The following is a 922746-nucleotide window of genomic DNA, read 5'->3' on the forward strand; positions in this document are numbered from 1 at the left end:
ACGCCTGGACGCCGCCGTGCTGGACGCGGTGCTGGCCCGGCGCGCGGGCGACGACCGGCGGGCCGGCCGGCTGCTGGAGCGTGCCCTCGACCTGGCCGGGCCGGAGGGCTTCCGGCGGCCGTTCACCCGCGCCGAGCCCGGGGTCCGTGACCTGCTCGCCGCGCACCTGGACGCCGGTACGGCGCACTGGCCGACCGTCAGCGACCTGGTCCGGGGTGCCGACGCGCCGCCCGAGCGGGCCCCGGCGGAACGGGGCGCGGCGGCGCTCGACGAGCCGCTGACCGAGCGGGAGCTGACGATCCTGCGCTACCTGCAGAGCATCCTGTCGAACGTGGAGATCGCGGCCGAGCTGTCCCTGTCGGTCAACACGGTCAAGACCCACGTGCGCAACATCTACCGCAAGCTGGACGCCACCCGCCGCCGCGAAGCCGTCCGCCGAGCCCGCGACCTCCACCTGATCTGACCGTGACGCGGGGCGGTGGGGCGCGGGTGGGGCGCGGCGGGTGTCAGGGGGTGGCGGCGTCGACCGCCGCCAGGAGGTCCGCGACGTCGTAGTCCCCGTCGTGGCGGGTGCCGTTGACGAACAGCGTCGGGGTGGCGTGGACACCGCTGCGGATGCCGCCCACGAAGTCGCGCCGCACCCGGTCGCCGTGCGCCTGCCGCTCCACTTCCGCGGCGACCTCGTCGGCGGGCAGGCCGAGCTGCTCCATGCCGAGCGACAGGTGCACGGGGTCGAGCTGGTCCTGGTGCTCGTAGAGCCAGTCGTGCATCGCCCAGAACTGCCCGCGCCGGCCGGCCGCCTCGGTCGCCTCGGCGGCCTGCTCGGCGTACGGGTGCATGTTGGTGATCGGGAAGTGCCGGTACACCAGCCGCACCGTCTCGGCCCGCTGCCGCAGCAGCTCCCGCAGGTTCGCGTACGCGGCCCCGCAGAACCGGCACTGGAAGTCGGCGTACTCGACGATCGTCACCGGCGCGTCGACCGGCCCGCGCACGTGGTCGTGGTCGGTCACCGGGGTCCGTAGGCGCGCGGTGACCTGGAGCGGGGTGCTCATCGGGTGCTCACCGCCGATCCGGCGTGCAGGCGCTGCGGCGCGGCCCCGGGCAGGGCGGCCGGCAGACAGGACCGGGCCGTGGCGGGCCCGGGTCGGGTCGGCCCCTTCGGATCAGTCATGCCTCCCACCCTTCCCGCCACGGGGTGAGGGCGGCTCACCCCGCCCGGGTGGTTGCCCCTGTCCGCCGATGGGCACGCCCGTTCAGTCCAGCACCGGGGCGACCGCGATGTGGTTCTGCACCTCGCGGATGCCCGGCGCGCACCAGACGGTCCGCTCCACCTCGGCCCGCTCGGGCATCGAGTGGACCAGGCCGCCGAGCACCACCGTGTCGCCGTGCACCCGGACGGTGATCCGCTCCGCCGGGGTGGCCCGGTTGCGCGCCAGCGCGTCGACGATCCGGATCGCCAGGGCGTGCCCGTCCGGCCGGGTGTCGGGGCGGACGGTGATGCCGTTGCTGACCCCGCGTACGCCCGTCAGCCGGGCCACGGCGCGTTCGGCGGCGCGGCGCTGGTACTCCCACTCCACCTCGCCGTGCAGCGTGACCCAGCCCTGCGAGACGGTCACGTCGAGCTGCTCCAGGGGAACGAACGCGTCCCACTCCAGCGCGTGCCCGGCCGCGGCGGCGATGTCCGGGTCGGCGCGTTCCGCGCCGGTGGCGAGACGTACGGCCAGGTCGTTGGCGACCGCCCGGACGCGCGTCACCCGGTGCGCCGCCCGCTCGGCGGCCCACTTCTTGGCATAGCTGTCCACCCGGCCGGTCAACGTCACCACGCCCTCGACGACCGTCACGCCGATCTCGTGCGGCCGTACCCGGGGTTCCCAGGCCAGCTCGTCGAGGACGGCCGACTGGATGTCCTGGTCGCTGCGGCTGATCGTCTCGATGGCCATCTGTCACTCCTCACGGGATAGCTGCCCGATGCGCATGCTTCCGCCGGGACCGATCCTGACGCGGGGGCGGGTGAGGCTTCCTCACCCGACCCGGGCGACTGCTGGGAGCGCTTCCATGTGGCCCGTGGAGTCGGTTAGGGTGAGCGCGTTCCTCGGGTGCGGGAGCCGTCGCGCCGATGACCGGAGCCAGGGCAGCTCCGGCGCGATTCCGCACGTCCCCGTCGCCGGGCGTGGCCGTCACCACGTCCGCCCCCGGCTTTCCGTACCCGGAAGGAACCGCAGATGCGGAGAAGTTACGTCGGCGCGGTCGTGTCCGCGCTGGTCGTCGCCGCGGCCGTCGTGGCGACACCGTTCACCGCGGCCGGCGCGCCCACCGCCACCGCAGCCGCCGCCGAGGCGTACGCCTGGAAGAACGTCCGGATCGACGGCGGCGGCTTCGTCCCCGGCATCGTCTTCAACCCCACCGAGAAGAACCTGATCTACGCCCGCACCGACATCGGCGGCATGTACCGGTGGGAGCAGGGCAGCCAGTCCTGGACACCGCTGCTGGACTGGGTCGGCGCCGACAAGTGGGGCTGGAACGGTGTGGTCAGCGTCGCCACCGACCCCGTGCAGACCAACCGGGTGTACGCGGCCGTCGGCATGTACACCAACGACTGGGACCCGAACAACGGCGCCATCCTGCGCTCGGCCGACAAGGGCGCCACCTGGCAGGTCACCGAGCTGCCGTTCAAGAACGGCGGCAACATGCCCGGCCGGGGCATGGGCGAGCGGCTCGCCGTCGACCCCAACAGGAACAGCATCCTGTACTACGGCGCCGAGGGCGGCAACGGCCTGTGGCGCAGCACCGACTTCGGGGCGACCTGGGCCAAGGTGGCCAACTTCCCCAACGTCGGCAACTACCGGGCCGACCCGAGCGACCCGAACGGCTACAACGGCCAGAACCAGGGCCTGACCTGGGTCAGCTTCGACAAGAGCACGGGTACGGCCGGCGCCGCCACACAGACGATCTACGTCGGCGTGGCCGACAAGGAGAACCCCGTCTACCGCAGCACGAACGGCGGCGCCACCTGGGAGCGGATCGCCGGGCAGCCGACCGGCTACCTCGCGCACAAGGGCGTCGTCGACCCGGTGGGCGGCTTCCTCTACATCGCCACCAGCGACACCGGCGGCCCGTACGACGGCGGCAAGGGCGACGTGTGGAAGTTCAGCCGTGCCACCGGCGCGTGGACGCGGATCAGCCCCGTCCCGTCCACCAGCACCGACGCCTACTTCGGCTACAGCGGCCTGACCATCGACCGGCAGCAGCCGAACACCCTCATGGTCGCCACGCAGATCTCCTGGTGGCCGGACGCGATCTTCTGGCGCAGCACCGACGGCGGCGCCACCTGGACCCGGATCTGGGAGTTCACCAGCTACCCGAACCGGTCCAAGCGCTACACCATGGACGTCAGCTCCGTGCCGTGGCTGACCTTCGGCAGCAACCCGGCGCCGCCGGAGGAGACCCCGAAGCTCGGCTGGATGAACGAGTCGGTGGAGATCGATCCGCATGACAGCAACCGCTTCCTGTACGGCACGGGCGCTACCATCTACGGCAGCACCGACCTCACCAAGTGGGACACCGGCGGCCAGTTCACCATCAAGCCCATGGTCAAGGGCCTGGAGGAGACCGCCGTGCTGGACCTGGTCAGCCCACCCTCGGGGGCGCCGCTGGTCAGCGCGCTCGGCGACATCGGGGGCTTCCGGCACACCGACCTGGACGCCGTACCGCCGATGATGTTCACCCAGCCGAGCTTCACCAGCACCACCAGCCTCGACTACGCCGAGGCGAAGCCGGCCGTGATGGTGCGGGCCGGCAACTTCGCCGACGCGGACCGGCCGGGCGACAGCCACGTCGCCTTCTCCACCGACGGCGGGGCCAACTGGTTCCAGGGCACCGAACCGTCCGGCGTCAACAGCGGCGGCACGGTCGCCGCCTCGGCCGACGGCAGCCGGTTCGTCTGGGCCCCGGGCGACGCCGGCCAGCAGGTGGTGCACTCGGTCGGCTTCGGCACCTCCTGGGCCGCGTCGACGGGCGTCCCGGCGAACGCGACGATCGAGTCCGACCGGGTGAACCCGAACAAGTTCTACGGCTTCGCGGGCGGCAGGTTCTACGTCAGCACCAACGGCGGGGCCAGCTTCACCGCCTCGGCCGCCGCCGGCCTCCCCGCCACCGGCACCGTCAAGTTCAAGGCGCTGCCCGGCAGGGAGGGCGAGCTGTGGCTGGCCGGCGAGGGCGGGCTGTGGCGCTCGACCGACTCCGGGGCCACCTTCACCAAGCTGGCGGGGGTGAGCACCGCCGGCAACGTCGGCTTCGGCAAGGCCGCGCCCGGCCGGGCGTACCCGGCGCTGTACCTCTTCGGCACCGTCGACGGCCGACCCGGCGTACACCGCTCGGACGACACCGGCGCGAGCTGGGTCCGGATCAACGACGACCGGCACCAGTACGGCAACGCGGGCGAGGCCCTGACCGGCGACCCGCGGGTCTACGGCCGGGTCTACCTCGGCACCAACGGCCGGGGCATCCTCGTGGCGGACCGGCTCGGCGGCACGCCCGACCCGTCGCCGACCACCTCCACGCCGCCACCGACCACGCCGCCGCCCACGACGCCGCCGCCCACCACCCCGCCGCCCACGACGCCACCGCCCACGACGCCGCCGCCCACCACCCCGCCGCCCACGACGCCACCGCCGACCAACGGCTGCACCGCGACGTACCGGGTGACCGGCTCCTGGCAGGGCGGCTTCCAGGGCGAGCTGGTGGTCCGCAACGCCGGCAGCGCGGCGATCGCCGGCTGGACGGTGGGCTGGACCTTCCCCGACGGCCAGAAGATCACGCAGCTCTGGGGTGGCACCCACACCCAGACCGGGGCGACCGTCTCCGTCCGCGACGCCGGCTGGAACGGCGCCCTCGGCGCGGGCGCCACCGCCACCGCCGGCTTCCTGGCCAGTACGACCGGGACGAACACCGCGCCGAGCACCGTCACCTGCACCGCCCGCTGACCGCCCGAACGGCCGCGCACGCCGGAGCCCCGTCCACGGGACTCCGGCGTGCGCCGTTCGAGCGGGCGGCTGCCGGCTCGACCCACCGCGTGGCTTGCGGCTGCGGCGTGTTTCAGAAGTCGGTCTGATCGCAGTCCTGGTGGCGCGTGAACCTGGTGAACCATTGCCATCGCAGCGCTGATACCCGTGCGGCATAAAAATACCTGTGTGGTATCAGGGCGAGTGGACCACACCGCCCGTCGTCGACGTCCGGCGTAGCTAGTCGCGGTCAATGAAACAGGCGTAGCCACCGCGTGCTGCCGGGCGATCGGGCACGTATCGAGGGGAGTCGGTGTCCCGGTCGGCCATAGGCTCGGGGGACCGCCCGTCGAAGGAGGGATCCTCCGTGAGTCCGATCAGGACGGCCTACCTCACCGCCGCGCGTTCGGCGGCGGACCTGCTCGCCGATCCCGCCGTCGCGAACCGCTGGGACGAACCGAGCGCCCTGCCGGCGTTCGGGGTGGCCGGGCTGGCCGGTCACCTCGCCAACCAGGTGCTCGGCGTCCCCGCCGTGCTGGCCACGCCCGTTCCCGCCGGCGACCCCGTGGGGCTGCTCGACCACTACGCGCGCGGCGGCTGGCTCGGCGCCCCGGTCGACGCGACGGTGAACGTCGTCATCCGCCGCGTCGGTGACGGCCTCGCCGCCGACGGCCCCGCCGCCCTGGTCGACCGGTACGCGGCCACGCTGCGCGAGCTGAGCCGCGTACTGTCGGCGGAGCCGCCCGCGCGAGTGGTGCACGTGCGCCACGGCCCGTGGTCGCTCACCCTGGACGACTACCTGGTCACCCGGCTGATGGAACTCGTCGTACACGCCGACGACCTCGCGGTCAGCGTCGGCGTGCCCACCCCGGAACTGCCGGCGGAGGTGGTCGACCCGGTGCTGACGCTGCTGGCCCGGCTCGCCGTACGCCGGCATGGTCAGCCGGCCGTGCTGCGCGCGCTGAGCCGGGCGGAACGGGCGCCGGCGAGCGTCGCGGCCCTCTGAGTCGGACCGTGCGGTGCGGCGCCGCCGGCTCTGGCCCGAGCCGGCGACGCCGGCGACGACCGGCGGGCGTCACCCGCAACGGGCACGGGCCCCGGCCGACGCTGGGTTGGCCGGGGCCCGTGCGCCGAGCGCGGGTCGGGCGGGTCAGCCGTCGAGGCCGACGGGGGAGTTGGGCCGGTCGACATCGACGAACTCGATGTCGTCCATCGCCCGGTCGCCCCGGCTGCCGGCGGCCCGCGCGGCGGTGCCGGCGGCCCAGCCGATCGCCGCACCGACGAGCGCGGCGCCGACCAGCAGCGTCCAGGGCAGCGCGGGCCGGCGGCCGGCCAGCGCGTCGAAGGCCAGGGTGGCCCGGCGGCGTGCCTCGTCCGCCGCGGAGCCCACCAGGTCGCCGGCCTCGTCGGCGAGACCGGAGCCGCCCCGGCGGGCGGAACGTGCGGTGTCCCGGACGCTGTCACCGGCGGAGCTGACCGCCGAGACCAGGTGCTGCCACGCCTGGTCCGCGATCCGCTCGGGCTTGTTGCGGCGGTCCAGCAGGTTGCTTCCGAACATGGTGGGTTACCTCCTCGGGTGCCGAAGCCGGCGGCCACTTCGGACTTCGGCGTCGGACCGGCGGGTGACGGTTCGCTCGTTCCGCCTGTGCCCCGTCGGGCGGCCCGGCAAACCCGCTGTGGCGGGTGCCGCGGCCCGTGCCGCCCGGCGGGGTGGTGCGCGGGGCCCGGCGTCAGCGCAGCACGACCGCCGCCGTCACCCCCCTGGCGAAGTCGTCGTCATCGTCGTCGTCATCGCCGCCTCCGCCGCCGAAGCCGCAGGCCAGTACGAGGGCCAGTAGCGCGCTGACGCCGGCGAGTGCGGCAAGTCTCCTGAGCATCGATCGTCCTCCCGGTCGCAGTCGTGTCTCCGAGCCGATGCTAGGCAGAACGGGCAAGGCCGGGGGCCGAAGCGGGACAGGCCACGCCCGGGGTACGGCTGCTGGGCGTTGCCGGACACAGCCGGCTACCCTGGGGGCGCGACGCGTCAGCGGAAGCTGATCGTCTGGTGGACAAAACGTCAATAGTGCGGATAAGGGCGACTTGCCGTGTCCTCGTCCGCGAATTGCTCATCCCGAGGGGTGGCGACCGAGGCCGTCAGAGGAATACTCTCGGTCGCGGCCCGCGTACTGATGAGGCGCCCGTCGGACGGGCGAGTGGAGGTGCTCGCGTGAGCCTGTCGATCGTGAAGTCGGTCCTGCCCGGTGGTGTCATCGAGATCGCCCCGCGGGGGGAGATCGACGTCGACACCGCGTACGAGGTGCGTGAGGCGATCGCCGAGGTCCTGACCAAGGGGCGTCCCGGCCGGATCGAGCTGAACATGCGGCTCGTCACCTTCATCGACTCGGTGGGCATCAGCGCGATGGTCGCCGGCTTCCAGACCGCCGAGGTGAGCGGCGTCAAGCTCGTCGTCACCGAGCCGAGCCGGTTCGTGCACCGGCAGCTCTGGGTGACCGGCCTGCTCGGCCTCTTCGGCGCCCCCGAGCCCTACTACGCCGGCGCGCCCACGCCCGAGGTCCTTCCCGGCGCCTGACCGCCGCCGGCACCACCCCGGCCGCGCGGCGGGGGTGTGCGGCGCTCAGCCGTCGCCGAGGCCCGACAGGTCGACGTCCGCCACCTCGGTGACCGCGCGGATCGCCGTCACCGAGGCGTACCCGTCGGCCAGCAGGGCCAGGTCGGTGCCGGGCTGCACGGCCTGCCCGGGCTCCTCCAGCGACGTGCGGACGAAGCCGTGCCCGGCCTCCGCCACCGTCATCTGCACCTGACCGAAGCTGGCCAGGGTGCCCCGGCGTACCCCGCGCAGCCGGTTGTGCGGCAGGTCCGGCGCGTTCACGTTGAGCACGCTCTCCACGGGCCCGGCCGTGAGCCGGGGCAGCAGGTCCAGGGCGACCCGGGCGGCCGTCGGCCAGTGCCGCTCGGCGTCGCGTACCCGGGCGGCGGCGGCCACCGCGGCGCCCCCGCTGGCGGCCGTGGCCTCCCCGGCCGAGAGCACGTCGAGTGAGACGGCCATCGCCCGGCAGCCGTTCGCGGCGGCGGTGAAGGCGGCCCCCACCGTGCCCGAGTGCAGCACCGCGCGGCCCGCGTTCGCGCCCCGGTTGATGCCGGAGAGCACCACCGTCGGCGGGGGCCCGAACGCGCCGTGCACCGCGATCAGCGCGATGAAGCCGGGGGAGCCGCCCACCGCGTACGCCGGCACCCCCGGCAGCTCCGGCAGCGGATGCTCGTGGACCACCACGTGCCCGTCCCGCTCCACCGCGGTCATCGCGGCGCTGGTGCCGCTCGCCTCCTCCAGCGGCGCGGCGACGACCACGTCCAGGCCCCGTTCCGCCGCCGCCCGCGCCAGCGCCTGGATGCCGGGCGCGGCGATCCCGTCGTCGTTGGTGACCAGCACCCGCAGCGTCATCGCCCGGCCGCCCGGTCGGCCAGCTCGTCGGGGCTGGTCCGCTCCTGCGGCCGGTTGCCGGCCGGTACGAGGCGTACCCGGTCGACCAGGCCGGTGATCGAGTCGAGCCGGCCGGTGCCCAGGCCGTGCCGGGTCACGTTCAGCGCGCCGGCCGCCGCCCCGGTACGGATGGCGGTGCGCACGTCGCCGCCACGCGCCACCACGGCCGCCACCCCGGCGGTCATCGAGTCGCCCGCCCCGCGCGGGTCGGCTGCCTCCAGGCGGGGCATCTCCACCTCGAAGACCTCGCCGTCGACCAGGGCGAGGGCGGGCTTGTCGGCCCGGCTCACCACCACGTTCTCGGCGCCGCCGGCGTGCAGGTCGTACAGGGCCCGGGTGAGCTGCTCCTCCTCCTCGCCGTCGACGCGGCCGTCGGCGATCAGCTCCTCATGGCTGATCTTGAGGAAGAAGACGCCGCTGTCCAGCACGGCGTCGAGGTGCTCGCCGCAGAGATCGACCACCACCCGGCTGCCATTGGCCCCCAGGTCGGCGGCGAACCGTCGGTAGAGGTCGGCCGGGACCAGCGACGGCTCGTTCGGCCCGCTCAGCACGCTGACCGTGGCGCGCAGCCCCTCGCCGAGCGCCAGGTTGTAGAGCTCGTCCAACTCGTGCCGGCTGAGCGGCTGGCCGGGCACGTCCACGATCTCCTGCCGGGAGCCCTCACGGCGGTCGTGCACGTACCCGCCGCTGCCGGAGTCGCGCACCACGACCTTCAGGTTGACCCCCTCGCTGACGAGCAGGGGCTCCAGCACCTGACCGATCTCGCCCCCGAGGGCGGTGCAGAGCACCACGTCGACGCCGAGCGACATCACCATCCGGGCCTGCCAGACGCCCTGCCCGCCGGGGTGCAGGTGCAGCTCCGGGGCGTCGCTGGGCTGGTCGACGGTCACCGTCAGCCGAGGTGTGGGCGCGAAGACCATCACGTGCCCGCTCATCCGTCGTACCCGTTCATGCGCCCACCCCTGGCCAATGCGTCCCGTGACCATCCATAAGCTGACGGTAGTGGGGTCGCCGGCAGGACGTCCGGACTCCGGGCGGGATCGGCGCGGCGTTGCCAGGGCGCCCGGCATGCGCGACCATCGGGCGACCATCGGCGGTGGGGAGACGGCGTGCTCAGGCGGAGTTCCTTCAGCTACACCGTCCAGGCGCGCTGCTCCGTGGCGCGGGCCGCGGCGTTGCTCGTCGATCCGAGGAGGCAGAAGGGCCTGCACCCGCTGATCGTCCGGGTCCGGCGGGTGCCGCCCCGTCCCGGTGCCCGGGCCAGCTACGACATCACCGACCGGCTGGCCGCCGGGCCGGTACGGCTGCCGATCACCTACCGGGCCGACGTCCTGGTCGACGAGCCCGACGAGATCGTCACCGTGGCCCGGCAGTGGCCCGCCACCACGGTGCGCAACCACACCCGGCTGCGGCCGGAGCCCGACGGCGTGGTCCGCGTCGACGTGGAGATTACCCTCGCCGCACCCGCGCCGCTCTTCGGCTACGCGTTCCGCCAGGCGCGCGCCGCCCACCTCGGACTGGCCGCGCGCCTCGCCGTGGTCCTCGACGGTGCCGCGCCGCAGCCGCCACCCGCCGACACGCCCCGGTGACCCGCGACGGGCGGGGCACCGAGGCGTGGGCGTCAGTAGACCGACAGGTGCACGTGGTTGGTGTGGTCGCTGGACGGATCGCCGTTGGCACCGCTGTACGACTTCCACCCGCTGCTCGGCAGCCAGATCTGCCGGTACCAGATCACGTAGAGCACGGCGAGCCGGTCGGCGTTGCGCACGTAGAACGCCGCCAGGTTGTTGCCGTACGTCCGGTCACCGCCGGTGGCGTCGCCGCCGAAGCCGCCCTTCTGGGCCGCGAAGTCGCACGCCCGGCCCTTGGGGTGCTCGCCGGAGCCGCCGGGGCGGTAGCAGGAGACGTAGCGGGTGAAGCCCGCCGCCTTGGCCTGGTTGAGCGCGTGCAGCGTACGCGGCGTGATGCAGCCGTTGGCGGGGGTGGGGTCGTTGACGCTGCACGACTCGCGCGGCCAGGAGCCGTCGGAGTTGCGCGGCGCCGCCTTCGCCGTCTTGCTGGAGGTGCCGCCCGGCGAGCCGCCTCCGCCCGCGGACTGTCGCTGTTGCTGCTTCTGGTTGGCGACCGTCAGCGCCCGTTCGGCCTGCTCCTTGCGCTTGGCCATCACGGTGACCTGCTTGCGCTGCTCCCGGATCTCGCCGTCCAGAGCGAGCTTCGTGCGGGCGGCCTCGTCCCGGGTCTGCTGGAGCTCGCGCAGGGCGCGGTCCTCCTTGGCGGCCACCGCGTCGAGGGCGGCGGCGCGGTCCATGAAGCCGTCCGGCGAACCGCTGTTGAGCAGGGCGGACGCCACACTGAGCCGGCCGGTGCGGTAGGCGGCCCCCGCGATCTCGCCGACCTTGGCGCTGCGCGCCGTCAGCTCGACCTCGGTGGTCTTGAGCTGGGCGGCGAGCTGCTGCTGCCGTTTGGCCGACGTGTCGAGGGCGCGCTTGGCGTCGAGGTAGCCCTTGCTGGCGGCCTCGAGTTGGGCCCGCAGGGCGGGCGTGCCGCCCTCCTCGTCCTGGCCGGGGGTGGCGGCGAGCAGGCCGGCGCGGGTGGCGGCCGCCGCCGGGGCGGCGGTGACCGGGGCCACCGCGGCGCCGAGGGCGAGCATCGTGGTGATCAGGGCCGCCGTCCGGGCGGCACGTCGTCGTACAGGTGCCATCACTGGCATACACGTGTCCTTCCGTCAGCCGCCGACCGGGTTAGCTGACGGGTTCGGGACGGAAGATCCCTACCGCTGACGCGGATGCACCCCACGAACATGGTTCCCCGGTTCGCCCCGCCGGGCGATTAGGCGGCGGCCACCGCCGGCACCGGTGGGTGCCGCCTGGCGGAGGCCGAAGCAGAGCCTACCGGTGCCGGTGTGACTGCTGCAGTGCAGGTGACGCACGGTGCATGTCCACTAACAGTCAAATCCGGCATAACGCGACAATACTCTCCCAGATTTAAGGTTGTCCTCATTACCACTCAACCGCCCCGCAAGCCCCTGGCGACGCTCCCGGCTCGATCTGCAACGTGGCGTGCTCGATCTGGAAGTCGTCGTGCAGCGCGGCCCGGGCGGCGCCCAGCACCGCGCCGACCTCCGCGTCGGGTGTCATGGTCAGGTGCGCCGAGGCCACCTCCATCCCGGAGGTCAGCGTCCAGACGTGCAGGTCGTGCACCTCGGCGACGCCCGGCACGGCGGCCAGCCGGTCGTGCACGGCCGTTACCTGGAGGTGCTCCGGCGCGGCCTGCACCAGGATGCGCAGCGCCGCCCGCCCGAGTCGCCAGGTGCGCGGCAGGATGAACAGCCCGATCGCGACGGCAACCAGCGGGTCGGCCCACCACCAGCCGGTGGTGGCGATCAGCAGTGCCGCCGCGATCACGCCGAGTGACCCCAGCAGGTCGCCGAGGACCTCCAGGTACGCGCCGTGGACGTTGATGCTCTCCTTCGCCCCCGAACGCAGCAGGGCGAAGGCGCCGATGTTGGCGAGCAGGCCGAACACGGCGACCACCAGCATCGGGCCGGCCAGCACCTCCGGCGGGTCGCCGAAGCGGCGTACCGCCTCGATCACGACGTAGACCGCGACGCCGGAGAGCAGCACGGCATTGGCCAGGGCGGCGAGCACCTCCAGCCGGTAGAGGCCGAACGTGCGCTGCGGGTCGCCGCCCGCCCGCCGGGTCGCCGAGATCGCGGCGAGCGCCATGCCGATGCCGAGCACGTCGGTGAACATGTGCCCGGCGTCGCTGAGCAGGGCCAGCGAGCCCGTCCGGAAGGCGGCCACCGCCTCCACCACCATCAGGCCGGCGAGCAGACCGAACGCCGCCCAGAGCCGGCCCCGGTGGCGGTGTGCGGCGTTCGCCACCGACCCGTGGTGGTGGTCATGACCTGCGCCCACGCGCCCATCCTCCCTCTGGGGGTCCGGATTCGCGTTCAATTTATGCTCACATCGCTATGTGTGCAAGTAACGGGTTCTCAGCCAGTGGGGTCGACGGTGGTCAGCCGCTGGGTGGCCCGGGACAGCGCCACGTAGAGCGTCCGCACGCCCGACCCCGGGTCGGCCCGGATCTCGCTCGGGGCGACGAGGACGACCCCGTCGTACTCCATGCCCTTGGCCTCCAGGCTGGTCACCACCTGAAGCCGCGGCGCGGCCAGGCCGGCCAGCCAGCCGGCGACCTCGTCGCGGCGGGGCACGGGCGTGATCACGCCGACCGTGCCCTCGACCTCGGCGAGCAGCGCCGTGGTCGCCGCCGCGACGGCGGCCTCCAGCTCCACCTGCGGCACCACCAGCGCGACCGGGTCGACGCCGGTGGACCGCACCGCCCGGGGCAGCGGGAGGTCCGGATGCAGCCGGCGGATCTCGGCCGCCGCCACCGCGAAGATCTCCGCCGAGTTGCGGTAGTTGGTGGTGAGGGTGAAGTGGTGCCGCTTGCGCCGGCCCAACGCCTGGTCCCGGGCCCGGGTCAACTCCTCCGCCTCGCCCGTCCACGCCGTCTGGGCCGGGTCGCCCACCACCGTCCAGGAGGCCAACCGGCCGCGCCGGCCGATCATGCGCCACTGCATCGGCGAGACGTCCTGCGACTCGTCGACCACCACGTGCGCGTACTCCCGGTAGTCCTCCGGGCGTTCCCGGGCCGCCTCGCGGGCGGCGCGCTGCCGGTCGGCGAAGGTGCTCAGCTCGCGGACCCCGCCGGCCAGCTGGAACGGGTCCCGCTTCGCGCGGGCGGGCTTCATCGGCTTGCCGAGCAGGGCGTCCAGCTCGTCGAGCAGCGCGACGTCGGCGATCGTCAGCCCGGCGGCGTCGAGGCTGCGGTACGCGTCGGTCAGCAGCCGGATCTCGGCGCGGGAGAGGATGCCGGCGGCGTAACGGTGCATCCGGTCGGGGCGGGCCAGCCAGCCCAGCACGTGCCGGGGGTGCAGCCGGGGCCACCACGCCTTGAGGAACTCCCGGAACTCCGGCCGCTCGGCGATCTCGTCCTCGAACGCGCGCTGCTCGGGCAGCCGGCCGACGCCCAACCGGCGGGCCTGCGCCCAGAGCGCCGCGAAGACCCCGTCGAAGCCGGCCCGGCGCACCTCGTTGCGCCGTGCGCCGCGAGGCATCGCCCGGTCCCGGATGCCGTCCAACTCGCGGCGCTCCAGCCGGAGCAGCGCGCCCCGGTAGAGCAGGCGCAGCTCGGTCGGGCCGTCCGGCACCGCGTCCCGGACCGCCCGCTCCAGCACCCGCCGCATCCGCAGCGAGCCCTTGACCGCCGCCACCTCCGGTGCGTCGGTGCGGGTGGCCGTCATGCCCGCGAAGAGCGTGCCCAGCGAGTGCAGGGTGGCGGTGTCCTCGCCGAGCGAGGGCAGCACCGAGGCGATGTACTCGACGAAGACCGAGGACGGGCCCACCACCAGGATGCCGCCACCGGCGAACCGGCTGCGGTCGGAATAGAGCAGGTACGCGGCCCGGTGCAGGGCGACGGCCGTCTTCCCGGTGCCCGGGCCGCCGGACACGATCGTCACGCCCGAGCCGGGGGAGCGGATCGCCTCGTCCTGCTCCCGCTGGATGGTGGCCACGATGTCGCGCATGCCCCGGCCGGTGGCCTTCGACAGCGTGGCCAGCAGCGCGCCGTCGCCGACGACCGCCATGTCGGCGGGGGCCGCGACGGGGTCGAGCAGGTCGTCCTCGATGCGGGTGACCCGCTCGGCGGAGGACTGGATCGTGCGGCGCCGCACCACGCCCAGCGGCTGCGCGGGGGTGGCCTGGTAGAAGGCGGCGGCCGCCGGGGCCCGCCAGTCGACCACCAGGGTGGACGCGTCGTCGTCCCGGATGCCGAGCCGCCCGACGTGCAGCACCTGCCGGTCGAGCAGGTCCAGCCGGCCGAAGACCAGGCCCTCGTGCTCGGCGTCGAGCATGTGCCGCCGCCGCGCGGCGTGGAACACCATCGCGTCCCGTTCGACCAGCGCACCGAAGTTGCCCACCCGGGCGAGCCGGTAGCCCTCCTTCTCGGCGCTGACCGCCGACCGGCGCAGCTCGGCCAGTCGGGCGTACACCCGGTCGAGATGCCGCTGCTCGACGGCGATCTCCTGTTCCAGGGTGGTTTGGTCGGTCACCGCTCGCTCCTCCTGACGTCGGCGGCGGGCGGCGCGAACCGCGCCAACCGCGCCAGGCCAACCGCAAGAGGGTACGGCCCGCGCGCAACCAGCGGCGCGACCGGTGCGGGAAAGGAACCCGCGTCACGCCCCCGCGGGGCCGCGCCCGGTCAGTCCGCCCGGGCGGCGGCGGTGGCGCCGGGGGCGGCGAGTACGCGCCGGAGCACGCCGCCCAGCGCCTCGTTGACCTCGTCGGGCCGCTCCATCATCAGCATGTGCCCGGCACCCGGGCAGACGGTCAGCTCGGTCGCCGGCAGCGCGCCAGCGATCGACTCGGCGCAGGGCGGCGGGGTGAGCCGGTCCCGGTCGCCGACCAGGGCGGCGGCCGGCAGGTGGGCCAGCGCGGCGAGGGTGTCCAGCCGGTGCTGCGCCCCGATGGAGGCGCGGAACCCGCCGATCGAGCGGAGGGTGGCGCGGGCCACCGCCGAGGTGACCAGCCGGATGTCGTGCGGGTCACAGCGGTCGCCGAAAAGCATCCAGCGGATGCTGGGACGCAGCGCGCGCAGCAGCGCCCGGGGCGGTCGCCAGGCCCCGCACCGGGCCAGCACGCCGGCCCCGGTGGTCTCGGCGAGCCGGATCAGCCGGGCGATCCGGGGGGAGAGGCCGTAGACGGTGTGCGTGTGGCCCTCGGCGGTGGTGGAGACGAAGACCAGCCCGGCCGTCCGGGCGGCGAAGTGCCCGGGGTGGCGGTGCGCGTACTCCATGATCGTCATACCGCCCATCGAGTGGCCGACCAGCACGACGCGGCCGGTCGGGGCCACCTCGTCCAGCACTGCGGCGAGGTCGTCGCCGAGCTGGGCCACGGTGGCGGTGGGCAGCGCCATGCAGCTCGACCGGCCGTGGCCGCGCGCGTCGTAGGTCACCACCCGCACCGCGTCGCCGAAGCGTCGCCGCAGGTCGGCGAGCTGCCGGTGCCAGGCCCGCCCGTCGAGCGTCCAGCCGTGCAGCAGCACGACCGTGACCTCGGCGTCGGCCGGTCCGGCCGCCTCGACGTGCAGGCGTACGTCGTCGGGAAGACGTACCTCGACGTGCTCCGGCATCGTCACCTCCCCAGGGCCGCACGGAACCGCAACACCGGGGATACCCGGTGGTAACACCGGCTACCCGTCATGAGACCACGACAACCGGGTCGGTGAGAAGATTCGCAACCCGCTCCGAACCTCCCGGGGGCCCGCCAAGCTGAGGGCATGGGGTCGCCCCGGGCCGCGCTGGCCGAGCTGCTCGCCGGCAACCGCCGCTTCGTCAGCGGCCAGCCGATCCACGGCCACGACGTCACCGCGGCCGCCGCGGCGGCCTCCGGAGACCAGCAGCCGTACGCGGTGCTGCTCGGCTGCATCGACTCGCGGGTGCCGCTGGAGGCGATCTTCGACCAGACCTTCGGCTCGATCTGCGTGATCCGCACCGGCGGGCACGTGCTCGACCGGGCGGTGCTCGGTTCCATCGAGTACGTGGTCGGTCAGCTGGGCGTACCGCTGGTGGTGGTGCTCGGGCACGAGCGGTGCGGCGCGGTGGCCTCGACCGTGGACACGCTGCGCGGCGGACGGTCGCCGGGCGGCTCGCTGGCCCACCTCGTCGAGCAGATCGCCCCGGCGGTGACCGAGGTGGGCGTCGACGACCCCCGGGTGCATCCGCTGGCGATCCGACGGCACGTGCTGCGTACGGTGCGCGCCCTGCGCGCCGACGCCCTGCTCGCCGCCCCGGTCGCCGCCGGCCGGCTGGCGGTGGTCGGTGCCCTCTACGACCTGGCGACCGGCGAGGTGGCCCTGCTGGAGACGTGAGCGACCCGCAGACGGCGCGACCGCCCGCCGGGATGGTCCCGACGGGCGGTCGCGGTGTCGCGTGGGGGGAGGGCTCAGCCCTCGAAGACGCCGGCCTCGACGAGGCGCTTCTCGGTGGCGTCCCAGCCGTCACCCGGGTGGGTGGCGTTGAGGTTGTTGAGCTCGACCCGGATCTTCGCGGCGTGGCCGGCGGCGGCCAGCACCCGGATCTCCTCGATGAAGGCCTCGGAGTCGGTGCGCAGGTGCGCGGTCTTGCCGTTGGTCAGGTTCCGCACGTAGGCGTGCTTGCCGCCGTTGAGCGGGATGACGTACTTGAACTCGCCCAGCACGCTGAGGGCGCCACCCTGGCCAGCCTGGCCGGCCCGGACTGACGCGCGCGCGGTCTTAGAGGTGTTGCTCGCCACGGAGGTACTCCTTGCAAGACGTACGGGAGGACGGAACGTCCGGGGGCTGTGCGGGTGTCACCCTGCTGGGTTCCGCCCGCGAAGATGTGCGCGGCACAGGCCGCCGATGGAACTGTACACGAACACGGTCCCTGGCTGGTCATCGCGTCGTGAGGGGTCAACCGGGGCACCCGTCCGACTATTCCGACCGCGAATTTTCCGATTCCCTGGCGCACCATCCGTCACACCAGTCATCATGTGTTCCAGCAACCACTCGGGTGGTCGAGGTCGTAGGGGAAGACGCACCTCGCTCTCCGGGAGGTCACCGTGCCAACGCGTGGCGTCGTATACGTCCATTCGACCCCGCTCGCCGTGTGCTCACACGTCGAGTGGGCGATCGCGCGCGTCCTCGCCGCGCCGGTCAACCTGCAGTGGACGGCTCAGCCCGTCGACCCCGGCGCCCGCCGGGCCGAGTGCGGGTGGACCGGTCGCCCGGGGACGGGCGCCGAGCTGGCTGCTGCCCTCCGGCAGTGGCCCATGATCCGTTTCGAGGTCACCGAGGAACCCAGCCCCGGCGCCGACGGCGAGCGCTTCATGTACGTGCCCGGACGGGGCCTGTTCCGGGCGGCCGTCGGGGCGGCCGGCGACATCCAGCTCGGCGAGGACCGGCTGCGCAGCATCATGGCGGGCGCGCGGGCGCCGGAGGCCCTCGCGCACGCCCTCGACAAGGCGCTCGGCACGGCGTGGGACGCTGAACTGGAGCCCTACCGGTACGCCGGCGACGGCGCGCCGGTGACCCTGCTCACCCGCGTCGGCTGACGCCACGGTCCGGACCGGGGCCGACTCATCCGATGGGGTGAAGGTCAAGTTGCCCCGATAACGGGCGAACTGGTGGGATGGGCCGCGTGTCGACTACCCCGCGACGTGCCGGCGTCGCGCTCGCCGTCCTGACCGCGCTGCTCGTCTCCGGATGCTCCCGGCCGGCGGAGCGCCGCCCCGACCCGACGCCCACGAGCGCCGCCGCCCCGACGGCCACCCCGGCACCCACCGCGAGCGTCCCCGGCGCCGACCCCGACGCCCGCGCCGCCGCCCTGGTGGCCTCACTGGCCGACGAGGACCTCGTGGGGCAGGTGCTGATGCCGTACGCCTACGGCGACGCGGCCACCCGGGTCTCGCCCGGCTCGGCGGCCGGCAACCAGGCGCTGGCCGGCGTGGACACCCCCGCCCAGATGGTCGAGAAGTACCGGCTCGGCGGGCTGATCCTGGTCGGCTTCAGCGCCGACGACCCCACCAAGGGCAACCAGGAGACGACCAACGTCGACAACCCGAAGCAGGTCCGTGCGCTGACCGACGGCCTGCGCGCGGCCGCCGGCCGGCTGCCCGCCGGGCCGGCGCCCTTCCTGGTCGGTACCGACCAGGAGCACGGCGTGGTCACCCGGATCACCGACGGCGTGACCCTGCTGCCCAGCGCCCTCGCCGCCGGTGCCGCCGGACGACCGGAGCTGACCGAGGCCGCCTGGCGGGCGGCCGGCGCCGAACTCGCCGCGATGGGCATCAACCTCGACTTCGCCCCCGTCGCCGACGTGCTCGTCACCCGCAGCACGGTGATCGGCTCCCGGTCGTACGGGGCGAACCCGAAGGTGGCGGCGGGGCAGGTCGCCGGCGCGGTACGGGGCCTGCAGGCCGCCGGCGTCGCGGCCACCGTCAAGCACTTCCCCGGGCACGGGCACAGCGCCGCCGACTCGCACGAGGGCCTGCCGGTGCTCGACCAGCCCAGGAAGACGCTGGAGACCGGGGCGTGGCCGCCCTTCTCCGCCGCCATCGACGCGGGCACGATGGCCGTGATGTCCGCCCACCTCGACGCGCGGTCGGTGGACCCGGGCACCGCGGCGACCTTCTCGCACAAGCTGCTCACCGACGTGCTCCGCGGCCAGCTCGGCTTCCAGGGCGTGGTGATCACCGACGGGATGAACATGCCGCCGGCCAAGCGCTGGTCGCCGGGCGAGGCCGCCGTGCGGGCGCTGAAGGCGGGCAACGACCTGATCCTGATGCCGCCGAACGTCCGTCAGGCGTACGACGGGCTGCTCGCCGCGCTCCGCGACGGCTCGCTGCCCCGGGCCCGCCTCGTCGAGGCCGCGACCCGGGTGCTGACGATGAAGTTCAAGCTGGCCGACCGGCCCACGCCCGAGCTGTCCACGCTGGCCGGCCCGGCGCACCGCAAGGCGGCGGAGGACCTGGCCGCGGCGGCGGTGACGGTGCTGCGCGGCGCCTGCGGCGGCGGCGTACGGGGCCCGGTGACCGTGACCGCCTCCGGCGGGCGCGAGCACACCCGGGCGGCGCTGACCGAGGCGCTCAAGGCGGCCGGGGTCGAGGTGGCGGCCCGTGGCGGCACGGTGGTGCACCTCGTCGGGTACGGCGACGGCGCCGGCGACCTGCGCGCCGACGCCGCCGTCACGGTCGCCATGGACACCCCGTACGTGCTGGCGAAGGCCAAGTCGCCGACCCTGCTGGCGACCTACTCGTCCAGCCGGGCGTCGATGACCGCCCTCGCCGGGGTGCTGGCCGGCAAGACCCGGCCCGAAGGCCGCTCCCCGGTGCCGGTGACCGGCCTGCCCGCCACGACCTGCGGCACCTGAGCGGCGTCAGTCGCGGTTGATCCGGGCCGACTGCTTCACCAACTGGTACGCGGGCAGCAGCTCCGTGGGTTCCGGAGTGTCCAGGCTCAGCACGATCGGCCCGTAGAGGGAGGAGACCGCGACGGCCCGGTCGTTCACCGCGCCGCCGTCCTTCCCGGGGTAGCTCGCCTCGACGGCGTCGAGGGTGCCGGCCTTGAGCCGCCGGTACTCCGCGTCTGCCGCCTTGGGCGAGTACGCGTCGAGGAAGTGCTTCAGATGCTCCTCGGCGCCGCCGGCGACCCCGTCGACCCGCCACACGCGGAGGAACCCGATCGAGCCGGCCGGCCGGGCGTCGATCTCGCACAGCATGAGGGCCTTGCCGAGGCGGGCCTCGCCGAACTCCGCCGAGCCCTTCACCGCCTCGACCTTCCACCGCGCCGGCACGGAGAAGGTGACCGGCAGCTCGCAGGGCGTGCCCTTGCCGCCGACCGTGGTGCCCGCGGCGGCAGCCGCCACCTCGTCGTGCCAGGGCGGTCCGGGCGTCACCGGCGAGGCGGTGGCGCTCGGTGAGGCCGACGGGGAGGTGCCGGCCGAGGGCGGCTCCTCCTTGCCGTCGGTGCAGCCGCCGGTCAGTCCGATGGTGAGCGCCGCGAGCACGGCGACACAGGTACGACGTTCCATGGTGTCCATTCCCCGTTGACGATGAGCCGGCTCAGCAAAGCGACGCGGAACGGCGCCGTCAACCCGGAATGTCACCGTCCGCGCGCATCAGCGCCGGGCACCGCCCGCGCCGCGGGAAAACCGGGTCGCGTCCGGTCGCCCCGCCTGGCACCCTCGCGCACATGGCAACGGCTGAGGGTTTCGCGTACGTCGAGCGGTCGGACGGCACAGTGGTGATCACCCACCACGGCCGGGCGGCGGGCACCTTGCGGGGCGGCCGGGCGGCGGAGTTCCTCGCCGAGGTCGACGGCGATCCGCAACTCGTCATGGCCCGGTGGACCGGCAACTACCGCCGGGGCAACGAGCGGACCGCCCGCCGACACCCCCGCAACCAGGGCTGAGCGAGGCGGGAGGACCGCGCTCACCGAGCGCGGGCCCTCCCGGCGTACGTCGTGATGCGGGCTGGGCCTTGAACCGTGCCCGGCTGCGTGGCCGGTCGAGCCGGTGACCAGAGCCTGGACGACCGGCGCTGTCGTCGCCGTGTTGCGATACCACAGCGGCATCTTCATGCCTCGCAGGTATCAGCACTGCGGCGCAGTGGTTCGTCGGCGCCGCGCGCCTGCCACGTCCTCCGAGCCTCGCACTTCGGAAATCGCCGGCCGCCCGCAGCCTCCGGGCCGGCCCTACAGGGGGATGTTGCCGTGCGCGCCCCGGGCCGCCGGAGCGGCGGCGAGGGCCTCGGCGATGCGGCGGCGCGTCTCGGCGGGGGTGATGACGTCGTCCACCACGCCGATCTCCAGGGCCCGGTTGACGCCGCCCGCGATGCGGGTCTGCTCCTCGACGAGCTGCGCGCGCAGCGCCTCGCGCTCCTCGGCGGGGACGGCGGCGAGCCTCTTGCGGTGCAGGATGTTGACGGCGGCGCCGGCGCCCATGACGGCGACCTCGGCGTTGGGCCAGGCGAACACGGCGGTGGCCCCCAGGGAGCGGGAGTTCATCGCGATGTACGCCCCGCCGTACGCCTTGCGGGTGACCAGGGTGACCCGGGGCACGACGGCCTCGGCGAACGCGTGCAGGAGCTTCGCGCCGCGGCGGACGACGCCGTCCCACTCCTGACCCAGGCCGGGCAGGTAGCCGGGGACGTCGACCAGGACGATCAGCGGTACGCCGAGGGAGTCGCACATGCGTACGAACCGGGCGGCCTTCTCGGCGCTGGACGCGTCCAGGCAGCCGCCCAGGCGCAACGGGTTGTTCGCGACGACGCCGACGGTGCGCCCGGCGAAGCGACCCAGGGTGGTCACGACGTTGGGGGCCCACTTGGCGTGCAGCTCCACGCCGGGGGCGTCCAGCAGCGCCTTGACCACCGGCTTGACGTCGTAGGCCCGGTTCGGCTCCGCCGGCATCCTCGCCGCCAGGTCGTGTCCCCCCTCGTCCCGGGCGGACACGTCGTCGGGCGACAGGCGCCCCTGCCGGCCCAGCAACGCGGCGAGCCGGCGCGACTCGATGATCGCCGACTCGTCGTCGGCGCAGGTCACGTGGACCACCCCGGAGCGGCGGCCGTGCGGCTCGGGCCCACCGAGGCGCGCCATGTCGACCTGCTCGCCGGTGACGCTGCGGACCACTTCCGGGCCGGTCACGAAGATCCGGCCCGCGCCGCTCATCACCACGATGTCGGTCAGCGCCGGCCCGTACGCGGCGCCACCGGCCGCCGGACCGAGCACCGTGGAGATCTGCGGCACCCGCCCCGAGGCACGCACCATCGCCGCGAAGACCTGGCCCACGGCGTCCAGAGCGACCACGCCCTCGGCCAACCGTGCCCCGCCCGAGTGCCACAGCCCCACCACCGGCACCCGTTCGCGTACGGCGGTGTCGATGGCGTCCACGACGTGCCGGCACCCCTCGGTGCCCATCGCCCCGCCCATCCGCGTCGCGTCCGTGGCGTACGCGACGACCGGCGATCCCTCGATCTCGCCGCGCGCCCACAGCACGCCCGAGGTGTCGCGGGGCACCGACAGCCGCAACGATCCCGCGTCGAACAGCGCCCGGAGCCGAACCTCCGGATCCCGGTGGTCGACGACGGAAGATGCGTCCACGCCGACGGCGGTGGTGCTCACGTGTGCCTCCATGGCAGTGGTCTCAGGCCCGCGTGAAGACGAGAGCCACGTTGTGGCCGCCGAAGCCGAACGAGTTGTTCAGGGCGGCGGGGATGTCCATGTGGCGCGCCTCGTTGGCGGCCACGTCCAGGCTGAGCCCGTCGTCGGGGTCGTCCAGGTTGATCGTCGGCGGTACGACACCGTCGCGGATCGCCAGGATGGTGGCGATCGACTCCAGCGCGCCCGCCGCGCCCAGCAGGTGGCCGGACATCGACTTGGTCGAGGTCAGCACCGGGTGGTCGCCCAGCGCCGCCCGCAGCGCGGTGATCTCCGCGACGTCGCCGACCGGGGTCGACGTGGCGTGCGCGTTGACGTGCACGATGTCCGCCCTGGCGACGTCCGCGTCCGCGATCGCCTTCGCGATCGCCCGGATGGCGCCCTCGCCCTCCGGGTGTGGCTGGACGATGTCGTAGCCGTCGGAGGTGAGCCCGGCGCCGGCCAGCCGCGCGTAGACCCGGGCGCCCCGGGCGGCGGCGTGCTCCGCCCGCTCCAGCACCAGGATGCCCGCGCCCTCGCCGAGCACGAAGCCGTCGCGGGCCTTGTCCCACGGGCGGGAGGCCCGCTCCGGCTCGTCGTTGCGGGTCGACATCGCCCGCATCGAGCTGAAGCCGGCGATCGGCAACTGGTGGATGACCGCCTCGGTGCCGCCGGCCACCACCACGTCGGCCCGGCCGGCGCGGATCATGTCCATGCCGAGGGCGATCGCCTCCGCGCCGGTCGCGCAGGCGCTGGCCACGGAGTGCACCCCGGCCTTCGCGCCCAGCTCCAGACCCACCCAGGCGGCGGGGCCGTTGGGCATCAGCATCGGGATGGTGTGCGGGGAGACCCGCCGGGGGCCGGAGGCCTCCAGGATGTCGTCCTGGGCGAGCAGCGTCAGCGCGCCGCCGATGCCGGAGCCGACGCTGACGCCCAGCCGCTCCGGGTCCAGCCCGGAGTCGGCCAGGCCGGCGTCCGCCCACGCCTGCTGCGCCGCGATGATCGCGATCGCCTCGGAACGGTCGAGCCGGCGGAGCTTGACCCGGTCGATCAGGCCGGTCGGCTCGACCGCGAGCTGGGCGGCGATCCGGACCGGCAGCTGCTCGGCCCACTCCTGGGTGAGCGGACCCACCCCGGAGCGGCCGGCGAGCATGGCGTCCCAGGTCGACGCGACGTCCCCGCCCAGCGGGGTGGTCGCGCCGAGCCCGGTGACGACGACGTCGGTGTGAGCCATGATCAGGACTGCGCCTCGATGTAGCTGACGGCGTCCCCGACGGTCTTCAGGTTCTGCACCTCGTTGTCCGGGATCTTGACGCCGAACTTCTCCTCGGCCGCCACCACGACCTCCACCATGGAGAGCGAGTCGACGTCCAGGTCGTCGGTGAAGGACTTCCCCTCGGCCACGTCGTCCGGGTTCACCCCGGCAACCTCTTCGAGGATCTCGGCGAGGCCGGCGGTGATCTCGTCACGGGTCATTGCGGTTGGTTCCTCTCATCGCGGTTCATTCGACGGCCGACGACGCCGGCCGTCACTCCCCGGCACGCGGCCGGAGGGGCTTTCAGGGGCAGCGGACGACCTGACCTGCGTAGGTCAGCCCGCCGCCGAAGCCGAAGAGCAGCACCGGGGCGCCGGACGGCACCTCCCGCCGCTCCACCAGCTTGGACAGGGCCAGCGGCACGCTCGCCGCCGACGTGTTGCCGGACTCGACGATGTCCTTGGCGACGATCGCGTTCGGGATGCCGAGCCGCTTGACGATGCCGTCGATGATCCGGGCGTTGGCCTGGTGCGGTACGAAGGCGGCCAGCTCCGACGGGTCCACCCCGGCGCGCTCGCACGCCTGCCGGGCCAGCGGCGCCAGCTCCGTGGTGGCCCAGCGGAAGACCGACTGGCCCTCCTGCTGGATGTACGGGCGCCAGCCCTCGATGCGTACCGCGTCGCCCCTCTCCGGCACCGAGCCCCAGACCACCGGGCCGATGCCGGCGGGCTCGCCGTCGGCGACCGCCGACACGACAGCCGCGCCGGCGCCGTCGGCGAAGATGATGCAGGTGGAGCGGTCGGTCCAGTCGACCATGTCGGACAGCTTCTCCGCGCCGATGACCAGGGCGTTGCGCGAGGCGCCGGCCCGGATGGCGTGGTCGACGGTGCCCAGCGCGTACGCGAAGCCGGAGCAGGCCGTGTTGAGGTCGAACGCACCGGGCGCGGTGATGCCGAGCTTGGCGGCGACCCGGCAGGCCACGTTGGGGCTGCGGTCGGCGGAGCTGCACGTCGCCACCACGACCAGGTCGATGTCGGCGGCGGTGAGCCCGGAGTTGGCGAGCGCCTTGCCGGCGGCGGCGCTGGCCATGTCGGCGACCGTCTCGCCGTCGGCGATCCGCCGGGTGGCGATGCCGACCCGGTCGCGGATCCACTCGTCGTTGGTCTCGACGAGTTGGGCGATGTCGTCGTTGGTGACCACCCGGGAGGGCTGGTAGTGCCCGAGCGCGACGATCCGGCTGCCGGTCATGCGTGTCCTCCGATGCGGACGAGCGGTTGGCCCGGGGCGACCGGGTCGTCGTGGTGGGTGAGCCACTCGGTGAGCACACCGTCGTCGTGCGCGGTCACCTCGACCGGGCCCTGGCGGGTGGCCACGTGGCCGACGACCTGGCCGGCGCGCAGCGTGTCGCCCTCGGCCAGGTCCCGGGCCGGCTCGAAGGTGCCGGCCGCCGGTGCCACCACCACACGGAAGTGCATGGTCGGCTCGTGGCTGGGTGCCATTCCGTGCCGGGCGATCAGGTCCCGGGCGGCGGGCAGGTCGTCCGGGGTGTTGAGGGTGACCACCTCGGGGGCGCCGGCCCCCTTCAGCTCCCGTTTGACCAGGCCCGCGAGGGTGCCGGCCGGGGGCAGCTCGATCACGCCGGTCACCCCGAGGTCGGCCAGGGTGCGCATGCAGAGGTCCCAGCGCACCGGCGCGGTGACCTGGCGGACCAGGCGCTGCACCATGTCGCGCCCGTGGTTGACCGCGGCGCCGTCGAGGTTCGACAGCAGGATCCGGGCCGGGTCGGTCGGGGTGATCCCGGCCGCCACGGCGGCCAGCGCCGTCTCGGCGGGGGCCATGTACGGGGTGTGGAAGGCGCCGGCCACCTTCAGGCGGATGACCCGGGCCTTCGTCGGCGGCTCGGCGGCGAGCTTGTCCAGCCCCTCGACGGCGCCGGCGGCGACGAACTGGCCGGCGCCGTTGCGGTTGGCCGGGTGCAGCCCGTGCGCGGCGATCGAGGCGAGCACCTCGTCCGGGTCTCCGCCCAGCACGGCGGCCATCCCGGTGGGCTCCAGCGCGCAGGCGGCGGCCATCTCCCGGCCGCGTACGCCAGCCAGGGTGATCGCCGCCTCCGCCGGGAGCACCCCGGCGAGCGCCGCCGCGCCCAGCTCGCCGACGCTGTGGCCGACGGTGAGCGTGACGTCGTACATCGGTAGGTGCTCGGCGGCCAGCAGCGCGGCGGCGACCAGCAGTGGCTGGGTCCGCGCGGTGTCCCTGATCTCGTCCGCGTCGGCCGTGGTGCCGAGGTGCAGCAGGTCGACCCCGGCCAGCGCGGACCACCAGCGCAGGCGCGCCTCGGCGCCGGTGAGGTCCAGCCAGGGGGTCAGGAAGCCGGGTTTCTGGGAACCCTGGCCGGGCGAGAGTACGGCGAGCACGTCTATGACTCTCCCGGATACGGGCGGGTAGCGCTGTGCCGCCCCCGACCAAACCGCACTAGGACCTTTGGAGGAATCCTACAAAGATCGGCGGCGATCATCACCTGTGTGTGGTGTTTTGCTGGCACTCGGGGTCATTGTCTGGGTTGGTACCACCGGGACCACCGGGTCGAGCCGGCCGACGGTGAGGGCGACCTGGAGCGCGAACGCGTCGCGCGCCGCGAGCGGCGAGAAGCCGGTGACGTCGGAGATCCGCCGCAGCCGGTAGCGCACCGTGTTCGGATGCACGAAGAGGGACCGCGCGGCGCTCTCCAGCGTGCCGCCGGCCGCGAAGAAGGCGTCGAGGGTCTCCAGCAGCTCCCCGCCGGCGCGGACCAGGGCCGAGTAGACGTCGTGACGCAGCCGGCGGCGCGCCTCCGCGTCCCCGGCCAGCGCCCGCTCCGGCAACAGGTCGTCCGCCGGCACCGGTCGGGGCGCGGTCGGCCAGGCCGGGGCGGCCCGGAAGCCGGCCAGCGCGGCGCGCGCCGACTCGGTCGCCTCGTCCAGGCTCGGCACGGCCGGACCGACCACCACCGGCCCGTCCCCGAACGTGCCGAGCAGCTTGCCGGTGGCCGCCACCGGGTCGGCGACACCGCCGAGCACGATGACCAGCCGGTCGCCGTGCACCCCGCCGATCACCTCCGTGCCGATGCGCCGGGCCAGCCGGTGGACGGTGTGCAGCACGGCGGAGACCTCCCCGCCGGGGGAGCGGCCGACCGCCACCGCCACGGGCGGGGCGTCCGCCCAGCCGAGTGCCGCCGCGCGGCTCGCCAGCACGTCCGGCGAGTCGCCGCGCAGCAGGGCGTCCACCAGCAACGCCTGCAACCGTGCGTCCCACGATCCGCGCGACTCGGCGGCGCGGGCGTACACGCGGGCGGCGGCGAACGCGATCTCCCGGGAGAACCGCAGCACCGCCTCGCGCAGCTGCTGCTCCTCGCCCTTCGCCGCCAGGTGCGAGACCTGCTCCTCGACCACGTCGATCATCACCTTCACCAGCGCGACGGTCTGCTGGAGGCTGATCGAGCGGGCCAGCGCCTGCGGCGCGGTGGCGAAGACCTCGTCCGAGACCTCCTGGGTGCTGTCCGCCGTGCCGCCGCCGTCGCGCAGCCACTGCACCAGCGACCGGGCGCCGGCCTGGGCCACCAGCATCACCCAGGAGCGGTGGTCGGGCGGCAGGTCACGGAACCAGGGCAGCGTCTCGTCCATCCGGGCCACGCTGGCGCTGGCCAGCGCCCCCGCCGCCCGTTCGATCCGGCGCAGCGTGGCCGACAGTTCCGTCCCGCCCGGCTCGCTCACCGCCCCAGCGTGACACGCCCCGACCTGCACCTGGGCGCCGGGCGGCCCGCCCGCTGCGGGTGGCCGGCCCGCCGTGGCCCCGGGCGGCCCGGCCGCCGTGACGACGGGCGGCGGTGAGGTCAGGCCGGGGGCGGGGCGGGCAGCCCCAGTTCCTGGGCCAGGATGGCGGCCTGCACCCGACTGCGCAGGTCCAGCTTGGCGAGGATCCGGCTGACGTGGGTCTTGGTGGTGCTCTCGGCCAGCGCCAACCGGTCGGCGACCTGCTGGTTGGACAACCCGAGCCCCAGGCAGGCCAGCACGTCGCGCTCCCGGGGGGTCAGCGCGTCCACGGCCCCGCGCGTCGCGGCGGAGCTGGTCGGGGCGGTCGCCGCGAACGCGGTGATCAGACGGCGGGTGACCGCCGGGGCGATGAACCCCTCGCCCCGCGCGACCGTCCGTACCGCCGCCACCAGCCCCTCGGCGTCGGTGTCCTTGAGCACGAAACCCGCCGCCCCGGCCCGCAGCGCACCGAAGACGTACTCGTCGACGTCGAAGGTGGTGAGCACGAGCACGTCGGCGAGCCGGTCGGCCGCGATCTCCCGGGTGGCGGAGATGCCGTCCAGCCGGGGCATCCGCACGTCCAGCACGGCGACGTCCGGGCGCAGCTCGCGGCACAGCCGGACCGCCTCGGCGCCGTCCTCGGCCTCGCCCACCACCTCGACGCCGGCCGCCCCCGCCAGGATCAGCGCCAACCCGGCCCGTACCGCCGCCTGGTCGTCGGCCAGCAGCACCCGGATCACCTCGGCCACGTCACGTCCCGCCCCCTCACGGCACCACCTCCGTCGGCAGCTCCACCCGTACCCGCCAGCGGCCGTCCGCCGGGCCGGCGGCGAACCGCCCGTTCAGCAGCACGGCCCGCTCCCGCATCCCGATCAGGCCGGCGCCCGCGCCGGTCAGCGTGCCACGGCCGGCGCCGACCGGGTTGCCCACGTCCACCACCAGACCCGCCGGCTCGTACGCGACGAGCAGGTCGGCCTCGCCGGCGCCGTGCTTGAGCGCGTTGGTCAGCGACTCCTGCACGATCCGGTACGCGGCGAGGTCCACCCCGACCGGCAGCGCGCGCGGCTCGCCGCGCCGGGTCGCGCGTACGGCCAGCCCGGCCGCGCGGACCCGCTCGACCAGCACGTCCAGCTCGCTGAGTCGCGCCCGGGTCGCCTCCTCCGTGGCGTCGACAGCCGTGCCGCCCTCCGCCGGTTCCCGCAGCAGGCCGATCATCTGCCGCATCTCGCCCAGCCCCTGCACGCTGCTCTCCCGGATCACCCGCAGCGCCGACTCGACCTGCGATCGGTCGAGCCCGGGCGCGGAGAGCACGGCCGTGGCGTGGATGGCCACCGCGCTCAGGTGGTTGGCGATCACGTCGTGCAGCTCCCGGGCCATCCGGGCCCGCTCCGCGCCGACCGCCTGGCGGCGGTCCAGCTCGACCAGGCGGGCCGTCTGCTCCGCCCGCGCCCGCTCGGCGGCCGCCTGGTCCCGGTACTGCCGCACGCTGATCCCGGTGAGCACCGGCAGCACCCCGGCCAGGACCACGGGCGCCCCGAAGCCCACGCCCCGCCAGTCGCCCTTCAGCAGCACCCCCACCGCCGTGCCGAGGACGCTCAGCCCGACCGTCACCTGGAGCAGGCGACGCCACGTGCGGGCCGAGCCGAACACGCACGCGTCGTAGAGCACCTGGGTGTAGACCAGGACGGTCGCCAGCGATCCGCCCAGCGCGAGGTCGGCCAGCACCGCCACCGTGCCGAGCGCCAGGCTGGCCCGGCTGGCGACCCGGCGCAGGCCCACCGCCACGCAGACCACGGCCAGCGGCAGCAGGAACAGCGTCTCCGGCACGTCGGGGCGCCAGGACAGCTGCGGCTGCGTGCCCAGGCCGTACATGACCAACCCACCCGCCAGACCCGCACAGGCGAGCAGAACGTCCCGTCCCCGCCTCCCGCCCCATACCCCCACCCCCAGATCCCACCACACCCCTACACCCCGGGTTTCCGCCGATCATGCAGGTGTGGTGGGGGGACGAAGGCTGCACAGGTGTACGAAATTCCCATCACAACTCCGTGATCGCGAGGGGAGGGGGGTGGGTGGGGTGGGGGAGTCGGGTGGCTGATGGGAGGGTCGGTGGCGGCCAGTACGGTGGCAGGGCCCGTCGGAGCTACCCCGGCGGGTGGGGCGAACGTGAGGAGACCGGGATGGCGCACGGGGAGGCCGAGCACGGCTGCGCCCAGGGCGAGCCCTGCCGGCCGGGCCACCACGAGCAGCCGGCGGCGGCCAAGCACCGCCGGCCGCCCACCGGGTTCCCGGCGCACGCGCCGGAGCACCCGGCCCGCGCCCCGGAGCGCCCCGAGGACGAGGTCACCGTGCCCCGCCAGCGCGTCGCGGAGCCGGCTCCCGGTGAGGTCGAGTCGGCGGTGACGCGGGGCTGCCGCAGCGATCTGCCCGGCTGGGCGGGCGCGCACCGGCACGGCCCGGTCCGCCCCCAGCAGCGCGCGACCCGCCGCGAGCGCCCGCCGCGCCGCTGGTGCTGACCACGGCGACGTCCTCCGGGCGTACGGTCTGTTTCATAGACCGTGGCTGACCGCGCCCGACGTCGCCGGCCGGCGGTGTGGTGCCCTCGCCCTCGATACCACACAGGTATTTATATGCCGCTCAGGTATCAGTGTTCCGGCGGCAATGGTTCATCAGCTTGACGCGCCTTCCGCGTCTTATGTCAGCCAGACACGGTCGACTGGAAGGTGCGCGAGGGGCGCCTGTCCGGCGCGATCCCCGGGCACTTCGTCAAGCCGTCGACCGTGGATCTGGGCGTGCTCGCCGGGCTGGTCGACGTCGGCCGGCTGACGGTCCACGTGCAACGGACGTTCCCGCTGGCGCAGGCGGCGGACGCGCAGCGCACGGTGGAGGCGGGGCACGTCCGCGGCAAGGTGGTCCTGGAGCTCTGACCCGGCCCTGTGCCTCCGGTCGTCCGTTCGGACGCGGGCCGGGGCGGGTCAGCGGGTGCGGCGGCGGACCAGCAGCGCGATGCCGGCGAGACCCGAGGTGATGACCAGCACCACCGCGACGTTGAGCAGCAGCAGTCGCTGCAACTCGCCGAGCGCCTCGTCGATGTCCTTCGCCGGGTTGAGGGCGTCCTCCGGGATGACCCGTTCGCCGCCGCCGACGCCGCCACTGACGGTGTCGAACTGCCGCTCCAGCGGGACCCCGGCCGTGCGGAGCGTCTCCGACATGCTGAGCCGGCCGAGGAACCAGCCCGCGGCGGTCTTGCGGGCGTCCGGCTGCTTGGCCGGGCGGAAGACGCGCGGCCCGCCGACCGCCTTCGGGTAGAGGTCGTACGTCTGCTTCGGGACGTCACCGGCGTAGACCACGACGGTGTACTTCGGACCGAGGTCGGCGGCCTTCGGGCCCTTGGCCTGGCCCGTACGGCCGAGGAAGTTGACCTGGTCGATGATCGCCACCACGTGCGCGGGCTGGGCCTCGGCGCGCAGCCGCAGCGGCTCCGCCAGCCCCTCCCCGGTGATCTGCACCCCGGCCGGCGGGGTCTTCGGTGCCGCCGTCGCCGTCTCGGCCGGGCCGAGCGACAGGACCGCCGCCGCGAGCCCGCCCGTCAACACCGCGACCAGCCGCCGCATCGTTCGGACCATCGCCGCCTCCTCGCCCCGTTCGATGGGTGGCTTGCTGCAGGTCACGCGTTGGTTGGCTGACGGGGGTGACCGGACCCGTGCAGGGCGCCACCCTCAAGACTGCGCAGAACGTCGATCGGTTGCAGCTCGTGGAACAGTAATTGGAACTATCTGTGATCCCGGCCCGACCAATGAACGGCGGCCGTGGATCAGCGGGCGGATCGTACCTTTACGGAGGGGTTCATGGGGGGCAGGTTCCCACGAGTGGCGCTCACCTGGCCAGTGGTGGTCGGCGTGGCGCTCGGTGTGTCGTTGTTGCTTCCGGCCGCGCCGGCGGCCGCCCACAACTCGCTGACCGGCAGCGATCCGCGCAACGGCGCCCGGGTGGCCGAGGCGCCGGCCCGCATCGAGTTGCGGTTCCTGGCCAAGGTGGACCCGAATACGACGAAGATCACAGTCACCGGTCCGGACAACGTGGCCGCGCTGGGCGGCGCCCCGACCTTCTCCGGGTCCCGGGTGAGCATGCCGTTCAAGCCGGGCCGGGCGGGGCTCTACGTCGTCGACTACCGGGTGGCGTCCAGCGACGGGCACCCGATCACCGGCGAGGTGCGGTTCACCCTGACCACGGGCACCCCCGCCGAGTCGCCGACGGCTTCGGCGCCGGCCGTACCGCCGTCGCCCGGGACCGGGCCGACCTCGGCCGCGCCCGAGCCGGCGGGCACGGGCTCGCCGACGGCGGCGGTGCCGGCGGCGAAGGAGAGCGACGACGCGGGCGGGCGCGGCTGGCTGTGGGCGCTCGGCGGCGTGCTCCTGCTCGCCGCCCTCGCCGCCGGCCTGCTGCTGCGCCGCCGCTCGGCCGGCCGCTGAGCGGCACGAGCCCTCGACGCCTCAGCGCCCGGACCGACCGGTCCGGGCGCTGAGGGAGGTACGCCGTACGCGGCGCCGGCGTGCGGGCCACCTGCCGGCGCGGACGCCCTCCCGACGGAGCGCTCGTGGCGGTCGGGCAGGCGACCGGGCTCAGACCAGGCGGACCCGGGCGGCGCGCAGCCGGCTCAGGGTGCGCTCGCGGCCGAGCACCTCCAGCGACTCGAACAGCGGCAGCCCGACGGTGCGGCCGGTGACCGCGACGCGCACCGGGGCCTGGGCCTTGCCGAGCTTGAGCCCGCGCTCGGCGCCGACGGCCTCCAGCGTCGACTTGAGCGTCTCCGCGTCCCACGACTCCAGCGCCTCGAACGCCGCCGTGGCGGCGTCCAGCAGCTCCGCCGCGCCCTCCTTCATCGCCTTGGCCCAGGCGGCCTCGTCGATCAGCGGCGCGGCGAGGAAGAGGAAGTCGACGTTTGGCACGATCTCGCTGAGCAGCGCGATCCGGGTCTGCGCCAGCGGGGCCACGGCCGCGAAGGCGTCCGCGTCGAACTCCTCCGGCTGCCACGGCGGCGGGGCGATGGTGCCGGTGCCCGTCAGCCACGGCCGGCAGGCCTCGACGAACTCCTCGACTTCGAGCGCCCGGATGTACTCGCCGTTGAACGCCCGGAGCTTCTTCTCGTCGAAGAACGCCGGCGAGGGGTTGACCTCTGCCAGCCGGTACTCCTGCTCGATCACCGACCACTCGACGATCTCCCGGTTGCCCGACGGCGCCCAGCCGAGCAGCATCAGGTAGTTGCGCATGGCCGAGGCGAGGTAGCCCTCGTCCCGGAACGCCTCCAGGGCCACCTTGTCGCGGCGCTTGGAGAGCTTCTGCCGCTTCTCGTTGACCACCACCGGCACGTGCGCCCAGATCGGCGGCTTGACCCCGAGGGCGTCCCACAGCAGCTGCTGCTTCGGGGTGTTGGGCAGGTGCTCCTCGGCCCGGATCACGTGGGTGATCCCCATGGTCATGTCGTCGACCACGTTGGCGAGCAGGAAGACCGGCGAGCCGTCGCCCCGGGCGATGACGAAGTCCTCGATCAGCTTGTTCTCGAAGGTCGGCTCGCCGCGGATCAGGTCGACCACCACGGTCTCGCCCTCGTCGGGCGTACGGAAGCGCAGGGCGCGCCCCTCGCCGGCCGGCAGGCCCCGGTCCCGGCAGAAGCCGTCGTAGCCCTGGTACTGCGAGCCGGTGCGGGCCTGCACGGCCTCGCGGGTGCAGTCGCAGTAGTAGGCGCGGCCGGACGCGTGCAGCCGCGCGGCGGCGGCCCGGTGCTCGCCGGCGTACTCGGACTGGAAGTACGGGCCCTCGTAGCTGCCGCGCTCGATGCCGATCCAGTCCAGCGCGGAGAGGATGCCCTCGGTCCACTCCGGCTTGTTGCGGGCCGCGTCGGTGTCCTCGATGCGGAGCACGAACACCCCGCCCTGCTGCTTGGCGTAGATCCAGTTCTGCAGCGCCGAGCGGGCACCGCCGACGTGGAACATCCCGGTCGGGGAGGGGGCGAAGCGCACACGTACCGTCACGTCCCCCAGCCTACGGCGGCGCGCGACCCGATTAGGCCAAGGGGTACGCCTCAGGGCACCGAGCGGATCTTCAGCACCAGCACGCTGCCCAGCACGGTGACCGCCGCGGTGGCCGCGTAGAGCGCGGGATAGCCGCCGAGGTGCACCACGAGCGGGGCGGAGATCGCGGGGCCGAGCACCTGTGGGGCCGAGTTGGCGATGTTGATCACGCCGAGGTCCTTGGCCCGGTCGGCGGCGGCGGGCAGGACCTGGGTGATGAGCGCGGCGTCCACCGACAGGTAGACGCCGTAGCCGGCGCCGAGCAGCAGCGCGGCGACCACCGCCACCGGCCAGACCGGCGCGACGGCCAGCAGCAGCGCGGCGACCGCCATGATCCCGCCGGCGGTGATGACGAAGACCTTGCGCCGGCCGGAGCGGTCCGACAGCCGGCCGGCCACCACGGCCGTGGCCGCGAGGCCGGCCGTGTAGAGCAGGATCAGCACCAGCAGGCCGCTCTCGGGGTCGGGGTGGCGCACCTCGTCGGTGAGGAAGTAGAGCAGGTAGAGGGTGCCGAGGGCGTTGCCGAGCTGCACCAGGAAGCGGGTGATCCAGGCCCAGCCGAAGTCGGGGTGCCGGCGCGGCGAGACCCACATCGAGGCGAGCAGGGCGCGCCAGCGCAGCGCCGGGCGGTGCGCCCGGGGCAGCGGGTCGTCGGCGGTGAGCAGCGCGAACGGCAGCGCCAGCAGCAGCACGGCGACCGCCATCGTGGCGTAGCCGGCGGCGGTGCCGCTCACCACGGCGGTCACCAGCACCACGCCGAGCACCAGTCCCAGCGCCTGGGGGATGCCGACCCAGCCGGAGACGCCGCCGCGCTGGGCGACCGGCACCCGGTCCGGCACGGCGGCGGTCAGGCTGGCCAGCATCGCGTTGAAGCAGACCTGCGCGGCCACCCAGCCGAGGGCGACCCCGGCGACGGTGCGCTGCTGCGCGAGCAGCACCAGGGCCGCCGCGCCGAGCAGCGCCCCGCCGGCGGTCCACACGTGCCGGCGGCCGAACTCCCGCCCGGCCAGCCGCAGGCAGGTGCGGTCCGACAGCGCCCCGGCGAGGGGGTTGGCGAGCACCGCGGCGAGCGCGCCGAGGCCGGTGACCACGGCGAGCGCGGTCTCCTTGTCGGCCGGCGCGATCCGCTCCAACTGCTGCGGCAGCAGCACCTGGATGGGCGTGAAGAACGCCATCCAGACCCCGAGGTTCGCGGCGAAGATCAGCGCGATCCAGCCCCGCCGGACCGGCACGGTCGGCTCGGCGAGCGCCGCCGGCAGCGACGCCGGCGTCGGGTCGACGGTGGTCACGGCCGGGCGATCAGGTCGCGCAGCCAGGCGTACGAGGACTTGGGCGTACGGAGCTGGGTGTCGAAGTCGACGTGCACCAGGCCGAAGCGCTTGGTGAAGCCCTCCGCCCACTCCCAGTTGTCCAGCAGCGACCAGACGAAGTAGCCGGTGACGTCCACGCCCTCGGCCATCGCCGCCCGTACCGCGCGCAGGTGCCCGTCGAGATAGGCGATGCGCTGCGGGTCGTGCACCCGGCCGTCGGCGTCGGGCGCGTCGTCGTACGCGCAGCCGCTCTCGGTGATCTGGATCGGCGGCAGGTCGTCGGCGTACGTGCGGTGCAGCCAGCCGAGCAGCTCGTGCAGCCCGTCGGGGGCGACCGGCCAGTCGAAGGCGGTGCGCGGGTATCCGTCGAGCGGCACGAACTCGAACGGCAGGGGCGAGCCCTCCCGCGGGGCGCGTACGCCGGTGGGGTTGTAGTAGTTGACGCCCAGCACGTCGATCGGCGCGGCGATCACGTCGAGGTCGCCGGCGTGCACCGCGCTCGTGTCGAAGCCCAGCCGGGCGGGGTAGCCCCGGCCGAACAGCGGGTCGGTGAAGAGGCGGTTGTGCAGCGCCTCGTACGCCGCGGCGGCCGCCCGGTCGGCGGCGCCGTCGCCGGCCGCCCGCACGGGCGAGTAGTTGTTGGCGATGGCCACCGGGCTCGTGGTGCGCGCCCGCAGCGCGGCGACGGCGAGACCGTGGCCGAGGAGTTGGTGGTGGGCCACCGGGAAGGCGTCGAAGAGCAGCGTCCGGCCGGGGGCGTGCTCGCCCGTGCCATGGCCGAGGCTCATGTGGATGAACGGCTCGTTCAGGGTGATCCAGAGCTTCACCCGGTCGCCGAGCCGGGCGGCGGTCGCGTCGGCGTACTCGGCGAAGCGGTGGGCGGTGTCGCGGTTCAGCCAGCCGCCCGCGTCCTCGAGGGCCTGGGGCAGGTCCCAATGGAAGAGCGTGGCGACGGGATCGACGCCGTGGGCGAGCAGGTCGTCGACGAGCCGGTCGTAGAAGTCCAGGCCGCGCGGGTCGACCGGGCCGTCGCCGGTGGGCCGCACCCGGGGCCAGGCGATCGAGAAGCGGTACGCCGAGACGCCCAGCCCGGCCAGCAGCGCGACGTCCTCGGCGTGCCGGTGGTAGTGGTCGCAGGCCACGTCGCCGGTGCTGCCGTCGGCGATCCGGCCGGGGGAGTGGGCGAAGGTGTCCCAGATGGACGCCCCCCGGCCGTTCTCGTCGACGCCGCCCTCGATCTGGTAGGCGGAGGTGGACACTCCCCAGCGGAATCCGGCGGGGAACTCGGGCATCGCTGCGGTCGACATGCGCCCTCCCGGCGTACGTGAATCGTGTTCGCGACTCTAGAGCGCCGTCGATCGATGCGCCATAGGCCTTCCCGCGCCGCAGCGCAATGGATTTCGGCGTGTCTTTTCCGAACCCGTCCAGGTACGTCCGAATTTGCGCATAGAGTGCCGATATCGTGGGATGTCCTCACTGGAGGAAGACGGAAATGATCCTCGTGGAACGCAGTGCGCACGTGATGGCGCCGATGGAAGCGGTCTGGGACGTCGTGCAGCGGGCCGAGCAGTTGCCGGCCTGGCTGGCGGGGGTCCGCGCGGCCGAGGTGCTCTCGGGAGAGGGCTTCGGGCGCCGACAACTCGTCCAGGCCGGACGTGGCGCGGCGCATGAGGCCGAGGTGATCGCCTACCAGGAGCCGACCCTGATCGGCTGGCGTGAACGCGCCAAGGGCGCCGGTGCCCGGGCGGAGGCGCGCACCGAGATCTACGTCCAGCTCACCGCGGACGAGGAGGAGGGCGGGACGATCGTGCGACTCATCGTCGTACGCTGGCCGGCCGGTCCGGTCAAGGCCGCCCTGCTCCGCCTCGGCCTGCGCAGGGTCGGCGCCGACCTGGAGGACTCGCTCGCCCGGCTGACCGATCTGGCCGCCGTCGGCTGAGCCGGGCACGTCCTGGCGTCACCCGCGACGGCGGTGGCCCGGTGTCCCCGCCAGGGACCCCCGGGACCACCGCCGTTCCGCTTCATGCGCCGCCACGGCCCGGGGTGCCCCACGGGCCCGACCGGCGACGACGAAGGGCCCGGCACCCGCGCCGGGCCCTTCGTCGCGTACGTCCTAGCTGTCGCCGCCGGTCTCGCCGACCGGGGCCGCGTTCACGTCCTCGATGGCGTACTTCTTGGCCGCCTCGGCCGGCACGTTCGCCGGCACCGTGCCGCGCAGGGCCAACTGCCGCAGCGTCGCGACCACCACCGACTCGGCGTCGACGTGGAAGTGCCGGCGCAGGGCGTGCCGGGTGTCCGACATGCCGAAGCCGTCCGTGCCGAGCGAGGTGTAGTCGCCGGGCACCCAGCGGGCGATCAGGTCCGGCACCGCGCGCATCCAGTCGCTGACCGCGACCTTCGGGCCCTCGGCGTCGGCCAGCTTCTGCTGGATGTACGGCACCCGCTGGTCACCGCCCGGGTTGAGCAGGTTGTGCTCCTCGCACTGCACCGCGTCGCGGCGCAGCTCCGTCCAGGAGGTCACCGACCAGACGTCGGCGGCCACGCCCCAGTCCTGGGCCAGCAGCTGCTGCGCCTTCAGCGCCCACTGCATGCCGGTGCCCGAGGCGAGCACGTTGGCCTTCGGCGCGTCGTCGCCCACCGAGGGGGCGGGGGAGTAGCGGTAGATGCCCTTGAGCACACCCTCGACGTCCACCCCCTCCGGCTCCGCCGGCTGGAGGATCGGCTCGTTGTAGATCGTCAGGTAGTAGAAGACGTTCTCCTGCGCCTCGCCGTACATGCGGTGCAGGCCGTTCTCCACGATGTGCGCGATCTCGAACGCGAACGCCGGGTCGTAAGCGACCACCGCCGGGTTGGTGGCGGCGATCAGCAGCGAGTGGCCGTCCTCGTGCTGGAGCCCCTCGCCGTTGAGCGTGGTCCGGCCGGCGGTGGCGCCGAGCAGGAAGCCCCGCGCCATCTGGTCGGCGGCGGCCCACAGCCCGTCGGCGGTGCGCTGGAACCCGAACATCGAGTAGAAGATGTACATCGGGATCATCGGCTCGTCGTGGGTGGCGTACGCCGAGCCCGCCGCCGTGAACGAGGCGACCGAGCCGGCCTCGTTGATCCCCTCGTGCAGGATCTGCCCGGTGGTGGACTCCTTGTACGACAGGAACAGCTCCCGGTCGACCGAGGTGTAGCGCTGGCCGTGCGGCGAGTAGATCTTCTGCGTGGGGAAGAGCGAGTCCATGCCGAAGGTGCGGGCCTCGTCCGGGATGATCGGCACCCAGCGCTTGCCGAACTCCTTGTCCTTCATCACGTCCTTGAGCAGGCGGACGAAGGCCATCGTGGTGGCCACCTTCTGCTTGCCGGAGCCGCGCTTGACGTCGGCGAAGCGCTCCGGGCCGGGGATGGCCAGCCGCTTCTGCCCCCGCCGCCGCGACGGCAGGTAGCCGCCGAGCTGCTGGCGCCGCTCCTTGAGGTAGGCGATCTCGTCGGACTTCTCGCCCGGCGTGTAGTACGGCGGCAGGTAGGGGTTGTCCTCCAGCGCCTTGTCCGGGATGTCCAGGTAGAGGCGGTCGCGGAAGGTCTTCAGGTCCTCCAGCGTCAGCTTCTTCATCTGGTGCGTGGCGTTGCGGCCCTCGAAGTGCGAGCCCAGCGTCCAGCCCTTGATCGTCTTGGCCAGGATGACGGTCGGCTGACCGGTGTGCTCCATCGCCGCCTTGTAGGCCGCGTAGAGCTTTCGGTAGTCGTGCCCGCCCCGCTTGAGGTTCCAGATCTCGTCGTCGCTGAGGTCCTCGACCATCTTGCGGGTCCGCTGGTCGCGGCCGAAGAAGTGCTCCCGGACGTACGCCCCGGACTCCGCCTTGTAGGTCTGGTAGTCACCGTCGGGCGTGGTGTTCATCAGGTTGACCAGCGCGCCGTCGGTGTCCGCGGCGAGCAGCGGGTCCCACTCGCGGCCCCAGACCACCTTGATGACGTTCCAGCCGGCGCCCCGGAAGAACGCCTCCAGCTCCTGCATGACCTTGCCGTTGCCGCGCACCGGCCCGTCGAGCCGCTGGAGGTTGCAGTTGATCACGAAGGTGAGGTTGTCCAGCTCCTCGCGGGCCGCCACGCCGATCGCGCCGAGCGTCTCGGGCTCGTCCATCTCGCCGTCGCCCAGGTACGCCCACACGTGCTGGTCCGAGGTGTCCTTGATGCCCCGGTGGTGCAGGTAGCGGTTGAACCGCGCCTGGTAGATCGCGTTCAGCCCGCCCAGGCCCATCGAGACCGTGGGGAACTCCCAGAAGTCCGGCATGAGCCGCGGGTGCGGGTACGACGGCAGGCCGCCGCCCGGGTGTGACAGCTCCTGGCGGAACCCGTCGAGCTGGTGCTCGGTCAGCCGCCCCTCCAGGAACGCCCTGGCGTACATGCCGGGGGAGGCGTGGCCCTGGTAGAAGATGTGGTCGCCGCCGCCCGGGTGGTCCTTGCCGCGGAAGAAGTGGTTGAAGCCCACCTCGTAGAGCGAGGCCGAGCTGGCGAAGGTGGAGATGTGCCCGCCGACGCCGATCTCGGGGCGCTGCGCCCGGTGCACCAGCATGGCCGCGTTCCACCGCACGTACGCCCGGATCCGCCGTTCCACGTGCTCGTCACCCGGGAACCACGGTTCGCGCTCCGGCGGGATGGTGTTGATGTAGTCGGTGGTGGTCAGCGACGGCACCCCGACCTGGCGCTCGCGGGCCCGCTCCAGCAGGCGCAGCATGACGTAGCGGGCGCGTTTGGTCCCGCGCTCGTCGATGACACCGTCGAGCGACTCGACCCATTCGCTGGTCTCTTCAGGGTCGATGTCCGGAAGCTGGCTCGGCAGACCAGCGGTGATCACCGGGCGCTTGCGTTCCGTAGCCACAGGCGTTCCCTCGGTTCTGTGTGGGATAGGTCTCTAGCGCCATCCTGCCCCCTGGTGGCACCCGCCGTCACGCCCACCGCCCGGAGACGCGACGCGCGACACAGGTACCCGTCGGTAACTTTGCGCAACCGGCCAGGCCGGTGGGAGCTGGGCGGCCGGCTACCGCCTCGGGCAGAATGCGTCGTATGCGCAGTGAGGTGATCACCGTCCAGACCGGGGCCCGGCCCACCGTCCGGGACATCACGGCGGAGGCCGAGCGGTTCGTCTCCGGGCAGGGCGACGGCCTGCTGCACGTCTTCGTGCCGCACGCCACCGCCGGACTGGCGATCATCGAGACCGGCTCGGGCTCCGACGACGACCTGCTCGCCGCGCTCGACGACCTGCTGCCCACCGACGACCGCTGGCGGCACCGGCACGGCTCGCCCGGGCACGGGCGCGACCACGTGCTGCCGGCCTTCGTCCCCCCGTACGCGACGCTGCCGGTGGTCGACGGCCGGCTGGCGCTGGGCACCTGGCAGTCGGTCTGCCTGGTCGACCCCAACGGTGACAACCCCACCCGCAGCGTCCGCTTCTCGTTCCTGCCCGGCTGACGGCGCGTCCCGAGCCGCCCGGTCGGACCGCGACGGCGCCGCCCGTTCCGCGCTTCGGGTCAGACCGCCACGTCGCGCCGGGCGAAGGTGACCGCGCCGACGGCGGCCAGCGCCACGGTGGCGCCGGCGAGCAGCAGCGCCCCGACCGGCTGCACGCCGTCGAGCAGCGGCGAGCCGCCCAGGTACCAGTGGAACGGGGACAGCTCCCGCGCCCAGGCCAGCCCCTGCACCTGGGGCAGGACCGAGTTCGCCAGGTAGCCGAGCACGGCCACCGCGGCGCTGACGCCGAGCGCCACGGCCCGCCGCCCGGTGGCCGCGCCGACGGCGAAGGCGAGCGCGGCGAAGGCCAGCCCGAACAGGGCCAGGTGCAGGGTCATCGCCGCGAAGCCGCCGACGCCGATGCCGTCGAACTGCGACGGCCCGCTCAGCGCGACCATCGCCAGGCCGAGCAGCACGGCCACCGCCACGATGCCGACCGCGACCGCGGCGAGGCGGAGCAGGACCAGCCGGGTCCGGCCGACCGGGTGGGCGAGCACCAGGTCGAGCGTGCCGGCCTCCTCGTCGCCGGCCACCGCGCGGGCCCCGGCGGCGATGGCGAACACGGCGACCAGCAGCGGCACCAGCAGGCCGTACACGGCGCTGCCGAGGTAGCCGGCGGCGCTGGTGAGGTCGCTGTAGTTGAACGCCTCCAGCAGCCCCTCCGGGTAAGCCTCCAACGCCTTCGTCATCTCCGGCGTCTGCATCGTCGGCCAGAAAGAGGCGTACATCGCCCCGACCGCGACGATCGACACGGTCCAGCCGAACAGCGACCGGCGCGCGTCGTAGAGGGCCTTGGTGAACGGGTCACGCAGCAGCACGGACGGACTCCTCGCGCGAGTAGTAGCCGAAGAACAACTCCTCGAGATCGGGCTCCTCGGAGAGCAGCCCGATCACGGTGTGCCCGGCGGCCGCCTTGACCAGCGCGTCGGCCCGCCCGTCGAGGCGGCAGCGCAGGGTCGTTCCCGCGACCGTCACCTCGCTCACGCCCGGCAGGGCGGCGAACTCCGCCTCGGCGACCGGCTCTGCGAAGGTGACCTCCACCCGGCGTACGGCACGCTCGCGCAGCTCCTCGACCCGCGCCACGGTGACCAGCCGGCCCTCGCGGATGATGCCCACCCGGTCGGCGGCCTGCTGCACCTCGCTCATGACGTGCGAGGACATGAACACCGTCCGGCCGTCGGCGCGCGCCTCCCGCACCAACGACAGGAACTCCTGCTGGAGGAACGGGTCGAGCCCGCTGGTCGGCTCGTCGAGGATCAGCAGCTCCGGGTCGTGCATGAACGCCTGCACCACGCCGACCTTCTGCCGGTTGCCCTTGCTGAGCCCTCTGATCCGCCGGCCAAGGTCCAGGTCGAGCCGGGCGGCCAACTCGTCGATCCGGGCCCGGGGCACCCCGCCGCGCAGATTGCCCAGGTAGGTGAGCAGCTCCCGGGCGCTCTGCCGGCCGTCCACGACGAAGTCGCCGGCCAGGTAGCCGATCCGGCGGCGCAGGGCGACCCCGTCGCGGCGGGGATCCGCGCCGAGGACGCTGATCCGGCCGCTGGTCGGGCGGATCAGGTCGAGCAGCAGCCGGATCGTGGTGGACTTGCCGGCTCCGTTGGGACCGAGGAACCCGTACACCTCACCGCGCTCGACCCGCAGGTCCAGCCCGGTCAGGCCCCGGTTACGCCCGTAGGTCTTGACCAGGTCGCCGGTCTCGATGGCGGGGTCAGCCATCGTTGCCTCCCCTCTTGTCGTATTCGGCCTCGAAGCGTTCGACGAGCTTCGGCACCTCGCGCTCGACGAACGCGTAGAAGTCGCGCATCACCCGCAGCCGTTCGCTGCCGGGCGCGTCCTCGCCGCCGACGACGGTCAGCCCCTGCTCCATCAGCTGGCGGAACACCCGGAACTTTGCGGCATCGGCGGCGATGCGGATGATCGCGTCCGGCCTGACCTCGTAGGCGTGCCCCCGGTGGCCCGGCACCGGCACCCGCCGGGCCAGCCCGCTGGTCTCCAACATCCGCATGCCGGTGCTGACCGAGCCCTTGGAGAGCCCGAGCCCCTCGGCGAGCTGGGCGCTGGTCTGTCCCGGCGGGTCGCAGACGAGCAGCCAGCCGAGCAGCTTGCCGTACGCCGGTGGTAGGCCGAGCCCGCTCAGCACGACGGCGGCCTCCTCGGCGTAGTGGCGCTGGGCGGACACTTTCGTCATGGAATCCTCGTTTCGAACGTTCAATAGGTTCTGAACAGAACATACGCGCGGGTCGCATTCCCGGCAAGGGGTGTCGTGCCGCCGGCAGACCCGTACGGTCCGGGTGCCGAACTATGGGCCGAAAGTAGGATGTGCGGCATGGCGCAGCACACGGTCCCCGCCACCCCGGCGGATCCCGCCCGCGCGGCGCTGGCGGGCGACGTGGTGCGCCGTATCACGCACATCGCCGCCGCGCTGCGCCACCAGCAGGACATGGAGATCGCCGAGCTGGGGCTGACCCCCGCGACCGCACGGGCGCTCCACGAGCTGGACCCCGACCGGCCGCTGCCGGCCCGCGACCTCGCCGCCGGGCTGGGCTGCGACCGCTCCAACGTGACCGCCCTGGTCGACAAGCTGGAGCGGGCCGGGCTGGTCGAGCGGCACGCCGACCCCGCCGACCGACGGCAGAAGACGCTGGTGGTGACCGGGCCGGGACGGCAGGTGCGGGCCCGGGTGCAGCAGGTCATGTCGGATTCCCGGCTGCTCGCCGGGCTCAGCGGGCGGGAGCTGGCGACCCTGCGTGAGCTGGTCTGGAAGGTCTCCGACGGGGGCTGTCCCGAGCGGTGCGACGAGGACTGACCGACACCGCGTCGTTCGTGTCCGAGTGGGCGCGCGGGCCGCTCGTCGGTAATGCTGTCCGACGTGACCACCCCGCAAGATCTCGACGACCGGTTCCGGGAGACGCTGGCCGCGCTGGCCGCCCCGGCGCAGCGGCGTGACCCGGCACGGCCGGTCACCGACGACACGACCCTGACCGGCGCGCGGGCGCTGGAGCTCTTCGACGCGCAGGCCACCAGCCGCCAGCTCGACCTCGCCGGCCGGTGGCTGCGCAGCTTCGGCGAGGGCTTCTACACGATCGGTTCCGCGGGCCACGAGGGCAACGCCGCGGTGGCCGCCGCGCTGCGCGCCACCGATCCGGCGTTGCTGCACTACCGCTCGGGTGCCTTCTACTGCGTCCGCGCGGCCCAGGCCGGCGGGTCGGCGCCGGCCGAGCATCCCGGCACCGAGCATTCCGACGCCGAGCAGCCCGAGGCCGAGCAGCCAGAGGCCCCGCGGCCCGAGGCTGAGCGGGCCGGGGCCGGGCACGGTGGTTCCGACCGGCCCGCCGAGGCCCCGCCGGGCGACGCGGTCGGCTCCGGCGAAGCCCCTGCCCCCGACGCCCCCGCCCCGGACGAGCCGGCCGGCGGCGCCGGGTCCGCCGTGGACCAGCCGCTGTCCCCGGCGTACGCCGAAGCGGCCCGCGACGTCCTGCGCGGCATGGTCGCCTCCAGCCGGGAGCCGATCGCTGGCGGGCGCCACAAGGTCTTCGGCCGGGCAGACCTGGCCGTCGTCCCGACCACCTCCACCATCGCGTCCCACCTGCCCCGCGCCGTCGGGATGGGGCTGGCGGTGGAACGGCTCCGCCGGCTGGACACCTCCGGCCGGCGCGACGGGGCACGGGCCGGCGCCAAGCAGGCGCCCTGGCCGCCGGACGCCATCGTGGTCTGCTCGTTCGGCGACGCCTCGGTCAACCACGCGAGCGCCACCGCCGCGTTCAACACCGCCGGCTGGTACGACCACACCGGCCTGCGCATCCCGGTGCTCTTCGTCTGCGAGGACAACGGCCTCGGCATCAGCGTCCGCTCCCCGAAGGGGTGGGTGGAGACCACGCTGCGGTCCAAGCCGGGGATCCGCTACTTCGCCGCCGAGGGCGACGACCTGGTGCGGGCGTACGAGGCCGCAGCCGAGGCGGCGGCCTGGGTGCGGCGGCACCGGCGTCCCGCCGTGCTGCACCTGTCGACGGTGCGGCTGATGGGGCACGCCGGGGCGGACGCCGAGGCCGCGTACCGCAGCGCCGGTGAGATCGCCGCGGACTTCGACCGCGACCCGCTGGCCGGCACGGCACGGCTGCTGGTCGACGCCGGGGTGGCCACAGGCGAGGAGCTACTGGCCCGCTACGACGAGATCGGCTGGCAGGTGCGCCGGATCGCCGAGGAGGTGCTGGACGAGCCGAAGCTCACCGCGCCGGCGGACGTGGTGGCCCCGCTGGCACCCCGCCGGCCGGCGCGCCTCGCCCGGGCGGTGGCCGACGCGGCTGCCCGCGCCGCGGGCCCCGGTGCCGGCGCCCGGGCGGAGGCGTTCGGTGGCAAGCCGCCCGAGCTGACCGGCCCGCTGACGCTGGCGCAGAGCATCAACGCCGCGCTCGCCGACGGGATGCTCGACCACCCGCAGATGGCGGTGTTCGGCGAGGACGTCGGCGCCAAGGGCGGCGTCTACGGGGTGACGAAGGGGCTGCGGGACCGCTTCGGCGCGGCCCGGGTCTTCGACACGCTGCTCGACGAGACCTCGATCCTCGGGCTGGGGCTCGGCGCCGGGCTGGCCGGGATGCTGCCCGTGCCCGAGATCCAGTACCTGGCGTACCTGCACAACGCCGAGGACCAGCTGCGCGGCGAGGCCGCCACGATGCAGTTCTTCTCGCAGGGCGCCTTCCGTAATCCGATGGTGGTGCGGGTGGCCGGCCTGGCGTACCAGGAGGGCTTCGGTGGGCACTTCCACAACGACAACTCGGTGGCCGTACTCCGGGACGTGCCAGGTCTGGTGATCGCGGTGCCGGCGCGGCCCGACGACGCCGCGCCCATGCTGCGCACCTGCCTGGCCAGCGCCGCGGTGGACGGCAGCGTCTGCGTCTTCCTGGAGCCGATCGCGCTCTACCACACCCGCGACCTGTACGCCGACGGTGACGGTGAGTGGTTGTCCCGCTACGCCGAGCCCGGCGCGTGGACCGGTGGTCACGTGCCCATAGGGCGGGCCCGCGTCTACGGCGTCGGCTCCGCCGAGGACGTCACGATCATCACGTTCGGTAACGGAGTGTCGATGTCGCTGCGCGCGGCGGCCACCCTCGCCGACGAGGGCGTCGGCACCCGGGTGGTGGACCTGCGCTGGCTGTCCCCGCTGCCGGTGGCCGACATCATCCGCGAGGCCGCAGCGACGGGCCGGGTGCTGGTCGTGGACGAAACCCGCCGCTCCGGCGGGGTGGGCGAGGGGGTCATCGCGGCCCTGGTGGATGCCGGATATGTCGGAGCGGCGCGGCGAGTGGCCGGAGTTGACTCTTTTGTACCATTAGGCCCGGCGGCGCGTCAGGTTCTGGTCTCCGAGGAAGCAATTACCCAGGGTGCCCGCACGCTCCTGGCACGGTAAATTCCGTTGCACCCGGTGCGCCACTTGCGCGGGGAGCCACAACTGTGTGGACTTTGCCTGACGGCGTCGACGTGACGCCGCGGGCAGGGATGAGATGAGGAGGCACGCGACAGTGAGCGCGACCGCTGGTCAGGCCGCCGACGGGGTACGCAGCCTGGCGGACCGGTTCGGGATCGAACCGGGGATGGTCGTCATGGAGATGGGGTACGACGAAGACGTCGACCAGGATCTCCGGGACGCCCTGACCGACCGCTGTGGAGAGCTGGTCGACGAGGACACCGACGAGGTGGTCGACGCGGTGCTGGTCTGGTACCGCGACGGCGACGGTGATCTCTTCGAGCTCCTCGTCGACGCCCTCGGCCCGCTGGCCGACAACGGCGTCGTGTGGTTGCTCACGCCCAAGGCGGGGCGTGAGGGGCACGTGGAGCCGAGCGAGGTCGCCGAGTCCGCGCCCACCGCCGGTCTCCAGCAGACCTCCACCGTCAACGCCGGCCGGGACTGGAGCGGCGCCCGCCTCGTCCTGCGCCGTGGGGCCAAGGGCAAGAAGTAGGCCGACGTCGGCGATCACCCGGCGGCGCCCGCTGCCGGGTGTGGCAGGCTGTTGCCCATCCGACCCGATCCTGAGGAGCTCGCATGCCGATCGAGGTTGGCGCCGAGGCGCCGGACTTCGTGCTCAAGGACCAGAACAACCAGGAGGTCCGGCTCTCGGACTTCCGTGGCAAGCGCACCGTGCTGCTGGTCTTCTACCCGCTCGCCTTCACCGGGATCTGCCAGGGTGAGCTGTGCGAGGTGCGGGACAACCTCAACGACTACGTCAACGACGACGTCCAGGTGCTGACGGTCAGTGTCGACTCCGTCTACGCCCACAAGATCTGGGCCGACAAGGAGGGCTACCAGTTCCCGCTGCTGGCCGACTTCTGGCCGCACGGCGCGGTGGCCCAGTCCTACGGCGTCTTCAACGACGTCGCCGGCATCGCCAACCGGGGCACCTTCGTGATCGACAAGGCCGGCGTGGTCCGCTTCGCCGAGATGAACATGCCGGGCGAGGCCCGCGACCAGCAGGGTTGGCGCAAGGCCCTCGCTGACGCCGTCGCGGCCTGACCAACCGGGCACGCCGTACGACCGGGCCGGTGGAGGGCAGGGTAAGCTAGCCAACCTCCGGCCCGCTCGTACGGGTTCCGGGCGCGTAGCTCAGTGGGAGAGCACTCGCCTTACAAGCGAGGGGTCGCAGGTTCGAAACCTGCCGCGCCCACACTCTGACCAGCACGTGAAGCGGGCTGCCGGTTGATCGGCGGCCCGCTTCGTCTCAGTTCGTCGCGTTCCAGAGCAGCCCGGCGACCTGTTCGGCGATGCCAGCGGTGATCTCCGGGGCTAGGTGCTGGTACCGGGTCGTCATGGCCATCTGCGACCAGCCCATGACCTCCATGACGGCACGGGTCGGCACGCCGAGGACCAGGAGCATGGTCGCGGCGGTTTGTCGGGCGTCGTGCAACCGGGCGTCCCGCACGCGCGCTTCCTTCAGCAGCGCATCCATGCGTCGTGATCGGCCCGCGGATCGATCGGCCTGCCGTTGGGCTGCGTGAAGACCCACTCAAAGCATCGCCACTGGCACCAGGCGCACCGCCTCGACGCCATCAAGGCGTTCAATCTCGGGCAGCCCGGTCCCACCCTTTCCGTTCAGGGGAAGCTGGAGCCGCAGCGAAGCGCGCGTCACCTGCGAGTCGAGTTGCGTGGCAAGGTCGCCCTTGCCTTGGCACTGCTTACGCAGACGCTCAAAGGCGGCGTCGCGGTCCTCGAATTCGACCGACTCCGCGTGGGGTAGCGCCCGGACGGCCTCCTCTACAGTGGCTCGCTGCTCTGCCGTAGCCGGTTCTAGCCGGACGATCGCCCCGATCCGCGACGGGAGGGGATCAACATCGGCGATCTTGAGCACAGCCCACTCGACGCCGTCGACCGTACCCATCACCAGTTCGGCTGCCTCGGCGACCGACACGTCCGTGACAGTCGCGCGAAAGGACTCCGGTATGTGCTCCGGATCCAGATCCGCCAGCAGGTCCGGCGAGTCTTTCCGCAATTTCTCGTATGCCTGATCGCGGGTCTCGAAGACGACGCCCTCTACGCTCGGTATCGCGCGTAGCCGCTGCTCCACCACACTTTTTTGCGCTGCCGTCACATCATGGTCCAGCAGGACGGTCAATGTTGTGTGCCCGGCATCCTTCGGCTCGGAGGTGCAAGCGGACAAAGCGGAAAGGAGCAAGAAGGCCAATACCGGCGCGATGCGACGCATGAGTCAGATCGTAGGTGGGCGCGAGGCATCGAGTGATCCCAGGGCCTTGGCCGGCGTGCCCGATGCAGCGGTTAAACATGGAGGCTAGGGACACAACGTGGCTGACAATCAACGGTCGCTGGCGGCCGTCTCGTCTCGGTTCTCGTCTCGTTCACTGACGTTCAGGGCGGGTCGGAGGCGGTGGTAGGTGTCGATCTTTCCTGGTGATGGATGCCGGCGGACCTCTCTGGACAGAGCGTCATGGAACTTACAAGCGAGGGGTCGCAGGTTCGAAACCTGCCGCGCCCACCATCACCATCAGCACCAACACCGGCCCGAAGATCAGAAACCAGGCCGATGGCAGCAGCGGTGACAAGCGATGTCCCGATGGGCGAACCGCGACGACTGGGCGCGCTCGACATCCACCCGTCGGCCCTGTTCCGTAGGCGATCCGCCGCCGGACTGCCCTGCAGGACAGATACGCCCTGCTGACGGCCGACCCGGCGGTCGACGAAGAAGTCGACCCCGACAAGATCGACGACGACGTCCTGGCGCTCGTCCCGGTACCGATGGAGGAGTTCGACTCCGGCAGCGCTCGTACGGGCCACCTCCGCGCTGCGGCCATCGACGAACGAACGAAGGTCATCGACCAGAACGATCGTCCGGCGGGCATCCACGCGATGATGATGCCCGGCGCCGTCACGATCTGCCATCCGGATCTGCCGCCGCCCGAGAGTCACGAGGCGTGACGAGATGTCGTAGGGTCCGTCGCGCTGAGACAGGGGACCCCCTGTGTTACCGAATCAGCTGAGCGCCGCTGCTGCGGCACCGGCGTCTCGTCAGCGGGCCGTTTGCTTGCCAACTGTGTCGGCTCGGATCGCGATGGTGACCTGGTTCCCCGCGGCGGGGTCGATGACGCAGTGCAGTCCGAGGTCTGTGATGCGGCCGTCGCGTGGGTCCCACTCGCGGGCACCGGCGTCACTTCCCAAGATTGAGCCGAGCGAGTCGATCGTGGGCTTCCACAGGTTCGGCCAGGCGCGGCGGGGCCCGACCACGAACGCGAGCTGGAGGGCGATACCGCCATCGAGAAGTGGTTGAGCGGCGATGATCTGGTCGCGGATCTGCCGCTTGTACGCGGTGGTACTGGCTGACGCAGTCGTGCGCACCTGCAGCGAGCACACCCCGCCGGGATCCTGGACAGCGTGCGTCTGGCACACCGCGACCGAGGACCACGTTGCATGCCGCTTGGTCGCCCACACCGAGGCGAACTGCCGCCCGATGTCCTTGGTCAACTTCGGGACGAGCGGAAACAGGTAGTTGTCGAGGTCGTTGAGCGCGAGCAGGGGCACCTTGTCCGGCAGCCCGATGTCCACGCGCAGCGCGAGCGGATCCGGTGTGACGCGCAACTGCATGGCGACGGCCGACTGGACGTCGGCGGCAAACGCGACGAAGCGGACCTGGCCAGATGACCCAGCCGTGTCCCAGCTGGCCAGGGCAGGCGGAACGCTCAGTGCGCTTCCCATGGAATCCGGGCGCGCATAGAAGACAGGCAAGGCCACAGGCGGAATCTATCGCCAGACCAGAGCTCGACCACCCGTTGTGCCTGCGGGTTGCTCGGACCAGCGTTCCTCGTTTGCCTTCTTGCTTGTGCCGCGATCCGCGCCGAGTGCGGAGACTTCCAGGTGCGGTGGTGGCGGACCGCTCAAGCCGCACCGGGCTCCAGCGGCTCATAGCTGAATTCGGGGCTTGGCGCCAAGGCGATGAGTCGGTCGAGGACGGGCTCGGTATTGGTGCCCCACATCTTGGAGACGACCCAGGTGCGTCCTTGATCGTGCAGGGGTGCGTCGAGGAACCAACGGCCGAGGCGTTTGGTGGATCCCGGGTAGGTCGCTAGGAACGCCTTGGCGAGTTCTTCACCGCTCAGCAGGCCTTCGACTGGCAGGAATCTCGAGCGTGGGATGGCGGTGCTGAGCTGTTGGGCGGTAATTCCTGCCTTGTGTAGGGCTGTCGCCATGGTGAGCACGGCCCAGCGCTTACGCAGAGGACGACTGCGGCCTTCGGGAGTGACGATCTCGTACTGGGTCCAGTCGCGGCCATCGGCACTGACCGCCCGGGCCTGGCTCTGCTTACGACGGATCTGGACGGTCAGTTCGCCGGCCTCGGGCAGCGGGATGATCTGCTGCACGTCCAGTAGCAGCCTTTCGGCGACCTTGTACGGCGTGAGCTTCACGCAACGGATGTCAAGTCCGTACACGTCGGTCAGCCAGAGCACAGTCGTGGTGATCTCACGGTCAAACCCGGCAGCCACGAGTACCAGGCGTACTTCGCGGCTGAGCACCGTCTCCTCCCCGCCGGCGTCCTCGAGAAATTCCGCCAGTCTGGACCGGGCTTCGTCGACCGCTTCGGGTTCGACCTGGGCCAGATAGTGCTCGTGATGTTCGACGAGGTCGTCAAAGGTCATGACGGACACCATCGCGGCATACCGCAGCGCCTGAAGTTCCACGTGACCGCCGTCGTTGGTGCGCTTGAGCTCGATGACGACCAGTCGGCCACTACGGTCGACTCCCAGCAGGTCGACACGGCGTCGAGCATCGGTGAAGGCTCCGAACTCCTCAGCCACGACCATCACGCCGTCGACGATCATGTCGATTCGCGCGCGAAGCAGCCGCTGCAGGTCAGCCCGCTCCAGCACTTGCTCCGCCGTGAAGGTGGTGGACGGCACCGGCTCCAACACGTTGGACGTCATCTCGTACAGCGGCATCCGGTCATCATTGCAGTGACGGCGGCGCTGCTGGGGAGGCCGCGCGTGAGCACGCACGGCCCGGTGCTGCCGATCTGGAGCCGATCTCCGTGGCCTTCTGCCTGGGTGCCCAACTGGTGGGCGCCTCCGAGGATCTGACCTCGGTGCCGGCGGGGCGCTGCATCAACGCTTCCTCGGCTGGAGGCGGGGGAGAGGCCACCTGAGGAACGAGCGTCCCAGGGTGCGCATCCAGCGCCTCGTACGGCGCCAGCAGTACGGCAGGAGGCTCGCTCCGAACGATTTCAATCCACTGTGGACATGAGCTACGCTCTCCGCCGGGCCTGCCGACTCGATCGGTACGTGCGGCAGAGGCAGCCACCGGCAACGGTGGCCGACGCCGCACGCAACCCGGGTGACCTGCGCGATCCGCGGACCCCGAGCCGCTCTTGGGTGGGTTTTCCGCCGCCGCTACCTGCGCCGCCACATCAACGAAGGACCGATTCAGTTGTACGACGTGATCGTCATCGGCGCCCGCTGTTCGGGTGCGTCCACCGCCCTGTTGCTCGCCCGGCGTGGACACCGGGTGCTCGTGGTGGACCGCTCGTCGTTTCCCAGCGACGTCATCTCGACGCACTTCCTCTGGCCGCACGGGATGTCCTATCTGAACCGGTGGGGACTGCTGGACGAGGTCCTGGCGGTCACTCCGGCGCACACCACGGTCGAGGTGGTCAACGACGGCATCTCGCTGACCGGCTCGGTGCCGACCGACCTGCTGCGTGAGTACTTCCGGGACCTGCACGGCGACGACTCGGGCGTGGTGCAGAGCTATGCGTCCGTGCGGCGGCGGGTGCTCGACGAGATCCTGGTCGGCGCGGCCGCCAAGGCCGGTGCCGAGGTGCGAACCAACTTCACCGTTCGTGAGCTGATCGTCGAGAACGGGCAGGTCGTCGGTATCCGGGGGCGTGCGGTCGACGGAGGGCTGGTCGAAGAGCGGGCCCGGATCGTGGTCGGTGCCGACGGCCGGAACTCGTTCGTCGCCCGCACCCTCGCGTTGCCGAAGTACGACGAGCGGCCCCGCTGCACGTTCGCCTACTGGAGCTACTGGTCCGGCTTCGACCTCGGCCCGGCACAACTGCACCGGCGCGGCCGGTTGGCCTGCGCGGTGGCGCCGACCAACTTCAACCAGAACATGGTCCTGGTCTGGGGGCCGAGTGAGTGGTCGCGGGAGTTTCGCGGTGACGTGCCGGGCAACTACCAGAAGGCGTTGGACTTCGTCAGTCCGGAGCTGGGCGACGTGGTGCGCACCAAGGGGACCAGGGAGGAACGCATCTACGGCACCCTGGACCAGTCGGCCTTCCTCCGGCCACTGCACGGGCCCGGGTGGGTGCTCGTCGGTGACGCCGAGTCGGCCAAGGACCAGTGCACCGCGATCGGCATCACCCACGCCTTCCGCGACGCCGAGCTGGTCAGCGCCGCACTCGACCGGTGGCTCCGCGGTGACGCGTCGATCGACGAGGCGATGACCGCCTACGGGGACCGCCGCCGGAGCCAGAACGCTGCCGCCTACCACGACTACGTCTGCACCCTTGCCGAGATGCGTCCGTACCGGCACGACGAGTTGCAACTGTTCGTCGCGTTGCGGGGCAACCAGCAGGAGACCGACCGGTTCATCGCCACACACGCCGACATCGCGCCGGTGTCGGAGTTCTTCCAGGCCTCCAACCTCTTCCTGCTCAACGACGCCGCGAAGGAGTCCTCCGCAGACCACGCGGTCTTTGAGGACTTCGCGGAGACCACCCGCAGCTACCAGCAGAACCTCTTCGCCTGATGATCCACCAGGGAGACGAAACCGTGACCATCGAGCTGGACCAGCGTGAAGACGGCGAACTGATCGGGATCATCCTCAAGGCGGCACACTGCCGGGACTTCGAGACCATGACGCGTACCGCGACCGAGGTCTCCGAGATGACCCGCAACTGGGCCACCCACATCCCGTGGGACGACCTCGCGTCGCTCGAAGGCGCCGACGACGAGCTGGCCCAGGTGGTCGCCGACCTCACCGAGATGTGGGAGCCGGCCCACCTGCGCAACCCCGTCGACCCCGACGAGGAGTACGCCCTGGACAAGAACGCGTACGACTTCTACCGGCCCGCCGGCCGCAACCTGCTGACCCGCACCGAGGACTTCTACGGCTGGGTGCAGGCCCGTCGCCGCACGGAGACGTGGCAGTACTCCCGGGTGCTGGAGGCGGCACCGGACAGCGTTGCCCAGATCACCAACGACCTGGGCCGGCGGGCCCGCGGCATCAACTTCAACTCGCAGGACTACCTGTCGTTCAACACCCACCCGGCGATCCGGGAGGCGGCGGCCAGGGCGATGCACGACTACGGGCCGCACAGCGCCGGCTCGCCGATGGTGCTTGGCAACACCCGCATCTCCGACGATCTGGAGGCTGCCCTCGGTGACCTGGTCGGACTCGACCACGTGACGCTCTTTCCGACCGGCTGGGCGGCCGGCTTCGGCGCGGTCGTCGGTCTGGTCCGGCAGTCCGACCACATCCTGATCGACCGGCTGGCCCACTCCTGCCTCCAACAGGGGGCACGGGCGGCCACCCGGAACGTGGTCCGCTACGAGCACCTCAACGTCGAGGCGGTACGCCGGCACCTGACCGAGATTCGGGCCACGGACACCCGCAACGGCATCCTGGTGGTCACCGATGGGCTCTTCTCGGTGGACGCGGACTGGCCGGACCTCGTCACCCTGCAACGCATCTGCCGGGAACACGATGCCACGCTGCTGGTCGACGTGGCGCACGACCTCGGCTCGATGGGGCCCGGCGGCACGGGCGTGCTGGGGATGCAGGACCTGCTCGGCAGCGTCGACATCGTGATGGGCGCCTTTTCCAAGACGTTCTGCTCCAACGGTGGCTTCGTGGCTTCCAACTCGCCGGCGTTGAAGCAGTACATCAAGATGTTCGGCGGCTCGCACTTCTTCTCCAACGCGCTGTCGCCGGTGCAGACCGCGGTGGTGCGGGAGGCCACCAGGATCATCCGGTCGGCCGAGGGGGACGTGCTGCGGTCCCGGCTCTTCACCGCGATCCACGCCCTGCGCGACGAGCTGACCGGCCGGGGTCTGACCTGCATGGGTGAGCCGTCACCGATCGTGCCGCTACTGATCGGCAACGAGAAGCTGGCGCGGACGGCGAACCGCCTGCTCTTCGACCGAGGGGTGCTGGCATTCATGGTCGAGTTCCCGGTGACCCCGACCGGCTCGTCCCGGTTCCGGCTTCAGGTGCAGGCCGGGCACCGGCCCGAGGAGGCCCGCGAGGCGGCTCGGATCATCGAGGGCGCCATCGCCGACTCCCGGGCGTACCTCTCCAGCGCCTTCGGCAGCGCTCCCCGCTGAGGACGTCTCGTAACTCGATGAAGGCGAGATGCCGGGCGCCCGGACCGGACCGGCAGCCGGCAGATGCCCGTTCCGGTCTGTGAGCCGTACGATGCGGGCGATGGGATCCCGGTACTGCCCACCATCGGAGTAACGCAGTCGAGGCACCCTCGGATGAGGGTGCCTCCTGCTGATCGCTTCGCTTCTCGCGAAAGACGGCATTCGCGAGATCCGGTTCGAAGCGGCCCAGGTGGATCAGCTCATGCGTCGTCGAGTACGAACGCTCGCATCAGCTCTGGGCACTCTGCTGCGGAGGGTGGAGGCGTGCGGAAGATCGCATGCAAGCGCCGGCGCTCGGACAGGGCTGTCGTTCACTGTCCGAGAAGGCGGTAGCGGAGGTGTACGACGCCGTTTCGGAATCGGCGCTCGTCGAGGAGCTCAAGGTCGGTGCGCATGCCTGTCGGCAGCCCTGGCTTGCCCCCTCCGACGACGATGGGCAGGACGACCAGCCGGCACTCGTCGACCAGCCCGGCCCTGAAAGCCTGCGTCGCGAGGTTCGCGCCTCCTACGGTGAGATCACTGCTGGCCGTGGCCTTCAATTCGCGTGCTGCGGCGGGGTCGAAACGGCGTTCGAGTCGGGTGTCGGCAGTTGACACCGCGGCGAGGGTCGTGGAGTACACGACTTTGCTCGCCGCCTGCCAGGCGCTCGCGAAGTCGGCCATGAGGTCGGACTGCGCGGCCAGAGCGGCGTCGGTCTCCCAGACGGCCATCGCCTCGTACAGGCGTCGCCCGTAGAGACACGTGCCCACAGACCGCAGGAGGTCGGTGTGGAACGCGAACACCTCGTCGCCGATCGGGAACCAGTCGAACGCGCCGCGCTCGTCCTCGATGTAGCCGTCAAGCGATACGTTCGTCACGTAGATGAGCTTGCCCATGCCGTCACCTCTCGATGGTCGATCGAACTAGATCCAGTCTCGGGCCGTCTCATGACTCCCTTGTCCCGGGAGGCCAGACCGACTGCCTTCACCTGTTCCACGAACGACCCGCGGCGGATCCGACACCGTGCCGGAAACGTCCTCAGACTCGCGCCGCTCGGCGCTCGTGATCGTGAAGCGCCCGTGCTCGTCGGGATCATGGTCTCCGTACCGGCGGGTCGTCATCTGCCGTGATCAGCGCGCCGAGGTGTCGCAGATCAGTCGACGGAGGACACGTGTGGTCCGACAGTTGATCTGCCATGCAGCTCTGCCACCGAGGTGCGACAGGGCCGGCGGTCGAGGGATGGCAGGTCAGCCGCCGACGAGACGTCCTGTCATGCCGAGAACGGTGATGTCCAGAACCCGTAGGATGTGGCCGGTGGGGTGGGAGGCACTCGGGCGGTGGGGCGAAGATGCCGTTCGCATCGAACCGCTCGCCGGCGGAGTCGCCAACGACGTGTGGAGTGTGCGCGTCGACGGGCGCCTCGCGGTCGGTCGTCTCGGCACCAGGAGCGACGCTGATCTTGCGTGGGAGACAGCGCTCCTCCAGCACCTCGACCGTGAAGGTCTGACGGTCCCGGTCCCTATCCCGACCACGGACGGCCGGCTGTTCGCCGACGGTCTGGCGGTGATGACCTATCTGGATGGCGGACCGCCCGAGACGCAGGCCGACTGGCGTCGCGTGGCCGGCACGCTCCGCGAGTTGCACCGGCTGACGCGGGGCTGGCCGCAGCGCCCAGGCTGGCGATCGTCGACCGACCTCCTGCACGCCCAGACCGGGACCAAGATCGACCTCGGCGCGATGCCCCCTGAGAGCGTTGCTCGATGCAGAGTGGCGTGGGCGCGGCTCACCGGGCGCCAGACATGCGTCGTCCACGGCAACCCCGCCAACCCTGGCAACGTCCGCATGACCGCGAGTCAGGTCGCGCTGATCGACTGGGACGAATCGCACGTCGACGTCCCCGACCTCGACCTCGTGCTGCCCGGCAACGCCGCCGGCCTCGACGACGGTGCGCTCGACATCGCCGGGCAGGCGTCGGCCGCGTGGGAAGCCGCCGTCTGCTGGGACGACGAGTACGCAGCCAGACGGCTCGCCGAGGTCCGAGCGGTCTGAGAACGCGTTCGAGGAATGGGGTTGTTGGCGGCCGAGTGCGTACATCTGCCGCGATCAGGGCAACCCGCGAGCGGCTGCGATGCTGACTGCTGCGGCTCGTGCCGCTGCAGCGGTTACACGCCTGTGGGGTAGAGCCTCAGTTGTTCGACCACCACAACAACGGTCGTTCCAGGCGGGACGTCGCGGGAGCCATCGTCGACTTGGACCTGCACAAGTCCCTCGGCTACGCGCACTGTCAGGAGTTCCTGATCCTGCAGCTCTACTGATCCACGTAACCGGGGGCCATCCCGCAGGATCGCCTCAGCGCCGTCCACCGCGATCGCGTCGGCCCATCCGAGTATGGCGTCGACGTCGAGTTCAACGTCGACGAGCTCGCCGGCACTGGGCGGCACACCAACCCACTCTGCCCGCACCGGCACGCCCGCTACCACGACGTCGACCATTATCGGTGTGCCTGGATGCACCACGAGGACATTCGCTCGCATGCGCCAGATGATCGCAGCCGACATCCGCTTCTGCCGCTTCCAAGGCGCTCGTTGACCGGCGGAGATGTCACGCTCCGCACAACTCACCAGCCAGACCCGAGGGGCTTGTCGGGACGGTAGGCCGTTGGCCCTTCTGCCAGTCAGCGGTGGCTGACGACGTTGACCACATTGCCGTCCGGGTCGCGGACGAAGAAGCGCCGGACACCCCACTGCTCGTCGGTGATCGGGTGCACAATCTCTGCGCCCGTCGCGCGTACCGCCTCGTAGACGGCGTCTACGTCAGCGACCTCCACGCTGAGGTCCGGGTTCACGGAGGCTGCTGCATCTTTGGTGATGAGGATGACCTGGGCGGTGGGGTCGAACGGTGAGACCAAGTTGACCACCCAGCCCAGGTTCATCTCCTCGCGGAAGCCCAGAAGTTGGTAGAAGCCGCTGCTCGCGACCGGATCGGCGGTTGTGATATCGGGTACGGCACGGCGAATCGTCATGCCGGATTCTGGCACGCGAGGTACTGGCTCGGGCGAGTGGTGGGCCCCGCTCACCAGGCGCCAGGGCGGGATGCGGCGCACTCGGACCGTGACATGCCGCGGCATCCTGATCTGCCGCCGACCGAGCGTCACTGCCGAGAACAGCAAGCTCCTCGACCGGCGGTCACCGGGGTGAGGCCGACGTGTGTGGCACGTTCCGAGGCCAGGATGGTGGCGCTGAGTTCGATCACGAATGCCCGGACGTCATCGGCGCTGCCGGGGTCGGTGTCCGGGCCGGAGTCGTACCACCAGTCGCATGCCCAGATGATCAGGTGCGCCCACCGGGGGTGGGTGGTGATGGTCTTGTCGGCGGCCTGCCGCTTGGACAGTTGCTGGCCGTTCTGGAGGCGTTGAAAGGCCCGGCAGAGGGTGAGCACCGCGTAGGACTGGGCCCCAGCGGTGTTCATCTGGGTCACCCAGGCCGGCCAGTCGCGGACGTGGTCCAGCAGAGCCGAGCGGACGCGGTTGGGGTCGACGGCGGGTAGCAGGATGTCGGCCGGGGGGCCCAGCAGGCTGCGGCCGTGATCGTGGACGGCGGACCAGGTCACGAGGCGGTGGGTAGTGGCAGGTAACAGATGCAGCACTTCGCCGGGGCTGACCCGGGCAATGACATGGTCCCGACCGGTGCCACCGTGCGCCGCGTCGCGCGCGGCAGCCAGTGACACGTATTCCACCTCGATCCTGCCGGCCCACTGTGGGTGTCGCCGGTCAAGGTCTGTGTGCAGTCCGGCGAGCACGGCGAGGAGGTTCTCGTCCGGGTCGCTGTCGAGTACCGCGAGCAAATCAAGATCACTGCGATCTTCGGCGAAGGCGCCCGCCACTAGCGAGCCGTGCACGTACAGGCCCAGAAGCCCGCCAGCCAGCGCGGGACTCCACGCGTCACGAAGATCGGATAGAACCATCTCGGGTGGTGCCACCAGGTCATCCTGCGCTGCGGCCCGTCAGCCCGCCACCGAGTTGAGCCGGCCACAGAAAACACGTTGGCGGATCACGGGCCCGCTGCTAGTTTTCCCGAAGGCCGTGCGAGAGACCGAGGAGGTGGTACCCGTGAACGTTTCGACATGGGTGCTCCCCTCTGGGGTCACGGTCGGGCGATAGGTCGTCCGGGAGCGCCGTTCACGAGCACTCCGAAAGGCACGACCATGCGATTCACTACTGAGCAGCGCCTCGATGACGGCGTCCTCGAACGCGAATTCACTCTCGGCGGGATCCCCGGCATCCTGTGGACGCCCGAATCCGCATCGGCACCGGTCCCGCTGATCCTGCTCGGCCACCCCCCGCTCGGGCTGCACAAGATGTACCCCCGTCTGGTGGTGCGGGCCCGGCACGCTGCGGCGGATGGCTTCGCCGCAGCCACCATCGAGCTCCCCGGCAGCGGTGACCGGCCCCGTTGGGCCGCCGTCGAGCAGGCCCGCGCCGACCTGCGCCGGGCCATTGACGCCGGCGAGCGGGTCAGCGACGAGATCATCGACGCCCTCGTCCTTCCGCTCGTCGACAAGGCGGTCCCGGAATCGCAGGCCGCCCTGGATGCCCTCCTGTCGCTGCCCGAGATCAGTGGCCCGGTCGGGTACTCGGGGGGAGTGATCTCCATTGGCATCCGACTGGCGGTGGTCGAGCCGCGCATCGTGGCCGCCGGCTTCTTCGCAGGGAGCTTTGTGCCTCGCACCATGTTCGAGGAGGCCCGACAGGTCACCATTCCGCTGCATGTCCTGCTGCAGTGGGATGACGAAGGCAACGATCGGCAGGCGGCCCTGAACCTGTTCGACGCCTTCGGCTCCGTGGAGAAGACGCTGCACGCCAACATGGGCGGACACACTGGTGTCCCTCACTTCGCAGGGGAGGACGCGGCAAGGTTCTTCGCCCGGCATCTGCGCTAGCCGCAGACCCGGGGGCCCGCCGCCAGGCCAGCAGCAGGCGGTAGGCGGCGCCGGCCGGCACGCCGCTCATCGAGGACAGGCTCCGGCTCTCCTCGATGGCGGTGGCCAGCAAGTGCACGACCGCCCCGATCGCGGCGGTACCGGGCCATCGGCGGTACCGGCCGGTCGGGGCGGAGTTCTGCTCCTGGTGACCGGCTTGATCTCTGCAAGATCAGCTGAACCTACTTCTGTACTCCAAGGAGTACCCCGACGACAGGCCGTGCGTGCCCGGATCTGCCGCAGGACGTTCAACATGTCGCGTGCGCCGAGCGGTCAACGTACGAGGGCATGCCGTGAGCGGCGGGTTGCTCTGACCGGGCATCTTCACGGTCCCGGTCTCGCCAGCGTCACCCGTCGTGGAGAACTTGATCCCGGTACTTGCGGAAGCCATGCCAGCCGGTGCTCTCGGCCGGGTCGCCGCTGAGGAACTCGCCGCTGGAAGTGTCGAGCGCGCGACCACCAACACAGGCAGCGATCCGTGCGATGACCGTCAGGACGTCGACGCTGCCTCCACGCACGTGCAACATGATGGAATCGACGGGGTCGTCTGACCCGATGTTGAGTCCGATGCTCCAGGTGGGCCCGGTCAAGTGGCCCCACGCCGGATTGGAGAGGTCGAGGTCCCGGAAGCTGTCGACTAGCCGCTGCCTGACGTCGCTCGCGGCAGCCAGGACGGGCGGTTCATGGTCCTTCGGCAACTCGTCGATCGAGTTGGCGTGCGGTGGCGCCTTGAAGATGAATACATCCCAGCTCAAGGTGTCTCCGGCCCTCGTCGTGCTGCTGCGTCAGTGTAGTGGAAGCAGGCAGGTCGCCAGGGTGCGATGGTCGGGGAGGCAGCCGGGGCGGGTTGAGGTTCGTGCTGCTCGGACGTCCTCAACTGCCGCCGACCGCGCGGTCGCGCCGAGAAAGTGCGTGTGACCATGGCGAGGTCGAGGTTGGGCCCCGTGCGCCGACAAACGACCTCCGCCGCCGTCGGTTGCGGAAGCTGGACAGCGTTCTTCTTGTCTGCCATGACGTGGTCCTTCCTGGACAGGATCGACGTCCTGTCCAACGGACCACACCCAGGTCAAACACGGAAATCTACGCAGTCCCACGGTGACGGTGGCCCGCGCTCATCGGCACGTCCGGACCTCGGCGACCGGCGCCGACCTCGTGCCGATGTGTGGAATCATGCCGCCGTGCTGGATCAGTCGGTCAGCGTGTTGTAGTCGCGGCCTTTACATCTGAGTGTCGGCGCGCAGGCGATGGCTGTGGCGTCCGGTTCCCTCGTCGTGGCGGAGCGGCACTCGCGTCTGGTCCGGCTGGACCCGCGCAGCGGGGAGCAGTTGTGGGAACAGCGTGTCGAGGATTGCTGGGGCACGGCCGTTATCGCGAGTGAGTGCTGCCTTTACCTGAGCCAGTCCGGAGTTCTGCACTGCTTCGATCTGGGCAACGGACTGCGGTTGTGGTCGACGCCCGGCATGAGCCTGCGGTATTACGTCAGCGTTTGCGGCTCCGTTGTTTGGCTGGGAGGGTGGCGCGGTTACCACTCGTTGATGCGGGTGGCCCTTACCGACGGCAGGTGCCTGCCATTCGACGGCGCTGCGGTTTGTCGGCGGCCAGTGAAAGATCCCCATAGGCGGCCATTTACCGCCCCGCTGATGGCCAGGGTTCTCCCCGTGGACGGCCAGATACCTCCCCGCTGATCATGACGAGACGCTGGTCGGCGAGGGTCGGCGGCGTGAAACGCGGCAGGGAGATCGTGGAAATTTTGGAGGCATACGACCTCACGGGTAGTTACCGTGCGGCGGCCGAGCTGGCCGGGTGTGATCACCACACCGTGGCCCGGTATGTGAAGTTGCGGGCCGAGGGACGCAGCCCCGAGGAGCGGACCCAGCGGGCTCGGCCGATCGACGATTTCATGGACAAGATCGAGGAGTTGGTGGCCCGCTCGGGTGGCCGGGTCCGCGCCGATGTGGTGCACCGGCGGATCACCACGATGGGCTTCGCCGGCGGAGAGCGCACCACCCGCCGGGCGGTCGCGGCGGTGAAGAAGTCCTGGCAGGCCGGGCAGCGACGGGTGTTCCGCCCGTGGATCCCCGAGCCCGGTTTGTGGCTTCAGTTCGACTGGGGCGAAGGCCCACGCATCGGCGGCCGGCGGACCACGTTGTGGTGCGCGTGGCTGCCCTGGTCCCGGTTCCGGGTCGTGATCCCGGTGCTGGACAAGACCCTGCCGACGGTCGTGGCCTGCCTGGATGCCACCCTGCGGCGCCTGGGTGGGGTGCCGGCCTATGTGTTGACCGACAACGAGAAGACGATCACGGTGGAGCACGTCGCGGACATCGCCGTGCGTAATCCGGAGATCGTGCAGGTGGCCCGGCATTACGGGATGACGATCCGCACTTGCGTGCCGGCGGACCCGCAGTCCAAGGGCGGCGCCGAGAACACCGTGAAGATCGCCAAGGCGGACCTGGTCCCGACCAGCGCGAACCTGCTCGGCCAGTACCGCACGTTCGCGGAACTGGAGGCGGCCTGCCGCGACTTCACCGACGAGGTCAACGCCCGCATCCACCGCGACACCCGACGCCGCCCGGCCGAAGCCCTCCTGGACGAACGCGACCGGCTGCATCCGCTGCCGGCGCAGCCGTTCACCGTCGCGTTCGGCACCACCCGCCGAGTGAACTGGGACTGCACCATCTCCGTCGACGGAGTCCGCTACTCGGTCCCGCACCACCTGGTCGACACCCGGGTCTGGGCCCGGTTCCACGGCGACGAACTCATCGTCACCGCCGTCAGCGAGGACGGGCCGGCCGAGGTCGCCCGCCACCAGCGGGCCCAGCCGGGCCGCCCGTCGATCCTCGACGAGCACTACCCGCCCCGATCACGCCAGTCCGACACCGCCGATCGGGTGCCGCGGGCCCGCACCGCCGACGAGGCCGCGTTCCTGGCTCTCGGCCCCGGCGCCGCCGCGTGGCTGGTCGAGGCCGCAGCCGCCGGGGTCCGCGGGGTGCGCCGCAAGATGGCCGAAGCCGTCGCTCTCGCGAAGCTGCACGGCGTCGACCACGTCGACCGGGCCCTCGGCACCGCCGCTTTGGCGGGCAGGTTCGCCGACAACGACCTGATCCGCATCCTGGCCCACCAACGCGACGACGACACCCCACCCACTCGGGCCAGCGAAACCCACAGCCTGCAACCAGGCACCTCTGCCTGGTCAACCTTCGGCACGACGACTGGAGAACAGTGACCATCACCCCGTTGCGGGTCACCGGCGCAGCCGGTGACCCGCTGACCGAAGCGATCGAGCTCACCCGCCGGCTGAAACTGCCGCACCTGCGCCGGGCCATGGCCGACCTCATCCCCACCGCGAAAGCGCAACGCTGGGACCCGGCCGAAGTCGTGCGGGTCCTCCTCGCGGAGGAGGCAGCCGGCCGGGACCAGGCCAACCTGCGCACCCGGCGCAAACGCGCCGCGTTCCCCGCCGGCAAAACCTTCGGCGACTGGGACGAGCAGGCCTCCTCGATCCCGCGGCCGACCCAGGACGCCCTGCGCAGCCTGGAATGGGTGCAGCGCAAGGAGAACCTGTCCATCTGCGGCCCGTCCGGCACCGGCAAGAGCCACTTCTGCGAAGCCCTCGGCCAAGCCGCCGTCGAGGCCGGCATGACCGTCGCCTGGTTCACCATCGAAGACCTCGGCGTCATGGTCCGCCGCCACCGCCCCGACGACTCCGTCGCCCGAGCCATGGCCAGACTGATCCGCACCGACCTGATCATCATCGACGACATCGGCCTGCTACCGGTCTCCCCGGACGCCGCCGAAGGGTTCTACCGCCTCGTCGACGCCGCCTACGAACGCCGCAGCCTCGCGGTCAGCTCGAACCTGCACCCGTCCGGTTTCGACGAGATCATGCCCAAGACCCTGGCCACCGCCACCGTCGACCGACTCCTGCACCACGCCCACGTCGTCGTGACCCAGGGTGACAGCTACCGGTTCAACCAAGCCACCGCCGGACAGGGCGTCAAAGCCTTGCACTGACCCCAGCACCACCCCACAGGCGGGGAACTATCTGGCCGCCACTGGGGAGAAACCATGGCCGCCAGCGGGGAAAACTACTGGCCGCCTACGGGGAGATCTGATTGGCCGTTGACAGCGGTTGCCGGAGCCGGTCCACTTGCCCGGCCGCAGCCGGTTCGTTGGAGGCCCGAAGGTGGCTCCGCCGCCGATGCGGTGCTCATTGCGGGCACCGGTCGGCCGAAACTAGTGGTGATGGCCGCCTCCGGGGCCGTTCTAAGGGAGTGGTCGTTGCCGGATCCGGTGGTCTTCCCCGATGGCGCCGGCAGCTACGGAGTCAGCAACGATGGCCGTGTCACGTTCCTCAGCGGTCGACGCACGGTCATGACTTTTCACCCGGTGAGCGGTGTGCAGGTGCTGTGGCACCACGAGCGTGATCTCCGCCCACAATCGCCGATCCTCCACGGCGACACGCTGTGGCTCGTTGAGGACGACGGCATCTCGGTCGTCGACCTGAATCATGGTGCCGTCACCGACGTCCGGCACCTACCGCACGGCGCTGTCTGCGCTGCGGCCCTGGTGTCCGGCGGTGTGCTGTTCGCCTTTGCGGACGGTTCGCTGGTCACCATCGACCGCGCCGGCAACGTCGCCGCCCGCTTACGGCTATCGACACGGATTGGCCGGCTGGTCCCCGGAGACAGCGGTCTGACGCACGCAATCGGCAAAGGCCACATCATCACGCTACGGCCGCGCCCGTAGGAACCTCGACCGGCACCCAACCACATCCTCGCTGCCTACATGGCTTCTGGAACTCGAGCAGCCGCTCACGGCTCTGCCGAGATGAGTGCGTAGAGGACTCGCGTCGCTGGACGCATCGGGGGTAGTCCGGATCCATGCGCAACGCAGAACCGCGGATACTGCGACACGCACGGCGTTGCCAGAATCGGCGGTACGGGTTCACGGGCGCGATGGGCAGCCATCGTCGATCGCTTGTCGTCCTCCTACGCCGAAACGTTCGCCGCAGAGTTCGCGCGTGTGGCCTTCCGCAGAGCGAGGCGGCCACGGGCGATCGCTGCTCTGGTCCGGGCTGCGGAGGAGATGTCGGCCGAGGGCGAGCACACTATCGCAGAGGCCCTATACCGCAAGGCGGCAGAAGCCGGAGACGACCGGGCCGTCGTGAAGCTGGTCAACTGGCCCGGTATCCGGGAGGACCCCGCTGCGATGGAGGCCGTATATCGGGCGGCGATCACGGCCGGTGACGTTCAGTCGGTGGCGTCTCTGGCGGCGCTGCGCACCCGGCAGGGAGACACGGCCGAAGCTCGCGTGTTGTTCACGAAGGCCATCGAGTCCGGCGACGTCAACGCGTTGACGATGTATGCAGCCTTCCTGCGCAACCACGGCGAGCCCGGCGAGCTCAATGAGGCGATCGAGCATCGCCGTCGCCAGATGGCGGCCGGCGACACCGGTGCTCTGCCGATCCTCGGCGCGCTCTTGCTGACGGCGCCGCAGCGACAGGTCGAAGCGGAGGCCGTGCTACGTCGAGGTGCCGCGCTGCTGGAGAACCGTTGCCGATGCCTGCTCGCTGCGCTGCTGTCGGACCGGGGTGCGACCGCTGAAGCAGCTGAGTTGGTCCGGCGGGTACGCGCCACCGGTGACGACCTGGTACGTAGCTACGCCGAGCAGCTTGCGGAGGAGTACGAGTTGCCCTCCTGATCTCTCGGACCAACAGCAGTACGCGTCGGGCGGCCCTCGCGACTGAACATCCGGATCTGCCGCGATCCGCTCGATGTGTTCGCGGCGCCAGTCCGCTGAAGTGACCTCGGACGCTACGGGAGGTGGGGAGGAGGCCGCGCGCCCGTCGGGAGCGATCGACAATGGCCGCGTGCTTTCCGACGTTCTTGCCTACTACAAAGACCTCGTGACCACTGGACTGCCGGTGGCGATGTGCTGGAAGGTGGCACAGCCGCTCGGCGCTGCCCTGACCCTCGAGGACGTCGCGTCCCGCCTTGGTGGCGACCCCGACGATCTCGAAGTGCTCGACCTGTCCGAAGCCTACGAGGTCGGCCCGAACGACGGATGGGTCCTGCATCTCGATCAGGCAGGCCCTGCTGTCACCATCTTCGAGAACAACGGCTTCCAGGGCACCCGCCCGGAGGTGCTGCGGGCGCTCAGCATCGACGCGAAGGTTCACAGTGCCTGGTGGGATGTCGACGCGATGACACGGTTCAGCTTCGCCACACAGGGCGAGCTCATCACCGCGATGGAAGCTGGCTGGCCACGCGCAGGAGTCAGACCCGACGCGCTCGACGCCGAGCTTGCTGATCTCTACGACGCCATGCGGACTCCCGGTCTACGGGTGGCAGGAATGCTCGCTGCCATCGAGCTCCGTACCGGTATCCGTCTCGATCGCGACTGGTTCGACCGCCCACACGAAGCCATCGTGATTGCTCGCACGTGAACCAGAACGGCGCGGCAGTGCCGACGCCCTTCCGCTGATCAGAGGGCGTCCTGACATGGACACCCGCCGGCTTGGCCTCGAAGATCACAGATGACACACGCACATCCGCTCCTTGGCGTGAGCGCTAGATCTCTAGCCGCAGTCCGGCCCATCGGTCGAGCCATCCCTTGGCCTCCACGCGGCGCTGTACCTTCGCGCGGCCCGCTGCGTTGTCGAAGGCTGGAGAGGGGCGGACGACCATTCCCACAAGGTCAGCCAGCCCGTGGCAGGACACCAGGCGAACGGAGTCACCCCGAAGAGTAACCGCGACGCACGTCGCCGTTTCGGGCCAGCGCGATATCGCGTCCAAGACGGACGTGTAGGGCTCATCGCCATTGCGCAGATGCATCCGTGCTTGATTACGAATCTCCCACGGCACCCCAGGCAGGGCCGCCATGGCTCGGGCTTCGGCGCGTGCGTCCTCGCGCGGGTCCAACTTCTCCGGGTCGAAGTAGGCGACATCCACGTCGCGCTCCGGCGAGGCCGGGAGGTTGCTGATCGCGTCCCAGACGCGATTGCGTACGAAGCCGGCACCGATCCACCAGTCCGGTATTCCGAGGCCGGCCGTAGCCCGAAGGACTCTCATCGCTCCCGGGTCCGACTCGATCACGCCCACGACGTCTTGCGCGCTCATGACCACCCCAGGGACCCTACGGCGTGTTTCAGAGGTCGTGGGGTCTGATCGCAGTCCTGGTGGCGTTCTGGCTGACGGAGACGTGGGAGCCGCGGCGGTCGAGGTCGCTCCGGCGTGGCGGATGCCGACGTGGACGCGTGGATCAGTTCGTCGCTGAGCGTGGAGCCACCCGGCTGGCGGTCGCGCTCATACCAGTTCGGCGATCACCGCGCGGACCATCCGGCGGCCGTGCTCGGCCATCCGGGGAAAACTGTGCCGGTAGTAGTCGACGCCGGTCAACGACGGTGCGAGGGCCCAGCCGCAGGCGCGGCGCCAGATGGCGTCGTCGTACCCGACTGCCTTCCGGTACGCGTCCCGGGCCGCGCCGGTGAAGGTCCAGAGGGCCGGCGCCACGTCCGGTGCCGGGTCGCCGACACCGAGTGCGCCAAAGTCGACGACCGCAACCAGCCGGCCGGCGTCGGTGATCAGGTTGCCCGGCTGGAGGTCGCCGTGGATCCACACGGGGTCCCGGTCCCAGTCGGGAGCGGCGAGGCAGGCGTCCCACGCGGCCTCGGCCTCGGCCACGTCGAAGCCGTCGTCATGCTCGGCGAGGCGGGGCAGCACCCGGCGGACGCCCGCGTCGACGTGACGCAGTGCGGATCCGCGGGAACCCGGTGGCTTGACCGGGCCCCCGGTGGTCTCCACCCGGTGCAGGGCCCGGACGAAGCCCGCGACGTCGCGGGCCAGGGGTACGTCGTCGCAGCCGAGCCGGGGAGGCGTGTCTCCCGGGATCCACGGCACCACCGTCCACCGCCACGGATACTCCGCGCCCGGCTCACCGAGGTGCAGCGGAACGGGGATCCGTACGGGTAGGTGGGGCGCCAGCACGGGCAGCCATCGGGCGTCGCAATCGGCCTGGTCGACCGCCGTGGCAATCTTGGGCATCCGGGCGACGAGGTCGCCGCCGATCCGGAACAGGACGTGGTCGGTGCCCTCCAACTCCCCGGCCAGGGCCGTCACGGGAAGGTCGGCCCACTGCGGGCACTGGGCCGCCACCAGCCGGCGCACCTGACCGACGGTGGCGCGGACCTCGTCATCGTGGATGGGCACGAGCGGCACGGTAGTGCGGCGGGCCCGCGCGGTGCCAACCGATCAGCCCGGTCACGCACTCTGGCCGGGGCTCGTGCCTGGTGTAGCGAAGGGCCACCACAGGAGCGAGCCCGACCAGCAGGCCGTCGCAGTGCGAGCAGGCGAGCGCGACAGGGGGGCCGCCGGAGTCATCGTCGGCCCCCCTGTCGGGGTCAGCTCGCGCAGACGGCGTACGCGCGCACCTTCCAGTTGCTGCTGAAGCCGTTCTCGTCCTCGGCGGCGGAGACGGTCACGGTGGTCGACGTGGTGGCCCGCATCTGGGTCAGGCGCACCTGCCCGTCGCCGCCGAGGATCTCGCCGCCCACCCCGTGCACCCGCTTGCCGGCGGGGCAGGTGGCCGTGATCGACCGGGTGGCGGCGGAGCTGTAGACGCTGTCGTCGATCACGCGCTGCTCGCCGGGCAGCGGGTCGGCGCAGATCGCGGTGGCGTCCAGCCACCACGTGTCGGCGAAGCCCGTGCCGTCCTCGGCGCCCGCCACGACGACGCTGTTCTGGTGGATGCGCAGGTCCTCCAGGACGACCTCGCTGTTCGCCGCCCCGACGACGGCGCCACCGACCCCGATGGCGTGCTTGCCGGCCGGGCAGGACTTCTCGAACCAGTTCGACGTGCCGAAGCTGGGCGCCGAACTGCCGGACACCATCACCAGACCGGCCGGCGGCGTGGCGCAGATCGCGTTCGCCGTGACCGCCCAGTTGCCGCCGACGCCGTTCTCGTCCTCCCGGCCGGTCACCGAGTACGCGTCCCCGCCGATCAGCGGCCGCATGATGTCCATGCCGACCTGCCCGAGGCCGGAACCGGTGATCGCGCCACCGCCACCGATGACCTTGGTGCCGGCCGGGCAGGTCGTGTTCTGCGTCTTCGCGCTGCTGTTGCTGGGGCCGGTCGTCGTCCTGATGCTCAGGCCGGGCACCGCCGCCACCGGCGCGGCGAGGGCAAGCTGGCCGAGTACGAGCGCGCTCAGCGCGGCCCCGCCCACGGTGGCCGTCCGACGCGCCCACCGGATGTGCTTCGATCCTTCTCGCATGGTGTCTTCCCTTCGGGTTGTTCGTCGCGATGACACCGGTAGGAGTCGGGGCGGGTCGGGATGCCAACAGAAACTCCGAAGAAAAAAATTCCGCCGCTTTACTGGACCCGTCGACGAGCAGCGAGGGACACGGATGGACACGGCGGCACAGGACGACTCCACACTGGTCGAGGCGCTGCGGCGCGGCGAGCGGGCCGGGCTGGAGGGCATGTACCGGCGCTACGCCGACCGGCTGTACACGTACGCCCGCACCATGCTGCGCGAGCCGGAGGCCGCCGCGGACGCCGTCCACGACGCGTTCCTCGCGGCCAGCCAGCGCATCGGCCAGCTCCGGGAGCCCGACCGGTTGCGCTCCTGGCTGTACGCGATCGTGCGCAACGAGTGCCTCCGGCAGCTCCGGGACCGGTCCCGCTCCCTGCCGCTGGAGGAGGCCGACGAACCGGCGGCCGACATCGCCGACCCGGGCACGGGCGTCAACGCCGAGCAGGTACGCGACCTGGTGCACACGGCGGTCGCCGCGCTGAATCCGGGCGACCGTGAGGTGGTCCACCTGGCCATCCGCCACGACCTGTCGTCCGCCGACATCGGCACGGCCCTCGGGGTGCCCACGAACCACGCGCACGCCCGCCTGTCGCGCGCCCGCTCGCAGCTCGAACGGGCGCTGGGGGCGCTGCTGGTGGCCCGCACCGGGGCCCGGGACTGCCCGACCCTCGCCGGCCTGATCGACGGCTGGCAGGGCCGGCTCACGCCGACGCTGCGCAAGCGGGTCTCCCGGCACATCGAGAGCTGCGCGGCGTGCGGGCTGCTGCGGCGGGAACAGCTGAGCCCGGCCGTGCTGCTGTCGGCGTACACGGCACCGGCCTTCCTGGTCGCCGCCGACACGGTGTGGCCGCGACTGGCCGAGACCTGGACGACCGGCGTCGGGGCCGATCCGGCGCCCGGCGCGGAGCCCGACCCGGCGGGCGCGGTCACGGCCGACCCCTCGCTGGCCGCCCCGGCGTCGTTGGCCGCCCCGGCGTCGTCGGCCGATCCGGCCGATCCGATGCCGTCCGCGGATCCGGCCGATCCAGCGTCGTCGGTCGATCCGGGGTCCTCGGGTGGTGTGGCGGCGGATCCGGACGGTGTGGTGGCGGTACGCGGTGCTGCGCATCCGGTGCGGACGACCTCGCCTGCGAACCGCAAGCGGCACCGCCGGCGGATGGCCGCGACCGTGGCTCTGCTGATCCTCCTCGCCGCGCTCGGGACCTGGGCGGTGGCACCCGGGCGCCCGACCGCCGCGCGGGACGCCTCCGACCAGCCGGTGTCGCAGACGCGCGGACCGGCGGCCGGCGATCCGGCGACGCCCGCTTCCGCGCCGCCGTCGGCCACGAGCGCCGGCACGCGGGCCGCCGAACCGCCGCCGGCCGGCGCCGCCGGTTCGACGCCCGGGCCCGTGGTCGCGCCGGGGGACGGCGACGGGGCCGCAGGGGCCGACGCGCCCGACGCCGTGCCGGGCGGCCCCGCACCGTCGCCGACCGGGGCGCCGTCCAGGCCTCCGGCCGCGCCCCGGCCGACCGCCACACCGCAGGTCGCTGCGGCGTTCACGGTCTCCGCCACCGCCCACGTGCGGTGCGGCTCCGACACGTACGCCCTCGTCGTGCAGGCCACCGGCAGTGCCGCGCTCGGCGGCGCCGAGGTTCGCTGGACGCCCAACGGGGGCAGGACGTCGGTCCGGGCGATGACGGTGGACGGTTCGGCCGCGCGGGTGAGCGTCGGGCGGCTGCGCGCGCCGACGCTGACCTGGTCGGTACGGGCGACGGCCGCGGACGGTCGCACGGCACAGAGCCCGACCCGTACGGTCACCGACCCGTGCGTCCGGCCGGGCTGACCCGGTGCCGGCATGGACGTCGGCGGCGGATGAGCGCCGGTCGGGACCGGCAAGCAGAACGTGAGTCCTGTTTGTCCTTGCCGGACGGTCCGGGCCGGACGGCTGAAATACGGCGTCGGGGTGACGCTGAGACTTGAGTCGATGACCGTCGAGCAGTACCTCCGGTACCGGCAGCAGGCGGAGGCGAGCTACGCGCGGAACATCGCCGACTCCGGCGCGATGCCGGCGCCGGAGGCCGAGGCGAAGGCGCAGGAGGACTACGCGAAGCTGCTGCCCGACGGTCTGGCGACGCCGGGGCACCACTTCTGGACGGCCTACGACGGCGACGACGAGGTCGGCATGCTGTGGCTGCACGTCGAACAGAAGTCGGACGGCCCACACGCCTTCGGCTACGACTTCGAGGTGCGGCCGGACCTGCGGCGCAGGGGTTACGGGCGGGCCATGCTCCAGGCCGTCGAACAGCGCTGCCGGGAGTGGGGGGTCCGCTCGATCGGCCTGAGCGTCTTCGGCTTCAATTTGCCGGCGCGCACGCTCTACGAGCAGATGGGCTTCGAGGCGACCGCCATCCAGATGCGCAAGCGGCTGTAGCCCGGCGGTGCCGTCACCACGGGCATAAGCGCCCGGACGGCCCGCGGACGTCGTACGCCCGGGGTTGGATGGGGCGGTGAGCTACGCGGAGGTCCACGGGCTGCGCCTGTGGCACGAGGAGCACGGCACCGGCCGTCCGTTGCTGTTGCTGCACGGCGGCTTCGGGTCGGTGGAGATGTTCGCGGCGGTCCTGCCGGCGCTGGCCGCGCGCCGACGGGTGATCGCGGTCGACCTCCAGGGCCACGGGCGCACCGCCGACGTGGACCGCCCGCTGCGCTACGAGTCGATGGCCGACGACGTCGCCGCGTTGATCGACCAGCTCGGCCTGGCCGAGGCCGACGTGATGGGCTACTCGCTCGGCGGCGGGGTGGCGTTGCGTACGGCGATCCAGCACCCGGCGCTGGTCCGCCGGCTGGTCGTCGTCTCCGCGCCGTGCAGGCGGCAGGGCTGGTATCCGGAGGTGCTGGCGGGCATGCCCGAGCCCGACGAGGCGGCGGGCGAGCGGATGCGCGGCACCCCGCCGCACGAGCTCTACACCCGCATCGCACCCCGGCCGGGGGACTGGGCGCGGCTCTGGGCGAGGACCGGCGAGCTGCTGCGGCGCGACTACGACTGGTCGGCCGAGGTGGCCGCCCTCACCGTGCCCACCCTGCTCGTCTTCGCCGACGGCGACTCGGTCAGCTGCGCGCACATGGTGGAGTTCTTCGGGCTGCTCGGCGGCGGCCACCGGGACGCCGGCTGGGACGGCACCGACCGGCCGGCGTCGCGGCTCGCCGTGCTGCCGGGGCTCACCCACTACGACATCGTCGCCTCGCCGGCGCTGCCCGCCGCCGTCCTGCCGTTCCTCACCCACCCGGTGTCGCCGCCCGGCTGAGGCCGACGTCGAACGGCTAAGCGGCCTCGGCGGGGCGGGCGTAGTGGAGGATGACGACCCCGCTGTCGAACGGGCGGGTGTCGACCAGGTCGAACCGGCGCGGATCGAACCCCCGGGCGGTGAGCGGGATGCCGCTGCCGACCACGTACGGATTGAGCTTGATGATCAGCTCGTCGACCTCGGGCAGGAGTTGGCCGGCGAGCTGGGCGCCGCCGCAGAGCCAGATGTCGCGGCCGGGTCGGCTCTTCAGCTTCCGGACGAAGTCCACCGGGTCGGTGGAGACGATCTTCACCTCCGGCTCGGCGGCCGGCGGCAGGGTGCGGGAGAAGACGTACTGCTTCAGGTGCGCGTACGGGCTCGTGACGCCCATCTTCAGCGCCGGGTCGTAGGTGGCCCGGCCCATCACCACCGCGTCGAAGCGGCCCGTCGGCTCGTCGATGCCGAACTGCGGGTGGGCGAACGTCGGGAGCGTCTGGGACCAGTTGGCCGCCAGGTGGGCGGCCAGGTCGGGGTCCAGCGGGAAGAAGTCGTACGACCCGTCGGGGGCGGCGATGAAGCCGTCGAGGGTGCTGGCGACGTAGTACACGAGCTTGCGCAAACCGTTCCCCAATCACTACTGATGTCGTGGATGAAGTTACTACACGCGTAGTGGTTGTTGCTACGGTGTTCTCATGGCGAGGAACGTGGAACGACGGGCGGCGCTGGCCGACGCGGGGTTGCGGGTGCTGGCGGCCACCGGGGCGCGGGGGCTCACCCACCGGGCGGTCGACGCCGAGGCGGGGGTGCCGACCGGCACCGCCTCCAACTACTTCCGCTCCCGCGACGCGCTGCTCGGCGCCCTCGGCGAGCGGATCATGGAGCGGTTCGCCCCCGACGAGCAGGTCCTGGCCGAGCTGGGCGCCCGTGAGCCGTCGCTGGAGCTGTTCACCGACTACCTGCGCTACATCGTCGAGCGGACCACCCGGCAGCCCGACCTCACCCGGGCCCTGATCGAGCTGCGGCTGGAGGCGGCCCGCCGGCCCGACCTGGCCCGGATCCTCGGCGACACCCTGCGTCGGGGCTACCGCGACGACGTCGCGTTCCACCTCGCCTCCGGCTTACCGGGTGGCGCGTTCGAGGTCGCTCTGCTGCACTACGCCGTGGACGGGCTGCTGCTCGATCTGCTCGGCACGTCCATCGAGGCGGGATTCGACCCCGACGACGTGGTCGTGGCGTTCGTGTCCCGGCTGGTCGGCGGTGTCGACCGGTGATTCCGACACAGGGGAGCGCCACCACCCAGCTGCGCGAACAGCTCCCCGACGGGGTCGACAGCGCCGGCGCCCTGCTGCGCACCGCCCGGGTCGGCGACGTCGAGGTGGGGTGGATCTGGGTCGGGCTCCCCGGCGGCCCTGCCGGTCCCCACACCGCGTGGCTCAACAACATAGAGGTGCATCCCGGACACCGTAGACAGGGGCACGGGCGGCGGATGATCCAGCTCGTCGAGGCGGAACTCGGCACCCTCGGGGTGCCGGAGCTGGGCCTGAACGTCTTCGGGTCTAACACCGGGGCCATCCACCTCTACCACAGCCTCGGCTACCGGGTGGCTGCCCAGCAGATGACGAAGCGGCTGCCACCGGCCGGCTGAGCCGCGTCAGGAGTGTTCCTCCGCCCAGCGGGAAACCCACCGCGTCACGCACCTGGGGAGGGAGCGACGGATGACGCATGGCGGCGGACTGACCATCGGTGTGCTCGGCTCGTACGGCGGTCGCAACCTCGGTGACGAGGCGATCCTGAGCGGCCTCCTGACCGACCTGCGCGAGCAGGAGCCGAACGGACGGATCATCGTCTTCTCCCGCAACCCCGAGCACACCCGCATCGCCCACCCCGACGTGGAGGCGGTGCCCTGGGAAGGGGTCAGCCGGACCGACTCGGCACTCGTGCTGGCCCAGCTCGACCTGCTGATCCTCGGCGGTGGCGGCATCCTCTACGACCGGGAGGCCCGCCGCTACCTGCGGGTGGTCCGGGTCGCCCAGGAGCGGGGCCTGCCGCTGCTGACGTACGCGGTGGGGGTCGGGCCGCTCAGCGAGGGCGTGGACACCGGCATGGTGCGGGAGACCCTGGCCAGCGCCACCCAGGTGACCGTACGCGACCAGGAGTCCCGGATGATGCTGGAGGAGGCCGGGCTGCTCAACCCGATCACCGTGACCGCCGATCCGGCGTTCCTGATCGAGCCCGAGGACTTCCCGGCGGAGCTGCTGCGCGAGGAGGGCGTGCCGGCCGGCAAGCGGCTGGTCGGGATCAGCGTACGGGAGCCGGGCCGGGCCGCCGAGCGGCTCGACGTCGACGGCTACCACCGCCTGCTCGCCCAGATCGGCGACTTCCTGGTGCACCGGATCGACGCCTACGTGCTCTTCGTCCCGATGGAGCGCGACGACATCCGGCACTCGCACGGCGTCCTGTCGCACATGGTCGCCGCCGAGCGGGGCCGGATCCTGCACGGCACCTACTCGCCCCAGCAGGTGCTCGGGCTGATGCGCCACTTCGACCTGGCCGTGGGCATGCGGCTGCACTTCCTGATCTTCGCCGCGATGGCCGGCACGCCGTTTCTGCCCCTGCCGTACGCCGGCAAGGTCTTCGACCTGGCCCAGCGGCTCGGGGTGCCGGCGCTGCGCGGCGTGGAGCGGGAGGTCGAGGGGCCGCTCCTGGCCGAGGTCGACCGGCTCTGGGACGAGCGGGACAAGCGGGGTGAGGCCACCGCCCGGCGGGTGGCCGAGGTGTGCGACGAGGCCCGGGGGACCTCGCAGGTCACCCGCTCCGTGCTGGACAGCCTGCGGGCGCGCAGACTGACCCCGGCGGCCTGACCCGCCGGCTCAGACCGCCGGTCCGCGCCAGCGGTAGCACCACCGGTCGGCGTCGACGTCCACGGACTCCAGCTCGTAGATCTCCGCTTCGGCCAGCCCCTTCGCACCGAGGTGGTGATGCGTCAGCGGCGGACGGCCGTTGGGGTCCAGTTCCACGGTGACCGTCTCGCCGTCGGCCACGCCACCCACCAGGGGGATCTCTGCCGTTGATGCCATGCGCCCATCCTGCCCCGCCCGGGGAGAGCCCGCAGCGGATAGCGGGGCAGCGGGCCGGGATGTCTCGGCACTAGGGTCTGTGGATGGCGGAGATGGCGATCGATCCCACCCTCGGCCCCGTGCTGGCCCGCACCGGCGACGAGCGGGCCGTGCTCGAGTCGTTCCTCGACTTCCACCGGGGGGTGCTGCTGCGCAAGCTGCGCGGGCTCTCCGACGCCGACGCGGCCCGCCGGCTGGTGCCCTCGGCCACCACCGTCGCCGGCCTCGTCAGACACCTGACGCTGGTCGAACGGAACTGGTTTCCGTGCCTGCTGGCCCCCGGCCCGGGCGACGTCTACCTCACCTCCGAGGAGGACGCGCTGGCCAGCTTCACGCTCACCGACGACGACACCGTCGAGCGGCTCGCCGCCGCGTACGAGCAGGCCTGCGCCCGGTCCCGCGAGGTCGCCGGCCGGTTCGACCTCGACCACGTCGTGCCGCACCCGCAGCTCGGCGAGGTGTCGCTACGTTGGATCCTGGTGCACATGATCGAGGAGACCGCCCGGCACACCGGGCACGCCGACATCCTCCGCGAGCTGACCGACGGCGCCACCGGCGCGGTCTGACCGCCGCACCGGTCCCGCCGGCCTGCGGCGTCAGCGACGCGGCAGCAGGCCGGGCGGATACTCCATGCCGTCGTGGGTGCAGGCCGCCGCGGCGACCCGGGCCGCGTACGCCGCCGCGTCCGTCAACGCCGCGCCGCGCAGCCGCCCGGCGATCACGCCCGCCGCGAAGGCGTCCCCCGCGCCGTTCGTGTCGAGGACCGGCGCGGGCGGCGCGGCGGCGGGCACCGGGGTCGGGTCGCCCGCGCCGTGGTGCACCTCGGCGCCGTCCGCGCCCCGGGTCACCAGCACCGTACGCGGCGCCAGGGCGGTGGCGAGCGTGCCGGCCCCCGCGCCCAGCCGGACACCACTGACGAAGACGACGTCGGCCACCTCGGCGAAGGGCCGATGGTAGGCGTTCGCCCCGTCCCAGTCGTGCAGGTCGGTGGAGAGGGCGACCCCGTCAGGCAGCGCGGCGCGCAGGGCGGGCAGCAGGGGCAGCGTCCAATCCATGATCGACAGGTGGACGTGGGTCGCCCGCCTGGCCAGCGCGGTCACCTCGCCTGCCGGGAACGGGGGCGGCCCCTGCCAGGGGCGCGGATCGTAGAGCGACATGCGCCGTCCGGCCGGGTCGACCAGGTTCACCGACCGCCGGGTGCCGGCCGGGGCGTCGCCCAGCACTGCGTGCACGCCGGTGCGGGCCAGCGCGGCCCGGACCACGTCACCGGCCGGGTCGGCGCCGATGACGTCGACGACCGCCACCCGCAGCCCGAGCGCGTCCGCCGCGAGGGCCACCCCGGCGCCGGTGTTGCCGATCCGCAGGTCGATCGGGTCGACGGGGACGGAGTCGGCGGCCGGCAGCGGGATCGCGGGCACCCGCACCCGCACGTCGACGCCGAGACCGCCGATCACGAGGAGGTCGTACACGCGCCGACCCTAGCCCGTCGGTGCACCACGGGCCCGCTCTGCCGGCCGCCGCCAATCGGGCGGCCCGTCGGTGCGCTGGTCGGGGCCGGCGGGGGCCGGACCGATATCCTCGCCGGGGTCGTCGCGAGGAGGGGAACGCGTGCTGGTCGTCCACGGGGTCTGGCGCTCCGGCGTCGGGCTCGTCGTCTGGGCCGAGGACAGCACGCTGCCGGTCCACGCGTCGCGCCGCCCGGGCCGGGCGCCCCGGGAACGGCCACACCCGTTCGCCGCCGACCACGCCGCGCTCGCCGCCGCGCTGGCCGCGACGGCCGAGCCGACCGACCTCGGCACGACCCTGCTCACCCTGCCCAGCCGGGCCGGCGCGCCCCTGGACTCGCCGGAACTCGTCCGTCCCGAGGTCGCCGGCGCGGCCCGCGGGGCGGTCACCCTCGCCGGGTGGCGGGTCCCCGTCCTCCGGTACGCCCCCGACGCCGCCCTGCCCCTGCTGCGCGGCCTGGACGCGCTGGCCGCCGTGCCGGGCGCGACCCTTCGTCACCTCGCCGAACTCGCCGACTTCGCGGTGGACCTGACGGCCCGGGGCCGGGTCCTGCCGGGCCTCACCGAACCGTCGCAGGGGCGCGGGGACCGTGGGGTCACCGCCCGGGCGGTGTGGCGACCGCTGCTGACCGGCACGGACGCCGCGTGGGCCCGGGCGCTGGCGCTGGCCCTGCCCCCGGCCGCCCGCGCCGCCACCGGCACCGACGCGCCGGGCCGTCCCGGTGCCACCGCCGGCACGGGCACGCCGTCCGGGCCGGACACCGCGCCGGGCGCGCTGGTCGCCGACGCGCTCGACGCGCTCGCCGACGCCGCCGTCCGGGCCGCCCTGGCGGAGACCGCGCTGGCCCGGGGCGTACGCCCGAACGGCGCCGTGCCGGCCTGGCTGGCCGCGCTCACCGGGCCGGTGCGGGAGTTCGCCGCCGACCCGGCCGGGCTGGACACCCTCCGCGCGGAGCTGGACGCCTGGCAGCGCGACGCGGCCGGCGGCGCGGTGCGGGCGAGCTTCCGCCTGGTCGAGCCCCCGGCCGACGAGGTCACCGAGCCGGTCGTCGTGGTGCCCGCCGACCCGGCGGCGACGGTCGCGACGAGCGGCTCGTGGCGGGTCGAGTTCGGCCTCCAGGCCGCCGACGAGCCGAGCCTGCACGTGGACGCCGGGCAGGTCTGGCGGGCGCCGGGGACCGTCGCCGGACTGGCCGGTCGCGGCGACGACCCGCAGGAGACGCTGCTGGCCGAGCTGGGCCGCGCCAGCCGGCTCTGGCCGGAGCTGGACACCGCCCTGCGTACGGCCACCCCGGAGGCCCTGGAGCTGGACGTCGAGGGGGCGCACCGGTTCCTGCGCGAGGGCGCCCCGGTGCTGCACGCCGCCGGGTTCGCCGTGCTGCTGCCCTCCTGGTGGCGGCGCCCGTCGTCCCGGCTCGGCGCCCGGTTGCAGGCCCGCAGCCGGACCGCCCCGGGCACCGTCGCCACCACCTCCGGCGGCGTCGGGTTGGACGCCCTCGTCGACTACCGCTGGGAGGTGTCCCTCGGCGACCAGCCGCTCACCGCCGAGGAGCTGGCGTCGCTGGCCGCGCTGAAGACGCCGCTGGTGCGGCTGCGCGGGCGGTGGGTGGAACTGGACCCGAAGCGGCTCGCCGCCGGTCTGCGGCTGCTCCGCTCCTCCGGCGAGCTGACCGTCGCCGACCTGCTGCGGCTCGGCCTGACCGACGCCGAGCAGCCGGACGCGCTGCCCGTGCTGGAGGTCAGCGCCGACGGCGCGCTGGGCGACCTGCTCGCCGGGGCGGTGGAGCGGCGGCTCGCCCCGCTGGACCCGCCGCCGGCGTTCCACGGCACGCTGCGGCCGTACCAGCGGCGGGGGTTGGCCTGGCTGGCGTTCCTCCAGTCCCTGGGGCTCGGCGGGGTGCTCGCCGACGACATGGGGCTGGGCAAGACGGTGCAACTGCTCGCCCTGCTCGCCGCAGACCCGCCGGACGCCGGCCCGACCCTGCTGGTCTGCCCGATGTCGCTGGTCGGCAACTGGCAGCGCGAGGCGGCGCGGTTCACGCCGGGGCTGCGCGTACACGTGCACCACGGCGCGGAACGGGCGCGGGGCGAGGCGTTCGGCGCGGCCGTGCACGGCGCGGACCTGGTCCTCACCACCTATTCCGTCGCGGCCCGCGACGCGGTCGACCTGGCCGGCATCGACTGGCGGCGGGTGGTCGTCGACGAGGCCCAGGCCATCAAGAACGCCGCCACCCGGCAGGCCGAGGCGGTCCGCGCGCTGCCGGCCCGGCACCGGATCGCCGTGACGGGCACGCCCGTGGAGAACCGGCTGGCGGACCTCTGGTCGATCATGCAGTTCGCCAACCCGGGCCTGCTGGGACCGGCGGCCACCTTCCGCAAGAAGTACGCCGAGCCGATCGAGCGGCACGGCGACGCCGAGGCGGCCGAGCGGCTGCGCCGGATCACCGGCCCGTTCGTGCTGCGCCGCCTCAAGACCGACTCCTCGATCATCTCGGACCTGCCGGAGAAGCTGGAGATGGAGGTGCTCTGCAACCTCACCGCGGAGCAGGCCTCGCTCTACCGGGCGATCGTCGACGACATGCTTGCGCGCATCGAATCCAGCGACGGCATCGAGCGCAGGGGCCTCGTGCTCGCCGCCATGACCCGCCTCAAGCAGGTCTGCAACCATCCGGCGCAACTGCTGCGCGACGGCTCGGCCCTGCCCGGGCGCTCCGGCAAGCTGGCCCGCCTGGAGGAGATCCTGGACGAGATCCTCGCGGCGGGGGAGCGCGCCCTGCTCTTCACCCAGTACGCCGAGTTCGGCGGCATGCTGCGCGGGCACCTGTCGGCCCGCTTCGGCCGGGAGGTGCTCTTCCTGCACGGCGGCGTCGGCAAGGCCGACCGGGACGCCATGGTCACCCGGTTCCAGTCCCCGCGCGGGCCGGCGATCTTCGTCCTGTCCCTGAAGGCCGGCGGCACCGGGCTCACCCTCACCGAGGCCAACCACGTGGTGCACGTCGACCGGTGGTGGAACCCCGCCGTCGAGGACCAGGCCACCGACCGGGCCTTCCGCATCGGTCAGCGACGCCGGGTGCAGGTCCGCAAGTTCGTCTGCGCCGGCACGGTCGAGGAGAAGGTCGCGGCGCTCATCGCCGACAAGCGCAGCCTCGCCGCCTCGGTCGTCGGCACCGGCGAACAGTGGGTCACCGAGCTGTCCACGACGCAGCTGCGCGAGCTGTTCACCCTGGAGGCCGGGGCGGTGGTGGAGTGAGCGGGCCACCGGCGGAGGGCAGTGGGACGAGCGGCCGCTTCGCCGACTACGGCCCGCCGCGCCGGGTCGACGGCGGCCTGAGGGCACGCAGCACCCGGGGCGCCATCGGCCGGTCCTGGTGGTCGCGGCGCTTCCTGGAGGTGCTGGAGTCCTTCGCCCTGGGCACCCGGTTGACCCGCGGCCGGTCGTACGCGCGGGCCGGCCAGGTGATCCGCCTGGACGTCGCCCCCGGCACCGTCCACGCCGAGGTGCAGGGCTCGCGCGCGCAGCCGTACGAGGTGAGCATCGCCCTGTCGCCGTTCCCGGAGGCGCTCTGGGCCCGCGTCGAGGCGGAGCTGGCCGCCCAGGCGTTCTTCAGCGCCCGGCTGCTCGCCGGCGACCTGCCCCCGGAGCTGGAGGAGCTGTTCGCGGCGGCCGGCGCCCCACTCTTCCCCACCGGCGTGGCGGAGCTGCGTCAGCGGTGCAGCTGCCCCGACTTCGCCGTGCCCTGCAAGCATCTCGCGGCCACGTTCTACCTGCTCGCCGAGGCGTTCGACGCCGACCCGTTCCAGTTGCTGCACTGGCGGGGCCGCAGCCGGACGCAGATGCTCGACCGGCTGCGCGTCCTGCGCGCCGGCGCCGCAGTCGTCGACGACCGGCCGGAGGCGAACGGTGCCCGGCCCCAGGCCGTGCCGTCCGCGACGGACGGTGTCGTGCCGCCGACCCCACCGTCCATGGCGGACGGCGGCACACCGGTGGCCGCACCGTCCATGGCGGACGGTGTCGTGTCCCCGGCCGAGCCGGCCGCGACGGACGGTGCCGCATCCGCTGCCGGGCACGGCGGTGCGGACCGGACCGGACCGGACACCGTGGACGTCCCGCCGGTCGGGGCGGCCCGGGCGCTCGCCGGCCTGCCGGCGGCACCGCTGGCCGAGGCGGTCGACCGGTTCTGGCTGCCGCCGGTCCCGCTACCCGACCGGCCACCCAGCCTGTCGACCGGGCCGGACCTGCTGCTGCGGCAGCTCGGCGCGCCGGCCCCCGCCATCGGCGGGCCCGGCCTGGTCGAGCGGCTGCGGCAGGCGTACCGGCTCCTCGCCCGGTGAGGGCGTACGGGACCCCGGTTCACAGCCAGCGGCGGCGGAACCGCCACATCAGTGCCGCGTTGGCCACCAGGACCACCGCGCAGACGGCCCCGGCCAGCCGCCCGGCCAGCACGGTCGTCGCCGGCAGCGAGGCCCACAGCACGATCGTCAACAGCATCAGCCATCGGCCGCGACGGGCCCGCGCCCGGTTGTCGAGCCGGGCGAAGAACGCCGGATCACTCTCCCGGAGCTGACGGGTGATCTGCTCGAACCTGCGCTGATCCTCTTTGCTGAGCATGTGCCTTCCCCTCACGTGTTCAGCGGTTCGGCGGCATACCCGCTGCGGCGGCGGCTCACGCTCCCGTCCTGCTGCTACTTTGCGCGTCCGGCCGGTGCCCGCCCCGGCCACGCTCGGCGGTGCCTTCGGCGAGCGGGAGCGCCTCAGGGCAGGCTTAGCCGGACCTTAAATTTGCCTGTGCCGATACAGGTGCCGTCCCGTGCCGGTCCGGTCGGAATCGTCGCGTCCGGGCCGGACCGTGCCGCGTACGCCCTGCTCGCGAGGTCCGTGCCGGGCCGCGCGGAAATCCGGGGCCGCCGACCCGCGCTGAGCGGCGCCTTAAGTGCCCTCGCGGGGGCTTCCAGAGCTGCTTGAAGGCACCTGAACGCTTCATTACCTTCCGGTGACAACCCCCTCAGGCACCAGCCGCCGCACCTGCACCCCGTGCCCGGTGCCGGTCTTCGCGGCGCAGCAGAAACGGATTGGTACATGGCCGACCAGAATGTGCCACCACGTCGACCGCGGGACGACCGCGGATGGGACGGGCGTCAGTACCCCGCCGCCGACGCCCACCCCTCCACCCCGTACGGCCACGAGGCCCGCAGCCCGCACCCCGCCGACCCGCGGGGGCAGTACGCCCACGCCGGGCAGCCGGCCGCGCGCGGCCCGCAGTGGGTGGGCCCGGACGGCTTCGCCCGGCAGGCCGGCCCTCCGCAGGCCGGCCCGGGACTGCCCAACCTGGACGACGGCGACGAGCCGGGCCGCAAGGTCGGCCGCCGCAAGGCCCTCGCGGCCCTCGGCGGCACCGCGGCGGTGGTGGCCGGGGGTGCCGCCCTGGCGATGACCCCGCAGATCCGCAGCCTCTTCGGCGACGAGGCGGTGGCCGGCGACGCCACCGGCACCACCGTCACCGACGGCACCCCCGCCCGCCCCAGCGGCCAGCAGCCGAGCACGGTGCGCACCTACACCGAGCAGAACGAGAGCTACATGGGCTCCCGGGCCGGCGAGGCGTTGAAGAAGAACGCCCCGGCGGGCGGCCGGACGTTCTCCGGGCCGGCGGCCGCCGCCGCGGAGACCAAGGTGACCGTCAAGACGGTGCTCGCCAAGGACCCGGTGCTGCACCTGGCCCGCCGGGCCACCTTCGGCGCCACCCCGCAGGTCCTCGCCGAGATCAAGGAGCGGGGCATCGACGGCTGGCTGCGCTGGCAGCTCGACCCCGACAAGATCGCCCCGACGAAGGCCGAGCTGAAGCTCGCCGAGCTGCCGACGCTGAAGCTGGGCACCGCGCAGCTGCGCGAGCAGCGCGACCAGCTCAACGAGCGCGGCGCGCAGCCGGAGAAGGAGATGGTGGACGCCACCGTCGCCCGGCAGATCTGGTCGAACCGGCAGCTGTTCGAGGTCATGGTCGACTTCTGGAACGACTTCCTGCACGTCGCCGCGGACTTCGACGGCGGCGAGGTCTACCGCGCGTCCTTCGACCGGGACGTCGTGCGGGCGCACGCCCTCGGCAACTACCCCGAGATGCTGCTCGCCGCGAACCGGCACCCGGCGCTGCTGCTCTACCTCAACCAGAACGACTCCCGCGCCGACGCGGTCAACGAGAACCTGGCCCGGGAGAACCTGGAGCTGTACTCGGTGGGCGTCGACGGCGGCTACACCGAGAAGGACGTCCGGCAGGCGGCCCTGCTCCAGACCGGTCGCGGCGTCAGCGACGGCAAGTACGTGTTCCGCCCCGAGCGGCACTACGTCGGCAAGGTGAAGGTCCTCGGCTTCACGCACGCGAACAACTCGAAGGACCCGAAGAAGGCCGAGGCGGCCATCGACGCGTACCTGACGTACATCGCGCTGCACCCGTCCACCGCGAAGTACGTGGCGCAGAGCCTGGCCACCCGCTTCGTGTCGGACACGCCGCCGAAGTCCCTCGTGGAGCGGCTGGCGAAGTCGTACAGCATCAACAAGGGCATGATCAAGCCGGTGCTGATGACGCTGTTCAGCTCCTCGGAGTTCTGGGCGGCGGTGGGCCAGAAGGTACGCCGGCCGATGGAGTACCTGGTCGCCACGTACCGGGCCCTCGGGGTTTCCCCGGAGGCGTCGCCGAGACACGACAACGGCGACAGCAAGCGCACCCCGTACGCCCGGGGGCTGCGGCAGGTCCACGACAAGATGCGCCAGTTGGGCCAGTACCCGATGGGCCAGCCCACCCCCGACGGCTACCCGGACGTCTACGTGGCCTGGACCTCCGCCGGCACCATGGTCAACGGCTGGAACGAGGCGGGCGAACTGCTCGCCGGCCGCCGTACCGTCTTCACCTACACCCCGCCGGAGAAGCTGGTGGCCCGGCCGCCCGCCACCGCCGGCGCGTACGTGGACGCGCTGGCCCTGCGGCTGGTGGGTCAGAAGCTGAGCGCCAGGGAGCGGTCCCTGATCCTCGGCGTGGCCGGCGTGTCGGCCGGCGACAGGGTCGACGCCACGTTCGACGGGGCCGTCACCGCCGTAGCGCGGGCGATCCTCGCTTCCCCCCAGCACCACCTCCGGTGAGGCACCCGATGGAGAAGACTGTGCACACGTTCCCCCTGCACCCCGAATGCCCCGACCTGCGGCGACTGGCCGACGACCCGGCCGAGGCGCTGCTGCGGGCCGAGGCCGACATCGTCGCCGCCGAGAACGCCGCCGAGGCCGACCGCTACCGGCGGCTGGAGGACCTGGAGGAAGCCCAGCAGGACGGTCGCGGCGTGACCCGGCGGACGTTCGTGGCCGGCGCCGCCGCCACCGCGACCGCCCTCGCGACCGCCCAGTTCGTCACCACCTCGGCCTCGTTCGCGGCCACCAAGACCGGCACGCTGATCCACGTCTTCCTCTACGGCGGGCTGGACGGGCTGAGCCTGGTGGCGCCGGCGGACGACCCGGTGCTCGCCAAGGCCCGCCCCGACCTGCTGCTCGGCAACGACTCCCTGGCGCTGGGCCGCGGGTTCAAGCTGACCAGCGCGTTCAAGCCGCTGGAGAAGTGGCTGAAGAGCGGCAACCTCGGCTTCGTCCCGGCGGTCTCCGACGAGCGGCTCTCGCGCAGCCACTTCCAGGCCGCAGATGCCTGCAACCTCGGCGGGCTGCCCGGCGAGACCGGCGGCCGGGGCTGGCTGGACAGCCTGGTCGACGCGCTCGGCACGGGTACCGCGTTCCGCAGCGTCGGCATCGGCAGCACGCTGCCCCGCTCGCTGGTCGGCAACAACGGCGCGCTCTCCCTCAACAACGTCGGATCGCTGCGGCTCAACGGCGACGACCGGTACCGGGCCGCGACCGAGAAGGCGATCAAGGGGCTCTTCACCGGGATCAACCACCCCGTGCAGGAGGCCGTGCAGGACGGCCTGGGGGCGCTGACCACCGCGCAGCGCCTCGCCGCGAAGCCGTACCAGGCGGCCGAGGGCGTCGAGTACAAGGGCGTCGGCAACGCGTTCCAGCAGCTCGCACAGCTCATCAAGGGCGGGGCGAACGTCCGGGTCGCCACCGTCGGGATGGGCGGCTACGACACCCACGAGAACCAGGGCACCCGCGACGGCGGTCAGCTGCACCGGCGGCTCAACGAACTGGCCAGCGCCATGGCGGCGTTCTTCACCGACCTCGGGGAGAAGTCGGCCGACGTGACCATCATGGTCTCCAGCGAGTTCGGCCGGCGGGTCGCCTCGAACGGCGGCGGCACCGACCACGGCCACGGCGGCGTGGTCACCGTGCTCTCCGGCCGCAAGCTCGCCGGCTCGCTGCTGGGCACCTGGAACGGCCTGGACGACCTGGACTCCGGCGACGTGCCCGAGTACAACAACATGTTCAACGTCTACGGGGCCGTCGCGCAGGGCCGCTTCGGGCTCACCAACGCGGAGGTGGACAAGATCTTCCCCCGGCAGAAGTACCGCCCGATGAAGCTGTACGCGTGACCTACCCGCGCACCCACGCCGCCGGCCGCCGCGCCGGGACGACCCCGTCCCGGCGCGGCGGCCGGCCGGCTGCGGACGTACGCCCGCTGGTGCCGCCGCGCCGCGGACCCGGCGGCCGGCGGCTGCTGGCCGCGTTGCTCGTCGTCGGCCTGCTCGCCAGCGTGCTGCCCTGGTGGCTGGACACCCCGCCCGGATCACTGCGCACGACGGCCGCCACCCTCACCGCCGCCGGCCGGATCACCGGACTGGTCGCCGGCTACCTGCTGCTCGTGCAGGTGCTGATGATGAGCCGGCTGCCGATCCTGGAGCGGTGGGCCGGCGGCGAACGCATCGCCCGCTGGCACCGCGACGTCGGGGCCACCCTGCTGGTCGCCGTGCTCGCGCACGCGTCGCTGATCCTCGTCGGCTACGCCGACCTGGAGGACAACCCGGTGCTCACCGAGGCCGGCGTGCTGCTGCGCGACTACGAGGACATGGTCACCGCGTTCGCCGCCGCCGGGATCCTGGTGCTGGTCGGCCTCACCAGTGTGCGGGCGATCCGGACCGCGCTGCCCTACGAGCTGTGGCACGCCCTGCACCTGTCGAGCTACGCGGTGCTGCTGCTCGGCTTCGCCCACCAGTTCAGCAACGGCGCGCAGCTGTTCCGGCCCGGTCCGGTACGCACCGGTTGGATCGCGATGTACGCGCTGGTGCTCGCCGCCCTGCTCTGGGGCCGGGTGCTCGCGCCGCTGGCGTTCAACCTGCGGCACCGGCTGCGGGTCGCCGACGTGGTCGCCGAGAGCCCGGACACGATCTCGATCTACCTGACGGGGGAGCGGCTGGAGCGACTCGAGCTGCTGGGCGGGCAGTTCTTCCGCTGGCGCTTCCTCGCCCGGGGCTGCTGGTGGCAGGCGCACCCGTTCTCGGTCTCCGCCGCCGCCAACGACCGCTGGCTGCGGCTCACCGTCAAGGTGGTCGGCAGGCACACCGCCGACCTGCGCGATCTCGAACCGGGCACCCGGGTCTGGGCGGAGGGCCCGTCGGGCACCTTCACCGCCGCCCACCGCACCCGCGAACGGGCCCTGCTGATCGCCGGCGGCAGCGGGATCACCCCGATCCGGGCGATGCTGGAGGAACTGCCGCCCGGCGCCGCGCTGATCTATCGCGCCCGTACGCCGGCCGACGTGCTGCTGCACCGCGAGCTGGACTGGCTCGCCGAGGCCCGGGACACCGCGATCTGGTACGTCGTCGGTTCCCGCCACGACCCCGGACCCCGCCAGGTGATGAGCCCGGACGGGCTGCGCCGGCTGGTGCCGGACGTCGCCCGGCGCGACGTCTACCTCTGCGGACCGCCCGGCCTGGTCGAGCAGTCGCTGCGGGTGCTCCGCGAGGCCGGCGTGCCCCGCCGGCAGATCCACCTCGCCACGTTCGAGCTGTAGGAAGGCTGTCATGCGTCGCGCCCTGCTCGCCATCACCGGCCTGGCGGCCGGCACCACCGCCATGGTGGTGCTGAAGGGCTCGCCGGGCACCAGCCCGGTCGCCCATGACCTGCCGGCGGCGCCTCCGCCGGTGGTGCCCGCGCCGGCCGGCCCGACCCCGACCGGCGGCGAGGTCTCCGCCGCGCCGTCGCCCAGCCGCACCGGCGCGTCCCCCCGGCCCGACCGCACCGCCACCCGGCCCCCGGCGAGCCGGCCCAGCGCCACCACCCGGGCGCCCTCCGCGCCGCGCACCACCACCAAGCCGCCGCCCGCGCCGACCACCCGCACCGTCACGGGGCCGGTCGTGGAGAACGAGTACGGCAACGTCCAGGTGCAGATCACCCTGCGCGGGACGCGGATCGTCGACGTGGTGGCCCTGGAACTGCCCGAGGAGACCGCCCAGTCCGACCAGCGCAGCGAGCAGGTCGACGGCCGCTACAGCGGCACCTCGGGGCTGGTGGTGCAGCGGCAGAGCGCCGACGTGGACACCGTCTCCGGGGCGACCGCCACCAGCACCTCGTACCGGCAGTCGTTGCAGGCCGCGATCGACCGGGCGAACTGACGTGCCGGTGCCGGTGCCGGCGGCGGGGCGGCGCGGGCCGGGCGGGTGTCCACCGGCGGCCAGGCCCGGGCTGCGCCGGGTCGAGCAGGTCATGGGCACCGCCATCAGCCTCGACCTCGCCGACGACCTGCCCGCCCCCGAGCTGGACGGGCTGGCCGGGGACGCGTTCGCCTGGCTGCGCGAGGTCGACGCCCGGTTCAGCACGTACCGGGCCGACAGCGAGGTGTGCCGCCTCGACCGGGGCGAGCTGCCGCTCTCCGCGGCCGGCGCCGACCTGCGGAACGTGCTGGCGCGCTGCGCCGAGCTGTGGAAGGTCACCGACGGCTTCTTCGACGCGTACGCCACCGGGCGGCTCGACCCGTCCGGCTACGTCAAGGGCTGGGCGGTGCAGGTCGCCTCGGACCGGCTGCTCGCGGCCGGGGCGGCGAACCACTGCCTGAACGCCGGCGGCGACGTGCGGGTACGCGGCCGCTCCCACACCGGGCGACCGTGGCGGATCGGCGTGCGGCACCCGTGGGACGCGATGTCCACCTGTCTCGTGCTGACCGGCACCGACCTGGCCGTGGCCACGTCCGGCGTCTACGAGCGCGGCCACCACGTGCTCGACCCGCGCCGGGGTGTGCCGGCCCGGGGACTGCGCTCGGTCACCGTCGTCGGGCCGGATCTCGGGCTGGCCGACGCGTACGCCACCGCGGCCGCCGCGATGGGTCCGGCCGGCGTCGGCTGGCTGGACGGCCTGCCCGGCCACCAGCACGCGGTCGTCACCGACGACGCGCGGCTGTTGCACTCCACCGCCCTGCCCCTGGCCGGCTGAGGGTCAGCGGAAGGGGCGGGTGGTGGCGGGCCGGGAGCCGAGGGGCCGGGGGCGGCCCGGTCGGGAGCCGGCGGGCCGGGTGACCGGCCAGCGGCGGTGCGGCCGGTGGTGCCGCGGTGGCGGCTCCGTGCCGTCCGGCTGGCGCGCGGTGTCGTCGGTGGACATGTAACCCCCGCTCCCGGCGCGGGTGCGCCGTCGCCGTACCCAACGAGCACCCGCCCTCCGGCGTCGCTGTCGAGCAGCCGTCACATCCCCCGGCGCGGCAGCGGCAGGTGCCCGGGCATCAGGTCGGAGGTGACCGTGACGCCGGTGGCCCGCAGGGCCTCGATCAGCGCGTTCTGCACCAGGTAGGAGTCGGGCAGTTGCCAGCGGGCCTGTTCGGGCGCGACCGCCCACCGCACGCTGCCCTCCGGCAGCCGGGTCGGCGGGGCGGGGATCCACGAGCCCGGGCCGTGCCGGACCACGTGGAAGCAGTGGTCGAGTTCGGGGCGCAGCGGGTCGCCGGGGCGGACCAGGAACATCCAGCGGCCGGTCGGGGTCACCAGGACCGGCCCGCGTACGCCGACTCCGGCCGGGTGTGTGCGGACCGCGTCCAGCACGTGCCGGCCGAGGTGCGTGGGCACCTCCAGCACGTCGAACGCCCGCCCGGTGGGCAGCAGTACGCCGTGGGGCCGGGTGCGCCACCAGGTCGCGACGCGCGCCGGGTCGGCGCTGGCCGCGTGCTCCCAGTTCTCCAGCGCGGGATGGCAGCCGACCGTGGGGCAGCCGGCCCGCCCGCACACGAAGCGGCTGCGGGCCAGGCAGGCGCCGGGGGTGACGTCCCAGCCGTGCAGGGCGTACCGCACGGCCACCCGCCGCAGCCGCACCCGCTCCAACGGGGACAATTGAACGACGCGCGGCGCGACATTTCCCCACATGTGCCATCTCCCCTCGCCGGACCCCGGCCGGTGCCCAGGTCGCATGTCGAGCACCGTCACTGCCGTAACCCGCGATCGTTGAGCTGACGAACGGCTGATGCAACTTGCACGAAAACTACGAGGACTGGCTGTACGGCTGACGCACACGCTGTGCGACCAGCGAAACCTGAGGCGTATGGACCGCCGCGCCGGGCGACCGGCCGGCACGCCCGCTCGAGCAGGCACATGGGGAGGCACGGGTAGATGGACGAATTACCCATCGGGCGGCGGGTGGCCTACTGGCGGGGGCGGCGCAAGATGTCGCAGCAGGTCTTCGCGGACCGCCTGGGCAAGTCGAAGAGTTGGGTGGACAAGGTCGAGCGCGGGGTGCGCCGGCTGGACAAGTTCTCCGTCCTCTACGAGATCGCCGACATCCTCCAGGTGGACGTGCAGCTGCTGCTCGGCAAGGACCCGGAGCGGCGTACGGACGCGCTGAACTGCATCGACCAGGTGGAGGTGCAGGAGATCCGGGCGGCCCTGGAGCGGTACGACTCGATGAGCGCGTACTTCGACGCCGCCCCGTACCCGCCGCCCCTGGGCGACATGCGCAAGGCCGTCAACCACGCCTGGCTCACCTACCAGTACGGCCGCTACGGGATGCTCACCCGGGCGCTGCCGAAGCTGCTGCGCGACGCCCAGGCCGCCGACGCCGGTCACGCCGGCGATCCGGCCCGCGAGGCGGCCCACCTGCTCGGGCAGGTCTACCAGATCGCCTCGTCGGTGCTGCGCAAGCTGGGCGAGTGCGAGCTGGCCTGGCTGGCCGCCGACCGCTCGATGGCGGTCGCCCAGCGCGCCGACGACCCGCTGCTGGCCGGCATCGCCACCACCCGGGTCTGCAACGCGCTGGTGGCCATGGGCCGGCCCCGGCCCGCCCTCGAACTGAACGTCACCATCGCCAACCGGCTCGCCCCCGGCGGCGGCAACGAGGCGTCCCCGGCCCTGCTGTCGGTGTACGGGATCCTGCTGCTCCAGGGGGCGATGGCCGCCGCCCGGATCGGCGACTGCGCCACCGTCGACGACCTGATCAACGGCGCGCAGGAGGCGGCCACCCTGCTGGGCGGCGACCACAACCACTACTGGACCTCGTTCGGGCCGACCAACGTGGAGCTGCACCGGGCCGCGGCGGCGGTCGAGCTGGGCGACGGCGGCCGGGCGGTGGAGGTGCACCGGAACCGGATCCAGGAGCCGGCGTTCAACGCGCTGCTGCCGGAGCGCCGGGCCCACCACCTGCTCGACATCGCCCGGGGCTTCGCCCACGTCGGTGACGTGGCCAACGCCGGCGAGATGCTGCTGCGCGGCGACCGCCTCGCCCCGTCCGAGATCCGGTGCCGGCCGATCGCCCACGAGGTGATGTCGGACATCCTGCGTCGCACACGTGGTGCGCCGCCTTCTCCGATTGCGGAGTTGGCTGAGCACATGGGAGTAGGGGTATGAGCGCGGAGCCGGCCTGATGACCGGCCCGCACCCGAGCAGCGAGCGCCGCGAGGTGCTCTACGTCATCGCCTGCGGTTCGTCGCTGGCCCGCCACGTCGGCCGGCTCGTCGAGCTGGCCCACCAGGACGGCTGGGACGTCTGCGTGGTCACCACGCCGGACGGCGCCAAGTTCGTCGACCGGGCCGCGCTGGCCCGGCAGACCGGCCATCCGGTCCGCACCCACTACAAGAACCCGGGCGACCTCGACGTGCTGCCACAGGCGGACGCGATGATCGTCTGCCCGGCGACGGTCAACACCGTCAACAAGTGGGCGGCCGGCATCACCGACACACTGGCCCTCGGGCTGCTGGTGGAGGCGCAGGGCATGGGCGTGCCGGTGGTGGCGGTGCCGTACACGAACGTGGCGATGGCGGCCCACCCGGCCTTCCAGGCCGGCATCGCCCGGCTCGCCGAGTGGGGGGTGACGGTGCTGTTCGGCGATCACGTCATCCCGTTGCACCCGCCCGGCACCGTCGAACGGCACGTGGCCGCCTTCCCGTGGGCCCTGGGCCTGGCGGCCGTACGGGAGCGGCTCTGCCCCGTCGCCTGACGCGCGCCGGAGGGTCCCGGATCGACGCACGGCGTCAGCACGGGACGCTCCGGCGCGCCCGGGGAGCGGCGGGACACGCCGTCGCGTCGGTGGGCGAGGGCCCCGGCCACGTCCCGCGCCGGTAAGCTGGCCCGCCGTGAGCACCGACGCAGCCCCGCCGACCGTCGCCGACGTCGTCGCCGAGCTGGAGCGGCGCTATCCGCCGGCCTGGGCCGAGGACTGGGACCGCGTCGGGCTGGTGCTCGGCGAGCCGTGCGCCCCGGTACGCCGGGTCCTCTGCGTGGTCGACGTGGTGCCGGAGACGGTCGCCGAGGCGCTCGACGCCGGCGTCGACATGATCGTCGCCCACCATCCGCTGCTGCTGCGCGGTGTCTCCTCGGTGGCCCCCACGACCTACAAGGGCCGCATCGTCCACCGGCTCATCAAGTCCGACGTGGCGCTCTACATCGCGCACACCAACGCCGACGTGGCCGCCCCGGGCGTCTCCGACGCCCTCGCCGCCCGGTTCGGGCTGACCGGGCTGCGCCCGCTGCACCGTCCCGCACCCGGCTCGCCCGCGCACGGCGACGGCCGGGGGATCGGCCGCATCGGCGAGCTGCCGGAGCCGATGACGCTCGCGGAGCTGACCCGGCACGCCGCCGCCGTGCTGCCCGCCACCGCCTGGGGAGTTCGCGCCGCCGGGGATCCCGGGCGTATGGTTCGTACCCTCGCGGTCAGCGGCGGCGCGGGGGACGGCTTCCTCGCCGACGCGACCGCGGCCGGGGTGGACGCCTACCTCACCGCAGACCTGCGTCACCACCCGGCCGGCGAGCACCTGGCCGCCGACGGCCCGGCCCTGCTCGACGCCGCCCACTGGGCGACGGAACGACCGTGGCTGGACGACCTGGCCGCTCTCCTCCGGGAGGCGACGGGTGTCGAGACGCTGGTGTCCGACCTGGCCACCGACCCGTGGACCGTACACGCCGCCCCACCCGCGGTGGACGACAAGGAGCCCCGACCGTGAAGGCTGACCCCAAGGTCCAGCGCCGCCTGCTCGACCTCCAGGCCATCGACACCTCCCTCGCCCAGCTCGCCCACCGCCGCCGTTCGCTGCCCGAGCGGGCCGAGCTGGACGGGCTGGCCCGGGAGCTGTCCGCGCTGGAGGACGAGCGGGTCCGCGCCCAGGTGGCGGTCGACGACCTGGACCGGGACATCGCCCGCATGGAGAAGGACGTCGACCAGGTGCGGGCCCGCAAGGCCAAGAACGAGGCCCGGCTGGCCGCCGGCACCGGCCCCGCCCGCGAGCTGGAGGCCCTCCAGCACGAGCTGGTCTCGCTCAACCGCCGCCAGGGCGACCTGGAGGACGCCGAGCTGGAGCTGATGGAGCAGCGGGAGACGGCCCAGGGCGTGCTGGACGGCGTGGAGAAGCGGCTCGCCGAGGTGCGGGAGAAGCGCGACGACGCCGAGCGCCGCCGCGACGAGAGCCTGGCCGAGATCGCCAAGGAGGAGGAGTTCAAGCGCGGCGCCCGCCAGCCGCTCGCTGCCGATCTCCCGGCCGACCTGCTGGGCCTGTACGACAAGATCCGCGAGGACACCGGGCTCGGCGCGGCGCTGCTGACCGCCGGGCGCTGCGGCGGCTGCCGCCTGGAGCTGTCCGGCGCCGACGTCGCCCGCATCCGCAAGACCGACCCGGACGAGGTCGTCCGGTGCGAGGACTGCCGGCGGATCATGGTCCGCACCAACGAGTCCGGTCTCTAGCCCGTGGCGCCGCGCGTGGTCGTCGTCGAGGCCGACGGCGGGTCCCGGGGCAACCCCGGCCCGGCCGGCTACGGCGCGGTGGTCCGCGACCAGGACACCGGTGAGGTGCTGGCCGAGCGGAGCGAGTCGATCGGCGTCGCCACCAACAACGTCGCCGAGTACCGGGGGCTGATCGCCGGGCTGGAGGCCGCCGCCGAGCTGGGCGCCGCCGAGGTCGAGGCCAGGATGGACTCGAAGCTGGTGGTCGAGCAGATGTGCGGCCGCTGGCAGATCAAGCACCCCGGGCTGCGCCCGCTCGCCGCGCAGGCCGCCGGGCTGGCGAGCCGCTTCGCCGCCGTCCGCTACCAGTGGATCCCCCGCGACCGCAACCGGCACGCGGACGCCCTCGCCAACGCCGCCATGGACGCCGCCGCCGGCAAGGCGCCGGCCCGGGCCGCCGTCGCGCCGCCGCGCGTCGTGGAGCCGCCGCGTGAGGTCGCCGCCCCCGACTCGCCGGCCCGGGCGAGGGCCCGCGAGGTGGCGGCCCGTGCCGCGTCGGCGACGACCACCGGCACCGACCCGGCCACCGCGCCCGCCTCCTGGGAGCCGCGGCCGAGCTTCACCGCCACCCGGCTTATCCTGGTGCGGCACGGCGAGACCGCGTACACCGAGCAGCGGCGCTACTCCGGCCGCGGTGACGTGCCGTTGTCGGAGCGCGGCCGGGCCCAGGTCCGGGCCACCGCCGCCCGGGTGGCCCGGCTGGCCCCGACCGTCGCGGCCGTGGTCAGCTCGCCCCTGTCGAGGTGTACGGCGACCGCCGAGGCGATCGCCGGTGCGTTCGGTGGGGTGCCGGTGCGCCGCGAGGACGACCTCGTCGAGTGCGACTTCGGGGCCTGGGAGGGGCGCACCTTCGCCGAGGTCCGCCAGGAGTGGCCGGGCGAGATGGACGCGTGGCTCGCCTCGACCCGGGTGGCCCCGCCGGGCGGCGAGTCGTTCGCCGACGTCGCCGAGCGCTGCCGTCGCGCCGTCGACGGGCTGTGCCGGGCGTACCCCGGGGAGACCGTGGTGGTGGTCTCGCACGTCTCGCCGATCAAGCTGGTGCTGCGCGACGCCCTCGCGGCCGGTGACGGCTTCCTGCACCGGCTCTTCCTGGACGCGGCCGGCATCTCGGTGCTCGACACGTGGCCCGACGGCGGCGTCGCCGTCCGTACGGTCAACGACACCGCCCACCTCGCCGCGATCTGAGCCCGGAGCCGTCCGTCCGGCCGCCCGGCGCGGCCGTTCGGCGCATCCCGTCCGCCGTTCGGCGCAGCATCCTCCTCCCATCGAACGTGACCCGGGTCACAGGGTCGTAGCCTCCGGCCGTCATCAGTGCCGATCTACGACACGCGGAGGTTTGTCGCCATGGCCGCACCCGAACCGGAGGCGCCCACCGCGGCGCGGTCCCGGGCGAAGGACCACAGCCCCTGGAACTGGTTGCTCTTCATCCCCATCGTGGTGCCCCTGATCCCCGTCTTCTTCAACGCGGACTCGCCCCGGTTCCTCGGCTTCCCACGCTTCTACTGGCTCCAGCTCGCCTACATCCTGCTCGGCGTGGCCACCACCACGCTGGTGTACCAGATGACGAAGAAGCGGGCCGGCGGCCCGTCGGACGAGCCGGCCGGTACGGATACGGGTGGCCGCTGATGTGGCGCGACCACCTCACCGAGATCATCGTCTTCTCGGTGCTCTTCCTGCTGGTCAGCGCGATGGGGTTCGTGGCGGCCCGGTGGCGGGCGCCGAAGGACATGGCCCACCTCGACGAGTGGGGGCTGGGCGGGCGCAACTTCGGCGGCTGGATCACCTGGTTCCTGGTCGGCGGTGACCTCTACACCGCGTACACCTTCGTGGCGGTGCCGGCGCTGATGTTCGGTGCCGGCGCGGCCGGCTTCTTCGCCGTCCCGTACACCATCGTCATCTACCCGCTGGTGTTCCTGGTGCTGTGCCGGCTCTGGTCGGTCTCGCACCGGCACGGCTTCGTCACCCCGGCGGACTTCGTCCGCAAGCGGTTCGACTCGCCGGTGCTGGCGCTGCTCGTGGCGATCACCGGCATCGTGGCGACGATGCCGTACATCGCGCTGCAACTGGTCGGCATCGAGGCGGTGCTCAAGACGATGGGGGTGACCGGCGAGAGCGCCCTGGCCCGGCACCTGCCGATCATCATCGCGTTCGCGATCCTGGCCGCCTACACGTACCAGTCGGGGCTACGCGCGCCGGCGCTGATCGCGTTCGTCAAGGACACGCTGATCTACATCGTGATCCTGGTGGCGGTTCTCTACCTGCCGTACAAGCTCGGCGGCTGGGGCGAGATCTTCGACGCGGCGGACGCGAAGTTCGACGCGTCACCGAACCCCAACGACGGGGTGCTGCTGAACGCCAACAACCAGCTCCAGTACGTCACGCTGGCGTTCGGCTCGGCGCTGGCGCTGTTCCTCTACCCGCACAGCATCACCGGGGTGCTGGCCAGCCGGAACCGCGACGTGATCAAGCGGAACATGTCGGCGCTGCCCGCGTACAGTCTGCTGCTCGGCCTCATCGCGCTGCTCGGCTTCATGGCCATCGCCGCCGGGGTGAAGCCGCTGCCCGGGTCGAAGGAGGGCACCGTGGACAGCAACACGGTGGTGCCGGTCCTGTTCGACCAGCAGTTCCCCGACTGGTTCGCCGGCGTCGCGTACGCGGCCATCGGCATCGGCGCGCTGGTGCCGGCGGCGATCATGTCGATCGCGGCGGCGAACCTGTTCACCCGCAACATCTACAAGGAGTACCTGAAGCGCGACGCCAGCCCCGCGCAGGAGGCGAACGTCTCCAAGATCACCTCGCTGGTGGTAAAGGTCGGTGCGGTCGCCTGCATCGTCTTCCTCGACCCGCAGTTCTCCATCGACCTCCAGCTCATCGGCGGCGTGATCATCCTCCAGACGCTGCCGGCGGTCGCCCTGGGCCTCTACACCCGCTGGTTCCACCGGGGCGCGCTGATCGGCGGCTGGATCGCGGGCATGGGGCTGGGCATGTGGATGCTCTACCAGATCCCGAACGCCGCGACCGGCCGCAAGCACTTCGGCGGCTCGGCGTTCCCGCTGGCCGACTTCGGCTTCGACACCCCGAAGACGATCTACGTCGGAATCGTGGCCGTGCTGGTCAACCTCGCGGTCGCGGCGCTGCTCACGGTGGTGCTGCGGGCGGCGAAGGTGCGCGACGGCGGCGACGGCACCACGTCGGACGACTACTTCGCCGACGAGGGCGACCCGCGCGTCGTGCCCGGCCCGCGCCGGGACGCCGACGCCGCCCCGGAACCGGTCGCCTGACCCCCTCCCGGACCGTGTCGCCCCGGCCCCCTGCGGCGACGGGGCGACGCGGCTGGGGTGGACGCCCTTCGTACGCTGACGACCATGACGAGACGCGCGCTGGTGGCCGTCCTCGGCGGCTCCGCCGCGCTGCTGCTGGTGGTCGTCGGGTGCGTGGGGGCCGTGATCCGGGCCGTCGGCCACGAGCCGGGCGATACGCCCGGGTGCCGGGAGTCGGTGCGCGCCGAGGAGGCGAAGGTGCACACGAAGCGGTGGGATCCGCCCGGGGAACTGCCGGGCCTCGGCGACTACCTGGAGATCCACTGGCAGTTGCGCGCATCGGGTGACCCGTGCAGCCGCGCGCCGGGCCCGACGGACTGGGCGTACCAGGGTGTGGTCCGGCTGCGTCCGGCGGACGCGCGGACGCTGGCGCAGCGGTACGACTTCGTGCCGTACGCGCCCGCCGAGCCGGACCAGGCGCCCCTCGCCAGCCCGGCGGACGCGTGGCCCGCTCTCGCGCCCATCCTCCCGGCCGCGCCCCGGTGGCTGCACAGCCGGGCGTACGACGAGGCGACCCCGTCCACGCGGGGGCGGACCGCCTTCCTGGACGTCGAGCACCTGACGTTTTTCTTCACGCTCCACGACCGCTAGCCGCCCGGGCATGCCCGGCCGGGCACCTGTCGCCGTGGCTCAGCGCAGCGCGCGCCAGAGCAGGTAGAGCCCGATCGACGTGCCGAAGACCACGATCAGCACCTTGAGCACCACCGACGGCAGCCGGCGCACCAGCCGCGCGCCGGCGTACCCGCCGACCAGTGTCGCCGGCGCGACCACCGCGACGGCCGCCCAGTTCACCGGCCCGAACAACGCGAACACCACGAGGGTGGTCAGCCCGACCAGGGCGGAGAGCAGGTTCTTGAGCGCGCTCACCCGCGCCAGCGTCGCGTCCAGCACCAGGGCCAGTCCCGCCACCAGCATCACCCCGAGCGCCGCGCCGAAGTAGCCGCCGTACACCGCGCCGACTGCGACCATGGCCTGCACGGTGACCGTACGGCGGCGCGGCGGCAGGTCGCGCGGATGCCCGACCAGCCGGCGCAGCGGGTCCTGGAACGCCAGCACCGCCGTGGCCCCGAGCACCAGGAACGGCACCACCAGCTCGAACGCCCGAGCCGGGGTGGCCAGCAGCAGCAGGGCGCCGGCGATCGTACCGACGATCGCGGTGGGCACCAGCGCCGCCAGCGTCCGCCGGGGCGGCAGGTCCTGCCGACTGCCCGCCACGCTCGCCACGTACCCCGGGAAGACCGCCACCGAATTGCTCACGTTGGCCGGCACCGGCGGCAGGCCCACGGCGATCATCGCCGGGAAGGTGATGAGCGACCCCCCGCCGGCCACCGCGTTGACCGTGCCCGCGGCGAGCCCGGCGGCGAGCAGCAGCGCGGCGTCGGAGACGTCCATGGTCACCAGAGGCTAGTACGCTCCCACGGCGCGACGGGTGCCGGCCGGCCCCGGGGTGGCAATAGACGCGCCCGTGGCGTCGTTAGGATGGGTGCGCGACGGACGAGTCGACCGGGCGGTCGCGTCGGCGGGCCCCGGCCCGCCGCCGAGGAACGTCCGGACTCCACAGGGCAGGGTGGTTGCTAACGGCAACCCGGGGCGACCCGCGGGACAGTGCCACAGAAAACAGACCGCCGACCCCATCGGGGACGGTAAGGGTGAAACGGTGGGGTAAGAGCCCACCAGCACCCCGGGTGACCGGGGTGGCTCGGTAAACCCCACCCGGAGCAAGGCCAAGAAAGGGCCGTCGACCAGCAGGACGACGGTCCGCGCAGACGCTTGAGGGTGGCCCGCCCGATGTCTGCGGGTAGGCCGCTCGAGCCTGCCGGCAACGGCAGGCCTAGATGGATGGCCGCCGCCGGCGCGAGCCCCTCGGGGCGCGTGCCGGTCACAGAATCCGGCGTACAGGTCGACTCGTCCGTCGCCCACCAGGTCGCAGCCTCGATCAAGGCTGCGACGTGGTCGTATGTCAGGCGGTCTATGGGCGTTGGTGGTCATCATTGGTCCGCGTTTGACGCCCTGGGGACGCCCTGACGCCCTGGGGACGCCCTGATCTTGACTCTCTAGAGTCGGCAACATGCCTCACAATGCCGCATGACATCAGCCGCGATCTGTGCTATAGTGGCGGCGCGCCTGCATGGAAGCTGTCTCTGGGTCGGATTGATCAGGCGCATATCCAGTGACATCGAGAGGAATCCTCGATGTGGACTGGATTTTTTGTTTTCCTTTCCATCTGGACTGTCGGCAAATACGTCGTTGCGATAGTTCTGACCCTAAGGGCGCGCAAATGCGATCTGCCTAGCATTGCGCGCGAGCTCACTGGATGGTGGAAAGTCTCGTTACCGCAGTGGATGAGTGACATTTTCGTCCGCTGATCGAGAGCGGATCTCCTCGTCGGGCAGTCGCCAGACTTACCAGCCTCCCCGGACCGGGACAAGGTGGAGCGCCCTACCGGACGAACGACCTTGGCCCGGTCCGGGGAGGCTGGTAGCCCTTGTGGTGCCCGACGAGGAGATCCGCGGCGGCATCTCTGAGGAGGGCCGGGGTTCGGGGCGGAGCCCCGAGGTCTTCCGTTCTTGTAGCTTGTAAGCGTGGCCGGCCGGCCCGGCCGATGCCGGCCGGAGGCCGCCAGCAGGCCGGGGCCGGGCCGGCGCGGCCCGCTTGCGGGCCGCCTTGATCTAATAGAGCGGAATTCGGCAACTGCTCGCGGTGACACTCGCGGTGCCACTGCGGTGCCATGGAAGGGCGGCAACTGCCGCCGGTATCAGCGGAGCGGCATTCGGGCGACGACTTGCCACTCATACATGCGCCGGTCTCGGTGCATCTCGATCAGGTCAACGTGGGTGATCGTGACGGCGGCAGGCTGAGGCGCGATGGGGCGTACCGTCTGGATGTACGGCTCGGCTGGGCCAGCGGCGGTCAGGTAGGCGACGCTCACGTGAGGTCGGAACCGACCGGGGTCCTCCGGGACCTGGTCCTCACCGACGACGCGCCCGATGGCGGTCCGCGTAGCGGCTCGTAGCCGTTGGACAGGTTCGGCCGGTATCGCGGGCATGACGATGGCCTCGTCAGCAACGACAATCTCGCCGAACTCGACGCCGACCGCAGGCAGTTTCCTGAGTTGTTCGCGTGCATTATCGATGATTGCGGCCAACCTGCTTTCGCTGGTCTCGTCCGTGAAGCCGATGCCCTGCATGGTGAGGTGTAGCCACTGATCGGGAATGAGTGTTGCGGGGGGAGCTGCGGTCAGCGCTGATCGGTAGGAGTCGGCCACGCGGTACAGCTCGGGTTGGTCCTCGAACGTCACATGAAATGCGTAGAACCGACGGCCGACACGCCACCCGGGCCGCCACCACCAATGGTCACGGACATGGCCGGCGTGCTGTCCAGGTGCCAGATCTGCGAGTGACACGGTTTCTCCTGTCAGACTTCGGAGGGTGCTTCGGGTTCGATGGCCGTTGGTTCTACCTCGTAGTCGTCGATGACCATGATTCGGTCGGCGGGCCATACGGACTCTGAGACTTCGAGGATGCTGCCGTCGTTAGCTCGGGCCGTGTGGATAACGTGCATGACCGGGGCACCCATGGGAAGTGCGAGGGCCGCAGCTTCGTCGGTGGTGGGAAGGCGGGCGACCCACTGGTCTCGGGCGGTGGTGTAGCGCTTGCCGCTGAGGTCCTCCACGCAGAGGAAGAGGCCCTTGGGGACTACCTTCGGCTCCTCTAGATAGGTGCCGGCAGCAATCTCGGCGGGGATGTAGCTGGCACCGATTTCCTCGGGCTTGTCCGTCTCTCGGTCGTAGAGGTTGCGGCGACGAACCACGATTTCTGTTCCCGGGTCGATACCCATGACCTCAGCGATATGGGCAGGCACCGGGGCGCGTCCAGCAAAGACGATCTCGTGCCGGAGATGCGACGTGAGCAATCGTTGGTCTTTGCGCGCTCGCCCATAGCGGTCGCGAGATCGACGGTGCAGCCGCCGGCTTTCACGTACGAACGTGCCTACGCCGTGACGGGACTCGATCAGTCCTTCGGCGCGGAGTACACCGATGGCGTTTCTGAGAGTGATCGGACTGACCCGGAAGCGTTCCGCGAGAGCTGTCTCAGCCGGAAGTCGGTTGTCCGGCTTGAACTTGCCCTCGCGAACTTCCCTGCGTAGCTGGGCCGCGATCTGCAAGTACTTGGGTGCCTTGGCACCGAGGTCGTCGGTCATGTCTGCCCCATCCTGGGCCGCTCCTGTGGAGGTCTACCCCTCTTGACCACGGTAGCGCTGATGACGCTCGCGCTCCTGCTCAACTTTGTCCTATAGAGGTCTTGATGACTGGCCCCGGAGGGCCTACTGTCCTCTATAGGTCTTCCGACCCGCCAAGACCGGCAGAGGGCCGGCGGCGACGACAAGGAGTGCCGAGATGGCTGTTCCGAACACGATCAAGGTTCCGGTTCCGTTCGAGTACGTCTTCCCGCACGGGGCGTTGTGCCTCGGGGTGGAGCCGGTGACGGACTTCGACAAGCGCGGCCAGGGCGATGACCAGGCGCGTGACAAGGACACGGGCGAGCGCCTGTGGGTGGTGAAGGTCCTGGACCTCGACCCGGAAGCCGGCAAGTTCGGCGGGTCAAAGGAAGTCAAGGTGAAGATCGCGGCTGCGGTGCAGCCGGTGCCCCCGGCGTCGAAGATCCCCGGCTATCCGCCGGCGGTGGAGTTCTCCGACGTGACGCTCACGCCGTACGTCGACTCGCAGCGGTGCAAGGGCAACGCGCACAAGTGCCGGGCGCGTCAGGCGTGGTCGATCCGCGCCAGCGCCGTGACCGAACCCGCCGCTGTGAAGCAGGCGGCCTGACCAGTACTGCACGCGCGGGGCGGGCCTCTTCCGCCAAGTCGACTCCCGCCCCGCGCCTGAACCCTCAACCTTTTGGAAGGAGTTGGGCTGATGCCCACGCTAGCTGACGCTGCCCGCATTGTCGGGAACCCGCGCCCTGGTCCGAACCGTAAGACTCACCGCCGTACCGTGATGCGCCTCGCCGGTCCGGGTATCCGTGCCGCCCGCGAGGTGTACACCACGATTCCCGCCGACGCCGTCCGCGTCGCGGCTCTGGTGGAGATCGCCGCCGCCGCTGCCGCTCTGGCGCGGACGGTGGTGAAGCTGCGTCACCTCGACCCGGATCTGATCGCCCCGCACGTTTCCGACCGGGTGGACTTGCGGGCGGTGTTGGGTCGGGGCCGGTGGCTGCCGACCATGACCCGTCACGTCCCCGCCCCGGACTCCGGGCCGGTGGATCTGGCGGCGCTGATGCCGGCTCGTTCGGTGGCGCGTCGTCGGGTGGTGCGTCGTCGTCCGGGTGCGCCTGGTCAGGCCGTTCTCTTCGCCGCTGCTGCGGGTGGGGAGGGCTGAGCGGTGCCGTTGGTGAACGTGATCCGGGGTGACCGGATCGAGGAAGCCCCCCTGAACCTGCGAACCCCGATCGTCCGTATCCCGCTGTGGCTGGCCGTCTCCTGGTGGGGCGTCAAGGCGGTCGGCCGTATGGCGGTGTTGGCGGGCCGGTACTGGTACGTCACCGCCCCCACCGCTGGCCTGACCTGGCTTTACCTGCGGTACGGGTGGGCTGGTCCCGCCTTGACGGTGGGTGGTGTCGGGTCGGCGGCTGCGGGCTGGTGGTACGGGCACCGCCCGTCGTTCCTGCGGTTCGGCTGGTATCCCGTCCTGTCCCGCTTTCGGCGGTGGTCGTACCGGCGCAACTGGCACGCGGCGATGGTCACCGCCCGCCTGGCGGTCGCCTTCGACTCCCACACCGTCCTACCCGTCCTGCGCCGGGTGCGCTGTGGCGCGGGGGTGGATGTGGTGACGGTGCGAATGGTCACCGGCCAGATCCCCGAAGACTTCGCCCGCGTCGCCGAACGCCTGGCGCACACGTTCGGTGTCCGGCAGGTCAAGGCCGTCCCCGGTCCTCGGCCGGATGTGGTGCTGCTGCACCTCTACCGGGGCGACCCCCTCGCCAAGGTGGTCCGGCCGCTGCCGGTGCCGGCGGTGCCGGAGTTCACGGCTCTGCCGGTGGGTCGGCAGGAAGACGGCGAGGTGTATCCGCTGCGCCTGTTCGGTACTCAGGTTCTGGTGGTGGGTGCGACGGGTGCGGGGAAGGGCTCGGTCATCTGGTCCATCGTCCGGTCCCTCGCCGCCGGGGTCACCTCGGGTCTGGTGCAGGTGTGGGGCCTGGACCCGAAGGGCGGCATGGAACTCGGGATCGGTGCGCCGATGTTCGCCCGGTTCGCGTGCAAGGACTACGCGGCCATGTGTGAGCTGGTGGAGGAAGCCGCGTCGGTGGCGCGGGAGCGTGCGGGGAAGCTGCGGGGTCGGACCCGCCAGCACACCCCCACCGTCGATGAGCCGCTGATCGTGCTCGTCATCGATGAGCTGGCGAACCTTACCGCCTACCTGACCGATCGGCAGTTGAAGGACCGGATCAAGGCAGCGCTGTCCATCCTGCTCTCGCAGGGTCGGGCGGTGGGTGTGCATGTGGTGGCGGCGATTCAGGACCCCCGCAAGGAGGTCCTTCCGTTCCGGGATCTGTTCCCGACCCGTATCGGTCTGCGTCTGACCGAGCCGGCGCAGGTCGACCTGGTCCTCGGCGACGGAATGCGCGACCGGGGCGCACTGTGTGACCGCATCCCCAAGTCCCTCCCGGGTGTGGGGTTCGTCGTCCTTGACGGTGACCCGACCCCGATGCGGGTCCGCTTCTCCTACCTGACCGATGACGAAATTCGCGACATGGCCCAGACGTACGGGCGGCTGCGCGTGATCGACGGCGAGATTCTGGACGGTGCCGCGTGAAGCCTCACCCGACTAACCCTCGTGCGGACCGTGTTGACGGCCTGGTCCTCGTCGTCATCCTCCTCATCGTCGCCGGCTTCGCCGGGGCCGCCTCCTTCACCCACGTCAAAGACTGGACCCTCGACAACAGCCCACCCGGAACCGGGGCGTGGTTCGGCTGGGCCAACGCCGTTATCTCCGAACTCGTCCCCATCGCCGCCCTGCTCACCATCCGCCGCCGCAGACGCACCGGCGGGCCAATCGGCTACCCGATGTTCCTGCTCATCGCCGCCGTCACCCTCTCCCTGGCCGCGCAGCTCGCCGTCGCCAAGCCGGGCCTGTCCGGGTGGCTGCTGTCGGCCGTGCCCGCGCTGGCGTTCATGGGCCTGTCCAAACTCGTCCTCACCACCGCACCCACCCCGGCCGACGAACCCGCACCCACCCCGACCCCCGGGCCGACCCTCGCCCCGGCTGCCCCTGCCCCTGCCGCTGCGGTGCCGGCCCGACCGGTCACCGACACCGTGCCGCCGGCTCACCCGGTCGAGCAGACCGGCCCACCCGCACAGGAAGCACCGCCGGTCACCGCTGCCCCGGCCACTCCCGCACCGGTCGTGCCGGAACCTGTCGCCGTGGCCCCGATCGCGCCGGCCCGGTCCGGTCCGCTCGCCCCGGTGTCCCCGGCGGCATTCGTCCGCCGCAACGGCACCCCCCTGGTCGGGGAGGTGACCCGATGAGCGACGCCCTCGTCTCGGGCCTGCTCCTGGTCGCGGGCCTGGCCGTGATCTGCTGGGACCAGTACCGGCTCTCCGCCGTCCGCTACGAGCTGGCCGCGCTGCGACGCGCCGCCGCCCGTGACCCGCTCACCGGCCTGGCGAACCGGGCCGGACTCGCCCAGGCGTGGGCGCAGCTCGCCCCTGTCCAGCCGTGGGCGGTCGTGGTGGACCTGGACGGCTTCAAGCCCGTCAACGACACCCACGGCCACGCCGCCGGAGACGTGGTCCTCACCGCCATCGCCGCCCGGCTCCGCTCGGTTCATGGCGTGGCCGCCCGGCTGGGCGGGGACGAGTTCGCCGCCCTCATCTGCGACCCCCAGCCGGTCACCGCCGCCCGCTGGCTCGCCCAGGCGATCGCCGCCCCGGTCCGGCTGCCCTCCGGTGCCGTCGTGTCGGTGACCGCCAGCATCGGCCTCGCCCCCACCAACGACGACCTTGCCGCCGCCCTCGCCGACGCCGACGCGGCCATGTACCGGGCCAAGACCACCCGCTGCGGCGTCGCCGTCTACCAGCCACACCGCGACGACCACACCATCCCCACCGCCGACCCCCGCCCGCTCGTACGGACCCGGGACTTGCCGACCACGCCCGTGGAGGTGACCCGTTGACCACCACCCCAACCCTGCCCGGCCTCACCCCCGCCACCCCGGCGGGTCCGAGGCCGGGTTCCCGGGCCGCTCGCATGCTCATGCCCCGCTCCGTCGACGTCGTCGCCGATCTCGCCGCCGACTACGGCGTCTGCACCCGCCCCGTGTCCCTGCGCCGCACCGACCTCGACACCGGACAGACCGAAGTCGTGGACATGCCCTGCGGCGCCACCCAAGAAGCCAAATGCCCCGCCTGCGCCAAACGAGCTCGCCGACTGCGGCAGCAACAGATCCGCGAAGGCTGGCACCGTGACGACGAACCCGACCCCGGACCCGAACCCGCCACCGATGCCCAACGTGGGCTGATCGTCGTCCGCGCGCATCTGGAGTTCGCCCGGGATGAGGCGGCTCGGGCGTCGCAGTGGGAGCAGGTCGCCGACCTGGACGACGCAATCAACGAGTTGGAAGGCCAGATCACCACCGAAGGGTTGCGCGGTCGCCCCGCGCCCCCGCACGTCACCGAGGACCAGGAGGACAGCGACGGGAAGCGGCGGGTTCGCTCCACCAAGCGGCGCCAGGACGCCCCCGACCTTCCCCGCCTGCCAGTGGAGAACCGGACTGTGGGCCGCACCTACGAGGGGCACGGCGGTCAGGTGTTCCGGCCGTCGATGTTCCTCACACTCACGCTCGGCTCCTACGGCCGCGTGCACTCCGACGGAACACCGGTCAACCCCGACGCCTACGACTACCGGCGGGCAGCCTGGGACGCCGTGCACTTCCCCCGGCTGCTCGATCGGTTCTGGCAGAACCTACGCCGCGCGGTCGGCTGGAACGTCCAATACGCGGGCGCGGTCGAGCCACAACGCCGCCTCGCCCCACACGCGCACTTCGCCATCCGGGGCACCATCCCCCGGGCGCTGGTGCGGCAGGTCGCCGCCGCGACGTACCACCAGGTGTGGTGGCCTCCGGTCGACCAGCTCGTCTATGAACCGGGCAACGCGCCGCAGTGGGATGCCGATGCGGGCGGGTACGTCGACCCGGACAGCGGGGAAGTGCTGCCGTCGTGGGATGACGCCCTGGACCTGCTCGACGCCGACCCCGACACGGAACCCGTGCACGTCGTGCGGTTCGGTGTGCAGGTCGACGCCAAAGGCGTGCTCGCCGGCACCAAGGACGCTGACCGGTGCGTCGGCTACATCACCAAGTACCTGACCAAGCAAGCCGCCGACTGCCACGACGTGACCACGAGTCGGCAGCGGGCACACCTGGAACGGCTCTGGCAAGAGCTGCGCCACACGCCGTGCTCGGAGCGGTGCGCGAACTGGCTGCTCTACGGCGTCCAGCCGAAGAAGGCCAAGCAAGGGCTGCGGCCGGGCAACTGCAAGAACAAGGTCCACAAGCGGGACACCCTCGGCATCGGCGGCCGACGCGTCCTCATCTCCCGCCAATGGTCCGGCAAGACCCTCTCCGACCACCGCGCCGACCGCAAGGACTGGGTCAAGGCCCTGCTCGGCGTCACCACCGACGCCGACACCGCCCCGCCCGGCGGCGAACAACGCCACGCCTGGGAACTCGCCCGGCCAACCGACCCCGACGTGGCGCCGCTGGGCCACCGGGTCCTACGGGCGATCTCCGAACGCATCCAATGGCGCGCCCAACTCGACGCAGCCAAACGCGCCGCCGATGTCTCGGCAACTTCCAACGGTCCAGAGCGCGGAGGGGAGGGGCAGTGATGCGTACGCCGGTCGTTGACCACCTCTGGTCAGTGGAGGATGTCTCGGCGTTCCTCCGTGTCCCCGTCGAGACGCTGTACCAGTGGCGCAAACGCAAGTACGGGCCGCCGGCTGCCCGCATCGGGCGTCACCTCCGCTACGACCCGGCCGACGTGCGCGCGTGGTTCAGAGAACAGGCGGCGTAGGCGTGGCCCACATCGAAGACCGTTGGTACAAGGTGGTTCGTCACCCGGGTGGACGCACGGAGCGAGTCAAAACAGAACTGTTCGGCAAAGGACTGCGCTACCGGGTGCGGTACATCGGGCCGGACGGCAAGGAACGGAAGAAGTCGTTTCCGGACCGGGCCAAGCGTGACGCTGAGGCGTTCCTGGTCTCGACGGAGACGGACAAGCTCCGTGGCTCCTACGTCGACCCGCTCGCCGGCCGGATGACCTTCGCCGAGTACGCCGAAACCTGGCTCCGCACGCGCTCCTTCGACGAGTCGACCCGGGAGAGCACAGAGTTCCGGGTACGGAAGCACCTGCTCCCATTCTTCGGCTCTCGGCAACTGGCATCGATCAAGCCGGGCCACATCCGGGAGTGGGATGCCGGGATGGTCGGCAAGCTGGCCCCGGCGACTCGGGCCGTCGTCTTCGCTCACCTGCGGACGATCCTCGGCGCGGCGGTCGACGACGAGCGGATCGCGAAGAATCCGTGTTCGGCAAAGTCGGTGAAGCCGCCGCGACCGGTTCAGCGTCGGGTGGTGCCGTGGCGGTACGACCAGGTTTCGGCAATCCGCGGTGGCCTAGCCCAGCGGTACCGGCCGATGGTCGACCTCGGCGCGGGGTGTGGGCTGCGGCAGGGGGAGATTCTGGGGCTCGGCGTCGACGACATCGACCTCGAAGCGGGCTGGGTGCACGTCTTGCGTCAGGTCAAGCTCGTCCGGTCCCGGTTGGTGTTCGGGCTGCCTAAGAACGATCGTGACCGCCGGGTGCCGCTGCCTGATTCCGTCGCCCTGGTGCTGCGGCAGCACGTCGACGACTTCGCCCCGGTGTCGCTCACCCTGCCGTGGGAGAACCCGGCCAGCGACGAACGGGTCACGGTGCCGCTGCTGTTCACCACCACCCGTCGGGGTGCGATCAACCGGCGCACCTTCGACGACAAGAGCTGGCGACCGGCTGTCGTGGCGGCCGGCATCTCACCGACCCGGGCGACCGGGATGCACGCGCTTCGTCACTTCTACGCCTCGTCGCTGCTCGACGCGGGGGAGAGCATCAAAGCCCTCGCGTCGTACCTCGGCCACGCCGACCCCGGCTTCACTCTCCGGGTCTACACGCACCTGATGCCGGCCAGCGAGGAACGCACCCGCAACGCGATCGACGATCTGTTCAACCCCGCCGAGAAGCCCTGACGCCCTGGCGACGCCCTGAGCGGGCGTCAGGCGCACGAAACGCCTGCTCAGGGCACGAATCAACTTCATAATCCGGCGTACAGGTCGACTCGTCCGTCGCCCACCAGCTCAGAGACCTGGTCAAGGCTCTGAGCTGGTCTTTTGTTTGGTGCCGTTGGTTGACCTTGGTCATCGTTGGGTGGCGTTTGACGGCCTGGCCACGGCCTGAGACGGCCTGGAGACGGCCTGAGCGTGGGCTCAGCTGACCTTGCCTCGGACCCGGCCGGTTGCGGCGTTATCGGGCCTTCCCGGGGCTGTCGTTGGGGGTTCGTGGAGCGGAGCCGGCGGCTGCGGAGGAGCGTCGGGCACGTCCTGGCGGTGGAGCTGGTGCCGCGACCTTGCGACCCGGTGGCAAGCCAGTCCCGGGGTTGGACTGGCGCGGCAGCCGGAAGCCCCGACCACGCGACCAGCTCGACCCGCCGGCTTCCGTCACGGCCTCGCTTGGGCTGGTGCCTCTGGTCCGGTGGGGCGGTGTCCCGGCGGCTGTCGGTGGCTCACCGCCCCGGCGCCGTAGGCGGCCGGGGCGGCTTGCCGGCGGTCGGGCTTGCCGCCCCCGCACCGCGCGGAGCGCGGTGCCTTGATCAGAAAGAGAGCAATTCGGCAGTCAGCCAGCACCCAATCTTGTCCTCCGTCGACTGATGTGCAACAGCGTCCGCCAAGTGATCTGCGACAGGTCAACGCGTCTGTTGGCAGCGGCGTGCCGGCGCTACCCGCAGTGAGTGCAAGTGACTCCCAGATCAGTCGTTAGGCCCCACGGCGTCCCTCTCGTGTCTGGGAGGTGAAGAATATTTCATGAGCAAGGACATGTCGGTTCCATGACAGATGCAGCGGGACTAGGCGCATGGTCAAACCTGTTGGCTTGACAGCTTCTGCATCATTGGAGACGACTGCCCACACGTAGGAGCCTTCAGTGTCCTGGATATTGATCGGACTGTTCTTGAGCGTCGCTGCTCCATACATTGCGATGAGCCTAGCGTGTGGTTTTATGATGGTATTGCGTACGCGAATTTCCGGAAAGCTTTCCCCTCGGCTGCCATTCCTAATTGCCCATTCTTATCGGCTTAATCCGATCCGTCCCGCGATCCGCTTCGTGCTCAAGCGGGCGGCGCTTCGGGTTGAGGCGTCCCGGAGCCTGCTCCCGGGCTTCCTTGCGGGCTTCCATGATGGTCTTTCGCGGAAGCTCGTTTCGTGGCAGGGTGCGAATCAGGGGCCTCCGATGCCTGCGGTTTGGGCTAATATTGGCAGATTTCTTGGTCTTGGATCAATTGGGGCAATGCTTGCGATAGTTGCTATCGGCTTGCCGTACGGCGTTGGCTTTTGGTTCGTGCGAATGGCGGCTAACTCTGCCCAGCAGTACCTGGTTCAAGGTATGGCGATCGGGCTTTTCTCGGCAGTAATTCTGGCAGCTGGGGCCGGTTTTACGACCGTTGCCTCTGGTGCCAGTAAGATCGCCCAATCCCCGCGATTGTTGGAGCTAAGGAGAATCTCTAGATCCAGTGGCAAGATAAGTAGTGCCTCTCTTCGGGAGGCGTCGATTGCGATCTACTCGCATTCCTTGCTCCGGCTTGGTCCGTTCTTTTTCACCTACGCCTATGGGGCGTCGTTTCTGCTCGTTTCGGGCGATACATTTGGCTTTGCGAAGGTCCGCGCCGACCTGTTTCAAGGGCTGCCTGCCGTGGTCGTGGTCTGTATCGTTATTGCCTCCGTTGTGCTCTGCTTTCTTTCTGCCTCAAAGAGAGTTCGGGCTGTAAGGCGCCAGATGGAGCCTACTCGGGCCTTGGTCGCACTGCTTGGGCAAACTTCGCCTAGCGGCGAAGTTGAGCAGCGATACGGCTACTACTCGCCGATACCCGATCCGCTGGGGCCCTGGCGTTATGGTTGGGCATCTCTTGCTCAAAAGCTGGATTCTTCTGCGATGTCCGTCGCGCCTGAGCTGCGTGAGCTTTCAGCGCCACATCCCTTGTCGCGCATCTTAGAAAATCTCGCCAGTGTTATCCGAGGCATCTTGACTGAACCTGTGCCGTCTGGTTCTGATCTTGCCAAGGAGGTGCGGAGCGTTCTAGAAGTAGTTGTTTGCTGTCTTGCTGAACCAAGAAATCCTGATCTTCTTTATGTGGCCGATGTGGCTGTCGCAAATCTTCAGGATGGGCGGCCTGAAGAAAAGACTTCTCCTGTCAGGCGAGGGTTTTGGTCGACAAGAAAATTTACTACCTTCTTTGATCTAATTGACGGCCCAACTAAGACCTTTAATGCGATTGTTGCAATGTCCACGATTGCCCTGGCGCTGTGGGCCGCCATCAGGGCGGGCGACGTCGCAGGTTTGGCTAAGCTGGTTTCCAAGTAAGAAGGCCTGGGGTTGCTGCTGCCGCCATGTCGGCACTCTCATCTGAGAGCTTGCCGTGCTTGTGCTTTCGGCCAGGCCTTGGAGGGCGGGAGTTGCGTACGCACACCTGCCTTCAACACAAACAGTTCTCTGCGGGCTATGGCATCGCCCTTTTCGTCTAGCTGGTAGCCGTCCATCCATATCCAGCCGTCGTAGGTGTAAAGCTCCGTGCGGATCTTGATGAGGCGGAAGAAGATCGGCCGTACGAACTGCGGGCTGGCTGCGCGGGTCAGGTGCAGCACGTCACCGGCCTTCATGTCGGCTCTTCCTGTCGCGCCAGGCGCGTAGGGTCTCGCCGGCCTCTGTCAAGCGTGGGCATCCATCGTCCGTGCACTGCAAGCAGGTAGCGCGGTTGTGGAAGTCCACGACGTTGCCGGCCATGAGGACGAGGAACGGGGGCTCTGGCCGCCGCTGCGGGATCGACATGGCCTACCTCTGGTGGAGGCGGGTCGCGATGTTCCTGGAGCGCCAGAGTCCTGCCTTGGTCATCAGGGGAGGTTCTGGTGCGGGGACGGCGGCGCGACCAGTCCATCTCTGCGGCTCCCGGCCGTACGTGGATGGGGTTGGCTCGCCGGCCACGTAGTCGACAGGTTGGTCAGGGCGTTGGAACCACTTGAACCTAGTCATGCGTAAAGTGTAAGAGACTAGAGGCAGCGCTAACTAGGTGTCCATCAACTTGACTCACGCCTAGTCGGCGAGTGCCTAGCGTCAACGTCATGGGCAGGAAGCTGCGGTTGGTGGGTTCGGGGGAGATCCGGATCATGCTCGGTGGCGTCTCGCGCCAGCGCGTCTACCAGGTCACCAACCGGCGCGACTTCCCTGAGCCCGTAGCGACGCTCCAGATGGGCAACGTCTGGCTTGCCGACGACGTTGAAGCGTGGATCGCTGCCAAGCGTGGGGACCTGGACTAGCTCCAGGGCTCTGCACCGCGACCCCGGCCCGGGGTTAACCGACGACACGAGAAACGCCCCGGTGATGATCTCCCGGGGCGCTCGTGTGCGGAGTGGTGCTACAGCTCGTCGACCGCGAAGGCGGTCACCAGCTCCGCCATGCTGTCGATGACGACATCAGCGGCGGAGAACCGCTCGCGTTTCCCAGGCTTGTTGGCGTACCCGATGGCGGCGACTCCGGCGGCGTGGGCGGCCTCGATGTCGCTGACCGAGTCACCGACCAGGACGCATTCCGCCGGCTGCGCGCCCAGCTCCCGTACGGCTGCGAGCACAGGAAACGGGTCCGGCTTCATCCTCTCGGGCGCTGCCTCGGGGCGGCCGATTACCGGGTGCACGTACGAGGTGAGCCGGCGGGCGCTCAGGTAGGCGTGGACGGAAGCGGCCGAGTTGTTGGACACCACGGCGATTCGGCGGCCGGTCTGGTGGGCGGCGACGATGACTTCCCGGCCGTACGGGGTCGGCTCGGCGGTGCGGGCCGCGGTGACTTCCTCGCGGGTCATTGCCTCGTCGACCAGGCGGACGACGGCAGGGCGCCCAAGGGTGGCGGTGAAGCGGAGCACGGCGAGCGGGTCGCGTTCGGCCAGGATCTCGGGCGGCAGGGTGACGGCCTGGTTGACGAGCAGCCGGCGCAACTCGTGGGCGACGGTGGACGCGGAGTGCTGGGCGAAGATGCTGCACACGGGTCCGTCGAAGTCGAGCAGGATCACGCGGGCGCGGTCGATCACCTTGGCCAGGCCGGGGGCGGTCACGAGGCGTACTCGCGGGCGATGGTGCCCCACATGCTGTCGAACCAGGCGCGGGCCTGCTCGACGTAGAGGGCGTCGTTGCTGGCGTCCTCGTCGCTGGGTGTGAACGGGAAGAGGATCGCGTCCTTGCCCATCGCGTCGTAGATCGCCATCGGCTTGCCGTCAACGGAGACGGTGTGCTCAACCACCGGGTAGAAGCCGAAGAACGCTTCCTGCTCGTTGATGATGAAGAGCTTGAACAGCGGGGCGGCCCTGTGGACGCGTACCTCGGTGGTGGCGGTCTTGACCAATCCGAGGTCGGCAAGTTCCTGGACGGCGTCGGTGAGTGCGTGAATCGAGCGGTCGGTGATGCGGCGGGCTCGGGCGCGGATGCCGGGGTCGTCGGCCTGGTCCTCGGCGCGGCAGGGGATCGCTATCGGTGAGGTCATGTCGGAGATCAGGACCCGTACCCGGATCGACTCCGGGGTGAGGCGCCCGATGCGGACCTTGTCCAAGGTCTCCTGGATCGCGTTGTACATCGTCTCTCCGGAGAAGCCGGCGAAGTCGATCGTGACGTTCGTGGCCTCGAAGGCTCGTTCGATGTGGGGCCGGAGTCCGATCGGGCGTTCCGTGTTGGCGCGGACGAAGGTGCCGCTGCCCTGACGGGTGACGAGGATGCGACAGGGTGAGATCTTCGGGCTCGGCGTTGATGACGTCGACTTCGCGTCGGGCTCCGTTCACGTCGTTCGGCAAGTCAAGGTGGTCCGCTCCCGGCTGGTCTTCGGCCTGCCCAAGAACGACCGGGACCGCCGCGTGCCGCTGCCCGACTCGGTGGCTCAGTCGCTCAAGGAGCACGCCAAGAAGTACGCCCCGCTGTCGATCACCCTGCCGTGGGAGGACCCGTTCAGCGACGAGCGGGTGACGGTGCCACTGATCTTCACCACCACCCGGCGAGGTGCGATCAAGCGGGCCACCTTCGACGGCAAGAGCTGGCGCCCGGCGGTCGAAGCGGCCGGCATCGTCCCGACCCGGGCGACCGGGATGCACGCACTCCGGCACTTCTACGCCTCGGCCCTGCTCGACGCGGGGGAGAGCATCAAGGCCCTTGCCTCCTACCTCGGGCACTCCGACCCGGGCTTCACGCTGAGGGTCTACACCCACCTGATGCCGGCCAGCGAGGAACGCACCCGCCGCGCGATTGATGAGCTGTTCGGATGAAGACCGCTGCAACTCGGTGGGCTCGTACTGTCGCCTATGCGACTCAGTTGACTTCAAAGGCTGAAGGGCTTGGAGGTGTTCTGACAACCTTGCTGCCACTACCCTCGATCCATGGGTTTGCTCGCCAGTCAGCCTCTGTCTGCCGCGATAGGGTTGGCGCTGGTTCTATTCCTAGTTTGGTTTCTTCCTGGCTATGATTGGCTAGGGGGAGTCCTACTGTTGATAGCAACAGCGTACGTAGCAGTTCCTTTCACAAGTGGCGGCGATTATGTGACTCACATCATGGCGGAACAGATTGCCGTGATCCTCTTCCTCTTCGGTCGAGGCATGAAGATCCGGTTGACGGGCTATGTCACCTCCGGCGTTTTCAGGGCCATTCTCGGAATTTCGATACTTTCGGCGTTATGGATCTGGATCCAACGTGGTGCTCCGTTCAAGCTATGGGTGGCAGCGGCGTCGGTCGTAGTTGTAATTCTTTGGCGTATTGCTGCAAACGTTGGTAGCTCATTGAATGACGTTGAAGCTGACTTCCATTATGAGGCTGCGGCTGAAGTTACGCCTGAGGCTTTGATGAAGCGCGACGAAGCTCTCCTGCAGGCAATATACAAGGTTGCACACGGCTGCGCCGGAAGGTTCGTTGCCGCACGAGATATTGCCCCCTTCCTGCAGTTGTCTGGCCATGAGGCGGAGGTGGCTGTTCATCGCCTTATTGGCAGTGAGAAGATTGAAGAGAACGAGTACGGTTACGCTCTGAAGCGAAAGGGTGTTGAGGCGTATGAGCGCCAACACGCCAACGGCAAGCGGAGGTCGACGGTGAGTAACATCTTCAATTTTCATGGAAGCGCCTCTGGTGTCTTCGGGTCCGGCAACGACGTCTATGGCAATAAATTCACATCTGGCGTTCTTCCGGATGGCTTACTCGATCGGCTCATCTCGACGGCTGCTCAGGTGCGTGTCGAGGCGACAGAGCCTCAAGCTCGACGTATCGATGCGGCCGTGGTCGATCTACGAGGGGCTGGCGACAATCCAGAGCGGTTAAGGAGCGGGGCTCAGCGGCTTGTGCAGATCGCGGCCACGTTGGGCGATATTGGGGTTCCACTTCTGAGAGTCGCCGCCGAGGTAATGTCTGCGCTCCCAGGCTAGGTGCCTGCAGCCGGGGTATTGCGCCCGGACGGCCTGACGGCGGCCTGTGGAGCTCATCGTCCAGTACTTCCCCAGGTCAGTATGCACTTCGTGCTCATAATCCGGCTTACAGGTCGACTCGTCCGTCGCTCACCAGCTCAGAGCCACGATCAGGCTCTGAGCTGGTTCTACGTCCGGCTGTCGATGGTCGTCATAAATCAATGTGGCCGGCGTGCTGACTCGCACTGAGGGCCTGGACGGCGGATTCGCGGGCTTCTGCGCGGTGCCGTCGGCCGTTGCGACCCGTCGGCTTCCGTGCCGCCGTGCCATCGACTGCCTTCACCGCAGGTAGGCCAGTTCATCGATGGTCTGGGGTGGTTCGGTCAGAAAGATCTCGACAGGCACGGGACCATGGGCGATGTTCAGCGTGTCCAGGCGGTAGAGCCAGTCTCCGGTGCAGTGACCGGTGAAGCGGTAGTTGATCTGCCAGCGCACCCACTGGCCTCGGGCGAGGCGTACGGCTGGAGGGCGGCGGTGTCGGCGGGGCATGCCCCGAGCCGTCGGGATCAGCTCGACGCGGACCCGCTCTTCGGCGTAACGGAGCTGGACGGCATCACAGGAAGGTGCACCGACGCGCAGGGAGGCGCGTGGTTGGAACTCGTCGCGCTCGTGCATCGTGACTTCGTGGGTGAGGGGTACGCGGTTCTCTGGCAGCGCGAACGCCATAGGCAGGGCGTTGCGGCGGGCGGCGTGGGGGCTTCCGCGTGACTGCTTGGTCCAGGAGACGCGGACCCACTGAGCGACGATGTCCACCCGGTGGATGCTTCAGGCCGCCTGATCGCCTGGCAATCCGATACCGCTTCCTCAGGGAACCAGCCCTCACGGTCGGCGACACGGGCGCGTAGCGCGGCCTGGCCGAGCCGCCGGCGATGGGCTGCCACGCCGCGTAGCGGTTGGATCGCGGCTAGATCCGGACGTCTGCGCGTCCCCTTCGGCTTGCCGAGCTTGTCCTATCCCTGTGCTCTACTCCCGTCATGCAGGTTGTCGTCACGGGCGCACTCGTTGAGAACGGCGCGGTCCTGCTGGTGCACCGCAGGCCGACCAAACGGGTATACCCAGATGTCTGGGATCTGCCCGGGGGGCTGGTCGAAGCGGGTGAGTCGGAACTACAAGCCCTCGCGCGTGAGATGCACGAGGAGCTCGGTGTTCACATCGCGGCGGAGTCCGCTTCACGGTTGGGCGTCTTGCATACCGGCAGTGGTGAGGACGCCGTTCACGTGGGCGTCTGGCACATCGGAGACTGGGTTGGCTCTCCGACCAACCGTGCACCTGACGAGCATGACGACATCGCATGGGTCGGGATCAGCGAGTTGGGCGGCCTTCCCCTCGTGCATGGCGTCTTGGCGGCAATGGTCCGTTCTCTGCCTGAGTTTGAGCACCGAGGAGTCAAGGCTGGCTGTCGTGCATGTACTGGGACGGATTCGTCAAGCATCAGGCACGCCGACCCCGGGACCGCGCCGGTGTCGTGCGGCTACGCGACGAACCGCCCGGAGCCGCCAAGCCGGATGTCGAGTTCCTGGAGGAGTGCGCCGAGCCGGTTGGACATGTCCGTGTCCATGTGTGGGATGGCTCTGCCTGCGGCCTGGTGCTCGCCCAGGTCGTAGAGGGCGTTTCGAAGGTCCTGGGCGGTCGAGCGGTCGAGCCGCAGCTCGATCGGATCGGTCATGGTCGTGACGGTAGTGCCGCTGACGGCCACGCGCGGCCCGGGCGCCGGTCCCGAGTCTGCTTCCCACACCCGAGAGCTCATATAGTCGTGCGGTGAACGTCGAGCAGGTTCGTCAGGCGTACGGCTCGGTCGCGGAGCTCTACATCGAGCTGTTCGGCACGAGCCAGCAGGTGGACCCCGACGACCTCGCCTTCATCGGCCGGCATCTGGCCGGCCGGTCCGGCCCGGTGCTCGATCTGGGCTGCGGGCCCGGCCACATCACCGGCTACCTGCGTTCGCTGGGCGTCGACGCGACGGGCATCGACATCGTCCCCGAGTTCATCGCCCACGCGCGGGCGGCCCACCCGGACGGTCGGTACCAGCTCGGGTCGATGCGCGACCTCGACGTCGTCGACCACTCGGTCGCCGGCATCCTGGCCTGGTACTCGGTGATCCACGTACCGCCGCAGGATCTCGACGGCGTGCTCGCCGACTTCCGGCGGGCGATGTCCCCGGCCGGGACGTTGGTGCTCGGCTTCTTCGACGGCGACGAGGTGGCCGCGTTCGACCACAAGGTCGTGACCGCCTACCGGTGGCCCGTCGACGAGGTCGCCGAGCGACTGGCGCGAGCCGGCTTCACGGAGGTCGAGCGCGTACGGCGGCCCAACGATGGCACTCATCGGCCGCACGCCGCCATCGCGGCAACCGCCACCGAAGGGTGAGCGCACCCGTGCTCGCCGGCGTGACCGGTGCCCGTCGGCTGAGAGGCGCGTACCGAAGCGCCTGGCCCTGGGGAAGGCTGGTCTCTAGGACGCCTGCCGGACGGGCGTGTCGGCCAGCCAGACGTCGGCCAGGTCGCTGAGGGGAATGCCGAGGGCCTGGCTGAGGCCCACCACGGTGCCGAACGCCGGTGCGGGGAGGCGCCCCGCCTCGATCTTGCGCAGGGTCTCGGGGGAGATGCCGGCTGCCAGGGCCACCTCGACGAGGCTGCGGCCGGCCCGCGCGGCCCGTAGGGCGCCTCCGAGGCGCTGGCCCGCGGCGATCTGTTCGGCGGTGAGTGGTTGGCGAACCATGCCAGCAGGATATCCCCCCGGAGCGCCCCGACCAGGCGTGGTATAAAAATACCGGTATAGAAATACCGTACGTGGAGGGGGAGGCTGTCGTGATCGAGCTCAAGTCCGCCGAGGAGATCGGCCGGATGGCGGTGGCCGGCCAGTTCGTCGGCGAGTTGCTCGCCGAGCTGGGTGATGTCGCCGCGGTTGGCGTCAACCTGATGGACCTCGAACACCACGCCCGTCGCCGGATCGCCGAACGCGGTGCCGAATCCTGCTACTGGGACTACGCGCCGTCGTTCGGCCGGGGCCCGTTCCGCAACGTGCTGTGCCTGTCGGTCAACGACGCGGTGCTGCACGGCCTGCCGCACGACTACGTGCTGCGCGACGGCGACCTGCTCAGCATCGACATGGCGGTCGGCATCGACGGCTGGAACGCCGACTCGGCGCTCTCCGTCGTCGTCGGCACCCCCGACCCGGCCGACCTGAAGCTGATCGAGGCCACCGAGGTCGCCCTGGAGGCCGGCATCGCCGCCGCTCAGCCCGGCGGCCGTCTCGGCGACATCTCCGCCGCGATCGGCGCGGTCGCCCACTCCTACGGCTACAGCGTCAACGGCGAGTTCGGCGGCCACGGCATCGGGCGCACCATGCACGAGGCCCCGCACGTCGCCAACAGCGGCCGCGCCGGCCGTGGCATGAAACTGCAACCCGGCCTCACCGTCGCCATCGAGCCCTGGTTCTGCCGCTCCACCAACAAGATCAAGTTCGACGGGGACGGCTGGACGATCCGCTCCGCCGACGGCTCCCGCACCGCTCACTCCGAACACACGGTCGCCGTCACCGCCTCCGGCCCGCAGGTCCTGACCCGCCGCCCCGCTGGCGGCGCCACCCCGGCAGACCCCACCAGGAAGCCCGCCGCAGCCTCCTGATCCGTCGCTGACCCAGGGCGTTTCTCAGGGACCGTTCCCCCCGGTAGGCGTGTCTCGGGCCAGGGCGACGGCCAGCCACTTGGGCTCCGTGCCGCGCCGGCCTTCACCGGCCGGTCGGAGCATAGGATCCGGCGATGATCGACGAGCCGTTGGATCCCGGCGTGCCGCTGGACGGGCGGGAGCCGCTGCGACGGCCGCCCGCGATCGCCGTGAGCACGCTGCTGCTGGCGTTCTGGTGGGCGTACACGCTCGCCGTGGACGTCGCGCTGCTCGGCGAGGTCGGTGGCGTCGGGAACTGGGTCGCCCTGCTCTGTTGCACCGGTGCGGTCGCAGTCGTGCTCCGTGGGCTCTGGCGCGGCGGCCCGACGGCGTGGCGGGTGGTGCACAGGTTCGCCGCGCCGGTCGCCCTCGCGTTCCTGACCGGGGCCGGGATCATGCTGCTCTTCGGACCGCGCCTCGGGTCGCTGATCACGGCCCCGGTCGATCCGGTCCTCATCGCGGCGCTGGTGGGCGGGCTGTTGGCGGTACTGGCGCTGGCGGCGAGCGGGCTCCTGGTCCGCACCAGGCCGGCCCGTGCCTGGTGCGGCCGCCGCTGAGGCCCCGAGCCGCGTAGCGACGTCGCCCCTCAGGCGCACCGGCACGATCAGTCCCGGCAGGGTCCGTACGGACGGCCGGCGGGACCGACCGATCCGGGCACAGCATGTCGGGTCGGGCACCCTCCCGCGCGCCTAGCGTTGCTGATCGGAAAGGGAAGGAGAACCGGGTGCTGGAGCGGCTCAACCAGGCCATGGAGCACATCGAGCGGCACCTCGACCAGCAGATCGAGGTGGCCGAGCTGGCGCGGATCGCGGTGACGTCGGAGTACCACTTCCGCCGGCTCTTCTCCGCGCTGGCGGGCGTGGGCCTGTCCGAGTACGTCCGGCGTCGGCGGCTGACCGTCGCCGGCGGGGAGGTGCTCGCGGGCAGACGGACGCTGCTCGACATCGCCGTCCGCTACGGCTACGGCTCCACCGAGGCGTTCGCCCGGGCGTTCCACGCCGTGCACGGCGTGGGCCCCGGCGAGGCCAGGCGTACGGGGGCGGCGCTGCGCTCCCAGCCCCGGATGTCCTTCCGACTCGTCGTCGAAGGGAGCAGCAGCATGCGATACCGGATCGTGCAGAAGGACGGGTTCCAGCTGGTGGGTCGCAAGGCCCGGGTGCCGCTGGTGCACGAGGGGATGAACCCGGCGATCGTCGCCTTCGTCAAGGGCATCCCGCCGGAGACCGTACGCCGGATCGAGGCCCTGTCCGACCAGGAGCCGCAGGGCATCGTCAACGTCAGCGCCAACGTGGCCGACGGTCGGGCGGAGGGCACCGAGCTGGACTACTGGTACGGCGTGGTGACGGGCGCGGACGCGCCGGAGGACCTGGACGCGCTGGCCGTGCCGGCGGGAGCCTGGGCGGTCTTCGAGACCTCCGGAGCGTTCCCGCAGGCGGTGCAGTACCTGTGGCGCGACGTGTTCACCCAGTGGTTCCCCTCCAACCCGTACCGCAGCCGGCCGGGGCCGGAGATCTCCCGCACCCGCCTGTCGGCGGACGGCACGGAGGCCGACGCGGAACTCTGGATCCCGGTGGAGCCCGTCACCGGCTGATCTCGTCCAGCACCCGGCGTTGGAAGGCGCGGGCCTCGGGCCCGCTCGGCGGGGGCCCGCCGGCCCGCGCCGCGATCGACCGTCCGATCACGTCCACGGCCCCGCCGTCACCGGTCGCGCCGACGGCCCCGTCGTCACCGGTCGCGTCGGCGGGTTGCCCGGCGGCGGTCGGGGCGGCCGGCCGGCCGTCGGCGACCAGCCGGCGGCCGGCGTCGACCTTCGACAGCCAGACGCCGTGGCGGACCCTGACCAGGGAGCGGCAGGCGCCGAGCACCGCGTCCTCGGCCCCCGGGGCGGGACCGTCGCCGGGCGGGGTCGGCAGCGCCAGCCACCAGCGCAGCGCGTCGGCCAGCAGGCGACGCAGGTCGGCGGGGGAGAGGTCGGCGAAGGCCTCGGCCGCGGGTGGCCCGAGCAGGGCGAGCCCGCTCTGGTGCAGGATGCTGCGGTCCAGGCCGTACCAGAACAGGCCGTCCTCGACGGGCCGGTCGGCGGCGGCCCACGTCGCCCGGAACGGCATCCGCGCGCCGGTGTTCAGCTCGACCTCGAACCCGGGCTCCGGCGTGCCGGAGCGGGCGACCTCCCACCGGTAGACGACCAGCTCCAGCCCGCGCGCGGGGCAGGGCAGCGCCTCGTGCCGCAGCCGCGCCACCAGCTCCCGCCTGCGCCCGGCGTCGAGGGCGTCGGCGCAGACCAACGCGACGTCGACGTCGCTGCGCCCCGGCTGGTACGCGCCCAGCCCGACGGAGCCGGCCGCGTACGCCCCGACGAGGTCGTCGCCCAGGACGTCGCGGGCGGCGGCGACCAGGTCGGCGAGGTAGCGGCGCAGGGGCGGGTCGAGGTCAGTCATCGGATTCGGACCAGGCCGTTCCGGCGGGCAGGAACCAGGCGGTCGGCTCCGCGCCGAGGGCGTGCGCGACGGTCAGCCGGGCGTGCCGGTCCAGCGGGGGCAGCCGGTCCGGGTGGAACCACTCCACGGCCACCGACTCGTCGTCGTTGACCCGGGCGGTGCCGGCGACCAGCCGGCAGTGGAAGCCGAGGTTGAAGAACTCGCAGCGGTCGCCGTTGGGATAGGTGTGCGGGTGCGACACGACGCTGCTCAGCCGGACCGGCTCGACCTCCAGGCCCGTCTCCTCCCGCACCTCGCGCACCACCGCCGTGGCCGGCTGCTCGCCCGGCTCGACGATGCCGCTGACCACCGACCAGCGCCCGTCGTCGGCGCGCCTGCCGAGCAGCAGTTCGCCGGCGTCGTTGCGCACCACCGCGCTCACGCTCGGCAACAGCAGCAGGTCGTGGCCGACGCGTTCGCGCAGCCGCAGGATGTGGTCCGGAACGCCCATCCGGCGACCCTAACCGGCCCCGGGACGGCGGAGCGGGCCGCGTCACCCCGACAGGCTGATCTCCCGGGCCACCCGCGCGTACTCCTTCGTCGGTTCGGCGTCGAGGCGGGCCCCCCCCGGCGCCCAGCACTCACCGGGCAACCCTGTTTTCGCAGTTCCAGCCCCTGCCGACGGGAGCACGTCTACTGTGGAGAACATCGGCGACTTGTGGTGTTCCGGTGGCGGCCGGGTGGTTCGCGGTGCACAGTGATCCCATGAGCGACAGCGGAAACGGTGGGCACTTCTACTGGTGCACCCGTCACCACCGGGTCGAGACCGATGCCGACGTGTGCCCCGCCAGGCACGTTCTCGGGCCGTACGCCTCAGCCGCCGACGCGGAGAACGCCCTGCAGACGGTGCGGGAGCGCAACGAAGCGTGGGAGGCCGAGGACGCCCGCTGGGCCGGGGAGGACAGATAGGCGGCGCGGGACGGCCCGCGCCGAGGTACGCGGTGCTCCGCGAGCGCGAGAGCACGTCCCCAGGAAGGGAACCGAGATGGCCGAAGCACAGCAGGCCACCACCCGCCCGGCCGCCAGACGCACGACCGCCAGGAAGACCGCCGCGGCGGAGCGGACCGCGGGTACGACGCGGACCGCGCGCCCGGCCGCCACGTCCACGGCGGCGAAGAAGGCGCCCGCGACGAAAGCGGCGGGCGGTGCGGGGCGGGCCCCGGCGAAGAAGACCACCGCCGCGAAGACCACCGCCGCGAAGACCACCGCCGCGAAGACGCCCGCTAGGAAGACGCCCGCGAAGAAGGCGGCGAGCAGGACCGCCACGGCGGCGAAGAAGACGACGGCCGCGGCGAAGAAGGCGACCACCAACGCCGCGAAGAAGGCCCCCGCCGCAGCGAAGCGGACGACGGCGGCGGCCAAGAGCACTGCAGCGAAGAAGACGACGTCGGCGAAGACGCCCGCCCGGCAGGCGGCGACGAAGGCCGCGACCACGGCGAGGAAGACCACCGCGCCGGCGAAGAAGGCCCCCGCCAGGACCACCAGCAAGGTCGCCTCGGCGACGAAGAAGGCCACCACGGCGGCGAAGGCCCCCGTGAAGAAGGCCACGACCGCCGCGAAGGCCCCGGCGAAGAAGGCCACGACCGCGGCGAAGGCCCCGGCGAGGAAGGCCACCGCCAAGAAGACGACGCCGGCCAGGAAGACGGCCACCACCCGGCCCACCGGCGGTGCCCGCAAGGCCGCCGCGACGAAGGCCCCCGCCAGGAAGGCCACGGCGACCTCCTCGGCGACCACCCGCAAGGCGGCGGCGAAGAAGGCCCCGGCGAAGCAGACGACCGTCGCCAAGGCGCCGGCCAAGAAGGTCACCGCCCGCAAGGCACCCACCCCGGCGGCCCCGGCGCGGGCCACCGCCACCCGGGGCGTACGGGCGGGCGCACGTAGGGCCACCGGCTGACCGCGACGCGGCACGGGCGGCGCTCGCCGGGAAGCGGATCATCCGCCAGACTGTCAGGATTGACCCCGTGGTGATCCGACGCGTACTCGCACCCCGCATCGACTTCGGCGCGCTGCGCCGCGAACTGGGTCTGCCCGAGGGGTTCCCGGCCGCGGCGCAGCGCGAGGCCGACGCCGCGGCGGCCACGCCGCCCCGGCCCGCCGCCGACCGCACCGAGGTCCCGTTCGTCACCGTCGACCCCGAAAGCTCCCGCGACCTCGACCAGGCGATGCACCTCGCCCGCCGCCCCGGTGGCGGCTTCCGGGTGACGTACGCCATCGCCGACGTCGCCGCGCACGTGCGCCCCGGCGGGACGCTGGAGGAGGAGACCTGGCGGCGCGGGCAGACCGTCTACCTGCCCGACGGCACCGTGCCGTTGCACCCCGAGACCCTCAGCGAGGGCGCGGCGAGCCTCCTGCCGGACGTCGACCGCGCCGCCGTGGTGTGGACCATCGACCTCGACGGCGACGGTGCCACCGTCGGGGTCACGCTGGAACGCGCGCTGGTCCGCAGCCGGGCCAAGCTGGACTACGTCGGCGTGCAGGCGGCCGCCGACGCCGGCCGGCTACCCGACCCGATCGCACTGTTGCCCGAGATCGGGGCCCTGCTCGCCGCCCGTGCCCTGCGCCGGGGCGCGATCAACCTGCCGCTGCCCGAGCAGGACGTGGAGGCCGACGGCGACGGCTGGCGACTGGTGCTGCGCGGGCCGGTGCCGATGGAGGAGCACAACGCCCAGATCTCGCTGCTGACCGGGATGGCCGCCGCCGACATCATGCTGGCCGGGGGGATCGGTCTGCTGCGTACGATGCCGGCGCCGAAGCCCGAGGCGGTGGCGCGGCTGCGGGCCGCCGCCGCCCCGCTGGGCGTGCACTGGCCGGACGGCGCCGGCCCCGGCGAGGTCATCGCCGGACTGGACCCGTCGCAGCCCCGGGCCGCCGCCTTCGTCGACCAGGCCGCCGAGCTGATGCGGGGCGCCGCGTACACGGCCTTCGACGGCGCGCCGCCCGAGCAGCGGGAGCACGGCGGGGTCGCGGCCGCGTACGCCCACGTCACGGCGCCCCTGCGGCGACTGGCCGACCGGTACGCCACGGAGGTCTGCCTGGCCCTGCACGAGGGCCGGGCGGTGCCCGACTGGGCCCGCGCGGCGCTGCCCCGACTGCCGGAGGTGATGGCCACGACCGACCGGGTGGCGTCGGCGGCCACCCGGGGCGCGATCGAGCTGGCCGAGGCGGTGCTGCTGGAGCACCGGGTGGGGGAGACCTTCGACGCGGCGGTGCTGGACGTCGACGCGCCCCCGGACGGCAAGGCCCGCCCGGGCCGCCGGCCCGGCGGCACCGTGGCGCTGGACGACCCACCGGTGCGCGCCCGCTGCCTCGGCGACCTGCCGCTCGGTGAGCGGGTCCGGGTCCGTCTGGTCACCGCCGACCCCGCCACCCGCGCGGTGGCCTTCGAACTGGCCTGATCCCGCCGGCCCGCTCGCCCCCTGGCGTCGGCGCCGCGCTGCGGCTGCTGCGCCCGGGCGCGTGGTGGCCGCCGGGCTGCTCCGATCTTCGCCGATGGCGACTGCCCCGGCACCGCTGCGGCAGCGGGGATTGTCACAGCGCCCGCCGCTGCCGCCGGCCTGCGGGTTTGCGAGGATGGCGGCATGGCTTACGACGCGAGCACACTGCCCGACGTGTCCGGGCTGACCGTCGGCATCATCGGCGGCACCGGCGACCAGGGGAGGGGCCTCGCCTACCGGTTCGCCCGGGCCGGCCAGTCCGTGCTGATCGGGTCCCGTACCGCCGATCGGGCCGTCCAGTCCGCCCAGGAGATCGCGGCCCTGCCCGGCGTGCCGGCCGAAGCCCGGGTGACCGGCGCTGGCAACGAGGAGGTGGCCCGGCGCAGCGACGTGGTCGTCATCGCGGTGCCGTGGGACGGGCACGCCGCCACCGTCGCCGCCCTCGCCGAGCCGCTCGCCGGCAAGATCGTCGTCGACTGCGTCAACCCGCTCGGCTTCGACAAGCAGGGCCCGTACGCCCTCGCCGTGCCGGAGGGCAGCGCCGTGCAGCAGGCCGCCGGGCTGCTGCCCGACTCGCGGGTCTGCGCCGCGTTCAACCACGTCAGCGCCCCGCTGCTGGCCGACCCGGAGATCGACCGGATCGACCTCGACGTGCTGATCTGCACCGAGGACCGCGAGCTGGTCGGCGTGGTCGCCGCGCTGGCCGCCCGGATCCCCGGCATGCGCGGCATCTACGCCGGCCGGCTGCGCAACGCCCACCAGATCGAGGCGTTCACCGCCAACCTGATCGCCATCAACAAGCGCTACAAGGCGCACGCGGGCATCCGCGTCACCGACCTCTGACGGCGGTTCGCGTCCGGTCGCTCCGGATCCTGGTGGGGACGGGCCGTGGAGGGGCCGCTTCCTAGCGGGATCTGTTCGCGGGCCCGAGCGGGTGGCGGCGGTAGTGCGGGTCCAGGGAACCGACGGTGAGGGCGTTCTCGTCGAGGCCGTTGTGGACGACCAGATCGGTGTCGGCGAACGCGAAGCCGAGGGCGAGGCTGCCGTTGGCCAGGTCGCCCTTCTCGTCCCACCACTCCAACAGCGCGACCTCGCGTAACCGGTGGCCGGGCAGGGCGGCCAACCCGGGCAGCGGCTCGGCACGCCAGGCCAGCCGGAAGTCGTCGGAGGTGGGCCAGGTGACCGGGCGGGCCGGGGAGACCGAGTTCCAGGTGATCGAGAGGTCGTCGAACTTCTGGTGGTTGACCTCGACCTGCTCACCGGCGAAGTCCAGCAGCACCGGACAGTCCGCGAACCACTCGTCCTCGTCCAGGTCCCAGACCAGCCAGACGTGGGTGAGCGTACGGCCGGCCAGTGCGGCGAGCCGGGCACCGTGCGCCGCCTCGACGTCGCGCCGCGCGTGCAGCCAGGTCGGCTGGTAGCCGGGGACGCCGAAGTCGAACACCGGACGATTGTCGGCCACGACGTCGGCGGGCGCGAGGGCCCTGAGCCCCGGTGCCGCCCGCCGCCTCCCGCCGACGCCCGTCCTGCGGCGTCTGGCGGGAGGCGGCCGACCGGCGTCAGAAGGTGTGCTCGGCGGCGGGGAAGTCGCCGCCGCGGACCTCGTCGGCGAAGCGCCGGGTCGCGTCGGTCAGGGCACCCGCCAGGTCGGCGTAGCGCTTCACGAAGCGCGGTGCCCTACCGGTACGCAGGCCGGCCATGTCCTGCCAGACCAGCACCTGCGCGTCGGTGTCGGCGCCGGCGCCGATGCCCACGGTCGGGATCGGCAGCTCCGCCGTGATCCGCTTGGCCACCTGCCCCGGCACCATCTCCAGCACCACGGCGAACGCGCCCGCCTCGGCGACCGCGCGGGCGTCGGCGATCACGTCGTCGGCCGTGTCGCCGCGCCCCTGCACCCGGTAGCCGCCGATCGCGTGCTCGCTCTGCGGGGTGAAGCCGACGTGCGCCATGACCGGGATGCCGGCGCCGGTGATGGCGGCGATCTGCGCCGCGCAGCGCCGGCCGCCCTCCAGCTTCACCGCCTGGCAGCCGCCCTCCTTCATGAACCGCACGGCGGTACGCAGCGCCTGCGTCGGGCCCTCCTCGTACGAGCCGAACGGCAGGTCGCCGACGACCAGCGCGTGCCGGGTCGCCCGGACCACCGCGCGCACCAGCGGGAGCAGCTCCTCCGGGGTCACCGGCACCGTCGTCTCGTAGCCGAAGACGTTGTTCGCCGCCGAGTCGCCGACCAGCAGCACCGGGATGCCGGCCTGGTCGAAGATCGACGCGGTGTACTGGTCGTACGAGGTGAGCATCGGCCACCGCTCGCCGCGCTCCTTGGCGGCGATCAGGTCGCGGGTGCGTACCCGCCGGGTGGCCGGGCCGCCGTAGAGGGCGGTCACCTCGGACGGGGTGGACTCCACCATGACTCTCTCCTTCCTCGAGGCCGCGTACGCGGTCCCCGGGTTCCGCCGCGATCGTCGCACCCGACGACCGGCCGGCGGCAGAGCGCAGTGGAGGATGTCACTCCCGGGCCGCCGCCGGCCCGGGAGTGAACCGGATCAGCCGTCCTCGCGCCACCGGTTCGTGATCGGCAGCCGCCGGTCCCGCCCGAAGGCCTTCATCGAGATCTTCGCGCCCGGCGCGGACTGGCGGCGCTTGTACTCGGCGGTATCCACCATCCGCAGCACCCGGTCGACGACGGCCGGGTCGTGGCCGGACGCGACCAGCCCGTCGCGGCCCAGGTCGCCGTCGACGTAGCCGATCAGGATCGGGTCCAGCACGTCGTAGTCGGGCAGCGTGTCGCTGTCGAGCTGGCCCGGGCTCAGCTCGGCGCTCGGCGGTTTGCCGATGGAGTTCTCCGGGATCGGCGGGGTCTCGCCCCGGCGGGCGGCGTCCGCGTTGCGCCACTTCGCCAGCCGCCACACCAGCGTCTTCCAGACGTCCTTGACCGGGTTGAAGCCGCCGACGGAGTCGCCGTAGAGGGTGGAGTAGCCGACCGCCAGCTCGCTCTTGTTGCCGGTGGTCAGCACCAGGTGTCCCTCCTGGTTCGACAGCGCCATCAGGATCACCCCGCGTACCCGCGCCTGGAGGTTCTCCACGGAGACCCCGGAGAGCGACATGTTCGCCAGGAAGGTGTCCACCATCGGCTGGATCGGCTCGACCCGGTAGTCCAGCCCGGTCCGCTTCGCCAGGTCGGCCGCGTCCTCGCGGCTGTGCTCGGAGGAGTGCTGGCTGGGCAGCGACACGCCGACCACCCGGTCGGGCCCGAGCGCGTCGACGGCCAGCGCGGCCACCACCGCCGAGTCGATGCCGCCGGAGAGGCCCAGCACCACCGAGGGGAACCGGTTCTTGTTCACGTAGTCGCGCAGGCCCAGCACGAGCGCCTGCCACACCTCGGCCTCGTCGGCGACCGGGGCGATCGTCCCGCCGGTGACGGCGGGCCCGGTGGGCGCGGGCGGGATGTCGCCGGCCTCGGCGCGGACCACCCGCATCCCGTCCGCCAGCACCTGCTCCGGGGCGCCCGGCTCCCCGGCCGGGGGCAGCTCCACGTCGTGCACCAGCAGGTGCTCGACGAACTGCGGGGCCCGCGCCAGCAGTTCGCCGTCGGGGGCCACGATCATCGAGTCGCCCTCGAAGACCAGCTCGTCCTGGCCGCCGACCATGTTGACGTACGCGATCATCGCCCCGGCCTCGGCGGCCCGGCGCTGGACCAGCGGCAGCCGGACGTCGTCCTTGTTCAGCTCGTACGGCGAGCCGTTGACGCACAGGACCAGGCCGACGCCGGCCTGGCGGGCGGCGGCGAACGGACCGCCGGCCTGCCACAGGTCCTCGCAGATGGTCAGCGCCACGTCCACCCCGCCCACGCGCACGACGCTCAGGGCGTCGCCGGGCAGGAAGTAGCGGTCCTCGTCGAAGACGCCGTAGTTGGGCAGGTGGTGCTTGAAGTAGGTGGCGACGATCCGGCCGTGGTGCAGCAGGGCAGCCGCGTTGCGGGCCCCGCGTCCGGGCTCGGCGTCGCCGCTGACCTGCGGCGGGCCGTCGGCGTCCAGGTAACCGACCAGCACCGGCAGCGCGCCCAGCCCGTCGGCGTCGAGATCGGCGGCGAGGCGTTGCAGCGCGGCCTTCGACGCGGCGACGAAGGACCGGCGGAAGACCAGGTCCTCGACCGGATAGCCGGTCAGCATCATCTCCGGGAACGCGACGATCTGGGCGCCGGCGTCGGCGGCCCGGCGGGTCCAGTCACGGACCAGGCCGGAGTTGCCGGCGAGGTCGCCGACGGTCGGGTTGACCTGGCACAGGGCGAGACGCAGGGTGGGCATGTCCTCATCTTGCCCCAGCCGGCCGGACCCGACACGGCGGGCGGCGAGCCACGGCGCGAGCCACGGGACAGGGCGGGACGCCAGCCGGCCGGTCGCGTAACGTCGGCGTAACGAGGCGGGTGGACACTGGTCGGTCAGGCCGGGTCAGCCCCGGCCGCAGGTGCGCAACGGTGTCGCGAGGGGTGGAAGTGGACCGTCAGCAGGAGTTCGTCCTCCGTACGCTGGAAGAGCGGGACATCCGGTTCGTCCGGCTGTGGTTCACCGACGTGCTGGGCACGCTCAAGAGCGTGTCGGTGGCCCCCGCCGAGCTGGAGGCGGCCTTCGAGGAGGGCATCGGGTTCGACGGCTCGGCGATCGAGGGCTTCGCCCGGGTCTTCGAGTCCGACATGGTGGCCATGCCCGACCCGACCACCTTCCAGGTCTTCCCCTTCGAGGGCGGGGCCAGCGGCGAGAGCGCCCGGATGTTCTGCGACATCCTGCTGCCCGACGGGGGCCCGTCCTGGGCCGACCCGCGCCACGTGCTGCGCCGGGCGCTGTCGAAGGCCGCCGAGAAGGGCTTCACCTTCTACACCCACCCCGAGATCGAGTTCTTCCTGCTCGAGAACGGTCCGCTGGACGGCTCGGTGCCGATCCCGGTCGACACCGGCGGCTACTTCGAGCACACCACCCACGCCGTGGCGCGCGACTTCCGCCGCCAGGCCGTGCTGGCGCTGGAGCGCATCGGCATCTCGGTGGAGTTCAGCCACCACGAGGTGGCCCCCGGCCAGCAGGAGATCGACCTGCGCTACGCCGACGCGCTCACCACGGCCGACAACATCATGACCTTCCGGCACGTGGTCAAGGAGGTGGCGCTCTCCACCGGCGTGCAGGCCACCTTCATGCCGAAGCCGTTCACCGACCAGCCGGGCAGCGGCATGCACACCCACCTGTCGCTGTTCGAGGGGGAGCGCAACGCGTTCCACGACGCCGGCGACCCGATGAAGCTGTCCAAGGTGGCCCGGGCGTTCATCGCCGGGCTGCTGGTGCACGCCCGGGAGTACACGGCCGTCACCAACCAGTGGGTCAACTCCTACAAGCGGCTGTTCCCGCAGGCGCTGCCGGACCGGGTGACCGAGAGCCCTGCGTACGTCTGCTGGGGTCACCTGAACCGGTCCGCGCTGGTCCGGGTCCCCGCCTACGGCAAGCCGAACTCGGCCCGGGTGGAGGTCCGCTCGCCGGACTCGGCGGCGAACCCCTACCTGGCCTTCGCGGTGCTGCTCGGCGCCGGGATGAAGGGCATCGAGGAGGGCTACGAGCTGCCGCCGGGCGCGGAGGACGACGTGTGGTCGCTGACCAGCGCCGAGCGTCGGGCGATGGGCTACGAACCGCTGCCGGAGAACCTCGCCGAGGCGATCGACGTGATGGCCGGCTCCGAGCTGGTCGCCGAGGTGCTCGGCGAGCACGTCTTCGACTTCTTCCTGCGCAACAAGCGGGCCGAGTGGGAGCAGTACCGCCGCGAGGTCACCCCCTACGAGCGGCAGCGCTACCTGTCGCTGTAGGGCGAGGGCTGCCGTGCTGGCGCGGTGCCGCTATCGTCTCGGTCACCGCGCCGGCATCCCCGCCGGGCGCAGAGTTCGGGAGGCAGTCGGTGCTGGAAGACCTGCTCAGCGGAGCATGGCAGAGCGTGGTGTTCGGGGTCGTCGGGGTGGCCCTGATGGCGGCCGGGTTCGGGCTGGTCGACATGCTCACTCCGGGCAGGCTGCGGGAGCTGATCTGGGTACGCCGCAACGGCAACGCCGCGCTGCTGCTCGCCGCCAACCAGCTCGGCATCGCCGGCATCGTGTTCACCGCGATCCTGACCAGCTACAGCGACTTCGCCAAGGGCCTCGCCTCGACGGTGGTCTTCGGCCTGGTCGGCCTGGCCATCATGGCGCTGGCGTTCTTCGTGCTGGACCTGCTCACCCCGGGCAGGCTCGGCGAGATCATCTGCTCGGACGAGCCGCACCCGGCGGCCCGGGTCAGCGCCGCCACGCACTTCGGCGCCGCGCTGATCGTCTGCGCCTGCATCGCCTGAGCCGCTCCCGTCACACCCCGGTCGTAGGTTGCGGGGGTGAACCGGACGGACCGTCTCTACGCCCTGGTCGAGGAGCTGCGCGCCGTGTCGCCACGGCCGCGCAGCGCCCGCTGGCTCGCCGACCGCTTCGAGGTGAGCACCCGCACGATCGAGCGTGACATCGGCGCCCTCCAGGAATCGGGCGTGCCGATCTGGGCCGAGCCGGGCCGCACCGGCGGCTACGCGCTCGACCGGGCCCGCACCCTGCCACCGGTCAACCTCACCCCCGTCGAGGCGGTCGCCATGGCGGTGGCGTTGCACCGGATGCGCGGCACGCCGTTCGCCGCCGCAGCCGGCACCGCCCTGCGCAAGCTGATCTCCGTGATGCCCGCCGCCGACGCCGACGAGGCGCACCGGCTCGCCGCCCGGGTGCACCTGATCGGCGACGGGCCGGTGGCGCCCGTCCCGGCCGCCGTCGCCGACGCGGTGCGCGCGCGCCGCGTGCTGCGCATCCGCTACGCCGACCGCGCGGGCGCCGGCTCGCTGCGCGACGTGGAGCCGCTGGGCTACCTCGGCAACCCTCGGCACTGGTATCTGCTGGGCTGGTGCCGGCTGCGCGGCGGCATCCGCGCCTTCCGCACCGACCGGATCACCTCGGTGACGACCCTGGCGGAGCGGGTGCCGGAACGCGAGCTGGCCGCCGACGACCTCGACATCCCCACGGAGCGGGTCCGCCGGCTCAGCCTGGTCTGACCATGGGACAGCGCGGCCCTCCCGTGCAGGGCATGCTGTCCCTTCCGCATGTTCCCGCAGGAGGTCGCCACGTGCCCGACGCGCTCAGCTACGCCGACGCCGTTCGCCTGCTCGGCGGGGAGAAGAGCCGGGTCGTCGACTGGTTCGACAAGCTGACCGGCTGGTCGCTGCTCGGCGCCTCCGCAGCCGGCGCGCCGGACGCGTTGGGCATCTTCGACGCGAAGGCGGAGTTCGTCCGGCTCGGCCACGAACTGGTGCGCGGCGTGTCCGAGAAGCGCTCCGGGCTGTCCCGGTACGGCCGCACGCAGCGCCTGGAGGCGGCGCACGCGGTGCTCGCGGTCACCGCCCTCTTCGAGGTCCTGAACGAGATCGACCTGCCCTTCGACGTGGCGAGCGCCCGGATCAGCAAGGCCGAGCAGTTGTCGTTGGCCGGCTCAGGAGCGGTGCACGAGGCGGCCCTCACCGACGCGTTCTTCGGCACCGCTGCGCCGCTGCCCGGTCCGCAACTGCCCTATCCCGCGTTCCGCCATGCCCTGGTCGCCTACTACGACGGGCTCGTCGGCCGGCTGCTGCACCTCCTGCGCGGCCTGGCCGTGTGGGAGGCCGCCGAGGAATGGCGGCGCCAGGCGACGGAGGAGGGGCTGCTCGGGCTGCCCCGCGCCGCCGTCGACCGGCACCGCGATCTGCTGACCCAGCTCGCGGTGGACTTCGTCGAGGTGTCGTTCTGGGTCGGCCTGCACGAGCACGAGGCGACCCGGACGCAGGTCCGCGCCCTCTCGGCGGGGCTGGACGAGATGCGGCGGACCCTTCTCGCCGTCTCCACGGGACGCCCGCCCGACGACCGCCGGGCGGCGCTCGCCGCGGCGTACACCGCGGAGCTGGGACGGCCCATCATCTCGTCCGGGGACGTGCCGACCGGGCTGACGGTGCCGACGCTCGGGCAGGCGTACGTGCCGCCGCTGTGCCGGATCGAGGAGTTGCCCGCCCACGCGCGACCGAGCGACGAGGCGTGGTGGGACGGGCGGAGGCTGCGTGACGACCTGTGGCAGTCCCTGGTCGTGCACCTCACCTCGCCGAACGCCACCCGCGCCCCGCTGCTGGTGCTCGGCCAGCCGGGCTCCGGCAAGTCGGTGCTGACCCGGGTCCTCGCCGCGCAGCTGCCGGCCGCCGACTTCATGGTGGTGCGGGTGGTGCTGCGGGACGTCCACGCCGCCGGGGAGCTCCAGGACCAGATCGAGCAGGCGGTCCGTAACGACACCGGAGAGCGGGTGGACTGGCCCGGCCTGTCCAGGTCGGCCGGTGACGCCCTGCCGGTCGTGCTGCTCGACGGCTTCGACGAGTTGCTCCAGGCCACCGGGGTCAGCCAGAGCGACTACCTGCGCCGGGTGGCGGCCTTCCAACGGCGCGAGGCCGATCAGGGGCGGCCGGTGGCGGTGATGGTGACCAGCCGTACCAGCGTCGCCGACCGGGCGCAGCCGCCGCCCGGCACGGTGGCGGTGCGACTGGAGCCGTTCGACGGCGAGCGGGTACGGGCCTGGACCGCCACCTGGAACCGGGTCAACGCCGGGGCGTTCAGCGCGCTCGGCGTGCAGCCGCTGGAGCCGGCGACGGTGCTGACCCATCGTGAGCTGGCCGAACAGCCGCTGTTGCTGCTGATGCTGGCGCTCTACGACGCCGAGGGCAACGACCTGCGATCGGCCGGCGAGCTGCGCCGCGGCGAGCTCTACGAGCGTCTGCTGCGCAGCTTCGCCCACCGCGAGGTCATGAAGCACCGGCCGGGCCTGTCCGAGCGGGACCTGGACCGGGCGACGGAGGACGAGCTGCGCAGGTTGTCGATCGTGGCGTTCGGCATGTTCAACCGGGGCGTCCAGTGGGTCACCGAGAACGACTTCGAGTCGGATCTCGCCGCGCTGCCGTTCCTGGGCAGCCGTCCGGCGGCCGTCGCGACCGACGGACACCTGCGTACCCCGCTGCGACCTGCCGAGATCGTCCTGGGCCGCTTCTTCTTCGTGCACCGCTCACAGGCGATGCGGGACGAGACCCGGGTCAGCACCTACGAGTTCCTGCACGCCACCTTCGGTGAGTTCCTGATCGCCCGGACGACCGCGCTGGTGCTGGACGACCTGGCGGCCCGGGAGGCGAGCGCCCTGCTGGGTGCCACGCCGACGGACGACGATCCGCTCCACGCCCTGCTGTCCTTCGCGACACTGACCGGACGCACCCCGATCGTCACCTTCCTCACCGAGATCCTGACGTCGTGGGGCGAAAGCCGGCGGGACGCCGTCGTCGACATGCTGCTGCGCCTGTTCCGGGCGGCGACCGGCCGGCGACCGGTTCGCCGCTTCGAGTCGTATGAGCCTCGGCAGTTGTCGGTTCTGGCGCGCCACGCGGTGTACGGCGTGAACCTGCTCGTGCTGCTGCTCGCCGCGCGCAGGCCACTGCGGGGAAGCGAACTGCACCCGGACAGCGGCGACGTGGTGCCCGGGTGGAACCGGTTGGCTCTCTTCTGGCGTTCCCAGCTCAGCGACAGCGAGTACGCAGGCCTGTTGGGCGTCGTGCGGGTCGAGCGGGCGTGGACGGGAACGCGGCGGGATCTGCTCCTCTCCATCGGGGAGGGCCGCAACGAGTGGCTGCCGCCGGCGGGCGAACCCCGCTGGTTCGGCACCGGCTCCAGGGACGACAGCCATTCGGAGGAGGACGCGGCGGGTTACTACCGGACGACCGACACGGATTCCGCCCTGCTCGCTCGGACCGCGCACTTCGAGTGCGACCCGAATCTCGACACGGCGCTGCACGCGCTGGGCCCGCTGGCCCGCCCGCTCGACGCGCTCGACGGCTTCTGGACCTACACGGACGGCGACCGGTCGGAAGCCCGGCTCCTGCTCGACGTGTCGCTCCTCCCGATCCTCGGCACGGGGGTTCGGGAGCGGGAGCGGGCCTACCAACGCCTGGCGGCCATCGTGGAGGAGCCGGACGAGACACCGCAACTGCCGCTGGCGGGGTTCGTCCTGGACCGGATCTCGACCGACCCCGAGTTGTCCGCCGAGTTCGTCGTCGATGTGCTGCGTCGCCTCCAACAGGACGCGACGTTCGTCGGCTCCCTGCTGGCGTCGGCCGCCCGCTGCGTCCTTGCCTTCCTCGGCCGCGGCCCGCAGACCGATCTCGGGCTCGGTGAGCAGGCCGACGGCCTGATCGCCGGCGCGCAGTGGTTCGCCGCCGCCGGTGGCCGTCGGCTCGACTGGCTGAGCATCGACACCGCAGAGCTGGTGGTCCGCACCTACGAGGCGGGCGTGCGGCGGTATCCCGTATCGGTGGCCGAGGTGGAGAGCTTCCGCACCCGGCACGGTTCCCGCCGCCCCGACCTGGTCGACCGGTTGCGTCCGCTCACCGACCCGACCGGGTAACGGTCGGTTTCGTCGGAAACACCGACAGGACGGTGTCGCGGACGGGGCGGAGGCTGACTCCTGACGGCGTCGGCCGAGCGGCCGGCGCGCGAACGGGAGGCGACACATGTCCACGATCACCAGCGGGGTCAACTGGTTCGAGGTCGGCACCGACCGGCCGGAGGAGACCGGGCGCTTCTACACCGACCTGTTCGGTTGGGCGTTCGGCGAGCAGGGGACGCCGGAGGCGTCGTACCGGGTGACGGAGCCGGGGCCGGCGGGGTCCATCCAGGGCGCGGTCCGGGACACCGGCGGGACGAGCCCGAACTACGCCATCTTCTACGTGCAGGTGGCCGACGTGGCCGACGCCGTCCGGCGGGCGGAGGCGGCGGGCGGCAAGGTGCTGGTGCCGCCGAGGTCCAACGACAACGGGCTCACCTTCGCCCACCTGGCCGACCCGGTCGGCAACCACTTCGGCGTCTACGCCCCGCCGCCGCAGGCCTGAGCAGACCGGGCCGGATCGCCGTCCGCCCCGGCCGGATCGCCGGGGCGGACGGCGTACGTCACCTGCCGGCCGGTCCGCCGTGCCCGCCCCGGCCACCCGGGCCGGGCAGGACGCCCGCCTCGGCGGCGGCGGTGACGGCGTCGGCCTGCTCCTGGGTGAGCTTGCCGTCCTCGACGGCCTGCGCCAGGCGCTCCTTCATCGCGGCTTGCCGGTCGGCGGAGTCGCCCTTGCCGGGCCGGTCGGCCGGCTTGTGCTCCTCGCGCAGCTTCTCCAGCGCGGCCGTCACCTTGTCGGTGTCGACGCCCAGCTCCGCGGCCAGCTTCTCGGCGAACTCGGCCTGCCGGTCGGTGCGCTGCCGCTCGCGGTCGCCGCCCTCGGTGGCGCCGGTGCTGGCGCTCGGCGTCGGGGTGGCACCGTCGGCGGCGAACGCGACCGTCGGGGCGGCGAGGCCCACGCCGAGTACGCCCGCCGCGGCCAGCCCGGCCAGCAGGTACTTCTTCCTCATGGTGCGGGACATGTCGTCCTCCAGCTCGTCGATGGGTGGTGCGATGACCTCACCGACAGTGACCAGCCGGGCTGGGCGGGAGCCGTGGCGACCCTGTCAGCGAGCTGGCAATCCGGCGGCGCGACCGGACAAACGGGTTGCACCGGCGCGCGGGGGCGGCAAGGGTGTGCGGTCGGTAGGGCCCCGCCGGGGCGGAGCAGGTGACGGAAGGTGACCCTCTTGACGACGTCCGCGAAGATCCGGGAAGTCCCCCTGACCGGGGCCGGCACCGGCCCGTACGGCATCACGGTCGGCCCCGACGGCGCGCTGTGGCTGACGCTGGTCCACGCGGGCGGGATCGCCCGGGTGGGCGCGGACGGCGAGTTGCGCACCTGGCCGGTGGCGCCCGACAGCCGACCGTTGATCATCACGCCGGGCCCCGACGGCGCCCTCTGGTTCACCCGCTCCGGCGACGACCGGATCGGCCGGATCACCACCGGCGGCGAGCTGAGCGCCGTCGAGCTGCCGGCCGGAACCGGCCCCTGCGGCATCGCCGCCGGGCCCGACGGGGCCCTCTGGTACGCGGCGATGAACGCCGACGCGATCGGTCGGGTCACCGTCGACGGGGAGCGGACGCGGTTCCCGCTGCCGGTGAGCGGCGCCTTCGCCTCGATGGTCGCCACCGGGCCCGACGAGGCCGTCTGGTTCACGCTCAACCAGGCGAACGCGGTGGGCCGGATCGACATGGCCGGCGAGGTGACCCTGCACGCGCTGCCGACCGAGGGGGCCGCGCCGGTCGGCATCACCGCCGGCGTCGACGGGGCGCTGTGGTTCGTCGAGATCGGCGCCGGTCAGCTCGGCCGGATCACCCCGGACGGGCGGATCACCGAGTACCCGCTGCCGGACCGGTCCGCCCGGCCGCACGCGATCGTCGCCGACCCGGCCGGCGGCTGCTGGTACACGGAGTGGGGCGGCAACCGCATCGGCCACGTCGCCCCGGACGGCACGATCACCACCCACGACCTGCCGACCCCGGCCTCCGAGCCCCACGGCCTCACGGTCGCCCTCGACGCCACGGTCTGGGTCGCCCTGGAGACCGGCACCCTGGCCCACCTGATCCCCTGACGGTCCCGCGCGGGCCGGTCAGCGTACGGCGGGGGAGACCTCAAGGGTGGCGGTGCGGGTGTCGAGGGTGGCCTCGGTGCCGATCGGGACGCTGAGCTGGCCTGGGCCGTGACCGATCGGGAGACCGCCGAGGACGGGGACGCCGAGGTCGCCGAGGCGCTCGGAGAGCACGTCGGCGACGCCGACCGACCAGCCGTCCGCGCAGTCGGTGAACTGGCCCACCGCCACGCCGGCCAGCCCGTCGAGGGCACCGGCGCGGCGGAGCTGGGTGAGCATCCGGTCGACCTTGTAGGGCGGCTCCTGGACGTCCTCGACGAGCAGGATCGCGCCGGTCAGGTCCGGCATGTCCGGGGTGCCCAGCGACGCCACGACCAGGCAGAGGTTGCCGCCCAGCAGCGGACCGGTGGCCCGGCCGGGTACGCGTACCGCGAAGGTCTCCTCCTCGGCGACGGCGCTGACCGTGACCGGCTCGGTGGTCATCAGGGCGGCGTGCAGCGACTCGGCCGAACGCAGCGGCGTGCGCTCGGGCGACCAGGCCGCCCCCGGGCCGTGCACGCCGGCCAGCCGGGCGCCCCGCCAGAGCGCGAACTGCAACGCGGTGATGTCGGAGAAGCCGGCGACCACCTTCGGGTCGCGGCGTACGGCGGCCATGTCGATCGCGTCGACGACGCGCTGGGCGCCGTAGCCGCCCCGGGTGCAGATCACCCCGCGCACCTCGGGATCGGCGAACGCGGTGTTCAGGTCGGCGGCGCGCAGCTCGTCGGCGCCCGCGAGGTAGCCCTGCCGGGCGTACGCGTTCGGCGCCAGCACCGGCCGCAGTCCCCAGCCGGTGAGCAGCTCGACGCCCCGGGCCACCCGTTCCGGCCGGGTCGGCCCGGACGGCGACACCAGCATCACCGTGTCGCCGGGCCGCAGCACCGGCGGTCGTACGGCGGTGGCGGGGCTCGTGCGGGCGTGGTCGGACACAGCGGCTGAGCCTAGTCGCGCGGGCACGGCGCCGGGCACGCGCCGGGGCCACCCGCACGGACCACCCGTCGTCGCCGCGCCCGGCGGAGGCGTTCCGGGGTGCGTCGGGGACACCGGCTAGCCTCGACGTCGTGGCTACCGCGCTGGTGATCGAGAACGACCCGACCGACGACGTCCGCCGGCTGGGGGAGTGGCTGACGGAAGCCGGCCTCGACCTGTGGGTGGTACGCGCCCACGCCGGTGACGAGATCCCGGCCGACCTGGCGGGATACTCCGCGCTGGTCGTGCTCGGCGGCGCGCTGGCGCCGTACCCGCTGCCCGACGGGTCGCCCGCCGCGCCCTGGCTGCCGGCGCTGGAGGGGCTGCTACGCAAGGCCGTCCGGCACCGGGTGCCGACCCTCGGCATCTGCCTCGGCGCGCAGCTGCTGGCCACCGCGCACGCCGGCGAGGCCGTACGCAGCCCGAGCGGCCCGGAGGTCGGGCCCTGCGTGGTCGGCAAGCGGGACGCCGCCGACACCGACCCGCTGTTCCGCTACGTTCCGCTGATGCCCGACGTGTTCCAGTGGCACGCCGACGAGATCACCGAGCTGCCCCGGGGCGCCACCCTGCTGGCCGCCTCCACCCGCTACCCCCACCAGGCGTTCCGCCTCGGCGACCGGGCCTGGGGGTTGCAGTTCCACATCGAGTGCGACACCGCGATGATCGCCGACTGGGCCGCCGACTCGACCCTGCTCGCCGAGCTGGGCTACGACCCCGACCTGGTGGTGGCGGCCTGCCACGACGTGATGGTCGACGTCGAGGAGGTCTGGCAGCCGTTCGCCGCCCGGTTCGCCGCCCTGGCCCTGGGCGAGCTGGACGACGCCGCGCCCCGCCGTAGCCTGCCCCTGCTCGGGCAGTGATGAGCCGGCCGGCCAGGGCCGCGGGACGGCTCGCCCGCTACGGCTTCGGCACCGACGCCACCCGCGCCGCCGACATGCTCGGCCCGGACGGGCTCGGGCTGTGGCGGCCGGACGCGCAGGAGCCCGCCGACGACCGCGCGGCGGAGCTGCTCGCCGCGCTCTCCCGGGCCGCCGACCCGGATCTGGCGCTGCGCCAGCTGCACCGCCTCGTCGAGGCCGAGCGCCGGGTGGCCGCGAACGGCACCGGCCCCGCCGTCGGTCGTCCCCGGGGGAAGGCCCACCCCGGGACGCCGATCGAGGCCGAGCCTCGGGTGGCCCCGGAGCAGGCGCCCTCGGCGCTGCTGGCGGCGCTCGCCGACGACGCCGGCCTGCGCCGCCGGCTGATCGCCGTCCTCGGCGCCTCGTCCGCGCTCGGCGACCACCTGGTCGCCAACCCCGACCAGTGGCCGGCCCTGCGCACGGCTCCGGACGGGCTGGCGCCGACGGCCGAGGGACGGCTCGACCTGTCCGGCGAGGGGCAGCCGGTGGCGGTGCTGCGCAAGGCATACCGGCTGGCGCTGCTGCGGATCGCGGCGGCCGACCTGACCGGCGGCCGGGGCCTGGAGCAGACGATGGCGGCGCTCTCCGCGCTGGCCGACGCGACCCTGGCGGCGGCGTACGAGATCGCGGTCGGCGAGCTGCCGGAGGGCACCCCCCGGCCCCGGCTCGCCGTCGTGGCGATGGGCAAGTGCGGCGGCGACGAGCTGAACTACGTCTCCGACGTCGACGTGATCTTCGTGGCCGCCGAGGACGACGACCTCGCGGCGGCCACCACGGTCGCGACCCGGCTGATCCACGTCTGCGGGCTGGTCGCCTGGCCGGTCGACGCGGCCCTGCGCCCGGAGGGCAACCGGGGGCCGCTGGTGCGGACGCTGGCCAGTCACCTCGCCTACTACCGGCGCTGGGCGCGCACCTGGGAGTTCCAGGCGCTGCTCAAGGCGCGGCCGGCGGCCGGTGATCTGGCGCTGGGCCGGGAGTGGATCGACCAGCTCGCCCCGCTGGTGTGGCGGGCCGCCGAGCGGCCCGAGGCGGTCGAGGACGTCCGCGCCATGCGGCGCAAGATCATCGACCACATCCCGCCGAAGGAGCTGGAGCGCGAGATCAAGCGCGGCCCGGGCGGGCTGCGCGACATCGAGTTCGCCGTGCAACTGCTGCAACTGGTGCACGGCCGGGGCGACGAGTCGCTGCGGGTACCGGGCACGATCCCGGCGCTACGCGCGCTGGTCGCCGGCGGCTACGTCGGGCGGGCCGATGGCGAGGCGCTGCTGCGCGGCTACCGCTTCCTGCGCGGCGTCGAGCACCGTCTCCAGCTCCAGGGGCTGCGCCGCACCCACACCGTGCCGACCGAGCCGGCCGCGCTGCGCTGGCTGGCCGCCGCGCTGGGCCACACCGCCACGCCGGGCCGCAGCGCCGTCGAGGAGTTCCGCGCCGAGTGGGTCACCCACGCCGCCGAGGTACGCCGGCTGCACGCAAAGCTGCTCTACCGGCCGCTGCTGGAGTCGGTGGCCCGGGTGCCGGCCGACGGGCTGCGGCTGACCCCCGAGGCGGCCCGGCACCGGCTGGAGATCCTCGGCTTCGCCGACCCCGCCGGGGCGCTGCGTCACCTCCAGGCCCTCACCGGCGGGGTGAGTCGCACCGCCGCCATCCAGCGCACCCTGCTGCCGGTGCTGCTCAGCGAGTTCGCCGACGCCCCCGAGCCCGACCGGGGCCTGCTCAACTACCGGCAGGTGTCCGACAAGCTCGGCAGCACGCCCTGGTACCTGCGCCTGCTGCGCGACTCCGGGCCGGTGGCCCGCCGGCTGGCCCGGGTGCTCTCCTCCTCCCGGTACGCCGCCGACCTGCTGGCCCGCGAGCCGGAGGCGCTGCGGATGCTGGCCGAGGAGAGCGAGCTGACCCCCCGTCCCGCTGCGGTCCTCTGCGAGGGCTTCGCCGCCGCCGCGGCCCGGCACGCCGACCCGGTCGAGGCCACCCGGGCGATCCGCGCGCTGCGCCGCCGGGAACTCGTCCGGATCGCCTGCGCCGACCTGCTGAGCCGGGCCGGCTCGCTGGCCCCGTCGCCGCCCCGGCCCGACGGCGCACGGGCGGCGCTGGGCCTCGCCGACGTGACCGCCGTCGGCACCGCCCTGGCGGACGTCACCGACGCCACCCTGGCCGCCGCGCTGCGGGCCGCCCGGGCCGCCCAACCGCCCGTGCCGGGGCTGCGCTTCGCCGTGATCGGCGTGGGTCGCCTCGGCGGGTACGAGTCGAACTACCTCTCCGACGCCGACGTGCTCTTCGTCTACGACGCACCGGCCGACGCGGGCGATCGCGCGGCCGGCGTCGCCCGCGCGATCGCGGAGGAGCTGCGCCGGCTGCTCGGGATGCCCGCGCCCGACCCGGCGCTGGGCGTGGACGCCGACCTGCGCCCGGAGGGCCGGCAGGGCCCGCTGGTGCGCAGCCTCGCCGCGTACGCGCAGTACTACGCCCGCTGGTCGAAGGTGTGGGAGGCGCAGGCGCTGCTGCGCGCCCGGTTCGTCTGCGGCGACGCCGACCTCGGCGCCGAGTTCGAGGCGATAATCCACCCGGTGCGCTACCCGGCCGACGGGCTGAGCCGCGAGCAGGTGGTGGAGATCCGCCGGATCAAGGCGCGGGTGGAGCACGAGCGGCTGCCCCGGGGCGCCGACCCGGCCACCCACACCAAGCTCGGGCGGGGTGGCCTCGCCGACGTCGAGTGGGCGGTGCAGCTGCTCCAGCTCCGGCACGCGGGAGCGATCCCGGCGCTGCGCGGCACGCGTACGCTCGACGCCCTCGCGGCGGCCCGGGACGCGGGCCTGGTCGACCCGACGGACGCCACCGAGATGGCGGCCGGCTGGACGCTGGCGGCGCAGGTCCGCAACGCGCTGATGCTGGTCCGGGGCCGGGAAGGCGACCAGCTGCCCCGGCACGGCGTCGAGCTGGCCGGGGTGGTCCGGCTGCTGGGCCGCGACGACCCCGGCGAGTTCCTCGACGAGTATCTGCGCACCTGCCGCCGCTCCCGGACGGCGATGGAACGCGTGCTCGACTCCTGAGCCCGCCGGGCGGCCGGGTCCTCAGCGGCGGCGGTGGACCAGCACCACGTGGTCGACCAGTTCGCCGGTCTCGCCGTTCGGGCCGGTGGCCTGGCGGCGCGGGGCGTCGAGCCGCTCGGTGTCCCACCGGTCGGGGTCGAGGTCGAGCGCGGCCAGGGTCTCCTGAGGGGTGGAGAAGCGGGCGTGCGCGTGGTCGTGCCGCCCCCACGGCGGGACCTCGCCGTGCTCGACGATCAACAGCCGGCCGCCGGGGGCCACGGCCCGGGCCGCCGAGCGCAGCAGCTCCGCCCGGGGGAACTCCAGCGGCGACTGGAGGAACTGCGCGGAGACCAGGTCGTACTCGCCGGGCGGGAAGGTGCGGGTGAGGTCGTGCCGGCGGAACTCGATGTGGGACGCCACCCCGGCGGCGCTCGCCTCCTCGGCCGCGCGGGCGAGGGCGGTCTCGGAGACGTCGACGGCGGTCACCCGCCAGCCCCGCCCGGCCAGCCAGAGCGCGTCGCCGCCCTCCCCGCAACCGAGATCCAGCACGGTGCCGGCCGGCACCGCGCCGGCGACGTCGACCAGGATCGGGTTCGCCCGGCCGCTCCAGACCCGCTCGTGCCGCCCGTAGTGCTCCTCCCAGAACCGCGCGGTCTCCTCGTCCACGTCCGGGTGCCGCCCGCCCTGACCGGTGGCCGCCGGGGTGTGCTCGTGCCGGTGCTGCCCGGCCGTCGTGTCGTGGTGCACGTCTCGTCCTCCTGCTGCGCTGCCTGCGTGCCCTGCCACGCCGATCGTGCGCGCCCAGCGGCGTAATGAGCAAGCAACGTTGCCGGATCGGCAAATCCGCGTACGAGTGGTCAGCTGCCGAGCCGGTACTGCCCGGCGCGCGGTACGGTCACCGCCGTCCAGCCGCCGTCGTTGGCGACCGTGGCCCCGCCGGAGGCGGTCAGCCAGCGGTTGTGTCGTACCCGGACCAACACCGTGCCGGCGGCTGGTGCCCGGAACGTAACCGAAGCGCCGTCCTGGGCGAGCAGTTCGGCAGGTGCGCCGACGATCGGGGTCGGATCGGTCACCGTCCAGACCTGCCAGTGCGGGCCGGACCAGACGGGCGTCAGGTAGGGCAGCCCGCCCTCGACCAGCTCGGCCTCGGCCCGCCCGACCCAGGACAGCGGGGCGTCCGGCACCGCGACGAACTGCACGGCGTTCTCGGTGAGCCAGTCCCGGTAGCTCGCGGCGGTCAGCGGCACGCCGGTGCCGGACGCACCCGGCACGGCGGTGAAGAAGAGCGGGTTGCGGTCGATGTCGGCCTGCCGCAGCCAGCCCCGGGCCAGCGGCACCTCGCCCAGCCTTGCCGCCTCCCAGTAGTTGCGGGTCGGCGGGACCTCCACCCGGCCGGTGAGCCGCTGTCCGTCGAGGAACGCGCGCAGCGGCGCGAAGTAGGCCGCCCGGCTGGTCGGGTCGTCGACGCTGTGCAGGTCGGCGGGGGGCACCGGCGGCTGCCACCAGCACACCGCCGCCAGCAGCGCGGCCAGCGCGACACTGCCCCCAGCTTCGGTCCGGGCGGTCTGCGCGGCGGACGGCGCACCGGTGCGGGCGCGCCGGGCGAGCCACGCCGTCAGCCTGGCCGGAGGGCGGGCCGCGGCGGCCAGCAGGGGCAGGGCGAACATGACGGCCAGCCGGGTGGCGTTCAGCCCGACCGGGGTGTGCACCAGCGCCGCCGCCAGTACCCCGGCCGCCGAGAGCAGCGCCCCCACCCGCACCGGCCGGTACCCCACCAGCGCGGCCACGAGCATGCTGGTCACCACGGCGCGGACCGTGTCGGTGCGGCTGATGTTCATCCAGCCGCCGTCGCCGAAGAGCAGGGCGGTCAGCCCGAGCGGCAGCGCGGCGGCGACGCCGAGGGTGAGGCCGTCGGCGTAGCGGCGGGTCAGCAGCAGCGCCGCGCCGGCCAGGCCGACGAAGAGGCCCGCCACCGGACTCGTGGCCGAGGCCAGCATCGCGGCGACCGCCGCCAGCCCCAGCCTGATGAGCTGCCGGCGGCGCACGCCCCGGTACGGGCCGGCGTCGGCCGGGACGCGGGGGAGGGTGAGTGCGAGCAACGCGCCGAGGCCGAAGGCCACCCCGAGGCCGTACGTCACGCGGCCCGAGACCAGGTTCCCGGCGATGGTGAGCACCCCCACCAGGCTGCCGAGCAGCGGACGGGGCACTCCGGTGCGCACCAGCAGCGCCGCGAACGCGGTGGCCGCCGCCGCCAGGGCCAGCACGCCGGTGACCCGCACCCCGAGCAGCGCCATCACCGGCTGGGAGACGAGGCTGTAGCCGAACTGCTGCACGCCGCCGTACCAGCGCAGGTCCACCGGAGTGGGGCCGTGCGCGGCGAAGAAGCCGGCCCGCGCGACCTGCGCGGCGAGGTCGGAACCGGTCGGTGGGAGGGCGAGGTAGGCCACGCCGAGGAGCACGGCGGATGCGGCGGCCACCGCCACCACCCGACTGCGCCGCATGCCCACCTCCGTACCGCGAACCACCGTACTGGCAGCATGTCCGGCGTGCCTCACCACCTCGCGCGCTGGCTCGGCCTCGCCGGTTCGACCCTGCTCGCCGTGGCCGCGTTCCTCGGCGGAGCGTTCCCCCACGGCAACCTGCGCCCCACCCCGGTCAGCATCTGGCAGGGCCCGTACGGCCCGCTGATCATCGCCACCTGGGCGGTCGGCACCGGTCTGATGGCGTACGCCTGGTGGGCGCTGCGCGACGGGGTGCCGTCGACCCGCTGGGCGCTGGTCACCGTCGGGCTGTGGCTGCTGCCGCTGCTGGTCACGCCGCCGCTGGGCAGCCGGGACGTGTACGCGTACGCCTGCCAGGGCGCCAGCTACGCCGCCGGTCTGAACCCGTACGAGCAGGGCGTCTCGGCGCTGCCGTGCCCGTGGCTGGACACCGTCTCCTACATCTGGCGGGACACCTCGGCCCCGTACGGGCCGCTGTTCGTGCTGCTCGCCGGTGCGGTGGTGGAGGCGACCGGGTCGCTGGTCGGCAGCATCGTGCTGTTCCGGCTGCTCGCCGTGGCCGGCATCGGGCTGACGGCGGCCAGCCTGCCGGCGCTGGCCCGCCGCTGCGGCGTACCGGCCGGCCGGGCCGTCTGGCTGGCGCTGGGCTCGCCGGTGATCGGGGTGCACCTGGTCTCGGGGGCGCACAACGACGCGCTGATGGTGGGGCTGCTCGTCGCCGGACTGGCGGTGGTGGTGTCCCGGCCGGGCCGCCCCGGGCCGCTGCTCGGTGGGGGAGTGCTGCTCGGGCTCGCCGCCGCCATCAAGGTGACCGCGCTGGTCGTGGTGCCGTTCGCGGCGTTGGCCGCGATCGTCGGGGCGTACTCGATCAGGGCGCTGGTGCGCGACGGCGGGTGGGTGGTCGGCGGGGCGGTCGCCGCCGTGGTCGGCGCGACCATCGCCACCGGCCTGGGTTTCGGCTGGGTGACCGGGCTGGAACAGGGCGGCCTGGTGATCGCCTGGACCTCGCCGTCGACGGCGGTGGGCCAGACCGTCGGCTACCTCGCCGCGCCGTTCGGCTGGCACGGTGATCCGCTGCCGGTCACCCGGGGGATCGGCATGGCGGCGCTGGCGCTGGTGCTGCTCTGGCTGTGGTGGCGGGCCCGGCACCGGGAGCCGATCTGGCACGCCGGTCTGGCACTGGCCGCCACGGTCGCGCTCGCGCCGCTCTTCCACCCCTGGTACTGGGTGTGGCCGCTGGCGGTGCTCGCGGCCTCGGCCCGGCGCACCGGATGGTTCATGGTCGTCGCGATCGTCTCGTCGTTCCTGGTGCTCGCCGACGGTACGGGGCTGCCCCGGTACACCAAGACCGTCGGGGCGCCGCTGATGACGCTGTTCGTGATCGTGATGGTGGTCCGCTTGGTACGGTCGGCTCGGGCGGCACGTCGGCCGGCCGTCGTGGACTGAGGAGAGGTACGCCGGTGACCACTCCCGGCGCTCCGCCGGCCTCGCCCGGCATCCCGCAGCCGCCCGGATCCCCGCCGCCGCCCCCGGGCCCGCCGCCATCCGGGCCCCCGCCGCCGTCGCCCGGCGCCGCCCGGTCCGCCCGCTGGGCCGGCCTGGTCGGGGCGGTGCTGCTGATCGTCGCCGGCTGGCTCGGCGGCGCGCTGCCCCGGGCCGCCCCTGCGCCGGGCCCGGCCGACGAGCCGTGGACCGTCGCGCTGTGGCTGGGCGGCACCGGGCTGATGGTCGGCGCCTGGTGGGCGCTGCGCGGTGGCGCGCCGACGACGCGGTGGGCGTACCTCACCGCCGGGCTGTGGGCGCTGCCGCTGCTGGCGGCCCCGCCGCTGGGCAGCCGGGACGTCTACTCGTACGCCTGTCAGGGCTGGGCGTACGCGCACGGCGTCGACCCGTACGCCACCGGCGTGGCCGAGGCCGGTTGCCCCTGGGCGGACGCGGTCGCGCCGATCTGGCGGGACACGCCGGCGCCGTACGGGCCGGTCTTCGTGCTGCTCGCCGCGCTCGCCGTGACGCTCGGCGGCGGCCTGGTGGGCGCGGTCGTGGCGTTCCGCCTGCTCGCGGTCGCCGGGGTGCTGCTGGCTGCCGGATGCCTGCCGGGGCTGGCCCGGGCCGCCGGGGTGCCCACCCGCCGGGCGGCCTGGCTGGCGCTGGCCAGCCCGCTGGTCGGGGTGCACCTGGTGGCCGGTGCGCACAACGACGCGGTGATGCTCGGCCTGCTCCTGCCGGGCCTGCTGGTGCTGGTCCGTCGGCCCGGCAGGCCGGGGCCGCTGCTGCTGGCCGGGGCGCTGCTCGGGCTGGCGGTGACCGTGAAGGCGACCGCCGTGGTGGTGCTCCCGTTCGCGGCGCTCGCGGCCGTCCTCGGCCGCCACACCCTGCGGGCGCTGCTGCGCGACGGCGGCTGGCTGGCCGGCGGGGTGATCGGCGCGGTGGCGGCCACCTCGCTGCTGTCCGGCCTCGGCGTCGGCTGGGTCGGCGGGCTGACCCGCAGCGGCGACTCCGAGCAGTGGACCTCCCCGCCCACGGCGCTCGGCTTCGTCGTCGACTACGCGGGTGGGCTCGCCGGCCGGGAACCGGGCGCGGTGCCGGTCACCCGCGCGGTGGCCCTGCTGCTGCTCGCGGTGGCGGTGGCGGCGCTGTGGTGGCGCGCGTGGTCGGGTCTGCGTCGGCTGAACGACGTCCGGCAACGGGCGGCCCGCCTAAACGACGCCCGCCCCTCAGCCGCCCTGTTCGGGGCCGGACTGGCGCTGGCCGCCACGGTCGTGCTGGCGCCGGTGTTCCACCCCTGGTACGCCACCTGGCCCCTGGCGGTGCTCGCGGTCGCCGCGGCGCGGACGACCTGGTTCGTGGCGCCCTGCGCGGTGGCGGCCTTCCTCACCCTGCCCGACGGCACCAACCTGGCCCGGTTCAGCAAGGCCCCCGGCGCGCTGGCGATGACTGCGCTGGCGCTCGGGCTCACGGTGTGGGGCCTGCTCCGGCTGCGCCGGACCGGTGCCGCGCGCCCGGACTGAAAGGCCCCGTCCCCTTCCTGCGCTCTCCCGCCGCGTCTGCCGCTGCGAGATCTTGGCACGGAAGGGCCCCCGGAGGGGCCGTTTCTCTCCAAGGTCTATACGTGACGCGTGCGGGACGGTCAGCGGTGCCTGCCGCAGGTCGGGCAACGGGCGTCAGGTCCGACCGGGCCGGGCCGGCGCATGCGCTTGTGCAGGGCGATGGTCAGCGGCAGCAGGGCGGGGCCGGCCAGCCCGACCACGACGGCCGTCGCGGCGAGCGCGCTCAACCCCGGCCGGGTCGCACCATTGAGCAGGCCGTCCGCCATCCCGGCCAGGATGTGCAGCGACAGCAGGCCGATCGGGGTGAGTAGCACCAGCAACGCCCAGCCGCCCCGGTGGTCGGCCCGCAGCGTGAGCCCCATGCCGAGCAGCAGCACCACCACGAGCAGCACCACGGCGGCGCCGGGCAGGATCTGCTCCGCCGGCCAGCCGTGGTAGCCGCCGTAGCGGGGTAGCAGGTTGAGGCCCGCGAGGCCTGCGGCGCCGAAGGCGAGCAGAGGTGCCGCCTGGAGCCGCGCCGGCAGCCGTTCGGGCAGGGCGAGCGCCACCAGCCCCAGCCCGACCTGCGGCAGCAGCACCAACAGCGGGGGGCGGGGCAGGCCGGCGAGGGCCGCCGCCGGCACGACCGCCACCGTGATCAGCAGGGCGAGGGCCACGCCCCGGCGGGTCCACCGGCCCGGCGCCACCGCGTGTACCGCCGCGGCGAACAACCAGACGCCCCACACCCCGACTCCGAGCGAGACGAACGGCCCGGCGTGCGGCACGCCCCACTGCGCCGGCGGCGGGCGCAGTTCCATCACCGACCAGACCCCCGCCAGCGCGGTCGCGGTGAGGAAGGCGAGGACGGCGGCGAGGCGTACGCCCGGGACCAGGTCGGCGGCCCCGGCGGCCCGCAGCCGCTGGCGCAGGCCGCCGCGCAGCAGGTCCGCGGCATCCCCGGGCGAGGGCCAGCGCCGTCCCGGGCCGGCCAGGTCGAGGTACGTGCCGACGATCTCCGCGCCGCGCGTCCGCCGGTATTCGGCCGGGTAGGCGCGCAGCAGGCGGTGGTAGCGCCGCTCCAACTCGCTCATGCCAGACCCCCGGCGGTACGCGGGGCGAGCGGCCGGGTCGCGCGGGCGCGCAGCCGGGCGGTGGCCGCCTCGACGTTGCGGCGCAGGCGCTCGGTCTCGGCGGCCAGCGTGGCGTCGCCGGCGGGGGAGAGGCGGTAGTAGCGGCGCAGCCGGCCGTCCACCACCTCCTCGCGGTCGACCTCGACCAGGCCGGCGTCGGTCAGCCGGTCGAGCGCCCCGTAGAGGGTGCCGGGGCGCAGCGACACGCGCCCGTCGGAGAGGGCGGCGACCTCGCCGATCAGTCCGTAGCCGTGCATCGGCTCGCCGGCCAGCGCGGTGAGGATCAGGAAGGTGGGTTCGCGCAGCGGTGTGTCCACGCCCCGCAATATATCGGACGCGAAGGTATGCGGCGGCCCGTTACGCGCTGAACCTGCTCCGGCCGCGCCGTCCGGCCGTGCCGGCGTTGCGGCTGCGCCCTTCGGCGTCGCGGTCCCCCGCACCGCCGCCTCGACGGGCGCGGTAGGGATGACTGGGCGCCGATCGCGCGTCGGGTGGAACACCACGGGTGTCAAAGCCCACCGGTGACACCCATGGTGTTCCACCGGCCGGGATCGCGGAGCCGGTCGGGCCGGGTGCGGGTGGGTCGGACGGGCCGGCGCGTACCCCGGTAGGGGGGCGACACGCAGGAAGGCCCCGGGCGGACCCGGGGCCTTCCTGCGTGGTTGATGCGTCAGCAGTCGAAGTACATGGCGAACTCGTGCGGGGTCGGGCGCAGGCGCACCGGGTCGACCTCGTTGGTGCGCTTCCACTCGATCCAGGTGGAGATCAGGTCGGGGGTGAAGACACCGCCGTCGAGCAGGTAGTCGTGGTCGGCCTCGAGGGAGTCGAGCACCGCCGACAGCGAGCCGGGCACCTGCTTGACGTCGCCCCACTCCTCCGGCGGGAGGTCGTAGAGGTCCTTGTCGATCGGCGCCGGCGGCTCGATCTTGCTCTTGATGCCGTCCAGGCCGGCCATCATCATCGCCGAGAAGGCGAGGTAGACGTTGGCCGACGGGTCCGGTACGCGGAACTCGACCCGCTTGGCCTTCGGGTTGTTGCCCGTGACGGGGATGCGGGTGCAGGCGGAGCGGTTGCGCTGGGAGTAGACCAGGTTGACCGGCGCCTCGAAGCCCGGCACCAGCCGGCGGTACGAGTTGATGGTCGGGTTGGTGAAGGCCAGCAGCGACGGGGCGTGGTGCAGCAGACCGCCGATGTACCAGCGGGCCATGTCGGACAGGCCGGCGTAGCCGGTCTCGTCGTAGAACAGCGGCTCGCCGTTGAGCCAGAGGCTCTGGTGGGTGTGCATGCCGGAGCCGTTGTCGCCGAAGAGCGGCTTCGGCATAAAGGTCGCGGTCTTGCCGTTGGCCCAGGTCTCGTTCTTCACGATGTACTTGAAGAGCTGGAGCTGGTCGGCGGCGTGCAGCAGCGTCGAGAACCGGTAGTTGATCTCGGACTGGCCGGCGGTGCCCACCTCGTGGTGCGAGCGCTCCACCGTGAACCCGCTGTCGACGAGGCGGCGCACGATGCTGTCGCGCAGGTCGGCGTAGTGGTCGACCGGCGGCACCGGGAAGTAGCCACCCTTGTAGGGGGTCTTGTAGCCGCGGTTGCCGCCCGGCTCCTCACGCCCGCTGTTCCAGGCGCCCTCGACGGAGTCGATGTAGTAGAACGACTGGTGGGCCGAGGTCTCGTGGCGGATGGAGTCGAAGATGTAGAACTCCGCCTCCGCGCCGAAGTAGGCGGTGTCGGCGATGCCGCTGGCGGCCAGGTAGGCCTCGGCCTTCTTCGCCACGTTGCGCGGGTCCCGGCTGTAGGCCTCGCGGGTGAACGGGTCGTGGATGAAGAAGTTGAGCGCGAGGGTCTTCTGCGCCCGGAAGGGGTCGATGAAGGCGGTGGCGACGTCCGGGAGCAGGAGCATGTCCGACTCGTGGATCGCCTGGAAACCGCGGATCGACGAACCGTCGAAGGCCAGGCCCTCGGTGAAGAAGGCATCGTCGACAGACTCGACCGGCAGGTTGAAGTGCTGCATCACGCCGGGCAGGTCACAGAAACGTACGTCGACGAACTTCACGTCCTCGTTCTTGAGGTATCGCAGGAGTTCCTCGGGATTGGCGAACACACGTCCTCCTGGCACGTCCACGGGTGGCTAGGCTCCTGGCGACGCTATGGCCGCGCGGTTGCCCGGCCATGTCTTGAGTGTTTCTGCCGTGTTACGTCCCTCGCGGAGCGTCATCCGCGCCGCTCGGACGGGCCGAAACCGGGCGGCCGGACGTCATCGGCTGTGCCATTCTATTGACAGTTGCTCGCCTTCGCCCCTTTTTGTCGTCCGCCCACCGTCGCCCGCCCGGTCAGGCGCACGGCGCGCGCCCACCCCGCCACGGGCGGTCGTCCCCGATCCGTCCATGCGACCTGGATACCCTTGACCGCTGTGACCAACCCGCATGATCGCCCCGTACCGCCCGCGTCGGATCCCGCCTTCACCCCGCCCAGCCTGGGCCGCCGGTTCGGCGCGCTGGTGATCGACTGGGTGCTCTGCCTCCTCGCCGCCAGGGGCTTCGCCGACCCGGTCCGCGACGGGTGGGCGCCCGTGCTCGTGCTGATCGTCGAGTACGGCTTCTTCCTCGGGCTCTTCGCGCAGACGCCGGGCATGTTCATCACGAAGATCCGCTGCGTCGCCTGGGCCGACGGCGGCCGCATCGGGGTGGCCCGGGCCCTGCTGCGCGGTCTGCTGCTCGCCCTGGTCGTTCCGGCCCTGCTGATGGACGGCCACCGCCGCGGCCTGCACGACCGTCTGACGGGCTCCGTCGTCACCGACGCCCCCCGCTCCTGACACAGACGAGAGCCGGGCCCTGCGAGAGGGTCCGGCTCTTCGCGTACGCGTCGTGGGTCAGCGACCGCGCGTCTGGCGGAACGCGCCCCGCGCGGGCCGCATGTTCTTCGGGATCGCGCCCTTGGGCATCTGCGGGCGGGCGGTGAGCGCCTTGAGTCGCTTGTCCAGCGAGTTGACGTCCTTGCCGCTGAGGCTGCGCGGCAGCCGCATGAGCGTCATCCGCAGCTTGCGGATGGGCAGCTCGCCCTCCTCCTGGCCGATCACGTAGTCGAACAGCGGCGCGGAGCCGATCACCTTCGCCAGCCGCCGCTTCTCCTGGCCGAGCAGGCCGCGTACCCGCTGCGGGTTGCCCTCCGCCAGCAGGATCACCCCGGGCCGGCCGATGACGAGGTGGACCATGTCCATCTGCGTGGTGGAGCTGACCGCCGGGGTGACCCGCCAGTCGCCGCGCATGTTCTCCATGATCTGGGCCGCCGCGCCGGGCTGCCCCTCGGCGGCGTTCATCATCGCCCGGTTGGAGCGCAGGTTGAGCACGATCAGCAGGCAGAGCAGGGCGAACAGAATGCCCAGCGGCAGCCAGATCCAGCTCCAGAGCATGACCGCGACCACGGTGAGCGCGAGCGGGATCAGCACCGCGCCGGCGGCCATCGGCGCGAACCACCGGTCCTGCTTGGCGGTGAACTTGAACACCATCCCGATCTGCTTCAGCCGCTGGCCGAACGAGACCTTCTCCTGGGGCTTTGCCATGCCGCAGAGTCTAGTGGTCGCCGCACGTCGCCCTGCCCGCGGCCGGGCTGAGTACCTTACGCCGCCCCGGCGCCCCGACGGCCCGGGGTAAGGAGGGGCGGCGGGCGAGGATCGGGCGGCAACCCATGCCCCCGGCGGCCGAGCTGCGGGAGGCGTACCGGCTGGCCAACGGAGGGCCGGACGGGCCGGAACGGGTCCAGCTGCTCGCCGACGTCGTCGCGCAGCTGTCCCGGCTCGACCCCGAGCAGGTGGGCACGCTCGCGGCCGACGCCGCGGCGGCGGTCGAGGCGCTCGGCGCCTGGCGTACGGCGGTCGCGGCGTGGCGGGCCGACGGGCAGCCGTACCCCCTCGGCCGGGCGCTGCTGTCGCTCGCGGAGACGGCGGCCGCGGCGCTGAGCGACCACCCCGCACCGCCACGGCCGGCGGCAGCAGGTCACGCACCGGCGTTCATGGCACCTGCCCGGCGGCCCGCGGTCGGACGGTGCCGGCGCGTCGGCCGGGGTGGGTCAGCCGGCGGTGACCGGCAGGCCCTCGCGGGCCTCGAGCGCCTGCCGGTAGAGCCGCCCGGCCCGGTACGACGAGCGCACCAGCGGCCCGCTCATCACGCCCGCGAAACCGATCTCCTCGGCCTCCTCGCGCAGCTCGACGAACTCCTCCGGCTTCACCCAGCGGGTGACGGGGTGGTGCCGGGGGGTGGGGCGCAGGTACTGCGTGATGGTGATCAGCTCGCACCCGGCGTCGTGCAGGTCGCGCAGCGCCTGGGAGACCTCGGCGCGCTCCTCGCCCATCCCCAGGATCAGGTTGGACTTGGTGACCAGCCCGTCGGCGCGGGCCTGCCGGATCACGTCCAGCGACCGCTCGTAGCGGAAGGCCGGCCGGATCCGCTTGAAGATCCGCGGCACGGTCTCCACGTTGTGCGCCAGCACCTCCGGCCGGGCGCCGAAGACCTCGGCGAGCTGCTCGGGGACCGCGTTGAAGTCGGGGATCAGCAGCTCGACGCCGCAGCCGGGCTGGAGGGCGTGGATCTGCCGGACGGTCTCGGCGTAGAGCCAGGCGCCGCCGTCGGGCAGGTCGTCGCGGGCCACGCCGGTGATGGTCGCGTAGCGCAGGCCCATCGAGACCACCGACTCGGCGACGCGGCGCGGCTCGTCGGCGTCGAACTCGGCCGGCTTGCCGGTGTCGATCTGGCAGAAGTCGCAGCGCCGGGTGCACTGGTCGCCACCGATGAGGAAGGTGGCCTCCCGGTCCTCCCAGCACTCGTAGATGTTGGGGCAGCCGGCCTCCTGGCAGACGGTGTGCAGCCCCTCGCGCGTGACGAGCCCGCGCAGCTGGGTGTACTCCGGCCCCATCTTGGCCTTGACCTTGATCCACGGCGGTTTGCGCTCGATCGGCGTCTCGGCGTTGCGCGCCTCGATCCGCAGGAGGCGCCGCCCCTCGGGGGCGGGCGTCGTCGTGCGCGCTGCCTGGCCGGTCGTCGGCGCGGAGTGCTCGATCGTCACGAAACCGAGCCTACGCCCGACGGCCGCCGTCGATGTAGCGCGGGCGACGGGCGTCACCCCGGGAACCTTGTGACGCCGGCCACCGGGGCAGGGGAAAACCCGTCACAGGAGCGTCGGCGGAGGTGCTAGCGTGCCCGGCAGAGCTGTGACGGAGCCGAGTAGCGCCCCGACCCGCCAGTTGAAGAGAGCCGCCGGTTGCTGCGAGGCGGTCTGGCGCCGGGCGCGTGAAGACCCTCCCGAGCTGCGGGAAGAACGGCGGGTGGCCGATGCCGCGCGACTGCGCGGACGGTGCCTCGCCCAGTAGAGCCCGCCCGGCTGGCCCCGGTGAAAAGGCGACGAACGAGGCCCCCCGCCAGCGGGGGCGAAGGTGTGGTGGCACCGCGAGGTTTCCCGCTCGCCCACACCTCCCGGGGATCGCGTTGCGATTATCGAGGAGGTACCGCCGTGCAACGCATCCTTTCCACCCAGCTCTCCGCCCATGTCGGCGTGCCCGTCCGGATCGCCGGCTGGGTGCACCGCCGCCGCCTGCTCAAGTCGGTGGCCTTCCTGATCGTGCGGGACGCCGCCGGCCTCGCCCAGGTGGTGGTCGCCGACCCGGCCGTGCGCGCCGAGGTGGAGGCACTCACCGAGGAGACGGTCGTCGAGGTCACCGGCACGGTGGTCGCGAACCCGACGGCCCGCGCCGGGGTCGAGCTGACCGCGCCGACGGTACGACCGCTCGGCCCGCCCGCCGTACCGCCGCCGTTCGACCTGTACCGGCCGGCGCTCACCGCGAGCCTGCCCACCCAGCTCGACCACGCTCCGGTGGCCCTGCGCCACCCGACCCGCGCGGCGGCGCTGCGCGTCTCGGCGGCGGCGGTGGCCGGCTTCCGGGCCGCGCTCGACGCCCGCGACTTCGTGGAGATCCACACCCCGAAGGTGGTCGGCTCGTCCACCGAGAGCGGGGCGAACGTCTTCGCGCTGGACTGGTTCGGCCGGCCCGCGTACCTGGCCCAGTCGCCGCAGTTCTACAAGCAGCTCATGGTCGGCGTCTTCGAACGGGTCTACGAGGTCGGGCCGGTGTTCCGGGCCGAGCCGCACGACACCGTCCGGCACCTGGCGCAGTACACCTCGCTGGACGCCGAGCTGAGCTTCGTCGCCGACCACCGGGACGTGATGGTCGTGCTGCGCGACACGCTGGCCGGGATGCTGGGCAGCGTCACCGAGCGGGCCGGTGCCGCGCTGGCCACGCTGGGCGTCACCGCCCCGGACGTGCCGGCGGAGATCCCGGCCGTGCACTTCACTGAGGCGCTCCGGATCGCGGGCGCGCCGGCCGACGAGCCGGACCTGGCCCCGGCGCACGAGCGGGCGCTGGGCGACTGGGCGCGACGGGAGCACGGCTCGGAGTTCCTCTTCGTCACCGGCTACCCGATGGCGAAGCGGCCCTTCTACACCCATCCGGACCCGGCGCGGCCCGCGTACTCGAACGGGTTCGACCTGCTCTTCCGGGGTCTGGAGCTGGTGACGGGCGGCCAGCGGCTGCACCGGCACGCCGACTACCTGGCGGCGCTCGCCGCTCGGGGCGAGCCGGTCGAGCCGTACGCCGGCTACGTCGACGCGTTCCGGCACGGGATGCCCCCGCACGGCGGCTTCGCCATCGGGCTGGAACGCTTCGTGGCCCGCCTGACCGGCGCAACCAACGTCCGCGAGGTCACGGCCTTCCCCCGGGACCTCCACCGCCTGACCCCATAGCCCGCCGGGCCGCCGACCGCCCCCGGGCAACCGCTCTGTCGGTCGGTGGCCCGCCCCTGCCGGTCGACGGCCGGCCCTGGCTGTCGGTGATCAAGAGGTTGTTGCCTTCGTCTTCGGTGTGTCGCGACCAAAACTTCTTGATCACCGCGGCGAGGCGGACCGGGGACGGGAGGGGAGGGTGGGTCAGGGGGTGGTGAGGGTGGGGAGGTGGTGCTCGACGACCGGTAGGACGTCGGCGACGGTGACCGGGCGACCCAGCTCGGCCGTCAGGGAGGTGACGCCGGCGTCGCGGATGCCGCAGGGCACGATCCGGTCGAAGTGCCCGAGGTCGCAGTCGCAGTTGATGGAGAAGCCGTGCAGGGTCACCCCGCGGGCGACGCGGATGCCGATGGCGGCCACCTTGCGGGCCGGCCCCCGGTCGTCCTCGGGCACCCAGACGCCGCTACGCCCCTCGACCCGGCCGGCGGTCAGCCCGAACTCGGCGCAGACGTCGATCAGCAACTGCTCGGTGCGACGTACGTAGGCGACCACGTCGACCGGGTCGGGCAGCCGGACGATGGGGTAGCCGACCAACTGCCCCGGGCCGTGCCAGGTGATCTTGCCGCCCCGGTCGACGTCGACGACCGGGGTGCCGTCCATGGGGCGGTCCCACGGCTCCGTGCGCTTGCCGGCGGTGTAGACGCTCGGGTGCTCCAGCAGCAGCACGGTGTCACCGCGCTCGCCGGCCACCACCGACTCGTGCAGGCGGCGCTGCTCGTCCCAGGCGGCCTGGTAGTCGAGGACACCGGCGCGGACGGCCGTGAGGCCGGGGGTCGTCGTGGTCACGCCGCCAAGCCTAGACCCGTACCGGCCGGTCACCATCGGTGACGCGGCTCACGAGGAGGACCCGGCGGCGGGGCGGCCCGGGCGGCCCGGTTCAGCCCTGCGGGACCCGCCACAGCCACACGTCGTCCACCCGCTCGGGCGGGCCGAGCAGCGCGGTCACCGTACGCCGGATCGCCTCCTCGTCGACCGGCCACTTCGCCCCGTGCACCTCGTCGGCCAGCACGACCGTCTCGATGCGCCAGTGCCGCAGGTCGGCGCGGACCTCCTGGACGCTGCCCTCGGTGATGATCGGCACCAGCCCGCTCCGGCCGGCCTGGTCCACCAGCGCGCCGAACGGGCGCGGCGTCGGGCCGATCCGTCCCCGGCCGTCGGGGCCGCCGGGGCCGAGGAAGAAGCCGGAGGGGATCGCGAACTCGCCCTGCCGGTGCGCCAGGGCGTACGCCTGCCAGCGCTGGCCGTCGGGATAGACGTCGAGGGTCAGCGGCACCGGGGTCAGCACCCCGCCGGGGGAGACGTACTCCCGCCACGTCCCGGCGGTGATGAAGCGCGGGATCGGCTCGCGCTCGATGGTAAGCAGCGGGGTCGGCACCAGCGGCAGCAGCGCCAGCGCGAACCCCGCCCACCAGGCCAGCCGCGTCCGGCGGCGCCGGGGCGGATCGGCCCGCAGCTCCTCGACGGCGTACGCGAGCAGCACCCCGATCACCGGCGCCACGATCAGCGCCAGCCGGGCCGGCAGGGCGGCGTTCACCACCGGCAGGTGCCCGAGCAGGTCGAACGGCATCGGCAGGTCGACGCGCCGCCCGTCGACCTTGGCCACGGGGCCGAACGACAGCACCGTGAAGACGGCGGCGGTCACGCCCAGCGCCCAGAGCGTCGCCCGGCGGCCCGCGTCGGCGCGGCGCCACAGCATCACGAAGCAGGCGACGGTGAGCAGCAGCAGCGGAATGCCGAAGAAGGAGTTCTCCTCGGTCGGGTTGGGCGCGAGCTGGGTGCCCAGCCCCGCCTCCCCGGCCAGCGAGCGGCGCGGGTACGCCGCGTAGGCGACGACGTCCTCGGAGTGGATGACGGCGTCGAAGCCGGTGCCGTGGAAGCGCTGCGGGCCGGCGAAGTGCAGCCACAGCGGGTACGCCAGCAGCACGCCCGCGACCACGGCGGTGACGCCGAGGCCGCGCAGGAAGGTCGGCAGCACCGCGCGGGCCTCGGCGCGGTGGGCCGGATGCAGCGCCCAGACCGCGACGAAGACGCCGAGCGCCAGCGCCGTGAAGAAGAGCCCCTCGGCGGCGATGGAGAAGGCGACGGCCACGACCGCGCCGAGGATCGCGCCGTCGCGCAGCGGGTGCCGGGAGCGGCGCAGCGCGAAGGTCCGCCAGATCAGCAGCGGTACGAGCCAGCCCGCCGTCCAGTTCAGGTGGGCGTTGGCGTGCGAGACCATGCCGGGGGAGAAGCCGATGAACAGCCCGCCGACGGCTGCGGCGAGCGGGCTGCGGAGCAGGTGCCGGGAGAGCAGCCAGTACCAGGCCAGCGCGGTGGCGGCCAGGTTGAGGGTGAGGATCACCAGGAACGTGGCCGGCGGCCCGATGAGGTACGTCAGCGGCGCGAAGAGCACCGCGTAGACGGTGATCGAGGTGTTGACCGCGAGGTTCACCCCGTCGGGCACGTTGACCAGGTAGGTGAAGAGCGGGTTGTCGCCGTGGGTCACCGCGTGGCCGCCGAAGGCCAGCAGCCACTCGAAGAGCGCCTGGTCGCTGGAGTTGACCGTGATGGTGCGGGTGTTCGGGTCCCGCCACAGCCCGCTGGTCACCCAGACGGCGAGCGCCAGCGCGACCAGCGCCACGGTCAGGTCGGCCCGCCGGTGGCGGACGACGCGGGGCGGCGGGGCCGGCGAAGGCGCCAGGGACGGGGAGGTCGGCACGCAGCGGACGTTACCAACCGCACCGGGGCAGGCCGGTCAGGACGCACATCCCTCGGGACGGGAATGTGTGAGCGTGCCCCATGTCACAACATCGACGCATCGACGTAACGTCGCGGCAATTCGCGGGTGACCCAGTTCACACCCCGTCCCCAGGAGGCCCCCGTGCGCCGCTCCCCGTCCCTGCTCGCCCGGCTGACCGGCGTGGTCGCCGGGGCCGTCCTCGCCGCCGCCGCGGTGACGGCCGTCGCCGCCCCCGCCCAGGCCGCCACCCTGACCCAGGTCACCAACTTCGGCTCCAACCCCGGCAACCTCGCCATGTACGCGTACCGGCCCGACAACCTGCCGGCGGGAGCCCCGGCCGTCGTACTGCTGCACGGCTGCACCCAGAACGCGGCCGGCTACTTCGCCAACTCGGGCTGGCAGAAGTTCGCCGACCAGTGGAAGTTCGCCCTGATCGTGCCGCAGCAGTCCAGCGCCAACCAGCCGCTGAGCTGCTTCAACTGGTTCGTGGAACAGGACATCACGCGCGGCTCGGGCGAGGCGCTGTCGATCAAGCAGATGGTCGACCACGCCCGGAACAACTACGGCACCGACGCCAGCCGGGTCTTCGTCAGCGGGCTCTCCGCCGGCGGGGGGATGAGCGCGGTCATGCTCGCCACCTACCCGGACGTCTTCGCCGCCGGCTCGGTCGTGGCCGGCCTGCCGTACCGCTGCTCCCCGCCCGCCTCCACCAGCACCTGCCAGTACAGCGGGGTGAACAAGACCCCGCAGGAGTGGGGCAACCTCGTGCGGGCCGCGTATCCCGGGCACACGGGCCCGCGTCCCCGGGTCGCCGTCTGGCACGGCACCTCGGACTCCACGGTGGTGCCGGCCAACGCCACCGAGCTGCGCGACCAGTGGACCAACGTCCGGGGTGTCTCGCAGACCCCCACCCGCACCGCGTCGCTGCCCGCCAACACCGCCCTGGAGGTGTACGGCAACGACGACGTACGCGTCTACCGGGTCTCCGGCATGGGCCACGGCACCCCGGTCGACCCGGGTCCCGGGGCCGAGCAGTGCGGCACCGCCGGGGCGTACCTGCTCGACACCATCTGCTCGGCGTACCACGACGCGGTCTTCTTCGGCCTGAACGGCGGGACGGGCCCCAACCCCACCCCGACGGCGAGCCCCACCGTTTCCCCCACGGCGAGCCCCATTCCCTCCCCCACGGCGAGCCCCATTCCCTCCCCGACGGCGAGCCCGACCCCGGCGCCGACCTGCGTGACCGCCAGCAACTACGCGCACGTCACCGCCGGCCGCGCCTACCACTCCGGCGGCTACGCCTACGCCAAAGGTTCCAACCAGCGGATGGGCCTCTACAACACCTTCTACACCAGCACCCTCAAGCAGACCGGCCCCAACCACTGGGTGATCGGCTGCTGATCCCACGCACCGCGCGTCGATCATGAAGTTGTCGTCACCCTGCCCCGAGTGGCGTGACGACAACTTCATGATCGACCGGATCAGGGGGCGGTGAGGGCCGCGTGCAGGGCGGTGGCCAGGGTGGGGTGGCGGTAGGTGAAGCCGGCTCCCGTGAGCACGCCGGGGAGGACGCGGGTGCTGGTCAGCGCCTCGTGCGCGAAGCCGCCCAGCACCACCTTCAACGCCAGCGCCGGGATCGGGATGATCGCCGGTCGGCGCAGCTGCCGGGCCAGCTCCCGGGTGAACTCGGCGTTGGTCACCGGGGCCGGCCCGACCAGGTTGACCGGCCCCACCAGGTCGTCGCGGTCGAGGACGAACCGGGTGGCGTCCAGCCAGTCCGCCATGGAGATCCACGGCAGCCACTGCCGGCCGCTGCCGAGCCGGCCGGCGATGCCCAGCCGGAACGGCAGTAGCTGCGGTTTGAGCAGCCCGCCGTCGCGGTGCAGCGGCAGCCCGATGCGCAGCCGCACGACGCGTACGCCCGCGTCCTCGGCCGGCCGGGTCGCGGCCTCCCAGACCCGGCAGACGTCGGCCAGGAAGCCCTCGCCCGCCGGGGCGTCCTCCTCGACGGTCCGGTCGCCGGTGTTGCCGTACCAGCCGACCGCCGAGGAGTTGAGCAGTGTCCTCGGCCGGTCGACCTCGGGCAGGCCGGCGATGGTGATCGCCAGCGTGGTGGTGGTGTCGACCCGGCTGGACCGGATCAGCTGCCGGTACTCGTCGTTCCACCGCTTGTCGCCCACGCCCGCGCCGGCCAGGTTGACGACCGCGTCCGCCTCCGCCACCACCGCCGGGTCGAGCTGCGCGGCGGAGGGGTTCCACTGCCGCTCGTCGGCGGTGCGCGGCGGCCGGCGGACCAGCCGGGTGACCTGGTGACCGTCCGCCGTGAGCCGGTCGACCAGCCGGGTGCCGAGGAAGCCGGACGCGCCGGCGATGAGGATCCGCATACTCCCATCTTCGGGCACGGGGGGCCGATCGGATGCGCTGCGGCGGTCGCGCACCCCAGGGGGCGACCGCCGACCGGGCGGCCGGCGGTCGCGCCGCGTCCGGGCGGATCAGCAGCCGGCGGTACGCGTGTAGTTCTTCGTGCCGAAGTAGAGCGCCAGGTTGCCGCTGAAGCGCACCTTGATGTCGCTGCCGTTCAGGCGCTGCTCGTAGTGCAGGTGCGAGCCGGAGGAGCCGCCGCTGTTGCCCACGTACCCGATGGTGGTGCTGTAGCCGACGGACTGGCCGACCGAGACGTTGAATCCGCTGAGGTGGGCGTAGTAGGTGGTGTACCCGTTGCCGTGGTTGATCCGCACGTACCGGCCGTAGCTGGTGTCGCCGAGGTTGGCGACGACGTCCACCGTGCCCGGGGCGCTGGCCTTGACCGGATCGCCGTGGTCGTTGGTCCGGTTGAAGTCGATCGCGTACTGCGGGCTGTGGGTGGTGCGGGTCTGGCCGGACCACGTCTGGTTGCACGGGAAAGGCGTGCGGAACGACGGGGCGGCGGCGGCGGGCGACGCCGGCACCAGGAACGCGGCGGTGGCGAGCAGGGCGACGCTGAGGGAACTCGTCAGACGGATACGCATCCGGACCTCCACGGTCATAACCTTCGATGTATCTGCCGGATGATGTCAGAAAGTTCCGACGACCGGAAGCGTCCCCACCTTGGCGCACCAGCGCGCTGCGAGGGTGCCGTTCCGCCTCGATTGCCGTCGATGCGCTGGCTCCCGGCGGCTATGCCACCTCGTGGGTCGGCGCGGCGGTGGCGCGCACGGACCTGAGGATCGAGACGATGCGGTCCACGTCGTCGGAGGCGAAGAGCGACTCCGGCCCGTGCGGGGCGATTTCGGTGAACGGCGACTCGTAGAGCCGGTCGATCTCCATCATCCCGTTCTGCGTCAGGTGACCGATGACCATGTGGATGAAGTGCATTTGGTTCTTCGTGAGGCTCCGCCCGACGAGGAACTCGTCGAACGCCTCCACGGCGGCGGCCCGGTCCAGGCCGACCAGCGACCGGATGAACAGCCCGAGTCCGTCCGTCGTCTGCCGGGCGTGCTCGACGTCCTCGGCGGCACCGGCGCCGCTCTCGGTCAGCATCCGCTCCAGCTCCGCCAGGTCGGCGGGGGAGAGCTGCCGGTTTCGCCGCAGCTTCTGCAACGCCAGGTGATCCTCGTGGGAGCGCAGGTAGGCGCGGGCCTTGATCCGGAACCGCTCATGGTCGGTGCCGACCCTCGCCTGCGGGATGGTGACCTCGGTCAGTTCGCCGAGTTGGTCGGCGAAGTCGGTGTAGACGATGGTGCGCCGGGAGCGTTCGATCAGCCGGACCAGCGACCGGACGCGGCGACGCAGCCGTTCCAGCATCGGCAGGGTGACGTCCTGCCACCACTCGTCGCCGGCCACCTCGGCCAGGAGTTCCTGCTGTTCGCGGATCGCCGGGATGCTGGTCTGCTCCAGCAGGGCCGACGCGATCTCCTGCACCTGCCCGCGCAGCCGTTCGTCGGCCGGTTTGCCGTCGAGCTGGCCGAGCTGGAGCCGCAGGATCATCAGGTCGAAGCGCTTGGCGGTCTCGTCGTCGTCCCTGACCGCGCTCGGCAGCCCGGCGAGGTCGCGCCCGATCTCGTCGTACGCCTGCGGCGTCAGCCGGTGCCAGTTGGCGAAGTCGACGTAGAACTGCACGGCGCGGCGCCTGGGGCGTACGACGAAGTTCTCCGGGTTGATGCCGGTGACGCGCTCGTGCAGGTGGTGGGCGACGTCCCAGCGTAGGCCGGCCTCACTGCGGGTGCCGTCGGTCTCGGGCTCGGCGTCGGCCGGTAGGCGCTGGTCGAGCCGGTAGACCAGTTCGAGTCGCGCCCTGAACAGCCGCTCGGTGAGCGACTGGCCGAGCGACCCTTCGGTGACCGGCACATCCTGGCTGAAGTATTCGAAGTTGCGGCAGCAGTCGAAGACGTAGAAGTCCTGCTTGTGCTGGCCCGGCCCGTACAGGTCGGGACAGAGGCGGGTGCCGCGGCCGATCATCTGCCAGAACTTCGACTTGGACCGTACGACCTTGAAGAAGACCAGGTTGACGACCTCGGGCACGTCGATGCCGGTGTCGAGCATGTCCACCGAGATCGCGATGTGCGGGGCCTTTTCCTTGACGGAGAAGTCGTCGATGAGCTGCTGGGCGTAGTCGACCTGGTGGGTGATGACCTGGGCGAAGTGACCCGCCAGGTAGGGGTAGGCGAGGTCGAAGCGGTCCCGGATGAAGTTGGCGTGGTCCTTGTTCTTGGCGAAGATGATCGTCTTGCCGAGCCGGTCCCCGCCGGCGACCTTGTGCCCGTGGGTCATCAGGGTCTGCAACATCTTGTCAACCGTGTCGGTGTTGAACAGCCACTTGTTGACCCCGTCCGGGTCGACCCCGTCCGGCGGACCGTCCTCGCCCCAGTCCAGGGCGTCCCACCGTTCCTTGTCGTCCTCGCTGAGGTCGTCGTAGCGGATGCCGTCCCACTGGAACTTCAGCGGCACGGACACCGCGCGCGGCGGCACCAGATATTTCTCCTCGACCGCCTCGTCCAGGTCGTAGTGATCGGTGGGCACACCGTCCTCCAGGCGGAAGAGGCTGTAGGTGTTGCGGTCGATCTCGTTGCGCGGGGTCGCGGTGAGGCCGACCAGCAGCGCGTCGAACCAGGAGAAGATCGCCCGGTACTTCTGGTAGACCGAGCGGTGCGCCTCGTCGATGACGACCAGGTCGAAGTAGCCGGGGCCGAAGCGCCGCACGCCACCCACGGTCTCGTCGATCAGGCCCATCATGGTCGGGTACGTCGACACGTACACCCGGCCGTCTGTGTTCCTCTCGGTGACCAGGTTGACCGTGGCCACCTCGGGCAGGTGCGCCTTGAAGGCGTTGACGGCCTGCTTGACCAGGGCGGTGCGGTCGGCGAGGAAGAGCACCCGCTTGACCCAGTTGGCCCGCATGAGCTGCTCGACGAGGGCGATGACCGTGCGCGTCTTGCCCGCCCCGGTCGCCATGACCAGCAGGGCCTGGCGCTGCCGGTGCAGTTCGAACGCCTCCCCGACCGCCCCGATGGCCCGCTTCTGGTAGTGCCGCTCGACGATCCGCTCGTTGATCTCCGCCCCGACGAGCGGCCGGCGGGTCTCCCGCCGCTGCACGAGCAGGTGCAGCTCGGCCTTCGTGTAGAAGCCCTGCACGGGGCGGGGCGGGTAGGCGGTGTCGTCCCAGAGCCAGTGCTCGTAGCCGTTGGTGCAGAAGATCACCGGGCGCTGCCCGTACGCCTGCTCCAGGCAGTCGGCGTAGAGCTTGGCCTGCTGCTGGCCCGCGGTGGCGTCGCGGCGGGCGCGCTTGGCCTCCACCACGGCGAGCGGTTTGCCGTCGTCACCCCAGAGCACGTAGTCGACGACGCCCGCGCCGCTGCCGTTGGGCATGCCGGTCACCGGGAACTCCCGGTCACGCGGCTGGTCTAGCGCCCAGCCGGCCTCCTTGAGGAGCACGTCGACGAAGAGATCGCGGGTCTGCGCCTCGTCGTAGTCGTGGTCGTCGGGCCGGGCCTCGTTCGCGGCCTTCGCGGCGGCGACCTGGGCGCGCAGCTTCGCCAGTTCGGCGTCGAGGCTGGCGTTCTTCGCCCGCTCGGCGGCGAGCGTCGCGTCCTGGGCGGCGAGCCTGTCGGCCAGCGCCTTGAGGTCGGCCTGGCTGGTCTGCTGCGGGCTGCCGTGCGCCGGCCGGGGGATGATCGTCTCGTCGAAGGCGAGCGCGCTCGGCGGCACCTGCGACTGGTCGCGGGTGTAGCGGCGGGCCACCCAGTAGAGGACGTGGAACAGCTCGCGGACGACCGGCAGGGAGTCGGTCGACCTGACCGGGGCGCTCTTGTGCACCGCCCAGTTGCCCTGTTTGCGGATGATCTCCATCTTGGCGTGCAGCGCCGGCCCGACCAGGTGCCGCAGCGTCGGCTCGTGGATCATCGCCGCCAGGTCTTTCTTGTACGGCGAGGCGAGCGTGCGGTCGGCCTCGAACAGCCACGTGAGGGTGTGCTCCAACGTGCGACGGGCATAGAAGCAGGAGGCACGCGGATCGAGCACCGTGTTCCGCTCGGCCTTGGCGGCTTCCCGGAACAGGTCGGGCCACTCGGCACGCAGGAAGACGAAATTGCTCATGTAGCGCCAACCCCCACAGTCGACAGCAGCCCCTGATCTTCTCACGCCAGCGCCGCACACTCCCGGCCCGGACGCCGAGATGGTCGTGGATCCGACTGATCGCCTACGGGGACTTGTGGGCCGCTCCGCGTACGTGCTGCGCTGTGGTGATGACAATGCACGTCTGAACCAAGGAACACGATTGCTATGAAGGTGGAAATCGTCGCGGACTTCGGGGACGAACGGCTCGCGCTGAGCTGAAAAGCGCAGAATGACCACGAAAGGGGCGCCCGGCCGGTGCTCCTTTCGTCCTGCGGCGGGCAGGGTGAATGCCCAGGTTGCAGGCTCCGGAATCCGTTCTCGGTCGGGATGGCTGGTACGTGTCGAGCATCGAAGAGATCACCGGTGAACTGCACGCCCTGGCAGCGGGTGTCGAACGGGCCCAGCGCCTCGCGGCAGCGGTTGACAGCCAGGCCCAGGAGATCGCCGTGCGGGCTGCCGGCACGGGGTTCGCCGGGGTCGCTGCCGGAATAGCCCGGGTACGCGCCGCCGTTTCCACCATCCAGGCCGGGCTGAGTAGTGCTGCTACTGCGGTCGGGGAGGCGAACAGCGCCGCCTCGTCCGTGCCACGGCAGGCAACTCCGCAGGAGACCGTCGCCGGACTGGCGCCGGTCCAGCAGGGTGTCGCCAGGGCGCGCGAGACCACCACCACGGTAATAGCGCAGGTCGACAACGCCCGACAAATCGTCAGCGTGGTCCTGCATGGCGGACAACCCGGTCCGCTCCTGGGGGCCCTCGATGCCGTCAAGCAGGTGTCGGTGCTCCTCGTGCAGCGCAGTGGCAGCGCCCAGCAGGCCGTGGAAGCGGCGACCAACCAGGCTCGGCACCTGGGGTCGTCGGGAAATTGATCGGGGCTGTCCGTCGCCCAGCGGCCAGCCCCGCCCCGACCACCAGTAACGAGCCGCCGCCTGTCGAATCTGATGAGGTGCGGGACAACCACGACGAGTTCCCGCCGTGGAGCAGGCAACCCACCGGAGTGAGAAATGGCAGACCTACCGGACCGCGTACCAGGATCGGCCCCAGAGTGGACGCCAGCACCCGACGAGCGCTGGAGCTGGAGAACGAGTGTGCCGACACCGTGGCAGGCAGGGGCTACCGGATACACCAGAATCCGACCCGGCAGGAAGTTGGTGACGCCCGCCTTCGCACCGGCGACAGCGGCAACGCTGACAAGGATCCGGACTACCTCGTCGAAGGTCATGTCTTCGACTGCTACTCACCGACAGCTCGTACGTCGGTGCGCAATGTCTGGAGCCAGGTCCGGGAAAAGGTGGATGACGAACAGACCCAGCGCGTGGTGGTGCACCTCAAGGACTGGAAGGGTGACATGACGGCTCTGCGGCGCCAGTTCGACGACTGGCCCATCGACGGGCTGAAGGAGCTGGTCGTGGTCAAAGCCGACGGTACGATCCAACAGATCATCCGGCGCGACTGACAGGGGCAGACATGGCCGTCGAGTTCCGTCTGGTCCTGGCCGGTGATCCTCCCGTCGACGAGATCGCCGCCCTGACTGCCATCGATCCCCGCGAGGAGCCACAACCGACGTCGGATCGGCGCTTGTTCACCGCCCGCCTGTACGACCAACGCGGCTATGCCATCACCCTCCGCTCCGGCACGCACGGCTATTACGAGGCCGACACCGACGGCGACTCCCGTTGGGAATGGGAACCCGAGACGTACGTCAACGTCACCTTCTCCATGCACGCCGACGACCTGGTCGACAAGGGCATCCCCAACATGGTGACGACGGTGGCCAGAGTGCTGGCCGGTCGGAACGAGGACGCGGCCCTGATCCAGGATGGCAACTACCTCCTCCTGACCCGCACCAACGGCGTCATCCGTACACACCGCACAAGCTGGTGGAATCACTACCACCTGGAGCACCTCATCACCGGTTGATGGGGGTGCTGACCTGGTCGGTGGGACCCTGCGCAAGCACAATGTGGCCCTGTGGCCCGATGAGGCATTCGACAACGTTGTCCCGGGTGCGTGAGTTGAAGGCGTCCGTGGTGGCTGCCCACGGCTACCGGGCGCGAGCCCAGGCGGTGAAGCGCTCGGCGAGGTTGTCCGGCGGCGTGCCGCCGTCCAGCTCGGCGAGCTGTTGCGCGGCCTCGACCTGGAGCGTCGCCAGGTAGACGAGCAGAGCCGTCCGGCTCTCCCGGTACTCGCCCAGGAGACGGAGTTTCGCCGACGAGCAGGGCCAGGCGATGCCGCAGGCCGAGCAGCGCCAGGTGGGCCGGCTCGGCAGGTGGTCGCGGCTGCGGCGGCTCACCGGGTGCCTGCCCGTGCGGGAACGGGCGGAACCGGAGTGCGGCGGCCAGCCGGCACCTCGCGGATCGCCCTGCTCAGCCAGCGGACGCCGGCGCGTAGGGCGTACAGCTCGCGTTGCTGGACCGCCGCGCCGCGCCGGTTCAGCTCGTAGCCCTCGAACCAGAACCAGCCGGCGTACGGGTGCCGGTCGGTCAGCTCCCGGATCACACGCACGGTCAGCGGCCGGGTGAACTGAGGCGACGCCTCGCGGGTCAGCAGGACGACGTCCCCGGCGCGCAGCGGACCGGCGCTCACCAGCGGCCCCCGTTCGCCCGCCACTGCTGTGCCGGAGTCAGTGTCCCCGCGCGGCCGGGTTGGACGGTGGGGATCGGCTGGGTCGGCGCGAACAGGGCGGCCGGCAGGTTCGTGCCCCCGACGGGCGGCCGAGGCGGCGGGGGCGGGGCGGGCTTGCGGCGCCAGAAGCGCAGGTTCACGGCGGGCCTCCTTCGCGGATTGGAAGGGGCCGCCCTGGTTGCTGGCCCGAGGGCGGCCCCGACAGCGCGACCGGCGGGCTCGGGTCCTCCACCGGCACGCGCCGTCTATGAAGCACCTTGCCGAGGGTTGCCGGCCGACTACACCACGTAGGACTATTGCTCGTAGACGTTCGGAACGTTCCTGGGCCTGGTTGGAGGTATCTGAGGATGAACCACGCGGTTGTCGCGGCGATGGCCGAGGCGGGTGCGACTGCCGACAGTTTGGCTGCTCAGGTGGGCGTCGATCCAAAGACGGCGGCGAAGTGGGCAAGCCGGGGACGAATTCCACAGACGCGGCACCGCGCCAAGGTCGCTGCGATCCTAGGTAAAGAGGTTGGGGAACTCTGGCCGGACGTTCTGAAGCGCCGAGAGCCGGCCTGGTTCCGACCATGGGCAGACATCGAACGCGAGGCGATCGCGCTGCGCTGGTTCGAGCTGGCGTGGGTTCCGGGCCTGCTCCAGACGGAGGCGTACGCCCGCGCAACCATGGCCGGAGAGACGCTGACGGCCGAGGAGGTCAACGATCTCGTGTCAGCGCGAATGCAGCGCCAAGCAGTCCTCCGTCGCGAGGTCCCACTGCTGATCGCGGTCATAGACGAGCTGGTTCTTCGCCGTCCCGTGTACGGAGACCGAGAGTTGATGCGCGAGCAGTGCGCACACCTGGCGACCTGCGCGGAGCTGCCAGCGGTGTCGGTGCACATCGTCCCGGCCACGGTGGGGATGTATCCCGGGCTGGGTGGGCCGTTCATCCTCGCTGAGCTGGACAGCGGGGCGACGGTCGCTCACGTGGATGGTCAGGCGAAGGCGCAAATCATCGAGGCTGCTGCGGAAGTTGCTACGCTCAATCGACGGTGGGAACGCATCCGCGGGGAAGCCCTCTCGCGGACGCAGTCCCTAGAGATGCTCAGGGAAGCGGCAAGATCATGGACCTGACCGGCGCGCAGTGGCGCAAGAGCACGAAGAGCGGCAACAACGGCGGCGCGTGCGTGGAGGTCGCCGACAACCTGCCCGGTGTTGTGGGTGTCCGGGACTCGAAGGACCCGACCGGCCCGGAGCTGGTCTTCACACCGGTTGCCTGGCAGGCGTTCGTCGCCCGCGCCGCCGGGCGTGGCTGACCGACTAGAGATAGATAGAACTGCCCGCGCCGGTATTGAGGCAGGCAGTTCTACGTGCGAACGAAGTGCCGACTGAAGCGCTCGGGTGACCGAATCACGCGGCGCGATCACCAAGGTGTCTTTCAGATGTTCGCACTTGTGTATTCGGGGCGGTAGGGAAAGCGAAAATTCTTACCTACCACTGAGCCACCCAATCATAGTGCGCCCCGAAAGGCTCGCTCCTGCAAGGACGCGAACAAGGCGTCCAGCTCCGCCAAGCTTTGCCGGTGGCCTTCCTTGAGTCGCTCGGTATTCACAACTCGCTCGCGGAACTCCTTCTGTAGCCTCATCGGGGGCAGCGGAATGGCTATTTCACGAATCATTCCGATATTCAAGTTCTTTTGGCGGGCGCCGCGCTGTAGTCGTCGGAAGTGGTCTCTTCCGGTTCTCAGTGCAAAGTAGATGTAGATCGTGTCCGCCAATTCCGGGTTTATTGATGCAAACGCTATCGCCTGGTTGCACGAGCAGTCAATGTCGGCGATGCTCGTCTTTAGGGCTGCGGTGTCATACATTCCGACCATGATGGATCCTCGCGAGACCTTCTTTGCGGCGGTTTCAGCGAGGGCTGTCAGCGAGATTGACTCGTTGCTCCGCGACACCAGCATCTCGCCGAGTTCACCGGATGAGAACCATGGGACGTTCCCCTCGAAGTACTCCCTCTTGCTTCGAGGAGGCGTCCCCCCGCTTCTCCACTGGCCCAGGCTCCCGAGCGGCGCCAAGGGATGATTTTTGCGATTTGTGGCAGGGTTGCCGAACAAGTCGAGGAATGTGCATTGGATGAGGTCGTCGAGGTGGGCGAGGGCTTCGCGGCGCTTGGCGAGTAGCTCGTCCGTCCGGTCCAGCACCTCCGCTATCCTCCGCTGCTCGTCGAGCGGCGGTAGTGGCAGTGTGAACTTGGCGAGTTCGGCAGGGCTCAGTCGAGGAAGGTTCGCTCCTGTAGCTCTCGATGAGGCCATCTCAACAACCTTCGGCTGGATTAGAAAGTGGGCAAGGTACCCGCGGTCCAGTTGATTGCCGGGCGAAATTGGAAGGATGTCGGTACTGCAGACGCCGCTGAAGGAGGGGCGAGCAATCTTCGCAAGGTAGGGCCGCAGTTTGCCGAAGAGAATCTGTTCACTCGTGAAGCGGAATTTTGTGCTCGCAAGGGCAGCTTCACCTACGGTTCCAACGTTAACGAATGTGCCGCCGCGGGCAATATTTTCGAGGCCGACGTAAGTAGTATCGTCGGAGATGTCCTTGGGTTCGACCGTTTTTCTCGCGATCGTGGCAACCTCGCCAAGTGCGACTTGCTTCCAATCGCTCATCCCAGCATCGCCTTTAGGTCAGACATGCCCTGCTGGATTTCGGATTCCAGGCGTTCCAGGTCTGCGAGGATTTCCAGCGGTGGACGGTGTTCGGTCTCCTCGTGGACGACTTCCTTGTAGCGGTTGAGGCTGAGGTCGTAGCCCTGTTCGACGATGTCGGCCTTGGGGACGCAGAAGCTCTGCTCGGTGCGCGCCCGCTGCAACTCGTCGTCGTCGCGCCGGAACCAGCGGGCCAGCGCGTCGGGCAGGTTGTTCTTGGCGCGCTCGCCCTCAGTCAGCGTCACCTCGGGTGCCGGCCCGAGCTTCTCGGTCGGCAGCAGCGGCGTGCGCTTGTCGTCGAGGCTCCAGCCGTCGGCCCTCACGTCGTAGAACCAGACGTTGTCGGTGCCGCCGCTGTCGGTCTTGGTGAACAGCAGGATCGCCGTCGACACCCCTGAGTACGGCTTGAACGTGCCGCTCGGCAGCTTCACCACGCCGTCGAGCTTCTGCTCCTCGACCAAGATCCGGCGCAGCTCCTTGTGGGCCTTGGTGGAGCCGAAGAGCACGCCGTCCGGCACGATGACCGCCGCCCGGCCGCCGGGCTTGAGTAGCCGCAGGAAGAGCGCGAGGAAGAGCAGCTCGGTCTTCTTGGTCTTGACGACCCGCTGGAGGTCCTTCGACGTGCTCTCGTAGTCGAGGCTGCCGGCAAAGGGCGGGTTGGCGAGGATCAGGGAATACTTCTCCGACTCGCCGCTGACGCTCTCGGCGAGGGAGTCGCGATAGCGGATGTCCGGGTTCTCGACGCCGTGCAGCAGCATGTTCATGCTGCCGATGCGCAGCATGGTGCCGTCGAAGTCGAAGCCGTGGAACATGCGCTTGTGGAAGTGCTCCCGCAGTTCCGCATCGTGCAGGGCGTCCGGGTAGTGGTCGCGGACGTACTCTCCGGCCTCGACCAGGAAGCCCGCGGTGCCGCAGGCCGGGTCGCAGATCTCGTCCCTGGGCGTCGGCTTGGTCATCTCGACCATGAGCTGGATGATGTGCCGCGAGGTGCGGAACTGTCCGTTGTGGCCGGCCGTGGCGATCTTGCTGAGCATGTATTCGTAGAGGTCGCCCTTGGTGTCCCGATCCTCCATCGGGATGCCGTCGAGCATGTCGACGACCCGCGACAGCAGCGCCGGGTTGGGGATGGTGAACCGGGCGTCCTTCATGTGGCCGGAGTAGGTCGACCCGTCGCCGCCGAGCGTGCGCAGGAACGGGAAGACCCGCTCGCCGACAGTCTCGTACATCTGCTTCGGCTCGGCGCTCCTGAAGCGCGACCAGCGTAGGTCGTCGTACTTGCGCCACTGGTCGTCGCAACCCTCGGGGAAGATCCGGCGCGTCATCGGCTTGCCGGTGCGTGCGGCCTTGCTCTCTTCAAGGGTGTGCAGGTCGTCCAGGCGCTTGATGAACAGCAGGTAGGTGATCTGCTCGATCACCTCCAGCGGGTTGGAGATCCCACCCGACCAGAAGGCGTCCCAGATGCGGTCGATCCTGCTCTTCAACTCACCAGTGATCACGTAGCTTCGGTCCCCACGCCGTTGGCCATGCCCAGTTGACCATCGAAGGGTACGCGAGGAGTGGGCCCGCAGCGGCGTCGCTGCCGAGTCGCGGGAAGACGCGTCGCTTCGTGGAGAAGGACAAGGCCGGCGCGAGCGAGCTGTTCGCGCTGGCGGACGCGGAGCCCCGTTCCGCTGAGGATCTCGCCCAGTCGTATCTTGCCGGTCGATTCGGGGCGGTGCCCGCCCTCACCGAAGGGCAGATCGGCCGGAGACTCCGTGTGCTGCGGGCAACCAGAGGGGCCGCCTGATGAGCAGGGCCCGTGGTCGGGATTCCTTCGAGTGTCGGTCCCGCGAGAACCGGCGACGGCGGGACGTGTGGGTCTTCACCGAGGGTGAACTCACCGAGCCGCAGTACGTGGACCTGGTCAAGGACATGCAGCCGGTGCGGCGCAACGAGGTCCACATCTTCAAGGACACGCGGCGGGACGGAGGAAGACGCGGCAGCGGCGACGGTCGCGGGGATCGCAAGCCCAGAGAGCTGGTGGAGGCGGCGATCGCGTGGCTCGCCGACCTGAAACGGCAGGCTGGCGGCGTGTCGGACGAGTTCGCCCCGGTCGTGTGGTGCATCTTCGACCGAGACCAGCACGAGGGGGTCGACCAGGCGATCAGCCGTGCCCGACTGGAAGCGAAGAAGCGTGCCCTTCAGATCAACGAGCAGCACGACGACCACACGCCGCTCAGCCGACGCGATCCATACACCGACGTCTGGCAGTTCGTCGAGGATCTCGGGATCGTTTCGTACTGAGAGTCGGCCGGTTGCGCCGCTCAGGAGGTGGCGAGGCGGGCCAGCACGGGCGTGAGCGGGTCGAGCGCGTCCTCGCGTACGACGAAGCGGGTGACGCCCCAGCGGCGCCGGTGCCCGGCGATCGCGGCGACGATCTCGTCCTCGGTGCCGATGAGCACGAACGGCGTCGCGAGCAGCTCGGCGACGGTCAGCCCGACGTCGGCCGCCGTGGGCGCGGCGGCGGCCTCGGCGTCGTCGGTGACGGCCACGTGCTGCACGAGCGCCTCCAGCACCGGCGGCTCGGCCCGCCCGGCCGCCCCGGCCGCGACGCAGTCGAGCTGCCTGTCGATGTCGGCCTCGCGCCAGCGCACCGTGTGCGCGTAGCCGTCGGGCAGGGTGCGGCCGAGCCCGGACAGCCCGACCACGTCGGCGTGCGCGCCGGCCCAGCGCAGCATCGCGGAGTTCGCCGTGCCGAGGGTGAACGGGATCCGCCGCTGCACCGGTCGCGGCTTTTCCAGCCGCGCGCCCCGAAGCGCCAGGTCGGGGGAGTCGACGGTGACCTCTTCGCCGTCGAGCAGGGCGCGGACGGCGTCCGCCACGGCCAGGCAGCGGCGCACCCGCCCGGCGACGTCGGGGCGCTCCCGGCCGATCGCGCGCCACTCGGCCGGGGTGTGGCCGGCGCCGAGGCCGAACCGGGCCCGCCCGCCGGAGAGCAGGTCGAGGGAGGCCACGTCCGAGGCGAGCAGCATCGGCTCCCGGACGCCGGCGTTCGAGACGTACGAGCCCAGGCCGATCCGCTCGGTCACCGCCGCGGCGGCGGCCAGGGCGACGAACGGGGACGCGGCCGCCCCGGGATGGTCGGCGGTGGACAGGGCGTCGAAGCCGGCCGCCTCGGTGCGCCGGGCCAGCTCCAGCCAGCTCGGGCCGTCGGACGGGGTCGCCTGGAGGGTGAAGGTCGCCATGGGCCCACCCTGCCGGGCACAGCCCGACCGACCAAGCCCGACGGGGATGATTCTGCTACCGGCAGACCGCTTCGTCGTGGCCGGACGCGCGGGCGGTGACCTACGCCGGCAGGCGGCGATGATGCGGCGCCGGACCTCGATGGCCGGTGGTGTTGCCCGCTTGGTCCAATACCACAGAGGTATTTTTATGCCACACAGGTATCAGCTGTTTCCGGCGGCAGTGGTTCTACAGCTTCCGCGCCGAGGTGCTACGGGACCCCGGCGACCAGAGACGTGACATCTGGGTGCTCCCGCAGTGTCACGTGGACGGCTCGTCCGGGGTGGGCTCGCGCCAGCGGGCGCGCCAGGCGGCCTCGTGCGCCTCGTGGGTGGTCTTCTCCTCGAAGACCATCTCGCGCAGGGCACGCCGGGAGTCCGCCATGACCACCGCCTCGACGGCCACCAGGCCGACGCAGATCGCGGTGAGCAGGGTGAGGGCGGCCAACCCCGGCAACCGTTGGCCGACGGGAACGGTGGCGGCCAACAGGAGCACGGCGCCGACCCTGGTCCACGAGACCGTACGCAGGGTGCGCCACTGGAACAGCATGTTCGCGCACAGGTAGCAGGCGACCCCGCCGAACAGCAGCAGGACGCCGGGGCCGTGCGCGGGGTCCGCGACCGGCACCTCGGGGTCGGCGACCTGGTGCACGATCTCCTCGGCGCCGAGGGCGAACAGGATGATCCCGGCGATCATCGGCAGGTGGAGGTAGGCGTAGGCATCCCGGGCCATCGAGACCCGGGGCCGGCCCTCGGCCGCGTGCAGGGCGATCCGGGCGGCCGGTGCGATCACGTCGTAGTGCGCCCACCACAGCGCGGCCGTGAAGAAGATGCCGAGTACCGCCGCGGCGACCGACGGCCACGTCGGGGGCTGGCCGAGCAGGTTGCTGCCGACGCCGACGGAGATGACGGACTCGCCCAGGGCGATGATCAGGATGAGGTCGTACCGCTCGGTCCAGTGCTCGGCGGACGTCACCGTCCAGCCCCAGGCGCCCGCGACCAGGCCCATGCCGTACTGGAGCAGGACGACACTGACCCAGAGCCCGTCGCGCAGCAGCGCCGCCCGCCCCGGGTCCTCGATCTGCGGCGGGATCAGCGCGGCGGCGACGAGCAGCAGGGTGCTGACCGCCATCTCCGGGGAGTACTTCAGCAGCAGCCGGCGCTCCCCGGGCTTCTCCCGCGCGACGTGCCAGTACAGCGCCAGGTGCACGCCCCGGATCACCACGTAGCTCAGCGCGACCACCATCGGGCCGGCGGACACGTCGGTCGCGTCGCTGAAGGCCTGGGGGAGCGACAGCGCGAAGCAGAACAGCGCGGCCATGCCGACGACCATCAGCACCGGGACGAAGCCCTCGCCGAGCCGTACGCGGGTGGCCACCACGCAGTGGACGACCCAGCACCACCAGAGCACGGCGAGTACGAGCATGGCGTGTGCGAGCTGCCAGCCGGAGATGTGGGCGGCGGTGGCCCGGGTGATGATGAAGAACGAGAAGACGAAGACCAGGTCGAAGAAGACCTCGAACCGGTCGACCCGGGCGCCGGGGGCGATCGAGACGGCCGGTCCCAGCCGCCCGCGCCACCGGTTGCCGCCCACCTCGTCAACTCTGGCAGCGCCCTGTCGCCGCCGGGCCGGAATCGCATGAGCCGCCGGGGCCCCGGGAGGCGACGGTGGACGGGGCGGTCAGGCGGCGGGCTCACCGGGCGGCGGGACCGGTCTGGCGGCGGGACCGGGCGGTGGCGGGCCGGGCGGCCGGGTCGGGCGGGCCGCCGGAACGGCGACGGGCGCCCCGGTCGGTGACCGGGGCGCCCGTCGTGTGAGCCAGGCGGGAACTACAGGCCGAGCTCGGCCTCGAAGTTGCCGGCCTCCAGCCGCTCCTTGACCGCCACCAGGAAGCGGGCGGCGTCCGCGCCGTCGATCAGCCGGTGGTCGTACGACAGGGCCAGGTAGACCATCGACCGGACGGCGACGACCTCGCCCAGCTCCGGGTCGTTGACCACGACCGGACGCTTGACCACGGCACCCGTGCCGAGCATCGCCGACTGCGGCGACGGCACGATCGGGGTGTCGAAGAGGGCGCCCCGGCTGCCGGTGTTGGTCAGCGTGAAGGTCGCCCCGGCGATCTCGTCCGGGCTGATCTTGTTGGTCCGGGTGCGCTCGGCCAGGTCGGCGATGCGCTTGGCGATGCCGCCCAGGTTGAGGTCACCGGCGCCGTGGATCACCGGCACCATGAGACCCCGCTCGGTGTCCACGGCGATGCCGAGGTGCTCCGACTCCGGGTAGGTGATCGTGCCGGCGTCGAGGTCCATGCTGGCGTTGACGATCGGGTACGCCTGGAGCGCCTCGACCGCCGCGAGGGCGAAGAACGGCAGGAACGACAGCTTCACGCCGTGCCGCTGCTGGAACGACTCCTTGGCCCGCGCCCGCAGCTTGGCGACCTTGGTGACGTCCACCTCGACCACGGTGGTCAGCTGCGCCATCTCGTGCAGCGACTGCTGCATCCGCTTGGCGATCGTCGCCCGGATCCGGGGGAGCTTCTCGGTGGTGCCGCGCTTGGCGCTCGGCTGCGGCTTGGCGGCCGGCTTGGCCGGGGCCGCCGCGGCGGGCTGCTGCGCCGCAGCCGGCGCGGCCTTGGCCGCCTTGGCCTTCTCCGCCGCCTCCAGCACGTCCTGCTTGCGGATCCGCCCGCCGACACCCGTGCCGTTGACCGAGGAGAGGTCGACGCCGTGCTCGCCGGCCAGCTTGCGCACCAGCGGGGTCACGTAGCCGGCAGCCTCCTCGCCGCCACTCGGGGCGGGCGCCGACGGACGCTGCGTCTGCGGGGCCGAGGGCATGGCCTTCTGCTCGGCCTGCGCGGGCCGCGCCGAGGTCTCGGCCTCCGCCGACGGCTCGTTGTACGACATGCCCGGGGTGGGCTCCTCGACCTTGGGCTCCGGCTTGGCCTCGGCCTTCGGCTCGGGCTTCGGCTCCGGCTTGGCCTCGGGCTTCGGCTCGGGCTTCGGCTCCGGCTTGGCCTCGGCCGGGGCGGCGCCGGCGGCACCGATCACGGCCAGGTCGGCGCCGACGGCGGCGGTCTCGTCCTCGGCGACCTTGATCTCCAGGACGGTGCCGGCCACCGGCGACGGGATCTCGGTGTCGACCTTGTCGGTGGAGACCTCGAGCAGGGGCTCGTCGACCTCGACGGTGTCGCCGACCTGCTTGAGCCAGCGGGTGACGGTGCCCTCGGTGACGCTCTCGCCGAGGGCCGGCATCTTGACCGGGGTGCCCTCGCCCGACGGCGCCGGGGCGGCCTGCTCCTGCGCCGGCTCCTCGACGGCCGGCTGCTCCGCCTCGGCCTGCGGCTCCTCGGCGGCCTCCTCGGCCTGCTCGGCCGGCTCCTCCTGCTGCGCGGCGGCCTCGCCGCCGCCGGTGGACTCGCCCTCGCCCGCGATCACGGCCAGCTCGCTGCCGACCTCGGCGGTCTCGTCCTCGCCGACCACGATCCGGCTCAGCACGCCCGCCGCCGGGGACGGGATCTCGGTGTCGACCTTGTCGGTCGACACCTCGAGCAGGGGCTCGTCGACCTCGACGGTGTCGCCCTCCTGCTTGAGCCAGCGCGTGACGGTGCCCTCGGTGACGCTCTCACCGAGCCGGGGCATGGTGACCGATACCGGCATCTTCAAAGACTCCTTCATTCCCCTGGTGGGATCATCGCCCGTCGCCGGACGCCGCGGTTGTCGTGATCAGGCGTGTGCGTGCAGCGGCTTGCCGGCGAGCGCCAGGTGCGCCTCGCCCAGGGCCTCGTTCTGCGTCGGGTGGGCGTGCACGAGCTGCGCCACCTCGGCCGGGTACGCCTCCCAGTTGTAGATGAGCTGCGCCTCGCCGACCATCTCACCGACCCGGGCGCCGACCATGTGTACGCCGACCACGGGGCCGTCCTCCACCCGGACGAGCTTGACGAAGCCCGCCGTCTTGAGGATCTGGCTCTTGCCGTTGCCGCCCAGGTTGTAGTTGTAGGTCTTGACCTTGTCGGCGCCGTACTGCTCCTTGGCCTTCGCCTCGGTCAGACCGACCGACGCCAGCTCCGGGTCGGAGTAGGTGACCCGCGGGATGCCGACCTCGTCGATGACGGCCGGGTTCTGGCCGGCGATCTCCTCGGCGACGAAGATGCCCTGCTGGAAGCCCCGGTGGGCGAGCTGGAGACCGGGCACGATGTCGCCGACGGCGTAGACATTCGGCACGCTGGTGCGCAGCCGCTCGTCGGTCAGCACGTAGCCGCGGTCCATCTTGACGCCCTGCTCCTCGTAGCCGAGGTCGGCGGTGTTCGGGCCGCGGCCGACCGCGACCAGCAGCAGCTCGGCCTCGACGGTGTCACCGCCGGCGATGGTGACCTTGACGCCCTTGTCGGTCTTCTCGACCTTCTCGAACGGCTTGCCGACCTTGAAGTTGATCTTCCGCTTGCGGAACGCCCGCTCCAGCGCCTTCGAGGACTCCTCGTCCTCGGCCGCGACGAGCCGGGGGAGCGCCTCGATGATCGTGACGTCCACCCCGAAGGACTTCCACACGCTGGCGAACTCGACGCCGATCACGCCGCCGCCGAGCACGATCGCCGAGGCGGGGACCCGGTCGAGGGTGAGCGCGTGGTCGCTGGTGATGACCCGCTCGCCGTCGACCTCCAGGCCGGGCAGGCTCTTGGCGTACGAACCGGAGGCCAGCACGACGTTGCGGCCGGTGTAGCGCTTGCCGTCGACCTCGACGACGTTCTTGCCGACCAGCTTGCCGTGGCCCTCGACGATGGTGATCGCCTTGTTGCCCTTGAGCATGCCCTGGAGGCCCTTGTAGAGGCGGGAGATCACGCCGTCCTTGTACGCGTTGACCCCCGCCATGTCGATGCCGACCAGCTCGGCCTTCACGCCGAACTGCTCCGACTCGCGGGTCTGGTCGGCGATCTCGGCCGCGTGCAGCAGCGCCTTGGTCGGGATGCAACCGTTGTGCAGGCAGGTGCCGCCGAGCTTGCCCTTCTCGACCAGCGCGACCTTCAGGCCCAGCTGGACGGCGCGCAGGGCGGTCGCGTAGCCGCCGCTGCCACCTCCGAGGATGACGATGTCGAAGGTTGCGTCGTTCGGCTCGCTCACGTCCAACTCCCAGGTCGCGTCACTGCTTCGGGGGTCACGGTGGGGTAACACGGGCACACCCCACCTCGGTCATCTTGTCACCACCGCCCGCCGCCCGCGTACTGAGGTGCCCAACGACACGTCCGTGACACGTACGCTTGGCACTGGCTTCGATCACGGACCAGAGGGGGAGACGCTCGGTGGGACTGTTCCGGCGACGCAAGAAGACGCGGGCGGTCAGCCTCGACCGGGCCGCCGACCGCGGCGACCTGGAACACCTCGAGGGCTTCGTACGCAGCCGGCGCGGGGTCGAGGCCTACATCGAGCCGCGGACCACCGTCACCGAGACCACGGTCATGCTGATCGCCGACGACGGGGAGTGGACCCGCCGCCGCATCGACGGGCCCGACGGCGCCCGCCGCTTCGCGTACCGGCTGGGCATCCCGGTCTACGACGTGCGGCTGATGGGCTACCCGCAGCGGATGCGCGACTACAACGAGCGCCGAAAGCGCCGCCCCGAGCTGTTCTGAGCCAGCCTCCGCGCCCGGCCGGGTGAAACGCAAGGAGGGCCCCTCGTCGACGAGGGGCCCTCCTTCGCGTACGTCAGCCGTTGGCGGCGACGTCCTCCACCAGCTGGACCAGCGTGCGGACCGGCACGCCCGTGCCACCCTTGGTCCAGTAGCCGGTCGGCTCGCCCGAGTGGTAGCTCGGGCCGGCGATGTCGATGTGCGCCCAGGCGACGTCGGCGGTGACGAACTCGCGCAGGAAGACCCCACCCTGGAGCATGTGCCCGGCCCGGTCCATGCCGGCGTTGACCTGGGAGATGTCGGCCACGTCGGAGTCCATGCCCTTGCGCACGTCGTCCGGCAGCGGCATCGGCCAGGCCGGCTCGCCGACCGCGTCGCCGGTGGTGCGGACCCGCTCGCACAGCTCGGGGGTGCCCATCACGCCGGCGATGCGCTTGCCCAGCGCGATCACCTGCCCGCCGGTGAGGGTGGACGTCTCGAAGAGGTAGTCGCAGCCGTCCTCGCAGGCCCGCGCCATCGCGTCGGCCAGGATCATCCGGCCCTCGGCGTCGGTGTTGAGCACCTCCACCTTCTTGCCGTTGTACATGCTGATCACGTCACCCGGCCGGTACGAGCGCCCGGACGGCATGTTCTCCGCCATCGGCAGGTACGCCGTCACGGCCACCGACGGCTTGAGCGCGGCGATCGCCAGCATGGTCGCGGCCACCGCGGCGGCGCCACCCATGTCGGACTTCATCTCCCACATGCCCTGCGCGGGCTTGATCGAGATGCCGCCGGTGTCGAAGGTGATGCCCTTGCCGACCAGCGCCACCCGCTTGCCGTTGCCGCCGCCGGCCGGGGTGTAGCTCAGCTTCACCAGCCGCGGCGGGGCCTCCGAGCCCTGCCCGACGGCGATGATGCCGCCGTAGCCGCCGGCGGCCAGGGCCGCCTCGTCGAGCACCTCGACCGTCAGGCCGGCCTCCCGGGCGGCGTCCGCCACCGAGTCGGCGAACGACGGCGGGCGCAGCTCGTTCGGGGCGGTGTTGACCCAGTCCCGGCTGCGCCGGACCGCGCCGCCGACCACCTGGGCGCGGGCGATCTCGGCCTGGGCGCCGGCGTCACCGGCGTCCGGCACGGCGACGAGCACCTCGGCGACCGGCTCGCGCCGGGCCGGCTGGGGCCGGGTCTTGTAGCCGGCGAAGCGGTAGCCGCCGAGCATCGCCCCCTCCGCCACCGCGCGCAGCGCCGCCGGGGCGTCGGCGTCGTCGGGCAGCGGCAGCGCGAGGGCCACCCGGGGCGCGCCCGCGAGGGCCCGTACGGCCGCTCCGGCGGCCCGGCGCAGGGTCTCCGGGGCCGGCGCGGCGCCGGTCGGCTCCGGGCCGAGACCGACGGCGACGACCACCGGGGCGGTCACGGTGCCCAGCGTGGCCAGCTTGATCACCTCGCCGGGGCCACCGGTCGCGCCGAGCAGGGCCAGCGTCTCGGTCAGCTTGCCGTCGAAGGCGGCGGCGATGCTCTCCGCGCCGCTGGCCAGCAGCAGGGTCCCGGCCAGGCCGGTGGTGGTGGCCTGCTCTGCGGTCTGGCTGTGCACGCCGATCACGATCGCGTCGACGGCGAGCTCGGCGGGGTCGGTGTCGACCAGGCTCAGGGTGGTGCTGGGCGATGTCACTGAAGCTACTCCGGGCGGGCCGGGCCGGTCGCGTCGTCGCGTACCGGCGATGGAGGTCTCCGGCGGAACGTACCCGTCGGAGGTCGGGGCTGTCCCGCCGACTGCTCCGACGGGTCCCGCCGATGCTAACCAGCCGTCCAGCTCCCGGTAAGTTCCCACCCATGACCGACGTGACCTCCGACGCCGCCGCGACCCGGCTGCGCCGTTCTCCGCTGCACGAGCGGCACACCGCTCTCGGTGCCAAGTTCGCCCCGTTCGGGGGCTGGGAGATGCCGCTGGAGTACGCCGGGGGCGGAGTGCTGAAGGAGCACGCCTCGGTGCGTACCGGGGTGGGCGTCTTCGACGTCTCCCACCTGGGCAAGGCGCGGGTGACCGGGCCGGGCGCCGCGGGGTTCGTCAACGCCTGCCTCAGCAACGACCTGGGCCGCATCGGGCCGGGCCGGGCGCAGTACACCCTCTGCTGCGACGACGCCACCGGCGGCGTGGTGGACGACATCATCGCCTACCTGCACGGCGACGAACACGTCTTCCTGATCCCGAACGCCGCGAACACCGCCGAGGTGGTGCGCCGGCTGCGCGCCGCCGCGCCGCCGTCGGTCACGGTCACCGACGAGCACGAGGCGTACGCCGTCCTCGCCGTGCAGGGCCCGCGCTCCGTCGAGCTGCTCGACGCGCTGGGCCTGCCGACCGGGCACGACTACATGAGCTTCTCCACCGCCACGCTCAACGGGGTGGAGCTGACGGTGTGCCGCACCGGCTACACCGGCGAGCTGGGCTACGAGCTGGTGGTGCCGGCGGCCGACGCGGTCGCGGTCTGGGACGCACTGTTCGCGGCCGACCCCGAGCTGCGCGCCTGCGGGCTGGCCGCCCGGGACACCCTGCGCACCGAGATGGGGTACCCGCTGCACGGCCAGGACCTGTCGCCGGAGATCACCCCGGTGCAGGCCCGCTCCGGCTGGGCGGTCGGCTGGGACAAGCCGGCCTTCTGGGGCCGCGACGCGCTGCTCACGGAGAAGGCCGCCGGCCCGAGGCGTACGCTGCGCGGCCTGGAGGCGGTCGACCGGGCCATCCCGCGCCCCGGCATGACGGTGCACGTCGGCGACGCGCAGGTCGGCACGATCACCAGCGGCACGTTCTCGCCCACGAAGAAGCAGGGCATCGCCCTGGCGCTGCTGGACACCGCCGCGAAGCTCGCCGACGGCGACCTGGTCGAGGTCGACATCCGCGGCCGCCGCGCCCAGATGCGCGTCACCCGCCCCCCGTTCGTCACCCCCTCGGTCCGCTGACCCCCGCCCCGGCCCCCCCCGCCCGCCGTCCCCCTTCCCGCCGTTGATCATGAAGTTGTTGTCACCCGGACCGGCGTGTCCCGGCAACAACTTCATGATCAACACGGGAGTGGGGAGGGTGGGGGTGGGGGAGAGGGGGTCAGAGCGGGGGGTGGGGGCGTTCGCCGGCGTCCAGGACGGCCTGCGTCCAGCCGCCCTCGATGACGCCGGTGCCGTCGAGCACGGCCCAGTCGACGACGTCGGTGGCCTCCACGACGACCGGTGAGCCGATGCGCACGGTCGGGTCGGTGTTGGCGTCGCTGGCGCTGGCGGCCACGATCCGCTCCGGGGCGTCCCACGAGGTCACCCCCGCCCAGACGTACTCGGGGCCGTCGTCGCCGGGCAGGCCGTACTTGACCACGAGCTGCGTCTCCGGGGGCAGTTGGCCGGCGAGGAACCGGGCCCGGATGTCGCCCAGCCCGGCGCGGGCGGTGGCGACCGCCCTGCTCATCGCGTCGCCCGCCCGGGCGTAGCGCACGTCCGGCTGGATGCCGGCGAAGAGGGTGGCGCAGGCGGCGGCGTAGTAGCGGCCGTCCGGCCCCGGATGCCCGGCGGGCGGGCGCAGGCTGAGGAACGAGTCGGCGTCGGGATCGGTGGCCGGATCCAGCTCCAGCCGCAGCAGCACCGGCGCCGTCGCCCCGTGCTGCTCCGGATTGCCGTACGCCACCGCGATGTCGTGCCCGGTCACCGTGGCCAGCACCGGCAGCTGCACGAACGCCGGCACCTCCTCGCCGGAGAGCCCGTCGGTCCAGTCCCGCAGCAGCCGCCGGGCGGCGCCGGTCATCACCGCCCCCCACGCCCGGGTCAGGTGGTCCGGTACGCCCTGGGTCTGCAACTCCAGCAGCCCGAAGCGGCGCAGCCCCTTCGTGGTGAACCAGAGGCCCTCGGCGTCGGAGGAGTAGGGCACCAGCACCCAGTCGACCAGCCGGATCCGCCCCTGGGCGTCCGGCAGCGAGCGCAGCGCCGTCGCCGGGTCGAGGAACTGGAGGCCGAACACGTCCACCACGTCGCCGTCGACGGACTCGGCGACGGCGGCGGCCACCGCCCGGGCCGCCCACTCGTGGGCCGGCGGCCAGCCGGGCCGGTACTCGGCCTGCACCACGACCAGGTGGCTCGCGGCGGCCAGCCGGGCCAACTGCGCCTCGGTGGCGCCGAACGCGGTGAGCAGATCGGGCGGCAGCTCGGGGAACTCGGCGATCGGCCGGGTGTCCACGCTCATCAGCGGGCTGTCGAGCATCTGCCGCGCCAGCCCGTGCACGGGCTCGGCCAGCCGGCCGCTCAGCCGCGCCACGGCGGTCTTCGCGCTCACCTTCGGCAGCCCCGTCATCGGCACCAGGTAGGTCGCGCTCAGCGACTCCGGAACCGGTACGGGCAGGAAGTCGTCCGTGATGAGCATGTCGTCCCCCGGTTGGCCGCGCCGGTGCTGTCGTGGGAGAACGCTACCCGGCGCGGTGTGCCCCGTTCAGCCGGACAGCACCACTCCCAGGTAGACCAGCGTGGTGACCACCTCCACGGTGGCGCCGAGCACGTCGCCGGTGACGCCGCCGAGCCGGCGTACCACGTGGCGCAGCAGCCCCACCGCGACGGCGAGGGCGGCGGCGACGGCGAGCGGCCCCTGCCACGGGCGGCCCGGCACGGCGGCGAGCGCCAGCAGCGCGACGGCGACCGCCCCGGCGGCCAGGGCGACCGGCCCGACGGTGCCCGCGACGAGCGCGCCGAGCCCCTCCGGGCGGGCCGCCGGCACCCCGCGCCGGCAGGCCACCGCCACCCCGAGCCGGCCGGCGGCGCTCGCCGCGACCACCGCCGCGAGCGCCGCCGGCCACGACCGTCCCGCCAGCTCCGCGAGGGCCGCCGTCTGCACCAGGAGTACGACCACCAGCGCGACCACCCCGAACGGGCCCACGTCCGGCTTCTTCATGATCTCCAGCGCGGCCGCCCCCCGCCGGTACGACCCCAGCGCGTCCACGGTGTCGGCCAGCCCGTCCAGGTGCAGCCCCCGGGTGAGCAGCGCCCCGGCGCCGACGGTCACCGCCGCCGCGACCAGCGGGGGCGCGAGCGCACCGGGCAGGAGCAGGATTCCGGCGAGCACGACGCCGAGCAGCGCGCCGACCGCCGGGGCGAGCGCCATCGCCGTCCCCGCCACCGCCCGGTCGATGCGACCGGCGCGTACCGGCAGGGTCGTGAAGGTGGTCAGCGCCAACCGCGCCCCGTCGGCGAGCCGCGACTCAGCCGGCACGCCGGCCGGACGGGTCCACCGGTTCCGACTCCGACCCGGTGCTGGTGGGGCCGGGGCCGGCGGGCTCCGGCTCGCGGAAGTCGGGCTCGGTGCTGGTCGGTCCGGGCCCGGCCGGTTCCGGCTCGCGGAAGTCGGGCTCGTCGGTGTCCTGCTCGTCGTCGCCGCCGAGCGACGGGTGGGCCGGCAGCGCGGCGGCCAGCGCCAGCACCGAGCGCAGCAGCGGTAGCGCGGCCAGCGCGTTCGCGCCCTCGCCCAGGTCGAGCCGCAGGTCGAGCAGCGGCGTCAGGCCGAGCACGTCGGCGCCGAGCCGCACGGCGGGGTGCCCACCGTGGTCGGCCAGCAGGCACCAGTGCCGGGCCTGTCCGGCGAGGTCGCGGGTGACCATGGCGGCGGCCACCCCGACCGGCCCGTCGAGCATGACCGGCAGCCGCCGGGCGGTGGCGCCCAGCAGGACGCCGGTGGCCACGGCGATGTCCCCACCGCCCAGCTCGGCCAGCACGTCCTTGGCGCTGCGCGGCGAGTTCCGGGTCCGGTGCAGGGCGTCGCGCACCGTCGCGCACCGCGTCATCCAGGCCGCGTCGTCGATCTCGCCCGAGCCGGTGAGCACCCGCGGGAGCACCGCGGGCGCCTCCGCGCCCGCCGTCGCCACCAGCACCGCCGCCGCGGCGGCCTCGGTGCCGGCGCCGCACGCCCCGAGCACCAGCAGCCGTACGCCCGCGTCGGCGGCCTCCTCGGCGAGCCGCCAGCCGTAGCGCAGGGCGACCTCGACCTGCTCGCCGGTCAACGCCGGCTCGGCCTCCATCGGTGCGGACGCCGGCGCCTCCACCACCTGGAGTCCGGCGCCGCTCTCGGCGGCGAGCCGGGCCAGCGCCCCCTGCCCGGCGCGGGCCTGCCGGGCGCGGCGCGCCGACTCGCCCTCGACGGTGCCGGCGGCTGCGCCACCGAGGTGGTCGCCGTGCAGCAGCAGCACCCGTACCGAGCCCCACGGGGCCGGGGTGGGGGTGCCCTGGGTGGCGGCGGCGAACCCGACCGCCCGCTCCAGCACGCCCAGCCCCGACCCGGGCACGTCCAGGGTGGCGAGCCGCTCGATCGCCTGCGGCCCGGTGTACTCGTCGGGCATGGGCAGTTCCATGCCGGGCTGGATGACCAGGCCCGTGGCGACCATCGGCAGCGCCATGGTCGGGGCGGCCCAGGCGGTGCCGGTCGGTTCGGCACCGTGCGCCGCGTCCGGGGCGGCCGGCGGCGCGGGGGTGAACACCTCCGGGGAGGGCTCCGACGCGGCCACCGACCCGCGAGCGCCGCCGGGAACGCCCGGCGCGCCGTTCTGCGCCAGCCCGGCCTGCGTGGGCCCGGCCTGCGCGGATCCGGCCTGGGCGGGCACGGTGGCCGGGTGCGGGGCGCGCGGCTTGAGCCAGGCGGCCTGGCCGGCGACCACGAGGACGACCGCGTCGCAGGCGTCGGCGACCGCCCGGTTGGCCGCGCCCAGCGCGTCGGTGAAGGCCCGCCCGAGCGGGGTGGTGGGCACCAGGGAGAGCCCGACCTCCGGGCTGACCAGCACCAACCGGGCCGCGCAGGAGCGCACCGCCGCCGCCAGCTCGGCGATGGTGGCGGTGTCGTCCGCCGGCTGGTGGGCCGGGTCGAGCAGCACGGTCACCCAGCCGCCGAGGTCGTCGACGAGCAGCGTCTCGTTCGGCCCGGCGGCGGCGAGCACGTCCGCGAGGCGGCGCGGGTCGGCCGCGGTCTCCTCGGTGGTCCAGGTCTCCGGTCGGCGCTCGCGGTGCGCCGCCAGCCGGGCCGCCCACTCCGCGTCGTCGGCGGGCGCGTCGGCGGCCGTGGCCACGTAGCGGACCGTCGGCGCGTCGGCGACCAGGGACTCGGCGAATTCGGACTTTCCGGACCGGATGCCGCCGAGCACCAGGACCGTGTTCCACCCGTCAACGGACATGCCCGTACTTTAGAGCCAGCACCCGGGTGCGGCCCCCGGAGGTGCGCTGCGCTCCGTCCCGGCCCGGAGCGGCCGGTCGTCGTCGGGCATGGCGCGCTCAGCCGCAGTGCTCGAACCCGCTGCCGTAGCTGGCCCCGCCGGTGGCGCCGCCCCACTTCACGCAGACCCCGGCGGCCTTCGCCCGTACCGGCCCGGCGTAGTAGGAGAACGACCCGCTGTCGGTGCTGCGCGCCCGGCCGCGCACCTCCAGCCACGCCGAGGCGGTCGTCGCCGTGCCCACCGCGGTCTCCTTCATCGTGACCACGCAGTTGTCGCCGGTGCCGGCGTGGTAGAGCAGGTAGACCCGACCCTGCCGGGTGCCCGAGGCGGTCAGGGCGGCCGAGTCGATCACCTGGTAGCCGCTGCCGCACGCCCCGACCGGCGTGTACGGGTTCGTCCTCGCCGGTCGGCCGGCCGTCGGTTCGGCATCCGGCCGGCCGGAGGCGGTGGGGGTCGGCTCGCCGCCGCCCGCCGTGGGGAGCGGGACGGGCTGGGACGGGGACGCCGACTGCCGGCCGGACGCCGCCGGAGCCGTCGGGCGGGTGGCGCCCGCCGTGGGTTCGACGCGGAGCCTGCCCGTCCCGTCGCCGGCCGCCGCGCCGGGCGAGCCCGCCGGCGCGGATCCGCCCGTCAGCGCCGCCGGCACGTCCCCGCCGGCCGGGCCGTCGTCGGGGACCAGCGCGAGCACCGCCACCCCGAACAGCACCACGGACCCGACGGCCGCCGAGCCGAGCAGCGCGGCCCGGCGCCGCCGTGACGGCGGTGGCGTGACCGGATCCTCCCGGGTGGGCGGGGCCGAAGCCCAGGTGCCGCCGCCGGTGTCCGGTGCCGGGCGGTCGGGCGGGCCGCCCGCGGGCAGCGCTGCGGCGGGGACGGGCGGCAGCGGCGCCCACGGATCCGGCGGTGCGAGCGGCCCGGCGGGGGCCGGCGACAGCGTGGCGCCAGCGGACGCCGCCGAGGTCGGGCCGGCGACGGCCCACGGCGGGCGGGCGGACGTCGGGACCACGGCCAGGGTCGCGTCACGGGCCTCGGCCGCGGCGTCGGCCATCGCCGCCGCGTCGCCGAATCGGTCGCCCGGGTGCTTCGCCATCGCCCGCTGCACCAGCGCGGCCACCGCCGGGGGGACGTCGGGTGGCAGCGGCGGCGGCTCCTCCTGAAGGTGCCGCAGGGCCACCTGGAGCGGGTTGTCACCGTCGAACGGCGGCTGGCCGGTCAGGCAGAAGTACGCCACCGCGCCGAGCGCGTAGATGTCCGTCGCCGGGGAGACCGGCTGGTTCGCGGCCTGCTCCGGCGACATGTACGAGGCGGTGCCCAGCATCACGTTGGCGGCGGTGATGCCCGCCGAGGTGCCCGAGCGGGCGATGCCGAAGTCGACCAGCACCGCCCGGCCGTCGGCCTTCACGAGCAGGTTGCCCGGCTTGACGTCCCGGTGCACGATGCCGGCGACGTGGGCCGTGTGCAGCGCCTCGGCGGCCTGCGCCACCACCGACATGGTCGACGCCGGGTCGAGCCGCCCCGCCCGCCGCAGCCAGGAACTCAACGGCTGGCCGTCGACGTACTCCATCACCAGGTAGTCGACCTGGCTGCCGTCGGCGAGGACGGCCCGGCCGACGTCGTGCACGGCGACCACACCCGGGTGACGCAGCGCCGCCAGCATCCGCGCCTCCGCCCGGAACCGGGTCGTGAACTCGGGATCCGCGCTCAGCGCCGGCAGCAGCACCTTCACCGCCACCGTGCGTTCCAGCATGACGTCCGTGCACCGCCAGACCGCGCCCATGCCGCCCGTCGCCACCCGGTCGTCCAACCGGTACCGGTCGCTGAGCACCACTCCCCGAGTAAGCACCGCGACACCGTACCGGCCCGGTCGGACGGGGCGGCCCCTACCGGGGGGCCTGGTACTGGAAGTCGTTGGGGTTGACCGCCGCCGGCTTCGGATCCTCCTGCCAGGCGCCCTCCCCGGGCCGGGCCACGAGGGCGTCCAGCAGGTCCTCCCGTTCCATGTGCGCCGCCCCCACGATGCCGCCGCGTACCGCCATGGTCCGCAGCGTCTCGGTGTCCTTGTCGTGCAGCGGTTCGTCCATCGTCGCCTCCTCCGGGCCGCCGGCGGTCCACGACCGCCCGTCGCGCGTCAGGTGGCCCATACCCGGACAGCAGCCGGAAAACCCTGCGCCACCGGGGCGGCTGCCCGCCCGCCGGACGGATGTCGGGCCGCCCCGTGCGCGGACGACTACGCTTGCGGGGGTTCGTCCCACGGGACATCAGCGGCGAGGGGAGACGCGGCATGGCGTGGAGCTGGCGGTACGAGGGCGCGAACGGCGAGGCGGTCGAGGGGCCGGCGGAGTCGTTCAGCAGCCAGGCGGACGCCGAATCCTGGATCGGTCAGGCCTGGCGGGAGCTCGCGGCGTCCGGCGTCACCTCGGTCGCGCTCGTCGAGGACGACCGGGTGGACTACCGCATGAGCCTGCTGCCTCCGGCGGAGTGATGGCCGGCGACCGCCCGGGGGGCGAGCCACTGGTGCTCGGTGTGCCCCGGGCGGCGCTGCGGCCCAGCCCGGTCTTCCTCGCCCTGGTCGCGCTCTTCGTGACCAGCGGGGTGCTCACCTGGAACGGGTTCGGCAACGTCCGGCTCGACGTGTTCCTCTTCGTCGTGTCCGGCTGGCTGGTCTCGCTGTGCCTGCACGAGTACGCCCACGCCGTCGTGGCGTTCCGGGCCGGCGACCGCAGCGTCGCGCACCGGGGCTACCTGACGCTCAACCCGCTGAAGTACAGCCACCCGCTGCTGTCGATCGCGCTGCCGGTGGTGGTCGTGCTGCTCGGCGGCATCGGCCTGCCCGGCGGGGCGGTGTGGGTGGACCGGCATGCCATTCCGGGGCGCCTGCGGCACACGCTGGTCAGCCTCGCCGGCCCCGCCACGAACGTGCTGTTCACGCTGGTCCTGGTGCTCGCCGTACGCCTCGGGGCGCCCGGCGGCGGGCCCGTCGAGTTCTGGGCGGCGGTGGCGCTGCTGGCGTTCCTCCAACTCACCGCGAGCGTGCTCAACCTGCTGCCGGTGCCCGGCCTGGACGGCGGCAACATGATCGAGCCGTGGTTGAACCCGCAGTGGCGCAGGATGTACGACCTGTTCGCCCCGTTCGGCTTCATCCTGCTGTTCGCACTGCTGTGGAACCCGCGGATCAACCGCTGGTTCTTCGACGCGGTCTTCGCCGTGGGCGACTTCCTCGGCCTGCCCCCGTGGCTCTACGCCCTCGGTCTGGACCTGATCCGCTTCTGGCAGGGCTGAGGGTGCTGTCCGGCCCGGCCGGCCGCCCTGGCGGGGGCGACCGGGCCGGAACGCGTCACGGACGCTCGGCGGGAGACTCCGTGCGGGCCGGGTCGCGCTCGACGATCGGGTCGAGGATCTCGTCGATCGCCTTGAGCAGCTCGGCGTCGAGCCTGACGCCGGCCGCCTTGACGTTGTCGTGCACCTGCTCCGGGCGGGAGGCGCCGATGATCGCCGAGGAGACGTTCGGGTTCTGCAGCACCCAGGCGACGGCGAGCTGCGCCATGCTCAGCCCGGCCTGCTCGGCCAGCGGCTTGAGCCGCTGCACCCGGGTCAGGACGTCGTCGGTCATGAACCGGGAGATGAAGCCCGCGCCCGACTTCTCGTCGGTGGCCCGGGAGCCGGCCGGCGGCGGCTGGCCCGGCAGGTACTTGCCCGAGAGCACGCCCTGCGCGATCGGCGACCAGACGATCTGCCCGACGCCCAGCTCCTCGCTCGTGGGTACGACCTCGGACTCGATGACCCGCCAGAGCATCGAGTACTGCGGCTGGTTGGAGACCAGCGGGATGCGCAGCTCACGGGCGAGCTGGTGGGCCGCGCGGATCTCCGACGCCTTCCACTCGGAGACGCCGATGTAGTGCGCCTTGCCGGAGTGCACGACGTCGGCGAACGCCTCCATCGTCTCCTCCAGCGGCGTGCTGTAGTCGTACCGGTGGGCCTGGTAGAGGTCCACGTAGTCGGTGCGCAGCCGGCGCAGCGAGCCGTTGATCGACTCCATGATGTGCTTGCGGGACAGGCCCCGGTCGTTGCGGCCCGGTCCCGTGGGCCAGTACACCTTGGTGAAGATCTCCAGCCCCTCGCGCCGCTCGCCCTCCAGCGCGCGGCCCAGCACGTCCTCGGCGCGGGTGCCCGCGTACACGTCGGCCGTGTCGAAGGTGGTGATGCCGGCGTCCAGGGCGGCCCGGACGCAGGCGAACGCCGCGTCCTCCTCGACCTGCGAGCCGTGGGTGATCCAGTTGCCGTACGAGATCTCGCTGACCATCAGGCCGGAACGGCCCAGGTGACGGAATTCCATGAGTCGACCCTAGCCCGTTCGGATCATGTCCACCCGCCGTGGCGGCGCGGTGTCGCTCAGAGCACGGGGCTGGTGTCGACGAGCAGCCGCTCGATCTCGGCCACGACCTCGTCGCGGTCGCGGTGCACGGGCTCGATCAGCGGCTCACCCCGGCGGTCGAGCGCGCCCCAGCGCCCCGTGCCGTCGCCGACGAGGAACGCGACCGGGTGGATGACCAGCGCCGGATGGGTGGGCGGGACCAGCACCTTCCCGGCCCGGTTCACCACGCCACGCCGGCCGGCCACGTCCACCACGGCCAGCCCCTCCTCGGTGAAGCCGTCGACGTAGCGGCCGTCGGCCAGGACGGTGACGAACCCGTGGTGCCGGGTGGGCACCACGATCCGACCGTTACGGTCGACCGCGCCCCAGCCGTCCCGGCGGACCACGGCCACGCCGCGCCGGAACGGCCGTACGTCCGCGAAGCCGTGCGGCACGACCACCTCGCCGGTGGCGTCGATCGCCACCCAGCCGGCGTCGCCGCCGTCGGAGACCCAGGCCAGCCCGTCGGAGAAGGAGCGCACCACCGGGTACGACGGTTCGAGCACCGTGGCGCCGGTGCGGTCGACCAGCGACCACCGCTCGGTCTCGGGCCGCCGCACCCAGGCCAGCCCGTCACGGAACGGCTGCGCCTCCGCGTACTCGGCCGCGATGACCATGTCGCCGTCCGGGCCGGCGAAACCCCACAGGTCGCCGTCGCGCGCCGGCGCCGGGGGCCGGTCACTCTCCAGCACCTCCTCGCGGGTGCGGGGGTACGGCCCGAAGCCCGTCTCCGCGACCCGCTCCGCCACCGCGTCCAGGCTCAACCGGATCCGCGCCTGCAACTCGGGGTCCTCGGTGCCGCGCAGGTCCAGGGCGCGCTCGAAGTGGTGACAGGCCTCCATGAGCCGGCCCTGGTCGTAGCAGGACCGCCCGGCGTGCTCGTGCAGCACGGCGCGCAGCCGCTCGGGCAACTCGGTGGAGTTGGCCTCGGCGAAGAGCCGGTCGGCCTCGACGAACTCGCCGCGCCACCGCAACACGTGCGCCAGTCGCGCCTGCGCCACCGCCGTACGCCGTAGCTCTCCCGTGGCCTCCGCGTACGTCAGCGCGAGCCGACCGTCCGCGAGGGCGTCGTCCAGTTCGCCGAGGATCCGCGACACCACCGCCCGCAGACTGAGCAGCCGCGCGCGCGACTTGTTGTCCACCGCGGCGCCCAACTTCTCGGTCAGCCGGCGCCGGATCGTCCGGAACTCGTCCGGCTCCGCCACGATCTCCCGCAGCGTCGCCGGATCGAGCCGCCAGCGGTAGCTCGCCAGCACCTGCTCCGGATCACCCTGCGCCGCACTCTGCCGGCCGGCGTCCCCCGTACCGCCGGCGCTCGTCCCGGTGGTCGACGGCCCGGCGGCGCTCGGCCCGGCGGTGCTCGGCCCGGCGGTGCTCGGCCCGGCGGTGCTCGGCCCGGCGGTGCTCGGCCCGGCGGTGCTCGGCCCGGCGGTGCTCGGCCCGGCGGTGCTCGGCCCGGCGGTGCTGCCCTCGGCGGCGCGAGGGCCGGCGATGCTCGGTTCGCCCGTGCTGGCGTCAGCGGCTCGTGGGCTGGTGACGCCTGGTCCGGTCGGGCCTGGTTCTGCGGGTCGTGGGCCGGCGACGACTGGCGCGGCGGCCGGGGGCATGGCGGCGTCGGGCGCCTCGGCGGGCGGCGTGGCGGCACCCGGCGCGTCGGCGGGCTGCGCCGGCGTCGTGTCGCTGGGAGACGCCGAGGTTGCCGCCGGCGGGGGCGTCGGCTGCGTCGGCGGTTCGGTGACGGCCGGTGCGGGTCGGATGTCGCCGGTGGGTGTCGAGGTTGCCGGCGGCGCGGACACGGGCCGGGCCGGCACGAGGCCGGTGGCGGGAGCGGAAGCGGGCTGGGCCTCGTCCGGTGCGGCCAGGACCGGCTCGCCCGGGTCGATCGAGGGCTCAGCGGCAGAACTGGTCCGCGACACCTCCGCCGCCTCCGTCGACGGGCCGTCGACGGGCAGGGCCGTTGCCGGTGACCTGGTGGTGACGGCTGAGTCGGCCGCCGGTGGCGGGTCCGCCGCGACGGGTGGAACACCACGGGTGTCGAGGGCCCTCGGTGACAACCATGGTGTTCCACCGGTGGGCTCGGCCGGGACGCTGCGCACGGGTTCGGGTGCGGGAGTGGTGGCGTGCCCATCCGGGTGGGTGGTCGGGGTACCCGCGTCGGCCACGCGTGGGTCGGCGTCCTCCCGCCGGGTGACGTCGGTGTCCTCCGCGTCGACGGCACGCGGGGCGGGCACGCCAGTGTCGAGATCGCGCGGGGTCGGCGCGCTCTGCGCGGAGGCGTACGACGCGGGGTCCTCGTGTCCGGGCCCGCCTCGGGTCGGGGCGTCCGGCGGCGCGGATCCGGAGCCTGCCGCCGGGTCCGGAGCGGTTCCGTTCGCCGCAACGGCATCCGGCCCGGCCGGCTGCTCCTGAGCGGCGGCGTCCGCCGATGGTCCGGACCCCGGGCGTACGGCCGGTGCCGGAACCGGCGGGGCGGACGGTGGCGCCGACACGGGCCGGGCTGGAGGTGCGGAAACCGGGCGCGGCGCGCTCGGTGCGGAGTGCATCTGTACGGGAGGCGCGGATACGGGCGTGGCGAAGGCGGAGGGGGCCGGCTGCTCCGGCGGCGTGCTGGCCGGCGGCAGACCTGCCGGGGCTGGCCCCTGCGCGGTCGACGGACCCGAGACCGCAGGCACCGGGCTCGTCGGGGTGGCCGCCGACGCGGGGACGGCTGGTGGACCGGACACCGGCTCGGTAGACGCCTGCCCCATGGACGGACCGGACAGCGGCTCGGTAGACGCCTGCCCGACATGCGGACCGGGCAGCGGCTCGGAGGGCGCTGGCTCCGCGGGCGGGCCCGCCGCCGGCACGGGAGGCGCCTGCCCTGCGGGCGGACCCGACACGGGATCGGAAGGGGAGGACGTGGGCGGTACCGGCATCGTGGGCGGGGCTGCCTCGACCGGTGTGTCGGGCACCGGAGGGGCGGACACCGGTGAGTCCGGGGCAGGTTCCCCCGCCACGGCCGGGGCCGGCGGTACGCGGCGCTCGTGTGCGGGTTCGATCGACGGCGTCGACGTGGGGCCCGGGCCCGGAATCGCCGTCGCGGCACCGTCGTCGGCGGTGCTCCGGACCGACGCACCGGGGCCGATGGTCGGGATGCCGTCCACGTCCGACGCGCTGCTCGCAGCCGTCGTGCCGCTCGCAGCCGGTGCGTCGGACGCAGCCGCGGAGCCACTCGGAGCCGACGGGGTAGTGGGAGCCGACGGGGCCGTGGGAGCAGTCTCCGCCTGGCCGGCGGGCTGCGGCTCGTCCGGCGTGGCTGGCGGTGGCACCGGCCGGGACGGTCGGAACCAGGCGTCCGGCCCGCTCGGCGAGGGTGCTTGGGGACGCGGTGGGGCGACCGGCGCGGGCGGGTCGCTCGGCGGCGGCGGGACGTACCGCTTGGGCCGGTCCGGGGCGATGGCCAGATGCGGTGCCGATGGGCTCTGGCTGGGCGTGCCTCCGGCTTCCGGGGCTCCGGGCGAGCGGGGCGGCGAGGTCTGCTGGGCGACCGGCGGCGGCCCGGACGGCGCGGGGGGCGAGGGCTGTGGGGACCTGGCCTCGCCGTGCCCGACGGCCGAGGGCGGTGTGGGCCTGGACTCGTCGAGCCCGGCGGGCGAGTGCGGCGTCGGTACGTCCGGCCGGGCCGATCCTGGGCGGGACGGTGCCGGGGCGGACGACGTGTCGGCCGGCGCCGGGCCGGACACCCTGCTGGCACTCGCCTCCGGCGCCGGCAGGAACTCCAGACGCAGCCGGGCGGCGGGAGGTGCCGAGATCGGGGTGGCGTCGTCCTGGGCGGACGGGCGGGGCGCGTGGGTGGTCGGGGGGAGGTGGTGCCCCTGCGTAGGGCGGCTCCCGGCCGCTGTCCCGTCAACCGGCACCGCAGGGGAAACCGGCACGCCGGAAGTCGGTACACCCGAGGCGGGAACGCCGTAACCCGACGCACCGGCGGCAGGCACGTTGGAGGCGGGTACGCCGGGAACGGGGGCCGGCGGGACCAGGTTGGGCGTGGCAGGGCGACCCGCTGCGGGGACGGAGGAGCCAGTCGGTTCGGTGCCGGGTGCCGGTGATCCCGGTCGTCCGGCGGCCGGGCCTGCGGGGGACACCGGACGGCCAGCCACACGGTCCGCCGGGCCAGCGGGGGATACCGGGCGGCTGACGGTCGGGGCGGCGGGCGACACGGGCCGGCCGTGGACCGGCTCGGCGGGATCGGGCCCGCCGGAGCGTGGCAGGTCGCGGAACGGCGCGGGGGAGACGGGGCGCCCGGGCACGGGAACCTCCCCAGCCGGCCCCCGGAAGCCCACCGGCCCGGCAGCCGCGCGCCCAGGAGCCGTCGGCCCGGCAGCCGTACGCCCGGTCGGGGCTCCGGAGGTCGGGACGCCGTAGGGCTGGGACGGTCGCTGGTCGTACGCGGGCGGTGGCGGCGGGGCCGTGGCCTCCTCGGGGCGGGGACGGTCGACCGGTCGCCGGTATTCGGGGCCGGGCTCGGCCCGTCGCGCCGCGTCCCGGTCGAAGCCGGGCCGCACGGGGCCGGGCGGTGGCCACGGCAGGCCGCCGCCCGGCTGCGGCTGTACCCGGGGCTCCCGGTACGCCTCGGCGTCCCGATGGGCGTCCGGCCGGGCGGTCCCGTGCGGGGCCCGTTCGGGGTACGCCTCGGCTCGCGCCGCCTCGTGCGCCCGTCGGTGCTCCGCCGGCTCCTGCTGCGGCCGTTGCCCGTCGGGGCGCGGCTGCTGCCCGGTGGGAGCCCGGTCGGGGCGCGGCCACCCGCCGGCGGGTACGCCCGGCTCGTGATTGCGCCCGTGCGGGCCACCCTCCCGGCGCGGCTCGGCGGACCGCTCCCGCTGCGGGTCGGCGGGCCGATCGCGGCGGGCATCGGCGGGACGCTCCCACTGGGGAGATGCCGAGCGATCCCACTCGGTGGAGTGCTCCCGGCGCGGGTCCGACGGACGGTCCCACTGCCTGCCGGGCGGGCGTTCGCGCTGACCGTCGGAGGGACGGGGCTCCGGGGCGGGGGTTCCCCACTGGTAGCGAGGCCGGTGCGCGTCCCCGCCGGGCTGGCGGTCGGCGACGCCGTCGGGGCGGCGCTCGGGTCCGGGTGAAGCGGAGCGGTCGGGGCCGCGTTCGGCCCGGCGGTCGTGGCTCTCCGGCCGGTGGTCGTAGCCGGCGTCGGGGTGTCCGTACGCCGGGGAACGGCGTGGCGGGGCGTCCTCGTCGGGCTCCGGGAGCCAGCCGGGTTCGGACCTGCCGGCGGGGGAGACGGGGCGGTCCCGGCCGGCAGGCTCGTAGCGCGGGGTGCGGGTGTCGTGGCGGGCGGGGCCCGCGTGGTCGCGCTGTCGGGGGGAGTCGGCGGGCCGGCCGGGGGCGTCGAATCCGCCCCGGTCGTTGCGGTGCGGTTGCTCCTGCCGGGGCGGCCACTGGCGGTCGTCGGGCCGACGCGGGTCGGCGTGCGGGTGGCGGTACGGCTCGTCGCCGTGCCGTCGCCCGTCGAGGCCGTTCCACGCGTCCTGCCGGCCGGGACGCCCGTCGGGCAGGTCGTCCCACGAGCGGCCGATGTAGGTCCCGTCGGGTCGGGTCGGCGCGAGCGGGGGCACCTCGGCCCGGCCGACGGCCGAGCGGCCTCCTCGCCCGGACGGCGCGTGTTCGGCGCCGATGTCGCCCGCGTAGCGCTGGCCCGGGAACTGGGGGTGCCACTCGGTGGTCGGCTCGATCATCCAGGCCGGTTCGGCGGCGTCGTGCCAGTGGTCGGCGTAGCGGCTCATCCGGTCGGCCCGTCGCCACGGAGGGTAGGCGTGACGCCCGCGACGGGCCGCCGGGGAGCGGGCGCGCCCGGGTGCCCGAGCGGGGTCCGTCCGCTCACGGCGGCGCCCCGGTGGCCGGCTCGCGTCCGCTCGCTCACGGCGATGTCACCTCGTTGCAAAGTTGTCGCGCTGGGCGCTCCACGTGCCGGTAGAGCCGCCCCTCCGGTACGGCGTGGCTGCGGAAGGAGGGTAGCGGCGCGGGCTCGCTCACCGCCACTGTGGCACCGCCCACCACCCCAAACGTTATCCTACGGTTCCGGACATTTAAGGCTATAACCGGATCGGGCTTTCGACGTTACGCCACGTACCCGCAGGCCACGCTGGCGGGTGCCGCGACCGACGCGGTCCTAGGCTTCCTGCGGTGCCACGTCCCGCTCGTAGCGGGCGGCGAGGGTGGCCGCGCGGCGGTGTAGGGCGGCGCGCAGCGAGTCGGGGGCGAGGACTTCGGCGTCGACGCCGAGCTGCCATATCGCCCATACCGCGTGCCGCAGGTCCTCGAAGGTGACGTCCAGCCGTACCCAGCCGTCAGCCTCGAGGTCCTCGGCGCGGACGGCCCGTGCGGTGTTCAGCAGCTCGTCCCGTCGCGTGGGCTTGACCCTGACCGAGACGGGGATGCGGTTCTCCGAGAGGAACTGCGCACTGCGTTCGGCCCAGATCCGGTCGAGGTCGACCTGTTCCGGACGCTCCGCGGGTTCCGGAAGCTCCTCGGCGGTCAGCATCCGCGACAGCCGGTAGGTGCGATCCTCACCGGACCTGGCGGCCAGCAGGTAACTGCGGTCGCGGACGGTGACCAGGCCGATCGGGTCGACCGTGTGCCAGCGAGGCGTCCGGTCGGGTGCGGCGTAGTGGAAGCGCAGCTTGTGGCCGGTGAGCACCGCACGGCGGACCTCGCTCATCACCGCCCGCGTCACGTCCTCGGTGACCAGTCGGCGCGAGAGCAGGTCGGTCTCGGGCTCGACGAGGAACCGCTTGGCGGCGTCGTCCAGGCTGGCCCGATGGCCTTCCGGCAGCGCGTCGACCACCTTGCGCATCGCGGAGGCGAGCGCCGAGCTGAGGCCGAAGACCTGGTGGCCGCGTACCGAGCCGGCAGTCAGCAGCGCGAGGGCCTCGTCGTGGTTGAGGCCGGTGAGCTCGGTGCGGAAACCGGGCAGCAGCGAGAACCCGCCGCGTCGGCCCCGCTCGGCGTACACCGGGACGCCGGCGGTGGACAGCGCCTCGATGTCGCGCAGCACGGTGCGGGCGGACACCTCCAGCTCGGTCGCCAGCTCGTCCGCGGTCATCCGACCGCGCTGGCGCAGCAGCAGCACCAGCGAGACCAAGCGATCCGCGCGCACCCGGTCCATTCTGCCAGGAAAACACGACACAAGGTGTCGTGATTGGTTGGCAGGCTTCGGTGCGCGGCGTCAAGGACGGCGGCTACCGAGCCGCCGGGCGCCCGCAGTCGCAACGATCGGAGTGGGCATGGAACGTACGGCAGTCAACCCGGTGACGTGGTCGCTGGAGATGGGATTCAACCAGGGGGAGCTCGTCTCCGGAGAGACCCGGACCCTGTACATCTCGGGGCAGACCTCGATGAGCAAGGAGGGCAGGCCCGAGCACGACGGGGACATCGCCGCGCAGTTCGCGCTCGCCGTGGACAACCTCGAAGCCGTGCTCACCGAGGCGGGCATGTCGTTGGCGAACCTCGTCCGCCTCAACGTCTACTCCACAGACGTGGACGCGCTGTTCCCGCACTACGGCGTGCTGGCCGGCCGGCTGGGGGCCGCCGAGGTGGCCCCGACGACCACGATGCTCGGCGTGACCCGACTCGCGATCCCCGGCCAGATGGTCGAGCTCGAAGGAACCGCCGTCGCGTGACGCGGCCCTGCCGCTCCTGCTGCTCGTGCCGACCCGGTTCGGCACGAGCAGCAGGCGGACGGGGAACATCTCATGCTCGGCGGCCCTCGCCGGGCCGGGCGTGCCGATCGTCGAGCCGGGCGTCGAGGACGTGGTGGCCCGGCTCCACGGCGGCCGCTGACGCCGCCCACGTGCAGGAGGCGGCGCCGGGGCGGGGTCAGACCGGGTCGCCGATGTTGACCCGGGGCTCGGGGGCGCGCATCCGGCGGAACGTGATCGACCGCATGATGGCGTAGAGGTAGAGCGAGCCCATCCGCTGCCCGGTGTTCGGGAAACGCTCCCGGACCAGCTTGCGGATCTTGCGCGAGATCAGGACCGAGTCGACCACCACGCCCAGGGCGAGCGCGCCCCAGAGGATGTTGGAGACGAGGCGGACGACCGGCGGCATCGCGGCGTTCGAGCCGACCAGCACGATGAGCGCCCCACCGAAGAACCAGGTGCCGACCGTACGCCGGGAGTCGACGACGTTGCGGGCCAGCAGCCGCTCCGGGCCGCGGTCGCGGGGGCCGCCCTCACGGCGGAACTCCGCCGCGGCCTCGGTGCGCAGCTGGCGCTTGCGCTCCCGCTGCTCCTCCTTGGTCAACGGCTTGGTGGCCGCGGCCGGCCGGCGGCCGGCGGTGGGCCGCTTGGGGGTTGCCCTGCCCAGCTCCTTCTTGCTCGGGGTGTAGCCCCGGGGCTGGGCGGGCGCGGACTCCTCGTCGGGGGTCACCGTGGTGACGGCCTCGTCGACGAGGTCGGAGGACTTGCGGCGAAACAGCGACGGCACGTCGAAAGGGTAGCCAAACGACGGCGCCCGGTGCACATCGCGGTGCACCGGGCGCGGACGGGAGTGGTCGACGTTACGGACGCTCGACGTGCGCGCCCAGGTCGGCCAGCTTCGCCTCGAAGTCCTCGTAGCCCCGGTTGATCAGGTCGACGCCGTACACCCGGGAGGTGCCCTCCGCCGCCAGCGCGGCGATCAGGTGGCTGAAACCGGCCCGCAGGTCGGGGATGACCAGGTCCGCCGCGTGCAGCTTGCTCGGCCCCGCGATCACCGCGGAGTGCTTGAAGTTGCGCCGGCCGAAGCGGCACGGGGTGCCGCCGAGGCAGTCCCGGTAGACCTGGATGTTGGCGCCCATCGAGTTGAGCGCCTCGGTGTAGCCCAGCCGCTGCTCGTAGACCGTCTCGTGGACGATGGACAGGCCCCGCGCCTGGGTGAGCGCCACCACCAGCGGCTGCTGCCAGTCGGTCATGAAGCCCGGGTGCACGTCGGTCTCCAGCGCCACGGCGTGCAGCTCGCCGCCCGGGTGCCAGAACCGGATGCCGCCCTCCTGGCCCGGGTCGCCGAGCTTCGGCGCCCGGGCGTCGGTGACCTCGTACTCACCGCCGACGGAGCGGAAGATGTTCAGGAAGGTCATCATGTCGGCCTGCTGCGCGCCGAGCACCTCGACGTGGCCGCGGGTGGCCAGCGCCGCCGCCGCCCAGCTCGCCGCCTCGATCCGGTCCGGGATGGGCCGGTGCGTGTAGCCGTGCAGCCTGGGCACACCCTGGATCTCGATGACCCGGTCGGTGTGCACCTTGATGATCGCGCCCATCTTCTGCAGGATGCAGATCAGGTCGATGATCTCCGGCTCCACCGCCGCGTTGCGCAGCTCGGTGACCCCCTCGGCCATCACGGCCGTCAGCAGCACCTGCTCGGTGGCGCCGACGCTCGGGTACGGCAGGGCGAACTTGGTGCCGTGCAGCCCGTTCGGCGCCGACAGGTGCAGCCCCTCGGGGGTCTTCTCGACCGTCGCGCCGAACTCGCGCAGCGCCTGGAGGTGGAAGTCGATCGGGCGCGGCCCGATGTGGCAGCCGCCCAGGTCGGGGATGAACGCGTGGCCTAGGCGGTGCAGCAGCGGCCCGCAGAACAGGATCGGGATCCGGCTGGAGCCGGCGTGCACGTTGATCTGGTCCGTGCTGGCGCTCTCCACGTTCGCCGGGTCGAAGACGAGCTCGCCGTCCTCCCCGCCGTCGGTGACCTTGACCCCGTGCAGGCCGAGCAGACCCCGGACCACCTCGACGTCGCGGATCTTCGGCACGTCGAACAGTCGGCTCGGGCTGTCACCCAGCAGCGCGGCGACCATCGCCTTCGAGACCAGGTTCTTCGCGCCGCGCACGCGGATCCGCCCTTCGAGCGGAGTGCCTCCGTGTACGACCAGGACGTCGTCGGTCAACGCAACCTCCAGCGCGTCGGTGCTGCCGTGTTGATGGTGGGGCACACGATTGTCATCGCTACCCGGAACGCGGCCATGTCGAAACGGCCCGCGTGAATCGTCGCACCGGCAGCATAGCCCTCGGTGACGAAGATGGACCCGGTCACATCGCCCCTGAGGGCATTTATCGGTGATCGGACCCTTTTCCGTGCCAATGTCGTTACGGAAAGTGATCAGCTCGCCGTCGGCGGCGGGGTGTCGGCCCCGGGCAGGGCGAGCATCTGATCCAACGCCACCCGGGCGTGGTGCGCGGTGTCCGGGTCGACGGTGATCTGGTTGACCACCCGGCCGGCCACCAGTTCCTCCAGCGCCCAGACCAGGTGGGGCAGGTCGATCCGGTTCATGGTCGAGCAGTAGCAGACCGCCTTGTCCAGGAACATGATCTGCTTGTCCGGGTGGGCCAGCGCGAGCCGGCGGACCAGGTTCAGCTCGGTGCCGACCGCCCAGGCCGAGCCGGCCGGGGCCGCCTCGATGGCCTTGATGATGTATTCCGTCGAACCGACGAAGTCGGCGGCGGTGACCACCTCGTGCCGGCACTCCGGGTGGACCAGCACGTTCACGCCCGGCACCCGCGCCCGCACGTCCTCGACGCTGTCGAGGGTGAACCGGCCGTGCACCGAGCAGTGCCCGCGCCACAGGATCATCCGCGCGTCGCGCAGTTGCTGCGGGGTGAGCCCGCCGTTCGGCTTGTGCGGGTCGTAGAGGACGCAGTCGTCCAGCGCGAAGCCCATCTCGAGCACCGCCGTGTTGCGGCCGAGGTGCTGGTCGGGGAAGAAGAAGACCTTCGAGCCCTGCTGGTACGCCCACTCCAGCGCCCGTTTCGCGTTCGAGGAGGTGCAGACCACACCGCCGTTGCGACCCACGAAGCCCTTGATGTCCGCCGAGGAGTTCATGTACGTCACCGGGACGGTGTCGGCCGCGACGCCCAGTTCGGTGAGCACGTCCCAGGCCGTCTCGACCTGCGACAGCACCGCCATGTCCGCCATCGAGCAGCCGGCGGCCAGGTCGGGCAGGACGACCTTCTGCGCGTCCGAGGTGAGGATGTCGGCGCTCTCGGCCATGAAGTGCACGCCGCAGAAGACGATGTACTCCGCGTCGGGCCGGGCCGCCGCCTCGCGGGCCAGCTTGAACGAGTCGCCGGTCACGTCGGCGAACTGGATCACCTCGTCGCGCTGGTAGTGGTGCCCCAGCACGAAGACCTTGCTGCCCAGCGCCGCCTTCGCCGCCGTGGCCCGGGCCACCAGGTCCGGGTCGCTGGGCGCCGGCAGGTCACCCGGACACTCGACGCCGCGCTCCGTGGCGGGGTCGCTGCCCCGGCCGAGCAGCAACAGTGCCGTCGCGGTGTTGGAGGGTTCCACCCAGGTCGAAGTCACGTGCCCCATGGTCCCACAGTGCGGCCTCCCCGCAGCCTCCAGCGGTGTGTGCTGCCACACTGCTCGGCATGCGCGTACTGCTCTGCCCGGACAAGTTCGCCGGTACGCTGCCGGCCCCGCAGGTCGCCGATGCCGTGGCCGCCGGCTGGCGGGAGGTCGCGCCCGACGACGACCTGCTCGTACGGCCTCTGTCGGACGGTGGGCCGGGCTTCCTCGACGTGCTCTCCGACGCCCTCGGCGGGCGCCGGATCCCGGTGCCGACCGTCGACCCGCTGGGCCGCCCGGCGGCCGGTGAGATCCTGCTCACCGACGGCGGTGCGACCGCGTGGCTGGAGAGCGCCCAGGCGTGCGGGCTGCACCTGCTCGACGCGGGCGAGCGCGACCCGAAGACCACCTCCTCGTACGGGCTGGGGGTGCTCGTCGCCGCCGCCGTGGAGGCCGGCGCCCGCACGGTCGTGATCGGGCTGGGCGGCTCCGGCACCAACGACGGCGGCGCGGGCATGCTGACCGCGCTCGGCGTGACCCCGCTGGACGACGGCGGCCGGGCGCTGCCGTACGGCGGGGCCGCGCTCGCCGCGGTGCACGCCGTCGACGGCGCGCCCCGGCTGCGCGACGCCCGCCTGGTCGCCGCCACCGACGTGGACAACCCGCTGCTGGGGCTGCACGGGGCGAGCAACGTGTTCGGCCCGCAGAAGGGCGCCGACCGGGCCGACGTGCTGTTGCTCGACGCCGCGCTGGAGCGCTTCGCCGCCGTGCTGGAGCGGGACCTGCCCGGCTGCCCCGAGCGGCTGGGCGCGCTGCCCGGCGGCGGCGCGGCCGGTGGGCTGGGCGCGGCCGTGCTGGCGCTGGGCGGGCACTGCGAGTCGGGCATCGGCCTGGTCACCCGGGCGATCGGGCTGGACACCACGCTCGACGCGGTCGATCTGGTGATCACGGGGGAGGGCTCGTTCGACCACCAGTCGCTGCGCGGCAAGGTGGTGGCCGGGGTGGCCGGCGCCGCCCGGGACCGGGGCGTGCCCTGCGTGGTGGTCGCCGGCCGGGTCAGCACCGGCCGGCGGGAGGCGGGGGCGGCCGGGGTAACCGACGCGTACAGCCTGGTGGATCACTTCGGGGGCGAGGAGCGTGGCGGGCTGGCCGCCGCGATGCAGCGCCCGGCCGAGGGGCTGCGGGCGCTCGGCACCCGGCTGGCCCGGCAGTGGAGCCGCTGACCGCCCCGTACGCCCCGCGCCCGACGACGGCCCAGGTCACGCCGAACGGGTGGGGCCGGCCGGAGCGGCGTACCATCGGAACTGGACCACACCGGGAATGGCTGGGCGACAGGAGATGTTGGCCAGTGCGTCCGGACCCAACCGCGCAGGGAGATTTCACGTGACCACGCCAGCGCAGACCGAGTCGACCGAGGCCAAGGCCCCCACGTCCGTCGTCCTCACCGACGTCGCGGCGCAGAAGGTCAAGGCCCTGATCGAGCAGGAGGGCCGCGACGACCTGCGGCTCCGGGTCGCCGTGCAGCCGGGCGGCTGCTCCGGCCTGCGGTACCAGCTCTTCTTCGACGAGCGGTCGCTCGACGGTGACGTCGTCACCGACTACGACGGTGTCGGGGTCGTCGTCGACCGGATGAGCGCCCCCTACCTGGCCGGCGCCACCATCGACTTCGCCGACCGGATCGACGCCCAGGGATTCACCATCGACAACCCCAACGCGGGCAACTCCTGCGCCTGCGGCGACTCGTTCAGCTGAGCCGCACCTCCGCTGACCACGGCGGGGCCGTCCTCCGGGGCGGCCCCGCCGTCGTCGTTCGGCCCAGGAAGCGTCCGCGCGGTGGTGACCCGGGGCCGACCGACAGGTCATCCTGAGGGGGCCGGACCGGTAGGCTGACCGGCGCCCTGCTCCCGACCCCGAGGTTGACATGAAGATCGCCGTGACCGGCTCGATCGCCACCGACCATCTGATGAGCTTCCCCGGTCGTTTCGCCGACCAGTTCCTCGCCGACCAGCTGCACAAGGTCTCGCTCTCCTTCCTGGTGGACGACCTGGTGCTGCGGCGCGGCGGGGTGGCGGCCAACATCGCCTTCGGCATGGGGCAGCTCGGCCTGCGCCCGGTCCTGGTCGGCGCGGTCGGCGCGGACTTCGCCGACTACCGCTCCTGGCTGGAGCGCCACGGCGTCGACTGCGACTCGGTGCACGTCAGCGAGGTGGCGCACACCGCCCGGTTCGTCTGCACCACGGACACCGACATGTGCCAGATCGCCTCGTTCTACGCCGGGGCGATGAGTGAGGCCCGCAACATCGAGCTGGGGCCGGTGGCCCGCCGCCTCGACGGGCTGGACCTGGTCCTGGTGGGCGCGAACGACCCGGAGGCGATGCTGCGGCACTCCGCGGAGTGCCGGGAGCGCGGCTACCGGTTCGCCGCCGACCCGTCCCAGCAGCTCGCCCGCATGGAGGGCGAGGACGTCGTCGCGCTGATCGAGGGCGCCGAGTACCTGATGACCAACGACTACGAGAAGTCGCTGTTGCAGAGCAAGGCCGGCCTGACCGACGCGCAGCTGCTCGACCGGGTCAAGGTGCGGGTCACCACGCTGGGCAAGCACGGGGTGGAGATCGCCGGGCGCGACTTCGACCCGATCCACGTGCCGATCGCGCGGGAGACCCAGGCGGTCGACCCGACCGGCGTCGGCGACGGGTTCCGGGCCGGCTTCTTCACCGCCCTCTCCTGGGGCCTCGGGCTGGAGCGCGCCGCGCAGGTCGGCTCCCTGCTCGCCACGCTGGTGCTGGAGACCGTCGGCACCCAGGAGTACGAGGTCCGCCGCGACCTGTTCGTCAAGCGCCTCGCCGAGTCGTACGGCGACGTCGCCGCCGAGGAGGTCCGCCCGCACCTCGTGCCGTGACGCCGGCGCGGGTCGCTGTCGCCGGGCTGCCGGGGGTGGGTGAGAACACCCCCGGTGGCGCGGGTCAGTGGCGGCGGCGGACGTCGAACGCGGGGCCGTCGGTGCCCGTGATCGTGCCGAGGAACTCCTGGCCACGCATCCGGCACCACGCCGGGAGGTCCACCGCCGCGGCCGGATCGTCGGCGAGCACCCGCACCACCGTGCCGACGGGCAGCTCGGGCAGCCGCCTGGCCACCGCGATGACCGGCAGCGGGCAGCGCTGGCCGCGGCAGTCGAGGATCTCCGCCGGCGCCGTCACAGCCCCACCACCCCGGCCTCGGCCCGCAGCCCCGCCACGATGCCGGGCAGTTCGGTGAGGAACCTCTCGACGTCGGCCTCCGTCGTCTCCCGGTGCAGCGAGATCCGGACGTTGCCGTGCGAGAGCACCCCCATCGCCTCCAGCACGTGCGAGGGCCGCAGCGTCGACGACGTGCACGAGGAGCCCGAGGAGACGGCGAACCCGCGCCGGTCGAGCGCGTGCAGCAGGGCCTCCCCGTCGACGTAGAGGCAGGAGAAGGTCACCAGGTGTGGGAGACGGTGGTCGGGATCACCCACCACCTCCACGTCCGGCACCTCCGCCGCCACCCGGGCCCGGATCCGGGCCACCAGCGGCGTCAGCCGGGCCGCCTCGGCCGCCGCGTCGGCCGCCGCCGCGCGCAGGCTCGCCGCCGCCGCCACCACCGCCGGCAGGTTGAGCGCTCCCGGCGTACGCCCGGCCTCCCGGTCGTCGGCCGGCCAGGGCGACTCCCAGCGGGTGCCCTTGCGCACGACGAGCAACCCGACGCCGGGTGGCCCGCCCCACTTGTGCGCGCTGGCGGTCAGCACCGACCAGCCCGCCGGCACCGGGGCCCGGCCCACCAGCTGGGCGGCGTCCACGTACAGCGGCACCCCGGCCTCGGCGCACTCCCGCGCGGCCTCCGGCACCGGCTGGAGGGTGCCGACCTCGTGGCTGGCGGCGATCAGTGCGGCCAGCGCCACCCCCGGCGCCCGGACCGCCGCCGCCCAGCGGTCCAGGTCGAGCCGGCCCAGCCGGTCCACCGGTACGGACGTGGCCGCGCCACCCGCCGCGACGTGCCGCTCGGCGGCGTGCAGCACCGCCGAGTGCTCGATCGCGGAGTGCACCAGGGCGGGGCCGACGCGCCGCCGCCCGGCCAGGCCCCCCAGCACGGCCGAGTGCGCGGCCGTCGTACCGCTGGGGGTGAAGGAGAGTTCGTCGGCGCGCACGCCGAGCGTCTGCGCGCTCGCCTCGCGGGCGGCGTCGAGGAGTTGACGGGCCCGGCGCGCCTGCGTGTAGAGGCGGCCGGGGTCCGCCCAGCCGTCGTCGAGGGCCGCCAGCAGCGCCTGCCGGGCGACCGGGTGCAGCGGCGCGGCGGTGGCCGCGTCCAGGTAGACCGGGGATGCGCTCACGGGAGCCAACGTATCGCGCCGGTATGCCCAAGATCCCCCCGATGGGGGCCGACAACGACCCCAACACGGTCCAGCCCGTCATGGTCGAGTAATCTGCGACCGTCGGTGACGCCTTTGCCGCTGGTGCTGTCGCTCCGCAGGCGGAGGGCAGGGACGAAGACACCGCGGCGCGCTAGGGAGGCAGGACCAGGTGGTCGCAAGGAGTTCGGAGGTACGGCCGTCGGCCGTACGGCACAGCGCTTCCCCAGGAGCCGGTGGGCGCCGGGGACGTGGTGCCGGTCGGATCGCCGGGCTCGGTCTCGGCGGAGCGGCGCTGCTGGTCCTGCTCACGGGCTGCGACGTCGGCGCGGCGTTCGGCGGATTCGGCTGGCCGCAGGGCGGCATCACGCCCGAGTCGCGCCGGATGTACGACCTGTGGATCGCCTCGTGCATCGCGGCGCTCGCGGTCGGCGTCTTCGTGTGGGGCCTGATCTTCTGGTGCGTCGTGCGCTACCGCAAGCGGGGCAACGAGCTGCCGGTGCAGACCCGTTACAACATGCCGATGGAGTTCCTCTACACCATCGCGCCGATCCTGATCGTCTCCGTGCTCTTCTACTACACGGCGATCGTGCAGACCGACGTGGTGCGGACGACCAAGAACCCCGACGTCACGGTCGAGGTGGTCGCGTTCAAGTGGAACTGGCAGTTCAACTACCGCGACGGCCAGGGCCAGGACGCCAACACCGTCGCCTCCGTGCTGGGCACCAGCGAGGTCATCCCGATCCTGGTGCTGCCGACCGACCGGTCCATCCGGTTCGAGGAGACCAGCCGCGACGTCATCCACTCCTTCTGGGTGCCGGAGCTGCTGTTCAAGCGCGACGTCATGCCGGGCAAGATCCGCAACGTGTTCGAGGTCTCGAAGCTGGAGGCCGAGGGCGCCTACGTGGGTCGCTGCGCCGAGCTCTGCGGCAGCTACCACGCCTTCATGAACTTCGAGCTGCGCGTCGTCTCTCCGGAGAAGTACGAGCAGTTCCTGGCGGCCAAGCGCGACGGCAGGTCCACGCAGGAGGCGCTGACGGCCATCGGCGAGGACCCGTACGCGAAGACCACGAAGCCGTTCGAGACCCGGCGTACCGAGGCCAACTTCAACCCCGACGACGCGCCGGCCGGCGCGGGAAGCTGAGGGATCGGGCATGAAGACCGAGTGGCGCATCTTCCTGGTCATCGCCGGGTTCCTGCTCTTCGCCACCTTCCTCTACGGCGGGTGGACCGCCGCCGACTCCGGCGGCCAGGTCGAGTGGGTGGGCACGGTCGCCCTGCTGCTGAGCTTCCTGCTCTGCTCGATGTGTGGCGGCTTCTTCTGGTTCGTCTCCCGCCGGATCGACCTCCGGCCGGAGGACCGGCCGGACGGTGAGATCGCCGACGGCGCGGGCGAGATCGGCTTCTTCAGCCCGGGCAGCTACTGGCCGTTCGGCCTGGCGATCGCCGTCGCGCTCGCCGGCTTCGGCCTCGCGTTCTGGCAGTTCTGGCTGCTCGGCCTCGGCATGGTGGCGGTCACGTTCTCCGTCTGCGGCCTGCTGTTCGAGTACTACAGCGGCACCCGGCGCACCGCCGAGCACTGATCGGTCGCCACCCGCGAGACGTCACGAAGGCCCGCCTCCCCTCAGGGAGGCGGGCCTTCGGCGTGAAACGGGGCTGTGCGGGGAACGTCACGCGCCCCGCGACGTCGCGTGGCGGTGGCGTCAGGCGGCGCGGCGGGCCGCCGCGCGGCGCCGGCCGCTCCGACGCGCGAGGTGGAACACGACGCCGGGGACGAGCACGGCCGCACCGCAGCCCGTGCAGACCAGTTCGGGGCAGTCGGCGCCGTGGCCGTCGGCGCACGGTGGCGTCTCGAACGGCTCGACGCCCTCACAGGTGTCGCAGTAGAGCTCGCGCTCCGACACGGGCGTCTCCTCTCGCTCCGGTCCCGCGGGGTGTCGCACACGCCCGACGGGATTGCCGCACTCGACGGTGCAGGACGGATGTGGGAACTACTCAGCTGTAGTTTCCCACGGGGGTCCGACAACCTCCGGCGAGGCCCGGGGCTCAGAGGGCGCGCGCGACCTCGATCCAGCGGTCCAGCACGCGGGCGGCGGACCCGGAGCCGACCGACTCGGCGGCCCGGTCCATCCCGGCCCGCAGCGCCTCGGTCAGGTCGCCGTCCAGCGGGCCCTGCGTGGCCAGCGCCGCCGCCGCGTTGACCAGGACGGCGTCGCGCACCGGGCCGGTCTCGCCGGCCAGCAGCCGGCGGACCACGTCGGCGTTGTAGGCGGCGTCACCGCCCCGCAGGTCGGCCAGGGTGGCCCGGGGTACCCCGAGGTCGGCCGCGTCCAGCAGCGACTCCCTGACGACGCCGCCCTGGGCTGCCCAGACCCGGGTGGGCGCGGCGGTGGTGAACTCGTCGAGCCCGTCCTCGCCGCGCATCACCAGCACCGAGTCGCCACGGGCGGCGAAGACGCCGGCCATGACCGGGGCCATCCGGGCGTCGAAGCACCCGACCGCTCCGGCGCGGGGCCGCGCCGGGTTGGTCAGCGGGCCGAGGAAGTTGAACACGGTGGGCACGCCCAGCTCCCGGCGTACCGGGCCCGTGTGCCGCATCCCCGGGTGGAACCGGGCCGCGAAGCAGAAGCCCATGCCGGCCTCGGCCACGCACCGGGCCACCCCCTCCGGCCCCAGGTCGAGCGGTACGCCGAGGAACTCCAGCACGTCGGCGGTGCCGCACGACGAGGAGGCCGCCCGGTTGCCGTGCTTGACCACGCGGACGCCGGCACCGGCCACCACCAGCGAGGCCATGGTCGAGATGTTGACCGTGTGCGCGAGGTCACCGCCGGTGCCGACCACGTCGAGGGCGGTGGCGCGCAGCTCGTCGGGCAGCTCCACCGGCACGGCCCGGCCGAGCATCGCCTCCACCAGGCCGGCCAGCTCGGCCGAGGTCTCGCCCTTGGCGCGCAGCGCGACGACGAAGCCCGCCATCTGCGCCGGGGCCGCCGAGCCGGCCATGATCTCGCCCATCGCCCAGGCGGTGTCGGCGGTGGCGAGTTCCTCACCGCGCAGCAGCGCGTTGAGCAGGTGCGGCCAGGTCCGATCGCCCATGACGGGCCTCCCGAGCGTGCGAGATGCGGGTGGGGTGGGAACCGGCACCGGTCGGCCCGGCGCCGTGGCGGCCGGAGTGGGGACGTCAGGCGGGCGCGTGCGCCCGCAGCAGCTCGGCCACCGTCGTGCCGGTCGTCACCGGGTCGAGCGGGTGCACCAGGGTGGCGTCGACCTCGGCGTACGCCGCGAGCCACCGGTCGGCGGCGCGGGCGATCACCACGCAGGTCGGGGGAGCGTCGTCCCGGTCGTCCTTGACCTGCCGGGCGATGCCGATGCCGCCGCCCGGGCTCGCCTCGCCGTCGAGCACCAGCAGGTCGATCTCGTAGTCGTCGACGAGCCGGATGCACTCCGCGTAGTCGGACGCCTCGACGAACTCGATGCGCAGGCCGGGCGCGGGGCGCGGGCCGACGGCGAGCCGCATCCGGTCGCGGACCTGCGGGTCGTCGCTGTAGAGCAGGACGGTGCAAAGACGATCGCTCATGCCGGCACTCCGCTTCGCTCCGTGCCGTCGTGCGGCACCATCACTGAGCTTGTTGACTCGTTCGCTGCGCGCTGACCGGCCGGACTGGCGTCCACCTCGCAGCCGCCCGCTGATCGTACCGGTCGGTGTGAGGTGGGCGACGTCCGGCCGGTGGCGGTGCGCAGGGCGTACCGCCGGGCGGCTCAGGCGGTGGACTCCGCGGCGCGCTGACGGGCCTCCTGGCGGTCCAGGTCGCGGTCGACGCGGCGGGCCTCCCGCTCGGCGTGGCGCATCCACTGCACGACCAGGACGGCCAGCATGGTCACGCTGACGAACTCGCCGCCGGCCCAGAGGATGCCGCCGGCGACCACCTGGTCCTGCCAGGGGTCGGACCAGGTCAGCCCGAGCGAGGGGTACCAGTCGCCGCCGAACAGCGTGCTGCTCTGCATGATGGTGAGGCCGAGCACCGTGTGGAACGGCACGGAGAGCAGCATCAACAGCGCCCGCGCCGGGTACGGCCAGCGGCCCGGCAGCGGGTCGAGGCCGAGCAGCGGCCAGAAGAACACGCAGCCGGTCATGATGAAGTGCGCGTGCACGACCTCGTGCGCCCACGCGTGCTCCAGCGTGTAGCGGTACAGGTCGGTGAAGTAGAGCGCGAACGGGTTGACCACGAAGATGGTGAACGCCACCAGCGGGAAGCTGTAGATCCGCGCGATCCGGCTGTGCACGACGGCCAGCAGCCGCTTGCGCGGTCGCGGCGGCAGCGTACGCAGCGCCAGCGTCACCGGCGCGCCCAGCGCGAGGAAGATCGGCGAGATCATGGAGAGCACCATGTGCTGGACCATGTGCACCGACAGCAGCGCCGTGTCGTACGCGTGCAGGCCGCTGACGGTGACCGCCGCGATGCCGCCGAGGCCGGGGCCGAGGAAGAAGACGGTCCGGGCGACCGGCCACCGGTCGCCGCGCAGCCGCAGCCGGTGGACCCCGTAGAGGTAGACGCCGGCGGCCAGCACCAGGCCGACGGCGAGCCAGCTGTCCAGCTTCGTCTCGGTGAACACCGAGGTCACGGTGAACGGCGGCGGGACGGCCGCGGTCGCCGCCGGCGCGGCGACGGCGGCTGCGGCGGAGATCGGATCGGCGTGCAGCACGCTTTTCAGCCTAGGTCAGGCGAACCGGACTGCCCCGATCGGGCTGTGGATGCCACGGGTTTGGCCCCCCGCTGATCGCCGGCCCCGGTCAAGGGCAATAATGACCGCGTGACTGCGGCCCCAGCCATTGACAAGAGCCGGATCCACTCCCTGACCCGACCCAACATGGTCAGCGTCGGGACGATCGTGTGGCTCTCCAGCGAACTCATGTTCTTCGCGGCGCTGTTCGCGATGTACTTCTCCATCCGCGCGGCGGCACCGGAGCAGTGGGCGGAACACACCGTGCACCTCAACATCCCCTACGCGACCACCTTCACGGTGATCCTGGTGTTGTCGTCGGTGACCTGCCAGCTCGGTGTCTTCGCCGCGGAGAAGGGTGACGTCCACGCGCTGCGGCGCTGGTTCACGATCACCTTCGTGATGGGCCTGATCTTCGTCCTCGGCCAGCTCAACGAGTACCGCGAGCTGGTGCACGAGGGCATCAAGATCAACAAAGACGGTTACGGGTCGATGTTCTACCTGACCACCGGCTTCCACGGCCTGCACGTGGCCGGCGGTCTGGTCGCCTTCGTCATCTTCATGATCCGCACCACCATGGGCCGGTTCACACCGGCGCAGGCCACGTCGGCGATCGTCGTGTCCTACTACTGGCACTTCGTCGACGTCGTGTGGATCGGGCTCTACGCCATGATCTACTGGCTTCAGTGATCTTGGCGCGTCACGAACCGCGCCGCTGCTCCGTCCCCTGAGACAAGGTCCAACCGGTTAAGGACACAGGTCATGACTTCTGACAACGACCGCCGACGCGGTCTGCTCGCGCGGCTGCGCGAGCGGCCCGCGGCGCGCAGCAGGGGCCGCCGCCGGCTGGGCGCCGCGGTCCGGCTGCTCGCCGCGCTGATGCTGGCCGGCGGCGCCTACACCGTCTTCGCCCCCGGCGTGCAGGCGCAGGACACCCCGCTCACCGGTGCCGCCGCGGAGGGCAAGGCGCTGTTCGACGTGAGCTGTGTGACCTGTCACGGTCGCAACGCCCAGGGCGTCGAGGGACGCGGGCCGAGCCTGATCGGCGTCGGCGCGGCCTCGGTGGAGTTCCAGGTCGGCAGCGGCCGCATGCCGATGGCCCGGCAGGAGGCCCAGGCCCAGCGCAAGCCGGAGCTCTTCACGGACGAGGAGACCCGCCAGCTCGCGCAGTACGTCCAGGAGCTCGGCGGCGGCCCGGTGGTGCCCGACGGTGAGAACCTGCACGCCGACGGCAACATCGCCGCCGGTGGCGAGCTGTTCCGGATCAACTGCGCGCAGTGCCACGCCTTCGGCGGTGGCGGCGGCGCCCTCTCCTCCGGCAAGTACGCGCCGAGCCTGCGCCCGGCGACCGACCGGCAGATCTACGCCGCCATGCTGAGCGGCCCGCAGAACATGCCGGTCTTCGGCGACAACCAGATCTCCCCGGACCAGAAGGCGGACCTCATCGCCTACATCCAGGAGACCCTCAAGCACGACCAGGACCCGGGCGGCTTCAACCTCGGTCGGTACGGGCCGTCCACCGAGGGCCTGGCGATCTTCCTGGTGGGCATCGTCGCGCTCGTCTTCGCGAGCCTGTGGATTGCGGGCAAGTCGTGACCGGGCGGCTCATCCGATTCAGTGCCGTGGTGCCGCAGCGCGGCACCGCCCGTAGCGAGGTGACGGCATGACCACGCACACCGAGCACCAGGCCCAGCAGGGCCGGGAGCCGCTCGACGTGAACACCCCCGGGCTCAGCCAGTTCGACATCGTCCGCGAGGGCGCGCGCCGGGACGACATCGAGATCGTCCACTACGAGCCGCAGGTCGCCCCGGGTAGCAAGGCCGAGCGCCGGCTGACCCGTACGGTCGCGTCGTTCTTCCTGCTGACCGGCCTGGCGGCGACCGCCTTCCTGGTCGTCTACATCTGGTGGCCCTGGAAGTACACCCCGGGCAGCGGCGGCGACAAGTGGTACACCCCGCTGCTCGGCGTCACGCTCGGCGTGGCCCTGCTCGGCATCGGCTTCGGCATCCTGACCTGGGGCAAGAAGCTGCTGCCGAAGGAGGTCTCGATCCAGGACCGGCACGAGGGTGCCGTCGCCTCCGACGACCGGATCATCACCGGCCAGACCATGCTCTACATGGCCGACGAGCTGGGCGTGAAGCGCCGGCCGCTGCTCGGCATCTCGCTGCTGGCCGGTCTCGCGCCGGTCGGCGCGGTCGCCGCGGCCCCCCTGGTCGGCGGCCTGATCTCCCAGCCGCACAAGAACAACCAGATGTTCACGACCGGGTTCGCCCCGGCCGAGGGCGGCGAGAAGATCCGGCTGGTCCGCGAGGACGGCCGGCCGGTCCGCCCGGCGGACGTCAGCGCGGGCGGCCAGATCACCGTCTTTCCCGGCATCGACCACGGCGTGAGCAACCTGCACGCCGACTCGCCGACCCTGCTGATCCACCTGCGGGACTCCGACGCGGAGGAGTCGCGCCGGGCCAACGAGCGGGTCGGGCACGGCGACTACATGTGGGGCAACTACGCCGCCTACTCGAAGATCTGCACGCACGCCGGCTGCCCGGCGAGCCTGTACGAGCAGCAGACCAACCGCCTGCTCTGCCCGTGCCACCAGTCGCAGTTCCTGATCACCGACAACGCCCGGCCCATCTTCGGCCCGGCCAGCCGACGGCTGCCGCAGCTGCCGATCGAGGTGGACGCCGAGGGCTACTTCGTGGCCAAGTCCGACTACACCGAGACCGTCGGGCCCGACTTCTGGGAGCGGCCGTGAAGCGGCGCAAGTTTGACAAGGCAGCAGTCCCGGGGAACGTCGCGCGGGGAGTGGACGACCGCTTCCAGGTGGCCACCCCGCTGCGCCGGCTGCTGAACAAGGTCTTCCCGGACCACTGGTCGTTCCTGCTCGGCGAGATCGCGCTGTTCTCGTTCGTCGTCCTGCTGCTGACCGGCGTCTTCCTGACGTTCTTCTACGAGCCGGCGATGACCGAGGTCGTCTACAACGGCAGCTACGCCCCGCTGCGGGGCACGCCGATGTCGGCCGCGTACGCCTCCAGCCTGGACATCTCGTTCGATGTCCGGGGTGGTCTGATCATGCGGCAGATGCACCACTGGTCGGCGCTGCTGTTCATGGCCGCCATCGTGGTGCACATGCTCCGGGTCTTCTTCACCGGCGCGTTCCGCAAGCCGCGGGAGACCAACTGGATCATCGGCTCGCTGCTGTTCTGGGTCGGCTTCCTCGCCGGCTTCACCGGCTACTCGCTGCCGGACGACGGCCTCTCCGGCACCGGCCTGCGGATCGCCTCGGCGATCATGCTCTCCATCCCGGTGGTCGGCTCCTGGGTCACCTCGTCGGTCTTCGGCGGGGAGTTCCCGGGCACGATCATCATCAGCCGGTTCTACATCGCCCACGTGCTGCTCGTCCCGGGCCTGCTGCTCGCGCTGATCGGCGCCCACCTGGGCCTGGTCTTCAAGCAGAAGCACACCCAGTGGCCCGGCCCCGGCCGGACCAACGGCAACGTGGTCGGCGAGCGGATGTTCCCGCGCTACGCGATCAAGCAGGGCGGCTTCTTCATGGTCGTCTTCGGCGTGATCGCGCTGATGGGTGGCCTGTTCCAGATCAACCCGATCTGGCTGTTCGGCCCGTACGAGGCGTGGGTGGTCTCGGCCGCCAGCCAGCCCGACTGGTACGTCATGTTCCTCGACGGCTCGACGCGTCTGATGCCCGCGTGGGAGATCAACATCCCGATCGGCGACGGATACGTGATCCCGCCGCTGTTCTGGCCGACGGTCGTGCTGCCGGGCATCCTGGTCGGCCTGTCGACGCTCTACCCGTTCCTGGAGGCCCGCCGCCTCAAGGACACCAGGAGCCACAACCTGCTCCAGCGTCCCCGGGACGTGCCGGCGCGTACCGGCCTGGGCGCCATGGCGGTCGCGTTCTTCATCGTGCTGACGCTCTCCGGCGCCAACGACGTCATCGCCGACAAGTTCCAGATCAGCCTGAACGCGATGACCTGGGCCGGCCGTATCGGCCTGCTCGTCCTGCCGCCGCTGGCGTACTACGTCACCTACCGGATCTGCCTGGGTCTCCAGCAGCACGACCGGGAGGTGCTGGCCCACGGTGTCGAGACCGGCATCATCCGGCGGCTGCCGGACGGCCGGTTCGAAGAGGTGCACCAGCCGCTCTCGGCGGCGGACGGCCACGGCGACGGCCACGGCGCGCTGCCGTACGCCGGCTGGGTCGTGCCGAAGAAGATGAACCGGCTCGGTGCCCTCGGCCCGGCCATCCGGGGCTTCTTCTACCCGATCGAGAAGCCGGCCGAGGCGCCGGTCTCGCCGGGCCACCCGCCCGTCGAGCCCCGCCCGGAGCGGGAGGAGATCGGCAGCGGCGAGAGCCGTCGCTGACCCTGCGACACCACCACGACGTGGCGCCCACCGGAGTCCTCCGGCGGGCGCCACGTCCGTTTCCGCCCGCCGACCCGCTCGACACGGGCCCGTGGGACCGGTCGCCCCTGGTCGGGGGATCGCAGGAATAACCCCCGTGAGCCGGGTATCCGTGCGGTCCAACGTCTCTAGGGGGGGAAAGCATGTTGGGTATCAAACGCCTCGGCCTGCTGGCCGCGCTGGTGCTGGTGGGGATCGCGCCGGCTGCGGCGGCGCAGGCCGCGGTGCAGCCGTCGCAGCAGGACACCCAGTACCTGCAGGCCGTCCATCAGGTCAACCTGTTCGAGATCACCTCGGGTGACCTGGCCCAGCAGAAGGGTCAGAGCCAGGGGGTCAAGGACCTGGGCCAGCGGTTCAAGACCGACCACACCCAGGTCGACCAGTCGGTGCAGGAGGTGGCCAACCAGCTCGGCGTCGAACTGCCGGCTGAGCCCACCGCCGACCAGCAGGCCGTCATCGACCAGCTGAACAACGCCAGCGGCGAGGAGTTCGACCGGCTCTGGGTGACCAGCGAGCTGGCCGGCCACGTCCAGGCCATCCAGGCCACCCAGACGGAGATCTCGCAGGGCTCCGAGCAGTCGGTGGTCCAGCTGGCCCAGACCGCCCTGCCGATCCTGCAGGCGCACTACGACGCGCTGGTGCAGCTGGCGGAGCAGCTGGGCATCCCGGTGCCGCAGACCAGCGCCAGCGGCACCCCGAGCCCGGGTGGCACGACGCCGGCTCCGGGCGGCACCACCGAGACCCCGGCTCCGGGCGGCACCACCGAGTCGCCGGCTCCGGGTGGCACCGAGGAGGCGCCGGCTCCCACGCAGAGCTGACGCCCGCGCACCACGACGGCCGGTCCATCCTTCCGGGTGGGCCGGCCGTCCGGCGTGGGCGCCGGGCCGCGCCGCCGCCCGGCGCCCGGGGTCAGTCGGCGTTCGCCAGGCCGATCGCGAACGCCTCCTCCAGATCGTGCTGGGAGTACGCGCGGAAGGCGATGTGCGACTCGGTGTTGAGCACCCCCGGCACCTTGGAGATGCTGCCGGCGATCACCTGGGCGATCTGCTCGAACTCGCGGACCCGGACCATCGCGATCAGGTCGACGTGGCCGGCCACCGAGTAGACCTCGCTGACGCCGGGCAGGTTGGCCAGGTTCTCGGCCACCTCGGGGATCGAGTCGGTGGCACAGTCGATCAGCACGATCGCGGTGATCACGGGGCATTTCTCCGTTCGTCGGCGTCGTCGCCCATGCTAGATGTTCCCCCGGCCCGCCGACGGCGGTGTGCCGGGGACGGTGAGGGCGGTGCCGGCGCGGACCGCGTCGCGCAGGCGCTCGCGGGGGCCGACGGTGGCGCCGGGCCAGACGACCGCACGCTCCACGTCGCCGTGCACGACCGCGCCCGCGCCGATCACCGCCGACCGGCAGTGGCCGGTCACCGTGGCCGTCGGGTCCACCAGGTTGCCGCCGCCGGCGGCGTGCAGGTTGGCCGTCAGGTAGTCGGCCGGGGTGCCGGTGTCGTAGAACGTGCCGGGGTAGGGCACGACGGCCAGCGCGCCGGCCGCCTCCGCCGGCCGCCAGACGGCGCGGACGAGGTCGCCGAAGCCGACCGGCAACTCCCGCACCAGCCGCCACGGCAGCAGCGAGAAGCCGGTGAACACGTGCCCGTCGAAGGTGCCGGGCGCCGCCGGGTCGGCGGCGGGCTGGCCGAGCAGGCGTACGGAGTCGCCGTCCCAGCCGTCCAGCAGCGCGGCGATGTCGGGCCCCGGTGGCCGTGCCGGGTCGGCGAGGTAGGCGTCGGCGTTGCCGACCAGGACGCCGCGTCCGGCGATCCAGTCCCGCAGGTTCGCCACGCCGCCGGCGGTGCCGAGCGGATCGCCCGGCTCCACGGAGTGGTGGGCGCGGCCCCCGACGTGCGCGACGACCTGCTCGCCGAGGTAGCAGGCGTTGACGGCGACCCGGGCGGGTCCGGCCAGGCCGAGCCCGGCCAGCCGGTCCAGCGCCCGGTCGAGCAGCGGCACGTTGCCCACCGGGCAGAGGGCCTTGGGCAGCCGCTCGGTCAGCGGCCGCAGCCGGGTGCCCTCGCCGGCGGCGAGCACCACCGCGCAGACCTCGGCCGGGCCGTCGGCGTCGCGGCCGGCGGTCACGGCTTCGTGTCGGGCACCGGGGGCGGGAACTGCCCGGCCAGCGGTCCGATGTCGTAGTACGCGAGCAGCCGGGCCGTCGGCCAGGTCAGCTTCGGCAGGTCATCGAGCGGGTGCCAGGCGGCCTCGAAGACCTCGGCGCCGTCGACCTTCAGCTCGGTGCGCGACGCCGGGACCTCGGCGGTGAACACCATGTCCACCCAGCCCTTGGCGTGCACCACGGCGTTCGGCACGGCGGGGCTCAGCTGCCGGGGTGAGAGCCGGATGCCGGACTCCTCGTGCAGCTCGCGGGCGGCGCCCACGACGGGTGCCTCGCCCTTCTGCAACAGGCCGGCGGGCAGCCCCCAGCCCCTCCCGGGCGGCTGGCGCAGCAGCAACAGCCGGCCCGCCCCCTCGGCCTCGCTGTCCCGGACGAGGGTGACCGCGCCGACGATGTACTTCGGCACGGCCAGCCGGACCAGGCGGCGGCGTACCGGCAACGGCAGCCGGTAGAAGACCTGGTAGGCGACGGCCCGACCGGTGGCGCGCGAGCGGGGGATCATGCGTCCAGGCTAGTGGCCGCGAGGAACGTTCGGACCACCCGGGCCGCAGCCGTCACTGTCGGTGGTCCACCAGGTCGATGAGCTGGCGTACGACCGCGTCCGGCTCGATCACCCGGTCGAACACCGCGACCAGCAGCGTCTCCAGGTCGGGGTAGCCCAGCTCCTCCGACAGCCGCAGCAGCGGCAGGTCGCTGGCGAGGCCCCGGTCGTGCTTGCGCAGGGCCAGCCCGATCGTGGCCCGGCCGAGGCGGACCTTGTCGGTGATGGAGATGCCGGGCTCGGTGTGGTCGGCGAACCACCGGCTGATCTGCATCTGCGCCTGCGGCGACTTGACGAAGCCGAGCCACTCCCGGCGGGGCCCGCGTGGGGCGACGTCGGCGTCGAAGCCGTTCGCGGCGTCGGTCTCGGTGAAGATCTCCACCACGTCGCCCTCGTCCAGCTCGGAGGAGAGCGGGGCCAGCCGGCCGTTGATCCGCGCCGCCAGACAGTGGTCGCCCCGCTCGGTGCCCAGCTCGTACGCGAGGTCGACGGGGGTCGCCCCGGCGGGCAGCACGACCTGTCGCCCGTCGGCGAAGACCTGGATCTGCGTCTCGGCGAGGTCGCAGCGCAGCGATTCGAGGAACTGGGCCGGATCGGCCGCGTCCTGCTCCCAGTCGAGCACCCGACGCAGCCAGTCGAGCTGCTCGGCCCGAGCCGCGGCCGGGCCGCCGCCCGAACGCGGGAAGCGGAAGTCGGCGGCGACCCCGTACTCCGCCGAGCGGTGCATCTCCTCGGTGCGGATCAGCACCTCCACGGTGCGGTCCTTCGGCCCGCAGACGCTGGTGTGCAGCGAGCGGTAGAGGTTGTTCTTGGGCGAGGCGATGAAGTCCTTGAACCGGCCGGGTACGGGCCGCCACGTGCCGTGGATTGCGCCGAGCGCCGCGTAGCAGTCGGTGGCCGGGCCGTCCACCACGATCGCGATGCGGGGCAGGTCGAAGGGGGCGGCGTGGCCACCGGCGACGGTGTCCTTCCAGATCGAGTAGAGGTGCCGGGGGCGGGGGGTCACCACCGCGTCCACCCGGCTGCGGCGCAGGGCCGACTTCGCCCGGGCGACCACCTCGTCGAGGTACGCGTCCCAGCCCGGCCGGTCGTGCACGTGCCGGGCGATCCGGGCGTGCGACTCCGGCTCCAGGTGCAGCAGCACCACGTCGTCGAGTTCGCGCTTGAGCGTCTGGATGCCCAGCCGGTCGCAGAGCGGGACCAGGACCTCCTGGGTCTTGCGGGCGATCCGCTCCCGCGACGCGGCGGACCGGACGCCCAGGGTGCGCATGTTGTGCAGCCGGTCGGCCAACTTGATGATCAGGACCCGGACGTCCTTGCCGGCCGCGATGATCATCTTACGGATCGTCTCGGCCTCGGCGGCCTTGCCGTAGAAGGCCTTGTCGAACTTCGTCACCCCGTCGACGAGGTGGGCCACCTCCGGCCCGAAGTCCTCGGCGAGCGCCTGGAGCGTGTAGCGGGTGTCCTCCACGGTGTCGTGCAGCAGCGCGGCGACCAGGGTGATGGCGTCCATGCCGATCTCGGCGCAGATCTGGGCCACCGCCAGCGGGTGCGTGATGTAGGGCTCACCGCTCTTGCGGAACTGCCCGCGGTGCATGTTCTCCGCGATGGTGTAGGCCCGACGCAGCACGGAGGGCTCGGTGCCGGGGTGGATCGTCCGATGGGTCCGGACGAGGTGGCTGACCGGGTCGGTGTCGGCCGTGGGCCAGCTCAGCAGCGAGCGCAGTCGGCGGGCCAGCGGTAACTCGCCCGCCTGGGTCGGGAGGGCGCCCCCCAGGGCGGCGCCGCGTCCGGCGTCGACGTCCACGTGGGACACCTCCTCACCCCGGCTCCACGGCCGCCGGAACCCGGCAACCGTGAGCAGGCCCACGAAACGGGCAGGACTGCACTTCTCTAACAGCCTAAGGGAGCCGAGGTAGTCCGATCGGTCACTTGGTCATGGGCGTTCGGTCGAGCTTTGGTGGGAGGCGGCGTTCTCGGCCTTCCGCAGCAGGTCGCGGAAGCGGGCCGCACCGGCCACCGGGGACGCCCAACCGGAGGACATCTCCACCAACCGCGTCTCGGGCCGTTCCAACCAGGACAGGATGCGTTCCGTCTCCTCCGCGGAGGCACACGGCACCGGGCCGTGGCCGGGCAGGACGGTCTCGGCGGTCGCCCGGATCGCGGCGATCGTCGGTCGGGGGTGGACACCGGGGGGCGAGACGCCGGCGCCGGCCAGCCGGCCGTGCCGCACCAGCGCCAACTCCCAGCCACCCCGGGCCGCCGGCCGCGCGGCGGCCAGCTCGGCGATGCCGGTCAGGGCCGTCAGCCGCTGCATCCGTACGGTCGCCCGCAGCACCGCCGTCAGCCGGGACCGGGCCACCGCCGCCTCCTCGTAGCGCTGGGCGCCGGAGAGCACCTCGATGCGGGCGAGCAGGGCGTCGACCACCGGGCGGGGGTCGCTGGCGGTGGCGGTGCGAAACGGTGCGACCGCGCGGGCGTCGTACTCCTCGGGGGTGATCCGGTGCTCGCAGGGTGCCGGGCAGCGACCCAGCTCGGCCAGCGCGCAGGCCGGTGTGACCGTGCGCAGCGACAGCCGGTGGGTGCACTGGCGCAGCGGCACGGCGTCGTGGAAGCCGGCGGCGGCCAGCTCCGCGGCGCGCCGGGAGCTGAACGGCCCGAGGTAGGCGGCGTCGCCGGGGGAGATGGACCGCACCACCGACAGCCGGGGATACGGCCCGTCCGTCAGCTTCAGCCAGAGCATCCGCTCCGGGAACTTCGACCGCCGGTTGTAGGGCGGGGCGTGCGCCCCGATCAGCCGCAGCTCGCGGACCTCCGCCTCCAGCGAGTGGGCGCACTCCACCGCCTCGACCCGCTCGGCGGCGGCGAGCATCTCGGAGATCCGGGCCCGCTTCTCGGCCGCCGTGAAGTAGCTGCGCACCCGGGTGGCGATGTCGCCGGAGGTGCCGACGTAGAGCGGCCGGTCGTCGGCGGCCCGGAAGATGTAGACCCCCGGCGCCTTGGGCAGCCCCTCGGCCAGGTGCCGCTTGCGTCGCTGGGTCGGGCTGACCGCCCGGGCGAACTCGATGGCGTCGCCGACGGTGTCGACCCGGTGCCCGGCCAGGCGGGCGATCAGCCCGTGCAGCACGTCGACGGTGGCCTTGGCGTCGTCGAGCGCCCGGTGGGTGGGCTGGGTGGCGGTGCGGAAGTAGGTGGCGAGGGTGCCGAGCTTGCGGTTGGGCACCTCGTCGCGGGTCAGCACCCGGCGGGCCAGCGCGGCGGTGTCGAGCACCCGTGGGTTGGGCCAGCGGTAGCCGTGCTTCGCGCAGGCGGCCTTGAGGAAACCCACGTCGTAGGGGGCGTTGTGGGCGACCAGCACGGCGTCGGTGATGAACTCCAGGAAGCTCGGCAGCACCTGCTCGATCGGCGGGGCGGGCACCAGCATGGCCTGGGTGATGCCCGTGAGCACGGTGATGAAGGGCGGGATGGGCACGCCGGGGTTGACCAGGGTGGCCAGCACGCCCAGCTCCTCGCCGCCGCGCACCTTCACGGCGCCGATCTCGGTGATCCCACCGCCGTCCGGCGCGCCGCCGGTGGTCTCCAGGTCGACCACCACGAACGTCGTCGCGTACAGCGGCAGCGCCGGGTCGATCCCGCCCGCGCCCGGGTCGAACCCGGCCAGCGGCTCCTGGACGTACTCGGTCTCTGCCATCGGCGGCACGCTAGCGGTCCGGTCCGACACTCCCGTCCCAGGGGCATCAGACGTCACCACGGGTCTAGGATGAGAGATCGGCTCACTCACCGGGCGGTGGGCCCGGTCGCGGTGGGAGACTTGCCACATGCCCCTCACCGAGCCGCACGACGACCACCTCCGGCAGGAGGATCCGGTCGACGCTGCGCGTGAGACCGGTGGGGGCGTTCCCGACGAGGTCGGCCCCGAGGTCACGGCCGCCGAGGCGCCCGAGGCCGACGTGTCGCGGCCCGAGGCGGAGGCGGAGGCGTCCGCGCCCGAGCCGGAGCCCGTCCTGCCCGAGCCGGTCCGGCAGCGCATCGTGGCGCTCACCGCGGCGGTGCTGCCCGGGCTGCCCGCCGACGAGGTGCCGGTGCCGCTGCGCCGGGTCGCCAAGTTCGCCCCGAACCGCCGGGCCCGGCTCGGTGCCCCGGCGATCGCCGCCCAGCTCACCGGCGACCCGCTGTTCCGGCAGCGGATCACCGCCCGGGTGCTCGCCGACACCGGTGACCTGGGCGCCGCCGTGCTGGAGGGCACGGCGCCGGCCGCCGCCGACCCGGTCGAGGTGGCCGCGCTGGCCTACCTGGCCCGGCCCCGGGGCTGGCGCGACCTGATCGAGGCCAGCGGCGCGGCGGTCCGCGCCGAGGCCGACAGCGCCGTGGTCGCCGAACTGGTCCGCGAGGCCGAGCAGCGGGCCACCCGCGCCGAGCACGACCGGGCGGTGGCCCGGGTCGAGGCGGAGAAGCTCCGCGACGAGCTGGCGCGGGTCCGCGAGGAGCTGGGCCAACTGCGCGAGGACAGCCGACAGCTGCACCGGTCGCTGCGCGAGACGCAGGCCCGCGAGCGCAAGGCCGCCGAGTTGCTCGCCACCGAGCGGGGCCGGGCCGCCCGGGCGACGGCGGACGCCGACGCGGAGCTGCGTCGGGTACGGGCGCGGCTGGCCGAGGCCGAGGCGGCCGCCGGGGTGGCCCGGGCCAGCGCCAAGGAGGCCCGCTCGGTCGACGACGCCCGGCTCTGGCTGCTGCTGGAGACCATCGGGCAGGCCGCCGTGGGGCTGCGCCGGGAGCTGGCGCTCGACCCGGTCGACAAGCTGCCCGCCGACTTCGTCGCCGACGCCTTCGCCGACCAGTCCGGCACCACGGCGGCCGGCACCGCCGCCCGGGCCCGCGACACCGACGACCCGGCCCGCCTCGACCAGTTGCTCGCCCTGCCCCGGGCGCACCTCGTCGTCGACGGCTACAACGTGACCAAACGAGGCTTCGGCGAGATGTCCCTGGAGCAGCAGCGCAAGCGGCTGATCACCGGGCTGGGCGGGATCGCCGCGCAGACCGGCGACGAGGTCACGGTGGTCTTCGACGGCGCTGAGCGGATGCACGGGCTGCCGCCTTCGCCGCGCGGCGTGCGGGTGCTCTTCTCCCGCAAGGGGGAGACCGCCGACGAGCTGATCCGGCGCCTGGTCCGCGCCGAGCCGTCGGGCCGCCCGGTGGTGGTGGTCTCCTCGGACCGCGAGGTCGCCGACGGCGTACGCCGGCACGGGGCGTACCCGCTGGGTGCCGATTCGCTGCTGCGCCGGCTCGCCCGGTCCTGATCGGGACGCTTGATCGCTTTCGGGCCCTCCGGGGCCGGTTGTCCCTTTCTGTCGTACCCCCGGCCTACCGTCGTGGTGACCGACGGTGCTCGGGTGGCGACGGTGACGCCGCACCCGGCCGCCGCAGCGCATCAGGAGGCGAGATGCTCATCGACTGCGCGGGGTGCGGGATCCGGGGGAGCGGCTGTGCCGACTGCCTGGTGACCGCCCTGCTCGACGATTCGTCCCCGGCCGCCGGGCTGGGCGGCCCGGAGGCCCGGGCGATCGAGGTGTTCGCCCGGGCCGGGTTCGAGGTGGAGGTGCTGCCCACCCCCCCGGCCCGCCGGGCGGCAGACCCGACGTCGCCGCGTCGCGTGACGCGCGCGGGCCGGGGCACTCGACGACGCCCGCCCCCGGGCCGGTGGCTCGGGGACGGGCGTGCGAGGGGATGACGGTCAGCGGGACGGGTCCCGGTTGAACAGCCTCTTCGCCCAGAGATAGCCGACCAGCGCGATGGCGGCGCACCAGGCCGTCGCGACAGCGGCGTTCGTCCCCATCGGCCCGCCGGTCGTCAGGCCGCGCAGGGTCTCGATGATGGGGGTGAAGGGCTGGTGCTCGGCGAACTGCCGCAGCCCGGCGGGCATCGATTCGGTGGGCACGAACCCGCTGCCGATGAAGGGCAGGTAGGTCAGCGGCATGGGCAGGTTGCTCGCCGTCTCGACGCTCTTGGAGACCAGCCCCAGCGCGACCGAGAGCCAGGTGAACGCGAAGGCGGTCATGACCAGCACACCGGCGGCCGCCAGCCAGGCCGGCGCGTCCGTGGTGGGCCGGAAGCCGATCAGCAGGGCCACCCCGGTGACCACCGCCAGGCTGAGCACGGTCTGTACCATGCTGCCCAGCACGTGCCCGGTCAGCACCGACACCCGGGCGATCGCCATGGTCCGGAACCGGGCGATGATGCCCTCGGTCATGTCCATGGCGACCGACACCGCCGTCCCGGTGGCCGCCAGGCCGGCGGTGATCAGCAGGATTCCCGGGGTCACGTAGTTGACGTAGTCGCCCCGGTCGCCCGAGCCGCCGCCCAGCCCGGCGCCGAGGGTCGAGCCGAAGACGTAGACGAAGAGCAGCAGGAGCAGGATGGGCATGCCGACGAGCAGCACCGTCATCGAGGGGTAGCGCACCCAGCGGCGCAGGTTGCGGCGCAGCATGGTGCGGGAGTCGCGTACGGCGTACGTGAGGGTGCTCATCGGGGGGTTCCCACCTTCTCGGGCCGGCCGGTGAGGGCCAGGAAGACGTCGTCGAGATCGGGCGTGTGCACGGACAGCGACTCCACGGCGATGGACTGGCCGTCGAGCAGGTCGAGCAGGTCGCGCAGCGACCGGACACCGCCGTCGCCGGGCACGTGCAGGGTGAGCTCGTCGGCGGTGCGGGAATGCCCGGGCAGCATCCGCGCGGCCGTGTCGTACGCGGCCCGGTCGGCGAAACGCAGGCTGACGTGCCCGCCGGGGACGAGTCGCTTGAGTTCCGCCGGGCTGCCCTCCGCCACCAGGCGGCCGTGGTCGAGCACGGCGATGCGGTCGGCGAGCTGGTCCGCCTCCTCCAGGTACTGGGTGGTGAGGAAGATGGTGACGCCGTCCGCCACCAGGTCCCGGACGATCTGCCACATGGCCTGCCGGCTGCGCGGGTCGAGCCCGGTGGTGGGCTCGTCCAGGAAGACCACGCGGGGCCGGCCGACCAGGCCCATCGCCAGGTCGAGCCGCCGGCGCATCCCGCCGGAGTAGCCGGCGACGGGCTTGCCGGCCGCCTCGACGAGGTCGAACATCCTGAGCAGGCCTCTCGCGCGCTGCCGCCCCTCGGCGCGGGGCAGGTGGTGCAGGTCGGCCATGAGCCGCAGGTTCTCCTCGCCGGTGAGCAGCCCGTCGACGGCGGAGAACTGACCGGTCACGCCGATGGCGGCGCGTACCGCGTCGGGCTCCCGGGCGACGTCGTGGCCGGCGACCCGCGCCTCGCCGGAGTCGGCGCCGATCAGGGTGGACAGGATCTGCACCGTCGTGGTCTTGCCGGCGCCGTTGGGGCCGAGCAGGGCGAAGATCGTCCCGGCGGCGACGGTGAGGTCGATGCCGTCGAGCACGACGTGGTCGCCGAAGGACTTCCGTAGGGCGGCGACCGAGATGGCCGCCGGAGCCGGGCTGGGTGGCATGTCTTCTCCTTCCACGCCGGCCGTCGGGCCGGGCGGGGCGGTCCGGCCGTCGGGGCCGGTGGGGACGGACGGGACGGGCGAGCGGGGGTCAGCCGCGGCGGACGACGATGTCGCCGAAGGAGGTCCGGGCGCTCACCCGCACGGCACCCTCGGGCTCGCCGGGCGGGTCGTACGCCTCGAGGTGGTTCTCCACCCGGCCGAACTGGGTGTGCAGGTCGAGCAGGGCGGCGGTGCCGGAGCGGACACCGACCTCGAGCCGACCGCTCTGGGTCCGGACCGTCACCGTGCCCGCCGAGACCTCGCCGATGCGGACGTCGCCGTTGACGGCGGTGGCGGTGACCGTGGCGTACGCGCAGTCGACGGCGATGTCGCCGTTGGCCGCCTTCACGCGCGCCTCGCCGGTGACGGTGCCCAACCAGCTGTCGCCGTTGCTGTTCTTGACCACCGCGTCGCCGTGGACCTCCTGCACCCGGATGCGGCCGGTGCCGGTGCTGATCCGGGCCTGGCCCGCGACCTGCTCCACCCGGACGGCGCCGGCGGAGGTGTCGAGCTCGACGTCGGCGGCGTGGTTCAGCTCGATGTCGCCGGCCGCGGTGCGGACGCGGCAGCTGCCGAGGCGGCCGACGCCGTGGAACGTCGCCACGGAGGCGTCGCCGTGCAGGTGTGAGCCGGTCGGCAGATCGACCGTCACGTCGACCGAGCCGGGCTTGCCGAACAGGCCGAAGCCGCGCTGTCGTGGTGCTCTGACCGTCAGCCGGCCGTCGGCGTACTCGACGCGGGTCTGCTCGGCGGCGCGTACGTCGGCTTCGCTGGCGGCGTTGCTCGGGCGGATCTCGACGACGGTGTCGGTGCGGTCGGCGGCGGTGACGCGGACGTCACCGACGACCAGGTCGACGGTGGCCGTGATCGCGGCGGGGGTGTCGAAAGTGGGCACGACGCGGGTCCTTCCTGACGAGTGGGCGTCCCGGGCGGGGACGGGATGGCGGCGGTGCGGCGGGTCGGCAGGTCAGCGGGCCCAGCCGGTGAAGCGTTCTCCGCCCCGGGGGGCGCGTCGCTGCGGTTGGCGGGCCGTGCCGGAGGCCGCCACGGCGGCGCTGGCCGCCCGGACCAGCCAGGCGTTGACCGAGAGGCCGTCGCGGGCGGCGGCCTCCTCGACGCGGCCCTTGAGGTGCTCGGAGAGGCGGAAGCTGATCCGGGAGGTGGCGCCCTCCTCGGCGTCCGCCGGGGGCGGGACGTCCGGCGCGGCGACGTCCGGCTCGCCCGCGAAGTCGGGGCCGGTCGGCGGTGGCGTCACGACGAAGCTCGGCTCGCGTCCGCGCAGGCGCAGCTCGACCGAGCCGGGCGCCAGATCGCGGGTGATCTCCGCCGCCGCTGCGGCCAGCGCGTCCAGCAGCGCCAGCCGGAGCGCCGACTCGAGCGGCCCGGCCAGCCGCTCGGCCAGCGCCCGGGACTCCGCGCCGCCGAGTTCGGCGACGCCGGCCAGTTCCTGCCGGAGGTTCTCGACATACGACGTCAGGTCCATGACGTCACTATGACACCATCATGACGCCATGGCAAGCGGATATGGCTTCTTCGTGGCGTCACCGTGGCGACAGTTGACGTCGGGATGGCGTACGCCGGCCTGAGTGGGCCGGTGCCGGGCGGGCAATAGGATGGGCGGTCACGGCGGAGGGAGCGGCGGCATGACGCGGGTACGACGCGACGGCGCGAGCCGCATCCCGGCGCCGGGAGGGCGGCGGTGAGCCCGCGCGGCTGGGCGGTGCTGTCGCTCGTCGCCCTGACCGTGGCCCTGGTGGTCACCGCCGCGCTGCTCATCCCGTGGCACCGGCCGCCGGCCCCCCGGGCCGACCAGCTCGCCGCGCTGGGCGACCTGCCCGCCGAGCAGGTGGCCCGCAGCCGGGAGTTCCGTTCCGCGCTGCGCCCCGCCGGCTGGGCCGCGATCGCGATCGGCCTGCTGGTGGCCCTGCTGCTCGGCCTGACCCCGCTGGGCAGCCGGCTCGTCGAGCTGGCCGGCCGCCCGTTCGGCGGGCACTGGGCCGCCCAGGCCGTCCTCGGCGGGCTCGCCGTCGTGCTCGTCGCCGACCTGGTGACCCTGCCGTTCGCCGCCTGGCGGCAGGCCGTGCTCACCCGCTACGGGCTGAGCACCAACGGCTGGAGCGGCTGGACGGCCGACCTGCTCAAGTCGTACGCGGTCAGCGCGGTGATCGGCGCGGTGGCACTGCTCGGCTTCTACACCGTCATCCGGCTGTCGCCGCGCTGGTGGTGGGCGTTCGGCGCGGCCGGCGCGGCGACCCTGGTGGTGCTGCTCTCCTTCGTGCTGCCCGTGCTGGTCGAGCCGGTCTTCAACCGGTTCACCCCGATGGAGCAGGGGCCGCTGCGCGCCCAGCTGATGCAGCTGGCGGCCCGCGACGGCGTCCCCGTACGCGACGTGCTGGTCGCCGACGCGTCACGGCGCACCCGGGCGGTCAACGCGTACGTCTCGGGGCTCGGGCCGACGCGGCGCGTGGTGGTCTACGACACGCTGCTGCGCGAGGCGACGCCCGCCGAGGTGACCGCGGTGGTGGCCCACGAGCTGGGGCACGCCAAGGACCGGGACGTCGCCGTCGGCACGCTGACCGGTGCGCTGGGCGCCGCCGCGGCGGTGGTCGCGCTCTACCTGCTCGGCTCCTCCGGCCCGCTGCTGCGCCTGGCCGGCGTCGACTCGGTCGCCCAGCCACGCGCGTTCCCCCTGCTCGTCGCCCTGGTGACGGTGGCCGGACTGGTCTCCGCCCCGGCGCAGGCGCTGATGTCGCGGCGGGTGGAGGCGCGCGCCGACGCGCACGCGCTCGCGCTGACCGGCGATTCGGCCGCCTTCGAGGCGATGCAGCGGCGGCTCGCCGGCATCAACCTCGCCGACCCCGACCCGCCCCGCTGGGAATACCTCTACTCCGCCACCCACCCGTCCACGGTCGAGCGGATGGCCGCCGCCCGAGCCCACGCCAGGGAGACCGGCCGATGAGCCGTACGCTGCTGATCACCAACGACTTCCCGCCGCGTCCCGGGGGGATCCAGTCCTTCGTGCACAACCTCGCGGTGCGCCAGCCCGCCGGGTCGGTGGTCGTCTACGCCTCGACGTGGCGCGGCGCGGAGAAGTTCGACGCCGACCAGCCGTTCGAGGTGGTCCGCGACCGCACCCGGGTGCTGCTGCCCACCCCCCGGGTCGCCCGCCGGGCCGCCCGCCTGGCGCGCGCGTACGACTGCGACACGGTGTGGTTCGGCGCGGCGGCCCCCCTCGGGCTGCTCGCCGCGGGCCTGCGCCGGCGCACGGGCATCCGCCGGGCGGTGGCGCAGACCCACGGGCACGAGGTCGGCTGGGCCGCGCTGCCGGCCGCCCGGGCGGCGCTGCGGCGGATCGGGCGCGGCGTCGACGTGACGACCTACCTGGGGGAGTACACCCGGGTGCGGCTGGAGCGGGCGCTGCACGGGGTGACCGAGCTGCACCGGCTCGCCCCGGGGGTGGACGTGGACGCCTACCACCCCTCGGTCGACGGCCAGGCGGTCCGGGTCCGGCTCGGGCTGGCCGACCGCCCGGTCGTGGTCTGTGTGTCCCGGCTGGTGCCGCGCAAGGGGCAGGACATGCTGATCCGGGCGATGCCCGAGATCCGCCGCCGGGTGCCCGACGCCGCGCTGCTCGTGGTCGGGGGCGGGCCCTACCGGGCCACGCTGGAGAAGTTGGCCCGCCAGGCGGGCGTCGAGCGGGACGTGGTCTTCACCGGCTCGGTGCCGTCGGCGGAGCTGCCGGCCCACTACGCCGCCGGCGACGTCTACGCCATGCCCTGCCGCACCCGCAACCGGGGCCTGGACGTCGAGGGGCTCGGGATCGTCTATCTGGAGGCCTCCGCGACCGGCCTGCCCGTGGTGGCCGGCGACTCCGGTGGCGCACCGGACGCCGTCCGCGAGGGCGAGACGGGCTTCGTGGTCCGTGGCCGCGACGTCGCCCAGCTCGCCGACCGGGTGGCCACGCTGCTCGCCGACCGGGACCTGGCCCGCCAGTTCGGCGCGGCCGGCCGTGCCTGGGTGGAGCGGGAGTGGCGCTGGGAGGCACAGGCGCAGCGGATGGCCGCCCTGCTCGCCGGCTGACGGCCCCGCGCCGCGGTCCCGGCGACGACCGGGAGGGGCGGCGGTGCCGAGGCGCGGACGGTCGTCAGCGCAGGCGGGCCAGGATCCGCTCGGCGGAGTCCGGGCGGCCGAAGTGCCAGCCCTGGGCGGCGTCGCAGTCGATCGCCCGCAGCCGCTCGGCCTGCCCGGCGGTCTCCACGCCCTCGGCCGTGACGGTCAGGTCCAGCGCGTGCGCGAGCGAGACGAGCGAGGCGAGGATCCGCTCGTCGGCCCGGGCCTCCGGCGCCCGCAGTCCGGCCACGAACTGCCCGGCCACCTTCAGCTCCGTCACCGGAAGGTCCCGCAGGTACGCCAGGTTGCAGTAGCCGGTGCCGAAGTCGTCGATGGCGATCCGTACGCCGAGGTCGGCGAGCGCCCGCAGCGCCCGGACCGGCTCCTCGGCGGTGCTCATCATGGTGCTCTCGGTGATCTCCAACTGGAGCCGCTCCGGCGCCAGCCCGGTCTGCCGCAGCAGCGCGCGCACCTCCTGCACGAGGCCGGCGTGGCGTACCTGGCGCACGGCCAGGTTCACGCTGACGAACGGGGCCGGCCCGCCGTCGGCCGCCCAACTCTCGGCCTGCCGGCACGCCTCGGCCAGCACCCACCCGCCGAGCGGGACGATCAGCCCGGTCTCCTCGGCCAGCCCGATGAAGCTGTCGGGCCGCAGGACGCCCAGCTCCGGGTGCCGCCAGCGCACCAGGGCCTCCATGCCGAGCACCCGGCCGTCGCGCAGCGAGGTCAGCGGCTGGAAGTCGAGGTAGAACTCGCCCCGCTCCAGCGCCGCGGGAATGGCGGCGGAGAGCGCGTACCGGGCCAGGTCCCGGCGGTCCCGCTCGGCGTCGTAGAGCGCCCAGCGGGCGCCACCGGCGGCCTTCGCCCAGTGCAGCGTGCTGTCGGCGGCCCGCATCAGGTCGCCGGGGGAGGTGCCGGCGACCTCCCGCTCGACGATGCCGATGCTCGCCGAGACGCTCAGCTCGTGCCCGTCCACCAGCACCGGCTCGCGTACGGCCGCGAGCGCGGCCTCGGCCACGGCGACCACGTCGTCGGTGCCGGTGGTGTCCTCGACCAGGACGACGAACTCGTCCCCGCCGAGCCGGGCGACCAGGTGTCCGTCGAGGGCCCGGCGGAGCCGCTCGGCCATGGCGACCAGCAGCCCGTCGCCGACCTGGTGTCCGTGCGAGTCGTTGACCACCTTGAAGCGGTCGAGGTCGAGGAAGCAGACACCCAATCGCGCCGAGCCCCGAGCGGGCGAGTCGATGGCCGCGCTGAGGCGCTCGGTCAGCAGCGTGCGGTTGGGCAGGTCGGTCAGCGGATCGTGGGTGGCCTGGTGGCGGAAGCGCGCCTCGCTGCTGCGCAGCGCCCGTTCCGCCTCCGCCCGGGCGGTCATCGCGGCCCGGCGGATCGTCTCCTGCTCGTCCAGCGTCCGGTCGCGCAGCGCGCGGGCGTATCCGGTGGTGACGGCCGCGAGTAGCCGGGCCAGCCGGTCCTCGACCTCCTCGCCGACCAGCCCGAGGTCGCGGGCCAGCCGCAGCTGGACGACCTCGACCGTACGACCCAGCGCCTCGGCCGAGGCGATGTGGGCGGCCACCAGCTCGGTGCCCACCCGGTGCCCCACCCGCAGGTCGATCGGCTCGGCCAGCAGGGCCGCCGCGAGCTGCTCGGTGAGGCGTTGCAGCAGCGCCTCGAGCTGGGCCAGGGTCATCGGCAGGTAGCTGGTGCCGGAGACCGCCTTGGCCCACGCCCGGGCGAAGGTCCCCGGGCGGGACGGGCGCCGGACGGTGGTGCCGTTCGGGGCGACGGTGGCCGCCCCGGGAGGCTCACCCACCGAGCCGCCCGACGCCCCCGATGAAGGCCGCCCGCTCGGCGTCCTCGGCGCTGTCGGGGGACTCCGGGCGCCACTGCGGCACCCAGACCACGCCCGGGTCGACCAGCTCGAAGCCGTCGAAGAGGGTGGTCAGCTCGCCGCGGCTGCGGATCCACAGCGGATTGTCGGTGCGCCGGTAGACCCGCTCGGCGTCGGCCCGCTCGTCGTCGCCACGGCCGTCGCCGCTGGCCTGCGACAGCACCAGGTAGCTGCCCGGCGCCAGGGCCTCGCGCAGCGTCCGCAGGAGTTCGGCCGGCTGGTCGTCGTCCGAGACGAAGTGCAGCACCGCCACGATCATCACGGCGATCGGCTGGTCGAAGTCGAGCAGCCGGCGGACGTCGGGGTGCCCGACGATGTGCTCGGGGTGGCGCAGGTCCTCCTGCACCACCACGGCTCGGTCGTTGCCCTCCAGGATCTCGCGGCTGTGGGCCACCGCCACCGGGTCGACGTCGACGTAGACCACCCGGGCGTCGGGGGCCTCGCGCTGGGCGATCTCGTGCACGTTGCCGACGGTCGGGATGCCCGAGCCGACGTCCAGGAACTGCCGGACGCCCGCGTCGAGCAGGAACTGCACCGCGCGGCGCAGGAACGCCCGGTTCGCCTGCGCCATCAGCGGGGCCTCCGGCACCGCCGCCACCATCGCCTGGGCCGCCGCCCGGTCGACCGCGAAGTTGTGCGAGCCGCCGAGGTAGTAGTCGTACATGCGGGCCACGCTGGGGCGCTCGATGTCGATCTCGTCGGGTGCCCAGTCCGGCCGCTGCATGCGCTCACCCCTCCTGTCGGCGTGCGGAACACCGTTGCCCGCGCCGGTATTCTGCCGGCTGACCGCCCGGGAGACCATAGCGCGCCGCGAACCCTTCGACGCCGTCGCTCGATGCGACGACGACGGGCCCGCGCCGCCCGTCGGCGGTCGCGGACCCGTCGGTGGTACGCCCTTGGGCTCCCCGGGGTGGCGGTCAGAACTTCGGTGCGTCGGGAGCCTCGAGCAGCCCGAGCCGCAGCGCGGTCATCAGCGCCTGGGCCCGGTTGGCCGCGCCCAGCTTCTCGTAGAGCTTCGAGATGTGCGTCTTGGCGGTGGACTCGCTGACGAAGAGCTGCTTGGCGATGCCCGCCACGCTCATCCCGTCGGCGAGCAGCCGCAGCACCTGGCCCTCGCGGGGGGAGAGCTGCGGCCCGGACGGCGCCAGCCGGCGCTTCATCGCCTCGGCCAGGTCGGCGGCCGTGAAGGCGCTGGGGGAGGAGGCGGCGTGCCGGGCGGCGGCGACCACCTCGTCGGCCGGCGCGGTCTTCGGCACGAAGGCGCTGGCCCCGGCCTCCAGGGCGCCGAAGAGCTGGTCGTCGCCCGCGTACATGGTGAGCACGACGATGCCCATCGAGGCGCTGGACTTGCGCAGCGCCCGGGTGGCCTCCAGGCCGCTGCCGTCGGGCAGCCGCAGGTCCATGATCACCACATCGGGCTGCAACGCGCCGGCCTGGCGTACGCCCTCCGCCGCCGTGGCGGCCTCCCCGACCACCTCGAACTGCCGGTCGCGCTCGAACGCGTGCCGCAGGCCCTTGCGGATCAGGTCGTGGTCGTCGACAAGGAGGACCTTGGTACGGGTGGCCGGTGTCGGACTTGTGGTCATCCTCGGGTTACTCCCCTTCTGCAACGGCTGCGCTACCGCGCACGTTATCGCGCCGGGGCGACGAGCCGAGCACCACCGCCACGGTCGTGCCGCTCGGTTGCCGCGGCCTGATCTCCAACCGGCCCCGGATACGTTCCGCCCTCTCGGCCATGATCGCAAGACCGTAGTGCCCGTCGGACCGCTGGTCAGCGATCCCCTGACCGTCATCCGACACTTCGATCTGCGCGTACGGCGGATCGACCTCGCAGGTGACCCAGAGATTCGACGCGCCCGCGTGCTTGCGCGCGTTGGTGACCGCCTCCTGGGCGATGCGCAGCAACTCGGCCTCGGTGGCGGCGGGCAGGCGGGCGGTGGACTCGTCCAGGGACAGGTGCACCCGCAGCCCGCCCGAGGCGCCGACGGTACGGGCGTACTCGGCGATGGCGGCGGCCAGGCCGCCGTGCCGGTCCACCTCGCTGCGCAGCTCGAAGAGGCTCAGCCGCAGCTCGGTGATCACCCGGGTCACCTCGCCGCGCAGCGTGCGCAGCGCCTCGGCGGTCTCCTTCGGGTCCTCGTCGACGTACGCCAGGGCGTTGTCGATGCCGTAGCCGACCATCACCAGTTCCTGCGCCACCCCGTCGTGGATCTCCCGGGCCAGCCGCTGCCGCTCCTCGTTGGTGGCCAGCGAGCGGACCTCGTCGAAGAGCAGCGCCGCCTCCAGCCGCAGCGCGGCCGGCCGGGTCAGCCCGGTCACCCGGGACACCACGCCGGTCGGGTACGCCTGCGCCGCGTCCGCCTCCAGCACCACCAGCCCGACGGTGCGCACGCCCGCCACCAGCGGCACGATCAGGGCGGAGACGTCGCCGCCGCGGTGCGAGCGGGCCTGCGAGCGGGCGGCGGTGTGCGGCTGCTGGCTGGCCCACGCGTCGGCGATGGCCGAGTCCGCGTCCAGCGTCGTCTCCCAGTCGACCCGTTCCACGCCGACCTGGGCGAGCACCACCAGCCGGCCGCCGCCGCTGGCCGACAGCACGGCCGCCCGGTCCGCCCGGGCCACGGTGCGCAGCTCCTCCAGCAGGTGCTCGGAGATGCCGCCCGGGTCGAGGGTGGCTCCGGGCAGCTGCCGGGCCACCGTGCGCAGCTGGGTGAGCAGCCGGGTCGCCTCGGCGTACGGCTGGGGCTTGCCCTCGTCGCGGACCTGCATGACGCGGTGCAGGCCGCTGGCGGCGGCGAGGCCGAGCCCGGCCAGGATCAGCCACTGGGCGCAGACCACCAGGTAGCCGAGCTCGCCGATCTGCCGGCCGCCGTCGACCTTGGTGAGGGCACCGGCCACCAGCAGGGTCGCCGTGGCGACGGCCAGCAGGCCGACGCCCTCGCGGAACCGGCGGCGCAGCGCGGTGACGGTCACCGGGACCGCCAGGTAGGGCAGCACCGCCGAGGCGCCCAGCCCGCCACCGTCCCCGCCGACGGTGGCCACGGCGGCGACCTGGCTGGCGGCCAGTCCCAGCACCAGCACCTCGGCCACCCGGCTGAGCGGGCCGACCGGCCGGTGCTCGGGCGCCAGCAGGGCGGGCAGTCCGGCGGCGGCCAGCAGCGCGATCCACCAGAGCTGGCCGGGATCGTTCGTGGCGTACAGGGTCAGGACGGCGACGAGCGCCAGCATGACCACGCGCGCGGCGGCGGCGAGGGGATGCGGCTGGGGCCGGGGGGGCGTCGAGGCGGGCACGTGACGGATGGTAGTCAGCCCCGGTAGATGTCGGCGATCTCCGCCGCGTACGACTTGTGGACGACCTGCCGCTTGACCTTCAGCGAGGGGGTCAGCTCGCCGGTCGCCTCGGTGAAGTCCTGGGGCAGGATCCGGAACACCTTGATCGCCTCGGCCTTGGAGACCGCCTGGTTGGCGGTGTCGACGGCGCCCTGGATCTCGGCGCGCAGCCCCTCGTGGTCGCGCAGCTTCTCGACGGGGGTGTCCTCGGGCAGGCCGGCCGAGGCGAGCCAGCGCGGCAGCGCCTCCTCGTCGATGGTGACCAGCGCGGCGATGAAGGGCGCCCGGTCGCCGACCACCACGCACTGGCTGACCAGCGGGTGGGCCCGGACCTGGTCCTCCAGCACGGCCGGGGCGACGTTCTTGCCGCCGGCCGTCACGATGATCTCCTTCTTGCGGCCGGTGATGCTCAGGAAGCCCTCGTCGTCGAGCTGGCCCAGGTCGCCGGTGCGGAACCAGCCGTCCGCGCTGAGCGCCTCGGCGGTCGCCTCCTCGTTGCGCCAGTAGCCCTGGAAGATCAGGTCGCCGGCGATCAGGATCTCGCCGTCGTCCTCGATGCGGATGGTGACCCCGGGCAGCGGGCGGCCGACGGAGCCGATCCGGGTGGCGTCGGGCAGGTTCGCGGCGGCGGCGGGGGAGGTCTCGGTCAGGCCGTAGCCCTCGCACACGTTCACGCCGATGCCGCGGAAGAAGTGGCCGAGCCGGGCGCCGAGCGGGGCGCCGCCGGAGATGGCGTCGCGGCACCGGCCGCCGAGCGCCGCCCGCAGCTTGCCGTAGACGAGCTTGTCGAACAGCGCGTGCTGGGCCCGCAGCGCCAGGCCGGGGCCGCCGGAGGTCTCCAGCGCCTCGCTGTACGCGATGGCGACCTGCTCCGCGCGGGCGAAGATCCGGCCCTTGCCGTCGGCCTCGGCCTTCTGCTTGGCGCCGTTGTAGACCTTCTCGAACACCCGGGGGACCGAGAGTACGAAGGTGGGGCGGAACTCCTGTAGCTCGCCGACCAGGTTCTTCGTGTCCGCGCAGTGCCGCATGGTGGCCCGCGCCTGCACCACGCCGATCTGGATGAGCCGGGCGAAGGCGTGTGCCAGCGGGAGGAAGAGCAGGGTCGAGGCACCCGGGCGGAACAGGTTCGGCAGGACCGGCACCGCGTTGGCGATGTCGGCGTACATGTTGCGGTGGGTCAGCACGCAGCCCTTGGGGCGGCCGGTGGTGCCGCTGGTGTAGATGATCGTGGCGACGTCGTCGGCGCGCAGCGCGGCCCGCCGCCGGTCGATCTCCGCCGGGTCGACGGCCGCGCCGGAGCGGGCCAGCTCGTCCACGGCGTCGAGGTCGATCTGCCAGACGTGGCGCAGGTCGGGCAGGCGGTCCCGGACACCGGCGACCAGGGTGGCGTGCGCGTTGCTCTCCACCACGCAGCCCACCGCGCCGGAGTCGGACAGGATCCAGGCGGCCTGGTCGGCGCTGGAGGTCTCGTAGATCGGCACGGTGACCGCGCCGGCCGCCCAGATCGCGTAGTCCAGCAGGGTCCACTCGTAGCGGGTGCGGCTCATCAGGCCCACCCGGTCGCCGGGCTGGACGCCGGCGGCGACCAGGCCCCTGGCCGCCGCCACGACCTCGTCGCGGAACTGGCGGCAGGTGACGTCGGCCCAGGTGCCCGCCGGGCCGCTGGGGCGGACGAACTGGACCGCGTCCGGGGCGGCCTCGGCGTTGTCCCAGACCGGGTCGGTGAGGTTGGCCGAGTCGCCGACGGTGACGATCGGCGGGACGGAGAACTCGCGCACCTGCACTCCCTCGTGCTCACTGGCCGGGCCGGCCGCCACCACGGGTCGGCTCTGTCGAAACCTACCCGGCCCGGCGGCCGGGACGAAAAGGCAGGTCGCCCAGCCTGCCCGTGGGCCACCGCCGCAGGCTCGCCGCGGCGTGCCGGGGGCGGCGCGGCGTGGGCGCCGCCGGTGCCGGGTAGCCTCCCTGCATGGCGGACACCTCCACCCAGTCGATCGTCATCGGCGCGTCACCGGAGCGGGTGGCGGCCGTCATCTGCGACTTCCCGAGCTACCCCGAGTGGACCGAGGCGGTGCGCCGGGTCGAGGTGGTCGAGGAGTACGAGGACGGCTACGCCAGTCAGGTCCGGTTCACCATCGACGCCGGGGTGATGGCCGACGAGTACGTGCTGGCCTACGAGTACGCCGAGGACCTCTCCCGCATCGAGTGGCACCTGGTGGCGCCCTCGAAGATGCAGAAGTTCCAGCGCGGCTCGTACGACCTGGACGGCAACCCGGACGGCAGCACCACGGTGACCTACACGCTGGAGGTCGAGCTCTCCGTCGGGATGCTCGGCATGTTCCGCCGCAAGGCCGAAAAGATGATCATGGACACGGCGTTGAAGCAGCTCAAGCGCCGGGTAGAAGCACCCGGTGCGGCGCAGTAACGCGTCCACGGCAGTGTAGGGGAGCCGACCATGGGTGCAACGGATCCGGGTTCGGCCCGGGAAGAGGCCGAACGTCTGGTCGCCACGGCGCTGGCCGCCGCCAGGCTGGCCGCGGCCGGTGCGAAGGGCGGCCAGTGGGGTCCGCTCGGTGGGATCATGTCGAGTGTCCTCGGTCACAGCGACAGCCCGGGCGGGTCGGCCGGGACGCCCCCGGGCGGTTTCGCCACCGGCGCGGCCGAATGCTGCGTCTGTCCCGTCTGCCGGGGCATCTCCGCGCTGCGCGACCCGAGTCCCGAGTTCGCCGAGCGCCTCGCCACCGGCGCGGGCGACCTGGCCGCCGGCGTGGCCAGCCTGCTGCGCGCCTTCGCCCCGTCCGAGCCCTCCGCCGACGCTCCCGCCGGGCCGGCTGCGACCCCGGGTCCGGGTGGTGGGGACGACCACGTGTGGCGCGAGGCCACCCGGAGCGGGCATGATTCTCAGCCGGCACCGGAGCGGGACGTCTGGTCCGCCGCCACGCGGGCGGAGGACGAGGCCGCCCCGGCCGTCGTACCGCCCGTCGACGTCGCCGGGCAGGCCGCCACGGCGACCGTCCGGACGTCCACCGACGGGCCCGTGGTCCCCGCGTCCCGGGCACCCGGAGACGAGGGCGAGCGATCCCCGGGCGACGGGGCCTGACCACCGCACATCCCGACCACGCGCCGGTCGACCGCCGGCGCCGGTGCGGGCAGCACAGCAGAGGGGAGTGGCAGCGGTGACGCTGACCATCGGAGTCGACGTCGGTGGCACGAAGGTGGCCGGTGGTGTCGTGGACGCCGCCGGCACGGTCCTCGTGCAGGCCCGACGGGACACCCCCGCCGACGACGTCGCCAAGACCCGCGACGTCATCATCGAACTCGTCCGCGAACTGGCCTCCGGGCACCCGGTCGAGGCCGTCGGCATCGGCGCGGCCGGCTGGATCGACGCCAGCCGCTCGACCGTGCTGTTCGCCCCGAACCTGGCGTGGCGCGACGAGCCACTGCGCGCCTACGTCAGCGCCGCGACCGGTCTGCCGGCGATCGTCGAGAACGACGGCAACGTGGCGGCCTGGGCGGAGTTCCGCCACGGCGCCGCCCGCGACGCCGACGACTCGATGGTCATGTTCACCATCGGCACCGGCGTCGGCGGCGGCATCGTGCTCAACGGGGAACTGCTGCGCGGCGCCAACGGCATCGCCGCCGAGCTGGGCCACATGCTGACGGTGCCGGACGGCCACCAGTGCGGCTGCGGCCGGCTCGGCTGCATCGAGCAGTACGCCAGCGGCAGCGCCCTGGTGCGCTTCGCCCGAGCCGCCGCCCGGCAGGAGCCGCACCGGGCCACGGGCCTGCTGGAGCTGGCCGGTGGAGAGGCCGAGGCGGTCACCGGACCCATGGTCACCGCCGCCGCGCAGGCCGGCGACCCGGTCTCCACCGAGGCGTTCGCTCAGGTCGGGCGCTGGCTCGGCACCAGCCTCGCCGACATGGCGCAGATCCTCGACCCGCAGGTGCTGGTGGTCGGCGGTGGGGTGATCGACGCCGGGGACCTGCTGCTCGGCCCGACCCGCCGCTCGTTCGCCGACGCCCTCGCCCAGCGCAGCCGCCTCCCGGTCGCCGAGATCCGCCCGGCCGAGCTGGGCAACACCGCCGGCGTCATCGGCGCCGCCGACCTGGCCCGTCGGATCTGAGGCGGTGACCGTGACGCAGAACCCGGGCGTGCCCCTGCGCGTCGTGTCGTACAACATCCACAGCCAGCGCGACGACACGGCCGCGCTGGCAACGGTGGTCCGCGACGTCAGGCCGGACGTGGTGATCGTGCAGGAGGGGCCGCGCCGCTTCCGGTGGCGGCAGAAGTCGGCGGCACTGGCGGAGTCGTTCGGCCTGGTGGTGGCGGCCGGCGGGCTGCCAGCCCTCGGCAACCTGCTGCTGACCAGCCTGCGGGTGCGGGTGGTGGCCGAGAGGTGTCAGCGCTTCCCGCTCACCCCCGGCCGGCACCTGCGCGGCGCCGCGTACGCCGAGTGCGTGGTCGCTGGCGCCGCCCGGTTCACCGTGGCCGGCTCGCACCTGTCCACCGACCCGGCCGAGCGGCCAGGGCAGGCCGCGCTGTTCAAGCGCGAGCTGGACGCCGCCGCCACACCGGTGATCGCCGCCGCCGACCTGAACGAGGGCCCGGACGGGCCGGCCTGGGCGACCGTGGCACGCGGGCTGACCGACGCCGCCGTGGCGATGGACCGGGCCGACCGGCTCACCTACTCGTGCGCGGATCCACGCCGCCGCATCGACGCCCTCTTCGTCGACCCGCGCGTCACGGTGGTCGACTACGACGTGGTGGACACCCCGCAGACCCGGCGCGCCAGCGACCACTTCCCGGTCCTGGTGGACCTGCTGCTGCCCGGCGCCGACTGACTCCTCCGCCGAGGCCGGGGCTGGACAACCCGCTCCGTTGTGGAGAGGATGCTGCGCGACCCGGCACTCGTGCCGCACAAAAGGAGATCCCGGTGTCCACCTCCACCGACCACGGCCGGCCCGACCCGGAGGCGAGCACTCTCGCCCTGACCCGCGACGGCCGGCCGGTCTCCGACCGGGGCGACACCGTCTGCGTGATCGGGGCCGGGGCCAGCGGCCTCACGGCCATCAAGAACCTGAAGGAGTACGGCTTCGGCGTCGACTGCTACGAGCGGGAGACCGGCGTCGGCGGCGCCTGGAACTGGCGGCACGACCGCAGCCCGGTGTACGCGAGCACGCACCTGATCTCGTCGCGGCCCTTCACCCAGTTCCCCGACTTCCCGATGCCGGACGACTGGCCGGACTACCCGCACCACAGTCAGCTGCTGTCGTACTTCGAGCGGTACGCCGACCACTTCGACCTGCGCGGGCACATCTGGTTCGGCACCGAGGTCGTCCGGGTGGAGCCCGTGGCCGGTGACCGCTGGGACGTGACGACCCGCAGCACCGGCGGCTACGGCCCGGAACGCACCTCCCGCTACGCGGCGGTGGTGGTCGCCAACGGCCACAACTGGTCGCCGAAGCTGCCCCGCTACGAGGGGCTGGAGGAGTTCCGGGGCGAGGTCATGCACGCCTCGTCCTACAAGGACCCGGCGCAGCTGCGCGGCAAGCGGGTGCTGGTGGTGGGCGCCGGCAACACGGGCTGCGACGTCGCCGTGGAGGCCGCCCAGCAGGCGTCGCGCTGCTGGCACTCCACCCGCCGGGGCTACTGGTACGCCCCGAAGTACGTCCTCGGTCGCCCCGCCGACCAGGTCAACGACGCGCTGCTGGCACTACGTGTGCCGCTGCGGGTGCGGCAGTGGCTCTACCACTGGACGCTGCGGCTGACCGTCGGCGACCTGACGCGGTTCGGCCTGCCGAAGCCCGACCACCGGGTCTACGAGACGCACCCGATCGCCAACAGCCAGCTCGTCTACTACGTGGGCCACGGCCAGATCGCGCCGGTGCCGGACGTCGTGCGCTTCCACCCGTACGCCGTCGAGCTCTCCGACGGCCGGCAGATCGACCCGGATCTGGTCGTCTTCGCCACCGGCTACCTGCCGCGCTTCGAGTTCCTCGACCCCACGGTGCTCGGCGACGAGGCGGGGCAGGGCCGGCCGAAGCTCTGGCTCAACGCCTTCGTCCCGGGCCGCCCCACGCTGGCCGTGGCCGGGCTGGTCCAGCCGGATTCCGGCATCTTCCCCCTGTCGCACTGGCAGACGGTGCTCTTCGCCCGGCTGCTGCGGCTGCGCGTGACCCGTCCCGACCGGGCGGACGCCTTCGCCGCCCGCGTCACGGCGAAGGCGGGGGAGCGGTACGCCGGGCCCGTCAAGGACAGCAGCCGGCACTGGTTCGAGGTGGGCCACGCCGACTACCTGCGCGCCGTCCAGCGCGCGCTGCACGACCTGGAAGGTTCCCGGTGAGCGCGAGGAGTGCAGCGCAGCGGAGCCCCGCAGTCGCGAACGAAAGGCCGGAACAGTGAGTCAGGTGCGGATCATGCGGGGGCGGGAGTGGGCCCGCCCGGTCCGCCCGGTCCGGCGTGAGGTGCTCGGGGCGGCCCCCGAGGTGGAGCAGGGGCGGCCCCCGCTGCTCTTCGTGCCGGGCTTCGGGCACGGCGCCTGGGCGTTCGCCGAGCACTGGCTCGGCCACGCCGCCTCCCGGGGCTTCCCTGCGTACGCGCTGAGCCTGCGCGGGCACGGCGACAGCGGCCCGGCGCCGGACGCGACGCTGCGGGCGTACGCCCACGACGTGACGCAGGTGGCGGCGGGCCTGCCGCGCCAGGCGGTGCTGGTGGGGCACGGCGCCGGGGCCCTCGTGGTCGCCCACGCGCTGGCCCGCTACCCGGCGCGGGCCGCGGTGCTGGTCGCGCCGGTGCTCGGCGGCTGGGCGACGTTCGGGGCGGCGGTGCGCCGCAACCCGCTCGGCACGCTGCCGGCGGTGTTCGGCGGGCCGCTGCGGCTGCACCGCCGCCAACTGTTCAGCCGGGAGCTGCCCGAGGCCGAGGCGCGGCGGTACGCGGACCGGCTCGGCCGGGCCGGCCGGCGGGCCCAGTGGCAACTGCTCACCGGGCGCGCCGCGGAGCCGGCGGTGGGTGACCCGCCGGTGCTGGTGCTGGGCAGCCCCGACGACCGGGTGGTCCCGGCGGCGGCGCTGACCCGGGCGGCCCGGCGGTACGGCTCGGCGCCGCTGCTCTTTCCCGGCATGGGGCACGACATGATGCTCGACGCGCGGTGGCGGGAGCCGGTCGACGCCATCCTGGACTGGCTGGAGAAGGACCCGGCGCCGACCGGCCGGCCCTGACCGGCCCGGCCGGGCCGCCGGCGTCAGCCGGCGGCGCCCAGCCGGGTCAGCAGCGAGCCGCTGTCGTCGAGCGCGGAAAGGTAGGAGCGGGCCCACGCCCGGATGTCGTGCCGGTGCAGGTGCGCCCGCATGGCCCGCATCCGCGCACCGAGGTCGTCGGGGTCCGCCCGCAGCGCCGCGAGCAGCCCCTGCTTGAGCCCCTCCAGGTCGTGCGGGTTGACCAGGTACGCCTGCGGCAGCTCGGCGGCGGCGCCGGCGAACTCGCTGAGCAGCAGCGCCCCCGTGTCGTCGACCCGGGCGGCGACGTACTCCTTGGCGACGAGGTTCATCCCGTCGCGCAGCGGGGTCACCGCCATCACGTCGGCGACCCGGTAGAGCGCGGCCAGCTCGACGCGGTCGAACGGCTGGGTCAGGTAGTGGATCGCCGGCTCGCCTACCCGGCCGAACTCGCCGTTGATCCGACCGACCTCGCGTTCCACCCGCTCGCGGAGGATCTGGTACTGCCCGACCCGCTCCCGGCTGGGCACCGCCACCTGCACGAGCACGGTGTCGCGCACCTTGACGTGCCCGTCGGCGATCAGTTCGCTGTAGGCCTTGAGGCGCTGCTCGATGCCCTTGGTGTAGTCCATCCGGTCGACGCTGAGGATCACCTGCTCGGGGCTGCCGAGGTCGTGGCGCAGCCGGGTGGCCCGGTCCGCCACGTCGGGCCGGGTGGCCAGCGCGGCCATCTCCACGGTGTCGATCGAGACGGGGAAGGCGCCGATGCGGACCACCCGGTCGTCGACGGCGATCCGCCGGTCGGTGGCGGGCACGTCCAGCACCTTCGCCACGAGCTGGGCGAAGTTGTGCGCGGCCTGGGAGCGCTGGAAGCCGACCAGGTCGGCGCCGAGCATCCCGCGCAGCAGTTCGGCCCGGCGCGGCAGCTGCATGAACAGCTCCGGTGGTGGGAACGGCACGTGCAGGAAGAAGCCGATGCGCAGGTCGGGCCGCAGCTGACGCAGCAGGCCCGGCACCAGTTGCAGGTGGTAGTCCTGCACCCAGACCACCGCGCCGGGTTCGGCCACGTCGGCGGTGGCCTCGGCGAACCGCTGGTTGACCCGCTGGTACGCCTCCCACCAGCGCCGGTGGTATTCGGGCTGCTCCACCGAGTCGTGGTAGAGCGGCCAGAGGGTCGCGTTGGCGAAGCCCTCGTAGTGGTCGCGCAGGTCGTCGGCGCTCAGCGCGACGGTGTGCATCCGGACGCCGTCGACGTCGGGCAGGGCGGGCGCCGGGCCGGTGCCGCCGGCCCACCCGACCCACGTCGCCGGGGTGTGCCGCAGGAGGGAATGGAGGGCGCTGACCAGGCCGCCGGGGCTGCGGCGCCACTCGCAGGCGCCGTCGGGCGCCATACTGTCGTCGATGGGCAGGCGGTTGGCCACCACCACGAGGGAACTCTGTCGCATCTCGGGCATTCCGATCAGCAGGGGAGTGACCGCCGCAGCGGAGGAACAACCGGGCAGTCAGCAGGGGACGTGACGGACAGCGGTATTCCTACTGACAGTAAGTTACACCAGTGTTGCGTCCCGGGCCCGGGTCGCCCGTCGTCCCGGAATGCGGGCGGAAACGCGGCGGCGGGCGGCGCTCAGACGACCGCGCCGTCGTCCGGGTCGCGCTCGTCGTCGTCGCCGGGCCGCAGCCGCCAGATCAGCGCGACGAAGCCGGCCAGGATGCCGGTGAAGCCGAACAGGTTGACGATCCCTGGGTCGGCCACGGGGAAGATCGACGGGAACAGGAAGAGCACGAAACCGAGCACCATGGCCAGCACGCCGACCACCGCGTACTTCGAGAAGCGCGGCAGGGGCGGGGGCGGCGGCGGGGTGTAGCGCTCGTCCTCCGCCTCGTCGTCGGGCAGGTCCGCGCCGAAGGTGTCCAGCCCGTCGAGCAGCGACGGCTCGTCCTGGCGGCCCCGGGAGAGGGAGACGCCCGAGATGTCGGCCGCGTACGGCAGCCGGCGAACGTCGGTGGCGGTCGGCCCGGCGGGCTCCTCGGGCGTGCCGAGGGTCACCGGCCCGCCGGCGGGCCCGGGCTGGTCGTCGACGTCCTCGGCGGCGGGCCACGGGTTGTCGCCGCCGCGAGGGGCGGTGGTGTGGAAGCCGGCGACGATGCGGGCCCACTCGGCCTCGATGTCCGGCTCGTCGTCGCGGGGCTTCGCGGGGGCCGTCGTCTCGTCGGCGAGCTGGGTCAGGTAGTCGCGCGCCGTCCGCAGGTGCGACCGGTCGACGTAGAGCCGGTCCACCGGGCGGGCCGGGACGGTGGTGGTGCGGGTGACCGGGTTCAGGTCGGCCGAGGGCTGGAGGTAGGCGGCGATCCCACCGGCGGCCAGGACGTCGAGCAGGTGCTCGCCGACGCGCGGATCCACGTCGCCGGCGACGGCGTACTCGCTCGCGTCGAGCCCGTTGTCCCGCCGTCCCCGGCGGGCACCACCCGCTGACACCCGGACATCCTCCTCATCACGCGCCCGCGGCGCGGCCGCCTGAGCCCCCTCGGCGCCGACCGGCACGCCGTGCCTTGAATCGTGACACGTCCGGACCCGGTTCCGGGAGTGCCTTGTGGCGCGGCGTACGAAGTCAGGGCCCTGCCGCAGGTCGTGACAGGGATTTATGTCCGTTCTTGCTGAATCCTTCTCAACGGAGACCCTGGTCGTGCCGCCCGCGAACGTCGCCGCCGGCGGTGGCGGCCACGACGGTCAGCCCGGGTCGGGCGGGGAGCCCGGCCGGACCAGGCCGCTCTCGTACGCCGCCACGACGAGCTGCGAGCGGTCCCGCGCGTGCAGCTTGGCCAGCAGCCGGCTCACGTACGTGCGGGCGGTCGCCGGGCTGATGTGCAGGACGGCCCCGATCTCGTCGTTCGACCGGCCGGCGGCGACCTCGGCCAGCACCTCCCGCTCCCGGACGGTCAGCGAGCCCAGCCGGGCCGGGTCCGGCGCCCGGTTGCCGGAGCGCACCGCCGCCATCACCCGCCGCGTCACCGCCGGGGAGAGCAGCGCCTCACCGGCCCGGACGACGCGTACCGCGCCCCGCAGCTCGTCGGGGCCGGTGTCCTTGAGCAGGAAGCCGGACGCGCCGGCCCGGATCGCCTCGAAGACGTACTCGTCCGTGTCGAACGTGGTGAGCACGACGACCCGCACGCCGGTGAGCCGCCCGTCGGCGACGATCCGCCGGGTGGCCTCGATGCCGTCCGTGCCGGGCATCCGGACGTCCATCAGCAGGACGTCGGGCCGCTCGGTGACCGCCAGCCGGTACGCCGCGTCGCCGTCGCCCGCCTCGCCGACCACCTCGATGTCCGGCGCCCGGTCCAGCAGCGCCCGCAGCCCTGCGCGGACCAGGTGCTGGTCGTCGACGAGTCCCACCCGGATCACGTGGTCCCTCCCAGGGGTAGTTCGGCGCGTACCTCGAAACCGCCGCCGGGCCGGTTGCCGGCGGTGACGGTGCCCCCGAGCAGGGCGGTGCGTTCCCGCATGCCGCCGAGCCCGTACCCGCGCGGGGCGTCCCCGCGCTGCCCGCGCCCGTCGTCGCGGACCGCGACGGCGACGGCGCGGGGGCCGCGGACGACGTCGATCTCGACGGTGCTCGCGTCGGCGTGGCGCAGGGCGTTGGTCAGCGCCTCCTGGACCAGCCGGTAGGCGGTCGAGTCGACGGCGGCGGGCAGTCCGCTCAGCTCGCCCCGCCGGCGCACGGCGACGCACAGCCCGGCGGCCCGCGCGCCGGCGGCCAGGTCGTCCAGCCGGGCCAGTCCCGCCACCGGCTGGCGGGGTTCGGCCCGGGCCGGGTCGCGCAGCAGGCCGAGGGTGGTGCGCAGCTCCCGGACGACCTGGGTGGTGGCCGAACGGACGTGTCCCAGGGCGGCCCGGGCGGCGACCGGGTCGTCGTCGAGGGCCTCGTCGGCCACACCGGCGTGCAGCGAGATGACGGAGATGTGGTGGGCGATCACGTCGTGCAGGTCCCGGGCGATGCGCAGCCGCTCCTCCTCGACCCGGCGTGCCGCCTCCCGGGCGTGGTCGCGTTCCAGCTGCCGCAGCCGCCACCGTTGCTCGCGGCGCCGCAGCCGCCGGGAGCGGACCCCGTCGCCGAGCGCGACCGCGGCGGCCATGATGGCCACGCTGGAGGCCAGCTCGAAGCCGACGAGGTACGCGACGCTCGCGCCCTGCACCGCGCGGAACGCGGTGGAGACGACGAGCAGGCCGAGCCCCACGAGCACCGCCCAGCGCAGCTGCCCGGCCTCGGCGGCGGAGTAGAGCGCCGCGGCGAGGGGAAGGGCCAGCCCGACCGGCGGGTAGCCGGCCACGTAGTAGGCCACCAGGCCGGCGGCGCTGACCACCAGCACGGTCGCCGGCGCGCGGCGGCGCAGCAGCACGAGCGCGCCGAGCCCGACGGCGAACAGGTAGGCGGGCACGTCGCGGCCCCGGTCCCCGCCCACGTTCGCGGTGATCGCCGCCGCCACGACGATCGACACGGCCGCCCCGATGAGCAGGTCCAGCACCGTGGCCCGGGGCAGGCCGACCAGCCTGCCCGCCTCCCGCCGCGCCCCTGCCATCCGCACCTTGAGAGCGTAGGCGCCGCGGGCCGGTGCGCGGGGCCGACGGGTGTCGCGACCGGCCGTCGCCCCAGGCCGTATCCACGACCGACGGCGGTACGTCGGCAGGCGACGTCCGGCGGCCGGCACCGCCCGCCGACCGGTCCGGGGTGGACGGAGACGCGCCGCGGGCCGGATCACGTTGTGGCCGCCGGCATCGGGTTCGTAGGCTCATGCCCACGACGCAGCCGCGGCGAGCGCGGCGGCGTCGCGACCACCCCTGGGAAAGGACGCCGGTGCTGTACTGGCTGATGAAGTACGTACTCCTCGGCCCGCTGCTGAGGCTGGTCTTCCGCCCGCAGGTCGAGGGGCTGCACCACGTGCCCGACACCGGGCCGGTGATCCTCGCCAGCAACCACCTGTCGTTCTCCGACTCGATCTTCACGCCGCTGGTGGTGAAGCGACGGGTGACGTTCATCGCCAAGGCCGAGTACTTCACCGGCAAGGGCGTCAAGGGCTGGCTGACGAAGATGTTCTTCGTCGGCTCCGGCACCATCCCGGTCGACCGTTCGGGCGGCCGGGCGGCCCGCGCGGCGCTGGACACCCAGCTGCGGGTGCTGCGCGGCGGGGGCATCGCCGGCATCTACCCCGAGGGCACCCGCTCGCCGGACGGGCGGCTCTACCGGGGCAAGACCGGCGTGGCCCGGCTGGCCCTGGAGAGCGGCGCCCCGGTGGTCCCGACGGCGATGCTCAACGCCGACGAGATCCAGCCGCCCGGCAAGCTGATCCCCAAGATCGCCCGGGTGCGGATCCGGTTCGGCCCGCCGCTGGACTTCTCCCGCTACGCCGGAATGGCCGGCGACCGGTTCGTCGAGCGCGCGGTGACCGACGAGATCATGTACGAGCTGATGGAGCTCTCCGGCCGCGAGTACGTCGACATGTACGCCCAGAAGGCCAAGAGCCCGCCCGCCAACCCCGTCCCGCGCGAGCCGGTCCCCGTCTGACCGGCCCGCGCCGGGCGCGGACGGTGCCACCTTCGACGCGGTGCGCCAGCCCCGGCGTCAGCAGGCCACGGCCGTGCCGGCGGGCGCCGCCGGAGGGCGGGCCAGGTCCAGCAGGACGGGGGCGTCGTTGCGCAGCGCGAAGGCGCGCAGCTCGGCCAGCTCCGGGCGGGCCGCCGTCGACTCGCCGGCCCGCTCCAGCTCCACCGTCGCGAAGGTCAACGCGAGCATCCGGTCGGTCACGTCCGGGATGCCGGCGTAGATCTCGGCGCCGGCCAGGTGCAGCTCCGCGGCCCGCCGGTGGTCGCCGTCCGCCGCGGCCAACGCGCCGGTCACCGTCCGCCGCGCCGCCTCCGACCAGGGCGTACGGTGACCCACCCGGTCCAGCATCCCGCGCACCCGGACCGCCGCGTCCCGCCCGGCGAGGCTGGCCGCGAAGCCGGCCGCCGCGATCCACTCCCCGCTGGCCAGGGCCGGCACCGCCGACCAGGAGTCGGCCAGCTCGTCGATCAGCGCCGTCGCCTCCGTACGGCGCCCCTGAAGGGCCCGGCAGAGCGCGCCCATGCCCAGCATCGTCCAGTGCGGCCGGTGGAAGCCCCCACGGCGGGCGGCGTCCAGCGCGGCCGCCACGTCGTCGCTGTACGTGGCGGCGGCGTCGTGGTCGGAGTGCGAGCGCGCCGGCGGCACCCGATCGCCGCGCAGCACCAGCAGGCAGGCGCGCAGGCCACGGACCTGCATGTCCCAGCTGCCCGTCGGGGTGTCCACGAACGCCTCGGCGGCGGCCAGCAGCCGGCCGAAGTCGCCCTCGAACCAGGCGCGCATGGCCTCGGCCGAGTAGCTCGTGGTCAGCGTCTGCCCGCTGGCCTTGCGCGTCGGCAGCGACGAGAGCAGGGCGTCGGAGCGCAGCCAGTCGCCCTCCTCGCAGACGGCGTAGGCGAGGTTCTGCATGGCCCGGGGCAGGGCGATCAACTGGCCGGCGCGGCTGACCTCGACGATGTTGTGCAGATCGTCCAGGCCGGACCGGTCGCCCGCCTGGTAGCGGGCGATGGCCGAGGTGATCCGGGCGTTGGTGCGGGTCTCGGTCAGCCCCAGGCGCTCGCCGATCTCCGCCGCCCGTTCGGCCGCGGCGACCGCCGGATCCCGCTCGTAGTTCAGCATGTGCAGCCGGCCCAGCTCGGCGTAGGCGTCCGCCTTCTGCGGGCTGTCCGGCAGCGGGGCGAACAGCTGCACGGCCCGGTCCAGGCAGGCCAGGGCGGCGGCCCGGTCGGCGCGCAGCCACGCGGCCTGACCGAGCAGCGTCCAGGCGCGCGCCGCGCAGGCGTCGTCGCCGTGCGCCAGCAGCCGGTCGGCGAGCGCCTGCAACTGCTCGGGGCCGCCGCCGGAGAGGAAGCCGTTGCCGTCGCGGTAGAAGGAGATCTCGGTGCTGAGCAGCTCCAACTGGAGCCGGCCGACCGGGTCGGTGTCGTCGGCCAGCCCGAGCGCCCGGCCCGCGTGGCTCGCCGCGACGTCGAGGCTGTGCAGCGCGTACGCCCGGCGGGCCGCCCGGTGTAGCGCGGCCCGGGCGGGGCCGGCGTACCGGCCGATCTCCATGCCCAGCGTGCGGGCGATCTCGTGGGCCGCCCAGCGGTGGTGGGCCAGCACCTCGGCCAGGTCGGTGTCCCGGCTCTGCGAGAGCATGTCCAGCCACTGCGCCGTCCGCTCGTGCCGCGCCACCCGCTCGGTACGCGGCAGCCGCTGGTAGCAGACGTCGCGCACCAGCACGTGCCGGAACCGGTACTCCGGTTGGCCGGCCATCGTGGAGGCGGCCTGCTCGTGCACGAAGTCGCGCTGCTCCAGCCGGCGCAGCGCGCGTTCCACCGACTCGACGGGCTGCCCGAGCGCGGCGGCCACGGCCCCCGGCCAGAACTGCACGCCGACCACGGCGGCGGTCAGCAGCACCGTGCGTTCCTTGGCGTCGAGCAGGTCGATGCGGTTGGCGATGACGGCGTGCACGCTCTCCGGCATCGGCAGGTCGAGGTGCTTCTCCAGCGACCAGCCCCGCCCGGACTGGCGCAGCGCGCCCTGCTCGATCAGCATCCGCACGTACTCGTGGGCGTAGAGCGGGTTGCCGCCGGCCACCTCGATCAGCGGGGTGAGCATGTCGGCGGAGAAGGCCGCCCGGCCGAACATGTGGGCGTAGAGCGCCGCGATGCCCGTGTCGCGCAGCGGGGGCAGGGTGATGGTCACCGAGCCGGTGATCGTCCCCGCCCAGCTCGGGTCCCGGTCGACGAGTTCGGGCCGGGCGGTGCAGAGCAGCAGCAGCGGCACGTCCCGGGCGGCGGTGCCGAGCAGCTCCACGAAGCGCAGCATCGCGTCGTCGGCCCAGTGCAGGTCCTCGAAGACCAGCACGGTCGGTCGCCGGGCGGCGAGGGCCAGCAGGAAGCGCCGCCACGCCGACTCGGTCTCCTCGGCCGGCAGCGGCGTGCCCGGCAGGCCCACCATCGGCCGCAGGGCGTCGACGAGGCGCTGCCGCTCGCCCGGGCCGACCAGCTCGCCGACGGCGGAGGCGAGCCGCTGGGCGGCGCTGGACGCCGGGTCGGTGTCCAGGATGCCGGCCTCGGACTTGACGATGTCGGCCAGCGCCGCGAACGTCACGTTCTCGCCGAACGGCGGGCACCGCCCGATGCGCCAGGTCAGCGGCTCGTCGACCAACTGGTCCACGTGCCGGTACAGCTCCCGGACCAGCCGGCTCTTGCCCAGCCCGGCCCGGCCGAAGACCGTCACCACCTGCGGGCGCCGGTCGCGCAACGACCGGTGCAGGGCGTTGACCAGCATGCCCAGCTCGTGTTCGCGGTCGATCAGCGGCGTGACGTCCGGCTGCCGGTCGGTCGGCTGCCGGCGTACCGGCGACAGGGCCAGCCACACCTCGGTCGTCGTCGACCGCCCGCGCAGGGTCACCGGCGGCTGCTCGGAATAGCGGATGGCGTCCCGGGTGAGGGCGTGCGTCACGCCGCAGACCAGCACCCCGCCGGGCGGGGCGACGGACTGCATCCGGGAGGCCGTGTTGACCACGTCGCCGGCCACGATCGCCTGGCCGCCGTCGCGGGCGGCGGCCACGTCGACCAGCGCCTCGCCGGTGGCCACCCCGACCCGGAAGCGCAGCGCCTCCGCGCCGGTGGGGGCGAAGCGGGTCAGCACCCGTTGCAGCTCCAGGCCGGCCCGCACGCAGCGCAGCGCGTCGGTCTCGGTGGCCACGGGCGCGCCGAACAGGGCCATCACCGCGTCGCCGATGTACTTCTCCACCACCCCGCCGTACTGGCCCACGACGCGGCGGGCGGCCGAGAAGAACCCGGTCTGCATGCCCCGGACCAGCTCCGGGTCGGCCCGCTCGACGTACGGGGTGAAGTCGATGAGGTCGACGAAGAGCACGCTGACCCGGCGGCGGTCCTCCTGCGGGGCCGCCTGCCGCTCGCTGCCCGGCCGGGCAGCGCCGCAGGAGGTGCAGAACGCCACGTCCCGGGCGAGTGGGCGCAGGCAGTGCGGACACACCGCGCCCAGCTCGTTGCCGCAGCCGCCGCAGAAGCGGTCGCCCGCGGCGGCCGTACGTCCACAGCGGTCACACTGCGTGGCGATGACACCCTCCACTGGCGGTCCCGCCGGCGCCGGGATCGGCACCGTTGTGGTGTCAGTATCGCCGTCCGCCCTGCTGTCGGGTACCGGGCTGTTGGTTTGTGGACAGTCCACCGGCCGGTCCTGCCGTTACAGTCAGGCGGCTGATTGTCGACCATTGACCACAGGGGGATTCCCGATGGTGTACGTGATGTTGCAGAGCGACTGGACCGACGGCAACGGGGTGAGCCACCTCGCCGGCGACTCCGTCGACGTGGACGCCGCCACGCTGGCCGCGCTCCAGGCGCAGGGCATCGTCAGCGAGCAGTCCGGCGGTGGCAAGGACGGCACGGAGTGGGTCGGGCCGGGCAGCACCAACTGGGTCGGCCCGGGCAGCAACACTCCCTGACACCCCACGCGCGCAAAAGGGCCGGAGCGACTGCTCCGGCCCTTTTCCGCGTACGCCTCAGCGCTCGCTCATGCCGGCGCGGCGCCGCAGCGCCGCCACGTCGGTGACCACGATGCGCCGGCCCTCCGTACGCAGCCAACCCCGGTTGGCGAACGACCCGATGGCCTGGTTGACGCTCTGCCGCGAGCCGCCGGCCATCTCGGCGAGCTGGCTCTGGTTGAGCTCGATGGTGATCATCGGGGCCTGGCTCTCGCCGGCCAGCCGCACCAGGGTCTTGGCCACCCGGCCGGGCAGGTCCAGGAAGACGTGGTCGGCGTTCTGCTCGGTCAGCCGGCGGATCAGCCCACCGAGCGAGCGCATCACCGCGTCGAGGATGCGCGGGTTGGAGTGCACCAGCTCCATGAAGGCGCCCCGGGACAGCGCGAGCGCCTGGCAGTCCTCGATCGCCTCGGCCGAGGCGGACCGGGTGGAGGCGTCGAGCAGGGAGACCTCGCCCAGCACGTCCGGCGGACGGATGACCGACAGCACCGCGCGCTCGCCGGTCGGCGCGGTGCGGAAGACCGCGACCGCGCCCCGGCGCAGGACGATGAGGGACTCGCCGGGGTCGTTCTCGACGAAGAGCAGCTGACCCTTGCGGTACGTGCGGGGCACCGCTGCGGCGATCACCCGCTGGCGGACCTCCGGCTCCAGCCCGGCGAACATCTCCACACCCGTGAGCGCGTCGCCCGGCTCCGGTAGGCGCATCTCCACGGCCCAACCCCTCCCCGGTCAAGGACCACAACTCGCTCACCGGGTGAACCTGAAGGCCCTCGACGAGGTGAACTGACACCGGTTCGGCGTCCGGTAGCGGTACACATCAGATCATGACGCTCCCGTCGCTTGCTGTACACCCCTCGAAGCACTTCCGTGACACTCCCGAGCTGCGGCGACCGGCCTGGCGGCGGACGTCGGCACCGCCGGAGCGGCGGTCCCGCCCGCCCCGGTGGGCCGGGCGTGACGGGCGTGGGCGAGGATGGCCGGTGATGGTCTACCGCTATTTCTACGACTGCGAGTTCATCGAGGACGGCCGGCTCGTCGACCTGGTGTCGATCGGCGTCGTCGACGAGTACGGCCGCGAGTTCTACGCCGTCTCGACCGAGTTCGACGACTCGCGGGCCGTGCCCTGGGTGCGCCGCAACGTGCTCGACAAGCTGCCCTCCCCGGCCAACCGCGCCTGGCGCTCGCGCGAGCGCATCCGCGACGAGCTGTACGACTTCCTCGTCGAGCCGGTCCGCGACCGCCCGGGCGAGCAGTTGGAGCTGTGGGCCTGGTACGCCGCGTACGACCACGTGGCCCTGGCGCAGTTGTGGGGCGCCATGCCGGCGCTGCCCCGGGAGATCCCCCGGTTCACCAAGGACCTGCGTCAGCTCTGGGACGACCGGGGCCGGCCGCCGCTGCCGGACGCCGACGCGGCGCGGCACGACGCCCTGGTCGACGCCCGGCACAACCTGGCCCGGTGGCGGGCGATGACCGGTTCGTAGGTTTGGTCGGTTCTGTCCCGGGCACCGGTGCGACGTCGAGCCGATGTGAGGGAGAGCCCCATGAGCAACGAACCGACCAGCGCCGACGAGGCCCGGCGTCGGGTCACCGAACTGGTCCGCGAGGCCCGCATCTGCATGCTGACCACGAGTGCCGTGGACGGCCGGCTGGTGAGCCGCCCGATGGGACTCCAGGAGGCGGAGTTCGACGGCGACCTGTGGTTCTTCGCGTACGCCGACTCCGCCAAGGTCCGGCAGATCCGCGTGAACCCCGAGGTCAACGTCTCCTTCTCCGACTCCCGGCGCAACGCCTGGGTGTCGGTCGCGGGCACGGCCCGGGAGGGCTACGACCGGGCGAAGGCCGAGGAGCTGTGGAGTCCGGTGCTCAAGGCGTGGTTCCCGGACGGGCTGGAGACGCCCGGGCTCACCCTGATCAGGGTGCACGCCGGCTCCGCGGAGTACTGGGACTCTCCGTCGAGCACGATGGTCAACCTGTTCGGGTACGCCAAGGCCGCGGTGACCGGCAAGCCGCCGAAGGCGGGGGAGAACCACGAGGTCAGCTACTGACCGGTAGGCCGACCGGCCGGTGGGACCGGCCCGGGGCGCGGTGTCGGCGCACGCCCGCGGCGACTACAGTGCGCACTGACGGCCCGCCCCGGGCCGGCAACGGCGCCGATGGTCTGATCCGACACATATCCTGGGGCAAATCGGGCTTCACCTGATGCTCCAGGAGGATGAGCGATCATGCGTATCGGCGTGCTCACCGGCGGCGGCGACTGCCCAGGTCTCAACGCGGTCATCCGGGCGGTGGTCCGCAAGGGCGTCGCCAGCTACGGCCACGAGTTCGTGGGTTTCCGGGATGGCTGGAAGGGTCCGTTGGAGGGCCTGTCCCGCCCCCTGGGCATCGCGGAGGTCCGCGGCATCCTGCCGCGCGGCGGCACCATCCTCGGTTCGTCCCGGACCAACCCCTTCAAGATCGAGAACGGCGTCGAGCGGATCAAGGACAACCTCGCCGCGCAGGGCGTGGACGCGCTCATCGCGATCGGCGGCGAGGACACCCTCGGTGTGGCCACCAAGCTGCACGAGCTCGGGGTGCACGTGATCGGCGTGCCGAAGACGATCGACAACGACCTCGGCGCCACCGACTACACCTTCGGCTTCGACACCGCCGTCAACATCGCGATGGAGGCGATCGACCGGCTGCACACCACCGCCGAGAGCCACCACCGCACCCTGGTCGTCGAGGTGATGGGCCGGCACGCCGGCTGGATCGCCCTGCACGCCGGCCTGGCCGGCGGCGCCAACGTGATCCTGCTGCCGGAGCGGCAGTTCGACGTCGAGCAGGTCGCCGGCTACGTCGAGAAGCGCTTCCAGCACCAGTACGCCCCGATCGTCGTGGTCGCCGAGGGCGCCCAGCCGCTCGACGGCCAGATGGTCCTGCACAACCAGGAGCTCGACGCGTTCGGCCACGTCCGCCTCGGCGGCATCGGCCAGTGGCTCGCCGAGCAGCTGGAGGCCAAGACCGGCAAGGAGGCCCGCACCGTCGTGCTGGGGCACATCCAGCGCGGCGGCACCCCGAGCGCCTTCGACCGGGTGCTCGCCACCCGGCTCGGCCTCCAGGCGATCGACGCCGTCCACGAGGGCGACTGGGGCAAGATGGTCGCCATGCAGAGCACGGACATCGTCCGCGTTCCGCTGGCCGACGCCACCCGCGAGCTGAAGACCGTGCCGCTGGAGCGGTACGCCGAGGCCGAGGTCTTCTTCGGCAGCTGATCCATCCGCGGCGTCGCGGCGGGCCGTCCAGCCCGTCGCGACGCCGGCTCACGGCGAGGGGGTACGACGGCGATGGCGGGTACGGTGCACACGGTCGCGGTCATCGGGGCCGGCAAGATCGGCGAGTTGATGCTCTCCGGGCTGCTGCGCTCGGGCTGGCCCGTGGACCGGCTGCTGGCCACCGCCCGCCGGCCCGCCCGCGCCGAGGAGCTGACCGCCCGCTACGGGGTCCGGGTGGTGGACAACCTGACGGCGGTGGACGAGGCGGAGGTGCTCGCCGTCTCCGTCAAGCCGCAGGACGCGGCGACGCTGCTGGACGAGATCGGGCCGAAGGTGCCCGCCGACAAGCTGGTCATCTCGCTCTGCGCCGGCCTGCCGACCAGCTTCTTCAACCGCCGGCTGCCCGAGGGCACGCCCGTGGTGCGGGTGATGACCAACACCCCGGCCCTGGTCGATGAGGCCATGACCGCGATCTCCGCCGGCGCGCACGCCACCGGGGCGCACCTGGCGCTGGCCGAGGAGATGTTCAAGCCGCTCGGGTCGACCGTCCGGGTGCCCGAGTCGCAGCAGGACGCCGTCACCGCTCTCTCCGGCTCCGGGCCCGCGTACTTCTACCTGCTCGTCGAGGCGATGATCGACGCCGGCATCCTGCTCGGCCTGCCCCGGCAGGTCGCGCACGAGCTGATCGTGCAGACCGCGATCGGCTCGGCGGTGATGCTGCGCGACTCCGGCGAGCACCCGGTGAAGCTGCGCGAGGCGGTCACCTCGCCCGCCGGCACCACCATCTCCGCCGTGCGCGAGCTGGAGAAGCACGGCGTACGCGCGGCGCTGCTCGCCGCGCTGGAAGCGGCCCGCGACCGCGCCCGCGAACTGGCGGCCCAGGCCGACTGACTCTTCCCCGCGAGGACGTGGCCGCGATCGGTGGCGCCGGGCCCCACCACTGAAGACGATGCCGACCCGGCCGATCCTCTCGCCCGGGTCGGCGTCCTGGCCGGCGAGATCACCGGTAGAGCAGGTGGGGCTCGCGTCGACGGTTGAAGTCCGCCAGCTCGTCGGCCCAGGCGCCCACCACGTCGTCCACGTCGGCGCCCGCGTCGATCATCGTGCGCAGGCGAGGTGACCCGGTCAGCTTGTCGATCCAGTACGGCCGCACGGCGTCCCACGAGTCGCGCCGCCACGCGAACGCCTCGTACTTGTGCGCCTCCACCAGCATCGCGACCGCCGTGCGGATCGGGTCGTACGTCGCCCGATCGACGACCTTGACCTCGACCCCCGCGCAGAGCTTGTTGAGCAGCGCGGGCTTCTGCCCGGCGGACGTCGGCGTGAAGTACGCCTCGCGGAACTCGACGCCGGGCAGCTCGCGGGCGTTGAGCCGGTCGGACCAGTGGTAGTCGAAGTCGTCGGCCAGCCCGCCGATCAGCTCGAACGGCTTGCAGGTGCCCCGGCCCTCGGTGAGCGACGCGACGCCCTCGAACAGACCGGTGCCCGGGTAGACCAGCGCGGTGTCCGTGGTGGGCATGTTCGGGCTGGGCAGCACCCAGGGCAGGTCAGTGTCGGCGGCCAGCTTGTCGCGCTTCCAGTGCCGGCACTCCACGACGTGCAGGTCGACCTTGCGGCCGGCCGCGGCGGGCAGGAACTCGGCGTTGAAGAACCGGGCCAGCTCGCCGACGGTCATGCCGTGCTGCTGGACGATCTCCTTCAGGCCCACCCCGGAGGTGTAGCCGGCGGTCATCATCGGCCCGTAGGCCCGCCCGCCGACCGGGTTCGGCCGGTCCAGCACCACGTAGCGCTTGCCGACGCGGGCCGCGGCCATCATCGAGGTGTACATCGTCCAGATGTACGTGTAGAAGCGGGCGCCGACGTCCTGGATGTCGAAGACGACGGTGTCGACGCCGGCCTGGGTGAACATGGACTCCCACTTGGCCAGCGAGGCCCCGTACGCGTCGTAGACGGTGATCCCGGTGCGGGCGTCGACGCCGGTGCCCTCGCTGCCGCCGGCCTGCGCCGAGCCGCGGAAGCCGTGCTCGGGGCCGAACGCGGCGGCCAGCCGCACCGAGCCGGAGGCGTGCATCAGGTCGACCAGGTGCCGGTAGTCCGAGTCCACGCCGGTGGGGTTCGAGATCACACCCACCCGCTGGCCGGCGAGGTCGGCGAAGTCGGAGCGTACGAGCACGTCGAGCCCGGTCTCCACGTGGCGGATGCCGGGCGCGGCGTGACCGGCCGCGCCGGGGGCCGTCGCCGCGACCGCGCCCACGGTCACCGCACCCGCTCCGGCCAGGAACTTCCTACGCTCCATGTCGCCCCTCCCGTCGGTTTGGTCGAAACTTAGCTACACGTGGATGCCCCGTCAAGGAAGGTTAGCTACAAAGTCGGTGCCGTCCGGAGCCGTGGCGGGACGGCCGTGCCGGTGTCGGACCGGGCACGCCCGGAGCGTCGGGTGCCCCATACTGGCCCCGTGTTCACCCTCGCCCAGGCCCGCCACCTGATCGCCACCCTGCGCCCCCGCGTCGACGAGCTGATCCGGCTGCGGGCCGACCTGGCCGAGCTGCGCGTCGACCTGGCCGACCGGGGCGCCAGCCCGCTCGGCGGACTCGCCGAGGTGAAGGGCCTGGAGGCGCGGCTGCACGCCCTCGTCGAGGAGCTGCATTCGCACGACATCCAGGTCAAGGGCATCGCGCCGGTGCTGCTCGACTTTCCCGGCGAGCGCGACGGCCGGCCGGTGCTCTGGTGCTGGCTGGAGGGGGACAGCGACGTGCGCTGGTACCACCGGATGGAGTGCGGCTTCGCCGGCCGCCGCCCGGTCTGACGCGGCGGCGGCGCTCAGGCCAGGGACGCGAGCGTGGCCGGGGAGACGTTGCCGCCGCTGAGCACCAGCACGGTACGGGTGCCCGGCCCGGCGTCGACCAGGCCGGCCCGCAACGCGGCGAGCGTGACGGCGGCGGACGGCTCGACCAGGAGCTTCGTGGCGTCCAGCAGCTCCCACCAGGCGGCCCGGATGTCCTCCTCGGACACCTCGACCATCTCGTCCACCAGCGCGCGGGCGTGCGCCAGCGTGTGCCGCCCGGCGAACGGGGCCGCCAGCCCGTCGGCGATCGACACGGGTCGCGCCGCGAGGGCGTCGCCTCCGGTGCGCAGCGCGTGGCCGAGGGCGTTGGCGGTGACCGGCTCGACGCCGACGACGCGCGTGCCCGGGGCGGCCGCCCGTAGGGCCGACGCCACCCCGCTGATCAGCCCGCCGCCGCCCACCGGCACGAGGACCAGCTCCGGCGGCGGGCCGTCGGCCAGGATCTCCCTGCCGACGGTGGCCTGACCGGCGATGACGTCCGGGTCGTCGAACGGGTGCAGGAGGTGGTAGCCGCGCTCCGCCGCGAGCGCCTGGCAGGTCCCCACGAGGTCGTCGGTGAGGACGACCTCGCCGCCGTACCGGCGGACCGTCTCGACCTTGGTCGGCACCGCGTGCGGCGGCATGCAGACGACGGTCGGCAGACCGAAGGCGCGGCCGGCGAAGGCCACCGCCGCCGCGTGGTTGCCGGCGGAGAAGGCGGTCAGCCCGGCGGGTGCCCCCTGCCGTTCGACGCGGGCGAGCAGCGCGTTGAGCGCGCCCCGCACCTTGAAGCTGCCGGTGTGCTGGAGGTTCTCCGCCTTGACGGCGAGGTCGAGCCGCAGCGGGTCGCCGAGGCGGCGGCAGGACAGCAACGGGGTGCGTACGACCCGTCCCGCGATGCGCCGCTCGGCCGTGCTGATGTCGTCCACGGTGGTGAGCCGCACGGTCGCAGCCTAGCCCGGCCCGGCCGGTCGCACCGTCCGTGAGGCGACCGGCCGGGCCCGCGCCCGGTCGGCCCGGCGGGCCCGCGTTCCCGGCGCCCGGTCAGCCGCGGCGCGACCGTGCCGCGCGGTGGCCGCCGGGACGGGGGTTCAGCGGGTGGCTTCGGTCAGCGCGGCGCGCACCTTGGCGGCGTCGGCCGGCGCCTCGCGCTCCCAGTCCGCCGGGTCGGCGGAGTAGATCGTCCCGTACGCCGGGGTGTCCGGCTGGTAGCGCCAGCTCTCGGCGAGCGTGCCGGCGTCGACGGCGTCGTAGCCGAGCCGGTCCAGGAAGGCCGTGGCCTCCGCCTTCGCGCCCGCGTCGTCGCCGGCGATGGGCAGCGCGCTGCGGTCGGCGGCGCCGGTCGGCCGGGCCAGCGTGTGCAGGTGCTTGAAGAAGATGTTGTTGAACACCTTGACCACCCGCGACTGCGGCAGGTGCCGCTGGAGCAGTTCGCTGCTGGTGGTGGAGCCCGAGTCGAGCTCGGAGATCTGTCCGTCCCGCTGCGGGTAGTAGTTGTTGGTGTCGAGCACGAGCTTGCCGGCGAGCGGCTCGACGGGCACGTCCCGGTACGCCTTCAGCGGAATGGTGACGACCACCAGGTCGCCGGCCTCCGCGGCCTCCCGGGCCGTGGCCGCCCGCGCGCGGGGGCCCAGCTCCTCGACGAGGTCCTTGAGGGTCTCCGGGCCGCGCGAGTTGCTCAGCACCACGTCGTAGCCGGCGGCCACCGCCAGCCGCGCCACCGTGCCGCCGATGTGTCCACTGCCGATCAGTCCCACAGTTGTCATGCCGGTTCCCAACTCCGCTCGCGGCGACGGTATTCCCCACCCGGTTGGTCGACAATGCGCCGGACCGCCACCACCACCCGCTCGACGCGGTCGCCGGTCGCGGGGTCGGTCCAGACGAACACCACAGGTCTGGCCGCCGCGAAGAGCGGCCAGACGAACGGCGGCAGGTCCTCGGGCGACACCCGGATGTAGGGCGTCGCCCCGTCGATCCGGGCGAGCAGGTGCTCCAGCGCGAATCGGTGCCGCCCCGGGCCGTCGAGGTGCTCGGGAGCCGGCGGAAGGTGCCGCAGCCGGCCGTGGTCGCGCAGCACGTCGTCGGGCACGGCGGCGTCGAGCACCACCCGCCCGGCGTCGAGCGGGCCCTGGATGCTGACGTGGTGCTCGGGCGGGATCCGGCCCGGTGCGGCGGGCGACTCCTGCACCGCGAAGAACATCCCGCCCCCCTCCGCCCGGACCATCCCAGGTGTCGCCGATCGTAGTCCGGCCGGCACCCGGTGGCACGGCGGCGGCGCGGTCGCCCTGGGCCAGCCGGTCGAGGCGGGCTGGCCCTCAGGTCGCAGCCGGCAGCGCCTTCTCGATCGCGGCGCGCAGTTCGGCCGCGCCGGGCTCGACGGTCGGCGCGAAGCGGGCCGCCACCGTGCCGTCCGGGGCGACGAGGAACTTCTCGAAGTTCCACCGCACGTCGCCGCTGTGGCCGTCGGCGTCGGCCGTGCCCACCAGCGCCGCGTAGAGCGGGTGGCGGCCGGGGCCGTTGACGTCGACCTTCTCCGTCAGCGGGAAGCTCACCCCGTAGTTGGCCTGGCAGAAGTCGCTGATCTCGGCGGCGCTGCCCGGCTCCTGGCCGGCGAACTGGTTGCAGGGCACGCCGAGCACCACCAGGCCGCGGTCGGCGTACTCGTCGTGCAGTGCCTGGAGTCCGGCGTACTGCGGGGTGAGGCCGCAGCGGGAGGCGACGTTGACCACCAGCAGTGCGCGCCCGCGGTACTGCGCGAGGTCGGCCGGGCCGCCGGTCAGGGCGTCGATCGGGATGTCGAAGACGGTCATGGGCCCGAGGCTACGCGTCGCCCCGGATGGGCGCCGGGCCACCGCCCGGCTACCGCCAGTCGCCGGTCGGCGCCCGCTGGGAGGGCTGGTCACGCTCCCAGTGGAAATCGATAGATGCACATCTTGACGAAGCGATGACGACGTGAGTAGCGTCTCACCATCAATTTGGAAAGTTTCCTAACTGTTTAGGGAGACGCCGCATGAAGAGATCGCTCCGCCGGGCCCTCTGGGTCGGCGCCGTGATGGCGGTGACCGCCGCCACGGTCCCGATGGCCAGTGCGTTCGGCGCCGGCAGCGTGACCGCCGGTTTCGCCAAGGCGCAGGACTGGGGGACCGGTCACGAGACGCGGGTGACCGTCACCAACGGGACGAGCGCCCCGGTGAGCACCTGGCGCATCGAGTTCGACCTGCCGTCGGGCACCAGCATCAGCAGCTCCTGGGACGCCGACGTCACGCGTACCGGCGACCACTACGTCGCGGTGAAGAAGAGCTGGGCCGGCCCGATCGCGGCGGGCGCCTCGTTCAGCTGGGGCTACAACGGCACCGGCGCGTACAAGGCGCCGCTGAACTGCACGATCAACGGCGCGCCGTGCGGCGGCGGCACCCCGCCCCCCACCACCGCGCCGCCGACCACCACCCCGCCGACCACGGCGCCGCCCACCACCGCGCCGCCGACCACGCCCCCGCCCACCACCCCGCCGCCGGGCCCGGGCGGCAAGAAGGTCGTCGGCTACTTCGCGCAGTGGGGCGTCTACGCCCGCAACTACCACGTGAAGAACATCCACACCAGCGGCTCGGCCGCCAAGCTGACCCACATCCTGTACGCCTTCGGCAACACCACCGGCGGCCGCTGCACCATCGGTGACAGCTACGCCGACTACGAGAAGGCCTACACCGCGGCGGACAGCGTCGACGGTGTCGCCGACACCTGGGACCAGCCGCTGCGCGGCAGCTTCAACCAGCTGCGCAAGCTCAAGAAGATGTACCCGAACCTGAAGGTGATCTGGTCCTTCGGCGGCTGGACCTGGTCCGGCGGCTTCACCCAGGCCGCGCAGAACCCGGCCGCGTTCGCCGAGAGCTGCCACAACCTGGTCGAGGACCCGCGCTGGGCGGACGTCTTCGACGGCATCGACGTCGACTGGGAGTACCCGAACGCCTGCGGGCTCACCTGTGACAGCAGCGGCCCGAACGCCTTCAAGAACGTGGTCAGCGCGCTGCGCTCGAAGTTCGGCTCCTCCGCGCTGGTCACCGCCGCGATCACGGCCGACGGCAGCAACGGCGGCAAGATCGACGCCACCGACTACGCCGGCGCCGCGCCGCACCTCAACTGGATCATGCCGATGACGTACGACTACTTCGGCGCCTTCAACGCGCAGGGCCCCACCGCCCCGCACTCCCCGCTCACCTCGTACGCCGGCATCCCGCAGCAGGGCTTCTGGTCGGACGCGGCGATCCAGAAGCTCAAGAGCAAGGGCATCCCGTCGGACAAGCTGCTGCTCGGCATCGGCTTCTACGGCCGGGGGTGGACCGGGGTGACCCAGACCGCGCCGGGTGGCACCGCCACCGGCCCGGCGCCGGGCACCTACGAGCAGGGCATCGAGGACTACAAGGTCCTCAAGAACACCTGCCCGGCCACCGGGACCATCGCCGGCACGGCGTACGCCAAGTGCGGCAGCAACTGGTGGAGCTACGACACCCCCGCCACGATCAACGGCAAGATGACGTACGCGAAGAACCAGGGCCTCGGTGGCGCGTTCTTCTGGGAGCTCTCCGGTGACACCGGCAACGGCGAGCTGATCGGCGCCATCAAGGGCGGTCTCGGCTGAGCCGAGGGCCGACGCACCACCCACACGGCGGGGAGGGACCACGCACCGGTCCCTCCCCGCCGCCGTGCGCGGTCGGTGCCCGGATCGCCCGGTTCCTGGCGCGGCGGCGTCGGGGCACGTGTGTCGATGTGACAGACTCGCCGCGCAACGGGCTCGATGCCCACGGCGACGGAGGTGGCGATGCGCGCGAGGCGCGGAAGGCTGGCGGCGGGCGTCGTACTGCTCGGGATCCTGCCCCTCGCACTGCTCGGCTGCGGCATCGGCGAGGAGGAGGACCCGGCGACCAGGCCCGGGCGCGCCCCGGCCGAGGAGGCCACCGCGAAGTCGCGGGAGCGGGTGCAGGCCTACCTCGACGCGATGACCGCCAAGGACGTGGCGGCCGGGCGCAGCCAGCTCTGCGCGGCCCTCCAGGAGAGCTTCGACGCCGCCGCGACCGGCCCCAACGGCGACTTCGCCGACCACTTCACCGTGCCGCGGGCCGAGATCACCGACATCCGCTCGGGCCCCCGGGGCCAGGAGGTGAGCACGTCGGTCTCGGTCGCCGCCGGCTCCCGCACGATCACCCGGCCGCTGCTGTTCACGGTCACCCGCGACGGCGCCGACTGGTGCATCGCCGCCGAGGCGCCGGGCGGCAACGCCGCCTCCCCGGCCGCCCCCGCCTCGCCCGTGTCGGGGTGAGCCGGCTCTCACCTGCCGGAACCATCCCCCTCGGCGACAGGCCGCGTGCGCGGTCGCCGTACGCTTAATGTCATGGGCCATGAGTGGCATCAGCTGAGCCATCCCGCGGTGGGCAGCCCTGGGCTGCAGACCAGCCGTCCGACCGTCGACTCCGCCGAGGACGCGGCCCTCGGCCTCGACCGCTGGCGGGAGCTGCCGCGCGCGCAGACCCCGCCCTGGCCGGACCCGGCCGGCGTCGCCGAGGTCTGCAAGGTGCTCGACACCGTGCCCTCGGTGGTGGCGCCCTACGAGGTCGACCAGCTGCGGCAGCGGCTGGCGCTGGTGTGCGAGGGCAAGGCGTTCCTGCTCCAGGGCGGCGACTGCGCGGAAACCTTCGTCGACAACACCGAGAGCCACCTGCTGGCCAACGCCCGCACCCTGCTCCAGATGGCGATCGTGCTCACCTACGGCGCCTCGCTGCCGGTGGTCAAGGTGGCGCGGGTCGCCGGGCAGTACACCAAGCCCCGGTCGCTGCCGACCGACGCGCGCGGCCTGCCCGCCTACCGCGGCGACATGATCAACTCGCTGGAGGCGACGCCGGAGGCCCGGGCCGCCGACCCGCAGCGCATGATCCGGGCGTACGCGAACTCGGCCGCCGCGATGAACATGCTCCGCGCGTACCTGGCCGGCGGGCTGGCCGACCTGCACGCGGTGCACGACTGGAACAAGGGCTTCGTCAAGAACTCCCCGGCCGGCGAGCGCTACGAGGCGATCGCCCGCGAGATCGACCGGGCGCTGGCCTTCATCCGGGCCTGCGGGATGACCGACGACGAGGCGCTGCGCACCGTCACCCTCTACTGCTCGCACGAGGCCCTCGCCCTGGAGTACGACCGGGCGCTGACCCGGGTCTCCGACCGCCGGGCGTACGGGCTGTCGGGGCACTTCCTCTGGATCGGCGAGCGCACCCGGCAGATCGACGGGGCGCACATCGACTTCATCTCCCGCATCGCCAACCCGATCGGCGTGAAGCTCGGCCCGACGACGACCCCGGACGAGGCGATCGAGCTCTGCGAGAAGCTCAACCCGGAGAACGTCCCCGGCCGGCTCACCCTGATCAGCCGAATGGGCAACCACCGGGTCCGCGACGCCCTGCCGCCGATCGTGGCGAAGGTGACCGCCGCCGGCGCCAAGGTCGTCTGGCAGTGCGACCCGATGCACGGCAACACGCACGAGTCGTCCAACGGCTACAAGACCCGGCACTTCGACCGCATCGTCGACGAGGTGCTCGGCTACTTCGAGGTGCACCGGGGCCTGGAGACCCACCCCGGCGGCCTGCACGTCGAGCTGACCGGTGAGGACGTCACCGAGTGCCTCGGCGGTGCCCAGGGCATCGAGGACCTCGACCTGCCCGGCCGGTACGAGACCGCCTGCGACCCGCGACTGAACACCCAGCAGTCGCTGGAGCTGGCGTTCCTCGTGGCGGAGATGCTCCGTGGCTGACGCGGGAGTGGCCGTGGCTGACGCGTTTGTCGATCTTCGTTCGGACACCGTCACCCGGCCCACGCCGGGGATGCGGGAGGCGATGGCGGGCGCCGACGTCGGCGACGACGTCTACGGCGAGGACCCGACCGTCAACGCGCTGGAGGCGGAGGTCGCCGCGCTGTTCGGGCACGAGGCGGCGCTGTTCGCCCCGAGCGGGTCGATGGCCAACCAGATCGCCCTGCAACTGGTGGTGCCGCCGGGCAACGAGCTGCTCTGCGACGCCGACGCGCACGTGGTGACGTACGAGATCGGGGCCGCCGCGGCGTACGGCGGCATCTCCTCGCGGACCTGGCCGGCGGTCGGCGCGGACGTCGACCCGGACGCGGTCGCCGCGATGGTCCGCCCGGACGGCTACTGGGCGGTGCCCACCCGGGCGATCGCCGTCGAGCAGACCCACAACCGGGGCGGCGGCGGGGTGATCCCGCTGGCCACCCTGCGCGAGCTGCGCCGGATCGCCGACGACGCGCAGGTCGCGCTGCACTGCGACGGCGCCCGGATCTGGCACGCGCACGTCGCCGACGGCGTGCCGCTGGCCGAGTACGGCGCCCTCTTCGACACGCTGTCGGTCTGCCTCTCCAAGGGGCTCGGCGCGCCCGTCGGCTCGCTGGTCGTCGGCAGCGCCGACAAGATCGAGCGGGCCCGGTTCGTCCGCAAGCGGATGGGCGGCGGGATGCGGCAGGCGGGCATCCTGGCCGCCGCCGGCCGGTACGCACTCGCCCACCACGTCGAACGGCTCGCCGACGACCACGCGAAGGCGGCCCGGCTGGCCGAGGCGATCGCCCCGTTCGGGGTGCTGGCCACGACCGTGCGGACCAACCTGGTGCCGCTGGACCTGACCAAGGCGTCGATGGACGCGCACGCCCTGGCCGCCGCCGCGCGCGCCGAGGGCGTCCTGGTCTCGGTGCTCGGTCCCCGCACGGCCCGCCTGGTCACCCATCTGGGCGTCGACGACGCCGGCATCGACCGCGCCATCGAGGTCCTCACCCGCGTCCTGCGGGGCTGACCGGGGCAGCACGGCCCTCCCCGGTACGGCTCAGGCGCGGGTGGGCATGCCGCCCACCCGCCTGCGGGGCTGACCGTCTTGCCGGCCCCGCGTCAGGGGTGCAGGCGCTTCAGGGTGGCGATGTCCGCGGCGTGGCCGACGTGCTTCTCCGTCGGCGTCTCGACCACGATCGGGACGCCGGCGGTGGCCGGGTGCGCCATCAGCTCGGCGAACGCCGGCTCGCCGATGGTGCCCTTGCCGATGTTCTCGTGCCGGTCCCGGGTCGAGCCGCACAGGTCCTTCGAGTCGTTGGCGTGCACCAGCCGCAGGCGGTCGGCCCCGACCGTCGCCACGAGCGTGTCCAGCGTCGCGGTCATGCCGCCCTCGGCGGCCAGGTCGTGCCCGGCGGCCCAGGCGTGGCAGGTGTCGAAGCAGACCCCGAGCCAGGGGTGCCGCTCCACCGCGTCGAGGTAGGGCCCGAGCTGCTCCACCCGGGAGGCGAGCGAGCGGCCGCCGCCCGCGCTCGGCTCGACCAGCAGCCGCGGGCCGTCCGTTGCCGCCGCCTCGTCGAGCAGCGGCAGCAGGGTTTCGCGCACCTGCCGCATCGCGGCCTCGGCGTAGCCCTCGTCGACCGCGCTGCCGGCGTGGAAGACCACGCCCTCGGCGCCGATCGCCCGGCCCCGGCGCAGCGCGTGGGCGAGCGTCCCGGCCGACCGCTCGACCGTCTCGGCGGTGGGGGAGCCGAGGTTGACCAGCAGCGACGCGTGGATGAAGACGGGTACGCCCCGCTCGCCGCAGCCGTCGCGGAACGCGACGTCCTGGGCCGGGTCGCCGGCCGGCAGCGCCCAGCCGCGCGAGTTCGACACGTAGACCTGCACGACCTGCGAGCCGGTCGCGTCGACGTACGGCAGAGCGGCCTTCGCCAGACCCCCCGAGGTGGGGGTGTGCGAGCCGACCAGCCGGTGGTGTGCCGGCATCGCTACATGCACCCGAGGGTGACCGGGGTGCCCGGCGGCACCTGCGTGTTCTCCGGCGGGTTCTGGAACCGGGTGATGCCGTTCGGGTTGAACTGGATCGCCACCGGGAAGCCCTGGCTCTCCAACAGCTGCTTGGCCTGCTGGCAGGGCAGGTCGATGACCCGGGGCACGGCGACCAGCGGCGGGCCCTTGCTCAGCTCCAGCTTGACCTTGGCCCCCCGCTCCACCCCGGTGCCGTCCGCCGGGCTCTGCCCGAGGATCTCGTCGCGGGGCTTGTCGGAGTCCTTGTAGGTGGGCGGCTCCACCAGCTCCAGGCCCAGTTGGGCGAGGATCGTACGCGCCTCGCCCAGGCTCTTGCCGACCAGGTTGGGCACCGAGATCGGCGCCCTGCCCTTGCTCAGGACGACGGTGACCTTGTCGCCCGGCTTCACCTCGGTGCCGGCCTTCGGGTTGGTGTCGATCACCACGCCCGCGGGCAGGTTGTCGTCGTAGCGGGCGGCGCCCTTCGCCACCACCAACTTGACGTCGAGCAGGTCGGCCTCGGCGAGCTCGAACTCCTTGCCCACCACGTCGGGCACCGGGAACCGCTCCGGGCCCAGCGAGAGGGTCAGCGTGACGGTGCCGCCCTTGACGATCCGGGTGGCCGAGACCGGGTCCTGCGCCAGGACGGCGTCCTTCGGGACCTTCTCGTCGTGGCGCGGTTCGGCGTAGCTCAGGACGATCCCGGCGCGGGCGGCCTGCGCCTCCGCCTCGGCCTTGGTCATCGCCACCAGCTGCGGCGCCTCCGTGTAGCGCCCGGCCGCGAACCACCAGCCGCCGACGGCGGCCACCAGGACCAGCACCACCGCTGCGGCGATGGCCGCCGTGCGGCCGCGCGGGTCGCCCATGACCCGGGTGCGCAGCGCGGACAGCCGCGACCACAGGCTCTCGCCCTCCTCGGGCTCGGCCCGGCGACGGCCCGCCCGGGGGCCGCCGCCCTCGGGCAGCCGGGCCCAGGCGGGCCGTTCGGCCGGCCGGACCGCCGCGACCATCATGGTCGGCCCGGCCACCGGCTCGTCGGACACCCGGCGCAGCACGGCGGTACGCGTGTTCGCGTCGCCCAGGTCGTCGCGGACCGCCTGCACCTCGGCCAGCAGCGCGCCGGCGTCCGTCGGCCGGGCGCCCGGATCACGCCGGGTCGCCCGGGCGACCAGTTCGTCGAGCGCCTTGGGCAGGCCGGGCACCAGGGTCGACGGTGCCGGGACGTCCTTGTCGACGTGCTGCCAGGCGACGTCGACCGGGCGGTCCCCGTCGTAGGGCACCCGGCCCGTGAGCATCTCGAACAGCACGATGCCGGCGGAGTAGACGTCGGTGCGGGGGTCGGCGTGCCCGTCGGTGACCAGCTCCGGGGCCACGTACGCGACCGTGGCCATCAGCTGGTTGCCGTCCTCCTCGGCGCTCGCCTCGACCGCCCGGGCCAGCCCGAAGTCGGCGACCTTGACCACGCTGTCGATCAGGTTGGCCACGCCGCCGGTGGGAGCCTCGGCGACCAGCACGTTCTCCGGCTTCACGTCGCGGTGCACCAGCCCCGCCCGGTGCGCGGCGGCGATCGCGGCGAGCATCTGCTCGGCGATGGCCAGCGCCTCGTCGGGGTTGAGCCGGCGTCGCTCGGCGAGCACGTCGCGCAGGGTGCGACCGCGGACGTACTCCATCACGAGGTAGGGCAGGCCGGAGTGGGTGCCCTGGTCGTAGACCGCGACGACGTTGGGGTGGGTCAGCCGGGCGATGGTCTTCGCCTCGTCGGTGAACCGCGCCACGAAGCCCGCTGCCCGGGTCTGCGCGTCCGGGGCCTGGGACGGGTGAATGATCTTGACCGCCACGGTGCGCTCGAGGCGCTCGTCGGTGGCGGTGTACACGGTCGCCATGCCGCCACGCGCCACGCGACCGCGGATGCGGTAGCGCCCGTCGATCAGCGAGCCCAGCAACGTGTCGGCGACCTGTGTGTCCATCGGCAGGGAGTCTATGTGTCCAGGAGGTGAAGGTTGAACAGGATGCTACAGATGGGGTGCGACCACGACTGGATCGCCGCGCTCGTTTCCCCTCGCCGCCCTGCTCAGCCGGCTCGTCGGGGTGCCGTTCGCCCGGCCGGACGGGACGTGGCAGGGTGGTCCGGTGACCGACTCAGTACCCGCCGACCGGGCCGTGCCCGGCCCCGAATCCGCCGCCGGCCCCACCGACGCCGCCGACTGGCTGACCCTGCCGGACGTGGCCGAGCGCCTCGACGTGTCGATCAGCAAGGTCCACCAGATGATCCGCGACCGGGAGTTGATCGCGGTACGCCGCGACGGCGTCCGCCGGATGCCGGCCGACCTGGTGGCCAACAAGACGGTGCTCAAGCACCTGCCCGGCGTGCTCAACCTGCTGGCCGACGCGGGCTACGACGACGAGGCCGCGCTGCGCTGGCTCTACGAGCCGGACGACACCCTGCCCGGCACCACCCCCGCGAAGGCGCTCGCCGGCGACCAGGCCCGCGAGGTGAAGCGCCGGGCCCAGGCCCTGGGCTTCTGACCCACTCCCAGCCTCGTCTCCACCCCCGCCCGTTCCCGCGCGGGGGTGGGGGCGAGCCCGCGCCGGTGGCCGGTCAGTCGGCGCGGCGCGTGGCGGCGATGGCCAGGTCGACCAGGGCCTGCCGGGCCTCGGTGTCCAGGTCGACGGCGGCCAGCGCGGCCAGCGCGGTGTCGGTCAGCACGCCGATCCGCTGCTCCGTACGCGCCAGCGCCCCACTGCCGTCGATCAGCTCGCGCAGCCGGGCGATCCCGGCCGCGTCCAGCCCCGGGTCGCCGAGCCCGCCGAGCAGCACGTCCCGACCCGCCCCGTCGATCGTCTCCAGGGCCGCCGCCACCAGGTACGTCCGCTTGCCCTCGCGCAGGTCGTCGCCGGCCGGCTTGCCGGTCTGGGCGGGATCGCCGAACACCCCCAGCACGTCGTCGCGCAGCTGGAACGCCTCGCCCAGCGGCAGCCCGTACGCGGAGTACGCCGCCCGGACCTCCGCCGGCGCGTCGGCCAGCGCCGCACCGACCAGCAGTGGCCGTTCGACGGTGTACTTCGCCGACTTGTAGCGGGCCACCTTGCCGGCCCGCTCCACCGACGTGTCCCCGGTGACCTGGGTCAGCACGTCGAGGTACTGCCCGACGGTGACCTCGGTGCGCATGGCGTCGAAGACCGGCCGGGCCCGGGCCACCGTGCGCGGGTCCAGCCCGGCGGAGTGCAGCAGCTCGTCCGACCAGACCAGGGCCAGGTCGCCCAGCAGGATCGCCGCGGCGTCGCCGAAGCCGTCCGCGTCGCCGCCCCAGCCGGCCGTCCGGTGCCGGGCGGCGAACCGCCGGTGCACGGCCGGCTCGCCGCGCCGGGTGTCGGAGCGGTCCATGAGGTCGTCGTGGATCAACGCGCTGGCCTGCACGAACTCCAATGAGGCCAGGGCGGTGACCACCTGGTCGGTGTCCACCCCGCCGGCTCCCCGGAACCCCCAGTAGGCGAACGCCGGCCGCAGCCGCTTGCCCCCGCCGAGGACGAACGCCTCGATCGTCTCGGCGAGCGGAGCCAGGGCGTCGTCGACCCCGGCCATCCAGGCGCGCTGGCTGGCGAGGAACTCGGTCAGGGCCTTGTCGATCCGTTGACGCAGCCCGGCGCGGTCGACGGGGGAGACAGGAGCAGCGTGGGTCACGCCCCGACGCTATCCGGTCGGCGTGCAGCCCGTCGCGCCACCGGGGGGCCGACGCGCCGTACGTCCCGCCGGAGCCCGCCCGCCGGCCGGCCCGGGTGGCGGCCCCGGACGCGGCAGGTACGGGGCGGCCGACGCGGCGAGCGCCCGGTACCGCCGTACGGCCGGCTCGTCGCCGTGCCCGGCCAGCCGCCGGCGCACGTCGGCCAGCTGGCCCAGTGCGCGGGGCGACCCGGCGCGGACCGCGTCGAGCAGCGCCTCGCCGGCCACCGCGCAGGCCTGCTCCACCTCGCCGAGTTGCAGGTAGCCACGGGCCAGCCAGGCACCGTAGATCGCCGATGTGCGCGGGCCGCGCCGCCGGACGGCGTGCAGCGGCGCCTCGGCCGCGCGCGGGCGGCCCAGCGCGACCAGCGTGCGCCCGGCCATCGCGGCCAACTCCGTGCCGTCGAGCCAGTAGAGCCACGGCGGCTCCCGGCCCGGCTCCGGCGCGTCGGTCGTCCGGCGGGCCGCGTCGAGCGCCTGCCGGGCCGCTCCCGCCCGGCCGCCGAGCGCCGTGGCCAGGGCCACCCGGTGCAGCAGCAGGGCCCGCAGCCCGGGGCCGGCCGACCGGCGCGCCCCGGCGTACGCGGTGCGGGCCAGCACCAGCGCGCCCTCCGGGTCGCCGACGCCGCTGAGCAGGTGGCTGGCCGAGCCGAGCACGTGCCCGGCGAGGGCCGGGTCGCCGGCCGTCGCGGCGGCGCGCAACGCCAGCCGGTAGGCGTGCAACGCGCCGGCGGCGTCCCCGGCGTCGGCGGCGAGCCAGCCGGCGAGCTGGGCGGAATCGGCCAGTTCGAGCAGCAGCCGAGGGCGCGCGGCGGTGCCGCACCCGACCAGCGCCCGCACCGCGCGCCCCAGCCGGTGGGCACCGAGCCCGGCCAGGTCGGCGCCGCCGACGAGGTCGTCGAGCCGACGCAGCTCCGCCAGCCGCACCGGCCCCGCCCGCCCGCCGGCCGCCACCGCCCCGCAATCCGGCAGCCCCGGCCCGGCCGGGCGGCCGGCGTCGTCGCCCGCGCCGGCCGACCGCGCGGGCGGGCCGGGCAGCAGCGCGGCGCCCGGGTCGGCCAGCCAGCGCTGGGCCAGGGCCAGCAGTGCCGCCCGGGGCCGGGACCCGCCGAAGGCCGGTGGCGGAGCGAGGCGGCGGGTGCGGGCCGCGGCGGCGGTCAGCAGGTCGACCGGCACCGCGAGGACGACGGCGAGCCAGCCGAGCCAGAACTCCCCGGGGACGCGCTGCTGCCGCTCCCACCGGGAGACCTCGTGCCGGCTGAGGGTCGGCACACCGGAGGCGGCGCAGAGCTCGGCCGCGACCCGCAGCTGGCTCCAGCCCCGGGCCAGCCGGAGCTGGGCGATCAGGGGCCCGAGCAACTGCGGGTTGGGCGGCGGGGGCGGCGTCATAGGTCCTCCGTGCGGGTGTCGGCGCGGCGGCGGCGCGGGCCCCGGAACGGGACCGGTGCGCCACCGGTGGATGCTGACCCCCGCGCGTGCCCCCGGGGGCCCGGCTCCGGCCGGTCCCACCCCGCGCAGTCACATGACTACTCCGTGGGTACGACGCTTTCGGCCCCGGCGCCCGGTCGATCCCGGTCCGGTGTCCACCAGTGTGGGAAGGTGTCGGTACGCGGGGCCCGGCCCGCTAGAGTCGTGGCGTGGCGCTCGGTCTTCCATCGGTCCTCCCCAATCCGCAGCCGGCGATCGGGGAGCTGATCCGTGACCGGCAGCCGACCTTCTCCTTCGAGTTCTTCCCGCCCAAGACCGAGCAGGGCGAGCGGCTGCTGTGGCAGGCGATCCGCGAGCTGGAGTCGCTGCGCCCGTCGTTCGTCTCGATCACCTACGGCGCGGGCGGGTCGACCCGCGACACCACCGTGGCCGTCACCGAGCGGATCGCCACCGAGACCACCCTGCTGCCGATGGCCCACCTGACCGCGGTCAACCACTCCGTGGCCGAGCTGCGCCACGTCATCGGTCGGCTCGCCGGGGTCGGCGTGCGCAACGTGCTCGCCGTGCGGGGCGACCCGCCGGGCGACCCGGGCGGCGACTGGGTGTGCCACCCCGAGGGCGTGCTGCACGCCGAGGACCTGGTCCGCCTGGTGCGCGACTCCGGCGACTTCAGCGTCGGGGTGGCGGCGTTTCCCTACAAGCACCCGCGCTCGCCCGACGTGGCCAGCGACACGGAGCACTTCGTGCGCAAGTGCCGGGCCGGCGCCGACTTCGCGATCACGCAGATGTTCTTCGACGCCGACGACTACCTGCGGCTGCGCGACCGGGTCGCCGCCGCCGGCTGCGACACCCCGATCCTGGCCGGCGTGATGCCGGTGACCCAGATCGGCACCATCGAGCGCTCGGTGCAGCTCTCCGGGGCGCCGTTCCCGCCGGCCCTGGCCGAGCGGTTCGCGAAGGTCGCCGACGACCCGGAGGCGGTCCGCCGCCTCGGTGTCGAACAGGCCAGCGAGATGTGCCGGCGACTGCTCGCCGAGGGCGTGCCCGGAATCCACTTCATCACCCTCAACCGCTCCACCGCCACCCGCGAGGTCTGGCAGAACCTCCAGGTGGGCGCGCGGGTGTGACCCCGCTGCCGCGACACCTGAGCGGCGGTGCGACGGTTGTTCCGTGGTGGGCACACAGCTGAACTGGGACGAGTACGCCACGGCCTGGGCGCGTCTGCACGGGGGCTTCGACCCCCGGGCGGCGGCCCCGGTCGTCCGCGCCTGGCTGCGGTTCGCCTACCACGTGGGGTTCGTGCTGGGCCGGCTGCGGGTCGGTCCCACCCCGGTCACCGTGGTGGGCGTGCTGCTCTGCGCCTGCGTCCCGCTGTTCGCCGTACGGCCGCAGGACGGTCCCTTCCTCGCGTCGCTGTTCGTGCTGCTCGCCGCCGTGGCGGACAGCGTCGACGGGGCGGTGGCGGTGGCCACGAACCGCACCTCCCGGCTCGGCTACGTCTACGACTCGCTGGCCGACCGGCTCGGTGAGGTCGCCTGGCTGGCCGCGTTCTGGCTGATCGGCGCGCCGGGGGCGCTCGTCGTGACCGCCGGCGCGCTCTCCTGGCTGCACGAGTACGTCCGCTCCCGGGCGGTCGCCGCCGGGATGCGGGAGCTCGGCGCGGTGACCGTGGGGGAGCGCCCCACGCGGGTCTCGGTGGCCCTGGTCGGGCTGCTGCTGGCGGGGCTGACCGGGCTGATCGAGGCGGACCTGGCCGCGGGCACGATCACCATGGCGACCGCCGTCTGGGTGCTGCTGGCCGGCTTCGGTCTCGGTCAGTTGCTCTCCGCCGTCCGCCGCGCCCTGATCGACGCCGGCTGACCGCACCGACCCGCGCAGGCCGCACCGACCCGCGCCGATCCGTCCGGAGCGGTGGGGCGGCCCTCGGCGTCGACGCGGCGCGTAGCTACCAGGCGGGGCCGATCTCGTCGGCGACGATCTGGGCGGAGAGCGTCACCATCGGCAGGCCGCCGCCCGGGTGGCTGGAGCCGCCGACCAGCCACAGCCCGTGCGCCGGGCCCCGGTTGGCGGGGCGCAGCAGGCCGCCGGCGGTGCCGTAGATCGACCCGCCCGGCGCGCCGGTCGCGTCGTCCAGGTCGGCCGGGGTGCGGACCTCCCGGAACGCCAGCCGGTCCCGCACGTCGACGCCGCGCTCGGCCAGCACGTCGAGGACCCGGTCGGCGTACGCCTCGGCGAGGCCGGGCCGGCGCCAGTCGACGGCCCCGGCGGCGGTGCCGTGCCGGGGGGCGTTGACCAGCACGAACCAGGCCTCGTGGCCGGCCGGCCGGACCACCGGGTCGTCGGCCACGGTGACGAAGACGGTGGGATCGGCTGCCGGTCGGGCCCGCACGCCGCGCCCCGGGTGGCCGAACACCGCGTCGAACTCGGCGTCGTAGTCGCGGGGGAAGAACACGTTGTGGTGGGCCAGCCCGGAGTCCCCGGTCACGCCGAGCAGCAGCACGAAGCCGGCCAGGCTGCGGTCGGTCAGCCCGGTCAGCCGGCGCGGGCTGGGCAGCAGGTCCCGGTAGAGGGTGAGTGCGTCGACGTTGGCCACCACCACGTCGGCGGGGACCGGGGCGGCGACCCCACGCAGGCGTACGCCGTGCACCCGGCCGCCGGCGGCGTCGATGCGGGTGACCGTGGCGCCGGTCCGTACGACCACGCCGAGGTCCAGGCAGCGGGTCAGCAGCGCGTCGGCGAGCGTGCCCAGCCCGCCGCGCAGGTACCAGCCGCCGAAGGCCAGTTCGGCGTAGGGGACGGCGACCAGGGCGGCCGGCGCCCGGCGCGGGTCGGCGCCCGTGTAGGTGGCGTAGCGGTCCAGCAACATCCGCAGCCGGGGGTCGGACAGGTGCCGCCGGCCCAGCCCGCGCAGCGTGCGGCCCGGGCCGATGGCGGCGAGGTCGCCCAGCCGCCAGGCCAGCGCGGCCAGGTCCAGCGGGGAGTCGATCGGGCGACGCAGGATGTCGCGGTGCGACGCCTGCCACACCCGCGCCGCCCGGCGCCACAGCCGCTGCCAGTCCGCGGCGGCCCGGTCGCCGAACGCCGCGCCGATGCGGGCCGCGAACTCGGCCGGGTCGGCGCACGAGTCGAGGGCGGGGCCGCCGCCGGGGAAGACGTGCCGCACGATCGGGTCCACCGGCGTCAGGTCCAGGTACTCGTCGAGCTTCGCGCCGGTCGCCTCGAACAGGTCGTGGAAGACGTCGGGCAGGGTGAGCAGGCTCGGCCCCGTGTCGAAGTGGAACGGGCCGGCCGGGGTGTCGTGGACGTACCGGCCTAGCTTGCCGCCGACGGTCTCCGCGCGTTCGAGCACGGTGACCTGGTGCCCGGTGGCGGCCAGCCGGGCGGCGGTGGCCAACCCTCCCACGCCGGCGCCGACGACCACGATCCGCGCCATGCCGCGCCTCCCTAGGTGACGGGGCGGCCGCGCCAGGACAGGCGACGCCGCTTCCGCAGATGGTACGACCGCAGGGTCAGCCAACCGAGGACCACGACCGACACGGGGTGTGCCAGCGCGTCGGGCCACCACCGGCCGCCCGTCGCCCGGGCGCTGACCGCCCGCCCGGCCACCCCCAGCAGGTAGGCGGCGCAGGCCGCGGCGGCCACCGCCGGCGCGCCGGCGGCCAGGGCGACGACCGCCAGCAGCGGGGGAGCGGTGTAGAGCAGGAGCAGCAGGGCCACCACGGCGGCGGCGGCCACCGGGTTGCCGAAGGTCGCCCAGAGCGACTTCGAGTAGCCGTCGCGCAACTGCGGCCAGTCCTCGTACATCCGGCAGGCGGCCAGCCGCGAGCCGTCGGCGAGGGCGATCCGGCCGCCGGCCCGCTTGACCGCGCGGGCCAGCTCCACGTCCTCCAGGACCTTCCCGGCCACCACGGCGTGCCCGCCGGCCGCGTCGTAGCCGGCCCGGTCCACCACCAGGAACTGCCCGCCGGCGGCGGCCAGCGACGGCCGCCGCGAGCGCTCCATCGCCCGCAGCGGCAGGAAGGTCAGCCACAGCCACTGCAACAGCGGCTGGACCAGCCGGTCGGCCGCCGTCGCCACCAGGATCCGGGGGTACGGCGACAGCAGCGTCACCCGCGCGGCACGCAGCTCGGTGACGGCCGCCGCGACCGCGTCCGGGGCGAGCACCACGTCGGCGTCGACGAAGACCAGCGCGGTCGCCGCGGGGTCGGCCCGGGTGGCCAGCTGCCAGCAGGCGTGCGGCTTGCCCAGCCAGCCCGGCGGCGGGGCGACCCCGTCGAGCAGGGTGACCCGGGGGTCGTCGCCGGCCACCGCGCGGACCACGTCCGCGGTGCCGTCGGTCGAGCCGTCGTCGAGCACCACCACGCGCAGCCGGGGCACGCCCCGCTGGGCGAGCAGCGCGCGCAGGCAGGGGGTGACCCGCGCGGCCTCGTCGCGCAGCGGCAGCAGCACCGCCAGGGGCTCGGTGACCGGCGCCGGTCGCTCGGCCGGGCGACGCAGCCAGCGGCCGGCGTTGACGAGGGTGTGCGCGGTCAGCGCGGCCACGCCGAGCAGCAGCGCGAGGACGGCGGTCATGCCGTCGCGTCGACGCCGGGGCGCTGCGGCTGGCGGGGCCGGTGCCGGTCGTCGCGGCGGGCCCGGAGCAGCGTGACCGCCAGCGGCACGGCGGCCACCGACATGCCGGCCGCGCCCCACAGCGCCGACGCCGGCAGGTCGAGGAAGACCGCGTGGGCCAGCACGCTGGAGAAGTACGTCCACAGCCAGAGCGCGAACATCGGGGCGTCCCGCCCGTCGGTGGTGGCCACGGCGGGCCCGGCCAGCGGGCGCAGCGCGCTCATCATCAGCACGGCGAAGAGCAGCCAGCCCAGGTAGTTGCTCACCGGGATGCCGGGCAGCCCGGGCAGCGCGGGGGTGGCGTCCCGCCAGACCCAGTAGCCCTCGGCCACCATCTGCGGGTCGAGGAAGAGGTCCCAGGCGGCCAGCCCGACGGCGGCCAGCGCGATCCGCCGGACGGGGAACCGGGTTCCCGGCCGACCACCGGCACCACTGCCGACCACCGGCCCGCTGCCGATCGCCGACCCGCTGCCGGTCGCGGGCCTGCTGCCGACACCCGGCCCGCTGCCGGTGCCGTTGGCGGCGCCGCCGGTCAGCCGGGTGGCCGCCAGCCACGCCGGCCAGGCCATCCACGTCCAGGCCAGCGGGATGATCAGCGGCACCCCGGCCAGCTTCGGCCCCAACTCGCCGGAGTAGTCGTAGCTGCCGAACGGGAAACCGGTGGCCACGCCGAGCGCCTCGATGGCGAACCCGCCGCCCGTGGCCACCGCGACCAGCGCCGCCGCCGTACGCGGGCCCCGGCTGAGCAGCGCGTGGCCGACCGAGAGCAGGTAGCCGAGCACGACGGTGGCGACGGTCAGCCGTGCCCGGGTCTGCCCGGTGGTCAGCGGGTAGCAGATCTGCGCCAGCACCAGCGCGGCCAGCAGCGCCCAGGACAGCCGACGGGTCACGGGGCGCCCCGGCCGGGCGGGGCGGGTGTCGGCGGCTCCAGCGGCAGGTCCCGGCCGAGTACGCCGAACGGGCGCTCGTCACCGGGGAAGCGGAAGTCGCGCAGGACGTCGAGGAAGCCGAAGCGGCGGTACAGCCGCCAGGCCCGCGACCGCTGCTCGTCGGCCTCGGGGGTGGAGAGCAGCGTGGTCGTCCCCTCCGCCAGGCTGAGCAGGGCCCGTAGCTGCCGCGCGCCCAGGCCGTGCCCCTGCGCGGGCGGGCGGACGTGCAGCTCGACCACCTCGAAGCAGTGGGTCAGCCAGCGTTGCCGGGTCGGCGCGTCGAGGGCCCGCCAGACCTGGTCGTGCCACCACTGCCCGGAGCCGCCCAGGTAGCCGTAGCCGAAGCCGGCCAGGTGCCCCTCGCTGGTGAGGCTGGCGACGGCGCGGAAGCCGGGCCGGCGTACGTGGGTGGCGATGTAGCCGCGCCGGGCCTCCAGCAGCTCCGGGCGGTATCCCATCGCCTCGCCGTAGACGGCCACCACGTCGTCCAGCCGTCGGACGAGATCGTCCGGCGTCCACCGCACCAACCTCATGCCCGTGCACCCTCCGCCGTTCCCGGATCGCCGTCCGCGACCCACCCCAGCACCGCCCGGTCACCCACCACGTCGCGCACCGCGAACCGCGCGAAGAGTTCCTCCGCGTACCACCCCTCGGTGGGGGTCCGCATGATCGCCGCGCGGTGCTCCGGGTGACGGTACGCGAACGTCACGAGGTCCGCCGGGTCGCGCCACACGCTCACCGTGCCCTGCCAGCCCAGCGGGGCCTCGCCGACGCCGAAGCGGGCCAGCAGGCCGGGCGCGGCGTGCAGCGCGGCGGCCACCGGGGGGATCGCCCGCCAGAAGGTGGCCGCCCGCCGGGGCCGCAGCCGGGCCCGGGTCAGCGCCAGCACCGGGCCGGTGACCCGGCCGCCGGGCGGCTCCCCGAACGGGCGGCGGCCCGACCACTCGCCCCGGCTGCTCAGCGGGCGCAGGTCGACCCGGACGCGCGCGTGGGCGATCCGCGCCCAGGCGCGCCCCACCGGCGAGCCGTCGAAGCCGGTCGCGGCGGCGGGGGAGTCCCACACGGTCAGCGCCGCCCACCGGGTGAGGTCCGCGTCGCCCGGCCCGAAGCCGGTGCCGGTCCCGGTGCCGAGCAGCTTGCCGAACCGGACGCCGGGCAGCGCGCGCAGCCGGCGGGGGTCGAGCGCCATCCGGGTCAGCGCCCTGGGCAGCGCGGCGCGGGAGGTACGCCACACGTGCAGCGTGACCAGCTCCGGGACGTCCGCTCCGCTGTCGCTGCGTCCGCTCACGCCGCCGCCTCACGGCGCTCGACGACGGCGCGCGGTGCCACGCTGCTGTGCCTCATGGTCCGTCCGCTCCGCTCGCTCAGGCCACCGGGGTCGGCGCGCCGCCGGTGACCCGCAGCAGTTCCGGGTACGTGGTGGGGAAGACCGCCCGGGGCACGCCGCCGGCCGCCCAGATCTCGTCGTACGCCTCCAGGGCGGTGTCGACCAGGGTGCGCAGCGGGCGCGGGTGCCCGACGGGGGCGACCCCGCCGATCACCTGCCCGGTGTGCGCGCGGACGAACTCCGGCGCGGCCCGGCGCAGCCGGTCGACCCCGATGGACGCGGCCAGGCCGGCGGTGTCCACCCGGTGCGCGCCGGAGGTGAGCACCAGCAGCGGCGTGCCGTCCGCGTCGAAGACGAGCGAGTTGGCGATCTGGCCGACCCCGACGCCGAGCGACTCGGCGGCGGCCGCGGCGGTGTGCACCGCGTCGGGCAGCAGGCGGACGACGCTCGGCGCGCCGGACGCGTCCCGGGCGCCCGCGGCGTCGAGCACGTCCTGCACCGCCCGTACGTTCGGGTGTGGCTGCATGCCGGCCATTCTTCCCGGTGCCCGCGCCGGCTGCTCAGCCGGCCGTGCCGTGCCGGGGCGCGCACCATGGCGACCCCGAGGACGGGACGGTCGTCGCCGGCGGAGGCGACCGCCATGGTCCCCTGCGCGACGGCCACGGCGGCGTACGCCCGAGCCCTGCACCTGCCGCGACGTCGACCGACGTCCGCGCGTCACACGTTGCATTTTCGTCGGAGGGAGGGTGTACTGTCAGCAGTAGTTAGAACGAGTGTTCGATTGCCTCGAACGCCCGTTCCAACAGACCCGGGGCGGTGTTTCGCGGCGCGGCTCCGGGCGGTGCGGCTCCGCGGGCCGCACCTGGGTCCCGGGCAGTCGCGAGTCCGGGCCCGTCAGGCAGGAGCGTCGCCCGCCGCCCACGACCCCCGGGCGGCGGGCGACGAACCCGCCGGTAACGCCGGCCGGGTGTGGTGTGGGGAAGCGTCCACACCCGGCCGGCCACCCCCGGTGCGTCTTCCTCCGCACCACTCGACCCGGCGTCCCGCCGGCGGCCCAGGGCCGCCTCCGGGGCGGCGCCTCGGCCACGTGGAGGAGACAGTCCCATGCCGACCAACCCGGCTCAGGCACCGACGGTGCCGGCGCACGTGCTGCCGCACCGCACCCCCGCCCAGCTTCTCGCGGTGGCCCGGCGCGGGCTGGCCGAGGCCGCCCAGACCCGTCCCGACGGCCTGCGTTACGCGGCCGCCCACCTGGCCGCGCTCCGCGCCGCCGCGGCCGTGCTCGCCGCCCGGGCGCGTCCCGCCCCCGCCCGACGGCACCGGGTCACCAGCGTCTGGGTCCTGCTCTCCGGCGTCGCCCCCGAGCTCGACGAGTGGGCCCGCTTCTTCGCTCTCGGCGCCGGCAAGCGGGCCGCTGCCGAGGCCGGTATCCCACGGGTCGTGACCGCCCGGGAGGCCGACGACCTGCTGCGCTCCGCCGAGCAGTTCGTCACGGTCGTGGAGGACGCGCTCGGCGTGGCCCACCAGCCGGCGCTCGACGGCCTCGCGGCCTGACCGGTCGTTCCCGGCCAGCCGGCGGCGACGACCGGGTGCCCGGGTCCCGCCACACGCACGTCTGATCCGACAGCACGACGGGGGGTAGGTCCGATGGCGGGCCGGATGGTGGTCGGTTCCGCCGCACTGGCCGGTCTGGTGCGCCCGGCGAGCGCGCCGGATCCGGCAGGTGGTCACCGGGTGCTACCGGTGGCGCCGGAGCTGACCGGGCTGCTGCCCAACCGGGGACTGCGGCGGGGCAGCACGATCGCGGTCGCCACCGGCCAACCCCGGCGCAGCGGCGGCACCTCGCTGGTCCTGGCGCTGCTCGCCGAGGCGTCCCGGGCCGGCTCGTGGTGCGCCGTGGTCGGGGTCCCCTCGTTGGGGGCGGGCGCCGCCGCCGAGTTGGGCATCGCCCTGGACCGGCTCGCCCTGGTGCCTCACCCGGGTCCGGAGTGGGCCACCGTCATCGCCGCGCTGATCGACGGGGTCGACGTCGTGGTCACCGCCGTGCCGACGGCGGTCTCCGCCTCGGTCGCCAACCGGCTGGCTGCCCGGGCCCGGCAGCGCGGCAGCGTCCTCGTCCCCTACGGGCGGTGGGACGGCGCGGACGTGACCCTCCAGGTGGTCCGGGGTGCCTGGGAGGGGCTCGGGCAGGGGCGGGGCCGGCTGCGCCGCCGCGAGGTCACCGTCTCCGCGCGGGGGCGCGGAGCCGCCGCCCGTCCGAAGGAGATCAAGGTCTGGCTGCCCGGGGACGGGCTCACCCGGGTCATTCCCCGCTCCGCTCCCGCCGCCGTCGTCTCCGCCACCGGCCGGTCGACCGCCGGCCGGCTGCGCCCGGTCGGCCCAGCCGCCGGCACACCCACCGGCCCGTCCCGTCGTGCCGCGCTCACCCTGGTCGCGCCGTCGTGACCGTGCCCACCCCGGCCGGTGCCGGATGACCGCCGCGCCCGCGCGGACCCTGTTGCTCTGGTGCCCGGACTGGCCGGTGCTCGCCGCGGAGATCGTCGACGGGGTGCCGGCCACCGACCCGGTCGCCGTACTGCACGCCAATCGCGTGGTCGCCTGCTCCGAGCGGGCCCGCGCCGAGGGGGTGCGCCGGGGGCTGCGCAGACGGGAGGCCCAGGGCCGCTGCCCGCAGCTCGCCGCCGTCGAGTACGACCCCGGGCGCGACGCCCGGGCGTTCGAACCGGTGGTCGCCGCCGTCGAGGAACTGGTCGCCGGCGTCGAGGTGGTGCGCCCCGGCGCGTGCGCGGTGGCCGCCCGGGGGCCGAGCCGCTACCTCGGGGGCGAGGAGGTCGCCGCCGAGCGGATCGTCGAGCACGTCGCCCAGGCCTGCGCGGTGGAGAGTCAGGTCGGCATCGCCGACGGGGTCTTCGCCGCCGGGCTGGCCGCCCGCGACGGACGGATCGTTCCGCCCGGCGGGACACCGGGGTTCCTCGCCGACCTGCCGGTCGAGGCGCTCGGCCGCCCGGCCCTGGCCGACCTGCTGCGCCGACTCGGCGTACGCACCCTGGGCGACTTCGCCGCGCTGCCCGCCGGCGACGTGCTGGCCCGGTTCGGCTTCGACGGCGCGCTGGCCCACCGGCTGGCGAGCGGGCGCGACCACCGCCCACTCGCCGTCCGGCGGCCCCCGGTCGACCTCGCGGTCACCGCCGACCACGACGAGCCGCTCGACCGGGTCGACGCGGCGGCCTTCGCCGCCCGGGCGTTGGCCGAACGGTTGCACGACCGGCTCGCCGCGCACGGGCTGGCCTGCACCCGGCTCGGCATCGAGGCGGTCACCGCGCACGGCCAGGAACTGCACCGGGTCTGGCGGCACGACGGGCTGCTCACCGCCGGGGCCATCGCCGACCGGGTGCGCTGGCAGCTCGACGGCTGGCTGTCCGGCAGCACCAGTCGGGCCGGCACCCGAGCGACCCGCCCGACGGCGGGCATCATCCGGCTGCGGCTGGTCCCGGACGGAGTGCTCGTGCAGGCCGGCCTGCAACCCGGCCTGTGGGGGGAGACCGGCGAGGAGCGGGAGCGGGCGCACCGGGCGTTGAGCCGGGTGCAGGGCATCCTCGGCCCCGAGGCGGTCGTCACCGCGGTGCTCGGTGGCGGGCGTTCCCCGGCCGACCAGGTGCGCCTGGTGCCATGGGGCGACGAACGCCTGCCGGCGCGTCCCGTCCCGCCGCCGTGGCCGGGCCGGCTGCCGCCGCCCGCGCCGGCCGTGGTGCTGCCCGACCCGCTCGCGGCGGTCGTGCACGACGCCGCCGGCACACCGGTCGAGGTCAGCGCGCGGCTCCAGGTCAGCGCCGACCCGGCCCGGCTGGCCGTGGGCGCCGCCCGGCCGGTCGAGATCGTCGGGTGGGCCGGCCCGTGGCCGGTCGACGAGCGCTGGTGGGTGCCGGCCGAGGCCCGCCGCCGGGCCCGGTTCCAGGTCTGCCTGGCCGACGGTACGGCCCTGCTGCTCGCCGTCGAGGCCGGCCGGTGGCTGGTGGAGGCGATCTATGACTGAGCGTCCGCCCACGGTCACCGGTCGGCGCCCACCCCGCACCCGCCGACCCGGCCGCTCCGGCAACCTGCCGACGTGGCGGTCCGGTCGAGGCGGTGCTCTGCCGACGTATCGGTCCGGTCGGTCCGGTCGGCGCGGTGCCGTGTCGGCGGGGCGGCTCGGGCGCGTTGGCGCCGCACCGGAGTGCCGTCCGGCGCTGTCGAGCTGCCCCGTTCGTGGGACCGCCGACCACCGGCCGCCGGATCTTGGCGAGATCCGGCCCCTCCAGGGGCTGAAATCGTCCAAGATCTCTCCGGTCGTCCGCACGGAGGGGCTCCGGTGAGCTTCCACAACCCGAAGCTGCCCTGGTCGGAGCTGGAACGCCTGCTCTCCGGCCGGGGACCCGGCACCGGACGATCAACCCCGAAAAGATCGGGTGTGGGCCCGGGCGGGTCGGGTGCGGGCCGGTCGGGTGAAGGCCGGTCAGGTGAAGGATCGCCGAGGGAGGGGCGGGCCGGCGGGGAGGGCGGCCGGGTGCGCGACGAGCGGCACCTGCACGTGGTCGACCCGCTGGCCGTGGACGCCGACGGCGGCGACTCTCCCGCCTGGAGCCGCAGGCGGGAGCACTACCAGCCGCCCGAGGTGGCCCGCCCCGACGACGCGGTGCCGTACGCCGAGCTGCACGCGCACACCAACTTCAGCTTCCTCGACGGTGCCAGCCATCCCGAGGAGCTGGCGGAGGAGGCGGCCCGGCTGGGCCTCACCGCGCTCGCCGTCACCGACCACGACGGCTTCTACGGGGTGGTGCGCTTCGCCGAGGCGGCCCGCGCGCTGCACCTGCCGACCGTCTTCGGCGCCGAACTCTCCCTGGACCTGCCCGGCCCGCAGAACGGCGAGCCCGACCCGCTCGGGCGGCACCTGCTGCTGCTCGCCCACGGCCACGAGGGGTACGCGCGGCTGGCGTCGACCATCGCCCGTGCCCAGTTGCGCGGCGGGGAGAAGGGCCGCCCGGTCTACGGCGAACTGGAGGAGGTCGCCGCCGAGCTGCGCGACCACGTGCTGGTGCTCACCGGCTGCCGCAAGGGGCACGTGCCGGCGGCACTGCTCACCGAGGGGGTGGACGCGGCGGCCCGCGAGCTGGACCGGCTGACCGCCCTGTTCGGCGCGGAGACGGTGGCGGTGGAGCTGACCGACCACGGGCACCCGGTCGACGCCGACCGCAACGACGCGCTCGCCGAGCTGGCGGCGACGGCCGGCCTGCCCACGGTGGCCACCAACAACGTGCACTACGCCACCCCGGGCCGGCGGCGGCTGGCCACCACCGTCGCGGCCGTCCGGGCCCGGCGCAGCCTGGACGAGATCGACGGCTGGCTGCCCGCCGCCGGCACCGCCCACCTGCGCGGCGGCGCCGAGATGGCGGCCCGGTTCGCCGCGTACCCCGGCGCGGTGGCGCGGGCCGCCGAGTTCGGCGCCGAGCTCGCCTTCGACCTCCAGCTCGTCGCGCCGCGGCTGCCGGCGTACCCGGTGCCGCCCGGGCACACCGAGATGAGCTGGCTGCGCCACCTGACCCACGCCGGCGCCCGCGAGCGCTACGGCCCGCCCGAGGCGCACCCGAGGGCGTACGCGCAGCTCGAACACGAGCTGAAAATGATCGAGGAACTGGGCTTCCCCGGCTACTTCCTGGTGGTCTACGACATCGTCACGTTCTGCCGCGAGCAGGACATCTACTGCCAGGGGCGGGGCTCGGCGGCCAACTCGGCGGTCTGCTACGCGCTGCGGATCACCAACGTGGACGCCGTCCGGCACCGGCTGCTCTTCGAGCGCTTCCTCGCCCCGGAGCGCGACGGTCCGCCGGACATCGACGTCGACATCGAGTCCGACCGCCGCGAGGAGGTGATCCAGCACGTCTACGCCCGCTACGGCCGGGAGCACACCGCGCAGGTCGCCAACGTCATCTCCTACCGGCCCCGCTCGGCGGTACGCGACGTGGCCAAAGCGTTCGGTTTCTCGCCCGGCCAGCAGGACGCCTGGAGCAAGCAGATCGACCGCTGGGGCTCTGTGGCGTCCGTCGACGTGGCGGACATCCCCGAGCAGGTGGTCGCGTACGCCAACGAGTTGCAGACGTTCCCCCGGCACCTGGGCATCCACTCCGGCGGCATGGTGATCTGCGACCGGCCGGTGATCGAGGTGTGCCCGGTGGAGTGGGGGCGGATGCCGGGCCGCAGCGTGCTCCAGTGGGACAAGGACGACTGCGCCGCCGTCGGCCTGGTCAAGTTCGACCTGCTCGGGCTCGGCATGCTCTCCGCGCTGCACTACGGCTACGACATGATCGGCATGAGCCTGGACCTCGGCGACATGACGCTGGACGACCCCGAGGTCTACGACATGCTCTGCCGGGCCGACTCTGTCGGGGTGTTCCAGGTGGAGAGCCGCGCCCAGATGGCCACCCTGCCGCGGCTGAAGCCCCGCGAGTTCTACGACCTGGTGGTCGAGGTGGCGCTGATCCGGCCCGGCCCGATCCAGGGCGGCTCGGTGCACCCGTACATCCGGCGCAAGAACGGCCAGGAGCCGGTGACCTACCCGCACCCGCTGATGCGCAACGCGCTGGAGAAGACCCTCGGCGTGCCGCTGTTCCAGGAGCAGCTGATGCAGCTCGCCATCGACCTGGCCGGCTTCGACGCGGCGGGGGCCGACCAGCTGCGCCGCGCCATGGGCGCCAAGCGTTCCGCCGAGCGGATGGCCCGCATCGCCGACCGGCTCTACGCCGGCATGGCCGAGCGGGGCATCACCGGCGAGCTGGCCGACGACGTCTACCGCAAGCTCTCCGCGTTCGCCAGCTACGGCTTCCCGGAGAGCCACGCGATGAGCTTCGCCTACCTGGTCTACGCCAGCTCCTGGCTCAAGCGCTACCACCCGGGGCCCTTCCTGGCCGCCCTGCTCAACGCCCAGCCGATGGGCTTCTACTCGCCGCAGACCCTCGTCGACGACGCCCGCCGGCACGGGGTGGAGGTACGCCGGCCGGACATCAACGCCAGCGGCGCCCTGGCGGTGCTGGAGTCCACCCCGCAGACCCGGTGGGGCAGCGCGCCGGGGGAGCCGCCGCACGGCTGGGGGCTGGGCGGGCCGGCCGTCCGGCTCGGGCTGTCCGGCGTGCGTACCCTCGGCGACGGGGTGGCCGAGCGGATCGAGGCGGAACGGACGGCGCGCGGGCCGTACCGCGACATGCCGGACCTGGCCCGGCGGGTCGGGCTGTCCGCCGCGCAGTTGGAGGCGCTGGCCACCGCGGACGCCTTCGCCTGCTTCGGGCTGTCCCGGCGGGAGGCCCTCTGGGCCGCCGGCGCGGCGGCCCAGGACCGGCCGGGCCGGCTGCCGGGCACGGTGACCGGCGCGACCGCGCCGACCCTGCCCGGGATGGAGGCGGTGGAGCGGCTGGTCGCCGACGTCTGGGCGACCGGACTGTCGCCGGAGAGCCACCCGGTGAGCTTCATCCGCCCCCGGCTCGACGCCCTCGGCGCGGTGCCGATCGCCCGGCTCGGTCGGGTGGAACCGGGTCGGCGCATCCGGGTCGGCGGGATCGTCACCCACCGGCAGCGGCCGGCGACCGCCGGCGGGGTCACCTTCCTCAACCTGGAGGACGAGACGGGAATGCTCAACGTCACCTGCTCCCCGGGCCTGTGGCAGCGCTACCGGCGGGTGGCCCGCACGAGCGCCGCGCTGGTGGTGCGGGGGCGGCTGCAACGGCACGAGGGAGTGATCAACCTCACTGCCGACCGGCTGGACGCGATCGAGCCCCCGGTCAGTCCGGCCTCGCGCGACTTCCGCTGACGGCAGTGATCCACATTACGGTTTTCCGCGCCCGATGGAGGGACACTCCAGCTCGCGCGGGCAGAGTGGCCCGCGTGAGCACGAGGGGGACGAACGATCATGGGAAACAACGACCGTAGCGGCGGAGTGGCGAACTCCCGGCGGACCCGGCTCGGCGCCGGTTGGACCCCGAGCCACCACACCGAACCGCGCGAGTACGAGATCGTCGAGGGCCCGGTGGCCAACGCCCTGCGCTCGCGCGCCGAGGACGACGCCGCCACCGGCGAGTCCTGACCATCCGTGGTCCGGAAGCCGGCCGGGTCGTCGCCGCCGGTGCGACTCGGCTCGGCTGGACCGGGTGACTAGGCTCGACCGGGTGGAGCAGACCCCAGGCCGGCTCGCCGGGCCGCCGCTGACCCCCCGTACCGCCGTGATCTGGTCGGTGCTGCGCGCCGAACTGGAGCGCCGTCCCGGCGCCGCGCTGACCGTCCTCGACGTCGGCGGCGGCACGGGCGGCTTCGCCGTGCCGCTGGCCCAGGCCGGGCACCGGGTGACCGTGGTCGACGCCAGCCCCGACGCGCTCGCCGCGCTGACCCGCCGGGCCGCGGAGGCCGGCGTGGCCGAGCGGGTCCGCGCCGTGCAGGGCGACGGCGACGCGCTCGCCGGCCTGGTCGAGCCGGGCAGCGCCGACCTGGTGCTCTGTCACGCCGTGCTGGAGGTCGTCGACGACCCGGCGGCGGTCGTGGCCGCGCTGGCCGCCGCGCTGCGCCCGGGCGGCGCCGCGAGCGTGCTGGTCGCCGGCCGGGCCGCCGCGGTGCTCGGCCGGGCCATGAACGGGCACCTGGACGTCGCGGCCGCGCTGGCCGCCGACCCGGCCGGCACCGCCGTCAGCCGGGACACCCTGCGCCGGCGTTACGACGCCGACGGCGCCGCCGCGCTGCTCGGCGCCGCCGGGCTCGTCGTGGAGGAGATCCACGGCGTACGCGTGCTCGCCGACCTCCTTCCCGCCGCCGTCGCCGACGGACAGCCGGCCGCCCTGGTCGAGTTGGAACGGGCCCTCGCCGCGCGGGCGCCCTGGCGGGACCTCGCCGCCCAGCTGCACCTGTTCGCCCGCCGCCCGTGACCGACCCGCTGGAGATCGTCGGGCCGCGCTACGGCGACGCCAGCCTCGCCGACGTCCTGCCCGCCGCGCTCGCCGTGCTCGACGTGCCCGGCGCCGTCGACCCGCTCGGGCTGCGGGCCGCGCTGCCCGGGGTACGCCGGATCGCGGTGCTGCTCGTCGACGGCCTCGGCTGGCACCAGATCCCGACCGCCGCCCCGTACGCGCCGACCCTGGCGGGGCTCGCCGCCACCGCCGGCCGGCAGCTGACCTCCGGCTTTCCGTCGACCACGCCGACCAGCCTGGTGACGCTGGGCACCGGCGCCGCCCCCGGCGCGCACGGCGTACTCGGGTTCACGGTGCGGGTGCCGGGGACCGACCGGGTGCTCAACCACATCGAGTGGGCGGCGGATCCGGCGCCGCTGCGCTGGCAGCCGGTGCGTACGCAGCTGGAACGGGCCCGTGCCGCCGGGGTCGCGGTGACCGTGGTGAGCCGGCCGGAGTTCGGCGGCAGCGGGCTGACGCTGGCCGCCAACCGGGGCGGCGACTACCGCGGCGCGTCCGGCGTCGACGCGCTCGCCGAACGGATGCTCGCCGCCCTGGCCGCCGGCGCGGGGCCCACGCTGGTCTCCGGCTACCACCCCGACCTGGACCGGCACGGCCACCTCACGGGCGTCGACTCGGCGCCCTGGCGGATCGCCGCGGCCGAGGTGGACCGGCTGCTGGCCCGGCTCGTCGACGGGCTGCCGCCCGACGCCGCGCTGCTGGTCACCGCCGACCACGGGCAGCTCGACATCCCGGCCGGGCACCGCATCGACCTGGACACCGACCCCCGGCTGCGCGCCGGGCTGGAGGTGGTCGCCGGGGAGCCCCGGGTCCGCTACCTGCACGTCACCCCCGGCGCCGTGGACGACGTGGTGGCCGCCTGGTCGGCGGTGCTCGGCGACGCGGCCCGGGTGCGTACGCGCGACGAGGTGGTGGCGGCCGGCTGGTTCGGCCCGGTGGCGGAGGAGCACCTGCTCCGCATCGGCGACGTGGTGGTGATCTGCAACGGCACGTACGCGGTGACCGCCTCCCGCTCCGAGCCGCCGGCGGTCGCCCGGCTGGTGGCGTACCACGGGGCGGACACGGCGGCCGAGATGACGATCCCGCTGCTGGTCGTACGCGGCTGACGCGCCGGCCCGCCGGGCGGGGATGTCGCAGGTGCGGGCTAGCCTGCGGGGATGGGTCGCAGCCAGTCGTTGCCCCGGGGCGGCGATCCCCGGTTCGGGCCGGACGCCGACGATTCCGGCTGCCCGATCCTGCACGTCGACATGGACGCCTTCTTCGCCTCGGTCGAGGTCCGGCGCCGTCCGGAGCTGCGCGGCCGGCCCGTCGTGGTCGGCGGCACCGGCCCGCGCGGGGTGGTGAGCTCCGCCAGCTACGAGGCCCGGCGCTACGGCGTACGCAGCGCGATGCCCACCGCGCGGGCCCGGGCGCTCTGCCCGCAGGCCGTCTACCTGCCGCCCGACTTCCCGCAATACTCGGCGGCCTCCACCGCCGTCATGCAGATCTTCCGCGACGTGACCCCGCTGGTCGAGCCGCTCTCCCTGGACGAGGCGTTCCTCGACGTGGCCGGCGCCCGGCGCCTGTTCGGCCCGCCGGCCGCCATCGCCCGGCGCATCCGCGAGCGGGTCGCCGCCGAGCAGGGGCTGACCTGCTCGGTCGGCGTCGCCCCGAGCAAGTTCGTGGCCAAGCTCGGCTCGACCCGCGCCAAGCCCGACGGCCTGCTCGTCGTCCCGGCCGCCCGGGTGCTCGACTTCCTGCACCCGCTGCCGGTGTCGGCGCTGTGGGGGGTGGGGGAGCGGTCCACCGAGACGCTGCGCCGGCTGGGCCTGGCCACGATCGGTGACCTCGCCGCGGCGCCGATGGGCATGCTGCGCAAGGCGCTCGGCGAGGCGGCCGCCACCGGGCTGCACGAGCTGGCCTGGGGACGGGACCCGCGCCGGGTCAGTCCGGAGCACGTGGAGAAGTCGATCGGCGCCGAGGTGACCTTCGACGTCGACGTGGGTGACCCGCTGGAGATCCGCCGGGCGCTGCTCGCGCTCGCCGAGAAGGTCGGCGTCCGGCTGCGCCGGGCGGGGCAGGTCGGGCGCACCGTGTCGCTCAAGGTGCGGCTGGCCGACTTCCGCACCGTCAGCCGCTCCCGCACGGCCGGCACGCCGACCGACGTCGCCAGGGAGATCTTCGACACCGTCTGGGCGCTCTACACCGCGCTCGACCCCGGTGAGCCCATCCGGCTGGTCGGCGTACGCGTCGAAGGGCTCGCCGCCGCGCAGGAGACCCCGCGACAGCTCACCCTCGGGGCGCCCGAGCGGGGCTGGCGGGAGGCGGAAGCCGCAGCCGACGCCGCGGCTGCCCGTTTCGGGCGGTCCGTCATAGGTCCGGCCAGTCTGCTGGGGCCCCGGGACGGGCGACGAAATGAAAATCCTCCCCGGCCGTAGGTCGTCCCGCTTTCCGACGCGCGGGGGCCCTCGTAGACTTGCGGGTAAGCAGCCGGTTGGCTGCCACGGTCTGTCGGCCCGCCCGGGCCGACCAACGTGACCGGGGAGGAGTGCCGTGCCGCTCTCGGAGCACGAGCAGCGGCTGTTCGAGCAGATCGAGCGGTCGCTTGCCGAGGACCCCAAATTCGCCTCGGCCGTGCGCGCCAGCGATCCGCGCTTCCACGCGCGGCGTCGCCTGCTCGTCGCTGCCGGCGTGCTGATCGCTGGGCTGGCGCTGTTGGTCTACGGCGCGGTGATCAAGCTTCCGCCGCTGGCAGTGGCGGGTTTCGTCGTCATGCTGGCCTCGGCCGCGCTCGCGGTGCAGTCGCATCGTCGGGCGCAGTCACCTGACCTGCACGTCGTCGGCGGGACGACGAGTCGTCGTCGCCCCAAAGGCCGGTCGGGTCGCCGGCCCTCGATCCTGGATCGGATGGAGGACCGGTGGCGGCAGCGCCCGGAGGGACACCGCTGAGCCCGGCCCGACACTGAGTCGGGCCTACCGCTGAGTCCGGCCCGGCACTGAGTCGGGCCGCGCCGACGATTCGGCCGCCGGCACGCCCGGCGGCCCCTGACGATTCCGCACGCCCTCGGCGTGCCTCCTCGCATGTTCCGGCCCGGCCCGCGTGCGTCCTGCCAGCCCCCGTCGTCCGGTTCGCGCTGGGCCGGTCGGCTCCCGACAGCCCGGCAAGGGGCACCCGTCCCGGCGCGGGCCCCGCGAACGCGACGGGCCGGTAGGGCGAGGACGCCCTACCGGCCCGTTCGGCCGTCGGTCAGCGGGCCACTCGGTCGGTCAGCAGGCGACGCGGGCTCCAGCGCAGCAACCGGTGCCGGGCCCGTCCGCCCGCCGCCACCAGCCGGGACGACGCCTCGGCCGTGCCCGTGCGCCAGCGCAGCAGCACCGACGGCGGCAGCACCGCCGCCACCAGGCGGGTGCGCCGGTCGGCCCGCGCGGCGAGCGCGGCGCGTACGGCGCGCAGGGCAGGCAGGAGCTGCTCGCCGGTCAGCGGGTCACGGGCGTAGCGGGCGCGTTCCTCGGCGCGGCCGAGCAGGCCCACCGCCGTGACCGCCTCCGCGTCGGCCGTGAGCGCCTCCCGGGACAGCCGACCGGCGGTCGCCCTGGGGGTCTCCGTGCGGTCGATCCGGACCCGGTAGTCCACCAGCGTGTCGAGCAGTTCGTCCCAGGCGGCGTGCGCGTCCGCCCGCGCCCGCTCCGCGTCCGCCAGCACCACCATGCGCCGCCCGTCCGCGGGCGCGTCGCCGGCCGCCTCGGGGCGTACCGGCGTCGCGGCCGGGGCCGCCGGGCCGCTGCGCCGCCGGCGCAGGGCCGCCCGCCGCAGGGCCGGCAGGGCGAGCAGGACGAGCAGGGCCAGCACCGCACCGGCGGCGTACCAGGGCCAGACCGGACGCTGCTCGGTCGCCGCCGCGTCGCCGAGGGCCAGACCGGAGTCGAAGTCCTCCTCGGGACCCTCCGGCGAAGCCGGGCCGGCCGACGGGTCGGCGCCGCCGGGGGCACTCGACGTGCCGGGGGCCGGCGCCTGCTCCTCCGGGGCGTCGATGTCCGGCGCCCAGGCCGAGCGGGTCGAGCCCTGCACGCCGTACGCGGGGGTGGCGTCGAACGGCACCCAGCCGACCTCGTTGAAGTAGACCTCCGTCCAGGCGTGCAGGTTGCGGTTCGTCAGGGTGTACGTGCCCTCGCTGGAGTTGCTGCCGTTGGCGAAGCCGAACGCCACCCGCGCCGGGATGCCGGCGGCCCGGACGAGCCACGTCATCGCGGCGGCGTACTGCTGGCAGAAGCCGACCTTGTTGTCGAGGAAGTCGACGATCTCCCGCCCGCTGGTGCCGCCCTTGGTGCTCAGCGAGTAGGTGAAGCCGTTGTCCGAGGAGAAGTGGTCGTAGATCGCGCGGACCTTGTCGTACTCGGTGTCCTTGCCCCGCACCAGCGTGGAGACCAGCTCCTCGACCTCGGGCACCGGCGGCGGGGTGGGGTGCAGGCGCCGTACGGCGTGGTCGGCCGGCAGCGGCGGCGACCGGCGCAGGGCCGCCGGCGTGTAGGTCGAGCGCACGTACTCGAACGCGTAGCGCCGGTCGCGTGAGTTGTCCCGGTTGGAGAAGATCACCTGGAGGCTCGGGTCGTACGCCCAGTTGCCGTTGAGTTCCTCGGTGCGCACCGGTTCGGTGTAGACCGGCAGCAGCGGCATGGTGAGGTTCTTCGTCACCTCGACCGTGGCCTGGTACTTCCGCTGCTCCGCGCCCCGCGCGGACGGCGCCGGCAGGTCGTCGACGGGGCGCCCCGTGGGGGTGCCTTCGCGGAAGCCGCTCGGCGTGAGCTTGTCGGCCACCCCGAAACGCAGGTAGAAGGGGTTGGGCTCGTTCGTGGTGACCTTGACCAGGTCGGCGACCTCGGACTGGTTGAGCTGCCCGCTCAGCGCCGCGAAGAGGTCGATCCGGCCGGTCCCGCCCTGCCCGGGGCGCCCGTTGCCGTTGCCCGACCCCGCGCCCAGCGTGTCGAGCAGCCCGCCCGTCATGCCCGGTACGGCCAGCGGCAGCAGCACGGCCAGTGCCACCCCCACCGCGGCCAGCCGCCGCCCGGCGGCGGCCAGCGGCGACGCCTCCCAGACGTCGACGTCGCGCCCGTCGCCGGTGAACCGCCGGCCGAACCGGCGGACCCGCTCGACGTTGTCGGTGACCAGCAGCCAGAGGAAGCCGGCGGCGCCGACGACGAACGGCACCGCCGGGACGCTGTCCACGTAGACCGCGACGGGCACCGAGTAGATCGCCAGCATCGGCAGCCCGGCCAGCGCCGGGCGACGCAGCCCGACGGCGAGTACGTCGACCACCACGGCCACCCCGCCGATCCCGAGGACCGTGACGAACAGCAGCGGATCGGTGTCGGGCACCTTGACGCCGTAGGAGCGCATGTCCTCCAGCGAGTTGTCGAGCAGTTCGCCGAAGTGCGTGAGGGTCGACGGGGTGGGCACGATGCCCAGCAGCTCGCCGCCGCCGGGAAAGAGCCAGGTCAGGGCCAGCGTCAGGCCGGCCAGCATGCCCAGCGCCTGGCCCCAGAGCGGAACCCGCGCCGCCCGGGCGAGCGCGGCGACGGCGGCGACCACCGCCACCGCGATCGTCGCCTGGATCAGCCACGTCCAGCGTTCGAAGATGGCCGACAGCGGCGCGGCGGCGAGCAGCGTCGCCACGGCGGCCACGAAGCCCAGGTTCCGGTGGGCGATCATGAGGGGACCCTTCCGTTCATCGCATGCCGCCGGCCACCGTCTCGGCCATGGCCGCCCGCAGCGCGAAGCCCTGCGAACCACGGGCCGCCTGCGGCCACAGCGCGGGCAGCAGCGTGCCGTGGTCGACCCCGATGACCCGCCAGCCGCTCTGCAACATGGCCAGCGCGGCGGCGCCGTGCGCGTGTTCGGCCTCGGCCCGGGCCTTGGCGGGCAGGTTGAGCCAGGTGGAGCTGTCGAGCAGGAAGCCGACGCAGGTGGCGCCGTTGCCGCGCAGCCCGGCCAGCAGCTCCGCCTCGGCCGTGCTCACCGAGCCGAACAGCCCGATGATCAGGCCGCCGTCCGCCCGTTGCCGCACCCGCTGCACCAGGGTGGTGAGCTCGCCCTTCTTGTCGAGCCGCACCTCGGCGAGGTGGTCGAGGAGCACCCCGTCGCCGGTCGCCTCGGAGGCGTCCACGTCGGCGCCGGAGCCGGTGACCAGACGCAGCTTGTAGCCGGCCTGCCGCAGGTGCACCGCGATGCTCGCCGCGGCGGAGACCGCCCACTCGAAGGAGGCCGTCGGCCCGTCGCCGCGGTGGCCGTACGCGCGGGTGTCCAGCACGACGGTGGCCCGGCTCTCCCAGGGCTGCTCCTCCCGGCGCACCATCAGCTCGCCGGTGCGCGCGGTCGACTTCCAGTGCACCCGGCGCAGGTCGTCACCCATCCGGTACTCCCGGGTGGCGGCGTCGTCCTCGCCGTGCACGGCGACGGAGCGGGCCCGGCTGTCGCCGCTGCCGGCGTACTCGCCGGGCAGACGCACCGAGGGCAGCGGGGTGACCTGCGGGATGACGGTCAGGTGATCGGTGCTCGGGAACGCGCGGCTCAGCTCGCACAGCCCGAACGGGTCGGTCATCCGAACCACCAGCGGGCCCACCTCGTAGCGCCCCCGCACGTCGGCGCGCACCGTGTAGGCCACCGAGCTGGCCTGGTGGGCGCCGAGCCGCTCCAGCACCACGCGGGGCCGGCTGCCCAGCGCGTACGGCAGCCGGTCCTCCAGCAGCAGGGTGCCGGTGGGCAGCCGGGACATGTTCTGCAACCGCAGCACCACCCGGGAACTCGCCCCGACGGGCACCCGGTGCGGGTCCAGCGACCGGTTGCAGGCCAGCTTGTAGCGGCTGCGCCCGACGTAGGCCGCCGCCAGCAGCGGCAGGATGGCCAGCAGCACGGCCACCCGGAGCAGGTCCTTCTCGCCGAGGATGCCGGCCGAGACCGCCGCCGCGACCGCGGCCGCCAGGAAGGAACGGCCGCGGGTGGTCAGCCCTCGCAGCCCGTCGCGCACGTCACCGCCCCCGCGGCTCGTACGTGGCTCGGCCGTTGCCCTCGCCCGTCGGGCGGGTGTCGTACGGGGAGCGCCCGCGGTCGTGCGGCAGCGGCAGCCGGTGCACCAGCTCGGAGACGATCGCGTCGGTCGTACGCCGGGCGAGCTGGGCGTCGGCGGTGGGGATGATCCGGTGCGCGAGCACCGGCACGGCCAGCACCTGGAGATCGTCGGGCAGGACGTAGTCGCGCCCCTCCAGGGCGGCCACCGCGCGGGCGGTGCGCAGCAGCTGGAGGGTGGCCCGGGGGGATGCCCCGAGGCGCAGGTCGGCGGCCTCGCGGGTGGCGGTGACCAGGTCGATCGCGTACTGCTTGACCGCGTCGGCGACGTGCACCTGGCGGACGTGGCCGATCAGCTGCCGCACGGTGTTGGCGTCGGAGACCGGCCGCAGCTCGTCCAGCGGGTCCGTGGCGCCGTGCCCGTCGAGCATCGCCAGCTCGGCGCGAGGGTCCGGGTAGCCCATCGCGATGCGGGCGGTGAACCGGTCGCGCTGCGCCTCGGGGAGGGGATAGGTGCCCTCCATCTCGATCGGGTTCTGCGTCGCGACGACCATGAACGGCGTCTGGAGGTGGTAGGTGACGCCGTCGACGGTGACCTGGCGCTCCTCCATGCACTCCAGCAACGCGGACTGCGTCTTCGGCGAGGCGCGGTTGATCTCGTCGCCGACGACCAGGTTGGCGAAGACCGCGCCGGGGCGGAACTCGAAGTCGTGCGTCTCCTGGTTGTAGACGCTGACGCCCGTGACGTCGCTGGGCAGCAGGTCGGGGGTGAACTGGATGCGGCGCACGGAGCAGTCGATCGAGCGGGCCATGGCCTTGGCGAGCTTGGTCTTGCCGACGCCGGGCACGTCCTCGATGAGCAGGTGGCCCTCGGCGAGCAGGACGGCCAGGGCGAGCCGCACGGTGGCGGTCTTGCCCTCGATGACCTGCTCGATGTTCGACACGATGGCTTCGCTGGCGGCGCGGAACTCGTCGTGCGGCAACAGGCCGCCCACCTCGTCCCAGGTCTGTTGTGTCACGGGCCTCCTCCTCGTCGCCGGACGGCAGCTCTGTATAGAGCAGCTGGACCCGCCGTAGGGTTCGCGACGCCGAGCCTCGTCTGCCGCAGAAATCTCACTGGTCTCTCAGGCTAACCATGTTTGTCGCTGCCGCCGACCCCCGCAGGTAGACGGTCGGTTACGCACCGAATATTCGCCGGGTCGGGGGAATCGGTGGTCGCTCTCGGTGCGATCCATGATCACGAAGGGCTGCCGTGACGCGTACGCGCCGGCCGTCCGTCCCGACCCGTGGTGGCGGGCCACGTGCGGGAGCGGACGGCGGGGTACACTCCCGGTCATGGCCGGATTCTTCCTGCTTCTTACCGGGCCGTGCTGATGCGCTGACGCGCGACAGCACGGCGGCCCCTCCTGCGCGAGGGGCTTTTTTGTGCCCTCCGCCGGACGCCCCGGCGGTCGGCCCCGGCACCGGCGCCGGCCCTCGGGCGGCACGGCGCCGGGTGCGGACAGGACCGAGCCAGACCGACATGACCGCGCCGAGCGAGGTCAGCACCCAGCCCGGCCGTGGCGTGGCCGGCGGCGACGAGCGAAGCGAGGAGACGCCATGAGTGAGGCAGCACCGGCCGACATTCCCCCGTTCCGGTACACCGCGGCCCTGGCCGAGGAGATCGAGCAGCGCTGGCAGGACGTCTGGGCGCGGGAGGGGACGTTCCACGCCCCGAACCCGACCGGCCCGCTGGCCGACCCCGGTCACCCCCGCGCCGGGGCGGAGAAGCTGTACGTCCTGGACATGTTCCCGTACCCGTCGGGCGCGGGCCTGCACGTCGGGCACCCCCTGGGCTACATCGGCACCGACTGCTTCGCCCGCTACCAGCGGATGGCCGGGCGCAACGTGCTGCACGCGATGGGCTTCGACGCGTTCGGCCTGCCCGCCGAGCAGTACGCGGTGCAGACCGGCACCCACCCGCGCACCACCACGGTGGCGAACATCGAGCGCTACAAGGCGCAGCTGCGCCGGCTGGGCCTGGCCCACGACGAGCGCCGCTCGGTGGCCACCATCGACACCGACTTCTACCGCTGGACGCAGTGGATCTTCCTGCAGGTCTTCAACTCCTGGTACGACACGGACGCGAAGCGGGCCCGCCCGATCGCCGAGCTGATCGCCGAGTTCGAGGGCGGCAACCGGCCGACCCCCGACGGCCGGCCGTGGGCGGAGCTGTCCGTCGCCGAGCGCCGGGCCGTCGTCGACGACCACCGGCTGGCGTACGTCTCGCAGGCGCCGGTCAACTGGTGCCCGGGGCTGGGCACGGTGCTGGCCAACGAGGAGGTCACCGCCGACGGCCGCTCCGAGCGGGGCAACTTCCCGGTCTTCAAGCGCAACCTGAAGCAGTGGATGATGCGGATCACCGCGTACGGCGACCGGCTGCTGGACGACCTGGACACGCTGGACTGGCCCGAGCCGATCAAGCTGATGCAGCGCAACTGGATCGGTCGCTCCACCGGTGCGCACATCGACTTCCCGACCACCGTGGAGCCGATCCGGGTGTTCACGACCCGGCCGGACACGATCTTCGGCGCCACCTACATGGTGCTGGCCCCCGAGCACGAGCTGGTCGACGCGCTGGCGCCGGCCGCCTGGCCCGAGGGCACGAAGGACGCGTGGACCGGCGGGCACGCCAACCCGCGCGCCGCCGTCGAGGCGTACCGCAAGGCGGCGGCGGCCAAGACCGACGTCGAGCGGCAGGCCGACACGAAGGAGAAGACGGGCGTCTTCGTCGGCGCGTACGCCACCAACCCGGTCACCGGCGGGCGGGTCCCGGTCTTCATCGCCGACTACGTGCTGGCCGGCTACGGCACGGGCGCGATCATGGCGGTGCCCGGCCAGGACGAGCGGGACTGGGCCTTCGCCGAGGTCTTCGAGCTGCCGATCGTGCGTACCGTGCAGCCGGCGGAGGGCTTCGACGGCAAGGCGTACACCGGGGACGGGCCGGTGATCAACAGCGCCGCGCCCGAGCGCGGCCTGGACCTGGACGGCCTGGGGGTCGCCGAGGCCAAGGCGGCGACCATCGGGTGGCTGGAGGCCAACGGGCACGGCACCGGCGCGGTGACCTACCGGCTGCGGGACTGGCTGTTCAGCCGGCAGCGCTACTGGGGCGAGCCGTTCCCCATCGTGTACGACGAGACCGGCGCCGCCATCGCGCTGCCGGAGGAGATGCTGCCGGTCGAGCTGCCCGAGGTCGACGACTTCTCGCCGCGCACGTTCGACCCGGAGGACGCCGACAGCAACCCGGAGACGCCGCTGTCGCGCCGGCGCGACTGGGTCGAGGTGGAGCTGGACCTGGGCGACGGCCCGAAGCGCTACACCCGCGAGACCAACGTGATGCCGCAGTGGGCCGGCTCCTGCTGGTACGAGCTGCGCTACCTGGACCCGACCAACTCGCAGCGCTTCGTCGACGCGGAGAACGAGGCGTACTGGATGGGGCCGCGCGGCGAGGGCGACTGCGGTGGCACCGACCTGTACGTCGGCGGCGCCGAGCACGCCGTGCTGCACCTGCTGTACGCCCGCTTCTGGCACAAGGTGCTGTACGACCTGGGGCACGTCTCGTCGTTCGAGCCGTTCCGCAAGCTGTTCAACCAGGGCTACATCCAGGCGTACGCGTACACCGACGCCCGGGGCGCCTACGTGCCGGCCGAGGAGGTCACCGAGCGCGACGGTGGCTTCTACCTGGGCGACACCCAGGTCAACCGCGAGTACGGCAAGATGGGCAAGTCCCTGAAGAACGTGGTCACGCCGGACGAGATGTGCGCCGCGTACGGGGCGGACACGTTCCGCGTCTACGAGATGTCGATGGGCCCGCTGGAGGTGTCCCGCCCGTGGGAGACCCGTGCGGTCGTCGGGTCGTACCGGTTCCTGCAGCGGGTCTGGCGGGCGGTCGTCGACGAGCAGACCGGCGCGCTGCGGGTCACCGACGCCCCCGCCGACGACGCGACGCGGCGGCTGCTGCACAAGGTGGTCGACGGGGTCCGCGGCGACATGGAGGCGATCCGGTTCAACACCGCGATCGCGAAGCTGATCGAGCTGACCAACGGGCTGACCCGGCTGGCGGAGACCCCGCGCGAGGTGGCCGAGCCGCTGGTGCTGATGCTGGCGCCGTTCGCCCCGCACGTGGCCGAGGAACTGTGGCGGCGGCTGGGGCACGACACCTCCCTGACGTACGCGGACTTCCCGACCGCCGACCCGGCGCTGCTGGTGGCGGAGACGGTGACGTATCCGGTGCAGATCAACGGCAAGGTGCGCGGCCGCGTCGAGGTCCCCGCCGACGCGTCCGAGGAGACCGTCCGCGCGGCGGCCCTGGAGGCGGTCGCGTCGTCGCTGGCCGGCAAGGAACCCCGCAAGGTCATCGTCATCAAGGGCCGCATGGTCTCCGTAGTGGCCTGATCTTCCTGTGGGTCGATCATGCAGTCGTGGTGGGGGCGAAGTCCCCGGACCCGGATGAGTCGGGCACCACGACTGCATGATCGGCGCGGCCGACCTGGATCAGGGGTCGCGGCGGTGGGTGAGGGTCACGGCCGTCAGGGTCGCGGCCACGGACCAAGCGGCCAGGGTCAGCCAGGAGCCGGTGACGGTGGCCGGGTACGGGTCCGGGTTGAGGACGTCGGGGTGCACCTCGATCAGTCGTAGCCAGGCGGTGAGCGGCAGGGCGTTGTACGCCTCGGCGATCCACCGGTGCTCGTCGCTGTCCACCGCCATCGGCACCAGCACGAGCACCGCCGTGGCGGCGGCCACGGCCCCGGCGGCGTGCCGGGTGAGCGCGCCCAGACCCATCCCGACCAGCGCGCACACGGGCACCAGCACGGCGCTCGCCGCGACGGCGCGCAGCACGCCCGGCTCGCCGATCGACCAGCCGGCGCCCCGGTCGGCGAGGATCGCCTGGGACACCCAGAACGAGGTCGCCGCGGTGACCGTGCCGAACACGAGCATGACCCCGGCCAGTACGGCGGCCTTCGCCGCGACCACCGCGCGGCGGGCCGGGACGGCGGCGAACGTGGCCCGGATCAGCCCGCTCTGGTGCTCGCCGACGATCGTCAGCGCGCCGACGGTGGCCGAGACGAGGATCAGCAGCAGGTAGCCGGCCTCGGGGAAGGCGTCGCGCACCGGCCCGTACAGGCGGAACATCTCCCGGCGCCCCTCCGGGTACGCCGGCCAGTTCCGGTGGTCGGCGAGGCTGGCGTTGACGCTGACCCCCACCACGAACAGGAGGACCAGGGGCAGCGTCCAGCGGGTCGAGCGCAGCGACCACAGCTTGATCCACTCGGCGGCCAGCAGGTCGCGGAACCGGGCCGGTGGCCCGGTCACGGTCGGTCGGCGGGTCGCCCCGGTCACGGCGGTCATCGGATCCCCTCCCCGGCGAGGTACTCCACGCTGTCGGCGGTGAGCGCCATGAAGGCGTCCTCCAGCGAGGCCGTGCGGGTGCTCAACTCGTGCAGCCCGATGCGGTGGGCGAGCGCGAGGTCGCCGATGCGCGCGGCCGTCAGGCCGGTCACGATCAGCGCGCCGGCGTCGCCCGGCCGCACGTCCGCGCCCTCCGCCGCCAGCACGGCGGCCAGGCCCGCCGCGTCGGGCGTACGGACGGACACGCCGGCCCGGGTGCTCCCGGCGGCGAACTCGGCGAGACTCTGTTCGGCGATGAGCCGGCCCCGGCCGATCACCACGAGCCGGTCGACGCAGTTCTGCATTTCGCTCATCAGGTGGCTGGAGACGAAGACCGTGCGCCCCTCGGCGGCCAGCCGCCGGAACAGGTCCCGTACCCAGCGCACCCCCTCCGGGTCGAGGCCGTTGAACGGCTCGTCGAAGAGCAGCACGGGCGGGTCCCCGAGCAGCGCGGCGGCGATCCCGAGCCGCTGCCGCATGCCGAGGGAGAAGCCGCCGATGCGCCGCCGCGCGGCGGCCGACAGCCCCACCTCCCGCAGCACCTCGTCGACCCGGCCACGCGCGATGCCGTTGCTGCGGGCCAGGGCCCACAGGTGCGCGACGGCGCTGCGCCCGCCGTGCACGTCGCCGGCGTCCAGCAGCGCGCCGGCGTGACGCAGCCCGCGCGGTCGGTCGGCGAACCGGACCCCGTCCACGGTGACGGTGCCGCTGGTCGGTTCGGTGAGCCCGATGATCATCCGTAGCGTGGTGGACTTGCCGGCCCCGTTGGGGCCCAGGAACCCGGTCACGTGGCCGGGGCGCACGGTCAGGGTGAGGTCGTCGACGGCCGTCGTGCGGCCGTACCGTCTCGTCAGGGCGTTCAGTTCGATCACTTCACCCACGCTGCCGGGTGACGGCCGTCGCGGCGTCGCCCCGGCGGGCACATCCGGCGGCCGGCGACCCGCCCCGGGGCGTACGCCCGCGGGCCGATGCCCGGGCGGCGGTGGGCTGGCTACCGTGTGCGGCATGGATGCGACCGCGCCGCCGCCGCGCCGCGCCCCGGCGTCGGCGCGGGCGGTACTGCCCTGGCTCGGCGTCGCGGTGCTGCCGGTCGCCGTGCTGATGGCCCCGGTCGTGGCGTCGAGCCGCAACGGCGTGGGGTTCGGCGACTGGTGGCTCGCCGAGCGCTACCTGGTTCCGCTGCTGGCCGTGGCCCCGCCCGCCGGCCTGCTGCGGCGCCGGCCGGTGCTGGCCCTGGCGCTGATGCTGGTCGCGGCGTGCGTGGTCACCGTGGTCGTCAACGTCCCCGAGGACGGCTACCTGACCGACATCTGGTACGCGCAGTTCCTGGCTGTCGACCTGGTGGTGGGGCTGATCGCGGCGGGGAGGTCCCGCCGCGTCTCGGTGCCGGTGGCCGTCGTGGCGCTCGCCGTGCAGATCACCGCGAGCTTCGTGAACCCCTCCACCGACCCGGTGAGCCGGGCCACGCTCTCCGTGTTGGCGGTCGTCACCGCGTGGACGGTCGGTAACTCCGTGCGGGCCCGGCGCGGCTACGCCGAGGCGCTGCGGTCGCACGCCGCCGCCGAGGCGGTCACCGCCGAGCGGCTGCGCATCGCCCGCGAACTGCACGACATGGTCGCCCACAGCATCGGGGTGATCGCCATCCAGGCCGGCGTGGGGGCCCGGGTCATCGACACCCAGCCGGCCCAGGCGCGCGCCGCGCTGGCCACCATCGAGGCGACCAGCCGCGACACCCTGGCCGGCCTTCGGCGTACGCTCGGCGCGCTGCGCCGCCCCCAGTCGGAGTCGGCGTCGCTGGATCCGACGCCCGGGCTGGCCGACCTCGACCGGCTGGTCACGGCCGCCGCCGACGCCGGGGTGCGGGTGGACCTGCGGCGCGGCGGCGAACGGCGGCCGGTCCCGGCCGAGGTCGACCTCGCCGCGTTCCGCATCGTGCAGGAGGCGCTCACCAACGTGGTACGACACGCGGGCAGCGACCGGTGCCGGGTCACCGTCACGTACGGTCCCGACGAGGTCGCGGTGGAGGTCGTCGACGACGGCCGGGGCGGCGCGGTCGGCGGCGAGGGACACGGCATCGTCGGCATGCGGGAACGGGTCGCCCTCACCGGCGGGCGGTTCCACGCCGGGCCGCGCCCGGCGGGCGGCTTCCGGGTGGCGGCGTGGCTGCCGACGCCGACGGCGGCATCACCGGCGGGGCTGCCGGGGCCGACGGCGACGGCGGCGACGGCGGCGACGGCGGCATCACCGGTGTCGCCGGCGGCGGTGGAGCCGGCCGGGTCGCGGACCGGGGCGGGGGAGCGGTGAGCGTCCGGGTGCTGCTCGTCGACGACCAGCCACTGGTCCGCGCCGGCCTGCGGGTGCTCATCGCCGACGCCCCCGACATCGACGTCGTCGGCGAGGCGGGCACGGGGGCCGAGGCGGTACGGCTGGCCCGCGAGGTCGTGCCGGACGTGGTGCTGATGGACCTGCGGATGCCCGGCATGGACGGCATCCAGGCCACCCGCGCGATCACCGCGCACGGCGGCGTCACCCGCGTCCTCGTGCTCACCACCTTCGACGACGACGCACACGTGCACGCCGCGCTGCGCGCCGGCGCGAGCGGGTTCCTGGTCAAGGACATGGCGCTGGACGACATCCTGGGCGCCGTCCGGGTGGTCGCCGCCGGGGACGCGCTGATCGCCCCGGGGGTCACCCGCCGGCTCATCGCCGAGTTCGCCCGCCGACCGGCCCCCGCCGCCCCGACCCGGGCTCTCGACGGCGTCACCGAGCGGGAGCGCGAGGTGCTGACGCTCGTCGGCCGGGGCCTGTCCAACGGCGAGATCGCCGCCGAGCTGGTGATCAGCGCGGCCACCGCCAAGGCGCACGTGGCCCGGCTGTTCAGCAAGCTGGGCGCCCGCGACCGGGTGCACCTCGTCATCGTGGCCTACGAGGCGGGGCTGGTCTCCCCGGCGGGATGAGGCGAACCGCGGGCGACCTGCCCCCGCCCCCGCCCCGCCGCCGTGCGGCGTCCGCCCCGCGCCCGATCTTGCGGCCCAGCGCGGGGCGGTGCGGGGGGCCTCAGCTCGGCCCGAGCCGGCGCTGCCGCTCGGCGCGCCACCAGCGCCGGATCAGCACGACGCTGGCGACGAGGCCGAGCGCGGCCGGCGCTGCGCCGAACCAGTTCATGTCGCCCGGGGAGGTGACCGCCGCGCCCACCGCCGCGTAGCCGAACGCGGTGGGCGCGGACGCGATCACGCTGCCCGCGAGGAACGGCACGACCCGGGCGCCGGTGGTGCCGTAGCCGTAGCTGACCAGCCCGAAGCCGGCGATCGGCAGCAGCCGTACGGTGATCACGCCGAGGACGCTCTGCCGGGCGAACCAGCCGTCCAGCCGGGCCAGCCGGCCGCGTACCCGCTCGGCGACGAACTCCCGCCCGAGGAGGCGGCCGACCGCGAAGCCCAGCGCCGCCGCGAGCAGGGCGGCGCCCAGCGCGTACGCGGCGCCCTCCAGCGCGCCGAAGATCGCCCCCGAGGCGAGCGTGATGAAGGTCCGGGGGACCAGTGCGACCAGCAGCAGCGCCCCGCCGAGGATCGCCGCCACGGGGGCGAGGGCGCCCATCCGGTCGGCCAGCCGGGGCAGTTGGTGCGCCTCGGGCAGGTCGACGATGAGCAGCACCGCCCCGAAGGTGACGAGCAGGAGCAGCAGCAGGGCGAAGCGGACGGCCGACGGCTGGCGCAGCAGCCGCCGGACGGCCGGGATCATGCCCTGGCGGCGGCCACCGCGGCGCGGCGCTCGGCGCGCAGCCGGTCCGACCAGGTGTCGTCCAGCGGCGGGAGCTGGTGCACGCCCGTGGCCCAGCGCAGCAGCAGGTCCGCCAGCGCGGGGTTGCGGGCCAGTGCCGGGCCGTGCGAATACGTGCCGAGCAGCTTGCCCCGCCACGCCCCCTCGGTGGCGCCGTCGTTGCCGACCCCGGCGGTGACCCGGGCCAGCGGGGAGACCCCCGGGCCGAGGTGGGTACGCCCACCGTGGTTCTCGAACCCGGTCAGTGCCGGTACGCCCAGCCGCGGGTCGATCTCGCCGGCCAACTCGCCGACGGCGCGCGTCGGCCCCCGGTCGGAGGAGAGGTCGAGCAGCTCCAGCCCGGCGCAGAGGGTGCCCTTGGCGAAGAAGGAGGTGCCGAGGAGCTGGTAGCCGGCGCAGACACCGAACACGACCGAGCCCTGGGCGACGGCCCGGTGCAGGCCGCCGTCGGCGAGCAGCCGCTGCGCGCCGAGCGCCTGCGGGCCGTCCTCGCCGCCACCGATGAGGTAGATGTCGGCGGTGGAGGGCAGGCGCTGGTCGGAGCGCACCTCCAGCACCTCGACCGGGAAGCCGCGCTGGCGCGCCCGGCGGGCGAGGATCAGCGCGTTGCCCCGGTCGCCGTAGGTGGAGAGCAGGTCGGGGTAGATCCAGACGATGCGCAGGCTCTCAGTTGACACGATCCAACTCCGCTCGGATGTCCTGGAACGCGGTGTAGTTCGCGATGACCTCCAGGCGCCCCGGGGGCACCGACCGGACGGCGTCGGCGAATGTCCGCACATGCTGGAAGGGCACGTCGTTGACCTCCAGCCGGACCGCGAGGTCGTACGCGCGGTCGCCGGTGATCAGCACCTGCCGGCCCCGTAGCGGGGCGAAGTCGACGTCGAAGAGCCACGAGGTGTCCAGCCCGTCGGGGTCCCGGGCGTTGATGGAGAGCAGTGTCGGGGCGACGTCGGCCATGTCGAAGGCCTCCAGCCAGCTGGCCGGGTTCTTCGCCAGCAGCAGCCGGATGTTGCGCCCGTCCCGGTCGACCTGGGCGTAGCGGCCCGCGACGGAGGTGACGGAGCCGAGCTGGAGCACGGCGTCCACGGGCCGGACGCCGAACTCGGCGGCGACGGCCAGCGCGGTCGCGGCGTTGCCGACGTTGACCTTGCCGGGGAGTTGGAGCTTGACCTTGTGCCACGCGCCCGTCGGGTCGAGCACGCCGTCGTCCTCCACCGTCCACTGCGGCTCGGGCCGACGCAGCGGGCAGCCGCTGCACCACCACTGGTCGTCGGAGCGCTGGATGGTGGAACCGCACTCGGGGCAGACCCAGGAGTCGTCGTGCCAGCGCTGCCCGGCGCTGAACCAGGTGACGTGCGGCGGGGCGATGCGGTGGTCGTGGTTGGGCGGCGGGGTGGCGGCCCACACCACCATCGGGTCGTCGGCGTTGGCGACGATGCGTACGTTGGTGTGCCGGACCAGCGCGGCGCGCCAGAGCTGCGCCATCATGGCGACCTCCTTGGCCCGGTCGAGCTGGTCGCGGGAGAGGTTGAGCAGCGCCACCACGTGCGGCTCGGTGGCGTCCAGCACCTGGGCGAGGTAGTGCTCGTCGACCTCCAGCACGGCGTAGGGCGTGCTGCCGGCCTTGGCGAGCGCCGAGGTGTGCCCGGTCGGCATGTTGGCGCCGAACGAGTTGGTGGCGACGCGACCGAGCACCCCGACCGCCGCGGCGGTGAGCCGGGTGGTGGTGGTCTTGCCGTTGGTGCCGGAGATCAGGGCGATCGCGCGCCCGGCCGACAGGTGGGCCAGCAGGTCCGGGTCGATCTTCAGGCCGATCCAGCCGCCGATCACCGAGCCGTCACCGCGCCCCGCGGCCCGCGACAGCGCCGCGGCGGTCCGCGACACCGAGCTGGCCACCTTTGCCCGCAGGGGCATCTTCGCGTCCGTCACCCGAGCGAGGTTACCGGACCGGCGACCCCGCCAGATCGCCGCCGACGGCGAACCGTTCGGCCGGGGTGGCCCGGCGGGGCGGTCGGAGCGCGCTCAGCCGGACGGAGTCGATCTATGTCGGAAAGCGGACCGGCCCCGGGACCCCTGCGGCCCTCCACTCCGCTCCACCCCCGTTGACGTGCTGTTTTGCGCGCCGAAACGCCGCGCCACGCGGGCGATTCTGGTTGCGGGTGGAGGGAAGTGGAGTAGAGTGGGGCCCAATGGTGAGGCCGGGAGGGCCCACCGGCCCGGGGGGTCAGCGGCGCCGCGAACGCCGCTCAAGGGCGAGGGGGTTGGGCCGATGTTCCTCGGCACCCACACCCCGCGCCTGGACGACAAAGGCCGGTTGATCCTTCCAGCGAAGTTCCGGGACGAGCTGGCGGGGGGTGTCGTGATAACCAAAGGGCAGGACCGCTGCCTCTACGCCTTCCCGATGCCCGAGTTCCAGCGGATCGCGGAGCAGTTGCGCGCGCAGCCGATGACGAACAAGGCGGCCCGGGCCTACAGCCGGGTCTTCTTCGCCAGCGCGCACGACGAGGTGCCCGACAAGCAGGGCCGGGTGACGATCCCGGCCCACCTGCGGGCCTACGCCGCACTCGACCGGGACCTGGTCGTGATCGGCGCGAGCACCCGGGTGGAGATCTGGGACAAGGCTGCCTGGGAGTCCTACCTCGCAGAGAGCGAAGACGACTTCGCCGACATCGAGGAGGGGGTGCTGCCCAGCGGTCTGTAGGGCGTGACGACGCCCGACGTACTGCGAGATCTCCACCCGCTTTCGAGTTCCTGGCACCCCTTCCCCGGTGCCAGGCGCACGATCCGATCGGAGGGCCGCGGCCTCCGACGGGCGGGAGCGGATGGGGATCTGGCGGTACGACGGCACGGCGTCGTCCGACGACGGACGCATGAAGGACGAGGGTTTCACACCAGTGGGGGTCGACATGGGGGAGCTACGCGGTACGCACGTGCCGGTGCTGCTCGAGCGGTGTCTCGAGTTGCTGGCCCCCGCGCTGGGCCGGGGCGGGCGGACGGTCCACGTCGACGCGACGCTGGGGCTGGCCGGGCACGCCGAGGCGGTTCTCGAGGCGCATCCGGAGACGGTGCTGATCGGGCTCGACCGGGACACCGAGGCGCTCGCCCACGCGCGCGTCCGGTTGGCCCGCTTCGCCGACCGGGTCCACCTGGAGCACGCCGTCTACGACGAGCTGCCGGAGGTGCTCGACCGGCTGGGCTACCCGGGCATCGACGGGATCCTGTTCGACCTGGGCGTCTCCAGCCTGCAACTCGACGCACCCGACCGCGGGTTCGCCTACGCGCAGGACGCCCCGCTGGACATGCGGATGGACCAGACCCGGGGGGTGACCGCCGAGGAGGTGGTCAACACCTACCCGCACCCGGACCTGGCCCGGGTGCTGCGGGTCTACGGCGAGGAGAAGTTCGCGGGCCGGATCGCCTCGGCGATCATCCGCGAGCGCGAGCGGGCCCGGATCACCTCGTCGGCGCGGCTGGCGGAACTGGTCAGGGAGTCCATTCCGGCACCGGCGCGACGAACCGGGGGACACCCGGCCAAGAGAACGTTTCAGGCTTTACGGATCGAGGTAAACAAGGAGCTGGCAGCGCTGGAGACGGCACTGCCAGCCGCGCTCGACAAGCTCAACGTGGGCGGCCGCATGGTGGTCCTGTCCTACCACTCGCTGGAGGACCGGCTCACCAAGGCGGCGCTCAGCGACCGGGTCCGCAGCAAGGGCCCGGTAGACCTCCCGGTCGAACTGCCCGGGTCCGGTCCGACGTTCCGGCTGCTGAGCCGGGGCGCCGAACTGCCCGGGGAGGCGGAGGTCGCCGCGAACCCGCGCGCCGCCTCGGTGCGGCTGCGGGCCGCGGAGCGACTCGACCCGGACGCTGCGCAGCAGGGGCGTACCGGCCGCGAACGGTACCGCCGGCGGGTGAAGGCGATGCACCAGCCAGGGGCGGGGACCGCAGGATCCGACACGGATCCGACGGACCCCGGGGGACGGGACAGGGACGGACGAAGAGGGGGAGGGACATGACGATTGACAAGCGCGACCGCCGGGACGTCACCGGCGGCGGGCAGCGCGCACCGCGGTCGGGGGGCCGGACCGCGGCGGAGCGGGCCACGCGCATCGGGACCGGCACGCCGCGGGCGGACCGCGCGAACCGGCAGGAGGAGACTCGCGCCCGGGGGGCGCGCGAGTTCCCGACCCAGGGCAGCGCCGCGCTGCGGCCGGCCGAGCGGCAGAACGCCGGCGCGGCGCGTCCGCCCCGACTCCGGGTGGCGCCGCCGCCGCCGGTGCGGGTGCCCCGGGCGCCCTTCGCCGCGCTGGTGCTGGTGCTGGTGGTCGGCGGGGTGCTCGGCATCCTGCTGGTCAACACGAAGATCAACGAGAACGCCTTCCGCCTGGAGAAGCTCCAGGAGCAGCAGGCCAAGCTCGACGTGGAGCAGCAGCAGCTGAACAAGGAGATCGCCGACGCGGAGGCCCCGGGCAACCTGGAGGCCCGGGCCCGCAAGCTCGGCCTGGTGGAGGCCGGCGAGCCGGCGTACATCCGGCTGCCCGACGGCAAGGTGATCGGCGTGCCGCAGCCGGCCGAGGGCCAGCCCTCGATCACCAGCCAGCAGGGCGCGGGAGGCTGACGACCGTGCCACCGAGATCGGAGGAACCGCGCCGGGACGCCACAGGCTCCCGGCGCGGTTCGTCCCGCAACGCCGGTGGCCGGGGCGCCGAACCGCGCTCCGGTGAGCCGGGGGTCGGTGGCATCTCCGACGCCCGGGCGTACACCCCGCGCGGGCGCACCGTGCGCGAGCAGCGCGCCGGCGGGCGCGCCGAGCCCGACGCCGACGCCGGCCCCGCCGCCCAGCGCCGCACGCCGCGCAGCACCCGCTCCGGCGACCCGTTCCGCCCCGCCCTCCAGGTGCTCGACGGCGGCCGCGCGGGCGCCGGCCGGGCCGGCCGGCGCGAGGCGGCGGGCCGCGCCGGCGTCGTCCGTACCGTCACGCCGCGTACCCCCCGCCACGACGACGAGCCGCCCGCGCCGCGCCGCCGCACCGCCGCGCGCCCCGCGCGCCGGCCGGACCGCCCGGCCGCCCGGCGACCGTCGCGCAAGCCGCCGAAGCCGCCCCGGCTGGCCGACCCCCGGCGCCGGCTGCGGCTGGGCACCGTGCTCACCCTGACGCTCTTCGCCGTCATCGGCATCCGGCTGGTCGTCCTCCAGACCGTGGAGACCCCGGCGTACGCGGGCGGCGGCGTCGCCGACCGGCTGCATACCGTCACCCTGCCGGCGGCGCGCGGCGCCATCTACGACCGGGACGGCGCCCCGCTGGCGCACAGCGTCGAGGCCCGCTACGTCTACGCCGACCCCACCCAGGTCAAGGATCAGCAGGCCACCGCAAAGGCGCTCTCCCCGCTGCTCGGCATGCCGGCCTCGGAGCTGGCCGAGAAGATGAAGCCGCGCAAGCGCGTCAACGGCGTCGACTCGCAGTTCGAGTACCTCGCCCGGGGGGTCGACATCGACCGGGCCCGGAAGATCACCGCGCTGGAGCTGCCCGGCATCTACACCCACCGCGACGAGCGGCGCGAGGTGCCCGGCGGGGACCTCGCGGCCAACCTGCTCGGCTTCACCAGCCAGGACATGGTCGGGCTGGAAGGGCTGGAGGCCCGCTACGACGACGTGCTGCGCGGCAAGGACGGCAAGCGGGTCTACGAGGTCGGCCTCGGCGACCTGGCCGCCCCGATCCCCGGCGGCTACAGCGAGACGACCAAGGCCAGGCCGGGCAGCTCGCTCCGGCTCACCATCGACCGCGACCTGCAGTTCATGGTGCAGCGGATGCTCAGCCGGCACATGGCGCAGAGCAAGGGCAGCACCGGTGCCGCCGTGGTGATCGAGATTCCCTCCGGCGAGGTGCTGGCCCAGGCCAGCCACCCCACCTACAACGCGGCGAAGCCCGTGCCGAGCGACCCGACCGACCGGGAGGACGCGGCCACCAGCTTCGTGGTCGACCCCGGCTCGGTGCACAAGGCGATCACCTTCGGTGCCGCGCTCCAGGAACGCGTGATCACCCCCGACACCACGCTGCCGATCGCCAACAGCATCAAGAAGGGCGACACCTGGTTCTCCGACACGCACCGCGCCGACGGCAAGCGGATGAGCCTGCCCGGCATGATGGCGTACTCGTCGAACGTCGGCACGATCCACATCGCCGACAAGCTCGGCCCCGAACGCCTCATCGACTACCAGAAGCGCTTCGGCCTCGGGGAGCCGACACGGGTCGGCATGCCCGGCGAGGCCAGCGGGCGGCTGCTGCCGGCCGACGAGTGGAGCGGGTCGTCGGCCGGGTCGGTGCCGATCGGGCACAGCGTGGACGCCACGCCGCTACAGATGGCCGCCGTCTACGCGACGATCGCCAACAACGGCACGTACGTGCAGCCGCGCCTGGTCAAGGAGGTGATCGGGCCGGACGGGAAGCGTACGCCGACCGATCCCCCGGTCACCCGGTCGGTGCTCAGCCCGGAGAACGCCGCCGCCCTGCGGCACATCCTGGAGGCGGTCACCACCGTCGAGGACGCCACCGGCAAGGCCGCGGCGATCCCCGAGTGGCGGGTCGCCGGCAAGACGGGCACCGGCTGGCGGCTGGTCGACGGGCGCAAGCAGCTCGGCGAGGTGGCCTCGTTCATCGGGATGGCTCCGGCGGAGAAGCCGCGCTACGTGATCGCGGTCTTCGCGCACACCGCCTCCGGTGGCGGCGGCGCCATCGCGGCCCCCGCGTTCCGGGACATGATGCAGTTCACGCTGCGTCACTACGGGGTGCCGCCGAGTGGGGAGAAGGCCCCGAAGTTCACGGTCTATCCGCGCTGAGCGGCCACACCGCGACATCATCGGTGAGTGCCGACGAACCACCGGGGCGGCTGTGCGGCCGGAACCGGACGACCGGGTAGGGTCTGACGCCGTGCCCGGCAATCCTCGTCCCCGTACCGTGATCGGTGTCCGGCTCGGCGACCTCGCCGCCCGACTCGCCGTCGAGCCCCCGGAGGGCGCCGCCGAGGTGGTGGTGACCGGGGTGACCCACGCCAGCCAGGAGGTCCGCCCCGGCGACCTGTACGCGGCCCTGCCGGGCGCCCGCCGGCACGGCGCGGAGTTCGCCGCCGCCGCGGCGGCCGCCGGCGCGGTGGCCGCGCTCACCGACCCGGCGGGCGCCGCGGCGGTGACCGGGGCGGGCCTGCCGGCGCTGGTGGTCCCCGACCCCCGCGCGGTCCTGGGTGACCTCGCGGCGACCGTCTACGGCGACCCGACCGCGCACCTGACGGTGATCGGGGTGACCGGCACGGCCGGCAAGACCTCGACGGCCTACCTGGTCGAGTCCGGCCTGCGCGCCGCCGGCCACACCACCGGCCTGATCGGCACCGTCGAGACCCGCCTCGGCGACCTGGCGATCGACAGCGTGCGCACCACGCCCGAGGCGACCGACCTGCACGCCATGCTGGCCGCCGCCCGCGAGCGCGGCGTCACGGCCGTGGTCATGGAGGTCTCCAGCCACGCGCTGGCGATGGGCCGCGTCGGCGGGGTCCGGTTCACGGTCGGCGGCTACACCAACTTCGGCTCCGACCACCTGGACTTCCACGCCGACTCGGCGGACTACTTCGCCGCGAAGGCGCAGCTGTTCGACGGGCGCTGCGCGGTCGAGGTGCTCAACCACGACGACCCCGCGCTGAAGTCGCTGTACCGCCCGACGACGGTCACCTACTCGGCGGCCGGCGACCCGGGCGCCACCTGGTGGGCCGACGAGGTCGGCGGCGAGGGGTACGCGCAGCGGTTCACCGCGCACGGCCCCGACGGGCTGGTCGTGGCGGCCGGCGTGGCGCTGCCGGGCCGGCACAACGTGGCCAACGCCCTGCTGGCCATCGCCGCGCTCGTCGCCGCCGGCGTGGATCCGCGCACCGCCGCCGCCGGGGTGGCCGAGTGCGGCGGGGTGCCCGGCCGGCTGGAGTTGGTGGACGCCCCCGGCCCGGTCCGGGGCGTGGTCGACTACGCGCACAAGGCGGACGCGATCGTCGCCGCGCTGGCGGCGCTGCGGGAATACGGCGCAGGCCGGTTGATCTGCGTGATCGGTGCCGGCGGGGACCGGGACCGGGGCAAGCGGCCGGTGATGGGCGCCGCCGCGGCGGAGGGAGCCGACGTGGTGCTGGTGACCGACGACAACCCGCGTACGGAGGACCCGGCGGCGATCCGCGCCGAGGTGCTCGCGGGCGCCCGGCGGGCCGGCACGACGGCCCGGGTCGAGGAGGTGGCCGACCGCCGGACAGCGATCGACGCGGCGGTCCGGCTGGCCGAGCCGGGCGACGTGGTCGCGGTGCTCGGCAAGGGCCACGAGCGCGGGCAGGAGATCGGTGGCGAGGTGCACCCGTTCGACGACCGCACCGAGCTGGCCGACGCGCTGCGCGTCCGCTTCGCCGACCCGGCAGGTCAGCGGTGATCCCGCTCAGCCTGGCCGAGGTCGCCTCGGCGGTCGACGGGCGGCTCGCCGGCGCCGACCCGCAGGCCCGGGTCACCGGTCCGGTCGAGTTCGACTCGCGCAAGGTGCGCCCGGGCGCGCTCTTCGTCGCCTTCCCGGGCGAGAAGGTGGACGGGCACGACTACGCCGCCGGCGCGGTGGCGGCCGGCGCGGTGGCCGTGCTCGGCACCCGGGAGGTGCCCGGCGTGCCGATGGTGCTGGTCGAAGACGCGCTGGCCGCCATGGGCCGGCTGGCCCGCGCGGTGGTCGACCGGTTGCCCGGGCTCACCGTGGTCGGGTTGACCGGCTCGTCGGGCAAGACCACCACCAAGGACCTGATCGCCCAGCTCACCGCGCGGCTCGGCCCGACCGTCGCCCCGCCCGGGTCGTTCAACAACGAGCTGGGGCACCCGTACACGGCGTTGCAGGCCGGGTCCGAGACCCGCTACCTGGTGATGGAGAAGGGCGCCCGCGGGGTGGGGCACGTGCGCTACCTCTGCGACGTGGTGCCGCCCCGGATCTCCGTGGTGCTCAACGTCGGGGTGGCGCACATCGGCGAGTTCGGTTCGGTGGAGACGATCGCGCTGGCCAAGGGCGAGCTGGTCGAGGCGCTGCCCGCCGACGGGCTGGCCGTGCTCAACGCCGACGATCCGCTGGTCGACGCCATGGCCGCCCGTACGGTCGCCCGGGTCGTCCGCTACGGCGAGGCGGCGCACGCCGACGTGCGGGCCGAGGACGTGACGCTGGACGACCGGGGGCGGCCCGCGTACACCCTCGTCACCCCGGAGGGGACCGCGCCCGTACGGCTCGGGCTGACCGGCCGGCACCAGGTGTCCAACTCCCTCGCCGCCGCCGCGGTGGCCCGCGAGCTGGGCATGCCGCTGGCCGAGCTGGCCATCGCGCTGGGCGCGCTGGGGCTGGTCTCCACCCGCCGGATGGACGTCTTCGAACGCGTCGACGGGGTGACCGTGATCGACGACTCGTACAACGCCAACCCCGCCTCGATGGCGGTCGCGCTGCGCGCGCTGACCGGCATCGGGCGGGAGCGGCGCACCGTCGCGGTGCTCGGCTACATGGCCGAGCTGGGCCCGTTCGAACGCGACGGGCACGCCGAGGTCGGCCGGCTCGCGGCCGAACTGGGCGTCGACCGGCTGCTCGTGGTGGGCGAGCCGGCCGCGCCGATCCACGAAGGCGCGACATCGGTAGGGGACTGGGGAGGAGAGTCGGTGCTGCTCACCGATCAGGCGGCGGCCGTCGAGGTGCTGCGCAGCGAGTTACGACCGGGTGACGTCGTCCTGGTGAAGGGCTCCCGGTACCGCACCTGGGAGGTGGCCGACGCGCTGCGCGCCGACGCCGCCGGGGACGGATCCGGCCCGACGGCGACGGGGGGCGGCGCCGCATGAGGGCGGTCATCGTCGCCATCGGGGTGGCCTTCCTGGTCTCGCTGTTCTGCACCCCGATCGCGATCAAGGTGTTCGCCCGGCTGAAGGCCGGCCAGCCGATCCGATCGAACCTCGGGCTCGCCAGCAACGAGGGCAAGAAGGGCACGCCGACGATGGGCGGCGTGGTCTTCATCCTGGCCACGGTCATCGCGTACGTGGCCGGTCACCTGGCCCTGACGACCCTGCCGGACGCGCAGATCGCCCAGGTCGAGCCGACCATCACCGCGCTGGTGCTGCTGGGGCTGATGGTCTTCTCCGGCGCGGTCGGCTTCATCGACGACTTCCTCAAGGTGCGCAAGCGGCACAGCGGCGGTCTCAACAAGCGCGGCAAGCTGCTCGGGCAGATCCTGGTCGGCGCGGTCTTCGGCGTCGTGGCGCTCTACTTCCCGAGCACCATGACCGACGCCGCGGGGGCCGAGACCAACACCGAGACCGTGGGCAGCACGACGCTCAGCTTCATCCGGGACATCCCGGCGCTGGACGTCACCAAGATCGGCGCGGTGGTCATCTTCATCTTCGTGGTGATGGCCGCGACCAACGGCGTCAACCTCACCGACGGCCTCGACGGCCTGGCCACCGGCGCCTCGGTGATGGTCCTCGCGGCGTACGCGCTGATCGCCTTCTGGCAGTACCGGCACTGGTGCGCCGACCCGAACTACACCCAGGACTACTGCTACGCGGTCCGTGACCCGCTGGAGATCGCGCTGATCGCCGGCGCGGCGGCCGGGGCCTGCGTGGGCTTCCTGTGGTGGAACACCTCGCCGGCACGGATCTTCATGGGCGACACCGGCGCGCTGGGCCTCGGCGGCCTGATCGCCGGCATGGCGATGTCCACGCGGACGATCCTGCTGCTGCCGATCATTGGTGGCCTCTTCGTGATCATCACGATGTCCGTGGTGATCCAGATCATCTCGTTCCGTACCACCGGCAAGCGGGTGTTCCGGATGTCGCCGTTGCAGCACCACTTCGAGCTCGCCGGGTGGAGCGAGGTCAACATCGTGGTCCGGTTCTGGATCATCGCCGGCATCGGGGTGGCCATCGCGTTGGGCCTGTTCTACAGCGAGTTCCTCGCCAACATGACCTGAGCCGGCCGGCAGGTTCCGCCGCGGGGCCCGGGCGCGTGTCGCCCCGGGCCCCGCGGCGCGTCCGGCCCCACGCGGCCCGGCGCAAGCCCGACACGCCGACCGGGCCGTTGCGCCGGTGACGACCCCGGGGAACCGCCATGATGGTCGGGTGGGGGAGGGACGAGGCATCGAGGTCACGGCGGAGGGGACGCCCGGGCGGTCGGCGGGAGGCAGGCGTACGCGCGACGCGCCCGCCGCGACGCGCGGGCCGGACGACCCCGGTCCCCAGGTGCCGCACGGGCTGGACGCCGCCGGCGGGCTGGCCGCGCTGCGCGGTCTGCTGGACCGCCCGTTGGCCTCCTACTACCTGCTGCTGTCCAGCGCCGGCCTGCTGCTGCTGATCGGCCTCACCATGGTCTTCTCGGCGACCAGCGTCCGGGACTACGCGGAGAACGGCAACGCCTCGACGTCCCTGGTCAAGCAGGCGATCTTCGCGGTGATCGGCATCGTCGCGTTCTGGGCGTGCCAGCGGCTGCCGGCGACGACCTACCGGTCCCTGGGCCGGCCGCTGCTGTTCACCGCCGTCGGCCTGCTGCTGGTGCTCAACCTGCTGCTCGCGTACGCCCGGCTGACGAACCAGGACTCCGCCCGGATCGGTCCGGTCGAGGCCCGGCTGCTGTGGCTCTTCGTCGGCGGCATCCAGGTGCAGCCCAGCGAGTTCGCGAAGTTCGCCCTGGTGCTCTGGGGCGCACACGTGATCGCCCGCAAGGGCGCCGCGCTGGGCTGGTGGCGCGAGCTGGCCACCCCCCTCTTCCCGGTGGTCGGCCTGCTCTTCGTCCTCGTCGGCTACAACGACCTGGGCACGATGCTCTGCCTGCTCGCCCTGGTGGTGGGGCTGCTCTGGGCCGCCGGGGTGCGGCTGCGGGTCTTCGCCGCGCTCTCCGCGGTGGGTCTGCTCGGCATCGGCCTGCTGGTCGCGGTGGCCTCGCTCGGCGCCGGCTCCGGCGAGACGGGCGAGAAGAACTACCGGCTGGCCCGGCTGACCGCCTTCATCAATCCGCCGCCGCCGGACCAGTGCAAGCTGGAGGACTGCTACCAGATCGCCCAGGCGCGCTACGCCATCGAGAACGGCGGGTGGTTCGGCGTCGGCCTCGGCAAGAGCAGCCTCAAGTGGCAGTGGCTGCCGGCGGCGGAGAACGACTTCATCTTCGCCGTGGTCGCCGAGGAACTGGGCGTCGTCGGGTGCGTCGTGGTGGTGGCGCTCTTCGCCGTGCTGGCGTACACCGGCCTGCGGATCGCCCGCCGGGTCGAGGACCCGTTCCGCCGGCTCGCCGCCGCGGCGGCGACCGCCTGGCTGGTCGGCCAGGCCGTGATCAACATCGGCGGGGTGGTCGGCCTGCTGCCGCTGACCGGCGTGCCGCTGCCGTTCATCTCCGACGGCGGGAGCGCCCTCGTGGTGACCCTCGCCGCGATCGGCATGCTCGCCTCCTTCGCCCGCGCCGAACCCGACGCCGCCAGAGCGCTGCATGCCCGTCCGCCGGCCCGATGGGTCCGACTACTCTGGGCCCCGTTGCCGCCGCTTCCCGGGCGGCGCCGCCGGCCGGCGGCGTCCCCGGCCGCCCGAGGGTCCGTGCCCCGGGCGCGGGAGCGGCGGGGAGACGACCAGGCCGCACCACGCGGGGTCCGGCTGGCCCGGACCAGGCGTGGGTCGGCGGACGAGAGGAGACGTTGATGGGTCCGCTGCGTTCGGTGGTGCTCGCGGGAGGTGGCACCGGGGGGCACATCTACCCGCTGCTCGCCTTCGCCGACTGCCTGCGCCGACACGACCCCGGCGTCCGGATCACCTGCCTGGGCACACCCAGGGGCCTGGAGAACGAGCTGATCCCGCCGCAGGGCTACGACCTGCGGCAGATCCCGGCCTACCAGCTGCCCCGCTCGGTGAACATGAACCTGGTCAAGACGCCCGGCCGGATGTGGACCGCGGCCCGCGCCGCGGGCAAGGTCATCGACGAGGTGCGCGCCGACGTGGTGGTCGGCTTCGGCGGGTACGTCTCCGTGCCGGCCTACCTCGCCGCCTGGCGGCGTGAGCTGCCGATCGTCATCCACGAGGTGAACGTGCCGCCGGGGGTGGCGAACCGGCTGGGCATGCGGTTCACCAACCACGTGGCGGTCGGGTTCCCGCACCAGCCGGCCCAGGCCGAGGCCCTGCGCGACGCCCGGGTGGTCGGCGTACCGCTGCGCCGGGGCATCGCCGGGCTGGACCGGTTCGCCATGCGTAACGCCGCCAGGGCCCACTTCGGCCTCCGCCCCGACCTGCCGGTGCTCTTCGTCGCCGGCGGCTCGCAGGGCGCCCGCTCGATCAACCTCGCCGTCGCCGGCGCGGCCAAGGAACTCGCCCGCAACGGGGTGCAGGTGCTGCACGTGATCGGCGCCCGCAACGAGCCGGTGCCGGTCCCGACCGACCTGCCGGTCCCGTACGTGACGCTGCCGTACCTGTCCGAGATGGAGGCCGGCTACGCCGCGGCGGACCTGATGCTCGGCCGGGGCGGGGCGATGACCTGCGCCGAGGTGGCCGCCATCGGGCTGCCCACCATCTACGTGCCGTACCCGCACAGCAACCAGGAGCAGAAGCGCAACGCGCTGCCCGTGGTGGAGGCCGGCGGCGGGCTGCTCGTCGACGACGCCGAGCTGACGCCGGACTGGGTCGAGCGGACCGTCATCCCGCTGATCCGCGACCCGCACCGGCTGCACGCGATGGGCGCCGCCGCCGCCGCGTACGGCCGCCGCGACGGCGACGAGGCGCTGCTCAACTTCGTCTACGAGGCGGTGGCCCAGTGATTGGGGGCGCCGCGACGGGAAGGTACGCGTCATGAACACCGCACAGTTCACCCCGGCCGGCACGCTCACCGCCGAGGACCTGGGCACGATCCACCTCATCGGGGTCGGCGGGGTCGGCATGAGCGGGCTGGCCCGGCTCTTCCTCACCCGGGGCATCAGGGTCTCCGGCAGCGAGCTGCGGGAGTGGCCCTCCCTGGCCGGCATGCGCGCCCTCGGCGGCACGATCCACATGAGCCACGAGGCGTCCAACCTCGACGGCGTCGACACGGTCGTCTACTCCTCGGCGATCCCACAGGACCACCTGGAGATGGTGGAGGCGCGCCGGCGCGGCCTGCGCGTGCTGCACCGCTCCGAGGCGCTGGCCGCCGCGATGACCGGCCGCCGGACGGTGGCGGTCGCGGGCACCCACGGCAAGACCACCACCACGTCGATGGTCACGATGGTGCTCCAGCAGGCGGGGCAGGACCCGTCCTTCGTCATCGGCGGGGAGATCTCCGAGGTCGGCTCGGGCGCCCACCACGGCACCGGCGAGTACTTCGTGGTCGAGGCGGACGAGAGCGACCGCTCCTTCCTGATCTACCGCCCGTACGTGTCGATCATCACCAACGTCGAGGCCGACCACCTGAACACCTACGGTGACCTCGCCACGCTGGAGGCGGCCTTCGCCGAGTTCGCCCGGCTCACCGACCCGGACGGCTTCATCATCACCTGCGCCGACGACCCGGGCGGCCGGCGGCTGGCCGAGACGCTGCGCGCGGAGGGCCGCCGGGTGCACACCTACGGCGAGGCGCCCGACGCCGACCTGCGGCTGACCGACATCGCCTCGTCGGCCCGGGGGGTGCGCTACATCGCCAGCATCGACGGGCGCTCGCTCGGCGAGTTCCGGCTGCCGGTGCCCGGACGGCACATGGGGCTCAACAGCGCCTCGGCCGTGCTGACCGCGTACCTGCTGGGGCTGCCGCTGGAGGCGGCCGAGGGCGCGCTCGCGGCGTTCCCCGGCGTGCGGCGGCGCTTCGAGCGCAAGGGCGTCGCGGACGACGTGCTGGTCTACGACGAGTACGCCTACCACCCGACCTCGATGACGCTGGCGTTGCAGACGCTGCGCGAGGTGGCCGGTGACGGCCGGGTGATCGTGGTCTTCCAGCCCTACCGGCTCTACCGCACCCGCGACCTCCAGGCGGAGATCGCCGAGTCGTTGGCGATCGCCGACGAGCTGGTGCTGCTGGAGGTCTTCGGCCCGGGCGAGCTGCGCGAGCCGGGGGAGGGGTCGGCGGCGCTGATCGAGGCCGTGCCGCTGCCGGTGGAGCGGAAGGTCTTCGTGGACTCGTGGGAGGCCGCGCCGGTGGAGGTGGCCCGGCGGGCCCGCCCCGGCGACGTGGTGGTGACCATGGGCGCCCCGCCCATCTCGCTGATGGGGGACCAGCTGCTGGCCGCGCTGTCGGCGCGTACCGCCGATCCGGCGGCGCCGGCGGGGACGACGCCCGGCGGCGACGCGGGCGGGACGACGAGCATCGGTGGCACCGTCCCCGGCGCCGGCGGCGCGGTCCCGGACGGCGCGGCGCCCGCGGCCGGATGAGTCCCGGCCCGGCGCGGGGGCGCACCACGGGCGCGGACGGCGGCGGCCGGCGCGGGCCGCAGCGGCGGTGGCAGTTGGTCCGGGCCGGCAGCGACGCGGTGCCCGCCTCGACCCGCCGGTTCATGGCCCGGGCCCGGCAGCGTCGGATGCGCGCGGCGCTGCCGTGGGCGGTCGCCGCGGGCGTGCTCGCGGTGGCCGGGCTGGTCGCCTGGACCGTGCTCGGCACCGGCCTGTTCGGGGTGCGTGAGGTTCGCGTCGAGGGCGCCGAGCTGGTCACCACCGTGCAGGTCCGCGACGCGGTCGCGGTGCCCGACGGCGCCCCGCTGGCCCGGGTGGACCTGGCCGCCACGGCGCGGCGGGTCGGCGGGCTGCCGGCGGTGCAGCGGGCCGTCGTGACGCGCGACTGGCCGGACACGCTGGTGGTGCGGGTGACCGAGCGCACCGGCGTGGCGGCGGTGCCGCGCGGCGAGCAGTTCGTGGTCATCGACCGGGCGGGCGTGGTGTTCCGGACGGTGCCCCGGGCGCCGGACGGCCTGCCGCTGGTCCGGCTCGCCGAGCCGGGGCCGGACGACGGGCCGACCCGGGCGGCGCTGGAGGTGCTCGGCGCGCTCACCCCGCAGCTGCGCGCCGAGCTGGTGGACGTGACCGTCGAGGGGCTGGCCCGGATCACGCTGCGGCTACGTGGCGACCGGGTGGTGGTCTGGGGGGACGCGACCCGGGGCGCGGACAAGGCCCGGGTGGCCAGCGCGCTGCTCGACCGGAAGGCCGACACCATCGACGTCAGCGCGCCCGACGTGGTGACCCTGAGGTGACCCGCCGCTCAACCGGCGACGTGACCCGCCCCGCTAAGGCGGCGACACGCCGAGCGGGTCCTTGGCTCATCGCGTGAGGGCGCTTACGTTGCCCCGAAGGGGATCAGTGGTTGACATAACAGTAAGCCTCTAGTAGAGGGTGAGGGTTTGACCCTGATCCTCGCTGGAGACAGCTCTCGTCGGCCGCTGGTCTGGCCAGGCCTTACCCGGTCGGCCCATGCCAATCTCGAAGGGAAAGGACCGGAGATGACACCTCCGCACAACTACCTGGCGGTCATCAAGGTCGTCGGCATCGGTGGCGGCGGCGTCAACGCCGTCAACCGGATGATCGAGGTTGGGCTCAAGGGCGTCGAGTTCATCGCGATCAACACCGACGCGCAGGCGCTGCTCATGAGCGACGCCGACGTGAAGCTCGACGTCGGTCGCGAGCTGACCCGCGGGCTCGGCGCCGGCGCCAACCCCGACGTCGGCAAGAACGCCGCGGAGGACCACCGCGACGAGATCGAGGAGGTCCTCAAGGGCGCCGACATGGTCTTCGTGACCTGCGGCGAGGGCGGCGGCACCGGCACCGGCGGCGCGCCCGTGGTGGCGAACATCGCCCGCAAGCTCGGCGCGCTGACCATCGGCGTGGTGACCCGGCCGTTCTCGTTCGAGGGCAAGCGCCGTCAGGTGCAGGCGGAGTCCGGAATAGACGAGCTGCGCAACCAGTGCGACACGCTCATCGTCATCCCCAACGACCGGCTGCTGGCGCTCGGCGACCGCAACATCAGCATGATGGACGCGTTCCGCACCGCCGACCAGGTGCTGCTCTCCGGTGTCCAGGGCATCACCGACCTGATCACCACGCCGGGTCTGATCAACCTGGACTTCGCCGACGTCAAGAGCGTGATGAGCGGCGCGGGCAGCGCGCTCATGGGCATCGGCAGCGCGCGCGGCGAGAACCGTGCCGTCGAGGCGGCCGAGGCGGCCATCTCCAGCCCGCTGCTCGAGCAGAGCATGGACGGCGCGCGCGGCGTGCTGCTCTCCATCGCCGGCGGGTCGGACCTGGGCCTGTTCGAGATCAACGACGCGGCCCAGCTCGTCACCGACGCGGCCCACCCGGACGCCAACATCATCTTCGGCGCCGTCATCGACGACGCCCTCGGCGACGAGGTGCGGGTCACCGTCATCGCAGCGGGCTTCGACGGGGGCGCACCGGCGTACAAGGCGGCCGAGCCGCCCCGCAAGAGCAACCAGAACCAGCCGGCACAGCCGAGCACCCCGGTCGCGCCGCCGGCCACCATGCCGGCCCCGCAGCAGTCGCCCCGCCGGGTGCTCTTCGACGACGTCGACGTGCCCGACTTCCTCAAGAACGGTTCCTGAGTACCGCCGATGACCGACAGCCCAGCCACGGTGCGCCCGGACCGGCGCGCCGAGATCGCGGCCGGCCTGGCCCGCGTACGGTCCCGGATCGTGGGCGCCTGCGCCGACGCGGGACGGGACGAGTCCGAGGTCACCATGATCGCGGTGACCAAGACCTACCCGGCCGGGGACGTGGTGGCCCTGGCCGGGCTCGGCGTGACCGACGTGGGGGAGAACCGCGACCAGGAGGCGTCCGCCAAGGCGGCCGAGGTGGCGGCTGCCGGGGTGACGCCCCGGTGGCACTTCATCGGGCAGTTGCAGCGCAACAAGGCCCGCTCGGTGGTCCGCTACGCCGACGTCGTGCACTCGGTCGACAGTGTCCGCCTGGCGCGGGCGCTCGACGCGGCGTCGGCGTCGGCGCGCGACCGGCCGCTGGAGGTGCTGGTCCAGGTCAGCATCGACGGGGACGCGGCCCGGGGCGGGGCGCTGCCGGGCTCGGCCGACCCGGGCGCCGGGCTCGACGCGGTGGCCGGGGCGGTCGCCGGCGCGGAGGCCCTGAGGCTGGCCGGCCTGATGGCTGTGGCGCCGCTGGGCTGGGAGCCGGAGCGGGCGTTCGCCCGACTGGCCGAGGTGGCCGCCGCGTTCCGGGCGCTCCACCCGGGAGCCACCGCGCTCTCCGCCGGGATGAGCGGCGACCTGGAAATCGCGATCCGGTATGGCGCGACACATGTCCGCGTCGGCAGCGCGTTGCTCGGAATGCGTCCCACGCTGCGGTAGCCTGACCGCGGGAAGCAAATTACATCTGTGTTGTTTGAGGGATCGGCGTCCCGTTGTCGGGGGTCGTGGCACGCGACGCGAATCGCGTGCCAGAGGATTGCCGATCCGCTCCAGTGGGCAAGTGGTCCACTCGCGACAAGCGACACGGGTACGGGGGCGCGTGCCGCACGGCGGACGGGAAGGGCGCGGGATGGGTGCACTGCGCAAGGCGGGGGTCTGGCTCGGTCTGGTCGAAGAGGACGACGAGCGGGCCTACGACGACGGTGGCTACGACAAGGGCGGCTACCGCGACTCGCGTTACCGGCAGAGCCGGTACTCGGAGGAGTTCGCCGACGACGACGAGGACGACTCCGAGGAGCCGCCGGCGCCCCGGTCCCGGCTCGCCGACCGTGGCCGGCTCTCGGAGCGCGCCGCAGCGCGGGCGGCCGATGCCGAGCGGGGCGACCCCGACCGGCCGGAGCGGGCCGAGCGCTCCAGCGTCCGCTCCATCACCCGGCCGTCGGCGGGCGACACCTCGGGCGCGTTGACCTACCACACCCGCGACAACCTGGCGTTGGCGCCGCAGGCGCAGCCCCGGGAGCGCGCGGTGATGGCGGAGGAGGAGCAGCGCTACCAGATCACCACGCTGCACCCCACGACGTACCGGGAGGCGCGCACCATCGGTGAGCACTTCCGCGACGGCGTCCCGGTGATCATCAACCTCACCGAGATGGACGAGGCGGACGCGCGTCGACTTGTCGACTTCGCCGCCGGCCTCGCGTTCGGGCTGCGGGGTACGATCGAGCGCGTGACCAATCGGGTGTTCCTGCTCTCACCGGCCAATGTCCAGGTCACCGCGGAGGACAAGGCCAAGATCGCCGAGGGCGGCTTCTTCAGCCTGAGCTAGCCCCGCCCGACCCGAGGGACGTCGCCTGCCGTGTTGTCGATCGTGCTGCAAGTGCTGTACCTGGTGCTCTACTTCTTCCTGCTCGTCCTGCTGGCCCGGTTCGTCCTGAGCGCCGTGCTCCAGTACGGCCGCCGCTGGCAGCCGGGGCGTGGGGCATCGGTAGGGCTGGAAATCGTGTGGAGCGTCACTGATCCCCCTCTCAACGCGTTGAGGCGTGTGATCCCTCCGTTGCGAATTGGTACCGTGAGCATCGACCTGGCCTCACTTGTGCTCCTGGTTATCCTGTTCGTGCTGATGGAGTTCGTGTTGAGGCGGTCGATCATCGGCACCGTCTGATGAGCGACGCGCTTTCGCGGCCGCAACTGACCCGAGGAGTTTCGATGCCGCTGACCCCGGCCGACGTCCACAACGTCGCCTTCAAAAAGCCGCCGATCGGCAAGCGGGGCTACGACGAGGAGGAGGTCGACGCTTTCCTCGACGAGGTCGAGCGTGAGCTTGCCCGTCTCATCGAGGAGAACAACGAGCTGCGCGCCCAGGTGGAGCGCGGCGGCCGTGGTGGGGCCCCCGCCGGCCCCGGCGGCGACGCCCGTCTCGCGGCGGAGCTCAACGACGTCAAGGCCCAGCTCGACCGGGTGCAGCGCGACAAGGCGGCGGCCGAGCAGGCCGCCCGCGCGATGCAGGCCGAGCTGGAGCAGGTCCGCTCCGCCGGCGGTCCGGCCGTCGGCGGCGCCGACGGCGAGCAGCAGGCGCTGCGGGTGCTGATGATGGCCCAGCGCACGGCCGACGACCACGTCTCCGACGCCCGTCGCGAGGCCGACCAGCTGCTCTCCGAGGCCCGTTCCAAGGCCGAGGAGGTCACCCGCGAGGCCCGCGCCAAGGCCGACGCCCTGGAGCGCGACGCCCGCCAGCGGCACCAGGAGGCCATGGGCGGCCTGGACGCCAAGCGCACCGCCCTGCAGAAGCACATCGAGGAGCTCAAGCAGTTCGAGCGCGAGTACCGCACCCGGCTCAAGGCCTACCTGGAGAGCCAGCTGCGTGACCTCGACGGTCGCGGCCAGGGCCTGGAGGTCGAGATGACCCGCGGTGGTGAGGGCACCCGTGCCGCCGGCAGCGGCAACGGGCTGGCTGCCGCCGGTCTCGCCGGCTCCTACGGTGGCGGTCGCTCCGGCGCCCTCGAAGCCGGTCGCTGAACCATCGGTCGGCGACCGTCGTCCTGACGGTCGCCGACCTCGCCTCATCAGCACGACGCGGCGGGGGTGAGCCGTGATAGTCGCCAGTCTCCTGCTCATCCTCGTCGCGGTGGTGCTGCTGGTGCTCGGCCTGGCCGGTGGCTCCAGCGTTCTCCTGACCATCTCCATCGCGGCCAGCCTGCTGGCCGCCGTCGCGCTGGTCGCGGGCGCCCGCCAGGCGGCCGTGAACCGGGCGGCGGCGGATCCCGGCGGGCCGGGATGGCGGCCCCGTCAGGCGACCCGCCCGGCCGAGCCGGCCTCCGCCGGCGGGCGGTCGGCGGATCCGGAGATCCCCGTCCAGCACGTTCCTCCGACGGTCGGCCCCGACGGCACCGGGTGGCGGCAACCGCCCGAGCCGCCGGTGGTCAACGGCGACGTCCCGGCCGCCCCGCCCGGGGTCGGCCCGGCCGTGCCGTACGACGACGAGCCGCCCGCGCAGGACGTCACACCGGTCGAGGCCGCCCGGGTGGCCCGCCTCGACGCCGAGGTGCGGGTGGTCGACGGGCGGCCCCGCTACCACCTGTCCGACTGCGCCTACCTGGCAGGTCGGGAGCACGAGCCGCTCCCCGTCGCCGAGGCCGTCGAGCTCGGCTTCACCCCCTGCTCCCGCTGCGCGCCCGACACGACCCTGCTCGCCGACGCCGGTCGGTTCTGAGCGGGGCGACGGTTGTCGATGGATGCCACGCTGACCGTCGCGGTCCGGGTGAAGCCCGGCTCCGCCCGGGCCCGCGTCGGCGGCCGCTTCGACGGGCCCCACGGGCCCGCTCTCGTGATCGCCGTGAACGCCCCGGCCGTCGACGGGCGGGCCACCGAGGCGGCCCGCCGCGCCCTGGCCGGCGCGCTGGGCGTACGGCCGGCGATGGTGTCGCTGCGCGCCGGCGCGGCCAGCCGCGACAAGCTCTTCCTGGTCGAGGGCCCCGCCCCGGAACTGACGGAGGCGCTGCGCCGGCTGCGTGACGGGGCCGCCGGGTGACCGACGCCGGGGCCGGACGGCGGTGACGCCGGGGCTGGATCTCGCGCTCCTGCTCGGCGCGGCCGTCCTGCTGGTCGCGGTCGGCGCGGTCCGTCTCTCGACCCGCCTCGGGGTGCCGAGCCTCCTGGCCTACCTCGCCCTCGGGGTGGCGATCGGGGAGGCGGGGCTGGGCATCCGCTTCGACGACGCCGAGCTGACCCGCACCCTGGGCTTCTGCGCGCTCATCGTGATCATCGCCGAGGGCGGGCTGACCGCCCGGTGGAGCACCCTGCGCCCGGTGCTGGGGCTGGCCGCCCTGCTCTCCACGGTCGGGGTGGTGGTCAGCATCCTGGTCGTCGGCCTGGTCGTGCACCTGCTGCTGGGGCTCGACTGGCGGCTGGCGCTGCTCTACGGCGCCGTGCTCTCCTCCACCGACGCGGCGGCGGTCTTCGCCACGCTGCGCCGGCTGCGGCTGCCGCCCCGCCTGGTGGCCACCCTGGAGGCGGAGTCGGGGATGAACGACGCCCCGGTCGTGCTGCTGGTGGTGCTGCTCTCGCGGGAGGGGGTCGCCCACCCGTGGTGGTACGAGATCTCCCTGGTCAGCTACGAGTTGGGCGTCGGCGCGGCGGTCGGTGCCGCGGCCGGCGTCGGCGGGCGGTGGGCCCTGCGGCGGGCGGCCTTGCCGTCGGCGGGGCTCTACCCGATCGCGGCCGTCGGGCTGACCGTGTTCGCCTACGCCGCCGGGGCGGTGCTGCACGCCTCCGGTTTCCTCGCCGTCTACGTGGCGGGCGTGATCCTCGGCAACGCCCGGCTGCCGCACCGGCAGGCGATCCTCGGCTTCGCTGACGGGCTGGCGTGGCTGGCCCAGATCGGCCTGTTCGTGCTGCTCGGACTGCTCGTCTCGCCGGGCCGGCTGGGTTCGGCGGTGCTGCCGGCCGTGGTCGTCGGGCTGGCGCTGGTGCTGCTGGCCCGGCCGCTGTCGGTGGCGGCGTCCGCGCTGCCGTTCCGGTTCGGCCTGCGTGAGCAGGCGTTCCTGTCCTGGGCCGGGCTGCGCGGGGCGGTGCCGATCGTGCTCGCCACGATCCCGCTGTCGGAGCGGGTGCCCGGCGCCGACCGGCTCTTCGACGCGGTCTTCGTCCTGGTGGTGATCTTCACGCTGTTGCAGACCGGGACGTTGGGCCCGGTGGCCCGCCGGCTGCGGGTGACCGCGCCGGCCGAGGCGACCGAGATCCGGGTGGAGACGGCGCCGCTGGAGCGGATGGGCGCGGATCTGCTCCAACTGGAGGTGCCGCCCGGGTCCCGGCTGGCCGGGGTGCACGTCGACGAGTTGCGGCTGCCGCTGGGTGCCTCGGTGACGCTGGTGCTGCGCGACGGGGCGGGCGTCGTGCCCGGCCCGGACTTCCGGCTGAAGACCGGCGACAGCATGTTGATCGTGGCCACTGCAGGGGTGCGCGACGAGGCGGAGCGGCGCCTGCGGGCGGTCAGCCGGCGGGGGCGGCTGGCCCGCTGGTTTGGCGAGTACGGCCGGGGCCGCGACGCCTGATCTGCTAGCGTTCCTTTTGCCCGGTTAGGGATGACTAGGGGCCGAACGCCGGTGCGTCGGAGCGGCACGTTGTCGTGCGCCTGTACGTTCCGTATTCTTGCGAATCTCCGGAGTGCGCGGCCCCGTCGCCGCGCGCCCCTTTTGTACCTGGGGGCGCCGATGCCGGCGGCCCCTGTCCAGGTGCCGCGGACCGCCGCGGTTCCGCGGCCGAGGGAGCGACGATGGCGAAGCCAGCCGACACCAGGACCGCCGGCCGGAAGCCGGTGGCGAAGGCCACCCGCACCGCTGCGGAGACCGAGAAGATCCGGGCGGCCCTGGCGGCGCGGCGTGACGAGTTGCGCGCCGAGTACGATCAGACGCTGAGCGAGATCACCGAGCTGCAGCGCGACCGGCTGACCGACTCGGCCGGGGACGACCAGGCCGACACCGGGACCAAGACGTTCGAGCGTGAGCAGGAGATCTCACTCGCCAACAGCATCCTGGAACGGATCACGCAGGTCGAGCGGGCGCTGGAGCGGCTCGACGAGGGTGGCTACGGCTGGTGCGAGCGGTGCGGCAACCCCATCCCGGTGGAGCGGCTCGCCGCCTTCCCGTCGGCCACCCTCTGCGTGACGTGCAAGCAGCTGGAGGAGCGGCGCTGAGGCCCGCTCCCCGGCGGCCATGGGAGGCGGCGCGGACGCGTCGCCGCGAGCGTCGATGGGGAGCAGATGTCCGAAGCACCGTCCGCCGGGTCCGGCGGCGCTGAGCCGGGTGCCGGCAGCGTCGAGTCGAGGGCCGGCGCGCCCCACCGCCGGCCCGTCGCGATCCTGTTCGGTCTCGCGCTGACCGTGCTCGCCGCCGACGCCCTCACCAAGCACCTCGCTCTGGACGCCCTGGAGGACCGGGAGCCGGTCAGACTGCTCGGCGGTGCGGTCTACCTCAGCCTCACCCGCAACAGCGGCGCGGCGTGGAGCATCGGCGCGGATCACACCTGGGTCTTCCCGCTGATCACCCTCGGGGTGGTCGGTTGGATCGTCTGGATGGCGCTGCGCCTGCGCTCGCTGCCCTGGGCGATCTCGCTGGGCCTCGTGCTGGGCGGGGCGCTGGGCAACTTCGTCGACCGGGTCTTCCGCGCCCCGGGCTGGTTCGTGGGGCACGTGGTCGACATGGTCAGCGTCTTCGCCCCGTACGGCCGGGTGTTCCCCGTGTTCAACCTGGCCGACAGCGCCTTGGTCTGCGGCGTGCTGCTCGCCCTCCTGCTGGAGCTGACGGGCCGGCAGCGCGACGGCAGCCGGATCGGCCACGGCGAGCCCACCGACGAGGCGGCGGCCCAGGCCGACGCCGGGCAGCGGGAGCGGGCATGACCGCCGCCTTCGTCGCCGGCGGCGACCACCGTTCCCTGCCCGTTCCCGACGGCCTCGACGGCCAGCGGCTCGACCAGGCCGTCTCGCGGCTGTTCGGGCTGTCCCGCACCGCCGCCGCGGCCCTGATCGACGCCGGCGACGCGCTGGTCGACGGCGTCGCCCGGCCCAACTCCCACCGGGTGAAGGCCGGCTCCTGGCTGGAGGTGACCCTGCCCGCGCCGGTCGCCCCGCCCACCGTGGTGCCGCAGGCGGTGCCCGGGCTGCGGGTCGTGTACGCCGACGACGACATCGTGGCGGTGGACAAGCCCGTCGGCGTGGCGGCCCACCCGAGCCCCGGCTGGACCGGCCCGACGGTGATCGGTGCGCTGGCTGCCGTGGGGCACCGCATCTCGACCAGCGGCGCCGCCGAGCGGCAGGGCGTGGTGCACCGGCTCGACGTGGGCACCACGGGGATCATGGTGGTGGCGAAGAGCGAGCAGGCGTACACCGCCCTGAAGCGCGCGTTCAAGTACCGCGAGGTGGAGAAGCGCTACCACGCGGTCGTGCAGGGGCACCTCGACCCGCTGCGGGGCACCATCGACGCCCCGATCGACCGGCACCCCACCCACGACTACCGCTGGGCGGTGGTCTCCGGCGGCAAGCCGAGCATCACCCACTACGACACCGTCGAGGCGTTCCCGGCGGCGAGCCTGGTCGACGTGCGGTTGGAGACCGGGCGTACGCACCAGATCCGGGTGCACTTCTCCACGCTGCGGCACCCGTGCGTGGGTGACCTCACCTACGGCGCCGACCCGACCCTGTCCGCCCGGCTCGGACTGAGCAGGCAGTGGCTGCACGCCCGGTCGTTGAGCTTCCTGCATCCCCGCACCGGGGACGAGGTGCACTTCGAAAGCGACTACCCTGACGACCTGGACCGCGCGCTCGGGATCCTCCGCGACTGAGCGTCGGTGGGCGAAACGTCGGAACCCGCACCCGACGTGACGGCTGCGCCACCGGGCTCGACCGGGCGGGCGCCCACGCGACGCCGCCGGTGGAGCTGACCACCTCGGCAGACGCCGGCACCGGCGGCGCGCCGGGGCCGGCGCCGTGACGACAGGAGGAACCGGAGGTGCGTAGACGGGTGTGGTCCGAATAGGGTTTCGTTCGTAGCCTGTCAGACGGGTATCGATGGCGCTGGGAGGGCGGGCCGTGGAGGGCAGCGAGACCGGCTGGGGGCGGCCGGCCGAACCAGCACCGCGGTGGCGGGCGCTGCTCGACCGGGCCCGGCACGGCGGTCGCGCGGCCGAGCAGGCGGAGGCCGACCGACACGCCGATCCGCCGCCCCTGCCGCCGGAGCCGCTGCCCCGCCGCTCGTCGGGCAACGGCTACGCGGCGCGGGTGCCGGCCATCGGGCGGGCGCCCGAGCCGCCGTACGCGCCGGAGCCCGGCCCGCCGCCCTACGGCGCGGAGTACGGCCGTCCGGTCGACGCGGGCTACCGGGCCGAAGCTACCTACCGGGTGGAGCCGGCCTACCGGGTGGACCCCGCCGAGCCCGCCTACCGGGTGGAGCCGGAGTACCCGCCGGAGCCCGCCTACCGCTCCGAGCCGATCGAGCCGTCCTACCGGTCCGAGCCGGTCGAGCCCGTCTACCGCTCCGAGCCGATCGAGCCGTCCTACCGGTCCGAGCCGGTCGAGCCCGTCTACCGCTCCGAGCCGATCGAGCCGTCCTACCGGTCGGAACCGGTCGAGCCCGTCTACCGTGCGGATCCGATCGAGCCGTCCTACCGCGCCGAGCCCGACTACCCGGCCGAGCCGGCGTACCGGGTCCCGGCCCAGGCTCCGCCGCCTCGCGTCGAGTCCGAGCCGCGCCACGGCCCGGGGCCGGCCGAGTCGCGCTACGCCCTGCTGGACAACGGCTACCGGCACGAGCCGCCCCCGGCCCGGTCCCGCTACGCGGTGCTCGACAACGGCTACCGCTCCCAGGCGCCGCCACCCCCGCCACCCCCGCCACCCCCGCCGGCCACGCCGCCCCCGCCCCCACCGGCCACGCCGCCCCCGCCCCCCGCCGCGCCGGTGGCCGCCGACCTGGGCTACCCGGCGCGCGTCGAGTGGCGCCCACGCGGCACGGAGAACGAGCTGGAGCGCGCCGCCGGGGTGCTCCGCCGTGACCTGGGCACCCCCCGGGTGCTCGCGTTCGCCAACCCGAAGGGCGGCGTGCACAAGACCACCGCCACCGTGCTGGCCGCCGCGACCGTCGGCAGCGTACGCGGGCGCGGCGTGCTGGCCTGGGACGACAACGAGCTGCGCGGCACGCTCGGGCTGCGCGCCGGCAGCGCCCGGCACGCCCGCACCATCCGGCACCTGGTCAGCGATCTCGCACACGTCGAGATCAAGGAGGGTCCCGAGCTGCTGGAGCACCTGGACGACTACCTGCGGCACGCCTCCGACGGCTCGTACGACGTGCTGGCCGGCGAGGAGAGCCCGCGCTTCGCCCAGCGCCTCGACCAGTTCACCGTCCGGCGGGTGCTGGAGCTGCTGCGGCGCACCCACGACGTGGTCTGCGTGGACACGGGCAACAACGTGGAGAGCGCCAACTGGCGCACCATCATGCAGGCGGCTGACCAGCTCGTGGTGACCACGGTGCCGCGTGAGGACGCCGCGTTCAGTGCCGACTGGATGCTGGACCTGCTGCACGAGGTGGGGATGGGGGAGCTGGCCGACAACGCGGTCACCCTGATCTCCTGCCCCACCCCGGGCCGCTCGCCGTTGCAGGACGACCTGGAGCGGCACTTCGCCACCCGCACCCGGGCCGTGGCCGTGGTGCCGTACGACCCGGCGCTGGAGACCGGCTCCTCGATCGAGTACCACCAGCTCCAGCAGGAGACCCGGCAGGCGTGGCTGAAGGCCGCCGCCGTGATGCTGGAGCCGTTCGCCCGGTGAGCGGGTGTGCCGCCACCGGCCGCCCACGCCGCCCACCGGCCTGAGAGGATCACCGGGTGAGCGCGGACACCCCCGAACCCGACCGGACCGACCGCCGGCCCGACGAGCCGGGGGCGCCGGCCGCCTGGGCGGAACCCGACCCGCCGGCCCGCGTCGGTCCCGCCGACCCGTACGCCGCCCGGGAGCCCGCCCCGCCGCGCGACCCGGCGACCGGCGTGCCGCCGTACGCCCCGACCGGTGACCCGTGGCACGCGCCGCCGCACGACGGGCCCGTGGGGTACGCGCCCGCCAACACCGACCTCGGGTACGCCGCCGGCTATTCGCCCGTGCCGGTGGAGCCGGACCTGCCGCGCGGGCGGGCGGTGCGCCTCGCCCTGCTGGCGGCGCTCGTCGCCAGCGTGCTGGGGGTGCCGCTCGGGCTGCTCTGGGCGGCGCTCGCGCCGGACACGCCGGTGCTCAAGGTCGCCGACGGGGCGATCTACGCCGAGCCGCAGCCGGAGCAGCCGGTCGCCGCCGACGGCTGGTTCAGCCTGCTGGGGCTGGGCTTCGGGGTGCTCGTCGCGCTTGCGCTGTGGTTCCTGCTGCGCCGGGTACGGGGGCCGGTCGGCCTGCTCGCCGCCGTGTTCGGCGCGTTCGGCGCGGGATTGACCGCCTGGCAGGTCGGCCGGCGGGTGGGGCTGGCCGGCTACGAGCGGCTGCTGGAGAGCGCGCCGGTGGGACGGGCCTTCGACAAACCGGCCGACCTGCGGGCCGGCGGGATCGACTGGGTGCTCGGCGTGCTGCCGGTGCCGCACGGCAACCTGCTGCTGCCCGCGTTCGGCGCCGCCGTGGCGTACACCCTGCTGGCCGGCTGGTCGCGCTGGCCGTCGCTGCGCCCGGAGCGCGAGCCCGACGTCAGTTGGGGGTCGGCGGGGACGCCAGCTCCGCCAGCGGCACCGGAACCGCCCGCACCTGGCGCAGCAGCGCCGCCTCACGGTTGAGCAGGCGCAGCTCCGCGCGTAGCCGGGCGGCGGTGTCGTCGATGGCGAGCAGCCGCTGCCGGTCCGCCACGGTCAGTACGGCCGTCGCGGCCACCAGGTGCGACAGCACCGTCGGGTCCTCCGGCAGCTGCTCGGAGAGCCCCTCGTCGTCGGCGCGGATCAGGCCCAGGTACTGCCGGAAGACCGAGATCACCCGAGCGGCGAGCAGGTCGGCGACCTCGTCGGGACCGCCCGGCTCGGGCAGCCACTCGACGTCGGCGGTGAGGTAGGGCTCGGCGTCCCGGTCGACGTCGGCGACGCGGAACCGGCGCTTGCCCACCGTGACGATGTCGAAGCCGCCGTCGGGGCGCTCGGTGACCTGCCGCAGCTCGGCGGTGCAGCCCACCTCGTGCAGGGTGACGTCGCCGCCGGGCAGCGGCTGGCCGTCCGGCCCGGTCGGGGCGACCTCCCAGCCGGCGCGGATGGCCACCACGCCGAACTCGCGCGGGGCGTCCTCGGGCAGCGAGAGCAGGTGCCGGACCAGGGCGCGGTAGCGCTCCTCGAATATGTGCAGCGGCAGCACCAGACCGGGAAAGAGGACCGTTCCGAGCGGGAACACCGGCAGCCGCGCAGTCACGTCGTCGAGCGTAGCCCGATCCCGGCGCGACGGCGTGTCCCGGCTCACCGTCCCGGCGTACGGGCGGCGCCGGTCGCCGTCCGGACGGGCCGCCTAGACTCGCAAGGGTGTTGAACCGGATCGACCTGCGCGGCGGCGTTCGCGACCCGCGCCGTCTGCTGCCCCGTGCCCAACTCGACGTCTCCGTGGCCGTCGAGCGGATCCGCCCTCTCGTGGAGGCGGTCCGGGAGCATGGTTACCCGGCGATCCGGGAGGCCAGTGAGCGCTTCGACGGGGTCTCGCCCGAGGTGCTGCGGGTGCCCGCCGAGGCGATCGCCGAGGCGGAGGGCACCCTCGACGCGGGGGTGCGCGCCGCGCTGCTGGAGTCCATCACCCGGGCCCGCAAGGTGCACGCCGACCAGCGCCGCACCGACCACACCACGCAGGTGGTGCCGGGCGGCACGGTGACCGAGCGCTGGGTGCCGGTCGACCGGGTCGGCCTCTACGTCCCCGGCGGCCTGGCGATGTATCCGTCGACCGTGGTGATGAACGTGGTGCCGGCCCAGGCGGCCGGGGTGCGCTCGCTGGTGGTGGCGAGCCCACCGCAGCAGGACAACGGTGGCCTGCCCGACGCCCGGGTGCTCGCCGCCTGCGCCCTGCTCGGCGTCGACGAGGTCTACGCCGTCGGCGGCGCCCAGGCCGTGGCGATGCTCGCGTACGGCACCGCGGTCGACGCCGAGGGCAGCGCCCACTGCGACCCGGTCGACATGATCACCGGTCCGGGCAACATCTGGGTCACCGCCGCCAAGCGGCTGCTGCGCGGCGTCGTCGGCATCGACGCCGAGGCCGGCCCCACCGAGATCGCCATCCTGGCCGACGACACCGCCGACCCGGCGCACGTCGCGGCCGACCTGATCAGCCAGGCCGAGCACGACCCGCTCGCGGCCAGCGTGCTGGTGACCTGTTCGGTCGAGCTGGTCGAGGCCGTCGAGCGGGAGCTGGCCCGGCAGGTGCCGGCCACCAAGCACGCCGAGCGGGTCACCACCGCGCTCACCGGCGAGCAGAGCGGCGTCGTCCTGGTCGACGACCTCGACGCCGGGCTGCGGGTGGTCGACGCGTACGCGGCCGAGCACCTGGAGATCCAGACCCGCGACGCCCGCGAGTGGGCGCTGCGGGTGCGCAACGCCGGGGCGATCTTCGTCGGCGCCTGGTCGCCGGTGTCGCTCGGCGACTACTGCGCCGGCTCCAACCACGTGCTGCCCACCGGCGGCTGCGCCCGGCACTCCTCCGGCCTGTCGGTGCAGTCCTTCCTGCGCGGCATCCACCTGGTCGAATACACGCAGGAGGCGCTGCGCGAGGTGGCCCCGCACGTGGTCACCCTCGCCGGCGTCGAGGACCTGCCGGCGCACGGGCAGGCGGTCAGCGTGCGTTTCCCGGGGGCCGCGTCGTGAGCGGGCCCGACCCCCGCCGGCCGCAGGCCGGCGTCGGGCGGAACGGGGTGGCCGCGTGACGACCCTCGACGACCTGCCGATCCGCGACGACCTGCGCGGGCTGTCGCCGTACGGGGCGCCGCAGCTCGACGTGCCGGTGCGGCTGAACACCAACGAGAACTCCCACCCGGTGCCCGAGCCGGTGGTGGACGCGATCGGCAAGGCCCTCGCGGCGGAGCTGCGCGACCTCAACCGCTACCCGGACCGCGACGCCGTGGCGCTGCGCGCCGACCTGGCCGGCTACCTGGGCCACGGGCTCACCGTCGAGCAGGTGTGGGCCGCCAACGGCTCCAACGAGATCCAGCAGCAGTTGCTCCAGGCGTTCGGCGGGCCGGGGCGCAGCGCGCTCGGCTTCGTCCCCGCGTACTCGATGCACCCGCTGCTGGCGCTGGGCACCGGCACCCGGTGGGTGCCGGCCCGGCGGGGCGTCGACTTCGGGCTGACCGCCGACGAGGCGGTCGCCCAGGTCCGCGAGCACACCCCGGACGTGGTCTTCCTCTGCTCGCCGAACAACCCGACCGGCACCGCCCTCGACCCGGCGGTGGTTGCCGCGGTGCTCGACGTCGCGCCGGGCATGGTGGTCGTCGACGAGGCGTACGCCGAGTTCGCCCGGCCCGGCACGGTCAGCGCCCTCGCCGTGCTGCCGGGGCACCCGCGGCTGGTGGTGACCCGGACGATGAGCAAGGCGTTCGGGTTCGCCGGCGGCCGGCTGGGCTACCTGGCCGCCGATCCGGCCGTGGTGGCGGCGGTGCAGCTGGTCCGGCTGCCGTACCACCTCTCGGCGCTCACCCAGGCCGCGGCCCGGGCGGCGCTGGCGCACCGCGACGCCCTGCTCGGCACGGTGGCCGCGATCTGCGCGCAGCGTGACCGGATCGTGACGCGGCTGCGCGAGCGGGGGCTGCGGGTGGCCGACAGCGACGCCAACTTCGTACTGTTCGAGGTCGGGGGCGACCAGGCCGTCGCCTGGCGCACCCTGCTGGAGCACGGCGTGCTGGTACGCGACGTCGGCCTGCCGGGCTGGCTGCGCGTCACCGCCGGCACCGCCGCCGAGACCGACGCCTTCCTCGCCGCCATGGAGAAGATCTAGTGGGAGCGCGAGGAGCGAGCTTGCGAGCCCCGCAGTCGCGACCGAAAGGCAAGCAATGAGCCGGACCGCCCGCGTGGAGCGGATCACCAAGGAGACGAAGGTCCTCGTCGAGATCGACCTCGACGGCACCGGCCGCGCCGAGATCGGCACCGGCGTCGGCTTCTACGACCACATGCTGCACCAGATCGCCCGACACGGCGGCTTCGACCTGACCGTGCGCACCGTGGGCGACCTGGAGATCGACGCCCACCACACGATGGAGGACACCGCGCTGGCCCTGGGCGCCGCGTTCGACCAGGCGCTGGGGGACAAGGCCGGCATCCGGCGGTACGGCTCGGCCACCGTCCCGATGGACGAGGTCCTCGTCCGGGCCGCGGTCGACCTGTCCGGCCGCCCGTACGTGGTGCACGACGAGCCGGCGCTGGCGCCGTACATCGGGCCGGTCTACCCGACCAGCATGACCCGGCACATCTGGGAGTCCTTCGGTCAGGCGGCCCGGATCACCCTGCACGTCGACGTGCTGCGGGCGGCCCGCCCCGGCGGCCACCCGGACGCCCACCACGTGGTGGAGGCGCAGTTCAAGGCGGTCTCCCGCGCGCTGCGCGAGGCCACGGCGATTGACCCGCGCGCGGCGGGCGCCATCCCCAGCACGAAGGGGGCCCTGTGAGCGTGAGCGCGAGGAACGCTGCGCAGCGGAGTCCCGCAGTCGCGAGCGGAAGGCGGTTCTGATGGGCGGGGTGTTGCCGTCGTTGCTGCTGATCCTGGCCGGCGTGCTGGTCGGCGGGGTGTGGTCGCTGCACAGGCAGGGCGCGCCGCGCGGGGCCGTGGTGGTCACCGCGCTGCTGGCCGTGCTGGCGACGGCCGCCGGCGTGCTCTGGATGCTGCCGGGGGAGGGCACGTGAGCGCGCGGATCGTCCGACGGCGTCGCGGCGCCGCCGACCGGAGGGTGGTGACGGCGTGAGCCGCGTGGTGGTGCTCGACTACGGGTCGGGCAACCTGCGCTCGGCGGAGCGGGCCCTGGCCCGGGCCGGCGCGGACGTGACGGTGACCGACGACCTGTCCGCCGCCGCCGAGGCGGACGGGCTGGTGGTGCCTGGTGTGGGCGCGTTCGCCGCCTGCATGGCCGGGATCGAGGCCCTCGGCGCCGGCCCGGTGATCGCCGAGCGCGTCGCCGCCGGCCGGCCGGTGCTGGGCATCTGCGTGGGCATGCAGGTGCTCTTCGAGCACGGCGACGAGCACGGGGTGGTCACGAAGGGCCTCGGGCTGTTGCCCGGCGGGGTGACCAGGCTGGCGGCCGCCCGGCTGCCGCACATGGGCTGGAACACGGTCGCGGCACCGGCGGGTTCGGTGCTCTTCGCCGGCCTGCCCGCCGACAGCCGGTTCTACTTCGTGCACTCGTACGGGGTGGGGGACCCGGGCGCGCTGGTGGAGGCCGGCGCCACGGTCACCACCGCCCACCACGAGACGGACTTCGTGGCGGCCGTGGAGCGGGGCCCGCTCTGCGCCGCGCAGTTCCACCCGGAGAAGTCCGCCGACACCGGTGCCGCGCTGCTGCGTAACTGGCTCGCCACGCTCCCCACCGGTGACTGAGCGCCGCCCCGCTGCGGCGGGCCCGCTCCGGCCCGCCGCCGGCCGTCCCTCCGCCCGCCCACGGTCGACCGGATTGCCGCGCCGCGTGTCCGGCGGCGTCCGGCAGTTCCAGGCGGGCGTCGGGCCAGACCTGCGCCGGCGGGGCACGACGTGAGCAAGGAGCGGGCCCGGCGCCGGGCGGCCCGGGAGGCGGAGGCCGCCCGGCAGCGGGTCGTCCGTGAGCGGCGGGTGGCCCGGCGGTCGCGACGCCGGGCGCTGCTGCGCCGGATGACGCCGTCGTTGCGCCGGGGGCGGACGGGCCGGCTGCCCCGGCACAGCCGCGGCGAACGCGCCGCCATCGTGCTGCTGACCCTGGCGGCGATGATGCTGATCTGGACGTTCGTCGACGACCTGGCGCTGCGGATCGCGCTGGTCGTGCTGTTGCTGCTCGTACTGCCGGCGATCGTGGTGATCGCCCTGGACCGTCGCACTTGATATTTCGAGGAGAAATACCGTGAGCCTCACCCTGTTGCCCGCCGTGGACGTCGCCGACGGCCAGGCCGTCCGACTCGTGCAGGGCGCCGCCGGCAGCGAGACGACGTACGGCGACCCGCTGGAGGCCGCGCTGGCCTGGCAGCGGGACGGCGCCGAGTGGATCCACCTGGTCGACCTCGACGCCGCCTTCGGTCGGGGCTCCAACGCGCACCTGCTGGCCGAGGTGGTGCGGCAGCTCGACGTGAAGGTGGAGCTGTCCGGCGGCATCCGCGACGACGAGTCGTTGCACGCCGCGCTCGGCACCGGCGCCGCCCGGGTCAACATCGGCACCGCCGCCCTGGAGGACCCCGTCTGGTGCGACCGGGTGTGCGGGGAGTACGGCGACCGGGTGGCGATCGGGCTGGACGTGCGGGGCCGTACCCTCTCGGCCCGGGGCTGGACCCGCGACGGCGGCGACCTGTTCGAGGTGCTGGAGCGGTTGGACAAGGCGGGCGCGACGCGCTACGTCGTCACGGACATCACCAAGGACGGCACAATGCGCGGGCCGAACCTGGACCTGCTGCGCGAGGTCTGCGCCCGCACCGACGCCCCGGTGATCGCCTCCGGCGGCGTCTCCACCCTGGACGACCTGCGGGCGCTGGCCACCCTGGAGCCGATCGGGGTCGAGGGCGTGATCGCCGGCAAGGCCCTGTACGCGGGCGCCTTCACGGTGGCGCAGGCGCTGGAAACCCTGGCGACGGCGTGACCGTCACGCGGCTCGGCTCGGGCGGCCCGTGGGAGTCGGTGTACGGCTACTGCCGGGTGGTCCGGGCTGGCGACCTGGCCTGGACGGCCGGCTGCACCTCCACGGTGGACGGCGCGGTCACCCACGTCGGCGACGCGGCGGCGCAGACCGCCCAGGCGCTGCGGATCGGGCTGGACGCGTTGGCCGAGGTGGGCGCGGAGCCCGGCGACGTGGTGCGCACCAGGATGTACGTGACGGACCGCACGTACGCCGACGAGGTCGGCCGGGCGCACAACGCGGTCTTCGGCGCGGTCCGTCCGGCGGCCACGATGGTGGTGGTGGCCGGTCTGCTCCACCCGGACCACCTGGTGGAGGTGGAGTTGGAGGCGTTTCTCGGCGACCGCTGAGCCGGCGGGCGCGGCGGTGGCGGCGGTGCAGTCGCGGCCCGCCGTGGCGGCGGTGGCGCGGGTCACCGCGCGCCCCGGTCGGTTGTGTGCAATCTAATTGCGCGCTACGTTTTTCCGGTGACCGACCATCTGGTGCTGCGCCGGCAGGTGTGCTTCGCGCTCTACGCCGCGTCGCGCGCCCTCACCGACGTCTACCGGCCCGTCCTCGACGAGTTCGGCCTGACCTACCCGCAGTACCTGGTGCTGCTGGTGCTCTGGGAGCGCGACGACGCCCCCACGGTCTCCGAGCTGGGCGCCGCGCTGCGGCTGGATTCCGGCACGCTCTCGCCGTTGCTCAAGCGGTTGGAGGGGGCGGGGCTGGTCGTCCGGACGCGCTCGGCGCGCGACGAGCGGCGGGTGGAGGTGGGCCTGACCGGCGACGGGCGGGCCCTGCGGCAGCGGATGGAGGAGGTGCCGCTGCGGGTCGCCCGCGCCACGGGCCTCACCGACGCGGAGCTGGTCGAACTGCGCGACACCCTCACCCGGGTCACCGAGACGATCCACCGACAGAAGGAGCAGTGACCATCATGCAGGTGCTCTACACCGCGTCCGCCCGGGCCACCGGGGACGGTCGGGACGGCCACGTCCGCACCTCCGACGGCACCGTCGACCTTGACCTGGCCGTGCCGAAGGAGATGGGTGGCGCCGGCGGCGCCGCCAACCCCGAGCAGCTCTTCGCGGCCGGTTACGCCGCCTGCTTCCACTCGGCGCTGCGCCTGGTCGCCCGCAAGGCGAAGGTCGACGTCTCGGGCTCGGTCGTCGAGGCCGAGGTCGGCATCGGCGCCAACGGCAGCGGCGGCTTCGGGCTGGCCGTCACCCTCCTGGTCGACCTCCCGGCCGTCGAGCGGGCCGCCGCCGAGCAGGTCGTCGAGCAGGCCCACCAGGTCTGCCCCTACTCGAACGCGACCCGCGGCAACGTCGAGGTCGCCCTCACCGTGCGCGAGGCGCTGTGAGCACCCGCAACCGCGAGATCCACCTCGCCTCCCGCCCGCAGGGCTGGCCGACGGCCGACAACTTCCGCCTCGTCGAGACCGACGTGCCCACCCCCGGCCCGGGCCAGGTCGTGGTCCGCAACCGGTACATGTCGGTCGACCCGTACATGCGGGGACGCATGAACGACGTCAAGTCGTACGTGCCGCCGTTCGCGCTCGACGCGCCGCTGGACGGCGGGGCGGTCGGCGAGGTCGTGGCCGGTGGGACCGAGGGCCTGCGGCCCGGCGACACCGTGCTGCACGGCCTCGGCTGGCGCGAGTACGCGCTGCTCGACGCGAAGGCCGCCCGGAAGGTCGACCCCGACCTCGCCCCGGTCACCGCCTACCTGAGCGTGCTGGGCATGACCGGCCTGACCGCGTACGCCGGGCTGCTGGACGTCGCCGGGATGAAGCCCGGGGAGACGGTCTTCGTCTCCGCCGCCGCCGGCGCGGTCGGCAGCCTGGTCGGCCAGATCGCCAGGCTGCGCGGCGCGGGGCGCGTGGTCGGCAGCGCAGGCTCGGCGGCCAAGGTCGAACGGCTGCGGGCGCTCGGCTTCGACGCCGCGTTCGACTACCACGACGGGCCGGTACGCGACTCGCTGAAGGCCGCCGCGCCCGACGGCGTCGACGTCTACTTCGACAACGTCGGCGGGGACCACCTGGAGGCGGCGATCTCCGCGATGCGGGTGCACGGTCGGGCCGCGATCTGCGGCATGATCGCGCAGTACAACGACACCGAGCCGCCGGCCGCGCCGCGCAACCTGGCGCTGGTCATCGGCAAGCGGCTCACCTTGCGCGGCTTCCTGGTCGGCGACCACGGCCACCTGCGCGGCGAGTTCGTCCGCGAGATGGCCGGCTGGCTGCGGGACGGGAAGGTCTCCTACGACGAGACGGTCGTCGACGGCATCGAGAACGCCCCGGAGGCGTTCCTCGGCCTGCTGCGCGGCGAGAACCTCGGCAAGATGCTCGTCCGGGTGTGAGCGGGGGCGTCGCTGCCGGCGCCCCCGGGACCCCGACGCGGTGGCCGGCCTCACCGGCCGGTCACCGCCGGGGCCGGGAAGGATAGGCTCGCGGCATGACGGTGGCGGTACGGGTCATCCCGTGTCTGGACGTGGACGCCGGTCGTGTGGTCAAGGGGGTCAACTTCCTCGACCTGCGCGACGCCGGCGACCCGGTGGAGCTGGCGGCGGCGTACGACCGCGCCGGCGCGGACGAGCTGACCTTCCTCGACGTCACCGCCTCCGCCAGCGACCGGGGCACGATGCTCGACGTGGTCCGCCGCACGGCGGAGTCGGTCTTCATCCCGCTCACCGTCGGCGGTGGCGTCCGGCAGGTCGCCGACGTCGACACCCTGCTGCGTGCCGGCGCGGACAAGGTCGGGGTGAACACCGCCGCCATCGCCCGCCCCGAGCTGATCGCCGAGATCGCCGACCGCTTCGGCCGGCAGGTGCTGGTGCTCTCGCTCGACGTCCGGCGGGCGCCCGGGGGCGGCACGCCCAGCGGGTTCGAGGTGACCACCCACGGCGGTCGACGCGGCACGGGGCTCGACGCGGTCGAGTGGGCCCGTCGCGGCGCCGAACTGGGCGCGGGCGAGATCCTGCTCAACTCGATGGACGCCGACGGCACCAAGGCCGGGTTCGACCTCGAACTCATCGGCGCGGTGCGCCGGGTGGTCGACGTGCCGGTGGTGGCCAGCGGCGGCGCCGGCGAGGTGGCGCACTTCGCGCCGGCGATCGGCGCCGGCGCGGACGCGGTGCTCGCCGCCAGCGTCTTCCACTTCGGCGAGCTGACCGTCGCCGAGGTCAAGGACGCGCTGCGCGGCGCCGGGCACCCCGTGCGCTGACCGTCGCCGCACCGGACACCCGTGCGCTGGCCCTCCGCCGCCGCACCGGACACCCGTGCGCTGACCGTCCGCCGCGTTGGCAGCCCGACCGGGCGGCTGGCCGGCCGCCGGGCGCGGCGGCACCCGGTGTCAGTCGCGGCGTGGGCGGTTCTCGGGCGAGCGCCGCGGCGCCGGGATCGACCGCACCACGTATTCCTGGACGGCGGCGGCGTGGTCGGCCTCGTCCAGGTGCCACTCCGCGCTGACCGGGGGGTGCCGCCGTACCAGCACGCCCTGCACGGTGTCCACGGTGGTGGCGAGCCCGGCGTTCGGCCGGGTGCGCCAGAGGCGCTCACCGTCGGCGGTGATCCGGAACCAGCCGTCGGTGACGCTGACCAGCCCGGCCCCGACGAGGCGACGGACCGCCGCCTCCACCTCGTGCCGCTCGGGGATCGCCTGGTTGAGGTGGTCGGCGGTGGAGAGCACGTCGGCGAGGCGTACGCCCTCGGGGCGGCGGCTGGACGCCGCGCGGCGGTGCCGTCCCGCACCACTGGCGATCACCACCGACACGAAGATCCAGGCATCGCTCCAGCGCCATCCGCAGTCCCCCATGCGAGGATTCTGCCGGGCGTGGCGTCCGAAGGGAACACCGGCGTCGGGCCCGCGTCTCCGGGACAGGGGTCACCCGGGACGTGGCTCGGGGTGGTGCGGGGCGGGCCGGGCAGCGGCGCGACGGGCGTCCGCGCCGACCTCGATCACGCCGAACTGGTCGGCCCCGGGGCGGGATCCGCTCAGAGCGTGGGGAGCGGCGTGACCGGGCCCGGGGCGGGGCCCCTCGGCCCGGCGACGGTGAACGGCGGCAGGAAGAGCTGGGTCAGCGGGCCGATGGCCAGCGCGTAGGCGACCGTGCCGACGCCCACGGTGCCGCCGAGCAACCAGCCCAGCGCCAGCACCGTGACCTCGATGGCGGTGCGGACGAGCCGGATCGAGCGGCCGGGCCGGCGGGCGACGTAGCCGGTCATCAGACCGTCGCGGGGGCCCGGCCCGAGGCGGGCGCCGAGGTAGAGGCCCGTCGCCGCCCCGTTGGCGACGATGCCGGCGACCAGCATCGCGCCCCGTACGCCCAGCGACCCGCCGGTCGGCAGCAGTGCGAGCGCCGCGTCCACCACCAGCCCGATCACCAGGACGTTGCTGACCGTGCCGAGGCCGGGGCGCTGGCGCAGGGGTATCCAGAGCAGCAGCACCAGCGCGCCGACCGCGATGGTGACGGTGCCGAAGGAGAGGCCGGTCAGCTCGGACAGGCCCTGGTGGAACACGTCCCACGGGTTCAGGCCGAGCCCCGAGTTGATCATGAGGGCCATGCTCACGCCGTACAGGACGAGGCCCGCGTAGAGCTGGGTGAGCCGCCGCGCTGGACGGTGTCGGAGATTGCCAATCGGTGTCACCCATGCCACGCTAAAGGCCAATTCGCGCAGCGTAAGAGCCAATCCGGGAGGAGTGGCCATGACCAGTCAGGTTCGGGGTGCTCAATTGGCCCGGCTCCTCGGTCAGTGGCATGCCCTTCCCGGCCGCCGCCGCAACCCCGACTACGCCGCCCTGGCCGGCGCCGTACGCGGGCTGCTCGCCGACGGCCGACTGCCGCTGGGCGTACGCCTGCCCGCCGAGCGGGAGCTGGCCGAGGCGCTGAAGATCAGCCGGACCACGGTCACGGCCGCGTACCGGGAGCTGCGGGAGAGCGGGCATCTCGCGAGCCGGCGGGGCGCCGGCAGCTGGACGATGCTCCCCGGCACCCACCGGGTGGCGAGCACCGGGCTCTGGACCCCGCTGGACGACCGCGACATGATCGACCTCGGGGTCGCCGCGCTCGCCGCGCCGCCCGAACTGCTGCCGGCAGCCCGCGCGGCGGCCGAGGACCTGCCCCGCTACCTGGGCGGCGCCGGCTACCACCCGACCGGCATCATCGAGCTGCGCGAGGCGGTGGCCCGCGCCTACACCGACCGGGGCCTGCCCACCTCGCCCGACCAGATCATGGTCACCAACGGCACCCAGCACGCCCTCGACCTGGTGCTCCGGCTGGCCCTCGCCCCCGGCGGGAACGTGCTGGTCGAGGCGCCCAGCTACCCGAACGCGCTGGCCGCGCTCGCCGCCCGGCGGGCCCGGATCACCACCCACGGGCTGGCCGTCGAGGAGCCCGGCTGGGACGCGGACCTGCTGCTCGGCGGCCTCCGGCAGGCCCGGCCCAAGCTGGCCTACCTGATCCCGGACTTCCAGAACCCGACCGGTCACCTGATGCCGGCGGCGCTTCGGGAGCGGGTGGTGGCCACGGCGCACGCCGTCGGCACCGACCTCGTCGTCGACGAGTCGTTCGTGGACCTGCCGCTGGACGGGACCGTGTTGCCCCCGCCGACCGCCAGCTTCGACCGGCACTCCCGAGTGATCACCATCGGCGGCATGAGCAAGCCGTTCTGGGGCGGCCTGCGCATCGGCTGGGTCCGGGCCTCCGCCCCGCAGGTGCAGCGGCTCGCCGCCGCCCGCGTCGGCGTCGACATGGCCAGCCCGGTCCTGGACCAGCTGGTCGCGGTCCACCTGCTCGCCGACGCGCCGGGCATCGTCGCCGCCCGGCAGGCCCAGCTGACCGCCCAGCGCGACGCGCTGCTCGCCGCGCTCGCGCAGCGCCTGCCCGAGTGGCGGGTCACCGTCCCGCACGGCGGGGTGACCCTCTGGGCCGAGCTCGACGGGCCGATCTCCAGCGCGCTGGCCCGGGCCGCCGAGGAGGTCGGCGTACGCCTGGCGCCCGGTCCCCGCTTCGGCCTGGACGGCACGCTGGAGCGCTTCCTGCGGCTGCCGTTCACCCTGCCGGCCGCCGACCTGGTCGAGGCGGTCGGTCGCATCGCCGCCGTCCGCTACGACCTGGACCGGGGCGGCCGGTCGCAGTGGCGGGAACCGGCGGTCATCGCCTGAGGGCCGGGCCGGCGTGCCGGCCGGAACTCGCGGCCCCGTCGGTCAATCGCGCCTGCGCGACGCCCCGCGGCTGGGAGACTGCGCAGGTGGGGGACGCGCGGGGGATTCGGTGGCCGCGCGCGATCCTGCCGAGCGCACCGGGCTCCCGCACCACCCGGCTCGAACTCTTCTACGACCTCGTCTTCGTCTTCGCCTTCCTCAACGTGACCACGGCGACGGCCGGCAACCCGACCCCGCGAGGGCTGGTCCAGTTCCTGGTGGTGCTCGCCCTGCTCTGGTGGTGCTGGAGCGGCTTCGCCGTGGTGGGCAACGTGGTCCGCACCGACCAGGGGATCGCGCCGTTGGTCGGGTTCGCCGTCTCCGCCGCCGTCTTCGTGCTCGCGCTGAGCCTGCCGAAGGCGTTCGTCGACCGCCCCGGCGGGCTGCCCGGCCCGGTGGTCTTCGCCGTCTGCTACTTCCTGGTCCGCGCGACCCAGGTGACGGTCTTCCTCTGGGCCGTACGCACCGACCCGGCGGTGCGCCGGCGGATGCCCGTGCTGGCCCTGCCGTTCCTGATCGCCACGGGGCTGATCCTGGCCGCCGCGATGGTGCCGCAGCGACTCTTCGACGGCACAGCCGAGATCGCGCTCCGGCTGGCGTTGTGGCTCGCCGCGCTCGGTGTCGAGTACGGCTCCGGCCTGGTCCAGCAGCGCGCGGGCTGGACGGTGCTCTCGGCGGGGCACTGGGCGGAACGGCACGCGCTGATCATCATGGTGGCGCTCGGTGAGTCGATCATCGCGTTGGGGATCGGACCCGGCACCACCGCCGCCCTGCCGCTGACCTGGCCCGTGATCATCGCGGCGTTCCTCGGCATCGCGGTGGTCGCGGCGCTGTGGTGGGCGTACTTCGACACCCTCGCCCTGGCCATGGAGCAGGTGCTGCACCGCACCCGGGAGCGGCGCACCCGCGCCGGGCTGGCCCGGGACGTGTACACGTACCTGCACCTGCCGCTGATCACGGGCGTGATCCTGTTCGCCCTGGGCCTCAAGGGGCTGATCCACGAGGGCGCCGACCCGGCGACCCCGACCTGGGGGGTGCCGCTGCCCGGCTTCGACATGCTGGCCCTCTTCGGCGGGGTCGCGCTCTACCTGCTCACGCTGGTCCTGCTCGGCAGCCGGATGCTGGGCGCGGCGCGCTGGCCGTCGATCGGCGGGGTGGTGCTGCTCGCCGCGCTGACCCCGGTGGCCACGCGGCTGCCGGAACTGGTGGCCCTGGCCATGCTGGCGGTGGCCGCCATGCTGACGGTCTCGGCGCAGACGGTCGTCGACGCGCCACGGCGGCGGCGCGTGCGGCAGGTGGCGCTGGAGGAGCAGCTCGCCTCCGAGGCCGAGCAGACCCGGTGGCGGGGCCACCACCTCTGAGGGATCCGTCCCCGGCGTCCGCCGCCCCGCACCCAGCCCTGCCCGACGCCGGTGACCCCACGCCGCAGCGCGGGGTCACCGGCGTCGCGTGCTCAGAGCTCGGCCAGCGTGCCCGCGTACAACTTCTCGATCTCGCCGGCGAAGTTGCTCTCCACGCCGCGACGCTTGATCTTGAGCGACGGGGTGATCTCGCCGTCCTCGATGGTCAGGTCGCGCGGCAGGATGGCGACCTTCTTGATCGTCTCCCAGCGGTTGAGCTTGGCGTTGAGCTCGGCCACGTACCCCTCGACCATGGCCTTCGCCTCCGGCGAGGCGACGATCTCGGCGTAGTCGCGGCCCTCCAGCGGGGTGCCGGCGGCCCAGCCCTTGATCGCGTCCGGGTCCAGCGTGACCAGCATCGTGCAGTAGTTGCGGGCCTGGCCGATCACGACCGCCTGGGAGGTGTACGGGCAGGTGGCCTTGAACATCCCCTCGATGTGCGAGGGCGCGATGTACTTGCCGCCCGAGGTCTTGACCAGGTCCTTCTTCCGGTCGGTGATCTTGAGGTAGCCGTCGGCGTCCAGGGTGCCGATGTCGCCGGTGCGGAAGAAGCCGTCCTCGGTGAACGCGGCGGCGGTCTCCTCGGGCAGGTTGTGGTAGCCGCGCATCACCGGCCGGCCACGCACCAGGATCTCGCCGTCGGTGTCGATGCGGCACTCCAGGTCGCCCATCGCCTTGCCGACGGTGCCGATGCGCAGCCCGTCCGGCGGGTTGACGAAGTTGCCGGCGCTGGTCTCGGTAAGGCCGTAGCCCTCGGAGATCGGCAGGTTCGCCGCGGCGAAGAAGGTGGCGATCTCCGGGCTGAGCGGGGCGGCGCCGGAGACGAGCACCCGGATCCGACCGCCGAGGCGGGCCTGGAGCTTGCTGAACACCAGCTTCTCGGCCACCGTGTACTTCAGCTTCAGCCCCGTCGGGACGGGCCTGCCGGCCTGCTCCAGGGCGACCTTCTCCTTGCCGACCCGTACGCCCCAGGCGAAGATCTTCGCCTTCGCGCCGCCGCCGGCCTGCGCGGTGGTCACCGCCTTGTTGTAGACCTTCTCGAACACCCGGGGCGCGCCGCACATCAGCGTCGGCCGGATCACCGAGAGCAGGTCGACCAGCTTGTCCACCCGACCGTCGACGTACGTCGGCAGGCCCACGTGGATCGCCCCGCAGAGCAGGGTCTTGCCGAACGAGTGCGACAGCGGCAGCCAGAGATATTGCAGGTCGTTCTCGCGCAGCAGCCCCAGCTCGGCCTGTGCCACGCCCTCCCAGCACCAGCCGCCGTGCAGCAGCTCGACGCCCTTCGGGCGCCCGGTGGTGCCGGAGGTGTAGATCAGGGTGGCCAGGTGGTCGGGGCCGATCTGGGCGACCAGCGTGTCGATCAGGTCGGGCTCGGCAGCCAGCGCGCGGGCGCCCTGCTCCTCCAACTCGGCGAGGGTGAGCTGGGGGACGGCGGCGGCCGGGTCGGCGGCGCCGTCGAAGAGCACGACGTGGGTCAGCGCCGGCAGGTCCGCACCGGCGATCTTGGCGGCCTGGGCCGGGTTCTCGGCGAACAGCACGCGGGAGCCGGAGTCGGCGATGATGTAGGTCGCGTCGTCGGGCTCCGTGGTCGGGTAGACGGTGGTGGTCGCGCCGCCGGCGCACATGATGCCGAGGTCGGCGATCACCCAGTCGAGCCGGGTGTTCGCCAGGATCGCGACCGGATTCTCCAGGCCGACACCGAGGCCGTGCAGCCCGGCGGCGACCGCCTTGGCGCGACGGGCCATCTGCTCCCAGTTCAGCCAGACCGGCCCGGAGTCGTCGGGGGCCGGGTGGGCGAAGGCGTCGCGGTCGGGGGACGCCGCCACGCGCTTGAGGAACATGTCGGGGATGGAACGGTACGGTACATCGAGAGCCATCGCTGTAGCCGCCTTCGGGGGTGGAGACGTGACCACGGTCACGTCGGCGTTCGTTACCGAAGGGTATTGCCTGCGCCCGGACATCGGCTAGCCCTGTCGATCACGGCTGGGCCACGTCTCGGAGGATGGACACCCGGCTCAGGCGTACCGGGCCGCCCGCAGCGACCAGTCGTAGGTGGCGCGGATCCAGTTGCGCCGGGCCGTCAGGGCGGACCGCAGGCCGGCGTCGCCGGTGGCGAGCAGCGCCGTCTCGGCCGCCAGGTACGCCGAGAGGGCCCCGTTGAACCGGTCGGCCGCCGCCCGCAGGGCCGCCGACTCGTCGCCGTCCGCCCGCCCCGCGGCGATCACCGCGACCAGGTTGTGCACGTCGGGCTGGGTGAGGTGCTCCTTGCGGTACGAGAAGACGTCGTTGCACCAGCAGACCAGGTCGGCGGCGAGCAGGTCGAGGGCGACCAGCGACGGCTCGGTGCGGTGGGCCGCGCCCGGCAGGGTGCCGCCGGCCAGTTCGGTGAGGGTGAAGCTGGGGTGGACCGCGCCGGTGTGCCGGCGCATCTGGGCGTACTCGGCCAGCCCCGGCACGCGCCCGTGCTCCCGGTTCGCGGCCTCCCAGAGCAGCGCCAGCAGGTACTCCCGCACGTCCCCGACGAAGCGCAGCAGCGCCGCGGGCCCGCCAGCCGCGTGGGCCCGCCGGCACAGGTCGGCCAGCGCCTCGCCGAGCGGCCCGGCCACGGTGGCCGGCCCGTCGGTCGGGCTCCCCTGCCCGTCGAGCACGTCCAGCAGGGCGGCGACGGTCGGCGCCAGCCGGGTGGGGGAGTCGCCGAGGCCGTCCTCGTCGCAGGCGTCGTCCATGACGAACAGCCAGGAGATCAGGTCGGTGAGCAACCGCAGCCCGTCGACCGGGCTCTCGGGGCAGGCCCGCCCGGCCAGCCCGGCGGCGTCGGCCCGGCGCAGTCGGTGCAGCCGGTGTCCGTCACCGATCAGCCCATGGTCGAGCGCCCACTCGGTGCTCTCCCGTGCCACCCGCTCGGTGGCGTCGTGCTGGCGCTCGGGAAAGGGGGGTTCCCGTAGCGCCGAGACCGCAAAGGTCCGCATGGTGCCCCCTGTCGCGCCGTTCCCGGACGGGACGGTGCGGCACAGCGTACGGGAACAGGGATCGGCCGTTATCGTTGGGGCGTCCGGCCCCGCGGCCTGCTCCGTGACCGTTTGCGCGCAGTCGGTCACATGCCCAGGCTGGCGTCCCGGAGCCGCTCGGACAGCGTCGCGGGCCCGTCGATCTGCACCCGGGACACCCGCTGCCGGCCGCTGAGGAACAGGGCCAGCTCGCCCGGCGCCCCCACCACCCGCACGGGTTCGCCGCCCCGGCCGACGGAGAGTTCGCCGTAGCCGGGGGCCTGGATGAAGACGTCGGCCGGGAACCGGCGCAGCGCCAGCCGGGCCAACCCGGCACACCGCTTCCAGAGCGCCGCGTCCAGCCCCGCCGACAGGTCGCGCGGCAGCCAGCCCGGACGGGCGCGGCGGACGTCCTCGTGGTGGATGAAGAACTCCAGCGTGTTGGCCAGCTCGTCGGTGACCGGGTTGCTCACCGGGCTCCACAGCGGCGGGCGGCGCACCTCGTCGAGCAGCCGCGGCCAGGGGCGCGCGGCGACGCGCAGGCGCACCCGCTCGGCGTAGCCGCGTAGCGGCGGGAGCAGGATCCCGCCGGCGGCGTCGGGCCGGCGTTCCCGGAGCACCAGGTGGGCGGCGAGGTCGCGGATGTCCCACCCCTCGTTGACCGTCGGCGCCTCCGGTCCCAGCGTCTGCATCAGGTCGGCGAGCGCCTCGCGCTCCGATCGGGCGTACCGCGGCATGGCCCGATCGTAGGCGCGTACGACCCGATCGGCGCGCCGAGTGGGCCGCGGGCCGCCGTGACGGCGGACATAGCGGACCGGGGCGGCGGAGCTGGCTCCGACCGGTAAGGATGAGGAAGATAATTGCGGCTTACGGCGGGGGAGAGTGTGGCGAGCAGGACAAGTCGGGACGTGCTGGTTCGGGGCCTGGTCGTCCTGGGGCGGGCGATCCGGGAGGAGCCCCGCATCTTCGCGGTCGCGGTGAGCGGCAGCGTCCTCTTCGGTGCCATGACGGTGGCCAGCGCCTTCGTGGTGGGTGCCGTGGTCGGCGACGTGGTGGTGCCCGCGATCGAGCGCGGCGCGGTCGGGGTCGGGGGGCTCGCCCTGGCCGCCGTCGCGCTGTTCGGCATCAGCGTGCTGCGGGTGGCCGGCATCTTCGGTCGCCGGCTCGGCGCGGGCTACATGCAGTACCGTCTCCAGGCCGCCTACCGGCGCCGGGTGACCCGCCGCTACCTGGAGCTGCCGCTGGCCTGGCACCACCGCAACGCCACCGGCACGTTGCTGTCCAACGCCAACTCCGACGTCGAGGCCGCCTGGTACCCGATCGCTCCACTGCCGTTCGCGGTCGGCACCCTGGTGATGCTGGTCGGCGCGGTGGCGTCGCTCTTCGTCACCGACTGGGCGTTGGCGCTTGTCGGTCTCGCGGTCTTCCCGGCGCTCTTCGCGCTCAACGTCGCCTACTCCCGGCGGATGGCGCCCCGCCAGGCCCGGGCCCAGCGGCTGCGCGCCGAGGTCAGCGGCATCGCGCACGAGAGCTTCGACGGCGCCCTGGTCGTCAAGACGATGGGCCGGGAGGCGCAGGAGACCGACCGGTTCGCCGCCCGCGCGGGCGAGCTGCGCGACTCGCTGGTGGCGGTCGGGCGGCTGCGCGGCGTCTTCGACCCGCTGCTGGAGACCCTGCCCAGCCTCGGCACCCTCGCCGTGCTGGTGGTCGGCGCGATCCGGCTGCGGCAGGGCGAGATCAGCGTCGCCGAGCTGATCAGCGTCGCCTTCCTCTTCACGGTGCTGGCGTTCCCCGTCCGGGCCATCGGCTGGGTGCTGGCCGAGCTGCCGCGCAGCGTCGCCGGCTGGGACCGGGTCAGCCGGGTGCTCGACGCCACCGGCGAGATGCCGTACGGCGACACCACGCTCGACGTGTCCGAGCCCCGCCCGGCCAGCCTCGCGTTCTCCGGCGTGCGCTTCGGCTACGAACCGGCCGAGGCGCACCTGCCCGGCACGGAGGTGTTGGGCGAGGTCTCCTTCACCGTGCCGGCCGGGAAGATCGTCGCCCTGGTCGGGCCGACCGGCTCGGGCAAGTCGACGATCGCCGCGCTGGCCGTACGGCTGGTCGACCCCCTGGCCGGCACGGTGTGCCTGGACGGGGTCGACGTCCGCCGGCTCACCGCCGCCTCGCTGACGGGCACGGCCGCGCTGGTGGCCCAGGTGCCGTTCGTCTTCGACGACACGGTGCGGGCCAACGTCACCCTGGACCGGCCGGGCATCGGCGACGACGACGTCTGGGCCGCGCTGCGGCTGGCCGAGGCGGACGGTTTCGTCGCGGCCCTGCCCGAGGGGCTCGACACGATGGTCGGCGAGCGGGGCACCTCGCTCTCCGGCGGTCAGCGGCAGCGGCTCACCCTGGCCCGCGCGCTCGCCGGCCGGCCGCGCCTGCTGGTGCTCGACGACGCGACCAGTGCGGTCGATCCCCGGGTGGAGGCGGCCATCCTGGCCGGGCTGCGCTCGTCGGCGGGCGAGGCCGGGGCGCCGGCCGCGTCGATCCTGGTGGTCGCCTACCGGCGGGCCACCATCGCGCTGGCCGACGAGGTGGTCTACCTGGAGCAGGGCCGGGTGGTGGCCCGGGGCCCGCACGCCGAGCTGCTGGCCACGGTGCCGGGCTACGTCGACCTGGTCACCGCCTACGAGCAGGCCGAGGTCGACCACACCAAGGACGAGACGTACGACGAGGTCGCCCCGCTGACGTCGGGCCTGGAAATCGAGGTGGACCGGTGAGTGCGAGGAGTGCAGCGGAGCGGAGCCCCGCAGTCGCGAACGAAAGGCCAGCCCGGTGAGTGCGAGGAGTGCAGCGGAGCGGAGCCCCGCAGTCGCGAACGAAAGGCCAGCCCGGTGAGTGTTGCCACTACCGCGGGAACGGCGCGGAAGCCCGCGACCGACGAGCCGCCCGAGAACCCCGAGACGACCTGGCAGACGCTGCGTCGTGGCCTGGCTCTCTCCCCGGAGCTGCGGGTCGGCCTGGCCGGCACGCTCGGCCTGGCCCTGGTCTACATGGTCGGCCGGGCGGCCGTGCCGGTGGCGGTCCAGCAGGGCATCGACAACGGCCTCGTCGGCGGCCTGGACCTGGGCGTCGTCTGGACGGTGGTCGCCGCGACCGCCGCGGTGCTGGTGGTGACCACGATCTGCGGGTACCTGATGATGCGCCGGCTCTTCACGGTCAGCGAGACCGCGCTGGCCAACGTGCGGATCCGGGCGTTCCGGCACGTGCACGACCTGTCCATGCTGCACCAGCAGTCGGAGCGGCGCGGTTCGCTGGTCTCCCGGGTGACCAGCGACGTCGACCAGATCACCCAGTTCCTCCAGTGGGGCGGCGTGATCCTGGTGATCAACCTCGGCCAGTTGGCGGTCACCACGCTGGTCATGTTCGCGTACTCCTGGCAGTTGACCCTGGTGGTCTTCGCCGCCTTCCTGCCCGCCGTGTTCCTGATCCGGCTGCTCCAGCGCCGCCTCGCGGGGGCGTACGGGGTGGTCCGGCAGCGTACGGGGGCGCTGCTCGGCGCGATCGGGGAGAGCGTGGTCGGCGCGCCGGTGATCCGGGCCTACGGGATCGCCGGGCGGACGGCCCGCCGGCTGGACGAGGCGATCGACGGCCAGCGCCGGGCCCAGCAGAAGGCGATCAGGATCAGCATCATGGGCAGCTCGGTCGGTGAGCTGGCCGCCGGGCTGGCGCTGGCCGGCGTGGTGGTGCTGGGGGTGACCCTCGGCGCCGACCGCACCCTGAGCATCGGCGAGGTGACCGCCTTCCTCTTCCTGGTCACGCTCTTCATCCAGCCGGTGCAGATCGCCACCGAGGTCCTCAACGAGGCGCAGAATGCCATCGCGGGCTGGCGTCGGGTGCTGGACGTGCTGGACGTCGAGCCCGACGTGGCCGACCCGGGCGAGCAGGGGCGGGACCTGCCGGCCGGTCCGCTGGACATCCGCTTCGCGGGGGTGCGCTTCGCGTACCCCGGCGGTCCGCCCGTGCTGCACGACGTGAGCCTGGAGATTCCGGCGAAGAGCCGGGTGGCGGTGGTGGGGGAGACGGGCAGCGGCAAGACCACCTTCGCCAAGCTGCTGACCCGCCTGATGGACCCGACCGCCGGCCAGGTGCTGCTCTCGGGCGTGCCGCTGGAGCGGGTCCGGTTCGCCTCGCTGCGGTCGCGGGTGGTGATGGTGCCTCAGGACGGTTTCCTCTTCGACGCCACGGTGGCGGAGAACGTCCGCTTCGCCCGCCCGGAGCTGACCGACGAGCAGCTCGCGGCGGCCTTCACCGAGCTGGGGCTGGCCGACTGGCTGGACGGGCTTCCGTCGGGCCTGCACACCCCGGTGGGGGAGCGCGGCGAGGCGCTGAGCGTGGGGGAGCGGCAGCTGGTCGCGTTGGCCCGCGCGTACGTGGCCGACCCGGACCTGCTGGTGCTGGACGAGGCGACCAGCGCGGTCGACCCGGCCACGGAGGTGCGGCTGCAACGCACCCTGGACGCGGTGACCCGGGGCCGTACCACCCTCGCGATCGCACACCGGCTCTCCACGGCGCAGGCCGCAGACGAGGTGATCGTGGTGGACCGGGGCCGGATCGTCCAGCGCGGGCCGCACGACGAGCTGGTCCGCGACCCGGAGTCGGTCTACGGCCTGCTCTACGCCTCCTGGCTGGAACAGACCCGCTGAGCCGACCCGTCGCGCCGGCGGCGCGCGGCCCGGCGGTGCGCCGGGCCGCGCGGTGGTCAGCGGGAGTAGAACTGCACGACGAGCTGCTCGTCGCAGATCACCGGCACCTCGTGCCGGGCGGGCTCGCGCAGCAACGTGGTGCGCAGCTCGGCCAGCTCCACCGACAGGTACGGCTGGCCGGGCCCCTCGGTGGCGTTGGCGCCCGTGGCGGCGAGCTGGACCGGCAGGGCGGCGCGGCTGCGTTCGCGGACGGCCACCACCTGTCCGGGCCGCAGCCGGTACGACGGCCGGTCGACCTTGCGCCCGTCGACGGTGAAGTGGCCGTGGGCGACCAGTTGCCGGGCCTGGTAGATGCTGCGGGCCAGGCCGGCCCGGTGCACCACCGCGTCGAGCCGCCGCTCCAGGAGCGCCACCAGGCCGTCGCCGGTCTTGCCCGCGCCCCGGGCGGCCTCCTCGAAGACGTGCCGCAGCTGGGTCTCGCTGACGTTGTACTGGTGGCGCAGGCGCTGCTTCTCCAGCAGCCGCACCTGGTAGTCCGAGGTCTTGCGGCGTTGCCGGCCGTGCACTCCCGGCGGGTAGGGGCGTCGCTCGACGTACCGCACGCACTTGCGGGTCAGCGGGATGCCGAGGGCGCGGGAGAGGCGGGCCTTGGGCCTGGGTTGGGTCACGCTGGACGTCTCCGATCCGGTGCTCTAGTCTCCGAGTTAGGTAAGGCTAACCTACGAAGGAGTCGTCCATGCGGCCCAGCCCGGCGGAGATCGTCCGCACCCTCGTCGCCGGCCGGCTGCCCGGCATCGCCCACGTCGCGCACCGGCCCGGCCCGCACCAGGTCCGGCACGTGACCGACCCGGACGGCCGGGTGCTGCTGCTGGTGCCGGTGGTCAGCGACCTCGCCGCCGCGCTGCGTCCCGCCGGCGGCGACTCCGAGGTCGCGCTCGTGCTGGACGTGCTGGACCTGCCGCCCGCGGCCGGCGCGCCGAGCCTCGGCCGGGCCTGGGTCTCCGGCTGGGCGGCCCGACTGGACGGGGACGAGGAGCGCCGCGCCGCGCTGGACTTCGCGGCCGTGGAGCCGACCGGTGACCTGCTCGACGTCGGCACCCGGTTCCGGCTGCACCGCTTCGAGGTGGTCGAGGCCCGCTGGGAACGCGGCGACACCGTCCGCCGCATCGACCCCGAGGCGTACGCCGAGGCGGAGGCCGACCCGCTGCACGCGGTCGAGGCCGAACTCCTGACCGACCTCGCCGACCACCACGGCACCGAGGTGGCCGGCTACCTGTGCCGTCAGCTCGGCCTCGCCGACGACGCCGGCGACGCCGCGCCCCGGGTGGTGCGCATCGACCGGTACGGCCTGCTGGTCACCCACGGCCGACCCGGCGCCCGGCGGCGCGTCCGGCTGGCGTTCCCGCGCCCGTTGCAGTGCCAGGCGGAGTTGACCCGGCTCCTGCACCCGCTGGTCGGCCGCCACGCCTCATCGCCCCGGCACGCCGACCACGCCTGACCGGGTGCCGCCGCCCCGGCCGTCCGGTCAGCCGGCGAAGACCTCGGCGAGGTCGCCCGTCAGGTAGCGCTGCACGGTGGGGCCGACCGCCGCGACGAGCGTCTCCGGGGCGGCCGAGGCGACCGGTTCCAGCCGGACCACGTGCCGCATCATGGCCAGCCCGATCAGCTGGCTGGCCACCAGCGAGCCGCGCAGCGGCAGCTCGGCCGGGTCGACGTCGAGCTGGTCGAGGACCCTGCGCAGCACCTGGGTGACCAGGAACTCCCGCAGCAGCCGGGCGGTCCACTCGTTGCTCACCGCCGAGCGCAGCAGGGCCACGCCGGCGGTGCCGGCCGGGGAGTCCCAGACGCCGAGGAAGGTGCGCACCAGCCGCTCCCCGAGCCCCACGCGGTCGCCCGCGAGCACCCTCGGCAGCAGCTCGGCCGGGTCGACCGGCGCGTGCATCGCGGCCAGGAAGAGCTGGTCCTTGCTGCCGAAGTAGTGGTGCACCAGCGCCGGGTCCACCTCTGCGGCGGCGGCGACGGCCCGGATCGAGGCCGCGTCGAAGCCCCGCTCGGCGAAGGCGGCGCGGGCCGCGTCGAGGATGGCCTGCCGGGTGTCCGGGTTGCCGGGTCGTCGTCCGGTCCGCCGCGCCATCGTCGCCCTTCGCTCAGCCGCTGCGTCGCCGGAGGGTGGCCGCGGCGAGCACCAGCGCCAGCGCCGCCGCGCCGGCGACCACCGCCACGTCCCGCCACATCGTGCCGGTCGGCTCGGCGTGGGCGCCGACCTCCTGGAGCGCCTCGACGGCGTACGACAGGGGCAGCGCGTCGCTGACCGCCTGCAACCAGCCCGCCATCTCGCCCCGGGGCACGAAGAGCCCGCAGAGCAGCAGTTGGGGCACGACCACGACCGGCATGAACTGCACGGCCTGGAACTCGGTGCGGGCGAAGGCGCTGCAGAATAGCCCGAGCGCGACGGCGAGCACGGCGTTCAGCGCGGCGACCAGGACCACCAGCCCGCTGTTGCCGGCGGTGTCCAGCCCGAAGACCCCGTACGCCACCACGGTCGCGACTGCCGCCTGGAGCACCGCGGCCAGCCCGAACGCGATGCCGTAGCCGAAGAGCAGGTCGAGCTTGCCCAGCGGGGTGGTGAGCAGCCGTTCGAGGGTGCCCGTGGTGCGCTCGCGCAGCATCGCGATGCTGGTCACCAGGAACATGACCACGAAGGGGAAGAAGCCGAGCATCACCAGGGCGACCCGGTCGAACGTCGACGGCTGGTCGACGTACATGGAGTGGACCAGGGCGAGCAGCGCCGACGGGACCACCAGCAGCAGCGCCACGGTGCGCCGGTCGTGCCGCAGCTGGCGCAGGATGCGGCCGGTGGTGGCGGCCAGGATCCGGGGGTTCACGACGCCTCCCGTCCGGCGGCGCCCGCCCTGATCAACCGCAGGAACGCCTCGTCCAGGTCGTCGGTGCCGGCCGCGGCGCGGACCGCGTCGGGGGTGTCGTCGGCGATCAGCCGCCCCTCGCGGATCAGCAGCAGCCGGTCGCAGCGGGCCGCCTCGTCCATGACGTGGCTGGAGACCAGCAGGGTGGTGCCGGCGGCGGCCATGGCGTGGAACCGGGCCCACAGGTCGGCCCGCAGCACCGGGTCCTGACCGACGGTGGGTTCGTCGAGGACGAGCAGTTCCGGTTCCCCGACCAGGGCGCAGGCCAGCGACGCCCGGCTGCGCTGCCCGCCGGAGAGGGTGCCGACCAGTTGGCCGGCGGCCGACCCGAGCCCGACCTCGGCGACCGCCCGGTCGGCCTCGGCCCGCCCCCGGCCGTGCAGGGCGGCGAAGTAGCGCGCGTTCTCCCGCACCGTCAGGTCGGCGTAGACGCTGGGCGCCTGGGTGAGGTAGCCGACGCGGTGGCGCAGCTCCGGCGACCCGGCGGGGCGCCCCAGCACGGTCACCGAGCCGGCGCCGACCACCTGCACGCCGACCACCGCCCGCAGCAGCGTGGTCTTGCCGCTGCCGCTCGGGCCGAGCAGCCCGGTGACCACACCGCGCGGCACGGACGCGCTGACACCGTGCAGCACCCGCCGCCCGCCCCGCTCGACGACCAGGTCGCGAACGGCGATCGCCTCGTCCACCGGCGCCTCCGGGGAAACTCATCATCCGTTGAACTCACGCTAGTGGGGATGTCCGCCGGAGCGCAACGGTCGACTTCCGGGCGCTCGAACGGCAGGTCAGCGCCGGCGTCGGCGGCGAGCCGGGTCGGCGCGCACGCTGCACCGCCCCGGCGCGATCGCCGAAGCGCGTACCCCGGGGCGGCGATGCGGTTGGTCGGGCATTAGCCTTCGGACCGGACAGCGGGTCCGGCAACGGGCATCCGGCGCGGCAGCGGGCATTGCGCCCTGATCGGACGTACGGCACGATGGCGCCGTGGGTCACGCTGCGTCACCGGACGAGAGGTTCCTCGGCGAATGGGCGGCCCGGCTGCGGGCCGGTGCCGAGCAACCCGTGGTCGGCATCATGCTGCGCGGCAGCCATGCCCGGCGGGCCGCCACCGCGCACAGCGACGTCGACGTCGACGTGCTGCTCGCCGGCGCCCCGTACGCCGCCCGCCAGGCCTTCCTGGCCGAGCACGGGGGCCGGCTGACCCACGTCTCGGTGGCCGCCCGCGACGTGCGTTCCTGGCTGGCCCGCCTCGGCGAGCCCGCCGACTGGGCGTTCGGGCTGCCGGTGGCGGCGCCGGCCCGGCTGCTGTGGGCGGATCCGCACTGGCGGCCCCGGATCGACCTGCCCGTGCTGTGCCAGCCCGCCGGCGAGCCGCAGCTGGAGGAGCTGATCGCGACGCTCGGTAAGGTGGCCGGCGCGCGGGACGCCGACGACCACCTCGGTGTCCGGCTGGCCGCCGCCGACCTCGCCCGGCTCTGCCCGTCCGTGCTGCGGCTGGCCAACCCCACGGTCCGGGTGGCGTCCCGCCGGGGTGCCTTCGCCGCCGCCCTCGACCTGCCGGTGGCGCCCCCGAACTACCGCGATGACCTGCTGCTCTGCCTCGGCCTGCGGCCCGGCTCCGTCGGTCAGCTCTGCGCCGCCGCGGCCCGCCTGGTCGCCGGCGTGCTGCCGCTGATCCGCCCGTACGCCGCCGAGGTCGCGCGGGTGGCCGGGGCGGACCTCGCCGCCGCCCTGACCGACGGCCGGCTGGACCGCTACGTCGACCAACTGACCCGGCCCGCCCACCTGCCCCCGCGACCCCGGCGGGAGCCGTCGCCCGTGCCCGCGCCGCGTGCGGGACAATTGGTCACTGTGCCCGTACCTGACGCGCCCGTGACCGGCGCCCACCCCAGTCCGCAGGAGCCCGCGGCCGACGGCACCGCCCGCTCCTCCCGGCTCGACCCGGCCATCGCCGCCCGGCTGCGCCGCACCCCCGACGGCCTGGTGGCCGCCGTGGTCCGCCAGCACGACTCCGGCGAGGTGCTGATGGTCGCCTGGATGGACGACGAGGCGCTGCACCGCACCCTGACCACCGGCCGGGCCACCTACTGGTCGCGCAGCCGCCGCGAGTACTGGGTCAAGGGCGCCACCTCCGGGCACCACCAGTACGTCCGGGCGGTGGCGCTGGACTGCGACGGCGACGCGCTGCTCGTCGACGTCGACCAGGTCGGCGCGGCCTGCCACACGGGGCACCGCACCTGCTTCTTCACCGAGCTGCCCGTCGGCGGCGAGGGGGCGGGGGCCCGGTGAGCGCGTCGCGCGCGACGCCCGGCGGGTCCCGCACCGACGGCGCGGTCAGCCCGGACCTGGCCACCTTCACCGAGCTGGCCGCCCGCTGGCGGGTGGTCCCGGTCACCCGCCGGCTGCTCGCCGACGCGGAGACCCCCGTCGGCGTCTACCGCAAGCTGGCCGGCGGCCCCGGCACGTTCCTGCTGGAGTCCGCCGAGCAGGGCGTCGGCTCGGCCGGCCTGGCCTGGTCGCGCTACTCGTTCATCGGCGTACGCAGCAGTGCCACGCTGACCGAGCGCGACGGGGCCGCGGTGTGGACGGGGCGGCCCCCGGCCGGCCTGCCGACCTCCGGTGACCCGGTCCGGGTGCTGCGCGAGACCGTCGAGGCGCTCGCCGGCCCGGCGTGGGACGCGGCCAGTGGCATGCCGCCGCTGACCGGGGGCATGGTCGGCTACCTGGGCTACGAGCTGATCCGGCGCTTCGAGCGGCTGCCCGAGCTGACCGAGGACGACCTGGGCGTGCCCGAGCTGGGCATGATGCTCGCCGCCGACCTGGTGGTGCTGGACCACTACGACGGCTCGGCGATCCTCGTCGCCAACGCGATCCTGCCGCCGCTGGACGAGCCGGACTCCGACGCGGAGGTCGCGGCGGCGTACCACCACGCGGTCGGGCGGCTCGACGCGATGACCACCGCTCTGTCCCGGCCGATCCCGCCGATGGTCTCGACCGTCGAGCGGCCCCCGGCGGGCGAGGTGCGCAGCCGTACGCCCGAGGGCGGCTACCCGAAGGCCGTCGAGGCGGCGAAGGAGGCGATCCGGGCCGGCGAGTGCTTCCAGATCGTGCTGGCCCAGCGGTTCGAGCGGGACACCCACGCCGACCCGCTGGACGTCTACCGCGTGCTGCGCACGACGAACCCCAGCCCGTACATGTACCTGCTGCGCTTCGACGGCTTCGACATCGTCGGATCCTCCCCGGAGGCGCACCTGAAGGTGACCAGCGACGCCGAGGGGCGGCGGCGGGCGCTGCTGCACCCGATCGCCGGCACCCGGCCGCGCGGCGGCACCCCCGAGGCCGACGCCCGCCTCGCCGCGGAGCTGCTCGCCGACCCCAAGGAGCGCGCCGAGCACGTGATGCTGGTCGACCTGGGCCGTAACGACCTGGGCCGGGTCTGCCGCCCGGGCACCGTCGAGGTGCCGGAGTTCGCCACCATCGAGCGCTACAGCCACGTCATGCACATCGTCTCGACCGTGGTCGGCACGCTGCGCGAGGACCGTACGGCCTTCGACGCGCTCGCCGCGACCTTCCCGGCCGGCACCCTCTCCGGCGCGCCTAAGGTGCGGGCCATGGAGATCATCGAGGAGCTGGAGCCGGTCCGGCGGGGCCTCTACGGCGGCACCGTGGGCTACTTCGGCTTCGGGGGCGACCTGGACATGGCGATCGCGATCCGCACCGCGCTGATGCGCGACGGCAGGGCGTACGTGCAGGCCGGGGCGGGGGTGGTCGCCGACTCCGATCCGGCCGCCGAGGACCAGGAGACCCGCAGCAAGGCCGCCGCCGTGCTCGCCGCCATCGCCGCCGCCGAGACCCTCCGGCCCGCCCGGTGACGGCCGCCGAGCCGCAGGGCCGGGAGCCGGCGACGACTCCGGCGGGCCGGTCCGACCCGGGCCGGCGCGAGCTGACGTACGCCGTGCTGCTCTGCGTGGCCGGCGCGGGCCTGGCGCTGTGGGCGTCGACCCGCACCTGGGCGGTCGAGCTGACCGCCCGGCCCACCCCGCTGCCGCCGGTACGCGACGCCCGCACGGGCGCGGGTCTGCTGCCCTGGCTGCCGGCGCTGGCGCTGGTCGGGCTGGCCGGTGGCGGCGCCGTGCTCGCCACCCGGGGCCGGGCGCGGCGGCTGCTGGGCGGGCTGCTGTGCGGGCTCGGCGTGGCCATGGCGGCCGGCGGCGGTTACGGGCTGGTCGCGGCGTTCGACGGCGAGGTCGCCCGGCACTGGCCGGCGCTCTGCCTGCTCGGCGGAGTGCTCGCCACGGCGGGCGGGCTGCTGACGGCGCTACGGGGCCGCCGGTGGCCGGCGATGGGTGCCCGCTACGAGCGGCGGCCGGCGGGCGACGCCGCCCCGGTGGCCCGGGGCGACGGCGGCCGGGTCACCGGCCGGCGCACCACCGAGGCGTGGGACGCGATGGACCGGGGAGAGGACCCGACGGTCAGCTGACCGGCTGGCGCTCGCGGGCGGCGGCCCGGGCCGCCGCCAGCTCCGCCACCAGGCGGTCCAGCTCGGCCCGCTGCTCCGCCCGGGCCCGGTCGGCGCAGACCGCCTCCCAGGCGTTGCCCCGCGCGGTGCGCATCCGTGCCTCGCCCACCACGGCGCGCTCCAGCGTGTGGACGACACCGACGGCGAGCGACGCGACGGTACGCGAGACGGTCGTCAGTCCGATGGGCTGGTGCGGCTCGACAGTGTTCATGATCACCCCGCAGAGATCGTTGGTGACGGAGGGGCAGACGCGTCATCGAGTCTGCCCGAGGACGATGCTGGCTGGTTCACGTTTCGCCGTGGTGACCGACACGTCAACTTTGCTTCCGGGGCCGTGACCTGGGAAAGGGCCGTTCGGCCTTGAGGTAGGTCACACGCGCGCCCGGCACCGGCGGCGACCGGGGCAACACGCGGCCGTGGGGCTGGCGGACGGCGCGGCGGTGGCGGTGAAGCGCACCGGCGGCGGCGGTCGAACCGGGCGGCCGGTCGCGTCAGCGGATAGGATCACGTCGATGACCGGGAGGGCGGAGGCGTGGTGTTCGCGTGGCGTTCGTCGATGGGCGTGATCGCCCAGCGTGACATTCCGTTCACCGGAGGTCGGCCATTATGCCCGAGCCCACCTCGTGAGGCACGCCATACCCCCGGCGCCCGTCGCCAGGTGGCGCCCCCTAGCATCGGCCCATGACACCCGGAGAGGGGAGTCCGTTGGTGACTGCTGAGCATGCGCACGCGGAGGGGGACGAGGCCGGTCCGGCGGCGTCCGTAGGCGTGCTCGACGAGATCCTGGCCGGCGTACGTGAGGACGTCGCCCGGCGCCAGGAGCAGATTCCGCTGGAGCGGATCCGCGAACTGGCCGCCGCCGCGCCGCCGCCGCTGGACGCGTACGCGGCCCTGCGTAAGCCGGGCGTCGCGGTGATCGCCGAGGTGAAGCGCTCGTCGCCGTCCAAGGGGCGGCTGGCCGAGATCGCCGACCCGGCCGACCTGGCCGGTGACTACGCCGCCGGTGGCGCGCGGGCGATCAGCGTGCTCACCGAGGGCCGCTGGTTCGGCGGCTCGCTCGACGACCTCGCCGCCGTCCGCGCCGCCGTCAGCATCCCGGTGCTGCGCAAGGACTTCGTGGTCTCCAGCTACCAGGTGCACGAGGCCCGCGCGCACGGCGCCGACCTGGTGCTGCTGATCGTCGCCGCCCTGGAGCAGAACGCGCTCGTCGGGCTGCTGGAGCGCATCGAGTCGCTGGGCATGACCGCCCTGGTCGAGGTCCACGACGAGGAGGAGGCCGACCGCGCCCTGGAGGCCGGTGCCCAGGTGATCGGGGTCAACGCCCGCAACCTGCGTACCCTTGAGGTCGACCGCTCGGTGTTCGAGCGGATCGCGCCCGGCCTGCCCAGCAGCGTCGTCAAGATCGCCGAGTCGGGGGTGCGCGGCCCGCACGACCTCATCCGGTACGCCTCGGCGGGCGCCGACGCGGTCTTGGTCGGCGAGGGGCTGGTCACCCAGAAGAGCCCCCGCGAGGCGGTGGCCGAGCTGGTCAACGCCGGTAACCACCCGGCCACGCCCCGCCCGGTGCGCTGAGGCGCACCGGCTCGTCCACCGAGAGGATTCCGATGAGCGCCGACGCCCTGGCCGCGGAGACCGGTCCGTTCCCCGACGCGGCGGGCCACTTCGGCCGCTTCGGCGGCCGGTTCGTGCCGGAGGCGCTGGTCGCGGCGCTCGACGAGCTGGACGCCGCGCACCGCGCCGCGATGGCCGACGAGTCGTTCCGGGCCGAGTTCGCCGCCCTGCTGCGCGACTACGCCGGCACCCCGTCGCTGCTCTACGCGGCCGAGCGGTTCTCCGCCAAGGTGGGCGCGCGGGTGCTGCTCAAGCGGGAGGACCTCAACCACACCGGGGCGCACAAGGTCCGCAACGTGCTCGGCCAGGCGCTGCTGACCAGGCGGATGGGCAAGCGTCGGGTGATCGCGGAGACCGGCGCCGGCCAGCACGGCGTCGCCACCGCCACCGCCGCCGCGCTGTTCGACCTCGAGTGCGTGGTCTACATGGGCGAGGTCGACACCGAGCGGCAGGCGCTCAACGTGGCCCGGATGCGGATGCTCGGCGCCACCGTCGTCCCCGTCACGAACGGCTCGCGCACCCTCAAGGACGCGATGAACGAGGCGATGCGCGACTGGGTCGCCAACGTCGACGAGACCCACTACCTGATCGGCACGGCCGCCGGGCCGCACCCCTTCCCGGCGCTGGTGCGCGACTTCGTCCGGGGCATCGGCGACGAGGCGCGCCAGCAGTGCCTCGACCTGACCGGCGCGCTGCCCGACGCGGTGACCGCCTGCGTCGGCGGCGGCTCCAACGCGTTGGGCATCTTCCACGCCTTCGTCGGCGACCCCGACGTGCGGCTCTACGGCTTCGAGGCCGGCGGCGACGGGGTGGAGACCGGCCGGCACGCGGCCAGCATCACCGGCGGCTCCGCCGGGGTGCTGCACGGCACCCGGACGTACGTGCTCCAGGACGACGACGGGCAGACCTGCGAGTCGCACTCGATCTCCGCCGGGCTGGACTACCCGGGCGTCGGGCCCGAGCACGCCTGGCTGCACGACAGTGGGCGCGCGACGTACCTGCCGGTCACCGACGACGAGGCGATGGCCGCGTTCGAGCTGCTCTGCCGCACCGAGGGCATCATCCCGGCGATCGAGAGCGCGCACGCGCTCGCCGGCACCCTCCAGATCGCCCCGAGGCTCGCCGCGGAGCTGGGCCGGGAGCCGACGATCGTCGTCAACCTCTCCGGCCGGGGCGACAAGGACGTGCACACCGCCGGTGACTACTTCGGCATCCTCGACAAGGAGCAGTGAGAACGTGAGCCGGATCGGGGTGGCCTTCGACAAGGCCCGCGCCGACGGGCGGGCCGTGCTGGTCGGCTGCATGCCGGCCGGGTTCCCGACCGTCGAGGGCAGCATCGCCGCGATGACCGCCATGGTCTCCGCCGGCGTCGACGTGATCGAGGTGGAGATCCCGTACTCCGATCCCGTGATGGACGGTCCGGTGATCCAGAGGGCCAGCGACATCGCCCTCGCCGGCGGCGTACGCACCCGCGACACGCTGCGCGTCATCGAGGCGGTCGCGGCCACGGGGGCGCCCGTGGTCACCATGACCTACTGGAACCCGGTGGAGCGCTACGGCGTCGACGCCTTCGCCCGGGACCTCGCCTCGGCCGGTGGCACCGGCCTGGTCACCCCGGACCTGATCCCGGAGGAGGCCGGCGAGTGGCTCGCCGCCTCCGACGCGCACGGGCTGGACCGCACCTTCCTGGTGTCGCCGTCCTCGACCGACGCGCGGCTGGCGATGACCGTCGAGCACTGCCGGGGCTTCGTCTACGCCACCGCGATCATGGGAGTCACCGGCGCCCGCGCGCAGACCTCCGACGCGGCGCCCGTCCTGGTGTCCCGGGTACGGGAGGTCACCGATCTGCCGGTCGGCGTCGGGCTGGGCGTCGGCACGGGCGCGCAGGCCGGCACCGTCGCCGGGTACGCCGACGGCGTCATCGTCGGCAGCGCCCTGATCCGCTGCCTGCTCGACGCGCCGGACGAGGCGTCCGGGCTGGCTGCCCTGCGCGCGCTGAGCGCGGAACTCGCCGAGGGCGTACGCAACCCGACCCGCTGACCGGTCGGCCGCCGCGAGCGGCGAACGGTGGACCGGGGTGCCACCGGAGGGGCCCACGGCGGTAGCGTGTGCACCCGTGACCTACGCCTCGCTCGCTCCCCAGGCGGCCCTACCCAGCCCCAGCACCGCCGTCTGGCAGCTCGGACCGGTGCCGATCCGGGCGTACGCACTGTGCATCATTCTCGGCATCGTGGTGGCCTGCTGGGTCACCGAGCGGCGGTTGCGCCAGCGCGGCGTCGCCCCCGGCGCCGTTCTCGACATCGCGGTCTGGGCGGTGCCGGCCGGCATCATCGGCGCCCGCATCTACCACGTGATCACCTCGCCGGAGAAGTACTTCGGCACCGGCGGCGACCCGATGAAGGCGTTCGCCATCTGGGAGGGCGGTCTCGGCATCTGGGGTGCGGTGGCCGGCGGCGCCGTCGGCGCGTGGCTCGCGGCCCGGCAGCTCGGCATCCCGTTCGCGGTGGTCGCCGACGCACTGGCCCCCGGCCTGCCGCTCGCGCAGGCGATCGGCCGGCTCGGCAACTGGTTCAACAACGAGCTCTACGGCGGTCGGACCAGCCTGCCCTGGGGGCTGGAGATCCACCGGATGGACCCGGACAATCCGGGTCACGCGCTGCGCGACGACGCCGGTGAGCCGATCCTCGAACCGGGCCTCTACCACCCGACGTTCGCCTACGAGCTGCTGTGGAACCTGGGCGTGGCCGCGCTGGTGCTCGTGCTCGACCGCAAGCTGCGCCTCGGCCGGGGGCGGGCGTTCGCCCTCTACGTGATGGGCTACACGGCCGGGCGGTTCTGGATCGAGCTGATGCGCACCGACGAGGCGAACACCATCCTCGGCGTACGCCTCAACGTCTGGACCGCCGGCCTGGTCTTCCTCGGCGCCCTGGTCTACTTCGTGCGGGTGCGCGGCCCCCGGGAGTACCTGATCCCGGTCGGCGCCGCCCCGGCGCCCGAGCCGGTCGCCGACTCCGACGTCTCGCAGGTCGACCTGTCCGCGCGGGAGGCTGGCGCGCAGCCGGCCGCCCCCGAGGGCTACCGCGTGGTGAGCGAGGAGCAGTACCGGCACTGGCGGGAGACCGGCGAGGAGCCGGCCGGGGAGACCTCGCCCGGACCGGACGGCACGACGGCCGCCACCGCCGGCTCCGCCGCTGACGGCGCCGCGCCGGACGGGCCGGACGCCGACGGGCCGGACGCCGACGGGCAGACCGCGCAGGACCGGGCAGGGGCCACGGGCACCCGGCCCGCCGAGCGCGACAGCTGAGAAGGAGCACCCATGCGTAGCGCGGTCGTGGTCGGCGCCGGGATCGGCGGCCTCGCGGTCGCCGGCGCGCTGGCCCGCTCCGGCTGGCGGGTCACCCTCCTGGAGCGGGCCGACCGCGTCCGCCCCGAGCCGACCGCCGTGGCGCTCTGGCCCAATGGCGTACGCGCGCTGCGCGCCCTGGGCCTCGGCGCCGGCCTGGAGGCGATCGCCACGCCGCTCGCCGACGGCGGCGTGCGCCGCCCGGACGGGCACTGGCTGGTGCAGCCCCGCCCCACCCCGGCCGACCGGATGCCGGTGGTGGTGCACCGGGAGGACCTGCACGACGCGCTGATCGCCGGTCTGGGCGACGAGGTCGAGCTGCGTACCGGGGTGACCGTGCGGACGGTCCGCGCCGTGTCCGGGGAGCGGCCCTCGGTCGGCGACGGCCGGCACACCATCGAGGCCGACCTGGTCGTCGCCGCCGACGGCACCGACAGCGAACTCCGCCGGCAACTCGCCCCGGAGTCCGGCGTGGTCAGCTCGGGCTGTGCCGCCTGGCGGGCGGTGATCCCCTGGTACCGGGCCCCGAAGCTGCCCGCCGACCGACCCGTCGGCGGCGAGGTGCTCGGTGCCGGCTACCGGTTCGTGTCCGCCTCCCTCGGCGAGCGCGGCTCCTCCGGCGCCTCCAGCCGGGGTGGCATCTACTGGGTGGCCACCGCCGTCGGCGCGCCCCGCCCGGAGCCGCCGGAGACCCAGCTCGCCCTGCTGCGCCGCTGGTACGCGGGCTGGCCCGCGCCGATCGCCGACCTGCTCGACGCCACCGACCCGACGGATCTGGTGCAGCACGAGATCCGCGAGCTGCGGCCACTGCCCAGGTCGTACGGCTTCCCGGTCGGCCCGGGCGGGGTGGTGCTGCTCGGCGACGCCGCGCACGCCATGCCCCCGCACCTCGGCCAGGGCGCCTGCCTCGCCTTCGAGGACGCGGCCACCCTCGCCTCGCTGCTGCGCGAGTCCCGGCTGCCCGACGCGGTGGTCGCGTACGACCGGGCACGTCGGCCCCGCGCGGCCACGGTGGTCCGCCAGACGCGCCGGATGTCAGCGGTGCTCAAGGCCCGGGGCCCGCTGGCGCTGCGCGCCCGCGACGCCGCCCTGGGTGCCCTGAGTCCCCGCCTGCTCTCCACGGCGGCCACCACGGCCGCCCAATGGCGCCCCCCAACCTGACTCACCCGACCCCCGCGCCTACGGCTCGCGTGGCCCGCAGCCGCAAGGTGACGGTCAGTCAGCTAGCCGATGAACAACCGCCGCCGCGACGCTGATACCTCAGAGGCATGAAAATGCCTGTGTGGTATCGGAGCGTGCGGACACCACCGCCGTCGTCAGGGGGTTACCGGGGCGGGCTCGGCTATGCAGGCGGTGCCGATGCGGCGGAAGCCGACCCGCAGGTAGACGCGCGCGATGTCCTCGCTGCCGGCCGAGAGGAAGACCAGGCCGGTGCCGGCGGCCAACAGCTCGCGGGCCAGCGTGGCGGTGACCGCCGCACCCAGGCCACGCCGGCGGGCGGACGGCAGGGTGGCCACCCCGGCGATCTCGGCGACGTCGCCGACCCGCATCGCTATCCCGCTGGCCAGCGCGCCCTCGGTCGGCGTCTCCGCCAGCACGGACAGCCGCCGGCCGTCGGCGGCGCGGGTGCGCTCCTCGTCGAGCGCCGCCTCGTCCAACTCGGCCATCGCGGCGTCCCGCTGGGCGGGGCCGGCCTCGCCGGGTCCGGTGCCGGGCGCGGAGAACCCGACGTCGGCGACCGCCCGCCGCGCCGCGACGTCCGTCGCGAAGTCGGGCGCCGCCGCGTCGAGCACCCGCAGCGGTACGTCCGTGAGGGTGCCCGGGTCGGGCAGGGCGGCCGGGTCGAGCACCATCAGCGGCGCCTGAAGCACCGCCAGCCCCGCCGAGCGGGCCACGGCCAGCAGGTCCGGGGTGGTCTCGTGCACCCACTCGAGGGCCTCGGGCAGGCCCAGCTCGCGCTGCCGCTCGCGTACGGCAGCGACGTCCGCCAGCGACGGCGCCGCGCCGGCGTCGAGCCGGGGCCGGGCGTAGAACGGCCAGCCGGGGCCTTCCCGGACGAACAGGACGAGGCCGCCGTGCTCCTCCGCGCGGGCTCCGTCCCGGGGCACCGCATCGTAGAAACGCTCCAACCGGCCGAACAGGTCCTGGCGCAGAAAATCCACCGCGCGAGACTACACGTCCCAGACTCTGGAAGGTGTGATCAATCTGCACTGGCCTTGCGCGCCGGACCCTAACGTAGACTCAATAGACCCTTGAGGGCCGACGTCGTCCCGATCGAGATCCACCCTGAGCGACGACAGGAGGCCCGGTGGCCTTTCCGTACCCTCACAGCAGCCCGAAGCAGGCCCCGCACCTCGGCCCGGGAGCGCCCGCGGCCGGTCTCTACGACCCCGCGCAGGAGCACGACGCGTGCGGCGTGGCCTTCGTGGCGGACCTGCACGGACGGCGCTCGCACGCGGTCGTGGCCAACGGCCTCGACGCGCTCTGCCGGCTGGACCACCGGGGAGCCCGGGGCGCGGAACCGAACACGGGCGACGGCGCGGGCATCATGATCCAGATTCCGGACGCGTTCCTGCGCGCGGTGGTGGACTTCCCGCTGCCGCCCGCCGGCGAGTACGCCACCGGCCTGGTGTTCCTCCCCGACGACGACGCCGACGAGGCCCGCGCCCGCCGCGTGGTGGAGAAGTACGCGCTGGTGGAGGGCGCCCACCTGTTCGGCTGGCGAGACGTGCCGGTCGACCCGAGCGGGCTCGGCGAGACCGCCCTGGCGGCGATGCCCCGGGTCCGGCAGCTCTTCCTGGCCGCGCACCGGCTCACCGACTCGCCGGCCGGTCCGGCCGGGTCGCCGCTGCGCGGCATCGAGCTGGAGCGGGTGGCGTTCTGCGTGCGTAAGCAGGCCGAGCGGGAGAGCGCCGAGCGGGGCGTGCCGGCCTACTTCCCGTCGCTGTCGGCGCGGACCATGGTCTTCAAGGGCATGCTGACCCCCGGCCAGCTGCCGGCGTTCTATCCGGAGCTGACCGACGAGCGGGTGCAGAGCGCGATCGCGCTGGTGCACTCCCGCTTCTCCACCAACACGTTCCCGTCCTGGCCGCTGGCGCACCCGTACCGGCTCATCGCGCACAACGGCGAGATCAACACGATCCGCGGCAACCGGAACTGGATGCAGGCCCGCGAGGCATTGGTCCGCACCCCGAACATCCCCGGCAACATCCGCCGGGTCTTCCCGGTCTGCACCCCCGCCGCCTCCGACTCCGCGAACTTCGACGAGGTCCTGGAGCTGCTGCACCTGGCCGGGCGCAGCCTGCCGCACGCGGTGCTGATGATGATCCCCGAGGCGTGGGAGAACGACCCCGACATGGCCGCCGACAAGCGCGCCTTCTACCGCTTCCACGCGAGCCTCATGGAGCCGTGGGACGGGCCGGCGTCGGTCGCCTTCACCGACGGCGACGTCGTCGGCGCCGTGCTGGACCGCAACGGCCTGCGTCCGGGCCGCTGGTGGCGTACGGACGACGGGCTCGTGGTGCTCGGCAGCGAGGCGGGCGTGCTCGACCTCGACCCGGCCCGGGTGGTCGCCAAGGGCCGCCTCCAGCCGGGGAAGATGTTCCTGGTCGACACCGTCGCCGGCCGGATCGTGCACGACGAGGAGATCAAGGCCGAGCTGGCGGCCGAGCAGCCGTACGCCGACTGGCTGCACGCTGGCCTGATCGAGCTGACCGACCTGCCGCCGCGCGAGCACATCGTCTACACCCACGACTCGGTACGCCGCCGCCAGCAGGCCTTCGGCTACACCGAGGAGGAGCTGAAGATCCTGCTCGCGCCGATGGCGCGCACGGGCGCCGAGCCGCTCGGCTCGATGGGCACCGACACCCCGATCGCCCCGCTGTCCACCCGGCCCCGGCTGCTCTACGACTACTTCCATCAGCTCTTCGCGCAGGTCACGAACCCGCCCCTGGACGCCATCCGCGAGGAGCTGGTGACCAGCCTGGCGTCGACCATCGGGCCGGAGGGCAACCTGCTCGACCCCGGCCCGGCGAGCTGCCGGCAGATCGTGCTGCCGTACCCGGTGATCGACAACGACGAGCTGGCGAAGATCCTCTCCATCGACGAGGACGGCGACCTGCCCGGCTTCAAGGCCGTCCGGGTCTCCGGTCTCTACCGCCTGCGCGAGGGCGGCGCCGGCATCAAGGCCCGGCTGACGGAGATCTGCCGGCACGTCTCCGAGGCCATCGAGGACGGCGTACGCATCCTCGTGCTGTCGGACCGCGACTCCAACGCCGACCTCGCCCCCATCCCGTCGCTGCTGCTCACCGCCGCAGTGCACCAGCACCTGGTGCGCGAGCAGACCCGCACCCAGGTGGCGCTGATCGTCGAGTCGGGCGACTGCCGCGAGGTGCACCACGCGGCGGTGCTGATCGGCTACGGCGCGGCGGCGGTCAACCCGTACCTGGCCTTCGAGTCGGTGGAGGACATGATCTCCACCGGGGCGCTCGTCGGCGTCGAGCCGGTGAAGGCGGTCCGCAACTACGTCAAGGGCCTCGGCAAGGGCGTCCTGAAGATCATGTCCAAGATGGGCATCTCGACGGTGTCGTCGTACTGCGGGGCGCAGGTCTTCGAGGCCGTGGGGCTGGACGCCAAGCTGGTCCAGCGCTACTTCCGGGGCACCCCGAGCAAGATCGGCGGGATCGGGCTGGACGGCATCCACGTCGAGGTCGCCGCCCGGCACGCCGTGGCCTGGCCGCCGCCGGGCGCTGAGCCCACCGACCGGCTGGAGGTGGGCGGCGAGTACCAGTGGCGCCGCGAGGGCGAGCTGCACCTGTTCAACCCGGAGACGGTCTTCCTGCTCCAGCACGCCACCCGCAGCCGCCAGTACGACGTCTTCCGCCAGTACACGGCCAAGGTCGACGAGCTGGCCGCGAAGGCGGGCTCGCTGCGCGGCCTGTTCACCCTGCGTACGGGCGTGCGGCCCCCGGTGCCCCTCGACGAGGTCGAGCCGGCCACCGAGATCGTCAAGCGGTTCGCCACCGGCGCCATGTCGTACGGGTCGATCTCGGCGGAGGCGCACGAGACCCTCGCGATCGCGATGAACCGCCTCGGCGGCAAGTCCAACACCGGCGAGGGCGGCGAGGACGTCGAGCGGCTGCACGACCCGGCCCGCCGCTCCGCAGTGAAGCAGATCGCCAGCGGCCGGTTCGGGGTGACCAGCGAATACCTCGTCAACGCCGACGACCTTCAGATCAAGATGGCGCAGGGCGCCAAGCCCGGCGAGGGCGGGCAGCTGCCCGGCAACAAGGTCTGGCCGTGGATCGCCCGTACCCGCCACGCCACCCCCGGCGTGGGCCTGATCTCCCCGCCGCCGCACCACGACATCTACTCCATCGAGGACCTCGCGCAGCTCGTACACGACCTGAAGTGCGTCAACCCGTCCGCGCGGGTGCACGTCAAGCTCGTCAGCGAGGTGGGCGTCGGCACGGTGGCGGCGGGCGTGGCCAAGCTCAAGGCCGACGTCATCCTGATCTCGGGCCACGACGGCGGCACCGGCGCCTCGCCGCTGAACTCGCTCAAGCACGCCGGCACCCCGTGGGAGCTGGGGCTGGCCGAGGCGCAGCAGACGCTGCTGCTCAACAAGCTGCGCGACCGGGTCACCGTGCAGGTCGACGGGCAGCTCAAGACCGGCCGGGACGTGCTGGTGGCGGCGCTGCTCGGGGCCGAGGAGTTCGGCTTCGCCACCGCGCCGCTGATCGTCGAGGGCTGCGTGATGATGCGCGTCTGCCACCTCGACACCTGCCCGGTCGGCATCGCCACCCAGAACCCGGTGCTGCGGGAACGCTTCACCGGCCGGCCGGAGTTCGTGGAGAACTTCTTCCTGTTCCTCGCCGAGGAGGTCCGCGGCTACCTGGCCGAGCTGGGCCTGCGGTCGATCGAGGAGGCCATCGGGCAGGCCGAGCTGCTCGACGTCGCCCCGGCGATCGCGCACTGGAAGGCCGGCGGGCTCGACCTGACCCCCGTGCTGCACCTGCCGGAGCTGCCCGCCGGGGCCGCGCGCCGGGGCGTACGGGCCCAGGACCACGGCCTGGAGCTGGCGCTGGACAACGAGCTGATCGCACTGGCCGCCCCGGCGCTGCGCGACCGTACGCCGGTGCGGGTGGCGGTGGCGGTGCGCAACGAGCACCGCAGCGTCGGCGCGATGCTGGGCGGCGAGGTGACCCGCCGCTTCGGCGGGGCGGGCCTGCCCGCCGACACGATCGAGTTCACGCTGCGCGGCACCGCCGGCCAGTCCTTCGGCGCGTTCCTTCCGCACGGGGTCACCCTGCGGCTGCACGGCGACGCCAACGACTACGTGGGCAAGGGCCTCTCCGGCGGTCGGCTCATCGTGCGGCCGGACGCCGCGGCCCCCTTCCTCGACGGCGACGCCGCGCCGGGGCAGCGGGCCGAGGACCAGATCATCGCCGGCAACACCATCCTCTACGGGGCCACCGCGGGCGAGTTGTTCCTGCGCGGCCGGGTGGGGGAGCGGTTCGCGGTGCGCAACTCCGGCGCGGTGGCCGTCGTCGAGGGCGTCGGTGACCACGGCTGCGAGTACATGACCGGCGGGACCGTGGTGGTGCTGGGACCGACCGGCCGCAACTTCGCCGCCGGCATGTCCGGCGGTACGGCCTTCGTGCACGCGCTGGACCGCCGGCGGGTGAACGCGGAGCTGGTCGACCTGGCGCCGCTGTCCGAGCCGGAGCAGGCAATGCTGCACGAGCTGGTGCAGCGGCACTTCGCCGAGACCGACTCGGCGGTCGCCGAGGGGCTGCTCAAGCGCTGGCCGGAGGCGGTGGCGGAGTTCACCGCCGTGGTGCCCCGCGACTACCGCCGGGTGCTGGAGATCATGCGGGCCGCCGAAGCCGCCGGCCGCGACGTCGACGACGCGGTGATGAGCGCACTGGCGGGCCCTGCCGCCTCGGCAGCGCAGCCGGCGCCTTCCGCTTCGTCTGTGCCGACCCTGCCCGCCTCGCGGGTGACGGTCCAGGAGGTGGCTCGTGCCTGACCCGAACGGTTTCCTGCGCTACAACCGGCGGCTGCCCGCGCGCCGCCCGGTGCCGGTGCGGATCAGCGACTGGCGCGAGGTGTACCCGCCGGCCGGCGAGGAGCTCATCCGCGAGCAGGCCACCCGCTGCATGGACTGCGGCATCCCGTTCTGCCACGACGGCTGCCCGCTGGGCAACCGCATCCCGGACTGGAACGACCTGGTCCGTACGGGCAACTGGGACGCCGCGGTGGACTCGCTGCACGCCACCAACAACTTCCCCGAGTTCACCGGCCGGCTCTGCCCGGCGCCCTGCGAGGCGGCCTGCGTGCTCGGCATCGGCGGGGGCGAGCCGGTCACCATCAAGCAGGTCGAGGTGGAGATCGCCGACGCGGCCGTCGCCCGGGGCGGGCTGTCGCCGCGCCCGGCGTCGACGCCGACCGGCCGTTCGGTCGCCGTGGTCGGCTCCGGGCCCGCCGGTCTCGCCGCCGCGCAGCAGCTCGCCCGCGCCGGTCACGCCGTCACGGTGTACGAGCGCGACGACGCGATCGGCGGCCTGCTGCGGTACGGCATCCCGGACTTCAAGCTGGAGAAGGTCCACATCGACCGGCGCCTGGCCCAGCTCTCCGCCGAGGGGGTGCGCTTCCGCACCGGGGTGGACGTCGGCGTCGACGTCACCGCCGAGCAGCTGCGCGCCGAGCACGACGCCGTGCTGCTCGCCTGCGGCGCGCTTCAGGGCCGGGACACCCCGCAGACCCCGGGCCGCGGGCTGCGCGGCGTACACCAGGCGATGGACCACCTCGTGGCGGCCAACCGCGTGGTGGCCGCGGCGGCGGGCGGGCGGCCCGACACGGCGGTGCTGCCCGACGGGGACCCGATCGACGCGGCCGGCAAGCACATCGTGATCATCGGTGGCGGCGACACGGCGGCGGACTGCCTGGGCGTGGCGCACCGTCAGGGCGCGGCCGGCGTACACCAGCTGGACCTCTACCCGCAGCCGCCGCAGGCGCGCGACGAGACCCGGGACCCGTGGCCGACCTGGCCGTGGCTGCTGCGCAGCTATCCGGCGCACGAGGAGGGCGGCGAGCGGGTCTTCGCCGTCGCTGTGCAGGAGTTCGTCGACGACGGCACCGGTCAGGTGCGCGCGGTGCGGATCGCCGAGGTGACCGTGGAGAAGCGGGACGGGCGGCGCATCGTCACCCCGCTGCCCGGCTCGGAGCGGGAGCTGCCGGCCGACCTGGTGCTGCTGGCCATCGGCTTCGAGGGCACCGAGCAGCAGCCGCTGCTCGACCAGTTCGGGGTCTCCCGCAACGCGCGCGGCGCGATCGACGCCCGGCCGGACTGGCAGACCGGCGTCGACGGCGTCTTCGTCGCCGGCGACATGCACCGGGGCGCCTCGCTGATCGTCTGGGCGATCGCCGAGGGCCGCGCCGCGGCCGCCGCCATCCACGCCCACCTGGGCGGGACGGGCACGCTGCCGGCCCCGGTGGACCCGGCCCGGGAGCCCCTGGCCGCGCGCTGAGCGCACCGTCCGCTCAGTGTCCGGCGTCGGCGCCGGCCCGTACGACCTGTCCACCGGGTCTGCGCGGCCGACCCGTGGATCCGCGACGTCGGCGGCGTCATCGAGGCGTACCGCCTCGACGCCGACGGCTACCGGTACGGCTACCTGCCGGCCCTCAACGCCGTCACCGGCTGACCGCCCCGCCGGACGGGCGACGACCGCCGAGCCGGGCACTGGCCCGCGTCGGCGGCCTCGACCCACCCCGCACACGCGGACGGGTCCCTTCCCGCAGGTCTGCGACCAGGGAGGGGCCCGTCCGCGCGCCATCGTGGAGCGGCCGCCCGCCGACGCGCCCGGCTCGCCGCTGTCCGGGTGTCGCCGCTGTCCGTTAGGGTCCTTGGGGACCAGGCGGGGCGACGGCGACGGGAGCAGAAAGTGGGCAGGCTCGCGTCGGCGTACGGGCAGGCGGTCGCGGCGCACCGGGCGGCCCGGGCGCACCTCGACACCGCCCGCCGGGCACTCGCCGGGCAGTCGCCCCAGGCCGCCCCGGCCGGCGCGTCCGAGCTGGTCACCCGGCTCGCGGCGCTCGGCGGCACGCTCGCCACGCCCACCCCCGGGGCCACCCCGGTGGCCGCCGCGCCCGTACCGTTGCGCGTCGGCGAGGCGTCCACACCCGACGGCGGCTTTCCCGTCCTCGTACCGCTGGGCGGCGGCCACCACCTCGCCGTCGACGCGGACGCCCGCGACCCCCGGGTGGCCGGCCTGCTGCGCGCGCTCGTGCTGCGGCTGCTCGCCACCGCCCCGACCGGCGGCGTCCGGGTCGCCGGCATCGACACCGCCGCGCTCGGCGCCACCTTCGGGCCGCTGCGCCCGCTCATCGACGCCGGCGTGCTCGACCCGCCGGCCACCGGCGAGGCCGAGGTGACCGCCCTGCTCGACGCCGCCGAGCGGCACGCCCGCGCGGCCCGGCACGCCGACCGCCCCGACCAGGAACTCCTGCTTGTCGTCGCCGCGTCGGCCCCGCCGCCGCGCGAGGCGGCCCGGCTCGCCGCGCTCACCCACGCCGGGCCGGCCGCCGCCGTCTGCGTGCTGGCCGCCGGCCGGCCCACCGCCGCGTCGCCCGAGCCGGCACCGCAGCTCGGCGCCACCACCATGATCCGGTTGACCGAGCGGTACGCCCACGTCGGCGACCCGCCCGGGGCCCCGTTCAGCCACGACGGCAGCGGACTGGCCGTCCCCGTGCTGCTCGACGGCGACCCGCCGGCCGCGTCCGTGGCCGCCCTCGCCGCGCACCTCGGCGCCGCCGCCCGGCGCAGCGACGCGGTCGGTTTCGCCGAGCTGCTGCCCGACCGACGCTGGGCCGAGTCGGCGGGCAACGGGCTGCGCACCGTGGTCGGCCGCGCCGGCCGCGACCCGGTCACCGTCGCCTTCGACGACGCCACCCCGCACTGGCTCGTCGGCGGGCGCACCGGCGCCGGCAAGACCGTCTTCCTGCTCGACGTCCTCTACGGGCTGGCCGCCCGCTACTCGCCGGCCGAGCTCCAGCTCTACCTGCTCGACTTCAAGGAGGGGGTGAGCTTCACCGAGTTCGTGCCCACCCCCCGCGACCCGTCCTGGCTGCCGCACGCGCGGGCGGTCGGCATCGAGTCCGACCGGGAGTACGGCGTCGCCGTGCTGCGCGAGCTGCGCCGCGAGCTGTCGCGGCGGGCCACCACCCTCAAGCGGCACGGCGTCACGAAGCTCGCCGACCTGCCCCGCGACACCCCGGTGCCGCGCATCGTGGCCGTGATCGACGAGTTCCACGTGCTCCTCGCCGGCAACGACGCGCTGGCCCGCGAGTCGGTCGACCTGCTGGAGGAGTTGGCCCGCAAGGGCCGCTCGTACGGCGTGCACCTCGTCCTGGCCAGCCAGAGCATGACCGGCGTCGAGGCGCTCTACGGCCGGGCCGAGGCGATCTTCGGCCAGTTCGCGCTGCGGGTGGCGCTGCCCGGCGGCGGCGGGGTGCTCGACCCGCTGAACGAGGCCGCCCAGACCCTGCCGATCGGCTCGGCCGTGCTCAACACCGCCGCCGGTGCCGTCGGCGCCGACACCGTCGTCCGCTTCCCCGACGCGCACGCCGCCGCCGGGGAGCTGGCCGGGCTGCGCCACGAGCTGTGGCAGGCCCGCGCGGCGGGCACCCGCCCCCCGTCGGTCTTCAAGGGCTACGAGGCCGCCCACGTCGAGGACGACCCGACCTTCGCCGGGCTGCGCCCGGGCGGGCGCCGGCCGTTGGCCCTGGTCGGGCGCACGGTCGACGTCGAGGGCACCTCGGCACTGTTCATGATGGACGCCTCCCCGGGCCGGCACCTCGCCGTGGTCGGCACCCCGGTCACCGGCGCGGAGGTGCTGCGCGCGGCCACCCTGAGCCTCGCCCGGCAGCACGCCCCGGGCGACGCCCGCTTCCTGCTCGCCCCGCTGGTCACCGCCGCCGAGCCCGCCGCCGACGACACCGCCGCGATCCTGGCCGCCGCCGGCCACCCCGTCGACCGCATCGACGCGCCCGGCCTGCGCCGGCACGTCGGCACCCTCGCCGCCGCGCTGTCCGCCCCCGACGAGCCCGGGGGCCTCGCGGCGGGCGGCACCGCCCCGGTTTCCGGCCGCACCTATCTCGTCGTCTTCGGCGTCGACGCCGCCAGCGGGGTGCTCGCGGCCACCGACCCGGAGACGTTCCGCTCCGGCCACGACGACCTGCGCACCGTCCTGCGGCAGGGGCCGGGGCGGGGGGTGCACCTGCTCGGCTGGTGGCGCGGGCTGCGCCGACTCGCCGACGACCTGGGCGGCGCCCACAACCGCGACGACGTCGCCTGCCTGGTGGCGCTGAACGTGCCCGGCACCGAGCTGGGGCTGCACCTCGGCGTGCACGACCTCGCGTACGCGCCCCGGCCCGACCGGGCGCTCCTGGTCGACCGGCACGACCAGCGCACCCGGCTCATCGTGCCGTTCGCCCGCGACGGGCACGGCCCGGACGGGGAGGACTGAGGCGGTGTCCACCTTCGAGGAGTACGCGGCACTGGCCCGGCAACTCGCCGAGCGGCGGCGTGCCGGCGAGCGCGGTGCCGCCGCCGACGCCGACCGGCGACGCAACCTGCACGCCACCGCGGACTACCTCCAGCACCGGCTCACCGCGCAGGGGCAGCGCCTCGACCAGCTCGGCCAGGCCATCGGCATCCCGGCGTCCAGCGTGCCCACCGGCCCCGCACCCGCGCCGTCCACAGCGCCTCCGGGTCAGGCGCCCGCGCCAACGGGACCCAACGGGGGTGCCGCGCTCGCCGGTGCCGGATCGGGGGAGCGGGAACCCGCCGGCGCAGCCGGCGCGCCGGGGCAGCCGGAGGTCGGGGCGTACCTCCAGGGTGGGGCGGGGGAGGCGAGGCTGGCGCTGCCGACGGCGGCGAGCCCGGCGGCGGCCGGGGTGCCGGCGCAGCGCCCGGCGGAGGCCGACCCGACCGTCGAGCTGGAGCTGGCCCGCCGCTACGCCGACGAGTCCGACCGACACGGGCAGCAGACCGAGCTGCTCGCGCAGCGGCCGGCGCTCCTGCCGGACTGGTCGCCGGTGGCCCAGGCCGTCGGCGTCTACGCGGGCTGCGCGGCCGTGGGCGCGCTCCTCATGATGATCATGGTGCTCGCCTCCGGTGTCGGCCTGGTCGACGGCTTCACGCTCGGCGCGTGGATCTGCGCGGGTCTGCCCGCGCTGTCCTTCTTCGCCGGCTACCTGGTGCTCGGCCGCTGGGGGCGACCGGCCATCGTCGCCGGCACGCCGCCCCGCTACGTGCACCTCGGCTTTCTGATCTGCTTCGCGGCCGTGCCGGTCGCCTACGTGGCCTTCCTGCTGCTGTTCCGCGTCCTGCGCTGAGCACCCGCCACGCCGGCCCATCGACGCGTCGGACGTCCCGTGGTCGGCGCGGCGCCTCGTGGTGGTGGGCCAGCCGGGCCCTGTCGAGCTGCCCCGCCCACGAGACCACCTTCCAGTCCGGGCCCGCGACGCTCGCGGTGCCCGCCGTCGCCCGCCCTCGGGCGGCGTAGCCTTGTCCGAAGTGGCAACCGGCAGGTCCCCGGGAGCCGCCGCGCGGCGCGGGTGCCCCAGCGGCTGTCAGCGGGGGTGGACCGGCACCCAGTCCGTGAACCGCCTGTGCAGATCCGTCGACCGTACGTCCAGGTCCTGCTCGGCGAGCTGGCCGGCGGCCTCCTTGCGCAGGGTCACGAGGTGGACCAGGAGCCCGGGCATGTCGTCCCGGTACCTCGCGAGGAGACGCAGCTTCGCCGGAGAACAGGGCCAGGCGATCCCGCAGGCCCGGCAGCGCCACGTCGGGCGGGACGGTACGTGGAGGTGGAGAGGCGCGCTCACCGGCTGGTCCTCGCGTTCCGCCGGACGGGAGCGCGGCGCTCGGCCGATGGCGCCTGAGTGGGACGCATCCCGTCGGGCCGTACGTACAACTCGCGACGGTCGGTCGCCTGGCCGCGCGCGTCGAGCTGATACACCTCGACCCACGTCCAGCCGTGGTACGTGACCAGGTCGGTCCGCTCGCGGATCACCCGTACCGTGATCGGCGTGGCGAACTGCGGCGACGCCTCGCGCGTCAGCAGGTAGACGCCGGGGTCGGCCCGGGGCGTCCCGTCCTCGCGGGTGCGGGCCGTCGCGGCGGCGGGGCGCGTCGCCCAGCGCGACGCCGGTACGGCATTCGCGGGCCTCGGCACGGGCACAGGCGTCTCCTTTTCGTCGTCGGTGAAGGGAGTGCGGGCTGGGCGTCCCGCGCTCCTTCCACCCTGGACGCTCGCCCCCTAGGCTCGGAACAGTCACCGCCCGATCGCGGAACGTAGTGCACGGTTGCGGGCTGCCGACGAACGGTGTGGAGAGTCGTGGAAGGGCGTGGAAGCCGTGGGAATCTCGCCGTCGGAGTACCTGCTTCGTGAGCTGCGACGGCGCCGGGCCGCCGCCGGGTTGACCCAGGCGCAACTCGGCGAGCTGGTCTTCTGCTCGGACTCCCAGGTGAGCGTGATCGAGACCGGGGCGAAGCCGCCGACCGCGCCCTACCTGACCGCCGTCGACAAGGCGCTGGACACCGGCGGATACTTCGCGACGCTCTGGAACGAGCAGACCACCGGGCAGCCTGACGCGATTGCCCGCGTGGGGCTCGCGTGGGCCGCTGTCCGCGGCGAAGCCCTCCCGCTGAGGCAATCACTCGACGTGCTCAAGGAAGCGGCGAAGACATGGACATCCTGACCGGTGCGCGGTGGCGCAAATCGTCCCGCTCGTCCACCAACGGCGGCACCTGCGTCGAGGTCGCCGACAACCTGCCCGGCGTCGTCGGCGTACGGGATTCGAAGGACCCCACCGGCCCCGCGCTGCTCTTCACCCCGACCGCCTGGCGGGCCTTCGTCGCCCGACTCGGCGACCGCGCCTGACGAACGACCCGACGAGCGGGCGCGCGTCGGGTCGCCGCACCCGGGCAGCTGCCGAAATCCGCCGTCGGCGAGCGGCAGTCAGTCGTCGTCGAGCCGGCCGACGGTCGTGCCCTTGGGCCAGACGTGCGGGTCAGCGACCGTCGCCCGAGCGTGTTCGACCAGGGGCGGACGGGCGAACGTCGCCCCCTCGAAGGTGACCGGCCCATGGAAGCGGGACCGGCCGAAGTTCGCGATGCCATCGAACCGGGCCCCCTCGAACGAGGTCCGGTCGCCGAACTTGGTCCACCGGAACAGGGCCAGGTCTCCGAAGCGGGCCAGTCGGAACCCGGCGTAGCCGGCGATCGTGGCGCGGTCCATCGAGACTCCGCTCAGGAAGACCGCTTCGCGGAAGGTCACGCTGTGGGTGAAGTGGGCCGCATCGAAGGTCGCCGTCCGGTGCAGCGTGGCTCGCCGGAACGAGGCCCGGCAGATGATGGCCTGCCGGCACGACAGGTCGCCGGCCAGGTCGGCCCGGTCGAAGCTGACCCGGCCGGTGATCTCGGCGTCGTCGAGGGCGATCTCGGCGTCGCCGCGCAGGTCGTCGCAGACCAGGTCCGCGAAGGTCGCGCCCAGCCGCAGCCGCCCGCGCACGGTCGCGCCGGCCAGGCTGGTGGTGCCGGCGCAGACCGCGCCCGTCAGGTCCGCGTCGTCCAGCGTGCAGCCGGCGGCGTCGAAGCCGTCGAGCCGGGCGCCGGTCAGGTCCAGCCTGACCCCGGGCCAGAAGGCGTCGTCGTTCGTGCGCAGGTGCCGGGTCAGGACCCGCTGCGCGGTGCGGCGCACCTCCGCCTCGCGCGCGTCGTCCTGCGGCGCCGGCATCCGAAGGTACGCGCAGAGCACCGCCACGATCGTCTCCCGCTGGGCGGGATTGTCCTGCCCGAGCCGCTCCAGGGCGTGCAGGCCGCCCAGGCGTACGGCGGCGTTGTCGTTGCCCAGCAGTTCGACGGCGCCGGTGTACAACTCGGTCAGCCGGCGCTCGGCGGCGTCGTGTTCGGCCGCCTCGGCCTGCCGCTCCTGGTGACGCTGCCCGGCCTCGGTGATCGCCTCCGTGTGCGCCTGCACCCGTTCCCGGTGCGCCTGGTCCTGCGCGGCGACGGCCTCCTGGTGTCGCTGCGCGCGTTCGCCGATCCACTGCCGGCGGGCGGCGAGCAGCAGCGCGAGCCCGCCGCCGGTGCCGGCCACCACGGTCAGCCCGGTGCGGATGGCGTCGATGCGCAGCGTCGCGCGGGTGTCCGGCTGGGCGGCGCGGTCGGCCTCGCCGAGCAGCCAGTCGAGCACCAGCCACCCCAGTAGCGCGGCGACCAGCAGCCCGACGAGCACCAGCCACCACGGCATCACCCGCAGCGGCTCTTCGCGGGGCGGTGTCGGACGCACGGGTCACAGCATGCCACCGCGCCCGGGTCGGCGGGGCACCGTCCGGCGTGGACGGACGCCGTCGGGATTGCCGGTTTGTGCTCCCGGCGCGAAAGAGGTTACCGGGCCGTAACTTGTGATTGACGTTTGTGGATTACGGCCATCATCATCGTCTCCACGATCGATCGGAACCACCCCCACCCCCACCCGGTACCACCGGGTTCCTCCATGGGAGGTGCAGCTTTGCTGCTCCGAAAGATCGTCCCTGCCCTCGCCGTCACGGTCGCCGCCGTGCTCGCCGCCCCCACCACCGCCGCCGTCGCGGCCCCCGACCGGCCCGCGGCCACCGCCCCCGCGCCCGCCCCCGCCGCCGGGAACAGCGTCACCAACACCGCCGCCGAGATCGCCGCCGCCGCGGCAGGCAACCCCGTCATCGTCGTCGGTGGCCTCAGCGGCATCGCCTCCGCATACGGGCCGCTGGCCTCCCGGCTGCGCGTCGACGGGTACCGGGTCTGGGTCTACCAGCTGCCCAACCTCGGGCTCGGCGACATCCCCGCCTCGGCCCGCGCGTTCAGCAGCTTCGTCGCGCAGGTCCGCGCATCGACCGGCGCGGCCAAGGTCGACGTCGTCGCCCACTCCGAGGGTGGCCTGGTGTCCCGGTACTTCATCAAGAGCCTGGGCGGGACCAGCAGCGTCGGCCGCTACGTCAGCCTCGGCAGCCCGCAGTACGGCACGTACGTGGCCAACATCGTGAAGTTCCTCGGCCTGGGCAGCTGCGCCGGCATCGTCGCCTGCCAGCAGATGTCGATCGGCTCGTCGTTCCTCGCCGGCCTCAACGACGGCGACGACACCCCCGGCACGGTCCGCTGGACGGCGGTACGCACCCTCCAGGACGAGCTGGTGCGCCCCGTCGACAACGCCAAACTGGCCGACGGAGCGACCAACGTGCTGATCCAGTCGGCGTGCCCCCTGCGGGTCGTCGGGCACCTCGGCCTGGTGCTCGACGGCACCACCTACACGGTGATCCGGCAGGCCCTGCGCGACCAGCCGATCCGCCCCAACTGCTTCGCCCTGTAGCGCTCGCGTGGGCCGGGCGGCCGTGCGCCGCCCGCCCCACTGCCGCGTCGTCAGGCGGCCTTGGCGAGGGCCGCGTACTCGTCGTCGGTCAGCCGCACCTCGGCGGCGGCCACGTTCTCCTCCAGGTGCGCCACCGACGACGTGCCCGGGATCGGCAGCACAACCGGCGACCGGCGCAGCAGCCAGGCGAGGGCGAGCTGCGCGGGCGTCGCGCCGTGCCCGGTGCTGATCTCGTCCAGCGGGCCGCCCGGCCGGGCCAGGTCGCCGGTGGCGATCGGGAACCAGGGGATGAACGCGAGGTCGTTGCGCTCGCAGTGCTCCAGGACGGCCTCCGCGCTGCGGTCCGCCAGGTTGTAGAGGTTCTGCACGGAGGCGATCGGGGTGATGGCGCGGGCCGCCTCGATCTGCTCGACGCTCACCTCGGACAGGCCGATGTGCCGGATCTTGCCCTCCTGCTTGAGCAGGGCCAGCTCCCCGAGCTGGTCGGCGAGCGGCACCTGCGGGTCGATCCGGTGCAGCTGGTAGAGCCCGATGCTGTCCAGGCCGAGGTGCCGCAGGCTCAGCTCGCACTGCTGGCGCAGGTATTCCGGGCGCCCCACCGGACGCCAGTCGTTGGGGCCGGAGCGGGTCAGACCGGCCTTGGTCGCGATGACCAGGTCGTCGGCGTACGGGTGCAGCGCCTCCCGGATCAGCATCTCGCTGACGAAGGGCCCGTAGGAGTCGGCCGTGTCGATGAACGTCACGCCCAGCTCGTACGCCCGGCGCAGCACCCGTACGGCCTCGGCCGGGTCCTTCGGGTCGCCCCACACACCCGGGCCGGTGAGCTGCATCGCCCCGTAGCCGAGCCGGTGGACCTGGAGGTCGCCCCCGATCCGGTACGTCCCCGAGGCCTTCGCGGGCTGCTTGCCGGCGTCGTTCGCCATGCGTGGACTCCCATCCTGTTCGTTCGTCTCCGGCGGCCGATTCAACCACCGCCGAGAGGGGCTTTCCCGCCGAACGCCGCGCTCACCAGGACCGGAGCGGATCGAGACCGGGATCACCCATCCCCGGGCCGCAAGTGCACCGGGGCCGGCACGTGGTCGAGGTGGGTGTCGCGGAAGGGCCGGGTCAGCGGGCACGGGTCCAGCCCCAGCGCGTCGAGGATCGCCCGGTGCCGGCACTCGGCGAACAACCGGGGCGCGTCGTCGAGCGGCACCTCCCCGCGCAGCGCCGCACCGAGCGCGACGATGTCGACCGCCCCGACCCCCAGCGGGGCGAACACGGCCGGGTCGTCCCCGCTCGGGCCGGGCGGCGGCGGGGCGTCCAGCGGGTGGAGCGTGCCGTCGAAGCCGGCGAGGACCTCGTTGTCGTCGTCGTCCCAGTATTCCGTCACCCAGCCCTGGTCGGAGAGGTAGCGGTGCACCTCCCGGCCGCCGGCGTGCACCGTGGCCCGCATGACGCTGGAGTCGAAGACGTCGAAGGTGACCGCCGGCTCGCGCGTGAGCAGGGTGATCAACTGTGCCAGGTCGTCGACCTCGGCGTAGCCGCTCTCCTCTTCCTCGCGCGGGACGACCGCCCACCGGCGCTCGCCGACAGGCGTCACGTACGCCTCCGTGTCGACGTCGGTCAGGACCCGGCGGATCTGCGCCAGCTCGCCCAGGGCCAGGATCGTCTGGTAGCTCGTGCCCACGCCGGCAGCCTAGGGCGGGGGTGGGACAGCCTCCCGCCGCCGAGCGGCCGGTTGCCGGCGGGGTCGGCCGGCGAAACGGCGCGAGCGGGCCGCAACCGGGCCGGGTCGCGGACCAAGTTCGCCGGAGCACCCGTGCCGGCCTGCTGCCCGTGCGACGCTGGGCCGTGCCGGCTCGACGTCGACCACGGGCGCTCGCCCGCCAGTCGACCGAGCGCACGTCGCCGCGTGCGGCGCGACGCGGGAGGGAACGCCATGACGGGAGTGCCGCAGGTCGACTTCGCGCTCGACACGTACGAGTGCATCGTGCTGTATCCCGGCGCGGCCGGGCGGGCGCTGCCGGCGGAGACGGTGCAGCGGTTGCAGGCCGAGCACCTCGCGCACATGCAGGCCCTGCAACGACGGGGGATCATCCTGATCGCCGGCTCGGTCGACGGCCCGGCCCGCGAACCGGACCCGCCGATCGGCTTCGGCCTGGCCCGCACCGGCTCGGTGGACGACGTGCGCAGCGTGATGGAGGCCGACCCGGCCGTGCAGGCGGGGCTCTACCGGGTGGACGTGATGACCTTCCTCTGCCCGGAGGGCTCGCTGGAGTTCCCGCTGGTCAAGACACAGAGCTGAACCGCCCGCCGACACGGCGACGACGCTTCCGGCCAGGCCCGACGCCGAGCAGGCCGCGCCGAGCAGGCCGCGCCGAGCGGGCCGCGCCGTGCGGGGCCGACCGGGCCGGCCGCGTGCGGGGCCGACCGGACCGGGCCGTCCGCGAGGTGACCTGCGCGCCGGGCGGGCTCGCTCCTGCCGCCGGGGGAGCGGCGGGGAGCACCCGCCTGTCCGGTGGCGCCGGGGGCGTACGATTCCGGCGCGCGGTCGCCGATGCCCGCCGCCTCGACGTTCCGGCGTGGGTTCCGCCCGCCGGCTGCGCGCCCGCCGCGCGTCGTTGGACAATGTTCCGCAATCCTGAAGGGGTCGGCCCGTGGTGCGACCCGGAGGAGAGACTAGCCTGATGGGCGTGACACGCCGCGCGAAAATCGTCTGCACTCTAGGGCCCGCCACCTCGTCGCCGGAGCGGATCCGCGGCCTCGTCGAGGCCGGCATGAACGTGGCCCGGCTCAACTTCAGCCACGGCAGCCACGAGGACCACGAAGCGGTCTACCGGCTGGTCCGCGAGGCCGCCGACGCCGCCGGCCGGCCGGTGGCCGTGCTCGCCGACCTCCAGGGCCCGAAGATCCGGCTCGGCCGGTTCGCCGACGGCCCGCACGAGTGGCGCACCGGCGACTCCGTCGTCATCACCGGCGACGACGTCCTCGGTACCAAGGAGCGGGTCTCCTGCACCTACCGCAAGCTTCCGCAGGAGGTCAAGCCCGGCGACCGGCTGCTGATCGACGACGGCCGGGTCGCCGTCGAGGTCACCGAGGTCACCGGCAACGACATCCGCTGCCTGGTCACCGAGGGCGGCCCGGTCTCCAACAACAAGGGCGTCTCGCTGCCCAACGTGGCGGTCAGCGTGCCGGCCATGTCCGAGAAGGACGCCGAGGACCTGCGTTTCGCGCTCGGTCTGGGCGTGGACCTGATCGCGCTCTCCTTCGTCCGCTCGGCGGAGGACATCAAGCTGGTGCACGGCATCATGGCCGAGGAGGGCGTGCACCGGCCGGTGCTCGCCAAGGTCGAGAAGCCCGAGGCGGTCGACTGCCTGGAGCAGATCGTGCTGGCCTTCGACGGTGTCATGGTCGCCCGCGGCGACCTCGGCGTCGAGCTGCCGTTGGACCAGGTCCCGCTCGTGCAGAAGCGCGCCGTGCAGCTCTGCCGGGAGAACGCCAAGCCGGTCATCGTGGCCACCCAGATGCTCGACTCCATGATCGAGAATTCCCGCCCGACCCGCGCCGAGGCCTCCGACGTGGCCAACGCCGTGCTCGACGGCGCGGACGCGGTGATGCTCTCCGGCGAGACCAGCGTCGGCAAGTACCCGGTGCTCACCGTCAGCACCATGGCGAAGATCATCACCACCACCGAGGCCGGCTCGATCGGGGTGCCGCGCCTTCAGCACGACCCCCGTACGCACGGTGGCGCGCTCACCGTCGCCGCCTCCTCGATCGCCCGGGCCATCGGCGCCAAGGCGATGGTCGCCTTCTCGCAGACCGGTGACACCGTCAAGCGGCTCTCCCGGCTGCACTGCGACCTGCCGCTGCTGGCCTTCACCCCGGTGCCCGAGGTGCGCAACCAGCTCGCCCTCTGCTGGGGCGTGGAGACGTTCCTGATGCCGTTCGTCGAGCACACCGACGACATGTTCCGGCAGGTCGACCAGGCGCTGCTCGGGCTCGACCGGGCCAACCCCGGCGACTACGTGGTGATCGTCGCCGGCAGCCCGCCCGGCACCCCCGGCTCGACCAACACGCTGCGCGTACACCAGCTCGGGTCGCTGGTCGACGCGGCGTCGGCGCGGGCCTTGCAGTGAGCGACGCGGACGTCGCGGTCGGGCAGGCCGCGGTCGACCAGCTCCTGGAGGTGCTCGACCTGGACCACACCGGCGGGATGACCTTCCGGGGGATGAGCCCCCCGGTCGGTCCCCAGCGGGTGTACGGCGGCCAGGTCGCCGGCCAGGCGCTGGTCGCCGCCGGACGCACCGTCGACCCGGCCCGCTTCGTGCACTCTCTGCACGGCTACTTCGTCCGCCCGGGCGACCCCGCCGAGCCGATCGTGTACGAGGTCGAGAACGTCCGCGACGGCCGCTCGTTCTCGGTGCGCCGCTCGGTGGCGCTCCAGCACGACAAGCCGATCTTCTTCATGTCGGCGTCGTTCCAGCGCACGGAGGAGGGCCTGGACCACCAGGCCCCCACCCCGCCGGACGTGCCGGGCCCGGACGAGGTCCCGACGATGACCGACCGGCTCGCCCGCTACCCGGAGCGGCTCGGCATCTGGGCGCAGATCCCGCGCCCGATCGACGTCCGCTACGTGGGCGAGCCCGGCTGGGTACGCCCCGGCGACCGGCCCGCCGACCCGCACCAGCGGGTCTGGATGCGCATCGACGGCAAGCTGCCCGACGATCCACTGCTGCACGCCTGCGCGCTGACGTACGCCTCCGACCTGACGCTGCTGGACTCGGTGCTGTCGGTGCACGGCGAGGTCTGGGGCCCGGGCGGCGTGGTCGGGGCCAGCCTCGACCACGCGCTGTGGTTCCACCGGCCGTTCCGCGCCGACGACTGGTTCCTCTACGACTGCTGGAGCCCGTCGGCGTCCGGCGCCCGAGGGCTCGCCACCGGGCGCATGTTCACCACCGAGGGGCACCACATCGCCAGCGCCGTGCAGGAAGGGCTGCTGCGCCGCGTCGGCGACTGACCGGCTCGGCGTAGTCCGCCCTGCTGGTCCGGCCCTTGCCGGTCCGACCTTCGGTTCGGTCTGATTCGTCCTTTTTCTGGCCCTTGCCGGCTCGGTCTAGCCTCGGCCTCGCCCGGGTCTGGCCCGGGTCTGGCCCGGCCTCGTCCGGTCCGGTCCGTCGGGGGAGCTCGTGGCTCGTCGCCGCATCGTCACCGGCCGATCGGCTGAGGGGTGATCGTCCGGGCGGGGCGACCAGGCGACTAACCTTGCCGCATGCGCCTCTCCGCCCGGGTCGACTACGCCCTCCGCGCGGTCGCCGAGCTCGCCTCGGTGACCGGCGAAGCCGCGTCCGGGCGAAGCCGGCCCGTGACCGCCGACCAGATCGCCCGCGCCCAGGAGATCCCGCCGAAGTTCCTGGAGAGCATCCTGTTGCAGCTGCGCCGGGGCGGCATCGTGCAGGCTCAGCGCGGCCCGGAGGGCGGCTACTGGCTGGCCCGCCCGGCCGGGAAGATCTCCCTGGCCGAGGTGATCCGGGTGATCGACGGGCCGCTCGCGCACGTGCGCGGGCAGCGGCCCGAGGAGCTGGGCTACCACGGGGCCGCCCGGGCTCTCCAGGAGGTGTGGATCGCCCTGCGGGCCAGTGAGCGCGAGATCCTGGAACTGGTCACCGTCGCCGACGTGGCCGGCGGCACCCTGCCGGGCCGGGTCGTCGAGCTGGCCGCCGACCCCCGCGCCTGGACCTGACCCGCAACGCGACCGCCCCGCAACGCGACCGCCCCGCAACCCGACCGCCCTGCCGCGCGACCACCCGCCGCGCGACCGCCCCGCGCGGCCCGACCGCGCGGCCCGCCCCGCTGCCGCCCCGGCCGCCCCCGCCGTCCGGCCGCCCTGCGGCTCGTGGTGGCCGGGGCGGTTGTGTCGTCTCACTGACCGGTTGGAGGCTTGACCGGGGCACGCCCCGTGCCGCATTGTCGACCAAGTCGATAGGAGATGCCGAAAAGACAGGGGGCGCTCGTGCGCAAGCTGCTGGTCCTCGCGCTGGTCGGGCTCGCCGCGCAACTCGTCGACGGCGCGCTCGGCATGGCGTACGGGCTGACCTCCTCCACGTTGCTGCTGCTCGTCGGGGTGGCGCCGGCCGCCGCGTCGGCGTCCGTGCACCTGGCCGAGATCGGCACCACGCTTGCCGCCGGGGTGTCGCACTGGCGGTTCGGCAACGTCGACTGGCGGGTCGTCTCCCGGATCGCCCTCCCCGGCGCAGTGGGCGCGTTCGCCGGCGCGACCTTCCTCAGCTCGATCTCCACCGAGTCGGCCGCCCCGTGGATGGCCGGCATCCTGTTCACCCTCGGCGCGTACCTGCTGGTGCGCTTCTCCCGGCCGCTGCGCACCGACCGGCGCGGCGGCCGGCTGCGGGGCCGCTTCCTGGGCCCGCTCGGCCTGGTCGCCGGCTTCGTCGACGCCACCGGCGGCGGTGGATGGGGCCCGGTCGCCACGCCGGCCCTGCTGGTCAGCGGGCGGATGGAGCCGCGCAAGGTGATCGGCTCGGTCGACACGTCCGAGTTCGTGGTCGCCGGCGCCGCCAGCCTCGGCTTCCTGATCGGCCTCGGCTCGGAGGGCTTCCTGCTGCCCATGGTCGCCGCGCTGCTCATCGGCGGCCTGATCGCCGCGCCGATCGCGGCCTGGCTCGTACGCATCGTTCCCGCCCAGCTGCTCGGCGCGGCGATCGGTGGCGTGATCGTGCTGACCAACGCCCGTACGCTGATGCGCTCGGCCGACCTCGACGGCCCGGCCCGACCGGCCGTCTACGCCCTGCTGGCCGTCGCCTGGGTCGCCGCCCTGGCGCTGGCCGTCCGGGCGCTGCTGCGTACCCGCCGCCAGCGCGACGTGGCCGCGACCGCCCTCGCGGCCGTCCCTCCGGCGGCTGTGCCGGCCGAGGACCGTTTCCCGACCCCGGCGGCCGTTTCCTCGGGCGGCGACCGCTAGCGTCCCGCCCGTCCGGCGAGCCATCGCGGAGATCTTGGTAGAAACGTGCCCCTCCAGGGGCCGATTCGTGCCAAGATCTCTAGCCGCCCCGGCGCCGCACCCGCCGCCGCACGTGCAGGTGCGGGGCGTCAGTGGGGGAGGAGGGCGTTCGCGGCGTCGGTGAGGAGGGTCCACGCCTCGTCGACATGGACCTCGGTGGTGTGCGGGGAGCCGACGGCCAGGCGCAGCGTGTACCGGCCGTTGACCCGGGTGTGCGTCAGGTGCACCCGACCCGTGGCGTTCACCCGGGCCAGCAGCTCCGCGTTGACCTCGTCGTCCGCCTCGAGGCGGAAGCACACCAGCGCGTACGGGTGCGCGCCCACCAGCGTGAACCGGTCGTCGGCGCGTACCCGGTCGGCGAACCGGGCGGCGAGGGCCACGCCGGAGCGGATGTGCGCCCGCAGCCCCTCGGCGCCGTACCAGCGCAGCACGAACCACAGCTTCAGCGCCCGGAACCGGCGGCCCAGCGGCACCTGCCAGTCCCGGTAGTCGATCACCGCACCGGACTCGGTGGCGGCGTTGCGCAGGTACTCGGGCAGCACGCTGAGCGCCTCGATCAGCTCCGCGGTGTCGGCCACCCAGAACGCGTCGCAGTCGAAGCCGGTCAGTAGCCACTTGTGCGGATCGAAGCAGTACGAGTCGGCGTACTCCAGGCCGGCGTGCCCGAACCGCAGCTCGGGGCAGACCGCCGCCGCCCCCGCGTACGCCGCGTCAACGTGCAGGAAGATCCCGTACTCGGCGCAGATCGCGCCGATCTCCGGCAGCGGGTCGATGGCGGTCGTGGAGGTGGTGCCGACGGTGGCCACCACGATCGCCGGCACGACGCCCGCGGCCACGTCCGCCTCGATCGCCGCGCGCAGTGCCGCCGGAGACATCGCCTGCGTACGCGGGTCGACCTCCACCGGCCGTACGCCCTCGGCGCCCAGCCCGGCGATCCGCGCCGCCTTCTCGATGGACGAATGGCCCTGGGTGGAGGCGTAGGCCCGGTAGCGGCGGTCGATGCCGACCTCGCGCCAGCGGCCGCCGCCGGCGCGGTGCAGCGCGACCAGGGTCGCCACCAGCGTCGCCGAGGACGCCGAGTCCTGGATCACCCCGCCACCCGCGGTGCCGGAGCGGAACCGCTTCGGCAGGTCCAGCAGGTCGGCGAGCCAGTCCAGCAGCACGGTCTCCAACTCGGTGCACGCCGGCCCGGTGGCCCAGAGCATCCCCTGCACGCCCAGCCCCGCGCTGACCAGGTCGCCCAGCACGCTCGGCCCCGAGGTGTTGGCGGGGAAGTAGCCGAAGAAGCCGGGGTGCTGCCAGTGGGTCAGCTCGGGGGTGATCAGGGTGTCCAGGTCGGCGAGGACGGCTTCCACCGGCTCGCCGTGCTCGGGCGGGCCGGCCGGCAGCCGGGCGGCGACCGTGCCGGGCGGGTCCTGCGAGGTCACGGGCCGCCGCTCCAGCGTCGCCCAGTAGTCGGCGATCCAGTCCACGACGGCGTGTCCGGCGCGTCGGAACTCGTCCGGGGTCATGTGCTCAGCCACGCCCTGAGTCGATCAAGAATCCGGGCCCGAGGCAAGGGAAGCGCCTGACACCGCCGGTACGAGGGATGGCCAAGGACCGGGAGGCCAGCGGCCAGAAGGTCACCCTGGAGCGCGGCCGGGTAGGGGGCAGGAGCGGTGCGGGCCCGGCGGGCGGCGGCGGATTGTCCGCAGAAAGCGCTTGCCCTACCATCGCAGGTGCGCGGAGCCACCCCTCGACGCCGCCCCGCCGGCCCACCGACGCCGCAGTGCCGGCGCCGGGGTGCCGACACCGGGACCGGCGGCGTCGACACCGACGCCGGATCGCGGCGTCGGACCACCGCCGCCCAGCGCGGCGCGTACCTCCGCCGGCCCGGGCAGGCCGGCGGCGGCTGCCCCGCGCGCCCGACCTCTCCGGAGGACACCCCATGCCCTTCACCCATCGCCGCGTCGCGCTGCTCGCCGCAGCCGCCGCGGCCGCACTCGTCGCCGGTACGCTGCCCACCCTCACCGCCGCGGCGGCCGCCGCCGGTTGCCGCGTCGAGCACCGGATCACCAACCAGTGGCCCGGCGGCTTCGGCGCCGACGTCACCGTCACCAACCTGGGTGATCCGGTGAACGGCTGGACCCTGACCTGGTCGTACGCCGCCGGTCAGCAGGTCACCCAGGCGTGGAACGCCGCCGTCTCCCAGTCCGGTGCCCAGGTGACCGCCCGCAACGTCGACCACAACGCGGTGATCGCCACCGGCGCGAGCACCGCCTTCGGCTTCAACGGCTCGTGGACCGGGAGCAACCCGCCGCCGACCAGCTTCGCCCTCAACGGCACCGCCTGCATCGGCGCCGCACCCACCGGCGGCCCGACCACGCCGCCGCCGAGCAGTGCGCCGCCCACCACCCCGCCGCCCACGACCCCGCCGCCCACCGAGCCCCCGGCCGGGGCGGTGCAGATGGAGGACCTCGACCGGGGACTGGTCAGCGTCCGCTCCGGCACCGGCAACCTGGTCTCCTGGCGGCTGCTCGGCACCGAGACCACCGGGGTGGCGTTCAACCTCTACCGCGGTGCGACCAGGGTCAACAGCAGCCCGATCACCGGGGCCACCAACTACCTCGACGGCGGCGCGGCGGCGGACGCCACCTACACCGTGCGCGCCGAGGTCGGTGGCACGGAACAGGCCCCCTCCGCCGCCGCGCTCCAGTTCCCCGCCGGCTACCTCGACGTGCCGTTGCAGGTGCCGCCCGGCGGCAGCACGCCCAGCGGCGAGAGCTACACGTACTCCGCCAACGACGCCTCCGTCGGCGACCTCGACGGCGACGGCGACTACGAGTTCGTGGTCAAGTGGGAGCCGTCGAACGCCAAGGACAACTCCCAGTCCGGCTACACCGGCAACGTGTACGTCGACGCGTACACCATCACCGGCACCCGGCTGTGGCGCGTCGACCTGGGCCGCAACATCCGCGCCGGGGCCCACTACACCCAGTTCCAGGTGTACGACTACGACGGCGACGGCCGCGCCGAGGTGGCCATGAAGACCGCCGACGGCACCCGCTCCGGCACCGGCCAGGTCGTCGGCTCCGCCACCGCCGACCACCGCAACTCCAGCGGGTACGTCCTCGCCGGCCCCGAGTACCTGACCATGTTCGACGGCCGCACCGGCGCGGTCCTCTCCACCGTCGCCTACGACCCGCCGCGCGGCACGGTCTCCTCCTGGGGCGACAGCTACGGCAACCGGGTCGACCGCTTCCTCGCCGCCACCGCCTACCTCGACGGGCGGCGCCCGTCACTGGTGATGGCCCGCGGCTACTACACCCGGGCGGTCGTGGCGGCCTGGGACTTCCGCGACGGCACCCTGCGCAAGCGGTGGACCTTCGACTCGAACGCCTCGGGCAACGGCGCCGCCTTCGGTCAGGGCAACCACAACCTCTCCGTCGCCGACGTCGACGCCGACGGGCGGCAGGAGATCGTGTACGGATCGGCCACCATCGACGACGACGGCCGCCTGAGGTACGCCACCGGCTTCGGCCACGGCGACGCCCTGCACGTCGGCGACCTCGTCCCCGGCCGCGCCGGCTTGGAGGTCTTCACCATCCACGAGTCCGGCAACCAGCCGGCGGCCGACCTGCACGACGCCCGCACCGGCCAGGTCGTCTGGCAGCGACCGAACAACGGGGGAGCGGAGGGCCCCGGCCGGGGCGTCGCCGCCGACATCCACGCCGGCAGCCCCGGCGCCGAGTTCTGGGGCGCCGGCACCCACATGACGGACCTCTACAGCGCCACCGGAACCGTCGTCGGGCGCCGGCCGTCCTCGGCGAACTTCCTCGCCTGGTGGGACGGCGACCCGGTACGGGAGCTGCTCGACGGCACCCGGATCGACAAGTACGGCACCGGCGGCGACACCCGACTGCTCACCGTGAGCGGCGTAGCGGCGAACAACGGCACCAAGTCCAACCCGGCGCTCTCCGCCGACCTGTTCGGCGACTGGCGCGAGGAGGTCGTCTGGCGCACCAGCGACAGCCGCGCCCTGCGGATCTACAGCACGCCCACGCCCACCGGCACCCGGATCCACACGCTCATGCACGACCCGCAGTACCGGGTGGCGGTCGCCTGGCAGAACACCGCCTACAACCAGCCCCCGCACCCGGGCTTCTTCCTCGGCGACGGCATGGCCGCCCCGCCCACGCCCAACGTCTACCTGCGGTGAACCGACGACCGGTCGGCGGCGGCGCCTCGGGGTGCTCGGTCGGCCGGTCGCGGGACGGAAAAGGCACCGGGCCGCAGCCGCGGAATCCGCACAGCTCCGGCCCGGTGCCCCACACCGCGGCATCCCCGACCCGTCCCGACCGGAAATGCCGTACCACCACCGAGGACTAACCTAGGCGGGCCACGCGTCGCCCCGGTGACGCCGACGTGAAGATCGTGTTTCAGCCCTCGCGGCGCAGGCCACCGGCCACCCGCTCGGCGATCAGCTCGTACGAGCGCACCCGGTCGGCCACGTCGTACACCAGCGTGGTCAGCATCAGCTCGTCGGCGCCGGTGCGCGCCAGCAGCTCGTCGAGCTGCCGTCGTACGGTCTCGGGCGAACCCGTCGCCTGCCCGTCGCGGCGCTGGCGCACGAACTCGCGCTCGGCCTGCGTGTACGGGTACGCCGCCGCCTCGTCCGGCGTCGACAGCGGCTCCGGCCGACCCGAACGCAGCCGCAGGAACGACAACGCCGCCGGCCCCGCCAGCCACTCCGCCCGCTCGTCGGTGTCGGCGCAGACCGCGTTGACGGCCACCATCGCGTACGGCGCGTCCAGCCACTTCGACGGCCGGAAGTGCTGCCGGTACAGCGCCAGGGCGGGAACCGTGTTCTGCGCGCTGAAGTGGTGCGCGAAGGAGAACGGCAGGCCCAGCAGCCCCGCCAGCTGGGCGTTGAACCCGCTGGAGCCGAGCAGCCAGACCGCCGGCTGCTCGCCCAGGCCCGGGGTGGCCGTGATCGGGCCCGGCCGCTCACCGCTGAAGTAGTTCATCAGGTCCGCCAGCTCCCGGGGGAAGCCCTCCGCCGACAGCCCCTCCATCGTCCGGCGCAGCGCCAGCGCGGTCACCTGGTCGGTGCCCGGGGCGCGGCCGATGCCCAGGTCGATGCGGCCCGGGTGCAGCGCCTCCAGCGTGCCGAACTGCTCGGCCACCACCAGCGGGGCGTGATTGGGCAGCATCACCCCGCCCGAGCCGAGCCGGATCGTCGACGTGTGCGCCGCCAGGTGCGCGAGCAGCACCGCCGGGGCGGAACTCGCGATCGCCGGCATGTTGTGGTGCTCGGCCACCCAGAACCGGCGGTACCCGAGTTCCTCCGTGCGTCGGGCCAGCTCGGTGGTGTGCCGCAGCGCCGCGCCGGCGGTGGCGCCGGCCGCGACGGGGGCGAGATCGAGAACAGACAGCGGTACGTTGATCACACGAGTGGCCAACCCCGCCCACCTCGGCTTTGTTCCCCGCGGCAACCAGGCTCACGGTGCCCGCCGGGCGTCAACCCATGCCGCGCGCCTGCTCGAAGATCAGGCTCGTCTGGGTGTGCAGCACCGCCGGATCCACGGCCAGATGGTCCAGCACGAAGTCGCGCAGCGCGTCCGCCGAGGCCGCCCGTACGTGCAGCACGTAGTCCTCCGCGCCCGCCACGTGGAACACCGCCACCACCCCCGGCAGCCGCACGGACCGGGCCCGGAAGGCGTCCACCGCCGCCCGCTCGTGCGCGGTCAACCGCACCGACACCAGCGCCTGCAACGGCAGCCCCACCGCCGCCGGATCCACCTCCGCGTGGAACCCGCGGATCGCCCCGCGCTCCCGCAGGGCGCGGGTGCGGGTCAGGCACGTCGAGGGGGCCACCCCGACCCGCTCGGCGAGGGCGTTGTTCGGCAGCCGGCCATCGGCGGCCAGCTCCGACAGGATCGCCCGGTCGGTGTCGTCCAGGTCGGCGAACCGCCGCACATCATTCGTCGCAAGGGGCATGCAGGCATCATCCATCGAATCCGCCCGCGCCTCCAAGTGCAATTACCGAATCATGTTCGGAACTATTGCCCCGAGTCGGCGCTATGTTCGATCCTTCCGGCATGACGACCGTGGACACCAGAGCCGTGCACGCCGGCCGCGACGACCTCGCCGCCCTCGGCGTCCACGTGCCGCCCATCGACTTCTCCACCACCAACCCGCTGCCGTCGGTCGACGCCGGCGGCGACGCGTACGAGGCCCTCGCCACCGGCGGCACCCTCCCCGCCGGCGGCAGCGCCGTCTACCAGCGCCTGTGGAACCCCACCGTGGCCCGCTTCGAGACGGCCCTCGCCGACCTCGAAGGCACCACCGACGCCGTCGCCTTCGCCAGCGGCATGGCCGCCCTCACCGCCACCCTGCTCGCCGCCACCCGGGACGGGAAGCGGCACCTCGTCGCCGTCCGCCCCCTCTACGGCGGCACCGACCACGTGCTCGCCACCGGCCTGCTCGGCACCACCGTCACCTGGGCCCGCGCGGACGAGGTCGCCGCCGCCGTCCGCCCCGACACCGCCCTGGTGATCGCCGAGACCCCGGCCAACCCCACCCTCGACCTGGTCGACATCGCCGCCCTCGCCCGGGCCTCCGGCGACGTGCCGCTGCTGGTCGACAACACCGTCGCCACCCCCGTGCTCCAGCAGCCCACCCGCCACGGCGCGGCCCTCGTACTGCACAGCGCCACCAAGAGCATCGGCGGACACGGCGACGTCCTCGCCGGCGTGGTCGCCTGCGACGCCGACTGGGCCGCCCGGCTGCGCCAGGTCCGCGCCCTCACCGGCGCGATCCTGCACCCCCTCGGCGCGTACCTGCTGCACCGCGGCCTGCAGACCCTGCCGGTGCGCGTGCGCGCCCAGCAGGCCGGCGCCGAGAAGCTCGCCGCCTGGCTCGCCACCCACCCCGCCGTCGCTCAGGTGCACCACCCGTCGCTGCACGACCCCGCCGGGCTCGTCGGACGGCAGATGAGCGGCCCGGGCAGCCTCCTCGCCTTCGAGGTACGCGGCGGCGCGCCCGCCGCGGCCGCCGTGGCGAACGCCTGCCGGCTGATCACCCACGCGGTGTCGCTGGGCGGCGTCGACACCCTCATCCAGCACCCGGCCTCGCTGACCCACCGCCCCGTCGAGGGTGAGGCCAAGCCGTGCGGCGGCCTGCTGCGCGTCTCCGTCGGCCTGGAGGACCCGGAGGACCTGCGGGCTGACCTGTCCCTGGCTCTCGCCGAACTCGGCTGACCCGGGTCGACGTCGTCGGCCCCTCCGCTGCCGCGAGCCGCGGTGCGGTAACGACGTGCCGCACGGGTGGAACACCACGGTTGCCAAAGAGGTCGTGTGACACCCGTGAGGTTCCACTCGTGACCCGACCCGGCCGGCGCGGCGGCACTCGTCCGGGCGGGGCACCTCAGGCGGCGGCGGCACGGGCGCGGCGGCGCTCTGCGGGGCGGTGGTCCATGTGGCGGCGGGTAGGGGTCCCGGGCCTGACGGGGTCAGGACTTCGGGCCGACGTGGCGGTCGAGGGAGGCGACGGCCTCCCGCCGGGCCACCGACAGGGAATTGCGGCGGTTCATCCGCCAGGCGATGCCGAGCAGGTCCAACGCCCACTGGCAGAGGCCCATGATGTCGGCCGACTCGTTGGTGAACATGTAGCGCGGGTAGACGTAGCCCTTGCCGCGCACCGTGACCCGGTTGCTGAACCGGCAACCGTCGGAGTGGAACAGACCCCGCAGGAAGGCCCCGGGATGGGCGGTGACGATCCTCCTCTGCCAGTCGGCGAGGGCGATCTGACGCTCGTGCTTCTTGCCGGGACCGTGTTGCGGGAACAGGCACGGCCAGTGCTTGCCGTAACTCTGCACGCTCACGCAGCCCTGTTGTGCGACCCGCTGGACCTTGGTTGCCAGCACCGCACGCATGGCGGAGTCGCAGGCGTCGATCAACCCGGGCCACGCGTCGCTGCAGGAAACCCTCAACACCGGCACCCGCGCGCTGGTGACCAGGTGCCCGTCACCCAGGTAGAGGCCCAGCAGGTAGCTGTAGGCCGGTGGGTCAGTCGGATATCCGTCGTCGCGACGGCAGCGGAAACAGCGCTCTGCCGTGCCTCGAACCAGCGGTTGTGGCCGCTCGCGGCACCACTCCCAGACAGTCCGGTAGGAAAGGCCGACGGCCCGGGCGGCCTCGGCGATGGTTGCGCCGCCGAGGTGGATCCTCAGCGCGCGGGCGCGGATCTCGGGTGCGTGCACGAGGGCGAGTGTCGTTCGGCCGTACGACAGATTCCGTGCCCCCGGTGGGACTCGAACCCACACTGTCGGAGGTTTGAGCTCCGTCTCTCTGCCGGTTGGAGTACAGGGGCTTGTCCGGTTCGGCCCTGACAGACTACCCACTACGCTAAGGGCGGCGACACCCGGCACCGCGGGTGTCGAGCACAGACTTGTGGGAGTGGCTCGTGGCCGAGACGCAGACGGACGTCGAGCGCAGGCGCGTTCTGATCGCCGAGGACGAGGCGCTGATCCGGCTGGACCTGGCCGAGATGCTCGTCGAGGAGGGGTACGAGGTCGTCGGCGAGGCCGGTGACGGGGAGACCGCCGTCCGGCTGGCCGAGGAGCTGAAGCCGGACCTGGTCATCCTCGACATCAAGATGCCGATCATGGACGGGCTGGCCGCCGCCGAGCGGATCGCGGGCGCCCGGATCGCCCCGGTGATCATCCTGACCGCGTTCAGCCAGCGTGACCTGGTGGAGCGGGCGCGGGCGGCCGGCGCGATGGCGTACCTCGTGAAGCCCTTCCAGAAGAGCGACCTGGTCCCGGCGGTGGAGATCGCGCTGTCGCGCTACTCGGAGATCGCCGCCCTGGAGGCGGAGGTCGCAGGGCTGACCGACCGGCTGGAGATCCGCAAGACGGTCGAGCGCGCCAAGGGCGCGCTGATGACGACGTACGGGATGACCGAGCCGCAGGCGTTCAAGTGGATCCAGCGCACGGCGATGGACCACCGGATGACCATGAAGGAGGTCGCCGAGCGGATCCTCGCCGAGACCGCCGGCGGCGAGGTCGCCCAGCCCGCGTCCTGAGGTGCCGCCGGGGCGACGCGACACGCCGGGGAGCGCTCCGGGGGCTCCTCGCAGGGCCGGTTGATCGATAGCATCTGATCCATGTGGACCCGGCGGCTGGTGGCGGTGCTCGGCGTCCTCGCGGTGCTGCTGGCCGGCTGCGACCGGGCCCCGGCGGAGCCCGCCGACGAGCCGCTGCGGCCGCGGTGGCAGCCGCTGACCCTGCCCGCGCCGCCGGGCGCGTCCGGCCGGCCGCTGCTGCGCGACGCCGTGGCCTGCGCCGACCGGTGGTACGTGGTCGGCGGGCTGGCCGACGCGGCGGGGGAGACCCGGCCGGCGGCCTGGAGCAGCACCGACGGTGTCTCGTGGGCGGCCCTGCCGTTGTCGCCGTCGAGCCACTACGGCCGTCAGCACGTGCTCTACGCGGCGGCGTGCCGCGACGGCCGGCTGGTGGCGCTCGGCGCGAAGAACGGCGGCGCGCACGGCAACCCGCGTACGGGCACCTGGTCGCAGTCGCCGGGCGGGGAGTTGCGGGAGGCGCCCGCGCCCTTCGAGCTGTACGCGGGCCCGCGCGCGGTGAGCGTGGCACGGTTGGCGGCGGGCCCGGCCGGTTGGCTGATCGCGGGGACCCGGGTCGACGGGGCGGCGGTGTGGACGTCGCCGGACGGCGAGCGGTTCACGATCCGGGAGGGTGTCGCGGAGCTCGCCGGCGACGGGCGGGGCCGGACGGTCGCGTACGACGCCGTGGCCGTGCCGTCGGGGTGGTGGGTGGTGGGCGCGGTGCTGCCGCCCGGCGCGACGGCCCAGGCGCCCCTCGCCTGGACCTCGGTCGACGGGCGGGCCTGGCGGCGGGTGGCGCTGCCGGCGTCGGACGGGCGTGGCCAGGCGCAGCGGGTGGCGTCGGTCGGCGGTGCCGTGGTGGCGGTGGGCCCGGTTCGCGACGGGTTCGCGACCTGGCGACTGGTGGGTGACGAGTGGCGTCGGGCCGGCGGGTTCGGCGCGGCCGGTCCGGGGGTGTCCACGGTCGACGCCCTGGTGCCGGCGGGGCGGGAGTTGGTGGCGGTGACGGGGGACGGCGGTGGTCACGGATTGTGGCTCTCCGTCGATTCGGGGGATTCATGGCGACTGATGGTCATGCCGACCCCTGTGCCGGATGGTGGGAACTCCGCCGTGGCGGTGGCGTCGCAGGGCGATCGACTGCTGTTGGTGTCCGACGACGGGGAGGCGTCCCGTGCCTGGTCAGTCGGGTTGCCGACCGTCGATCGGTAGGGGGTCGACGGGGTTCGACCCGTTACCGACGAAACGAAGGTGAGCGGCTTTCGTGGCCGACGGTTCTTACAGCGATCGTTTCGAATCCGCCACGCCGTGTAACGGTTCGGTCAACCCGCTCCCCTGGGGCTTTCGTCACAGCTGAAAGGTGGGATAGCGTCCGGCCCCAGACCGGCGACGACGGTCTGGTTCGTCCGCCCCCGCAAGGGCCAATCGGCAGCGGGTGGTTCGGACCATGGGACGGAGGAGGGTTCGGGCCTTGAGGCAGAAGCTCGCGCGCGTTATCGGTGGGGTCGCCATGCTGGCGCTCGTCGCCGGCGGCACCGCATGCTCCAGCGGTAGCGACGACACGGCGTCCGGTGGCGACGCCTGCGGCAACAAGATCGCGTTCTTCGGCGCGCTGACGGGTCCGTCGGCGGCGCTCGGCATCAACGAGAACAACGGCGTCAAGCTGGCGGTCGACAAGTACAACAAGGAGAACGCCGACTGCAAGGTCGAGCTGGTTGCCCTGGACTCGCAGGGCAGCCCGGACCAGGCGCCCGGTCTGGCGCAGAAGGCCATCGACGACGCGAAGATCCTCGGCATCGTCGGCCCGGCCTACTCGGGTGAGTCGGAGGCCGCCGGTCCGCTCTTCAACGAAGCCGGTCTGGTGACCATCACCCCGTCCGCCACGAACCCGACGCTCGCCAAGCAGGGCTGGAAGACGTTCTTCCGCGCGGTCGGCAACGACCTGAGCCAGGGCCCGGGGGCCGGCAACTACATCAAGAACGTGCTGAAGGCCGACAAGGTCTACGTCATCGACGACCAGTCCGCGTACGGCGCCGGCCTGGCCGACGAGGTCAAGAAGCTGCTCGGCCCGGCGGTCGTCGGCTCGGACAAGGTCCAGGGCGACGGCAAGCAGACCGAGTTCTCGGCGGTCGTCACCAAGGTCAAGGCCGCGAACGTCAACGCGATCTTCTACGGCGGCTACTACCAGGAGGCCGGCCTGATCCGCAAGCAGCTCACCGCTGCCGGGATCACCGCTCCGATGATCGCCGGCGACGGCGTGAACGACGCCGCGTACATCACCTCCGCTGGTGCGGCGGCGGCCGAGGGCACCATCCTCACCTGCCCGTGCCAGCCGGCCGCCGAGGCGCGCGGCACCTTCAAGGAGGAGTTCAAGGCGCTCAACGGCAGTGAGCCGGGCACCTACAGCGACACGGCCTACGACGCGGCGAACATCCTGCTCGCCGGCATCAAGGCTGGCAAGACCACCCGTGAGGGCCTGCTGGAGTTCGTGAAGGGCTACAGCGGCGAGGGCGTCGCGGCGACCTACAAGTTCGTCGAGGGCGGCGAGCTCGACCCCGCGCAGGTCAAGGTCTGGGCCTTCAAGGTCAAGGACGGCAAGGTCGTTCCGGACCAGGAGATCCCGAAGTCCTGACGCCGGTCGCTGCTACGGCGATTGAGTTGTGATCGCGGGTGCGGCCGGGAGCTCGCTCCCGGCCGCACCCCATTTTTCTCTCCAGACACTGATGGAGCGTCCCTCCCTTGAACTTCGACGGACTGTTCTCCAACTTCGGAGAACTCACCACGACCGGCCTGACGCAGGGCGCCATCTACGCCCTGGTCGCGCTGGGCTACACGCTGGTCTACGGCGTGCTGAAACTCATCAACTTCGCCCACTCCGAGGTCTTCATCGCCGGCGCGTTCTTCGCGATCTGGACCTGGAACTGGTTCGGTCTCGACCAGAACTCGCAGGTGAGCGGCGTCGGCTCGATCATTTTCTACCTTCTCGTGGCGATGGTCGTCGCGGCGATCGCCTCGGCGACCACCGCAACGGTCATCGAGCGGGTGGCGTACCGGCCGTTGCGTAAGCGCAACGCCCCGCCGCTGGCCTTCCTGATCACCGCGATCGGCGCGTCCATCGCCATCGCGGAGGCGTTCGGCATCTGGACCCGTCGCCGTCCCGAGGGCGCACCGTCGCTGGTCAGCTCCAAGCCGCTGTTCGAGATCTTCGGCGTGCCGATCGACGCCGTCCAGCTGCTGACCATCGGCGCCGCGCTGGTGATGATGGTCGCGCTGGACATGTTCATCAACCGCAGCCGGGTCGGCCGCGGCATCCGGGCGGTCGCCCAGGACGCCAACACCGCCGCGCTGATGGGCGTGAACAAGGACCGGATCATCATGATCGTCTTCATCGCCGGTGGCGCGATGGCCGGCGTCGCCGGTCTCCTCTACGACGTGCGGATCCAGACCCTCACCTACAGCGTCGGCTTCCTGCTCGGCCTGAAGGCCTTCACCGCGGCGGTGCTCGGCGGCATCGGCAACCTGCGCGGTGCGCTCGTCGGCGGCCTGCTGCTGGGCGTGGTGGAGAACTACGCCTCCGGCCTGTTCGGCACGCAGTGGAAGGACTTCGCCGCCTTCGCACTGCTGGTGGTGCTGCTGATGTTCCGGCCGACCGGTCTGCTGGGCGAGTCGCTGGGGAGGGCACGGGCATGACGACCGTATTGGACAAGGTGCGCTCCGGCCGCGAGGCGGTCGGCGAACGGTGGCACCACGCGCCGCGCTGGGTGCGCTGGGCGCTGCTGGCCGCGGTGATCGTGTTCTTCTACGCGCTGCCGAACAGGGAGTTCTACCAGTACCTCGGGCCGATCCCGACCCCCGGTGCGAACTTCACCCAGGTGATGTTCACCGTCTCGATCTACGTGCTGCTGGCCGTCGGCCTGAACATCGTGGTCGGCTTCGCCGGCCTGCTCGACCTCGGCTACTTCGGCTTCTTCGCCGTGGGCGCGTACACCGTGGCCGTGCTGACGTCGCCGAGCAGCAACCTCAAGACGCTGTGGCCGTGGCTGCTGGCGGTGCCGGTGGCGATCGCCCTGACGATGGTCTCCGGCGTGATGCTCGGTACGCCGACCCTGCGGCTGCGGGGCGACTACCTGGCGCTGGTGACGCTCGGCTTCGCCGAGATGATCCGGATCGGGGCGGTCAGCTCGGAGTTCCTCCGGGGCCAGCGCGGCTTCAACCAGATCCCGCACCCGCCCGGCGAGTTCGCCGACGGCAAGCCGGTCTTCGGCGTGCTCGACGCCCGGCCGTACTACTGGCTCGTGCTCACGCTGATCATCCTGGTGGTGATCGGGGTACGGAACCTGACCCACAGTCGGGTCGGTCGGGCCTGGATCTCCATCCGGGAGGACGAGGACGCCGCGCAGCTCATGGGCGTGCCGACGTTCAAGTTCAAGCTGTGGGCGTTCGCCGCGGGTGCCGCGATCGCCGGCCTGGCCGGCGCGCTCTTCGCGGGTAAGCAGAACTTCGTCAACTCGCAGAACTTCGAGCTGCTGAACTCGATCATCATCCTGGCCGCGGTCATCTTCGGCGGCTCGGGCAACATCGTCGGCGCGATCGTCGGCGGTGGCCTGGTGGCGTACATGATCGAGCGGTTCCGCGGCATCGAGCTGTTCGGCATCGAGCTGTACGAGTACCGGTTCCTGTTCTTCGGCCTGGTGCTGGTGGTCATGATGATCTTCCGGCCGGAGGGTCTGATCCCCAACCGACGACGTGCGGCGGAGTTCAAGGATCGTCGCAAGGAGGTGACCGTCGGTGAGTGACACCGAGCTGACGCCGACCGTTCCGGCGCAGGCCGGCGCGCCGGCAGTGGAGGCGGTGCCCACCCGGGAGCCGCTGCTGGAGGTCGACAACGTCACGCTGCGCTTCGGCGGCGTGGTCGCCCTGAACCAGGTGGACTTCACCCTCTACAAGGGCGAGATCCTCGGTCTGATCGGCCCGAACGGCGCCGGCAAGACCACCTGCTTCAACGCCATGACCGGCATCTACCAGCCCACCGAGGGTGAGATCCGGTTCCGCGGTCAGAAGATCAGCGGCAAGAAGCGGCACCACATCACCAAGATGGGCATGGCGCGGACGTTCCAGAACATCCGCCTCTTCCCGGAGATGACCGCACTGGAGAACGTCCAGGTCGGTGCCGACGCGCACCACAAGACCAGCGTCGTCTCCGCGCTGTTCCGCCTGCCGCGGCACTGGAAGGAGGAGCGCGAGGGCCGGGAGAAGGCCGAGCGCCTGCTCGAGTTCGTCGGCATCCGCAAGCGGATGCACGAGTTCGCCCGCAACCTCTCCTACGGCGAGCAGCGGCGGCTGGAGATCGCCCGCGCGCTGGCCACCGACCCCGTGCTGCTCTGCCTGGACGAGCCGGCCGCCGGCTTCAACCCGGCGGAGAAGGAGGAACTGCTCCAGCTCATCCGGCAGATCCGGGACACCGGCGTGACCGTGCTGCTCATCGAGCACGACATGCGCCTCGTCATGGGGGTCACCGACCGGATCGTGGTGCTGGAGTTCGGAAAGAAGATCGCCGACGGGCTGCCCGCCGAGGTGCGGGAGAACCCGAAGGTGATCGCGGCGTACCTGGGGGTGCCGGACGATGCTGCTTGAGATCGACGATGTGAGCCTGCTCTACGGGCGGATCCAGGCGCTGCACGGCATCAGCCTGACGGTGGACGAGGGCGAGATCGTCGCCCTCATCGGCGCCAACGGCGCCGGCAAGTCGACCACGATGCGGGCGATCTCCGGGATCCGGCCGGTCGCCAGCGGCAGCATCCGGTTCAACGGCGAGGACATCACGAAGCTCCGGGCGGACCTGCGGGTCCGGCGGGGGCTGTGCCAGGCCCCCGAGGGCCGGGGGATCTTCCCGGGCATGACGGTGCTGGAGAACCTGGACATGGGCGCGTACACCCGGCGTGACCGGGCCGGCATCGCCCAGGACCTCGACCGGGTGCTGGGGCTCTTCCCGCGCCTGGCCGAGCGGCGCAGGCAGCAGGGCGGCACCCTCTCCGGCGGCGAGCAGCAGATGCTGGCCGTCGGGCGGGCGCTGATGAGCCGGCCGAAGCTGCTGCTGCTCGACGAGCCCTCGATGGGTCTGGCCCCGATGCTGATCCAGCAGATCTTCGACATCATCGTCGAGATCAACCAGCAGGGCACCACCGTCCTGCTGGTGGAGCAGAACGCCCAGCAGGCGCTGGCCCGCGCCCACCGGGCGTACGTGCTGGAGACCGGCCGGATCGTCAAGAGCGGCACCGGCGCCGAGCTGCTGCACGACCCGGCGGTCAAAGAGGCCTACCTCGGCGTGGCCTGACCGGCCGTCACCCCTCATCGCAAGGAGTACCCCATGTTCCTCATCAGTGGTGGCCGCCGGGCCGCCCTCGGCGTCACCGGCGCCGCGCTGCTCGCCCTCTCGCTGGCCGGCTGCGGCGAGAAGGAGAACACCGAGCAGCCCGGCGCCGGCCCGAGCGTCACCGCCGCCGCCGACTCGGCGCTGGCCGCGAAGGTGCCCGACGCCATCAAGGCCGACGGTGTGATCAAGGTCGGCACCGACTCGACGTACGCCCCGGCGGAGTTCCTCGACGCCGACGGCAAGACGGTCGTCGGCTTCGACATCGAGCTGTTCAACGCGGTCGCGCAGAAGCTCGGCCTCAAGGCCGAGTACGAGTCGGCGCCGTTCGACGCGATCCTGCCGGGCGTCGACTCGGGCAAGTACGAGGTCGGCGTCTCGTCGTTCACCATCAACGCCGACCGGATGAAGACCGTCAACATGGTCAGTTACTACTCGGCCGGCACCCAGTGGGCGACCAAGGCCGGCAACCCGGCCAAGGTCGACACCGAGAACGCCTGCGGCAAGAAGATCGCCGTGCAGGTCGGCACCGTGCAGCTCGACGACATCACCGCCCGGTCGAAGAAGTGCACCGACGCCGGCAAGCCGGCCATCACCATCGACCAGTACCAGGCGCAGAGCGACGCCACCGCCGCGGTGGTCAGCGGCAAGGACGACGCCATGCTGGCCGACTCCCCGGTCGGGGCGTACGCGGTGAAGCAGAGCAACGGCCAGCTGGAGCTGCTCGGCGACATCTACGAGTCGGCCCCGTACGGCTACGCGGTGAAGAAGGACCAGGCCGCGTTCGCCGAGGTGCTCAAGGAGGCCGTCGCGGCGGTCATCGCCGACGGCACGTACGAGGGCGCGCTGAAGAAGTGGGGCGTCGAGGGCGGCGCCATCACGACCCCGGCACTGAACCCGACCAGCTGACCATGTCGGTCGAGACGGACACACCCGAGCGGGCACGGCCGGAACCCATCCGCGCCGTGCCCGTGCGGCATCCCGGGCGCTGGGTCGCCGTCGCCGTGATCGGGGTGCTGGTGGCCATGTTCGTGCACCTGCTGGTGACGAACAAGGCGTTCAACTGGTCGTTCATGGTCGACGAGATGTTCCGCCCGCCGATCATGGCGGGGGTACGCGGCAGCATCGCGCTGCTGCTGACCGCCATGCTGATCGGCATCGGGCTGGGCGTCGTCATCGCCATCATGCGGCTGTCGGAGAACCCGATCCTGCGCGGCGTCGCCTGGGCGTACACCTGGTTCTTCCGGGCGGTGCCCCGGCTGGTGCTGGCGATCCTCTTCGGCAACCTGGGCATCCTCTGGGCGCGCATCGAGTTCGGCCTGCCCTTCGACCGGCAGATCGGCGCCCTGTTCGGGGTCGACGACTTTGAGGCGCGGCTGTTCGGCTTCTCGGCGGTGGACATCCTGACCGGTTTCGTCGCCGGCATGTTGGCGCTGGGCCTGTCCGAGGCCGCCTACATGGCGGAGATCGTCCGGGCCGGCATCCAGTCGGTCGACGAGGGCCAGACGGAGGCCGCCCAGGCGCTGGGCATGCGGCGAGGGCAGATCCTGCGCCGCATCGTGCTGCCGCAGGCCATGCGGGTGATCGTCCCGCCGACCGGCAACGAGACCATCGCGATGCTCAAGGACACCTCGCTGGTGGCCTTCGTGCCGGTCTCGATGGAGCTGTTCTTCCAGCTCAGGGCCGTGGGCAGCCGTACCTTCCAGGTCTTTCCGATGCTGGTCGCGGCGACCATCTGGTACCTGCTGCTGACCAGCGTGCTGCTGGTCGGGCAGTACTACCTGGAGCGGCACTTCTCCAAGGGCGTCGGGCGCAGCGGACGGGCCAGGACCAGGCTGCGGGCGATCACGGCGGAGAGCGGCGGCACGACCGGGAAGGCGGGCGGCGCATGACCGAGCTGACAGTGCCGGCGCAGGCCGGCGGGCCCGCGACGGGGCCCGGGCCGATGGTCCGGGCCGAGCAGGTGCACAAGTCGTTCGGGTCGATCGAGGTGCTCAAGGGCATCGACCTGGAGGTGCGCAGCGGCGAGGTGTGCTGCCTGCTGGGCCCCTCGGGCTCCGGCAAGTCGACGTTCCTGCGCTGCATCAACCACCTGGAAAAGATCAACGCCGGCCGCATCTGGGTGGACGGCGACCTGATCGGTTACCGCGAGCGCGGCGGCAAGCTGCACGAGATGCGCGAGTCCGACGTCGCCGCCCAGCGCCGGGCGATCGGCATGGTGTTCCAGCGGTTCAACCTCTTCCCGCACATGACCGCCCTGCAGAACGTCGCCGAGGCGCCGGTGCTGCTGGGCCGGGAGAAGAAGGCCGCCGCCCGGGACCGGGCCGCCGCGCTGCTGGAGCGGGTGGGGCTGGGCGACAAGCTCGGCAACTACCCGAGCCAGCTCTCCGGCGGCCAGCAGCAGCGGGTGGCGATCGCCCGGGCGCTGGCGATGCGGCCGAAGCTGATGCTCTTCGACGAGCCGACCAGCGCGCTCGACCCCGAGCTGGTCGGCGAGGTGCTCGACGTGATGAAGGACCTGGCCCGCGACGGCATGACGATGATCGTCGTCACCCACGAGATCGGCTTCGCCCGCGAGGTCGGCGACTCGCTGGTCTTCATGGACGGCGGCGTCGTGGTCGAGTCCGGGGTGCCCCGCGAGGTGATCGCCAACCCCCGGCACGACCGGACGAAGGCGTTCCTGGCCAAGGTGCTCTGAGGCGGGATGCCGGCGCGGCCCCGCCCGGGCCGCGCCGGCATCCCGTGCCGGTGACGTCCGTGGCGGTCGCGCCGCGTGCCGGTGGCATCCGTCGCGTGTCGCGTCCGTGCCGGTGTCCGGGAGTGTCGGAGCGGGCGACTAGAGTCGCTGCCGTGACAGCTACGACGCCGCGCCTGCTTCTCGTCGACGGACATTCCATGGCATACCGGGCGTTCTTCGCCCTGCCGGTGGAGAACTTCTCCACCACGACGGGGCAGCCGACCAACGCGGTCTACGGCTTCACGTCCATGCTGATCAACGTGCTGCGCGACGAGCAGCCGACGCACATCGTGGTCGCCTTCGACGTCTCCCGCCGCTCCTTCCGCACGGAGAAGTACGCGGAGTACAAGGCCGGCCGCAGCGAGACCCCGACCGACTTCAAGGGCCAGGTGAGCCTGGTCAAGGAGGTCCTCGCGGCGCTGCGCATCCCGGTGGTGGAGAAGGAGGGCTTCGAGGCCGACGACATCATCGCCACCCTCGCCTGCCAGGCCCGCGACCAGGGCATGTCGGTGCTGATCAGCAGCGGCGACCGGGACGCGTTCCAGCTCGTCGGCGACCGGATCACGGTGCTCTACCCGCGCAAGGGCGTCTCCGACCTGGCCCGGATGGACCCGGCGGCGATCGAGGCGAAGTACGGCGTCCCCCCGGAGCGCTACCGCGACCTGGCCGCCCTGGTGGGCGAGACCAGCGACAACCTGCCCGGCGTGCCCGGTGTCGGCCCGAAGACCGCCGCGAAGTGGATCACCACGTACGGCGGGGTCGACGGGGTCGTCGCGCGGGCCGACGAGATCAAGGGCAAGGCCGGCGACAGCCTGCGCGAGCGGCTCGCCGACGTGATCCGCAACTACGAGATCAACTGCCTCGTCTCCGACGTGGAGCTGCCGCTGCGCCCCGAGGAGACGCGCTGGGAGGGATGGGACCGCGAGGCCGTCCACCAGGTCTTCGACACCCTCGAGTTCCGCATCCTGCGGGACCGGCTCTACCAGTACCTGGAGGCGGTGGAGCCGGAGGCCGAGTCCGGGTTCGACCTGACCGGCGAGGTGCTCACCGAGCCCGGCGCGCTCGCCGGGTGGCTGGAGACGCACGCGCCGGCCGACACCCCGGTGGGCGTGGCGGCGAAGTTCGACACCGGCCCCAACCGCCGGCACACCGCCTCGGTGACCGGGCTTGCGCTGGCCACCGCCGGCGGCGCGGCGGCCTGGGTCGACCCCGCCACCCTGGAGCCGACCGACGAGGCGGCCCTGGCGGCCTGGCTGGCCGACGCCGGGCGGCCCAAGGTGCTGCACGACAGCAAGCCGGCGGTGCTGGCGTTCGCCGCGCACGGCTGGAGCCTGGAGGGCATCCTGCGCGACACGCAGATCGCCGCCTACCTGGCCCGCCCCGACCAGCGCTCCTACGACCTGACCGACCTGGCCCTGCGCTACCTGCACCGCGAGCTGCGGGTCGACGCCCCGGAGACCGGCCAGCTCACCCTCGAGGGGCTCGGTAACGACGCCGAGGCGGAGCAGAACCTCATGCTCCAGGCCCGCGCCACCCTCGACCTGGCCGACGCGATCGACGCCGAGCTGTCCCGCGACGGCGAGCAGTCGGCGCGGCTGATGGCCGGGGTGGAGCTGCCGCTGATGCGGGTGCTCGCCGGCATGGAGCGCACCGGCATCGCCGCCGACACGCACTACCTCTCCGAGCTGGAGGCACACTTCGCCGCCGAGGTGAAGGCCGCCGCCCAGGGGGCGTACGAGGCGGTCGGCCGGGAGTTCAACCTCGGTTCGCCGAAGCAGTTGCAGGAGATCCTCTTCGGCGAGCTGGGCCTGCCCAAGACCAAGAAGATCAAGACCGGCTACACCACCGACGCCGACGCCCTCCAGTGGCTCCACGCGCAGAACCCGCACCCGGTGCTGGCCCACCTGCTGCGCCACCGCGACGTGGCGAAGCTGAAGACGACCGTCGACGGGCTGCTCAAGTCGGTCTCCGACGACGGCCGCATCCACACCACCTTCAACCAGACGGTGGCGGCCACCGGACGGCTCTCCTCGACCGAGCCCAACCTGCAGAACATCCCGATCCGCACCGAGGAGGGCCGCCGCATCCGGCGGGCCTTCGTGGTGGGGGAGGGCTACGACTGCCTGCTGACCGCCGACTACAGCCAGATCGAGATGCGGATCATGGCGCACCTGTCGTCGGACGAGGCGCTCATCGAGGCGTTCAACTCCGGCGCCGACTTCCACGCCGCCACCGCCTCGTCGGTCTTCGGGGTGCCGGTGGACGAGGTCACCGCCGACCAGCGGCGCAAGATCAAGGCGATGAACTACGGCTTGGCGTACGGGCTGAGCGCGTTCGGCCTCTCCCAGCAGCTCGGGATCACCGCCGAGGAGGCGCGCGGGCTGATGGAGAACTACTTCGCCGGGTTCGGCGGGGTGCGCGACTACCTCCAGGAGGTCGTCGCCCGCGCCCGCCACGACGGCTACACCTCGACCATCCTGGGCCGCCGCCGCTACCTGCCCGACCTGGTCAGCGACAACCGGCAGCGCCGGGAGATGGCCGAGCGGATGGCGCTCAACGCCCCCATCCAGGGCTCGGCGGCCGACATCATCAAGGTCGCCATGCTGCACGTCGACACCGCCCTGCGGGAGGCGGGCCTGCGCTCGCGGATGCTGCTCCAGGTGCACGACGAGCTGGTGTTCGAGGTCGCCCCCGGCGAACGGGAGACCCTGGAGGCGCTGGTGCGGCGGGAGATGGGCGCGGCGCACCCGCTGTCGGTGCCGCTGGAGGTCTCCGTCGGCGAGGGGCGCGACTGGAACAGCGCCGACCACTGACGGGCACCGTCCCGCCGCGCGTCGGCACCCGGCCCTGCCCGGGGAGGGCGGCAGGGCCGGCGTCGCCCGTCGAACCGCGCGGAACGGACGTGGTCGGGGTAGGACGGCCGGGCCCGCGTCGCCCGTCGAACCACGCGGGACGGACGTGATCGGGGCAAGGTCCGCGTCGTGGTCAGCCGTTTGGGACAGCCGTGCCCGCCGCGCGCAGGGCAGCCGCCAGCCGGTCGCGTACCGCCGTCTGCGCCGCGATGCGGGCGTCGAGCACCGCGAGCCGGTCCAGGGCGACCCGGACGCCGGCCGGTGCGGGCGCGGCGGCGGCCACGTCGCCGTCGAGGCAGGGCAGGAACGTCCGTACGTCGTCGAGCGTCAGGCCGGCGGCCAGCAGGTGGCGGATGTTGCGCACCCGGCCGACCGACCGCGCGTCGTAGACGCGGTAGCCGTTGTGGGCCCGCCGGGAGTCGATCAGACCGTGCCGCTCGTAGTGCCGCAGCGCGCGCGGCGTGGCGCCGGTGGCCGCCGCCAGCTCGCCGATCAGCATGGTCCGCACCTCCGGGCACCGTTCTACCAGTGCGGCGCGCGGCGCCGTCACGCGATCACGGCGCCGCCGTCGACCGGCAGCACGATGCCGGTGACGAAGCCGGCCGCCGGGTCGGCGAGGTGCAGGATCGCCCACGCCACCTCCGCGGGGCGGCCGACGCGTCCCAGCGGCGTGCGCGCCACCTGCCACCGGCGTACCTCGGCACGCTGCTGCGGCGTCAGCCCCTGGTGAACGCCGATCGGGGTGTCGACGGCGCCGGGCGCGACCGCCACCACCCTGATCCCGTGCGGCGCGAGTTCCACCGCCCAGCTGCGGGTCAGCGAGTCCAGGGCGGACTTTCCCGCCGCGTACAGCGAACTGCCCGGCCAGGCGCGCGACCCGACCGACGTGGTGACGTTGACGATGACGCCTCGGCTGTCGGTCAGCGCCGGCACCGCCGCCCGGGCGAGTTGGATCGGCGCGACCAGGTTCGTCGCCAGGTGGCGCTCGACTGTGTCCGCGACGAGGGAACCGAGCGGACCGCCGCCGGCGACGCCCGCGTTGTTGACCAGGACGTCGAGGCGGCCGTGCCGCTCGGTGGCGGCGCCGACGATCAGCTCCGCCGCGCCGGGGGCGGTGACGTCGGCGACCAGCGGTTCGATGCCGGGGTGACCGGCGGCGGTCTCCGCCAGGGGCGCGGCCCGTCGTCCCACCGCGACGACGCGCGACCCCTGGGCGCTGAACTCACGGGCGGTGGCCCGTCCGATCCCGGTACCCGCACCGGTGACGACGACGATCCTACGCTGCGCTCGACTCATGGGGCGGATCGTCCGACCCTGCCGTCAGTGGCAGGGTCAAGCGGGCGAGCTCAGCGCTTCAGGGGGTCGTGCCCCCAGTTCATCAGCGACCAGCGCCACTTCGTGTCCCGGACGTCGCCGGAGGGGCGTTGCGCCATGTGCCGGCGGACGTAGCCGACGACCTTGCGCATGTGCCGGTAGTCGCCCTCGGAGAGCTCGGCGCGCTTACGCCGCAGCAGGTTGATGATCTTCCGGCCGGACTCGTGCCCGACCGACTCGCCGCCGCCGGAGCGCCCACCCTTGTGCCAGCCGACCTGCTTCGACTCGTCGGTCTCCAGCCACTTCGACAGCTCGACCGGCTTCATGTTCACCGCCTCGGTGAACTCCCGGTAGGTGTCGCGGCCCTCGTCACCCCTGCTCATGGCGCAGCACCTCCGGTCGGTGTGCGACGTCCCGCCCCGGGTCGTCGTTGCGGATCCGGTACTGCGGGTCGTCCGGGGACGCGTTTACGGCGTGCCCGCGCACGTGCGTGCGTTCGGTGATCTTCTCCTTGACCACGCCGTACGCCCGGCCGCTGTGGCTGGCCCAGGAGACGTGGTCGCCCTCGCGGAACTCGCTCTGCTCGGCCATGCCGCGCGGGTACCCGGCGTCGATGGGCCGAAACGACGCCCCGCGGGCTACGGCGTGATGTCGGCGATCGGCAGCTTGATCTCGAATGGTTCGACCAGCTCGATCAGCTCCGCGCTGTCGGCGATCAGTTCGTACTGTCGCTCGCCGCCCGGCCCGAGCCGATCGCCCCGCCGGTAGGCGTAGAGGTGGATGGGGTCCTGTTCGATCCGCCAGTAGAAGGGGATGCCTGCGGCGGCGTACTCGCCGGGCTTGGCGAACCGGTCGGTGCGGCGGGTGCCGGGCGACACCACCTCGACCGCGAGGATGACGTCGTCCGGCATGAGCAGCGACCGGTCGGCGGTCACCTCCGTCCGGCACAGCAGCACGTCCGGCTGCCGGCTGGTGTTCGCATTGAGGGCCACGCCGACGGCCTGTGTGGCACGCAGGTGTGCGGGGCAGTGGGTTCGCAGCCACAGCCAGAGCAGGCTGGAAATGTCCTGGTGGCCCAGGGTGGGGGAGGGTGTCACCTGGATGACTCCGTCGACGAGTTCGACGCGGGGGGCGTCGTCCGGCAGGCCGAGCAGGTCCTCCAGCGTGTAGTCGGCACGCTGCTGCCGCATCGGGTCCGGACACCAGGGACCAGGTGGTGTCGCGATCGGCTCGGCGCTCACCGGCTCAGCGTAACCCCGCGGCCCGCCTCGAACGTCGCACCGACTGTCCGGCTCGCTCAGGCGGGCTTCTCCGCGACGAAGATGGCGGTGCCGGGGAACAGCCGGCCGCGCAGCGGACTCCACTGCCCCCAGATCTCCTCGTGCCCCTCGGGCCACTCCGGCTCCACGAGGTCGACCAGGCGGAACCCGGCGCCCACCAACTCGCGGACCCGGTCGCCGAGCGTGCGGTGCTGCTCGACGTAGGTGGCATCGCCGGTCTCGTCCTGCTCGACGTAGGGGGAGCGGTCGAAGTACGAGTGCACGGCGGTCAGCCCGCCCTCGCCGGGATCGTCGAGGAAGATCCACCGCATCGGGTGGGTCACCGAGAACACCCACCGGCCGCTGGGGCGCAGCACCCGGAACACCTCGCGCATGACCGCCGCCGAGTCGGCCACGAAGGGGATCGCCCCGAACGCGGTGCAGGCGGTGTCGAACGCGGCGTCGGCGAAGGGCAGGGCCAGCGCGTCGGCCTGCACCAGCGGCACGCGTACGCCGGTGCGCGCGGCCGCCAGCGCGGCGTGCCGCAGCATCCCGGCGGACAGGTCGAGGGCGACCGGCCGGGCGCCGCGGGTGGCGAGCCACCGCGCGGCGGCGGCGGCCCCGCAGCCGAGTTCCAGCACCCGCCGCCCGGACAGCTCACCCAGCAGCCGTACGTCGGCCTCCCGCACGCCCTCGGGGCACCAGACGAAGTCCAGGTCGCCGAGGAACCGGCCGTGCTCGGCCTGGTAGTCGTCGGCGTCGGCGTCCCACCAGCGGCGGTTCGCGCGGCGGGCCTCGGCGTCGCCGACCCGGCGCCGGGTCACCCGGCTGTCGTCATCCACGCGCCCACGCTAGCCCCGGGGGACCCGCGCGCCGGCCCACCCCCGCGGTGCGTGGCGTGGCGTGCGGCGCTACCGTTCACCCTGATGCTCCTGTGACGGACGCTACATCTGCGACGCCTTCCTACCGATATCTCCGCTTTCGCAGCTGACGAGGCGACGAGAGGGCGGGAGGCCTTGCACGCTGTGGTAATACAGCGGGTAGGCTAGACGATGCGCTCGCGGATCGTGTGCCTCGGCAGGGAGCAGGTGCGCGGTCTCCGGGACCACTGGCGGAGCCACATCCATGATCTCACGCGATGATCTTTCGGTGTGCCCGGCGACGGATCCGCTGGCGCGAACAGGTCACCGCGACACACCAGCCTGCTGTGACACACCATCCGACCGGAGCAACCGCCCACATGACGAGCAGCATCGAGGCCCCCTCGAGCGCCACCCGGGTCACTCACGACGATCTCGGTTCCGAGGAGGCTTTCCTCGCCGCGATCGACGAGACCATCAAGTACTTCAACGACGGCGACATTGTCGAAGGCACCGTCGTCAAGGTCGATCGGGACGAGGTCCTGCTCGACATCGGCTACAAGACCGAGGGCGTCATCCCCTCTCGGGAGTTGTCGATCAAGCACGACGTGGACCCGGCCGAGGTCGTTTCGGTTGGTGACCACATCGAGGCCCTGGTCCTCCAGAAGGAGGACAAGGAGGGTCGTCTGATCCTCTCCAAGAAGCGGGCGCAGTACGAGCGGGCCTGGGGCACCATCGAGAAGATCAAGGACGAGGACGGCGTCGTCCGCGGCTCGGTCATCGAGGTGGTCAAGGGTGGCCTCATCCTCGACATCGGGCTGCGCGGCTTCCTGCCCGCGTCCCTGGTCGAGATGCGTCGGGTGCGTGACCTGCAGCCGTACGTCGGCCGCGAGCTCGAAGCCAAGATCATCGAGCTGGACAAGAACCGCAACAACGTGGTCCTGTCCCGCCGGGCCTGGCTGGAGCAGACGCAGTCCGAGGTGCGCACCGAGTTCCTCAACAAGCTCCAGAAGGGCCAGGTCCGCAAGGGCGTCGTGTCCTCGATCGTCAACTTCGGCGCGTTCGTCGACCTGGGCGGCGTGGACGGCCTGGTGCACGTCTCCGAGCTGTCCTGGAAGCACATCGACCACCCGTCCGAGGTCGTCGAGGTGGGCCAGGAGGTCGAGGTCGAGGTCCTGGACGTCGACCTGGACCGCGAGCGGGTCTCGCTGTCGCTGAAGGCGACCCAGGAGGACCCGTGGCGTCAGTTCGCCCGCACCCACGCGATCCAGCAGATCGTGCCGGGTAAGGTCACCAAGCTGGTGCCGTTCGGCGCCTTCGTCCGGGTGGACGACGGCATCGAGGGCCTGGTCCACATCTCCGAGCTGGCCGAGCGCCACGTGGAGATCCCGGAGCAGGTCGTCCAGGTCGGCTCCGAGGTCATGGTCAAGGTCATCGACATCGACCTGGAGCGCCGCCGGATCTCGCTGTCGCTCAAGCAGGCCAACGAGGGCTTCGTCGAGGGCGAGGAGCACTTCGACCCGACCCTCTACGGCATGGCCGCGACGTACGACGCCGAGGGCAACTACATCTACCCGGAGGGCTTCGACCCGGAGACGGGCGAGTGGCTCGAGGGGTACGACAAGCAGCGCGAGACCTGGGAGAACCAGTACGCCGAGGCGCGTCAGCGCTGGGAGGCCCACACCAAGCAGGTGCAGACCTCCCGGGCCGCCGACGCCGAGGCCGCTGCCAACCCGGCTCCGGCCGTCACCGGTGGTGGCACCACCACCTCGACCAGCGCGGCCCCGAGCCGCCAGGCCGAGGAGCCGGCCGGCACCCTGGCCACCGACGAGGCGCTCGCCGCTCTGCGGGAGAAGCTCGCCGGCGGCAAGTGACCCGCTGAACGACGACGGGCCCCGTCCCCGCGATCGCGAGATCGCCGGGGGCGGGGCCTCCGTCGTTCCTACGCACCCGGCGGCGCGGCGTCGGCGACCGGCTGTCTCAGGATGGTGCGTCGCCTCTCGGGGGCGACCCTGCGGAAGTCGCTGAGGTAGATCTCGTGGTGCCGGCCGACCATCCGCAGCCCGTTGCCCGGGACGAACTCGTCGTGCAGGCGCGCCAGCACCTCGGCCTCGTCGTCGAACGAACCGACGTGCAGCGTCTGCACGCACCGACCCTCGGACAGCGTCTCCAGCCGGACGTCGTCGAGACGCGACGGGCGGTTGCGGGCCCCGGCCTGCGCCACGGCGGCGGTGAACAGGTCCCGGCCGATCCAGTCCGGCGTCATGATCATCAACGTCCAGCTCCATCGTGACTTGTCGCGGGCGGTGGTGAAGGACGCCATCTCCTCGGCCCACCACAGGCCCTCCAGGGGCGGTACGACGTAGTCGCGTCCGAGGTCGCGTCCGCCGGTGAACTTCAGCTTGTAGGCCACGGGGTAGAGGGCCTCGACGGCGTCGGTGAACGCCGGCGAGGTGTTCGGGTCGCCGTGGCCGTCGATCATCAGGTACCGCGTGTCGGGCACGTCCACGACCCGGAACCGGCCCCGTTCGGCCCGGTACGTGTCGAGGGACTTCTTGAAGTCAGTCTTGTCCGTCATCGGGCACCTGGGCTCGGGCGGCGAGCCACTGCCTTTCCGCCTCCAGGAGGCTCAGTGAGTACGAGAACACCTCGTGCGCCGGTCGCGGGAGGGGGGCCTGCGCCTGCTGCGCCGCCCGGATCGCCCCGATGCGGGCCTCGACCCCCGCCAGCCGGGTACGCAGCGCCACCGCGTACTCCCGGTCGGAGAGCAGGGGCAGGTTGGCGAGGCCGGCGAGCAGCGGATGCCGGACCGGCTGCGGCTGCGCGACGAGGGCCAGCGCGGTGCGCGCCGCGACCTGTCGGCCCTCGGCGGTGGCGTGGAAGACGCGGCGGGACTTCGCGGTGGCGGGAGCCTCGGGAGCGTGGACCAGGCCGCGCTTCTCCAGCTTGCCGAGCAGGTAGTAGATCGAGGAGAACCCGACGTCGGTCCACTGCCGGATGCCGCGTTGCGCGATGACCTGCTCCAGGTCGTAGCCGTGCCGTGCGCGCTCGACGATCAGGCCCAGCACGGTCAGCTCGGCGGGGGTCAGCTCCACGCTCCTATCCTAATACTGGAATAGGGTGCCCCGGTGCCCACGGCACCGGGGTGATCCGGTTGACTGGTGCCCGTGTTGAAGGTGGGACTGACCGGAGGCATCGGGTCGGGCAAGAGCGCCGTGGCGAGGCGCCTGGCGGAACGCGGCGCGGTGGTGATCGACTCCGACCGCCTGGCCCGGGAGGTGGTCGCGCCGGGCACGGAAGGGCTGGCCGAGATCGTCGCGGCCTTCTCCGACCGGGTCCTCGACGCCGACGGCGCCCTCGACCGGGCGGCGCTGGGCGCGCTGGTGTTCGCCGACGAGACGGCGCGCCGCCGCCTGGAGGCGATCACCCATCCCCGCGTACGGGCCCGCTCCGCCGAGCTGGCCGCCGCGGCGGGGCCCGACGCGATCGTGGTCAACGACGTGCCGCTGCTGGTGGAGGTGGGGCTCGCCCCCTCGTACCACCTGGTGGTCGTGGTGCAGACGGAGGTGGCCACCCGACTCGCGCGGCTGGCCCGCGACCGGGGGATGGACCGGGCGGAGGCCGAGCGGCGGATCGCCGCGCAGGCCGACGACGCGCGGCGCCGGGCCGCGGCGGACGTGCTGCTGACCAACGACGGCAGCCTCGCCGACCTGCACGCGGCGGTCGACGCGCTGTGGCACGAGCGGCTGCGGCCCTACGAGGCGAACCTGCGCGAGCGGCGGGCGGCCACCTCGGAGCACGTCGTCCTGACGGAGGCCGACCCGACCTGGCCGCAGCAGTACGCGCGGCTGGCCGCCCGGATCCGGCACGCGGTCGCCCCCGCCGACCCGCGCATCGACCACATCGGCTCGACCGCGGTCCCGGGACTCGCCGCCAAGGACGTGATCGACATCCAGCTCACCGTCCCGACCCTCGCCGACGCGGACGGGCCGCTGGCCGAACGACTCGCGGCGGCGGGTTTCCCGCGCCTGCCCGGCGACTGGTGGGACAACCCCCGCCCGCCCGGCAGCGCCCGCTGGGAGAAGCGGCTGCACGCCAGCGCCGACCCCGGCCGCCCCGTGCACCTGCACGTCCGCCCGGTGGACTCGCCCGGCTGGCGGTACGCGCTGCTGATGCGCGACCACCTGCGTGCCGACCCGGACCAGCGGTCGGCCTACCTGACGCTGAAGCGGGAGCTGGCGGCCTCCGCCCCCGACAGCGCCACCTGGACCACCGCGAAGGACCCGTGGTTCGACGAGGAGCACCTGCGCGCCGAGCAGTGGGCGGCGCAGACGGGCTGGCGTCCCTGACCGGTCAGCGGCCCCCGACCGGGGGCCGGGGCGCCGGCACGAGCCGGGGCACCGGGTCGGGCGTCAGGTCGAGCTGGGCCCACGCGCCGACGCGGGTACGCCGCTCCAGGCGGCGTAGCTCGCCGGAACGGTCGATCCAGTAGCGCAGCGGCCCCCGCGCCGTTCGCAGCTCGACCACGTCGACGGTCCTCCCGGCGACGGTGTCGCCGCGGATCCGACGGGGGGCCTCCCGTCCGCCAGGCCCGGCGGCCCGCAGGGCCGCGTCGAGCAGCAGCCCCAGCTCGCCCGCGCGGCGCGGGTCGGCGCGCCACCCCTCGGCGGGCGGCGGCAGCGGCGGCCGGCCGGGCGACTCCACGCCGCCCGGGACGGTCGTGGCCGGCACGTCCGCGCGGCTGGCGCCGGTGCCGTCCACGCGCAGCAGCGTCCGGCGATCCGGCACGCCGAGGTCGGCGACGGCCACGTACGCGGTCCGCGTGCCCCAGCTCACCCAGCCGGCACCGCGCAGGTTGGTGACGGTGGCGACGGGCGCGGTCAGGGTCACGGCGGCGCCCCCGCGGGCCCGCAGCCGGGCGGGCAACCGGTCGAGCCGGCCCCGTTCGGCGGTGCTCAGCGCCCGGGGCTGCCCCGGCCGCCCGCCGAGGGCGTCGACGGGCCGCAGCGTCGGCCGGTCCGCCCGGTTGAGCTGCACGGTCACCGGTCCGGCGCCGGCCAGCACGGTCTCCAGCCGGTGCAGCCGGGCGTCGTGGTCGAGCCAGTAGCGCGGGTGCCCGTCCGGCGACGGGGGCGGGGCCGACGCGCCGGGACCGGGCGGCGGCGCCTGGAGGATGTCGACCGGCGCCGCCCCGACGCTGGCGCCACCGACGCGGCGCGCCGCGTCGGCCGGCGGGTCCGGGCGGTCGGTGGCGAGGCGGAAGACCAGGTCGAGCACGGCGGCCAGCCACCGCCCGGCGGACGGGTCGTGCAGCCGCCAGCGCTCCGTCGGCGGCACAAGCGGGGGCGGCGCGGGGGTCGGCACCGCCGTCGGGTCGGGCCGCAGCAGGGCCACCGTCGGGGTGGCCTGGAGCAGCCCGCGCTCGGCGCCCGCGCCGGGCCCGCCGACGTCGAGGTAGACCATCGGCCGCGACCAGTCGACCCAGCCGACGAGTTCGGTACGCGCCCCGCCGGCGCCCGCCGTCACGCGCACCCCGGCCCGCAGGTCCCGGTAGTTGGTGACCCGCATCGCGGCCAGCCGCTCGCGTTCGTCGGCGGTCAGCGCCCGCGGCTGTTCCGCCCGCTCGGGTGCCCAGGTCAGCAGCCCCACCACCAGCGCGGCGGCGGAGAGCACGGCCACGGCCGCGAGCACCAGCAGGACGGTACGCCGACGGCCGGTCACCACCCGTGGGACGCCGCCGGTGTGGGCGTCGTCGTGCGGCGGGGTGGCCGGTGGCGGGTGCGTCGGGCCGGGACGGGCGGTCCGGTCGGCGGAGGTCTCCATGGGAGGTTGAACGCGATTCGCCCCGGTGGGGTGACGAGCAGGGGCGCTCGCGGCGGCCGGTCAGCGCCTCACGCGCGACCACGTCGGGTGCGCACGCCGGGCATGCCGGGTGCTGCGACCCCTGTGCCGGGGGCGGGCCGGCCCTGACGGCCTGGCCACCTGCCCGGTCGGCCGCCGCGAGCGGCCTACACGGAGAGCGTAGTCCGGTGAGATGCGCCACACAATGTGAATATTGAAGCCGATCACGGACCGGGCGTAGTGGCGTCGCGGTGTCGGACCCCCGGCGTACCGTTGGGGTCATGGCGCTCGACATTCCCCGGCTCGACGGCCGTTTCCAGGTCATCAGCGAGTTCCAGCCGGCCGGCGACCAACCGGCGGCCATCGACGAGCTGGAGCGCCGGGTCCGGCGCGGCGACCGCAACACCGTGCTGCTCGGCGCGACGGGCACCGGCAAGAGCGCCACCACCGCGTGGCTGATCGAGCGGGTGCAACGGCCGACGCTGGTGCTGGCGCCCAACAAGACCCTCTGCGCGCAGCTGGCCAAGGAGTTCAGCGAGCTGCTGCCGCACAACGCCGTCGAATACTTCGTCTCCTACTACGACTACTACCAGCCCGAGGCCTACATCCCGCAGACCGACACCTACATCGAGAAGGACTCCTCGATCAACGAGGAGGTCGAGCGGCTGCGGCACTCGGCGACCATGTCGCTGCTCACCCGCCGCGACGTGATCGTGGTGGCCACCGTCTCGGCGATCTACGGGCTGGGCACCCCGGAGGAATACCTCGACCGGGCGGTGCGGGTCGCGGTCGGGCAGGAGCTGGACCGTGACCAGCTGCTGCGCCGGTTGGTCGACATCCAGTACACGCGCAACGACATGGCCTTCAACCGGGGCACCTTCCGGGTCCGCGGCGACACGCTGGAGATCATCCCGGCCTACGAGGAGCTGGCCGTGCGGATCGAGCTCTTCGGCGACGAGGTGGAGAAGCTCTACTACCTCAACCCGCTCACCGGCGACGTGGTCAAGGCGGTCGACGGGCTGGTCATCTTCCCGGCCACCCACTACGCGGCCGGGCCGGAGCGGATGGAGCGGGCGATCCGCGACATCGAGGCCGAGTTGGCCGAGCGGCTGGCCGAGCTGGAGCGGCAGGGCAAGCTGCTGGAGGCGCAGCGGCTGCGGATGCGCACCACCTACGACATCGAGATGATGCGCCAGGTCGGGTTCTGCTCCGGCATCGAGAACTACTCGATGCACATGGACGGCCGGCTGCCCGGCAGCCCGCCGCACTGTCTGCTCGACTACTTCCCCGACGACTTCCTCACGGTCGTCGACGAGTCGCACGTGACCATCCCGCAGATCGGCGGCATGTACGAGGGCGACGCGTCCCGCAAGCGGATGCTGATCGACCACGGCTTCCGGCTGCCCAGTGCCGCCGACAACCGGCCGCTGCGCTTCGACGAGTTCCTGGAGCGGGTGGGCCAGATGGTCTTCCTCTCCGCCACGCCCGGCCCGTGGGAGCTGGAGCAGGCCCAGGGCGAGTTCGTCGAGCAGGTGATCCGACCGACCGGCCTGATCGACCCGGAGGTCGTCGTCAAGCCTACCAAGGGCCAGATCGACGACCTGATGCACGAGATCAAGCTGCGTACCGAGCGCGACGAGCGGGTGCTGGTCACCACGCTGACCAAGAAGATGGCCGAGGACCTGTCCGACTACCTCCTGGAGAACGGCATCCGGGTGCGCTACCTGCACTCCGAGGTCGACACGCTGCGCCGGGTGGAGCTGCTGCGCGAGCTGCGCAAGGGCGACTACGACGTGCTGGTGGGCATCAACCTGCTCCGGGAGGGTCTCGACCTGCCGGAGGTGTCGCTGGTGGCGATCCTCGACGCCGACAAGGAGGGCTTCCTGCGCAGCGGCCGGTCGCTGATCCAGACCATCGGCCGGGCGGCCCGCAACGTCTCCGGCCAGGTCCACATGTACGCCGACAGGATCACCCCGTCGATGGCCGAGGCGATCGGGGAGACCAACCGGCGGCGCGACAAGCAGATCGCGCACAACGAGGCCCACGGCATCAGTCCCGAGCCGCTGCGCAAGAAGATCCACGACATCCTCGACGACATCTACCGCGAGGCGGAGGACACCGAGAACAGCCGCGTCGGCGGTGCCGTACGGCAGCTCTCCCGGGGCAAGGCGCCGGTCAAGGAGACCCGCAGCCGCAGCCGGGCCGGCGGCGCCGGGCCCGCGCGGGAGGGCATGGCCCGGGCCGAGCTGGCCCAGCTCATCCAGGAACTCAACGACCAGATGCTGGCCGCCGCCCGGGAGCTCCAGTTCGAGCTGGCCGCGCGGATCCGCGACGAGGTCGCCGACCTGAAGAAGGAGCTGCGCGGCATGGACGCGGCCGGGGTGAAGTGACCGGTCGGCGCCGGCGCTCCGCCCGAAACCGCAGCGGCCGGCGCACGGTCCCGCGGTGACGACGGGGGGCCGGTGATGGACGGGGTGGCCGGCGAACTGGTCGTCGGCGTCCCCGAGGTCCGGCTGCGCCCCTTCGTGGAGCGCTACGTCGGCTACCGGGAGTGGGCCGCGCAGCCCCTCGTCCGCCGGGAGGTGGCCGGGGCGTTCGTGGTGGTCATCCTCGGCTGGGGCGCCCCGCTCGACGTCGTCGACCCGCGCAGCGCCGAGCGCAGCGCCTACCGGGTCGACTCGTTCGTCGCCGGCACCTTCGACGCGTACTGCGCGACCCGCACCTTCGGCGTGGGCGAGGGCGTCGAGCTGTTGCTGGCCCCGCTGGCAGCCCGGCGGATCCTCGGGCTGCCCCTCGGGGAACTGGCCAACCGGGCGGTGGCGGTCGAGCACCTGCCGGGAGGGTGGTTGGACCGGTTGCGGTGCCGCCTCGCTGCCGCCGAGAGCTGGTCGGCCCGTTTTGCCCTGCTCGACGCCGCGCTGGCCGCCCGGCTGGCGACGGCCGGGCCGGTCGACGCGCGGCTGGGCCGGGCCTGGCAGCGGCTGGCCGACAACGGCGGGCGGATCGGCGTGGGGCCGCTCGCCGACGAACTGGGCTGGAGTCGCCGTCACTTCGCCGTGCGGTTCCGCCAGGAGGTCGGCCTGTCGCCGAAGACCGTTGCCCGGCTGTTGCGCTTCCACCGCGCGTACGCGGCCTTGGGCGCGGGGCCGGGCGTGCCGGAGGCACTCGTCGGGGCGGAGCACCCGGGGCTGGCCGGCGGCTGGGCGGATCTGGCCGTGCGCTGCGGCTACTACGACCAGTCCCACCTGATCCGCGACTTCCGCGAGTTTGCCGGCGACACCCCGGCCGCGCTGCTCGCGAGGTCACATTCGTCCAATCCCGGCTGACCGGCTCGGCGGCAGAATCGGGGCATGCGAACCATCTACCCGATCTTCCGTTACCGGGACGCGCGCCCCGCCATCGACTGGCTCTGCGCGGCGTTCGGCTTCACCGTGCACGCCGTCCATGACTCGCCCGACGGTTCCGTGGCGCACGCCGAGCTCATCCTCGACACTGGGATGATCATGGTGGGTGAGCGGCCCGACTCCGCGCCCCGCCCGGGCGACGAGGAGTGGTCGGTGTACGTGGCGGTGGATGATCTCGACGCGCACCACGCCCGCGCCCGGGCGGCCGGTGCCGAGATCGTCCGCGAGCCCTTCGACACCGACTACGGCTCCCGCGACTACGCCGCCCGTGACCTGGCGGGGAACGTCTGGTCGTTCGGCACGTACCGGCCCTGACCGCCGCGACGCGGACCCCTGTGGTGCGGCAGGGCGAGCGGTCCCAGTTGCGGTACGCGAGCGAGCTATTGCGCTCAGTGATCGTCCTTGCGTACTCTCCCTCGGTGGGGAGGCAGGGGATGCCGTTGCCAACGAGTCCGGTCATTCGTCGCGCCCGGCTGGGCGCCGAGCTGCGTCAGCTGCGGCGGCGGGAGGCGCTGACCCTGGAGCAGGTCTGCGACCGGCTGGGGTGGGCCTCCACCTCGAAGCTGTCCCGCATCGAGCTGGGGCAGAGCCGGCCCGACCTGGCCGACGTGCTCGACCTGCTCGACGTCTACGAGGTGCCGCCGCCGCAGCGCGACGCGCTCATCGTCATCGCCCGCGACGCCGCCACCAGTCGGGGCTGGTGGAAGGCGCTGGGGGAGATGGGGGAGCGGCAGCGCACCTACGCCGAGCTGGAGGCGGGCGCAGCGAGCATCGTGGACTGGCAGCCCGCCGTCGTGCCGGGGCTGCTCCAGACCCCGGCGTACGCGCGGCTGCGGATCGCCGTCGGCCGGCTGCTCGACCCGGCCCTCGACGTGGACGCCGACGTGCGCGCCCGGGCGCTGCGGCACGAGGTGCTGCGGCGGGCCGACCCGCCCCGCTACACGGCGCTGCTCGCCGAGGCGGCCTGCGACGCCGGTGACACCCCACCGCAGGTGTGGCGGGAGCAGCTGCGGCACCTGGTCGACCTGGCCGGCCTGCCGCACGTGACGATCCGGCTGCTGCCCCGGGGCGTCGCCGCGCGGGGCGGGGCGCAGCCGCTCACGCCCTACTCCTGCTACTCGTTCCCCGACCCGGCCGACCCGCGCACGGTGATGCTGGAGGCGCTGACCACCGACGTACGCCTGGCGACGGCGGTCGACGTCGACCGCTACGAGCGGCTCACGGGCTGGCTGTTGGAGGCGGCCCTCGGCCCGGAGGAGACGGTCGCGGCCCTGAACCGCCTCGCCGTCGACTGAGCCCGCTCACACGTGGCGGCGGAAGCCGCCCTCCGAGTCGATCACCTGGCCGGTGATCCAGTCGGCGTCGGACGAGCAGAGGAACCGCACCAGCCGGGCGGCGTCCTGCGGGGTGCCCCAGCGCCCGCCCGGGAAGAGCTTCGCGACCTCGGCGTACGCCTCGGCGGAGGCGTACCCGGTGTCCGTCGGGCCGGGATGGACGCAGTTGACGGTGATGCCGCGAGGCATCAGCAGCGGCGAGAGCTGGAAGGTCGCGTTCTCCACCGCCGCCTTGCTGACCGCATAGGCGAGGGTCTGCGGCATCGGGCCGAGGCGCTGGCCGCTGGAGAAGAGCACCAACCGGCCGCCCTCGCCGGCGGTGAAGGCCTCGGCGAACGCCTCGGCGAGCAGCAGCGTGGCCCGCACGTTGACCAGCAGGTGCCGGTCGATCTCGGCCGCGTCCAGCGCGCCGAACGGGGTGTCGGTGCAGTATGCGTGCACGGCGACCACCGCGTCGAGCCGGCCGTGCCGGCGCAGCGCCTCGCCGACCAGGTCGGCGGGCGCCGCCGGGTCGAGCAGGTCGGCGCGGACGTGTGCGGCGTCGCCCAATTCGCCCAGCAGGGCCGGCACGCCCTCGGGATCACCGCCGTAGGGCTGGGCGTCGTCGAACTCCGGCAGGCCGGTGAGCAGCAGCCGCCAGCCGTCCGCGGCGAGCGTGCGGGCGACCGCCGCGCCGATGCCGATGCGCCGACTCACGCCCGTCACGAGGGCCACCCGTTGCGTCATGGAGGCCAGTCAACCGTGGCCTGGTGCCCGGGGGCCAGCGGTTATCGCCGCGCGGCAACCGGGCCCGGCGCCCCCGAGCCCGCCGGGACCGGCGGCCGACGCGTGCACGGCGCACCCTAGGGCAGGGGTACGACAATTCAGGCCGGCACGTCCACGAAGTGCTCGACCAGCGGCGGGTTGGCGAAGTGCGGACCGATGAGCGCCCGCCACCGCGCGAAGCGCTCGGTGCCGCGGAAGTTGTCGTTGTGCGCCTCGACCGAGTCCCACTCGACCAGCAGCACGAAGCGGCTCGGGGACTCGACGCCCCGGGTCATCCGCACCGACCGGCAGCCGGGCGTGCCCGCGAGCACCGGATGCCCCTCGGCGTACGCGGCGGCGAAATCGTCCTCGTGGCCCGGTAGTACGTCGATGAGCGCGACCTCAAGCACCATGCCGGCAGCCTTTCACGCCGCCGTCCGGGCCGCGCGTCGCGGGGGTCTGTTCCCGAGGCCCGGGCGGACCTAGGGCGGGCGCGCGGAAAAGGGGAGGCGCATGCCTCCCATCCGGGCACCTAGCCTCCTAGGACGCGGACAGGCGGCGTACCCCGTCACGCGCCTTCCGATAGATGCTCGCGAGTGGGGAAGGACACCGGCCGCCCGGGCTGCGGCCGCTCGCCACGATGGGCGACAATGGCGGGCGAGGAGGGGAGTATTCCCCCGCGACGGGGTCGTCAGCACGGTCGAGCGCCGATCTGGACGCCCGACCCGGCCCCGTCGGTCGCCGCCCTGCAGGTGGCGACGGAAGAGACCTCCGACAGTCACCAGTGTCAGCGTCGCCGGCACACCGCGCCCACCGTGGGCGTACGGTGTGCCCGTCGCTGCCTGTCTGCCGGAGGAATGAACCTTGGACGTGTCCGGACTGGTCTGGGCGGGGACGCTCATCGCCCTCACCGGGATCCTGCTCGTGGATCTGCTGATCATCGGTCGGCGACCGCACGAGCCCAGCGTGCGGGAGTCGAGCCTCTGGGTCGGCTTCTACGTCGCCCTGGCCCTGGTCTTCGGCGCCGGCCTCTGGCTGACCTCGGGGCCCAGCGCGGCCGGGCAGTTCTACACCGGCTGGCTGACCGAGTACAGCCTCTCGGTCGACAACCTGTTCGTCTTCGTGATCATCATGGCCCGGTTCGGGGTGCCCCGGCAGTACCAGCAGAAGGTGCTGCTCATCGGCATCGTGCTGGCGCTGGTCATGCGCGGCGGCTTCATCGCGGCCGGCGCGGCGCTCATCTCGCAGTTCTCCTTCGTGTTCTACATCTTCGGCGCGTTCCTGATCTACACCGCGATCAACCTCGCCCGGCAGGGGGAGCCCGACGAGGACGAGTTCTCCGAGAACGTGTTGATCCGGTGGAGCCGCAAGGCACTGCCGATCTCCCGGGACTACGACGGCGCCAGGATGACCACCCACACGGTGAAGGGCAAGCGGATCTTCACCCCGATGCTGATCGTCATGATCGCCATCGGCACCACGGATCTGATCTTCGCGCTCGACTCCATTCCGGCGATCTTCGGCATCACGCAGGAGCCGTACCTGGTCTTCACCGCCAACGTCTTCGCGCTGATGGGTCTGCGGCAGCTCTACTTCCTGCTCGGCGGTCTGCTCAGCCGCCTGATCTACCTCAGCTACGGCCTGGCCGTGGTGCTCGGCTTCATCGGCGTCAAGCTGGTGCTGGAGGCCCTCGCCGACAACAAGCTGCCGTTCATCAATGGCGGCGAGCACGTCTCCTGGGCCCCGCACATCCCGATCTGGCTGTCCCTGACGATCATCCTCGGCACTCTCGTGGTGGCCACCGTGGCCAGCCTGATCAAGTCCTCCCGCGACCGACGGCGGGTGCTGGTCGACGCCCGCCCCTGAGGCGTACGCGGACGACGAAGCGGGGCGCCCTCCCGGGGGCGCCCCGCTTCGTGTCGTACTGGGTGGTCGTCGGACGGGCCCGGGTCAGACCCGGTGGACGCCGACCAGGGTGGCGGTGCGCTCGTCGGGCAGCCGCTCCTCCAGCACCCGGCGCCGCAGATAGCAGGCGTGCAGCATCCGCCGGTCGTCACCGGGGCGCGGGTCGGCGGTGACGATGCCGATGTGGTGGATGCGGCGTCCCGGCCGGGCGAAGAAGTAGAGGTCACCGGGGCGTTCCGCGCCCAGCGGCACCGGCCTGGTCGCCGTGGCCTGGTCGCTGGCGTCGCGCGGCAGCAGCACGCCGAGCCGCCGCCAGGCCAGGTGGACCAGGCCGGAGCAGTCGATGCCGTACGCCGACACCCCGCCCCAGATGTAGACGACGTCGAGCAGCCGCTGGGCGACGGCCAGCACCTCCCCGGCCGACGGGGGCGTGGTGGGCGCCGGCACCGCGTCGCCACCGGGCAGCCAGAGCGGCGCGGCGTGGCCTGGCGCGTGCACCGGTTGCCAGCCGTCGACCGCCGGCCCGGCCGGGGTCAGCCGGGTGCCCAGGACGACTCCGGGGAGCACCTCGGCGCCGCCCGGCGCGTCGCGTAGCGCGGTGACGGTGGCGTCGACGACGAGCGGGTCGGCGTCGGCGGTGCCGGTGGCCGGGGCGAGCTGCTCGGTGGGCAGCCAGCCCGGGTAGCCGCGCGGGTGCAGGCGGGGGGCCGGCTGCTCGACCGCCACCACGTGGGCCCAGCCGTCGTCGCGCAGCTCGGTGACCAGCACCCGCTCGCCGAGCAGCAGCTGGCTCAGTACGCAGTCGCCGACCTGCTGTTCGGTGTCCATGCCGGAGATCCAGGCCGCGATGTCGGTACGCGCGGCCAGGGCGGGGGCGTCGACCGCCCGTACCGCCTCGGGGCAGCTCCAGAGGGTCGCGACCGCGACCCGGACCACGGCCTCCCCGCCCGGTTGCAGCTCCACGTCCACCCCCAGCTCGCGCCGAATGTTCCCGCGACCATATGAAAGTTTTCGACGGGCATCAACTGCGAGTCTGCATCTTTACTTCAGTCACGGAGCTGATGCCGAGGCCCGGCGCGTCCGGCAGGACGACGGTCGCGCCGTCGTACCGCAGGCCGCCGCGCACCGGCGACCAGGCCAGCCACCAGGCGGCGTCCAGGTCGGCGACGGCGGTCGTGCCGTAGGCGCCGACCAGGCTCGCGGCGGCGCCGATACCGACCTGGCTCTCCATCATCGACCCGACGACGGTGCCGAGGCCGTGCGTGGCGGCCAGGTCGAGCAGGGTCCGGGCCGGGTGCAGGCCGCCGCACTTGGCGAGCTTGACGTTGACCATGTCGGCGGCCCGCCGGCGGATCACCTCGACCAGGTCGCGGACGCCGAAGACCGACTCGTCGGCGAGGATCGGCACGTCCACCCGGTCGCTGACCCAGGCCAGCCCGTCCAGGTCCCAACGGGCGACCGGCTGCTCGACCAGCTCCACGTTCAGCCCGGCGTCCTCGACGCCACGGATGACCCGGACCGCCTCGCGCGGGGTCCAGCCCTGGTTGGCGTCGAGCCGGATGCGGACGCCGTCGCCGACGGCGGAGCGCACCGCGCGGACCCGCTCCAGGTCGCCGGCCGCGTCGGTGCCCACCTTCAGCTTGAGCACGTCGAAGCCCTCCGCGCGCCGCTGCCGGGCCGCCGCCGCCAGGTCCACCGCGTCGCCCGCGGCGAGCGTGACGTCCGTGGGCACCCGCAGGGCGGTGCCCCCGAGCAGACGCACCAGGGGTACGCCGAGCCGCCGCGCCGCCAGGTCGTGCAGCGCGACGTCGACGGCCGCCTTCGCCGCCTCGTTGCCGACGACCGCCCGTTGCACCTCGGTGCAACGGGCCACCAGGTCGTCGGCGTCGCGACCGGTGAGCGTCGGACCGAGCAGCTCGCGGACGCACGCCTCGGAACCGGCGACCGACGCGCCGGTGACCTGCCACACCTGCGGCGCCTCGCCGTAGCCGGACCGGCCGTCGGCGTCGACGACCTCCACCACCAGGGTTTCCACGGTGGTGGTACGGCGCAGCGCGGTGACGAACGGCGTGTGTAAGGGGGCGGAAAGCCGATGGGTGCGTACCGCGGCGATCGTCATGTGCGGCACCCTATACGGACACGGGCAGGCGAAGGGGAGGCCGGCATGAGCGATCGAATCATCAAGTGCAGGGCGGTGGTGCCTCATGGCGGCACGGAGCGCAGCGGAGTGCCGGCATGAGCGGGCGGGATTGGGAGTTGGTGGGGGCGCCGAACGCCCGTGACCTCGGCGGTCTGGTCGGCGCCGACGGCCGCAGGGTGCGTCCGGGGGTGCTGATCCGTACCCCGGCGCTGGGTCGGCTGACCGACGAGGACCTGCCGGTGCTGGCCAAGCTCGGCCCGTCCTGCGTGGTCGATCTGCGGGACCACTCGGAGACGGCGGTCGCCCCGCCGGACCGGCTGGCCGGTCAGCCGCGGGTGGTGCACCTGCCGGTGCACGACGCCGAGCACCCTGTGTTCACGTACGTCTCGGCGGTGCTGCTCGGGCACGACCTGGGCGCGTACGAGGCCTTGGCGGAGCAGGGCACTCCGGCGGCGATGGCGGCGATCTACCGCTGGTTCGTCAGCGGGGAGTCGGCGCGGGCGAACTTCGGCGCGGCGGTGCGGCTGGCGGCCCAGGCGGAGAACCTGCCGCTGGTCTACCACTGCTCGGCGGGCAAGGACCGGACCGGCTGGTTGACGGTGCTGCTGCTCAGCGCGCTCGGCGTGGACGAGGCGACGATCCGGGCGGACTACCTGGCGAACAACCGGCTGACCGAGAGCCTGCGGGAGGTCCTGCTGGAGGCGATGCGCCGGCGGATGCCGGGGCTGGACGTCGAGGCGGTGCGCCCCGTGTTGGAGGTGCGCGAGGAGTACCTGGACGCCGCGTACGCGGAGGTGCGCCGGGTGCACGGGTCGTTCGGGGCGTACCTGCGTGACGGGCTCGGGGTGACCGACGACGTGGTGGTGGCGCTGCGGGCGCAGCTGCTGGACTGAGCGGTCAGGTCACAGGTCGCGCCGGGCGTCCCAGGCCGCGGCGGAGACCCGCGCGATCAGCCGGCAGGCGTCGTCGTCCTCCTCGCCGCTGGGGCCGCCGTCGGCGAGGTCCGTGGTGGTGCAGACGACGACGGCGTACGGCGGCGCGTCGTCGGGGAAGACCACTCCGGCGCCGTGCCGCACGCCGCGCACCCAGCCGTTCTTGTGCGCGATGCGGGTGCCCTCGGGCAGGCCGGCGGCCAGGTCCTCGCGGTGTTCCTGAGCGAACAGCACGTCGAGCATGGCGGCGCAGCCGGCCGGTGAGGCGAGCGGGCCCGGGCGGTCGGCGCCGGCGGCCAGCGCACCGAGCAGCGCGGCCAGGTCGGCGGCGGTGACCAGGTTGGTGACGCCCGCCTCGCGGGCCGCGAAGTCCTCGATGCCCCGGCCGGTGACGCTGTGCCGGGCCCCGGTGAGGTCCCACACCCGTGCCACGGCCGGCAGTCCGACGTGGTCGATCACCAGGTTGGTGGCGAGGTTGCTGGAGCGGACGATCATCCGGTGGGCGAGCCAGCGCAGTGTGACGTCGTCGCCGACGCGTTCCCAGACGGCCTCGTCGTTGTCGTAGTGCCGGGCGCAGGAGAACCGGGGCGCGCCGGGCAGCGCCGAGTCGAACTCGTTGCGCACCGGCACCGGTGCGTCGAGGTCTAGGGTGCCGGCCTCGGCGGCGCGGTGCAGCGCGACGAGCACCGCGGCCTTCATGGTGCTGGCCGCGTAGTGGGTCGCGTCGGCGTGCCGGGTCCAGGCGGGGGCGGCGCCGACCCGCGCCACGTACGCCGACACGGTGCCGGGCACCCCGTCCAGTCGGGCGTCGAGCTCGTCCCAGGTCATGCGGCTGACCGTAGCGGATCGCCGACGGGGCGGCGGGCCGGGGCGATCGGTCGTACCGTGCGGGGATGACGGTTGCCGCCTACGACGCGCACGCCGACTGGTACGAGGCGTTCGCCACCGACACGTCCAGCGACTACATGACCCGGGTCCGCGCCCGGCTCGGCGACCTGCTCGGCCCCGGCCCCGGCCGCTGCCTCGACCTGTGCTGCGGCACCGGGCTCCAGGCGGCGGAGCTGCGCCGGCTGGGCTGGGACCCGGTGGGGGTCGACCTGTCCGCCGGGCAGTTGCGGCACGCCCGGGCGCGCCTGCCGGTGGCCCGCGCCGACGCGGCGGCGCTGCCGGTCGCCGACGCCTCGGTGCCGGCGGTGGCGTGCGTGCTGGCCCACACCGACGTGCCCGACTACGCGGCGGTGATCGCCGAGGTCGCGCGGGTGCTCGCGCCGGGCGGGCGGTTCGTCCACGTCGGGGTGCACCCGTGCTTCATCGGCGCGTTCGCCGACCGCTCCGACCCGCGGCGGATCGTGATCGACGGCGGCTACGCCGAGCGGGAGCGCAGCTTCCGGGCCTGGGCGCCGCACGGGGTGCGGGTGCGCGTCGGCGCGTGGCACGTCCCGCTGGCCGACCTGCTCAACGCGGTCACCGACGCCGGCCTGACACTGGTGCGTACGGTCGAGGCCGGCTCCGGCCCGGTGCCCGACCTGTTCGGCTTCCTCGCCACCCGTCCCGCCTGAGGTCTTCGGGCGCAAACGGGTGGAGCCCGGACCGCGTGGGCGGTCCGGGCTCCACCGGTGGCTGCCGTCGTACGTCAGCCGGCGTGCTTGCGGCGGGCGGCGGCCCGGCCACGGGTGGTCTGGTCGAGCACCACCTTGCGGATCCGGATCGCGGCCGGGGTGACCTCGACGCACTCGTCCTCGCGGCAGAACTCGAGGGCCTGCTCCAGCGACAGCTTGCGCGGCGGGATCAGCTTCTCGGTCTCGTCGGAGGTCGACGCGCGCATGTTGGTGAGCTTCTTCTCCTTGGTGATGTTGACGTCCATGTCGTCGGAGCGGGAGTTCTCGCCGACGATCATGCCCTCGTACACCTCGGTGGTCGGCTCGACGAAGAGCTGGCCGCGCTCCTGAAGGTTGATCATCGCGAACGACGTCACGGCGCCGGCCCGGTCGGCGACCAGGGAGCCGTTGTTGCGGGTGCGCAGCTCGCCGAACCACGGCTCGTACGACTCGAAGACGTGGTGCAGGATGCCGGTGCCCCGGGTGTCGGTGAGGAACTCGGTGCGGAAGCCGATCAGGCCCCGGGCCGGGACGAGCCACTCCATCCGGATCCAGCCGGTGCCGTGGTTGACCAACTGCTCCATGCGGCCCTTGCGGGTGGCCAGCAGCTGGGTGATCGCGCCCAGGTACTCCTCGGGGGCGTCGATGGTGAGCCGCTCGACGGGCTCGCAGGTCTTGCCGTCGATCTCCCGGGTGACGACCTGCGGCTTGCCGACGGTCAGCTCGAAGGACTCGCGGCGCATCTGCTCGACGAGGATGGCCAGCGCCAGCTCGCCGCGGCCCTGCACCTCCCACGCGTCGGGGCGCTCGGTGGGCAGCACCCGCAGCGACACGTTGCCGACCAGTTCCTTGTCCAGGCGGTCCTTGACCATCCGGGCGGTGACCTTGGCGCCCTTGACCCGGCCGACCAGCGGCGAGGTGTTGGTGCCGATGGTCATGGAGATGGCCGGCTCGTCGACGGTGATCAGCGGCAGCGGGCGCGGGTCCTCCGCGTCGGCCAGGGTCTCACCGATCATGATCTCGGGGATGCCGGCGACGGCGATGATGTCGCCGGGGCCCGCCGAGTCGGCCGGCTTGCGCTCCAGCCCCTCGGTCATCAGCAGCTCGGAGATGCGGACCCGCTGGGTGCTGCCGTCGGTGCGGCACCAGGCCACGGTCTGACCCTTGCTGATGGTGCCCTGGCGCACGCGGCACAGCGCCAGCCGGCCGAGGAACGGGGAGGCGTCGAGGTTGGTGACGTGCGCCTGCAACGGCGCGTCCTCCTCGTACGCGGGCGGCGGGATGGTGTCGAGCAGCGTGCGGAACAGCGGCTCCAGGCTGGTGCTGTCGTCGGGGACCGCGCCGTCGGCCGGCTGGGTCAGCGAGGCGATGCCGTCGCGGGCGCAGGCGTAGACGATCGGGAAGTCGATCTGCTCCTCGTCGGCGTCCAGGTCGAGGAAGAGCTCGTAGGTGTCGTCCACGACCTCCTTGATCCGGGCGTCGGGACGGTCCACCTTGTTGATCACCAGGATGATCGGCATACGGGCCTTGAGCGCCTTGCGGAGCACGAACCGGGTCTGCGGCAGGGGGCCCTCGCTGGCGTCCACCAGCAGCACCACGCCGTCGACCATGGTCAGGCCGCGCTCCACCTCGCCACCGAAGTCGGCGTGGCCGGGGGTGTCGATGATGTTGATGGTCACCGGGTCGGAGCCGTCGGCCGGCAGGTACCGCACGCCGGTGTTCTTGGCCAGGATGGTGATGCCCTTTTCCCGTTCGAGGTCCATCGAGTCCATGACCCGTTCGGTTACCTCGCCGCGGGCGCCGTAGGCGCCGGCCTGCCGCAACATGGCGTCGACCAGGGTCGTCTTGCCGTGGTCGACGTGGGCGATGATGGCGACGTTGCGGAGGTCGGTGCGAAGCTGCATACCCTCCATACTCCTGTCTGCGGTTGCCGGGGCACGCGTCGGGGTCTACCCGCGAATGCCCCGGATCTCTGCCGAAACTGATGTTCCGACCGTTTCAGCGCCTGGCATGCTGACCCCCGTGGGAATGGGGGCCCGATGCACGACCTGCTGACCTCGCTGCAGGGCCTGCCGCCCCTGCTGATCTATGTGATCGCCGCGATTGTCGTCGCGGGGGAGACCGCCGTGATCTTCGGTCTGCTGGTGCCGGGCGAGGCGACCCTGTTGCTGATCGGCTTCCTAGCGTACGCGGGGACGCTGCGGCTCGTACCGGCGCTGCTGGTGATGATCCTTGCAGCAGTGATCGGCGACACACTGGCGTACCGGGCGGGCCAGCGGCACGGGCCCCGGCTGCGGGCCGGCCGGCTGGGCGCCCGGGTGGGGCACGAGCGGTGGAGCCGGGCGGACGCGATGCTCGGCCGGCTGGGCGGTCGCGGGGTGCTCACCGCCCGCTGGGTGGCCTTCGCCCGCACGCTGGTGCCTCGGCTGGCCGGGGCGGCCAGGATGCCGTACCGGCGGTTCGCGCCGTGGAACCTCGCCGGCGTGGTGACCTGGGTGGGTGGTTCGGTGCTCGCGGGCAACCTGGCGGGGGAGTCGTACGAGACGGTGTCCCGGCTGCTCGGGCGGGCCACGGGCGCGGTGCTGGTGCTGGTGGCCGCGCTGGTCGCGGTGGTGCTGGCGGGGCGGTGGCTGGGCCGCAACCCGGATCCGGTCCGGGCGCTGGCGTCGCGGGCGGCGGGGCTGCGGCCGGTGCGCTGGCTCAGCGGCCGCTACGGGGTGCTGTTCTTCCTGCTCGCCATGCACGTCGGGCCGGCCTGGACGTTGCTGATCAACCTGGTCGCCGGCCTGCTGCTGCTCTTCGTGGCCGGGTTCGCCATCGCGTGGGTGCTCGGGGCGGTCGTGCGGCACAGCGGCCTGGCGGTGCTCGACGGCGCGATCGCCGACTGGTTCGCCGACCGGCGTACGCCCGGGGCGGTCGACGTGACGCTCGCGGTGGTCTCGGCGCTGCGCGGCTCGTCGCTGATCGTGCTGGTGGCCGTCGTCGCGGCGGTGCTGGCCTGGCGCAACCGGCCCTGGCGGGCGGACCTGCTCAGCGTGGTCGGCACGGTCGGGGCGTTCGTACCGCTGGTGGTGCTGGCCGTGGTGGTCGACCTGGCCGGGCCGGCGGCGGGCGGGCCGGACGGCCGTGGCAGCGCCCTGTTCCCGGCGCAGAACGCCGTGGTGGCGGCCAGCCTCTGCACGCTGGCCTGGCTGTCGTCGCGGAGGGCGCGCTGGCCCGTGGCGGTGGCGGCCTGGACCGCCGCGGCGGCCGGCGTGGTCGGCATCGTCGGTGCCCGCCTCTACCTGGGGCTGAGCACCGCCAGCGGCAGCGCCACGGCGGTGCTGCTCGGGGTGGCCTGGACGGCGCTGTTCATGGTCGCCTGGGCGACCCGCGACAAGGCGGTGGGCGGCGACCCGGCGGAGCCGGCGCCGGTGGCGCTGCGCGCGGACGCCTGAGCCGACCCGGGGCGCCCGGCGTGCCCGCACCGCCTGAGCCGAATCGGGCCGACCGGCGTGCCGGCATCGACGGCAAGCGGGGGCCGTGGCGTCGCCGCCACGGCCCCCGCCGCCTCCGAGGGTCGGTCAGTCCCGGCTGGTGACCGATTCGCGTCCCGGCGTGGTTTCGTCCTCGTCCCCGGCGGGCTCGCGCCTGATCCGCCCCGGCCACCAGAAGCGGTCGCCGAGCGTGAACGCCAGCGCCGGCACCAGGACCGTCCGGACGAGCAGGGTGTCCAGCAGGACGCCGATGCAGACGATGATCCCGATCTGGGTCAGCAGGAGCAGCGGCAGGACGCCGAGGACGGCGAAGACCGCCGCGAGCAGGATGCCGGCGCTGGTGATGACGCCACCGGTCACCCGCAGGGCCGAGAGCATGCCGGCGCGGGTGCCGCTGCGCCGGGCGTCCTCGCGGGCCCGGGTGACGAGGAAGATGTTGTAGTCCACACCGAGCGCCACCAGGAACACGAAGGCCAGCAGCAGCACGCCGCTGTCGAGCGCCGGCATGTCGAGCACGTGGTCGAAGAGCAGCCACGACGCGCCGATGCTGGCGAAGAACGAGGCGATCACCGTGAGCACGAGCAGCACCGGGGCGACCAGGCCGCGCAGGAGCAGCACCAGCACCGCGCCGACGAGCAGCAGGATGATCGGCAGGATCAGCCGCAGGTCCCTGCCGTTGGCCTCGTTCTCGTCGTAGGTGGCGGCGACGGCGCCGCCCACCACCGCGCCGTCGAACGCGGGCGCGCCCTCGACCGCGGGCGGGGCGGAGTCGGGCACCGCCGCGACCGCGTCCCGCAGGGCCTCGACGGCCCGGCTCGCGGCGTCGGTGCCGGGCTCGGCCTCCAGCACGACGTCGACCTGGGCGACCCGGGCGCCCGCCTCGCCGGGACGTGCGGAGGCGACGCCGGGGACCCCGGCGGCGGTGTCCGTGACGGCCCGTACCGCCGTGGGGGTGGTGAGCACGGCGACCGGCTGGGTCGTGCCCGCGGGGAAGGACCGCGCGAGGGTCTCCGCGCCGGCGACGGCTTCCGGCTTGACCCGGAACTGCTCGGTCTCCGACAGGCCGGTGTTGATGCCGAGCCCGCCGAGGGCGAGCCCGGCCAGCAGCAGCGTCGCGAGCAGCGCGACCGGTGCGGGACGGCGCTCGACGGCGGCACCCAGCCGGCCCCACAGCCGGCCCTCGCGGACCTCCCCGCCGACCCGGGGCACGAAGGGCCAGAACAGGCCGCGTCCGAAGATCACCAGGGCCGCCGGGAGGACGAACAACGCCGAGAGCATGGCGAGGACGACGCCCGTCGCGCAGGCCACGGCGAGGGCGCGGTTGAGTTCCTGCTCCGACAGCAGCAGGGTGAGCACGCCGAGGACGACGGTGGAGCCGCTGGCGAGGATGGGCTCGGCGACGCGACGCAGCGCCGCGCGCATCGCCACGAAGCGGTCCTCCTCGCGGCGCAGTTCCTCGCGGTAGCGGGCGATCAGCAGCAGGGCGTAGTTGGTGGCGGCGCCGAAGACGAGGACGCTGGCGATGCCGGTGACGGCGCCGCCGGGCAGGTTGATGCCGACGGCCGGGACGACCGTGTCGAGGGCGCGCAGCGTGAGCTGCTCGGTCGCGGCGACGACGACGAGCGGCACGATCCACAGGAACGGGCTGCGGTAGGTGATGAGCAGCAGCAGGGCCACGACCCCGGCGGTGACGGCGAGCAGCGTGGTGTCGGCGCCGTCGAAGACCTTCGTCAGGTCGGTGGCGAACGCGGGTCCGCCGGTGACCTCCACGTTCAGCCCGTCCGGCACGTCGTCCAGGGACGCGCGCAGCTGGTCGATCCGGCCGGCGACCTCCTGCTGCCCGCCGGCGGTCGACAGCGGTACGGCGACGAGTGCGACGGTGCCGTCGGGGGAGACCTGTGGCGGGCTGACCTGCCCGCCGACGGCGAACTGGCCGAGGTCACCGGACTGGCCGGTGAGGGCGGCGCGGTCGGCCTCGGTGAGGGCCGCCCGGTCGGCGCGGCTGACGACGACGATCGCCGGCTGGACGTCGCGGGAGGGCAGTTGATCCTGGAGGCGCTCCACCTGGGTCGACTGCCACTCCAAGGAGAGGCCGGTGGACGAGACGGGCGCCGGGTTCTCGGGCCTGGGCAGCCCGAAGACGACCGCCCCGAAGACGATCGCGGCGACCACGGTGAGCCACGCGGTGAGCCGTCCGCGCGCCACGCGGGTGAACACTGACATCGGATGCCCTTCACGGTCTCTCGATGGATTGCGTACGACGCTCAAGACCTCGCGAACGACGCAAAGTGCCGGCAGTCGAGTATCTTGATAAACGAGATTATCGACTGCTGAGTTATGCTGCAACCGGAACGGACGGCAGGAGGCGGCGACCGACGTGGCAGGTCACGGCATGTACCGGCGGCGCGACACGCGCCGCGAACGCCTCATCGCCGAGATCGGGGCCGAGCTGCGGCGCTACTCGGTCGACGCGCAGCACATCGGGCACGCCTTCGCCGGCCTGCACGGGCTCAACGCCACCGACCTCCAGGCGCTCATCGCGGTGATGGACGCCGAGCTGATCGGTCAGCCGATCACCCCCGGCCGCCTCGGCGAGCAGCTGAACCTGTCGTCCGGCTCGGTCACCGCGCTGATCGACCGGCTGGAGCGCGCGGGGCACATCCGTCGCGACCGCGACACCGCCGATCGCCGCAAGGTCTTCCTGCACTACGCCGAGCAGGGCGCCGCCCTCGCCATGGACTTCTTCCGCCCTCTCGGCCGACGTACCGACGACGTGATGGCCGGCTTCAGCGACGAGGAGCTGGAGGTGGTGCACCGGTTCATGACCGCGATGACCGCCTCCATGGCGGAGCACCGCGACGCGGTGCGCGCCGCCCGCGACGAGCCGGCCCGGCGCGCGAACGGCTGACGGCGTGCTCGACCGGCTGGCAACCCGCCTCGCCACCGCCGCCCTACGGTTGCCGCCCGCGCGCACCCGGCGGGTCACCCTCGCCCGGGGCATCCCGGTGCGGGTGCGCGACGGCGTGCCGCTGCGCACCGACCACTACGCCCCGGACCTGCCCGGCGCGCCCACCGTGCTGATCCGCACCCCGTACGGGCGGGGTGGTCCCATGCGGCTGCTCGGCCGGCTCGCCGCCGAGCGCGGCTTCCACGTGGTGATCCAGTCCTGCCGCGGCACGTTCGGCTCGGGCGGCGTCTTCGACCCGCTGGTGCACGAACGTGAGGACGGGCTCGACACCCTCGACTGGCTGCGCCGCCAGCCCTGGTGGTCCGGCGCGTTCGGAATGTTCGGCGCCAGCTACCAGGGCTTCGTGCAGTGGGCCCTCGCCGCCGACGCCGGCGAGGAACTGCGTGCGATGGTCGCGGTGGTGACCGCGTCGGGCACCCGTGACTCGACGTACGCCGGGGAGTCCTTCGCCCTGGACACCGTGCTCACCTGGGCCGAGCTGCTCCAGGCACAGACCGTGCCGTGGCTGGCCCGGCAGTGGGAACTCAAGCGCGGCCAGCCCCGGCTGGTCGCGGCCCTGGCCCACCTGCCGCTGGCCGAGGCGGACCGGGTGGCCACCGGCGTCACCGTGCCGTTCTTCCAGGAGTGGCTGCGCCACCACACCCCGGACGCCGACTACTGGCGGTCGCGGGTCTTCGGCGACCGGATCGCCGAGGTCCGCGCGCCGGTGGCGATGGTCAGCGGCTGGCACGACATCTTCCTGCCGGCCCAGCTGCGTGACTTCGCCGCGCTGCGCGCGGCCGGCAGGAGTCCCCGGTTGACGGTCGGGCCGTGGAACCACGGCAGTCCGGGGCTCTTCGTCGCGGCGCTGCGCGACGGGCTGGACCATCTCGACGCGCAGCTCGCCGGGCGGCGCCCGCGCGCGGGCGCCGCCGCCCCCGTACGGGTGCACGTCGGCGGCGCCGGCGGGGGCTGGCGGGACCTGCCCGACTGGCCGCCCCCGGCGGTGCCCACCCCGTGGCACCTGCACCCGGCGGGCGGGCTCGACACCGCCGCGCCGGTGCCGTCGGCGCCGGACGGCTTCCACTACGACCCGGCCGACCCGACGCCCTCGCTCGGCGGCCCGCTGCTCGTCGCCCAGCGGGCCGGCCCCGTGGACAACCGGCCGGTCGAGGCCCGGCCCGACGTGCTCACCTACACCAGCGCCCCACTCGACGCGCCCGTCGAGGTGATCGGCCTGGTACGCGCCGAGATCCACCTGCGCAGCGAACTGTCCCACCTGGACGTCTTCGTGCGACTGTGCGACGTGGACCGGCGCGGCCGATCCTGGAACGTCTGCGACGGCCTGGTCCGGGTCGCCCCCGACCGGTTCACCGCCGACGCGGCGGGCGTGGTGCGCGTACCCGTGGAACTCTGGCCCACCGCGCACCGCTTCGCGCCGGGGCACCGGCTGCGGGTGCAGGTCTCCGGCGGCGCCCACCCCCGCTACGCGCGCAACCCCGGCACCGGCGAAGCCCTCGGCTCGGCAGTCACCCTACGTGCCGGATGGCGGGAGATCCTGCACGACCCACAGTGTCCGTCCGGAGTGGTCCTGCCGATCATGCCGCCGGCACCACAGCTTTCTCCCAATCGAAAAAACCCCGCCTGAGCTGGGCATTCATCAATCGATGAGGCTATGGTTGGGCCAACGCCCGACGCTGTGCACCACTCGGTCGGGCCTGCCTGTGAGGCCCTCACGCCGCCTACGCGGTGTCACTGTCGTGCCCGGCCTCGACCATCCGCAAGGGGGAATCCCATGACGCGGGCACCGCAAAACCTGTTGGCCGTCCGCCGCCTGCTACTCGACCACCTCGACATCGATCCCGACAGATACCGCGACCAGGACCTCGAACCCGCCGAGGTCGGGATCGTCGGCGACCCCGCCCACCGGGGCGGTTACCACTGCGGCTCCGACCGGGTCGTGACGCAGGACTACTCCGTCGTCGAGTCCTCCCGGGACTCGTCCAGCCTCACCCTCGACGCGTCCGCGCTCGACGTCGGGTCCTTCCGGGTCAGCGTCGGTGGGCGGACCCACGATCTGCGGAGCTTCTCCACCTGGTGCGTCGAGCAGTGCGCCGCGGACAGCGCGGACAGTCGCGACATCCGGGAGATCATCTATTCCCCGGACGGCAAGGTCGTCCGACGGTGGGACCGCCTGCGTAGGCGGACCAGCGGCGACAACTCCCACCTGTGGCACACCCACTTCAGCTTCTTCCGCGACTCGACCAAGGCCAACCGCGACCAGACGCCGCTGTTCCGCCGCTACCTGACCGCCATCGGACTGATCGCCCCACCCGCAGAGGAGCCCACCATGGAACAGACCGACCAACTCGCCTACAGGACCGACGTGCCCACCCGTACCGTCGGTCAGGTCCTCGCCGACCTGGAGAACCTGCGCAACTGGCTGATCTCGCCCGTCGGAACGACGGGCCTGGTGAGCCCGCCGATGGACCAGTCGCCGCTGACGCTCCTGCTCGCGATGGCGCGCGGCTACCCGGCCCTGGTCACCCAGGTCAGGGCCCTGGCCGACGGCGATTTCAGCGACGAGCAGGCGATCATCGCCGGCGTGCTCGCCGGCCTGTCGCCGGAGCAGATCGCGGAGGCCATCCCGCCCACCATCGCCCAGCAGGTCACCGACGAGCTGGCCCGCCGCCTGGCGGCCTGACCGCCCGCGCGCGCAGCGTCGCGCCCCCGGGCGGTGCGGCCGGCGAGCGCGATTCGGCAACGGCAGTTGCGCAAGAATCGTTGCGCAACTGCCGTTCGCCCTGCTCCTGGCGGAGCCGACCTCGGCGTCCGAGGACGGCCTGCGTCGCGGCGCTCACCGGCCGCCGGCGTTGCTGATCCCGCTCGCCGGGCCCGGTGGTCGACTCTCCCTGCCGGCGATCGGCGGGATGCTGGTCAGCCCAGGGGTGCCTGCTGATGGGGCCGCTGCGGCGGAGACGGGACCTGCCCGCCGCGCCGAAGCGGCCCTGAGAACGCGCTGCGGCGACGGCCGGCATCCGGCCGCCGCCACCGGCACGGGATCTACAGCGAACGGACGTTGTCCGCCTGCGGACCCTTCTGACCCTGGGTCACCTCGAACTCGACCTTCTGGCCCTCGTTCAGCTCCCGGTAACCGCTCGACGCGATGGCCGAGTAGTGGACGAACACGTCCGGCCCTCCGCCATCCTGCTCGATGAAGCCGAAGCCCTTTTCCGAGTTGAACCACTTAACCGTGCCGGTTGCCATGCATCTCTCCCTGTTCCAAAGCGGGTGACCTCGGTCGTCGACCTATGATCGCCCGGTGCCACCCCGAGAGTAGCTGGCCGGACCCGGATTTGCTGGCCGAAGTGCCGCAGGCGATGTGGCGAACTCTCGGCGCGGGGGACGCGAAAGCCGGGCGGCACCCGGCCGGCTGGGGCATGCTTGCCCCGATGGGGAGTGCCACAGTTGACGCGTTGACCGAGCTGGAGCGGGAGATCGACGCTCCGGGCGACGGGCTGGACCGGCTGCGGCTGATGCGGATCCCGTTCGTCCCCGAGGTGCGGCTGCACCTCGCCGAGGACGCCATCGTCTGGTGGGCCCGGATGGAGGCGCAGGCCGGGCACGCCCTGCCGCCGCCGTACTGGGCGTCGGTCTGGGCCGGGGGTCAGGCCCTCGCCCGCCACCTGCTGGACCACCCCGGCCTCGTCGCCGGCCGCCGGGTGCTCGATCTCGCCGCCGGCTCCGGCCTGATCGCGATCGCCGCCGCGCTCGCCGGCGCCGAGCGGGTCGTCGCCAACGACATCGACCCCTACGCCGTAGCGGCGGTCACCGTCAACGCCCGGGCCAACCACGTGACGGTCGCGGCCGCCGGCGGCGACCTGCTCGACTCCGACCCCGACGGGACGGACCTGCTGGTGGCCGGCGACGTGCTCTACGACGCGACGATGGCGGCGCGGGTGCTGCCCTTCCTGCGGCGCGCCGCCGCCACGGGCGCCGAGGTGCTGGTCGGCGACCCCGGGCGGGGCCACCTGCCACCGGGCCTGCTGGCGGCGGTGGCGAGCTACCCCGTGCCGACCACCGAGCCCTCGGTCGACTCGTCCGTGCGCCGGGTGCAGGTGCTGCGTCCCCGGTGACCCCCCGGCCCTCAGGGTCGACCCCGAGCCCGATACCAGGGGGCGCTGGGGGATCGGACCCGATGCTCCCGGTGGCCGGGCGGCCATAGCGTACGGGGCATGGCGGATTGGCTGACCCAGCTCGGAGAACTCCCCACCACCCTGCTCATGGGGGTGCTCGGGGTGGTGATGCTCTTCGACGCCGTACCGCTGCTCGGGGTGCTGGTCCCTGGCGACGTGGCGATCCTCGCCGCGACGGGGGTCGGCGGACCGAGCACCGGGGCCGCCACCTTCGCCGTGGTGGTGGCCGGCTGCCTGGCCGGCTGGTCGCTGAGCTTCCTCGCCGGCCGGCGGTACGGCGAGCAACTGCGGCGCAGCCGCCTCGGTGGCTGGATCGGCGAGGCGCGCTGGGCGGCGGCGGAGGGGATCCTCCAGCGCGGGGGCGGCCGGATGGTCCTGGTCGCGCCCTTCCTGCCGGTTTTCAACGCGCTGCTGCCGCTGGCGGCCGGCGGGCTGCGGATGTCGTACCCGCGATTCCTCGGCTGCGCGACGCTCGGCGCGGCGGCCTGGGCCGGTCTCTACCTGGTGCTGGGCACCGCCTCGCGGTCGGTGGCCGGGCTGCTGCCGGGGGAGTCCAGCCCGATGCTGGTCACCATGGCGGTCGGCCTGCTGCTGGCGGGCGTGGTGCTGATGGGTACGCGGCGGCGGCTGCGCGCCGTCACCGGCGCCTGACGCCCGGCAGGGGCCGGCGGGGGCCGGCGGACCGGCGGGGAACGGGGGAGCGGGGGGAGCCGGGGGACCGACGGGGGGAGCGGGGCCGGGCGCGATCGGCGCCCGGCCCCGCTGCGGTTCACCAGCCCCGGGCGCGCCACTGGGGCAGCGCGGGGCGTTCCGCGCCGAGCGTGCCGTCCTTGCCGTGACCCGGGTAGAACCAGGTCTCGTCGGGCAGCCGGTCGAACAGCTTGTGCTCGACGTCGTCGATGAGCGCGCCGAAGCGCTCCGGGTCGTTGTCGGTGTTGCCCACCCCGCCCGGGAACAGGCTGTCGCCGGTGAACAGGTGCGGCGTCCCGGCCGGATCCTGGTAGAGCAGCACGATGGAGCCAGGGGTGTGACCCTTGACGTGGATCACCTCCAGCGCGCAGTCGCCCACCGCCACGCTGTCGCCCTCGGCGAGCGTCGCGGCCTCGATCGGCAGCCCGGCCGCGTCGTCGGCGTGCACCAGCGCCCGGGCGCCCGTCTTGGCGACCACCTCCTCCAACGCCACCCAGTGGTCCATGTGCTGGTGGGTGGTGACCACGGTGGCCAGACCCGCGTCGCCCACCAGCTCGAGCAGCCGGGGCGCCTCGTTGGCGGCGTCGATGAGCACCTGCTCGCCGGTCGCCCGGCAGCGCAACAGGTAGGCGTTGTTGTCCATCGGGCCCACCGACACCTTCGTGATGGTGAGCCGGTCGAGCTCGCGTACGGCCGGCGTGCCGCCGGGCGTGACGTCTCCGCTGTAGGTCATGAGGTCTAGATCCATTCCGGTGGTTGCGGCAGGGGCCCGTCGGGGGTGACGGCCAGCATCGTGCCGGGGCTGCGGCCGATCAGCCAGGCGGCGATTTCGGGGGCGGCGCCGGTGACCGTGGGCGCGGTGGCCCGGTCGCCGACGACGAGTTCGTGCCGGCTGCCGTCGAAGCGCAGCACCATCGGGGGCACGTCCGTCCGGCCCGCGAGGTCGCCGGCCACCTCGTGCAGCAGCCGGTGGCCGAACGCCTCGGGCCAGTCGGCCGGCCGGTAGCCGGCGTCGAGGTCCACGTGGTGCACCTCGATCTCGCGCAGCCGGCCCCAGACCAGCATGGCCGCCGGCCACGGGCCGCGCCGCGTCTGGACGGTGGCCGCCCACGCCTCGACCGGCATTGCGGCGACGGCCTCGGTGAACCGGTCGGCCGAGCGGCGCAGGTCGTCCAGGTGGGCGTCCGGCGGGCGGGGCGCACCGGCCGCGATGTCGGCGTCCCGCGCCGTCGCGGAGGCGTACATCGGGATCGGCTCGCCGGTGCGCGCCGCGGTGAGCAGGTTGACGAAGCCGTCGGCGTTGCGGGCCAGATGGGCCAGGACGTGCCCCCGGCTCCAGCCCGGTAGCAGCGACGCGGCGGCGAGGTCGGCGCCGTCGAAGGCGGCCGCGGTCCGCAGCAGACGGTCCGTGGCTCCGTCCACCTCGCCCGTCAGCAGAAGCGGATCCATGGTCACCCACCGACCCTATCCGCCGGGCCGCCCCGCGTCGCCGGGGAAATCGCTTTCGGCGCGTCGCGGCACGTCCTACCGTCGGCGTCGAACGCGGCACCGGAACGGCGGGGGAGGTGGTGACCATGCCGGTAGCAGTACGCGTGCGTCAACCGCTCCGACACCGATGAGGATGCCATGACCATCGATCTGACCGCCCTCGGCTGGGACGCCGACCGGGCGGCACACGTACCGCGACGCGGCGGTCACCGACCGGGCCGGGTGGCCCGGGTGGACCGCGGCGTCTGCACCGTGCTGTGCGCGGACGGCCCGGTCCGCGCCACCCTGGGCGGGTCGGTCCTGGCCGCCGCCGCCCGCGACCTGACCCGGCTGCCCTGCGCGGGCGACTGGGTGCTGCTGGGCACCTGGCCCGACCGTAACGTCACCGTGGAGGCGGTGCTGCCCAGGCGTACCGCCCTCGTCCGGCGCACCGCCGGCAAGGACGCCAGCGGTCAGGTGCTGGCCGCCAACCTCGACGCCGCCGCCGTGGTGGAGCCCGTGCATCCCGAGCCGGACGTCGGCCGGATCGAGCGGCTGCTCTCCCTGGCGCACGAATCCGGCGCCCGGCCGCTGGTCGTGCTCACCAAGGCCGACCTGGCGGCCGACCCGCAAGCCGTCGCACGCCAGCTCGCCGGGGTCGCCCCGGGGGTGCCGGTGCTGGCCGTCAGCGCCGAGCACGGCACCGGGCTCGACCCGCTGCGCGCCGAGGTGGCCCCCGGCCGCACGCTCGGCCTGCTCGGGCCGTCCGGGGCCGGCAAGTCGAGCCTGGTCAACGCGCTGGCCGGGGCGGCGCTGATGCCCACCCAGGCGATCCGGCGCGTCGACGGCAAGGGCCGGCACACCACCACCTGGCGGGCGCTGCTGCCGGTGCCGGGCGGGGGCGCCGTGCTGGACACCCCGGGCGTACGGGCGGTCGGCCTGCTGGACGGCTCGGCAGGGCTGGACCGGGCGTTCGCCGACATCGCGGAGCTGGCCACCGGCTGCCGCTACGCCGACTGCGGGCACGACGGGGAGCCCGCCTGCGCGGTGCGCGAGGCGCTGGAGAGCGGCGAGCTGCCGACACGGCGCTGGGAGAGCTGGCGCAAGCTCCAGCGGGAGTTGGCCTTCGAGAGCCGGCGGCGGGAGGTCCGGCTGGCCGCGCAGCGGCGTGGCGGCTGGCGCGCGGGCCGGCGGCGGGCGGCCCGCCCCTGACGGAGGTACGCACGGGCGGGACCGGTCGACCGCCGGTCCCGCCCGTTTCTCCGGGCGCTGCGGGCCGGCTTCCCCGGGCGCGGCGGACCGCTTCCTCGCGCGCTGCGGACCGGCTTCCCCGGGCGCGGCGACCCCGGTTGTTCGGGCGCGGCGGACCGGGCTGAGCTGGGGGAATGTGCCGGCGAGGGAAGTTGTCGTACCTCGGGGCTAGAGTTGCCGAGGCGCCTTTCTGCGCGCCCACAACCACTCAGACAACCGCTCAGACCAGCCTTGGAGCGGACATTTCCTCCTCATCTTCTTCACCCGGGAGTACACGGACAGTGGCCGACCGACTGATCATCCGTGGCGCGCGCGAGCACAACCTGCGTGACGTCAGTCTCGACCTGCCCCGGGACGCCCTGATCGTGTTCACGGGGCTCTCCGGGTCGGGCAAGTCGAGCCTGGCCTTCGACACGATCTTCGCCGAGGGGCAGCGCCGCTACGTCGAGTCGCTGTCGTCGTACGCGCGGCAGTTCCTCGGCCAGATGGACAAGCCGGACGTCGACTTCATCGAGGGTCTGAGCCCGGCGGTCTCCATCGACCAGAAGTCCACCTCGCGCAACCCGCGCTCGACGGTGGGCACCATCACCGAGGTCTACGACTACCTCCGGCTGCTCTTCGCCCGCATCGGCGAGCCGCACTGCCCGGTCTGCGGCGAGCGGATCTCCCGGCAGACCCCGCAGCAGATCGTCGACCGGGTCCTCGCGATGGCCGAGGGCACCAAGTTCATGGTGCTCTCGCCCGTGGTGCGCGGCCGCAAGGGCGAATACGTCGACCTGTTCGCCGAGCTCCAGGCCAAGGGCTACGCCCGGGCCCGGGTCGACGGCGTGGTGCACCCGCTGACCGAGCCGCCGAAGCTCAAGAAGCAGGAGAAGCACACCATCGAGGTGGTGATCGACCGGCTCACGGTCAAGCCGAGCGCCAAGCAGCGGCTGACCGACTCGGTCGAGGCCGCCCTGGGCCTGTCCAACGGCCTGGTCCTGCTCGACTTCGTCGACCTGCCGGAGGACGACCCGGAGCGCGAGCGGCGCTACTCCGAGCACCTGGCGTGCCCCAACGACCACCCGCTCGCGATCGAGGACCTGGAGCCCCGGGTCTTCTCCTTCAACGCGCCCTACGGCGCGTGTCCCGAGTGCACCGGCCTCGGCACCAAGAAGGAGGTCGACCCGGAGCTGGTGGTCCCCGACCCGGAGCGCACCCTGCGCGAGGGCGCTGTCCAGCCCTGGTCGACCGGGCACAACCTGGAATACTTCCTGCGCCTGCTGGAGGCCCTCGGCGCGGCCGAGCACTTCGACGTCGACACGCCGTGGCGGGCCCTGCCGTCGCGGGCGCAGAAGACGATCCTGCACGGCTCCGACGACCAGGTGCACGTGCGCTACCGCAACAAGTTCGGCCGCGAGCGCTCCTACTACACCGGCTTCGAGGGCGTGGTGCAGTGGATCGAGCGCCGGCACACCGACACCGAGTCGGAGTGGTCGCGGGAGAAGTACGAGGGCTACATGCGCGACGTGCCCTGCGCGGCCTGCGGTGGCGCCCGGCTCAAGCCCGAGGTGCTCGCGGTCACCCTGGCCGGCCGGAGCATCGCCGAGGTCTGCAACCTCTCCGTCGGGGAGGCCGCCGACCTGCTCGCCGGCATCGAGCTGACCGACCGGCAGAAGATGATCGCCGAGCGGGTGCTCAAGGAGATCAACGCCCGGCTGAAGTTCCTGCTCGACGTCGGTCTCGACTACCTGTCCCTGGACCGCCCGGCCGGCACCCTCTCCGGCGGCGAGGCGCAGCGCATCCGGCTGGCCACCCAGATCGGCTCCGGCCTGGTCGGGGTGCTCTACGTCCTCGACGAGCCGTCGATCGGGCTGCACCAGCGCGACAACCACCGGCTGATCGAGACTCTGGTACGGCTGCGGGGCCTGGGCAACACGCTGATCGTGGTCGAGCACGACGAGGACACGATCCGCACCGCCGACTGGATCGTCGACATCGGCCCGGGCGCGGGTGAGCACGGCGGCAAGATCGTGCACAGCGGCTCCGTACCGGCGCTGCTGGAGAACCCGGAGTCGGTGACCGGGGCCTACCTGTCGGGGCGCCGGTCGATCCCGACCCCCCAGGGGCGTCGCCCGCAGACCCCGGAGCGGGAACTGGTGGTGCACGGCGCGCGCGAGCACAACCTGCGCAACCTGACCGTGTCGTTCCCGCTGGGCCAGCTCATCGCCGTCACCGGGGTCAGCGGCTCCGGCAAGTCGACGCTGGTCAACGACATCCTCTACGCGGTGCTGGCCAACCAGATCAACGGCGCCCGGCTGGTCCCCGGCCGGCACACCCGGGTCTCGGGGCTTGAGCACGTCGACAAGGTGGTCGGCGTCGACCAGTCGCCGATCGGCCGTACGCCGCGGTCCAACCCGGCCACCTACACGGGGGTCTGGGACCACGTCCGCAAGCTCTTCGCCGAGACCACCGAGGCCAAGGTCCGGGGGTACGGCCCCGGTCGGTTCTCGTTCAACGTCAAGGGCGGTCGCTGCGAGGCGTGCTCCGGCGACGGCACGATCAAGATCGAGATGAACTTCCTGCCCGACGTGTACGTCCCCTGCGAGGTCTGCAAGGGCGCCCGCTACAACCGGGAGACCCTGGAGGTGCACTACAAGGGCAAGACCGTCTCCGACGTGCTGGAGATGCCGATCGAGGAGGCGGCCGAGTTCTTCTCCGCCATCCCGGCCATCCACCGGCACCTCAAGACGCTGGTCGACGTCGGCCTCGGCTACGTACGGCTCGGCCAGCCCGCGCCCACGCTCTCCGGCGGCGAGGCGCAGCGGGTCAAGCTCGCCTCCGAGTTGCAGAAGCGCTCGACGGGGCGGACGGTCTACGTCCTCGACGAGCCGACCACCGGCCTGCACTTCGAGGACATCCGCAAGCTGCTGATGGTGCTCGAAGGGCTGGTCGACAAGGGCAACACGGTGATCACCATCGAGCACAACCTCGACGTGATCAAGACGGCCGACTGGTTGATCGACATGGGTCCCGAGGGCGGCCACCGGGGCGGCACGGTGCTCGCCACCGGCACCCCCGAGGAGGTCGCCGAGGTGCCCGGCAGCCACACCGGCCAGTTCCTGCGTCAGGTGCTCAAGCTCGACGGCGAGGCGAAGGGCGCGGCGGCGGCCACCTCCCGGGCGGCCAAGGCCAACGGCACGAAGTCCCGCGCCCGCAAGGTGCCGGCCGGGGCGCGCTGACGGCGCGCTCCGCCCGGCCGGCCCCGGCCACGCGCCCCGGCCACCGGCGCAGGGGCGGATCGCTGACGGGGCCACCCGGCGGGCCGACGGCCCACCCGGTGGCCCCGCGGTCGCCGATCGGGTGAACCGTCGGGCAGAGTGATCCGTGTACCCGAGTGTGGCCGCGGATCATGACCAGGCGGCGGCAGCCGAGAGAAGGGCGAGGCATGAGTGACGATCAGGGGCTGACCGGGCCGGCGACGCGGACGCGCCGCGCCCTCCTCACGGGCGCGGGCGCCGTCGGCGCGGCGGTGGTCCTGGCCGCCTGCGGCAGCGACGACTCCGGCGACGGGGCGGCCCCGACCAGCGGCGGCCCGGCGGTGCCCAGCACCGGTGACGCCGGCGGCGGCGACCGCGAGGGCGCCCAGTCGCTGGCCCGTACGGCCGACATCCCGGTCGGCGGCGGCACCGTCTATCCCGCGCAGGGCGTGGTGATCACCCAGCCCCGCGAGGGCGAGTTCAAGGGGTTCGACTCCATCTGCACCCACCAGGGCTGCCCGGTGACGAACGTCGACGGCGGCACCATCAACTGCACCTGCCACTTCAGCAAGTTCTCGATCGAGGACGGCTCGGTGAAGGGCGGCCCGGCCACCAAGCCGCTCCCGCCGAAGAACGTGAAGGTCACCGGCGACCAGATCTCGCTGGCCTGACCGGCGGAGCGGGGCCGCCAGCCCCGGCCCCATGGCCGCCGGCCCCGGTCACTCTGTCGTGGCGTTCGCACCGGCCCTCGGCCGCCCGCCGGCCGCCCGCGGCGGGTCGCGCAGGGCGGCGGGCGGCAGGCGCCGTTCCAGCAGCAGGACGCCGACGACGCCGAGGGCGTTGAGCAGCGCCAGCGCCAGCCAGGGCGCGGCGGTGCCGACCTCGTACAGGGTGCCGAAGAAGGCCGGCGCGACCATCGAGGCGAGGGCGAACGAGTACTGGAAGGCCGCCAGGTAGCGGCCCCGGGCGGCGACCGGTGCGGCGGCGGCGGCCAGCGCGGCGGAGGCCGGCGCGTGCACCACCTCCGCGACGGTGAACAGCAGCGTCGCCGCGACCAGCAGCGCGGCCACCACGCCGAGGCGCCCCGGACCGAGGGTGGCCATGGCGACTCCCCAGACCGTCCACAGGGCCGCCGCCAGCGCGACCGCGCGGGTGCGGCGGTGGCGCGGCAGGCGGGTGCCGACGGGTGCGGACAGCAGGGCGACGAGGAAGGCGTTGCCGGCCAGGACGGCGGAGGTCAGCCACGCGGGACCCCGCAGGTCCGTGAGCATCACCGTCGGCAGGGCCAGGCCGAGCATCATGCTGCTCAGCGCGAAGACGGTGTTCAGGCCGATGAGGGCGAGGAACGGGCGCTCCCGGACCAGCGTCGCGTACCCGCCCCGGCCGGATCCCGCCGGCCCACCGGCGGGCGGCGGGATGCGTACGCACGCCGCGATCAGCACCGCGGCGAGGGCGAAGCAGGCCGCCGCCGCGTAGGCCACCGCGCGGTAGGTCGCCGCCCGTCCGTCGGCCACCACCACCCCGGTGGTCAGGCCCCCGACCGCCAGCCCGGCGGTACGGGCGCCGTTGCTGATCGCGTACCAGGTGTCGCGGGTCCAGCCGCCCGGGCTGCCGTCGGCGTGGTCGGCGACCGCCGTGAAGACGGTGGACCAGAAGAACCGCACTCCGACGGCGACCAGCGCCGCCGCCACGAAGACGCCGACGGGGCCCCGCACCCAGGCGTACGCCAGATAGCCGGCCGCCTGGAGCAGTTGCGAGGCGACGACCACCGGCAGCGCCCCCACCCGGTCCGCCAGCGACCCCGCCCACAGCGGTACCGGCAGGGTGAGCACCGTGGCCGCGCTGAGCAGCACCCCGAGCAGCGCCAGGGGCACGTCGGTCAGCCGCAGGAAGTAGACCAGCGACAGGGGCAGGAAGAGCCCGTTGCCGATGGAGTCGACGGTGAGCGCCGCCACGAGGACCGCGCCCCCTCGGCTGCGTCCCCCGGGGTGTGCGCCCATGTCCCCCGTGCCCCCTCGCGTCTGCCCGGCCAGGGGCGGATGCTAGCCGGGAGCGGCTCCGGCGGCACCGCAATAACCCGGCTTCCGGTGCCGCAACCACCCCGGGCCCCGGCGCCGCGACGCCCGGCTTCCTGCGCCGCAACGACCCCGTGCCCCGGCGTGGGGGCGGAACCGGCGTCCCGGGGGCTGTCGGGGGCTCGGACTACGCTTGCTGGCGTGGCTGACCCCTCGACCTACCGTCCCGCGCCCGGCACCATCCCGGAGTCACCGGGGGTCTACCGGTTCCGCGACGGCACCGGCCGGGTGATCTACGTCGGCAAGGCGAAGAACCTGCGCAGCCGGCTCAACTCCTACTTTGGCGACATCTGGAACCTGCACGAGCGCACCCGACAGATGGTCACCACCGCCGAGTCGGTGGACTGGGTCACCGTCGGCACCGAGGTCGAGGCGCTCCAGCAGGAGTTCACGGAGATCAAGCAGTACGACCCGCGCTTCAACGTCCGCTACCGCGACGACAAGTCCTACCCCTACCTCGCGGTCACCCTCGACGAGGAGTTCCCCCGGTTGCAGGTGATGCGGGGCGCCAAGCGCAAGGGGGTGCGCTACTTCGGGCCCTACTCGCACGCCTGGGCGATCCGCGAGACGCTCGACCTGCTGCTGCGGGTCTTCCCGGCGCGCACCTGCTCGGCCGGGGTGTTCAAGCGGGCCAGCCAGGTCGGCCGCCCCTGCCTGCTCGGCTACATCGGCAAGTGCTCGGCCCCCTGCGTCGGCAGCGTCACGCCCGAGCGGCACCGGGAGATCGTCGACGGCTTCTGCGACTTCATGGCCGGGCGCACCGACACGATGGTGCGCCGGCTGGAGCGGGAGATGACCGACGCCAGCGAGCAGTTGGAGTTCGAGCGGGCGGCCCGGTTGCGCGACGACGTGGCCGCGCTGCGGCGGGCCATGGAGAAGCAGACCGTCGTGCTCGGCGACGGCACCGACGCCGACGTGGTCGCGTTCGCCGACGACCCCCTCGAGGCGGCCGTGCAGGTCTTCCACGTCCGCGACGGCCGGGTCCGTGGCCAGCGCGGCTGGGTGGTGGAGAAGACCGAGGAGCTGAGCACGGGCGACCTGGTGCACCACTTCTGCACCCAGGTCTACGGCGGCGAGCAGGGCGAGGCCGACGTGCCCCGCGAGCTGCTCGTGCCGGCGCTGCCCGCCGACGCTGACGCCCTGGCCGACTGGCTCTCCGGTCACCGGGGCAGCCGGGTGAGCCTGCGGGTGCCGCAGCGCGGCGACAAGCGGTCCCTGCTGGAGACGGTCGAGCGCAACGCCAAGGACGCCCTCGCCCGGCACAAGCTGCGCCGGGCCGGCGACCTGACCACCCGGAGCAAGGCGCTCGACGAGATCACCGAGGCGCTCGACATGCGCACCTCGCCGCTGCGCATCGAGTGTTTCGACATCTCGCAGATGCAGGGCACCGACGTGGTGGCGAGCATGGTCGTCTTCGAGGACGGGCTGCCGCGCAAGAGCGAATACCGGCGCTTCATCATCCGTGGCGCCACCGACGACCTCTCCGCGATGTCCGAGGTGCTGCGCCGCCGTTTCGCCCGCTACCTCGACGCCCGCGCCGAGACCGGCGAGGCGGGCGTCGAGCCGGCCGACGATCCGGTCGCCCCGGCCGGGCAGCCCGCGCCGATCGAGCCCTCTCAGCCCGACGGGTCCGACGAGCGCACCGTCGGCGCCCTGATCGACCCGACCACCGGCCGGCCGCGCAGGTTCGCGTACCCGCCGCAGCTGGTGGTGGTCGACGGCGGTGCGCCGCAGGTCGCGGCGGCGGCCCAGGCCCTGGCGGAGCTGGGCATCGACGACGTGGCGCTGTGCGGCCTGGCCAAGCGGCTGGAGGAGGTCTGGCTGCCCGACGACGAGTTCCCGGTCATCCTGCCGCGCACCTCGGAGGGGCTCTACCTGCTGCAGCGGGTACGCGACGAGGCGCACCGCTTCGCCATCACCTTCCACCGGCAGCGGCGCTCCAAGCGGATGACCGAGTCGGCGCTGGACAGGGTGCCCGGCCTGGGGGAGGTGCGGCGCAAGGCGCTGCTGCGGCACTTCGGCTCGCTCAAGCGCCTCTCCGCGGCCACTGTGGAGGAGATCACCGAGGTGCCGGGCGTGGGCCGGCGCACCGCCGAGGCGATCCTCGCCGCGCTCGGCGGCGAGGCGAAGGCCCCGGCGGCGGACTGACCGCACCGCCCCGGCTCACGTGCGCCGAGGGCCGGCCGGCTGGCTCCGCCGGCCGGTGGTCACTCCGCCAGGACGGCAAGGATCTGCTCGCCGTACTTCGCGAGCTTGTTCTCGCCGACGCCGCTGACCGCGGACAGCTCGGCCAGCGACGTCGGCGCGTCGGTGGCGATCTGCCGCAGCGTGGCGTCGTGGAAGATCACGTACGCCGGGACGCCCTGTTCCTTCGCGGTGGCTCCCCGCCAGGCGCGCAGCCGCTCGAAGACCCCGGTGGCGGTGGGGGAGAGCTCCGTGACGACGGTGGCCGCCCCGCGCGGCTTGGCCGCCCGGGACGAGGCGACCTTCTCCGGCTCGCGGCGCATCATGACCGTGCGGCGGCGGCCCAGCACCTCGGCGCTGGCCTCGGTCAGGGCCAGCGTGCCGTAGTCGCCCTCGACGGCCAGCAGGCCCTCGGCCAGCAGTTGCCGCACCACGCCGCGCCACTCGGCCTCGCGCAGCTCGCTGCCGATGCCGAAGACGGTCAGCGAGTCGTGGCCGTACTGGGTGACCTTGTCCGTGGCGCGGCCGAGCAGGATGTCGACGCAGTGCCCCGCGCCGAAGCGCTGGTTGCGTTCCCGGTCGAGCCGGTAGACCGTGGAGAGCAGCTTCTGTGCCGCGACGGTGCCGTCCCAGGACTCCGGCGGGGTGAGGCAGGTGTCGCAGTTGCCGCAGGCGGCCGTCGCCTTCTCGCCGAAGTAGTCGAGCAGCTGGCCGCGCCGGCAACGGACCGTCTCGCAGAGGGCGAGCATCGCGTCGAGGTGGGCCGCGAGGTTGCGCCGGTGCGCGAGGTCCCCGTCGGAGGTCTCGATCATCTTGCGCTGCTGCACCACGTCCTGGAGCCCGTACGCCAGCCAGGCGGTCGACGGCAGCCCGTCGCGCCCGGCGCGACCGGTCTCCTGGTAGTAGCCCTCGACCGACTTCGGCAGGTCGAGGTGGGCGACGAAACGGACGTCGGGCTTGTCGATGCCCATGCCGAAGGCGATGGTCGCCACCATCACCAGGCCGTCCTCGCGCAGGAAGCGCTGCTGGTTGCGCGCGCGGGTCGCCGCGTCCAGGCCCGCGTGGTAGGGCAGCGCGGCGACGCCGTTGGCGGCCAGGAAGTCCGCCGTCTTCTCCACCGAGGCGCGCGAGAGGCAGTAGACGATGCCCGCGTCGCCGGGATGCTCGTCGCGCAGCAGGCTCAGCAGCTGCTTGCGCGGCTCGCGCTTGGGCACGATCCGGTACTGGATGTTGGGCCGGTCGAAGCTGGCCACGAAGTGCCGGGCGTCGGCGAGCTTGAGCCGGGTGGCGATCTCGTCGCGGGTCGCGCTGGTCGCGGTGGCGGTGAGCGCGATGCGGGGCACGTCCGGCCAGCGCTCGTGCAGCATCGACAGGGCGAGGTAGTCGGGGCGGAAGTCGTGCCCCCACTGCGACACGCAGTGCGCCTCGTCGATGGCGAACAGGGCGATGCGGCCCCGGTCGAGCAGCTGCTGCACGCCTCGGGTGCCCAGCGCCTCGGGGGCGAGGTAGAGCAGGTCCAGCTCGCCGGCGACGAACGCCCGCTCCACGGCGCGGCGGGCGTCGAGGTCCTGGGTGGAGTTGAGGAAGCCGGCCCGCACGCCGACCGCCGTCAGCGCGTCGACCTGGTCCTGCATCAGCGCGATCAGGGGGGAGACCACCACCGCCACGCCGTCGCGGACCAGCGCCGGGATCTGGTAGCACAGCGACTTGCCGCCGCCGGTGGGCATCAGGACCAGCGCGTCGCCGCCGGCCACCACGTGGTCGATGACCTCCTGCTGGAAGCCGCGGAAGGCGTCGTAGCCGAAGACCCGGCGCAACACCTCCAGGACGGCGGAGGAGCGCAGGTCGGTGGGGGAAGCCATCCGGGGATTCTACGAACCTCCCCCGACAGCCGGTGCGGGCGAGCGGCCCGGGCGCGCCGGGCGGCCGGCACCGCGGGCGTACGACGGTCGGCCCGGCGTGGCGGGATAGAGTCGCTGATTGACCACGCGCGGCCGGGGGTGCCGGCCGCGGCGCCACGGCTTGGGGGTAGCGGGTGAGCGAGGCGCGTACGGCCGAGGAACGGAGCGTGACGGTGACCGGGCAGCACACACCGGCGGAGTCGGACACCACCCTGGTGGTGGTCACCGGTCTCTCCGGCGGCGGTCGCAGCACGGTGGCGAGGGCGTTGGAGAACGTCGGGTTCTACGTGGTGGACAACCTGCCCCAGGCGCTCATGCTCGACATGGCCGAGCTGGCGTTCAAGGCGGGCGGGGCGGCCCGGCGTACGGCGATGGTGCTGGACGTGCGCTCGCGCGCCTTCTCCACCGACCTGGCGGGGGCGATCCGGGAGCTCAAGGAGCGCGGCTTCTCGCCCCGGGTGGTCTTCGTCGACGCCGACGACGAGGTGCTGATCCGCCGGTTCGAGAGCGTCCGGCGCTCGCACCCGTTGCAGGGCGACGGGCGCCTCGCCGACGGCATCGCGGTCGAGCGCGGCCTGCTGGAGGAGGCCCGCGACCAGGCGGACGTGATCATCGACACCAGCCACCTGAACGTCAACCAGCTGCGCCGGCGCGTCGAGGAGCTCTTCGGCGGCGAGGACGCCCGCCGGCTGCGCGTCACCGTGCTCTCCTTCGGCTTCAAGTACGGCCTGCCGCCCGACGCCGACTTCGTGCTCGACGCCCGGTTCCTGCCCAATCCGTACTGGGTGCCGGAGCTGCGCGAGCACACCGGCCGCGAGGAGGCGGTCAGCTCGTACGTGCTCGGGCAGGAGGGCGCGGACGCCTTCGTCGGCTCGTACGCGGACCTGGTCAACGCCACCACCGTCGGCTTCGAGCGGGAGGGCAAGCGCTACCTGACCGTGGCGGTCGGCTGCACGGGCGGCAAGCACCGCAGCGTGGCCATCGCCGAGGAGCTGGCGGCCCGGCTGCGCCACTCGGGTCTGGCCGCCAACGCCCAGCACCGCGACCTGGGGCGCGAGTGACGGCGACGCGCGTGGTCGCGTTCGGCGGCGGGCACGGCCTGTCCGCCTCGCTGCGTGCCCTGCGCCGCTGCGCCCCGGAGCTGGACCTGGACATCACGGCGGTGGTCACCGTCGGCGACGACGGCGGCTCCAGCGGCCGGCTGCGCGCGGAGCGGGGCGGCCTGCCCCCGGGCGACCTGCGGCAGGCGCTCGTGGCGCTGGCCGGGGACCACCCGGCCACCCGCCGCAGCGCGGGGCTCTTCCAGCACCGCTTCGCCGAGGTGCCGCCGCCCGCCCACGGCCCGACTCCCGCCGGGGACGGATCGGCGGGGCGCCTTGCGGTCTCCGGTAACGGGCGGGCCCCTTCCGGTCCGAAGCCGGCCGGAGGGACGGCCGGCGGGGTCGGCGGAGGGCGCGCGGGTACCGGTGCGACCGGGCGGGCGGGTGACGGCGACGGCGGGCTGGCCGGGCACGCGGTGGGCAACCTGGTGCTGTGCGGGCTGATGGAGCTGCTCGGCGACCCGGTGGCCGCCCTGGAGCACGCGGGCGCGATGCTCGGCGCGGTGGGCCGGGTGCTGCCGATGTCGTGCGAGCCGGTGGGGATCGAGGCGCGGGTGCGCGGCGCCGATCCGCGCCGGCCGGACGAGGTGCGTACGGTCGCCGGCCAGCATCAGGTCGCGGTGACCACCGGTCGGGTGGAGTCGTTGCGGCTCACCCCGGCCGCGCCGGAGGCCTGCCCGCAGGCGGTCGCCGCGATCGGCGCGGCCGACTGGCTGATCTTCGGGCCGGGCAGCTGGTACACGAGCGTGCTGCCGCACCTGCTGGTGCCGCAGCTCGCCGCCGCCATCGTCGCCAGCCCGGCGCGGCGGCTCGTCACGTTGAACCTCGCCGCCGAGAAGGAGACCTCCGGGCTCTCCCAGGCCGACCACCTGGCCGCGCTGCGCGCGTACCTGCCGGAGCTGAGGGTCGACCGTGTGGTCGCCGATTCCAAGGCGGCGGGTGACCCCGAACCGGTCGAACGTGCGGCAGAATCGCTGGGTGCCCGCCTGGTCCTCGCTCCCGTCGCGGTCACCGACGGCACTCCCCGTCATGATCCGGCCGCCCTGGGCGCCGCACTGGTGCCTGTCCTGGGCGCCGATCGTTAGACACGTACGTAATCTCCGGCGACACGCCGGAACAGGTCCGTGAGGGGACGCACAATGGCGATGACGGCTGCGGTCAAGGACGAGCTGAGTCGGGTCGACGTGCCCAAGCCCTGCTGCCGGCGGGCGGAGATGGCGGCGCTGCTGCGCTTCGCCGGCGGGCTGCACATCGTCTCCGGTCGGGTCGTGGTGGAGGCCGAACTCGACACGGGGGCGGTGGCCCGGCGGCTGCGACGGGAGATCGCGGAGGTCTACGGCTATCCGAGCGAGATCCACGTGCTCGCGTCCGGTGGCCTGCGCAAGGGCAGCCACTTCATCGTGCGGGTGGTCAAGGACGGTGAGGCCCTCGCGCGGCAGACGGGGCTGCTCGACGTGCGGGGACGCCCGGTGCGGGGCCTGCCGCCGCACGTCGTGGCCGCGAACGTCTGCTGCGCGGTGTCGGCGTGGCGTGGCGCGTTCATGGCGCACGGCTCGCTGACGGAGCCGGGTCGCTCCAGTGCGCTGGAGATCACCTGCCCCGGCCCGGAGTCGGCGTTGGCCCTGGTGGGCGCGGCCCGGCGCATCGGCATCACCGCCAAGAACCGCGAGGTGCGCGGCGTGGACCGGGTGGTGGTCAAGGACGGCGACGCGATCGCCGCGCTGCTCACCCGGATCGGCGCCCACTCCAGCGTGCTGGCCTGGGAGGAGCGCCGGGTACGCCGCGAGGTGCGGGCCACGGCCAACCGGCTGGCCAACTTCGACGACGCCAACCTGCGCCGCTCGGCGCGGGCCGCGGTCGCCGCCGCCGCCCGGGTGACCCGGGCGCTGGAGATCCTCGCCGAGGACGCGCCCAACCACCTCACCTCGGCCGGCCGGCTGCGCCTGGAGCACCGGCAGGCCTCGCTGGAGGAGTTGGGCGCGTTGGCCGACCCGCCGTTGACCAAGGACGCCATCGCCGGCCGGATCCGCCGGTTGCTCGCGCTGGCCGACAAGCGGGCCCGGGACCTGGGCATCCCGGATACGGAAGCGGCCGTCACGCCCGACATGCTCGTGGTCTGATAGGACGGAGCGGGTCGGCGGTGCCGGTGGGGTCACCACCCGGCGCTGCACTGCGCCGCACGCTCGGATAGGGTCGCTGCGTACGGCAAGGAGGCCGGCACAGGCATTCCTCGCCGTGCACACCGCCTCGGGCGGTCAGGTCCTTCGAGACCGCGGCGGGGTGGCCGAGATGAACCGTCAACGGCCGGCTCCAACGGTCGGCGCACACACCTCCGCCGGCCCGGGTCTGACGCCGGCGGACCAGAACGCAAGGAGATGGGACCTGTGACCATCCGGGTTGGCATCAACGGCTTCGGCCGGATCGGCCGCAACTTCTTCCGGGCAGTGCTGGCGTCCGGCGCTGACATCGAGGTCGTGGCGGTCAACGACCTGACCGACAACGCGACGCTCGCCCACCTGCTCAAGTACGACAGCATCCTGGGCCGCCTCCCGCACGAGGTGAAGGCCACCGCCGACGAGATCACCGTGGGTGGCAAGACCATCAAGGCGTACGCCGAGAAGGACCCGTCGAAGCTGCCGTGGGGCGAGGTCGGCGCGGACGTCGTCATCGAGTCCACCGGCTTCTTCACCGACGCCACCAAGGCGAAGGCGCACGTCGACGGCGGGGCCAAGAAGGTCATCATCTCCGCCCCGGCGAAGAACGAGGACGTCACGGTCGTCATGGGCGTCAACCACGACCAGTACGACCCGGCCAAGCACACCATCATCTCGAACGCCTCCTGCACCACCAACTGCCTGGCGCCGATGGCGAAGGTCCTGCACGACACGTTCGGCATCCAGCACGGCCTGATGACGACGATCCACGCGTACACCCAGGACCAGAACCTCCAGGACGCGCCGCACAAGGACCTGCGTCGGGCCCGCGCCGCCGCGCTGAACATCGTGCCGACCTCGACCGGCGCGGCGAAGGCGATCGGCCTGGTGCTGCCGGAGCTCAAGGGCAAGCTGGACGGCTACGCGCTGCGCGTGCCGATCCCGACCGGCTCGGCCACCGACCTCACGGTCGACGTCGCCCGGGAGACCACGGTGGACGAGGTCAACGCCGCGCTGAAGGCCGCCGCCGAGGGGCCGCTCAAGGGCGTCCTGGTCTACAACGAGGACCCGATCGTCTCCGCCGACATCGTCACCGACCCGGCGTCGTGCATCTTCGACGCGCCGCTGACCAAGGTCGTCGGCAACCAGGTCAAGGTCGTCGGCTGGTACGACAACGAGTGGGGCTACTCGAACCGCCTGGTCGACCTGGTCAAGCTGGTCGGTCAGTCGCTGTGAGCATCCGTACCCTCGACGACCTGCTCGCCGAGGGGGTGTCGGGTCGGCGCGTGCTGGTGCGCGCCGACCTGAACGTCCCGCTCGACAAGCAGACCGGCGACATCACCGACGACGGCCGCATCCGGGCCGTGCTGCCGACCCTCAGCGCCCTCACCGGAGCCGGCGCCAAGGTGGTCGTCTGCTCGCACCTGGGCCGCCCGAAGGGCGCGCCGGACCCGCAGTTCAGCCTGGGCCCGGTCGCCGGGCGGCTCGGTGAGCTGCTCGGCACGCGGGTGCACTTCGCCACCGACACCGTCGGCGAGTCCGCCCGCTCCACCGTGGACGCGCTCGCCGACGGCGAGGTCGCGCTGCTGGAGAACCTGCGCTTCAACGCCGGCGAGACCAGCAAGGATGACGCTGAGCGGGGCGCCTTCGCCGACCAGCTCGCCGCGTTCGGCGACGCCTACGTCGACGACGCGTTCGGCGCGGTGCACCGCAAGCACGCCAGCGTGCACGACGTGCCGGCCCGGCTGCCGCACGTCGCCGGCCGGCTGGTGCTGCGCGAGGTGGAGGTCCTGTCCCGGCTGACCGGCGAGCCGGAGCGCCCGTACGTGGTGGTGCTCGGCGGCTCGAAGGTCTCCGACAAGCTGGCGGTGATCGAGGCGCTGCTGCCGACGGTCGACCGGCTGCTGATCGGCGGCGGCATGTGCTTCACCTTCCTCAAGGCCCAGGGCCACGAGGTGGGCTCCTCGCTGCTGGAGGAGGAGATGGTCGAGACCTGCCGCACCCTGCTGGAGCGCTCCGAGGGCAAGATCATGCTCCCGGTCGACGTGGTGGCCGCGGACGCGTTCGCCCCGGACGCCGCGCACGACACCGTGCCGGCCGACGGCATCCCGAGCAAGCGGGTCGGGCTCGACATCGGGCCGGAGACGGTCGCCGGCTTCGCCGTCGCCCTCAAGGGCGCGCGGACGATCTTCTGGAACGGCCCGATGGGCGTGTTCGAGATGCCGGCGTTCGCCCACGGCACCCGGGGGATCGCCGAGACGATCGCCAAGGCCGACGCGTTCACGGTCGTCGGTGGCGGTGACTCCGCGGCGGCGGTACGGGCCCTGGGGCTGGACGAGTCGTCCTTCGGGCACATCTCCACCGGCGGTGGCGCCTCCCTGGAATACCTGGAGGGCAAGACCCTCCCCGGCATCGCGGCCCTGGAGAACTGATGGCGAGCGTCACCCGTCGGCCCCTGATGGCCGGCAACTGGAAGATGAACTGCAACCACCTCGAGGCCAACCTGCTGGTGCAGAAGCTGGCGGCCAGCCTCACCGAGAAGCAGCTCACCGACGTCGAGACGGTGGTCCTGCCGCCGTTCACCGACCTGCGTACGGTCCAGACCGCCGTCGACGGCGACAAGCTGCTCATCGGCTACGGCGCGCAGGACCTCTCGCCGCACGCGTCGGGGGCCTACACGGGCGACATCTCCGGCTCGATGCTGGCGAAGCTCGGCTGCACGTACGTGGTGATCGGGCACTCCGAGCGACGGGCCTACCACCACGAGGACGACGCGATCGTCAACGCCAAGGTGCAGGCGGCGCTGACCCACGGGCTCACCCCGATCCTCTGCGTGGGGGAGGGGCTCGACGTGCGCGACCAGGGCACCCACGTGGCGCACTGCAGCGACCAGCTCGACGGCGCCCTGAAGGGGCTGACCGCCGAGCAGGTGGCGAAGGTCGTGGTGGCCTACGAGCCGGTCTGGGCGATCGGCACGGGCAAGACGGCCACCCCCGAGGACGCCCAGGAGGTGTGCGGCGCGGTCCGTCAGCGCCTGGCCGAGTCCTTCGGTCAGGACACCGCCGACAAGGTCCGGGTCCTCTACGGCGGGTCGGTCAAGTCCTCCAACGTCGCGGCGATCATGGCCCAGCCGGACGTCGACGGGGCGTTGGTGGGCGGCGCGAGCCTGGACGCCGAGGAGTTCGCGAAGATCTGCCGGTTCCCGGAGCACATCTCCCGCTGATCGCTCGCTATCCTTGACTCCGCCCGTCCGTCGGTCGGTGCCACCGTGCCCGATCTGCCCGGGCGAGGATCGTAACGAGAGGACTGACCCCAGCCATGCCGATCTGGTTCGCATACACGTTGATCGTGTTGCTGGTCATCACGAGCGTTCTGTTGACCATGCTGATCCTGCTGCACCGCGGTAAGGGCGGCGGGTTGTCGAGCATGTTCGGCGGTGGCGTCAGCTCCAGCCTCGCCGGGTCCTCGGTGGCGGAGAAGAACCTCGACCGCTACACCGTCCTGGTGGGCATCGTCTGGTTCGCCTGCATCGTCGGGCTGGGGCTCTGGCTCCGCCTCCAGATGGCCAGCGGCACGGTCTGAGCCCGCCGAGTCGTAGAATCTGCGCGCGGTCCGTCACCGACGGGCCGCGCGCAGTTTGTTCCACCCGCTGCACCGCGTCGCCCGCCGCCCCTCCGGCGGCGGTTCCCCTCCGACGACAGGAGCGAGCAGCCGTGCCCATTGGCAACGTCATCCGGGGCACCCGGGCCGGGTCCGCGCCCGACCGCCGCGCCCAACGCCACCAGCCGGCCCCGTGCCGGACGGTGACCTACTGGTGCCGCAACGCCCACCGCACCGAGATCCGGCTCGCCGCCGAGGTCGAGGTGCCGCAGGTGTGGGACTGCCCGCGCTGCGGCCTGCCGGCCGGCCGGGACGCGCAGAACCCGCCGGGCCGCGCCCGGCCCGAGCCGTACAAGACCCACCTGGCGTACGTGAAGGAGCGGCGCACCGCCGAGGAGGGCGAGGCCATCCTGGCCGAGGCCCTCGCCGCCCTGCGCCGACGGCGGGGCCGTCCCGCCGGCTAGACGGCGTTCCCGCCCACGGCGGACAGCGAAGGACCCCTCGTCCGCGCCTCGGCGGCGACGAGGGGTCCTTCGTCGGTCAGCGCAGGCTGCGCAGGCGGGCCGGCACGTCGGCCGCCGCCGCCCGGTCCAACAGCCAGAGGGTACGGCCGGTGCCCCGTACGCCGGCCGCCGGCAGTTGCACCGGCCCCGCCCCGGCCAGCGCCATGCCGACCGCCCGAGCCTTGTCGGACCCGCTGGCCACCAGCCAGACCTCCTCGGCCGTGTTGATCGCCGGGAGGGTCAGCGTGGTCCGCACCGGTGGGGGCTTCGGGCTGCCCCGCACCGCGCTGACCGGCCGGCTGTCGTGGTGCACCGGATGCTCGGGGAAGACCGAGGCGACGTGCCCGTCCTCGCCGACGCCCAGCATCAGCACGTCGAAGTGGGGGAGCGTGGCGTGCCCCGGACGCGCCGCGCGGGCCAACTCCTGGGCGTAGCGGGCCGCCGCCTCCTCCGGGTCCGGCCCGGCCGGGCCGTCGGAGGCCGGCATGGGGTGCACCCGCGCCGGGTCCAGCGGCACCGCGCCCAGCAGCGTGGCGCGCGCCTGGGTCTCGTTGCGCTCGGGGTCGCCGGCGGGCAGGAACCGCTCGTCGCCCCACCAGACGTCCACCCGTGACCAGTCGACGGCGTCGCGGGCCGGCAGCGCCGCCACCGCCCGGTGCACCGCCGCGGCTATCCGCCCGCCGGTCAGCACCACCGACGCGTGGCCCCGCTCGGCCTGCGCGTCGAGCAGCTTGACCAGCAACCGGGCGGCCACCGCCTGGGCCAGCAGGTCGGCGTCGGCGTGGACGGCGACACTCGCCTCACTCATCTGTGTGCCTTCGTTTCTCCGGCCGCCGCGCGGCCGGTCTTCCGTGGTGCCCCCGACAGTCGGGCGCTCAGTGCTCGGCGCTCGTACCCACGTGCGCCGTGACCCCCGCCTCGGCCCGCTGGGCGGTGGCCGGATCCTTCCAGACGTGCACCCGCTGCGGCGGGCGCTGGTCGAGGTCGGTCAGCCCGGCCGCCGTACCCAGCGCCTCCGCGTACACCTGGTCGGCGTCGAGCCGGCGCAGTTCCTCGGCCAGCTCGTCGCCGAGCGGCCGCCGGACGAGCGGCAGCTGCCGGTCCTCCTGGCCGGTACGGCGGAACGTCGCCACGCTGTCGTCGCGGGTCAGCGTCAACGTGTCGCCGTTGGCGCAGCGCAGCTGCACCTCCCGCATCCGGGGGGACGAGTCGCTGTGCTCCCACGTCGGCTGGATGCCGAGTCGCGCGGCCAGCCACCCCTGCATCAGCGCCGCGGTCGGATCGCTCGGCGGTGCCACCACCGTCGCCTCGGTCACCCTGGCCTGGGTGGTGTCGAAGGCCCCCGCCACGAGGGTGCGCCACGGGGTGATCCGGGTCCACGCCAGGTCGGTGTCGCCGGGCGCGTAGTCCCGGGCCCGCTGGCGCAGCGCCTCGATCGGGTCGGCGGCCTGCGCGCTGTCGGTGATCCGCCGGTCGGCCACCACGCCGAGGAAGTCCGTGGAGATCTCGGCCGGCGGCTCGCCGTGCCACCACGTCACCACCGGTACGTCCGGCACCAGCAGCGGCATCACCACCGACTCGGCGTGCAGGGCCAGCCGCCCGTACATCCGGGTGACCACCGCCTCGCACGGGCCGAGCCGGCCGCCGACGACGATCTCCGCGTCCAGCCGGTTGCGTTCGCGCTCCACGTCGGTGCGGACCACCACCAGCAGCCGGCAGGGGTGGGCGGCGGCGGCTATCGTCGCCGCCGCCTCCGCCTCGCGGACCCGCTTCTCGTCCACCACCACGATCAGGGTGAGCGCCATGCCGCTGGCCACCCCGCCGGCGCTGCGCCGCTCGGCGGCCAGCGCCTTGACCACCTCGTTTCCGGTGGTGTCCCACAGGCCGATCACTGGAGCCTCCTGGTTTGCTCGCTGCGCCTGCTCACGGCACTGGCCTTCGTTCGTGACTGCGGGGCTCGCAGAACCGGCTCACTCCTCGCGCTCACGCCCGCCGCCAGGCGCGGCCCTCGCGGGCCAGCATCTCGTCGGCGGCCCGGGGGCCCCACTCGCCGGCCCGGTACGGCTCCGGCGTGGTGCCCGCCCACGCGTGCTCCAGCGGGTCCACCACCTGCCAGCTCTGCTCGACCTCGGCGGCGTCGGGGAAGAGCGTGCGGTCGCCGATCAGCACGTCCAGCACGAGCCGCTCGTACGCCTCGGGGCTGGCCTCGGTGAACGCCTCGCCGTACTGGAAGTCCATGGCGATGTCGCGGACCTCCATCGTGGTGCCGGGCACCTTGGAGCCGAACTTGAGCACGACGCCCTCGTCCGGCTGCACCCGGATGACGAGCTGGTTGTTGCCCAGCGACTCCATGTCGGCCTCGTTGAACGGCAGGTGCGGCGCCCGCTTGAACATGATGGCGACCTCGGTGACCCGCCGCGGCAGCCGCTTGCCGGCCCGGATGTAGAACGGCACCTCCGCCCAGCGGCGGTTCTGGATGCCGAGCCGGACGGCCACGTAGGTCTCCGTGGTGGAGTCCTCCGGGACGCCCTCCTCCTCCAGGTACCCGACGGCACGCTCGCCGCCCACCCAGCCGGGCAGGTACTGGCCGCGTACGGTGCCCTCGGCGACGTCCTTGGGCAGGGTGATCGCCCGGAGCACCTTGAGCTTCTCCGTGCGGATCTCGTCGGCGTCGAAGCTCGTCGGCTCCTCCATCGCCACCAGCGCCAGCAGCTGGAGCAGGTGGTTCTGGAACACGTCGCGGGCCGCGCCGGCCGAGTCGTAGAAGCCGGCGCGGGTGCCGATGCCGACGTCCTCGGCCATGGTGATCTGCACCGAGTCGACGTACTTGGAGTTCCACAGCGGCTCGAACAGGTTGTTGGCGAACCGCAGGGCGAGGATGTTCTGGACGGTCTCCTTGCCCAGGTAGTGGTCGATGCGGAAGACGTCCTTGCGGGTGAAGACGTCGTCGACCAGGTCGTTGAGCGCCTTCGCCGACGGCAGGTCGTGCCCGAAGGGCTTCTCCACCACCACCCGGCGCCAGCCGCCGGACTTGGCGTTGTCGGCCATCCCGGTGCGGGCCAACTGCTTGAGGACCACGGGGAACGCCGCCGGGGGGATGGAGAAGTAGAAGGCGGCGTTGCCCGGGATGCCGTGCGTCTGGCGCAGCTCGTCCAGCATCTCGGAGAGGTGGTCGAACGCGGCGTCGTCGTCGAACGAGCCGCCGACGAACTTGATGTTGCCGGCCAGGCGCGCCCACACCTCCTCCCGCCAGGGGGTGCGGGCGTGCTTCTTGGCGGCCTCGTGGGCCAGCGACTCGAAGTCCCCGTCGCCCCAGTCCCGGCGGGCGAAGCCGAGCACGGCGAAGCCCGGGGGCAGCAGCCCCCGGTTCGCCAGGTCGTACACGGCCGGCAGGAGCTTCTTGCGGGCCAGGTCACCGGTGACGCCGAAGATCACCAGAGCGCACGACTCCGGGATCCTCGGCAGCCGGCGGTCCTGCGGGTCGCGCAGCGGGTTCACGCCGCCTCCTCGCTCCGCGTCGTCCATGGTCCCCATCGTCACGCCCGCAACGCCCCGGCCACATCGAGCAGCTGGGCCACGCCCGCCGACCGGTCGGTCAGGTGCAGCCGCACCACCGGGCGCTCCCGCTCGGCCAGTGCCTGCCGGTCGCCGGCGGCCTGCGCCGCCTGCAACTCGCCGAAGGTGTACGGCCGCCCCGGCACCGGCAGGTCGTCGGCGACCGCGCCGGTGAGCTGGAGGTAGCTGCCAACCTGCGGACCGCCCTTGTGGTACTGGCCGGTGGAGTGCAGGAACCGCGGGCCCCAGCCGAAGGTGACCGGACGGCCTGCGGCGCCGGCCAGCAGCGGCCGCAGCCGGGCCGCGTCGGCGTCGGCGAACCGGTCGAGGTACGCCATCACCGCGAGGTAGCCGTCGTCGCCCGCCCCGTCGATCAGCAGGCGCAGCACGCCGGCCAGGTCGCCCGGGGCGCCCTGCGGCGCGTACACCTCGATCGCGCCCTCGGTGAACGACGGCGTCTCCGCCGGCGGACCCGAGGCGAGGATCCGGTTGGTGTTCTCCTTGCTCTCGGTGACGTTGGGCTGGTTGAACGGGTCGATGCCCAGCACCACGCCGGCGACCGCGGTGGCGTACTCCCAGGCCAGGAACTGCGCGCCGAGCGGGCCGTTGACCGCCACGTCGGCGTCGACGCCGCCGGCCGGGACGGCGCCGGCGGGCAACGCGCCGCCGTAGGTCACGGTGAGCACGTCGTCGCCGGCCGCGCCGGGACTCTGCGGCGACTCCACGACGACCGGCAGGATGCCGACGCCGGCCTTGCCGGTGGACTCGGCGATCAGCTGCTCGGCCCAGTCGCCGAGGCCCTCGATGCCGGTGCCGTCGGAGATCAGGGCGACCTTGTCCCGGCCCATGGTGGCCGCCGCGCCGAGCGCCGCGCCGAGCGCCAGGCCCGGGTTGTCGCGGTCCCCGCCCAGCGACCGCGCCAGCGCGTCGGCCTGGTCGAGCAGCTCGCCCACCTCGACGCCGGCCAGCGCCGACGGGACCAGCCCGAACGCGGTCAGCGCGGAGTAGCGGCCGCCGACGTTCGGGTCGGCGAGCACGGTGAAGGCACCCATCTCGGTGGCGGTCTGCTCCAGGGGCGAACCCGGGTCGGTGACGACCACGAAGTGCCGGCCGGCCTCCGCCTCGGTCATCCCCGAGTCGAGGAACGCCTGCCAGTAGGCCCGGCGGTGGCTGTCGGTCTCGACCGTCGAGCCGGACTTGCTGGCCACCACCACCACGGTGCGCTCCAGCCGGTCGGCCAGCGCCGCCCGGACCTGTCCCGGGTCGGTGGTGTCGAGCACCGTCAGCTGCTTGCCGAGGGTGCGGGCGATGACCTCGGGGGCCAGCGACGAGCCGCCCATCCCGGCGAGCACCACGTGGTCCAGGTCGGCCAGCTCCGCCTTCAGCTCGGCGAGCTGGGGGAGCAGTTCCCGGCTGCGCAGGTGGGTGTCCACCCAGCCGAGGCGGATCTTCGCCTCGGCCTCGGCGTCCGGGCCCCACAGGGTCGGGTCCTTCGCGGCCAGCTTGCCCGGCACGCCGGCACCGACCAGCGCCTCCCGGGTGGAGGCGGGCGCCGACTTGTCGACGGTGTCGGCCCCGTGCACGGAGAGCCCGGCGGCGGCCTCGACCGCCCCGGCCAGCAGGTCACTCACGCCGCCACCTCGCTTCGCTCGGCGGCGGCGCGAGGCGCCGCACTGCTGAGCCCGATGGTTCGCTCGCTACGCTCACTCACGCGTTGCCTCCCGCCTGCTGCGCGGCCTGCGCGTTGCCCTTCGCGGCGTCGCCCGGGTGGCCGGCGCCCCGGCCCGCGGCCGACAGCGACTTGCGGACGCCGTCGAGCAGCTCCTGCCAGCTCGTCTCGAACTTCTCCACGCCCTCGCGCTCCAGGGTCTCGATCACGTCGGCCATGTCGATTCCCACCGACTCCAGGTCCGCGAAGACCTTGCGGGCCTCGTCGTACGAGCCGGTGATGGTGTCGCCGCGGGTCTCGCCGTGGTCGGCGTACGCGTGCACGACCGGCTCCGGCATGGTGTTGACCGTGCCGGGGGCGATCAGCTCCTCGACGTAGATGACGTCCCGGTAGTCCGGGTTCTTGGTCGAGGTGGAGGCCCACAGCGGCCGCTGCGGGTGGGCGCCGGCGTCGGCGAGCGCCTGCCACCGGTCGGAGGAGAAGACCTCGCCGTAGCGCTCGTACGCCAGCTTGGCGTTGGCGACGGCGGCCTTGCCGCGCAGCGCCTTGGCCTCGTCGGAGCCGAGCTTCTCCAGCCGCTTGTCGATCTCGCTGTCGACCCGGGAGACGAAGAACGAGGCGACCGAGCCGATCTTCGACAGGTCGTGGCCGTTGGCCTTGGCCTTCTCGAGACCGGCCAGGAACGCCTCCATCACCTGCGAGTAGCGCTCCAGCCCGAAGATCAGCGTGACGTTGACGCTGATCCCCTCGGCCAGGGTGGCGGTGATGGCCGGCAGGCCCGCCTCGGTGGCCGGGATCTTGATGAAGAGGTTGGGCCGGTCGACCAGCCACCACAGAGCCTTGGCCTCGGCGACCGTCCTGTCGGTCTCGTGGGCCAGCCGCGGGTCCACCTCGATGGAGACCCGGCCGTCGACACCGCCGCTGCCCTCGTACGACGGGCGCATCACGTCGCACGCCCACCGCACGTCGTACGTGGTGAGCATGCGTACGGCCTCCTCGACCTCCACGCCACGGGCGGCGAGGTCGCGCAGCTGCCAGTCGTACTCGTCGGCGTCGCTCAGCGCCTTGGCGAAGATCGTCGGGTTGGTGGTCACCCCGGCCACGTGCTTCTCCCGGCGGAGCTGGTCCAGCCCGCCGGAGGACAGCCGTACCCGGGAAAGGTCGTCGAGCCAGACCGCCACGCCTGCGGCGGTGAGTTCACTAAGCCTGTCCGTCATGCCGTCCACGCTCCCCTCAGTTGCCGGTCGTGAAACCGGTGATGTCGCCCATCCGGGTCAGCGCCGCGTGCGCGGCGGCCACGATCCGGTCGGGGGTGAAGCCGAACTGCTCGAAGAGCACGGAGTGCGGGGCGCTCGCGCCGTAGTGCTCCAGGCTCACGCTCTCGCCGCAGTCGCCGACGATGCCGTGCCAGGACATGGCGATGCCCGCCTCCACGCTCACCCGTGCCTTTACCCCGCGCGGCAGTACCGACTCCCGGTACGCCTCGTCCTGCTCGAAGAACCACTCCTGGCAGGGCATCGAGACGACCCGGGTGGGGGTGCCGTCGGCCTCCAGCCGCTCGCGGGCGGTGAGGCAGAGCTGCACCTCGGAGCCGGTGCCGATGAGGATCACCTGCGGCTTGCCGTTGGACGCCTCAGCCAGCACGTAGCCACCCCTGGCCACGCCCTCCGCGCCGGCCAGGGTGGAGCGGTCGAGCGTCGGCAGCGCCTGCCGGCTCAGCGCCAGCGCGGTCGGCCGGTCGGTGTGCTCCAGGGCCTGCCGCCAGGCCCAGGCCGTCTCGTTGGCGTCGGCCGGCCGGACCACGTCCAGGCCGGGGATGGCGCGCAGCGCGGTCAGGTGCTCCACCGGCTGGTGCGTGGGGCCGTCCTCGCCGAGGCCGATCGAGTCGTGCGTCCAGACGTAGACCACCGGCAGCTTCATCAGCGCGGCGAGGCGTACCGCCGGACGCATGTAGTCGCTGAACACCAGGAAGGTGCCGCCGTACGGGCGGGTGCCGCCGTGCAGCGCGATGCCGTTGAGGATCGCGCCCATGGCGTGCTCACGGATGCCGAAGTGCAGCGTGCGGCCGTACTCGTGGCCGGGGAAGTCCTTGGTGGCGTGGACGGCGGGGACGAAGGACGGCTCGCCCTTCATGGTGGTGTTGTTGCTCTCCGCCAGGTCGGCCGAGCCACCCCACAGCTCCGGCAGCACTCCGGCGAGCGCCTCCAGGACCTTGCCGGAGGCGGCCCGGGTGGCGACGCCCTTGGCGTCGGCGGGGAACTCCGGTAGCGCCTCGGTCCAGCCGCTCGGCAGGATCCGCCCGGCCATCCGGTCGTAGAGCGCGTGACGCTCCGGGTTGGCCTTCGCCCAGCCGTCGAACGCCGTGGTCCACTCCTGCTGGGCCCGGGCGCCGCGCTCCATCACCGTGCGGGCGTGGCCGAGCATCTCCTCGTCGACCTCGAAGGTCCGCGCCGGGTCGAAGCCGAGGAGCTTCTTGGTGGCGGCCACCTCGTCGCCGCCAAGCGCCGAACCGTGGATCTTGCCGGTGTTCTTCTTGTTGGGCGCGGGCCAGCCGATGATGGTGCGCAGCGCGATGAAGGAGGGGCGGCCGGTCTCGGCCTTCGCCGCCAGCAGCGCCCGGTGCAGGGCCTCGACGTCCTCGTGGTAGTCGCCCTGGTCGGCGTCGCCGGCGCGCCAGTCGACGGTCTGCACGTGCCAGCCGTACGCCTCGTAGCGGGCCGCGACGTCCTCGCTCTTGGCGATGCGGGTGTCGTCCTCGATCGAGATCTCGTTGTCGTCGTAGATCACCGTGAGGTTGCCGAGCTGCTGGTGCCCGGCGAGCGCGCTGGCCTCGTGGCTGATGCCCTCCTCGATGTCGCCGTCGGAGACGATGCACCAGATGTCGTGGTCGAAGACCGACCGGCCCGGCTCGGCCTCCGGGTCGAACAGGCCGCGCTCGCGGCGGGCGGCCATCGCCATGCCGACCGCGTTGCCGAGGCCCTGCCCGAGCGGCCCGGTGGTGGTCTCCACGCCGGGGGTGTGCCCGTGCTCGGGGTGGCCCGGGGTCAGCGAGCCCCACTGCCGCAGCGACTCCAGGTCCTGCAGGGCCAGCGGGTAGCCGGAGAGGAAGAGCTGGATGTAGAGGGTGAGGCTGGAGTGGCCCGCGGAGAGCACGAAGCGGTCCCGGCCGGGCCAGTTCGGGTCGGCCGGGTTGTGCCGCATGACCCGGTTGAAGAGCAGGTAGGCCGCGGGCGCGAGGCTCATCGCGGTGCCCGGGTGACCGTTGCCGGATTTCTCCACGGCGTCCATGGCCAGCACGCGGACGGTGTCGACGGCCCGGCGGTCGAGGTCGGACCAGTTGAGTGCGGGGTGCTCGGGTCGGTTGGCAGCCACGATGGTTGTGCTCCTCGGCAGATGGGCGGAACCCTCAGTGATGACCCTATCGAGCGGTCCTAAACGTCCGCCCAGGGATCTCTGCATGCCGGTCTGTACTGGTCGGCGCCGCTGACCGGTACCGACCCGACGGTGTGACGGCCCGCACCGTTGTCGGGTCGCCCGGGCAGCCAAAACGACGGCGCGTAGTCTGTGGTGCGGTGTGTGGCCCCACCCGGGTCCGGCCGATCCGACCTCCCCTGCCGACGCCGGAAGGTGGCAATCCGTGAGCATGATCACCGAGCGCCCCGTCAGCAACTCTGCCGGGCAGCCGCCGGTGCGGACCACGGTGGAGACGTCGGCGGTGACCCGCCGGGACGTCCGCGCGGTGGTCTCGGCCTACGTGACGCTGACCAAGCCGCGGATCGTGGAGCTGCTCCTCGTCACCACGGTTCCGGCGATGATGCTCGCGGACGGCGGCATGCCGTCGCTCTGGCTGGTCGCCGTGGTGCTGGTCGGCGGCTCGCTCGCGGCCGGCGCGGCCAGCGTCATCAACTGCTACATCGACCGCGACATCGACCAGCTGATGCGGCGCACCAAGCGTCGCCCCCTGCCGGCGCACACCGTGACGCCGCGCAACGCGCTGATCTTCGGGCTGGTGCTGGCGGCGGTGTCGGTCGCGATGATGGCGGCGTTCACCAACCTGCTGGCCGCCGGGCTCACGCTGGCCGCGATCGTCTACTACGACGTCGTCTACACCCTCTGGCTCAAGCGCACCACGACGGCGAACACGTTCTGGGGCGGGGCCTGCGGGGCGGCGCCGGTGCTGATCGGCTGGGCGGCGGTGACCGGGACGCTCGCCCCGGCCGCGTGGGCGCTGTTCGCGGTGGTCTTCTTCTGGCAGATGCCGCACTTCTACCCGCTGGCGATGAAGTACAAGGACGACTACGCCCGGGCCGGCATCCCGATGCTGCCGGTGGTGGCCTCCACCCGGCGGGTGAACGCCGAGATCATCGGCTTCGCCTGGCTGACCGTGGCGTCCTCGCTGGCCGTGTGGCCGCTGGGGATGAGCCTGATCTACGGCGTCCCCGCCGTGGTGGTGGGCGCGATCTTCGTGGTGGAGGCGCACAAGCTGGCCCGCCGGGTCGCGCGGGGGCAGGCCGTCAAGCCGATGCGGCTGTTCCACTGGTCGACCACCTACCTGACCATCCTCTTCGCCGCCGTCGCGCTCGACGCCCTGATCTGACCGGACCGCTGCGCGCCGCCCCGACCGGGCCGCGCCGCCCCTGACCCGACCGTGCCGCGCCGGGTCCGCTTGCGGATCGTGGGTCGGGTCCGGCTGCCGCTGCCGTACCGGAAAGTCATTGTTGTGTATGCCTTGTCCGGGTTTCCCGTCACATCGGTGACACCGTTCGCATCGGTCCTGAACCGCTTCGGATGCCCCGGGCCGGGCCGGTTCGGGACGACGTTTTGGCACGATAAGTAGGGATGATCAGGGCATATCGCCTGTGGTTCTCCTTAAACCTGCGGGTAATTGGCATCACAAAAGGTTCATGGTTCTCGCCCGCCCGGGTGGAAGTCTGCTTACGCTTCGCGTCATGGCAGATGGTTCCGATACGACGCTGACGGCCGAGCAGACCCCCGGGCACGCCCCGCAGGGCCTGGTCGCGGGCATCAAGTCGTTCGCCGCCGGTCACGGCGGGGCGAAGGCGGTCATCGAATACGTCGGCAAGCGTGGCGCGCGCATCGTCCTCGTGGGTGAGGACGGGGTGTGGGGCGACCAGTTCGCCGACGACACCGTCGTGGCGCGGCAGGCCTGCGCGACGGCGGGAGTCACCGTCGAGAACGCCTGGGAGCGTGAACTGATGGACCAGATGCGTCCGAGCAACGACCTCTGGCGGTCGATGGCCCGGCGCACGATGGCCCGTTGACATAAATTGACCGACCACCACCAGTCGACCCGGGGGAAACCCCGGGTCGCTCTCGTAACCTGTGCCGATCTGCCGGACCTCGACCCCGACGACCGGCTGTTGCTCGACCCGCTGGCCCGCCGCGGGGTGACCGCCGACGTGCTGGACTGGGCCGACCCGGGCGCCGACTGGCCCGCGTACGACCTGGCGGTGCTCCGCTCGCCGTGGGACTACGCGCTGCGGCGCGACGAGTTCGTCGCCTGGGCGTCGCGGGTTCCCACCCTGGCCAACCCGGCGGACGTCGTGCGCTGGAACACCGACAAGCGGTACCTGGCCGAGCTGTCCGCGGCGGGGGTGCCGACCGTGCCGACGTCCTGGGTCGCGCCGGGGGAGGACTGGCAGCCGCCCGCCGCCAGCGGCGAGTACGTCGTCAAGCCGGCCGTCAGCGCGGGCAGCCAGGACACCGGCCGCTACGACCTGGCCGATCCGCACCACCGGGAACTGGCCGTGGCGCACGTACGGCGGCTGTCGGACGCCGGGCGGCTGACCATGGTGCAGCCGTACCTCGACGCCGTCGACACGGCCGGCGAGACGGCCCTGCTCTACCTGGCCGGGCCGGACGGCCCGACGTTCAGCCACGCGATCCGCAAGGGGCCGATGCTGACCGGCCCGGACCTCGGGGTCGACGGGCTGCACCGGCCCGAGCAGATCACGGCCCGCACCGCCACCGCCGCGCAGTTGGCGGTTGCGGAGAGGGCCCTCGCGGCGGTGCCCGGCGGGTCGGGGCGACTGCTCTACGCCCGGGTGGACCTCATCCCGGGCCCGGACGGCGCGCCGTTCCTGGTGGAGCTGGAGCTGACCGAGCCGTCGCTGTTCCTCGGCCACGCCGACGGGGCCGCCGACCGGCTGGCCGACGCGATCCTGCTCCACCTGGCCCGCGCCGCCGGCTGACCGGCCCGCCAGGTGCGCAGCCGAACGGGCCGGGGAGCGCTCAGGCGGCGACCGGGACGGCCCGGTCGACGGCGTCCGGGGCCGGCGACGGCGCGACCGGGCGGCGCTCGCGGGTGGCCCACTGCACCGACAGGGTGGCCAGCAGGACCAGGCAGGAGCCCAGCATGTGCGCGCCCACCAGCAGCGCCGGCAGGTTGGTGAAGTACTGCACGAAGCCGATCAGGCCCTGACCCAGCTCGACGGCGACGAGCACCAGCGCGGCCCGTGCGGCCCGCTGCGCGCCGACCGCGCGGAAGGCGAAGACCAGCGCCACGGACAGGCCGATCAGCAGGAAGACGCTGTCGGCGTGCACCTGGGAGATCGTCTCGGGGTCGAGCCCGTTGCGGGCGGCGCCCTGGTCGCCCGCGTGCGGGCCGCTGCCCGTCACCCAGGTGCCGATCACCAGCACCGCCGCGCTGACCACGGTGGTGATCGCGGTGAGGGTCCGCAGTGGGGCCGGCACGACGGCCACCGCCGGGCCCGCCGGGTCCTTGATCCGCCGCCACAGGGCGTACGCGGCCGCGATCACCAGCATCGAGGCGAGGAAGTGCAGGCCGACCACCCACGGGTTGAGGTTGGTGAGCACGGTGATGCCGCCGACGATCGCCTGGGCCGGGATGCCGAAGAGCACGGCGACCGCGAGGGGGATCAGCTCCCGCCGGCGGGGGCGGTGCAGCAGCACGGCCACCAGCACCGCCAGCGCGATGATGCCGACCGCGAAGGTGAGCAGGCGGTTGCCGAACTCGATGACTCCGTGCACGCCCATCTCGGAGGTCGTGACGTACGAGTCGTCGGTGCACCGGGGCCAGGTCGGGCAGCCGAGGCCGGACGCGGTGAGCCGGACGGCCCCGCCGGTGACGACGATGCCCACGTTCGCGATGATCGAGGCGAGCGCGAGACGGCGCAGCAGGGCGGTGGAGACCGGGAACCGGACGGATCTCTTCACGGCGCAAATCCTACGCACCGTAGTGGAGCACGATCGGGTGACTCCGGCAGTGCGGTGGTTCGGATCACCGGACCCCGGTTTGCGGGCCTCGGGCGAATTACGTAACGTTGGCGTTGTGAAAAACGTGGCGGGGCTCCCGGGGCGCCGGCCGACGGCCGTCCCGGCCGACGGCCGGTCCGCGTCCGTCGCGGACCTCTCCACCCGCGACCGGGTCACCCAGCTGCTGCTGGAGCGCGGCGCGACCACCGCCGTAGAGCTCGGCTCGGCGCTCGGGCTCAGCCCGGCCGCGATCCGCCGGCACCTCGACGCGATGCTCGCCGACGGCGACGTGTTCGCCCGCGAGCAGACCGTCCGGGGCCACCGCGGCCGCGGCCGGCCGGCGAAGGTGTTCCTGCTGACCGACGCGGCCCGGGTCCGCTGTGGCACCCACCACTACGACAACATGGCCACCGCCGCGCTGCGCTGGATCTCCCGCAATGGCGGCGCCGAGGCGGTCGAGGCGTTCGCAGCCGACCAGGTCGCCGCGCTGGAGGCCCGCTGCCGGGCCGCCATGGAGGACGCCGGCGACGACCCGCTCGCGCGGGCCGAGGCACTCGCCGGAGCGCTGACCGCCGAGGGTTACGCTGCGAACGCGTCCACGATCGCCTCCGGCGGCCAGCTCTGCCAGCACCACTGCCCGGTGGCGCACGTGGCCGCCGAGTTCCCCCAGCTGTGCGAGGCCGAGACCGCGGTCATCTCCCGCCTGGTCGGCACCCACGTGCAGCGCCTGGCCACCATCGCCCACGGCGACGGGGTGTGCACCACGCACATCCCCACCCAGCCGGGGCGTGCCCGTTCCGGTAAGACCGTCACCACTGTGAGGACAGATAGATGACCGAGCAGATCGTCCAGCCCCTGACGCAGGAAGAGCAGCTCGCCGCCCTGGGTCGCTACGAATACGGCTGGGCCGACCCCGACGTCGCCGGGGCGGTCGCCCAGCGCGGCCTCGACGAGGCGGTGGTGCGGGACATCTCGGCCAAGAAGAACGAGCCGGCCTGGATGCTCGACCTGCGGCTGAAGGGCCTGCGGCTGTTCGGCCGCAAGCCGATGCCGGCCTGGGGCGCCGACCTCACCGGGATCGACTTCGACAACATCAAGTACTTCGTGCGGTCCACCGAGAAGCAGGCCACCAGCTGGGAGGACCTGCCCGAGGACATCAAGAACACCTACGACCGGCTGGGCATCCCCGAGGCGGAGAAGCAGCGGCTGGTCGCGGGCGTCGCGGCGCAGTACGAGTCCGAGGTCGTCTACCACAAGATCCGTGAGGACCTCGAGGAGCAGGGCGTCGTCTTCCTCGACACCGACACCGCGCTGCGCGAGCACGAGGACGTCTTCAAGGAGTACTTCGGCACGGTGATCCCGGTCGGCGACAACAAGTTCGCCGCGCTGAACACCTCCGTGTGGTCCGGCGGCTCGTTCATCTACGTGCCGAAGGGCGTGCACGTGGAGATCCCGCTGCAGGCCTACTTCCGCATCAACACGGAGAACATGGGCCAGTTCGAGCGGACGCTGATCATCGTCGACGAAGGCGCGTACGTGCACTACGTCGAGGGCTGCACCGCGCCGCTGTACTCCTCCGACTCGCTGCACAGCGCCGTCGTGGAGATCATCGTCAAGAAGAACGCGCGGTGCCGCTACACGACCATCCAGAACTGGTCGAACAACGTCTACAACCTGGTCACCAAGCGGGCCGTGTGCCACGAGGGCGCGACCATGGAGTGGGTCGACGGCAACATCGGCTCCAAGGTCACCATGAAGTACCCGGCGGTCTACATGACCGGCGAGCACGCCAAGGGCGAGGTGCTCTCGGTGGCCATGGCCGGCGAGGGGCAGCACCAGGACGCGGGCGCCAAGATGGTGCACGCCGCTCCGCACACCTCCTCCACCATCATCTCCAAGTCGATCGCCCGGGGCGGCGGCCGCACGTCGTACCGGGGCCTGGTCCAGGTGCTGGAGGGCTCGCACAGCAGCCGGAGCACGGTCAAGTGCGACGCGCTGCTGGTCGACACCATCTCCCGCTCGGACACCTACCCGTACGTCGACATCCGCGAGGACGACGTGTCGATGGGGCACGAGGCGACCGTCTCCAAGATCAGCGACGACCAGCTCTTCTACCTGATGAGCCGTGGTCTGAGCGAGGACGAGGCGATGGCGATGATCGTGCGCGGCTTCATCGAGCCGATCGCCAAGGAACTCCCGATGGAGTACGCCCTGGAACTCAACCGCCTGATCGAGCTCCAGATGGAGGGCGCGGTCGGCTGACGCCGGCCCGCCCCGCGGGCCGCGCGAACACCGACCGACCCTCCAGTTGATGACACCGTCGTCGTAGAACAGACCAAGGAAGAGATGACTACCCAGGCTTCCGCGCCGCCCAGCACCAAGTCGCAGGCGCTCCGCTCGTACGACGTCGCCGACTTCCCGGCCCTCACGGGCCTGGAGGAGGAGTGGCGCTTCACCCCGCTCAAGCGGCTGCGCGGGCTCACCGGCGAGGCGCAGGCCGCCACCGGCACGGTCCGTCACGAGTACGGCGACCTGCCCGAGGGCGTCACCGTCGAGCGGATCGGCTCCGACGACCCGCGGGTGGGCAGCGTGCTCACCCCGGTCGACCGGGTCAGCGCGCTGGCCTACGGCGGGGCCGGGCAGGCGCTGCTGGTGCAGGTCGCCCGCGACGCCGTGGTGGCCGAGCCGGTGAGCCTGCGGGTGGTCGGCGAGGGCGCCGAGGGCATCGCCTTCGGGCACACCTTCGTCGAGGTGGGCCGCTTCGCCGAGGTGACCCTGGTGCTGGAGCACGTGGGCTCGGCCACGCTGGCCGACAACGTCGAGGTGGCGGTGGCCGACGGGGCGAAGCTGACCCTGGTCACCGTCGCCGACTGGGCCGGCGACGCCGTGCAGGCCCAGCACCTGCGGGTCCGGCTGGGCCGCGACGCCAAGGTGGTGCACGTCCAGGTCTCCCTCGGCGGCGACCTGGTGCGGCAGTACACCTCGGTGGAGTACACCGAGCGGGGCGGCGAGGCCGAGCTGTACGGCCTCTACTTCGCCGACTCGGGCCAGCACCTGGAGCACCGCCAGCTGGTCGACCACACCGTGCCGGACTGCCGCAGCCACGTCGGCTACCGGGGTGCCCTGCAGGGCGAGAGCGCGCGCACCGTCTGGGTGGGTGACGTGCTGATCCGCGCCGAGGCGACCGGCACCGACACGTACGAGATCAACCGGAACCTGCTGCTGACCGACGGCGCGCGGGCGGACTCCGTACCCAATCTGGAGATCGAGACCGGCGAGATCGCCGGCGCCGGGCACGCGAGCGCGACCGGGCGCTTCGACGACGAGCAGTTGTTCTACCTGATGGCCCGGGGCATCCCGGAGGCCGAGGCGCGGCGCCTGGTGGTCCGCGGCTTCTTCGCGGAGCTGATCAACAAGATCCCGGTCGAGGAGCTGCGCGAGCGGCTGGGCGACGCCATCGAGGCCCGGCTGACCAAGGTCGGCGCCTGATGATCCGCCTCTGCTCCACCGAGGACGTGCCGAAGGGCACCGTGGTCAGCGCGGACGTCGACGGCACCCCGATCGCGCTGGTGCACGGCGAGGACGGCGTCTTCTACGCCGCCTACGACGAGTGCTCGCACGCCGCGGTCGCCCTCTCCGAGGGGGAGGTCTCCGGCTGCACGCTGGAATGCTGGCTGCACGGATCCCGTTTCGACCTGAGGACCGGCGAGCCGACCGGGCTGCCCGCCACCGAACCCGTTCCCGTCTATCCCGTCGAAGTCCGAGACGGCGACATCTTCGTCAGTCTCACGCCGAGCAATGGAGTGACCCGATAATGAGCACCCTGGAGATCCGCGACCTGAAGGTGTCGGTCAAGCTGCCCGAGGGTGAGCTCAAGCCGATCCTGGCCGGTGTCGACCTGACCGTCCGCTCGGGCGAGACCCACGCGATCATGGGCCCGAACGGCTCCGGCAAGTCCACCCTGGCCTACTCGATCGCCGGCCACCCCAAGTACGAGATCACCGGCGGCTCGGTGACCCTCGACGGCGAGGACGTGCTGGCCCTGTCCGTGGACGAGCGGGCCCGCGCCGGCCTCTTCCTGGCCATGCAGTACCCGGTCGAGGTCCCCGGCGTCTCGGTGGCGAACTTCCTGCGTACCGCCAAGACCGCCATCGACGGCCAGGCGCCCAAGCTGCGCACCTGGGGTGGCGAGCTGCGCGGCGCCATGGAGCGCCTCCAGATGGACCCGGCGTTCGCGCAGCGCAACGTCAACGAGGGCTTCTCCGGCGGTGAGAAGAAGCGGCACGAGATCGTGCAGCTGGAGCTGCTCAAGCCGAAGATCGCCATCCTCGACGAGACCGACTCCGGCCTCGACGTGGACGCGCTGCGCGTGGTGAGCGAGGGCGTGAACCGGGTCCGCGACAACGGCGACACCGGCATGCTGCTGATCACCCACTACACCCGGATCCTGCGCTACATCAAGCCGGACTTCGTGCACGTCTTCGTCGCGGGCCGGATCGTCGAGCAGGGCGGCCCGGAGCTGGCCGACAAGCTCGAGGAAGAGGGCTACGAGCGGTACGCCGCCGGGGCCGGCGCGGCGCGGGCCTGACTCCTCTCGGAAGAATGGGTGGGCCGGTCGACATGACTTCCATCGCGATCCCGGCGGGGATGCCGCAGTACGACGACGTGCCGCGGTACGACGTGGCGAAGGTGCGCGCCGACTTCCCGATCCTCGACCGGGAGGTCAACGGGCACCGGCTGGTCTACCTCGACAGCGCCAACACCTCGCACAAGCCGCGGCAGGTGCTCGACGTGCTCGGCGAGCACTACGCGATGCACAACGCCAACGTGTCCCGCTCGGTGCACACCCTGGGCACCGAGGCCACCGAGGCGTACGAGGGCGCGCGGGCGAAGATCGCCGCGTTCATCAACGCGCCGAGCGTGGACGAGGTGGTGTTCACCAAGAACTCCACCGAGGCGATCAACATCGTGGCGTACGCGTTCTCCAACGCCTCGCTGCGCCCCGACGCCGACGAGCGGTTCCGGCTCGGCCCCGGCGACGAGGTGGTGATCTCCGAGATGGAGCACCACTCGAACATCGTGCCGTGGCAGCTGCTCTGCGAGCGTACCGGCGCGACCCTGCGCTGGTTCCCGGTCACCGACCAGGGGCGCCTGGACGAGTCGGGGCTTCAGGACCTGGTCACCGAGCGGACGAAGATCGTCTCGCTGGTGCACATGTCCAACATCCTCGGCACGGTCAACGCCACCTCGCGGATCACCGAGCGGGTCCGCGAGGTGGGCGCGCTGCTGCTGTTCGACTGCTCGCAGTCGGTGCCGCACATGCCGATGGACGTGGTCGACTACGACGCCGACTTCGTCGTCTTCACGGGGCACAAGATGTGCGGCCCGACCGGCATCGGGGTGCTCTGGGGTCGGGGCGAGCTGCTGGCGGCGATGCCGCCGGTGCTGGGCGGCGGATCGATGATCGAGACGGTCACCATGGCCCGCTCGACGTTCGCCGCGCCGCCGGCCCGGTTCGAGGCGGGCACCCCGCCGATCGCCGAGGCGGTGGCGCTCGGCGCGGCCGTCGACTACCTCGGCAGCATCGGGATGCAGGCCATCCAGTGGCACGAGAAGGAGCTGACGGCGTACGCGCTGGACGCCCTCGCCACGGTGCCCGGCCTACGGATCTTCGGGCCGACCGTGCCGGTGGGCCGGGGCGGCACGATCTCCTTCGCCCTCGGCGACATCCACCCGCACGACGTCGGGCAGGTGCTCGACTCGCTCGGCGTGCAGGTGCGTGTCGGCCACCACTGCGCCAAGCCGGTGTGCACCCGGTTCGGCGTGCCGGCGATGACGCGGGCATCGTTCTACCTCTACACCACCACCGCGGAGATCGACGCCCTGGTGGCGGGCCTGGAGCAGGTGCGGAAGGTGTTCGAGTGAGCGGCGACGCAGGAGCCCGCGGATCGACGGGAGTTCAGCCTGATGCAGCTTGAGTCTCTTTACCAGGAGATCATCCTGGACCACTACAAGCACCCGCACGGTCGCGGCCTGCGCGACCCGGACGCCACGGGCGCCCGGGTCGCCGAGGCGCACCACGTCAACCCGACCTGCGGTGACGAGGTCACCGTACGGGTTGCCACCGACGGCGACGTGCTGCACGACGTCTCGTACGACGGCTTGGGCTGCTCGATCAGCCAGGCGTCGGCGAGCGTGCTGCACGAGCTGCTGGTGGGCCGGGGCGCGGGCGACGCGTTCCGGGTGCACGAGGCGTTCGTCGAGTTGATGTCCGGCCGTGGCCAGGTCACGCCGGACGAGGACGTGCTCGGTGACGGGGTCGCGTTCGCGGGCGTCGCCCGCTACCCCGCCCGGGTCAAGTGCGCGCTGTTGCCGTGGATGGCGTTCAAGGACGCCGCGGCACGCGCCGGTGTGGGCGTGAGCCCGACGGAGGTTGAGGCATGAGCAGCGAGGACACCGCCACCGCGGCGACCCCGGCGACCGAAGGCGCCGCCGCCCCGGCAGCGGACGCCGCCGCACCGGCGACGAACGGCGCGTCGGCCGCCGGGGGCAGGGCCGCCGTCGCCGACATCGAGGAGGCGATGAAGGACGTCGTCGACCCCGAGCTGGGCATCAACGTGGTCGACCTCGGCCTGTTGTACGGCGTGCACGTCGACGACGACAACGTCGCCACCCTGGACATGACGCTGACCTCGGCGGCGTGCCCGCTGACCGACGTGATCGAGGACCAGACCCGGCAGGCGCTCACCACCGGCCCGGGTGGCGGCCTGGTCGGCGACATCCGGATCAACTGGGTGTGGCTCCCGCCGTGGGGCCCGGACAAGATCACCGACGAGGGACGCGACCAGCTCCGCTCCCTCGGCTTCAACGTCTGACCGGCCCGGCGCCGGTTCCCGTCGAGCGCGTCGCCCCCACGGGGGCGGCGCGCTCGACCCGTACTGCGGCGACCGACGACGGCGGCCAGTTCGCCGACGGCGACGAGGATGTCGGCGGCGGACGACCCGTGCGTACGGGGACGCCCCCTTTTCTTTCAGGTTGCGGTGTTCCGGCGAAGCGGACACCAGGACGCGATCGCGTGACATCATCTATCGATATCTGTCACCGCCTTTGCAGAGGAGATGGCACATGCGATCTCGGTTGATCTCTGTCGCGTCCGCGCTGGCGCTCGTCACGAGTGGCTCGGCGCTGGCGTTGCTGCCGGCCAGCCCGGCCAGTGCGCACTGTAGTGGGCACGGCACCCACCCGGATCTGTACAGCGGGGGTGCCATCTCGTTCGGAAACGGGACCAACATCCGCGCCTATCCGCACGTCGACTGCGGCAGTCGCGGGCTCGGTTACCCGAGCCAGGGGATCGACGTCCACTGCGCCACCTACACCAACGCGCTCTGGATCTTCCTCCGTAACACCACCACCGGGGTCAACGGATGGTCCCGGTTGGACGCCCTCAACGTCTCGCAGCCCACCACCATCGCCGACTGCTCGAGCGCGGTCGCGACGCACCAGCTGGCCTGAACGCCCACCGCCGGCACCCGTCGTAGCCGGCGAACGCCGGGAAACCGGTGGCCGCGGGCGGGGTGGGGAAGCAGGATCGGGGCGTGATCGAGACGTACCCGGTGCAGAACCTCCCCGTCGCCGCGGCCACCGCCGCGCGCCGACAGCGGACGTCGTCCGGTCGCGTCGGGGTCCGCAGCCGACCGTCGTGACCGGCGCGTTCCTGGCCGGCCTGGTCGCCGGCTACGGCGTCGCCATCCCGGTCGGCGCGATCGCGGTGCTCATCCTCGGGCTCAGCGCCCGCACCTCGTTCCGGGTCGGCGCCGCCGCCGCGTTCGGAGTGGCCACCGCCGACGGGCTCTACGCCGCCGTGGCGGCCCTCGGCGGGGCCGCCGTCGCCGGGCTCGTCGCCCCGGTCGCCGGGCCGCTGCGGCCGGCCGCAGCGCTGGTGCTGCTCGCCCTCGCCGGCCACGGCGCCTGGCGTGCGCTGCGTCCCCGCCCCGTGACCCGGGCCGCCGCCGGTCGCGGTGCCCTGGACACCCCGGCCCGCGCCTTCGCCGGCGTGCTCGCGCTGACCCTGCTGAACCCCGCGACCGTGGTCTACTTCGCCGCGCTCGTGCTGGGCCGAGCGGACCGCGCCGAGCCGGATCCGCTCGCCGCCGGCCTCTTCGTGCTCGGCGCGTTCGTCGCCTCGGCGAGCTGGCAGCTGGTGATCGCCGGCGGAGGCAGCCTGGTCGGCCGGGTGCTGACCGGCCCGCGCGGCCGGCTGGTGACCGCACTGCTCTCCAGCGCGATCGTCGCCGCCCTGGCCGTGGCGGTGCTGCTGCCCGGCTGAGTCCGGGCCCGGTCGCCGCTGCCCGGCTGAGCCCGGCCGGTCGCCGCTGCCCGGCGGCGGCCCGCCGCCGCGGGTCCACCCACCCGTGGCGGTGGGCCGGTCGCCGTGCCGTAGGTTCGGCGTATGAGCAGCCGACCCGCAGCCGGAGGCGGCCGGTGGGTCGAGGTGGACCCGGCCCGGGTGGCCCGCTGGGTGGAGGGCTTCGCCGACCGGCACGGCCCGCCCACCGCCACCGTCGAGGCGTACGGGCTGCTGCTCACGGCTGCGGACGGCGCGACCGCCGAGCTGCACGCCCCGCCCGGCGCGCCCGCCGCCCCCGACCTGCCCGGTTTCGTGGCCGCCGCGGCCGCGCCCCGCCGGATCGGCCTGCTGCTCGCCCGGAAGGGCGCGGTGGCCCTCGGCGTGGCGGCGGGGGAGAAGCTGGTCGTCTCCAAGGTGGACACCCGCTACGTGCAGGGGCGCACCGCCGCCGGGGGCTGGTCGCAGCAGCGCTTCGCCAGGCGGCGCGACAACCAGGCGAAGGCGGCGCTGGGCGACGCCGCCGACCTGGCCGTACGGCTGCTGCTGCCGGAGGCGTCGTCCTTGCGCGCGTTGGTCTGCGGCGGCGACCGGCGGGCGGTGGACACCGTGCTGGCCGACCGGCGGCTCGCTCCGCTGGCGGCGCTGCGCGCGGAGCGGCTGCTGGACGTGCCCGAGCCCCGCCACGCCGTGCTCGTCGGCGCGATCGCGGCGGCCCGGGCGGTCCGGATCCTGGTGCGCGATCCCGCCCCGTCCTGACCTGGCGCACTAGGCTGGGCGCGACGGTGGGGGAGGGAGCCAGGATGGCGGGGGCGGCGGCGGCCGACGTCGCCGTGGTCGGGGTCGTCGACTCCCACGACGACGCGGTCGGGGAGAGCCTGGGTGGCCGGATCCGACGGCTGCGCCTGGCCCGGGGCCTGACCCAGCAGCAGGTCGTCGGCTCCCGTTACACCCGCGCCTACCTGGGCGCCGTGGAGTCGGGTGCCCGGATGCCGAGCCCCGAGGCGCTGGCCCACTTCGCCGACCGCCTCGGGCTGGCGGTGGACGACCTGCGCCACGGTCGGCCGGCGAACGCCGCCGCCCAGCTCGCCGCCGAGCAGGCGGCGGCCCGCCGGGACCTCTCCGCCGGTCGGCTGGACGCCGCCGAGCGGGCGTTGACCGGGATACGCCGCCGCGCGGAGCGCTACCGACTGTCCGAGCTGGCCGGTTGGGCCGGATACCACCTGGCGGAGGCCCAACTGCACCGTGGGCGCACCGAGGACGCGGCCGCCCGGTACGACGAGCTGGCCGGGGACCTGCCCGACGACTCCCCGGCGCTGCGCGCGGCGGTGCTGGCCCGGCAGGCGTACTGCCTGCTGGTCGCCGGGGACGCGCCGCGGGCGGTGGCGATCCTGGAGGGCGGCCTGCGGGTCCTGCGGGCGGCGCCGCCGGTGGACGCCGACGCCGAGCTGCGGTTGACCAACGCGTTGATGTACACGTTCCTCGAGCTGAGCTGGCGGGAGCGGGCCCGGCGGTTGGAGCGGGAGGTGGCGCCCCTGCTGACCCGGGCGACCAACCGGGAGTGGGTGGCGCAGTTCCACGCCGTCGCCGGGCAGTTGCGGCGCGACGGCGAGCTGGACGAGGCGGACCGGCACCTGCGGGAGGCCGTCCGTCGCTACACCGAGCTGGGGCTCACCCGGGAGATCGGCCTGTGTCACTGGGCCCGTGGCTACGTGCTGCTGCGGGCCGGGCGGCCGGGGGAGGCGGGGACGCAGCTGCGGCGCGCCCGGGAGACGCTGGGCGACGTCGGCGCGGTGCTCGACCACGCCGGGGCGACGCTGGAGCTGGCCGAGGCCCGCCGGCGCGAGGGCGCGCTGGACGAGGCGGCCGAGCTGGCCGAGGAGGCGGCCGGGGCGGCGACCGCCAGCGACCACCGCGAGATCATGGCCGAGGCCGACCGGGTACGCGGGCTGGTGCGCGCCGCCCAGGGCGACGGCGAGCAGGCGCGGCGGCTGCTGTTGCGGGCGGTCGACCGGTACGAGCGGGCCGGCCTGATGGGTGACGTGGTGATCACCTGCCACCACCTGGCGGAGCTGTTGCTGGCCCGGGCGGAGCGGGACGAGGCAGCGGCGGTGCTGCGCCGCGGCCTGCGTGCGGCGGAGCGGCTGTCGTGAGCCGGCCGGAGCCGGACGGGGCGGATACGGCGACGAGCGGGCTGGGCGCGCGGGTGCAGCGGCTGCGTACGCAACGGGGGCTCACGCAGCGCGCCCTGGCCGAGCCCCGCTACACCGCGGCGTACGTCTCCGCCGTGGAGAGCGGTCGGCGGGTGCCCTCGGGTGACGCCGTCGCCCACTTCGCCGAGCGGCTCGGTGTCACGCCCTCGGACCTGACCACCGGCCGCTCGCCGGCCGAGGTGGTGCGCCTGGGGCTGCGCCTGGCCGAGGCCGACCTGGCCGGCTCCGTCGACGAGACGGCCGCCATCTGCCGCGAGGTGGCCGGGGCCGCCGCCGACCTGGCGGAGCCGGTGCTGGAAGCCCGGGCCCGGCTCGGCCTGGCGGGCGTGGCGCTGCGCCGCGACGAACCCGGTACCGCGTCGGCCCAGCTCGACCGGGCGGAGGCCCTCCTGGTGGGGGCGGCGCCGCACGTACGCGCCGAGGTGGCGGCCGGCCGCGCCGGGCTGGCGTACCACGACGGTGACCCGCGCTACGCCCGCTACCTGCTCACCGAGGCCCGCGACGCGCTGATGCGCGACGGGTATCCGGATCCGTCGGCCCTGCTGATCCTGCACGCCGAGCTGGTGCGCTGCCACGTCGCCCTCGGCGACGAGGGGGCGGCGGCGGGGGCCGCCGCGTACGGGCTGACCCTCGTCACCGCCGGCGGCCCCGCGCCCACCCCCACCTCTACGGGCAACCCGCCCAGCGGCACGACCTGGCAGGCCGGCACCGGGTACGCCGCCGGCGCGACGGTGACCTACGCGGGGGTGTCCTACCGCTGCCTGCAGGGGCACACCGCCCAGCCGGGCTGGGAGCCGCCGAACGTGCCGGCGCTCTGGCAGCGGGTCTGACCGCCGCCGCCCCGTACACGTACGCCACGGGCCCGGTCGCCGACCGGGCCCGTGGGGACGTCCGTCAGGACGGGGTTCTGCGTGCTCAGAGGCTGCCGCGGAAGGTGTCGCAGGACTTCGGGTCGCCGGTGGAGTAGCCCCGGGTGAACCACTCCTTGCGCTGGGCGGAGGAGCCGTGGGTGAACTCGTCGGGGTTGACCGGCCGGTTGGCCCGCTCCGAGATGGCGTCGTCGCCGATCTTCTCGGCGGCGTCGATGGCCTGCTGGATGTCCTGCTCGCTGATGCTGGTGAAGATCTTCTGACCGCTCGCGTCGGCGGTGCCGGTGGCGTTCTTGGCCCAGGCGCCCGCGTAGCAGTCGGCCTGCAACTCCAGCTTCACCGAGAGCGCGTTCGCGCTGTCCGGGTCGCGCTGCTGCTGGCGGCGCATCTGGGCCTCGGTGCCGAGGAGGTCCTGCACGTGGTGGCCGTACTCGTGGGCGAGCACGTACGGCTGGGCGAACTCGCCGGCGGCGCCGAGCTGCTGGGCGAGCACCTGGTAGAAGGTCAGGTCGATGTAGACCTGGTCGTCGGCGGGGCAGTAGAACGGGCCGACGCCGGAGTCGGCCTGCCCGCAGGCGGTGCTGACGCCCTGGCTGAAGAACACCGTGCGCGACGGGCGGTACTGCTCGCCGAACGCCTCGGGCAGGGCCTTCTGCCAGTACGCCTGGATGGAGTTGACGTAGAGCGTGTTGCGGCAGTCGAGCTGCTGGAGCGCGTCCTCGGCCGAGCACTTCTGTTCCAGCGACGCGTTGTCGCCCTGCGGCTCGTCGCCGCCGTTCGTGGCCGCGTTCAGGCCGAAGCCGCCGCCGACGAGCGCGACGAGCACGGCGATGACCAGGCCCACGATGCCGCCCCGGCCGCCGCCGATCGGGATGGGGATGCCGCCCAGCCCGCCGCCTCCGCCGGATCCTCGCCGGTCGTCCACCTGGCTGGTGTCGATCCGCGCGTTCTCGTTCAGCTCCATGTCAACCCCGATCACCCGATTTGATCCGTCTTGGTGGTTGCGGTACCGGACCGGGTCCGGACGGCGTTCCGGTACCCGATGATCTTGATCGGTAATCCGGAGGGGTGGTCGGGCGGCGCCCGGTACACTTGCGCCGTGCTGCTCTGCGAAGGCTGAACCGCCCCGCGCCGACGGGCCTCGTGCTCGCCGGCGCTTTCGCGTGCCCTGAGTCAGCCCTTCCAGACCCCGAGAGCGAGTCCTCCGACATGATCACTGCCACCGGCCTGGAGCTGCGCGCCGGCGCCCGGATCCTGCTGTCCGACACCACCCTGCGCGTGCAGCCGGGTGACCGGATCGGCCTGGTCGGCCGCAACGGCGCCGGCAAGACCACCACGCTGAAGGTGCTCGCCGGCGAGGGTCAGCCGTACGCCGGGCAGATCGACCGGCGCAGCGCCATCGGTTACCTCCCGCAGGACCCGCGCACCGGCGACCTGGAGGTCACCGGACGCGACCGCGTCCTGTCCGCCCGCGGCCTGGACGTGCTGATGGCCCAGATGAAGGAGATCGAGGCCAAGCTCGCCGACGGTGCCGACGACAAGCTGGTCCGCCGCTACGGCGCGCTGGAGGACCAGTTCGCCTCCCTCGGCGGCTACGCGGCCGAGGCCGAGGCCGCCCGGATCTGCGCCAACCTCGGCCTGCCGGACCGTGCCCTCGCCCAGACCATCGGCACGCTCTCCGGTGGTCAGCGCCGCCGCATCGAGCTGGCCCGGATCCTGTTCCGCGACGCCGGCGAGAACGGCGGCGGCATCCTGCTGCTCGACGAGCCGACCAACCACCTCGACGCCGACTCGATCACCTGGCTGCGCAGCTTCCTCGCCAACCACAAGGGCGGGCTGATCGTGATCTCCCACGACGGCTCGCTGCTCGAGTCGGTGGTCAACAAGGTGTGGTTCCTCGACGCCACCCGCTCGGTCGTCGACGTCTACAACCTGGGCTGGAAGGCGTACCTGGAGGCCCGCGAGACCGACGAGCGGCGCCGCCGCCGGGAGCGGGCCAACGCCGAGAAGAAGGCCGGCGCGCTGATGGCGCAGGCCGACAAGATGCGGGCCAAGGCCACCAAGACCGTCGCCGCGCAGAACATGGCCCGCCGGGCCGAAAAGCTGATCTCGGGCCTGGAGGAGGTACGCGTCGCCGACAAGGTGGCGAAGGTGCGTTTCCCCAGCCCGGCCCCGTGCGGAAAGACCCCGCTCACCGCGACCGGCCTGTCGAAGTCGTACGGCTCCCTGGAGATCTTCACCGACGTCAACGTGGCGGTCGACCGGGGCTCCCGGGTGGCCATCCTCGGGCTCAACGGTGCCGGCAAGACCACCCTGCTGCGGATGCTCGGCGGGCTGCTGGAGCCCGACACCGGCGGGGTGCACGCCGGGCACGGTCTGCGGCTCGGCTACTACGCGCAGGAACACGAGACGCTCGACGTGGACCGTACGGTGCTGGAGCACATGCGCAGCGCCGCCATCGAGCAGACCGACACCGACCTGCGCAAGATCCTCGGTGCGTTCCTCTTCTCCGGCGAGGACGTGGACAAGCCGGCCGGGGTGCTCTCCGGCGGCGAGAAGACCCGGCTCGCGCTGGCCACCCTGGTCTGCTCCGGCGCCAACGTGCTGCTGCTCGACGAGCCGACGAACAACCTCGACCCGGTCAGCCGGGAGCAGGTGCTCGACGCCATCGCCCGCTACCCGGGCGCGATCGTGCTGGTCACCCACGACCCCGGCGCGGTCATGGCGCTCAAGCCCGACCGCGCCATCCTGCTGCCCGACGGCGACGAGGACGCCTGGAGCGACGACCTCCTGGAGTTGGTGGAACTCGCCTGACCCACCCCCGCCCTGACCCACCCCCGCCCTCGGCCCCGCCCCTGCCCTCGGCCCCGCCCCTGCCCCGTCGATCATGAAGTTGTTGCACTCCGGCCCGGCGTGTCGCGACAACAACTTCATGATCGACCCGGTGGGGTGGCCCGGTGGGTGGGTGGGTTGCGGTGGGTGTGGGTGGGTCGTGCGGTCAGCGCAGGAGGTCGCGTAGGTGGGGCAGGACGCCCGAGGTGGCCAGGATGACCACGCCGATGGCGATGAAGATCGCCGGAACGAGCCAGTGGCCCGCGCGCCCGACCAGCCGCGTCACCCGGGGATGGTTGCCGAGCCAGGCGCCGGCCGCACACCACAGCGCGATGAGCACCACGAAGACCAGGAGGAAGACCGCGCTGTCCGCCGGGCCGAGCGCCCGGAACACCGGTACGTAGACGGCGATGTTGTCGGCGCCGTTGGCGATCGTCACCCCGGCCACGCCGATGATGGAGCCCACCACCGCGGGTGTCTCGTCGGCGTCGCGGTCGAGCAGCGCGCGGACCCCGAGAGCGACCGGCAGCAGGCCGAGCAGTCCCGTCCAGGGGTCGGGCACCACCAGGAGCCCGGCCGCGACCACGGCGCTGGCCAGGGCGAGGGCGCCGATGCCCAGGTACTGCCCGGCGACGATCTGCCAGGGCCGGGGGCGGCCGGTGGTGCGGGCGGCGACGAAGAGCAGCGTCAGGACGACGATGTCGTCGACGTCGGTGGCGGCGAACACCACGGCCGCACCGGCGGCGGTGCCCAACAGGTCGATCACGCCAGCAGGGTACGGGCGGGCCGCCCGTCGAGCCGGCTGAGCCCGTCGAGCCGGCTGAGCCCGTCGAGCCGGCTGAGCCCGTCGAGCCGGCTGAGCCCGTCGAGCCGGCTGAGCCCGTCGCGCGTGGTCGGGGCGGGCGTCCCGGAGGTCGGGAGCATCACTCTATCGGGAAGCTGACATTGCATAGCGTGTCGGTTGGCGAAGAGTTGATATCTGGCGCATGATCGTTCGAGGCGGTCTAATAGGTGGGACCGTATCCGAACCGCACAGTCTGGGACGTGAGGACACAGCATGGCAGCCACTGGCACAGCCACCAGCACTGAGAAGGGTCGCCGGATCGTCGGAGCCGAGCGTCAGACGCTCGCCAAGGACCTGGTAAAGCGGTACACCTCGGGTGAGAGCATCCGCGCGCTCGCGGCCTCGACCGGCCGTTCCTACGGGTTCATCCACCGGGTGCTCACCGAGTCCGGGGTTCAGCTGCGGCAGCGTGGCGGCGCCCGACGCCGCAAGAAGGCGTGACCCGCCCACGAGCGTCGTCCATCAGCGCCGCTCCCCGGGTCGCTCGGTGACCGCCGAGACGACCGGGGTCCGGCTGGAATGCGACGGGCCGGTCGCGACGGTCACGTTGTGCCGGCCCGACGTGCTCAACGCCCAGACTCCGGCGATGTGGCGCGCGATGAGCGAATTCTCCCGCGACCTTCCCGGCGACGTACGCGTCGTCGTCGTGCGCGGCGAGGGGCGGGCGTTCTCCGCCGGCCTCGACCTGTCCGTGGCCGGTGCCTCCGGGCCAGGGTCGTTCGCCGAGCTGGCCACCCTGCCTGAGCAGGAGTGTGCCGACCGGATCGCGGAATACCAGGGCGGCTTCACCTGGCTGCACCGCCCCGACGTCGTCTCCGTCGCCGCCGTGCAGGGGCACGCGATCGGCGCCGGCTTCCAGTTGGCGCTCGCCTGCGACCTGCGCGTGCTCGCCGAGGACGCGAAGCTCTCCATGGCCGAGGTGACGCTCGGCCTGGTCCCGGACCTCGCCGGCACGGGACGCCTGGTCGACCTGGTCGGCTACAGCCGCGCGCTGGAGATCTGCGCGACCGGCCGGCGGATGGACGCCGCCGAGGCGGACCGGATCGGCCTGGCCACCCTGGTGGTGCCCAACGCCGAGCTGGACGCCGCGGTGCGTGACCTGACCGCCGGGCTGCTCGCCAACGACCGCAACGCGGTGGTGGAGATCAAGGCCCTGCTCGCCGGCGCGGCCGGCCGGTCCGCTGCCGAGCAGCAGCGGGCCGAGCGGGAGGCGCAAACCCGCCGGCTGCGCGATCTCGCCGGGCGCGGAGAATAGTAAGGACCGTTCGGGAAGACCAGGGTTACGACCGAGGTTGTCAGAGTCGTCGGGACAATTGACCTGACGGTGCGGTCAGCCCGACGACCCGGAGGTGAACGTGTCCAACTCGATGTCCGGCGGCGGCATGGCCGGCTGGAGCATGCTCCGGTCGATGCGCAACCGCGACGAGATCTCCACGCACCGCCTCAAGCGCGGGGTGGCCCGGCGGATCGTGGCCTTCGCGCGGCCCTACCGCCGGGACATCGTCGTCTTCCTGGTCACCGTGGTGCTGGCGGCGGTCATCGGGGTCGCGACCCCGGTGCTCGCCGGCGACGTGATCGACACGATCACCCGGCGCGGTGCCGACGCCGGCAGCGCGGTGGTCCGGCTGGCGCTCGTCATCGCCGGCCTCGCGGTGGCCGACGCGCTGCTCTCGCTCGCCCAGCGGTGGTATTCGGCCCGCATCGGCGAGGGCATCATCCTGGACCTGCGCACCCGGGTCTACGACCACGTCCAGCGGATGCCGTTGCAGTTCTTCACGCGTACCCAGACGGGGGCGCTGGTCAGCCGGCTCAACAACGACGTGCTCGGCGCGCAGCGGGCGTTCACCTCGACGCTGTCCGGGGTGGTCAGCAACGTCATCCAGCTCGTGCTCACCGCCGCGGTGATGTTCACCCTCTCCTGGCAGATCACCGCGCTCTCGCTGGTGCTGCTGCCGGTCTTCATCATCCCGGCCCGCCGGGTCGGCAAGCGGCTCGCCGAGATCACCCGGGAGTCCTACAACCTCGACGCGAAGATGAACGCGACGATGACCGAGCGGTTCGGCGTCTCGGGCGCCTTGCTGGTGAAGCTCTTCGGCCGCCCCGAGGTGGAGGCGCGTCGGTTCGCCGGGCGGGCCGAGCGGGTGCGCGACATCGGCATCCAGTCCGCGATGTACTCGCGGACCTTCTTCGTGGCGATGCTGCTGGTGGCGTCGCTGGCCCAGGCGCTCACCTACGGGCTCGGCGGCTGGCTGGCGGTCACGGGCAACGTCAGCGCCGGCACCGTGGTGACCCTCGCCCTGCTGCTCACCCGCCTCTACGGCCCGCTGACCGCGTTGTCCAACGTCCGGGTCGACGTGATGAGCGCCCTGGTCTCCTTCGACCGGGTCTTCGAGGTGCTCGACCTGAAGCCGACGATCGAGGAGCGGCCCGACGCCGTGCCGGTGCCCCGCGACGCCGGTCGGATCGAGTTCCGCGACGTGCGGTTCCGCTACCCCAGCGCCGCCGAGATCTCGCTCGCCTCCCTGGAGGAGGTCGCCGCCCTCGACCGTACGGTCAACGAGCCCGTGCTCAGGGGCGTCTCGTTCGCGGTCGAGCCGGGGCAGATGGTGGCGCTGGTCGGCCCCTCCGGCGCCGGCAAGTCGACGCTGTCCATGCTGATCTCCCGCATCTACGACGTCACCGACGGGCAGGTGCTGGTCGGCGGGGTCGACGTCCGTGACGCCTCCCTCGACTCGCTGCGCGACGAGATCGGGGTGGTCACGCAGGATTCGCACCTGTTCCACGAGACCATCGCCGAGAACCTGCGCTACGCCAAGCCGGACGCCACCGACGACGAGATCTGGGCGGCCCTGGCCGGGGCGCAGGTCGCCGACCTGGTCCGGTCGCTGCCGGAAGGGCTGGACACGCTGGTCGGCGAGCGCGGCTACCGCTTCTCCGGCGGCGAGAAGCAGCGCATCGCCATCGCCCGGCTGCTGCTCAAGGCCCCGTCGATCGTGATCCTCGACGAGGCGACGGCGCACCTCGACTCGGAGAGCGAGGCCGCCGTGCAGCGGGCGCTGTCGGTGGCGCTGACCGGGCGTACCGCGCTGGTGATCGCGCACCGGCTCTCGACCGTCCGCGACGCCGACCAGATCCTGGTGCTCGACGGCGGGCGGATCGTCGAGCGGGGGCGCCACGAGGAACTGGTGGCCGTGGGCGGGCTCTACGCCGAGCTCTACCGCACCCAGTTCGCGGTCGCCGACTCGCCCACCCCGTACGCCGACGCGACCGGGCCCGAGCCGGTGGCCGTGCCGCCGCTGCGGCCCTACCTCGCCGACGAGGCGCTCCCGCCGGCGGCGGCCAACTGACCCTGCCGCGAGCTGCGGCCGCAGCGCCGCCCTGCTCGTCGCCGACCACCCGGACGTCGCCACCGTGGCGGCTGACGTGCCGCGAGTCGCGGCCGATCGATCCTGCCGCGAGTCGTGGTTGGCTGACGCTGCCGTCGCGGCCGGTCGGCGGCGCAACTGCCGACCGGTGCCTCAGTCGGCGGTGACCGCCGCCCGCAACTCCCCGAACGCGGCGCCGAGCGTCTCCGGGGTGAAGTGCGCGTTCAGCCCGCTGGGGTTGGGCAGCACCCACAGTCGGGCGCCCGCCAGCGGCTCCGGCTGCGGCCCGAAGGCGGCCTTCGGTCGGGCGAACCCGATCCGGTACGCGGTCACCCCCACCACGGCCACCCATCGGGGCCGGTACCGCGCGACCTTGGCGGTGAGGATCTGCGCCCCCTCGAGAAGTTCGGCCGGGGTCAGCTCGTCGGCGCGGGCGCTGGCCCGCGCGACCATGTTGCTGATGCCGAGGCCGTAGCCCGGCAGCTCGTCCTGCTCGCTGGGGTGCAGCAGCCGGGGCGTGAACCCGCCCCGGTGCAGCGCCGGCCAGAACCGGTTGCCCGGGCGGGCGAAGTGCCATCCGGTCGCCGCCGACCACAGGCCCGGGTTGATCCCGACGAAGAGCACGTCCAGGCCGGGGGCGATGACGTCGGGGATGGTGCGCTGCGCCGCCGCGGCGAGTTCCTCCCGCGTCGGCCGCGGATGCCGTGCGGCCGCGTCCATCGCCACCGCCCGCCGCCGGGCGGGGGAGCCGGGGGCCGACCCGCCGGCGGGCGGGGCCATCACAGGCTCCGCAGTACGCCGCCGTCGACCGGCACGGTGACCCCGCTCAGGTAGCTCGCGGCGGGGGAGAGCACGAACGCGGCCACCCGGCCGAACTCGGCGGGGGCGCCGATGCGGCGCAACGGGATGGCGGCCTCGGCCTCCGCGCGTGCCCGCTCGGGGTCGCCGGTGGCCGCGAAGAGCTCCACGTTGCGGTCGGTCATGATCCGCCCCGGCAACAGCCCGACCACCCGTACGCCCCGGGGGCCGTACTCGTCGGCGACGTCCTTGGCCATGCCCGCCAGGCCGGGCCGTAGGCCGTTGGAGATGCCCAGGCCGGGCACCGGCCCGCGTGCCGAGGTCGACAGGACCAGCCCGACCGCCCCGCCCGCGTCCCCGGCCAGGTTCTCGGCGACGGTACGGACCATGCGGACGGTGCCGAGGAAGACCGTCTCGAAGGAGTGGCGCCACTGCTCGTCGGTGACCGAGGCGGCGCTGCCGGGCGGCGGCCCGCCGACCGAGACCAGCGCCCCGTCCAGCCGTCCGAAGTGCTCCCGGGCCGCCGCGACGAGGCGCTGCGGCGTCTGCGCGTCGGCCAGGTCGGCGGTCAGCCCGATCGCCCGCTCCGGCCCGCCGAGGCGCTGCGCGGCGGCGGCCACCGCGTCGGCGTCGCGGGCGGAGAGCACGACGCGGGCGCCGTCGGCGACGAGGCACTCCGCGGTGGCGTAGCCCAGCCCCCGGGAGGCGCCGGTGAGTACGTACACCCGATCGGTCAGTCCGAGATCCATGCCGTCGATCCTGCCGCACCCGGCCGGATCCGCCAGCGGGGCCCTCGGACCGCCAGGGCCGGCGACCGGGGGCCGACGGTCCAGTAGCAGGGGACGGGCCGACGGCGGACGGTCCAGTGGCGCCGGTTCAGCGGCGCGACAGTTCAGCGGCAGCGGTTCAGCGGCGGGCGGGGCGCAGCAGGCGTACCCGACCGGCGAGCTGGACCGCGACGGCGCCGCCGGCGCGCCCCCACGCCGGCAGCCGACGCGGGCGCGGCGGCGCGTGCCCGTCGTAGCGGTGGGCGGCCTCGCGCGCGGCCAGTTCCTCCGCGCCCAGCGGCGGCAGCGCGCCCTGGTCACGCAGGTCACGGGCCAGGTCCCAGCCGTCGCGCAGCGAGCCCCCGGTCGGCCGCCCCGACGCCCAGCGGGCGAAGGTCGCCGACCACTGCGGACCGAGACCAGCGGCGAGCAACGGCCAGTGCCGGGACACCTCCCCGGCGCGTTTGCGCAGCAGCGCGGCTCCGGCGGCGGCGAGCGCCGCAGGGTCGAAACCCGCCGGCGCGGGGCCGCCGGCCACCAGCGCCGCCACCAGCGCCGCCTGCCGCTCGGCCAGGTCGCCGCTCACGTCACCACCGGGAAGCCGGACGCGGCGGCCAGGGCGTCCAACTCGGCGCGCAGCACCGGGGCGGGCGGGTAGTGCCCGTCGCGTTCCAGCAGGAGCGCGGGCGGCCGGCGGCGGGCGCACAGCTCGCGCAGCAGGTCCAGCACCGGCGGCGGCACCGCATCGGTGTGCGTGTCGTGGTAGTAGCCGCCGTGCTCGGCGCCGCCTGCGACGTGCACGTAGGAGACCCGGTCCAGCGGCAGCCGGTCGAGCAGCGCGGCCGGGTCGGTACCCCGGTTGCGGGCGTTGGCGTACACGTTGGCGACGTCGAGCAGCAGGAACGCGCCGGTGCGGTCCAGGATCTCGGTGAGGAAGTCGGCCTCGTCCAGCTCGTCGTCGGGCCAGTCGAACAGGGCCGCGATCGGTTCCAGCGCGATCGGCACCGGCAGCCCGGCCTGCGCCCGGGCGACGTTGGCGCAGACCGCGTCGACCGCCTCGCGGCTGCGGGGCAGCGGCAGCAGGTGGCCGGCCTCGACGCCGCCGGCCCGGACGAAGGCGATGTGCTCGCTGACCAGCGGCGCCCCGACCAGCTGCGCCACCGCGCCCAGGTGGGCGACGCGGGCCGGGTCGACCGGTTCCGCGCCGCCGAGGGACAGGCGCACGCCGTGCGGTACGACCGTCACGCCGCGCTCGCGCAGCGCGGCCAGCCCCGCCGGCAGCGGTCCGGAGGCGGCGACGCCCTCCGCGACCACCTCCACGAAGCGCAGCCCGGGCAGGTCGGCGACGAACCCGGCGATCTCCGGCCGCCAGCCGATGCCCACCCCGTGCGGGCCGGTCATCCGCCGCACCCGCCTCCGCCGCAGCCCCCGCCGCCTCCGCACGAGCTGCCCCCACTGCACGAGCTGCCCCCGCCGCACCCGCCGCCGCCGGAGGAGGAACCGGTGCCGCTGATGGCCTGGCGCTGGATCTCGGCCTGGCTGGCGAAGCCGGGGTCCATGGCATAGAGCGACGCGGTGCCGAACAACGCGACGCCCATCGCGGCGCCCGCCGCGCCGTACGTGGCGTAGGCCGGGCCCGAGGCGGGCGCGAGGTAGGTGTGCTGGCGCCGCAGGTCGCGCAGTGCCCGGGTGGCGGCGTGGGTGCGCCACGGCACCCGGTGCAGGAGGACGGCCACAACGATCAGCGGGATCTGGCTCAGCACGAGCCAGCCCACCGGACGGTCGTTGACCAGCCCGGCGACGATGCGCGCCACGCCGACCAGCAGCAGGGCGGTGAGCAGGAACGCGCCCAGGCGCAGCGCGGACCGGCGGGCCGGTGCGAGCGCGAGCCCGCGCTGCTCCAGGCTGGCCCGCAGCTGATCGAGCGCCCGGACCACCCACTCGTCGCGGGCCAGCTGCCGGGTGGTGGCGTTGCGGCCGGCCGCGAAGTGGATCGCCTGGTCCAGCGGCGTGATCCCGGCCGGCAGGGGCCCGCCGGTGGTCAGCCGCCGGTCCGGTCGTACGCCGATGGCGCCGCTGCTGCGCAGCGCGCCGACGGAGGCCCAGATCGCCAGCTGCTGCCCGCCGTTGAGGTAGGCGACCTGCTGCGGGCCGAGCTGGCCGACGTGACCCACCGACGGGCCGGCGAGGACCGCGAGCCGGTGGACGAGCGTACCGACGACGATCACGACGGCCACGAGGAGATAGACCCGGAGGAAGGTGGGGCCGGAGATGCCCCAGGTGTCACCAGGTGCGGCGGGGACGGTCATCTGCTGCTCCTTCGGGCGAGGGGGATCGCGGCCCAATTGTGGAGCAGCCCCGCCAGGGCGTACCCACCGCGTGGGGCGAGTTACCGGACCGATACGCGTGGCAGGGGCGGACGGTCAGCGGCGGCGCACGGCCTCCTCGACCAGGTCGAGCACCGGGCCGAGGTCGCCGGCGGGGCGGCCCATCGCCAGGTGCAGCACCAGGCCGTCGTAGGCGAGTTCGAGGAACTGGGCCAGTACGTCGATCGGCACGTCGTCGCGGAGCACGCCCGCCTCCCGCTGCCGGGCCAGCCGGTCGCGGGTCGCCTCGGCGACCGCCGCCGACCGCTGCGCCCACCGCTTGGCGAACGCCGGGTCGGTCCGCAGTCGCCGGGACACCTCCAGCTGGCTGCCCAGCCAGCCGGTGGTGTCGGGGGAGACGGCGCCGGCCAGCAGGTCCCGCATGACCTGGACCAGGCCGTTGCGGGCCACGGTCTCCACCATGGCCGCGGCGTCGTCCTCGGCGACGGCGAGGAAGAGCGAGTCCTTGTCGCGGAAGTGGTGGAAGATCGCGCCCCGGGACAGTCGGGTGGCCTCCTCCAGCCTGCGGACGGTGGCGCCCTCGTAGCCGTGCCGGGCGAAACACGCCCGCGCGGCGGCGAGGATCTCCTGCCGGCGCGCGTCGAGCTGGTCCTGACTTACTCTGGGCACGGGTCGATCGTGACAGCTCACCCTCCGTTGTGCAAACCGTACGTACGGCTTGGTTTGGTCGCGCGCATGATCATCCGTAGGGCACGCGCCGGTTAGGATCGCCCCGTGATGCCACTCCCCACCGCCGTCGCGGTCCCCGCCGCGCCGCTGACCGTCGCGGCCGTGCAGGCCGAGCCCGTACCCGGCGACGTGGCCGGCAACGCGGCGAGCGCCGCCCGGCTGGTCCGCCGCGCCACGGAGCGCGGCGCCCGGGTGACCGTGCTGCCGGAGCTCTTCCTGCCCGCGTACCACCTGCCGACGCTGGCGGCCGATCCCGCCGGCACCGACGTCGCGGCCGACGCGGCGGCCACGGTCGACGACGCGCGGCTGGACCCGCTGCGCGAGGCGGCCCGCGACGGCGGCGCGGCCGTGGTGGTCGGCGCCGCCGTGCGGCACCCGGACGGTCGGCGGACGATCTCCGCCCTGCTGGTCGACGGGGCCGGCGACGTCCGCGTCGGGTACGACAAGCAGCAACTGTGGAGCGGCGAGCGGGAGCTGTTCGTCGCCGGTGACCGGGGCGCGACCCTGCTCGTCGACGACTGGCGGCTCGGGCTCGGCATCTGCTACGACGGCTGCTTCCCCGAGCACGGCCGGGCCGCCGCTGCCGACGGCGCGCACGGCTACCTCTGCCCGAGCGGCTACCTGGCCGGCTCCGAGCACCGCCGCGACCTCTACTACGCCGCCCGCGCGCTGGACAACACGATGTACGTGGTGTTCGCCAACCTCGTCGGCGGCGCCGACCCGTGGCGGTTCAACGGTGGCGCCGCCGTCTACGACCCGGAGGGCCGCCCGTTGGCCCGGGGCGCGGACACCGGCGAGGCCGTGCTGGTCGTCGCGCTCGCCCCGGAGGCCCTCGCGGCGACCCGGGCCGCCCACTGCATGCTGCTCGACCGCCTGCCCGACCAGGGCGGGGCCCGCGCGGCCCTGCCGGCCTGACGGGTCGCCGGAAGCCGGCTCGGCACTGTCGGCGGGCGGTGGCGGTCCCGTAGGGTGCCCGAGTGCCGCTGCTCCTGCTGGACCTGGACAACACGCTGCTCGACCGGGCCGGTCCGTTCCGCGCCTGGGGGGAGCGTTTCCTGGCCGGTGTCGGCGCGCCGCCGGCCGACATCGACTGGCTGCTGTCCATCGACGCCGACGGGCTGACCGACCGGTGGGACGTGGCCGACGCCGTACGGGACCGCTACCGGCTGCGGATCCCGTCCATCGACCTGGTCGAGGAGCTGCACGACTGCGTGGTGGCCGATGTCCGGCTCGATCCGCTGGTGGCCTGCGCGCTGCGGATCGCCGACGAGGCGGGATGGACGCCCGTGGTGGTCAGCAACGGCGCGGTACGGCAGCAGGAGGCCGTCATCCGGCGTACCGGACTGGACCGCTTCGTCGCCGACTGGGTCATCTCCGAGGAGGTCGGCGTCAGCAAGCCCAACCCGAGGATCTTCGCGCTGGCCGCCCGGCGGGTGCGGCTGCCGTTACGCGGCGCCTGGGTGGTCGGCGACGGCCCGGAGGTGGACATCGGGGGCGCCGCCGCCGTGGGGCTGCCCAGCGTCTGGCTGCACCGGGGGCGGAGCTGGGTCGACAGCCGGTTCGCCCCCACCCGCACCGCCGACGGCGTGATCGCCGCCGTCGCGGCGGTGCTCGCCGCCTGACGGGCGGCACGCCGGGAGTAAATCGGTTGACCCGGGTGGCGCTGGCCCGTGAGCATGGTCGGCGCATCGTGCAACCGGGCGCGCCCGGTCGAGGAGAGGGGGTCGGTCATGGCCGTCTTCGCAGGTCACTTCCACCTGCCCCCATCAGCCTCGAGCAAGGGAACACCACCGCAGTGCGCGATCACGACCTTCCGGCGCGCGAGCGCCGTACCCGCGGCAAGCGCCGCTTCGACGACGACGAGCAGCTCTTCCTGAAGCGGGGCCGGGCCGCCGGTCCCGCCCCCACCGACCCGGACGCCGAGCCGGACCCCGAGACGGGGGACAGCTGGTCCTCCTGGGACGACGCCGTGCAGGGCCCGCAGCCCCACCCCGACTGGCTGGTTACCGAGCTGGCCGCCAGGGACACCGAGCTGGGGGTGCTAAAGACGGGCAAGGAGGCGGACGTCCACCTGGTCCGCCGGGCGGTCCCTGACACCGACCGGTCCTGCCTGCTGGCCGTCAAACGCTACCGGGACCCCCAGCACCGGCTCTTCCACCGCGACGCCGGCTACCTGGAGGGGCGCCGGGTCCGCCGGTCCCGGGAGAACCGCGCGATGGCCGGGCGCACCGCCTTCGGCCGGCAGATGATCGCCGGGCAGTGGGCGGCGGCGGAGTTCGCCGCGCTGGCCCGGCTCTGGGAGGTTGGCAGCCGGTACGGGACGATCTCCGTCCCCTATCCGGTGCAGGTGCGCGGCACCGAGCTGATGCTGGAGTTCCTCGGCGACCACGACGAGGGGCTGGCCGCGCCCCGGTTGGCCCAGCTGCGGCCGGAGGCGGGGGAGCTGCGCGAGCTGTGGGGTCAGCTCGTCGACGCCCTCGTGGTGCTCGCCCGCGCCGGCCTCGCGCACGGCGACCTGTCGCCGTACAACCTGCTGGTGCACGCGGGGCGGCTGGTGCTGATCGACCTGCCGCAGGTGGTCGACGTGGTGGCCAACCCGCAGGGGCCGGAGTTCCTGGCCCGCGACGTCCGGGTGGTCGCCACCTGGTTCGCGGCCCGCGGCCTGCCGGCGGCGGACGCCGATCCGGCCGCGCTGACCGCGTTGCTGCTGCGGGAGGCGGGGATCCGCTGACCGTGACGTCCCGGGCGGCCGACACGTGCCGGCCGCCCGGGACCGGGTCACTGGAGGTAGCGCTCGACCGCCGGCTTGGGGCGCAGGCCCTGGGCGTCGGGGTCGCCGTGGGTCTGCCGGGCGGCCCGCCGTCGCCGCAGCAGGTCCCAGCACTGGTCGAGGGACTCCTCCAGCTCGCGCAGCCGGGTGCGGGCGTCGTCGTCCGTGCCCGACTCGCCGGCCTGCGCGTCGGCGCGCAAGCGGTGCTCCTCGTCGACCAGCTCGGTGATGCGGTTCAGGATGGTCTTGTCGTCCATGCCCTGAGCCTGGCACAGGCCGTGCGGGCGCGCCCGGGTTCCACCGCCGTGCCCGCTTCTGCGGTAGGTTGCCCAGCCATGGTCCCCACCGTCCGGGCCGCCGGCCCCTCCGACGCGGCAGGGGTCGTCGCCCTGCTCCGCGCCGCCCGCCCCCATCTGGTTGTCACGCCGCAGGTGCTCGCCTGGCAGGCGACCGGCAAGCCGGCGGAGCGCTTCGGGATGCTCGTCGCCGAGGCGGGCGGCGGGATCGCTGGCGTCGCCCGTACGGGGCTGCTGCACGAGAGCGCGGAGCCGGGGCTCGGCTTCGTCAACCTGGTCGTGCACCGCGAGGGGTGGCGGCGGGGCGTCGGCTCGGCCCTGCTCGCTGCCGCCGAGGAGCGCCTCGTCGGGCTCGGCGTGCGCCTGGCGTACGCCCGGGTCGTCGACGAGCCGGCGTCGCTCGCCTTCGCGGAGCGGCGCGGCTACCGGGGCGGCCGGCGCAACGTGATCCTGGGGCTGGACCTGGCGACGGCGGTGCTGCCGCCCGCGCCCGCCCCGCCGGCCGGGGTGCGGCTGGTCACGGCGGCGGACCTGCCCGACCCGCGCCCGCTGTACGAGGCGGACCTGGCCGCCGCCGTCGACGAGCCGGGCGACGTCGGGATGGACGAGATCAGCTTCGGCGACTGGCGGGCCGCGTACTGGGACCGGCCGGACCTGGACCGGGCGCTCAGCATGGTGGCGTCGGCCGACGGGGTGGTGGTGGCGTTCACCGTCGCGCTGACCGACGGACGCGACCGCTACCTGTCGGGCATGACGGGCACCCGGGCGGGGTGGCGGGGTCGGGGCCTCGCCCGGCTGGTCAAGCACGCGTCGCTGCGGGCGGCCCGGTCGGCGGGCCTACGGTGGGCGTACACCCTCAACGACGCCGGCAACGACGCGATGCGGGCGGTGAACGCCTGGTGCGGATACCGCCCGGTGGCCGCAGAGTGGCGCCACCTGCGCACCCTCCACGAGTGACGCCCGACACGGAATCCTTCATGGACGAGCATTCCCATGAGCAAAATTCTCGTTCGACGGCTAGCGGATTCTCGGCGGGTGGTGGCATGCTTCCCGAATCGTGACGCAAGGCAGCCGTCTGCGTGACGGTCTGTCACAGCGCAGCGTGACCAAGGGGGAGGAGCCGCGGGTGCGGTATGCCATGGCCGGGCGGAGCGTCGACGACGCACGGGGGCGAGCCGCCCGCTCGATACCACTGTGGAGGATGCTTCCGGGTCTGCTGCGCGACCCGCTGGGCCAACTCGTCGCGGTGGCCGACTCCGCCGAGGGCGAGATCGTCCGGCTCAACCTCGGGACGATCCGCCCCTACCTGGTCACCGAGCCGGCCCACGTGCAGCACGTCCTGCGCGACAACGAGGCCAACTACACGCGCGGCGGCAACAGCATGCTCTGGCGTCCGGTGCGGCGACTCACCGGCGAGGGCATCCTGTCCGACGGGCCGCAGTGGCAGGCCAGCCGCGCGCGCATGCAGCCGCACTTCACCGCCAAGCGCATCGACTCCCTCGTGGACACCATGAGCCGCGCCGTCAGTGACGCCGTCGACGAGTTCGACGAGCCGGCCCGCACCGGCCGGTGGTTCGACGCCGGCACCGAGCTGGGACGGGTCATCTGCCGGGCGATCAGCAGCGTCTTCTTCGCCGACCGGGTGAGCCTCGCCGACCAGCTGCGGATCGTCGCCGCCCAGGGCACGATCGTGACGGCGCTGCGCGCCCGGCTGCTCCTGCCGTTCGTGCCCGACGCCGTGCCGGTGCCCGGCGACCGCGCCCTGAGCCGCGCGATCGGCGTCGTCGACGACATCATGCTGCCGCTCGTACGCGCGGAGATGGCCGACCCGCGCGACGGCGACGACCTGCTGGCCGCCCTGGCACGCGCCCGCGACGAGCAGGGCCGCCCCCTCGACGAGCGGCAGGTCCGCGACGACGTGGTGGCGTCCTTCGCCACGGCGACCGAGACCACGTACGCCGTGCTGACCTGGCTGTGGCCGATCCTGGACGCCCACCCCGAGATCGCCGAACGGCTCTACGCCGAGCTGGACGAGGTGGTGGGGACCGACCGGACGATCAGCCGGGAGCAGCTGCGGGCGCTCACCTACACCCGGGCCGTGGTGGAGGAGCTGCTGCGGATGTACCCGGCGGGCTGGCTGCTGCCGCGTACCGCCCTCGCCGACGACGTCATCGGCGGCACCAGGATCAAGGCGGGCAGCATCGTCGTCGTCAGCTCCTACATCACCCAGCGGCTCGCCCGCTTCTGGGACCGTCCGGACGTCTTCGACCCCGAGCGCTTCCGCGGCGACCAGTCGCGCCGCGGCCACCGGTACGCGTACTTCCCGTTCGGTGGCGGCCCGCACCAGTGCCTCGGCATGTACCTGTTCAACCTGGAGGCTCCGCTGGTGGTGGCCACCATGCTCAGCCGCTACCGCTTCCGGCTGCGGGAGCCCGGCATGCCGCCCAAGCAGTTGGCGGCGGCCCTGCGACCGGGTCGGCCGGTGATCATGGCGCTGAGCCCGGTCCGCGAGCGGAGGCCGGCATGACCGCGCTGCCGGCGGCGACGCCCGAGGGGCGTGACGAGCTGCGCGACGCCCAGGAGCAGGGCCGCATCTGCGGCCTGGCGGTACGCGGCCAACGCGACCTGCAGGCGTCGGCCGCGGCCCGCCCCGAGCTGTTCCCCGCCGAACCGTTCGACACCATGCTGTTCGCCAACATCTCGCTGGCCATCGCCTTCGGTGCCCCGTGGTGCACGGCCGAGCAGCTACGCGCCGCGAACCGCACCGTGCTGTGGGGCTTCGCCCTCGACTGGCTGATCGACCACCGGGCGCGTACCCGCGACGAGGTCGACGGGCTCGTCGCGCGCTGCCGCGTGGTGGCCGCCGGCGAGCCGCCCGCCGCCGACGACCATCTCGGCGCCTACCTGGCGGCACTGCAGGAGGAGCTGGCGACGGTTCCCGCCTTCGCCGCGTACCGCCCGCTGTGGCGCGACCGGGTGGACGCGACGGTACGGGCGATGGCCCGCGAGTGGGAGTGGAAGGCGGCCTGGCGGCCCGGGGACCGGGCGTCCCTGCCGAGCCTCGACGCCTACCTCGACAACGCCGACAACCACGCCTGCACGATCGTCAACGTCGCGCACTGGCTCTACACCGGCGACGAGGCCACCCTCGCCCGGCTGGACGAGCTGGTCGCGGTGAGCGACCAGGTGCAGCGCGCCCTGCGCCTCGTCAACGACCTCGGCACCTACGAGCGCGACCTGCGCTGGGGCGACCTGAACGCGCTGCTGCTGGTCGAGGACCGCGCCGAGGTGGAACAGCGGCTCGCCACGCTGGTGGACAGCTGCCGCCGGATGCTGGTCCCGCTCCGCACGACCTGCCCGCGCGAGGCGGACTACCTGGCCCGGCAGGTCGGCTTCAGCAGCGGCTTCTACCAACTGGCCGACTTCTGGGGGATGTCGTGACGGCGGCGCCCGTCGCCGCGCCCGACGTCGGCGGCGCCGGGCTCGCCGCCGCCGGCCGTGAACTGCTGGCGGCGATGCTGGCCGCCCCCGCCGGCACGGTCTCGCCCTCGATCTACGAGACCGGCCGGCTGGTCGGCGACGCGCCCTGGCTGCCGGGGCACGCCGAGCGGCTGCGGTACCTGCTGGCCGCCCAGCGCGCCGACGGCGGATGGGGCGCGCCCGGCGCGTACGGCCTGGTGCCCACCCTCAGCGCGGTGGAGGCGCTGCTGAGCGCCCGGCGTACCGACAGCCGGGAGGCGCACCGGCTCGCGCCGGCCGTGGACCGGGGCGTGGCGGCGCTGCGGGACCGCCTGCTGGTGGCCGTCGAGCCCGTGCCGGACATGCCGGGCGTCGACCTGATCGTGCCCGCCCTGATCGACCGGATCGACGCGCTCCTCGACGGCGGCGCGGTCGGTCGGAGCCGGCCGGCGGCGCCCGCGCTGCCGATGCCGTACGGCATGACCCGGCACCGGGCCGAGGCGGTCGGTCGCCTCCTCGCCACCGGCGGGCCCGTGCCGCAGAAGCTGTGGCACGCCTTCGAGGTGCTGGACGCGCGGGCGCGGGTGTGCCTGCCGGCCCGGCCCGTCTCCGGCGCCGTCGGCGCCTCGCCCGCCGCCACCGCGGCCTGGCTGGGCGATCCCACCCGTGCGGGTGCGGACCCCGCCGCGCTGGCCTACCTGACCGGCGTCGTCGCGCGCGGCGGCGGGCCCGTGCCGTGCACGACGCCCATCGCCGTGTTCGAGCGCGCCTGGGTGCTCAGCGGCCTGGCCCGGGTCGGCGCGGCGTCGGACGTCCCCGCCGAGCTGACCGGCGGGCTGGCCGCCGCGCTCGGACCGACGGGCGCGGCCACCTCGCCCGGCCTGCCGACCGACGCCGACACCACCGCCGTCACCCTCTTCGCGCTGGCCCGCCTCGGGCGTCCGGTCGCGCCCGACAGCCTCCTGGCGTACGACACGGGGGCGCACTTCTGCACCTGGCAGGGCGAGGACGGCGCCTCGGCCACCACGAACGCCCACGTCCTGGAGGCGCTGGGCTGGCACGCCCGGCACCGGCCGGGTCACCCGTACGCCGACGTCGTGCGGCGGGTGGCCGGCTGGCTGGTCGACGGCCAGCTCGCCGACGGCAGCTGGACGGACCGCTGGCACGCCTCCCCGTACTACGCGACGGCCAGCGTCGCGGCCAGCCTCGCCGAGTACGCGCCCGACACCGCCGGTGAGCGGCTCGACCGGGCGGCCGACTGGGTGCGCGACACCCAGCGTGACGACGGCTCGTGGGGACTGTGGGCCGGCACGCCGGAGGAGACCGCGTACGCCCTCCAGGTGCTGCTCGGCACCGGGCGCGCGCCCCGGCCGGGCCTGGCCCCCGTCGTGCGCCGGGCGCTCGCCTACCTCGACGACCACCGCGAGGGCACCGACGACGTTCCACTGTGGCATGACAAGGATCTCTACCACCCGGTGCTCATCGTGCGGGCCGCCGTGCTCGCGGCGCGGCACCTGGCCCGGCTGACCGGCCACGCGGGACGGTGAGCGCGGCGATCGGATGCCCGCCATGACGCACCGGTCATGATCAGGACTGCTTGAGTGATCGTCGTGACACTGCTACCGTGCGCCGGGTCGGTCGAAGCGCCATGCGGAAGCCGCCGATCGGTCGAATCAGACTCCCCGCCAGGGATGGTTTTCAATGGGTTCCCGCAGCTCCAATCTGCGCCGGAAAGTCGTGGCTCTGCTGGCCTCACTCGTTGCGCTGTGGGCGTTCGCCGCGTGGGTGACCCTCCGGGAAGGCGTCAGTCTCCTCTGGGTGCAGGTGCTCGACGCGCAGGTCGCCCAGCCGGGTGAGCCGCTGGTGCTGGAGTTGCAGGCCGAGCGTCGCGCGTCCGCGGCGTACCTGGGGGGCTCGGGCGCGGCCGAGCGGGAACAGCTCGACGCGCAGTGGCGGCGCACCGAGGGCGTCGCCGACGACTTCCGCAAGTCGGTCAGCAGCTGGCGGGTGGACCTGGCGGCCGACGAGAGCCAGCGGCAGATCGACGCGGTCGTCAGTGGGCTCGACCGGCTCGACGGCGTACGCGAGTCCATCCGCGACCGGCAGGTCGACCGCGCCACCGCCACCCGCGCCTACACCGAGCTCATCGACTCGGTGCTGCGGATGTACGGGTCGCTGGGCAACCTGGACGACGAACGGTTCACGCAGGAGACCGCGGCGCTGATCGACCTCGTCCGGATCCGCGAACTCATGTCCCAGGAGGACGCCCTCGTCACCGGCGCCCTGGCCGCCGGCCGGATGACGCCCGAGGAGACCGCCGCGTTCGCCCGCGCCACCGGCGCCCAGCGCTACCTGGACAGCCAGGTCCGCACCGACCTGTCGAGCGCCGACCGGACCCGCTACGAGGCGCTGCTCAGCGGCGAGGCGTACACCACGTTCCGGGCGCTGGAGGACCGGGTCGTCGTGCAGGGACGCGCGGGCGGCGCGCCACCGGTGTCGGCGGCCGAGTGGCGCGCGGCGGCCGACGTGGTGGTCGAGGAGCAGCAGCGCTTCATCATCGAGGCCGGCGACGCGCTCGTGGAGCGGGCCGCGCCCATCGCCGTCGGTGTCGTCCTGCGGCTGGTGCTGGCCGCCGGTCTGGGCCTGCTCGCCGTCATCGCCTCGATCGTCGTGTCGATCACCACCGCCCGGGCCCTCGTGCAGCAGTTGGAGCGGCTGCGCGAGGCCGCCTTCCGGCTCGCCAACGAGCGGCTGCCCGGCGTGGTCGAGCGGCTCGGCCACGGCGAGGAGGTCGACGTCGCCAAGGAGGCGCCTCCGCTGGAGTTCGGCGACGACGAGATCGGCCAGGTCGGCAAGGCGTTCAACGCCGTGCAGGAGACCGCGATCCGCACCGCCGTCGAGCAGGCCGAGCTGCGTCGCAACGTCCGTGAGGTCTTCCTGAGCCTGGCCCGGCGCACGCAGGCGCTGGTGCACCGCCAGCTCACCCTGCTCGACGCGATGGAGCGTCGCGAGCACGACGCCGAGGAGCTGGAGGACCTGTTCCGGGTCGACCACCTGGCCACCCGGATGCGGCGCAACGCCGAGAACCTCATCGTGCTCTCCGGCTCCACCCCGGGCCGCGCCTGGCGGCGCAACGTGCCGATGGTCGACGTCGTGCGCGGCGCGGTCGCCGAGGTGGAGGACTACACCCGGGTCAACGTGCTGCCGCTCGGCGCCGTGTCGCTCACCGGCCGCGCGGTCGGCGACGTCATCCACCTGCTCGCCGAGCTGATCGAGAACGGCCTGTCGTTCTCGCCGCCGCACACCTCCGTCGAGGTGCGCGGGCAGATGGTGGCCAACGGCTTCGCCATCGAGATCGAGGACCGTGGCCTGGGCATGAGCGAGGAGGACCTGGCCGCCGCGAACCACCGGATCGTCGACCAGTCCGAGCTGAACCTGGCCAACGCCTCCCGCCTCGGGCTCTACGTGGTCAGCCGGCTGACCGAGCGGCACGGCGTGCGGGTGCAGCTCAAGGAGTCCGCGTACGGCGGCACCACGGCCGTCGTGCTGATCCCGGCCGAGCTGGTCACCGCCGACGACGAGGACCCGAGCACCTCCGGCGGCTTCCCCGCCGGCCTGCCCGCCGCCACCCGGGTGTCCGGCACGCCCGGCCAGGTGCCGCCCACCGCCGAGCCGCCGCTCGCCGCGGCGCCGGTGGCGCTCGCCGAGCCGCTCGCGCCCCGTACGCGGCCGGCTCCGGACACCGACGCACCCACCGGGGGGGACGCCGACACGGGCGGCCTGCCGACCCGGTCGCGCGGCCGGAGCCTGCCGGCGGCCGCCCCGGCCCTCGACGCGCGGCTGCCCGTCCGGCCACGTGGCGGCTCCGAGCAGTACGCCCTCGACGGCCCGACCTTCCCGACCGGCCTGCCGGTGGCCGCCGCCCGGCCCGTGCCGGCGGAGGCACCCGAGGCGACCGGGACGCCGGACGCGCCGGAGGCGGACACCGGGTCCACCGCGACCGGCGGCCCGGCGCCGACGGCCCGCCAGGTGACCGCGCGCACCGATTCGGGGCTGCCGGTGCGGGTGCGCCAGGCCAGCATCGTGCCGGAGCTCCGCGACGATCCGGCCGCCGACACCGACGACGACACCGACGACGAAACGGCGCGCCCGCCGGAGCAGGTACGCCGGATGATGAGCTCCTACCAGACCGGTACCCGGCGCGGCCGTACGGACGCCGCCCGGCTGCTCGGTGGAGCGGGCGACAGCCGTACCGAGGCCGGCGGGGAACCCGACGCCGGCGACGACCTGCAAGCGACCTGACCGGCGCCGCGACGGCGCGGGGGACCTCCGCGCCTGACGGGCAGCCGAGACGAGCACGGCGACAACTGCCGGGGGAGAAGAGGACGACGAGTGGCGCAGAAGACGGCTTCGAGTGCCGACCTGACGTGGTTGCTGGATGATCTGGTCGGCCGGGTGAAGCAGGCCGACCACGCGGTCGCGCTCTCGACGGACGGCCTGTTGATGGCCGCCTCGCGAGGGCTCAGCCGGGACGACGCCGAGCACCTGGCGGCCATGGCGGCCGGCATCCAGAGCCTGGCCCGGGGCGCGGGCAAGCGCTTCGGCGGAGGCCAGGTGCAGCAGACCATCATCGAGATGCAGTCGTCGTTCCTGTTCGTCACAGCGGCGGGGCGCAACGCCTGCCTCGCCGTCCTCGCCAGCGAGGACGCCGACGTCGGCCTGATCGCCTACGAGATGGCGATGCTGGTCACCCGCGTCGGCAAGTACGTGGCGTCGCCGACACGGACCGGCGAGCAGCAGACCGGCGAGAAGTAGCCGCGATGACGGTGCAGGGGGAGTCCTCGGAGCACCAGTGGGTCGACGACCATGCCGGCCCGGTCGTGCGCCCGTACGCGGTGACACGTGGCCGGGCCCGGCCGGTCACCGGCACGTTCGACCTGATCTCCCTGGTGACGGCGACCCGCGCGGACGTGAGCCCGGAGGTCGGGCTGGGCCCGGAGCACCTGGCGATAGTCGGGCTCTGCCAGCGGATCCAGTCCGTCGCCGAGATCGCCGCCCACCTTGACCTGCCAGTGGGCACCATCCGGGTCCTGCTCGGTGACCTGGCGGCCCGCAGCCTGGTGCAGGTACGCGAACCGCACACCACGGCCGGCCTTCCCGACAACAGCGTTTTCGAGGCGGTAATCAATGGACTACGGGCACTCTGAGCGGCCGGCGGGAGCGACGCCACTGCCCACCGCGATCAAGATCCTCGTCGCGGGCGGCTTCGGCGTCGGCAAGACCACCATGGTCGGCGCCGTCAGCGAGACACGCCCGCTTCGTACGGAGGAGGTGTTGACCGAATCCGGCGTCGGCATCGACGACCTCTCCGGGGTGGAGAGCAAGACGACCACCACCGTCGCGATGGACTTCGGCCGCATCACCATCAGCGACGACCTGGTGCTCTATCTCTTCGGCACCCCCGGCCAGGACCGGTTCTGGTTCGTCTGGGACGAACTGGCGCTCGGCGCGCTCGGCGCGGTGGTGCTGGCCGACACCCGGCGGCTGGCCGACTGCTTCCCCTCGATCGACTACTTCGAGGGCCGGGGCACGCCGTTCGTGGTGGCGGTCAACTGCTTCGAGGGGGCCCGGCAGTACCGGCTCGACGAGGTTCAGGCGGCGCTCAACCTCGATCCGGGGGTGCCGGTGCTGCTCTGCGACGCGCGGCAGCGGGAATCCAGCAAGGAGGTGCTCATCACGCTGATGGAGCACGCCATGAAGACCCGCGAGGCCCGCCGCCGCGCCGCCACAACCGAGTAACCCGACACCACCACCACCACCACCGCTGCCGCTGCCGCTCCGGCGCGCAGCCGCTGTCGCGCGGTAGCCGCCGTTGCCGCTGCCCGCTGCCCGCTGCGCCGTTGCCCGCTGCGCCGCTGCGCCGCTGCCTGCTGCGCTGACGAGATCTTGGTAGGGAACGGCCCCTCCGGGGGCACTTCCCTACCAAGATCTTCGGGGGTGCACCGGTGCCAGCGCACCGATGGGTGACAGCGTGGCCGTTGGGTGGCAGTGCGCCTGTTGGCGGGGCGGGGCGAGGGGGCACGGACTCCGCATGCCCGCACCGTCAAGTCAACGGTGCACTCCCAGCACCGTGCCGTGGCTTCCGTGGGTGCCAGGTGATGTGGCGGCAGTGATCTCGATTGATTGACTTCGATCAATTTGGCTGGTTAGCATGTGCTCGGAAAGCGCTTTCCGCCGTCCATCACCTGGCTGATCGCCGGTGCCGGTCCGCAGCACCGACGCGAACCCGTCCCCCCTCGCGTCCGGTTCCGCGCGACCGTGCCCGGCACCCCGAACGGTACCCGGCCAGTCGTGCGCCGGCTCCGGCGATCCGCCGTACGAGAAAGGCGGAACCTCATGCTCGCGACCCGCAACCCGGACGGGCCGCCACGGCCCGGGCGTCGCCGACGGCTGCTCGCTGCCGCCGGCCTGGCCGTCGCACTGGTGGCACCGCCATCACCGGCCGCCGCCGCGCCCCCGCCCGCCCAGCCGTCGGCATCCGGCACCGCCCCGCAGGCGGCATCCGCCACCTCTGCGGCCGCCGCGGGCCCGGACGGCTTCGCCAGCGTCTCCGCCCTCGGTCAGAACGGCACCACCGGCGGCGCCGGCGGACCGACCGTGACCGCGACCAGCGCGGCGGACCTCCTGGAGCACATCGACACGGTGGGCCCGCTGGTCATCCAGGTCACCGGGCGGATCGCGATCACCAGCAAGCAGGGGGTACGCCCCAACAAGACCATCGTCGGGGTCGGCGACGCCGAGATCACCGGCGGCGGGCTGGACTTCTACCGGTCGTACAACGTGATCGTCCGCAACATCAACTTCACCGACGCGGAGGACGACGCGATCAACGTCGGCCAGAACTCGCACCACATCTGGATCGACCACAACCGCTTCTCCGGGGCGGTGGACGGCTCGGTAGACATCGTGCGCGGCGCCGACTACGTGACGGTGTCGTGGAACCACTTCGACCACGCGGACAAGTCCATGCTGATCGGTCACTCCGACGGCTCGGCCTCCACCGACGTGGGCCGGCTGAAGGTCAGCATCCACCACAACTTCTTCGACCACAGCCGCCAGCGGCACCCCCGGGTCCGCTTCGGCGAGCCGGTGCACGTCTACAACAACTACTTCCTCGGCAACGCCCTCTACGGCGTGGCGTCGACGGAGAACGCCGGCGTGCTGGTGGAGGGGAACTACTTCCGCGACGTGCCGCACCCGATGTGGTCGGCGAGCGGCTACGCCGACAGCGGACCCGGCCGGGCGGTGCAACGCCACAACGTGTACGTGGGCTCCGGCACGCCGGAGACGAACGGCACCGTGGTCGAGCCGCGTTCGTACTATCCGTACACCCTCGACCCGGCGGCGGACGTGCCCGCCCTGGTCCTCGCGGGCGCCGGCACCGGGCGCATCTGAGCGGACACGCGAGGGGCCCCCTGCCGTCGTGGCAGGGGGCCCGTCGTCCGTGTCGTCAGCTGGCGATCATGCGACGCAGCACGTACTGCAGGATGCCGCCGTGCCGGTAGTAGTCCGCCTCGCCCGGGGTGTCGATCCGGACCACCGCGTCGAACTCGACGCCGGTGTCGGTGCTGACCTTGACCGTACGCGGGGTCTCGCCGTCGTTCAGCGCGGTCACACCGGTGATGGAGAACGTCTCCGTGCCGGTGAGCCCGAGCGACTCGGCGGTCTCGCCCGCCGGGAACTGCAGTGGGAGCACGCCCATGCCGATCAGGTTCGAGCGGTGGATGCGCTCGTACGACTCGGCGACGACCGCCCGGACGCCGAGCAGCATGGTGCCCTTGGCCGCCCAGTCGCGCGACGAGCCGGAACCGTACTCCTTGCCGGCCAGCACGACCAGCGGGATGCCGGCCTCCTGGTAGGCCACGGAGGCGTCGTAGATCGAGGTCTGCTCGCCGGTCAGGTGGTTGACCGTGAAGCCGCCCTCGACGCCCGGGACGAGCTGGTTGCGCAGCCGGATGTTGGCGAAGGTGCCCCGGATCATCACCTCGTGGTTGCCCCGGCGGGAGCCGTACGAGTTGAACTCGTGGCGCGGCACGCCGTGCTCGGCGAGGTACGTGCCGGCGGGCGAGTCGGCCTTGATGGAGCCGGCCGGCGAGATGTGGTCGGTGGTCACCGAGTCGCCCAGCTTGGCCAGCACCCGGGCGCCGGTGATGTCGACGACCGCCTTCGGCTCGCGTTCCATGCCCTCGAAGTACGGGGGCTTGCGGACGTAGGTGGAATCGTCCGCCCAGGCGAAGGTGTCGCCGGTCGGGGTGGGCAGCGACTGCCAGCGCTCGTCACCGGCGAAGACGTCGGAGTACGCGGCGCTGAAGCCGGTGGCGCCGATCGCCGAGGCGATGACGTCCTGGATCTCGGCGCTGTCGGGCCAGATGTCCCGCAGGAACACCGGGTTGCCCTCGCTGTCCTCACCGAGCGGCTCGTTGGCCAGGTCGATGTCCATGGTGCCGGCCAGCGCGTACGCGACCACCAGCGGCGGGGACGCCAGGTAGTTCATCTTGACGTCCGGGTTGATCCGGCCCTCGAAGTTCCGGTTGCCGGAGAGCACGGAGACGACCGCCAGGTCGGCCTCGTTGACCGCGGCGGAGACCTCCTCCGGCAGCGGGCCGGAGTTGCCGATGCAGGTGGTGCAGCCGTAGCCGACCAGGTGGAAGCCGAGCTTCTCCAGGTAGGGCGTGAGGCCGGCCCGCTCGTAGTAGTCCATGACGACCTTGGAGCCCGGGGCCAGGGTGGTCTTCACCCACGGCTTGCGGGTCAGGCCCTTGTCGACCGCGTTGCGGGCCAGCAGGGCCGCGCCGATCATCACCTGCGGGTTGGAGGTGTTGGTGCAGGAGGTGATCGCCGCGATCACCACGGCGCCGTGGTCCAGCTCGTACTCGACGCCGTCGGCGCCGGTGACCCGGGTCGGGTTGCTGGCCCGCCCGCCGGAGCCGACCGCCGCCGTCTCCAGGTCGCGCGGCGCGTCGGCCGGGTCGCTGACCCCGTTGGCCGGGGAGTCGCTGGCCGGGAAGGACTCGGCGCTCGCCTCGTCGGCGTGGCCCTGCACGCCGAACGGCTTCTCCTGCTGCGGCACGCCCGACTTGCGGCCACGGTCGCCGCCGGTCTCGTCGGCGGCCACGTAGTCGGTCAGCGCCGAACGGAACAGCGTCTTGGCGTTGCCCAGCGGGACCCGGTCCTGCGGGCGCTTCGGGCCGGCCAGGGACGGCTCGATCGTGCCCAGGTCGAGCTCCAGGCGCTCCGAGTACTCCGGCTCGGCGTCCGGGTCGTGCCAGAGGCCCTGCTCCTTGGCGTACGCCTCGACGAGCGCGACCTGCGCGGCGTCGCGGCCGGTCAGCTCCAGGTAGCGGACGGTCTCGGCGTCGATCGGGAAGATCGCGACGGTCGAGCCGTACTCCGGGGACATGTTGCCGATGGTGGCGCGGTTGGCCAGCGGAACGGCGCTCACGCCGGGGCCGTAGAACTCGACGAACTTGCCGACCACGCCGTGCTTGCGCAGCATCTCGGTGATGGTGAGCACCAGGTCGGTGGCGGTGGTGCCGGCCGGCATCTCGCCGGAGAGCTTGAAGCCCACCACGCGCGGAATCAGCATGCTGACCGGCTGGCCGAGCATCGCGGCCTCGGCCTCGATGCCGCCGACGCCCCAGCCGAGCACGCCCAGGCCGTTGACCATCGTGGTGTGCGAGTCGGTGCCGACCACCGTGTCCGGGTACGCCTGGCCGTTGCGCTCCATGATCGTACGGGCCAGGTACTCGATGTTGACCTGGTGCACGATGCCGGTGCCCGGCGGGACGACCTTGAACTCGTTGAACGCGGTCTGGCCCCAGCGCAGGAACTGGTAGCGCTCCTTGTTGCGCTCGTACTCCAGCTCGACGTTGCGCTCGAAGGCGTCCTCGCGACCGAACAGGTCGGCGATGACGGAGTGGTCGATGACCAGCTCGGCCGGGGCGAGCGGGTTCACCTTGGTGGCGTCGCCGCCCAGCTCGCGGACGGCCTCGCGCATGGTGGCCAGGTCGACCACGCAGGGCACGCCGGTGAAGTCCTGCATGAGCACCCGCGCCGGGGTGAACTGGATCTCGACGCTCGGGTCGGCGTCGGATTCCCAGGCCCCGAGCTGCCGGATGTGGTCGGCGGTGATGTTCGCGCCGTCCTCGGTCCGCAGCAGGTTCTCCAGGAGGATCTTCAGGCTGTAGGGGAGCCGTTCGTGCCCCTCCACCTTACTGATCTTGAAAATCTCGTAGCTCGCGTCTCCGACGCGTAGCTGGGTCTTCGCACCGAAGGTGTCGAGGCTCGCCACGTCGTACTCCTTCACACCAGCGACCGTGAGTAGTCCTGAGCAGTCTGTCGCACCGGTCGGGGTGCCGCCGTGGTTAGGGGACACTTACCGCCGATTCTCCATCGTCAACAAAACCGTACGTCCGTCTTGCTAACTTCGCAACCTCGTGCCATCGTTCGGGACGAGGAGGTGCCACCATGATCCATCATGTTCAGCTCGCCTGCCCACGCGGCACCGAGGAGGCGTCGCGGGCCTTCTATGTCGGTGTGCTCGGGATGACCGAGAAGCGCAAGCCAGCCGCGCTCGCGGCCCGGGGCGGCTGCTGGTTCACCGGTCACGGCGCGGAGCTGCACCTGGGCGTGGAGGACGACTTCCGCCCCGCCCGCAAGGCCCACCCTGGTCTGCTCCGGCCGGACCTGGACATGCTCGCCGCCCGGCTGGCCGCCGCCGGATACCCGGTCACCTGGGGTGACGACGAACTGCCGGGCATGCGCCGCTTCCACTCCCAGGACACGCACGGCAACCGACTGGAGTTCCTCGCCCCGATCGACTGACTGCCTCGATGCCCGACAACGGCATGACGAAGGGCCGGCCCCCTGGGTGGGGGCCGGCCCTTGTCGTCGTTGCGTGGTGTCGTCGCCGTCGGTCAGGCGGTGTAGCCGCGGGTGGCGATCCAGTCGGCGAGGTTGTCGACGCTCATGCGGTAGGAGGCCTGGTTGGGGTCGGCGGAGTCGGCGATGGTGACGGTGTTGCCGTTGTCGCGGTAGCCGACGACGCTGATGTAGTGCCCGCCTTCGAAGGAGTGGGTGGTGCCGTCGGTGTCGGTGGCGGTGCCGGCGATGTTGGCGACGACGGCGTGGCCTTCGTCGATGGCGGTGACGATGTCGGTGCGTAGCTTGTCGGTCTGCTTGTCGTCGGCCTTGGGGTCGCGGATCTCGACGGACTGGTAGGCGTCGCGGCCGGTTTCCTTGTTGAGTACGGGGGTGATGTCGTTGATGGAGTTGGTGCCGGCTTCGGTGGTGCCCATGCGCTGGGCCATGCCGTCGACGTCGATGTTCTTGCCCTGCACGCTCAGGGCGTTGCGGGCGGCGGCGGGGCCGCAGTAGTAGAAGTTGGGCTGGGCTTCGTAGCGCACGCCGAGTTCGCGCTCGCCGTGCTGCTTGCGGTCCTGGCTCACCGAGGTGGGCTTGCCCTCGGCAGGCGCGGCGACGGCGGCGGTGACGGGGCCGGCGATGGCGCCGCCGGTGAAGGCGAGCCCGGCCACGGTCAGAGCGGTCTTACGGAAGATGTCGGTACGCATGATGGTCGGCACCTTTCGATCGGGGGTACGCGACACACACCAAGGGGGGGCGGGTGCGCCGCGAGAAAGGAAAGGTCGAGATGTCCGGGGGCCTGCGGCCGGTGGGCCGAGGCTCGTTCCCGGGGGGATGCAACCGGCCGGGCCGGCCACACATTCCGCCGGCCACCCGGCCGACGAACGGCCTGGTCATTGAACGGCCTGGTCACGCGGCCACGATGGTTACAACGACCCGGCGCCCCGACCCATGCCCCGACCCCCGGTGGCGTCCGCCACCCCAAACCGGCACATACCACCCACCCTGCGTGGATCGCGCAGCCCTGGTGGGCCACAAACCACGCGATCGTGCCGATAGCCGGCACCACAACTGCGTGATCCACGAGGCCTGGAGCGGGCCGGGGCGTCACGTCGCCGTGCCGGCCAGGCCGGGCGCCTTCAGGACTCTTGGGGCGTAGCGTCCATCGGGGTGAGCCGGTCGGCTCGGGCACGCAGGTAGCGCTGCTCCGGGAGGCTGGAGGTGCGCTGGGACGCGAGCAGGTAGTCCTCCCGCGCGGCTGCCATGTCTCCGGCGAGTTCCCGCAGGTGGGCGCGGGTGGCCGCGAGGCGGTGGTGGCGGGCCATCCGGTCGTCGGCGGCCAGCGCGGCCACCATGGCCAGGCCGGCGTCCGGACCGTCGGCCATCGCCACGGCGATCGCGTGGTTGAGCGTCGCCATGGGATTGGGCGCGATCCGGCACAGCAGGCGGTACAGGAACTCGATCTGCCGCCAGTCGGTGTCGGCCACGTGGGGCGCCCCCACGTGCACGGCCGCGATGGCCGCCTGTAGCTGGTACGGGCCGAGCGGGCAGCGCAGCATCGCGTCGGTGACGAGCCGGGTGCCTTCCTCGATGAGGTCGGCGTCCCAGCGGAGCCGGTCCTGTTCGCCCAGCGGGACCAGGCCGCCCTCGGCGTCGGTGCGGGTCGCTCGGCGGGCGTCGGTCAGCAGCATCAACGCGAGCAGGCCGGCGACCTCACCGTCGTCGGGCAGCGAGCGGTGGATCGCCCGGGTCAGCCGGATGGCCTCCGTGGCCAGGTCGGGTCGGTGCAGGTGGGGGCCGGAAGTCGCGGTGTAGCCCTCGTTGAAGATCAGATAGAGCACGTGCAGGACGGCGCCCAGCCGTTCGGCGTACGCCGGTCCGCTCAACGTCGTGTCGGCGGCCCGGATCCGTTGCTTGGCACGGCTGATGCGCGGACCCATGGTGGCCTCGGGCACCAGGAAGGCGCCGGCGACCTCGGCCGTGGTGAGACCGCCGACGGCGCGCAGCGTCAGGGCGACCTGCGAGGCCGGGGTGAGCGCGGGGTGGCAGCACATGAACAGCAGCGTCAGGGTGTCGTCGTGGTCGCGCGGCACCTGCTCGTCGGGGCCGGGGGCGACCATCGCCCCGGGCAGTTCCCGGCTCGCGCTGGCCGCCTCCCGGTCCCGGCGGGCCCGCTCGCTGCGGATCTGGTCGATGAACCTGCGGGCGGCGACCGTGACCAACCAGCCGCGCGGGTGCTCCGGCACCCCGTCGACCGGCCACTGGACCGTCGCCGCCAGCATGGCCTCCTGGAGCGCGTCCTCGCAGGCGTCGAAGTCGTCGTACCTGCGCAGCAGCGCGCCGAGGACCCGCGGTGCCAGCTCACGCAGCAGGCGCCCGAGATCCTCGCCGCCCACCCCGCCGTCGCGTGCCGGTAGCCGGTCGCCGCCCGCCCGCCCGTCGTCGCGGTCGTGGCCTACCAGCGCGTCGCGGCCCGCCCGCCCGTCGTCGTGGGCGGCGGTCGGCACACCGGTGGACCGGTCGGCGAGCACCTGGCCGCCGACCGGTACGCCCGACTCAGCTCGTCGCCGCCGCACCGCTCATCCGTACCGAGGCCGCTTCGGCCCCCGCGGAGAAGACCACCTCACGGATCTCGACGCCGAGACCCTCCACCCTGGCGTCCGGGATCAGCGCTGCCAGCTCGACGGCCCGGTCCCGGTCGGCGCACTCGATGAGGTAGTAGCCGCCGAGGTACTCCTTGGCCTCCAGGTACGGGCCGTCGCTTACCGTGGGCGCGCCTGCGCGGACCCGGACGACGACGCTCTCGGCCGGCTCGGCCAGCGCGGTCGTCCCGAGCATCTCGCCGGACTCGCGGATCGTCTCGATGAACTCCTCGTGGCCCTTCATCACCTCGTTGCGTTCGTCCTCGGTGAGCGCCTCCCAGATCTGCGGGTTCATGTGCATGATCAACAGGAACTTCACGTCTGATTCTCCTCGCCCGTGGGCGTCCCGCTGACGCCGCTCGCTCAGTGGTCGTCGCCGGTCCGCCGGTCTTGACATCGTCCCCGATCCGCGACGCGAGAACGCCGCGCCGCTCCGGCCGCGTACGGAAGGGACGAACGGGGGAACGCGGGTGACGCGACCCGGACGGCCCTCATCGTGCCGACGGCGGGGTGGTTGCGACCATGGCGGGCATGGAGATCTGGAACAACCCGTCCTGCTCGAAGTGCGCCGCCGCCCGTACCGCCCTCGACGAGGCAGGGGTCGGCTACGCGGTGCGCCCGTACCTGGACCGGCCGCCGAGCGCGGCGGAGCTGACCGAGGTGCTGCGCCGGCTCGACGCGCGCCCCTGGGACGTCTGTCGTACGCGGGAACCCGCCGCGGTGGCCCTGGGCATGGCCGACTGGCCACGGGACGAGGCGGCGGAGCCGCGCTGGATCGAGGCGATGGTGGCCGCCCCGGAGCTGATCCAGCGGCCCCTGCTGCTGCTCGACGACGGGGGAGCGCTCGTGGGACGTACCGCCGAGGCCGTGGCGGAGGCGGTGCGCCGGACCGGCGCGACGCCCGGCACCGGCGCGGAGCCCGGCCCCTCGACGCCCGGCACCGGCGCGACGCCCGCGTCGTCGGAGGGGCCCACGCCCGCCGGGTAGCGCGTTTCCCGGCGGGTGCGGCGGGAATGCGCCGGTCACCGGCGGACGCCGGACGTCGTGGAGGAGGGGCCGGATGCCGCAGCAGGGCGTGTCCACCGCGAAGCGGCTCACCCCGGTCGCGGGGGCGCCCCTGTGGTGCGACGCGCGGGAGTTCGGGCTGCGCGGCGACGGCGTGACGAACGACCAGCCGGCACTGTCGGCCCTGGTCGACCGCCTCGGCGAGGGATACGCCGCCGACGGGCGGGCCCGGGTCATCCACTGCCCGCCGGGGATCTACTCGATCCGTGACGCCGGAACGGTCTGGCGCAGCGGGGTGTCGCTGATCGGCTCCGGGCCGGGGGCGACGCGGTTCCTGCTCAGCAACGAGGGCAACCGGGCGAGCCCGACGCCGTTGGCCTTCTGGACGACGGTGCAGCACGGCGCGAGTCGCGACCGGTACATCGCCGACTGCACCTTCGCGGACTTCGAGATCGACGGCTCCGGCGTGGCGATGGTCGAGTACAGCTACCTCGCCAAGGGGCTCGGCCTCCAGTACGTGGTGCGCGGCGTCTTCCGCAACCTCTACATCCACCACACCGGCGCCACCGGACTCGGCTGCGACTTCCTCCAGGACAGCCTGATCGACGGAGTGGTCGTGGTCGGGTGCGGGCGGCTCGACAACGGCGAGGAGATGGGCGGCGCGGGCATCGGCGTCGGCATCGGCGGGTGGGGCGACGTGGAGCGCCTCACGATCGCCAACTGCACCGCCCTCGGCAACGGCACCAACGGGATCTTCCTCGAACTCCAGAAGGACCACTGGACCCCGCCGCGCGGCTACCGCGTCATCGGCTGCCACAGCCAGGCGAACCGCTTCGGCATCTCCGACTGGGGCGCCGACGGGCTGATCGTCTCCGCCTGCACCCTGACCGGCAACCTGGAGGCGGGCTTCGACGTCTCCGGCAACGGCACGGCGGGAGTCGCCGGCCGGGGCGGCATCATCAGCGACTGCGTGATCGACCGCAACGTCCGCGACGGGATCAGCATGGGCAACACGCCCGGCCCGTACACGGTGCGCGGGAACCGGATCAGCGCCAACGGGGAGTACGGCTACCACGAGCACGACCTGGGGCACGGCTATCAGGGTGCGGCGGCGGGCGTGGTCGTCGACGGCAACGACTTCTGGGACAACGGTCTGGACGCGATCCGGATCGACCGGCCGATGACCGACGCGGTCGTGGTGGGCAACCGGATCCGCAACAACGGCCGCCGGTGCGCCCCGGCCACCACCGGCCAGGGCGAGTCGGTGCGCTACCACCACCGGTCCGTCACCGACCTGACGGCGCACTGGCCGCAGGACGGACACCGGGGCAAGGTGGTGCGGGTCGGCTCACGCGCGGCGGTGGTGGTGTCGAACACCGACACCGACCTGAGGCTCGCCGAGGTGCGGGCGGACTCGCCGACCGGCTGGAACGAGGACACGCCGCCGCCCGGCGCGTCGTACGAACTGCCGGCGGCCCCGCCGATCAGGGCCGGCATCACCGTCAACGCGCCGTTCGACTCCGCCACGGTGCGCGGCAACCGGATCTGGGACCACCGCGACGAGCAGACCCAGACGTACGGGCTCTGGATCACCCCGGCGGGCAGTTGCGTGTCCTGTCGGATCGAGGACAACGATCTCGCGGGCAACGCCGTCGGGGCGGTGCGGCTGGACACCCCGCCCGTCGGTGGGCGCTGGAACCGCAACCACCACGACGTCGACTGACGTCGGCGGGGTTCAGCGCGCGTCGTCGGTGGGCGCCGTCGCCTCCGCGTGCCGGTCGCGCAGCCGGGCCCGGATCTCCTCCGGGGTGTACGCCCGACGCCGCCGTTCCGCCCGGGCGATGACCACGCCCGACGCCGCCACGCCGGCGAGGCCGGCCAGCCCGAGCACCTTCCACCACCGCATCCCTTGCCGCATCGGCCTAGGGTAGACCCCCATGAGCATCAGCCTGGACGAGGCCGTGGACCTGACCCGTACCGGTGACGTGTGGGTCTTCCGGGGCCGCAGCGTGCCCGACCGGGCCATCCAGTTGACCACGAACAGCCCGGTCAACCACGTCGGCATGGCGGTCGTGCTGGACGACATGCCGCCGCTGATGTGGCACGCCGAGCTGGGCAGGTCGCTGCCGGACATGTGGACGGGCACCCACCAGCGCGGCGTGCAGCTGCACGACCTGCGCGACGCGGTCTGCGTCTGGGCCAACCGGTACGGCCAGCGGGCCTGGCTGCGCCAGCTCGACCCGGCGGCCGACGCGGAGATGGAGAAGGCGGTGCTGCGCACCGTCGCCCGGCTGGACGGCACCCCGTTCCCGTCCACCGCCCAGCTCGCCTGGCGCTGGCTGCGGGGCCGGGTCCCGGCGGTGCGCGTGCCGACCTTGCGCGGCCGGGTCCCGGCGGTGCGCGTGCCGGCCCTGCGCGGCCACGACGGCGACCGTCCCGAGGCCCCGGCGCCCGGGCGTGCCGGAGCCGCCGCCGCTCCCGAGCGCGCCGGAGCCGCCGCACGCGAGCGTGCACTGGAGACGGCGTACTGCGCCGAGGTGGTCGCGGTGACCTACGAGGCGATGGGTCTGCTTCCCGCCGGGCGGCGCCCCAACTGGTACGACCCGGGCCGGTTCTGGAGCGGCGACGACCTCGGTCTCGCGAACGGCGCCCGGCTCGGGGCCGAGATCGAGGTGCGCATCCCGGCGCGCTGAGGTTTGGCCCGTGGTCCGGCCGGCAATTGCTGTCCCCGTGAGAGCATCCACCGATCTGGACACGCTGACCGACTTCTTCGACCGGTACGGCGTGGCGCTGACCACCGGCGACGTGGCCGCCATCGCCGCCTGTTACGCGCTGCCGGGGATGGTGGTCGCCGACACGTACAGCTTCTCGTTCACCTCGCCGGCGGCGGTGGCGCTGTCCTTCGTCGGCGCCGCCCCCGACTACCAGGAGCGCGAGCTGGTCGCGGCGCACGCGGCCATCGAGGACGTGCAGCCGATGTCGGCGCTGCTGACCATGGTGGCCGTGGAGTGGGAGTTCCTGGACAGCCGGGGCCGCAGGGTGCCCGGCGAGCGCTACCGCTACCTCCTGCGCTCCACCGACGACGGTCCGGTCATCTGCACCGTCCTGCGTACCTCCTGACCGCCGCCGCGACCGCGACGCCCGAAGGCCGTGGCGACGGCCCGCAGCGCCGCGTGGCCCGTGTCGGCAACGGACGCGTGGCAGCCGGGCGCGCGGTCGCGCCGTGCGCGGACGGTCGCACCATGTCGCCGTCGACCGCTACGCTGCCCGGGACGACCGCGGGAGGATGGGCATGCCCGACACGCGCCGAGCACCGAACAGGTCCTACGGCACGACCGCCGTCGCGTCATCGCCGTGGATCGTGGTGTCCGTCGGCGTCGTGGTGATGGTGGTCCTGCTCGCCATCGCGCTGGGCACCTACCGGGGGCGCGGCCCCGCGTTCGACGCACAGCCCGCCCCGCCGCTGCCGACCGTCGGCCTGGCCGACCCGGAGCCGTCGGCGACCAGCGCCACGGCCACCCGCTCGCCCCGGGCGACGGCCTCGCCGTCCGCGCGTGCCACCGCCCGCCCCACCCCGACGCGGTCCAGGCCCGAGCGCAGCAGCCGCCCGCCGTCGCCGACCCCCAGCGGCAGCGACGCGGCGCTGATCGCGCCACCGTCGCCCACGTCGCCGCTGACGGGCCGCTACCGGGTGGTCGAGTCGTACGCGAACGGCTTCGTCGGGGAGCTGCTGGTCGGCAACACCTCGTCGTCGGGTCGGGAGTGGACGGCGCGGCTGACCTTCCCGGGGGCGCGGCTGGGCAGCGCGTGGATCGAGGGCGCGCCACAGGGGACGGCGCAACGGATCGACGACGGTTTCACCTACCGCAGCGGCGGCGACCTGCCCGGGGGCGCGTCGGCCACCCTGCGCTTCTACGTCCAGGGCACCCAGAGCCGCCCAACGAGCTGTTCGGTCGACGGCGGCGCCTGCCGCGTCTAGTCTTCCCCACCCTCTCCGGCCCGGCGCGAACCTCGCCGGGCCGTTCCTTTGCAAGCCATCTGCCGTGTTACGACTTTGTTTGCAAGGTATTGCAGAACATTTCGGCAAGGGCTAGCGTGCGGGCCAGTCAGCGACCAGAGGAAGGCGTCGATGAAACCCCCGCCGATACCGCGCAAGGCCCTGCTCGCCCTCGTCTCCCTGCTCACCCTCGCCCTCGTCGGCACCCCGATGGCCGTGCGGCAGCTCGCCGCCGACGCCCCCGACGGCACCGGCCCGCTGCTCACCGCCGGCGCCACGCAGTGGCGCGCCGAGCCCTCCGCGGAGGCGCTGCTCTCCGCCGGTGACCCGCTGGCCCGCGCCGAGCAGTTCTACTTCGTCCTGCCGGACCGGTTCGCGAACGGCGACCGGCGCAACGACACCGGCGGCCTCACCGGCGACCGCCTCTCCACCGGCCTCGACCCCACCGACAAGGGCTTCTACCACGGTGGCGACCTCAAGGGCGTCATGGACCGGCTCGACTACATCGAGGGGCTCGGCACGACGGCCATCTGGCTCGCCCCCATCTTCAAGAACCGTCCGGTGCAGGGCGCCGGGGCCGACGTCTCCGCCGGCTACCACGGCTACTGGATCACCGACTTCACCCAGGTCGACCCGCACTTCGGCACGAAGGAGGACCTGAAGCGGCTGGTCGCGCTCGCGCACCGGCGGGGCATCAAGGTCTACCTCGACGTCATCGTCAACCACACCGCCGACGTCATCAAGTACGCCGAGGACAAGTACAGCTACGTGGACAAGGCGACGTCGCCGTACACCGACGCGCAGGGGCGCCCCTTCGAGGACCGCAACTACGCCGACGGCAGCCGGGGCTTCCCGAAGGTGGACACGACGTCGTTCCCGTACACCCCGACGTTCGCGAACCCGGCCGACGCGAAGGTCAAGGTCCCGGCGTGGCTCAACGACCCGACGATGTACCACAACCGGGGCGACTCCACCTTCGCCGGGGAGAACAGCGAGTACGGCGACTTCTTCGGCCTCGACGACCTGTGGACCGAGCGCCCCGAGGTGGTGCGCGGCCTGACCAAGGTCTACTCCGACTGGGTGGCATCCACCGGCGTCGACGGCTTCCGGCTGGACACCGTCAAGCACGCGAACCTCGAATTCTGGCCGCAGTTCAGCCAGGGCGTCGAGCGCGCCGCCGCGCGCGCCGGCAAGAAGGACTTCTTCATGTTCGGCGAGGTCTACAGCGCCGACCCGGAGATCACCTCGACGTACGTGCGGCGCGGCGGCCTGCCGGCCACCCTCGACTTCGCCTTCCAGGAGGCGGCGCGCGGCTACACCGCCGGCGACGGCTCCGCCAAGGCGCTCGCCGACGTGTACGCCCGCGACGACCTCTACCGCGCCCGCGACACCGACGCGCGCCGGCTGACCACCTTCCTCGGCAACCACGACATGGGGCGGATCGGCTCGTTCATCGCCGGCGGCGGCACCGACCCGGCCACCCATCTGCGCCGCGACCAGCTCGCCCACGAGCTGATGTTCCTGACCCGCGGTCAACCGGTCATCTACTCCGGCGACGAGCAGGGCTTCACCGGCCCGGGCGGCGACAAGGACGCCCGGCAGGACATGTTCGCCTCGAAGACCCCCGACTACCTCGACGACGACCTGCTCGGCACCGACCGCACCCACGCCAGCGACCAGTTCGACCGCGCCCACCCGCTGTACCGGGCCATCGCCGAGCTGGGCGCGCTGCGCCAGGCGCACCCGGCCCTGCGCGACGGTGTGCAGGTCAGCCGCTACGCCGCCGACGGACCGGGCGTCTTCGCGTTCTCCCGGATCGACCCGAAGCAGCGCACCGAGTACGTCGTCGCGGTGAACAACGCCGCGACGGCGCAGACTGTCACCGTGGACACCTGGTCGGCCGGCGCCACCTTCACCGGCGTCTACGGCGCATCGGCCGCCCCGGTCGCTGGCGCGGACGGCAAACTCACGCTGACCGTGCCGCCGCTGTCGGCCGTGGTGCACCGCGCCGGTACCCCGATCGCGGCGCCCGACGCCGCGCCACGGATCACGATCACCGCCCCCGCACCCGGCGAGCCCGTCGCCACGAGGGCGGCCGTCACCGCGCAGGTCACCGGCGACCCGCTGGCCACGGTCACCGTCGCCGCCCGGGTCGCCGGCGGCAGGTGGACGCTGCTCGGCAGCGCCGAGACGGCCCCGTACACGGTGCACCACGACCTGACCGGACTGGCCGGCGGTACGCGGATCGAGTACAAGGCCGTCGTCCGCGACGGCAAGGGCCGCACCGCGACCGCCCGGTCCACCGCGACCGTGGGCACCCCGGCGCAGTCCGCGTCCCGGGAGTGGGCCGTGGTGCACTACCAGCGCCCGGCCGGCGGCTACGACGACTGGGGCCTCTACGCGTGGGGCGACATCGACCCGGCGTACGCGACCGAGTGGCCCAAGGGGCAGCCGTTCGCCGGCGAGGACTCCTACGGCCGGTTCGCGTGGGTGAAGCTCAAGCCGGGCGCGAAGTCCGTCGGCTTCCTGGTCGTCGACAAGGCCGGCAACAAGGACGTGGAACAGGACCGGACGATCGACGTGACGAAGACCGGTGAGGTCTGGGTCAAGCAGGGCGACCCGGCGACCTACCCGAGCCGGCAGGCCGCCACCGGAGAGCCCGACCCGCCCGTCGCGGACGGCACCGCCCTCATCCACTTCCGCCGCGCCGATGGCAACTACGACGGCTGGGGCCTGCACGTGTGGGACGGCGCCGCCAACCCGACGGACTGGGCCGCCCCGCTCGCCCCCGCCCGGATCGACTCCTTCGGCGCGGTCTTCCGGGTGCCACTGGCCGCCGGGGCGACCGGGCTCAGCTACATCATCCACAAGGGGGACGAGAAGGACCTGCCGACCGACCAGCGGCTCGACTTCGCCGCCGCCGGGCGGGAGGTGTGGCTGCTCACCGGCACGCCCGGGCGGCTGCTGCCGTCCACCGCGTCCGGCGCCGCCCGGGACGTCGACATCACGAAGCAGAAGGCGCACTGGATCGACCGCTCCACCGTCGCCTGGCAGGCCGGGTCCACCGACGGCAGGACGTACGCCCTGGTGGCCGCCCCGGCCGGCGGGGTGACCGTCGCCGACGGCGACCTCGCCGGGACGTACACCACGCTGCCGTTGACCGCGCAGCGCAACGGGCTCACCGAGGCCCAGCGCGCGGCCTTCCCGCACCTGTGGGCGCACCGCGGCTTCACGCTCGACCGGCGGGACCTGGCGAAGGTCCCGGCGGCCCTGCGCGGGCAGCTCCTGGTGACCGAGCGGGACGCCGCGGGCACCCTGCTCGCCGCCACCGGCGTGCAGATCCCCGGCGTGCTCGACGACGTCTACGCCCGGGCCACCGACGCGAGGCTCGGGCCGACCTTCGCCGGCAGGGTGCCGACGCTCGCGGTCTGGGCGCCGACGGCGCGGCAGGTGTCGTTGCAGCTCTTCGACTCGCCGACCGCGACGCCGAGGACGGTGACGATGCGCCGCGACGACCGCACCGGCGTCTGGTCGGTGCGCGGCGCCCGCGACTGGACCGGCAGGTACTACCGGTACCAGGTCCAGGCGTGGCAGCCGGCGGTGCAGAAGGTGGTCGCCGCCGCCGTCACCGACCCGTACTCGCTGGCGCTGGCGCCCGACTCCACGCACAGCCAGATCGTGGACCTCGCCGACCCGGCGCTCGCGCCGGCCGGTTGGGCGTCGCTGCGCAAGCCGGCGGCGGTGCCGTCGACGAAGGTGCAGATCTCCGAGCTGTCGGTGCGGGACTTCTCCGTCGCCGACACCACCGTGCCGGCCGAGCGGCGGGGCACCTACCTCGCCTTCACCGACCCGGGCACCGCCGGCATGAAGCACCTGAAGGCGCTCGGCGACGCGGGGGTGACCCACCTGCACCTGCTGCCCGCGTTCGACTTCGCCACGATCCCCGAGCGCCGCGCCGACCAGCGGCAGCCGGCCTGCGACCTGGCCGCGCTGCCGCCGGACTCCGAGCAGCAGCAGAAGTGCGTCGCGGCGGTCGCCGACACCGACGGCTACAACTGGGGGTACGACCCGCTGCACTACACCGTGCCGGAGGGCGGCTACGCCGTCGACCCGGCCGGGGCGAAGCGCACCACCGAGTTCCGGCGGATGGTGGCCGGCGTCAACGGCGCCGGGCTGCGCGTGGTGATGGACGTCGTCTACAACCACACCTCGGCGGCGGGCGCCGACCCCAAGTCGGTGCTGGACCAGATCGTGCCCGGCTACTACCACCGCCTGCTCGACGACGGCGCCGTCGCCAACTCGACCTGCTGCGCCAACACCGCCCCCGAGCACGCCATGATGGGCAAGCTCGTCGTGGACTCCCTGGTCACCTGGGCCCGGGTGTACAAGGTGGACGGCTTCCGGTTCGACCTGATGGGCCACCACCCGAAGGCGAACATCCTGGCCGTACGCGAGGCGCTCGACGAGCTGACCGTCGCCCGCGACGGCGTGGACGGGAAGAAGATCCTGCTCTACGGCGAGGGCTGGAACTTCGGCGAGGTCGCCGACGACGCCCGGTTCACGCAGGCCACCCAGGCCAACATGGCCGGCACCGGGATCGGCACCTTCAACGACCGGCTCCGCGACGCGGTGCGCGGCGGCGGGCCGTTCGACGCCAACCCCCGCGTGCAGGGCTTCGCCTCCGGCCTGTTCACCGACCCCAACGGCGACGACGTGAACGGGTCCACGGCCCAGCAGCGGGCCCGCCTGCTGCACCAGCACGACCTGATCAAGGTGGGGCTCACCGGCAACCTGCGCGGGTACCGGTTCACCGACTCGTCGGGCCGGCAGGTCACGGGCGCGCAGGTCGACTACAACGGCTCGCCCGCCGGCTACACCGCCGCGCCGGGGGAGGCGGTCACCTACGTCGACGCGCACGACAACGAGATCCTGTACGACGCGCTGGCGTACAAGCTGCCGCAGGACACTCCGGCGGCGGACCGGGCGCGGATGCAGGTGCTGGCGCTGAGCACGGTCGTGATGGGGCAGGGGCCCGGGTTCGTCACCACCGGCACCGAGCGGCTGCGCTCGAAGTCGCTGGACCGCAACTCGTACAACTCCGGCGACTGGTTCAACCAGATCCGCTGGGACTGCGCCCAGGGCAACGGGTTCGGCGCCGGGCTGCCGCCCGAGCAGGACAACCGGGACAAGTGGCCGTACGCCAAGCCGCTGCTGGCCGACCCGGCGCTGGTGCCGGACTGCGCGGCGATCGACCTGGCCGGGGCCCGCTACGCCGAGCTGCTGAAGATCCGGGGCTCCTCGCCGGTCTTCGGACTGACCACGGCGGAGCAGGTGCAGAAGCGGGTCGCCTTCCCGCTCTCCGGCGCGGCCGAGACCCCCGGCGTACTCACCATGACGCTGGACGGCCGCGGCCTCGACGGACGCTGGAAGTCGGTCACGGTGGTCTTCAACGCCACGCCCGAGACGGCGACGCAGCGGCTGACCGGGCTGCGCGGGGCGGACATGGCGCTGCACCCGGTGCTGCGGACCTCGGCGGACGAGGCGCTGCGGACGGCTTCCTTCGACCGGGCCAGCGGCACGTTCACCGTGCCGGCGCGCAGCGTGGCGGTCTTCGTGCAGCAGTAGTCGTGTCACACGTGTCCGGCCCCCTCCCGCCGAGCGGAAGGGGGCCGGACCGGCCTCTGTGTCAGCCGATGCCGTTCCAGCTGATACCGCGTGCCTGTCGTCAGTTGGCGCAGCCGGTGACGTTGGTGCAGTTGCGGGGTTCGTTCTTCTTGATGATGGTCTTGTTGTCGAGGTTGACGGCGGTGGCGTTGCCGTTGTTGTAGATGCCACCTGCGCCGGCGGTTTCGGAGGCGAAGTTGCCGACGATCTTGCTGTCGCGGATGGTGAGGACGGCGTTGTTGTCGTTGTAGATGGCGCCGCCCTGTTCGGCGTGGTTGCCCTTGAACTCGCTGGCGTAGAGGTTGAGGGTGTCGCCGTTGAAGAGGCCGCCGCCGTTGTCGCCGGCGGTGTTGTCGGTGAAGACGGCGTGCTTGATGGTGGCGATGTTGTCGCTGTCGTGGTAGACGCCGCCGCCGTCGTCGGTGGCCTTGTTTCCGGCGATGATGACGTACTCCAGCAGCATGGTGGAGTCGCCGTCGTTGTGGATGCCGCCGCCGTCGTCGCAGGCGGTGTTGTGGGCGATCTTGGTGCGGGTGACGGTGAGGCGGGCGTCGTCTTCGCTGTGGATGCCGCCGCCGTCGTTGCTGGCCTTGTTGTTGGTGATCTGGCTGTAGGCGATGGTGGCGATGCCGTCGTCCTCGTTGGCGATGCCGCCGCCGTTGCCGCTGACCGCGCTGTTGCCGGTGGCGGTGTTGCTGTCGATACGGGTGTCGTGGACGGTCAGTACGCCTTCGTTGTAGATGGCGCCGCCGTTGCCGCCGTTGCCGACGCCGCGGGCGTGGTTGTTGGCGAGGACGCTCTTGTCGATCTCGACCGTGCCGAAGTTGGCGATGGCGCCGCCGTTGCCCTGGTTGCCGACGCCGGTGACCCGGTTGTCGATGAGCTTGGTGTGCTTCAGGGTGGCCTCGCCGCCCTCCTGGACCAGCAGGGCGCCGCCGTTGGCGGTGCTCGGTGGCGGCGGGGGCGCGGTCACCTGGCCGCCCTTGAGGGTGAGGTCCTTCAGTGTCAGGTCGCCGCCGGAGGCGACCTCGAAGAACCGGAACAGTGCGGTGCCGTCGTGGAAGAACGTCGAGTTGTTGCCCAGGATCGTGATCCGCTCGTCGATGACGGGGAAGGCGTTGTTGCCGGTCTCCTCGGTGAACTTGTACGTGCAGTCCTTGGCCAGCTTGAACGCTCCGCCGTTGTCCTCGTTGGCCCGGTTCACCGCCTCGACCAGCACGTCGGTGTCGCACGGCAGTTCCTTGGCGTCCTTGCCGTCGTGGTCCTTGCCGTCACGACCGTCCTTGCCGTGCCAGTCCTTGCCCTGCCAGTCGTCCTGGCCACCACCGGCATCCTGGCCATCCTGGCTCTTGCCGGTCTCGCCAGCCCGGTCGTCGCGACCGGCGGTGTCGTCCCTGGCGACCTGCTCGGCCGTGGACCACTTCAGGTCGGTGAGACGGTCGACCCCGACGGCGCCCGCGCTGCTCGCGGCGGCGACGCCGGCGAGGCTGACCACGCCGGTCAACCCGGCGACGCCGGTGGCGAGCCACAGCTTGCGCCGGCTCTTCGACGCGGTGTTCTCGGCGTTCTTGCGAAGGTAGTTGGACATCGGAGCTCTCTGCTCTCTCCTCGTACCAGACAGGGCTGCTCCGCCACCGCGGGCTGCCCTGGCTACAAATCGGTTGTAGCTACTGAGGATCACCGTATGAGAATCTTTTTCCCTTCACGGTCATATCCGAAAAGAACCCACGTTAGGGGTATCGCGGGCCAAGGCGTGACGGTCCGGACGCCGAGGAGTCGGGCCCGCAGTCGTGCCGGAACCGGCGGCTATGCCACGAGTCGCCTCAACAGCCCCGGAAACCCACCGGAGGCAAGGCACCTTTCCAGCCCCGCGGCGGATTCGTCGTCCCTTGCCCGGCTCCGTGCCGGCAAGCCGCGCTGACCGGACCGGCGCCCGCACGGAAGCGATCCCCTCCCCCGGGCAGGGGGAAGGGATCCCTTCGTTATGTGGTGGTTCAGTTGGCGCAGCCGGTGACGTTGGTGCAGTTGCGGGGTTCGTTCTTCTTGATGATGGTCTTGTTGTCGAGGTTGACGGCGGTGGCGTTGCCGTTGTTGTAGATGCCACCTGCGCCGGCGGTTTCGGAGGCGAAGTTGCCGACGATCTTGCTGTCGCGGATGGTGAGGACGGCGTTGTTGTCGTTGTAGATGGCGCCGCCCTGTTCGGCGTGGTTGCCCTTGAACTCGCTGGCGTAGAGGTTGAGGGTGTCGCCGTTGAAGAGGCCGCCGCCGTTGTCGCCGGCGGTGTTGTCGGTGAAGACGGCGTGCTTGATGGTGGCGATGTTGTCGCTGTCGTGGTAGACGCCGCCGCCGTCGTCGGTGGCCTTGTTTCCGGCGATGATGACGTACTCCAGCAGCATGGTGGAGTCGCCGTCGTTGTGGATGCCGCCGCCGTCGTCGCAGGCGGTGTTGTGGGCGATCTTGGTGCGGGTGACGGTGAGGCGGGCGTCGTCTTCGCTGTGGATGCCGCCGCCGTCGTTGCTGGCCTTGTTGTTGGTGATCTGGCTGTAGGCGATGGTGGCGATGCCGTCGTCCTCGTTGGCGATGCCGCCGCCGTTGCCGCTGACCGCGCTGTTGCCGGTGGCGGTGTTGCTGTCGATACGGGTGTCGTGGACGGTCAGTACGCCTTCGTTGTAGATGGCGCCGCCGTTGCCGCCGTTGCCGACGCCGCGGGCGTGGTTGTTGGCGAGGACGCTCTTGTCGATCTCGACCGTGCCGAAGTTGGCGATGGCGCCGCCGTTGCCCTGGTTGCCGACGCCGGTGACCCGGTTGTCGATGAGCTTGGTGTGCTTCAGGGTGGCCTCGCCGCCCTCCTGGACCAGCAGGGCGCCGCCGTTGGCGGTGCTCGGTGGCGGCGGGGGCGCGGTCACCTGGCCGCCCTTGAGGGTGAGGTCCTTCAGTGTCAGGTCGCCGCCGGAGGCGACCTCGAAGAACCGGAACAGTGCGGTGCCGTCGTGGAAGAACGTCGAGTTGTTGCCCAGGATCGTGATCCGCTCGTCGATGACGGGGAAGGCGTTGTTGCCGGTCTCCTCGGTGAACTTGTACGTGCAGTCCTTGGCCAGCTTGAACGCTCCGCCGTTGTCCTCGTTGGCCCGGTTCACCGCCTCGACCAGCACGTCGGTGTCGCACGGCAGTTCCTTGGCGTCCTTGCCGTCGTGGTCCTTGCCGTCACGACCGTCCTTGCCGTCACGACCGTCCTTGCCCTGCCAGTCCTTGCTGTCCTTGCCGTGCCAGTCCTTGCTGTCCTTGCCCTGCCAGTCGTCCTGGCCACCACCGGCATCCTGGCCATCCTTCTTGTTGTCTTTCTCACCGGAGCCCGGGTCGGCCGTGCCAGCGTCGCTGACGTTCTGCCGCAGGGTCGACGACTGCGCGTCCGACAGCCGGTCCGCGCCGCCGGACTTGTCATCGCGGGCGGCCAGGCCGCCCAGTGCCGCCAGGCCGACCACGCCGGCAACGCCTGCAGCCACCCAGAGTTTGCGCCGCCCTCGGGCCGGCGCGCCCGTGGGGGCGCCACCGTCGGGAGTCGTTACGTCATTGGACATCAGAGCCTTCCGCCCTTTCCTGCTGTCAGACGGGGTCGCACCATCTGAAGCGGCGCGACTAGCTACAAATGGTTTGTAGCCTCTGATAGCCACCGTATGAGAAGGATCCTCGCGAGATGCGCCAATCCGAAGAAACCCCGTATTTCCCTCACTTCGGACGTGACACGGCAACCCGGCCGGTCCGGGCAGGAAGGGGGTGAGCAGCTCAAACGACGACGGGACCCGCGCCGGTGGCGGCTGATCCCGTCGTGTGGTCGTACGCCGGGATCAGCCGGGCAGGCGGGGACCCGCCTCGCGCTGCTCGGCCAGCCAGGTCTCCACCTCGTCGGCGGCGCGCGGCAGCCCGGCGGAGAGGTTCACCGCGCCGGTCGCGGTGACCAGGATGTCGTCCTCGATCCGGATGCCGATGCCGCGCAGCTCCTCGGGCACCAGCTCGTCCTCGGGCTGGAAGTAGAGCCCGGGCTCGACGGTGAGCACGTAGCCCTCGCCCAGCGTGCCGTCGCGGTACTTCTCCCTGCGGGCGTTCGCGCAGTCGTGCACGTCGAGGCCGAGCATGTGACTGGTGCCGTGCAGCGTCCAGCGCCGGTAGACCGTCGACCTTCCGTCCATGGCCTCGTCGACGCTCACCGGCAGCAGGCCCAGGTCCGACAGCGCCTGGGCGAGCACCCGCATCGCCGTCAGGTGGACCTCCCGGAACGCCACGCCGGGCCGGATCGCGTCGATGCCGGCCTGCTGCGCGGCGTGCACGGCGTCGTAGACCTGACGCTGGAGCGGGGTGAAGCGGCCGTCGACCGGCAGCACCCGGGTGACGTCGGCCGTGTAGAGGTGGCGGTTCTCCACGCCCATGTCCATCAGCAGCAGCTCGCCGGGCCGGGTGGTGCCGTGGTTGTGCACCCAGTGCAGGATCGTGGCGTGCTCGCCCGCGCCGACGATCGAGCCGTAGCCGACGTCGTTGCCGTCGTGCCGGGCGCGCAGCGCGAAGATCCCCTCCAGCAGGCGCTCCGAGACGCCCCGGTCCGCCGGCAGGGCCCGGGCCACGTCCTCGAAGCCCCGTACGGTCGCGTCGACCGCGTCCTGGAGCTGGGCGATCTCCCACTCGTCCTTGACCAGCTTCAGCTCCGAGATCGCGATCGCCAACTCCCGGTCGCGGGCCGGCTGGCCCTCGGCGCGGTGGCCGTCGTACGGGCGCACCGCCGTGTCCACCCGCGCGTCGAACCCGCGCAGCACCCGGGTACGCCCCGGCGCCAGGTCGGCCAGCGTCGCGTCCAGCTCGGTCAGGTCCGCCGTGGGCAGACCCAACTCGGCCGACTTCTCGGCCAGGGTGTGCCGCCGGCCCACCCACAGCTCGCCGTGCCTGCTGCGGAAGAACTCGTCGGTCCGCCGCGACGAGCGGGGGCGCATGTACAGCGTGGCGTCGTGGCCCGAGCCGTTCGGCCGCAGCACGAGGACGCCGTCCGGGTCGTGGTCGCCGGTCAGGTAGACGAAGTCGCTGCCCGGCCGGAACGGGTGGTCGGTGTCGTTGGCGCGTACCTTCTCGCCGCCGGTCGGGATGACCAGGGTCTCGCCGGGGAAGGCCGCCGAGAGCGCGGCCCGTCGCTCGGCGTGGTTCGGCACCTCCGGCCGGGGGTCGACCGGCAGGGTGGTGTCGCGCCAGCCCTGCCGCATGAACGCCAGGAACGCCTCGGGGAAGTCGGGGTCGTGCGACTCGGTGCCGTCCGCCGGCCTGCTGTCGGTACGTCCGTCGGTCATGCCTCGTTCCCTCCGCGTCGTCGCAGCTCAGACGGTACCGCGCGGCGCCGGGGGCCGGTCGCGCCGGGACCGCGGGCAGTGCCGTGGGCGACGGACGCCACCCGTGCGTGCCACCCGCCGCGCCCCGCGCGGTCCCCATCGGGCCCGTGACCTCGCGGCGGGGGGAGAGCCCAGCGGTGCCGCGACGCCCGCTCGGGCCGCGTGGAAAGATGACCACCATGTGCGGACTCCTGGCCTTCTTCAGTGCGCGCGGCGACGCCGCCGCCCACCGCGACAACATCGCCGGGGCGTTGGAATGCCTGCACCACCGCGGACCGGACGAGACCGGTGTTGAGGTGGTCGGCGACGCCTCCGGCCGGTACGCGGACGGGGTGTTCGCGCACAAGCGGTTGGCGATCATCGACGTGGCCTCCAGCCAAGAGCCCCTGTCCTACGCGAACGGGCGCTACCTGCTCACCTTCAACGGCGAGATCTACAACTACATCGAGCTGCGCGAGGAGCTGATCCGGACCTTCGGCGCGCAGTTCGCCACCGCCGGTGACGGCGAGGTGATCGTCGCCGGCTACCACTTCTGGGGCGAGCAGGTGCTCACCCGGCTGCGCGGGATGTTCGCCTTCGTCATCTGGGACCGGCAGGAGCGCCGCGCGTTCGGCGGGCGGGACTACTTCGGCATCAAGCCGCTGCACTACCTGGAGACCGCCGACGGCCTCTACCTGGCCTCGGAGAAGAAGGCGCTGCTGCCCTTCGCCCACTCCAACTACCAGGGCGACGCCGGCATCGACACGGCCAACCTCAGCCACTACCTGACCCTCCAGTACGTGCCCGAGCCCGGCACCCTGCACAAGGGCATCAGCCGGATCGGCTCGGGCGAATACCTGACCTGGTCCCCGGGCGGGCGCATCGACGTGCGCCGGTGGTACCGGCCGGTGTTCCGGCCCACCCCGGTCGACGACGAGCAGCGCCTCTACCACGAGATCCGGGAGACGCTGCGCGAGAGCGTCCGGATGCACATGCGCTCCGACGTGCCGGTCGGCTCGTTCCTCTCCAGCGGCATCGACTCGACCGCCGTGGTGGCCCTGGCCCGGGAGTTCAACCCGAACATCCTCACCTTCACCGTCGGCTACGACGTGCCCGGCTACTCGGAGATCGACGTCGCCCAGGACTCGGCCCGGCACCTCGACGTGACCACCATCCCGACCAAGATCGGGCCGTACGACATGATCGAGGCGTTGCCGAAGATCGTCTGGCACCTGGACGACCCGGTGGCCGACCCGGCCCTGGTGCCCCTCTACTTCGTGGCCAAGAAAGCCGCCGAGCACGTCACCGTGGTGCTCTCCGGCGAGGGCGCCGACGAGTTCTTCGGCGGCTACACCATCTACCGCGAGCCGCTGTCGCTGAGCTCGGTCAACGGGCTGCCCGACGGGGTGCAGAAGGGGCTGCGGGCGGTCTCCAAGGCCATCCCGCAGGGGGTCAAGGGCAAGAGCTTCCTGGAGCGCGGCACCACCCCGATCGAGCAGCGCTACTACGGCAACGCCCGGATGTTCACCGAGGAGGAGAAGCAGCACCTGCTGCGCCGCTACGATCCCTCGGTCCGCTACACCGACGTCACCGCGCCCATCTACGCCGAGTGCACGGAGCTCGACGACGTCACCAAGATGCAGTACGTCGACCTCTACACCTGGCTGCGCGGCGACATCCTGGTCAAGGCCGACCGGATCTCGATGGCGCACTCGCTGGAGGTGCGGGTGCCCTTCCTGGACCGCGCGGTCTTCGACGTGGCGTCGCGGATCCCGGTGGACCTCAAGCTCCCGCCCCGCTCCGACGCCACCAAGTACGCGATGCGCCAGGCGCTCCAGGGCGTGGTGCCGCCGGCCATCGTCAACCGCAAGAAGCTGGGCTTCCCGACCCCCACCCGGGTCTGGCTGCGCGGCGAGATGTACGAGTGGGCCCGGCACGTGCTGTCCACCTCCGGCGCCGGCGACCTGCTCGACCTGTCGTACGCGATGCGGCTGCTGGAGGAGCACAAGCGGGAGGAGGCCGACCACTCCCGCAAGGTGTGGACGGTGCTGATCTTCTGCATCTGGCACGCCATCTTCGTCGCCAAGACCCTCGACCCGGGCATCCAGCGCAACCAGTCCGCCCTGCTCACCAAGCCGGTGGTCGGCTCCATGGTCCGCTGACCCACCCGGCCGGCCCGCCGCCGGCCCTCCGGCGACCATTTCGCCGATCAAGAGGTTTGCGTCCCCGGAGCCGTTCCCGGGGTACGCAAACCTCTTGATCGTTCAGCGGGGGTCGTCTCGTGGGGGTCAGCGGCCGGAGCAGGTGACCGTGGGCAGGGTGTTGGTGCCGTTGGTGGTGGCGACGAAGCCGAAGGTCGTGGTGCCCTCCGGGGGGATCGCTCCGTTGTAAGGCGCGTTGATCACGGTGACCGAGGAGCCGGACGTGCTCAGCGTGCCGCTCCACAGGCTGTTGATGCTCTGCCCGCTGGGCCACGTCCAGTTGGCCGTCCAGCCCGACCACGTCGACGCGCTGTGGTTCATGATCATGACCTCGCCCTGGAAGCCGCCGTTCCAGGCGCTGATCACCTTGAAGACCGGCATGCAGTCACCGCTGTGCGGCGGCGGCGTGGTCGGGTTCGGCGGCGGCGTGGTCGGGTTGGGCGGGGGAGTGGTCGGGTTGGGCGGCGGCGTGCCGCCCGGGCCGACGCCGGTGACCTCGCCGTTGCCGCCGTCGAAGGTGACGTCCGAGCAGCCGAAGAAGTTCTCCTGGCTGTCGGAGCGGACCCACCGGGAGTAGATGAGGTGCCGGCCGCTCTTGTTGGTGGGCAGGTTGCCGCTGAAGTAGTAGTGCCCGTCGTTGGTGCCGCTCGAGCCGCGCTGCGGCGGGTTGGTCACCGTCAGGAACGGCTGCTCCTCCAGGTCGCTCCAGGCCAGCGGCCGGGTCGGGCTCCAGCTGTCCTTCGTGACGTAGAAGTAGAAGGTGCCCGGGTGGTGGGCCCAGTTGCTGTAGCGGAAGTCCAGCCGGGCCCCGGCCGTCAGGTGGGTCAGCGGCCAGTCGGTGCGGGCCAGGTCGTAGCCGGCGAAGCCCGGATTGCCGCCGCTGCACAGCTTGCCGTCCGGGATGAAGCCGACGGTCCGGCCCCCGGCGTCGGAGCGCAGCACGCTGAACCAGTTGTAGAGCGAGTTGGTCCCGCTCTGGGCCACGGCGGCGGAGCAGGCGGGGTTGTTCGGCTTGATCTCGCCGGTGCTGGTCAGACCGTCCTTCCAGCAGAGGTAGGTGCGGCTGCCGGGGGTCATCGGGGTGCCGTGCGCGGCGGCGGGGTCGGGCCCCGCCGTCAGGGCGACGGCGCCCACGAGAAGGGTCGCGGCCGCGGTGAGCAACGCGGCCGTACGCGATCGGTGGGACACGGGTTCTCCTCACTCGCGGGACGCGGGCGCCCCGCGGGCAACGCGCGGGGGGCGGCGCCGGCCGCCCCGCTGCGACGCGGGTAAGACGGTCGCGGCGGACGTGCCCCGGCGTGGATGGCCGGCGGGACGTGCGCCGTCGGCGGCCCGACTGGCGGGCCGGTGCCCTCGCGTGGATGTGAGACCCGGCGCCGGTGGCGCGGCAGCCCCCGCACCGCCCGGCAAGCGCCATCCCACCACGGACGGCGGCGACGCGCAATAGCCGTTGCTCGATGTGTCAGTAGCGCTCGACGAGGTGCTCCCGGCCGGGCGGCGGCTCGTAGGGCTCCGGCCAGAACTCGGTCACCTCGCGGACGAGACCGGCCTCGTCGAGGTCGAGGAAGCTCGCGACGGGAAGCTCCTCGCCCTGGTGGGCGCAGGTGAGCCAGGTGGCGGCGTGCCGGCCCGAGGTGACCGCCCGGGTCACCGTGAGGTGCCAGCCGTCGGGGTATTCCTGGTTGAAACGCAGGAACGACTCCCGGCCCACGATCCGCTCGCGGGTCTGTGGCAGGTGGTAGACGACGTCGTCGGCGAGCAGCCGGCCGAAGGCAGCCCAGTCCCGCGCCTCCAACGCCGCCCAGTAGGCCGATACCGTGGCTTCAGCGCTCGTCATGGCGCATGACTGTGCCAGGCTGGTACGACAAGATCGTTCGGTACGCGCCGTGGACGGAGGCCGGAATGGGATACGCGGTGGTGCTCGGCGAGGCACTGGTCGACCTGCTCGACACCGAGCGCGACGGTGAGCCCGTCTACCGGCAGGCGGTCGGCGGCGGCCCGCTCAACGTGGCGGTCGCCGTCGCCCGGCTCGGCGGCGCGGTGCAGTTCGTCGGGTCGCTCGGCGACGACGTCCTGGCCGGGCGGATCCGCGCCTTCCTGACCGGGGCGGGCGTCGGCCTCGCCGGGGCGGTCACCGTCCCCGCCCCGACCGCGCTGGCGGTGGCCACCTTCGCCGGGGCGGAGCCCGACTTCCGGTTCTACGGCGAGCCGCCCTCCTACGGGCTGCTCGGCCCCGACGACCTCGACGCCGGGCTGGTCGCCGGCGCCGACGTCGTCTACTGCGGGTCGATCGTGCTGCTCCAGCCGCCGGTGCTGGCCGCCGCGCGCCGGGCCTGGGGGCTCGCCTCCGGGCTGCGGGTCTTCGACCCGAACGTCCGCCCCCGGCTGCTCGACGGGCCGGCCGCGCTGGCCGGGCTGCGCGAGGTGGTGGCGGAGTTCGCCGCCGGCGCCCACCTCGTCAAGCTGAGCGCCGCCGACGCGAAGCTGCTCTACCCCGGCGAACCGGAGGAGGGCGTGGCGGCGTACCTGCGGGAGCTCGGCGCCGGCACCGTCGTGGTCACCCTCGGCGCCGCCGGTGCGGTGCTCGCCGCCGTCGGTGCCGATCCGGTACGCGTACCCGCGCAGAAGGTCGACGCGGTCGACGCCACCGGCGCGGGCGACTCGGTGATGGGGGCGCTCGTCGCGGACCTGCTCGTCGACGGCGAGCCCACGGACCCGGCGGCCTGGCCCGAGCGGGTGGCCTTCGCGCTGCGGGTCGCCGGCCTGGTCTGCGAGTCGCCGGGCGGGGCGACCGCGATGCCCACCCGCGCCGAGGTCCTCGCCCGCTTCGCCCGTTAGTGCGTTGACCAAGAAGGTTCGCCGTGTTGGTGACACGCCGGGTGGGGTGCTCCGCTTCGGGTCGGGTGGGTCTCAGGCTCGATGGCGATCGTGGTCGCTGTCGGGAGTGAGGGTGTCGGGATGGCCGAGCCGGTGAGGGCGCGGCGGTTAGGCGATGAGGAGGGCCGCCGGCCGCAGCAGCTCGTGCGGCGTGGCAAGCACGAGTCGATCCGGGTCCGCCGGGCGTTGATCATCTTGGCGTCGGCATCCGGTACCCCGGTGCCGGCGATCGCCCGCTTGGTTGCTGCGCACGAGGACACCGTCCGTGATGTGATCCATCGGTTCAACGAAGTCGGACTACGCGCGTTGGACCCTCAGTGGGCGGGAGGCCGTCCCCGCCTGATCAGCGATGATGACCAGCGGTTCATCGTCGCGACGGCCATGACCCGACCGAAGCGTGTGGGTCGCCCCTTCACGCATTGGAGTATCCGCAAACTCGCCGATTACCTGGCCACCAACCGGGCCCGGCGGGTGCTCATCGGTCGGGAACGCCTGCGGCGGATCCTGCGCCACCACGATGTGTCCTTCCAGTGCACCCGCACCTGGTAGGAGTCCCGTGACCCGGACAAGGACGCCAAGCTCGACCGCATCGAGGAGGTGACCCGGCTAGAGAGCCGGCAAACGTATGTGGTCACCGCACTAGTAGTGCCTTGTGAGGTCCACGTCATGAGAAGTCGTTGCAACTCGGGGATGACAGTGACGAATCACTGCCGTCGAAATGCTGATACCTGTAGGGCATAAAAATACCTGTGTGGTATCAAGCGAACGAACTACACCGCCGTCGTCGAGATGCGGCGCAGCTCTCGGGTATCTGCCAGCCGTTCACCATCGTCAGGCGGTGCCGTCGAGTTCGGCGTAGCCCCGGCGGACGGCGTGCAGGGCGGCGCGGGCACCGAAGGGCGCCTCGGCGGCGACGCGTTCGGGCGGGGCGCCGCCGGTGTGCCCGGCGCGGATGAGCCAGGCCAGCTCGACGAGCTGGGCGTGCTGCGCGCGGACGAACCCGGCGTCCACCGGCTCGCCGTGCCCCGGCACGACCACGGTGGCCGGGGTGGTCGTCCGCAGCAGCTCCGCCACCGTGTCGGGCCACTGCAACGGGTACGACTCCTCGAAGGCGGGCGGCCCGCTCTGCTCCACCAGGTCGCCGGCGACCAGCACGTCGGCATCGGGCACGTGCACCACCAGGTCGCCGGCGGTGTGCCCCCGACCCGGGTGGCGCAGCACCACGCGCCGGCCGCCCACGTCGAGCACGGCCTCGCGGTGCACGGTGTGCGTCGGCCCCAGCAGCACGGTCCCGGCGACCTCCTCGGCCAGCGCGGGCTGCGTGTCGCGCAGCTCCGCGTACGCCTCCCGGCGCAGCCGGTCCGGCTCGCGCATCGCCTCGGCGGCGATCTCGTGCGCGTAGATCGGGCGGGGCGGTTCGGCGGCGAGCGTCGCGTTGCCGAAGCAGTGGTCGAAGTGGTGGTGGGTGTTGACCACCGTCCACGGGTGCGGGGTGACCGTCCGCGCGGCGGCGGCCAGCTCGGCGGCCTGCCCGGCGGTGGAGAGCGTGTCGACCAGCAACGCCGCCCCGTCGCCGACGACGAGGGTGACGTTGACGTGCAGCGACGGCTCGCGCAGCACGTGCACCCCGTCGGCGACCTGCACGAAGCGGGCGGTCACGACGACCGCGCGGCGCGTTCCACGAAGCGCTGCCGGTCGACCAGCACCCGCTCCACCCGGCCCTCGGCGACCGTCTCGTCGCCGTCGCTGACGCTCACCTCGAAGTGCAGCCGCCGCCCGTCGACCGCGCTCAGCCGCGCCTGCGCCACCACCGTGCGCCCCACCGGGGTGGCCGCGCGGTGGTCGAGCTCGATCCGGGTGCCGACGGTCGTCGACCCGCCCGGCATCCGCTCGGCGGTGGCCGCCACCGTGGCCGCCTCGGCGAGGGCGAGCACGCGGGGTGTGCCCAGGACGGGCACGTCGCCGGAGCCGACCGCCTGGGCGGTGTCGGCGTCGGTGACGGTCAGCTCCACCCGGGCGGTCAGCCCCGGGGTCAGCGCGGATTCCGGCTGCTCCTGCATGGCCAAAGCCTAGACGAGACGGCACCCGGCGGCGGGTCGCCCGGGAGGGACCGCGGTGGTCGGCGTCGGTCGATGCCGCCCGCGCCGTTAACCTTGACCGCGATGTCTGTCGCGACCGACCCCCAGCCCCCCGCCCGCACCGAGCCGCCCGCCTCGCCCGACGGCGGGCGTCGCCGCGTGGTCGCGATGACGGTGTGGGGGATCGCCTTCGTCGCCGGCTGGCTCGGCATCGGCCTGCCGACCGACCCGGCGTACGCGTTCCTGTGGATCTGGGCGGCGACGATCGCCTGGAACAGCAGCCGGCCGTGGCGCAGCCACCTGCGCTTCGCGCGGGACTGGGTGCCGGTGGTGCTGCTGCTCGCCGTCTACAACCTGTCCCGGGGCTTCGCCGACAACGGCGCCACCCCGCACGCGTACGAGCTGATCGTCGCCGACCGGGTCATGTTCGGCTGGGCCACGGGCGGGCAGGTGCCGACGACCTGGCTCCAGGAGCACCTCTACCGGCCCGAGGTGCACTGGTGGGACGTCGCCGTCAGCTGGGTCTACTTCTCCCACTTCGTGGTGGCCCTGGCCGCCGCGGCGGTGCTCTGGCTGCGGGACCGGGGGCGGTGGGCGGCCTTCATGCGCCGCTGGGGCTTCCTCTGCGCCACCGGCCTGATCACCTACTTCCTCTACCCGGCCGCCCCGCCCTGGTGGGCGGCGCAGAACGGGCTGCTGGAGGAGGTCGCCCGGATCTCCACGCGCGGGTGGAAGGCGTTCGGCATGCACGGCGCCGGCAACCTGCTCAACGCCGGGCAGATCGCCTCCAACCCGGTGGCCGCGATGCCCTCGCTGCACACCGCGTTCGCACTGTTCGTGGTGCTGTTCTTCCTGCGGCAGACCCGCCGCCGCTGGTGGCCGCTGCTGCTGGCGTACCCGCTGGCGATGACGTTCACCCTGGTCTACTCGGGCGAGCACTACGTCATCGACGTGCTGGTCGGCTGGGCGTACGTCGGGATGACCTTCCTCGCGGTCGGCCTGGCCGAGCGCTGGTGGGCGGCCCGCAAGGCCCGCCGGGCCCCGGCGGAGCCCGACGCCGCGCCGACCGACCCGCCGGCCTCCGCCGAGCCGCCGCCGGTGACGGCGGCGCGCTGAGCGGTCCGGGCGACCTCAGCCCGCCCGGCGGGCGGCGTGCGCGCGGGCCGTCAGCTCCGCCGCCAGGGCCCACGCCTCGGTGACGTCGCGGTCCCGGGCGGCGGCACCGGCACCGCCCGCGGTGTCGGCGTGCACCGTCGCCAGCCGCAGCCGCCGCTGCGCCGGCCCCTGCACGACCCGCACGCTCTGGATCCGGGCGTACGGCACGAGCGCCACCTGCCGGGTGAGCAGGCCGGAGCGGACGGCGAAGACCCGGGGGTGGAGCCCGGCGCCGAGCACGCCCCGGCTCAGCGGGTTGAGCCAGCGGGCCCGCGTCGGCGGCGGGCTCAACGGCAGCGCGTCGAGCCGCACCCCGGGCAGCACCTCGGCCACGATCGCCTCGCCGGTCGCCAGGTCACCGACGGGGAGCAGCCGGTCCGGCCGGTTGCGCTCGTCGGCCTCACCGGCGGAGTAGCCCGCCACCTCCAGCCGCAGCCGCAGCCAGCCCTTGACCCGCCACAGCAGCGGCCAGGTCACGCCGACGGTCTGCACCCGGTCCAGCGGCACGGTCTGCGCGCGCGTCTCCAGCAGGCCGTTGCGGATCCGCAGCGTGCCCTCGTCCCGGGCGAGCCGGAAGTTCCAGTCGTCGAGCACCCGCCGTACGGGTTGCAGCAGCACGCCCGCCATGGCGGTGAGGGTGCTCGCCACCGCGATGAACGACCAGGTGTCCTCGGAGAGGAACTGCGCCACCACGAACGCCACGCCGAACGGGATCATGAACGCCTGCGGGGTCAGCAGCTGGCTGACCAGCAGGTCGTTGTTCGCCACGGCGTGCAGGGGCCGGCCGGGTGGCGCTGCCGGCGTCGCGGACGGAGCGGCGGCCACCCCGGCCGGCGACGGCGGGTGCGTCTCGGCCGCGACCCGCCCGGCGAGGGTGAGCAGCCGCTGGCGCAGCGCGTTCGCCTCCGCGACGCCCAGGTAGGCCAGCGGCGCCTCGGTCTTGCCCCCGCCCACCACCTCCAGTCGCAGCTCGGCCAGGCCGGTGAGCTGGGCGAGCAGCGGCCGGACCACCTCGACGGCCTGGAGCCGTTCCAGCGGGATCGCCCGGGTGCGCCGCCAGAGGAGCCCCTCGTACACCCGCAGCTCGCGGCCCACCACGTGGTAGCCGGTGTGGTACCAGCTCACCACGGCCAGCACGGTGGCGCCCAGGGCGAGCACCACCGCCATCAGGGCGAACCAGCCGAAGCCGACCCGGGACAGCGTCGACCAGGACAGCCCGGCGATGACCACCACCAGGGACTTGGCACCGTGCAGGGCGGGGCTGAGCGGATGCAGCCGCTGCCGTGGCTCGGCGTGCTCCGGCGGTCCTGCGTGCTCCGGCGGTCCCGCATGCCCCGGTGGTCCCGCGTGCTCCGGCGGCCCGGGGAGCGCGACGGGCTCCGCCCCGGGGTGGGCGGCCGACTCCGGCGGGAAACGGGCGTCCTGCGGGACGGGGCCGAGGGTCTCCGGTCGGGCGCCCGGTTCCGCCGGCATCGGCCCGGGGCGGTCCGTGCCCCGGGCGGCCGGGTCGCTCACAGTCCCTCCGCCCGGTCCTCGCCCAGGGCGGTGAGCCGGTCGCGCAGCCGGGACGCCTCCGCCGGGCGCAGCCCCGGCACCCGGGCGTCGGTCGCCGCCGCGGCCGTGTGCAACTGCACGGTGGCGAGCCCGAACGCGCGCTCCAGGGGGCCCGCGCTGACGTCCACGAACTGCATCCGGGAGTACGGCACGATGGACAGCCGCCGCACCAGCAGCCCGTGCCGGACCAGCAGGTCGTCCTCCCGCTCCGCGTAGCCCCAGGCCCGTACGGCGCGCACGATCGCCACGCTGCGCAGGACGCCGAACAGCAGGACCAGGCCGACCGCCGCGCCGAGGAACCAGCTGCCGCTGACCGCCCAGGCGACGCTCAGCCCGAGGACCAGGACGATCAGCGCCACCGCCAGGCGGATCAGCTCCACCCAGATCTGGTCGGACGAGATCGACTGCCAGCGGACGGTGTCCGGCCACGGCTCCAGGGGGCCCGCCGGCGGGAGGGACGGCGCCGGTGGCGAGCCGGCGGACCCGTCACCGCTCACCGGGGAAGTCCGTTGTGCGCGCTCACCCTTCGAGCGTAGGCGATCCGGGGGCCGGTACGACCTCCCGGAGGAAGCCACGGGCGTCGAGGAAGTCGCCGAGGGTGGCGCGGTGCGCGGTGCACGCCAGCCAGGTCTTGCGCCGGTCGGCGTCGTGCAGCCGCGGATTGTTCCACCTCAGCGCCCATTCGGCCGGGGCGCGACAGCCGCGGGACGAGCAGGTCAGGGGCTCGTCGGCGGAGAGGGGGGTGCTCATCCCGGCCAGTCTAGAGGCGGCGGCACCGGAGAGTTTGAGCGCCGGGCGGCCACGGGGGGAGCCGCCCGGCGACGGGGTGAATGGTACACGCGCCGGACCGGTCCGTGTCCACCCGTGATCGGCGATTCCGTGCCGCGCGACGGCGTGGCGGGCCGGCTACGTGCCACCTGGGACGGTACGGCGAAAATCGCCTTCTCCCCACCTCGGCACTCAGCCGGGCATGCGAGTCTTGATACGCACCACGCCGCGCGACAACCGATCATGCTGTGGAGGACCGGTGGCCCAGCCGACCACGCCCGACGCCCCGATGCCGAACGGGACGGGCCCGGAGACACCCGAGCCGGTGACCACGCCGGCCGAGGACGCGACCCTGCTCGAGCGGGCGCTGTTCGAGATCAAACGGGTGATCGTCGGGCAGGACCGGATGGTGGAGCGGATGTTCGTCGCGCTGCTCGCCCGGGGCCACTGCCTGCTGGAGGGCGTGCCGGGGGTGGCGAAGACCCTCGCGGTGGAGACCCTCGCGAAGGTGGTCGGCGGCTCCTTCGCCCGCGTGCAGTTCACCCCCGACCTGGTGCCCGCCGACATCATGGGCACCCGCATCTACCGGCAGTCGAGCGAGAAGTTCGACGTCGAACTGGGCCCGGTGTTCGTCAACTTCCTGCTCGCCGACGAGATCAACCGGGCGCCGGCCAAGGTGCAGTCGGCGCTGCTGGAGGTGATGAGCGAGCGGCAGGTCTCCATCGGCGGCGAGAGCCACCGGGTGCCCGACCCGTTCCTGGTGATGGCGACGCAGAACCCGATCGAGCAGGAGGGCGTCTACCCGCTGCCCGAGGCCCAGCGGGACCGCTTCCTCATGAAGATCGTCGTCGGCTACCCGACCGACGCCGAGGAGCGGGAGATCGTCTACCGGATGGGGGTCGCCCCGCCGCAGCCGGCGCCGGTCTTCACCACCCCCGACCTGATCGCCCTGCAACGCAAGGCGGACCAGGTCTTCGTGCACAACGCCCTGGTCGACTACGCGGTCCGGCTGGTGCTGGCCACCCGCGCCCCGGCGGAGCACGGGATGCCCGACGTCGCCCAGCTCATCCAGTACGGCGCCAGCCCGCGCGCCTCGCTGGGCCTGGTCCGCGCCACCCGCGCGCTGGCGCTGCTGCGCGGGCGCGACTACGCCCTGCCGCAGGACGTGCAGGACATCGCGCCGGACATCCTGCGCCACCGGCTCGTGCTCAGCTACGACGCGCTCGCCGACGACGTGCCCGCCGACCACGTGGTGCACCGGGTGATGTCCACCATCCCGCTGCCCTCGGTCGCGCCCCGGCAGCAGGCGACCCCCACGCCGACCGCCGCGCCGCCGGGCGCCGGTTGGCCCGGGCAGCGCCCGTGACCTCACCCGCCCGTCGGCCTGCCGACGTCCCCTCCGACCGCACCGAAGCCGTCCTGTCGCGGCTGCAACTGATGGTCACCCGCAAGCTCGACGGCCTGCTCCAGGGCGACTACGCCGGTCTGCTGCCCGGCCCGGGCAGCGAGGCGGGGGAGTCCCGCGAGTACCGCCCCGGCGACGACGTACGCCGGATGGACTGGCCGGTCACCGCCCGCACGACGATGCCGCACGTCCGGCGTACGGTGGCCGACCGGGAGCTGGAGACGTGGCTGGCGGTGGACCTCTCGGCGAGCCTGGACTTCGGCACCGGGCGATGGCTCAAGCGTGACGTCGTGGTGGCCGCCGCGGCGGCGCTGGCGCACCTGACCGTGCGCGGCGGCAACCGGATCGGCGCGGTGATCGGCAGCGGCGGCGGTGCGAGCGCCCCGGCCCGCCGGTGGCGCGCCGCGCCCCCGGTCGCCGGCCCGGACGTCTTCACCCGGCTGCCGGCGCGCTCCGGCCGCAAGGAGGCCCACGCGCTGCTGCGGGCGATCGCCGGCACCGAGATCCGGCCCGGGCGCAGCGACCTGGGTGCCCTGGTCGACATGCTCAACCGGCCGCCCCGGCGCCGGGGCGTGGCGGTGGTGATCTCCGACTTCCTCGCCCCGCCGCAGGGGTGGGCCCGGCCGCTGCGTAAGCTGCGCGTCCGGCACGACGTGGTGGCGATCGAGGTGGTCGATCCCCGGGAGCTGGAGCTGCCCGACGTCGGGGTGCTGCCGGTGGTCGACCCGGAGACCGGTGAGCTGCACGAGGTGCAGACCGCCGACCCGCGGCTGCGCCAGCGCTACGCCGAGGCGGCGGCCGCCCAGCGGGCGGAGATCTCCGCGGCGCTTCGCGGCGCGGGTGCGGCCCACCTGCGACTGCGTACGGACCGAGACTGGCTGCTCGACATGGTGCGTTTCGTGGCCGCGCAGCGGCACGCGCGCACCAGGGGGACGACACGATGATCCGCTTTCTGCAACCGTGGTGGCTGCTGGCCGTGCTGCCGGTGCTCGCCCTCGCCGCCCTCTACGTCTGGCGGCAGCTGCACCGCCGGTCGTACGCGCTGCGGTTCACCAACGTGGACCTGCTGCGCACCCTGGCGCCGAAGGGGCTGGGCTGGCGGCGGCACGTGCCGGCCACGGCGTTCCTGCTCTGCCTGCTGGTGCTGGCGACCGCGCTGGCCCGGCCGTCGGTCGACACCCGGGAGCCGCTGGAGCGGGCCACCGTGATGCTCGCCATCGACGTGTCGCTGTCCATGCAGGCCGACGACGTGTCGCCGAACCGGCTGGAGGCGGCGCAGGAGGCGGCCAAGCAGTTCGTCGGCGAGCTGCCGGAGAGCTACAACCTGGGGCTGGTCTCGTTCGCCAAGTCGGCGAACGTGCTGGTGCCGCCGGGCAAGGACCGGGACGCGGTGACCACCGCGATCGACGGGCTGGTGCTGGCGGAGGCGACGGCGACCGGGGAGGCGGTCTTCACCTGCCTGGAGGCGATCCGGTCGGTGCCGGCGGACGGCGCGGCGGGGATCCCGCCGGCCCGCATCGTGCTGCTCTCCGACGGGTACCGCACCTCGGGCCGGGCCGTGGAGGAGGCGGCCGCCGCCGCGCAGGCGGCGAACGTGCCGGTCTCGACGATCGCCTTCGGCACCGACTCCGGCCAGGTGGACATCGGCGGCCAGCTGCAACGGGTGCCGGTGGACCGGCTGGCCCTGGCCGACCTCGCCGAGGCCACCGAGGGCTACTTCTACGAGGCGGCCTCGGTGACCGAGCTGAAGCAGGTCTACCAGGACATGGGCAGCTCGATCGGGTTCCGCACGGAACCGCGCGAGGTCACCCAGTGGTACGCGGGGGTGGCCCTGCTGCTGGCGCTCTGCGCCGGCGCACTCAGTCTGCTGTGGTCCTCACGGATGCTCTGACGTGCCCGACGGCCGGCGGCGTCAGTGTGCGGCGCCGCCGGCGAGGACGAAGACGACGGCCACCCAGACGGCGGCGAGGGTGAAGCCCAGCGGGGCGACGTAGCGGCTCATGGACGGCTCCGGGTGGCGGCTGGACGGTCCGCGCGTGCGGGGGCGGACCGCAGGGGGTGGATCAGGACGCGCACACGAAGTCGTGACCGGGCGGCTCCCGGCGGGCCACCCGGGCGGCGGGCGGCGGCACGGTCGTCCGGCGCGGGGCCGGTGAACCGGGCGGAGGCGGGGAGCGGAGCTGGGTCAGCTCACCTGCTGAGTCGTGGCTCAGCGGGGCTGACGTTCGGCCCGGCCACGACTGGGAGGATCGCTATCTCGCACAGCGATCACCTCCTGCGGTCGGCGGGGCCCGGAACGCGGGCCGCGCGGCCCGCAAACGCGGATCATCGTACACCCGCCGGCCTCCGCCGCCGCACTCGGCCGAGCGGCCGGACGGACCTCCTCCGCGGGGTCGGCCGCGCGGGGCGACGGGCGCGACCTGACCGGTCCGGACGTGCCCGGCGTTAGCGCTTACCTGCCGGTAACGCCTAGGCTCCGACCGACCGGGAGATCACTGAACTACAGGGGGAACCGTGGCCCGTACCGTCCTGGTGACCGGCGGCAACCGGGGGATCGGCCTGGCCATCGCGCAGGCCTTCGCGAAGCAGGGCGACCGGGTGGCGGTGACCCACCGCAGCGGCGAACCCCCGGAGGGGCTGTTCGGGGTCCGCTGCGACGTGACCGACTCCGCGTCGGTCGACGCCGCGTTCACCGCCGTCGAGGCCGAGTTCGGGCCGGTGGAGGTGCTCGTCGCCAACGCCGGGATCACCGACGACACGCTGCTGCTGCGGATGTCCGAGGAACAGTTCACCCGCGTGCTCGACACCAACCTGACCGGCGCGTTCCGGTGCGCCAAGCGCGCCTCGGGCAAGATGCTGCGCGCCAAGTGGGGGCGCATGATCTTCATCTCCTCGGTGGTCGGCCTCTACGGCAGCCCCGGCCAGGTCAACTACGCGGCCAGCAAGGCCGGCCTCGTGGGCGTGGCCCGCTCGATCACCCGCGAGCTGGGCAGCCGCAACATCACGGCGAACGTGGTCGCGCCCGGCTACGTGGAGACCGACATGACCGCCGGCCTGCCCGAGGACCGCAGGTCCGAGTACCGCAAGGCCATCCCCGCCAACCGCTTCGCCCAGCCGGACGAGATCGCGGGCGTGGTCACCTGGCTGGCCGGCGACGCCGCTGGCTACGTCTCCGGCGCCGTCATCCCGGTCGACGGCGGCCTCGGCATGGGCCACTGACAAGCGGCACTGAGAACTACGGAGGATCCCTGCATGTCCGGACTGCTCGCCGGTAAGCGGCTGCTGGTCACCGGCGTCATCACCGACGCCTCGATCGCCTTCTCGGTGGCGAAGCTCGCCCAGGAGAACGGGGCGCAGGTCGTGCTCACCGGCTACGGCCGGCTCTCCCTGGTGGAGCGGATCGCCAGGCGGCTGCCCGAGCCCGCACCGGTGATCGAGCTGGACGTGACCGACGCCGACCACCTCGCCGGGCTCGGCGACCGCGTGCGCGAGCACGTCGACGGCCTCGACGGGGTGGTGCACTCGATCGGCTTCGCCCCGCAGAGCTGCCTCGGCGGCGGCTTCCTCGACGCCCCCTGGGAGGACGTGGCGACCGCGCTGCACGTCTCCACGTACTCCTACAAGTCGCTGGCCATGGCGGCGCTGCCGCTGATGTCCGCCGGCGGCGCGGTGGTCGGCCTGACCTTCGACGCCACGAAGGCGTGGCCCGTCTACGACTGGATGGGCGTGGCCAAGGCCGGGCTGGAGTCCGCCTCCCGCTACCTGGCGCTGCACCTGGGCAAGCAGGGCATCCGCAGCAACCTGGTCGCCGCCGGGCCGCTGCGCACCATCGCCGCGAAGTCGATCCCCGGCTTCGACCAGTTCGAGGACGCCTGGACCGAGCGCGCGCCGCTGGGTTGGAGCCTGACCGACCAGGAGCCGGCCGCGCGGGCGTGCCTGGCGCTGCTGTCCGACTGGTTCCCGGCCACCACCGGCGAGATCGTGCACGTCGACGGCGGCTACCACGCCATCGGCGCCTGACGCCGCGGGGAAGGGTCCCCCGCCGACGCCCCCAGGGCGCGGCAGGGGACCCTTCCCGTGCCCGGGACCAGGGGGCCCCGCCCGGCGGGGACGGCGACCGGGAAGAATGGGGCCCATGGCGTACGACGCGGTGGTCCTGGTGTCCTTCGGCGGACCGGAACGGCCCGAGGACGTGATGCCCTTCCTGCAGAACGTGACCCGGGGGCGCGGTGTGCCGCCGGAGCGGCTGGCGGAGGTCGCGGAGCACTACCAGCACTTCGGTGGCGTCTCCCCGATCAACCAGCAGTGCCGGGAGCTGCTCGCGGCGATCCGGGAGGACTTCGCCGCCAACGGCGTCGACCTGCCGGTCTACTGGGGCAACCGGAACTGGCACCCGATGCTCGCCGACACCGTGGCGCAGATGCGCGACGACGGCGTCACCCACGCCCTGGCGTTCGTGACCAGCGCCTACGGCGGCTACTCCTCCTGTCGGCAGTACCAGGAGGACATCGCCGCCGCCCGTGCGGCGGTCGGTCCGGACGCCCCGCCGATCGACAAGATCCGCCAGTTCTGGGACCACCCCGGCTTCGTCGAACCGCACGCCGACGCGGTACGGGCGGCGCTCGGCCGGCTCGACCCGGCGAAGCGGGACGGCACCCGGCTGGTGTTCACCGCGCACTCGATCCCGAACTCGATGGCCGCCAACGCCGGCCCCCACGGCGGCCGGTACGAGGCGCAGCTCACCGAGGCCGCCCGGCTGGTCCACGCGGCGGCGGCCCCGGACCTGCCCTGGGACCTGGTCTGGCAGAGCCGCTCCGGCCCGCCGCAGGTGCCGTGGCTGGAGCCGGACGTCAACGACCACCTGCGTACGCTGGCCGAGGCCGGCACCACCGCCGTGGTGCTCAGCCCGATCGGGTTCGTCTCCGACCACCTGGAGGTGGTGTGGGACCTGGACACGGAGGCGCGCCAGACGGCCGGGCAGCTCGGGCTGGACTTCGTCCGGGCCGCCACCCCCGGCGTCGACCCCCGGTTCGTGGCGATGATCCGTGAGCTGGTGCGGGAGCGCACCGAGCCCGACGGGGTCGCCCTGCGCCGCCGCCTCGGCGAGCTGCCGATGTGGGACACCTGCCCCACGGTGTGCTGCGTCCCGGCCCGCCGCCCCGCCGCCGCCCCGGCACCCGGGAACCCGGCCTCCTGACCGCCGCGCCGGCCCCGCCGGCGGCCCCGACACCCCTGGAACGAGTGACGATGCAGGACCGCAAGCCGGTGGAGAGCTGGCTGACCGACATGGACGGCGTGCTGGTGCACGAGGGCCAGCCCGTGCCCGGGGCGCCGGAGTTCGTCTCCCGGCTGCGCGCCTCCGGCAAGCCGTTCCTGGTGCTCACCAACAACTCGATCTACACGCCGCGCGACCTCACGGCCCGGCTGAGCCGGATGGGCCTCGACGTGCCGGAGCAGGCGATCTGGTCCTCCGCACTGGCCACCGCCCAGTTCCTGGCCGACCAGCGGCCGGGCGGCACCGCGTACGTGATCGGGGAGGCCGGGCTGACCACGGCGCTGCACGCGGTCGGCTACGTGCTGACCGACTTCGCCCCCGACTACGTGGTGCTGGGCGAGACCCGCACCTACAGCTTCGAGGCGATCACCAAGGCGGTCCGGCTGATCAACGACGGGGCACGGTTCATCTGCACGAACCCCGACGTGACGGGCCCGTCGGTGGAGGGCGCGCTGCCGGCCGCCGGCTCGGTGGCCGCGATGATCTCCAAGGCGACGGGGGTCGAGCCGTACTTCGTCGGCAAGCCCAACCCGATGATGATGCGCTCCGCGCTGAACACGATCAACGCGCACTCCGAGACGACCGCGATGATCGGCGACCGGATGGACACCGACATCCTGTGCGGGCTGGAGGCCGGCCTGGAGACGATCCTGGTGCTGACGGGGATCAGCAGCCGCGCCGAGGCGGAACGCTACCCGTACCGGCCCTCGCGGATCGTCGACTCCGTCGCCGACCTGGTCGACGAGGTCTGAGCGGTGCCACTGGCCGGCTGGGTCGCGGCGCCGGCTACCGACGCCGGCCGTGCAGTCCGCTGCTTCCGATACCACGCAGGTATTTTTATGCCGCAGGGGTATCAGCGTTCCCGACGGCACTGTCCATCACCTTCACGCGCCTTCGACGTCTTCCGTCAGCCAGGACGTCACCAGAACTGCGACCGGACCCACCACTTCTGACCCACACCGTAGGTGGGCCGGGCGCCCGGCCTCGCCGAGGCGGTCAGGGGCGCAGCGGGGCGTTGCAGGCGGCGACCAGGGCCTGCCGGCAGGCGGTGGTCAGCGGGCGCAGCGCGGCGTCGCGCTGCTGGGCCTCGTAGTTGTTGATCGCGCCGCCCGGCGTGGCGTGCCCGGCCAGCGCGAGCACCCGGTCGAGCACGGCGGCCCGGGCGAAGAGCCGCCGGGCCCGCGGGTCGAACCCGGGCGGCAGGTCCGTCGCGCCGTCGGGCCGGCGCAGCGCCTCCAGCGCCCCCGCCAGCTCGGGTCGCCACTGTGCGACGTCCAGCCGGGTCAGCGCGGCGGTGGTGTCGTGCAGCGCCGCCGCCAGCTCCGCCTCGGCCTCGGCGGCGCCGGGCAGCATGAGCGAGGCGGCCGGTGCGTTCGCCGGCAGCGGATAGACCCGCCAGAGCACCGTCTCGAAGGTGTCGCCGGAGCCCGACGTGTGCGTGCGCACGTGCGGGATCAGCCCGAGGCCCCCGGCGACGACGGCCTCGCCGGCCACCAGCGCCGCCCCCGCGAAGTCACCCGGACCGGGCAGCCCGCGCGGGTCGCCGGGCGCGGGCAGCACCAGCCGGATCTCGTCGGGCGAGAGCTTCGCGAGGGTGGGCAGCGCCTGGGGCAGGGGTACGTCGGTCCAGGTGCCGGGCGCGTCGGCGACCAGGTGCTCCTCGTCGCCGGCGATGGCGTCGGCCAGCTCGTCGAAGGGCACCAGCCCGGCGCGCCACGCGCGTACCCAGGCAACGAACCGGCTGGACCGGCGCGGTGTGAGAGTGGCCGCGCCCGCTGCGGGGGTGGACATGCCGAAAGGGTACGTGGTCACCGCCGCCCCTGTCTCGACTGCCGCTCCGACCACCCCGCCGCCCCTGGCCATGGCGTGTCGGGTGCGGGAGGAGGGGTGGGGGGTTAGCTTGATCGGCATGGGGCGGTATGCGGAGGACGTGCTGGCGGGGGACTGGCGGCGGCGGAAGGTCACGCCCGAGGTGGACGCCGAGCCGGATCTGGTGGTCGAGGACGCCGACTCCGGCTTCTGCGGTGCGGTGGTGGGCTTCGAGGCCGGCGCGGTGGTGTTGGAGGACCGGCACGGGCGCCGGCGCAACTTTCCGCTGCTGCCGGCGGCGTTCCTGCTCGACGGGCAACCCGTGACGCTGCGCCGGCCGACCCGCGCCCCGGTGCCGGCCGCCCGCCGCCGTACCGCCTCCGGCTCGATCGCGGTCGACGGCGTACGCGCCCAGGTCGCCAAGGCCAGCCGGATCTGGGTGGAGGGCGTCCACGACGCCGCCCTGGTCGAGCGGATCTGGGGCGACGACCTGCGCGTCGAGGGGGTGGTGGTGGAGCCGTTGGACGGCATCGACGCGCTCGACGCCGAGGTGCGCGACTTCGCGCCCGGCCCGGGCCGCCGCCTCGGCGTGCTCGTCGACCACCTCGTCGCCGGCTCCAAGGAGAGCCGGATCGTCGCGAAGGTGACCTCTCCGCACGTGCTCGTGACCGGGCACCCGTACGTCGACGTGTGGCAGGCCGTGAAGCCGGCGGCGCTGGGCATCCGGGCGTGGCCGGTGGTGCCGCCGGGACGACCGTGGAAGGAGGGCGTGTGCGCCGCGCTCGGGGTCGCCGAGCCGGCGGAGATGTGGCGGCACATCCTGTCCCGGGTGGACAGTTTCGCCGACGTGGAGACGCCGCTGATCAACGCGATGGAACGCCTGATCGACTTCGTGACCGAGCCGGCCTGAGCGCCGGCCCGGCGCGTCGGCGGGGGACGGACCTGGCCCAGGGCGGCCACACGCCGGACGACCCGGGCCGGCGGTCGCTCAGGGCTCCTGGTCGGGGGTACGGGTGAAGACGAAGGTGGCGATGTCGAGCGCCACCGCCCGCCCCGCCTCGTCGCGCAGCACCGACAGGATCTCGCCGTTCTCCGGGCCGGAGCGGCCCCGCCAGCGGTCGGGCCCTTCGGGTGCGAAGACGCTGACCCGCTCCCCGCGTACGTAGACGACCAGCTCGCCCCTGGCCGCGTCCCAGGTGACGTCGAGCGACGCCCCCATCCACCACCAGCGGCCGGTCACCTCGTCGACCTCGGCGGGCGGGGCGGCGGTGGCGGGCCGCCAGGGCTGCGGGAACGCCGGCTCGGCGTCCAGCACGGTGGTCAGGACCCGCAGCGCGAGCCCGCCGATCCCGCCGGTGCGGAAGCCGTACGAGTTGGCGAAGCCGATCACGCCGGTCCGGGACGGGCGGTGCACCGCCAGGGCGGCCACGTAGCCGGGCATCGAGCCGCCGTGCCCGACGTACACCCGCTCGCCCTGCCGGTAGAGCTCCAGCCCGAGGCCGTGCCCGCCGGTCCACGAGTCGACGTCGCTGATCGACACGGGGACGCACATCTCGGTCAGCGTTCCGGCCGCCAGCACCTGCGGCGCCGGGTCGGCCAGGAAGGCCGCCCAGCGGGCCAGGTCCTCGGCGGTCGACCAGAGCTGCCCGGCCGGGGCCATCGCCCCGGTGTCGGTGCGCGGCTCCTCCCGCAGCGTGTCGTGCCAGGGGTGCACGACGTAGCCGCGGGCGAACGGCTCGGTGGCCGCGTACGTGGTGCGGCGCATGCCGAGCGGCTCCAGCACGCGCTGGCGCAGCAGCTCGGCCCACGGGGTGCCGGTGATCCGCTCCAGCACCCCGCCGAGCAGCCCGTACGCCAGGTTCGAGTAGTGGTAGGCGCGGTGCGGGGGGTAGGCGATCTTCTCGGCGCCGACCCCGGCCAGCAGGGTGGCCAGGTCCCCGACCTCGGCGCGCTCCCACCACTGCCCGTCCGGCTCGCGACGCAGGCCGCTCGCGTGGCCGAGCAGCTGTCGCAGGGTGAGCGTGCCCACGCCGGTGTCCGGCAGGTGCTTCTCCAGCGGATCGTCCAGGGCCAGCCGGCCGGCGTCGCGCTCCTGCATGACCAGGGTGGCCGTCATGGTCTTGCTGATCGACCCGAGGCGGTACTGGAGGTCGGCGTCGGGGCGCGGGTGCTCGCCGGCGGTGGCGAGGTGCGTGAGCGCGCCGTCGCGCACCACGCCGACCAGCAGCGACGGCGTACGGCCGGCGGACTGCGCCGCGGCGATGAGGGCATCGACCTGGCGGATGGTCGCGGGCAGCAGGGACACGGGCTCTCCTCCGGGTGATTCCGGTGCCGTCGGGGTGGACCGTCGGCGTGCCGCCGAGCCTACTGATCTTCGTGCATCCACCGCCGCCCCGCGCCCCCCACCCGCGATCCGGTGGGCCGGCGGCACGTCGCCAGGACGAGTGGATCTTCGTGGGTGGGCTTCACGTGCTTCGACGTGTCACGATCGGGGGGTGGACGCCGTGTTGTGGATCGTGCTGGGTGTCGTTCTGGCGGTCGCTGAGATCTTCACGACGACGCTGTTTCTGATCATGTTCGCGGTCGGGGCCCTGGCCGCCGCGGGAGCGGCGGCGCTCGGCGCCCCGGTCGAGGTGCAGGCGATCGTCTTCGCCGGGGTGTCGGCGCTGACGGTGCTGGGCGTGCGGCCCACGCTGCGCAGGCACCGCCGCTCGGCGCTCGAGAGCGGCGAGCAGCCCTTCGGCGTGGAGGCGATCGAGGGCAGCACGGCGCTGGTGCTGGAGCAGGTCGACGCCGGGCAGGGCATGGTGAAGATCGACGGCGAGCTCTGGCAGGCCCGCTCCTACGACGCGAGCCAGCACTTCGCCCCCGGCGACCGGGTGCAGGTGATCCAGGTGCGGGGCGCTACCGCCCTGGTGTGGCGGGACGACGTTTCCCCTTCCGGTGAGCTACCCGAAGCGAAAAGGTGAGTACATGGAACTTGTGATCCCGGTCCTACTGATCGCCATCGCGCTGATCGGGGTGATCACCCTGGCCAAGGCGGTGCGGATCGTGCCGCAGCAGCGTCAGGACGTGGTCGAGCGGCTCGGCAAGTACAAGCGCACGCTCAACCCGGGGCTGAACATCCTGGTCCCGTTCGTCGACGCGGTGCGTACCAAGGTCGACATGCGTGAGCAGGTGGTCAGCTTCCCGCCGCAGCCGGTGATCACCTCCGACAACCTGGTGGTCTCGATCGACACGGTCCTCTACTTCAAGGTCGTCGACTCGGTGCGGGCCACCTACGAGATCTCGAACTTCCTCCAGGCCATCGAGCAGCTCACCGTCACCACGCTGCGTAACGTGATCGGCTCGCTGGACCTGGAGCGGGCGCTGACCAGCCGCGATCAGATCAACCGTCACCTGTCGGGCGTGCTGGACGAGACCACCGGCCGGTGGGGCATCAAGGTCACCCGGGTGGAGCTCAAGGCGATCGAGCCGCCGGCGAGCATCCGCGACTCGATGGAGAAGCAGATGCGCGCCGAGCGCGACCGCCGGGCGGCGATCCTGAACGCCGAGGGGCACAAGCAGTCGCAGATCCTCACGGCCGAGGGTGAGAAGCAGTCCGCGGTGCTGCGCGCCGACGGCGACCGGCAGGCCCGGATCCTCCAGGCCGAGGGTCAGGCGAAGGCGATCAAGACGGTGTTCGACGCGATCCACCAGGCGAACCCGAGCCAGAAGGTGCTCGCCTACCAGTACCTCCAGGCCCTGCCGCAGATCGCCAACGGCACCGCGAACAAGGTCTGGATCGTGCCGGCCGAGCTGACCAAGGCGCTGGAGGGCATGGGTGGCGCGCTGGGCGGGCTGAGCCGGATGGTCGGCGACGAGCCGGCGCCGGAGGCGGCCGGTAGCGCGAGCGAGGTGGAGCGCGAGGCGGCCGAGGCCGCGCAGGCCGCGGCCGCCGCCGCCCAGCAGATCCACGACGAGGTACGCGTCGCCGAGGCGCAGGCCACCGGCGGCAGGCCGCAAGGGCTGCCGGCACCCGAGCCGGTCTCCCCGGCGAGCCTGCTGCGCGACCCGGCCAACCAGCGCGAACGGGGCTGACGGCCCGGGCGCCGACCGCCCGAAAATGCGAGAAGAACTCATGGGGCGCTCCGTCGCCTGCCACCATCGGTCCTAGGACGGGCGGTGAGCAGGCATCGGGGCGCCCCGGCGCGTCCCGCACCGCTCGTCGGACGAGCGAGGTGACGCATGAAGGATCCGGCGAAGCGGGTACGCTCCTCGGCCCCGGTGCCCGGCGCGCACGACCCCACCGGGCCGATCGGCAGCCGGCGCACCGGCGGGGGGTTCGGCGTACTGCCCTTCGTCGAGCCGACCCCGGTCGGGCCGGCCACGAACGCCACCTGGGCCTGGTCGCTGCGCCGGCTCGCCCGCGGCGCGGTGTGGCTGCTGCCCGCGTACGCCATCCTCTACGCCGTCGTGGCGATGGGCAGCGACGGCGGGGTGGGCAACGACCCGTATCCGGCCGACGGCCGGCCCCTCTACCTGGTGGGCTGGGTGGCGGCGGTGTGGCTCGGGCTGCTCGCCCTGCTGGCGCTGACCGGGCTGCTGGCGGCGACCCGCGGCCGCCGGGCGGCCGTCGCCGGCCTGCTCGTGTCGATCGCCGGCACGGTGCTCATGCTGCCCTTCGCGGGCCTGGCGGAGCAGACCCCCGTCTTCGGCACCACCGCCCGCACCCTCGTGCTCGTCGGCGCCACCTGCTACAGCCTGGGCTGGCTGCTGACCGGCTGGTCCGTGGCCCGCTCCGGGACGTTCAGCATCGGCGACGGCGCCATGCTGATGATCGCCGCGCCGCTGCTGGGCGCCGGCGGCGCGATGATCGGCTCGTTGCAGACCTTCGGCGCGATCTTCGTGCTGATCGCCGGCATCGGCATCGGCTACCGCTCCGGCCGGCTGGTGCCCCGGGACATCGCCCGCGACGCCGCCAGCGCGAGCCTCACCGCCGCCCCGGCCGCGCCCGGCCCGAACGGTCCCCTGCCCACCTGAGCGGCGCACCGGCGGGTCCGGTGGGGCCCCCGGTGCCGCTGTGTCGCCGGGGATGGAAAGTCGCTGGCAGCGGGCGGTGAAGTTGCTGACAGCAGGGCTCCAGGGGTGGTCGGTTGGCCGCTTTCGTGGCAATCCTGGGGACCATGGCCCCACCCCGCCCGCCGCTGTCGCGGCTGTTCACCGTGCTGCTCGCCGGCGTGCTCGCCGGCCTCGTCCTGGCGGTCGCCGCGCTGCCGGGAAACCTGCTGCTCGGGTTCGCCGCCAAGGCCGCGGTCGGCTCGTACGCGGCGCTGCCCGAGGCGCTGCGCACCCCCGCCACGCCCCAGCGCTCCTACCTCTACGCCAACGACGGCAAGACGCTGATCACCACGTTCTACGACGTCAACCGCACCGACGTGCCGCTCGACGAGATCGCCCCGGTGATGCGGCAGGCGATCGTGGCGGCCGAGGACCGGCGCTTCTACGATCACGGCGGGGCCGACCTGCGCGGGCTGCTGCGGGCCGTGGTGTCGAACGTCTCCGGCGGCGGCCAGCAGGGCGGCTCCACGCTGACCATGCAGTACGTCCGCAACGTGCTCAAGACCGACCCGGGCCGCACCGCCGAGGAGCGCGCCGCGGCCACCGAGCAGACCGTCGGGCGCAAGATCCAGGAGATCCGGTACGCCACGGCGTTGGAGCAGCGCCTCAGCAAGGACGAGATCCTCAACCGGTACCTGAACATCGCGTACTTCGGCTCCGGGGCGTACGGCATCGCGGCGGCCAGCCAGCGCTACTTCGCCAAGCCCCCGGCGGAGCTGACCCTCGGCGAGGCGGCGCTGCTCGCCGGCCTGGTGCAGTCGCCGGAGGCGTACAGCCCGATCGACGGCGACGCGGACGCGGCGCTCCAGCGGCGCGGCTACGTGCTCGACTCGATGGTCGACACCGGCGCGATCAGCGCCGAGGAGGCCGCGCGGGCCCGCGCCGAGAAGCTGACCCTGCGCCCCACCGCCCAGCCCAACGGCTGCACCGCCGTCGCCCAGGGCCACGACGACTGGGGCTTCTTCTGCGACTACCTGCGGCAGTGGTGGCTCGCGCAGCCCGAGTTCGGGGCCAGCGTCGAGGAGCGCGAGCAGGCGCTGCGCCGGGGCGGCTACACCGTGGTGACCTCGCTGGACCCGCAGGTCCAGGCCACCGCGCAGAAGGAGGCCACCCGGGTCTACTCGTACGACAACAAGCGCGCCCTGCCGATCGCCGCCGTCGAGCCGGGCACCGGCCGGGTCCTGGCGATGGCGGTCAACCGGCACTACAGCCTCGATCCCAACCCCGACGGGCAGGCCAACCACCCCAACACCGTCAACCCGCTGATCTCCGGCGGCGACAGCGTGGACGGCTACCAGGCCGGCTCGACGTTCAAGCTCTTCACCATGCTCGCCGCGCTGGAGGCCGGCAAGCCGCTGTCCACCGGCTTCGACGCGCCCAGCCGGTTGCCCACCCGGTACGCCGCCGAGGGCGAGGGCAGCTGCGACGGCCGATGGTGCCCGGCCAACGCCAACCCGGAGTGGATGGACGGGTACCGGATGATGTGGGACGGCTTCGGCCGTTCGGTGAACACCTACTTCGTCTGGCTGGCCGAACAGGTCGGGCAGGAGAAGGTGGTCGAGATGGCCGAGCGCCTCGGCATCACCTTCCGGGCCGACGCCGACGCCACCTTCGCCGAGAACGACGCCGCCGACTGGGGCTCGTTCACCCTGGGCGTGACCGCCACCACCCCGCTCGACCTGGCCAACGCGTACGCCACCGTGGCCGCCGAGGGCACCTACTGCGCGCCGCTGCCGGTGGTCTCGGTGACCGCGCCGGACGGCCAGCGGGTGCCCGTCGGCGACCCGTCCTGCCGGCGGGTGCTCGACGCCGACGTGGCCCGGGCCGCCACCGACGCGGCCCGCTGCCCGGTCGGTCAGCAGTCCACGCTCGCGCAGTGCAACGGGGGCACGGCCACCTCCGTGAACCGGATCCTCGACGGCCGGCCGGTTGCCGGCAAGACCGGCAGCTCGGAGCGCAACGCCACCGAGACCTTCGTCGGCTTCACCCCGCAGGTCGCGGTCGCCGGCATCGCCGCCAACCCCGACGACCCGACCGACTCGGTGGGCGCGGCGGTGCAGGCGAAGGTGATCGACGCGGTCGCCCGGGTCATCGGCACCGCCGTCGCCGGCGAGCCGGAGAAGGCCTTCGCCGCCCCGAGCCGGGAGCTGATCGGCGACCCGCGCCGCCCGGTGGAGCGCCCACCGGTCGAGCAGCGCCGCCCGTCGGAGGAGCGCCGCCCGTCGGAGGAGCGGCGGCCGTCGCCCTCGGACGATCAGCGCCTTTCCGACCTGCGCCGCTGGCTGGAGCGCCGCGGCTGACCGACGGGCCGCCGAGCGGCGCCCGCTACCGGATCACGGCCGGTCGGCCCGATACCGGGGCCCCAGAGCCGTACGCAGCACGCGGTCGAGGGCGGCGCGGACCTCGGCCGGCCCGCCGTCCGCGTCGACGACGGTGAACGAGCCGAACTCCGGCAGCTCCCGGTAGCCGGCGTCCAGCGCGCGCAGGTAGGGCAGTTCCTCGGTGTCGACGCCCCGGGCCAGCACCCGCTGCTGCGCCAGCTCGGGCGAGACCGCCAGGAAGCAGACCACGCCCGGGCGCGGGAAGATCGCGTACGCCAGCCGCGCCAGCCGCCCGCCCCGGTCGCCGCGGACCCGCATCACCACGTACTGGCACCAGGACCACCGGTCCATCACCGCCGCGCGGCCGGTCAGCCGGGACACCAGCACCGCCCGGGCGATGGCGAGCCAGCGTACGCTCGCCTCGAGCGCCACGTAGCCGGTGCGACCGAACAGGTGCGGCCCGTCGCGGCGGCCCAGGGCGTGGGCGAGCCGGTTCCACAGCGGCCGGCCGCCGGGGTTCTCGAAGTAGGTGGCCGGCACCCCCGCCGCTCGGAGTCGGTCGGCCAGCGCCTTCGCCTGGGTGGTCTTCCCGGCCCCGTCGATGCCGACCAGGGCGATGATCGTCGCTCCGCGCACAAGCGGCACGGTAGCGATGCCGGACCAGTCGCCGAAGATCCCCGAAGAAGAGTCGTCCGGGGATGTCAAAGCCGGCGCCGCCGCTCCGACCACCTGGCGAGGACGCCCACGAGGGGCGTCGCGACGCCAGCGGGAGCAAGACATGCGAGAGATCATCTACGGGGTGCACCAGTCGCTCGACGGGTTCATCGAGGGGCCGAACGGCGAGTTCGACTGGCCGCAGATGGGGGACGAGTTGTCCGCGTACTCGCTGGCGCAGTGCGAGCAGGTCGGCGGGTTCCTCTACGGCCGCCGGGTCTGGGAGCTCATGGCCGGTTACTGGCCGCAGGTCGAGTCGATCTCCGAGCACCCGCACGACCTGGCGTTCGCGCCGATCTGGCGGCGTACGCCGAAGGTGGTCGTCTCGCGCACCCTCACCGGGGCCGAGCACGGCGCGCAGGTGGTCGGGGGTGCCGACCTCGGCAAGGAGGTCAGCGCGCTCAAGGAGCAGCCGGGCGGCGACCTGCTGCTCCTCGGCGGCGCCGGGGCCGCCGGCGCGCTGACCGGACTCGACCTGATCGACGAGTACCAGATCTTCGTGCACCCGGTGGTGCTCGGCGGCGGCAAGCCGGTCTTCGCGCCCAGCGAGCGGATGGGTCTGCGCCTGGTCGACTCGCGGGTCTTCGACGGCCGGTCGGTCCTGCTGCGCTACCGCCGGGAGGGCTGACAGTCAGCCCCGCCCGCGTCCCGACCGGAGGGTGGCGACCGCCGTGGGCAGGCCCCGCCGGATGATGCCCGCCCAGTCGGTGTCGCCGCGCAGGACGGCGGCGGCGGTGTTGCGGGCCTGCTCGGCGGTGAAGTGCGGCGGCAGCATCAGCTCGGCCGGGTCGACCAGGGCGTTGACGACCACCGGCCGGTCCGCGCTCAGCGCCCGCTCCCAGACGCCCGGCACCTGCTCCGGCGCGTCGACCAGCTCGCCGCCCAGGCCCAGCACCTCCGCCCACCGGTGGTAGGCGATGTCGGGCAGCTGCTGGCTGTCGGGGAACATCGGCGTTCCCTCGCTGGAGCGCTGCTCCCAGCTGACGAAGGCGAGGTCCCGGTTGTTGAGCACCAGCACCACGAACCGCGGGTCCGACCAGCTCCGCCAGTACTTGGCCACCGTGACCAGCTCGTTGACCCCGTTCATCTGCATCGCGCCGTCGCCGATCAGGGCCACCAGCGGGCGGTCCGGGTGGGCGAACTTGGCGGCCAGCGCGTACGGCATCGCGCCACCCATCGAGAGCAGGGTGCCGGAGAGGCTGGCCAGCATGCCGGGGCGCACCTGGACGTGCCGGGCGTACCAGGCGGTCGTGGTGCCGCAGTCGACCGAGATCATCACGTCGTCCGGCAGCCGGTCGCTGAGGGTGGCGAAGAGCAACTGCGGGTTGACCGGGTCGGCGGACTGCCCGGCCAGCTCCCGCTGCGTACGCCGCCAGGCCGTGGTGGCCTTGCCGATCGTCGCCCGCCAGCGGGTCGGCCCCGGGCCGGGCCCGAGCTCGCGCAGCAGGGCCCGCAGGGTCGGCCCGGCGTCCCCGGTGAGGTTCACCTCGGTCGGGTACCGCAGCCCCAACTGCGTGCCGTCCCGGTCGATCTGCACCGCGCGGGCCCGCCCCTGCGGCGGGTAGAACTCCGAGTAGGGCATGTTGCTGCCCACGATCAGCAGCCGGTCGCACTCGTTCATCAGCTGCCAGCTGGGCCGGGTGCCGAGCAGGCCGATGGCGCCGGTCACCCACGGCTCCCGGTGGTCGACCGCGGCGAACCCGAGCAGCGCCGCCGCCACCCCCGCGCCGAGCCGGTCGGCGACGGCGCGGACCTCGTCGACCGCGCCGAGCGCGCCCTGCCCGACGAGCATGGCGACGCGTTCGCCGCCGCCCAGCACCTCGGCGGCCCGGCGCAGGTCGGCCTCCGGCGGCACCGTGGGGCCGGTGCCGGGCACGTCGCTGGTGCGGTAGTAGCCGTGCGCGTGCGGCGGTTCCGGCACCGCCGGCGCGCCCTGGATGTCCGACGGCAGCACCAGCGCGGTGACGGTACGCCGCGCCAGTGCCGTGCGGCAGGCCCGGTCGACCAGGTGGCGTACCTGGCTGGGGTGGTCGAGCTGGGCCAGGAAGGCGGCGGCCACGTCCTTGTAGAGGGCGAGCAGGTCCACCTCCTGGTAGTAGCCGCCGCCCTCGGCGGTGAGCGCGGTGTGCCCGACCAGGGCGACCACCGGCTGGTGGTCCAGCTTGGCGTCGTACAGGCCGTTGAGCAGGTGGATCGCGCCGGGGCCGCTGGTCACCAGCGCGCAGCCGAGCGGCCCGCCGCCGTACTTGACGTGGGCCGAGGCCGCGAAGCCGGCGGTCTCCTCGTGCCGGACCTGGACGAACTGCGTCCGTTCCCCGGTGCGCTGCAGCGCCGAGGTCAGGCCGTTGATGCCGTCGCCGGGATAGCCGAAGTAGCGGCGTACGCCCCAGCCGGCCAGCCGGTGCACGATGTGGTCCGCGACGGTGGCGTCGCGCGGTAGCGGGCCCAGGTCGACGCGCCGTCCGTCCGGGTGTTCGGCGGCCGGCCCCGGCATGCCCATGGGACGTACGTTCACCTGGCTGTCCTTCCGTCGGTCCGACCGCTCCGGCCCGCCATTCCCCTTCTTACCCGGACATAACGCCCCAGGGTGCCCCGGCGTCGGGCGGCCCGGGGCGGCTGCCGCGCGTCCGGCAGAATCGGCGGGTGCCCATCCACCCCATCACCGACCCCGACGACGACCGGATCGCCGACTACCGGGCGCTGACCGACGTCGAACTGCGCACCCGCTGGGAGCCGCCGCACGGCCTGTTCATCGCCGAGGGCGAGCTGGTGCTGCGCCGGGCGCTGCGGGCCGGCTATCCGGCCCGGTCGTACCTGGTGGACGCCAAGCGGGTCGACCAGCTCGCCGATCTGGACACCGGCGACGCCCCGGTCTACGCCGCCACCCAGGACGTGCTGCAGCGGGCCACCGGCTTCCACGTGCACCGGGGCGTGCTGGCGTCGTTCCGGCGCAAGCCGCTGCCGGTCGCCGCCGACGTCCTGGCGGCGGCCCGACGGGTGGTGATCCTCGAGGACGTGAACAACCACACCAACCTCGGGGCGGTCTTCAGGGGCGCCGCCGCGCTCGGCATCGACGCGGTGCTGCTGTCGCCGTCCTGTGCCGATCCGTTGTACCGGCGCAGCGTCCGGGTCAGCATGGGGGAGGTCTTCGCGGTGCCGTACGCCAAGCTCGAGCAGTGGCCCGCGGGCCTGGACCAGGTGCGGGAGGCGGGCTTCACCGTGCTCGCCATGACGCCGGCCCCGGACGCCGTGCCGATCCAGCGGCTCACGCCAGCGCAGCGCGAGCGTGCGGCGCTGCTGCTCGGGGCCGAGGGCCCCGGCCTCACCGCGGCGGCCCAGTCCGCCAGCGACGTACGGGTGGTCATCCCGATGCGGCGGGGGGTGGACTCGTTGAACGTGGCCGCCGCGGCCGCGGTCACCTTCTGGGAGCTGGGCCGTGACGACTTCGCCTGACGCAGCGGCGCGTGCGCCGCTATTTGCATGCCCATGCGGGCTGGTGCATAATCTTCCCTGTGTCCAAGGTTCTCACCTCCCTGCCCATCGGTGAACGTGTCGGCATCGCCTTCTCCGGCGGCCTCGACACCTCGGTCGCGGTCGCGTGGATGCGCGACAAGGGCGCCGTGCCGTGCGCCTACACCGCCGACATCGGCCAGTACGACGAGCCCGACATCGCCTCGGTGCCGGGTCGCGCGCTCAGCTACGGCGCCGAGGTCGCCCGGCTGGTCGACTGTCGCGCCGCCCTGGTCGAGGAGGGTCTGGCGGCGCTGACCTGCGGGGCCTTCCACATCCGCTCGGGCGGGCGAGCGTACTTCAACACCACCCCGCTGGGCCGGGCCGTGACCGGGACCCTGCTGGTGCGGGCGATGATCTCCGACGACGTCCAGATCTGGGGCGACGGCTCGACGTTCAAGGGCAACGACATCGAGCGGTTCTACCGCTACGGCCTGCTGGCCAACCCGCAACTGCGCATCTACAAGCCGTGGCTCGACACCAACTTCGTCGCCGAACTGGGCGGGCGCAAGGAGATGTCGGAGTGGCTGCTCGAACGCGGCCTGCCGTACCGGGACAGCACCGAGAAGGCGTACTCCACCGACGCCAACATCTGGGGCGCCACGCACGAGGCGAAGACCCTCGAGCACCTCGACACCGGCATCGAGACGGTCAACCCGATCATGGGAGTCCGGTTCTGGGACCCGTCGGTGGAGATCCCGACCGAGGACGTCACGATCGGCTTCGACCAGGGCCGCCCGGTGACGATCAACGGCAAGGAGTTCGGCAGCCCCGTCGACCTGGTGCTGGAGGCCAACGCCATCGGCGGCCGGCACGGCATGGGCATGTCGGACCAGATCGAGAACCGCATCATCGAGGCCAAGAGCCGGGGCATCTACGAGGCGCCCGGCATGGCGCTGCTGCACGCCGCGTACGAGCGGCTGGTCAACGCTATCCACAACGAGGACACCCTGGCCAACTACCACAACGAGGGCCGCCGCCTCGGTCGCCTGATGTACGAGGGCCGCTGGCTGGACCCGCAGGCGCTGATGCTGCGCGAGTCGTTGCAGCGCTGGGTCGGCACGGCGGTCACCGGCGAGGTGACGCTGCGGCTGCGCCGGGGCGAGGACTACTCGATCCTCGACACCACCGGCCCGGCGTTCAGCTACCACCCCGACAAACTGTCGATGGAGCGTACGGAGGACTCGGCGTTCGGCCCGTCGGACCGGATCGGCCAGCTCACCATGCGTAACCTCGACATCGCCGACTCGCGGGCGAAGCTGGAGCAGTACGCCACCCTCGGCATGGTCGGTGGCCCGACCCCGCAGCGGATGGTCGGCGCCGCGCAGGCGGCCTCGACCGGGCTGATCGGTGCGATGCCGCAGGGCGGCGCGGAAGCCATCGCCTCCCGGGGCGTCTCCTCCGGCGACGACGAGGCACTCGACCGCGCCGCGATGGAGTTCGGCGTCGACTGAGTGACGCCGGACGTTCCCCGAGGGCCCCTCGGCGGGAGGGCCCTCGGGCCGCGTCGCTCGTTCTACCCGACCCTGAGGGCCAGCTTCCCGACGTAGTGATCGTTCAGGGCGCGATGCGCGTCCCCAGCCCGCTCCAACGGGAAGGTCCGGGCGACGTGGACCTCGAAGGGGCTCGCCTCGATGATCGTGTTCAGCCGATCGGTGGCGGTGTGGCTCCGATCCCCGTCGTAGTGGGACAGGGGCGCGCCCGGCGACGTCATCGGCACGGGCAACACACCGTTCGGCCAGGCGATCCGTCCCGACTTCCTGATCGCGCGGAGGGATCGTTCGGCGACCTCGCCGCCCACGGTGACCAGAGCAGCGTCGAGCCCGCCCGGTGCGAACTCTAACGCCGCAGCTAGCACGTCGTCTCTGCGACCGTCGACGGCGTCGTCGGCGCCCAGCCGCCGGGCCAGGGCGACCCCGTCGTCACCGGAGGCCACGGCCAGCACCCGGATGCCGCTGTGCCGCGCCAGCTGCACGGCCATGTGCCCGATACCCCCGCTGGCCCCGAAGACCATGAGCGTCTCGTCCGGCCGCAGGCCGAGCAGATCGAGACCGCTCAGGGCGGTCAGGGCGTCCCAGGGCATCGCGCCGGCCTGTCCGGTCGGCAGTCGGTCGGGCACGCGAGCCACGAACTCCGCCTCGACGACGGCGTACTCGGCGTAGGAGCCACCACGCGGCACCGGCATCGTCGCGGCGTAGACCCGCTCGCCCACGTCGAACCGCGTGACGTTGTGGCCGACCGCGGCCACCGTGCCCGCCGCGTCCCAGCCGAGGACGTAGGGGAAGGTCGACGCGATACCGAAGACGCCGTCGTATTCCCCCTCCCGCTCGCCCGCGTCCCAGGACCCGACCCCGGCGAACTCCACCCGGATGAGGACGTCGTCGTCGCCGACCTGCGGGAGCGGTATCCGGCGCGACGAGAGTGCGTCGACTCCGCCGAACCGGTCAAGGACGACCGCGTTCATCTGCGGCACCACGATCGCGCCGCCCGTTGGGCGCTCGACTCTGCTCTCCATCGGCCCCCCTCGTTTGCTTGAGTGCATCAAGGATCATTGGACCACAGGTATTTGAGTGAATCAAATACATCATCTAGGCTGGGGACATGGCGCTGCCGAACGGACCCGTGACCGCCTCGTCCGAGGCCGAGGTCGTCCTGTTCGACCTGGTCGACGTGTACGACCGCGCCTACGAGGCGGCGGCAGTCGAGCTGTCACTCAGCCCGGCGCAGGCGTGTGTACTCGGGCGGCTCGACGAGCGACGGGGCATGGGCGCCCTGGCCGAGGAACTGGGCTGCGATGCCTCCAACATCACCCAGATCGTCGTGCGTCTCGAAGCGCTCGGCCTCGTGGCCCGCGAGCCGGATCCCCGGGACCGTCGCGCCCGACTCGTCGGGAGAACCCCCCGGGGAGACGAGGTCAACCAACGGTTCGCCGAGGCCTTCACCTTCGCCCGCACGGCGGTCGGACGACTCTCACCCGACGAGCAGGACCAGTTGACGGCGCTGCTGCGCAAGGCGCTGGGCTGACCCGCACCCCGGCCGCACCCGTCACGCTGGAGACGACGCTTCACGCAAGCGGGCCGTACCGGGCCGGGACCGGGCAGCGTGGTCCGATACTGGGTGGCGCGGGCCGAAACCCGAGCGGCTGTCCGTGCGGAATTGACATCACGGACGGTAGCGTGTCGCCCGTGTTTCCTACCGTCCGTGAGGTGCTCGCGCTGGGCCCCGTCCGCCACGGCGCTCCGCGCCTGGTCGCCGGGGACGCCGGCCTCGACCGCCCGGTGCGCTGGGTGCACGTCACCGAGGTACCCGACATCGCCCCCCTGCTCAGCGGCGGGGAGCTGGTGCTGACCACCGGCATCGGGTTGCCCGCCGACGACGCCGGGCTGCGCGCGTTCATCGGCGACCTGGCGGACGTCGGCGTCTCCGGTTTGGTCGTCGAGCTGGGCCGCCGGTACGCCAGCGCGGTGCCCCGGGTGATGGCCGCCGCCGCGCAACGGCGGGGGCTGCCCCTGGTCGAGCTGCGGCGGGCCACCCCGTTCGTCCGGATAACCGAGGCTGTACACGCGTTGATCGTCGACGCCCAGCTGACCGAACTACGGGCGACGGAGGAGATCCACCAACGCTTCACGGAGCTGTCGGTGGAGGGCGCCGGCCCCGGCGAGGTGGTCCGGCAGGCCGCCGAACTCTCCGGCTGCCCGGTGGTGCTGGAGAACCTCTCCCGGCAGGTGCTCGCGTACGACCCGGCGGGGGAGAGCGCCGAGCTGCTGCTGGACTGCTGGGAGCAGCACTCCCGGCGGATCCGGCCGGCGGGACGGACCGCGTACGACGCCGACAACGGCTGGCTGGTCACCACCGTCGGCGCCCGGGGGCAGGACTGGGGCCGGCTGCTGCTGCGCTGGCCGGGCGAGGGTGACCTGGCCGCCGACCGGCGCGGGTTCGAACCGGGCGAGGAGGGCGGCGCGCCCGTCGGCGTCGCCGCGCCGCCGATGGCCCCACCCACCCGGCTGACCATCCTGGTCGAGCGGGCCGCCTCGACGCTGGCCCTCGGTCGGCTGATCCGGCGCGACGCCGAGGGCCTGGAGCGGCAGATCCACCGTACGCTGCTCACCGCCCTGCTCGACCACTCGCTGCCGGTCGACGAGGTGTCCCTGCGGGCCCGGGCGCTCGGCGTGGTGCTGGAGCGCCGGCACCTGGTCGGGGTCATGGTGCGGCATCGCGGCGACGACCCGACAGGGGAGGGCGGCCCGCTCGCGGAGCCCGGCCACCCGGCGGAGGCCGGCGCGGCTGGCCCGCAGGCCGGCCCGGCGCGCCTGCGGGACCTGGCCGAGGCCGTCGGACAGGCGTTGCGCGAGGCGAAGCTGACCGGGCTGACCAGCGCCGTCGACGACCAGGCGGTCGGCGTGCTGCTCGCCCTGCCGGAGCCGGCGGCCGAGGAACGGGCGTTGGCCGCGTTCGCCACCGCCCTGCGCCGCACCCGTCCGGACGCTCCCGCCCGCTCGAACGGTGCGCCGCCGCAGGGCGGGGCGGTGCTCGTCGCGGCCGGGTCGGGTGTGGCCGGCCTGCGCGAGGCGCGACGGTCGCTGATCGAGGCCCGGCAGATCGCCGACGCCGCCCGCCGGGACCGGCGGGACCTGCCGGTCTTCCGGCTGCCGCACGTGGGGCTGGCGGGGCTGCTGCACCTGCTGCGCGACGAGCCCCGGTTGCAGACCTTCGTCGAGCGGGAACTCGGCGCGCTGCTCGCCTACGACGCGCAGCACCCCCGGGAGCAGTTGCTCGGCACGCTGCGCGCGTACCTGGAGCAGGGCCGGAACAAGTCGGCGGCGGCCGGCGCGGCGCACCTGTCCCGGCCGGCGTTCTACGAGCGCCTGGCCCGGATCCGCCGCGTCCTGGACGTGGACCTCGACTCGGTGGAGGCCTGCCTCTCCCTCCACGTCGCACTCCTGGCCCTGGACGCCATCCGCACCCCCTGACCCTCCTTGCCCCGTCGACCATGAGGTTGTTGTCGCGACACGCCGAGGCGGAGCGCAACAACTTCATGATCGACGGGCGGGGAGAGGGGCGGTCAGGGGAGGGGGGTGAGGGCCTTCGCGTACGGCGGGGGGACGTGGTTCGGGCCGCCCGGGGTGAAGACGTCCGAGGTGGCCGCCGCCGACCAGGCCGTCGCCGGAACCGCGTCGACCAGGGCGCGTACGACCGGGGCGTCGCGCCACTGGTCCTGCTCGGCGAGCAGGCTCAACGCCACCACCGACTCCTCCACCTCGCCGACGCACTCGAACGGCTTGTGCCCGTCCACGCCGAGCAGCTCCCGGTAGCCGGGGATCTGCGAGGAGTCGGCGAGCAGGTCGCCGCCGAAGATGTGGGTGACCCGCTCGCGGGACATGAACGGCGCCATGGCCAGGAAGACGAACCGGCACTTCGGGCAGTCGCGGCACCAGCGCTCGCTGGCGTCGCGCAGCTTGAACGCGGCGTTGCAGCTGGTCACGACGTCGTCGTAGCGGTCGATCTCGGCGAACGCGCGGGCGATGTGCAGCTCCGACAGCGAGCGCAGCAGGGAGAAGTACGGCTCGGTCAGCCCGGCGTGCTCGGCCAGCGCCGCCCGCAGCAGCCCCTCCGCCTCCACGCCCTTGGACCACTGGTGGTTGATCTCGTGGCCGTTCCAGAGCAGGTTCGGGTCCGACGCGGACCGCTCGTTCGACATCACCACCGGGCCCAGCCCGTGCAGCACCGCCGTGGCGACCGCGATCAGCGAGTTGATCGCGGTGACCGGGATGTGGCCGTTGCGCGCTCCGGCGGCGTTCAGCTCGAACAGCACCGGGTCGATGCGCCGCCGGGCGGCGAGCGGGGCCAGCCCGGACGCCTCGTTCACCGCGACGATCACGTGGTTGGGGTTGACCGAGAACGGCACCGGGTCGAACCCGGCCCGGCGCAGCGCCTCCAGGCTGACGATGGAGTCCTTGCCGCCGCCGACCGCGGAGAGCGGACGCCGGTCGGAGTCGTCGTACACCCGGGGGGCGGACACCTCGCCCGCCGGCACCTCCGGACGCAGTTCGAGCACGTGCGGCAGCTGGTTGCGGTACGCGTACTCCGCGAGGCCCTTGGTGTAGACGGCGGTGACCAGCTCGGCGGCGGCCGTGCCCAGCGGCGCCGGCAGCACCAGGCGGGGCGGGGCGGCGGCCTTGTAGTAGCTGACGCCGGCGACGACGTGCAGCAGCTCCAGCACCCGGCCGAGGGTCGCCACGGTCTCGTCCGACGGCGGCGCGTCCGGCAGGGGGAGGGTGACCACCTCGGTGAACCGCTGCTCGCCGTCGGGGCCGGTGAGGGCGTAGTCGAACAACACCTCCCCGGTGGAGAGGTCGATCGAGTAGGACGGGAAGGTGAAGGCGTCCATCCGCCGCAGCTGCTCATTGGGCACACGCCATACTAGGCCCTGGTTCGTCCGGCCGTGTCCGGCTGCGGCGGACCCGCCCCCGTCCCACCGTCGAGATCCCCCGAGGAGAGCCAGTGCGCCTGTCTGACCTGCGCGGACGTACCGTCGCCGTCTGGGGGGCCGGCCGGGAGGGCCGGGCCGCGGTGATCGCGATCGCCGCGCACGGCCCGGCCGACCTGGTCGCCGTCGACGACAGCGCCAACTTCCTCAGCCTGCCCTGGGAGGGGCCCCTGGCCGAGGCGGCGCCGCTGGTCACCGGCGAGGAGGGCTTCGCCCGGCTGGCCGCCGCCGACGTGGTGGTCCGTTCGCCCGGCGTGCCGCAGACCCACCCGTGGCTGGTCGAGCTGCGCCGGCGCGGCGCGACCGTGACCCAGGGCACGGCGCTGTGGATGGCCGACCACGCCGCCCGTACGGTCGGCGTCACCGGCAGCAAGGGCAAGAGCACCACGTCCAGCCTGATCAGCCACCTGCTCGCCGCCGTGGACCGACCGAACGTCTTCGGCGGCAACATCGGCGTGCCGACGCTGGACCTGCCGGAGGCGGAGCTGTACGTGCTGGAGCTCTCCAGCTACCAGTGCAGCGACCTGACGGACTCGCCGCGCGTGGCGGTGGTCACCTCGCTCTTCCCCGAGCACCTCGACGCGCACGGCGGCGAGCGCGAGTACTACCGCGACAAGCTCAACCTGCTGGCGCACGGGCCGCGGACCGTGGTGGTCAACGGCGCCGACCCGAGGCTCGCCCTCGAACTGGGCGACCGCGCGGCGGTACGCGCCGGCCTGCCGGACACCGTCCACGTGGCCGGCGGCGCGGACGGTACGCCCTGGTTCCACCTCGGCGACCGGCCGCTGTTCCCGCGCGCCGTGCTGCCGCTCGTGGGCCGGCACAACGAGGGCAACCTCTGCGTGGCCCTCGCCGTGCTCGACGCGCTCGGCGTCGACGTGGTGGCCCGCAAGGACACCCTGGCCGTGGCGGTCGCCGGATTCCAGGGGCTGGCCCACCGGCTCACCGAGATCGCCGACCCGTCCGGCCTGACCTTCGTCGACGACACCCTCGCCACCAGCCCGTACGCGGCCATGCACGCCATCGACGCGTACGAGGGGCGGCCGTTGACGGTGATCGTCGGCGGCACCGACCGGGGCCTGGACTACACGCCGCTGCGCGAGCACCTCGCGGAGCGCGAGCTCACCGTGCTCGGCATCCCCGACAGCGGCGCCCGGATCGTCGAGGCGCTCGCCGGGCTGCCGAAGGTGCGCACCGAGGTGGTCGACGACCTGGTCGCCGCCGTCCGGCTGGCCCGCGAGCTGACCCCGGCCGACGGGGTGGTGCTGCTCTCTCCGGCCGCGCCGAGCTACGGGCGGTTCCGTAACTTCGAGCACCGCTCCGAGGTCTTCGCCCAGGCCGTACGCGACACCGCCGGCTGACTCAGCCCCGGTCGGCCGGCGTCGGGTCCGGCGTACGCGCGCCCGGCAGCAGCGCGGTGCCGGCGTCCCTGTCGTCGTCCTCGTCCGTGGTCTCCGGCCCGGTTGCCGGGGGCGTCGCGGCGGCGCCGGCCGGTTCGCGCCGCTTGTCGGGCGTCCAGGCGAAGGCGAGGGCCCCGCCGACCAGGGTCAGCAGCATCCCGATCAGGAAGCCGCCGAGGTTCGAGGTCAACCAGGAGACCAGCCCGAGCAGCAGCGACAGCACGGCGTAGAAGACCCGCTGCTGCGGCGTGGCGATCAGCAGCACCCCGCAGAGCACCAGGACGGCCGGCACCAGGTACGCGGCCAGCCCCTGCGGCCCGACGTGCAGCAGCACCCCGAGCGGCGCGCGCAGGGTCACGAGCATCTCCACGCCGCCGAGCGCGATGAGTACGCCGGCGGTGAACGGGCGGCCCCGCCGCCAGCGGCGCCAGCGCCCGCCGGGTCGGCGGGCGGCCGGCACCGGGTGGTGTCGTCCGGCGGTCACGTCAGCATCCGTCGGAGGTGAACGCCATGCGCAGGTTGGGCAGGTTGAACACGGCCGCCGTGGTGGCGTAGTTGTTCTGCCGCAGGTTGGTGATGGTCACCGTGTCGGCCTGCTGGGCGAAGACGCCGGGGTTGCCCTTCACGCCGGGCACCTGGTCGAGGGTGCTGGCGTCCTGCCCGACGTTGATGTTCCGGAACGAGGCGTTGCCGGCGACCTCGTCGCCGTCGACGACCAGGGTGCGGGCGGTGACCGGCTTGCCGTCGCCGCCGGCGGTGATCTTCAGATACACGCCGCCCAGGTTGATGCTCTGGCAGAGGTTGGTCAGCTCGGCCTTGTCGATCGCCGACACGATCACCAGCACCTGACCGCCGGTGTCGCCCTGGTTGGGGCTGTCCGGGATCATCTGGTCGAGGGTGGCGAACTGCTCGAATCCCGTGCCGGTGAGCTTGTCGGCGGTGACGGTGAACGGCATGCCGGAGATGGCGAACTGGGCGCCCAACACGCCCTGGGCGGTCAGCACGACCATGCCGGCGGCGCCCGCGACGACGGTGCCCAGCGTGACGGCGAACCGGCGCCAGCGCACGCCGCTGCGCGGCGGATCGGGTTCGACCGGTGCGATCTGCTCCGACATGACGGCTCCCTTTCGAGATCAATTCATCCACGACAATGGGAAATCGGCTTGAGCGTTTGCGCAGGCTGAAGTTACCGCCGAGTAAATGGCTGGTCAACGGCTGGTGGGGACTGGTTGAGGCGGTATCTGCCAAATGCGGCCAAAGTGAAAAACCGCTGCGGTTTTCGACCAGGCGTCAGGGGAGCGCGGCCGCCTCGCCGGTCGGCGCGCACGGCGCGGTCGTGCCCGGTCCGTCGGCCGGGCGGGCCAGCCGCGTCGCCCGGGCCGCGTCGTCGGGGCCGAGGAAGGGCGCGGTGGCCGCGTAGGTGAGCACCGGCAGCAACTGCGGCAGCTCCGCCGCCCGGCCCCGGGCCACCCAGCTGCGCACGGTGCCGTGGATCCCGCCGACCACGGTGGACACCAGCGCGTCGCGGTCCACGTCCACGGCCGTCGGGCCGGGGCCGGCGTCGGCGAAGAACCGGCGGAAGCTGAGGAGCAGCGCGTCGCGCTCCCGGCGGGCGTCCGGGCCGGCCGCGTCCACCTCGACGAGCGCCATGCGGGCGAAGGCGGGCACGCTCGCCAGCACCTCCAGCAGGGTGCGCAGCGCGGCGCGGGCGGCGTCGGACCACGCCGGTCCGGCCTCGCGGTAGGCGCTCTCCATGAGCTGCGACAGCACGGCGATGCCGTGCCGGTATGCGGCGAGGAAGGCGTCCTCCTTGCCGTTGAAGAGGGCGTAGAAGGCCGGCCGGGTCACCCCGGCGGCGTGGCAGATGTCGGTGACCCGCGCGTTGTCGTAGCCCTTCGTCGCCACCTCCCGCACGAGCCCGTCGAAGAGGCGGTCCCGCTGGGTGGCGGCCACCGCCTCGGCGGAGAGCCGGCGCGGGCCGCGCTTGATCGCGCGGTCGGGGTCGCGGCCGGGTCGTGCGCCCGGCAGGGGCGCCGGATGCGGGCGGCGCGGCGTGGTCAACGTACCCACCTCTCGATTCGATTGACTTTACGACCCTCCGGGGTTTATAACTTTCTGCACGCTCAGTCGGGATCCCATTACCTTGGGTGATCTTCCGGATGGTCACCCTTCGACTCGTCGAAGGAGGGTCCGATGGCCGCCATTATCGCGGAACAGGAGCGCCCTCCCAAGGCCGGAAAGACGCAGGTGACGCCGCTACGCCGCGGCACACCACGCCGCCCTGCCCGCTGACGTCGCGACACCACCGCCACCGCCGCCCGGCCCGACGGCCGCCCGGCATCCTCCACCGCCGTCCGCGACGTGACGGCCCCCGACGCCCGCGCGGACACCTACGCCCGCGCCACGTGGATCACCCCCGTCCCCCGAAAGGAAGAGCCATGCTCAGGTACGGACGAATCGGCGTGGGTCTCGCCACCCTCGCGCTGCTGACCGGTCTCGGCGCCGCCCCGGGCTCCGCCGCCGCCCCGACACCGCTCGCCAACAACGTGCTGACCTACCCGACGCCGGGTGGCACCGCCGTCGCCGTCAACGACGTGATCCAGGCCAGCCTCAGGACCGGCACCAACGCCACCTTCTACTCCTCCGCCACGGGCACCACCGGCGTGAAGTGCGCCGTATCCAGCTTCAGCGCCAAGGTGCTGAGCAACCCGGCGGCCCCGGGCACCGCCACCGAGAGCCTGACCGCACAGTCATTCACCAGCTGCACCACCAACGTCATCGGCACCACCGGGGTGCAGAGCGTGACCGTCCAGAACCTGCCGTACGCGACCTCGGTCACCAGCGCCGGCGTGGTCAAGATCAGCGGTACGGCGACGGCGCCGATCCAGAGCACCGTCGTGCTGAACTCGCTGCTCGGCACGATCACCTGCGTGTACCGGACCGGCACCAACAGCCTGACCGGCACGGCGACCAACGCGAACAACTCGATCACCTTCACCAACCAGACGCTCACGAAGTTCTCCGGCCCCAGCCTCTGCTTCGGCACGGCGTACTTCTCCGCGGCGTACTCGCCGGTGCGCGACGCCACCAAGGGCAATAGCCCCGTCTACGTCAACTGACCGCGCCCCACCGGGCCGGCGTGCGGCGCTGCGTCGCGCGTCGGCCCCCGGCCGTGCGCCGACCAGCCGTCGCTCAGCGTCGCGTGCAGGGCGCGCATCGACCGGATGGCCGAGCGGATCTCCTGGAGGTAGCGGCCCGGGGTGAGCGCCGGCTCGGGCAGCCCGGCCACGTCGGGCAGGGCCGGGTCGACGCCGACGGTCTCGATCGCGCAGCCGTACGGCCCGGCGAGGGTGCGTAGCGCGTCGCAGTGCTGGAACGGCACGTAGATCGGCGCGGTCACCGTCAGCACCGGATCGCCGGCGCGCAGGCGGACGTGCTCGGCCCAGAACCGCTGGGTGTCGGCGGTGTGCGCGCGGCGCCGCGCCGGATCGCTGGACGGCGCCGCCAGCACCCGCACCGGCGGGCCGCCCGCCGGCCGGTACGTGCGCGACGACCAGGAGTGGTGCGGGTGCCCGGCGTCGCGACCGTCGTCCTCGGCCGGGGCGGCCACCGCGAACTCGCGCCGCACCGCGGCGTCCAGCGCCGCCACCTCCGTGTCGCAGGGCGGTACGCCGGCCGCGTCCAGGGCCCGGCACTCCACCTCGGACAGGGGGCGGAAGCTGCCCAGCACCGCCACCTCGCCGGTGACCCGGGTGCCGGAGCGCAGCAGGTGCGCCGCGTACGCGACCCGGCGCTGGCAGGCGTGCGCCAACCCGCCGAGCACGACCAGGTGGGCGTAGCGCGGCCGGGCCGGCACCGCCGGACGCACCATGCCGAGCGCGGCGGCGGTGGCGAGGACCAGCCGCGCGGTGGCCGGGTCGAAGGCCGGCTCCCGGGCGTCCGGGCGCTCGCGGCCACCCCGGAAGTCCCAGTGCCGGGCCGAGAAGTCGTCGAGCCGGGCCAGCGTCGCCGCCAGGTCCCCGTCCGGCCAGTCGCCGCCGAAGTGCCCGACGAGGCCGCGCAGCGGCGCCGAGCCCACCCAGGCCCGTACGCCGGCCGTGATCGCCTCGGCGCTCGTGCCCGCCGCGCCGCTCGGGAGCGCCACCTCACCGGTCTGCACCGCCGGATCGTACCGGCGGCCGGGCCGGCGCCCGGGCGGGTCGTCGCCGCCCGGGGCGACGACTGTCGGGCGGCCGCCGAGCCGGGGGCACACCGACCCTTGTCCCCGCCGCCGGGTGGTGGCAGCGTGCGGTTACCGCGAACGCCGCTGAGAGGGTGCGACGATGACCACCGACGATCTGCCCGCCCGACACCGGGCCGTGCTTCCGTCCTGGATGCCGCTCAACCACGACGAGCCGATCGAGCTGGTCTCCGGCTCCCACGTGGCGGCGGGGGTGGCGGCGTGAGCGCGCCGGAGCACGACGTGGACGTCATCGGGCACTTCGTCGACGGCAAGCCGTTCAGCGGCTCGTCCGGACGGCACGGGGACGTCTTCGACCCGGCGACCGGTCGGCGTACGGCCCGGGTGGAGCTGGCCTCGGCGGCGGACGTCGCGGTGGCGGTGGAGGCCGCCGGGCGCGCGGCCCGGCTCTGGCGGGACGCGTCGCTGGCCAGACGGACGGCCGTGCTGTTCGCCTTCCGGGAGCTGGTGCACGCGCGGCGGGACCAGCTCGCCGAGGTGATCACCGCCGAGCACGGCAAGGTGCTCGCCGACGCCGCCGGCGAGGTGCAACGCGGCCTGGAGATCATCGAGTACGCCTGCGGCATCCCCTCGGCGCTGCGCGGCGGATTCAGCGAGAACGTCTCCACCGAGGTCGACTCGTACACCCTGCGGCAGCCGCTCGGCGTCGTCGCGGTGATCTCCCCGTTCAACTTCCCGGCGATGGTGCCGCTGTGGTTCCTGCCGATCGCGGTGGGCTGCGGCAACGCGGTGGTGCTCAAGCCGAGCGAGAAGGACCCGGGCGCGGCGCTGCTGCTGGCGCGGTGGTTCGCCGAGGCGGGCCTGCCCGACGGGGTCCTCAACGTGGTCAACGGCGACGCCGAGGCCGTGGACGCGCTGCTGGAGCATCCGGGCGTGAAGGCCGTCTCGTTCGTCGGCTCCACCCCCGTCGCCCGGTACGTCCACCAGCGCGGCACCGCCGCCGGCAAGCGGGTGCAGGCCCTGGGCGGGGCGAAGAACCACATGGTGGTGCTGCCCGACGCCGACCTGGACCTGGCCGCCGACGCGGCGGTCAACGCGGGGTTCGGCTCGGCGGGGGAGCGGTGCATGGCGATCTCGGCCCTGGTCGCGGTGGAGCCGGTCGCCGACGCCCTGGTGGCCCGGATCGCCGAGCGGATGTGCCGGCTGCGCACCGGCGACGGCCGGCGCGGCTGCGACATGGGCCCGCTGGTCACCGCCGCGCACGTCGCCCGGGTGCGGTCGTACGTCGAGGCGGGGGTGGCCGCGGGCGCGGTGCCGGTGGTGGACGGCCGCGACGTCGAGCCGGACGGCGACGCCGACGGGTTCTGGCTGGGCCCGACGTTGTTCGACCACGTCACCCCGGACATGTCGATCTACACCGACGAGATCTTCGGCCCGGTGCTCGGCGTGGTGCGCGTCGGCTCGTACGACGAGGCGGTGGAACTGGTCAACGCCAACCCGTACGGCAACGGCACGGCGATCTTCACCAACGACGGCGGCGCGGCCCGGCGCTACCAGCACGAGGTGGAGGTCGGCATGGTCGGCGTCAACGTGCCGATCCCGGTGCCGATGGCCTACTACTCCTTCGGCGGCTGGAAGGCCTCGCTCTTCGGCGACCTGCACGCGCACGGCGAGGACGGGGTGCGCTTCTTCACCCGGGGCAAGGTGGTCACCAGCCGCTGGCCGGACCCCCGGCACGGCGGGGTCAACCTCGGCTTCCCCACCCAGACCTGAGCAGGCGCAGGGTGCCGGCACCGACCAGGTACGCCACCAGCGCCGCCGCCGGCAGCCCCAGCGGCTCGGGCGCCGACCTCGGCGTCTGGGCGTTGACCACCAGGGCGTACACCACGGCGGCGAAACCGGCGGCGGTGAGCGCGCTGCGCGCGGTGGCCCGCCACCCGGGGTCGGCCGGCGTGCGGCCCGACGCGGCCGCGCCGCCGGCCCGCCGACCCTGCCCGGCGCGGTGGGCCCGCCGGCCGTTCCCGTCGCGATCGGCGCCGCCGCCGCGTGCGTCGCCGTCGGTCCGGCCCTGCCCGGCGCGGCCGGTGCGGGCCTCGACGGGGCCGAAGACGGCGACCAGGGCGGCCAGCACCACGGTCAGCATCAGCACCCAGGGCACCCGCCAGGCCAGCCAGGCGGCCGACCCGACCGGCGGGGTCGGCAGCACCCCGGCCGCGTCCAGCGCCCCCACCAGCAGGATCGCCGCGCTGAGGTGCCAGAGGAAGACGGTGAGCACGACGGCGTTCACCGCGATCACCACCTGCCACGGGCGGGGGCGGCGCAGCCAGCGCTCCGCCGGGTCGCGCAGCAGCAGGATCAGCCCGAACTGGGCGACGGTCAGCGTCAGCAGGGCCAGGCTGGGCGGGGCCGCGTTGTCCAGCCGCTCGCCCGGCACGTTGAGCATGCTCACCGGGTACGGTCCGACGGTGGTCAGCAGCACCGTCGCCGCCAGCCCGCCCAGCAGCGCCGCCGCGCCCGCGCGGCGCGACAGCGGCAGCCGACGTTCCCGCGCCCGGTCGCGCGCGGACGCGGGGCGCGGCGGGTGCCCGCCCGCCGCGCCCGGGTGGGCGTCGTGACGCCCGGCGTCGGCGTCGCGCCAGGCGATGCCGAGCTGGTGCACGGCCAGCCAGCCGAAGACGTAGTTCGGCAGCGCCAGTTCGGCCGGGCCCAGCGCCCGCCCCACGTCCCCGGCGACGACCAGCGCGGCCAGCGCCGCCGGCACGAGCAGGCCGAAGCGCCGGTGCAGGGCGAGCACGGCCGGGGTAAGCGGCACCACGATCAGGTAGGCGGCGAGGAACCAGAGCGGGATCGTGGCGAACCACGCGACCGTACGCACCAGCGTCGCCGCGACGCCGACGAGCGACGCGAGCGCGGCCGCTGCGGCGATCACCAGCAGCAGCGCGGTCGTGGGGCGCAGCAGCCGGGCGCCCCGGCCCAGCAGCCAGGCGGTGGCGTCGACGCCGGCGGCCCGGCGGGCGGTCAGCGAGGCGGCGTTGGCGTACCCGCCGACCAGGAAGAAGATCGGCATGACCTGGGCGATCCAGGTGAGCGGGTACGCCCACGGCAGATCGGGCAGCGCGGAGCGTCCCGTCGGCCGGCCGGCGGCGTCCTCGCCGATCGCGGCGACCGCCCAGTGGCCGAGAACGACCATGCCGATGGCGAGCGCCCGGAGCAGGTCGACGTAGCGTTGCCGACCAGCGGGGGTGCGCGCGGCGAGTTGCCGCAGGCGGCGCATGGCCCCGAGGGTACGTCAGGCGCGGGCTGGCCGGTGCTGATAACGGTTCGGTCCCCGGGGGTTGAAGTCCGCGCCCTCCTGCCGTAGAAATTCTTCAGCAACAGTTTGCCAACTGAAGACAAATTCCCCCTGCGCCTCGTGCGGCGGTCGCCATCCCCCATCCGGCGCCCGCCCGGACCGATCCGAGGAGAGACCCATGAACAGGCGTGACATCCTGCGGCGTACCGCCGCCGCCGGCCTCCTGGCCACCCCCGCCGCCGGCCTGCTGGCCGGCTGCGCCACGGGCGGTGGCGACGACGACAAGGGCGACGCCGGCACCTACAAGGGCACCAAGAGCGAGCAGAACCCGCTCGGTGTCAAGGAGGACGCCCCCCTCGAGGTGGTGATCTTCAACGGCGGCTTCGGCGAGGAGTACGCGAAGGCCCACGAGGCCATGTACACCGAGAAATACCCGAAGGCGAAGATCAACCACTCGGCGACGCAGGAGATCGCGAAGACGCTCCAGCCGCGCTTCGTCGACAACACCCCGCCGGACGTCGTCAACAACTCCGGCGCCAACCAGATCGACTTCAACGGGCTGGTGTCGCAGAACGCCATCGCCGACCTGGGCGAGCTGCTCGCCGCCCCGAGCCTCGACATTCCGGGCAAGACGGTCAAGGACACGCTGCTGCCGGGCGCCGTCGAGGTCGGCTCGTACGACGGCAAGTTCCTGGTGATGAACTACACCTACACCGTCTACGGCATCTGGCACTCCACCAAGCTCTTCGCCGAGCGCAAGTGGGAGTACGCCAAGACCTGGGACGAGCACATCGCGCTGTGCAAGCAGATCAAGGCCGCCGGCATCGCCCCCTGGACGTACGCGGGCGCGCACCCGCGCTACATGAGCTGGCCGGTCATCTCGACCGCCATCAAGTTCGGCGGCCCCTCGGTCGCCACCGCGATCGACAACCTGGAGCCCAACGCCTGGAAGTCCGACGCGATGAAGACCGCGGCCGACGCCTGGCACCAGATCGTCAAGGACAAGTACATCCTCGAGGGCTCGCCCGGCCTCGACCACAAGCAGTCGCAGACCGCATGGTGCCAGGGCAAGGCGGCCTTCATCTCCTGCGGTTCCTGGCTGGAGAGCGAGCAGAAGAACGTCACCCCCGAGGGCTTCAACATGACCGTCCAGCCGACGCCGAGCCTGGGCAGCGGCGACAAGCTGCCGTTCGAGGCGATCCGGGGCACCGCCGGTGAGCCGTTCATGGTGCCGGCCAAGGCCAAGAACATCGCCGGTGGCCTGGAGTACTTCCGGCACATGCTTTCCAAGAAGGGCGCGCAGGACTTCACCAAGAAGGTCTCCAGCCTGACCGTGGTGGCCGGCGCCAGCGAGGGCGTCGAGCTGCCGTTCGGCCTGGGCACGGTGGTGAAGGCGCTCGACGCCTCCGGCGCCAACGGCTTCAACTGGGTCTACCCCAACTTCTATCGGAAGCTGGAGAAGAACCTTGTCGACGCTGCGTGCGGCGAGTTCTTCAGCGGACGGATCGGCCCGGCGGAGTTCCTCGACCAGTGCCAGAAGGGCGCGGACTCGATCGCCCAGGACAGCTCGATCAAGAAGTACAAGCGGGCCGTCTGACATCCCGGCCGGTGGGGGCGGGGGCGTCCCGCTCCCACCGGGCCGACGCTGAAGAGGTAGGACCTCATCGTGAGACATGGCAAGTACCCGCTGATCGTCACCTTCCTGGTGCCGCCGGTGTTGCTCTACGTCGTCTTCGTCGTGTCGCCGTACCTCCAGGCGTTCCAGATCTCCACGACCGACTGGCTCGGCTACTCCGCCGACGCCAACTCCGTCGGGCTGGCGAACTTCAAGACGCTGTGGAACGACGACTATTTCTGGAACGCGCTGAAGAACAACGCGATCCTGCTGGCGCTCATCCCGGTGCTGACGATCGTGCTCGGCCTCTTCTTCGCCGCCATGCTCAACATGGGCGGGCGCAAGGGGCGGGCGGGGGTCAGCGGGGTACGCGGCTCGTCGTTCTACCGCACGGTCTACTTCTTCCCCCAGGTCCTCTCGGTCGTCATCATCGCGCTGCTGTGGAAGGAGGTCTACCACCCGAACAAGGGCCTGCTCACCAGCGCCCTGAACAGCGTCGGTCTGGGCGCGCCCACCTGGCTGGGTGATCCGAGGACCGCCTTCTGGTGCGTCCTCGCGGTGATGATCTGGAGCAACGTGGGCTTCTACGTGGTGCTCTTCGGCGCGGCCATGTCGGCCATCCCCAAGGAGATCTACGAGGCCGTCATGCTCGACGGCGCCTCCCGGCTGACCACGCTGTGGAAGGTGACCATCCCGCTGCTGTGGGACACCGTCCAGGTCGCCTGGGTCTACCTGGCCATCTTCGCCCTGGACGGGTTCATCCTGGTGCAGTTGATGACCAACGGCGGCCCCAACTTCTCCACCGACGTCATCGGCGTGCGGATGTACGACACGGCGTTCGGCAGCGAGACCAAGTTCGGCTACGCCTCGGCGATCGGCGTGGTGATGTTCTTCCTGACCCTCACGGTGGCGGTGCTGGCGTTGCGGGCCAGCAAGCGAGACAGGATCGAGTACTCGTGACGACTCTGGACAAGCCCGCCCCCGTGGCGCTGCCCCGCGAGCCCTCCGCCCCCGCTGACCGCCCGGTGCGCCGCGAACTCGGCGTCGCCAACGTGCTGTCGCACGGCTTCCTGCTGTTCTGGGGCGCGCTGACCGTACTGCCGCTGCTCTGGATGTTCATCAGCTCGTTCAAGAGCAACGCGGAGATCCTGGCCGACCCGTGGTCGCTGCCCGGCGCGCTGCGCTTCGACAACTGGTCGCGGGCGTGGAGCGGTGCGCACATCGGCCAGTACTTCCTCAACAGCCTGGTGGTGGTCGCGGGCTCGGTCACCCTGACCATGCTGATGGGGGCCACCGCCGCGTACGTCTTCGCCCGCTACGAGTTCCGAGGCAAGCAGGTCGTCTACTACCTGTTCGTCGGCGGGCTGATGTTCCCCGTCTTCCTCGCCCTGGTGCCGCTGTTCTTCGTGGTGCGCAACGCCGGCCTGTTCGGCACCTGGACGGGTCTCATCCTGGTGTACGCGGCCTACTCGCTGCCGTTCACGGTGTTCTTCCTGACCGCCTTCTTCCGCACCCTGCCCACCGCCGTCGCGGAGGCGGCCCTGGTCGACGGCTGCGGCCACTTCCGGTTGTTCTTCCAGGTGATGCTGCCGATGGCGCGTCCGGGACTGATCAGCGTCGCCATCTTCAACTTCCTCCAACACTGGAACCAGTTCCTGCTGCCCCAGGTGCTCATGCAGGGCGACGAGTCCAAGTGGGTGCTGGCCCAGGGGCTCGCCGCGCTCTCGGTCAACCAGGGCTACGCCGGCGACTACGCGCAACTCTTCGCCGGTCTGACCATCGCGGTGATTCCGGTGCTGCTGGTCTACATCCTCTTCCAGCGCCAGGTTCAGTCCGGCCTGACCGCCGGCCAGCTCAAATAGTCGATGAAAAATGGCTCAGGAGTGCGAGGTATTGACGGGGGGTTACGGCTATAGGTCGATTCTGTTAGGCTCATTCCAGTGTCCAGGTTCATCTACGGGAGGCTTGAATTGAACCGCAGAATCTCCATGGCCGGAGTCCTGGCCGGGTTGTCGCTGGCGACCGCTCTGGTCGTTGCCACTCCGGCTCAGGCGGCCGAAGTGTCGGTGTCCACGTCAGTCCAGCAGGTTGGTGAGATAGGAGTCGCTGCCACCTGCTCGACCTGGCTCTACAGCACCTACAGTGACTCGCACTGCTGGAACGCCAATCGGTTCCGGGCTCGGGTCGAGTGCGATATGGGCACTAACACTTACTACTCCAACGGCCCTTGGAAAACCTCAGGTACTTCGCGGGCCTACTGCGCCGCTGGCGACTGGGCCATCCGGGCGCTCACCGAGGTGGAGTAGTCAATTTCCTTCCGGGAAGCGGGCTTGCCGGATAATTGTCTCAACTATTTGCCATACCGGGCACCGCATTGACGCTATCGGCAGGGCTGTGAACCCGGAGCATGATTGTCATGCTCCGGGTTCTCCCGTGCAATTCACGCCTCTGATGCATTCCATTTATGCCACTGCTTCGTCGCTCCAGGACGGCTGCCACCGGTCGGTGAGTGCCTCGCGCCGGATTTCAGGCCGGCGGTACGGGAACCAGTCGACGGTGCGTCGCCACTGGATCGGTCACCTCGGGCAGGTCGAGCGCGGCGAGCCACGCCGCCGCGGCGGCGCCGTCGCCGGCCGAGTGCAGCGGTGCGTCCGGCCACTGCCGGCCGACCTGGGCCCGCACCGCCGCGGCGAGCGGGGTGTCGCCGGTCAGCAGGCCGCCGCCGAGCACGATCGGGGAGGCGTCGCCGGCCGGGCGGATCCGCGCGGCGCTCTCGGCCAGGTGCGCCGCGGCCTCGTCGATCAGCCCGCCGGCGACCGGCTCGCCGTCGACGGCGGCGGCGACCACGAGGGGCGCGAGCCGGGCCAGTTCCACGGGGGGCCGTCGGGTCACCGCCTGGACCAGGGCGTCGACGGTGTCCCGGGGGCGGGCCGCCACCTCGGCGGAGCCGAGCAGTTCGGTGAGCACCCCCGTCGCCAGCCGGCCCGGCGCGTGCCCCCGGTCGAGGTCGGCCAGCAGCCGGCGGACCGCCTCGCGGCCCAGCCAGAAGCCGGAGCCCGCGTCGCCGAGCAGCCAGCCGTGACCGTCGGCGACCCGGTCCAGCCGTAGCTCGCGGACCCGGGCGGCGATCGCCCCGGTGCCGGCGATGAGCACCGTGCCGTCGGGGCTGGCGGTGCCCGAGGCGTACGCGACCAGCGCGTCGCCGTGCACCGCGTACGGGCAGCGCAGGCCGGCGTCGCGCCAGGCCCGGTCGAAGGCGTCGCGGCCCGCCGGGTCGGCGAGCAGCCGGCCCGCTCCGGCCAGCCCGATCGTGCCGCCCCGCACCCGGGCGGGATCGACGTCGGCGAGCGCCTCCCGCAGGGCGGCCAGCAGCTCGCCGGCGGCCCGCTCGGCGCCGTGGCTGGTGGGGTTTCCGCCGCCCGCCCGGCCGCTGCCCAGCCGCCGCCCGTCCAGGGCGAGGGCGGTCGCCCGGGTGGACGTACCTCCGACGTCGAGACCGACCACGACGCTGCCGGACATCCGCACCCACCCTTCGATCGACGCCGCGTTCATGCTGGTCGGCCCGGCGGCGGCCGGCAAGGGGCGGGCGGGTTCCCCGGCTGTGCGCCAGGTAACAGTTTGAAAACTTCGCCCACGGTCTTGACACGGAGGGGCTTTCAGTAAGAACTTTTACCACTAACAGTTAACACTCTTTTCCGAAAGGTGCCCCATGGTTGATCACGAGGTGGACACCTCCGCGGGGACCGCGGTGGTCGACGCCGGCGCGGTCGACCGGCGGGGGACGCTCGGGGTCGGCTCCGACGGAGTGCTGGCCCGGGTCCGGGCCGGCGCGGGCGAGCTGACGGGGGCACTGCGCCGCGTCGCCGAGCACGTGCTCAGCGACCCGGAGGCGGCCGCCCGGGCGACCATCGTGGAGCTGGCCGAGCGCAGCGGCACCTCCCCGGCGACGATCACCCGCTTCTGCCGGGCGATGGGCTTCGACGGCTACGCCGACCTGCGACTCGGCATCGCCGCCGAGACCGGCCGGGCCCGCTCGGCGGGCTGGACCGTCGACATCGGACGCGAGATCCAGCCGAGCGACCCCCTCTCCCGGGTGCTCGACCAGATCATGGCCGCCGACACCCGCGCCATGCACGACACCGCCGCCCTGCTCGACCTCGCCGAGGTGGAACGGGCCGCCGTCGCCATCGCCGGGGCGTCGCGGGTGAACATCTTCGGGGCCAGCGGCAGCGCCCTGGTCGGCGAGGAGATGCAGTTCAGCCTGCACCGCATCGGGGTGGCGGCCTGGGCCTGGAACGACGTGCACGAGGGCCTCGCCAGCGCGGCCCTGCTGCGCCAGGGCGACGTGGCGCTCGGCATCTCGCACACCGGCCAGACCCGGGAGACCATCGAGATGCTCGCCGAGGCCGGCAGCCGGGGCGCGACCACCGTGGCGCTGACCGGGTTCCCCCGCTCGCCGCTGGCCGAGCTGGCCGACATCGTGCTGCTCACCGCCAGCCAGGCCACCACCTTCCGCCCCGACGCGCTCTCCGCCCGGCACCCGCAGCTGGTCGTGCTCGACCTGCTCTACATCGCCGTCGCCCAGCGCACCCACGACCGCGCCCACGCGGCCTTCCGGCGTACCGCCCAGGCCGTCGACGGGCACAAGGCCGCGAAGGGGGCCACCGCATGATCAGTGCACAGGGGTACGCCGACGCCGTCCGTCCGGTGCTCGACCGGCTCGTCGACGCCAGCGCCGACGGGATCGGCGCCGCCGCCGACCTGATCACCACCAGCCTGCGCGCCGGCGGGGTGCTCCAGGCCTTCGGCGCCGGTCACTCCGAGGCGTTCGCCGCGGAGCTGGTCGCCCGCGCCGGCGGGCTGGTGCCCACCAACCGGCTCTCCCTGCACGACCTGGTGCTGCACGGCGACGCCCCGCGCGACGTGCTCGCCGACCCGAAGCTGGAGCGCGACCCCGCCGTCGCCCACCAGCTCTACGCGCTGGCGGCCCCGCAGCCGCGCGACGTGTTCGTGGTGGCGTCCCAGTCCGGCATCAACGGCTCGGTGGTCGAGCTGGCGGCGCTGGTCACCGGACGCGGCCACCCGCTGATCGCGGTCACCTCGGTCGCGCACACCGCACGGGTCGCCCCACGGCACCCGTCCGGCCGGCGACTCGCCGACCTCGCCGACGTCGTGCTGGACAACGGCGCGCCGTACGGCGACGCACTGCTGCCGCTCGAGGGCGGCGGCGCGGTCTGTGCGGTCTCCTCGGTCACCGCGGCGCTGCTGGCGCAGCTGCTGACCGCCGAGGTCGTACGACGGTTCCACCAGGCCGGGGAGGTACCCCCTATCTACCTCTCCGCCAACGTCCCCGGCGGGGACGAGCACAACCACGCCCTCGAGTCGCGGTACGCCGGGCGCCTCCGGCGCACCGCCTGACCCGAACACACAAGGAGAGACGACGATGTCGATTACCCCCGACAACCCGGCCGACCTGAGCCGCCGGACCGTGCTGCGTCGGGCCGCCGCGGTGGGCCTGCTTGCCACCCCGGCCGCCGGCCTGCTGAGCGCCTGCGCGACCAGCGGCGGCGACGAGAAGAACGAGCAGGTCGCCGGCGGCACCAAGAGCGCCACCAACCCGCTCGGCGTCGCCGAGGACGCCGCGATCGAGGTGGTCATCTTCAACGGTGGCTACGGCGAGAAGTACGCCACCGACGTGCACCAGCCGCTGTACAAGAAGGCGTTCCCGAAGGCCGAGGTCAAGCACCAGTCGACCCAGGCCGTGTCCACGGTGCTCCAGCCGCGCTTCGCCTCGGGCAACCCGCCGGAGTTCGTCAACAACTCCGGCGAGAAGCTGATGGACTTCGGCGCCCTGGTCGCCGACGGTCAGCTTCAGGACCTCACCGAGCTGTGGGACGCCCCGTCGGTCGACGACCCCAACAAGAAGGTCCGCGACACCGTGGTGCCGGGCACCATCGAGGCCGGGTCGTTCAACGGCAAGCCGTACGTCCTGTACTACGTCTCCACCGTCTTCGGCATCTGGTACTCCGGCAAGCTGTTCAAGGACAACGGCTGGGCGCCGGCGAAGGACTGGTCGGAGTTCACCGCCCTGCTCGACAAGATCAAGGCCAAGGGCATCACCCCGTACGGCTACGCGGGGGCGAACGCCGCGTACTACCAGTGGAACGTGATCCTCACCCACGCGGCGAAGATCGGCGGCACGGACGTGCTGAAGAACATCGACAACCTGGAGGACGGCGCCTGGCAGCAGGACGCGGTCAAGCAGGCCGCCGAGGCGTGGGCCGAGATCGGCGCCAAGTACGTCGACAAGAGCTTCGAGGGGCTCAAGCACACCGACGTGCAGCTGCGGCAGAACCAGTACAAGCTCGCGTTCTACCCCAGCGGCGACTGGCTGGAGGGCGAGCAGAAGAAGGACACGCCGTCCGGCTTCGAGTACCAGCTCATGCCGGTGCCGAGCCTGTCCGCCTCGGACAAGCTGCCGGCGACGGCGCTGCGGGCGACGGCCGGTGAGGGCTACTTCGTCTCGGCCAAGAGCAAGAACCCCAAGGGCGGCCTGGAGTACATGCGCCAGATGCTCTCGGTGGCCGGCGCGAAGGGCTTCACCGAGGTGGTCAAGGCCCCGACCGTGGTCACCGCCGGCTCGGAGGGTTTCGCCTTCCCGCCCGGCGTGGCCAGCTCGCAGAGCGCGCTCAAGGCCGCCGGCCAGGACGTGTTCAACCTGTACTTCGACGGCTGGTACAAGGAGCTCGACACGGAGGCCCGTACGGCCACCAACGAGCTGATGTTCGGCCGGATCAAGGCCGACGCCTTCGTGGAGCGGATCCAGAAGCGCGCCGACGCGATCAAGAAGGACAGCTCCATCGCCAAGTTCAAGCGCTGATCGATCGGAGCGTAGGGGTCATGCGGCACGGCAAGTATCCGTTCGTGATCGGGTTCCTCTTCGTCCCGGTCACGCTGTACGTGGTCTTCGTCATCGCGCCGTACGCGCAGGCGTTCCAGATCTCGATGACCAACTGGCGAGGGCTCTCGGCCCCGCAGTGGGTGGGCTTCGACAACTTCCGGAGGTTGTTCGACGACGACAACTTCTGGAAGGCGGTCCAGCACCACGGCGTACTGCTGCTTGCCCTGCCGCTGATCACCATCGCCATCGCGCTGTTCTTCTCGTTCCTGCTCAACGTGGGCGGCAAGAGCAGCGGCGGGCAACGCCAGGGGGTCTGGGGGTCGAAGTTCTACCGGGTGGTGTTCTTCTTCCCCCAGGTCCTGGCGGTGGCCATCATCGCGGTGCTGTTCCAGATGGTCTACCGGCCCAACGAGTCCGGCCTGATCAACGGCGTGCTGATGAAGCTCGGCTTCGACCCGGTGCTCTTCCTGGTCCGGCCGAACCTGGCGCTCTGGTCGATCATCGGCGTGCTGGTCTGGCAGGCGGTCGGCTTCTACGTGGTGCTCTTCTCGGCGGGCATGGCCTCCATCCCCGGCGAGATCTACGAGGCCGCCGAGGTGGACGGGGCGAACCGGGTGACGCTCTTCTTCCGGGTCACCCTGCCGCTGCTCTGGGACACCCTCCAGGTCGCCTGGGTCTACCTGGGCATCGCCGCGTTCGACGCGTTCGCCATCGTCTCGGTGCTCTCGGTGGACGGGGGCGGCCCGGACGGCGCCACCACCGTCCTGGCGATGGAGATCTACCGCAACGCCTTCGTCTACTCGAAGTACGGCTACGCCTCGGCCATGGGCGTGGCGCTGTTCTTCCTCACCCTCACGTTCGCGGCGTTGACGCTGCGGCTGACCAAGCGGGAAAGCGTGGAGTACTGATGAACCCGCAGACGACGCTGCCGCCGACACCGGCGGCGCTACCGCCGAAGACCGTGAAGCCGGGCGCCGCGGGTGGGCGCGGAGGCAGGGGCCGACGGGAGGTACGGATCCTCGCCAACCTCGGGCACGTGGCGCTCGCGGTCTGGGCGGTCATCGTGATCGTGCCGATCCTCTGGACCTTCCTCGCCTCGTTCAAGAACACCACGGAGATCTTCAGCAGCCCGTGGACCATGCCGGCGGAGCTGCGGTTCGAGAACTACGCCCGGGCGTGGACCAAGGCCAACGTCGGGCGCTACTTCCTCAACAGCGTGATCGTGGTGGCGTGCAGCACCTTCGGCACCATGCTGCTCGGCTCGATGGCCGCGTACGTGCTGGCCCGCTACAAGTTCTGGGGCAACCGGGCGATCTACTACCTGTTCGTCTCGGGGCTCGCGTTCCCGGTCTTCCTGGCCCTCGTACCGCTCTTCTTCGTGGTGAAGAACCTGGGACTGCTGGACACGCACACCGGGGTGGTGCTGGTCTACATCGCCTACTCGCTGCCGTTCACGGTGTTCTTCCTGGCCGCGTTCTTCAAGACGCTGCCGTCGTCGGTCGCCGAGGCGGGGATGATCGACGGCTGCTCGCACACCCGGCTGTTCTTCCAGGTGATGATGCCGATGGCGAAGCCGGGCCTGATCAGCGTCGGGATCTTCAACATCATCGGCCAGTGGGGGCAGTACCAGCTGCCGCTCGTGCTGCTCTCCAACGCCAAGGACAAGTGGGTGCTCACCCAGGGCATCGCGGACATCTCGGTGAACGCCGGCTACGAGGCGGACTGGTCCGGCCTCTTCGCCGCCCTGACCATCGCCATCCTCCCGATGATCGTCGTGTACGCGATCTTCCAGCGCCAGATCCAGTCCGGTCTCACCTCCGGCGCGGTGAAGTAGACCCGGGCGGGTCAGGGGTGCCAGGAACGCCACAGGGCGGCGTACGGGCCGTCGGCCCGGACCAGCTCGTCGTGACTGCCGAGCTCGGTGATCCGGCCCCCCTCCAGCACCGCCACCCGGTCGGCGTCGTGGGCGGTGTTGAGGCGGTGCGCGATCGCGATGACGGTCCGCCCGGTGAGCAGGGCGGCCAGGGCCCGCTCGGTGCGCCGGGCGGTGGTCGGGTCGAGAGCGGCGGTCGCCTCGTCGAGGATCAGCGTGTGCGGGTCGGCGAGCACCAGCCGGGCCAGCGCGAGCTGCTGGGCCTCGGCCGCCCCGAGCTGGTGCGCCCCGTCGCCGAGGAGGGTGTCGAGGTCGTCGGGCAGGCGGGCGTACCAGTCGGCGCCGACCGTGGCCAGCGCCGCGCGCATCCGGTCGTCGGAGGCGTCCGGGGCGGCGAACGCGAGGTTGTCGCGTAGCGAGCCGATGAAGACGTGGTGCTCCTGGGTGACCAGGGCGATGCGCCGCCGGCGCTCGGCCGGGTCCAGGTCGGTCACGGGGCAGCCGCCGACGCTGACGACCCCCTCCCGGGGCGTGTCGATCCCGGCGAGCAGCCGCGCCAGGGTGGACTTCCCGGCCCCCGACGGCCCGACGAGCGCCAACCGCTCGCCGGGCCGCACCTCGAGGTCGATGCCGTGCAGCACGTCGGGTCCGCCGACGTACGCGAACCGGGCTCCCCGGACGACCAGCCGCTCGTCCATGGGCGCGGCGGCCCGGCCGGGCCGCTCCGGCGGCACCTGGCCGACACCGAGCACCCGGGCGAACGAGGCGAAGCCGCGCTGCGCCTGCTCCGTCCACTGGAGGATCCGGTCCAGCGGCTCGATCGCCTGCTGCAGATAGAGCGTGGCGGTGACCACCGCGCCGAGGGACACCTCGCCCCGGGTGAGCAGGAGCCCACCGACCAGCAGCAGCGCGGCCACGGGCAGCGGGTAGCTGGCCTCCACCACGGTGAAGAAGACGGTGCGCAGCGCCAGGGTCGCCCGCCGGGCACCCCAGACCCGGGCGATGCGCGCGGTGCCGTGCCCGATCCGCTCGTCGGCGAGACGCAACGCCTCGACCGTACGGGCGCCCTCGGCGGTGGTCGTCAGCGTCTCGGTCAGCTCGGCGGCGGCGGCCCCCTCGGCCAGGTACGCCGGGCTGGCGCGTCGCAGGTACCACCGGGTCACCAGCGCGATCGTCGGCAGCCCGGCGAGCGCGGCCAGCCCGAGCAGCGGGTGCAGCAGGAACACCGCGCCGAACAGCAGCGTCAGCTGCACCGAGGCGATGACGATGGTGGGCACCACGTCCCGGACGGTGGTGCCGACCGTCGCCACGTCGACCGAGCTGCGGGTCGCCAGGTCCCCGGAGCCGGCGCGCTCCACGACGCCGACGGGCAGGTGCAGTGTGCGCTCGACGAACTCCTCGCGCAGCCCGGCCACGGCGCGCTCGCCGAAGCGGTGGCCGGCGTACCGCGCGTACCGCGACAGCAGCGTCTGGACCAGCACGGCCCCGCCGATCGCCAGGGCGAGCCGGTCGACGGTGGCGACGCCGGCTCCGGCGGACACCCGGTCGACGATGGTGCCGAGCAGCCACGGCGGGGCGAGCCCGGCGACCGTGGCGGTGGCGTGCAGCGCCAGCACGACCGCGACGGCGCGTCGGTCCCGGGCGATCAGCCGGCGCGTCGCCCGGCGCACGGTGGCCCGGTCGGCGACCGGCAGCCCGCTCACCGCAGCGCCTGCTCGGCGTCGGCGTCGCCACGGGCCACGAGCCGCCGGTAGCCCGGGTCCCGGTCGAGCAGGTCGGCGTGGGTGCCGGTGGCGGCGACCCGCCCCGCGACCAGGTGCGCGACCTCGTCGGCCCGCCCCAGCAGCAGCGGTGAGGTGGTGAGCACGAGGGTCGTCCGTCCGGCCCGCGCGCGGCGCAGCCGCTCGGCGATTCGCGCCTCGGTGTGCGCGTCCACCGCCGAGGTCGGCTCGACGAGGATCAGCACCTCCGGTTCGGCGAGCAACGCCCGGGCCAGCCGGATCCGTTGCCGCTGCCCGCCGGAGAGGGAGCGGGCGCGGGTGTCCAGTGGGCTGTCGAGCCCGCGCGGTAGGGCGTCGACGACGTCCTCGGCCGACGCGGCGTGCAGGGCGGCGGCGATCCGCCCGCGGTCACCGTCGGGCCGGGCCCCGCGCAGCACCTCCCACAGTGTCCCGGCGAACAGGTACGCGTCGTGGTCGGCGACCAGGATGCGGCCCCGCACCTGCTCCAGCCCGACGCTGGTCAGCGGCACGCCGCCCCAGGTGGCGTCGCTGACGGTGTACCGGCCGAGCCGGTCGGCCAGCGCGAGGGCGTCGGCCGGGTCGGCGGCGGCGACCGCGGTGAGGCGGCCGGCCCGGACGGTCAGCCCGCTCGACCGGTCGTGCAGGTCGGCGGGGCCGCCGGGGGCCGGTACCGGGGCGGCGGGGCCGGCCGGCTGTCGGCTGCCGGGAACCGTCGCCACGCCGGTGCGGGTAACTGTGTCGCGCGGCCCGCCGACGTCGTCCGGCGTGACGGCGAGCAGGGCGACGATCCGGCGGGCCGCGACCCGGCCCCGGATCAGCTGGTGGCCGCCCTCCAGCAGGAACCAGACCGGCACGACGAGTGTCGCGACGTAGCCGTAGACGGCGACCAGTTCCCCGACGCTGATGTCGCCGGTGACCGTCATCCGGGCCGACAGCCACACCACCGCCGCGAGGAACAGCCCGGGGACGGCCACCGTCGCCGCGTCGATCCAGCTGTTCACGGCGCCGACCCGGTATCCCTCGACGAGCAGGTCGCGGGAGCGGGCCGCGTACCGGTGGGCGAACAGGCTCCGGCCACCCACCCCGGCGAGCACCCGCAGCCCGGCCACGATGTCGCCCGACCGGGCGGTCAGCTCACCCTGCTGCTGCCGGTAGACCGACTCCGCCCGCTCCAGCCGGCGCAGCAGGGGAGCGACGACCAGGACGACCGACGGCACGCCCACCAGCACGCAGAGCGCGAGCAGGGGCGAGATCGACCAGAGCACGACGGCGACGACCAGGTACGCGACCACCGCGCCGACGCCGGGCCCGGTCACCGTCATCACCTGCGCCACCCGGTCGATGTCGGTGCCGCCGACCGTGGCCACCTCGCCCGCCGCGGCCCGGCGCGGCAGCACGGCGCCGACCCGGGACAGCTGGCGGAGCACCACGGCGGCGGAGCGCGTCTTCGCGTCCTCCCGGATGAAGGTCATCGTGCGGTGCCGCATGATGCCCAGCCAGGACAGCGCCACGCCGGCGACGACGATCGCCGCCACCCACAGGGCCAGGACCCGGGTGTCGCCGGTGCGCAGCCCGTCGTCCACGGCGCGGGAGATCAGGTAGGGCCGGACCGACAGGCCGGTCATCCAGGCCGTGCCGAACAGACTTCCGCGCAGCACCCGCCACGGCTGGCAGCGGACCAGCCACCACAGGTACCACAGCGGCCCCCTGGTGTCCGGAGTGCCGGGCTCGGGATGAGGGATACGTGGTGGCACCGGCCCACGCTACCGAGCCGCGGCACCGCCGCACCGCCCCGTTTCCGCCGAACCGTCCGCCGACGTCTCGTCCGGCGGTCGCGTCCGACCCGTTCGGCCCGGGGCGCGGCGGACGGCCGGCGGGTGAAGTGTCGCAGGGGCGAGGCAGAATCGCATCCGTGCTGGTGGCGATGGTCTCGGACGAGCGGGGCGGGGGAGCGCTGCAACCCCTCGACGCCGCCGGGCTGCCCGCCGGTCCGGTGCGGCCGGTCACCGACCTGGCCGCCGCCGTCGCCGCGTTCGAGGCGGCGGAACGGCCGCGCTGGGTGTGGGCCTGCGGCGCGACGCTCTATCCGGCCCTGCTGCGCGCCGGGGTGCGGGTCGAGCGCTGCCACGACGTCGAGCTGACCGAGGCCCTGCTGCTCGGGCACGCCGGCCGCTGGGGCGAGCCCCGCTCGTTCGCGGCGGCCTGGGCCCGGCTGACCGGCGCGCCGGTGCCGGCCGACCCGCCGCCGCGGCCGGCCGCGCCGCCCGGGCACGGCCAGGGCGCGCTCTTCGACGCCCTGCCCGGCCCGCCGGGCCCCGGCGTCGAGGCCCTGACCCGGGTGTACGCCGACCAGCTCGCCCGGATCGCCGCGACCGAGCACCCCGGCCGGTTCCGCCTGCTGGTCGCCGCGGAGTCGGCCGGCGCGCTCGTCGCGGCGGAGATGGGGGCGGCCGGGCTGCCCTGGCGGGTCGACGTGCACGACGAGGTCCTCGCCGAGCTGCTCGGCGAGCCGTCGCCGGTGGGCGGCCCGCCGCGCCGGCTGGCCGAGCTGGCCGCGCGGATCGCCGACGCGTTCGGCGTACGCCAGCTGCACGCCGACTCCCCGGCGGAGCTGTTGCGGGCGTTCGCCCGGGCCGGCGTGGAGCTGCCCAACACCCGGGCCTGGGTGCTGCGTGGGGTGGACCACCCGGCGGTGCCGCTGGTCCTGGAATACAAGGAGCTCTACCGGATCTGGACGGCGCACGGCTGGGCGTGGCGCGACGCCTGGGTGCGCGACGGCCGGTTCCAGCCGGAGTACGTCCCGGGCGGGGTCGTCTCCGGTCGCTGGGCGACCCGGGGCGGCGGCGCGTTGCAGATCCCCAAGGTGATCCGGCGGGCGGTGGTCGCCGATGCGGGCTGGCGGTTCGTGGTCGCCGACGCCGGCCAGCTGGAGCCGAGGGTGCTCGCCGCAGTCTCGGGCGACGCCCGGCTCGCCGCCGCCGGTGGCGCCGGCGACCTCTACGCCGCCCTCGCCCAGGACGCCTTCGACGGCGACCGCCCACGGGCCAAGGTGGCGCTGCTGGGCGCCATGTACGGGCAGACCGGCGGTGCCGCGGTGCCGGCGTTGGCGGTGCTGCGGCGCAGCTATCCGACGGCCTTCGGCTACGTGGAGGCGGCCGCCCGCACCGGGGAGGCCGGCGGCCTGGTGCGTTCCTGGCTCGGGCGCACCTGCCCGCCCGGCACGGCCGGTTTCGGCGATCCCGACGCCGACCTGCCCGTCGGCGGCGACGACCCGCAGTCGCCGCGGGCCCGGGCGGCCCGCTCCCGGGGGCGGTTCACCCGCAACTTCGTCATCCAGGCCACCGCCGCCGAGTGGGCCTCGACCCTGCTGGCGACGTTGCGCGGTCAGCTCGCCGGCACCGGTGCCGAGCTGGTCTTCTTCCAGCACGACGAGGTGGTCGTGCACTGCCCGGCGGAGCGGGCCGCCGCGGTCGCCGACGCCGTCGCCCGGTGCGGGGAGCAGGCCACGGCGCTGCTCTTCGGCGACACCCCGGTCCGCTTTCCGCTGGACCTGTCCGTCGTCAACTGCTACGCCGACGCGGCCTGACAGGGTTCGTCGCCCACCCGCACGCCGTCTGCGTGGGCAGGCACCTGCCGCCTCCGCCCGCTCAGGAGACGCCGGAGCCGGGGTTGGCGGCGTCCCACGCGTGCCGCGACTGCGCGATGGCGTCCTTGTGTGCCAGCGACCAGTCCGCCAACTGCCTGACCAGGTGCGTGAGGCTCCGCCCGCGTTCGGTCAGCTCGTAGGTCACGGTCACCGGGACGGTCGGGTACGCGGTGCGCAGCACCAGCCCGTCGCGTTCCAGCCGGCGCAGGGTCAGGGTCAGCATCCGCTGCGAGATGCCGTGGATGGCCCGTTGCAGCTCCCGGAACCGGCGGACGCCGGAGGAGAGCTCGACGATCGCGAGCACCGACCACTTGTCGCCGATGCGGTCGAGCACGTCGCGGATCCCGCAGTCGGGGTGCTCGGGCAGGCCGCAGGGCGCCAGCGCGTCGGTTACCGCCGTGTGCCCTGCCGACATCGAAGTGCCTCCTTGTGACCGCGTCCGTGGTTCCCGACGATGAGGCTAGTTCCGATTCGGTACCACCGAAAGGCTCGCCACATGCTGCTGGTCACCGGCGCCTCCGGGCACCTGGGCTCCCTCATCCACGCCGGGCTGGTCGAGCGGGGGCTCGCCCCGCTCGCCGGCACCCGTACGCCCGGCCGCTTCGGCGACGCCGGGCGCGGCGTGGACTTCGACGACCCGGCGGGGCCGGACCTGGCGGGCGTACGCGTGCTGGTGCTCGTCTCCGCCGGCTACGGCGAGGACGACGTCGTCCTCGCCCGCCACGACCGGGCTATCGCGGCCGCCGAGCGGCACGGGGTGCGGCACGTGGTCTACACGAGCCTGATCGGCGCCGGCGACCACCTGGCCTTCGCGCTCGCGCACCGGTGGACCGAGCGTCGGCTCAGGGAGAGTCGCCTGGGCTGGACGATCCTGCGCAACGGGCTCTACGCCGAACTGTTCGGGCAGTTGGCCGCCCCGGTCGGCGGCGCGGTCACGGCCCCGTTCGGCGCGGGAGCGCTGGCGGCGGTGGCCCGGCAGGACCTGGCCGACGCCGCCGTACGGGTGGCCGCCGACCCCGCCGCGCACCACGGCCGCACGTACGAGTTGACCGGGTCGGTCGCGCTCACCGCTGCGGGCCTCGCCGCCGAACTGGGGGTGCCCTACCGCCCGGAGTCGCTGGGCGTCCGGCGCGCCGCGCTGTCGGGCGCGGGCCTGTTGCCCTTCCAGCCGGCCATGCTCATGTCGATCTACTCCGCCACGGCGGGCGGCTTCCTCGGGCGGACCCACGGCGACCTGGCACGCCTGCTGGCACGCCCACCCCGTGACCCGATGCCGGTGGCGGTCGCCGCCGCCGGTCAGGTTCCGCCCCGGTAACAGTTGCACTATTTTCCCTTTTCGCCCCGCTACCCGGTCCGCCTTGTCCTCGTTGCTCCCGATGTCCGTACGACGGAGCGGGCCGTGCCCACGTGCCACGGCCCGCTCCACGGTGGAGGGGGCCCAGCTGAACCGGATCGCAGGAATGATCATCGCCGCGGGTGGGGGGCGCCGCATCGGCGGCCCGGAGGCCCTGCTGCACCAGGGAGAGAAGCCCCTGGTGAACCAGATGATCGACACGATGACCGAGGCGGGCTGCGAGCGGATCGTGGTCGTGCTCGGCGCCGCCGCCGACCAGGTCCGCGAGACGGCGGACCTGAGCCGGACCACGGTGGTGATCAACAGGGCGTGGGGGACCGGCGTCGGCTCGTCCATCCGGGCCGGCCTGGCCGCGCTCGACGACGACGGCATCGAGGCGGTCGTGGTGGTGCCGGTCGACATGCCCGGCCTGACCGCCGCCGCCGTGCGCCGGGTGGTCGCGCTGCCGTACCCCGACGTGCTGGTCTGCGCGACCTACGACGGGCTGCGCGGCTACCCGATGCTGTTCGGACGCCGGCACTGGTCCGGCATCGCCACCCTGGCCAGCGCGGACGTCGGCGCCCGGCCCTACCTGCTGGCGCACAAGGACCAGATCGTCGACATCTCCTGCGACTCGGTGGCCGACGGCAGCCGGGTCGACACCCCGGAGCTGATGGCGCTCTACGGGCTGACCGTCCCGCCCCAGCGCGTCGGCGTCTGACCCGCCCCCACAGCGGCTGGCCCCTCCGCTAGCGTCGGTTGGGCGCGGCTTGCGTCGCGCGACGCCCGCCGGCTGCGGCCCGGCGACGGGGGAGGCTCGATGGTCGCCACGATGGTCCGGCACGCAACCGGGACGGGCGTCGCCTGGCTGATGTGTGTCGCTGAAGGGCTGCTCGGCTATCTGGCGCTGTTCACGTTCGCCCTGTTCACTCCCGGTTCCGACCAGGGCGGCCCGCTGGCCGGCCCGGTCATGGTGCTGGGCGCCGCCCTGCTGGGTGCCGTCCTGGTGCCGCTGGCGGTTGCGCCGGCGGTCGCGATCGGCGAGGCCACCCTCGCCCGCCGTGGTGCGTCCGCCCGCACGCTGGCCGCCTGCGGCACGGCCGCACTGCTCGTCGGGCTGTACGCCGCCGGCATCGCGGCGGCCACCGGGGCGACCGTCGCCAGCGCGGCGCTGGGCTGGTTGCTCACGACGGTGTTCGTGCTCTGCCCCGTGGTGGCCTATGCGGGCGTCGTGCGCGGGGCGCGGGCGGTGACCGGACGGCTGGCCCGGCACAGCGGCAGCGATCCGTCCGCCCCGGTCACGTCTCCGCCGCAGAGCCCTGGCGATCGCGAGGACCCGGTGACCGGGTCCCGCCCAGCGACCGACCTCGTCCCCGCCGACGTGCCGGCCGAGCAGCTCACCCACAACATCCTCAACGGGGTGACCGGCGGCATCTGGCACACCCGCCACGACGGGCGGCCGGCCGTGCTGAAACTTCTCACCCCGCCCGGGCGCCCCGGGCCGGCGCACTGGGCCGGCAGCGACGAGCCGGGGCACTGGAACTACTGGCGCCGCGAGGTCGAGGCGTACCGCAGTGGGCTGGCCGCCGCCGCGTACGCCGACGCCGGGCTGGCCGCGCCGACTGCGCTGGCGGTCGACGACCGGCCGGACGGCTCGGTCGCGCTGTGGCTGCCCGAGGTCACCGGTCGGCCCGGCATCGCCTGCACGCCCGCCGACCTCGGCGAGGTGGCCGTCCGGCTCGGCGCCGGACACGCCCGCTGGCTCGGCGACCCCGAGGCGCGGGAACTGGCGGGCGGCGGTCGCCCGCCAAACTGGCTGGCGCGGGACTGGTTGCGCGACTACACGCTGAGCCGCCCGGTGGCCGCGCCGGTGCCGTGGGAGCACCCGGTCGCCGTCGCCGCCTGGCCGCGCCCCCTGCGCGACGCGCTGCGGGTGCTGTGGGAGCGGCGGCACGACGTGCTGGCAGCCACCGACCGGCTGCCGCGTACGCTCTGCCACCACGACTGCTGGCCGATGAACCTGGTGTTCGCCGCCGACGGCCCGGTGCTGCTGGACTGGTCCGGTGTCGGCCCGGGGCCGGTCGGCGAGGACGCGGCCAACCTGGTGCTGGACACGTTCCTCGACGGGCTGGTCGACGTCGCGCTGCTCGGCGAGGTGGCCGCCACCGTGCTCGACCGGTACGCCGAGGGGCTGCATGGCGCCGTCGCGCCGGAGGAGGTGGCCCGTGCCGTCCGGCTCACCGGGGCGGCCAAGTATTTCTGGCTGGCGCCGATGATGCTCGGTCGGCTGGGCCGGTCCGCCATCAGCGGCACCTACGACGCCCGCGACGAGGCGGAGATGATGGCGGGCCGCCGACCCGTCTTGGAGCTGTTGGCCCGCTGGGCCGCCGAACCGTGGGACTGATGGACGGGGGAGAGCCGTCAGACGTCGATGTTGAAGCGTTGCAGCACCGACGGCGCGACCAGCCCGGCCGCGGCGAGCACCGAGATCGCGGTCAGTACGGTCCGGACGACGACCACCTCGGTCTTGCCGCCGGCGCGCAGGGCGATCTTGTTCGGCAGGCCGATGGGTGTCCACATTCGACGCTTGATCGGGATGGGCCAGAGGATCGGCACCCCGGCGCGGGTGATCATGTCGCCGAGGATGTGCACGAAGCAGCCCACCCCCACGGCGGTGCCGATCAGCGGGTAGCCCCGGCCGCCGGGCAGGTTGGCGAAGGTGTACCAGGCGGCGGCGGCCGAGGCGAGGGTGACGATGACCCAGCCGGCGCGCTCGGCCCACTTGTCGAACAGGCCGCGCAGCGCCAGCCCGAACATGAAGAAGAGGATGCCGATGACGGCCCACTTGCCGTACGCGGCGCAGAGCGTGGTGGTGCCCCAGCCGACCAGCAGGGTGAACGGGATGGTGTGGGTCAGGGTGCGGTGGCCGTTGTTGCGGCGCGGGTCCTTGCTGAGCTTCGTGGCGTAGTAGACCCCGAGCGAGACCTTCTCCATCACCTCGGCGATGAACAGCGAGAACACGCCGAAGGTGCGGGCGACCGTCGCCCCGCCCTGGTTGCGGGTCACCTTGCCGGAGAGGTCGAGGTCGGGGAAGAGCGCCCCGCCCGCGCAGACGGCGGTGCCGACGGCGAGCTCCAGCGGCGACTGGTGGTAGTCGGCGAACTGTTGCAGCGCCCAGGACCCGGCCAGCCACACCGCCGCGCCGGACAGCGCGTGGGACGGTCCCATCATGTCGGCTCACCCTCCCCAGGGATCTTGAGCGCCAAAACTACGCCACTGTAGTTCGCCGGTGCGGCGCAGGGGCATCACCCGGACGGTCCACCTGGGACAGTGCCGGGAGGGGGGATGGGTGACGCCGGGCGTACCGGCAGGAAGTATGCCGTGCCGGGCGGCGGTCGGGGGCCGGTCTGTCGGCCACCCGACGGGGAGAAGCCCCTCAGCGGGCGCCACCGACCGCGAGCAGATTCCCCTCGGGGATGGTGACCGTCCGGCGGGCCTCGCCGAGCCGGGCGGCGGCGCGTCGGGCCTGCGTCGGGCCGTGCTCGCGGCAGGCCGTCGCGTACGTGCCGGCGGTCCGGGCGGCGATGGTCGCCCAGCCGTACCGCTGGCCGACCATGGTGCGCGCCCTGCGGGCCACCCGCCGCGCGAAGACCTCGTCGCCGAGGAGCTGGTCGACCGCCTCGCCGAGGGCGCCCGGGTCGCTGTGCGGGAACGTCACCCCGGTCACGCCCGGCTCGACGATCTCGGCGAGGCCGCCGGTGCGGGCCACGGCCAGCGGCGCGCCGGCCGCCGCGGCCTCCAGGGCGACCATCCCGAACGGCTCGTAGAGGCTGGGCACCACGGTCGCGTCGGTCGCGCCGAGCAGCGCGGGCAGCCGGGTCGAGTCCAGGAAACCCGCGAAGCGTACGGTCTGGGAGAGCGCGAGCCGTCGGGTCTCCTCCTCCAGCTCGGCGCGGTAGGGGCCGTCGCCCGCGATGACCACCCGCAGCCCGGGGTGCCGATCGCGCAGGTACGGCACGGCGTGCACCAGGTGCTGCACGCCCTTCTCGTAGACCAGCCGGCCGGCGTACCCGACGAGCGGGCCGTCCCCGGCGAAGCGGGCCCGGGCGGCGGTGACCGCCCCGGGGTGGGCGCGCCAGGCCCGGTCGTCGACCCCGTTGGGCACCACGTCGATGTGCCCGGACGGCACGTCGAAGAGCGTGGTGACCTGGTCGCGCATGTAGCCGGAGCAGGCGATGACCCGGACGGAGGCGTTGCTCAGCCAGTGCTCGACGCCGTGGATGGTGCGGTTCATCTCCTCCGGCAGCCAGCCCTGGTGCCGGCCGGCCTCGGTGGCGTGGATCGTGGTCACCAGGGGCAGGTCGAGGTGCTCGGCGACGGTGATCGCGGTGTGCGCGACGAGCCAGTCGTGGGCGTGGACGACGTCGTAGGAGCCGGCTTCGGTGGCGCGCAGCGCGGCGCGGGTGAGGGTGTGGTTGAACGCCATGGTCCAGGCCAGCAGGGAGCTGGTGGCCAGCGGGAAGGTGACCGGGTCCTCGGCGGCACGCAGGATGCGTACGCCGTCGGCGTACTCCTCCAGGGGTGCGCCCTCGCTGTGGCGGGTGACGACGGTGACCTCGTGCCCGGCGGCGGCCAGGGCGACCGACAGGGCGTGCACGTGCCGGCCGAGCCCGCCGACCAGGACCGGCGGGTATTCCCAGGAGAGCATCAGCACCCGCAGTCGCCGGGCGGGGTGGATGTCGATCACGTCGGCGTCAGGTGACATTCGGGCGGCCCCCTTTGAGTTGTCCCCGGGCGCGCCGTCGGGTACCGGAGACCGGTGCCCGGTGCGGTCGCGAGCGGATCGGAACCCATCCTGCTGGCGGCTGGCTAACCGGCGGAGACGCCGCCGTTGCGGTCGTGTAAAGCGCTACCGGCCGTTTCTGCGGGCGCGCAGCAGCTCGGCGACCGACCACGCCTGGAACGGGCACCCGGTGGCCGCGTGCGGCGCGAGGCCGTCGGCCGTCTCACTCACCGATCCTAGGCCATATTCGGTCAGATGCGCCTCGATGCCGACGAAAAGGTCATCGAGCGGCATCTTGGCCCGTCGGGCGGCGTCGGCGTACGGGCCGAGCAGCCACGGCCAGACGGTGCCCTGGTGGTAGGCGCCGTCCCGCTCGGCCGGACCGCCCCGGTGCCGCCCGACGAACTCGGGCGAGTCGGGGGAGAGGCTGCGCGGGCCCAGCGGGGTGAGCAGCCCGGCGGCGACCCGGCGCACGGTGGCCTCGTCGGGCTCCAGCGGGGCGTACGGCAGCGACCAGGCCAGCAGCTGGTTGGGGCGCAGCAGGTCGTCGTCGTGGTGCGCGGCCCCACCCAGCGGGTACGCGGGCGCGGGCGCGTCCACCACGTCGTGCAGCCAGCCCGACGGGGCCGGGAACCGGTCCCGGAACGCGGCGCCGGCGCGCTCGTGCAGCCGCCACAGCGCGCCCGCGTCCAGCCCCGCCAGCTCGGTCAGCTCGGCCAGGCCGGCCAGTCCGTTGACCCAGAGCGCGTTGACCTCCACCGGCTTGCCCGTGCGCGGGGTGACCGGCACCCCGTACACGCGGGCGTCCATCCAGGTCAGCGCCGTGCCCGGGGTGCCACCCTGGGTGAGCAGCCCGTCGGCCGGGTCGACGGCGATGCCGAAGCGGGTGCCGGCCAGGTGCGCGTCGACCACCCCGTGCAGCGCGGGCAGCAGCTCGTCGCCGAGGTCGGTGTCGCCGGTGACCGTGACGTGCCGGCTGACCGCGTGCAGGAACCACAGCGTCGCGTCGACGGTGTTGTACTCCACCCGCCCGGTGTCGGCGGTGTTCGCGAGCATCCCCTCCGACAGCGTCGCCGCGTACGCCCGCAGCAGCTCCCGGCCCTCGCTGGCCCGGTTGGTGCAGAGGAACAGCCCCTCGTAGGAGATCATCGTGTCCCGCGACCAGGCGCCGAACCACGGGTAGCCGGCCACCACGTCCGGCCCGGTGGCCGTGTCGACCACGACCGCGTCGGCGGCCAGCGTCAGCGTCGCCTCGACCGCGTCGGCCGGCTTCGCCGCGGCCACCACCCGCCGGTTGCGCGCCCGCGCCGCCGCGACCACCTCGGTCGCCGGGGGCGGCTCCTCGACCAGCTCGCCGGCCCACGCGAGCACCGACACCGTGTCGCCCGGGCGCTCCAGCGCGCCGGAGAACCGACCCGCGTACCAGAGGTCCTCGTCGGGGTTCAGGCCCCGCGCCGCCTCCTCGCGGTGGTGCGCGCCGCGCCACCACTGGCCCTCCGGGGTCCAGTCCGGCCCGGCGATGCGGAACGCGCCCTCGACCACCGCGCCGCCCGGCACGGACTCCGCCCGGGGGGCCGGGCCGTCGGCGCGGCGCTCGCCGTGCGCGTCCCGCCAGGTGCACACCGCCGCCAGGTCGAGGCGCACCGGACCACCGGAGACCAGCCGGTGCACCACGGCGACGCAGGAGCGCCCGTGCGTCATCGCCAGCTCCCGCTCGATCACCACGTCGCCGATCCGCCACCGCCACCGGGGCAGGCCGTCGGTCAGGTCGAAGCGCTCCAGCAGCTCGAAGCCGCGCGGGTCGACGTCGCCGGAGGCCCACTCGTGCGCGCCCAGGCGCACCCGGGCGCCGGAGGGGAACAGCACGGCCGGGTCCAGGCCGACGAGTCCCACCCGGCGGGACGCCGGCGTCTCGCCGGCCACCACGAGCAGGCCGTGGTACCGGCGGGTGCGCAGCCCGCTCACCGTGCCGGTGGCGTAGCCGCCGAGACCGTCGGTGACCAGCCACTCCCGGGTGGCGCCGCCGGTCAGGTCGCCGCAGACCTGCGGGCCGAAGCGAATGTCGATCAACTTTCCTCCACCGGCGGCGGGGTGCAACACGCCACGACGAGAATGGCTCCTGTGGTGAAGTCCCCCGGCGACGTCGAAGATGTGCGAGTGATCACCGACGTGCCGCCCCCCGACGACCACGCGCCCGACCCCGAACGGCTCCGGCTGGCTCAGGCCGACGCCGGGGAACAGGACTGGCGCGCATGGGGTCCCTATCTGTCCGAGCGGGCGTGGGGGACGGTACGGGAGGACTACAGCGAGCACGGTACGGCCTGGGACTACTTCCCGCACGACCACGCGCGGTCCAGAGCCTACCGGTGGAGCGAGGACGGCATGGCGGGCGTCTGCGACGACCGGCAGACGTTCTGCTTCGCCCTCGCCCTGTGGAACGGCAAGGACCCGATCCTCAAGGAGCGGATGTTCGGCCTCGGCGGCGACGGCGGCAACCACGGCGAGGACGCCAAGGACTACTGGTGGTACGAGGACTCCACCCCCACCCACTCGTGGATGCGCTGGCGCTACCACTACCCGCAGGCCGCCTTCCCGTACGACGAGCTGGTCGCGGTGAACGCGCTGCGCGGGCGCGACGACACCGAGTACGAGCTGGTGGACACCGGCATCTTCGACGACGACCGGTACTGGGCGGTGACCGTCGACTACGCCAAGGCGACGCCGACGGACATGTGCGTCGTCGTCACCGTCGCCAACCGGGGCGACCGGGCGGCCACCCTGCACGTGCTGCCGACGCTCTGGTTCCGCAACACCTGGGCGTGGGGGCTGCCCGGCGGTGACCGGGTGCCCCGGCTGGTCGGCGAGGGATCGCGGCTCGTCGGCGAGCACCGGGTGCTGGGCCAGCTGCTGCTGGAGGGCGACGGGGAGCCCACGCCGCTGCTCTGCGACAACGACACCAACGCCGAGCGGCTCTGGGGCCTGCCCGGCCGCTCTCCCTACCCGAAGGACGGCATCAACGACCACGTGGTCGACGGGGCCCCGACGGTCAACCCGGCCCGGGAGGGCACCAAGGGCGCGCTGCACTACGTGCTGGACGTGCCGGCGGGGGCGCAGCGGCGGATCCGGCTGCGGCTGACCCGTACCGCCCCGCCGCCCGGCGGCACCCCGCCGGCCCCGGCGGACCTGGGCGACGGCTTCGACGCCGTGGTGTGGGCCCGCCGGGCGGAGGCGAACCGGTTCTTCGCCGGGGTGGTCCCGGCCGCCGCGACCCCGGACGAGGCACTCGTCGCCCGGCAGGCGATCGCCGGGCTGATGTGGGGCAAGCAGTTCTACCACTTCGACGTCAAGCGCTGGCTCGAGGGCGATCCCGGCTCGTCGCCGCCGCCGTCCGGGCGCCGGCACGGGCGCAACAGCGCCTGGTGGCACATGACGAGCTTCGACGTGATCTCCATGCCGGACCCGTGGGAGTACCCGTGGTACGCGGCCTGGGACCTGGCCTTCCACTGCGTGAGCATCGCCCGGGTCGATCCGGGCTTCGCCAAGGAGCAACTGCTGCTCCTGCTGCGGGAGTGGTACCTGCACCCCAACGGCCAGATCCCGGCGTACGAGTGGGCGTTCGGGGACGTGAACCCGCCGGTGCACGCGTGGGCGGCGCTGAAGGTCTTCGAGATCGACGGGGGCCGCGACCACGAATTCCTGGCCCGGGTGATGCACAAGCTGCTGCTGAACTTCACCTGGTGGGTCAACCGCAAGGACACCGTCGGCAACAACGTCTTCGAGGGCGGCTTCCTCGGGCTGGACAACGTCGGCCCCTTCGACCGCTCGGCGGCCCTGCCGGTGGCCGGCGTGCTGGAGCAGTCCGACGGCACGGCCTGGATGGCGATGTACGCGCTGAACCTGCTCGACATCGCCGTCGTGCTGGCCGAACACGACCGCACCTGGGTCGACACCGCCACCAAGTTCTTCGAGCACTTCGCCTACATCGCCGCCGCCGCGTACGAGCAGGGCCTGTGGGACGCCGAGGACGCGTTCTTCTACGACGTGCTGCGCCTCGCCGACGGCACGAAGGTGCCCCTGAAGGTCCGCTCGGTCGTCGGCCTGCTGCCGTTGGCCGCGACGACCCGGCTCACCGCCCACACCCTGCACCGGCTGCCCGAGCTGCACGCCCGGCTGCGCTGGTTCCTCGCCAACCGCCCCGAGTACGCCGACGTGATCGGCGCCCGGCGGCTCGGGCCCGACGGCCGCCAGCACCGGCTGCTGTCCATGGTCGGCCCGGAACAGATCGTCCGACTGCTCGCTCGGATGCTCGACACCGACGAGTTCCTCTCCGAGTACGGCCTGCGTACGCTGTCGCGCGCCCACCTCGACAAGCCGTTCTCGGTGACCCTCGGGGGCCAGGAGTTCAGCGTCGGCTACGAACCGGCCGAGTCGACCAGCGGCCTGTTCGGGGGCAACTCGAACTGGCGCGGCCCGATCTGGATGCCGACCAACTTCCTGCTGATCAGCGCGCTGCGCGACTACGCCGCCTTCTTCGGCGACGACCTGCAGGTGGAGTATCCGACGCGCTCCGGGGTGAAGCGGACCCTCGACGAGATCGCCGACGACCTCTCCGCGCGGCTGATCTCGCTGTTCACCCGCGACGGCTGGGGTCGGCGGCCGATCTACGGCGCCGCCCAGCTCTTCCAGACCCACCCGGACTGGCGGGACCTGATCTGCTTCCCCGAGTACTTCCACGGCGACAACGGCGCCGGGCTGGGCGCCTGGCACCAGACCGGTTGGACGGCCCTGGTCGCCGACCTGATCCTCACCCTGCGCCGCTGACCCGAGCAGCGGCGGGGTGTCGTCAGCAGACGGAGCAGACGCCGGACCGGCCGAGTCCGAGCGCGTCGTCCTCGCCGCCGGGGAGCTGGCCGAGGCCGAGGGGTGGGCGCTGCTGCACGGCACGGTCATGCTCACCCGGGGCGGGCGGCTGCGCCCCGACAAGCAGGAGCAGCGGGAGGACATGATCATGTCGGGGCTGCTCGCCGGCCCGGAGGCCCCGGTGCCCGCCAGGGACGAGCCGACCCCGCGAAAACCCGGCTGACCGGGCCGACGGGCCCGCAGTACCGTGGCCCCGGCCAGCACGGGGGAGGAGAGTCATGGAAAACGCCACGCGCCGCTACGACGGGCAGGTGCTCGTCTTCGACGCCGACGACACGCTCTGGGAGAACAACATCCTGTTCGAGCGGGTGATCGACGACTTCCTGGAGTGGCTGGACCACCCGACCCTCGACCGGGCCGAGATCCGGGCCATCCTGGACGACATCGAGCGGGCCAACGCGGTCGCGCACGGTTACGGCAGCAAGGTGTTCCTGCGCAGCCTCGGGGAGTGCCTGGAGCGGCTGCGGCAGCGTCCCGCCACCGAGGCGGAACGCCGCCAGCTCGACGAGCTGGCGGCGGCCCTGGTGGCGCACCAGGTGGAGTTGATGCCCGGCGTGGCCGAGGCGCTGGACACCCTGGCCGCCCGGCACCACCTGCTGCTGCTGACCAAGGGCGAACGCGAGGAGCAGCAGCGCAAGCTCGACGCCTGCGGCCTGCTGCACCACTTCCGGGCCGCGCACATCGTGCCGGAGAAGGACGTCGACACCTACCGGTGGCTGGTCCGGGAGCACGGCGTCGACCCCGCCGTCACCTGGATGATCGGCAACTCCCCGAAGTCCGACATCCGGCCCGCCCGCGCCGCCGGCCTCAACGCCGTGTTCATCCCCAACGACAACACCTGGGTGCTGGAGCACGACGAGCTGGATCCGGCCGACCCGGGGGTGCTGCGGCTGTCCGCGTTCCCCGAACTGCTGCGCCACTTCTGAGCCGGTCATCGGGTCGCCGGCAGGGGCGTGCCGAGCACCGGACGCAGTGGCGGCCTCGACGGGAAACAGCGCTGGCCGGTGGGGCCGTGTTACGTCGACATGCCGCTTTTTCGCCTTGACATCAATCACCCCCGGACAGCCCGACTCGTCCTTGTCCGGCCCTCTGCGGCACGCCTAGCCTGATTCGGCGCTCACGGCTCTTCGGGGTGAGTCGGGAGCGTGCCGAAGTCCGGTAGTTGGGCACCATGGAGCTGAGTGCAGGCGGCTGGCTCGTCGCGTTGAGCCCGGCGTGGGCGGCGTGCCACGCCCACGCGCTCAGCCGGCGCGTCCGCCACCACGCCGGACGGCTGGGGGCAGGACCGGGGAGTTGCGGCCCCGGTCCTGACACCCCCGGCGGTCGGCCATCGCCTCGCCGCTCAGTGGCGGCGGAATGCTGCTGCCACCGAGCTTCGCGCCGGTCGCCGGCGGAGAATCCTCAGCCCGCTGTCGCGGCGACACCAGCCCTCCGACACCCCGGCGACGCGCTACCGACACCGCCGCCGGAGCGCCGTCGATCCGCGGTGCCGGCGGTCCCGCACCAGCCGATCCGGGCGGTAGCCGGACGATAGTTGTCGATATACAAGGGCCTCCTAGCTTCTACCCGTCGTACTGGCTCCTGACCGGAGGGTGACGGGTGAAGAGGAAACTACGGGGCCGCTTATCGCGGGCCTGGTGGTGGCGTTGGCCGCCACCCTGGGCGGGACCCAGGTCCTGTCGGACGCTGACCCGGCGCACGGAGAACGTCGACAGCTACGTCGGGGACCCGTACCTGGGGGTGGGCAACGACTCGACGTACTTCGGCACCACCCGCAACCTGGTGAAGTTCCCGACCATGGCCGGCATCCCGTCGACCGCGCGGGTCGTGGACGCCCAGTTGCGGATCTGGAACACCTCGCTGTTCCCCGGCGACAACCAGAGCGAGTACGTCGACGTCAACGGACTGACGCAGGGCTTCGACGAGACGACCGCCACCTGGGACAAGGCGAATGCCACCACCGCCTGGACCACCCCCGGCGGCGCCTACGACACCACCTGGAAGACCGGCTTCAACGGCTTCACCAACGACCCGGAGTGGGCCACCTGGACGGTCACCGAGCCCGTGAAGGGCTGGGTCGCCACGCCGGGCAACAACAAGGGCTTCCTGCTGCGGATGCGTAACGAGGCCACCCAGACCGCACGGGCCATGATGCTGTCGTCGGAGGCGCCCGAGCCGCTGCTGCGCCCGACGCTGGAGGTCACCTACCTCAAGCAGACCGCCGAGTCGACCTACCACGCGCCGAGCACCCCGCACCAGCTCGCGCCGGCCTCGACGTACACGGTGCCGGTGACCGTGTCGAACCCGACCGGCGCCGCGTTCGCCGCCACCGAGTGGGAGCTGACCTACCAGTGGAAGCGGGCCGACGGCCTGCCGGTGCCCGACCCGGCCATCCACGTCGCGACGCCCCTGCCGGCCGCCGTGCCGATCGCCGGCACGGTCGAGGTCAACGCCCAGGTCAAGACCCCACCGCCGTCGACGGAGGGAAACAAACGCACCGACTACGTGCTCGACTGGGAACTACGCAACAAGGTCACCGGCAAGAAACTCTCCGAGACCACGGCGATCAAGGCGCTGCCGCAGAACATCGCGGTGGAGGAGCCGACCTCCGACCAGCTCGGCCTGGAGAAGTTCTACTCGTACGCGGGCAAGAACACCGGCGCCGGCGGCACCCTGATGAACAACCTGTACGCCGGCAACACCGTGTGGTCGTACAACGCGTTCAGCAACCCGTCACGGGGCCTGTCGACTCTCGTCCGGCTGGCGTACAACTCGCTGGACACCAGCGACACGGTCGCCGGGTACGGCTGGTCGTTGCAGGCGTCGTCGATGATGCGCCTGGGCACGCCGCTGGACTTCCACCCCAACCCGAACCCGACGAAGGTCACCCTGGCCGACGGCGACGGCACCAGCCACCGCTTCACCTGGAACGCCACCGCGAACGAGTGGGCAGCGCCGAAGGGTGTGCATCTGCACCTGGAGAAGTACAGCAGCGTCGACTGCAAGCCGAACACGCAGGAACCGAAGGCGTGGCTGCTCACCAAGCCCGACCGGACGCAGTTTTACCCAGAAGAAAGGACGTTGAGGTGATATCGATGGAGTCTGCTCGACAGGTCGCCGAGCGCTTCCTCGACGCTGAAGTTCGGAGAGGATTCGATTTCCCCGTGGTTATCGTTGATGATGCGGTAACGGTGGAGGAGGATTCCTATGTGTTCCCCTATGATGGGAAAGGATACGTCGAGGCCGATGATTGGCGGAAGGCGATGGTGGGCAACATGCCTATCGTGGTAGATAGACGAACTGGGCGGGCAGGGTTCTCTTCGTAATGCCTGGTGGTTGGGGGTGGGGCGCAAATCCGCGTCCCACCCCCGCCCGCTATATTTCCGGTGAATCTCTTCGCCCTGCTGGCGTTGCTTGCGTCGGTTAACCATTGGGAGGAATGTCGTGTTATCGGTGGCGGCCGATGAGGTGGCTCGGGTCGTGGTATCCGACCTCGGCGGCGCTGGTGGCGTCTTCTGCTTCCCCTCCGTTGCGTCGACACGCCGTTGGAAACCATTGATCTGCATCATTATAAGCTTCCTTGCTCAACGCCTTGTTGAACTCGGAGTCCGCCACATGGCCTGAGCGCGCTCGAGGTTCAACGGGGGAGCGGCAAATGGAACTACTGATTCGGCTTCTCGGCTGCGTGGAGCTGTGCGTCGACGGCCAGGTCGTCACGCCCGGCGCGGCGAGGCGACGCGCGGTCCTCGCAGGTCTGGCACTGGAGGCGAACCGCCCGGTCCCGCTATCACGGCTGGCCGACATGGTCTGGTCCGACGTACCACCCGCCTCGGCTGCGGCGAACCTGCGTTCCCACGCCGCCGGGCTGCGGCGGGCGCCGGGGGACCGCCTGGTCGCCCGCCCCAACGCGTACGAGCTGCGGCTCTCGCCGGACGAGCTGGACGTGACGGAGTTCCACTGGCTGGCGGGTGAGGGGCGGGCCCTGCTCGTCCTGGTCGGTCAGCTCGCCGACGGGCGGGAGCGGCTGGACCTGCTGGACTACGAGGATCTGTCGGTGCGGGGCAGCCTGACCACCGCCGTCGCCGCGGTCCGCGCCGACGACGAGGTGGCCGGGCGGATCCTCGCCCTGCTCGGCGCGGCACCCGACGCGCTGCGCCAGCCCGAGCGGGTCGCCCGGCAGCTCGGGATCTCCGCCGCCCGGCTGGACCGCGCGCTGGACGACCTGGCCGACGCGCACCTGCTCCAGCCCTACTCGAACGAGCCCGGGCGTCACCTGCTGCCGGCGCTGGTGCGGGAGTACGCGGCCGAACTGGCCGCCGAGCCGAGGCCGGCGGCTGGCGCGTTGACGGGCCGGCGGGTGGACCCGCTGGTCGCCTGACCGGTGGCGACCCTCCCATGCGCCGGGGCCCGCGCCCGGGCTGTTCGCCCGGGCGCGGGATCGTGTTTCCGGTGTCAGCAGCTCGGGGCGACCGTGCCCGACGAGCCTGTGTGGACGAAGCCGTCGGAGACGAACCGCCCGTCGCCGATCTTGTCCCAGATGTCGGTCCAGTACTGGTAGACGTCGCTCCAGACGCGGGTGCCCCGGGTCTGGCAGATGATCCGTACGGTCGTGCCGTGGGCCACCGTGCCGACCAGGGCGTACGAGGTGCCCGGGCCGGAGCGGACGTTCAAGGGATCCCCGCCGGTGTTGACCGTGCCGTAGACCCCGCCGCCGGAGTTGTTCACGCCGTCGCGGGCCTCGGTGAGGTAGTTGCGGTAGGAGCCGTTGGTGTAGGTGGCCCACGCGCTCCATCCCGACCAGCCCCAGATGTCGTGGGCGGCGCGGGCGTTGCAGTAGACCTCGTAGGCGCAGGCGTCGGTGACCCAGGAGTGGTAGCAGTTGTTGATCTGCCAGGCGCCCCGGTCCAGGGAACCGTTGGGGCAGCCGGACGTCGGGCCGTTGTAGCCCTGCGCGCCCGCGACGCACTGCGACTCGGCCAGCGACACGGCGACCGAGATGACCAGGTTCTCGCCGGTCCAGCCGGCGGCCCGGGCGGCTCCGGCGCAGCGTACGGAACGGGCGGTGGCCTGGATGCCCACCTCGTCCGCGTTCGATGCGGCCTGGGCCGCCGGGACCTTCACGTCGGTCCTGGCCGGCACAGCGGCGGCGGCCGGGCCGCCGGCGTACCCGATGCCGAGTACGGCTACCAGTGCGATCAGCCCACGGGTCATGCGGCCCATGCGTACCACCCCCGGATGTAGTCGAGTGTGTAGACGGTGTTCTTGCCGTCCCAGCTGCCGTCGGTGCCGGCGCCGTACGGGTCGTTGACGTAGACGCGGCCGTCGTCGAGGTAGCCGGTGATCAGTCCGATGTGTCCGTACTGGCCGTAGGCGAAGTTGCCGCTGACCACGACCATCAGGTTGGCGTCGATCTTCGACTTGATCCACGACCAGGTGACGGTGCCGGTCTCGGCGACGGGGTAGCTCACGTGTCGGTTGAGGTAGTCGCCCATCCAGCGGTGGATGGTGCCCTGGGACGGCGTCTCCACCAGCCAGCCGTACGCCCCGGCGAAGTAGTTCCAGTTCGGGTCCGGCGCCACCGCGTCGTAGGTGGTGCCGTAGGCGGTGTAGCTGTGGGTGATGTACCGACCGTACGGTGACCAGTGCCGCGACGGCGTGCTGACGTAGTAGCCGTTCTGGTTGGCGAGCTGGTAGCCGGCGAGGTCCATCACCGCGCTGGTCGGCCCGCAGGCCGAGTTGCCGTTGAAGGTGTCGGCGGTGTCCCACAACTGGTGGATGAAGGTCGAGCCGACGATCTTGGACTGGACGCCGATGTCCCCGGCGCCGTCGCGCCCGCCCGCCGGCGCCGTCGGGGTCGCCCCCTTGGTGCCGGTGGTGACGGCGGAGGCCGGGGCGGCGGCGGTGGCGTCGAGCTGTGCCGCGGTCACCGGCCGCGCCACGTCCACCGTCTGGATGCCGTACCGCTCGGAGGCCAGGCGCAGCTGCGAGCCGGCGAACCCGTCGAGACGGTAGTGGGGGGTCACGCCCTCGACGAGCCGCCGGGCGGTGGTCGCGGCGAGGTCCCGCACGTAGGTGCCGTTGAGTTCGTCGAGGCGTTGCAACGCCCGGGAGCGGCTGGCCGTCTTCTCGGCGGGGGAGACGCACGCCTGGACGGTGTAGGCGACCCGGTCGCCGTCCGGACTCCAGGCCGCCTCGCGGTAGGAGTCGCGGGTGGCGCCCGTACGCACGACCGTCGTGCCGTGTTCGTCGGCGAGCAGCAGGCTCGACGAGGTGCCGGCGCACGGGTAGATGTGGTCCGCGACGATCGCGCTGACCCGCTGCGCGCCGTCGATCCGGGTCACCCGGATGTCGCGGTAGACCACGCCCTTCGCGGCGTCGCCGGCCAGCACGGTCCGGGTGGCGCCGGTGGCCAGGTCGACCCGGCTCAGTGACGGGCCCGAGGGTTCGCCGGCGGCGCGGTGGGTGAGCAGCGCCGCGGCGTCGCCCTCCCCCCAGCCGACCAGCTGTACGTCCGCCCCGTCGACGCTGGCGAGCGGCCGGTCGGCTCCGGCGCCGTCGGGTTGGCGCAGCCGCAGCTGCCCGGAGCTGTCACCGGCCAGTACGTAGCCGAGCCGGCCGTCGTCGGTGTAGACGGCGGAGGTGACCCGTCCGGCGGCGATCCTGGTCAGGCGTCCGCTGTCGACGTCGAGGGAGAGCAGTTCGGCGCCGTACCGGCCGTTGAAGTCCCTGATCAGTGCCGCGTGTCGCCCGGTGGGGCTCAGCGTGGTCCGTACCGAATGGCCGGGGTCGCTGACCGCGACGGTGGCGCGGGTGACGCCGTCGACCCGGACGTGGTAGCCGGCGGCGGACCGGACGGTGTGGATGCCGGCGGTGGCCGGGCCGGCTCCCGGGGTGGCCGCGGTGGGGTCGGCGGTGGCCGGTACCGCTGCGGTGAGGGTGGTCGAGAGCACGGCGGCGCAGAGCCCGGCGAGCAGTGCCGGTCGGGATGCCCGGTGCCGGGTGCGCCGGTGTGGTGGGTGGCCGGGGGAGGGCAATGGTTGCACGTGCCCCTCCTTCGAGTCGTTCCGATCGGCCGCGAGGGCGGGATCGGGCGGGACGGGACGCTGGCCTCCGGCCGGCGGCGCCGGCCGGAGGGTGTTCACGGGGCGGGTTCCTGGTGTACCCGGACGAGACCCAGCGCGGCGCGCAGCGTCGGCGCCACCGCAGCCGCGTCCGTCAGGTGGCTGCGCCGGACCAACAGGGCCGTGGAGACGGGCCACATGCTGTTCGCCTCGCGCATCAGTTCGGCGGTCGCCACGTCGGCCGGTCGGCCGACGCCGAGGATCCGGTCGGCGGTGGGATCGTCGAGGACGTAGACCCAGACGCGGTACGGGCTCGGATCGTCGGTGAGACCCGGTCCGGCCACCGTCGTGCGTTCGACCCGGTCAGGAAGGTTCGGGGCCGGGCAGCCGGTCGTCAGCGCCGTCGCCGGGTCGAAGCGCGCCTTGCCGTAGGCGCCGGTCCAGTTCGGGTCCCGACGTGCCTGATCGAGGCCTGCGAGCAGGTCAGTGTGGATGGCCTGCCCGTCGGTGCCGCCGCCGACCTCCACGCACATCCGCAGCGACGAGCGGTTGGTGACGAGCAGCCCGTTGGTGGTGTCGATGTGGGCGTGGTCGTCGTGGTCGTGCCCGTGGTCGCGGTCGAGTACGGACACCGCGACGGCTCCGGCCGCGACGGCCGACGCGAGGCAGGCCGTCAGCGTGGTCAACAGGCGGTTCCTGAGGGCGTGTCGTGCCATCGTGACTCCTCGCGGAAACGTCAGGCCATGACGTTGAGGACGGACTGGAAGTCGGACGGGCTCGGGTACCAGTTGGTCCAGTTGCCGCAGCCGTAGCCGACGACGGTGCTGTGCATCAGGCTGGGCGGGTTGCAGTTGCCGTTGTCGTCGGCCAGCCCGAAGACGTGCCCGAACTCGTGGTTGATGAAGCCCCGTCCCACGTTGTCGAGGCGTCCGCCGGAGCTGAAGACCAGGAAGACGTACGCCCACTGGCTGTCGTAGTGGCCCTGGGCGGCGTCCCACACGGGGTTGTCGTGCTCGACGCAGTTGTAGTAACCCACGGGGGCGCCGCAGCGTGCGCTCCAGTCCCAGCCGTAGTGGACCTCGATCTCGATGGTGTTGCGGGTCGAGGCCGGGTACGAGGTGCAGTTGCTGCTCGTCGCCCACAGGTCGATGCGCCAGTTGCCCAGGCCGTCCCAGACCTTCCCGGATCCCATCTCGGTCAGTGTCTGCTTGACGAAGGCGCGTGCCGCGCTGTGGCTGACCTTGGACGTGTCGGTGGACTCGACGCAGAACTGCTCGTCGTTGGCGCCCGCCGACGATCCGGACGTGGCGTAGTGCATGTTGTGCAGGTGGCGGGTGGAGGAGGGGTTGGGGTGTGAGGCGTGGGCGGGGGTGGCCGGCACCAGCAGCGCGGCGACGAGCACGGCGGCCCACATCGCCGGCACCCAGACAGGCAGTCGCTCTCCGACGTTGCGATCAGACACGGGAGGATCTCCTTTCCCGGGGGGAGGTGCGGCGCAGCTTCCCAGTCGCCGTTCTATTTCTGGTATAGATGGACCGCTATGCTTCGGGGGTATGGGTGGTCGGCTGACCTTCGGGCTGCTCGGTCCGGTGCAGATCTGCGCGGACGATCAGCCGGTCCCCGCCGGTCCGCCCCGGCAGCGGGCGGTGCTCGCCGCGCTGCTGCTGCACGCCAACCGGGCCACTCCGGTCGACGACATCGTCGACCTGCTCTGGGGTGACGAGCCGCCCCGCACCGCGCGCAAGAACGTCCAGCTCCACGTGTGGCGGCTGCGGCAGCTCGTGGGTGACCGGCTGACGTCGGACCCGCCCGGCTACCGGATGACGGTCGACCCGGCCGAACTGGACGTGTCCCGGTTCGACGCCCTCCTGGAGTCCGCCCGTGCGGCGGCGGGGTCCGGCCTGAGCGAGAAGGCCGCCACGCTCTACCGGTGCGCGCTCGATCTGTGGCGTGGTGACCCACTGGCAGACGTGGCATGCCTGGGCAGCTTCGGAGTCAACGTCGCATGGCTGCACCGGCAGCGGCTGACGGCGTACGAGGAGTACGTCGACGTCGGGCTGGACCTGGGCCGGCACCACGAGGTGCTGGCGGTGCTCGACGAGCTCGTCGCGCGGTACCCGTTGCACGAGCGCTTCGCCGAGCAGCAGGTGATGACGCTGCATCACCTCGGGCGCCGCGGTGAGGCCGTCGACGCCTACCGGCGTTGTCGTCGGGCCCTGGCCGACGAGCTCGAACTGGAGCCGGGCCCGGTGCTGCACCGGCTCGGCGAACTGGCGGCGAAGCCGGCTCCGACCGACACCCGCGTGCCCGGACCGGCGGGTACGGCGACCCGGCAGCTGCCGCACACCGTGCCGACGCTCGTCGGGCGGGAGCGGGCCCTCGCGACACTGCGGGACGCGCTGACCACCGGGCCCGGACCCGGCATGCCGCTGTGCGTGGTCAGCGGCCCGGCGGGGGTCGGCAAGTCGGCGCTGGCGGTGCGGGCGGCCCACCAGGTGGCCGACTCCTTCCCTGACGGGCAGCTCTACGTGGACCTGCGCGGTGCCACGGCCGGCGTGTTCCCGGTGTCGCCCCTGGACGCGCTGGGCCGCCTCCTGCGGACGCTCGGTGTCGCCGAGACGGCGATCCCCGTCGACGTGGCCGAGGCGTCGGCCACGCTGCGGTCGCTGCTGGCCGACCGGCGCCTGCTGCTGGTGCTCGACAACGCGTACGACGCCGGGCAGGTGCGGCCCCTGATCCCGGCCGGCGCCGGGTGCGCGGTCCTGGTGACGTCCCGTCGCAGCCTCAGCGACGTCGACGGCGCCACTCACCTGGAACTCGACGTGCTCGACGACGCCGACGCCGTCGAACTGCTCCGCCGGCTCGGCGGCGCCACCCGGATCGACGCCGAGGTCGACACCGCCGCCCGGTTGGTCCGCCGGCTGGGCGGACTGCCCCTGGCGATCCGGATCGCCGGCGCTCGCCTGGCGGCCAGAGCGAACTGGACCGTGGCGACGCTCGACGACCGCCTGCGCGACGAGCATCGCGTGCTGCACGAGCTGCGCCTGGGCGACGTCGCGGTGCGCAGCAGCTTCCTGGTCAGCTACCAGCACCTGACGCATCCGCTGGCGCCCCGGCTGTTCGGGCTCATCGGCGCCGTCGACGGCCCGGACGTCACCTGCGCGGTGGCCGCGGCGCTGCTCGACGTCGACGTGTCATTGGCGCTGGACGCGCTCGACGAGCTGGTCGACGCGCGACTGCTCGACGAGCCCGTGGCGAACCGGTACGCCCTGCACGACCTGATCCGGCTCTTCGCCCGTGAGCGGGCCGAACACGAGACGGGAGCGGAACGGACGGCCGCCCTGAACCGGATGCTCACGCACTACCTGGAGCGGACCCGCCACGCGGTGGCGTTGCTGCGTCCGGGCACCCGGGCGGCGTCGATCAGCGGCCCGGCACACTTCGTGGACGCCGACGCGGCGCTGGAGTGGCTGATCGACGAACGACCGAACCTGGTGGCGGCCGTCGTCCAGTCCGCCGCCTCGGCGGCCACCGCGCGTGCCGGCGTCGACCTGGCCGACAGCCTCTTCCTGTTCTTCGAGATGCGCGGTCACGTGGGCGACTGGATCACCGTGGACCAGGCGGGGATCGCCGCGGCGGAGCGGCTGGGCGACCGGGTGGCGCAGGCGGGTCTGCTGCACGACCTGGCGGTGGCCTACTTCCACCTGCACCGCACCGAAGAGGCGACGCGCCTGCTGCGCCGCGGCCTGGACATCAGCCGTGCCGTGGGCGACGACGAGGGCCAGGCCCGCGCGCTCAACCAACTCGGCGTCCTGCACGGCATGGCCGGCGAGTACGAGGAGTCGGCCGAGTGCTTCACGCGCAGCCTGCGGCTGCGTCAGCGGCTCGGCGACCTGCGCTCCTGCGCCGCCACCAAGGGCAACATCGGCATGGCGTACCGCCTGGCCGGCCGCTACGAGGAGTCGATCCGCTTCTGCCGGGCGGCGGCACGCCTCGCCCGCCGCAGCGCCGCCCCGGAGATCGAGGCCAACGCGCTGGGCAACCTCGGCGAGGTGCAGTGCCTGCTCGGTCGCTACCGCTCGGCGCTGCACTACCTGCGGCGTGGCCTGGCGGTCGCCGGCGTACCGGTCAACGAGCGCAACCGGGGCAGCCTGATGGGCACCCTGGCCGAGGCGTGCCTCGGCGACGGACAGGTCGGTCCGGCCGTCCGGTACGCCGAACTGGCCGTGGAGGCGATGCGGCGGGCCGACTTCCGGCACGGAGAAGCGGTGGCGCTGCGCCGGCTCGGCCGGATGCTGTTCCGGCGCGGTGACGCCGCTCGCGGAATCCAGCAGCTGCGGCTGGCGCTGGCCCTGTTCACCGAGGTGGGCAGCGCCGAGGCCGACGAGGTCCGCGCCGAGCTGCGGGCGCGGACCGCGCGCTTGGAGGTGCACGGCGGACGCCGGCCGGCGGGTGCCGGCTGATCATCGTCGCGGGCGGCTACGGTCGCGCATTGGCGGGGCGGGACGTTCCGCTCCGGCCGGGATCCGCCGGGGCGTCACCAGCGGCGCCGGCACGGCGGGCCGGGCCTGTCACGGGGCGTCGACGACCTCGCGTCCGAGGGGCCAGATCGCCACCCGCTGTCGACCGGAACCGGCGGAGTCCGGCTTGCCGGTGCCGGCGAAGGCCCCGGCCCGTCGGGCCCGCTCTCAGGAGGTCTCGCCGCGCACGATCGCCACCGCCACCCGGCAGAACTCGTCCATGTCCGGGTTGAATCCGGCGGCGATGTCGGGGTGCAGCCCGGAGCGCGTCTCGTCGAGCAGCCGCTGGCAGACCTGCTCCACCGGCTCGCCGGCGTAGCTGGCGCTGACCCGTTCCGTGGCCGCCTGCAACGCCGAGGTCAGCTGGTCCTCCAGTGGGCCCTGCAGCTTCTGCTGCACGGGATCGAGCCCGCGAGGGTCCAGCGTGACATGTGGCTCCGACATCGGCGCTCCCTTCGTCGGCGTCCGCGGTACCCCACCGCGGCCGTCGGTCAAACCACGTTCGGTACGGCGGCGACCCGAACCTGGTACGAGAAGTCCTCCGCCGGCTGCTCCGCGTACGACAGCTGGCGGATCTGCCGGTCGTCGTCGTAGAGTGCGACGTCCACCAGGACGCCGAGGTGCGCCAGGCCGATGCTGGTCACCCGCTTCTTGTCCTGGAGCACCGCGCACACCCCGCCCAGCAGGGTGCTGGCGTCGGAGGTGCGGTGCCCCGGCGGGCAGCGCAGCACGAGGTCCACCTCGATCGGCCCGGACAGCGGGGTCCAGCCGGTGCGCTGGGCCGCGGCGCAGGCCGCCTGGAGCAGGGCGCGGACCCTCGTCGCCTGCCGGTGCCCGGCCGCGAAGATGGACAGCGCCTCGGTCTTCACCGGTGGCAGGCCGCTCACCTCGAACGTCAGGGCGAGAGCGCGGGTGTCCTGCACGACGGCACCTCCTCGTTGGGGACGATCCTGCCCAACCGGCCCCGGCGGTGGAGGGAGGTTCGCGCGAGAACCCACCGATCGGGGCGCTCCGGCCACCAACGCCCCGCCCCGGCCCGGCCCTGCCCGCCCTCGTCGTCGATCATGAGGTTGGCCGCGACGAAACGGACGAGACGCACCGCCAACCTCATGATCAACGACGCGACAACCGATCTTGTTACGGTGTGGTCGTGGCGGTTGGGGCGGGCGGCTGGGTGATGAGGTTCCTGCTCTGGCTGGGGCTTCCCCTCCTCGCCCTCCTCGGGCTGGCCCTCGCCGTCCCCGACGTCGCCCCGGCCTGGCGGGCGAAGGCCGGTGGCGGCACGGCGGGCACCTTCACCGCACTGCGCGAGAAGTGCGGCCGCGACTGCGTCTGGCACGGCGACTTCGTCCCGGACGCAGGCGGGACGCCGCGTCACGACGTCATCGTCTACGACGGGCCGGACAGGCTGACCCCGGGTGCCACCGTGGCGGCCCGCGACACCGGCGCCCGCAGGGGTGTCTTCGCCGCCCGGGGCGGCGACACCTGGTTGCTCTTCACCGGGCTCGCGGTGGCCGGCGTGCTTGCCGCGATCGGCTGGGTGGTGATGCTGGTACGCGCGATGACCAACCAGCGCCGGGTCGGGCCCTGACAGGGCCGCCCTGGCACGCCGCGCCGAGCGGGCGAGGCGCCTCGCCCGGGGAGGCCCGGGCAGCCGACGGCCGCAGGGCCCGGGAGGGCGACGCCGCAGGTCAGTGGCGGGCGCGCTTGACCTCGTGGAAGGCGGGCATCCGGATCAGCGGCAGCAGCGAGTCCCAGATCGTCAGGGCGTCGTCGGTGCCGGGGACCTCGGTGAGGATCGGGCCGTGGATGCCCCGCTCGGCGCCCGGCACCATGAGCACCGGCGCGCCGATGTCCGGGCCGGCCGAGGCGTACGCCAGGGCGTGCGACTCGCGTACCGCCTCGTCCCAGCGGTCGTCGTCGAGAGCCGGCGCCGCGGCACCCAGGCCCGCCGCCTCGACGGCCGCGTCCACGATCGTCGCCGACAGCGGGTTGCCCGCGTCGTGGCTGCGGGCGCCGGTCTCGGCGTAGAAGCGCGCGACGTCGTCGTGGCGGCCCTCGGCGCGCAGCGCCTCGACCAACCGCAGCGCGCGGCTGGAGGCGGCCATCGCGTCGGCGAACTCCGGCGGCACCCGCCCGGCGTTGAGGATGGCCAGGCTGAACGCCCGCCACTCGATGTGCAGGCCCCGGGCGTCGGCGACGGCGACCAGCCAGCGGGAGGTGCGCCAGGTCCAGGGGCAGGCGGGGTCCAGGAAGAAGGTGGCGTCCATCGGCCGAGCCTACGGGCGGCCGGGGCGGCCCGCACGGCGGTGATCCCCGCCACGTCCGGCGGTGTCGGCGCCGTCGCGTCGACGCCAGGTTTCGCATCTTCGCAGGTCGGGCAGTGTTGGGCCACGTAACGTCCGGGCGGGCGCAAGCGCTGCTCAGAAGGCCCGAACGCTCGTCGTGCGCCGGGGCACGAGCCTCACCCCGGCCTTTGGCCGACACAAGGGGAGGGGTGATGAGCGACCCTGACAAGGCCCGACGGCGCAGGCGGCCGCGCGTGCGCGCGGTGGCCGCCGCGGCGGCGTTGACGCTGGTGGCGCCGATGGCGGCCGCCTGCGGATCCGGCGGGGACGGCGGTACGCCCATGATCAACCTGTACTACCCGCCGGAGCAGAACCTGCAGAAGGTCGTGGACGACTGCAACGCGCAGGCCCAGGGGCGCTACAAGATCGTCTACCGGGTGCTGCCCCGGCAGGCCGACGACCAGCGGGTGCAGATGGTCCGCCGGCTGGCCGCGCAGGACAGCGGCATGGACGTACTCGGCCTCGACGTGACCTGGACCCAGGAGTTCGCCAGCGCCGACTGGATCAGGGAGTGGACCGGGCAGGACCGGGCCGAGGTCGAGCAGGGCACCCTCGCCGGCCCGCTGGAGACGGCGCGCTACGAGGACAAGCTCTACGGCGCGCCCAAGAACACCAACGTCCAGCTGCTCTGGTACCGCAAGGACCTCGTGCCGCAGCCGCCGAAGACGTGGGACCAGATGATCTCCACCGCCCAGGAGCTGAAGCAGCAGGGCAAGCCGTACCAGGTGCTCACCATGGGCGCCCAGTACGAGGGCCTCGTCGTCCTCTACAACACCCTCGCCGAGAGCGCCGGGGGCAAGATCCTCAGCGAGGACGGCAAGCAGGCCGTCATGGACGAGGGCACCGTACGGGCGCTGGAGCAGCTCCAGCGCTTCGCCACGTCGGGCGTGACGTCGCCGTCGTTCAGCAACGCCACGGAGGACCCCGTCCGGCTGGAGTTCCAGTCCGGCGACGGCGCGTTCCAGGTCAACTGGCCGTTCGTGTATCCGGCGATGCAGGAGGCCAACCCGGAGCTGGCGAAGCAGGTCGGCTGGGCGCGCGTCCCGGGCGTCGACGAGAACACCCCGAGCAAGGTCACCATCGGCGGGATCAACATGGCGGTCAGCGCCTACTCGAAGCATCCCGAGGAGTCCTTCGAGGCGGCCCGCTGCATCCGCAACGAGAAGAACCAGAAGTTCTCCGCCGTCAACGACGGCGTGCCACCGACCATCGAGAAGGTCTACGACGACCCGGAGATGGCCGAGGCGTACCCGATGAAGGACACCATCCTCGAGGAACTCAAGGAGCCGGCGGTCCGACCGCTGACCCCGGCGTACCAGAGCATCTCCACCGTCATGTCGGCGATCCTGTCGCCGCCGTCGGCGATCCGGCCCCAGCAGACCGCCGACGAGCTGCGTGACGCCATCGCCGACGCCCTCGAATCGAAGGGGGTCCTGCCGTGAGCGAGCGCACCCGGCGCCTCGACGCCGACGGCCGGGAGGTGGCGGCATGAGCGTCAACGCCACCCCGGCGGGCGCCGACGTGGCCGCCGACGAGACGGCCGCCCGGCCCGGCCGGGACGCCAAGGTGCCGGCCCAGCGTGCCGGTCGGGGCCGCAAGGCCCCGCTGAGCGAGAACAAGAAGGCCGAGCGCCGGCTGGGCTGGCTGCTCTGCGCGCCCGCCGCGCTGGTCATGCTCCTGGTGACGGCCTACCCGATCATCTACTCGGTCTGGCTGTCGTTGCAGCGCTACGACCTGCGCTTCCCCGCCGAGCGCGAGTTCGTGGGGCTGGAGAACTACGTCACCGTGCTGACCAACGAGTTCTGGTGGACGGCGTTCGGGGTCACCGCGCTGATCACGGTGGTCACCGTCGCCGTCGAGCTGGTGCTCGGCATGGGCCTGGCGCTGATCATGCACCGTACGCTGGTCGGTAGGGGCCTGGTGCGCACCTCCGCGCTGATCCCGTACGGCATCGTCACGGTCGTCGCCGCCTTCTCCTGGCGGTACGCGTGGACGCCGGGCACCGGCTACCTGGCCAACCTGTTCAGCGACGGCGCGCCGCTGACCGAGCGGGCCAGCTCGCTGGCGATCATCATGCTGGCCGAGATCTGGAAGACCACGCCGTTCATGGCGCTGCTGCTCATGGCCGGCCTGGCCCTGGTGCCGGAGGACCTGCTCAAGGCGGCCTCCACCGACGGCGCCACCTCCTGGCAGCGGTTCACGAAGGTGATGCTGCCGGTGATGAAGCCGGCGATCCTGGTCGCGTTGCTGTTCCGCACCCTGGACGCGTTCCGGGTGTTCGACAACATCTTCGTGCTGACCGCGGGCGGCAACGAGACCTCGTCGGTGTCGATGCTCGCCTACAACAACCTGATCCGGGGGCTGAACCTCGGCATCGGGTCGACGATGTCGGTGCTGATCTTCCTCACCGTGGCGATCATCGCCTTCGTCTTCGTGAAGCTGTTCGGTACCGCTGCCCCCGGCAGCGACGACGGGGAGAGGCGTTGACATGGCTGACACCACCACCCGGGCCAAGCTGCGCTGGGGCCTGCTGGACGCCATCGTGGTCGTCTTCGCGCTGGTGCCGGTGCTCTGGATCATGTCGTTGTCGTTCAAGACCCCGGCGACCCTGACCGACGGGAAGTTCATCCCGCAGGAGTGGACGCTGGACAACTACCGGTCGATCTTCTCCACCGACCAGTTCGTCCGGGCGCTGGTCAACTCGATCGGCATCGCGCTGATCGCGACCGTGATCGCCGTGGTGCTCGGCGCCATGGCCGCGTACGCGATCTCCCGGCTGGACTTCCCCGGCAAGCGGCTGCTGGTCGGGGTCTCCCTGCTGATCGCGATGTTCCCGCAGGTGTCGCTGGTGTCGCCGCTGTTCGAGATCGAGCGGCAGCTCGGCCTCTTCGACACCTGGCCGGGCCTGATCCTGCCGTACATCACCTTCGCGCTGCCGCTGGCGATCTACACGCTGTCGGCGTTCTTCAAGCAGATCCCGTGGGACCTGGAGAAGGCGGCGAAGATGGACGGCGCGACGCAGGCCCAGGCGTTCCGGCGGGTCATCGCCCCGCTGGCCGCGCCGGGGCTGTTCACCACGGCGATCCTGGTCTTCATCTTCTGCTGGAACGACTTCCTCTTCGCCATCACGCTGACCTCCACCGAGCGGGCCCGCACGGTGCCGGTGGCGCTGTCGTTCTTCACCGGTGAGTCGCAGTTCGAGGACCCCACCGGGGCGATCTGCGCCGCCGCTGTGGTGATCACCGTTCCGATCATCCTGTTCGTCCTCTTCTTCCAGCGCCGCATCGTCTCCGGCCTGACCTCCGGCGCAGTCAAGGGATAGGTGGTACTCATGGCTGACATCGTGCTCGACAAGGTGAGCAAGAAGTTCCCGGACGGGACCGTCGCGGTGGCCGACGTCGACCTGGAGATCGCCGACGGCGAGTTCGTCATCCTGGTCGGCCCGTCCGGCTGCGGGAAGTCCACCACCCTGAACATGATCGCGGGCCTGGAGGACATCAGCTCCGGCGAGCTGCGCATCGGCGGCGCGCGGGTCAACGACAAGGCCCCCCGGGACCGGGACATCGCGATGGTGTTCCAGTCCTACGCCCTCTACCCGAACATGACCGTCCGGGAGAACATGGCGTTCCCGCTGCGGCTGGCCAAGATGGACAAGGAGACGATCACCCGGAAGGTGGAGGAGGCGGCGAAGGTCCTGGAGCTGACCGCGTTGCTGGACCGCAAGCCGGCCAACCTCTCCGGCGGCCAGCGCCAGCGGGTCGCGATGGGTCGCGCGATCGTCCGGCAGCCCAAGGCGTTCCTGATGGACGAGCCGCTGTCCAACCTGGACGCGAAGCTGCGGGTGCAGATGCGCACCGTCGTGTCGCGCCTGCAGAAGAAGCTGGGAACCACCACCGTCTACGTCACCCACGACCAGACGGAGGCCATGACGCTCGGCGACCGCGTGGTGATCATGCGGGGCGGCGCGGTGCAGCAGGTCGGCCCGCCGCAGGAGCTGTACGACCACCCGCGCAACCTCTTCGTCGCCGGCTTCATCGGCTCGCCGTCGATGAACTTCCTGCACGCCGCCGTCGAGGACGGCAAGCTGCGTACGGCGCTGGGCGACGTGCCGATCGGCGAGCGGATCCGGCGCGAGCTGGAGGGGGCCGACGCCCCGCGCGAGCTGATCCTCGGCATCCGGCCGGAGCACTTCGAGGACGCCGCGCTCGTCGACGACGACACCCGCCGCCGGGGCATGGAGTTCGAGGCGCCGGTGGACATCGTGGAGTCCATGGGCTCCGACAAGTACGTCTACTTCAGCGTCGAGGGGGAGCGGGCCAGCGCCGCCGAACTGGAGGAGCTGGCGGCCGACGCGGGCGCCGACTTCAGCGGTGGTGGCGCCAACCTGGTGACCCGGCTGTCGGCGGAGTCCCCGGTCGAGGAGGGGCAGAGCCGGCGGGTCTGGTGCAACCTGGAGAAGATCCACCTGTTCGACCCGTCCAACGGGCGCAACCTGACCCTGCACGAGGGCCGGGCGGCCGGCGCGCTCGGCGACTGAGCACGCCACCACGGCGGCACCGGCCGCCGGCCCCACGCACGGCGCGACGGGCGGGTGGGTCGCACCGACCCACCCGCCCGTCGCCGTGCCAGCGGTCAGCGGCGTCGCCGGCTGGGCTCCGGGATGTCCGCGTCCACCCGCTCGCGGCGGATCTGGTCGTCGACGGGCTGCTCCTCGACGACCTCCTCCTTGGCCAGGTGGACCCGCTCGACGGGCACCGTCTCCTTGCCGACGACGGGTCGCTCGGCCCGCAGGGTCATCTCCTGCTCGGCCTCGCCGATGTCGGCGCGCATGCCACGCGCGTCACGGGCGGCGATGGGCTCCCGCTCGACGTACACCTCGTCGTGCTCGACCGGCACGGTGGTGTGCACGTCCTCGGTCACCACGTACTTGCGCAGCCGTGCCGTACCGGCGGGCTGGCTCTCCGTGCCGACCCGCAGCCGCTCCTCGGAACGGATCAGGTCCCCGTCGGCCGACGGCGCCCGTCCCCGACCGGCCGTCGGCGGTGCCTGCGGCGCCAGGCGGTAGTGCGCGTAGAGCTGCTCGATCTCCGCCGTGTCCAGCGGCTGTTCGGTGCCGGCGTCCACCGCCGGAGCGTTCTTCACGGTGGCCTTGTCGTAGTCGACCGCCAGCCCGCTGTCGGTGATCCGGGCCTTGTCCAGCGGAGCCATCGACTCCTTGTGGCCCATCAGACCGGTCTTCACACTGACCCAGGTCGGCTCACCGGAGGAGTCGGTCCAGATCTGACCCACGCTTCCGATCTTCGACCCCGAGCGGTCCTTGACGTCCTGCCCGTACAGCGAGTTGGCCTGCTGTGCGTTGAGCTTCATGGTCGTCTACCTCCCTCTCGTGTCAGGAGCCGGATACCCGAGCGGCCGGCCCGGATTCGTCGTCAGCCGGTCGGATAGGTGCAGCGCCGCGGGCCGGCGGCGCCGGGATCGAACGGCGAGGTCACCAGTGGGACGCCTGGGGCCGGCGGGACCGGCGAGGCCCGCGCCGCTCAGTCGGCCCAGTCGACGCGCAGCGGCAGGCCCAGGAAGCCGGCGTAACGGCTCAGGGCACCCTCCACCCGGCCCCGGCTCGGCTCGTCGAGGGGCACCAGGGGCGACACCGTGACCGTCACCCGGCTCTTGCCGACCGTGCGTTGCCAGGTGCCCACGACCCGCCCATCGCGGACGATCGTGGCCCGGAACACGCCGTTGCGGCCCGGCACGATCGCGTCGCTGTGGGCGGGGTCCAGCATCAGTGCGCGGTCCTTGAAGCCCAGCAGGTATTCGTCGAAGCCGGGCAGCACCATCAGGTCGTCGAGCGGCGCGCGGGGCGCGTCGAGCAGGGCCGCGTCGACGTGCGCCTCCTCCCCGTCGACCCGTACCACCGCCAATGCGTCGCCGGCCGCCGCGAAGCCCCGGCGCGCGTCGGTGAGGGTGAGCCCCGTCCAGCCCGCGAACTCCCGGGCGGTGACGGGCCCGTGCCCGCGGACGTAGCGGCGGGCGAGCATCGCCAGGGCTTCGTCCCGCTCCGGCCGGCGTGGCTCGGGCGCCCACTCGTCGAGCAGGGCGAAGGTCTGCTCGGTGCCCACGTTGGGCGCGAGGCAGGTGACGCCGCGGACGCTGGCATACCACAGCAGGTGGTAGCCGCGCTGGTCGCCGGTGTCGATGCCGGCCGCGTTCAGCGCGGCCAGGCACCGTGCGCGGGTGAGCCGGCCGCCGCCGGCCAGCGCGGCGCCGAGCACGTCGAGCGCGCGGTGCACGTCGGCCTCGGTGAGCCCGAGCCGCGCGCGGCGGGTGGCGGCACCGGCCAGCGAGCGTACGCCGGTCAGCTCCAGCATCCAGCGGGCGTCGCGGGGCGGGACGAGGTGCACGGTGCCCCGCATCGGCCAGGTGCGCAGCGCCTCCCGGCGTTCCAGGGCGGCGTGCACGTCGGCGTGGCCGAGCGCGGGCAGACGCACCCCGAGCGACCACATGCCGCTGGCCAGGTCCTGCGCCTGCATGGCCCCGAACCACTCCACCACGTCGGCGACCCCGGCCGCCGCCGCCGTGGGGTGCGGGCGGAGCAGCAGGCTGGTCATCCGCAGCGCGAGCGCCTCGCGCCCGGTCAGCTCCGTCGGCATCGGGCTCCTCGGCTCGGGTGGGGCATCAGCCTAGGGCCCACCTGCGACATCCGACGCATGACCGGCGTCGCAGCGGGAAAGCGGCCGGCCAGCAGGCGCGCCGTCCGCGCGCGCGGAGGGAGCGACATGACCGCGTCCAGCGAGCCGGCCCGGGGCGCCGGCGTACCGACCCGCGCCGGCCGCGGCGGCCCGGCCGCCAAGACCAGCGCCGCCGCCGCGTTCGCCCTGGTCTTCGGAGTGGCCGCACTGATCAGCGTGCTGACGGTGATCCTGTCCTGGTTCGGCCTGATCCTGGGCATCATCGGGGTGATCCTGGGCATCGTCGGGCTGAAGATGGCCGGTCGGCCCGGGGTGACCGGCCGGGGTGTGGCGATCGGCGGTCTGGTGCTCAGCGCCCTGGCCGTGCTGATCGGGTTGGCCTTCGCCGCCGGGATCACCACCGCCCTGAACGACGAGGGCGCGGTGGACCGGATCCAGCGGGAGGTCGACGACCTGCGCGACCGGCTCGACAACTGACGATCGGGTGCGCCCCTGATCGCGCTTCGCCGGCCACGCTGCCGGCCAAGCGCGATCCCCCGTTCAGGTTGGCCGGTGCCGGGCGGCTGCCGGTCCGCCGGCACCGGTGCGACCAGCATCGCTGCCCGACGGCCGGATCGGCACCGCAACGCATCGAAACTTGCGGACATCTTGAGCTGTCGGCGGCGGCCGGAATCAGAGCCGGCGGTGCATGACGAGCAGGTCGACGTAGTCCTCGGTCGGGTGCCGGAACGCCTCCGGCACCCGGCCGACCACCTCGAAGTCCAGTGACCGCCAGAGCGCCACCGCGCGGGTGTTGGTCGCCACGACGGCGATGAACTGCATGGCCCGGTAGCCCTCGGCGCGGGCGAGCCCCAGCACGTGCTCGCCGAGGGCGCGGCCCACCCCGCGCCCACCGGCGGCGGGATCGACCATGAAGCTGGCGTTGGCCACGTGGTCGCCCGGTCCGAGCTGGTTGGGCACCAGCTTCGCCGAGCCGAGCACCGTGCCGTCCGGGTCGACCGCGACGACCGTGCGCCCTGGCGGCGGCACCAGCCACATCACCCGGGCCCGCTCCTCGTTGACGTCGCGGGGCCAGGTGTACGTCTCGCCGGCCGCCACGATGGTGCGCAGGAAGGGCCAGATCAGCGGCCAGTCGTCGGGCGTGGCGGGTCTGATCTGCATGCCCCCAGCATCCCTTCCGGCGGGCGGGCCCGAAGAGGCGACCACCGGGACGACCGTTTGACGGCGCAAACATCGGGTAGTCGCCGGAGCTGACCCGACATGAGGAGGGAAACATCCGATGGCTGCCCAGACCAAGGTCGCGGTGATCTACTACAGCGCCACCGGCATCACGTATCAGATGGCCCAGGCGGCGTGCGAAGCCGCCGGTGAGGCGGGTGCCGAGGTGCGGCTGCGCAAGGTGCGTGAACTGGCGCCGGACGAGGCGATCCGCTCCAACTCGGGCTGGCACGCGCACCACATGGAGACCCAGGACGTCCCCGAGGCGCAGCTCGACGACCTGTCCTGGGCCGACGTGGTGATCTTCGGGACCCCGACCCGGTACGGCGTGATGGCCGCCCAGCTCAAGCAGTTCATGGACACCACCGGGCCGCTGTGGTCGCAGGGCGCCCTGGCGAACAAGGTCTACTCCGCGTTCTGTTCGACGGCCACCTCCCACGGCGGGCAGGAGGCCACCCTGCTGTCGATGTTCAACGTCTTCTACCACTGGGGCGGGGTCGTGGTGACCCCCGGCTACACCGACCCGAGCCAGTTCGTCGCCGGCAACCCCTACGGCGCCTCGCACACCAGCAACAACGGCGAGACGGCGCCGGACGACATCGCGCTCGGCGCCTGCGCGTTGACCGCCCGGCGGGCCGTGCAGATCGGTGCGGCGCTGAAGGCGGGCCTGGCCGGCTGAGCCGCCACCGGTGCCGCGGCACCGGCGTCCGGGCCGGCCGGCCACGCGCCGTTGGCGGGGCCACGCGACCGGCGGCCCGGGCGGGGGCTCTCGGCCCGACCGGACCGCCGGTCGCAGCACCCCTACCCCCGTTCGGGTCGACTATGCACGCCCCGGCACCCTCCCGGCGGCCGCCGTCGCCGGGTTCCGTGGCGGCAGCAGCCCGCCCAGCAGGTCGGCGAGCACGGCCATGCCGTCGGGGCTGAGCACCGACTCCGGGTGGAACTGCACCCCGGCGAAGCCGCGCCCGCGCAGCGCGTGCACCGCGCCGTCGGCCGCGTCGCGGGCCAGCTCCACCGGGCCGTACGGGGTGACCAGCCGGTCGGCGTCGGCGCGTGCCGTGAAGCTGGAGTAGAAGCCCACCCGGCGGCGCGTGCCGAAGAGGTCGATCTCGCGCTGGAGGCCCTGGTAGGGGGCGTGCCGGCGGTGCGGGGCCAGCCCGAGGAGGCCGGCGAGCAGCTGGTGACCCAGGCAGACGGCCAGGGTGGGCCGGCCCTCGGCGAGCAGGCCGGCGAGCAGCCCGCGCATCGCGCGTATCTTCGGCTCGGTGGCGCTGCCCGGGTCGCCCGGTCCGGGGCCGACCACCACCAGGTCGTGGGCGTCCACGCGGCCGGCGGCGTGCCACGGGCGCAGCGTCACGACGAGGCCGAGCGCGCCCAGCTGGTGGGCCAGCATGCCGGTGAAGGTGTCCTCGCCGTCGACGATCAGCGCCCGCAGCCCGGCCAGCCCGGGCGGGCCGTCGGCGCCCGGCGAGCGCTGGTCCAGCCAGAACCGGGCCAGTGGCGCGTTGCGCGCGGCCAGCGCGGCGCGCACCTCGGGGTCGTCGGCCAGGCGTACGGCGGGGCCCGGGCCGGCGGCGGGCGCCTGCGGGCCGAGGCCCAGCGCGGCCAGTACGCCAGCCGCCTTGGCGTGCGTCTCGGCCACCTCGCCCTCGGCCGTCGAGTGCCGCACCAGCGTGGCGCCGACCGGCACCCGCAGCTCGCCGGCGGGGGAGATCTCGGCGGTACGGATCAGGATCGGCGCGTCCAGGGTCTGCCGGCCGGCGTCGTCGCGCCCGAGCAGCGCCAGCACCCCGGCGTAGTAGCGCCGCCCGGTGCGCTCGTGGCGGGCGATGACGCGGCAGGCGTTCTCCATCGGGCTGCCGGTGACGGTGGGCGCGAACATCGTCTCCCGCAGCACCTCCCGCACGTCCTTCGTGCCCCGGCCGGCGAGCAGGTACTCCGTGTGGGCGAGGTGGGACATCTCCTTGAGGTGGGGCCCGACGACCTGGCCGCCGTGCTCGGCGACCGTGGCCATCATCTTCAGCTCCTCGTCGAGCACCATGTACAGCTCCTCGACCTCCTTGGGGTCGGCGAGGAAGCGCAGCAGCGCGGCGCGGTCGGCCTCCGCGCCGGTGTGTCGGAAGGTGCCGCTGATCGGGTTCATCATGACCAGGCCGTCGTCGACGCTGACGTGCCGCTCCGGGCTGGCGCCGACGAGGATGCGGGTGCCGGTGTGCACCAGGAACGTCCAGTACGCGCCCCGTTCGCTCGCCAACAGCCGGCGCAGCGCGGCCAGCGCGGCGGCCAGCGGTGGGCCCTGCACGGTGGCGCGCAGGCAGCGGTGGATGACGAAGTTGGCGCCCTCGCCGCGCCCGATCTCCTCGGCGAGGACCCGGCCGACGGTGGCGGCGTACTCGTCGTCGGTGACGTCGAAGCCGGCGTCGGCGGTGCGTACGGGCGCGTCGGGCAGCGCGGCGAGCACCTCGGCGAGGCCGACCCGCTCGTGCCGGGCGATGTGCAGGAACTCCAGCGGGACGCCGTCGTCGACGCAGGCGAGGCCCCGCTCGGTGACCTGCCGGTACGGCACCAGCGCCAGGGTGCGGGGGCCGGGCGGCCCGTCGGGCAGTGGGAGGTCGGCGAGCCGGTCGGCCGTGCGTACCGTGCCGGTGAACAGCTCCAGGTGCGCGGCGCCCTCGCGTCGCACGAGCGCGAAGGGGCCTGGGTCGCCGCCGGTGGCGGCGGTGGCGAGCAGCGCGGTCAGGTCGGTCATCGGGGTCTCCTCGGGCCGGGCGGCGCCCGGCGGGGCGACCGGGAGGGCCGGGGAGAAGCCGGCGGCCGCCTCGTCGGGCGGCCGCGTGGGAAGCTACGCGCGGGGGATGGCCGCCGGGTCGGCGGGCCACCAGCAGGACAGGTGCGCGGGCATGTGATCACCCTACGGCCCGCCGTGGGCGACGGAAAGCCGATCGGGCGTACGGCCCACCCGCTGGGACGCCGGGACACGGCGCACCGGGTAACTTGACCCGCGATGAACATTCTCGCGCTCGACCTGGGCACCTCCTCGGTACGCGGACTCGTGCTGGACACGGACGCCCGCCCGCTGCCCGGCGCGCTGGCCCGGCGCAAGGTGAGCCTCGTCGTGCACGACGACGGCACCGGCACCCTGGACGGTCCCGGCTACCTGGCCTGCCTGGCGGAGTGTCTGGACGAGCTGGCCGCCGGCGGCCACCTGCGCGACGTGTCGCTGGTGGCGACGTCCGCGCAGTGGCACTCGGTGGTGCCGGTGGGCGCCGACGACGCGCCTCTCGGGCCGGTGTTGACCTGGCTCGACACCCGTCCGGAGGTGCCGGCCGGGGTGCCCGGCCCGGCCGACCCGGCGGACTTCCACCGGCGTACGGGCACGTGGTGGCACCGCTGCTACTGGTCGGTCCGGCTGCCGTGGCTGCGGGCGCAGGCCGGCGGCCGGATCGCCCGCTTCGTCGGCCTGGCCGAGTACGTGCTGGGCGAGCTGCTCGGCCGGGTGCCCATGTCGGTCTCCCAGGCCTCCGGCACCGGCCTGCTGGACCTGCGGACGCTGGACTGGGACGCCGAGGCGTGCGCGCTGGCCGGCAGCGACGCCGGCGAGCTGCCCGAGCTGGCCCCGTACGGGTGGCGGGGTCGGCTACGGCCAACGTACGCGTGGCGCTGGCCGCAGCTCGCCGACGTGCCCTGGGCGGGCCCGGTGGGCGACGGCGCGGCGTCGAACGTCGGCTCGGGTTGCGTGGAGCCGGGCCGGGTCGCGGTGACGGTGGGCACGTCGGCGGCGGTGCGGCTGGTGCAGCGCGTCCCGGCGGGGCAGGCCATGCCGCCGCTGCCCGAACAGCTCTGGCGCTACCGGGTCGACCACGAGCACGTGGTGACCGGCGCCGCGTACTCCTCCGGCGGGAACCTCTTCGCCTGGGCCAACCGGGAGCTGCGGTTGCCCGAGGGCGCCGAGCTGGACGTGGCCCTGGCCCGGGTGTCGCACGAGCGGGGCATGCCGGTCAACGTGCGCTTCGGCGGGGACCGGCCGCCCGGGATGGCGCCGGCGGGCTCGGGCGCGCTGGGGGGCCTGAGCTTCGGCACCACGGCGGTGGAGATCCTGGCGGGGCTGATGCGCGGCCTGTGCGACCTGGTCGCCGACGACCTGGTGACGTTGGAGTCCACCGTCGACGAGCCGGTCGAGGTGGTGCTCGGCGGGGGAGCGGTGGCGGCCTCCCGCTGGTGGCGTACGACGTTCGCCGCGGCGCTGGCGCCCCGGCCGGTGTGGTACGGCCGCAACCCGGAGGTCGGGGCGAGCGGCGCGGCACTGGTGGCGATGGATCGCCTGGGTGACGCCTCCCGGCTCGCCGCCATCGTCCGGACGGACGACACCGCCTCACCCTCCTGAGTCGCACCTCAGCCCGCCCCGTTGACACCGCTCCCGGGCCTGGTTGGATGGACTCCGCTCCCCGGCTCGCGGCGGACGCGGGACAGGCAGGAGGCAGGGGTGGGGGCAGGTCCGGAACCGTCCGACGGCACGGTGTCGCAGCACCGCCGACGCCGGTTCGACGTCCGGGTCGTGCCGCACCGCCGCCGTTCCCCGTTCCGGCTGCGGGACTGGCGGATGCGTACCAAGCTCGCCACCGTGCTGGTCATTCCGTCGGTCGCGTTCCTGGTGCTGGCCGGCGTGCAGACCCACACCCTGGTGGGGCGGACGACCGCGTTGGGCGACTTCGCCCAGCAGGTGGGCATCGGTCGGCAGGTCGTCGCGCTGGTGCACCAGCTCCAGCAGGAACGCGACCGGGCCGCCGGTGAGCTGGGAGAGCTGCGCCGGGGTGGCGCGGGCGTCGACCGGGACGCGGCGATCGTCCTGCTGAAGCCGTTGCAGGGCGCCACCGACCAGGCGCTGCGTGACCTGCGTCGGGCCGCCGAGCCGCTGGCCGACGCCGACGCCTCCTGGCGGGTCGCGTACTCGGAGGTGCTGGAGGCCTACGACCAGGTCGTCTACATCCGGGCGGCGATCCCCCCGGCGGTGCTGGGCAGCGACACCATCCTGAGCAACTACCACCGGGCCGTCGACGCGCTGCTGCGCCTGCTCGCCGAGCCGTCGCCGGGCGAGAACCGCCCGGCGCTCAGCGACGCGGTGCTGCGCTACGTGCAGCTCGCCCGGGTCAAGGAACTCTCCTCGCGGGTCCGCGCCCAGCTCTACGAGGCCGCCCGCGCCGGCCGGTACGGCGTCGAGGACCGGGTGGTCCTGAGCGACCTGCGCGCCCAGCAGCTGACGGCGCTCGGGGCGTTCCGGGTCGTCGCGACCGCCGCACAGGTCCGCCGCTTCGACGAGACCTCGGTGGACCCGGCGTTCCTGGCGGCCACCCGGCTGGAGGAGCAGAGCCTGCCGACCGGCGCCGCGCCGGCCGTGCTGCCGGCTCCACAGTGGTGGGCGGCCAGCGAGCAGCGTCAGGAGCTGCTGCGCCGGATCGAGGCGTCGGTGCTCGACGACGCCGTACGGCAGGCCGACGAGGTGAGCGCGTCGCAGCTGCGTACGACGCTGCTGGTCGTCGGCAGCATCGTCTCGGTGCTGCTGGTGGCCCTGCTCATCTCCGTGCTCGTCGGCCGGTCCATCGCCCGGTCGATGCGGCTGCTGCGCGGCCAGGCGCTGCGGATCGCCCAGCTGGAACTGCCGGAGGCCCTCGACCGGCTGCGGACCGTGACCGGGGGTGTCCCGACCATCGAGGTCCCGCCGGCGGTGGTCCGTTCGCTCGACGAGATCGGCGAGCTGGCGGAGGCGTTCGTGGCGGTGCACCGCAGCGCGGTCAACGTCGCCGTCGAGCAGGCGACGACCCGGCGCAACGTCAACGCGATGTTCGTCAACCTCGCCCGGCGCAGCCAGGTGCTCGTGGAACGCCAGTTGGAGCTGCTCGACGACCTGGAACGCGAGGAGAGCGACCCGGACCAGCTGGAGAACCTCTTCAAGCTCGACCACCTGGCCGCCCGGATGCGGCGCAACGACGACAGCCTGCTGGTGCTCGCCGGGACCGAGTCGACGCGTCGGTGGAACCGGCCGGTGGGGCTCGGGGCGATGCTGCTCGCCGCGAGCGCCGAGATCGAGCAGTACCAGCGGGTCCGGCACGGGGAGGTGGCCGACCTGCACGTCGTCGGCCACGCCGTCGGCGAGCTGGTCCACGTGCTCGCCGAGCTGCTGGAGAACGCCACCACCTTCTCCCGCCCGGACACGGTCGTGGGGGTCACCGCTCGGGCGGAGGGCGCCGGGGCGGTCATCGAGATCAGCGACCAGGGACTCGGCATGAGCGCGGCCGCCCTGGCCGAGGCGAACGCCGTCCTGGCCACCCCGCCGGCCGCCGACGTGGCGACGGTCGAGCGGATGGGCCTGTTCGTGGTAAGCCACCTGGCCGCCCGGCTGGGCGTCGAGGTGCGCCTCGACGGCGGCGAGGGCGGCCTCGTGGCCCGGGTACGGCTGCCCGGCGGTCTGCTGGCGGCGGCCCCCGATCGGGAGGCGCCCGTCCCGGCGCGGATGCTGACGGCCACGGCGGCGGGCGCGGGGTGGGGCGGCGTGCCGCCGGCGGGTGAGCTGCCGGTGGCCGGTCGGCCGCCGGTGTGGGGCGGCGCGCGGCCGGCGGGTGAGCTGCCGGTGGCCGGGCGCCGGGCGGAGACCGCGCCCCGGCAGGCCCGGTCGGTGCCGGTCCGGGCCGAGGACGTGCTCGCCCCGCCGGGCCGCCCGCCCGCGTCGGCCGGTGGCGGCTGGTGGTCCCGGCAGGGGCCGTCGCCGGCTTCCGCGCCGCAGGGCTCGCCGACGCCGCCGGCCGTTCCGGTCACCGGTGGGACGAATGAGCGCGGCCTGCCCGTGCGGGTGCCGATGGCGCAGCTCTCCGCCGTCACCCGGCCGCAGCAGCCGGTGGCGCGCCACGACCCGGACCCGGAGGCGGTCGGGGGGATGCTGTCGCGGCTCTACAGCGGGGTACGGCGGGCCGAGGCCGAGGACACCACGGAGATTTCCATGCCGCCGGGCGGCGTACGCACCGAAGGAGGACAGCGATGACGACGTTGAGCCGGGAAGCCCGCGACCTGAGCTGGCTGGTCAGCGGATTCGCGGAGCGGGTGCCGGGGGTGGTGCACGCCATCGTGGTCTCCTCCGACGGCCTGCTGGTCGCGATCTCCGACCACCTGCCCCGTGACCACGCCGACAAGCTCGCCGCGGTGACCTCGGGGCTGATGAGCATCACGGCGGGCGCGGCGCAGATGTTCGACGGCGACATCGTCAAGCAGACGGTCGTCGAGATGGGGCGCGGCTACTTCCTGGTCATGCAGGTGCGCGACGGTTCCATCCTGGCCACGCTCGCCGGTGCGGAGGCCGACATCGGCGTGGTCGGCTACGAGATGGCGCGACTGGCGAAGCAGGCGGGGGAGATGCTCACCCCGGCGCTGCGGGCGGAGCTTCAGCAGGCCCTGCCCCGCTGACCGGGGCGGCGCGCCCGCCCGGTGCCCACCCCGGCGCCGTCGACCGGTGCCGGGGTGGCGGGAGCCGGGCGGTCAGAGACCGTTGGCGGCGATGACCTGGCGGTACCAGTGCGCGCTGCGCTTGAGCACGCGTTGCTGGGTCTGGTAGTCCACGTAGACCAGTCCCCAGCGCTCGTCGTATCCCGCGTCCCACTCGAAGTTGTCGAGCAGGGACCACACGTGGTAGCTCTCCAGGGGTACGCCGGCGGCCACGGCCCGGTGGGCGGCGGCGAAGTGGTCGCGCAGGAAGGCCACCCGGCGGGCGTCGTCGACGGTACCGTCGGCGCCGAGGGTGTCCGGGGTGGGCAGCCCGTTCTCGGTGACGGTGAGCGGGATCGGGCCGTAGTCGCGGGTCACCCGGGTCAGGATGTCGTACATGCCGTCGGGGTGGATCTGCTGCCAGGGGGCCTGTGAGGTGGGCCAACGCGGGATCGACGTGCCGTCGCCGTCGAGGTAGTACGGGGTGTAGTACTGCACGGCGAGCAGGTCCACCGGCGCCGAGATGGTCGCCAGGTCGCCGTCGCGGATGCCGCGGACCAGCCGGCTGTCGGGGCCGAGGTCGTCGAGCACGTCCTGCGGGTAGCGGCCGGTGAGGATCGGGTCGAGGTAGAGGCGGTTCTCGTAGCCGTCGTGCAGCCGGGCGGCCCGGGCCGCCTCGGGCGAGTCGTCGGCCGGGTAGCAGGGGTGCAGGTTGAGTGCCGGGCCGATCCGGCCGGCGCCGGTGGCGCGGTGCGCCGCGACGGCGAGCCCGTGGGCCAGGTGGAGGTGGTGGGCGACCAGGTACGCGGCGTCCGGGTCCTGCCGGCCCGGAGCGTGGTGGCCCACGAGGTAGCCGTTCTGCACCACGGTCTTCGGCTCGTTGACGGTCAGCCAGACCGGGACCCGGTCGCCGAGCGCGCGGAAGACGATCTCGGCGTAGTCGGCGAAGCGGTGGGCGACGTCGCGCGACTCCCAGCCGCCGGCGTCCTGGAGGGCCTGCGGCAGGTCCCAGTGGAACAGCGTCGCCATGGGTGCGATGCCCCGCTCGTGCAGGCCGTCGACGAGGCGGCGGTAGAAGTCCAGCCCGCGCTGGTTGGGCGCGCCGGTGCCGTCGGCCTGCACGCGTGGCCAGGAGATGGAGAAGCGGTAGCTGTGCAGCCCGAGGTCGCGCATCAGGTCGAGGTCCTCGGCATAGCGGTGGTAGTGGTCGGCGGCGACGTCGCCGGTGTCGCCGTTGCGCGTGCGGCCGGGCGTACGGCTGAAGGTGTCCCAGATGGACTCGCCGCGGCCGTCCTCCTTGGCGGCGCCCTCGATCTGGTAGGCGGAGGTGGCCGCGCCCCAGCCGAAGCCCGGGGGGAAGCGCAGGGCGCCCGCCGGCGGCGCGTCGGTGCGCGGCGCGGGGCCGGCGGGCCGGTTCGCGTCGCCCGCCACGGCGGCGTCGGGCGTGCCGGTGCCGGCCGGGTCGGCGTGGGCGGTGGCGGAGAGCGCGGCGCCGTGGGGCGGGCGCGGGGTGGGCATCGACATCGGTTCTCCTCATGGTCTGCGTGGCCACCGCCGGGCCGGGAGCGCTCCCAGCATAGGGCAGGAGGCCCCGGGCGGTCGCCTCCGCCCGACGCTGCCGGGTGGGACGACCGAAGGTGGAAGAAGGGTGCGTCGTACGTCCGTGACGGCCCTGCGGGAGCGGGGGCGCGGTGGCGCGCCGGCGCTCGGGGCGACCGGCCGCGGGACGCCGGGGCGCCGGGGGCGCGGGGCGTCGACCGGGCGGTACGGGCGGACAGCGTGCGAGGCCGGTCGGAACGGCGACACGGCCAGTCCCGTCGGCCTCTTTTCCCATCGTGCAAGGGGGTTTAGTGTGGGGACGGGGGAGGGCAACCCCCGTCCCCACCATTGCTGCACACGCACGGGCGGAATTGGCGTCCTGTCGTGCGTGTCGCGCGGGAGCCGGGCCACGCGAGTGGCTAGAGGATCCACCTCCCTCCGTGTCGGCGGGATGGCTGACGGCGGTGTCCGGGCTGGCCCGCCGTCAGCCTCGGGCTGACTCCCCGGTTTCCGTCGTCCGACGAATCCCGGGTGATCTTCTAGTTGGAACTCCATCGATGGAAGCGCTCCCATCGACCGATGTTGCGACTGTAACGCCCGTCACGACTTTGTGAAAGCCCCAAAACGAGATCGAAACGTGTTGCTGCCTCATGGCGCGGCCGGCCATTGTGGGAGCGCTTCCATGCATGGCACACTGTCGCCACCGCGACGCGGAGCCAGATCGCGCATGCGTGGGTCGCCGAGGGCAGCCGGTGTCTCCGGTACGGCATCCGACGCACCGGTGGAGTCGCCGCCCCGCACGGGGCGCCGCCCGCCGCACCCCGGCCTCGGGCCGGGGCGACCACCATCCCGGGCGCCCGGAGCACCTTCACGGGCAGGGCGCCCCGCCGGGGCCGCACCGTCCCCGGCCAGGTCCGAGGAGACACCGCGCACATGAGAAATCTGGCAAGACGTCGCCGCCTGGCGATGGTCGCCGCCGCCGCGCTCGCCGTGGGCGGGGTGACCCTGCCGGCCGGCGCCGCGCAGGCCGCCCCCGCCTGCGACGTGGTCTACGCGACGAGCGACTGGAGCAACGGCTTCACCGCCAACGTCACCATCAAGAACCTCGGCGACCCGATCAACGGCTGGACGTTGAAGTTCGCCTTCCCCGGCGACCAGAAGGTCACCCAGGGCTGGTCGGCCAGGTGGAGCCAGAGCGGCAACCAGGTCACGGCCACCAACGAGGCGTGGAACGGCAGCATCGGCACGGGCGCCTCCACCAGCATCGGCTTCAACGGCACGCACGGCGGCGCCAACCCGAAGCCGACCTCCTTCTCGGTCAACGGCGTCACCTGCGGCGGCACCCAGCAGCAGCCGCCGACGGTCGCGCTCAACGTGCCGGCCGGCCCGTTCGAGGCCCCCGCGGACGTGCCGCTGAGCGCCACCGCAAGCGACCCGGACGGCACGATCAGCAAGGTCGAGTTCTACCGCAACGGCCTGCTGGTCAACACCGACACCACCGCCCCGTACGGCTACACGCTGGAGGACCTGCCCGCCGGCGCGTACACCGTGCAGGCCAAGGCGTACGACAGCGCCAACCTGACCGCCACCGCCGAGAAGGCCTTCACCGTCACGCCCGCGTCCGGGCCGGTGCTGGTCGCCACCCCGTCGGCGGTGAGCGTGACCGAGGGCGGCAGCTCGACGGTCAACCTCAAGCTCAGCGCGGCGCCCACGGCCAACGTGCCGGTCTCGCTGGCCCGCACCGGCGACACCGACATCACCGTCTCGCCGGCCTCGGTGACGCTGACCCCGAGCAACTGGAACACCGGGGTGAACGTCACCGTCGCGGCGGCCGAGGACGCCGACACGCTCGGCGGCACCGCCACCGTCACCGCCTCGGCCACCGGCTACGCCCCGCTGGCCATCACCGCCACCGAGATCGACAACGACACCGGCGGCGGGGACGACACCTACGTCAAGCGGTTCCTCGACCAGTACGGCAAGATCAAGAACTCGGGCTACTTCAGCCCCGAGGGCGTGCCGTACCACTCCATCGAGACGCTGATCGTCGAGGCGCCCGACCACGGCCACGAGACGACCTCCGAGGCGTTCAGCTTCTGGCTGTGGCTGGAGGCCCAGTACGGCCGGGTGACCCAGAACTGGGCGCCGTTCAACAACTCCTGGACGGTGATGGAGAAGTACATCATCCCGTCGCACGCCGACCAGCCCACCGCGGGCGCGGCCGGCACCGCGCAGTACGCCGCCGAGCACGACCTGCCCAGCCAGTACCCGTCGCAGCTCGAGGCGTCCGTGCCGGTCGGCCAGGACCCGCTGCGCGCGGAGCTGCAGAACACGTACGGCACCGGCGACATCTACGGCATGCACTGGCTGCTCGACGTGGACAACACCTACGGTTACGGCCGCTGCGGCGACGGCAACACCCGGCCGGCGTACATCAACACCTTCCAGCGGGGCACCCAGGAGTCGGTGTGGGAGACCGTGCCGCAGCCGTCCTGCGACACCTTCGCCCACGGTGGCCCCAACGGCTACCTCGACCTGTTCGTCAAGGAGGCGAACGCGCCGGCGAAGCAGTGGAAGTACACCAACGCCCCCGACGCCGACGCCCGCGCCGTGCAGGCCGCGTACTGGGCCCTGACCTGGGCCAAGGAGCAGGGCAAGGAGGCCGACGTGGCGGCCACCGTGGCCAAGGCCGCCAAGATGGGTGACTACCTGCGCTACGCCATGTTCGACAAGTACTTCAAGAAGATCGGCAACTGCGTCGGGGCCGCCACCTGCCCGGCCGGCACCGGCAAGGACTCGGCGCACTACCTGATGTCCTGGTACTACGCCTGGGGCGGCGCGTACGAGCCGAACCAGAACTGGTCGTGGCGCATCGGCTCCAGCCACAACCACTTCGGCTACCAGAACCCGTTCGCGGCCTGGGCGCTGACCAACGTCAACGAGCTGAAGCCGAAGTCGCCGACGGCCGTCACCGACTGGACCAAGAGCCTGGAGCGGCAGCTGGAGTTCTACACCTGGCTCCAGTCCGCCGAGGGTGGCATCGCCGGCGGCGCGACCAACAGCTGGGGCGGGCACTACGGCCAGCCCCCGGCCGGCACGTCGACCTTCTACGGCATGTACTACGACGTCGACCCGGTCTACAACGACCCGCCGTCGAACCAGTGGTTCGGCATGCAGGCCTGGTCGATGCAGCGCATCGCCGAGCTGTACCTGGAGACGGGCAACGCCAAGGCCAAGGCCCTGCTCGACAAGTGGGTGCCGTGGGCGATCGCCAACACCACCCTGGGCACCAACTGGTCGATCCCGTCGGACATGAAGTGGACCGGCCAGCCGACCACCTGGAACCCGGCCAACCCGCAGCCCAACACCAACCTGCACGTCGAGGTCACGGTGAAGGGCCAGGACGTCGGCATCGCCGCCGCCTACGCCCGCACCCTCATCGCGTACGCGGCGAAGTCGGGCAACGCGGCGGCGAAGACCACCGCCAAGGGGCTGCTGGACGCCCTGCACGCGGCCAGCGACGCGCAGGGCGTCTCCACCGTGGAGAAGCGCGGCGACTACCGCCGCTTCGACGACGTCTACGACGCCAGCACCGGCCAGGGCCTGTACGTGCCGCCGGGCTGGACGGGGACCATGGCCAACGGTGACGCCATCGCCGCGGGCAAGAGCTTCCTCGACATCCGCTCCTTCTACAAGAACGACCCGGCCTGGCCGAAGGTCCAGGCGTACCTCGACGGCGGTCCCGAGCCGGAGTTCAAGTACCACCGGTTCTGGGCGCAGGCGGACGTCGCCATGGCGTACGCCGACTACGGCAAGCTGTTCCCCAACGGCTGAACCGACTCCTCCGGGTGGGCGGCGCGGCCCGCCCACCCGGAGGCCGACCGGGCCCTGGGGGAGCGGAGACACCCGGTCGGCGGACGGCCTGACTCCCACGGTCAGGCCGGGGTGGGCCGGCCAACCGGCCGACGCAGCGGGGCAGCCGGCCCACCCCACCACACCCGGATACGCACCCGGCGCGAAAACGCCCGAAAAACCGGCCACCACGGGATCACGTGCGGGGCCGTAACGGAGTAACGTACGTCACCGGAGAGGCCGCTCCCCCCGTGGCGGCCTCTCCCTTACTTTCCCGCCGGCTCCACCGGCGCAGTGGCCGGCACGACCGGGTGACGCAGCCCCGGATGGCCGGCCGGCAGCGACCGGCGCACCACCACCCAGCTCACCGCGAGCACCGCCGCCACCAACGGCCAGGACAGCGCGACGCGGGCCACCGTCAGCGCGAGCACCTGACCGCCGAGCCACAGCGGCAGGAACACCGCCACGCGCAGCACGTAGGACACCGCCCACACCCAGCTGCCCCGGCCGTACGCCCGCAGCAGCGCCGGATCCCGGCGCCACCGGGTCTTCTGGCCGAGCGCGGCGCCCACCACCACCCCGAGCAGCGGCCAGCGCACCACGATGCTGACCACCCAGGCGAGCGTGCTCGCCGCGTTCGACAGCAACTGGACCAGGAAGAAGTCCTCGGCGCGACCGGTGCGCAACGCGACCAGCGCCGCCACGCAGACTGCCAGCAGCCCGATCAGCACCGAACGCGGCCGGCCACCCCGGTGCAGCCGCCAGCCGGCCAGCACGGCGCCGGTGAGCACCGCCGTGCCCACCCCGCCCCACAGCGAGTGCCCGCCGAGCAGCCAGCCGAGCGCGAACGCCACCGGCGGCAGGCTGGCGTCGACCGCGCCGCGGCGACCGCCGAGCAGGTCAGCGAGCGTCTCCGGCCGGTCCGCCGGGGCCGTCGCACGCTCCGGTGTACGCGTCACCGCACCCTCCTCACGTCCGCCACCAACCTAGCCGTCCCCGACCGGCAGGCCACCCGCCGACCGGGGTGCGCCTGCCGCTACGGTGTGCGGGTGCGAGCGACGCCGAGAGGTTGGACCGCGGTCTGGTTGGTCGTCCTGGCGATCGTCCAGGCGGCGGCCTTCATCGCGGTGTGGCGGGTCGCCGTGCACGTCGAGATCGGCCAGTGGGTCGACACCGTCGCCCTGACCGGCAACCGGATCGGGCAGGACCACATCGAGGACCCGGTGGACCGGATCCTCAACGCCATGTCGGTCGTCTCGCTGCTGGCGGCCACCGCGGTGATCGGCTTCATCGCCCTGATCCGGGGCCGGGTCGCGCTGGCCGTGACGGCGACCCTGCTGATCGCCGGCGCCAACGCCACCACCCAGCTGCTCAAGTACGGCCTGGTCCGGCCCGACTTCGGCATCGACCCCGAACGGATCTACGCCGGCAACAGCCTGCCCAGCGGGCATGCCACCGTCGCCGCGTCGGTCGCGGTGGCCCTGGTGCTCGTTCTGCCCCGCAAGGTACGGGTCTTCGGCGCGTTCCTCGGCGCCGGCTACGCCGCGGTCTCCGGGGTGGCGACCCTCTCCGCCGGCTGGCACCGGCCCAGCGACGCCGTGGCCGCGTTCCTGATCGTCGGGGTCTGGGCGGCGCTGGCCGGGCTGCTGCTGCTGATCACCCAGCGGGAGCAGGCACAGGTGGAGTCGGCCGACGCGCACCGCGTCGCCGCGACGGTGCTCGGCGTCGGCGGCGCCCTGGCGGTGGTGGCCTGCGGGTTCGCCCTCGCCTGGCTGGTCGACCTGCGCGGACAGCCGCCCGTGCTGCCCGCCGAGCTGGCCCGCCGGCCGCTGCTCGTCGGCTACGCGGGCAGCGCCGCCGGGATCGTCGGCACGATGGGCGTGGTGATGGCACTGGTGCTCGCCGCCGTGCACCGGCTGGTGCCCCGGGTCAAGGGCTGACGCCTCAACGGGAGTAGGTGCCCACCATCGTGCCGCTCGCGACGTCGCGTTGCACGAGCAGCCGGTGCACCTCGTCGGCCTGCGGCGCCTCGGGCAGCTCCAACGGTCGGTCCAGGGCGTAGAGGCGGAAGAAGTACCGGTGCGGATCGTCGCCCTGCGGCGGGTGCGGGCCGCCCCACCCCGTCGTGCCGAAGCCGTTGGGCCACTCGCGGCCGCCCAGGGGCACGCCCCCCTCCGGCGAACCGGCGGCGCTCGGCGCGATCCCGGTGACCAGCCAGTGCAGGAACGGCGTCTTCCCCGCGTCCGGGTCCTCGACGAGCAGGACCAGCTCGGCCACCGACTCCGGCACCTGCGCCCACTCCAGTGGCGGCGACACGTTGCCGCCCTCCTTCGAGAAGCGGCTCGGCAGCATGTCGTGGTCGTTGAACGCGGTGCTGCGCAGCATGATCCCGGCCATCCTGGCGCTCCTCTCGTCGGCCCGCCGCGCGTACCCGCCGGGCGGGCCCCGAAACGGCCGCGCCGGGTGTGAGAGGGTCGGACGGGCGTACGGGACGGGGGAGGGGACCGGTGGAGGGCGTACGGACGGCGTTCCGGGACGAGTGCGAGCGCCTCGGCGAGGTGCTGCGCGGCGTCGACGAGGCGGATCTGGACCGCCCGACCGACTGCCGGCCGTGGACCGTACGCGAACTGCTGGCCCACGTACGCACCGGTGCGGGCAGGCTGGTCGACATGCTCGCCGCGCCGGCCCCGGGTGAGGCGCGCATCGACGCCGCCGCCTACTTCGGCGCCGCCAAGTTCACCCCGCCCGTGGACGCCGCCCGCGTCGACGCCGGCCGGCGGGAGGCCCGGGAACTCGACGGCGCGGCCCTGGTGGCCGACTTCGGCCGGGCCTGGCGCGCCGCCCTCGACGCCGTCGACGCCGCGCCGCCGGACCGGGTGGTACGCACCCGGCACGGCGACGCGATGGCGCTCGGCGAGTTCCTGCGTACCCGCGTCGTGGAGGTCGGCGTGCACGGCCTGGACCTGGCGGCGGCGCTCGGGCGGCGGCCGTGGCTGACGCCCACCGCGGCGCAGGTCGTCGCCGACCTGCTCACCGGCGGGCGGCCGGTCCCGGCCGCGCTCGGCTGGGACCGGCTCACGCTGATCCGCAAGGCGACCGGCCGGGCCGCCCTCACGGCCCGCGAGCGGGCCGTCGTCGACGCCGCCGGCTTGCGCTGGCTCTCCTTCGGCGGCTGATCCGGGCAGGGCCCCGATCCTGGCCCCGGGCCCGTGCCCGCCGCCCCCGAGAGGCACGGCATGGCGTGCGGGTCAGGCTTCGGCGGCGAGCGGGTCAGGCGCCGGGCGCGGGGCGGGCACGTGCGGGACGGCCTTGCGCAGGTGGTCCAGCACGACCGGGTCGATGCGGCCGGGCACCAGGCGCTCCTCCAGGTTCTCCAGGCCCGCCCAGGAGAAGAGCGCCTCCTCCGGGCCCGCCGGATCGACCGGATGCCCGAGTGCGGCCAGCAGCGCGCCGACCTCGGCCGCGACCGCGCCCTTCAGGTCGAGCAGGGTGGCCGGGTCGGGCCGGGTGAACAGCAGGGTGTGCACCGCGAGCAGCCGCCCCAGCTCGGCGACCGGGTCGGGATGGTCGTCGACCCGCAGGTCGACCAGGACGTCGCCGGTGCCGTCGTAGCCGCCGCCGCGCTCGACCACGAGCAGCCCTGCGCTCTGCCGGCCGCGCCGGTCGCCGCCGGCCTGGTCCCCGGCGCGCAGCGCGGCCAGCAGCCGGTCGGCGAACGGCAGCGCGGCCCCGCCCAGCCAGGCGTCGCGGACCGCGTCGATGACCTGCGGACCGACCAGGATGTTGCCCTGCGCGGCCCAGCCGTCCCCGGACTGGCCGCCGGCCCAGGGGTGGCAGGCGGGGCCGGTCCAGGTGGCGCCGGCACCGGTGGCGGCGACCACACCGAGCTGGCGATGGTCCCGGTCCGGGTCGGCGGCGACCAGCCCGGCCACGACGTCGGCGGCAGCGACCCCGGTGCGCAGCAGCGCCAGCCCCTGCGGCCGGTAGGCGAGGTTGACGTGGGCCTGGGTGGCGAGCGCGCCGACCTCGGCCTCGGCGGCTGGCACCAGCGCACCGGCGGCCAGGAACCGGCTGGCCACGACGACGCCGTGGCGGCGGCCGTCCGCCGAGCGGGCGACGAGCGAGAAGGTCACGCATGGAGACTATCTCCCGCCCCTGCGTACATATCCTCAGGCTTCGATGGGTGTGGGATCCTCAACGGGATCTTGCTCTGCGGCCCGGCGAGCGGGCACCATCGACCGATGACGACGCGATGGGGCATGACCGTGCCGCTGGACGGCATCCCGCTCGCCGAGCACGCCGCGGTCTACGCGGCCCTCGACGGGGCCGGCTTCACCGACGTGTGGTCCTCGGAGGTCAACGGGGCCGACGCGTTCACCCCGCTGGCGCTCGCGGCCGCCTGGCAGCCCCGGCTGCGCCTGGGCACCGCGATCACGCCGGTCTTCACCCGGGGCCCGGGTCTGCTGGCGATGAGCGCGGCGGCGCTGGCCGACGCCGCGCCCGGCCGGTTCGCGCTCGGCATCGGCGCGTCCTCGCCGGTCGTGGTCGGCAACTGGAACGCCGTGCCGTTCGACCAACCGTTCCGGCGCACCCGCGACGTGCTGCGGTTCCTGCGCGCGGCACTGGCCGGGGAGACCGTCGACGAGAAGTACGACACCTTCGCCGTGCGCCGCTTCACCCTGGACCGCAGGCCCGCCGTGCCGCCGTCGCTGCTGCTCGCCGCGCTGCGCCCCGGCATGCTGCGGCTGGCCGGCGCCGAGGCCGACGGCGTCATCCTCAACTGGCTCGCCGCCACCGACGTGCCCCGGGCGCTCGCCGAGGTGGGCCAGCGGCGCCCCGGCTTCGAGGTGGTCGCGCGGATCTTCGTCTGCCCGACCGAGGACGCCGCGCACGCCCGCGCCCTGGGCCGCCGGCTGATCACCAGCTACCTCACCGTCCCCGCGTACGCCGAGTTCCACCGCTGGCTGGGCCGGGAGGGGGTGCTCGGGCCGATGTGGCAGGCCTGGGCCGCCGGGGACCGGCGCGGCGCGGGCGCGGCGGTGCCCGACGAGGTCGTCGACGCGCTGGTGCTGCACGGCTCGCCGGAGCACTGCCGTGAGCAGGTCCGCCGCTACGTCGACGCCGGCGTGGACGTACCGGTGCTGGCCCTGCTGCCCACCCCGGAGCTCGCGGCGGGTGGCGCGGCGGCGCTGGGGGACCTGATCACGCGCCTGGGTGGGGGTGGGTCGCGGTGAACCTGACCGACCGGGTGGTGGTGATCACCGGCGGGGCCGGCGGGATCGGCTCGGCCCTGGCCCGCCGCTTCGCCGCCGAGGGTGCCGCCGCCGTGGTGGTGGCCGACCTCGACCTCGACGCGGCCCGCGCGGTGGCCGACGGCCTCGGCCCGGTCGCCCACGCCGTCGGGCTGGACGTCACCGACGAGGAGCAGGTCCGCGCGCTGGTCGCCGACACCGAGCAGCGGTACGGGCGCATCGACCTGTTCTGCGCCAACGCGGGCGTCACCTCCGGCGGCGGGATGGAGGTCGACGACGCGGGCTGGGACCGCGCCTGGCGGGTCAACGTGCTCTCCCACGTCTACGCGGCCCGCGCGGTGCTGCCGGCGATGCTCGCCCGGGGCGGCGGCTACCTGCTGCACACCTGCTCGGCGGCGGGCGTGCTGACCTCGGTCGGCGACGCCCCGTACGCCACGACCAAGCACGCCGCCGTCGGCTTCGCCGAATGGCTCTCGGTCACCTACCGCGATCAGGGCGTCCGGATCAGCGCGCTGTGCCCGCAGGGCGTGGACACGCCGATGCTCGCCGACGGGCTGGCCGCCGGCCACCTGGGCGCCCGCGTGGTGGCCGCCTCCGGCGCGGTGCTCACCGGAGACCAGGTCGCCGACGCGGTGGTCGCCGGACTCGCCGAGGAGCGCTTCCTGATCCTGCCGCACCCCGAGGTCGCCGACTACGCCCGCCGCAAGGCCGAGGACCCCGACGGCTGGCAGTCCGGCCTGCGTAAACTCGTCCGCCGCCTGAGGGCGTAGCCGCTGTCGTCGGGCGGAGGTCGACCGGCGACACGGAGGTCCGACCGGGCCGGTTCCCGGCGGCGCGTGTGACCGAAGCTCGGGCCAAACCCCGGTCCCGGCCGCAGCCGGGACCGGGGCGACGTCGTGGAAAGCCGCTCACAACTGCACGATCTGACCCACGCGTGGCGGCGTCCGGCCGGCGAGCGTCTCCGACCAGGCACGTCGCAGGGCGTCGTGGCCGGCGTCGACCCGGACGTCGAGCCACCCGCTCACGACCCCGGTGAACCGCTGCCAGGCGTCGGTGAACCGCTGGTCGAGCCCGTCGCGGCCCCAGTCCTGGCGGCGCTTGCGCATCTGCACCGGGGCGAAGAACACCTCTCCGGCGGCGTCGGCGTTCGGAGTCTGGGTGGTGAGGCCGACCGCGACGTCCCGCACGAACCGGTCGCCGAGGTGCTCCCGCAGGGCCGCGCGGGTGGCGGGCGCCCCCGACAGGTCGAGGTAGGCGGTCGGTACGGCGGCCAGGGTGTCGATGTCGTCGTAGGTGAGGACGTCGTCGTAGCAGCCAAGGGACCGCGTGAACGCCAGGTTGCCGGGGGAGGTGAGCCCGACCAGGCGCGGGCCGCGGCCGTGCAGCTCGAACGCGGCGGCGTACGCGGTCTTGCTGGACGCCGACGACAGCACCAGCGAGTGTGCTCCGTAGAAGTCGTTGTCGACGACCTGGTCGGCCAGCATGAAGGAGGTGAAGAACAGCGGCCGGAACAGGACCAGCAGGTCCTCCTGGTCTTCCCGGTACGCCGGGTCACCTGCGGTCGCCCGGTACACGTTGTACGGCGAGGGCAGGTCGGCCCGGTGCCCGCTCGCGTCGCGGAACCCGGAGTCGTCCACCCGGTCCGGCCGGACCACCAGGTGACCCGCCGGTGGGAGGTAGCCGTAGACCCGCTGCCCGGCCGTGACCCCGTCGACCGTCGACTCGACCACCTCGGCGAAGCCCCACAGTGGCGGCAGTCCCCACTGCGGGCCGAGTCCACGGGGGCCGGGCGGGAAGAACTGCCAGTACCGCATCGAGTCGCCGAGCACCGCGTAGGTGACGTTGTTGGCGGTGAGGCCGACGCGGTCGACCCGCAGCAGCGCCTCGCCGTCGGCGAGGGTGGGCGTCGCGCCCTCGACGAGGGTGGTCCGGCTGAGGTCGTCACGGGCGACGGCGAAGGTCCAGGAAGCAGGCATGGGCCGACGCTAAGCAGACCGCAGCGCCGAGACAAGTGCACTGTGAGTGCAAAATACCACTCGCCGGCCGGGTTGACGGAGCGGCCGCTCAGCGGGGCCAGCGCAGGGGGCCGGGGCACACCGACCACAGGAGCCGGCGCCACCAGGGGCGGGCGGCGCGCAGCGCGGCGACGTAGTCGCCGGCCGTCGCCACCGCCCGGGCCGCCTGCTCCGCGCTGGCCGTCCCCGGGGCGAACGCCGTCTGGTTGACCAGCCCCGCCAACTCCTCGACGTCAGCCTCGACGGGCAGGACGGCGCGGGCGCGGGCGGCGACCTCGGAGGCGGAGAGGTCCCTGCCGACCGGGTGACCGGCCAGCCGCAGCGCGTCGGTGACCTCCCGCCAGGCGCCGGCGATGCGCTGGCCGGGGTCGCCCCGCTCCAGCCGCGCCCGGGTCAGCGCCCGGCGCATCAGCAGCAGCGCGAGCAGCGCGGCCACGACCAGCAGCAGCATGCCGCCCGTACCGCCGCCGACCAGCAGCGCCGTCGACGGCCCGGCGTCGGCCGGCCCGTCCGGCGCGGCCACCGGCTCCGGCGACACGGTCGGCTCGACCGTCGGCTCCGGCACCTCCGACGGGGGCGGGTCCTCCGGCGCGGGACGGAGGTCCTCCTCCACCGGGCGCGGCTCCTCGTCGGGTCGGGGCAGCGGGTCGAACGGCACCCAGCCCAGCCCCTCGAAGAGCACCTCCGGCCAGGCGTACGCGTCGCCGGCCCGGACCGGGCCGTCGCTGGCGGCGCGGAAGCCCACCACCACCCGGGTCGGCAGCCCGGTCAGCCGGCCCAGCACGGCGAACGCCGCCGCGAACTGCTCGGAGGTGCCCCGCTGGCCGCCCGCGTTGCGGGGCCCGAAGAGGAAGAAGTTCAGGTTCGGGTACGCGTGCCCGCTGGGCGCGTCCGCGACGAGGCGGTAGTGCTCGGCGAGGAACTGCTCCACGGCGGCGGCCCGCGCGTACGGGGCGCCATTGGACTCGGCGAGCTGGGCGGCGAGGCGGCGCAGCGGATCGGGCACCCCGTCGGCGACCCGCAGCACCCGGGCCACCTCCTCGCCGGCCGGTACGTCCGCCGTGGCGAGCAGGTTGGCGTCCGGCGTCTCCAGTGCCGACGTCACGCTGTAGCGCAGCCCGGGGGTCAGGCCCTCCGGGCGGATCAGCGTCCCGGTCGTGGGGTCGTACGCGACCCGCGCGCCGGTGACCTGGCGCGGGGTGGCGACGGCGGGCAGCAGCCGGCCGCTGAGCCCGGCGACGGTGATCTCCTGCCGTACCGTCTCCACGATGCTGTCGGGCGCCGGCGCCGTCACGGGCAGGATCCGCCCCGCGTTGCGGTACGTGGCGCCGACCCGCCAGGTCACCCCGTCGTAGTCGCTGAGCACCGCCAACCGGACCGGCACCGGGCGTCCGGCGGCGCCCGGCCCGGCGTCCGGCCCGGGGTCCGGGGCGGGCGTGGAATCCGGCGGGCCCGAGCGCTGCGTGCGCACGTCGAACAGCTGCTGCCCGGGGTTCAGCGCCCAGCCGGAGATGCGGATGAGCGGGTTCTCGTCGAGGGTCTCCACCTGCGGGGGCTCGACGTACCGCCGGGGATCCACCGGCCGGCCGTCGACCTGGCCGGCGACCAGCGGAGCGATCAGCGCGACCATCCCGAGCACCACCACGAGGCCGGCGGCGGAGGCGGCGGCGAGCCGGGCGCGGACGGCGGCGCGGACCGCCGGGGCCAGCCCGGCGGCCGCGTCGGCGCCGGCCGCGCCGCGCGCCGGCACCGCCAGCCCGAGCACCGCCACGGCCGCGAGGGCCAGCGTCGGCCCGATCGCGGGATCGGCGTTCGGGCCGACGACGTAGAGCGCGGCGGCGTAGAGCAGCACCGGCGGCAGGTAGCCGAGCAGCACCCGGCCCGCCCGCATCGCCACCTCCGCGCCGGCGAGGCCGGCCAGCCACCCGGCGACCAGCGGCACCAGCACCGTGTCGGGGGTCGGCTCCACCGGGATCATCGCCGTCAGCAGCCGGGGGATGCCGTTCGCGGCGGCGTCCGCGGTCACCTCGGCCAGGCCTCCGGGCAGCTCGGCCCGGGTGGCGGTGAGCCGCAGCGACCAGGCCGTCCAGCCCACCATCGCGAGCACCGAGACGGGCGCGACCAGCCACGAGGGCAGCCGGCGGGCGGCCACGCTGACGAGCACCGAGCCGACCGCCGCGCCGAGCACCAGCCAGCTCAGCAGCGGCCCGGCGTACACCCGGCCGAGCACCGCGCCGGCCAGGCTGATCATCGCGATCAGCGCCAGCGGCACCGGGACCGCCCGCAGCGCCCGCGCCGCCGACCGCGTCACCCCGGCGGCCCCATCGCCACCGCCACCGGCCGGCCCGGCGGTGTCGCCAGCTCCGCCGCCAACCCCGGACGGTCCGGCGGTGTCCGTCGCGACGCCGCCGGTGCTCCGCTCCGCCGGACCGTCGGGAACACCGTCGGCCACCGTCACCACCTGCGCACCCCGTCCCACTCGGCGGCGAACGCCGCACCGTCGGCGGCGTCGATCACCACCAGGCCGGCCGCGCCCGACGGCGCCGGCTCCGTCGCCCCGAAGACCCCCACGACCACCGACGGGTACGCGGCCCGCAGCGCCCCCACCGCGCCCATGTCGTCGCGGCCACCCGGCCCGGTGAGGAAGACCAGCGTGTCGCCGAGCCGCTCCCGCCGCAGCCGGGCGGTGGCGGGTTGCAGGTCGCCCGCGTCGGCGAGTTCCGCCGCCGCGAGCCGGTCCAGCGGCCCCTGCGCCGCCTCGTCGCCCCGGGCCGCCGCGAGGCCGGCCGGCTCCGGCGCGACCAGCAGCAGCACCACCGGCAGGGCCTCGCGGTACGCGGCGACCAGCACCGACGCGGCGGCCTCGCACGCCGACTCGAACGACTCGGCCACCCCGTCGACGCGCTGCGGGTGGGCCACCGCCCGGTTGTCCAGCAGCACCACGATCCGGGGCAGGCTGGTGTCCACGTTCTCGCGCACCATCAGCTCGCCCACCCGGGCGCTGGTGCGCCAGTGCACCCGGCGCAGCTCGTCACCGACCACGTACTCACGCAGCGAGTCGAACGTGATCGACCCGTGCGGCACCTTGTCCACCCGGCCGTCCAGGCTGCGCCCCGCGCCGGTGGGCACCGCGTTCAGCGGGTGCACGCGTGGGTGCACCCAGACCGGCACCGTGCCGCCGTACGGGCGGGACAGCGTCACCAGGCCCAGCGGGTCGCGGCGGGTCACCCGCAGCGGGCCCACCGGCACCACGCCCCGCCGGTCGGTCGGCACCTCGTAGCGGACGGTGCTGTCGCGGCCCGGCCGCAGCCGCAGCAGCGGCACCGGAACCGACCGGTCCCCGCAGCGGTCCTCGGCCACCAGGCTCGCCGCCCGCAGCCGCCCGGCGTTGCGCACCGTCAGGGTCATCATCGCCGCCTCGCCGCGCGCCACCCGGTCCGGATCGGCGCTGCGGGTCACCTCCAGGCGGGGTCGCCAGGCCGCGGTCAGCGCGGCGTAGGCGACGGCGATGCCGGCCGCCGCGCCGAGCAGGGTCAGCTCCGGGTACGCGAAGCGGAAGCCGGCGCCGAGCAGGACGACGGCGGCGACGAGCAGCCCGACGCACCGGGCGGTGAGCGCGGACACCGGCGTCGCCGGTCAGCCCTGGACCGGGGCCGGCTGGCCCGAGGGCAGCGGCACGGGCACCGAGGCGATGGCCTGGCGCAGCACCTCGGCGGCGCTCACCCCGCGTACCTGCGCGTCGGGGGTGAGCAGCAGCCGGTGGGCGAAGACCGGCTCGGCCAGGGTCTTCAGGTCCTCCGGCATGATCCAGCCGCGCCCGTCGATCAGCGCGTACGCGCACGCCGCCCTCGTCAGCGCGATCACGCCCCGGGGGCTGACGCCGACGCGCACCTGCGGGTGGTTGCGGGTGGCCGCGGCCAGCCGCACCGCGTACGCGTAGAGCGGCTCGGCGATGTGCACCCGGCGGGCCATGCGGACCATCTCCCCGACGGTGGCCGTGTCGGTGACCGCCGTCAGCGCCTCGGGGGAGCGGACCGTCGCGCCGCGCAGCACTTCCACCTCGACGGCCTCGTCGGGGTAGCCGACGGAGAGCTTCACGAGGAACCGGTCGAGCTGGGCCTCGGGCAGCCGGTAGGTGCCGTCCATCTCCACCGGGTTCTGGGTGGCCACCACCAGGAACGGCTGCGGCACCGGGTGCCGGACGCCGTCGACGGTGACGGTGCGCTCCTCCATCACCTCCAGCAGCGCCGACTGGGTCTTCGGCGACGCCCGGTTGATCTCGTCGGCGATGACGATGTTGGCGAAGACCGGCCCCGGGTGGAACTCGAATCCCCGGGTGGCCTGGTTGAAGATCGTCACCCCGGACACGTCGGAGGGCAGCAGGTCGGGGGTGAACTGGATGCGCCGCCACTGCCCCTTCACCGTCGCCGCGACGGCCCGGGCCAGGGTGGTCTTGCCGACGCCGGGCACGTCCTCCAGCAGCACGTGCCCCTGGGCGAAGAGCGCGGTCAGCGCGAGCCGGACCACCTGGGGCTTGCCCAGCACCACCGCGTTGACGTTCTCGGCCAGCCGGGCGGCGAGGGCGGCGAAGCCCTGCACCTCCGGCTGGGTGAGCGGTTCTGGGGTGTTCACGGCGGTGGTGCTCCTTGCCTGGGTGGGTCAGCAGGTGGGCAGGTCCTTGATGTCGTCGCCGCCCTCCAGGTTGAGCCAGGCCCAGGGGATGTAGTTGCGTCCCTTGTAGTCGACCTGCACCCACCAGGTGCTGCGCTTCTCGTTGTTGTAGATGTAGGCGTAGACCTCTTCGCCTTGTTTCTTGCAGTGGGCCTTGAGCCGGGTGCCGTTCGCGACCCAGCCGGCCTGCCGGTCGTTGTCCTGCCTGGTGACCTCGAAGATCTCGTTGCCGTTGCGTTCGCCAGGGATCTCCCGGCTGCAGTAGCTGGCCTCGGCGCCGGAAGAGCCGTTGCGGCAGGTCGCGATGCCGTAGAGGGCGCCGGTGGCCTGGGCGCGGGTGGCGGTGCCCTCGCCGGCGGCGTTGCTCGCCGTCACGGTGAACGTGTACTTCGTGCCCGGCGTCAAGCCCGTCATCGTGATGCTGGAGCAGCTTCCGGTCTTCGCCGGCTCGCCGCCGGTGCTCAGCGAACAGGTCGCCTTGCCGCCCCCGGCGTCCACGGTGAACGTCACCGTCACCGAGGTGGCGGTGGCCGAGGAGCCCGTCACGGTGACGCGGGGCTCGGCCACCGTACGGGCCGTGGTGGTGGCCTCCGGGCCGGGGCCGGCCTCGTTGACCGCCCGCACCCGCACGGTGACGTTCTGGCCGTTGCCCAGCCCGTCCACCGTGGCCTGCGTGTCGGTCACCTCGCTGCTGCGCCCGCCCACGTCCACCACGTACTTCGTCACGGGGCGGCCGTTCGCCGCCGCCGGGGACCACCGCACCGCCACGGCGCCCGGCCGGTCGGCCACGGTGCTCGCCCGCAGCTCGCCCGGGCGCTCCGGCGCCGCGTACGGCACGACGGTGTTGCTCACCGGCGAGGCCGCCGAGCCGGCGCCCCGGTCGTTGACCGCGACCACCGTGAACGCGTACTGCGTGCCGTACTCCAGCTCGCCCGCCGGCACCACCAGCTCGGTGCGGCGGGACTCGCCGGCGGGGGCGTTGGTGCCCGCCGACGTGGCCGTGACCACGTACTTCGCGATCCTGTTGCCCTGCCCGTTCGCGGCCGGCCACTTCACCAGCACCGTGCCGTCCGGGCGTTCCTGGGCGGTGACGGCGGCCGGCGGGTCCGGCACGGCGGCCGTGGGCGTCACCGGGTTGCTGGTGCGCGCGGGACCGTCGCCCTTCGCGTTGACCGCGTGTACCGAGAACCGGTACGTCTCGCCGTTGGTCAGGCCCTTGATCTCCACGGCCCGCTGGTTGGCGCCCACCTGCACGCGCTGGCCGGCGCCCTGCACCACGTACCGGACGATCTCCGCCCCGTTGGCCGGGGCCGGCCGCCAGCTCACCCGGGCCTGCGCGTTGCCGGCGGCGGCGGTGACGCCGCGCGGCGCGCCCGGCTTGCCCACCTCGGGCTTCTTCGGCGGGGGCGGCGGCGGGGGAGCCGGCGGCGGGTCGCCGCCGAGCACGTCGTTGGCGTACTTGTCGACCTCGCGGACCTGGTGCCTGTCGTCCACCACCTGCGCGGTCGCCGAGTCGGGGGCGTTGATGAACAGGTGGTTCTCCCGCACCTCCAGCTCCAGCGGCCCGGTGCCCCGGCCCCGGATGGTGTCGACGAGTTGCCCGCCGGAGTCGAACGCGTAGACCGTGCCGGACGCCTCGTCGGCGCAGTAGTAGCGGCCGGCCCACGCCACGGCCGGGCTGAGCTTGTCGCCCGCGCCCGGCACGGTGAACACGCGCACCGCGCCGTCGTCGTCGACTACGTGCACCCGCCGCTCGCCGGGCACCGTCACGGGCACGTCCGGCCCGCTGGTGCGCGCCGGCAGCGCGCCCGGCGCGGTCATCGTCAGCGGCGTGGTCCGCACCTTGCCGCGCTGCACGGTCACCAGCGCCCCGGCCGTACGGTCGAGCACCGCGACGCCGTCGTCCAGGGTGGAGACCACCAGCTCGTGGCTGGCTTCCGCGACGTCGTACGTCTCGACCTTCTTCGGGCTGAGACCGGCCCCGGCGGGCGCGGCCGACGCGGGCGCGGACGGCAGCGGCGCGGCGGTGATCGCCGAGACGGTGCCCTCGCTCGGGACCGCGATCCACAGCCGCCCCTCGCCGTCGAAGGACCCGCCGGTGATGCCCGGCGGGTAGCGCACCGGCTCACCGACCGGCGTCAGCGACCGCGGGTCGAGCTGCCGGACGACGCCCTGCACGGCGTCGACGACGAACGCCGCGTCCTCGTGCAGGGCGACGTTGACGCCCAGCCCCGGGGTCGTCCGGGTGGTCGCCGTGATCTGGAGGGTGGCCAGGTCCAGGGAGCTGACCTGCCCGGTGTTCAGGTCCCGCAGGACCAGCAGCCGGTCGGTCTGGGTGACCTGCATCGGGTGTCGACGGGCACCCGGGACCCCGACGCGGGTGTCGACCCGGGCGGTGATCCCGTTGACGCGGGCCAGCTCGCTGCGCGCCGCGCTCCACAGCCAGGAACTCGCGTCGTGGCTCGCCACCGCGTTGTCCGCCGCGCCGAGCCCGTGCACGGTGAGCCCCATGGCGGCCAGCAGCGCGGCGACCGTCGCGATGGTGACGACCCCGCCACGCATCCGGCGGGGCCGGGGACGCGGGGGACCGGTGCCGGCGTGCCCGGCGTCGTCGATGGTGGCCACTACCGGCTGCCTCCCGTGTCGTCCCTGGCAGGTGGCACGCCATGTCCGGCGACCCTCCCCTGAGCCGGCTGCCATCATATGGCCCGGTCGGGGGCGGGGGAACCCGCACCGTCCCCCTGTGGACACCCAGCGTGTGCGCCACGCCGCGACGACGGGTCAGCTCGACGGCGTGTCGCCCTCCCGTTCCGTGCAGACCTGCCCCGACGTGGCGAACGAGTCCGTCGAGTAGACCGCCAGCACCGTGAAGCAGTAGTCCACCCGCGAGTTCAGCCCGTTGACCGTGTAGCTGGTCCGGCCCGGGTCCACCGTGGCCATCACGCCCAGCGCCTGCCCGACGCGGCCGCCGGCCACCATGAACGGCACCCCGCCACCCGCCGGGTCCGTCCACTTGAGGGTGACCGTCGTCGAGTCGTCCGTCAGCGTCAGCCCGCCCGGCGGCGGGCCGGCGGCCGACGTCGCGGCAGCCGCGGGCGTCGCGGGACCCCCCGGTGGCGCCGCGTCGCGGTTGAGCACCAGGACGCCCACGCCGACGAGCGCCACCACGGCCAGGACCGCCACGACCACCGCGACGACGATCGCCGTGCGGTTGCGGCCGCCCTCCTCGGGCTCCGGCATCATCGGGTACGCGGGCGGCGGCGGGAAGGCCGGCGCCTGCTGCTGCGCGGGGTGCTCGGCCGTCGGCCGGGCCCGTACGGGCTGCGCCTTCATCGGGAACGTCTCGTCGATGTCGAGGTACGCCGGCGGCAGGTCGTCGACCCGCTCCCGCTCCGGCTCCGCCTGCTCCACCTCGTCGCGCTGCCGTTGCGACTCGGCCCGTTCCAGTTCTTCCTCGACGTCCGGCTGCTCGGTGTCGGTGTCGGTCGTCGGGCCCGTCAGCGCCTGCGGGGGAGCCGTGCTGCTCCACGGCGGCGCGGACATGCTCCACGGCGGCGCGCTCACCGGCGACTGCACCCCGGGCGGGGCGCTCACCGGAGGTTGGACGCCGGGCGGTGCGCTGACCGGTGGCATCACCGGCGGCGGGGGTGGGATCGGCGGCAGCGGGGGCACCGGCGGCGTACTGACGCCCCGCGGCGGCGCGCTGACCGGCGGGCTGCTCGTGGGCTGCGCGGGCGGTGCGCTGATGGGCGGGCCGCTCGTGGGGTGGGCGGGTGGTGCGCTGACCGGTGGGCTGCTCGTCTGGGGCGCGGGCGGTGCACTGACCGGGGGCGTCGGCGGTGCGCTGACCGGCGACGCGCTGACCGGTGGTGCGCTGACGGGCGGTGCGCCGATCGGCGCGGCGTGTGCCGCCGGTGGGGCGCCGGACGGTGACGCCTCGGGCGACCGGGCGGGGCTGACCGGAGCGTCCCGTTCGGCGGGAGTGCTGGCGGCGCGAGCGATCTCCTCGGCGAGCAGCGGCTCGATCTGCTTGACCTGGATGGTCGGCTTGGCCCACCCGGGTGCCGGCCCCGCCGGGCGCCCCGGTGCCTCCGGCGGCGCCGCTGCCTCCGACGTCGGGAGCACCGCCTGCGACGTAGCGGCGGCCGCCTCGGGCGCGGCGGATGCGCGCGGGGCCTCGACGGTGGGTCGTACTGGCGCCGATGACTGGACGTCGGCTGCGGCAGGCTCGGGAGTGGGCGCGTCGGCGGCGGAGGAGGCGACGCTGGTCGTACCGGTGGTGGAGGGTGGTTCGGCTGCGGGCGCCGTTGTCTTCCCGGCCGGCGTGGTGCCCGAGCGGAGTGCAGCCTCGGACGCGGCGGCCCCGGCCGACGGGCCGGCGGCCGGGGGCGTCGCGTCGGCGGTCGGGGCTGCCTCGTCGGCGGCCCGGTGCCGCGGCGCGACGGCGGGTGTGGTCGCGGGTACGGCAGCCCTCGCCTGCGCCGGCGGCTCTGCGGCGGCCAGAGGAGGAGCGGGCGGCCTCGGCGCGGGCGGCACGATCTGGGTGGGCGGCACGGTTGGGGCGGGCGGCTGCGGTGCGGCGACGACGGGAGCGGCGAACGCGTGGCGCGGGGGCGGCGGAGCGGACGGGGCCGCGGGCGGCGTCACGGCAGGCGGGGACGACACCGGGGCCGCTGTCGCCGGCGGCGCCGGCCTCGGAGCCGGAACGACCGAGGCCACCCCGGCCGCCGCCGGCGGGGCGGGACGCGTCGGCGACGGCGTAGCGGGACCCGGGGTCGCCGACGGTTGGGACGGCCCGGAGGAAGGCGCCCAGGGAGACTGCGGCGACGCCGGGGCGGGGCGTTGCGCCGGGACGACCGGGGGCGGTGGCACGGGCGCCGGCGGCACCTGAGGGGCGGCCGTGGGCGCCGGCGGCACGACCGGGGGCGGCGGGATGGGCACCGCCGGGGCGTACGGCGGCTGCGCCGGAGCGGCCGCCGAGGGCGGCACGGCCGGCGGCGCGGGTACGGCGGCGCGGGCCGATCCTGGCGGCGCGGGCACGACCGGCGGCGGCGGGATGGTCGGCGGCGGTGGGATCCGCTGCGGCGGTGCGGCGTACGGGGTGGCCTGTCCCCGCCCTGGGACATGCGGTGCCTGCGGCGGGGCCGGCACGTGGGGCGGCATCGGCGGGGCCCACGCCTGCCGGGGTGGAACGGGCACCACCGGCGGAGGCGGCACGTGGGCGCCCTGCGGCGGGGGCGGGACCTGTGCGCCTTGCGGCGGGGGCGGAACCTGGGCGGCCTGCGGTGGGCCCGGGTACGGCTGCGGTGGTGCGGGCGGCACCTGTGGCGCGTGGCCGGCCGGGCGGGGTGGCTGCGGTGACACCGCAGGGTGCGGCGTCGGGGCGACGGGGGCGGCCCGTCCCACGCCGCGTACGCCCGGAACGGGTGGCGGCGGGATCGGCGGAGTGTGCGGGGGCGCCGGGGGCGCCGGCGGGCCGCTCGCGACGTGCGGTGTCGGGCGCGCGGCCGACGGCGGCTGCGGGGGGCCGGCTGCGGCGGGCTCGTGCGGCCGCCAGGTGGTGGAGAGCACCGCCAGCGACATCGTCGGCTCGGAGAGCGCCGACATGTTTTGTTGAGCGACCGGCGGCGCGGGCTGAGGGGCGGGAGCGGCGTCGCCGAGGTACTGCCGGGCCGTGCGTACCGCCGGGTGGTCGACGCCGAGCACCGCGGGCCCCAGGGTGGCGACGCGGGTGTAGTTGCGGCGGGCCTCGTGCCGGTTGCCCAGCTCGTCCGCCACCGCGGCCAGCTCGAAGGAGAGCGCCAGCATCAGCGGGTCGGACGGCGGCCAGAGCCGCTCGCCTGCGGCGAACGCCTCCTCCAGCACGCGCCGGGCGGCACCCTGGTCGTCCGCCTCCCGGTGCAGGCGGGCCAGCAGGTGCGCGGTGCTCAGCACATCCGGGTGGTCCTTGCCGTACGGCGGTCGGGCGGAGCCGACGGCGTCGTTGAGCAGTCGACGGGCGGAATGGAGATCGCCCGCGGCGCGCAGGGCGAGGGCCCGGTGCTGCACGGCGGCCAGGGGAGAGGGATGGGACACGTGGCCATGCTGCCGCGTGAGGCCCGTCGGACGCTACCCAGCCCCTCCGGTTTGCCACGGTTCGCCCGGGGCGAGACGCCTTCCGACCTGCGTCGGTCCAACCGCCGGAAGCCGATGTGCATGATCCACCTCGGGCGTGTACAGTAACTCCCCGTGCGGCCCACCAGGGCGGCCGACGGGTGGAAGATCGCCTCGGTCGACACGGTAGGCTGGACGAGCAGGTCCGGGTGGCGGAATGGCAGACGCGCTAGCTTGAGGTGCTAGTGCCCGTATAGGGCGTGGGGGTTCAAGTCCCCCCTCGGACACCAAACAAAGAACTCACGTAGATGGCCGTTGACCTGGCATAACTCAGGTCAGCGGCCTTGATCGTTTCTAGGGCGCTCACCGCCGTGGGATCACCGTGGGATCACGGGCCCGGGCCAGCGTCGTCGAGCACAGCCGGCGGCGCGATCTTGCCCGGCCCGATCCAGACGGCTACGGTCTCACTGCTGCGCATATAGGCGCGGCTGGCGGCAGAGCCCGCGAAGCCGGGTCGAGGCCGCCTGTTCACGTGGAGGAACAGTGGCGCAGATCGAGAAGAGGACCACGAAGGACGGCAAGACGACCCGCTGGCGGGTGAAGTGGCGTGCCGGCGGCCGCCGCGACGGCGAGTGGGACGGCGAGACGTTCGACTACCAGGCCGACGCGAAGCGCTTCAAGGCGCTCGTCGACGCCGCCGGCAACCACCGGCCCACGCCGGACCAGCTCGCCCAGCACGGCTTCACCGCGCTGCTGCCGGCCGGCGCCGCGCCGACGTCGGCACCGGACCCCGCCGAGGAGAAGCTGACGTTCCGCGCGTACGCCGAGGACTGGCTGGCCACCCTCGTCAAGCCGCACCCGGAGACGGTGCGGAAGTACCGGGAGCGCCTGGAGAAGCACGTCTTCCCCCGGCTCGGCGACCGGCCGATAGCCGAGATCACCCGGCGCGAGATGCGCGAGTGGCAGCAGGGCCTGCGCGACGCCGGCCTCTCGGCGAAGACGATCGCCAACATCAGGGGCGAGTCCGTCGTGCCGATCTTCAAGGCGGCGTGCCGGCCCGGCGAGGACGAAGAGCCGGCCGTGCGGACGTACAACCCGATGGACGGCCTGGCGCTACCCGAGGGCCCGCGCGCCGAGCGGGACATCCTGGAGAGCCCCGACGAGGCCCGTACGTTCCTCCAGGCGGCGTACGAGGTCGACCCGGAGGCGGCCGACCTGCTGCTGTGCAAGCTGGCGACCGGGCTGCGCTGGGGCGAGGTGAGCGCCCTGCCGCCCCGGGCGGTCCACGTCGCCCGAGGCACCGTGTCGATCGTGCAGGTCCTGCGGAAGGTCAACCGGCGGTGGGTCGTCGAGGCCAAGCCGAAGACGAAGCAGGGCTACCGGGAGGTGCCGCTGCCGGCGTCGGTCATGCGGATGGTCGCCGAGCGGGTGGCGCAGCCGGGCCGGGAGTTCGTGTTCATCGCGCCGCGCGGCAACCACTGGCGGTACGAGGACTTCTACACGGACCGGTGGGTGAAGATCCGCGACCTGGCCCGCGAGAAGGGCCTGCCGAGGAAGATGACGATGCACGGGCTGCGGCACTCGCTGCTGACCCTGCTGGCCACCGAGGGCGTCGACCTGGCGGCGCTGCGGACGATGGCCGGGCACGCCAGCGTCACCACGACGATGAACGTCTACGTGCACGCAACCCGGCGGCACCACGAGCCGGTCCGACAGATCGTCGGGGACTTCCTCGGCATCGACGAACTGGCGGCCGCCGGGCGGTAACGCGGCCCCCGCGAGCGGAGCGGCGGCGAGCCAGTGGGGTTGGCTTGCCGCCCGATCGTCCTATAGGTCAGCCGCTGCCAGTTCGCGCTGATTCCCGCTGGCGGCGGCATCGCATACCCGATCTGCAGTCTTGGCGGCATCATGGGAGGATGGATCATCATGAGCTGCGCCGCCAGGTGCTACGTCGGCTGCGTTACGGGCTCAACGTTGTGGCTCTTGAACATGATCTGGTACCACCCGAAGGTCCCTTCGACGTTGCCCTGACGAATGGGCTCGCCGCGATAGTGGCGAGCGACCGTCCCGGCTTGGAGCGCGAACCGAACGGCAGGATGCTGCCCGCCAGCGCCCTGCTCAAGGTTCTCGAGGGTGCGGGCACGGCTCTCGACTACGAGGCCTTACGCGAGGCACTCAAGATCACTCAGCCGATGCGTCACGGCCGAGCAGACGACGAGTTCCTCGTGCCAGTTCGTCGGCACCTCACTGCCCTCGTGGCCATCGACAGCCACCCAGCACTGCTTGTTCTCGAGCGTGCCAGAGCGGCCGCCAAGGTCGATGACCTGTTGGCGAGCCTGTATCAACAGGCGGCTACCGATGCATCGGGAATTCCTGGCATGTCGCCCGATGATCAGCTTTCCCAGCCGGACCTTGAGGAGTGCGACGAGTGCTGGCGCATGACGTTCCTGCCGGCGGGCTTCGATGAGTTCGGTGGCACCAACTCGCAGGGACGGTGCTTTGCCTGCGGCTACGAGCGGGATGCGGAGACGGCATGGCGAGATGCCCGCGAAGCCGAGTGGGCACGGGTCATGAGCAAGGACTGACTGAGGCTGTCTAGGTAACCTGCACCGCGGGTCACTGGCAGCTATCACTTGTCCTTGATGGTCGTCCGAGTGCGAGGCGTGATGCCGGAGCCGACCACCGCGGTGGCCTACGCCACGATCGCCGGACGGCTCGCCTGCGTCATCATCGCCAAAGCCACCGCACCGCTGGCTGCCGCCGCAGTCCTTCAACCGCGACGGCTACGACGTGCTGCTGTGTGTCGTCGCGTCCGGGTGCTTCCTGGCCGCAGGCGGCATGCTGGCCAAGCGGGGGAGTAGGACCCGCACCGCCGGTAGCCCAGCGGGGCAGGCCTGACCTGTTGAAGTAGCGGACCGGTCGAGCCGAAGTAATAGCCCTGCTCGCCCGGCCCGCGTCGGATGCCCCGTTGCCCCCGACGGCGGTCTGATTAGGACCACCTGGCACCCGGCCGGGCGCACAGTGCGCGGAGCGGGAATATTCTTGGCGTGTTTTTTGAGGGTGAAGCTTGCGGTGGGGATTCGGGGTGGCTACTGTGGTCGATGGCGCGAGTCGGCGAGACGGAGGTGAGCTGGATGACCGAGACGCTGGTCGCAGATCCGGGGATGCTCATCCAGGCGCGGGAGTCTCGTGGACTGCGCCAGAACGAGGTAGCCCTGGCCATGTCGAAGCATCTTGGGGCGACGGTCTCGCAGGCGTACGTCAGCAAGGCCGAAGCTGGACGGGTGAGCGTCTCCGGCGAACGCCTAGAGGCGTTCTCCGCCGCGCTGGGGTATCCGGTCGCCGTACTCTGCGACGCTCCCGACGCGGAGGGCGTTGGCATCGGCCTGATTCACCACCGGAAGCGGGCATCTCTGGGTGCCCCGGCTCTGCGGCGCATCCACAACCAGCTGAAGTTCGGGCGGCGTCAGGTTGCGCCACTTCTTGCCGCAGCGGGAGATCATCCGCACCGCTTCCATCGACACGAGCTCGCTGAGGACGAGTCTCCCGAGGAGATCGCGCAGCTGGTGCGCCGCGAGTGGAGCTTGGGTGACGGTCCGATACCCGACATGGTCGCCGTCCTGGAGAGGGCTGGCGCTGTCGTCCTACTTCGGGACCTTGACACCCGGGAACTGGACGCGGTCAGCGCATGGCCCAGCGAGGGCAACCCGATGTTCCTCTTGAACGTCGCGGCACCCACCGATCGCGCTCGTTTCAGCCTCGCTCACGAGCTGGGACATGTGATCATGCACCACGTTCCAGGTGGCACGGTGGTTCAGGAAAAGCAGGCCGACATGTTCGCCAGTGAGTTCCTGATGCCGGCCAGAAGTATCCGCGAACAATTGCGCCAAGGCGTCGATGTCAGCCGCCTCACGCAGCTGAAATCCGTGTGGGGAACCTCTATGGCGGCGCTGGCCCGACGGGCGCTCGATGTGAACGCCTTGAGCGACTGGCAGTACCGCAACCTCATGGTCGAGATGTCGATGTTGGGCTACAAAACGCACGAGCCGGTTTCTCTGAAGCCAGAGCGCGCATCGAAGATCTATGGTGTCTTGCAGGCCCTGATGGGGGACCGAGGCACCACAGTGGAGGAGTTGGCGGCTATGGCCGGACTGTTCCCCGACGAGTTCCACCAGTTGTACCTGGCAACGCCGTCACACTGACGCCTTTCGGGCGCCGCCGTAAGAGGTGAGAGATGACGCATGACCCTGTGCCGCCGTCGCCACGACGACCGGCTTGGGACGCCACAGCCGAACTGACCACGGCTGCGGAGCAGGCTACGAAGGACCGCATCTTCCTGTTGACCCGGCCGAGGGGCACTTGGGCTGTACCCAAATACCTCGACCCGACCATCACCGGGTTCGCCCTGTGCGGCCCTGAGGGTGAGCAGCGCATCGGCGAACTCTCCGGACGTCGCCGCCTGCCGGTGGTGGCCGACCTCGCTCACTACGAGAAGAGCGCGGCGAGTCCTGAGACGCCGATGCTGTTCCCGGAGACCCTGTTCGGTCGCGACGGCTTCTTCGATGACATGCGGGCACGGGCGAACTCGGCGATCTTCACGCCCACCGCATACGTCGAGGCCGGTGAACCGGCCGCTCTCAAGGCCGTCCGTGCCGCGGCTCAGGACGTAGCCCGCACCGACGTGGTCGTCGTGGTGCCGCTGGATGTGACCTGGCTGCGGGACAACAAGATCGATCAGCTCATCGCGATCCTCAAGGCGATCCCTCACCCGATCGCGCTCGTCCTCGGCGGTCAGTACAACCCGACCGACTCATACGCCGACATCATGAGGAACCTGCGGCGCGTCTACCAGGAGGTTGGCCGGGTCGGACCGTGGCGGACCGACCCGGTGACCGCTTTGGATGCGATGGCGCAGGGCGGCATGTTCGCCGGCATCGGGTCCTCGGGAAGCCTGCGGCACCTCGTGCCCCCGGGTCAGCCCACGAAGATCACGAAGCGATTCAAGCCGTCAGTCTTCATCCCGGAGCTGCTGCACTTCTTCCGGGCCGACACCCTGACCGAACGGTGGGCGAACGCGGACCCGCTGTCCTGCTGGTGCACGGTCTGCGCAGGACGAGGGCTCGACCGATTCGACAGCTATGACACCGCGGTTGACACCGAGGCGCGAGCTCACAACGCCGCCTCGTGGTCCGCGCTCTGGGCACAGATGCGAGCCCTGCCGACCGGCATCGAGCGGCAACGGTGGCTGGCCGAGCGAATCCGGCTCGCGCACCTAGCCTACGAGGCGGAGAACGAGCGTATCCAGCAGGCGAACGCCTTCAAGCCCTCCAAGACCTTGCAGCGCCTCGCGAAGTTGGCGGAAGGAGCTCCCTCAAGTGTCATCGAAGGCGCTGGTACACCTGCTCCGTGAAGAGCCATCCGGCGGCGGTGAACCGCCGCTGGACGAAGGGAGCCGGCGGCACCAGCACCTCCGCCCGCTCGGAGGGCCCGACCATGACCCCGACGCCGAACCGACGCGACTCATGGACCATGGTGTCGACGTCCGACGGCGTGCGCCGGAGCCACATCATCCGGGCGGTGAACGGGGCGAATCTGCCAGCACGTTCCAAGCCGGCCCGCCAGCGCGTTGCCGGCACGACTGCCAGATCGATTCGGGCCGGACGGACAGCCAGCCGCTCAGCGGCTCCTGCGGCAATCCGAACGGTTCCTCTGGGCAGCTGGCGCAGCGTGCGTTGATCACGGTGAGACAGCGAGGAGACCGGTACAGGCCATCCGACCGGGAGTGACATCAGCAGCTCAAGGTGATCCGAGGACAGCAGCACCCCGAGGCCGTCACGCTGCCGACGATCATGCTCTGCCTCATTGACGCGATGAGCGATGAAAACGTCACGACCGAACATCTGAAGGAGAGACCAGCTCCGATCGGCTGGGACCAAGTCGGCGACGCGACGCGATGCCATCTGGACCGTGTCCGTGCACATGTCCTGCAGCGCGCCACTCACATGATCACCCGTCTGCGTCCGCCTGGTTGAAGCGTGCCACGCACCTTGTCCCGCACTGGGCAGATGTCATGATCACGAGTATTTCTACCACCGATGTGGCGCTGGAGCTACCTCGTCGGACGAGGTGGACGCACGTCCCCGCCCGACCTGCACGATAGCTGGCCTGTGTTCGGAACAGGCTGAGCCCGAGGCGTTCAATCTCGAAACCCCACCAGTCAGCCGGCCAATCTGAGCCAGGTGATGCGGGGCCCCGGGTGGGGGTGGGCGAATTGAGCTGGCCGAGGGAAGTCGGATGTCCTAGGACGGTCTAGAGAGCGTGCCTCAGCTGCGCCGGCCTGCACGGGCTGCAAGCGCTGGCATCCGCTGGTACGCCGAAGCTAGGTCCTCGTCAGTGAAGCGGACGAGGCGACCGAGTCGGTGGCAGGAGATGCGGCCCTTGGACACCCAGCGCCGGAGGGTGGTCTCCGCGATGCGCAGCTTCGCTGCGGCCTCGGCATAGGTGTAGTCCCTAGCCACCTCGTCCTCCTCCTGTCCTCCGGCGATTTATGCAGGGTCACTGTAGAGCACTGCGGCCGGATAGGTCTACGGTGGCCTACGCCTGGCCACGGCATGATCGGAGCATCGCTCGCCTCTCTCGCCGATCGCCTGGTATGCGGCTACCATCTCACTGCGCGTGCTTGCCACGCGCGATGCGCTGGAAGTGCTGTTGGTGGCACGCCGCCCTACCAGGGTGGAGGCCCAGGTTCGAGACCTGGCCGGCGCTCGACGCCCGGCCACAGGGGAAGGTGGTGAGAGGCGCGTGTTCCACGGCAGCATCCCGGCCGACCTGCGCTCGATCATCTACGAGCACGCCGAGTCCTGGCCGGACACCGACCTCTACGTCGGCTGCTCGGGCAACTTCACGATCGAGCGGACGCTGCACAGCCGCCCCGGCGAGCGCCGCACCATCCACAGCAACGACGTCCAGGCGTACTCGAGCGCCCTCGGCTGGTGGCTCGCCGGCCGGGACCTGGACTACCGGCTCAAGGACGAGCACCGCGACGAGCTGGCCTGGCTGGAGCCGTACCTCACGACGTCGACGGACACCCTCGCGTCGCTGATGCTCGGCACCCGGTTCCTCCAGTACGTCGGCCGGCAGGGCGTCTACTACGAGCGGATGGTCCGGGCGACCGTCGGCCAGTTCCCGACGATGCACGCCAAGACCGTCGCCAAGCTCAACGCGCTGACCCTGCGCCTCGGCTCCTACTACTGCGGCGACGTGCGGGAATACCTGCGCGACGTGGTGCCCGCCGAGGCACCGGTGGCGATGTTCCCGCCGTTCTACGCGGGTGACTACGAGCAGCAGTTCGCCGGCATCGACGAGTTCTTCGACTGGCCGGCGCCGACGTACGACATGCTCGACGAGGACGGCAAGGAAGAGATCATCGGCGCGGTCCTCGACCGGCCCCACTGGATCCTCGGCCTGCACATCGCCCGCGACGAGCTGCGCCCCTGGCTACGCGGCGTCGTCCAGACCTCCAACCGCGGCATGCCGATCTACGTGTACGCGTCGTCCGGCGCGCGGCGCGTCGTTGCGCCCGCCCAGCAGGTCGCCCCGATCCTCATGCCGAAGATCGGGCCCGCCGAGGACCTCGGCGACCGCATGGCCATCCACGTGCTCAACGGCGGCCAGTTCGCCGCCGTCCGGTCGCAGTTCATGAGCAAGACGATCCTGCCCGGGTCGCCACTGCTCGCCTGCGGCGTCAGCGTCGACGGCAAGCTGGTCGGCGCGTTCGCCTACCTGCCGCCGAAGTTCGACCCGTCCTGCGCCTACCTGATGTCGGACTTCCCCGTGTCCTGGACCCGGCACCGGCGGCTGGCGAAGCTGATCGTCATGGCGGCCGCCAGCCGCGAGGCCCAACTGCTGCTCCAGCGGTCCCTGTCGAAGCGGCTCACGTCTTGGTCGACCACGGCGTTCACCGACCGGCCGAACTCGGCGAAGTACGGCCGGGGCATCCCCGGCGTCAAGCTGCAGAAGCGCAGCGAGCCGGCCGCCGACGGCATCCACCGCTACCAGCTCCAGTACGGCGGCCCGCTGGGCGACTGGACGCTGGCCGAGGCGCTGGCGGAGTGGAAGCGCCGCCACGGAAAGGACATGCGATGAGCGAGAGCGACGAGCACCGCGGCGACGAGCCGCCGGCCGCCGAGCCGACCGGCTGCCCGAAGACCATGTGGGACGGGCCCTACAGCTACCCGTGCGGCATGGGCGCGAGAGTGGGCGTCTGCGCGACGCACGGCCGGTTCCGGCACGACACCCCGCCGGCACCGGCCGACCCCGACCGGCCCTGCCCCCACGACGACCTGCACCTCGACGCCGACGTGCAGCGGCTCACCGCCTCCGACGACGACCCCACCGTGGTCGCGTACATCGTGGAGCTCCAGATCCACTGCAAGGCCGAGGGCTGCGGCGAGCGGTTCCGCTGGACCGGCGTGCCCGCCGGCATGATGCCGAACCGGCCCGCCTGCTCGGCCGACGAGTTCACGCTGCACGCCCCGATCCGGCCGGCGACCGCCGACCCGGACTTCGGCCTCGGCATCCCCGGGTTCGCCATCCGGTACGGCGCCGGAGGCAGCCGGTGAGCGACGTCGACGACCTGCCCCTGGACCCGCGGATGATGACCGTCCGGCCGCAGGACCTGACGCTGCTGGAGGTCAACGCGCGCTACATGCGCAAGGAGCAGTACGACCGCCTGGTGGCGAACATCAGGCGCGACGGCTGCCTCACCAGCGTGCCGCTCGTCTGGCACGACGTCGACGGCGACCGAAAGGTGGTGCTGTCCGGCAACCACCGCGTCCAGGCGTCGATCGACGCCGGCCTGGCCGAGATCACCGTGATGGTCGTGCAGCAGAAGCTGTCGCGCGCCCGACAGGTCGCGCTCCAGCTCTCGCACAACGCGATCGCCGGCGAGGACGACCCGGCCACGTTGAAACAGCTGTACGAGGAGCTGGACGACGTGGACTGGCGGGCCTACTCGGGCCTGGACGACAAGCAGCTCGACCTGCTCGCGCAGGTCGACCTGGAGGGCCTGTCCGAGGCGAACCTGGACTTCGCCACCGTGCAGCTCGTGTTCCTGCCCCACGAGCTGGACGCCGCCCGCGCCTCGTTCGACGAGGCCCGCAAGCTCGTCCAGGCCGACGCCCGCTGGCTCGCCGGATACGGCGACTACGAAGCCACCCTGGACGCGCTCGCGACCGCCCACGGCGCCCACAACGTCGGCAACGTCGCCACCGCCCTCGGCCTCATCCTCGCCGTGTTCGAGCGGCACCTCGGCGAGCTGCGCGACGGCGTGTGGTTCGACCCGGAGTCCGGCGAGCACATCGGCAACGCGAACCGCCTCGTGCCGATCGAGACGGTGATGGAGACGCGCTCGATGCCCGCCGACGCCGCCGCCGTCCTGGCCCGCGCCGTCGACCAGCTCGTCCGCAAGGGCGAGGTGCCCGCCGACCAGCGGTGGCGCGCCCTGGAATACCTGGCCGCCGACTACCTCGCCGGCTGACCCACCGACCCGCGACCGGCCAGCAGCCCGCCGGCCGGCGCATCACCGATCCGGCCGCAGTCCGGCACCGCGGCCCCACCGAAGGAGCGACATGACCGGGAATACCAGCGACGTGTACGCCGGCCTCGACGAGCGGCAGGCCGCCGAACTCGACCGCCGCTGCGACCACCACCCGCCCCGCAACCTGGAGCAGGCCGAGCGCCACCAGGCGTGGCGCAGCGCGGTAAAGGCGTTGATGGCCGAAGCGATGCGGACCCTGCCCGCCGGCCGGGAGACGTCCCTCGCCCTGACCGCCCTCGACGACGCCCTCATGTACGGCAACGCGGCGATCGCCCGCCCTCCGATGCCGCGCGGACGCACCGCCGGCCACTGAGACAGGGCGGCCCGGCCTGACTTCCCCGCCGGCCGGGCCGCCCGCACCACCAGCACGAGGAGGTGACCATGAGCGAACCGGAGATCCTGCCCTGGGACCGGCAGCACAGCGAGCCCGAGAGGGCGTACGGCTACTTCGTGCTGTACCGCGACCTGGGCCGCACCCGCACCGTTGCCAAGGTCGCCACCGAGGTCAACAAGAGCCGGGATTACCTCCACAAGCTGGCCACCCGCTGGAAGTGGGTGCAGCGGGCGCAGTCGTGGGACCGCGAAGAGGACCGGCTGTACGTCGAGGGCCTGGCCGAGCAGCGGCGCGACATGGCGCGGCGGCACGCCCGGATCGCGTCGGCGCTGCAGGGGAAGATCGTCACCCGGTTGCAGAACCTCGACGCGTCGAAGCTCAGCCCCGGCGACATCGCCCGGTGGCTGGAGGTCGCGACCCGCGTCGAGCGCCTCGCCCTGGGCCTGCCCGACTCGACCACCGCCCACACCGGCCCGGACGGCGGCCCGATCCGCGCCGAGGTCGAGCAGATGACCGAGCAGCAGCGCGCCGACTTCTTCCGGGCGCTGATGGCCGAGGCGGCGAACCGCGCCGGCCAGGCCGCACCGAACAGCGACCCGGACCCGGCCGGGGACGGCGACGACGAGGACGACGAGGAGGGGGCCGGTGAGCCGGCGGCGGAAGCCTGACGCGGAGGCGTGGATCGTGCTTGAGGTACGTGCGCCCCGCTGGGCGGTGTGGTCCGTCGGCATTGGCGTGGTGCTGCTGGCCGCCGCCAACGCGGCCGCCGTGGTGGTGCTCCTGGCGGTCGGCAGGTGAGTCGAGGCCTGCGTTCGGCGCGGCTGCTCGCCGGGCACCGTGCGCCGGCCGCCGTCGCGCCACCGCAGGAGTGCGGGCCGCTCGACGTGCGGCCCCGCCGGCGGCACGTCGGCCGAGCCCGCGTCGGCCCGACCCTGGCGCAGCGGCGCGCGTTGCGGCGCCGCGCCTGGGTGTGGCGGCTGCTGCTGCTGAGCTGGCTGCTGCTGACCGCGCTGGTGCTGTGGGTCGCCGTGCGGTGGATCGGCCCGGCCGGGGCCGGCTGCCCGCTGGTGATGGGGGCGGTCCTGCTCGCCCTCGCCTGGTGCGCGTCTGTGGACCTGTGGGAGCAGGAGCGCGAGATGCGGAACGGACGCTGACCGATGCTGCTGGCGTACCCGGACCCGGCGCTGATGACCGACGCCGAGCTGGCCGCGTACCTGCGCGAGGTGTCGGAGGTGCAGGGCCTCGTCCGGTACGACTGGCGGCGGCATGCCCGGCCCGAGCAGATGGAGCCGGCGTTCTACCGGATCTGGATGCTGCTGGCCGGCCGTGGCTTCGGCAAGACCCGCACCGGCGCCGAGACGGTGCGCAGCTGGGCGTCGGCGAAGCCGGGCGGGCACTACGCGGTGATCGCCAAGACGCACCGCGAGGTCTACAACGTCTGCTTCACCGCCCGGCGGGCCGGCCTGCTGGCCGTGGTCCCGCCGAAGGAGGTGAAGACGTTCAACAAGAGCGAGCCGTACCTGGAGCTCAAGAACGGCGCGATCATCCGCGGGTTCGGCGCGCAGGACCCGGACGTGCTGCGCGGCTACGACTTCGACGGCTGCTGGCTCGACGAGTACGCGGCCTGGCCGTTGCAGACCGCGCAGGGCGTGTTCGACATGCTGTGGTTCTGCATGCGTGAGGCGGCGTCGCCGCGCATGGTCATCAGCACGACCCCGAAGCCGCTGCCGCACGTGAAGAAGCTGCTGATCCGGGCGAAGAAGCAGAGGCTGCGCAGCCGGCGGCCCCGGGTGGTCATCACCCGCGGCAAGACGCTCGACAACGCGGCGAACCTCAGCCCGGAGGCGCTTGAGGAGCTGCTGGAGCAGTACGGCGGCACCCGGCTGGGCCGGCAGGAGCTGGACGCCGAGCTGCTGACCGACGTCGAGGGCGCGCTGTGGAAGAGCGCGTGGATCGAGGCCGGTCGGGTCGAGAAGGACGACGTGCCGACCCTGGTGCGGACCGTCGTCAGCGTCGACCCGGCGGACACCGTGTCAGAGACGAGCGACGAGACGGGCATCGTCGCGGTCGGGCGGGGCGAGGACGGCGAGCACTACGTGCTGGCCGACCGGAGCATGAAGATCGCCGGCATGGCCGCCGCCCGGCGGATCTGGCAGTGCTACCTGGACGTCGACGCGGACGTGGTGATCTACGAGGGCTCGTCGGCGTGGCTGCGGGACATCCTGGTCGACGCCTGGGGGGCCATGCAGAAGGAGGGCCTGCTGCCGGGCGGTGACCCGCCGCTGGACGTCGTGCAGGCCCGGGTGTCGAAGCGGGTGCGGGCGGAGCCGGTCGCGGCCCGGTACGAGGTGGACCCGCCGCGCGTGCATCACGTCGGCGCGTTCCCGGCGCTGGAGGACCAGATGACGACCTGGACGCCGGAGTCGGGGGACTCCCCGGACCGGCTCGACGCCCTGGTCCACGGGGTGACGTACCTCCGGTCGAAGGAAACGCGCCGGGCCATGGTGGCGTCGCCGCTGAGGCGCAAAACCGCAGGTCAGGGCAGTTCCTGATTGGACGGTAGATGATCTTGACTGATACAATGTCTATGTACGACACGAGTCGTACGCCTGTTCACGTGGAGTGGGAAGGACCAGGCATGGCGCCAGCCATCAAGGTGCGGAGCCCGAAGAAGAAGGCCCCGTACCTCGCCCAGATCGACCCGCGCGACCTGCTTGCGCACCCGAAGAACCTGCGGACCCAGCTCGGCGACCTGACCGAGCTGCGCGCCTCCATCGCCGCCTACGGCGTGTGGCAGGCGCTAACCGTCATCCCCGAGGACGACGGCTACCGCGTCGTCGCCGGCCACCGCCGGGCCGCCGCCGCGAAGGAGGCCCTGAAAGCCGGCGAGTGGCCCGAGGGCCTGTCGCCGACCGTGCCCTGCCTCGTCCGGCCGGACCTGGTGGGCCTGGCCCCCGAGCAGATCGTGGCCATGCTCGTCGAGAACGACCAGCGTGTCGACCTCACCGAGTCGGAGCGGGCCGCCGGGTACGCGCAGCTGGAGCTGTTTGGCCTCGACGTCGCCGAGATCGCCCGGCGGACCGGCCGGCCGACGCAGCACGTCCAGTCCGCCCTCAAGCTGACGAAGCTCGGGGCTGCCGCCACCGCGGCGGCCGACGCCGGACGCCTGAGCCTGGAGGACGTCGCCGAACTCGCCGAGTTCGAGGACGACCCGAAGACGATGGAGAAGATCCTCAAGGACGTCGGGAGCAGCTGGGGGATCAAGCACAAGGTCCAGGAGGAGCGCCGCAAGCGGCAGGTCAAGGAGGCCGTCGCGGCGGTCACCGCCGAGCTGGAAGCGGCCGGCGTGAAGATCGTGAAGCGGCCGAAGGAGTGGCCGTACAACTGCCAGATGGCGCGCGTCGACCAGCTGGAGACGGCCGACGGCGAGAAGATCGACCCGGAGGCCGTGAAGACGCTCGACGGGTACGCCGCGGTCATCGAGGAGCGGTGGGACTCGGCCGGCTCGTTCGTCGTGTGCCTCGACCCGGAGGCGCACGGCTACAAGCGGACCGGGCACAGCTACTACAAGAGCCCGGCGGAGATCGCCGCAAAGGAAGCGGCCGACAAGGCCAAAGAGGACCTGCGGGCCCGCCTCAAGGAGTCGGCGGCGGTGCGGCGCCGGTTCCTCGTCGAGAAGTACGGCAGCGCCAAGGGCGCGAAGACGCTGCTGGTCGACGCGATGCGCTTCGCCGTGGTGTGGCCCGACTTCCTCCAGTACCGCGTCGACGGCGAGCTGATCAAGGAGCTGGCCGGCGGCGTCCTGACCGACGGGCTGACCGCCGGGCAGGACCGGCTCAACCGGCTGCTCGTCGCCCGGCTGATCGGCGCGCAGGAGCACAACGTCGAGCAGGTCGCCGACGGCCGGTGGGTCGCGCACAAGGACCTGATCGTGCTGTGGCTGAACCGGTTGGAGGAGGACGGCTACGAGCTGTCCGAGGCCGAGGCGGACATGCGCGCGGCGCTCATCGCTGCGGAGGAGGAGCGGAAGCGCGCCGAGGCCGAGGAGGAAGCGGAGGAACTGGCGTACGAGGCGGAGCTGGCCGCCGAGGAAGCCGACGGCGACGAGGGCGACGGCGACCAGGAGGTCGTCGACGTGCAACTGCCGGAGGAGGACGTCGACCCGGGCCCGTGCGCCGAGGCCGACCTGGCGCCGAACGACGCCGAGCAGCCCGAGAACCAGGGAGACGAGTGAACCCGACGCTGACGCGTCGGACCGCTGAGGGGGCGCGCACCTGGTTTGACCAGGTGCGCGCCGCCGGCGAATCCGACCAGCCCGTGCCGGACGGCACGGCGGCCGCCATGTGGCGGCGGATGACGCCCGAGGTGAGAGCGATGACCACCGCGGTGGTCGAGGACCTGCTGGGGAGACTGACGATGGACGACGAGCCGCTGCGCGGCACCTGCCCCGCCTGCCAGGCGGGGATCGGCGAAACGCACGCCGACGACTGCGAGGTGGCTGAGTGCCTGGTGCGCGGCGTGAAGCGCATGTACTGCCGGGCGCTGGCGGACACTGGCGGCCACGACTGCGGCGCGTCGACGTGGACCGGCGACTGGCCGGGCCACCGGGAAGCCCGCGAGTTCGGCTGGCACGTCCGCTGGGACGCCGAAGCCCAACGGTGGGAGCGGTGCTCCCCGGACGTGGAGGGCTCGGGCCCGGACCTGAACCGGCTGTACGAGCACGCGCGGTGGGACCCCTCGGTCCGCCGCTGGCGGCGGTGCCGAGCGGTGCTGTTCGCCCGGGCCGTGCGCGGCGGCCGGGCCACGGTCGAGGAGCTGACCAAGGTCGCCGACCGCTGGTGCGCCGAGCAGGGCTACGAGGTGGTCGGCTCGCACATCGGCACCCGCGGCTGGCGGGAAGCCGTCGCCGACGTCGACGAGGGCTCGGCGGACCTGGTGGTCGTGCCGTCGGTGGACCGGCTCGGATTCGGCAAGCAGGTGTTCGAGCGCATCGCGGCGGTGCGCGCGGCGGGTGGCGATATCGCCGGTCCCGGCGTGCGGATCGACCGCGAGGGGTCGGGTAGTCGCCTCGTCGACGAGCGAGAAGTGAGGAAGTTTCACGATGGAGCGAGGGAAGCGGGTCATCCTGGCGTGCCCGCCGACGAACATCAACGACCTGCTGGCGGGCATGGGCGTCCCCGAGTACGTGCCGACCGTCGACCACAGCCTGACGCAGTGCGTGGACTGTGGCACGGACATGTGGATCGGCTCGAACCAGCAGGCGGTAGCCGGACGGGCGCCGGGCGCGACGCTGCTGCTGTGCATGACCTGCGCGGTGGTGGAGACGAATCGGCGCGGGATGCCGGCGGCGGTCGGGCACCTCGGGGGCGGCCGAGGAAGGCCACGGTTGCCAGGCTAGTCCGCTGAGCGGACCAGCGACGCGAGCTAGTCCGCTCAGCGGACCAGGCGGCCCCCGCACCGACGACGGTGCGGGGGCCGCTCTGCATCAGCGGCGGATCTGCCGGGTCACCTGGTCCATCGCCAGGTACGCGACCAGGCCCAAGCCCACCGCGCTGCCGATCTCGTCCGGAGTGAAGTACCCGCCGACGCTGATACCGGCAGCGATTGCGAGCTTGGTAATGATGCTGATGGGAAGAGTCCGTCCGGGCGTTGGTTCCGCCGTTGTAATTACGGTCGTAACGAACGGGACTGATTGTGGGACTGAATTTCCGACCCCATGATGCGGTTCTGTGGTGCAGGGACGTACGCTGTTCAAGCGATGAAGCCTTTCGACTGGACCCGAATCGGTTTCTCGTGCCTGACGGGCACCCGGGTGCAACCGGGTGCCCGTCGCTCGTTGCGCGTGCCGCGAGGCACGTCGCCCGGCGTGCCGAGTGGGCTCACGCGACGAGACGTTCACCTCGGCAGCACCGGACGATGAAACTGTAGATGCGCAAGGCGACATATTCCAAGCCAGGTGCGCTATCGGGCCCCGACGGGGTGCATTAGTCGACATTGAGTCGTCCCGGCAGGCCCGATAGCGCCCGCGAGGAATGCTGCCTGGCGCGATGGGGTGACGTCCAGGATTTGGCATTTTCGCCACCCGGCTGGGCGGCTATGTCACCGGTGGCGGCGCGGGGCGGGCCGCGAGTCCTACCTCGGGCAGGCGTCGCAGTCGCTGTCGATCGCCGGCGCCACCCGGACGTCGCCGCAACGGCACCGGATGACGAGGTGGCCGCCGCACCCGCACGGCCACCAGCCGCGCGCCGGCCTGGTCGCCGATCCGCCAGCGTGCAGGTGGCCGGCCCCGCAGCGGTCCGGCTCGTCGCCGACCAGCTCGCGGACCTGGCGGAACGGGAAGGCGACCACGTGCGGGTCGGCGCGGGCCCGGCCGACCAGGTGCCGCAGCTCGGCGGGGGAGTCCACGACGCGCTCGATCACGGTCACCCCAGCGGGCGAGTTCTCGGCCCGGTCCCAGCGGATCGTGATGCGCCAGCGCGTACGCCACTCCACGACCCGCACGTTACTCGCACAGATGTTCGATGATGTCGGACCTGGAGCATCCTGGCGGATGTCCAGTGAGATCAATGTGACGTACCAGGTGGCCCGCAGCCTGCCGGCCGCCCAGCAGGCCGCCTGGCGGACGCTGCTCGCCGAATTCGCTGCCGAGATCCCCGTGCCGGAGAAGGTCGAGGTCGTCATCACCGACGAGTACGACAAGGTGGCCGGCGAGTATGCGGTCCAGGAGCCCGACCGCATGACCCAGACGATGACCGCCGATCAGTACCGCGCCGAGCGGGCCGACGGGGCGCGAGCCGCTGCGAAGACCCGTGTGCTGGCTGAGGCAGGATCGTCGTGGTGGTCGACAGCTCAGGGCTGGCGCTCGGCCTGCCGCAGGTCAGGCACTGCGTTATGCACGAGGCTCAGCACGTGCGTCTCGAGCAGCACGGCGACGTCGCCAATGCGGTTCATCGCCGGGAGCTCTTCGAGCTGCCCAGTGGTCTTCACCTGGGAGTACGTGTGGTTCGCCGAGAACGCTATCGACGAGTTCCGGTGTGAGCGGACGGTGCACGAGCGTGGCTGGACCTCCCAGAGCAGCCTGAACACCGCGGTCGACTTCGGGTTCGTCGTCGACGTGTTCGAGAGGGTGCGTGCGAAGTACCGCCGAACCGGGGACCTGATGGACACCTACCACGGGGCGATGCCTGCGCTGCTGCGTATGTCGACCGTCCTCGGCTACGGAGCGGCCGGCCTCGCGACTGGCGTTATCCGACCCGCCGATTGGGTCCGCGCCCCGGCCATGGGAAGGTTCCTCGATGTGCTGGAGGTCCTCCCCGGCACCGATCGTGTCTTGCCCGGCGAGGAGGTCGCGGCGGCGACGTTGGAACTGGCGAAGCGGCTGTGTCAGCTGTTCAACGAGATGGGCTTCGACTATCGCGAGGACGAGCCGGGCGCGTTCTGGTTGACGGTGGGCTAACCGTCGGCGGTTCACTGGCCTGCAAGCGAACCGCACGAGCGCATTCTGTCTAGCCGCAGTGCTCTTGCATATGCTCATACCCGTGACGGGGCTGGTCGAGATCGCGGTGGTGTTGCTCTTCGTCGCGCGGTGACCCGGCTGATCGTCGCCGACGAGATCACCCGCTGGGCCCCGGGAAGCCATCGTGCGCTGGCTGCCCGAGGGGGTAGCCCGCTCGCGTACCTCCTGTTCTGCCGCTGGTGCCTGTCCGTGTGGATCGCGGCGCCGGCCGCCGCTAGTGGCACCTGTCTGACGTGCCCCGCTTGGTCCGGGCACTGACGATCGATGTGTCCACGGTCGCGCTGGCCTGTCGTCGGCGACCGGCCTGCTGGTGCGCGCCGAGCCGACGAGTCGCGCATACGTCGAGGTTCGAGCCGACGAACATCAACGAAGCGCCGGCCGCCCAGACGCTTCGGTGGCAATCGATGTCACGCGAGCAGCGGATGCCAGTTGAGGACGGCCGATCTTGGTTGACGAGGGGTAGGGGTGATCGATCGGTCTGCGAGATCTGCGAGCGACTCGACGAGTGATGACACGGTTTTCGAACACGAGCCTGGTGGCCGATGTCAGATGGGTGGACGTTCGGGCAATCTGGCGGGCATGTCGTTTGGTGTGGTGGTGGCCGCTGTGGCGGCTCTCGATCCGCAACCGCGTAGAGAGCGGTGGGGCAGTCTGTCTTATTGCGTCCTCGATGCGGTGTGGTCTGTCAGCACTCGTTACAACGAAGTGGTTGTCCCCCTCGTCCGCCGAGTGGCTGAAGCCAACGGCGACGGGCACCCGCTTGTTGACGCCACCACGCCGTTGCCCGGTGATCGGCTGCCCTTGCCCGTGTTGCTGGCCCGGTACCCCACCGTGGAGGCGCTGCAGGTCATCACCAATGGCCAACTCACCTCGACGAGGGGTGGTATCCGGAAGGCTGAGGCTGTGCTGCGGTACGCACGGATCCTCGTAGAACACAGCGTGCCCGACCTTGCAGCGGTCGCGAACATGATGGCCGACCGGGTGCGCTGGGACACGGTCGAGCGCGCCCTGGCGGACGTTCCGGGCGACGGCCAGGATGGCGTGCGGCGTGGTTACCTGTGGATGTTGTCCGGGTGCGATGATCTGATCAAGCCGGACCGGATGGTTCTTCGATGGCTTGCTCGGCATGGTTGCTCCGTCGCCGCGATGGAGGCTCGCGACATCCTGGCCAGGGTCGCGCAAGAGCTCACCGTACGACTACACAGGCAGGTGACACCGCGGATGGTCGACTATGCCATCTGGAAGGCCGAACGTGCCGGGGCATCGGGGGCGAGTTCCCGCCCAACGATCGTGTTCGACGTCACCGGTGTTCCGCCCATCAAGAATGAGGCGCTGTCGTTGTTCGCCGCCAACCATGGCCAGCGTGAGCGGGTTGAACGACTCCTGACCGCTGCGGTTGCCGCAGCGCGGCGTGTCGGGTGGACGAGCGTGAGCGAGGACGTCGAACTCGACGTCACCGTCCGGTCCTCAACACCACGCCCGCCGGGCGACGCGACGAACTTTCTCGGCGGAATCGCCGACGTACTACAGGGCAGGAAGGGCGCTCATCGCATAGACCTCTCCCACCTCGGCGGGTTGGCCGGGTTCGCACTGTTCGACGATGACAGTCAGATCCGGGAAGTTGCCTACCGGGTCGTGATGGACAGCGTCCCGTCGTACACCGTGCAGGTGACGCTGCAGTAGGTGGCGAAACCTCGAAACCCGTACGGTCGTGGCGAGCACATCGCGGCAGTTGCGTGCGTTTCTGATGACCGCTGTCAGCGGCTCCGACGCGAGAGGTCAGCTTAGGCGTTCACCGCGGCGGCGCTACAGCGTACAGATGCTGTAAGTCGCCGGCAGGGTGTTACACCCAGACGAAACGCTTCAGCTATCGGCCTTCGAGTGACACGGGGCGATACCATCCGCAGACGAGACGAACGCGAAACTTACGCATCGTCTTACAGGCCCTATGGAGGTACCGACGATGGTCTTGCCGCGCGTTCCGCTCCTCATCACGGCCTCCAGCGCCATCGCCGCTGGAGGCGGTTTGGTGGCAGGCGCCGTCGGCGGTGTTCAGATCAAGCGGGCAGAAACGCAGAAACGGCATCACAGGGCAAGCTACGAGGATCGCCACAACGTGCACCTTGCGGAACGCGGCCGGACGAACGCGGAGCTGCAGTCGTTCGGTCGGACGCACGAACGAGTACATCGCGACGTCGTCTTGCGGATGCGAGACTTCCTCGAACGCAATGGCAAGCAGGTGCTGGTGCGCGAACACCTCATCCTCGACGGGGTCGACTTCTCCACCGCCCTCCAGGTCGTAGCGTTGGCGAAACTTGATCTGGATGTCGAGGGTTGGGCCCAAGGCGTCATCCGCTCAGCCCTAGCCGGCGGCGCGACATGGGCGGCCCTCCATGATGGCGTGAGACAGTTCGCGAACGCCAGCACGGGAACACCGCTCTCGGCACTCCGCGGAATAGCGGCGGAGCGTGCAAGGCTTGCATACCTCGGTGGCGGAAGTCTCGCTTCGGGCGGCGGCGGAATGGCGCTCGGAGCTACGGTCCAGAAAGCCGCAGTCACAGGCCCGGTCCTCCTCGTCGCGGGCCTCACAACGATGATGCAAGGGACCAAGGCACGAACAGAGGCCGACGAGTACCGGACAGCAGTCGGCATCGCCATCGCGCAACTCGACGCTCGTGACGAACTCTTCTATGGGGTGAGGAAACGAGCGCAGGAGAAGCGCGACCTCCTAACTCGGCTGGCTGCAAAGGCAACGAGAGCCCTCGACCAACTCGGACCCGAACGTGTCGACATGGCCATTCACGGTGAGCGCCTCCAGACGGCTCTGATTCTGGTCAAGTCGGTGCAAGAGGTAGCCGCCGCACCCGTCGCTGACGAAGACAGCAACCTCGACCCGAACACCGAGAGACTCATCTTTAAGTACCGCGACGCGCGCAAGGAGACAGCGGATGCCTGATCAGGAGGACGTGCTCGAAGGCAACCCCATGCCTGCGAAGACAGCCTATCTACAGGTCGGTGCGGCAGACGCGTTCAACGCACTCAACCTGATCGTCGGTGTTGTCCGCGATTCGATCCAGGTCCACGAAACGGAGAGCACGAAACGCGAGAAGCTCCGGGCGTGCCGGGAGACTGAGATCGCGCGGATCAAGGCATCTGAGACGGCTCTGCGGGACTACTTCGACCGCATCTTCGAAGAGCGGCGCGAGAATCACAGTCGGCTGTTCTCCAGCCTTGACCGGGCCCTGGAATCCGGCGATGTCGCAGCGATCCAGAGCGTTGTCGGCGGAATCGTCGAAGTGGCACGCACGTCACCGCTCGCCGATATCGGCAACCTCGGCGATCTGAGGCGCGCCATGGACGATCCCAACATCGTGTTCGAGTTGTAGCGCGATGGGCTCGCACTCCAAACGCCCGCTCATCGCCAGACGCGGATGGTCCCGCATCCGCGTCTTCGACCAAGGGTTCCAGGACCTGGGTGGAAACCCCAATGTAGGTAGTGTCCGCAATTCAAGGCATGGGTGGGGGGTCACGGTTCCATGCATTCGTTGTGCCCGATCTGCGCCCGGTGCCCGCTCCGGCTGTCCGACGACGGCGGGGAGGGACGATATGAGCGGCGCTCGCGGCCTGGACGGATGGAGCTGGAGGGCGTGAGCTCGGCCTGGCGGTGGGAGACATGGAGGAGAGTCCGTGCTCGACGCGCCGCTGGTCGAGCGTCGTGCCCGGCTGCTCGCCGGCGCCCCGCCGCAGCTGGCCGTCACCCCGCAGACCGCCATTCACTAACGTCGGTGACGTCGGCTGGACAGCCGGTATGAGCCCGGCAGGGAAGGATGGGCAAGTTCCGGGCCCGTGCCACGACGGAGGCGATCATCGGCGGCGTCACCGGCAGCATCCGCAACCCCGACACCCTTCTCCTCGGCCGATTCGACCGGCGCGGCCGATTGCGATACACCGGCCGCACACACCCGCTGACCACGCATCAGCGCGGGGAGCTGACGAGGCTGCTCTCGCCGTCCCGTCCGACCGAGCGCGGTGTCGTGACCCACCCTTGGCGTGAGCCGCTGCCAGCCGCCTGGTCCGGCCAGTTCGACCGGCCCGAGCCGCTGCCCTACGTCCAAGTCGAACCGACCGTCGTGGCCGAGATTGAGGTGGGCACGGGCTACGAGGACCACCGGTGGCGCCACCGCGTCCGGTACGTGCGCCCCCGCCCGGACCTGTCGGTGTACGACGTGCCGCTGATATTCAACGAAGCCGAAGACCCTTCTCCGACTACGCGCGCCTCGCCTGATTGACCTTCCCTCATTTGCCACCCGGATCGACCTGCGCGAGGACGGGTCATTGCGGCTGGACTCAATCTCGGATACCTACCTCTCGCACCTCCTCCAGGACCTACGGGATACGCGCTGCGTCATTATCGTCAGCTCCTCGATGGGCCCCGGTCGCCGCGCACCGTACGGGAGGACAGCACCGCCCGCCGCCGCGCCCAGCGCCGTGCAACCGGGTCCTACCGGAATCAGGTTAAGTCCCGAGCCCTCCACGTCCAGAGCGCACCGCGACCATGCGACGGCGCCCTCCTGCAGGTCGCCGGAGGATCCGCGCAGGCCAGCCTACGAGCAATGGGCGCTGCTGGACCTGTTGCTTTCCGAGCCGATGGGAGCGCCACGGCCGGGCGCGCTCCTGGTCGTGGGAACGTCTGATCCCGCGGATAGGATTCGGACCGAGGCCGCTATCGCGACAGGAGAACCGCCGATGACTCTGCTGAGCGCGCTCGCGCCCCGCAAGGACGTGCTCGTGGGCACGTTGACGGAGAGCCGGTTCGCTGCCGGCTTGGAGGACGTCATCGCCGGCCGGGCCGCCGACGCCTACGCCGAGCCTAGCAAGTTCTTCGCCCAGACCTACCCGAGCGAGGGACTACGGACCCTGCTGAACGAGGCGCTCGGCCGCCTGCTCGGCACCCGACCCGACGCCGCCAGCGTCCTGCGGCTTGAGACCGCGTTCGGCGGCGGCAAAACACACAACCTCATCGCGCTCTACCATGCCGCCCGCGGAAGGCTGACCGCTGAGCTCGTCCCCTCGTTCATGGACCCGGCCGTTCTGGCAGGCGACAGCGCCGAGCCCGCCGTTGCCGCCTTCGTCGGCACGACGGCGGGTGCGAGCACGTTCCCGGGGATCGCCGGCGTCGCCGCGAGCACGCCGTGGGGCTACCTCGCGCTGCAGATCGCGGGCACCGACGGCTACGAGATCGTCCGACAGGATGACGAGACGCTCAGCGCGCCGGGGAGCGACCAGCTCAAGCGGGTGTTTGGCGGCCGGCCCGTCCTCATCCTCATCGACGAGATTGCCCGGTACCTGTCATCGGCCGCCGCGCGCAAGGTCGGCGACAGCACCCTCGCGAAGCAAACCCTGGCGTTCCTCATGGCGCTGCTCGAGGCGGCCGACAGCAGCGAGCGCGTCGTCGTCGTCATCACGACCGCCGGCGAGGCTGACGCGTTCGCGGGCGACACGGAGGCGGTTAGCGCTGCCCTCAAGGAGGTGTCCAGCCTCCTCGCGCGCAAGGAGCTCGTCCTGCGGGCCAGCGGCGAGGCCGACTTGCCGAAGATCCTTGCCCGCCGGCTGTTCGAGACCGACATTGAGCACCTGCCCGAGCGCTTGGCCATCGCTAGCAAGTACGCCGACGCTGCCGACGCCGCGCACGCCGCCGGGCTCGATCTCCCGACGGACATGCTTGGCGCCCGGTTTGCCAAGGAGATCGAGGCGGCATTCCCATTCCACCCAGACCTGATCCGTGTCCTAGACAAACGCCTGTCCACCATTCCTAACTTCCAGCGCACGCGGGGTGCGCTGCGGCTGCTCGCTCGCGCGGTCCGGCGCATTTGGGATGCTGGACAGGACCTCGACCTCATCCACCTGCACCACATCGACCTGTCGGACCAGGTCCTGGCCGAGGAGCTCTCCAGCCGGATCGATCGACCGTTGTATGAACCGGTCATCCGTGTCGACATCGCGCAGCAGTCTGGCGGAGCGCCGAGCCATGCGGACGAGGTCGACGCGCGCATGGGTACCCCTTACGGTCGTCGGCTCGCGACCGCCGCGTACCTGTTCAGCCTCACACGCGATGTCCCCGGCGTGCCGGCGAGTCTCTTGTACGGCGCGATTCTTGCCCCCGGCGACGACCAGAATTTGATCGCCAAGGCGCTCGACGGGCTAGAGAACACCTGCTGGTACCTGCACGCCGACGTGCGCGGCTACCGATTTTCCACCGAGGCGAGCCTCGTCCGGCTCATCCAAGAGGCCGAGGACAAGATTTCCGGCGGCAAGGTCCGCGAGCGCGCGACCAAGATCCTCTCGGAGCAGTACAAGGACTCTGCCCTCAAGGTCCGCCGGGCCTGGGAGGACGCGAAGGTTCCCGACAACAGCGAGGATGCCTACCTCGTCGTCTACCACTGGGACGACTTTGGCGACGCCAAGGGCGTCGACCCGGCGAAGCGCGTACCGCAGAAGATCGTCGACACCTACGAGAGGGCACCCGCCGGGGGCGTCCGCGAGTTCCGGAACCGCCTGGTGTTCCTTGCGCCGAACGCCCAGCTCCACGAACCGATGCTGAAGGCGGTGCGCCGCCTCATGGCGCTGGAGCAGCTCAAGACGACGCCCGAGCTTCTCGCCAGCCTCGGCGAAGACAAGCGTGGCGAGGTCGCGAAGCAGTCCTCCGAGGCGCTCGGCCTGGCGCGCGTAGCAGTGTGCAACCACGTCAACGTGCTGTACGTTCCTGACAAGAAGGGGCTGGAGAGCACCGTCCTGACTACGGTCACCTCCGCGAGCCTGCTGCCGAATCAGACCGACGCCGTGATCGCGAGTCTCGACGCAATGGACAAGCTCCTACGCGACGGAAGCAAGCCTCTGGATCCTGCATGGGTCGGCACGAAGCTCGGCGCGCAGTTCAACACCGCGCAGCCGACGATGGAGCTTGCCCGTGCCTTCGCCCGTCGGCCCGACCTCAAGCTCGTACTCGATCGCGAGAAGCTCGTCAACTTGCTGGTCGCGGGTGTTCGGAACGGCGTGTGGGAGTACCAGGCGCCGGACGGTGGCCCTGCCGGCTGGTCGACCAAGACCCGCCCTGGGCCTACGCCTCGGCTGGGCGAGGACGCGCTTATGCATCCGCCCGGCTCCGCACCCGAGATCGGGACCGAGCCGTGCCCGCTCTGCGGCAAGGTCCACGAGGGTGTCTGCGCCGAGGGACTCGGCGGCGGGGGCGAGACGAAGGCGCGCGAGTTCGCCGCGAACGGCTCGGCCGGCCCCGCGATGGTCAATGCCCGGCAGGCTGCCGTCGAAGCCGGACGGAATACCGCGACGCGGCTCCGCGTGAGCGTGTCGACCGTCGGGGACGACGCCGGCAAGGAGCTCCAGCGTCTCCTCACGGTGCCCGCAGGCGCCGGTCCGAAGGCCAGGACGATCTACCGGGTTGACGCCCGGGTGCAGCTCGACGATCCGTCCCACGTCGTCCACGTCGACTTCACCGGCACGCCGGGCGACTACGGCGTGCTTCGAGAGCCGCTCCGCGCGCTGCTGGGCCGGCAGGCGAGCGTCACCGCCAGCGTAGACATCACGTGGACGGAACCCGTCGAGTTGCAGGGCCCGGAGCTCGCCGCTGTCGTCACCGCCAGCCAGTCAACCGGCCCGACGAAGTGCGACATCCGGCTCACCACCGAGGGGGATGCGTGACCCGTAGCGAGACCTACTCCTGCCTTATCGAGCGGGACGACGATGGCCGTGTCACCGCGCTGAGCGTGGCCGCCCAGGATCTCGACGGGAGCGAGCGGCACGTTAGGGTCAACGGCTACCGCGCGATCCACGTTGCCGCGGGCTTTCAAGAGGTACTGCGCTCCGCGCGGCTCCGCGGCCGCGACCTCACCAGCGCGGACCCTATCCGTATCGACCCGCAGCTCGGCGCACACGTCGAGCTCGTCCTGCGTGCGGTCAAGCCCCTTAAGCGCATAGACCGCATCAGCACCGTCTCAGAGGCCGTCGCGGGGATGAGCCGCGAAGAAGCGGCATATTGGCACGCGCAAATCAACCGCCGTAACGGGCTGCGCGCGCTTCGCCTGCTACTTGGGGAAGGACCAAAGCGTTGACTGTCCCGAGCCTGATCGACCAGTGGTTCCCGGCGCAGCAAATCGGCGCCGAGAGTCTTCGCGAACGAGGCAGCGCGAAGGCTTTCCCGCCCGTCAACTTCCTGCACGTGTGGTGGGCGCGCCGCCCGCTCTCCGCCAGCCGGGCGGCGGTTCTTGGATCCTTGCTGCCGGCATGGCCATCCGGCGAGCAGGCCGCCGGAGACGAAGAGGCGGCCGCAGTCCTGGCGCGGCTTCGCGCGGAGTTCCCAGAGGGCGAAGATGAGTACCATGCCTGGTTCAAGGAGCTTGTCGGTATCCCCCGGGACAAGGACCCTGCAGCGGCGCGGGCGGCCATCGCAGCGGCATTGGCAGCAGGGCGGAAGACGGAGGGGAACGCCTACGGCTACGACCGGGCCTTCACGCGCTCGCCACAGCCAGAGGAGATCCGGCGGCTGCAGCGACTGGCTCGGGTGCGGAGCTCATCTGTTCGCGATCGGCCGGCAGTGCTCGACCTATTCGCCGGCGGCGGGAGTATCCCCTTCGAGGCCATGCGATTGGGGTGTGATGCTGTCGCGAACGAGCTGAACCCCGTCGCGTCCGCTGTCTTGCAGGGGACCCTCGGCGTCGTCCACGACTTCGGCCCCGAGCTCGCCGAGGACATCAGGACGTGGGGCGGCCGATGGGCACGAGCAGCGCGAGAGCGCCTCGCTCCCTTCTTCCCAACGGACCAGGACGCACCGACGCAGTCCTACATTTGGGCATTTGCCGTCCCGTGTCCAACCACCGGACGCCCGACGCCTCTCGCGCCGAACCTCTGGTTGCAGCGGGGAGCCGCCGCAGTGCAATTGGTCGTGGATCAAGACGCCGGCACGTTGACGCCGACGGTGGTCACCGGCAGCGAAGCCGCCCGCTTTGGCGACCGGGCGACGTACAAGAACGGTGTCGCGCAGAGCGTGTGGCACGACGCGACTACCTTCTCCGGCGACTACATCCAGCAGCAGGCCCGGGACGGGAACGGCACGTACATCCTTCTCGCCGCGTGTTACCTGCACGAGAAGCAGCGCCGCTTCAGGTCGCCGAGCGACGACGATCGGACGGCCGTCGAGCTGGCTGAGAAGGAGCTCAGGCGGCTACGCCCCAGCTGGGAGATTGATGGACTCGTCCCTGACGAGCTGGTGCAGCCCGGGCACAAGACGGATGAGCTGCTGCGAATGGGCATGCGGGTCTGGTCGGACCTCTTCCTGCCTCGACAACTGCTCGCCAACTTGGTGTTCTTGGAGGAGCTGATCAGCCTCCAGCCGCAGATGCAGCAGAGCTTGGGCGAAGAACGTGGACGGGCGGTCGCGCTGCATCTCGCGTACGCCCTCGACCGCTGTCTGGACTACAACAGCCGCTTGTGCAGCTGGCACGCGGGACGGAGCATGATCCGGAACGGTTTCGACCGGCACGACTTCGCATTCTCGTGGACCTGTGCCGAGTTCGAGGCCGGACGGCTCCTGCTGCCGTGGGCGGTCGCCAACTCCGCCAAGAATCACGAAAACTTGAGTAGGCTCGTCCATGGCACCGGAACCCGTCGCCTCGGCGGAGACCACCTGGTCGGCAAGCCGAACGTCCTGCGCGGAAGTGCCGCGGCCGTCGCGTTGCCCGACGGTTCTATCGATGCAGTGATTACGGACCCGCCGTACTACGACAACGTGATGTACGGCGAGCTGAGCGACTTCTTCTACGTCTGGCTCAAGAGATCCCTCAAAGGCGTCTGGCCCCAGTTCTGTGACCTGCCGGTGACGGACAAGCAGGCGGAGGCGGTAGCGAATCCGTCACTGTTCAAGGACGTGGCGACCCACAGCGGACGCGGCAGGAAGGCCGAAGGCACGTCGACGGCCGCGGAGCTGGCGACCGCCCACTACGAGAAGCTCCTGACGGAGTCCTTCGCGGAGGCTCATCGCGTCCTCGGCGAGCGCGGCGTGCTGAATGTAATGTTCACGCACAAACGGGTCGATGCTTGGGACACGCTGGGCGCGGCGCTTCTGAATGCCGGCTTCGCCATCACGTCGTCCTGGCCCATCGCGACAGAAGCCGAGACTTCGCTCCACCAAGCCAAGAAGAACTCGGCCCAGTCGACCATTCTGCTCAACTGTCACAAGCGCGGTGACACACTCCCCGCGTACTGGGTCGACATCAGAAGCGATGTCGAAGCGGCTGCGGTCGATGCCGTCACCAACTTCTCAAAACACGGCCTCCGCGGGGTCGACCTTACGCTGGCGACGTACGGACCCGTCCTCGCCGTGCTATCACGCAACTGGCCCGTGTACACCGGGGAACTCGACACCTCTGGGGCACCAGAGGTCCTGCGCCCGGACGTCGCGCTCGACCTCGCCCGGGAAAAGGTGGCCGTCCTGAAAAAGCGCGGCCTGCTCGGCGGCAGGGACGTTGAGTTTGACCGGATGAGTGACTGGTGGCTCCTCGCCTGGTCGGACTTTGGAGCAGCCGAGTTCCCCTCCGGGGAGGCGCTCAAGCTGTCGCTGGCGACGCACCTCGACCTAGAGGCACTCAGCAAAACGCACCGACTGATCAAGGCAACCAGCGGCAAGGTCACAATCTTGACTCCCGCACAGCGGCGCACCGCCAAAGGCCTTGATGTGGAGGACGTCACTTTCCCGTCGCTCATCGACACGCTCCATGCGCTCATGCTCGTCTACGACGAGGACGGTGTCCGCGCCGCCGAACAGTGGATGCGTCGACGGAACCTCGTCGACGACGAGGGATTCAAGGATCTAGTCCGAGCGGCAATTAGTGCAGTGCCGCGGAATAAGCAAGGGGGCGAGTTCGTCCGCCCGGAAGCTCGCGTCCTGGAATCCATGCGAGGTTCCCTGTTCGAAGACATCCCGGTCCCGCCTGACCCGGCGGAAATCGCGGCGGCGGCAGCAGCAGCGGAAGCGGCAGCAGCGGAAGCGAGACCGGGACTTTGGTGATGACGGGGACTCACAATCCGCTCGTGCCTGGCCTTCAAACGCTCGATCTGCCGCCCGGCTACGACAGCGGTGACGATGTTCTCAACGCCTTCTACGTCCCGGCGCTGCAACGCGCCGTCGACTACGCGAGATCGGTCGGGTACTTCCGGTCCTCCTCGTTGTCCGTCGCCGCCCGTGGCCTATCTCGCTTTGTTAACGGCGGCGGAACGATGCGGCTGCTGTGCGGGGTCGAGCTCCGGGATGAGGACGCACAGGCATTGCAGGGCAAGGCAACACTAGACGGGCCGCTCGCTCAGCGGCTCGCCGAGGGTTTGGCGACGACCAGCGACATCGACCGTCGCCGCATCGAGGTCCTGGCGTGGCTCGTGAAGCAGGGAAGGCTTGAGGTGCGCGTCGCCGTGCCCGTGGACGCCGACGGTCAACCCCTTCCCGGACGGGAGAACAACCCGTACTTCCACGAGAAGGTCGGCATCCTGCGGGACGCTGCCGGCGACGGGGTGGCTTTCCAGGGCAGTGTCAATGAGTCCGCAACCGCATGGACACGCAACTTTGAGTCGTTCAGCGTCTATACGAGCTGGGACGGCACTGCGGCTCACTTCTCGTTCTGGGCAAGCCGGTTCGAGCAGCGCTGGGACGGCGAGGTCCCCGGCTTCAGGGTGTACCCGCTGCCGGAGGCGGCCGAGAAAGCCCTGCTCGGGCACGCGCCGGACTCCGTACCCGGAGAGCGCGACCCGGAGGAGCCGCCGCCGGTCGGCGAACCGAGCACCGTTGCGCGGTTCCTGCAGATCGCGCCTCGGCTGCCATGGGCGACGGAGATAGCGGAGGCGACGATCGGTGTCCGGCTGTTCCCGCACCAGCGCCAGAATGTCGCGCGGCTCGCCGGTCTGTACCCGCGGTCCTGGCTGGTCGCAGACGAGGTTGGCCTCGGGAAGACCGTCAGCGCAGGGATGAGCCTGCGCCGGCTGTTGCTGAACGGCGAGGTCCGCAAAGCGCTTATCTTGGCGCCAGCGAACGTCTGCCGCCAGTGGCAGGACGAGCTCTTCGAGAAGTTCGCCCTCTGGGTGCCCCGATTGGATCAAGGAAAGATTTTCGGCGCCCACTCGGACGACGTGCGGTCCGCAGGCCCCAACCCCTACGCCGAGCACCCGGTTCTGTTAGCTTCCAGTCACCTCGCGCGCCGGCCAGACCAGCAGAAACTGCTCTTGGCGGCGGCCCCCTACGACCTGCTCGTGGTTGACGAGGCCCACCATGCCCGTCGGCAGCACGGTAACGAGGACCGGTATCGGCCCAGCCGCCTGCTTGAACTGCTCGACACGGTCAACCGGCAGAATGCTGCGCGGGCGATGTGGCTGCTCACCGCCACCCCGCTGCAGACCGCCGCCGTCGAGCTCGTAGACCTGCTCCGGCAGACCGGCTTGACGGGCGCGCTCGCGGATGAGCACGCCTTCGTCCGCTTCTATAGGGAGCTCGGCAAGCCCGACGACAAAGGGATCGCCTGGGCCTGGCTCGCGGAACAGATTCGGCGGACTCCCGATATGCCACGCACAGAAGCAGAGGAGGCACTCGCAGCCGACATCGTGCGGCGCCTCGGCCCCGTCCGCGCCGAAATCGTCTTCCGGTTCGGCCGTGACGGGGTCGCCGCCGAGCAGCGCCTCCAGGAGATCGGAGTGGCCGGCAGGCAGGCGCTCAAGGAGTGGCTTCGGGCGCTTGGACCGGTCGGACAGTACGTCGCGCGGCACAGCCGCGCGACGCTCAAGGCATACCGGCAGCGTGGCCTCATCAGCGAGAACCTCGCCGAGCGCGACGTGCGGCCGCACGTGGTCGATCTGCACCCGGACGAACAGCAGCTCTACGACGACCTTGAGGCGCTCATCGACCGGCTGCTGGAGGCCCACGGCAAACGGCGCGGCGCCGGATTCGTCCTTACCGTTTACCGCCGCCGTCTTACGAGCAGCTGGGCTGCAATCCACAGAACGCTGCTCAAGCGGCTCCACAATGAGGAGACACTTCTCGATCAGACCGTGCTCGAAGAGGACACCGCGGACGACCTCGACGACGATGGCCTTGGCGGCGTAAAGGACACAGACGCGGTGCCGCTAACGGCCAAGGACCTCGAAGAGATGCGCACGTACGCCGACCGGATCGCGCAGGTGCAGGACGGCAAGTTCGCGGCCCTTGAGCGGCACCTGGACGAGGCGCGCGGCGACGGCCGCAGCGTCATCGTATTCACGCAGTTCACCGACACGCTTGACTCTCTGCGGGACCGGCTCCACCAGAGGTACCGCAGCCGCCTCGCCACCTTTACGGGCGACGGCGGCCGGGTGTTCCGGGAGAACGAGGGCTGGATCCACGTGAGCAAGCGTGATCTCGTCGAGGCCGTGCGTGCGCGCAGCGTTACCGTGCTGCTGGCAACGGACGCGGCGAGCGAGGGTCTCAATTTGCAGACGTGCAGCTACCTCATCAACTACGACATGCCGTGGAACCCGATGAGGGTCGAGCAGCGTATCGGCCGCGTCGACCGGCTCGGTCAGGTCCGGGATACCATCGCCGTGCGCAACTTCTTCATTGAGGGCACGGTAGAGGAAGAGGTCTACCGGGCGCTCGCGTCTCGCATCGACATGTTCAGCGGCATCGTGGGAGGGCTGCAACCCATCCTGGGTGCGGTCGAGGGCACCTTCCGCGACGTGTTCCGCGCGCCGGTCAGCGAGCGAGCGCAAGCCCGCAAAGCCAGCGTGCAGGCGCTCGTCGAGCTCGCCGAGTCCAACCCCGGCGCCGACCTGCCGCTGGGAGCGGACGAGGACCCCTACCCGATTTTGCAGCCCGAGCCCAGCCCTGTCACGTTGGCCGACCTGCGCGAGGTAGTTATCGAGCGCCTTGGCGCCGTCCTCGACGAACCCGGGCGGCCCGTTACCACCGACCCGTCCCGGGCCAGCAGAGACCCGGAGTCGTGGATAGCACTGGCGACGTACGGCCACCCGCGGCTGGACATGGCGCTCGCAAAGCGAGCGGCAGGAGCTGCACCCGCGTCGGTCGTCCTCGCCGAGGACGGACTGACAGGCCCGGCCGTCGCTGTTCGGTCCGACACCGTGCCGCCGCGACCGGCGCAGGCCCTGGCCGATATCGACGCGCTCGGCCCCTCGGTCAACCGCACGGAAGCCGAGGCCCTCGCCGAGTCAATCCTCGCCCGCGCCGCTCTGGCACGTCGGGCTCGCTACGAGGCAGTCGGGCAGCGCAACAAGGCTGATGCCCGGGAGAAGCTCCGCCGCCGATTCGCCGACCTCGTCCGCGCCGTTCTTGCAGATGCGGCGGCGGCTGGACGTGCGGCGGGGACGACGACTGAGCCCGGGCTGCTGTGGCTCGATCTCAAGGGAGAGGCGAACGCGTTGCGGTACATCGACGCGTTCCGTCAGCGACTGGGCCTAGAGAAGGGACCGTTCCTGCGCCCCGACGGCGATGAGGACCGCCGCCTCGACGAGGACGAGTGGGCCCGGCGCAGGTACGTCTACGGGGAGCAGCTCAAGGCACTCGGCGCCGAGATCCAGCGCCTCGACGCGTGAGCGAGCACGGACGGCGGAACGCCAGCATGGATGACGTAGTTCGGTCGACCTTCTCCAGCACGATGGCGTTTCTGCCCGGCGAGCTTTCACGGATGCCCCTCAGCCGCTGGAACGAGTCGGTCCTTCGCTACTTCTTCTGTCGGCTGCTCTCAAATGCCTACCCAGATGTAAAGCAGTTCGTGGAGTGCGACCGGATCGACCTGGTATTGCACCGCGCCGGGGAGAAGGCGTTCGTCGAGTTTAAGTTCTACCTGCACCCGCGGAAGTTTGATCCCTACACAGGCGATTGGTCGGGTTTCAAAGGCGGCCCGGGCCTCAGGAACTTGGCTGAGTTTCGAAGGGCCGTTGATCACCTCCACGGTCGAAATCCGATGCAGGGACTGTCTAAGTACGTCGTCCTCGTATACGTCGATCCGGTCGACGGGAGCAGTCCCGGGAACAGCTACTCGGTCCACTACGACGACTATCGCCATTCCGACGAGAAGATTGCTCTTGATCTCTTGGAGTCTGGGGGGCCTATCGAGTCAGGTGAAGACCGGCTCCAGGCCAGGCTCTTTGCCGTCCGTTAAGCGGCGGCGAGCGCGGTCCGTACGCCAGTCGGGGCGCTCCGCTACGGCGTCGACCGACGCGGCGAGCACCTGGCCTAGCTGGCCCAGCTGGCGCGGCGACGAGCTGTACCCACCCCGGCAGCCCTCGGGCATCATCACGAGGGCTCCATGGTCTCCCTTTGGCCGAGACCCCAGGCCGCTGCTGCGATGCTTACTGCTTGGCCCAGTGGCGAAAGACCTCCTGCACCTCGGTGTGCCAGGGAACGCCACCTTTCTCGAAGCCCTTACCCGGAGCCCCGGTCTCCGAGTTAACGACGAGGGCTGCCAGCGAGGGTTCGCCGGCCGCGATACACAGTCCCGAAAGATCGTCCAGCACATGACGCATGTGGTGGCTGAGGGATACGCCTGTCATGCCGATCGCTAAACCCAGCTCCTTGTATGTGACCAGCGAGCGGCGGCGAGCCGCCAAGACAAGAGCCGCTCGCGCCTGCAGGACCTGCTGTTCTCTCACCGTCGATGCCACATGGACATACTGCCGTCAGGACCGGCGCAGCGGAAGGTGCGGTCAGGGCGGACCGTCGACCAAGATCCGGACTATGTGCGGAACGAGCTAGGGTGTCAGGGGATGGCTGGCAAATCTTGCCGGCCGCTCCCACCGCACCGCCTCTTGCTCGGCGCAGCGCAACTGCCCTACTAAACCGTGTTCCAGGCAAGCAATCATGGGAGCAGCCAAGCCGTTACGGGGTGGTGCGCCGGAGGCGGTCTACCCACCAGGCATGCTCGATCATCACCCTCGCGTCGTCGCGGCGTACCAGCAGCCGAAGGCTCGGCCGTTCTGCACGGAGTGGAACGCTACATGGCATCCCGCCTTGATTGGGGCGCCCAGAGGGGCCGGCAGGCGGGCCTCTCAGGCGGCGAGCGGCGGTACATCATGGGCGGACAGGTCTGCCCGCAGCCTGACGTATCGGGTGGGGTGGCGCCATCGGCCATACTCCAAGTCGTACGCTGCGTCGGTTTCGATTTCGGCCACGATGACAGGCTGGAGCCGGACGTAGGGCAGTGGTTGTCGATCGCCCAGTTGGGCGCTCCACGCTGCTGGCAGTCGATGGGGCCATGGATGTTTGTGGTTTGCGGCGGCCTGAAGCGCGAGCGGTGGCAGCAAGCCAGCGAGTGCACGGCGCTGTGCGGCGGGCAGCGCATGGGTCCGCGCCACGTACCGGAACCGGTCGGCGGCATCGAACCGGCCGAGCAGCAGGCTGGTCGGGTTGGTAGCGCTGCCGGTGACGCCTCCGATGATCGCTTCCGTCGTACTGCGGGACTTGAGCTTGAACCAGCCGGCCTTGCCGGGCGTGTAGCAACTGGCAAGGTCTTTGATCACGAGTCCTTCGATGCCGGCCGCGGCCCACTCCTGCATCCAGCGGCGGGCCTCGGCGATGTCAAGGGTCTGGGGGCAGGTCGACAGCTGTGGCGGGCTGGAGGCGAGGAGCCGCGTCATGCGGGCCCGGCGCTGCACCAGCGGCCGATCGAGCATGCTCCCGCCGCCAGCGTCGGCCAACAGGTCGAACGCCACGAAGTGCGCCGGACACTCGGCGGCCTCCCGCGTCAGGCCACGTCCGGCTGTGATCCGCCGCTGCAGAGCGGTGAATGAGGTGCGGCTGAGAGCAGCATCCCAGATGATCAGCTCGCCGTCGAGGACCACGCCCTGCGGCAGGTTGGCGCGCAGATGCCGAACGACGTCTGGGAAGTACGGGGTCAGGTTCTTACCCTGTCGGCTCTGCAGCAGGACCTGGTCGGCGGTGACGGAGGCTAGGCATCGCCAGCCGTCCCACTTGGGTTCGTAGGCAAGCTGGCGACCGCCGTGGACGGGCAGCTCGGTGATGCTGGCCGCTCGCATGGGCTCGATCGTTTGCCGCAAGGTCATCCCCCGATGATGTGATCGCCCTGACGGTAGCTCGCAACGCCGCTACCAGCGAAAACGCGGAATCCGAGATCCGGACGAGGACCATCAGCGGGGTGTGAACGGGCACGATAGTCGGCCACCCGCGTCGATGCGGGAACTGCCTACCCGGGTTGAAGCCGTCCGTTGACAAGGATGGTCGTGGCACTTGGCCGGCTGGTTGAAGTTGGACGGGCGGCCGCCCGGACCTCACCGCTGCACCCCCCCCCGGGGCGCCGAGCCCGTCGAACTACTGCCGTGGCGAGCCGTCCTGCACAGCCGCACGACGTGGCCAATGTCGGGCTCCTGGCTATCCGGTCGCAATGGTTCCACCTATGCTCATACCCGTGATGGGGTTGATCGAGGTCGTGGTGATGCTCTTCGTCGTCGCCCGCGTAACCCGGCTGGTCACCGCCGACGAGATCACGCGGCGGCTCCGAGCGACGATCGTGAATTGGCTCCCCGAGGGCAGCGCTTTCGCCTACCTGCTGTTCTGCCGCTGGTGCCTTTCGGTGTGGGTCGCCCTGCCGGTCGCCGCCAGCTGGTGGGTGCTGTCCTTCATGCCTCGCTGGTCCGGGCACTGGTGGATTGACGTGCCGACTGTCGGCCTGGCCCTGTCGTACGCGACCGGCCTGCTGGTGCGCGCCGAGCCCGAGGAGTAGTGCATGGCGTTCTGGGGCACGAAGCCCAACGTCGACAGCGAGGTCGGCAGGGCGACTGCCGTCGTCGCGTCGGCGGCGAAGATGCGCTACGAGTCCAGCGGCAGCCTGCGCAAGGTCACCAAGCAGGAGTGGCAGGACGAGGCGTGGCGGCACTACGAGCAATGCGGCGAGCTGGCTTACCTGGTCGACCTCATCGCGAAGGCGATGGGACGCGCCCGGCTGTACATCACGCAGATCGACGAGCAGGGCCGGCCCGTCGAGACACCCGACCAGGCGCCGGCTGGCGTCAATGAGACGTTCCTCGGCGGACCCGGCCAGCAGGGGGAGCTGCTGCACGATGCCGGGATCCAGCTCGGTGTGCCCGGTGAGTGCTACCTGATCGGCGAGCCGGAGAAGGACGACGCCGGCAACGCGACCGACCGGGAGCGGTGGTTCATTGCCTCCAACGAGGAGCTGCAGGAGCGAGCCGGTAAGTACGTCCTTGACCAGGGCGACGGGCCGCGCGAGCTGGAGGTTGACGAGACCGTGATCGTGCGGATCTGGTCGCCGTCGCCCCGCAGGCACACCCTGCCGAAGTCGCAGGTGCAGGCTAACCGGCGGGTGCTGCGGCTGATCGAGCGGCTGACGCAGTACGTCCAGTCGCAGATCGACTCTCGGCTGGCCGGCGCGGGAATCCTGCTGCTGCCGAACGAGCTGTCGTTCGCCGCCGCCGAGCAGGAGGAGGACGCCGAGGACGGGGTGACGTCGTTCCTGGCGACGCTGACCGAGGCGATGACCACCGCGGTGAAGGACCGCGACTCCGTGGCCGCCCTCGTCCCGATCGTGGTGCAGGGCCCCGCCGAGCACCTGGAGAAGGCCCGGTTGCTCAGCTTCGCCACCGAGCTGTCGGCAACGGTGCCGTCGATGCTGGACGGCGCGATCCGGCGGCTGGCCCTCGGTCTGGACGCCCCGCCGGAGATGCTGCTCGGCATGACGCAGGCAAACCATTGGGGCGCCTGGATGACTGACGAGGCGACGATCAAGTACCACGTCGAGTCGAAGCTGGAGCTCTTCTGCGCGGCGCTGACCCAGCAAATGCTGTGGCCGGCCCTGGAAGGCGCGCCCGGCGTCGCCGACGCCAAGCGGTGGATCGTTTGGTACGACACCAGCGAGCTGACGCAGACCCCGGACAAGGGCGCGGACGCAAAGGACCTGTACGGCCTCGGCGAGCTGTCCGGTGACGCGCTTCGCCGGGAGACCGGGTTCGGTGAGCATGACAAGCCGACCGACGACGAGCGGGAGCTGCGCCGCCTGCTGGAGATCATCCGGACGGTGCCGGCCGCCGGCCCGCTGCTCGTGCAGCGGCTCCTGGAGGTCGCCGGGGTATCCGTGCAGCTCGATGCAGCCGCGTTGAAGCCGGCCCCGCAGCCGGCCGAGCTGCCCGTCGGCGAACCGCCCGCCGAGGACGAGGAGCCGACGACCGACGAGCCGCCGGACGGCGACACCGAGGACCGCGGCCCGCCCGAGCAGAACGCGATCGCCGCGTCGGCCGCCGACCCGCTGTCCGGGCCGTTCGTCGCCGCCTGCGAGGTCCTCGCGCTGCGGGCGCTGGAGATCGCCGGGAAGCGGGTCCTCGGCCGTGACCGGTACCGGCACGCCGACTTGAAGGCGTGGGATTACCACACGGTGCGGCAGTCCACGCCGACGTCCGTGCCTCGCCTGCTTCAGGGGGCGTGGACGGCCGTGCCGGCGATCGCCACCCGGCTCGGCGTCGACGCGGAGAAGCTGGAGGCTGCCTTGACCACGTACGTCGGTGGCCTGCTCGTCACCGGCACCGGGCACGACCCGGCGGAGCTGCGCGAGCACCTGGCTGCCACGGTGCGCGGAGAGCTGGCGCTGGCGTGACCGCCCCGACCGCCCTCGTTCCCGACCTTGGTGCAGGTGCACGGCCACGCCTGCCGCCGTTCCGGGCGCGGCAAGGGCTGCGAGCTCCTCACATGGTCGCTGTGCCAGATGTGCGGCTGGTGGGGCGAGCTGTGGGACGGCGACCAGCCGCCCCTGACCGACGCCACGCACGTCTGCAACCCCGCGGACGTGGAGCGGCATCAGCACACGAGGAGGAACCATGGATGACCCGACGGCGATCACCTTGACCCAGGTCCAGGACATGTTCGCGCTGGTGGGCATCACCCTCGACAAGGACTTCGTGCGGCTGGAGCTGTCCGAGGACAAGCTGACGATCTACCGGGTGGAGCGCACGCCCGCCGGCATGCCGGCCGGCCGCTCGGACGGTGGCGTGCGGAGCATCGCGTCGACGGTCGCCGTGGTGGCGGTTCTGGCGCCCGCGCCGGCGGTGACGGCCGAAGAGCCGTGACCGACGAGCCGGACCGCTGGCTGCCGCTGCGCCTCGACCACGAGGCGCGGGTGCTCGCTGCCGAGAAGCGCGTCGAGCGGGCCGCACGGGCGGCGCTGCGGGCCTGGCTGCGGTCCGCCCGGACCGCGACCCTGCCGGTCACCGCGGCGGCGCTGCCGCCGGACCCGTCGGCGCTCGCGGGCGCCGGGCAGGCGTGGTTCGAGGCGATGACGGTCCACCTGCTCCCCGCAGTCGACGCGACGTTCCTCGCCGGGGTCGCGGATGCGGGCGGCGACGTCGAGCTGCTGCGGGTCGCGCAGATGAAGGACGAGTACCTGGCGGCGCTGCCCAACAGGTTGCAGGGCGTGCCCGACAGCGCGTGGACGCAGGTGACGGCGGCCATCGCCGAGCTCACCGCCGAAGGCGCGAGCATCCCGAGGATCCGCGACGCCATCGAGGCGATCCTCGGCGAGCTGTCGTGGGAAGACCGGGCGGTGACGATCGCCCGGACCGAGACGATCGGCGCGTACAACGCGGGCACGCTGACCGCCTGGCTGACCGCCCAGGCGGCGCTCGACGAGAAGCTGGACAAGGTGTGGGTGGCGACCCACGACGAGCGGACCCGGCCGGACCACCGCGACGCGGACGGGCAGCGCGTCGCCCTAGACGGCGTGTTCATGGTCGGCGGCGTGCCGATGCGGTACCCGGGCGACCCGGCGGCACCGCCCGGCCAGACGGTGCAGTGCCGCTGCACGATGATCGAGGTGGAGGCCGGCGAGCCCCTGCCTGCGGTTCCTGAGCACCCCTGGCCCCGACGGGATCGGGCCAGCGGGTTGGACATCACGGTGACAGCGGCGGGAGCCGCGAAGGGTGGCAAGCAGATGGCGACGTGGAAGGGAACGCTGGCGCCGCTGGGTGCCAGGTCGGGTGACCGGCGGATCTTTGCGGCGGACGGCCAGTGGTCGTTCCGCGACCTGCCGCTGCCCCTGCGGTGGGCCCGCGAGGACGCCCCGGGGCACGAGGGCGCGGTGACGATCGGCCGGATCACCGCCGGGGAGGTGCAGAAGACCGAGCTGTCCGGCGCGGGCGACTTCATCGACGCCGTGCCGGAGCTGGCGGAGGCTCTGGAGCTGTGGCGGGCCGGCGTGCTGTTCCCGTCGGTGGACCTCGACGAGTTCGAGTTCGTGTACGCGAATGCGGACGGCAAGCCGATCGAGGACATGACCGACGAGGAGTGGGAGGCGTTCGTCGAGGCCGGCGATGAGCCGTACCTGCTGGTGACGAAGGGCCGCGTCATGGCGGTGACGATGCTCGGCACGCAGGCGTTCGTGCAGGCGCGGCTGGAGCTGATCGACGAGGTCCCCACCGACGACGAGACGCCCTCAGACGAGGTGAAGGAGGAAGAGCCGGTAACTGCGGCTGGCGCAGCGGCGATGAAGAAGCAGGTCGCACCGGTGTACCCGCCGAGGGGGTGGTTCGACGACCCGGGCCTGGAGGAGCTGACGCCGATCACCGTGACGGTCGACGGCCGGGTGTTCGGGCACCTCGCCGACCGGGACTGCCACCTGTCGTTCCTCCAGGGTGGGCAGTGCGTGATGCCGCCGGAAGAGGGCGGCTTCGACTGGTTCCACCGGCCGGAGATCGAGACGGCCGAGGGGGAACTGGTCGCGGTCGGGCACATCACCGCGGCGACCGGGCACGCCGACTTGGCAGCCAGCGCGGCGAGCGCGGTCGCGCACTACGACGACACCGGCACGCAGGTCGCGGTGGTCCGGGCCGGCCGGGACGCGCACGGCACGTGGGTCGCCGGGTCGTTGGTGCCGGAGGCCACCGAGGAGCAGGTGCAGCTTCTGCGCCGGTCGCCGCTGTCCGGGGACTGGCGGTGGATCGGCGGGGCCCGGCAGCTCGTCGCGGCGCTGTGCGTCAACGTCGGCGGGTTCCCGGTCGTGCGGGGCCGCACGTCGGGTGGCCGGGCGTACGCGATGGTCGCCTCCGGTTGGTCCGGCTGGCAGCCGTCGGCGCCGGCGCGCGGCCGCCGGCGGGAGCCCGCCCTGACGTCGCCGGCCGCCCTCGACGCGGCGGTGCGGCGCGCGGTGGCCGCCGGATTCGCCGCCGAGCGGCAGCGCGTCGCCGCGGCGGCGACGGCCGAGCGGATCGCGGCGTCGATCGGCCGGGACCGGAAGGCCCTCGTGGCGGCGCTGGCCGCCCAGGTGCATGGCGAGTAGGGAGGAGAGCAGGCGTGGGCTGCAACTGCGGCAGCAAGGCCAGGGGCGCGACCGTGTGGGTGCTGTCCTACGGGGACGGGCGTCGCGGCGGCGAGTATGGGTCGAAGACGCTGGCGGAGGTCGCCGACGTGCAGAAGGGCGGCGGCGGCGTCATCCGCCAGGTGCAGAAGTAGGGAGCTGGGGGTGCGGCGCCCACCGGCACCGCACCCGCAGCACCGCCTGGGCAGCGGGCTGCCCGTTCGATGGTTGTACCGGCCTACCGGGGTCGAGGCATGGGGCGGCGCTTGTACGCCCTCGCCTTGTGAACGTTACGTGGGGGCAGAACCGTATCTGGCTGCCAGTCCTTCACCTCCACAAGGAGGCCGTCCGCCTTTAGGTCATAAGAGTCCCAAGCGTCCGTGCTTACGAGAATGGGAGTGTCCGTGGTTACGAGACGGCGAGCGGCCTTATCAGCTTCGTCGAGTCGCAGGAATTTCTCGGCGTATGCCCTTAGTTGAGTGCGGCGACGGACCGCGCGGATGGCCCGGATGCCGGCCCTGGGTGCAGCTCGGCCGGCCGCGCCGAGGGTGAACCGCAGGGCGGTCAGAAGCTTGAGCAGCTTTCCGGGCCGGTCGTCGATGAGCGCGGCCCACTCCTCCGCGTACGCTGCGGCCATCTCGGGGTCCGTTGTCCAGCGGTAGGCCGACCACCGGGCCAGCTTCTGCGCGAGCCACGGCGAGATGTCGGTGACCTCGTTGACGAGGAGCCCAAACACGATGCCGAGAATGATCTCCCAGCGGTTCACGCCTGGCACCAGCCGAATGCCAGGCGGGTCCGAATGGCCGGCGCGGTCTTGGCCTGCCGTTGGGCGATCAGCTCCCGGGCGCTGGCCACGCCGTGTCCGGTGAGCTGGTAGTAGCGGCGGCGAGGCTTGCCGGGCTCGGTGTTCGTGTCCCAGCGGGAGCTCACCCACCGCGACTCGGCGAGCCGCTCCAGGATCTTGTAGATGGTCGGTCCGGACTTCCCCGTGGCCTTCATGATCGCCCAGCCGTGCAGCTCGTAGTCGTCAGCTTCGAGCAGGGCGTTCAGGACAGCCAGGAGCGGTCCCGTTACGCGCACAGGTCCGTCAGGCATGGGCTTAACGATAGTAGGTGAAATAAGAAACGTCCACTCCCGACCCTGCGACGCGCAGGAGCGCACCCACCGGCCGGTGATGATCCGTGCCCGGCGAACGCGTGGGCTACGCTGTGCCCTGAACTACCGATGCTGGCTGCGGGCCGGTCGGGGATGAGATCCCTACCGTGCTTGAGGAGCCGACGGTGGAATTCGAGATCCCTGGGAGCCTGGACGGGCTCGACCTCGACGCGCTGGGCCAGCTGGAGACGCAGGCCGTGGCAGCGTTCGACGCTCTCCGCGACGACCCGGCCCTGGACGCCGCCGGTCTGACCCGGCTGCGGGAGCTGGCGACGTTCGTGCAGTCGGTGCGGACCCAGCAGACGCAGATCGAGCAGGCGGCGCTGCAGGTGGCGTCGGAGCTGGACGACCTGGACGCGGCGGTCCACGGCGCGCAGGAGGCCGACGGTGGCGACGGTGACGGCGGCGAGGGCGACAGCGACGGCGAGGGCGGCGAGGGCGAGGAGGCCCCGCCGGAAGGTGCCCCGGCCGAGGAGCAGCCGGCTCCGCAGCCGACGCCGGTCGTGGCGTCGCTCGCGCGGCGGGCGGCCCGCCGGCAGCCGAAGCCGAAGGTCGGCAAGGGCAACCAGTCGGCGGTCATCAAGGCGGCGGCGGACGTGCCGAACGTGCCGCACGGGCACGTGTTCTCGTCGGTGGCCGAGGTCGCGGCGGCTTTCGACGACAAGTTCGCCGGCTTCCCGCGCGGGGGTGGGGTCGCGACCCGCATCAAGCAGAACGTGGCCCGGGTGGAGCTGCCCGTCGACCAGGCGCTCGTCGCGGGGGGCAGGGGTCTGACCGACATGGAGCTGGTGGAGCTGGCCGCGTCGGAGTCGCGGCTGTCGGGCGGCAACCTCGTGGCGGCCGGTGGCTGGGGTGCCCCATCGGAGACGCTGTGGGAGCTGTGCGAGGGCCTGGAGACGACCGAGGGTCTGCTCGACCTCCCGGGTATCACGATCCCCCGCGGTGGTGGTATCAAGGTGCCAGCCAACCTCGACTTCCGCGATCTGTATTCGGGGATCGGGTTCGTGCAAACCGAGGCCGATAGCACAGCGGGGGTTGACAAGTCCTCCTACCGGGTGCCGACGGTGAACTGGGCCGAGACGCGCCTCGAGGTAGACGGGGTGCAGATCGAGCAGGACATCGTGCAGAACGCGGTGTGGCCGGAGCTGACCCGCGACGTGGTGCGCCGGGCGCTCGTCGCGCACCAGCACAAGATGAACGCGCGGACGATCGCGCGGATGGCCACCGCCCCGGGCCAGTCGACGACGTTCAGCCTGACCCTCGGCGGCGACATCGACGGCGACGAGACGACCACCGCGCTGCTCGGCGCGGCGTCCCTCGCGTCGACCGACTACCGCTACCGGTACCGGATGGGCCGGCGGGCGCTGCTGGAGTGCGCGGCGCCGATGTGGCTGCTGGAGTGGATCCGGGCGGACATGAGCCGGCGGGCCGGGGTGAACTACTTCGACATCACCGACGAGCAGATCATCGCGTGGTTCACCCGGCGGCGGCTGCGTCCGCAGTTCGTCTACGACTGGCAGGACGGCTACGTCGACGCGGGCGGCACCGGGTTCGGCGGCACGACCGCGCCGGGCCAGTGGCCGGCGACGGTCGACCTGCTGATCTACGCGCCGGGCACGTGGGTGAAGGGCACCAAGCCGATCATCGACCTGTCGGCGGTCTACGACTCAACGAAGCTGAAGGACAACGAGTACATCGCCCTGTTCACCGAGCAGGCGTCGCTGCTGGTGAAGCGGTGCTACATGTCCTACAAGGTGTCGGTGCCGCTGTGCCCGACCGGCGTGACCGGGCAGACGGTCGCGTTCGACTGCACGGCGGCCTGAGCTGCCCGTTCGACGGGGCCGCGCCCGGCCGGCGCGGCCCCATCTCCGGAGGAGGTGACGGGTGACTCAGCCCTTCGTGTACGTGGAAGCCCCGGCGACGACGCCGTACCGGTACGGGCTGTTCTCGGCGGCTGCCGTGGTCGACCCGGCGGACCAGCGCGAGTTCCAGGCCGGCGTGGAGTGGGAGCCGCAGTGCGTCGACGCGCCCGCGCCGACGAACGTGGCGGCGGCCTCGGACCCGAACCGGGCGCCGATGGCGCTGCCGGACGGGGTGCCGCTCGTGCAGGCCGGGGTGATCCGGCTGTACACGGGCCTGACGGGCCGGTCGCCGGCCCGCCCGGACCTGCTGGAGCGGGCCCGGCGGGCGATGGGCATGGTCGAGCAGCAGTCGCTGGAGCACTACGCCTGGACCGGCGAGGCCGGGAACGCGGACTACCTGGCGGCGGCCGACACGGAGGTCCTGGCGGGCTCCGACGCGGCGGCGGTGCCGCTGGAGACGGGCGTGGGTCTGCTGGAGGCGCACATCGGCGACCGGTCGGGCGTGCTGGGCGTGCTGTGGGCTCCTCGGTGGACGGCCGGGTGGTTCGCGGAGAAGGGCCAGTCGCGGATCGAGGGTCCGCGGCTGGTGGGCCCGCTGGGCAACCCGATCGTGTTCGCGCAGACGACCGGCGTCGGCCCGGGTGGTGCGGCGCCGGCCGCCGGTGAGGCGTGGCTGTACGCCACGGGTCCGGTGATGGTGCGGCGGTCGGCGGTGTTCCTGCCGAAGCTGCCGGAGGCCCTGGACCGCAAGGACAACGAGGTGTTCGCGGTCGCCGAGCGGTTCTACACGGTGGGGTGGAGCTGCACGGTGGCGGCGGTGAAGGTGAAGCTGCCGGGCGTGCCGGCGTAGGAGGAGAGATGGCCCCGCTGATCTACCCGAACAGCCGCGAGGACGCCAGAGTGCTCGCGCGGCAGCTGCTCGACGCCGCCAGCCCGGACCGGCACGACGAGGTGCGGACGACGAGCGACGGCCCGCTGGGGCTGGCGTTCGACGTGCCCGACGACCTGGCCCAGGAGGCGGCCGGCGGGTACGAGGTGGTCGACCTCAAGGAGGACGAGGGCGACGGTGAGACGCCGACGCCGGAGCCGGACCGCGAGCCCGAGCCCGAGCCCGAGCCGAAGCCGGAGCCGGAGCCGGAGCCGAAGCCGGCCGGCGAGCCGGAGCCGGAGCCGGTGAATGCCGGCGAGAAGAGCACGTCGGCTGACGCCGGGGCCGACGTGTCCGAGGTGGACGCCAAGACGGACGGGGCCTCCCAGCCGCCGTCGAAGGCGTCGCGGTCGCGGTCCCCCCGGAGCCGCTGACCGTCGACCCCACGCCTCGGACTCGCGCCGCCCTGCCTGGTTCTTCCCCGTGCCAGGTGGGGCGGCGCTTTGTGTGACCCGCTCCACGGCCCAGGGCGTACATAAAACTTGTACGCGAAACTGAGATTCACATACAATGAATGTGTACGCAACGCGCTACCCCTACAGGAGGGCTGAGAGATGGAGAAGCGGGTCAACGAGCTGCTCGCCGAGTTCAAGGTGGAGGCCGAGGGTGCGGACCGGTGCGGCCTGGTCGCCAAGCTGGCGTTCCGGGTGGTGGAGGCGGAGCGGTCGCTGGAGCGGCTGGCCGACGAGCTCACCGTGGCGACCGAGGGCGCGGTGTACAACGCGAAGGCGGGCGACCTGCGGGCGTCGGTGCGCGGCGACCTGCTGGCGGCTGTGAGCGGCAAGGCGGCGGCGGTCGACGCGGCGCTGATGAAGGTGGCCGAGCGGCGGGAGGCCCTGGCGATCGTTGCCGAGAGCGTGCGGGGGACGGCGGCGATCTGAGCGGCGGGCCCCGACGCCCCTCGCGCCCCATGCGGGCGCGGGGGGCGTCTCCGTTTGTGTGGCCCGATCCACAGCCAGAGCGTACATAAAATCTGTACGTCAGGCCCTTCGTCTGGATACAATGAATATGTACAGCAAGCTACCCCGACTGTGTGAGGAGAGCCCGATGAGCGGCCTGAGCTTCGACGTGACCACCGACACCGGCCGGAAGGTCATGAGCTGGGCGGACACCGTGCGGGTCAACAAGCTGAACGCGATGGCGGACGCCTTGCAGGAGGCGCTGCGGGCGCCCGTTCGTCGCCCCACGGAGGAGGAGGACCAGGCGGTGCTGGCCTGCAACCGGCGGGTGCGGGAGCACAACGCGCGGGTGCTGGCCGAGCGCGAGCGCCAGGAGGCCGCGCGCCAGCGGCGCGAGAACGAGCGCGAGGCCGCGAAGGTGCGCAAGTCGATGTGCGGGGAGTGCTTCACGGTGCTGCCCGCCTCGGGTGTGTGCGGCAACTGCTGCTGACCGACCCGAGCGCCCCCGTAGCCGACGTGGCTGCGGGGGCGCTGCCTTTCCCGCCGGCGGGAGGCCGGCGGTTCACGTGGAGGAAGAGCATGACGACAACGACGATGGCGCGGCGCGCGAACGCCGTGCCGGAGGACCCGCGGCAGCATGCGCGGGACATCGCGGAGGCGGTCGACCTGGCGTGGCACAGCCGGTACGGCGGCTCGCGGATCGAGGTGCCGATGAGCGTGGTGGCCGCCCTGGCGCTGGTGGCCCGGGAGGCGGAGGACGTCGACCAGCTCGCGGCGCTGGGCGAGACGATCGAGCGCCTCGACCACGAGGGGTTCGGGCTGCTGATTCAGCGGCTGTGGTGCGAGTTCGCGATGCTGCGGCCCGACCTGAACCCGCGGACCAAGCACCTGTGGTCGTGGACCGACGAGGACCAGGACGAGACGGTGCTGCGCGCGGTGCAGGCCGTCGGCCAGGCGGCGCTGCGCAAGGGCGTGTTCGGGCGGTGCGGGCCCGACGGGTGGGGCGAGACGGACCTGCTCGGGATGCTGCTCCAGACGATGAAGAGCCACGGCGGGCGCAAGGGCATCGGGCAGTTCCTGACGCCGGAGAGCGTGACGCTGCTGCTCGGCAGGATGGCGGCGCCGGCCGAGGGCGCGAGGATCCTGGAGCCGTGCGCCGGCACCGGCACGATGCTGCTCGGCGCCGCGCAGGCGATGCGGGAGGACGGCCTCGACCCGACGACGTGCGAGTGGTGGGCGAACGACATCGACCCGCTGGCGGCGGCGCTCTGCGCGGTGAACCTTCACCTGTGGGGGCTGGGCTTGCGGGTGGTCGTCGGCTGCGGCGACGGGTTGCTGGACGTGTGGATGCGCGAGGCGCTGGAGCACCGGCAGATCGCGATCGACGAGATGCAGCGGGCCTGGCGGCAGGTACGGCAGATCGCGGCGGTGCGGCAGCTCCTGGAGCTGCCGACGCCGGAGGGCGCTCTGGAGCGGCACATGCGCAAGGCGAAGCCGAAGCCGCCGCCCCCGCCGCCGCCCGCGCCGCCGGCCTCGTCGACGTTCGACGCCGAGGCGGTGTTCCGGCAGGGCCGGCTGTTCTGACTGGCCGGTTGTGTGACGCGCTACACGGCCCCTTGCGTACATAGAACGTGTACGCAAGGGAGCCGGTCGCATACAATGAATATGTACGACATGCCCTGTTCACGTGGAGGTCGAGATGGGCAAGAGCACGATTCAGGCAGGCAAGCGGGCGGCGGTCGACGAATGCGGGCCGCGCAGCTGCATGGACGAGGACGGCTGCTGCGTCCACTGTGAGGCGCCCCGCGACGAGCCGCACCAGCCGGACTGCAAGCCGGACTGCAAGAACGCCGGCGATCTGGACGACGAGCCGGACGACGAGTGCGACGCGCGGCCGGCGGAGGAGGAGTCGTCGGTGGAGTTCCTGGTGACGAGCTGGGGTGGCGGGGCGGTGCGAGTCGTCGGCAACCGCGAGGGCGTGTGGGCGTACTGCCAGATGCGGGTCGCGCGGCGCTACCGCGAGCAGGTGGCCGAGAAGATGCTGGCCTGGCTGGCGGAGGGTGCGCCGTCGCCGCACACGGTCGTGGCGTGGCACGGCGAGACGGAGTTCTGGTCGGTCGACGCGATCGCCTAGTGGCTGCGTAGGCGGGGCCGGGCGGCGTGCCCGGCCCCGGTGCGGAGTCCCTAGACGTGCTCCAGCTGTCCGGCCGCTATTGACGATTGCGACCGGACAGCGGCAAGGTATCTGTTCGAGCAAGACCCGGTTCACGTGGAGGTAAACCATGGGTCTACGCGCGCTGATCGGCACCGAACGTGCCGACGGTTCGTACGAGGCGCGGCACGTCCACTACGACGCCGTGCCGACGGTGATCGTGCCCGCCCTGTCGGCGCTGGTGCACGACGAGCTGCACCACGACCTGCCGGCCGCCGTCGAGCGGCTGATGCAGACCGACTGGCGGCGGATCTACGCGCTGCCCGGCTGCCGGCAGATGATCGGCATCCCGTTGGACGAGCCCGGTGAGCGGCTCACCGGCCAGGTCGACGCCACCGCGGCGGACGACCGGGAGTGGGCGTACCTGTTCGGCGGCCACCGGCTGCACGTCTACCTCGGCGTGCCGACCGCGCCGTTCGTGCGCAAGTGGGAGCCGTGGGCGTGCTGGTCGGTCGACGAGCTGCCCCTGGTGCCGCTCACGGAGCTGCTGGACGTGCAACGGTCCGGCAACCGGCGGCAGTGGCTGGCTGGCGACCGGCTCAAGTTCGAGACGGCCGCCGGCTGCTGTGACCTCAAGGAGGCGCGGTGAGGGCGCTCGTCGGGCAGTTCGCCCCGGACAGCCGCTGGTACCGGGCCCGGACGGTCGAGCTGGAAGGCCAGCCGAGCTGGACCCTCGCCCAGCTGCGGACGATCTGGGCGCGCACCTTCCAGCGGGACACCGCGGCGATGGTGGAGGCGCTGCTGCACCGGGACTGGTCGGTGCTGGCGTGCACGCCGTGGCCGGCGCAGGCCGTCGCCGAGCGGCGGCCCGAGTGGGCGTACGTGTGCGGCATGGGCCGCGCGGTGCGCACCGCGCAGTCCGGCCGGGCGCTCGTCGGCCAGATGGGCGTCGACGCGCCCGCCGACGGCGACCGCTGGGCCTACCTGTGGGAGGCCGGGTACGGGGCGCTGCACGTCTACGCGGCGCACAGCGGGCGGTGGCACCACCTGGCGACGCTGCCCGCCGACGTGTGGGCGGCGCTGACCGAGCAGCTGGTGGTCGATGTGGAGGCCAGGTTGTGCTGGCTGGAGCGAGAGGAGGCGGCGGCGTGACCGCTGTGACGATGGGACAGGGCAGCCAGCCGATCCGGACGGACGAGCTGCACCGCCGCGACGAGGTGCTGCTGTTCGGACAGCTCGTGGAGATCGCCGACGTGCAGCCGGTGCGGGACTTCCCGACCTGCGTCAACCTGGTGATCCTGCCGCGTGGCGGGCAGCCGAGGGAGACGCTGGTGCCCCGCGACATGCTGCTGCTGGGCATGCGGCTGCCCCGGCTGCTGCCGCTGCCCTGCGGGGGCTGCAAGACGCCGGTGCGCACGCCGGTGGACCTGGCGCAGAGCGTGCCGTCGGAGACGGTGTGCACCGGGTGCCGCGGCAGGATCGTCGAGGGGACGGCGCGGCTGACGTCGCCGGCCCCGGCGGGGCGGTACTGATGAACGACGTGCTGGCGGCCCTGATGGCCGACAACGACGCCGACCGGGAGAAGTTCCTGAACCGGGAGGTGCTGCGACACGCGGTGATGCGGCAGATCACCTGCGAGCGGACGGGGCAGGTGCTCGACGTGCGCTCGGCGGTGATGGTGACGTGGATCCGCGGCGACAACCGCAGCGCCGTGGTGGTGACCGGCGACGCGTGGGACGAGGTAGCCGAGCAGATCCGCGCGAAGGTCGCGGAGCTGGGCGCGGAGCTGGAGGTGATCGACGGCCGCCAGTTGTGACGGGACCGCTGACGCTGCGTCAGCCGTGAAAGTATCGGGGCCGCACCCAGGGGGTGCGGCCCCGTTCACTGGAGGGAACACAATGGAGCCGTTGGCGCGGTTTGAGAGTCACGTCGCCGGACGGAACGCGCAGGTCGTGATCTGGCCTGACCGGATCGAGTGGAGCCGGCCCGGCCGCACGACCGTCGCGAACGTGCTGCTGGTGATCCTGGCCGTCTACACGGTGGCGCTGTCCCTGCTGATCCCTGCGTGCCGGCCGCGCTTCAAGCAGCAGGGCCGCCAGATGCTCGCCATGAAGGCGGTCCAGTCGGTGGCCAGCCAGCGCGACGGGCTGCACACCGCCGTGGCGGTGGTGGCCGGCGCGACGACGATCTCGTTCCGGGTGCCGCACGGCGACGCCGAGCGGATCGAGGCGCTGATCCGCGACCTGGTGCTCGGCACGCACCCGGCGGCGCGCGGGTAGCGGCTGCGCGACGACGCCGAGAGGGCGCTGTGTCCCCATGGGGCCGGCGCCCTCTCGGCTACGCTGACGGGGTATTCGCCGCTGGCTGCGGGCCGGGCATGGAGCTCTCCTGTTGAGGATGTGCCGATGTCCGCGGTGTGCGACACCCCCGTCAAGGGGAAAATGCTCCGGGCCACGAAGCTCGGGGTGTGCGGCGACCCGATCCTGGGCGTCGGGAACTGGCCGGTCCACGTCACGTCGAAGGGCTTCGTGACGGTCGAGTACGCGCCCGAGATCGACGAGGGCGAGGAGATCGACCAGAAGGACGCCAACGGCGACAACCTGGTCTACGAGCCGGCCCGGCGGCGGATCAAGATGTACAACGTGACCGTGACGGCCGGCCGGGTCGACCCGGAGCTGTTCACGCTGTTCACCGGGATGCCGGTCGTGCTCGACGAGAACGGCAACGCGACCGGGATGCGCTTCACCAGCAAGCTGAACCTCGACTCGGCGGTGGCCCTGGAGCTGTGGTCGGGCACGTCGCAGAAGAAGTGTGTGGCCGGCGCGGTGCAGCGGCCCCGGTTCGGCTACTTCCTGCTCCCGCAGCTCATCGACGGGATGATCGGCGACTTCACGATCGAGAACGCGGCGGCGAGCTTCACGCTGACCGGCAAGGCGATCGAGAACCCGGCGTGGGGCGTCGGCCCGTACGACGTCTACCTGCGGTCGACCGGCGTCGAGCCGCTGCTGGACCCGATGGGCGACTTCGACCTGCTCCACATGGACTGGACGATGCTGCCGCCTCCGGCACCGACGTGCGGCCTGACCGCGCGGCCGCCGGACGGCACGGTGGAGAAGCTGGCGACCGACGCGACGAACATGACCGCCGAGTTCACGGCGACGTACGTGCCGCCCGGCCCGCCGGTCCACCCGTACACGGTGGATTGGGGCGACGGCGCACAGACGCCCGGCCCGGCCGAGGAGGCGGCGGTCAGCCACCAGTACGCCGCCCCCGGGACGTACCTCATCACGGTCACCGACACGACGACGGGCGCGCAGCGCTTCAAGTCGTTCGTCGCGCCCTCGGTGTAGGGACCGCCGTGACGCAGCCGGTGCGGACCGGCCCATGCTCCTGGCCGCTGAACACGGCCTACCTCAAGGGCTGGACGGAGCTGGACGAGGCGGTCCGGACGACGGCCACGGACCTCGCCACAGAGGTGCTGTGGGCGCTGTCCGGGCGGCGCTTCGGCCTGTGCTCGTCGACGGTGCGGCCGTGCCGGCGCGACGACCGGGACCAGTGGTGGCGGGAGGGGTGGCTGCCGCTGCCGTACGCCGGCGCGCTGCCGTACGGGAGCCTGCTCATCAGCCTGTGCGGCTGCGCCGACTGGTCCTGCGGGTGCCTGCCGCCCGGGACGGAGGTGAGCCTGCCGGGCCCGGTCCACGCCGTCACCCAGGTGCTCATCGACGGGCAGGTCCTGCCGGCGGCGGCGTACGTGGTCCACAACCGGCGGTGGCTGGTCCGCGTCGACGGGGAGAAGTGGCCGGCCTCGCAGGACCTGAGGGCCGCCGACGACCAGCCGGGCGCGTGGGCGGTCACCTACCAGCGGGGCGTCGAGGTGCCGGCCGGCGGCCGGATCGCCGCCGGGCAGTACGCGGCCGAGGTGGCGAAGGTGCTGACCGCCGACAACTCGTGCCGGCTGCCCCGCCGGGTGCAGTCGCTGGTGCGGCAGGGCGTGCAGCAGACGTTCGTCGACCCGGCGCAGCTCGCCAAGGACGGCATGACCGGGCTGCCCGAGGTCGACCAGTGGTTGCGGGTGGTGAACCCGCACCGGCTGCCCCGCGACACGGTGGTGTGGTCGCCGGACCTGAACCGCGGCCGAAGGAGGACGTCGTGACGGAGCCGGTGCCGGCACCCGCCGACGACGTGGCCTGGCCGGTCGCGGTGCGGCTGCGCGAGCTCATCGGGGCGGCCCTGGCCGACGCGCTCGGCGGCGCCCCGGCGGTGTGCGCGGTGGTGCCCGGCCGGGACGTGGCGATCGACTCGTGCTGCGAGGGCCAGGCGTGGGTGCGGATCGTGCGGACGTACCCGGTGCTGGCGGGTGAGTTCCCGAACGGGCGGGGCACGCCCCTCGACGACGGCGCGGACCCGGGCGCGTTCTGGGCGGTGGAGCTGGGGGCGGGCACCGCCCGGTGCGCGCCGACGCCCGACGACCAGGGGTTCCCGCCGACGGCGGCCGAGCTGGAGCGGTCGGCGGCGGAGCTGGCCGACGACGCCGGCCGGATCCGGCGGGCGGTGCTGTGCGAGCTGCGGAAGGTGCCGGCGGTCGACGAGGTGTGGATCGGCGAGCAGTCCAGCGTCGGGCCGTCCGGCGGCTGCGTCGGCCAGGAGGTCCTGGTCGCAGTGCAAACGAACGTGTGCGTGTGCGAGGAGGAGTGAAGGCGATGCGCGAGGGTCAGCAGGTCACGGTGCGGGCGTTGACGGCGATGCCCGGCGTCGCCGACGGCGAGGTGCGGCACGTCCCGTGGGATGCGCGGCTGGCGACGCTCGTCGACGCCGGACGGTACGAGGTCCTGGACGACGGCGACCGGCCGCCGGCCGCCGTGGTGGTCGACGGCGGCGAGCCGGCCGGCGACGTCGACGAGCCGCCGGCCACCGCGGCGGCCGGCGACGTCGACGGCGAGCCGACCGCGAGACGGGCGCGGCGGCGCTGATGGCGGTGCGCGTCAACGCGCGGGTCGACCTGTTCGCGGGGGAGATGCGCCAGCTGCTTACCGGCCCGGTGGGGCCGGTGCTGCGGTTCGTCCGGAGCGTGGCCCGCCGGGTCCGGACCCGGGCGGTGCTCAAGTGCCCGGTCGACACCGGCCGGCTCCGGTCGGCGCACCGCGAAGAGGTCGGCGTGGGGCGCGGCCAGGTCTACGGGTTCGTCGTCAACGACGTGGAGTACGCGGCGGCTGTGCACGGCGGCACCCAGCCGCACCAGATCCGGCCCCGGCGGCCGGGCGGGGTGCTCCGGTTCGAGACGGGCGGCCAGGTCGTGTTCACCACGCTGGTGAACCACCCGGGCACCAGGGCGCAACCGTGGCTGCGGGAAGCGATGGAAGAGGTGGCGGTGCCGGCGGGGTTCCGGCTCGTCCGCTCATAGGGAGGGAAACGATGAGGGAGTTCACGACCAGCGCGAAGGTCGCGCAGCAGGCCGGCGACGGCAACAAGCTGCCCGACGTGAAGTTCAAGCTGGACAAGGTGGAGATGACCTGCCGGGCGCCGAAGGATGCCCAGCTGGCGTACCTGGTGGCGGCGGCGTCGACGAGTCGCACGCAGGAGGACCAGGTGGCGGCGGTGCTCGACTTCTTCGAGCAGACGCTGGACCCGATGAGCCTGCGGGTGTTCCGCAAGCGGCTGCTCGACACCGACGACGAGTTCGACTTCTCCGACGCCATGGGGATCTTCACGCACGTCGTCGAGGAGTGGTCGGCCCGCCCTACTGGGTCGGGCAGCGACTCCTGACCCTGGCGGTCAAGCGCTGGCCCGAGTTCCACGGCACGATGCTGCTGCGTACCGGCCGGGAACCGCTGGACCTGCCGCTGCCGTCGCTGCTGGACGTGATCTACGCCTGGTGGGTGGAAGGCGGCACCGAGAAGGACGTGGCGAAGTTCCGGCAGGCGCTGGAGGCCCCGCCGCCGTCGGCGGAGCTGGACGGCCGCGAGGAGTGGTCGGACGACGAGACGGACGAGTCGTTCGCCCGGGCGCTGGGCGGGATGCAGCGCGCGGCTGGCAGATAGCGAAGGAGGGCGCCCCCGGGTGGGGGCGCCCTCCTCGCGTCGGCGGGTCAGCGGAAGTCGTTGTCGCGGAACGTGGTGCGGGTCGGCAGCGGTGCCGGCGGGACCGGCGAGGCCGCCGGTTCGTCGCCGACCGGGGCGGCGGCGAGGAACGGCAGGAACCGCTCCAGGAAGTCCTCGACGCCGGGCAGCGCGAGCACCCGCGTGATCGCGGCGGCGACGGCGACGACCTGAGCGACGGCGGGGAAGGTGTCGATGCCGCCGGCGACGGCGACCGTCGGCAGAAGCGTCAGCGCGGCGACGGTTGCCGCGAAGATCGTGCGGGCGGTCGCCCGCCACGGGTGGCGGGTCTGGGTGGGTTCGGTCACGGACTGCCTCCGAGAGAGACGATCTTGGCTTTGAGTTGGGTGTTCTCGACCTGCAAGCGGTCACGTTCAGCGATGACGACCTCGCGGGCCCGTAGCTCGGCCCGGAGGTGGGCGACCTCGCCCCCGGTGATGGCCAGCTCCTCGCGGAGCTGGGCGATGGTCAGGTTCGCGGCCGCCATCTGCGTTTCGGCGAGCTGGAGCTTCGTCTCCGCCCCGGCGAGCTGGGCGTCCATGCGGCCCAGCAGCCGCTCGGCGATCTGTGTCCCGTAGTCGGCGAGGGCGACCTTCTCCTTGCGTCGACCGACGAGCCACGTGAAGATGCGGTCGATGACGATGCCCACGATCGACCCGCCGCCGAGCAACGCGACGATCCACTCGGGCTTCATCACGGCCGGCTCCTAGCTGACCGGGTTGCGGAAGGCGGCGTTCCAGGTGTTGACGCCGAGGAGGCCGTCTTCGCGGAGGCCCTGGTCGTCCTGGAAGGCCAGGATCAGCGCGCGGTACTCCGAGCCGTAGATGCCGTCGTTGCCGGCCCCGCCGAGCCAGCGGCGGCCCTTGCCGACCGACCAGCCCCGGCGGCCGAGCTGGGTGGCCCAGTCCTTGAGCCAGGCCCGGTCAGTGCGGCCCCGGAAGTAGCGCTCGTGCTTGCCGGACACCGAGTAGTCCGGGCCGGACGCCGGCCCGAAGTACCAGCCGGCGGGCAACGGGAACGCGACCGGCGTGCCGGGCGCGGGCTTCGTGCCCGCCGACGGCTTCGGCGACGGCCGCGGCGTCGGGCTCCCGACGATGGGCAGGCCTGCCTTGAGCCAGGAGTAGATCTCGTCGCCGGGGCATTCGGTGGACCCGCGGTCGCGGTGGCCGAGGAGCGTGAGCCGCTTGCCCTTGCGGTCGTTGGCTTCCTCGTAGAGCCACTTGAAGGCGCGGCGGGCGGCGTCGGAGACGTCCTGGCGGCCCTTCTGGTCCTTGCCGATGATGCAGACGCCGATGGCCTCGGTGTTGTGGCCGGCGCAGTGCGCGCCCACCGTCGTCCACCCGCGGCCCTCGTAGATGAGGCCGCTAACGGAGTTGATGAGGAAGTTGTAGCCGATGTCCGACCAGTTCCGGACCCGCATGTGGAAGTCCTGGATCTGGCGTGGCGTCTGCGTTGCGCTTGCGGCCGAGTAGTGGCCCATGAAGACGGTCCGCTTGGACCAGGGCACGGTGGAGCGGGACTCGGGTGGCCGGGCGCCCCATTCGGCGCGGCTGATGATGTCCACGGGTGACCCTCCAACAGCTCGAACTAGCTGTCGGGGGACAGGTCTTACGGTAGCGGGCCGTCGTGCGGCGTGCGGTCCGGGCTGGGGTGGGGCGGGCGGGTCGCTGGTGCTTTGTGAGCACGACCCGCCCGCCCCGCGAGCGGCACGTCCAACGACGGAAAGGCGCGCCTGCTCGGGCCTGGGGGAGCGGGCCCGCTGCGGCTGCGTCGTGTTCTGCGCAGCGGGCCCGCTCGGACCGCGCGACCGAGGACACGGGGGGAACTCGGTGGCGCGGGGTCAGCCCGCCGGCCGCCGCATCGCGGGAAGCAGCGGCCGGCGGGTGTTCATGGTGAGACGGTCAGCGGGCGTGCGCGGGGATGTCGAACTCGCCCGCCTTCGCGCCGGCGATGAAGGCGTCCCACTCGCCCGCGTCGAAGACGATCGTCGGGCCCTGCGGGTCGCGGCTGCTCCGCACCTCGACGTTGCCGCCGCCGTTGAACTTGATGTCGACGCAGTTGTCGCAGTTCGGGCCGGACTTGGTGCTCTTGAACCACGAGTTGAGGTGTCGCTGGGCCATGACGTGCTCCTCTTTCTGTTGCCGGCCGCTCGGGTTGCAGCCGGGCGGAATCAGGTGCGCCACACGAACGCGAGGTCGTCGGGCGCGTCGCTGACGACGATCACCTTGACCAGCAGCAGCTCCAGGACGGACTGCCGGCAGGGCGGGGCGATCGCGTCGAGGGTGGCCCGGCGCTCGGCGGCGGTCCAGGTCACCGACTCGATGGCGTCGGCGGGCAGCGCGATCCGGCGGCAGCCGAGGCCGCACTTGTAGGTGCGCTGCCCCCACGCGGGGTTGGGGTACATCGGCACGTCGCACGGGCCGCACCAGATCAGGTTCCGCAGCAGGTACGGGTCGTTGGTGGTGGCGAGACCCACCCGGGCCGGCGCGGGGATCATCGTTCGGCCCCATGGTGTCCAGTCGCCGGGGGGTGGGGCTGTGCTGCCCACCCCCCGGCCAGTGCCGGCCGGGCTGCGTCGGAACCTGACGCGATGCCCGTCGGATACGCCGGCTCCTGCACCGACCCGGCACCCCCTGCGGGGTCGGCGGACGGGACGGGCCGCTCGTGCCACAGCTGAGGCGCTGCGTCGGCGGCCGTGACCGAGGCGGGGTTGACCCCAGCCGCCTCGATCACCACGGAAGCGTTGTAGCGGGACCGGCAGCCGACCTGCCCACAGAGGCAGGTCCCCATCGGGCCCGGCTGGTGTCGCAGGTAGACCTCGACGCAGTGCCGGTACATGACGCCGCGTGAGAGGTTCGGGATGACGTCAGGCAGGCGCACGGTCATGGCCGCACTCCCTGGCCGCGCCGCCGTTGCCCGAGGGTGAAGAGTCCGGCCATCGGCCAGTCGATGGCGGTCGGGCTGTTCCACAGTGGTGGCGCGGGCGGTGCCGGAGGGCCCGGCGGTGCCGGTTCCCCCGGGCCCTCCGGCACCGTCCGCGCCCACCGGGCGGCGGTACACACCCACGAGTCGTCGCACCAGGTGCAGCGCCGCTGCACCTGGAGGCGGGGCAGCCAGCCTCGCCGCAGGTCCAGGTGTCGCCGGCCGGGCCGGTGGACGGCCAGCATGTAGTCGGCGAAGGCCCGGCGGTGGCCGTCCCCGCCGAACACGATGTAGCCCTCGTGGGGGACGAACTCGCCGGGCGGCGGCGGTGGAACGTCGCCGTCGACGAGCAGGGTGGTGCGCGCTGCTGCGTGTAGACCGTGTCCTACCTGGACCATGAGATGCCCCCAAGGGTGCGGTTCTCCGTCTTGGTCTTGCTTGGCACCGTGCTGATTTAGCACCGTGCCGGCTGGCACGGTGCCAGCATGGCACGGAGCCGGTCGATGTCACAAGGGGCGCGCGGGAACTGACTCGGCGTGTCTGGTGCGGACGCGTCGAGGGGCCGGCACCGTGCGGTGCCGACCCCTCGGGTGTGGACTGCTGGACGTCAGGCCAGGTCGAACGCTCCGGCCTTCGCGCCGGCGATGAACGCGGCCCAGCCCTCGCCGGTGAAGGCGAGCACGGGGCCGGTCTTGTCCTTGCTGTCGCGGACGCGCATCACGCTGCCGTCAACGGCGTCGGACACCTCGACGCAGTTCTGGCCGCCGTCGGACCGGGTGGACTTCCGCCAGTGGCGGAAGGTGGGATCGCTCATGGAGGACTCCTGCTCAGGCTTCGGCGGCCAACTTGTCGGCCGCCTTCTGGATGAGGTCTGCGCTGTCCTCCTCGGACAGCGCGGCATCGCGCAGCTGGTCGAACAGCCGCGCGTACCGGTCCGCCTCCCGGGGGTCGGTGACCAGCAGATCGGCCGTCACGGTGTCGACGGCGACGAGCGTCAGGTCCTCCGGGTCCGGGTAGGCGTAAAGGGAGAACGGCGAGCGCGGTACGTACCCGCGACCGAGCCGGGCGTCAACCGGCAGGACACGGACCCGCACGTTCTCCCTCGTCGTGGCCAGGGTGAGCAGGTGTTGCAACTGCTCCCGCATGACCGTCGGCGGCACGGGCAGCCGCTCGATGGCCTGCGGTTCCAGCACGACGTCATACTCCGACCCGTCCGGGCCGGAAATCTGCTGCTGCCGGCGCATCCGGCCGGCGACGGTGCCGTTGAGGTCGAAGTCCGCGCCGTCGTCGAGCGCGACCTGGCCCCGGTGGCGGGAGTACGCCTCGGTCTGCACGAGGCCGGGAAGCAGCGAGTTCTGGTACTCGCGGATGGTGCGGGCGCCGCTCTCGATGTCGGCGGTCTTGGCCTGCCGGTCGCCCATCCCGGCGTACTCGAGGTTCGTCCACCAGCCCTTGGCGAGGCCGTCGCGGGCGACGCGCTGGAGTCCGCGGTACCGCTCGTCGCTCTCGGGCACGAGGACGTCGAGGAGCTTGAGGATCGTGTCGAGCGGCCGGCGCTCGCCGTTCTCGACCTTGCTCACCGCGGTCCGGTCCAGCCCCGCCGCGCGGCCGAGTTCGGTGCCGGTGAGCCCGGCTTGGTCCCGCAGCTCGCGGATGGCGGTGCCGAGTCGAAGACGGCGGGCGAGGGGGCTGATCACCGGGTTGCACCTCCGAGCATTGGCACTGTGCCAGGCTGGCACGCGCCTGTCGTGAGGGTACGCGGACGGGGCGGTGGGCGGTACGCGCGAGGGCTTTCGGCGCTCACGGCGTCGTCGCTACGCTGTGCGGAGATCCGGCGCGGGACGGGTCCGGCTCTGGATGAGCGAATGGCGTGGGGCTCCGGTTGCGTCACCGGAGCCCTTCGTCGTAGGGGCAGGTCAACGGCGCAGCCCTATACGGTCACAGCGGGGGATTGCGGCCGTCGAGACTGATCTACGCTGAGTGCGTGGCGCTAGGGCGTGCGTACATCGAGATCATCGGCGACGTGAGCAAGTTCGGTCCGGACTTGCGCAAAGGGCTGGCGAAGGCTTTCAAGATCGGCGCGATCGGCGCGATCGCAGCCACCGCGTCGAGCAGCCTCGTCGGCCTGGCGGGGTCGCTCGCGTCAGTCGGCGGGGCGGCCCTGGCCGTCCCCGGCGCGATCGCGGTCGGCGCGGCGGCGATCGGCGCGCTGAAGATCGCCACCGCCGGCCTCAGCGACGCCTTCAAGGCGGCGGCCGGCGACGACGCCGCCGCCTTCCAGAAGGCGATCGAGGGCCTGTCCCCGCAGGCGCAGCGCCTCGCCCAGGACTTCCGCGCCGTCAAGCCGGCGCTCGACGACATCCGCACCGCGTCGCAGGACGCGTTCGCCGGACCGCTCGTCGGGCAGATCGGGCAGACCGCCGCCGTGCTGTCCGGGCCGCTGCGGTCCGGCCTGGCGGCGGTGGCCGCCGAGTACGGCCTGGCGGCGCGGCGGGCGCTGGAGTTCCTGCGGGAGTCCGCCACGGTGTCGGTGCTCAGCCAGATCCTCGACACGGCCAAGGTGTCGGTCGGGAACCTGGCGGTGGCGACCGGGCCGCTGCTGACCGGGCTGCGGGACATCGCCGCGGTGGCGCTGCCGTCGCTGACGCAGCTGTCCGGGCTCACCGGCAACCTGGCGGCCGACTTTGGGCACTGGCTGTCCGCGATGGCCGCCAGCGGCGCCGCCGTCTCGGCGATCGAACGCGCGTCCGGGGTGCTCGCCCAGCTCGGACAGGTCGCGGCCAACGTCAAGGGCATCCTCGGGTCGGTCTTCCAGGCGGCCAACGCGGCGGCCGGGCCCGGTGGGCTGCTCGGCAGCCTGGTCGCCGCCACGGCGACGCTGCGGGAGTTCTTCGCCTCGGCGCAGGGCGGCGCGGCGCTGCAAGGCGTGTTCACCGCCCTCGGCACCGTCGCGGCCGGGCTGTCGCCGGTGCTGATGACGCTGCTCGGGATCATCGGCAACTCGCTGGTGCCGGCGCTCCTGCCGATCGCGCAGGCCGTCGTGCCGGCGTTGCAGGCCCTCGCGTCGGCCCTCGCGCCGGCGCTCGCCGCGCTCGGCGGCGCCCTCGGGCCGGTGTTCGCCGCCCTGTCGACGGGCATCCAGGCCCTCGCACCGGCGCTCGGGCCGATCGGCCAGCTCATCGCGCAGATCGCGCTGGCCATCGCGCCGGTCCTGCCCGTCATCGGCCAGCTGGTGACGATGCTCGTCGGGCCCCTCGCGCAGGCCCTGACGGCGCTCGGCCCGCTGATCGGGCCGCTGGTGACGGCGCTCGGCCCGGTCCTGCTCCAGATCGGGCAGACGCTCTCCGCGGTCCTCGCCCCGGTCGCCGGCCTGCTTGCCGAGCTGTTCACGCAGCTCGGCCCGCCGCTCGGCGAGATCGTCACCGCCCTCGGCACCGCCCTCGCCCCGGTCCTCACCGCGCTGGGTCCGCTGATCGTGCAGGTCGTCCAGGCCCTCATGCCGCTGGTCCCGACGATCGTGTCGCTGCTGCCGCCGCTGGTGGAGATCGTGGTGGCGTTGACGCCGCTGATCGCGCTGGTCGCGCAGCTCGCCGCCGTGGCGGTCGCGGTCGTGGCGCCGCTCATCAAGGTCGCGGCGCTGCTGTTGCAGTTCCTCGCGGCGCAGGCCGTCGCGCCGCTGGTGTCGGCGATCGCGTCGGCGCTGGCGTGGCTGCTGTCGCCGCTATCCAGCGTCGCCGGCTGGCTGGCCCAGGTCGCCGGCTGGCTCAACAGCATCGACTGGGCCGGCGTCGGCTCGGCGATCGGCGGCGCGTTCTCGTCGGCGTGGACTGCGGTGGTCGGGTTCTTCCAGTCGATCGGCACGTGGTTCGCGGAGCTGCCCGGGAAGATCGGCGCGTTCCTGGCCAGCCTCCCGCAGATGCTGTGGTCCCTGTTCACGTCGGCGGCGCAGATGGCGTTGCAGGCCCTGGGCATCGGCATCGGCCTGATCCTCTACGCGGTCACCATCCTGCCGGGCCAGATCCTCGGCTTCCTGGCGTCGCTGCCGGGCCGGCTGCGCGCCCTGTTCCACTCGGCGGTCACCCTGGCGAGGAACGCCCTCACGGCGGGCTTCAACGCGGCGGTGTCGTTCGCGACGGCGCTGCCGGGCCGGATCGCCTCCGGCCTGGCGAGCCTCGGAAGCCGTCTGCGGTCGATCTTCACGAACGCGGTCAGCTCGGCCAAGTCGGCGGCGGTGAGCGGCTTCAACTCGATCGTGTCGTTCATCGCCTCCGTGCCGGGCAAGATCACGAGCCTGGCCGGGAGGTTCCTGTCGGCCGGGTCGGCGCTGGTGAGGAGGCTCGTCGACGGGCTTAAGAGGGTGCCGTCGCTGGGCGCGATCGCCAGCGCGATCTCGGGCACGATCCGCTCGCAGCTCAACCGGATCATCGGCGCGATCAACTCCGGCATCGCCAAGGTCGACGGGATGCTCCCCGGCTCGCTGCCCAGGATTCCGATGCTGGCGAACGGCGCGATCCTGCGGCAGCCGACGCTGTTCGTCGGCGGTGAGGCCGGCGACGAGGTGGTGGTGCCGCTGACCCGGCCCCGCCGGGCGCGCGAACTCGCCGAGCAGTCCGGGCTGATGCGGCTGCTCGGCGCGGACGGCGGCGGCGGGGGGTCGATCGTGTTCGCCCGCGACTCGATCCGCGTGACCTTCGAGGGCGCGGTCCCGACCCGGGAGGAGGCGCTGGACACCGGCCGGGCGGTCGGCGAGGGCGTGTTGCAGACGTTGGCCCGGCGGGACGTGGCCACGACAGTGAGGACGATCTGAGTGGGCGAGTACAACCCGGACCGGCCCTACGTGATGGGCATGCAGTGGGCGCCGCTCGTGGTGGACGCGGTGGTGCTCGACACGGCCAGCGAGGTGGGCTACACGTTCCGGGCCCGGGACTCCCACGCGGGCGACAGCGGCTTGCAGCGTGTCCGGCTGGCAGTGGCGGGGCCGCCGCCGGGCCTGCCGACCCGCAAGGAGCTGCTGGTCAACCTGTACCCGGCGGACGCGGTGGCGGGCACCGGGCCCGTCCGCAAGCTGGTCATCCCGTGCCGGCAGGGCGAGCTGCTGCCCGGCGCGGCTCTTGCCGGCGGTGCGTCGATGCCGCCCGACGCGGTGCACAACCCGTCCGACCCGCGGCACGTCACCCTGACCGGTCCCAACGCGGCGGCCCGCTTCTGGTTCGACACCGCCTCGCCGAGGACGCACGCGGCGCTGGACTACCGGCGGATCCTCGACGTGTCGGTGCTGTACGTGATGTCCGGCCCGTTCGCCGACCTGGCCCCGGCGGTGACGCTCGGCTTGGAGCGGCCGTCGATGGGCGTGAACTGGCTGATGGACGAGACGCTGAGCGGCCCGGCGGTCCACAACGGGGTGACGGCCATCGGCCGGTCCCGCCTGGGCGAGCTGAACCCCTGGTGGGACACCACCGCGGCGCCGACGACGCAGCGCGGCCGCCGGCCGTGGCGCGCACAGGCGATCGCCGGTTCCGCCCCGCCGGCCGGGCTGACCGCGCTGCACACCTCCGGCGGGACGAACATCAACGTGCGGCTCCAGACCAGCGCGGTCGCGCCGGCGGGCGCGGTGTTCCAACTGCACTACCTGGCCTTGGAAGTGACCTACGGGGTGGAGAACCGGGTCGGGGCCGGCGGGGTGGACATCTCGCCGGGCGCGTTCTACATCAGCGGCTACTACTACGAGCTGCCGATAGCCGACGTGCGAACGATGGGTCCGGGCGTGAGGCTGGACGCCGGGCAGGAGTACGCGCTCACGGTCGGCCAGGCGTACGCCGGGCAGTTGTCGGTGGCGTCGCCGGTGCCGGTGAAGGCGGACCGGGCGGGACCGGTCGCGCCGTTCCCGACCCACCGGGGCGTGCTGCTGCGCAAAACGCTCCGTGCCGGGTCCGTGCCGAGCGTGGCGACGGTCAACGAGATGCCGTCGATCGTGGCGCTGAACGGGACGTCGGAGCCGGAGCTTGGCTGCCACGGATACCTGACGCAGGTCGTGGCCACCGTGTCGGAGCTGACCCCGCCCGGCTCCACCACGCAGCAGATCGTCGAGGACGTTGCTGGCTGGTGGGTGTGGGCTCGCTTCTACGCCCGTCGGCTGCCCGAGACGCGCGATCCGCTGGAGTTGGCGCAGGTCAACCCGGCGGACACGAACGAGCGGCTGGGGCCGCAGGCACGGATCACGGTCGAGGAGTTCGACGCGCTGCCGGAGATCGCCGACGGATGGCGGGAGGTCACCGTCAAGCTCGACCCGCCGTACCAGTCGGCCGGAGTTGGGGGGAGGACCTGGTGGGCATGGTCGAGCCGGGCCGACAGCCAAGCGCCGTGGCAGGTCCTCGGCGCCGACGCCAACCCGGCCGCCGCGGGCCCGCCCGCGTCGTGGGATGAGGCCGGGTACGGCGGCGGGGCCGCGTTCGCCACCTACGACGGGCAGGCCGACGAGAACGCGGACCTGACGCTGATGGTGGCGCAGGAGATGGACGCGGTGACGGGCCTGACCGTGGTGCCGGCGGTGCAGCCGCTGACCATCGTCGACCCCGGCTGCCCCCGGCCGGCGGCGCGTATCCCGACCGGCATCCGCTACCACCAGCTGTCCTGGGCGGCGACGAACTCGCCGGTGGTCGGCGGGTGGGCGTACTACGAGGTGCAGCGCCAGGACGACGCGATGGCCGCCGACGAGTGGGAGACCATCGCGAAGGTCGTCGAGCCGGCCGTCACCGCGGTGGACGACTACGAGGCGCGGGTGGGCGTCGAGTCTCGGTACCGCATTCGGATGATGCACCGGACCGGCCTCGCCGGCCCGTGGTCGCCGCCGGTCGCGGCCACGATTGCCGCGCCGGGCGTGACGGGCACGAGGGTGGACGCCGGGGTGCTGATCCTGACCAGCAACCACAACCCGGCCGGCAACCTGGCCTACTGCATGGATTGGGACGGGCGGCCCAGCGAGGACTTCACGTTCCCCGAGGCGAGCCAGGTCGAGCTGCAGGAGATGTTCGACCGGGACTTCCGGACGGCGTTCCGGCCGCTGGAGCGCGGCGGCGTCGAGTTCACGCGGACGCTGCTGGTCAACGCGGCGGCGGTGCCGGCCACGATGGACAAGGGGTTCCAGGGCCTGCGCGACCTGGCGTGGGACACGGTGCCCTACGTGTGTGTCCGCGACGAGCTGCACAACCGGTGGCTGTCGACGCTGCTGGTGCCGGGCGGTTCGGTGAAGCGCCGCCCCCGCGGCCACCTGCACCTGGCGCAGCTGACCGTGGTGGAGGTGACGGCTACGCCAGCGCCGCTCGACGGCGGGCCCGCCCCCTGCGAGGGCCTGCGGCCCGAGGGCCTCGTCTCGTCGGTCACGGCCAGCACGCCGGCGCCGGCCGACGTCCTCGCCTCCCGGGTGTTCGCCGACCTGTTCGACCGGACCGTGGCGGCCGGGCTCGGGCCGGGCTGGTCGATCCTCAACGGCGCGCCAGCGGACTACTCGGTGGCCGCCGAGAAGGCGACGATCCGGCTGGCGCGACCGCTGAACGCAAACCCGGACTTCGAGGTCAACGCGGCGAACTGGACGGCGTTCGGTGGGACGCTCACGCGGGACACGACGAAGGCGTACCAGGGGTCGGCGTCCGGGCTGCTGAGCCCGGACGGGGTGGCCGCGCTTGTGCGAGCGGAGACGGAGCAGGCCACCGGGATCATCCCCAACGGCACGAGCTACCGGGTCCACGCGAGGGTGTCCTGCCCGGTCGCCAGGGCCGCGCGGATCGGCTTCAACTGGTTCGACGCGGCGGGCACCTACCTGTCGTCGACGTTGGGGCCCGTCGTCAACCTGGCGGCGAACACGTGGACGCGGCTCGACTTCATCGCGTCGGCGCCGGCCGGCGGTGTTCGGGCGGCGCTGAACGTCCAAATGGACGGCACGCCCCCGGTGAGCCACAAGCTGTCCATCGACCGCGCGTTCATCAGCCTGTGGGACCGGCGCTGGGCCGTGGTCGACGCGCCCCGCAGGGACGTCGACGTGCGGGTCCGGTTCCGCTTCAACGAGAAGGCGGCGGGCCAGCCGATCAGCGCGTACCTGGTGGCCCGGCACGTCGACGCGGCGAACAACCTTCGGGCTCTGCTGGCGGCGCAGACCGACGGCACGCTGGGCGTGAAGCTCGAATTCACCGCGGGCGGCACGCTGTACTCGCTGGGGAACCTCACGACGGTGCGCACCCCAACGGATGGCTTCCTGGCGTACACGCCGGGGGCTTGGTACTGGCTGCGGTTGCAGGTGCGGGACGAGGCGGTCCGGGCGGCGGTGTGGCCGGACGGGCAGGACCAGTGGCGGTGGGAAACGTACGCGTCGCAAGGGGTGCTGCTGGACCCCGGCCAGGTGGGCGTGCGGGCGCAGCTCACGACCGGCAACACGAACGAGGACCCGACGGTGGAGTTCGCGGAGCTGCTGGTCAATGAGCCGGTCACCAACGACCTGGACGTGCGGATGGAGCTGCGGCCGACCGGCGATCAGTGGTCCGCCGAGCTGTCGTACCTCTCCGACGGGGTGGGCGGCGAGCCGTCGTCGGGGTGGAGGATGACCGCCGATGCCGTGTCGACCTGCCTCGACATCTTCGGTGGCAACGGGTTCTACGACTGCCACAGCACCGCGGACATGGTGGTGCGCAACCAGCGGCTCTGGTTGCGGCTCACGTACGGCAACGACGCGATGGACGGCGAGGGCTACGGCCAGTGGTGGACGTCGGAGGATGGGCAGACCTGGACGGCGTTCTGGGCCTATCAGGGGTTGCCTGAGCCGCCGACGGCGGATCCGGGGCGGCTGGCGGTGACGCTGACCGGCGCGGTGACGGTGGCCCGGGCCGAGGTGCGTCGGGGCATTGACGGGCCGCTGCTGGCCAGCCCCGACTTCGAGGCGCAGCCGGCGGCCACGACGCAGTTCACCGACGCGCAGGGCAACGTGTGGGAGGTGGACGGCCTTGGGATCTGCGCACGCGCGTGACCTGCTGGATCTGCCGGCGCACCTCGGGCAGCGGTCGGCGTCGTACCGGTTCGACCTGATCGACGGCCGGACCGGTGTGCGCAGGGGCGCGCTGACGCCGCTGCGGGGCTCGTCGCCGAGCCTGAGCCACGACGGCACGTCGACGATCGCACGGCGGGTATCCGGGCTGACCCTGGGCGTGGACGACGCCGCGCGGGTGAACCCGGTGACCGACCGGATCGCGGTGTGGATGGTGCTCGGTGATGCGGGCCGGACGGAGTATCCGCTGGGCCGCTACATGATCGGGGACGCGGCGGACCTGGTGACCAGCGCCGGGTCGACGTCCCCGCTGACGCTGTTCGACGAGATGTTCCTCGTCGACCAGGAGATGGAGATCGGCTTCGACGCGGGCGGCCAGCTCGTCGACCAGGCGGTGGCCCGGCTGCTCGACGGGCTGCCCATCGGTGCGGTGATGGTCGACGCGACCGAGTTCACGTCGGTGAGCTCATGGTCGCCCGGCACGTCGCGGGCCAGCGCGCTGCGGGACCTGGCGGCGTCCGGCGGGTACTTCATGCCGTGGTTCGGGCATCAGGGGTTGCTGCGGCTGCGGCGGGCGTTCGACCCGGCCAGCGAGGCGGTGACCATCGACCTGGACGCCTCCGGCCGGGTGATCCGGGGGTCGATCTCGCGGGTGTCGGGCCTGCTGGACGCACCGAACCGGTTCGTGGCGGTCAGCAACGACCCTGGGTCGGACGCGGAGCCGGTGGTCGGGGTGTACGACGTGCCGGCGTCGGCGCCGCACTCGATCGCGCGGCGCGGGTTCGTGCTGCCGAAGACGGTCGACGTGCAGGTGCGGTCGCAGGCACAGGCGACGGTGTACGCCCGAACGCTGGGCATCCAGCAGACGGTGTACGAGACGGTGGAGCTGAGCACCCCGGCCGACCCGCGGCACGACGCCTACGACGTGGTGCGGTGGAACGGGCGGCGGTGGCTGGAGGTCGGCTGGACGCTGCCGCTGGTGCCGGGCGGGGCGATGCGGCACACCCTGCGGCGGGCGTACGCGGACACGAACGGCGGTGAGGCATGAGCGGGGGTAGCCCTGTGGCGGGGGTGCCGGTGAAGGCGATCGCCGAAGCCGTCCTCGAGCGCATGGCGCGGCTGGGGCTGACGTGGCGGCTGCGGCCGGCGCGGGTGGTCAGTGTCGCCGGCGACGGCACGGTCCGGGTGGTGCACGACGGCGACACCGTGCCGATCCGGGTGGTGTCGATGGTGGGCCCGGTCGCGGTGAACGCGAAGGTGTTCGTGCTGAAGACGCCGCCTGCGGGGAACCACATCGTCGGCTGGGCAGCTCGCCCCTCGACCGCTCCCATCTGGGCGCGCAAGACGGACGAGCCGCAGAACAACTCGACGGCCTTCCTCGCCGACCCGCAGCTGGTGCTGCCGATCCCGGCTGCCGGCACGTACGCGCTGTCCGGCGCTGTCTGGTACCGCAGTTCGGCGGTGGCCGACTTCAAGGGCCGGTTCGTGTTCAGCGCCGGGTCCGGCGGCATGAGGTGGAGTGCGGACGGGCCTCTGCTGGCGGACCCGACGAAGCCGAGCTTCCAGCTGGTGTTCGACGCCGGCACGCTGGCGCTGGGGGCGACCGGCACGTTCGACCGGGCGTGGGTGCATGGGACGGTCACCGCGAACGGTCCGGGCGCGCTGACGCTGGAGTGGGGGCAGAACACGGCGGACGGCGCGGCCACGACGTTCGTCCTCCGCGACTCCTGGTTGCGGCTGGAGGCCATCCGGTAGCGCCCTGCGACGCCTGTCGCCCGCCCTCGGAAACAGTGCAGCCCCGGACCGCGAAATCCGGGGCTGCTCTGCGTTCACGTGGAGTGGCCAGCATAGCCGCCGGGGCGAGCGGCGGGCAATGCGACCCGCCGGCCGTACATACAATATTGACAGCGTGGCCCCCCATCGCATACAATGTCTTTGTACATGTCCCCGATCTCGACAGGAGGAATGGCGAGCAGGTCACGGCTGAGCATGGCGCGCGACCTGGTGTATCGCGTGCCGTACTGCGCCGCCAGGGTGGCGGCCTAAGCATCCCCGGAGGGTGCCGTACATTGACCTTGTATGGCATCCGGCCGTGGGAGGAGAGGGATAGTGAGGGTGAACCAGGTCAAGCTCAAGGCGGTTACGCGGAAGATCGCGGCCGACCTGATGACGCCGGGCCCGCTGGAGCTGCCAGTGATGGTCGGGCTCAAGGAGCTGGTCCGCATGTTCGGCGTGAAGGACAACACGCCGTACCAGTGGCGGTCCAAGGGTCAGCTGCCCAAGGAGGACGGCGAGGTCAGCAACAACCCGCAGTGGAAGCTCACGACGATCTACGCCTGGGCCGATGAGACGAAGCGGACGATCGTGTGGGACCCGTGGGACGTCCTCGAAGCCGACGACGAGGCGGCGTAGATATGAGCACGCCGGAACCCATTGCGGCCGTATATCGCGGGTGTAGGGTGCCGGAAACGCGTCGACCCCGCCAGGCGGTCATCTGGCGGGGCCGAAGTGGAGCCCGCAACGGAGAAACGGGTCGCACGCGCATCGTACGCCAGTTCGGGCGACGGTGCGCTGGCGGCGCTGCACAGAGAGGCCGCCTGCATGGTGGACCGTTGGACGGTCGAGCGCGCGGTGAGGCACGAGCTCTGCACGCTCGACCCTCCCGGCCGGCAGCTCATCCTGACGCTGCTCACGTGGTCCGACGCGGCCACGGCGACGATTCCCGAGCAGTTCACGCCGAGCCTGACCGACTTGCAGAAGGCGACCGGGCTCTCCCGGTCGTCGGTGGCGAAGTATCTGAACCTGCTGGAGGGCAAGGTCGGCGAGGGCGACGAGGAGCGCCCGGAGAACAAGTGGGTGTGGCGCGATCGGCCGACGGTCGCGGACGCCCGGCGCAAGAAGGCCCGCACGGTGTACCGCATGGGAGTGCCGCCGGATCTGTTGCGCAGCCTCACCGATCGGGGCGTAGTTGGTCCGCGTGCCGGACCAGCCGCGCCCGAATCGCCCAGGTCTGGTAGTCCGGTGGACGGACTAGTGAAGGGCGGTTCTAGTCCGGGTCGCGGACTAGAACTAGTCCGCCAGGCGGACCGAGTTGGTCCGCCACGCGGACGCAAGACATACAGGGAACAAGAAACGGTTGGGCGCCGCGCCGCGAGCGGTGTCGACCACCGGTACGTCGAGGGGCCGAATGGCTCCTGTGCTCATCCCGGGTGCAGGAAGTCGGCTCCGCTGCACGGGCCCGCGCTGCGGGCCGTGCCCGAGGAAGCAAGGAGAGTGATCGGGGAGTGAGGGTCCACCTCGCGCCGGTTGACGTCGCGCAGTGCGTGACGTGCAGCGGCGAACTCGTCCCCGCCGGGGACGACTGGCGGCATCGCGAGCAGGGCGGATGCACTGAGCTGGGCACGCCGGTGATCTGCTGGCGTCCCGACTGCGCCATGCCGGCCGCCGTCGGGAGTGAAGCCTGCGCGGGTCACGCCGCCGTTTTTGTTGCCCTCGGGGTGTAGGGCTACGGTCGTGGATTGCGGCCGTATAGAGTCTATGTAGGTTCGTTCACGTGGAAAGGAACGAAGGATGAGTTCACGGTTCATGCCAGCCACCCGGAAGAAGGCGAAGGCGCGCATCGCCCTCGCCGGGCCGAGCGGCGCGGGCAAGACGCTGACCGGCCTCAAGCTGCTGTACACGCTGACCGGCGCTATGACGATCGCGGAGGGCATCGAGCGGATCGCGTTCGTCGACACCGAGCGGGACTCGGCCGACAAGTACGCGGTCAACCCGGAGCTGCCCGGCGTCGGCGACATGACGCCCGAGGAGGCCGGCGGCTACGGCTTCTCGAAGATCAGCCCGGTCAGGTACGACCCCCGGCAGCTCGTCGAGCTGATCGACGAGGCGGCGGTGGCGGGCTTCACGGGCTTCATGCTCGACTCGGCCTCGCACTACTGGTTCGGGCCGGGCGGCATCTTGGAGCTGGTCGACCTGTTCGCCCGTAACCACGGCGGCCGGTCGATGGACGGCTGGAAGGACGTGCGCCCGATCGAGCGGGCGTACATCGAGGCGCTGATGAGCTTCCCCGGACACGTCGTGGTGTGCCTGCGGTCCAAGCAGAAGTACGAGATTACCGAAGGCGCGGACGGCAAGAAGCAGGTGTCGAAGCTGGGGATGCAGCCCGACCAGCGCGACGGGCTGGAGTACGAGTTCGACCTGGTGGGCGACCTCGACCAGGGCCACTACCTGCGGGTAACGAAGAGCCGGTGCGACGCCCTGGCCGACCAGGTGATCCACAAGCCGGGCGCGGAGCTGGGCCACCAGCTGCTCGACTGGCTGGACAACGGCGAGCCGCCGAAGGACCTCGACTGGCCGAAGGCCCTCGCGGCGTGCTCGTCGCGCGAGGACCTGGCGGTGCTGTGGCAGCGGGCGCAGCGGCTCGGCAAGACGCAGAGGCTGCGCGACGCCTTCAACCAGCGGGGCGCGGAGATCTCGGCCGCCCGGCGCGCGGCGGAGGCCCCGGGCACCCAGCTCGACAGCGCGCTGACCGAGGCGGCCGACACGCCGGCCGCCAACGGCCGGCAGCCCGAGACGGCGGGAGCGGCCCGGTGAGCGAGATCCGGCAGGAGTCCATGCGGGCGGCGGTGCTCAAGGCCCTCATGGACGAGGTGAAGAAGGTCTACGACGCGGCCCGCGCCGAGGCCGACGGCCGCCTGATCGAGCTGAACCGCGCGATCGGCGTCAAGACGATCGAGGTGCGGCTGCCGGGCTACGACCAGCCGGTGGCGCAGGTGACGCTCTCCGAGCCGAAGACTGGCTACGTGGTCGACGAGGCCGGGTTCCTGGCCTGGTGCAAGCAGGAGCACCCTTCGGAGGTCCAGGTGACGACCCCGGCGCCGGTGGAGTCGGTGCGGCCGGCGTGGCGCAAGGCGCTGCTCGGCCGGATGAAGGTCGAGCCGGACGGCACGGTGGTCGACGGCGAGACGGGCCGCGTTCTCGACTTCGTGGAGGTCGCGGAGCCGCCGCCGCCGTCGACGACGCTGACCTTCAAGAAGGGCGGCCGTGAGGAGGTGGCGCGGGCCTACCGGGACGGTCGGCTGGCGCTGCCGGACCTGCTGGCCTTGCCGGCGAGTCCGCAGGAGTAGGGCGGTGCGGGGCCGGGCGAGGGGCGACCTTCGTCCGGCCCCGCTCCACATCGGAGGCCAGGAGGTAGCGGTGGCGATCGACGCGAGGCTGGTGCGTGACGGCCTGGTCGACGTGGAGGCGTTCACCGCGGCCGCAGAGGCCGGCGCGGTGGGCGTGTGCGACGGCTGCGCGGGCCTGCTTGACGGATCGGCGCAGGAGGGCGGCGGCCTGGTGTGGCTGACGACCAGCTGCCGGGCGTGCGGTGCCGAACGGACCGCGCCGGGCGGCCGGGCGCTGGCCCGGCGTGCGGGCCGGCGGCCGGGCCCGCCGGCGTGGCTGCTGGAGGCGGCGGCCGAGCTGGACGCCCGGCGGCTGGGGGAGCGGTCGGCGCAGTGACCGTCCGCCCCGCCCGGCCACAGCCCGCCTAAGCCGGGTCGCGCCTCCCTCCTCACTCCACTACCCGACCGTGGCCGTTCGGCGGCCTCCGTGGACGGGGGTGGCGCGGCCTGTGTGACCTGCTACACGGCCCGAGGCGTACATAAAAACTGTACGGGGAGAGTGTCGGACGCATACAATGAATATGTACGCACCGCCCCTCATCCTGCATGAAGGAGTCAGTCCGATGCTGAGCTACGAGGAGATCCTGGAGCGCGCCCTGCGGGTCGCCGTCGAGGACCTCGACCTGGAGACGGCCGCCGAGTCGATCGGCGACGAGCCGCTTGTCGACAACGACGACGAGCCGGTCGAGGTCCGCGAGGTCCAGACGCTGGCCGGCGCGGGCTTCATGACGCGGGACAACGGCGTCGTGCTGCGGCTGACCGACGGCCGCGAGTACACGGTGACCCTCAACCGCTACCGCTGACCGAGCCGGCGGGCGCGCCTCGAGCGCGCCCGCCCTTTCCCTGCCCGACCCCGAGCCCGACCTGACCTGAGGAGCCGAAGATGACCGCCCAGACCTGCACCCGCCGCATCGTGATCCCGACCTTCAACGCCGAGTTCGTGCCCGAGGAGGACGGCGGCCGCTGCACCGCGCTGGCCGTCGCCCGCCTGGTGACCGAGCACGACGGCGAGAAGTGCGGGGACGGCGGGCTGTGCCTGCTCGACCCGGAGGAGGGCCTGGAGCTGGACCCGTGGAAGCAGACCGAGCTGCTGTGCGTCGACCACCTGTTCGAGCACGAGCGGGCGGTGGCCGAGCGCGGGCCGCTGGTGGGGGAGACGCTCACCCGCCTGTAGTGACCGACGAGGGCCGCCCGGGGCAACTCGGGCGGCCCCGACCTGTTGGAGGAGAACCGATGGAGTGGAACGAGGTGCCGGCAGCCCTGCCGGCACGACTGGCCCTGGCAGCCGGGTAGGTGCAGGAGTGGTTCACGTGGAGAAGACCAACCTGCCGGAGCGGCCAAGCAAGGGCGCGTGGGTAGTCGCCTGGTCGGCATTCGTTGCCGGCATCGGCGCGTCCCTCGCGGCGAACATCGCGCACGCCGGTGCCGGCGTCGGGCAGAAGTTCGTTGCCGGCTGGCCGCCGCTGGCGCTCCTGCTGTGCTCCGAAGTGATGATGCGGGTGCCGGCACCGCGGCACCCGCTGGCGAGGGGCACGCAGATCGTCGGGACGGTGATCGTTGCCGGGGTCGCCGCAGTCGCCAGCTACCGGCACATGAAGGCCCTGGCCCTGGCCTATGGCGAGGACAGCCTTACGGCGAGCACCCTGCCGCTGTCCGTCGACGGCCTGGCGCTGGTGGCGTCGATCGGGCTGACGGTGCTCGCGCACCAGCGGCGCACGGCGGTCGCAGCCGAGCGCGCCCTCGCCATGGCGGCTGCCGGCGCGTCGGTGCCGCCGGCCCCGGTGCCGCCGCCTGCCGCTGTCGCCTCGGTGCCGCTGCCGGCCGCCGAGCCCTTGCCGCTGCCGGACCCGGTGCCGCTGCGGGCGGCCGACGCCGACCCGGTGCCGTTGCCGGCGGCCGAGCCCGAGCCGGTGCCGCTGCGGGCGGCCGACGCCGACCCGGTGCCGTTGCCGGCTGCCGAGCCCGAGCCGGCTGCCGAGCCCGAGCCGGTGCCGCTGCCGGCGGTCGACGCCGACCCGGTGCCGTTGCCGGCGGCCGACCCCGAGCCGTTGCCGGCGGCCGACCCCGAGCCCGTGCCGCTGCCGGCGGCCGAGCCCGTGCCGCTGCCGGACCCGGTGCCGCTGCCGGCGGCCGAGGCCGAGCCGGTGCCGGATCTGGACCCCGCGCTGGAGCCCGACCCGGTGTCGCTGCCGGAAGGGCTGCCGGTGCCGCTGCCGGCGGCGGCCCGGGTGCCGATGCCGCGCATGGACGCGGTGGTGCCGCCCGAGCCGTGGCCGAACCGGCAGCAGCAGGAGCTGCCGCTGCCGCCGCCCGACCCGGTGCCGGTGTCCCCGGACGCGGCGGCCGAGGAGCTGTGGGCTGCCGCCCGCAAGGAGTGGCGGGACTCAGTGGCCGCCGGGCGCCCGCTGACCGGCCAGGCCCTCGGCCAGAAGTTCCGCCGGAGCGAGCGGTGGGGTCGGAACCGCATCAAGGAGGCGCGGGCCGAGCTCCAGGCGATGAAGACAGCCGGCGACGTCGCCGACGAAACCGACGAGCAGGAAGCCCGGGTGCCGGCCGGCGCCGGGGTCGCGTAGAGGAGGAGAGACAGATGGTGTCGATGGCGATGATCCAGGCCGCGCAGGCGGCGAAGTTCCCCGAGCACCCGTACGCCTGGGTGATTACCCGGGACCGGGATCACGAGCTGCACGGCACGTGGGAGTCGGAGGTTGGCACGGCGGGCCCCCGGCAGGCGACGGAAGCGATGATCGAGCGCGCCCGCACGGAGGGGCGCCGTTGGCGGGTGCTCGACGGCGGCGACATCGACGCGAGCGCGATCGCGGACGGGAAGGACGTCGACGCGGCGGAGCGCGGCGTGGTGTACGAGGGCCTGATCTGGACGAATGGCGAGCCGGGCGGCGACGAGGACTTCGGGCCGCTGCGTGACTTCGGCGAGCCGAACTACGGCTGCGTGGAGATCCAGTACCGCAAGGGCGACCAGTGGGTGTCTCTGTAGCCGCTATCCGTACGGGCGCAATCAGGTAATGTGACCCCACTGATCGCGTCCCGGTCGGTCGGTGGGCGGGTCGGTCAGGCCGTAGTCGGGGGACTTAACCCCTGGCCGATCCGCCCAACGGGGCAGTGCAGGGCAGAAGCGTCACGAAGGGCTCGGAATCCCAGCTAATCGGGGATTCCGAGCCCTCCTGGCGTTCCGGGGCGATCCCCTCTGGGTATGAGGTCGGCCGGCAGTATTACGGTCAACTGTGAACGGAACATATACGTAGGCGTACGTAGCACGGTGCGTTGCGGCACTGCTACCGTAGGGGCCAGCCTCTCCTCGGCTGGTGCTCCTGTCGACCGATCGCAGCGGTGATTCCCCCCGCCGAGGCGACGGGTCTGCTGGTCCCTCCCCGCCAGTTCGGCAGCGTTCGCCGGTCGAGCAGTAGGCGACACATCCGTGCGGCGGCTGCCTCCCAGCTCGGCAGGCGGTCGCCCAGGCAGGCCCGGGGGTCGGGGACGTTGCGTTGCTATGGGTACGACGAGACAGGCCGAGAGGTCATCGAGCCTGAGGCGGTAGTGATCCGCGACATCGCCAAGCGGGTGCTGGGCGGCGAGAGTATGCGGTCAGTGGTTGCGGATCTGCGGGCGCGGGATGTCAGGACGTCGGCCGGTCGGCCGTGGACCCAGCAGTCGCTGTCGCGGCTCATGCGGAACCCGCGGCTCGCCGGGCTCAAGACCTACCACGGGGAGGTGGTGGGTGCAGGGCAGTGGGCGGCGATCCTCGACGAGAAGACGCACCATGAGCTGGTCAAGCTCCTGGACGACCCGGCCCGCAAGCAGCCGTTCGCCACCAACGTGCGTAAGTACCTCCTGTCTGGCGGGTTCCTCCAATGTGGGTACCCGCTACAAGGCGCCGACGATAACGGTCCGCACATGTGTGGGAAGTCTCTCTATACGCAGCCGAGCAACAGCGGTAAGCGCGGGTACGTGTGTCGGGCTGGAAGTCCGAGCTACGGGTGTGGTCGCATCCGTATCGCCGCCGAGGCCCTGGAGGAAGAGGTCACGGCGCGGGCGTTGGCCCGGCTGGCGTCGCCGAAGGTGCGTGCCCGCCTGGAGGCGGCGGTCCGTTCCGCCGTGCGCGGCGACGTGCAGGTGGCGGAGGCGCTGGACGCCCTCGACGAGCGCCTGGCCGAGGCCGGCCAGGCGTACGCCAAGCGAGAGATCAGCCTGGTCACGTTGAAAGCGATCGAGGCCGAGGTCAAGGCGGAGCAGAAGGCCATCCGCGAGAACCTGGCCCAGGCGGCGCGGCTGGAGTCCTTGCCGGCCGCCACGCCGGAGGCGCTGGCCGAGTGGTGGGTCGACGCGCCGCTGGAGCGGCGCCGGGAACTGCTCGCGCTGGTGCTCGACCGAGTGATCGTCAAGCCGGCCACCCGGGCGGGGTCGTCGCAGCTTGACCTGGACCGTCTGGAGTTCGTCTGGAAGTGAGCGCGGCATGGTACCAGCCTCGGCGTTTCATTGCTGAAGGGAACTTTGCACTGTCGGTTACAGGCTGAAAGCTTCCTTCGACCTCGCCGACCAAGGCTGTTGCGGTCCGTGTGGTGCGGTTTACGATCTCGTCATCATTCGATTAGGAGCGCCTTAAGTCCGACCGTAGGTAGTGCGGTCACGGTGGGAACGCTGGCGCATCGAAGCGGAATGGCGGGGATCAGGTTTTGCCACGCAAGCGCACGATCGAGGTGCTGACGCTGGCGCAGCGGATAGAGGCTGAGCTGGAGTCGGGCCGAGTGGACGACGTTGAGATGGGCGATGACCGGCTTGAGCGGATCGCGGCGCTGCTGCGACCTGCGCCGCACCTGGCCGGTCAGACCCGCGGAGGCTCGTCGGTCAGGGACCGGGCCGGGAAAGTCGTGTCCGGGGTGGCAGTCGCCTTGCTGTCACTCGTGGCCGACGCCAGTGTGGTCGCCCCACATGCTGTGGCGATCTAGGCCGGTCACAGCCCCGAGTTCATACATAAAGTATTGACGGCAAGATCGTTTTCTGACTACAATGAATGTGTACGACATGCGTACATCGTTCACTGTGGAGGAACACGATGGTTGCGACCGCGACGGCGAAGAAGCCGACCCTGCGGACCATTCCGGTCGCCAAGATCGAGGCGGACCCCGACCAGCCTCGCAAGCTGTTCAGCGAGGAGGAGCTGACCGAGCTGGCGGCCTCGATGAAGAAGCTGGGCCAGCTCCAGCCGGTCGCCGTCCGCAAGACGGCCAAGGCGGGCACCTACCGCCTTGTCGTCGGCGAGCGGCGGTGGCGGGCCGCCCAGCAGGGCGGCATCGAGGACCTGGCCGCGATGGTCTGGGAGATGGACGACGAGGCGGCGTTCATCGCGCAGGTCGCCGAGAACGTCAACCGGCAGGACATGACGCCGATGGAGGAGGCCGCGGCCTACGCGCGCCTCGCCCAGGCCGGCTGGGAGACGGGGGCGATCGCCGAGCTGTTCGGTAAGAGCGTGCCGTACGTCGGGTGGCGGATCGACCTGCTCGGGCTGATCGACGACGCGAAGCAGCTGGTGGCCAAGGGGCAGCTCCAGGTGGGCGTCGCCTGGTACGTGTGCCGGCTGTCCGCCGACCAGCAGCGGCGGTTCCTGGTGAAGTGGGCGCGCGGCGAGTTCTCGTCGGCGCGGGACGCGGAGGCGTTCGCCAAGGCGTGCAAGGCGGCCGAGGAGCAGGGCGGGTTCTTCCAGCTCGACGACGCCGAGCACAGCGAGGAAGAGCAGGAGAAGGTCGTCGAGAAGCGGAAGAAGGTCGTCAGCAAGATCGACCGCTTGGCGGCGGCCGGCGAGATCCTGGCCGAGCTGGCGCAGCTGGACGAGGTGGAGCTGGCGAAGCTGCTCGCCGGCGCCGACGGCGGCGTGGCCGCGTACCGGCAGCGCGTCGACCACCTGCGGACGGCGGCGGGGAAGGTGTCGGCGAAGCTGCGCAAGGCGCAGGCGATCGCGGCGTCGGTCAAGGTGGAGCTGGACCCGGAGGCCGTGGTGGCGATCCCGGCCGAGGTCGTCGACGTGACGCCGGTGCCGGGCGACCTGCCGAGGGTCGACCCGAACTGCACGTGGGAGGGCCACGACGACGCGGTGCAGGAGCAGGGCTGGTGCTCGGTGTGCCAGCACTGACGTAGGCAGAGCGGCGAGCGCCCCGCGCGATCAGCGCGGGGCGCTCCTGCGCGTCCGGGCCGGCGTGCTGAACCCTTGATCGGGGCCGTGACCTGTACGGTCACAATTTGACCGAGGTGGTGTACTGATATACAATGTTTATGTATAACCCCCGTCTGTTGGAGGTCATCGGTGCGTGCGGAGTGGTCACGGTCCTGTGGGCCTGGCCGCTGCCGGACTCGCCGGCCGAACTCCAGCAGGCGATGCGAGGAGCGCAGGCCGAGCTTTACAGGCAGGCGCGGATGCTGAACGTGGTCCCGCTCGGGCCGGCGGCCTTCCGGGTCGCCCTCCACGCGGTGTTTGACACTCACGCCGGTCCGGCGCTCGTCGCGGAAGTCAGGGCAGCCCAGCTGCCGGAGCAACCCAGCGGAGAGGGGGCCATTGTGCCCGCAAGCTGTACGGCCGCAATGCACGACTGCGGCCACCGAGCAGCGCGAGGTGAGGTCGCGTGAGTCGGAACGCAAAGACCGAAGAGGAGGCCCGCCAGGTCAAGGCGGCCCTGCCCGGCTACATCGCGGTTCGCGAGCTGGCCACCACGGCGCTGACCACGATGGCGGAAGACCTCGCCCTGGACCTGCGCGAGCGGGACGCCCGCGACCTGGCCACCGCCGTGGTCGACGCGATCCACAAGGCAGCCGAGCTGCGCGGCATCGCGTTCGCGTGCGACGTCGCCGACATGGAGGTGGCCGCCAACGAGCGGTGGCTGCTCCCGTCGGCGAGGAAGAAGGCCGAGACCGACCCCGACTACCGGGGGGTGGTCGCCCACCTGGAGCAGTTCGCCGAGGGCGCCGAGAAGGTGCGCAACGAGCTGGTCGAACGGCTGGCGCGCGTCGGCCGTGAGTGGCTGGCGGAACGGTCGGTCGCGGTCGTCGCGCTGCCCGCGCCGGCCGAAGCCAGCGCCGAGGCGAGGGTGGCGGCGTGACCGCGCCCGCCGTCGTCCGCGCGCCGCAGCTCGACCCGGAGCAGGTCGCCCGCATCCGGGCAGCCCTGGAGCGGCTGGCCGGCAGGTCGCCGAGGTGTGGCGGCAGTTCGCCGAAGTCCTCGCCCGGCGAGTCGAGGCGGCCCGGGTCGCGTACCGCGGGCTGGTGGCCGTGCTCCGCCGGATCGTTGCCGCCGTGCGCCGGCTCGCCGCCCCGCTAGTCCGCCTGGCGGACCAGCGCCGGGTTCGGCTGCGGGTGATGCACGTCGAGTACCGGCGGCGGCTGCGGCACCGACGGCGGCGGGCCCGGTAGTGGCCGGCACGCAACCGGAGACGGCGCGGGACCGGGCACTGGCCCGGGCCCGCGCCACCCGGCGCGAGACGGGAGCCGAGCTGCCGCCGCGCCGGAGCCGGCCGGCGGCCACCCGGCCGCCGGCCGAAGCCGCTCCGGTCGACGACGCCGTGGCGAAGCTGGCCACCCGCTACCTGGTCGACGGCTACCAGCCCGACGAGGTGGCGGACCGGCTCGGCGTCGACCGCGGATGGTGCCGGGCGATCGCCGCCCGGCTGCAAGGGAGGAGGTAGCCGATGCCTGACCAGGTGGCGGCCAGCCCGGACGAAGAGCCGGTGGAGTGCGAGGACTGCGGGCGACTGCTGCGCACGAAGCGGGCCCGCGCCGAGCGGGTCGGACCGAAGTGCCGGCGGCGGCGACTGGTGATGGGAGCAGGGGCATGAGCATCGTGTTCAGGATCAACGACGGGCTCTACATCCCGCAGGTGACGGCGAAGGCGGTCATGCCGCTGCCGCCGCTGCCCGGAGACGGGGGAGCGGTCGACGTCGCCGAGGGCGACGAGATCACCGAGCTGGAGCTGCTGACCATCACCGGCCCGCCGACGGTCGTCGCGTCCGCCGTGGACGCGCTCGCCGCGCACCTGGAGGAGCTGGTCCCGAAGATCGCGCATCTCTACAACGACCACGAGTCACCTCAACATGGAGGATGAGTTGAAGCTGTTCACGAGCCGCTACCAGCGGTTCAGGCCGGATCAGGGCGCCCCGGTCCGCACGACCGTCGGCGCTCCGCGCTTCCCGCTGCCGTACGACCTGGCCGGGTTCGCGCGGGTCCTCGCTCCGAGCTACGCGATGTTGAAGCTCGACGAGGCGCCGTACCGGTACATCTACGTCGAGCGGCTGGAAGCGGCCGGCGTTGACGTCATCGCCGACGACCTAGCGGCCATCGCCGACGTCGCCGGCGATGAGCGCCTGGTCCTGCTCTGCTTCTGCGACCTGTCGGTGTCGCCGCCGAACGCGTGGTGCCACCGGCGCATGTTCGCGGCCTGGTGGCAGGAACAGACCGGCCAGGAAGTCCCCGAACTGGCGGAGCTGCCCGAGCCGCCCGCCCCGACCCTGTTCGACTGACCGAAGGAGTTCACGTGGAACTGACTCTTGAGGCCCCTCGCTTGACCGAGGCGGCCCCGCCGCTCGACCTCGACCGCGCCTTGCAACCCGGCGAGTCCGGGTACTTCGCGGGGGAGTGGCTGGAGTACCCGTACGACGGCGGCCGCCGCTTCGAGTCGGCGTACGCCGGCACGCTGATCGGCCGCTGGAGCGGCTGGGCGGTGTGGGGATGCACCCGCGACGTCGCCGCCGCGGTGGTGACCGACCAGGAGCACGCCCGCCGGCACTGGCGGGCCGTCTACGCGACGTCCGGCCTGACGGAGCCGAGGCTGAGCCGGGCGCTCGACGCCGACGTCTGCCCGATGTGGTGGGACGGTGACGTGATCGTCGTCGACCGGCGCGCCCTCGGCGAGGACGAGCCGTACCTGCGGATCGCGCCCAACGAGCGCGGCCGGTACGTGGTGATGGGCAGCATCTGGTGCTGGGAGGAAGTCCCGGTCGACGCGGCCGACACGGTTCACGGAGCCGTGGAACTGTAGCCGTACAGCAGCGGGGCCGGCGCGGTGCGCCGGCCCCGTTCGCATGGGCAAGATCAACGGTGATCCCGGCGGGATCACGGGCGGGAACAGAGGGCTACAAGCGGCTACAAGCGGCCACGAGTAGACACATGCTGAGCAGGGTCGATAGGATCGCCGCAGGTCAGAACGCTGTCTACGCGGGGTTCAAGTCCCCCCTCGGACACCAAATTGCAGCATCCATGCTGTGTTTCGCGTACTGGTGGTCAAGCACGCTTGATCACGCAAATCTGATCTCAGCGACACCCTCGATCGAGCCTGTCTCGAGCGGGGGCGGTTGTCGTGGCTGAGCGTTCTGTGGCTCCGGTCATTCCGCCCGTGTTGCTGCCTGATCGACAGCCGGGGCGGAGCGAGCCGCGTGGGGGAGCTTCTCGTCGCCCGCCGTTGCCGCTGCCGGTTCTGCCGTCGCCACGTGCCGGCACGATGGTGTACGGCCTGGCTGCCATCGACCCCAGTGGCCGAATCGCCGACCGTGCGATCACCCGTGCCCTCGGATGGGGGCCGGGCACGCGGCTGCACATCCGCGAGGGCTCGGGAGTCATCGTCGTCCGGTTGGACCGGCAGGGCGTCTTCACCGTCACCGGCCAGGGCCACCTGCATCTGCCGGCGGCTGTCCGGCACTGGTGTGGGCTGACCGCCGGCGACCGGGTGCTGCTGGCCGCGAACCCTGCCGACGGCCTGCTTGTGGTGCACCCGCCCGCCGCCCTCGACGCGATGGTGGTGGCGGCTCACGCCGATTTGCTGGGCGGTGGTCAGGCATGAGCGACACCACCGTGGGCCGGGCGGAGCTGGATGCCGCGCGGTTGCTGCTGGCGCGGATGGGGATCTCGCCGGCTGACCTCGTCGACGCGGCGTCGGACCGTCCACCCGCGCCAACGTTCGCCGAGTACGTACCGGTGGTAGCGGCGGCGGTCAGCGATGGTACGCGGAGGGCGTACGGCTCGTACTGGAAGCGGGTCTTGGAGCACTGGGGACAGCGACGGCTCGACGAGCCGACTCCGTCGGAGATCGAGCAGCTCGCCGAGTACGCCAAGACGCATGTGGTGGCCCGGCGTAACGCCCGGGGTGGGCGGAGTGCGGCGGAGCACCTGATCGCCGCCCTGAGGTGTCTGTACAAGCGGGCCGTTGCCGACGGGTACATCGCGGCGGCGGACAACCCTGCCCTGAAGGTGGCCAAGCCGCGGCGGCTGCCCAGCACCAGACGAGCGGTGGCCGACAGCAGGCTGGCGGAGATCAACGCCGTCGCCGCCAGCACGGGCGACGACCCCGCGCTGGACAGCCTGCTGCTACGACTGCACACCGAGACCGCGTGCCGCCGGGGCGGTGCGCTGGCTCTGCGGCCCGTCGACCTGGACCCGGACCAGTGCCTCATCCTGCTGCGGGAAAAGGGCGACACGGTGCGGTGGCAGCCGGTGTCACCGACGTTGATGAGGCATCTGCAGCAGCATGCCGAGGAACGCCAGGCGGTGGGAACGGGCCAACTGCTGCGTTACCGCAACGGGCAGCCGATCACCTACCGGCGCTACGACCACCTGTGGGTGCGCATCGGTGAGCACCTGCCGTGGGTGTACGTGCAGCAGATCAGCACGCACTGGCTGCGGCACACGACGTTGACGTGGGTCGAGCGGAACTTCGGCTACGCCGTGGCCCGCGCGTACGCCGGTCACTCCGACAGCGGCAGCGACGTCGGCACGACCACTACGTACGTCCGGGCGAGTCTTCAGGAGGTTGCCGCCGCTCTAGCGGCCTTGACCAACGAGCCACATCCTCTGGCCTGAACTGGAACCGACCGCGGGGTGGGCCTGGTTGCTGCAGTCCAGGCCCACCCAGGAATGCGTGCGCGGTGCGCGGCATGCGCTTCAATTGAGCGGCACGTGTCAGAGGCCAGCGTCCGAGAGCATCCATACCCGGCGTAGCGGCACTTGAGTGCGGATCTCTTCAGGCAGCCGGTCGTACGTCCGTAGGACGGCGTCGACCACGTCCCCTGCTTCCCACACCCGCACCCGTAGGTGCTGGTTCTTCAGCGCGTCTCGCGCGGGCTTCGTCAGTCCACCCCAGGCGACGAGCAGGCCCTGCTCGGCACCGTGCGTCGTCATAACGCCGTGGAGCTGAGTGACGATGGGTGCCCCGATCTGCCGCTGCTGACCGTTTGGAACACCGGTTACCGGCACGTGGCTGGCACGGCTGGGCGGTGGGCGCGTGGCTGTCCGGCCCGGCGGCGTACGGCTTACCGCCCCCGGCCTCTCAGGTCGGGGGTGGCTTGGCGTACCACCGACTTCGGCGCGCCTGGAGTCCAATACCCGATGGCAAGCCGCGAAGCGGCGCGGCAGCGATCGCCCCGCCCTCGACGGCGGTTGAGCGCCCTGCGATCGTCACGACCTTGCGATCGGCCCTGCACGGCTCCTATCGGGCCATTCGACTGGTAAGCGATCATCGGCTAATGGATCTCAACGACACCGGCGCGGTGAAAAACCGCGAGGATCTGGCGGCCTACGTTCGGGCGCTCGCCGAAGAGTCGGCTACGCCCCCGGACTACTGGGAGAACGTAGACCTGCCCCGCTACCTCGAAGCTATGTCCTCCTGGATCGGCAGCATGGACGGCTGGGCACGCAATCAGGGTCGGGAGCTACCTGAGCAGCCCACGTGGTCACTGGTAGCGGACATCCTGCGGGCGGCCTGCGTCTACGAGTAGCTGTCGGCTCCGCCTGAAAGCTGGATCTGGCTCTGGCACACACTTTATGAGTGATCTTGATGATGGCCTTCAGCTGGCGTTGACAAATGAGGTGGCCCGTGACCGCGCGAAGTGGGCCACCAAATAGCCAGGCCGTGCAGCACCGATCGTCCGGCGGACGACCTGCGCCGCATGTCTCGGGAAGTTGGCCCCGCCACAGGCCACGGAGGACCGCTGGTGCCAGATCAACCGGACCGGACATGAGCCAGCCGACACCCCGCCGGGTGTTCTCGACCGCGCCCGGTCGAGATTGGCGGCTAATGGCCATATCTTGCTCCGACCGTGGCGGGTTCATCCGATGCAGTCCTCGCGACCGTTCCTTCGCCGTTGCCGAGCAACGCTGGCGGAAGTGGATGATCGAGGAAGACGACTTCTTGAGAACCGACGGCACCCGCGATCGCGCCGACCTCACCATCGACACCGCGCGCCGGGGATGATTCCGACTCTGCCCGCCCGGGACGATAGAAGATCGGCATCTACTGGCACGCGTATGCCGCCCGCGCAGCCCGCCACCTGGATGGTTATTCGAGTGGTTGTCTGACGGCGCCGGGCGAGCGGCATCCGCCGGCCCTGTGATGGGATACAACGCATGATCGAATCGCAGGCGCCGACGTTGGAGATGCTGTGGGAGCCGCACGACCCTCGCCACGCGCTCGACGAACGGTTCGGCTTCGGCGATTCAGAGTCGGCCGGCCGCTGGGTCGCCGCGATGCTGAAGGAGCACTGGGGCGTTCGCATCGACTCCTGCGAGCGAATCGTCATGAGCGGGGGCAACGCGATAGCTTGGGTCGGCACGCCGTCCGGCCGACTGCTCGCGAAATGGTCGGTAGTGCCCGAGCGTTTTCCGCGTTTGATGGAGACGGCGCGTCTCACGAGCTGGCTCGACGGCCGAGGGCTACCGGTTTCGCCGCCGGTTCCCGCACGAGAAGGCCGCCTCCAGGTCGAGGTCGACCGTGTCTCGATGAGCCTGCAGCGCGAGATCGTGGGCGACCTCCTCGACACCGCTGATCTCAACCAGGTGCGGGCGGCCGGACTCATACTCGCCCAATTGCAGGACGCGCTGGCCGCATACCCGGACGCCGATCACCTTCTCGCCCCCGCCGTTTCGTTCAAGCCGTTGACGGCCCGGGTCACCGACTGGCTCGACTCCCGCGCCGACCATCTGCCGATGGCCGCTCGTGACACGCTGCGCGGGCTGGTCACCAGCGCACCGCCCGACCGGCTTCCTCGCCAACTCGTCCATTTCGATATCCGCTCCGCCAACATCTTGTGGGCCCGCGGCGAGGTCGTCGCGATCCTCGACTTCGAGGAGGCCCAGCATGATCACCGAATCGTCGAGCTAGCCCGCGCGGCGGTCCTGCTCGGCACCCGCTACCACAACTGGGGGCCAGTGTCGGCCGAAGTTCGCGCAGAGTTCCTTACTGGCTACCAGTCCGAGCGTCCGCTGACTCCGGCCGAGGCGGGCTGGTTGAACATCCTCCTGCTCTGGCAGGCCCTGGCGATGGTGCCGCCCGGCGACGACCCGACCAGGTGGGGACCGTCGGCCTTGAGTCAGCTGAGCCAGGAAACCGCAAAGTAGTTCCGGACGATCGCAGCTCGCACCGTCCGGAACTACTTTGCGAGCCGCTGGTCAACGCCCTGATCATTGGCTTGGAGCTATGGGGCGCGAGCCGACAAGGTCCGGCTGCCCGGCTGCCAGCACGCGGGGCCCTGCAACAACTGCCTGCGCTACGCCCTAGTGTGGCGGGAAAGGTCATGCACGCGCTGCGGCAGCCACGCCAACTCACCCTCGACCTGTTCGGTGCCGACACCCCGAACGCCGACCAGCACGCCGGATCCGCCTTCCCTCGCCCGCCTCTGTCGTCGACCGCATCGTCCACGCGGCTATCGCCGCCCGATGCTGCAGCCATCAGGCCGCCCGGGTCCCAAGGTCCGGCCGCTGGCCAGTGCCGGTAACGGTTCCGCTCACAGGGGCGTTAACGGCCAGGCGTAAGACTCGTTGCCGTGAGCACCGAAGGCAATGTCAGCGCCTCTGGCCAGGGCCGGCACCGGGAGCACCTCAGCCCCGGTCGCTCCCACCGGATCTATCCTCGGCTTTCGGACGAGGAGAAGGCGCTGGTCGTTGAGGCGGCCCGGCGAGCCGGTCTCACGCCAGCGGGATACACGGCGCAGGTGGTAATCGGCGTAGCGCGCGCAGAAGAGCCGGCCACGGGCCTTACCGGTGACTTGCGGGAGTTGCAGCGGCAACTGTTCGCCGCCCGCCGCGCAGTGAACATGTTCGGCTCCAACGTCAACCAGGCTGCGGCGGCCGCGAATGCGACCGGGGAGCTGCCCGGCTGGGCCGTCGAGGCGGTGCAGTTGTGCGCGCACGCCGTCGCCCGCCTCGATCAGGTGACGGCACTGATCGACCGGCGGTTGCGGTGATCGCACGGGTCCACCGTCGAGGCTGCCGCGTCGGTGGGCTGCTGCGCTACCTGTACGGGCCTGGGAAGCAGGAGGAGCACGTCAATCCGCGGTTGGTCGCGGCGTGGGACGGTGCTGGGGAGCTGGCCGATCTGGAGCCGGAGATCACCGCCTCGGGTAAGCGGGACTTCCGGAGGTTGACCGCTCTCCTGGAGGAGCCGGTACGAGCCGGGAACAGGCCGCCGGCAAAGCCGGTGTGGCATTGCTCGATGCGCCTGGCGGCGGAGGACCGCGACCGGGTGCTCACCGACGGCACCTGGGGGCGCATGGCCCGGGAGATGCTCATCGAAGCGGGACTCGCCACTGAAGCGGATGACCCGGGCCTGCGGTGGGTGGTGGTGCGGCACAACGACGACCACGTCCATATCGTCGCGACCCTCGTGCGTGAAGATGGCCGCACGAACTGGGCCCGCAACGACTACCTCAAGTGCGTGAGGGCCACCTACAACGTCGCCCGCCGCTACGGCCTGCGCAGGCAGGTACCTCCGGCCGACCGCACCGCACACCGGAGGCCTCACCCGGTGGAGGTCAACAAGGCCCGCCGCAAGGGCTGGAGCGACACCCCTCGCGACGAGTTGCGACGGCGGGTCCGCACCGCCGTCGCCGCCGCCGGCAGCGAGCTGGAGTTCCTCGACCGGCTGCGGGAGGCAGGGGTGCTGATCAGAGTGCGTCGCAGCACCGTCAACGCCGATGAGATCACCGGCTACGCCGTCGCCCTGCCTGGCGCGGGCACCAGTGACGGGCAACCGGTGTGGTACTCCGGTGGGCGCCTCGCACCCGATCTGACCCTGCCGAAGCTGCGCCGCCGGTGGGGCGGCCCGCCGCCGGCCGTCGGCCTACCGTCGGGAGGTCGGGTCACGGCCCGCGCCCAAGCCTTACGCGACGCCGCCAGCGTCACCCAGGTCGCGGCTGAAGAAATCCGCCGCAGCGCCCGTGAGGATCCCGCGACGGCCCAGGCCGCCGCTACCGCCGCAGCCGATCTGGTCACCAGCCTGGCGTACGCGAGGGAAGGCAGCCTGCGTGGGCCACTGCACCGGGCGGCGGAGGTGTTCGACCGCGCCGCACGCGACATCTACGGGCGGGCCGCGCGCACGATGTCCCTGTCGTACGAGCTACGAGCGATGTCGCGGCTGGTGGCGCTCATGGGCCGCATCGCCGCAGACGAGGACTCGGTCGCCGCGATGACGCTGGTGCTCGACATGGCCCGGCTTGCCGACGCGCTGGAGCACCTCCGCACTGCCCAGCAGCGACTGCACCAGGCGAAGGCAGCCCGGGATGCGGCCCGGCAACTCCGGGCCCTCTCCGCCGGCGGGCAGCGGCCGGTAACGACGCTGCTCACCGTGGCGGCAACGCCCATCCCGACAGTGGACAGTGCCCGCCGCACACCGCGGGCCGGTAACGGAAGGAGCCAGAATGATGCATCCGCAGCACGATGACCCGGTCGACGAGGCCAGACAGAAGGCGATGCAGTTCTTCGGCGTCGTTTCCACCCTCAGCGAAGCCGTCGCCCGCTTCGCTGCAGTGGGCATCCAGCGCAAGGCCGCCGAGGAGGAACGCGCCGCTGGCCGGGAGCGGGCCGCCGAGGCAGCCAGCCGCGAGGCCGACCGGCTCGGCGACTCCGTTCGCGCCGACCGGGAGCGACTCGCCCGCCGAGTCGACGGCTCGTGGCTGAAGGACGCCACCCTCACCGAGGTGGCCCAGCTATGGCGTACCGCGACGGTGCACGCCGCCGCCGGCGACCCCGTCGCGCAGAAGCTCGCGGGGCTCGCACTGGACCGCCTGGGCGAGCTGCACCCGCAGTGGCGGGCCGCGTACGACCGGCAGCGGGCGGCCGGAAAGTCCGCCCCCGACGCCGCCCGCGCCGCAGCCCACGAGGTCTGGGAGAGCGAATCGACGAGGGCCGGCGCCAGCGGCAGGCCGGCGCGACCGCACGGTGGCCCCGAGGCCCCGAAGCTGCGCGCCGGCGCAAACGGGAAGGCGCTACCCGCCGGTGGGCAGGCGCTCAACGACTTGGACGCCGCCGTACGCGCTGAAGCAGTGCGGCTGATCGCCGACGTCAGCCCCGAGGCGCTGGACCGGCTCCAGCGTGACCTGCGCGCCAGCGGCCGGGCGCCAGCGGCGGACAGCCTCGGACTGGCACGCCAGTACGTGAGTCAGGCCCGCAAGGCAGGCGCACTGACGCCGGTGGTCGCCAATGCCATCGACCGCGACCTGCTGGCACGCGCGGACGAGGATCCGGCGCAGGCCCGCACCGTCGCCGGGACGCCGGACCACCCGCGCACCGCAGTCGACGAGCACACCGAGAGGCACGTTGTTGCCACGGGGCATTACGGATCGGCCAGCCACGACCAAGCCGTAGCCCAGCAGCGCCGCCTCGGCAGTACCTTCGCTCCGCTGGTCGTCGGCGCAAAGGTGGACCCCCTCGTGGCCGCCAAGCGGCCGGCGACCGTGGTATCGAAGCGGGTCCGGGCGGTGACCCGATGACTAGCGTGGAAACCTCAAGTCCCTCCGGCGAGGTGGACGGGACGACAGAGGATCTCGCAGCCCAAGTTGCGCTGTTGACCAGGCAGGTCGCCGAACTTCAGCAGGTTCTCGCCGACCGCGCGGTCAGCGGTGGCGGGCAGGGGCAGCCACCGCTGTACGCGACTGTCGAGGAGTGGGTCCGCGACTACCTCCTGCCGGGATTTCCCCGGCCGGTTGGCGAGGTCGGGCTGGTGCGGTGGCACTGGTGCGAGCAGTGGTGGCGCCACGACGAAGCCGTGACCCGGCTGACCGCCTTGTGGTACGGCTGGGAACACGCTCGGCTCGAGATGACTGGCATGCTCGGCTGGCTGCGTGAACTGGACCACCACCTACCGATGCTGCTCGGCCCCGACGGCCCGTTCCGCTCCTGCGCCCCCGGCATCGACGGCAGCGCCGCCCGACACAAGGCCCCCACCGTTGCCGCCTTCGAGCAAGCACCAAAGCAGTGGTGGGACTGGTGGGATACCAAGTAGGCGCGGCGGCCGGACCTGTCCGCTGGTCCTCGGCACTCGTCCTGGCGGCACGGAACTGGGGGTCGAACGGTCGACTCCGGGCACGTCCTCGGCCGTCTATGGTCGATCAGTCCACGTTCCGGAGGTAGCGCCATGCGCTGCCACCCTTGGCTACAGGAGGGCCGGCTCAGGCTCTTCTCTCAACGTGGCTCCGATCAGACGGCAGACGACCCTAACGCCGCCCAGGACGAACCCACCTCGGCATGATCGACTTACTCGCCTCGGCGGATGGGTCGGCGCACCCCATGCTGGCCTCGCATAGTAGAGAATGCCGCACGTGCAACTTGACCTGAACAGCGTCGACTGGGCGTCGTTGACGCACGCATACGGAAGCGCCGAGGACGTCCCCGACCTCATCCGTGACCTACGGTCACCCGACGGCGAGGTCCGCAGCGCGGCGATGTACGAGTTGTACGGCAACATCTTCCATCAGGGCAGCCGCTACGAGGCCAGCGCATACGCAGTCTGGTTCCTGCTGGAGCTGGTGGCCGACCCCACCACGCCGGCCCGGCACGAGGTCATTCACCTGCTCTCCAGTCTTGCTGTCGGTTACGGGCAGTACCACATGGCCACCGGCTTTCCGGTCGTCGAGATGCGCAACGCCGTGGCCCAGGTCCCCGAGGAGACCTGGCAGCGCTGGTCGCGGACGATGAAGAACTGGTACGACGTCGTCAGCACAGGGCAGAGACAGCCCATCCCGCTGGCCAAGGCCGAGCGGCGCCTCTTGGAGACCAGGCACAAGCTCGCCGCGTACGACGCCGTCCGCGCCGGCGTCCCGGTGCTGCTGAAATGTCTGGCTGACTCCGACGCCGAGGTGGCAGGCGAAGCGATCCAAGCTTTGGCCTGGTTCCCGGAAGAGATGGCCTCCATCCGCCCCCGCCTCATCGAAATCGCCTCCGACGACCAGCAGCCAGTGCGGATGGCGGGAGCCGCGCTCGTCGCCCTGGGACTGGTCGGCGGCGCGTGTACACAGGAGGTAACGGACCTTCTCGACAGACAGCTTGGAAGCGCAGATCCCCACCTGAGATGGTCAGCTGCTCTGGCGTGGGCGCTCCTGGCAGGGGAAGGGGCGCCGGACTCGGTGGTAGCCGAACTCCGCTCATGGGCGATCCTCCGGAAGCGGAACACCGAGCAGACTGTCTGGGAAGTGCACCCCGCCCATCTCGCACTCGAAGTGCTCGACCGCGTCGCCGAGCCGATGGCCGAGCAGGTGCGTGCGGACCTCGTCGCCGCGGTACTGGCCGAGCAACCCACATCCAACTGGCACAACCACTTCAACGTGGTGCTGGACTACGCGTTCCCGCACATGGAGCCGGACCACGGCCACAGCTTCCAGGAACTGACGGCGGCACAACGGGCAGTGGTCCTCTGGCTCACACAGAATCCACACGTGTTCGGCCCGTCGGGCCCGGACGGCCCGCTCCGCCAACACGGCCTGCCGACAACCTACGAGGCGCTGCGCGCCTACGCTGGCGGGGACGGGTAGCCAACACAACACGTGGACGGCCGTAGGCCCGTGATGCGGCACGCGTCGTTCGGATCGGCGGCGCTCTCCGGCTATGGCGTTGCACTCAAACAGCCAGCCGTGGTGCACCCGTGGCGCGCAGGCTATCGTCCGCTGCATGAGTGAGACCCCGCTGTCCGATGTCATGTCGGAGCACGCGGAAGCCAAGACACCAGAGAGCTACGAGCGCTTCCTCAGGCTGTTCCGGGCCTCCACGGTCGGCATTGTGGCCACCGGGGTGCCCGCTGATGCCGCGCACGGGCATTTCGCTGGCGGCAACCTTGGTGCGGGCAGGACTACTCACGGCGACGGACGGCTACGTGTGCTGGCGTACGCCGATCCCGAAGCGGCCCTACGGAACTTTGGTCCCCGGTTCAACGCGGGCGTGTCCGGTGAGGTTCTCCTCCAGATGGCCGCGGCCGACCCCGATTGTGAGGGCGTGCTCGTCAACAGCGCCATCTGCGAGATCAGCTTGGTCGTTAGCAAGCCAACCGCCCAGTCCCTGATGACGCCAGCCACCACCGAAGCGCCCGGACCGCGGCCTTTGTGGAAACGCCGTTAGAGCCGATATCGCGACTTCAGGCAGCACCCTCATCTCGACAGTTCCGGATGGCGAGCGGCAGCTCCAGCCGTCACGCTGCGTGCCGCGCGGATCGCGGCAGATCCGGATGCCGGTTCGGGCGCTGTCAGTGACTCCTGTCGGGTCAGGAGCAGTCGAATCGGTGGTCGTGGGGACGCTCTGGACATGATGTGCAGACGAAGATGTAGACGCCGCCGGCGTCGCCGAGCATCAATCCTGCCGGGTTCTGAAGCGACCGCCACGGATGGTCGTCCGGGCTGTCGAAGCCCCATCCGATGATTGCGGGCCGGTCCTCCAGCGGGACCCAACGTCGTTCGTCGCCCCGGCTGAACTCCCAGGTGGCGATGGTGAGCAGATGCTCCATCCGAACCCCGCACATGCAAACCGGCCAGTCAGGCGACTGCGTCCAGCCGGGGTAGCCGCCGACCTTGATCCCGGAAGCGACCGCCAGGTCGGTGTCGTACTCCCAGCCGTGGTCAGCCTCGACCCGGCGCGCCGCTTCCTGGATCTGCGACCACACCTCATGCGGCAGGTCGTACGACGGGTACTCGACGACCCGCTCGGGATCGACGACGCACGCGTCGGGCACATACCACGCTTCGGCGTCCTCGTGTGGCGTGGGCATCGCCGCCAGTCGGGGTCCGATCGTTGATCGTCGCCGCCAGCGCAAGCGCGGAAGCGGAGCACTCCAGGGATCATGGTCAAAGGGGCACCACAGCACCTGCAGCACGTCCGAGCCCTCTGGGAATGGCAGCTCAGGCACATCGTCGGCGAGCAGTTGCAGGACCGGCACGAGTGGCACCCCAGCCTCGGCGGGATGATCGTCCAGAACTTCACCGTCACAGGTTGGCCAGGGCTCGTTCGCCGGCCACAGCAGCGACCCGCCCACGGAGCTCTGCTCGACCGACGGCGAGCCCTTGCGTGGATGCAGCCGGATGGTCGTCCGCGCGAACGCACGCAACTGCGGGAAGACCGCGTCCATATCGATCGGAGCCAGCGGGGTGGTGTGCACGGCCGAGATCGTACGGGCAAGCAGCGTCCCGTCTCTCAGAACGCCTCGCTGGCAAGCGCGATCGGCGGCAGATGTGCGCAGCTGATCAACCGACTTCGTCTCGCTGTCTGAGCCATTGACGCACTGCCGTAAGGTCGGCGCCGGTCAGTTCCACCGTCACGGTCGTCCACGCTCGGTCGAGGGCCCTGGCCACCGCTGGCGGCAGCGGGACGAGGAGGAAGAGGACTTTGTCTCCCTTGCCGCGCAAGACGCGTTGGCTGTGTTCCTCGCCGAGGTCGCCGGCGCTCACGGCACACCTGTCAAATAGGGAACACCTTCGATGGTCAAGACTGCTGCGGTGGGACGGACTGACGCAGACCGGCGCCGCCGGCAGCCGCTGGAGCAAACGCACCCAGACGCTGGCGAGCACTGGATCGCAGACGCGAACCACCCCGAGACGCCGGCTACTGTGACGGCCAAATCACGGCGGGCCTTCTGGTGGAAGTGCGCCTCCGGGCACGTCTTCCAGGCGCCCGTCCACGACGTCGCCGCCGGCGACGGAAGCATCTCCACACGCTCGTGCCTACAGTGTCGGGATGCGCGCGACGCAGAGTTCGCACGGCTCATGACCCTGCGCCTGGTCGACCTGCCCGAGGTGGTCGTGGCCTGGCGCGACGAGCAGCCCATCGAAGACCTCACCCTGCGCGACCGCGGCATGTGGAAGCTGGAATGCCCCAACGGACACAAGCCCAGAATGAGCGCGTACCTCTACTACACGCAGGGATGCCAGCACTGCCGGGCGCAGAAGGCCGAACCGCTCACCAGGGCTTTCCCGGAGCTGGCGGCACAATGGCATCCGACCAAGAACCGGCTCACGCCTGACCAGGTGGGCGAAACCTCCCGGCGGCGCGCCTGGTGGATCTCCCCGTGTTGCGCGCATGAGTGGGAGGAATCCCCGCGAGACCGCGTCCTGCAGCCCGCGCTGCGCTGCCCGCTTTGCAATACCATCCTGCGCAGCCTGGCATACCGCGATCCCGACTTGGCCGCACAATGGCATCCTGGTAACGCCCTCACCGCCTACCACGTGAAGCCGTTCTCCTCCGTCACCGTGCGATGGGTCTGCCCCGCCGACGCGAGCCACCAGTGGGACGCCCCGGTGATGGTCCGATCGTCTGGTACAGGGTGCCCGACGTGCTCGACAGCCGGCAAGTCGGCGATCGAGACCGCGCTCGCCGAGGCTCTGAAGACGCTGATCCCCGCGACACGGCAAGATGCCCGAATCGCGCGAACGGGCGGCGGGCCAGCCTGGCGGGTTGATGTGCTGACCGTCGTAGCCGAGCGGCCCCTAGCTGTCGAGTACGACGGAGAGTACTGGCATCGAGACAAGACCGCCCTGGATCTCGAGAAGACAGCCGACCTACTGACCTCCGGCCATCTCGTCGTCCGTGTCCGCGAGAACGACCTACCCGACCTACCCATCGAGCATCCGCATCTGCTCCAGACCCGACATCGGCCGCAGTTCGAGACGGCGCCGCCGCTGGCAGCCAGCATCGTCACCTGGGCTCGGTCGACAGTGGCTCGGTAGCGGGTTGCTGGCGGTCAAGCGTAAGGCTTTTGCCTTGTTGAGGGCGGCTGAAAATTGGCCGTGAGGGTATAGGGCGACGCCGTCGAGACCACCTAGCCTCTGCTGGTATGAGCGAAGGTCCCGATGAGATGCCCGCAATATCGCCGTATGAAGAGCGACGGTGGGCGGAGTTGCAGCGGCACTGGGCGAAGAAGGCCAAGCGTCGGCAACTGCTCCCTCCAAGAGCCAGGGCCGCGCTCGGCGAGGCAGGTGGGCAGGTGGACGCCGCCCGCAAGGCAGGCAAGGCCGTCTCGAACGTGACTCCCCCGGTCGTCAGGGAGGGCCTTGAGAGCGTGGCCGATGCAGCACTGGTTCCCGTCGCCAAGCAAGCAGTTCACCTCCTCGAACTCGTGACCGACTGGACGACCGAGCTCGCGGATCCCGAGAAGGTGTTGGAGCATCACCGAGCAGCGGGGCGCGACGTCGCGAAGCTGGAGGATCTCAAGAAGCTCGACCTCAAGCTTGCCCGAACGCTGCCTCCGCGTTGACGAAGGTTCCTCACCTGACGACCGCTGGGTTTTCTCGGATGGCTCCTGGCACCCGTATCAAGCCACATCAGGGGTGGGTTACGACCGTTTACCGCGCGCATCTCGGGCTGGTCGTGCCTGAGGACTGCGCACTGCGAGTGGGCGACGAGACCCGGCAGTGGCGCGAAGGTAAGACCTTTGTCTTCGACGACACCGTCACGCATGAGGCGTGGAACTACGGCTCCAGCGACCGCGTCGTGCTCTTGTTTGACTTCGCCCGTCCTGGCTACGAGGACATGCCGCAGGACGAACTGCCGGTTACCCTGGCAGGCTTCGTACGACGCGGTGGATGAGCGAGACATCCCAGCGCACCTTCACGCGCCCTGTCTTATGCACCGTGCCGACAACCTGGCCGAACGCCGGGTGAGCACTGCAGCATCCGAGGGCATCACGCTCCGCGCAGCGCCGTACGCGGCATGAGAGCGCCTGCGTGGCATGATCACGTCATCGGGTAAGTCCGTGCGACAGACCGCTGGAAAATTCGCTCGAAATCCGCCGTGATGGGCTTCCTGATGTAGCGGAGCGGTCGGTGACCACCACCGCCAACCGGTCGCAACGGGGTTCACAGGGGAGGCACTGATGACGGAGTGGTCGGATCCGACGGTGTATCTGCCGTACATCGTGGAGATCGAGCAGGAAGATGGCGAGGTTCGGTCGTACCCGGCCCATTTCGTGACGATGACACCGGACTTCGTCTTCGTCCGTGATCCGGCTGGCGGGTCGGCGAGTCTTCCGACGCGCTCGGTGCGTTCGATCAGGGTCGCGGTGCAGGATCTGCCGGCAGACCATGACTCGTTGCGGGCCGAATATCCCAACGCCTATCAGCCCTGGCACCCGTTCGATGAATTGAGCCTCGAAGACATGCACCGGTCGAGGGGGACGCTCGCGTACGCGCAGCTGCGCCGCCGCCCTCCGGCGCATCTCGTCATCAAGGCGCGCGAGCGCGGCTACGACCCCACCGCCATGCTGAACGCCATCGAGAACGAGTCAAAACTCGAGCCGCACTCGTTGGAGGCGCGGTATGCGAGGCGCTCCGCTGAGAACGACTACCTCGTCATCGTCAAGCCGGGAATCGATCCCTATCAAATACTCAGTCGGCACCAGCTTTCGCCCGACGCCTTGTACCGCATCGTTGCCTCTTGGGGATTCGGCGCCAGGCTGACGGGCCTGCAGTTGAAGAAGTCGCCGAGGGCCGGGGTCCCGGCGCTTTCCGAAGACTCCGACATCGATCGCATCGAGCCCGACCCTGATCGGCTTGCACCGCATTTCCGTGCCGCACAGGAACGGCGCGTCGATGGTGAGTACATAGTCGTCGTTCGTTGCAGCGGTGATCCGCTTACCGTCGCCGCGCGAGCCGGGGTCTCCCCGAGCAGAGTGTTCGACTTCATCAACAGCTTCTCCGCTGACATGACTGACGCTCAGGTTCAAGCAATGCGCCGGGACCCCGACGTGGTGCAGATCGAGGACAATGCGACTGTCGGGCTGGACTGCTGATCGTGCGGCTGGCTGACGTCTGACTCCGCCATGATGATGGGCGGAATGCGCTTGCAGCCGACGATGCACTGTTCTCGGCACGACAGGGCGGCGCCGAACGCGCACGGTCGGCGGCAGATGCGTGCATCTGACCATGGAAAACGAGCGTCTGCGCAGTGAGCGGACGCATTGTAGGTAGGGGAAAAATTCGAGATCGGCGATGTTGCCGGTGTCAGGGAGTCGCCACGCCGCCCCGGCAGGACATGCCGACCGAGCTCCGCACCACGCGCCCACGGGTGACATGTTCAGCCGCGCCGCCCCGCCGCCCCAACGGCCGTCGCAGACGATTCACAGCGGCTGATGTTCGTCCTGGATCAGCAGTGAATATGCACGTGCAGTAGCACCGCGTTGGGTGGCAGCTCCATCAGATAGAGGTCCGTGAAGTGCAGGTAGTCACGGCGAAGTCGCAGGTTGTCGAGCTGGCCAGCGAGGCCCGGTGCGCTGCGGCCCATTAGATCGGGGTCGAGCCACTCACCTGAGCGCGTCAGCAGGCCGTTGGTCGCCAGCGCCTCGCGAGCGCGCAGAGCCATGAAATCGACCCGAGCCAGGGCGAACGAGACGACGGGATCGTCACCCCAGTTAGGGATCCGCTGAAACGGCGCGGTGGTAAAGCCGTATCTGTTCGCCACGGCCGCGAGGAGCGGCTGCGAGTGATAGGCCTGCCACGCCTCGCGCCCGAAGTAGTCGTGGGGTTCCGCCGAACTCTCAACGAAGTGGACAAGGGGGCGCGCCGGTGGAAAAGCAGCCGCCATCTGTTGCCACTCGTCCCACTCCCGACCGGCCGCCTCGGCGGCCGCAGTGCGGACAGCCCCCAGATCGAGCAGCGCCCGCGGCCCACCGTCGCAGTAACCCCGGCCCATGACCTCGGACGAGTCGCCGCGCACCAGCCGCGGATCGTCCTCGTACCCGCCCACGACGGGGATCCTCGCGGACCAACCGATTCGGTAGCGGTCCCACCGCCCACCCCACTCATCGTCCGGGTGCTGCGGGGCATCCCGGTCGTAAGGCCGCATCGCTGCGGCCAAGGCGACGTCGATCTCGCGGCGGTCCACCGGATCGAGGCACACCGTAATGATCTCCCAAGCCATGCTGCTTCTCCTACGCCTGAGGACCCGCCGCCGGGCAGGTGGCGCCATCATTCGGCGTCCTGAGTTGATCACTGAACATGCCGCCGACCCTACTGGTCGTGACAGCGGCGGCAGCCGCCAGCTATGCCGTCACGCACGGATACGACCCTCCGGTGCACTCAACTCGACAGACCGGCACACTCAAGCGGCACATCCGGACGCTCACGCAGGCTGGGCTCGCTACGGTCCGACGTTACAGCCGACCGGCGACGCGCAGGATGCGGTATGACCGGATGTTCGTGTCCTCCACGGCTGTCCGGCCATGAAAATCATCAGATCACGGGGGATCACGCGGTGATCGTCAGTGGAACCGGTAGGCCCTGCTGCACCTCGAGGACCGCCCGCTCGCCCAGCGATTGAGCCAGATCGACGGTGGTGGTACGTCGCGCGCCCATGTCCAGGCATGTTTCGCCGGCCGCGTGGGGGTGCTCGATGACGATGACGACGACCGCATTGGCCGACTCGATGGCCTCCGCACTGTAGTCGGCGCCGCACGGCTTGCTTCCCGGGCTCGGCGCACCGGTGAAGGTGACGGTCAGCTGGCGGCTGTTCGTGGTCGTGGCCGCCGACTCGATCGCCATGCCGGCGGGTGCGTCGTAGGGATCCCACGACGGCGGCGTGACCTTGACCGTGGCCGAACTGGCGACCGCCACCCGGGTCACCCGTGCCGCCGTTCCCTTCAGCGTGTACTCCCAAGCCGGCACGGTCGCCGGGCCGCGTGTGGTCTGGATCCGCGCCGTGTTCAGGCGCGCACCGATGACCTCCAGCGGTACGCACTCGGGGCAGCCCCCGGCACCCGCCACTGCCAGTTGCTTGAGTGCTTCGTCGGCGGAGAGCAAGGGAACTTCCTGGGCCGCACCGCTCTCCCACACCACCTGTCCGGTCGGTTGCCGGAGGGCGGGCAACGCGTTGGCGGCGAGGACCCGGCCGGACATCAACGCTTGTTTGTTGTCCCCATTAGTGAGTTCCCAGTCGCCGACCTGGCCGGTCAGGTCCCCCACCGGAACGAAGCGCTGCGAGCCGCCAGCATCGAGGACTGCCTTGTCGTACCGGGCCAGAGCGTCACGCGCCTGCTGGCGCTGCCTGTCCAGCCCTTCCCCACCCGGCCCGCTCCAACCCGTGTCACAGCCAGCGAGCACGGCCACCACCGCGATCCATAGCATCCAACGCCGCAGAGCCATCCCCGCTCACCTCCATGCCCCTCTATCCAAAGAGTCCCATGAGGGTTTAGAAAGAGAGACGGCTCGACACCGAATCGAGATTCGGCACCGCCTTCGTGAGCGCCATCGCCGTGGCCCCGGCCGGGTGCTTGCCTAGTCGCGGTAACCGCAACGACACGACCGATTCGCACGCTCATCTCGACATGAGCGGGCACTCAGGCGGTCGGCGCCGGCCGACTTCCGTTACGCGACGTAACTCGGCTCGTAAGATCGGATCCCCGTAGGGCCAGTCATGGCCATCCTGGTGGGCTGGTTGGGCGACTGCGGATGCAGCGCAAGCAGAGCGCTCGTGCTGAATCGCGTCTCTTCCTCATTCATGCTCGGCGGCGCCGCTGGCGTGGGCAGTGCTGACTCGCATAGGCGGGCCCAGGTTGAGAGGGGTCGGCAGGTGTCCGAGGAGAGGCAGGTACGGATCGCAGCGGTGGAACCGCGATCGGGCGGGGGCGACCAACGTTTGAGTCGGCGGGACCGCTGTCGAGTCCTGCGGGGAAATGACCGATCCGGTGCAGTAGACCGTCCGCGGCGTAGGCCATCACTGTGCCGATACCGTCGTGGGACCGCTCGGCGATCCGGGTCCTCTCGACGATGTGCTGCGCGAGCCGGTACGCCTCACCTGGGTCTGCCGCGTCGAGCACTCGGGGTGAGAGGATCCGCGCTGCCTCGTAGCGGCCCCCGATGTCGTCGAGCAGCTGCGGGCTGCGGCTGAGCAGGCGGTCGAGGTGGTGGTCGACGACGGCGAAGAGCAGCGGCCGGGTCTGGTGTCGTAGCGCGGCGCGCAGCTGGGCGCGACCGTTGGGCCGGATGAGTAGGTCGGCCGGGTCGGCGCCGGTCGCGAACTCGGCGGCGAGCAGCGTGCCCTGCGCGCCCGGCCGTCGTAGCAGGTCGAACGCGGCGTCGGCGGCCCTGCGTCCGGCCGGGTCGCCGTCGAAGGCCACCACGATCGCGTCGCGGCATCCAGACATCGAACGGAGGATGGCAGCCTGGGCCGCGCCGAAGGCCGTGCCGCACGGTGCGACCGCGACCGCCCCGGGAAGGCCGGAGCGAGCGTACGAGAGCCAGATGGCGATCGTGTCCGCCGGGCCCTCGACGAGTACGGGCCGCCAGCCGGCCCGGATGCGGTCCTGCTGCTCGGCCACGCCGAAGAGCAGCTCGTCCTTGCGGTAGAGGGGCGACTCATGGGTGTTGAGGTACTTGGGGAGCTGCGGGTCGGTGGCGAGGGATCGGTTGCTGGCACGGCCGATGAACGCCACGACGTGTCCGTCGGGATCGCGGATGGGAAAGACGATCCGATCCCGGAACACATCGATCAACCGTTCCGGGCTGTCGCGGGTGGGTCTGGACAGCCCCGCGACTACAAGCTCCTCGGGAGAGAAGTCCATTCCCCTCAGGTGATCGGTCAAGGCCGACCAGGTCCGTGGCGCGTAGCCAACCCGCCAGGGCCATTCCCTGTCGACCAGGGCGCCCAGGGCGCGGCTGGTCAGGTATCGACGCGGCTCCTCGGCGGCGGCGAGCCGGCCGCGGAACCAGGCCACCGCGGCTTCGTTGGCGGCAAGGAGTCGCCGGAAATCGTGCTCCCGGCCGGTGTTCCCCGCTCGGACTGGGTCAGGGGAGGCCATCACGACGTCGTCGCCTCCTCAGGACGCGTCATCCCGTGGTGGTTCCGGTTGGCGTTGGCGGTGATCCGTGCCTCGGTGGCGGTTGCCGCCGCAGCGAGCTCTGCGGCCAGTGGCCCGGTGTACCAGGGCCGCAGGTCCAGCATGACGGCCCGGATGCCGGTGGCCAGCAGTAGCGCGGTGCCCTTGGGCATGGCGCGAATTTGGGCGGCGTCGAGGATGCGCTGGCGCCGTACCGACGTCTGCCAGGAGGTGCCGCCCCGACCGTCGCGGGTGCGGGAGGCGACGGAGATGTCATGGTCGCCGACGAGCCGGGACAGGTCGTCGGCGAACTTTGCGTCGTCGATGCCTGCACCCACGAGTTTCGCGGTGGCCGCCGACCAGAGGGTGTCCATGCCCTTGTCGCCCCAGACTCGGGCGCCCTGCCGGTAGGACTGCAGGATCGTCAGTGGGATCACTCCCCGGCTGCCCAGGTGCGAGTACAGGTCAGGGAGGTCGCGGATTTTGCAGATGTTCGCCGCCTCGTCCAGCACCGCGACCAGGGGCGGGTCGAGTCGGCCGCCGCGCACCTCGGCGGTGCGCACCGCCTCACGGAGCAGCTGGTCGGCCAGCCCGGCGACCAGCGGGGCGGCATTACCGGCGCCGTCCTTGCTGAGCAGGTACATGGTGTCTGCGCTGCGAGGGAACGCCCGCACGTCGACGACCGGCAACACCCGATGCTTTGGTGGGGTGACCCAGGCCATGATCTGCGGGTTGGCCAAGCAGGCGGCTGCGGTCCGCGCCGTCTCGTACAGGCCTTCGCGGGTCTCCGGCGCGCCGGCCTGCCGTCCGGCCAAGGCACGGGCGGCCGCGGCGTACCCGTGAATCTGGAGGATCTCGCCGGGCTCCCGGGCAGTGGAGTCCGACAGCCACCGTTGCACTGATATGAGCGTGCCCCCGTCGAGCGCGGCCGCCAGGATCAGGGAGGTCAGCAGGTCCAAGGCGCCGAGGATCCAAAAGTCGTCGCCGCTGCGGCCGGAGCGAATCTGCTGAACGAAGTGGTCGGCCAGTCGTTGGGCGTCCTCGATCCCGCCGACGGCTTCCAGCGGGTTCCACCACCAGCTCTGCTGTTCGTGGGTGATGGCCTGTGGGTCGAACACCCAGACCCTGCCGTGCTCGGCGCGGTGCGCGGCGGTGACTGCCCACAGATCCGCTTTGTTGCTGGTAGCGATGACCGGACCTGGCGCGTTGATCACCGCCGGGACCGCCAGCGCGGTGGTCTTGCCGGCCCGGGGTGCCATCAGCGCCACCAGGACGTCCTCCCAGGAGGCATACAGGGTCGCGCCGCTGCCACGGCGTCGGTGTCCGCCCAACATCAGGCCCGCCGAGGCCGGTTCGATTGCCTTCGCCGGCACGTGGGCGAGGCTGGGTCGTAGCCGACGCGCCCGCTGGGCGACCTCCGGCAACGTCATCGGGCGCACCTCCGACGGGGTGGCCAGCGACGGCAGCGGGTCGTCCGCCGGCGGCCGGCGGCCCTGCCACCACAGCCAACCTGCCGTTACCGCAGCCACCGTGACCGCCAGGATGACGGTGTAGATCACCGCTACCAGCGGCGGCGGCACGCCCGGGAACAAGGTGACCCAATCGGCAGCGAACAGCGCCTGCACGAATGGACCGCCGAAGCGTGGCCCGGCCGCGTTACCGGTAACCGTTGCGGCGATCCGCCCTGCGAGCCAAGACAGCCATACCAAGACGATGGCCCCCCAGGCCAGGCCGAGCACCATGAACGGGGTCTGTATCCCACCGGCGTTGCCGCGCGGCTCGACGGGCTGGGTGCTCACGGCTGCGCCTGCCGGATCGCGGTGTCGGTGTCGTAGAGCTCCCACTCCTCACCGACCAGCGACAGCGCCACCGGAAGGCCGGGCCGCTCACCGGTTTTGACCAGGTACTTGCCGCGGCCAGGGTGCACCCTGCCGGCGAACCACGCTTCCGGCGCCGCCCACGACGACACCAGGTCCCGCTCCGGCCCGGACAGGCGGATGACTTCGTTGACCCGGGCCAGCTCTCGAGGCGGCAACCCGGCAAGGATCTTGATGGCGGACCGTTCGATGAAGCCCTGCGCCTTGGCGCGGTCCTCCTCGCTGGGCAGGGCGTCGAGGTCTGCCAGCGAGTGAGTGACCATGACCGAGGCCATGCCACGCTGCCGGTTCAGCCGGGTCAGCGCGTCGGCGTGCTCGACCAGCCCGGATGCGCCGCGTAGGGCCCGCCACAGCTCGTCCATCACCCCGAGGTACTGCCGGCGCGGGGCGAGACCCTGCTCGGCGAGCACGGCTGCCGCATCCACCATCCCGAAGCCGTAACCCCACACGCACAGCATCGCGGCCGCGACGAGCTGGTCGTTGGCGGCGGCGACACGGGAGATGTCGACGCTGACCGCCGGCGCGTCCAGGTCCAGGGGCCGGGTGGTGGGACCGTCGAACACGCCGCGCAGGCTGCCTTCGCACAGCAGCGCGAGGGTCGGCACGAGCGCGTCGACGCGGCGGCGGTACTCCCCGTCGTTGCGGGCCCGTGCCGCAGCGCGCAGCTCGTCACTGCCGGCCTCGATCAGGGCAAGCACGTCAGGCACGGTCGGATCGGCTTCCGACCGCTCGGCGAGCACGTCGATCGCCCGCCCGAGGACGACCTCTTCCGGGTTGTCGATCTGCCGGCCCCGCACCAGGGCGCACAGAGCCAGCAGCAGCGACATGCGGCGGCCGCGGATCTCCAGGCGCAACTGCCGGGCCTCCGCGGCGCCCATGCGCTTCATCGCCGTGCCCAAGGGACCGGAGTCGAGGGGGTTGAGTCGGTCGAGACCGCGGCCGATGCGAATGACCTGTCCGCCGAGGTGCTCGACCAGGCGGGTGTAGTCAGGTTTGGTGTCGCCGAGGATGAGCGCCTGCGTGCCGGTGGCGGTCATGCCGGTGATCAGCCGCTTGACGATGGTGCTCTTGCCGACGCCGGGCTGGCCGAGCACGAACATGCCGGGGTTGGTGATGAGGCCGGCGCGCAGCCATTCGAGGGGGTCGAGGCAGACGACCTCGCCCCACAGCATGTGTCGGCCGATCGGGGTGCCGAGGGTCGGTGCTCCAGAGCCGGCGACGAACGGGTACAGCCCAGCCAGCTGGACGGTGGTGCCCTGGTATTCCATTCCGGGGTCGATGTGGCTGGCGCGGCCGGTGCCCGGGGCGCGCACTCCCCATGCGGGGGCAAGACCGGCGGTGGTTGGTGCCATCGGGATTTCCTCCAGTGGGAGCGGCGGTCAGCGGGGCCAATGGCGGGACAGCTGCGGGGGACAGACACCGCACGGCAGCGTGGTGGCGAAACCCGCCGCCTGGCTCGCCCACATGCGGCGGAATCTGATCTTCGCGATGTCGGCGCGTGACTCGACGTCGGCGACGGCCTTGCCGAGGTCCTCGGGGTTGAGGACGGTGACGGTGCAGAACAGCGACATCAGCCCGACCCCGGCGCCCACCGCCTCCTCGCGGGCGGTCTGGTTGGCGCGTTCCCGGTCGGCGAGGTCGCGGGCGGACTCGTCCCGCTTCTGCGCCCGGTGGTAGGCCTGCCGGAACTGCGCGGCGTTGACCTCCGCCTCCACGACACGGGCCGCATCGCCAGCGGGCAGCGGCCGATAGATCAGGCTCACCCGCTTCGTGTACGGGCCGGGCGCCAGCAGCCGCGCGAGGACGTCGGCGTGTACCGACTGCCGCGGTGCCTCGTGCATCGACCAGGTCACCGATGTGCCGGAGTCGTGGACGTAGCGGTCGACGTGTTCCTCGGCGGCGACCGGGCCGGCGGAGTCCCAGTCCAACCACCGGGCCAGATCGCCGCCGCGCGCGCCCAGGCGAGCGACGTCACCGCGGATGACGGGATCGTAGGCGGTGCGCACGATCGCGGTGACCTGGTCGGCGGTGGCCCGACCGAGGACCGTCAGCCCGCAGCTGCCCAGCGAGTCCTGCAGCCCGGTCAGGGCGCGGCTGATCTCCGCCAGTGCCTCCTCGACGCCCTTCGGTTTCGTCGGAGACGCCGCCGGATTGAAGGTGATGCTGACACGGGTTCCGACGTCGGCAGCGGCAGCGGGGGACACCTCCACCAGGCGCTGCAGGACCCGCCTCGCGGCGGCGGGACCGTGGGGCACGATTCGGCCGGAGATGTAGTCGGACAACCGGGAGCCAGGGTCGGGTGCGGTGTCGACGGTTACCGCGATGTGCTGGACCGTGGGTAGGTAGCCGAGGTTGGCAAGCCAGCCTCCCCAGTTCGCGACCCACGATGCGGTGGCGTCCGGGTCGGCGAGCCAGGTGGAGGTGGCGGCGCAGCGCAACGTCACCGTCATGCTGCCCAGCCGTCGGTTGTAGACGACGCCGTAGTTGCCACCGGCCTCGTCGGTGACCGTAAGCACGGTGGTCGGAGCGAGGACACCGGGCAGCTGCAAGGCGCTCTCGCCGACGGCCATGACCCCGGACCGGTAGGAGGTGTAGCCGCGGGTGGTGCCGATCAGCCACCGGACGCGCCGGATGATGCCGGTGGCCAGCGGTACGCCGTCCCAGCGCAGTAGTAGCAGGGCGATGGTGGCGACGGCGGGAGCGGCCACCCACGCCAATGCGGTCATGCTGATCGATGCGGCGATCAGCAGCGAGGTGATCGCCGCGAACACGGTGAGGGTCTGAGCCGGGCCAAGGCCGAGCAGGCCCATGCCGCGGCTGCGCCGCCAGCCACCGTAGGTGCGGATCTGCTGGTCAGTGGTCATGGTGGTCACCTGTTGTCCTGGGTAGTGGAGGCGGCTGCGTCGGCGGCGGACTTGGCGGCGCTGCCAGCGGCTTGGGCGGCCGTGGCGACGCCCGTGACGACGAGAGCGGTAGGCCCTGTCGCGGCTGCGTCGACTCCTGAGGCTGCCGTCGCCCCACCTCCGGCGGCGCGCTCTGCGGCGGCAGTGCGACCCGCGGCACCCCCGACGGGAGTGTCGCTGGCGGCAGTTGACGCCCCAGCACGGGGCATTGCCGTCGGTGTGACGGGGACGGAGCCGGTCGGTCCGCCGCCGGACCTACCGCCCAGGCTCGTGTCGAGGTAGCGGGCGTGCTCGCCGGCGCTGGACCCGCCGACGCTGCGCAGCGACGACGCGGCGTGCAAACCCGCTGCAGCGCCGGCGGCGGCCATCCCGGCGCTACTCCCGCCGGAGGCGATCGCGCCGGTCGTCCAGGTGAAGAACTTCATCATCGTCGGGAGCGCGACCACGGAGAGCACCAGCACCGCGAGGCCCATGAGAAAGCTGCGCCCGTTGCCGTCGGTGAGGATGTAGCCCGTCGCATACACGGTCATGGCGACGGGCTTGAACGCGATCAGCGCGATTCCCCAGCCGGTGACCTTCGACAGCCACTGGCTGGTGCCCCGCATGATCGAGCCGGTGGCCGCCAGCTGCAGAGCGCCGGCGAGGATCACCACCGAGCCCTCGCGGAAGATCATCAGTACGGCCTGGACAGCGGAGAGGAAGAAGACCAGGCCGCCGATGAAGATCGTCACCAGGGGTGTCACGCCGGCAGTTGGTAGGAGCATGGAACCCAGTGCCGCGCTGAGCGCGTCGAGGGGTGGCCTGTTGGAGCCGTTGATGATCGCTTTGTTCAGGATCCACAGGGAGTACGAGTCCGAGGCCTTGAGTGCCAGGTGGGTTCCACCGATGCCGATGGCGCCCCACAGCGCGCTGGTCCACACCCCGCGAACGGCTTGCAGCATCGGCTCGCCCTTGCGGGTGATGACCATGGTGATGCCCTGCCAGATCAGGCCACCGACCATGACCAGGACCGTGATCGGCAGGAGGAAGCCCCGTAACTGCTGAGCGGGCCCACCAGCGGCGTTGCAGTCAGCTAGCCAGCCCGCCGCGTTCGGGTCGCCGGCGCACAGATCCGTGGAGGGCACCAAGATCCAGGACGCCATGACGGTGATGACCCATTTGATGGCGTCGTTCATCGAGCCCGCGAGCCCGCCGAGGAACATGTCGGTGACCGAGCCGCCGATCTTCTCGCTGACGCTGCTCTCTGCACCGAAGACGCCCGTGCAGCTCACAGGCATGAACGGATTGCACATGATCACCGTCCAGGGATGAAGGGATGGAAGCCGTCCGGGCTGCCCGCTCGCGACACCGCCGCGCTGAAGTCACCGCCGGCTGGGGCGAGCAGCGCCCAGTCCGTGCCGGTCCACTGCAGGTACACGGTCGTGGCGGCCAGCAGGGGGTTGCCCTGCGCGTCACGGGCCTCGGTGAGAAGCAGCACGGACGCCGCCTGTTGGCTGTAGTTGGTCAGCTGGTATCCGCGCAGTACCGCCTCCAGGCGCCCGACCGGCTGCCCGTACGGGACGTTGGCGTTGGCGCGTAGGTGGTCGTAGCCCTGCCCGACCTTCGACCGCATCGCCGGGGCGTCCGCGCCGACGACCTGCTTCTGCAGGGTCTGGTCGAACACGCCCGGTCCGAGCTGCGGGGCGCAGCGCACCGTGATGTGCACCGCGGCGAGAAGCGCACCAGCCTCGTCGTGGCTGAAGCGGCGTGCTGCACCGCCGCCGGTGTCGAGCGGACCGGCCTGACCGGACACGGGCAGGGAGATTCCGGCAACCGGCGTCCATCTGAGGTCGGCTGGCAATGCCACGGCGCGGGCAGTGGGGTCGGGGACAGGCGCGGCGGTGGTGACGCTCGCCTGCTGCGCAGCCGCGTTGGGTTCGTCGCGCAGGGCGGCGACGGCCGCGACGCCGAGCGCAGCCGCCGCCGCGGGCGCGAGGGTGACGGCGGCGATCCAGCGACGGGTGCGGTGCCGGGCCCGATCGATGACGTCGTAGGTCATTACTGCAGGACCGCGCCGACAACCAGGGCGCCCATCGCGCCGAGGGTGAGCCCGCCGAGGACCCACGGGATGCCGGCCGCGCCGTCGGCGGCCAGCGAGGACCGGTTGCGCCGACCGACGGTCATCATGATCCCGGAAGCGAACAGGCCAGCGACCCCGCCGATCATGAGGACCCACTTCATCCAGCCCAAGAACATGTCGCCGAAGGCCTGCAGGCCCTCGGGTGCGACCGGGGCCGGATTGGGCACGTCGACCGGCTTAGGCGCGCCACTCGGAGAGGGCGCCGCGCCCAGGACGTCGACCGCCCCCTGGGTGTTGTCGGCCGCGAACGCGAGCAAGGTAGCGAGCACGGGTGTCTCCTTGGCCATCGTCGGGGTGTCGCACCGGGTGGTGCGTCTGCCGATGACCTTCGCCGTGTAGCGCTGACGGGACCGTTGCCGCTGGTGTAGCCGGCAGCGTTACCACCCCTCGTGACCTGCGATGGCAGCGGTAACGGCGCTACCCGGGCGGCATCGTCACGCCATGTTCTCCATGAAGATCACGCCGCCGAACGCTGGCGCGCTCGGCGCCGCGATGCTGGTGGCAGTCGTGGCTGGCTGCGCGACCCGCCCCGCCGCCCCCAGCCGACAGGACACTGGCGCTCAGCCGGCCGCCGCCGCGCCCTCGGTCGCGCCTCCTGTGGTGCCGCCACGTGACTCGAAGGCTGACTACACCGATCCGGCGCACGTATGCCAGGCCTTCGTCACCGCCCTGTACCGGGTCGACACCACGCGCGACGCCGGGCCTGGCGACGCCTTCGCCCGCGCGTCGGCCTACGCCACCGGGGCACTGGCGGGTCAGAGCGCTGCCGCTGACCGCGACGGCCGATGGGAGACGTGGGCTGCGCACCGCGTACGAGTCGACGTCCAGGTACGTCCACAGCCGGATATGCACCCGCAGCACGACAGCACCATCGAGGCGCACCGGGCCGTCCGGCTCACCGCGACACCGGTCGGCGACGGCGGGTGGCGCGGCTGGACCGAGCACAGTGTCGTGTCCTGCACCCTGCGCGCCGGAGACAGCGGCCAGCCCGGATGGCGGGTGGCGCACTACGACGTCCAGCCGGTGCGGCCATGAACGGCAGCACGGCGTGGAAGTGGGGCGCCGCCGCCCTGGCCGTCGCGTTCCTCGTGCCGCTCACGTTGGTCATGGTCGGCGGTGTGGCGGTGGTGGCGTCGCCCCCGTACCAGTGCACGGTCGTCCCGCCGTCACCCTCAGCTAACCCTCCCGGAAGCGCGGCAGACGCCTCCTGGAAACCGGCGCAGGTCGGCCACGCCGCCACCATCGTCCGGGTCGGCGCCGAGAAGGACGTGCCGTCGAAGGGGTGGACGGTTGCCGTCGCGACGGCGATGCAGGAGTCGACACTGCGGAACCTTGCCAACTCGATGGTGCCGGAATCCCTGGGCATTCCCCACGAGGGCGTGGGGCGCGACCACGACTCTGTGGGCCTGTTCCAGCAGCGGCCCGGGTGGGGCACTGTCGTGCAGCGCATGACTCCCGACTACGCCGCCGGGAAGTTCTACGACGCTCTGGTCAAGGTCAACGGTTGGGAGGCCATGTCCCTGGCTGAGGCCGCCCAGGCGGTGCAGGTCTCCAGGTACCCGGACGCGTACGCGAAGTGGCAGAGCGAGGCCCAGCGCTTGGTGCAGCTCGTCCGCGGCCAGCTGGGCATCAGCTGCAGTGGGGGCGCGACCGGCGAGTGGCGAGTGCCCCTGCCGGAGGGCAGCTACAGCGTCGGTGACGGATGGGGTGCCCCGCGGGGGAACCGCGCTCACCGCGGGATCGACCTGATCGCCCCCACCGGCACACCAGTCCTGGCGGCCGCCGCAGGCACCGTCACCTCCGCCGAATGCACCAGCGCCTACTGCGACCGCCCCGGCAACCCTGACCTGCCCGGCTGCGGGCTGACCGTCGAGATCCAGCACGCCGGCGGGATGGGCACCACCTACTGCCACTTGGTCTCCCTGAGTGTCGCCCCTGGGCAGGCCGTCGACGTCGGCCAGGAGATCGGCCGCGTCGGTTCCACCGGCCACTCCAGTGGTCCACACCTGCACTACCAGATCCATCGAAACGCGCCGCCGATCAACAACCAGACGGCCCAGGACCCGGCAGCCGTCATGGCTGACCTAGGCATCCGCTTCTGACCCCAACTTCCTGTGACTGGAGACCCGATGGACCAGATCAGAGCATGGACGATGCTGTTCCACCTGCAGTCCCGCATGCCCGGGATGTCCGTGGATTGGCTGGCCGCACCCATCAGCCAAGCACTGACCGGACGAATGCCCACGTCACCGGCCGCCGAACGCGCCGTCGTCGACGCCGCGTGGAAGCCCGGCTACCGGAGCGGCGCGGAAGCCGGCCACCGGCGAGCCGTGGAAGGTTTCCAGAACGCTGCCTTTGACGCCATGTCCCGACTCACCCGCACCGGAATCGACGACCCCGACGCCCGCAACCTCCTATGGGCGGTGGCAGAAGCCGCCACCGTCATCGGCCAGACCGGCCATCAGGACACCCCCGGCCGTGCCCGCGAGAGCGCCCACCTGGCCGCCCGCAACGACTACCCCGACCTGAGCCCAATCGCCGCAGGCGTCGTCGCAGGCTGGAATCACGGCCAACGGCAGGGCCAACAGGACGCCCCCCACTCCACCAGCCGAGCGATCTACGCCGCCGTGACGAAGAAGACCGGCGAGCACCAGATCAACAAGACGCAGATCGACGGACGACCCGCCGTGGACTGGTTCGTCGACGTCATCGGCGGAGTCCTCAAAGTCCCGCCCGAGGCACCCACACCTCGATCTTCCCCGGCTGCTTCCGAAGCGGCCGTCGCGTTCCGGCCACTGTCGGTCACCCACACCGCCGCCCCCACCGTGAGCCCGGTGGCTTCCATTCCTCAACCGGCATCGCCCCGGCGAAGCCGCTGACGAACTCCCATCCCGGGCCCATCGCCCAGCCACACCACGCCACTGAAGGGACCCCCGATGAGCATTCAGCCGAGACTCGACCGAGACGCCACCATCACTGCGTTGCAGGATCAGATCGACGACCTCACCGCGACCTGCGAGGCGCAACAGCGCCAGCTCGACGCCCAGCAGAGACTCATCAACCAGCTTGCCACCCGGATGGGCCTGCCTCTGGCCGGATCGGCGGGACGGTGACATGGCTACCCGACGAGGGACGTCGCCAAGCGACAAGCAGCGGGAAGAGTGGGCTGCCGAACGACGGGCCAAGCTCGCCGACCTCCACGAGCGCGTCGTCGCGGAGGTCGGCAAGATCACGGACAGCGATCAGTGGCGCCGATGGCTTCAGTTCGCCGCCAAATTCCACGGCTACTCCTTCAACAACGTCTTGCTGATCATGGCGCAGCGCCCAGATGCAACGTGGGTGGCCGGCTACAAGCGGTGGAAGACCGAATTCGGTCGGCACGTGCGCAAGGGCGAGAAGGGCATCGCCATCCTGGCCCCGGTCACGAAGCGCGTGACGGACGATCCACAGGAAAGCTCCGAGGACCGCAGCGAGCCCACGAAGCAGGGCCCTCAGCTGTCGGCAGGGGAGCAGGCCGCCCAGCCGGCGCGAGTCCTGTACGCGTTCAAGCCCGTGGCCGTCTTCGACATCAGCCAGACCGAAGGTCCGGACATCGATGTGCCCGGCGGACCTGCATTCGCTGACGTTATGCCCCAACTCCTCGAGGGCCAGGCGCCCGCAGGGTTGTACGACCAGTTGGTCATGCTCGCAGAGGAGCGGGGATACACCGTTGAGCGTGGTGACTGCCGAGGCGCGAACGGGTTCACCGACTACACCAACCGGTTGATCAAAGTCCGCGACGACGTGGACGACGCCCAGGCAGTCAAGACGATGATCCACGAGCTCGGACACGTGGACCTGCACACGCCGAGCGACTTCGGTTGGGACACCACTCGCGGCTGCCGAGGCGAGCGGGAGGTCGAGGCCGAGAGCGTCGCGTTCCTGGTCGCCGAACGCTACGGGCTGGACACATCGACGTACACCTTCGCCTACGTCGCGCTGTGGGCACAGCGCGCCGCCGAGCAGACCGGCCAGAGCCCAGAAAGCATCGTGCAGGCCGCCGGCCAGCGGATCGTCTCCGCCGCGTTTCGCATCACCGAAGCCGTCGACACCAACCGCACCCCCGACGGCGCCACCGTCGCACCGGCGCTGGCCGCCCAAGTTTCCAACGGTGTACGCCGCGCCTCGGCGGCGCGTGCCACCGCCGAAGCCTCCGCCAGCCGTGCGACCGCCAGTATCGAGCAGCCGCTCGTCGCAGCCGCGCGCGCGTTTCCGCCGCTTCCCCGAACGGTGCACGCCGGCGACCTAGCTCCAGCCCCGGCTGCTGCCAACGCCGTCACCGCCCGGAGAGGAGCGCGCCTACTATGAGCCCACCCCGCTACGGTGGACTTCTCTGTGCGCGTCGTGCTCAGGACCCACAACCCGATCCTTCGTCATGATGGCTACGTATGACGGCCGAGAGGGCTCCGCCGAGGCGGCCATAACTGGACCCACCACGGGCGGTCTCGCCGAGAGCCAAGTAACGGTGCGTAAGGGCCAAGACTGCGGTGTGCCGCACGACAGTGCGCGGATCTGCCAATGAGAGGGCGTCGCGTCGCTGTTGTACCGATGTGAGTTCGCCGAGAAGTGGCCGTTGGGCGCCGGCCTGGCCGCATAGGTCTTGCATGGCGACCGTACTTCTCGGCGATGTGCGGGCCTGCTGGCAGACGCTGATTGTCGGCGGGCTACAGGTTGTTGATTCGGGCCAGTAGGTCTTCCTCGGTCAGGTTTTCCAGGACCGCGTCCTGCTTGCGGGCCAGGACCGCCAGCAGCTTCTCCTTCTCCAGCGTCCTTGATCACGGCCTGCGTAGGACCCAGCCCGAGCGGGGGCTGCTGTCGCCCAGTCATCGGGAATGTCAGGCGACGTTCAGTCAATCGGCTGCCCCCTGTAGGGGGCGTTGTCCGTCTTGTGATCACCAGTTGTAGTTGCCTCTTTACATCTATGCATCTGCATCTCTAGTGTTCGGCGCACTGTCAGACATGATCACGGGGGTGGCTGGTGGCTGGTTGGCCCATGCCTGCGGACGTCTCGCGCGTTACATCGGGTTTTCGCCAACGGTGGACGGCGGTGGTGGTCGTCGCGGCTATCGCTGCCTCGGTGCTCGGGGTGCCCGCTACCTCCGCTGCCGGTGCCGAACCCGCGAAGGCCTTGTGCGTCGACGAGCAGCCTGACGCCGGTGCGGCCCGTCGGATGTTGGCGATCTGCGGCCGTCGAGTGGAGGATCTTTCGGCGCGTACGGAGTGGTCCCAAACGTTCCTGAACGTCGACGGATCGCGGACGTTGGAGCAGAGCATCGAGCCGACCCGGGTGCGTAAGGGTGGTTCCTGGGCGCCGGTGGACACCACGCTCAAGGCGTCCGCCGACGGGGTGGCGCCGCGGGCCACCGTGCTGCCCATGGCCTTCTCCGCAGGCGGCGACGCCCCGATCGCCCGGCTCCTTGACGGTGACCGCGAGGTCGCCATGACCTGGCCGGGTGGGTTGCCGAAGCCGGTGCTGGAGGGGTCCACGGCGGTGTACCGGAACGTCCTTCCGGACGTCGACCTACGGGTCACCGCACAGCCACTGGGCTTCTCCGAGGTGCTGGTCGTGCGGTCCCGCCAGGCGGCGGCGGATCCGAAGTTGGCGTCCCTGCGGTTCGGGCTGCGCACCAAGGGGGTCACCGTCGGTACGGCGGCCGGGGGAGGTCTCGCGGCTCGTGACGACAAGGGCGGCACCGTGTTCGCCGCGCCCGCGCCCCTGATGTGGGACTCGTCAGAGGCTCCGGACGTCGAGGTCGACGGGGCCAAGCCGGCGGAGAAGCGGGTGCGCGTGCTCGGCGCACCGCGTAAGCCGGACGCGGCGCAGCAGGAGCAGGAGCGGTCCGCGCCGGGTTCGCCAGGACGCAGCGCGGTGCCGGAGTCCGCTCGTCGTGCCGTGATGCCGGTGCGGGTGGATGGTGACACGGTGACGCTGGTGCCGGACAGGGCGATGCTGACCGACCCGCGTACGAAGTTGCCGATCTACATCGACCCCTCGTGGACCGGTGGCATCTCGAGCAACGCGTGGACGTCGGTGTGGAGCAAGCACAAGTCGAGTTCGTTCTGGCAGAACTCGACGGCGCTGTACAACGGCAAGACCTTCGGTTCGGCGGGTGCCGGTCGTACAGAGGACTGCAAGGGGTGTGCGGACCACATCATCCGGTCGATGTTCCGGATGAACACCTCGTCGGTACGCGGTAAGCACATCCTCGCCGCGCAGTTCCGGGTGGAGCAGCGGCACGCCTGGACGTGTAGCCCGAAGACCAACGCGAAGCTGTGGATGACGGGGGCGATCTCGTCGGGTACGACGTGGAACAACCAGCCGAGCTGGTACAGCAGCTACACGGCGCAGACCGTCGGCAACCGCAAGTACGGGGCAGCGCACGGTTGTCTCGGCACCGGCACCATCGAGTTCAACGTCAAGACCATGGTGGCGAAGGCGGCGGCGAGTAACTGGTCGACGTTGACGGTGGGTCTGCGGGCGATCGACGAGGGCACGCTGGGGCAGTGGAAGCGGTTCAACCACGCGTCGCCGAAGTTGGCGATCACCTACAACACCAACCCGAATGCCCCGTCGGACCGCAAGTCGGACGGCAAGGCCTGTGCCACCGGCACGTCGCGCCCGTACGTGCTGACCATGACACCGATCCTGGCCGCGAGGCACTCCGACCCGGACACCTCGCAGCAGTCGCTGACCTCCTGGTTCTACTGGTGGCCGGTCGGCGGTGCGCGTAACGAGACCGACAAGGTCTCGCAGGCGGCGGGTAACCCTTCGGCGGTGTCGAAGGCGATCCCGTCGGGCAAGCTCACCGACGGCGGCAGCTACGTCTGGCAGTCCCGGACGTGGGACGGCTCCCACTACGGTGCCTGGTCCGGCACGTGCGAGTTCACCGTAGACGCGACGCCCCCGCCGGCACCGACCGGCGTCAGCTCCACGAACTACACCAACGACGGTGTGCCGCGCGGTGGCGTCGGCCTGCCCGGCACGTTCACCGTCGCGCCGCCGTCGACCCGGCCGCACGAGGTGCGGGAGTACGCCTACAGCCTCGACTCCGGGGTGCTGACGGCGGCGAAGACCGTGCCGGCGCGTACCACCGACTACGGGGCGTCCATCAGCCTGGCGCCGCTGCACGACGGAGTCAACGTGCTCCACGTGTGGTCCAAGGACCACGCGGGTCGATTCTCCACCCCGGTGACGTACACGTTCAGCGTCAAGGCAGGATCCGGACCCGCTGCGGAGTGGACGTTCGAGGAGACCGGCACCAACGCCACCGACGTCTCCGGCCACGGCAACACCCTGGCCCTCGGCTCGGCTACCCGAGTTGCCGGCAGGTCCGGGGTGGGCTCCACGCTGTCGCTGTCGGGCACCACCGCGGCGACGAAGACCGGGACGATCAACACACCGCACCCTGACACGGGAGTCTCCACCCCGGTCCGGACGGACTCGAGTTTCACCGTCGCCGCGTGGGTCAAAATCAACTCCACGGCGGGCACGGGCGTGCAGACCGTGGTCAGCACGAGCGGTTCTCGGATGTCGGCGTACCACCTCGGTTATGCCGGCAGCAACCAACGCTGGCGGTTCACGATGGCGGCCGCCGACACCGATAACGCCGCAGGGTACAGCGTCCTGTCCGACTCCATGCCCACCGCCGGCAAGTGGACCCACCTGGCGGGCGTCTACGACGCGTCGACCAAGAAGATGACGCTCTACGTCAACGGGGTCGCACAGACCGCCACCGCCACCCTCGTGGGCGGCTTCAACGCCACCACCGAGGTGGCGATCGGCAAGCGCAAGTTCAACGGCAACTCCGACAGCTTCTTCACCGGCACGGTGGACGATGTGCGGTTCTACAACTTCATCGAGACGCCGGCCAACCTCGCGAAGCTGGCCGTGCCGCTACAGCCGAAGATCACCTTCCCCAACGGCACCGCCATCACCGCCGGCGGCCAGCTCACCGTCACGTTCGACGCCGGCGGCGACACGAATGTCACGAAGTTCAAGTACAGCGTCGACGGCACCGGCCTGGGCAGCACGGTGAACGCCACCGCCGCAGGTGGCACGGCCACTGTGACCGTTGACGTGGGCACCACCACCATTGGCGAGCGGCCGGTGTACGCGGTCGCGGTGGACGACGGCAACCGGGTCAGCGGCATGAACCAGGGGCAGTTCACCGTCGCCCCCGCCGCGAGCCTTTCCGGCACCGTGTGGGATGCGAACTTCATGCCGCAGGCCGGAGCGGTCGTCCAGCTTCAGCCCGGCGGCCACCAGAGCGCGTCAGGCGCCGACGGCAGCTACGCCCTGACCGGGTTCGCACCCGGCCTGTACACCATCACCGCGACGTTCGGCGGGCGGTGCGGCCAGGCGTTCAGCGGCCAAATCGAGATCGACGGCCAGGGCCTCACGTTTGACATCTTTATGTCCGCGCTGAGTGACGACCTGGGCCACACCTGCTCCGAGCAGACCGCCGCACTTGCCACGGCGGCCACCCCGTTGACGCTGACCGGCGACGACGCGGTCGCCACGGTCCAGCTACCGTTCGCCTTCCCGTTCTACGGCGGGGCGTACCGCAGCGCCTGGGTCGACACGAACGGGTTGCTCTCCTTCACCGACCCGGGCGGCTCCCACCCCTACACCGGCGGCGGGCAACTGCCCGCGCCGGCGGACCCGAACGCTCTGGTGGCGCCGTTCTGGGACGACCTGGTGGTCGACGCGTCAGCGAGCGTGCGTACCTCCAGCACCGGCACGGGCAGCGGGCAGCGGTTCGTCGTCGAGTGGCGCAACGTGCACCGCAAGGGCAACACGGCGGAGCGGTTGTCCTTCGGGGTGGTGTTGGCACCTGACGGCACGGTGACGACCAACTACGACCAGCTCGATACCCCGGCGGAGAAGGGCGGCAACGCGATCGTCGGCATCGAGGCGGCAGCCGGCGAGGACGGCCTGTCGTACTCCGTGAGCGAGCCCGTGCTGACCAGCGGGAAGGCGATCACCTTCATCCGTCCCGACGTCGCCGGCGAGTTGGAGACGCACAACCTCTCCGGCACGCTGACCGACGCCGGCGGCGCCCCGGTCGCTGGCGCCACGATCTCGCTCGACCCGAGCGGCCTGACCGCCACCACCGGCGCCGGTGGGACGTACGCCTTCACGGGCCTGGTCGTCGACAGCTACACCGTCTCGGTCAAGCTCGCCGGCCGCTGCGGCTCGGCCGTGCGCGCCCAGGTGGAGCTCTCGGCCGACATCGTGCGCAACCTGCAGCTCGGACCGGACTACGGGGACATGGGGTACGCGTGCACCACCGGCAGCGGCGGCTTCGTCGCGGCGGCCAACGTCCTCGCCCTGACCGGCGACGACGCGACGGCGTCGGTGACGCTGCCGTTCCCGGTGCAGTTCCACGGCGAGGCGTACACGACCGGTCGGGTGCACACCAACGGCCTGGTCAGCTTCGGCAGCGCCTCCGGTGAGCCGGACACCTGGGCGAACCCGACGATGCCGACGGCCACGGCACCCAACGCGGTGGTGGCACCGTTCTGGGACGACTTCGAGGTCGACGCGTCGGCCAGCGTGCGGACCCAGACCCTCGGTACCGCCCCGAACCGGTCGTACGTGGTCGAGTGGCGCAACGTCAACTTCCGCCCGCCGAGCACCGGGCGGCTGACCTTTGAGGTGATTTTCCACGAGGACGGGCGGATCGCGTACCACTACGGCGCGATGTCCACCCCGGTGCAGCAGGGCGCGGGCGCGACCATCGGCCTGGAGAACGGCTCGGGCACGGTGGCGGCGCTGTACTCCTTCCAGGAGGCGGTGCTCACCGGCAACAGCTCGATCACCTACAGCCCCGCGCCGGCCGGCACGGTCAGCGGTGTGCTCACCACCGCGGTGACCGGTCAGTCGGTCGCCGGTGCGACGGTGACCCTGAACCCGGGCAACCGCACCACCACTACTGGCACGGACGGCAGCTACCAGTTCACCGGCGTGAAGGTCGGTGAGTACAAGGTGACCGCGTCCACCGGGGACAACCGGTGCGCCGGCCAGTACGCCCGTGAGACCGTCAACCACCCCGGGGGGACTTCGGACGTGGACCTGTCGGTCATGGTCGACGGGGATGAGTTCGGCTACAAGTGCACCAGCGGTGCGCAGACCTTCGTCCCCGGCGACGTGGTCGAGGGATGGCAGGGCGACGAGACGGTGTGGCCAAAGAACCCGCCGTTCCCGGTCAAGCTCTACGGCGAGTCGTACACCTCGGCCTGGATCAGCGCCAACGGCCTGATCAGCTTCAAGGACCCGGCCTACTTCGGCTGGATCGGGTCGATTCCCGGCACGCTCCCGTCACCTGCCGCCGAGGGTTCCCCGAACGCCGCCGTGTACGTGCACTGGGACGACTGGGTGGTCGACTCGCAGGCCCGGATCGCCACGAAGATCAGCGGTACCGCACCGAACCGGCAGTGGGTCGTGGAGTGGCGCAACGTGCACCTCTACGGCGATACCAGTACCCGGGCCACCTTTGAGGTGATCTTCAGCGAAGGCGGTGACATCACGCTCGCCTATGCCGACATCGACCCGGCCAAACCGGTCGAGCGGGGTGGCGAGGCCACTGTGGGCATCGAGAACGCCGACGGGTCCATCGGCTTCCAGTACCTGCACCGGGAGACCTGGCTGGCCAGCGGCCAAGGCGTCACCTTCAAGCCCAACCCGCCGGGGCAGGGCAGCGTGGCAGGCACGGTGACCTGCCAGGGCACCCCGGTGGCCGGGGCGACCGTCAAGGTGGCCGACCGGACGGCCACCACCGCCGCGGACGGCACGTACCAGGTGGCCGTCGTGCCGGCGGGCAGCTGGGCGGCTGTCGTCACCGTGGCCGGCGGAGCCTGCAAGGGCTCGGACGTCCGGCAGGTGGTGGTCGGCACCAACATTCAAGCGGCCGCCGACTACGCCCTGGGCGCGACCCCCGGCGGAGGCGGTTACACGCTGACCGAACAGGCTGTGCCCTACACGCCGGCCAGCGGCACCGTGCTCCCGATGAGCGGCGACGACGCCTTCACCCCGGTCACCCTGCCCTTCCCCGTGACGCACTACGGCCAGACGTACACCACCGGCTGGGTGGACATCAACGGCGTGCTGAGCTTCGTCGACCCCGGCGAACCGTCACCGGACGCGTGGCCGATCCCCTCACCGGACAGTCCTGAGGAGCCCAACGCCGCGCTCTACCCCTTCTGGCACGACTGGTTCGTCGACAGCAACGCCAGTGTCCGCACCGCGGTGCGGGGCAGCGCCCCCAACCGACAGTTCGTCGTCGAGTGGCGCAACGTGCACTCCTACGAGGACCCCCTCACCCGGATCACCTTCCAGGTCGTCATCGACGAGGCCGGCGGCTACAGCTTCACCTACATCGACAACGACGGCACCTTCCTGGAACGCGGCGGCGCCGCCACCATCGGCATCGAGAACGCCGAGGGCACCGCCGCCATCCAGTACACCTACCGCCAGCCGGCCCTCCGGCCGGGCCTGGGGCTGCGCTTCAACCCGCCTAGTTCCTGACCCACCCGGTACCACCCAGTCCTTGAACCCTCGCTGATCCGAAGCCCCGGAGGCCACTGGTGACGTCACCCATGCCATTGCGATCACCCTCGGTGTTGGAAATATGGCAAAGAGTCATATCTCGGCGACGCTCGTGGATTGCTGCGCCCCTGACTGCCACCGTGGTGGCCGCCCTGCTCCACGCACCCCCGGTGCAGGCGGCGTCGAAGGAGACCTACACCCCGTCGTCGGCTAAACCGGTGCCGACCGTGCCAGTGAAGCCGGTCAAACCGCAGACGGCAGTGCTGGCGAAGCGGCCGCCATCAACGGCCGGCAAACCGGCTGCGGCGTGGCCGCAGTCCGGAGTGGAAGTGGTCGAAGTGGCCGCTGCCGGCACCGGCGGGGTCAAAGCCGGCGACTTGCCCGTGACATTGGCTGCGGCGGAGCGGAAGGTACGTTCGGCCAGAGACCCACAGCGGGTGAGAGTCGAGGTCCTCGACCGGGTGGCGACCGAGCGGGCCCGAGTGCAGGGTCTGGTGCTGCGTCTCGGCCGTGCTGATGGTGTTGCCGTCGCCGGCCACACCAAACTCACTGTCGACTACCGATCGTTCGCCACGGCCTACGGTGCCGACTGGGCAAGCCGACTCCGGCTTGTGGCGCTGCCCGCCTGCGCCCTGAGCACCCCCGAAAAGAAGCAGTGCGTCGGGAGCCCACTGCCGTCACGTAACGATCTCGCCACCAGGTCCTTGTCAGCTGATGTGCCGGTGAACGGAGCGCAGACCCTGGTGGCTGCCACGGCGGGACCTTCCGGTCCCGCCGGGGACTATGCGGCCTCCCCGCTGAACCCATCGGCGACATGGGCCGCCGGCGGCAACACCGGTGCCTTCACGTGGTCGTACCCGATGCGGACACCCCCGGCGCTCGGTGGCCCAGCACCCCAGATTGGCCTGTCATACTCCTCGCAGTCGGTCGACGGCCAGCACGCCGCCTCCAACAATCAGCCGTCCTGGATAGGCGAGGGTTTCGAGCCGTCAATCGGCGGGTTCATCGAGCGCCGGTACCAGGGCTGCGCGCGAGACATGGATGGCTCAGCCAACAACGACAAGAAGACCGGCGACCTCTGCTGGGAGACGGACAACGCGGTACTGTCCCTCGTCGGCCACTCCGGTGAGCTGATCTACAACGCCGCTGAGGGTCGTTGGCACCTGCGGGGCGACGACGGTTCCCGCATCGAGCGCAAGATTGGTGCCAGCAACGGCGACAACAACGGCGAGCATTGGGTCGTCACCACCAGCGACGGCATCCAGTACTGGTTCGGCCGCAACCGGCTGCCCGGATGGGCATCCGGCAACTCCGAAACCAACTCGACGTTCACCGTCCCGGTCTTCGGCAACGACCCGGGTGAACCCTGTCAAGCGCCGGCCTTCATCGACTCTGACTGCATGCAGGCGTGGCGGTGGAACCTCGACTACGTTGTCGACACCTCCGGCAACTCGGCGTCGTACTGGTACCAACAGGAAACCAACAAGTACGGCCGTAATCTAGACGCCGAGGACGACGCCACTTACGACAGAGGTGGTTGGCTGGACCGGATTGACTACGGCACCCGGCAGGTCAACGGCGTCGACTCGGTCCTCAGCACCGCAGCGCCCCTGCGGGTGGACCTCGGCGTGGGTGACCGCTGCCTGAGCGACTGCGCGACACACGACGAGACGCACTGGCCGGACACCCCGTGGGACATGGCCTGTTCCGGCGGATCCTGCCCGGACAAGTTCTTCCCCACGTTCTGGTCGACCAAACGGCTCTCCACGGTCACCACCCAGATTCGCAGTGGCACCGGTTACAGCGATGTCGAGCGTTGGACGCTAACGCACACTTTCCCCGACCCCGGCGACGGCACCCGCGCCGGGTTGTGGCTGGACAAACTGTCCCATGCCGGCCTCGTCGCGGGGGCTGCCTCCGTCCCGGACGTGTTGTTCACCCCGGTGCAGTTGTCCAATCGGGTGGACACGATCGACTTCGCAGCCGCCATGAACTGGATGCGTATCACCAAGATCCGCAACGAGACCGGCGGCACCATCAGCGTCAACTACTCCGACCAGGACTGCACGGCCGGCCAGACCATGCCGACACCGCACACGAACACTCGGCGGTGTTACCCGGTCGTCTGGGAACCGGAGGGCTACACCAACCCGGTCACTGACTGGTTCCACAAGTACGTGGTGACCACTATCTATGAAAACGACAACACTGGCGGTGTTCCACCGAACGGCAGCCCACGCACGGTCTACTCGTACGACTACCTCGACGGAGCGGCCTGGCATTACAACGACGATGACGGCCTGATTGAGAAGAAGCACAAGACCTGGTCGGACTACCGGGGGTACGGCCGGGTCGGCCTCACCGTCGGTGACCCGGGGGAACAGACCTACACCGAGACCCGCTACTTCCGCGGAATGTACGGCGACAAGTTGACACCAAGCGGTGGCACCCGAACCACGACCGTCGACGGCATCAACGACGAGGACTGGTACGCCGGCCTGCTCCGCGAGACCAAGATCCTCAACGGCCCCGGCGGACCCGTCGTCCAGCGTGAGCTGGCAGCCCCGTGGCCGTCACCAGCCACCGCCACCCGCACCATCAACGGCGACACCGTCACCGCACGCTTCACCCGGGTGGGTACGGTGACCCGCCACACGACCCTTGACGCGGGCCGCGGCGAACGGGTCAACAAGACAGTCACGACGTACGACAACTTCGGCATGCCACTCACCATCGACGACCTCGGCCAAGACGGGGTCGCCGGCGACGAGCAGTGCACGAAAAACGACTTTATCCCGCGCAACTCCACCGACTGGATCATGGACCGCCTCCACCGGGTCGAGACCTATGCGGTCAAGTGCGCGGATACGGCCAACCCCACCACCCTCACCGAAGCCGACGTGATCGGTGAAACCCGGACCCGCTACGACAACCAGGCGTTCGAGGCCACGCCGACCAAGGGCCTCGCGACCCACACCGAGGAAATGGCGGCCTGGAACGCCGGGACGCCGACGTTCACGGTGGTCAAGCGGGACGCCCACGACGTCCACGGCCGCGTCACGTCCTCCTGGGACGCGATGGACAAGCAGACCACCGTCGCCTTCACTCCGGCCAACGACGGGGTCGTCACCTCGACGCTGACCAAGAATCCCCTGTTGCACGAGACCACGACGACGATGGCCGCGGCGTGGGGGCTGCCGACGTCGATCATCGACCCGAACGGCAAACGAACCGACCTGAGTTACGACCCGCTCGGCCGACTGTCGTCGGTATGGATGCCAGGCCGGGACAAGGCGACCGAGACGGCGAACAGCACCTTCACCTACCAGATCCGCGCCGACGCGCCATCGGTGATCGCATCCTCCCGGCTGAACGCCGCAGGCGCCTACGTAACCACCTATGAACTCTTCGACGGCCTGCTTCGCAGCCGCCAGACGCAGAAACCGTCGCCATCCGGCGGCCGGCTCATCACAGAGGCCTTCTACGACTCGACCGGCCGCTCGGTGCTGAACTTCGAGGCGTACCACGCGAGCGGTTCGCCCGGCGGCACGTTGCTGACCGCCACGGACAAGGCATCCGTCCCGAAGCAGACGCGCAGCATCTACGACGGCGCAGGCCGGACCACCGATCTGGTCTTCCAGCCCTACGGCACGGAGCGGTGGCGCACAACCACCTACTACTCCGGCGACCGTACCGACGTCACCCCTCCGGCGGGCGGCACGGCAACCTCCAAGGTCACCGACGTCCGAGACCGGACCGTCGAACTGCGTGAGTACCACACCGCCACCCCCACCCCGGGCACGGCCGGGAGTTGGGACGCGACGCGCTACACCTACGACCGCAGGGGCCACCTGACCACAGTGGCCGACGCGAAGGGCAACGATTGGATCTACCGTTACGACGTCCGCGGCCGGCAGGTCGAAACCGATGACCCCGACAAGGGCCTCACGGAATCCACCTACGACAACGCCGACCGGGTTACCACGGTCACCGACGCGCGTGGTAAGAAAATCGCCTACCTGTACGACCCGCTGGGACGGAAGCGGGCCACGTACGAGAACCAGGTCGGCGGCACTATGCGCGCCCAATGGATCTACGACACCATCGCAAAGGGCTATCTGTCGCAGTCCACGCGCAAAGTCGGGTCCGCATCCTACCAGGTGAGGATCCTCGACTACACCGATAGCTACCAACCCGGTAACACCCAGGTCGTGATCCCCTCCAGCGAAACTGGTATCGGCGGTACGTACAACTACAACAACACGTACAACCTCGACGACACGACCGCATCGACCAGCCTGCCGTCGACCAACACCGACCTCCCCGCCGAGACGCTGACCTACGGTTACAGCCCGCTGGGTCTGCCAACCACGCTCAGCACGTTGTACGGCAGCACGAATTCGTCATATGTCGCCGACACGGACTACAACGCTCTGGGCAACGTCGACCAAATCGAGCTGTATGCCGGCACTGGTGGGCGCGTCTTCCAGAAGTACACGCGCGAACTGGAGACAGGTCGGCTGACCGGCGTCCGCACCGATCGCGACTCCGTGGCACCGAACGTCGTCGCCGACACGCGGTACACCTTCGACGACTTCGGCAACATCACCAAAGCAGCCGATGTAGCGCCGGACCCGGTCGACGATACCCAGTGCTTCGACTACGACCATCTCCGCCGACTCACCGAGGCGTGGACCCCGGCCAACGGCGACTGCACGGCCGCGCCAACAACGGCGCTCGGAGGGCCCGCCCCTTACTGGCACTCCTGGCAGTTCGACCTGCTCGGCAATCGCACCAGCGAGGTGATACACACCAGTTCGGGCGCATCAACCACGACCTACCACTATCCCGCCTCGGGGAGTACGAGCGTCCGTCCGCACGCGGTCACCAACACCTCTGGTGCCCGAAGCGGCAGTTACACCTACGACGCGACGGGCAACATGACGACCCGCCCCACACCGTCAGCGGGCACCCAGACCCTCACCTGGGATCCCGAGGGCCATCTGGAAACCTCTACGGACGCCACCGGTGAGACCCGTTACGTCTACGACGCGGACGGCAATCGGCTCGTCCGCCGTGACCCCGCCGGTCGGACTCTCTACCTCCCTGGTCAGGAGATCCGCTATACCAACAGCACCGGCACGACGTCGTGTACCCGCTACTACTCCTTCGCGGGGTCGATCGTGGGGTCGCGCACGGCGAGCGGCCTCACCTGGCTTGGGGCGGACCACCAAGGCACGGCGCTGGTCGCCATCCAAGCCAACTCCCAACAGGCGACGGTACGTAGGCAGACCCCGTACGGCACACCCCGCGGAACCACGCCGGCCTGGCCGAACGACAAGGGGTTCGTCGGTGGCACGATCGACAACACGGGGTTGACGCACCTGGGAGCCAGAGAGTACGACCCGACCCTCGGAAAATTCATCTCTCTCGACCCAGTTATGGACCTGCTCGATCCGCAGCAGATAAACGGGTACGTCTACAGCAACAACAACCCGGTCACCTTCTCCGACCCCTCCGGGCTCAAGTTCGAGGAGGAAACTGTCGCCGAGTACAACGAGCGACAGCGGAAGAATCGGGCCAAGCAGGCCAAGGAAAAGAAAAAGAAAAAGGACAATTTCCTCAATTACCTGAACAATAAGCGCCACGAAGCTGCCCAGCTCGCTGCCCGCGATCGGATTCGCAAACAGGTAGAGGACATGGGTGGTGATCCCGAAGAGGTGAGGATTGAATACTCAATCCCGGACGCCTGCAAGACAAAGAGCCACAAGGGTCAATGTGGAGAACCAGGTAAGGCCGACATCGTCTATATTGACCGCAAGACCGACACGATCTACGTGTGGGAGGTCAAGATTGCTCATCGCGAAGACGAGGCGGAGCGCGACGTCAAGCACTACATCCGCAAGCTCAGGGCGGATGGGAAGTTCACGAACGTCGAACCGGGGTTCGCATTGACCTCTCTCGTGTTCGCGGCGGTACCCGGCAGTCAGGAGTCGGTGGTCGTCTACAACGGACCCACCGAGGGTCAGGTGCTCTACCGTGCCTTCCGGTGGCGCAAGCCCACCCCGCCGCCTCCGCCGAAGCCGGTAAGGGTCCCCGTGGAGGCGCCGAAGACGGTCGAGGCGCCGAAGCCGATCTTCAGCCCGTGGGTGGTCACGACCGTCGTTACCGTCGGAGTGGTCGGCTTGGCCGGTGTCTGCATCGTCGCGAGCGCCGGTGCGTGCGGAGTGGCGATCGGTGTCGGCGCCATCGGCGGTACGGTGGCCGCGTCAGGCTGATCTGCTCGTTGCCGTCCCGGCCGGCTGGAAGGAATTTTCCAATGTCGCTGCAAGCGTTGTTCAACAACTTCGTCAAAGGCGTGGCGGAGCAGTTGGCCGAGTACGGCTTCGATCAGGGAAAGGGCCGCGTCTTCCGTCGGTATTCACCGACGGGCGACGCGCTCGTCATCGAAATTCAAATGTCCGACCACGCCAGCAAGGCGGAGAAAGTCTTCTACATCAACGTGGGCCTGGTTCTGGCGCCGGCGTGGGAACACGCCCGGCAGCGCTACCGCCTGCCAGCGTCCGAGCAACCGCGGCCGCTGCACGCCATCTGGGAACACCGGATCGGATTCACCACCTTCTCTGGTGGAGACCAGTGGCGAATCGCCGACGAGGCCGGCGCCGCCGAGGTGTCCGCGCGGGTGCGCCGGCGCCTGGACGAGGCGGTGGCGGAACTGCTGCCGTTGCTGGACCGCGAGAAGTTCCTTGCGGTGGCTGACAGGCGGGAGTTTCTCGGGGCTGGTGGCTGGCGCGTACGGGCCTGGTTGCTGGCGGAGCAGGGTCCGTCACCGGAGCTTGAACACCTGCTGTTCACGGAGCGGCCAGCGCATACCCACAAGTCGCCGATGATCCAGGGGATCTGGAACTACGCGAACAGCAGGTCCAGGGCCGCCGACTCGGGGTGACGGTCCGCAACGGGTCCATCCTGACCTGTCCGTATAGCTGCTAGGCGGCTGGCGTGGCAAGGCTGGTAACAGGTGGACCAGGACGATCAGACCACGCGACAGGTAACGGCTACGGCAGGAAGGGCAGTATGAGTGGGCAACGGTCCGTAGGATCCCGGCTCATGTCTCAAACTTGGAGGGTCTCACGGCTCGGACGGTTCGGTGTAATTGCGTTGGCTCCTCTGTTTGGTGTATTGGTATGGCTGCTCTGGGGCAACGTACTGGTTAGCTTTCTAGCCGTTCTTGGTGCGCTTGTAGGTTGGTGGAAATTCGCCTGGCGTCCGGCCGTGGTCCTTGCCGGCGCGGAAGTGATTGTGCGAAACCCCAATGTTTCCCGGCGCATTGATATTCGTGATGTTGTGCATGTCGAGCCCGGGTATGGGGGCTTGACTATCACGACCTCGACGAACGAACGCGTGGTTGCGTGGGCAGTGCAGAAATCCAACTTCGCCAAGTGGACCGGTAGGCACACTCGGGCTGACGATGTCGCAACCTCCATCTTCCGCGCCAGTCGGAGCGGCACTGAGGCCAATTCATCGTGATCGGCCTGGTGGCGGTAGCTGCGGGAAAGGGCTGTCGACGGGGGAGGGCTACCTTTAAGAGGGTGGTTGGGTAGCTTTCGTCCATTGTGGGTTTGGGTCGGCATGTGAATGTGAGCCGTGGTCGTAACCGGTAGGGTCCGGCCGCGTTAGGCTGATCATGGGTGAGCGTGCGGCGTATCCGAATGACCTGACCGATGAGCAGTGGGCGGTGGTCGGTCCGTTCCTGCAGGCGTGGAAGGACCGGCACCCGTCCGTGTCGGGGCATCAGGGTCGCGACCAACGGTGACCCAGCCGACGCTGCTGACCCTGCTCACCGGACGCGAAACCGCCGCCGGCCCCACCGTCGAGCGGCTCCGCGCTCAGATCGCCTCCCTCGATGAGCAGCTCACCGTGGCCGAGACCGAGGTCGCCGAACTCGCCATCACCCGCAGGACGCTCCTGAGCCTGGGCGGCCCACTCGACGCGGCGGCGCCCGCTGACCCGACCGTCGCCAGCCCTGCCTACCAGCAGATCCTCGCCGTCTTCCACGCCGGGACCGCACCGATGTGCGCCAAGGACATCTGCCAGGCGCTGGGCACCGGCACCACCGCGAAGGACACCGAGAATCTCCGCGCCAAGCTCAAACGCCTCGCCGCCCGCCAGATCCTCGCCGAACCCGAGGCCGGACTGTTCACCCTGGCCTCGCCAACAACGTCCGCGTAACCCACCATCAGGGCCTCTAACCAGCCGCCAAGCCCACAGTGGACATAACCTCCCGAACCACCCTCTTAGAGCTCCATGGACATTTGAGCAACGTCTGTGGCCAGATTGGCGTCGACCCGGATGGTGCCAGGCTCGTCAAGTACACGATGAACGCGGTGTTCGTGGCGCCGCCGTTCGTGATCAGGCTTGCTGCTGGTTCCCACGCTGCTGCGCTCGCCCGCCGGGTGGTATCGGTCGCGGCCTGCCTTGAGAGGCTTGGCATGCCGACCGTACGGCTCGCCTCCGGTGTCGCGTCTCAGCCGATCTTCAGTGGGGACTGGGTCGCCACGGTATGGCAGCATGTCCTGACCATCAGCGACGAGCCCAAGCCGGTCGACCTCGCCGCGCCACTTCGTGCCCTCCACAACCTTGACCAGCTCGATGTAGCGTTGCCGCACTGGTCGCCGATCGAGAAGTTCCGTCGGCGCCTCGATGCTGCCGAAGCGTTACCGCCCGAGGAAGCCGCCGAGCTGGAGCAATGGTCGAGGACGGAGCTGGGGATTGGGGCAGCCGGCCTCCTGCGAGATCTCCGTCTGCGTTGCGACAAGGCGGAGGAGGATCTCGATCGGGTCCCGTGGCGGCTGCCGCGAGGCCTCATACATGGGGACGCTCACACCGGGAACATTCTCCGCCCAGCAGTAGGCCGCATTGCGGTTGCCCGCGCGGAGCCTCTGCTCTGCGACTTGGACGGGTTGTGTATCGGACCGCCGGAGTGGGACCTCGTACCGACCGCCCACGGGGCTACGCGGTTCGGTCGCTCACCTTCCGACTACCAAGAATTCGTCGATGCCTACGGGGTCGACATCACGGCGTGGACGGGCTGGCCGGTTCTGCGTCGTGTTCGGGAACTGCAGCTGGTTACCAGTACCATCGACACCCTTGCTGGCCGCCCAGATGTTGCCCGTGAACTCGCGCATCGACTGCGATCACTTATCCTTGACGATCTCGAGGCCACGTGGAGTCGCTACCGGTAGTACCTGTGTGTTTCGCCACCGGACAGGACATCGTCTTCGGCATTGGAAACAGACGGGGCCCGTGCGCCTCCACGGTCGGCTGCCGATTGGCAGTAGCCGGCGCTCGCGAAGATCTGTCACATTTTCGGGTGAGTGGCTGTCACTGCCGGGCTGGCGCCACTCGTCGCGGTCGCGCACTAAGCACGCTGCCAACCCTCGTCAGTACCATGACGAACGGTCATCGCCAGTTGCGGATGCAAGCGGCTCAGGCTCAGGTGACCGTGACGGCATGATTGCAGCGGCTCCGGAAGCACCAGCTTCTCATCAGCAGGCCCGCTGATGCTCACCCCAGGTCGCCGAAGTAGTCTCATCCTCGCCGACCAGCAGCGGCACATCATGGACCGACAGGTCCGCCCGGGGCCTGGCGTACCGCACCCGATGGCGCCAGCGTCCGTGTTCGAATGCCACGTCGGCGTCGATCTTCGCCACCACGGTCGGCTCCGCCTGCACGTACGGCAGCTGTTCGGGCCGGTCCAGATGGCCGGACCAGGACGCGGGCAGCGGCTGTGGCCACGGGTGGGCGACCGCGCCGCGGCGTGGCATGCGTGGCGGTGACAGCAGCTCGGCCAGCGCCGCATGCTGGTGGGTGGTCAGGGGGTGGGAGTCGGCCGGTGTACCGGAGCCGTCCCCGCCGGTCGAACCGGCCCAGCAGCACTGTCTCTGGGCGGCTGATGCTGCCGGTCACCCCGCCGATGATGGCCTCGGTGACGATCCGGGTGCGGAACTTCGACCAGCCGCGCCGGCCGGGCTCGTACCGGCTGTCCCGGCGTTTGCTGACGACGCCCTCGATGCCTGCCGAGACGGTCCAGTGCAGCAGCCAGTCCGCCACCTGCCGCATGTCGGCCGTCTGCGGCGTCACGGTGAGCTGTGCCGGCGCGTCGACGAGCAGTCGTTCCAGCCGGGCTCGACGTTGGGACAACGGCAGATCGAGGATCCCCTGCCCGCCGGTGTGGGCGAGCAGGTTGAACAGCACGTAGTGGGCGGGGCGCTCGCGCGCCAGGCGCAGCAGGTCAGGGCCGGCGGTGACCCGGCGCTGGAGCTGCGCGAAGTTGGTCCGGCCGCGCTTCCAGACGATCAGTTCACCGTCGAGCACTACCCCTGGCGGGATTGCCGCCCGGATTGCCCGGGTGACGTCTGGGAAGTGTGTGGTCAGATTCCTGCCGGCCCGCGACTGCAGGTACACCCCGTCGGTCTCGCGGAAGGCGATACACCTCCACCTGTCTCACTTCGGCTCATGGACCAGGCCCGGGCCCTCGGGCACCACGTCGACGGGCGCTGCGAGCATCGGCGCGACCGGCCGCCGCAGCACGGGATCCGCCCCGGCGCTCGCCCGCAGGCGGGCTGGAGTCACCGCCAGCCCCCACCACACCGGCCGTGTACGGCACTCATCTTCCGCCCGTCCCCCCACGTCATCGTCCGAGATACGTGGGTGGCCTCGGGAGGAGATCCGCGACATCGAATGCGCCAGCGACGGGCTGCAGCATGGCCCTCGCCTAACGAGCGGCGGGGTCGGCGGCGACCCTGAACCGGTCGGCGAGGCCACCGCTAGGCTGCTGGCGACGGCCACGTGCAGGTGGAGCAGCTACGGGCGCAGGCCACCGACGGCGGGTCCCCGCAGCGGGTTCAGCGTGGGGACCGGCCTCCGCCCGCGGCGCCGCCCGGTCGGGCGGCAGAGTTTTGTGCGCGGCGTCCAGTGCTCATTGCGCACGTACCGTCGGAGGGTGGACGTGCTGCTGCGCGGCGGGCCCGGTGACGGCCAGGTGGTGCCCGACGGCGGGGAAACCGTCGTGTGGCACGCCTGCCTGTACGAGATCACACACGAGTACGGGCACCGGCACGGCCGCGACCTGCGGGTGTACCGGCATCGCCCCGACTGCTGCGAGCCGTACGGCCGAGGCGGCGAAGACCGCTGCGAATGACCCGCCTGGCTCCAGCGCGAGTTTGTTCGGCACCCCGCCCCGTCAAGCGATCGAACATGCGTACGTTCGGCGCGTGGAAGAGGTGGTCCGGAGATGGTGGAACGGGAACTGGGGGCGCCTGGCCCGCCGCGACGTGTGGCTCGTCCGCCAGACACGCTGGAGGCTGATCGCGCGCGCTGGCGACAGCGAGACCGGGAAGGTACTGCGGTGGGAGTTCGACACGGAGCCGGAAGCCCTGCACATGGTTGATCGTCTTCTGCGTGCCGAGACCGCAGGCCAGTGGCGCGAACAGGACCCCGCGTCGTCCCCGGGGTTGCAGCCGCGAGAGCAGCGCCCGAGGCGGCACCCAGGCTCGGCACCTTCGTAATGTCAATTCCAGTGCTTCGGTGAGCAGGTCTGGTGGGTGGCCGGCGGTGGTGTGGTGGCCTGAGCGCAGGTCGCTGAGCCGGTGAGCCAGGTGCAGCAGGTGTGGTCGGGGTCCGACGCCGTGGGCGTGCAGGAGCTGGTTGAGCTGGCGGCGGCCGGCGGGGTCGAGCATCCGCCTTCCCCTCGAGCGCCTCCCGTGAAGCTGCCGTCGCTGCCTGGATCTATGGCTGACTCCTGCGGGGCTTGGGCTCGGTCGCGGCAGGCTCGGGCCCGATGTCTTTTTCGATCTTGATGACCTGCAGATCGATCATCCGTGCTCGCAGCGCCATGCTGGTATCCATCGTCAGCAGCCGCACTCCCCGGCCGGCGTACGCCTGCAGGGCAAACGCCCGGTCGATGATCTCGTCGTCGTTGTCTTCGAGCCGCACATGGTGCGGGTCGTCGAACAGCACCTCGATGGTGACCTTGTCCCGGGGCATCCCGCCAGCCTCTGAGACCGCGGAGAAGCTCTTGTCTGCCTCTCGGATCGTTACCCGCGACTGTGGGGCGCGCAGGAGCTCGTCAAGCACGCCGAGGGTGTGCCCGGCCCGCCAGCGGACATGCTGGTTACTCGACTCCTTGAGACGGTCGAGTTCGTCGACCACGACGCGGGGCACCACCAGCCGCACCGGCTCGAATCCGAGACCCAGTTCGTGGGCGTATTCGATCTCTCTGATCTTCGCGGAGTGGCGGATGAAGACGGTGGTGTCCACCACGGCGATCTCGGCGTGGTCCTGCGACCACCGGTGGACCTCGCTGGTGAGCGCGGCGTGTGCTTGGTCGAGCGTCTCCGAGCGGTCCGTGATCTCCATGCTGAGCAGGTCACGGGCGAACTGATTGGCGTGATCGGCGAGGTCTTGCAGCCGCCAGAATCGAGGGGTGAAGACCAGTCTGTCGATGTCCCTGCTGCTGATCCGGTTACGCATGAGTCGCGCGGTGTCCATCGCCCAACTCAGGTAGCCGGGCAGGTCACGTGATGGTTTTGGCTCCGGGTTTTGCGCTGGAACAGCATGTCCAGCACTGCATGGGCGTCGGCGCCCGCCGACAGGTTGACAAGCACGCCGGTGATCGTGCCACCGCAGAGCCTGGCGTCACCACGCGAATATCGCAACGTGCCGGGCCGGCGCCTCGGCTTGGACCAAGGGACCAGGAGCGCCAGATGGGCCGCCGCGAGGGCTATTCGGCCGCCGTGCGGCCAGCGCTCGAGAGTGTCGCAGGTCGAGCAGGGCGCCCTCGGTGAGCAGTTGACCTCCCCACGCATCCCTTCGCGGCGAGCCTGCGCCGCTGCCAGGCTGCTTGAGGGCGGAATCTCGAAGGACCGCTGTCGGCGGCCAGTGAAAGATCCCCATAGGCGGCCATTTACCGCCCCGCTGATGGCCAGGGTTCTCCCCGTGGACGGCCAGATACCTCCCCGCTGATCATGACGAGACGCTGGTCGGCGAGGGTCGGCGGCGTGAAACGCGGCAGGGAGATCGTGGAAATTTTGGAGGCATACGACCTCACGGGTAGTTACCGTGCGGCGGCCGAGCTGGCCGGGTGTGATCACCACACCGTGGCCCGGTATGTGAAGTTGCGGGCCGAGGGACGCAGCCCCGAGGAGCGGACCCAGCGGGCTCGGCCGATCGACGAGTTCATGGACAAGATCGAGGAGTTGGTGGCCCGCTCGGGTGGCCGGGTCCGCGCCGATGTGGTGCACCGGCGGATCACCACGATGGGCTTCGCCGGCGGAGAGCGCACCACCCGCCGGGCGGTCGCGGCGGTGAAGAAGTCCTGGCAGGCCGGGCAGCGACGGGTGTTCCGCCCGTGGATCCCCGAGCCCGGTTTGTGGCTTCAGTTCGACTGGGGCGAAGGCCCACGCATCGGCGGCCGGCGGACCACGTTGTGGTGCGCGTGGCTGCCCTGGTCCCGGTTCCGGGTCGTGATCCCGGTGCTGGACAAGACCCTGCCGACGGTCGTGGCCTGCCTGGATGCCACCCTGCGGCGCCTGGGTGGGGTGCCGGCCTATGTGTTGACCGACAACGAGAAGACGATCACGGTGGAGCACGTCGCGGACATCGCCGTGCGTAATCCGGAGATCGTGCAGGTGGCCCGGCATTACGGGATGACGATCCGCACTTGCGTGCCGGCGGACCCGCAGTCCAAGGGCGGCGCCGAGAACACCGTGAAGATCGCCAAGGCGGACCTGGTCCCGACCAGCGCGAACCTGCTCGGCCAGTACCGCACGTTCGCGGAACTGGAGGCGGCCTGCCGCGACTTCACCGACGAGGTCAACGCCCGCATCCACCGCGACACCCGACGCCGCCCGGCCGAAGCCCTCCTGGACGAACGCGACCGGCTGCATCCGCTGCCGGCGCAGCCGTTCACCGTCGCGTTCGGCACCACCCGCCGAGTGAACTGGGACTGCACCATCTCCGTCGACGGAGTCCGCTACTCGGTCCCGCACCACCTGGTCGACACCCGGGTCTGGGCCCGGTTCCACGGCGACGAACTCATCGTCACCGCCGTCAGCGAGGACGGGCCGGCCGAGGTCGCCCGCCACCAGCGGGCCCAGCCGGGCCGCCCGTCGATCCTCGACGAGCACTACCCGCCCCGATCACGCCAGTCCGACACCGCCGATCGGGTGCCGCGGGCCCGCACCGCCGACGAGGCCGCGTTCCTGGCTCTCGGCCCCGGCGCCGCCGCGTGGCTGGTCGAGGCCGCAGCCGCCGGGGTCCGCGGGGTGCGCCGCAAGATGGCCGAAGCCGTCGCTCTCGCGAAGCTGCACGGCGTCGACCACGTCGACCGGGCCCTCGGCACCGCCGCTTTGGCGGGCAGGTTCGCCGACAACGACCTGATCCGCATCCTGGCCCACCAACGCGACGACGACACCCCACCCACTCGGGCCAGCGAAACCCACAGCCTGCAACCAGGCACCTCTGCCTGGTCAACCTTCGGCACGACGACTGGAGAACAGTGACCATCACCCCGTTGCGGGTCACCGGCGCAGCCGGTGACCCGCTGACCGAAGCGATCGAGCTCACCCGCCGGCTGAAACTGCCGCACCTGCGCCGGGCCATGGCCGACCTCATCCCCACCGCGAAAGCGCAACGCTGGGACCCGGCCGAAGTCGTGCGGGTCCTCCTCGCGGAGGAGGCAGCCGGCCGGGACCAGGCCAACCTGCGCACCCGGCGCAAACGCGCCGCGTTCCCCGCCGGCAAAACCTTCGGCGACTGGGACGAGCAGGCCTCCTCGATCCCGCGGCCGACCCAGGACGCCCTGCGCAGCCTGGAATGGGTGCAGCGCAAGGAGAACCTGTCCATCTGCGGCCCGTCCGGCACCGGCAAGAGCCACTTCTGCGAAGCCCTCGGCCAAGCCGCCGTCGAGGCCGGCATGACCGTCGCCTGGTTCACCATCGAAGACCTCGGCGTCATGGTCCGCCGCCACCGCCCCGACGACTCCGTCGCCCGAGCCATGGCCAGACTGATCCGCACCGACCTGATCATCATCGACGACATCGGCCTGCTACCGGTCTCCCCGGACGCCGCCGAAGGGTTCTACCGCCTCGTCGACGCCGCCTACGAACGCCGCAGCCTCGCGGTCAGCTCGAACCTGCACCCGTCCGGTTTCGACGAGATCATGCCCAAGACCCTGGCCACCGCCACCGTCGACCGACTCCTGCACCACGCCCACGTCGTCGTGACCCAGGGTGACAGCTACCGGTTCAACCAAGCCACCGCCGGACAGGGCGTCAAAGCCTTGCACTGACCCCAGCACCACCCCACAGGCGGGGAACTATCTGGCCGCCACTGGGGAGAAACCATGGCCGCCAGCGGGGAAAACTACTGGCCGCCTACGGGGAGATCTGATTGGCCGTTGACACCCACCCACCTCAACCACTGCCACGACCTCGAACGCGAAGCCGTGAGCTTCTTCGCCGGGCTGTTCCGCGCCCCCGAACGCTGGTGGGGCTGCGTCACCAACAACGCCGCCGACGCCACACTGCACGCCCTACACCTGGCACGCATCCGACTCGGCGCGGCAGTCGTCTACCACTCGGCCGCCGCGCACCCCAGCGTGCCGAACGCGGCACGGCTCCTCGGACTGCACTCCATCGCCATCCAGACGACCGAGACCGGCGAAATGAACTACCACCACCTCACCCACGAACTCGCCCACCACCGCGGCCCCGCGGCGGTCGTCGTGGCGAGCATCGGCACACCCTGGACCGACGCCGCGGATGACGTCGCAGAGATCCACCGACGCCTGGACCAGTTCGCCATCATCAGACGGCACGTCCACAGCGACGCCGCAGGCACCGGCATCCCGCTGGCCCTCACCGACGACCCTCCACCGTTCGACCTGTCCGACGGAGCCGACAGCATCAGCATCAGCGGCAATGGCGTTCTCGGCCTACCCGTGCCCGCTGGCGTCCTCGTCACTCGCCGCCGACACGCCACAGCCGCACTGACAAGCGCTAACCGCAGCGGCGACCCTGTCGACGCCCGCAGCGGCCTGGCCACGATCATGCTCTGGCACGTCGTCGCCAGTCTGGGCCGCCAAGGACTCCGCGAACGCGTCCAGTACGGCATCGATCTGGCCGCCTACGCCGAACAGCGACTCCACGACATCGGCTGGCCGAACTGGCGCCGCCCAGGCGCACCAGCCGTTGTCCTGCCCACACCGCCACCAGACGTCACCGCTCGATGGACCCTGCTGGCCGCCGGCAGAATCAGCCGCATGACCTGCCACCCCGGCATGACCTACCAACACGTCGACGAATTCGTGGCCGACCTCGCGCCGTACAGCGTCGACCACCCCCGCACCTACCGACATGCTGCGGCCACCCGCGAGCCTTTTCGCAGCTCAGAGCTATGGTGACCAGATGGTGATCAACCCCGGAACCCAGCCAGTAGAGAACTCATCAGAGGCTACAGCCGCAGAGAACATCGAGGTCTTCGTGCAGGCACTGCACGAGCGCGGCATCCAGTTGTCCGGCCCCGCGACGCGCGACTCGTCAAGCGACCGTGACGGCCGCTACGGCTACCTGCTCCCGACAGCAACGAGCATCCGGATCTTGATGCCCGGCGTCGAACTGACCCGCGTACGCGACGACCTGACCGCCTCGGCGCCATGCCTCTTCGTAAACGATCGTCCGTGGTGGTGGTCCGATGCGGTAAAGCAAGCTGCCGGCGCCATCAACGTCGCCGCCTAAGAGGCAGCCCCGCGCCGCAGTTGACGGCACCCCAGCCACTCGGGGCCAGCCGCTCGCATTCTGGGTTGGGAGGATCCGTCACTGGCCTATCTGCCGCTGGCGTTGTTCTTAGTCGATTTACACTCCTCGTCGTCGGCCCTCCCGCAGGATGAGCGAGGGGGCGGCGATGAGAAACACTCACAGCCCGGGAAGGCGGTGAGCCTCGGGCAACGTCGGGTCGGTGCGACAGACCCGCCTCTACGGCGTCCCGTCGCACCGATGCTCGCCACGCCAGTCGACGCTGTACCCGAGGGCGCCGACCTAATCCACGAACCCAAGTGGGATGGGTGGAGGTGCATCGCATTCCACGAGGATGACCGCGTCTACCTACAGTCGCGTGCTGGCAGGAACCTGACCACATACTTTCCGGACATCACCCGGGCCGTCCGAACGCTCCCACCCGGAGTGGTGCTGGACGGCGAGCTGATCGTTTGGGAACGGGGCCGGACAAACTTCGCGCTGCTTCAGCGGCGAGTCACCGGCGGTCGCGGTCTACTACGCATGGTCAACGACCACCCCGCCCACTACGTGCTGTTCGACCTGCTAGCCGCCGCCGACGGTCGGCCGGTCCTAGACCTGCCCCTATCGGACCGGCGGGCACAACTGGAGCGCCTGCTCGGTGGCGCCCCCGCCCAGCTCACGCTGACGCCACAGACAACGGACATGGGGCAAGTGTCGGACTGGCTGACCGAATGGACTGTCGCGACCGGCATCGAGGGGGTCGTGACCAAGCGGCTCGGGAGCCGATACCAGCCGGGACGGCGTTCCGGCTGGTGGAAGTTTCGGAAGCATCTCACTACGGAAGCAATCGTCGCCGGGGTGACCGGCAGCCTCCACAGCCCAGAAACGCTGCTGCTTGGTCGGTTCGATCGGTGGGGCCGGCTCCGATACACAGGCCGCACTCACCCGCTGCACACCGACCAGCGGCAGGAGCTTGGACTGCTTGTGTCGGCCGCTGCGGCCTCTGCATCACCGCCGCGCCGCCGTGGTGCATCCGTGGCCGCAGCCGTTGCCGGCATCGTGGTCTGGGCAGCTGGACCGGCCAGAGGCATTGCGGTACGTGCAGGTGGTGCCGACAACGGTGGTGGAGATCGAGGCGGACATGGCGTTCGAACACCAGCGATGGAGGCACCGGGTCCGATACGCGCGGGCCAGGCCAGACATGTCGGTGTACGACGTGCCGCTGCTGCTCGGCGAAGTCGAAGGCTACTTCGGCGGACCATGAGCCCTATCGCTGTCCGACCTGTATGCCACGACTGACCAGCCGCCTGGGCGGGCAGCTTTATCGCCGGGCAAGTGCGCGCCCTCGTCTGGAACCACCAGCGAAACGACTTTGTGTGCCAGTGCCGTCGGATCATTCTCGGAGCCGAAGAGATTCGCTAACCGCCGGTGCTGCGTCGAACGCTTACCGTGTCTCCGAGACGCCACCCCTAGCTGTCACTGATTCGTCTGAGCAGTCAGCCGCCCACTGGCCGACTCCCCTTGGGACCGCACTACCCGCAAGGAGCCCACGTGACTGGACGCATCCCCGCCGACGAGCAGCTGCCAGGCTGCTGCACCCACCACGGACTCTTCTACCCCGGCCGCGACAGACGCTGCCGCAGGCACGCCACCCCTAAGCAGCGTGCTCTCGTTACAGAACTCGACGCACGTGCCAACCACTTGGGTGTTCTCAACGGCGGCGAATGGCCGTACGGACCCAACATTGACGTCGAAGCCCGAGCCCGACTACTTGACTGGGCCGACGGGTACGGGCTGCGGTTAGCGAAAACTTCCTGCCAGAACCTGCACTGGCTAGCCAGAGGCCGGTGCGGGGTGCGGCTATGCAACCGGCTCGGCAGATGGATGGACCACGTGACCCGCTGGAATCGGGGCGGAGAGCCAGCGCTCATCCTCGCTCAGCCATACGGGCTGTCTGGTGAAGACGTGGCTGAAGTGGGTCAGCTGGCCGCAGACGAAGGGCTGCATGTGTCGGTGGACGCGCGAGGCTGGTACGGGTGGGGAACGGTGGCGGTTGAGGTGTGGGACGCCGACGCCTACGAAACCATGATCCGCAGTCCGAGGCGAATCGTGACGACCAACTAGTTCCGAACCAACGTTCCGCAGTGGGGGTGGCCAACAAGGCACCCCCACCGCGCGCAGTTTCAGGCGACCGTCACCCCGCCGTCCTCGTAGGCACTGCGCCGCGGCTGCTCGATCTCCAGCAGCTCAACCCACGACTGGTCACCCAAGCCGACCTCGATCCGCAACCGCATCGGGGCGCCCTTGTAGTCTTCCCGCCACGCCGCACCACCACCGCTGTACCAGTGCGGCGCCAAGACCCGGTCGATGGCAAACAGCCACGTGTCAGTGACTGCCTTTCCGCCCTGCTCCGCGCTGCGATGGTCTTCGCTGCCGCCCTCAATGCCAGGACGAAACCAGAACGGGCCCCACACCTGCCGCTGCTGCGCCTCCAACGTGACGCCACTGCCCGTACGAGGCGGCGGCCGTTCCTTGTCGTCGCGGACCGTCACACGGATCCAGTCGTACCGTTCCACCTCCCGCGGCCCAACCAGCTTGACTGCCAGCACACCTGAGTCAGGTCCGTGCCGCAGGTCGATGGCCACCGCCAGGTCGGGCCGCATCTCCCGATGCCTTCTGGTTGCCTCTGCTGCGGCCTGGTCTCGTCGGGTGCCGGCGGAGGTGCGCCACGCCAGCGTGGCGATCACCGCACCCACTACACCGATGGGCACCCCCACCAGGCCGGCGGTCTCAGTGAGGTTCACCGCTCACCCGTCCACTGCTTCGCCGTCGGCCGCGACAACGCCGCCACAATTCCCACCGCAAGCGGCACCACCAGCACCGCCACCCCCGGGTTCGACAGCGACGCCAGACCAAGCAGGGCCGCCAGCAGGTATCCCAAGAAGGGGGCCGGACCCCACCGGCGGTGCAGGCCGACCGCAGTCACCAGACATGCAGCGCCGACAGTTCCGAGGAACACGATCGCAGCGAGACGGTCTGAGCCGTCAGCGGCGACGTTGAGGGCCGAACTGACCACCATCGTCACCCCGATGATCCAGTACAGGCCGACGGGTATGAGCACGCTGTTGGGCATGCGCCCGCCGTGTTCGACTTCAGTCACCGGCGCATGGTCGCCGACAGCACCACCCCGAACACTGCTCGTGTCATGTAGTCGACAGCGGCCCAACCAGGCAGGCCTCTACCGGCCTCCGAACGGCCGGCGCCGGAACCCCGATGTGGCCGGCTGCTCCGGCGGCTTATTGACCTGAGAGGAGTACGAACGGTGCCAGGTCCGGCTGCCACCCGCGCCCTCGTGGCACTCGAAGTCGAGACGCACGTTCAGCGGCATCGACGCCTTCCATTCCAGCATCAGGACCAGGGTGGAGGCCGCCCCGGGTGCGAAATCCCTGCGTGTGATCGACGTCTGCATGCCGTCCCAGCCGCCGCCGATGCGGCCCACGAAGCCGCGTACGTCCGGCTGACCAGCGACGCTGATGACGACCGCATCCAAGGGCTTCCCCGACAGGAGTTTGATCGGTATCTCGGCGTACTGCTCGTCGATGCAGTGCCACAACCCGCCGTCGACCCGGAACTCCGGTCCGTCGGACTCGTCGCGCGCCACCAGTTCGGCCTGGAACTGGCGGCGCGCGAGCGCGAGCTGCTCTTCGGCTGCCAGCGCCTGACGCTGCGCCGTGGCGGCCGAGTCTCGTGCGGCCTCGGCCTGCACTTCGGCGCTCTTTGCCTGCCGCTTTGCGCTATCGGCTTGGCTTCTGGCGCTGATTGCCGCCCAGACCGCAACCCCGGCGCTTCCGATGGCGAGGACAGCAGGCCCCCACGTTTCCACGTTGATGTCGATACCCACGGACCGCCTCCACCGCTGCGTCGCTCGGCCGTGCAGGGTACGCGACCGCGCCAAGTCGCGCTGGCCGCGCTCTGCCGTCCGCACAACGGCCGTTGTCGCCGAGCAGCAGCACGTCCTGGACCGATAGGTCAAGCCGTGGGCGTAGGTACCGGACCGGTGCCGCCACCGGGTTATGTTCGCAGGTGGAGTCGACGTCAGTGCCTGTGACGACAGCCGGCGCGACCGAGTACCTGGCCGACGCGCTTAGGAACGGAACTGCGCCGCTTGCGGTCTGCAGCCAGTTCGTCGAGCGTCAGCGACTCGACCGGATCGGTAGCATGCTATTCATTCAAAGGTCCTGGCCTGGTCGCTGCTGTGACGGCGCTGACGCCCGAGTTGCGAGACGTCGCTTAGGCTGGGTTTGTGCGGGAAGAAGAGCTGCGCGACCTGGCCCGGCGCAACCGGCGGCTGGTGCGGGCGCTGGGTGTCGTGCGGGACTCCGGCTTGCCGGACGCCTGGATCGGCGCGGGCGTTATCCGGGATCTCGTTTGGGGTGAGCGGTATGGCGACGGCTTCGACCCTTCATCGGTGCGGGACGTCGATGTCGTCTTCCTCGACCCGACAGACCTGAGCCGCGACAACGACGACCGGGCCACCCGAAGGCTGGCGACGACTTGGCCGGAGCCGCCGTGGGAGGCGAAGAACCAGGCCGCGGTGCACACCTGGTATCCGGCGAAGTTCGGCGGTGGCCCGGTGGCGCCGTTGCGGACCATCGCCGAGGCGGTCGCCACCTGGCCTGAGTAAGCCACCGCAGTGGCCGTCCAGCTTGACGCGCGCGATCAGATTGTGGTCTGCGCGCCGCACGGCCTCGACGACCTGCTCGACGGAGTGTGGCGGCGCAACCCGAGCCGGGTCAGCCCGGAAAGATCCCGGCAACGACTCGCCCGCCACCGCCCCGCCGAACGGTGGCCCGGCGTCCACGTCGTGACCTGAAACAGGGCTAGCGGCCTGCCTTCGCGTGGTATTCGTCGACGATTTCTTGCGGGATCCGGCCCCGATCGGAGATTTCCTTGCCGGCCTTCTTCGCCCAGGCACGGATCGCCTTGTTCTGCTCGCGGTCGGCGGTGGCACCTGCCCGGCCGCGGGCGGCCCGTCCGCCGATGACGACGCCACCGCGGCTTACCTTCGTGCCGTGAGCGACGTACGGCGCGAACCCACCACGCAACTTCTCGGCGTTGGCGCTCGACAGATCGATCTCGTACTGAACACCGTCGAGCGAGAACTTGACGGTCTCGACAGCGTCTCCACCGTCCAAGTCGTCGACCAGCTTGTGAATAATCTGCTTGGCCACACCGCATCCTTTTTAAGAGAGTTGCGCCTACGAATACGGGGTGCAGAGTAGCTTGCGAGACGCCTGCTGAGTCAACCGGATGGGGTTGATGGCCAGCATCAGACGCCTCCGGACGTTGAATAGGCAATGCTGCTCGATAGCCTGAGGACCCGTAGGGGTTGGCGCGATCAGAGGCGCCCTTCGTCCCCCGCTCTTACGAAAGATCGGGCTCGGAGCCTGAAGGCTGTCGCGGCGAAGAGGGGATCTGCGCTGGGAGACGAGGGCTGTGTTCTGCGGGTTGCGTGGTGGCTCGCGGGTGGGGCGTCAGCCTGTCGACAGTATCTTGGAGTTGCTGGACTTTCACGGTGAGTATTTGCATGTTGTTCAGGAGTTGCTGGGCTAGCGGGGCGGCTGGGTCGCGTGCCTGTTCTGCTTGCTGAAACAGTCTGGTGTAGATGTTCGGGGTGTGGTCGGGTGGTGTGGTTGTCGGGTAGGATGTTGGTGAGGACATGATCTGGGCGCGTTGGCTCAGGTTGTGGGGGTCGCGTTCGCCGGTTGGTGGAGCGGCCCTCTCGCATTTATGTGGAGTTCTTTGCCTGTGGTGGCTTCGATGATGGTGGCTGTGTCGGTGATGCGGTCGAACCATTGGGGCTCGTTGGTGCGGATGGCGCGTCCGGCGGACCAGGCGATCGCGTCGGCGAGCCAGAGCCCGGGGTGGGTGTGATCTTTGATGTGGACCAGACGCACGCGGTGGCTGATGGCGTGTTGTTCGAGTAGCCGTCGGTAGGCGCGGACGTCGCTGCGGTCGGTGGCGGGGATGCGGCGGTTCGCGGTGCGTGCTTGTTGCCATTCGCGGTCGCTGGCGCGGCTTTCGAGATAGACGTCGCGCACGCGTTGGGTGTTGAGGTAGCGCAGGAGTTGTTCGAGGCTGACCTGTCGGGCGTACTCGCGTTCGGCGAGTACGCGGTGGATTGAGCGCGTGCTGTCGTCGGAGGTTTCGGCTGGTCGGGTGTCGAGGGGGATTTGCAGCGAGACGGCGGACCAGCCGGCGTGGCTGGCGGCGACGTCGAGCATGTCTTCGATGATGCCGACGTGTCCGCGGTGGTAGAGCTCGGTGGAGTGGTAGGGCTGGCCGCGTGCGGCGGCGCTGGCGGCGGCGAGGGCGGGGGCGACGTCGTCTTGGTCGATGATGACGGCGGACATGAGGTATGCGCCGGGCCGGCCCTGCGGTTGCCAGTACGACTCGTCGATGAAGGCACTGGGATACATCAGTCGATCTCCGATCCATATTCAGCAGCGATGCGCTGCTGTGCGTCGTGCGCGTGTGCGCGCAGCTGCGCGGGGACAGGTGTGCTCTGGGGTGCCGGACGGGTGTCGTGCACGGCGGTGACGCGGGCGGTGGTGGCGGCGACGGCGTCAGCGAGGGCGGTATTGCGGCTGGCGGCGCGGCGGGCTTGTTCTGCGGCGGCGGCGAGGCCGGCGTAGCGCGTGGGCAGGGCGCCGTCGTACCAGCGTTTCCACGTCGCGTGCTGGCCGTCGAGGGCCGTGGCCCGGCGGGTGCTGCCCGCGATCTGGTGGTCGAGACGGACGAGCTGCTGCTGGAGGTGGCCGATGTGTTGGGCGGCGGTGGTGGCGTGGGCGAGCACGTCGCTTTGAGCGGTGAGGCGCCGGGTGCGCGCGGGGCCGTGGTGCCACCAGCGCGGTTGCAGCCGCTGAGCTTGTACGCGCGCCTGTTGGTGTGCGGTGTGGGCGGTGGCGATCTGCTGGGTGAGGTCGTGGCGGTGGTGTTCGGCATCGGTGAGGGCGCGGTAAGCGGCGCGTAGGTCGTCGCCGGCGTAGGCAGGTGCGGCACGGTCGGCGGTCTGCTGCGCGGCGATGAGGCGGGCGAGTTCGGTATCGGGTGCGGTGGTGAGTTGTCCGGCGAGGGTGGCGGCGCCGAGAACGAGTCGGGCCCGGTGCCAGGCGTTCCAACGGCTGATCTCGCTGGTGTGTGGTTCAGGCCCAATGGGATGCTCGCCGGTGTACTGGTAGGTGTCGCGGTAGGCGCCGACGACCTCCGCGCGGGTGAGCCATTGCTGGCGACCCGCGTCATCGGAGGGAACATCGCCGAGGGCGAGGGTCCAGGCGGGCCGGGTCTGCGCGGCGTGGTGGGCGAGTGCGTCGGTGCGGCGGTCGCAGATCGCGGCGACCTGGCGCAGGGCGTCGCCGATGTCGCCGGTCACGTTGGCAGGCAGGCGTTCGGTGTGGGTGCCCCACTGCTCGGGACGCTCGGCGACGGCCGGGTCTGCGGTGGCGCGTTGCATGAGGCGGTCGATGCGCCAGGACAGGACCGCGGCGAGGTCGTCGGCGCTGTCCAGCTCGCGAACGCGGATGACGCGGCTCAGGACGTCGCGGGGGTCGTGTCCGGCGGCGGCGTAGGTGGTGAGTCGGGTGATGAGTGCGGGGAGGGCGAGGTCGCGGGCGAGGCGGTCGGCGACGGCGGGGCCTCGTAGTTGGCGGACGATGGCGAGGTATTCGGGGATACGGGCGCGGGCGGCGAGGTCGTCGTAGATCGGCGTCCAGACGTGCAGGGCGTCGACGTCTGCAAGGAGCTGCTGTTCGGTCTCGGTGGCGGAGCGCTCGGGTGCGGTGCGGCGCATGATGTCGGCGAGCACGGCGACGGCGGCGGTGGGCGGCGCTGGTGGGGTGCCTTCGCGGGGTTCGTCGTCGGTGACGACGTAAGCCTCGTTGAGCGTTCGGGCGCGGGTCAGCATGACGTAGACGCGCTCCAAGGAGGTGCTGTCGTCGATGAGCGCGCGGGCGGTGTCGACGGTTTGCCCTTGGACGGAGTCGACGGTTTGGGCGTACGCGAGGTGGGTGTGCCGGGCGGTGTAGGCGGCGGGGAGAACCGTCGTGGTGCCGGTGACGACGTTGGTGACGTGCAGTTGGCTGTCGCGGCTGATGGCCTTGATGCGCCACTGGTCGCGGTTGGTGACGTAGTCGGGGCCGGCGGCGATGCGCCGGTCGTTGCGTCGGGTGACGATGACGTCTCCGACGCTCGCGATGTTGTCGTCGCGCAGGCGCACCGATGGGCCGCGCTGAACGTGGCCGGCGGCGATGAGCATGGTGCGGGCGCGGTGGGCGATGTCTGCTGCCTCGTCGTTGGTGTCGACGAGGATCAGGCTGCGGCGCCCGGCGGTGGTGTCGGCGAGCCAGCGGGTGAGCATCTGGTCGACGAGGTCGGCTCGGTGCCCGCCGATGAGGCGGCGGTGTCGGTCGTAGTCGGCCAGGACGGTGATGTCGCCGTGGCGTAGCCGCAGCGAGGCAGGCCCTTCCCAAGGGTGGTGGAAGCGATGCACCTCCGCGAGGGTGCGAGTGACACCGAGCGCGGCGAGGTACCGCAACAGTCCACCGGGGCCGACGGCGGAGGTCTGGTGCGGGTCACCGACGAGGATCAGTTTCCCGCGCACCTGGTCGAGTTGAAGGGTGAGGCGGGCGAGGTCGTGGCTGGAGACCTGGGACGCCTCGTCGATGATGACCCACTGCCCTGGCGCGAACTGCCAGTCGCGTGCGCTGGTGCCGGCGGGTGGCCGCTGTTGGGCGTGCAGCCACCGGGCGATGTTCTCGGTACGCAGCGCCGTGCCGCCGGGTCGACGGGTGGCGTCGGCGAGCAGGTTCGCGGCGGCCTGGCCGACGGTGAGACCGAGCACGGGCACACCCGCGTGGGCTGCTGCGGCGACGACGGCCCGTTGCAGGTGCGTCTTGCCGCTGCCGGCGGGACCGATGACACCGGTGACCCGGCGGTCGTCACCGATGAGGAACCGCAGGACATCGGTCTTCTCGCCCAGCAGACTCGTCTCGGCAATGGCCGCGTCGATGGCGTGGGCGGGTGCGGGTCGGGCACCGCGCCGGCGGGCGTAGGCGATGACGTGCTGCTCGGCGGCCAGGACGCTGCGGGTGGTCAGGTGAAGGTCGCGATGGCGGGTGTATTCGCTGTGCTGGTCGCTGGCGCGTCGCAGGCTCGGCCCCCACTGCACGAGCGCGGGAGGTGTCAGGACGCGTAGGCCCGCGGTGTGCTGGGTGACGGCTGTGGCGGCGAGCTGCTGCACGCGTCGCCAGTCGTCGGTGGGGGAGTGGCCCGGGGCGATGCCGAGGGTCCGGCCGATGGCGAGTTCGAGGTGGTCGGGGCCGAAGACGGCGCGTTCGCGGCTGAGGGTGTGCACGGCGCGGGCGACCGCGAGGCGTTCGTCGGCGCGCACGGCGGCGTCGAGGACACGCGGCCAGTGAGCGCGCGGAACGCGGAGCTGGGTGGCGGCGGCCCGCAGTGTGGCTTCGTCCACGGTGGCGGCGCTTCCGGTGATACGCCGGGCATGGCGCAGCACCCTGGCCGCGGTGTCGGTGGTGCTGTCGTATGCGCGGCCGGCGAGCAGACGGCTGATCTGACCGCTGGTGTCGAGGCCGGCCTTGCGGTCTTCGGCAAGCCACCGCCGCACGGCCTCGTGCGTGGACTCGGCGCCCTTGTGCGGTCGGCGGGTCCGCAGGGTGGCGTGCTGCGCCCGAGCCCGCCATCGTCGGGTAGAGGTGCGCTGTAGCGGGTTCGAGGTGTGGTGAAGGTGCTCGGTGATGGCGGTACGGCGTTTGGCGTAGTGACGCAGGGACTCGTCGCTGATGCCGCCGATCTCGCGGATCCCGGAGTCGGAACGGGGCGCGAACGTGATGCCACGGCGCTTGCCTAGCTCGGCTTCGATCGCGCGGTCATAGGCGATCCGGGCGCCGATCGCGGCCCGGTAGAGGGCCTTGCCGTCCAGAGCCAGCCACTGGGGGTCTGCGCCGTGAGTGCGGGCGAGGACCTTGGCGCTGATGACGATGTGCGCGTGCAGTTGGGGGTCGCGTTCGCGGCTGAGGCGGTGGTCGAAGACCATGGCCGCCAGGCCGCCGGTGTCGAGCTGCCGGACGCCGCCGGCGCCGGCGCGGGCGTAGGCGCCGTGGCGTTGCAGGTGAGCGAGCACGGCGCGGACACCGGCGTGGTGGGCGGCCATGACGTCGCGTTTGACGTCGTCATCGCCGAAGGCCCACAGCAGCGACACGCTGTTGACCGGGGACGCGGTGACGTCGTACCCGGACACGGCCCGGCGTTCTGGTGCGGTCATCGCGTCGTACCACGCCTTGTCGCGCTGCTCGACAGTCGCATCGGGCGGAAGAAGGTCCAGTGCCCGCTGGGCGGCGGCAGCCCGGTACTCGTCGGTCTGCGGCGCGTAGGTGCGCCACCGCTGCCCAAGCTGATGGCCGACGCGCGGGTGCCGGCCTTCACCGATGAGCAGACGCATCTGCTTCTCGGTCACCCAACCGCTCACGCCCAGCACTGCGGCGCCGTCACCGGCCCACCACCCAGGACTCTCGCCTCGTGCGGTCGGGTCGGTGTAGTAGGCGGTGGGGTCATCGCCGGTCGGGGCGCGCAGGTCGTGCCGTCCGGCGGCGACCTGCTCCATCACGTACCGGTATCCGCTGCCAGGCGAGATACGCGTGATGGTCAACATGTCGAAACCGTAGAAGATCAACACGTTAGGCGGCTATGGAGAATGCAAGAGGGTGTGTCGCCTCTAAGGGTATTAGGTGATCATGGCGGGCGTGTTTGGGCAGGCAGGCATGCATGTAGCTGATCGGGGAGTGGTCGGGGAATGATTTCTGGAATTGCGGCTACTGTCGAACGAATTGGCAGATTGCAGGGTTGGGAATGTGTTGGCGGTAGTGGAATGCCGGTACGGTCGTTGTATGGCGAGTCAAACGGGGAATGATGCGGTCCGCGCGCTACGGGCGCGGCAAGAGGTGGAGCGGCGCGCGGTGCGGGCCGTCGCGCAGTCCGGGGCGGCGGTCGCCGAGGTCGCGCAGCGGCGCGCTGAGGTGCTGGCGAAGCTTGACGGGGAGGTCCGGGACGCGACGGCGGCGCATGAGCTGTCGGTGGTGGTCTTGGCGACGATGCTGCGTGATGACGCGTTGGCCGCTGAGTTGTCCGGGCTGGACGTGAGCAAGGTGCGAGCGCTGCGGCGCACGGCCGACGGGGCCGCGATACGGGAGCGCGTCGCGCAGCTCGGCGCGGTGGTGCCGAGTCGTCGTGGCCGTCCCCGCGCGGCGGCGAACGCCTCGCCCTCGGGCTTGGTGGACGAGACGGCGTCAGCCGCCGGCCCGTTGGCCGGCGGCTGAGCGGAGGCGAGTGCGGATCAGGTCATGTCCAGCCCGCAGCCGGGGCATACGAGGGCCGTTTCTTCGTCCAGCCAGAGTCCGTCCTGCTCCACTGCGGTGCACTGCTCGGGGGTCGGGGCGGGCCAGGGACCGACGATGACCTGTCGACCGGGGTAGACCCACTGCTGCTCTAGCGCGCCGTGGAAGGCGACGGGCGCTGTGGGGCGGGCCAGGGGCAGGGTGTGGCGGTAGCGCAGTTCGGTCCCTGCCAGGTTGGTAGGGGGGTACGGGGGGAACTTGCGGTGCACGCTGGCGCGGAAGCGGTCGAAGTTGTCGAACGAGGGCGAGCGCAGCTCGGCGCGGTCGATGAGGGCGAGTGCTTCGTATGGCAGGTCCCGGCGGTGGTGGTCACGGGCCGCGTCGAGGTGAGCGGCGGCGCGGGCGTCACGTTCGGCGCGGCGCTGATCCCGTAGCGCTTGAGTGGTGCGGGGTGCGGTGAGGGTGTGGGGGTGTGCGGCGAGGTGTGCGGCGACCGCGCGCCAGATGGTGTCTCGGCCGTGTCGGTCGGTGAGGGCTTCTAAGTGGCCGTCGGCGAGGTAGCGGACGGTGTTGTCGATGGAGAAGTTGAACGGGCCGTTGTAGTAGTTGGGAGCCCAGTCCTGGCAGACGTGAGCGATGGTGATCCGATCGGCGCGGCTGAGGGAACTCAAGGTTCTGCCTTCCGTTGACGGTGCGACGTGGGGTGAGGGGCGGGAGCGGCAGCCGGCGGCGGCGTGCTCGATGCGCGCCGATGCCGTCGCGGTGCGGCGGCCCAGCCGCCGAGTTGGCGGCCGGGCGGCGCGCTGATCAGTCGGTTTGACCGAGGAGGCGGCGGTGGTCGCCGGTGGTGACCCATCCGGCGGTATCGCCGAAGAGTCGTTCGGCGCGGTGGGCGAGCGTGACGGAGTGCAGCTCGGGTCGCTGCGCGTGGTGCTTGCTGCTCTGCCAGAGGTCGAGCAGGAGGGCGGCCAGGCGCAGAGTGTGGCGCATGCGCCCGGGGTTGCAGGCGTCGCAGCGGTGTCGGCGGGCGTACTTGATCAGGGCGACGGTGGCGGCGCGTAGCTCGATGGCGGCGGCGGTGTCGTTGATGCGCGTGGTGGGCCACGTCGGGGCGTGCTCGCAGAGGTGCAGGACGGTGAGCGCCTGTGCCATGCGGCGGCGGGCAGTGTCGAGCAGGTGAAGGACTTGCCGTGTGCGCTGGTCGGCGGGCAGCGTCGGTAGGAGCATGGTGGGGTCGGCTGGTGCTGTCATGGGGGACTCCTGCTGTGGGGTTTGGTGGGGTATTCGAGCGGGGTTCGCTATCCCTCTCGAACGCCTGTTGCTTGACCCGCTGCGGGGCTTTCTTCGTCCGGGTGGCCCGAGGCTTTGTCTGCGCTCCGGCCACCCGAGCGGATGCTGATTACCGGTAGCGGCGGCGCTGCATCGGGCGCGTCGTGGTGACGGTCGCGCCGATGTTGGGGTGCCACTCCTTGACGCCTCCGCCGCGTCGCTTGGCCGCGTACATTGCTGCGTCTGCCCTGCTGATTAGGTCGACGGCGGTAACGTCGTTGTGGTCCGCGAGGGCGAGCCCGAGGCTGGCGTAGCAACCGAAGTTCGTTGCCCCGAGGGTGACCGTGGTTGCGTCGAGCGCCTGAGCGGCGGCCTCGGCGTTGATTCGGGCGGTCTGCATGCCGTCGTCCGTGATGATCATGAACTCATCGCCTCCCATTCGACCGACCTTCGCGCGCGAAAGATTGAGCGCCGTCAGGGTGTTTGCTACCTGGCAGAGCACGAGGTCCCCGGCGGTGTGGCCGTGTTCGTCGTTGATCTCTTTGAAGCGGTTGAGGTCGAGAAGGGCGACGGATACCGGACGGGCGGGGTCGGCGAGCAGGGCGTTTAGATGCCTGAGCAGGGCGCGGCGGTTCGGCAGTCCGGTCAGCGCGTCGTGGTCGGCTTCGTGGCGGGCGGTGGCCAGGTCGGTGCGAAGCTTCGCGTTGCGCGCGAGTAGCACGATGCACGACGCGGTGGTGGTTGCGAGCAGGACCGTGGATGCGGTGAGCATGTGTGCTCTCCCTGAGTAGGGGGTTTGTGTGTGGTGTGCGGTGGGGGTTCGCCATCCCCTCCGAACAGTTCTTACTATACCCGGTCCTGTGTCCGCTGGCTACCTATGTCCGTCCTGTTCGGACGTGAGAATTTATGATCTTGGTGGGTTGCGGCCGGCGGCTACGCCGACCAGCTCGCGGCGTGCGGGCGTGGCGCGTCCCCCACTTCTTTCGGCGGTGGGGGCGAGTTCACTCGTCCCGCGGCGCGCGCAGTGGAGGTCAAGTTCGGGTGCGGGGTTTCGAGGAAAAGATCATGCGGGGTGTGCATGATGTTTTGCGAGCCGCGCCCGGACTTGACCGGAGCGAGCACGTCGCTAGCCTGTTGGGCCCCCACCGAAGGAGAAGGGGTTTTGGCAGTGCGGCCGGAGGCCGCTTCCGGTTTCCGGTCCGTCAGGACCGGGCCTGCGACCCGCCGCCGTCCGGCGGCGGCCATGGTGGGCCGCCGCCGAGCGCCGGATGGTTACCGGTCGGTGGTGGGTGGCTTGATCTGTTGTACGCGGTGCAGTTGCTCGATGAGGATTTGAGCGGCGGGCGTGTGCGTCCGGGGATCCCAGATTCGCCGGTAACCGCTCGTCCAGAGCAGCCGCCATATCTGGGCGGCGTGGCCTGGGCGGGCACCTGCCGGGTCGCCGGTGGTTGCGGGTGCGTCTGGTGGCTGGGTGCGGTAGCGGGTCATGGTGCCGGCGAGCATGGGGCATGCGGTCACGCTGTACCGGGCGCACTCGGGGTGCATGGCGGGTTCGGGGGAGATGAGTCGAGACAGGTCGACGTCTCGCATGGCGAAGACGAACGGCGGGGACATCGCGTTGCCGCAGATTTGGCAGATGCGGTCGGTCAGGGCCGCTAGGAGCCGTTCGGCGTCGATGGCTCCGAACCGGTGCCGGCCGTCGGGCATTTGCATGGTAATCCACGGTACGACCAGGCCGCCGATGGTGGGGCGGTGCCGCAGCGTGACGGGAATGGGGATCTCGAGCATGAGGGGTCTTTCTGGCTGGGGTGGTGCCGGCCGGGGCAGCCCGGCCGGCATCGACGGTCGGGAGAGCTGGGGTGGGTGTCGTCGGCCTAGCCAGTGATGTCCGCGCCGAAGCGGCGCAGCATGTCGGCGAGCGGGATCGCTTCGCGGGTGGTGCTGCCGTCGTGGGCGATGCTGAACGCGTGGAAGGCTTCGCCGGTCTGGTGCGGCGTGTACTCGATGTGCTCGACGTGCTGCCCGTGGAAGGCGGCGCGTAGCAGGGCGTGGATGGTGGCGGCGTGGTCCGTGACCGGCGTCGCTCCCGGGGTGGTCCTGCGGTTCAGGGCGCGGATGATGCGCCGCGTTCGTGACGGGGCGCGGGAGGCCGTGTCGGTGACGACGACCGTGACGGAGAAGATGCCGGTGCGGTACACGCGTAGCGCGCAGGTGGCCAGGGTTCCGCCGCCGGTCAAGTAAGTCAGGGTGCCCGTGACTTCGAGGGGCGCCGGTCCGGGGGTCACCGGCACCGTGTGCGCGAAACCGGGCTGGGCGCGGGTGCCCTCCCAGGCTCGATCCGCCTCCAGGTCGGTGCCCAGGGTGTCGGGAATGACGGCATACGGACGCACGGCCTCGATGACGGTGTCCGGGTCGGTGACGCACTCCGCCGCGCCGAGCCAGACGGGCATGGCATCAGGGCTGGTCTCGTCCAGTACGTCGGTGTTGATCACCTGGGCGAAAAAGCTGTGCAACGGGCGGTCCCACCCCACGCGCACGATGTAGCCGCTCCGGTCGGGGAGGGCGTCGAGCTGACGACTGCTCACAAGAAATCTCCTTGGGGTTCGGTGACTGTCCTGGTGGGGTTCGCCGTCCCGTCAGAACTATCCTTACTGTACCCGTTTTCGCGCCGGCCGTCCACTTGGGAAACTCGGAAGGGTGGTGCCGCCCGGGGGAGTCGCGCGTGGCGACTCCCCCGGGTGCTGTCACAGCTTGTTCTGGGTTTTTGGGTCGCCGAGTACGTGTACCTGCTGGCTCAGGATGAGCGGCGCGTCGGCCGGTCCCTTGACGTGGGGGCGGACGTAGGTGCGGCGTCGTAGCGCGCGGCCGGGTCCCCAGGGCTGCTCCCGAAAGAACCCGGACACCCACCATCGGCGGGTGTAGACGCGCGTTGGCGTGTCGCCGCTGGCGTCGCGTCGTGGCTGCTGCTTGCGGCGTAGCCGTACGAGTCGCACGAGGGGGGCGGGCCGGTTGGCGCGCTGGTACGCCTTGCGGGTCGCCTTGTCGGCCGGCTCGTCGGTGATCTCCGCGTCCGGTTGCGTGGTGAGGATCCATGTGGCGATCAGTGAGCACAGCATGAGGCGGGTCTGTTCGCTGGTGGGCGTGTAGGGCTGGCCGAACCGCAGTCGCGCGCCGGTGCTTACCGGGGCCAGCCATCCGATGCGCTCGCGGAGTCCTTGCATTTCGGGTTCGGTGAGTTGCCGGCCCTGCACGAGGACTTCGGCGGGGGTGTAGAAGGTGATCCACACTCCGCCGGGGACCGGTCCCCACTGCGCCGCGATGATCGGCACGGTGATGCCGGTTTGCAGACCGGTCGGTTGGTAGACCGGTGTGTGCCAGATGAGCAGTCCGTCGGGGGCGGGCATCTCCACCGACTCGATGCGTACGTCCGGAAGGTCGCGTGCGGCGTGCGCGGCGAGGGTGGTGAAGTCGGGGTCAATCCAGAAGATCCGCGCGTTCTCGACGTGATTGGCCATGAGCGCGGTGTACTGCCGTAGCGGCTCGGGGTTGCGGGCGTCCACGAGTGCGGCCGGCGCGTCGAGGGGGGCGCCGGGGAACATGTGTCCCGGGACCTTGTACGTCTCACCGTTGGCGAGCAGGTCCAGTAGGTACGTCCGGCCGGAGGTCCGCCAGAATCGCACCAGCCGATCGCGCACCTTCGGCAGCATCTGCGGGCGCAGCGACCGAAATTCAGGCGCGGCGGGGGCGTCGCTGAGGGTGTCGCTGGCGAGGCGGGCTGTGTCGCTGCTCGACAGAGGTCGCCGTACGGGGGTGTCGGGGGTGGCGGCAAAAAGGGCTTGGTGCAGGGGCCGTAGCACCCGTGCGCCTGCCAGGTGGCCATGGTGGCGGCGAGCCCGCTTGTGCGCGCGTCGGGTGAGCCCTTCGGGGTCGCGCTGCTCGACCAGGCGGGCGCAGCCTTCGCATGCGGCCCAACTGTTGCCGAGGTTGTGCATCCGCATGCCAGCCACGTCGGTCGACATCGCTACGTCGAGGTTGCCGAAGGTGAAGGTTGCCACGGGATGCGGCGCGGAGCAGAAGTCGCACATCAATTGCATGTTGGCGAGTTGTGCGAGGGGGACCGGGTCAGGGTCGTGGTCCTGGGGGCTGTGACCGGGGTGGAGGAACGTCCTCTCACCCTGGGCGGTGATGACCGTAAGGGGTGCGCCACACGTCGCGCAGCCGTATCCCTCGATGACTGGCAGGGTGTCGTCATGGATGCCCATGCGTCTCCTTTGGGGGTTTGTGTGTGGTGTGCGGTGGGGGTTCGCCATCCCCTCCGAACAGTTCTTACTATACCCGGTCCTGTGTCCGCTGGCTACCTATGTCCGTCCTGTTCGGACGTGAGAATTTATGATCTTGGTGGGTTGCGGCCGGCGGCTACGCCGACCAGCTCGCGGCGTGCGGGCGTGGCGCGTCCCCCACTTCTTTCGGCGGTGGGGGCGAGTTCACTCGTCCCGCGGCGCGCGCAGTGGAGGTCAAGTTCGGGTGCGGGGTTTCGAGGAAAAGATCATGCGGGGTGTGCATGATGTTTTGCGAGCCGCGCCCGGACTTGACCGGAGCGAGCACGTCGCTAGCCTGTTGGGCCCCCACCGAAGGAGAAGGGGTTTTGGCAGTGCGGCCGGAGGCCGCTTCCGGTTTCCGGTCCGTCAGGACCGGGCCAGCGACCTGACAGCACCCGACGAGCGGTGCCGGGTTCGAGTCTGAGGCGGGAGGCTATCGGCGCTGCCCTGTTTGATCGAGGATCGTCCAGAGCGTCGCGCGCTTCCACTTGCGGCGGTGGCGGCCTTTCGGACCGGCGGTGTCTTCGTCTGCTTGGCGAAGCACGTCGTCGGGTAGAGCGGTCGGGTGGTTGTATCCCAGCACGCGTGCGGCTTCAGCGGCGCCGACGAGTTCGTCGGGATCGCCGGAGCGGTCTGGGTGGCCCTGGGGAGTCGCCCGGGGGCGTCCGGTGTGTGGCGCGCCTTGGCCGGTGCGGCTGTCGGCGATCTCCCACACGGTGCGGCGCTTCCAGCGGCGGCGCTTGCGGCCGGTGGGAGTGAGGGATTCGTCGTCGACGCGCTCAAGCAGGAGTGGCCAGATCCGATTGCGCCCTTGCAGGGAGTCGACGCTTTGATAGCCGAGCATGCGCGCGACGGTGGTGGTGTTGACGAGTTCGTCGGGATCGCCGCTGCGGTCCACGGCGACGCTGGCGGCGCGTCGGGCCTTGTCCCGGGGTAGTTGGAAGGCGGCAATGTCGTCGGCGAGCCACCTGGTGCCGTCGACGCGCTCGGGGAAGCCGTTGGTGGCCCGTTCGCCGTAGAGGCGGTCCAAGTGGCTGACGGAGATGCCGAGCATCGCCGCAGCCTGGGTACGACCTACGTGGCTGCTGCCGTGGGCATCGCGGGTGGGCATGCGCCGATGATGCCGTATTGGTTGGTGGGGCGGCCGTGGGGGATGGGCGAGCCGTTCGAAACGGGCGTTGATCATGTTTATTGCTTCGCTGGTCGCTGATTGGTGTGTCGTAGGATGGCAGGCACGTGCTCGGCGTATGGGCCTTTGGGGGCCTGTGTGGCGTCGGCACCAGGCGGCCGGGGGGAGTTCGCCAAACTAACCCCCCGGCCGTTGCCCTGTCCGCCATTGGCACGGCGGTGCGAGCGTTGACGGCGCAGGATCCGGCGATGTCCGCCGGTGGCGTACTGGTCCGACGGGCTGCTGGTGGTGACGCGAAGGTAGTGGCGGGCGGCTCGGGCGAGTAGGCCGTACTGCGTGTCCCATCGCGCGATTACCCGCCCGCTCGGCAGGTGCCGCGCCACGTACTCGCGTCGCAGTGCGTCCCACCCGCCGACGCACACGGAGGTCGACTCGGCGACCAGCTCCCAGCGATCGCCTTCGGCTGAGGCGACGTGGGCGTAGCGCTCGCGGGCCAGCGACCAGCGGTCATTCTCGGCTTTGAGGATCAGGCCGTTCTCGGCGCCGTCGCGGAACAGGTGCTGCTGGCCGGCGCAGTCGCGGATCATCACCACGTCTGCCTGCGCGTCGAGTGGCTGGGGTCGCGTTGCGTGGCACTGCCAGTGACCACAGAGCGGTAGATGACGCGCCGTCGCGCGTTCGGAATCGGTGAGGGGGGTGGGCGGCATGGCTAACTCCTTGGGGCTGGCGTGTGGGCTCTGATGAAGGTTCGCCCTCTCCATCAGAAGAGCTACTACTATGCCCGTTTTGAAGGTTCTTGTCTAGGTCAGAGCGTCGTTCGTTGGGCGGCGGGCGTGCTCGGTGGTGGTGGGCGATCACAGCAGGGCGGACGGCGGAGCTGGCAGGCCGACGCGGCTGGTTGCGAGCGTAGCGAGCGGCCGGGTCGGCCGTTGTCTGCGGGAGCAACGGTCTGGACCAGTGCGGGCCGAGGCAATATCTGGGTTGAGGACAGTCGGAGGGATCGCGGGCCGCCTGGGCGGCAGATCGCCAGGACGAGCTGCATCGATGGTCACGGTGGGTCGGAGGGGCCTGGTTGCGACGGCGCAATAAGTTGCAGGGGATCGATGGCTTTTGGGTACGGCAGGCTGGTAGCCCGAGATGGGCCGTGGAACCTCGATGCAGCCGCCAGGCGTAGGTGTGCTTCGTCGTGGTGAGGGGGCGCGGTCGGTGAGGCCGTAGCAGAGGCGGCAATCGGTGTCAACGTTTAGCGGTCGGGCTCGAAGCCTGGGCTGTCGTAGTGCTGCCAGGCGTGGTGGTGGCGCCAGCGTTGGCACCAGCCATCGACTTTTCGGTTGGTGTTGGTGGCGAGGGTCACGGCTGGTGCCCGGTGGTGAGGCGGTGGCGCAGCTCGGACAGGGGGAGTCGGTGGCGTTGCCGTTGGCGTTGTTCGGTGAGGATGGCGACGTCGCCGAGTTGTTCGCGTAGCTGGTTTTCGGCTGCTTCGGCGGCGGCGTAGTGGTCAGGCAGGACGTGCAGCAGTCGCGCCCAGTGGCTTTTGCCGGCGCGGACGCATGCTCCGCCGCAGCTATTGTGTGGCAGGCCAAGGTCGTACAGCCGCGGTGGGCGCAGTCCGAGTTGACGGGCCCAGGCCAACAGGTCGTCTTTGTTCAGGTGCGGTGGTTCCAGCAGAGGAAAGCGGACCTCCAGGGGTTCCAGCCGGTGGCGATGGCGGACGCGCGGCGGTGGTCGCGGGGCGAGGCGTCAAGGCCGACGTACAGGGTGGTGGAGGCGGGGTCGGCGTGGGCGTCGAGCCACTGCCGGCAGGGCCGGATTTTCAGTGTGACGCTGCAGGGAGCGATGCGACTGTTGCCGAGGTAGCGGACGTCGTGGAAGAGCTGCCAGGGTGTGCGGCCGTCGGCTACGCGGGTGATGGGGACGCCGAGTTGGGCGCTGCTGTCGTTGAGCCAGCGATACAGGTCGGGGTCCTCGGTCAGAACGTCTGCAAGTTTGCCGCGGGTTCGCGAATTCTGAAGGCTTCCGTGCGGGAACTTGCGGGTGCGCCGGTCGGATGTGGTGTAGTCCGGGTGCGGGTTCGCGGGATCTCGGTCCGGAGGGTAGAGGTTCTGCCCGGTTTCCTGTTCAGGGGCGGCGGCGGGTCAGCGCCCATGCGGTTTCGGTCACGGCGGCTAGGGCGAGGCCGTAGGCGAGGTGGGCGACGAATCCGCGTAGGTGGGTGGCGATGGGGGTAGACCCGGTTGGGGCGGAGAATCGTAGCGCTGGGGTGATGCCTTCGTCGACGATGAGGGACATGGCCGCGCCGGAGGCCAGGCCGGCCAGCACCGGGTTGAGGCGGGTGGTGCGGCGTAGCAGGGTGTAGACCGGTGCCCAGCTGATCGCCAGCCCGTAGTGGAAGGCCATCCCCGCCCGCTGCCGCGCCGTGCCGTGAAGGTCGACGCCGAGCAGGCGGAGGGTCATGGCGACGGCGATCTCGTAGGGCAGGCCGGGGCGGGCGGCGTCTTCCCGCTTGCGGTCGGCGTCGGATTCGAGCTGGTAGAGCGTCATGCTGATCGGGTCCATCACTTTGGTCGCCGCGTAGCCGGCGGCCGGGGCGACGGCCAGGTCCTTGATCGTCTCGGTGAGCCTCATGGTGCGGTCTCCTTCGGTAGTGGGCGCGGTGCCGCTGGTATGCGGCCTCGCCGTTGACTATCCGGGGAGGTCGTGATCGTGCAGGAGTGCGCCGAATTCGGCGGTGCCGCAGGCGATCGCCTGCGTACGGTCGAGCAGGGTGCCGGTCAGGTGGGGGTGGTGGGCGGCCCAGGCGTGGGCGGTGGTGTCGGTGGTGAAGAAGTTGATGTAGCCGCAGGTGCGTTCGGCCGAGGGGGCGCAGCAGTCGCCGGCCGCGGCGGCGTACACGACGGTGGTGGCTGGCTGCCAGGTGGCCTGCTCGCCGTCGACGTGGACGACGATGTGGTGGCCGGTGGCGGGTTCGCTGCTGGTGATGGTGATCGGCTGGCCGAGCATGGCGGAGGTGCCGAGGGCGTCGATGGCGCACATGGCGAACACGCCGGTTCCGTCGGCGAGGGTCAGTCTGTGCGGGGTAGCGTTGGTGGAGAAGGGGTAGGCGGCGGTGAGGTCGCCGCGCGGGTCGCGCACGATCAGGTCGACGTCGGTGAGTTCGTCCAGTACTGCGTCGGGGTTCACCCCGGCGGCGTGGGCGATGCGGGCGAGGTCGGCGTGGGCGGGTGGCTGGCCGGTGTGCGCGTAGGTGGTCAGGATCGTGCGGTGGACCAGTCGGGCGGGTTGGCTGAGCTGGGCCGCGCGGTCGCCCTTGTTGAGGTTGAGGTTCTGGCTGTCCTGTGCGGTCATTGTGGTCTCCCAGTGGGGGGTCAGGAGGCGCAGCAGGACAGCTTCGCCACGTCGCGGGTGAAGGTCTGGGCGGCGAGTTTCAGGCCTTCGGCCATGGTGAGGTAGGGGCACCAGGTGTCGGCCATCTGCGCCACGGTCATGCCCGCTTGCACCGCGTAGACCGCGGCGGCGATCACGTCGCCGGCGTTGTCGGCCAGCACGTGCACCCCCCGGATGCGGCCGCTGCCACGCTCGGCGACGATCTTGACAAGGCCGCGGGTGTCGCGGTTGACGATCGCCCGTGGCACGAAGTCCAGGGGCAGCACGCGGCATTCGCAGTCCAGGCCCTGCTCGGCGGCTTGGGCGTCGGTGAGCCCGACGGCGGCGATCGCCGGGGTGGTGAAGATGACCCGCGGCAGGTGGGTGTAGTCCATGCTGCGGCCGGCGTTGTCGAAGGCGTTGTCGACGATCAGGGTGCCGTGCGCGCCCGCCACGTACACGAACTGCGGATGGCCCGTGACGTCGCCGGCGGCCCAGATCCGCCGGTTGCTGCTGCGCAGCCGCTCGTCGACGATGATCTCGCCCCGCCGGCCGACCGTGACCCCCACCTGGTCCAGGTTCAGGTCTTGAGTAAGCGGGCGGCGGCCGGTGGCGACCAGCAGCCGCTCCGCGGCCAACTCGATCGTGCCGTGACCGGTGGTGAGGGTGAGCGAGTAGCCGGCGTCGCCGCGGGCGACGGCGGTGACGGTGGCGCCGGTGTGCACGGTGATGCCCTCGTCGGCGAACACGCCCTCGATGGCCGTCGAGATCTCCGGCTCCTCGAACGGTGCCAGCCGGTCCACGGTCTCCACCACGGTCACCCGGGTGCCGAGGCGAGCGAACAGCTGCGCCTGTTCCAGGCCGATCGCGTTGCCGCCGATGACGATCATCGACTCTGGAAGCCGGTCGAGGTCCATCGCCGTGGTGGAGGTCAGGTAGCCGGCGTCGGCGAGCCCGGCGATCGGCGGCACCCACGGCGTGGACCCGGTGGCCACCACGTACTGCGCGGCCTCGATCGTGCGGGTGCCCCCGTCGGCCTGTTCCACCGCCAGGCGCGGTTGGTCAGGGTCGCCGGTGAACCGGGCCGTGCCGGGCAGGATCTGCCAGCCGTACTCGGCGGCCAGATCCACGTACTTGTCCGCGCGCATCGTCTCGACCATGCCGCGTTTGCCGTCGATCAGCGCCGCGAAGTCCACTACCGGTTCTGCCGGCCGCAGACCGGGGAACCGGCCCGCGGCAAGCGCGGTGTGTCGGGCGTCGGCCGCGGCCAGGAGCGCCTTCGACGGCACACAGCCGGTGTTCACGCACGCGCCGCCGACCGTGCCCTTCTCGACTATCACCACCGACAGGTCACGTCGTCGGGCGGCGATGGCCGCCGCGAAGGCCCCACCACCGGAACCCACGATCGCCAGGTCGTACGCCATGGCCCTGTCCTCCGCCCCGCTCAGCCGAGCCCTGTTACCCAGATGGGAAGATGCTACGCTCCCATCCTGGTATCCGGATGAATAGGGGATTGGTTGGTGGGTCAGGATTCCCGCGATCGGATCACGTTGCTGCCCAGCGAGGCAGGCGGGGTGGAGATGGTCGCCAAGTTCTTCCGCGCCCTGGGTGACCCGACGCGGCTGCGGCTGCTGGAGTTCCTGCTCCACGGCGAGCACACCGTCGGCGAGTGCGTCTCACACGTCGGACTGGCCCAGGGCCGGGTCTCTACCCACCTGGCCTGCCTGGCCGACTGCGGCTACGTCACCGCCCGCCGCGACGGCCGGCGTACCTTCTACACCGTCACCGACCCCCGCGTCGCCGACCTGATCTTGCAGGCCCGCTCGCTGGCCGCCGACAACGCCGCCGCCCTGGCCGCCTGCATACGCATCACCCCCAGCTCCGAAGAAAGCACCCGATGACGACACGCGACAGATCCTCGGTCGCCCCGACGGCCGCAGCCGCTGGTGGCGTGGCCGCCATGGCCGCGTGCTGCACGACCCACATGCTCATCCTGGCCGGAGTTCTCGGCGGGATCGGCGGGTTCGCCCAGGGCGGTATCGCCCTCGGCGTCGGTGCCGTGGTCGCCGCCGTGGCATGGCCAGCGGCAATCACCCTGCGCCGCCGGTCAAGCCAGTCGACTGCCTGCTGCCCCGCAGCTTCCGACGACCTGAACCGGTCCACCACGCTCACGGCCGGACCGGGCGCCTCGTCAGCCCGGTCAGCGTGACGTGCCGGATCAGCGCCATCCGATTGTTCTCAGGGAAGACCCGAAGCTGCGCCAGCCCCTCGAGAAGGCATCCCGGCCCTCGCGCCGAACGACCGGGGCCAGGCCGGCGTAGGCGGCCAGGTGGCCCAGGGTGGGAGACTGGGTGCGTCGCCGACGTCGAGCAGGATGCAGGCGGCGGTCCTGACGCCGATGCCGGGCATCAAGACCTACAGGGGTCAGTGCGTAGGAGTCGGCGTGCGGCGTCGGCGTATCGCATGGCGGTTCGTTCGCCGATGCCGAAGACGGCCGTCAGGTGCAGCGCGTCGGGGCCGTGGTTGAGGGCCTCCTCGAGCTGCCGGTCCATGCTGATCTGCTTGAGGGTTACGTTCAGGCCCTTCAGCGGCTTGTTCAGCCACCCTTCGCTGACCGGTCGTAGGTCGTGGCCGGTTTGCTCGCTGAGGAATAGGTGCCGGTTGAGGGTGTGGGGCCAGCGCCGTTGCCGGTCGGCAAGGTGCTGAGCGATCAGCGCGGCGGTGAGGTCGTCGATGCGGCGGGTGTGGCCGTTGATGGTGATTCGCCGGCTGGGTAGGTCGACGTCGTCGAGCATCATGCGGCGTAGCGTGATCGGGCGTGCGGCGTGGATGGCCGTCAGGGCGAGGACCAGGCGGTGCGCCGATGTGGTGCAGGCTTGGACGGCTTGGGCTAGTAGTGCGTCGGAAAGCGGCATGGGCAGGGTCGGCCTGAGAGGGTGGTTCGGAAGGGCATGTCCGGTTGTGGGTTTGGCCGCGGGGTAGAGGTCCTGCCCGTGGGGCTATGCGGCTGGCGGTGGCGAGGCGAGGGTGAACAGGCCGGCCTCGGGTTCGGTCAGGATCTGGCGGGCGACGAGGCGTTTGAGCTTGGCGCGGAGATTCTCGGTGTCCTTGGTGGTGGTGTCGGTGCCGAGGGCGTGGCAGATGTCCTTGGCGCGCATCGGTGCGGTGGCGGAGTGGAACACGGCGAGGATCTGCTGGTAAGCGGGGCTGGCGACGGTCGCGTCTGTGGGTGCCGCCGGGTCGGCGTGGCCGGTCAGGCTGAGCAGCGTCTTGCGGGTGATGGCGAGTTCGGCCAGCTCGGTCTCGGCTGTGGTGAGCTGGTCGGTGAGGGTGGCGATCTGCTCGCGGAGCCGCTCTGCGGTGATGCCGGCGGCGGTCTCGCGTTCGGTGAGCAGGTCCAGCAGCGGCGGTCGGGTCACCGTTGGTGGCCCGGGTCGCGCCAGGACGCGGTGGTGGTGCCGGTCAACCGGCGGACCAGGTTCGCCGTCGAGGCCCACCATGTGCGTGACACCGCCGAGGCGGGTCGGCTCTCGTACTCGCGGACCAGACGGCGGTGCAGCATCAGCGTGCCATTGGTCTGCTCCACCACCCACCGGCGTGCGATCGGCACGAACCCGGCGGCCGTGTCGGTGCGCTTGACCTGTTCGACGTCGATACCGTTCACCGCTCCGTGGATCTGCACGTCGTCTTTGAACCCGGCGTCGACCCATGCCTTGGTCACCGTCGGGGTGTGGGCCACGACGTTGTCCAGCAGTCGTACGCCGATCGCGTTGTCGGTGACCGACGCGGCGGTGACCACCACCGCGATGATCAACCCTAGGGCGTCCACCGCGAGGCCCCGTTTACGGCCCGGGACCTTTTTCGCGGCGTCCTTGCCGGTCGTGGCGGCCGGGACGTGGTTGGCGGCCCGGATCGACTGGGTGTCCAGCACCACCGCGGTCGGGTCCTCCCGCCGGCCGGCCCGCTCCCTCGCCTGGCAGCGCAACAGATCATGAATCACTTGGTCCGTGCCGTCATCGCGCCACAGGGCGAAGTAGTAGTAGGTGGCCGACTTCGGGGGCAGGTCGTGCGGCAGGTACGCCCACTGACAACCGGTCCGATTCTGGTAGAAGATCGAATTCACGATCTCCCGCAACTCGTAGCGGCCCTGATGCCCCGACACCGACGGATGCCGGTCTTTCCACGCCTGCAGGAACGGTCCGACCACCGCCCACTGGTCGTCGGTCAGGTCACTCGGGTACGCCGCACGCTCGCCCATGATCGACCCAACGCGATGGAGACCTCACCGGTTACGACCATCGCTCGCATTCACACACTGAGCCAAGCCCACAATGGGCAAAGGCTACCGAACCACCCTCTGAGACTGGATGTTGGTCCAGAGGAAGGGGTGTCCCCGTTGGGGCGTCCATCGAAGTACACGGAAGAGTTCCGGCGTGACGCGGTTGATTTGGTTCGCTCGTCGCGGCGGCCGATCAATCAGGTGGCCCGTGAGCTGGGGATGAGTCACGAGACGCTGCGCAACTGGGTCCGCGCCGCTGAACGCCAAATCCAGACGGGTTCGGGGGCCTCGGGCGAGGCGCTGTCGGTGGCTGACAAGGACGCCGAGATCGCTCGGCTGCGGCGTGAGGTCGCGGAGTTGCGGCAGGAGAAGGAGATCCTGCGTAAGGCAGCCGCCTATTTCGCGAAGGAGATGGATCGGTGACCGGCCGCTTCCGGTTCATCTCCGCCCACCGTGCCGTGTTCGGCGTCAAGCGGCTGTGTCGGGTCCTGGCGGTGTCCCGCTCGGGGTTCTATCGCTGGAGCGCCAGCGAGCCCGCTCGGCAGGCTCGCGCCGCCGGTGAGGCCGCCCTCGCCGAGCAGATCAGGGCCATCCACGCCGGCTCCGGCGGCACCTACGGCTCCCCGCGGGTGACCGTCGAGCTGCACCACCAGGGCGTGCGGGTCAACCGCAAGCGGGTCGAGCGGATCATGCGCCAACGCGACGTGGTGGGCCGGCACCTGCGCCGCCGCAAACGGACCACCATCGCCGACCCGGCCGTCCCGCCGGTGCCGGACCTGATCGGCCGGGACTTCACCGCCACCGCACCGGATCAGCGGTGGTGCGGCGATATCACCTACCTACGCGTCGGTGATGGCTGGCTGTATCTGGCCACGGTCATCGACATCGCCACCCGCCGGCTGATCGGCTGGTCGATCAACACCCACATGCGCACCGGCCTGATCATCGACGCCTTGGCCGCCGCGGTCGCCGCCCGCGGCGGCCGGGTCGACGGCGTGGTCTTCCACTCCGACAGGGGCGCCCAATACGGCAGCGGCGATTTCGCCGACGTCTGCCAACGGCACGGCATCCGCCGCTCGATGGGGCGGATCGGCTCGTCGTACGACAACGCCCTGGCCGAGGCGTTCTTCGCCACCCTCAAACGTGAACTCGACGTCGACCGCCGCACCTGGACCAGCGAAGCCGACGCCCGCCGCGACGTGTTCCGGTGGATCGCCTTCTACAACCACCGACGCCGCCACTCCGCACTCGACTACCTCAGCCCCGCCGACTACGAACAGACCCTCACACCGACTACGCTGCACCAGATCGCGGCATAACCCGGTGTCCACATCCCGGGGGGAACCTCAAGACAACACCAACATCGTCACGTGCCGCCAGGCGTTCGCGGGGCCTCGGCGGCGATGCGCGCTCATGCCACCAACAAGGCGGGCGTTGACCGTCAGCGCCCGTCACTGTCCGTGTGCCTACCCGCTCGGGACTCGTTGCGGTTGTTCTCGCCAGCGGAGTACAGCCCGCTGCCGGGGTGGGGGATGCCTCGGTAGGCGGGCGAGGGCTTCCCGACCGCCGGGCACGTCGTGGACTATCTGCGGGCCTACGAGCAGCGGTACGACCTGCGGGTGTGCAGGCCGCTTCGGGTTCCGCGTGGCGCGATCGGGCGGGCTTGTGTAGCAGCCGACCGCGAGTGCTCGGTGAAGATCACTTGCCAGCTTGCGTCGGAGCTGCGTTTCAGACTACTTGGTTTACGCTTCGATCTGCGCTAAGGTCTTGCCGACGCGAGCGGAGGATGATGTATGGCCACGATTGAGGTTGACGACGGCACCAAGCGAACCGTGTCCTTCGCCGCGCGGATGGCGAACGTCACGGAAGGTGAGATCGTGCGCCGGCTGATCGCCGATAGCTCCTTGGCTGGCGAAGAGCCAACCGAAAGAGAGAACGGCGTACCGATTTACGCCGACTACGAGGGGCACCGGACGCGAGCACTGTATTTCGCACCAGCCCGAGTTCAGATCGTCGACGGCCCACTCAAGGGCAAGTCCTTCAAGACTCCCACCGGCGCGGCCCGCGCGATTGTTCGCCACTACAACCCGAGGGTGAACGACAACCGCAACGGCTGGAGCTTCTGGCAGATCGACAACGGCGGCCCTCGAGTCTGGCTCCAGTCGATCCGCCCAACGAACGCGGACGACTGATCGCCTGGTCAACATTGTCAAACGATCGCCTGCAGCCGCGCCGCGCCCGTCTGTGGCGTACGTCAACGTGAGGCCTGCCGATGGTGGGCTTCACCCAGGATTGAAGGGGCACCCACCGACGGGTTCGGTCGCTGCCCCTCTTCCTTTTCTCTGGCGAGAGTGCTATCGGTGCCTAGGTTCGAGCAGTTCGACGACCGACAGGCCGGTCTCCCCGTCGACCAACTGAAGAGCCAGCTCTGCCCGGGCGGCCAGGTCGAGCGGGTGAATGCCCTCGGTTAGGGCCGCATGGGCCAGCCGGTCGAGCCCGGCACCGACCAGCGGCGCGCCGATGCGCAAGGCTGCCTGCAGCGCCACCCCCTTGGTCGACCCCCCATGCAGCACGATGTTGCGGGTCCGGTACAACCTCCGCAGCGCGATCTTGAAGGTAGTGACCGCTTTGTTCAGCTCGGCGCGGGGTTCGGCGACCAAACGGACCATCCGCTCGACGGCGGCCATGTCGCTGTGGCGCTGCAGCTTGCGTCCAGACAGGTAGGGCAGCGCCGTTCTGGCGATCATGCCATCGGCCACCGCCCGGGCACGCTCGATGTTGGTCGTGCACGACGTCAGGGCCGTGCTGAGCGTGTCCGGCTGGGGCGGATCGTGGCGGTGGGCCAACGCGGTTAGCTCGGCTCGGGGCCACGAGCAGGCGATGATCGCGGCGAGCCGGTCGGCGGCGACGGCCTTGCCGGAGCGCTCCTCCTCCTGCGGATCGTCGGGGTGGGTCAGCAGCGACTCCACAGCGGCCCAGCCGCCGGCGACCGCCGGGCCGAGCGCGCCTTGGTTGAGTGGTGCCGCCAGTTCCAGCGCGTCGTCGATCAGGCTGCGTTCGCCGTCAACGCGGTAGAGGTGGCCTTCGTGTACGAGCGCGAGGATGTTGGCTCCGCGCGCCGGGGTGAGCAGCGGTATCGGTTCGGAGTGGCCGTCGACCCAGATGGACGGGGCGGCGGTGATGCCGCTGCGGTTGCTTCGCTGGAACGACGAGCGGGCCACCATCCGTTCCACAAGCTGGCGGGCATGGTCGGCAGCGCCGTAGGCGTCTAACGCTCTGACCTCGTATCGAAAGCCACCGCCGGCGCGAAGACCGCGGGTGGTGAAGCCACGCGCTTTGAGCCATTCGATGACCTGCCCTTTGGTCATCCAGTTCGGTTGCTGTTCCGCTAGCGGCCGCTCTGGTGCGGCCAGCAGCACCACAACGACGTCGAAAGACCGCTTGGGCGCGCGTGCCAGTGTGGCAGCGGCTTCGATGACCTCGATCGCCGTGGCCTGGCCGGCATTGAGCTCGTTAGCCCAGACCGCGAGGTGGTTTGCGTCGTATCCCAGGTCTAGCAGGTGCCCGGCGACCGTCCGTGCGAGCCGCTCGGGCTTGGGTCGCTCGGCGAGGTTCTTGGCGACCGCGGCGGCCCACCGGTCGACGTAGCCGGGACGGGCGTGCTCGATGAGCTCTTTGAGACGTCGCCGGGCCGGGCTCGGGTCGGGCAGCGGCGCATTGAGTAGGGCTGTCAGCTCCTTGCGCAGCTCTTTTTCGCCGAGGCCGACGTCGGGGCCGACAACCGCGCGCAGCTGGTTGCGCTGCCAGTCGCACGCCGTGGCAGAGAGCACCTTCTGCGCCGCCCAAGCGCTAGCCTCCCATAACTCCTCCAAGGCCAGCAACGAGCCGACGTCCCACAGCCGCCGCGGCCAGGGGGTGCCGTCAATTGTGAAGAAGTCGATCATTCGGGCGATCACGTGCCGGTCGTAGGTCGAGGTGGCTGCCGGCGCGGTGGGCGTGGTCACGTATGTACGGTAGTGGGAGACCCCCGACAGCCGCCGTCCCGGCGGTGGCCGGCCAGGTCGTGTATTGTTTTTGGCAGACACAGAGGGGCACCCGCCGTAAGGCTACTGCCCCTCTTTTTTATGCCCTGATGTCTGCTTTCGCCTGTTGTGGGCTCGCGTGGGCCCCCTCGGCCCACGCCGCTGCGGCGATCCGCCGGACCCAGACCCGCACGTGATCTGCTGTTCTCCGGGATTGGTCTGCACACCCCCGCCTCGCTGCACTGCGGCACCGCTGGCGACGTGCACGACCAGCGGCAACGCATCCTCGATGCCGCCTGGCAAGCCCACCGGACCGGTTCACCCGCCGCCCCCGACCCGGGCCCTGCCCGACACCGTGTGGTTCAACAAACCAGCAGCTCTACAGAACACCTGACCACGAAAATGTCTCACTTGACTTGTGTCAGGTACCGCTCAGCGGATCCGCGCGAAAGCGGTACGCGTCGTCGGCCACCGATGGCTCCCGGCCGTCGGGAACGACGAGGCCCAGGATGCCGTCTCCCGTTGTCACCGCCATGACACGACCTTCCCTCCGACCGGGCGGTGAGCAGCTTGTCTCTCCGCTGGTTCCTGCCGCCCTGCCCGCTCGTCCGCGTCCCCGTCCTGTATCGATGCCGGCACTACCCGCCCGAGTTCAACTACCGGCGGCCGTCAATCCCGCTGAACTTCTGCTGGGGACGGCCCTCCCATCCCGCTGTGGCCGAGTGGCCGCGCAGCACATCCTGCGCGCGCTGGGCTGGCAGCCGGGACATCACCTCGACATCCAGCCGCACCGAGGGGTGCTCATCATCGCCTCGGCCGGCGATGGTCGGCACAAGGTGGGTAGCCGAGGGCAGCTGCCACTGCCGGCGTATGCGCGACGTATGTGCCGGATCGAGCAGGGCCAGCCGGTGCTGCTGGCCGCTCTTGTCATCCATGACCTGATCGTTGTGCACCCGATCGGCGCCGTCGCTCGGCTGCTCACCGATCTGCATGTCGAGGTGGCAGGAGGCGGCCATGTCTGCTGACCCTGCCACTGTTGCCGCAGCCCGCCAGGTCCTCGCGCATCTCGGTGTCACCCTGGCCGACCTCCAGTCCAACGCCGGCATGTCACTCTCGCTGCCGACGGTCGCCGAGTCCCTGCCTCGCGTCCTTGCGGCGGCGGGCCCGGGTGCGAGACGTACGTACGGCACGTACTGGGAGCGGATGGCCGCAGCGTGGGGTGATTGGCCTCTAAACCACGTCGCAGCGAGCGACATCGAGGCGATGAAACAGCAGATGATCGCCAGGGCCCGGCCGCGGCGTAACAGCCGCAGCGGCCGGCACGCTGGCGAGCATGTCATCGCCGCCGCCCGCGCCTTCTACTCCCGGGCTATCGCTGATGGCCTGATCGACGCCTCGGCCAGTCCCGCCCACCGCGTCGCCAAACCCCGCCGCCTCCCGAGCACACGCCGCGCCTTGACGCCACACGAACTGGAAGAGATCAACGCGGTGGCGCGGACCAGCGGCAACGACGTCATCCTCGACGCCCTCCTGCTGCGCCTGCACACCGAAAGCGCCTGCCGGCGCGGCGGTGCCCTCGCACTGCGGCTTTTCGACCTGGATCGCGCCAACGGGCTCGTGCGCCTGGCAGAGAAAGGCACCGTGCGGTGGCAGCCGATCAGCCTCGACCTCGCCGAGCATCTGCACGAACGCGCCCGCGTCCGCGGCGCCGTTCTCCCCACCGACCGCTTGTTGCGCTACCGCGACGGCCAGCCGATCAGCAGCCGCCGCTACGACAACCTGTGGAAACGCATCGGCGAGCGCCTGCCCTGGGCCGCCGCGCAGGGCATCTCCACCCACTGGCTGCGCCACACCACCCTCACCTGGGTGAAACGCCACTTCGGCTACGGAGTAGCCCGCGCCTACGCCGGGCATACAGACAGCCCAGGATCTTCCACCACCACCTACATCAAGGCCGACCTCCAAGACGTCGCTGACGCCCTGTCGGCGATGACCGGACAGCCGCACCCACTCGTCACGACGTGCGAGACCTCCAACGGGCCGGCGACAGGAACCTTGCCCTGACCGGCCAATCTGGCTTGCCCCCGGCGGCGCGGTGGGGGAGTGGCTCCCCATCGCGCCGCAGCACGGCACGGCAGGTTAAGGATTGCGGGTTGGGCGACAACAACACCAGAGCGCGTCCCTCCATGGATCGGTTGGTGGCGCTTCACCGCATGGCCTTGCGGCGGCCGACGGACAGCAAATGATCACATCGTGCGATGGCTTCGTCGCACTGTGCGGGTAGCCTGACGCCGGCCGAGCGAACCCGAGAGGGAAGATGCCCGTGGAGTACGACGAAATCGATTGGTTGCGCCGCCAGGACCCTGCATGGCGGCTGCTCCGTGCCGACCATGCACCGCTGGTGCTGCGGTTCCTCGGCCAGGTGTTCGTCGACGACAACGTCAGGTCAATCTCGGGGGATCGGCTCGCTGAGCGTCTCGACGACCTGCTGTTCGCGCTGAATGACCAGTACGGCGAGGGGACGTTCCCGAAGAGCGCCCGTGCCTACCTCGGTGACTGGGTAGACGCGGGCTGGCTACGCCGGTACTACCCGCCGGACTCCGACGAGGTTCACTTCGACGCGACCCCGGCCGTGGAACGCGCGCTGGCATGGGTACGCAGCCTGCAGGCACGCGAATTCGTGGGAACAGAGTCCCGCCTCAACATCGCCGTGGACCTGCTACGGCAGATGGCCTTCGGCGCGGAGACCGACCCTGACGCACGCCTTGAGGTTCTGCAGCGACGCCGTGCGGAGGTCGACGCGGAGATTACTCGGGTCCGCGCCGGTGACTTCACCGTGCTTGATGACGCCGCCCAGCGCGACCGCTATCAGCAGTTCGTGGCGACGGCGCGGAGCCTGCTCGGGGATCTGCGCGAGGTGGAGGACAACTTTCGGGCCCTCGATCGGCGGGTGCGTGAGCGGATCGCGGCGTGGCAGGGATCCAAGGGCGAACTGCTCGATGAGATCGTCGGTAGTCGGCAGGCCATTTCCGGGTCCGATCAGGGCCGCAGCTTCGACGCGTTTTACGACTTCCTGCTCTCGCTACGCCGCCAGGAGGAGTTCAGCGATCTGCTGGAACGGGTGCAGGCCCTCGACGCCATCGGCCATGCAGACCCTCGAATGAACCGAGTGCAGTACGACTGGCTGGAGGCAGCCGGCCGGACACAAGCCACCGTGCGACTGTTGTCGGAGCAGCTTCGTCGGTTCCTTGACGATCAGGCGTGGCTGGAAAACCGCCGGGTTATGGACGTTCTCCGCAGCATTGAGGCACGCGCACTCGCTCTACGAGATGCGGACACGTCTGGAGTGAGGGCGTCACTGGACGACACTCGGGTCGAGGTCGTGCTGCCAATGGAGCGACCGCTGTACCAACCCCGTGCTCGGCACGCCGTCAACAGCACCAGCACCGCCGACCCTGAAGTCGAGGTTGACATGTCAGCGCTGTTCCAGCAGGTGTATGTCGACCCCGCGCGTCTGGTCGCGGCAGTGTGCGACGTGCTTCGCGGAGCATCGCAGGCGTCGCTGCGGGACGTCATCGGCGCTCACCCACCGACTGAAGGGCTCGCCGAGCTGGTGGGCTACCTGTCCCTGAATGACGCCTCGTTCGAGGTGGTGTTCAACGAGTCACGCCGCGAGTCGATCACCTGGACCGATTCCGAGGGCAACCGCCGTACCGTCACCACCCCGGCGGTGACGTTCGTCCGGGCGGGGGAGGGGAGTGGCCAATGACCGTGCCGGATACACGTAGTGAGCCGTCGCTGTCCGTGGCGGTAACGCAGCTCATGAAGGGTGTGGTCTACCGAGACACTCATGCGGCGGCGTGGCAGCATTTGGCGGCGCTGCAGCCCCAAGTCCGTGATTACGTCGCTGTGCTCGGGTTGGTCGTCGTCATCGACGAGTCTGAGGGATACGCCTATCTGAAATCCCGGCCGGAGGATCCCGATCTCCCGCCTGTGCCGCGGCTGGTGCCGCGTCGGTCCCTGTCGTTCCACGTCAGCCTGTTGCTCGCCCTACTGCGCCGCAAGCTGGCCGAGGCCGATGCCAGTGGTGCGGATCCCCGGCTCGTGCTGACCCGCCGCCAGATCATCGACATGCTGACGGTATTCATGCCTCCTGGCGCCAACGACGCCCGCCTGGTCGACCAGATCGACGCTCACCTGACGAAGGTCGTCGAGCTGGGATTCCTACGCCGGACGAAGGACAAGGAACCCAGCTTCGAGGTGCGCCGCATCCTCAAGGCGTTCGTCGATGCCCAGTGGCTGGCGGACTTCGACTCCCGCCTTGCGGAGTACGCCGCCGAACTCACCGAAGGCGAGGAAGACGCCGCATGACCCGCCACGGCTACCGCCTGCACCGGTTGGAAGTCCGCAACTGGGGCACCTTTGATCAGCGGGTCTGGACCTTCCACCTCGACGGAGCCGACAGCCTCCTCACCGGCGACATCGGCTCCGGCAAGTCCACCCTTGTCGACGCAGTAACGACGCTGCTGCTACCCGCCAACAAGATCTCTTACAACAAGGCGGCCGGAGCGGAGACCCGCGAGCGGTCGCTGCGCTCCTACGTTCTCGGCTACTACAAATCCGAGAGCAATGACGCCACCGGCACCTCCAAGCCGGTCGGATTGCGCAGCGGCAGTTGCTTCTCGGTGATCCTCGGCGTCTTCGCTGACGAGACGCAAGGAACGACAGTCACCCTCGCCCAAGTGTTCTGGCTCAACGACGCCAACACCGGCCAACCCGAGCGCTTCTACGTCACCGCCGGCACCTCCCTGTCGATCAGCGAAGACTTCCTCGACTTCGGCACGGAGATCTCCCAACTACGTCGACGGCTACGCCAACGCGGAGCCAAGATCGCCGATCACTTCCCCGAGTACGGCCAAGACTTCCGCCGGAGACTCGGCATCGCCTCCGAGCAGGCAATGGACCTGTTCCACCAGACCGTATCGATGAAGGCAGTCGGCAACCTCAACGACTTCGTCCGCAGCCACATGCTCGAACCCTTCGACGCCGCATCGGTGATCCGCCAGCTCATCGACCACTTCGACGACCTCAACCGAGCTCATGACGCGGTCCTTCGCGCCCGAGAACAGATCGCCGGGCTCACCCCGATACTCGCGGCCTGCGACGCGCACGACCAGCACGGCCAAACGCTGCAAACCCTCGACGCACAATGCGCCGCCCTGCCGCACCTCGTCGCCCGCCGCAGCGCCGACCTCCTTGACGCACAGATCACGAACCTGACCGACCAGCTCACCACAAACCGGACACTGCTCGGTCGGGTCGACGGGGAAATCGGAGCCCTGGAAGAAGCACACCGTCGCGCCGACCTCGCACGAGAGGGCCTCGGCGGCGGACGCATCAGGGAACTCGAGCGCCAAATCAAAGAACTCTCCGCAACCCGCGACCTACGCAGGGGCCGCATGACAGGCCTGAACGCCCTGCTCGACGCAGTCGGACTCGCCCGCGTCGCCGACGCCACCACCTTCGCGAACCGCCAGATGGCAGTCGCCGAGGAAATCCAGCGATACGACATCGCGATCGCCGACCTTCACACCGCCGCCACCGACGCAGGTGTCCATGTCCGTGACCTGGAAAAGGACGCAGCCGAGATCAACGCCGAGCTGCGCAGCCTCAGCGGCCGACCGAGCAACATCCCACGCCACAACCTCGCCCTGCGGCAACGACTGTGCGCTGGCCTCGACCTACCCGAAACCGAACTCCCCTTCGTCGGCGAACTCGTCCAAGTCCGCGCCGAACATGCCGAGTGGGAAGGCGCCGGCGAACGCGTCCTACGAGGCTTCGCGCTGTCGCTGCTCGTCCCCGACGAGCACTACCGGGCAGTTGCCGACTGGGTCGACGGACACCATCTGGACGGCCGACTCGTCTACTACCGGGTACCAGCCGCCGTGCCCAAGACCGTCGAGACGCCGCAGCTCAACGCCGGCCTCCAACTGTTTGACACCCTCGACCTCAAAGACTCACCGTTCACCCCGTGGCTGCAACGGGAACTTCGGCACCGCGCGGCACACCAATGCGTCACCACCATGGTCGACTTCCGACGCGCTCCCAAGGCGATCACCCGCACCGGCCAGCTCAAGGACCCCAACGGGCGCCACGAGAAAGACGACCGCAGACGCATCGACGACCGCAGCCAATACGTCCTTGGCTGGTCCAACGAGTCGAAGATCCACGCCCTCGTCGAACAGGGCCAACGAATCGACCGACTCCTAGACGCTGCCCGCAAGACCGAAAGGGAGCTCGCCAGCAAGATCAAAGCCCGAAGCCAGCGGCTGGGCGAACTCCACAAGATCACTGTCTACCAGGACTTCGCCGACCTCGACTGGGAAGCAGCCACCCACACGATAGAACGCCTGCAGGACGAGAAACGTCGCATCGAGTCCGGCACCCAAGGTATCGCCGAACTCACCGCCGAACTGGACCGCCTCACGCAACTGCTGCAGGCCGCGAGACACCGTCGTGACGAGCACAGCAACAAGATCGCCATCACCGAGAACGCGTTGAAAGCAGCCGAGTCTCGCCGCCAAGAGGCCGACGAGCTTCTCGACGCCCCACGTCATCAAGTGGCAAGTGCCCACTTCCCGCAGCTCATGACGCTCATCCCGGCCCAACCGGCCACGCCCGAGGGCTGGGACCGCCTCCGCGAATCACTCATGGCGACACTCGCGCGCCAGCGGGACGACACCATCAAGAAGCAGAACCAGGAGAGCAACAAGGCGGTCAGCCTGATGGCGGCCTTCCGCAGCACCTACCCCCTGGAGACCGCCGAGATGGACGCCTCGCTCGCGGCCGCCGCCGAGTACCGCACCATGCACCAGCGCCTCATCCACGATGACCTACCTCGCTTCGAAGCCGAGTTCAAGACCTACCTCAACACCAACGCCATCCGCGACATCGCTACCTTCCACTCCCAGCTGCGCCAACAGGCCGCCCTCATCAAGAACCGCATCGCTACGATCAACGAATCCCTCGTCGGGATCGACTACAACCCAGGCCGCTACATCCGGCTCGACGGCAATCCGAGCCCGAACGTGGAGGTCCGCGAGTTCCGAACCGAGCTGCGCGCCTGCACGGACGACGCCCTCGGCCACGATGACTCCGAGCAATACTCGGAACGCAAATTCCTCCAGGTCAAAGCGCTCATCGAGCGCTTCCGCGGCCGGGAAGGCCAGACAGAGACCGACCGCGCCTGGACCAGACGCGTCACCGACGTCCGCAACTGGTTCACCTTCACAGCCACCGAGCGCTGGCGAGACGACGACACCGAATACGAGACCTACGCCGACTCCGGAGGCAAGTCCGGAGGGCAGAAAGAGAAGCTCGCCTACACCATCCTCGCCGCGTCCCTCGCCTACCAGTTCCGTCTCGACGCCGAGACCACCGGCACATTCCGGTTCGTCGTCATCGACGAAGCCTTCGGCCGCGGCTCCGACGACTCCACCCGCTTCGCCCTCGCCCTGTTCCAGCGTCTCGGCCTGCAACTGCTGATCGTCACACCCCTGCAGAAGATCCACGTCATCGAGCCATACGTATCCGCAGTCGGCTTCGTCGACAACCCCACCGACAACTTCTCCCGCCTGCAGACCCTGACCATCGACGAATACCACCGCCGGCGACAGGCCCACACCGGCGCCGACCCGGAGGCATAACTATGCCGCGCAGCCGCAGCAGCCAACGAGCCTCATGGACCACCATCGAGGACGCCATCGCCGTCTTGCGACGCCGCTGGGAACGCGGCGACTTCCTCCGCGACGTTGCCCAAGGCACACCGCCAACACCGGTCGCCGTGCTGCTGAAAGGACCGACCGCCGGGGAAACCGCCGACAACTTCGGGGATGTCCAACAGTGGGCCACCCGCTGGCGCGAAGTCGACGGCCGATCCGTGCGTGTCGAGTACCGCAGCGTAGGCGGCCGGCTCATCGGTACCAACCAGCTCCCACACAAGGCATGGATAGACACCCCAGACCTCCTCTGGCGAACGCTCGGCGTCCAGGCCCAGGTCGACCGCTATCAAACCCTCCTCGACCTAACCCGCACCGTCTCACCCCCGATAGCCGCGTGGGCCGCCGAGCGCCCAATGAAGCTCCTCACCCACGAACAGGACTGGATTCGCCTGCTCGACACGGTCGCGTGGATCGACCATCACGCCGATCCCGCCACCTATCTGCGGCAGATCGACGTCCGCGACGTCGACACCAAGTTCGTCGAGACCCGCCGCAGCATCCTCGCCGAGCTACTCGACCGACACCTCCCCGCTGATCGAGTCAACGTCGCTCACCCGCCGTCAGCCTTCGCTGAACGTTACGGACTACGACCCAAGCCTCTGCTCGTTCGAATCCGCTTCCTCGACAACCACCACCGCCCCGTGCCGTACAGCGACCTCACGGTCCGCGTGAGCGAACTGGCTACCACACCCCTGCCTGTGGCGACCGTCTATGTCGTCGAGAACGAAACCACCTTCCTCGCCTTTCCGCCTATCCACGACGCTGCCGTGATCTTGGGCGGCGGCTACGCCGTCGCGAAACTTGAGCCCCTGACATGGCTCCGCGACCGCGACCTCGTCTACTGGGGCGACATCGACACGCACGGCTTCGCCATTCTCGATCGACTCCGCGCCGCCTTCTCACACACACGCTCAACTCTCATGGACCGCGAGACCCTGCTCGCCCACCGCGCACACTGGGGTCGCGAACCGACCCCCACCCGCCGATCACTTCCGCAGCTTACGGAACAAGAGCGGGCACTTGTTGACGACCTCGTCAATGACACATTCGCTCCGTCTCTTCGGCTAGAGCAGGAACACATCCGGTATACAGTGATAAGCGATGCCCTCAAGGCTTCGGCCGATTGACGTCCGGACAGTTCCCGGGTCTCGGGAGCCTCCTGCCCGGTGCGGCCGAGAAAGAGTTCAATCTTGACTGGGGGCGCTTCCGTCGTTCGCTACTGTCGGCGGCAGTAAGTCAGCAGCCCTGAGGGCCAGCCGTTCACCGGCGGGGCAGGCCTTGTTGGCCCGCCCTGGCGCCCCAGGCTTCGGCGCGCTTCTGATCCTGCTCACCACCCAGAGTGTCGCCCAACCGGCGGCACCACGACAGGCCGAGCCGCTGGCCGAGCCCAACGACTCCATAGCCCCTCCGCCATGGCCTCACCGCCGCGCCGTCCCTGTTGCTACCGCGTGAACTCAAGCACTTGGCGGCGGCCCAATTCTCCCTGCCGAGACTGGCTACGTTGCTGTCCTCTCTGCAGGCGCATTGAGTCGGCTTCCTTGGGTAGTTAATGAATGCTCATAGGCAGCTTGCGCGTGTAGTGTTTACGCATCGTGAAGTGCTAGGATTAACGCATGAGCACCCGTTTGTATAACGGATGCTACGCGTGGGGGTTCATTTCCCCCTCTCGGACACATCATTACCACATATCGATCATGGGTCGAGCGAGTTGACCTGCACGGATGCTTCTGTAGTCGGTGTGCAGCGCTCCTGATCGCAGACGATGGTGATCTTGTTTCTCTGCAGGAGCACGACCAGGTCGTGTGGGCTCTGGGGGTCGCTGGCGAGGTTGGGATGACCGGCGAGTCTTGTGATGATGTGGTCTTCCCTGAGGTAGAGGATCTTGCGCTGGCGGTTGGTGGGCTGTTGGGTGCTGGTGTGGCCGTGGCGGCATCGGTAGCCGGGGCGTTGATTGATCCAGTGGGATTCCATTTTTCGGCCGCATGGTCCGCAGCGCAGTAGTCCGGTGAACAGGTAGCGGCGGGTGGTGCCGTCGTGGGCGCTCCGGTGGGAGCGGACGGCCTGGACGGCGACGAAGTCCTGTTCGCTGACCAGCGCGGTGTGGGCCCGTTGTTTGGAGACCACCCAGTCTGCGGTCGGGTTCTTTCGGATGGGTTCTCGCTCCGGGCGGCTGGCGTCGGTGTCGGTGTGCGCGGGTTGCCGGTTCCAGACCTGCCGGCCGGTGTAGCGGGGGTTGCTGAGTATCGCCGCGACCGTTCGTAGGGTCCACCGGTCGCCTCTGCGGTGGGGATTGCGGTCGGGGTCGATGCCCGACGGGCAGGGTATGCCGGCGTTGTTGAGGGCACGCGCGATGCTGGCGAGACTCCGGCCATCCAGGCGTTGGGCGAACATACACCGGACGTGTCCGGCCGTGGCCGGATCCAGTTCGAGGCGCCGAAGCCGGCGACCCCAGCGGGCGTGCGCGGCGTTCGGATGAGGGCCGGCGTCAACGAGTCGGTAGCCGTAGGGCGGCCGGCCACCGAGATACCGTCCCTGCTCCCGGGCTTGGGCCCGCATCGCCGTGACGACCCGGAACCGGGCGCGCTGCACCTCACGTTTCGACTGGGCGCCCAGCATCATGATCAGCGCTTGGTGGGTCGGGTTGTGGTGATCGACGGGCCCGTCCGTCTCGGGCAGCCACAGCTGAACACCGTGCTGTTCGAGCACGGGTGCCAGGTGCTGCAGTTGGTTAGCGGAGAACGCCCGTTCGTACTCGCCGACCACGATTGCGTCGAACCCGCGATCTGGGTCGTTGAGCGCGGTCAGCAGGGCGGCGGCCTGCGGGCGCTGCCGCCAGCTGCGGCGGCGGGAGCAGCCGACGTCGAAGTACTCGGCGACGATCAGCCCGTGAGCGGCGACGAGCTCGTGGCGCAGTCCCGCTGCCAGTGCCGGGAGGTAACCCGGTCCTGGTGCTCGACGGTCGACATCCGGCCATAGAACGCAAACCGCAGACCACCGCGCCGTCGTGCAGGCGGTGGTGCGCTGGCTTGCGGCTGGCTGTTGAGCCATCGGCTCAGGGGATCTTCGACATCTTCACTCTGGTTCTCCCACACGCTCACCTTCCTACGAGGAATCCTCGCGCTCGGGTCGGACAGGAAGTCCGCCTGCACTGGCTGGACAGGGACTCCGTCGACGAAGCGTCGCCGGACGTGTTGCAGGCGATGGTGAAGGCGCTCGCGCAGGCGGTGATGTCGCACCTGTGGCCCTTCCGTCGCGCCACCCTTGTTCGACGCCTTGGTCGATGGGGCTGTGGGGGAGAGCAAACGACAGCGCGAGGAAGGCAACCAGCCTGCGTGACCGCATCCGGCGGCCGTCTGGAAGGCCCGACGCGACGGCTGTTCCTATCTACGCAAAACGCCCATCGTACGCAGGTGTCGTAGACCATGCTCATGGATGCGAAACTTGTGGTCGGGGTGGAATATCGCTTGGGCGAGATGCTTGGCCCCGGCGATCCAACCGGGCCCCCGCCGTCACGTTGTCCAGGGCCCGGGCGCCTCGTCCAACGACGTCCACCGAGCGAGTGATCCGATACGCCTCATCATGGCTCTGTCGGGTCAGACGCGGGGATCCCCTCGCTCGCGTGCCAGCTGCTCTCTCTGCCCTCTCTAGTTATCTTTGCGCTTCAGCCGCAGTGTGCGAGAATCGCACTGTGGCTGACATCGACGCACAGACGTTAGGCGAGCGCATCCGAGATGCCCGCAAGCGTGCGGACCTGAGCCAAGAAGACCTCGGACGAGCGGTTGGTCTTGAGCGCACAGTCGTGAACAAGATCGAGGGGGGCGTGCGCAAGGTCACGGCGCTCGAACTGGCGGACATTGCCGCCGCGATCGGTGTGCGCATGTCTACGTTCTTCGAGGAGCCTGTCCCAGCGCTTGTCGCGCATCGGTCCAGCCAAGGGCTGGACACTGCGGACTCGCAAATCGATGCACTGCTTGCGAAGTTCACCAACGAGGTCGAGTTCGTCGCCTCATTGGGCGTCGACGAGTTGGGTCTCGATGCTGCTGACGTAGTCGCTCAGGCTGACATCACGCAGCCCACGACCAATGCCGAGGCCGAGACGCTTGCTGTGAAAGCGCGCGACTTGATGGCCATTTCGGCAGAGGAGCCGATCCGCCAGCTCTCCGACTGCGTTGCCAACGTCGGGCTCCTGGCATTCTCTCGCGATGTCGGCAAGGATACCGCTGATGCCGCGACCATCTTGTTGCCTCGTGGAGGTGTCAGTCTCGTCAACAGCCACATGAAGGTTGGCCGTAGGCGGCTCGCATTGGCGCACGAACTCGGTCACTATTTAATTGCAGACGCGTACACCGTTGACTGGCGAGTTGCCGATCACTCCACTCATGCCATCCCAATGGAGTCGCGCCTCGATCGTTTCGCACGCGCGTTGCTGCTACCTACGGCCGTGATCACGCGGCTATGGCATGAGAAGGTTTCCCGTTCCGGCGAGCGCAGTGCGGCAATTCATATTGCAAGTGAGTTTCGGGTCGACATGGCCACTCTGGCAACGCGCTTGAAAGAACTGGGGCTAGCGGACAGTGAGACAGTCGCTTTGGTGCGTAAGTGTCGCACTACCCAAGCCGACATTGTTGAAATGAATCTGTACGTCCCTCTTGAAGAGATGGAGGGGACAACAGTCCCTCGACCATTTGCGCGTGCAGTATTGCGGCTTGTGCGCGATGAGCGAATCAGCCGCGAGCGAGCTCTTGACTTACTTCAAGGCACTTTCGACGAGGCGGATTTACCGAGCGTTCGCGAGCGCCGGACCGATGAGATCTGGAACTATGTGTCGTGATGGTGCCCGAGAACGCCTGGGTGTTCGATACCGGCCCATTGCGACACTTCGCGCTGCAAGGATGGCTGGGAGTTCTGCGCTTTCTCGCTGCAGAGCGCCCCATCTACATCCCCGACAGCGTTGAGCGAGAACTTAACGACGCCGCCGAGCATGTGTCGGCCACTCGCGCGGTACTCGACGCTGACTGGATTCGGGTTCACCGATCGACTAGCCCTGAATTCGCCGAAGCGTTCGCCCACTACGTCGATCGACTGGTCGCCGGCGGCAGAAACCTTGGCGAGTGCGGGGTTCTCGCCATGGGTCAAGTGTATCGGTGCGAAGTGGTGATAGACGACGCCACGCCGCGCCAGATTGCGAAGGAAAAGGGTATCCGGGTTACGGCGACTGTCCCCTTGCTGTGTGAGGCGATTCGCGCGAAGAAACTCACGACGGTGATGGTTGAGGAGCTAGCTGACAACCTTCTGGAAAGCAGGTACTACCTGCCCTTTGGTCCCGGCGGTTTCCGCCAGCATGTACTGGAGAACGGGCTTCTGGACTACGACGACCTTTGAACACGATCTTGCCGCGCCACGGCAACAGCAGCCTGCCTGGCTGAGATCGACGGGGCTGCCCCACCGCCGTCAGCCAGCACCTCGCCAAACTGTGCCTTGCCGGCCTGGTATGCGGCCGAGGCGAAGGCACCTTCGTACACTGCTCGGCCGCCGACACCCACGTCCGGGCACTGCTCGCCGAGGCGCTGTTCCACGCCGATCATACCGACCGCAACCTACCCGACCATCCTCGCTGGCTCACACCCGAAAGTTGTAGCCGATCACGCCCGCGCCCCAATGCAACTGCACCGCCATGAGCAAGTGTCGGATTTCAGATCCTAGGATGGCCGCGACTGCGTCGTCCACATTGGCCGAATGGTCTAGAATTCTGCTAGGTCCGGAAGTTGATGATCGCACGAATCGGTTGCTTCAACCCTGCATGAGGAGCGCATCCATGTCCATTCCTGTTGAGCTCTTGGCCGCCGCCGGCGCCGCCTTCGCGGGGACCATGGGAACGGATGTGTACCAGTACGCTCGAGCACGCTTCAAAGAACTGGCGGGTCATCGCGGCTCTTCCGGAGAAGACCCCGCCGAGCTTCAGCAACTCGACATGCTGGAGCATGCTGTCGCTGCAATTGAGCCGGCACAACGCCCGGCATTCTCGAAGGGGGTGCAGGTGCCCATCGAGAAGATTATTTCCACCTGTGTCGACGACAACCGGTCGGAGGAACTCGAAGAGTTCGTCCGGATCCTACAGGATAAGCTGACGGAGTTGGGGCCGACGTTCGCCCATCAAACGGTTACGGGAAACTACGCGCTCGGTGACATCAACACGGCCGGCCGCGACAACAACTTCGGGATGAATCGCTGATGACAGCCCCACACCAGGAACTGGTGTCCGTGCCGGAGCAACGGGTGGAGAACAACTTCGCGGGTCGCGATATTAACACTGCGGGCCGCGACAATGTCATCACAAACTATCTGACAGGGCTGCGTCGCCTGCGTCCACGGCCCGTCGACCCGAACATTGTGATGCCGCCTGACAGATTCGCCCCTCCGGCCGGCTTCGACGCAGCGCTGCAATCAGTCCGATCTACCAGCTTTCTCCCTGCACGATCACGGGTCATTGTGCTCAGAGCACCTGAGTCATCCGGCCGGCGCTCGGCTGGCATGCGCCTCTTGGCCGATGCCTCAGTGCCCGCCGGCCGGCACTTCGAACTCTTACCCGACTGGGACGAGCCTGATGTCGCCACCCTTCCGGAGGAGAGGAATGCGGCTTATCTTCTGAACCTGCGGGGAGTTGCCTCCCCGCTTCCGGCGCAGTTCTTCCAGGACTTGGTCCATTACGCTGGTAAGCTGAATGCCGCCGACAGCTACCTGGTCGTCGCCGCGTCTTCCGATGTGTGGGCGGGGAGGTTGCCCGAGGCGGCTACGGGCATTCGCGTGGTCGACATCGAAAGACCGGTCCCTCGCAAGGTCGTTGAGCAGTATCTGCCCGCTGATCGCGTAATCTGGTTGGACGACCCTGGCAGCAGCTTCTTTGGTGTACTCCCGGCCGAATCAGCGCCAAGCGAAGCTGTCCGACTGGCAGACGTAATTGTCAGGGCCAAGGGGCCGGTCGACGTAGAAAGATTGGACGAGTACCTCGGCTGGACTGACACTGTCCGCAGTTGGTTCCGTGGAGGCAGCAGAGACGTCGAGTCCCGTGCGATCCGAATCGCCGGAGCCGTCCTGAACGAGGCGCCCGCGGCAGTCATCCTGGACAGCGCAGACGTGCTCCTCCGGGCGCCGGAAATCGATCTTCCGCAGGAGGTGGGGGGCCTCCTTGCACGGCCAGACGCCAGCAAACGCCTTGAACCCGCGGGCATGTCGTTTGATCCGGTCACCGGAACGGCGCATCTGGTTCATGCGTCTCAAGGCCCTGCGCTCCTGACGTATCTCTGGACGCAACACATCCAGCTCAGTGAGGTACTCACTCGTTGGCTCCAGGAGATCAGCTCGGGACCGGCAAGGGGAAACCTTGACGTGCTGGCAGGGGCGCTCACGACGCTTGCCCAAGCGGTGGGCATTTCACCAGTTCTCAAGTTGGTGGACGGCTGGCTCGCCTTGAACGATGTCGGAAGCATCGACCTAGTGGGTGACTTGCTCTCGGACCTCGCCGTTCATCCGACGCTCGGCGGCAAGATCAGGCCCGAGCTGGCGAAGTGGGCTGGCGGAAAATCGCAACCGGCACGACAGCAAGCGATCGCTCGCGCCGTGGCTAACGAATTTGGGCGAACTTATACCAGCCAGGCCCTGAACAGAGTTCGAAGCCTTCTCAGGTCACCCGGAAGCGAAGACGTTCGTCAGCGTGCGCTGAAGGCACTACGACGGTTGATAGCAACGCCCGAGCTTACGGCGTTGACCGTCGACACCTTGGTCAAGTGGATTTCCGCTGAGACGGAGACAGCCACGGTCGAACCGGGTGTGTTCCTCAATGCCTTCTCGCCGTTCCCGAATGGCAAGCCAGTGCCCGAGCCGCTGCTGCAAGCACTATCTCAGGGTGAGGAAGCTGGACAGGCTATTCGCCGCCGGCTCATCGAAGGATGGGTTCAGGTCGCTGATCGTGAGCATCGTACCGGGTCCGTCCAGGATGCGTTGCTTGAGTGGCGACGCGCCGCTGAAACCAACCTCGTGCCAGAAGAATCATTCGTCGATTTCATGGTGTCTCTCGGCCGCCACATGGGACACGTGGACCCCCTCTTCCTCAATGTTGTCAAGGCAGAGGGTCGGTTGAAGGACAAATTAATTACTAGGATTTTTGCCGATGTGGCAATCGCCTACGATCGCGCACCCGAGGGATCGATTTCTGTCGCAACGGTCATCACTGGTGCGGCTGATATTGCGAACGATCAAAGCTAGATGAGGATCGCCACCTGGATCAAGGAGCTGTCGTCCTTCCGGTACAGCTCCTTTTCCATGTATCCGGAGACTCTGGATCAAGGCCTCCATTATGACGTACGTCTTCGCTACTCCTGGCGACCGAATCCCGATTGCCTCCGCGACCAGCCGCGTATGCCGGATCCACTTGCCCGGCATATTCTAAGAGAAACGGTGAGAAGAATCGCGGGTCAATACCGGCTGTTCGAGCACGGCAGGGCGGAGGACGCGGTCAACGCCGAGCTGTGTCGCGACGTCTGTGATGCCGAGGCTCGCATCCTTATCAGCGGCAGCGGACGAATTTCCGTCTCCCGCGCCGCTCGGCGGGCAATGCGACGACGAACCGCTGAGGAGGATGCTCTTCACACCGCCTTCGCCCGTGAGACGGTTCAGCTGCGGATGCTGCAGCGCCGCCTCACTGATCCTGCTCTCGGGCTGGTCTGGTGGGTGGACCGCTACGCCGACCTCCAGTTTGCTGCCGGAGATCCGAAAGCCAAGGTCACCTCGATCGTCGCCGCCTTCCAGACCCTACGGGAGACACTCGACGACGCCGACGATGGGGATGCAGAGCCCCGAGTGCAGATTCGGCGGGCTGTAGAAGAAATTCTCGCCGGCGTTGAGGACCCGGATACCTTGGTGCTGGCTATGGAGATGTTACATCGAACCCTACGGCAGGCAGGACTCGTCACGCGCATGCATCAGAGGGGTGTGGATAACTAACGGCGGCTCTGCTGATCAAGGGCGGCGCGAGGGCTGAACGCACTTGTCCAGAAAGGCTGACACTCAGCCAGCGAGGCCACGGCGCATCCGACCCTGCCACCGCGAGCGCTCGGGCGTCCGATCCGGGCGACTTCACTGCTTCTCCACAGTGCCCGCTGGCTGCTATAGGATTACGGCATGAGCACCCATGCTGAGCATGGGTGCCGCAAATTCGTGTACGAATCCCCCCTCGGACACATTTTAGTACATGATCCACTTGGGGTTGCCTGAGCGGACACCGTGCGGGCCGTCGGCCGGTAGGTCAGGGTCAGTCCCAGTTCGCGGTAGACCCGTGCCTTGTCGGCGGGGTCGGCGTCGCGGAGCACGATGGTGATGTTTCGCAGGGTCTCCACGAGTCGGTGGATCTCGTCAGGGCTCATGGTCTTGCGTCCGGTGTAGCGGCGCAGGGTTGCTTCGGCGGTGATCTGTTCGGCTTGGACGTCGGCGATCCATCGGCTGACGACGGTGGGGTCGGCGCCGCTGTCGAGGGCGGCGCGGTAGCGGTCCAGTCGAGTGGTGCAGGCGGCGAGGGTTTCCCGTGCTGCTTTGATGGCCTGTCCGGTGGTGTCGTCGTGTTGTGCGTCGGCCATTGCTTGGACTGTGGCGGTGAGTCGGTGGGGTGAGAAGGCTCGGGCGAGCCATGGGTCGAGTTGTTCGGTGAGGATTGGTGTGCGCCTCGTCCATCGCCCCGAACTGTATTTCGACCTCGTACCGGGTCAGGGTCTCCGGGGCGTGCAGCAGCAGATCTAAGCGTCCGGCACGGGGCTGCCGCCGTTCGACATCCTTGACGACCAGGTCACCGAGCCCGAGCAGGCCGGTTACCGAACCCAGCCATCTCCGCCCCGCCAATGATCAGGCCTGCTTGTCGTGAAGCGGGCTTTGGCGCACGCGTTCCGGTGCGGGGCTGTGCTGCCGGACGGGTCGCTGCGGGGAAAGCGGGTTCGGGCGGGTTTGTTGGCTCGGGCAGGATGGCGGGGTGATCTGGGGGAAACGGGTTCAGCGGCCGGTGCTGGGGGAGGGTAGGCCGCTCGGCGCGGTGCGGCGCGCGGTTGATGGTGCTGCCGCAGGCGGGTGGGAGGCGTTGGACCGCCTGGTCGAGGTGCTGCTTGAGGCCGAAGCTGCTGGTGATGAGGCGGCGGCGCGGTCGGCGTTGGCGATGGTGACCGGTGTTGCCGGGTTGGTGACGCGGCTCGACGCCCACGCGCGTCAGGGACCGTGGTCCGGCACGTTCCCGGAGGCTGCGGTGCGGGGGGTCAGGGTGTGCTTTTCGGGTGTGACGTCGGGGCCGGCGGCGATGGCGTTGGCCAGTATGGACGGTGATGGGCGGCTCCGGGAGCGTGCGGTCGCGGCGATGGTCGCTCGGCCGTGGCCGGAGGTGATGCCGTTTCTGGTGTTGCGTACCGCTGATTGGGTTAAGCCGGTGCGGGATCGGGCGCGGGCCGGGCTGGCGGTACTGCTCGGGGACGGTCCCGGTGCTTATCTGCCGGCGGTGCTGCCGATGGTGCTGCGTCTCGACGCTCGGGTGCGGGGTGGTTTTGCTGTCACCCAGGTACGGGCGGCGTTGCTCTCGTCGTCGCCCGAGGTGTGGCGCGGGCTGTTCGGCTCGGGTGGCCGCCGGCAGCGGCGGTTCGTGTTCGACATCGCCGTGTCGCAGGGATGGCTGCGTCTGCCCGACTATGTGACCAGCGCCGAGACTGACCCGGATGTGGGGATTCGGGTCCGGGCGGCGGAGGTGGCCTGCCGTGAGGCGGTCTGGACCCGCCGGCTCGATGTCCTACGCCGCTTAGCGAGGTCGAGGCGGCCCGAGGTGCGGGTGGTGGCGTTGACCGGGCTGGCCCGGGTCGGCCACGACTCCGAAGTTGCCGTGCACCTGGACGATGACGCGCCGCTGGTGCGGGCGGTGGCCCGGGACGCGGCTCGCCGCCTCGGCATCGACGCGCGGGAGCACTACCGGACTGCAGTGAGTGCCGCGGAGCCGCTCCTGGGGGCGATCACCGGACTCGCCGAGTCCGGCTCGGCCGCGGATGCTCCGCTGCTGCGGCCGTTGCTGCGCCACCCGCTGGTCAAGGTCCGCGCCCAAGCGGTCAGGGGTCTGCGGGTTCTGGATGCTCCCGTTGTCGGGGAATTGGTTCCGCTGGTGCGCGATCCGTCGCCGACGGTGGTCCGGGAAGCCACCGCCGCGCTGCGGCCGCTGGCCGGTGCCGTGCCGCCGGGCTTACCGTGGGAGCTGCTCGCGGATGGCCGGGTGGAGTTGCGCCGCGCCGGCTACCGGCTGCTGCGTGGCCGTGGCGTCGACGTCGAGTTGCGCGCCGCCCTTCTGCTGGCACTCGACCCGGATCCCCGCCTGGCCGGACGTGGCAAAGCCGACGTAACCCGCCTCGCTCGAGACGCCGAACGAACGAGCTGGCGCCGCAGCCCACGGCCGCAGCTGTTGGTCACCGCGCCGCAGCACACCGAACTGGTTGCGTTGGCGGCCCGGGCGGCGACGGTGCTTGGCGAGGACACCAGCCGAAAGCTCGCCACCTGGCTGGCGCGTACCCGCCCCGGCGGATGATTGCTCTCTCGGCCACGTACATCCCAGGCCAGTCGACTGGCCTGGGGCGGTCGCTTGAACACGACAGCGAAGGGTGCCGGTGGATGGTCGGATCGGCGACGCCGTCGATGAGGCGGTCCTCGCGTTCGAGGGTCCTGCGGTCCTGGAGTGGGTCATGAACTCCTCGTTGGCGGTTACCCACCCGGTACATGTGGAGGTCGTGGAAAGCCGATTGTGCGTGCTCCCATCGGCACCGGATGGCAGCCGATCGTCCGGTACTCTGGCCGCGCCCGAATCCGACGATTCCGCGAGGTCGAGATGAAGATCGCTGTGGCCGGCTCCATAGCCACGGACCAGCTGATGACCTTCGACGGGCACTTCGGCGAGCTGTTACGTGAGGCGCTGCCGCAGGTGTTCGTATCGTTCCTCGCGGACGAGTTGGTGATCCGGTGTGGCGGCGTCGCGGCCAACATCGCCTTCGGGCTGGCGCAGTTGGGCATGCGGCCGGTGCTCCTGGGTGCGGTCGGGAAGGACTTCGAGGAGCACCGGGCCTCTCTGCGTGGACTCGGCGTCGAGTGCGATTTCATCCACGTCAGCGACAAGGCGCACACCGCGCGCTTCATCTGCGCCACCGATCGCGATGACAACCAGATAGCCAGCTTCTACGCCGGCGCGATGGCCGAGACCGGCGCCATCCGGCTGGTTCCGGTGGCCGAGCAGATCGGCGGCTTGGACATGGTCGTCATCGGTGCCAGCGACCCCGGCGCGATGCTCGCGCAGGCCGCCGAGTGCCGGGCGAATGGCTACCCCTTCGCCGCTGACCCCTCGCAGCAACTTCCGCGGATGAACGGCGATCAGGTCGTGGAGCTGATCACCGGAGCCGACTATCTGCTGACCAACGAGTACGAGAAGTCGCTGCTGCAGAGCAAGGCGGGCCTGACGGACGAGCAACTATTGGAATTGGTCCGAGTTCGCGTTACCACTCTGGGCAAGGACGGCGTGGAGATCGCCGAACGAGACGGTGCCACCTTCCACGTTGCGGTGCCGGCCAGTATCGAGACCCCGGATCCGACCGGTGGCGGCGACGCGTTCCGTGCGGGCTTCTTCGCCGCACTCTCCTGGGATCTGTCGTTGGTCCGGGCCGGCCAGCTGGGCTCGCTGGTCGCCGGCCTTGCCTTGGAGAACATCGGCGCCCAGGAGTACCAGGTCGACCCGACCGTGCTTCTCGACCGTATGCGCCAGGGATATGGGGAGGAGGCTGCACGGGACTTGGCTCGACACCTTTCCTGAACCGTCCGCCTCCCGAGGTCGACCAGAGGACCGCAGCGGCAGCGCCTGAAGGCCCGCGGTTGTGCCGGGCGCACCGAGCGCGGTTGCGTCCACGGAAGTGGTGTACGACTTGCCCGTGATGGGCGTGTTGCGTAGATGAGAGACGGCCATCGCGTCGATCCTTCAAGACGACCAAGTCAGAGAAGGAAGAGAGGACGCGATGGCCGCATCTGAGAGTGTGAGCCCTGTTGACCTGCTGCGCGAGCAGATCGAGGGCGCGTCGCCGGACGTGTTGCAGGCGATGATCAAAACGTTCGCGCAGGCGGTGATGTCCGCTGAGGCGGACGCGATCTGCGGCGCCGGCTACGGGCAGCGCAGTGACGAGCGGGTGAACTCCCGCAACGGATACCGGCTTCGGGAGTGGGACACCCGGGCCGGGACGATCGATCTGGCGGTCCCGAAGCTGCGGCAGGGCAGCTATTTCCCGGACTGGTTGCTGACGCACCGGCGGCGGGCCGAGCAGGCCCTGGTGTCAGTCGTGGCCACCTCCTATCTGCTGGGTGTGTCGACCCGGCGGGTGGAGAAGTTGGTCGAGCAACTCGGGATCCGGCAGCTGTCCAAGTCGCAGGTCTCAGATATGGCCGCCCACCTCGACGCGCAGGTCGAGGCGTTCCGCAACCGACCCCTCGACTCAGGGCACTACACGTTCGTGTGGATGGACGCGCTGACAATGAAGGTCCGCGAGCATGGGCGCACCGTCAACGTCCACGCGCTGATCGCGGTCGGCGTCAACGCCGACGGTCAGCGCGAAGTCCTCGGGCTCGACGTCGCTTCGGATGAGGACGGCGCCGGCTGGCTGGCGTTCCTGCGGTCGCTGACCGCCCGCGGCCTGACCGGTGTCCGCCTGGTGATCTCCGACGCCCACGCCGGCCTGGTGCAGGCCATCGGGGCGGCCCTTCCCGGGGTGTCGTGGCAGCGGTGCAGGACCCATTACCTGCGGAATCTGCTGACCAAGGTGCCGAAGTCCGCGCAGCCGTGGATCGCCACCCTGGTGCGCACGATCTTCGACCAGCCCGACGCCGACGCCGTCCACGCCCAGTTCCAGCGGGTCGTGGCCACGATCGAGGCGAAGTTCCCGGCTGCGGCCGAGCACCTCGACGCCGCCCGCGACGACCTGCTTGCGTTCACCGGCTTTCCGCGTGAGATCTGGCGTCAGGTCTGGTCGAACAATCCGCAGGAACGGTTGAACAAGGAGATCCGCCGGCGCACCGACGTCGTCGGGATCTTTCCGAACCGGGCGGCGATCGTCCGCCTCGTCGGCGCCGTCCTAGCCGAGCAGACCGACGAATGGACCGAAGGCCGCCGCTACATGGGCCTGGAACTACTCGCCAAGGCCCGCATGGTCACCATCGACACCGACCAACCCGACACCGACCAACCCGACCCGACCCCGATCGCCGCATAGCATCAGACCGGATCCCGCGATGGCCGTCTCTTACACCACCAGCGCGGACGTGACCCCGAGCGCCCGCAGGATCAGGGAACGGCCCCGCCCCACCAGGGTTCCGAGTCGCCCCTGGACTGCACCGAAGTGACCCCTATGAGCCGGACACCTCGATGTGTGTCGGGGGCTCTCGGTGGATTTTCTCGTAGGTGTCGGGGCTGACGTTACCCAGACGGCTGTGCTGGCGGCGAGGGTTGTAGAAGCCCTAATGGCAACCGAGACGTTCGTACCAGCAGATGGCCGTCGAGCCGGGGAATCGAGAGCGGCGCCTCGTTGAGGATCGTGGCCGCTGCTGCCGCCTGTATAAGCGGCGGGGCGTTGACCCTGGATATCGAGAGGGACGCTCGGCGGTCACGGCGGTCGACGGGGATGATCGTTCCGGACGGTGCCGCGCCCTTGGCAGACGCAGCCGACGCTGGGTCGACCGGGCGAGCTGGTGACGCCGGCCGCCGGCCCGCGCAGCCGTAGCGGCATCGCGCCCGGCACGATGGTGACGGCCTCTTCGGCTTCGGTTAGGGAGCCGTCGTGCTGCCGCCGGTCATAGAACTTCCCGGCCGCGTAGCTTGGCTTCATCCGCTCCCGCTCGCTACCCCACCCGGGACGCTGATGGAAAGCCGATCGAGTCGTGATCGCGGCCCACGCCCTCGTGCGGTAGCGACAGCGACTCGGGGCACGGTCGCGTTGGCGAGGTTGGCAGGAGTGGGCGTTGTCCGGGCCCGCCTGGCCGGCGGCTGCCCGCGCCAAGTCCCACGATGGATAGAGCAGCCCTTGCTCGCGCCTATGGTTGCCGCCGCATGCCATGCTCCGCCTGTGAAGCGGTGTGCATCGATCGACGGAGGGGGAGCGACGTGCGCCCGGGGGACATCGTGGATGTGTCGCTGGACTGGCCGTTGGTGGGACGCGACCGCGAGATCACACGGCTCAAGGACGCGCTCCTGGCACCAGCGGGTGCGGGAGCCCTCCTGATCGGCGACGCTGGCGTGGGCAAGAGCCGCCTCGCCTCGGCCGCCCTCGACGCGTGCGAGCACGCCGGCTGCCTCGTGGAGCGGGTCGTGCCCACCCCCGGCTGGCAGGACGTGCCGTTCGGGGCCGTCGTCAACCTGCTGCCGGCACCGGCCTCCGGCGTCGCCGACGCCTTCCGGCAACTGACCGAGAACCTGCGGGAACGGGCGGCCGGCCGTACCGTAGTCATCGGTGTCGACGACGCCCAGTGGCTCGACGACGCGTCGGTGGTGGTCCTGGAGCGCCTCCTGATCGCCCGGGCCGTGAACCTGCTCGTGGTCGCTCGCGGCGACACCCCGGGGCTGCGGTCGGTGGCGGCCCTGCGCCGCGCGGGCGAGCTGGAGCGCATCGACGTGTCGCGGCTGAACCGCTCCGAGGTGGCCGCGCTGGTCACCTCCGCGCTCGGTGCTCGCACCGACGGCCTCACCCTGGACCTGCTGTGGCGCTGGACCTTGGGCAACCCGCTGTTCCTGCGGGAGGTGCTGCGGCGAGGCCGCGCCTGCGGGGAACTGCGCTGCGACGGCGAGATCTGGCGGTGGCACCGCGCGGACGATCCCGCGTCGCTGCGCTTGGCCGACCTGGTGACGATGACGGTCGAGGAACTGTCCGAGCCGGAACGCGAGGCGCTCACCTACGTGGCCTACGCCGAGCCGATCCCGCTGACGATGCTCGAAGCCCTGGTTGCGCCGGCCGTCGCCGAACGGTTGGAGGAGCGCGGCATGCTGCGGCTTCACACCGTCGCGACGCGAGCCATGGTCCGGCTGGGCCATCCGCTCTACGGGGAGGCCGTCAGGGCCGGAACCGGTCCGCTGCGTGCGCGACGCGTCATGCGGGAGCTCGCCGAGGTCGCGGAGCCCGTCGCGGAGAGCCCAGGCGACCGTATGCAGGTTGTGTCGTGGCGCTGCCACGCCGGGCTGCCGGTGGACGGACGGCAACTGCTCGCAGCCGTCGAGGACGCCCTGCGGCGCGGAGGCGCCTCCCTGGCCCGGCGGCTGGCCCAGCACCTGCCGGCGCCCCTCGACACCTGGCACACGGGACGCGCCGCAGTCGCGCAGGGGCGGCCCGCGGAGGCCGATCCGCTGTTGGCCGCCGCCTACGAGCTGCTGCCGGAAGCCGCCGACCGGGCGCGCGCCGCGGCGCTGCGCGCGCTGAACCTGTTCTGGGGGCTGCGCCGACCGCAGGACAGCCTGGCCGTGCTGGCGCAGGCAACGCGGCAGCTGCCCGCCGAGGTGCATCACGAACTGCTGGCCGCCGAGGCCGGCATCGCGGTCTTCTGCGGCCGTGGGACGGAGGCACTGGACGCCGTCGGGGCGGCCCTGAGCCAGCCGTCCACCGACCCGCTGCTGGAGACCGCCGTCACTCCGCTGCGTCCCTACCTGCTGGTGTTCGGTGGCGCCCCGGGGCAGGCGGTGACCGAGTTCTCCACCGGCGACCTGAGCGCGTCGGAGATCTGGCCGACGATGCGCGCGGCCACCCAGTCCTGTCACGTCCACGCGTTGGTCATGTGCGGGAAGCTGGTGGAGGCCACCGACGTCGCGGAGCGGTACTACCGCGACGCCGTGGCGCACGGCTCGAGCGACGCGGTCGGGCTGCTGGCGATGATGTGCGGAGTGTGCGCCGGCGACGCCGGCCGGATCACCGAGGCGGATCGGTGGACCCGGGAAGCCCTCGCGGTCACCGACCACCACACGCTGTTTCCGATCCGGGCCAACATCCTGGCCATGACTGCCTGGTGGGCCGCGCACCTGGGCGAGTGTGACCGCGCCGCAGCGGCCCTGGCCGAGGTCGCCACGGTGGTTCCGCCCGGCAGCAGTTTCGGGGACTACACCGCGGTGAGCGAGGCGTGGGTGCTGGCCGCGTCGCGACACCGCGACGCCGCGGTTACCCGCCTGTGGGAGCTGGCCGAGCGCTTCCGCACGTCGGGCCTGGTGTCGAGCGCCGTGGAGGCGCTGCACCTGCTCTCGCGCATCCTTCCCTCGCCGGAGGTAGCCGCGGAACTGAAGGCGGTCGCCGACCTGTCCGACAGCCCTCTGTTCCGGTGGCACGCCGACTACGCGGAGCACCTGGCCGTCGGGGACCCGCAACAGTTGGAGGTGGCGAGCGAGCAGTGGGCGGTCCGCGGGTACGGCGCCCTCGCGGTCGAGGCCGCCGCGTTCGCCGAGGCGGGCTACCGCCGGCGCTGCGATGCCGCCGCCAGCCGGCTGGCCCACCGCCTCACGCAGCTACGTGGCACGTGCGTCGGCTTCTGGCCGCCCTGGCTTCCGCCGCGAGCCCCGGCCGCCGCTGCTCTCACCCGCCGCGAACGGGAGGTCTGCGCCCTGGCCGGGACCGGGCTGGGCAACGTCGACATCGCCGAACGTCTCGTGCTGTCGGTGCGCACCGTGGAGAACCACCTGCAACGGGCGTACGACAAGCTCGGCGTGCGCACCCGCGGTGACCTCGCCGCGGCCCTCGAGGCGCTGGAGCGCTGACCGCGGCGCCGCGCCGGCACCGAACCAGCCGCGACGGCACCTCGCACCACGCCCCGACAACCGCGACGCCTGCGGTACTCAGCCGGCAGCGCTGGCGGCTGAGTACCGCGGTCGGCCGTCCTGGGTATCCGCGTGCTCCACCCCGCCGATCGGGTCACCGCGACTGCGGTACCGGCCACTCAGGACGGGCGTCGTCTCGACGAGCAGTCTGAACCCGCACCGGGCGAACGCCCGGGCGGCGGAGGACGAGAGGCGGCGTCAGATGAGCCGGGTAGCAGACCGCGGCGCGGTCGAACGCAGCGACAGCGACCAGCATCTGCTCGTCGACCAGATCACCGCGCTGATCGACCGCGAAGCCGGAACGTGGCGCGTCGAGCAGGGCGACTTCTGGTGCTATGTCACGCCGAAGGGCGCCCTGCGCCGACCGCAGGGCTGGAAGCTGCACGTCTCCGCCACACCGCTGGCCGCGCCGCTCGTGCTGGCCCGCGCGGCGGAACTGCTGGTCCGGGCGGGCTGTGCGTTCAAGTTCGCGGCCACCCTGGAGCGGGTGGAGTTGCTGGTGTCCGCCCGCTACGACCGGGGTGGGGCCGGCAAGTTCATCACGGTCTACCCCGCCGACGACGCCGAGTTCGCCGCCCTCGCCGCCGCGCTGCACGAGGCGACCCTGGGCCTGCCCGGTCCGCAGATCCTGTCCGACCGCCCCTACCGGTCCGGCAGCCTCGTGCACTACCGCTACGGCGGGATGAGCGCTGCCGCGGTCCTGAGCAACGACGGAACCTACGAGGGCATGCTCACCGCCCCCGATGGCAGCCAGGTCAAGGACCAACGGGAACCGCGCTTCCACACCCCCGCCTGGGCGCCGCCCGTGCCCCTGCCGGCCGCCGAACCCGCACCGGCGGTCGAGGCCCGACCCGCCGCCGGCGGCGGCGCCAAGCCGGTCCTGCTCGCCGACCGGTTCGTGGTGCGCGAAGCCATCCGCCACGCCAACCGCGGCGGCGTGTACCGCGCCCTGGACCAGCACTCCGGCGCCGACGTGGTGATCAAGCAGGCCCGGCCGCACGTCGCCGCGGTGATGTCCGGCCAGGACTGCCGCGACCTGCTGCGACACGAGGCGGCGATCCTGACCCGGCTGGCCCCGAAGGGCCACACGCCCGCGCTGGTGACCCTGTTCGAGGTCAACGGGCACGTGTTCCTCGCCCAGGAGCTCATCGCGGGCCAACCGCTGCGTGCCTGGGTGGCCGACCGGCTGCCCGCCACCGACGCGCTCGGCCTGCCGTTGACCGACACGCTGCGTCTGGCCGGCGCGATGGTCGACATCATCGCCGCGATCCACGCCGAAGGGCTGGTCGTGCGCGACTTCACCCCCAACAACCTGATCGTCACCGACGACGGCGACCTGCGACTGGTGGACCTTGAGCTGGCGTGCGAGCCGGGCACGCTCACCGTACGGGCCAGCACGCCGGGATACGGTGCCCCCGAGCAGAGTCACGGCTCCAGGATCGCCCTCGCCCCCACGCAGGCCGCCGACCGGTACGGGCTGGGCAGCACCCTGGTGTTCCTGGCCACCGGCGTCGATCCGGCTGTCCCCAACGGTGACGACGACGCCGGGCGGCACCGTGCCCTGCTCGAGCGACTCGCCGCGGACCACCCCACCCTGCAGGCGCTGCTTCCCCTGGTCCTGGCGCTCGTCGACCCGGACCCCGCCGGGCGCTGGGAACTGGACCAGGTCCGCGCGTTCCTCGCCGCGGCGCGGCCAGCCGGCCACACGATGCCCGGCCCACCTCCAACCTGCGTGGACCGCGACCGGATGCTCGCCGACGGCCTCGAGCACCTGATGCAGACCATGGCACCCGTAAACGCGCCACGGCTGTGGCGCAGCGGAGCGTTCGGCGAGCGGACCGACCCGTGCAACGTCCAGCATGGTGCGGCAGGGGTGCTGGCCGTGCTGGCCCGAGCCGCGCACGCACACGACAACGGGCGGCTGCGCGACACCCTGCGCGACGCGGCCGCGTGGACCGTACGCCGCGTCGGCTACGAGCCGCAGATCCTGCCCGGCCTGTACTTCGGCAGAGCCGGCACGGCATGGGCCCTGCACGAGGCGGCGGTCGCGCTCGACGACGAACGCCTGGCCGAGACCGCCCGCCGGATTGCGTGCCAACTGCCACTGCGCTGGCCGAATCCGGATGTGTGCCACGGCGCCGCGGGGGCCGGCATGACCCAGCTGTACTTCCTGCAGGCCACCGGACAGGAGCGGTTCGCCGACCGGGTACGCGAGTGCGCCGACGGCCTCGTCGCCGCGGCACAGCGCGACCCGGACGACGGGGTCCGCTGGCCGATACCGGCCACCTTCGCCTCCGAACTCGCCGGCCTCAGCCACTACGGGTTCGCCCACGGCGTCGCAGGCGTCGGCAACTTCCTGCTCGATGCGGGCGTCACCCTGGGCGACGACCGGTACGTGGCGGTGGCCCGCGCGGCCGGTGACACCCTCGCCGCGGCCGCCGACAGCGCCGACGGCGCAACCTGGTGGCCCAGTGGCGAGGAGACCGCGGACGGGCCACCGGCGCGGCTGGTCAACTGGTGCAGCGGCGCTTCCGGAGTGGGCACCTTCCTCGTCCGGCTCTGGCTGGCCACCGGCGAGCAGCACATCCGCGAGCTCGCCGAGACCGCCGCCATGGCGGTGCACCGCAGCCGCTGGCACGGTCCCCCCGTGGCCTGCCACGGCGTCGCCGGCAACGCCGAGTTCCTGCTGGACCTGGCAGCGGCGACCGGCGCGTCCGGCTACCGGAGCTGGGCCGAGGACCTCGTCGCGGCGGCGTACGCGCGCCAGACCGTCCGCGGCGGCCGGATCGTCGTACCGGACGAGTCGATGAGCGAGGTGACCGCCGACTACGGCACCGGTCTGGCCGGAATGCTCGCCCTGCTGCTGCGTCTGCGCCACGGCGGCACACGCCTGTGGATGCCCGACCGGCTCGCGGTGACGACCGAGGCGGTGACCGGATGAGCGTCACCGTCGTGCCCGACGCGGCGGCGCGCACCGACGCCGCCGTCACCCGGGTCAGCTTCCGCTTCGACACCACCGGCACGTACGCCGCCTGCCTGGCCTCGGACGGACGTCACGGCCTGTACGTGGAGGCGTGGTCCCTCGCCGGCGAGCGAGTAAGCCACCTGCGGCTGTCCACTCCCGGCAGCGAGACGGCCCGCACCCAGCCGGTGCCCACCGCCGATGGCCGGGTCGTCGTGTGCCGCAACGGCACGGGCCTGCACCGGGTGTCCCTGCTCGACCACGCCGGCGAGGAGATTGCGCTGGGCAGCGTGGCCGGGCCGGGCCTGCGCCTCATACCGTGCCCGCCGGCGGCGGGCTGGGCACTGGGCGTCAGTGTCGGCGCCGACGGCGCCACCACCCTGCGGCGCGTGGACCAGGCCGGGATGACGACCGTGGCAACCCTTCCCGGGGTGTTCGCCGGGGGTAGTTGGCTCGACGAGCAGGGACGCAGCCTGGCCGGCACTCTGCTGCGCGGCAGGTCCGCCACGCCGGTGCGAATCGACCTCGCCGAGGGCCGGTGGACGCCGCTGCCCGGCGTCGAGCCGGCCGGCGCCACGCACCTGCTGCTCACCGGTCCACGGACCGGGCTGATGCTGGCCGCCCACACCGGGGGCTCACCGACGCTGTTGTGGAGTCCCGGCGGCGGCGCCGAACTGCGTCCGGCGCGCGGACTGCCCGACGGCGGCCGCCTGCTGCCGCTGACCGTCGACCCCGATGGCCAGCGGGTGGCAGTTCGGATCAGCGCGGGTGCCGCGTCACGCCTGGCGACGTACGACCCGGCGGCCGGCGTCGTCGAGCACCTGCAAACCCCGGCGGGCACGCTCCAGCCGGTGGCCGGGTGGAACCACGCAGGCCTGCACGTGCCCCTCTCCCGCCCGCACGCGCCCGTGGGCATCCTCACCGTGACCGCGCGCGGATGCCGCGTCACCGGCAGCGCCCCGGCCCCCCATCCAGATGGCTGGGTACCGGCCCACCTCGAGCACCTGCCCGGCGCCGCCGGGCCGGTGGAGGCAATCGTGTACGGCGACTGGCGGACCGCTGCGCGGCTCGTCGTGGCCCTGCACGGCGGACCCGAGGCGGCCTGGTCGTTCGAGTTCGACCCGCTGCTGCAGCAACTGGCCGACGCCGGCATGGCCGTCGTCGCGCCCAACCAGCGAGGCAGCACCGGCTACGGCGCCGCGCACCGCGACGCGCTGTTGCGGGCCTGGGGCGGCCCGGACCTGGCCGACGTGGCCGCCATCAGCGAGTACCTCGCCGCCGGGCGCGGCCCGGCCGCGCCGCGGCCCGCCCTCTACGGCATCAGCTACGGCGCCTACCTCGCGTTGCTGGCCTCGGCCACGCAGCCGGACCGGTGGTCACGCTGCGCCGTCGTGGCCCCGTTCCTGTCCGGCGCCAGGCTGCACGCGAGCGCGTCGCCGGCCGTCCAGCGCCTGCTCGATCGCCTCGGCGGCTGCGTCGACATCGACGACCCACTCGGGCCGCGCGACGTGTGGCGCCTCGCCCCTCGGCTGCGTGCGCCGCTGCTGGTCGTCCACGGCGACGCCGACGACGTCGTCCCCGTGACCCAGTCGCAGCAGCTCGTCCGCCGACTCACCACCCTCGGACATCCCGTCGAGTACCGCGAGGTGGCCGGCGGCGGCCACGACCCGCTCGCCGGACCCGGCGGCGACGACCTCGCCGCGCGGATCAGCGCCTTCCTCCGCGCGGAGCCTCACCAACCCGACGAGAGGAGGTGAGAAGTGGAACTCGACCTCGACGCCCTGCAGTTGCTGCCCGAGCAGGAACCGAGCGGCCTGCAGCCGTGCAGTCGCACCTGTGCGTTCACCTGCTGGTGGACCGACGGCTGCGGCGTGACGCTCTGACCGCCGCCCGTGCCCGATTCGACCGCGAAGGGAGGTGAACGACATGGAACTCGACCTCGACGCCCTGCAGTTGCTGCCCGAGCAGCGCGCGGAGAGCCTCGGCGTGTGCACCGAAACCTGCTGGTGGACCTGCACGTGGACCTCTCCCAACTGATCCGACCTGACCGTCACCCAACCCGAAAGGAACCCCTCGTGGAACTCGACCTCGATGCCCTGCAGCTGCTGCCGGAGACCGAGCCGGTCGCCCTGAGCAGGTGCCAGGTGACCTGCCAGGACACCCCGACCTGCTGGATCACCTGCTTCATCACCACCGACTGACGGCAGCCGGCCGCTGGGGTGGGACAGCGGTCCCATCCCACCGGCCGGCCCCGCCGCGCCCCGTACGGACTTCGAGGAAGGCGTACCGCCGCATGGCCCACCCGCTCACACCCGCCGCATCGCCGTACCGCATGACGGTCGGCGCCGCACCCGGATGGCTGGCCGTGTCCGTGGTAGCCGCCATCGCCGGCGCACTGACCGCGACCGCACTGCCCGGCGCCCTCGCCCGGGTGGTCGACACGACCCTCGCCGGCGATCCCGACCACAAGGCGCTGGGGTGGCTGCTCGCTCTGGTCCTGTCAGACGCGGCCGCCGCCCTGCTCGGCACCGTCGCGGCCGCCACCGCCGGGGCCGCCGCGACCGTCGCCGTGCGACGCCGGCTGATCGACCATCTGCTGACCCTCGGGCTGGCCGGCCCGCGCGCACACCCCGCCGGTGACATCGCCACCCGCGTCACCAGCGGCGTGCCGCCGGTGACCGGCGCGCTGGCCACGGCGGTCACCGCGTTCGTCAGCCTCGGCACGGCCGCCGTCGCGGTGGTCCTGCTGGCCCGCCTCGACTGGCGTCTCACGGCCACCCTGCTGCTCACCGTACCCGCCGTGCTCGTACTCATGCGGCTGTTCATGCACCGCGCCGGCGACCTCTTCGCCGCCTACCAGCGGCTGCAGTCCGGCATCGCCGCACGACTGCTCGACGCCCTCGCCGGAGCCCGCAGCATCCGCGCCGGAGGCACCATCGAACGCGACATCGAGCGGGTCCTCACCCCGCTGCCGCAGCTCAGCGACACCGGACACGCGCTGTGGCGCCTGCAGCGCGGAGCCGCGTACGGCGTCGGACTGCTGCTGCCGATCGGCCAACTGGCCGTGCTCACCGTCGCCGGCTTCGGCGTGACGGCCGGGCGGCTCACCCCCGGCGAACTGCTCGCCGCGGGCGGATACACCATGCTCGCCCTGCAGTCCTTCTCCCAGGTGGACACCGTCATCGGCCTGGCACACGCCCGCGCCGCCGCGAACCGCCTACGCGAGCTGCTGAGCCTGCCCGACCCGCTCGGCCAGCCGGGCACCCTGCTGCCGCGCCCGACCGAGGCCGGGCTGACATTCGAGCAGGTGACCGTGGACGGATCCACCGGGCCCGTGCTCGACAAGCTCGATCTCACGGTGCCCGCCGGGATGTCGGTCGCGGTCGTGGGCCGTTCGGGGGCCGGCAAGTCGACCCTCGCGCAGCTCGCCGGCCGGCTCGCCGAACCCGACGCGGGACGGGTCCTGCTCGCCGGCGTCGACCTGCGCCAACTGGACCCGGCAGCCCTTCGCCGCAGTGTGGCGTACGCCTTCGAACGGCCGGCACTGCTCGGCGGCACGGTGGGCGGACTGCTGCGCCTCGGACGCCCCGAAGCCACCACGGCCGAGATCGAGGCCGCGGCCCGTGCCGCGCAGGCCCACCGCTTCATCGTCCGGTTGCCCGCCGGCTACGACACCGCGCTGTCGGCCGTACGGCTCTCCGGCGGGGAGTACCAGCGACTCGGCCTCGCCCGGGCACTGCTGCACGCCTGCCCGCTGACCGTACTCGACGACGCCACGTCCAGCCTCGACACCGCCACCGAGGTCGAGGTGGGGCGCGCGCTGACCCGCCTGCTGTTCGGCCGGACCAGCCTCGTGGTGGCGCACCGGGCCAGCACGGCGGCCCGGGCGGATTTCGTCGCCTGGCTCCACGCCGGCCAGGTCCGGGCGCTCGCCCCGCACGCCGAGTTGTGGACCGATCCGCAGTACCGGGCCCTGTTCCAGGCCGGATCACCCACGGAGGACGCATGAGACCCGACACGGGCGGAGAACTTCTGCGCACGGCCCTGCGCGATAGCCGGCCGGCGCTGTGGCGCATCGCCGGCTGGTCCATGGTGGAGGCGTTGCCGGCGCTGCTCTACGGCGTACTGGTCGCCGCGGCACTCGACCACGGGTTCCTGGCCGGCCGGCCGGCGACCGGCGTCGCCTACCTGGCGCTGCTTGCCGCCGCCATGATCGCCCGTGCGGCAGCGACCCGGGCGATGTTCCCGTGGTTCGCCGCCATCGTCGAGCCCCTGCGCGACCGGCTGGTCCGGGTCGTGGTCACCGGTTCGCTGGGCCGTGCCGTGTGGCACGGCGAACCCGCGGACCCGTCGGCCGTGGCCGGGCTCACCCAACACGTCGAAACCGTACGGAACCTGATCTCCGCGCTGCTGCGTACCTCCCGGCAGCTGGCCGTCTCCCTGATCGTCACGGTGGTGGGGCTGGCTGCGCTCGCGCCCCGCGCCCTCGTCCTGGTCCTGCCGCCGCTGGCGGCGGCACTGGCGCTGTTCCGGCGGCAGCTGCGAACCCTCGCCGCGCGGCAGCGCGCGGTGGTGCGGGCCGACGAGGCCCTGGCGCGCGGGACGGCGGAGGTGTTCGGCGGCATCCGCGACGTCGTGGCCTGCGGCGCCCAACGCACCGCAGCGGCCGACCTGACCCACGTCGTGGAGGAGCACGGTCGTGCCAGCCGTACCCTCGCCATCGCCGGCGGCATCCGCATCCTCGTGGTGTTGCTGGGCGCGCAGCTGCCGATGGTCGGCGTGATCGTCGCCGCTCCGTGGCTGACCGGTGCGGGCGGCCTGAGCGCCGGTCAGGTTGTCGGGGTGCTGACCTACCTGGCCTCCAGCCTCGAACCCGCCCTGCGCTCCCTGGTCACGGTCGTGGGCACCTGGGGTCTACAGCTGGCGGTCACCCTCGGTCGCCTCGCCGCGCAGCAGTCGACGCCGCCTGCCCGTACAGGGCGCCTGCCGGTGCCGGCCGAAGCCGCCCTGGAGGCGGACGCGGTGACCTTCGCGTACGGGACCACGGAGCCGGTCGTGCAGGACCTGTCCCTGACGCTGCGCCGGGGTGACCACCTCGCCGTGGTCGGCCCTAGCGGCATCGGCAAGTCCACGGTGGCCGCGATGCTGGCCGGGGTGGCCGCACCGCAGCAGGGTCGGATCACGGTGGGCGGCGTGTGTCTGGACGACCTCGACGAGGCGGCGCTGCGTGCCCACGTGAGCCTGGTGCCGCAGGAGGCGTACGTCTTCCGGGCGACGCTGCGGGAGAACTTCACTGCGCTGCGTCCGGACGCCGGCGACGATGTTCTCGACGAGGCGGTCGACGCCCTGGGCATGCGAGCCCTGGTCGACCGGCTGGGCGGCTACCACGCCGAGCTGACCGATCCGGACGTGCTTTCCGCCGGGGAGCGGCAACTCGTGGCCGCGGCCCGGGTGTACGTTCACGGCGCCCCCGTCGTGATCCTGGACGAGGCCACCTGCCACCTCGACCCGCCTGCCGAGGCCCGCGTCGAGGAGGCGTTCGCCGCTCGCGGCGGGACACTCGTCGTCATCGCACATCGCATCAGCTCCGCCCTGCGCGCCGACCGGATCCTGCTCCTCGACGGTGGCCGGCCAGTGCTCGGTGGGCACGCCGAGTTGCTGCACTCGGCACCCAGCTACGCCGACCTGGTCGGTCACTGGATGGATGTACGGCCCCGCACGCCGGACCGGTCTCAGCCCTTGCGGCCCCGGATGGCCACCCCGGCCACGAAGTAGCGCTGGCGAGGGATGCGCCGGGCACCCTGGCCCGCCGGGTGCGGCCGCCGGCCAGAGACCCGCTACTTCACCTTGCGTGTCGAGCGGGCCACGATCGCGTCGTACTCGGGGTGCTTGCCCAGCCATTCGCCGAGGAACGGGCAGATCGGCACCACCGTCCGCTTCCTGGCCCGAGCGTCGTCCAACTCTGTCCGGGCAGGGCCCGTTCGTCAGCTTGCGCTTCGACGTCGGGGCCTCAGCGAGTCCTTCGCGGATCTTCACCTGTGGCTGGCCGGGTTCCTGCCCGGTCTCTGCCTGCTCGCGGCGGATGACGGTAGACGCTCGATCCAGTCGAACTCACGATCGGCAGGTGCTGCGCCTGTCGCGTCGGCTTCCCGACAGATGCCTTCGGGGAGTCCTGTTCGCGTAAGGGGTGCACTACGATACCGTCCCTAACCCCCTCGATCTCTGCGGTGAGCATGAACAAGACGGAGCGCGAAGAGGTTCGTCGTCTTGCGGCGGACTTCAGCCAGTGGTGCCACCGTGGCGAGGACGTGCAGAACTGGCACCATACGGTCCAGGAGGCAGCCGACCGCGATGAAGAGAGCCTGCGGTCACGAAGCGTCATGGTTGGTCGGGCCGGCCAAGCCGCCTGGCGCGTACTCACCCTCCGGAGAAGTGACGCCGACGTCCTCAGGCGCCTCTGGGAGCGCGCCACCCTCCCCGCTCTGACCGCTGCCGACCGTACGCTGCTGCACCTGCTCACTGTGGACGGGCCCCGCGCCGTCACCGAGGTCGCACCGATGCTCGGGGTGCGCCGCTTCTTCACCGGGTCGGCGAAGAAGCAATCGGCAGACATGGCCGGCGAGTTCCTGCGCCGTCACCATGCGGCGTTCCTCCGGAGCGACGGACCTGGTCGACTGGAACGGCTCGGCGCCTTCACCGCGCCCGTAGATCCTCGACGGCTCGGGTTCCAGTCGCTGCTCGACCCCGCACTTCGCTTCGACCTCGTCTCCGGGCAGACCGCCCCGGCACCCGAGATCCTGGACCGGCCGGTCATCGATGGGCTGCCGGAAGCGCTGGACGCCATCGCGAACGTCGTCGCAGGCGAAGCTTCGTACAGGTCGGCGGCCCGCGACGCCGGTGAGAAGGTGAGACGCGCCGACGTCCAACGGATCCTGCACGAGATGCCGGTGGACGCGTTGAAGAGTGCTACCCGCGATCGCCTCCGGCTGGGGCCACTCTACGCAGAGGGGATCAAGACGGTGCAGGAAGTCCTGGACTGCGGCTGGTCCCTCCAAGCGCTGCCGGGGGTCGGCGAAACCTCAGCTCGGCGCATGCTCGGCGCAGCACAGACCCTCAGGCAGACGACCTACGACGAGATGCCAGTGCGCATCGACGTCAACCATCGTCACCCCGAAACCACCCAGCTGCTGCGCTGCCTCGCCGAATGGGACTCGTGCCGGCAGACCCGAGGTGCGGCAGCGGACCTCGAGCGCGCATCGGAACTCGCACCGCTGCGAGCAGCAATCGACAGCGGGACCACTCACCTGCTCGTGATTCCGGCCAGGCAACTCGCCGTCGCTGGACTCACCGAGAGCATCCAGATCGTCAAACGGCGAGCCGAACTGCTGGGCATGTCGTCCGCATCGGGCCGGAGGAACGTCGGCGCGGACCCGTGGGACGACTTCCTCGCCCGACCCGCCGACTACTTCGCCATGCTCGCCGAGCTGGGGTTCGCCACCGAGGACGAGAACGCGTCGCACGGCGACCTCCCCGAAGAGATCATTCAGGCGGTACGCGACCAGGCGCTCAACGGCGAGCACCTGACGGCGTCGCTGCGCGGCTACCAGAGCTTCGGAGCCCGCTTCGCCCTCGTGCAGCGCAAGGTCATCATCGGGGACGAGATGGGCCTCGGCAAGACCGTCGAGGCGATCGCGGTCCTCGCGCACCTGCGCAGCAGAGGCAAGACCCACTTCCTGGTGGTATGTCCGGCAGCAGTGGTGACCAACTGGATCCGCGAGGTCGCCGCCAAGTCGAAGCTGCGAGCATGCCGAGTCCATGGAACGGAACGCGCACGTGCAGCCCGAGCGTGGATGCGCGATGGCGGGGTTGCCATCACCACGTACGAGACGCTGGCGTGGTGGGAACCCGCGCTGCGGGACCTGCGCGACCTGGCCTGTGTCGTCGTCGACGAGGCCCACTACATCAAGAACCCTCAAGCGCAGCGGACGATCCGGACCAAGCGACTCGTCGCCAGATCGGAACGTGCGATCCTGCTCACCGGCACGCCGTTGGAGAACAAGGTCGACGAGTTCCGCAACTTGGCCTCCTACGTACGCCCGGACCTGACCGTGGACGCCGGCGACTTGTCGCCGCGGACGTTCCGCCGGCAGATCGCGCCGGCGTACCTGCGCCGAAACCAGGAGGACGTGCTGACCGAACTCCCGGAGCTCATCGAGATCGAGGAATGGTTGCCGCTCTCCGGTGCGGACGGCTCGCGGTATCGGGGCGCGGTCGAGCGCGGGAACTTCATGGAGATGCGCCAAGCGGCAATGCTCGAAGGATCCCAGTCGACCAAGATGCAGCGCCTGATCGAGATCGTCCGCGAAGCGGAAGAGAACGAACGCCGGGTCATTGTGTTCTCCCACTTCAGGGATGTTCTCTCCCTCGTGGCCAGGTCGTTGCCTGGGCCGGTGTTCGGGCCACTCACGGGCTCCGTGCCAGCCGGCCAACGTCAGCAGATGGTGGACCAGTTCTCGTCCGCCAGGCACGGAGCCGTGCTCGTGGCCCAGATCGTGGCCGGCGGCGTCGGACTCAACATCCAGTCCGCGTCCGTCGTCGTCATCTGTGAACCGCAGCTCAAGCCGACGACCGAGGCGCAGGCCATCGCCCGCGCGCACCGCATGGGACAGGTGCAGTCAGTGCAGGTCCACCGGCTGCTGTCCGAGGACGGCGTCGACCAGCGAATCACCGAACTGCTGGCGCGGAAGAAGCGGATCTTCGACGAGTTCGCCCGGGTCAGCGACATGGCCGACTCGAGCCCGGAGGCCGTGGATCTGTCCGAGGCGGAGCTCGTCCGAGAGGTCCTGGCTGCCGAGCGCCAGCGCCTCTTCGAGGATGCATCTGCCAAGACCGTCGGAGTTGAGTGACGGAACGGTCGCCGGCAGCTCGCGTGCTTCCGGTAGATGCCTCACGTCGCTGCCCTGGCGCGCAGGCAGGAGACGGGCCCAGCACAGCACGGCCGGGGCTGTCACAGACGCGGACACCGAATGGTGCCGTCCTGACGAAACTAGGAGAAAGAGCGGCCGTGATCGACGCTACGACCGAGCACATCATCAACGACGAGCGGCGGGCTTTTGGCCTGCGGTTCGTGCAGTCGCGGCGTGATGCGGAGGAAGCGGCGCGGCGGTACATCAATCAGCATCTCGGCTTCATGTCCACCGAGCAGATCATCGATCTCGGTCGTCTGTTCAACCAGCATGAAAAGGCAGGGCGCACTCGATTCGACCGCTTCACGCCAGGCTTCACCGGCGCGATCATGGCCAAGCTCGGCCGAAACCCGAGGCGCTTCAACCAGACGCTCGTACCGCTCTGGCGTGGATCGATCGAAGACGCGCTGAAGGTGCTGGGCCAGATGTTCCGAGACCGCTCGATCCTGCCCGGTGCCGGATCGTCACTGCCGAGCTTCCTGCTCTACCTCCGCGACCCCGAGCGGTTCGGCATATGCATCAACGCGACCATGGACGGTCTGGCGACCGAGACAGGAGCGTCGTACCGAGCGGACAGCCTGGCTAGCTATGAGAGGGTGGTTCGGAAGGGCATGTCCGGTTGTGGGTTTGGCCGCGGGGTAGAGGTCCTGCCCGTGGGGCTATGCGGCTGGCGGTGGCGAGGCGAGGGTGAACAGGCCGGCCTCGGGTTCGGTCAGGATCTGGCGGGCGACGAGGCGTTTGAGCTTGGCGCGGAGATTCTCGGTGTCCTTGGTGGTGGTGTCGGTGCCGAGGGCGTGGCAGATGTCCTTGGCGCGCATCGGTGCGGTGGCGGAGTGGAACACGGCGAGGATCTGCTGGTAAGCGGGGCTGGCGACGGTCGCGTCTGTGGGTGCCGCCGGGTCGGCGTGGCCGGTCAGGCTGAGCAGCGTCTTGCGGGTGATGGCGAGTTCGGCCAGCTCGGTCTCGGCTGTGGTGAGCTGGTCGGTGAGGGTGGCGATCTGCTCGCGGAGCCGCTCTGCGGTGATGCCGGCGGCGGTCTCGCGTTCGGTGAGCAGGTCCAGCAGCGGCGGTCGGGTCACCGTTGGTGGCCCGGGTCGCGCCAGGACGCGGTGGTGGTGCCGGTCAACCGGCGGACCAGGTTCGCCGTCGAGGCCCACCATGTGCGTGACACCGCCGAGGCGGGTCGGCTCTCGTACTCGCGGACCAGACGGCGGTGCAGCATCAGCGTGCCATTGGTCTGCTCCACCACCCACCGGCGTGCGATCGGCACGAACCCGGCGGCCGTGTCGGTGCGCTTGACCTGTTCGACGTCGATACCGTTCACCGCTCCGTGGATCTGCACGTCGTCTTTGAACCCGGCGTCGACCCATGCCTTGGTCACCGTCGGGGTGTGGGCCACGACGTTGTCCAGCAGTCGTACGCCGATCGCGTTGTCGGTGACCGACGCGGCGGTGACCACCACCGCGATGATCAACCCTAGGGCGTCCACCGCGAGGCCCCGTTTACGGCCCGGGACCTTTTTCGCGGCGTCCTTGCCGGTCGTGGCGGCCGGGACGTGGTTGGCGGCCCGGATCGACTGGGTGTCCAGCACCACCGCGGTCGGGTCCTCCCGCCGGCCGGCCCGCTCCCTCGCCTGGCAGCGCAACAGATCATGAATCACTTGGTCCGTGCCGTCATCGCGCCACAGGGCGAAGTAGTAGTAGGTGGCCGACTTCGGGGGCAGGTCGTGCGGCAGGTACGCCCACTGACAACCGGTCCGATTCTGGTAGAAGATCGAATTCACGATCTCCCGCAACTCGTAGCGGCCCTGATGCCCCGACACCGACGGATGCCGGTCTTTCCACGCCTGCAGGAACGGTCCGACCACCGCCCACTGGTCGTCGGTCAGGTCACTCGGGTACGCCGCACGCTCGCCCATGATCGACCCAACGCGATGGAGACCTCACCGGTTACGACCATCGCTCGCATTCACACACTGAGCCAAGCCCACAATGGGCAAAGGCTACCGAACCACCCTCTGAGACATTCTGCGCCGATCTGCGATCCTGGCGACAGGAGCACGGTGTAACACCACAGGAGGCCGACGCGATCCTCACGGAGATGATGCGCAGGGCGCGCCCGGAAAACCTACTGTCGCTGCTGGACGCCACTGGTGAGTCCAGCAACGGAATGCCGGTGAGTAGCTCAACCGAGGCGAAGATGACGGCGGAGCAGGTCGCCACAGCCTGCTACCTGCCGGTGGAACAGATCGATGAGTGGGTCTCGGCGCTCACCACCGGAATGCGCCAGGCCGTCTTCCACGGTCCTCCTGGCACCGGCAAGACCTACATCGCTCGGCTCCTGGCCCGCCACATGGCCAGCTCGTCACAACACATCGAACTCGCCCAGTTCCATCCGGCCTACTCGTACGAAGATTTCGTCGAAGGGCTGCGCCCCGAGGTCGGTGCCGAGGGCGCGCTGAGCTATCGGGTCCGCCCGGGTGTCTTCTCTCAGCTGTGCGAGCGCGCGCAGCAGGCTCCGGACCAGACTTTCGTGCTGGTCATCGACGAGATGAACCGCGCGGACTTGGCGGCGGTCTTCGGTGAGCTGATGTTCCTCCTGGAGTATCGGGGTGACTCACCGGTCACCCTGCCGTACTCGCAGCGGCGGATGTCCGTCCCGCAGAACCTGTTCGTGCTGGGAACGATGAACACCGCAGATCGAAGCCTGGCCCTGCTGGACTTCGCACTTCGTCGCAGGTTCCACGCCTTCCCGGTGCTACCGAGTGAGGCCGTGCTGAGCAGCTGGGCCGATGCGCGACCCAGCGCCAACAAGGACCTGGCGCTCGGGCTCTTCCGGCTGATCCGAGACCGCGTTGGGCTGGACGTGCCCGTCAGCCCTGGTCACTCGTACTGGATGGCGGAGGGCCTCGACGCGGCAACGGCGGAACGGATCTGGTCGTACCAGCTCCGACCGTACCTGGCGGAGCACTGGTTCGACCGGCCTCGCGAGCTCGAGCAGCTCGACACCGATGTCCGGGCGCTCATCGCGGAGCGCGCCTGAATTGATCGAGCTCACCGAATACGAGACGCGCACCATCCAGCTCAGCCAGGACGAGGCCTACGAACTTTCGAGCCTGACTCGGGGGAGTGCGGACAAGACCCAGCAGCCCCGCGTCGTCGAGCGGCTCGCGCCCACCGGACAAGCAGAGGTGTACGACATCCAGCCAGGGCCATATGTGGGCAGGTTTCGCCTGCGTAGCGGCCGTGTCGTCGACATCTCGAGCAGATTCGCGTTCCGCGACTTGGCTCTCCTGCTCGGTCTGGGTGGCAAGGCAGCGTTGCTACGCCACGACGCGACTTCGGCCCAAGGCGGCGCTGGTCTGATGGACCTCATCGCGTTGGCGTTCGTCCGCGAGGCTGAGCGAATAGCAGGACAGGGCCTGGCCAAGGGCTACAAGCAAACGATGGTGGCCAGACCCCCGTATGCCGGAGTCCCCGCTGTCACCGCACATTTGAACGCCCACGCCGGCCGTGCCGATCGTCTCGTCACGACGACCAAACGCCTTACCGCGGACATCGAGCTCAACCGGCTCATCGCTTCCGCGCACGGGAAGCTGTGCCGGATCACCTATCAGGACAAACAGCTCGAAGCCCGGCTACGGCAACTCGCGCCTGTATTTCGAAACATCAACGCAGCAGAGGATGGGAGCCGGCAGCTACCCATGCTGCCGGCGCGGTACAGGGAGATCCATGATTTGGCGAGGCTCGTCCTCGATCACCGGACCACGCTGCCTGCCGGTAGCGGCATCGCCGGAGTCGGCGTGCTGTTCAACATGACCAAGGTCTGGGAGAGCTACGTCGGACGGTGGCTCAGGACCCACCAGCCGGAAGCCGTGGTGCACAGCCAATACCCCATTTCCCTGGTAGACATTGGCCCGGCAAGGCGAGCCCGGGCGGACTTTGTCGTAGAGCTTGGCGGCCGGCCAGTCGCCGTCTACGACGCGAAGTATCGGCCTTGGAAAGAGTGGCCGAATACTGCGGAGCTGTACCAGCTCTTCACCTACGCCAGCCGACTGTGCGTGGACCACGCTGCGCTTGTCTACCCGGGAACAGAGGCGCTCAACAGGCAGATGACGATGGGCAACGTCCTGATGGAGGCCATCGCGGTTCCCCTTGAAGAATGGGCCGTCCAGGACGGCTGATTCAACGCAGGCTCCTGGGCATGTGCCGAGAACTGCCGCATGACGGCCAGCACTGCGGTGTCGGCTCCGCCTGAAAACTGACCCCGTGTTTCCGGCTGAATTTTGACCCCTTCCGGAAGCATCGGGAGGTGCTGAGCGTGGAGGACTGGGCGGAGATCCGTCGGTTGCACCGGGCGGAGCGGATGGCGATCAAGGCCATCTGCCGCCGGCTGGGGGTCTCGCGGAACACGGTGCGCAAGGCTGTGGCCAGTCATGAGCCGCCCCGCTATCAGCGGGCGGCGAAGGGCTCGTTCGTGGACGCGGTCGAGCCGCAGATCAGGGCGTTGTTGGCGGAGTTCCCGGACATGCCGACGACGGTGATCATGGAACGGGTCGGGTGGACCCGTGGCAAGACGGTGTTCGCCGATCGGGTGCAGCAGCTGCGGCCGTTGTTCCGCCGCCCGGACCCGGCTCAGCGGACGGAGTATCTGCCGGGAGAGTTGGCGCAGTGCGACCTGTGGTTCCCGCCGGCGGACGTGCCGTTGGGCTTCGGGCAGGTCGGCAGGCCGCCGGTGCTGGTGATGGTGTCGGGGTATTCGCGGTGGCTGTCAGCGGTGATGATCCCGTCCCGGCAGTCGCCGGATCTGCTGGCCGGGCACTGGACGCTGATCTCCGGCTGGGGACGGGTGCCCAAGGCGTTGGTGTGGGACAACGAGTCCGGAGTCGGGCAGTGGCGGGCCGGGCGCATCGACCGATGTGGCTGCGGGAGCCAGCGCTGCTGCCAACCGAGGCGTAGTCCCCGCCCGACGTCCGGCGTGCGCGTCCATTGGGGACGTTCAGGTGGGTCGGCCAGGGCATACGGTCACCTTGGCTAGATATTCATGTTGCTTGTATATTCAGCACCATGCGGTCGACTTCGCGTCCCGCGCTGCGGGAACTGTGGGTTCTCAGCGAAGTTGATTCGTTCTCACTGAATCTGATCCGTACCTGATCCGTTCTCACGGAACTTGATTCGCCCTGGGCCGTCGCTAAGGGATGTCTCGTAACCCCGGTGTCTGTCCGTTGAGGATGGTCGGTCAAGATGCCTGGGTGCAGGTGATCTCGGCAGCCCGCCCGGAGTGGATCTTCCCGTTCACCGGGCTGCAGCCCGCCCAGTTCCGTTCGCTGGTCCGGCTGGTCGCCGAGCGCGGCGGTGACGGCATCGCCGACGGCCGGCCGGGCCGGCAGTGGGCCCTCGACCTGCCGGATCGGGTGTTGCTGGTCGCCGCGTACTGGCGTACGAACCTGACGATGCGGCAGATCGGCCCGCTGTTCGGGGTGTCGCACTCCGCCGCGCACCGGGTCATCGACACCCTCGCGCCGCTGCTGGCCCTGGCGCCGGTGCGTAAGCGGCCGGTCGAGCAGATCGCGATCGTCGACGGGACGCTGGTCCCCACCCGCGATCACCGCCTGGCCGCCCGGAGCAAGAACTACCGCTACTCCACCAACCTGCAGGTCGCCATCGACGCCAGCACCCGCCTGGTCATCGCCGTCGGCGACCCGCAGCCCGGCAACCGCAACGACACCATCGTCTACCGCACCTCAGGCATCGCCGAGAAGCTCGACGGGCGGCCGGTGATGGCCGACGGCGGCTACCGCGGCAACCCCGAGGTGATCATCCCGTACCGCAAGCCCACCGACGGCAGCGACCTGCCGGACTGGAAGGAAGCCCTCAACGTCGAACACCGCACCGTCCGAGCAGGGGTCGAACACGCCCTGGCCAGGATGAAGTGCTTCAAGATCCTGCGCGACTACCGCCGCGCCGCCCACACATTGACCGACGCCGCGTCCGGCATCGCTAACCTCCACAACATCATCCTGGCCGGCTGAACGCCGGGCCGGTGCCGGGCAACGCCTCCACCCAGTTACGAGACGTCCCTTAGAAGGGATGTCGGGGGCACCCCAGTCGGCGCCGAGGTCTTCGAGCGCCGACTCCCACCAAGCGCATCGGATATGGCGGGTTGTCAGCTCCACGACGTGCTCGCGGAACTTCTTGTACTCATACAGCGTGACTCCGGCTATGGCCAGTATCCCAAACGTCCAAAAGAGCGTGTCGAAGGCGGGGCCACCGAGGCCGAACTCAACCCACCCCGGCACCAGGAAGGCCAGCAAGGCCAGGCACATCAGGTACTCGGCGCGGCCGTAAGCGCGGAAAGTCACTCCGTCGGCCAGGTTTCCGATGCCCGTTGGGTTAACCGGCGCCTCTTGCCGCTGCTGGTGCCTGATCTGGAGGGTCGTGAGCGCCACGGCCACCACCAGACAGACCACGGCGCCAACGTTGCTGGTCCAGCCACTGGCGACGTTCACCAGGAACGCGGAGCCGACCATGGAGGCTGCCACCAGGAGGGCCGTGAGGCCAGCTCGTCTCGTCATGGCACGCCTCCAGGCGTCGAACCGGGAAGCTGCTACCAGACTGTCCAAGCAAGCGCCCCAGGATCCAGTGCAGACGATGCTATCGACAGCCCTCAACAGGTACGCGGTCGGGTGGATCAGATTCAATGAGAACGGATCAACTTCACTGAGAACCCACAGGAACCGTCGTACTTCGTCCTTGCTGCCCTACTCGGTGGCCCTCTCCACGGGTATGCCGTGATCAAGCGGGTGACTGAGCTGTCCGATGAGCGGGTGACACTCGCTGCCGGCTCGCTGTACTCGGTGATCGATCGGCTGCTCGGCGAGGGGCTCATCACCGCCGACGGTGAAGAGATCGTCAACGGGCGTGCCCGCCGCTACTACCGGCTCACCGACGAGGGCCACCGCGTACTCGCCGAGGAAGCCGACCGGCTCGCCCGAGCCGCCCGGGTGGTCATGGATCGCCTGCCGCACCGGAGCTTCCCGCAGGGAAGCACCCATCAACCTTCTATCGCGAGGATCAGACCAGCATGAGTTCTGATGTTCTGGAGAAGCGTTACCGCATGCTGCTGCGGGCCTATCCGGCCGGCTATCGCCGCGAACGTGCCGACGAACTGATCGACACGTTGATCGGCGAGGAACCGACCACCCGCCGCTGGCCCAGCGTCCGGGAGGCGGCCTCGCTGATCCGGGGCGCCCTACAGGTGCACGGTGGCAGCACCGCGGCCCGGCCCACCGCCGTGCTGCTCTGGCAGGGCATCCACCTGGGTGCCATGGCGGTGCTGGCGCTGGGCGCGCTCATCGGCCTGGACGACCTCGTCGAGGCGTTCCAGTTCGGCGGATTCTTGGACCCCCTGGCCGTCCTGCGGGATCAGGGCATCTACGCGGTCATGGTGATCGCGGCGCTGGTGGCGCTCGTCGCGGGCCGCACCCGCACCGCTGCCGTCCTGGTGGTAGCTGCGGTGGTGGTGCCGACCGCAATCTCCCCGTACCTGTTCCTCAACGGCCTGCCGCAGTGGTGGGCACCGGTTGTCGCCACGCCTTTGATCATGGTGGGCCTGCGGCGTCCGGCGGACGTGCCGCCGACGCCCCGGGCCAACGCCGTTCTGGTCACCGCCGGCATCCTCGCCCTGCATCTGATCCCTGCGGAAGGCTTCCGCAGGGTCGACATGAGCTCGCAGATCGTTGCCGCCACCATGGTGATCGTCGGGGCAGTCGCCTTCCTGTGGGTGGCGACGGCCGACCAGCGACTGCTGATTGCCGTCGCTCCCACCCTCCTGCTGGGCACGCTCTACCAACTGGGCAACGCCGGGTCGACGGGGGAACTGCTGCACCGGCCCGACGCCCTGCCGTCCCTGGCCGTCGCGGTCCTCATGGCAGTCGGCGCGGTCATTTCGACCCGGCTGCGTCAGCGCACCCGCGCCTGACCAACCGACGGGCGGTCCGGCCACGGCCGGACCGCCCGGGCAAGAACCGGTGGAACAGCCTTACGACACAACGACATGACCGATGAGTAGCGGCAGCGGCTGGTGGCAGCGTTGGACGGCTGTGTTCCAGGCCGCGATCGACGGTACCGACATTCCGCGTATCGACTACGGCTACTCGTGACACCTCTCACGCCGCAGGGGCGGCAGCTCGGACGAAATAGAGCGACACGGAGCTGCACTCGGCTGCTCTTCAACGGTCGGCGGCTGCGTCGCTGATCTCTGACGCACCCGGGCCGCACTCCGCGCCTCCCGCAGATGCCGTGCCAGCAGCTGCCATGCACCGCCACAGCGGCCGTTGTCGCGAGCTCGTGGATATGGTGCTCGCTGGCCAACCGGGCGGACGTGTTCCGCACCGCCCGGGACAACGGCTGGCTCTGGCGGTGCCGCTCAGATGAGCACGCTCCACGTCACCCAGGTCCCACGGCCGGACGGGGTGCGGCGAGCGGCGGATCTCGCCATGTCCGACCGGGTGGCCGGACTCCGGAGGGGGCCTTGTCCCCCGTGCGAGCTACCCGCAAGTGTCCACCGTACGGGGACGATTGTGGCGGCGGAACTCCATAGGTTTCTTTGTGTCCGCGGCGCTCCCGTCGCGGACTGCGAAGGAGTCATCATGCGCTTCGTCAAACAGCTTCTCGCCGTCGCCGCCGTCGCCCTCGTCGGCGGGCAGAGTGTCGCCGCCGTCGAGGGCAGTTTCTTCCTCACCTTGGTGATCGGCACTGTGACGGCGGTGCTGGGCGTGGTCGTCTACCGGTGGGTCGTGCGGCGCACCGAGCGCCGTGAGCCCATCGAGCTCGGCCCGGACGGTTGGGGCGGGAAGCTGGGCCGCGGGACGCTCATCGGCTTCGCCATGTTCGCGGCCGTCATCGCCAACATCGCGTTCCTCGGCGGCTATCACGTCGAGGGCTGGGGTTCGCCGACGCGAGCGCTGGGTCTGCTCGGGCTCATGGCGGCCGTCGCGGTCGCCGAGGAGCTGCTGTTCCGGGGGGTGCTGTTCCGCATCATCGAGGAGCGTACGGGCACCTGGGTCGCGCTCGCCCTGACCGGCGTGGTGTTCGGCGCGATGCACCTGGTGAACCCGGACGCCAGCCTGTGGGGGGCGACCGCCATCGCGATCGAGGCCGGGTTCATGCTGGCCGCGTGTTACGCCGCCACCCGGAACCTGTGGGTCCCGATCGGCCTGCACTTCGGCTGGAATTTCGCCGCCGGCGGCATCTTCAGCGTCGCCGTGTCGGGTAACGGCGAGTCGAAGGGGCTGCTTGAGGCCTCGACGTCGGGGCCGGTCGCGCTCAGCGGCGGCGCTTTCGGGCCGGAGGGCAGCCCGTACGCGGTGCTGGCCGGCGTGGTGCTGACCGTGGTGTTCCTGTGGCTGGCCAAGCGCCGCGGGCGCGTCGTCCCGCGCCGCGGCCGCACGGCGCACGCCCCGGCAACCGCTACGGTGTCCCAGTGAGCAAGTTCCGGAGGCTCCCGGATCTGTGGCGGCAGTGGCCGATCGCGGTCCGGGACCTCCCGTTCGCGCTGGCCTTGGCCCTCGCGGCGGTGGTCCCGGCCCTGGAGCGGCAGGGTACGCAGCTCGGTGACCTCCCGGACCGCCCGTACGACGCGCTGACCGTCGGTGTCGTCGCCCTGGAGTGCCTGCCGCTGGCCGTACGCCGTCGGTGGCCGGCCGTCTGCCTCGCGCTGGTGTCGCTCGGCTTCGCGATCGACCAGCTCCGCGGCTACCACACCATCGCGGGTACGGGACTGGCCATTGCGCTCATCAGCGCCGGCGCTCACCTGGAGCGGCGCCGCTGGGTCGTCGCGGGTCTCGCCTCGGCGGCGTACGTGCCCCTGGCGATCTCCCTCGACCGGCTCGGCTCGGGTGAGGGCGTCGCCGGGTTCACCACCTTCTACCTGTTGCTGGCGCTCGCGTGGGGCATCGGGGCGTGGCTGCGCCAGAACCGGGCCGCCGAGGCGGAACGCCGCCGCCATGTCGAGCAGGCCACCCGCACGGCGGAGCGCACGCGCATCGCCCGGGAGCTGCACGACATCGTCACCCACCACGTTACGGCGATGGTCGTGCAGGCCGAGGCGGCGCGCTACCTGACGGGCGCCCCGGACAAGCTGGACCAGGCCTTGACCGCGATCACCGGCACCGGCCGCCGGGCCGTCGGCGACCTGCGGCAGCTGCTCGACCTGCTCAACCCGGATCACAGCACAGGCGACCCTCGTACGCCCTCCGTCGGCGACCTGGACACCCTCGTCGACCGTTCCCGGCAGGCCGGGCAGCCGGTCGAGTTCGTCCGGGAGGGCACGCCGGCGACGGCCACCGGCAGCGCCGAGGAGGCGGCGTACCGGGTGGTGCAGGAGGCGCTGACGAACGCGTTGAAGCACGCGCACGGCAGCCGGACCAAGGTTCGCCTTCACCACGGGGAAAGGGAGACGACCGTGGAGGTCAGCACCGACAGCTCCGGATCCGGCAGCGCGTCCCCGGGCGGCAGCGGGCGCGGCCTCGTCGGGCTCCGCGAGCGGGTCACCGCCCTCGGTGGCGACTTCAGCGCTGGCGCCCAGGCCGACGGCGGCTTCCTCGTGCGGGCCCGGATTCCGGCCGGGAACCCGTCGTGACCGCGCCGATCCGGGTGCTGGTCTGCGACGACCAGGAGCTGATCCGCGCCGGGTTCGCGACGATCATCGACGCCCAGCCCGACATGGAGGTCGTCGGCGAGTGCGGCGACGGGCGCACGGGGGTCGACCTGGCCGCTCGGCTGCGGCCGGACGTGGTGGTGATGGACGTCCGGATGCCGGTGCTCGACGGCATCGAGGCGACCCGCCTGCTGGCCGGCGCCGGGGTCCCCGACCCGGTGAAGGTCCTCGTGGTGACGACGTTCAACCTCGACGAGTACGTCTACGAGGCACTGCGTGCGGGCGCCAGCGGCTTCCTGCTCAAGGACGCCCCACCGGCGCAGCTGCTCCACGGCATCCGCACGGTGGCGACGGGCGCCGCGCTGCTGGCCCCGGAGGTGACCCGGCATCTGGTGGGCAGGTACGCGGCCCGCATCCGCCCGGCCGAAGGCGACCCGAACGGCGGCGCGCTGACCCCGCGCGAGCTGGAGGTGCTCCGGCTCATCGCGGAGGGCCTGTCCAACAGCGAGATCGCCGCAGCCCTGGTGATCAGCCAGGAGACGGTCAAGACGTACGTGTCCCGCATCCTCACCAAGCTCGACCTACGCGACCGGGTGCAAGCCGTGGTGTACGCGTACCGCCGGGGCCTGGTGACCTGAGGTCGTCCGCTACTCCTCGCGGGGTTCGTGCACACGAGCACCACGACGCCGGGCGTGGCGGGGGCCGGTTGCTGTCGGCGCTGGCGGTGCCGCTGTCGCGGCATTCCCCGGTCCGGGCGCTGCTGCGGATACCGGATGCCGCACCTGTGGTCCCACGGATGCTGGGCATGGATGATTCGCCCACCATCGAAGCAACGCGGACAGGGCGGTGAGGTGGCGTGAATGGGCCTTCGGCTGCGGAGCGGATCGCTGTGCCCCGGCTACGGCAGCCTCGACATGGCCGACGGTGCTGCCGCGGTAGCGGGCTGACCCATTCCCGTGTCGTGGTTCGGCTCACTGAAGGCGATGAAGTCCGCGGCGGCGATGCCCAATTGGCATGAACACCGCGGCTTCTGTCTTCGACCACATGCGGGATCGCTGCCAGCGTCGAGTCCTGCAAGCCCGGCACCGTCCGGCACCGGGCCCAACGCACGAATAGGGAGAGCGATGATGGTTTCTGCGACACACCGACTGGTGAGCGCGGTGGCAGTGATGTCCCTGGCGGCCTGCGGCCCCGCCGGTGCCGCCGAACAGCCGACGCGGGACCGTGCGGTGCCGGCCCCCGCGTCATCCACTCCCGACCGGGACCACGAGTTCCGGCAGCTGGAGAAGAAGTTCGACGCGCGGCTGGGGGTCTACGCGATCGACACCGGAACCGGCCGGACGGTGGGGTACCGGGCCGACGACCGGTTCGCGTACACCTCGACGTTCAAGGCCCTGGCCGCCGCGGAGGTCCTCGACGAGACCACCGACGCCGAGCTGGACCGGGTGGTGCGGTACTCGGCGGACGACCTGGTGACCTACTCGCCGATCACCCAGCTGCACGTCGCCGACGGCATGACGCTGCGCGCGATCGCCGACGCCGCCGTGCGGTACAGCGACAACACCGCCGGTAACCTGCTGTTGCGCCAGCTCGGCGGACCGCGGAAGTTCGAGAAGGAACTGCGCGAGGTCGGAGACAAGGTCACCGATGCGGCGCGCTACGAGACCGCGCTCAACGAGGCGAGGCCGGGTGACCGGCGGGACACCAGCACCGCGCGAGCCCTGGCCCAGGACCTGCGGGCGTACGCCGTCGGCGACGCCCTCGAACCCGCGGACCGCGACGTGCTCACCGGTTGGCTGCGGGGCAACACCACCGGCGACGAGCTGATCCGCGCCGGAGTCCCCGACGGCTGGGTCGTCGGTGACAAGACCGGCGCCGGCGGGTACGGCACCCGCAACGACATCGCGGTGATCTGGCCCCCGAACCGCGCGCCGATCGTCCTCGCGGTGCTGTCCAGCCGCGACGAAGAGGACGCCGGCTACGACAACGCCCTCATCGCCCGGGCAACGGAGGTCGTGATCGCCGCGTTGTGACGGTGTGCCGGCTGCCGCGGAATGTCACGGTGCGGTGGTGACGCGGTTCGCGCGAGCGGCGGGCCGGGGCCACCAGCTGACTAACTCCACCAGGGCAGGGCACCCGTCCGCAGGTGGTCGTGCAGGCAGCGGGCGACCTGTGCCATCGCCGCCTCGCCACCGGGTTGGGCGACGGCGGGTACCCGGGAGGCGGTGAGCGCGGCGACCGCGTACGACTGCCCGTCGGCGTGGTCGACCACGCCCACCTCGTGGCGCAGATGCAGCAGGGTGCCGGTCTTGGACGACCAGCGGGAGGCGTCGGAGGTGAAGTCGGGGGCCAGCCGCTGCCGGTGCAGGTTGTCGCCCATCAGGGCGCGTACCCGCGCGGCAGCGGTCTCCTTGATCGCCGACGGCCGCCAGAGGGCCTGCAGCAGGTCGACGAAGGCCCGGGCCGACCCGGAGTTGGCGCGGGTGACGTCGAGCTGGGCGACCGGGTGGCCATGCCCGGGGGTCACCGCGCCGATGGCGAGGGAGTGGGCCAGGTGCACGTCGTCGGGGCCGAGACGTTCCGCCGGCGTGTCGGCGAGGTCACCGACCCGGTGCCGTACGGCGATGCCGTCGATGCGCAGTCGCCGCAGCTCGGCGGCGACCGCGGCCGGCGGGGTGAGGTCGAACAGGGCGTCGGCGGCGACACCGTCGCTGATGCAGGTGCTCAGGTAGAGCAGGTCCTCCACGGCGATCCGCGCGGGATGGCGGAAGCGGCTCAGCCCGGTCGGGCCCGGGGTGATGATACGACCGGGCGGGACGTCGACCGGCGTCGCCGGATCGAGTTCCCCGCGCGCGATCCGTTCCTCGACGGCGACCGCCAGCGGCACCTTCACCAGCGACGCCGCCGGATACGGGGTGTCCGCGTCGAAGCCGATCTCCTCGCCGGTGTCGAGGTTGCGGACCAGGAAGGCGCCGTGCAGCCCCGCCTCGTCAAGCAGGTCCTGGGCGTTGCGTACGACGGCGATGGCGCTCATGCCGGACCTCCCGGCGACCGGTCACCGGGTGCGCGACCCCCGGCTGACCCCGGGTGACCGTCGGGCGCGCCCAGGCACCGTGCGATGTCCCCGTACAGGACCGTGCCGATCTGGTCGAGGTCCTCACGTACGCCGGCGGCGACGTCGTAGCCCCGCAGGAGCCGCGGGCCGGCGAGGGGACGCCAGTGCAGTCCGAAGTCCTCGGCCTGCTGATGTGAGCAGAGCAGCAGGTCGGGGGAGTCGAGGGCCGCTGCGGCGGCGTCGACGAGGGACGACGCGACCGTCACCTGAGCCGGCACCAGGCCGGCCGACTGGCCGGCACGGGTCAGTGGGTCCCGCAGGTGCGCGACGTCGTCTTCGGGCTGGACCAGGATCCGCCGGCGTGCCTGCGTACGGGCTCGGCCGCTGCGCAGCGTCTCCAGGAACACCGTCGGCGCCGGGAAGGGGGTCCGGGCGGCCAGCCCGAGCGGCACCCGCCAGGCTGCCGCCGCCTCCGGAACGGCCACGATGCCGGCACCGACCTCCAAGGTCCGGCAGAGCCGGGCGCGCTCCTGCGGGCCGGCCGGCCGGACCTCCAGGTGCATCCGCTGCCGTCGTGCCGCGACCACCAGATCGGCGAGGCGGTGCGGCGGGCAGATCTCAGGTACGGCGACCCGCAGCGGGCGCATCCGTGCCCGCTCGGCGTCGTCGCCCATGGCGTCGGCGAGGTCGACCAGGCGCCGTGCCGACGGCAGCATGTCCTGCCCGAACGACGTCAACCGGACCGCCCGGGACGACCGGTCGAACAGCCGCGCCCCGAAGTGCTTTTCCAGCGCGGCGATGCGGCGACTGGCGACCGACTGGGGGATGCCCGCGGCGGCGGCGCCGGAGGTGAAGCTGCCGTGGCCGCTGACGGCGACGAAGGCCCGGCAGGCGGCGACCACATCCACCCACCGAACCTATACCCGTGGCGCATGGACGAACCGGCGCTGATCGACAAGGTCCCGCCGGTACGCACTCGGCGCCCGACCAGCTGTTCGCCGACCTCGCCAACGACCACGACGAGTACCGCGTGCCGACCAGCTCAGGGAAGCGTCGTCACCGCGACCGCGCGTGTCTTGTCGATCAGGACGAGCAGCAGGACGAACGCGGTGACGGCCGTGGCGGTGCGGATGTCGTGGTAGACCTCCCAGCGTTGCAGGAGTTCGGCGTGGTCGGGCGGGAGCGAGGCCACGGACCATGTCTTGATCCTTCCGTTGATGGGGACGTTTCCGAACCGGGTGACGAGCAGGGAGGTGAGTGCGAGTACGCCCGCTGCGGCGGCGTACCACCGGGTGGCGACGCGCAGCGTGATCGCGAGCCAGAACGAGGTGAGCAGGCTGACTGCCATCAGCGCCTGCATGAAGATGCCGTTCATGTACATGAGCGCTGTGCGGTACTGCAGGTGGACGTCCAGGGGGACCGCGTCGAAGGTGGGGACGACGGAGGCGAGGGCGTAGGCGAACGCGCCGGCGAGCAGCCCGGTGGACAGCAGAGCGAGCGCCTGGGCGGTTCGGCTAAGCACCGCGTGCTCCCGTTGCGTAAGTCCCGGCGAGATCTGCTTCGATGTGGCCGACGGCCGCCATCGCGCCGTACGCGAGTAGATAGACGGTGCAGTGGTCGGAGTACCGCCGGTCTGTCCCCCGCCAGGCGGCAACCTGGTCGTTGGTGAGGGCATCGGGTGCGAGTCCGGCGAGGATGGCCACGCGCGCCCCGGTCTGTTCCTGATCGGGCAGCCTTGAGAGCGGCTCGTCCAGTTGGTCGGTGTCGGTGGTCCGGCGGCCCCGATGTGTGCCGATGACGCTGGACACGACATCGCGGGCGGCAGGGGTGAGCAGGCCGGCTCCTTGCCCGGCCACGGCGACCAGGGTGGCGTACGCCCTGCCTGCCGGGGCACCACCGGCCCACTCCGGTAGTTGCCCTTCAGGCAGGCCGGCCAGCAGGGACAGACTCGCGCCGGACACCCGGTCGGTCCGCCATGGCCGCAACACCGGGGCGCCCGCGAAGGCAGGCTCGTCGGCGGGGTTCAGGGTGCCGGGCGTGAGGCCGGCAGGCAGCATGGCGAGCACCATGCGGTTGATGAAGTGGCTGAACAGTGCTGTTCCGAAGTATTCGGCGACCGGTTCGCCGGGCAGTGGCGCGGGGGCGCCCGCAGTGGCGGTTGATCGGGCCCAGTCGAGCAGTGCCGCGAGCCGCACGTCGGCAGGTTGTTCGCCCCGGTCGATGGCGTCAGCCAGGTCCGGCCGGCCGAGTAGCCGCAGGGCGCCCAGCCAGGCAAGCGTGTCGTAGTGGCAATGGTTCGCCTGTGACACGCCGAGCGCCACCAGCGTCTTGTCAAGGACGGGTGCGGCTCCGACGAGTTGCGCTTCGCGGGTGAGGCTCCAGCCGGCGGCAAGGATCTCCGGCGCCGGTGAGGTCATCTGCACAGCGGGGCCGATGCTGCTTGCCTCGGCGTTGACCTGCTCGTAGACCCTGGACACCAGGCCGTTGGCCCGCTCGGGCGCGACGGGGGTGACGTGCCTTACGTACGTTGACATTGTTGGTCCTCCCACGATCAGATCTGCGTCCGCCGGTGCCTAGATCATGGCCGCGAATCAACCACCGGTCGTCCCGCCGACGTGGGCACTCTCGGCTGCCGCGCGCGCGGCACGCGCCTACCATGTCCGCCGCACGCGCCGCCGCGTCTACCGCGTTCGCGGTACGCCGCCGATCGTCCCCGCAGGCGACGTCGCCGCCGACGTGAACCGGTTAGGGTGCCCGCATGGGCAAGATCGCGGCCGGGGTACGGCATTGGGGGCTCGCCGTATGCGTGGCCGCGATGCTCCTGGTCGCCGGAGCCTCCGTCGCACCCGAGCGGACCGATCTGCGCCTGCTGGGATTCGTGCTGCTCGCAGTCGACGGGCTGGTCCTTGCCCTACGTCGCCGGGCGCCGGTCGGCGTGCTGGTCGTGACAGCCGGGTGTGTGCTGGCCTACCAGGCGCTCGGCTTCGAGGTGCCACCCGTGGCGTTGCTGTTCGCGGTGTACGCCGCAACCCGTTCCGGTCACCGTCGCCCCGTGCTGGTGGTAGCCGCGATCGTGCTCGCCGCACAGCCGTTCGTGGCCCTGGTGTCTCCTGGCGGCCCCCGGGCGGGTGAGGCGTTCGCCCAAGGCGTCCTCGGGCTGGGGTGGGTCCTCGCCTGCGCAGCGGCCGGCGAAGCGCTGCGGCAGGCCGAACAACGGGCGAAGGAAGCGGAGCGGACGCGGGAGGAGATCGCTGGTCGTCGTGCCAGTGAGGAGCGGCTACGCATCGCGCGAGAACTGCACGACTCGCTCACCCACCAGATCTCGGTCATCAAGGTGCAGGCCGGCGTGGCCGTGCATCTCGCGCGAAAACGGGGGGAGGAGGCACCGCCAGCGCTGGCGGCGGTCGAGGAGGCCGCCCGCGAGGCGACCCGGGAACTGCGCGCCACGCTCGGAGCGCTGCGCGGCGACGAGCAACACTCCCCGCACGGGCTCGAGCAGATCGACGAGCTGGTGCAACGGGCACGCTCGACCGGCGTGACGGCGACCCTGACCGTAGCTGGGCACCGACGCCAACTGCCGAGTGCGGTGAGTCGGGCCGCGTACCGGATCACCCAGGAGGCACTGACCAACGTCGCCCGCCACGCCGGCCCGGCCACCGCATCGGTGCGCATCAGCTACGGACCGGACACGCTCACCGTACGAATCGACGACGACGGCAAAGCCACCCCGAGGACCGATCCGGTACCCGGTGTCGGGCTGCTCGGCATGCGCGAACGCGTCACCGCCCTCGGCGGCCGGCTGGAGGCCGGCCCCCGACGCGACGGTGGCTTCACCGTACAAGCCACCGTTCCCGTGGACGGCGCGCCATGATTCGGGTCCTGCTCGTCGACGACCAGCCACTGCTGCGGGGCGGATTCCGCGCGCTGCTCGCCGCCGAGGACGACATCGAGGTCGTCGGCGAGGCCGCCGACGGTAGCGAAGCCGTTGCGCTGGTCGCTCGGCACAGGCCGGACGTCGTGCTGATCGACATCCAGATGCCCGTCATGGACGGTATCGAGGCGACCCGACAGATCGCCGCGAACCCCGATCTGACTGGCGTACACGTCGTCGTCCTGACCAACTACGGTTTCGACGAGTATGTCTTCAACGCCCTGCGCGCCGGTGCCACCGGGTTCCTCGTCAAGACCATCGAGCCCGCCGACCTACTCCATGCCGTACGGGTCGCCGCCCGTGGCGACGCCCTGCTCGCGCCGTCCATCACCCGCAAACTGATCAGCGAGTACGTGTCCCGGCCGATCCGGACACGCGCCGACTCGGCCCTCGAGCAACTGACGAGCCGGGAGCGCGAGGTTGTCACGCTCGTCGCGCGAGGGATGTCCAACGAGGAGATCGCGCAGCACCTGGTGATCAGTCCGATGACCGCCAAGACTCATGTCAACCGCGCGATGGCCAAGCTCCATGTTCGTGATCGCGCCCAACTGGTGATCCTCGCCTACGAGACTGGGCTGGTCACCGCACCGCAGTCGTGAGCGTCGATTGCTGGTCTTGGTCGTCAACCCGTTCTCGGCCGCCAGTAGCGGGTGCGGCCTGTCTGTCGGCGCGCTGCGGAGCCGGTCGTTCCGGTGGCTGCGGCCTGGGTCGGCTCGTCGTACGAGATGATGTTGATCTGCCATGGCGCGCCCTGCGAGAAGCGGGCCTCGATGGTGGCGTTGACGCCCGGCGCGCGGTTGCCGACCCGGGGCAGCTCCGGCCGGAACTGGCGACCACCCTCACGGTCGGTCAGAGCACCGCGTCCCCCGCAACCTGACGTACGCCGGCAGCATCCCGGCGCGACGAGGCACAGCCCGGAGCTCGCCGCTCGGCCGGCCATGATATCGCTAACATGAACTGCCTCCGGCTTTTCTGCCCCCAGGCCGTCGCCCGGGGCACCCGGTCGGGATGCCGCGTTCCGACATGACCGTCGCCGGCTTTTCGTCCGCCGCACCTGATCGTGCGGACGTGCGCCGATGGCGATGCGGGCCGCGCCCGGCGCGCGCCGACGGTGTCCCGGAGGTGTGGCATGGCGGCGCCGGCACGTCTTGACGAATCGAATGTTATCGCTCACTCTCGATGTCGAGAATGACGGCAGCCGTGGCTCACCGGGCGAGCCCGCTGGCCGGACCTCGCGCCCAGGGCATCCCAGGCCCCGTCTCAGGACCATCAGCAGCTGTGTACGACAGCCGAGAGGGCTGCCGTGCCGGCGCGGACCGGGCGATGACCGGCGAAGGCGCCTGGGAGGCGTCGCCACCCACCCGTCTGACCGTCAGCGAACCGCGTCCGCCGTTCCGGACCGGCTCGCCTGAGCGAAATGGCACATCACCATCACCGCTGAGGACAACGAAGAAGGAACGACATGAAAATCAAGAGAACCCTGCTGTCGACGGCGACTCTCGTCGTCGCACTGACCGCGGGTATGACGGTGGCGCTGGCCTCGACGGCCAGTGCCGGCACGACCCTGAAGGCGTCCGCCGCCGAGAAGGGGCGCTACTTCGGCGCGGCCGTCGCGACGGGCAAGCTCTCCGACAGCCAGTACGTCGGCATCCTCAACCGCGAATTCAACAGTGTCGTCGCCGAGAACGAGATGAAGTGGGACGCCACCGAGCCGCAACAGGGTCGGTTCAACTACACGGGCGGCGATCGTCTCGTCAGTCACGCACGGGCCAACGGCATGAGCGTGCGCGGTCACGCCCTGCTCTGGCACGCGCAGCAACCGGGTTGGGCGCAGGGTCTGTCCGGCGCCACCTTGCGTAACGCCGCGATCAACCATGTCACCCAGGTGGCCGCCCATTTCCGAGGGCAGATCCACTCCTGGGACGTGGTCAACGAGGCGTTCGCCGACGGCGGTAGCGGCGGTCGGCGTGACTCGAACCTGCAGCGTACGGGCAACGACTGGATCGAGGCGGCGTTCCGCGCAGCCAGGGCGGCCGATCCCGGCGCCAAGTTGTGCTACAACGACTACAACACCGACGGCGTCAATGCGAAGTCGACCGGCATCTACAACATGGTGCGGGACTTCAAGGCCCGTGGCGTGCCGATCGACTGTGTCGGTTTCCAGTCCCACCTGGGCACCTCGATCCCGGGCGACTACCAGGCCAACCTGCAGCGCTTCGCCGACCTCGGCGTCGACGTGCAGATCACCGAACTCGACGTCATGACCGGCTCCAACCAGGCCAACATCTACGCGACGGTCACCCGCGCCTGCCTGGCCGTCTCGCGCTGCAACGGCATCACCGTCTGGGGTGTGCGGGACAGCGACTCCTGGCGCGGCACCGACGACGCCCTGTTGTTCGATCGATCAGGCAACAAGAAGCCGGCGTACACCTCCGTTCTCAACGCCCTGAACGCCGGCGTCAACCCGCCCTCCACGCCTCCGCCGGGCACCCCGGTGGACACCAGTGCCTGGTACGTGCTGGTGAACCGGCACAGTGGCAAGGCCCTGGACGTGTACAACCTAGCGACCAATGACGGCGCCCGGATCACCCAGTGGGCCAGGAACAACGGCAACCAGCAGCAGTGGCAGTTCGTGGACTCGGGTGGCGGCTACTACCGGTTGAAGTCCCGGCATTCCGGCAAGGTGCTGGACGTCTACAACTTCTCCACCGCCGATGCCGCGGCGATCGTGCAGTGGAGCGACGGCAACGGCACGAACCAGCAGTTCCGGCTCGCCGAGTCAGCCGGCGGCTACGTGCGTGTGATCAACCGCAACAGCGGCAAGGCCGTGGAGGTGCAGAACGCGTCCACCGCCGACGGGGCCAACATCGTCCAGTACGCCGACTGGGGTGGCAACAACCAGCAGTGGCAACTGATCCGCATCGGTTAGGCCGACCGTACCGTCGGCACAGCGAACCACAGCAGGATCCCTGAGAAGGCGTCGGCTGGTCGCGGAGGTTGTGAACCGGTACTCACGGTGGCGCGGACGGCATCGTCCGCGCCACCGTGCGGCATCGCTCGCTTTCGAGAACCACCTCGCGCTCGACCCCACGTGCAGGGGCAGGCCGTCGAGGGCCTGCCCCCGTTCGCTGCGCAGAGGTGGTAATCGTCCAGTTGTGCCAGCCGCCGGTGCCTCCCGCGGTGCAGGTGCCGACGACCGGGCCGTTCGTACTGTTCAGCCGCGGTTCGATCCACCGCTGGTCGGTACGCCCGCAGCCGGCGAGTCCGGGAGCTGCGGGTCTGGCGGGCGAAGCGTCCCCTCACTACCGGAGTCGCCGGCTCGCTGGCCTGGTGCGACCCAGGCGGGCGGGTGCTGGCCGATCTGGCCCCGCGCCGGCGGCAGACCTCGGGCTGACCCGGGGACGGGGCGGGTGGGTGCGGGTGCTGCGGTGCCGGCACCCACCCACCCGCCCGAACGCGATGCGACGAGCGCGGTGGGGAATCTTCAGAGGGTGAAGACGACCGTGGAGATGCTGCGTGCGCCGATGTTGACGCTGACCTGTCCTCCGTTCACGCTGGTCGGCTGGCTGGCCGCATTGGCGTTCTGCGAGGTGAGGTAGTGCTCCGCCCTCGTCACGTTCTGCGGTGCCTGGATCACGGCATTGTCGACCGCGGTTGCCGAGCGGTTGAGGATCACCAGCGTGATCTTTCCACCACCCTGGTAGGCGGTGACCTCCAGCGGTGCGGCCTTGGAACTCTTCGTCAGGGCGACCCGCTGGTAACCGGGGCGGACGTACTTGGCGTACTGCGAGAACGCGTACCCACGCTTCATCGGAGCACCCGCGGTCGTGCCGTAGGCGGCCTCCCCGTCGCCGATGAAGGAGTAGTAGCGCTTGCCGTACCACCAGATGTAGGCACTCCAGTTCGATTCCATCGATTTGTGCACCGTGCGCATGATGTCGTCGAGCGTCTCGTTCCAGACTGCCTGGTTGCCGGGATTGCCCCAGATGTTGGAGCCACTGCCGTCGGCCTCGTGCAGGTTCCACTCGGTCATCCACACCGGCTTGTTGTGCTGGTCGGCCAGGGAGTACGGCTTCAGTCGACCGGAGTCCTCGGTGCCGTACAGGTGTCCGCCGATGTAGCCGATGTTGTTCCGGGCACTCGTGTCGTTCAGTGTCGGGTCGGTGTAGTTGTAGTTCAGGTTCACCGCCTCGGCCACCATGAGCTTGGTGTTCTGCACCTTCGTACCCTGGTCGCGGACGAAGTTCCGCAGCTCGGTGCCGCTCCAGTCCATCGAGTCGTAGTTCGGGTGCCAGTCCGGCTCGTTCTGCACCGAGGTGACATCAACGGTCACCCCCTGGCTGCGCATGTACTGGACGTAGCTGTTCAGATGGTTCGCGTAGTCGTCGTAGTAGTCGGTCTTCAACTTGCCACCGTTGGTCCGGCTGTTGTTGGTCTTCCACGCTGCCGGCGCTGTCCACGGCGACCCGAGGATCTTCACCCCCGACCCGTACGACTTCGCCGTCTTCAGGGCGTTCACCTGTGTCGGCCATTCACCGGAGACCGGCGAGATGCCGGTACGCACGATCGACAGGCCCAGCTGGTTGGCGCCCATCCCGACCAGGGTCTGCGTCTCCGCTGCCGACCAGGTGCCACCCCAGATCGGTGTCGCGGCTCCAAACCCGTCGATCGTCTGGTACCTGGTCGCGCTGTCGACCGTGATGTCTGCTGGCCCGCTGGGGGGCGGCGTGGTGGACGGTGGCGTGGTCGGCGGGGTGGTCGGGGCCGTGCCGCCGGTGCAGGCCACCCCGTTCAGGGCGAAGTTGGTGGGAGCGGGGTTGCTGCCGGTCCACGAGCCGTTGAAGCCGAAGGAGGTGGTGCCGTTCGTCGGGATGGCGCCGTTGTGACTGACGTTCTTGGCGGTGACCGCGGGACCGCTCTGGGTGAGAGCCGTGTTCCAGGCCTGCGTGACGGTCTGGCCGGCACTGTAGGTCCAGGTCAGCGTCCAGCTCGTGAGCGGATCACCGAGGTTGGTGATGATGACGTTGGCACCGAAGCCACCCGGCCACTGAGACGACACCGTGTGGTCCACGGCGCAGCCGGCGGCGGCGGCCCCGGCCGGCATCGCCCCGGCGACTGCGACCGAGGCCAGCAGGACGGTGCCAGCCGACACCAGGGCGGTGCTGGTCACCCTGCGTCTTCTCACGATCGACGGAGATGTACCTGAGGCAGACATGATCCTCCTTTGATGACCGAGCCGAACGGTCTACGCGAAGATGGGCGTACCGCGAGGTGTGGCCGGGTGCAGGCGTCGACAGGACGTCTGCATGCCCCGGCGCACGGCGGATTCGAGATTGACGAAGCAGGCTCGCCCGGTGAGCCGCAGGTGTCGTCGTCTCTGGCCATCGACTGTGAGCGATAACATGTCGCCCGTCAAGTCATGGTGTTCCGGCCACTTGCCGCTGGCGTGCCCGCCCCTGGGTGCCCCGTCGGCGGCCCTCCGGGCAGCGTGGCTCCTGGGTCAGGGCCGGGGGTCCCGACACGCCGCGGCGCCAGGAGTGACACCATCGGGTGAGCGATCGGCGGCACGGCGGCTGCGTGGTCCCGCTCCTTGTGGGAATCGGGCGCAGTCGCCGGCGGTGCTGGAGTGGCTGTCGGCCGTCCTCTCCGACCCTTCGGGTGCGTCCACCACCGACAGGCATTGCCCACCGTCGGTCGATCAGGTGGCGGGAAGTGGCCGCCGTCCCGGGAAGTCGCGATGCCATGACCGCCCGCACGGGCGGTGGCCGCGGAGCGGCTTCTAGTCAGGCGTCATCGACGGAGCCTGGAATCCTGCTTGAATATGCCACGTGTGGACAGGCGCTGTCCCGTGTTGGCTGACGATGATCGGGGTCAACTCGAACCGGCCTAAATCCCCTGACGCGTTCCGATTTTCCAGGCGCCATAGACACTCAGCCCGTCCAGGTCGCCGGCCATTCCAGCAGTAGAAATAGCCAGGGGTGGCCTCGGACGCGGGGGAAAGCTCCCACCATCGCTAGGGCGTCTAGGCGGATACTTCAGAGCCGGGTGCCCGGATGAGCAAATACGCCCCCTACCAGACATAGCGCGCGAATGCGGTGCCTTGCGTGGGCGCGTGGGGCGCGGCTACGCTCGCCCCACCGAAGATCGCTTATTGGCGCGAACTGTAGTTCCACGCTCCGTCGCTTGCGCCATCTGTAGTCGCTCCACGGGGGAGTTGGCTTGATGTCTGCTGACGGCAAACGTCGAATTCGTCCAGCGCCGCCGATCGCGTCTTTCCTTGTGGATCGTCGCACCTTCCTCAAATGACTGCCTTCCATTCGAGGCGGTCTGACCCGCAGGCGATGTCACGCGCCCAGGGCGCGGATTCGGGCTGCAGTCCGGCCGCGCAACAGCGTAACGGAGGTCTTCAGTTGCAACTCGTACCCGAGGGCTCCGCCCTGATGTCAGGACGCTTGTCCAGCGGCCCGTCCCGTCAGGTGCATGAAGAAATCCTCCGGCCGCAGTTCATCTTCGACATGACTCACCTGCTTCCGCACTATCTCGCCGTGGAAGTGGCTCTCCTGTTCGAGTACGAGCGGATGGGAGTCGTCACCGGCGATCAACGGCGAGACATCACGGACATACTTGGCAGGATCGACGAATCCACGCTCAGCGCCGACCCCGCCACCAACATGTCCGACACGTCGATGGCCATCGAGCAGTGGGTGCATCGTCAGCTGACCGAGCCGGTCCCGACCTGGCACGTCGACCGCAGTCGTAACGACTCCCAGGCGACCGCACACGCCCTCGCGGCACGCGAGTGGTTCGGTGGGGCGGCGGAGGACCTGCTGGGCCTCGGTGAGGCTGTCCATCGACTCGCCAACGCTACGACCGACATGCTGATGCCGGGATACACCCATCTCCAGGCAGCCCAGGTGATCACTCCCGGCTTCTACCTGGCCGCCCTGTCCCAGCAGATCCTGCACAACCTGCGCCGCTGGCTCGCCACCTATGACAGCAACGACCTCTCACCGCTCGGCGCGGGCTCGATGGCAGGTCAGCAGCTGCCCTGGGACCGTCACCGCATGGCGCACCTGCTCGGCTTCGCGGGACCGGTTCCGCACGCCCTGACCGCGGTGGCGTCCCGGTCGCTGGCCCTGGAGATGATGGCGGAATTCTCCATCTTGGGTGCCGAACTGAGCCGCTTCGTCACCGACCTCATGACCTGGGGTAGCAACGAATACGCCTTCATCGACCTACCTGACGAGCTTTCCGGCATCTCGGCGGCGATGCCGCAGAAGAAGAACTTCCCGATCCTGGAGCGGATCCGCGGAAAGCTGGCGCATCTCGGCGCCTTCGGTGTGGACATCGTCCTCGCCCAACGCTCGACGCCCTATTCCAACATGGTGGAGGTGTCCAAGGAGGCGACCGCGAACCTCCACGTCTCCGTCTCCACCACGCGGACGGCTCTGCGGCTCTTCTCGACCGTCATCGACAACCTGCGTTTCCGATCCGACCGGATGCGGGAGGCCTGCCGGCGGGAGTATCTCGGCGCGTTCACACTGGCGAACGACCTGACCCTCAACGACGGGATTCCCTGGCGCGACGCGCAGATCGTCGTCGGGCAGTACATCGCCGCCGCCGTCTCCGCCGACCTCCCGCCCCACCCCGGAGACCCCGGGCTGTTGGCCGAGGTCGCCGGCCGGCACGGATACCAGGTCTCCGACGCCGCACGCGTGCTCGCCAACGCCTTCGACATCGAGAACGCAATTCGTGACAAGCGGTCGACGGGCTCGGTCAATCCCCAGGCGTTGGCCGACCTGCTCGCCAGCCAGGCAGACGATTTCCGGCTCCTCCGGCAGCAGTGGGACGACCGTCGTGAACGGCGAGGTTCCGCTCGGGCACTGCTCGGGTGTCAGCGTCGAATCGGGGAAGAATGACGATCTTGAGCGGAACGGCCCGGATGGGCGCGAACGACATCGGCACCTACGCAGGATCGGGGGCCAGCGCGTGATCTTCCAGAACGTCGTCGACGCCATCGGGCACACGCCGTTGATCAGGCTGAGGATGGATGTCGACCCGCGCGTCCAGGTGTACGCCAAACTCGAACTCCAGAACCTCTTCGCGATGAAGGACCGAGTCGCCCGCCACGTGATCCTCGAGGCCAGACGACTGGGCGTACTCCAACCGGGCGCGCCGATCGTCGAGAGTTCCTCCGGCACGATGGCGCTGGGAGTCGCCCTCGTCGGCACCGCCCTGGGACATCCGGTGCACGTCGTCACCGACCCCCGCATCGACCCCGTGACGCTCGCCAAGCTGCGCGCCCTGGGCTGCCAGGTGCACGTCGTCGACCGGATGTCCCGCCAGGGCTGGCAGGGCGCCCGCCTCGAACGGCTGCACGAGCTCCTCGAAGGCCTGCCGGGTGCGTTCTTCCCCGAGCAGTACCGGAACCCGGACAACCCGGGTGCGTACCGGTCCCTGGCCGGCGAGCTGCTGGGGGACCTCACCTCCTTCGACGTCCTGGTCGGGGCGGTCGGCACCGGTGGATCGCTGTGCGGCTCGGCCCGTGCGCTGCGCCGCGCGCTGCCCGAGCTGCGAGTGGTGGGGGTGGACTGCGTGGGCAGCGTGCTGTTCGGTCAACCGGACGTGCCCAACAGGCTGCAGGGCGGACTCGGCAACAGCCTCGAACCCGCCAACCTGGACCGCCGCCAGATCGACGAGGTGCACTGGCTCAACGACCGGGAGGCGTTCGGCGCCACCCGTGACCTGGCCCGCGAGCAGCAGATCTTCGGCGGCAACACGTCGGGGTCGGTCTATCAGGTGTTGAAGGACGTGGCTCGCCGGGCGGAGCCCGGTACCCGCATCGTCGGCATCTTCCCCGACCGCGGCGACCGGTACGCGCAGACCGTCTACGACGACGGATGGGCCGCCGACCGCCTCCACGAGATGGACGCGGCGGACCTGCCGCGTCCGATCAACCCCGGCGAGGTCGCCGTGAGCTGGTCGCGGACGGACGACGTCCCGCGCACGAACGGCGAGCGGTACCTGTTGTTCCTGGAGGCGAACACGAGCGGGACCGGCGTGCTCGCCCTGAGCGTCGCGCGACGGATGGGGCTGCGTCCGGTACTGCTCACCGACCGCCCCGACCGCTACCCGGGGCTCGCCGACACCGACTGCGAGGTCCTCGTCTGCGGGACTCACGACCTGCCGGGCCTGCGCTCGCTCATCCAGGGCAGGTTCCGTCGTGAACAGCTCGCCGGGGTGACGACGACGAGCGACTTCTACACCGTGCTCGCCGCCGAGCTGGCCCACTGGCTGGGACTGCCGGGCAACCCGCCGGCAGCCGTAGCCGCCTGCCGGAACAAGGCCCTGCTGCGGGAGGCGCTGCGGGACAGCGGGATCCGGCAACCCCGGTTCGTCGCGGTGACGGACCCGGCACGGGCCGCTGCCGCGGTGAGCGAGGTCGGACTGCCGTGCGTGGTGAAGCCCGCGGACGACTCCTCCTCGAACGCCGTGCTGCTCTGCGCCACCGTCGAGGAGGCGACCGCGCACGTGGCGACGGTCCTGGGGATGCGCTTCAACGTCCGGGGAATGCCGACCGCCCGCTGCGCACTGGTCGAGGAGTACCTGCGGGGTGCCGAGTTCAGCGTCGAGGTGTTCGGCGAGAGCACCGGGAACCGCTGTCTCGGGATCACCGAGAAGCGGGTGACCGGTGGGCCGCACTTCGTGGAGCTCGGTCACGTCTTCCCCGCGGACCTGCCGACGGATCAGGCAACCGAAATGGTGGATGCCGTCCTGCGGGCGCTCGCCACGGTCGGGATGTCACACGGGGCGACCCACACCGAGGTACGCCTCACGCCGTCCGGCCCGGCCATCATCGAGATCAATCCCCGCCCGGCCGGCGGGATGATCCCCGAGCTCTACCGCCTCGCCACCGGCTCCAACCTGCTCGCCGCGCAGCTCGCGGCAGCCGTCGGAGAACCGACCCGGCTCTCCTCGGCCACGCACGGGTACGCCGGGATCGAGTTCCTGGTGGCTCCGCGACCCGGGACGCTCCGGGGTACCGCGGGCGCGGCGGAGATCGAGCGCCTCGACGGCGTCGAACAGGTGACCGTGACGGCGTCCCCCGGCACGTCCGTGCGACCACCACGGAACGCCTACGACCGCCTGGGATACGTCATCGCCACGGGCTCCAGCAGAGCGGAGGTGATCCACCGGATCCACACCGCCGTGGACCGGGTCCAGCTGCTGGTCGACGAGGAGCGCCCGGAAGTCTTCAGCGACGAAGCGTCCCTGGCCCCGGCCCACTGAGAGACGACCATGACGCACACCTCGCTCATCGCGGCCCTGTCAGCCTGGGCGGACACCCGGGCGGACGAGCACGCTCTGACCTTCGTCGACAGTGCCGGGGCGGCGACCAGCACCACGTACGGGCAGCTCGACGAGGGCGCCCGTACCGTGGCCGGCCACCTGCGGTCGACCGCTGAACCGGGCGACCGGGCGCTGCTGCTCTTCCCACCCGGCCTCGACTACGTCACGGCCTTCCTCGGCTGCCTCTACGCCGACGTGGTCGCGGTGCCGCTCTACCCGCCGGGCCCCAGCGCGCGCCTCGACCGTGTCACCTCCGTCGTGCGCGACTGTGGAGCCACCCACGCGCTGACCACCGCGAAGCTGGTCGAAGCGCTGTCGGGGCTGGCGGCCGAGCCGGACGGACCGGCGGTGCACCCGATCGAGGCGGTACGGGCGCAAGCCGCCCCGGTCGGACCCGACCGGCCGGGGCAGGGCGATCTCGCCTTCCTCCAGTACACCTCCGGATCGACGGGCGATCCCAAGGGGGTCATGGTCGGCCACGGCAACCTCACCGACAACCACCGGGCCATCGCCGCCGGCTTCGGGATCACCACCGACGACGTGGTGCTCAGCTGGCTGCCGATGTACCACGACATGGGTCTCATCGGCACCACGTTGCTGCCGCTGTTCGTGGGCATACCGGCGATCCTGCTCGACACGTACGCGTTCGTCCGGGATCCGCTGCGGTGGCCGGCGGAGGTGTCCCGTTTCAGGGCGACCCTCTCCGGCGGACCCAACTTCGCCTACCAGCTCCTGGCGGACCGCTTCGACGCCGGGCTGCTCGACGGGACCGACCTCAGCTCGTGGCGGATCGCCTTCAACGGCGCGGAGCCGGTGGACCGGCGGACGATGGACGCGTTCTCCGCCGCGTACGCGCCGCTCGGGTTCGACCGCCGGGCGTTCTATCCGTGTTACGGCCTGGCGGAGGCGACGCTCTTCGTCAGCGGCCCCGAGGCCTCGACCGGCTACCGCGCCAGCACCTTCGAAAGGAACGCGCTCGAAACGGGCCGGCTGACCGAGGCGACCGGAGCAGCGGGGACGGACTCGGTCACGCTGGTCTCCTGCGGCACCCCGCCACCGGGTACGACGGTCGCCGTGCGCCGCCCGGACGGCGAACCCTGCGCTGCGGGCGAGGTCGGCGAGATCTGCGTGAGTTCCGGCGGGGTGGCCGCCGGGTACTGGGGCAGGTCCGACTCCGCCGCGACGTTCGCCGCCACCGTCGGCGGCCAGCAGGGGACGTTCCTGCGTACCGGGGACCTCGGCGCGACGTACGACGGCGAACTCTACGTCGCCGGGCGCCAGAAGGACCTGATCATCCGAGCGGGCCGCAACTACCACCCGCACGACATCGAGACCGTCGCCACCGCGGGCGACGAGCACCTGCGCCCGGGCGGTGCCGCGGCGTTCCAACCGGAGACCGGTGATCAGCGGGTGGCGCTGGTGGTCGAGGCGTCCCGCAGCGGGCTGGCGCGGCTGCGCGCGGACCCCGCGCTGCTCACGCCGCTGACCGGTGGGCTGCGGCGTCGGGTGGCCACCGACTGCGGGCTGGACCTCGACGACGTGCTCGTCGTCATGCCCGGCGCGATACCGAAGACCTCCAGCGGGAAGATCCGCCGGCGTGCCACCAGGGAGCAGTTCGTCGGCGGACGGCTCAAGCTCGTCGTGCCGGCGGTCCCGCCCGTGGCACCAGAGCGGGCCGCCGCCGACACCCACCCCGGCGACCGGCCCGCCGCCGTGGAACAGCTCGTCCGGCGGTACGCGAACCTCGAAGGGCCCGAGTTGGACCCGTCGCTGCCGCTGGCGGCGCTGGGACTCGGTTCGCTGCGACTGATCGAACTCAAGGCGGCGGTCGAGCGGTTGGTGAACGGCACCCTGGACACCGAGCTGTTCTTCGGCGACCGGTCGGTGGCCGAGCTGGTCGCCGCCGCCGCGGAGCCCGGCCCGGCCGCCGTACCGCTGCCGGCGCAGACCGGCGCGGTGAGCCCCGCCTCGGCCGGCCAGGTCGAGCTGCACTTCTACGACGAGGTGTCCCGCGGCAACCGGGCGAACAACCTGGCGGTCGCCCTGCGCCTCTCCGGCCGCGTCGAGGAGGAACTGCTGCGTGCCGCGATCGACACGGCCGTCGCTCGGCACCCCGCGCTGCGCACGACCCTCGGACCCCTCGGCTCCGGCGTCCAGACAGTTCACGACCAGGGCACGGTCGACTGGGAGTGCCGGGCCTTCCCGGACGGCCCCGACGAGGCGGTACGGGCCTACCTGCACGAGCGGGCATACCGCCCCTTCGACCTCGTGAAGGGCCCGTTGGTGCGGGTGGGGGTCGCGTACCCGCCGGACGGCACGGTGCTTCTCGTGGCGTGTCATCACGCGGTCGTCGACCACTGGTCGCTCCAGCTCCTGCTCGCCGAGATCCTGCCCCGGATCACGGGCGGCGACGCCCCGCCGGCCACGGCGGGACCGGGCGCGGCGGACGCCACCGACTGGGCCCGGTTACAGCAGCAGGCGCGACTCGATCCCGACCGGCGGGACCGGGTCACGGCCCTGGCGCAGAAGTGGCGGCCCCTGCGTGACCTCGTCCTCTTTCCGCAACGACCCGCCTCAGCCCGGCCGCCACGACGACGACCGGACCCGGACCGGCACCGGGCCGACTGGATCGACTTCGAGGTCGACCCGGACGTCGTACGGAACCTCCACCGGCACGCGGCGCGGCGCGGCTTCACCCCCTTCGTCTGCCTGCTGGCCGCCTACGCCGAGGCCCTGCACCAGGTGACCGACGAGCCGCGGATCGTGATCGGCGCGCCGCACCACGGGCGCACCGACCCGCGCTTCGCCGGCACCGTCGGCTACCTGGTCAACATGGTGCCCATCCTCGGTGACCTGACCGACCGGCCCGATCCGTCGGCGCTCGAGGAACGCCTGTGGCGGGAATTCCGGGCGGCACTGTCGACCGCGGACGTTCCCTTCAGCGACCTGGTCCGGGCACTCGCTGCGGATCGGCACGGCCAGAATCCGCTCTTCCAGGCGACGTTGACGCTCCAGCAGCCGGTGGACGGCAGCGACGTGGGACTGTCCGTGCCCTGGCTCCGCCGACGGCGACGGGTCGGCGCCCACGACGTCGAGACGTTCGACCTGCCACCCGTGGACGCCGCCTTCGCGACGAGCCTCTACGGCGCCCTCGACGCGGACGGACTCGCGTTCCGCCTCGTCCACCAACGCAACCTCGTGTCCGCGGAGGCGGCAGCCGAGGTGTGCCGGCGCTTCTCCGAGAATCTCGCCCGGTTGGTCCGACGGCCGTCCACACCACTCGCTCACGACCCGGTTCGACTCAGCTAAGGCGGAGATGATGACTGCTTCCGATGGTGCCGTCGGTAATCTGGTGGAGTCGTTCGACGAGGTCGTCCGACGTGACCCGGACAGCATCGCGGTGTGCTGCGCAGACCGGCGGATGTCGTACGCCGAGGTGGCCGCCCGGTCGACGGCTCTCGCCGCGGCGATCAGGGCGCGCGTCGACGACCCGTCCCGGCCGGTGCTGCTGCTCCTGCCGCGTTCGGCGGACATGGTGGTCGCGGGCCTGGCCGTGCTGCGGGTGGGCGCGGCGTACGTGCCGGTCGATCCGTCCACTCCCGCCGCCCGGCTGAGGCTGATCGTGGCGGACGCGGCGCCCTCGCTGGTGTTGACGACGCCCGAGCTGGCGGAGCTGCTGCCGCCGGACACCCCGGTGATGGGGCCGCAGGACGTCGCGCAGGACCGGAGCGACGACACCGACGGGCGGTGCCCTGCCGCCTGGGACACCCGCGCCTACGTGATCTACACCTCGGGCACCACCGGGCGGCCGAAGGGCGTGGAGGTCAGCCACGGCAACGTGCTGCGCCTGATCCGGGTCACCCGGCCGCAGTTCGGCTTCGGCGCCGGGGACGTCTGGACGATGTTCCACTCGTTCGCCTTCGACTTCTCCGTCTGGGAGATGTGGGGGGCGCTGCTGTCCGGTGGCCGGCTGGTCGTCGTGGGACAGGACGTCGCACGGGACCCGGTCGCCTTCCGGGCGTTGCTCGCCGACGAACAGGTGACGATGCTCAGCCAGACGCCCACCGCCTTCAACAGCCTGGTGGCGCACGAGACCTCCCAGCCCGACAGGCTGCCGCTCAAGTGGGTGGTCTTCGGCGGTGAGGCACTGCGCTTCGGTGGCCTCCGGCCCTGGGTGGACAGGTACGGCGACCAGCAGCCGCAGCTGGTCAACATGTACGGCATCACGGAGACGACGGTCCACTCCTCGTACCGCAGGGTCCTCGCGGCCGACCTGACGAGCACGGCCAGCCTCATCGGCCGTCCGCTGCCGGATCTCGGCTTCCTGCTCTGGGACGAGCGGGGCCGGCCGGTGGCCCCGGGCCGGACCGGTGAGATCGTCGTGACCGGGCCAGGGGTGGCCACCGGATACCTGGGCCAGCCCGAGGCGACCGGCGAGCGGTTCCTCGACCTGACCGTCGACGGCAGGCCCGTGCGGGGATACCGCTCCGGTGACCTCGCGCGCCTGACCCCCGCCGGGGAGTACGAGTACCTGGGACGGGCCGACGACCAGGTCAAGATCCGTGGGCACCGGGTCGAGCTCGGGGAGATCCACGCGGCGCTGACCGCGGTACCCGGCGTCGGGCAGGTCGCGGTGACCGTCCGCCGGGCGCGGCCGCAGCGCAATCCGGTGGTGAAGCAGGAGGCGGTGTCGGGCCGGATCTCCTCGGTGCGCAGTCTCGTCCGGGCCGGGCAGCCGGCGTCGGGCACCGGCAACGACCGGACGCAGATCGTCGCGTACGTGACCCACGACCCCGGCTGCGAGCTGGGGGAGGTCCCGGAACTGCTGCGGGCGAGCCTGCCGTCGTACATGCTTCCGGCGTTCGTCGTCCCGGTGCCGGAGATTCCCGTGAACGCCAACGGGAAGGTCGACTTCACGCTCCTGCCCGCACCGACCGCGGCCAACCAGCTCCGGGCGCCGACGGCCACGGAGCCGGTCGCCGACGCCTCGTCGGCGACCGCGCAGCGGGCGATCTGCGCGCTGTTCGAGGAGGTGCTCGGCGTCGAGGGGGTGGGACCCGACGACTCCTTCTTCGGCATCGGCGGGGACTCCATCATCGCGGTGCAGCTGCGTGCGGCCGCGGCGAACCGCGGGATGACGCTGGACCTGGCGGACATCTACGAGCTGAAGACGCCGCGTGCGCTGGCCGCGTACGCGGTCGCCACCGACGAGTCGGTCGACCCGCCGGTCGAGCCGTTCAGCCTCGTCGACCCGGCGGACCGGGCGCTCCTGCCGGCCGGCGCGGTGGACGCCTACCCGTTGGCCACCCTCCAGGCCGGCGTGCTGTTCCACAGCGCGTACGCCGAGGGCGTCAACATGTACTGCGACATCTTCATGTTCCGGTTGCGCGCCAGGTTCGACCACGACGCCATGAGCCGCGCGCTCGCGCGGGTGACCGAGCGCCACGAGATCCTGCGGACGTCGTTCCACCTGTCCGGCTTCTCGCAACCGCTCCAGGTCGTCCACGCGCAGGCCCGCACCCCGCTGACCGTGGCGGACCTGAGCCGCCTCGACGAGGACCGGCAGCTGGCCGAGTTCGAGGCCTGGCAACGCCGGGAGATGAGCAACCCGTACGACTGGGCGCGGCCGCCACTGGTCCGGTTCACGGCGCACCTGCTCGGCCCGGACGAGTTCATGTTCTCCATGAGTTTCCACGACACGATGTTCGACGGGTGGAGCGAGACGTCACTGCTCGCGGAGATCCTCGTCGACTACTGGCAGGACCTGCGGGGCATCGCGTCGCACGACCGTGCCCTGCCCGTGCGCCGGTACGCCGACTTCATCGCCAAGGAACAGGCCGTGCTCCGCGACGAGGCGGTGCGGGAGTTCTGGCGGCAGGAGCTGGCCGACGTCGAGCCGAGCCTGCTGCCCCGCCTGGCCCGGGGCTCCGGCGCCGTCCACGAGGGGCGGATGGGCTTCCTCAGCGCGGACCTCCCGGCGGAACTCTCCGACCGCCTGCACCAGCTCGCCGCCGCCTGCGGGGTGTCGGTCAAACACGTGGTGATGGCCGTCCACTCGCGGGTGGTGATGGCGCTCACGGGACGCGACGACGTCGTGCTCGGCGTCGCCGCCAACGGGCGGATCGAGGAGGAGGGCGGCACCGAGGTCATCGGCCTGCACCTCAACCTCGTACCCTTCCGGCTCCGGCCACGGGGTCGCACCTGGCGCGACCTGATCGCGGCGACCAGCGACAAGGAGCGGGAGCTGCTGCCGGTGCGGCGCTTCCCGCACGCCGAGATGCTCCGTCTCGCCGGTGTACCCGAGCTGACCGACATCATGTTCAACTACACCCACTTCCACGGCTACGAACGGCTCGCCCATGCCACGGGCATCGAGGTGGTGGACGGCTTCGGCTACATCCAGACGAACTTCACCCTGCGGGCCGAGTTCAACAAGGATCCGTTCAGTCGACTGCTCACGCTCGACCTCGAAGCGAACATGGAGCGGATCTCGGCGGACCAGCTCCACGAGGTGGCGGACATCTTCCTGCGGGCGCTGACGAGCGTCGTCGACCAGCCGGACGACGAGCCGACCCAGGTCGCGCTGCTCGGTGAGCAGCGGTACCGGGCGTTGCTGGCGATCTCACGCGGGCCGGTCGAGCCGGCGACGGCGACGGGCTTCCTCGACCGGATGGCCCACTCGGTGCAGACGTTCCCTGACGAGGTGGCCGCCATCTGCCGCGGCCGCGAGATCACCTACCGGGAGCTCGCCGCACACGTCGAGCGGGTGGCCGGATGGCTGCGCGAACGGCAGGTGGGTCACGGCACCGTGGTCGGCCTGGCCAGCGGCCGGAACATCGACTACCTCGTCGTCACCCTCGCCATCCTCCGCCTCGGCGCGGTGTACCTGCCGCTGCCGCAGGGCCCCGCCGCACGCGTTGCCCGCATGGTCCAACGGGCGCAGGCGAGGCTGGTGGTGTGCGACGAGACGCACCGCGCCGCGCTGGCCGCGATCGGTGAGGTGGAGCTGGTGGATCTGGCGGACGTCCTCGCCGCCGCTGCCGGCACCCCGGTCGCGCTCGGCCCGGCACCGAGCGGTCGGGACAGCGCGTACATCATCTTCACGTCGGGATCCACGGGCGAGCCCAAGGGCGCCCTGATCCGGCACGACGGCATGCTCAACCACCTCGACGCCAAGATCCAGCAACTGGACCTGCGGCCCGGCGACCGGCTGGCCCAGGACGCCGCCGCCACCTTCGACATCTCCGTCTGGCAGTTCCTCGCGCCACTCGCCGTCGGTGCCACGACCGTGATCTACCCGGACGAGATCGGTCAGGACGCGGCGTCGCTGCTGCGGGCCGTCGCCGAGGACGGGGTCACCGTGCTGGAGGTGACGCCCTCCGTGCTCAACATCATGTGCGCCGAACTCGCGTTCTACGGCGTCGACGCGTTCCCTCCGTTCCGCCTGCGCTGGGTCGCCTCGCAGGCGGAGACGCTGACCCCACAGTCCGCCAACACGTTCCGCCGGCTGCTTCCCGAGGTGGGGCTGCTGAACATGTGGGGGACGACCGAGACGTCCGACGACGTCCTGCACCACCTCGTCGCGGCGGACGTCGACGAGCGGGACGCCTCCGTCCCCATCGGACGGCCCGTGCGCAACACCGCCCTGTACGTGTTGGACGGCGGCCGCGAGCCGGTGCCCACCGGCACGCCGGGAGAGCTGTACGCCGGCGGGATCTGCGTCGGCGGCGGCTACCTCAACGACCCCGACCGGACCGCAGCGGTCTTCGTCAGCGACCCCTTCGCCGTCGACGGGGACGCCATCATGTACCGCACCGGTGACCGCGGCCGTCGGCTGGCGGACGGCTCGGTGGAGTTCCTCGGCCGGATCGACAACCAGCTCAAGATCAGAGGGAACCGGGTCGAACTGGACGAGGTCAGCCGCGCCCTCGCCGGTGTCGAGGGCGTCCAGGAGAGTGTGGTGATCGTCCGGCAGTCCGCCGACGGCGGCAAGCAACTCGCCGGGTTCTACGTACCGGAAGTGCTCTCCGGCGGCGCCGGCGGTGCGGCCGAGGGCTCCCTGGTCCGCCGGGACCTGCGGCCCGAGGAGGTCCGCTCCGGGCTCAGCCAGGTCTTGCCACGCAACGCCATCCCGGACTTCCTCGTCCGCATCGACCAGTTGCCGCGGACGAGCCACGGCAAGGTCGACACCCGCTCGCTGGCGGTGACGGCCCTCTCCCCGGTCGACGAACCGACCGAGGAGAGCTGTGCCCCGATGACCTCGACGGAGGAGGCCGTCGCCGAGATCTGGGCCTCCGTGCTGTCCGGTCGCCGGCCCGGGCCCCAGGTCAGCTTCTTCGACCTGGGCGGCCACTCCCTGCACGCGACGCAGGTCCTCGCCCGGCTGCGCGACCGTCTCGGGGTCCGCCTGCCGATCCGGGAGCTGTTCGAGAACCCGACGCTGCGGGGTTTCGCCGCCCGGGTCGAGGCGGCGCTGACGGACGACCGGGAGTCGGGCGTGCCGATCCCGGCGAGGCCCGCCGGCCTGCGGGAGTTCCCGCTGTCCATGGCGCAGTCGAGCCTCTGGTACCTCGACCAGCTCGACTCCGACGGCGCCTACACCGACGGTTACCTTCTGCATCTTCGTGGCGACCTCGACGTGACGGCGCTGCGGACGGCCGTCGACCGGCTCGTCGCGCGGCACGAGGTGTTGTCCAGCCGGATCGTCGAACGCGACGGTGTGCCGCTGCTGGTCGTGGATCCCGAAGCGAAGCCGCGCCTGCGGGTCCGGCAGGCCACTGACGCGGTGGTCGCGCAGGGGGACACCGAGGCGATGCTGGAGTACGTCCGGCAGCGGGCGACGCGGCGCATCGACCTCGGTGGTGTGCTGACCGAGGCGACCCTGTACCGCTTCTCCGACCGGGACCACGTCCTCGAATGGACGAGCCACCACGTCGTCACCGACGGCTGGTCCAACGAGGTGATCCTGCGGGAGATCGCGGAGTCGTACGCGGCCCACCGGGCGGGACGGGAGGCGGACCTCGCCCCGCTCCCGATCCAGTACGGCGACTACTCCCGCTGGCAGCAGAACTACCTCGAATCGGCGCCGGCCCGACGCGAGGGCGACTTCTGGCGGTCCTACCTGAAGGGTTACGACGGGGAACTCGCCCTCGCGACCGACCTGGAGCGGACCGAGGACCGTGCGCGGGCCGCGGGCCAGCACCGCCGGGAGTGGGACGAGAGCTTGTCCGCCGAGGTGAGGGCGTTCGCGCAGCAACACCACGTGACCCTCTTCATGGTCGTGCACGCCGTCAGCGCGGTGCTGATGGCCAAGCTCGCCCAGCAGTCGGACGTGGTGATCGGTGCGGCCGTCGCCGGTCGGCACCCGGCGGAGACGAAGGACCTCGTCGGCTTCTTCGCCAACACCGTGCCGTTTCGCTACCAGGTCGACCCGGAGCACAGCGCGCGGGCCATGATCGCAGCGGTCCGGGACAGCGCCCTGAACGCCCTGGATCACCAGAGCCTGCCGTTGCAGAAGATCGTGGACCTCGTGGGAGCACCCCGCCGACCCGGAGTCAGCCCCCTGGTCCAGGTCGTGGTCTCCGTCGCCCGGTCGATGCGCGGTGCCGCCGCGCTGCCGGGGTTGGACACGAGCGTGACCCAGCTGGGCGCGCAGACGAGCCGCTTCGACCTGTTGCTGCACTTCACCGACGACGACCGGATCGGGCTGACCATCGAGTACGACCGGTCGCTGTTCACTCCGGGGGCCATCGACCGGCTGGCCAGGGCGGCCGACCGGCTGCTGAGGTTCTTCTCGGGCAGCCCGGACCGGCCGGTGGAGGAGGCGACACTCGTCGACGACGAGGACCGCGGGGCGCTCGGGGAGCTCTGGCGGGAGGTGAGCGGCCAGTCCCTCGAGATCGACCACCGCGCGACGGCGACCCTCATCGACTCCCCGCACTGGGGCGCGTACGTGTCGCGGGTCGAAGCGGCAGGGCTGATCGTCCCGCTGGTGCTCGCCCTGTGAGGACCGGCGGGACGAGACCTGGGGAGAAGTGCTCATGACGTCGACCGACCGCGCGCTCCGGCTGCGTCGGCGGCTCGCCGGACGCCGCGACGTGTCCGTACCGGCGCTCGGCCGGACCGCCACCGCGACGGTCACCGCCGACAACCTGGTCGCCGCCTTCGACGAGGTCGCCGGTAGGCACCCCGACCGGGTCGCCGTCCGCTGTGACCGGCAGGCCCTGACGTACCGGGAGCTGGCCGCCGCCTCCCGGGTCCTGGCAAGCCGGATCGCGACGGTCGCGACGCCCGGCCAGCCGGTCGGTGTGCTGCTGCCGCGCTCGGCACGGATGATCGTGGCGGCGCTGGCGGTGCTCCGGACGGGCGCCGCGTACCTGCCGCTCGACCCGGAGGCGCCCGCCGTCCGTACCGGCATGATCGTCGGTGCCGCGGCGCCGTCCCTGGTGATCACCACGGGTACGCTGGCCGGCTCCCTGCCCGCGACGGTCGCGGCTGTCCTGCTCGACGCCTCGGACAGCGGCGCGTTGCGGCCGGACCCGCCCGCCGCACCGGCCCGCCCGATCGCGCCCACCGACCGGGCGTACGTCATCCACACCTCGGGCACGACCGGCCGGCCCAAGGGGATCGAGGTCTCGCACGCCAACGTCCTGCGCCTGGTCGGCACCACGCAGCCACTGTTCGGCTTCGGGCCGGACGACGTGTGGACCATGGCGCACTCGTTCGCCTTCGACTTCTCGGTGTGGGAAATGTGGGGGCCGTTGCTCACCGGCGGGTGTGTGGTCGTCGTCGAGGGCGAGGTCATGCGGGACCCGGTCGCCCTGCGGCGCCTGCTGCGGGCGGAGCGGGTCACGATGCTCAGCCAGACGCCCACCGCCTTCAGCTCGCTGGCGGCCCAGGAGGACGAGTACGACGACCGGCTGCCGCTGCGGTGGGTGGTCTTCGGCGGTGAGGCGCTCCGGTTCGCAGATCTGCGGCCATGGGTCGCCAAGTACGGCGACGCCGCGCCCGAACTGGTCAACATGTACGGGATCACCGAGACCACCGTCCACGCGTCGTACCGCCGGATCCTCGCCTCCGACGTCACCGGCACGACCAGCCTGATCGGTGCGCCACTTCCCGACCTCGACTTCCTGTTGTGGGACGAGGACGACCAGCCGGTCGCCGACGGTGAGATCGGGCAGATCATCGTCACGGGTGCGGGCGTGGCCCTCGGATACCTGGGGCAACCGGAACTCACCGCGCAGCGGTTCGTCACCGTCACCGACGCGCAGGGCCGGCCCGTACGCGGATACCGCTCCGGGGACCTCGCCCGGCGGACGCCTTCCGGCGAGTACGAGTACCACGGGCGCAACGACGACCAGGTCAAGATCCGTGGCTACCGCCTGGAGGTGGGAGAGGTGCACGCCGCCCTGCTCGCCCGTCCCGGTGTGCGGCAGGCCGCGGTGGTGCCGCACACCGCACCCGGCGCGGGAACGCGGCTGGTGGCGTACGTCGTCGGTGACGCCGGTCCGGCGGAGCTGCGCTCCTGGATGGAGGGTCGGCTTCCGGTGTACGCCGTACCGTCCGCGTTCATCCTCGTCGACGCGCTGCCGCGAACCGCCAACGGCAAACTCGACCGGGCGGCCCTGCCCGACCCGAACCCCGTCCTGACGCCACACGTGCCCGCAGGCGTCGACGACGTCACGCGGTCCCTGCTGGCGATCCTGGCGGAGCTGCTGCCCGGCACCGAGGTCGAAGCGGACACCGACTTCTTCCGGCAGGGCGGGAACTCCCTGCTGGCGACCCGCCTGCTGGCCGCCGTACGCCGACAGTTCGGTGTCGTCGTCCCGCTGCGCGACTTCCTGAAGGCGCCGACGGTACGAGCGGTGGCGGGCGCGGTCCGTCGGGCCCGGCCGGCCGGACGGAGTGCGGCGTCCCGCCGCCCGGTCGACCTGTTGCCGCTGGGGGACTCCGTGGCGGGCCGGGCGCCCGTGGTGGCGCTGCCCGGCGTCTTCGGGATCGGCGCCTCGATGGCGCGGCTGTCGACGCACGTGCGGGGCCGCCCGTTCTACGCCCTGCACACCCGCGACCTCCTCCGGGCGCAGGACGGCACGCCGTCCGCCGCCGTCGCCGCCCAGGCCTGCCTGACCGAGCTGCTGCCCGTCGTCGATCCCGGCGTCCACCTCGTCGGACATTCCCTGGGTGGGGCGATGGCGCTGCACCTCGCCCACGCGCTGCGGGCGGGCGGCCGCCAGGTGCGGAGCATCACCCTGCTCGACGCACCGAGCCCACGATGTCTCCACCAGCGCCGCTCCGAGGAACACCGGACCCGGCTGGTCGCCTTCCTCTCCGACGTCGCCGTCGCGTTTCCGGAGCACACCCGGCGGTGGCGTGAGCTCTCCCCGCAGTCCGCGGCCGGGTTGCCCGACACGGAACTCCTGCGTTGGGCCGCCTCCACCGCCGCGCCCGCGCTGGCTGCCACGATCGGCGAGCTCGCCGACGCCTTCGAGGACTACCGGACGATGGGACGGATCATGGCGGAGCCCGCGCCTGCCCTGGCCGTGCCCGCACTGCTGCTGGTGGCGGGCCTGGAGAGGTCCGACGACGATGACGGGCACACCGGGGGCTGGCACCTGGTGCTGCCGAACCTGACCGAGACGGTGGTGGCCACCACCCACGAGGGCCTGCTGCGTGACCCCGAAGCGGCTACCGTCGCCGAGGCAATGATCGAGTTCCAGCGCCAGCAGGACAAGACGGAAGGAAACCCGAGTTGACCCGGGAACCGGCTGCGAGCGCAGCGTTCCGCCCACCGCGACTGGCCAGGATCCTCGTCGGCGGTTCCGGCGTGATGAGCCTGGCCAACGGCGTGACGATTCCCTTCCTCGCCATCTATCTCCGCAACGAACTCGGCCTGTCCGTCTCGACGGTCGGCCTGGTCATCGGCTCCTCCGTCCTCTTCGGCATCTCCGGCGGGTTTCTCGGCGGCGCGCTCTCCGACATCGTGGGACGCCGCCGGGTCCTGCTCTCCTGCCTGCTGGTGGTGATCGGCAGCTTCGTCGGGTTCTTCTTCGCGCGCGACGCCGTGACGGCGTTCGTCTTCAACGCGTCCATGGCGTTCGCCACCAGTGCCTTCAGCCCGGTTGCGAAGGTACTCATCAGCGACCTGCTCCCCGTTGCGCTGCGGGTGAAGTGGTTCTCCTACCAGTACCTCGCGATCAACGCCGGCTACGCCGTCGGTCCGCTGATCGGCGTGGCCCTCGGGTTCACCGGCGCTCGGATCTCCTTCCCCGCCGCAGCCGTCGTGTACCTGGTCTACCTCGCCGTCCTCTGGACGGCCACGCGGCAATTGCCGCGACCGTCCATCGAGGACGCCGGGCTGGCGACGCTCGGCCGCAGCACGGGCGCCATCGTCCGCGGACTGGGCGAATCGGCCCGGGCGGTCATGTCGGACCGCCGCCTGCTTCTCCTGCTCATCGGCGCGATCCTGTTGGAGACGGTGCACAGCCGGATCTCGGTGCTGCTCGCCCAGAACTTCGTCATCGACTTCGCCGACAGCGCCCGGGTGCTCGCCGCGGTCATGACCACCAACGCGGTGGCGGTGATCATCCTCCAGCTCTTCGCCGCCGGTTACGTGCAGCGCTACAACCCGCTGAACGCCATCACCCTCGGCGGGATCCTCACCTTCGTCGGGATGGCCGGCTTCGCGATCTCCGAGCAGATGTGGCACTACATCGTGGCGATGGTGGTGTTCACCGTCGCCGAGACCCTGATCGTGCCGTCGGAGTTCGCGCTCGTCGACCGCATCGCGCCCGAGGACCGGCGCGGAGCCTACTTCGGCGCACAGACCTTCGCGCAGGTCGGCGGGTTCACGGGACCGTTCCTCGGCAGCCTCGTCCTCGCGTCCTTCGGCGGGCCGGTCATGTTCCTCGCCATCGGCTCCCTGGCGATGGTGAGCGTCGCGATCTACCTGCTGGTCGGCCGGCGCATCCCCGACCTGAATCGCCATGACACCCACCCGGAGACCGAAAAGGCGTCGTGAGAGCCGCGGCGGGCATCCTGCGCCTGGCCGCCTGGCCGAGCAGTCGTGCGCTCCGGCGGACCCGGGTGCTTTATCTGGCGGCCCTGCACGGGACCGTCGACATCGACCGCGACGCGCGCGGCATCCCGTGGATCCGCGCGGGCGACGAGCGCGATCTCTACGTGGGCGTCGGGGTCGCGATGGCGTACGACCGGCTGTGGCAGATGGACGTCCTGCGCCGGCGGGCGACCGGACGACTGGCGGAGGTGTTCGGCGCTCGCGCCGCCGGTTCGGACGTCCTCGCCCGTACCCTCGCCTTCGAGCGGGCCGCCCGCCAGAGCGAGGCGCTGCTCTCACCGCCTGCCCGCGCCAACCTCGCGGCCTTCGCCCACGGGGTCGACACCGCGGTGCGCCGGATGCGCCGCCGCGGGCAGCTCCCGCCCGAATTCCACCTCATGAGGTACCGGCCGGGCCCGTGGTCGGTCAGCGACTCGCTGGCCATCGTCAAGCAGCTCGGTTTCCACCTGGGCCGCAACCTGCAGCAGGAGATGTTCCGCAGCCGGCTGCTGGCGGAGCGACCGGACCTCGTCCGCAGCTTCCTGGCGCCGAAGTACCCACCCGGTGGCAGCGTCACCATCGCCGCCGACGCCCCGGCAGGGCCGGCGGCACGACGCGGCGACACCGCCCTGCTGTCCGCGGCCGGCGCCGCCCACCTCGGCGACCTCTTCGCGGGCCGGCAGGGCAGTGGCTCGAACGCCTGGGCGGTGTCCGCGGCCAGGTCCGCCACCGGCTTCGCGGCGCTGGCCAACGACCCGCACATCCTGTTCACCCAGCCGAGCCTCTGGTATCAGCTGGGACTGGACCTCGACGGCGAACGCGCGTACGGGGTGACGGTGCCGGGCGTGCCCGGACTCGTGATCGGCGCCAACCCGGATCTCGCGTGGGGGGTGACCAACTCCACCATCGACACCCAGGACCTGGCCGTGGGGGAGCGGACGGACCCGCCGGGAGAGTCACGGTGGTCGCAGACCGGCGTCGTCCGGGTGCGAGGCGGGAACGAGATCTCCGTGACCGCCGCAGGCGGGACGGGATACGTCGACCTGCCGGGCCCGCGCGGTGCGGAAGCGGACCCGGTGGCCCTCTACTGGAGTGGACTGCACCCGTCCACCGAGGCCGAGAGCTGCCAGCGCATGTGGCGGGCGCGCGACTACCCGGCGTTCCGCGAGACCCTGCGGGGCTTCGGGGTGCCCGTGCTCAACCTCGTCGTCGCGACCCGCGACGGTACGGTCGCGCTGCGGACGGCCGGGATCGTGCCCCGCCGTGACCGCCAGGAGGGCCTCGCCCCGGCCGGCGCGGCCGAGGTGGCCGCTCGCTGGAGCACCACGCTCGGATTCGACGAGCTGCCGGAGGTCGTCGATCCGCCAGCGGGCTACGTGGTCAGCGCCAACCACCAGATCCTGCCCGACGGGGTCGGCCCGCACCTGGGCAGCGACTGGGGCGGACCGTACCGGGCCGACCGGATCGGGGAGCTGTTGACGGCGACGCCGACGGCCCACCCGGACGACTTCGGCGCGTGGCAGATGGACCTGCGCAACGGCCGGGCACAGCGCATCCTGCCCACCCTGCTGAAGGCGCTCGACGAGCATCCACCGGAGTCGCCGCTGGCCGTGTTCGGCCATCAGTCGTTGGCCGCCTGGGACGGCAGGGACGACGCCGATCAGGCCGCACCTCTGGTCTTCGGGGCGCTGGCCCGGGTGTTGACCGAACGCTGGATCACCAGCCGGCTCGGCGCGGCCGTCGCCGACGCCATGACCGATGCCACCCTTCAGGTGGACCACCTGGTGATGGACGGGGATGCCCGCCGGCGGCTCGGCGAGACGGAGGACCTGCCGGTCGTCGTCGCCGACGCCCTCACCGAGGCGGCGCGTCGACTCGCCGACAGATTCGGCGACGACCCCACCGGCTGGCGCTACGGCAGGTTGAACCGGATCGCGGACCAGCATCCCCTGGCGGCGGTGTCGGAGACGCTGCGCTCGCTGTACGGATCACCCCCGACTCCGGTGGGCGGTGGCGGGCAGAGCGTCTGTCTCATGTATCCCGACCGCGACGGCCAGGTGGTCGAGGGTGCGCCGTGGCGCTTCGTCGTCGAGTTCGGCTCCGCCGGCAGCACCCGCATCCGCGACGTGCTCCGCCACGGCAGCTCGGGCAATCCCCTCTCGCCGCACTACGGGGACCAGACGCCGGCGCACGCCGAGGGGCGGCTGTACGAGGTACGCCTCGACAGCCCACCGGAGGTGCGTAGACGCCTGACCCTGGCGCCCCGGACGGCGGGGCGGTCGGATCGTGCACGTCGACGGTGGGCTTCTCCGCCGGCCTCGATGGTGCTCACCGTCACCCGTGCTCGAGGGGTGGCGACGGGAGGCGACTCGAACGGGTCATCGCCAGCGAGATGAACACGGGCAGCACCGGGGCAAGCAGCACGTAGAGCCATCCCGTCGACCCCAACACCAATCCCTGGTACGCCGCCAGGGCTGCTGCTGAGGCGACGTAGAGCACGGCGTGCGCCGGCGCCCACCACCGCCCCTTCGCGAACAGTACCGTCAGGAATCCCAGGACCAGCGGGGCCGCGAACTGGCCCAGCACGCGTGTGTCCGAGCCGGATGCCAGGCCGACGCCAGCCACGAACGCGAACAGCAGCGAGACCGCCGTGTAGCCGAGGAAGGCGATGCAGGCGACCGACAAGGCGGTGAGCAGTTGCCGTGCCCGAGGTGCCAGCGGGTGCGTACGCGCCCGTAGGTTCCGGTGCACCAGCACGCTGAACGCCATGGTCTGCAGCAGCATCTCCGGCAGCCCGACAGCGTGGAACCACAGCGGCAGCCGTGTGTAGAGAAGCCCCTCGAACGAGCTCGGGGCGGCTGCGGGGGTACCGAGGATCCCGATCGTCACGAACACGGCCCAGAGCCACAGCCATCCCCACCGGGAGGCGGCCAGGACGCCGCGGAAGGGCAGCAGCACCACCCCGAACATGACCCCTCGGAGCAGTTGGAGCGTCGTGGACGCCACGATGTCCACGGACCCGTAGGGCAGGTAGTAGTCGCCGATCACCGGTCGCTCAAGGATGTCGGCGTAGTCCAGGGCGCGGGATGCGATCAAGCCGACGAGGAGGTAGGTGACCACGTGGCTGAGAGCGGCCGAGGCCACGAAGCGGAGCGACCCGGGGAACCTGATCGCGACACGAGTGAATGCGGCCATGGTGCCCTCCTGCCCGCCGTGTCGAGACCGGTCACCGGCGGTGGCGGAACCGATCGATGGGGCGCGGCGGCCATCTCAGACTACCGTCATTGGTGTCGCGGTGCTGCAACGCCTACCGGCTGCAGGATCCTCGGGAACAGCTACACCGACGCCACCCGATGACGTCCCTGTTGGAGTTCGTGCCGGGGTTTGCGGGCTGTGAGCGGACCGGCCGGGACTGGCGAGTGCCCGTCCCGGCCGGGTGTCGGCTCAGGTCACCTGCTCAGGAGTGGTTGCCAGCCGTCGCGGTAGCGCAGGCCGTGAGGTTGCAGTCGGACCTGGTCGTGCACTGTCCCGGAGATCGGCTCGGTTCGTACCGCCTGGGGCCGGTCCACCACGACGCAGACGTCCTCGCCGGGCCACCACCAGCCGCAGGAGCGGGCCAGGCCGGCCCAGGCGTCGAGGTGTGCGGCCTCGTCCGGCTCGTACCGGGCAAGGCCGAGTCGATGCAGCACGTCGTAGTAGGCGATCCATGAGGCGTCCTGCTGCCCGTACCAGCACACGGGCACCGGGCCGTCGTCCGCGAGCGCCGCGCGCACGGGTAGGTAGTACCCGTGCGCGAGGCTCCGGTGCAATGCCGTGCGTACGCCCTGGTGCAGCAGGACAGCGAGCGGGACGCCGCTGTCGAGCGCCTGCGACGGCGCCAGTTCGGGCCATGGTTCCTTGGTCTTGCTCGTGCGCACGGGTGACAGCTCGGGATCGGTGTGCGTGACGCCCGCGCTCAGCGCGCCGCGCAACTGGGAGGCGGTCATGGCGAGATCGCTGGCCAGCGGTGGTGTTCCGCGCGGCCGGGGTGCCCGGATGCGTTCGTAGAGTTGATCGAGGGTGGGCCAGCCGGTGATCAGGGGCCGCGCCTTGTCCGGCGAGTCGACCCATTCGAACCGAGGTCGCGGCCGCGATGCCCTGGCGTAGATCGCGGTCAGGCACCGTTCGGCGGTCGACTTGTCGGCCGGCTGTGTGGACAGGGCGTGATCGAGCCATTCCTGGCGGATCCGGATGGCTTGCTGCCACAGGTCGTGCGGGTTGCCGCTGCGAACGGCCTGTGGAGGTTTCGCGGCGTCGTTGCGCCGCGTGGGGGCGCTCACAGCGCCAGGGCGTCGCCGCCCTTCCGGTACGAGATCATGAAACGACTATGGCCCACCACGGGGCACCGGCGCAAGGCGGTTTCCCACCCGCAGCGCCCCGTCACGGACGTGGCGCGACGTGCTGCACGGGGCCGACCAGGACGGGGCGGGGAGCTTGCGCCGAGGCATGCCGGCACGTAGGTTGCCGATGTATCAGGCCGATATATCGGCCTGATACCCACCGAGATCCAGGGCGGCGAGACCATCGCGCGCACCGCGCGGGGCGGTGCCAGCCGGGGAGGCAGCGACATGTCCAGCGCGCAGCTGTACGACACCATCGGCGCCACCTACACCGCGACACGGCGCACCGAACCGCGGATCGCCGCCCGGGTCTGGGCCGCCCTCGGCGACGCGCGGACGGTCGTGAACGTCGGGGCCGGCACCGGCTCCTACGAGCCCGTCGACCGTGACGTCGCCGCGGTGGAACCGTCGGCGCTCATGCGCGCACAGCGCCCCGCACGCGCAGCCCCATGTGTGGCTGCCGCTGCGGAGAGCCTTCCGTTCGAGGACCAGTCGTTCGACGCGGCGATGGCCTTCGCCACCCTCCACCACTGGCGGGACCCGGTCGCGGGCCTGCGTGAGATGCGGCGCGTCGCCCGCCGCCGCGTGGTGGTGTTCACGCACGACACCAGCGCCGCCGGATGGCTTGATCGATTCTGGCTCACCCGCGACTACCTTCCCGAGGCCGCGAGCCTCCTCGTCGACCGGCCGTCGCTGAGCGAACTGGCCGGCGCGATCGAGGCCCGGGTGGAGCCGGTACCCATCCCGTGGGACTGTGCCGACGGCTTCTTCGAGGCCTACTGGCGCCGGCCCGAGGCGTACCTGGACGAGCGGGTCCGCCGCGGCATGTCGGTCTGGACCAAGGTCGGGCCGGACGCCGAGCAGAGGGCGGTACGCAGCCTCCGTGACGACCTCGCCTCAGGTCGGTGGGCGGAGCGCAACCGCGACCTCGTCGGCCTCGACACGGCAGAACTCGGCCTGCGCCTGCTCGTGGGCTGAGTCCGATCGGGCTGGCGAGCTGGGTGCGGCCGCTGGCCCTTCACGGCGTGGTCGGGTTCGTCGGGGTGTCGGCGAGCTGGGTGACAAGGAAATCGAGGCGTTCCTCCTGCGCGTCCGGGGGGATGCGGCCGCTCTCCGACAGGACGGCCATGCCGTGCAACGCGCTCCAGAGGACCTCGGCGAACAGCTCCCGCCGTTCGTTGTCCGGACGGAAGCAGCTGACGAACTCGTCGAACGAGGCCCGCAGCGGAGGCGGTGTCTCGACGCTTGCGAACTTCAGGTCGGTGGGCAGGATGAACATGGCCTGGTACAGGGCGGGTCGCTCGGTCGCGAAGTCCAGGTAGGCGCGGCAGACGGCGCGCAGGGCCCGCCCGGCATCGGGGGCGGCCTGCCGCGCGCGGCGCAGATGGACGGCGAGTTCCCCGAAGCCGTCCAGGGCGACGGCGCTGACGATGGCGTCCTTGCCGGTGAAGTGGCTGTACAGCACCGGCTGGCTGTACTCGACGCGCTCGGCCAGCCGTCGGGTCGTCACCGCCTCCCAGCCTTCGGTCTCCGCGAGCTCGCGGGCGGCCGTGACGATCAGCTGATGGCGGTGGGCGCGTTCGCGTTCGCGGCGCTCGCTGATGGCGGACATGACGACATCCTAGCGGCGCTAGACCTGCTGTCGGCGTTAGGGTACCGTCGCTCTCACTGCTAGCGCCGCTAGATCCGGCGCTTCCGTCGAAGAGGGGACGACCCGTGCTCATCAACGTCGCCAACGTGCTCGCCGGCCTGATCGGCGTGGGCATCAGCTTCATGGGCGTACGCGCCTTCTGGGCGCCGCAGGCCGCAGCCGGCTTCGGCATCCCCGGCACGCCGACCGAGGACCCCACCTTCCAGGCATGGCTGTCGGTCAAGGCCGTGCGCGACATGGCCGCGGGGCTCTTCATCTTCATCCTGCTGGCCGGAGCGACACCCGACCTGCTGGGCTGGTTCATGCTGGCCGCCGCCGGCATACCCGCAGGCGACGCACTGGTCGTGTGGCGCAGCAAGGGGCCCAAGGCGGCCGTCTACGGCGTCCACGGGGCCACCGCCGTGGTGATGCTGGCGATCGGCGTGATCCTGCTCGTCGCCTGACCGATCGTCTCGCTGCTCCGGCCGGCCAGGACGCCCACTGGCGGACGGGGGAAGGGTGTCCAGCCATTCTCAGCTTCCAGATCACTCCGATCGGTACGGTCCGAAACGACCGTACGGATGTCCAGCACACCGACAACTGGGGTGCCGTCCGCAGCACGATCACCATCGACGAGCGCTTCGGTGAGGCGTGCCTCCAGGGCCTGGAGGGCTTCTCCCACGTGGAGGTCCTCTTCCTCTTCGACCAGTTCCCGGAGCACGGCGACTACCGCGAACCCCGCCCCAACCGTGGCCGATCCGATCTCCCGCCCGTGGGCGTCTTCGCCGGCCGCGGCCCCCGCAGACCGAACCGCATCGGGGTGACGTGCTGTGCCATCGAGTCCGTCCACGGCCGCGAACTGACGGTGGTGGGCCTCGACGCGGTGTCGGGCACCCCGGTCATCGACCTGAAGCCGACGATGACGGAGTTCCTGCCGGTGGACGTCAAGCAGCCGGAATGGGTCAGCCGCCTGATGTCGGAGTACTTCCGGCCGTAGCCGGGACCTGGGGCGAAGCTCGACGCCGCGTCGCGCAGGAGCTTCGCCGGGTGCGCCGGTGCGGAGGACTCGACGGTGGAGCCGCCGTCGCGTACCTGCGAGGACGGTGACCGTCCGGCGCGGGTCGGGGCCTGCCATGCGCGGACGGCCCGGTGGGTCGCCCGTCGCGGACGACCGACACCCTGCCGCGCACCGCCCCGCAGGCATCGGCTAGGAACGTGACATGCCCCGCTACCTGCTCTTTCCCGGCCGCCACCACCTGCTGACCCGGTTCCAGGCCGGGTACCTGCGCCAGCTCGCGGCGCAGGGCGACGACAGCCTCGCCGACGGTGACGCGGCGGCCGGGAGCGAGGACGCCGGCGGGGCGACCGTCGTCTGGGCGGTGACCTCGGCCAACCACGAGAACACCCGGCGCAACCCGGTGCCGTACCACCGGCGGGAGGCGGCGATCGAACGGTTCAGCGTGCTCACCGGGCTCCGGTCGGTGGTGGTACCGATCTTCGACACCGCCCCGACCGACCGGTTCGCCGAGGTGACCCTCAAGACCGTCGCGGCGTCCACCGGGCTGGAGCTGACCCCGGCGGACACGGTGGTCGCCTGCTCCACGCCGGAGGTCGCCGCGATGTACGAACGGCTCGGGTTCCGCATCGCCGGGGTGGAGGCCGACGTCGAGCCGGCACCGGTGCGGCCGTGGGACGTCCTGCTGCGGCTGGCCGACGACGACCCGTCGTGGCGTGACCTCACCCACCCGGCGACCGTCGACGTGTACCGCCGCTACCGGCTCGACGACCTGGTCCGCTCGGTGGTGAACGACCCGGTGGTCGGCGACGAGGGCGGACTGACCGCCACCCGCGACTACCGGACGTACGCCGAGGCGTTCAGCGACGCCGCGCAGCGCAAGTGGGACGCGGTACGCGAGCACGTGCGGCCGGGGCGGATCGTCGACGTCGGCTGTGGCGCGGGCGCCGTCTTGGAGCTGGCCGACCGGGAGCCGGCCCTGCGCGAGAGCGACCTGATCGGCGTCGAGGTGGCCCGGCAGCTGTTCGAGGAGTGCGTGCACAAGAAGGCGCAGGGCGTGTTCACGAACCCGAACGTCTTCTTCTACCGCCGTAACGTGCTCGGCGGGGCGGTGTTCGCGCCGCGCTCGGTGGACACCACCATGACCTTCGCGCTGACCCACGAGATCTGGTCGTACGGCGAGCGGATGGCCTCGCTGCGCCGGTTCGTGCAGGCCCTCTACGACCACACCGTGCCCGGTGGGGTGTGGATCAACAGTGACGTGTGCGGGCCCGACGGCAGGGATCGGACGGTGCGCCTGCGGCTGACCGCCACGGACGGCGTCAACCCGTCCCGGCCGCGTACCGACCTGGCGAGCCTGCCGCCCGGCGAGGTGGCGGCGTACGTCGGCGGGCTGTCGACCCGGGCCCGGCTGGACCAGTTCGCGGTCGACTACCGGTTCCCGTTCGCGTACCGCCCGGTGGACGGGGCGGACGACACGATCGAGCTGACCCTCGGCGCGGCCATGGACTTCCTCACCCGCAAGGACTACACCGACAACTGGCTGTCGGAGACCCAGGAGCAGTTCTGCGGCATGGAGTACGCCGACTGGAAGTCGTTGCTCACCGACGTCGGCTTCGAGATCGACGGCGCGAGCGGGACGTCCCGCAACGACTGGATCGTCACCAACCGTCTCGCCCCGGTGGCCGCCCTCAGCACCCCGGCGGGCGAGCCGCTGGACTGGCCGGTCACCCACGTACGCCTGGTCGCCCGCCGTCCGGTCAACACCTGACACCTGGTGGCCGGTCGGGCGACCACCCGGTCGGCCCATGCCCACCCACCCGTCGACGCTGCCTGGTGCGGCTCCGGTGGCGCCCGACCTTCCGCCAGCGCCGTCGGGCGTCGGACCCGGACACGGCGGTGGCCGGGCCTGTCCGGCCTGACCACCGCCCAGCCCACGGGTCAGCCCGTCGTGCAGGTCAGCCCGTCGAGGGTGAAGCCGACCGGGCGGTTGTTGCTGGTCTTCCAGCCGGCGAGGAAGCCGAACTCGACCGTCCCGCCGGCGGGCAGGGCGGAGTTCCAGGACGTGGGGGTGACCGTCACCTCCGGGCCGTCCTGCCGGACCGTGCCGTTCCAGAGCTGGCTGACCAGCTGGCCGTCCGGGAACCGCCAGCGCACGGTCCAGCCGTCGTGCGCGGCCACCCCGGTGTTGGTGATCCTGAGGCTCGCCTGGAAGCCGCCCGGCCACTGGTTGGTGACGGTGTACGTCGCCCGGCAGGTGTCCAGCCCCGTGGTCGGCGTGGCAGTCGGGGAGGCCGTGGGGGAGGCCGTCGGCGTCGGAGTCGGATCGATGCGGGTCGGGTCGACGATTCCCCAGTAGGCCGACTTCGCCTGGAGTTCCGTGTCGAACAGCAGCGGCGCGTCCTTGCGGGCCACCGGGAAGGTGTCCAGCCAGGTGTCGTCGTCCGCCAGTCCCCAGAGGGTCACCGAGGTCAGTTCGTCGGCGTAGCGGCGGTAGAGGGCGAACAGGTCCCGGTACCGGTACGCCTGGGTCAGCAGCCGGTCGGCCGGCGGGGTGGGGAAGGACTCGTCGTTGGCGACGTAGATGCTGACGTCCATCTCGGTGACCTGTTGCTCCACGCCGAGCGGGATGAACGCCTGGAGCATGGCCTCGGTCTCGGCGATGGACGGCCACTGGACGTTGACGTGCATCTGGTGCCCGACGCCGTCGACCGGTACCCCCTCCGCCCGCAGCCGGGTCACCAGGTCGCGCAGCTTGTCGCGCTTGGCCGGCACGTTGGTGTTGTAGTCGTTGATGTAGAGCTTGGCCGTCGGCGCGACCTCCCGGGCCACCCGGAACGCGGTCCGCAGGTAGTCCAGCCCGCTGATCTCGTACCAGCGGCTGCGCCGCAGCCCGTCGGACTGGTTCTCGTCGATCACCTCGTTGGCGACGTCCCAGACCCCGATGGCGTCGCCGTAGCGGCCGACGACCGCCCGGATGTGCGCCTCCAGCCGGGACAGCAGCAGGGCCTTGTCGGCCGGGTCCGAGGTCAGCGGGGTGCCGTCGGTGTCGGTGAAGACCCAGGCCGGGGTCTGCTGGTGCCAGACGAGGGTGTGTCCGCGTACCGACAGGCCGTTGCCGGTGGCGAACCCGACCTGCGTGTCGGCGTCGGCCCACCGGAAGGCGCCCTCGGTCGGCTGGGTCGCGTCCCACTTGAGCGCGTTGCCGGGCGTGACCGTGTCGAAGTGCCGGCGCAGCAGGACCGCCTGGTCGCCGATGATCTGCCGGTTGCCGATCGCCGCCCCGATCGGGAAGTCGGTGGCCAGCACCTCCCGCAGGGCCGGGATGTCCGTCTGCACGGGCCTGGTCGGCTGGTACGCCATGGTGAAGTCGTCGAGGTGCAGGCCGGCGGTGCCGCCGGCGGTCTCCACGTACGCCGACAGCCCGTCCACGTCGTGGGCGAGCACGTACGTGCCACTGAGCCGGACCCAGGCGTCGGCGGTGACCGCGGTGTCACCCACCACCTGGTCGTAGGCGGAGGTGCCGCCGGAGTCGCGTTGCACGCTGAGCCGGACCTGGCCGGGCGACTCGCCGGCGGCGAGCCGGACCCACACCGTCAGCGTGTAGCGGGTTCCCTCGACCATCTCGTCGAGCAGGTCGATGGCGGGGCCCTGCCAACTCGCGGTGCGGCCGGAGGTGAGCAGGCTGCGGGTGCCGCCGTGGGCGACGGCGGTGCTGACCGCGACGGTCTCACCGGCCCGGGGCCGGAAGCCCTGGGTGGTGCCGTCCTCGAAGGTGGCGTCGAGGACCGGGACGGGGTCGGCGGCGCGGGCGGAGGGAGTGGACAGTGGAACGGCGGCGGCCACGGCGACGGTGGCGAGGCAGGCCAGGGCCAGCAGCCCCGGCAGGAGGCGGCGACGGCGCGTCCAGGGAGCGCGCATGGGGGTGTCCTTCCGGTACGGGTGGATGCGCGCGGACCGCTGGGCGAGGTTCTCGCGGATGCGGTCGCACGCCGGTCGACCGGCATGAGCCCGCATGCCGGTGGTCGGTGGTCCCGCTCCGCCCGCGGCACCCGTGCCGGGCACCGCTGTCGAGGACCGATGGTACGGATCACGGGCGCGGCGCTCCAGGGTCCGTGCCGACCGGCGGGCGGGAGCGGTCGTCCGCGCGCCCGCGGCGCCACGGCGTCGGACCGGCGCTGTCACCACCCGGTCACCTGATCGATATTGTCAAATATTTACCAAGCCGTATATCGTGCCGGTGCTAAGTTCCGGACCCGACGAAGGGCGGTCGCATGGCAGCCAGAGGTGCGCCGGTGACGCATCGTGCGATCGACCAGAACCGGTTCACGCTGGACGGCTCACTCGACCTCAGCGCGCCGTTCACCTCCGTGGCCGACGTGACGATCGGTGGCCGGCTGCACGAGTTCACGGCCGGCGCGGTCGGGCTCGCGGACGACGTGGCCCGCACCCTCGGCGTCGAGACGTTCGACGAGGAACTCACCTACCAGGGCGGAACCCTGCTGACCGCGCGCATCCGGTCCTACGACCCCCAGATCCAGTTGGCCGAGGAGCGGCTCGTGGCGGTCTGGCGGGGACGGCGACACTGCTTCTTCACCGAGATGTACGGCGCGGCGACCACCGACCTGCTCGGCGCGCTGCGGGCACTGCGCGTCGAGGAGCACGACGACGGGCTGGCCCTGCGCCCGACCTCGAAGACCGGCGCCAGGTTCGCCGAACCCGCCACCGTGCTCAAGGAGGTGCCCGGGCTCGGCCTGCTGGAGATCGCACCGCTGACCAAGCAGCGCGTCGGGCAACTGCCCTCCTGGCGTGGCCTGCGGACGCAGGCCGGTGAGCTCTTCCGCGACGTCCTGCCCGACGGGCAGCCCTACTTCGTACTGGCGGCGGCCGACGCCTGGCTCAGCCTGGTGCCGTTCGCCGACACGGACATGGAGCAGGTGCCCGCCCTGGTCGACCGGCTCCGCGTCCGGACGGCCGGGTAGGCCGCGATGTCCGTACTGCTGGCCGGCGTGGCCGCGTACACCGTCCTGTTCACCCTGCTCGTCAGCACCGCCGAGCACCTGTCCCGGCCGGCGGCGCTCGCCGGGGCCCTGGCCGCGCACCGGATCCTTCCCGCCCCGGCCGCGCTCGCCGCCGTCGCCATCGCCGGCGAGGCGGTGCTCGCCGGCGCCGGGATCGTGGCGCTGCTCCGTCCCGGCGGCGAGGGCCTGCTCGTCGGGGCCCTCGCCGGCAGCGCCGCGCTCCTCGCGCTGTACGCCGGCTACGGCCTGCTCGTGAGGTCGACGGGGCGCGCCCGACCGTGCGGATGCTCCCGGGTGGAACTGCCGATGACCGGTTGGGTGGTGGCACGAGCGGCGGTGCTCGCCGGGCTCGCCCTGGTCGCGCTGTCGCTGTCCGACTCGATCGTTGCGCTGAACCGCGCCGACGCCGCACTCGCCGTCGTGCTGCTGGCCTCCGCCACGTTCACCGCGCTGCTGTGGCACCTGCCCGCCGCGATGTACGACCCGGCGACGGCGCCGGCCGGGCGCCCCACGACTGGCCGGTCCCTCGGCACGACGGAAAAAGGCCTGCCCGGATGAGCTTCCAGACCAGCGCACTGATCCTGAGCTGGATCGCGATACTCCTGCTGGCGTTCACGGTCTCGGGCCTGGTACGCCAGGTGCACGCGCTGTCGAGCGGAGCGGTGCAGCGTCGTCCCGAGTCGGTCGGCCTGCGGCCGGGCACACCGGCCCCCGCAATCGCCCGGTTGGCGCCGGCGGCACCGACGGTTCCGCTGGTGCTGCTCTTCCTGGAGCCCGACTGCGGGACCTGCACCGAGGTGCTGGCCGAAGCGACCGACCACCACGAGCGCCCCGGTCTGGAGTTCCGGGTCCTCTACCGGGAGGACCCGCCGGCGCGTGCCGCGCAGTTGCCGATCACCGTGCTCGGCGGGCAGGCGGAACTGTTCGAGCGGTACGACGCCATCGCCACCCCGTTCGCCACCGTCGTCGACCGGGCCGGGCGGGTGCTCCGCGCCGAGCCGATCGGCTCCCGCGCGGCACTGCACCGCCTGCTCGACGAGGTCGACAGCCCACCCGGCGGCTCCGCACCGGCGGGCGCCACGAATCAGGGAGGCCGGGCATGACCGGTATCGACACCGTCCCCTGGCTGCGCGGCGACGACCCGGGGACCGGGCCCGCCGTGCGGCGGGTGCCGCTGGAGCGGGGCGGCCACAGGCGCGCGGGGTGGGCCCTGTCGCGACGCACCCTGCTCCGGGCGGGCACCGCGGTGGGCATGGCCGCGCTCAGCGTGTTCCCGGCAGCCCGCCGCGCGTACGCCGACGGCTACACCATCTACGCCGGGTGCCCGACGTACGCCAGCGACCACAACTGCTCACCGGGGTGCGGCCCGAGCACGATCTTCGCCGATTCCTGCAACACCAGCGGGACGTACACGGGGTTCCACAAGAACGACGGCGTCACCTGGATCCTGCGGCCGAACCAGTGCTACGGCGGCACCTACGACGGCTGGCTGTGGGCCTACAACGGGGCGTGCGGCGCGTGCGCCTGCTCGGTGGAACGCCGGTGCCACGACGGGTACAAGAAGACCAGCGCGGGCTGGGTGAAGTCGATCTGCCGATGGAACACCAAGTGCGGATGCCTGGGCGCGGCCAGTTGGCCCACCACCCGGCGGAGCAACACGGGGGTCAACGTCTACACCGTGCAGCACCTGCTGACCGCCCGCGGGCACGCGACCGACATCGACGGGATCTTCGGTGGCGACACCGAGGCGAAGGTGAAGAGCTTCCAGACGGCGGCCGGGCTCGGGGCCACCGGTGTCGTCGACGCGACCACCTGGCCGAAGCTCGTGACCACGGTCCGCTCCGGGAACAGCGGCCACGCCGTCAGCGCCGCCCAGCGTCAGCTCAACAGGCGCGGCTACGCGCTGGTGGTCGACGGGTCCTTCGGGCCGGCGACGGACAGCGCGACGCGGGACTTCCAGCGGCAGAACGGGCTGACGATCGACGGGGTGATCGGGGGCAACTCCTGGCGGACGCTGACCGGCGCCGCCGTATGACCCGGACGCTGCCGGGAGGTGCCCGGGCGGTACTGCGCCGGAGCGGCGACCCCCTCGTACCCCTCCTGCTGCTCGCCGTCGGCGCGCTCGCCGCCGCCGCGTACGGGCACGTCCTCACCTGGGCGATGATCGGAGGGCTCGCGGGTTACACGCTCTCCGGCTCCGTTTGAACGCACAACAGCGCGCACGCGCTGGCCTCGCCCGGGTGGCGGGATCGAGATCGGCAGGGCGTCGTCCTCACCCTGTTCGTCGTGGGGTTGATCGCCGGTGGCCTGCTCAGCGGATCGGTGCTGTGGTTGCTCTCCGGCCTCTCCGCGCCCCTGCCCGTCCCGTGGCGGTACGCGGGCATCGTGGCGGTGGCGCTGCTGGGGCTGCTCCGCGAGGTCGGCCTGGTGCCGCTCCGGCTGCCGCAGAACGCCCGGCAGGTGCCGCAGGACGTGCTCCAGCGCAGCCTGCGGCGCGGGGCCCTGCAGTTCGGCTTCGAGATGGGCACCGGGGTCCGCACGTACGTCTCGGCGAGCGCCCCGTACGTGCTGGCGGTCGCTGTGCTCCTCGGCGGTCAGCGCCTGCACGTCGCGATGCTCGCCGGGATCGGGTTCGGCGTCGGACGGGCGATGACCCCGCTGGCCCGCCGAGCCGCCGGCACCGGCGACAGGTGGGACGCCGACCTGCGGGTACGGATCCGGACGATCACCGTCACGGCGGGCGCCGTGCTCGTGGCCGCCGTCGGTCTGCTCGCCGTGCGGCAGTTCTGAACGCGGCGCGAGCCGCTGTTGTCCCGGCAGCCGCAGCTTCCCCTCGGTGACGGCCGGGAGTACGGTGACAGCAGGTGCGCCGGGAAGTCTGGTCGGCAGTTCGAGTCTTGCTGCTGGCCTACGGAGGCTCCGATGGGCACTGCCGCCCTGCGCACCGAAAACCTGTCCAAGCGGTATGGCCGGCTGCTCGCGGTCGACGACGTCACCCTCGACGTCGCGCCGGGAGAGGTGTTCGGCTTCCTCGGCCCGAACGGCGCCGGAAAGTCGACCACGATCCGGCTGCTGCTCGGCCTGGCCCGGCCGACCTCGGGCCGGGCGTGGATCTTCGACACGGACGCCGCCGATGTCGCCGCCGCGCATCGCCGGCTCGCCTACGTGCCGGCGGACGTGGCGCTGTGGCCGCGGCTGACCGGCGCCGAGGTCCTGGACCTGCTCGGGCGCATCGGCCCCGGCGTCGATACCGCCTACCGGGACGAGCTCGTCGAGCGGTTCGCGTTGGACGTGTCCAAGCCGGCCCGCACCTACTCGACGGGTAACCGGCAGAAGGTGGCCCTGGTCGCGGCGTTCGCCACCCGGGCGCCGCTGCTGGTGCTCGACGAGCCGACGAGCGGCCTGGACCCGCTGATGGAACTCGAGTTCCGGCGGGCCGTCGGGACCGCCCGCGACAACGGGCAGACGGTGTTCCTCAGCTCCCACCAGCTTGTCGAGGTCGAGTCCGTCTGCGATCGCGTCGGCATCCTGCGCGCCGGCAAGCTGATCGAGGTGGCAACCGTCGCGGGGCTGCGCCGGCTGCACCGCACCGAGGTGGCCGCCACGTTCACCGGCACGCCACCGGACCTCACCGGCGTCCCGGGCGTCGACGCCCTACGCGGCGACGGCGTGTCGGCCCTGCGGTTCACCCTGAACGGCCCGCCCGCGGCGGCGCTGCGCGCCCTGGCGGACGCCGGCGTGGCGACGATCGCGGTGCGCGAGCCCAGCCTCGAGGAGATCTTCCTCGCCTACTACGGAGGGGACGTCCGATGAGCGCCCCCACGCTGACCGCGGTGCGTCCCCGGCGGGTGCTGAACGCTCTCGCGGCGCGACAGGTGCGCCGCGGTGCCGCGGTCGTCGTCGCGATCTGCGCCGGCATGTCCGCGCTGATCGTGGTCACCTACCGTACGCAGCCGCTGGATCCGGCCGCGTTGGCGGCGCTGACGCGCAACCCGGCGATCCGCACCCTGTTCGGCGAGCCGGTCGCGCTCGACGACGCGGGCGGGTTCACGGTGTGGCGGACCGGAACGGTCCTGGCCGTGCTGCTCGGTGTGTGGTCGATGCTGGCCGCCACCCGGATCACCCGCGGCGAGGAGGATGCCGGTCGGTGGAGTCTGCTGCTGTCCGGTCGTACCACTCTCCCCGAAGCCGTCCGCTGGCACCTCGGCATCCTCGCGGTCGTACCGGCTGTGGCCGGCGGGGCGACCGCGGCGGCGATGATCGTCGCAGGCGCGGGCGTCACCGGTTCGGTGCTGCACGGCACCGCCCTGGCCGTCGTCGGGTTCTTCTTCGTCGTCGTGGGTGGAGCCACCGCGCAGATGTTCGCCAGCCGGTCGGCGGCCAACGGCGCCGCAGCCGCCGTTCTGGTCGTCGGGCTGCTGATGCGGATGGTGGGCGATGGCGTACCCGCCCTGGCCTGGCTTCGCTGGCTGTCACCGTTCGGCCTCATGGCGCTGGCCCGCCCGTTCGACACCGACCGAGGGCTGCCGGTGCTGGCGCTGGGGCTCGCCGCAGTGCTGCTGACGGCCGGCACGGGCCGGCTCGCGGCGCGCCGCGACGTCGGCGGGGCGATCGTCGGTCCGGCCGGCGGCCGGTCGGCGCACACGGCGCTGCTCGGTTCCGTGCCGGCCTTCGCGGTGCGGCGCACCCTGCGGCCGTTGGCCGGGTGGTCGGCCGGCGTCGGCGCGTACTTCCTGCTCATCGGGGTGATTGCCCGGTCGATGACCGACTTCCTGACGGCCAGCCCGGAGTTCGCGACGAGGGCGGCCGCGGCCGGCTTCGGGGAACTCGGCACCGTGCGGGGCTACGCGGCAACCATGTACGCCCTGCTCGCGGTGCCCGTCGGGGTGTTCGTCGCGGTCCGGCTCGCGGCCGTCGCGGCGGACGAGAGCGCCCGGCGGCTCACGTTGGTGTTGGCCGCGCCGGTGACCCGGCTGCGGCTGCTGGCCGCCGAGACGGCCGCCGCGATCGGCGGCGCGTTCGTCCTGGTCACGGTGGCGGGTCTCGCCATGTGGGTCGGTACGGCCACGGTCGACGCGGGACTGGGCGTGGGCGACGCCCTCGCCGGTGCCTGGAACGTCCTGTCCGTCGTGGCGCTCTGCCTCGGCACCGCGGTCCTGGCGCTGGGCTGGATGCCCCGCGCCGTCGCGGCGATCGGCGCCCTGCCGGCTGCCGGCGGCTTCCTGTGGCACGTCGTCGCGGACAGCGTCGGCGCTCCCGCCTGGCTCGCCGCGTCGACTCCCTTCGCGCACCTGGCCGCCGTGCCGGCCACGACACCGGACTGGGCCGCAGCCCTGGTCATGGCCGGCCTGGCAGCGGCCGGACTCGTCGCGGGCGCGATCGGATACCGCCGCCGCGACCTGCACACCTGAGCGCCTGCGACACGGTCTCGGCCCTGCGCCGACGGTTGCGGTGACGCGCAGGACGGCCGGAGACAGACACCTGACCGGCGGCGGGCAGCCGGTCAGGTCGTGCTCAGCGGACGGCGCCGCCGCGGGCCCGGCAGGTGTCCCGCACGTGCCAGAAGTCGCGCAGGTACTCGTCGTGCATGCCGCGCCCCATGATCCGCAGCAGGGTCTCGTCGGCCTGTCGCAGGGCCGAGACGGCGTAGTTGTGGCTGCCGGTGAAGACCCGCGGCACGATGTCGTCGTCGTACGCGCCGTCGATCAGCATGTACTTGTTGTGGGTCCGGATGTCGCGCCCCGGGCCGACGTTGAAGTTGCACCTGGTGAGCTGGATGTTGCCGCCCAGCGCGTTGAGCACGGCGGTGTTCGCCTCGGTGTAGACGACGTCGACCCAGCAGCCGGCGTTGCGCAGGGCGGTGAGTCGCTTGGCCACCTCGGGCCGGTTGAACGAGTACATGTTGACCCGGATGTCGGTCTGCCGGCGGGTGCCCGCGTCGTCGTAGCTGCACGAGGTCACGGCGTTCAGGATGCTGACCACGGTGTCGGTGGCAGGGTCGGAGAGCGGCTGGCCGGAGCGTTCGCGGCGGGGGAAGAAGTGCGCCTTGTAGGTGCTGCCGGTCGGGGTCACCCAGTAGTAGTCGTTGTCGCCGGTCGAGCCGTACCGGTGGGAGCGCAGGTCCGCGAAGTACGTCCGGTAGGCGTTGTAGGTGGTGGCGTCGCTGAACGTCACCCCGTTGTTGTACGCCTCGTTCGCGTCCCACCACGTCAGGTTCGCCGAGCCCTGGAAGACCACGTTGGACACGCTCGCCCCGGTGCCGAGCACGATCCTCGACGCGGTCAGGAACTTGTTGTGGTTGTACGCGGTGACCGTCGAGTCGGTGTACTGGATCGCCCGGGTGCCGATGCAGCCTCGGTCCTGGCTGGGAAAGCGGTCCGCGCAGTGCACGATGTACGAGCCGGCGGTGTCGGTCGAGCCGAGGACCGGTTGCAGCCGTTGGAACGGGCGCCCGGTCGCCGAGGACTGGTCCACGATGATCTTCACTCGGACGCCCCGCTCGTACGCGGAGATGAGGCGGCCGGGGATGTCCGGCGTGGTGGCGGAGTCCGTCACGTCCGAGAACGAGAAGTGGAACCACGACATCTGGATCTCCTCGCCCGCCGGGACCCGGTCGATGATCCCGCCCAGCTGCATGAAGATCGCGTTCTGCTCGGCGACCGAGCCGAGCGGCCGGCTGAACACCGGCTTGTCCAGCACCGGGTCGGGCCCGGCGGCGCTGGCCGGCGCGGGGCGGAGGGCGGGGACGCCGCTGGCGGCGAGGACGGTCACGAGGACCAGTGCCGAACGGGTCGCGAGTCGCGTCATGAATCGATTGACGGCCATGAATGGAGGATGCCATCGGCGCCGGCCGGCGGGCTACCCCTCGCTAAGGCGGCGGGGAAGGGCGCGGGCGGCCCCTCCCGCCCTGGCGCTGCAGGGGTGCCGGTCCGAGGCCGGCAGGGCGGAGGCCCGACGAGAGCCGATGCCCTAGGACGCTTCAGGGGGTGCGCCCGGCTGCCTCCGGCCCGGCCGGCCTCACCCGACGGCACTTGTCACGTCCGCGCCGGCCGGCGGTGCGCACGGCGGTTGCGGCGCAGGTCGTCGGTGGGTGGGCGGGCATGCGGGCCCCGCCGCGGCGCCGCCCGGCGGCAAATGCGATAGCCACGCCGAAACGGCGGGTGCGATGATCGACACCTGGGTCGCTAGCTCAACTGGCTAGAGCATTCGACTGAGTAGCGCGTCCGCTCTCCGCCTGTGCGGGCATGGAGGCGCTTCCTTCTCCTTGTTGGATCGAAGGGTTCGGGGTTCGAGTCCCCGGCGACCCACTCTGCCGCGGCTGCGGGTCGGCAACCGCCGGAGTCGACCGGAACGGGGGGACCACGTGCTCGAGAATCTGATCATCCAGAAGACACTGCGGGTGCCGGCCAGCACCGGCGCGGCCGGCGACGGCGGGCCGGTGGCCCGGCAACTGGACGCGGCGCTGCTCGACGTCGGGTTCTCGGCGTCGCGGGCGCTGCTGGAGCACATCGGCGCCCTGGCGCCCGCGCCGGCGATGGACCTCGCCGCCACGGTCGTCGCGGCGGTGCGCGAGCTGGTGGGCGACCACGTCCAGCACAACGCCTATTTCATCGGCTTCCCCGACGACGTGCCGGACACCATCGAGTTCTGGGCGGACCGCCTGCGGGCGGCCGTACTCACCGGCGGAGGCACGGCGAGCGACGCCCAGCTGCGCGACGCCGTGGCCTCGGGCGGCGTGAACCTGCTCGACCTGCCGGCCTACGGGACGTACCAGCACACCTGGGCCGAGCTCCTTGCCGCGCACGACGATCTGATCAGCGCAGCCGGCGACCGGGTGACGGTGCTGCGTCTCGGCGACGCCGTCGACGTGGAGGCAGAGCGGCTCTACCTTGCCCTCGCCGGCAGTGCGACGCCGCACGGCGAAGCGGACCTCGCGATCCTCAGCGAGCTGGCGGTCTCCTGTGTGGACGGCGCGCAGCCGGCCGAGATCCCGGTGCGCGAGAACCGGGCCGTGCTCAACGGGATCCGGCTCGTCCTCGGGCGGCCGCTGGTCGGCGTCGACACGACGACCGACGTGCTGCGCCTCGCCTGCCAGGTCTCCGGCGGCGACGCCTCACTGGTGGCACCCACGCGGTTCCGTGCGTTCCGGCGCCCGGAGCGGCGGATGCTGCTGGCCGCGCTGGACGAGGTCGTCGGCGCGAGCCCGGCGAAGCTCGCCGACGTCGTGCGCCACGCGGAGCGGTGGAAGCGGCTGGGGGAGCGGCTGCACCCGCACGAGTACGGCCAGTGGCCGCACGCGCAGGCGGTGTTCGCGGTCGCGCGCGGCGAGCGGCCGGTCCGCACCATCGCCGGCCGCGCGGAGGCCGCGATCCGCGCCGGAGCCGTCGGTCGGGCCGCATCGGTGCTGTCGGCCGCGCCGGGTCTGCTCCTGCGCTCCGCCGACCGGCTGCTGCGGCTGGCGCCGCCGGCGGAGCGAACCGCTGTGGTCGAATCGGTCACCGGTGCGCTCGCCTCGGCGTCGGGCCGGGTCCTCCTCTCGTTGCGCGAGCATGTCGACAACCGGCTGACGCCCGCGTCCGCCCGGCTGTACGCGAGCCGCTCGCGCAACGCCTGGGTCGGGCCCGACGAGCGGCTGCCGCTGCCGGCCGGGCTGGTGGCCGAGCTGTCGTCGTTGCTGGACGCCGAGATCAGCGCCCGGCTGCCGGAGCTGGAACGACCGCTGGTGGTGGATCCGGAGGTGCTCGACGTCGCACTGCCGCTGTCCGGCAAGGCCGCCGAAGGCGGTTTCGCGGTGCTGCCGAGGGGCTCGCGCGCGGTGGTCTCCGGTGAGCTGCTCCGCTTCTTCACGTACTGGCGTCAGAACAGTCGTCGCACCGACTACGACCTGTCGGTGCTGCTGCTCGACGACGGGTTCCACAGCGCGGGCCAGGTGTCGTGGACGAACTACCACCACGACGGCGTGGTGCACTCCGGCGACATCACCGAAGCGGGGAACGGTGCGACCGAGTTCGTCGACGTGCCCCTGACAGTCGGTGGGCGGTACGTCGTGCCGCAGGTCAACATCTACGCGGGCGAGTCGTTCGACGAGGTCGCCGAGTCGATGTTCGGGTACCAGACCCGTGCGCGCGACCAGCTCGGCGCCCCGTTCGACGCGCGCACCGTGCGGGCGCGTTCGCACCTGCGGGGCCAGGGCCGGGTCGCGCTGCCGATGGTGTTCGTCAGGGGCGAGCATGGCTGGCAGGCCGTGTGGCTGCACCTGTACCTGCGCGGCCGGCCCTCGTTCAACCGGGTGGAGGGGAACACGTTCACCACGGCCGACCGGGTACGCGCTCTGCTGGAGCGGCGTCACCTCACGGTGTCGTACCTGGTCGACCGGTGGCGGGCGGGGGCCGAGGTGACGATGTGGGACGGCCGGCTGCCGGAGGAGCCGGTCACCTTCGTCGGCATCGAGGCGCCCGAGGGGCTGCCGGACGGATCGGAGGCGTATACGCTCGACCGGCTCAGTGAGTTGATCCCTGAGTAAGCGGCGAGAGCCGAGGCCATGCGGGCGCTTCCTGCTATCCCGTTCGATTCGGTACCTCCGCCATGCGGGGGATTGGTATTCAGCACCCGCGCTCTCCTCGGCCCTCGCTCGCCCCGGCGGTGTCCTCAGGCCAGCAGGCCCTCACGCATCCGTGCGCCCAGGTTGATCGCACCTACCGCCCGGGGGCCGGTCGGGTCGTACACGTCGTAGGTGTTGTTGCGGCGCATCAGCTCCCGGACGGCAGGCGGCAGCCGGGGCGGGTCGTCCATGGCCGCGAGGACCTGCGCGGTGCTCGAGATCAGGCGATCGGCCAGGGTGGCGGCGTCGGTGTCCAGCCGCACGCGGCCGTACTCCCAGCCGGCCGTGGTCAGGTCGAGCACCTCGAACATGCGGGTCACCAGCGGGTCCGGGTCGGTCACCCGGTCGAG

General features: G+C 72.4%; 820 protein-coding genes, 5 tRNA genes, 1 other RNA gene, 21 pseudogenes and 1 riboswitch (2 of these 848 running past the window's edge). Of the genes and pseudogenes, 514 read left to right on the plus strand and 333 right to left on the minus strand.

Annotation, left to right across the window (positions count from 1 at the left end; translation table 11 throughout):
* On the plus strand, positions 1-463 hold the 3' portion of the coding sequence (locus GA0070610_RS05395; protein ID WP_392567290.1) for a LuxR C-terminal-related transcriptional regulator. The gene continues 2615 nt to the left of window position 1, outside the view; 463 of the gene's 3078 nt are visible here — the last part of the coding sequence; its start codon lies off the left edge, out of view; its stop codon occupies positions 461-463.
* A 43-nt stretch (positions 464-506) separates the two neighbouring features.
* Here GA0070610_RS05395 and GA0070610_RS05400 read toward each other — a convergent pair whose 3' ends face one another.
* The 3 genes from GA0070610_RS05400 to GA0070610_RS05405 form a co-directional block, all read right to left on the minus strand.
* Complete coding sequence (locus tag GA0070610_RS05400) at positions 507-1052, minus strand: DsbA family protein (protein WP_088998993.1); 546 nt, start codon at positions 1050-1052, stop codon at positions 507-509.
* Positions 1049-1171 carry a hypothetical protein gene (locus GA0070610_RS31650; protein WP_269458864.1) on the minus strand — a complete coding sequence of 41 codons (123 nt, stop codon included), beginning with the start codon at positions 1169-1171 and terminating at the stop codon, positions 1049-1051. Before GA0070610_RS31650 ends, GA0070610_RS05400 begins: the two co-directional genes overlap by 4 nt.
* An 82-nt stretch (positions 1172-1253) precedes the next feature.
* On the minus strand, positions 1254-1940 hold the full coding sequence (locus tag GA0070610_RS05405; protein WP_088998994.1) for a BON domain-containing protein: 687 nt from the start codon (positions 1938-1940) through the stop codon (positions 1254-1256).
* Positions 1941-2222: 282 nt separating this feature from the next.
* On the opposite strand from GA0070610_RS05405, the gene GA0070610_RS05410 reads away from it, so the two are divergent.
* Positions 2223-4982, plus strand: a complete 2760-nt coding sequence (locus tag GA0070610_RS05410; RefSeq protein ID WP_088998995.1) for a cellulose binding domain-containing protein — start codon at positions 2223-2225, stop codon at positions 4980-4982.
* Positions 4983-5367: 385 nt separating this feature from the next.
* A complete protein-coding gene (locus tag GA0070610_RS05415) occupies positions 5368-6006 on the plus strand; it encodes a maleylpyruvate isomerase N-terminal domain-containing protein (RefSeq protein ID WP_088998996.1) in 639 nt (212 codons plus the stop codon).
* Between the two features lie 144 nt (positions 6007-6150).
* On the opposite strand, the gene GA0070610_RS05420 is transcribed toward GA0070610_RS05415, so the two are convergent.
* Together GA0070610_RS05420 and GA0070610_RS30330 are read right to left on the minus strand one after the other, a co-directional pair.
* Positions 6151-6558 (minus strand): hypothetical protein, encoded by a 408-nt coding sequence (locus GA0070610_RS05420; protein ID WP_088998997.1) that lies wholly within the window; start codon positions 6556-6558, stop codon positions 6151-6153.
* Between the two features lie 172 nt (positions 6559-6730).
* Positions 6731-6877 (minus strand): hypothetical protein, encoded by a 147-nt coding sequence (locus tag GA0070610_RS30330; RefSeq protein ID WP_157747040.1) that lies wholly within the window; start codon positions 6875-6877, stop codon positions 6731-6733.
* A 329-nt stretch (positions 6878-7206) separates the two neighbouring features.
* On the opposite strand from GA0070610_RS30330, the gene GA0070610_RS05425 reads away from it, so the two are divergent.
* The gene (locus GA0070610_RS05425) at positions 7207-7569 is read left to right on the plus strand and encodes an STAS domain-containing protein (protein WP_088998998.1); all 363 of its coding nucleotides are present in this window, start codon (positions 7207-7209) and stop codon (positions 7567-7569) included.
* 45 nt (positions 7570-7614) lie between these two features.
* Here the strand turns inward: GA0070610_RS05425 and surE are convergent, their stop codons facing one another.
* Together surE and GA0070610_RS05435 are read right to left on the minus strand one after the other, a co-directional pair.
* The gene (gene surE, locus GA0070610_RS05430; protein WP_088998999.1) at positions 7615-8439 is read right to left on the minus strand and encodes a 5'/3'-nucleotidase SurE; all 825 of its coding nucleotides are present in this window, start codon (positions 8437-8439) and stop codon (positions 7615-7617) included.
* Positions 8436-9413 (minus strand): 1-phosphofructokinase family hexose kinase, encoded by a 978-nt coding sequence (locus GA0070610_RS05435; RefSeq protein WP_172896406.1) that lies wholly within the window; start codon positions 9411-9413, stop codon positions 8436-8438. Before GA0070610_RS05435 ends, surE begins: the two co-directional genes overlap by 4 nt.
* A 174-nt stretch (positions 9414-9587) precedes the next feature.
* On the opposite strand from GA0070610_RS05435, the gene GA0070610_RS05440 reads away from it, so the two are divergent.
* Entirely contained in the window at positions 9588-10067 is a 480-nt protein-coding gene (locus tag GA0070610_RS05440; protein WP_088999000.1) for a hypothetical protein, read from the plus strand.
* A gap of 32 nt (positions 10068-10099) precedes the next feature.
* On the opposite strand, the gene GA0070610_RS05445 is transcribed toward GA0070610_RS05440, so the two are convergent.
* From GA0070610_RS05445 to GA0070610_RS05460, 4 genes are all read right to left on the minus strand, one after another.
* Complete coding sequence (locus GA0070610_RS05445) at positions 10100-11179, minus strand: coiled-coil domain-containing protein (RefSeq protein WP_172896408.1); 1080 nt, start codon at positions 11177-11179, stop codon at positions 10100-10102.
* Between the two features lie 13 nt (positions 11180-11192).
* Positions 11193-11324: riboswitch (cyclic di-AMP (ydaO/yuaA leader) on the minus strand.
* 153 nt (positions 11325-11477) lie between these two features.
* On the minus strand, positions 11478-12395 hold the full coding sequence (locus GA0070610_RS05450) for a cation diffusion facilitator family transporter (RefSeq protein WP_088999002.1): 918 nt from the start codon (positions 12393-12395) through the stop codon (positions 11478-11480).
* 77 nt (positions 12396-12472) lie between these two features.
* Entirely contained in the window at positions 12473-14590 is a 2118-nt protein-coding gene (locus GA0070610_RS05455; protein WP_088999003.1) for a HelD family protein, read from the minus strand.
* A 149-nt stretch (positions 14591-14739) separates the two neighbouring features.
* On the minus strand, positions 14740-15669 hold the full coding sequence (locus GA0070610_RS05460) for an alpha/beta fold hydrolase (RefSeq protein WP_088999004.1): 930 nt from the start codon (positions 15667-15669) through the stop codon (positions 14740-14742).
* 147 nt (positions 15670-15816) lie between these two features.
* On the opposite strand from GA0070610_RS05460, the gene GA0070610_RS05465 reads away from it, so the two are divergent.
* Positions 15817-16407: a carbonic anhydrase gene (locus GA0070610_RS05465; RefSeq protein WP_088999005.1), complete on the plus strand. Its 591-nt coding sequence runs from the start codon at positions 15817-15819 to the stop codon at positions 16405-16407.
* Between the two features lie 74 nt (positions 16408-16481).
* On the opposite strand, the gene GA0070610_RS05470 is transcribed toward GA0070610_RS05465, so the two are convergent.
* Positions 16482-16811 (minus strand): hypothetical protein, encoded by a 330-nt coding sequence (locus tag GA0070610_RS05470; RefSeq protein WP_088999006.1) that lies wholly within the window; start codon positions 16809-16811, stop codon positions 16482-16484.
* A gap of 306 nt (positions 16812-17117) precedes the next feature.
* Between GA0070610_RS05470 and GA0070610_RS05475 the strand changes: the two genes are divergently transcribed.
* Together GA0070610_RS05475 and GA0070610_RS05480 are read left to right on the plus strand one after the other, a co-directional pair.
* On the plus strand, positions 17118-17609 hold the full coding sequence (locus GA0070610_RS05475) for a DUF3145 domain-containing protein (protein WP_088999007.1): 492 nt from the start codon (positions 17118-17120) through the stop codon (positions 17607-17609).
* 77 nt (positions 17610-17686) lie between these two features.
* Positions 17687-19426, plus strand: a complete 1740-nt coding sequence (locus GA0070610_RS05480) for a glycoside hydrolase family 3 protein (protein ID WP_088999008.1) — start codon at positions 17687-17689, stop codon at positions 19424-19426.
* A 6-nt stretch (positions 19427-19432) separates the two neighbouring features.
* Here GA0070610_RS05480 and GA0070610_RS05485 read toward each other — a convergent pair whose 3' ends face one another.
* Positions 19433-20086: a lipoprotein gene (locus GA0070610_RS05485; protein ID WP_157747041.1), complete on the minus strand. Its 654-nt coding sequence runs from the start codon at positions 20084-20086 to the stop codon at positions 19433-19435.
* Between the two features lie 161 nt (positions 20087-20247).
* Between GA0070610_RS05485 and GA0070610_RS05490 the strand changes: the two genes are divergently transcribed.
* The gene (locus GA0070610_RS05490) at positions 20248-20466 is read left to right on the plus strand and encodes a hypothetical protein (RefSeq protein WP_088999010.1); all 219 of its coding nucleotides are present in this window, start codon (positions 20248-20250) and stop codon (positions 20464-20466) included.
* A 282-nt stretch (positions 20467-20748) separates the two neighbouring features.
* On the opposite strand, the gene GA0070610_RS05495 is transcribed toward GA0070610_RS05490, so the two are convergent.
* The 8 genes from GA0070610_RS05495 to GA0070610_RS05530 form a co-directional block, all read right to left on the minus strand.
* Positions 20749-22188: an acyl-CoA carboxylase subunit beta gene (locus GA0070610_RS05495; protein ID WP_088999011.1), complete on the minus strand. Its 1440-nt coding sequence runs from the start codon at positions 22186-22188 to the stop codon at positions 20749-20751.
* 10 nt (positions 22189-22198) lie between these two features.
* A complete protein-coding gene (fabF, locus tag GA0070610_RS05500; RefSeq protein WP_088999012.1) occupies positions 22199-23425 on the minus strand; it encodes a beta-ketoacyl-ACP synthase II in 1227 nt (408 codons plus the stop codon).
* A 2-nt stretch (positions 23426-23427) separates the two neighbouring features.
* Positions 23428-23667 (minus strand): acyl carrier protein, encoded by a 240-nt coding sequence (locus tag GA0070610_RS05505; protein WP_007072348.1) that lies wholly within the window; start codon positions 23665-23667, stop codon positions 23428-23430.
* A gap of 82 nt (positions 23668-23749) precedes the next feature.
* On the minus strand, positions 23750-24694 hold the full coding sequence (locus GA0070610_RS05510) for a beta-ketoacyl-ACP synthase III (RefSeq protein WP_088999013.1): 945 nt from the start codon (positions 24692-24694) through the stop codon (positions 23750-23752).
* Positions 24691-25860 (minus strand): acyltransferase domain-containing protein, encoded by a 1170-nt coding sequence (locus GA0070610_RS05515; protein ID WP_088999014.1) that lies wholly within the window; start codon positions 25858-25860, stop codon positions 24691-24693. Before GA0070610_RS05515 ends, GA0070610_RS05510 begins: the two co-directional genes overlap by 4 nt.
* Positions 25861-25938: 78 nt before the next feature.
* Positions 25939-27318: a PucR family transcriptional regulator gene (locus GA0070610_RS05520; RefSeq protein ID WP_392567315.1), complete on the minus strand. Its 1380-nt coding sequence runs from the start codon at positions 27316-27318 to the stop codon at positions 25939-25941.
* Complete coding sequence (locus tag GA0070610_RS05525) at positions 27315-27974, minus strand: response regulator (protein ID WP_231926161.1); 660 nt, start codon at positions 27972-27974, stop codon at positions 27315-27317. The genes GA0070610_RS05520 and GA0070610_RS05525 overlap by 4 nt, the downstream gene beginning before the upstream one ends.
* Positions 27975-27999: 25 nt before the next feature.
* Complete coding sequence (locus tag GA0070610_RS05530; protein ID WP_089003295.1) at positions 28000-29106, minus strand: sensor histidine kinase; 1107 nt, start codon at positions 29104-29106, stop codon at positions 28000-28002.
* Between the two features lie 308 nt (positions 29107-29414).
* Between GA0070610_RS05530 and GA0070610_RS05535 the strand changes: the two genes are divergently transcribed.
* Positions 29415-29750, plus strand: coding sequence for a hypothetical protein (locus GA0070610_RS05535; protein ID WP_088999017.1), 336 nt, complete (start codon positions 29415-29417; stop codon positions 29748-29750).
* Between the two features lie 204 nt (positions 29751-29954).
* A pseudogene (locus tag GA0070610_RS05540) lies at positions 29955-30161 on the plus strand (zinc-binding dehydrogenase); the annotation flags it as partial.
* Positions 30162-30209: 48 nt separating this feature from the next.
* Here the strand turns inward: GA0070610_RS05540 and GA0070610_RS05545 are convergent.
* Positions 30210-30860: a hypothetical protein gene (locus GA0070610_RS05545; RefSeq protein WP_089003296.1), complete on the minus strand. Its 651-nt coding sequence runs from the start codon at positions 30858-30860 to the stop codon at positions 30210-30212.
* A 222-nt stretch (positions 30861-31082) separates the two neighbouring features.
* Between GA0070610_RS05545 and GA0070610_RS05550 the strand changes: the two genes are divergently transcribed.
* Positions 31083-31706 (plus strand): copper resistance CopC family protein, encoded by a 624-nt coding sequence (locus GA0070610_RS05550; protein WP_088999019.1) that lies wholly within the window; start codon positions 31083-31085, stop codon positions 31704-31706.
* 150 nt (positions 31707-31856) lie between these two features.
* Here GA0070610_RS05550 and gltX read toward each other — a convergent pair whose 3' ends face one another.
* From gltX to GA0070610_RS05565, 3 genes are read right to left on the minus strand one after another with little or no spacing between them, the layout of a single operon-like run.
* Positions 31857-33266 carry a glutamate--tRNA ligase gene (gltX, locus tag GA0070610_RS05555; protein ID WP_088999020.1) on the minus strand — a complete coding sequence of 470 codons (1410 nt, stop codon included), beginning with the start codon at positions 33264-33266 and terminating at the stop codon, positions 31857-31859.
* 50 nt (positions 33267-33316) lie between these two features.
* Positions 33317-34594, minus strand: a complete 1278-nt coding sequence (locus tag GA0070610_RS05560; RefSeq protein ID WP_088999021.1) for an MFS transporter — start codon at positions 34592-34594, stop codon at positions 33317-33319.
* Entirely contained in the window at positions 34591-35922 is a 1332-nt protein-coding gene (locus GA0070610_RS05565; protein ID WP_231925925.1) for a GH1 family beta-glucosidase, read from the minus strand. The genes GA0070610_RS05560 and GA0070610_RS05565 overlap by 4 nt, the downstream gene beginning before the upstream one ends.
* Positions 35923-36107: 185 nt before the next feature.
* On the opposite strand from GA0070610_RS05565, the gene GA0070610_RS05570 reads away from it, so the two are divergent.
* The gene (locus GA0070610_RS05570) at positions 36108-36554 is read left to right on the plus strand and encodes an SRPBCC family protein (protein WP_088999023.1); all 447 of its coding nucleotides are present in this window, start codon (positions 36108-36110) and stop codon (positions 36552-36554) included.
* A 174-nt stretch (positions 36555-36728) separates the two neighbouring features.
* On the opposite strand, the gene aceE is transcribed toward GA0070610_RS05570, so the two are convergent.
* Complete coding sequence (gene aceE, locus GA0070610_RS05575) at positions 36729-39473, minus strand: pyruvate dehydrogenase (acetyl-transferring), homodimeric type (protein ID WP_088999024.1); 2745 nt, start codon at positions 39471-39473, stop codon at positions 36729-36731.
* Between the two features lie 185 nt (positions 39474-39658).
* On the opposite strand from aceE, the gene GA0070610_RS05580 reads away from it, so the two are divergent.
* Positions 39659-40063, plus strand: coding sequence for a YjbQ family protein (locus tag GA0070610_RS05580; RefSeq protein ID WP_088999025.1), 405 nt, complete (start codon positions 39659-39661; stop codon positions 40061-40063).
* Positions 40064-40122: 59 nt separating this feature from the next.
* Here the strand turns inward: GA0070610_RS05580 and GA0070610_RS05585 are convergent, their stop codons facing one another.
* The 3 genes from GA0070610_RS05585 to GA0070610_RS05595 are packed head-to-tail and all read right to left on the minus strand — an operon-like array spanning position 40123 to position 42290.
* Positions 40123-40920: an ABC transporter permease subunit gene (locus GA0070610_RS05585; protein WP_231925926.1), complete on the minus strand. Its 798-nt coding sequence runs from the start codon at positions 40918-40920 to the stop codon at positions 40123-40125.
* The gene (locus tag GA0070610_RS05590; RefSeq protein ID WP_088999026.1) at positions 40907-41818 is read right to left on the minus strand and encodes an ABC transporter ATP-binding protein; all 912 of its coding nucleotides are present in this window, start codon (positions 41816-41818) and stop codon (positions 40907-40909) included. The genes GA0070610_RS05585 and GA0070610_RS05590 overlap by 14 nt, the downstream gene beginning before the upstream one ends.
* Entirely contained in the window at positions 41811-42290 is a 480-nt protein-coding gene (locus GA0070610_RS05595; protein ID WP_088999027.1) for a GbsR/MarR family transcriptional regulator, read from the minus strand. Before GA0070610_RS05595 ends, GA0070610_RS05590 begins: the two co-directional genes overlap by 8 nt.
* 138 nt (positions 42291-42428) lie before the next feature.
* Between GA0070610_RS05595 and GA0070610_RS05600 the strand changes: the two genes are divergently transcribed.
* The 6 genes and pseudogenes from GA0070610_RS05600 (at position 42429) to GA0070610_RS05620 (ending at position 46758) form a co-directional block, all read left to right on the plus strand.
* Positions 42429-42908, plus strand: coding sequence for a MarR family winged helix-turn-helix transcriptional regulator (locus GA0070610_RS05600; protein WP_088999028.1), 480 nt, complete (start codon positions 42429-42431; stop codon positions 42906-42908).
* 51 nt (positions 42909-42959) lie between these two features.
* Positions 42960-43302: pseudogene (locus tag GA0070610_RS31895) on the plus strand (transketolase); the annotation flags it as partial.
* A gap of 128 nt (positions 43303-43430) precedes the next feature.
* Positions 43431-45506 (plus strand): annotated as a pseudogene (locus GA0070610_RS05605) (thiamine pyrophosphate-dependent enzyme); the annotation flags it as partial.
* Between the two features lie 112 nt (positions 45507-45618).
* Positions 45619-46056, plus strand: a complete 438-nt coding sequence (locus GA0070610_RS05610) for a DUF3052 domain-containing protein (protein ID WP_007072328.1) — start codon at positions 45619-45621, stop codon at positions 46054-46056.
* An 83-nt stretch (positions 46057-46139) separates the two neighbouring features.
* Positions 46140-46607, plus strand: coding sequence for a peroxiredoxin (locus tag GA0070610_RS05615; protein ID WP_088999030.1), 468 nt, complete (start codon positions 46140-46142; stop codon positions 46605-46607).
* A 79-nt stretch (positions 46608-46686) separates the two neighbouring features.
* A tRNA-Val gene (locus GA0070610_RS05620) sits at positions 46687-46758 on the plus strand.
* Positions 46759-46812: 54 nt separating this feature from the next.
* Here the strand turns inward: GA0070610_RS05620 and GA0070610_RS05625 are convergent.
* The 5 genes and pseudogenes from GA0070610_RS05625 to GA0070610_RS05645 form a co-directional block, all read right to left on the minus strand.
* Positions 46813-47040, minus strand: a complete 228-nt coding sequence (locus tag GA0070610_RS05625; protein ID WP_231925927.1) for a tyrosine-type recombinase/integrase — start codon at positions 47038-47040, stop codon at positions 46813-46815.
* Between the two features lie 57 nt (positions 47041-47097).
* On the minus strand, positions 47098-47793 hold the full coding sequence (locus tag GA0070610_RS05630) for a permease-like cell division protein FtsX (protein WP_088999031.1): 696 nt from the start codon (positions 47791-47793) through the stop codon (positions 47098-47100).
* A gap of 524 nt (positions 47794-48317) precedes the next feature.
* Positions 48318-48449, minus strand: a pseudogene (locus GA0070610_RS32060) (cyclic-phosphate processing receiver domain-containing protein); the annotation flags it as partial.
* A 162-nt stretch (positions 48450-48611) separates the two neighbouring features.
* The gene (locus GA0070610_RS05640) at positions 48612-49331 is read right to left on the minus strand and encodes a hypothetical protein (protein WP_088999033.1); all 720 of its coding nucleotides are present in this window, start codon (positions 49329-49331) and stop codon (positions 48612-48614) included.
* A gap of 143 nt (positions 49332-49474) precedes the next feature.
* Entirely contained in the window at positions 49475-50533 is a 1059-nt protein-coding gene (locus tag GA0070610_RS05645; RefSeq protein ID WP_088999034.1) for a PDDEXK family nuclease, read from the minus strand.
* Between the two features lie 478 nt (positions 50534-51011).
* Between GA0070610_RS05645 and GA0070610_RS05650 the strand changes: the two genes are divergently transcribed.
* Positions 51012-52340 carry an NAD(P)/FAD-dependent oxidoreductase gene (locus GA0070610_RS05650; protein WP_089003298.1) on the plus strand — a complete coding sequence of 443 codons (1329 nt, stop codon included), beginning with the start codon at positions 51012-51014 and terminating at the stop codon, positions 52338-52340.
* Positions 52341-52363: 23 nt separating this feature from the next.
* Entirely contained in the window at positions 52364-53917 is a 1554-nt protein-coding gene (locus GA0070610_RS05655; protein WP_231925928.1) for an aminotransferase class I/II-fold pyridoxal phosphate-dependent enzyme, read from the plus strand.
* A gap of 350 nt (positions 53918-54267) precedes the next feature.
* Here GA0070610_RS05655 and GA0070610_RS05660 read toward each other — a convergent pair whose 3' ends face one another.
* Positions 54268-54831, minus strand: coding sequence for a dihydrofolate reductase family protein (locus GA0070610_RS05660; protein ID WP_088999036.1), 564 nt, complete (start codon positions 54829-54831; stop codon positions 54268-54270).
* Between the two features lie 409 nt (positions 54832-55240).
* Between GA0070610_RS05660 and GA0070610_RS05665 the strand changes: the two genes are divergently transcribed.
* Positions 55241-55984: a phosphotransferase enzyme family protein gene (locus GA0070610_RS05665; RefSeq protein WP_231925929.1), complete on the plus strand. Its 744-nt coding sequence runs from the start codon at positions 55241-55243 to the stop codon at positions 55982-55984.
* Positions 55985-56097: 113 nt separating this feature from the next.
* Here GA0070610_RS05665 and GA0070610_RS05670 read toward each other — a convergent pair whose 3' ends face one another.
* From GA0070610_RS05670 to GA0070610_RS05680, 3 genes are all read right to left on the minus strand, one after another.
* Positions 56098-56469, minus strand: a complete 372-nt coding sequence (locus tag GA0070610_RS05670) for a hypothetical protein (protein WP_157747043.1) — start codon at positions 56467-56469, stop codon at positions 56098-56100.
* A gap of 140 nt (positions 56470-56609) precedes the next feature.
* Positions 56610-56957, minus strand: coding sequence for a VOC family protein (locus GA0070610_RS05675; protein ID WP_088999039.1), 348 nt, complete (start codon positions 56955-56957; stop codon positions 56610-56612).
* Positions 56958-57085: 128 nt separating this feature from the next.
* Entirely contained in the window at positions 57086-57913 is an 828-nt protein-coding gene (locus GA0070610_RS05680; protein ID WP_088999040.1) for a nucleotidyltransferase domain-containing protein, read from the minus strand.
* A 225-nt stretch (positions 57914-58138) separates the two neighbouring features.
* On the opposite strand from GA0070610_RS05680, the gene GA0070610_RS05685 reads away from it, so the two are divergent.
* Positions 58139-58873, plus strand: coding sequence for an alpha/beta hydrolase (locus GA0070610_RS05685; protein ID WP_088999041.1), 735 nt, complete (start codon positions 58139-58141; stop codon positions 58871-58873).
* 386 nt (positions 58874-59259) lie between these two features.
* Here the strand turns inward: GA0070610_RS05685 and GA0070610_RS05690 are convergent, their stop codons facing one another.
* On the minus strand, positions 59260-59667 hold the full coding sequence (locus tag GA0070610_RS05690; protein ID WP_088999042.1) for a hypothetical protein: 408 nt from the start codon (positions 59665-59667) through the stop codon (positions 59260-59262).
* A gap of 489 nt (positions 59668-60156) precedes the next feature.
* Between GA0070610_RS05690 and GA0070610_RS31900 the strand changes: the two genes are divergently transcribed.
* The 6 genes from GA0070610_RS31900 to GA0070610_RS05725 all read left to right on the plus strand — a co-directional run bounded on the left by GA0070610_RS31900 (position 60157) and on the right by GA0070610_RS05725 (position 65357).
* Complete coding sequence (locus GA0070610_RS31900; RefSeq protein WP_088999044.1) at positions 60157-60597, plus strand: outer membrane protein assembly factor BamB family protein; 441 nt, start codon at positions 60157-60159, stop codon at positions 60595-60597.
* Positions 60598-60632: 35 nt separating this feature from the next.
* Complete coding sequence (gene istA, locus GA0070610_RS05705) at positions 60633-62135, plus strand: IS21 family transposase (protein ID WP_088999045.1); 1503 nt, start codon at positions 60633-60635, stop codon at positions 62133-62135.
* Entirely contained in the window at positions 62132-62923 is a 792-nt protein-coding gene (istB, locus tag GA0070610_RS05710) for an IS21-like element helper ATPase IstB (RefSeq protein WP_088999046.1), read from the plus strand. Before istA (GA0070610_RS05705) ends, istB (GA0070610_RS05710) begins: the two co-directional genes overlap by 4 nt.
* Positions 62924-63190: 267 nt before the next feature.
* Positions 63191-63658 carry a hypothetical protein gene (locus GA0070610_RS05715; RefSeq protein WP_157747046.1) on the plus strand — a complete coding sequence of 156 codons (468 nt, stop codon included), beginning with the start codon at positions 63191-63193 and terminating at the stop codon, positions 63656-63658.
* A gap of 231 nt (positions 63659-63889) precedes the next feature.
* Positions 63890-64612, plus strand: coding sequence for an SEL1-like repeat protein (locus tag GA0070610_RS05720; RefSeq protein WP_088999048.1), 723 nt, complete (start codon positions 63890-63892; stop codon positions 64610-64612).
* Positions 64613-64781: 169 nt separating this feature from the next.
* On the plus strand, positions 64782-65357 hold the full coding sequence (locus tag GA0070610_RS05725; protein ID WP_088999049.1) for a DUF6461 domain-containing protein: 576 nt from the start codon (positions 64782-64784) through the stop codon (positions 65355-65357).
* A 124-nt stretch (positions 65358-65481) separates the two neighbouring features.
* On the opposite strand, the gene GA0070610_RS05730 is transcribed toward GA0070610_RS05725, so the two are convergent.
* The 3 genes from GA0070610_RS05730 to GA0070610_RS30835 all read right to left on the minus strand — a co-directional run bounded on the left by GA0070610_RS05730 (position 65482) and on the right by GA0070610_RS30835 (position 68183).
* Positions 65482-66030, minus strand: coding sequence for a nucleotidyltransferase family protein (locus GA0070610_RS05730; RefSeq protein WP_231925930.1), 549 nt, complete (start codon positions 66028-66030; stop codon positions 65482-65484).
* Between the two features lie 186 nt (positions 66031-66216).
* Positions 66217-67119, minus strand: coding sequence for an aminoglycoside phosphotransferase family protein (locus GA0070610_RS05735; protein WP_157747047.1), 903 nt, complete (start codon positions 67117-67119; stop codon positions 66217-66219).
* Positions 67120-67310: 191 nt separating this feature from the next.
* Positions 67311-68183 carry a hypothetical protein gene (locus tag GA0070610_RS30835; protein WP_172896410.1) on the minus strand — a complete coding sequence of 291 codons (873 nt, stop codon included), beginning with the start codon at positions 68181-68183 and terminating at the stop codon, positions 67311-67313.
* 133 nt (positions 68184-68316) lie between these two features.
* Between GA0070610_RS30835 and GA0070610_RS05745 the strand changes: the two genes are divergently transcribed.
* From GA0070610_RS05745 to GA0070610_RS05755, 3 genes are all read left to right on the plus strand, one after another.
* Complete coding sequence (locus GA0070610_RS05745) at positions 68317-70050, plus strand: sigma-70 family RNA polymerase sigma factor (RefSeq protein WP_172896412.1); 1734 nt, start codon at positions 68317-68319, stop codon at positions 70048-70050.
* A 120-nt stretch (positions 70051-70170) separates the two neighbouring features.
* Positions 70171-70638, plus strand: coding sequence for a GNAT family N-acetyltransferase (locus tag GA0070610_RS05750; protein ID WP_157747048.1), 468 nt, complete (start codon positions 70171-70173; stop codon positions 70636-70638).
* Positions 70639-70714: 76 nt separating this feature from the next.
* Positions 70715-71512, plus strand: coding sequence for an alpha/beta fold hydrolase (locus GA0070610_RS05755; RefSeq protein ID WP_088999055.1), 798 nt, complete (start codon positions 70715-70717; stop codon positions 71510-71512).
* 16 nt (positions 71513-71528) lie between these two features.
* Here GA0070610_RS05755 and GA0070610_RS05760 read toward each other — a convergent pair whose 3' ends face one another.
* Complete coding sequence (locus tag GA0070610_RS05760) at positions 71529-72110, minus strand: dihydrofolate reductase family protein (protein ID WP_088999056.1); 582 nt, start codon at positions 72108-72110, stop codon at positions 71529-71531.
* A gap of 73 nt (positions 72111-72183) precedes the next feature.
* Between GA0070610_RS05760 and GA0070610_RS05765 the strand changes: the two genes are divergently transcribed.
* The 3 genes from GA0070610_RS05765 (at position 72184) to GA0070610_RS05775 (ending at position 74352) form a co-directional block, all read left to right on the plus strand.
* A complete protein-coding gene (locus GA0070610_RS05765; protein ID WP_088999057.1) occupies positions 72184-72762 on the plus strand; it encodes a TetR/AcrR family transcriptional regulator in 579 nt (192 codons plus the stop codon).
* Positions 72759-73136, plus strand: a complete 378-nt coding sequence (locus GA0070610_RS05770; RefSeq protein ID WP_157747049.1) for a GNAT family N-acetyltransferase — start codon at positions 72759-72761, stop codon at positions 73134-73136. Before GA0070610_RS05765 ends, GA0070610_RS05770 begins: the two co-directional genes overlap by 4 nt.
* Before the next feature lie 70 nt (positions 73137-73206).
* Positions 73207-74352 carry a polysaccharide pyruvyl transferase family protein gene (locus GA0070610_RS05775; RefSeq protein ID WP_088999059.1) on the plus strand — a complete coding sequence of 382 codons (1146 nt, stop codon included), beginning with the start codon at positions 73207-73209 and terminating at the stop codon, positions 74350-74352.
* A 9-nt stretch (positions 74353-74361) separates the two neighbouring features.
* Here the strand turns inward: GA0070610_RS05775 and GA0070610_RS05780 are convergent, their stop codons facing one another.
* A complete protein-coding gene (locus tag GA0070610_RS05780; protein WP_088999060.1) occupies positions 74362-74568 on the minus strand; it encodes a hypothetical protein in 207 nt (68 codons plus the stop codon).
* 83 nt (positions 74569-74651) lie between these two features.
* On the opposite strand from GA0070610_RS05780, the gene GA0070610_RS05785 reads away from it, so the two are divergent.
* On the plus strand, positions 74652-75173 hold the full coding sequence (locus GA0070610_RS05785) for a DinB family protein (RefSeq protein ID WP_088999061.1): 522 nt from the start codon (positions 74652-74654) through the stop codon (positions 75171-75173).
* A gap of 30 nt (positions 75174-75203) precedes the next feature.
* On the opposite strand, the gene GA0070610_RS05790 is transcribed toward GA0070610_RS05785, so the two are convergent.
* A complete protein-coding gene (locus GA0070610_RS05790) occupies positions 75204-76076 on the minus strand; it encodes a carbohydrate kinase family protein (protein WP_088999062.1) in 873 nt (290 codons plus the stop codon).
* A 139-nt stretch (positions 76077-76215) separates the two neighbouring features.
* Between GA0070610_RS05790 and GA0070610_RS05795 the strand changes: the two genes are divergently transcribed.
* Positions 76216-79362, plus strand: coding sequence for a DEAD/DEAH box helicase (locus GA0070610_RS05795; protein ID WP_088999063.1), 3147 nt, complete (start codon positions 76216-76218; stop codon positions 79360-79362).
* Positions 79359-80444: an SWIM zinc finger family protein gene (locus GA0070610_RS05800; RefSeq protein WP_088999064.1), complete on the plus strand. Its 1086-nt coding sequence runs from the start codon at positions 79359-79361 to the stop codon at positions 80442-80444. Before GA0070610_RS05795 ends, GA0070610_RS05800 begins: the two co-directional genes overlap by 4 nt.
* Positions 80445-80463: 19 nt before the next feature.
* Here GA0070610_RS05800 and GA0070610_RS05805 read toward each other — a convergent pair whose 3' ends face one another.
* On the minus strand, positions 80464-80721 hold the full coding sequence (locus GA0070610_RS05805; RefSeq protein WP_088999065.1) for a DUF3040 domain-containing protein: 258 nt from the start codon (positions 80719-80721) through the stop codon (positions 80464-80466).
* Between the two features lie 468 nt (positions 80722-81189).
* Here GA0070610_RS05805 and GA0070610_RS05810 point away from each other — a divergent pair, with 468 nt between their 5' ends.
* From GA0070610_RS05810 to GA0070610_RS05830, 5 genes are all read left to right on the plus strand, one after another.
* Positions 81190-83238: a DUF1800 domain-containing protein gene (locus tag GA0070610_RS05810; protein ID WP_088999066.1), complete on the plus strand. Its 2049-nt coding sequence runs from the start codon at positions 81190-81192 to the stop codon at positions 83236-83238.
* A 20-nt stretch (positions 83239-83258) separates the two neighbouring features.
* Positions 83259-84626, plus strand: a complete 1368-nt coding sequence (locus tag GA0070610_RS05815; protein WP_231925931.1) for a DUF1501 domain-containing protein — start codon at positions 83259-83261, stop codon at positions 84624-84626.
* Positions 84623-86044 carry a ferredoxin reductase family protein gene (locus GA0070610_RS05820; protein WP_088999068.1) on the plus strand — a complete coding sequence of 474 codons (1422 nt, stop codon included), beginning with the start codon at positions 84623-84625 and terminating at the stop codon, positions 86042-86044. The genes GA0070610_RS05815 and GA0070610_RS05820 overlap by 4 nt, the downstream gene beginning before the upstream one ends.
* A 10-nt stretch (positions 86045-86054) precedes the next feature.
* The gene (locus GA0070610_RS05825; protein ID WP_088999069.1) at positions 86055-86645 is read left to right on the plus strand and encodes an FMN-binding protein; all 591 of its coding nucleotides are present in this window, start codon (positions 86055-86057) and stop codon (positions 86643-86645) included.
* Between the two features lie 91 nt (positions 86646-86736).
* Entirely contained in the window at positions 86737-87459 is a 723-nt protein-coding gene (locus GA0070610_RS05830) for an FAD:protein FMN transferase (RefSeq protein WP_089003299.1), read from the plus strand.
* 3 nt (positions 87460-87462) lie between these two features.
* On the opposite strand, the gene GA0070610_RS30340 is transcribed toward GA0070610_RS05830, so the two are convergent.
* Together GA0070610_RS30340 and GA0070610_RS05835 are read right to left on the minus strand one after the other, a co-directional pair.
* A complete protein-coding gene (locus tag GA0070610_RS30340) occupies positions 87463-87624 on the minus strand; it encodes a hypothetical protein (RefSeq protein ID WP_157747050.1) in 162 nt (53 codons plus the stop codon).
* An 80-nt stretch (positions 87625-87704) separates the two neighbouring features.
* Positions 87705-88376, minus strand: a complete 672-nt coding sequence (locus tag GA0070610_RS05835; RefSeq protein ID WP_088999070.1) for a bifunctional DNA primase/polymerase — start codon at positions 88374-88376, stop codon at positions 87705-87707.
* Between the two features lie 243 nt (positions 88377-88619).
* Between GA0070610_RS05835 and GA0070610_RS05840 the strand changes: the two genes are divergently transcribed.
* The 8 genes from GA0070610_RS05840 (at position 88620) to GA0070610_RS05875 (ending at position 96125) form a co-directional block, all read left to right on the plus strand.
* Positions 88620-89849: a helix-turn-helix domain-containing protein gene (locus GA0070610_RS05840; RefSeq protein ID WP_088999071.1), complete on the plus strand. Its 1230-nt coding sequence runs from the start codon at positions 88620-88622 to the stop codon at positions 89847-89849.
* A gap of 16 nt (positions 89850-89865) precedes the next feature.
* The gene (locus GA0070610_RS05845) at positions 89866-90438 is read left to right on the plus strand and encodes a flavoprotein (protein WP_088999072.1); all 573 of its coding nucleotides are present in this window, start codon (positions 89866-89868) and stop codon (positions 90436-90438) included.
* A gap of 136 nt (positions 90439-90574) precedes the next feature.
* Positions 90575-91441, plus strand: a complete 867-nt coding sequence (locus tag GA0070610_RS05850) for a Nif3-like dinuclear metal center hexameric protein (protein ID WP_088999073.1) — start codon at positions 90575-90577, stop codon at positions 91439-91441.
* Positions 91438-92175 (plus strand): zinc ribbon domain-containing protein, encoded by a 738-nt coding sequence (locus GA0070610_RS05855; protein WP_088999074.1) that lies wholly within the window; start codon positions 91438-91440, stop codon positions 92173-92175. Before GA0070610_RS05850 ends, GA0070610_RS05855 begins: the two co-directional genes overlap by 4 nt.
* Positions 92176-92178: 3 nt before the next feature.
* A complete protein-coding gene (locus tag GA0070610_RS05860; RefSeq protein WP_088999075.1) occupies positions 92179-93399 on the plus strand; it encodes a bifunctional RNase H/acid phosphatase in 1221 nt (406 codons plus the stop codon).
* Between the two features lie 159 nt (positions 93400-93558).
* Positions 93559-93840 (plus strand): DUF3311 domain-containing protein, encoded by a 282-nt coding sequence (locus GA0070610_RS05865; RefSeq protein ID WP_088999076.1) that lies wholly within the window; start codon positions 93559-93561, stop codon positions 93838-93840.
* Positions 93840-95495 (plus strand): monocarboxylate uptake permease MctP, encoded by a 1656-nt coding sequence (gene mctP, locus GA0070610_RS05870; protein ID WP_088999077.1) that lies wholly within the window; start codon positions 93840-93842, stop codon positions 95493-95495. The genes GA0070610_RS05865 and mctP overlap by 1 nt, the downstream gene beginning before the upstream one ends.
* Before the next feature lie 84 nt (positions 95496-95579).
* Positions 95580-96125 carry a hypothetical protein gene (locus tag GA0070610_RS05875; RefSeq protein ID WP_157747051.1) on the plus strand — a complete coding sequence of 182 codons (546 nt, stop codon included), beginning with the start codon at positions 95580-95582 and terminating at the stop codon, positions 96123-96125.
* A 39-nt stretch (positions 96126-96164) separates the two neighbouring features.
* Here the strand turns inward: GA0070610_RS05875 and GA0070610_RS05880 are convergent, their stop codons facing one another.
* Complete coding sequence (locus tag GA0070610_RS05880) at positions 96165-96926, minus strand: sulfite exporter TauE/SafE family protein (RefSeq protein ID WP_088999079.1); 762 nt, start codon at positions 96924-96926, stop codon at positions 96165-96167.
* Positions 96927-97029: 103 nt separating this feature from the next.
* Here GA0070610_RS05880 and rnpB point away from each other — a divergent pair.
* An RNA gene (gene rnpB / locus GA0070610_RS05885) (RNase P RNA component class A) lies at positions 97030-97446 on the plus strand.
* An 843-nt stretch (positions 97447-98289) separates the two neighbouring features.
* Here the strand turns inward: rnpB and GA0070610_RS05890 are convergent.
* Positions 98290-98832 carry a 2'-5' RNA ligase family protein gene (locus tag GA0070610_RS05890; protein WP_197697797.1) on the minus strand — a complete coding sequence of 181 codons (543 nt, stop codon included), beginning with the start codon at positions 98830-98832 and terminating at the stop codon, positions 98290-98292.
* Positions 98833-98948: 116 nt separating this feature from the next.
* Positions 98949-99734 carry a GntR family transcriptional regulator gene (locus GA0070610_RS05895; protein ID WP_088999081.1) on the minus strand — a complete coding sequence of 262 codons (786 nt, stop codon included), beginning with the start codon at positions 99732-99734 and terminating at the stop codon, positions 98949-98951.
* A gap of 196 nt (positions 99735-99930) precedes the next feature.
* On the opposite strand from GA0070610_RS05895, the gene GA0070610_RS05900 reads away from it, so the two are divergent.
* From GA0070610_RS05900 to GA0070610_RS30345, 9 genes are all read left to right on the plus strand, one after another.
* Positions 99931-100359, plus strand: a complete 429-nt coding sequence (locus GA0070610_RS05900) for a hypothetical protein (RefSeq protein WP_088999082.1) — start codon at positions 99931-99933, stop codon at positions 100357-100359.
* A gap of 171 nt (positions 100360-100530) precedes the next feature.
* Positions 100531-100911 carry a hypothetical protein gene (locus tag GA0070610_RS05905; RefSeq protein WP_088999083.1) on the plus strand — a complete coding sequence of 127 codons (381 nt, stop codon included), beginning with the start codon at positions 100531-100533 and terminating at the stop codon, positions 100909-100911.
* A gap of 357 nt (positions 100912-101268) precedes the next feature.
* Entirely contained in the window at positions 101269-102345 is a 1077-nt protein-coding gene (locus GA0070610_RS05910) for an FtsK/SpoIIIE domain-containing protein (protein WP_231925932.1), read from the plus strand.
* Positions 102342-103058 carry a DUF2637 domain-containing protein gene (locus GA0070610_RS05915; protein WP_088999085.1) on the plus strand — a complete coding sequence of 239 codons (717 nt, stop codon included), beginning with the start codon at positions 102342-102344 and terminating at the stop codon, positions 103056-103058. The genes GA0070610_RS05910 and GA0070610_RS05915 overlap by 4 nt, the downstream gene beginning before the upstream one ends.
* Complete coding sequence (locus GA0070610_RS05920) at positions 103055-103705, plus strand: GGDEF domain-containing protein (protein ID WP_088999086.1); 651 nt, start codon at positions 103055-103057, stop codon at positions 103703-103705. The genes GA0070610_RS05915 and GA0070610_RS05920 overlap by 4 nt, the downstream gene beginning before the upstream one ends.
* Before the next feature lie 74 nt (positions 103706-103779).
* Complete coding sequence (locus GA0070610_RS05925; RefSeq protein WP_231926163.1) at positions 103780-105417, plus strand: replication initiator; 1638 nt, start codon at positions 103780-103782, stop codon at positions 105415-105417.
* Complete coding sequence (locus tag GA0070610_RS05930; protein WP_089003300.1) at positions 105417-105602, plus strand: helix-turn-helix domain-containing protein; 186 nt, start codon at positions 105417-105419, stop codon at positions 105600-105602. Before GA0070610_RS05925 ends, GA0070610_RS05930 begins: the two co-directional genes overlap by 1 nt.
* A 2-nt stretch (positions 105603-105604) precedes the next feature.
* Positions 105605-106807 (plus strand): tyrosine-type recombinase/integrase, encoded by a 1203-nt coding sequence (locus tag GA0070610_RS05935; RefSeq protein WP_088999088.1) that lies wholly within the window; start codon positions 105605-105607, stop codon positions 106805-106807.
* A gap of 949 nt (positions 106808-107756) precedes the next feature.
* The gene (locus tag GA0070610_RS30345; protein ID WP_157747052.1) at positions 107757-109190 is read left to right on the plus strand and encodes a hypothetical protein; all 1434 of its coding nucleotides are present in this window, start codon (positions 107757-107759) and stop codon (positions 109188-109190) included.
* A gap of 38 nt (positions 109191-109228) precedes the next feature.
* On the opposite strand, the gene GA0070610_RS05945 is transcribed toward GA0070610_RS30345, so the two are convergent.
* Positions 109229-109486 carry a hypothetical protein gene (locus tag GA0070610_RS05945; protein ID WP_088999089.1) on the minus strand — a complete coding sequence of 86 codons (258 nt, stop codon included), beginning with the start codon at positions 109484-109486 and terminating at the stop codon, positions 109229-109231.
* A 459-nt stretch (positions 109487-109945) separates the two neighbouring features.
* On the opposite strand from GA0070610_RS05945, the gene GA0070610_RS05950 reads away from it, so the two are divergent.
* On the plus strand, positions 109946-110140 hold the full coding sequence (locus GA0070610_RS05950; protein WP_231925934.1) for a helix-turn-helix transcriptional regulator: 195 nt from the start codon (positions 109946-109948) through the stop codon (positions 110138-110140).
* 98 nt (positions 110141-110238) lie between these two features.
* Here the strand turns inward: GA0070610_RS05950 and GA0070610_RS05955 are convergent, their stop codons facing one another.
* Positions 110239-110928 (minus strand): HAD family hydrolase, encoded by a 690-nt coding sequence (locus tag GA0070610_RS05955; RefSeq protein ID WP_088999091.1) that lies wholly within the window; start codon positions 110926-110928, stop codon positions 110239-110241.
* Positions 110925-111584 (minus strand): annotated as a pseudogene (locus GA0070610_RS05960) (GntR family transcriptional regulator); the annotation flags it as partial. The pseudogene GA0070610_RS05960 and the gene GA0070610_RS05955, both read right to left, overlap by 4 nt.
* Here GA0070610_RS05960 and GA0070610_RS05965 point away from each other — a divergent pair.
* Together GA0070610_RS05965 and GA0070610_RS30350 are read left to right on the plus strand one after the other, a co-directional pair.
* Complete coding sequence (locus GA0070610_RS05965) at positions 111580-112122, plus strand: tyrosine-type recombinase/integrase (RefSeq protein ID WP_197697798.1); 543 nt, start codon at positions 111580-111582, stop codon at positions 112120-112122. The pseudogene GA0070610_RS05960 and the gene GA0070610_RS05965 sit on opposite strands and share 5 nt — an antisense overlap.
* A 111-nt stretch (positions 112123-112233) precedes the next feature.
* On the plus strand, positions 112234-113265 hold the full coding sequence (locus GA0070610_RS30350) for a hypothetical protein (RefSeq protein ID WP_157747053.1): 1032 nt from the start codon (positions 112234-112236) through the stop codon (positions 113263-113265).
* Positions 113266-113583: 318 nt separating this feature from the next.
* Here the strand turns inward: GA0070610_RS30350 and GA0070610_RS05970 are convergent, their stop codons facing one another.
* On the minus strand, positions 113584-114057 hold the full coding sequence (locus GA0070610_RS05970) for a hypothetical protein (protein WP_088999092.1): 474 nt from the start codon (positions 114055-114057) through the stop codon (positions 113584-113586).
* A gap of 221 nt (positions 114058-114278) precedes the next feature.
* Here GA0070610_RS05970 and GA0070610_RS05975 point away from each other — a divergent pair.
* A pseudogene (locus GA0070610_RS05975) lies at positions 114279-114611 on the plus strand (NUDIX domain-containing protein); the annotation flags it as partial.
* Between the two features lie 164 nt (positions 114612-114775).
* Here the strand turns inward: GA0070610_RS05975 and GA0070610_RS05980 are convergent.
* Positions 114776-114970, minus strand: coding sequence for a hypothetical protein (locus GA0070610_RS05980; protein ID WP_089003301.1), 195 nt, complete (start codon positions 114968-114970; stop codon positions 114776-114778).
* Positions 114971-115062: 92 nt separating this feature from the next.
* On the opposite strand from GA0070610_RS05980, the gene GA0070610_RS05985 reads away from it, so the two are divergent.
* On the plus strand, positions 115063-115671 hold the full coding sequence (locus GA0070610_RS05985) for a class I SAM-dependent DNA methyltransferase (protein WP_088999093.1): 609 nt from the start codon (positions 115063-115065) through the stop codon (positions 115669-115671).
* Between the two features lie 84 nt (positions 115672-115755).
* On the opposite strand, the gene GA0070610_RS05990 is transcribed toward GA0070610_RS05985, so the two are convergent.
* On the minus strand, positions 115756-116022 hold the full coding sequence (locus GA0070610_RS05990) for a helix-turn-helix domain-containing protein (RefSeq protein WP_088999094.1): 267 nt from the start codon (positions 116020-116022) through the stop codon (positions 115756-115758).
* An 89-nt stretch (positions 116023-116111) separates the two neighbouring features.
* Here GA0070610_RS05990 and map point away from each other — a divergent pair, with 89 nt between their 5' ends.
* From map to GA0070610_RS06005, 3 genes are all read left to right on the plus strand, one after another.
* Positions 116112-116930, plus strand: a complete 819-nt coding sequence (gene map / locus GA0070610_RS05995; RefSeq protein ID WP_088999095.1) for a type I methionyl aminopeptidase — start codon at positions 116112-116114, stop codon at positions 116928-116930.
* A 134-nt stretch (positions 116931-117064) separates the two neighbouring features.
* Entirely contained in the window at positions 117065-117526 is a 462-nt protein-coding gene (locus GA0070610_RS06000; RefSeq protein ID WP_088999096.1) for a hypothetical protein, read from the plus strand.
* A 167-nt stretch (positions 117527-117693) separates the two neighbouring features.
* Positions 117694-118560 (plus strand): AraC family transcriptional regulator, encoded by an 867-nt coding sequence (locus GA0070610_RS06005; RefSeq protein WP_088999097.1) that lies wholly within the window; start codon positions 117694-117696, stop codon positions 118558-118560.
* Here GA0070610_RS06005 and GA0070610_RS06010 read toward each other — a convergent pair.
* The 3 genes from GA0070610_RS06010 to GA0070610_RS30355 all read right to left on the minus strand — a co-directional run bounded on the left by GA0070610_RS06010 (position 118550) and on the right by GA0070610_RS30355 (position 121333).
* Positions 118550-119407, minus strand: coding sequence for a nucleotidyltransferase (locus GA0070610_RS06010; protein ID WP_088999098.1), 858 nt, complete (start codon positions 119405-119407; stop codon positions 118550-118552). The two genes, GA0070610_RS06005 and GA0070610_RS06010, sit on opposite strands and share 11 nt — an antisense overlap.
* Positions 119400-119897: an NUDIX hydrolase gene (locus GA0070610_RS06015; RefSeq protein WP_088999099.1), complete on the minus strand. Its 498-nt coding sequence runs from the start codon at positions 119895-119897 to the stop codon at positions 119400-119402. Before GA0070610_RS06015 ends, GA0070610_RS06010 begins: the two co-directional genes overlap by 8 nt.
* A 362-nt stretch (positions 119898-120259) precedes the next feature.
* Positions 120260-121333 (minus strand): hypothetical protein, encoded by a 1074-nt coding sequence (locus tag GA0070610_RS30355; RefSeq protein WP_157747054.1) that lies wholly within the window; start codon positions 121331-121333, stop codon positions 120260-120262.
* Positions 121334-121407: 74 nt separating this feature from the next.
* On the opposite strand from GA0070610_RS30355, the gene GA0070610_RS06030 reads away from it, so the two are divergent.
* Positions 121408-122841, plus strand: a complete 1434-nt coding sequence (locus tag GA0070610_RS06030; protein ID WP_088999101.1) for an RNB domain-containing ribonuclease — start codon at positions 121408-121410, stop codon at positions 122839-122841.
* Between the two features lie 183 nt (positions 122842-123024).
* Positions 123025-123723, plus strand: coding sequence for an NADPH-dependent F420 reductase (gene npdG, locus GA0070610_RS06035; RefSeq protein WP_088999102.1), 699 nt, complete (start codon positions 123025-123027; stop codon positions 123721-123723).
* 61 nt (positions 123724-123784) lie between these two features.
* Here the strand turns inward: npdG and GA0070610_RS06040 are convergent, their stop codons facing one another.
* From GA0070610_RS06040 to GA0070610_RS06050, 3 genes are all read right to left on the minus strand, one after another.
* Positions 123785-124324: a hypothetical protein gene (locus GA0070610_RS06040; protein ID WP_089003303.1), complete on the minus strand. Its 540-nt coding sequence runs from the start codon at positions 124322-124324 to the stop codon at positions 123785-123787.
* A gap of 115 nt (positions 124325-124439) precedes the next feature.
* On the minus strand, positions 124440-125285 hold the full coding sequence (gene panB / locus GA0070610_RS06045) for a 3-methyl-2-oxobutanoate hydroxymethyltransferase (RefSeq protein ID WP_088999103.1): 846 nt from the start codon (positions 125283-125285) through the stop codon (positions 124440-124442).
* Positions 125286-125420: 135 nt separating this feature from the next.
* Positions 125421-127181, minus strand: a complete 1761-nt coding sequence (locus GA0070610_RS06050; RefSeq protein WP_088999104.1) for an NAD+ synthase — start codon at positions 127179-127181, stop codon at positions 125421-125423.
* Positions 127182-127369: 188 nt separating this feature from the next.
* Between GA0070610_RS06050 and glnA (GA0070610_RS06055) the strand changes: the two genes are divergently transcribed.
* The 5 genes from glnA (GA0070610_RS06055) (at position 127370) to GA0070610_RS06075 (ending at position 133854) form a co-directional block, all read left to right on the plus strand.
* The gene (glnA, locus tag GA0070610_RS06055) at positions 127370-128719 is read left to right on the plus strand and encodes a type I glutamate--ammonia ligase (protein WP_088999105.1); all 1350 of its coding nucleotides are present in this window, start codon (positions 127370-127372) and stop codon (positions 128717-128719) included.
* Between the two features lie 89 nt (positions 128720-128808).
* The gene (locus GA0070610_RS06060) at positions 128809-129234 is read left to right on the plus strand and encodes a DUF350 domain-containing protein (protein ID WP_088999106.1); all 426 of its coding nucleotides are present in this window, start codon (positions 128809-128811) and stop codon (positions 129232-129234) included.
* A 36-nt stretch (positions 129235-129270) separates the two neighbouring features.
* Positions 129271-129966, plus strand: coding sequence for a helix-turn-helix transcriptional regulator (locus tag GA0070610_RS06065; protein WP_088999107.1), 696 nt, complete (start codon positions 129271-129273; stop codon positions 129964-129966).
* A 71-nt stretch (positions 129967-130037) separates the two neighbouring features.
* Positions 130038-133370: an NACHT domain-containing protein gene (locus GA0070610_RS06070; protein ID WP_088999108.1), complete on the plus strand. Its 3333-nt coding sequence runs from the start codon at positions 130038-130040 to the stop codon at positions 133368-133370.
* Between the two features lie 106 nt (positions 133371-133476).
* On the plus strand, positions 133477-133854 hold the full coding sequence (locus tag GA0070610_RS06075; protein WP_088999109.1) for a VOC family protein: 378 nt from the start codon (positions 133477-133479) through the stop codon (positions 133852-133854).
* A gap of 58 nt (positions 133855-133912) precedes the next feature.
* Here the strand turns inward: GA0070610_RS06075 and GA0070610_RS06080 are convergent, their stop codons facing one another.
* Positions 133913-134371, minus strand: coding sequence for a hypothetical protein (locus GA0070610_RS06080; protein ID WP_088999110.1), 459 nt, complete (start codon positions 134369-134371; stop codon positions 133913-133915).
* Positions 134372-134578: 207 nt separating this feature from the next.
* Between GA0070610_RS06080 and GA0070610_RS06085 the strand changes: the two genes are divergently transcribed.
* On the plus strand, positions 134579-135463 hold the full coding sequence (locus GA0070610_RS06085; RefSeq protein WP_089003304.1) for a Vgb family protein: 885 nt from the start codon (positions 134579-134581) through the stop codon (positions 135461-135463).
* An 18-nt stretch (positions 135464-135481) separates the two neighbouring features.
* On the opposite strand, the gene GA0070610_RS06090 is transcribed toward GA0070610_RS06085, so the two are convergent.
* Positions 135482-136357, minus strand: a complete 876-nt coding sequence (locus GA0070610_RS06090) for a S66 peptidase family protein (protein ID WP_089003305.1) — start codon at positions 136355-136357, stop codon at positions 135482-135484.
* 203 nt (positions 136358-136560) lie between these two features.
* On the opposite strand from GA0070610_RS06090, the gene GA0070610_RS06095 reads away from it, so the two are divergent.
* Entirely contained in the window at positions 136561-137328 is a 768-nt protein-coding gene (locus GA0070610_RS06095; RefSeq protein WP_088999111.1) for a type 1 glutamine amidotransferase, read from the plus strand.
* Complete coding sequence (locus GA0070610_RS06100; RefSeq protein ID WP_088999112.1) at positions 137328-140414, plus strand: bifunctional [glutamine synthetase] adenylyltransferase/[glutamine synthetase]-adenylyl-L-tyrosine phosphorylase; 3087 nt, start codon at positions 137328-137330, stop codon at positions 140412-140414. The genes GA0070610_RS06095 and GA0070610_RS06100 overlap by 1 nt, the downstream gene beginning before the upstream one ends.
* Before the next feature lie 21 nt (positions 140415-140435).
* On the opposite strand, the gene GA0070610_RS06105 is transcribed toward GA0070610_RS06100, so the two are convergent.
* Both GA0070610_RS06105 and GA0070610_RS06110 read right to left on the minus strand, forming a co-directional pair.
* A complete protein-coding gene (locus GA0070610_RS06105; RefSeq protein ID WP_231925935.1) occupies positions 140436-141140 on the minus strand; it encodes a class I SAM-dependent methyltransferase in 705 nt (234 codons plus the stop codon).
* Between the two features lie 110 nt (positions 141141-141250).
* Positions 141251-142894 (minus strand): hypothetical protein, encoded by a 1644-nt coding sequence (locus GA0070610_RS06110; RefSeq protein WP_088999113.1) that lies wholly within the window; start codon positions 142892-142894, stop codon positions 141251-141253.
* 45 nt (positions 142895-142939) lie between these two features.
* On the opposite strand from GA0070610_RS06110, the gene mptB (GA0070610_RS06115) reads away from it, so the two are divergent.
* Together mptB (GA0070610_RS06115) and mptB (GA0070610_RS06120) are read left to right on the plus strand one after the other, a co-directional pair.
* Positions 142940-144340, plus strand: coding sequence for a polyprenol phosphomannose-dependent alpha 1,6 mannosyltransferase MptB (mptB, locus tag GA0070610_RS06115; protein ID WP_172896416.1), 1401 nt, complete (start codon positions 142940-142942; stop codon positions 144338-144340).
* Between the two features lie 152 nt (positions 144341-144492).
* The gene (gene mptB, locus GA0070610_RS06120) at positions 144493-145902 is read left to right on the plus strand and encodes a polyprenol phosphomannose-dependent alpha 1,6 mannosyltransferase MptB (protein ID WP_089003307.1); all 1410 of its coding nucleotides are present in this window, start codon (positions 144493-144495) and stop codon (positions 145900-145902) included.
* A 119-nt stretch (positions 145903-146021) separates the two neighbouring features.
* Here the strand turns inward: mptB (GA0070610_RS06120) and GA0070610_RS06125 are convergent, their stop codons facing one another.
* From GA0070610_RS06125 to glnA (GA0070610_RS06135), 3 genes are all read right to left on the minus strand, one after another.
* Complete coding sequence (locus tag GA0070610_RS06125) at positions 146022-147011, minus strand: hypothetical protein (RefSeq protein WP_088999115.1); 990 nt, start codon at positions 147009-147011, stop codon at positions 146022-146024.
* Positions 147008-147367, minus strand: coding sequence for a PadR family transcriptional regulator (locus GA0070610_RS06130; RefSeq protein WP_088999116.1), 360 nt, complete (start codon positions 147365-147367; stop codon positions 147008-147010). The genes GA0070610_RS06125 and GA0070610_RS06130 overlap by 4 nt, the downstream gene beginning before the upstream one ends.
* Before the next feature lie 353 nt (positions 147368-147720).
* On the minus strand, positions 147721-149145 hold the full coding sequence (glnA, locus tag GA0070610_RS06135; protein WP_088999117.1) for a type I glutamate--ammonia ligase: 1425 nt from the start codon (positions 149143-149145) through the stop codon (positions 147721-147723).
* A 309-nt stretch (positions 149146-149454) separates the two neighbouring features.
* On the opposite strand from glnA (GA0070610_RS06135), the gene GA0070610_RS06140 reads away from it, so the two are divergent.
* Positions 149455-149856, plus strand: a complete 402-nt coding sequence (locus GA0070610_RS06140; protein WP_392567291.1) for an RDD family protein — start codon at positions 149455-149457, stop codon at positions 149854-149856.
* Positions 149857-149913: 57 nt separating this feature from the next.
* On the opposite strand, the gene GA0070610_RS06145 is transcribed toward GA0070610_RS06140, so the two are convergent.
* Together GA0070610_RS06145 and lipA are read right to left on the minus strand one after the other, a co-directional pair.
* The gene (locus GA0070610_RS06145) at positions 149914-150603 is read right to left on the minus strand and encodes a DUF4191 domain-containing protein (RefSeq protein WP_088999119.1); all 690 of its coding nucleotides are present in this window, start codon (positions 150601-150603) and stop codon (positions 149914-149916) included.
* A gap of 506 nt (positions 150604-151109) precedes the next feature.
* Positions 151110-152159 carry a lipoyl synthase gene (gene lipA / locus GA0070610_RS06150; protein ID WP_088999120.1) on the minus strand — a complete coding sequence of 350 codons (1050 nt, stop codon included), beginning with the start codon at positions 152157-152159 and terminating at the stop codon, positions 151110-151112.
* 387 nt (positions 152160-152546) lie between these two features.
* Between lipA and aspS the strand changes: the two genes are divergently transcribed.
* The gene (gene aspS, locus GA0070610_RS06155) at positions 152547-153833 is read left to right on the plus strand and encodes an aspartate--tRNA(Asn) ligase (protein ID WP_088999121.1); all 1287 of its coding nucleotides are present in this window, start codon (positions 152547-152549) and stop codon (positions 153831-153833) included.
* Between the two features lie 183 nt (positions 153834-154016).
* Here the strand turns inward: aspS and lipB are convergent, their stop codons facing one another.
* Together lipB and GA0070610_RS06165 are read right to left on the minus strand one after the other, a co-directional pair.
* Positions 154017-154658: a lipoyl(octanoyl) transferase LipB gene (gene lipB, locus GA0070610_RS06160; RefSeq protein WP_088999122.1), complete on the minus strand. Its 642-nt coding sequence runs from the start codon at positions 154656-154658 to the stop codon at positions 154017-154019.
* 91 nt (positions 154659-154749) lie between these two features.
* Positions 154750-156570, minus strand: a complete 1821-nt coding sequence (locus GA0070610_RS06165) for a DUF2079 domain-containing protein (protein WP_088999123.1) — start codon at positions 156568-156570, stop codon at positions 154750-154752.
* A gap of 162 nt (positions 156571-156732) precedes the next feature.
* Here GA0070610_RS06165 and GA0070610_RS06170 point away from each other — a divergent pair, with 162 nt between their 5' ends.
* Positions 156733-157992, plus strand: a complete 1260-nt coding sequence (locus GA0070610_RS06170; protein WP_088999124.1) for an extracellular catalytic domain type 1 short-chain-length polyhydroxyalkanoate depolymerase — start codon at positions 156733-156735, stop codon at positions 157990-157992.
* A gap of 80 nt (positions 157993-158072) precedes the next feature.
* On the opposite strand, the gene GA0070610_RS06175 is transcribed toward GA0070610_RS06170, so the two are convergent.
* From GA0070610_RS06175 to GA0070610_RS06185, 3 genes are all read right to left on the minus strand, one after another.
* The gene (locus GA0070610_RS06175; protein WP_088999125.1) at positions 158073-158975 is read right to left on the minus strand and encodes a TIGR01777 family oxidoreductase; all 903 of its coding nucleotides are present in this window, start codon (positions 158973-158975) and stop codon (positions 158073-158075) included.
* Between the two features lie 108 nt (positions 158976-159083).
* The gene (locus GA0070610_RS06180; protein ID WP_089003308.1) at positions 159084-159599 is read right to left on the minus strand and encodes a M23 family metallopeptidase; all 516 of its coding nucleotides are present in this window, start codon (positions 159597-159599) and stop codon (positions 159084-159086) included.
* A gap of 148 nt (positions 159600-159747) precedes the next feature.
* Positions 159748-163161: a DEAD/DEAH box helicase family protein gene (locus GA0070610_RS06185; RefSeq protein ID WP_088999126.1), complete on the minus strand. Its 3414-nt coding sequence runs from the start codon at positions 163159-163161 to the stop codon at positions 159748-159750.
* Positions 163162-163520: 359 nt separating this feature from the next.
* On the opposite strand from GA0070610_RS06185, the gene GA0070610_RS06190 reads away from it, so the two are divergent.
* From GA0070610_RS06190 to GA0070610_RS06200, 3 genes are all read left to right on the plus strand, one after another.
* A complete protein-coding gene (locus tag GA0070610_RS06190) occupies positions 163521-164048 on the plus strand; it encodes a DUF6244 family protein (RefSeq protein WP_089003309.1) in 528 nt (175 codons plus the stop codon).
* Positions 164049-164224: 176 nt separating this feature from the next.
* Positions 164225-164635, plus strand: coding sequence for a CdiA C-terminal domain-containing protein (locus tag GA0070610_RS06195; protein WP_088999127.1), 411 nt, complete (start codon positions 164225-164227; stop codon positions 164633-164635).
* 11 nt (positions 164636-164646) lie between these two features.
* Positions 164647-165099, plus strand: a complete 453-nt coding sequence (locus tag GA0070610_RS06200; protein ID WP_088999128.1) for a SitI3 family protein — start codon at positions 164647-164649, stop codon at positions 165097-165099.
* Positions 165100-165223: 124 nt separating this feature from the next.
* On the opposite strand, the gene GA0070610_RS06205 is transcribed toward GA0070610_RS06200, so the two are convergent.
* From GA0070610_RS06205 to GA0070610_RS06215, 3 genes are read right to left on the minus strand one after another with little or no spacing between them, the layout of a single operon-like run.
* A complete protein-coding gene (locus GA0070610_RS06205; RefSeq protein ID WP_088999129.1) occupies positions 165224-165472 on the minus strand; it encodes a flavin reductase in 249 nt (82 codons plus the stop codon).
* Positions 165469-165765: a hypothetical protein gene (locus tag GA0070610_RS06210; RefSeq protein ID WP_197697799.1), complete on the minus strand. Its 297-nt coding sequence runs from the start codon at positions 165763-165765 to the stop codon at positions 165469-165471. Before GA0070610_RS06210 ends, GA0070610_RS06205 begins: the two co-directional genes overlap by 4 nt.
* Complete coding sequence (locus tag GA0070610_RS06215) at positions 165762-165944, minus strand: hypothetical protein (protein ID WP_088999130.1); 183 nt, start codon at positions 165942-165944, stop codon at positions 165762-165764. Before GA0070610_RS06215 ends, GA0070610_RS06210 begins: the two co-directional genes overlap by 4 nt.
* Positions 165945-166151: 207 nt before the next feature.
* Here GA0070610_RS06215 and GA0070610_RS06220 point away from each other — a divergent pair, with 207 nt between their 5' ends.
* Together GA0070610_RS06220 and GA0070610_RS06225 are read left to right on the plus strand one after the other, a co-directional pair.
* A complete protein-coding gene (locus tag GA0070610_RS06220; RefSeq protein ID WP_088999131.1) occupies positions 166152-166916 on the plus strand; it encodes a DUF5753 domain-containing protein in 765 nt (254 codons plus the stop codon).
* Complete coding sequence (locus GA0070610_RS06225; RefSeq protein ID WP_088999132.1) at positions 166907-167098, plus strand: DUF397 domain-containing protein; 192 nt, start codon at positions 166907-166909, stop codon at positions 167096-167098. Before GA0070610_RS06220 ends, GA0070610_RS06225 begins: the two co-directional genes overlap by 10 nt.
* 194 nt (positions 167099-167292) lie before the next feature.
* On the opposite strand, the gene GA0070610_RS06230 is transcribed toward GA0070610_RS06225, so the two are convergent.
* A complete protein-coding gene (locus tag GA0070610_RS06230) occupies positions 167293-168441 on the minus strand; it encodes a restriction endonuclease subunit S (protein WP_088999133.1) in 1149 nt (382 codons plus the stop codon).
* Positions 168438-169976: a type I restriction-modification system subunit M gene (locus GA0070610_RS06235; protein WP_088999134.1), complete on the minus strand. Its 1539-nt coding sequence runs from the start codon at positions 169974-169976 to the stop codon at positions 168438-168440. The genes GA0070610_RS06230 and GA0070610_RS06235 overlap by 4 nt, the downstream gene beginning before the upstream one ends.
* Before the next feature lie 110 nt (positions 169977-170086).
* Between GA0070610_RS06235 and GA0070610_RS06240 the strand changes: the two genes are divergently transcribed.
* A complete protein-coding gene (locus tag GA0070610_RS06240) occupies positions 170087-170266 on the plus strand; it encodes a hypothetical protein (RefSeq protein ID WP_088999135.1) in 180 nt (59 codons plus the stop codon).
* A 65-nt stretch (positions 170267-170331) separates the two neighbouring features.
* Complete coding sequence (locus GA0070610_RS06245) at positions 170332-170763, plus strand: RloB family protein (protein ID WP_157747055.1); 432 nt, start codon at positions 170332-170334, stop codon at positions 170761-170763.
* Positions 170764-170783: 20 nt separating this feature from the next.
* Here GA0070610_RS06245 and GA0070610_RS06250 read toward each other — a convergent pair whose 3' ends face one another.
* From GA0070610_RS06250 to lpdA, 4 genes are all read right to left on the minus strand, one after another.
* Positions 170784-171704: an LLM class flavin-dependent oxidoreductase gene (locus tag GA0070610_RS06250; RefSeq protein WP_088999137.1), complete on the minus strand. Its 921-nt coding sequence runs from the start codon at positions 171702-171704 to the stop codon at positions 170784-170786.
* Positions 171705-172002: 298 nt separating this feature from the next.
* Positions 172003-173334, minus strand: a complete 1332-nt coding sequence (locus GA0070610_RS06255) for a low temperature requirement protein A (RefSeq protein ID WP_088999138.1) — start codon at positions 173332-173334, stop codon at positions 172003-172005.
* Between the two features lie 236 nt (positions 173335-173570).
* Positions 173571-175394 carry a 2-oxoglutarate dehydrogenase, E2 component, dihydrolipoamide succinyltransferase gene (sucB, locus tag GA0070610_RS06260; protein WP_088999139.1) on the minus strand — a complete coding sequence of 608 codons (1824 nt, stop codon included), beginning with the start codon at positions 175392-175394 and terminating at the stop codon, positions 173571-173573.
* Positions 175395-175460: 66 nt separating this feature from the next.
* On the minus strand, positions 175461-176852 hold the full coding sequence (lpdA, locus tag GA0070610_RS06265; protein WP_088999140.1) for a dihydrolipoyl dehydrogenase: 1392 nt from the start codon (positions 176850-176852) through the stop codon (positions 175461-175463).
* Between the two features lie 179 nt (positions 176853-177031).
* On the opposite strand from lpdA, the gene GA0070610_RS06270 reads away from it, so the two are divergent.
* The gene (locus tag GA0070610_RS06270) at positions 177032-177361 is read left to right on the plus strand and encodes a hypothetical protein (RefSeq protein WP_088999141.1); all 330 of its coding nucleotides are present in this window, start codon (positions 177032-177034) and stop codon (positions 177359-177361) included.
* Positions 177362-177434: 73 nt separating this feature from the next.
* On the opposite strand, the gene GA0070610_RS06275 is transcribed toward GA0070610_RS06270, so the two are convergent.
* Complete coding sequence (locus GA0070610_RS06275) at positions 177435-179006, minus strand: leucyl aminopeptidase (protein WP_088999142.1); 1572 nt, start codon at positions 179004-179006, stop codon at positions 177435-177437.
* A 161-nt stretch (positions 179007-179167) separates the two neighbouring features.
* Between GA0070610_RS06275 and gcvT the strand changes: the two genes are divergently transcribed.
* Positions 179168-180292, plus strand: a complete 1125-nt coding sequence (gcvT, locus tag GA0070610_RS06280; protein WP_088999143.1) for a glycine cleavage system aminomethyltransferase GcvT — start codon at positions 179168-179170, stop codon at positions 180290-180292.
* Between the two features lie 139 nt (positions 180293-180431).
* Here gcvT and GA0070610_RS06285 read toward each other — a convergent pair whose 3' ends face one another.
* The 5 genes and pseudogenes from GA0070610_RS06285 to GA0070610_RS06305 form a co-directional block, all read right to left on the minus strand.
* On the minus strand, positions 180432-181727 hold the full coding sequence (locus GA0070610_RS06285) for a DUF2314 domain-containing protein (protein ID WP_088999144.1): 1296 nt from the start codon (positions 181725-181727) through the stop codon (positions 180432-180434).
* A 66-nt stretch (positions 181728-181793) separates the two neighbouring features.
* Positions 181794-182567: an adenosylcobinamide-GDP ribazoletransferase gene (gene cobS, locus GA0070610_RS06290; RefSeq protein ID WP_088999145.1), complete on the minus strand. Its 774-nt coding sequence runs from the start codon at positions 182565-182567 to the stop codon at positions 181794-181796.
* Positions 182557-184512 (minus strand): bifunctional adenosylcobinamide kinase/adenosylcobinamide-phosphate guanylyltransferase, encoded by a 1956-nt coding sequence (locus GA0070610_RS06295; protein WP_088999146.1) that lies wholly within the window; start codon positions 184510-184512, stop codon positions 182557-182559. Before GA0070610_RS06295 ends, cobS begins: the two co-directional genes overlap by 11 nt.
* 553 nt (positions 184513-185065) lie before the next feature.
* Positions 185066-186394: pseudogene (locus GA0070610_RS06300) on the minus strand (serine/threonine-protein kinase); the annotation flags it as partial.
* 37 nt (positions 186395-186431) lie between these two features.
* Positions 186432-186632 (minus strand): hypothetical protein, encoded by a 201-nt coding sequence (locus GA0070610_RS06305; RefSeq protein ID WP_089003310.1) that lies wholly within the window; start codon positions 186630-186632, stop codon positions 186432-186434.
* A 200-nt stretch (positions 186633-186832) separates the two neighbouring features.
* Here GA0070610_RS06305 and GA0070610_RS06310 point away from each other — a divergent pair, with 200 nt between their 5' ends.
* Together GA0070610_RS06310 and GA0070610_RS06315 are read left to right on the plus strand one after the other, a co-directional pair.
* Complete coding sequence (locus GA0070610_RS06310; protein WP_088999148.1) at positions 186833-187033, plus strand: hypothetical protein; 201 nt, start codon at positions 186833-186835, stop codon at positions 187031-187033.
* Positions 187033-187830, plus strand: a complete 798-nt coding sequence (locus GA0070610_RS06315; RefSeq protein WP_088999149.1) for a site-2 protease family protein — start codon at positions 187033-187035, stop codon at positions 187828-187830. The genes GA0070610_RS06310 and GA0070610_RS06315 overlap by 1 nt, the downstream gene beginning before the upstream one ends.
* Positions 187831-187885: 55 nt before the next feature.
* On the opposite strand, the gene GA0070610_RS06320 is transcribed toward GA0070610_RS06315, so the two are convergent.
* The 3 genes from GA0070610_RS06320 to GA0070610_RS06345 form a co-directional block, all read right to left on the minus strand.
* The gene (locus tag GA0070610_RS06320; protein ID WP_088999150.1) at positions 187886-188884 is read right to left on the minus strand and encodes an aldo/keto reductase family protein; all 999 of its coding nucleotides are present in this window, start codon (positions 188882-188884) and stop codon (positions 187886-187888) included.
* A 56-nt stretch (positions 188885-188940) separates the two neighbouring features.
* The gene (locus GA0070610_RS06325) at positions 188941-191193 is read right to left on the minus strand and encodes a WG repeat-containing protein (protein WP_231925936.1); all 2253 of its coding nucleotides are present in this window, start codon (positions 191191-191193) and stop codon (positions 188941-188943) included.
* A 3929-nt stretch (positions 191194-195122) separates the two neighbouring features.
* On the minus strand, positions 195123-196109 hold the full coding sequence (locus tag GA0070610_RS06345) for a helix-turn-helix transcriptional regulator (RefSeq protein WP_089003311.1): 987 nt from the start codon (positions 196107-196109) through the stop codon (positions 195123-195125).
* A 127-nt stretch (positions 196110-196236) separates the two neighbouring features.
* Here GA0070610_RS06345 and GA0070610_RS06350 point away from each other — a divergent pair, with 127 nt between their 5' ends.
* Entirely contained in the window at positions 196237-196632 is a 396-nt protein-coding gene (locus tag GA0070610_RS06350) for a RidA family protein (protein ID WP_088999155.1), read from the plus strand.
* A gap of 25 nt (positions 196633-196657) precedes the next feature.
* On the plus strand, positions 196658-196792 hold the full coding sequence (locus GA0070610_RS31655) for a hypothetical protein (RefSeq protein WP_269458865.1): 135 nt from the start codon (positions 196658-196660) through the stop codon (positions 196790-196792).
* 36 nt (positions 196793-196828) lie between these two features.
* On the opposite strand, the gene GA0070610_RS06355 is transcribed toward GA0070610_RS31655, so the two are convergent.
* The 3 genes from GA0070610_RS06355 to nadA form a co-directional block, all read right to left on the minus strand.
* A complete protein-coding gene (locus GA0070610_RS06355) occupies positions 196829-197437 on the minus strand; it encodes a DUF3043 domain-containing protein (protein WP_089003312.1) in 609 nt (202 codons plus the stop codon).
* A gap of 73 nt (positions 197438-197510) precedes the next feature.
* A complete protein-coding gene (gene murA, locus GA0070610_RS06360) occupies positions 197511-198866 on the minus strand; it encodes a UDP-N-acetylglucosamine 1-carboxyvinyltransferase (RefSeq protein WP_089003313.1) in 1356 nt (451 codons plus the stop codon).
* Between the two features lie 212 nt (positions 198867-199078).
* On the minus strand, positions 199079-200278 hold the full coding sequence (gene nadA / locus GA0070610_RS06365; RefSeq protein WP_089003314.1) for a quinolinate synthase NadA: 1200 nt from the start codon (positions 200276-200278) through the stop codon (positions 199079-199081).
* A gap of 68 nt (positions 200279-200346) precedes the next feature.
* On the opposite strand from nadA, the gene GA0070610_RS06370 reads away from it, so the two are divergent.
* The 3 genes from GA0070610_RS06370 to GA0070610_RS06380 all read left to right on the plus strand — a co-directional run bounded on the left by GA0070610_RS06370 (position 200347) and on the right by GA0070610_RS06380 (position 203162).
* Positions 200347-201486 carry a glycerate kinase family protein gene (locus GA0070610_RS06370; protein ID WP_088999156.1) on the plus strand — a complete coding sequence of 380 codons (1140 nt, stop codon included), beginning with the start codon at positions 200347-200349 and terminating at the stop codon, positions 201484-201486.
* Between the two features lie 160 nt (positions 201487-201646).
* Entirely contained in the window at positions 201647-202015 is a 369-nt protein-coding gene (erpA, locus tag GA0070610_RS06375) for an iron-sulfur cluster insertion protein ErpA (protein WP_088999157.1), read from the plus strand.
* A 169-nt stretch (positions 202016-202184) separates the two neighbouring features.
* The gene (locus tag GA0070610_RS06380) at positions 202185-203162 is read left to right on the plus strand and encodes a carbohydrate kinase family protein (protein ID WP_088999158.1); all 978 of its coding nucleotides are present in this window, start codon (positions 202185-202187) and stop codon (positions 203160-203162) included.
* A gap of 64 nt (positions 203163-203226) precedes the next feature.
* Here GA0070610_RS06380 and GA0070610_RS06385 read toward each other — a convergent pair whose 3' ends face one another.
* Positions 203227-203460, minus strand: coding sequence for a sulfurtransferase TusA family protein (locus tag GA0070610_RS06385; RefSeq protein ID WP_088999159.1), 234 nt, complete (start codon positions 203458-203460; stop codon positions 203227-203229).
* A complete protein-coding gene (locus tag GA0070610_RS06390) occupies positions 203457-204608 on the minus strand; it encodes a cysteine desulfurase family protein (RefSeq protein WP_088999160.1) in 1152 nt (383 codons plus the stop codon). Before GA0070610_RS06390 ends, GA0070610_RS06385 begins: the two co-directional genes overlap by 4 nt.
* A 190-nt stretch (positions 204609-204798) precedes the next feature.
* On the opposite strand from GA0070610_RS06390, the gene ctaC reads away from it, so the two are divergent.
* Positions 204799-205770 carry an aa3-type cytochrome oxidase subunit II gene (ctaC, locus tag GA0070610_RS06395; protein ID WP_088999161.1) on the plus strand — a complete coding sequence of 324 codons (972 nt, stop codon included), beginning with the start codon at positions 204799-204801 and terminating at the stop codon, positions 205768-205770.
* A gap of 10 nt (positions 205771-205780) precedes the next feature.
* Positions 205781-206209 carry a cytochrome c oxidase subunit 4 gene (locus GA0070610_RS06400; RefSeq protein ID WP_088999162.1) on the plus strand — a complete coding sequence of 143 codons (429 nt, stop codon included), beginning with the start codon at positions 205781-205783 and terminating at the stop codon, positions 206207-206209.
* Between the two features lie 120 nt (positions 206210-206329).
* Here GA0070610_RS06400 and GA0070610_RS06405 read toward each other — a convergent pair whose 3' ends face one another.
* The 4 genes from GA0070610_RS06405 to GA0070610_RS06420 form a co-directional block, all read right to left on the minus strand.
* Positions 206330-206530 (minus strand): hypothetical protein, encoded by a 201-nt coding sequence (locus tag GA0070610_RS06405; RefSeq protein WP_088999163.1) that lies wholly within the window; start codon positions 206528-206530, stop codon positions 206330-206332.
* Positions 206531-206672: 142 nt separating this feature from the next.
* Positions 206673-207719 carry an anthranilate phosphoribosyltransferase gene (trpD, locus tag GA0070610_RS06410; RefSeq protein WP_088999164.1) on the minus strand — a complete coding sequence of 349 codons (1047 nt, stop codon included), beginning with the start codon at positions 207717-207719 and terminating at the stop codon, positions 206673-206675.
* An 85-nt stretch (positions 207720-207804) separates the two neighbouring features.
* The gene (locus tag GA0070610_RS06415) at positions 207805-208200 is read right to left on the minus strand and encodes a response regulator (protein WP_088999165.1); all 396 of its coding nucleotides are present in this window, start codon (positions 208198-208200) and stop codon (positions 207805-207807) included.
* Between the two features lie 182 nt (positions 208201-208382).
* Positions 208383-209327: a cytochrome c oxidase assembly protein gene (locus GA0070610_RS06420; protein ID WP_088999166.1), complete on the minus strand. Its 945-nt coding sequence runs from the start codon at positions 209325-209327 to the stop codon at positions 208383-208385.
* Positions 209328-209435: 108 nt separating this feature from the next.
* Here GA0070610_RS06420 and ctaE point away from each other — a divergent pair, with 108 nt between their 5' ends.
* The 5 genes from ctaE to GA0070610_RS06445 all read left to right on the plus strand — a co-directional run bounded on the left by ctaE (position 209436) and on the right by GA0070610_RS06445 (position 214582).
* Positions 209436-210035, plus strand: coding sequence for an aa3-type cytochrome oxidase subunit III (ctaE, locus tag GA0070610_RS06425; protein WP_088999167.1), 600 nt, complete (start codon positions 209436-209438; stop codon positions 210033-210035).
* Between the two features lie 72 nt (positions 210036-210107).
* Positions 210108-210941, plus strand: a complete 834-nt coding sequence (gene qcrC / locus GA0070610_RS06430) for a cytochrome bc1 complex diheme cytochrome c subunit (RefSeq protein WP_088999168.1) — start codon at positions 210108-210110, stop codon at positions 210939-210941.
* Between the two features lie 67 nt (positions 210942-211008).
* Positions 211009-212097 (plus strand): cytochrome bc1 complex Rieske iron-sulfur subunit, encoded by a 1089-nt coding sequence (gene qcrA / locus GA0070610_RS06435; protein ID WP_088999169.1) that lies wholly within the window; start codon positions 211009-211011, stop codon positions 212095-212097.
* Entirely contained in the window at positions 212094-213725 is a 1632-nt protein-coding gene (gene qcrB / locus GA0070610_RS06440; RefSeq protein WP_088999170.1) for a cytochrome bc1 complex cytochrome b subunit, read from the plus strand. Before qcrA ends, qcrB begins: the two co-directional genes overlap by 4 nt.
* A gap of 182 nt (positions 213726-213907) precedes the next feature.
* Positions 213908-214582 (plus strand): DUF4142 domain-containing protein, encoded by a 675-nt coding sequence (locus GA0070610_RS06445; RefSeq protein ID WP_088999171.1) that lies wholly within the window; start codon positions 213908-213910, stop codon positions 214580-214582.
* A 91-nt stretch (positions 214583-214673) separates the two neighbouring features.
* Here GA0070610_RS06445 and GA0070610_RS06450 read toward each other — a convergent pair whose 3' ends face one another.
* The 5 genes from GA0070610_RS06450 to GA0070610_RS06470 all read right to left on the minus strand — a co-directional run bounded on the left by GA0070610_RS06450 (position 214674) and on the right by GA0070610_RS06470 (position 220160).
* Complete coding sequence (locus tag GA0070610_RS06450) at positions 214674-214961, minus strand: Lrp/AsnC family transcriptional regulator (RefSeq protein WP_088999172.1); 288 nt, start codon at positions 214959-214961, stop codon at positions 214674-214676.
* A 36-nt stretch (positions 214962-214997) separates the two neighbouring features.
* Positions 214998-215891 (minus strand): nucleotidyltransferase family protein, encoded by an 894-nt coding sequence (locus GA0070610_RS06455; protein ID WP_088999173.1) that lies wholly within the window; start codon positions 215889-215891, stop codon positions 214998-215000.
* On the minus strand, positions 215888-216430 hold the full coding sequence (locus GA0070610_RS06460) for an NUDIX domain-containing protein (RefSeq protein ID WP_088999174.1): 543 nt from the start codon (positions 216428-216430) through the stop codon (positions 215888-215890). The genes GA0070610_RS06455 and GA0070610_RS06460 overlap by 4 nt, the downstream gene beginning before the upstream one ends.
* 52 nt (positions 216431-216482) lie before the next feature.
* On the minus strand, positions 216483-218276 hold the full coding sequence (locus GA0070610_RS06465) for a RelA/SpoT family protein (protein WP_089003315.1): 1794 nt from the start codon (positions 218274-218276) through the stop codon (positions 216483-216485).
* A 129-nt stretch (positions 218277-218405) separates the two neighbouring features.
* Positions 218406-220160 carry a DEDD exonuclease domain-containing protein gene (locus GA0070610_RS06470; protein WP_089003316.1) on the minus strand — a complete coding sequence of 585 codons (1755 nt, stop codon included), beginning with the start codon at positions 220158-220160 and terminating at the stop codon, positions 218406-218408.
* A 127-nt stretch (positions 220161-220287) separates the two neighbouring features.
* Between GA0070610_RS06470 and GA0070610_RS06475 the strand changes: the two genes are divergently transcribed.
* Together GA0070610_RS06475 and GA0070610_RS06480 are read left to right on the plus strand one after the other, a co-directional pair.
* A complete protein-coding gene (locus GA0070610_RS06475; RefSeq protein WP_088999175.1) occupies positions 220288-221766 on the plus strand; it encodes an NYN domain-containing protein in 1479 nt (492 codons plus the stop codon).
* Between the two features lie 143 nt (positions 221767-221909).
* On the plus strand, positions 221910-222197 hold the full coding sequence (locus GA0070610_RS06480; RefSeq protein ID WP_088999176.1) for a hypothetical protein: 288 nt from the start codon (positions 221910-221912) through the stop codon (positions 222195-222197).
* Positions 222198-222200: 3 nt separating this feature from the next.
* On the opposite strand, the gene GA0070610_RS06485 is transcribed toward GA0070610_RS06480, so the two are convergent.
* The 4 genes from GA0070610_RS06485 to GA0070610_RS06500 all read right to left on the minus strand — a co-directional run bounded on the left by GA0070610_RS06485 (position 222201) and on the right by GA0070610_RS06500 (position 225467).
* Positions 222201-222992, minus strand: a complete 792-nt coding sequence (locus GA0070610_RS06485; protein ID WP_088999177.1) for an ABC transporter permease — start codon at positions 222990-222992, stop codon at positions 222201-222203.
* Positions 222989-223945: an ATP-binding cassette domain-containing protein gene (locus tag GA0070610_RS06490; protein WP_088999178.1), complete on the minus strand. Its 957-nt coding sequence runs from the start codon at positions 223943-223945 to the stop codon at positions 222989-222991. The genes GA0070610_RS06485 and GA0070610_RS06490 overlap by 4 nt, the downstream gene beginning before the upstream one ends.
* 88 nt (positions 223946-224033) lie before the next feature.
* Positions 224034-224879: a DUF4097 family beta strand repeat-containing protein gene (locus GA0070610_RS06495; RefSeq protein WP_088999179.1), complete on the minus strand. Its 846-nt coding sequence runs from the start codon at positions 224877-224879 to the stop codon at positions 224034-224036.
* A gap of 72 nt (positions 224880-224951) precedes the next feature.
* On the minus strand, positions 224952-225467 hold the full coding sequence (locus GA0070610_RS06500) for a hypothetical protein (RefSeq protein WP_088999180.1): 516 nt from the start codon (positions 225465-225467) through the stop codon (positions 224952-224954).
* Positions 225468-225683: 216 nt separating this feature from the next.
* On the opposite strand from GA0070610_RS06500, the gene GA0070610_RS06505 reads away from it, so the two are divergent.
* A complete protein-coding gene (locus GA0070610_RS06505; protein WP_088999181.1) occupies positions 225684-226943 on the plus strand; it encodes a M48 family metallopeptidase in 1260 nt (419 codons plus the stop codon).
* A complete protein-coding gene (locus GA0070610_RS06510) occupies positions 226940-228064 on the plus strand; it encodes a glycosyltransferase family 4 protein (RefSeq protein ID WP_088999182.1) in 1125 nt (374 codons plus the stop codon). The genes GA0070610_RS06505 and GA0070610_RS06510 overlap by 4 nt, the downstream gene beginning before the upstream one ends.
* A gap of 64 nt (positions 228065-228128) precedes the next feature.
* On the opposite strand, the gene GA0070610_RS06515 is transcribed toward GA0070610_RS06510, so the two are convergent.
* The 5 genes from GA0070610_RS06515 to GA0070610_RS06535 all read right to left on the minus strand — a co-directional run bounded on the left by GA0070610_RS06515 (position 228129) and on the right by GA0070610_RS06535 (position 235090).
* Positions 228129-229784 (minus strand): putative bifunctional diguanylate cyclase/phosphodiesterase, encoded by a 1656-nt coding sequence (locus GA0070610_RS06515; protein ID WP_089003317.1) that lies wholly within the window; start codon positions 229782-229784, stop codon positions 228129-228131.
* Between the two features lie 115 nt (positions 229785-229899).
* The gene (locus tag GA0070610_RS06520; RefSeq protein ID WP_088999183.1) at positions 229900-230709 is read right to left on the minus strand and encodes an SAM-dependent methyltransferase; all 810 of its coding nucleotides are present in this window, start codon (positions 230707-230709) and stop codon (positions 229900-229902) included.
* A 193-nt stretch (positions 230710-230902) separates the two neighbouring features.
* Positions 230903-231571, minus strand: coding sequence for a response regulator transcription factor (locus GA0070610_RS06525; RefSeq protein ID WP_007072219.1), 669 nt, complete (start codon positions 231569-231571; stop codon positions 230903-230905).
* Positions 231572-231578: 7 nt separating this feature from the next.
* A complete protein-coding gene (locus GA0070610_RS06530; protein WP_088999184.1) occupies positions 231579-233273 on the minus strand; it encodes a sensor histidine kinase in 1695 nt (564 codons plus the stop codon).
* Between the two features lie 14 nt (positions 233274-233287).
* Positions 233288-235090, minus strand: a complete 1803-nt coding sequence (locus tag GA0070610_RS06535; protein ID WP_089003318.1) for an AMP-dependent synthetase/ligase — start codon at positions 235088-235090, stop codon at positions 233288-233290.
* A 191-nt stretch (positions 235091-235281) separates the two neighbouring features.
* Between GA0070610_RS06535 and GA0070610_RS06540 the strand changes: the two genes are divergently transcribed.
* From GA0070610_RS06540 to GA0070610_RS06565, 6 genes are all read left to right on the plus strand, one after another.
* On the plus strand, positions 235282-235737 hold the full coding sequence (locus GA0070610_RS06540; RefSeq protein ID WP_088999185.1) for an SRPBCC family protein: 456 nt from the start codon (positions 235282-235284) through the stop codon (positions 235735-235737).
* A gap of 30 nt (positions 235738-235767) precedes the next feature.
* On the plus strand, positions 235768-236412 hold the full coding sequence (locus GA0070610_RS06545; protein ID WP_088999186.1) for a hypothetical protein: 645 nt from the start codon (positions 235768-235770) through the stop codon (positions 236410-236412).
* Positions 236413-236488: 76 nt separating this feature from the next.
* Positions 236489-237436: an ROK family glucokinase gene (locus GA0070610_RS06550; protein ID WP_088999187.1), complete on the plus strand. Its 948-nt coding sequence runs from the start codon at positions 236489-236491 to the stop codon at positions 237434-237436.
* A gap of 10 nt (positions 237437-237446) precedes the next feature.
* Positions 237447-238154 (plus strand): endonuclease/exonuclease/phosphatase family protein, encoded by a 708-nt coding sequence (locus tag GA0070610_RS06555; protein WP_089003319.1) that lies wholly within the window; start codon positions 237447-237449, stop codon positions 238152-238154.
* Positions 238155-238246: 92 nt separating this feature from the next.
* Positions 238247-239656 (plus strand): flavin-containing monooxygenase, encoded by a 1410-nt coding sequence (locus tag GA0070610_RS06560; RefSeq protein WP_088999188.1) that lies wholly within the window; start codon positions 238247-238249, stop codon positions 239654-239656.
* Positions 239657-239729: 73 nt separating this feature from the next.
* A complete protein-coding gene (locus tag GA0070610_RS06565) occupies positions 239730-240533 on the plus strand; it encodes an alpha/beta hydrolase (RefSeq protein ID WP_089003320.1) in 804 nt (267 codons plus the stop codon).
* Between the two features lie 23 nt (positions 240534-240556).
* On the opposite strand, the gene GA0070610_RS06570 is transcribed toward GA0070610_RS06565, so the two are convergent.
* The 4 genes from GA0070610_RS06570 to GA0070610_RS31050 form a co-directional block, all read right to left on the minus strand.
* Entirely contained in the window at positions 240557-241975 is a 1419-nt protein-coding gene (locus GA0070610_RS06570) for an alpha,alpha-trehalose-phosphate synthase (UDP-forming) (RefSeq protein WP_089003321.1), read from the minus strand.
* Positions 241976-242154: 179 nt separating this feature from the next.
* The gene (locus GA0070610_RS06575) at positions 242155-243006 is read right to left on the minus strand and encodes a DUF308 domain-containing protein (RefSeq protein WP_088999189.1); all 852 of its coding nucleotides are present in this window, start codon (positions 243004-243006) and stop codon (positions 242155-242157) included.
* Between the two features lie 252 nt (positions 243007-243258).
* Positions 243259-243930: a response regulator transcription factor gene (locus GA0070610_RS31045; protein WP_088999190.1), complete on the minus strand. Its 672-nt coding sequence runs from the start codon at positions 243928-243930 to the stop codon at positions 243259-243261.
* Entirely contained in the window at positions 243927-245105 is a 1179-nt protein-coding gene (locus GA0070610_RS31050) for a sensor histidine kinase (RefSeq protein ID WP_088999191.1), read from the minus strand. The genes GA0070610_RS31045 and GA0070610_RS31050 overlap by 4 nt, the downstream gene beginning before the upstream one ends.
* Before the next feature lie 275 nt (positions 245106-245380).
* Between GA0070610_RS31050 and GA0070610_RS06590 the strand changes: the two genes are divergently transcribed.
* Positions 245381-246088: a lysophospholipid acyltransferase family protein gene (locus tag GA0070610_RS06590; protein WP_088999192.1), complete on the plus strand. Its 708-nt coding sequence runs from the start codon at positions 245381-245383 to the stop codon at positions 246086-246088.
* Positions 246089-246145: 57 nt separating this feature from the next.
* Here GA0070610_RS06590 and GA0070610_RS06595 read toward each other — a convergent pair whose 3' ends face one another.
* Positions 246146-249709: an ATP-binding protein gene (locus GA0070610_RS06595; RefSeq protein WP_172896418.1), complete on the minus strand. Its 3564-nt coding sequence runs from the start codon at positions 249707-249709 to the stop codon at positions 246146-246148.
* Between the two features lie 163 nt (positions 249710-249872).
* Here GA0070610_RS06595 and GA0070610_RS06600 point away from each other — a divergent pair, with 163 nt between their 5' ends.
* Positions 249873-250082 carry a hypothetical protein gene (locus GA0070610_RS06600; protein ID WP_088999193.1) on the plus strand — a complete coding sequence of 70 codons (210 nt, stop codon included), beginning with the start codon at positions 249873-249875 and terminating at the stop codon, positions 250080-250082.
* 57 nt (positions 250083-250139) lie between these two features.
* Here GA0070610_RS06600 and GA0070610_RS06605 read toward each other — a convergent pair whose 3' ends face one another.
* A complete protein-coding gene (locus GA0070610_RS06605; RefSeq protein ID WP_088999194.1) occupies positions 250140-250832 on the minus strand; it encodes a Crp/Fnr family transcriptional regulator in 693 nt (230 codons plus the stop codon).
* A 272-nt stretch (positions 250833-251104) separates the two neighbouring features.
* Here GA0070610_RS06605 and GA0070610_RS06610 point away from each other — a divergent pair, with 272 nt between their 5' ends.
* The 4 genes from GA0070610_RS06610 to proC all read left to right on the plus strand — a co-directional run bounded on the left by GA0070610_RS06610 (position 251105) and on the right by proC (position 254263).
* The gene (locus tag GA0070610_RS06610) at positions 251105-251602 is read left to right on the plus strand and encodes a polyadenylate-specific 3'-exoribonuclease AS (RefSeq protein ID WP_089003323.1); all 498 of its coding nucleotides are present in this window, start codon (positions 251105-251107) and stop codon (positions 251600-251602) included.
* Positions 251603-251662: 60 nt separating this feature from the next.
* Positions 251663-252166 carry a pyridoxamine 5'-phosphate oxidase family protein gene (locus tag GA0070610_RS06615; RefSeq protein WP_088999195.1) on the plus strand — a complete coding sequence of 168 codons (504 nt, stop codon included), beginning with the start codon at positions 251663-251665 and terminating at the stop codon, positions 252164-252166.
* 177 nt (positions 252167-252343) lie between these two features.
* Entirely contained in the window at positions 252344-253372 is a 1029-nt protein-coding gene (locus tag GA0070610_RS06620; RefSeq protein WP_088999196.1) for a 6-phosphofructokinase, read from the plus strand.
* Positions 253373-253444: 72 nt separating this feature from the next.
* Positions 253445-254263 (plus strand): pyrroline-5-carboxylate reductase, encoded by an 819-nt coding sequence (gene proC / locus GA0070610_RS06625; protein WP_088999197.1) that lies wholly within the window; start codon positions 253445-253447, stop codon positions 254261-254263.
* Positions 254264-254372: 109 nt separating this feature from the next.
* Here the strand turns inward: proC and GA0070610_RS06630 are convergent, their stop codons facing one another.
* The gene (locus GA0070610_RS06630) at positions 254373-255668 is read right to left on the minus strand and encodes an exo-beta-N-acetylmuramidase NamZ family protein (protein WP_088999198.1); all 1296 of its coding nucleotides are present in this window, start codon (positions 255666-255668) and stop codon (positions 254373-254375) included.
* Positions 255669-255827: 159 nt separating this feature from the next.
* On the opposite strand from GA0070610_RS06630, the gene GA0070610_RS06635 reads away from it, so the two are divergent.
* On the plus strand, positions 255828-256178 hold the full coding sequence (locus GA0070610_RS06635; RefSeq protein WP_088999199.1) for a DUF2203 domain-containing protein: 351 nt from the start codon (positions 255828-255830) through the stop codon (positions 256176-256178).
* A gap of 14 nt (positions 256179-256192) precedes the next feature.
* Here GA0070610_RS06635 and GA0070610_RS06640 read toward each other — a convergent pair whose 3' ends face one another.
* The 4 genes from GA0070610_RS06640 to GA0070610_RS06655 all read right to left on the minus strand — a co-directional run bounded on the left by GA0070610_RS06640 (position 256193) and on the right by GA0070610_RS06655 (position 259006).
* Positions 256193-257140 carry a threonine ammonia-lyase gene (locus tag GA0070610_RS06640; protein ID WP_088999200.1) on the minus strand — a complete coding sequence of 316 codons (948 nt, stop codon included), beginning with the start codon at positions 257138-257140 and terminating at the stop codon, positions 256193-256195.
* A 147-nt stretch (positions 257141-257287) separates the two neighbouring features.
* The gene (locus GA0070610_RS06645) at positions 257288-257962 is read right to left on the minus strand and encodes an NADPH-dependent F420 reductase (RefSeq protein WP_088999201.1); all 675 of its coding nucleotides are present in this window, start codon (positions 257960-257962) and stop codon (positions 257288-257290) included.
* Entirely contained in the window at positions 257959-258396 is a 438-nt protein-coding gene (locus GA0070610_RS06650) for a hypothetical protein (protein WP_157747056.1), read from the minus strand. The genes GA0070610_RS06645 and GA0070610_RS06650 overlap by 4 nt, the downstream gene beginning before the upstream one ends.
* A gap of 115 nt (positions 258397-258511) precedes the next feature.
* The gene (locus GA0070610_RS06655) at positions 258512-259006 is read right to left on the minus strand and encodes a glutathione peroxidase (RefSeq protein ID WP_088999203.1); all 495 of its coding nucleotides are present in this window, start codon (positions 259004-259006) and stop codon (positions 258512-258514) included.
* Between the two features lie 200 nt (positions 259007-259206).
* Here GA0070610_RS06655 and GA0070610_RS06660 point away from each other — a divergent pair, with 200 nt between their 5' ends.
* The 4 genes from GA0070610_RS06660 to GA0070610_RS06675 all read left to right on the plus strand — a co-directional run bounded on the left by GA0070610_RS06660 (position 259207) and on the right by GA0070610_RS06675 (position 264034).
* Positions 259207-260832 (plus strand): glycosyl hydrolase family 18 protein, encoded by a 1626-nt coding sequence (locus GA0070610_RS06660; protein WP_088999204.1) that lies wholly within the window; start codon positions 259207-259209, stop codon positions 260830-260832.
* 180 nt (positions 260833-261012) lie between these two features.
* A complete protein-coding gene (locus GA0070610_RS06665) occupies positions 261013-261510 on the plus strand; it encodes a hypothetical protein (protein ID WP_089003324.1) in 498 nt (165 codons plus the stop codon).
* Positions 261511-261582: 72 nt separating this feature from the next.
* Positions 261583-262989 (plus strand): class II 3-deoxy-7-phosphoheptulonate synthase, encoded by a 1407-nt coding sequence (locus tag GA0070610_RS06670; RefSeq protein WP_088999205.1) that lies wholly within the window; start codon positions 261583-261585, stop codon positions 262987-262989.
* Between the two features lie 13 nt (positions 262990-263002).
* Positions 263003-264034: a threonine aldolase family protein gene (locus GA0070610_RS06675; protein WP_089003325.1), complete on the plus strand. Its 1032-nt coding sequence runs from the start codon at positions 263003-263005 to the stop codon at positions 264032-264034.
* 92 nt (positions 264035-264126) lie between these two features.
* On the opposite strand, the gene GA0070610_RS06680 is transcribed toward GA0070610_RS06675, so the two are convergent.
* Positions 264127-264990 carry a deoxyribonuclease IV gene (locus tag GA0070610_RS06680; protein ID WP_088999206.1) on the minus strand — a complete coding sequence of 288 codons (864 nt, stop codon included), beginning with the start codon at positions 264988-264990 and terminating at the stop codon, positions 264127-264129.
* Between the two features lie 2 nt (positions 264991-264992).
* Positions 264993-266978: a Stk1 family PASTA domain-containing Ser/Thr kinase gene (gene pknB / locus GA0070610_RS06685; protein ID WP_088999207.1), complete on the minus strand. Its 1986-nt coding sequence runs from the start codon at positions 266976-266978 to the stop codon at positions 264993-264995.
* A gap of 163 nt (positions 266979-267141) precedes the next feature.
* Between pknB and GA0070610_RS06690 the strand changes: the two genes are divergently transcribed.
* Complete coding sequence (locus tag GA0070610_RS06690; protein ID WP_089003326.1) at positions 267142-267537, plus strand: Rv2175c family DNA-binding protein; 396 nt, start codon at positions 267142-267144, stop codon at positions 267535-267537.
* Positions 267538-267610: 73 nt separating this feature from the next.
* On the opposite strand, the gene GA0070610_RS06695 is transcribed toward GA0070610_RS06690, so the two are convergent.
* Together GA0070610_RS06695 and GA0070610_RS06700 are read right to left on the minus strand one after the other, a co-directional pair.
* A complete protein-coding gene (locus tag GA0070610_RS06695) occupies positions 267611-268693 on the minus strand; it encodes a polyprenyl synthetase family protein (protein WP_088999208.1) in 1083 nt (360 codons plus the stop codon).
* 9 nt (positions 268694-268702) lie between these two features.
* Positions 268703-270121: a helix-turn-helix domain-containing protein gene (locus GA0070610_RS06700; protein ID WP_088999209.1), complete on the minus strand. Its 1419-nt coding sequence runs from the start codon at positions 270119-270121 to the stop codon at positions 268703-268705.
* A 248-nt stretch (positions 270122-270369) separates the two neighbouring features.
* On the opposite strand from GA0070610_RS06700, the gene metF reads away from it, so the two are divergent.
* A complete protein-coding gene (metF, locus tag GA0070610_RS06705; protein ID WP_088999210.1) occupies positions 270370-271287 on the plus strand; it encodes a methylenetetrahydrofolate reductase [NAD(P)H] in 918 nt (305 codons plus the stop codon).
* A 43-nt stretch (positions 271288-271330) separates the two neighbouring features.
* Entirely contained in the window at positions 271331-272020 is a 690-nt protein-coding gene (locus tag GA0070610_RS06710) for a CDP-alcohol phosphatidyltransferase family protein (protein WP_088999211.1), read from the plus strand.
* Between the two features lie 85 nt (positions 272021-272105).
* Here the strand turns inward: GA0070610_RS06710 and GA0070610_RS06715 are convergent, their stop codons facing one another.
* From GA0070610_RS06715 to GA0070610_RS06740, 6 genes are all read right to left on the minus strand, one after another.
* Positions 272106-273593: a phytoene desaturase family protein gene (locus tag GA0070610_RS06715; protein WP_088999212.1), complete on the minus strand. Its 1488-nt coding sequence runs from the start codon at positions 273591-273593 to the stop codon at positions 272106-272108.
* Between the two features lie 11 nt (positions 273594-273604).
* Positions 273605-274732 carry a glycosyltransferase gene (locus tag GA0070610_RS06720; protein WP_088999213.1) on the minus strand — a complete coding sequence of 376 codons (1128 nt, stop codon included), beginning with the start codon at positions 274730-274732 and terminating at the stop codon, positions 273605-273607.
* Positions 274729-275661: a carotenoid biosynthesis protein gene (locus GA0070610_RS06725; RefSeq protein ID WP_088999214.1), complete on the minus strand. Its 933-nt coding sequence runs from the start codon at positions 275659-275661 to the stop codon at positions 274729-274731. Before GA0070610_RS06725 ends, GA0070610_RS06720 begins: the two co-directional genes overlap by 4 nt.
* A complete protein-coding gene (locus GA0070610_RS06730) occupies positions 275658-276233 on the minus strand; it encodes a GNAT family N-acetyltransferase (RefSeq protein WP_088999215.1) in 576 nt (191 codons plus the stop codon). The genes GA0070610_RS06725 and GA0070610_RS06730 overlap by 4 nt, the downstream gene beginning before the upstream one ends.
* Entirely contained in the window at positions 276230-276988 is a 759-nt protein-coding gene (locus GA0070610_RS06735; RefSeq protein ID WP_088999216.1) for a monooxygenase, read from the minus strand. The genes GA0070610_RS06730 and GA0070610_RS06735 overlap by 4 nt, the downstream gene beginning before the upstream one ends.
* A 76-nt stretch (positions 276989-277064) precedes the next feature.
* The gene (locus GA0070610_RS06740) at positions 277065-277553 is read right to left on the minus strand and encodes a YbaK/EbsC family protein (RefSeq protein WP_089003327.1); all 489 of its coding nucleotides are present in this window, start codon (positions 277551-277553) and stop codon (positions 277065-277067) included.
* Between the two features lie 578 nt (positions 277554-278131).
* On the opposite strand from GA0070610_RS06740, the gene GA0070610_RS06745 reads away from it, so the two are divergent.
* From GA0070610_RS06745 to GA0070610_RS06780, 9 genes are all read left to right on the plus strand, one after another.
* The gene (locus tag GA0070610_RS06745) at positions 278132-278581 is read left to right on the plus strand and encodes an SAV_6107 family HEPN domain-containing protein (RefSeq protein WP_088999217.1); all 450 of its coding nucleotides are present in this window, start codon (positions 278132-278134) and stop codon (positions 278579-278581) included.
* Positions 278582-278674: 93 nt separating this feature from the next.
* Entirely contained in the window at positions 278675-279472 is a 798-nt protein-coding gene (locus GA0070610_RS06750) for a hypothetical protein (RefSeq protein WP_088999218.1), read from the plus strand.
* A 25-nt stretch (positions 279473-279497) separates the two neighbouring features.
* On the plus strand, positions 279498-281060 hold the full coding sequence (locus GA0070610_RS06755) for a DNA polymerase Y family protein (RefSeq protein WP_088999219.1): 1563 nt from the start codon (positions 279498-279500) through the stop codon (positions 281058-281060).
* 315 nt (positions 281061-281375) lie between these two features.
* Complete coding sequence (locus GA0070610_RS06760) at positions 281376-284861, plus strand: error-prone DNA polymerase (RefSeq protein WP_088999220.1); 3486 nt, start codon at positions 281376-281378, stop codon at positions 284859-284861.
* 99 nt (positions 284862-284960) lie between these two features.
* Positions 284961-285134, plus strand: a complete 174-nt coding sequence (locus GA0070610_RS30845; RefSeq protein WP_172896422.1) for a hypothetical protein — start codon at positions 284961-284963, stop codon at positions 285132-285134.
* 64 nt (positions 285135-285198) lie between these two features.
* Complete coding sequence (locus tag GA0070610_RS06765; protein WP_088999221.1) at positions 285199-285963, plus strand: methyltransferase domain-containing protein; 765 nt, start codon at positions 285199-285201, stop codon at positions 285961-285963.
* Positions 285915-287111 carry an alkaline phosphatase family protein gene (locus GA0070610_RS06770; protein WP_088999222.1) on the plus strand — a complete coding sequence of 399 codons (1197 nt, stop codon included), beginning with the start codon at positions 285915-285917 and terminating at the stop codon, positions 287109-287111. The genes GA0070610_RS06765 and GA0070610_RS06770 overlap by 49 nt, the downstream gene beginning before the upstream one ends.
* A 51-nt stretch (positions 287112-287162) precedes the next feature.
* Positions 287163-288422: a DNA polymerase IV gene (locus GA0070610_RS06775; RefSeq protein ID WP_088999223.1), complete on the plus strand. Its 1260-nt coding sequence runs from the start codon at positions 287163-287165 to the stop codon at positions 288420-288422.
* 115 nt (positions 288423-288537) lie between these two features.
* Positions 288538-288933 carry a DUF3040 domain-containing protein gene (locus GA0070610_RS06780; RefSeq protein WP_088999224.1) on the plus strand — a complete coding sequence of 132 codons (396 nt, stop codon included), beginning with the start codon at positions 288538-288540 and terminating at the stop codon, positions 288931-288933.
* Positions 288934-289231: 298 nt separating this feature from the next.
* On the opposite strand, the gene GA0070610_RS06785 is transcribed toward GA0070610_RS06780, so the two are convergent.
* The 3 genes from GA0070610_RS06785 to GA0070610_RS06795 are packed head-to-tail and all read right to left on the minus strand — an operon-like array spanning position 289232 to position 294063.
* Positions 289232-291691 carry a transglutaminase TgpA family protein gene (locus GA0070610_RS06785; RefSeq protein WP_088999225.1) on the minus strand — a complete coding sequence of 820 codons (2460 nt, stop codon included), beginning with the start codon at positions 291689-291691 and terminating at the stop codon, positions 289232-289234.
* Between the two features lie 16 nt (positions 291692-291707).
* Positions 291708-293006, minus strand: coding sequence for a DUF58 domain-containing protein (locus tag GA0070610_RS06790; protein ID WP_088999226.1), 1299 nt, complete (start codon positions 293004-293006; stop codon positions 291708-291710).
* A 1-nt stretch (position 293007) separates the two neighbouring features.
* Positions 293008-294063 carry an AAA family ATPase gene (locus tag GA0070610_RS06795; RefSeq protein ID WP_088999227.1) on the minus strand — a complete coding sequence of 352 codons (1056 nt, stop codon included), beginning with the start codon at positions 294061-294063 and terminating at the stop codon, positions 293008-293010.
* A 580-nt stretch (positions 294064-294643) separates the two neighbouring features.
* On the opposite strand from GA0070610_RS06795, the gene leuS reads away from it, so the two are divergent.
* On the plus strand, positions 294644-297478 hold the full coding sequence (gene leuS / locus GA0070610_RS06800) for a leucine--tRNA ligase (protein ID WP_088999228.1): 2835 nt from the start codon (positions 294644-294646) through the stop codon (positions 297476-297478).
* Positions 297479-297577: 99 nt separating this feature from the next.
* Here the strand turns inward: leuS and GA0070610_RS06805 are convergent, their stop codons facing one another.
* Both GA0070610_RS06805 and GA0070610_RS06810 read right to left on the minus strand, forming a co-directional pair.
* Positions 297578-298432, minus strand: a complete 855-nt coding sequence (locus tag GA0070610_RS06805) for an ABC transporter permease subunit (RefSeq protein WP_088999229.1) — start codon at positions 298430-298432, stop codon at positions 297578-297580.
* A complete protein-coding gene (locus tag GA0070610_RS06810) occupies positions 298429-299343 on the minus strand; it encodes an ATP-binding cassette domain-containing protein (protein ID WP_392567292.1) in 915 nt (304 codons plus the stop codon). Before GA0070610_RS06810 ends, GA0070610_RS06805 begins: the two co-directional genes overlap by 4 nt.
* 133 nt (positions 299344-299476) lie before the next feature.
* On the opposite strand from GA0070610_RS06810, the gene GA0070610_RS06815 reads away from it, so the two are divergent.
* The gene (locus tag GA0070610_RS06815; RefSeq protein ID WP_088999230.1) at positions 299477-300775 is read left to right on the plus strand and encodes a sensor histidine kinase; all 1299 of its coding nucleotides are present in this window, start codon (positions 299477-299479) and stop codon (positions 300773-300775) included.
* Entirely contained in the window at positions 300772-301428 is a 657-nt protein-coding gene (locus GA0070610_RS06820) for a response regulator (RefSeq protein ID WP_089003329.1), read from the plus strand. Before GA0070610_RS06815 ends, GA0070610_RS06820 begins: the two co-directional genes overlap by 4 nt.
* A gap of 100 nt (positions 301429-301528) precedes the next feature.
* Here GA0070610_RS06820 and GA0070610_RS06825 read toward each other — a convergent pair whose 3' ends face one another.
* Genes GA0070610_RS06825 through GA0070610_RS06835 form a run of 3 tightly spaced genes read right to left on the minus strand, consistent with a single transcriptional unit; the run spans position 301529 to position 304165 of the window.
* Positions 301529-302212: a TVP38/TMEM64 family protein gene (locus GA0070610_RS06825; protein WP_088999231.1), complete on the minus strand. Its 684-nt coding sequence runs from the start codon at positions 302210-302212 to the stop codon at positions 301529-301531.
* Complete coding sequence (locus tag GA0070610_RS06830) at positions 302209-302928, minus strand: type 1 glutamine amidotransferase (RefSeq protein ID WP_088999232.1); 720 nt, start codon at positions 302926-302928, stop codon at positions 302209-302211. The genes GA0070610_RS06825 and GA0070610_RS06830 overlap by 4 nt, the downstream gene beginning before the upstream one ends.
* The gene (locus GA0070610_RS06835; RefSeq protein ID WP_089003330.1) at positions 302918-304165 is read right to left on the minus strand and encodes a Mur ligase family protein; all 1248 of its coding nucleotides are present in this window, start codon (positions 304163-304165) and stop codon (positions 302918-302920) included. The genes GA0070610_RS06830 and GA0070610_RS06835 overlap by 11 nt, the downstream gene beginning before the upstream one ends.
* Positions 304166-304520: 355 nt before the next feature.
* On the opposite strand from GA0070610_RS06835, the gene mraZ reads away from it, so the two are divergent.
* The 24 genes and pseudogenes from mraZ (at position 304521) to GA0070610_RS06955 (ending at position 330420) form a co-directional block, all read left to right on the plus strand.
* Positions 304521-304952, plus strand: a complete 432-nt coding sequence (gene mraZ, locus GA0070610_RS06840; protein ID WP_088999233.1) for a division/cell wall cluster transcriptional repressor MraZ — start codon at positions 304521-304523, stop codon at positions 304950-304952.
* A gap of 205 nt (positions 304953-305157) precedes the next feature.
* A pseudogene (rsmH, locus tag GA0070610_RS06845) lies at positions 305158-306271 on the plus strand (16S rRNA (cytosine(1402)-N(4))-methyltransferase RsmH).
* Positions 306261-306866 (plus strand): septum formation initiator family protein, encoded by a 606-nt coding sequence (locus tag GA0070610_RS06850; protein ID WP_088999234.1) that lies wholly within the window; start codon positions 306261-306263, stop codon positions 306864-306866. The pseudogene rsmH and the gene GA0070610_RS06850 overlap by 11 nt, the downstream one beginning before the upstream one ends.
* 5 nt (positions 306867-306871) lie before the next feature.
* Positions 306872-309085 carry a peptidoglycan D,D-transpeptidase FtsI family protein gene (locus GA0070610_RS06855; RefSeq protein WP_088999235.1) on the plus strand — a complete coding sequence of 738 codons (2214 nt, stop codon included), beginning with the start codon at positions 306872-306874 and terminating at the stop codon, positions 309083-309085.
* Positions 309086-309137: 52 nt separating this feature from the next.
* Complete coding sequence (locus GA0070610_RS06860) at positions 309138-310700, plus strand: UDP-N-acetylmuramoyl-L-alanyl-D-glutamate--2,6-diaminopimelate ligase (RefSeq protein WP_088999236.1); 1563 nt, start codon at positions 309138-309140, stop codon at positions 310698-310700.
* On the plus strand, positions 310697-312121 hold the full coding sequence (locus tag GA0070610_RS06865; RefSeq protein ID WP_088999237.1) for a UDP-N-acetylmuramoyl-tripeptide--D-alanyl-D-alanine ligase: 1425 nt from the start codon (positions 310697-310699) through the stop codon (positions 312119-312121). The genes GA0070610_RS06860 and GA0070610_RS06865 overlap by 4 nt, the downstream gene beginning before the upstream one ends.
* On the plus strand, positions 312118-313245 hold the full coding sequence (gene mraY, locus GA0070610_RS06870; RefSeq protein WP_088999238.1) for a phospho-N-acetylmuramoyl-pentapeptide-transferase: 1128 nt from the start codon (positions 312118-312120) through the stop codon (positions 313243-313245). The genes GA0070610_RS06865 and mraY overlap by 4 nt, the downstream gene beginning before the upstream one ends.
* Before the next feature lie 298 nt (positions 313246-313543).
* The gene (locus GA0070610_RS06875) at positions 313544-314956 is read left to right on the plus strand and encodes an FtsW/RodA/SpoVE family cell cycle protein (RefSeq protein ID WP_089003331.1); all 1413 of its coding nucleotides are present in this window, start codon (positions 313544-313546) and stop codon (positions 314954-314956) included.
* The gene (murG, locus tag GA0070610_RS06880) at positions 314956-316062 is read left to right on the plus strand and encodes an undecaprenyldiphospho-muramoylpentapeptide beta-N-acetylglucosaminyltransferase (RefSeq protein ID WP_088999239.1); all 1107 of its coding nucleotides are present in this window, start codon (positions 314956-314958) and stop codon (positions 316060-316062) included. Before GA0070610_RS06875 ends, murG begins: the two co-directional genes overlap by 1 nt.
* Positions 316063-316093: 31 nt before the next feature.
* On the plus strand, positions 316094-317638 hold the full coding sequence (gene murC, locus GA0070610_RS06885) for a UDP-N-acetylmuramate--L-alanine ligase (RefSeq protein ID WP_088999240.1): 1545 nt from the start codon (positions 316094-316096) through the stop codon (positions 317636-317638).
* Positions 317635-318450, plus strand: coding sequence for a cell division protein FtsQ/DivIB (locus GA0070610_RS06890; protein WP_088999241.1), 816 nt, complete (start codon positions 317635-317637; stop codon positions 318448-318450). The genes murC and GA0070610_RS06890 overlap by 4 nt, the downstream gene beginning before the upstream one ends.
* Before the next feature lie 246 nt (positions 318451-318696).
* Entirely contained in the window at positions 318697-319812 is a 1116-nt protein-coding gene (ftsZ, locus tag GA0070610_RS06895; protein ID WP_088999242.1) for a cell division protein FtsZ, read from the plus strand.
* Between the two features lie 9 nt (positions 319813-319821).
* Positions 319822-320568 carry a YggS family pyridoxal phosphate-dependent enzyme gene (locus GA0070610_RS06900; RefSeq protein ID WP_088999243.1) on the plus strand — a complete coding sequence of 249 codons (747 nt, stop codon included), beginning with the start codon at positions 319822-319824 and terminating at the stop codon, positions 320566-320568.
* 190 nt (positions 320569-320758) lie between these two features.
* The gene (locus GA0070610_RS06905) at positions 320759-321454 is read left to right on the plus strand and encodes a cell division protein SepF (protein ID WP_088999244.1); all 696 of its coding nucleotides are present in this window, start codon (positions 320759-320761) and stop codon (positions 321452-321454) included.
* A 30-nt stretch (positions 321455-321484) separates the two neighbouring features.
* Positions 321485-321790 carry a YggT family protein gene (locus GA0070610_RS06910; RefSeq protein ID WP_088999245.1) on the plus strand — a complete coding sequence of 102 codons (306 nt, stop codon included), beginning with the start codon at positions 321485-321487 and terminating at the stop codon, positions 321788-321790.
* Between the two features lie 44 nt (positions 321791-321834).
* Complete coding sequence (locus GA0070610_RS06915; RefSeq protein ID WP_088999246.1) at positions 321835-322644, plus strand: DivIVA domain-containing protein; 810 nt, start codon at positions 321835-321837, stop codon at positions 322642-322644.
* Between the two features lie 73 nt (positions 322645-322717).
* Positions 322718-323338, plus strand: coding sequence for a hypothetical protein (locus GA0070610_RS06920; RefSeq protein WP_088999247.1), 621 nt, complete (start codon positions 322718-322720; stop codon positions 323336-323338).
* Between the two features lie 18 nt (positions 323339-323356).
* Complete coding sequence (locus GA0070610_RS06925; RefSeq protein ID WP_088999248.1) at positions 323357-323656, plus strand: DUF167 domain-containing protein; 300 nt, start codon at positions 323357-323359, stop codon at positions 323654-323656.
* Between the two features lie 22 nt (positions 323657-323678).
* Positions 323679-325178, plus strand: a complete 1500-nt coding sequence (locus GA0070610_RS06930; RefSeq protein WP_089003332.1) for a potassium/proton antiporter — start codon at positions 323679-323681, stop codon at positions 325176-325178.
* A gap of 221 nt (positions 325179-325399) precedes the next feature.
* Positions 325400-325819 (plus strand): TraR/DksA family transcriptional regulator, encoded by a 420-nt coding sequence (locus GA0070610_RS06935; protein WP_088999249.1) that lies wholly within the window; start codon positions 325400-325402, stop codon positions 325817-325819.
* A gap of 66 nt (positions 325820-325885) precedes the next feature.
* Positions 325886-326521: a signal peptidase II gene (lspA, locus tag GA0070610_RS06940; RefSeq protein WP_088999250.1), complete on the plus strand. Its 636-nt coding sequence runs from the start codon at positions 325886-325888 to the stop codon at positions 326519-326521.
* Complete coding sequence (locus tag GA0070610_RS06945; protein WP_088999251.1) at positions 326518-327462, plus strand: RluA family pseudouridine synthase; 945 nt, start codon at positions 326518-326520, stop codon at positions 327460-327462. Before lspA ends, GA0070610_RS06945 begins: the two co-directional genes overlap by 4 nt.
* A gap of 247 nt (positions 327463-327709) precedes the next feature.
* Positions 327710-329440 carry an AAA family ATPase gene (locus GA0070610_RS06950; RefSeq protein ID WP_088999252.1) on the plus strand — a complete coding sequence of 577 codons (1731 nt, stop codon included), beginning with the start codon at positions 327710-327712 and terminating at the stop codon, positions 329438-329440.
* Between the two features lie 56 nt (positions 329441-329496).
* Positions 329497-330420, plus strand: coding sequence for a DUF2567 domain-containing protein (locus GA0070610_RS06955; protein WP_331716504.1), 924 nt, complete (start codon positions 329497-329499; stop codon positions 330418-330420).
* Here the strand turns inward: GA0070610_RS06955 and GA0070610_RS06960 are convergent.
* Entirely contained in the window at positions 330335-331036 is a 702-nt protein-coding gene (locus GA0070610_RS06960) for an LON peptidase substrate-binding domain-containing protein (RefSeq protein ID WP_088999253.1), read from the minus strand. The genes GA0070610_RS06955 and GA0070610_RS06960 overlap by 86 nt on opposite strands.
* A gap of 107 nt (positions 331037-331143) precedes the next feature.
* Between GA0070610_RS06960 and hisD the strand changes: the two genes are divergently transcribed.
* The 12 genes from hisD (at position 331144) to hisF (ending at position 339640) form a co-directional block, all read left to right on the plus strand.
* Positions 331144-332466 (plus strand): histidinol dehydrogenase, encoded by a 1323-nt coding sequence (gene hisD, locus GA0070610_RS06965; protein WP_088999254.1) that lies wholly within the window; start codon positions 331144-331146, stop codon positions 332464-332466.
* A gap of 55 nt (positions 332467-332521) precedes the next feature.
* Positions 332522-333592: a histidinol-phosphate transaminase gene (locus GA0070610_RS06970; protein ID WP_088999255.1), complete on the plus strand. Its 1071-nt coding sequence runs from the start codon at positions 332522-332524 to the stop codon at positions 333590-333592.
* A 55-nt stretch (positions 333593-333647) separates the two neighbouring features.
* Positions 333648-334259 carry an imidazoleglycerol-phosphate dehydratase HisB gene (hisB, locus tag GA0070610_RS06975; RefSeq protein WP_088999256.1) on the plus strand — a complete coding sequence of 204 codons (612 nt, stop codon included), beginning with the start codon at positions 333648-333650 and terminating at the stop codon, positions 334257-334259.
* A gap of 61 nt (positions 334260-334320) precedes the next feature.
* Entirely contained in the window at positions 334321-334494 is a 174-nt protein-coding gene (locus GA0070610_RS30850; RefSeq protein ID WP_172896430.1) for a hypothetical protein, read from the plus strand.
* A gap of 55 nt (positions 334495-334549) precedes the next feature.
* Positions 334550-335182: an imidazole glycerol phosphate synthase subunit HisH gene (hisH, locus tag GA0070610_RS06980; protein ID WP_088999257.1), complete on the plus strand. Its 633-nt coding sequence runs from the start codon at positions 334550-334552 to the stop codon at positions 335180-335182.
* Positions 335183-335332: 150 nt separating this feature from the next.
* Positions 335333-335656 (plus strand): hypothetical protein, encoded by a 324-nt coding sequence (locus tag GA0070610_RS06985; RefSeq protein ID WP_088999258.1) that lies wholly within the window; start codon positions 335333-335335, stop codon positions 335654-335656.
* Positions 335657-335675: 19 nt separating this feature from the next.
* Entirely contained in the window at positions 335676-336401 is a 726-nt protein-coding gene (gene priA, locus GA0070610_RS06990) for a bifunctional 1-(5-phosphoribosyl)-5-((5-phosphoribosylamino)methylideneamino)imidazole-4-carboxamide isomerase/phosphoribosylanthranilate isomerase PriA (protein WP_088999259.1), read from the plus strand.
* A complete protein-coding gene (locus GA0070610_RS06995; RefSeq protein ID WP_088999260.1) occupies positions 336398-336787 on the plus strand; it encodes a RidA family protein in 390 nt (129 codons plus the stop codon). Before priA ends, GA0070610_RS06995 begins: the two co-directional genes overlap by 4 nt.
* Before the next feature lie 117 nt (positions 336788-336904).
* Entirely contained in the window at positions 336905-337348 is a 444-nt protein-coding gene (locus GA0070610_RS07000) for a MarR family winged helix-turn-helix transcriptional regulator (protein WP_088999261.1), read from the plus strand.
* A 5-nt stretch (positions 337349-337353) separates the two neighbouring features.
* A complete protein-coding gene (locus tag GA0070610_RS07005) occupies positions 337354-337779 on the plus strand; it encodes an organic hydroperoxide resistance protein (protein WP_089003333.1) in 426 nt (141 codons plus the stop codon).
* Positions 337776-338777 (plus strand): NADP-dependent oxidoreductase, encoded by a 1002-nt coding sequence (locus GA0070610_RS07010; RefSeq protein ID WP_088999262.1) that lies wholly within the window; start codon positions 337776-337778, stop codon positions 338775-338777. Before GA0070610_RS07005 ends, GA0070610_RS07010 begins: the two co-directional genes overlap by 4 nt.
* A gap of 95 nt (positions 338778-338872) precedes the next feature.
* Positions 338873-339640 carry an imidazole glycerol phosphate synthase subunit HisF gene (gene hisF, locus GA0070610_RS07015; protein ID WP_088999263.1) on the plus strand — a complete coding sequence of 256 codons (768 nt, stop codon included), beginning with the start codon at positions 338873-338875 and terminating at the stop codon, positions 339638-339640.
* Positions 339641-339769: 129 nt separating this feature from the next.
* Here the strand turns inward: hisF and GA0070610_RS07020 are convergent, their stop codons facing one another.
* Both GA0070610_RS07020 and yczE read right to left on the minus strand, forming a co-directional pair.
* Positions 339770-340231 carry a hypothetical protein gene (locus GA0070610_RS07020; RefSeq protein ID WP_088999264.1) on the minus strand — a complete coding sequence of 154 codons (462 nt, stop codon included), beginning with the start codon at positions 340229-340231 and terminating at the stop codon, positions 339770-339772.
* Positions 340232-340410: 179 nt separating this feature from the next.
* Positions 340411-341064, minus strand: coding sequence for a membrane protein YczE (yczE, locus tag GA0070610_RS07025; protein WP_088999265.1), 654 nt, complete (start codon positions 341062-341064; stop codon positions 340411-340413).
* A 58-nt stretch (positions 341065-341122) separates the two neighbouring features.
* Between yczE and yczR the strand changes: the two genes are divergently transcribed.
* Positions 341123-342580, plus strand: coding sequence for a MocR-like transcription factor YczR (yczR, locus tag GA0070610_RS07030; RefSeq protein WP_088999266.1), 1458 nt, complete (start codon positions 341123-341125; stop codon positions 342578-342580).
* An 86-nt stretch (positions 342581-342666) separates the two neighbouring features.
* Positions 342667-343980, plus strand: coding sequence for a low temperature requirement protein A (locus GA0070610_RS07035; RefSeq protein ID WP_231925938.1), 1314 nt, complete (start codon positions 342667-342669; stop codon positions 343978-343980).
* 92 nt (positions 343981-344072) lie between these two features.
* Here GA0070610_RS07035 and GA0070610_RS07040 read toward each other — a convergent pair whose 3' ends face one another.
* From GA0070610_RS07040 to GA0070610_RS07050, 3 genes are all read right to left on the minus strand, one after another.
* The gene (locus GA0070610_RS07040) at positions 344073-345899 is read right to left on the minus strand and encodes an AMP-dependent synthetase/ligase (RefSeq protein WP_088999268.1); all 1827 of its coding nucleotides are present in this window, start codon (positions 345897-345899) and stop codon (positions 344073-344075) included.
* A 138-nt stretch (positions 345900-346037) separates the two neighbouring features.
* Complete coding sequence (locus GA0070610_RS07045) at positions 346038-346991, minus strand: terpene synthase family protein (RefSeq protein ID WP_088999269.1); 954 nt, start codon at positions 346989-346991, stop codon at positions 346038-346040.
* A gap of 125 nt (positions 346992-347116) precedes the next feature.
* Entirely contained in the window at positions 347117-347746 is a 630-nt protein-coding gene (locus tag GA0070610_RS07050; RefSeq protein WP_088999270.1) for a TIGR03085 family metal-binding protein, read from the minus strand.
* A 147-nt stretch (positions 347747-347893) separates the two neighbouring features.
* On the opposite strand from GA0070610_RS07050, the gene GA0070610_RS07055 reads away from it, so the two are divergent.
* Both GA0070610_RS07055 and GA0070610_RS07060 read left to right on the plus strand, forming a co-directional pair.
* Positions 347894-349774: an ABC transporter ATP-binding protein gene (locus tag GA0070610_RS07055; RefSeq protein ID WP_088999271.1), complete on the plus strand. Its 1881-nt coding sequence runs from the start codon at positions 347894-347896 to the stop codon at positions 349772-349774.
* Positions 349775-349972: 198 nt separating this feature from the next.
* Positions 349973-351700 carry an ABC transporter ATP-binding protein gene (locus GA0070610_RS07060; RefSeq protein WP_089003334.1) on the plus strand — a complete coding sequence of 576 codons (1728 nt, stop codon included), beginning with the start codon at positions 349973-349975 and terminating at the stop codon, positions 351698-351700.
* A 56-nt stretch (positions 351701-351756) separates the two neighbouring features.
* On the opposite strand, the gene rpsD is transcribed toward GA0070610_RS07060, so the two are convergent.
* Positions 351757-352368, minus strand: a complete 612-nt coding sequence (gene rpsD / locus GA0070610_RS07065; protein ID WP_088999272.1) for a 30S ribosomal protein S4 — start codon at positions 352366-352368, stop codon at positions 351757-351759.
* A 68-nt stretch (positions 352369-352436) separates the two neighbouring features.
* Here rpsD and GA0070610_RS07070 point away from each other — a divergent pair, with 68 nt between their 5' ends.
* The gene (locus GA0070610_RS07070; protein WP_088999273.1) at positions 352437-353198 is read left to right on the plus strand and encodes a DUF2470 domain-containing protein; all 762 of its coding nucleotides are present in this window, start codon (positions 352437-352439) and stop codon (positions 353196-353198) included.
* 27 nt (positions 353199-353225) lie between these two features.
* Here GA0070610_RS07070 and GA0070610_RS07075 read toward each other — a convergent pair whose 3' ends face one another.
* The 3 genes from GA0070610_RS07075 to GA0070610_RS07085 are packed head-to-tail and all read right to left on the minus strand — an operon-like array spanning position 353226 to position 355310.
* A complete protein-coding gene (locus tag GA0070610_RS07075) occupies positions 353226-353834 on the minus strand; it encodes a TetR/AcrR family transcriptional regulator (protein WP_088999274.1) in 609 nt (202 codons plus the stop codon).
* Between the two features lie 13 nt (positions 353835-353847).
* On the minus strand, positions 353848-354585 hold the full coding sequence (locus GA0070610_RS07080; RefSeq protein ID WP_088999275.1) for an ABC transporter permease: 738 nt from the start codon (positions 354583-354585) through the stop codon (positions 353848-353850).
* Complete coding sequence (locus GA0070610_RS07085; RefSeq protein ID WP_088999276.1) at positions 354582-355310, minus strand: ABC transporter ATP-binding protein; 729 nt, start codon at positions 355308-355310, stop codon at positions 354582-354584. Before GA0070610_RS07085 ends, GA0070610_RS07080 begins: the two co-directional genes overlap by 4 nt.
* A 382-nt stretch (positions 355311-355692) precedes the next feature.
* On the opposite strand from GA0070610_RS07085, the pseudogene GA0070610_RS31325 reads away from it, so the two are divergent.
* From GA0070610_RS31325 to GA0070610_RS07100, 4 genes and pseudogenes are all read left to right on the plus strand, one after another.
* Positions 355693-356289 (plus strand): annotated as a pseudogene (locus GA0070610_RS31325) (phosphoribosyl-AMP cyclohydrolase); the annotation flags it as partial.
* A 180-nt stretch (positions 356290-356469) separates the two neighbouring features.
* Positions 356470-356907, plus strand: a complete 438-nt coding sequence (gene hisI / locus GA0070610_RS31330) for a phosphoribosyl-AMP cyclohydrolase (RefSeq protein ID WP_089003335.1) — start codon at positions 356470-356472, stop codon at positions 356905-356907.
* A complete protein-coding gene (locus GA0070610_RS07095) occupies positions 356904-358490 on the plus strand; it encodes an anthranilate synthase component I (protein WP_088999277.1) in 1587 nt (528 codons plus the stop codon). The genes hisI and GA0070610_RS07095 overlap by 4 nt, the downstream gene beginning before the upstream one ends.
* A 71-nt stretch (positions 358491-358561) precedes the next feature.
* The gene (locus GA0070610_RS07100) at positions 358562-359098 is read left to right on the plus strand and encodes a Trp biosynthesis-associated membrane protein (RefSeq protein ID WP_231926167.1); all 537 of its coding nucleotides are present in this window, start codon (positions 358562-358564) and stop codon (positions 359096-359098) included.
* Here GA0070610_RS07100 and GA0070610_RS07105 read toward each other — a convergent pair.
* Complete coding sequence (locus tag GA0070610_RS07105) at positions 359091-359348, minus strand: hypothetical protein (RefSeq protein ID WP_089003336.1); 258 nt, start codon at positions 359346-359348, stop codon at positions 359091-359093. The two genes, GA0070610_RS07100 and GA0070610_RS07105, sit on opposite strands and share 8 nt — an antisense overlap.
* A 557-nt stretch (positions 359349-359905) precedes the next feature.
* Here GA0070610_RS07105 and trpC point away from each other — a divergent pair.
* The 5 genes from trpC (at position 359906) to GA0070610_RS07130 (ending at position 365252) form a co-directional block, all read left to right on the plus strand.
* On the plus strand, positions 359906-360709 hold the full coding sequence (gene trpC / locus GA0070610_RS07110) for an indole-3-glycerol phosphate synthase TrpC (RefSeq protein WP_172896652.1): 804 nt from the start codon (positions 359906-359908) through the stop codon (positions 360707-360709).
* Positions 360710-360741: 32 nt separating this feature from the next.
* A complete protein-coding gene (gene trpB / locus GA0070610_RS07115) occupies positions 360742-361980 on the plus strand; it encodes a tryptophan synthase subunit beta (RefSeq protein WP_088999280.1) in 1239 nt (412 codons plus the stop codon).
* A 4-nt stretch (positions 361981-361984) separates the two neighbouring features.
* A complete protein-coding gene (trpA, locus tag GA0070610_RS07120; protein WP_088999281.1) occupies positions 361985-362788 on the plus strand; it encodes a tryptophan synthase subunit alpha in 804 nt (267 codons plus the stop codon).
* A gap of 76 nt (positions 362789-362864) precedes the next feature.
* Positions 362865-364052, plus strand: a complete 1188-nt coding sequence (gene lgt / locus GA0070610_RS07125) for a prolipoprotein diacylglyceryl transferase (protein ID WP_172896434.1) — start codon at positions 362865-362867, stop codon at positions 364050-364052.
* 12 nt (positions 364053-364064) lie between these two features.
* The gene (locus GA0070610_RS07130; protein WP_088999283.1) at positions 364065-365252 is read left to right on the plus strand and encodes an FAD-dependent oxidoreductase; all 1188 of its coding nucleotides are present in this window, start codon (positions 364065-364067) and stop codon (positions 365250-365252) included.
* A gap of 155 nt (positions 365253-365407) precedes the next feature.
* Here GA0070610_RS07130 and GA0070610_RS07135 read toward each other — a convergent pair whose 3' ends face one another.
* Entirely contained in the window at positions 365408-366253 is an 846-nt protein-coding gene (locus GA0070610_RS07135) for a GNAT family N-acetyltransferase (protein WP_088999284.1), read from the minus strand.
* Positions 366254-366399: 146 nt separating this feature from the next.
* Here GA0070610_RS07135 and gltB point away from each other — a divergent pair, with 146 nt between their 5' ends.
* The 5 genes and pseudogenes from gltB to GA0070610_RS07155 all read left to right on the plus strand — a co-directional run bounded on the left by gltB (position 366400) and on the right by GA0070610_RS07155 (position 376490).
* On the plus strand, positions 366400-371121 hold the full coding sequence (gene gltB / locus GA0070610_RS07140; protein ID WP_088999285.1) for a glutamate synthase large subunit: 4722 nt from the start codon (positions 366400-366402) through the stop codon (positions 371119-371121).
* Positions 371114-372622 carry a glutamate synthase subunit beta gene (locus GA0070610_RS07145; RefSeq protein WP_088999286.1) on the plus strand — a complete coding sequence of 503 codons (1509 nt, stop codon included), beginning with the start codon at positions 371114-371116 and terminating at the stop codon, positions 372620-372622. Before gltB ends, GA0070610_RS07145 begins: the two co-directional genes overlap by 8 nt.
* Positions 372623-372655: 33 nt before the next feature.
* Positions 372656-372796 (plus strand): annotated as a pseudogene (locus GA0070610_RS31335) (lipase); the annotation flags it as partial.
* A 240-nt stretch (positions 372797-373036) separates the two neighbouring features.
* Positions 373037-375619, plus strand: a complete 2583-nt coding sequence (locus GA0070610_RS07150; protein ID WP_088999287.1) for an FtsK/SpoIIIE domain-containing protein — start codon at positions 373037-373039, stop codon at positions 375617-375619.
* A gap of 4 nt (positions 375620-375623) precedes the next feature.
* Complete coding sequence (locus GA0070610_RS07155; protein ID WP_088999288.1) at positions 375624-376490, plus strand: hypothetical protein; 867 nt, start codon at positions 375624-375626, stop codon at positions 376488-376490.
* 237 nt (positions 376491-376727) lie between these two features.
* On the opposite strand, the gene GA0070610_RS31660 is transcribed toward GA0070610_RS07155, so the two are convergent.
* The gene (locus GA0070610_RS31660) at positions 376728-376862 is read right to left on the minus strand and encodes a hypothetical protein (protein WP_269458866.1); all 135 of its coding nucleotides are present in this window, start codon (positions 376860-376862) and stop codon (positions 376728-376730) included.
* Positions 376863-376978: 116 nt separating this feature from the next.
* A complete protein-coding gene (locus GA0070610_RS07165) occupies positions 376979-377338 on the minus strand; it encodes a hypothetical protein (protein ID WP_088999290.1) in 360 nt (119 codons plus the stop codon).
* A gap of 175 nt (positions 377339-377513) precedes the next feature.
* Here GA0070610_RS07165 and GA0070610_RS31905 point away from each other — a divergent pair.
* From GA0070610_RS31905 to GA0070610_RS07175, 3 genes and pseudogenes are all read left to right on the plus strand, one after another.
* Positions 377514-377693 (plus strand): annotated as a pseudogene (locus tag GA0070610_RS31905) (helix-turn-helix domain-containing protein); the annotation flags it as partial.
* An 81-nt stretch (positions 377694-377774) separates the two neighbouring features.
* Positions 377775-377858, plus strand: a pseudogene (locus GA0070610_RS31910) (XRE family transcriptional regulator); the annotation flags it as partial.
* A complete protein-coding gene (locus GA0070610_RS07175) occupies positions 377846-378040 on the plus strand; it encodes a DUF397 domain-containing protein (protein ID WP_088999292.1) in 195 nt (64 codons plus the stop codon). The pseudogene GA0070610_RS31910 and the gene GA0070610_RS07175, both read left to right, overlap by 13 nt.
* 78 nt (positions 378041-378118) lie before the next feature.
* Here GA0070610_RS07175 and GA0070610_RS07180 read toward each other — a convergent pair whose 3' ends face one another.
* Positions 378119-379450, minus strand: a complete 1332-nt coding sequence (locus tag GA0070610_RS07180) for a pentapeptide repeat-containing protein (protein WP_157747057.1) — start codon at positions 379448-379450, stop codon at positions 378119-378121.
* Positions 379451-379672: 222 nt separating this feature from the next.
* Between GA0070610_RS07180 and GA0070610_RS07185 the strand changes: the two genes are divergently transcribed.
* On the plus strand, positions 379673-380506 hold the full coding sequence (locus GA0070610_RS07185) for an alpha/beta fold hydrolase (protein ID WP_172896436.1): 834 nt from the start codon (positions 379673-379675) through the stop codon (positions 380504-380506).
* A 50-nt stretch (positions 380507-380556) separates the two neighbouring features.
* Here the strand turns inward: GA0070610_RS07185 and GA0070610_RS07190 are convergent, their stop codons facing one another.
* Positions 380557-381429 (minus strand): aldo/keto reductase, encoded by an 873-nt coding sequence (locus tag GA0070610_RS07190; protein WP_088999295.1) that lies wholly within the window; start codon positions 381427-381429, stop codon positions 380557-380559.
* A gap of 113 nt (positions 381430-381542) precedes the next feature.
* Positions 381543-382175, minus strand: coding sequence for a hypothetical protein (locus GA0070610_RS07195; RefSeq protein WP_088999296.1), 633 nt, complete (start codon positions 382173-382175; stop codon positions 381543-381545).
* Between the two features lie 252 nt (positions 382176-382427).
* Here GA0070610_RS07195 and GA0070610_RS07200 point away from each other — a divergent pair, with 252 nt between their 5' ends.
* The 5 genes from GA0070610_RS07200 (at position 382428) to GA0070610_RS07220 (ending at position 387464) form a co-directional block, all read left to right on the plus strand.
* Entirely contained in the window at positions 382428-382793 is a 366-nt protein-coding gene (locus GA0070610_RS07200; protein WP_088999297.1) for a YciI family protein, read from the plus strand.
* Between the two features lie 382 nt (positions 382794-383175).
* Positions 383176-384624, plus strand: coding sequence for a pyruvate kinase (gene pyk, locus GA0070610_RS07205; protein WP_088999298.1), 1449 nt, complete (start codon positions 383176-383178; stop codon positions 384622-384624).
* A complete protein-coding gene (locus GA0070610_RS07210; RefSeq protein ID WP_088999299.1) occupies positions 384621-385505 on the plus strand; it encodes an acyl-CoA thioesterase in 885 nt (294 codons plus the stop codon). The genes pyk and GA0070610_RS07210 overlap by 4 nt, the downstream gene beginning before the upstream one ends.
* Before the next feature lie 252 nt (positions 385506-385757).
* Complete coding sequence (locus GA0070610_RS07215; RefSeq protein WP_088999300.1) at positions 385758-386228, plus strand: RrF2 family transcriptional regulator; 471 nt, start codon at positions 385758-385760, stop codon at positions 386226-386228.
* Between the two features lie 270 nt (positions 386229-386498).
* The gene (locus GA0070610_RS07220; RefSeq protein ID WP_088999301.1) at positions 386499-387464 is read left to right on the plus strand and encodes a sulfite exporter TauE/SafE family protein; all 966 of its coding nucleotides are present in this window, start codon (positions 386499-386501) and stop codon (positions 387462-387464) included.
* A gap of 128 nt (positions 387465-387592) precedes the next feature.
* On the opposite strand, the gene GA0070610_RS07225 is transcribed toward GA0070610_RS07220, so the two are convergent.
* Entirely contained in the window at positions 387593-389026 is a 1434-nt protein-coding gene (locus GA0070610_RS07225) for a pyridoxal-dependent decarboxylase (RefSeq protein ID WP_231925940.1), read from the minus strand.
* 404 nt (positions 389027-389430) lie between these two features.
* On the opposite strand from GA0070610_RS07225, the gene GA0070610_RS07230 reads away from it, so the two are divergent.
* On the plus strand, positions 389431-391701 hold the full coding sequence (locus GA0070610_RS07230; RefSeq protein WP_088999303.1) for a rhamnogalacturonan lyase family protein: 2271 nt from the start codon (positions 389431-389433) through the stop codon (positions 391699-391701).
* A 220-nt stretch (positions 391702-391921) separates the two neighbouring features.
* On the opposite strand, the gene GA0070610_RS07235 is transcribed toward GA0070610_RS07230, so the two are convergent.
* Together GA0070610_RS07235 and GA0070610_RS07240 are read right to left on the minus strand one after the other, a co-directional pair.
* Complete coding sequence (locus tag GA0070610_RS07235) at positions 391922-392932, minus strand: LLM class flavin-dependent oxidoreductase (RefSeq protein WP_172896653.1); 1011 nt, start codon at positions 392930-392932, stop codon at positions 391922-391924.
* Between the two features lie 70 nt (positions 392933-393002).
* Positions 393003-393482, minus strand: a complete 480-nt coding sequence (locus GA0070610_RS07240) for an Lrp/AsnC family transcriptional regulator (RefSeq protein WP_088999305.1) — start codon at positions 393480-393482, stop codon at positions 393003-393005.
* 83 nt (positions 393483-393565) lie between these two features.
* Between GA0070610_RS07240 and GA0070610_RS07245 the strand changes: the two genes are divergently transcribed.
* Entirely contained in the window at positions 393566-394744 is a 1179-nt protein-coding gene (locus tag GA0070610_RS07245) for a trans-sulfuration enzyme family protein (protein WP_088999306.1), read from the plus strand.
* A 251-nt stretch (positions 394745-394995) separates the two neighbouring features.
* On the opposite strand, the gene GA0070610_RS07250 is transcribed toward GA0070610_RS07245, so the two are convergent.
* The gene (locus GA0070610_RS07250; RefSeq protein ID WP_088999307.1) at positions 394996-395745 is read right to left on the minus strand and encodes a helix-turn-helix domain-containing protein; all 750 of its coding nucleotides are present in this window, start codon (positions 395743-395745) and stop codon (positions 394996-394998) included.
* Positions 395746-395781: 36 nt separating this feature from the next.
* Positions 395782-395855: transfer RNA gene (locus GA0070610_RS07255), tRNA-Leu, on the minus strand.
* Positions 395856-395948: 93 nt separating this feature from the next.
* On the opposite strand from GA0070610_RS07255, the gene GA0070610_RS07260 reads away from it, so the two are divergent.
* The 11 genes from GA0070610_RS07260 (at position 395949) to polA (ending at position 408525) form a co-directional block, all read left to right on the plus strand.
* A complete protein-coding gene (locus GA0070610_RS07260; RefSeq protein WP_089003337.1) occupies positions 395949-396569 on the plus strand; it encodes an ANTAR domain-containing response regulator in 621 nt (206 codons plus the stop codon).
* 81 nt (positions 396570-396650) lie between these two features.
* Positions 396651-397817, plus strand: a complete 1167-nt coding sequence (locus GA0070610_RS07265; RefSeq protein WP_088999308.1) for a hypothetical protein — start codon at positions 396651-396653, stop codon at positions 397815-397817.
* A 259-nt stretch (positions 397818-398076) separates the two neighbouring features.
* Positions 398077-399237 carry a branched-chain amino acid ABC transporter substrate-binding protein gene (locus tag GA0070610_RS07270; protein ID WP_088999309.1) on the plus strand — a complete coding sequence of 387 codons (1161 nt, stop codon included), beginning with the start codon at positions 398077-398079 and terminating at the stop codon, positions 399235-399237.
* A 107-nt stretch (positions 399238-399344) separates the two neighbouring features.
* Positions 399345-400295: a branched-chain amino acid ABC transporter permease gene (locus GA0070610_RS07275; protein WP_088999310.1), complete on the plus strand. Its 951-nt coding sequence runs from the start codon at positions 399345-399347 to the stop codon at positions 400293-400295.
* A complete protein-coding gene (locus GA0070610_RS07280; protein ID WP_088999311.1) occupies positions 400292-401401 on the plus strand; it encodes a branched-chain amino acid ABC transporter permease in 1110 nt (369 codons plus the stop codon). The genes GA0070610_RS07275 and GA0070610_RS07280 overlap by 4 nt, the downstream gene beginning before the upstream one ends.
* Entirely contained in the window at positions 401394-402239 is an 846-nt protein-coding gene (locus GA0070610_RS07285; protein ID WP_088999312.1) for an ABC transporter ATP-binding protein, read from the plus strand. The genes GA0070610_RS07280 and GA0070610_RS07285 overlap by 8 nt, the downstream gene beginning before the upstream one ends.
* Complete coding sequence (locus tag GA0070610_RS07290; protein WP_088999313.1) at positions 402229-402939, plus strand: ABC transporter ATP-binding protein; 711 nt, start codon at positions 402229-402231, stop codon at positions 402937-402939. The genes GA0070610_RS07285 and GA0070610_RS07290 overlap by 11 nt, the downstream gene beginning before the upstream one ends.
* Before the next feature lie 33 nt (positions 402940-402972).
* Positions 402973-403884 carry an ABC transporter substrate-binding protein gene (locus GA0070610_RS07295; RefSeq protein ID WP_088999314.1) on the plus strand — a complete coding sequence of 304 codons (912 nt, stop codon included), beginning with the start codon at positions 402973-402975 and terminating at the stop codon, positions 403882-403884.
* 2 nt (positions 403885-403886) lie between these two features.
* The gene (locus tag GA0070610_RS07300; protein WP_088999315.1) at positions 403887-404867 is read left to right on the plus strand and encodes an amino acid ABC transporter permease; all 981 of its coding nucleotides are present in this window, start codon (positions 403887-403889) and stop codon (positions 404865-404867) included.
* On the plus strand, positions 404864-405673 hold the full coding sequence (locus GA0070610_RS07305) for an amino acid ABC transporter ATP-binding protein (RefSeq protein WP_088999316.1): 810 nt from the start codon (positions 404864-404866) through the stop codon (positions 405671-405673). The genes GA0070610_RS07300 and GA0070610_RS07305 overlap by 4 nt, the downstream gene beginning before the upstream one ends.
* Before the next feature lie 152 nt (positions 405674-405825).
* Positions 405826-408525, plus strand: coding sequence for a DNA polymerase I (polA, locus tag GA0070610_RS07310; protein WP_088999317.1), 2700 nt, complete (start codon positions 405826-405828; stop codon positions 408523-408525).
* Positions 408526-408697: 172 nt separating this feature from the next.
* Here polA and GA0070610_RS07315 read toward each other — a convergent pair whose 3' ends face one another.
* Genes GA0070610_RS07315 through GA0070610_RS07340 form a run of 6 tightly spaced genes read right to left on the minus strand, consistent with a single transcriptional unit; the run spans position 408698 to position 411979 of the window.
* Entirely contained in the window at positions 408698-409063 is a 366-nt protein-coding gene (locus GA0070610_RS07315; RefSeq protein ID WP_088999318.1) for a MerR family transcriptional regulator, read from the minus strand.
* A 47-nt stretch (positions 409064-409110) separates the two neighbouring features.
* Entirely contained in the window at positions 409111-409860 is a 750-nt protein-coding gene (locus GA0070610_RS07320; RefSeq protein ID WP_088999319.1) for an SDR family NAD(P)-dependent oxidoreductase, read from the minus strand.
* A 50-nt stretch (positions 409861-409910) separates the two neighbouring features.
* Positions 409911-410261: a DUF3140 domain-containing protein gene (locus tag GA0070610_RS07325; protein WP_088999320.1), complete on the minus strand. Its 351-nt coding sequence runs from the start codon at positions 410259-410261 to the stop codon at positions 409911-409913.
* Positions 410248-410469, minus strand: coding sequence for a hypervirulence associated TUDOR domain-containing protein (locus tag GA0070610_RS07330; RefSeq protein ID WP_088999321.1), 222 nt, complete (start codon positions 410467-410469; stop codon positions 410248-410250). The genes GA0070610_RS07325 and GA0070610_RS07330 overlap by 14 nt, the downstream gene beginning before the upstream one ends.
* A 47-nt stretch (positions 410470-410516) precedes the next feature.
* The gene (locus tag GA0070610_RS07335; protein ID WP_231925941.1) at positions 410517-411119 is read right to left on the minus strand and encodes a Uma2 family endonuclease; all 603 of its coding nucleotides are present in this window, start codon (positions 411117-411119) and stop codon (positions 410517-410519) included.
* Between the two features lie 56 nt (positions 411120-411175).
* Positions 411176-411979, minus strand: a complete 804-nt coding sequence (locus GA0070610_RS07340) for a class I SAM-dependent methyltransferase (protein WP_088999323.1) — start codon at positions 411977-411979, stop codon at positions 411176-411178.
* Positions 411980-412275: 296 nt separating this feature from the next.
* Between GA0070610_RS07340 and rpsA the strand changes: the two genes are divergently transcribed.
* On the plus strand, positions 412276-413871 hold the full coding sequence (rpsA, locus tag GA0070610_RS07345; RefSeq protein ID WP_088999324.1) for a 30S ribosomal protein S1: 1596 nt from the start codon (positions 412276-412278) through the stop codon (positions 413869-413871).
* A gap of 68 nt (positions 413872-413939) precedes the next feature.
* On the opposite strand, the gene GA0070610_RS07350 is transcribed toward rpsA, so the two are convergent.
* Together GA0070610_RS07350 and GA0070610_RS07355 are read right to left on the minus strand one after the other, a co-directional pair.
* Positions 413940-414575 carry a GyrI-like domain-containing protein gene (locus tag GA0070610_RS07350; RefSeq protein WP_088999325.1) on the minus strand — a complete coding sequence of 212 codons (636 nt, stop codon included), beginning with the start codon at positions 414573-414575 and terminating at the stop codon, positions 413940-413942.
* Positions 414559-415092, minus strand: a complete 534-nt coding sequence (locus GA0070610_RS07355; protein ID WP_088999326.1) for a PadR family transcriptional regulator — start codon at positions 415090-415092, stop codon at positions 414559-414561. The genes GA0070610_RS07350 and GA0070610_RS07355 overlap by 17 nt, the downstream gene beginning before the upstream one ends.
* A 72-nt stretch (positions 415093-415164) precedes the next feature.
* Between GA0070610_RS07355 and coaE the strand changes: the two genes are divergently transcribed.
* The gene (coaE, locus tag GA0070610_RS07360) at positions 415165-416346 is read left to right on the plus strand and encodes a dephospho-CoA kinase (protein ID WP_088999327.1); all 1182 of its coding nucleotides are present in this window, start codon (positions 415165-415167) and stop codon (positions 416344-416346) included.
* A gap of 4 nt (positions 416347-416350) precedes the next feature.
* Here coaE and GA0070610_RS07365 read toward each other — a convergent pair whose 3' ends face one another.
* Positions 416351-417820 carry a hypothetical protein gene (locus GA0070610_RS07365; protein WP_172896438.1) on the minus strand — a complete coding sequence of 490 codons (1470 nt, stop codon included), beginning with the start codon at positions 417818-417820 and terminating at the stop codon, positions 416351-416353.
* A 299-nt stretch (positions 417821-418119) separates the two neighbouring features.
* Here GA0070610_RS07365 and uvrB point away from each other — a divergent pair, with 299 nt between their 5' ends.
* The 4 genes from uvrB (at position 418120) to GA0070610_RS07385 (ending at position 422537) form a co-directional block, all read left to right on the plus strand.
* Positions 418120-420228, plus strand: coding sequence for an excinuclease ABC subunit UvrB (uvrB, locus tag GA0070610_RS07370; protein WP_088999328.1), 2109 nt, complete (start codon positions 418120-418122; stop codon positions 420226-420228).
* A 75-nt stretch (positions 420229-420303) separates the two neighbouring features.
* Positions 420304-421164 carry an AraC family transcriptional regulator gene (locus tag GA0070610_RS07375; protein ID WP_231925943.1) on the plus strand — a complete coding sequence of 287 codons (861 nt, stop codon included), beginning with the start codon at positions 420304-420306 and terminating at the stop codon, positions 421162-421164.
* A 24-nt stretch (positions 421165-421188) separates the two neighbouring features.
* Positions 421189-421557 (plus strand): VOC family protein, encoded by a 369-nt coding sequence (locus tag GA0070610_RS07380; protein WP_088999329.1) that lies wholly within the window; start codon positions 421189-421191, stop codon positions 421555-421557.
* Positions 421558-421676: 119 nt separating this feature from the next.
* A complete protein-coding gene (locus GA0070610_RS07385; RefSeq protein WP_088999330.1) occupies positions 421677-422537 on the plus strand; it encodes a helix-turn-helix domain-containing protein in 861 nt (286 codons plus the stop codon).
* A gap of 6 nt (positions 422538-422543) precedes the next feature.
* On the opposite strand, the gene GA0070610_RS07390 is transcribed toward GA0070610_RS07385, so the two are convergent.
* Positions 422544-423302 (minus strand): SDR family oxidoreductase, encoded by a 759-nt coding sequence (locus tag GA0070610_RS07390; RefSeq protein WP_088999331.1) that lies wholly within the window; start codon positions 423300-423302, stop codon positions 422544-422546.
* Between the two features lie 137 nt (positions 423303-423439).
* Positions 423440-423733 (minus strand): antibiotic biosynthesis monooxygenase family protein, encoded by a 294-nt coding sequence (locus GA0070610_RS07395; RefSeq protein WP_088999332.1) that lies wholly within the window; start codon positions 423731-423733, stop codon positions 423440-423442.
* 451 nt (positions 423734-424184) lie between these two features.
* On the opposite strand from GA0070610_RS07395, the gene GA0070610_RS07400 reads away from it, so the two are divergent.
* Entirely contained in the window at positions 424185-425186 is a 1002-nt protein-coding gene (locus GA0070610_RS07400) for a TerC family protein (protein ID WP_088999333.1), read from the plus strand.
* Between the two features lie 84 nt (positions 425187-425270).
* Here the strand turns inward: GA0070610_RS07400 and GA0070610_RS07405 are convergent, their stop codons facing one another.
* Both GA0070610_RS07405 and GA0070610_RS07410 read right to left on the minus strand, forming a co-directional pair.
* Entirely contained in the window at positions 425271-426188 is a 918-nt protein-coding gene (locus GA0070610_RS07405) for a C40 family peptidase (RefSeq protein WP_089003339.1), read from the minus strand.
* Positions 426189-426246: 58 nt separating this feature from the next.
* Positions 426247-427344 (minus strand): mandelate racemase/muconate lactonizing enzyme family protein, encoded by a 1098-nt coding sequence (locus GA0070610_RS07410; RefSeq protein ID WP_088999334.1) that lies wholly within the window; start codon positions 427342-427344, stop codon positions 426247-426249.
* A 116-nt stretch (positions 427345-427460) separates the two neighbouring features.
* Between GA0070610_RS07410 and GA0070610_RS07415 the strand changes: the two genes are divergently transcribed.
* Complete coding sequence (locus GA0070610_RS07415) at positions 427461-428258, plus strand: tyrosine-protein phosphatase (protein ID WP_088999335.1); 798 nt, start codon at positions 427461-427463, stop codon at positions 428256-428258.
* Positions 428259-428267: 9 nt separating this feature from the next.
* On the opposite strand, the gene GA0070610_RS07420 is transcribed toward GA0070610_RS07415, so the two are convergent.
* On the minus strand, positions 428268-429125 hold the full coding sequence (locus tag GA0070610_RS07420; protein WP_088999336.1) for a serine hydrolase: 858 nt from the start codon (positions 429123-429125) through the stop codon (positions 428268-428270).
* A 65-nt stretch (positions 429126-429190) separates the two neighbouring features.
* Here GA0070610_RS07420 and GA0070610_RS07425 point away from each other — a divergent pair, with 65 nt between their 5' ends.
* Positions 429191-429856, plus strand: a complete 666-nt coding sequence (locus GA0070610_RS07425) for a class I SAM-dependent methyltransferase (protein ID WP_088999337.1) — start codon at positions 429191-429193, stop codon at positions 429854-429856.
* Positions 429857-429930: 74 nt separating this feature from the next.
* Here GA0070610_RS07425 and typA read toward each other — a convergent pair whose 3' ends face one another.
* Positions 429931-431799: a translational GTPase TypA gene (gene typA / locus GA0070610_RS07430; protein WP_088999338.1), complete on the minus strand. Its 1869-nt coding sequence runs from the start codon at positions 431797-431799 to the stop codon at positions 429931-429933.
* A gap of 135 nt (positions 431800-431934) precedes the next feature.
* On the opposite strand from typA, the gene GA0070610_RS07435 reads away from it, so the two are divergent.
* Positions 431935-433332 (plus strand): DedA family protein, encoded by a 1398-nt coding sequence (locus tag GA0070610_RS07435; RefSeq protein ID WP_088999339.1) that lies wholly within the window; start codon positions 431935-431937, stop codon positions 433330-433332.
* A gap of 126 nt (positions 433333-433458) precedes the next feature.
* Here the strand turns inward: GA0070610_RS07435 and GA0070610_RS07440 are convergent, their stop codons facing one another.
* Positions 433459-435594, minus strand: coding sequence for an MMPL family transporter (locus GA0070610_RS07440; protein WP_088999340.1), 2136 nt, complete (start codon positions 435592-435594; stop codon positions 433459-433461).
* A 169-nt stretch (positions 435595-435763) separates the two neighbouring features.
* On the opposite strand from GA0070610_RS07440, the gene GA0070610_RS07445 reads away from it, so the two are divergent.
* The 3 genes from GA0070610_RS07445 to GA0070610_RS07455 all read left to right on the plus strand — a co-directional run bounded on the left by GA0070610_RS07445 (position 435764) and on the right by GA0070610_RS07455 (position 439022).
* On the plus strand, positions 435764-436279 hold the full coding sequence (locus GA0070610_RS07445) for a MarR family winged helix-turn-helix transcriptional regulator (protein ID WP_088999341.1): 516 nt from the start codon (positions 435764-435766) through the stop codon (positions 436277-436279).
* 4 nt (positions 436280-436283) lie between these two features.
* Complete coding sequence (locus tag GA0070610_RS07450; RefSeq protein ID WP_088999342.1) at positions 436284-437966, plus strand: CocE/NonD family hydrolase; 1683 nt, start codon at positions 436284-436286, stop codon at positions 437964-437966.
* A gap of 147 nt (positions 437967-438113) precedes the next feature.
* Entirely contained in the window at positions 438114-439022 is a 909-nt protein-coding gene (locus tag GA0070610_RS07455) for a hypothetical protein (RefSeq protein WP_088999343.1), read from the plus strand.
* Positions 439023-439381: 359 nt separating this feature from the next.
* Here the strand turns inward: GA0070610_RS07455 and GA0070610_RS07460 are convergent, their stop codons facing one another.
* Positions 439382-439585, minus strand: a complete 204-nt coding sequence (locus tag GA0070610_RS07460; RefSeq protein ID WP_088999344.1) for a cold-shock protein — start codon at positions 439583-439585, stop codon at positions 439382-439384.
* Positions 439586-439770: 185 nt separating this feature from the next.
* On the opposite strand from GA0070610_RS07460, the gene GA0070610_RS07465 reads away from it, so the two are divergent.
* Both GA0070610_RS07465 and GA0070610_RS07470 read left to right on the plus strand, forming a co-directional pair.
* Positions 439771-440454 (plus strand): class I SAM-dependent methyltransferase, encoded by a 684-nt coding sequence (locus GA0070610_RS07465; RefSeq protein WP_392567294.1) that lies wholly within the window; start codon positions 439771-439773, stop codon positions 440452-440454.
* A gap of 99 nt (positions 440455-440553) precedes the next feature.
* Positions 440554-441165 carry a DedA family protein gene (locus GA0070610_RS07470; RefSeq protein ID WP_088999346.1) on the plus strand — a complete coding sequence of 204 codons (612 nt, stop codon included), beginning with the start codon at positions 440554-440556 and terminating at the stop codon, positions 441163-441165.
* Between the two features lie 118 nt (positions 441166-441283).
* Here the strand turns inward: GA0070610_RS07470 and GA0070610_RS07475 are convergent, their stop codons facing one another.
* Entirely contained in the window at positions 441284-441937 is a 654-nt protein-coding gene (locus GA0070610_RS07475; RefSeq protein WP_088999347.1) for an MBL fold metallo-hydrolase, read from the minus strand.
* Between the two features lie 5 nt (positions 441938-441942).
* A complete protein-coding gene (locus GA0070610_RS07480; protein WP_088999348.1) occupies positions 441943-442659 on the minus strand; it encodes a maleylpyruvate isomerase family mycothiol-dependent enzyme in 717 nt (238 codons plus the stop codon).
* Between the two features lie 171 nt (positions 442660-442830).
* Here GA0070610_RS07480 and rsgA point away from each other — a divergent pair, with 171 nt between their 5' ends.
* The 3 genes from rsgA (at position 442831) to GA0070610_RS07495 (ending at position 447832) form a co-directional block, all read left to right on the plus strand.
* Positions 442831-443883 (plus strand): ribosome small subunit-dependent GTPase A, encoded by a 1053-nt coding sequence (gene rsgA, locus GA0070610_RS07485; RefSeq protein WP_088999349.1) that lies wholly within the window; start codon positions 442831-442833, stop codon positions 443881-443883.
* Between the two features lie 320 nt (positions 443884-444203).
* Positions 444204-447143, plus strand: coding sequence for an excinuclease ABC subunit UvrA (uvrA, locus tag GA0070610_RS07490; RefSeq protein WP_088999350.1), 2940 nt, complete (start codon positions 444204-444206; stop codon positions 447141-447143).
* A 206-nt stretch (positions 447144-447349) separates the two neighbouring features.
* Entirely contained in the window at positions 447350-447832 is a 483-nt protein-coding gene (locus GA0070610_RS07495; protein ID WP_088999351.1) for a Rieske (2Fe-2S) protein, read from the plus strand.
* A 48-nt stretch (positions 447833-447880) separates the two neighbouring features.
* Here GA0070610_RS07495 and GA0070610_RS07500 read toward each other — a convergent pair whose 3' ends face one another.
* Positions 447881-449161, minus strand: a complete 1281-nt coding sequence (locus tag GA0070610_RS07500) for an MFS transporter (protein WP_088999352.1) — start codon at positions 449159-449161, stop codon at positions 447881-447883.
* 216 nt (positions 449162-449377) lie between these two features.
* Between GA0070610_RS07500 and uvrC the strand changes: the two genes are divergently transcribed.
* On the plus strand, positions 449378-451384 hold the full coding sequence (gene uvrC / locus GA0070610_RS07505; protein ID WP_088999353.1) for an excinuclease ABC subunit UvrC: 2007 nt from the start codon (positions 449378-449380) through the stop codon (positions 451382-451384).
* A 59-nt stretch (positions 451385-451443) separates the two neighbouring features.
* On the opposite strand, the gene recQ is transcribed toward uvrC, so the two are convergent.
* Positions 451444-453282: a DNA helicase RecQ gene (gene recQ, locus GA0070610_RS07510; protein WP_088999354.1), complete on the minus strand. Its 1839-nt coding sequence runs from the start codon at positions 453280-453282 to the stop codon at positions 451444-451446.
* A 212-nt stretch (positions 453283-453494) separates the two neighbouring features.
* Between recQ and rapZ the strand changes: the two genes are divergently transcribed.
* The 8 genes from rapZ (at position 453495) to GA0070610_RS07550 (ending at position 460638) form a co-directional block, all read left to right on the plus strand.
* Positions 453495-454382 carry an RNase adapter RapZ gene (gene rapZ / locus GA0070610_RS07515; RefSeq protein WP_089003340.1) on the plus strand — a complete coding sequence of 296 codons (888 nt, stop codon included), beginning with the start codon at positions 453495-453497 and terminating at the stop codon, positions 454380-454382.
* Positions 454379-455506, plus strand: a complete 1128-nt coding sequence (locus GA0070610_RS07520) for a gluconeogenesis factor YvcK family protein (RefSeq protein ID WP_088999355.1) — start codon at positions 454379-454381, stop codon at positions 455504-455506. The genes rapZ and GA0070610_RS07520 overlap by 4 nt, the downstream gene beginning before the upstream one ends.
* Before the next feature lie 54 nt (positions 455507-455560).
* Positions 455561-456541, plus strand: a complete 981-nt coding sequence (gene whiA / locus GA0070610_RS07525) for a DNA-binding protein WhiA (RefSeq protein WP_088999356.1) — start codon at positions 455561-455563, stop codon at positions 456539-456541.
* A gap of 264 nt (positions 456542-456805) precedes the next feature.
* Positions 456806-457810 (plus strand): type I glyceraldehyde-3-phosphate dehydrogenase, encoded by a 1005-nt coding sequence (gene gap / locus GA0070610_RS07530; protein ID WP_088999357.1) that lies wholly within the window; start codon positions 456806-456808, stop codon positions 457808-457810.
* Positions 457807-459006, plus strand: a complete 1200-nt coding sequence (locus GA0070610_RS07535) for a phosphoglycerate kinase (protein ID WP_088999358.1) — start codon at positions 457807-457809, stop codon at positions 459004-459006. The genes gap and GA0070610_RS07535 overlap by 4 nt, the downstream gene beginning before the upstream one ends.
* Positions 459006-459797, plus strand: a complete 792-nt coding sequence (tpiA, locus tag GA0070610_RS07540; RefSeq protein WP_088999359.1) for a triose-phosphate isomerase — start codon at positions 459006-459008, stop codon at positions 459795-459797. The genes GA0070610_RS07535 and tpiA overlap by 1 nt, the downstream gene beginning before the upstream one ends.
* Positions 459798-459892: 95 nt before the next feature.
* A complete protein-coding gene (gene secG / locus GA0070610_RS07545) occupies positions 459893-460156 on the plus strand; it encodes a preprotein translocase subunit SecG (RefSeq protein WP_088999360.1) in 264 nt (87 codons plus the stop codon).
* A 131-nt stretch (positions 460157-460287) separates the two neighbouring features.
* On the plus strand, positions 460288-460638 hold the full coding sequence (locus GA0070610_RS07550; protein ID WP_088999361.1) for an RNA polymerase-binding protein RbpA: 351 nt from the start codon (positions 460288-460290) through the stop codon (positions 460636-460638).
* A 76-nt stretch (positions 460639-460714) separates the two neighbouring features.
* Here the strand turns inward: GA0070610_RS07550 and pgl are convergent, their stop codons facing one another.
* The 6 genes from pgl to tkt form a co-directional block, all read right to left on the minus strand.
* On the minus strand, positions 460715-461485 hold the full coding sequence (gene pgl / locus GA0070610_RS07555; RefSeq protein ID WP_088999362.1) for a 6-phosphogluconolactonase: 771 nt from the start codon (positions 461483-461485) through the stop codon (positions 460715-460717).
* A 67-nt stretch (positions 461486-461552) separates the two neighbouring features.
* Entirely contained in the window at positions 461553-462569 is a 1017-nt protein-coding gene (locus GA0070610_RS07560) for a glucose-6-phosphate dehydrogenase assembly protein OpcA (RefSeq protein WP_088999363.1), read from the minus strand.
* Positions 462570-462660: 91 nt separating this feature from the next.
* On the minus strand, positions 462661-464202 hold the full coding sequence (gene zwf / locus GA0070610_RS07565) for a glucose-6-phosphate dehydrogenase (protein WP_374208799.1): 1542 nt from the start codon (positions 464200-464202) through the stop codon (positions 462661-462663).
* An 11-nt stretch (positions 464203-464213) separates the two neighbouring features.
* Entirely contained in the window at positions 464214-465863 is a 1650-nt protein-coding gene (locus tag GA0070610_RS07570; RefSeq protein ID WP_088999365.1) for a glucose-6-phosphate isomerase, read from the minus strand.
* A 76-nt stretch (positions 465864-465939) separates the two neighbouring features.
* Positions 465940-467118 (minus strand): transaldolase, encoded by a 1179-nt coding sequence (gene tal / locus GA0070610_RS07575; protein WP_089003341.1) that lies wholly within the window; start codon positions 467116-467118, stop codon positions 465940-465942.
* A 16-nt stretch (positions 467119-467134) separates the two neighbouring features.
* The gene (gene tkt / locus GA0070610_RS07580; protein WP_088999366.1) at positions 467135-469273 is read right to left on the minus strand and encodes a transketolase; all 2139 of its coding nucleotides are present in this window, start codon (positions 469271-469273) and stop codon (positions 467135-467137) included.
* Between the two features lie 265 nt (positions 469274-469538).
* Here tkt and GA0070610_RS07585 point away from each other — a divergent pair, with 265 nt between their 5' ends.
* The 3 genes from GA0070610_RS07585 (at position 469539) to GA0070610_RS07595 (ending at position 472113) form a co-directional block, all read left to right on the plus strand.
* Entirely contained in the window at positions 469539-470498 is a 960-nt protein-coding gene (locus GA0070610_RS07585; RefSeq protein WP_088999367.1) for a heme o synthase, read from the plus strand.
* Between the two features lie 352 nt (positions 470499-470850).
* The gene (locus GA0070610_RS07590; protein WP_088999368.1) at positions 470851-471183 is read left to right on the plus strand and encodes a hypothetical protein; all 333 of its coding nucleotides are present in this window, start codon (positions 470851-470853) and stop codon (positions 471181-471183) included.
* Between the two features lie 6 nt (positions 471184-471189).
* On the plus strand, positions 471190-472113 hold the full coding sequence (locus tag GA0070610_RS07595; RefSeq protein WP_088999369.1) for an ATP-grasp domain-containing protein: 924 nt from the start codon (positions 471190-471192) through the stop codon (positions 472111-472113).
* Positions 472114-472153: 40 nt separating this feature from the next.
* On the opposite strand, the gene GA0070610_RS07600 is transcribed toward GA0070610_RS07595, so the two are convergent.
* A complete protein-coding gene (locus tag GA0070610_RS07600) occupies positions 472154-473116 on the minus strand; it encodes a COX15/CtaA family protein (protein ID WP_172896440.1) in 963 nt (320 codons plus the stop codon).
* Positions 473117-473213: 97 nt separating this feature from the next.
* On the opposite strand from GA0070610_RS07600, the gene GA0070610_RS07605 reads away from it, so the two are divergent.
* From GA0070610_RS07605 to GA0070610_RS07665, 13 genes are all read left to right on the plus strand, one after another.
* Positions 473214-473972, plus strand: a complete 759-nt coding sequence (locus GA0070610_RS07605) for a helix-turn-helix transcriptional regulator (protein WP_088999371.1) — start codon at positions 473214-473216, stop codon at positions 473970-473972.
* Entirely contained in the window at positions 473969-475399 is a 1431-nt protein-coding gene (gene sufB / locus GA0070610_RS07610; protein WP_088999372.1) for a Fe-S cluster assembly protein SufB, read from the plus strand. Before GA0070610_RS07605 ends, sufB begins: the two co-directional genes overlap by 4 nt.
* 84 nt (positions 475400-475483) lie before the next feature.
* Entirely contained in the window at positions 475484-476626 is a 1143-nt protein-coding gene (gene sufD / locus GA0070610_RS07615; RefSeq protein WP_088999373.1) for a Fe-S cluster assembly protein SufD, read from the plus strand.
* Positions 476626-476952: a non-heme iron oxygenase ferredoxin subunit gene (locus GA0070610_RS07620; protein WP_088999374.1), complete on the plus strand. Its 327-nt coding sequence runs from the start codon at positions 476626-476628 to the stop codon at positions 476950-476952. The genes sufD and GA0070610_RS07620 overlap by 1 nt, the downstream gene beginning before the upstream one ends.
* Positions 476952-477725: a Fe-S cluster assembly ATPase SufC gene (sufC, locus tag GA0070610_RS07625; RefSeq protein WP_088999375.1), complete on the plus strand. Its 774-nt coding sequence runs from the start codon at positions 476952-476954 to the stop codon at positions 477723-477725. Before GA0070610_RS07620 ends, sufC begins: the two co-directional genes overlap by 1 nt.
* A 32-nt stretch (positions 477726-477757) precedes the next feature.
* Positions 477758-479062: a cysteine desulfurase gene (locus GA0070610_RS07630; RefSeq protein WP_088999376.1), complete on the plus strand. Its 1305-nt coding sequence runs from the start codon at positions 477758-477760 to the stop codon at positions 479060-479062.
* Between the two features lie 42 nt (positions 479063-479104).
* Positions 479105-479581, plus strand: coding sequence for a Fe-S cluster assembly sulfur transfer protein SufU (gene sufU / locus GA0070610_RS07635; protein WP_088999377.1), 477 nt, complete (start codon positions 479105-479107; stop codon positions 479579-479581).
* A complete protein-coding gene (locus tag GA0070610_RS07640; protein ID WP_088999378.1) occupies positions 479578-480012 on the plus strand; it encodes a metal-sulfur cluster assembly factor in 435 nt (144 codons plus the stop codon). The genes sufU and GA0070610_RS07640 overlap by 4 nt, the downstream gene beginning before the upstream one ends.
* A gap of 250 nt (positions 480013-480262) precedes the next feature.
* Positions 480263-480649 carry a hypothetical protein gene (locus tag GA0070610_RS07645; RefSeq protein ID WP_157747058.1) on the plus strand — a complete coding sequence of 129 codons (387 nt, stop codon included), beginning with the start codon at positions 480263-480265 and terminating at the stop codon, positions 480647-480649.
* A gap of 187 nt (positions 480650-480836) precedes the next feature.
* On the plus strand, positions 480837-481463 hold the full coding sequence (locus tag GA0070610_RS07650; protein WP_088999380.1) for a LysE family transporter: 627 nt from the start codon (positions 480837-480839) through the stop codon (positions 481461-481463).
* Positions 481464-481586: 123 nt separating this feature from the next.
* Positions 481587-482240, plus strand: coding sequence for an acVLRF1 family peptidyl-tRNA hydrolase (locus GA0070610_RS07655; RefSeq protein ID WP_088999381.1), 654 nt, complete (start codon positions 481587-481589; stop codon positions 482238-482240).
* Positions 482241-482284: 44 nt separating this feature from the next.
* A complete protein-coding gene (locus GA0070610_RS07660) occupies positions 482285-483634 on the plus strand; it encodes a helix-turn-helix domain-containing protein (RefSeq protein ID WP_088999382.1) in 1350 nt (449 codons plus the stop codon).
* Positions 483631-484524, plus strand: coding sequence for a carbohydrate-binding protein (locus tag GA0070610_RS07665; RefSeq protein ID WP_088999383.1), 894 nt, complete (start codon positions 483631-483633; stop codon positions 484522-484524). The genes GA0070610_RS07660 and GA0070610_RS07665 overlap by 4 nt, the downstream gene beginning before the upstream one ends.
* Before the next feature lie 85 nt (positions 484525-484609).
* Here GA0070610_RS07665 and ypfJ read toward each other — a convergent pair whose 3' ends face one another.
* Positions 484610-485527 (minus strand): KPN_02809 family neutral zinc metallopeptidase, encoded by a 918-nt coding sequence (gene ypfJ / locus GA0070610_RS07670; RefSeq protein ID WP_088999384.1) that lies wholly within the window; start codon positions 485525-485527, stop codon positions 484610-484612.
* A 245-nt stretch (positions 485528-485772) separates the two neighbouring features.
* Here ypfJ and GA0070610_RS07675 point away from each other — a divergent pair, with 245 nt between their 5' ends.
* Positions 485773-487377 carry an ABC-F family ATP-binding cassette domain-containing protein gene (locus GA0070610_RS07675; RefSeq protein ID WP_088999385.1) on the plus strand — a complete coding sequence of 535 codons (1605 nt, stop codon included), beginning with the start codon at positions 485773-485775 and terminating at the stop codon, positions 487375-487377.
* Between the two features lie 184 nt (positions 487378-487561).
* Here the strand turns inward: GA0070610_RS07675 and GA0070610_RS07680 are convergent, their stop codons facing one another.
* Both GA0070610_RS07680 and GA0070610_RS30360 read right to left on the minus strand, forming a co-directional pair.
* Positions 487562-488161 carry a cadmium resistance transporter gene (locus GA0070610_RS07680; RefSeq protein WP_172896443.1) on the minus strand — a complete coding sequence of 200 codons (600 nt, stop codon included), beginning with the start codon at positions 488159-488161 and terminating at the stop codon, positions 487562-487564.
* Positions 488158-488319, minus strand: a complete 162-nt coding sequence (locus GA0070610_RS30360) for a hypothetical protein (RefSeq protein WP_157747059.1) — start codon at positions 488317-488319, stop codon at positions 488158-488160. Before GA0070610_RS30360 ends, GA0070610_RS07680 begins: the two co-directional genes overlap by 4 nt.
* A gap of 133 nt (positions 488320-488452) precedes the next feature.
* On the opposite strand from GA0070610_RS30360, the gene GA0070610_RS07685 reads away from it, so the two are divergent.
* From GA0070610_RS07685 to GA0070610_RS07695, 3 genes are all read left to right on the plus strand, one after another.
* Positions 488453-488680, plus strand: a complete 228-nt coding sequence (locus GA0070610_RS07685) for a helix-turn-helix domain-containing protein (RefSeq protein WP_007462679.1) — start codon at positions 488453-488455, stop codon at positions 488678-488680.
* Positions 488681-488726: 46 nt separating this feature from the next.
* Positions 488727-489494, plus strand: a complete 768-nt coding sequence (locus tag GA0070610_RS07690; RefSeq protein ID WP_088999386.1) for an enoyl-CoA hydratase/isomerase family protein — start codon at positions 488727-488729, stop codon at positions 489492-489494.
* A gap of 112 nt (positions 489495-489606) precedes the next feature.
* A complete protein-coding gene (locus GA0070610_RS07695; protein ID WP_089003343.1) occupies positions 489607-491586 on the plus strand; it encodes an ABC transporter ATP-binding protein in 1980 nt (659 codons plus the stop codon).
* A gap of 171 nt (positions 491587-491757) precedes the next feature.
* Here the strand turns inward: GA0070610_RS07695 and mug are convergent, their stop codons facing one another.
* The 6 genes from mug to GA0070610_RS07725 all read right to left on the minus strand — a co-directional run bounded on the left by mug (position 491758) and on the right by GA0070610_RS07725 (position 496165).
* On the minus strand, positions 491758-492384 hold the full coding sequence (gene mug, locus GA0070610_RS07700) for a G/U mismatch-specific DNA glycosylase (RefSeq protein WP_197697803.1): 627 nt from the start codon (positions 492382-492384) through the stop codon (positions 491758-491760).
* A complete protein-coding gene (locus tag GA0070610_RS07705; protein ID WP_088999387.1) occupies positions 492384-493151 on the minus strand; it encodes an SDR family oxidoreductase in 768 nt (255 codons plus the stop codon). The genes mug and GA0070610_RS07705 overlap by 1 nt, the downstream gene beginning before the upstream one ends.
* A gap of 157 nt (positions 493152-493308) precedes the next feature.
* Positions 493309-493755, minus strand: coding sequence for a hypothetical protein (locus GA0070610_RS07710; protein ID WP_088999388.1), 447 nt, complete (start codon positions 493753-493755; stop codon positions 493309-493311).
* On the minus strand, positions 493752-494570 hold the full coding sequence (locus GA0070610_RS07715; RefSeq protein WP_089003345.1) for a DUF692 domain-containing protein: 819 nt from the start codon (positions 494568-494570) through the stop codon (positions 493752-493754). The genes GA0070610_RS07710 and GA0070610_RS07715 overlap by 4 nt, the downstream gene beginning before the upstream one ends.
* Entirely contained in the window at positions 494567-495478 is a 912-nt protein-coding gene (locus GA0070610_RS07720; RefSeq protein WP_088999389.1) for a TIGR04222 domain-containing membrane protein, read from the minus strand. The genes GA0070610_RS07715 and GA0070610_RS07720 overlap by 4 nt, the downstream gene beginning before the upstream one ends.
* A 114-nt stretch (positions 495479-495592) precedes the next feature.
* A complete protein-coding gene (locus tag GA0070610_RS07725; RefSeq protein ID WP_088999390.1) occupies positions 495593-496165 on the minus strand; it encodes a TetR/AcrR family transcriptional regulator in 573 nt (190 codons plus the stop codon).
* Positions 496166-496273: 108 nt separating this feature from the next.
* Here GA0070610_RS07725 and GA0070610_RS07730 point away from each other — a divergent pair, with 108 nt between their 5' ends.
* From GA0070610_RS07730 to GA0070610_RS07740, 3 genes are all read left to right on the plus strand, one after another.
* A complete protein-coding gene (locus GA0070610_RS07730) occupies positions 496274-497140 on the plus strand; it encodes a carbon-nitrogen hydrolase family protein (protein WP_089003346.1) in 867 nt (288 codons plus the stop codon).
* A 62-nt stretch (positions 497141-497202) separates the two neighbouring features.
* On the plus strand, positions 497203-497847 hold the full coding sequence (locus tag GA0070610_RS07735; protein WP_088999391.1) for an HAD family hydrolase: 645 nt from the start codon (positions 497203-497205) through the stop codon (positions 497845-497847).
* Positions 497848-498020: 173 nt separating this feature from the next.
* A complete protein-coding gene (locus GA0070610_RS07740) occupies positions 498021-498956 on the plus strand; it encodes a serine protein kinase RIO (RefSeq protein WP_088999392.1) in 936 nt (311 codons plus the stop codon).
* A gap of 47 nt (positions 498957-499003) precedes the next feature.
* Here GA0070610_RS07740 and GA0070610_RS07745 read toward each other — a convergent pair whose 3' ends face one another.
* A complete protein-coding gene (locus GA0070610_RS07745) occupies positions 499004-499252 on the minus strand; it encodes a DUF2630 family protein (RefSeq protein WP_088999393.1) in 249 nt (82 codons plus the stop codon).
* A gap of 78 nt (positions 499253-499330) precedes the next feature.
* On the opposite strand from GA0070610_RS07745, the gene GA0070610_RS07750 reads away from it, so the two are divergent.
* The 9 genes from GA0070610_RS07750 to GA0070610_RS07790 all read left to right on the plus strand — a co-directional run bounded on the left by GA0070610_RS07750 (position 499331) and on the right by GA0070610_RS07790 (position 510205).
* Positions 499331-500248 (plus strand): GNAT family N-acetyltransferase, encoded by a 918-nt coding sequence (locus GA0070610_RS07750; RefSeq protein WP_088999394.1) that lies wholly within the window; start codon positions 499331-499333, stop codon positions 500246-500248.
* Positions 500249-500477: 229 nt separating this feature from the next.
* Positions 500478-501818 (plus strand): cytochrome P450, encoded by a 1341-nt coding sequence (locus GA0070610_RS07755; protein ID WP_172896657.1) that lies wholly within the window; start codon positions 500478-500480, stop codon positions 501816-501818.
* Positions 501815-502732, plus strand: coding sequence for a terpene synthase family protein (locus GA0070610_RS07760; RefSeq protein WP_088999396.1), 918 nt, complete (start codon positions 501815-501817; stop codon positions 502730-502732). The genes GA0070610_RS07755 and GA0070610_RS07760 overlap by 4 nt, the downstream gene beginning before the upstream one ends.
* A complete protein-coding gene (locus GA0070610_RS07765; RefSeq protein WP_231925946.1) occupies positions 502729-504297 on the plus strand; it encodes a prenyltransferase/squalene oxidase repeat-containing protein in 1569 nt (522 codons plus the stop codon). Before GA0070610_RS07760 ends, GA0070610_RS07765 begins: the two co-directional genes overlap by 4 nt.
* A 154-nt stretch (positions 504298-504451) precedes the next feature.
* On the plus strand, positions 504452-507052 hold the full coding sequence (locus GA0070610_RS07770) for a nitrate- and nitrite sensing domain-containing protein (protein ID WP_088999397.1): 2601 nt from the start codon (positions 504452-504454) through the stop codon (positions 507050-507052).
* Between the two features lie 90 nt (positions 507053-507142).
* Positions 507143-507565, plus strand: coding sequence for a roadblock/LC7 domain-containing protein (locus GA0070610_RS07775; protein ID WP_088999398.1), 423 nt, complete (start codon positions 507143-507145; stop codon positions 507563-507565).
* A 5-nt stretch (positions 507566-507570) separates the two neighbouring features.
* Complete coding sequence (locus tag GA0070610_RS07780; RefSeq protein ID WP_088999399.1) at positions 507571-507957, plus strand: DUF742 domain-containing protein; 387 nt, start codon at positions 507571-507573, stop codon at positions 507955-507957.
* Positions 507938-508549, plus strand: coding sequence for a GTP-binding protein (locus tag GA0070610_RS07785; protein WP_088999400.1), 612 nt, complete (start codon positions 507938-507940; stop codon positions 508547-508549). Before GA0070610_RS07780 ends, GA0070610_RS07785 begins: the two co-directional genes overlap by 20 nt.
* Before the next feature lie 597 nt (positions 508550-509146).
* Positions 509147-510205, plus strand: coding sequence for a pectate lyase family protein (locus GA0070610_RS07790; RefSeq protein ID WP_088999401.1), 1059 nt, complete (start codon positions 509147-509149; stop codon positions 510203-510205).
* Between the two features lie 55 nt (positions 510206-510260).
* On the opposite strand, the gene GA0070610_RS07795 is transcribed toward GA0070610_RS07790, so the two are convergent.
* Positions 510261-513116 (minus strand): aconitate hydratase, encoded by a 2856-nt coding sequence (locus tag GA0070610_RS07795; RefSeq protein WP_088999402.1) that lies wholly within the window; start codon positions 513114-513116, stop codon positions 510261-510263.
* A gap of 161 nt (positions 513117-513277) precedes the next feature.
* Here GA0070610_RS07795 and GA0070610_RS07800 point away from each other — a divergent pair, with 161 nt between their 5' ends.
* Positions 513278-513634, plus strand: coding sequence for a VOC family protein (locus GA0070610_RS07800; protein WP_088999403.1), 357 nt, complete (start codon positions 513278-513280; stop codon positions 513632-513634).
* A gap of 92 nt (positions 513635-513726) precedes the next feature.
* Here the strand turns inward: GA0070610_RS07800 and GA0070610_RS07805 are convergent, their stop codons facing one another.
* From GA0070610_RS07805 to GA0070610_RS07815, 3 genes are all read right to left on the minus strand, one after another.
* Positions 513727-514380, minus strand: coding sequence for a C39 family peptidase (locus tag GA0070610_RS07805; protein WP_089003348.1), 654 nt, complete (start codon positions 514378-514380; stop codon positions 513727-513729).
* Between the two features lie 432 nt (positions 514381-514812).
* Positions 514813-516069, minus strand: coding sequence for an RNA polymerase sigma factor (locus GA0070610_RS07810; RefSeq protein WP_089003349.1), 1257 nt, complete (start codon positions 516067-516069; stop codon positions 514813-514815).
* A 160-nt stretch (positions 516070-516229) separates the two neighbouring features.
* Entirely contained in the window at positions 516230-516634 is a 405-nt protein-coding gene (locus tag GA0070610_RS07815) for a YciI family protein (RefSeq protein WP_088999404.1), read from the minus strand.
* A gap of 212 nt (positions 516635-516846) precedes the next feature.
* Between GA0070610_RS07815 and GA0070610_RS07820 the strand changes: the two genes are divergently transcribed.
* Both GA0070610_RS07820 and GA0070610_RS07825 read left to right on the plus strand, forming a co-directional pair.
* Positions 516847-517302 (plus strand): ArsC/Spx/MgsR family protein, encoded by a 456-nt coding sequence (locus GA0070610_RS07820; RefSeq protein WP_089003350.1) that lies wholly within the window; start codon positions 516847-516849, stop codon positions 517300-517302.
* A gap of 73 nt (positions 517303-517375) precedes the next feature.
* The gene (locus GA0070610_RS07825) at positions 517376-519043 is read left to right on the plus strand and encodes a right-handed parallel beta-helix repeat-containing protein (RefSeq protein WP_088999405.1); all 1668 of its coding nucleotides are present in this window, start codon (positions 517376-517378) and stop codon (positions 519041-519043) included.
* 12 nt (positions 519044-519055) lie between these two features.
* Here GA0070610_RS07825 and GA0070610_RS07830 read toward each other — a convergent pair whose 3' ends face one another.
* Complete coding sequence (locus GA0070610_RS07830; RefSeq protein WP_088999406.1) at positions 519056-519238, minus strand: hypothetical protein; 183 nt, start codon at positions 519236-519238, stop codon at positions 519056-519058.
* Positions 519239-519257: 19 nt separating this feature from the next.
* On the opposite strand from GA0070610_RS07830, the gene GA0070610_RS07835 reads away from it, so the two are divergent.
* The 4 genes from GA0070610_RS07835 to pulA all read left to right on the plus strand — a co-directional run bounded on the left by GA0070610_RS07835 (position 519258) and on the right by pulA (position 526942).
* Positions 519258-520013: a hypothetical protein gene (locus tag GA0070610_RS07835; RefSeq protein ID WP_088999407.1), complete on the plus strand. Its 756-nt coding sequence runs from the start codon at positions 519258-519260 to the stop codon at positions 520011-520013.
* Positions 520014-520050: 37 nt separating this feature from the next.
* Positions 520051-520440 carry a hypothetical protein gene (locus GA0070610_RS07840; RefSeq protein ID WP_088999408.1) on the plus strand — a complete coding sequence of 130 codons (390 nt, stop codon included), beginning with the start codon at positions 520051-520053 and terminating at the stop codon, positions 520438-520440.
* Between the two features lie 172 nt (positions 520441-520612).
* Positions 520613-521299 (plus strand): cellulose binding domain-containing protein, encoded by a 687-nt coding sequence (locus GA0070610_RS07845; protein WP_089003351.1) that lies wholly within the window; start codon positions 520613-520615, stop codon positions 521297-521299.
* A gap of 150 nt (positions 521300-521449) precedes the next feature.
* Positions 521450-526942, plus strand: a complete 5493-nt coding sequence (pulA, locus tag GA0070610_RS07850; RefSeq protein WP_088999409.1) for a pullulanase-type alpha-1,6-glucosidase — start codon at positions 521450-521452, stop codon at positions 526940-526942.
* 100 nt (positions 526943-527042) lie between these two features.
* Here the strand turns inward: pulA and GA0070610_RS07855 are convergent, their stop codons facing one another.
* The 3 genes from GA0070610_RS07855 to GA0070610_RS07865 all read right to left on the minus strand — a co-directional run bounded on the left by GA0070610_RS07855 (position 527043) and on the right by GA0070610_RS07865 (position 532308).
* Positions 527043-528569: a hypothetical protein gene (locus tag GA0070610_RS07855; protein ID WP_231925948.1), complete on the minus strand. Its 1527-nt coding sequence runs from the start codon at positions 528567-528569 to the stop codon at positions 527043-527045.
* A gap of 406 nt (positions 528570-528975) precedes the next feature.
* Positions 528976-530484, minus strand: a complete 1509-nt coding sequence (locus tag GA0070610_RS07860; RefSeq protein ID WP_231925951.1) for a hypothetical protein — start codon at positions 530482-530484, stop codon at positions 528976-528978.
* A 342-nt stretch (positions 530485-530826) separates the two neighbouring features.
* Positions 530827-532308 carry an aminopeptidase P family protein gene (locus GA0070610_RS07865; RefSeq protein WP_088999412.1) on the minus strand — a complete coding sequence of 494 codons (1482 nt, stop codon included), beginning with the start codon at positions 532306-532308 and terminating at the stop codon, positions 530827-530829.
* Between the two features lie 218 nt (positions 532309-532526).
* On the opposite strand from GA0070610_RS07865, the gene asnB reads away from it, so the two are divergent.
* A complete protein-coding gene (gene asnB / locus GA0070610_RS07870; RefSeq protein ID WP_089003352.1) occupies positions 532527-534488 on the plus strand; it encodes an asparagine synthase (glutamine-hydrolyzing) in 1962 nt (653 codons plus the stop codon).
* A 126-nt stretch (positions 534489-534614) separates the two neighbouring features.
* On the opposite strand, the gene GA0070610_RS07875 is transcribed toward asnB, so the two are convergent.
* On the minus strand, positions 534615-535715 hold the full coding sequence (locus GA0070610_RS07875) for a lytic polysaccharide monooxygenase (RefSeq protein ID WP_088999413.1): 1101 nt from the start codon (positions 535713-535715) through the stop codon (positions 534615-534617).
* Between the two features lie 274 nt (positions 535716-535989).
* On the minus strand, positions 535990-536364 hold the full coding sequence (locus GA0070610_RS07880; protein ID WP_088999414.1) for a nuclear transport factor 2 family protein: 375 nt from the start codon (positions 536362-536364) through the stop codon (positions 535990-535992).
* Between the two features lie 65 nt (positions 536365-536429).
* Between GA0070610_RS07880 and GA0070610_RS07885 the strand changes: the two genes are divergently transcribed.
* Positions 536430-537365: a PfkB family carbohydrate kinase gene (locus GA0070610_RS07885; protein WP_088999415.1), complete on the plus strand. Its 936-nt coding sequence runs from the start codon at positions 536430-536432 to the stop codon at positions 537363-537365.
* Between the two features lie 120 nt (positions 537366-537485).
* Positions 537486-537950, plus strand: a pseudogene (locus tag GA0070610_RS07890) (helix-turn-helix domain-containing protein); the annotation flags it as partial.
* Between the two features lie 285 nt (positions 537951-538235).
* Here the strand turns inward: GA0070610_RS07890 and GA0070610_RS07895 are convergent.
* Positions 538236-539063 carry an MBL fold metallo-hydrolase gene (locus tag GA0070610_RS07895; RefSeq protein ID WP_088999416.1) on the minus strand — a complete coding sequence of 276 codons (828 nt, stop codon included), beginning with the start codon at positions 539061-539063 and terminating at the stop codon, positions 538236-538238.
* Positions 539060-539470 (minus strand): thioesterase family protein, encoded by a 411-nt coding sequence (locus GA0070610_RS07900; protein ID WP_392567295.1) that lies wholly within the window; start codon positions 539468-539470, stop codon positions 539060-539062. The genes GA0070610_RS07895 and GA0070610_RS07900 overlap by 4 nt, the downstream gene beginning before the upstream one ends.
* 96 nt (positions 539471-539566) lie before the next feature.
* On the opposite strand from GA0070610_RS07900, the gene GA0070610_RS07905 reads away from it, so the two are divergent.
* Positions 539567-540598, plus strand: coding sequence for a phosphatase PAP2 family protein (locus GA0070610_RS07905; protein WP_088999418.1), 1032 nt, complete (start codon positions 539567-539569; stop codon positions 540596-540598).
* 15 nt (positions 540599-540613) lie between these two features.
* Here the strand turns inward: GA0070610_RS07905 and GA0070610_RS07910 are convergent, their stop codons facing one another.
* From GA0070610_RS07910 to GA0070610_RS07920, 3 genes are read right to left on the minus strand one after another with little or no spacing between them, the layout of a single operon-like run.
* Positions 540614-542152 (minus strand): PH domain-containing protein, encoded by a 1539-nt coding sequence (locus tag GA0070610_RS07910; protein ID WP_231925967.1) that lies wholly within the window; start codon positions 542150-542152, stop codon positions 540614-540616.
* Positions 542149-542688 carry a PH domain-containing protein gene (locus tag GA0070610_RS07915; protein WP_088999419.1) on the minus strand — a complete coding sequence of 180 codons (540 nt, stop codon included), beginning with the start codon at positions 542686-542688 and terminating at the stop codon, positions 542149-542151. The genes GA0070610_RS07910 and GA0070610_RS07915 overlap by 4 nt, the downstream gene beginning before the upstream one ends.
* A 22-nt stretch (positions 542689-542710) precedes the next feature.
* On the minus strand, positions 542711-542941 hold the full coding sequence (locus tag GA0070610_RS07920; RefSeq protein WP_088999420.1) for a hypothetical protein: 231 nt from the start codon (positions 542939-542941) through the stop codon (positions 542711-542713).
* Between the two features lie 277 nt (positions 542942-543218).
* Between GA0070610_RS07920 and GA0070610_RS07925 the strand changes: the two genes are divergently transcribed.
* From GA0070610_RS07925 to GA0070610_RS07955, 7 genes are all read left to right on the plus strand, one after another.
* Positions 543219-544325 carry an AAA family ATPase gene (locus GA0070610_RS07925; RefSeq protein WP_088999421.1) on the plus strand — a complete coding sequence of 369 codons (1107 nt, stop codon included), beginning with the start codon at positions 543219-543221 and terminating at the stop codon, positions 544323-544325.
* A complete protein-coding gene (locus tag GA0070610_RS07930; protein WP_088999422.1) occupies positions 544304-545308 on the plus strand; it encodes a DUF58 domain-containing protein in 1005 nt (334 codons plus the stop codon). Before GA0070610_RS07925 ends, GA0070610_RS07930 begins: the two co-directional genes overlap by 22 nt.
* The gene (locus GA0070610_RS07935; RefSeq protein WP_088999423.1) at positions 545305-546255 is read left to right on the plus strand and encodes a VWA domain-containing protein; all 951 of its coding nucleotides are present in this window, start codon (positions 545305-545307) and stop codon (positions 546253-546255) included. The genes GA0070610_RS07930 and GA0070610_RS07935 overlap by 4 nt, the downstream gene beginning before the upstream one ends.
* A gap of 623 nt (positions 546256-546878) precedes the next feature.
* On the plus strand, positions 546879-547583 hold the full coding sequence (gene fabG / locus GA0070610_RS07940) for a beta-ketoacyl-ACP reductase (protein WP_088999424.1): 705 nt from the start codon (positions 546879-546881) through the stop codon (positions 547581-547583).
* A gap of 33 nt (positions 547584-547616) precedes the next feature.
* A complete protein-coding gene (gene fabI, locus GA0070610_RS07945; RefSeq protein ID WP_088999425.1) occupies positions 547617-548384 on the plus strand; it encodes an enoyl-ACP reductase FabI in 768 nt (255 codons plus the stop codon).
* A 115-nt stretch (positions 548385-548499) separates the two neighbouring features.
* Complete coding sequence (locus GA0070610_RS07950) at positions 548500-549561, plus strand: ferrochelatase (protein ID WP_088999426.1); 1062 nt, start codon at positions 548500-548502, stop codon at positions 549559-549561.
* Entirely contained in the window at positions 549480-550391 is a 912-nt protein-coding gene (locus GA0070610_RS07955; protein ID WP_172896445.1) for an HAD-IIA family hydrolase, read from the plus strand. The genes GA0070610_RS07950 and GA0070610_RS07955 overlap by 82 nt, the downstream gene beginning before the upstream one ends.
* 244 nt (positions 550392-550635) lie before the next feature.
* Here the strand turns inward: GA0070610_RS07955 and GA0070610_RS07960 are convergent, their stop codons facing one another.
* A complete protein-coding gene (locus GA0070610_RS07960; protein WP_088999427.1) occupies positions 550636-551430 on the minus strand; it encodes a hypothetical protein in 795 nt (264 codons plus the stop codon).
* A 118-nt stretch (positions 551431-551548) separates the two neighbouring features.
* Here GA0070610_RS07960 and GA0070610_RS07965 point away from each other — a divergent pair, with 118 nt between their 5' ends.
* Positions 551549-552358 carry a DUF3097 domain-containing protein gene (locus GA0070610_RS07965; RefSeq protein WP_088999428.1) on the plus strand — a complete coding sequence of 270 codons (810 nt, stop codon included), beginning with the start codon at positions 551549-551551 and terminating at the stop codon, positions 552356-552358.
* Positions 552359-552436: 78 nt separating this feature from the next.
* Here the strand turns inward: GA0070610_RS07965 and GA0070610_RS07970 are convergent, their stop codons facing one another.
* Positions 552437-553753: a serine hydrolase domain-containing protein gene (locus GA0070610_RS07970; protein WP_088999429.1), complete on the minus strand. Its 1317-nt coding sequence runs from the start codon at positions 553751-553753 to the stop codon at positions 552437-552439.
* 190 nt (positions 553754-553943) lie between these two features.
* Between GA0070610_RS07970 and GA0070610_RS07975 the strand changes: the two genes are divergently transcribed.
* The 4 genes from GA0070610_RS07975 to GA0070610_RS07990 all read left to right on the plus strand — a co-directional run bounded on the left by GA0070610_RS07975 (position 553944) and on the right by GA0070610_RS07990 (position 558848).
* Positions 553944-554417, plus strand: a complete 474-nt coding sequence (locus GA0070610_RS07975) for an NfeD family protein (RefSeq protein ID WP_088999430.1) — start codon at positions 553944-553946, stop codon at positions 554415-554417.
* Between the two features lie 4 nt (positions 554418-554421).
* Positions 554422-555528, plus strand: coding sequence for an SPFH domain-containing protein (locus GA0070610_RS07980; RefSeq protein ID WP_088999431.1), 1107 nt, complete (start codon positions 554422-554424; stop codon positions 555526-555528).
* A gap of 147 nt (positions 555529-555675) precedes the next feature.
* A complete protein-coding gene (locus GA0070610_RS07985; RefSeq protein ID WP_088999432.1) occupies positions 555676-556470 on the plus strand; it encodes a hypothetical protein in 795 nt (264 codons plus the stop codon).
* A gap of 143 nt (positions 556471-556613) precedes the next feature.
* On the plus strand, positions 556614-558848 hold the full coding sequence (locus tag GA0070610_RS07990) for a transglycosylase domain-containing protein (protein WP_088999433.1): 2235 nt from the start codon (positions 556614-556616) through the stop codon (positions 558846-558848).
* A 33-nt stretch (positions 558849-558881) separates the two neighbouring features.
* On the opposite strand, the gene GA0070610_RS07995 is transcribed toward GA0070610_RS07990, so the two are convergent.
* Positions 558882-559505 (minus strand): dTMP kinase, encoded by a 624-nt coding sequence (locus tag GA0070610_RS07995; protein WP_231925968.1) that lies wholly within the window; start codon positions 559503-559505, stop codon positions 558882-558884.
* A gap of 142 nt (positions 559506-559647) precedes the next feature.
* On the opposite strand from GA0070610_RS07995, the gene GA0070610_RS08000 reads away from it, so the two are divergent.
* Complete coding sequence (locus GA0070610_RS08000) at positions 559648-560211, plus strand: dihydrofolate reductase family protein (protein WP_088999435.1); 564 nt, start codon at positions 559648-559650, stop codon at positions 560209-560211.
* A gap of 3 nt (positions 560212-560214) precedes the next feature.
* Here GA0070610_RS08000 and GA0070610_RS08005 read toward each other — a convergent pair whose 3' ends face one another.
* On the minus strand, positions 560215-562077 hold the full coding sequence (locus GA0070610_RS08005) for a thiamine pyrophosphate-requiring protein (protein ID WP_089003356.1): 1863 nt from the start codon (positions 562075-562077) through the stop codon (positions 560215-560217).
* An 80-nt stretch (positions 562078-562157) separates the two neighbouring features.
* Here GA0070610_RS08005 and GA0070610_RS08010 point away from each other — a divergent pair, with 80 nt between their 5' ends.
* Both GA0070610_RS08010 and argG read left to right on the plus strand, forming a co-directional pair.
* The gene (locus GA0070610_RS08010) at positions 562158-563036 is read left to right on the plus strand and encodes a TrmH family RNA methyltransferase (RefSeq protein WP_231926169.1); all 879 of its coding nucleotides are present in this window, start codon (positions 562158-562160) and stop codon (positions 563034-563036) included.
* A 59-nt stretch (positions 563037-563095) separates the two neighbouring features.
* The gene (gene argG, locus GA0070610_RS08015) at positions 563096-564547 is read left to right on the plus strand and encodes an argininosuccinate synthase (RefSeq protein ID WP_088999437.1); all 1452 of its coding nucleotides are present in this window, start codon (positions 563096-563098) and stop codon (positions 564545-564547) included.
* A gap of 62 nt (positions 564548-564609) precedes the next feature.
* On the opposite strand, the gene GA0070610_RS08020 is transcribed toward argG, so the two are convergent.
* Positions 564610-565608, minus strand: coding sequence for a quinone oxidoreductase family protein (locus tag GA0070610_RS08020; protein ID WP_088999438.1), 999 nt, complete (start codon positions 565606-565608; stop codon positions 564610-564612).
* A gap of 86 nt (positions 565609-565694) precedes the next feature.
* On the opposite strand from GA0070610_RS08020, the gene GA0070610_RS08025 reads away from it, so the two are divergent.
* Positions 565695-566117: a MarR family winged helix-turn-helix transcriptional regulator gene (locus tag GA0070610_RS08025; protein ID WP_088999439.1), complete on the plus strand. Its 423-nt coding sequence runs from the start codon at positions 565695-565697 to the stop codon at positions 566115-566117.
* Positions 566118-566278: 161 nt separating this feature from the next.
* Positions 566279-568063: a PucR family transcriptional regulator gene (locus tag GA0070610_RS08030; RefSeq protein WP_449288793.1), complete on the plus strand. Its 1785-nt coding sequence runs from the start codon at positions 566279-566281 to the stop codon at positions 568061-568063.
* A gap of 92 nt (positions 568064-568155) precedes the next feature.
* Here GA0070610_RS08030 and GA0070610_RS08035 read toward each other — a convergent pair whose 3' ends face one another.
* Complete coding sequence (locus tag GA0070610_RS08035) at positions 568156-569505, minus strand: hypothetical protein (RefSeq protein WP_088999441.1); 1350 nt, start codon at positions 569503-569505, stop codon at positions 568156-568158.
* An 89-nt stretch (positions 569506-569594) separates the two neighbouring features.
* Between GA0070610_RS08035 and murD the strand changes: the two genes are divergently transcribed.
* The gene (gene murD / locus GA0070610_RS08040; protein ID WP_088999442.1) at positions 569595-570941 is read left to right on the plus strand and encodes a UDP-N-acetylmuramoyl-L-alanine--D-glutamate ligase; all 1347 of its coding nucleotides are present in this window, start codon (positions 569595-569597) and stop codon (positions 570939-570941) included.
* A gap of 1 nt (position 570942) precedes the next feature.
* Here murD and GA0070610_RS08045 read toward each other — a convergent pair whose 3' ends face one another.
* The 3 genes from GA0070610_RS08045 to GA0070610_RS08055 form a co-directional block, all read right to left on the minus strand.
* Positions 570943-571464: a DUF6114 domain-containing protein gene (locus GA0070610_RS08045; protein WP_231925970.1), complete on the minus strand. Its 522-nt coding sequence runs from the start codon at positions 571462-571464 to the stop codon at positions 570943-570945.
* A gap of 1 nt (position 571465) precedes the next feature.
* A complete protein-coding gene (locus GA0070610_RS08050) occupies positions 571466-572095 on the minus strand; it encodes a DUF6230 family protein (RefSeq protein ID WP_088999443.1) in 630 nt (209 codons plus the stop codon).
* Between the two features lie 175 nt (positions 572096-572270).
* Positions 572271-573050: a TetR/AcrR family transcriptional regulator gene (locus tag GA0070610_RS08055; protein ID WP_088999444.1), complete on the minus strand. Its 780-nt coding sequence runs from the start codon at positions 573048-573050 to the stop codon at positions 572271-572273.
* 368 nt (positions 573051-573418) lie between these two features.
* Between GA0070610_RS08055 and GA0070610_RS08060 the strand changes: the two genes are divergently transcribed.
* A complete protein-coding gene (locus GA0070610_RS08060) occupies positions 573419-574099 on the plus strand; it encodes a Tat pathway signal sequence domain protein (RefSeq protein ID WP_088999445.1) in 681 nt (226 codons plus the stop codon).
* Here the strand turns inward: GA0070610_RS08060 and GA0070610_RS08065 are convergent.
* A complete protein-coding gene (locus tag GA0070610_RS08065) occupies positions 574087-575139 on the minus strand; it encodes a hypothetical protein (RefSeq protein WP_231925972.1) in 1053 nt (350 codons plus the stop codon). The genes GA0070610_RS08060 and GA0070610_RS08065 overlap by 13 nt on opposite strands.
* A gap of 163 nt (positions 575140-575302) precedes the next feature.
* Here GA0070610_RS08065 and GA0070610_RS31665 point away from each other — a divergent pair, with 163 nt between their 5' ends.
* Both GA0070610_RS31665 and GA0070610_RS08070 read left to right on the plus strand, forming a co-directional pair.
* Positions 575303-575425, plus strand: coding sequence for a hypothetical protein (locus tag GA0070610_RS31665; RefSeq protein WP_269458890.1), 123 nt, complete (start codon positions 575303-575305; stop codon positions 575423-575425).
* A gap of 17 nt (positions 575426-575442) precedes the next feature.
* Entirely contained in the window at positions 575443-576933 is a 1491-nt protein-coding gene (locus GA0070610_RS08070; RefSeq protein ID WP_089003357.1) for a CoA-acylating methylmalonate-semialdehyde dehydrogenase, read from the plus strand.
* Here GA0070610_RS08070 and GA0070610_RS08075 read toward each other — a convergent pair.
* Positions 576905-578434 (minus strand): acyltransferase family protein, encoded by a 1530-nt coding sequence (locus tag GA0070610_RS08075; protein WP_088999446.1) that lies wholly within the window; start codon positions 578432-578434, stop codon positions 576905-576907. The genes GA0070610_RS08070 and GA0070610_RS08075 overlap by 29 nt on opposite strands.
* Positions 578435-578630: 196 nt before the next feature.
* Between GA0070610_RS08075 and ngcE (GA0070610_RS08080) the strand changes: the two genes are divergently transcribed.
* The 3 genes from ngcE (GA0070610_RS08080) (at position 578631) to GA0070610_RS08090 (ending at position 581929) form a co-directional block, all read left to right on the plus strand.
* Positions 578631-580049 carry an N-acetylglucosamine/diacetylchitobiose ABC transporter substrate-binding protein gene (ngcE, locus tag GA0070610_RS08080; RefSeq protein ID WP_088999447.1) on the plus strand — a complete coding sequence of 473 codons (1419 nt, stop codon included), beginning with the start codon at positions 578631-578633 and terminating at the stop codon, positions 580047-580049.
* A gap of 69 nt (positions 580050-580118) precedes the next feature.
* The gene (locus tag GA0070610_RS08085; RefSeq protein ID WP_088999448.1) at positions 580119-581027 is read left to right on the plus strand and encodes a carbohydrate ABC transporter permease; all 909 of its coding nucleotides are present in this window, start codon (positions 580119-580121) and stop codon (positions 581025-581027) included.
* Positions 581024-581929 carry a carbohydrate ABC transporter permease gene (locus GA0070610_RS08090; RefSeq protein ID WP_088999449.1) on the plus strand — a complete coding sequence of 302 codons (906 nt, stop codon included), beginning with the start codon at positions 581024-581026 and terminating at the stop codon, positions 581927-581929. The genes GA0070610_RS08085 and GA0070610_RS08090 overlap by 4 nt, the downstream gene beginning before the upstream one ends.
* Positions 581930-582593: 664 nt before the next feature.
* Here the strand turns inward: GA0070610_RS08090 and GA0070610_RS08100 are convergent.
* A complete protein-coding gene (locus GA0070610_RS08100) occupies positions 582594-583586 on the minus strand; it encodes an N-acetylglucosamine kinase (protein ID WP_089003358.1) in 993 nt (330 codons plus the stop codon).
* A 190-nt stretch (positions 583587-583776) separates the two neighbouring features.
* Between GA0070610_RS08100 and GA0070610_RS08105 the strand changes: the two genes are divergently transcribed.
* The 5 genes from GA0070610_RS08105 to GA0070610_RS08125 are packed head-to-tail and all read left to right on the plus strand — an operon-like array spanning position 583777 to position 588802.
* Complete coding sequence (locus GA0070610_RS08105) at positions 583777-584739, plus strand: MurR/RpiR family transcriptional regulator (RefSeq protein ID WP_088999451.1); 963 nt, start codon at positions 583777-583779, stop codon at positions 584737-584739.
* Positions 584736-585485, plus strand: coding sequence for a sugar isomerase domain-containing protein (locus GA0070610_RS08110; protein WP_088999452.1), 750 nt, complete (start codon positions 584736-584738; stop codon positions 585483-585485). The genes GA0070610_RS08105 and GA0070610_RS08110 overlap by 4 nt, the downstream gene beginning before the upstream one ends.
* 25 nt (positions 585486-585510) lie before the next feature.
* The gene (ngcE, locus tag GA0070610_RS08115) at positions 585511-586947 is read left to right on the plus strand and encodes an N-acetylglucosamine/diacetylchitobiose ABC transporter substrate-binding protein (protein WP_088999453.1); all 1437 of its coding nucleotides are present in this window, start codon (positions 585511-585513) and stop codon (positions 586945-586947) included.
* Positions 586948-586967: 20 nt separating this feature from the next.
* On the plus strand, positions 586968-587876 hold the full coding sequence (locus tag GA0070610_RS08120; RefSeq protein ID WP_088999454.1) for a carbohydrate ABC transporter permease: 909 nt from the start codon (positions 586968-586970) through the stop codon (positions 587874-587876).
* On the plus strand, positions 587876-588802 hold the full coding sequence (locus GA0070610_RS08125) for a carbohydrate ABC transporter permease (RefSeq protein ID WP_088999455.1): 927 nt from the start codon (positions 587876-587878) through the stop codon (positions 588800-588802). Before GA0070610_RS08120 ends, GA0070610_RS08125 begins: the two co-directional genes overlap by 1 nt.
* Before the next feature lie 11 nt (positions 588803-588813).
* On the opposite strand, the gene GA0070610_RS08130 is transcribed toward GA0070610_RS08125, so the two are convergent.
* Positions 588814-590544, minus strand: a complete 1731-nt coding sequence (locus GA0070610_RS08130) for an ABC transporter ATP-binding protein (RefSeq protein ID WP_088999456.1) — start codon at positions 590542-590544, stop codon at positions 588814-588816.
* Positions 590541-592241, minus strand: coding sequence for an ABC transporter transmembrane domain-containing protein (locus GA0070610_RS08135; RefSeq protein ID WP_197697868.1), 1701 nt, complete (start codon positions 592239-592241; stop codon positions 590541-590543). Before GA0070610_RS08135 ends, GA0070610_RS08130 begins: the two co-directional genes overlap by 4 nt.
* A gap of 266 nt (positions 592242-592507) precedes the next feature.
* Between GA0070610_RS08135 and GA0070610_RS08140 the strand changes: the two genes are divergently transcribed.
* A complete protein-coding gene (locus tag GA0070610_RS08140; RefSeq protein ID WP_089003359.1) occupies positions 592508-594169 on the plus strand; it encodes a bifunctional 3'-5' exonuclease/DNA polymerase in 1662 nt (553 codons plus the stop codon).
* 61 nt (positions 594170-594230) lie between these two features.
* On the opposite strand, the gene GA0070610_RS08145 is transcribed toward GA0070610_RS08140, so the two are convergent.
* Positions 594231-594644: a winged helix-turn-helix transcriptional regulator gene (locus GA0070610_RS08145; RefSeq protein ID WP_088999458.1), complete on the minus strand. Its 414-nt coding sequence runs from the start codon at positions 594642-594644 to the stop codon at positions 594231-594233.
* Between the two features lie 81 nt (positions 594645-594725).
* Between GA0070610_RS08145 and GA0070610_RS08150 the strand changes: the two genes are divergently transcribed.
* The 3 genes from GA0070610_RS08150 to GA0070610_RS08160 all read left to right on the plus strand — a co-directional run bounded on the left by GA0070610_RS08150 (position 594726) and on the right by GA0070610_RS08160 (position 597966).
* Positions 594726-595544, plus strand: a complete 819-nt coding sequence (locus GA0070610_RS08150) for an NAD(P)H-binding protein (RefSeq protein WP_088999459.1) — start codon at positions 594726-594728, stop codon at positions 595542-595544.
* Between the two features lie 145 nt (positions 595545-595689).
* Positions 595690-596283, plus strand: coding sequence for a nucleotidyltransferase family protein (locus GA0070610_RS08155; RefSeq protein WP_088999460.1), 594 nt, complete (start codon positions 595690-595692; stop codon positions 596281-596283).
* A 99-nt stretch (positions 596284-596382) separates the two neighbouring features.
* Positions 596383-597966 carry a phosphotransferase gene (locus GA0070610_RS08160; protein ID WP_231925973.1) on the plus strand — a complete coding sequence of 528 codons (1584 nt, stop codon included), beginning with the start codon at positions 596383-596385 and terminating at the stop codon, positions 597964-597966.
* 17 nt (positions 597967-597983) lie between these two features.
* Here GA0070610_RS08160 and GA0070610_RS08165 read toward each other — a convergent pair whose 3' ends face one another.
* The 3 genes from GA0070610_RS08165 to GA0070610_RS08175 all read right to left on the minus strand — a co-directional run bounded on the left by GA0070610_RS08165 (position 597984) and on the right by GA0070610_RS08175 (position 602415).
* Positions 597984-598793, minus strand: a complete 810-nt coding sequence (locus tag GA0070610_RS08165) for a metal-dependent hydrolase (RefSeq protein WP_088999461.1) — start codon at positions 598791-598793, stop codon at positions 597984-597986.
* Between the two features lie 205 nt (positions 598794-598998).
* Positions 598999-600327 (minus strand): glycosyltransferase family 4 protein, encoded by a 1329-nt coding sequence (locus tag GA0070610_RS08170; protein ID WP_088999462.1) that lies wholly within the window; start codon positions 600325-600327, stop codon positions 598999-599001.
* A gap of 144 nt (positions 600328-600471) precedes the next feature.
* Positions 600472-602415: an amylo-alpha-1,6-glucosidase gene (locus GA0070610_RS08175; RefSeq protein ID WP_088999463.1), complete on the minus strand. Its 1944-nt coding sequence runs from the start codon at positions 602413-602415 to the stop codon at positions 600472-600474.
* Between the two features lie 42 nt (positions 602416-602457).
* On the opposite strand from GA0070610_RS08175, the gene GA0070610_RS08180 reads away from it, so the two are divergent.
* The 6 genes from GA0070610_RS08180 (at position 602458) to GA0070610_RS31340 (ending at position 609643) form a co-directional block, all read left to right on the plus strand.
* Positions 602458-605166 (plus strand): MGH1-like glycoside hydrolase domain-containing protein, encoded by a 2709-nt coding sequence (locus GA0070610_RS08180; protein ID WP_088999464.1) that lies wholly within the window; start codon positions 602458-602460, stop codon positions 605164-605166.
* A 16-nt stretch (positions 605167-605182) separates the two neighbouring features.
* The gene (locus GA0070610_RS31055) at positions 605183-605428 is read left to right on the plus strand and encodes a hypothetical protein (RefSeq protein WP_088999465.1); all 246 of its coding nucleotides are present in this window, start codon (positions 605183-605185) and stop codon (positions 605426-605428) included.
* Positions 605429-605483: 55 nt separating this feature from the next.
* A complete protein-coding gene (locus GA0070610_RS08190; protein WP_088999466.1) occupies positions 605484-606191 on the plus strand; it encodes an HAD family hydrolase in 708 nt (235 codons plus the stop codon).
* 673 nt (positions 606192-606864) lie between these two features.
* Positions 606865-608355, plus strand: a complete 1491-nt coding sequence (locus GA0070610_RS08195; RefSeq protein ID WP_269458867.1) for a DNRLRE domain-containing protein — start codon at positions 606865-606867, stop codon at positions 608353-608355.
* Between the two features lie 5 nt (positions 608356-608360).
* Positions 608361-608591: a YrhB domain-containing protein gene (locus GA0070610_RS31915; protein ID WP_157747060.1), complete on the plus strand. Its 231-nt coding sequence runs from the start codon at positions 608361-608363 to the stop codon at positions 608589-608591.
* Between the two features lie 329 nt (positions 608592-608920).
* Positions 608921-609643, plus strand: a complete 723-nt coding sequence (locus GA0070610_RS31340) for a hypothetical protein (RefSeq protein WP_231925974.1) — start codon at positions 608921-608923, stop codon at positions 609641-609643.
* 74 nt (positions 609644-609717) lie between these two features.
* On the opposite strand, the gene GA0070610_RS31060 is transcribed toward GA0070610_RS31340, so the two are convergent.
* From GA0070610_RS31060 to GA0070610_RS08220, 4 genes are all read right to left on the minus strand, one after another.
* A complete protein-coding gene (locus GA0070610_RS31060) occupies positions 609718-610485 on the minus strand; it encodes an SH3 domain-containing protein (protein ID WP_088999469.1) in 768 nt (255 codons plus the stop codon).
* Entirely contained in the window at positions 610473-612308 is a 1836-nt protein-coding gene (locus GA0070610_RS08210; protein ID WP_157747061.1) for a C39 family peptidase, read from the minus strand. The genes GA0070610_RS31060 and GA0070610_RS08210 overlap by 13 nt, the downstream gene beginning before the upstream one ends.
* 95 nt (positions 612309-612403) lie before the next feature.
* The gene (locus GA0070610_RS08215) at positions 612404-613042 is read right to left on the minus strand and encodes a hypothetical protein (protein ID WP_157747062.1); all 639 of its coding nucleotides are present in this window, start codon (positions 613040-613042) and stop codon (positions 612404-612406) included.
* A 20-nt stretch (positions 613043-613062) separates the two neighbouring features.
* Positions 613063-613788 carry a hypothetical protein gene (locus GA0070610_RS08220; RefSeq protein ID WP_172896450.1) on the minus strand — a complete coding sequence of 242 codons (726 nt, stop codon included), beginning with the start codon at positions 613786-613788 and terminating at the stop codon, positions 613063-613065.
* Positions 613789-613879: 91 nt separating this feature from the next.
* On the opposite strand from GA0070610_RS08220, the gene GA0070610_RS08225 reads away from it, so the two are divergent.
* Complete coding sequence (locus tag GA0070610_RS08225; RefSeq protein ID WP_172896452.1) at positions 613880-616789, plus strand: AfsR/SARP family transcriptional regulator; 2910 nt, start codon at positions 613880-613882, stop codon at positions 616787-616789.
* A gap of 225 nt (positions 616790-617014) precedes the next feature.
* On the opposite strand, the gene GA0070610_RS08230 is transcribed toward GA0070610_RS08225, so the two are convergent.
* Together GA0070610_RS08230 and GA0070610_RS08235 are read right to left on the minus strand one after the other, a co-directional pair.
* Positions 617015-617290 carry a hypothetical protein gene (locus GA0070610_RS08230; RefSeq protein ID WP_088999474.1) on the minus strand — a complete coding sequence of 92 codons (276 nt, stop codon included), beginning with the start codon at positions 617288-617290 and terminating at the stop codon, positions 617015-617017.
* Between the two features lie 47 nt (positions 617291-617337).
* The gene (locus GA0070610_RS08235; RefSeq protein WP_088999475.1) at positions 617338-617769 is read right to left on the minus strand and encodes a RusA family crossover junction endodeoxyribonuclease; all 432 of its coding nucleotides are present in this window, start codon (positions 617767-617769) and stop codon (positions 617338-617340) included.
* 227 nt (positions 617770-617996) lie between these two features.
* Between GA0070610_RS08235 and GA0070610_RS08245 the strand changes: the two genes are divergently transcribed.
* On the plus strand, positions 617997-618437 hold the full coding sequence (locus GA0070610_RS08245) for a hypothetical protein (protein WP_157747063.1): 441 nt from the start codon (positions 617997-617999) through the stop codon (positions 618435-618437).
* Between the two features lie 100 nt (positions 618438-618537).
* Here GA0070610_RS08245 and GA0070610_RS08250 read toward each other — a convergent pair whose 3' ends face one another.
* The gene (locus tag GA0070610_RS08250) at positions 618538-619116 is read right to left on the minus strand and encodes a mycothiol-dependent nitroreductase Rv2466c family protein (protein ID WP_088999478.1); all 579 of its coding nucleotides are present in this window, start codon (positions 619114-619116) and stop codon (positions 618538-618540) included.
* A 230-nt stretch (positions 619117-619346) separates the two neighbouring features.
* On the opposite strand from GA0070610_RS08250, the gene GA0070610_RS08255 reads away from it, so the two are divergent.
* The 4 genes from GA0070610_RS08255 to GA0070610_RS08270 are packed head-to-tail and all read left to right on the plus strand — an operon-like array spanning position 619347 to position 623731.
* The gene (locus tag GA0070610_RS08255; RefSeq protein WP_088999479.1) at positions 619347-620636 is read left to right on the plus strand and encodes an ABC transporter substrate-binding protein; all 1290 of its coding nucleotides are present in this window, start codon (positions 619347-619349) and stop codon (positions 620634-620636) included.
* 46 nt (positions 620637-620682) lie between these two features.
* The gene (locus tag GA0070610_RS08260) at positions 620683-621681 is read left to right on the plus strand and encodes a carbohydrate ABC transporter permease (protein ID WP_088999480.1); all 999 of its coding nucleotides are present in this window, start codon (positions 620683-620685) and stop codon (positions 621679-621681) included.
* Between the two features lies 1 nt (position 621682).
* Positions 621683-622516: a carbohydrate ABC transporter permease gene (locus tag GA0070610_RS08265; RefSeq protein ID WP_088999481.1), complete on the plus strand. Its 834-nt coding sequence runs from the start codon at positions 621683-621685 to the stop codon at positions 622514-622516.
* 9 nt (positions 622517-622525) lie between these two features.
* Positions 622526-623731 (plus strand): ABC transporter ATP-binding protein, encoded by a 1206-nt coding sequence (locus GA0070610_RS08270; protein ID WP_089003361.1) that lies wholly within the window; start codon positions 622526-622528, stop codon positions 623729-623731.
* Positions 623732-623826: 95 nt separating this feature from the next.
* Here the strand turns inward: GA0070610_RS08270 and GA0070610_RS08275 are convergent, their stop codons facing one another.
* Complete coding sequence (locus tag GA0070610_RS08275; RefSeq protein ID WP_088999482.1) at positions 623827-624561, minus strand: YsnF/AvaK domain-containing protein; 735 nt, start codon at positions 624559-624561, stop codon at positions 623827-623829.
* A 170-nt stretch (positions 624562-624731) separates the two neighbouring features.
* Positions 624732-625841 (minus strand): winged helix DNA-binding domain-containing protein, encoded by a 1110-nt coding sequence (locus GA0070610_RS08280; RefSeq protein WP_231925977.1) that lies wholly within the window; start codon positions 625839-625841, stop codon positions 624732-624734.
* Positions 625842-625967: 126 nt separating this feature from the next.
* On the opposite strand from GA0070610_RS08280, the gene GA0070610_RS08285 reads away from it, so the two are divergent.
* Positions 625968-626357 carry a DUF4190 domain-containing protein gene (locus GA0070610_RS08285; protein WP_088999483.1) on the plus strand — a complete coding sequence of 130 codons (390 nt, stop codon included), beginning with the start codon at positions 625968-625970 and terminating at the stop codon, positions 626355-626357.
* Between the two features lie 195 nt (positions 626358-626552).
* On the opposite strand, the gene GA0070610_RS08290 is transcribed toward GA0070610_RS08285, so the two are convergent.
* On the minus strand, positions 626553-627041 hold the full coding sequence (locus tag GA0070610_RS08290) for a GNAT family N-acetyltransferase (RefSeq protein ID WP_088999484.1): 489 nt from the start codon (positions 627039-627041) through the stop codon (positions 626553-626555).
* 118 nt (positions 627042-627159) lie between these two features.
* On the opposite strand from GA0070610_RS08290, the gene wrbA reads away from it, so the two are divergent.
* On the plus strand, positions 627160-627777 hold the full coding sequence (gene wrbA, locus GA0070610_RS08295; protein ID WP_088999485.1) for an NAD(P)H:quinone oxidoreductase: 618 nt from the start codon (positions 627160-627162) through the stop codon (positions 627775-627777).
* Positions 627778-627918: 141 nt separating this feature from the next.
* Here the strand turns inward: wrbA and GA0070610_RS08300 are convergent, their stop codons facing one another.
* Positions 627919-629847 (minus strand): anthranilate synthase family protein, encoded by a 1929-nt coding sequence (locus tag GA0070610_RS08300; protein ID WP_088999486.1) that lies wholly within the window; start codon positions 629845-629847, stop codon positions 627919-627921.
* A gap of 255 nt (positions 629848-630102) precedes the next feature.
* Here GA0070610_RS08300 and GA0070610_RS08310 point away from each other — a divergent pair, with 255 nt between their 5' ends.
* The 3 genes from GA0070610_RS08310 (at position 630103) to GA0070610_RS08320 (ending at position 634550) form a co-directional block, all read left to right on the plus strand.
* A complete protein-coding gene (locus GA0070610_RS08310; RefSeq protein WP_088999488.1) occupies positions 630103-631482 on the plus strand; it encodes an FGGY family carbohydrate kinase in 1380 nt (459 codons plus the stop codon).
* Between the two features lie 99 nt (positions 631483-631581).
* Entirely contained in the window at positions 631582-634131 is a 2550-nt protein-coding gene (locus GA0070610_RS08315; protein ID WP_088999489.1) for a sensor histidine kinase, read from the plus strand.
* On the plus strand, positions 634128-634550 hold the full coding sequence (locus GA0070610_RS08320; protein ID WP_088999490.1) for a roadblock/LC7 domain-containing protein: 423 nt from the start codon (positions 634128-634130) through the stop codon (positions 634548-634550). The genes GA0070610_RS08315 and GA0070610_RS08320 overlap by 4 nt, the downstream gene beginning before the upstream one ends.
* A 72-nt stretch (positions 634551-634622) precedes the next feature.
* Here the strand turns inward: GA0070610_RS08320 and GA0070610_RS08325 are convergent, their stop codons facing one another.
* A complete protein-coding gene (locus tag GA0070610_RS08325) occupies positions 634623-636092 on the minus strand; it encodes a GH1 family beta-glucosidase (protein WP_088999491.1) in 1470 nt (489 codons plus the stop codon).
* 957 nt (positions 636093-637049) lie between these two features.
* Between GA0070610_RS08325 and GA0070610_RS08330 the strand changes: the two genes are divergently transcribed.
* The gene (locus GA0070610_RS08330) at positions 637050-639941 is read left to right on the plus strand and encodes a glycoside hydrolase family 48 protein (RefSeq protein ID WP_172896660.1); all 2892 of its coding nucleotides are present in this window, start codon (positions 637050-637052) and stop codon (positions 639939-639941) included.
* Between the two features lie 284 nt (positions 639942-640225).
* Here the strand turns inward: GA0070610_RS08330 and GA0070610_RS08335 are convergent, their stop codons facing one another.
* Entirely contained in the window at positions 640226-640918 is a 693-nt protein-coding gene (locus tag GA0070610_RS08335) for a DUF3159 domain-containing protein (protein WP_088999493.1), read from the minus strand.
* Between the two features lie 84 nt (positions 640919-641002).
* On the opposite strand from GA0070610_RS08335, the gene GA0070610_RS08340 reads away from it, so the two are divergent.
* Positions 641003-641899 (plus strand): phosphatase PAP2 family protein, encoded by an 897-nt coding sequence (locus GA0070610_RS08340; RefSeq protein WP_088999494.1) that lies wholly within the window; start codon positions 641003-641005, stop codon positions 641897-641899.
* Between the two features lie 4 nt (positions 641900-641903).
* On the opposite strand, the gene GA0070610_RS08345 is transcribed toward GA0070610_RS08340, so the two are convergent.
* Entirely contained in the window at positions 641904-642356 is a 453-nt protein-coding gene (locus GA0070610_RS08345) for a YbhB/YbcL family Raf kinase inhibitor-like protein (RefSeq protein ID WP_088999495.1), read from the minus strand.
* Positions 642357-642466: 110 nt separating this feature from the next.
* Between GA0070610_RS08345 and GA0070610_RS08350 the strand changes: the two genes are divergently transcribed.
* Complete coding sequence (locus GA0070610_RS08350) at positions 642467-643135, plus strand: maleylpyruvate isomerase N-terminal domain-containing protein (protein ID WP_088999496.1); 669 nt, start codon at positions 642467-642469, stop codon at positions 643133-643135.
* A gap of 72 nt (positions 643136-643207) precedes the next feature.
* Here GA0070610_RS08350 and GA0070610_RS08355 read toward each other — a convergent pair whose 3' ends face one another.
* Entirely contained in the window at positions 643208-644092 is an 885-nt protein-coding gene (locus tag GA0070610_RS08355; protein ID WP_088999497.1) for a DUF1028 domain-containing protein, read from the minus strand.
* Between the two features lie 126 nt (positions 644093-644218).
* Here GA0070610_RS08355 and GA0070610_RS08360 point away from each other — a divergent pair, with 126 nt between their 5' ends.
* Both GA0070610_RS08360 and GA0070610_RS08365 read left to right on the plus strand, forming a co-directional pair.
* Positions 644219-645193, plus strand: a complete 975-nt coding sequence (locus GA0070610_RS08360; RefSeq protein ID WP_088999498.1) for an LLM class F420-dependent oxidoreductase — start codon at positions 644219-644221, stop codon at positions 645191-645193.
* Positions 645190-645981 (plus strand): SDR family oxidoreductase, encoded by a 792-nt coding sequence (locus tag GA0070610_RS08365; protein ID WP_088999499.1) that lies wholly within the window; start codon positions 645190-645192, stop codon positions 645979-645981. The genes GA0070610_RS08360 and GA0070610_RS08365 overlap by 4 nt, the downstream gene beginning before the upstream one ends.
* 138 nt (positions 645982-646119) lie before the next feature.
* On the opposite strand, the gene GA0070610_RS08370 is transcribed toward GA0070610_RS08365, so the two are convergent.
* The 6 genes from GA0070610_RS08370 to GA0070610_RS08395 all read right to left on the minus strand — a co-directional run bounded on the left by GA0070610_RS08370 (position 646120) and on the right by GA0070610_RS08395 (position 655461).
* On the minus strand, positions 646120-647187 hold the full coding sequence (locus GA0070610_RS08370) for a DUF2855 family protein (RefSeq protein WP_088999500.1): 1068 nt from the start codon (positions 647185-647187) through the stop codon (positions 646120-646122).
* Between the two features lie 88 nt (positions 647188-647275).
* Positions 647276-649537, minus strand: a complete 2262-nt coding sequence (locus tag GA0070610_RS08375; protein ID WP_231926170.1) for a DUF3488 and transglutaminase-like domain-containing protein — start codon at positions 649535-649537, stop codon at positions 647276-647278.
* 143 nt (positions 649538-649680) lie between these two features.
* On the minus strand, positions 649681-650850 hold the full coding sequence (locus GA0070610_RS08380; protein ID WP_088999501.1) for a DUF58 domain-containing protein: 1170 nt from the start codon (positions 650848-650850) through the stop codon (positions 649681-649683).
* Between the two features lie 12 nt (positions 650851-650862).
* Positions 650863-651858 carry an AAA family ATPase gene (locus GA0070610_RS08385; RefSeq protein WP_088999502.1) on the minus strand — a complete coding sequence of 332 codons (996 nt, stop codon included), beginning with the start codon at positions 651856-651858 and terminating at the stop codon, positions 650863-650865.
* 27 nt (positions 651859-651885) lie between these two features.
* Entirely contained in the window at positions 651886-654459 is a 2574-nt protein-coding gene (locus GA0070610_RS08390) for a fibronectin type III domain-containing protein (protein ID WP_231926171.1), read from the minus strand.
* Between the two features lie 219 nt (positions 654460-654678).
* Positions 654679-655461, minus strand: a complete 783-nt coding sequence (locus GA0070610_RS08395; RefSeq protein WP_231926172.1) for a fibronectin type III domain-containing protein — start codon at positions 655459-655461, stop codon at positions 654679-654681.
* Here GA0070610_RS08395 and GA0070610_RS30860 point away from each other — a divergent pair.
* Positions 655439-656788, plus strand: a complete 1350-nt coding sequence (locus GA0070610_RS30860) for a hypothetical protein (protein WP_172896327.1) — start codon at positions 655439-655441, stop codon at positions 656786-656788. The genes GA0070610_RS08395 and GA0070610_RS30860 overlap by 23 nt on opposite strands.
* A 745-nt stretch (positions 656789-657533) precedes the next feature.
* Here the strand turns inward: GA0070610_RS30860 and GA0070610_RS32065 are convergent.
* Positions 657534-657972: pseudogene (locus tag GA0070610_RS32065) on the minus strand (tetratricopeptide repeat protein); the annotation flags it as partial.
* A gap of 221 nt (positions 657973-658193) precedes the next feature.
* On the opposite strand from GA0070610_RS32065, the gene GA0070610_RS08405 reads away from it, so the two are divergent.
* The 5 genes from GA0070610_RS08405 to GA0070610_RS08425 all read left to right on the plus strand — a co-directional run bounded on the left by GA0070610_RS08405 (position 658194) and on the right by GA0070610_RS08425 (position 663400).
* Positions 658194-658280, plus strand: a tRNA-Leu gene (locus tag GA0070610_RS08405).
* Between the two features lie 253 nt (positions 658281-658533).
* A complete protein-coding gene (locus GA0070610_RS08410; RefSeq protein WP_088999503.1) occupies positions 658534-659757 on the plus strand; it encodes a tyrosine-type recombinase/integrase in 1224 nt (407 codons plus the stop codon).
* Positions 659758-659906: 149 nt separating this feature from the next.
* A complete protein-coding gene (locus GA0070610_RS08415) occupies positions 659907-660575 on the plus strand; it encodes a hypothetical protein (protein ID WP_157747064.1) in 669 nt (222 codons plus the stop codon).
* A 549-nt stretch (positions 660576-661124) separates the two neighbouring features.
* Positions 661125-662192 (plus strand): helix-turn-helix domain-containing protein, encoded by a 1068-nt coding sequence (locus GA0070610_RS08420; RefSeq protein ID WP_231925979.1) that lies wholly within the window; start codon positions 661125-661127, stop codon positions 662190-662192.
* Positions 662193-662224: 32 nt separating this feature from the next.
* Entirely contained in the window at positions 662225-663400 is a 1176-nt protein-coding gene (locus tag GA0070610_RS08425; protein ID WP_157747065.1) for a hypothetical protein, read from the plus strand.
* On the opposite strand, the gene GA0070610_RS08430 is transcribed toward GA0070610_RS08425, so the two are convergent.
* The gene (locus GA0070610_RS08430; RefSeq protein WP_157747066.1) at positions 663369-663890 is read right to left on the minus strand and encodes a hypothetical protein; all 522 of its coding nucleotides are present in this window, start codon (positions 663888-663890) and stop codon (positions 663369-663371) included. The genes GA0070610_RS08425 and GA0070610_RS08430 overlap by 32 nt on opposite strands.
* 423 nt (positions 663891-664313) lie before the next feature.
* The gene (locus GA0070610_RS31920) at positions 664314-664508 is read right to left on the minus strand and encodes a helix-turn-helix domain-containing protein (RefSeq protein WP_157747067.1); all 195 of its coding nucleotides are present in this window, start codon (positions 664506-664508) and stop codon (positions 664314-664316) included.
* A gap of 175 nt (positions 664509-664683) precedes the next feature.
* Here GA0070610_RS31920 and GA0070610_RS08440 point away from each other — a divergent pair.
* The 10 genes from GA0070610_RS08440 to GA0070610_RS08485 all read left to right on the plus strand — a co-directional run bounded on the left by GA0070610_RS08440 (position 664684) and on the right by GA0070610_RS08485 (position 673328).
* Positions 664684-664755 (plus strand) — tRNA-Gly (locus GA0070610_RS08440).
* Between the two features lie 36 nt (positions 664756-664791).
* Entirely contained in the window at positions 664792-666135 is a 1344-nt protein-coding gene (locus tag GA0070610_RS08445; protein ID WP_088999508.1) for a putative antirestriction adenine methyltransferase, read from the plus strand.
* Positions 666132-666611, plus strand: coding sequence for a hypothetical protein (locus tag GA0070610_RS08450; protein ID WP_088999509.1), 480 nt, complete (start codon positions 666132-666134; stop codon positions 666609-666611). Before GA0070610_RS08445 ends, GA0070610_RS08450 begins: the two co-directional genes overlap by 4 nt.
* A complete protein-coding gene (locus GA0070610_RS08455; protein ID WP_197697804.1) occupies positions 666608-667528 on the plus strand; it encodes a ParB N-terminal domain-containing protein in 921 nt (306 codons plus the stop codon). Before GA0070610_RS08450 ends, GA0070610_RS08455 begins: the two co-directional genes overlap by 4 nt.
* A gap of 91 nt (positions 667529-667619) precedes the next feature.
* Positions 667620-667901, plus strand: coding sequence for an Acb2/Tad1 domain-containing protein (locus GA0070610_RS08460; protein WP_088999510.1), 282 nt, complete (start codon positions 667620-667622; stop codon positions 667899-667901).
* Between the two features lie 68 nt (positions 667902-667969).
* Complete coding sequence (locus GA0070610_RS08465) at positions 667970-668590, plus strand: hypothetical protein (protein WP_088999511.1); 621 nt, start codon at positions 667970-667972, stop codon at positions 668588-668590.
* 126 nt (positions 668591-668716) lie between these two features.
* Positions 668717-669076 (plus strand): hypothetical protein, encoded by a 360-nt coding sequence (locus GA0070610_RS08470; protein ID WP_088999512.1) that lies wholly within the window; start codon positions 668717-668719, stop codon positions 669074-669076.
* Positions 669077-669079: 3 nt separating this feature from the next.
* A complete protein-coding gene (locus tag GA0070610_RS08475) occupies positions 669080-670474 on the plus strand; it encodes a terminase large subunit domain-containing protein (RefSeq protein ID WP_088999513.1) in 1395 nt (464 codons plus the stop codon).
* A gap of 86 nt (positions 670475-670560) precedes the next feature.
* Positions 670561-672156, plus strand: coding sequence for a ParB/RepB/Spo0J family partition protein (locus GA0070610_RS08480; RefSeq protein WP_172896454.1), 1596 nt, complete (start codon positions 670561-670563; stop codon positions 672154-672156).
* Entirely contained in the window at positions 672153-673328 is a 1176-nt protein-coding gene (locus GA0070610_RS08485; protein WP_088999515.1) for a recombinase family protein, read from the plus strand. Before GA0070610_RS08480 ends, GA0070610_RS08485 begins: the two co-directional genes overlap by 4 nt.
* A gap of 726 nt (positions 673329-674054) precedes the next feature.
* Here GA0070610_RS08485 and GA0070610_RS08490 read toward each other — a convergent pair.
* Positions 674055-674414 carry a hypothetical protein gene (locus GA0070610_RS08490; protein WP_157747068.1) on the minus strand — a complete coding sequence of 120 codons (360 nt, stop codon included), beginning with the start codon at positions 674412-674414 and terminating at the stop codon, positions 674055-674057.
* A 58-nt stretch (positions 674415-674472) separates the two neighbouring features.
* Between GA0070610_RS08490 and GA0070610_RS08495 the strand changes: the two genes are divergently transcribed.
* The 10 genes from GA0070610_RS08495 (at position 674473) to GA0070610_RS08540 (ending at position 690641) form a co-directional block, all read left to right on the plus strand.
* A complete protein-coding gene (locus GA0070610_RS08495; RefSeq protein WP_088999517.1) occupies positions 674473-675378 on the plus strand; it encodes a hypothetical protein in 906 nt (301 codons plus the stop codon).
* A 639-nt stretch (positions 675379-676017) separates the two neighbouring features.
* Complete coding sequence (locus tag GA0070610_RS31065) at positions 676018-677121, plus strand: hypothetical protein (RefSeq protein WP_197697805.1); 1104 nt, start codon at positions 676018-676020, stop codon at positions 677119-677121.
* A gap of 280 nt (positions 677122-677401) precedes the next feature.
* Positions 677402-678394 (plus strand): hypothetical protein, encoded by a 993-nt coding sequence (locus GA0070610_RS08505; RefSeq protein WP_157747069.1) that lies wholly within the window; start codon positions 677402-677404, stop codon positions 678392-678394.
* A complete protein-coding gene (locus tag GA0070610_RS08510) occupies positions 678387-678824 on the plus strand; it encodes a hypothetical protein (protein WP_197697806.1) in 438 nt (145 codons plus the stop codon). Before GA0070610_RS08505 ends, GA0070610_RS08510 begins: the two co-directional genes overlap by 8 nt.
* 441 nt (positions 678825-679265) lie before the next feature.
* A complete protein-coding gene (locus GA0070610_RS08515) occupies positions 679266-679727 on the plus strand; it encodes a hypothetical protein (protein ID WP_088999519.1) in 462 nt (153 codons plus the stop codon).
* A 457-nt stretch (positions 679728-680184) separates the two neighbouring features.
* Positions 680185-683154 (plus strand): DUF499 domain-containing protein, encoded by a 2970-nt coding sequence (locus GA0070610_RS08520; RefSeq protein ID WP_172896457.1) that lies wholly within the window; start codon positions 680185-680187, stop codon positions 683152-683154.
* Positions 683151-683564 (plus strand): DUF7680 family protein, encoded by a 414-nt coding sequence (locus GA0070610_RS08525; RefSeq protein WP_088999521.1) that lies wholly within the window; start codon positions 683151-683153, stop codon positions 683562-683564. The genes GA0070610_RS08520 and GA0070610_RS08525 overlap by 4 nt, the downstream gene beginning before the upstream one ends.
* Positions 683561-686515 (plus strand): DUF1156 domain-containing protein, encoded by a 2955-nt coding sequence (locus GA0070610_RS08530; RefSeq protein WP_088999522.1) that lies wholly within the window; start codon positions 683561-683563, stop codon positions 686513-686515. The genes GA0070610_RS08525 and GA0070610_RS08530 overlap by 4 nt, the downstream gene beginning before the upstream one ends.
* Positions 686516-686538: 23 nt before the next feature.
* A complete protein-coding gene (locus GA0070610_RS08535) occupies positions 686539-690072 on the plus strand; it encodes a DEAD/DEAH box helicase (RefSeq protein ID WP_172896459.1) in 3534 nt (1177 codons plus the stop codon).
* Positions 690069-690641 carry a hypothetical protein gene (locus GA0070610_RS08540; RefSeq protein WP_088999524.1) on the plus strand — a complete coding sequence of 191 codons (573 nt, stop codon included), beginning with the start codon at positions 690069-690071 and terminating at the stop codon, positions 690639-690641. The genes GA0070610_RS08535 and GA0070610_RS08540 overlap by 4 nt, the downstream gene beginning before the upstream one ends.
* Positions 690642-690831: 190 nt before the next feature.
* On the opposite strand, the gene GA0070610_RS08545 is transcribed toward GA0070610_RS08540, so the two are convergent.
* Both GA0070610_RS08545 and GA0070610_RS08550 read right to left on the minus strand, forming a co-directional pair.
* Positions 690832-691143, minus strand: coding sequence for a hypothetical protein (locus tag GA0070610_RS08545; RefSeq protein ID WP_157747071.1), 312 nt, complete (start codon positions 691141-691143; stop codon positions 690832-690834).
* Between the two features lie 384 nt (positions 691144-691527).
* Positions 691528-692541 (minus strand): ATP-dependent DNA ligase, encoded by a 1014-nt coding sequence (locus GA0070610_RS08550; RefSeq protein WP_231925981.1) that lies wholly within the window; start codon positions 692539-692541, stop codon positions 691528-691530.
* A gap of 350 nt (positions 692542-692891) precedes the next feature.
* Between GA0070610_RS08550 and GA0070610_RS08555 the strand changes: the two genes are divergently transcribed.
* The 5 genes from GA0070610_RS08555 (at position 692892) to GA0070610_RS30385 (ending at position 697948) form a co-directional block, all read left to right on the plus strand.
* On the plus strand, positions 692892-693218 hold the full coding sequence (locus GA0070610_RS08555) for a hypothetical protein (protein WP_088999526.1): 327 nt from the start codon (positions 692892-692894) through the stop codon (positions 693216-693218).
* A 3-nt stretch (positions 693219-693221) separates the two neighbouring features.
* Positions 693222-695102 carry a hypothetical protein gene (locus tag GA0070610_RS08560; protein WP_088999527.1) on the plus strand — a complete coding sequence of 627 codons (1881 nt, stop codon included), beginning with the start codon at positions 693222-693224 and terminating at the stop codon, positions 695100-695102.
* A gap of 220 nt (positions 695103-695322) precedes the next feature.
* On the plus strand, positions 695323-695571 hold the full coding sequence (locus GA0070610_RS08570; RefSeq protein WP_088999529.1) for a hypothetical protein: 249 nt from the start codon (positions 695323-695325) through the stop codon (positions 695569-695571).
* Positions 695568-697775, plus strand: coding sequence for a phage minor head protein (locus GA0070610_RS08575; protein ID WP_088999530.1), 2208 nt, complete (start codon positions 695568-695570; stop codon positions 697773-697775). Before GA0070610_RS08570 ends, GA0070610_RS08575 begins: the two co-directional genes overlap by 4 nt.
* 14 nt (positions 697776-697789) lie before the next feature.
* Positions 697790-697948: a hypothetical protein gene (locus tag GA0070610_RS30385; protein WP_157747072.1), complete on the plus strand. Its 159-nt coding sequence runs from the start codon at positions 697790-697792 to the stop codon at positions 697946-697948.
* An 83-nt stretch (positions 697949-698031) separates the two neighbouring features.
* Here the strand turns inward: GA0070610_RS30385 and GA0070610_RS08580 are convergent, their stop codons facing one another.
* Positions 698032-698559, minus strand: coding sequence for a hypothetical protein (locus GA0070610_RS08580; RefSeq protein WP_088999531.1), 528 nt, complete (start codon positions 698557-698559; stop codon positions 698032-698034).
* Positions 698556-698888, minus strand: a complete 333-nt coding sequence (locus GA0070610_RS08585; protein WP_088999532.1) for a PadR family transcriptional regulator — start codon at positions 698886-698888, stop codon at positions 698556-698558. Before GA0070610_RS08585 ends, GA0070610_RS08580 begins: the two co-directional genes overlap by 4 nt.
* A gap of 185 nt (positions 698889-699073) precedes the next feature.
* Here GA0070610_RS08585 and GA0070610_RS08590 point away from each other — a divergent pair, with 185 nt between their 5' ends.
* The 19 genes from GA0070610_RS08590 to GA0070610_RS08680 all read left to right on the plus strand — a co-directional run bounded on the left by GA0070610_RS08590 (position 699074) and on the right by GA0070610_RS08680 (position 710827).
* A complete protein-coding gene (locus GA0070610_RS08590; RefSeq protein ID WP_231925983.1) occupies positions 699074-700771 on the plus strand; it encodes a major capsid protein in 1698 nt (565 codons plus the stop codon).
* A gap of 61 nt (positions 700772-700832) precedes the next feature.
* Entirely contained in the window at positions 700833-701660 is an 828-nt protein-coding gene (locus tag GA0070610_RS30390) for a hypothetical protein (RefSeq protein WP_157747073.1), read from the plus strand.
* 8 nt (positions 701661-701668) lie between these two features.
* Positions 701669-702112, plus strand: coding sequence for a hypothetical protein (locus GA0070610_RS31070; protein WP_088999533.1), 444 nt, complete (start codon positions 701669-701671; stop codon positions 702110-702112).
* 180 nt (positions 702113-702292) lie between these two features.
* A complete protein-coding gene (locus GA0070610_RS08605) occupies positions 702293-702619 on the plus strand; it encodes a hypothetical protein (RefSeq protein ID WP_088999534.1) in 327 nt (108 codons plus the stop codon).
* A gap of 166 nt (positions 702620-702785) precedes the next feature.
* Positions 702786-703127 (plus strand): hypothetical protein, encoded by a 342-nt coding sequence (locus GA0070610_RS08610; RefSeq protein WP_088999535.1) that lies wholly within the window; start codon positions 702786-702788, stop codon positions 703125-703127.
* An 89-nt stretch (positions 703128-703216) separates the two neighbouring features.
* Entirely contained in the window at positions 703217-704221 is a 1005-nt protein-coding gene (locus GA0070610_RS08615; protein ID WP_157747074.1) for an N-6 DNA methylase, read from the plus strand.
* Positions 704222-704324: 103 nt separating this feature from the next.
* On the plus strand, positions 704325-704771 hold the full coding sequence (locus GA0070610_RS08620) for a hypothetical protein (protein ID WP_088999537.1): 447 nt from the start codon (positions 704325-704327) through the stop codon (positions 704769-704771).
* A 148-nt stretch (positions 704772-704919) separates the two neighbouring features.
* On the plus strand, positions 704920-705438 hold the full coding sequence (locus GA0070610_RS08625; RefSeq protein WP_088999538.1) for a hypothetical protein: 519 nt from the start codon (positions 704920-704922) through the stop codon (positions 705436-705438).
* On the plus strand, positions 705435-705941 hold the full coding sequence (locus GA0070610_RS08630; RefSeq protein WP_088999539.1) for a hypothetical protein: 507 nt from the start codon (positions 705435-705437) through the stop codon (positions 705939-705941). Before GA0070610_RS08625 ends, GA0070610_RS08630 begins: the two co-directional genes overlap by 4 nt.
* Positions 705938-706321 (plus strand): hypothetical protein, encoded by a 384-nt coding sequence (locus GA0070610_RS08635; RefSeq protein WP_157747075.1) that lies wholly within the window; start codon positions 705938-705940, stop codon positions 706319-706321. The genes GA0070610_RS08630 and GA0070610_RS08635 overlap by 4 nt, the downstream gene beginning before the upstream one ends.
* The gene (locus tag GA0070610_RS08640) at positions 706321-706605 is read left to right on the plus strand and encodes a hypothetical protein (protein ID WP_088999541.1); all 285 of its coding nucleotides are present in this window, start codon (positions 706321-706323) and stop codon (positions 706603-706605) included. The genes GA0070610_RS08635 and GA0070610_RS08640 overlap by 1 nt, the downstream gene beginning before the upstream one ends.
* 136 nt (positions 706606-706741) lie before the next feature.
* Positions 706742-707068: a hypothetical protein gene (locus GA0070610_RS08645; protein ID WP_157747076.1), complete on the plus strand. Its 327-nt coding sequence runs from the start codon at positions 706742-706744 to the stop codon at positions 707066-707068.
* Positions 707069-707194: 126 nt separating this feature from the next.
* On the plus strand, positions 707195-708139 hold the full coding sequence (locus tag GA0070610_RS08650; RefSeq protein WP_088999543.1) for a PKD domain-containing protein: 945 nt from the start codon (positions 707195-707197) through the stop codon (positions 708137-708139).
* A gap of 8 nt (positions 708140-708147) precedes the next feature.
* Entirely contained in the window at positions 708148-708942 is a 795-nt protein-coding gene (locus tag GA0070610_RS08655; protein ID WP_088999544.1) for a hypothetical protein, read from the plus strand.
* Complete coding sequence (locus GA0070610_RS08660; protein WP_088999545.1) at positions 708939-709484, plus strand: hypothetical protein; 546 nt, start codon at positions 708939-708941, stop codon at positions 709482-709484. The genes GA0070610_RS08655 and GA0070610_RS08660 overlap by 4 nt, the downstream gene beginning before the upstream one ends.
* A 5-nt stretch (positions 709485-709489) precedes the next feature.
* Positions 709490-709759: a hypothetical protein gene (locus GA0070610_RS08665; protein ID WP_157747077.1), complete on the plus strand. Its 270-nt coding sequence runs from the start codon at positions 709490-709492 to the stop codon at positions 709757-709759.
* Positions 709759-710190, plus strand: a complete 432-nt coding sequence (locus GA0070610_RS08670) for a hypothetical protein (protein WP_197697807.1) — start codon at positions 709759-709761, stop codon at positions 710188-710190. Before GA0070610_RS08665 ends, GA0070610_RS08670 begins: the two co-directional genes overlap by 1 nt.
* An 11-nt stretch (positions 710191-710201) precedes the next feature.
* A complete protein-coding gene (locus tag GA0070610_RS08675; RefSeq protein ID WP_088999547.1) occupies positions 710202-710552 on the plus strand; it encodes a hypothetical protein in 351 nt (116 codons plus the stop codon).
* Positions 710513-710827 (plus strand): hypothetical protein, encoded by a 315-nt coding sequence (locus GA0070610_RS08680; protein WP_088999548.1) that lies wholly within the window; start codon positions 710513-710515, stop codon positions 710825-710827. Before GA0070610_RS08675 ends, GA0070610_RS08680 begins: the two co-directional genes overlap by 40 nt.
* A gap of 47 nt (positions 710828-710874) precedes the next feature.
* Here GA0070610_RS08680 and GA0070610_RS08685 read toward each other — a convergent pair whose 3' ends face one another.
* From GA0070610_RS08685 to GA0070610_RS08720, 8 genes are all read right to left on the minus strand, one after another.
* On the minus strand, positions 710875-711192 hold the full coding sequence (locus tag GA0070610_RS08685; protein WP_088999549.1) for a hypothetical protein: 318 nt from the start codon (positions 711190-711192) through the stop codon (positions 710875-710877).
* Positions 711189-711581: a hypothetical protein gene (locus GA0070610_RS08690; protein ID WP_157747078.1), complete on the minus strand. Its 393-nt coding sequence runs from the start codon at positions 711579-711581 to the stop codon at positions 711189-711191. The genes GA0070610_RS08685 and GA0070610_RS08690 overlap by 4 nt, the downstream gene beginning before the upstream one ends.
* 9 nt (positions 711582-711590) lie before the next feature.
* Positions 711591-712448: a peptidoglycan recognition protein family protein gene (locus GA0070610_RS08695; RefSeq protein ID WP_088999551.1), complete on the minus strand. Its 858-nt coding sequence runs from the start codon at positions 712446-712448 to the stop codon at positions 711591-711593.
* Positions 712449-712785: 337 nt separating this feature from the next.
* A complete protein-coding gene (locus GA0070610_RS08700; protein WP_089003371.1) occupies positions 712786-713004 on the minus strand; it encodes a DUF397 domain-containing protein in 219 nt (72 codons plus the stop codon).
* A 50-nt stretch (positions 713005-713054) separates the two neighbouring features.
* Positions 713055-713381: a zinc ribbon domain-containing protein gene (locus GA0070610_RS08705; protein WP_088999552.1), complete on the minus strand. Its 327-nt coding sequence runs from the start codon at positions 713379-713381 to the stop codon at positions 713055-713057.
* 385 nt (positions 713382-713766) lie between these two features.
* Positions 713767-714204: a hypothetical protein gene (locus GA0070610_RS08710; RefSeq protein WP_088999553.1), complete on the minus strand. Its 438-nt coding sequence runs from the start codon at positions 714202-714204 to the stop codon at positions 713767-713769.
* Positions 714205-714413: 209 nt separating this feature from the next.
* A complete protein-coding gene (locus tag GA0070610_RS08715; protein ID WP_088999554.1) occupies positions 714414-714620 on the minus strand; it encodes a DUF397 domain-containing protein in 207 nt (68 codons plus the stop codon).
* A gap of 13 nt (positions 714621-714633) precedes the next feature.
* The gene (locus GA0070610_RS08720) at positions 714634-715503 is read right to left on the minus strand and encodes a helix-turn-helix domain-containing protein (protein WP_157747079.1); all 870 of its coding nucleotides are present in this window, start codon (positions 715501-715503) and stop codon (positions 714634-714636) included.
* Positions 715504-715790: 287 nt separating this feature from the next.
* Between GA0070610_RS08720 and GA0070610_RS08725 the strand changes: the two genes are divergently transcribed.
* From GA0070610_RS08725 to GA0070610_RS31350, 25 genes are all read left to right on the plus strand, one after another.
* Positions 715791-718613: a hypothetical protein gene (locus GA0070610_RS08725; protein WP_088999556.1), complete on the plus strand. Its 2823-nt coding sequence runs from the start codon at positions 715791-715793 to the stop codon at positions 718611-718613.
* A complete protein-coding gene (locus tag GA0070610_RS08730; protein ID WP_088999557.1) occupies positions 718614-722819 on the plus strand; it encodes a hypothetical protein in 4206 nt (1401 codons plus the stop codon). It abuts the gene before it with no gap.
* Positions 722797-723885, plus strand: a complete 1089-nt coding sequence (locus GA0070610_RS08735) for a hypothetical protein (protein ID WP_088999558.1) — start codon at positions 722797-722799, stop codon at positions 723883-723885. Before GA0070610_RS08730 ends, GA0070610_RS08735 begins: the two co-directional genes overlap by 23 nt.
* Positions 723882-724592: a hypothetical protein gene (locus tag GA0070610_RS08740; protein ID WP_157747080.1), complete on the plus strand. Its 711-nt coding sequence runs from the start codon at positions 723882-723884 to the stop codon at positions 724590-724592. The genes GA0070610_RS08735 and GA0070610_RS08740 overlap by 4 nt, the downstream gene beginning before the upstream one ends.
* 354 nt (positions 724593-724946) lie before the next feature.
* The gene (locus GA0070610_RS08745; protein ID WP_157747081.1) at positions 724947-725249 is read left to right on the plus strand and encodes a hypothetical protein; all 303 of its coding nucleotides are present in this window, start codon (positions 724947-724949) and stop codon (positions 725247-725249) included.
* 96 nt (positions 725250-725345) lie between these two features.
* A complete protein-coding gene (locus GA0070610_RS08750) occupies positions 725346-726125 on the plus strand; it encodes a hypothetical protein (RefSeq protein WP_088999561.1) in 780 nt (259 codons plus the stop codon).
* Positions 726126-726407: 282 nt separating this feature from the next.
* Complete coding sequence (locus GA0070610_RS08760) at positions 726408-727430, plus strand: AAA family ATPase (protein WP_088999563.1); 1023 nt, start codon at positions 726408-726410, stop codon at positions 727428-727430.
* Positions 727427-727963 carry a hypothetical protein gene (locus tag GA0070610_RS08765; protein WP_088999564.1) on the plus strand — a complete coding sequence of 179 codons (537 nt, stop codon included), beginning with the start codon at positions 727427-727429 and terminating at the stop codon, positions 727961-727963. Before GA0070610_RS08760 ends, GA0070610_RS08765 begins: the two co-directional genes overlap by 4 nt.
* A 70-nt stretch (positions 727964-728033) precedes the next feature.
* The gene (locus GA0070610_RS08770) at positions 728034-728339 is read left to right on the plus strand and encodes a hypothetical protein (protein ID WP_088999565.1); all 306 of its coding nucleotides are present in this window, start codon (positions 728034-728036) and stop codon (positions 728337-728339) included.
* 226 nt (positions 728340-728565) lie between these two features.
* A complete protein-coding gene (locus tag GA0070610_RS08775) occupies positions 728566-728805 on the plus strand; it encodes a hypothetical protein (protein WP_088999566.1) in 240 nt (79 codons plus the stop codon).
* 80 nt (positions 728806-728885) lie between these two features.
* The gene (locus GA0070610_RS08780) at positions 728886-729176 is read left to right on the plus strand and encodes a hypothetical protein (RefSeq protein WP_088999567.1); all 291 of its coding nucleotides are present in this window, start codon (positions 728886-728888) and stop codon (positions 729174-729176) included.
* Positions 729177-729312: 136 nt separating this feature from the next.
* Positions 729313-730575 carry a DUF2637 domain-containing protein gene (locus GA0070610_RS08785; RefSeq protein ID WP_088999568.1) on the plus strand — a complete coding sequence of 421 codons (1263 nt, stop codon included), beginning with the start codon at positions 729313-729315 and terminating at the stop codon, positions 730573-730575.
* A gap of 14 nt (positions 730576-730589) precedes the next feature.
* Positions 730590-730994: a hypothetical protein gene (locus GA0070610_RS08790; RefSeq protein ID WP_088999569.1), complete on the plus strand. Its 405-nt coding sequence runs from the start codon at positions 730590-730592 to the stop codon at positions 730992-730994.
* A 560-nt stretch (positions 730995-731554) separates the two neighbouring features.
* A complete protein-coding gene (locus GA0070610_RS08795; protein ID WP_172896462.1) occupies positions 731555-732463 on the plus strand; it encodes a recombinase family protein in 909 nt (302 codons plus the stop codon).
* Positions 732464-732690: 227 nt separating this feature from the next.
* Positions 732691-732963: a hypothetical protein gene (locus GA0070610_RS08800; RefSeq protein ID WP_157747082.1), complete on the plus strand. Its 273-nt coding sequence runs from the start codon at positions 732691-732693 to the stop codon at positions 732961-732963.
* Between the two features lie 107 nt (positions 732964-733070).
* On the plus strand, positions 733071-734144 hold the full coding sequence (locus tag GA0070610_RS08805) for a ParB/RepB/Spo0J family partition protein (protein WP_157747083.1): 1074 nt from the start codon (positions 733071-733073) through the stop codon (positions 734142-734144).
* Positions 734145-734631: 487 nt separating this feature from the next.
* Positions 734632-735105 carry a hypothetical protein gene (locus tag GA0070610_RS08815; protein ID WP_088999574.1) on the plus strand — a complete coding sequence of 158 codons (474 nt, stop codon included), beginning with the start codon at positions 734632-734634 and terminating at the stop codon, positions 735103-735105.
* Between the two features lie 94 nt (positions 735106-735199).
* On the plus strand, positions 735200-735415 hold the full coding sequence (locus GA0070610_RS08820) for a hypothetical protein (RefSeq protein WP_088999575.1): 216 nt from the start codon (positions 735200-735202) through the stop codon (positions 735413-735415).
* Positions 735415-735687: a hypothetical protein gene (locus tag GA0070610_RS08825; protein ID WP_088999576.1), complete on the plus strand. Its 273-nt coding sequence runs from the start codon at positions 735415-735417 to the stop codon at positions 735685-735687. Before GA0070610_RS08820 ends, GA0070610_RS08825 begins: the two co-directional genes overlap by 1 nt.
* Before the next feature lie 3 nt (positions 735688-735690).
* On the plus strand, positions 735691-735837 hold the full coding sequence (locus GA0070610_RS30400) for a DUF6011 domain-containing protein (RefSeq protein ID WP_157747084.1): 147 nt from the start codon (positions 735691-735693) through the stop codon (positions 735835-735837).
* Positions 735834-736103: a hypothetical protein gene (locus GA0070610_RS08830; RefSeq protein WP_088999577.1), complete on the plus strand. Its 270-nt coding sequence runs from the start codon at positions 735834-735836 to the stop codon at positions 736101-736103. Before GA0070610_RS30400 ends, GA0070610_RS08830 begins: the two co-directional genes overlap by 4 nt.
* A gap of 1 nt (position 736104) precedes the next feature.
* On the plus strand, positions 736105-736518 hold the full coding sequence (locus GA0070610_RS08835; RefSeq protein ID WP_197697808.1) for a hypothetical protein: 414 nt from the start codon (positions 736105-736107) through the stop codon (positions 736516-736518).
* 14 nt (positions 736519-736532) lie between these two features.
* Positions 736533-737036, plus strand: a complete 504-nt coding sequence (locus tag GA0070610_RS08840) for a hypothetical protein (protein WP_157747085.1) — start codon at positions 736533-736535, stop codon at positions 737034-737036.
* A 459-nt stretch (positions 737037-737495) separates the two neighbouring features.
* Positions 737496-737834, plus strand: coding sequence for a hypothetical protein (locus GA0070610_RS08845; RefSeq protein WP_088999580.1), 339 nt, complete (start codon positions 737496-737498; stop codon positions 737832-737834).
* A complete protein-coding gene (locus GA0070610_RS31350; protein WP_088999581.1) occupies positions 737831-738850 on the plus strand; it encodes a tyrosine-type recombinase/integrase in 1020 nt (339 codons plus the stop codon). The genes GA0070610_RS08845 and GA0070610_RS31350 overlap by 4 nt, the downstream gene beginning before the upstream one ends.
* A gap of 99 nt (positions 738851-738949) precedes the next feature.
* Here the strand turns inward: GA0070610_RS31350 and GA0070610_RS08855 are convergent, their stop codons facing one another.
* Positions 738950-739243: a restriction endonuclease gene (locus GA0070610_RS08855; RefSeq protein ID WP_197697809.1), complete on the minus strand. Its 294-nt coding sequence runs from the start codon at positions 739241-739243 to the stop codon at positions 738950-738952.
* 269 nt (positions 739244-739512) lie between these two features.
* Between GA0070610_RS08855 and GA0070610_RS08860 the strand changes: the two genes are divergently transcribed.
* From GA0070610_RS08860 to GA0070610_RS08895, 9 genes are all read left to right on the plus strand, one after another.
* Positions 739513-739764 (plus strand): DUF7660 family protein, encoded by a 252-nt coding sequence (locus tag GA0070610_RS08860; RefSeq protein ID WP_088999583.1) that lies wholly within the window; start codon positions 739513-739515, stop codon positions 739762-739764.
* 628 nt (positions 739765-740392) lie between these two features.
* The gene (locus GA0070610_RS08865; protein WP_088999584.1) at positions 740393-741382 is read left to right on the plus strand and encodes a phosphotransferase; all 990 of its coding nucleotides are present in this window, start codon (positions 740393-740395) and stop codon (positions 741380-741382) included.
* Positions 741383-741448: 66 nt separating this feature from the next.
* Positions 741449-741796 (plus strand): deazapurine DNA modification protein DpdA family protein, encoded by a 348-nt coding sequence (locus GA0070610_RS32070; protein WP_449288794.1) that lies wholly within the window; start codon positions 741449-741451, stop codon positions 741794-741796.
* Between the two features lie 11 nt (positions 741797-741807).
* Positions 741808-742227, plus strand: coding sequence for a hypothetical protein (locus GA0070610_RS08870; protein WP_088999585.1), 420 nt, complete (start codon positions 741808-741810; stop codon positions 742225-742227).
* The gene (locus GA0070610_RS08875; RefSeq protein WP_088999586.1) at positions 742224-743702 is read left to right on the plus strand and encodes a relaxase/mobilization nuclease domain-containing protein; all 1479 of its coding nucleotides are present in this window, start codon (positions 742224-742226) and stop codon (positions 743700-743702) included. The genes GA0070610_RS08870 and GA0070610_RS08875 overlap by 4 nt, the downstream gene beginning before the upstream one ends.
* Positions 743683-744750, plus strand: coding sequence for a hypothetical protein (locus GA0070610_RS08880; RefSeq protein WP_157747086.1), 1068 nt, complete (start codon positions 743683-743685; stop codon positions 744748-744750). The genes GA0070610_RS08875 and GA0070610_RS08880 overlap by 20 nt, the downstream gene beginning before the upstream one ends.
* 74 nt (positions 744751-744824) lie before the next feature.
* Complete coding sequence (locus GA0070610_RS08885) at positions 744825-745262, plus strand: DUF4913 domain-containing protein (protein WP_231925986.1); 438 nt, start codon at positions 744825-744827, stop codon at positions 745260-745262.
* A gap of 316 nt (positions 745263-745578) precedes the next feature.
* The gene (locus tag GA0070610_RS08890) at positions 745579-746787 is read left to right on the plus strand and encodes a HEAT repeat domain-containing protein (RefSeq protein ID WP_157747087.1); all 1209 of its coding nucleotides are present in this window, start codon (positions 745579-745581) and stop codon (positions 746785-746787) included.
* A gap of 136 nt (positions 746788-746923) precedes the next feature.
* A complete protein-coding gene (locus GA0070610_RS08895; protein WP_089003372.1) occupies positions 746924-747367 on the plus strand; it encodes a hypothetical protein in 444 nt (147 codons plus the stop codon).
* A 142-nt stretch (positions 747368-747509) separates the two neighbouring features.
* Here the strand turns inward: GA0070610_RS08895 and GA0070610_RS08900 are convergent, their stop codons facing one another.
* Both GA0070610_RS08900 and GA0070610_RS08905 read right to left on the minus strand, forming a co-directional pair.
* Positions 747510-748397: a YwqG family protein gene (locus tag GA0070610_RS08900; RefSeq protein ID WP_197697810.1), complete on the minus strand. Its 888-nt coding sequence runs from the start codon at positions 748395-748397 to the stop codon at positions 747510-747512.
* 85 nt (positions 748398-748482) lie between these two features.
* Positions 748483-748686, minus strand: coding sequence for a hypothetical protein (locus tag GA0070610_RS08905; RefSeq protein WP_088999590.1), 204 nt, complete (start codon positions 748684-748686; stop codon positions 748483-748485).
* Positions 748687-748716: 30 nt separating this feature from the next.
* Here GA0070610_RS08905 and GA0070610_RS31925 point away from each other — a divergent pair.
* The 5 genes and pseudogenes from GA0070610_RS31925 to GA0070610_RS08925 all read left to right on the plus strand — a co-directional run.
* Positions 748717-748959, plus strand: a pseudogene (locus GA0070610_RS31925) (zinc-ribbon domain-containing protein); the annotation flags it as partial.
* Between the two features lie 42 nt (positions 748960-749001).
* Positions 749002-749961: a zinc-ribbon domain-containing protein gene (locus GA0070610_RS08910; RefSeq protein ID WP_231925987.1), complete on the plus strand. Its 960-nt coding sequence runs from the start codon at positions 749002-749004 to the stop codon at positions 749959-749961.
* 107 nt (positions 749962-750068) lie between these two features.
* Positions 750069-750488: a hypothetical protein gene (locus GA0070610_RS30405; RefSeq protein ID WP_157747088.1), complete on the plus strand. Its 420-nt coding sequence runs from the start codon at positions 750069-750071 to the stop codon at positions 750486-750488.
* Positions 750485-750820 carry an aspartyl/asparaginyl beta-hydroxylase domain-containing protein gene (locus GA0070610_RS08920; RefSeq protein WP_231925988.1) on the plus strand — a complete coding sequence of 112 codons (336 nt, stop codon included), beginning with the start codon at positions 750485-750487 and terminating at the stop codon, positions 750818-750820. Before GA0070610_RS30405 ends, GA0070610_RS08920 begins: the two co-directional genes overlap by 4 nt.
* Before the next feature lie 286 nt (positions 750821-751106).
* Positions 751107-752021 carry a protease inhibitor I9 family protein gene (locus GA0070610_RS08925; protein ID WP_088999593.1) on the plus strand — a complete coding sequence of 305 codons (915 nt, stop codon included), beginning with the start codon at positions 751107-751109 and terminating at the stop codon, positions 752019-752021.
* A 353-nt stretch (positions 752022-752374) separates the two neighbouring features.
* Here GA0070610_RS08925 and GA0070610_RS08930 read toward each other — a convergent pair whose 3' ends face one another.
* The 9 genes from GA0070610_RS08930 to GA0070610_RS08970 form a co-directional block, all read right to left on the minus strand.
* Complete coding sequence (locus GA0070610_RS08930; protein ID WP_088999594.1) at positions 752375-753148, minus strand: hypothetical protein; 774 nt, start codon at positions 753146-753148, stop codon at positions 752375-752377.
* 326 nt (positions 753149-753474) lie between these two features.
* Positions 753475-754368, minus strand: a complete 894-nt coding sequence (locus tag GA0070610_RS08935) for a hypothetical protein (protein WP_157747089.1) — start codon at positions 754366-754368, stop codon at positions 753475-753477.
* Between the two features lie 353 nt (positions 754369-754721).
* Positions 754722-755939 carry a toprim domain-containing protein gene (locus GA0070610_RS08940; protein ID WP_172896464.1) on the minus strand — a complete coding sequence of 406 codons (1218 nt, stop codon included), beginning with the start codon at positions 755937-755939 and terminating at the stop codon, positions 754722-754724.
* An 83-nt stretch (positions 755940-756022) separates the two neighbouring features.
* On the minus strand, positions 756023-757840 hold the full coding sequence (locus GA0070610_RS08945) for a type IV secretory system conjugative DNA transfer family protein (protein ID WP_231925995.1): 1818 nt from the start codon (positions 757838-757840) through the stop codon (positions 756023-756025).
* Positions 757837-759018, minus strand: a complete 1182-nt coding sequence (locus tag GA0070610_RS08950; protein WP_231925997.1) for a hypothetical protein — start codon at positions 759016-759018, stop codon at positions 757837-757839. The genes GA0070610_RS08945 and GA0070610_RS08950 overlap by 4 nt, the downstream gene beginning before the upstream one ends.
* A 279-nt stretch (positions 759019-759297) precedes the next feature.
* Positions 759298-760782 (minus strand): SCO6880 family protein, encoded by a 1485-nt coding sequence (locus GA0070610_RS08955; protein ID WP_089003375.1) that lies wholly within the window; start codon positions 760780-760782, stop codon positions 759298-759300.
* A gap of 5 nt (positions 760783-760787) precedes the next feature.
* The gene (locus tag GA0070610_RS08960; RefSeq protein WP_144082231.1) at positions 760788-762098 is read right to left on the minus strand and encodes a hypothetical protein; all 1311 of its coding nucleotides are present in this window, start codon (positions 762096-762098) and stop codon (positions 760788-760790) included.
* 17 nt (positions 762099-762115) lie between these two features.
* Positions 762116-762859, minus strand: a complete 744-nt coding sequence (locus tag GA0070610_RS08965) for a hypothetical protein (RefSeq protein ID WP_088999599.1) — start codon at positions 762857-762859, stop codon at positions 762116-762118.
* Positions 762859-763209: a hypothetical protein gene (locus tag GA0070610_RS08970; RefSeq protein WP_231925999.1), complete on the minus strand. Its 351-nt coding sequence runs from the start codon at positions 763207-763209 to the stop codon at positions 762859-762861. The genes GA0070610_RS08965 and GA0070610_RS08970 overlap by 1 nt, the downstream gene beginning before the upstream one ends.
* A gap of 181 nt (positions 763210-763390) precedes the next feature.
* Here GA0070610_RS08970 and GA0070610_RS30410 point away from each other — a divergent pair, with 181 nt between their 5' ends.
* From GA0070610_RS30410 to GA0070610_RS09025, 11 genes and pseudogenes are all read left to right on the plus strand, one after another.
* On the plus strand, positions 763391-763975 hold the full coding sequence (locus GA0070610_RS30410) for a hypothetical protein (protein WP_157747091.1): 585 nt from the start codon (positions 763391-763393) through the stop codon (positions 763973-763975).
* Positions 763972-765042, plus strand: coding sequence for a M23 family metallopeptidase (locus GA0070610_RS08975; RefSeq protein WP_157747092.1), 1071 nt, complete (start codon positions 763972-763974; stop codon positions 765040-765042). Before GA0070610_RS30410 ends, GA0070610_RS08975 begins: the two co-directional genes overlap by 4 nt.
* Positions 765043-765069: 27 nt before the next feature.
* On the plus strand, positions 765070-765819 hold the full coding sequence (locus GA0070610_RS08980; RefSeq protein WP_088999601.1) for a hypothetical protein: 750 nt from the start codon (positions 765070-765072) through the stop codon (positions 765817-765819).
* Positions 765820-765876: 57 nt separating this feature from the next.
* Positions 765877-766053, plus strand: a complete 177-nt coding sequence (locus GA0070610_RS30415) for a hypothetical protein (protein WP_157747093.1) — start codon at positions 765877-765879, stop codon at positions 766051-766053.
* 1 nt (position 766054) lies between these two features.
* A complete protein-coding gene (locus GA0070610_RS08985; RefSeq protein ID WP_088999602.1) occupies positions 766055-767287 on the plus strand; it encodes an ArdC family protein in 1233 nt (410 codons plus the stop codon).
* A gap of 952 nt (positions 767288-768239) precedes the next feature.
* Positions 768240-774506 (plus strand): carboxypeptidase regulatory-like domain-containing protein, encoded by a 6267-nt coding sequence (locus GA0070610_RS09005; RefSeq protein ID WP_231926001.1) that lies wholly within the window; start codon positions 768240-768242, stop codon positions 774504-774506.
* Positions 774507-774667: 161 nt separating this feature from the next.
* On the plus strand, positions 774668-780805 hold the full coding sequence (locus GA0070610_RS09010) for an RHS repeat-associated core domain-containing protein (protein WP_231926002.1): 6138 nt from the start codon (positions 774668-774670) through the stop codon (positions 780803-780805).
* Positions 780806-780846: 41 nt separating this feature from the next.
* Positions 780847-781473, plus strand: coding sequence for a DUF4304 domain-containing protein (locus GA0070610_RS09015; protein ID WP_088999607.1), 627 nt, complete (start codon positions 780847-780849; stop codon positions 781471-781473).
* 738 nt (positions 781474-782211) lie between these two features.
* Positions 782212-782328, plus strand: a pseudogene (locus tag GA0070610_RS31775) (IS5 family transposase); the annotation flags it as partial.
* Positions 782329-782336: 8 nt separating this feature from the next.
* Positions 782337-782756, plus strand: a complete 420-nt coding sequence (locus GA0070610_RS09020) for a BRO-N domain-containing protein (protein ID WP_088999608.1) — start codon at positions 782337-782339, stop codon at positions 782754-782756.
* 83 nt (positions 782757-782839) lie between these two features.
* On the plus strand, positions 782840-783769 hold the full coding sequence (locus GA0070610_RS09025) for an aminoglycoside phosphotransferase family protein (protein ID WP_088999609.1): 930 nt from the start codon (positions 782840-782842) through the stop codon (positions 783767-783769).
* 373 nt (positions 783770-784142) lie between these two features.
* Here GA0070610_RS09025 and GA0070610_RS09030 read toward each other — a convergent pair whose 3' ends face one another.
* Entirely contained in the window at positions 784143-784991 is an 849-nt protein-coding gene (locus tag GA0070610_RS09030; RefSeq protein ID WP_231926003.1) for an ATP-dependent DNA ligase, read from the minus strand.
* A 39-nt stretch (positions 784992-785030) separates the two neighbouring features.
* Entirely contained in the window at positions 785031-785159 is a 129-nt protein-coding gene (locus GA0070610_RS31670; RefSeq protein ID WP_269458868.1) for a hypothetical protein, read from the minus strand.
* 370 nt (positions 785160-785529) lie between these two features.
* Between GA0070610_RS31670 and GA0070610_RS09035 the strand changes: the two genes are divergently transcribed.
* The gene (locus tag GA0070610_RS09035; protein ID WP_088999610.1) at positions 785530-785727 is read left to right on the plus strand and encodes a hypothetical protein; all 198 of its coding nucleotides are present in this window, start codon (positions 785530-785532) and stop codon (positions 785725-785727) included.
* A gap of 587 nt (positions 785728-786314) precedes the next feature.
* Here the strand turns inward: GA0070610_RS09035 and GA0070610_RS09045 are convergent.
* Positions 786315-787076 (minus strand): PIN domain-containing protein, encoded by a 762-nt coding sequence (locus GA0070610_RS09045; protein ID WP_088999611.1) that lies wholly within the window; start codon positions 787074-787076, stop codon positions 786315-786317.
* Between the two features lie 509 nt (positions 787077-787585).
* On the opposite strand from GA0070610_RS09045, the gene istA (GA0070610_RS09050) reads away from it, so the two are divergent.
* The 6 genes and pseudogenes from istA (GA0070610_RS09050) (at position 787586) to GA0070610_RS31360 (ending at position 792587) form a co-directional block, all read left to right on the plus strand.
* Positions 787586-789088 (plus strand): IS21 family transposase, encoded by a 1503-nt coding sequence (istA, locus tag GA0070610_RS09050; RefSeq protein ID WP_088999612.1) that lies wholly within the window; start codon positions 787586-787588, stop codon positions 789086-789088.
* Positions 789085-789876, plus strand: coding sequence for an IS21-like element helper ATPase IstB (gene istB / locus GA0070610_RS09055; RefSeq protein WP_088999046.1), 792 nt, complete (start codon positions 789085-789087; stop codon positions 789874-789876). Before istA (GA0070610_RS09050) ends, istB (GA0070610_RS09055) begins: the two co-directional genes overlap by 4 nt.
* Before the next feature lie 108 nt (positions 789877-789984).
* A complete protein-coding gene (locus tag GA0070610_RS09060; RefSeq protein WP_172896467.1) occupies positions 789985-790989 on the plus strand; it encodes a pyridoxal-dependent decarboxylase in 1005 nt (334 codons plus the stop codon).
* 4 nt (positions 790990-790993) lie between these two features.
* Positions 790994-791323, plus strand: a complete 330-nt coding sequence (locus tag GA0070610_RS09065) for a hypothetical protein (protein ID WP_157747094.1) — start codon at positions 790994-790996, stop codon at positions 791321-791323.
* A gap of 258 nt (positions 791324-791581) precedes the next feature.
* A pseudogene (locus tag GA0070610_RS31355) lies at positions 791582-792085 on the plus strand (ATP-dependent DNA ligase); the annotation flags it as partial.
* A 358-nt stretch (positions 792086-792443) separates the two neighbouring features.
* A complete protein-coding gene (locus GA0070610_RS31360) occupies positions 792444-792587 on the plus strand; it encodes a hypothetical protein (RefSeq protein WP_231926259.1) in 144 nt (47 codons plus the stop codon).
* A 919-nt stretch (positions 792588-793506) separates the two neighbouring features.
* On the opposite strand, the gene GA0070610_RS09075 is transcribed toward GA0070610_RS31360, so the two are convergent.
* The 3 genes from GA0070610_RS09075 to GA0070610_RS09085 all read right to left on the minus strand — a co-directional run bounded on the left by GA0070610_RS09075 (position 793507) and on the right by GA0070610_RS09085 (position 795224).
* The gene (locus GA0070610_RS09075) at positions 793507-794127 is read right to left on the minus strand and encodes a hypothetical protein (protein ID WP_088999615.1); all 621 of its coding nucleotides are present in this window, start codon (positions 794125-794127) and stop codon (positions 793507-793509) included.
* Positions 794124-794483 carry a hypothetical protein gene (locus tag GA0070610_RS09080; RefSeq protein ID WP_157747095.1) on the minus strand — a complete coding sequence of 120 codons (360 nt, stop codon included), beginning with the start codon at positions 794481-794483 and terminating at the stop codon, positions 794124-794126. Before GA0070610_RS09080 ends, GA0070610_RS09075 begins: the two co-directional genes overlap by 4 nt.
* A 78-nt stretch (positions 794484-794561) precedes the next feature.
* Positions 794562-795224, minus strand: a complete 663-nt coding sequence (locus GA0070610_RS09085) for a hypothetical protein (protein WP_157747096.1) — start codon at positions 795222-795224, stop codon at positions 794562-794564.
* Positions 795225-795692: 468 nt separating this feature from the next.
* Here GA0070610_RS09085 and GA0070610_RS09090 point away from each other — a divergent pair.
* A pseudogene (locus GA0070610_RS09090) lies at positions 795693-796196 on the plus strand (nucleotidyltransferase family protein).
* A 7-nt stretch (positions 796197-796203) separates the two neighbouring features.
* Here the strand turns inward: GA0070610_RS09090 and GA0070610_RS09095 are convergent.
* The 3 genes from GA0070610_RS09095 to mobF form a co-directional block, all read right to left on the minus strand.
* Positions 796204-796554, minus strand: a complete 351-nt coding sequence (locus tag GA0070610_RS09095; RefSeq protein ID WP_088999618.1) for a histone-like nucleoid-structuring protein Lsr2 — start codon at positions 796552-796554, stop codon at positions 796204-796206.
* A 507-nt stretch (positions 796555-797061) separates the two neighbouring features.
* Complete coding sequence (locus GA0070610_RS09100) at positions 797062-797802, minus strand: hypothetical protein (RefSeq protein WP_088999619.1); 741 nt, start codon at positions 797800-797802, stop codon at positions 797062-797064.
* On the minus strand, positions 797802-802049 hold the full coding sequence (mobF, locus tag GA0070610_RS09105; protein ID WP_157747097.1) for a MobF family relaxase: 4248 nt from the start codon (positions 802047-802049) through the stop codon (positions 797802-797804). The genes GA0070610_RS09100 and mobF overlap by 1 nt, the downstream gene beginning before the upstream one ends.
* A gap of 235 nt (positions 802050-802284) precedes the next feature.
* Here mobF and GA0070610_RS09110 point away from each other — a divergent pair, with 235 nt between their 5' ends.
* Positions 802285-802713 (plus strand): hypothetical protein, encoded by a 429-nt coding sequence (locus tag GA0070610_RS09110; protein WP_157747098.1) that lies wholly within the window; start codon positions 802285-802287, stop codon positions 802711-802713.
* Positions 802714-802730: 17 nt separating this feature from the next.
* Here GA0070610_RS09110 and GA0070610_RS09115 read toward each other — a convergent pair whose 3' ends face one another.
* From GA0070610_RS09115 to merA, 11 genes are all read right to left on the minus strand, one after another.
* On the minus strand, positions 802731-803402 hold the full coding sequence (locus GA0070610_RS09115; protein WP_088999622.1) for a hypothetical protein: 672 nt from the start codon (positions 803400-803402) through the stop codon (positions 802731-802733).
* Between the two features lie 136 nt (positions 803403-803538).
* Positions 803539-803982, minus strand: coding sequence for a hypothetical protein (locus GA0070610_RS09120; RefSeq protein ID WP_157747099.1), 444 nt, complete (start codon positions 803980-803982; stop codon positions 803539-803541).
* Positions 803983-804130: 148 nt separating this feature from the next.
* Positions 804131-804772, minus strand: coding sequence for a GGDEF domain-containing protein (locus tag GA0070610_RS09125; RefSeq protein ID WP_088999624.1), 642 nt, complete (start codon positions 804770-804772; stop codon positions 804131-804133).
* 500 nt (positions 804773-805272) lie between these two features.
* Entirely contained in the window at positions 805273-805788 is a 516-nt protein-coding gene (locus GA0070610_RS09130) for a hypothetical protein (RefSeq protein ID WP_088999625.1), read from the minus strand.
* Positions 805789-805874: 86 nt separating this feature from the next.
* Positions 805875-806585: a hypothetical protein gene (locus GA0070610_RS09135; protein ID WP_088999626.1), complete on the minus strand. Its 711-nt coding sequence runs from the start codon at positions 806583-806585 to the stop codon at positions 805875-805877.
* Between the two features lie 159 nt (positions 806586-806744).
* Entirely contained in the window at positions 806745-808262 is a 1518-nt protein-coding gene (locus tag GA0070610_RS30420; protein ID WP_157747100.1) for a hypothetical protein, read from the minus strand.
* Between the two features lie 490 nt (positions 808263-808752).
* Positions 808753-809430 (minus strand): hypothetical protein, encoded by a 678-nt coding sequence (locus GA0070610_RS09145; RefSeq protein WP_157747101.1) that lies wholly within the window; start codon positions 809428-809430, stop codon positions 808753-808755.
* A 77-nt stretch (positions 809431-809507) separates the two neighbouring features.
* Positions 809508-810155 (minus strand): hypothetical protein, encoded by a 648-nt coding sequence (locus tag GA0070610_RS09150; RefSeq protein ID WP_157747102.1) that lies wholly within the window; start codon positions 810153-810155, stop codon positions 809508-809510.
* 1411 nt (positions 810156-811566) lie between these two features.
* Positions 811567-812073 (minus strand): DUF1440 domain-containing protein, encoded by a 507-nt coding sequence (locus tag GA0070610_RS09160; RefSeq protein WP_088999630.1) that lies wholly within the window; start codon positions 812071-812073, stop codon positions 811567-811569.
* 57 nt (positions 812074-812130) lie between these two features.
* Positions 812131-812793: an organomercurial lyase gene (gene merB / locus GA0070610_RS09165; RefSeq protein ID WP_088999631.1), complete on the minus strand. Its 663-nt coding sequence runs from the start codon at positions 812791-812793 to the stop codon at positions 812131-812133.
* 20 nt (positions 812794-812813) lie between these two features.
* Complete coding sequence (gene merA, locus GA0070610_RS09170; RefSeq protein WP_172896470.1) at positions 812814-814235, minus strand: mercury(II) reductase; 1422 nt, start codon at positions 814233-814235, stop codon at positions 812814-812816.
* A gap of 96 nt (positions 814236-814331) precedes the next feature.
* On the opposite strand from merA, the gene GA0070610_RS09175 reads away from it, so the two are divergent.
* Entirely contained in the window at positions 814332-814712 is a 381-nt protein-coding gene (locus GA0070610_RS09175; protein WP_231926005.1) for an ArsR/SmtB family transcription factor, read from the plus strand.
* 507 nt (positions 814713-815219) lie between these two features.
* Here GA0070610_RS09175 and GA0070610_RS09180 read toward each other — a convergent pair.
* The 3 genes from GA0070610_RS09180 to GA0070610_RS09190 all read right to left on the minus strand — a co-directional run bounded on the left by GA0070610_RS09180 (position 815220) and on the right by GA0070610_RS09190 (position 817069).
* Entirely contained in the window at positions 815220-815609 is a 390-nt protein-coding gene (locus tag GA0070610_RS09180) for a hypothetical protein (protein WP_157747103.1), read from the minus strand.
* Between the two features lie 201 nt (positions 815610-815810).
* Complete coding sequence (locus tag GA0070610_RS09185) at positions 815811-816230, minus strand: hypothetical protein (RefSeq protein WP_088999633.1); 420 nt, start codon at positions 816228-816230, stop codon at positions 815811-815813.
* The gene (locus GA0070610_RS09190; RefSeq protein WP_088999634.1) at positions 816227-817069 is read right to left on the minus strand and encodes an IS5 family transposase; all 843 of its coding nucleotides are present in this window, start codon (positions 817067-817069) and stop codon (positions 816227-816229) included. The genes GA0070610_RS09185 and GA0070610_RS09190 overlap by 4 nt, the downstream gene beginning before the upstream one ends.
* Positions 817070-817207: 138 nt before the next feature.
* On the opposite strand from GA0070610_RS09190, the gene GA0070610_RS09195 reads away from it, so the two are divergent.
* Both GA0070610_RS09195 and GA0070610_RS09205 read left to right on the plus strand, forming a co-directional pair.
* Positions 817208-818409, plus strand: a protein-coding gene (locus GA0070610_RS09195) for an IS3 family transposase (RefSeq protein WP_392567316.1) whose coding sequence is annotated in 2 segments (ribosomal slippage) — positions 817208-817492 and positions 817495-818409 — 1200 coding nt in all. Because the reading frame shifts where the segments join, the coding sequence is not laid out codon by codon here.
* A 474-nt stretch (positions 818410-818883) separates the two neighbouring features.
* Positions 818884-819282, plus strand: coding sequence for a hypothetical protein (locus tag GA0070610_RS09205; protein ID WP_088999635.1), 399 nt, complete (start codon positions 818884-818886; stop codon positions 819280-819282).
* Positions 819283-819444: 162 nt separating this feature from the next.
* Here the strand turns inward: GA0070610_RS09205 and GA0070610_RS31080 are convergent, their stop codons facing one another.
* On the minus strand, positions 819445-821094 hold the full coding sequence (locus GA0070610_RS31080; RefSeq protein ID WP_197697811.1) for a hypothetical protein: 1650 nt from the start codon (positions 821092-821094) through the stop codon (positions 819445-819447).
* 674 nt (positions 821095-821768) lie between these two features.
* Entirely contained in the window at positions 821769-822128 is a 360-nt protein-coding gene (locus GA0070610_RS30865) for a hypothetical protein (RefSeq protein WP_172896329.1), read from the minus strand.
* Between GA0070610_RS30865 and GA0070610_RS09220 the strand changes: the two genes are divergently transcribed.
* The 5 genes from GA0070610_RS09220 (at position 822127) to GA0070610_RS09240 (ending at position 830020) form a co-directional block, all read left to right on the plus strand.
* Positions 822127-823176 carry a tyrosine-type recombinase/integrase gene (locus GA0070610_RS09220; protein ID WP_231926007.1) on the plus strand — a complete coding sequence of 350 codons (1050 nt, stop codon included), beginning with the start codon at positions 822127-822129 and terminating at the stop codon, positions 823174-823176. The two genes, GA0070610_RS30865 and GA0070610_RS09220, sit on opposite strands and share 2 nt — an antisense overlap.
* A gap of 259 nt (positions 823177-823435) precedes the next feature.
* Positions 823436-824881, plus strand: a complete 1446-nt coding sequence (locus tag GA0070610_RS09225) for a DUF3375 domain-containing protein (protein ID WP_089003379.1) — start codon at positions 823436-823438, stop codon at positions 824879-824881.
* Positions 824878-825483: a DUF4194 domain-containing protein gene (locus tag GA0070610_RS09230; RefSeq protein WP_088999638.1), complete on the plus strand. Its 606-nt coding sequence runs from the start codon at positions 824878-824880 to the stop codon at positions 825481-825483. The genes GA0070610_RS09225 and GA0070610_RS09230 overlap by 4 nt, the downstream gene beginning before the upstream one ends.
* Complete coding sequence (locus GA0070610_RS09235) at positions 825480-828818, plus strand: ATP-binding protein (RefSeq protein WP_088999639.1); 3339 nt, start codon at positions 825480-825482, stop codon at positions 828816-828818. Before GA0070610_RS09230 ends, GA0070610_RS09235 begins: the two co-directional genes overlap by 4 nt.
* A gap of 2 nt (positions 828819-828820) precedes the next feature.
* Entirely contained in the window at positions 828821-830020 is a 1200-nt protein-coding gene (locus tag GA0070610_RS09240) for a Wadjet anti-phage system protein JetD domain-containing protein (protein WP_088999640.1), read from the plus strand.
* Positions 830021-830585: 565 nt separating this feature from the next.
* Here GA0070610_RS09240 and GA0070610_RS09245 read toward each other — a convergent pair.
* Positions 830586-831941 (minus strand): recombinase family protein, encoded by a 1356-nt coding sequence (locus GA0070610_RS09245; protein WP_231926009.1) that lies wholly within the window; start codon positions 831939-831941, stop codon positions 830586-830588.
* Positions 831942-832581: 640 nt separating this feature from the next.
* On the opposite strand from GA0070610_RS09245, the gene GA0070610_RS09250 reads away from it, so the two are divergent.
* The 5 genes from GA0070610_RS09250 (at position 832582) to GA0070610_RS09275 (ending at position 837893) form a co-directional block, all read left to right on the plus strand.
* A complete protein-coding gene (locus tag GA0070610_RS09250; protein WP_172896473.1) occupies positions 832582-833724 on the plus strand; it encodes a helix-turn-helix domain-containing protein in 1143 nt (380 codons plus the stop codon).
* Complete coding sequence (locus tag GA0070610_RS09255; protein ID WP_172896476.1) at positions 833724-834275, plus strand: nucleotide-binding protein; 552 nt, start codon at positions 833724-833726, stop codon at positions 834273-834275. Before GA0070610_RS09250 ends, GA0070610_RS09255 begins: the two co-directional genes overlap by 1 nt.
* Before the next feature lie 433 nt (positions 834276-834708).
* Positions 834709-835125 (plus strand): hypothetical protein, encoded by a 417-nt coding sequence (locus GA0070610_RS09265; protein ID WP_088999642.1) that lies wholly within the window; start codon positions 834709-834711, stop codon positions 835123-835125.
* Between the two features lie 44 nt (positions 835126-835169).
* Positions 835170-837155 (plus strand): hypothetical protein, encoded by a 1986-nt coding sequence (locus GA0070610_RS09270; protein ID WP_157747105.1) that lies wholly within the window; start codon positions 835170-835172, stop codon positions 837153-837155.
* Entirely contained in the window at positions 837156-837893 is a 738-nt protein-coding gene (locus GA0070610_RS09275) for a hypothetical protein (RefSeq protein WP_088999644.1), read from the plus strand.
* Between the two features lie 170 nt (positions 837894-838063).
* Here GA0070610_RS09275 and GA0070610_RS30435 read toward each other — a convergent pair whose 3' ends face one another.
* The gene (locus GA0070610_RS30435; protein ID WP_157747106.1) at positions 838064-838522 is read right to left on the minus strand and encodes a hypothetical protein; all 459 of its coding nucleotides are present in this window, start codon (positions 838520-838522) and stop codon (positions 838064-838066) included.
* Positions 838523-839013: 491 nt separating this feature from the next.
* On the opposite strand from GA0070610_RS30435, the gene GA0070610_RS09285 reads away from it, so the two are divergent.
* From GA0070610_RS09285 to GA0070610_RS09295, 3 genes are all read left to right on the plus strand, one after another.
* Complete coding sequence (locus GA0070610_RS09285; protein ID WP_231926010.1) at positions 839014-840486, plus strand: hypothetical protein; 1473 nt, start codon at positions 839014-839016, stop codon at positions 840484-840486.
* Between the two features lie 297 nt (positions 840487-840783).
* Complete coding sequence (locus tag GA0070610_RS09290; RefSeq protein WP_088999646.1) at positions 840784-841755, plus strand: carbohydrate kinase family protein; 972 nt, start codon at positions 840784-840786, stop codon at positions 841753-841755.
* Between the two features lie 199 nt (positions 841756-841954).
* Positions 841955-843199: an IS256 family transposase gene (locus tag GA0070610_RS09295; RefSeq protein ID WP_088999647.1), complete on the plus strand. Its 1245-nt coding sequence runs from the start codon at positions 841955-841957 to the stop codon at positions 843197-843199.
* Between the two features lie 573 nt (positions 843200-843772).
* Here the strand turns inward: GA0070610_RS09295 and GA0070610_RS31365 are convergent.
* Positions 843773-843930, minus strand: a pseudogene (locus GA0070610_RS31365) (M23 family peptidase); the annotation flags it as partial.
* Between the two features lie 156 nt (positions 843931-844086).
* Here GA0070610_RS31365 and GA0070610_RS09300 point away from each other — a divergent pair.
* From GA0070610_RS09300 to GA0070610_RS09320, 8 genes are all read left to right on the plus strand, one after another.
* Positions 844087-846711 (plus strand): helix-turn-helix transcriptional regulator, encoded by a 2625-nt coding sequence (locus GA0070610_RS09300; protein WP_172896479.1) that lies wholly within the window; start codon positions 844087-844089, stop codon positions 846709-846711.
* 262 nt (positions 846712-846973) lie between these two features.
* On the plus strand, positions 846974-849712 hold the full coding sequence (gene lanL, locus GA0070610_RS09305; RefSeq protein WP_088999649.1) for a class IV lanthionine synthetase LanL: 2739 nt from the start codon (positions 846974-846976) through the stop codon (positions 849710-849712).
* Positions 849709-851490 carry an alpha/beta hydrolase family protein gene (locus tag GA0070610_RS09310; protein WP_088999650.1) on the plus strand — a complete coding sequence of 594 codons (1782 nt, stop codon included), beginning with the start codon at positions 849709-849711 and terminating at the stop codon, positions 851488-851490. Before lanL ends, GA0070610_RS09310 begins: the two co-directional genes overlap by 4 nt.
* A 3-nt stretch (positions 851491-851493) precedes the next feature.
* Positions 851494-851616, plus strand: a complete 123-nt coding sequence (locus tag GA0070610_RS31085) for an ALQxL family class IV lanthipeptide (protein WP_197697812.1) — start codon at positions 851494-851496, stop codon at positions 851614-851616.
* Between the two features lie 43 nt (positions 851617-851659).
* Positions 851660-851770 (plus strand): ALQxL family class IV lanthipeptide, encoded by a 111-nt coding sequence (locus GA0070610_RS31090; protein WP_197697813.1) that lies wholly within the window; start codon positions 851660-851662, stop codon positions 851768-851770.
* A 38-nt stretch (positions 851771-851808) separates the two neighbouring features.
* Complete coding sequence (locus tag GA0070610_RS31095) at positions 851809-851934, plus strand: ALQxL family class IV lanthipeptide (protein WP_197697814.1); 126 nt, start codon at positions 851809-851811, stop codon at positions 851932-851934.
* Between the two features lie 164 nt (positions 851935-852098).
* Positions 852099-853742, plus strand: coding sequence for an ABC transporter ATP-binding protein (locus tag GA0070610_RS09315; RefSeq protein ID WP_172896481.1), 1644 nt, complete (start codon positions 852099-852101; stop codon positions 853740-853742).
* Complete coding sequence (locus tag GA0070610_RS09320) at positions 853739-855508, plus strand: ABC transporter ATP-binding protein (RefSeq protein WP_088999652.1); 1770 nt, start codon at positions 853739-853741, stop codon at positions 855506-855508. The genes GA0070610_RS09315 and GA0070610_RS09320 overlap by 4 nt, the downstream gene beginning before the upstream one ends.
* A gap of 62 nt (positions 855509-855570) precedes the next feature.
* On the opposite strand, the gene GA0070610_RS09325 is transcribed toward GA0070610_RS09320, so the two are convergent.
* Positions 855571-855693: an N-acetyltransferase gene (locus GA0070610_RS09325; protein ID WP_157747107.1), complete on the minus strand. Its 123-nt coding sequence runs from the start codon at positions 855691-855693 to the stop codon at positions 855571-855573.
* 273 nt (positions 855694-855966) lie between these two features.
* Between GA0070610_RS09325 and GA0070610_RS09330 the strand changes: the two genes are divergently transcribed.
* A complete protein-coding gene (locus tag GA0070610_RS09330) occupies positions 855967-858639 on the plus strand; it encodes a DEAD/DEAH box helicase (protein WP_089003382.1) in 2673 nt (890 codons plus the stop codon).
* 140 nt (positions 858640-858779) lie between these two features.
* Here GA0070610_RS09330 and GA0070610_RS30440 read toward each other — a convergent pair whose 3' ends face one another.
* From GA0070610_RS30440 to GA0070610_RS09340, 3 genes are all read right to left on the minus strand, one after another.
* Positions 858780-858971, minus strand: coding sequence for a hypothetical protein (locus tag GA0070610_RS30440; protein ID WP_157747108.1), 192 nt, complete (start codon positions 858969-858971; stop codon positions 858780-858782).
* 387 nt (positions 858972-859358) lie between these two features.
* On the minus strand, positions 859359-859778 hold the full coding sequence (locus GA0070610_RS09335) for a hypothetical protein (RefSeq protein ID WP_088999633.1): 420 nt from the start codon (positions 859776-859778) through the stop codon (positions 859359-859361).
* On the minus strand, positions 859775-860617 hold the full coding sequence (locus tag GA0070610_RS09340; RefSeq protein ID WP_088999634.1) for an IS5 family transposase: 843 nt from the start codon (positions 860615-860617) through the stop codon (positions 859775-859777). The genes GA0070610_RS09335 and GA0070610_RS09340 overlap by 4 nt, the downstream gene beginning before the upstream one ends.
* A 182-nt stretch (positions 860618-860799) precedes the next feature.
* Between GA0070610_RS09340 and GA0070610_RS09345 the strand changes: the two genes are divergently transcribed.
* The 10 genes and pseudogenes from GA0070610_RS09345 to bla all read left to right on the plus strand — a co-directional run bounded on the left by GA0070610_RS09345 (position 860800) and on the right by bla (position 871391).
* Complete coding sequence (locus GA0070610_RS09345) at positions 860800-861741, plus strand: McrB family protein (protein ID WP_088999653.1); 942 nt, start codon at positions 860800-860802, stop codon at positions 861739-861741.
* Between the two features lies 1 nt (position 861742).
* Positions 861743-862882, plus strand: coding sequence for a 5-methylcytosine restriction system specificity protein McrC (locus GA0070610_RS09350; protein WP_157747109.1), 1140 nt, complete (start codon positions 861743-861745; stop codon positions 862880-862882).
* A gap of 128 nt (positions 862883-863010) precedes the next feature.
* Positions 863011-863622: pseudogene (locus tag GA0070610_RS09355) on the plus strand (helix-turn-helix domain-containing protein); the annotation flags it as partial.
* Between the two features lie 328 nt (positions 863623-863950).
* Complete coding sequence (locus GA0070610_RS09360; protein WP_088998274.1) at positions 863951-864730, plus strand: transposase family protein; 780 nt, start codon at positions 863951-863953, stop codon at positions 864728-864730.
* Positions 864731-865408: 678 nt separating this feature from the next.
* Entirely contained in the window at positions 865409-865786 is a 378-nt protein-coding gene (locus tag GA0070610_RS09365) for a PadR family transcriptional regulator (protein WP_088999655.1), read from the plus strand.
* Positions 865783-866679 carry a hypothetical protein gene (locus GA0070610_RS09370; protein ID WP_088999656.1) on the plus strand — a complete coding sequence of 299 codons (897 nt, stop codon included), beginning with the start codon at positions 865783-865785 and terminating at the stop codon, positions 866677-866679. Before GA0070610_RS09365 ends, GA0070610_RS09370 begins: the two co-directional genes overlap by 4 nt.
* A gap of 670 nt (positions 866680-867349) precedes the next feature.
* Complete coding sequence (locus GA0070610_RS09375; protein ID WP_088999657.1) at positions 867350-868186, plus strand: CPBP family intramembrane glutamic endopeptidase; 837 nt, start codon at positions 867350-867352, stop codon at positions 868184-868186.
* Entirely contained in the window at positions 868183-869340 is a 1158-nt protein-coding gene (locus GA0070610_RS09380; RefSeq protein ID WP_088999658.1) for a sensor histidine kinase, read from the plus strand. Before GA0070610_RS09375 ends, GA0070610_RS09380 begins: the two co-directional genes overlap by 4 nt.
* On the plus strand, positions 869337-869996 hold the full coding sequence (locus tag GA0070610_RS09385; RefSeq protein WP_088999659.1) for a response regulator: 660 nt from the start codon (positions 869337-869339) through the stop codon (positions 869994-869996). The genes GA0070610_RS09380 and GA0070610_RS09385 overlap by 4 nt, the downstream gene beginning before the upstream one ends.
* A gap of 486 nt (positions 869997-870482) precedes the next feature.
* Positions 870483-871391, plus strand: coding sequence for a class A beta-lactamase (gene bla, locus GA0070610_RS09390; RefSeq protein WP_392567296.1), 909 nt, complete (start codon positions 870483-870485; stop codon positions 871389-871391).
* A gap of 80 nt (positions 871392-871471) precedes the next feature.
* Here bla and GA0070610_RS09395 read toward each other — a convergent pair whose 3' ends face one another.
* The 4 genes from GA0070610_RS09395 to GA0070610_RS31100 all read right to left on the minus strand — a co-directional run bounded on the left by GA0070610_RS09395 (position 871472) and on the right by GA0070610_RS31100 (position 874947).
* Entirely contained in the window at positions 871472-872392 is a 921-nt protein-coding gene (locus GA0070610_RS09395; RefSeq protein ID WP_088999660.1) for a serine hydrolase, read from the minus strand.
* Complete coding sequence (locus tag GA0070610_RS09400) at positions 872389-873321, minus strand: LysR family transcriptional regulator (protein ID WP_088999661.1); 933 nt, start codon at positions 873319-873321, stop codon at positions 872389-872391. Before GA0070610_RS09400 ends, GA0070610_RS09395 begins: the two co-directional genes overlap by 4 nt.
* Before the next feature lie 134 nt (positions 873322-873455).
* Positions 873456-873935, minus strand: a complete 480-nt coding sequence (locus GA0070610_RS09405) for a DUF1772 domain-containing protein (RefSeq protein WP_197697815.1) — start codon at positions 873933-873935, stop codon at positions 873456-873458.
* The gene (locus tag GA0070610_RS31100; RefSeq protein WP_197697816.1) at positions 873928-874947 is read right to left on the minus strand and encodes a carboxymuconolactone decarboxylase family protein; all 1020 of its coding nucleotides are present in this window, start codon (positions 874945-874947) and stop codon (positions 873928-873930) included. Before GA0070610_RS31100 ends, GA0070610_RS09405 begins: the two co-directional genes overlap by 8 nt.
* A gap of 224 nt (positions 874948-875171) precedes the next feature.
* Between GA0070610_RS31100 and GA0070610_RS09410 the strand changes: the two genes are divergently transcribed.
* Both GA0070610_RS09410 and GA0070610_RS09415 read left to right on the plus strand, forming a co-directional pair.
* Complete coding sequence (locus GA0070610_RS09410) at positions 875172-876284, plus strand: sensor histidine kinase (RefSeq protein WP_088999663.1); 1113 nt, start codon at positions 875172-875174, stop codon at positions 876282-876284.
* Entirely contained in the window at positions 876281-876943 is a 663-nt protein-coding gene (locus GA0070610_RS09415; RefSeq protein WP_088999664.1) for a response regulator, read from the plus strand. Before GA0070610_RS09410 ends, GA0070610_RS09415 begins: the two co-directional genes overlap by 4 nt.
* Positions 876944-876966: 23 nt before the next feature.
* Here GA0070610_RS09415 and GA0070610_RS30445 read toward each other — a convergent pair whose 3' ends face one another.
* Positions 876967-877284, minus strand: a complete 318-nt coding sequence (locus GA0070610_RS30445) for a hypothetical protein (protein WP_157747110.1) — start codon at positions 877282-877284, stop codon at positions 876967-876969.
* Between the two features lie 522 nt (positions 877285-877806).
* Here GA0070610_RS30445 and GA0070610_RS09420 point away from each other — a divergent pair.
* Entirely contained in the window at positions 877807-879273 is a 1467-nt protein-coding gene (locus GA0070610_RS09420) for an endo-1,4-beta-xylanase (RefSeq protein WP_088999665.1), read from the plus strand.
* 555 nt (positions 879274-879828) lie between these two features.
* On the opposite strand, the gene GA0070610_RS09425 is transcribed toward GA0070610_RS09420, so the two are convergent.
* On the minus strand, positions 879829-881559 hold the full coding sequence (locus GA0070610_RS09425) for a cellulose binding domain-containing protein (RefSeq protein ID WP_172896484.1): 1731 nt from the start codon (positions 881557-881559) through the stop codon (positions 879829-879831).
* 1087 nt (positions 881560-882646) lie between these two features.
* Here GA0070610_RS09425 and GA0070610_RS09430 point away from each other — a divergent pair.
* From GA0070610_RS09430 to GA0070610_RS09460, 7 genes are all read left to right on the plus strand, one after another.
* A complete protein-coding gene (locus GA0070610_RS09430; RefSeq protein ID WP_088999667.1) occupies positions 882647-884263 on the plus strand; it encodes an argininosuccinate lyase in 1617 nt (538 codons plus the stop codon).
* A 70-nt stretch (positions 884264-884333) separates the two neighbouring features.
* Positions 884334-886634, plus strand: coding sequence for a pyridoxal-phosphate dependent enzyme (locus GA0070610_RS09435; RefSeq protein WP_088999668.1), 2301 nt, complete (start codon positions 884334-884336; stop codon positions 886632-886634).
* 9 nt (positions 886635-886643) lie between these two features.
* Complete coding sequence (locus GA0070610_RS09440; protein WP_088999669.1) at positions 886644-890003, plus strand: fatty acyl-AMP ligase; 3360 nt, start codon at positions 886644-886646, stop codon at positions 890001-890003.
* Between the two features lie 10 nt (positions 890004-890013).
* On the plus strand, positions 890014-896700 hold the full coding sequence (locus tag GA0070610_RS09445; protein ID WP_172896487.1) for an amino acid adenylation domain-containing protein: 6687 nt from the start codon (positions 890014-890016) through the stop codon (positions 896698-896700).
* 34 nt (positions 896701-896734) lie between these two features.
* Positions 896735-899449, plus strand: a complete 2715-nt coding sequence (locus GA0070610_RS09450; protein ID WP_088999671.1) for an amino acid adenylation domain-containing protein — start codon at positions 896735-896737, stop codon at positions 899447-899449.
* Positions 899446-900714, plus strand: a complete 1269-nt coding sequence (locus tag GA0070610_RS09455) for an MFS transporter (protein WP_197697817.1) — start codon at positions 899446-899448, stop codon at positions 900712-900714. Before GA0070610_RS09450 ends, GA0070610_RS09455 begins: the two co-directional genes overlap by 4 nt.
* Positions 900711-903146, plus strand: coding sequence for a penicillin acylase family protein (locus GA0070610_RS09460; protein WP_088999673.1), 2436 nt, complete (start codon positions 900711-900713; stop codon positions 903144-903146). The genes GA0070610_RS09455 and GA0070610_RS09460 overlap by 4 nt, the downstream gene beginning before the upstream one ends.
* On the opposite strand, the gene GA0070610_RS09465 is transcribed toward GA0070610_RS09460, so the two are convergent.
* A complete protein-coding gene (locus GA0070610_RS09465; RefSeq protein ID WP_088999674.1) occupies positions 903085-903945 on the minus strand; it encodes a hypothetical protein in 861 nt (286 codons plus the stop codon). The two genes, GA0070610_RS09460 and GA0070610_RS09465, sit on opposite strands and share 62 nt — an antisense overlap.
* 254 nt (positions 903946-904199) lie before the next feature.
* Positions 904200-905069: a DUF6745 domain-containing protein gene (locus GA0070610_RS09470; protein WP_088999675.1), complete on the minus strand. Its 870-nt coding sequence runs from the start codon at positions 905067-905069 to the stop codon at positions 904200-904202.
* A 297-nt stretch (positions 905070-905366) separates the two neighbouring features.
* Here GA0070610_RS09470 and GA0070610_RS09475 point away from each other — a divergent pair.
* Positions 905367-906107, plus strand: a pseudogene (locus tag GA0070610_RS09475) (class I SAM-dependent methyltransferase); the annotation flags it as partial.
* Between the two features lie 40 nt (positions 906108-906147).
* Here GA0070610_RS09475 and GA0070610_RS09480 read toward each other — a convergent pair.
* Positions 906148-906741 (minus strand): TetR/AcrR family transcriptional regulator, encoded by a 594-nt coding sequence (locus GA0070610_RS09480; RefSeq protein ID WP_088999676.1) that lies wholly within the window; start codon positions 906739-906741, stop codon positions 906148-906150.
* A 104-nt stretch (positions 906742-906845) separates the two neighbouring features.
* Here GA0070610_RS09480 and GA0070610_RS09485 point away from each other — a divergent pair, with 104 nt between their 5' ends.
* From GA0070610_RS09485 to GA0070610_RS09495, 3 genes are all read left to right on the plus strand, one after another.
* Positions 906846-907223 (plus strand): DUF4267 domain-containing protein, encoded by a 378-nt coding sequence (locus tag GA0070610_RS09485; RefSeq protein ID WP_088999677.1) that lies wholly within the window; start codon positions 906846-906848, stop codon positions 907221-907223.
* Positions 907127-907756, plus strand: a complete 630-nt coding sequence (locus tag GA0070610_RS09490) for an SAM-dependent methyltransferase (protein WP_231926014.1) — start codon at positions 907127-907129, stop codon at positions 907754-907756. Before GA0070610_RS09485 ends, GA0070610_RS09490 begins: the two co-directional genes overlap by 97 nt.
* 223 nt (positions 907757-907979) lie before the next feature.
* The gene (locus GA0070610_RS09495; protein WP_088999678.1) at positions 907980-909545 is read left to right on the plus strand and encodes a class I SAM-dependent methyltransferase; all 1566 of its coding nucleotides are present in this window, start codon (positions 907980-907982) and stop codon (positions 909543-909545) included.
* Between the two features lie 170 nt (positions 909546-909715).
* Here GA0070610_RS09495 and GA0070610_RS09500 read toward each other — a convergent pair whose 3' ends face one another.
* Positions 909716-911695 carry an endo-1,4-beta-xylanase gene (locus GA0070610_RS09500; protein WP_088999679.1) on the minus strand — a complete coding sequence of 660 codons (1980 nt, stop codon included), beginning with the start codon at positions 911693-911695 and terminating at the stop codon, positions 909716-909718.
* Between the two features lie 374 nt (positions 911696-912069).
* Here GA0070610_RS09500 and GA0070610_RS09505 point away from each other — a divergent pair, with 374 nt between their 5' ends.
* From GA0070610_RS09505 to GA0070610_RS09535, 8 genes are all read left to right on the plus strand, one after another.
* Positions 912070-912756, plus strand: a complete 687-nt coding sequence (locus GA0070610_RS09505) for a hypothetical protein (RefSeq protein ID WP_197697818.1) — start codon at positions 912070-912072, stop codon at positions 912754-912756.
* Between the two features lie 6 nt (positions 912757-912762).
* Positions 912763-913353, plus strand: coding sequence for a MauE/DoxX family redox-associated membrane protein (locus tag GA0070610_RS09510; protein ID WP_088999681.1), 591 nt, complete (start codon positions 912763-912765; stop codon positions 913351-913353).
* Positions 913350-913898, plus strand: a complete 549-nt coding sequence (locus GA0070610_RS09515; RefSeq protein ID WP_197697819.1) for a hypothetical protein — start codon at positions 913350-913352, stop codon at positions 913896-913898. Before GA0070610_RS09510 ends, GA0070610_RS09515 begins: the two co-directional genes overlap by 4 nt.
* A complete protein-coding gene (locus GA0070610_RS09520) occupies positions 913895-914830 on the plus strand; it encodes a peptidoglycan-binding domain-containing protein (protein ID WP_088999682.1) in 936 nt (311 codons plus the stop codon). Before GA0070610_RS09515 ends, GA0070610_RS09520 begins: the two co-directional genes overlap by 4 nt.
* Complete coding sequence (locus GA0070610_RS30870) at positions 914827-915000, plus strand: hypothetical protein (protein ID WP_172896489.1); 174 nt, start codon at positions 914827-914829, stop codon at positions 914998-915000. Before GA0070610_RS09520 ends, GA0070610_RS30870 begins: the two co-directional genes overlap by 4 nt.
* 81 nt (positions 915001-915081) lie before the next feature.
* Positions 915082-915585, plus strand: coding sequence for a hypothetical protein (locus GA0070610_RS09525; protein WP_197697820.1), 504 nt, complete (start codon positions 915082-915084; stop codon positions 915583-915585).
* 132 nt (positions 915586-915717) lie between these two features.
* On the plus strand, positions 915718-916608 hold the full coding sequence (locus tag GA0070610_RS09530) for an ABC transporter ATP-binding protein (RefSeq protein ID WP_088999683.1): 891 nt from the start codon (positions 915718-915720) through the stop codon (positions 916606-916608).
* Positions 916605-918206 carry a polyketide antibiotic transporter gene (locus GA0070610_RS09535; RefSeq protein ID WP_088999684.1) on the plus strand — a complete coding sequence of 534 codons (1602 nt, stop codon included), beginning with the start codon at positions 916605-916607 and terminating at the stop codon, positions 918204-918206. The genes GA0070610_RS09530 and GA0070610_RS09535 overlap by 4 nt, the downstream gene beginning before the upstream one ends.
* Before the next feature lie 103 nt (positions 918207-918309).
* On the opposite strand, the gene GA0070610_RS09540 is transcribed toward GA0070610_RS09535, so the two are convergent.
* Positions 918310-919620, minus strand: coding sequence for a phospholipase D-like domain-containing protein (locus GA0070610_RS09540; protein ID WP_088999685.1), 1311 nt, complete (start codon positions 919618-919620; stop codon positions 918310-918312).
* A 353-nt stretch (positions 919621-919973) separates the two neighbouring features.
* Between GA0070610_RS09540 and GA0070610_RS30450 the strand changes: the two genes are divergently transcribed.
* Both GA0070610_RS30450 and GA0070610_RS09545 read left to right on the plus strand, forming a co-directional pair.
* Positions 919974-920102, plus strand: a tRNA-OTHER gene (locus GA0070610_RS30450).
* Positions 920103-920158: 56 nt separating this feature from the next.
* Positions 920159-922318, plus strand: a complete 2160-nt coding sequence (locus GA0070610_RS09545; RefSeq protein WP_088999686.1) for a TerD family protein — start codon at positions 920159-920161, stop codon at positions 922316-922318.
* 125 nt (positions 922319-922443) lie between these two features.
* Here GA0070610_RS09545 and GA0070610_RS09550 read toward each other — a convergent pair whose 3' ends face one another.
* A protein-coding gene (locus GA0070610_RS09550) for a hypothetical protein (protein ID WP_088999687.1) crosses the window boundary here: on the minus strand, positions 922444-922746 show its end. It continues 414 nt past the right edge of the window; only the last 303 of its 717 coding nucleotides appear in the window; its start codon lies beyond the right edge, outside the window; it ends in the stop codon at positions 922444-922446.

The sequence above is a fragment of the Micromonospora echinofusca genome, from assembly GCF_900091445.1.
Lineage (GTDB): Bacteria > Actinomycetota > Actinomycetes > Mycobacteriales > Micromonosporaceae > Micromonospora > Micromonospora echinofusca.

Bases quoted from the DNA above. Each gene is read 5' to 3' on its own strand.
- GA0070610_RS05400 (WP_088998993.1), bottom strand. From the start codon at position 1,052: ATGAGCACCCCGCTCCAGGTCACCGCGCGCCTACGGACCCCGGTGACC.
- GA0070610_RS31650 (WP_269458864.1), bottom strand. From the start codon at position 1,171: ATGACTGATCCGAAGGGGCCGACCCGACCCGGGCCCGCCACGGCCCGG.
- GA0070610_RS05405 (WP_088998994.1), bottom strand. From the start codon at position 1,940: ATGGCCATCGAGACGATCAGCCGCAGCGACCAGGACATCCAGTCGGCC.
- GA0070610_RS05410 (WP_088998995.1), top strand. From the start codon at position 2,223: ATGCGGAGAAGTTACGTCGGCGCGGTCGTGTCCGCGCTGGTCGTCGCC.
- GA0070610_RS05420 (WP_088998997.1), bottom strand. From the start codon at position 6,558: ATGTTCGGAAGCAACCTGCTGGACCGCCGCAACAAGCCCGAGCGGATC.
- GA0070610_RS30330 (WP_157747040.1), bottom strand. From the start codon at position 6,877: ATGCTCAGGAGACTTGCCGCACTCGCCGGCGTCAGCGCGCTACTGGCC.
- surE (WP_088998999.1), bottom strand. From the start codon at position 8,439: ATGACGCTGCGGGTGCTGGTCACCAACGACGACGGGATCGCCGCGCCC.
- GA0070610_RS05435 (WP_172896406.1), bottom strand. From the start codon at position 9,413: ATGAGCGGGCACGTGATGGTCTTCGCGCCCACACCTCGGCTGACGGTG.
- GA0070610_RS05445 (WP_172896408.1), bottom strand. From the start codon at position 11,179: ATGGCACCTGTACGACGACGTGCCGCCCGGACGGCGGCCCTGATCACC.
- GA0070610_RS05460 (WP_088999004.1), bottom strand. From the start codon at position 15,669: ATGCCGGAGCACGTCGAGGTACGTCTTCCCGACGACGTACGCCTGCAC.
- GA0070610_RS05465 (WP_088999005.1), top strand. From the start codon at position 15,817: ATGGGGTCGCCCCGGGCCGCGCTGGCCGAGCTGCTCGCCGGCAACCGC.
- GA0070610_RS05480 (WP_088999008.1), top strand. From the start codon at position 17,687: ATGGGCCGCGTGTCGACTACCCCGCGACGTGCCGGCGTCGCGCTCGCC.
- GA0070610_RS05485 (WP_157747041.1), bottom strand. From the start codon at position 20,086: ATGGAACGTCGTACCTGTGTCGCCGTGCTCGCGGCGCTCACCATCGGA.
- GA0070610_RS05490 (WP_088999010.1), top strand. From the start codon at position 20,248: ATGGCAACGGCTGAGGGTTTCGCGTACGTCGAGCGGTCGGACGGCACA.
- GA0070610_RS05495 (WP_088999011.1), bottom strand. From the start codon at position 22,188: ATGGAGGCACACGTGAGCACCACCGCCGTCGGCGTGGACGCATCTTCC.
- fabF (WP_088999012.1), bottom strand. From the start codon at position 23,425: ATGGCTCACACCGACGTCGTCGTCACCGGGCTCGGCGCGACCACCCCG.
- GA0070610_RS05505 (WP_007072348.1), bottom strand. From the start codon at position 23,667: ATGACCCGTGACGAGATCACCGCCGGCCTCGCCGAGATCCTCGAAGAG.
- GA0070610_RS05510 (WP_088999013.1), bottom strand. From the start codon at position 24,694: ATGACCGGCAGCCGGATCGTCGCGCTCGGGCACTACCAGCCCTCCCGG.
- GA0070610_RS05530 (WP_089003295.1), bottom strand. From the start codon at position 29,106: ATGTACGGCCTGGGCACGCAGCCGCAGCTGTCCTGGCGCCCCGACGTG.
- GA0070610_RS05535 (WP_088999017.1), top strand. From the start codon at position 29,415: ATGGCGCACGGGGAGGCCGAGCACGGCTGCGCCCAGGGCGAGCCCTGC.
- GA0070610_RS05545 (WP_089003296.1), bottom strand. From the start codon at position 30,860: ATGGTCCGAACGATGCGGCGGCTGGTCGCGGTGTTGACGGGCGGGCTC.
- GA0070610_RS05550 (WP_088999019.1), top strand. From the start codon at position 31,083: ATGGGGGGCAGGTTCCCACGAGTGGCGCTCACCTGGCCAGTGGTGGTC.
- GA0070610_RS05565 (WP_231925925.1), bottom strand. From the start codon at position 35,922: ATGTCGACCGCAGCGATGCCCGAGTTCCCCGCCGGATTCCGCTGGGGA.
- GA0070610_RS05570 (WP_088999023.1), top strand. From the start codon at position 36,108: ATGATCCTCGTGGAACGCAGTGCGCACGTGATGGCGCCGATGGAAGCG.
- GA0070610_RS05580 (WP_088999025.1), top strand. From the start codon at position 39,659: ATGCGCAGTGAGGTGATCACCGTCCAGACCGGGGCCCGGCCCACCGTC.
- GA0070610_RS05590 (WP_088999026.1), bottom strand. From the start codon at position 41,818: ATGGCTGACCCCGCCATCGAGACCGGCGACCTGGTCAAGACCTACGGG.
- GA0070610_RS05595 (WP_088999027.1), bottom strand. From the start codon at position 42,290: ATGACGAAAGTGTCCGCCCAGCGCCACTACGCCGAGGAGGCCGCCGTC.
- GA0070610_RS05600 (WP_088999028.1), top strand. From the start codon at position 42,429: ATGGCGCAGCACACGGTCCCCGCCACCCCGGCGGATCCCGCCCGCGCG.
- GA0070610_RS05615 (WP_088999030.1), top strand. From the start codon at position 46,140: ATGCCGATCGAGGTTGGCGCCGAGGCGCCGGACTTCGTGCTCAAGGAC.
- GA0070610_RS05625 (WP_231925927.1), bottom strand. From the start codon at position 47,040: ATGGATGCGCTGCTGAAGGAAGCGCGCGTGCGGGACGCCCGGTTGCAC.
- GA0070610_RS05630 (WP_088999031.1), bottom strand. From the start codon at position 47,793: ATGCGTCGCATCGCGCCGGTATTGGCCTTCTTGCTCCTTTCCGCTTTG.
- GA0070610_RS05645 (WP_088999034.1), bottom strand. From the start codon at position 50,533: ATGCCGCTGTACGAGATGACGTCCAACGTGTTGGAGCCGGTGCCGTCC.
- GA0070610_RS05660 (WP_088999036.1), bottom strand. From the start codon at position 54,831: ATGGGCAAGCTCATCTACGTGACGAACGTATCGCTTGACGGCTACATC.
- GA0070610_RS05665 (WP_231925929.1), top strand. From the start codon at position 55,241: ATGTGGCCGGTGGGGTGGGAGGCACTCGGGCGGTGGGGCGAAGATGCC.
- GA0070610_RS05670 (WP_157747043.1), bottom strand. From the start codon at position 56,469: ATGCGAGCGAATGTCCTCGTGGTGCATCCAGGCACACCGATAATGGTC.
- GA0070610_RS05675 (WP_088999039.1), bottom strand. From the start codon at position 56,957: ATGACGATTCGCCGTGCCGTACCCGATATCACAACCGCCGATCCGGTC.
- GA0070610_RS05685 (WP_088999041.1), top strand. From the start codon at position 58,139: ATGCGATTCACTACTGAGCAGCGCCTCGATGACGGCGTCCTCGAACGC.
- GA0070610_RS31900 (WP_088999044.1), top strand. From the start codon at position 60,157: ATGGCTGTGGCGTCCGGTTCCCTCGTCGTGGCGGAGCGGCACTCGCGT.
- GA0070610_RS05730 (WP_231925930.1), bottom strand. From the start codon at position 66,030: ATGAGCGCGCAAGACGTCGTGGGCGTGATCGAGTCGGACCCGGGAGCG.
- GA0070610_RS30835 (WP_172896410.1), bottom strand. From the start codon at position 68,183: ATGCGAGAAGGATCGAAGCACATCCGGTGGGCGCGTCGGACGGCCACC.
- GA0070610_RS05745 (WP_172896412.1), top strand. From the start codon at position 68,317: ATGGACACGGCGGCACAGGACGACTCCACACTGGTCGAGGCGCTGCGG.
- GA0070610_RS05765 (WP_088999057.1), top strand. From the start codon at position 72,184: ATGGCGAGGAACGTGGAACGACGGGCGGCGCTGGCCGACGCGGGGTTG.
- GA0070610_RS05775 (WP_088999059.1), top strand. From the start codon at position 73,207: ATGACGCATGGCGGCGGACTGACCATCGGTGTGCTCGGCTCGTACGGC.
- GA0070610_RS05780 (WP_088999060.1), bottom strand. From the start codon at position 74,568: ATGGCATCAACGGCAGAGATCCCCCTGGTGGGTGGCGTGGCCGACGGC.
- GA0070610_RS05785 (WP_088999061.1), top strand. From the start codon at position 74,652: ATGGCGGAGATGGCGATCGATCCCACCCTCGGCCCCGTGCTGGCCCGC.
- GA0070610_RS05805 (WP_088999065.1), bottom strand. From the start codon at position 80,721: ATGCTCAGCAAAGAGGATCAGCGCAGGTTCGAGCAGATCACCCGTCAG.
- GA0070610_RS05810 (WP_088999066.1), top strand. From the start codon at position 81,190: ATGGCCGACCAGAATGTGCCACCACGTCGACCGCGGGACGACCGCGGA.
- GA0070610_RS05825 (WP_088999069.1), top strand. From the start codon at position 86,055: ATGCGTCGCGCCCTGCTCGCCATCACCGGCCTGGCGGCCGGCACCACC.
- GA0070610_RS05830 (WP_089003299.1), top strand. From the start codon at position 86,737: ATGGGCACCGCCATCAGCCTCGACCTCGCCGACGACCTGCCCGCCCCC.
- GA0070610_RS30340 (WP_157747050.1), bottom strand. From the start codon at position 87,624: ATGTCCACCGACGACACCGCGCGCCAGCCGGACGGCACGGAGCCGCCA.
- GA0070610_RS05835 (WP_088999070.1), bottom strand. From the start codon at position 88,376: ATGTGGGGAAATGTCGCGCCGCGCGTCGTTCAATTGTCCCCGTTGGAG.
- GA0070610_RS05840 (WP_088999071.1), top strand. From the start codon at position 88,620: ATGGACGAATTACCCATCGGGCGGCGGGTGGCCTACTGGCGGGGGCGG.
- GA0070610_RS05845 (WP_088999072.1), top strand. From the start codon at position 89,866: ATGACCGGCCCGCACCCGAGCAGCGAGCGCCGCGAGGTGCTCTACGTC.
- GA0070610_RS05865 (WP_088999076.1), top strand. From the start codon at position 93,559: ATGGCCGCACCCGAACCGGAGGCGCCCACCGCGGCGCGGTCCCGGGCG.
- mctP (WP_088999077.1), top strand. From the start codon at position 93,840: ATGTGGCGCGACCACCTCACCGAGATCATCGTCTTCTCGGTGCTCTTC.
- GA0070610_RS05875 (WP_157747051.1), top strand. From the start codon at position 95,580: ATGACGAGACGCGCGCTGGTGGCCGTCCTCGGCGGCTCCGCCGCGCTG.
- GA0070610_RS05880 (WP_088999079.1), bottom strand. From the start codon at position 96,926: ATGGACGTCTCCGACGCCGCGCTGCTGCTCGCCGCCGGGCTCGCCGCG.
- GA0070610_RS05895 (WP_088999081.1), bottom strand. From the start codon at position 99,734: ATGACCGACGACCTCGGTGCCAAGGCACCCAAGTACTTGCAGATCGCG.
- GA0070610_RS05900 (WP_088999082.1), top strand. From the start codon at position 99,931: ATGGCTGTTCCGAACACGATCAAGGTTCCGGTTCCGTTCGAGTACGTC.
- GA0070610_RS05905 (WP_088999083.1), top strand. From the start codon at position 100,531: ATGCGCCTCGCCGGTCCGGGTATCCGTGCCGCCCGCGAGGTGTACACC.
- GA0070610_RS05910 (WP_231925932.1), top strand. From the start codon at position 101,269: ATGGTCACCGCCCGCCTGGCGGTCGCCTTCGACTCCCACACCGTCCTA.
- GA0070610_RS05920 (WP_088999086.1), top strand. From the start codon at position 103,055: ATGAGCGACGCCCTCGTCTCGGGCCTGCTCCTGGTCGCGGGCCTGGCC.
- GA0070610_RS05925 (WP_231926163.1), top strand. From the start codon at position 103,780: ATGCTCATGCCCCGCTCCGTCGACGTCGTCGCCGATCTCGCCGCCGAC.
- GA0070610_RS05930 (WP_089003300.1), top strand. From the start codon at position 105,417: ATGCGTACGCCGGTCGTTGACCACCTCTGGTCAGTGGAGGATGTCTCG.
- GA0070610_RS05945 (WP_088999089.1), bottom strand. From the start codon at position 109,486: ATGAAGGCCGGTGACGTGCTGCACCTGACCCGCGCAGCCAGCCCGCAG.
- GA0070610_RS05950 (WP_231925934.1), top strand. From the start codon at position 109,946: ATGGGCAGGAAGCTGCGGTTGGTGGGTTCGGGGGAGATCCGGATCATG.
- GA0070610_RS05965 (WP_197697798.1), top strand. From the start codon at position 111,580: ATGCGACAGGGTGAGATCTTCGGGCTCGGCGTTGATGACGTCGACTTC.
- GA0070610_RS30350 (WP_157747053.1), top strand. From the start codon at position 112,234: ATGGGTTTGCTCGCCAGTCAGCCTCTGTCTGCCGCGATAGGGTTGGCG.
- GA0070610_RS05980 (WP_089003301.1), bottom strand. From the start codon at position 114,970: ATGACCGATCCGATCGAGCTGCGGCTCGACCGCTCGACCGCCCAGGAC.
- GA0070610_RS05990 (WP_088999094.1), bottom strand. From the start codon at position 116,022: ATGGTTCGCCAACCACTCACCGCCGAACAGATCGCCGCGGGCCAGCGC.
- GA0070610_RS06000 (WP_088999096.1), top strand. From the start codon at position 117,065: ATGATCGACGAGCCGTTGGATCCCGGCGTGCCGCTGGACGGGCGGGAG.
- GA0070610_RS06010 (WP_088999098.1), bottom strand. From the start codon at position 119,407: ATGACTGACCTCGACCCGCCCCTGCGCCGCTACCTCGCCGACCTGGTC.
- GA0070610_RS06015 (WP_088999099.1), bottom strand. From the start codon at position 119,897: ATGGGCGTTCCGGACCACATCCTGCGGCTGCGCGAACGCGTCGGCCAC.
- npdG (WP_088999102.1), top strand. From the start codon at position 123,025: ATGGCTTACGACGCGAGCACACTGCCCGACGTGTCCGGGCTGACCGTC.
- panB (WP_088999103.1), bottom strand. From the start codon at position 125,285: ATGGTGGAGTCCACCCCGTCCGAGGTGACCGCCCTCTACGGCGGCCCG.
- GA0070610_RS06050 (WP_088999104.1), bottom strand. From the start codon at position 127,181: ATGCCCACCCTGCGTCTCGCCCTGTGCCAGGTCAACCCGACCGTCGGC.
- GA0070610_RS06075 (WP_088999109.1), top strand. From the start codon at position 133,477: ATGTCCACGATCACCAGCGGGGTCAACTGGTTCGAGGTCGGCACCGAC.
- GA0070610_RS06080 (WP_088999110.1), bottom strand. From the start codon at position 134,371: ATGTCCCGCACCATGAGGAAGAAGTACCTGCTGGCCGGGCTGGCCGCG.
- GA0070610_RS06090 (WP_089003305.1), bottom strand. From the start codon at position 136,357: ATGCTGGTGTCGCCGTCCGGGCCGACCCGGCCGGAACGGGTGGCCCGG.
- GA0070610_RS06100 (WP_088999112.1), top strand. From the start codon at position 137,328: ATGAGCCGGCCGGCCAGGGCCGCGGGACGGCTCGCCCGCTACGGCTTC.
- GA0070610_RS06110 (WP_088999113.1), bottom strand. From the start codon at position 142,894: ATGCGGCGCAGTCGGGTGGTGGCGGTGGCCGCCGCATCCGCCGTGCTC.
- GA0070610_RS06125 (WP_088999115.1), bottom strand. From the start codon at position 147,011: ATGAGCGAGTTGGAGCGGCGCTACCACCGCCTGCTGCGCGCCTACCCG.
- GA0070610_RS06145 (WP_088999119.1), bottom strand. From the start codon at position 150,603: ATGGCAAAGCCCCAGGAGAAGGTCTCGTTCGGCCAGCGGCTGAAGCAG.
- GA0070610_RS06175 (WP_088999125.1), bottom strand. From the start codon at position 158,975: ATGCGGATCCTCATCGCCGGCGCGTCCGGCTTCCTCGGCACCCGGCTG.
- GA0070610_RS06180 (WP_089003308.1), bottom strand. From the start codon at position 159,599: ATGCGTATCCGTCTGACGAGTTCCCTCAGCGTCGCCCTGCTCGCCACC.
- GA0070610_RS06185 (WP_088999126.1), bottom strand. From the start codon at position 163,161: ATGAGCAATTTCGTCTTCCTGCGTGCCGAGTGGCCCGACCTGTTCCGG.
- GA0070610_RS06200 (WP_088999128.1), top strand. From the start codon at position 164,647: ATGGCCGTCGAGTTCCGTCTGGTCCTGGCCGGTGATCCTCCCGTCGAC.
- GA0070610_RS06220 (WP_088999131.1), top strand. From the start codon at position 166,152: ATGAACCACGCGGTTGTCGCGGCGATGGCCGAGGCGGGTGCGACTGCC.
- GA0070610_RS06225 (WP_088999132.1), top strand. From the start codon at position 166,907: ATGGACCTGACCGGCGCGCAGTGGCGCAAGAGCACGAAGAGCGGCAAC.
- GA0070610_RS06230 (WP_088999133.1), bottom strand. From the start codon at position 168,441: ATGAGCGATTGGAAGCAAGTCGCACTTGGCGAGGTTGCCACGATCGCG.
- GA0070610_RS06250 (WP_088999137.1), bottom strand. From the start codon at position 171,704: ATGGCGACCTTCACCCTCCAGGCGACCCCGTCCGACGGCCCGAGCTGG.
- sucB (WP_088999139.1), bottom strand. From the start codon at position 175,394: ATGCCGGTATCGGTCACCATGCCCCGGCTCGGTGAGAGCGTCACCGAG.
- gcvT (WP_088999143.1), top strand. From the start codon at position 179,168: ATGACCGACGTGACCTCCGACGCCGCCGCGACCCGGCTGCGCCGTTCT.
- GA0070610_RS06285 (WP_088999144.1), bottom strand. From the start codon at position 181,727: ATGCTCATCACGGACGACTTCCTGCCCGTACCGGTTCCGGAGTCGCTG.
- GA0070610_RS06295 (WP_088999146.1), bottom strand. From the start codon at position 184,512: ATGTCCGTTGACGGGTGGAACACGGTCCTGGTGCTCGGCGGCATCCGG.
- GA0070610_RS06305 (WP_089003310.1), bottom strand. From the start codon at position 186,632: ATGGACGAACCGCTGCACGACAAGGACACCGAGACGCTGCGGACCATG.
- GA0070610_RS06310 (WP_088999148.1), top strand. From the start codon at position 186,833: ATGGCGTGGAGCTGGCGGTACGAGGGCGCGAACGGCGAGGCGGTCGAG.
- GA0070610_RS06315 (WP_088999149.1), top strand. From the start codon at position 187,033: ATGGCCGGCGACCGCCCGGGGGGCGAGCCACTGGTGCTCGGTGTGCCC.
- GA0070610_RS06320 (WP_088999150.1), bottom strand. From the start codon at position 188,884: ATGGAATTCCGTCACCTGGGCCGTTCCGGCCTGATGGTCAGCGAGATC.
- GA0070610_RS06350 (WP_088999155.1), top strand. From the start codon at position 196,237: ATGGAACGTACGGCAGTCAACCCGGTGACGTGGTCGCTGGAGATGGGA.
- GA0070610_RS06370 (WP_088999156.1), top strand. From the start codon at position 200,347: ATGCGCGTACTGCTCTGCCCGGACAAGTTCGCCGGTACGCTGCCGGCC.
- GA0070610_RS06380 (WP_088999158.1), top strand. From the start codon at position 202,185: ATGAAGATCGCCGTGACCGGCTCGATCGCCACCGACCATCTGATGAGC.
- GA0070610_RS06400 (WP_088999162.1), top strand. From the start codon at position 205,781: ATGAAGACCGAGTGGCGCATCTTCCTGGTCATCGCCGGGTTCCTGCTC.
- trpD (WP_088999164.1), bottom strand. From the start codon at position 207,719: ATGGGCGATCGGACCTGGCCGCACCTGCTCAACGCGCTGCTGCGCGGT.
- GA0070610_RS06415 (WP_088999165.1), bottom strand. From the start codon at position 208,200: ATGAGCGATCGTCTTTGCACCGTCCTGCTCTACAGCGACGACCCGCAG.
- qcrC (WP_088999168.1), top strand. From the start codon at position 210,108: ATGACTTCTGACAACGACCGCCGACGCGGTCTGCTCGCGCGGCTGCGC.
- qcrA (WP_088999169.1), top strand. From the start codon at position 211,009: ATGACCACGCACACCGAGCACCAGGCCCAGCAGGGCCGGGAGCCGCTC.
- GA0070610_RS06445 (WP_088999171.1), top strand. From the start codon at position 213,908: ATGTTGGGTATCAAACGCCTCGGCCTGCTGGCCGCGCTGGTGCTGGTG.
- GA0070610_RS06460 (WP_088999174.1), bottom strand. From the start codon at position 216,430: ATGATCCCCCGCTCGCGCGCCACCGGTCGGGCCGTCGCCTACCAGGTC.
- GA0070610_RS06470 (WP_089003316.1), bottom strand. From the start codon at position 220,160: ATGGCAGAGACCGAGTACGTCCAGGAGCCGCTGGCCGGGTTCGACCCG.
- GA0070610_RS06475 (WP_088999175.1), top strand. From the start codon at position 220,288: ATGCCCCTCACCGAGCCGCACGACGACCACCTCCGGCAGGAGGATCCG.
- GA0070610_RS06480 (WP_088999176.1), top strand. From the start codon at position 221,910: ATGCTCATCGACTGCGCGGGGTGCGGGATCCGGGGGAGCGGCTGTGCC.
- GA0070610_RS06485 (WP_088999177.1), bottom strand. From the start codon at position 222,992: ATGAGCACCCTCACGTACGCCGTACGCGACTCCCGCACCATGCTGCGC.
- GA0070610_RS06490 (WP_088999178.1), bottom strand. From the start codon at position 223,945: ATGCCACCCAGCCCGGCTCCGGCGGCCATCTCGGTCGCCGCCCTACGG.
- GA0070610_RS06500 (WP_088999180.1), bottom strand. From the start codon at position 225,467: ATGGACCTGACGTCGTATGTCGAGAACCTCCGGCAGGAACTGGCCGGC.
- GA0070610_RS06510 (WP_088999182.1), top strand. From the start codon at position 226,940: ATGAGCCGTACGCTGCTGATCACCAACGACTTCCCGCCGCGTCCCGGG.
- GA0070610_RS06515 (WP_089003317.1), bottom strand. From the start codon at position 229,784: ATGACCCTGGCCCAGCTCGAGGCGCTGCTGCAACGCCTCACCGAGCAG.
- GA0070610_RS06520 (WP_088999183.1), bottom strand. From the start codon at position 230,709: ATGCAGCGGCCGGACTGGGCACCCGACGAGATCGACATCGAGCGCCCC.
- GA0070610_RS06525 (WP_007072219.1), bottom strand. From the start codon at position 231,571: ATGACCACAAGTCCGACACCGGCCACCCGTACCAAGGTCCTCCTTGTC.
- GA0070610_RS06540 (WP_088999185.1), top strand. From the start codon at position 235,282: ATGGCGGACACCTCCACCCAGTCGATCGTCATCGGCGCGTCACCGGAG.
- GA0070610_RS06545 (WP_088999186.1), top strand. From the start codon at position 235,768: ATGGGTGCAACGGATCCGGGTTCGGCCCGGGAAGAGGCCGAACGTCTG.
- GA0070610_RS06565 (WP_089003320.1), top strand. From the start codon at position 239,730: ATGCGGGGGCGGGAGTGGGCCCGCCCGGTCCGCCCGGTCCGGCGTGAG.
- GA0070610_RS06570 (WP_089003321.1), bottom strand. From the start codon at position 241,975: ATGCGACAGAGTTCCCTCGTGGTGGTGGCCAACCGCCTGCCCATCGAC.
- GA0070610_RS31050 (WP_088999191.1), bottom strand. From the start codon at position 245,105: ATGGCAGGGGCGCGGCGGGAGGCGGGCAGGCTGGTCGGCCTGCCCCGG.
- GA0070610_RS06600 (WP_088999193.1), top strand. From the start codon at position 249,873: ATGGTGTACGTGATGTTGCAGAGCGACTGGACCGACGGCAACGGGGTG.
- GA0070610_RS06610 (WP_089003323.1), top strand. From the start codon at position 251,105: ATGGTCTACCGCTATTTCTACGACTGCGAGTTCATCGAGGACGGCCGG.
- GA0070610_RS06615 (WP_088999195.1), top strand. From the start codon at position 251,663: ATGAGCAACGAACCGACCAGCGCCGACGAGGCCCGGCGTCGGGTCACC.
- GA0070610_RS06620 (WP_088999196.1), top strand. From the start codon at position 252,344: ATGCGTATCGGCGTGCTCACCGGCGGCGGCGACTGCCCAGGTCTCAAC.
- proC (WP_088999197.1), top strand. From the start codon at position 253,445: ATGGCGGGTACGGTGCACACGGTCGCGGTCATCGGGGCCGGCAAGATC.
- GA0070610_RS06630 (WP_088999198.1), bottom strand. From the start codon at position 255,668: ATGGAGCGTAGGAAGTTCCTGGCCGGAGCGGGTGCGGTGACCGTGGGC.
- GA0070610_RS06645 (WP_088999201.1), bottom strand. From the start codon at position 257,962: ATGACAACTGTGGGACTGATCGGCAGTGGACACATCGGCGGCACGGTG.
- GA0070610_RS06650 (WP_157747056.1), bottom strand. From the start codon at position 258,396: ATGTTCTTCGCGGTGCAGGAGTCGCCCGCCGCACCGGGCCGGATCCCG.
- GA0070610_RS06655 (WP_088999203.1), bottom strand. From the start codon at position 259,006: ATGACCGTCTTCGACATCCCGATCGACGCCCTGACCGGCGGCCCGGCC.
- GA0070610_RS06660 (WP_088999204.1), top strand. From the start codon at position 259,207: ATGAAGAGATCGCTCCGCCGGGCCCTCTGGGTCGGCGCCGTGATGGCG.
- GA0070610_RS06665 (WP_089003324.1), top strand. From the start codon at position 261,013: ATGCGCGCGAGGCGCGGAAGGCTGGCGGCGGGCGTCGTACTGCTCGGG.
- GA0070610_RS06670 (WP_088999205.1), top strand. From the start codon at position 261,583: ATGGGCCATGAGTGGCATCAGCTGAGCCATCCCGCGGTGGGCAGCCCT.
- GA0070610_RS06680 (WP_088999206.1), bottom strand. From the start codon at position 264,990: ATGCCGGCACACCACCGGCTGGTCGGCTCGCACACCCCCACCTCGGGG.
- pknB (WP_088999207.1), bottom strand. From the start codon at position 266,978: ATGGACACACAGGTCGCCGACACGTTGCTGGGCTCGCTGATCGACGGG.
- GA0070610_RS06700 (WP_088999209.1), bottom strand. From the start codon at position 270,121: ATGACGCCGCCCCCGCCGCCCAACCCGCAGTTGCTCGGGCCCCTGATC.
- GA0070610_RS06715 (WP_088999212.1), bottom strand. From the start codon at position 273,593: ATGGCGCGGATCGTGGTCGTCGGCGCCGGCGTGGGAGGGTTGGCCACC.
- GA0070610_RS06720 (WP_088999213.1), bottom strand. From the start codon at position 274,732: ATGACCGCCGTCCTCGCGCTGCTGCTCGGCGTGGCCGCGCTGACCGCG.
- GA0070610_RS06730 (WP_088999215.1), bottom strand. From the start codon at position 276,233: ATGAGGTTGGTGCGGTGGACGCCGGACGATCTCGTCCGACGGCTGGAC.
- GA0070610_RS06740 (WP_089003327.1), bottom strand. From the start codon at position 277,553: ATGCAGCCACACCCGAACGTACGGGCGGTGCAGGACGTGCTCGACGCC.
- GA0070610_RS06745 (WP_088999217.1), top strand. From the start codon at position 278,132: ATGCCGACCAACCCGGCTCAGGCACCGACGGTGCCGGCGCACGTGCTG.
- GA0070610_RS06750 (WP_088999218.1), top strand. From the start codon at position 278,675: ATGGCGGGCCGGATGGTGGTCGGTTCCGCCGCACTGGCCGGTCTGGTG.
- GA0070610_RS06755 (WP_088999219.1), top strand. From the start codon at position 279,498: ATGACCGCCGCGCCCGCGCGGACCCTGTTGCTCTGGTGCCCGGACTGG.
- GA0070610_RS30845 (WP_172896422.1), top strand. From the start codon at position 284,961: ATGGGAAACAACGACCGTAGCGGCGGAGTGGCGAACTCCCGGCGGACC.
- GA0070610_RS06775 (WP_088999223.1), top strand. From the start codon at position 287,163: ATGGGTCGCAGCCAGTCGTTGCCCCGGGGCGGCGATCCCCGGTTCGGG.
- GA0070610_RS06785 (WP_088999225.1), bottom strand. From the start codon at position 291,691: ATGATCGCCCACCGGAACCTGGGCTTCGTGGCCGCCGTGGCGACGCTG.
- leuS (WP_088999228.1), top strand. From the start codon at position 294,644: ATGAGTGAGGCAGCACCGGCCGACATTCCCCCGTTCCGGTACACCGCG.
- GA0070610_RS06805 (WP_088999229.1), bottom strand. From the start codon at position 298,432: ATGACCGCCGTGACCGGGGCGACCCGCCGACCGACCGTGACCGGGCCA.
- GA0070610_RS06815 (WP_088999230.1), top strand. From the start codon at position 299,477: ATGGATGCGACCGCGCCGCCGCCGCGCCGCGCCCCGGCGTCGGCGCGG.
- GA0070610_RS06825 (WP_088999231.1), bottom strand. From the start codon at position 302,212: ATGATCCCGGCCGTCCGGCGGCTGCTGCGCCAGCCGTCGGCCGTCCGC.
- GA0070610_RS06835 (WP_089003330.1), bottom strand. From the start codon at position 304,165: ATGCCCCTGCGGGCAAAGGTGGCCAGCTCGGTGTCGCGGACCGCCGCG.
- mraZ (WP_088999233.1), top strand. From the start codon at position 304,521: ATGTTCCTCGGCACCCACACCCCGCGCCTGGACGACAAAGGCCGGTTG.
- GA0070610_RS06850 (WP_088999234.1), top strand. From the start codon at position 306,261: ATGACGATTGACAAGCGCGACCGCCGGGACGTCACCGGCGGCGGGCAG.
- mraY (WP_088999238.1), top strand. From the start codon at position 312,118: ATGAGGGCGGTCATCGTCGCCATCGGGGTGGCCTTCCTGGTCTCGCTG.
- murG (WP_088999239.1), top strand. From the start codon at position 314,956: ATGGGTCCGCTGCGTTCGGTGGTGCTCGCGGGAGGTGGCACCGGGGGG.
- murC (WP_088999240.1), top strand. From the start codon at position 316,094: ATGAACACCGCACAGTTCACCCCGGCCGGCACGCTCACCGCCGAGGAC.
- GA0070610_RS06890 (WP_088999241.1), top strand. From the start codon at position 317,635: ATGAGTCCCGGCCCGGCGCGGGGGCGCACCACGGGCGCGGACGGCGGC.
- ftsZ (WP_088999242.1), top strand. From the start codon at position 318,697: ATGACACCTCCGCACAACTACCTGGCGGTCATCAAGGTCGTCGGCATC.
- GA0070610_RS06900 (WP_088999243.1), top strand. From the start codon at position 319,822: ATGACCGACAGCCCAGCCACGGTGCGCCCGGACCGGCGCGCCGAGATC.
- GA0070610_RS06905 (WP_088999244.1), top strand. From the start codon at position 320,759: ATGGGTGCACTGCGCAAGGCGGGGGTCTGGCTCGGTCTGGTCGAAGAG.
- GA0070610_RS06915 (WP_088999246.1), top strand. From the start codon at position 321,835: ATGCCGCTGACCCCGGCCGACGTCCACAACGTCGCCTTCAAAAAGCCG.
- GA0070610_RS06925 (WP_088999248.1), top strand. From the start codon at position 323,357: ATGGATGCCACGCTGACCGTCGCGGTCCGGGTGAAGCCCGGCTCCGCC.
- GA0070610_RS06935 (WP_088999249.1), top strand. From the start codon at position 325,400: ATGGCGAAGCCAGCCGACACCAGGACCGCCGGCCGGAAGCCGGTGGCG.
- lspA (WP_088999250.1), top strand. From the start codon at position 325,886: ATGTCCGAAGCACCGTCCGCCGGGTCCGGCGGCGCTGAGCCGGGTGCC.
- GA0070610_RS06945 (WP_088999251.1), top strand. From the start codon at position 326,518: ATGACCGCCGCCTTCGTCGCCGGCGGCGACCACCGTTCCCTGCCCGTT.
- hisB (WP_088999256.1), top strand. From the start codon at position 333,648: ATGAGCCGGACCGCCCGCGTGGAGCGGATCACCAAGGAGACGAAGGTC.
- GA0070610_RS30850 (WP_172896430.1), top strand. From the start codon at position 334,321: ATGGGCGGGGTGTTGCCGTCGTTGCTGCTGATCCTGGCCGGCGTGCTG.
- GA0070610_RS07005 (WP_089003333.1), top strand. From the start codon at position 337,354: ATGCAGGTGCTCTACACCGCGTCCGCCCGGGCCACCGGGGACGGTCGG.
- hisF (WP_088999263.1), top strand. From the start codon at position 338,873: ATGACGGTGGCGGTACGGGTCATCCCGTGTCTGGACGTGGACGCCGGT.
- GA0070610_RS07020 (WP_088999264.1), bottom strand. From the start codon at position 340,231: ATGGGGGACTGCGGATGGCGCTGGAGCGATGCCTGGATCTTCGTGTCG.
- yczR (WP_088999266.1), top strand. From the start codon at position 341,123: ATGACCAGTCAGGTTCGGGGTGCTCAATTGGCCCGGCTCCTCGGTCAG.
- GA0070610_RS07040 (WP_088999268.1), bottom strand. From the start codon at position 345,899: ATGGCTCTCGATGTACCGTACCGTTCCATCCCCGACATGTTCCTCAAG.
- GA0070610_RS07045 (WP_088999269.1), bottom strand. From the start codon at position 346,991: ATGCGGACCTTTGCGGTCTCGGCGCTACGGGAACCCCCCTTTCCCGAG.
- GA0070610_RS07050 (WP_088999270.1), bottom strand. From the start codon at position 347,746: ATGCCGCGGTACGCCCGATCGGAGCGCGAGGCGCTCGCCGACCTGATG.
- GA0070610_RS07070 (WP_088999273.1), top strand. From the start codon at position 352,437: ATGCGGCCCAGCCCGGCGGAGATCGTCCGCACCCTCGTCGCCGGCCGG.
- GA0070610_RS07075 (WP_088999274.1), bottom strand. From the start codon at position 353,834: ATGGCGCGGCGGACCGGACGACGACCCGGCAACCCGGACACCCGGCAG.
- GA0070610_RS07105 (WP_089003336.1), bottom strand. From the start codon at position 359,348: ATGAACACTGTCGAGCCGCACCAGCCCATCGGACTGACGACCGTCTCG.
- trpB (WP_088999280.1), top strand. From the start codon at position 360,742: ATGAGCGCCGACGCCCTGGCCGCGGAGACCGGTCCGTTCCCCGACGCG.
- GA0070610_RS07130 (WP_088999283.1), top strand. From the start codon at position 364,065: ATGCGTAGCGCGGTCGTGGTCGGCGCCGGGATCGGCGGCCTCGCGGTC.
- GA0070610_RS31660 (WP_269458866.1), bottom strand. From the start codon at position 376,862: ATGCCCGGGCTCCTGGTCCACCTCGTGACCCTGCGCAAGGAGGCCGCC.
- GA0070610_RS07175 (WP_088999292.1), top strand. From the start codon at position 377,846: ATGGACATCCTGACCGGTGCGCGGTGGCGCAAATCGTCCCGCTCGTCC.
- GA0070610_RS07190 (WP_088999295.1), bottom strand. From the start codon at position 381,429: ATGGCGAACGACGCCGGCAAGCAGCCCGCGAAGGCCTCGGGGACGTAC.
- GA0070610_RS07200 (WP_088999297.1), top strand. From the start codon at position 382,428: ATGACGGGAGTGCCGCAGGTCGACTTCGCGCTCGACACGTACGAGTGC.
- pyk (WP_088999298.1), top strand. From the start codon at position 383,176: ATGGGCGTGACACGCCGCGCGAAAATCGTCTGCACTCTAGGGCCCGCC.
- GA0070610_RS07215 (WP_088999300.1), top strand. From the start codon at position 385,758: ATGCGCCTCTCCGCCCGGGTCGACTACGCCCTCCGCGCGGTCGCCGAG.
- GA0070610_RS07230 (WP_088999303.1), top strand. From the start codon at position 389,431: ATGCCCTTCACCCATCGCCGCGTCGCGCTGCTCGCCGCAGCCGCCGCG.
- GA0070610_RS07240 (WP_088999305.1), bottom strand. From the start codon at position 393,482: ATGCCCCTTGCGACGAATGATGTGCGGCGGTTCGCCGACCTGGACGAC.
- GA0070610_RS07245 (WP_088999306.1), top strand. From the start codon at position 393,566: ATGTTCGATCCTTCCGGCATGACGACCGTGGACACCAGAGCCGTGCAC.
- GA0070610_RS07265 (WP_088999308.1), top strand. From the start codon at position 396,651: ATGTGGACCCGGCGGCTGGTGGCGGTGCTCGGCGTCCTCGCGGTGCTG.
- GA0070610_RS07280 (WP_088999311.1), top strand. From the start codon at position 400,292: ATGACGACCGTATTGGACAAGGTGCGCTCCGGCCGCGAGGCGGTCGGC.
- GA0070610_RS07290 (WP_088999313.1), top strand. From the start codon at position 402,229: ATGCTGCTTGAGATCGACGATGTGAGCCTGCTCTACGGGCGGATCCAG.
- GA0070610_RS07295 (WP_088999314.1), top strand. From the start codon at position 402,973: ATGTTCCTCATCAGTGGTGGCCGCCGGGCCGCCCTCGGCGTCACCGGC.
- GA0070610_RS07300 (WP_088999315.1), top strand. From the start codon at position 403,887: ATGTCGGTCGAGACGGACACACCCGAGCGGGCACGGCCGGAACCCATC.
- GA0070610_RS07305 (WP_088999316.1), top strand. From the start codon at position 404,864: ATGACCGAGCTGACAGTGCCGGCGCAGGCCGGCGGGCCCGCGACGGGG.
- GA0070610_RS07315 (WP_088999318.1), bottom strand. From the start codon at position 409,063: ATGCTGATCGGCGAGCTGGCGGCGGCCACCGGCGCCACGCCGCGCGCG.
- GA0070610_RS07320 (WP_088999319.1), bottom strand. From the start codon at position 409,860: ATGAGTCGAGCGCAGCGTAGGATCGTCGTCGTCACCGGTGCGGGTACC.
- GA0070610_RS07325 (WP_088999320.1), bottom strand. From the start codon at position 410,261: ATGAGCAGGGGTGACGAGGGCCGCGACACCTACCGGGAGTTCACCGAG.
- GA0070610_RS07330 (WP_088999321.1), bottom strand. From the start codon at position 410,469: ATGGCCGAGCAGAGCGAGTTCCGCGAGGGCGACCACGTCTCCTGGGCC.
- rpsA (WP_088999324.1), top strand. From the start codon at position 412,276: ATGATCTTTCGGTGTGCCCGGCGACGGATCCGCTGGCGCGAACAGGTC.
- GA0070610_RS07350 (WP_088999325.1), bottom strand. From the start codon at position 414,575: ATGACGGACAAGACTGACTTCAAGAAGTCCCTCGACACGTACCGGGCC.
- GA0070610_RS07365 (WP_172896438.1), bottom strand. From the start codon at position 417,820: ATGGAGACCTCCGCCGACCGGACCGCCCGTCCCGGCCCGACGCACCCG.
- uvrB (WP_088999328.1), top strand. From the start codon at position 418,120: ATGGCGCTCGACATTCCCCGGCTCGACGGCCGTTTCCAGGTCATCAGC.
- GA0070610_RS07375 (WP_231925943.1), top strand. From the start codon at position 420,304: ATGGACGGGGTGGCCGGCGAACTGGTCGTCGGCGTCCCCGAGGTCCGG.
- GA0070610_RS07380 (WP_088999329.1), top strand. From the start codon at position 421,189: ATGCGAACCATCTACCCGATCTTCCGTTACCGGGACGCGCGCCCCGCC.
- GA0070610_RS07385 (WP_088999330.1), top strand. From the start codon at position 421,677: ATGCCGTTGCCAACGAGTCCGGTCATTCGTCGCGCCCGGCTGGGCGCC.
- GA0070610_RS07390 (WP_088999331.1), bottom strand. From the start codon at position 423,302: ATGACGCAACGGGTGGCCCTCGTGACGGGCGTGAGTCGGCGCATCGGC.
- GA0070610_RS07395 (WP_088999332.1), bottom strand. From the start codon at position 423,733: ATGGTGCTTGAGGTCGCGCTCATCGACGTACTACCGGGCCACGAGGAC.
- GA0070610_RS07410 (WP_088999334.1), bottom strand. From the start codon at position 427,344: ATGACGATCGCCGCGGTACGCACCCATCGGCTTTCCGCCCCCTTACAC.
- GA0070610_RS07415 (WP_088999335.1), top strand. From the start codon at position 427,461: ATGAGCGGGCGGGATTGGGAGTTGGTGGGGGCGCCGAACGCCCGTGAC.
- GA0070610_RS07420 (WP_088999336.1), bottom strand. From the start codon at position 429,125: ATGACCTGGGACGAGCTCGACGCCCGACTGGACGGGGTGCCCGGCACC.
- GA0070610_RS07425 (WP_088999337.1), top strand. From the start codon at position 429,191: ATGACGGTTGCCGCCTACGACGCGCACGCCGACTGGTACGAGGCGTTC.
- typA (WP_088999338.1), bottom strand. From the start codon at position 431,799: ATGCAGCTTCGCACCGACCTCCGCAACGTCGCCATCATCGCCCACGTC.
- GA0070610_RS07435 (WP_088999339.1), top strand. From the start codon at position 431,935: ATGCACGACCTGCTGACCTCGCTGCAGGGCCTGCCGCCCCTGCTGATC.
- GA0070610_RS07440 (WP_088999340.1), bottom strand. From the start codon at position 435,594: ATGTCAGTGTTCACCCGCGTGGCGCGCGGACGGCTCACCGCGTGGCTC.
- GA0070610_RS07445 (WP_088999341.1), top strand. From the start codon at position 435,764: ATGTACCGGCGGCGCGACACGCGCCGCGAACGCCTCATCGCCGAGATC.
- GA0070610_RS07455 (WP_088999343.1), top strand. From the start codon at position 438,114: ATGACGCGGGCACCGCAAAACCTGTTGGCCGTCCGCCGCCTGCTACTC.
- GA0070610_RS07460 (WP_088999344.1), bottom strand. From the start codon at position 439,585: ATGGCAACCGGCACGGTTAAGTGGTTCAACTCGGAAAAGGGCTTCGGC.
- GA0070610_RS07465 (WP_392567294.1), top strand. From the start codon at position 439,771: ATGGGGAGTGCCACAGTTGACGCGTTGACCGAGCTGGAGCGGGAGATC.
- GA0070610_RS07470 (WP_088999346.1), top strand. From the start codon at position 440,554: ATGGCGGATTGGCTGACCCAGCTCGGAGAACTCCCCACCACCCTGCTC.
- GA0070610_RS07475 (WP_088999347.1), bottom strand. From the start codon at position 441,937: ATGACCTACAGCGGAGACGTCACGCCCGGCGGCACGCCGGCCGTACGC.
- rsgA (WP_088999349.1), top strand. From the start codon at position 442,831: ATGACCATCGATCTGACCGCCCTCGGCTGGGACGCCGACCGGGCGGCA.
- GA0070610_RS07495 (WP_088999351.1), top strand. From the start codon at position 447,350: ATGAGTGACGATCAGGGGCTGACCGGGCCGGCGACGCGGACGCGCCGC.
- GA0070610_RS07500 (WP_088999352.1), bottom strand. From the start codon at position 449,161: ATGGGCGCACACCCCGGGGGACGCAGCCGAGGGGGCGCGGTCCTCGTG.
- recQ (WP_088999354.1), bottom strand. From the start codon at position 453,282: ATGGCTTCCCCCACCGACCTGCGCTCCTCCGCCGTCCTGGAGGTGTTG.
- whiA (WP_088999356.1), top strand. From the start codon at position 455,561: ATGGCGATGACGGCTGCGGTCAAGGACGAGCTGAGTCGGGTCGACGTG.
- tpiA (WP_088999359.1), top strand. From the start codon at position 459,006: ATGGCGAGCGTCACCCGTCGGCCCCTGATGGCCGGCAACTGGAAGATG.
- secG (WP_088999360.1), top strand. From the start codon at position 459,893: ATGCCGATCTGGTTCGCATACACGTTGATCGTGTTGCTGGTCATCACG.
- pgl (WP_088999362.1), bottom strand. From the start codon at position 461,485: ATGAGTGAGGCGAGTGTCGCCGTCCACGCCGACGCCGACCTGCTGGCC.
- zwf (WP_374208799.1), bottom strand. From the start codon at position 464,202: ATGGACGACGCGGAGCGAGGAGGCGGCGTGAACCCGCTGCGCGACCCG.
- tal (WP_089003341.1), bottom strand. From the start codon at position 467,118: ATGACGGACAGGCTTAGTGAACTCACCGCCGCAGGCGTGGCGGTCTGG.
- GA0070610_RS07590 (WP_088999368.1), top strand. From the start codon at position 470,851: ATGGCAGATGGTTCCGATACGACGCTGACGGCCGAGCAGACCCCCGGG.
- sufB (WP_088999372.1), top strand. From the start codon at position 473,969: ATGACCGAGCAGATCGTCCAGCCCCTGACGCAGGAAGAGCAGCTCGCC.
- sufD (WP_088999373.1), top strand. From the start codon at position 475,484: ATGACTACCCAGGCTTCCGCGCCGCCCAGCACCAAGTCGCAGGCGCTC.
- GA0070610_RS07620 (WP_088999374.1), top strand. From the start codon at position 476,626: ATGATCCGCCTCTGCTCCACCGAGGACGTGCCGAAGGGCACCGTGGTC.
- sufC (WP_088999375.1), top strand. From the start codon at position 476,952: ATGAGCACCCTGGAGATCCGCGACCTGAAGGTGTCGGTCAAGCTGCCC.
- GA0070610_RS07630 (WP_088999376.1), top strand. From the start codon at position 477,758: ATGACTTCCATCGCGATCCCGGCGGGGATGCCGCAGTACGACGACGTG.
- sufU (WP_088999377.1), top strand. From the start codon at position 479,105: ATGCAGCTTGAGTCTCTTTACCAGGAGATCATCCTGGACCACTACAAG.
- GA0070610_RS07640 (WP_088999378.1), top strand. From the start codon at position 479,578: ATGAGCAGCGAGGACACCGCCACCGCGGCGACCCCGGCGACCGAAGGC.
- GA0070610_RS07645 (WP_157747058.1), top strand. From the start codon at position 480,263: ATGCGATCTCGGTTGATCTCTGTCGCGTCCGCGCTGGCGCTCGTCACG.
- GA0070610_RS07655 (WP_088999381.1), top strand. From the start codon at position 481,587: ATGAGCAGCCGACCCGCAGCCGGAGGCGGCCGGTGGGTCGAGGTGGAC.
- GA0070610_RS07660 (WP_088999382.1), top strand. From the start codon at position 482,285: ATGGCGGGGGCGGCGGCGGCCGACGTCGCCGTGGTCGGGGTCGTCGAC.
- ypfJ (WP_088999384.1), bottom strand. From the start codon at position 485,527: ATGGAGCTGAACGAGAACGCGCGGATCGACACCAGCCAGGTGGACGAC.
- GA0070610_RS07675 (WP_088999385.1), top strand. From the start codon at position 485,773: ATGATCACTGCCACCGGCCTGGAGCTGCGCGCCGGCGCCCGGATCCTG.
- GA0070610_RS30360 (WP_157747059.1), bottom strand. From the start codon at position 488,319: ATGCTCCCGACCTCCGGGACGCCCGCCCCGACCACGCGCGACGGGCTC.
- GA0070610_RS07685 (WP_007462679.1), top strand. From the start codon at position 488,453: ATGGCAGCCACTGGCACAGCCACCAGCACTGAGAAGGGTCGCCGGATC.
- GA0070610_RS07695 (WP_089003343.1), top strand. From the start codon at position 489,607: ATGTCCGGCGGCGGCATGGCCGGCTGGAGCATGCTCCGGTCGATGCGC.
- mug (WP_197697803.1), bottom strand. From the start codon at position 492,384: ATGGCCCCGCCCGCCGGCGGGTCGGCCCCCGGCTCCCCCGCCCGGCGG.
- GA0070610_RS07705 (WP_088999387.1), bottom strand. From the start codon at position 493,151: ATGGATCTCGGACTGACCGATCGGGTGTACGTACTCACCGGCGCCTCC.
- GA0070610_RS07715 (WP_089003345.1), bottom strand. From the start codon at position 494,570: ATGACCGGCCCGCACGGGGTGGGCATCGGCTGGCGGCCGGAGATCGCC.
- GA0070610_RS07720 (WP_088999389.1), bottom strand. From the start codon at position 495,478: ATGACCGTCCCCGCCGCACCTGGTGACACCTGGGGCATCTCCGGCCCC.
- GA0070610_RS07730 (WP_089003346.1), top strand. From the start codon at position 496,274: ATGCCACTCCCCACCGCCGTCGCGGTCCCCGCCGCGCCGCTGACCGTC.
- GA0070610_RS07745 (WP_088999393.1), bottom strand. From the start codon at position 499,252: ATGGACGACAAGACCATCCTGAACCGCATCACCGAGCTGGTCGACGAG.
- GA0070610_RS07750 (WP_088999394.1), top strand. From the start codon at position 499,331: ATGGTCCCCACCGTCCGGGCCGCCGGCCCCTCCGACGCGGCAGGGGTC.
- GA0070610_RS07760 (WP_088999396.1), top strand. From the start codon at position 501,815: ATGACCGCGCTGCCGGCGGCGACGCCCGAGGGGCGTGACGAGCTGCGC.
- GA0070610_RS07770 (WP_088999397.1), top strand. From the start codon at position 504,452: ATGGGTTCCCGCAGCTCCAATCTGCGCCGGAAAGTCGTGGCTCTGCTG.
- GA0070610_RS07780 (WP_088999399.1), top strand. From the start codon at position 507,571: ATGACGGTGCAGGGGGAGTCCTCGGAGCACCAGTGGGTCGACGACCAT.
- GA0070610_RS07785 (WP_088999400.1), top strand. From the start codon at position 507,938: ATGGACTACGGGCACTCTGAGCGGCCGGCGGGAGCGACGCCACTGCCC.
- GA0070610_RS07790 (WP_088999401.1), top strand. From the start codon at position 509,147: ATGCTCGCGACCCGCAACCCGGACGGGCCGCCACGGCCCGGGCGTCGC.
- GA0070610_RS07800 (WP_088999403.1), top strand. From the start codon at position 513,278: ATGATCCATCATGTTCAGCTCGCCTGCCCACGCGGCACCGAGGAGGCG.
- GA0070610_RS07805 (WP_089003348.1), bottom strand. From the start codon at position 514,380: ATGCGTACCGACATCTTCCGTAAGACCGCTCTGACCGTGGCCGGGCTC.
- GA0070610_RS07820 (WP_089003350.1), top strand. From the start codon at position 516,847: ATGGAGATCTGGAACAACCCGTCCTGCTCGAAGTGCGCCGCCGCCCGT.
- GA0070610_RS07825 (WP_088999405.1), top strand. From the start codon at position 517,376: ATGCCGCAGCAGGGCGTGTCCACCGCGAAGCGGCTCACCCCGGTCGCG.
- GA0070610_RS07830 (WP_088999406.1), bottom strand. From the start codon at position 519,238: ATGCGGCAAGGGATGCGGTGGTGGAAGGTGCTCGGGCTGGCCGGCCTC.
- GA0070610_RS07835 (WP_088999407.1), top strand. From the start codon at position 519,258: ATGAGCATCAGCCTGGACGAGGCCGTGGACCTGACCCGTACCGGTGAC.
- GA0070610_RS07845 (WP_089003351.1), top strand. From the start codon at position 520,613: ATGCCCGACACGCGCCGAGCACCGAACAGGTCCTACGGCACGACCGCC.
- pulA (WP_088999409.1), top strand. From the start codon at position 521,450: ATGAAACCCCCGCCGATACCGCGCAAGGCCCTGCTCGCCCTCGTCTCC.
- GA0070610_RS07855 (WP_231925948.1), bottom strand. From the start codon at position 528,569: ATGTCCAACTACCTTCGCAAGAACGCCGAGAACACCGCGTCGAAGAGC.
- GA0070610_RS07865 (WP_088999412.1), bottom strand. From the start codon at position 532,308: ATGACCGACGGACGTACCGACAGCAGGCCGGCGGACGGCACCGAGTCG.
- asnB (WP_089003352.1), top strand. From the start codon at position 532,527: ATGTGCGGACTCCTGGCCTTCTTCAGTGCGCGCGGCGACGCCGCCGCC.
- GA0070610_RS07880 (WP_088999414.1), bottom strand. From the start codon at position 536,364: ATGACGAGCGCTGAAGCCACGGTATCGGCCTACTGGGCGGCGTTGGAG.
- GA0070610_RS07885 (WP_088999415.1), top strand. From the start codon at position 536,430: ATGGGATACGCGGTGGTGCTCGGCGAGGCACTGGTCGACCTGCTCGAC.
- GA0070610_RS07905 (WP_088999418.1), top strand. From the start codon at position 539,567: ATGTCTGTCGCGACCGACCCCCAGCCCCCCGCCCGCACCGAGCCGCCC.
- GA0070610_RS07920 (WP_088999420.1), bottom strand. From the start codon at position 542,941: ATGAGCACCCCCCTCTCCGCCGACGAGCCCCTGACCTGCTCGTCCCGC.
- GA0070610_RS07935 (WP_088999423.1), top strand. From the start codon at position 545,305: ATGATCCGCTTTCTGCAACCGTGGTGGCTGCTGGCCGTGCTGCCGGTG.
- fabI (WP_088999425.1), top strand. From the start codon at position 547,617: ATGTCCGGACTGCTCGCCGGTAAGCGGCTGCTGGTCACCGGCGTCATC.
- GA0070610_RS07950 (WP_088999426.1), top strand. From the start codon at position 548,500: ATGGCGTACGACGCGGTGGTCCTGGTGTCCTTCGGCGGACCGGAACGG.
- GA0070610_RS07960 (WP_088999427.1), bottom strand. From the start codon at position 551,430: ATGTCCACCCCCGCAGCGGGCGCGGCCACTCTCACACCGCGCCGGTCC.
- GA0070610_RS07965 (WP_088999428.1), top strand. From the start codon at position 551,549: ATGGGGCGGTATGCGGAGGACGTGCTGGCGGGGGACTGGCGGCGGCGG.
- GA0070610_RS07980 (WP_088999431.1), top strand. From the start codon at position 554,422: ATGGAACTTGTGATCCCGGTCCTACTGATCGCCATCGCGCTGATCGGG.
- GA0070610_RS07985 (WP_088999432.1), top strand. From the start codon at position 555,676: ATGAAGGATCCGGCGAAGCGGGTACGCTCCTCGGCCCCGGTGCCCGGC.
- GA0070610_RS07990 (WP_088999433.1), top strand. From the start codon at position 556,614: ATGGCCCCACCCCGCCCGCCGCTGTCGCGGCTGTTCACCGTGCTGCTC.
- GA0070610_RS08000 (WP_088999435.1), top strand. From the start codon at position 559,648: ATGCGAGAGATCATCTACGGGGTGCACCAGTCGCTCGACGGGTTCATC.
- GA0070610_RS08005 (WP_089003356.1), bottom strand. From the start codon at position 562,077: ATGCCGGGGCCGGCCGCCGAACACCCGGACGGACGGCGCGTCGACCTG.
- GA0070610_RS08020 (WP_088999438.1), bottom strand. From the start codon at position 565,608: ATGGAGAGCAGAGTCGAGCGCCCAACGGGCGGCGCGATCGTGGTGCCG.
- GA0070610_RS08025 (WP_088999439.1), top strand. From the start codon at position 565,695: ATGGCGCTGCCGAACGGACCCGTGACCGCCTCGTCCGAGGCCGAGGTC.
- GA0070610_RS08050 (WP_088999443.1), bottom strand. From the start codon at position 572,095: ATGTCGGAGCAGATCGCACCGGTCGAACCCGATCCGCCGCGCAGCGGC.
- GA0070610_RS08060 (WP_088999445.1), top strand. From the start codon at position 573,419: ATGCTCAGGTACGGACGAATCGGCGTGGGTCTCGCCACCCTCGCGCTG.
- GA0070610_RS31665 (WP_269458890.1), top strand. From the start codon at position 575,303: ATGACCACCGACGATCTGCCCGCCCGACACCGGGCCGTGCTTCCGTCC.
- GA0070610_RS08075 (WP_088999446.1), bottom strand. From the start codon at position 578,434: ATGCGCCGCCTGCGGCAACTCGCCGCGCGCACCCCCGCTGGTCGGCAA.
- ngcE (WP_088999447.1), top strand. From the start codon at position 578,631: ATGAACAGGCGTGACATCCTGCGGCGTACCGCCGCCGCCGGCCTCCTG.
- GA0070610_RS08100 (WP_089003358.1), bottom strand. From the start codon at position 583,586: ATGTCCGGCAGCGTCGTGGTCGGTCTCGACGTCGGAGGTACGTCCACC.
- GA0070610_RS08105 (WP_088999451.1), top strand. From the start codon at position 583,777: ATGGTTGATCACGAGGTGGACACCTCCGCGGGGACCGCGGTGGTCGAC.
- GA0070610_RS08110 (WP_088999452.1), top strand. From the start codon at position 584,736: ATGATCAGTGCACAGGGGTACGCCGACGCCGTCCGTCCGGTGCTCGAC.
- ngcE (WP_088999453.1), top strand. From the start codon at position 585,511: ATGTCGATTACCCCCGACAACCCGGCCGACCTGAGCCGCCGGACCGTG.
- GA0070610_RS08120 (WP_088999454.1), top strand. From the start codon at position 586,968: ATGCGGCACGGCAAGTATCCGTTCGTGATCGGGTTCCTCTTCGTCCCG.
- GA0070610_RS08125 (WP_088999455.1), top strand. From the start codon at position 587,876: ATGAACCCGCAGACGACGCTGCCGCCGACACCGGCGGCGCTACCGCCG.
- GA0070610_RS08140 (WP_089003359.1), top strand. From the start codon at position 592,508: ATGGTCTCGGACGAGCGGGGCGGGGGAGCGCTGCAACCCCTCGACGCC.
- GA0070610_RS08145 (WP_088999458.1), bottom strand. From the start codon at position 594,644: ATGTCGGCAGGGCACACGGCGGTAACCGACGCGCTGGCGCCCTGCGGC.
- GA0070610_RS08150 (WP_088999459.1), top strand. From the start codon at position 594,726: ATGCTGCTGGTCACCGGCGCCTCCGGGCACCTGGGCTCCCTCATCCAC.
- GA0070610_RS08155 (WP_088999460.1), top strand. From the start codon at position 595,690: ATGATCATCGCCGCGGGTGGGGGGCGCCGCATCGGCGGCCCGGAGGCC.
- GA0070610_RS08160 (WP_231925973.1), top strand. From the start codon at position 596,383: ATGGTCGCCACGATGGTCCGGCACGCAACCGGGACGGGCGTCGCCTGG.
- GA0070610_RS08165 (WP_088999461.1), bottom strand. From the start codon at position 598,793: ATGATGGGACCGTCCCACGCGCTGTCCGGCGCGGCGGTGTGGCTGGCC.
- GA0070610_RS08170 (WP_088999462.1), bottom strand. From the start codon at position 600,327: ATGTCACCTGACGCCGACGTGATCGACATCCACCCCGCCCGGCGACTG.
- GA0070610_RS08180 (WP_088999464.1), top strand. From the start codon at position 602,458: ATGGCTCCTGTGGTGAAGTCCCCCGGCGACGTCGAAGATGTGCGAGTG.
- GA0070610_RS08190 (WP_088999466.1), top strand. From the start codon at position 605,484: ATGGAAAACGCCACGCGCCGCTACGACGGGCAGGTGCTCGTCTTCGAC.
- GA0070610_RS31915 (WP_157747060.1), top strand. From the start codon at position 608,361: ATGGAGTCTGCTCGACAGGTCGCCGAGCGCTTCCTCGACGCTGAAGTT.
- GA0070610_RS31340 (WP_231925974.1), top strand. From the start codon at position 608,921: ATGGAACTACTGATTCGGCTTCTCGGCTGCGTGGAGCTGTGCGTCGAC.
- GA0070610_RS31060 (WP_088999469.1), bottom strand. From the start codon at position 610,485: ATGGGCCGCATGACCCGTGGGCTGATCGCACTGGTAGCCGTACTCGGC.
- GA0070610_RS08215 (WP_157747062.1), bottom strand. From the start codon at position 613,042: ATGGCACGACACGCCCTCAGGAACCGCCTGTTGACCACGCTGACGGCC.
- GA0070610_RS08225 (WP_172896452.1), top strand. From the start codon at position 613,880: ATGGGTGGTCGGCTGACCTTCGGGCTGCTCGGTCCGGTGCAGATCTGC.
- GA0070610_RS08230 (WP_088999474.1), bottom strand. From the start codon at position 617,290: ATGTCGGAGCCACATGTCACGCTGGACCCTCGCGGGCTCGATCCCGTG.
- GA0070610_RS08250 (WP_088999478.1), bottom strand. From the start codon at position 619,116: ATGGACGCCACCTTCTTCCTGGACCCCGCCTGCCCCTGGACCTGGCGC.
- GA0070610_RS08255 (WP_088999479.1), top strand. From the start codon at position 619,347: ATGAGCGACCCTGACAAGGCCCGACGGCGCAGGCGGCCGCGCGTGCGC.
- GA0070610_RS08260 (WP_088999480.1), top strand. From the start codon at position 620,683: ATGAGCGTCAACGCCACCCCGGCGGGCGCCGACGTGGCCGCCGACGAG.
- GA0070610_RS08265 (WP_088999481.1), top strand. From the start codon at position 621,683: ATGGCTGACACCACCACCCGGGCCAAGCTGCGCTGGGGCCTGCTGGAC.
- GA0070610_RS08270 (WP_089003361.1), top strand. From the start codon at position 622,526: ATGGCTGACATCGTGCTCGACAAGGTGAGCAAGAAGTTCCCGGACGGG.
- GA0070610_RS08275 (WP_088999482.1), bottom strand. From the start codon at position 624,561: ATGAAGCTCAACGCACAGCAGGCCAACTCGCTGTACGGGCAGGACGTC.
- GA0070610_RS08280 (WP_231925977.1), bottom strand. From the start codon at position 625,841: ATGCCGACGGAGCTGACCGGGCGCGAGGCGCTCGCGCTGCGGATGACC.
- GA0070610_RS08285 (WP_088999483.1), top strand. From the start codon at position 625,968: ATGACCGCGTCCAGCGAGCCGGCCCGGGGCGCCGGCGTACCGACCCGC.
- GA0070610_RS08290 (WP_088999484.1), bottom strand. From the start codon at position 627,041: ATGCAGATCAGACCCGCCACGCCCGACGACTGGCCGCTGATCTGGCCC.
- wrbA (WP_088999485.1), top strand. From the start codon at position 627,160: ATGGCTGCCCAGACCAAGGTCGCGGTGATCTACTACAGCGCCACCGGC.
- GA0070610_RS08300 (WP_088999486.1), bottom strand. From the start codon at position 629,847: ATGACCGACCTGACCGCGCTGCTCGCCACCGCCGCCACCGGCGGCGAC.
- GA0070610_RS08310 (WP_088999488.1), top strand. From the start codon at position 630,103: ATGAACATTCTCGCGCTCGACCTGGGCACCTCCTCGGTACGCGGACTC.
- GA0070610_RS08320 (WP_088999490.1), top strand. From the start codon at position 634,128: ATGACGACGTTGAGCCGGGAAGCCCGCGACCTGAGCTGGCTGGTCAGC.
- GA0070610_RS08325 (WP_088999491.1), bottom strand. From the start codon at position 636,092: ATGTCGATGCCCACCCCGCGCCCGCCCCACGGCGCCGCGCTCTCCGCC.
- GA0070610_RS08345 (WP_088999495.1), bottom strand. From the start codon at position 642,356: ATGGCCGGGATCATGCTGCGCAGCACCGCGTTCAACGACCACGACATG.
- GA0070610_RS08360 (WP_088999498.1), top strand. From the start codon at position 644,219: ATGACCGTGCCGCTGGACGGCATCCCGCTCGCCGAGCACGCCGCGGTC.
- GA0070610_RS08370 (WP_088999500.1), bottom strand. From the start codon at position 647,187: ATGCCTGCTTCCTGGACCTTCGCCGTCGCCCGTGACGACCTCAGCCGG.
- GA0070610_RS08390 (WP_231926171.1), bottom strand. From the start codon at position 654,459: ATGCGTGGCGGGGTCGTCACCATCGCGACGGTCGCCGCGCTGCTGGCC.
- GA0070610_RS30860 (WP_172896327.1), top strand. From the start codon at position 655,439: ATGCTCCACGGCGGCGCGCTCACCGGCGACTGCACCCCGGGCGGGGCG.
- GA0070610_RS08415 (WP_157747064.1), top strand. From the start codon at position 659,907: ATGGATCATCATGAGCTGCGCCGCCAGGTGCTACGTCGGCTGCGTTAC.
- GA0070610_RS08420 (WP_231925979.1), top strand. From the start codon at position 661,125: ATGACCGAGACGCTGGTCGCAGATCCGGGGATGCTCATCCAGGCGCGG.
- GA0070610_RS08425 (WP_157747065.1), top strand. From the start codon at position 662,225: ATGACGCATGACCCTGTGCCGCCGTCGCCACGACGACCGGCTTGGGAC.
- GA0070610_RS08430 (WP_157747066.1), bottom strand. From the start codon at position 663,890: ATGTTCGGTCGTGACGTTTTCATCGCTCATCGCGTCAATGAGGCAGAG.
- GA0070610_RS08450 (WP_088999509.1), top strand. From the start codon at position 666,132: ATGAGCGAGAGCGACGAGCACCGCGGCGACGAGCCGCCGGCCGCCGAG.
- GA0070610_RS08460 (WP_088999510.1), top strand. From the start codon at position 667,620: ATGACCGGGAATACCAGCGACGTGTACGCCGGCCTCGACGAGCGGCAG.
- GA0070610_RS08465 (WP_088999511.1), top strand. From the start codon at position 667,970: ATGAGCGAACCGGAGATCCTGCCCTGGGACCGGCAGCACAGCGAGCCC.
- GA0070610_RS08475 (WP_088999513.1), top strand. From the start codon at position 669,080: ATGCTGCTGGCGTACCCGGACCCGGCGCTGATGACCGACGCCGAGCTG.
- GA0070610_RS08480 (WP_172896454.1), top strand. From the start codon at position 670,561: ATGGCGCCAGCCATCAAGGTGCGGAGCCCGAAGAAGAAGGCCCCGTAC.
- GA0070610_RS08495 (WP_088999517.1), top strand. From the start codon at position 674,473: ATGTCCAGTGAGATCAATGTGACGTACCAGGTGGCCCGCAGCCTGCCG.
- GA0070610_RS31065 (WP_197697805.1), top strand. From the start codon at position 676,018: ATGTCGTTTGGTGTGGTGGTGGCCGCTGTGGCGGCTCTCGATCCGCAA.
- GA0070610_RS08505 (WP_157747069.1), top strand. From the start codon at position 677,402: ATGGTCTTGCCGCGCGTTCCGCTCCTCATCACGGCCTCCAGCGCCATC.
- GA0070610_RS08510 (WP_197697806.1), top strand. From the start codon at position 678,387: ATGCCTGATCAGGAGGACGTGCTCGAAGGCAACCCCATGCCTGCGAAG.
- GA0070610_RS08515 (WP_088999519.1), top strand. From the start codon at position 679,266: ATGGGCAAGTTCCGGGCCCGTGCCACGACGGAGGCGATCATCGGCGGC.
- GA0070610_RS08520 (WP_172896457.1), top strand. From the start codon at position 680,185: ATGACTCTGCTGAGCGCGCTCGCGCCCCGCAAGGACGTGCTCGTGGGC.
- GA0070610_RS08550 (WP_231925981.1), bottom strand. From the start codon at position 692,541: ATGACCTTGCGGCAAACGATCGAGCCCATGCGAGCGGCCAGCATCACC.
- GA0070610_RS08555 (WP_088999526.1), top strand. From the start codon at position 692,892: ATGCTCATACCCGTGATGGGGTTGATCGAGGTCGTGGTGATGCTCTTC.
- GA0070610_RS08560 (WP_088999527.1), top strand. From the start codon at position 693,222: ATGGCGTTCTGGGGCACGAAGCCCAACGTCGACAGCGAGGTCGGCAGG.
- GA0070610_RS08570 (WP_088999529.1), top strand. From the start codon at position 695,323: ATGGATGACCCGACGGCGATCACCTTGACCCAGGTCCAGGACATGTTC.
- GA0070610_RS08585 (WP_088999532.1), bottom strand. From the start codon at position 698,888: ATGCCTGACGGACCTGTGCGCGTAACGGGACCGCTCCTGGCTGTCCTG.
- GA0070610_RS31070 (WP_088999533.1), top strand. From the start codon at position 701,669: ATGGCCCCGCTGATCTACCCGAACAGCCGCGAGGACGCCAGAGTGCTC.
- GA0070610_RS08605 (WP_088999534.1), top strand. From the start codon at position 702,293: ATGGAGAAGCGGGTCAACGAGCTGCTCGCCGAGTTCAAGGTGGAGGCC.
- GA0070610_RS08610 (WP_088999535.1), top strand. From the start codon at position 702,786: ATGAGCGGCCTGAGCTTCGACGTGACCACCGACACCGGCCGGAAGGTC.
- GA0070610_RS08615 (WP_157747074.1), top strand. From the start codon at position 703,217: ATGACGACAACGACGATGGCGCGGCGCGCGAACGCCGTGCCGGAGGAC.
- GA0070610_RS08625 (WP_088999538.1), top strand. From the start codon at position 704,920: ATGGGTCTACGCGCGCTGATCGGCACCGAACGTGCCGACGGTTCGTAC.
- GA0070610_RS08640 (WP_088999541.1), top strand. From the start codon at position 706,321: ATGAACGACGTGCTGGCGGCCCTGATGGCCGACAACGACGCCGACCGG.
- GA0070610_RS08650 (WP_088999543.1), top strand. From the start codon at position 707,195: ATGTCCGCGGTGTGCGACACCCCCGTCAAGGGGAAAATGCTCCGGGCC.
- GA0070610_RS08665 (WP_157747077.1), top strand. From the start codon at position 709,490: ATGCGCGAGGGTCAGCAGGTCACGGTGCGGGCGTTGACGGCGATGCCC.
- GA0070610_RS08670 (WP_197697807.1), top strand. From the start codon at position 709,759: ATGGCGGTGCGCGTCAACGCGCGGGTCGACCTGTTCGCGGGGGAGATG.
- GA0070610_RS08675 (WP_088999547.1), top strand. From the start codon at position 710,202: ATGAGGGAGTTCACGACCAGCGCGAAGGTCGCGCAGCAGGCCGGCGAC.
- GA0070610_RS08700 (WP_089003371.1), bottom strand. From the start codon at position 713,004: ATGGCCCAGCGACACCTCAACTCGTGGTTCAAGAGCACCAAGTCCGGC.
- GA0070610_RS08705 (WP_088999552.1), bottom strand. From the start codon at position 713,381: ATGATCCCCGCGCCGGCCCGGGTGGGTCTCGCCACCACCAACGACCCG.
- GA0070610_RS08710 (WP_088999553.1), bottom strand. From the start codon at position 714,204: ATGGTCCAGGTAGGACACGGTCTACACGCAGCAGCGCGCACCACCCTG.
- GA0070610_RS08715 (WP_088999554.1), bottom strand. From the start codon at position 714,620: ATGAGCGATCCCACCTTCCGCCACTGGCGGAAGTCCACCCGGTCCGAC.
- GA0070610_RS08740 (WP_157747080.1), top strand. From the start codon at position 723,882: ATGAGCGGGGGTAGCCCTGTGGCGGGGGTGCCGGTGAAGGCGATCGCC.
- GA0070610_RS08760 (WP_088999563.1), top strand. From the start codon at position 726,408: ATGAGTTCACGGTTCATGCCAGCCACCCGGAAGAAGGCGAAGGCGCGC.
- GA0070610_RS08775 (WP_088999566.1), top strand. From the start codon at position 728,566: ATGCTGAGCTACGAGGAGATCCTGGAGCGCGCCCTGCGGGTCGCCGTC.
- GA0070610_RS08780 (WP_088999567.1), top strand. From the start codon at position 728,886: ATGACCGCCCAGACCTGCACCCGCCGCATCGTGATCCCGACCTTCAAC.
- GA0070610_RS08790 (WP_088999569.1), top strand. From the start codon at position 730,590: ATGGTGTCGATGGCGATGATCCAGGCCGCGCAGGCGGCGAAGTTCCCC.
- GA0070610_RS08805 (WP_157747083.1), top strand. From the start codon at position 733,071: ATGGTTGCGACCGCGACGGCGAAGAAGCCGACCCTGCGGACCATTCCG.
- GA0070610_RS30400 (WP_157747084.1), top strand. From the start codon at position 735,691: ATGCCTGACCAGGTGGCGGCCAGCCCGGACGAAGAGCCGGTGGAGTGC.
- GA0070610_RS08830 (WP_088999577.1), top strand. From the start codon at position 735,834: ATGAGCATCGTGTTCAGGATCAACGACGGGCTCTACATCCCGCAGGTG.
- GA0070610_RS08845 (WP_088999580.1), top strand. From the start codon at position 737,496: ATGGTGTACGGCCTGGCTGCCATCGACCCCAGTGGCCGAATCGCCGAC.
- GA0070610_RS31350 (WP_088999581.1), top strand. From the start codon at position 737,831: ATGAGCGACACCACCGTGGGCCGGGCGGAGCTGGATGCCGCGCGGTTG.
- GA0070610_RS08860 (WP_088999583.1), top strand. From the start codon at position 739,513: ATGGATCTCAACGACACCGGCGCGGTGAAAAACCGCGAGGATCTGGCG.
- GA0070610_RS08865 (WP_088999584.1), top strand. From the start codon at position 740,393: ATGATCGAATCGCAGGCGCCGACGTTGGAGATGCTGTGGGAGCCGCAC.
- GA0070610_RS08880 (WP_157747086.1), top strand. From the start codon at position 743,683: ATGCATCCGCAGCACGATGACCCGGTCGACGAGGCCAGACAGAAGGCG.
- GA0070610_RS08895 (WP_089003372.1), top strand. From the start codon at position 746,924: ATGAGTGAGACCCCGCTGTCCGATGTCATGTCGGAGCACGCGGAAGCC.
- GA0070610_RS08910 (WP_231925987.1), top strand. From the start codon at position 749,002: ATGACCCTGCGCCTGGTCGACCTGCCCGAGGTGGTCGTGGCCTGGCGC.
- GA0070610_RS30405 (WP_157747088.1), top strand. From the start codon at position 750,069: ATGAGCGAAGGTCCCGATGAGATGCCCGCAATATCGCCGTATGAAGAG.
- GA0070610_RS08925 (WP_088999593.1), top strand. From the start codon at position 751,107: ATGACGGAGTGGTCGGATCCGACGGTGTATCTGCCGTACATCGTGGAG.
- GA0070610_RS08930 (WP_088999594.1), bottom strand. From the start codon at position 753,148: ATGGCTTGGGAGATCATTACGGTGTGCCTCGATCCGGTGGACCGCCGC.
- GA0070610_RS08935 (WP_157747089.1), bottom strand. From the start codon at position 754,368: ATGGCTCTGCGGCGTTGGATGCTATGGATCGCGGTGGTGGCCGTGCTC.
- GA0070610_RS08950 (WP_231925997.1), bottom strand. From the start codon at position 759,018: ATGTTCGTGCTCGGCCAGCCCGGCGTCGGCAAGAGCACCATCGTCAAG.
- GA0070610_RS08955 (WP_089003375.1), bottom strand. From the start codon at position 760,782: ATGACCACTGACCAGCAGATCCGCACCTACGGTGGCTGGCGGCGCAGC.
- GA0070610_RS08960 (WP_144082231.1), bottom strand. From the start codon at position 762,098: ATGCCTGTGAGCTGCACGGGCGTCTTCGGTGCAGAGAGCAGCGTCAGC.
- GA0070610_RS08965 (WP_088999599.1), bottom strand. From the start codon at position 762,859: ATGACCTACGACGTCATCGATCGGGCCCGGCACCGCACCCGTCGCTGG.
- GA0070610_RS30410 (WP_157747091.1), top strand. From the start codon at position 763,391: ATGAAGATCACGCCGCCGAACGCTGGCGCGCTCGGCGCCGCGATGCTG.
- GA0070610_RS08975 (WP_157747092.1), top strand. From the start codon at position 763,972: ATGAACGGCAGCACGGCGTGGAAGTGGGGCGCCGCCGCCCTGGCCGTC.
- GA0070610_RS08980 (WP_088999601.1), top strand. From the start codon at position 765,070: ATGGACCAGATCAGAGCATGGACGATGCTGTTCCACCTGCAGTCCCGC.
- GA0070610_RS30415 (WP_157747093.1), top strand. From the start codon at position 765,877: ATGAGCATTCAGCCGAGACTCGACCGAGACGCCACCATCACTGCGTTG.
- GA0070610_RS08985 (WP_088999602.1), top strand. From the start codon at position 766,055: ATGGCTACCCGACGAGGGACGTCGCCAAGCGACAAGCAGCGGGAAGAG.
- GA0070610_RS09015 (WP_088999607.1), top strand. From the start codon at position 780,847: ATGTCGCTGCAAGCGTTGTTCAACAACTTCGTCAAAGGCGTGGCGGAG.
- GA0070610_RS09045 (WP_088999611.1), bottom strand. From the start codon at position 787,076: ATGGACACCGCGCGACTCATGCGTAACCGGATCAGCAGCAGGGACATC.
- GA0070610_RS09065 (WP_157747094.1), top strand. From the start codon at position 790,994: ATGGTGATCAACCCCGGAACCCAGCCAGTAGAGAACTCATCAGAGGCT.
- GA0070610_RS09100 (WP_088999619.1), bottom strand. From the start codon at position 797,802: ATGTATCCCAGTGCCTTCATCGACGAGTCGTACTGGCAACCGCAGGGC.
- mobF (WP_157747097.1), bottom strand. From the start codon at position 802,049: ATGTTGACCATCACGCGTATCTCGCCTGGCAGCGGATACCGGTACGTG.
- GA0070610_RS09110 (WP_157747098.1), top strand. From the start codon at position 802,285: ATGGCGAGTCAAACGGGGAATGATGCGGTCCGCGCGCTACGGGCGCGG.
- GA0070610_RS09120 (WP_157747099.1), bottom strand. From the start codon at position 803,982: ATGACAGCACCAGCCGACCCCACCATGCTCCTACCGACGCTGCCCGCC.
- GA0070610_RS09125 (WP_088999624.1), bottom strand. From the start codon at position 804,772: ATGCTCACCGCATCCACGGTCCTGCTCGCAACCACCACCGCGTCGTGC.
- GA0070610_RS09130 (WP_088999625.1), bottom strand. From the start codon at position 805,788: ATGCTCGAGATCCCCATTCCCGTCACGCTGCGGCACCGCCCCACCATC.
- GA0070610_RS30420 (WP_157747100.1), bottom strand. From the start codon at position 808,262: ATGGGCATCCATGACGACACCCTGCCAGTCATCGAGGGATACGGCTGC.
- GA0070610_RS09145 (WP_157747101.1), bottom strand. From the start codon at position 809,430: ATGCCCACCCGCGATGCCCACGGCAGCAGCCACGTAGGTCGTACCCAG.
- GA0070610_RS09150 (WP_157747102.1), bottom strand. From the start codon at position 810,155: ATGCCGCCCACCCCCCTCACCGATTCCGAACGCGCGACGGCGCGTCAT.
- GA0070610_RS09160 (WP_088999630.1), bottom strand. From the start codon at position 812,073: ATGAGGCTCACCGAGACGATCAAGGACCTGGCCGTCGCCCCGGCCGCC.
- merB (WP_088999631.1), bottom strand. From the start codon at position 812,793: ATGACCGCACAGGACAGCCAGAACCTCAACCTCAACAAGGGCGACCGC.
- merA (WP_172896470.1), bottom strand. From the start codon at position 814,235: ATGGCGTACGACCTGGCGATCGTGGGTTCCGGTGGTGGGGCCTTCGCG.
- GA0070610_RS09180 (WP_157747103.1), bottom strand. From the start codon at position 815,609: ATGATGCTCGACGACGTCGACCTACCCAGCCGGCGAATCACCATCAAC.
- GA0070610_RS09190 (WP_088999634.1), bottom strand. From the start codon at position 817,069: ATGGGCGAGCGTGCGGCGTACCCGAGTGACCTGACCGACGACCAGTGG.
- GA0070610_RS09205 (WP_088999635.1), top strand. From the start codon at position 818,884: ATGGCCACGATTGAGGTTGACGACGGCACCAAGCGAACCGTGTCCTTC.
- GA0070610_RS09220 (WP_231926007.1), top strand. From the start codon at position 822,127: ATGTCTGCTGACCCTGCCACTGTTGCCGCAGCCCGCCAGGTCCTCGCG.
- GA0070610_RS30865 (WP_172896329.1), bottom strand. From the start codon at position 822,128: ATGGCCGCCTCCTGCCACCTCGACATGCAGATCGGTGAGCAGCCGAGC.
- GA0070610_RS09230 (WP_088999638.1), top strand. From the start codon at position 824,878: ATGACCGTGCCGGATACACGTAGTGAGCCGTCGCTGTCCGTGGCGGTA.
- GA0070610_RS09235 (WP_088999639.1), top strand. From the start codon at position 825,480: ATGACCCGCCACGGCTACCGCCTGCACCGGTTGGAAGTCCGCAACTGG.
- GA0070610_RS09240 (WP_088999640.1), top strand. From the start codon at position 828,821: ATGCCGCGCAGCCGCAGCAGCCAACGAGCCTCATGGACCACCATCGAG.
- GA0070610_RS09245 (WP_231926009.1), bottom strand. From the start codon at position 831,941: ATGGCTCAACAGCCAGCCGCAAGCCAGCGCACCACCGCCTGCACGACG.
- GA0070610_RS09255 (WP_172896476.1), top strand. From the start codon at position 833,724: ATGGTGCCCGAGAACGCCTGGGTGTTCGATACCGGCCCATTGCGACAC.
- GA0070610_RS09265 (WP_088999642.1), top strand. From the start codon at position 834,709: ATGTCCATTCCTGTTGAGCTCTTGGCCGCCGCCGGCGCCGCCTTCGCG.
- GA0070610_RS09275 (WP_088999644.1), top strand. From the start codon at position 837,156: ATGAGGATCGCCACCTGGATCAAGGAGCTGTCGTCCTTCCGGTACAGC.
- GA0070610_RS30435 (WP_157747106.1), bottom strand. From the start codon at position 838,522: ATGGCCGACGCACAACACGACGACACCACCGGACAGGCCATCAAAGCA.
- GA0070610_RS09290 (WP_088999646.1), top strand. From the start codon at position 840,784: ATGAAGATCGCTGTGGCCGGCTCCATAGCCACGGACCAGCTGATGACC.
- GA0070610_RS09295 (WP_088999647.1), top strand. From the start codon at position 841,955: ATGGCCGCATCTGAGAGTGTGAGCCCTGTTGACCTGCTGCGCGAGCAG.
- lanL (WP_088999649.1), top strand. From the start codon at position 846,974: ATGAGCCGGGTAGCAGACCGCGGCGCGGTCGAACGCAGCGACAGCGAC.
- GA0070610_RS09310 (WP_088999650.1), top strand. From the start codon at position 849,709: ATGAGCGTCACCGTCGTGCCCGACGCGGCGGCGCGCACCGACGCCGCC.
- GA0070610_RS31090 (WP_197697813.1), top strand. From the start codon at position 851,660: ATGGAACTCGACCTCGACGCCCTGCAGTTGCTGCCCGAGCAGCGCGCG.
- GA0070610_RS09320 (WP_088999652.1), top strand. From the start codon at position 853,739: ATGAGACCCGACACGGGCGGAGAACTTCTGCGCACGGCCCTGCGCGAT.
- GA0070610_RS09330 (WP_089003382.1), top strand. From the start codon at position 855,967: ATGAACAAGACGGAGCGCGAAGAGGTTCGTCGTCTTGCGGCGGACTTC.
- GA0070610_RS30440 (WP_157747108.1), bottom strand. From the start codon at position 858,971: ATGCTGGTTGAACAGACGACCGAGATCGATGATCTGCTCGGTGGACAT.
- GA0070610_RS09340 (WP_088999634.1), bottom strand. From the start codon at position 860,617: ATGGGCGAGCGTGCGGCGTACCCGAGTGACCTGACCGACGACCAGTGG.
- GA0070610_RS09345 (WP_088999653.1), top strand. From the start codon at position 860,800: ATGATGCGCAGGGCGCGCCCGGAAAACCTACTGTCGCTGCTGGACGCC.
- GA0070610_RS09370 (WP_088999656.1), top strand. From the start codon at position 865,783: ATGAGTTCTGATGTTCTGGAGAAGCGTTACCGCATGCTGCTGCGGGCC.
- GA0070610_RS09375 (WP_088999657.1), top strand. From the start codon at position 867,350: ATGCGCTTCGTCAAACAGCTTCTCGCCGTCGCCGCCGTCGCCCTCGTC.
- bla (WP_392567296.1), top strand. From the start codon at position 870,483: ATGATGGTTTCTGCGACACACCGACTGGTGAGCGCGGTGGCAGTGATG.
- GA0070610_RS09395 (WP_088999660.1), bottom strand. From the start codon at position 872,392: ATGAGCGCCATCGCCGTCGTACGCAACGCCCAGGACCTGCTTGACGAG.
- GA0070610_RS31100 (WP_197697816.1), bottom strand. From the start codon at position 874,947: ATGTCAACGTACGTAAGGCACGTCACCCCCGTCGCGCCCGAGCGGGCC.
- GA0070610_RS09410 (WP_088999663.1), top strand. From the start codon at position 875,172: ATGGGCAAGATCGCGGCCGGGGTACGGCATTGGGGGCTCGCCGTATGC.
- GA0070610_RS09415 (WP_088999664.1), top strand. From the start codon at position 876,281: ATGATTCGGGTCCTGCTCGTCGACGACCAGCCACTGCTGCGGGGCGGA.
- GA0070610_RS30445 (WP_157747110.1), bottom strand. From the start codon at position 877,284: ATGGCCGGCCGAGCGGCGAGCTCCGGGCTGTGCCTCGTCGCGCCGGGA.
- GA0070610_RS09420 (WP_088999665.1), top strand. From the start codon at position 877,807: ATGAAAATCAAGAGAACCCTGCTGTCGACGGCGACTCTCGTCGTCGCA.
- GA0070610_RS09425 (WP_172896484.1), bottom strand. From the start codon at position 881,559: ATGTCTGCCTCAGGTACATCTCCGTCGATCGTGAGAAGACGCAGGGTG.
- GA0070610_RS09430 (WP_088999667.1), top strand. From the start codon at position 882,647: ATGACTGCCTTCCATTCGAGGCGGTCTGACCCGCAGGCGATGTCACGC.
- GA0070610_RS09440 (WP_088999669.1), top strand. From the start codon at position 886,644: ATGACGCACACCTCGCTCATCGCGGCCCTGTCAGCCTGGGCGGACACC.
- GA0070610_RS09445 (WP_172896487.1), top strand. From the start codon at position 890,014: ATGACTGCTTCCGATGGTGCCGTCGGTAATCTGGTGGAGTCGTTCGAC.
- GA0070610_RS09450 (WP_088999671.1), top strand. From the start codon at position 896,735: ATGACGTCGACCGACCGCGCGCTCCGGCTGCGTCGGCGGCTCGCCGGA.
- GA0070610_RS09465 (WP_088999674.1), bottom strand. From the start codon at position 903,945: ATGGCCGCATTCACTCGTGTCGCGATCAGGTTCCCCGGGTCGCTCCGC.
- GA0070610_RS09480 (WP_088999676.1), bottom strand. From the start codon at position 906,741: ATGTCCGCCATCAGCGAGCGCCGCGAACGCGAACGCGCCCACCGCCAT.
- GA0070610_RS09495 (WP_088999678.1), top strand. From the start codon at position 907,980: ATGCCCCGCTACCTGCTCTTTCCCGGCCGCCACCACCTGCTGACCCGG.
- GA0070610_RS09500 (WP_088999679.1), bottom strand. From the start codon at position 911,695: ATGCGCGCTCCCTGGACGCGCCGTCGCCGCCTCCTGCCGGGGCTGCTG.
- GA0070610_RS09510 (WP_088999681.1), top strand. From the start codon at position 912,763: ATGTCCGTACTGCTGGCCGGCGTGGCCGCGTACACCGTCCTGTTCACC.
- GA0070610_RS09515 (WP_197697819.1), top strand. From the start codon at position 913,350: ATGAGCTTCCAGACCAGCGCACTGATCCTGAGCTGGATCGCGATACTC.
- GA0070610_RS09520 (WP_088999682.1), top strand. From the start codon at position 913,895: ATGACCGGTATCGACACCGTCCCCTGGCTGCGCGGCGACGACCCGGGG.
- GA0070610_RS30870 (WP_172896489.1), top strand. From the start codon at position 914,827: ATGACCCGGACGCTGCCGGGAGGTGCCCGGGCGGTACTGCGCCGGAGC.
- GA0070610_RS09530 (WP_088999683.1), top strand. From the start codon at position 915,718: ATGGGCACTGCCGCCCTGCGCACCGAAAACCTGTCCAAGCGGTATGGC.
- GA0070610_RS09535 (WP_088999684.1), top strand. From the start codon at position 916,605: ATGAGCGCCCCCACGCTGACCGCGGTGCGTCCCCGGCGGGTGCTGAAC.
- GA0070610_RS09540 (WP_088999685.1), bottom strand. From the start codon at position 919,620: ATGGCCGTCAATCGATTCATGACGCGACTCGCGACCCGTTCGGCACTG.